This window comes from Jonesia denitrificans DSM 20603, from assembly GCF_000024065.1.
Taxonomy (GTDB): domain Bacteria; phylum Actinomycetota; class Actinomycetes; order Actinomycetales; family Cellulomonadaceae; genus Jonesia; species Jonesia denitrificans.
The window spans coordinates 1,839,316-2,749,646 of record NC_013174.1; the positions used below are offsets into that span (position 1 = coordinate 1,839,316).

The 910,331-nt window shown below is 58.9% G+C and carries 823 protein-coding genes, 13 tRNA genes, 10 rRNA genes, 5 pseudogenes and 5 riboswitches (1 of these 856 running past the window's edge); of the genes and pseudogenes, 399 read left to right on the forward strand and 452 right to left on the reverse strand.

All coding sequences use genetic code 11. From position 1 onward, the window contains the following. On the reverse strand, positions 1-285 hold the 5' portion of the coding sequence (locus tag JDEN_RS08585) for a branched-chain amino acid aminotransferase (RefSeq protein WP_015771977.1). It extends 843 nt beyond the left edge of the window; 285 of the gene's 1,128 nt are visible here — the first part of the coding sequence; the start codon lies at positions 283-285; its stop codon lies beyond the left edge, outside the window. A 135-nt stretch (positions 286-420) separates the two neighbouring features. Beyond that, positions 421-1,467: a 3-isopropylmalate dehydrogenase gene (locus tag JDEN_RS08590; RefSeq protein WP_015771978.1), complete on the reverse strand. Its 1,047-nt coding sequence runs from the start codon at positions 1,465-1,467 to the stop codon at positions 421-423. Between the two features lie 275 nt (positions 1,468-1,742). Here JDEN_RS08590 and JDEN_RS08595 point away from each other — a divergent pair, with 275 nt between their 5' ends. The 3 genes from JDEN_RS08595 to JDEN_RS08605 are packed head-to-tail and all read left to right on the forward strand — an operon-like array spanning position 1,743 to position 4,323. Continuing rightward, positions 1,743-2,453 (forward strand): ATP-binding cassette domain-containing protein, encoded by a 711-nt coding sequence (locus JDEN_RS08595; protein ID WP_015771979.1) that lies wholly within the window; start codon positions 1,743-1,745, stop codon positions 2,451-2,453. Continuing rightward, positions 2,450-3,724: a hypothetical protein gene (locus JDEN_RS08600; protein WP_015771980.1), complete on the forward strand. Its 1,275-nt coding sequence runs from the start codon at positions 2,450-2,452 to the stop codon at positions 3,722-3,724. The genes JDEN_RS08595 and JDEN_RS08600 overlap by 4 nt, the downstream gene beginning before the upstream one ends. Further along, positions 3,721-4,323, forward strand: a complete 603-nt coding sequence (locus JDEN_RS08605; protein ID WP_015771981.1) for a hypothetical protein — start codon at positions 3,721-3,723, stop codon at positions 4,321-4,323. The genes JDEN_RS08600 and JDEN_RS08605 overlap by 4 nt, the downstream gene beginning before the upstream one ends. 59 nt (positions 4,324-4,382) lie before the next feature. Here the strand turns inward: JDEN_RS08605 and ilvC are convergent, their stop codons facing one another. From ilvC to ligA, 12 genes are all read right to left on the reverse strand, one after another. Further along, positions 4,383-5,420 (reverse strand): ketol-acid reductoisomerase, encoded by a 1,038-nt coding sequence (gene ilvC / locus JDEN_RS08610; protein ID WP_015771982.1) that lies wholly within the window; start codon positions 5,418-5,420, stop codon positions 4,383-4,385. Positions 5,421-5,463: 43 nt separating this feature from the next. Beyond that, positions 5,464-5,991, reverse strand: a complete 528-nt coding sequence (gene ilvN / locus JDEN_RS08615; protein WP_015771983.1) for an acetolactate synthase small subunit — start codon at positions 5,989-5,991, stop codon at positions 5,464-5,466. 17 nt (positions 5,992-6,008) lie between these two features. Beyond that, entirely contained in the window at positions 6,009-7,856 is a 1,848-nt protein-coding gene (locus JDEN_RS08620; protein WP_015771984.1) for an acetolactate synthase large subunit, read from the reverse strand. A gap of 343 nt (positions 7,857-8,199) precedes the next feature. Further along, a complete protein-coding gene (ilvD, locus tag JDEN_RS08625) occupies positions 8,200-9,915 on the reverse strand; it encodes a dihydroxy-acid dehydratase (RefSeq protein WP_015771985.1) in 1,716 nt (571 codons plus the stop codon). A 46-nt stretch (positions 9,916-9,961) separates the two neighbouring features. Then, entirely contained in the window at positions 9,962-10,522 is a 561-nt protein-coding gene (locus tag JDEN_RS08630; RefSeq protein ID WP_226926567.1) for a GNAT family N-acetyltransferase, read from the reverse strand. Positions 10,523-10,536: 14 nt separating this feature from the next. Further along, positions 10,537-12,042: an Asp-tRNA(Asn)/Glu-tRNA(Gln) amidotransferase subunit GatB gene (gene gatB, locus JDEN_RS08635; RefSeq protein ID WP_015771987.1), complete on the reverse strand. Its 1,506-nt coding sequence runs from the start codon at positions 12,040-12,042 to the stop codon at positions 10,537-10,539. Then, positions 12,039-13,553, reverse strand: coding sequence for an Asp-tRNA(Asn)/Glu-tRNA(Gln) amidotransferase subunit GatA (gene gatA / locus JDEN_RS08640; protein WP_015771988.1), 1,515 nt, complete (start codon positions 13,551-13,553; stop codon positions 12,039-12,041). Before gatA ends, gatB begins: the two co-directional genes overlap by 4 nt. Before the next feature lies 1 nt (position 13,554). Next, positions 13,555-13,851 carry an Asp-tRNA(Asn)/Glu-tRNA(Gln) amidotransferase subunit GatC gene (gene gatC / locus JDEN_RS08645; RefSeq protein ID WP_015771989.1) on the reverse strand — a complete coding sequence of 99 codons (297 nt, stop codon included), beginning with the start codon at positions 13,849-13,851 and terminating at the stop codon, positions 13,555-13,557. 123 nt (positions 13,852-13,974) lie between these two features. Next, positions 13,975-14,091, reverse strand: a 5S ribosomal RNA gene (gene rrf, locus JDEN_RS08650). Between the two features lie 89 nt (positions 14,092-14,180). Next, positions 14,181-17,286 (reverse strand): 23S ribosomal RNA (locus tag JDEN_RS08655). 353 nt (positions 17,287-17,639) lie between these two features. Further along, positions 17,640-19,183 (reverse strand): 16S ribosomal RNA (locus JDEN_RS08660). Together the 16S, 23S and 5S rRNA genes form the textbook arrangement of a ribosomal RNA operon. Positions 19,184-19,667: 484 nt before the next feature. Then, positions 19,668-22,082 (reverse strand): NAD-dependent DNA ligase LigA, encoded by a 2,415-nt coding sequence (gene ligA / locus JDEN_RS08665; protein ID WP_083775217.1) that lies wholly within the window; start codon positions 22,080-22,082, stop codon positions 19,668-19,670. Between the two features lie 48 nt (positions 22,083-22,130). On the opposite strand from ligA, the gene JDEN_RS08670 reads away from it, so the two are divergent. Together JDEN_RS08670 and JDEN_RS08675 are read left to right on the forward strand one after the other, a co-directional pair. After that, complete coding sequence (locus JDEN_RS08670; protein ID WP_015771991.1) at positions 22,131-24,266, forward strand: prolyl oligopeptidase family serine peptidase; 2,136 nt, start codon at positions 22,131-22,133, stop codon at positions 24,264-24,266. After that, on the forward strand, positions 24,263-24,691 hold the full coding sequence (locus tag JDEN_RS08675; RefSeq protein ID WP_015771992.1) for an NUDIX hydrolase: 429 nt from the start codon (positions 24,263-24,265) through the stop codon (positions 24,689-24,691). The genes JDEN_RS08670 and JDEN_RS08675 overlap by 4 nt, the downstream gene beginning before the upstream one ends. Before the next feature lie 39 nt (positions 24,692-24,730). On the opposite strand, the gene JDEN_RS08680 is transcribed toward JDEN_RS08675, so the two are convergent. The 4 genes from JDEN_RS08680 to JDEN_RS08695 are packed head-to-tail and all read right to left on the reverse strand — an operon-like array spanning position 24,731 to position 29,665. Further along, a complete protein-coding gene (locus JDEN_RS08680; RefSeq protein WP_015771993.1) occupies positions 24,731-26,074 on the reverse strand; it encodes an MFS transporter in 1,344 nt (447 codons plus the stop codon). Positions 26,075-26,077: 3 nt separating this feature from the next. Then, positions 26,078-27,136: a hypothetical protein gene (locus JDEN_RS08685; RefSeq protein WP_015771994.1), complete on the reverse strand. Its 1,059-nt coding sequence runs from the start codon at positions 27,134-27,136 to the stop codon at positions 26,078-26,080. After that, positions 27,133-28,404: a tRNA 2-thiouridine(34) synthase MnmA gene (gene mnmA / locus JDEN_RS08690; RefSeq protein ID WP_015771995.1), complete on the reverse strand. Its 1,272-nt coding sequence runs from the start codon at positions 28,402-28,404 to the stop codon at positions 27,133-27,135. Before mnmA ends, JDEN_RS08685 begins: the two co-directional genes overlap by 4 nt. Positions 28,405-28,456: 52 nt before the next feature. Continuing rightward, positions 28,457-29,665 carry a cysteine desulfurase family protein gene (locus tag JDEN_RS08695; protein WP_041288381.1) on the reverse strand — a complete coding sequence of 403 codons (1,209 nt, stop codon included), beginning with the start codon at positions 29,663-29,665 and terminating at the stop codon, positions 28,457-28,459. A gap of 149 nt (positions 29,666-29,814) precedes the next feature. Between JDEN_RS08695 and JDEN_RS08700 the strand changes: the two genes are divergently transcribed. Then, positions 29,815-30,963, forward strand: coding sequence for an acyl-CoA dehydrogenase family protein (locus JDEN_RS08700; protein WP_015771997.1), 1,149 nt, complete (start codon positions 29,815-29,817; stop codon positions 30,961-30,963). A 141-nt stretch (positions 30,964-31,104) separates the two neighbouring features. Here JDEN_RS08700 and JDEN_RS08705 read toward each other — a convergent pair whose 3' ends face one another. Next, entirely contained in the window at positions 31,105-32,097 is a 993-nt protein-coding gene (locus JDEN_RS08705; protein WP_015771998.1) for an electron transfer flavoprotein subunit alpha/FixB family protein, read from the reverse strand. A gap of 10 nt (positions 32,098-32,107) precedes the next feature. Further along, positions 32,108-32,914 (reverse strand): electron transfer flavoprotein subunit beta/FixA family protein, encoded by an 807-nt coding sequence (locus tag JDEN_RS08710; protein ID WP_015771999.1) that lies wholly within the window; start codon positions 32,912-32,914, stop codon positions 32,108-32,110. Positions 32,915-33,017: 103 nt separating this feature from the next. Between JDEN_RS08710 and glgX the strand changes: the two genes are divergently transcribed. Genes glgX through glgB form a run of 4 tightly spaced genes read left to right on the forward strand, consistent with a single transcriptional unit; the run spans position 33,018 to position 41,430 of the window. After that, positions 33,018-35,264, forward strand: coding sequence for a glycogen debranching protein GlgX (gene glgX, locus JDEN_RS08715; protein ID WP_015772000.1), 2,247 nt, complete (start codon positions 33,018-33,020; stop codon positions 35,262-35,264). Positions 35,265-35,305: 41 nt separating this feature from the next. Then, a complete protein-coding gene (locus tag JDEN_RS08720) occupies positions 35,306-37,423 on the forward strand; it encodes an alpha-1,4-glucan--maltose-1-phosphate maltosyltransferase (protein WP_015772001.1) in 2,118 nt (705 codons plus the stop codon). Continuing rightward, the gene (treS, locus tag JDEN_RS08725; protein ID WP_015772002.1) at positions 37,420-39,177 is read left to right on the forward strand and encodes a maltose alpha-D-glucosyltransferase; all 1,758 of its coding nucleotides are present in this window, start codon (positions 37,420-37,422) and stop codon (positions 39,175-39,177) included. The genes JDEN_RS08720 and treS overlap by 4 nt, the downstream gene beginning before the upstream one ends. A 27-nt stretch (positions 39,178-39,204) precedes the next feature. Further along, complete coding sequence (gene glgB, locus JDEN_RS08730) at positions 39,205-41,430, forward strand: 1,4-alpha-glucan branching protein GlgB (RefSeq protein ID WP_015772003.1); 2,226 nt, start codon at positions 39,205-39,207, stop codon at positions 41,428-41,430. A gap of 83 nt (positions 41,431-41,513) precedes the next feature. Here the strand turns inward: glgB and JDEN_RS08735 are convergent, their stop codons facing one another. The 3 genes from JDEN_RS08735 to JDEN_RS08745 all read right to left on the reverse strand — a co-directional run bounded on the left by JDEN_RS08735 (position 41,514) and on the right by JDEN_RS08745 (position 45,256). Next, on the reverse strand, positions 41,514-42,455 hold the full coding sequence (locus tag JDEN_RS08735) for a tetratricopeptide repeat protein (RefSeq protein ID WP_015772004.1): 942 nt from the start codon (positions 42,453-42,455) through the stop codon (positions 41,514-41,516). Positions 42,456-42,516: 61 nt separating this feature from the next. After that, positions 42,517-43,524: a hypothetical protein gene (locus tag JDEN_RS08740; RefSeq protein WP_041287886.1), complete on the reverse strand. Its 1,008-nt coding sequence runs from the start codon at positions 43,522-43,524 to the stop codon at positions 42,517-42,519. A gap of 13 nt (positions 43,525-43,537) precedes the next feature. Continuing rightward, positions 43,538-45,256, reverse strand: a complete 1,719-nt coding sequence (locus JDEN_RS08745; protein ID WP_015772005.1) for a hypothetical protein — start codon at positions 45,254-45,256, stop codon at positions 43,538-43,540. A gap of 333 nt (positions 45,257-45,589) precedes the next feature. Between JDEN_RS08745 and JDEN_RS08750 the strand changes: the two genes are divergently transcribed. Both JDEN_RS08750 and JDEN_RS08755 read left to right on the forward strand, forming a co-directional pair. Further along, the gene (locus JDEN_RS08750; protein ID WP_143713284.1) at positions 45,590-48,061 is read left to right on the forward strand and encodes a hypothetical protein; all 2,472 of its coding nucleotides are present in this window, start codon (positions 45,590-45,592) and stop codon (positions 48,059-48,061) included. Beyond that, on the forward strand, positions 48,058-48,486 hold the full coding sequence (locus tag JDEN_RS08755; RefSeq protein WP_015772007.1) for a hypothetical protein: 429 nt from the start codon (positions 48,058-48,060) through the stop codon (positions 48,484-48,486). The genes JDEN_RS08750 and JDEN_RS08755 overlap by 4 nt, the downstream gene beginning before the upstream one ends. Here JDEN_RS08755 and JDEN_RS08760 read toward each other — a convergent pair. Together JDEN_RS08760 and JDEN_RS13460 are read right to left on the reverse strand one after the other, a co-directional pair. After that, on the reverse strand, positions 48,483-49,268 hold the full coding sequence (locus JDEN_RS08760) for an alpha/beta fold hydrolase (protein WP_015772008.1): 786 nt from the start codon (positions 49,266-49,268) through the stop codon (positions 48,483-48,485). The genes JDEN_RS08755 and JDEN_RS08760 overlap by 4 nt on opposite strands. Before the next feature lie 27 nt (positions 49,269-49,295). Beyond that, positions 49,296-49,586 (reverse strand): hypothetical protein, encoded by a 291-nt coding sequence (locus tag JDEN_RS13460; RefSeq protein ID WP_015772009.1) that lies wholly within the window; start codon positions 49,584-49,586, stop codon positions 49,296-49,298. 109 nt (positions 49,587-49,695) lie between these two features. Between JDEN_RS13460 and JDEN_RS08765 the strand changes: the two genes are divergently transcribed. The 3 genes from JDEN_RS08765 to map all read left to right on the forward strand — a co-directional run bounded on the left by JDEN_RS08765 (position 49,696) and on the right by map (position 52,090). Beyond that, the gene (locus JDEN_RS08765) at positions 49,696-50,673 is read left to right on the forward strand and encodes an FKBP-type peptidyl-prolyl cis-trans isomerase (protein WP_015772010.1); all 978 of its coding nucleotides are present in this window, start codon (positions 49,696-49,698) and stop codon (positions 50,671-50,673) included. A gap of 84 nt (positions 50,674-50,757) precedes the next feature. Further along, complete coding sequence (locus JDEN_RS08770) at positions 50,758-51,267, forward strand: phosphoribosyltransferase (protein WP_015772011.1); 510 nt, start codon at positions 50,758-50,760, stop codon at positions 51,265-51,267. A 31-nt stretch (positions 51,268-51,298) separates the two neighbouring features. Then, positions 51,299-52,090 carry a type I methionyl aminopeptidase gene (gene map / locus JDEN_RS08775; protein WP_015772012.1) on the forward strand — a complete coding sequence of 264 codons (792 nt, stop codon included), beginning with the start codon at positions 51,299-51,301 and terminating at the stop codon, positions 52,088-52,090. A 432-nt stretch (positions 52,091-52,522) separates the two neighbouring features. Here the strand turns inward: map and JDEN_RS08780 are convergent, their stop codons facing one another. Next, positions 52,523-53,212 (reverse strand): VIT1/CCC1 transporter family protein, encoded by a 690-nt coding sequence (locus JDEN_RS08780; protein ID WP_015772014.1) that lies wholly within the window; start codon positions 53,210-53,212, stop codon positions 52,523-52,525. A 106-nt stretch (positions 53,213-53,318) separates the two neighbouring features. Between JDEN_RS08780 and JDEN_RS08785 the strand changes: the two genes are divergently transcribed. From JDEN_RS08785 to JDEN_RS08800, 4 genes are all read left to right on the forward strand, one after another. Continuing rightward, positions 53,319-53,672 carry a hypothetical protein gene (locus JDEN_RS08785; protein ID WP_015772015.1) on the forward strand — a complete coding sequence of 118 codons (354 nt, stop codon included), beginning with the start codon at positions 53,319-53,321 and terminating at the stop codon, positions 53,670-53,672. A gap of 71 nt (positions 53,673-53,743) precedes the next feature. Then, the gene (locus JDEN_RS08790; protein WP_015772016.1) at positions 53,744-54,319 is read left to right on the forward strand and encodes a TetR/AcrR family transcriptional regulator; all 576 of its coding nucleotides are present in this window, start codon (positions 53,744-53,746) and stop codon (positions 54,317-54,319) included. 113 nt (positions 54,320-54,432) lie between these two features. Then, positions 54,433-55,575, forward strand: a complete 1,143-nt coding sequence (locus JDEN_RS08795; RefSeq protein ID WP_015772017.1) for an ABC transporter permease — start codon at positions 54,433-54,435, stop codon at positions 55,573-55,575. Continuing rightward, positions 55,572-56,261, forward strand: a complete 690-nt coding sequence (locus JDEN_RS08800; protein ID WP_015772018.1) for an ABC transporter ATP-binding protein — start codon at positions 55,572-55,574, stop codon at positions 56,259-56,261. The genes JDEN_RS08795 and JDEN_RS08800 overlap by 4 nt, the downstream gene beginning before the upstream one ends. Before the next feature lie 11 nt (positions 56,262-56,272). Here the strand turns inward: JDEN_RS08800 and JDEN_RS13040 are convergent, their stop codons facing one another. From JDEN_RS13040 to JDEN_RS08865, 13 genes and pseudogenes are all read right to left on the reverse strand, one after another. After that, positions 56,273-56,869 carry a DUF6512 family protein gene (locus JDEN_RS13040; RefSeq protein WP_226926566.1) on the reverse strand — a complete coding sequence of 199 codons (597 nt, stop codon included), beginning with the start codon at positions 56,867-56,869 and terminating at the stop codon, positions 56,273-56,275. A 516-nt stretch (positions 56,870-57,385) separates the two neighbouring features. Continuing rightward, entirely contained in the window at positions 57,386-60,418 is a 3,033-nt protein-coding gene (locus tag JDEN_RS08810; RefSeq protein ID WP_105597334.1) for a TrlF family AAA-like ATPase, read from the reverse strand. A 151-nt stretch (positions 60,419-60,569) separates the two neighbouring features. Further along, a pseudogene (locus tag JDEN_RS13955) lies at positions 60,570-62,893 on the reverse strand (ATP-dependent DNA helicase); the annotation flags it as partial. Positions 62,894-63,051: 158 nt separating this feature from the next. Next, a pseudogene (locus JDEN_RS14135) lies at positions 63,052-63,519 on the reverse strand (DUF1819 family protein); the annotation flags it as partial. A gap of 544 nt (positions 63,520-64,063) precedes the next feature. Next, on the reverse strand, positions 64,064-65,041 hold the full coding sequence (nrdF, locus tag JDEN_RS08825) for a class 1b ribonucleoside-diphosphate reductase subunit beta (RefSeq protein WP_015772022.1): 978 nt from the start codon (positions 65,039-65,041) through the stop codon (positions 64,064-64,066). Between the two features lie 17 nt (positions 65,042-65,058). Then, entirely contained in the window at positions 65,059-67,176 is a 2,118-nt protein-coding gene (gene nrdE / locus JDEN_RS08830; RefSeq protein ID WP_015772023.1) for a class 1b ribonucleoside-diphosphate reductase subunit alpha, read from the reverse strand. A 115-nt stretch (positions 67,177-67,291) separates the two neighbouring features. Further along, positions 67,292-67,534, reverse strand: coding sequence for a glutaredoxin-like protein NrdH (gene nrdH, locus JDEN_RS08835; RefSeq protein WP_015772024.1), 243 nt, complete (start codon positions 67,532-67,534; stop codon positions 67,292-67,294). 530 nt (positions 67,535-68,064) lie between these two features. Beyond that, entirely contained in the window at positions 68,065-69,522 is a 1,458-nt protein-coding gene (locus JDEN_RS08840; protein WP_015772025.1) for a GH1 family beta-glucosidase, read from the reverse strand. A gap of 159 nt (positions 69,523-69,681) precedes the next feature. After that, positions 69,682-70,569, reverse strand: coding sequence for a LacI family DNA-binding transcriptional regulator (locus tag JDEN_RS08845; RefSeq protein ID WP_015772026.1), 888 nt, complete (start codon positions 70,567-70,569; stop codon positions 69,682-69,684). 94 nt (positions 70,570-70,663) lie between these two features. Beyond that, complete coding sequence (locus tag JDEN_RS08850; RefSeq protein WP_015772027.1) at positions 70,664-73,306, reverse strand: beta-mannosidase; 2,643 nt, start codon at positions 73,304-73,306, stop codon at positions 70,664-70,666. Positions 73,307-73,435: 129 nt separating this feature from the next. After that, positions 73,436-74,257, reverse strand: a complete 822-nt coding sequence (locus tag JDEN_RS08855) for a carbohydrate ABC transporter permease (RefSeq protein WP_015772028.1) — start codon at positions 74,255-74,257, stop codon at positions 73,436-73,438. Beyond that, entirely contained in the window at positions 74,254-75,228 is a 975-nt protein-coding gene (locus JDEN_RS08860) for a carbohydrate ABC transporter permease (protein WP_015772029.1), read from the reverse strand. The genes JDEN_RS08855 and JDEN_RS08860 overlap by 4 nt, the downstream gene beginning before the upstream one ends. 141 nt (positions 75,229-75,369) lie before the next feature. Then, complete coding sequence (locus JDEN_RS08865) at positions 75,370-76,680, reverse strand: ABC transporter substrate-binding protein (RefSeq protein ID WP_015772030.1); 1,311 nt, start codon at positions 76,678-76,680, stop codon at positions 75,370-75,372. Positions 76,681-76,912: 232 nt separating this feature from the next. On the opposite strand from JDEN_RS08865, the gene JDEN_RS08870 reads away from it, so the two are divergent. From JDEN_RS08870 to JDEN_RS08880, 3 genes are all read left to right on the forward strand, one after another. Next, positions 76,913-78,190: an ROK family transcriptional regulator gene (locus JDEN_RS08870; protein WP_015772031.1), complete on the forward strand. Its 1,278-nt coding sequence runs from the start codon at positions 76,913-76,915 to the stop codon at positions 78,188-78,190. Positions 78,191-78,268: 78 nt separating this feature from the next. Next, positions 78,269-79,243, forward strand: a complete 975-nt coding sequence (locus tag JDEN_RS08875) for an acetylxylan esterase (protein WP_015772032.1) — start codon at positions 78,269-78,271, stop codon at positions 79,241-79,243. Between the two features lie 9 nt (positions 79,244-79,252). Further along, positions 79,253-80,509: an AGE family epimerase/isomerase gene (locus tag JDEN_RS08880; protein ID WP_015772033.1), complete on the forward strand. Its 1,257-nt coding sequence runs from the start codon at positions 79,253-79,255 to the stop codon at positions 80,507-80,509. Between the two features lie 32 nt (positions 80,510-80,541). Here JDEN_RS08880 and yicI read toward each other — a convergent pair whose 3' ends face one another. Together yicI and JDEN_RS08890 are read right to left on the reverse strand one after the other, a co-directional pair. Continuing rightward, on the reverse strand, positions 80,542-82,824 hold the full coding sequence (yicI, locus tag JDEN_RS08885; RefSeq protein ID WP_015772034.1) for an alpha-xylosidase: 2,283 nt from the start codon (positions 82,822-82,824) through the stop codon (positions 80,542-80,544). A gap of 12 nt (positions 82,825-82,836) precedes the next feature. Further along, positions 82,837-84,900: a beta-galactosidase gene (locus tag JDEN_RS08890; RefSeq protein WP_049754464.1), complete on the reverse strand. Its 2,064-nt coding sequence runs from the start codon at positions 84,898-84,900 to the stop codon at positions 82,837-82,839. 173 nt (positions 84,901-85,073) lie between these two features. Between JDEN_RS08890 and JDEN_RS13060 the strand changes: the two genes are divergently transcribed. Next, positions 85,074-87,533 carry a glycoside hydrolase family 95 protein gene (locus tag JDEN_RS13060; RefSeq protein WP_015772036.1) on the forward strand — a complete coding sequence of 820 codons (2,460 nt, stop codon included), beginning with the start codon at positions 85,074-85,076 and terminating at the stop codon, positions 87,531-87,533. After that, positions 87,520-88,542 carry a LacI family DNA-binding transcriptional regulator gene (locus JDEN_RS08910; protein WP_015772037.1) on the forward strand — a complete coding sequence of 341 codons (1,023 nt, stop codon included), beginning with the start codon at positions 87,520-87,522 and terminating at the stop codon, positions 88,540-88,542. Before JDEN_RS13060 ends, JDEN_RS08910 begins: the two co-directional genes overlap by 14 nt. Positions 88,543-88,642: 100 nt before the next feature. Here JDEN_RS08910 and JDEN_RS08915 read toward each other — a convergent pair whose 3' ends face one another. The 3 genes from JDEN_RS08915 to JDEN_RS08925 all read right to left on the reverse strand — a co-directional run bounded on the left by JDEN_RS08915 (position 88,643) and on the right by JDEN_RS08925 (position 92,386). Next, complete coding sequence (locus tag JDEN_RS08915; RefSeq protein ID WP_015772038.1) at positions 88,643-89,650, reverse strand: carbohydrate ABC transporter permease; 1,008 nt, start codon at positions 89,648-89,650, stop codon at positions 88,643-88,645. Positions 89,651-89,652: 2 nt separating this feature from the next. Then, on the reverse strand, positions 89,653-90,615 hold the full coding sequence (locus tag JDEN_RS08920) for an ABC transporter permease (RefSeq protein WP_015772039.1): 963 nt from the start codon (positions 90,613-90,615) through the stop codon (positions 89,653-89,655). A gap of 88 nt (positions 90,616-90,703) precedes the next feature. Beyond that, positions 90,704-92,386 (reverse strand): type 2 periplasmic-binding domain-containing protein, encoded by a 1,683-nt coding sequence (locus JDEN_RS08925; protein ID WP_015772040.1) that lies wholly within the window; start codon positions 92,384-92,386, stop codon positions 90,704-90,706. Positions 92,387-92,720: 334 nt separating this feature from the next. Here JDEN_RS08925 and JDEN_RS08930 point away from each other — a divergent pair, with 334 nt between their 5' ends. Continuing rightward, complete coding sequence (locus JDEN_RS08930) at positions 92,721-95,570, forward strand: beta-glucosidase family protein (RefSeq protein ID WP_015772041.1); 2,850 nt, start codon at positions 92,721-92,723, stop codon at positions 95,568-95,570. 200 nt (positions 95,571-95,770) lie between these two features. On the opposite strand, the gene nucS is transcribed toward JDEN_RS08930, so the two are convergent. From nucS to JDEN_RS09030, 20 genes are all read right to left on the reverse strand, one after another. Next, positions 95,771-96,466: an endonuclease NucS gene (gene nucS / locus JDEN_RS08935; RefSeq protein ID WP_015772042.1), complete on the reverse strand. Its 696-nt coding sequence runs from the start codon at positions 96,464-96,466 to the stop codon at positions 95,771-95,773. A gap of 20 nt (positions 96,467-96,486) precedes the next feature. Continuing rightward, entirely contained in the window at positions 96,487-96,927 is a 441-nt protein-coding gene (locus tag JDEN_RS08940) for a DUF2550 domain-containing protein (RefSeq protein WP_015772043.1), read from the reverse strand. A gap of 16 nt (positions 96,928-96,943) precedes the next feature. Beyond that, positions 96,944-97,222: a F0F1 ATP synthase subunit epsilon gene (locus JDEN_RS08945; RefSeq protein ID WP_015772044.1), complete on the reverse strand. Its 279-nt coding sequence runs from the start codon at positions 97,220-97,222 to the stop codon at positions 96,944-96,946. 43 nt (positions 97,223-97,265) lie between these two features. Beyond that, complete coding sequence (gene atpD / locus JDEN_RS08950; protein ID WP_015772045.1) at positions 97,266-98,747, reverse strand: F0F1 ATP synthase subunit beta; 1,482 nt, start codon at positions 98,745-98,747, stop codon at positions 97,266-97,268. A gap of 92 nt (positions 98,748-98,839) precedes the next feature. Next, positions 98,840-99,739, reverse strand: coding sequence for a F0F1 ATP synthase subunit gamma (locus JDEN_RS08955; RefSeq protein WP_015772046.1), 900 nt, complete (start codon positions 99,737-99,739; stop codon positions 98,840-98,842). A 3-nt stretch (positions 99,740-99,742) separates the two neighbouring features. Further along, positions 99,743-101,374 carry a F0F1 ATP synthase subunit alpha gene (gene atpA / locus JDEN_RS08960; protein WP_015772047.1) on the reverse strand — a complete coding sequence of 544 codons (1,632 nt, stop codon included), beginning with the start codon at positions 101,372-101,374 and terminating at the stop codon, positions 99,743-99,745. Between the two features lie 86 nt (positions 101,375-101,460). Next, the gene (locus JDEN_RS08965) at positions 101,461-102,276 is read right to left on the reverse strand and encodes a F0F1 ATP synthase subunit delta (protein ID WP_015772048.1); all 816 of its coding nucleotides are present in this window, start codon (positions 102,274-102,276) and stop codon (positions 101,461-101,463) included. Next, the gene (locus tag JDEN_RS08970) at positions 102,276-102,857 is read right to left on the reverse strand and encodes a F0F1 ATP synthase subunit B (protein ID WP_015772049.1); all 582 of its coding nucleotides are present in this window, start codon (positions 102,855-102,857) and stop codon (positions 102,276-102,278) included. Before JDEN_RS08970 ends, JDEN_RS08965 begins: the two co-directional genes overlap by 1 nt. Next, positions 102,854-103,087: an ATP synthase F0 subunit C gene (gene atpE, locus JDEN_RS08975; RefSeq protein ID WP_015772050.1), complete on the reverse strand. Its 234-nt coding sequence runs from the start codon at positions 103,085-103,087 to the stop codon at positions 102,854-102,856. Before atpE ends, JDEN_RS08970 begins: the two co-directional genes overlap by 4 nt. Before the next feature lie 155 nt (positions 103,088-103,242). After that, complete coding sequence (gene atpB / locus JDEN_RS08980) at positions 103,243-104,088, reverse strand: F0F1 ATP synthase subunit A (RefSeq protein ID WP_015772051.1); 846 nt, start codon at positions 104,086-104,088, stop codon at positions 103,243-103,245. 226 nt (positions 104,089-104,314) lie between these two features. Continuing rightward, positions 104,315-104,851 carry a hypothetical protein gene (locus JDEN_RS08985; protein ID WP_015772052.1) on the reverse strand — a complete coding sequence of 179 codons (537 nt, stop codon included), beginning with the start codon at positions 104,849-104,851 and terminating at the stop codon, positions 104,315-104,317. A gap of 4 nt (positions 104,852-104,855) precedes the next feature. Further along, on the reverse strand, positions 104,856-106,004 hold the full coding sequence (locus JDEN_RS08990) for an MraY family glycosyltransferase (RefSeq protein WP_015772053.1): 1,149 nt from the start codon (positions 106,002-106,004) through the stop codon (positions 104,856-104,858). Further along, the gene (locus JDEN_RS08995) at positions 106,001-106,741 is read right to left on the reverse strand and encodes an L-threonylcarbamoyladenylate synthase (protein WP_015772054.1); all 741 of its coding nucleotides are present in this window, start codon (positions 106,739-106,741) and stop codon (positions 106,001-106,003) included. The genes JDEN_RS08990 and JDEN_RS08995 overlap by 4 nt, the downstream gene beginning before the upstream one ends. A 3-nt stretch (positions 106,742-106,744) precedes the next feature. Then, positions 106,745-107,701: a peptide chain release factor N(5)-glutamine methyltransferase gene (gene prmC / locus JDEN_RS09000; protein WP_015772055.1), complete on the reverse strand. Its 957-nt coding sequence runs from the start codon at positions 107,699-107,701 to the stop codon at positions 106,745-106,747. 5 nt (positions 107,702-107,706) lie between these two features. After that, a complete protein-coding gene (prfA, locus tag JDEN_RS09005) occupies positions 107,707-108,792 on the reverse strand; it encodes a peptide chain release factor 1 (RefSeq protein WP_015772056.1) in 1,086 nt (361 codons plus the stop codon). A gap of 167 nt (positions 108,793-108,959) precedes the next feature. After that, entirely contained in the window at positions 108,960-109,169 is a 210-nt protein-coding gene (rpmE, locus tag JDEN_RS09010) for a 50S ribosomal protein L31 (protein WP_015772057.1), read from the reverse strand. 167 nt (positions 109,170-109,336) lie between these two features. Next, a complete protein-coding gene (rho, locus tag JDEN_RS09015; protein WP_015772058.1) occupies positions 109,337-111,379 on the reverse strand; it encodes a transcription termination factor Rho in 2,043 nt (680 codons plus the stop codon). Positions 111,380-111,637: 258 nt separating this feature from the next. Next, positions 111,638-112,591 carry a homoserine kinase gene (gene thrB / locus JDEN_RS09020; protein ID WP_015772059.1) on the reverse strand — a complete coding sequence of 318 codons (954 nt, stop codon included), beginning with the start codon at positions 112,589-112,591 and terminating at the stop codon, positions 111,638-111,640. Between the two features lie 6 nt (positions 112,592-112,597). After that, positions 112,598-113,668: a threonine synthase gene (thrC, locus tag JDEN_RS09025; protein WP_015772060.1), complete on the reverse strand. Its 1,071-nt coding sequence runs from the start codon at positions 113,666-113,668 to the stop codon at positions 112,598-112,600. After that, entirely contained in the window at positions 113,668-114,969 is a 1,302-nt protein-coding gene (locus JDEN_RS09030; protein WP_015772061.1) for a homoserine dehydrogenase, read from the reverse strand. The genes thrC and JDEN_RS09030 overlap by 1 nt, the downstream gene beginning before the upstream one ends. Positions 114,970-115,062: 93 nt before the next feature. Between JDEN_RS09030 and JDEN_RS09035 the strand changes: the two genes are divergently transcribed. Continuing rightward, positions 115,063-115,551: a hypothetical protein gene (locus JDEN_RS09035; protein ID WP_015772062.1), complete on the forward strand. Its 489-nt coding sequence runs from the start codon at positions 115,063-115,065 to the stop codon at positions 115,549-115,551. 86 nt (positions 115,552-115,637) lie between these two features. Here the strand turns inward: JDEN_RS09035 and lysA are convergent, their stop codons facing one another. Both lysA and argS read right to left on the reverse strand, forming a co-directional pair. After that, positions 115,638-117,017 (reverse strand): diaminopimelate decarboxylase, encoded by a 1,380-nt coding sequence (gene lysA / locus JDEN_RS09040; RefSeq protein ID WP_015772063.1) that lies wholly within the window; start codon positions 117,015-117,017, stop codon positions 115,638-115,640. 5 nt (positions 117,018-117,022) lie between these two features. Then, positions 117,023-118,699, reverse strand: coding sequence for an arginine--tRNA ligase (argS, locus tag JDEN_RS09045; protein ID WP_015772064.1), 1,677 nt, complete (start codon positions 118,697-118,699; stop codon positions 117,023-117,025). Positions 118,700-118,858: 159 nt separating this feature from the next. Here argS and JDEN_RS09050 point away from each other — a divergent pair, with 159 nt between their 5' ends. The 4 genes from JDEN_RS09050 (at position 118,859) to JDEN_RS09065 (ending at position 122,094) form a co-directional block, all read left to right on the forward strand. After that, positions 118,859-119,533 (forward strand): FadR/GntR family transcriptional regulator, encoded by a 675-nt coding sequence (locus tag JDEN_RS09050; RefSeq protein ID WP_015772065.1) that lies wholly within the window; start codon positions 118,859-118,861, stop codon positions 119,531-119,533. Between the two features lie 48 nt (positions 119,534-119,581). Next, positions 119,582-119,657 (forward strand) — tRNA-Arg (locus JDEN_RS09055). 158 nt (positions 119,658-119,815) lie between these two features. Beyond that, positions 119,816-120,976 carry a CDP-glycerol--poly(glycerophosphate) glycerophosphotransferase gene (locus JDEN_RS09060; RefSeq protein ID WP_015772066.1) on the forward strand — a complete coding sequence of 387 codons (1,161 nt, stop codon included), beginning with the start codon at positions 119,816-119,818 and terminating at the stop codon, positions 120,974-120,976. After that, positions 120,976-122,094, forward strand: a complete 1,119-nt coding sequence (locus JDEN_RS09065; protein ID WP_015772067.1) for a CDP-glycerol glycerophosphotransferase family protein — start codon at positions 120,976-120,978, stop codon at positions 122,092-122,094. Before JDEN_RS09060 ends, JDEN_RS09065 begins: the two co-directional genes overlap by 1 nt. Here the strand turns inward: JDEN_RS09065 and JDEN_RS13065 are convergent. Beyond that, positions 122,091-122,654: a MarR family winged helix-turn-helix transcriptional regulator gene (locus tag JDEN_RS13065; protein WP_015772068.1), complete on the reverse strand. Its 564-nt coding sequence runs from the start codon at positions 122,652-122,654 to the stop codon at positions 122,091-122,093. The genes JDEN_RS09065 and JDEN_RS13065 overlap by 4 nt on opposite strands. 299 nt (positions 122,655-122,953) lie before the next feature. Here JDEN_RS13065 and adhE point away from each other — a divergent pair, with 299 nt between their 5' ends. Further along, positions 122,954-125,716 carry a bifunctional acetaldehyde-CoA/alcohol dehydrogenase gene (gene adhE / locus JDEN_RS09075; RefSeq protein ID WP_015772069.1) on the forward strand — a complete coding sequence of 921 codons (2,763 nt, stop codon included), beginning with the start codon at positions 122,954-122,956 and terminating at the stop codon, positions 125,714-125,716. Between the two features lie 195 nt (positions 125,717-125,911). On the opposite strand, the gene JDEN_RS13070 is transcribed toward adhE, so the two are convergent. The 3 genes from JDEN_RS13070 to JDEN_RS09090 all read right to left on the reverse strand — a co-directional run bounded on the left by JDEN_RS13070 (position 125,912) and on the right by JDEN_RS09090 (position 129,596). Beyond that, positions 125,912-127,588: a M15 family metallopeptidase gene (locus tag JDEN_RS13070; protein WP_015772070.1), complete on the reverse strand. Its 1,677-nt coding sequence runs from the start codon at positions 127,586-127,588 to the stop codon at positions 125,912-125,914. A 206-nt stretch (positions 127,589-127,794) separates the two neighbouring features. Further along, positions 127,795-128,580 (reverse strand): CBS domain-containing protein, encoded by a 786-nt coding sequence (locus tag JDEN_RS13075; RefSeq protein WP_015772071.1) that lies wholly within the window; start codon positions 128,578-128,580, stop codon positions 127,795-127,797. Continuing rightward, positions 128,577-129,596, reverse strand: a complete 1,020-nt coding sequence (locus JDEN_RS09090; protein WP_015772072.1) for a transporter associated domain-containing protein — start codon at positions 129,594-129,596, stop codon at positions 128,577-128,579. The genes JDEN_RS13075 and JDEN_RS09090 overlap by 4 nt, the downstream gene beginning before the upstream one ends. A 227-nt stretch (positions 129,597-129,823) precedes the next feature. Here JDEN_RS09090 and JDEN_RS09095 point away from each other — a divergent pair, with 227 nt between their 5' ends. The 6 genes from JDEN_RS09095 (at position 129,824) to JDEN_RS09120 (ending at position 138,221) form a co-directional block, all read left to right on the forward strand. Then, positions 129,824-130,522 (forward strand): response regulator transcription factor, encoded by a 699-nt coding sequence (locus JDEN_RS09095; protein ID WP_015772073.1) that lies wholly within the window; start codon positions 129,824-129,826, stop codon positions 130,520-130,522. Between the two features lie 58 nt (positions 130,523-130,580). Beyond that, positions 130,581-131,663, forward strand: coding sequence for a sensor histidine kinase (locus tag JDEN_RS09100; RefSeq protein ID WP_015772074.1), 1,083 nt, complete (start codon positions 130,581-130,583; stop codon positions 131,661-131,663). 9 nt (positions 131,664-131,672) lie between these two features. Further along, positions 131,673-132,590: an ATP-binding cassette domain-containing protein gene (locus tag JDEN_RS09105; protein WP_015772075.1), complete on the forward strand. Its 918-nt coding sequence runs from the start codon at positions 131,673-131,675 to the stop codon at positions 132,588-132,590. Next, positions 132,590-133,399, forward strand: a complete 810-nt coding sequence (locus tag JDEN_RS09110; protein WP_015772076.1) for an ABC transporter permease — start codon at positions 132,590-132,592, stop codon at positions 133,397-133,399. The genes JDEN_RS09105 and JDEN_RS09110 overlap by 1 nt, the downstream gene beginning before the upstream one ends. A gap of 346 nt (positions 133,400-133,745) precedes the next feature. Beyond that, positions 133,746-137,516, forward strand: a complete 3,771-nt coding sequence (locus JDEN_RS09115; RefSeq protein ID WP_226926564.1) for a multifunctional oxoglutarate decarboxylase/oxoglutarate dehydrogenase thiamine pyrophosphate-binding subunit/dihydrolipoyllysine-residue succinyltransferase subunit — start codon at positions 133,746-133,748, stop codon at positions 137,514-137,516. A gap of 102 nt (positions 137,517-137,618) precedes the next feature. Next, entirely contained in the window at positions 137,619-138,221 is a 603-nt protein-coding gene (locus JDEN_RS09120) for a GDSL-type esterase/lipase family protein (RefSeq protein ID WP_015772078.1), read from the forward strand. A gap of 94 nt (positions 138,222-138,315) precedes the next feature. On the opposite strand, the gene JDEN_RS09125 is transcribed toward JDEN_RS09120, so the two are convergent. Beyond that, positions 138,316-139,479 carry a type IV pilus twitching motility protein PilT gene (locus JDEN_RS09125; protein WP_226926563.1) on the reverse strand — a complete coding sequence of 388 codons (1,164 nt, stop codon included), beginning with the start codon at positions 139,477-139,479 and terminating at the stop codon, positions 138,316-138,318. A gap of 81 nt (positions 139,480-139,560) precedes the next feature. On the opposite strand from JDEN_RS09125, the gene JDEN_RS14325 reads away from it, so the two are divergent. Next, complete coding sequence (locus JDEN_RS14325) at positions 139,561-139,635, forward strand: 50S ribosomal protein bL37 (protein WP_404810762.1); 75 nt, start codon at positions 139,561-139,563, stop codon at positions 139,633-139,635. Positions 139,636-139,715: 80 nt separating this feature from the next. Here the strand turns inward: JDEN_RS14325 and rsrA are convergent, their stop codons facing one another. After that, on the reverse strand, positions 139,716-139,991 hold the full coding sequence (gene rsrA / locus JDEN_RS09130) for a mycothiol system anti-sigma-R factor (protein WP_015772080.1): 276 nt from the start codon (positions 139,989-139,991) through the stop codon (positions 139,716-139,718). Then, complete coding sequence (locus JDEN_RS09135) at positions 139,988-140,710, reverse strand: sigma-70 family RNA polymerase sigma factor (RefSeq protein WP_404810761.1); 723 nt, start codon at positions 140,708-140,710, stop codon at positions 139,988-139,990. Before JDEN_RS09135 ends, rsrA begins: the two co-directional genes overlap by 4 nt. Before the next feature lie 153 nt (positions 140,711-140,863). Between JDEN_RS09135 and JDEN_RS09140 the strand changes: the two genes are divergently transcribed. Genes JDEN_RS09140 through hisN form a run of 4 tightly spaced genes read left to right on the forward strand, consistent with a single transcriptional unit; the run spans position 140,864 to position 144,703 of the window. Further along, complete coding sequence (locus JDEN_RS09140; protein WP_015772082.1) at positions 140,864-141,349, forward strand: DoxX family membrane protein; 486 nt, start codon at positions 140,864-140,866, stop codon at positions 141,347-141,349. Between the two features lie 60 nt (positions 141,350-141,409). Next, on the forward strand, positions 141,410-142,750 hold the full coding sequence (gene aroA, locus JDEN_RS09145) for a 3-phosphoshikimate 1-carboxyvinyltransferase (protein ID WP_015772083.1): 1,341 nt from the start codon (positions 141,410-141,412) through the stop codon (positions 142,748-142,750). 28 nt (positions 142,751-142,778) lie between these two features. Further along, positions 142,779-143,879, forward strand: coding sequence for a ribosome small subunit-dependent GTPase A (gene rsgA, locus JDEN_RS09150; protein ID WP_015772084.1), 1,101 nt, complete (start codon positions 142,779-142,781; stop codon positions 143,877-143,879). Between the two features lie 26 nt (positions 143,880-143,905). After that, positions 143,906-144,703, forward strand: a complete 798-nt coding sequence (gene hisN / locus JDEN_RS09155) for a histidinol-phosphatase (RefSeq protein ID WP_015772085.1) — start codon at positions 143,906-143,908, stop codon at positions 144,701-144,703. Between the two features lie 32 nt (positions 144,704-144,735). On the opposite strand, the gene JDEN_RS09160 is transcribed toward hisN, so the two are convergent. From JDEN_RS09160 to JDEN_RS09170, 3 genes are read right to left on the reverse strand one after another with little or no spacing between them, the layout of a single operon-like run. Further along, complete coding sequence (locus JDEN_RS09160) at positions 144,736-145,221, reverse strand: DUF6912 family protein (protein WP_015772086.1); 486 nt, start codon at positions 145,219-145,221, stop codon at positions 144,736-144,738. Positions 145,222-145,239: 18 nt separating this feature from the next. Then, positions 145,240-146,628, reverse strand: a complete 1,389-nt coding sequence (locus JDEN_RS09165; RefSeq protein WP_015772087.1) for an AAA family ATPase — start codon at positions 146,626-146,628, stop codon at positions 145,240-145,242. Then, on the reverse strand, positions 146,625-147,350 hold the full coding sequence (locus tag JDEN_RS09170) for an SAF domain-containing protein (RefSeq protein WP_015772088.1): 726 nt from the start codon (positions 147,348-147,350) through the stop codon (positions 146,625-146,627). Before JDEN_RS09170 ends, JDEN_RS09165 begins: the two co-directional genes overlap by 4 nt. A 136-nt stretch (positions 147,351-147,486) precedes the next feature. Here JDEN_RS09170 and JDEN_RS09175 point away from each other — a divergent pair, with 136 nt between their 5' ends. Then, positions 147,487-147,702: a helix-turn-helix domain-containing protein gene (locus tag JDEN_RS09175; protein WP_015772089.1), complete on the forward strand. Its 216-nt coding sequence runs from the start codon at positions 147,487-147,489 to the stop codon at positions 147,700-147,702. 26 nt (positions 147,703-147,728) lie between these two features. Here the strand turns inward: JDEN_RS09175 and JDEN_RS13080 are convergent, their stop codons facing one another. Next, positions 147,729-148,307, reverse strand: coding sequence for a hypothetical protein (locus JDEN_RS13080; RefSeq protein WP_015772090.1), 579 nt, complete (start codon positions 148,305-148,307; stop codon positions 147,729-147,731). Between the two features lie 154 nt (positions 148,308-148,461). Between JDEN_RS13080 and JDEN_RS09185 the strand changes: the two genes are divergently transcribed. Both JDEN_RS09185 and JDEN_RS09190 read left to right on the forward strand, forming a co-directional pair. Next, positions 148,462-149,349 (forward strand): LysM peptidoglycan-binding domain-containing protein, encoded by an 888-nt coding sequence (locus JDEN_RS09185; RefSeq protein ID WP_015772091.1) that lies wholly within the window; start codon positions 148,462-148,464, stop codon positions 149,347-149,349. Between the two features lie 84 nt (positions 149,350-149,433). Next, positions 149,434-149,886: an Rv3235 family protein gene (locus JDEN_RS09190; RefSeq protein ID WP_015772092.1), complete on the forward strand. Its 453-nt coding sequence runs from the start codon at positions 149,434-149,436 to the stop codon at positions 149,884-149,886. A gap of 81 nt (positions 149,887-149,967) precedes the next feature. Here JDEN_RS09190 and secA read toward each other — a convergent pair whose 3' ends face one another. From secA to mtrA, 6 genes are all read right to left on the reverse strand, one after another. Further along, the gene (gene secA, locus JDEN_RS09195; protein WP_015772093.1) at positions 149,968-152,688 is read right to left on the reverse strand and encodes a preprotein translocase subunit SecA; all 2,721 of its coding nucleotides are present in this window, start codon (positions 152,686-152,688) and stop codon (positions 149,968-149,970) included. 268 nt (positions 152,689-152,956) lie between these two features. Further along, entirely contained in the window at positions 152,957-153,616 is a 660-nt protein-coding gene (hpf, locus tag JDEN_RS09200; RefSeq protein ID WP_015772094.1) for a ribosome hibernation-promoting factor, HPF/YfiA family, read from the reverse strand. Between the two features lie 146 nt (positions 153,617-153,762). Beyond that, complete coding sequence (locus JDEN_RS13085; RefSeq protein ID WP_015772095.1) at positions 153,763-154,530, reverse strand: ComF family protein; 768 nt, start codon at positions 154,528-154,530, stop codon at positions 153,763-153,765. A gap of 138 nt (positions 154,531-154,668) precedes the next feature. Next, complete coding sequence (locus JDEN_RS09210) at positions 154,669-156,420, reverse strand: LpqB family beta-propeller domain-containing protein (protein ID WP_015772096.1); 1,752 nt, start codon at positions 156,418-156,420, stop codon at positions 154,669-154,671. Further along, positions 156,413-158,095, reverse strand: a complete 1,683-nt coding sequence (mtrB, locus tag JDEN_RS09215) for an MtrAB system histidine kinase MtrB (protein ID WP_041287893.1) — start codon at positions 158,093-158,095, stop codon at positions 156,413-156,415. The genes JDEN_RS09210 and mtrB overlap by 8 nt, the downstream gene beginning before the upstream one ends. Continuing rightward, complete coding sequence (gene mtrA / locus JDEN_RS09220) at positions 158,092-158,775, reverse strand: MtrAB system response regulator MtrA (RefSeq protein ID WP_015772098.1); 684 nt, start codon at positions 158,773-158,775, stop codon at positions 158,092-158,094. Before mtrA ends, mtrB begins: the two co-directional genes overlap by 4 nt. 206 nt (positions 158,776-158,981) lie before the next feature. Between mtrA and JDEN_RS09225 the strand changes: the two genes are divergently transcribed. Genes JDEN_RS09225 through JDEN_RS09250 form a run of 6 tightly spaced genes read left to right on the forward strand, consistent with a single transcriptional unit; the run spans position 158,982 to position 164,513 of the window. Further along, positions 158,982-160,226: a glycerophosphoryl diester phosphodiesterase membrane domain-containing protein gene (locus JDEN_RS09225; protein ID WP_015772100.1), complete on the forward strand. Its 1,245-nt coding sequence runs from the start codon at positions 158,982-158,984 to the stop codon at positions 160,224-160,226. Continuing rightward, positions 160,223-160,864, forward strand: coding sequence for a DUF4129 domain-containing protein (locus JDEN_RS09230; RefSeq protein ID WP_015772101.1), 642 nt, complete (start codon positions 160,223-160,225; stop codon positions 160,862-160,864). The genes JDEN_RS09225 and JDEN_RS09230 overlap by 4 nt, the downstream gene beginning before the upstream one ends. Further along, on the forward strand, positions 160,861-162,048 hold the full coding sequence (locus JDEN_RS13090; protein ID WP_015772102.1) for a DUF4350 domain-containing protein: 1,188 nt from the start codon (positions 160,861-160,863) through the stop codon (positions 162,046-162,048). The genes JDEN_RS09230 and JDEN_RS13090 overlap by 4 nt, the downstream gene beginning before the upstream one ends. Continuing rightward, positions 162,038-163,021 (forward strand): AAA family ATPase, encoded by a 984-nt coding sequence (locus tag JDEN_RS09240; RefSeq protein WP_015772103.1) that lies wholly within the window; start codon positions 162,038-162,040, stop codon positions 163,019-163,021. Before JDEN_RS13090 ends, JDEN_RS09240 begins: the two co-directional genes overlap by 11 nt. Positions 163,022-163,035: 14 nt before the next feature. Beyond that, positions 163,036-164,328: a DUF58 domain-containing protein gene (locus JDEN_RS09245; RefSeq protein ID WP_015772104.1), complete on the forward strand. Its 1,293-nt coding sequence runs from the start codon at positions 163,036-163,038 to the stop codon at positions 164,326-164,328. Beyond that, complete coding sequence (locus tag JDEN_RS09250) at positions 164,325-164,513, forward strand: hypothetical protein (protein WP_015772105.1); 189 nt, start codon at positions 164,325-164,327, stop codon at positions 164,511-164,513. The genes JDEN_RS09245 and JDEN_RS09250 overlap by 4 nt, the downstream gene beginning before the upstream one ends. A gap of 16 nt (positions 164,514-164,529) precedes the next feature. Here the strand turns inward: JDEN_RS09250 and JDEN_RS09255 are convergent, their stop codons facing one another. After that, complete coding sequence (locus JDEN_RS09255; protein ID WP_015772106.1) at positions 164,530-165,516, reverse strand: stage II sporulation protein M; 987 nt, start codon at positions 165,514-165,516, stop codon at positions 164,530-164,532. 95 nt (positions 165,517-165,611) lie between these two features. Between JDEN_RS09255 and JDEN_RS09260 the strand changes: the two genes are divergently transcribed. Next, positions 165,612-166,418 (forward strand): RDD family protein, encoded by an 807-nt coding sequence (locus JDEN_RS09260; RefSeq protein WP_015772107.1) that lies wholly within the window; start codon positions 165,612-165,614, stop codon positions 166,416-166,418. 25 nt (positions 166,419-166,443) lie between these two features. Here JDEN_RS09260 and ahcY read toward each other — a convergent pair whose 3' ends face one another. Then, positions 166,444-167,928, reverse strand: coding sequence for an adenosylhomocysteinase (ahcY, locus tag JDEN_RS09265; RefSeq protein ID WP_015772108.1), 1,485 nt, complete (start codon positions 167,926-167,928; stop codon positions 166,444-166,446). 224 nt (positions 167,929-168,152) lie between these two features. On the opposite strand from ahcY, the gene JDEN_RS09270 reads away from it, so the two are divergent. Beyond that, positions 168,153-170,594, forward strand: coding sequence for a SpoIID/LytB domain-containing protein (locus JDEN_RS09270; RefSeq protein ID WP_143713286.1), 2,442 nt, complete (start codon positions 168,153-168,155; stop codon positions 170,592-170,594). 18 nt (positions 170,595-170,612) lie between these two features. Continuing rightward, complete coding sequence (locus tag JDEN_RS09275) at positions 170,613-172,328, forward strand: endonuclease/exonuclease/phosphatase family protein (RefSeq protein ID WP_015772110.1); 1,716 nt, start codon at positions 170,613-170,615, stop codon at positions 172,326-172,328. A 22-nt stretch (positions 172,329-172,350) separates the two neighbouring features. Here JDEN_RS09275 and JDEN_RS09280 read toward each other — a convergent pair whose 3' ends face one another. Further along, entirely contained in the window at positions 172,351-173,652 is a 1,302-nt protein-coding gene (locus JDEN_RS09280; RefSeq protein WP_015772111.1) for a polysaccharide pyruvyl transferase family protein, read from the reverse strand. A gap of 284 nt (positions 173,653-173,936) precedes the next feature. Here JDEN_RS09280 and JDEN_RS09285 point away from each other — a divergent pair, with 284 nt between their 5' ends. Both JDEN_RS09285 and JDEN_RS13095 read left to right on the forward strand, forming a co-directional pair. Then, positions 173,937-175,394, forward strand: coding sequence for a bifunctional cytidylyltransferase/SDR family oxidoreductase (locus JDEN_RS09285; RefSeq protein ID WP_041287897.1), 1,458 nt, complete (start codon positions 173,937-173,939; stop codon positions 175,392-175,394). Between the two features lie 14 nt (positions 175,395-175,408). Next, positions 175,409-177,175 carry a CDP-glycerol--poly(glycerophosphate) glycerophosphotransferase gene (locus JDEN_RS13095; protein WP_015772114.1) on the forward strand — a complete coding sequence of 589 codons (1,767 nt, stop codon included), beginning with the start codon at positions 175,409-175,411 and terminating at the stop codon, positions 177,173-177,175. Positions 177,176-177,196: 21 nt separating this feature from the next. Here JDEN_RS13095 and JDEN_RS09295 read toward each other — a convergent pair whose 3' ends face one another. From JDEN_RS09295 to JDEN_RS09320, 6 genes are all read right to left on the reverse strand, one after another. Then, positions 177,197-178,942 carry a CDP-glycerol glycerophosphotransferase family protein gene (locus JDEN_RS09295; RefSeq protein ID WP_015772115.1) on the reverse strand — a complete coding sequence of 582 codons (1,746 nt, stop codon included), beginning with the start codon at positions 178,940-178,942 and terminating at the stop codon, positions 177,197-177,199. Then, entirely contained in the window at positions 178,939-179,805 is an 867-nt protein-coding gene (locus tag JDEN_RS09300) for an ABC transporter ATP-binding protein (protein ID WP_015772116.1), read from the reverse strand. Before JDEN_RS09300 ends, JDEN_RS09295 begins: the two co-directional genes overlap by 4 nt. Beyond that, positions 179,798-180,622: an ABC transporter permease gene (locus JDEN_RS09305; RefSeq protein WP_015772117.1), complete on the reverse strand. Its 825-nt coding sequence runs from the start codon at positions 180,620-180,622 to the stop codon at positions 179,798-179,800. The genes JDEN_RS09300 and JDEN_RS09305 overlap by 8 nt, the downstream gene beginning before the upstream one ends. 207 nt (positions 180,623-180,829) lie before the next feature. After that, a complete protein-coding gene (locus JDEN_RS09310) occupies positions 180,830-184,180 on the reverse strand; it encodes a bifunctional glycosyltransferase/CDP-glycerol:glycerophosphate glycerophosphotransferase (RefSeq protein ID WP_015772118.1) in 3,351 nt (1,116 codons plus the stop codon). 102 nt (positions 184,181-184,282) lie between these two features. Continuing rightward, positions 184,283-185,569, reverse strand: coding sequence for a CHAP domain-containing protein (locus JDEN_RS09315; protein WP_015772119.1), 1,287 nt, complete (start codon positions 185,567-185,569; stop codon positions 184,283-184,285). 47 nt (positions 185,570-185,616) lie between these two features. Continuing rightward, positions 185,617-186,897: a CHAP domain-containing protein gene (locus JDEN_RS09320; RefSeq protein ID WP_015772120.1), complete on the reverse strand. Its 1,281-nt coding sequence runs from the start codon at positions 186,895-186,897 to the stop codon at positions 185,617-185,619. Positions 186,898-187,022: 125 nt separating this feature from the next. On the opposite strand from JDEN_RS09320, the gene JDEN_RS09325 reads away from it, so the two are divergent. Next, a complete protein-coding gene (locus JDEN_RS09325) occupies positions 187,023-188,138 on the forward strand; it encodes an acyltransferase family protein (RefSeq protein ID WP_015772121.1) in 1,116 nt (371 codons plus the stop codon). A gap of 9 nt (positions 188,139-188,147) precedes the next feature. On the opposite strand, the gene JDEN_RS09330 is transcribed toward JDEN_RS09325, so the two are convergent. The 7 genes and pseudogenes from JDEN_RS09330 to JDEN_RS14255 form a co-directional block, all read right to left on the reverse strand. Continuing rightward, the gene (locus JDEN_RS09330) at positions 188,148-188,807 is read right to left on the reverse strand and encodes a sulfate/molybdate ABC transporter ATP-binding protein (RefSeq protein ID WP_015772122.1); all 660 of its coding nucleotides are present in this window, start codon (positions 188,805-188,807) and stop codon (positions 188,148-188,150) included. Next, positions 188,804-189,622 (reverse strand): ABC transporter permease, encoded by an 819-nt coding sequence (locus tag JDEN_RS09335; RefSeq protein WP_015772123.1) that lies wholly within the window; start codon positions 189,620-189,622, stop codon positions 188,804-188,806. Before JDEN_RS09335 ends, JDEN_RS09330 begins: the two co-directional genes overlap by 4 nt. Further along, on the reverse strand, positions 189,619-190,419 hold the full coding sequence (gene modA / locus JDEN_RS09340; RefSeq protein ID WP_015772124.1) for a molybdate ABC transporter substrate-binding protein: 801 nt from the start codon (positions 190,417-190,419) through the stop codon (positions 189,619-189,621). Before modA ends, JDEN_RS09335 begins: the two co-directional genes overlap by 4 nt. 2 nt (positions 190,420-190,421) lie before the next feature. Then, positions 190,422-190,823 carry a TOBE domain-containing protein gene (locus tag JDEN_RS09345; RefSeq protein ID WP_015772125.1) on the reverse strand — a complete coding sequence of 134 codons (402 nt, stop codon included), beginning with the start codon at positions 190,821-190,823 and terminating at the stop codon, positions 190,422-190,424. Between the two features lie 127 nt (positions 190,824-190,950). After that, entirely contained in the window at positions 190,951-191,187 is a 237-nt protein-coding gene (locus JDEN_RS09350; RefSeq protein WP_049754533.1) for a Trm112 family protein, read from the reverse strand. A gap of 8 nt (positions 191,188-191,195) precedes the next feature. Further along, entirely contained in the window at positions 191,196-192,704 is a 1,509-nt protein-coding gene (locus JDEN_RS09355) for a phosphomannomutase/phosphoglucomutase (RefSeq protein ID WP_015772127.1), read from the reverse strand. Positions 192,705-193,268: 564 nt separating this feature from the next. Continuing rightward, positions 193,269-193,463, reverse strand: a pseudogene (locus JDEN_RS14255) (DUF3499 domain-containing protein); the annotation flags it as partial. Positions 193,464-193,579: 116 nt separating this feature from the next. Here JDEN_RS14255 and JDEN_RS09365 point away from each other — a divergent pair. Then, a complete protein-coding gene (locus tag JDEN_RS09365; protein WP_105597262.1) occupies positions 193,580-194,077 on the forward strand; it encodes a metallopeptidase family protein in 498 nt (165 codons plus the stop codon). Between the two features lie 13 nt (positions 194,078-194,090). Here JDEN_RS09365 and JDEN_RS09370 read toward each other — a convergent pair whose 3' ends face one another. From JDEN_RS09370 to JDEN_RS09380, 3 genes are all read right to left on the reverse strand, one after another. Beyond that, positions 194,091-195,962 carry a DUF5719 family protein gene (locus tag JDEN_RS09370; RefSeq protein WP_015772130.1) on the reverse strand — a complete coding sequence of 624 codons (1,872 nt, stop codon included), beginning with the start codon at positions 195,960-195,962 and terminating at the stop codon, positions 194,091-194,093. After that, positions 195,962-199,540 (reverse strand): glycosyltransferase, encoded by a 3,579-nt coding sequence (locus JDEN_RS09375; protein ID WP_015772131.1) that lies wholly within the window; start codon positions 199,538-199,540, stop codon positions 195,962-195,964. The genes JDEN_RS09370 and JDEN_RS09375 overlap by 1 nt, the downstream gene beginning before the upstream one ends. A gap of 100 nt (positions 199,541-199,640) precedes the next feature. Beyond that, the gene (locus tag JDEN_RS09380; protein WP_015772132.1) at positions 199,641-199,970 is read right to left on the reverse strand and encodes a WhiB family transcriptional regulator; all 330 of its coding nucleotides are present in this window, start codon (positions 199,968-199,970) and stop codon (positions 199,641-199,643) included. A gap of 269 nt (positions 199,971-200,239) precedes the next feature. Between JDEN_RS09380 and JDEN_RS13100 the strand changes: the two genes are divergently transcribed. Next, a complete protein-coding gene (locus tag JDEN_RS13100) occupies positions 200,240-200,998 on the forward strand; it encodes a TIGR03089 family protein (RefSeq protein WP_049754468.1) in 759 nt (252 codons plus the stop codon). Positions 200,999-201,066: 68 nt separating this feature from the next. On the opposite strand, the gene rfbB is transcribed toward JDEN_RS13100, so the two are convergent. Next, complete coding sequence (gene rfbB / locus JDEN_RS09390; protein WP_015772134.1) at positions 201,067-202,092, reverse strand: dTDP-glucose 4,6-dehydratase; 1,026 nt, start codon at positions 202,090-202,092, stop codon at positions 201,067-201,069. A gap of 120 nt (positions 202,093-202,212) precedes the next feature. On the opposite strand from rfbB, the gene JDEN_RS09395 reads away from it, so the two are divergent. Then, positions 202,213-203,388, forward strand: a complete 1,176-nt coding sequence (locus tag JDEN_RS09395) for an LCP family protein (RefSeq protein ID WP_015772135.1) — start codon at positions 202,213-202,215, stop codon at positions 203,386-203,388. A 389-nt stretch (positions 203,389-203,777) separates the two neighbouring features. Continuing rightward, positions 203,778-204,845 carry an LCP family protein gene (locus tag JDEN_RS09400; protein WP_105597331.1) on the forward strand — a complete coding sequence of 356 codons (1,068 nt, stop codon included), beginning with the start codon at positions 203,778-203,780 and terminating at the stop codon, positions 204,843-204,845. Between the two features lie 4 nt (positions 204,846-204,849). On the opposite strand, the gene purE is transcribed toward JDEN_RS09400, so the two are convergent. From purE to JDEN_RS09415, 3 genes are all read right to left on the reverse strand, one after another. Beyond that, positions 204,850-205,368 (reverse strand): 5-(carboxyamino)imidazole ribonucleotide mutase, encoded by a 519-nt coding sequence (gene purE, locus JDEN_RS09405; protein ID WP_015772137.1) that lies wholly within the window; start codon positions 205,366-205,368, stop codon positions 204,850-204,852. Further along, positions 205,365-206,558: a 5-(carboxyamino)imidazole ribonucleotide synthase gene (locus tag JDEN_RS09410; RefSeq protein ID WP_015772138.1), complete on the reverse strand. Its 1,194-nt coding sequence runs from the start codon at positions 206,556-206,558 to the stop codon at positions 205,365-205,367. Before JDEN_RS09410 ends, purE begins: the two co-directional genes overlap by 4 nt. Before the next feature lie 102 nt (positions 206,559-206,660). Then, entirely contained in the window at positions 206,661-207,512 is an 852-nt protein-coding gene (locus JDEN_RS09415; RefSeq protein ID WP_143713288.1) for an alpha/beta hydrolase family protein, read from the reverse strand. Between the two features lie 271 nt (positions 207,513-207,783). On the opposite strand from JDEN_RS09415, the gene JDEN_RS09420 reads away from it, so the two are divergent. Further along, positions 207,784-208,260 carry a GtrA family protein gene (locus tag JDEN_RS09420; protein ID WP_015772140.1) on the forward strand — a complete coding sequence of 159 codons (477 nt, stop codon included), beginning with the start codon at positions 207,784-207,786 and terminating at the stop codon, positions 208,258-208,260. Between the two features lie 73 nt (positions 208,261-208,333). On the opposite strand, the gene JDEN_RS09425 is transcribed toward JDEN_RS09420, so the two are convergent. Together JDEN_RS09425 and JDEN_RS09430 are read right to left on the reverse strand one after the other, a co-directional pair. Further along, on the reverse strand, positions 208,334-209,695 hold the full coding sequence (locus JDEN_RS09425; protein ID WP_015772141.1) for an ATP-binding protein: 1,362 nt from the start codon (positions 209,693-209,695) through the stop codon (positions 208,334-208,336). A 59-nt stretch (positions 209,696-209,754) separates the two neighbouring features. Next, positions 209,755-210,435 (reverse strand): response regulator transcription factor, encoded by a 681-nt coding sequence (locus JDEN_RS09430; RefSeq protein WP_015772142.1) that lies wholly within the window; start codon positions 210,433-210,435, stop codon positions 209,755-209,757. Between the two features lie 154 nt (positions 210,436-210,589). On the opposite strand from JDEN_RS09430, the gene JDEN_RS09435 reads away from it, so the two are divergent. From JDEN_RS09435 to JDEN_RS09450, 4 genes are all read left to right on the forward strand, one after another. Beyond that, positions 210,590-211,819 carry a sensor histidine kinase gene (locus tag JDEN_RS09435; RefSeq protein ID WP_041288418.1) on the forward strand — a complete coding sequence of 410 codons (1,230 nt, stop codon included), beginning with the start codon at positions 210,590-210,592 and terminating at the stop codon, positions 211,817-211,819. A gap of 10 nt (positions 211,820-211,829) precedes the next feature. Next, positions 211,830-212,531, forward strand: coding sequence for a response regulator (locus JDEN_RS09440; protein ID WP_015772144.1), 702 nt, complete (start codon positions 211,830-211,832; stop codon positions 212,529-212,531). Positions 212,532-212,723: 192 nt separating this feature from the next. After that, positions 212,724-213,500, forward strand: coding sequence for an ABC transporter ATP-binding protein (locus JDEN_RS09445; protein WP_015772145.1), 777 nt, complete (start codon positions 212,724-212,726; stop codon positions 213,498-213,500). Positions 213,501-213,537: 37 nt separating this feature from the next. Further along, entirely contained in the window at positions 213,538-216,150 is a 2,613-nt protein-coding gene (locus JDEN_RS09450; protein WP_169304106.1) for an FtsX-like permease family protein, read from the forward strand. 38 nt (positions 216,151-216,188) lie between these two features. On the opposite strand, the gene JDEN_RS09455 is transcribed toward JDEN_RS09450, so the two are convergent. Beyond that, positions 216,189-216,632, reverse strand: a complete 444-nt coding sequence (locus JDEN_RS09455) for a hypothetical protein (protein ID WP_041287900.1) — start codon at positions 216,630-216,632, stop codon at positions 216,189-216,191. 377 nt (positions 216,633-217,009) lie between these two features. Between JDEN_RS09455 and JDEN_RS09460 the strand changes: the two genes are divergently transcribed. Further along, positions 217,010-217,258, forward strand: coding sequence for a WhiB family transcriptional regulator (locus JDEN_RS09460; protein ID WP_015772148.1), 249 nt, complete (start codon positions 217,010-217,012; stop codon positions 217,256-217,258). A 108-nt stretch (positions 217,259-217,366) separates the two neighbouring features. On the opposite strand, the gene JDEN_RS09465 is transcribed toward JDEN_RS09460, so the two are convergent. From JDEN_RS09465 to JDEN_RS09490, 6 genes are all read right to left on the reverse strand, one after another. Then, positions 217,367-218,419, reverse strand: coding sequence for a LacI family DNA-binding transcriptional regulator (locus tag JDEN_RS09465; protein ID WP_041287901.1), 1,053 nt, complete (start codon positions 218,417-218,419; stop codon positions 217,367-217,369). A gap of 59 nt (positions 218,420-218,478) precedes the next feature. After that, the gene (locus JDEN_RS09470; protein WP_015772150.1) at positions 218,479-219,945 is read right to left on the reverse strand and encodes a GH1 family beta-glucosidase; all 1,467 of its coding nucleotides are present in this window, start codon (positions 219,943-219,945) and stop codon (positions 218,479-218,481) included. After that, positions 219,942-220,862, reverse strand: coding sequence for a carbohydrate ABC transporter permease (locus tag JDEN_RS09475; protein ID WP_015772151.1), 921 nt, complete (start codon positions 220,860-220,862; stop codon positions 219,942-219,944). Before JDEN_RS09475 ends, JDEN_RS09470 begins: the two co-directional genes overlap by 4 nt. Then, positions 220,859-221,869 (reverse strand): carbohydrate ABC transporter permease, encoded by a 1,011-nt coding sequence (locus JDEN_RS09480; protein WP_041288419.1) that lies wholly within the window; start codon positions 221,867-221,869, stop codon positions 220,859-220,861. The genes JDEN_RS09475 and JDEN_RS09480 overlap by 4 nt, the downstream gene beginning before the upstream one ends. A gap of 161 nt (positions 221,870-222,030) precedes the next feature. Next, positions 222,031-223,371 (reverse strand): ABC transporter substrate-binding protein, encoded by a 1,341-nt coding sequence (locus JDEN_RS09485; RefSeq protein ID WP_015772153.1) that lies wholly within the window; start codon positions 223,369-223,371, stop codon positions 222,031-222,033. 416 nt (positions 223,372-223,787) lie between these two features. Continuing rightward, positions 223,788-224,279: a DUF2505 domain-containing protein gene (locus tag JDEN_RS09490; RefSeq protein ID WP_015772154.1), complete on the reverse strand. Its 492-nt coding sequence runs from the start codon at positions 224,277-224,279 to the stop codon at positions 223,788-223,790. A gap of 67 nt (positions 224,280-224,346) precedes the next feature. Between JDEN_RS09490 and JDEN_RS09495 the strand changes: the two genes are divergently transcribed. Then, entirely contained in the window at positions 224,347-225,801 is a 1,455-nt protein-coding gene (locus JDEN_RS09495; RefSeq protein ID WP_015772155.1) for a sensor histidine kinase, read from the forward strand. A 79-nt stretch (positions 225,802-225,880) separates the two neighbouring features. On the opposite strand, the gene hemQ is transcribed toward JDEN_RS09495, so the two are convergent. The 3 genes from hemQ to JDEN_RS09510 all read right to left on the reverse strand — a co-directional run bounded on the left by hemQ (position 225,881) and on the right by JDEN_RS09510 (position 228,718). Next, complete coding sequence (gene hemQ, locus JDEN_RS09500) at positions 225,881-226,606, reverse strand: hydrogen peroxide-dependent heme synthase (RefSeq protein ID WP_015772156.1); 726 nt, start codon at positions 226,604-226,606, stop codon at positions 225,881-225,883. A 61-nt stretch (positions 226,607-226,667) separates the two neighbouring features. After that, a complete protein-coding gene (locus JDEN_RS09505; protein ID WP_015772157.1) occupies positions 226,668-227,819 on the reverse strand; it encodes a ferrochelatase in 1,152 nt (383 codons plus the stop codon). 137 nt (positions 227,820-227,956) lie between these two features. After that, on the reverse strand, positions 227,957-228,718 hold the full coding sequence (locus JDEN_RS09510; RefSeq protein WP_041288420.1) for an isoprenyl transferase: 762 nt from the start codon (positions 228,716-228,718) through the stop codon (positions 227,957-227,959). Positions 228,719-228,879: 161 nt separating this feature from the next. On the opposite strand from JDEN_RS09510, the gene trhA reads away from it, so the two are divergent. Beyond that, the gene (gene trhA / locus JDEN_RS09515) at positions 228,880-229,704 is read left to right on the forward strand and encodes a PAQR family membrane homeostasis protein TrhA (protein ID WP_015772159.1); all 825 of its coding nucleotides are present in this window, start codon (positions 228,880-228,882) and stop codon (positions 229,702-229,704) included. Positions 229,705-229,707: 3 nt separating this feature from the next. Here the strand turns inward: trhA and JDEN_RS09520 are convergent, their stop codons facing one another. Genes JDEN_RS09520 through mca form a run of 3 tightly spaced genes read right to left on the reverse strand, consistent with a single transcriptional unit; the run spans position 229,708 to position 231,748 of the window. After that, a complete protein-coding gene (locus tag JDEN_RS09520) occupies positions 229,708-230,490 on the reverse strand; it encodes a carbon-nitrogen hydrolase family protein (RefSeq protein ID WP_015772160.1) in 783 nt (260 codons plus the stop codon). Further along, positions 230,487-230,861: a hypothetical protein gene (locus JDEN_RS09525; protein ID WP_015772161.1), complete on the reverse strand. Its 375-nt coding sequence runs from the start codon at positions 230,859-230,861 to the stop codon at positions 230,487-230,489. Before JDEN_RS09525 ends, JDEN_RS09520 begins: the two co-directional genes overlap by 4 nt. A gap of 11 nt (positions 230,862-230,872) precedes the next feature. Continuing rightward, positions 230,873-231,748: a mycothiol conjugate amidase Mca gene (gene mca / locus JDEN_RS09530; RefSeq protein WP_015772162.1), complete on the reverse strand. Its 876-nt coding sequence runs from the start codon at positions 231,746-231,748 to the stop codon at positions 230,873-230,875. 140 nt (positions 231,749-231,888) lie between these two features. Here mca and JDEN_RS13105 point away from each other — a divergent pair, with 140 nt between their 5' ends. Beyond that, the gene (locus JDEN_RS13105) at positions 231,889-232,356 is read left to right on the forward strand and encodes a DUF4307 domain-containing protein (protein WP_049754469.1); all 468 of its coding nucleotides are present in this window, start codon (positions 231,889-231,891) and stop codon (positions 232,354-232,356) included. 251 nt (positions 232,357-232,607) lie between these two features. Then, positions 232,608-233,090: a transcription elongation factor GreA gene (gene greA, locus JDEN_RS09540; RefSeq protein WP_015772164.1), complete on the forward strand. Its 483-nt coding sequence runs from the start codon at positions 232,608-232,610 to the stop codon at positions 233,088-233,090. An 87-nt stretch (positions 233,091-233,177) separates the two neighbouring features. On the opposite strand, the gene ilvA is transcribed toward greA, so the two are convergent. Next, complete coding sequence (gene ilvA, locus JDEN_RS09545; RefSeq protein WP_015772165.1) at positions 233,178-234,404, reverse strand: threonine ammonia-lyase; 1,227 nt, start codon at positions 234,402-234,404, stop codon at positions 233,178-233,180. A 4-nt stretch (positions 234,405-234,408) separates the two neighbouring features. Further along, positions 234,409-235,860, reverse strand: a complete 1,452-nt coding sequence (locus JDEN_RS09550; RefSeq protein WP_015772166.1) for an AI-2E family transporter — start codon at positions 235,858-235,860, stop codon at positions 234,409-234,411. Positions 235,861-236,047: 187 nt separating this feature from the next. On the opposite strand from JDEN_RS09550, the gene msrA reads away from it, so the two are divergent. Then, on the forward strand, positions 236,048-236,680 hold the full coding sequence (gene msrA / locus JDEN_RS09555) for a peptide-methionine (S)-S-oxide reductase MsrA (protein WP_041288424.1): 633 nt from the start codon (positions 236,048-236,050) through the stop codon (positions 236,678-236,680). A 52-nt stretch (positions 236,681-236,732) separates the two neighbouring features. Here msrA and JDEN_RS09560 read toward each other — a convergent pair whose 3' ends face one another. Then, complete coding sequence (locus JDEN_RS09560; protein ID WP_015772168.1) at positions 236,733-237,542, reverse strand: LysR family substrate-binding domain-containing protein; 810 nt, start codon at positions 237,540-237,542, stop codon at positions 236,733-236,735. Between the two features lie 62 nt (positions 237,543-237,604). On the opposite strand from JDEN_RS09560, the gene JDEN_RS09565 reads away from it, so the two are divergent. Next, entirely contained in the window at positions 237,605-237,994 is a 390-nt protein-coding gene (locus JDEN_RS09565) for a DUF5997 family protein (RefSeq protein ID WP_015772169.1), read from the forward strand. 82 nt (positions 237,995-238,076) lie between these two features. On the opposite strand, the gene JDEN_RS09570 is transcribed toward JDEN_RS09565, so the two are convergent. The 3 genes from JDEN_RS09570 to JDEN_RS09580 all read right to left on the reverse strand — a co-directional run bounded on the left by JDEN_RS09570 (position 238,077) and on the right by JDEN_RS09580 (position 240,141). Further along, positions 238,077-238,481 (reverse strand): FKBP-type peptidyl-prolyl cis-trans isomerase, encoded by a 405-nt coding sequence (locus JDEN_RS09570; protein WP_015772170.1) that lies wholly within the window; start codon positions 238,479-238,481, stop codon positions 238,077-238,079. A 186-nt stretch (positions 238,482-238,667) separates the two neighbouring features. Beyond that, the gene (locus tag JDEN_RS09575; RefSeq protein WP_015772171.1) at positions 238,668-239,498 is read right to left on the reverse strand and encodes a Bax inhibitor-1/YccA family protein; all 831 of its coding nucleotides are present in this window, start codon (positions 239,496-239,498) and stop codon (positions 238,668-238,670) included. A gap of 109 nt (positions 239,499-239,607) precedes the next feature. Next, positions 239,608-240,141: a type 1 glutamine amidotransferase domain-containing protein gene (locus JDEN_RS09580; RefSeq protein ID WP_015772172.1), complete on the reverse strand. Its 534-nt coding sequence runs from the start codon at positions 240,139-240,141 to the stop codon at positions 239,608-239,610. 276 nt (positions 240,142-240,417) lie between these two features. Here JDEN_RS09580 and JDEN_RS09585 point away from each other — a divergent pair, with 276 nt between their 5' ends. Further along, entirely contained in the window at positions 240,418-242,646 is a 2,229-nt protein-coding gene (locus tag JDEN_RS09585; protein WP_015772173.1) for an acyltransferase family protein, read from the forward strand. A gap of 32 nt (positions 242,647-242,678) precedes the next feature. On the opposite strand, the gene JDEN_RS09590 is transcribed toward JDEN_RS09585, so the two are convergent. The 5 genes from JDEN_RS09590 to mgtE form a co-directional block, all read right to left on the reverse strand. After that, the gene (locus tag JDEN_RS09590; protein ID WP_015772174.1) at positions 242,679-244,565 is read right to left on the reverse strand and encodes a carbohydrate-binding domain-containing protein; all 1,887 of its coding nucleotides are present in this window, start codon (positions 244,563-244,565) and stop codon (positions 242,679-242,681) included. Continuing rightward, positions 244,562-245,359: a polyphosphate polymerase domain-containing protein gene (locus tag JDEN_RS09595; RefSeq protein ID WP_015772175.1), complete on the reverse strand. Its 798-nt coding sequence runs from the start codon at positions 245,357-245,359 to the stop codon at positions 244,562-244,564. The genes JDEN_RS09590 and JDEN_RS09595 overlap by 4 nt, the downstream gene beginning before the upstream one ends. Further along, entirely contained in the window at positions 245,356-245,928 is a 573-nt protein-coding gene (locus JDEN_RS09600) for a DUF4956 domain-containing protein (protein WP_015772176.1), read from the reverse strand. The genes JDEN_RS09595 and JDEN_RS09600 overlap by 4 nt, the downstream gene beginning before the upstream one ends. Before the next feature lie 131 nt (positions 245,929-246,059). Continuing rightward, positions 246,060-247,412, reverse strand: coding sequence for a hypothetical protein (locus JDEN_RS09605; protein WP_015772177.1), 1,353 nt, complete (start codon positions 247,410-247,412; stop codon positions 246,060-246,062). Positions 247,413-247,511: 99 nt separating this feature from the next. Then, positions 247,512-248,849 carry a magnesium transporter gene (mgtE, locus tag JDEN_RS09610; RefSeq protein WP_015772178.1) on the reverse strand — a complete coding sequence of 446 codons (1,338 nt, stop codon included), beginning with the start codon at positions 248,847-248,849 and terminating at the stop codon, positions 247,512-247,514. 81 nt (positions 248,850-248,930) lie between these two features. Beyond that, positions 248,931-249,105, reverse strand: a riboswitch (M-box (ykoK) riboswitch). 133 nt (positions 249,106-249,238) lie between these two features. Here mgtE and JDEN_RS09615 point away from each other — a divergent pair. The 10 genes from JDEN_RS09615 to JDEN_RS09660 all read left to right on the forward strand — a co-directional run bounded on the left by JDEN_RS09615 (position 249,239) and on the right by JDEN_RS09660 (position 260,144). After that, on the forward strand, positions 249,239-250,117 hold the full coding sequence (locus JDEN_RS09615; RefSeq protein ID WP_226926562.1) for an ABC transporter ATP-binding protein: 879 nt from the start codon (positions 249,239-249,241) through the stop codon (positions 250,115-250,117). Between the two features lie 40 nt (positions 250,118-250,157). Continuing rightward, a complete protein-coding gene (locus JDEN_RS09620) occupies positions 250,158-251,165 on the forward strand; it encodes an ABC transporter substrate-binding protein (RefSeq protein ID WP_015772180.1) in 1,008 nt (335 codons plus the stop codon). 50 nt (positions 251,166-251,215) lie between these two features. Next, the gene (locus JDEN_RS09625) at positions 251,216-253,330 is read left to right on the forward strand and encodes an iron ABC transporter permease (RefSeq protein WP_015772181.1); all 2,115 of its coding nucleotides are present in this window, start codon (positions 251,216-251,218) and stop codon (positions 253,328-253,330) included. A gap of 29 nt (positions 253,331-253,359) precedes the next feature. After that, positions 253,360-254,184, forward strand: coding sequence for a class I SAM-dependent methyltransferase (locus JDEN_RS13110; RefSeq protein ID WP_015772182.1), 825 nt, complete (start codon positions 253,360-253,362; stop codon positions 254,182-254,184). Positions 254,185-254,479: 295 nt separating this feature from the next. Then, positions 254,480-257,287 carry a DUF4040 family protein gene (locus tag JDEN_RS09635; RefSeq protein WP_015772184.1) on the forward strand — a complete coding sequence of 936 codons (2,808 nt, stop codon included), beginning with the start codon at positions 254,480-254,482 and terminating at the stop codon, positions 257,285-257,287. Next, positions 257,284-257,637 carry a cation:proton antiporter subunit C gene (locus tag JDEN_RS09640; RefSeq protein ID WP_015772185.1) on the forward strand — a complete coding sequence of 118 codons (354 nt, stop codon included), beginning with the start codon at positions 257,284-257,286 and terminating at the stop codon, positions 257,635-257,637. The genes JDEN_RS09635 and JDEN_RS09640 overlap by 4 nt, the downstream gene beginning before the upstream one ends. Further along, on the forward strand, positions 257,634-259,199 hold the full coding sequence (locus JDEN_RS09645; protein ID WP_015772186.1) for a monovalent cation/H+ antiporter subunit D family protein: 1,566 nt from the start codon (positions 257,634-257,636) through the stop codon (positions 259,197-259,199). Before JDEN_RS09640 ends, JDEN_RS09645 begins: the two co-directional genes overlap by 4 nt. Continuing rightward, positions 259,196-259,567 (forward strand): Na+/H+ antiporter subunit E, encoded by a 372-nt coding sequence (locus JDEN_RS09650; RefSeq protein WP_015772187.1) that lies wholly within the window; start codon positions 259,196-259,198, stop codon positions 259,565-259,567. The genes JDEN_RS09645 and JDEN_RS09650 overlap by 4 nt, the downstream gene beginning before the upstream one ends. Beyond that, positions 259,564-259,821: a monovalent cation/H+ antiporter complex subunit F gene (locus JDEN_RS09655; protein ID WP_015772188.1), complete on the forward strand. Its 258-nt coding sequence runs from the start codon at positions 259,564-259,566 to the stop codon at positions 259,819-259,821. Before JDEN_RS09650 ends, JDEN_RS09655 begins: the two co-directional genes overlap by 4 nt. Continuing rightward, positions 259,818-260,144 carry a cation:proton antiporter gene (locus tag JDEN_RS09660; protein ID WP_015772189.1) on the forward strand — a complete coding sequence of 109 codons (327 nt, stop codon included), beginning with the start codon at positions 259,818-259,820 and terminating at the stop codon, positions 260,142-260,144. Before JDEN_RS09655 ends, JDEN_RS09660 begins: the two co-directional genes overlap by 4 nt. A 72-nt stretch (positions 260,145-260,216) precedes the next feature. Here the strand turns inward: JDEN_RS09660 and JDEN_RS09665 are convergent. The 9 genes from JDEN_RS09665 to JDEN_RS13120 form a co-directional block, all read right to left on the reverse strand. Further along, a tRNA-Leu gene (locus JDEN_RS09665) sits at positions 260,217-260,289 on the reverse strand. A 122-nt stretch (positions 260,290-260,411) separates the two neighbouring features. After that, the gene (locus tag JDEN_RS09670; protein ID WP_015772190.1) at positions 260,412-261,851 is read right to left on the reverse strand and encodes an NAD(P)/FAD-dependent oxidoreductase; all 1,440 of its coding nucleotides are present in this window, start codon (positions 261,849-261,851) and stop codon (positions 260,412-260,414) included. Positions 261,852-262,004: 153 nt separating this feature from the next. After that, a complete protein-coding gene (locus JDEN_RS09675; RefSeq protein WP_015772191.1) occupies positions 262,005-262,991 on the reverse strand; it encodes a Ppx/GppA phosphatase family protein in 987 nt (328 codons plus the stop codon). Positions 262,992-263,105: 114 nt separating this feature from the next. Continuing rightward, positions 263,106-263,657 carry a DUF501 domain-containing protein gene (locus tag JDEN_RS09680; protein ID WP_015772192.1) on the reverse strand — a complete coding sequence of 184 codons (552 nt, stop codon included), beginning with the start codon at positions 263,655-263,657 and terminating at the stop codon, positions 263,106-263,108. After that, complete coding sequence (locus tag JDEN_RS13115) at positions 263,644-264,519, reverse strand: FtsB family cell division protein (protein WP_049754470.1); 876 nt, start codon at positions 264,517-264,519, stop codon at positions 263,644-263,646. The genes JDEN_RS09680 and JDEN_RS13115 overlap by 14 nt, the downstream gene beginning before the upstream one ends. A 170-nt stretch (positions 264,520-264,689) precedes the next feature. Beyond that, positions 264,690-265,982 carry a phosphopyruvate hydratase gene (eno, locus tag JDEN_RS09690; RefSeq protein ID WP_015772194.1) on the reverse strand — a complete coding sequence of 431 codons (1,293 nt, stop codon included), beginning with the start codon at positions 265,980-265,982 and terminating at the stop codon, positions 264,690-264,692. 79 nt (positions 265,983-266,061) lie between these two features. Continuing rightward, entirely contained in the window at positions 266,062-266,787 is a 726-nt protein-coding gene (locus tag JDEN_RS09695; protein ID WP_015772195.1) for a nucleoside triphosphate pyrophosphohydrolase, read from the reverse strand. A 76-nt stretch (positions 266,788-266,863) separates the two neighbouring features. Further along, the gene (locus JDEN_RS09700) at positions 266,864-268,930 is read right to left on the reverse strand and encodes a carbohydrate binding domain-containing protein (protein ID WP_015772196.1); all 2,067 of its coding nucleotides are present in this window, start codon (positions 268,928-268,930) and stop codon (positions 266,864-266,866) included. A gap of 339 nt (positions 268,931-269,269) precedes the next feature. Continuing rightward, on the reverse strand, positions 269,270-272,014 hold the full coding sequence (locus JDEN_RS13120; protein ID WP_015772197.1) for a carbohydrate binding domain-containing protein: 2,745 nt from the start codon (positions 272,012-272,014) through the stop codon (positions 269,270-269,272). Between the two features lie 480 nt (positions 272,015-272,494). Here JDEN_RS13120 and JDEN_RS09710 point away from each other — a divergent pair, with 480 nt between their 5' ends. Then, entirely contained in the window at positions 272,495-274,633 is a 2,139-nt protein-coding gene (locus JDEN_RS09710) for a family 43 glycosylhydrolase (protein ID WP_015772198.1), read from the forward strand. An 87-nt stretch (positions 274,634-274,720) separates the two neighbouring features. On the opposite strand, the gene JDEN_RS09715 is transcribed toward JDEN_RS09710, so the two are convergent. From JDEN_RS09715 to mfd, 7 genes are all read right to left on the reverse strand, one after another. Next, a complete protein-coding gene (locus JDEN_RS09715; protein ID WP_015772199.1) occupies positions 274,721-275,536 on the reverse strand; it encodes an ABC transporter ATP-binding protein in 816 nt (271 codons plus the stop codon). Next, the gene (locus JDEN_RS09720) at positions 275,533-276,327 is read right to left on the reverse strand and encodes an ATP-binding cassette domain-containing protein (RefSeq protein WP_015772200.1); all 795 of its coding nucleotides are present in this window, start codon (positions 276,325-276,327) and stop codon (positions 275,533-275,535) included. The genes JDEN_RS09715 and JDEN_RS09720 overlap by 4 nt, the downstream gene beginning before the upstream one ends. After that, entirely contained in the window at positions 276,324-277,214 is an 891-nt protein-coding gene (locus JDEN_RS09725) for an ABC transporter permease (protein ID WP_015772201.1), read from the reverse strand. The genes JDEN_RS09720 and JDEN_RS09725 overlap by 4 nt, the downstream gene beginning before the upstream one ends. Further along, a complete protein-coding gene (locus JDEN_RS09730; protein ID WP_015772202.1) occupies positions 277,211-278,176 on the reverse strand; it encodes an ABC transporter permease in 966 nt (321 codons plus the stop codon). Before JDEN_RS09730 ends, JDEN_RS09725 begins: the two co-directional genes overlap by 4 nt. Positions 278,177-278,257: 81 nt before the next feature. Further along, positions 278,258-279,775, reverse strand: coding sequence for an ABC transporter substrate-binding protein (locus JDEN_RS09735; RefSeq protein ID WP_015772203.1), 1,518 nt, complete (start codon positions 279,773-279,775; stop codon positions 278,258-278,260). 442 nt (positions 279,776-280,217) lie between these two features. Continuing rightward, entirely contained in the window at positions 280,218-281,450 is a 1,233-nt protein-coding gene (locus JDEN_RS09740; RefSeq protein WP_015772204.1) for an RtcB family protein, read from the reverse strand. A gap of 94 nt (positions 281,451-281,544) precedes the next feature. Continuing rightward, positions 281,545-285,195, reverse strand: coding sequence for a transcription-repair coupling factor (gene mfd / locus JDEN_RS09745; protein WP_015772205.1), 3,651 nt, complete (start codon positions 285,193-285,195; stop codon positions 281,545-281,547). 194 nt (positions 285,196-285,389) lie between these two features. On the opposite strand from mfd, the gene ilvD (JDEN_RS09750) reads away from it, so the two are divergent. Beyond that, positions 285,390-287,237 (forward strand): dihydroxy-acid dehydratase, encoded by a 1,848-nt coding sequence (gene ilvD, locus JDEN_RS09750; protein ID WP_041287904.1) that lies wholly within the window; start codon positions 285,390-285,392, stop codon positions 287,235-287,237. Positions 287,238-287,646: 409 nt separating this feature from the next. Here ilvD (JDEN_RS09750) and JDEN_RS13475 read toward each other — a convergent pair whose 3' ends face one another. Next, positions 287,647-287,877, reverse strand: a complete 231-nt coding sequence (locus JDEN_RS13475) for a heavy-metal-associated domain-containing protein (RefSeq protein WP_083775148.1) — start codon at positions 287,875-287,877, stop codon at positions 287,647-287,649. Between the two features lie 131 nt (positions 287,878-288,008). Here JDEN_RS13475 and JDEN_RS09765 point away from each other — a divergent pair, with 131 nt between their 5' ends. Then, positions 288,009-288,716 (forward strand): Crp/Fnr family transcriptional regulator, encoded by a 708-nt coding sequence (locus tag JDEN_RS09765; RefSeq protein WP_015772207.1) that lies wholly within the window; start codon positions 288,009-288,011, stop codon positions 288,714-288,716. 24 nt (positions 288,717-288,740) lie between these two features. Here the strand turns inward: JDEN_RS09765 and pth are convergent, their stop codons facing one another. The 5 genes from pth to JDEN_RS09790 form a co-directional block, all read right to left on the reverse strand. After that, a complete protein-coding gene (gene pth / locus JDEN_RS09770; RefSeq protein WP_015772208.1) occupies positions 288,741-289,358 on the reverse strand; it encodes an aminoacyl-tRNA hydrolase in 618 nt (205 codons plus the stop codon). 126 nt (positions 289,359-289,484) lie between these two features. Continuing rightward, positions 289,485-290,066, reverse strand: a complete 582-nt coding sequence (locus JDEN_RS09775) for a 50S ribosomal protein L25/general stress protein Ctc (protein ID WP_015772209.1) — start codon at positions 290,064-290,066, stop codon at positions 289,485-289,487. Between the two features lie 151 nt (positions 290,067-290,217). Then, positions 290,218-291,201, reverse strand: a complete 984-nt coding sequence (locus JDEN_RS09780) for a ribose-phosphate diphosphokinase (RefSeq protein WP_015772210.1) — start codon at positions 291,199-291,201, stop codon at positions 290,218-290,220. 3 nt (positions 291,202-291,204) lie between these two features. Next, positions 291,205-292,854, reverse strand: a complete 1,650-nt coding sequence (gene glmU, locus JDEN_RS09785; RefSeq protein WP_015772211.1) for a bifunctional UDP-N-acetylglucosamine diphosphorylase/glucosamine-1-phosphate N-acetyltransferase GlmU — start codon at positions 292,852-292,854, stop codon at positions 291,205-291,207. A 79-nt stretch (positions 292,855-292,933) separates the two neighbouring features. Further along, positions 292,934-293,005 (reverse strand) — tRNA-Gln (locus JDEN_RS09790). A gap of 161 nt (positions 293,006-293,166) precedes the next feature. Between JDEN_RS09790 and JDEN_RS09795 the strand changes: the two genes are divergently transcribed. The 6 genes from JDEN_RS09795 to JDEN_RS09820 all read left to right on the forward strand — a co-directional run bounded on the left by JDEN_RS09795 (position 293,167) and on the right by JDEN_RS09820 (position 298,973). Beyond that, the gene (locus JDEN_RS09795) at positions 293,167-293,784 is read left to right on the forward strand and encodes a TetR/AcrR family transcriptional regulator (RefSeq protein WP_015772212.1); all 618 of its coding nucleotides are present in this window, start codon (positions 293,167-293,169) and stop codon (positions 293,782-293,784) included. Positions 293,785-293,916: 132 nt separating this feature from the next. After that, on the forward strand, positions 293,917-294,828 hold the full coding sequence (locus JDEN_RS09800) for an ABC transporter ATP-binding protein (protein WP_015772213.1): 912 nt from the start codon (positions 293,917-293,919) through the stop codon (positions 294,826-294,828). 2 nt (positions 294,829-294,830) lie between these two features. Continuing rightward, positions 294,831-296,033 (forward strand): ABC transporter permease, encoded by a 1,203-nt coding sequence (locus JDEN_RS09805; protein ID WP_015772214.1) that lies wholly within the window; start codon positions 294,831-294,833, stop codon positions 296,031-296,033. Between the two features lie 63 nt (positions 296,034-296,096). After that, positions 296,097-296,807 carry a FadR/GntR family transcriptional regulator gene (locus tag JDEN_RS09810; RefSeq protein WP_015772215.1) on the forward strand — a complete coding sequence of 237 codons (711 nt, stop codon included), beginning with the start codon at positions 296,097-296,099 and terminating at the stop codon, positions 296,805-296,807. Positions 296,808-296,838: 31 nt separating this feature from the next. After that, positions 296,839-298,317, forward strand: a complete 1,479-nt coding sequence (gene gndA, locus JDEN_RS09815; protein WP_049754471.1) for an NADP-dependent phosphogluconate dehydrogenase — start codon at positions 296,839-296,841, stop codon at positions 298,315-298,317. Between the two features lie 155 nt (positions 298,318-298,472). Next, positions 298,473-298,973, forward strand: coding sequence for a MarR family winged helix-turn-helix transcriptional regulator (locus tag JDEN_RS09820; RefSeq protein ID WP_015772217.1), 501 nt, complete (start codon positions 298,473-298,475; stop codon positions 298,971-298,973). Positions 298,974-299,239: 266 nt separating this feature from the next. On the opposite strand, the gene JDEN_RS09825 is transcribed toward JDEN_RS09820, so the two are convergent. Further along, on the reverse strand, positions 299,240-301,081 hold the full coding sequence (locus JDEN_RS09825; protein WP_041287907.1) for an ABC-F family ATP-binding cassette domain-containing protein: 1,842 nt from the start codon (positions 301,079-301,081) through the stop codon (positions 299,240-299,242). A 39-nt stretch (positions 301,082-301,120) separates the two neighbouring features. Between JDEN_RS09825 and JDEN_RS14140 the strand changes: the two genes are divergently transcribed. Beyond that, positions 301,121-301,306 (forward strand): hypothetical protein, encoded by a 186-nt coding sequence (locus tag JDEN_RS14140; RefSeq protein ID WP_088585220.1) that lies wholly within the window; start codon positions 301,121-301,123, stop codon positions 301,304-301,306. A gap of 46 nt (positions 301,307-301,352) precedes the next feature. On the opposite strand, the gene JDEN_RS14260 is transcribed toward JDEN_RS14140, so the two are convergent. The 7 genes from JDEN_RS14260 to JDEN_RS13130 all read right to left on the reverse strand — a co-directional run bounded on the left by JDEN_RS14260 (position 301,353) and on the right by JDEN_RS13130 (position 311,639). Further along, complete coding sequence (locus tag JDEN_RS14260) at positions 301,353-303,155, reverse strand: 4-(cytidine 5'-diphospho)-2-C-methyl-D-erythritol kinase (RefSeq protein ID WP_015772219.1); 1,803 nt, start codon at positions 303,153-303,155, stop codon at positions 301,353-301,355. 109 nt (positions 303,156-303,264) lie between these two features. After that, on the reverse strand, positions 303,265-304,584 hold the full coding sequence (locus JDEN_RS09840) for a resuscitation-promoting factor (RefSeq protein ID WP_015772220.1): 1,320 nt from the start codon (positions 304,582-304,584) through the stop codon (positions 303,265-303,267). Positions 304,585-304,907: 323 nt separating this feature from the next. Beyond that, positions 304,908-306,197, reverse strand: a complete 1,290-nt coding sequence (locus tag JDEN_RS13125) for an aggregation-promoting factor C-terminal-like domain-containing protein (protein ID WP_049754472.1) — start codon at positions 306,195-306,197, stop codon at positions 304,908-304,910. 96 nt (positions 306,198-306,293) lie between these two features. Then, positions 306,294-307,463, reverse strand: a complete 1,170-nt coding sequence (locus tag JDEN_RS09850; RefSeq protein ID WP_015772222.1) for an aggregation-promoting factor C-terminal-like domain-containing protein — start codon at positions 307,461-307,463, stop codon at positions 306,294-306,296. A gap of 96 nt (positions 307,464-307,559) precedes the next feature. Further along, positions 307,560-308,471: a TatD family hydrolase gene (locus JDEN_RS09855; protein WP_015772223.1), complete on the reverse strand. Its 912-nt coding sequence runs from the start codon at positions 308,469-308,471 to the stop codon at positions 307,560-307,562. A 53-nt stretch (positions 308,472-308,524) separates the two neighbouring features. Then, entirely contained in the window at positions 308,525-310,141 is a 1,617-nt protein-coding gene (gene metG / locus JDEN_RS09860) for a methionine--tRNA ligase (RefSeq protein WP_015772224.1), read from the reverse strand. A 4-nt stretch (positions 310,142-310,145) separates the two neighbouring features. Further along, positions 310,146-311,639: a PQQ-dependent sugar dehydrogenase gene (locus JDEN_RS13130; protein WP_015772225.1), complete on the reverse strand. Its 1,494-nt coding sequence runs from the start codon at positions 311,637-311,639 to the stop codon at positions 310,146-310,148. 116 nt (positions 311,640-311,755) lie between these two features. On the opposite strand from JDEN_RS13130, the gene JDEN_RS09870 reads away from it, so the two are divergent. The 3 genes from JDEN_RS09870 (at position 311,756) to JDEN_RS09880 (ending at position 315,149) form a co-directional block, all read left to right on the forward strand. After that, positions 311,756-312,340: an isochorismatase family protein gene (locus JDEN_RS09870; RefSeq protein WP_015772226.1), complete on the forward strand. Its 585-nt coding sequence runs from the start codon at positions 311,756-311,758 to the stop codon at positions 312,338-312,340. A 110-nt stretch (positions 312,341-312,450) separates the two neighbouring features. After that, complete coding sequence (locus tag JDEN_RS09875) at positions 312,451-313,545, forward strand: substrate-binding domain-containing protein (RefSeq protein ID WP_015772227.1); 1,095 nt, start codon at positions 312,451-312,453, stop codon at positions 313,543-313,545. Continuing rightward, positions 313,542-315,149 carry a methyl-accepting chemotaxis protein gene (locus tag JDEN_RS09880; RefSeq protein WP_015772228.1) on the forward strand — a complete coding sequence of 536 codons (1,608 nt, stop codon included), beginning with the start codon at positions 313,542-313,544 and terminating at the stop codon, positions 315,147-315,149. Before JDEN_RS09875 ends, JDEN_RS09880 begins: the two co-directional genes overlap by 4 nt. A 70-nt stretch (positions 315,150-315,219) precedes the next feature. On the opposite strand, the gene JDEN_RS09885 is transcribed toward JDEN_RS09880, so the two are convergent. Both JDEN_RS09885 and rsmI read right to left on the reverse strand, forming a co-directional pair. Further along, entirely contained in the window at positions 315,220-316,989 is a 1,770-nt protein-coding gene (locus JDEN_RS09885; protein WP_015772229.1) for an ABC transporter ATP-binding protein, read from the reverse strand. 45 nt (positions 316,990-317,034) lie between these two features. Next, on the reverse strand, positions 317,035-317,871 hold the full coding sequence (gene rsmI, locus JDEN_RS09890; RefSeq protein ID WP_015772230.1) for a 16S rRNA (cytidine(1402)-2'-O)-methyltransferase: 837 nt from the start codon (positions 317,869-317,871) through the stop codon (positions 317,035-317,037). A gap of 96 nt (positions 317,872-317,967) precedes the next feature. Here rsmI and JDEN_RS09895 point away from each other — a divergent pair, with 96 nt between their 5' ends. Next, positions 317,968-319,833 (forward strand): dolichyl-phosphate-mannose--protein mannosyltransferase, encoded by a 1,866-nt coding sequence (locus tag JDEN_RS09895; protein ID WP_169304107.1) that lies wholly within the window; start codon positions 317,968-317,970, stop codon positions 319,831-319,833. 53 nt (positions 319,834-319,886) lie between these two features. On the opposite strand, the gene JDEN_RS09900 is transcribed toward JDEN_RS09895, so the two are convergent. The 4 genes from JDEN_RS09900 to JDEN_RS09915 form a co-directional block, all read right to left on the reverse strand. Next, positions 319,887-321,293, reverse strand: coding sequence for an aldehyde dehydrogenase family protein (locus JDEN_RS09900; RefSeq protein WP_015772232.1), 1,407 nt, complete (start codon positions 321,291-321,293; stop codon positions 319,887-319,889). A 15-nt stretch (positions 321,294-321,308) separates the two neighbouring features. Further along, positions 321,309-322,475 (reverse strand): hypothetical protein, encoded by a 1,167-nt coding sequence (locus tag JDEN_RS09905; RefSeq protein ID WP_143713289.1) that lies wholly within the window; start codon positions 322,473-322,475, stop codon positions 321,309-321,311. A 102-nt stretch (positions 322,476-322,577) separates the two neighbouring features. Further along, positions 322,578-323,240, reverse strand: coding sequence for a GNAT family N-acetyltransferase (locus tag JDEN_RS09910; protein ID WP_083775149.1), 663 nt, complete (start codon positions 323,238-323,240; stop codon positions 322,578-322,580). Continuing rightward, positions 323,219-324,463 (reverse strand): molybdopterin molybdotransferase MoeA, encoded by a 1,245-nt coding sequence (locus tag JDEN_RS09915; protein WP_015772235.1) that lies wholly within the window; start codon positions 324,461-324,463, stop codon positions 323,219-323,221. The genes JDEN_RS09910 and JDEN_RS09915 overlap by 22 nt, the downstream gene beginning before the upstream one ends. Positions 324,464-324,631: 168 nt before the next feature. Between JDEN_RS09915 and JDEN_RS09920 the strand changes: the two genes are divergently transcribed. The 4 genes from JDEN_RS09920 to mscL all read left to right on the forward strand — a co-directional run bounded on the left by JDEN_RS09920 (position 324,632) and on the right by mscL (position 326,817). Next, entirely contained in the window at positions 324,632-325,276 is a 645-nt protein-coding gene (locus JDEN_RS09920; protein ID WP_015772236.1) for a 5-formyltetrahydrofolate cyclo-ligase, read from the forward strand. Between the two features lie 77 nt (positions 325,277-325,353). Continuing rightward, positions 325,354-325,557, forward strand: coding sequence for an FmdB family zinc ribbon protein (locus tag JDEN_RS13480; RefSeq protein WP_015772237.1), 204 nt, complete (start codon positions 325,354-325,356; stop codon positions 325,555-325,557). A 152-nt stretch (positions 325,558-325,709) separates the two neighbouring features. Then, positions 325,710-326,375 carry an SAF domain-containing protein gene (locus tag JDEN_RS09930; RefSeq protein ID WP_015772238.1) on the forward strand — a complete coding sequence of 222 codons (666 nt, stop codon included), beginning with the start codon at positions 325,710-325,712 and terminating at the stop codon, positions 326,373-326,375. A 43-nt stretch (positions 326,376-326,418) separates the two neighbouring features. Further along, positions 326,419-326,817 (forward strand): large conductance mechanosensitive channel protein MscL, encoded by a 399-nt coding sequence (gene mscL, locus JDEN_RS09935; protein WP_015772239.1) that lies wholly within the window; start codon positions 326,419-326,421, stop codon positions 326,815-326,817. Between the two features lie 36 nt (positions 326,818-326,853). On the opposite strand, the gene JDEN_RS09940 is transcribed toward mscL, so the two are convergent. Together JDEN_RS09940 and JDEN_RS09945 are read right to left on the reverse strand one after the other, a co-directional pair. Further along, a complete protein-coding gene (locus tag JDEN_RS09940) occupies positions 326,854-327,123 on the reverse strand; it encodes a hypothetical protein (RefSeq protein ID WP_015772240.1) in 270 nt (89 codons plus the stop codon). Beyond that, positions 327,116-331,615 carry a hypothetical protein gene (locus JDEN_RS09945; RefSeq protein WP_015772241.1) on the reverse strand — a complete coding sequence of 1,500 codons (4,500 nt, stop codon included), beginning with the start codon at positions 331,613-331,615 and terminating at the stop codon, positions 327,116-327,118. Before JDEN_RS09945 ends, JDEN_RS09940 begins: the two co-directional genes overlap by 8 nt. A 652-nt stretch (positions 331,616-332,267) precedes the next feature. Here JDEN_RS09945 and JDEN_RS09950 point away from each other — a divergent pair. Beyond that, a complete protein-coding gene (locus JDEN_RS09950; RefSeq protein WP_169304108.1) occupies positions 332,268-333,005 on the forward strand; it encodes an HIRAN domain-containing protein in 738 nt (245 codons plus the stop codon). A 251-nt stretch (positions 333,006-333,256) separates the two neighbouring features. On the opposite strand, the gene JDEN_RS09955 is transcribed toward JDEN_RS09950, so the two are convergent. Further along, positions 333,257-333,610, reverse strand: coding sequence for a phage holin family protein (locus JDEN_RS09955; protein ID WP_015772243.1), 354 nt, complete (start codon positions 333,608-333,610; stop codon positions 333,257-333,259). Positions 333,611-333,868: 258 nt separating this feature from the next. Here JDEN_RS09955 and JDEN_RS09960 point away from each other — a divergent pair, with 258 nt between their 5' ends. After that, entirely contained in the window at positions 333,869-334,330 is a 462-nt protein-coding gene (locus JDEN_RS09960) for a hypothetical protein (RefSeq protein ID WP_015772244.1), read from the forward strand. On the opposite strand, the gene JDEN_RS09965 is transcribed toward JDEN_RS09960, so the two are convergent. The 4 genes from JDEN_RS09965 to JDEN_RS09985 form a co-directional block, all read right to left on the reverse strand. Continuing rightward, entirely contained in the window at positions 334,327-334,854 is a 528-nt protein-coding gene (locus tag JDEN_RS09965; protein ID WP_143713291.1) for a hypothetical protein, read from the reverse strand. The genes JDEN_RS09960 and JDEN_RS09965 overlap by 4 nt on opposite strands. A gap of 950 nt (positions 334,855-335,804) precedes the next feature. Further along, positions 335,805-337,328: a DUF2971 domain-containing protein gene (locus tag JDEN_RS09970; RefSeq protein WP_015772247.1), complete on the reverse strand. Its 1,524-nt coding sequence runs from the start codon at positions 337,326-337,328 to the stop codon at positions 335,805-335,807. A gap of 508 nt (positions 337,329-337,836) precedes the next feature. Further along, a tRNA-Arg gene (locus JDEN_RS09980) sits at positions 337,837-337,909 on the reverse strand. 78 nt (positions 337,910-337,987) lie between these two features. Next, entirely contained in the window at positions 337,988-338,548 is a 561-nt protein-coding gene (locus JDEN_RS09985) for a hypothetical protein (RefSeq protein WP_015772248.1), read from the reverse strand. Between the two features lie 289 nt (positions 338,549-338,837). Here JDEN_RS09985 and JDEN_RS09990 point away from each other — a divergent pair, with 289 nt between their 5' ends. Further along, positions 338,838-339,278 carry an OsmC family protein gene (locus JDEN_RS09990; protein ID WP_015772249.1) on the forward strand — a complete coding sequence of 147 codons (441 nt, stop codon included), beginning with the start codon at positions 338,838-338,840 and terminating at the stop codon, positions 339,276-339,278. Positions 339,279-339,350: 72 nt separating this feature from the next. Here the strand turns inward: JDEN_RS09990 and JDEN_RS13850 are convergent, their stop codons facing one another. Further along, positions 339,351-339,524, reverse strand: coding sequence for a hypothetical protein (locus JDEN_RS13850; RefSeq protein WP_015772250.1), 174 nt, complete (start codon positions 339,522-339,524; stop codon positions 339,351-339,353). Positions 339,525-339,990: 466 nt separating this feature from the next. Between JDEN_RS13850 and JDEN_RS09995 the strand changes: the two genes are divergently transcribed. Then, a complete protein-coding gene (locus JDEN_RS09995; RefSeq protein WP_015772251.1) occupies positions 339,991-340,740 on the forward strand; it encodes a hypothetical protein in 750 nt (249 codons plus the stop codon). A gap of 25 nt (positions 340,741-340,765) precedes the next feature. Here JDEN_RS09995 and JDEN_RS10000 read toward each other — a convergent pair whose 3' ends face one another. The 3 genes from JDEN_RS10000 to JDEN_RS10010 form a co-directional block, all read right to left on the reverse strand. Further along, positions 340,766-341,719, reverse strand: a complete 954-nt coding sequence (locus tag JDEN_RS10000; protein ID WP_015772252.1) for a universal stress protein — start codon at positions 341,717-341,719, stop codon at positions 340,766-340,768. 169 nt (positions 341,720-341,888) lie between these two features. Further along, on the reverse strand, positions 341,889-342,704 hold the full coding sequence (locus tag JDEN_RS10005; RefSeq protein WP_015772253.1) for a C40 family peptidase: 816 nt from the start codon (positions 342,702-342,704) through the stop codon (positions 341,889-341,891). Positions 342,705-342,706: 2 nt separating this feature from the next. Continuing rightward, positions 342,707-342,871, reverse strand: a riboswitch (cyclic di-AMP (ydaO/yuaA leader). Between the two features lie 193 nt (positions 342,872-343,064). Beyond that, the gene (locus JDEN_RS10010; protein ID WP_015772255.1) at positions 343,065-343,769 is read right to left on the reverse strand and encodes a metal-dependent transcriptional regulator; all 705 of its coding nucleotides are present in this window, start codon (positions 343,767-343,769) and stop codon (positions 343,065-343,067) included. A gap of 169 nt (positions 343,770-343,938) precedes the next feature. Between JDEN_RS10010 and serC the strand changes: the two genes are divergently transcribed. Then, positions 343,939-345,057, forward strand: a complete 1,119-nt coding sequence (gene serC / locus JDEN_RS10015; RefSeq protein WP_015772256.1) for a phosphoserine transaminase — start codon at positions 343,939-343,941, stop codon at positions 345,055-345,057. Here serC and JDEN_RS10020 read toward each other — a convergent pair. The 3 genes from JDEN_RS10020 to manA all read right to left on the reverse strand — a co-directional run bounded on the left by JDEN_RS10020 (position 345,054) and on the right by manA (position 348,199). Further along, the gene (locus JDEN_RS10020; RefSeq protein ID WP_015772257.1) at positions 345,054-346,406 is read right to left on the reverse strand and encodes an MFS transporter; all 1,353 of its coding nucleotides are present in this window, start codon (positions 346,404-346,406) and stop codon (positions 345,054-345,056) included. The genes serC and JDEN_RS10020 overlap by 4 nt on opposite strands. Next, positions 346,403-346,843: a MarR family winged helix-turn-helix transcriptional regulator gene (locus tag JDEN_RS10025; RefSeq protein ID WP_015772258.1), complete on the reverse strand. Its 441-nt coding sequence runs from the start codon at positions 346,841-346,843 to the stop codon at positions 346,403-346,405. Before JDEN_RS10025 ends, JDEN_RS10020 begins: the two co-directional genes overlap by 4 nt. Before the next feature lie 75 nt (positions 346,844-346,918). Next, a complete protein-coding gene (gene manA, locus JDEN_RS10030; protein ID WP_105597258.1) occupies positions 346,919-348,199 on the reverse strand; it encodes a mannose-6-phosphate isomerase, class I in 1,281 nt (426 codons plus the stop codon). 421 nt (positions 348,200-348,620) lie between these two features. Between manA and JDEN_RS10035 the strand changes: the two genes are divergently transcribed. Further along, complete coding sequence (locus JDEN_RS10035; protein WP_015772261.1) at positions 348,621-349,805, forward strand: methyl-accepting chemotaxis protein; 1,185 nt, start codon at positions 348,621-348,623, stop codon at positions 349,803-349,805. A gap of 118 nt (positions 349,806-349,923) precedes the next feature. On the opposite strand, the gene JDEN_RS10040 is transcribed toward JDEN_RS10035, so the two are convergent. The 43 genes from JDEN_RS10040 to JDEN_RS10250 form a co-directional block, all read right to left on the reverse strand. Next, positions 349,924-351,474 carry an NCS2 family permease gene (locus tag JDEN_RS10040; protein ID WP_041288451.1) on the reverse strand — a complete coding sequence of 517 codons (1,551 nt, stop codon included), beginning with the start codon at positions 351,472-351,474 and terminating at the stop codon, positions 349,924-349,926. Positions 351,475-351,598: 124 nt separating this feature from the next. Next, the gene (locus JDEN_RS10045) at positions 351,599-352,105 is read right to left on the reverse strand and encodes a hypothetical protein (protein WP_015772263.1); all 507 of its coding nucleotides are present in this window, start codon (positions 352,103-352,105) and stop codon (positions 351,599-351,601) included. Next, positions 352,102-352,464 (reverse strand): response regulator, encoded by a 363-nt coding sequence (locus JDEN_RS10050; RefSeq protein ID WP_015772264.1) that lies wholly within the window; start codon positions 352,462-352,464, stop codon positions 352,102-352,104. The genes JDEN_RS10045 and JDEN_RS10050 overlap by 4 nt, the downstream gene beginning before the upstream one ends. A 15-nt stretch (positions 352,465-352,479) precedes the next feature. Beyond that, the gene (locus tag JDEN_RS10055; protein ID WP_015772265.1) at positions 352,480-352,968 is read right to left on the reverse strand and encodes a chemotaxis protein CheX; all 489 of its coding nucleotides are present in this window, start codon (positions 352,966-352,968) and stop codon (positions 352,480-352,482) included. Then, a complete protein-coding gene (locus JDEN_RS10060; protein WP_015772266.1) occupies positions 352,965-353,348 on the reverse strand; it encodes a response regulator in 384 nt (127 codons plus the stop codon). The genes JDEN_RS10055 and JDEN_RS10060 overlap by 4 nt, the downstream gene beginning before the upstream one ends. A 1-nt stretch (position 353,349) precedes the next feature. Next, the gene (locus tag JDEN_RS10065) at positions 353,350-354,180 is read right to left on the reverse strand and encodes a CheR family methyltransferase (RefSeq protein ID WP_015772267.1); all 831 of its coding nucleotides are present in this window, start codon (positions 354,178-354,180) and stop codon (positions 353,350-353,352) included. Continuing rightward, complete coding sequence (locus JDEN_RS10070; RefSeq protein WP_015772268.1) at positions 354,177-355,334, reverse strand: protein-glutamate methylesterase/protein-glutamine glutaminase; 1,158 nt, start codon at positions 355,332-355,334, stop codon at positions 354,177-354,179. The genes JDEN_RS10065 and JDEN_RS10070 overlap by 4 nt, the downstream gene beginning before the upstream one ends. 137 nt (positions 355,335-355,471) lie before the next feature. Then, positions 355,472-355,894 (reverse strand): chemotaxis protein CheW, encoded by a 423-nt coding sequence (locus tag JDEN_RS10075; RefSeq protein WP_015772269.1) that lies wholly within the window; start codon positions 355,892-355,894, stop codon positions 355,472-355,474. Further along, complete coding sequence (locus JDEN_RS10080) at positions 355,894-358,275, reverse strand: chemotaxis protein CheA (protein ID WP_226926560.1); 2,382 nt, start codon at positions 358,273-358,275, stop codon at positions 355,894-355,896. The genes JDEN_RS10075 and JDEN_RS10080 overlap by 1 nt, the downstream gene beginning before the upstream one ends. 99 nt (positions 358,276-358,374) lie before the next feature. Continuing rightward, the gene (gene csrA, locus JDEN_RS10085) at positions 358,375-358,653 is read right to left on the reverse strand and encodes a carbon storage regulator CsrA (protein ID WP_015772271.1); all 279 of its coding nucleotides are present in this window, start codon (positions 358,651-358,653) and stop codon (positions 358,375-358,377) included. A gap of 10 nt (positions 358,654-358,663) precedes the next feature. Next, on the reverse strand, positions 358,664-360,085 hold the full coding sequence (locus JDEN_RS13855) for a hypothetical protein (RefSeq protein ID WP_015772272.1): 1,422 nt from the start codon (positions 360,083-360,085) through the stop codon (positions 358,664-358,666). Then, positions 360,063-362,126, reverse strand: a complete 2,064-nt coding sequence (gene flhA, locus JDEN_RS10095; RefSeq protein WP_015772273.1) for a flagellar biosynthesis protein FlhA — start codon at positions 362,124-362,126, stop codon at positions 360,063-360,065. Before flhA ends, JDEN_RS13855 begins: the two co-directional genes overlap by 23 nt. Continuing rightward, on the reverse strand, positions 362,113-363,255 hold the full coding sequence (locus JDEN_RS10100; protein ID WP_015772274.1) for an EscU/YscU/HrcU family type III secretion system export apparatus switch protein: 1,143 nt from the start codon (positions 363,253-363,255) through the stop codon (positions 362,113-362,115). The genes flhA and JDEN_RS10100 overlap by 14 nt, the downstream gene beginning before the upstream one ends. Beyond that, positions 363,252-364,013, reverse strand: coding sequence for a flagellar biosynthetic protein FliR (gene fliR, locus JDEN_RS10105; protein ID WP_015772275.1), 762 nt, complete (start codon positions 364,011-364,013; stop codon positions 363,252-363,254). The genes JDEN_RS10100 and fliR overlap by 4 nt, the downstream gene beginning before the upstream one ends. A gap of 1 nt (position 364,014) precedes the next feature. Beyond that, positions 364,015-364,287, reverse strand: coding sequence for a flagellar biosynthesis protein FliQ (gene fliQ / locus JDEN_RS10110; RefSeq protein WP_015772276.1), 273 nt, complete (start codon positions 364,285-364,287; stop codon positions 364,015-364,017). A 9-nt stretch (positions 364,288-364,296) separates the two neighbouring features. Beyond that, entirely contained in the window at positions 364,297-365,127 is an 831-nt protein-coding gene (gene fliP / locus JDEN_RS10115) for a flagellar type III secretion system pore protein FliP (protein ID WP_015772277.1), read from the reverse strand. A gap of 5 nt (positions 365,128-365,132) precedes the next feature. Further along, the gene (locus JDEN_RS10120; RefSeq protein WP_015772278.1) at positions 365,133-365,756 is read right to left on the reverse strand and encodes a flagellar biosynthetic protein FliO; all 624 of its coding nucleotides are present in this window, start codon (positions 365,754-365,756) and stop codon (positions 365,133-365,135) included. After that, the gene (gene fliN / locus JDEN_RS10125; protein WP_015772279.1) at positions 365,756-366,535 is read right to left on the reverse strand and encodes a flagellar motor switch protein FliN; all 780 of its coding nucleotides are present in this window, start codon (positions 366,533-366,535) and stop codon (positions 365,756-365,758) included. The genes JDEN_RS10120 and fliN overlap by 1 nt, the downstream gene beginning before the upstream one ends. Continuing rightward, positions 366,535-367,461, reverse strand: coding sequence for a flagellar motor switch protein FliM (locus JDEN_RS10130; RefSeq protein WP_015772280.1), 927 nt, complete (start codon positions 367,459-367,461; stop codon positions 366,535-366,537). Before JDEN_RS10130 ends, fliN begins: the two co-directional genes overlap by 1 nt. 111 nt (positions 367,462-367,572) lie before the next feature. Next, a complete protein-coding gene (locus JDEN_RS10135) occupies positions 367,573-368,088 on the reverse strand; it encodes a flagellar basal body-associated FliL family protein (RefSeq protein ID WP_015772281.1) in 516 nt (171 codons plus the stop codon). Further along, the gene (locus tag JDEN_RS10140; RefSeq protein WP_015772282.1) at positions 368,078-368,995 is read right to left on the reverse strand and encodes a flagellar motor protein MotB; all 918 of its coding nucleotides are present in this window, start codon (positions 368,993-368,995) and stop codon (positions 368,078-368,080) included. The genes JDEN_RS10135 and JDEN_RS10140 overlap by 11 nt, the downstream gene beginning before the upstream one ends. Further along, complete coding sequence (locus tag JDEN_RS10145; RefSeq protein WP_015772283.1) at positions 368,992-369,777, reverse strand: motility protein A; 786 nt, start codon at positions 369,775-369,777, stop codon at positions 368,992-368,994. Before JDEN_RS10145 ends, JDEN_RS10140 begins: the two co-directional genes overlap by 4 nt. Then, the gene (locus JDEN_RS10150) at positions 369,777-370,094 is read right to left on the reverse strand and encodes a flagellar FlbD family protein (RefSeq protein WP_226926559.1); all 318 of its coding nucleotides are present in this window, start codon (positions 370,092-370,094) and stop codon (positions 369,777-369,779) included. Before JDEN_RS10150 ends, JDEN_RS10145 begins: the two co-directional genes overlap by 1 nt. A 47-nt stretch (positions 370,095-370,141) precedes the next feature. After that, positions 370,142-371,335: a flagellar hook protein FlgE gene (locus JDEN_RS10155; protein ID WP_015772285.1), complete on the reverse strand. Its 1,194-nt coding sequence runs from the start codon at positions 371,333-371,335 to the stop codon at positions 370,142-370,144. A gap of 26 nt (positions 371,336-371,361) precedes the next feature. Beyond that, positions 371,362-371,847, reverse strand: coding sequence for a flagellar hook assembly protein FlgD (locus JDEN_RS10160; RefSeq protein WP_015772286.1), 486 nt, complete (start codon positions 371,845-371,847; stop codon positions 371,362-371,364). An 8-nt stretch (positions 371,848-371,855) separates the two neighbouring features. Further along, positions 371,856-373,235 (reverse strand): flagellar hook-length control protein FliK, encoded by a 1,380-nt coding sequence (locus JDEN_RS13860; protein WP_015772287.1) that lies wholly within the window; start codon positions 373,233-373,235, stop codon positions 371,856-371,858. Then, complete coding sequence (locus JDEN_RS13135; protein ID WP_015772288.1) at positions 373,232-373,960, reverse strand: C40 family peptidase; 729 nt, start codon at positions 373,958-373,960, stop codon at positions 373,232-373,234. The genes JDEN_RS13860 and JDEN_RS13135 overlap by 4 nt, the downstream gene beginning before the upstream one ends. Beyond that, positions 373,950-374,405 (reverse strand): flagellar export protein FliJ, encoded by a 456-nt coding sequence (locus JDEN_RS10175; protein WP_015772289.1) that lies wholly within the window; start codon positions 374,403-374,405, stop codon positions 373,950-373,952. Before JDEN_RS10175 ends, JDEN_RS13135 begins: the two co-directional genes overlap by 11 nt. A 24-nt stretch (positions 374,406-374,429) precedes the next feature. Further along, positions 374,430-375,770 carry a FliI/YscN family ATPase gene (locus tag JDEN_RS10180; RefSeq protein WP_015772290.1) on the reverse strand — a complete coding sequence of 447 codons (1,341 nt, stop codon included), beginning with the start codon at positions 375,768-375,770 and terminating at the stop codon, positions 374,430-374,432. Then, entirely contained in the window at positions 375,767-376,468 is a 702-nt protein-coding gene (locus JDEN_RS10185) for a FliH/SctL family protein (RefSeq protein ID WP_015772291.1), read from the reverse strand. The genes JDEN_RS10180 and JDEN_RS10185 overlap by 4 nt, the downstream gene beginning before the upstream one ends. Then, positions 376,452-377,477, reverse strand: coding sequence for a flagellar motor switch protein FliG (gene fliG / locus JDEN_RS10190; protein WP_015772292.1), 1,026 nt, complete (start codon positions 377,475-377,477; stop codon positions 376,452-376,454). Before fliG ends, JDEN_RS10185 begins: the two co-directional genes overlap by 17 nt. Next, positions 377,474-379,078: a flagellar basal-body MS-ring/collar protein FliF gene (gene fliF / locus JDEN_RS10195; protein ID WP_015772293.1), complete on the reverse strand. Its 1,605-nt coding sequence runs from the start codon at positions 379,076-379,078 to the stop codon at positions 377,474-377,476. Before fliF ends, fliG begins: the two co-directional genes overlap by 4 nt. Next, on the reverse strand, positions 379,078-379,410 hold the full coding sequence (gene fliE / locus JDEN_RS10200; protein WP_015772294.1) for a flagellar hook-basal body complex protein FliE: 333 nt from the start codon (positions 379,408-379,410) through the stop codon (positions 379,078-379,080). The genes fliF and fliE overlap by 1 nt, the downstream gene beginning before the upstream one ends. Further along, positions 379,410-379,814, reverse strand: a complete 405-nt coding sequence (locus JDEN_RS10205) for a flagellar basal body rod protein FlgC (protein ID WP_015772295.1) — start codon at positions 379,812-379,814, stop codon at positions 379,410-379,412. Before JDEN_RS10205 ends, fliE begins: the two co-directional genes overlap by 1 nt. Further along, on the reverse strand, positions 379,814-380,155 hold the full coding sequence (locus JDEN_RS10210) for a flagellar basal body rod protein FlgB (protein WP_015772296.1): 342 nt from the start codon (positions 380,153-380,155) through the stop codon (positions 379,814-379,816). The genes JDEN_RS10205 and JDEN_RS10210 overlap by 1 nt, the downstream gene beginning before the upstream one ends. Positions 380,156-380,329: 174 nt before the next feature. Next, positions 380,330-380,692: a hypothetical protein gene (locus tag JDEN_RS10215; protein ID WP_143713292.1), complete on the reverse strand. Its 363-nt coding sequence runs from the start codon at positions 380,690-380,692 to the stop codon at positions 380,330-380,332. Next, entirely contained in the window at positions 380,685-381,146 is a 462-nt protein-coding gene (fliS, locus tag JDEN_RS10220) for a flagellar export chaperone FliS (RefSeq protein WP_015772299.1), read from the reverse strand. Before fliS ends, JDEN_RS10215 begins: the two co-directional genes overlap by 8 nt. Before the next feature lie 12 nt (positions 381,147-381,158). Next, positions 381,159-382,508 (reverse strand): flagellar filament capping protein FliD, encoded by a 1,350-nt coding sequence (gene fliD, locus JDEN_RS10225; protein WP_015772300.1) that lies wholly within the window; start codon positions 382,506-382,508, stop codon positions 381,159-381,161. A gap of 175 nt (positions 382,509-382,683) precedes the next feature. Continuing rightward, positions 382,684-383,571 (reverse strand): flagellin N-terminal helical domain-containing protein, encoded by an 888-nt coding sequence (locus JDEN_RS10230; RefSeq protein ID WP_015772301.1) that lies wholly within the window; start codon positions 383,569-383,571, stop codon positions 382,684-382,686. A 154-nt stretch (positions 383,572-383,725) separates the two neighbouring features. Continuing rightward, complete coding sequence (locus tag JDEN_RS10235) at positions 383,726-384,640, reverse strand: flagellin N-terminal helical domain-containing protein (protein ID WP_015772302.1); 915 nt, start codon at positions 384,638-384,640, stop codon at positions 383,726-383,728. 167 nt (positions 384,641-384,807) lie between these two features. Then, positions 384,808-385,689: a flagellin N-terminal helical domain-containing protein gene (locus JDEN_RS10240; RefSeq protein WP_015772303.1), complete on the reverse strand. Its 882-nt coding sequence runs from the start codon at positions 385,687-385,689 to the stop codon at positions 384,808-384,810. A 154-nt stretch (positions 385,690-385,843) separates the two neighbouring features. After that, positions 385,844-386,731, reverse strand: coding sequence for a flagellin N-terminal helical domain-containing protein (locus JDEN_RS10245; protein WP_015772304.1), 888 nt, complete (start codon positions 386,729-386,731; stop codon positions 385,844-385,846). 107 nt (positions 386,732-386,838) lie between these two features. Further along, on the reverse strand, positions 386,839-387,735 hold the full coding sequence (locus JDEN_RS10250) for a sigma-70 family RNA polymerase sigma factor (protein ID WP_226926558.1): 897 nt from the start codon (positions 387,733-387,735) through the stop codon (positions 386,839-386,841). A 450-nt stretch (positions 387,736-388,185) separates the two neighbouring features. Here JDEN_RS10250 and flgN point away from each other — a divergent pair, with 450 nt between their 5' ends. Genes flgN through JDEN_RS10275 form a run of 5 tightly spaced genes read left to right on the forward strand, consistent with a single transcriptional unit; the run spans position 388,186 to position 392,606 of the window. Beyond that, a complete protein-coding gene (gene flgN / locus JDEN_RS10255; protein ID WP_015772306.1) occupies positions 388,186-388,671 on the forward strand; it encodes a flagellar export chaperone FlgN in 486 nt (161 codons plus the stop codon). A gap of 8 nt (positions 388,672-388,679) precedes the next feature. Further along, positions 388,680-390,071 carry a flagellar hook-associated protein FlgK gene (gene flgK / locus JDEN_RS10260; protein WP_015772307.1) on the forward strand — a complete coding sequence of 464 codons (1,392 nt, stop codon included), beginning with the start codon at positions 388,680-388,682 and terminating at the stop codon, positions 390,069-390,071. After that, positions 390,068-390,985, forward strand: coding sequence for a flagellar hook-associated protein FlgL (gene flgL / locus JDEN_RS10265; RefSeq protein WP_015772308.1), 918 nt, complete (start codon positions 390,068-390,070; stop codon positions 390,983-390,985). The genes flgK and flgL overlap by 4 nt, the downstream gene beginning before the upstream one ends. Further along, entirely contained in the window at positions 390,982-391,353 is a 372-nt protein-coding gene (locus tag JDEN_RS10270; protein ID WP_015772309.1) for a flagellar assembly protein FliW, read from the forward strand. The genes flgL and JDEN_RS10270 overlap by 4 nt, the downstream gene beginning before the upstream one ends. Positions 391,354-391,409: 56 nt before the next feature. Further along, complete coding sequence (locus JDEN_RS10275; protein WP_015772310.1) at positions 391,410-392,606, forward strand: EAL and HDOD domain-containing protein; 1,197 nt, start codon at positions 391,410-391,412, stop codon at positions 392,604-392,606. Here JDEN_RS10275 and JDEN_RS10280 read toward each other — a convergent pair. The 3 genes from JDEN_RS10280 to JDEN_RS10290 all read right to left on the reverse strand — a co-directional run bounded on the left by JDEN_RS10280 (position 392,578) and on the right by JDEN_RS10290 (position 394,913). Next, complete coding sequence (locus JDEN_RS10280; protein WP_015772311.1) at positions 392,578-393,645, reverse strand: hypothetical protein; 1,068 nt, start codon at positions 393,643-393,645, stop codon at positions 392,578-392,580. The two genes, JDEN_RS10275 and JDEN_RS10280, sit on opposite strands and share 29 nt — an antisense overlap. A 98-nt stretch (positions 393,646-393,743) precedes the next feature. Continuing rightward, positions 393,744-394,523 (reverse strand): DUF3027 domain-containing protein, encoded by a 780-nt coding sequence (locus JDEN_RS10285; protein ID WP_015772312.1) that lies wholly within the window; start codon positions 394,521-394,523, stop codon positions 393,744-393,746. A gap of 6 nt (positions 394,524-394,529) precedes the next feature. Beyond that, on the reverse strand, positions 394,530-394,913 hold the full coding sequence (locus JDEN_RS10290; protein WP_015772313.1) for a cold-shock protein: 384 nt from the start codon (positions 394,911-394,913) through the stop codon (positions 394,530-394,532). 159 nt (positions 394,914-395,072) lie between these two features. Between JDEN_RS10290 and JDEN_RS10295 the strand changes: the two genes are divergently transcribed. From JDEN_RS10295 to JDEN_RS10325, 7 genes are all read left to right on the forward strand, one after another. Further along, positions 395,073-397,541: a helicase-associated domain-containing protein gene (locus JDEN_RS10295; protein ID WP_015772314.1), complete on the forward strand. Its 2,469-nt coding sequence runs from the start codon at positions 395,073-395,075 to the stop codon at positions 397,539-397,541. Further along, entirely contained in the window at positions 397,538-399,214 is a 1,677-nt protein-coding gene (locus tag JDEN_RS10300) for a DNA repair helicase XPB (RefSeq protein WP_015772315.1), read from the forward strand. The genes JDEN_RS10295 and JDEN_RS10300 overlap by 4 nt, the downstream gene beginning before the upstream one ends. A gap of 93 nt (positions 399,215-399,307) precedes the next feature. Continuing rightward, complete coding sequence (locus JDEN_RS10305; protein WP_015772316.1) at positions 399,308-399,886, forward strand: NYN domain-containing protein; 579 nt, start codon at positions 399,308-399,310, stop codon at positions 399,884-399,886. A 111-nt stretch (positions 399,887-399,997) separates the two neighbouring features. Further along, positions 399,998-400,708 carry a response regulator transcription factor gene (locus JDEN_RS10310; RefSeq protein ID WP_015772317.1) on the forward strand — a complete coding sequence of 237 codons (711 nt, stop codon included), beginning with the start codon at positions 399,998-400,000 and terminating at the stop codon, positions 400,706-400,708. Positions 400,709-400,722: 14 nt separating this feature from the next. Continuing rightward, positions 400,723-402,285: a sensor histidine kinase gene (locus JDEN_RS10315; protein ID WP_015772318.1), complete on the forward strand. Its 1,563-nt coding sequence runs from the start codon at positions 400,723-400,725 to the stop codon at positions 402,283-402,285. 168 nt (positions 402,286-402,453) lie between these two features. After that, the gene (locus JDEN_RS10320) at positions 402,454-403,182 is read left to right on the forward strand and encodes an HD domain-containing protein (protein ID WP_015772319.1); all 729 of its coding nucleotides are present in this window, start codon (positions 402,454-402,456) and stop codon (positions 403,180-403,182) included. Between the two features lie 84 nt (positions 403,183-403,266). Beyond that, positions 403,267-403,605 carry a WXG100 family type VII secretion target gene (locus JDEN_RS10325; protein WP_049754473.1) on the forward strand — a complete coding sequence of 113 codons (339 nt, stop codon included), beginning with the start codon at positions 403,267-403,269 and terminating at the stop codon, positions 403,603-403,605. 107 nt (positions 403,606-403,712) lie between these two features. Here the strand turns inward: JDEN_RS10325 and groL are convergent, their stop codons facing one another. The 5 genes from groL to JDEN_RS10350 all read right to left on the reverse strand — a co-directional run bounded on the left by groL (position 403,713) and on the right by JDEN_RS10350 (position 408,839). Beyond that, positions 403,713-405,344: a chaperonin GroEL gene (gene groL, locus JDEN_RS10330; protein WP_015772321.1), complete on the reverse strand. Its 1,632-nt coding sequence runs from the start codon at positions 405,342-405,344 to the stop codon at positions 403,713-403,715. A 186-nt stretch (positions 405,345-405,530) separates the two neighbouring features. Next, on the reverse strand, positions 405,531-406,013 hold the full coding sequence (locus JDEN_RS10335) for a GyrI-like domain-containing protein (protein ID WP_015772322.1): 483 nt from the start codon (positions 406,011-406,013) through the stop codon (positions 405,531-405,533). A 214-nt stretch (positions 406,014-406,227) separates the two neighbouring features. Continuing rightward, positions 406,228-407,703, reverse strand: a complete 1,476-nt coding sequence (locus tag JDEN_RS10340; protein ID WP_041287910.1) for a phytoene desaturase family protein — start codon at positions 407,701-407,703, stop codon at positions 406,228-406,230. 12 nt (positions 407,704-407,715) lie between these two features. Then, a complete protein-coding gene (locus JDEN_RS13140) occupies positions 407,716-408,375 on the reverse strand; it encodes a LytR C-terminal domain-containing protein (RefSeq protein ID WP_049754474.1) in 660 nt (219 codons plus the stop codon). Positions 408,376-408,545: 170 nt separating this feature from the next. Continuing rightward, a complete protein-coding gene (locus JDEN_RS10350; RefSeq protein WP_015772325.1) occupies positions 408,546-408,839 on the reverse strand; it encodes a DUF3263 domain-containing protein in 294 nt (97 codons plus the stop codon). Positions 408,840-408,934: 95 nt separating this feature from the next. Here JDEN_RS10350 and JDEN_RS10355 point away from each other — a divergent pair, with 95 nt between their 5' ends. Next, positions 408,935-409,840 (forward strand): SGNH/GDSL hydrolase family protein, encoded by a 906-nt coding sequence (locus JDEN_RS10355; protein WP_226926557.1) that lies wholly within the window; start codon positions 408,935-408,937, stop codon positions 409,838-409,840. Between the two features lie 69 nt (positions 409,841-409,909). Here JDEN_RS10355 and JDEN_RS10360 read toward each other — a convergent pair. The 3 genes from JDEN_RS10360 to JDEN_RS10370 form a co-directional block, all read right to left on the reverse strand. Beyond that, positions 409,910-409,984, reverse strand: a tRNA-Thr gene (locus JDEN_RS10360). Between the two features lie 91 nt (positions 409,985-410,075). Continuing rightward, entirely contained in the window at positions 410,076-410,915 is an 840-nt protein-coding gene (locus tag JDEN_RS10365; RefSeq protein ID WP_015772327.1) for a DsbA family protein, read from the reverse strand. Between the two features lie 125 nt (positions 410,916-411,040). Further along, positions 411,041-412,894, reverse strand: a complete 1,854-nt coding sequence (locus JDEN_RS10370) for a serine/threonine-protein kinase (RefSeq protein ID WP_015772328.1) — start codon at positions 412,892-412,894, stop codon at positions 411,041-411,043. A gap of 99 nt (positions 412,895-412,993) precedes the next feature. On the opposite strand from JDEN_RS10370, the gene JDEN_RS13145 reads away from it, so the two are divergent. The 4 genes from JDEN_RS13145 to JDEN_RS10390 all read left to right on the forward strand — a co-directional run bounded on the left by JDEN_RS13145 (position 412,994) and on the right by JDEN_RS10390 (position 417,957). Further along, positions 412,994-414,493: an alpha,alpha-trehalose-phosphate synthase (UDP-forming) gene (locus JDEN_RS13145; protein ID WP_015772329.1), complete on the forward strand. Its 1,500-nt coding sequence runs from the start codon at positions 412,994-412,996 to the stop codon at positions 414,491-414,493. Then, positions 414,490-415,296, forward strand: coding sequence for a trehalose-phosphatase (otsB, locus tag JDEN_RS13490; protein WP_015772330.1), 807 nt, complete (start codon positions 414,490-414,492; stop codon positions 415,294-415,296). The genes JDEN_RS13145 and otsB overlap by 4 nt, the downstream gene beginning before the upstream one ends. Positions 415,297-415,464: 168 nt before the next feature. Further along, positions 415,465-416,565, forward strand: coding sequence for an ABC transporter ATP-binding protein (locus JDEN_RS10385; protein ID WP_015772331.1), 1,101 nt, complete (start codon positions 415,465-415,467; stop codon positions 416,563-416,565). 150 nt (positions 416,566-416,715) lie between these two features. After that, a complete protein-coding gene (locus JDEN_RS10390) occupies positions 416,716-417,957 on the forward strand; it encodes a DUF4032 domain-containing protein (protein ID WP_015772332.1) in 1,242 nt (413 codons plus the stop codon). Positions 417,958-417,982: 25 nt separating this feature from the next. Here JDEN_RS10390 and rlmB read toward each other — a convergent pair whose 3' ends face one another. The 6 genes from rlmB to JDEN_RS10420 form a co-directional block, all read right to left on the reverse strand. Beyond that, positions 417,983-418,963 (reverse strand): 23S rRNA (guanosine(2251)-2'-O)-methyltransferase RlmB, encoded by a 981-nt coding sequence (gene rlmB, locus JDEN_RS10395; protein ID WP_015772333.1) that lies wholly within the window; start codon positions 418,961-418,963, stop codon positions 417,983-417,985. Positions 418,964-419,002: 39 nt separating this feature from the next. Continuing rightward, the gene (cysS, locus tag JDEN_RS10400; protein ID WP_015772334.1) at positions 419,003-420,412 is read right to left on the reverse strand and encodes a cysteine--tRNA ligase; all 1,410 of its coding nucleotides are present in this window, start codon (positions 420,410-420,412) and stop codon (positions 419,003-419,005) included. Positions 420,413-420,529: 117 nt separating this feature from the next. Then, complete coding sequence (locus JDEN_RS10405; protein ID WP_015772335.1) at positions 420,530-422,812, reverse strand: beta-xylosidase/alpha-l-arabinosidase; 2,283 nt, start codon at positions 422,810-422,812, stop codon at positions 420,530-420,532. Between the two features lie 38 nt (positions 422,813-422,850). After that, positions 422,851-423,744, reverse strand: coding sequence for a carbohydrate ABC transporter permease (locus tag JDEN_RS10410; protein WP_015772336.1), 894 nt, complete (start codon positions 423,742-423,744; stop codon positions 422,851-422,853). Then, positions 423,741-424,778, reverse strand: a complete 1,038-nt coding sequence (locus JDEN_RS10415) for a carbohydrate ABC transporter permease (RefSeq protein ID WP_015772337.1) — start codon at positions 424,776-424,778, stop codon at positions 423,741-423,743. The genes JDEN_RS10410 and JDEN_RS10415 overlap by 4 nt, the downstream gene beginning before the upstream one ends. A gap of 9 nt (positions 424,779-424,787) precedes the next feature. Next, a complete protein-coding gene (locus JDEN_RS10420; protein ID WP_015772338.1) occupies positions 424,788-426,083 on the reverse strand; it encodes an ABC transporter substrate-binding protein in 1,296 nt (431 codons plus the stop codon). A 155-nt stretch (positions 426,084-426,238) separates the two neighbouring features. Here JDEN_RS10420 and JDEN_RS10425 point away from each other — a divergent pair, with 155 nt between their 5' ends. Continuing rightward, a complete protein-coding gene (locus tag JDEN_RS10425) occupies positions 426,239-427,249 on the forward strand; it encodes a LacI family DNA-binding transcriptional regulator (protein WP_015772339.1) in 1,011 nt (336 codons plus the stop codon). Between the two features lie 34 nt (positions 427,250-427,283). Here the strand turns inward: JDEN_RS10425 and ispF are convergent, their stop codons facing one another. The 4 genes from ispF to JDEN_RS10445 form a co-directional block, all read right to left on the reverse strand. Beyond that, positions 427,284-427,805, reverse strand: coding sequence for a 2-C-methyl-D-erythritol 2,4-cyclodiphosphate synthase (gene ispF, locus JDEN_RS10430; RefSeq protein WP_015772340.1), 522 nt, complete (start codon positions 427,803-427,805; stop codon positions 427,284-427,286). Next, on the reverse strand, positions 427,802-428,590 hold the full coding sequence (locus JDEN_RS10435) for an IspD/TarI family cytidylyltransferase (RefSeq protein ID WP_015772341.1): 789 nt from the start codon (positions 428,588-428,590) through the stop codon (positions 427,802-427,804). Before JDEN_RS10435 ends, ispF begins: the two co-directional genes overlap by 4 nt. Beyond that, positions 428,587-429,984 (reverse strand): hypothetical protein, encoded by a 1,398-nt coding sequence (locus JDEN_RS10440; RefSeq protein WP_015772342.1) that lies wholly within the window; start codon positions 429,982-429,984, stop codon positions 428,587-428,589. The genes JDEN_RS10435 and JDEN_RS10440 overlap by 4 nt, the downstream gene beginning before the upstream one ends. A gap of 116 nt (positions 429,985-430,100) precedes the next feature. Continuing rightward, positions 430,101-430,586, reverse strand: coding sequence for a CarD family transcriptional regulator (locus JDEN_RS10445; RefSeq protein WP_015772343.1), 486 nt, complete (start codon positions 430,584-430,586; stop codon positions 430,101-430,103). Between the two features lie 230 nt (positions 430,587-430,816). Here JDEN_RS10445 and JDEN_RS10450 point away from each other — a divergent pair, with 230 nt between their 5' ends. Continuing rightward, the gene (locus JDEN_RS10450; RefSeq protein WP_015772344.1) at positions 430,817-431,302 is read left to right on the forward strand and encodes a hypothetical protein; all 486 of its coding nucleotides are present in this window, start codon (positions 430,817-430,819) and stop codon (positions 431,300-431,302) included. A gap of 89 nt (positions 431,303-431,391) precedes the next feature. Here the strand turns inward: JDEN_RS10450 and pstB are convergent, their stop codons facing one another. From pstB to JDEN_RS10480, 6 genes are all read right to left on the reverse strand, one after another. Further along, entirely contained in the window at positions 431,392-432,171 is a 780-nt protein-coding gene (pstB, locus tag JDEN_RS10455) for a phosphate ABC transporter ATP-binding protein PstB (RefSeq protein ID WP_015772345.1), read from the reverse strand. A gap of 29 nt (positions 432,172-432,200) precedes the next feature. Continuing rightward, positions 432,201-433,274, reverse strand: coding sequence for a phosphate ABC transporter permease PstA (gene pstA / locus JDEN_RS10460; RefSeq protein ID WP_015772346.1), 1,074 nt, complete (start codon positions 433,272-433,274; stop codon positions 432,201-432,203). Beyond that, entirely contained in the window at positions 433,274-434,335 is a 1,062-nt protein-coding gene (gene pstC, locus JDEN_RS10465; RefSeq protein WP_015772347.1) for a phosphate ABC transporter permease subunit PstC, read from the reverse strand. Before pstC ends, pstA begins: the two co-directional genes overlap by 1 nt. Before the next feature lie 106 nt (positions 434,336-434,441). Beyond that, the gene (gene pstS, locus JDEN_RS10470; protein WP_015772348.1) at positions 434,442-435,587 is read right to left on the reverse strand and encodes a phosphate ABC transporter substrate-binding protein PstS; all 1,146 of its coding nucleotides are present in this window, start codon (positions 435,585-435,587) and stop codon (positions 434,442-434,444) included. A 171-nt stretch (positions 435,588-435,758) separates the two neighbouring features. Beyond that, on the reverse strand, positions 435,759-436,472 hold the full coding sequence (locus tag JDEN_RS10475; RefSeq protein ID WP_015772349.1) for a response regulator transcription factor: 714 nt from the start codon (positions 436,470-436,472) through the stop codon (positions 435,759-435,761). Further along, positions 436,469-437,650, reverse strand: a complete 1,182-nt coding sequence (locus JDEN_RS10480) for a sensor histidine kinase (RefSeq protein WP_015772350.1) — start codon at positions 437,648-437,650, stop codon at positions 436,469-436,471. Before JDEN_RS10480 ends, JDEN_RS10475 begins: the two co-directional genes overlap by 4 nt. A gap of 212 nt (positions 437,651-437,862) precedes the next feature. On the opposite strand from JDEN_RS10480, the gene phoU reads away from it, so the two are divergent. Further along, positions 437,863-438,531, forward strand: a complete 669-nt coding sequence (gene phoU, locus JDEN_RS10485; RefSeq protein WP_015772351.1) for a phosphate signaling complex protein PhoU — start codon at positions 437,863-437,865, stop codon at positions 438,529-438,531. A 130-nt stretch (positions 438,532-438,661) separates the two neighbouring features. On the opposite strand, the gene JDEN_RS10490 is transcribed toward phoU, so the two are convergent. Both JDEN_RS10490 and mshA read right to left on the reverse strand, forming a co-directional pair. Next, positions 438,662-439,408 carry a phosphoglyceromutase gene (locus JDEN_RS10490; protein ID WP_015772352.1) on the reverse strand — a complete coding sequence of 249 codons (747 nt, stop codon included), beginning with the start codon at positions 439,406-439,408 and terminating at the stop codon, positions 438,662-438,664. A gap of 64 nt (positions 439,409-439,472) precedes the next feature. Next, the gene (mshA, locus tag JDEN_RS10495; protein WP_015772353.1) at positions 439,473-440,747 is read right to left on the reverse strand and encodes a D-inositol-3-phosphate glycosyltransferase; all 1,275 of its coding nucleotides are present in this window, start codon (positions 440,745-440,747) and stop codon (positions 439,473-439,475) included. A gap of 119 nt (positions 440,748-440,866) precedes the next feature. Between mshA and JDEN_RS10500 the strand changes: the two genes are divergently transcribed. Beyond that, positions 440,867-441,172: a (2Fe-2S)-binding protein gene (locus JDEN_RS10500; protein ID WP_041287911.1), complete on the forward strand. Its 306-nt coding sequence runs from the start codon at positions 440,867-440,869 to the stop codon at positions 441,170-441,172. Positions 441,173-441,239: 67 nt separating this feature from the next. Here the strand turns inward: JDEN_RS10500 and JDEN_RS10505 are convergent, their stop codons facing one another. From JDEN_RS10505 to dacB, 20 genes are all read right to left on the reverse strand, one after another. Beyond that, positions 441,240-442,373 (reverse strand): lactonase family protein, encoded by a 1,134-nt coding sequence (locus JDEN_RS10505; RefSeq protein ID WP_041287912.1) that lies wholly within the window; start codon positions 442,371-442,373, stop codon positions 441,240-441,242. Between the two features lie 179 nt (positions 442,374-442,552). Next, positions 442,553-442,882, reverse strand: coding sequence for a histone-like nucleoid-structuring protein Lsr2 (locus JDEN_RS10510; protein WP_015772355.1), 330 nt, complete (start codon positions 442,880-442,882; stop codon positions 442,553-442,555). Between the two features lie 81 nt (positions 442,883-442,963). Continuing rightward, complete coding sequence (locus JDEN_RS10515; RefSeq protein ID WP_015772356.1) at positions 442,964-443,143, reverse strand: hypothetical protein; 180 nt, start codon at positions 443,141-443,143, stop codon at positions 442,964-442,966. A 43-nt stretch (positions 443,144-443,186) separates the two neighbouring features. Next, complete coding sequence (gene lysS, locus JDEN_RS10520) at positions 443,187-444,734, reverse strand: lysine--tRNA ligase (protein ID WP_015772357.1); 1,548 nt, start codon at positions 444,732-444,734, stop codon at positions 443,187-443,189. Between the two features lie 106 nt (positions 444,735-444,840). Next, the gene (gene nadC, locus JDEN_RS10525; protein WP_015772358.1) at positions 444,841-445,764 is read right to left on the reverse strand and encodes a carboxylating nicotinate-nucleotide diphosphorylase; all 924 of its coding nucleotides are present in this window, start codon (positions 445,762-445,764) and stop codon (positions 444,841-444,843) included. A 2-nt stretch (positions 445,765-445,766) separates the two neighbouring features. Further along, positions 445,767-447,536, reverse strand: a complete 1,770-nt coding sequence (locus JDEN_RS10530; protein WP_015772359.1) for an L-aspartate oxidase — start codon at positions 447,534-447,536, stop codon at positions 445,767-445,769. Continuing rightward, positions 447,533-447,970, reverse strand: coding sequence for an aspartate 1-decarboxylase (gene panD / locus JDEN_RS10535; protein WP_015772360.1), 438 nt, complete (start codon positions 447,968-447,970; stop codon positions 447,533-447,535). The genes JDEN_RS10530 and panD overlap by 4 nt, the downstream gene beginning before the upstream one ends. A 43-nt stretch (positions 447,971-448,013) precedes the next feature. Beyond that, positions 448,014-448,922 carry a pantoate--beta-alanine ligase gene (gene panC / locus JDEN_RS10540; RefSeq protein ID WP_015772361.1) on the reverse strand — a complete coding sequence of 303 codons (909 nt, stop codon included), beginning with the start codon at positions 448,920-448,922 and terminating at the stop codon, positions 448,014-448,016. Beyond that, positions 448,919-449,896, reverse strand: coding sequence for a Rossmann-like and DUF2520 domain-containing protein (locus JDEN_RS10545; RefSeq protein ID WP_041288466.1), 978 nt, complete (start codon positions 449,894-449,896; stop codon positions 448,919-448,921). The genes panC and JDEN_RS10545 overlap by 4 nt, the downstream gene beginning before the upstream one ends. A gap of 19 nt (positions 449,897-449,915) precedes the next feature. Continuing rightward, positions 449,916-451,592, reverse strand: coding sequence for a PH domain-containing protein (locus JDEN_RS10550; protein ID WP_015772363.1), 1,677 nt, complete (start codon positions 451,590-451,592; stop codon positions 449,916-449,918). An 11-nt stretch (positions 451,593-451,603) separates the two neighbouring features. Then, entirely contained in the window at positions 451,604-452,101 is a 498-nt protein-coding gene (locus tag JDEN_RS10555; RefSeq protein WP_015772364.1) for a PH domain-containing protein, read from the reverse strand. Between the two features lie 47 nt (positions 452,102-452,148). Next, entirely contained in the window at positions 452,149-452,634 is a 486-nt protein-coding gene (locus JDEN_RS10560) for a DUF3180 domain-containing protein (RefSeq protein WP_015772365.1), read from the reverse strand. Between the two features lie 4 nt (positions 452,635-452,638). Then, entirely contained in the window at positions 452,639-455,164 is a 2,526-nt protein-coding gene (gene folK, locus JDEN_RS14145) for a 2-amino-4-hydroxy-6-hydroxymethyldihydropteridine diphosphokinase (RefSeq protein ID WP_015772366.1), read from the reverse strand. Between the two features lie 197 nt (positions 455,165-455,361). After that, positions 455,362-456,219, reverse strand: a complete 858-nt coding sequence (folP, locus tag JDEN_RS10570; RefSeq protein WP_015772367.1) for a dihydropteroate synthase — start codon at positions 456,217-456,219, stop codon at positions 455,362-455,364. An 18-nt stretch (positions 456,220-456,237) separates the two neighbouring features. After that, on the reverse strand, positions 456,238-456,852 hold the full coding sequence (gene folE, locus JDEN_RS10575) for a GTP cyclohydrolase I FolE (protein ID WP_049754477.1): 615 nt from the start codon (positions 456,850-456,852) through the stop codon (positions 456,238-456,240). Continuing rightward, a complete protein-coding gene (gene ftsH / locus JDEN_RS10580; RefSeq protein ID WP_015772369.1) occupies positions 456,849-458,882 on the reverse strand; it encodes an ATP-dependent zinc metalloprotease FtsH in 2,034 nt (677 codons plus the stop codon). Before ftsH ends, folE begins: the two co-directional genes overlap by 4 nt. 194 nt (positions 458,883-459,076) lie before the next feature. Continuing rightward, positions 459,077-459,628: a hypoxanthine phosphoribosyltransferase gene (gene hpt, locus JDEN_RS13965; protein ID WP_015772370.1), complete on the reverse strand. Its 552-nt coding sequence runs from the start codon at positions 459,626-459,628 to the stop codon at positions 459,077-459,079. Between the two features lie 42 nt (positions 459,629-459,670). Then, complete coding sequence (gene tilS, locus JDEN_RS13970; protein ID WP_015772371.1) at positions 459,671-460,690, reverse strand: tRNA lysidine(34) synthetase TilS; 1,020 nt, start codon at positions 460,688-460,690, stop codon at positions 459,671-459,673. A gap of 5 nt (positions 460,691-460,695) precedes the next feature. After that, positions 460,696-461,796, reverse strand: coding sequence for a zinc-dependent metalloprotease (locus JDEN_RS10595; protein ID WP_041288470.1), 1,101 nt, complete (start codon positions 461,794-461,796; stop codon positions 460,696-460,698). Next, positions 461,793-463,214, reverse strand: a complete 1,422-nt coding sequence (gene dacB / locus JDEN_RS10600) for a D-alanyl-D-alanine carboxypeptidase/D-alanyl-D-alanine endopeptidase (protein ID WP_041288471.1) — start codon at positions 463,212-463,214, stop codon at positions 461,793-461,795. Before dacB ends, JDEN_RS10595 begins: the two co-directional genes overlap by 4 nt. Positions 463,215-463,461: 247 nt before the next feature. Here dacB and JDEN_RS10605 point away from each other — a divergent pair, with 247 nt between their 5' ends. Next, on the forward strand, positions 463,462-463,974 hold the full coding sequence (locus JDEN_RS10605) for an inorganic diphosphatase (RefSeq protein ID WP_015772374.1): 513 nt from the start codon (positions 463,462-463,464) through the stop codon (positions 463,972-463,974). A 102-nt stretch (positions 463,975-464,076) separates the two neighbouring features. Here the strand turns inward: JDEN_RS10605 and JDEN_RS10610 are convergent, their stop codons facing one another. Next, positions 464,077-465,552: a C40 family peptidase gene (locus tag JDEN_RS10610; protein WP_015772375.1), complete on the reverse strand. Its 1,476-nt coding sequence runs from the start codon at positions 465,550-465,552 to the stop codon at positions 464,077-464,079. 433 nt (positions 465,553-465,985) lie between these two features. On the opposite strand from JDEN_RS10610, the gene JDEN_RS10615 reads away from it, so the two are divergent. The 5 genes from JDEN_RS10615 (at position 465,986) to JDEN_RS10635 (ending at position 471,495) form a co-directional block, all read left to right on the forward strand. Then, a complete protein-coding gene (locus tag JDEN_RS10615) occupies positions 465,986-467,308 on the forward strand; it encodes a bifunctional o-acetylhomoserine/o-acetylserine sulfhydrylase (protein ID WP_015772376.1) in 1,323 nt (440 codons plus the stop codon). An 86-nt stretch (positions 467,309-467,394) separates the two neighbouring features. Further along, positions 467,395-468,702, forward strand: coding sequence for a homoserine O-acetyltransferase MetX (gene metX / locus JDEN_RS10620; RefSeq protein ID WP_083775155.1), 1,308 nt, complete (start codon positions 467,395-467,397; stop codon positions 468,700-468,702). 32 nt (positions 468,703-468,734) lie between these two features. After that, a complete protein-coding gene (locus JDEN_RS10625) occupies positions 468,735-469,466 on the forward strand; it encodes a maleylpyruvate isomerase N-terminal domain-containing protein (RefSeq protein WP_015772378.1) in 732 nt (243 codons plus the stop codon). Positions 469,467-469,553: 87 nt separating this feature from the next. After that, positions 469,554-470,531, forward strand: a complete 978-nt coding sequence (locus JDEN_RS10630) for a zinc-binding dehydrogenase (protein WP_015772379.1) — start codon at positions 469,554-469,556, stop codon at positions 470,529-470,531. Further along, positions 470,473-471,495, forward strand: a complete 1,023-nt coding sequence (locus tag JDEN_RS10635) for an alpha/beta hydrolase (RefSeq protein WP_015772380.1) — start codon at positions 470,473-470,475, stop codon at positions 471,493-471,495. The genes JDEN_RS10630 and JDEN_RS10635 overlap by 59 nt, the downstream gene beginning before the upstream one ends. On the opposite strand, the gene JDEN_RS10640 is transcribed toward JDEN_RS10635, so the two are convergent. After that, positions 471,492-471,791, reverse strand: coding sequence for an MTH1187 family thiamine-binding protein (locus tag JDEN_RS10640; RefSeq protein WP_015772381.1), 300 nt, complete (start codon positions 471,789-471,791; stop codon positions 471,492-471,494). The two genes, JDEN_RS10635 and JDEN_RS10640, sit on opposite strands and share 4 nt — an antisense overlap. 53 nt (positions 471,792-471,844) lie before the next feature. Next, positions 471,845-474,757: an FAD-binding and (Fe-S)-binding domain-containing protein gene (locus JDEN_RS10645; protein WP_226926646.1), complete on the reverse strand. Its 2,913-nt coding sequence runs from the start codon at positions 474,755-474,757 to the stop codon at positions 471,845-471,847. A 216-nt stretch (positions 474,758-474,973) separates the two neighbouring features. On the opposite strand from JDEN_RS10645, the gene JDEN_RS10650 reads away from it, so the two are divergent. The 3 genes from JDEN_RS10650 to JDEN_RS10660 all read left to right on the forward strand — a co-directional run bounded on the left by JDEN_RS10650 (position 474,974) and on the right by JDEN_RS10660 (position 479,655). Continuing rightward, complete coding sequence (locus JDEN_RS10650; protein WP_015772383.1) at positions 474,974-475,753, forward strand: ABC transporter ATP-binding protein; 780 nt, start codon at positions 474,974-474,976, stop codon at positions 475,751-475,753. Further along, complete coding sequence (locus JDEN_RS10655) at positions 475,753-478,374, forward strand: ABC transporter permease (RefSeq protein WP_015772384.1); 2,622 nt, start codon at positions 475,753-475,755, stop codon at positions 478,372-478,374. Before JDEN_RS10650 ends, JDEN_RS10655 begins: the two co-directional genes overlap by 1 nt. A 324-nt stretch (positions 478,375-478,698) precedes the next feature. Further along, on the forward strand, positions 478,699-479,655 hold the full coding sequence (locus JDEN_RS10660; RefSeq protein WP_015772385.1) for a DUF3806 domain-containing protein: 957 nt from the start codon (positions 478,699-478,701) through the stop codon (positions 479,653-479,655). On the opposite strand, the gene JDEN_RS10665 is transcribed toward JDEN_RS10660, so the two are convergent. From JDEN_RS10665 to JDEN_RS13150, 3 genes are all read right to left on the reverse strand, one after another. Continuing rightward, positions 479,612-480,994 carry a hypothetical protein gene (locus JDEN_RS10665; protein WP_015772386.1) on the reverse strand — a complete coding sequence of 461 codons (1,383 nt, stop codon included), beginning with the start codon at positions 480,992-480,994 and terminating at the stop codon, positions 479,612-479,614. The genes JDEN_RS10660 and JDEN_RS10665 overlap by 44 nt on opposite strands. A gap of 69 nt (positions 480,995-481,063) precedes the next feature. After that, positions 481,064-481,606, reverse strand: a complete 543-nt coding sequence (locus JDEN_RS10670; RefSeq protein ID WP_015772387.1) for an RNA polymerase sigma factor — start codon at positions 481,604-481,606, stop codon at positions 481,064-481,066. Between the two features lie 220 nt (positions 481,607-481,826). Beyond that, positions 481,827-482,813, reverse strand: coding sequence for an LPXTG-motif cell wall anchor domain-containing protein (locus JDEN_RS13150; protein WP_015772388.1), 987 nt, complete (start codon positions 482,811-482,813; stop codon positions 481,827-481,829). A 550-nt stretch (positions 482,814-483,363) separates the two neighbouring features. Between JDEN_RS13150 and JDEN_RS10680 the strand changes: the two genes are divergently transcribed. Together JDEN_RS10680 and JDEN_RS10685 are read left to right on the forward strand one after the other, a co-directional pair. After that, positions 483,364-484,104 (forward strand): YceI family protein, encoded by a 741-nt coding sequence (locus tag JDEN_RS10680; protein ID WP_015772389.1) that lies wholly within the window; start codon positions 483,364-483,366, stop codon positions 484,102-484,104. A gap of 164 nt (positions 484,105-484,268) precedes the next feature. Beyond that, a complete protein-coding gene (locus JDEN_RS10685; protein ID WP_015772390.1) occupies positions 484,269-485,363 on the forward strand; it encodes a glycosyl hydrolase 53 family protein in 1,095 nt (364 codons plus the stop codon). A gap of 114 nt (positions 485,364-485,477) precedes the next feature. Here the strand turns inward: JDEN_RS10685 and JDEN_RS10690 are convergent. Beyond that, positions 485,478-485,559 (reverse strand) — tRNA-Thr (locus JDEN_RS10690). An 88-nt stretch (positions 485,560-485,647) separates the two neighbouring features. On the opposite strand from JDEN_RS10690, the gene JDEN_RS10695 reads away from it, so the two are divergent. Beyond that, positions 485,648-486,835 (forward strand): tyrosine-type recombinase/integrase, encoded by a 1,188-nt coding sequence (locus JDEN_RS10695; RefSeq protein ID WP_015772391.1) that lies wholly within the window; start codon positions 485,648-485,650, stop codon positions 486,833-486,835. Positions 486,836-486,881: 46 nt separating this feature from the next. Here the strand turns inward: JDEN_RS10695 and JDEN_RS13155 are convergent, their stop codons facing one another. From JDEN_RS13155 to JDEN_RS10710, 3 genes are read right to left on the reverse strand one after another with little or no spacing between them, the layout of a single operon-like run. Then, the gene (locus tag JDEN_RS13155) at positions 486,882-487,373 is read right to left on the reverse strand and encodes an SHOCT domain-containing protein (protein ID WP_015772392.1); all 492 of its coding nucleotides are present in this window, start codon (positions 487,371-487,373) and stop codon (positions 486,882-486,884) included. Then, a complete protein-coding gene (locus tag JDEN_RS13160; protein WP_015772393.1) occupies positions 487,370-487,750 on the reverse strand; it encodes an ImmA/IrrE family metallo-endopeptidase in 381 nt (126 codons plus the stop codon). Before JDEN_RS13160 ends, JDEN_RS13155 begins: the two co-directional genes overlap by 4 nt. Before the next feature lie 8 nt (positions 487,751-487,758). Then, a complete protein-coding gene (locus tag JDEN_RS10710; protein ID WP_015772394.1) occupies positions 487,759-488,187 on the reverse strand; it encodes a helix-turn-helix domain-containing protein in 429 nt (142 codons plus the stop codon). 133 nt (positions 488,188-488,320) lie between these two features. Here JDEN_RS10710 and JDEN_RS10715 point away from each other — a divergent pair, with 133 nt between their 5' ends. The 43 genes from JDEN_RS10715 to JDEN_RS10905 all read left to right on the forward strand — a co-directional run bounded on the left by JDEN_RS10715 (position 488,321) and on the right by JDEN_RS10905 (position 512,517). Then, positions 488,321-488,551, forward strand: coding sequence for a helix-turn-helix domain-containing protein (locus JDEN_RS10715; RefSeq protein WP_015772395.1), 231 nt, complete (start codon positions 488,321-488,323; stop codon positions 488,549-488,551). A 78-nt stretch (positions 488,552-488,629) separates the two neighbouring features. Then, a complete protein-coding gene (locus tag JDEN_RS10720; protein ID WP_015772396.1) occupies positions 488,630-488,896 on the forward strand; it encodes a hypothetical protein in 267 nt (88 codons plus the stop codon). Then, positions 488,893-489,069, forward strand: a complete 177-nt coding sequence (locus JDEN_RS13880) for a hypothetical protein (RefSeq protein WP_015772397.1) — start codon at positions 488,893-488,895, stop codon at positions 489,067-489,069. The genes JDEN_RS10720 and JDEN_RS13880 overlap by 4 nt, the downstream gene beginning before the upstream one ends. A gap of 106 nt (positions 489,070-489,175) precedes the next feature. Then, positions 489,176-489,910, forward strand: a complete 735-nt coding sequence (locus JDEN_RS10725) for a phage antirepressor Ant (RefSeq protein ID WP_015772398.1) — start codon at positions 489,176-489,178, stop codon at positions 489,908-489,910. Continuing rightward, positions 489,907-490,098, forward strand: coding sequence for a helix-turn-helix domain-containing protein (locus JDEN_RS10730; protein ID WP_015772399.1), 192 nt, complete (start codon positions 489,907-489,909; stop codon positions 490,096-490,098). The genes JDEN_RS10725 and JDEN_RS10730 overlap by 4 nt, the downstream gene beginning before the upstream one ends. A gap of 101 nt (positions 490,099-490,199) precedes the next feature. Next, positions 490,200-491,258, forward strand: coding sequence for a hypothetical protein (locus tag JDEN_RS13705; RefSeq protein WP_015772401.1), 1,059 nt, complete (start codon positions 490,200-490,202; stop codon positions 491,256-491,258). After that, positions 491,255-491,386 carry a hypothetical protein gene (locus tag JDEN_RS14210; RefSeq protein ID WP_015772402.1) on the forward strand — a complete coding sequence of 44 codons (132 nt, stop codon included), beginning with the start codon at positions 491,255-491,257 and terminating at the stop codon, positions 491,384-491,386. The genes JDEN_RS13705 and JDEN_RS14210 overlap by 4 nt, the downstream gene beginning before the upstream one ends. Beyond that, positions 491,383-491,541: a hypothetical protein gene (locus JDEN_RS13885; protein ID WP_015772403.1), complete on the forward strand. Its 159-nt coding sequence runs from the start codon at positions 491,383-491,385 to the stop codon at positions 491,539-491,541. The genes JDEN_RS14210 and JDEN_RS13885 overlap by 4 nt, the downstream gene beginning before the upstream one ends. An 84-nt stretch (positions 491,542-491,625) precedes the next feature. Next, the gene (locus JDEN_RS10740; protein ID WP_015772405.1) at positions 491,626-491,910 is read left to right on the forward strand and encodes a hypothetical protein; all 285 of its coding nucleotides are present in this window, start codon (positions 491,626-491,628) and stop codon (positions 491,908-491,910) included. Next, entirely contained in the window at positions 491,900-492,577 is a 678-nt protein-coding gene (locus tag JDEN_RS10745; RefSeq protein WP_015772406.1) for a lambda exonuclease family protein, read from the forward strand. The genes JDEN_RS10740 and JDEN_RS10745 overlap by 11 nt, the downstream gene beginning before the upstream one ends. Further along, complete coding sequence (locus JDEN_RS10750; protein ID WP_015772407.1) at positions 492,577-493,110, forward strand: hypothetical protein; 534 nt, start codon at positions 492,577-492,579, stop codon at positions 493,108-493,110. The genes JDEN_RS10745 and JDEN_RS10750 overlap by 1 nt, the downstream gene beginning before the upstream one ends. A gap of 314 nt (positions 493,111-493,424) precedes the next feature. Next, complete coding sequence (locus tag JDEN_RS10760; RefSeq protein ID WP_015772410.1) at positions 493,425-493,676, forward strand: glutaredoxin family protein; 252 nt, start codon at positions 493,425-493,427, stop codon at positions 493,674-493,676. Position 493,677: 1 nt separating this feature from the next. Beyond that, positions 493,678-494,091: a single-stranded DNA-binding protein gene (locus JDEN_RS10765; protein ID WP_015772411.1), complete on the forward strand. Its 414-nt coding sequence runs from the start codon at positions 493,678-493,680 to the stop codon at positions 494,089-494,091. Positions 494,092-494,208: 117 nt separating this feature from the next. Further along, positions 494,209-494,562: a DUF7574 domain-containing protein gene (locus tag JDEN_RS10770; protein WP_015772412.1), complete on the forward strand. Its 354-nt coding sequence runs from the start codon at positions 494,209-494,211 to the stop codon at positions 494,560-494,562. Positions 494,563-494,762: 200 nt separating this feature from the next. After that, on the forward strand, positions 494,763-495,023 hold the full coding sequence (locus JDEN_RS13710; RefSeq protein ID WP_041288482.1) for a DUF6378 domain-containing protein: 261 nt from the start codon (positions 494,763-494,765) through the stop codon (positions 495,021-495,023). Beyond that, complete coding sequence (locus JDEN_RS10780) at positions 495,013-495,408, forward strand: RusA family crossover junction endodeoxyribonuclease (RefSeq protein ID WP_015772414.1); 396 nt, start codon at positions 495,013-495,015, stop codon at positions 495,406-495,408. The genes JDEN_RS13710 and JDEN_RS10780 overlap by 11 nt, the downstream gene beginning before the upstream one ends. A gap of 118 nt (positions 495,409-495,526) precedes the next feature. Further along, the gene (locus tag JDEN_RS10785) at positions 495,527-495,712 is read left to right on the forward strand and encodes a hypothetical protein (RefSeq protein WP_015772415.1); all 186 of its coding nucleotides are present in this window, start codon (positions 495,527-495,529) and stop codon (positions 495,710-495,712) included. Continuing rightward, positions 495,709-496,074, forward strand: a complete 366-nt coding sequence (locus JDEN_RS13175; protein WP_015772416.1) for a WhiB family transcriptional regulator — start codon at positions 495,709-495,711, stop codon at positions 496,072-496,074. Before JDEN_RS10785 ends, JDEN_RS13175 begins: the two co-directional genes overlap by 4 nt. Beyond that, positions 496,071-496,322, forward strand: a complete 252-nt coding sequence (locus tag JDEN_RS10795) for a DUF2188 domain-containing protein (protein WP_015772417.1) — start codon at positions 496,071-496,073, stop codon at positions 496,320-496,322. Before JDEN_RS13175 ends, JDEN_RS10795 begins: the two co-directional genes overlap by 4 nt. Further along, on the forward strand, positions 496,312-497,268 hold the full coding sequence (locus JDEN_RS10800; RefSeq protein ID WP_015772418.1) for a hypothetical protein: 957 nt from the start codon (positions 496,312-496,314) through the stop codon (positions 497,266-497,268). Before JDEN_RS10795 ends, JDEN_RS10800 begins: the two co-directional genes overlap by 11 nt. Next, complete coding sequence (locus tag JDEN_RS10805) at positions 497,265-497,624, forward strand: hypothetical protein (RefSeq protein ID WP_015772419.1); 360 nt, start codon at positions 497,265-497,267, stop codon at positions 497,622-497,624. Before JDEN_RS10800 ends, JDEN_RS10805 begins: the two co-directional genes overlap by 4 nt. Next, positions 497,621-498,904 carry a replicative DNA helicase gene (locus tag JDEN_RS10810; protein WP_015772420.1) on the forward strand — a complete coding sequence of 428 codons (1,284 nt, stop codon included), beginning with the start codon at positions 497,621-497,623 and terminating at the stop codon, positions 498,902-498,904. Before JDEN_RS10805 ends, JDEN_RS10810 begins: the two co-directional genes overlap by 4 nt. Then, a complete protein-coding gene (locus tag JDEN_RS13510) occupies positions 498,901-499,104 on the forward strand; it encodes a hypothetical protein (RefSeq protein ID WP_015772421.1) in 204 nt (67 codons plus the stop codon). The genes JDEN_RS10810 and JDEN_RS13510 overlap by 4 nt, the downstream gene beginning before the upstream one ends. A 414-nt stretch (positions 499,105-499,518) precedes the next feature. Beyond that, a complete protein-coding gene (locus JDEN_RS10815) occupies positions 499,519-499,800 on the forward strand; it encodes a hypothetical protein (protein WP_015772423.1) in 282 nt (93 codons plus the stop codon). Further along, a complete protein-coding gene (locus tag JDEN_RS10820) occupies positions 499,797-500,177 on the forward strand; it encodes a DUF4326 domain-containing protein (protein ID WP_015772424.1) in 381 nt (126 codons plus the stop codon). The genes JDEN_RS10815 and JDEN_RS10820 overlap by 4 nt, the downstream gene beginning before the upstream one ends. Further along, positions 500,174-500,314 carry a hypothetical protein gene (locus JDEN_RS13890; RefSeq protein WP_169304109.1) on the forward strand — a complete coding sequence of 47 codons (141 nt, stop codon included), beginning with the start codon at positions 500,174-500,176 and terminating at the stop codon, positions 500,312-500,314. Before JDEN_RS10820 ends, JDEN_RS13890 begins: the two co-directional genes overlap by 4 nt. A gap of 68 nt (positions 500,315-500,382) precedes the next feature. After that, the gene (locus tag JDEN_RS10825) at positions 500,383-500,937 is read left to right on the forward strand and encodes a hypothetical protein (RefSeq protein WP_015772425.1); all 555 of its coding nucleotides are present in this window, start codon (positions 500,383-500,385) and stop codon (positions 500,935-500,937) included. Between the two features lie 312 nt (positions 500,938-501,249). Continuing rightward, a complete protein-coding gene (locus tag JDEN_RS10830) occupies positions 501,250-501,552 on the forward strand; it encodes an HNH endonuclease signature motif containing protein (RefSeq protein ID WP_015772426.1) in 303 nt (100 codons plus the stop codon). A 490-nt stretch (positions 501,553-502,042) separates the two neighbouring features. After that, positions 502,043-502,384: an HNH endonuclease gene (locus JDEN_RS14330; protein WP_226926645.1), complete on the forward strand. Its 342-nt coding sequence runs from the start codon at positions 502,043-502,045 to the stop codon at positions 502,382-502,384. A gap of 243 nt (positions 502,385-502,627) precedes the next feature. Further along, a complete protein-coding gene (locus JDEN_RS10840) occupies positions 502,628-503,197 on the forward strand; it encodes a bifunctional DNA primase/polymerase (protein WP_015772428.1) in 570 nt (189 codons plus the stop codon). Between the two features lie 48 nt (positions 503,198-503,245). Next, positions 503,246-503,614, forward strand: coding sequence for a P27 family phage terminase small subunit (locus JDEN_RS13180; protein WP_015772429.1), 369 nt, complete (start codon positions 503,246-503,248; stop codon positions 503,612-503,614). A 157-nt stretch (positions 503,615-503,771) separates the two neighbouring features. Further along, the gene (locus JDEN_RS10850) at positions 503,772-505,379 is read left to right on the forward strand and encodes a terminase (protein ID WP_231953669.1); all 1,608 of its coding nucleotides are present in this window, start codon (positions 503,772-503,774) and stop codon (positions 505,377-505,379) included. Then, on the forward strand, positions 505,376-506,710 hold the full coding sequence (locus JDEN_RS10855) for a phage portal protein (RefSeq protein WP_015772431.1): 1,335 nt from the start codon (positions 505,376-505,378) through the stop codon (positions 506,708-506,710). The genes JDEN_RS10850 and JDEN_RS10855 overlap by 4 nt, the downstream gene beginning before the upstream one ends. Continuing rightward, the gene (locus JDEN_RS13185) at positions 506,710-507,480 is read left to right on the forward strand and encodes a VG15 protein (protein WP_015772432.1); all 771 of its coding nucleotides are present in this window, start codon (positions 506,710-506,712) and stop codon (positions 507,478-507,480) included. Before JDEN_RS10855 ends, JDEN_RS13185 begins: the two co-directional genes overlap by 1 nt. A 76-nt stretch (positions 507,481-507,556) precedes the next feature. Beyond that, positions 507,557-508,084 carry a hypothetical protein gene (locus JDEN_RS10865; protein ID WP_015772433.1) on the forward strand — a complete coding sequence of 176 codons (528 nt, stop codon included), beginning with the start codon at positions 507,557-507,559 and terminating at the stop codon, positions 508,082-508,084. Between the two features lie 2 nt (positions 508,085-508,086). Next, the gene (locus JDEN_RS10870) at positions 508,087-509,049 is read left to right on the forward strand and encodes a phage major capsid protein (RefSeq protein WP_015772434.1); all 963 of its coding nucleotides are present in this window, start codon (positions 508,087-508,089) and stop codon (positions 509,047-509,049) included. Between the two features lie 22 nt (positions 509,050-509,071). Further along, positions 509,072-509,497: a hypothetical protein gene (locus JDEN_RS10875; RefSeq protein WP_015772435.1), complete on the forward strand. Its 426-nt coding sequence runs from the start codon at positions 509,072-509,074 to the stop codon at positions 509,495-509,497. Beyond that, on the forward strand, positions 509,497-509,946 hold the full coding sequence (locus JDEN_RS10880) for a DUF6093 family protein (RefSeq protein ID WP_015772436.1): 450 nt from the start codon (positions 509,497-509,499) through the stop codon (positions 509,944-509,946). The genes JDEN_RS10875 and JDEN_RS10880 overlap by 1 nt, the downstream gene beginning before the upstream one ends. Continuing rightward, on the forward strand, positions 509,943-510,320 hold the full coding sequence (locus JDEN_RS10885; RefSeq protein ID WP_015772437.1) for a hypothetical protein: 378 nt from the start codon (positions 509,943-509,945) through the stop codon (positions 510,318-510,320). Before JDEN_RS10880 ends, JDEN_RS10885 begins: the two co-directional genes overlap by 4 nt. After that, positions 510,317-510,730, forward strand: a complete 414-nt coding sequence (locus JDEN_RS10890; protein WP_015772438.1) for a hypothetical protein — start codon at positions 510,317-510,319, stop codon at positions 510,728-510,730. Before JDEN_RS10885 ends, JDEN_RS10890 begins: the two co-directional genes overlap by 4 nt. A gap of 84 nt (positions 510,731-510,814) precedes the next feature. Further along, the gene (locus JDEN_RS10895; RefSeq protein ID WP_015772439.1) at positions 510,815-511,342 is read left to right on the forward strand and encodes a phage tail tube protein; all 528 of its coding nucleotides are present in this window, start codon (positions 510,815-510,817) and stop codon (positions 511,340-511,342) included. A gap of 147 nt (positions 511,343-511,489) precedes the next feature. Beyond that, complete coding sequence (locus JDEN_RS10900) at positions 511,490-512,206, forward strand: hypothetical protein (protein WP_015772440.1); 717 nt, start codon at positions 511,490-511,492, stop codon at positions 512,204-512,206. Positions 512,207-512,295: 89 nt separating this feature from the next. Then, positions 512,296-512,517, forward strand: coding sequence for a hypothetical protein (locus JDEN_RS10905; RefSeq protein ID WP_143713293.1), 222 nt, complete (start codon positions 512,296-512,298; stop codon positions 512,515-512,517). Here the strand turns inward: JDEN_RS10905 and JDEN_RS10910 are convergent. Further along, on the reverse strand, positions 512,514-512,804 hold the full coding sequence (locus JDEN_RS10910) for a hypothetical protein (RefSeq protein WP_015772442.1): 291 nt from the start codon (positions 512,802-512,804) through the stop codon (positions 512,514-512,516). The genes JDEN_RS10905 and JDEN_RS10910 overlap by 4 nt on opposite strands. Positions 512,805-512,839: 35 nt before the next feature. Between JDEN_RS10910 and JDEN_RS13190 the strand changes: the two genes are divergently transcribed. The 10 genes from JDEN_RS13190 (at position 512,840) to JDEN_RS10955 (ending at position 524,246) form a co-directional block, all read left to right on the forward strand. Then, positions 512,840-516,868 (forward strand): phage tail tape measure protein, encoded by a 4,029-nt coding sequence (locus JDEN_RS13190; RefSeq protein WP_015772443.1) that lies wholly within the window; start codon positions 512,840-512,842, stop codon positions 516,866-516,868. Continuing rightward, the gene (locus JDEN_RS10920; protein WP_015772444.1) at positions 516,868-518,793 is read left to right on the forward strand and encodes a hypothetical protein; all 1,926 of its coding nucleotides are present in this window, start codon (positions 516,868-516,870) and stop codon (positions 518,791-518,793) included. The genes JDEN_RS13190 and JDEN_RS10920 overlap by 1 nt, the downstream gene beginning before the upstream one ends. After that, positions 518,793-519,965, forward strand: a complete 1,173-nt coding sequence (locus tag JDEN_RS10925; RefSeq protein ID WP_015772445.1) for a DUF5047 domain-containing protein — start codon at positions 518,793-518,795, stop codon at positions 519,963-519,965. Before JDEN_RS10920 ends, JDEN_RS10925 begins: the two co-directional genes overlap by 1 nt. Continuing rightward, positions 519,962-520,750: a hypothetical protein gene (locus JDEN_RS10930; protein WP_015772446.1), complete on the forward strand. Its 789-nt coding sequence runs from the start codon at positions 519,962-519,964 to the stop codon at positions 520,748-520,750. Before JDEN_RS10925 ends, JDEN_RS10930 begins: the two co-directional genes overlap by 4 nt. Next, positions 520,747-520,911: a hypothetical protein gene (locus tag JDEN_RS13900; RefSeq protein ID WP_015772447.1), complete on the forward strand. Its 165-nt coding sequence runs from the start codon at positions 520,747-520,749 to the stop codon at positions 520,909-520,911. Before JDEN_RS10930 ends, JDEN_RS13900 begins: the two co-directional genes overlap by 4 nt. After that, complete coding sequence (locus JDEN_RS10935; protein WP_015772448.1) at positions 520,901-521,455, forward strand: hypothetical protein; 555 nt, start codon at positions 520,901-520,903, stop codon at positions 521,453-521,455. Before JDEN_RS13900 ends, JDEN_RS10935 begins: the two co-directional genes overlap by 11 nt. Positions 521,456-521,460: 5 nt before the next feature. Continuing rightward, positions 521,461-521,757, forward strand: coding sequence for a hypothetical protein (locus JDEN_RS10940; protein WP_143713294.1), 297 nt, complete (start codon positions 521,461-521,463; stop codon positions 521,755-521,757). Positions 521,758-521,818: 61 nt separating this feature from the next. Further along, positions 521,819-522,661, forward strand: coding sequence for a D-alanyl-D-alanine carboxypeptidase family protein (locus JDEN_RS13195; protein WP_083775158.1), 843 nt, complete (start codon positions 521,819-521,821; stop codon positions 522,659-522,661). Positions 522,662-522,672: 11 nt separating this feature from the next. After that, positions 522,673-522,888: a holin gene (locus JDEN_RS10950; RefSeq protein WP_015772451.1), complete on the forward strand. Its 216-nt coding sequence runs from the start codon at positions 522,673-522,675 to the stop codon at positions 522,886-522,888. A gap of 209 nt (positions 522,889-523,097) precedes the next feature. Next, positions 523,098-524,246 (forward strand): hypothetical protein, encoded by a 1,149-nt coding sequence (locus JDEN_RS10955; RefSeq protein WP_015772453.1) that lies wholly within the window; start codon positions 523,098-523,100, stop codon positions 524,244-524,246. A gap of 177 nt (positions 524,247-524,423) precedes the next feature. Here the strand turns inward: JDEN_RS10955 and JDEN_RS10960 are convergent, their stop codons facing one another. From JDEN_RS10960 to tmk, 6 genes are all read right to left on the reverse strand, one after another. After that, the gene (locus JDEN_RS10960) at positions 524,424-525,023 is read right to left on the reverse strand and encodes a hypothetical protein (RefSeq protein ID WP_015772455.1); all 600 of its coding nucleotides are present in this window, start codon (positions 525,021-525,023) and stop codon (positions 524,424-524,426) included. Between the two features lie 36 nt (positions 525,024-525,059). Further along, a complete protein-coding gene (locus JDEN_RS10965) occupies positions 525,060-525,395 on the reverse strand; it encodes a hypothetical protein (RefSeq protein ID WP_015772456.1) in 336 nt (111 codons plus the stop codon). A 321-nt stretch (positions 525,396-525,716) separates the two neighbouring features. After that, a tRNA-Thr gene (locus JDEN_RS10970) sits at positions 525,717-525,792 on the reverse strand. A 98-nt stretch (positions 525,793-525,890) separates the two neighbouring features. Continuing rightward, positions 525,891-527,447, reverse strand: a complete 1,557-nt coding sequence (locus JDEN_RS10975; RefSeq protein WP_015772457.1) for an alpha/beta hydrolase — start codon at positions 527,445-527,447, stop codon at positions 525,891-525,893. After that, entirely contained in the window at positions 527,444-528,601 is a 1,158-nt protein-coding gene (locus JDEN_RS10980) for a DNA polymerase III subunit delta' (protein WP_015772458.1), read from the reverse strand. Before JDEN_RS10980 ends, JDEN_RS10975 begins: the two co-directional genes overlap by 4 nt. Further along, positions 528,598-529,263: a dTMP kinase gene (gene tmk, locus JDEN_RS10985; RefSeq protein ID WP_015772459.1), complete on the reverse strand. Its 666-nt coding sequence runs from the start codon at positions 529,261-529,263 to the stop codon at positions 528,598-528,600. The genes JDEN_RS10980 and tmk overlap by 4 nt, the downstream gene beginning before the upstream one ends. 54 nt (positions 529,264-529,317) lie before the next feature. Here tmk and JDEN_RS10990 point away from each other — a divergent pair, with 54 nt between their 5' ends. Next, positions 529,318-529,992 (forward strand): HAD family hydrolase, encoded by a 675-nt coding sequence (locus JDEN_RS10990; protein WP_015772460.1) that lies wholly within the window; start codon positions 529,318-529,320, stop codon positions 529,990-529,992. An 81-nt stretch (positions 529,993-530,073) separates the two neighbouring features. Here the strand turns inward: JDEN_RS10990 and JDEN_RS10995 are convergent, their stop codons facing one another. From JDEN_RS10995 to nirB, 6 genes are all read right to left on the reverse strand, one after another. Beyond that, complete coding sequence (locus JDEN_RS10995; protein WP_015772461.1) at positions 530,074-531,123, reverse strand: Gfo/Idh/MocA family protein; 1,050 nt, start codon at positions 531,121-531,123, stop codon at positions 530,074-530,076. A 33-nt stretch (positions 531,124-531,156) separates the two neighbouring features. Then, on the reverse strand, positions 531,157-533,928 hold the full coding sequence (gene topA, locus JDEN_RS11000; protein ID WP_015772462.1) for a type I DNA topoisomerase: 2,772 nt from the start codon (positions 533,926-533,928) through the stop codon (positions 531,157-531,159). 109 nt (positions 533,929-534,037) lie between these two features. Then, the gene (locus JDEN_RS11005; protein ID WP_015772463.1) at positions 534,038-534,940 is read right to left on the reverse strand and encodes a phosphatase PAP2 family protein; all 903 of its coding nucleotides are present in this window, start codon (positions 534,938-534,940) and stop codon (positions 534,038-534,040) included. 103 nt (positions 534,941-535,043) lie between these two features. Beyond that, positions 535,044-536,162: a uroporphyrinogen-III synthase gene (locus JDEN_RS11010; protein WP_015772464.1), complete on the reverse strand. Its 1,119-nt coding sequence runs from the start codon at positions 536,160-536,162 to the stop codon at positions 535,044-535,046. Then, positions 536,159-536,944 carry a uroporphyrinogen-III C-methyltransferase gene (gene cobA / locus JDEN_RS14150; RefSeq protein WP_015772465.1) on the reverse strand — a complete coding sequence of 262 codons (786 nt, stop codon included), beginning with the start codon at positions 536,942-536,944 and terminating at the stop codon, positions 536,159-536,161. The genes JDEN_RS11010 and cobA overlap by 4 nt, the downstream gene beginning before the upstream one ends. After that, positions 536,941-539,553, reverse strand: coding sequence for a nitrite reductase large subunit NirB (gene nirB, locus JDEN_RS11020; RefSeq protein WP_015772466.1), 2,613 nt, complete (start codon positions 539,551-539,553; stop codon positions 536,941-536,943). Before nirB ends, cobA begins: the two co-directional genes overlap by 4 nt. Positions 539,554-539,865: 312 nt before the next feature. Here nirB and JDEN_RS11025 point away from each other — a divergent pair, with 312 nt between their 5' ends. Next, positions 539,866-540,240, forward strand: coding sequence for a nitrite reductase (NAD(P)H) small subunit (locus tag JDEN_RS11025; RefSeq protein WP_015772467.1), 375 nt, complete (start codon positions 539,866-539,868; stop codon positions 540,238-540,240). Here the strand turns inward: JDEN_RS11025 and JDEN_RS11030 are convergent. The 10 genes from JDEN_RS11030 to galT all read right to left on the reverse strand — a co-directional run bounded on the left by JDEN_RS11030 (position 540,237) and on the right by galT (position 552,430). Then, a complete protein-coding gene (locus tag JDEN_RS11030; protein ID WP_226926554.1) occupies positions 540,237-541,373 on the reverse strand; it encodes an AI-2E family transporter in 1,137 nt (378 codons plus the stop codon). The two genes, JDEN_RS11025 and JDEN_RS11030, sit on opposite strands and share 4 nt — an antisense overlap. A gap of 97 nt (positions 541,374-541,470) precedes the next feature. Then, on the reverse strand, positions 541,471-543,036 hold the full coding sequence (locus tag JDEN_RS11035) for a DUF7059 domain-containing protein (protein WP_041287920.1): 1,566 nt from the start codon (positions 543,034-543,036) through the stop codon (positions 541,471-541,473). 46 nt (positions 543,037-543,082) lie between these two features. After that, positions 543,083-543,841: an endonuclease/exonuclease/phosphatase family protein gene (locus JDEN_RS11040; RefSeq protein ID WP_143713295.1), complete on the reverse strand. Its 759-nt coding sequence runs from the start codon at positions 543,839-543,841 to the stop codon at positions 543,083-543,085. A 20-nt stretch (positions 543,842-543,861) separates the two neighbouring features. Next, entirely contained in the window at positions 543,862-544,560 is a 699-nt protein-coding gene (locus JDEN_RS11045) for an anaerobic ribonucleoside-triphosphate reductase activating protein (RefSeq protein WP_015772471.1), read from the reverse strand. Then, positions 544,557-546,437 (reverse strand): ribonucleoside triphosphate reductase, encoded by a 1,881-nt coding sequence (locus JDEN_RS11050; protein ID WP_049754540.1) that lies wholly within the window; start codon positions 546,435-546,437, stop codon positions 544,557-544,559. Before JDEN_RS11050 ends, JDEN_RS11045 begins: the two co-directional genes overlap by 4 nt. Before the next feature lie 780 nt (positions 546,438-547,217). Further along, on the reverse strand, positions 547,218-548,318 hold the full coding sequence (locus tag JDEN_RS11055) for a sugar kinase (RefSeq protein ID WP_015772473.1): 1,101 nt from the start codon (positions 548,316-548,318) through the stop codon (positions 547,218-547,220). Further along, positions 548,315-548,962, reverse strand: coding sequence for a bifunctional 4-hydroxy-2-oxoglutarate aldolase/2-dehydro-3-deoxy-phosphogluconate aldolase (locus tag JDEN_RS11060; protein ID WP_015772474.1), 648 nt, complete (start codon positions 548,960-548,962; stop codon positions 548,315-548,317). The genes JDEN_RS11055 and JDEN_RS11060 overlap by 4 nt, the downstream gene beginning before the upstream one ends. A gap of 110 nt (positions 548,963-549,072) precedes the next feature. Further along, positions 549,073-549,894: an IclR family transcriptional regulator gene (locus JDEN_RS11065; RefSeq protein ID WP_015772475.1), complete on the reverse strand. Its 822-nt coding sequence runs from the start codon at positions 549,892-549,894 to the stop codon at positions 549,073-549,075. A 23-nt stretch (positions 549,895-549,917) separates the two neighbouring features. Continuing rightward, the gene (gene galK, locus JDEN_RS11070) at positions 549,918-551,162 is read right to left on the reverse strand and encodes a galactokinase (RefSeq protein ID WP_015772476.1); all 1,245 of its coding nucleotides are present in this window, start codon (positions 551,160-551,162) and stop codon (positions 549,918-549,920) included. Continuing rightward, positions 551,159-552,430 carry a galactose-1-phosphate uridylyltransferase gene (gene galT / locus JDEN_RS11075; protein WP_015772477.1) on the reverse strand — a complete coding sequence of 424 codons (1,272 nt, stop codon included), beginning with the start codon at positions 552,428-552,430 and terminating at the stop codon, positions 551,159-551,161. Before galT ends, galK begins: the two co-directional genes overlap by 4 nt. Positions 552,431-552,621: 191 nt before the next feature. Between galT and JDEN_RS11080 the strand changes: the two genes are divergently transcribed. Together JDEN_RS11080 and JDEN_RS11085 are read left to right on the forward strand one after the other, a co-directional pair. Beyond that, positions 552,622-553,893, forward strand: coding sequence for an ROK family protein (locus JDEN_RS11080; RefSeq protein ID WP_015772478.1), 1,272 nt, complete (start codon positions 552,622-552,624; stop codon positions 553,891-553,893). Positions 553,894-554,040: 147 nt separating this feature from the next. Continuing rightward, positions 554,041-555,333 (forward strand): CAP domain-containing protein, encoded by a 1,293-nt coding sequence (locus tag JDEN_RS11085; RefSeq protein WP_143713296.1) that lies wholly within the window; start codon positions 554,041-554,043, stop codon positions 555,331-555,333. 71 nt (positions 555,334-555,404) lie between these two features. Here the strand turns inward: JDEN_RS11085 and rrf (JDEN_RS11090) are convergent. The 7 genes from rrf (JDEN_RS11090) to JDEN_RS11120 form a co-directional block, all read right to left on the reverse strand. Next, positions 555,405-555,521, reverse strand: a 5S ribosomal RNA gene (gene rrf, locus JDEN_RS11090). Positions 555,522-555,616: 95 nt separating this feature from the next. Further along, entirely contained in the window at positions 555,617-556,150 is a 534-nt protein-coding gene (locus JDEN_RS13200; RefSeq protein ID WP_015772480.1) for a GNAT family N-acetyltransferase, read from the reverse strand. Between the two features lie 298 nt (positions 556,151-556,448). Beyond that, positions 556,449-556,565: ribosomal RNA gene (gene rrf, locus JDEN_RS11100) — 5S ribosomal RNA — on the reverse strand. A 100-nt stretch (positions 556,566-556,665) separates the two neighbouring features. Beyond that, positions 556,666-559,771, reverse strand: a 23S ribosomal RNA gene (locus JDEN_RS11105). Between the two features lie 357 nt (positions 559,772-560,128). Further along, positions 560,129-561,674, reverse strand: a 16S ribosomal RNA gene (locus JDEN_RS11110). Positions 561,675-562,245: 571 nt separating this feature from the next. Continuing rightward, entirely contained in the window at positions 562,246-562,488 is a 243-nt protein-coding gene (locus JDEN_RS11115; RefSeq protein WP_015772481.1) for a hypothetical protein, read from the reverse strand. After that, positions 562,488-563,771 (reverse strand): inorganic phosphate transporter, encoded by a 1,284-nt coding sequence (locus JDEN_RS11120; protein WP_015772482.1) that lies wholly within the window; start codon positions 563,769-563,771, stop codon positions 562,488-562,490. The genes JDEN_RS11115 and JDEN_RS11120 overlap by 1 nt, the downstream gene beginning before the upstream one ends. Positions 563,772-563,972: 201 nt before the next feature. Between JDEN_RS11120 and JDEN_RS11125 the strand changes: the two genes are divergently transcribed. Then, on the forward strand, positions 563,973-566,504 hold the full coding sequence (locus JDEN_RS11125) for a DEAD/DEAH box helicase (RefSeq protein WP_049754479.1): 2,532 nt from the start codon (positions 563,973-563,975) through the stop codon (positions 566,502-566,504). Positions 566,505-566,514: 10 nt separating this feature from the next. Here the strand turns inward: JDEN_RS11125 and JDEN_RS11130 are convergent, their stop codons facing one another. The 7 genes from JDEN_RS11130 to JDEN_RS13210 form a co-directional block, all read right to left on the reverse strand. After that, on the reverse strand, positions 566,515-567,825 hold the full coding sequence (locus JDEN_RS11130) for an aminotransferase class I/II-fold pyridoxal phosphate-dependent enzyme (protein WP_015772484.1): 1,311 nt from the start codon (positions 567,823-567,825) through the stop codon (positions 566,515-566,517). Between the two features lie 160 nt (positions 567,826-567,985). Next, positions 567,986-568,411 carry a pilus assembly protein TadG-related protein gene (locus JDEN_RS11135; RefSeq protein ID WP_015772485.1) on the reverse strand — a complete coding sequence of 142 codons (426 nt, stop codon included), beginning with the start codon at positions 568,409-568,411 and terminating at the stop codon, positions 567,986-567,988. Continuing rightward, the gene (locus JDEN_RS13205; RefSeq protein WP_169304110.1) at positions 568,408-568,761 is read right to left on the reverse strand and encodes a TadE family protein; all 354 of its coding nucleotides are present in this window, start codon (positions 568,759-568,761) and stop codon (positions 568,408-568,410) included. Before JDEN_RS13205 ends, JDEN_RS11135 begins: the two co-directional genes overlap by 4 nt. 125 nt (positions 568,762-568,886) lie before the next feature. After that, positions 568,887-569,105: a DUF4244 domain-containing protein gene (locus JDEN_RS11145; RefSeq protein WP_015772487.1), complete on the reverse strand. Its 219-nt coding sequence runs from the start codon at positions 569,103-569,105 to the stop codon at positions 568,887-568,889. 147 nt (positions 569,106-569,252) lie between these two features. Then, positions 569,253-570,503, reverse strand: coding sequence for a type II secretion system F family protein (locus JDEN_RS11150; RefSeq protein ID WP_015772488.1), 1,251 nt, complete (start codon positions 570,501-570,503; stop codon positions 569,253-569,255). Beyond that, positions 570,494-571,654: a TadA family conjugal transfer-associated ATPase gene (locus JDEN_RS11155; protein ID WP_015772489.1), complete on the reverse strand. Its 1,161-nt coding sequence runs from the start codon at positions 571,652-571,654 to the stop codon at positions 570,494-570,496. Before JDEN_RS11155 ends, JDEN_RS11150 begins: the two co-directional genes overlap by 10 nt. After that, entirely contained in the window at positions 571,651-572,448 is a 798-nt protein-coding gene (locus JDEN_RS13210; protein WP_015772490.1) for a CpaE-like family protein, read from the reverse strand. Before JDEN_RS13210 ends, JDEN_RS11155 begins: the two co-directional genes overlap by 4 nt. 188 nt (positions 572,449-572,636) lie before the next feature. Between JDEN_RS13210 and JDEN_RS11165 the strand changes: the two genes are divergently transcribed. The 6 genes from JDEN_RS11165 (at position 572,637) to JDEN_RS13215 (ending at position 581,137) form a co-directional block, all read left to right on the forward strand. Next, the gene (locus JDEN_RS11165; RefSeq protein ID WP_015772491.1) at positions 572,637-573,485 is read left to right on the forward strand and encodes an HAD family hydrolase; all 849 of its coding nucleotides are present in this window, start codon (positions 572,637-572,639) and stop codon (positions 573,483-573,485) included. Between the two features lie 576 nt (positions 573,486-574,061). Continuing rightward, positions 574,062-574,931, forward strand: a complete 870-nt coding sequence (locus tag JDEN_RS11175) for a formate/nitrite transporter family protein (RefSeq protein WP_015772492.1) — start codon at positions 574,062-574,064, stop codon at positions 574,929-574,931. Positions 574,932-575,189: 258 nt separating this feature from the next. Next, positions 575,190-576,401, forward strand: a complete 1,212-nt coding sequence (locus JDEN_RS11180; RefSeq protein WP_015772493.1) for a cellulase family glycosylhydrolase — start codon at positions 575,190-575,192, stop codon at positions 576,399-576,401. Positions 576,402-576,612: 211 nt separating this feature from the next. Further along, complete coding sequence (locus JDEN_RS11185) at positions 576,613-578,019, forward strand: cellulase family glycosylhydrolase (RefSeq protein ID WP_015772494.1); 1,407 nt, start codon at positions 576,613-576,615, stop codon at positions 578,017-578,019. Between the two features lie 138 nt (positions 578,020-578,157). After that, the gene (gene acs, locus JDEN_RS11190) at positions 578,158-580,200 is read left to right on the forward strand and encodes an acetate--CoA ligase (RefSeq protein ID WP_015772495.1); all 2,043 of its coding nucleotides are present in this window, start codon (positions 578,158-578,160) and stop codon (positions 580,198-580,200) included. Positions 580,201-580,258: 58 nt separating this feature from the next. After that, a complete protein-coding gene (locus tag JDEN_RS13215; RefSeq protein WP_015772496.1) occupies positions 580,259-581,137 on the forward strand; it encodes a hypothetical protein in 879 nt (292 codons plus the stop codon). Positions 581,138-581,140: 3 nt separating this feature from the next. Here JDEN_RS13215 and JDEN_RS13220 read toward each other — a convergent pair whose 3' ends face one another. Beyond that, positions 581,141-582,064, reverse strand: a complete 924-nt coding sequence (locus JDEN_RS13220; protein WP_015772497.1) for a methyl-accepting chemotaxis protein — start codon at positions 582,062-582,064, stop codon at positions 581,141-581,143. Further along, positions 582,061-582,594 (reverse strand): PAS domain-containing protein, encoded by a 534-nt coding sequence (locus tag JDEN_RS11205; protein WP_015772498.1) that lies wholly within the window; start codon positions 582,592-582,594, stop codon positions 582,061-582,063. Before JDEN_RS11205 ends, JDEN_RS13220 begins: the two co-directional genes overlap by 4 nt. A gap of 141 nt (positions 582,595-582,735) precedes the next feature. Here JDEN_RS11205 and mshD point away from each other — a divergent pair, with 141 nt between their 5' ends. Genes mshD through JDEN_RS11220 form a run of 3 tightly spaced genes read left to right on the forward strand, consistent with a single transcriptional unit; the run spans position 582,736 to position 587,070 of the window. Continuing rightward, entirely contained in the window at positions 582,736-583,680 is a 945-nt protein-coding gene (mshD, locus tag JDEN_RS11210; protein ID WP_015772499.1) for a mycothiol synthase, read from the forward strand. A gap of 15 nt (positions 583,681-583,695) precedes the next feature. Then, complete coding sequence (locus tag JDEN_RS11215) at positions 583,696-585,996, forward strand: RNA degradosome polyphosphate kinase (RefSeq protein ID WP_015772500.1); 2,301 nt, start codon at positions 583,696-583,698, stop codon at positions 585,994-585,996. A 3-nt stretch (positions 585,997-585,999) separates the two neighbouring features. Next, on the forward strand, positions 586,000-587,070 hold the full coding sequence (locus tag JDEN_RS11220; RefSeq protein ID WP_015772501.1) for an NUDIX hydrolase: 1,071 nt from the start codon (positions 586,000-586,002) through the stop codon (positions 587,068-587,070). A 12-nt stretch (positions 587,071-587,082) separates the two neighbouring features. Here JDEN_RS11220 and JDEN_RS11225 read toward each other — a convergent pair. From JDEN_RS11225 to msrB, 4 genes and pseudogenes are all read right to left on the reverse strand, one after another. Further along, a pseudogene (locus JDEN_RS11225) lies at positions 587,083-588,088 on the reverse strand (inorganic phosphate transporter). A 5-nt stretch (positions 588,089-588,093) separates the two neighbouring features. Continuing rightward, positions 588,094-588,714 (reverse strand): DUF47 domain-containing protein, encoded by a 621-nt coding sequence (locus JDEN_RS11230; RefSeq protein WP_015772502.1) that lies wholly within the window; start codon positions 588,712-588,714, stop codon positions 588,094-588,096. Positions 588,715-589,234: 520 nt separating this feature from the next. Then, on the reverse strand, positions 589,235-589,894 hold the full coding sequence (locus JDEN_RS11235; protein ID WP_015772503.1) for a hypothetical protein: 660 nt from the start codon (positions 589,892-589,894) through the stop codon (positions 589,235-589,237). Continuing rightward, positions 589,887-590,324 carry a peptide-methionine (R)-S-oxide reductase MsrB gene (gene msrB / locus JDEN_RS11240; RefSeq protein WP_015772504.1) on the reverse strand — a complete coding sequence of 146 codons (438 nt, stop codon included), beginning with the start codon at positions 590,322-590,324 and terminating at the stop codon, positions 589,887-589,889. The genes JDEN_RS11235 and msrB overlap by 8 nt, the downstream gene beginning before the upstream one ends. A 142-nt stretch (positions 590,325-590,466) precedes the next feature. Here msrB and JDEN_RS11245 point away from each other — a divergent pair, with 142 nt between their 5' ends. From JDEN_RS11245 to JDEN_RS11275, 7 genes are all read left to right on the forward strand, one after another. After that, on the forward strand, positions 590,467-591,156 hold the full coding sequence (locus JDEN_RS11245) for a M50 family metallopeptidase (RefSeq protein WP_015772505.1): 690 nt from the start codon (positions 590,467-590,469) through the stop codon (positions 591,154-591,156). Positions 591,157-591,336: 180 nt separating this feature from the next. Continuing rightward, positions 591,337-592,272 carry a carbohydrate ABC transporter permease gene (locus JDEN_RS11250; protein WP_015772506.1) on the forward strand — a complete coding sequence of 312 codons (936 nt, stop codon included), beginning with the start codon at positions 591,337-591,339 and terminating at the stop codon, positions 592,270-592,272. After that, positions 592,272-593,195 carry a carbohydrate ABC transporter permease gene (locus JDEN_RS11255; protein WP_015772507.1) on the forward strand — a complete coding sequence of 308 codons (924 nt, stop codon included), beginning with the start codon at positions 592,272-592,274 and terminating at the stop codon, positions 593,193-593,195. The genes JDEN_RS11250 and JDEN_RS11255 overlap by 1 nt, the downstream gene beginning before the upstream one ends. Positions 593,196-593,304: 109 nt before the next feature. Then, positions 593,305-594,672 carry an ABC transporter substrate-binding protein gene (locus tag JDEN_RS11260; protein ID WP_015772508.1) on the forward strand — a complete coding sequence of 456 codons (1,368 nt, stop codon included), beginning with the start codon at positions 593,305-593,307 and terminating at the stop codon, positions 594,670-594,672. Then, on the forward strand, positions 594,669-595,511 hold the full coding sequence (locus JDEN_RS11265; protein ID WP_015772509.1) for a glycerophosphodiester phosphodiesterase: 843 nt from the start codon (positions 594,669-594,671) through the stop codon (positions 595,509-595,511). Before JDEN_RS11260 ends, JDEN_RS11265 begins: the two co-directional genes overlap by 4 nt. 101 nt (positions 595,512-595,612) lie before the next feature. Beyond that, a tRNA-Lys gene (locus JDEN_RS11270) sits at positions 595,613-595,688 on the forward strand. Between the two features lie 25 nt (positions 595,689-595,713). Then, entirely contained in the window at positions 595,714-595,971 is a 258-nt protein-coding gene (locus tag JDEN_RS11275) for a hypothetical protein (protein ID WP_041287923.1), read from the forward strand. Positions 595,972-596,367: 396 nt separating this feature from the next. Here JDEN_RS11275 and JDEN_RS14335 read toward each other — a convergent pair. Further along, positions 596,368-596,901 (reverse strand): annotated as a pseudogene (locus JDEN_RS14335) (recombinase family protein); the annotation flags it as partial. A gap of 3 nt (positions 596,902-596,904) precedes the next feature. On the opposite strand from JDEN_RS14335, the gene JDEN_RS14160 reads away from it, so the two are divergent. From JDEN_RS14160 to JDEN_RS11315, 8 genes are all read left to right on the forward strand, one after another. Then, the gene (locus JDEN_RS14160; RefSeq protein ID WP_015772510.1) at positions 596,905-597,183 is read left to right on the forward strand and encodes a hypothetical protein; all 279 of its coding nucleotides are present in this window, start codon (positions 596,905-596,907) and stop codon (positions 597,181-597,183) included. Positions 597,184-597,360: 177 nt separating this feature from the next. Beyond that, on the forward strand, positions 597,361-598,926 hold the full coding sequence (locus JDEN_RS11290; protein ID WP_015772511.1) for a class I SAM-dependent DNA methyltransferase: 1,566 nt from the start codon (positions 597,361-597,363) through the stop codon (positions 598,924-598,926). Positions 598,927-599,045: 119 nt separating this feature from the next. Continuing rightward, positions 599,046-600,077 carry a restriction endonuclease subunit S gene (locus JDEN_RS13535; protein WP_143713297.1) on the forward strand — a complete coding sequence of 344 codons (1,032 nt, stop codon included), beginning with the start codon at positions 599,046-599,048 and terminating at the stop codon, positions 600,075-600,077. Further along, positions 600,074-600,814 (forward strand): TIGR02391 family protein, encoded by a 741-nt coding sequence (locus JDEN_RS11300; RefSeq protein ID WP_015772513.1) that lies wholly within the window; start codon positions 600,074-600,076, stop codon positions 600,812-600,814. Before JDEN_RS13535 ends, JDEN_RS11300 begins: the two co-directional genes overlap by 4 nt. Then, positions 600,811-603,945 (forward strand): type I restriction endonuclease subunit R, encoded by a 3,135-nt coding sequence (locus JDEN_RS11305; protein ID WP_015772514.1) that lies wholly within the window; start codon positions 600,811-600,813, stop codon positions 603,943-603,945. Before JDEN_RS11300 ends, JDEN_RS11305 begins: the two co-directional genes overlap by 4 nt. Beyond that, positions 603,945-604,076 (forward strand): hypothetical protein, encoded by a 132-nt coding sequence (locus JDEN_RS14215; protein WP_015772515.1) that lies wholly within the window; start codon positions 603,945-603,947, stop codon positions 604,074-604,076. The genes JDEN_RS11305 and JDEN_RS14215 overlap by 1 nt, the downstream gene beginning before the upstream one ends. Next, positions 604,076-605,320: an ATP-binding protein gene (locus JDEN_RS11310; RefSeq protein ID WP_015772516.1), complete on the forward strand. Its 1,245-nt coding sequence runs from the start codon at positions 604,076-604,078 to the stop codon at positions 605,318-605,320. Before JDEN_RS14215 ends, JDEN_RS11310 begins: the two co-directional genes overlap by 1 nt. 76 nt (positions 605,321-605,396) lie before the next feature. Further along, on the forward strand, positions 605,397-606,704 hold the full coding sequence (locus tag JDEN_RS11315) for a DUF6414 family protein (RefSeq protein ID WP_041287925.1): 1,308 nt from the start codon (positions 605,397-605,399) through the stop codon (positions 606,702-606,704). Positions 606,705-606,740: 36 nt separating this feature from the next. On the opposite strand, the gene JDEN_RS11320 is transcribed toward JDEN_RS11315, so the two are convergent. Genes JDEN_RS11320 through JDEN_RS11330 form a run of 3 tightly spaced genes read right to left on the reverse strand, consistent with a single transcriptional unit; the run spans position 606,741 to position 608,722 of the window. After that, positions 606,741-607,208 carry a helix-turn-helix domain-containing protein gene (locus tag JDEN_RS11320; protein WP_169304111.1) on the reverse strand — a complete coding sequence of 156 codons (468 nt, stop codon included), beginning with the start codon at positions 607,206-607,208 and terminating at the stop codon, positions 606,741-606,743. Positions 607,209-607,221: 13 nt separating this feature from the next. Further along, positions 607,222-607,608, reverse strand: a complete 387-nt coding sequence (locus JDEN_RS11325) for an arsenate-mycothiol transferase ArsC (RefSeq protein ID WP_015772519.1) — start codon at positions 607,606-607,608, stop codon at positions 607,222-607,224. A 25-nt stretch (positions 607,609-607,633) separates the two neighbouring features. After that, on the reverse strand, positions 607,634-608,722 hold the full coding sequence (locus JDEN_RS11330) for an LCP family protein (RefSeq protein WP_015772520.1): 1,089 nt from the start codon (positions 608,720-608,722) through the stop codon (positions 607,634-607,636). 264 nt (positions 608,723-608,986) lie between these two features. Between JDEN_RS11330 and JDEN_RS11335 the strand changes: the two genes are divergently transcribed. From JDEN_RS11335 to JDEN_RS11355, 5 genes are all read left to right on the forward strand, one after another. Beyond that, complete coding sequence (locus JDEN_RS11335; protein WP_015772521.1) at positions 608,987-609,799, forward strand: ABC transporter ATP-binding protein; 813 nt, start codon at positions 608,987-608,989, stop codon at positions 609,797-609,799. Then, positions 609,796-610,458: an ABC transporter permease gene (locus tag JDEN_RS11340; RefSeq protein ID WP_015772522.1), complete on the forward strand. Its 663-nt coding sequence runs from the start codon at positions 609,796-609,798 to the stop codon at positions 610,456-610,458. Before JDEN_RS11335 ends, JDEN_RS11340 begins: the two co-directional genes overlap by 4 nt. Continuing rightward, positions 610,436-611,119 (forward strand): ABC transporter permease, encoded by a 684-nt coding sequence (locus JDEN_RS11345; RefSeq protein WP_015772523.1) that lies wholly within the window; start codon positions 610,436-610,438, stop codon positions 611,117-611,119. Before JDEN_RS11340 ends, JDEN_RS11345 begins: the two co-directional genes overlap by 23 nt. 6 nt (positions 611,120-611,125) lie before the next feature. Continuing rightward, complete coding sequence (locus tag JDEN_RS11350; RefSeq protein ID WP_015772524.1) at positions 611,126-612,046, forward strand: ABC transporter substrate-binding protein; 921 nt, start codon at positions 611,126-611,128, stop codon at positions 612,044-612,046. A gap of 168 nt (positions 612,047-612,214) precedes the next feature. Beyond that, complete coding sequence (locus JDEN_RS11355; RefSeq protein ID WP_015772525.1) at positions 612,215-613,201, forward strand: calcium/sodium antiporter; 987 nt, start codon at positions 612,215-612,217, stop codon at positions 613,199-613,201. Here the strand turns inward: JDEN_RS11355 and JDEN_RS11360 are convergent. Continuing rightward, entirely contained in the window at positions 613,164-613,865 is a 702-nt protein-coding gene (locus tag JDEN_RS11360; RefSeq protein ID WP_015772526.1) for an NAD(P)H-dependent oxidoreductase, read from the reverse strand. The two genes, JDEN_RS11355 and JDEN_RS11360, sit on opposite strands and share 38 nt — an antisense overlap. Then, the gene (locus JDEN_RS11365) at positions 613,862-614,338 is read right to left on the reverse strand and encodes a MarR family winged helix-turn-helix transcriptional regulator (protein WP_015772527.1); all 477 of its coding nucleotides are present in this window, start codon (positions 614,336-614,338) and stop codon (positions 613,862-613,864) included. The genes JDEN_RS11360 and JDEN_RS11365 overlap by 4 nt, the downstream gene beginning before the upstream one ends. Before the next feature lie 210 nt (positions 614,339-614,548). On the opposite strand from JDEN_RS11365, the gene JDEN_RS11370 reads away from it, so the two are divergent. The 3 genes from JDEN_RS11370 to JDEN_RS11380 all read left to right on the forward strand — a co-directional run bounded on the left by JDEN_RS11370 (position 614,549) and on the right by JDEN_RS11380 (position 618,473). Beyond that, entirely contained in the window at positions 614,549-616,102 is a 1,554-nt protein-coding gene (locus tag JDEN_RS11370) for a Re/Si-specific NAD(P)(+) transhydrogenase subunit alpha (protein ID WP_015772528.1), read from the forward strand. Between the two features lie 2 nt (positions 616,103-616,104). Then, on the forward strand, positions 616,105-617,493 hold the full coding sequence (pntB, locus tag JDEN_RS11375; RefSeq protein WP_015772529.1) for a Re/Si-specific NAD(P)(+) transhydrogenase subunit beta: 1,389 nt from the start codon (positions 616,105-616,107) through the stop codon (positions 617,491-617,493). A gap of 197 nt (positions 617,494-617,690) precedes the next feature. Then, the gene (locus JDEN_RS11380) at positions 617,691-618,473 is read left to right on the forward strand and encodes a hypothetical protein (RefSeq protein WP_041287927.1); all 783 of its coding nucleotides are present in this window, start codon (positions 617,691-617,693) and stop codon (positions 618,471-618,473) included. A 205-nt stretch (positions 618,474-618,678) separates the two neighbouring features. On the opposite strand, the gene galE is transcribed toward JDEN_RS11380, so the two are convergent. Then, on the reverse strand, positions 618,679-619,665 hold the full coding sequence (gene galE / locus JDEN_RS11385; RefSeq protein ID WP_015772531.1) for a UDP-glucose 4-epimerase GalE: 987 nt from the start codon (positions 619,663-619,665) through the stop codon (positions 618,679-618,681). 82 nt (positions 619,666-619,747) lie between these two features. Next, the gene (locus JDEN_RS11390; RefSeq protein ID WP_041287928.1) at positions 619,748-620,101 is read right to left on the reverse strand and encodes a metallopeptidase family protein; all 354 of its coding nucleotides are present in this window, start codon (positions 620,099-620,101) and stop codon (positions 619,748-619,750) included. 102 nt (positions 620,102-620,203) lie between these two features. On the opposite strand from JDEN_RS11390, the gene JDEN_RS11395 reads away from it, so the two are divergent. The 4 genes from JDEN_RS11395 (at position 620,204) to JDEN_RS11410 (ending at position 620,606) form a co-directional block, all read left to right on the forward strand. Further along, positions 620,204-620,276 (forward strand) — tRNA-Glu (locus JDEN_RS11395). Positions 620,277-620,317: 41 nt separating this feature from the next. Next, a tRNA-Asp gene (locus tag JDEN_RS11400) sits at positions 620,318-620,391 on the forward strand. Positions 620,392-620,435: 44 nt separating this feature from the next. Next, positions 620,436-620,509, forward strand: a tRNA-Asp gene (locus JDEN_RS11405). A 21-nt stretch (positions 620,510-620,530) separates the two neighbouring features. Further along, positions 620,531-620,606, forward strand: a tRNA-Phe gene (locus tag JDEN_RS11410). 193 nt (positions 620,607-620,799) lie between these two features. On the opposite strand, the gene JDEN_RS13230 is transcribed toward JDEN_RS11410, so the two are convergent. Continuing rightward, positions 620,800-621,165, reverse strand: coding sequence for an ImmA/IrrE family metallo-endopeptidase (locus tag JDEN_RS13230; RefSeq protein ID WP_015772533.1), 366 nt, complete (start codon positions 621,163-621,165; stop codon positions 620,800-620,802). Positions 621,166-621,175: 10 nt separating this feature from the next. Further along, positions 621,176-621,601 (reverse strand): helix-turn-helix domain-containing protein, encoded by a 426-nt coding sequence (locus JDEN_RS11420; protein ID WP_015772534.1) that lies wholly within the window; start codon positions 621,599-621,601, stop codon positions 621,176-621,178. A 131-nt stretch (positions 621,602-621,732) separates the two neighbouring features. Here JDEN_RS11420 and JDEN_RS11425 point away from each other — a divergent pair, with 131 nt between their 5' ends. From JDEN_RS11425 to JDEN_RS11625, 41 genes are all read left to right on the forward strand, one after another. Beyond that, positions 621,733-621,939 carry a helix-turn-helix domain-containing protein gene (locus JDEN_RS11425; protein ID WP_015772535.1) on the forward strand — a complete coding sequence of 69 codons (207 nt, stop codon included), beginning with the start codon at positions 621,733-621,735 and terminating at the stop codon, positions 621,937-621,939. An 84-nt stretch (positions 621,940-622,023) separates the two neighbouring features. Then, entirely contained in the window at positions 622,024-622,290 is a 267-nt protein-coding gene (locus tag JDEN_RS11430) for a hypothetical protein (protein ID WP_015772536.1), read from the forward strand. After that, a complete protein-coding gene (locus tag JDEN_RS13905) occupies positions 622,287-622,463 on the forward strand; it encodes a hypothetical protein (RefSeq protein WP_015772537.1) in 177 nt (58 codons plus the stop codon). Before JDEN_RS11430 ends, JDEN_RS13905 begins: the two co-directional genes overlap by 4 nt. Before the next feature lie 106 nt (positions 622,464-622,569). Beyond that, on the forward strand, positions 622,570-623,340 hold the full coding sequence (locus JDEN_RS13235; protein WP_015772538.1) for a phage antirepressor KilAC domain-containing protein: 771 nt from the start codon (positions 622,570-622,572) through the stop codon (positions 623,338-623,340). Next, on the forward strand, positions 623,337-623,540 hold the full coding sequence (locus JDEN_RS11445) for a hypothetical protein (RefSeq protein WP_015772539.1): 204 nt from the start codon (positions 623,337-623,339) through the stop codon (positions 623,538-623,540). The genes JDEN_RS13235 and JDEN_RS11445 overlap by 4 nt, the downstream gene beginning before the upstream one ends. Positions 623,541-623,641: 101 nt before the next feature. Beyond that, positions 623,642-624,661, forward strand: a complete 1,020-nt coding sequence (locus JDEN_RS11450; RefSeq protein ID WP_015772541.1) for a hypothetical protein — start codon at positions 623,642-623,644, stop codon at positions 624,659-624,661. Positions 624,662-624,886: 225 nt separating this feature from the next. After that, positions 624,887-625,168: a hypothetical protein gene (locus JDEN_RS11455; protein ID WP_015772543.1), complete on the forward strand. Its 282-nt coding sequence runs from the start codon at positions 624,887-624,889 to the stop codon at positions 625,166-625,168. Continuing rightward, on the forward strand, positions 625,161-626,009 hold the full coding sequence (locus JDEN_RS13240; protein WP_015772544.1) for a PD-(D/E)XK nuclease-like domain-containing protein: 849 nt from the start codon (positions 625,161-625,163) through the stop codon (positions 626,007-626,009). The genes JDEN_RS11455 and JDEN_RS13240 overlap by 8 nt, the downstream gene beginning before the upstream one ends. Next, positions 626,002-626,643, forward strand: coding sequence for a hypothetical protein (locus JDEN_RS11465; protein WP_015772545.1), 642 nt, complete (start codon positions 626,002-626,004; stop codon positions 626,641-626,643). Before JDEN_RS13240 ends, JDEN_RS11465 begins: the two co-directional genes overlap by 8 nt. Positions 626,644-626,957: 314 nt before the next feature. Further along, a complete protein-coding gene (locus tag JDEN_RS11475) occupies positions 626,958-627,209 on the forward strand; it encodes a glutaredoxin family protein (RefSeq protein WP_015772410.1) in 252 nt (83 codons plus the stop codon). A 1-nt stretch (position 627,210) separates the two neighbouring features. Further along, positions 627,211-627,624, forward strand: coding sequence for a single-stranded DNA-binding protein (locus JDEN_RS11480; RefSeq protein ID WP_015772411.1), 414 nt, complete (start codon positions 627,211-627,213; stop codon positions 627,622-627,624). Positions 627,625-627,741: 117 nt separating this feature from the next. Beyond that, positions 627,742-628,095: a DUF7574 domain-containing protein gene (locus tag JDEN_RS11485; protein WP_015772412.1), complete on the forward strand. Its 354-nt coding sequence runs from the start codon at positions 627,742-627,744 to the stop codon at positions 628,093-628,095. 200 nt (positions 628,096-628,295) lie between these two features. Continuing rightward, entirely contained in the window at positions 628,296-628,556 is a 261-nt protein-coding gene (locus JDEN_RS13715; protein ID WP_041288482.1) for a DUF6378 domain-containing protein, read from the forward strand. Further along, positions 628,546-628,941 carry a RusA family crossover junction endodeoxyribonuclease gene (locus tag JDEN_RS11495; protein ID WP_015772414.1) on the forward strand — a complete coding sequence of 132 codons (396 nt, stop codon included), beginning with the start codon at positions 628,546-628,548 and terminating at the stop codon, positions 628,939-628,941. Before JDEN_RS13715 ends, JDEN_RS11495 begins: the two co-directional genes overlap by 11 nt. Positions 628,942-629,059: 118 nt before the next feature. After that, the gene (locus JDEN_RS11500; protein ID WP_015772415.1) at positions 629,060-629,245 is read left to right on the forward strand and encodes a hypothetical protein; all 186 of its coding nucleotides are present in this window, start codon (positions 629,060-629,062) and stop codon (positions 629,243-629,245) included. Further along, on the forward strand, positions 629,242-629,607 hold the full coding sequence (locus JDEN_RS13250; RefSeq protein WP_015772416.1) for a WhiB family transcriptional regulator: 366 nt from the start codon (positions 629,242-629,244) through the stop codon (positions 629,605-629,607). Before JDEN_RS11500 ends, JDEN_RS13250 begins: the two co-directional genes overlap by 4 nt. Then, a complete protein-coding gene (locus JDEN_RS11510) occupies positions 629,604-629,855 on the forward strand; it encodes a DUF2188 domain-containing protein (protein ID WP_015772417.1) in 252 nt (83 codons plus the stop codon). Before JDEN_RS13250 ends, JDEN_RS11510 begins: the two co-directional genes overlap by 4 nt. After that, positions 629,845-630,801, forward strand: a complete 957-nt coding sequence (locus tag JDEN_RS11515) for a hypothetical protein (protein ID WP_015772418.1) — start codon at positions 629,845-629,847, stop codon at positions 630,799-630,801. The genes JDEN_RS11510 and JDEN_RS11515 overlap by 11 nt, the downstream gene beginning before the upstream one ends. Beyond that, positions 630,798-631,157, forward strand: coding sequence for a hypothetical protein (locus tag JDEN_RS11520; protein WP_015772419.1), 360 nt, complete (start codon positions 630,798-630,800; stop codon positions 631,155-631,157). Before JDEN_RS11515 ends, JDEN_RS11520 begins: the two co-directional genes overlap by 4 nt. Continuing rightward, a complete protein-coding gene (locus tag JDEN_RS11525; protein WP_015772420.1) occupies positions 631,154-632,437 on the forward strand; it encodes a replicative DNA helicase in 1,284 nt (427 codons plus the stop codon). The genes JDEN_RS11520 and JDEN_RS11525 overlap by 4 nt, the downstream gene beginning before the upstream one ends. After that, positions 632,434-632,637 (forward strand): hypothetical protein, encoded by a 204-nt coding sequence (locus JDEN_RS13545; RefSeq protein WP_015772421.1) that lies wholly within the window; start codon positions 632,434-632,436, stop codon positions 632,635-632,637. Before JDEN_RS11525 ends, JDEN_RS13545 begins: the two co-directional genes overlap by 4 nt. A gap of 414 nt (positions 632,638-633,051) precedes the next feature. Continuing rightward, positions 633,052-633,333: a hypothetical protein gene (locus JDEN_RS11530; RefSeq protein WP_015772423.1), complete on the forward strand. Its 282-nt coding sequence runs from the start codon at positions 633,052-633,054 to the stop codon at positions 633,331-633,333. Further along, positions 633,330-633,710, forward strand: a complete 381-nt coding sequence (locus tag JDEN_RS11535; protein WP_015772424.1) for a DUF4326 domain-containing protein — start codon at positions 633,330-633,332, stop codon at positions 633,708-633,710. Before JDEN_RS11530 ends, JDEN_RS11535 begins: the two co-directional genes overlap by 4 nt. Beyond that, positions 633,707-633,871 (forward strand): hypothetical protein, encoded by a 165-nt coding sequence (locus JDEN_RS13910; RefSeq protein WP_015772547.1) that lies wholly within the window; start codon positions 633,707-633,709, stop codon positions 633,869-633,871. Before JDEN_RS11535 ends, JDEN_RS13910 begins: the two co-directional genes overlap by 4 nt. Then, complete coding sequence (locus JDEN_RS11540) at positions 633,868-634,071, forward strand: hypothetical protein (protein WP_015772548.1); 204 nt, start codon at positions 633,868-633,870, stop codon at positions 634,069-634,071. Before JDEN_RS13910 ends, JDEN_RS11540 begins: the two co-directional genes overlap by 4 nt. A 51-nt stretch (positions 634,072-634,122) precedes the next feature. After that, positions 634,123-634,650 (forward strand): hypothetical protein, encoded by a 528-nt coding sequence (locus JDEN_RS11545; protein ID WP_015772549.1) that lies wholly within the window; start codon positions 634,123-634,125, stop codon positions 634,648-634,650. Then, a complete protein-coding gene (locus JDEN_RS11550; RefSeq protein ID WP_015772550.1) occupies positions 634,647-634,829 on the forward strand; it encodes a hypothetical protein in 183 nt (60 codons plus the stop codon). Before JDEN_RS11545 ends, JDEN_RS11550 begins: the two co-directional genes overlap by 4 nt. Before the next feature lie 285 nt (positions 634,830-635,114). After that, positions 635,115-635,432 (forward strand): HNH endonuclease, encoded by a 318-nt coding sequence (locus tag JDEN_RS13720; protein ID WP_015772551.1) that lies wholly within the window; start codon positions 635,115-635,117, stop codon positions 635,430-635,432. Between the two features lie 157 nt (positions 635,433-635,589). Further along, entirely contained in the window at positions 635,590-635,808 is a 219-nt protein-coding gene (locus JDEN_RS11560; protein WP_015772552.1) for a hypothetical protein, read from the forward strand. Next, entirely contained in the window at positions 635,759-637,234 is a 1,476-nt protein-coding gene (locus JDEN_RS11565) for a hypothetical protein (RefSeq protein WP_143713298.1), read from the forward strand. Before JDEN_RS11560 ends, JDEN_RS11565 begins: the two co-directional genes overlap by 50 nt. Next, a complete protein-coding gene (locus tag JDEN_RS11570) occupies positions 637,231-638,652 on the forward strand; it encodes a phage portal protein (RefSeq protein ID WP_015772554.1) in 1,422 nt (473 codons plus the stop codon). The genes JDEN_RS11565 and JDEN_RS11570 overlap by 4 nt, the downstream gene beginning before the upstream one ends. Continuing rightward, positions 638,636-639,385, forward strand: coding sequence for a VG15 protein (locus tag JDEN_RS11575; RefSeq protein ID WP_015772555.1), 750 nt, complete (start codon positions 638,636-638,638; stop codon positions 639,383-639,385). The genes JDEN_RS11570 and JDEN_RS11575 overlap by 17 nt, the downstream gene beginning before the upstream one ends. Before the next feature lie 95 nt (positions 639,386-639,480). Continuing rightward, positions 639,481-639,915, forward strand: a complete 435-nt coding sequence (locus JDEN_RS11580; protein ID WP_015772556.1) for a hypothetical protein — start codon at positions 639,481-639,483, stop codon at positions 639,913-639,915. An 11-nt stretch (positions 639,916-639,926) separates the two neighbouring features. Further along, positions 639,927-640,826 carry a phage major capsid family protein gene (locus JDEN_RS11585; protein WP_015772557.1) on the forward strand — a complete coding sequence of 300 codons (900 nt, stop codon included), beginning with the start codon at positions 639,927-639,929 and terminating at the stop codon, positions 640,824-640,826. Beyond that, positions 640,826-641,005, forward strand: a complete 180-nt coding sequence (locus JDEN_RS11590; RefSeq protein WP_015772558.1) for a hypothetical protein — start codon at positions 640,826-640,828, stop codon at positions 641,003-641,005. The genes JDEN_RS11585 and JDEN_RS11590 overlap by 1 nt, the downstream gene beginning before the upstream one ends. 13 nt (positions 641,006-641,018) lie before the next feature. Beyond that, entirely contained in the window at positions 641,019-641,426 is a 408-nt protein-coding gene (locus JDEN_RS13260; RefSeq protein ID WP_015772559.1) for a hypothetical protein, read from the forward strand. A 1-nt stretch (position 641,427) separates the two neighbouring features. Beyond that, on the forward strand, positions 641,428-641,763 hold the full coding sequence (locus JDEN_RS11600; RefSeq protein WP_015772560.1) for a hypothetical protein: 336 nt from the start codon (positions 641,428-641,430) through the stop codon (positions 641,761-641,763). After that, positions 641,756-642,031: a hypothetical protein gene (locus JDEN_RS11605; protein WP_015772561.1), complete on the forward strand. Its 276-nt coding sequence runs from the start codon at positions 641,756-641,758 to the stop codon at positions 642,029-642,031. Before JDEN_RS11600 ends, JDEN_RS11605 begins: the two co-directional genes overlap by 8 nt. A gap of 401 nt (positions 642,032-642,432) precedes the next feature. After that, a complete protein-coding gene (locus tag JDEN_RS11615; RefSeq protein WP_015772563.1) occupies positions 642,433-642,990 on the forward strand; it encodes a phage tail tube protein in 558 nt (185 codons plus the stop codon). Between the two features lie 104 nt (positions 642,991-643,094). Beyond that, positions 643,095-643,376, forward strand: a complete 282-nt coding sequence (locus tag JDEN_RS11620) for a hypothetical protein (RefSeq protein ID WP_015772564.1) — start codon at positions 643,095-643,097, stop codon at positions 643,374-643,376. Between the two features lie 38 nt (positions 643,377-643,414). Next, complete coding sequence (locus JDEN_RS11625) at positions 643,415-643,765, forward strand: DUF5361 domain-containing protein (protein WP_197712995.1); 351 nt, start codon at positions 643,415-643,417, stop codon at positions 643,763-643,765. Between the two features lie 53 nt (positions 643,766-643,818). Here the strand turns inward: JDEN_RS11625 and JDEN_RS11630 are convergent, their stop codons facing one another. Then, positions 643,819-644,295, reverse strand: a complete 477-nt coding sequence (locus JDEN_RS11630; protein ID WP_015772566.1) for a hypothetical protein — start codon at positions 644,293-644,295, stop codon at positions 643,819-643,821. A gap of 41 nt (positions 644,296-644,336) precedes the next feature. On the opposite strand from JDEN_RS11630, the gene JDEN_RS11635 reads away from it, so the two are divergent. Genes JDEN_RS11635 through JDEN_RS11690 form a run of 12 tightly spaced genes read left to right on the forward strand, consistent with a single transcriptional unit; the run spans position 644,337 to position 657,137 of the window. Beyond that, positions 644,337-646,715, forward strand: coding sequence for a phage tail protein (locus JDEN_RS11635; protein ID WP_015772567.1), 2,379 nt, complete (start codon positions 644,337-644,339; stop codon positions 646,713-646,715). A gap of 17 nt (positions 646,716-646,732) precedes the next feature. After that, positions 646,733-648,838, forward strand: coding sequence for a fibronectin type III domain-containing protein (locus JDEN_RS11640; protein WP_015772568.1), 2,106 nt, complete (start codon positions 646,733-646,735; stop codon positions 648,836-648,838). A 4-nt stretch (positions 648,839-648,842) separates the two neighbouring features. After that, positions 648,843-651,491 carry a right-handed parallel beta-helix repeat-containing protein gene (locus JDEN_RS11645; RefSeq protein WP_015772569.1) on the forward strand — a complete coding sequence of 883 codons (2,649 nt, stop codon included), beginning with the start codon at positions 648,843-648,845 and terminating at the stop codon, positions 651,489-651,491. Between the two features lie 42 nt (positions 651,492-651,533). After that, entirely contained in the window at positions 651,534-652,337 is an 804-nt protein-coding gene (locus tag JDEN_RS11650) for a hypothetical protein (RefSeq protein ID WP_015772570.1), read from the forward strand. Continuing rightward, entirely contained in the window at positions 652,330-653,370 is a 1,041-nt protein-coding gene (locus tag JDEN_RS11655; RefSeq protein WP_015772571.1) for a hypothetical protein, read from the forward strand. Before JDEN_RS11650 ends, JDEN_RS11655 begins: the two co-directional genes overlap by 8 nt. Continuing rightward, a complete protein-coding gene (locus JDEN_RS11660) occupies positions 653,371-653,979 on the forward strand; it encodes a hypothetical protein (protein WP_015772572.1) in 609 nt (202 codons plus the stop codon). It abuts the gene before it with no gap. Between the two features lie 34 nt (positions 653,980-654,013). Continuing rightward, positions 654,014-654,388 (forward strand): hypothetical protein, encoded by a 375-nt coding sequence (locus tag JDEN_RS11665; RefSeq protein WP_143713300.1) that lies wholly within the window; start codon positions 654,014-654,016, stop codon positions 654,386-654,388. Next, entirely contained in the window at positions 654,385-654,669 is a 285-nt protein-coding gene (locus JDEN_RS11670) for a hypothetical protein (RefSeq protein WP_015772574.1), read from the forward strand. Before JDEN_RS11665 ends, JDEN_RS11670 begins: the two co-directional genes overlap by 4 nt. 49 nt (positions 654,670-654,718) lie before the next feature. After that, positions 654,719-655,552, forward strand: a complete 834-nt coding sequence (locus JDEN_RS13995) for a M15 family metallopeptidase (RefSeq protein ID WP_015772575.1) — start codon at positions 654,719-654,721, stop codon at positions 655,550-655,552. Between the two features lie 11 nt (positions 655,553-655,563). Beyond that, the gene (locus JDEN_RS11680; protein ID WP_015772576.1) at positions 655,564-655,779 is read left to right on the forward strand and encodes a holin; all 216 of its coding nucleotides are present in this window, start codon (positions 655,564-655,566) and stop codon (positions 655,777-655,779) included. Beyond that, a complete protein-coding gene (locus JDEN_RS11685) occupies positions 655,766-656,002 on the forward strand; it encodes a hypothetical protein (protein ID WP_015772577.1) in 237 nt (78 codons plus the stop codon). Before JDEN_RS11680 ends, JDEN_RS11685 begins: the two co-directional genes overlap by 14 nt. Continuing rightward, positions 655,989-657,137, forward strand: a complete 1,149-nt coding sequence (locus JDEN_RS11690) for a hypothetical protein (RefSeq protein WP_015772578.1) — start codon at positions 655,989-655,991, stop codon at positions 657,135-657,137. Before JDEN_RS11685 ends, JDEN_RS11690 begins: the two co-directional genes overlap by 14 nt. Positions 657,138-657,306: 169 nt before the next feature. Here JDEN_RS11690 and JDEN_RS11695 read toward each other — a convergent pair whose 3' ends face one another. From JDEN_RS11695 to JDEN_RS11705, 3 genes are all read right to left on the reverse strand, one after another. Continuing rightward, positions 657,307-657,714, reverse strand: a complete 408-nt coding sequence (locus tag JDEN_RS11695; RefSeq protein WP_015772579.1) for an Aca2/YdiL-like domain-containing protein — start codon at positions 657,712-657,714, stop codon at positions 657,307-657,309. A gap of 55 nt (positions 657,715-657,769) precedes the next feature. After that, a complete protein-coding gene (locus JDEN_RS11700) occupies positions 657,770-658,015 on the reverse strand; it encodes a hypothetical protein (protein WP_015772580.1) in 246 nt (81 codons plus the stop codon). Positions 658,016-658,180: 165 nt separating this feature from the next. After that, the gene (locus tag JDEN_RS11705) at positions 658,181-659,614 is read right to left on the reverse strand and encodes a tyrosine-type recombinase/integrase (protein ID WP_041287934.1); all 1,434 of its coding nucleotides are present in this window, start codon (positions 659,612-659,614) and stop codon (positions 658,181-658,183) included. Between the two features lie 895 nt (positions 659,615-660,509). Between JDEN_RS11705 and JDEN_RS11715 the strand changes: the two genes are divergently transcribed. The 10 genes from JDEN_RS11715 (at position 660,510) to JDEN_RS11760 (ending at position 669,215) form a co-directional block, all read left to right on the forward strand. Further along, positions 660,510-660,842, forward strand: coding sequence for a hypothetical protein (locus tag JDEN_RS11715; protein WP_015772583.1), 333 nt, complete (start codon positions 660,510-660,512; stop codon positions 660,840-660,842). Between the two features lie 88 nt (positions 660,843-660,930). Continuing rightward, complete coding sequence (locus JDEN_RS11720) at positions 660,931-661,170, forward strand: heavy-metal-associated domain-containing protein (protein ID WP_007633811.1); 240 nt, start codon at positions 660,931-660,933, stop codon at positions 661,168-661,170. 206 nt (positions 661,171-661,376) lie between these two features. Beyond that, positions 661,377-663,308, forward strand: a complete 1,932-nt coding sequence (locus tag JDEN_RS11725; protein ID WP_015772584.1) for a heavy metal translocating P-type ATPase — start codon at positions 661,377-661,379, stop codon at positions 663,306-663,308. A gap of 423 nt (positions 663,309-663,731) precedes the next feature. Continuing rightward, on the forward strand, positions 663,732-664,205 hold the full coding sequence (locus JDEN_RS11730; protein ID WP_015772585.1) for a phage holin family protein: 474 nt from the start codon (positions 663,732-663,734) through the stop codon (positions 664,203-664,205). After that, positions 664,202-664,471 carry a DUF3618 domain-containing protein gene (locus JDEN_RS11735; protein ID WP_015772586.1) on the forward strand — a complete coding sequence of 90 codons (270 nt, stop codon included), beginning with the start codon at positions 664,202-664,204 and terminating at the stop codon, positions 664,469-664,471. The genes JDEN_RS11730 and JDEN_RS11735 overlap by 4 nt, the downstream gene beginning before the upstream one ends. A 49-nt stretch (positions 664,472-664,520) precedes the next feature. Continuing rightward, on the forward strand, positions 664,521-664,949 hold the full coding sequence (locus JDEN_RS13270; RefSeq protein WP_015772587.1) for a hypothetical protein: 429 nt from the start codon (positions 664,521-664,523) through the stop codon (positions 664,947-664,949). Further along, a complete protein-coding gene (locus JDEN_RS11745; protein ID WP_169304112.1) occupies positions 664,939-666,393 on the forward strand; it encodes a sensor histidine kinase in 1,455 nt (484 codons plus the stop codon). Before JDEN_RS13270 ends, JDEN_RS11745 begins: the two co-directional genes overlap by 11 nt. Further along, positions 666,390-667,073: a response regulator transcription factor gene (locus JDEN_RS11750; RefSeq protein WP_015772589.1), complete on the forward strand. Its 684-nt coding sequence runs from the start codon at positions 666,390-666,392 to the stop codon at positions 667,071-667,073. The genes JDEN_RS11745 and JDEN_RS11750 overlap by 4 nt, the downstream gene beginning before the upstream one ends. A 110-nt stretch (positions 667,074-667,183) precedes the next feature. Further along, a complete protein-coding gene (locus JDEN_RS11755; RefSeq protein ID WP_015772590.1) occupies positions 667,184-667,663 on the forward strand; it encodes an NfeD family protein in 480 nt (159 codons plus the stop codon). A gap of 103 nt (positions 667,664-667,766) precedes the next feature. Continuing rightward, positions 667,767-669,215, forward strand: a complete 1,449-nt coding sequence (locus JDEN_RS11760) for a flotillin family protein (RefSeq protein ID WP_015772591.1) — start codon at positions 667,767-667,769, stop codon at positions 669,213-669,215. A gap of 170 nt (positions 669,216-669,385) precedes the next feature. Here JDEN_RS11760 and JDEN_RS11765 read toward each other — a convergent pair whose 3' ends face one another. The 3 genes from JDEN_RS11765 to JDEN_RS11775 form a co-directional block, all read right to left on the reverse strand. Then, positions 669,386-669,820, reverse strand: coding sequence for a hypothetical protein (locus JDEN_RS11765; RefSeq protein ID WP_143713301.1), 435 nt, complete (start codon positions 669,818-669,820; stop codon positions 669,386-669,388). A gap of 109 nt (positions 669,821-669,929) precedes the next feature. Next, positions 669,930-671,189: a phosphotransferase gene (locus JDEN_RS11770; protein ID WP_015772593.1), complete on the reverse strand. Its 1,260-nt coding sequence runs from the start codon at positions 671,187-671,189 to the stop codon at positions 669,930-669,932. 187 nt (positions 671,190-671,376) lie between these two features. Continuing rightward, positions 671,377-671,616, reverse strand: coding sequence for a BldC family transcriptional regulator (locus tag JDEN_RS11775; protein WP_015772594.1), 240 nt, complete (start codon positions 671,614-671,616; stop codon positions 671,377-671,379). 318 nt (positions 671,617-671,934) lie between these two features. On the opposite strand from JDEN_RS11775, the gene JDEN_RS11780 reads away from it, so the two are divergent. Further along, positions 671,935-672,129, forward strand: coding sequence for a DUF3073 domain-containing protein (locus JDEN_RS11780; protein WP_015772595.1), 195 nt, complete (start codon positions 671,935-671,937; stop codon positions 672,127-672,129). A 302-nt stretch (positions 672,130-672,431) separates the two neighbouring features. Here the strand turns inward: JDEN_RS11780 and purM are convergent, their stop codons facing one another. Genes purM through JDEN_RS11795 form a run of 3 tightly spaced genes read right to left on the reverse strand, consistent with a single transcriptional unit; the run spans position 672,432 to position 675,487 of the window. Next, positions 672,432-673,541, reverse strand: coding sequence for a phosphoribosylformylglycinamidine cyclo-ligase (purM, locus tag JDEN_RS11785; protein WP_015772596.1), 1,110 nt, complete (start codon positions 673,539-673,541; stop codon positions 672,432-672,434). A 17-nt stretch (positions 673,542-673,558) separates the two neighbouring features. Continuing rightward, positions 673,559-675,100: an amidophosphoribosyltransferase gene (gene purF, locus JDEN_RS11790; protein ID WP_015772597.1), complete on the reverse strand. Its 1,542-nt coding sequence runs from the start codon at positions 675,098-675,100 to the stop codon at positions 673,559-673,561. A 48-nt stretch (positions 675,101-675,148) separates the two neighbouring features. Beyond that, positions 675,149-675,487 (reverse strand): ABC transporter permease family protein, encoded by a 339-nt coding sequence (locus JDEN_RS11795; protein WP_015772598.1) that lies wholly within the window; start codon positions 675,485-675,487, stop codon positions 675,149-675,151. 177 nt (positions 675,488-675,664) lie between these two features. On the opposite strand from JDEN_RS11795, the gene JDEN_RS11800 reads away from it, so the two are divergent. Genes JDEN_RS11800 through JDEN_RS11815 form a run of 4 tightly spaced genes read left to right on the forward strand, consistent with a single transcriptional unit; the run spans position 675,665 to position 679,332 of the window. Beyond that, entirely contained in the window at positions 675,665-676,699 is a 1,035-nt protein-coding gene (locus JDEN_RS11800; protein WP_015772599.1) for an extracellular solute-binding protein, read from the forward strand. Further along, on the forward strand, positions 676,696-677,481 hold the full coding sequence (cysT, locus tag JDEN_RS11805) for a sulfate ABC transporter permease subunit CysT (protein WP_015772600.1): 786 nt from the start codon (positions 676,696-676,698) through the stop codon (positions 677,479-677,481). The genes JDEN_RS11800 and cysT overlap by 4 nt, the downstream gene beginning before the upstream one ends. Next, entirely contained in the window at positions 677,474-678,304 is an 831-nt protein-coding gene (locus JDEN_RS11810) for a sulfate ABC transporter permease subunit (RefSeq protein ID WP_015772601.1), read from the forward strand. Before cysT ends, JDEN_RS11810 begins: the two co-directional genes overlap by 8 nt. After that, positions 678,301-679,332: a sulfate/molybdate ABC transporter ATP-binding protein gene (locus JDEN_RS11815; RefSeq protein ID WP_015772602.1), complete on the forward strand. Its 1,032-nt coding sequence runs from the start codon at positions 678,301-678,303 to the stop codon at positions 679,330-679,332. The genes JDEN_RS11810 and JDEN_RS11815 overlap by 4 nt, the downstream gene beginning before the upstream one ends. An 11-nt stretch (positions 679,333-679,343) precedes the next feature. On the opposite strand, the gene JDEN_RS11820 is transcribed toward JDEN_RS11815, so the two are convergent. From JDEN_RS11820 to purL, 7 genes are all read right to left on the reverse strand, one after another. Further along, on the reverse strand, positions 679,344-679,730 hold the full coding sequence (locus JDEN_RS11820) for a sterol carrier family protein (protein WP_015772603.1): 387 nt from the start codon (positions 679,728-679,730) through the stop codon (positions 679,344-679,346). A gap of 171 nt (positions 679,731-679,901) precedes the next feature. Further along, positions 679,902-681,236 (reverse strand): NADP-specific glutamate dehydrogenase, encoded by a 1,335-nt coding sequence (gene gdhA, locus JDEN_RS11825; protein WP_015772604.1) that lies wholly within the window; start codon positions 681,234-681,236, stop codon positions 679,902-679,904. Between the two features lie 291 nt (positions 681,237-681,527). Further along, a complete protein-coding gene (locus tag JDEN_RS11830; RefSeq protein ID WP_015772605.1) occupies positions 681,528-683,051 on the reverse strand; it encodes an FAD-dependent oxidoreductase in 1,524 nt (507 codons plus the stop codon). After that, positions 683,048-685,246: a molybdopterin oxidoreductase family protein gene (locus JDEN_RS11835; protein WP_015772606.1), complete on the reverse strand. Its 2,199-nt coding sequence runs from the start codon at positions 685,244-685,246 to the stop codon at positions 683,048-683,050. Before JDEN_RS11835 ends, JDEN_RS11830 begins: the two co-directional genes overlap by 4 nt. 9 nt (positions 685,247-685,255) lie before the next feature. Next, positions 685,256-686,632, reverse strand: a complete 1,377-nt coding sequence (locus JDEN_RS11840; protein ID WP_015772607.1) for an MFS transporter — start codon at positions 686,630-686,632, stop codon at positions 685,256-685,258. 151 nt (positions 686,633-686,783) lie between these two features. Continuing rightward, on the reverse strand, positions 686,784-687,962 hold the full coding sequence (locus tag JDEN_RS11845) for an FAD-dependent oxidoreductase (RefSeq protein ID WP_015772608.1): 1,179 nt from the start codon (positions 687,960-687,962) through the stop codon (positions 686,784-686,786). Positions 687,963-687,973: 11 nt separating this feature from the next. Next, positions 687,974-690,298, reverse strand: a complete 2,325-nt coding sequence (gene purL, locus JDEN_RS11850) for a phosphoribosylformylglycinamidine synthase subunit PurL (protein WP_015772609.1) — start codon at positions 690,296-690,298, stop codon at positions 687,974-687,976. 166 nt (positions 690,299-690,464) lie between these two features. Here purL and JDEN_RS13275 point away from each other — a divergent pair, with 166 nt between their 5' ends. From JDEN_RS13275 to JDEN_RS11875, 5 genes are all read left to right on the forward strand, one after another. Next, on the forward strand, positions 690,465-691,280 hold the full coding sequence (locus tag JDEN_RS13275; RefSeq protein WP_015772610.1) for a DUF2599 domain-containing protein: 816 nt from the start codon (positions 690,465-690,467) through the stop codon (positions 691,278-691,280). Between the two features lie 122 nt (positions 691,281-691,402). Continuing rightward, entirely contained in the window at positions 691,403-692,359 is a 957-nt protein-coding gene (locus JDEN_RS11860) for a siderophore ABC transporter substrate-binding protein (RefSeq protein WP_015772611.1), read from the forward strand. A 35-nt stretch (positions 692,360-692,394) separates the two neighbouring features. Then, on the forward strand, positions 692,395-693,435 hold the full coding sequence (locus JDEN_RS11865; RefSeq protein WP_015772612.1) for an ABC transporter permease: 1,041 nt from the start codon (positions 692,395-692,397) through the stop codon (positions 693,433-693,435). A gap of 53 nt (positions 693,436-693,488) precedes the next feature. Next, positions 693,489-694,496, forward strand: a complete 1,008-nt coding sequence (locus tag JDEN_RS11870; protein WP_015772613.1) for an iron chelate uptake ABC transporter family permease subunit — start codon at positions 693,489-693,491, stop codon at positions 694,494-694,496. Then, complete coding sequence (locus tag JDEN_RS11875; protein ID WP_015772614.1) at positions 694,493-695,251, forward strand: iron ABC transporter ATP-binding protein; 759 nt, start codon at positions 694,493-694,495, stop codon at positions 695,249-695,251. The genes JDEN_RS11870 and JDEN_RS11875 overlap by 4 nt, the downstream gene beginning before the upstream one ends. A 27-nt stretch (positions 695,252-695,278) precedes the next feature. On the opposite strand, the gene JDEN_RS11880 is transcribed toward JDEN_RS11875, so the two are convergent. Further along, the gene (locus tag JDEN_RS11880) at positions 695,279-696,346 is read right to left on the reverse strand and encodes a hemolysin family protein (RefSeq protein ID WP_015772615.1); all 1,068 of its coding nucleotides are present in this window, start codon (positions 696,344-696,346) and stop codon (positions 695,279-695,281) included. Then, on the reverse strand, positions 696,343-697,815 hold the full coding sequence (locus JDEN_RS11885; protein WP_015772616.1) for a hemolysin family protein: 1,473 nt from the start codon (positions 697,813-697,815) through the stop codon (positions 696,343-696,345). The genes JDEN_RS11880 and JDEN_RS11885 overlap by 4 nt, the downstream gene beginning before the upstream one ends. 305 nt (positions 697,816-698,120) lie before the next feature. On the opposite strand from JDEN_RS11885, the gene JDEN_RS11890 reads away from it, so the two are divergent. Together JDEN_RS11890 and JDEN_RS11895 are read left to right on the forward strand one after the other, a co-directional pair. Beyond that, positions 698,121-699,005, forward strand: a complete 885-nt coding sequence (locus JDEN_RS11890) for a hypothetical protein (RefSeq protein ID WP_015772618.1) — start codon at positions 698,121-698,123, stop codon at positions 699,003-699,005. Further along, positions 699,002-699,922: a hypothetical protein gene (locus JDEN_RS11895; RefSeq protein WP_015772619.1), complete on the forward strand. Its 921-nt coding sequence runs from the start codon at positions 699,002-699,004 to the stop codon at positions 699,920-699,922. The genes JDEN_RS11890 and JDEN_RS11895 overlap by 4 nt, the downstream gene beginning before the upstream one ends. Before the next feature lie 16 nt (positions 699,923-699,938). Here the strand turns inward: JDEN_RS11895 and JDEN_RS11900 are convergent, their stop codons facing one another. From JDEN_RS11900 to JDEN_RS11910, 3 genes are all read right to left on the reverse strand, one after another. Further along, positions 699,939-700,364, reverse strand: a complete 426-nt coding sequence (locus JDEN_RS11900; protein ID WP_015772620.1) for a DoxX family protein — start codon at positions 700,362-700,364, stop codon at positions 699,939-699,941. 102 nt (positions 700,365-700,466) lie between these two features. Further along, positions 700,467-702,539: an acyl-CoA dehydrogenase family protein gene (locus JDEN_RS11905; RefSeq protein WP_015772621.1), complete on the reverse strand. Its 2,073-nt coding sequence runs from the start codon at positions 702,537-702,539 to the stop codon at positions 700,467-700,469. 65 nt (positions 702,540-702,604) lie between these two features. Further along, entirely contained in the window at positions 702,605-703,240 is a 636-nt protein-coding gene (locus JDEN_RS11910) for a TetR/AcrR family transcriptional regulator (RefSeq protein WP_015772622.1), read from the reverse strand. 68 nt (positions 703,241-703,308) lie between these two features. On the opposite strand from JDEN_RS11910, the gene JDEN_RS11915 reads away from it, so the two are divergent. The 3 genes from JDEN_RS11915 to JDEN_RS11925 are packed head-to-tail and all read left to right on the forward strand — an operon-like array spanning position 703,309 to position 707,051. Further along, a complete protein-coding gene (locus JDEN_RS11915; RefSeq protein WP_015772623.1) occupies positions 703,309-704,625 on the forward strand; it encodes an acetyl-CoA C-acetyltransferase in 1,317 nt (438 codons plus the stop codon). A 57-nt stretch (positions 704,626-704,682) separates the two neighbouring features. Beyond that, positions 704,683-706,101 (forward strand): 3-oxoacyl-ACP reductase, encoded by a 1,419-nt coding sequence (locus JDEN_RS11920; RefSeq protein ID WP_015772624.1) that lies wholly within the window; start codon positions 704,683-704,685, stop codon positions 706,099-706,101. Next, complete coding sequence (locus JDEN_RS11925) at positions 706,098-707,051, forward strand: MaoC/PaaZ C-terminal domain-containing protein (RefSeq protein WP_015772625.1); 954 nt, start codon at positions 706,098-706,100, stop codon at positions 707,049-707,051. The genes JDEN_RS11920 and JDEN_RS11925 overlap by 4 nt, the downstream gene beginning before the upstream one ends. A 308-nt stretch (positions 707,052-707,359) precedes the next feature. On the opposite strand, the gene JDEN_RS13915 is transcribed toward JDEN_RS11925, so the two are convergent. Then, the gene (locus JDEN_RS13915; protein WP_015772626.1) at positions 707,360-707,515 is read right to left on the reverse strand and encodes a hypothetical protein; all 156 of its coding nucleotides are present in this window, start codon (positions 707,513-707,515) and stop codon (positions 707,360-707,362) included. A gap of 426 nt (positions 707,516-707,941) precedes the next feature. On the opposite strand from JDEN_RS13915, the gene JDEN_RS11940 reads away from it, so the two are divergent. After that, positions 707,942-708,379 (forward strand): hypothetical protein, encoded by a 438-nt coding sequence (locus tag JDEN_RS11940; protein ID WP_015772627.1) that lies wholly within the window; start codon positions 707,942-707,944, stop codon positions 708,377-708,379. A 112-nt stretch (positions 708,380-708,491) separates the two neighbouring features. Here JDEN_RS11940 and JDEN_RS14265 read toward each other — a convergent pair whose 3' ends face one another. The 3 genes from JDEN_RS14265 to JDEN_RS11955 form a co-directional block, all read right to left on the reverse strand. After that, positions 708,492-709,712: a glycoside hydrolase family 11 protein gene (locus JDEN_RS14265; protein ID WP_269149079.1), complete on the reverse strand. Its 1,221-nt coding sequence runs from the start codon at positions 709,710-709,712 to the stop codon at positions 708,492-708,494. Positions 709,713-710,130: 418 nt separating this feature from the next. Next, on the reverse strand, positions 710,131-711,267 hold the full coding sequence (locus JDEN_RS11950; protein ID WP_015772629.1) for an NAD(P)-binding domain-containing protein: 1,137 nt from the start codon (positions 711,265-711,267) through the stop codon (positions 710,131-710,133). A 199-nt stretch (positions 711,268-711,466) separates the two neighbouring features. Further along, positions 711,467-712,078: a GNAT family N-acetyltransferase gene (locus JDEN_RS11955; protein ID WP_015772630.1), complete on the reverse strand. Its 612-nt coding sequence runs from the start codon at positions 712,076-712,078 to the stop codon at positions 711,467-711,469. 271 nt (positions 712,079-712,349) lie between these two features. On the opposite strand from JDEN_RS11955, the gene JDEN_RS11960 reads away from it, so the two are divergent. Continuing rightward, positions 712,350-712,949 carry a pentapeptide repeat-containing protein gene (locus JDEN_RS11960; protein ID WP_015772631.1) on the forward strand — a complete coding sequence of 200 codons (600 nt, stop codon included), beginning with the start codon at positions 712,350-712,352 and terminating at the stop codon, positions 712,947-712,949. Positions 712,950-712,969: 20 nt separating this feature from the next. Further along, on the forward strand, positions 712,970-713,788 hold the full coding sequence (locus JDEN_RS11965; protein WP_015772632.1) for a DUF4232 domain-containing protein: 819 nt from the start codon (positions 712,970-712,972) through the stop codon (positions 713,786-713,788). Between the two features lie 255 nt (positions 713,789-714,043). On the opposite strand, the gene JDEN_RS11970 is transcribed toward JDEN_RS11965, so the two are convergent. From JDEN_RS11970 to JDEN_RS11980, 3 genes are all read right to left on the reverse strand, one after another. Further along, on the reverse strand, positions 714,044-714,940 hold the full coding sequence (locus tag JDEN_RS11970; protein WP_015772633.1) for an alpha/beta fold hydrolase: 897 nt from the start codon (positions 714,938-714,940) through the stop codon (positions 714,044-714,046). 188 nt (positions 714,941-715,128) lie between these two features. After that, complete coding sequence (rlmC, locus tag JDEN_RS11975) at positions 715,129-716,277, reverse strand: 23S rRNA (uracil(747)-C(5))-methyltransferase RlmC (RefSeq protein WP_015772634.1); 1,149 nt, start codon at positions 716,275-716,277, stop codon at positions 715,129-715,131. Between the two features lie 144 nt (positions 716,278-716,421). Then, positions 716,422-717,858 carry an aminotransferase class V-fold PLP-dependent enzyme gene (locus tag JDEN_RS11980; RefSeq protein ID WP_015772635.1) on the reverse strand — a complete coding sequence of 479 codons (1,437 nt, stop codon included), beginning with the start codon at positions 717,856-717,858 and terminating at the stop codon, positions 716,422-716,424. Positions 717,859-717,975: 117 nt separating this feature from the next. Beyond that, a riboswitch (SAM riboswitch) is annotated at positions 717,976-718,093 on the reverse strand. Between the two features lie 112 nt (positions 718,094-718,205). Further along, positions 718,206-718,303: riboswitch (SAM riboswitch) on the forward strand. 5 nt (positions 718,304-718,308) lie between these two features. Here JDEN_RS11980 and JDEN_RS11985 point away from each other — a divergent pair. From JDEN_RS11985 to JDEN_RS12000, 4 genes are all read left to right on the forward strand, one after another. Continuing rightward, positions 718,309-718,734 (forward strand): rhodanese-like domain-containing protein, encoded by a 426-nt coding sequence (locus tag JDEN_RS11985; protein ID WP_015772636.1) that lies wholly within the window; start codon positions 718,309-718,311, stop codon positions 718,732-718,734. Between the two features lie 4 nt (positions 718,735-718,738). Continuing rightward, entirely contained in the window at positions 718,739-719,953 is a 1,215-nt protein-coding gene (locus JDEN_RS11990; protein ID WP_015772637.1) for an O-succinylhomoserine sulfhydrylase, read from the forward strand. Between the two features lie 68 nt (positions 719,954-720,021). Further along, positions 720,022-722,073 (forward strand): alpha-glucuronidase, encoded by a 2,052-nt coding sequence (locus JDEN_RS11995; RefSeq protein ID WP_015772638.1) that lies wholly within the window; start codon positions 720,022-720,024, stop codon positions 722,071-722,073. Positions 722,074-722,113: 40 nt separating this feature from the next. Continuing rightward, positions 722,114-722,872, forward strand: coding sequence for an alpha/beta hydrolase (locus JDEN_RS12000; RefSeq protein WP_015772639.1), 759 nt, complete (start codon positions 722,114-722,116; stop codon positions 722,870-722,872). Here the strand turns inward: JDEN_RS12000 and JDEN_RS12005 are convergent. From JDEN_RS12005 to JDEN_RS12030, 6 genes are all read right to left on the reverse strand, one after another. Next, positions 722,862-723,536, reverse strand: coding sequence for a hypothetical protein (locus JDEN_RS12005; protein WP_015772640.1), 675 nt, complete (start codon positions 723,534-723,536; stop codon positions 722,862-722,864). The two genes, JDEN_RS12000 and JDEN_RS12005, sit on opposite strands and share 11 nt — an antisense overlap. Further along, the gene (locus JDEN_RS12010) at positions 723,536-725,608 is read right to left on the reverse strand and encodes a beta-galactosidase (RefSeq protein ID WP_015772641.1); all 2,073 of its coding nucleotides are present in this window, start codon (positions 725,606-725,608) and stop codon (positions 723,536-723,538) included. Before JDEN_RS12010 ends, JDEN_RS12005 begins: the two co-directional genes overlap by 1 nt. A gap of 55 nt (positions 725,609-725,663) precedes the next feature. Then, positions 725,664-727,223, reverse strand: coding sequence for a GH39 family glycosyl hydrolase (locus JDEN_RS12015; RefSeq protein ID WP_015772642.1), 1,560 nt, complete (start codon positions 727,221-727,223; stop codon positions 725,664-725,666). Between the two features lie 79 nt (positions 727,224-727,302). Next, positions 727,303-728,964 carry an ABC transporter substrate-binding protein gene (locus JDEN_RS12020; protein WP_015772643.1) on the reverse strand — a complete coding sequence of 554 codons (1,662 nt, stop codon included), beginning with the start codon at positions 728,962-728,964 and terminating at the stop codon, positions 727,303-727,305. 78 nt (positions 728,965-729,042) lie between these two features. Further along, entirely contained in the window at positions 729,043-729,984 is a 942-nt protein-coding gene (locus tag JDEN_RS12025) for a carbohydrate ABC transporter permease (RefSeq protein ID WP_015772644.1), read from the reverse strand. Further along, the gene (locus JDEN_RS12030) at positions 729,978-731,000 is read right to left on the reverse strand and encodes an ABC transporter permease (RefSeq protein ID WP_015772645.1); all 1,023 of its coding nucleotides are present in this window, start codon (positions 730,998-731,000) and stop codon (positions 729,978-729,980) included. Before JDEN_RS12030 ends, JDEN_RS12025 begins: the two co-directional genes overlap by 7 nt. 309 nt (positions 731,001-731,309) lie before the next feature. On the opposite strand from JDEN_RS12030, the gene JDEN_RS14170 reads away from it, so the two are divergent. The 8 genes from JDEN_RS14170 (at position 731,310) to JDEN_RS12065 (ending at position 739,365) form a co-directional block, all read left to right on the forward strand. Beyond that, positions 731,310-731,711 carry a LacI family DNA-binding transcriptional regulator gene (locus JDEN_RS14170; protein ID WP_226926626.1) on the forward strand — a complete coding sequence of 134 codons (402 nt, stop codon included), beginning with the start codon at positions 731,310-731,312 and terminating at the stop codon, positions 731,709-731,711. Further along, complete coding sequence (locus JDEN_RS14175; protein ID WP_226926625.1) at positions 731,708-732,352, forward strand: substrate-binding domain-containing protein; 645 nt, start codon at positions 731,708-731,710, stop codon at positions 732,350-732,352. The genes JDEN_RS14170 and JDEN_RS14175 overlap by 4 nt, the downstream gene beginning before the upstream one ends. A gap of 65 nt (positions 732,353-732,417) precedes the next feature. Then, the gene (locus JDEN_RS12040) at positions 732,418-733,347 is read left to right on the forward strand and encodes an acetylxylan esterase (protein WP_015772646.1); all 930 of its coding nucleotides are present in this window, start codon (positions 732,418-732,420) and stop codon (positions 733,345-733,347) included. 39 nt (positions 733,348-733,386) lie between these two features. After that, entirely contained in the window at positions 733,387-734,403 is a 1,017-nt protein-coding gene (locus JDEN_RS12045; protein WP_041288549.1) for a LacI family DNA-binding transcriptional regulator, read from the forward strand. A 93-nt stretch (positions 734,404-734,496) separates the two neighbouring features. Beyond that, positions 734,497-735,903: a glucuronate isomerase gene (uxaC, locus tag JDEN_RS12050; protein ID WP_041287939.1), complete on the forward strand. Its 1,407-nt coding sequence runs from the start codon at positions 734,497-734,499 to the stop codon at positions 735,901-735,903. After that, positions 735,900-737,348 carry a mannitol dehydrogenase family protein gene (locus tag JDEN_RS12055; RefSeq protein WP_015772649.1) on the forward strand — a complete coding sequence of 483 codons (1,449 nt, stop codon included), beginning with the start codon at positions 735,900-735,902 and terminating at the stop codon, positions 737,346-737,348. Before uxaC ends, JDEN_RS12055 begins: the two co-directional genes overlap by 4 nt. Positions 737,349-737,475: 127 nt before the next feature. After that, positions 737,476-738,705, forward strand: a complete 1,230-nt coding sequence (gene manD, locus JDEN_RS12060) for a D-mannonate dehydratase ManD (protein WP_015772650.1) — start codon at positions 737,476-737,478, stop codon at positions 738,703-738,705. A gap of 129 nt (positions 738,706-738,834) precedes the next feature. Then, positions 738,835-739,365, forward strand: coding sequence for a gluconokinase (locus JDEN_RS12065; RefSeq protein WP_015772651.1), 531 nt, complete (start codon positions 738,835-738,837; stop codon positions 739,363-739,365). Between the two features lie 87 nt (positions 739,366-739,452). On the opposite strand, the gene rrf (JDEN_RS12070) is transcribed toward JDEN_RS12065, so the two are convergent. The 8 genes from rrf (JDEN_RS12070) to purD form a co-directional block, all read right to left on the reverse strand. Next, positions 739,453-739,569: ribosomal RNA gene (rrf, locus tag JDEN_RS12070) — 5S ribosomal RNA — on the reverse strand. A 96-nt stretch (positions 739,570-739,665) separates the two neighbouring features. Further along, positions 739,666-742,771 (reverse strand): 23S ribosomal RNA (locus JDEN_RS12075). A gap of 342 nt (positions 742,772-743,113) precedes the next feature. Next, positions 743,114-744,657 (reverse strand): 16S ribosomal RNA (locus JDEN_RS12080). Positions 744,658-745,104: 447 nt separating this feature from the next. Next, the gene (locus tag JDEN_RS12090) at positions 745,105-745,587 is read right to left on the reverse strand and encodes a GNAT family N-acetyltransferase (protein WP_015772652.1); all 483 of its coding nucleotides are present in this window, start codon (positions 745,585-745,587) and stop codon (positions 745,105-745,107) included. Between the two features lie 302 nt (positions 745,588-745,889). After that, the gene (purQ, locus tag JDEN_RS12095) at positions 745,890-746,606 is read right to left on the reverse strand and encodes a phosphoribosylformylglycinamidine synthase subunit PurQ (protein WP_015772653.1); all 717 of its coding nucleotides are present in this window, start codon (positions 746,604-746,606) and stop codon (positions 745,890-745,892) included. Continuing rightward, positions 746,606-746,866 (reverse strand): phosphoribosylformylglycinamidine synthase subunit PurS, encoded by a 261-nt coding sequence (gene purS / locus JDEN_RS12100; protein ID WP_015772654.1) that lies wholly within the window; start codon positions 746,864-746,866, stop codon positions 746,606-746,608. The genes purQ and purS overlap by 1 nt, the downstream gene beginning before the upstream one ends. Before the next feature lie 105 nt (positions 746,867-746,971). Further along, a complete protein-coding gene (locus JDEN_RS12105) occupies positions 746,972-747,934 on the reverse strand; it encodes a phosphoribosylaminoimidazolesuccinocarboxamide synthase (protein ID WP_015772655.1) in 963 nt (320 codons plus the stop codon). Continuing rightward, positions 747,931-749,241, reverse strand: coding sequence for a phosphoribosylamine--glycine ligase (gene purD / locus JDEN_RS12110; protein ID WP_015772656.1), 1,311 nt, complete (start codon positions 749,239-749,241; stop codon positions 747,931-747,933). The genes JDEN_RS12105 and purD overlap by 4 nt, the downstream gene beginning before the upstream one ends. Positions 749,242-749,575: 334 nt before the next feature. On the opposite strand from purD, the gene JDEN_RS12115 reads away from it, so the two are divergent. Both JDEN_RS12115 and JDEN_RS12120 read left to right on the forward strand, forming a co-directional pair. Beyond that, entirely contained in the window at positions 749,576-750,541 is a 966-nt protein-coding gene (locus tag JDEN_RS12115) for a fatty acid desaturase family protein (protein WP_015772657.1), read from the forward strand. Between the two features lie 87 nt (positions 750,542-750,628). Then, entirely contained in the window at positions 750,629-751,669 is a 1,041-nt protein-coding gene (locus JDEN_RS12120) for a LacI family DNA-binding transcriptional regulator (protein WP_015772658.1), read from the forward strand. Here JDEN_RS12120 and JDEN_RS12125 read toward each other — a convergent pair. After that, positions 751,644-752,930 carry an adenylosuccinate synthase gene (locus JDEN_RS12125; protein WP_015772659.1) on the reverse strand — a complete coding sequence of 429 codons (1,287 nt, stop codon included), beginning with the start codon at positions 752,928-752,930 and terminating at the stop codon, positions 751,644-751,646. The two genes, JDEN_RS12120 and JDEN_RS12125, sit on opposite strands and share 26 nt — an antisense overlap. Before the next feature lie 242 nt (positions 752,931-753,172). Here JDEN_RS12125 and JDEN_RS12130 point away from each other — a divergent pair, with 242 nt between their 5' ends. After that, entirely contained in the window at positions 753,173-753,508 is a 336-nt protein-coding gene (locus tag JDEN_RS12130) for an STAS domain-containing protein (RefSeq protein ID WP_015772660.1), read from the forward strand. 23 nt (positions 753,509-753,531) lie between these two features. Here the strand turns inward: JDEN_RS12130 and JDEN_RS12135 are convergent, their stop codons facing one another. Further along, positions 753,532-755,745 (reverse strand): ATP-binding SpoIIE family protein phosphatase, encoded by a 2,214-nt coding sequence (locus JDEN_RS12135; protein ID WP_169304113.1) that lies wholly within the window; start codon positions 755,743-755,745, stop codon positions 753,532-753,534. 160 nt (positions 755,746-755,905) lie between these two features. Here JDEN_RS12135 and JDEN_RS12140 point away from each other — a divergent pair, with 160 nt between their 5' ends. Further along, positions 755,906-756,286: an STAS domain-containing protein gene (locus tag JDEN_RS12140; protein ID WP_015772662.1), complete on the forward strand. Its 381-nt coding sequence runs from the start codon at positions 755,906-755,908 to the stop codon at positions 756,284-756,286. 106 nt (positions 756,287-756,392) lie between these two features. Here the strand turns inward: JDEN_RS12140 and fbaA are convergent, their stop codons facing one another. The 4 genes from fbaA to JDEN_RS12155 form a co-directional block, all read right to left on the reverse strand. After that, positions 756,393-757,415, reverse strand: coding sequence for a class II fructose-bisphosphate aldolase (fbaA, locus tag JDEN_RS12145; protein WP_015772663.1), 1,023 nt, complete (start codon positions 757,413-757,415; stop codon positions 756,393-756,395). A 139-nt stretch (positions 757,416-757,554) separates the two neighbouring features. Next, complete coding sequence (locus tag JDEN_RS12150; protein WP_015772664.1) at positions 757,555-758,016, reverse strand: hypothetical protein; 462 nt, start codon at positions 758,014-758,016, stop codon at positions 757,555-757,557. A gap of 44 nt (positions 758,017-758,060) precedes the next feature. Beyond that, positions 758,061-758,186, reverse strand: coding sequence for a hypothetical protein (locus JDEN_RS14220; protein ID WP_015772665.1), 126 nt, complete (start codon positions 758,184-758,186; stop codon positions 758,061-758,063). 103 nt (positions 758,187-758,289) lie between these two features. Continuing rightward, positions 758,290-759,054, reverse strand: coding sequence for a TrmH family RNA methyltransferase (locus JDEN_RS12155; RefSeq protein ID WP_015772666.1), 765 nt, complete (start codon positions 759,052-759,054; stop codon positions 758,290-758,292). Between the two features lie 126 nt (positions 759,055-759,180). Between JDEN_RS12155 and JDEN_RS12160 the strand changes: the two genes are divergently transcribed. Next, positions 759,181-759,954, forward strand: a complete 774-nt coding sequence (locus tag JDEN_RS12160; RefSeq protein WP_015772667.1) for an HAD-IIA family hydrolase — start codon at positions 759,181-759,183, stop codon at positions 759,952-759,954. A gap of 132 nt (positions 759,955-760,086) precedes the next feature. Here the strand turns inward: JDEN_RS12160 and pyrE are convergent, their stop codons facing one another. The 3 genes from pyrE to JDEN_RS12175 are packed head-to-tail and all read right to left on the reverse strand — an operon-like array spanning position 760,087 to position 762,127. Beyond that, positions 760,087-760,662, reverse strand: a complete 576-nt coding sequence (gene pyrE / locus JDEN_RS12165; RefSeq protein WP_015772668.1) for an orotate phosphoribosyltransferase — start codon at positions 760,660-760,662, stop codon at positions 760,087-760,089. A gap of 19 nt (positions 760,663-760,681) precedes the next feature. Beyond that, entirely contained in the window at positions 760,682-761,491 is an 810-nt protein-coding gene (locus JDEN_RS12170) for an SDR family NAD(P)-dependent oxidoreductase (protein ID WP_015772669.1), read from the reverse strand. A gap of 9 nt (positions 761,492-761,500) precedes the next feature. Further along, positions 761,501-762,127: an RBBP9/YdeN family alpha/beta hydrolase gene (locus tag JDEN_RS12175; RefSeq protein WP_015772670.1), complete on the reverse strand. Its 627-nt coding sequence runs from the start codon at positions 762,125-762,127 to the stop codon at positions 761,501-761,503. 48 nt (positions 762,128-762,175) lie between these two features. Here JDEN_RS12175 and JDEN_RS12180 point away from each other — a divergent pair, with 48 nt between their 5' ends. Both JDEN_RS12180 and JDEN_RS13280 read left to right on the forward strand, forming a co-directional pair. Then, positions 762,176-762,970, forward strand: coding sequence for an exodeoxyribonuclease III (locus JDEN_RS12180; protein ID WP_015772671.1), 795 nt, complete (start codon positions 762,176-762,178; stop codon positions 762,968-762,970). Between the two features lie 175 nt (positions 762,971-763,145). After that, a riboswitch (cyclic di-AMP (ydaO/yuaA leader) is annotated at positions 763,146-763,317 on the forward strand. After that, positions 763,317-764,171, forward strand: coding sequence for a C40 family peptidase (locus tag JDEN_RS13280; protein WP_083775232.1), 855 nt, complete (start codon positions 763,317-763,319; stop codon positions 764,169-764,171). (Overlaps the previous riboswitch by 1 nt.) Here the strand turns inward: JDEN_RS13280 and JDEN_RS12190 are convergent. Both JDEN_RS12190 and clpB read right to left on the reverse strand, forming a co-directional pair. Beyond that, the gene (locus JDEN_RS12190) at positions 764,158-764,781 is read right to left on the reverse strand and encodes a TetR/AcrR family transcriptional regulator (protein ID WP_015772673.1); all 624 of its coding nucleotides are present in this window, start codon (positions 764,779-764,781) and stop codon (positions 764,158-764,160) included. The genes JDEN_RS13280 and JDEN_RS12190 overlap by 14 nt on opposite strands. 91 nt (positions 764,782-764,872) lie before the next feature. Continuing rightward, the gene (gene clpB, locus JDEN_RS12195; RefSeq protein WP_015772674.1) at positions 764,873-767,470 is read right to left on the reverse strand and encodes an ATP-dependent chaperone ClpB; all 2,598 of its coding nucleotides are present in this window, start codon (positions 767,468-767,470) and stop codon (positions 764,873-764,875) included. Between the two features lie 240 nt (positions 767,471-767,710). Between clpB and JDEN_RS13920 the strand changes: the two genes are divergently transcribed. Together JDEN_RS13920 and JDEN_RS12205 are read left to right on the forward strand one after the other, a co-directional pair. Further along, positions 767,711-768,652: an LppM family (lipo)protein gene (locus JDEN_RS13920; protein WP_015772675.1), complete on the forward strand. Its 942-nt coding sequence runs from the start codon at positions 767,711-767,713 to the stop codon at positions 768,650-768,652. Continuing rightward, positions 768,649-769,656: an alpha/beta hydrolase gene (locus tag JDEN_RS12205; protein WP_015772676.1), complete on the forward strand. Its 1,008-nt coding sequence runs from the start codon at positions 768,649-768,651 to the stop codon at positions 769,654-769,656. The genes JDEN_RS13920 and JDEN_RS12205 overlap by 4 nt, the downstream gene beginning before the upstream one ends. 15 nt (positions 769,657-769,671) lie before the next feature. On the opposite strand, the gene mnhG is transcribed toward JDEN_RS12205, so the two are convergent. The 8 genes from mnhG to dcd form a co-directional block, all read right to left on the reverse strand. Next, positions 769,672-770,079: a monovalent cation/H(+) antiporter subunit G gene (gene mnhG / locus JDEN_RS12210; RefSeq protein WP_015772677.1), complete on the reverse strand. Its 408-nt coding sequence runs from the start codon at positions 770,077-770,079 to the stop codon at positions 769,672-769,674. Next, positions 770,076-770,432 carry a monovalent cation/H+ antiporter complex subunit F gene (locus JDEN_RS12215; RefSeq protein ID WP_015772678.1) on the reverse strand — a complete coding sequence of 119 codons (357 nt, stop codon included), beginning with the start codon at positions 770,430-770,432 and terminating at the stop codon, positions 770,076-770,078. The genes mnhG and JDEN_RS12215 overlap by 4 nt, the downstream gene beginning before the upstream one ends. Further along, positions 770,429-771,037: a Na+/H+ antiporter subunit E gene (locus JDEN_RS12220; protein ID WP_015772679.1), complete on the reverse strand. Its 609-nt coding sequence runs from the start codon at positions 771,035-771,037 to the stop codon at positions 770,429-770,431. The genes JDEN_RS12215 and JDEN_RS12220 overlap by 4 nt, the downstream gene beginning before the upstream one ends. Beyond that, the gene (locus JDEN_RS12225; protein ID WP_015772680.1) at positions 771,034-772,626 is read right to left on the reverse strand and encodes a Na+/H+ antiporter subunit D; all 1,593 of its coding nucleotides are present in this window, start codon (positions 772,624-772,626) and stop codon (positions 771,034-771,036) included. Before JDEN_RS12225 ends, JDEN_RS12220 begins: the two co-directional genes overlap by 4 nt. Further along, positions 772,623-773,102 carry a Na(+)/H(+) antiporter subunit C gene (locus JDEN_RS12230; RefSeq protein WP_015772681.1) on the reverse strand — a complete coding sequence of 160 codons (480 nt, stop codon included), beginning with the start codon at positions 773,100-773,102 and terminating at the stop codon, positions 772,623-772,625. The genes JDEN_RS12225 and JDEN_RS12230 overlap by 4 nt, the downstream gene beginning before the upstream one ends. Beyond that, positions 773,099-776,110, reverse strand: coding sequence for a Na+/H+ antiporter subunit A (locus tag JDEN_RS12235; RefSeq protein WP_015772682.1), 3,012 nt, complete (start codon positions 776,108-776,110; stop codon positions 773,099-773,101). Before JDEN_RS12235 ends, JDEN_RS12230 begins: the two co-directional genes overlap by 4 nt. 108 nt (positions 776,111-776,218) lie before the next feature. Beyond that, a complete protein-coding gene (locus JDEN_RS12240; protein ID WP_015772683.1) occupies positions 776,219-777,373 on the reverse strand; it encodes a hypothetical protein in 1,155 nt (384 codons plus the stop codon). A gap of 17 nt (positions 777,374-777,390) precedes the next feature. Next, positions 777,391-777,966 carry a dCTP deaminase gene (gene dcd / locus JDEN_RS12245; protein WP_041287942.1) on the reverse strand — a complete coding sequence of 192 codons (576 nt, stop codon included), beginning with the start codon at positions 777,964-777,966 and terminating at the stop codon, positions 777,391-777,393. A 282-nt stretch (positions 777,967-778,248) separates the two neighbouring features. Between dcd and JDEN_RS12250 the strand changes: the two genes are divergently transcribed. Both JDEN_RS12250 and JDEN_RS12255 read left to right on the forward strand, forming a co-directional pair. After that, a tRNA-Gly gene (locus JDEN_RS12250) sits at positions 778,249-778,322 on the forward strand. Positions 778,323-778,417: 95 nt separating this feature from the next. Next, positions 778,418-778,936 (forward strand): DUF4395 domain-containing protein, encoded by a 519-nt coding sequence (locus JDEN_RS12255; protein WP_015772685.1) that lies wholly within the window; start codon positions 778,418-778,420, stop codon positions 778,934-778,936. 329 nt (positions 778,937-779,265) lie between these two features. Here the strand turns inward: JDEN_RS12255 and JDEN_RS12260 are convergent, their stop codons facing one another. Beyond that, the gene (locus JDEN_RS12260) at positions 779,266-780,150 is read right to left on the reverse strand and encodes a hypothetical protein (RefSeq protein ID WP_015772686.1); all 885 of its coding nucleotides are present in this window, start codon (positions 780,148-780,150) and stop codon (positions 779,266-779,268) included. A 160-nt stretch (positions 780,151-780,310) separates the two neighbouring features. On the opposite strand from JDEN_RS12260, the gene JDEN_RS12265 reads away from it, so the two are divergent. Further along, positions 780,311-780,946, forward strand: coding sequence for a TetR/AcrR family transcriptional regulator (locus JDEN_RS12265; protein WP_015772687.1), 636 nt, complete (start codon positions 780,311-780,313; stop codon positions 780,944-780,946). On the opposite strand, the gene JDEN_RS12270 is transcribed toward JDEN_RS12265, so the two are convergent. Both JDEN_RS12270 and JDEN_RS12275 read right to left on the reverse strand, forming a co-directional pair. Next, on the reverse strand, positions 780,947-781,645 hold the full coding sequence (locus tag JDEN_RS12270) for an HAD hydrolase-like protein (RefSeq protein WP_015772688.1): 699 nt from the start codon (positions 781,643-781,645) through the stop codon (positions 780,947-780,949). A gap of 52 nt (positions 781,646-781,697) precedes the next feature. Further along, complete coding sequence (locus tag JDEN_RS12275) at positions 781,698-783,584, reverse strand: NHL domain-containing thioredoxin family protein (RefSeq protein WP_015772689.1); 1,887 nt, start codon at positions 783,582-783,584, stop codon at positions 781,698-781,700. A 199-nt stretch (positions 783,585-783,783) separates the two neighbouring features. On the opposite strand from JDEN_RS12275, the gene JDEN_RS12280 reads away from it, so the two are divergent. Then, entirely contained in the window at positions 783,784-784,953 is a 1,170-nt protein-coding gene (locus JDEN_RS12280) for a lytic polysaccharide monooxygenase (RefSeq protein WP_015772690.1), read from the forward strand. Positions 784,954-785,049: 96 nt separating this feature from the next. Here JDEN_RS12280 and JDEN_RS12285 read toward each other — a convergent pair whose 3' ends face one another. Beyond that, entirely contained in the window at positions 785,050-787,113 is a 2,064-nt protein-coding gene (locus tag JDEN_RS12285; RefSeq protein ID WP_015772691.1) for a cytochrome c oxidase assembly protein, read from the reverse strand. A gap of 78 nt (positions 787,114-787,191) precedes the next feature. Here JDEN_RS12285 and JDEN_RS12290 point away from each other — a divergent pair, with 78 nt between their 5' ends. From JDEN_RS12290 to JDEN_RS12320, 7 genes are all read left to right on the forward strand, one after another. Beyond that, complete coding sequence (locus JDEN_RS12290; protein WP_015772692.1) at positions 787,192-788,241, forward strand: AAA family ATPase; 1,050 nt, start codon at positions 787,192-787,194, stop codon at positions 788,239-788,241. Between the two features lie 18 nt (positions 788,242-788,259). Continuing rightward, complete coding sequence (locus JDEN_RS12295) at positions 788,260-789,156, forward strand: DUF58 domain-containing protein (RefSeq protein ID WP_015772693.1); 897 nt, start codon at positions 788,260-788,262, stop codon at positions 789,154-789,156. Between the two features lie 135 nt (positions 789,157-789,291). Continuing rightward, positions 789,292-790,446 carry a CAP domain-containing protein gene (locus JDEN_RS12300; protein WP_015772694.1) on the forward strand — a complete coding sequence of 385 codons (1,155 nt, stop codon included), beginning with the start codon at positions 789,292-789,294 and terminating at the stop codon, positions 790,444-790,446. 124 nt (positions 790,447-790,570) lie between these two features. Then, a complete protein-coding gene (locus JDEN_RS12305; RefSeq protein ID WP_015772695.1) occupies positions 790,571-791,077 on the forward strand; it encodes a hypothetical protein in 507 nt (168 codons plus the stop codon). After that, positions 791,074-792,123: a vWA domain-containing protein gene (locus tag JDEN_RS12310; RefSeq protein ID WP_015772696.1), complete on the forward strand. Its 1,050-nt coding sequence runs from the start codon at positions 791,074-791,076 to the stop codon at positions 792,121-792,123. The genes JDEN_RS12305 and JDEN_RS12310 overlap by 4 nt, the downstream gene beginning before the upstream one ends. Next, complete coding sequence (locus JDEN_RS12315; RefSeq protein ID WP_015772697.1) at positions 792,120-793,118, forward strand: vWA domain-containing protein; 999 nt, start codon at positions 792,120-792,122, stop codon at positions 793,116-793,118. Before JDEN_RS12310 ends, JDEN_RS12315 begins: the two co-directional genes overlap by 4 nt. A 2-nt stretch (positions 793,119-793,120) precedes the next feature. After that, entirely contained in the window at positions 793,121-794,167 is a 1,047-nt protein-coding gene (locus tag JDEN_RS12320; protein WP_015772698.1) for a hypothetical protein, read from the forward strand. Here JDEN_RS12320 and JDEN_RS12325 read toward each other — a convergent pair. After that, positions 794,140-797,883 carry a TM0106 family RecB-like putative nuclease gene (locus tag JDEN_RS12325; protein WP_015772699.1) on the reverse strand — a complete coding sequence of 1,248 codons (3,744 nt, stop codon included), beginning with the start codon at positions 797,881-797,883 and terminating at the stop codon, positions 794,140-794,142. The genes JDEN_RS12320 and JDEN_RS12325 overlap by 28 nt on opposite strands. Before the next feature lie 240 nt (positions 797,884-798,123). Here JDEN_RS12325 and JDEN_RS13925 point away from each other — a divergent pair, with 240 nt between their 5' ends. The 4 genes from JDEN_RS13925 to JDEN_RS12350 all read left to right on the forward strand — a co-directional run bounded on the left by JDEN_RS13925 (position 798,124) and on the right by JDEN_RS12350 (position 802,216). Then, positions 798,124-798,948 (forward strand): hypothetical protein, encoded by an 825-nt coding sequence (locus tag JDEN_RS13925; RefSeq protein ID WP_015772700.1) that lies wholly within the window; start codon positions 798,124-798,126, stop codon positions 798,946-798,948. Beyond that, entirely contained in the window at positions 798,945-799,757 is an 813-nt protein-coding gene (locus JDEN_RS12335; protein WP_015772701.1) for an ATP-binding cassette domain-containing protein, read from the forward strand. Before JDEN_RS13925 ends, JDEN_RS12335 begins: the two co-directional genes overlap by 4 nt. A 397-nt stretch (positions 799,758-800,154) precedes the next feature. Beyond that, on the forward strand, positions 800,155-800,781 hold the full coding sequence (locus tag JDEN_RS12345) for a hypothetical protein (RefSeq protein ID WP_015772703.1): 627 nt from the start codon (positions 800,155-800,157) through the stop codon (positions 800,779-800,781). Positions 800,782-800,896: 115 nt separating this feature from the next. Beyond that, positions 800,897-802,216 carry a D-arabinono-1,4-lactone oxidase gene (locus JDEN_RS12350; RefSeq protein WP_041288569.1) on the forward strand — a complete coding sequence of 440 codons (1,320 nt, stop codon included), beginning with the start codon at positions 800,897-800,899 and terminating at the stop codon, positions 802,214-802,216. Between the two features lie 48 nt (positions 802,217-802,264). Here the strand turns inward: JDEN_RS12350 and JDEN_RS12355 are convergent, their stop codons facing one another. Both JDEN_RS12355 and JDEN_RS12360 read right to left on the reverse strand, forming a co-directional pair. Then, complete coding sequence (locus JDEN_RS12355; protein ID WP_015772705.1) at positions 802,265-805,093, reverse strand: tetratricopeptide repeat protein; 2,829 nt, start codon at positions 805,091-805,093, stop codon at positions 802,265-802,267. Position 805,094: 1 nt separating this feature from the next. Further along, positions 805,095-806,960 (reverse strand): HSP90 family protein, encoded by a 1,866-nt coding sequence (locus tag JDEN_RS12360; protein WP_015772706.1) that lies wholly within the window; start codon positions 806,958-806,960, stop codon positions 805,095-805,097. A gap of 151 nt (positions 806,961-807,111) precedes the next feature. Here JDEN_RS12360 and JDEN_RS12365 point away from each other — a divergent pair, with 151 nt between their 5' ends. Together JDEN_RS12365 and JDEN_RS12370 are read left to right on the forward strand one after the other, a co-directional pair. After that, a complete protein-coding gene (locus JDEN_RS12365; RefSeq protein WP_015772707.1) occupies positions 807,112-807,501 on the forward strand; it encodes an ArsR/SmtB family transcription factor in 390 nt (129 codons plus the stop codon). Then, complete coding sequence (locus JDEN_RS12370) at positions 807,498-809,138, forward strand: SulP family inorganic anion transporter (protein ID WP_015772708.1); 1,641 nt, start codon at positions 807,498-807,500, stop codon at positions 809,136-809,138. The genes JDEN_RS12365 and JDEN_RS12370 overlap by 4 nt, the downstream gene beginning before the upstream one ends. Before the next feature lie 87 nt (positions 809,139-809,225). On the opposite strand, the gene JDEN_RS12375 is transcribed toward JDEN_RS12370, so the two are convergent. The 4 genes from JDEN_RS12375 to JDEN_RS12390 form a co-directional block, all read right to left on the reverse strand. Next, positions 809,226-810,776, reverse strand: a complete 1,551-nt coding sequence (locus JDEN_RS12375; protein WP_015772709.1) for a dihydrolipoamide acetyltransferase family protein — start codon at positions 810,774-810,776, stop codon at positions 809,226-809,228. A gap of 44 nt (positions 810,777-810,820) precedes the next feature. Next, positions 810,821-811,849 (reverse strand): alpha-ketoacid dehydrogenase subunit beta, encoded by a 1,029-nt coding sequence (locus JDEN_RS12380; protein WP_015772710.1) that lies wholly within the window; start codon positions 811,847-811,849, stop codon positions 810,821-810,823. Continuing rightward, on the reverse strand, positions 811,846-813,027 hold the full coding sequence (gene pdhA, locus JDEN_RS12385; RefSeq protein WP_015772711.1) for a pyruvate dehydrogenase (acetyl-transferring) E1 component subunit alpha: 1,182 nt from the start codon (positions 813,025-813,027) through the stop codon (positions 811,846-811,848). Before pdhA ends, JDEN_RS12380 begins: the two co-directional genes overlap by 4 nt. Before the next feature lie 233 nt (positions 813,028-813,260). Further along, positions 813,261-813,659 carry a phage holin family protein gene (locus JDEN_RS12390; RefSeq protein ID WP_015772712.1) on the reverse strand — a complete coding sequence of 133 codons (399 nt, stop codon included), beginning with the start codon at positions 813,657-813,659 and terminating at the stop codon, positions 813,261-813,263. Positions 813,660-813,727: 68 nt separating this feature from the next. Between JDEN_RS12390 and hisC the strand changes: the two genes are divergently transcribed. Beyond that, the gene (gene hisC, locus JDEN_RS12395) at positions 813,728-814,819 is read left to right on the forward strand and encodes a histidinol-phosphate transaminase (RefSeq protein WP_041287943.1); all 1,092 of its coding nucleotides are present in this window, start codon (positions 813,728-813,730) and stop codon (positions 814,817-814,819) included. 62 nt (positions 814,820-814,881) lie between these two features. Here the strand turns inward: hisC and JDEN_RS12400 are convergent, their stop codons facing one another. Then, positions 814,882-815,862, reverse strand: coding sequence for an LLM class flavin-dependent oxidoreductase (locus JDEN_RS12400; RefSeq protein ID WP_226926624.1), 981 nt, complete (start codon positions 815,860-815,862; stop codon positions 814,882-814,884). 164 nt (positions 815,863-816,026) lie between these two features. Here JDEN_RS12400 and JDEN_RS14225 point away from each other — a divergent pair, with 164 nt between their 5' ends. Then, on the forward strand, positions 816,027-817,586 hold the full coding sequence (locus tag JDEN_RS14225; protein ID WP_015772715.1) for a methyl-accepting chemotaxis protein: 1,560 nt from the start codon (positions 816,027-816,029) through the stop codon (positions 817,584-817,586). Here the strand turns inward: JDEN_RS14225 and JDEN_RS12410 are convergent. Then, complete coding sequence (locus tag JDEN_RS12410) at positions 817,576-818,526, reverse strand: alpha/beta fold hydrolase (protein ID WP_143713303.1); 951 nt, start codon at positions 818,524-818,526, stop codon at positions 817,576-817,578. The genes JDEN_RS14225 and JDEN_RS12410 overlap by 11 nt on opposite strands. A 20-nt stretch (positions 818,527-818,546) precedes the next feature. Further along, complete coding sequence (locus JDEN_RS12415; RefSeq protein ID WP_015772717.1) at positions 818,547-819,821, reverse strand: alpha/beta hydrolase family protein; 1,275 nt, start codon at positions 819,819-819,821, stop codon at positions 818,547-818,549. Between JDEN_RS12415 and JDEN_RS12420 the strand changes: the two genes are divergently transcribed. The 4 genes from JDEN_RS12420 (at position 819,820) to JDEN_RS12435 (ending at position 822,783) form a co-directional block, all read left to right on the forward strand. Continuing rightward, a complete protein-coding gene (locus JDEN_RS12420) occupies positions 819,820-820,095 on the forward strand; it encodes a hypothetical protein (RefSeq protein ID WP_041287944.1) in 276 nt (91 codons plus the stop codon). The two genes, JDEN_RS12415 and JDEN_RS12420, sit on opposite strands and share 2 nt — an antisense overlap. 147 nt (positions 820,096-820,242) lie before the next feature. After that, on the forward strand, positions 820,243-821,697 hold the full coding sequence (purB, locus tag JDEN_RS12425) for an adenylosuccinate lyase (RefSeq protein WP_015772719.1): 1,455 nt from the start codon (positions 820,243-820,245) through the stop codon (positions 821,695-821,697). Continuing rightward, entirely contained in the window at positions 821,687-822,256 is a 570-nt protein-coding gene (locus JDEN_RS12430) for a hypothetical protein (protein ID WP_015772720.1), read from the forward strand. Before purB ends, JDEN_RS12430 begins: the two co-directional genes overlap by 11 nt. Before the next feature lie 32 nt (positions 822,257-822,288). Further along, on the forward strand, positions 822,289-822,783 hold the full coding sequence (locus JDEN_RS12435) for a glutathione peroxidase (protein WP_015772721.1): 495 nt from the start codon (positions 822,289-822,291) through the stop codon (positions 822,781-822,783). Here the strand turns inward: JDEN_RS12435 and JDEN_RS12440 are convergent. The 6 genes from JDEN_RS12440 to JDEN_RS12465 form a co-directional block, all read right to left on the reverse strand. Further along, entirely contained in the window at positions 822,755-824,977 is a 2,223-nt protein-coding gene (locus JDEN_RS12440; protein ID WP_015772722.1) for an alpha-galactosidase, read from the reverse strand. The two genes, JDEN_RS12435 and JDEN_RS12440, sit on opposite strands and share 29 nt — an antisense overlap. A 132-nt stretch (positions 824,978-825,109) precedes the next feature. Further along, on the reverse strand, positions 825,110-826,135 hold the full coding sequence (locus JDEN_RS12445; protein WP_015772723.1) for a LacI family DNA-binding transcriptional regulator: 1,026 nt from the start codon (positions 826,133-826,135) through the stop codon (positions 825,110-825,112). A gap of 68 nt (positions 826,136-826,203) precedes the next feature. Beyond that, a complete protein-coding gene (locus JDEN_RS12450; RefSeq protein WP_015772724.1) occupies positions 826,204-826,449 on the reverse strand; it encodes a helix-turn-helix domain-containing protein in 246 nt (81 codons plus the stop codon). Continuing rightward, positions 826,449-827,090, reverse strand: a complete 642-nt coding sequence (locus JDEN_RS12455; RefSeq protein ID WP_015772725.1) for a hypothetical protein — start codon at positions 827,088-827,090, stop codon at positions 826,449-826,451. Before JDEN_RS12455 ends, JDEN_RS12450 begins: the two co-directional genes overlap by 1 nt. Before the next feature lie 108 nt (positions 827,091-827,198). Beyond that, positions 827,199-828,032 carry a YwiC-like family protein gene (locus tag JDEN_RS12460; RefSeq protein ID WP_143713304.1) on the reverse strand — a complete coding sequence of 278 codons (834 nt, stop codon included), beginning with the start codon at positions 828,030-828,032 and terminating at the stop codon, positions 827,199-827,201. Between the two features lie 35 nt (positions 828,033-828,067). Next, positions 828,068-829,477 carry a glutamyl-tRNA reductase gene (locus JDEN_RS12465; protein ID WP_049754491.1) on the reverse strand — a complete coding sequence of 470 codons (1,410 nt, stop codon included), beginning with the start codon at positions 829,475-829,477 and terminating at the stop codon, positions 828,068-828,070. Positions 829,478-829,540: 63 nt separating this feature from the next. On the opposite strand from JDEN_RS12465, the gene hemE reads away from it, so the two are divergent. Beyond that, positions 829,541-830,602: a uroporphyrinogen decarboxylase gene (gene hemE / locus JDEN_RS12470; protein ID WP_015772728.1), complete on the forward strand. Its 1,062-nt coding sequence runs from the start codon at positions 829,541-829,543 to the stop codon at positions 830,600-830,602. Further along, positions 830,599-831,987 (forward strand): protoporphyrinogen/coproporphyrinogen oxidase, encoded by a 1,389-nt coding sequence (locus tag JDEN_RS12475; RefSeq protein WP_015772729.1) that lies wholly within the window; start codon positions 830,599-830,601, stop codon positions 831,985-831,987. Before hemE ends, JDEN_RS12475 begins: the two co-directional genes overlap by 4 nt. A 196-nt stretch (positions 831,988-832,183) precedes the next feature. On the opposite strand, the gene JDEN_RS12480 is transcribed toward JDEN_RS12475, so the two are convergent. After that, positions 832,184-832,498, reverse strand: coding sequence for a pore-forming ESAT-6 family protein (locus JDEN_RS12480; RefSeq protein ID WP_015772730.1), 315 nt, complete (start codon positions 832,496-832,498; stop codon positions 832,184-832,186). Positions 832,499-832,558: 60 nt separating this feature from the next. Further along, entirely contained in the window at positions 832,559-832,894 is a 336-nt protein-coding gene (locus JDEN_RS12485) for a WXG100 family type VII secretion target (protein ID WP_015772731.1), read from the reverse strand. Between the two features lie 183 nt (positions 832,895-833,077). Between JDEN_RS12485 and JDEN_RS13735 the strand changes: the two genes are divergently transcribed. Genes JDEN_RS13735 through hemL form a run of 7 tightly spaced genes read left to right on the forward strand, consistent with a single transcriptional unit; the run spans position 833,078 to position 842,757 of the window. Beyond that, the gene (locus JDEN_RS13735; RefSeq protein ID WP_015772732.1) at positions 833,078-833,308 is read left to right on the forward strand and encodes a hypothetical protein; all 231 of its coding nucleotides are present in this window, start codon (positions 833,078-833,080) and stop codon (positions 833,306-833,308) included. 1 nt (position 833,309) lies between these two features. Further along, positions 833,310-834,629: a ubiquitin family protein gene (locus tag JDEN_RS12495; protein ID WP_015772733.1), complete on the forward strand. Its 1,320-nt coding sequence runs from the start codon at positions 833,310-833,312 to the stop codon at positions 834,627-834,629. Next, the gene (locus JDEN_RS12500) at positions 834,626-838,567 is read left to right on the forward strand and encodes a type VII secretion protein EccC (protein WP_015772734.1); all 3,942 of its coding nucleotides are present in this window, start codon (positions 834,626-834,628) and stop codon (positions 838,565-838,567) included. Before JDEN_RS12495 ends, JDEN_RS12500 begins: the two co-directional genes overlap by 4 nt. A gap of 12 nt (positions 838,568-838,579) precedes the next feature. After that, the gene (gene hemC, locus JDEN_RS12505; RefSeq protein WP_015772735.1) at positions 838,580-839,614 is read left to right on the forward strand and encodes a hydroxymethylbilane synthase; all 1,035 of its coding nucleotides are present in this window, start codon (positions 838,580-838,582) and stop codon (positions 839,612-839,614) included. Further along, positions 839,607-840,461, forward strand: coding sequence for a uroporphyrinogen-III synthase (locus JDEN_RS12510; RefSeq protein WP_015772736.1), 855 nt, complete (start codon positions 839,607-839,609; stop codon positions 840,459-840,461). The genes hemC and JDEN_RS12510 overlap by 8 nt, the downstream gene beginning before the upstream one ends. Further along, a complete protein-coding gene (gene hemB / locus JDEN_RS12515) occupies positions 840,458-841,432 on the forward strand; it encodes a porphobilinogen synthase (RefSeq protein ID WP_015772737.1) in 975 nt (324 codons plus the stop codon). The genes JDEN_RS12510 and hemB overlap by 4 nt, the downstream gene beginning before the upstream one ends. After that, positions 841,429-842,757: a glutamate-1-semialdehyde 2,1-aminomutase gene (gene hemL / locus JDEN_RS12520; protein ID WP_015772738.1), complete on the forward strand. Its 1,329-nt coding sequence runs from the start codon at positions 841,429-841,431 to the stop codon at positions 842,755-842,757. The genes hemB and hemL overlap by 4 nt, the downstream gene beginning before the upstream one ends. Here the strand turns inward: hemL and JDEN_RS12525 are convergent. The 3 genes from JDEN_RS12525 to JDEN_RS12535 form a co-directional block, all read right to left on the reverse strand. Beyond that, the gene (locus JDEN_RS12525; protein WP_049754492.1) at positions 842,754-843,413 is read right to left on the reverse strand and encodes a TetR/AcrR family transcriptional regulator; all 660 of its coding nucleotides are present in this window, start codon (positions 843,411-843,413) and stop codon (positions 842,754-842,756) included. The genes hemL and JDEN_RS12525 overlap by 4 nt on opposite strands. Before the next feature lie 349 nt (positions 843,414-843,762). Next, the gene (locus tag JDEN_RS12530) at positions 843,763-844,002 is read right to left on the reverse strand and encodes a hypothetical protein (RefSeq protein ID WP_015772740.1); all 240 of its coding nucleotides are present in this window, start codon (positions 844,000-844,002) and stop codon (positions 843,763-843,765) included. A 91-nt stretch (positions 844,003-844,093) separates the two neighbouring features. After that, a complete protein-coding gene (locus JDEN_RS12535) occupies positions 844,094-844,621 on the reverse strand; it encodes a hypothetical protein (protein ID WP_015772741.1) in 528 nt (175 codons plus the stop codon). A gap of 216 nt (positions 844,622-844,837) precedes the next feature. Between JDEN_RS12535 and JDEN_RS12540 the strand changes: the two genes are divergently transcribed. The 5 genes from JDEN_RS12540 to JDEN_RS12560 all read left to right on the forward strand — a co-directional run bounded on the left by JDEN_RS12540 (position 844,838) and on the right by JDEN_RS12560 (position 849,714). After that, the gene (locus JDEN_RS12540; protein WP_049754550.1) at positions 844,838-845,164 is read left to right on the forward strand and encodes a metal-sensitive transcriptional regulator; all 327 of its coding nucleotides are present in this window, start codon (positions 844,838-844,840) and stop codon (positions 845,162-845,164) included. Positions 845,165-845,209: 45 nt separating this feature from the next. Then, positions 845,210-845,563 (forward strand): heavy-metal-associated domain-containing protein, encoded by a 354-nt coding sequence (locus tag JDEN_RS13555; RefSeq protein ID WP_015772743.1) that lies wholly within the window; start codon positions 845,210-845,212, stop codon positions 845,561-845,563. Between the two features lie 210 nt (positions 845,564-845,773). Beyond that, a complete protein-coding gene (locus JDEN_RS12550; RefSeq protein ID WP_015772744.1) occupies positions 845,774-848,206 on the forward strand; it encodes a heavy metal translocating P-type ATPase in 2,433 nt (810 codons plus the stop codon). 72 nt (positions 848,207-848,278) lie between these two features. After that, positions 848,279-848,926, forward strand: a complete 648-nt coding sequence (locus JDEN_RS12555; protein ID WP_041287946.1) for a copper resistance CopC family protein — start codon at positions 848,279-848,281, stop codon at positions 848,924-848,926. Beyond that, positions 848,923-849,714, forward strand: a complete 792-nt coding sequence (locus tag JDEN_RS12560; protein ID WP_015772746.1) for a CPBP family intramembrane glutamic endopeptidase — start codon at positions 848,923-848,925, stop codon at positions 849,712-849,714. The genes JDEN_RS12555 and JDEN_RS12560 overlap by 4 nt, the downstream gene beginning before the upstream one ends. Here JDEN_RS12560 and JDEN_RS12565 read toward each other — a convergent pair. Beyond that, positions 849,701-850,435 (reverse strand): HdeD family acid-resistance protein, encoded by a 735-nt coding sequence (locus JDEN_RS12565; protein WP_015772747.1) that lies wholly within the window; start codon positions 850,433-850,435, stop codon positions 849,701-849,703. The genes JDEN_RS12560 and JDEN_RS12565 overlap by 14 nt on opposite strands. Positions 850,436-850,568: 133 nt before the next feature. Between JDEN_RS12565 and JDEN_RS12570 the strand changes: the two genes are divergently transcribed. Further along, positions 850,569-853,157, forward strand: a complete 2,589-nt coding sequence (locus tag JDEN_RS12570; protein WP_015772748.1) for a flippase-like domain-containing protein — start codon at positions 850,569-850,571, stop codon at positions 853,155-853,157. Here JDEN_RS12570 and JDEN_RS12575 read toward each other — a convergent pair. Both JDEN_RS12575 and JDEN_RS12580 read right to left on the reverse strand, forming a co-directional pair. After that, entirely contained in the window at positions 853,135-854,355 is a 1,221-nt protein-coding gene (locus tag JDEN_RS12575; protein ID WP_015772749.1) for a YibE/F family protein, read from the reverse strand. The two genes, JDEN_RS12570 and JDEN_RS12575, sit on opposite strands and share 23 nt — an antisense overlap. Before the next feature lie 122 nt (positions 854,356-854,477). Further along, positions 854,478-854,759, reverse strand: a complete 282-nt coding sequence (locus tag JDEN_RS12580; RefSeq protein WP_015772750.1) for an HU family DNA-binding protein — start codon at positions 854,757-854,759, stop codon at positions 854,478-854,480. A gap of 223 nt (positions 854,760-854,982) precedes the next feature. Between JDEN_RS12580 and JDEN_RS12585 the strand changes: the two genes are divergently transcribed. Then, positions 854,983-856,167 (forward strand): class I SAM-dependent methyltransferase, encoded by a 1,185-nt coding sequence (locus JDEN_RS12585; RefSeq protein ID WP_015772751.1) that lies wholly within the window; start codon positions 854,983-854,985, stop codon positions 856,165-856,167. Here JDEN_RS12585 and JDEN_RS12590 read toward each other — a convergent pair. Next, entirely contained in the window at positions 856,133-857,353 is a 1,221-nt protein-coding gene (locus tag JDEN_RS12590) for a MalY/PatB family protein (protein ID WP_049754494.1), read from the reverse strand. The two genes, JDEN_RS12585 and JDEN_RS12590, sit on opposite strands and share 35 nt — an antisense overlap. Before the next feature lie 121 nt (positions 857,354-857,474). On the opposite strand from JDEN_RS12590, the gene JDEN_RS12595 reads away from it, so the two are divergent. Next, positions 857,475-858,011, forward strand: coding sequence for a helix-turn-helix domain-containing protein (locus JDEN_RS12595; protein ID WP_015772753.1), 537 nt, complete (start codon positions 857,475-857,477; stop codon positions 858,009-858,011). 4 nt (positions 858,012-858,015) lie between these two features. On the opposite strand, the gene JDEN_RS12600 is transcribed toward JDEN_RS12595, so the two are convergent. Beyond that, on the reverse strand, positions 858,016-858,810 hold the full coding sequence (locus JDEN_RS12600) for an ABC transporter permease (RefSeq protein ID WP_015772754.1): 795 nt from the start codon (positions 858,808-858,810) through the stop codon (positions 858,016-858,018). Further along, positions 858,807-859,718 (reverse strand): ABC transporter ATP-binding protein, encoded by a 912-nt coding sequence (locus JDEN_RS12605; protein ID WP_015772755.1) that lies wholly within the window; start codon positions 859,716-859,718, stop codon positions 858,807-858,809. Before JDEN_RS12605 ends, JDEN_RS12600 begins: the two co-directional genes overlap by 4 nt. Positions 859,719-859,866: 148 nt before the next feature. Between JDEN_RS12605 and JDEN_RS12610 the strand changes: the two genes are divergently transcribed. The 3 genes from JDEN_RS12610 to JDEN_RS12620 are packed head-to-tail and all read left to right on the forward strand — an operon-like array spanning position 859,867 to position 862,393. Continuing rightward, on the forward strand, positions 859,867-861,141 hold the full coding sequence (locus JDEN_RS12610; protein WP_015772756.1) for a sensor histidine kinase: 1,275 nt from the start codon (positions 859,867-859,869) through the stop codon (positions 861,139-861,141). Between the two features lie 6 nt (positions 861,142-861,147). Next, positions 861,148-861,840: a response regulator transcription factor gene (locus JDEN_RS12615; protein ID WP_015772757.1), complete on the forward strand. Its 693-nt coding sequence runs from the start codon at positions 861,148-861,150 to the stop codon at positions 861,838-861,840. Positions 861,841-861,868: 28 nt separating this feature from the next. Beyond that, positions 861,869-862,393, forward strand: a complete 525-nt coding sequence (locus JDEN_RS12620) for a MarR family winged helix-turn-helix transcriptional regulator (RefSeq protein ID WP_015772758.1) — start codon at positions 861,869-861,871, stop codon at positions 862,391-862,393. Here the strand turns inward: JDEN_RS12620 and JDEN_RS12625 are convergent. The 4 genes from JDEN_RS12625 to dnaB all read right to left on the reverse strand — a co-directional run bounded on the left by JDEN_RS12625 (position 862,379) and on the right by dnaB (position 866,507). Next, positions 862,379-863,368: an alpha/beta hydrolase gene (locus JDEN_RS12625; protein WP_015772759.1), complete on the reverse strand. Its 990-nt coding sequence runs from the start codon at positions 863,366-863,368 to the stop codon at positions 862,379-862,381. The genes JDEN_RS12620 and JDEN_RS12625 overlap by 15 nt on opposite strands. A gap of 55 nt (positions 863,369-863,423) precedes the next feature. Further along, positions 863,424-864,029, reverse strand: a complete 606-nt coding sequence (locus tag JDEN_RS12630; RefSeq protein ID WP_015772760.1) for a 1-acyl-sn-glycerol-3-phosphate acyltransferase — start codon at positions 864,027-864,029, stop codon at positions 863,424-863,426. A 165-nt stretch (positions 864,030-864,194) separates the two neighbouring features. Next, positions 864,195-864,950, reverse strand: a complete 756-nt coding sequence (locus JDEN_RS12635; RefSeq protein ID WP_169304114.1) for a tetratricopeptide repeat protein — start codon at positions 864,948-864,950, stop codon at positions 864,195-864,197. A gap of 183 nt (positions 864,951-865,133) precedes the next feature. Then, entirely contained in the window at positions 865,134-866,507 is a 1,374-nt protein-coding gene (dnaB, locus tag JDEN_RS12640) for a replicative DNA helicase (RefSeq protein ID WP_015772762.1), read from the reverse strand. 334 nt (positions 866,508-866,841) lie between these two features. On the opposite strand from dnaB, the gene JDEN_RS12650 reads away from it, so the two are divergent. Further along, positions 866,842-868,209 (forward strand): MATE family efflux transporter, encoded by a 1,368-nt coding sequence (locus JDEN_RS12650; RefSeq protein ID WP_015772764.1) that lies wholly within the window; start codon positions 866,842-866,844, stop codon positions 868,207-868,209. Positions 868,210-868,336: 127 nt separating this feature from the next. Here the strand turns inward: JDEN_RS12650 and rplI are convergent, their stop codons facing one another. The 5 genes from rplI to JDEN_RS12675 form a co-directional block, all read right to left on the reverse strand. After that, positions 868,337-868,789 carry a 50S ribosomal protein L9 gene (rplI, locus tag JDEN_RS12655; RefSeq protein ID WP_015772765.1) on the reverse strand — a complete coding sequence of 151 codons (453 nt, stop codon included), beginning with the start codon at positions 868,787-868,789 and terminating at the stop codon, positions 868,337-868,339. An 18-nt stretch (positions 868,790-868,807) separates the two neighbouring features. Continuing rightward, positions 868,808-869,044, reverse strand: a complete 237-nt coding sequence (gene rpsR / locus JDEN_RS12660; RefSeq protein ID WP_015772766.1) for a 30S ribosomal protein S18 — start codon at positions 869,042-869,044, stop codon at positions 868,808-868,810. Between the two features lie 60 nt (positions 869,045-869,104). Next, positions 869,105-869,671, reverse strand: coding sequence for a single-stranded DNA-binding protein (locus JDEN_RS12665; RefSeq protein WP_015772767.1), 567 nt, complete (start codon positions 869,669-869,671; stop codon positions 869,105-869,107). 51 nt (positions 869,672-869,722) lie between these two features. Beyond that, on the reverse strand, positions 869,723-870,010 hold the full coding sequence (gene rpsF / locus JDEN_RS12670) for a 30S ribosomal protein S6 (protein WP_015772768.1): 288 nt from the start codon (positions 870,008-870,010) through the stop codon (positions 869,723-869,725). 224 nt (positions 870,011-870,234) lie between these two features. Then, positions 870,235-872,490 carry a transglycosylase domain-containing protein gene (locus tag JDEN_RS12675; protein WP_169304115.1) on the reverse strand — a complete coding sequence of 752 codons (2,256 nt, stop codon included), beginning with the start codon at positions 872,488-872,490 and terminating at the stop codon, positions 870,235-870,237. Between the two features lie 343 nt (positions 872,491-872,833). Here JDEN_RS12675 and JDEN_RS12680 point away from each other — a divergent pair, with 343 nt between their 5' ends. The 4 genes from JDEN_RS12680 (at position 872,834) to JDEN_RS12695 (ending at position 877,441) form a co-directional block, all read left to right on the forward strand. Next, positions 872,834-873,442, forward strand: coding sequence for a PadR family transcriptional regulator (locus JDEN_RS12680; protein WP_015772770.1), 609 nt, complete (start codon positions 872,834-872,836; stop codon positions 873,440-873,442). Between the two features lie 46 nt (positions 873,443-873,488). Beyond that, positions 873,489-874,580 carry an inositol-3-phosphate synthase gene (locus tag JDEN_RS12685; protein ID WP_015772771.1) on the forward strand — a complete coding sequence of 364 codons (1,092 nt, stop codon included), beginning with the start codon at positions 873,489-873,491 and terminating at the stop codon, positions 874,578-874,580. Positions 874,581-874,729: 149 nt separating this feature from the next. Further along, entirely contained in the window at positions 874,730-876,016 is a 1,287-nt protein-coding gene (locus JDEN_RS12690; RefSeq protein WP_015772772.1) for an MFS transporter, read from the forward strand. A gap of 504 nt (positions 876,017-876,520) precedes the next feature. Further along, entirely contained in the window at positions 876,521-877,441 is a 921-nt protein-coding gene (locus JDEN_RS12695; RefSeq protein ID WP_015772774.1) for a DUF559 domain-containing protein, read from the forward strand. 238 nt (positions 877,442-877,679) lie between these two features. Here JDEN_RS12695 and JDEN_RS12705 read toward each other — a convergent pair whose 3' ends face one another. Then, positions 877,680-878,069 (reverse strand): immunity 22 family protein, encoded by a 390-nt coding sequence (locus JDEN_RS12705; RefSeq protein WP_015772775.1) that lies wholly within the window; start codon positions 878,067-878,069, stop codon positions 877,680-877,682. Positions 878,070-878,473: 404 nt separating this feature from the next. On the opposite strand from JDEN_RS12705, the gene glf reads away from it, so the two are divergent. The 4 genes from glf to JDEN_RS12725 all read left to right on the forward strand — a co-directional run bounded on the left by glf (position 878,474) and on the right by JDEN_RS12725 (position 884,186). After that, on the forward strand, positions 878,474-879,619 hold the full coding sequence (gene glf, locus JDEN_RS12710; protein ID WP_015772776.1) for a UDP-galactopyranose mutase: 1,146 nt from the start codon (positions 878,474-878,476) through the stop codon (positions 879,617-879,619). A 395-nt stretch (positions 879,620-880,014) separates the two neighbouring features. Further along, on the forward strand, positions 880,015-882,456 hold the full coding sequence (locus tag JDEN_RS12715) for a glycoside hydrolase family 3 C-terminal domain-containing protein (protein ID WP_015772777.1): 2,442 nt from the start codon (positions 880,015-880,017) through the stop codon (positions 882,454-882,456). Positions 882,457-882,518: 62 nt separating this feature from the next. Beyond that, positions 882,519-883,160 carry a hypothetical protein gene (locus JDEN_RS12720; protein ID WP_015772778.1) on the forward strand — a complete coding sequence of 214 codons (642 nt, stop codon included), beginning with the start codon at positions 882,519-882,521 and terminating at the stop codon, positions 883,158-883,160. A gap of 6 nt (positions 883,161-883,166) precedes the next feature. Continuing rightward, complete coding sequence (locus JDEN_RS12725; RefSeq protein ID WP_015772779.1) at positions 883,167-884,186, forward strand: glycosyltransferase family 2 protein; 1,020 nt, start codon at positions 883,167-883,169, stop codon at positions 884,184-884,186. On the opposite strand, the gene JDEN_RS13285 is transcribed toward JDEN_RS12725, so the two are convergent. The 3 genes from JDEN_RS13285 to JDEN_RS12740 all read right to left on the reverse strand — a co-directional run bounded on the left by JDEN_RS13285 (position 884,179) and on the right by JDEN_RS12740 (position 890,201). After that, a complete protein-coding gene (locus tag JDEN_RS13285; protein WP_049754496.1) occupies positions 884,179-887,385 on the reverse strand; it encodes an FAD/NAD(P)-binding protein in 3,207 nt (1,068 codons plus the stop codon). The two genes, JDEN_RS12725 and JDEN_RS13285, sit on opposite strands and share 8 nt — an antisense overlap. 12 nt (positions 887,386-887,397) lie before the next feature. After that, on the reverse strand, positions 887,398-888,456 hold the full coding sequence (locus tag JDEN_RS12735) for a pyridoxal-phosphate dependent enzyme (protein WP_015772781.1): 1,059 nt from the start codon (positions 888,454-888,456) through the stop codon (positions 887,398-887,400). Positions 888,457-888,605: 149 nt separating this feature from the next. Continuing rightward, the gene (locus JDEN_RS12740; protein WP_015772782.1) at positions 888,606-890,201 is read right to left on the reverse strand and encodes an ABC-F family ATP-binding cassette domain-containing protein; all 1,596 of its coding nucleotides are present in this window, start codon (positions 890,199-890,201) and stop codon (positions 888,606-888,608) included. 367 nt (positions 890,202-890,568) lie between these two features. Here JDEN_RS12740 and JDEN_RS12745 point away from each other — a divergent pair, with 367 nt between their 5' ends. Next, positions 890,569-891,231, forward strand: coding sequence for a TetR/AcrR family transcriptional regulator (locus JDEN_RS12745; RefSeq protein ID WP_015772783.1), 663 nt, complete (start codon positions 890,569-890,571; stop codon positions 891,229-891,231). A gap of 90 nt (positions 891,232-891,321) precedes the next feature. Continuing rightward, positions 891,322-892,287, forward strand: coding sequence for a DUF5692 family protein (locus JDEN_RS12750; RefSeq protein ID WP_015772784.1), 966 nt, complete (start codon positions 891,322-891,324; stop codon positions 892,285-892,287). 60 nt (positions 892,288-892,347) lie between these two features. Here JDEN_RS12750 and JDEN_RS12755 read toward each other — a convergent pair whose 3' ends face one another. Next, positions 892,348-893,751, reverse strand: a complete 1,404-nt coding sequence (locus JDEN_RS12755) for a CCA tRNA nucleotidyltransferase (protein WP_083775234.1) — start codon at positions 893,749-893,751, stop codon at positions 892,348-892,350. A 194-nt stretch (positions 893,752-893,945) separates the two neighbouring features. Here JDEN_RS12755 and JDEN_RS12760 point away from each other — a divergent pair, with 194 nt between their 5' ends. The 8 genes from JDEN_RS12760 to JDEN_RS12795 all read left to right on the forward strand — a co-directional run bounded on the left by JDEN_RS12760 (position 893,946) and on the right by JDEN_RS12795 (position 904,292). After that, positions 893,946-894,566: an NUDIX hydrolase gene (locus JDEN_RS12760; protein WP_015772786.1), complete on the forward strand. Its 621-nt coding sequence runs from the start codon at positions 893,946-893,948 to the stop codon at positions 894,564-894,566. A 34-nt stretch (positions 894,567-894,600) separates the two neighbouring features. Next, a complete protein-coding gene (locus tag JDEN_RS12765) occupies positions 894,601-897,063 on the forward strand; it encodes a DUF6049 family protein (protein ID WP_015772787.1) in 2,463 nt (820 codons plus the stop codon). Further along, the gene (murJ, locus tag JDEN_RS12770) at positions 897,060-898,718 is read left to right on the forward strand and encodes a murein biosynthesis integral membrane protein MurJ (protein ID WP_015772788.1); all 1,659 of its coding nucleotides are present in this window, start codon (positions 897,060-897,062) and stop codon (positions 898,716-898,718) included. The genes JDEN_RS12765 and murJ overlap by 4 nt, the downstream gene beginning before the upstream one ends. 66 nt (positions 898,719-898,784) lie before the next feature. Continuing rightward, complete coding sequence (locus JDEN_RS12775; RefSeq protein ID WP_015772789.1) at positions 898,785-900,470, forward strand: protein kinase family protein; 1,686 nt, start codon at positions 898,785-898,787, stop codon at positions 900,468-900,470. 114 nt (positions 900,471-900,584) lie between these two features. Continuing rightward, on the forward strand, positions 900,585-901,526 hold the full coding sequence (trxB, locus tag JDEN_RS12780) for a thioredoxin-disulfide reductase (protein WP_015772790.1): 942 nt from the start codon (positions 900,585-900,587) through the stop codon (positions 901,524-901,526). A gap of 10 nt (positions 901,527-901,536) precedes the next feature. Beyond that, positions 901,537-901,866: a thioredoxin gene (gene trxA / locus JDEN_RS12785; RefSeq protein WP_015772791.1), complete on the forward strand. Its 330-nt coding sequence runs from the start codon at positions 901,537-901,539 to the stop codon at positions 901,864-901,866. 159 nt (positions 901,867-902,025) lie between these two features. Continuing rightward, positions 902,026-903,336, forward strand: coding sequence for an aminotransferase-like domain-containing protein (locus JDEN_RS12790; protein WP_015772792.1), 1,311 nt, complete (start codon positions 902,026-902,028; stop codon positions 903,334-903,336). Continuing rightward, positions 903,333-904,292, forward strand: coding sequence for a D-alanine--D-alanine ligase family protein (locus JDEN_RS12795; RefSeq protein WP_015772793.1), 960 nt, complete (start codon positions 903,333-903,335; stop codon positions 904,290-904,292). Before JDEN_RS12790 ends, JDEN_RS12795 begins: the two co-directional genes overlap by 4 nt. Before the next feature lie 207 nt (positions 904,293-904,499). On the opposite strand, the gene JDEN_RS12800 is transcribed toward JDEN_RS12795, so the two are convergent. The 8 genes from JDEN_RS12800 to rpmH form a co-directional block, all read right to left on the reverse strand. Next, entirely contained in the window at positions 904,500-905,639 is a 1,140-nt protein-coding gene (locus JDEN_RS12800; protein WP_015772794.1) for a ParB/RepB/Spo0J family partition protein, read from the reverse strand. A gap of 33 nt (positions 905,640-905,672) precedes the next feature. Beyond that, positions 905,673-906,581 (reverse strand): ParA family protein, encoded by a 909-nt coding sequence (locus JDEN_RS12805; RefSeq protein ID WP_269149081.1) that lies wholly within the window; start codon positions 906,579-906,581, stop codon positions 905,673-905,675. 370 nt (positions 906,582-906,951) lie between these two features. Next, positions 906,952-907,584: a 16S rRNA (guanine(527)-N(7))-methyltransferase RsmG gene (gene rsmG, locus JDEN_RS12810; protein ID WP_015772796.1), complete on the reverse strand. Its 633-nt coding sequence runs from the start codon at positions 907,582-907,584 to the stop codon at positions 906,952-906,954. A gap of 62 nt (positions 907,585-907,646) precedes the next feature. Continuing rightward, positions 907,647-908,168: a Jag family protein gene (locus JDEN_RS12815; protein ID WP_226926641.1), complete on the reverse strand. Its 522-nt coding sequence runs from the start codon at positions 908,166-908,168 to the stop codon at positions 907,647-907,649. Positions 908,169-908,176: 8 nt separating this feature from the next. After that, positions 908,177-909,124 (reverse strand): membrane protein insertase YidC, encoded by a 948-nt coding sequence (yidC, locus tag JDEN_RS12820; RefSeq protein WP_015772798.1) that lies wholly within the window; start codon positions 909,122-909,124, stop codon positions 908,177-908,179. A gap of 3 nt (positions 909,125-909,127) precedes the next feature. Further along, positions 909,128-909,469 carry a membrane protein insertion efficiency factor YidD gene (gene yidD, locus JDEN_RS13560; RefSeq protein ID WP_015772799.1) on the reverse strand — a complete coding sequence of 114 codons (342 nt, stop codon included), beginning with the start codon at positions 909,467-909,469 and terminating at the stop codon, positions 909,128-909,130. Beyond that, positions 909,466-909,825 carry a ribonuclease P protein component gene (gene rnpA / locus JDEN_RS12825; RefSeq protein ID WP_041287949.1) on the reverse strand — a complete coding sequence of 120 codons (360 nt, stop codon included), beginning with the start codon at positions 909,823-909,825 and terminating at the stop codon, positions 909,466-909,468. The genes yidD and rnpA overlap by 4 nt, the downstream gene beginning before the upstream one ends. Positions 909,826-909,830: 5 nt before the next feature. Further along, positions 909,831-909,968 (reverse strand): 50S ribosomal protein L34, encoded by a 138-nt coding sequence (gene rpmH, locus JDEN_RS13565; RefSeq protein WP_015772801.1) that lies wholly within the window; start codon positions 909,966-909,968, stop codon positions 909,831-909,833. Positions 909,969-910,331: the final 363 nt, after the last annotated feature.

Below are 910,331 nucleotides of genomic sequence, written 5' to 3' on the forward strand. Positions count from 1 at the left end.
CCGGTACGCTTTTAACCCTTCAAAAATTTCCTGCCCGTAGTGCAGTACTGCGGCCGCAGGGTCCATGTGGAGTGGCCCGTAGGGTTCAACCCTCCGGTTGTGCCACCCTTCGTCAACAGTCCAGGTCATTCGGGTCATGTGGTCGGTGAAGACCGTCCCGAACTTCGGCGATGCGGTCAGTGCTACGCGTTCCTCCACCGGCAATGGGCTGGTGGAACGGTGCACGCTGAATTGTGACACGAGTTCATCGAGTGAGCGTGTCTGGGAGGTGAGCGTTGTGCTCATGGAATCGGCCTTTCACCTGATGACCGGTGCACCGCCTCTGAGGAGGCGGTGCACACACATTGGTCTCATTATAGGAGCCGAGCCGTCACGCGGTCATTGCCCCGCCGGGCAGTCCGGTTGATTCCTGGGGCAGGGTTACAGACCACCGATGCGCTCGGTGATTGCCTGACCGACCTCACGTGTGGATCGTGGCGTGGTGCCACGTTCGGCGAGGTCCGCTGCGACTGCAGCTTCAACGCGCGCAGATTCTGTGTGGTAACCCAGGTGATCGAGCATAAGTGCTACCGACAGAATTGTTGCCGTGGGGTCAGCCTTCCCTTGCCCAGCAATGTCCGGTGCTGAACCGTGAACAGGCTCGAACATGGAGGGTGCGGTGCGGTCGGGGTTAATGTTCGCCGACGCCGCAAGGCCAATACCACCGGTGATCGCGGCAGCTTGGTCGGTCAAAATGTCACCAAAGAGGTTGTCAGTCACGATGACATCAAAGCGTGAGGGGTTTGTTGTCAGGAAGATGGTTGCTGCATCAACGTGGAGGTAATCAGTAGTGACCTGGGGGAACTCTTCGTTGACTCGCTCGACTGTGCGGCGCCACAGGTGACCCGCGTGGACGAGAACATTGTGTTTGTGCACCAGTGTGAGGTGTTTGCGTTCGCGTGCAGCGGCTCGTGTGAAGGCGTCTCGCACAACCCGTTCGACACCAAAGGCCGTGTTCACGGACACTTCGTTCGCTACTTCATGGGGTGTTCCCACACGAATGGCGCCACCGTTACCCACGTAGGGGCCTTCTGTTCCTTCGCGGACGACAACGAAATCAATGTCCCCTGGGTTAGCCAAAGGGGAGGAGACGCCCTGGTAGAGCTTTCCGGGGCGCAGGTTAACGTAGTGGTCAAGACTGAAACGGAGCTTCAGGAGTAGTCCACGCTCAAGAACACCGGACGGAACACTCGGATCACCAATCGCACCAAGAAGAATCGCATCATGCTGGCGGATCGCGTCAAGGTCGGAATCAGTCAGCGTTTCCCCGGTGGTGTGCCACCGCTGCGCACCCAGGTTGAACTCGGTGGGTTCCACCGACACCTGCGTACCCGCTAGTGCCGCATCCAGTGCCACAAGGCCCTGTTCGACAACTTCGATACCGATGCCGTCACCAGCGACGACTGCCAGTTTGATGTTCTTGGTCATGCCCCCCACACTACTCCGTCTGTCCACACAGCGGGATGGGGGTTTCACTATTCGGTCACACGTGTGCCCCAGCAAGTCTTCTCAAGAAGCAAGGAACCGTAATAAATCACGGATTTCTCGAACCGGACATACCTCCACGCTAAGAAACTGCGACAATGCTCTTGACCTGCAGAGGTCTTACATCTACTGTCTTCAGGACGTCGAAACGCTCCCATAACACGCATCCCCCATGATGAGATCACGCGAGTTCACGCGTCAGATAACGGAGAATCAGGATGACCCTGCAACTCGCTCAACTTACGGTGTCGCATCGGCGCTCTCACTTCACACTAGGTCCCATAACCGCGGAGTTTTCTCCCGGCATCACCGGGATCGTGGGTGTGAATGGTGCTGGTAAGAGCACCCTCTTCAACACCATCGTCGGAACGTTGCGTCCCTCCTCTGGCCGCGTCATGCACCGTGACACCAACATTGGATATTTACCGCAGAACCCTATCTTTCCCAAGAATGCAACTGTCCGTGACGTGTTGACATTCTCTGCATGGTTACACATGCTCAAGGATCCACAAGAACGGATTACTGACCTCATCACACGGCTTGGTTTGGAAGAACACGCAACTAAGCGCACGTCGCAATTATCAGGAGGCATGCAGCGCCGACTTGGAATAGCACAGGCTCTCGTCCACGACCCGGCGATTCTTCTCCTTGATGAACCCACTGCAGGGCTGGACCCAGTTCAACGCATCGCAGTCAGGACAACTATCGAGGAAGAGTTGGGGAATAAAACAGTTCTCCTGTCCACCCACCTCGTGGAAGATATCCGGCACCTCGCCTCACAACTACTTGTCCTTGATCAAGGGCAGGTCGTTTTCAATGGCAGCGTCGATGAACTTGAATCAACAGCGCGCGACACACATCTTGGAGCTACCCCACTTGAGGTGGCACTCAACCAGCTCTACACGGGAAGCGGGAAAGTAGCACCGTGAAGTCATTGTTTCGCACTTTCCTCAGCCCCTACGTTGGTGTTGCGTATTTGCTCTTTGCTGGCAGTTTTATTGTGGTTTCAGGTCGGTGGGACTTTCTTGGTGATTCCTACCTGACATTGGAAACACTGTCGAACTTCAACATCTACACACTCCCACTCCTGGCAGCATTCGTCAGCTACGACACCGCATCACTTTGCAGGCCCGGCTCACTCCACATGATCGCTGCAACACCACGATGGAAAGCAGCACTCCTATTACCAAGCATCATCGCAACAGCATCCATCACCACAACCCACATCATCATGACACTTACCATGCTGATGTGGGGCCAGGTCACAAACCCCATGGTCGGTTGGGAACGCATCGCACTAACCCTTACACTCCAAATCCTCACGTTCCTCGCGGTCGCACTTATCGGTGCAACCATCGGACGCCACACACCAGCCCACACAGCAGGATTCATCGCATTCGCGGCACTGTTTCTTCTGGCACTCACGTCGGAGTCTTTTCCTGGAGGCACCCCCTGGCTCGTGTTGCAAGGTGCAACAGCCCCACAGGTTGGTTATGTGTGGACCTGGCAAGGACAACTACTCAGGCTTATCCAAGTCTTCCTCATTACGGCTGCGGCTGCTTACACCATCACTGCCCGGAAAACACCTACCTCCGAGCAAGGCCCGTCAAAACTAGCACCCATCGCGATACTCGCCGCCACCACACTCACAGGGTTCGCCCTACCCACCACAACCTACAAAACCCCTTTGACCACAACACTCGAGCGAAGTGCCTGTTCTCATTACATCCTTAGCACCAACGACCCCTTAGAGATATGCCTCACATACGAACATAGGCGGGCGATACACTACGTTGCTGATTCCTATGTTGAAGCGTATGAACGGATGATTTCCGCGGGAGTTGACCCCCTACTTCTTCCTTCACGGCTCGAAGAAGAAACAGCTGTCCCGAGCCCTCATGAAGGAAAAGAAGGTGTTGCTTACCTTGGAATCCCTGCCCTTGGCCCCTTCGTTCCACAAGCTGATCTTAGTCACGACCCAGACTTCCAAATGCTCATTGCGAACACAGTGTCAGTGCCTGCTCAGTGTTACAACGATACTTTTAATACGTTGGTTGGTGGGCAAGACATGTCCTTCCTCAATCACTGGGATATAACCTTCGGATTTGCAACCGCTGCACTTGCACTAACTCCCACACCTTTTACTACCGACGAGTACGCTGATTCGTTACATGCCATGGCAGACGCGTGCAGCCAATGAACGCCACGCGGCTGATTCCTTTATGGTTACGCATCTACGATGTCAGGTCTCTTGTGCCCCTCATCGTCGTGTACGCGCTACTCAGTTGTGCGATAGGGGGCGTCAGCGTCCAACGACTTGGCCCGTTATCCTTCCAGGTCCCCATTCACTTAGGGATGCTACTCCCAGTGATTGCGGGGTTCGTGATCGCGTCATTCACAATGTTGGAAAGCAACTTCGCCTACCCGCAGAACTCACGTTTCCGGGTCGCTCGACTCTGTGGTGTCCTCACAATCACCGTGTTTGTGCTCGCCTGCGGGTTGTCCTACCGATTAATTCCCAATGCACACGGTGGTGAACTCGCACTGATCCGAAACACAGTGTTCTTCGCAGGCTTTTTCATGCTCTCACAACGGGTCATGCCGCGGACCTTCTGGATTCCGACAACCTCGTTCCTCTTCATATCCATGTTCCTGGGATACAACTCACAAGGGTTTTACTGGTGGGCACTCCCCCTGTGGGACGGATCATCCAAAACCCACTTCACCGCCGCACTCATCATCTGGGGTGTCGCGTTAGCCGTTCTTCTCCATTCACCTGCCCGCCGCGGACAAGCATAAACGTATTGATGCCCGCCACTGTGTCACAGTGGCGGGCATCAATATATGGTGATGACAGGTTAGCGGGCTACGCTACCTTCGACGTAGTCGTTGGTGTTGTCGTCGCTGCGCTTGCTCCAGGCAAAGAGCTTGCGCAGTTCGCGGCCTGTTGCTTCAATCGGGTGGGCTTCACCCTTGGCACGCAGCTCTTTGAACTCTGGGCCACCCGCTTCTTGGTCCTTGATGAACCGGTCAGCAAACGCACCGTTTTGGATGTCCGCGAGAACAGCCTTCATGTTTTCCTTCACCTCAGGGGTGATCACACGAGGGCCAGACACGTAGTCACCGTACTCTGCCGTGTCAGAGACTGACCAGCGCTGCTTCGCGATTCCACCTTCCCACATGAGGTCAACAATGAGTTTCAGTTCGTGCAGCACCTCAAAGTAGGCCACTTCCGGCTGGTACCCGGCTTCGGTCAGGACCTCAAACCCGTACTGCACGAGTTGCGATGCGCCACCACACAGCACAGCCTGCTCACCAAACAGGTCAGTTTCTGTTTCTTCAGTGAAGGTGGTCTTAATACCGGCGGCACGCAACCCACCAATGGCTTTTCCGTAAGACAAAGCCAAGTCCCAAGCAGCACCTGACGCGTCCTGTTCCACGGCAACAATCACCGGGACACCACGACCGTCAACGTACTCACGGCGCACCAAGTGCCCTGGGCCCTTCGGGGCAACCATGAGGATGTCGTGCCCAGCTTCTGGCTTAATGTACCCAAAACGGATGTTAAACCCGTGACCGAACACAAGGGCTGCACCCTCATTGAGGTTCGGGGCGATCTCTTGCGCGTACACTGTGCGCTGCACCTGGTCAGGGGTCAAAATAACAACAACGTCAGCTTCCTTGACTGCATCAGCAACCGGAAGAACCTTCAGCCCTTCACCTTCAGCTTTCGCTGCGGATGATGAACCGGGACGCAACCCGACCCGGACATCCACACCGGAATCGCGTAGGTTCAACGCGTGAGCGTGCCCTTGGCTGCCGTAGCCAATGACAGCAACCTTTTTCCCCTGGATGATGGACAGGTCAGCGTCGTCGTCGTAGAAAAGCTCAGCCACCGGAGTCTCCTTTTGATTGTGGTTATGGTCGTAAGTGTATGAGTCAGTGTGTGGGCCGTGAGGAGCGGTCCAAGGCGCGGTCAGTCATCGAACGGGATCCCCGCCCAATAGCAATCGCCCCAGACTTCACAATTTCACGGATCCCATACGGTTCAAGTGCACCTAACAGTGCATCAAGTTTTTCCGAGTTCCCCACCGCTTCAATCACGACGGTGTCAGGAACAACATCGACCACGTGCGCACGGAACAACTGGACGATCTCAAGAACACCCGACCGTGAGGAATGGTCAGCCTTCACCTTGATCAACATCAGTTCGCGTTGCACAGCAGTTGTTGATTCCAGTTCAACAATCTTGATGACATTGACGAGTTTGTTGAGTTGTTTCGTGACCTGCTCCAACGGCAACTCATCCACGTCAACAACAACGGTCACCCGTGACAGTTCCTCATGCTCGGTGGGTCCCACAGCAAGAGAATGAATGTTAAACGCACGGCGGGCAAACAACCCCGCGATACGGGTCAGAACACCTGGCTTGTTCTCAACGAGAACGGACAAGGTATGACGAGACATGATGTGCTTCCTCTCCGTTACTCTTCGCGGTCCCACGCAGGAGAAATACCCCGCGCGTATTGAATGTCGTCGTTGGACACACCGGCTGCAACCATTGGCCACACCATGGCGTTACGAGACACGTTGAAGTCAATGAGAACTGGGCGGTCGTTGATTTCTTCGGCGCGCCGAATCGCGTCATCGACCTCGTCAAGGCGTTCCACTCGGATACCTTCGCACCCATAAGCGTCAGCAAGTTTGACAAAGTCAGGGACGCGACGAGTGCCGTGGCCGGTGTGCAAATCAGTGTTGGAATACCGTTCGTTGTAGAACAGTGTCTGCCACTGACGAACCATGCCCAACGACGAGTTATTGATCAACGCGACCTTGATGGGGATGTCATTAATGGTGCAGGTCGCCAACTCTTGGTTGGTCATTTGGAAGCACCCATCACCGTCGATGGCCCACACTGTGCGGTCCGGTGCTCCTACCTTCGCACCCATTGCTGCGGGGATGGAATACCCCATGGTGCCTAAACCACCGGAGTTAATCCACGAGTTCGGCCGTTCATAACGGATAAACTGTGACGCCCACATCTGGTGTTGCCCAACACCCGCCACATAGATCGACTCGGGTCCTGAGATTTCTGACAGGCGCGACAGGATGTGTTGCGGAGCGAGCAACCCATCGTTGGGTTCAGTGAAACCAAGAGGGTACGTGTCGCGCCACGCATCGATCTGACGCCACCACCCCTCAATGTCCGGGCGACCGTTTTTGTCGTGTTCCCGTTCCAGCTCAGGGATAAGGTCGTCAATGACTTCTTTCAAGTCACCAACGATCGGAACGTCAACATCACGGTTCTTCCCAATTTCTGCGGGGTCAATGTCGGCGTGCACGATCGTTGCCAAAGGAGCGAACGAATCCAAACGGCCTGTCACACGGTCATCAAACCGTGCCCCCAAAGCAACAACCAGGTCAGCCTTCTGCAAGGCTGCCACCGCAGGAACTGTCCCATGCATGCCAGGCATACCCAAGTGCTGCGGGTGCGAGTCAGGCAACGCGCCACGAGCCATCAGCGTTGTCACCACAGCGGCACCAGACAGGTCAACCAGTCGGCGCAACTGGGCTGCAGCACCCGAACGGATAATTCCGCCCCCCACATACAACACGGGTTTGCGTGACGATGCGATCAGCCGTGCCGCTTCACGGATCTGCTTCGAGTGGGGTTTCGTCACCGGGTGGTACCCAGGAAGATTCAGTTCACTTGGCCATTCAAAACGTGTCTGCGCCTGCATCGCCGATTTTGCGATGTCCACCAGAACCGGGCCGGGACGACCTGTTTGCGCGATGTGGAACGCTTCAGCAATCGTGCGAGGAATCTCAGCTGGGTCAGTCACCAGGAAGTTGTGCTTGGTGACGGGCAAAGTAATACCGACAATGTCTGCCTCTTGGAACGCATCAGTCCCAATGAGAGGTGCACCCACCTGACCGGTGATCGCAACCAATGGGATCGAATCCATATGCGCATCGGCAAGGGGCGTGACCAGGTTCGTCGCACCTGGACCAGAGGTCGCCATGGTGACGCCCACTCGACCAGTTGCGTGAGCATAACCAGACGCAGCATGCCCACCCCCCTGCTCATGGCGCACGAGAATGTGGCGTAGCTTCTTCGAATCCATCAACGGGTCATACGTCGGAAGAATCGCGCCTCCCGGGATCCCGAAAACAGTGTCGACCCCGGCTGCCTCCAAAGAACGCACAATGGACTCAGCGCCCGTGCAATCGTGGGGGGCGGGTGAGCCGTGCGCAGGCCGCGCCAGCGCGGCAGGGCTTGGAGCTGGCTTGGAGCCCTGCGGCTTCCCAGCCTGCTTGTTGGCCTGAACCATCAAGTTCTCCTCATCGTTGTTGTCGTGCAATAGCCGGCTGCTGGTCGAGCAAGTCGGGACACCTCTACACGGGGCGCGTACCCCAAAGCATCCTTCAGTGTGTCCAAGACTTTCTGGGTCTAGGACTTATGTCCGCTTTCATGCTGACATGAAAAAACCCCCCGCACCGGGTGAGGTGACTGGGAGGATCCGCGCGTTGACAATCAGCTCAAGTTAGTGGGCTATGCCAACGCGCTTGAGAACTAGGACGACTGTCTTCCGCATATAAGCAGACTACGCTCCCCACGTGGCCATGTCACCCCGCCACACCGAGTTCTCACATCATGAACAGTCCGCCTGTCGGTCACCCAAGGACCGCACCTCGAGACGCACTCCCAACAAGTTGTGCGTACTTCGCCAACACGCCGCGCTTGACCGGCCTCGATGCCGGAACCCAATCAACAGCCCGGGCCGCCATCTCCCCCTCATCAACAAGCACATCGAGAGTGCCCGCGTCCACGTCCAACCGGATCGTGTCCCCATCACGCACCAACGCAATAGGGCCACCATCCACAGCCTCCGGAGCAATATGCCCCACGCACAGTCCCGTTGTCCCACCGGAAAAACGCCCATCAGTCAACAACAGCACATCTCGCCCCAGCCCAGCCCCCTTAATCGCGCCAGTCACCGCAAGCATCTCTCGCATCCCAGGGCCACCCTTCGGCCCCTCATAACGGATCACCACCGCGTCCCCAGCCCGAATAGTCCCATCCTCCAACGCATCCATGGCGGCACGTTCCCCCTCAAACACCCGGGCGGTCCCCGTGAACACCGACCGGTCAAAACCAGCAGACTTCACCACCGCCCCCTCAGGCGCCAACGACCCATGCAAAATCGTGATCCCTCCCGTGGGATGAATCGGCTGATCCATCACCCGAAGAATGACCCCGTCAGGGTCCGGAGGAGCAATATCGGCGAGGTTCTCCGCCACCGTTCGCCCTGTCACTGTCAGACAATCCCCATCAAGCAGCCCCGCATCAGCAAGCGCCTTCATGACAACCGGGATACCACCGATGCGATCCACATCATTCATCACGTAACGACCAAACGGTTTCACATCCGCGAGGTGCGGAACGCGGCGAGCAACCGCCGCAAAATCATCCAACGACAAATCAACCTCAGCTTCGTGAGCAATCGCCAACAAATGCAACACCGCATTCGTTGACCCACCCAGAGCCATCACCACAGCAATAGCATTCTCAAACGCAGGCTTCGTCATAATGTCACGTGCGGTTATCCCCGCATTGAGCAAGTCGACCACCGCCTGACCGCTTCGACGAGCAAACATATCCCGACGGCGATCCGCACTCGGAGGCGCCGCAGAACCCGGGATCGACATTCCCAATGCCTCGGCCACAGCAGCCATCGTATTTGCGGTATACATCCCACCGCATGCACCCTCACCAGGGCAAATAGCACGTTCGATGCGATCCACATCCTCACGTGACATCAGCCCGCGCACACACGCCCCTACTGCCTCAAACGCGTCAATGAGGGTGACGTCTTTTTCCGTTCCATCGCTAAGTTTGACCCACCCCGGCATGATCGATCCGGCATACAAGAACACACTCGAGACATTGAGACGCGCAGCCGCCATCAGCATCCCCGGCAACGACTTATCACAACCGGCTAGAAGTACGGAACCGTCGAGTCGTTCCGCTTCCATGACAACTTCCACAGAATCAGCAATGACATCACGGGAAACCAACGAATAGTGCATCCCCTCATGTCCCATGGAGATACCATCCGACACCGAAATTGTGCCAAACTCCAACGGGAACCCACCTGCGGCGTGCACACCCTCTTTCACCGCCCCCGCAAGACGATCCAACGACAAGTTGCACGGGGTTATTTCGTTCCACGACGATGCCACCCCAATTTGGGGTTTGGCAAAATCATCATCGCCCAACCCGACTGCGCGCAACATCCCCCGTGAAGCCGTCGCTTCAAGCCCATCTGTCACACGCCATGAACGTGGTTTACCGGGCGTCGGTCCTTGTGTGTGTCTGTCATCAACCATGGTGCGATCCTATGACTGGGATCACACAACCGCACGGTGAGGGGAACTACTCGGGCAAGTCGATATCATCCTCGAGTAGCGACATCACCACAACGTCACACCAGTGCTCACCGTCACGACCAGCGTCTCTCAAGACGCCTTCTTGGACAAACCCTAACGACTCATACAACATTCGGGCACGCGGGTTAATCGCCAGCACCTCCAGCGACAACCGATGAAGCCCCAATCCTTGCGGTGGTGTGGCAAACACATACGACACAACCAAAGAGATCGCCTCACGCCCATAGCCGCGGCCACGGAACTCAGGTAACGACTGCAACCGCAGTGACGCGCTGCGGTTCACCTGATCAATATTGTCAATGACAATTTCGCCGATGCATTCGTCGCTCATCGCACCATCACCGTTGGGCATCAAAGACGTCATCGCGTAGTCCACACGCGTGGGAGATTCCGCCCCTTCCTCAATCCACTGCTGCCATTGGGCATCAGTCATATTCTTGACGATGCCCGTCAACCGCTGGGTTTCCGGGTCGCGTGATGCACGGGCGAGCGGCCCTGCGTCCCGTGGTTCCACGGGACGCAGGGCAACAAGCTCACCTGTTAGCACAGGACCAATCATGATCAGCCGATGCGTTCGATGATGAGTTCACGGACACGCCCTGCATCAGCTTGACCGCGAGTTGCCTTCATGACCGCGCCAATGATGGCGCCAACCGGCCCCATATTGCCTGATCGGACTTTCTCAACGATGTCAGGTTGATCTGCGAGGACCTGGTCAATAGCCGCAAGAAGTGGACCATCATCAGAGACGATCTCCAATCCACGGGCGGATACGATCTCTGCGGGGTCACCTTCACCGGCGAGAACCCCCTCGAGTACTTGCCGACCAATTTTGTCGTTGATTTTCTTCTCATCGATCAGGCGCTGTAACTCGGCGATCTGTGCAGGGCTCACGGGAACTGATGCCAACTCACGGTCGTTTTCTTTGGCAAACCGGGCGAGCTCTCCCATCCACCACTTTCGTGCTGCGGCAGGGCTAACACCACCAGCAACGGTGTTCTCGATGAGTTCCAACGCACCGGCGTTGACAACGTCACGCATTTCGATGTCGGAATAGCCCCATTCCTCACGCAACCGACGCCGTTTGACCGCTGGCATCTCTGGAAGAGACGCTCGCAGTTCCTCAACCCACTCACGGCTTGGTTCTACCGGAACCAGGTCGGGCTCGGGGAAGTACCGGTAGTCCTCAGCGTCAGACTTCTCGCGACCAGCTGTGGTGATCCCTGTATCCTCATGCCAGTGACGAGTTTCCTGTGTGACAGTTTTCCCCGCATTAAGGATGGCCGCCTGACGTTCCACCTCGTAACGAACAGCCCGTTCAATAGACCTAAATGAGTTGACGTTCTTGGTTTCTGTGCGGGTACCCAGCGGAGACTCAGGTGTTGGACGCAGTGAGAGGTTCACGTCCGCGCGAACGTTTCCACGTTCCATCCGGGCCTCTGACACATCAAGAGCACGGAAAATATCGCGAAGAGTTTGCACGTAAGCACGCGCTACCTCAGGTGCACGCTCCCCGGCGCCTTCAATGGGTTTCGTCACGATCTCGACGAGGGGAATACCCGCACGGTTGTAGTCGACTAGTGAGTATTCCGCACCATGGATACGCCCTGTTGAACCGCCAACGTGCGTGTTTTTACCTGCGTCTTCTTCCATGTGCGCGCGCTCAATTTCGACACGGAAGATTTCGCCGTCGTCCAACTCAACATCCAAGTACCCGTCATAGGCGATCGGCTCATCGTACTGGGATGTTTGGAAGTTTTTCGGCACGTCAGGATAGAAATAGTTCTTGCGCGCGAACCGGCACGAATCAGCGATAGTGCAGTGCAAAGCTAACCCAATTTTGATCGCTGACTCAACAGCTTTACCGTTCACCACCGGCAAGGCACCTGGCAACCCTAGTGACACGGGTGTCACTTGTGTGTTCGCCTCGCCCCCGAACTCCACCTCAGCTGAACAAAACATCTTGGTTTTTGTGCCCAGTTCGACGTGAACTTCAATCCCAATGACTGGGTCGTACTGGGTGACTGCCTCATCGTAAGCAACAAGGTCAGGTGAGGACACGCTCATGCTTGGGCCTCCAGTTCAGGAACACGGTTGATCAGGGGTTCGCCCCACTGCTTTTCCAATGCGGACTCCAACGCTGCACCAATTCGGTACATGCGTGCGTCTTCACTGATCGGAGCAAGAATTTGGAACCCTACTGGCATTCCATCGTCGCTCACACCGTTGGGCAGCGACATACCGGGGACACCAGCGAGGTTCGCTGGAATGGTGGCAATGTCGTTGAGGTACATAGCCAGTGGGTCATCAAGCTTCTCACCGAACTTAAAGGCGGTGGTTGGTGAGGTTGGTGACACGAGAACGTCTGCCTGCTCGAACGCCGCAGTGAAGTCGCGTTGGATGAGTGTGCGTACTTTCTGGGCAGAGCCGTAGTAAGCGTCGTAGTAGCCGGAGGATAACGCGTAGGTTCCGATGATGATGCGTCGCTTCACTTCATCACCAAAACCTTGCCCGCGGGTGGCAGCCATGACACGTTCTGCAGTCAGCGGTCCATCTGTGGGTTCCACGCGTAAACCGAAACGCATTCCATCGAACTTGGCAAGGTTCGAGGACGCTTCTGCAGGCATAATGAGGTAGTAGGCTGCGAGAGCTGTTGTGAACGATGGGCAGGACACCTCAACGACTGTGGCACCTGCGTCACGCAGGAGCGCTACGGATTCATCAAACCGTGCCTGTACACCTGGCTGATATCCCTCCCCGGTGAGTTCTTTGACGATGCCAACTCTTACTCCGGTCAGGTCGCCGAGCGCGCCTTCTTGTGCCGCTTTGACGTAACCGGTTGCCGGTTGTGGCAGTGACGTGGAGTCTTTGGGGTCATGCCCACCGATCAGTTCGTGTAGCAGTGCTGCATCCAACACAGTCCGGGTGACAGGTCCGGCCTGGTCTAGTGAGGATGCCATAGCGATCAACCCGTATCGGGACACCGAACCATAGGTGGGTTTGACCCCCACGGTTCCGGTAACTGCCCCGGGTTGACGGATGGACCCACCGGTGTCTGTCCCGATCGCGAGGGGGGCTTCAAAAGCTGCGAGAGCTGCGGCGGAGCCTCCTCCTGAGCCTCCTGGGATGCGTTCGATGTCCCACGGGTTGAGGGTGTTTCCGTACGCTGAGTGTTCCGTTGATGACCCCATGGCAAATTCGTCCATGTTGGTTTTGCCGAGAATGGGGAGGCGGGCCTCTTTGATTTTTTCGACGAGCGTTGCGTCGTAGGGTGGGATCCATCCTTCGAGCATTTTTGACCCGGCAGTTGTTTGCACTCCGTCAGTGACGACAACGTCTTTGATTGCGATGGGCACGCCGGCAAGTGGGTGGAGTTGTTCTCCGCGTGCGCGGCGCTCGTCGACGTCTCGTGCGGTCGCGAGTGCGTCCTCGGCGGTGACTGTGACAAAAGCGTTAATGGTCGGGTCGACGGCTGCGATGCGGTCGAGATGCGCTTGGGTCGCTTGTTCTGAGGTGATGTCGCCTGCTTGCAGTTTTTGGGCAAGCTCGGCTGCGGTGAGTCTCGTGATGTCCGACATGTTATTCCTCTCCGAGGATTTGGGGGACGAGGAACTTCCCGTCTTCGCTGGCGGGCGCTGCGTTCAGAACTTTGTCCCGATCAAGTGGCGGGGTTGGTTCGTCGTCGCGGAACACGTTGCTCAGCGGTACTGGGTGGCTTGTTGCGGGGACGTCTGGGGTGGCGAGTTCGCTCACTTGGGCGACTGCGTTCACGATGACGTCAAGTTCCCCGGTGAGCCGGTCGACTTCTTCTGGTCGCAGTTCGATGCGTGCTAGGGCAGCGACGCGTGCGACCTCATCACGAGAGATTGTGGACATGTGTCTAGTCTACGTGGTTTCGTGAGAGCGCTAGTCGCCTGACGATGTGTGTTGTGGTGCTGGTTGTTGTGTGGGGGTATGGGTGAAGCCCTGACCGGGTGGTGGTCAGGGCTTCTAGTGGTGTTGCGGTCGTGTCCTACTCTCCCACACCCTGTCGGGTGCAGTACCATCGGCGCTGGTAGGCTTAGCTTCCGGGTTCGGGATGGGACCGGGCGTTTCCCTGCCGCTATGACGACCGCGAGTTGTGTGGGCCACTGAACCGTGTGTGGTGTGGTGGTTTGTGGGTGGTGAACCGGGTAGTGGACGTGGTGTGCAGGTGTGTTTGTGTGGTGTGTTAGTGGTTGGCGTATTAGTACCGGTCAGCTCCGCGCATTACTGCGTGTCCACGTCCGGCCTATCAACCCACTGGTCTGGTGGGTGCCTTCACAACCAAGTGGTTGTTGGAAACGTTATCTTGAAGCAGGCTTCCCGCTTAGATGCTTTCAGCGGTTATCCCTTCCGAACGTAGCTAACCAGCCGTGCACCTGGCGGTACAACTGGCACACCAGAGGTTCGTCCGTCCCGGTCCTCTCGTACTAGGGACAGGTCTTCTCACGTTTCCTGCGCGCGCAGCGGATAGGGACCGAACTGTCTCACGACGTTCTAAACCCAGCTCGCGTACCGCTTTAATGGGCGAACAGCCCAACCCTTGGGACCTACTCCAGCCCCAGGATGCGACGAGCCGACATCGAGGTGCCAAACCATGCCGTCGATATGGACTCTTGGGCAAGATCAGCCTGTTATCCCCGGGGTACCTTTTATCCGTTGAGCGACCACGCTTCCACAAGCCATGGCCGGATCACTAGTTCCGACTTTCGTCCCTGCTTGACCTGTCAGTCTCGCAGTCAAGCTCCCTTGTGCACTTACACTCGCCACCTGATTGCCAACCAGGTTGAGGGAACCTTTGAGCGCCTCCGTTACTCTTTAGGAGGCAACCGCCCCAGTTAAACTACCCACCAGGCACTGTCCCTGGACCCGATCAGGGTCCGAGGTTAAGGTATCCGATTCAATCAGAGTGGTATTTCAACGTTGACTCCACCCACGCTGGCGCGCGGGTTTCCTAGTCTCCCACCTATCCTACACAAACTGAAGCGAACACCAATACCAAGCTATAGTAAAGGTCCCGGGGTCTTTCCGTCCTGCTGCGCGTAACGAGCATCTTTACTCGTAATGCAATTTCGCCGAGTTCATGGTTGAGACAGCAGAGAAGTCGTTACGCCATTCGTGCAGGTCGGAACTTACCCGACAAGGAATTTCGCTACCTTAGGATGGTTATAGTTACCACCGCCGTTTACTGGGGCTTAAATTCTCAGCGTCACCACCAAAGGTGGTTAACCGATCCTCTTAACCTTCCAGCACCGGGCAGGCGTCAGTCCGTATACATCGACTTACGTCTTCGCACGGACCTGTGTTTTTAGTAAACAGTCGCTTCTCTCTGGTCTCTGCGGCCTACACCCGCTTACACCAACCGCACGGGCTGGCAACGGGGCAGGCCCCCCTTCTCCCGAAGTTACGGGGGCATTTTGCCGAGTTCCTTAACCATGATTCTCTCGTCGCCTTAGTATTCTCTACCTGATCACCTGTGTCGGTTTCGGGTACGGGCGGCTAACACCTCGCGTCGAGGTTTTTCTAGGCAGCAGAGGATCACCAACTTAACCCCATCAACTCTCACACCTTCATGGGTACCGGATTTACCTAATACCCGTGCTACAGTCTTGGCCGTCGTCAACCATCGCGACGGTTTGGCTACCTTCCTGCGTCACCCCTGTTAATACGCTCACGCCACCACACTCACGTCCCAGCACAACACACCAACACCATAGAACCCCCACAAGGGGAATCCCACAGCATCAATGCCCGTGGTGCAACGATCATTATGGTTTTGTGTTGGGCGGTGCTTCGCCGGTACGGGAATATCAACCCGTTATCCATCGACTACGCCTGTCGGCCTCGCCTTAGGTCCCGACTAACCCAGGGCAGATAAGCTTGACCCTGGAACCCTTGATCATTCGGCGGACGGGTTTCTCACCCGCCTTTCGCTACTCATGCCTGCATTCTCACTCGTGTAGTCTCCACCACTCGGTCACCCGGCAGCTTCACCATCTACACGACGCTCCCCTACCCACAACACCCACAAAGGGATGTCATGCCACAGCTTCGGCGGTGTACTTGAGCCCCGCTACATTGTCGGCGCGCGATCACTTGACCAGTGAGCTATTACGCACTCTTTCAAGGGTGGCTGCTTCTAAGCCAACCTCCTGGTTGTCTGGGCAATCACACATCCTTTCCCACTTAGCACACGCTTAGGGGCCTTAGCTGGTGGTCTGGGCTGTTTCCCTCTCGACTACGAAGCTTATCCCCCGCAGTCTCACTCCTACGCTTACACTTACCGGCATTCGGAGTTTGGCTAACGTCAGTAACCCGGTGGGGCCCATCGGCTATCCAGTAGCTCTACCTCCGGCAAGCAACACGTAAGGCTGCACCTAAATGCATTTCGGGGAGAACCAGCTATCACGAAGTTTGATTGGCCTTTCACCCCTACCCACAGGTCATCCCCCCAGTTTTCAACCTAGGTGGGTTCGGTCCTCCACACGGTCTTACCCGCGCTTCAACCTGCCCATGGGTAGATCACTTCGCTTCGGGTCTAGACCCAGCGACTAAAAACGCCCTATTCAGACTCGCTTTCGCTACGGCTACCCTCCAACAGGTTAACCTCGCCACTGAGCACTAACTCGCAGGCTCATTCTTCAAAAGGCACGCCGTCACCCCAACCAAGGAGGCTCCGACGGATTGTAAGCACATGGTTTCAGGTACTATTTCACTGCCCTCCCGGGCTACTTTTCACCATTCCCTCACGGTACTATCCGCTATCGGTCATCAGGGAGTATTTAGGCTTAGCAAGTGGTCTTGCCAGATTCACACGAGATTCCTCGAGCCCCGTGCTACTTGGGAACACTCCACACAAAGGCCACCATGTTTCAGTTACGGGGGTCTCACCCTCTACGCCGCTGTTTCCCACCAGCTTCACCTACACAATGACTTTCTCACTTTGCAACTAGCCGGCAGACTAGAAACGAAAGGTCCCACAACCCCGATACGCGCAACCCCTGCCGGGTATCACACACGCACGGTTTAGCCTCATCCGCTTTCTCTCGCCAATACTCACGGAATATCTCTTCCTGTCGGTACTAAGATGTTTCACTTCCCGACGTTCCCACCCATCGTCCTATACATTCAAACGACGGCACCTGAACATAACTCCAGGTAGGTTTCCCCATTCGGACACCCTCGGATCACAGCTTGTTTGCCAACTCCCCGAGGCTTAACGCAGGCTACCACGTCCTTCATCGGCTCCTGATGCCAAGGCATCCACCATGTGCTCTAAAACACTAACAACAACAAAAAAACATTACAGACACACAAAGATGCATCATCACGTCCACTATCCAGTTCACAACCAACAAACCCACCCCACACAGCCACACCACAAAGCGCAACCACACAAGGCAGACAACCAACCACAAACCAACCCCCACCCACACCCAACCACAATCACATCAAACAACAAGACATGACATGAAGCCAGGCAAAGCAGGGAACAACCAGGTTTGCGACCCGATAACCCAACAGTGTGTCTCATAGCCATCACAAAAATGTTTGCTTTCCACAACCACAAACCCCCGTGCCCAGCCCCCTTCACAACAAAGGGAACCCATCACACAAAAAAAGGGGAACGTGTTACTCCTTAGAAAGGAGGTGATCCAGCCGCACCTTCCGGTACGGCTACCTTGTTACGACTTAGTCCCAATCGCCAGTCCCACCTTCGACAACTCCCTCCCCAAAAGGGGTTAGGCCGCCGGCTTCGGGTGTTACCAACTTTCGTGACTTGACGGGCGGTGTGTACAAGGCCCGGGAACGTATTCACCGCAGCGTTGCTGATCTGCGATTACTAGCGACTCCGACTTCATGGGGTCGAGTTGCAGACCCCAATCCGAACTGAGACCGGCTTTTAGGGATTCGCTCCACCTCACAGTATCGCAACCCATTGTACCGGCCATTGTAGCATGCGTGAAGCCCAAGACATAAGGGGCATGATGATTTGACGTCGTCCCCACCTTCCTCCGAGTTGACCCCGGCAGTCTCCCATGAGTCCCCACCATTACGTGCTGGCAACATAGAACAAGGGTTGCGCTCGTTGCGGGACTTAACCCAACATCTCACGACACGAGCTGACGACAACCATGCACCACCTGTACACCAGTCCAAAGGAAAACCCCATCTCTGGAGCGATCTAGCGTATGTCAAGCCTTGGTAAGGTTCTTCGCGTTGCATCGAATTAATCCGCATGCTCCGCCGCTTGTGCGGGCCCCCGTCAATTCCTTTGAGTTTTAGCCTTGCGGCCGTACTCCCCAGGCGGGGCACTTAATGCGTTAGCTACGGTACAGGAATCGTGGAACAATCCCCACACCTAGTGCCCAACGTTTACGGCATGGACTACCAGGGTATCTAATCCTGTTCGCTCCCCATGCTTTCGCTCCTCAGCGTCAGTAACGGCCCAGTGACCTGCCTTCGCCATCGGTGTTCCTCCTGATATCTGCGCATTCCACCGCTACACCAGGAATTCCAGTCACCCCTACCGCACTCCAGCCTGCCCGTACCCACCGCAAGCCCGACGTTAAGCATCGGGATTTCACGACAGACGCGACAAACCGCCTACGAGCTCTTTACGCCCAATAATTCCGGACAACGCTTGCGCCCTACGTATTACCGCGGCTGCTGGCACGTAGTTAGCCGGCGCTTCTTCTGCAAGTACCCTCAACCACAACAACAATCATGGCCTTGTTCCTTACTGAAAGGGGTTTACAACCCGAAGGCCTTCATCCCCCACGCGGCGTCGCTGCATCAGGGTTTCCCCCATTGTGCAATATTCCCCACTGCTGCCTCCCGTAGGAGTCTGGGCCGTGTCTCAGTCCCAGTGTGGCCGGTCGCCCTCTCAGGCCGGCTACCCGTCAAAGCCTTGGTAGGCCATCACCCCACCAACAAGCTGATAGGCCGCGAGCCCATCCCCCACCAGAAAAAACCTTTCCACACCAAACCATGCGATCTGATGTCATACCCGGTATTAGCCACCGTTTCCAATGGTTATCCCGAAGAAGGGGGCAGGTTACTCACGTGTTACTCACCCGTTCGCCACTAATCCAACCAAAGCAAGCTCCGGTCATCATCGTTCGACTTGCATGTGTTAAGCACGCCGCCAGCGTTCGTCCTGAGCCAGGATCAAACTCTCCATAAAAACCAAACAAAAACCAACCACCAAACAAGGCAGCCAGCCCTCATCCATACAAAGAAAATCCCAACCCCACAACAACCACCCAAACAGGCAGCCATCGCAAAATTGACTAAAAAAATCCAACCACCAAAAAAAGCAGCCAGACAACAAACAAAACAACTACAAAACACACTATTGAGATAACAAACCACAAACCCACAACCAGGAACAACCACCCAGAAAACCAGGCGCCATCCCCTCGGAGGCAACTTCTCAACCTTACCAGACCAACCCCACCCCCGCAACCATCCGCCCCAGGCAACACCCGAAGCACACAACCACGAAGAAAAAGAGGAAAGACCAACCGGTCAAGAACACCCGCTCAGCGGGCCGAGAAACAACACTACAACACCCCAACCCCCCAACGCAACAACCGCATCGAAAGTTCCTGGAAAAATCCTGTTACCGCTGGTCAAAAGCGGTGACAGCACAGAGTGATCGACCCTGACTAGTCCGAAACTTCTGAGACAGACTCACTACTGTGACTCGCATTAACCGCATCAGGACCCCCGGCAAGCAACCGGGTGAACTCTTCTTCATTCAGAATTCGCAAGCCAAGCTCTCGCGCCTTCGTCTCCTTCGACCCCGCATTTGCGCCCACAACCACAAAATCGGTTTTCTTAGACACCGACCCGGACGCTTTGCCGCCCCGTGCCACAATCGCTTCCTTCACCCCATCACGAGTGAAGTTCTCCAACCCACCGGTCACAACAACAGTGATTCCTTCCAACGTGCGTTGCACAGACTCGTCGGGAATATCCTCCATAGACACCCCAGCTTTCGCCCACGCAGCGACAATCGCGGGACGCCACTGATTGCCGTCCACCTCACGGAACCACTCAACGACAGACTCCGCAATGGTGGAGCCCACACCGTCAACTGCGGCGAGTTCCGACACAGAAGCGGCTCGGATGCGATCCATCGAACCAAACTCTGTGGCAAGAGCTCGCGCCGCGGTAGGCCCCACATGGCGAATCGACAATGCCACCAACACCCGCCACAATGGCTGGCTCTTTGCCTTCTGTACCTCCTCAAACAGCTTGACTGTCGTCGCAGTTGGAACCGAAGACTTCGAAGCCGTTGCCCGGGTGTAAAAGTAGGGAACTAGCTCCCAGCGGGTGCCAGACTTCAATTTCCGCTCCCGCCACACCACAACATCCTTGAGGCTGCGCGTCAACGAACTGTTCTCATCTGCAAGGTCAAAAATGTGCGCCTCGCTGGTGAGAACCGGGGTAAGAGGCGGCCCGTCAAGCTGTGGAGCGTCGGGCCCCACTGGGCGAGAGCTCTCCGGATCGCACAACGCCACAGCAGATTCCCATCCGAGCGCTTCTATATCAAACGCACCACGGGACGCTAAGGCAAAGACGCGTTCTCGCAACTGCGACGGACACGACTGCGCGTTCGGACAGCGAAGGTCTTTGTCGCCCTCCTTCGCTTCACGAATCTCGGTGCCACACGACGGACAATGCGTGGGCGGTTCCCACTGAGGTAACCCATCAGGTCGCAGTGACTCCACTGCGCCCAGGATCTCAGGAATCACATCGCCTGCTTTACGCACAATGACGGTATCCCCGGGACGCACATCCTTACGGCGCACCTCATGGAAATTGTGGAGCGTCGCCATGCTCACCGTTGACCCTGCAACTAGCACAGGTTCCATCATCCCAAACGGGGTCACCCTGCCAGTGCGACCCACATTCACCTGGATATCAAGCAACCGTGTCGTGACCTCTTCAGGTGGGTACTTAAATGCAATAGCCCACCGGGGTGCGCGGCTTGTTGAACCCAGCTGTTTTTGAGCAGCGACCTCATCCACTTTGATGACAAACCCATCAAGTTCATGCTCAATGGAGTGCCGGTTCTCCCGGTAGTACTCAATCTTCCTCGTCACTGCATCAAGGTCGTGTTCCACTGAATTGTGGCTCGACACTGGGATCCCCCACTGTTGGTACAGCGCATACACGTCGGATTGGCGAGCCAAGTCCACCGGAGACTGACCGTCCCACTCCAGCGCACCAATACCGTGAGCGTACATAGACAGCCGTCGTTGAGCAGTGACCCGAGGATCTTTTTGCCGCAATGATCCAGCCGCTGCGTTGCGTGGGTTCGCGAAGGTTTTCCCGCCTTGGCGCGCCTGCGAGTCGTTCAAATCAGCAAAATCAGCGACCTTCATGAAGACTTCCCCGCGAATCTCCACAACCTGCGGGTGGAACGCTGGATCTCCGCCCAAACGCTGAGGAATCGAACGGATTGTCTGCACGTTCAGCGTGACGTCTTCACCTGTTTGACCATCACCACGAGTGAGTGCCCGGACGAGTTCACCCCGCTCATAAGTGAGAGACACGGCTAACCCATCTATTTTCACTTCACACAAGTAGGACACTGCCCCACCCGACAGTTCACCATGAACACGATCAGCCCAGGCCTGTAATTCCTCAAGGGAAAACGCGTTGTCCAACGACAGCATGGGCTGACGGTGATCAACTTCTTCGAATTCAGTCGAAAAAGTTCCCCCCACTCGCTGGGTTGGAGAACCCTGAGGCGCGCCCCCTAACTGCTCCTCAACAGCGACCAGTTCCGCAAGCAGCGCATCATAATCTGCATCAGGGACAGATGATTCCCCCTGAATGTAATACTCGAACTGGTAGCGCTGTATCAGACGAGCAAGTCGCTCCCACTGCTCCTGTAGCGACACCTCTGCGGCAGCGTCGACGATGCGAGCAGCGGCAGAACCAGCAGCCACCTCCGGGCCAGTGAACGGACGTGCTAGTGAAGAGTCATGTGCGTTTTGGTCATTCGTGGTCACCTCACTATTGTCCACGGACCACTGACATGCGCGCGCCACAGCCCACACCTCACCCATGTTGTGCACGGCGCGTCTGCCGGTACCGCTGGCGTAAGGTAGATGACCATGAGCACGAGCGAGAACATGCAGACCATAGCCGCCCCCATTGACCAGGACCCTTACCTGTGGCTCGAAGATATCGATGCGCCACGGTCCCTCGATTGGGTCAGTGAACGTAACGCCTCTGCCACCGCAACGCTCGGATCAAGTTACGAGTTCGCGTTACGGAAATCTGTGATCAAAGAAGTTCTTGACTCTGATGACAAGATCCCCCTTGTCAGTAGTGTGGGGGGCTACCTCTACAACTTCTGGCGTGACGCTGACCACCCGCGTGGGGTGTGGCGGCGCACCACAGATGCGGACTATCGCTCCCCTGACCCCACCTGGGAAACACTGCTCGACATTGACGCTCTCGCCACGGAAGAAGACATCCCGTGGGTCTTCCACGGCGCAGAAATCCTGCGCCCCACCTACGACCGCGCCATCATCAGTCTGTCCCGCGGGGGAAGCGACGCAGACGAAGACCGCGAGTTTGACCTCACCACCAAGACCTTCGTCCCCCCGGATCACGGTGGGTTTTTCCGGCCCGAATCCAAAGGCGGGATGAGCTGGATTAACCGTGACACGGTCTACATCTTTACGGACTTCGGAACAGACGAACTGGGCAACGCAACGCTTACCTCCTCGGGTTACCCGCGCATCGTGAAGCAGCTGTCGCGTGGACAGCAACTCAACGACGCCACTGTTGTCTACGCAGGTGGGGACAACGATATGTACATTCGTGCGTTCCATTCCCACACTCCAGGCTGGGAACGCGACTTTGTTGCCCGCTCTCTAGCGTTTTACCGGTCTGAACTGTATCTTCGCACCACAGATGGCCTCACCCTCATCGATGTTCCGCTTTCTGCGGAAGCAGGGGTTCACCGTGAATGGTTGCTCATTGAGACACGCGAGCCCTGGGTTGTGGGGGACACGACATACCCGGCTGGTGCTCTTCTCATCACTCGGTTTGAGGACTACCTGGCCGGAGGCCGAGACCTGACCGTCTTATTTGAACCCACGAGCTCACAGTCACTCGCTGGCGCCTCATTCACCAAAAACCACCTCGTGCTCAACGTCCTCGACCATGTGAAGAACCGGGTGGAGGTTCTCACTCCACCCACAGACCGCGCTGGCTCCTGGGAGCGGCGCCCCGCTGTGGCGCTGCCCGCTATGGGCACGACCAGTGTGAGTGGTGTGGACAGTGATGTCACTGACGATGTGTGGGTGATGACCACTGATTACCTCACCCCGTCCTCACTGTACCGACTAGCTGTTGATGACCTCACCGTGCCGGGCGGGTTGGGTGAACCGCTGAAAACTAGCCCTTCCTTCTTTGACTCCTCAGGCCTGACTATTGACCAGTATTTTGCGACGTCGAAGGACGGGACTCAGATTCCTTACTTCCTTGTTCACGCCACTGATGCGCCACGCGATGGCTCCATCCCTACCCTTTTGTACGGGTATGGCGGGTTCGAGATCTCGTTGACGCCAGGTTACTCTGGCGGGCTCGGACGGGCGTGGTTGGACAAAGGGGGTGCCTACGCAGTCGCGAACATTCGTGGTGGCGGCGAGTATGGGCCACGATGGCATCAAAGTGCGCTGAAAGATCAGCGGCATAAAGCATACGAAGATTTCTCTGCTGTTGCCCGTGACCTTGTCGAACGTGGGGTCACCACACCTGAGCGGCTTGGTGTGCAAGGTGGCTCCAACGGGGGGCTGCTGACCGGCAACATATACACGCAGTACCCTGAACTCTTTGGTGCCGTGGTGATCCAGGTTCCGCTACTGGACATGAAGCGCTACTCGCACCTGCTTGCAGGGGCGTCCTGGATGGCCGAGTACGGTGACCCAGATGATCCAGCCCAGTGGGAGTTCATCCAGCGATTCTCGCCCTATCACCTTGTGGAACCGAACCGCAACTACCCACCGGTCCTCATCACCACCTCCACCCGCGACGACCGGGTACACCCTGGGCACGCCCGAAAATTCGCGGCAAAACTCCTCGACTACGGGTATGACGTGACCTATTACGAGAACATTGAAGGTGGACATGGGGGCGCCGCCGACAATGACCAAGCCGCGTTCATGTCCGCGCTAGCTTATGAGTTTTTATGGCAACGCCTCACCCCAGTCACCACGCCAGATGGCGACAAATCATGAGCGGTCAAGCACGCCACATCACCGTGGTTGCCGCACTCGTGCGAGATCCTGATGGTCGCCTACTCCTGGTGCGCAAGCGTGGAACCCAGCGCTACATTCAGCCCGGTGGAAAACCCGACCTCGGCGAAGAAGTCACCACGACAGCAGCCAGAGAAGTGGCCGAAGAAACTGGTCTCAACCTTGATCCGGACCGGTTCACCACCATGGGCACTATCCACACGAACGCAGCGAACGAACCCGACCACACGCTCACCGCTCATTGTGTGAGCGTGTGTCTCAACTACCTTGAGGCGTCACACGTGAGTGCCGCTGCGGAAATCGAAGAGGCCGTCTGGGTGTCACCCCAACAGGCCATGTCTATGCCCGTTGCTCCTTTGCTCCACGACCACATCCTGCCCGCGATCCTCACCCCCACCACACCGTAAGCTGTAGGAGACCTCACCTAAATAACAGTGAGGGAACGGTTACGTTGCCTGAGTGACAGTGCGCGCATCGTAGGTAAGGAAACGTGGATACCACGCCATCAGAACCCACAGTACGATGATGCAGGCCACGCCCCCGACGACGGCAGCCCACCCTTCCCCAAACCACTGGGCTTGAGTGCCCAGCCACATGTCACCCAGTCGGGGGCCACCGGCCACCACAACGATAAAAACGCCCTGGAGGCGCCCGCGCATGTGGTCGGGTGTTGCGGTTTGCAAAATGGTTTGCCGGAACACCGCAGAAATTGCGTCACTTGCACCTGCCATAAACAAAGCACATGCCCCAGCGAGAAGAAATCCCCACTGGATCGAGTCAGGTGACGTCCGCCCTGCTGCCACCATGAGGGCACCAAAGGCCACAATGGACATCCCCCACGCAGTAATCGCCACCGCGATAATCAGTCCTTGACGGTGCATCACTGTCAGAGCCCCGGACAACAGCCCTGCAGACATCGCACCGACCGCAAACGCTGCCGTCAGCACGCCGACGGTGGTTTCTGCGCCACCGAGCACAATGACACCCAACGCAGGAAACAGTACCCGCGGGGAGGCGAGAATCATGGCAGCCAAGTCTGCCAAGAACGTCATGCGCACATCGGGTTGAGTACGCAAATACACCAACCCGTCAAGGATGGCACGCACCCCCACCACGCGGCGTGCAGGGCCAGTGGACACCTGCGCGCAGGACGCCTGACCGCCAGAATCGGGACCCTCACGTCCAGGAAGGGCCGGAGGAATATCAGGCAGCCGCACCAGTGCCCACAACGCGAACGTGAACAGCACAGCATCCACGGTGTACGCCACACCGTAACCACCCCAGTTCACCAACAACGCGGCGAGCAGGGGACCACCAAACAACGCCGCGTTCCACGTGATTGTCATCAACGAGTTCGCTGCCGGAATTTTCTGAGCTGGAACGATACGCGGCACAATCGCTTGTCGTGCCGGATTGTTGACTGCAAACGCGGCAGACTGCACAGCCACCAACGTGTAGAGCACACCCGTACTCTCCAGCCCCACAAACGCCTGCACGGCAAGTAACGCTGACGTCACCCACAGCACCGACGATGCGATCAGTGCGATCCGCCGCCGGTCATAGGCATCAACCAGCGCACCGCCATACAACCCCAAAACAACCAGCGGGATCAGGGCCGCCAAGCCAATCATCCCCACTGACAGGGTTGACCCCGTGATCGCATACATTTCCAGTCCCACAGCAACAACCGTGATCTGGGCACCAATGTTGGAGACCCCTAATCCCCACCACAGTCGGGCAAATGCAGGAGACGATCGAAGGATTGAGGTATCAACAAAAATCGACGCCATGCGTCACGCTTCTGCTTTCTCAGCCACATATTCGGCTGTGGACATGAGTGTTCGGATACTGCCTCGAGCAGTATCCACAGACCCACCTGCACAGTGTTCCGCTGCAGCGTTGTGGAAACCGATACTGACCTCAGCCAGCTGCGCCGCTGGCAGCCCTACCCGGTGCCACCCGGTTGTGAGCGCATCGCCAAGCCCTGCCACGTCCGTCCCCGCGCACGACGACATCACGGGTGTGGGCAACCCAGCGTGGAAGCCCACACCATGCTCGACCACGGTCGCGATGTGCTCCCACAGTCGCTCATTCCACGGGCCTAACGCCACCCCCAGACGATGCACGGTGTGCGCTGGTGAACCCAGATCCGCGAGCACCCGCGCCGCCGTGGGGATACCCACCCAGGAATCACCTGTGTGCACCGTGACCGGCACAACCTGAGCAATCGGATCAAGTGTCCGATGCAGCACCTCCACCGCGAGCGCAGGGTCCACTGCTCTGATGCGGGAGTGTCCGGAGAATGTGGGGATGAGTCCGGTGAGGGTGGCGGCTAGGTCTGATTCGTCCACTTGCAGGTGGAGGGGGCTTCGCGGAATGAGAGCGCCGATGCGTGTCACGGTGTGGCTAAGTCCCTCACCAAGGGCGGATGCGATGTCGCGGATGGCACCGTGGTCGGCAAGGGCCCGGTCGCCGTGGTGAAGCCACAGGCGGGTTGCCAGGGTGAGGGGGCCAAGCACTGTGAGGGTGAATGGTGTGGTTGCGGTGTGCCCGGCGATGGTGAGCGCGTCGAGTTGGTCGGCTAGTTCGCCGGTGACACGGTGGGCGTCATGTCCCGCGTGCGGGGCAAGTTTCCAGCCGTGGGGTCCGTGTTCGTAGTTGAGTTCTGCCAACGTGGACAGGGTGCGGGGCAGGAGGGACAGGTGCGGGTGGGTTGGGTAGTGCGGCAGGAATGCGTGGGTGGTGATCCCTGTGGGGGTGGCCGATGCGTCGTCGAGGATGTGGAGTTGAGTGGTGAGGTGATCGTGTGCGGCGGTCAGCGGCCAGTGGCCGCTGGGCAAGACAGTGGTCATGCGGTGGCGGCGGCTCGTTGGGGGGTGGGGAGTGTGGCTTTGCGGTCAGAGGCGACCACGGTTGCTTGCCCAATGACTCGGGTCCCGCGGTACAAGACAATGGATTGTCCTGCTGCGACTCCGCGCAACGGGGATTGAAGTTCCACTTCGACCAGGGCAGTGTGGTCGTGGCCAGGGTCTGCGCCCTCAACACGGGTGCACTCGGCTGCGAGTTCTTCGCGGCCCGCTGGCATAAGGTCACGCGCACGGTCAAGGGGAACAATGCGAGCGCGACCGGGCAGCGCCGCGCCATGGGCGCGCACTTGCCCTTCGATTGCAAACCAGTCACTGCCTTCGGTGGTCAGGGACGCATCGGTGAGAATGTCGGTGGCGAACCAGACTGCTTTGTCACCCACAATCCGGTTCACGGACAGCAGTTCGGATGGACCAACGATCACGGTGTTGTCGCGGGTGCTGACTCCAAGGACGTAGCGGGGTTTGCCGTCTTCAGCGGGGCGTCCGAGGGCGAGTCCTTTGCGTTGACCGACCGTGTAGGCGTAGGCGCCGTCGTGAGTTCCGACGACGTTGCCGTCCGTGTCTAGGACCTCACCTGGGCGTGACCCCAATCGGTCGCGCAGGAATCCTTTGGTGTCACCGTCTGCGACGAAGCAGATGTCGTATGAATCTGGTTTGTTTGACACGCTCAGGCCGCGGCGTTCTGCTTCTGCACGGACCTCGTCTTTTGAGGCGTACCCCCCGAGCGGGAAAATCGCGTTCTTCAGCCGGTCTGGCCCCATCACAGCGAGCACATACGACTGGTCTTTGGCGTCGTTGGGGGAACGGTGCAGTTCGCGGATCACCGTGGGTTGTCCGTGCACATCGGTGGTGTCACGGTCAATGATCTGAGCGTAGTGTCCGGTAGCAACCGCATCAAACCCTAGTGCCATCGCTTTATCGAGCAGTGCTTCAAACTTGATGTGCTCATTGCAGCGCACACACGGGTTCGGGGTGCGTCCAGCCTCGTATTCGGAAATGAAGTCGGCAACAACGGTGTCTTCAAACTTTTCCGACAAATCCCACACGTAATAGGGGATGCCTAAAATGTCGGCTGCACGGCGGGCATCAGAGGCGTCCTCAATGGAACAGCAGCCACGCGAGCCTGACCGGAACTGGTTACGGTTACGCGACAACGCCATGTGGACACCGACAACGTCGTGGCCGGCCTCCACTGCCAAGGCCGCTGCAACGGCAGAGTCAACTCCACCTGACATGGCGGCGAGTACCCGCATGATTCTCCTTCACCGTAAAAACGTGTGTTTGTGGTTGTGTTGAGTGTGAGCGCTACCGGCCAGTTGTGGCAAGCCCAGCACGCCGAGCACGCTCAACCACCGTCGGTAACACCTCAATGACATGGTCAATATCTTCTTGAGTACTGGTCGCCCCCAAGGAGAAACGCAACGCCCCGCGGGCAGTGAGTTCGTCAAGACCCATCGCAAGCAACACGTGGGAGGGCTGCGGTATTCCCGCTTGACACGCTGACCCGGTCGAAGCCTGCACCCCATGTGAATCAAGCAAATAGATGAGGGAATCGCCTTCACAGCCGGGAAAGGTCACATGGGCAATGGAACTGAGCCGCATATGCGCGTCCGGCCCCTGCGGGTCAACCCCACGAACCTGCGCATCAGGCACAGCCTCAACGATGCGCGCCAACAGCTGATCGCGCAACTCGCGCTCCCGCTCCACCCGCGCCGGCAGCTCGCTTGCCACCTGCACGGCAGCAACACGCCAGGAATGAATAGCTGCCGCATCGATAGTGCCTGACCGGACCTGTCGTTCCTGACCGCCACCATGAAGAACCGGATACATCTCTAGGTCGCGGCGCGCAATCAACGCCCCCACGCCCACAGGCCCACCAATTTTGTGGGCTGTCACCGTCAGAGCATCCACACCGCTGTCTTGAAAATTCACGGCCAAGTGCCCGGCCGCCTGCACAGCATCGGTGTGCATCGGGATACCGTAACGGTGAGCGATCTGCGCAAGCTCCGCAATCGGCTGGATTGTCCCCACCTCGTTATTTGCCCACATGACCGACACCAACGCCGTGTCACTGGCATGCTCACGCAACTCCGCTTCCAACGCCAACGGGTCCACCAACCCCCGCTCGTCAACCGGAAGCGCAACAACCTGCGCGCCATCATCCTGAGCCAGAGCATGCGCAGGATCAAGAATCGCATGATGCTCCACAGCAGAAATCACGATGCGCGACCTGCGCCCATCCTGAGCTCGACGAGCCCGGAAGATCCCCTTCACCGCTAAGTTGTCTGCCTCAGTACCCCCCGAGGTGACAATGATCTCACTAGGCCGGCACCCGTAGATCGAGGCTAGCTCCTCACGGGCTGCCTCGACCACGCTCCGTGCCCGCCGTCCCGCGGCATGCAACGACGAGGGATTACCCACCACGGCTAACTGCTCCGCATACGCAGCAATAGCTGCCGGAACCATCGGGGTCGTGGCGGCATGATCAAGGTAACTGGTCCGTGCGGGCTTCACAGCGATTAAGTCTAATGGGTTGACCTCCACCCGCCTGGTGAGTGTGACACGTCCAACGGCACAACATCTGATTCAATCCCCTGCACCGGTACGATGCCAACGAGACGACCTGCACAAACCAACGCCATGCCTCACACAAGGAGCACAACGTGGGATTTCTTTGCGAAAACACCCTCGAATCTATCCGCAACCGCGCAGCACACTACGACGCCACCAACACGTTCTTCGACGACGACCTCACCGAACTCCGCGACGCCGGATACCTTGCCGCTTTCGTCCCCACGGTGTTCGGGGGCTCCGGCCTCAGCCTCCAGGACATGACACACGAACAAATGGCGCTTGCCGGGGCCGCCCCCGCCACCGCACTCGCCATCAACATGCACCACGTGTGGGTGGGAGTCGCCCGAGCAGTACACCGCACCGGAGACTCATCCATGGACTTCGTCCTCGAGGAAGCCGCCCACGGCGAACTGTTCGCATTTGGGGTGTCCGAAGCGGGCAACGACCTTGTCCTGTTTGGTTCAAACACCCAAGCGATCCCCCACCAGGACGGTAGTTACACCTTCCATGGAACGAAGATCTTCACCTCCCTGTCCCCCGCCTGGACTCGCCTGGGAACCTTCGGGGTTGACACCACAGACCCCAACAACCCTATGAACGTGTGGGGGTTCGTGGACCGGGACCCGGAAGGGGTGACCGTCGCCAACGATTGGGACACGCTCGGCATGCGCGCCTCCCACTCCTGCACCACCCACCTTCATGGGGCGCTGGCACCCGCCACGCGCATCGTCCGGCGACTCCCACCCGGCCCCAGCACCGACCCCATGATCTTCGCGATTTTCTCCACCTTCGAAATCCTGCTCGCCAGTGTCTACACTGGCGTGGCCACACGCGCCCTTGACCTTGCCATCGCCACCGCGCGCACCCGCACATCAAAAGCCAGTGGAACCACCTACGACCAGGACCCAGCAATCCGATGGCGCATCGCAGATGCTGCGATCGCCTTGGACGCCATCCACCCGCAAATTCGTCAAGCCGCACAGGATCTCGATGCCGGAATTGACCGTGGACCGTTGTGGTACCCGCAACTGTCTGCAATAAAAACGCGCGCCACAGAAACCGCCCTTGACGTTGTCAACAAAGCGATCCGCGTGTCAGGAGGCTCGTCGTACTTCACCCGCAATGAACTCTCACGCCTGTACCGTGACGTCCTTGCTGGACTGTTTCACCCTAGTGACGACGAATCAGTCCACAACGCCTGGGCCACCGCATTACTTGGACCACTCTCGCCTGCCTGATCACGCCCATTCCAGCGAAGGATGGGCATGTGAATGCCCACATGCCCACCCTCACCGGTCGTCCCTGCGCAACGGGTGCGCCCCCAGGCGGCGCTCACCAGCACCACCTTGCGCTCACACACGCACCAGTCGATGTGTCCCCTACTGTGCCGCTTTGTACTCGCGGATCGCGGCGGCAGCCTGCGGGAGCACATCTTGCAACTCACCAACAATGGCGAAGTCGCTAATGTCAAACAACGGGCAATCCGGGTCAGAGTTCACAGCAATAACGACGCCAGACGCTTGCATACCACCCCGGTGGTGTGGGGCACCAGAAATACCCGCCCCGATGTACACGCGTGGCGCCACCGTCACCCCGGTTTGTCCGATCTGAGCATCGTGCTCAATCCAGCCTTCATCCACAGCATCCCGGGTAGCGCCCACTGCCCCACCCAGCGCATCTGCCAGCTCCTCCACGTGTGAGAAGTCACCGTTCGTTCCGCGACCGCCTGCCACCACATAGGCAGCCTCAGCAAGACGTGGACGGTTGACACCACCATGGATCGCAGGGTGCACCGTGCGCGACACAAGCACCGTCGAGGACGCAGTCGCAGAGGGAACAACGGTGAGCCGTTGCACATCCACATGACTCGACGGCACGTCAACCGGTGTCGGGACAACCGCGTTGGCCCGCACAGTCGCTACCGCCACGTCGGTCACCACCGTGCAATTGACGTCCCAGCTCCCGGCGAACACCCGCTTATAACCCACAAACGCGTCCCCCTCAAAACCGACCGTGACCGTGTCAATAACCAACCCAGCCCCAAGCAGATACGCCGCCCGCGCAGCAATCTCTTTGTTTTGGAATGTTGGGGACGCCAGCACCACTCGGCCTTGCACCTCGTTGACAACTGCCTGGACACCCTCGGCAGCAACCGGTGCCACACAGGAACTGGCTTCGGCGGGGAAATCCACCACATACGTGCGAGTCACACCGTACTCGCGTAACTGCGCAAGAGTTGCCTCAGAAGGCTCCGTGAAGGACACCGGAACCGGTTCACCCAACGAGTTCGCCAGGGTCAACAACTCCAACCCCGCCGAAGTGAGTTGAGTGTCCGCTGTGTCAAGCAGAACAACAATGGCGTGATCAGACATCACAGCCCCCTTAGATCAGTTCGTTGTCAATGAGGTACGCGGCCAAAGCCAACCCGCCCTCGCCTTTATCCACAACCGGAGGAATCTGCTCCCGGGGTGGACGTGGCTCACTCTTGGTCACATGTGTGCGCGCTGCACCATCACCAACGCTCTGCGGCGAGACATCAATATCGGTCAGGGACCACGCAGTGATCTCTTTGGTTCGGGCCGCCATAATCAGCGTGAAGTTCGGGTACCGCGGAGTGTTGACATGGTCTGTCACAGACAACACCGCTGGCATGGGGGCAGTCAACACCTCGGTGATGCCGTCGAGGTCACGGGTGATCTCAACCATGCCGTCACTGACCTCAAGGCGGGTGGCGAGGGTGAGCTGAGGCAGGCTCAACTCAGCGGCAAGGAGTGAGGGAATCACAGAACCCAAACCGTCCAACGCCGCCATTCCCGTGATGATGAGATCGACAGGTCCCTCGTGTTCGATGCGACGAATCGCCCCCGCCAGGGCACGTGCGGTGCCAAAGACATCGGAGCCTGCGAGCGCGGGGTCGCTGACGTGAATGCCGGTGTCGGCGCCGAGTTGGAAGGCTTTGCGTAGGGCGCTTTCAGCGTCAGCTGGGCCAACGGTCACGACGATCACTTCGTGGGCGTTGCGTTGGTCGGTGCCGAGTGCTTCGACGATTTGTAGGGCACTTTCGATGGCGTTTTCATCGAGTTCGTTCAGTGTGCCGTGTTCAGCGCCGCGTTGCACTCGCCCCTCCTCGGTGAAGCGGCGTTCAGAGTGGATATCGGGGACGTGCTTGACGGGTACCACGATTCTCATCGCGTGTGACTCTTTCGTTGATCCGACGGGTCCAGGGTCCAGACTACAACGGTTCGGCGGGCGGTTACGTTGAGGTCCGGTTGAGGTTTGCGACAATGGTGTCATGAGCGCTTTGCCCGCTGGTCCGTTACGTGTCCCTCTTCCTCCTCTTGGTGTGCGCCCTCGTGAGGGTGGGATTGATGTTGCTGTGCATGCTGCGTATGCGACCTCTGTTGATGTGTGTCTTCTTTTTCCTGGTGATAAGGCTGAGGAGGGACGGTGGCCTTATGAGGAGGTTCGGCACCCGTTGACGGCCTCGTCGTATGGGGTGTGGTGGGGTTTTATCCCTGATGTGCCGGTGGGTACGCGTTATGGGTTTCGGGTTCACGGTGAGTGGAATCCTCGGTTGGGGTTGCGGCACAACCCGGCGAAGTTGTTGGTGGACCCGTATGCGCGTGGGCTCGTGGGTGAGTTGTCGTATGACGAGTCGACCTATGGGTACATGATGAAGTTTGCTGACGGGCACCGGTTGGATGGCAATATTCATGGTTTAGCGGACCCTCGGGATACGGCGCCGCTTGTTCCGCATGGGGTTGTGGTGGATGTTCCTGATGCGCCTGTTGTGGCGCGGCCGCATGTTCCGTGGGCGCAGACTGTGGTGTATGAGGCGCATGTGCGTGGTGTGACGATGCGCCACCCGGATCTTCCACCGCAGTTGCGTGGGACGTATGCCGGGTTGGGGCATGAGGTGATGGTGTCGTACTTGAAGGACCTGGGGGTGACGACGGTTGAGTTGCTGCCAATTCAGGCTTTTGTGTCGGAGCCGCACCTCATTGAGAAAGGGCTGACGAATTATTGGGGTTATAACACTCTGGGGTTTTTTGCTCCGCACGCGGATTATGCGACGGCAGCTGCAAAGGAGGCTGGGCCGGACGGGGTGATCCGTGAGGTTCAGGAGATGGTGGCGTCGTTGCACCGGGCGGGCCTAGAGGTGATTCTTGACGTGGTGTACAACCACACCTGTGAGGGTGGTACTGGGGGGCAGCACCTGTCCTGGCGCGGGTTGGATGCACCGGGGTATTACTTGCACGATGGGTCCACCCCAGCGCAGTTCGCTGATGTCACTGGGTGTGGGAACACTCTTGATTTCACGCATCCGCGCGTTGTGCAACTTGCGTTGGATTCGATGCGGTATTGGGTGACGACTTTTGGGGTGGATGGGTTCCGGCTTGATTTAGCGGTGACCTTAGGGCGCGATAGCGCCGGTTTTACCCCTGATCACCCTTTCTTGGTTGCGTTGCGTACTGATCCGGTGCTTTCTCAGGTGAAGATTATTGCCGAGCCGTGGGATGTGGGGCCGGGCGGGTGGCAAACCGGGAACTTTGGCGCCCCTTTTGCGGAGTGGAACGACCGCTACCGAAACTGTGTTCGCGGGTTTTGGCTGTCTGACGCCCGGTCACTGTCCCATGGGCATCACGCAGGTGGCGTCCGTGAACTAGCGACCCGGTTGGCGGGGTCAGCCGACCTTTTTGGGCATTCTGACCCTCCGCTCATGCGGGGCGCAGTGGCGTCAGTGAACTTTGTGACTGCGCACGACGGCTTTACTGTCGCGGATTTGGTGGCATACGACCACAAACATAATGAGAAGAACGGTGAGAACAACCGTGATGGCAACAATGACAACCAGTCGTGGAACCACGGTGTGGAGGGGCCTGTTGACCCTGATGATGCCCATGTGATTGCCTCGTTGCGTCGCCGGTCGATGCGCAACTTGTTGGGGACCCTTCTGCTGTCCGCGGGTACCCCTATGCTGACCGCTGGTGACGAGCGTGGCCGCACCCAGCACGGCAACAACAACGCCTACTGCCAAGACAATGAGGTGTCATGGCTTGAGTGGGAGCCCAACCAATGGCGTGATGACCTGCATGCCACTGTCCGTCACTTGCTGTCGATGCGCGCGCAACTACCAGCACTGCGCATCGATGGGTTCTTTTCTGGTGGGCCGCTAGCCCACGATGATGACCACCAACCAGACCTCGGGTGGTATTCCAGCGACGGCACTCCACTACGCCATGAGCAATGGCACGACCCTGGGACACGGGTTGTGCAAATGTTCCGCCGAGGGCGTATCCCAGGATATGGACCAGACACTGATCCCCATGTTCTTGTCATCATTAACGGAACGCTCGATTCAGCAGCTGTCACCCTGCCTGTACACAATACTGAACGGCGATGGAAACTCCAGTGGTCCTCGGAATGGGAATCACCGACTTCCGGTGACGACACGCGCGAAGAAGCGCACGGACCTGGCGACAATGTTGTACTCGAAGCGCTCAGTCTTGCTGTCTACACCGCTGATGCGCTGGGATAAGTTACCAGGCTGCCACACAGCTGGCGACCTTTTGATCACGGATGGGGAACACCTGCCCAACCACTGCGAAAAGTCAGCCTGTTTCGGCTAGCGTTAATCCTGTGACTCCACAACGCCGACGTGCAGCAACAGTGACGAGCTCCCCAACCGCCCAGCCCGCCGCGGGCATCGGCAGGATACCAATCCTCGATGTCTGCCCGACCGTGTCACATGGCCGCTGGGCGGCAAAAGCCGTTGTCGGCGAAATGGTCCCCATCGAGGCAACAGTGTTCCGAGAAGGTCACGACGCAGTGGGGGCAACAGCAGTGTTGTTGTCTCCCCGCGGGAAACGCCACACAGCCCGCATGGTCGATATCGCACCAGGACTTGACCGCTTCCAGGGTTTCCTCGCCCCCACCGAACCCGGACGGTGGAAAATCAAAGTCGAAGCATGGTCAGACCCCTATGGCACCTGGGAACACGACGCCGGCGTCAAAATCGCTGCCGGAATCGACGCGGAACTCATGTGCGCAGAAGGTGTCCTGTTATTCCAACGCGCAGCACGTCAACGCGGCATCACACCCGAAGACAAAGCTGCGTTGCGCTCCATTGTCGCGGCCCTTCGCGACACAACATTGTCACCACAAACCCGCTTTGAGGCAGCAACTGCCCCACAGATCACCGCGATCATGCGGTACCGGTCACCTCTTCGCGACCTTGTCACATCGTCACAGACATACCCGTTGACTGTGCACCGGCCCCAAGCATTGTTTAACTCCTGGTACGAGTTCTTCCCCCGCTCAGAAGGCGCATACCGCACCGACGACGGAACATGGGTTTCTGGCACACTACAGACCGCGAGCGAACGCCTTGGCGCCATCGCCGACATGGGTTTCGACACGATCTACCTCACCCCGATCCACCCGATCGGCACAACAAACCGTAAAGGGCCCAACAACACACTGCACGCAGGCCCGAACGACCCGGGTTCCCCCTACGGAATTGGGTCACCCGAAGGCGGTCACGACGCCATCCACCCTGACTTGGGCACATTCGACGACTTTGACGACTTTGTCGAGCGCGCTCGGTCCCACAACCTCGAGGTCGCCCTCGACATTGCCCTGCAATGCTCCCCGGACCACCCCTGGGTCAAAGAACACCCCAACTGGTTCACCACACGAGCTGACGGAAGCATCGCCTACGCCGAAAACCCGCCAAAAAAATACCAAGATATCTACCCCCTGAACTTTGACAACGACCCAGAGGGGATCTACCAAGAGATCAACCGCATCATCCGGTTGTGGATCTCCCATGGCGTCACCGCATTCCGTGTGGACAACCCTCACACAAAACCGTTGAACTTCTGGGAGCGGCTCCTGGCAGACATTGCCGCAGACCACCCCGATGTGCTCTTCCTGTCTGAAGCATTCACCAAACCCGCGATGATGCGCACCCTCGCGACCATCGGGTTCCACCAGTCGTACACCTACTTCACCTGGCGCAACACCAAACAAGAACTAGAAAGCTACCTCAAAGAAGTGTCCGGCCCAATCGGCTCAACCATGCGCCCCTCCTTCTGGCCCACCACACACGACATCCTGCCGCCCTACCTCCAACACGGCGGAATCCCAGCCTTCGCCATCCGCGCGATCATTGCAGCGACCGCATCACCACTGTGGGGGATCTACTCCGGATACGAACTCGCCGAACGCACACCACGTCCGGGAGCAGAAGAACTCATCGACAACGAAAAATACCAGTACACCCAACGCAACTGGTCACGGACCAGCGAGATCGGTATTGCACCCCTGATCACCACGCTCAACACGATCCGACGCACACACCCAGCACTTCAACAACTCCGTAATCTCACCGTCCACCACACCAGTGATGACAACATTCTTGCCTTTTCTTCTCACCTCCCGGCAGCTTTCGCCGACGGGGAAGATAACACCATCATCACCGTCGTCAACCTTGATCCACACAACACCAGAGAAGGAACCGTGTGGCTCGACCTCGAAGCCTTAGGGCTATCCAACGACATCGCGGACATAGGAACCCCTGTGTTTCGTGCACATGACCTGTTGAGCGGACAACACTTTGACTGGGGGCGTCAAGCGTTTGTCCGACTCAACCCCATTGCCAACTGCGCACACATCATCCACGTGAGGCCACTGTGACCCAATCACATTCTGACTTCCTCAAGCCAGCGACCGTTGGAGGGACCAGCCCCTACCTCCACTCAGCCAGCCAATTTCCCGGCGTTGCCGGAGAAACCTCCGGGCTGTCCAACGACCCGCACTGGTACAAAACAGCTGTCTTCTACGAAGTCATCGTTCGGGCATTTTCCGACACCACCCAATCAGGAGTCGGTGACTTACGCGGACTCATTGCCCGCCTCGACTACCTTCAATGGTTAGGCGTGGACTGTCTATGGCTTCCCCCGTTCTACCCATCCCCCCTCAAAGACGGCGGATACGATGTTGCCGACTACACCTCCATTGCCCCTCAACTGGGAACCATGGAGGACTTTCAAGAACTGATGACCGAGGCACACCGACGCGGTATCCGCATCATCATCGACCTCGTCATGAACCACACCTCAGATCAACACCCCTGGTTCCAGTCCTCCCGAAACGACCCAGAAGGACCCTACGGCGACTTCTACGTCTGGAGTGATGACAACACCCGCTACGCCGACGCCCGCATCATCTTCACAGACACCGAAACGTCCAACTGGACCTTCGACCCCGTACGCCGCCAGTACTACTGGCACCGGTTCTTCCACCACCAACCCGACCTCAACTTTGACAACCCCGACGTGCGTGACGCCATGATCGATGTGGCACGATTCTGGTGCTCCCAAGGAGTCGATGGCTTCCGGCTCGACGCAGTGCCCTACCTCTTCGAAGCAGAAGGAACGAACTGCGAAAACCTTCCCGAAACGCACGCGTTCCTGCGCGACCTGCGCCGAATGCTCGACACCGAGTTCCCCGGTCGGATCATGCTCGCGGAAGCCAACCAATGGCCAGAAGACGTCATCCACTACTACGGCACCGACGAAGAACCCGAATGCCACATGTGCTTCCACTTCCCCGTCATGCCGCGCATCTACTACGCAATCAAAGACGGTCGAGCACAACAAATCATTGACATCCTCAATGACACCCCTGCGCTCAGTGCAGGACAACAATGGGGTACCTTTCTACGAAACCACGACGAACTCACCCTCGAAATGGTCTCCACCGAAGAACGTGCCTCCATGTACCGGTGGTTCGCACCAGATCCACGGATGCGCGCCAACGTCGGAATCAGACGGCGCCTCGCCCCCCTGTTAGATAACAACCGCAAAGAAATCGAACTGGCCAACGCCCTCCTCCTATCCCTGCCAGGAAGCCCCTGCCTGTACTACGGCGACGAAATCGGCATGGGGGACAACATTTGGCTCGACGACCGCGACTCTGTGCGCACACCCATGCAATGGACTCCCGACCGTAACGCTGGATTCTCCTACGCAGACCCCGGCAAACTCTACCTTCCCGTTGTCCAATCACTGGTCTACAACTACCGTTCCGTCAACGTTGAAGCACAAGTAGAACAACCCTCATCTCTGCTCCACTGGACCCGCGGTATGCTCGCCGTGCGTAAACGCCACCCCGCATTTGGAGCCGGCGGATACGCATCCCTGAACTGCGACGACGAATCACTCTTTGCCTACCTCCGATACACCGACGACGAAAGCATTACGTGCATCGTCAACTTCGCTGCCACTGCGCGGTCCGGGAAAGTCCACATCCCCGGCAAAGCGGGTTACACAGCAGTCGATGTGTTTGGCGGGTCACCCATCGGCACCGTCGACGACAACGACAACCTTCCCGTCATGCTCGGCTCGCGCGAGTTCTACTGGCTCGCACTGATCCCGGCAAGCGACTAGGCACACATCGGAGCATAAGGACACAACATGGCGCTAACCCAGAACACCCCACCTGCACCGTTACCCATCAGCAGTGAACTACTCACCGCAATCGCACACGGCACCCACCACGACCCACACACAGTACTTGGCCCCCATGTCCACCCCCCGCTCAAAGCGACTGGACCCCAATGGGCGACCGTTCGTGTCTCCCGCCCCCTGGCAACCAGCGTCAGCCTCATCACCGCGACCGACCGTCACACCATGACCCACGAACACGAAGGGGTGTGGGTCGCCGTCATCCCCGCGCCAGGTGGCAACGCCCCCGAATACCAGGTTGACACCACCTGGGGTGACACCACGCACACCAGCGACGATGGATACCGGTTCCTACCCACCATCAGCGAATTTGACCTCCACCTCATTGGCGAAGGTCGACACGAGCAGTTGTGGACCGCACTCGGCGCGAACCAACGCAACTACCCCACATCGTTTGGCACCACCACCGGAACAGCCATGGCGGTGTGGGCTCCCACCGCCCGCGCCGTGCGTGTTATTGGTGACTTCAACGGGTGGGACGGGCGCGCCCACGCGATGCGCAGCCTCGGCTCCTCCGGAATCTGGGAACTCTACCTCCCCGGTGTCGGCCCCGGTGCGCCCTACAAGTTCGAGATTTACACTGCGGATGGGCAATGGCTCCGCAAAGCTGACCCCCTGGCCCGCGCCACAGAAGTTCCCCCAGCCACAGCAAGTATCGTCGCTGACGACACCTACACCTGGGGTGACAACACCTGGATGACACGCCGCGCCACCCGCGATCCCCACGACCAACCCATGTCGATCTACGAGGTGCACCTGGGTTCATGGCGACAAGGACTCAACTACCGCGACGCCGCACACCAACTCACCGAATACATCAGCGACATGGGGTTCACCCACGTCGAGTTCCTCCCACTAGCCGAACACCCCTTCGGTGGTTCATGGGGCTACCAAGTCACCTCTTACTACGCACCCACCTCCCGGTTTGGGAACCCAGCCGACTTCAAATACCTCGTCGACACCCTTCACCAAGCAGGAATCGGCGTCATCCTTGACTGGGTGCCCGCCCACTTCCCCAAAGACGAATGGGCACTTGGCCGATTCGATGGCACCTGTTTGTACGAACACCCAGACCCCCACCAAGGTGAACACCCTGACTGGGGAACCTACATTTTCAACTACGGTCGCAACGAAGTGCGCAACTTCCTCGTTGCCAACGCAACCTACTGGCTGGAAGAGTTCCACATTGATGCTCTCCGCGTCGACGCGGTCGCCTCCATGCTCTATCTCGACTACTCACGCGTTGACGGCCAATGGACCCCCAACCGTCACGGAGGACGCGAAAACCTCGACGCAATTGCTTTCCTGCAAGAAGCCAACGCCACCGCTTACCGGCGAAACCCTGGCACCATGATGATCGCCGAAGAATCGACGGCATTCCCCCAAGTCACCGCCCCCACCCACGTTGGTGGACTCGGCTTCGGGTTCAAATGGAACATGGGCTGGATGAACGACACCCTGCGCTATCTCCACGAAGAACCCGTGAACCGGCGGTGGCACCATGGAATGCTCACCCACACTATTTCCTACGCGTTCTCCGAACAGTTCCTCCTCCCCTTGTCCCACGACGAAGTCGTCCACGGAAAAGGGTCACTCTTCACAAAAATGCCTGGCGACGACTGGCAACGGTTCGCCAGCGTCCGCTCACTGTTCGCCTGGCAATGGGCGTACCCCGGCAAACAACTCCTCTTCATGGGCAACGAGTTCGCCCAGCGTGGCGAATGGCGTGAAGGCGGGTCCCTGGAATGGGGATCACTCAATGACCCGGCCCACGCACGTGTCCGCGGGCTGGTGCGCGACCTCAATACCCTCTACCAGAGGCACCGCGCACTGTGGGACAACGATCACTCCCCCGAAGGATTCCGGTGGCTCGAATATCGCGACTCCGACCACAACACGGTGAGTTTCACCCGCACCTCCCACAACGGTGACCAGGTCGTCGTCATCGCGAACTTCGCGGGAGTCCCCCATGAAAACTACCGGGTCCCCCTCCCCCACGGCGGCACCTGGCGTGAAGAACTCAACACTGACTCCAGCGTGTACGGCGGGTCCGGGGTGAGTAACACATCGCCTATAGCAGCAGACAACACCCCTTGGGGGGATGGTGCATCCCACTCAGCAGTGATTCGCGTCCCACCATTAGGCGTCCTCTACCTCGTCCCAGAGTCGCACTAACACAGGTGCCACAGCAGTGGGGGGCATCCACGCCACGTGGATGCCCCCCACTGCTGTGTGCCAGTCACACAGCGATGATGAGGTTAGAACAACGCGGAAGCAAGCCGCCGCCTCGCAGGAGCAACACGAAGATCATCTGCTCCCAAAATCTCAAAGTAGTCAACAACCCGGACCCGCACACGCTCGCGGTCCTCAGCAGTTAACGAGGGGATCAACGAGATCAGCCGATCCAACGCGTCCTCAACTTTGCCGCCAATCATGTCAACATCAGCAACAGCTAACTGCGCATCGACATCGTCGGGTGCATTCGCAGCATGAGACCGAACTTCCCCAAGATCAACAGATGCGGTGCGCTGGAGAAGAGAGACTTGCGCCAACCCGGCCGCGGCCATCGTGTCCTTGGGGTCCTGCTTCAACGCCTTCGTGTACGCAGCAATCGCCGTGTCAAAATCGTTGCGCTCAATGGCATCAAACGCCTCTTGATGCAAGGGAGGAAGCGGCTCGGGTTCTGCCTGTGCATCGTGAGCTGGTTCCTGCCCGGTATCCCCCTGAGGTTCAATGACACCGGTGACACCGTTCGCTGCAGCTGCCTGCAAAAACTGGTCCAGAACAGAAGCGATTGTTTGGGCGTCTTGCACACCGGCGAACAACGGAACTGGCTGACCACCAATCAAACCCACAACTGCTGGCACATCCTGCACTTGGAACGCTGCAGCGATCCTCGGCCAAGCCTGAACATCCACACGCCCCAGGAGCAACCTGCCCTGTGCACTCTCAACAACGTTGCCCAGAGTGTCCGCCATGGTGACGCACCCTTGGTCATCGTTGACCCACAAGTAAATGAGAACAGGGACTTCAGTGGACCGTTGGACCACTGCTGAAAATGATTCCTCAGTTAAGTCAACAACATAGCCACCCGCGGCAGGGGCGGGGCGGTCAGCAGGAACTTTCTGATTCGCTGCCTGCAATGCGGAAAGGTCAACCGCACCGCGAACGTGGATATCTGGGTGAGCAGATTCAGTCATTGCGTCTTTCCTTTGTTGTCGCACAGTGTGGCCGTCGTGGGCTTTCACTGACATGGGCCACTTAGTCGGGAATTGATGCGCCTGTGGTCTTCAAGAGCCTGCCAAGCACATACGGTTGCGTTGTTTGTTCTTTGGCAGGAACGTACACACCAATGATCGCAGTTCGTTTCACTGTCAGCGCGTTCTTCACTTTTGCATCCTTTTTCAGGAACGCTTTCTCAATGGCGGACGGGGTGACTAAGGCTCCTGACTCACCTTTGAGAGTTCCAGCCAGTTCAATGGACGTGACAATCACCGCGCCGCCGTCGATTGTGCGCAGTGCATGCCACTCATCGGAGGGTTTGATGCTCTCTTTATACTCACCCTCGACCTGTTTTGCCGCGTCCTTCATATATTTGCGGAGGTCGGAGATTTCCTTCACAAATGTATCGTTCTCAATATTGAACGTGTCTTTTGCGTCTCCCGAGGGTTTTTTGAGCAATGACACGTACTGGTTGATCGCGTCAGTTGGGGCGAGCTGGAGTGTCTCATCAAGCTCGGAAAGTTCTTGTGTCCCCACTCCTGATGCAGGGAACGTCGGCACGGTAATCCCGGGGAACAGGGGGAACCAACCCCACAGTTCATAGTTGTCTTGCGCAGATTCTTGTGTGTACACCACGAACCGTTCTGCTTCAAGGTTTTGCGGGCGTTCTGAAACCGCAAAGATTGTTCGTGGCCACCCTTGGCTGTTTGTCATGAAGACCGACTGCATGGTTGCGGGAAGTTCTGACAGTGAATCGTCACTCTTTTGCGCTGTGGCGATGCGGTACTCGGCTTGCCGGATTTTCAATGCCGGCCCAGTGACCCGTTGCTCCAATGCCTCAGTGTCTTTTTCCGCGTCTGCAGCGCCGAGCGCTTCACCCACGACTTGGGTGACCTCAGCCATCTGGACGTCAGTGAGGGCAGGGGTTTCTGCTTCAACGAGTTCTTGGTCAACATCGAGCGCTGGTACATCCGGGGTGCACCCGGCAATGAGCGTGCCCGCGAGGATGCAGGTGAGGATTGTGGTGAAGCGTTGGGAGTTTCTCAACGTGGCTCACTCCTTAGGACGTGCCAGAGTCGTTGTCACGGGCTTGTTGTGCGGCGGCGTCACGGTATGACTGGTAGAGCGCGCGTCGCGTTCCCGGGCGTGGTGCCGGTTGTGCGGCTTGGTTGTCTGTGGGTGGGGTGGCAGCGGTGTGCTGCTTTGCCGAACCAGCGGAGGTTCCCGTGCGTTGTTCGGGGGCAGAGTTGTGGGGGCGAGGGCCCCCGCTGCGGGGACCGGGGGTGTAGGCAGGCTCACCAGTGCCACGCGAAGGGATGCTCCCTTGTTGGCGTTGGTGCCGGGCGAGGGCTTCGTCGACGACGTGGGCGTCGTCGTCGGTGTGTGAGTATTGGCCGGGACGCATCCGGGTGTCTGGTGTAGGGGTCGCTTCGGAGGAGAGCCCCCAGGCGGCACGCCAGTTCGAGGCGCTGGTTTGGGTTTCTCGTGGCAACCACGGTTCACCTTGGTGGTGGGATGGTTGGCCTGGTGCAGACACGGTTGGGATTCCCGAGGTGTTGGGACGCCGTTGCCGGTCGGTCAGTTCCCGGAGTTCTCTTCGGGTGAAGCCAATGGCTTGCAACGTCCCGGTATCGAGCATGGAGGCAGCCTCGGGGGTGAGCCCGTAGGGCAACCCGGTGCGTGATCCTTCACGGGGGTTCTCACTGGCAGCTGAGTGTGCGGAGCGTGCCGATGCGGGGGTGGCGTGTGGTGGTGCACCGATAGTGGGCATCGACCCGGTGCGTGCGGTGATTCCCGCAGCCGTGCGGGCAGCGGGGGCGCCACCTTCAACTGTGGGGTTGTGATGGGCACCGGAGCCAGCGGGTTGGAAGCCTGTGCTCTTTCCTGTTGGTGCACCGTGGGTGTCGCGTTGTGGTTGATTTCCGGTCGTGGTCGCATCCCATGGCATTGCTGCTTGGGTGGGTGTGGAACTCGATGGAGCAGGTGCACCGGTTGCGGCTGCATCCCATGGTGCAGCAGTCGATGCGCTACTTGGTGCATTGGGGGCGGATTTCTTCGTGCGGCGCGTCGCCTTTTTCTTGCTCAGGCGGGACAGCTTGGATGGGGTTGCACCAGCAGACTGGACTGAGGCTGCCGAGTGTGCTGAGTGTGCACTACGAGAACGTGTGGGAGCAACAGCGGTGGGCGATGCTGGTCGGCGGGCAGTCATCACTAACACAATGACTCCGGCGAGCATAATGATCGCGCCCACAATGATGCCTGGCATCATCAGGGGCGTAGGAACCTCGCGCTCCCAGGTGAGGTTGACCGCTGGCGCCCCGTCTGGGTTGGTGCTTCCAGCAATAATGACGATGGGGTCGGCGACGGAGGTGAGTTCCACCTGGATTGAGCCGGTCCCGGTCACTGCTTCGAACCACATATCGGAAGATTCCAACGCTGGGCCTGCGGGTTGCTCTTCACCGTCAGCGACCTCAGCGTCTTCGTTGTTCGCTGGTTCCTCGGCTTCGGCGTCAGCGTCTGCGTTTTCGCCGTTCTCGGTGTTTGCGGGACTGACAACGCGTGACCCAAGAGATTCCCAGGTGTCCACTCCGGTAATTTCTAGGTAAGGCTCGTTGGCCAGCCATCCTTGTGCGTCGTACACGCGGGCAACCGCGAGGGAGACATCGGTGTCGGCGCTGCTTCGCGCTTCAACGGTGACGGTGTCACTAATTTGCCCGAGCACCCCCGGTGCAGTCATGACATAACGCCCCTCACTCGAGGCGGGCACACCAAGGGTCACGATTGACTCTGGCCTCCAGATGGTGCCTGATGCGACACCAAGTCCGGCGACCACACAACCGAGAACTATGAGCACTACGGGTAACAGCTTCTTGCGCAATTGACCATGCCCCTTCAAGACGACTGACCCAGCCTACCCGGCTCGCTTCAGATATCCTCTACCCAACCACGACCTGCACATCCTTGCCCACACCTCTTCACGAGTATTCGCTTGACGCGGAAATCCGGCCTACAGTTGTGTGTTGGGTCACGTTTCGGTGGGTGTAGCGCGTCACTGAGCAGGATTCCATGCCCCCTCCTTACTAGAATAGGGGAAGCAGTCCCCCTGACACCCATGAGCCTGGAGGCCACAGTGGCTGAAGACATCCCCTCGTTCCCCCTTGCGATGCGCGGATACGACCGCCAAAAAGTTGACGGCCACATCGCATCTTTGGAACGACAACTTGCCCAAGCTCGTGAACACACTGGTCAGGTGGAGTCTCAAACGCAAAGCCTGGCCGCGGAAAACTCCGCCCTCCAGGAACAGTTGAGCCAGTTACGCAAACAGCTCGATGAGATGGAACGCCCGTCATACTCGGGACTCGGTTCGCGCATTGAACAGTTGATGCGCACCGCTGAGGAACAATCCAGTGACATTCTCAGCCAGGCTGAGAAGCACGCCCATGACGTCACCACACAAGCCGAAGCAGCTGCGACCCAAATGCGTAGTCGCGCGGAAACAGAAGCTGTTGAACTCCTCACAGCCGCCCGCCGTGACGCCGAAGAAGCCCGCAGATCCGCCACTCAAGCAGCAGAATCTGCTGTCACATCGGCGCAACGACGCGCCGAGGAACTCGTGGGATCAGCGGAACGCGAAGCGGCACGTATTTCCACTGCTATCGCCACTGAAGAAACTGATCGCCGTACCAGTTTGGAACGTGAACTAGGGGCGTTGCGCGCTACAACGCAACGCGAGATCACCGAGTTCCGAGTGCGAAGCGAGCAAGAAATCGAAGAGATGCGTTCGCGCGCCATTGAAGAAACCACAGCACTGCGCGAAGAAACTGAGATTTACGTCACGAACCTTCGGTCAACCGCTGAGGCAGAAACGACTGAGCTACGACACCGCACCGACGCTGAGACCGCACAACTGCGGTCCAACACTGAGCAATACGTCGCCGAACTACGCTCCACCACAGAACGTGAAACCACCGAGCTACGGCAAAACGCCGAAAACGACGTCGCCCAGATGCGCGCCGCAATGCAACGCGAAGTTGACGAACGCCGCGCCGAACTCGACCGCGAACTTGGGGAACTCAAACAAGCAACCGAAGCTGAGATCGCCCAATTCCGCCAAACCCAAGAACAAGAAATCACCCGCCAACGCGGCATCCTCGAACAAGAACTCAACGAACACCACGTTCGCACGACACGCGAAGCAAACGAAGCCCTCGAACAAGCACATCGAGAAGCAGCTCACCTGCGCGAAACCGCGCAACGCGAAGTGACCGAACTACGAGAAGCCGCCGAACGCGACACCAACGAACTGCGCGACGCAACCCAACGCGAACTCGCGGAACTGCGCGAACACACCCGCCTCACCGTCGAACGTGAACTCGCAGACGCCAGACGCACGGCACAAGACATGCTCAACAACGCACGCACCGAGTCAACTGCCATGCTCGATGACGCCCGCAAACAACTAGCACAAGCCGATCTCGATATTGCGCAACGGCATGAGGAAGCACAATTGGCTGACTCACAACTCCACGCACGCACCAAAGCAGAAACTGACCGGCTCATCGCTGAAGCGGAACAACACGCTGCTGAAGCTGAACGTCGTGCCGCAGAAGCACTTGCCACATTTGAAAGTATTCGCGCGGACTCCGACACCTACGCCAAAGACACCACGGACCAGGCTCGTAGCAGCGCCGAAAACATTGTTGCCGATGCACGCGACCAAGCTGACGACATCATCTTGCAAGCAAAGATGACCGCCGAACGCACCACAGCTGCAGCGCGCCGACAAGTTGAGGACCTCAGCCGGCAAAAAGAATCCATCGCGACCTACCTTGACGAACTACGTTCCATCCTGGCCGCTGAAGCAGTCCCCTCCCAGGCAACGCTCGAAAAAGTTGCTGTCGTGGAAGAAAACTTCCAAGCAGCGGAAGAACAACGCACCGCAGAACTCACCGCTGACCTCAACACCCTGGGCGACCACGAAGACCTCGACAACATTGACGAGGTCGCCGCACTCGACGGTGATGACACTGTTGTCGCCAGTGACGTCACAGCGGACAGTGTGGACGGCACCGAACCGTCCGCACCATCACCCGCGGAACTGGCAGAACCGAGCAACGCCGAGGTGACCAGTTCACCTGCGTCCGTGGACGAATTTGTCCCCGGCCCAGACAACCGTGACGACACCCCCAGCACCACTACTGACGATGCGCCCCCAGCGATCGACAACGAAACCGCTGACGCCCACAGTCAGGAGGACACTGCCGAGGCCGCAGCGCCGGTCGCTGCCACACCCGACGAAGCCACCAGCGCATCGCCAATCGAACCACCACCGACCAACCCTGAACTCGACGCCCAAGAAGAAGCCGAAGACGCTGCCCTCGCCGACGACATCCTCGACGAAGAAGAAGACACCGGCCCCAGCTCACCCGGCTACCAAACCCCCGCACAAGCAGCACGCAAAGCAGCGTCCGGGCGACCCAAACCACTCTCCGCGAACACCGGGCAAATCCCCCTGCCCGGAACCACACCACACCCACCCAAAGCCACCGCACCCCAACCGAAGAAGAACAGGGGCAAAGCATGAATAACGCCAACTGGCGTGACACAAAAACTGCGAACGCCCTTCACCTTGAAGCCGAACTCCAACGACGGCGAGAACGAGAAACTGAGCAAGCACGCACACTCATTGCTGGTTTCCTCACCCAAGTCAAGGAACACGGCCCTGCACCCGTGCCCCTCAAAGCACGGTCCTACAACGGGTCTACCACCTACCGCACGCCACACGTGGGCTGGTACCTGAAAAACAACCACTCAGTTGCCCTCGACACCGACGGACAGTTTTACGTACTCAGCGTGCAAGGATCCCTCCTTGCACGCTTCAGCGGTGTCACAGTCGAACCCAGCGACCCGCCACTGGTGTTGGGGTTAGGCGGCCGCGACGGCGAATCACTTGACCTCAGCGAGGCGCTCGACCGTGTCCTTGCCAACGACGTCACACAACACAACTAAAGGCCCACTAAAAAACGAGTGACCTCACGAGCAACCGCACCAGGCTGCTCCACCGCAGTCATGTGCCCAGCAGCAGGAATCTCCACAAACCGCGCATTGGGCAACGCCTGCGCGAGCGCACGCATCACCTGGTCATCAGACTGCGCATCGTGCTCTCCACGCAGCACCAACGCTGGACGATCCCAACCACGCACCACATCAAACGAATCATCCCGGGACGCCATAGCGCGTTGAGACCACGCCACCCCCGCCGGGTCTTGCTCACTGATCCACTGCGCGAGCAACGCTACCTCCCGGTCCCGGTCAGCACGCAACGGCTGCGCCACCGTGGCAGCTGCCATCCCCAGCACAGCGGACACCGACGCTTCGCGCTCCACCTGGTCAGCAACCTCGAGGCGCTTCGCCGCCGCCGCCGGGGTGTCCGCCTCCGCTTTGGTGTCAAGAAACACCACCCCAGCAAGACGGTCACCAGCACGCCGCAACAACTCCATCGTGACGTAGCCCCCCATCGACAAACCGGCCACAACAACGCGGCCAGGCAGCGCATCGATCAGCGGAACAATCAACTGGGCAGACGACGCCAACGACGGCGGCTGCGGTAACACCCCACGTGAGTGACCCAAACCTGGCAAATCAACAGCCATCACCCCCCACTGCTGAGGCAAGTGCGGAACAACTGCGTCCCACATCCGTGAATCCACCGGAAAACCGTGCAACAACACAAGCGTGCCAGCAGTACCTGACCGGTACGTGTGCGTCACCAACGCCTCGTTCGCCATCATGCTCACAACCTTTCACTCACGGGTTCACTACTCCGCAATGGACCAACAGTGCGTGTGCCAATGTCGGCGAGCATCCAACGCAGCTTGCTCACCAAAAATTGACTCATTCGCCCACGCCACCACATGCGCCGTCCACGGCGCAACCCGATGATGGCACCCCGGGCAGACATACTCCTTCTCGTTGCCCCGCACCGGCTGCACCGTCCACTCCTCACCGTGACGCGTCACCTGACGGCGCCCACCCGTCGCCCGCTGCATCTCAAGAGGACGATGCGCGGCAGAGTACGGGCGTTTCGAGGAACGGCGAGACGAAGGCATACCTCTATTGTGCCGCGCCCAGCCACCCAGAGCGAACGACCCAGCGAACACTCAGAAACCACCGTTACAGTGAAGCAACAGCACAACCCCAACCGTGAAGGACACACACGTGAAGATCCGCCCATTGCGTTCACTGGCGGCTGCCGCGCTAGTCACAACGCTCGCTCTGACCGGCTGCTCCTCGGACGACAGCGCAGACGACGCCCCCAGCGCCACCGAAACCCAAACGGACGGGGCAACTGACACCACCTCCGACGCTGACAAAGCGACACTCGAAAAGGTCAGTGTCACCACATCGGATGACGCCAAACCAGAAGTCACCTTTGACGGCCCCCTGACATTTGAAGGAAACGCCGCCTACACGGCGGAACAGGGTGACGGCGGAGAACTTGCTGAAGGTAACCTCGTTGCGGTGAACATGTCTGTGTACTCCGGTGAGGACGCATCCGCAACAAACTCCACCTACGACAATGACGCCCTCACCCACTTGCTTCTTGACCCCACCCAAATCCCCGCGTCGTTCGTGGCTGCGATGACAGAAGCAGGTGTTGGCGGTACTGTCCTGCTCGGACAGCCGGGAGTCGAAGCCACTGAAGAAGGCGGCACCACACAGCCCGCCTACGTGTACGTCGTCGAAATTGAACAAAGCGTCCCCACCTCAGCACAGGGTGAAGACGTCGCCCAAGACGACGACTCACTACCACAAGTCACCCTTGACGACACCGGAAAGCCTTCCGTAGAAATCCCCGACGGTTACAAGGGCACCGACGAACTCCAGGTCATCACCTTGAAGAAGGGTGACGGACCTGAAGTTGGTGAGATGGACTTCGTATGGTCGCAATATTCCGGGTGGCAGCTTGACGGCACCCAATTCGATTCGTCCTGGGAACGCGGAAAGCCCATGGGCTTCCAACTGATGCAGGTCATCCAAGGGTGGTCTGAAGGATTGGCCGGGGTTCCCATTGGTTCCCAAGTTATGCTCATTGTCCCAGGTGACATGGGTTACGGTGAAGGAGAAGGAACCAGCGACTCTGGTCAACCGTTGGGTGACCTCATCTTTGTTGTCGATGTCCTCGGTGTGAACTAACCCCACCACAATTCAGCAGTGTGATGTGTAGCGGCAGGGCGCAGATTGGCGCCCTGCCGCTTACTCACCCCTTAGGGTAGGAACATGGCAGAGATCGTCACAGAACACGGCATCCGCGAAGTCCTTGATTGGGACGAGTTTGGGATCGCCACGCGGCAACTTGCACAACAGGTTGTGGACTCCGGTTTTACTCCCGATGTGGTGGTTGCGATCGCCCGTGGAGGTCTGGTTCCCGGTGGTGCCATGGCTTACGCGCTGGGCACGAAGGGCGTGGGCACCATGAACGTGGAGTTTTACACCGACATTGGTCAAACGCTCACCGACCCGCGTCTGCTGCCTCCGTTGATGGACACTCAAGAACTCGCGGACCAAAAAGTTCTTGTCGTGGACGATGTCGCCGACTCGGGGCGCACCCTTGCTCTGGTCATGGACATGCTCGCGAAACAAGGGTCCGAAGCCCGGTCAGCGGTGTTGTACACAAAACCACGCTCGCTGATCACCCCGGACTACTCCTGGAAGGTGACCGACGAGTGGATTACCTTTCCGTGGTCGGCGCTGCCTCCCATTGGGCAAGACCACTCAATCGACGCGTAACACCTGGTGTGCTGACAAGGGAAGCGACACGATGATCGAAATTTTGAGTCCAGCGGAAATTGACCGTGCCCGTGTCACCGGTGGGCTTGTCGGCGATATTCTCGCCAGCATCAAAGAGCGCTGCCAGGTGGGCACGAACCTTTTAGAAATTGATCAGTGGGCAAAGGACATGATCCTTGGCGCGGGTGCCACCTCATGCTATGTCGATTACGCGCCGTCCTTTGGCAGTGGCCCTTTTGGTCACTACATTTGCACGGGAGTCAATGACGCTGTCCTCCACGGAATGCCGCGGGACACTGTCCTTGTTGACGGTGACCTGCTCACCCTTGATCTGGCTATTGTCCACAAGGGTGTCGCAGCCGATGCAGCAATCAGTTTCATCGTCGGGCAGCGCCGTAACCCTGAGGATCTGCGCATGATTGAGACCACGGAGCGGGCATTGGCGGCGGCAATTGCGGTTGCCGCACCGGGGGCCCGCATCGGTGATTTGTCTGCCGCGATTGGTGATGTTCTGTCCGAAGCGGGTTACCTGATCAACACCGAATTTGGTGGGCATGGGATTGGTAGCACCATGCACCAGGACCCACACGTGGCTAATGATGGGCAGCGCGGGCGTGGCTACCAGTTGCGTCCAGGGCTCATGCTTGCCATAGAACCCTGGGTGATGGCTGACACCAACGAACTGGTCACTGACCCCGTTGATGGGTGGACACTGCGCAGCGCCACCGGTTGCCGAACCGCCCACACAGAACACACCATCGCTATCACAGAGACCGGCGCTGAGATCCTCACCCTGCCCACCACAACGGTGCAGTCCCTCTAAAAACGGCTTCAGACCAGGACACTGCACGTGGCGGCTCCTGGTCTTGGGTGTCCCCGGCACCATCACACAGCGTGCACGTCACAAGGCCCGCACCCGCAACAACACGCGGGTGCGGGCCTTTTATCAACCGTTTTCAGGGGCGAGCTAGATCAAGGCGATCAGAAGTCCCAGTCCTCGTCGCGGGCCGCGTGATTCTGCGGATCTTCGGGGGTTGCAGGGGTACCGTGCCCTCTGCGTGCCACTTTGAGTTTTCTGAGGTCTTTCCCGCGTGTGGCACGTTTCTAGGGTAGCCATCCACGGCGAGAGCGGCAACGGTGGCGCCCTCACTGCCCATCATCGCCCTCCATTCCCATCGTGAAGGCAACCTCTGCGCTTCCCGGTGCGCCCGCTAGTGGGCCCCGTCGATGCGGAGCACACGGCGTTCGCAACTCGCTACAGGACAGTGGCACCAAAGAGAGAGCCAACCAAGAAGGTCGCGCCGAGCGCCAAAGCGCCACCGATCACCGTGCGAAGTACCGCACGCCACCGTCGTGCGCCGCCGATCCATGCCGCAACATAGCCGGTGATCGCCAACGCGAAAATTGTCGCGGCAAACGTCCAGATGATCCGTTCCGGGTGCGGCAAGAAGAGGATCGTAGCCATTGGCAGTAACGCACCGAGAATGAAGGCGACCGCCGACGCAAGCGCCGCATGCCACGGGCTGACGACGTCGTCCTGATCGATATTCAGCTCGACGGCCAGGTGTGCCGCTGGTGCATCCTTTTCGGTCAGCTCGGATGCCGCGAGCGTCGCCGTCTCCCGACTCAACCCTCGGGCTTCGAACAGACCGACAAGTTCGATGAACTCAGCGTCTGGATCTGTGGCTAACTCTCCGCGTTCCTTCTCGATCAACGCATGCTCAGTATCGCGCTGGCTTGACACAGAGACGTACTCGCCAAGCGCCATCGAGATCGCACCACCCACCAAGGCTGCCGATCCAGCCAGCAGGACCGGGAGTGCTCCCGCCGTCGAAACGATACCGTCGTTTGCCCCAAGGACACCTGCGCGAAGCCAGTTCAGGCGCTGCGCCAGGCCCGCACGGTGCGGCTCATCCAAATGTTGTGACGAATCGTCGACGGTCATACGGCTACGGTATACGGTGCCTTGAGTCACCTACACCGCGCATCGCGTCGCATGGACGGGGTCCGCCAAGGCGCTCTTGCCGACGCGCTGTCGGTAAGATGAGTGCATGGAAATTCTCAAGAATGTTGTCCTTGCAGTGCACATCATCGGTGTCGTCGCACTTCTTGGCGGTGTCGTCTATCAAGTGAAGCCAATGCGGGAGCACACGGCTCGCGTGCTCCCGGCGATGATGCATGGTGCGTGGACGATGCTGGTAACGGGCATCGTGCTTGTCGGATTGCAGTATCCGCTGGGCAACGACGTGAATAACATGAAGATCAGCGCGAAGCTGCTGTTGCTTGTAGCGATCATTGTCATCGCTCTGATGAACAGGAAGAAGGAGTCGGTTGCGGCGTGGGTCTTGCCCACGATCGGCGTGCTCACCGTTGTCAACGTCCTCTTGGCGACGGTTTGGCGGTAGTGAGACCATAGGGCGACTACGCGCCGGATCAGCGTGCAGTCGCGATTCGAACGAAAGAAGATTGGTGACCAATGCCTAAGATCACCGCTCCCACCGTCGCCGAGCACCGCGCCTCGCAACGCGAAGCTCTCATAATTGCCGGCGAAAACATCCTGCGATCCGGTGGCTTGGCGAAGTTCTCGCCGACCAGTGTGAGCGAACGCGCTGGCATCGCACGTTCGAGCTTCTACGACTATTTTCCCTCCAAGGATGACCTCCTGGTCTCGATCGCCATCAGCGCAATGGAGCGCTGGGATGCCGAGATTGAAGAGGAGTTGCATGCCGTTGAGCCCGGGACTGCCGAGCTTCAGGCCTTCGTCGCTGCAACGATGCGCATGACTGCTGACGGCGAGCATGAGATTGCGGCGATCGTGAGAGAGGCCGATCTCACTCCGAGCAAGGTCGACGAGCTCATGGCCCTCCACGACGCGCTATTCAGGCCGGTGATCCGCGTACTCACCGGCCTCGGCATGGACTCCTCGCAAACCTCAATCATCCTCATCCACGGCGTCCTCAACGCTGGGGTCCAACTGGTCGCGCACGGCGTCGACCACGAGCAAGTTGCCGCCGACGTTTTTCGGCTCCTCACACAGGGGCTCATCACCTGAGTTGAGGAACTGCCTGCTGTGTGGTGCCGATTTGGCACAGCGGGATCGAGATGAAATACTTGCGACCGAAAGTTCCGACAGTGTGTCGGTAAAATCCCGATCAAAGGTCTCCCATGTTTCTTGCTCTGCGCGAGCTGCGTTTTGCGCGTGGCCGATTCGCGCTCATGGGTACAGTGATCGCACTGATCTCCGTGCTCGTCGTCCTCCTTTCCGGTCTCTCCTCCGGCCTCGTCAATGACGGTGTTTCCGGCCTCAAGGCCATGCCCGCGACGGCCTTCGCGTTTGACGAAGGCACAATGAAGGACAATGCCTTCAGCCGATCCGTCATCGACGATGAGCAACTCAAAACCTGGCAGAACGCCAATGATGTTGCCGCCGCCGAGCCGATGGGAGTCAACATCGTCAACGGCGTGACTGACGACGGAACCCAGATTGACTTGACGCTGTTCGGTGTCGAACCAGACGGTTTCCTCTCGCCTGCCGTGTCAACCGGTGAGCAACTTGGTGCAGTGGCGGGGATCATCGTCTCGGAGCCGCTGCGCGATGAGGGTGTCGAACTCGGTACGGTGGTGATTCTAGATCGGCTTGATCTTGAATTGACCGTGATCGGATTCACAGAGGGTCAGGCAACCTTCGGGCATGTCGACGTCGCTTACCTCCCGATCGATACCTGGCGCCTCATGGCCGCAGGGCTCGCAGAACCTGGAGCGCCGACTCCGGACCAGATCGACGAGATGGATTTTGGTTACGCGAGTGTCGTCGCGATCCTGACCGAGGAAGGCGCCAACATCGACTTTGCCACCATCGACGTGACAGCCGAGACGACCACGATGACCCTGACGGAGGCGTTCAATGCCTCCCCGGGGTACGAGGCGGAAACGCTGACATTGAGCATGATTCAGTTCTTCCTGTATGCCATCTGCGCGCTGGTGGTCGGAGCGTTCTTCATGGTCTGGACCATTCAGCGCAGCCACGACATTGCTGTCCTTCGCGCCATGGGAGCCTCCAGCCGTTACCTCGTGCGCGACAGCCTCACTCAGGCAGCGATCCTCCTCGTCGGCTTCACCGTGGTCGGCGTTGCGGCCGGGATCGGAATGGGCGCCGCAATGCCGGATGCCATGCCCTTCGATCTCGAGTTCGAGCCCATCGCCATCGCCTCCGGACTGACGATTCTGCTCGGCATGCTCGGCGCCACCATCGCCGTGCTACGCATCACCCGCATCGATCCGCTGCGCGCCCTGGGAGGGCAACGATGAACGACCACACGACTCCGAGCTTAGAAATCACTGACGTCGTCTTGGAACTCGGTGATGGTGAATCTCGGGTCAGGGCACTCGATGAAGTATCCCTCACGGTGATGCCCGGAGAGTTCGCCGCCATCGTCGGGCCCTCCGGGTCGGGCAAGTCCTCGCTGCTGGCGATCGCCGGGGCCATGGCGCGGCCTGACCGCGGCACGGTGCAAGTGCATGGCACCGACATCAGCAAACTCTCCAAGAGCGCAACAACCCGTTTCCGCCTCCGCAATATCGGCTTCGTCTTCCAGTCCGGAAATCTCATCCCGTCCCTGACCGCAGCAGACCAGTTGCGCCTCGCCGGTCGACTCGCCGGTGACCGGCATGTGGATGTCGAAACACTCCTCGGCTCTGTGGGGATGGCCCATCGCGCTAAGCATCGCCCGGGCCAACTGTCCGGCGGTGAGCGTCAGCGGGTCGGCATCGCCCGCGCACTCGTCAACACACCCAGCCTGCTCCTCGTCGACGAGCCCACTGCCGCACTTGACCGCCGACGCGGCCACGAGGTCGTGGCATTACTCGCCGACCGCGCGCACAACGCCAACGTCGCCGTGGTCATGGTCACACACGATCGCGAGGTACTAGAACATTGTGACCGTATCTTCGAGATGGTCGACGGGCGCTTGGGAGCTCACGCTCTCGTGAACTGACGATTTGATTCCTACGATGCGCTGGAGTCTGACCCGATATCCGGGTGTGCGTGCATTCCATACTTCTGGGTAATCGGGTCGATGAAGACGTCAGGCTCCTGTGGCGGCCGCAAAGTGAACCGAAGAAATGCGGCGATCAGCCCTGCGAGAAATAGCGCCGCCAAAACGATGGTGACTGATGTCGCCGCCAACTGCTCCAACACCACGATAAAAAGTGTCTGTGCAAGGGCGATGATTACGAAGAATATGCCGATATCCAACCAAAGAACATTGCGTTTCGTGATCATCTTGTAGAGAAACACCAACCCCACCATGCTGATCGGCAGCGAATAGAGTGCGATAGTCGCTGCCGGGATGAAGGCTGGGTACTGATAACCACCGGCCGCAAACAAAATGACCTGAAGGAGCATCGTCGGCCAGATCGCGATCTTGATGTGCTCCCAATAGCTTTCATTGACTGCGCTGAAAATCGCGGCCCACCGATTGTGCCCCGTCCAATCGAACGCAAAGTGGAGCAGGCTGCCAACAATGCCCAGCGGAAAGATCATCCACCAGCTCAAGACGGTGATGCTCTCCAACGTCATGAACAAGCTGACGGCGATGCACACAAAGGGCCACCTACCCGCCGGTCAGTGTGCTCTGCGAAGGGACGGACTCGTGACGCTTCACCGTCGGCATAGTTGTTTACATGAACTATGAATTGAGCGTTGGTCTCCATGCGAGACCTCCTGTAGGTTGCAGCGGGGTCGAGCCTATTTTTCGGCCAGGGCCCCCAGAGAAAGTTTCCCAGAACTCCCAATACTGGTCGCGGGCCGCGTAGTTACGCGGATTCTCAAGGGTTGCAGTGGTGCCGTGCCCTCTGCGTGCCACTCGTGAAATATGGGCGCTTCGCGTGCTGTTGCGAGACCGTGGCACTTAGCGTAAGGCTAATCGCGATCTGCTCAACCAGCAACAAAAATCCTCGCTCGGCGGCGAACTCTTCTCGACTCCCAGCAACCCGGCAGATTGACGCACATCCGCGAGTCCTCTCCGTTTGGATCCCTATAGGTGATCTCTGGCGCCGCGTGTGCAGCTGCCATTACAAAATGGATGGCGAGGACCTGCGGTGGTCTCGTGGGCGACCATCAGACGAGAGACAGGAATGCCTCATATTTGTGCCGACGATTATCAAAGGCGGGCTTCGCCCCTTCCAGAATATTTAGTGCAAACTTCGCCACGTCTAGTTCGGCGATACTACCGCTGCTCACGGTGAACCGTTGATCCTGCACCTGGCAATGAACGATCTGGTCCGCATCCCCCACAATCGCGAGGTTCGCATTGTGTGTAACGACAATTGTCTGCCGCCTGCCGGCAGCCTCGTGGATCGCGGGAACCAACTTCGACGCGATGGTTTCATTGTCGAGGTTCTCTTCCGGTTGGTCCAAGAGAAGAGGCGTCATTCTACGATCGACGACTAGGTAGAAGAGCGCTAGCACCAAGCCACGCTGCCCTGGCGACAGCTGCGACAACGGTTGTCCGTCGCCAGTCAGGCCAAACCGAACTTCGAGCCAAGACAGATCGAACATGCTCATCAGAAATGCCTCGAGTGTTGTGCTGTTTCGAAGCGCGCTTGACGGGTTCCTCAATTCGCCGTCTTGTTCGCCCCGCTCGCGCTCAAGGCGACTCAACGCCTCTGCTAGTTGTGCTGAGAGTTGCTCCCATGAGGTATCTTCAAGACGTTGTGGAAGGTCCGTGAGCCAATCCGTGAAGTCACCGTTTCGACGACCATCAAGTCCAGATGACACGCTCTTCCACGTAGACAGGAGACGAAGCTCTGCATTGAACTCAAGCCCAGCGTTCTTCACTACCTCCGACTGAGCGATGAAGTGAGACGCCGGTGCATACAGACTCTCAACAGCTCGGAGCTGACTATCCAGTGCCCGGTAGATGTTCTCTGAACGCTCGATGATCTCGGCGCGAAGCGCGTCCACCCTTGCGGGTGTTTCATCAATACGTTTGAGCAAAGCCGCGAGGCCCGCATGCGACTCTTCATCGCTTTCGTCACCAAGCAGAGCAGCAACGCGCTCTTCAGACTGTAGTACGCGTTGGCGTGCCCTCTCACGGGCGCTGTCTGCAGCAGAAAGTGCGTCTGTATTCTCGCGTCGAGCTTGCTCCAGCGCTTGAAGCTCCCGACCAAGCACTTCGGAAGCAGACTTGAGATCCGCGAGCAGCGCTTCGCTGGCCGCTCGCCAGGAGTCGTAGCGTGAACTGTTTACTGTCAAGTGCAGGAAAGGTTCCCCAGTTACAACCCCACGCAGAACCTCTTCCGCCTGGCGATTAAGTTCGGCAACATCAGAACGGATAACTTCTGCCTTGTGCGCGAGGACTTCCATGGCAGCAAGCTGTTGCTTCACCTGTGCTTGCTGATGATCGTTGCTGCTACGTTTGGTGAGCCATCCGGATCGCGTTTCCTCGATTTCCTCCGACTGTTGCCTCAGTGCCGCAAGCTCGCCATCATCCCTGCTCTCCGCGTCAATCTGAGCTAGCAAGGCTTTAGCAGCATCGACATCCGCTTTCGCAGTATTGACTTCCGACTCTTTGAGAGCAAGCCGCCCTTGAACCTCCGTGGACTTGTTGTTCGCTCGGAAGTCTGTCACAGCCACGTATTGACGAACCACTGCTCGAAGCTCGTCTCTGAGCCTCCTGATGTCCGTTTGTGACGACTGCGTCTTTTGAGCGAGAAGCGCATCGAAGGTCTTCTCCCCGGCCCTGTCACTCTCAGGAATGTGGGTGAAGAGCACCGTCCTAAGCTCGCGCTCAAACTCATCGGAGTCATCCGTCTCAGGATCTAGATTACAGACACGCTCTACAAACATCTGGGGCAGATATTCAACCGAAACCGGCACCGCATGGTCGTGAGATTGATCGAGTGGGACCTTGCGTGATGCTCCGGTGGCCCAGACGAGTTCCGTGCTGTACTGCCGTGCGCTCTTCTGGTTTGACGTGCTGAGGAAGCGAGTTGGACTCAAAAACGCGAACTCATTATTCCTCGACGAGTTCCCGCCCAATGCAATGCAATCAAGGAACGCAGACTTCCCCTGCCCCTTGTTGCCAACGACAGCAACAAAGCCGGAGTTGAGCGGAAGGTCATGGTTGAAGAGGTCAAACTCTTGCTTCCCGGAGCTGATTCGAACTCTCTCGATGAACCGCTCTGGATTTCTCCGAATCCGGCTAAGGGCCGGTGGTTCAAGCCCTACGTAAACGCGGCGATCAAACTCTTCAATAGCGTAGGCAAGCCCCGCGAGTGTCGGCGTTGTGTTGATCCAGGTCTGACATTCACCGAGTCGCATGCTCTGGTCCGAATCGGCGAAGTAGTGTGCGTCGCTGCAATCTAGAACTTTGTGGGTGACCTGGCTCTCCCTAAGCATCTGCACATCACTAGCCCACCGGGCGGTGTCTTCGTAGGCGGTGAAGACGAAGTGCGACGAATTGATCACGTTCTTCTTGGCAGCGATCGACTGATCATTCCACTTGATATTCCGCCATTCAGTCTTGCCGATACCGACCAGCGTCCTGCCCTTGAAGTTCGGTCCGTCAAGAATGCCCTGCACGTCTTCGAGCCGAACGTTTATGTTGTTGAATCCCTCAATCAGATCGGACCCGTACCTCGACTTCTCGCTTTCAGGCACAGTCTTTTTGATCTTGGATCCGAGGTCGGCAAGCGAATCCTTGGTGATGACAGCTTGCCACTTTAGCCCTGCGTGAAGTGGTGAGAGGTTAATCTTTGGTTGTAGCGCGCCGATGAACTGAGCTTGGATAAAGTCGGCGTCAAGCTCAGGGTCAAAGACAACATGGAGGTTGACTCTGAACAAGTCCCCGGCCGTGCCTCCGAACTGGTCGAGTCGCATCTCAATCACCGGGAAGATGGCTTCGATATTCTGAAGCCTGCCGCGCCTCTTGGCATCAAGAACACGCTTGTACCCGTCCAGGAACCAGTAGTCGTTAATGCCGATGACGCTGATGTCCGGTGGCAGCGCCTCCAGTTCCCCAATGAAACGATCCCAGATGTGATCCGTGTCTGCACCGTAATGCTGAACAAGCGAGGAAGGCGTATGAATGTGCAAATCCCAGATACGCCACGCCGTTCCACGTGAACGCTCTGCTTCTGTTCCGACCAACACTGTCCTTCCAACCGACTCGGGGCGTCGGCCAACAAGAAAGGACAGACGCTACAAGCTCATACCGCACAGAGTATCGACCACCAACGACCAATGTTCCGGGGCTCGCCGAAAGACCCGGCGACTCGACACCTTGCACGCTCGGTCGCAGTCAGAGTAACCGGCTCGACAAGTTGCGCTCGTTCGACTTGCGGTGAGAACGCCCGCCTTGACCCGCGTTGTTGGTGCGGAGGATCTCACCTAGTGCTGCTTCAGCCCGAGCGCGATCGACCTGCTGCCTGGTGTTCTCTGCCTGGGCGCCAAGGGGAATCGGCGCTTCGATCGCATAGCGATCTCGATACGCGGCTATCGTGAGGGCCGCCCGGCTCCAAAGCTCCGCGTACGAATCTCCCGCACGTAGCGCACGAAGCACCACGATCCAGTCGGCAACGTCGACGATTGCCTTTTCGAGCACAACACCGGCACGCTGTTCGATCAACTCGCGACGTTCGTCGAGAGCGCAGCGCATTTCTTCGCTCATCGCACCAATTGCTTCGGGGATGAGACCGGCGATCAGCCTGGGGATCGATCGCCCGCGACTCGACCCTGCAAACCTAGCTGTAGCCGCAGTAACTCGATGTCGCAGAACCGCCGCCACGTCGTCGGCATCGTCGAATCCGCGTGCGCGCACGAGCCTTGGGAGGAGAGTCTCAACATCGTGATTGTTGGCTTCGGCCCGCCTCAGTTCGGCAGTCAGCGATCCGAATGCATCTGAGTCGATGGCCGCCTCCGCTTGTGCGTCACTCAGCCCGGAGGCACGTATTAGGGATGCCCATCGGTCCCGCTGCGCGGCAGCCGCAATCGTCTCGTACTCCGCGGCAAGCTGGGCGATAGTCCCCCAGGTCTCTTGCTCTGCCGCAAGGGTCTCGTGCGCAGACAGCTCAGCACCCACACGCTGGAGCACACCACTCAGCACGCTCTGCGCGGTGGCTTCATCGTTGTCACCGGGATGCGGCCCGGAATGGGAGTCATCGGGCCTATCAACGGCGACATAGGCGATGTTCGCCTCGCGGCCTCGGGTCATCGCAACGTAGAGGCTCTCGCGCGTCAGCGAGGTATCGACAAGTACGTGCGCGGTGTCGGTGGTGAGGCCCTGTGCTCGGAATGAGGTAACGGCGTATCCGAGATCGACGTGCTCGGAAACATAGCCAGCGGGTAACAGCAGGCTGGCGCCCCGATTGCGACCTTCGCGTCGCACAAGCACAGACCCGTCGATACGGACATCGAGAACCCGCCACCGGTCACCGTTGCGCACCCAGCTCCCACCCGACCGAAGCCGACGATCATTCCTGCGCGTGATGACGATGTCACCGCTCGCCGCTTGTGTGCCGTCATGTAGGTCGGCCTCGCGCGGTCCACACACCACACCATCGAGGATCAAGTCTGTCCGCGCGCGAGTGTTGAGCATGGTGACCGATTCGTTCGAATCCGCTACGAGCTCGGTCGTACGCCCAGCACGTTGGTCGGTCCGCCATGCGGCGTACGCAGCCTCAGTCATCGCTTCGGTGTCACCTCGACGATGCGGTCATGCTCCGCGTAGGTTTCGAGCACTTCAGAGCGACCGTGGCGAAGATCGAGGGAGGCACGCTTCTCCCACTCGTGTATAAAGCGGTGCACGTCGACGAGTTCGGCGACGTCATCACGGTCGTTTGTGAGGAGTCCGAACGCGCCGCCTGCGTCCACCGCTTGGAGCTGGGCGTAGTCGCCGACGAGCAGGACCTTTGCTCCGGCATCCGCGGCGAGCCGCGTAATGCGGTCGAGTGACAGCGTTCCGGCAAGGGATGCCTCGTCAATGATCACGAGTTGCTTCGCACTGAACGTTTCGCCCGTTTGGAGGTGTGTCTGCCACCACTTCGCAGTGTTTTCCGACGCGATCCCGAGGTCCTCGCCGAGCACCTGAGCAGCTCCGGAAGATGGCGCGAGACCCACGACGGAGCCACGCCCGTGTTCGCGCTCCCACGCACGCCGGAGCGCGTACATCGCAGTCGTCTTCCCAGCGCCAGCGGGGCCGACAAGCACATCAACGACGCGCCCTGACACTGCGATCGCTGACAGCGCGGACGCTTGATCGGGTCCGAGCATCCGCCGCTCACTGTCGGACTTCCGCGAAACACGCTCGATTGTCGCCAGCGGGATCGTGGGAGCTGTCGTAGTGCGCGAGAGCTGCAGCAACCGGTCCTCGGCATCAAGTAGCTCTTCGGAGGAGAAGACCGTGGAGTTCTTCGGCCGAAACACCGACGACTCATCGGCTCATCGGAAGACAGCGGGACTGGATGCTAGCTCGGGCGGCGTCAGTCTGAACGATTCGGCCTCAGCCGCATCCACAACCATCCCGATCACTGCCTCACGGTCACGCGTGCTCGCAAAGCGATACCCCATCGTTTGCCGCGCCGCTTCGGCTGTAAGGTTCCACCGCCGCCAGGTGGCGCGCTTCTTGGCCTGCGCGACGTCAAGCGCCCACGACGGGTCATAGTCGTAGATGAAGTGGGCGACCTCATTGCCGAGGCCCTCCATCCTGAGAAACCGTTCGCTGCTAAGGACCTTGAAGAGGTGATCCTCTTGCTGGGCCAGCGTGGGTTTGGTTTGCATTGGCATCAGACCGTCCTCGTCGGGAAGAAGCGGAGGTCGCTTGGCACGCGCTCAGTGAGGCAGTCAGTCACTCGAGCAGAGAGAAGCACCGGCTCGATGGCGCCCTGTTTGGTCACAAGACCTGCCTCGACCATCATCTTGAACAGCACCTGCCGAAGCTTCTTGTAGGACAGGTCTGTGACGTCGTCCAGTTCGTCATGCCACATCGCCTTGGCCCGATAGAAGGTGTCATAGTCCTCGTACGACACGGTGCCTGCCAAGGTGAGAAAACGCTCATGGAGCACCTCCTCAGCAAACTCTCCAATGAGTTCGTACCGGCGACATGCTGCAGCCCACATCAAATGGCCGCGCTCGGTGGCCGTGACATCGGCGAGGATCTCAAGTTCACGGTCGGAGAGCGCCGACAGACGGTTGACGGTCTCACGGACACGCCGGACACCCGTGCTGTAAGTTCTGGCCTGTAGGAGGTTCTCCTCAACTGCGGTGTCTCAGACCTTTGCCCAGTCGCGAAGTTTGCCGTATACGGGCGCCAATATGGCGGCCTCCCGTGCAAGGAGACCACCAGTAGTGAACGACAGCGAGTAACAACCACCTGTGCTGTGTGGCACTGAGCCTCCTTTCGAAAATGTGCAATAGATCAAGGTATGAGTGGCCGCCGACATTGATGTCCGTGGCGGCGTGTTACCCGGGTAGTTTGGACGGCGTGACTTACTCAGGTGCGAGCGCACCGTCTCGGTGGACCCAGTCGTTGACGTCACTCGTTGGGAACTCCCGAAGTCGCCTCAACAATATCGTACGGAACTGGGCAGAGACCCTCATCGCGCCCACACATTTTGACCTCCTCTCTACTCCGGTGGACACAAACAGTCACAGACCAGGACACTGCACGTGGCGGCTCCTGGTCTTGGGTACCCAGGCAGCATCACACAGCCTGCGCATGAAAAGGCCCGTACCCGCAACAACACGCGGGTACGGGCCTTTATCAACCGTTTTCAGGACCGAGCTAGATCAAGGGGATCAGAAGTCCCAGTCCTCGTCTTCGGTGTTGACGGCTTTCCCAATGACGTAGGAGGAGCCAGAACCGGAGAAGAAGTCGTGGTTTTCGTCGGCGTTGGGTGACAGCGCTGACAAGATCGCTGGGTTGACGTCTGTTTCGTCCTTGGGGAACAGTGCTTCGTACCCAAGGTTGAGTAGTGCTTTGTTCGCGTTGTAACGCAGGAACTTCTTCACGTCCTCGGTGAGGCCGACACCGTCATACAGTGACTCGGTGTACGCCACCTCGTTGTCATACAGTTCGTACAGCAGGTCGAACGTGTATGCCTTGAGTTCTTCACGGCGTTCCGGGGTGACCGCTTCCAACCCTTTTTGGTATTTGTAACCAATGTAGTAGCCGTGGACTGCCTCGTCACGGATGATGAGGCGGATCAGGTCAGCTGTGTTTGTCAGCTTCGCCCGTGAGGACCAGTACATGGGCAGGTAGAACCCGGAGTAGAAGAGGAAGGACTCAAGCAGTGTTGAGGCAACCTTCCGTTTCAACGGGTCATCACCACGGTAGTACTCGAGGATGATCTCTGCTTTGCGTTGCAGGTGGGGGTTTTCTTCCGACCACCGGAACGCTTCGTCGATCTCTGGGGTGGAGATCAGGGTGGAGAAGATCGTTGAGTACGACTTGGCGTGCACAGACTCCATGAACGCAATGTTCGTGAGGACCGCTTCCTCGTGTGGGGTCAGTGCGTCAGGGATAAGGGACACCGCGCCCACAGTCCCTTGGATGGTGTCGAGCAGGGTCAACCCGGTGAACACACGGGTGGTGAGTTCTTGTTCTTGTGGGGTCAGGGTCGCCCAGGACTGGATGTCGTTGGATACGGGGACCTTTTCGGGGACCCAGAAGTTCCCGACGAGCCGGTCCCACACCTCAAGGTCTTTGTCATCCTCGATGCGGTTCCAGTTAATGGCCGTGACACGGTCAATCAGCTTGATTTTTCCGGTAGACACTTGTCTCTCCTTGGTGGTTACAGCATGCAGGAGACGCAGCCTTCGACCTCTGTTCCGGTGAGGGCGAGTTGGCGGAGTCGGATGTAGTACAGAGTTTTGATGCCCTTGCGCCACGCGTAAATTTGGGCACGGTTCACGTCACGGGTGGTCGCGGTGTCCTTGAAGAACAACGTCAAAGACAGGCCTTGGTCAACGTGCTCGGTGGCTGCCGCGTACGTGTCGACGATCTTTTCGTAGCCGATTTCGTAGGCGTCTTGGTAGTACTCGAGGTTCTCGTTGGTCATGTACGGCGCTGGGTAGTACACGCGCCCGATTTTGCCTTCCTTGCGGATCTCAATTTTGGAGACAATCGGGTGGATTGAGGACGTCGAGTTGTTGATGTAGGAGATCGACCCGGTGGGGGGAACCGCCTGGAGGTTCTGGTTGTAAATCCCGTGTTCCATGACGGACTTTTTCAGTTCACGCCAGTCGTCTTGGGTGGGGATGGCGATCCCGAACTTCTCGAACAGGTCTTTGACACGTTGGGTTGTTGGTTCCCACACTCGGTTGGTGTACTTGTCAAAGTATTCACCGGACGCGTAGGTGGAGTCTTCGAAGCCACCAAAGGCGCGCCCCCGCTCAATGGCGAGTTGGTTGGAGGCTTTGATGGCGTGGTAGGCCACCGCGTAGAAGTAGATCGAGGTGAAGTCGATTCCTTCTTCTGACCCGTAATGGATGTGTTCGCGGGCAAGGAACCCATGGAGGTTCATTTGCCCTAAACCAATGGCGTGGCCTAGTTCGTTGCCGTGCCGGATGGAGGGCACCGAGTCGATGGAGGTTTGATCCGATACCGCGGTCAGTGCGCGGATTGCGGTGTCAACCGTGGCCCCCAGGTTTCCCCCGTCCATTGCTTTGGCAATGTTCAGTGAGCCGAGGTTGCAGGAAATGTCCCGCCCGATTTCCTTGTACGACAGGTCATCGTTGTAGGTCGAGGGGGTGGAGACCTGAAGGATTTCTGAGCAGAGGTTCGAGTGCGTGATCTTGCCCTTGATGGGGTTGGATTTGTTCACGGTGTCTTCGAACATGACGTACGGGTAACCAGATTCAAACTGCAGTTCCGCGATGGTTTGGAAGAAGTCGCGGGCTTTGATTTTGGTTTTCCGGATGCGACCGTCGTCGACCATCTCGTGGTACAGCTCGGAGACGTTGACATCAGCAAACGGTTTGCCGTAAATGCGTTCCACATCGTAAGGCGAGAACAGGTACATGTCCTCGTTCTTTTTCGCGAGCTCAAAGGTGATGTCGGGGATGACCACACCAATGGACAGGGTTTTGATGCGAACTTTTTCGTCGGCGTTTTCGCGTTTGGTGTCCAGGAACCGCATGATGTCGGGGTGGTGGGCGTGCAGGTACACAGCACCGGCCCCTTGACGTGCACCGAGTTGGTTTGCGTAAGAGAAGGAGTCTTCCAGGAGTTTCATGACCGGGATGACACCGGACGACTGGTTTTCGATCTTCTTAATGGGGGCACCAAATTCGCGGAGGTTGGACAGCAGCAGCGCAACCCCTCCCCCGCGTTTGGACAGTTGAAGCGCGGAGTTGACGCCTCGGGCGATGGACTCCATGTTGTCTTCGATGCGCAGCAGGAAGCAGGACACGGGTTCGCCGCGTTGTTTTTTCCCGGAGTTTAAGAAGGTGGGGGTTGCGGGTTGGAAACGCCCGGAGATGATCTCGTCAACGAGTTGAAGAGCGAGGGTTTCGTCGCCGTCGGCGAGGGTGAGCGCAACCATGCAGACGCGGTCTTCGAAGCGTTCGAGGTAGCGTTTTCCGTCGAATGTTTTCAGGGTGTAGGACGTGTAGTACTTGAACGCGCCCAGGAAGGTTTCAAACCGGAATTTCATTGCGTAGGCTGCGTCGAATAGCCGGGTGATGAACTCACGGCTGTAGGTGTTCAGGACGCTGGCTTCGTAGTAGTCGTTCTCCACGAGGTAGTCGAGTTTTTCCTCGAGGCTGTGGAAGAACACCGTGTTTTGGTTGACGTGTTGGAGGAAGTACTGCCGGGCCGCTTCACGGTCTTTGTCGAACTGGATCTCTCCGTTGGGTCCGTAGAGGTTCAGCATCGCGTTGAGCGCGTGGTAGTCCAGTTGGTCAGTCATGTCAGGGGCGGCGAGTGTCGTTGCCAAGGTGCTCTCGATCCTTCACAGGGGCGGCGTTGGAGGGCGCGGGGTTTCCGTTGCCTGGGGTGGCCATCAGGCCAGTGTGGGGTGCCGCTTAGGCGGTCACGGACACGCGTGCTGCGAGTGCGGCGATGCGGTCGGGGCGGAATCCTGCCCAGTGCTCGTCGCCGGCCATGACGACGGGTGCTTGCATGTAGCCCAGCTGCCGAACCATATCCATGGCTTCGGGGTCTTGGGTGAGGTCAATGACCGTGTACTCAACACCCTTTTTGTCCAGTGCGCGGTAGGTTGCGTCGCACTGCACGCATGAGGGCTTGCTGTAAACGGTAACGCTCATGGGTGTTACTCCTCATCTGTGGGGGTGCTGGGCGGGGCCGGTCTGTGACCGGGTGTCGGCACCATGTCGTGTTCTTTAGGGGTGATGTGGCGCTGTCATTGTGGTTTTTCGTCCACGCGGGGTGGGCGGTGAACCGTGGCGCCGATCATGTTCAACCACTATACCTAGTGTTTGATTCCGCGCCGACCACAATACCTAGCGTTTTGTTGTCGCTCTCCCCACATGCGCTCAGCTTGCTTGTGGATGAGCCTGTGGGCTATATCGAGGTGTCTGTAAAACCGTGGTGTGCCGGTTGTGGGAAACCTCAACTGTGAGTGTGTCACACCCCTCTGACACGACAGGGAAGTCCACGTTTATGGGGGCTTCTCCCCATCGGTGGATGGTGGGGGTGGTGGGTTTCGTCAGTTTGGTGGTTGCCCGCTGCCTGTGGGAAAAGTTATCCACAGGCAGTGGATAACTGCCCCGCACCGTGGGTGCGGGGCAGTCGGGTGAAACTCGACACGCATCACTGTTCGGCGTGTCGCGGCGGGTCATTCCTGCGCTTGGGGTTCCCCTGTGTAGTCCCAGTCGGTCACACCAGGCAGCGTGGTCCCTGTGGCGACAGCCCGGTACCAGAATGCCGAGTCTTTCCAGGTGCGTTCAAGGGTTTCGTAGTCGACGCGGATGATGCCAAAGCGGCGGTCGTACCCCCAGCCCCATTCGAAGTTATCGAGAAGTGACCACGCGAAGTAGCCGCGCACATCAACCCCGGCGTCGCGCGCATCGAGAACCGCAGCAATGTGGTCGTGGAGGTAGGCAACCCGCTCGTTGTCGTGGATGCGGCCATCGGGGGCGACCTCGTCGGGGAAGGCAGCGCCGTTTTCGGTCACCATGAGTGGCTGGTTGGGGTAGCGATCGCGCAAAGACACGAGAAGTTCGGTCATCCCGGCCGGGTCAATGTTCCAGCCCATTGCGGTGTATGGGCCAGGCATCTGGACCCACTCAACGTCGTCGGCGCCAACCCAAGGGGAATGGCTGGAATTCCCGTGACCGTCGTTGTCAGAACCGCCTTGGCCTGAGGTTGCTTCTCGGACCATCCCGGTGGAGTAGTAGTTCACGCCAAGGATGTCCAGAGGAATGCGAATGAGGTCGGTGTCACCCTCGTGGATGAATGACCAGTCGGTGAGGTCCGCAGTATCGGCGAGGACATCGTGGGGGTAGCGACCGTCCAGCAGTGGTTCGAGGAAGACCCGGTTGGCAAGCCCATCGATCCGCCGGTGGGCGTCTTGGTCGCCGGGGTTGTCTGGGTTGTGCATGCGGGTGACGTGCAGGTTGAGGGTGATGGAGACTCGGGTGTTCTCCCCGAGTTCTTCGCGGATTGCCCGGCCTGCCAGTCCGTGGGCGAGGTTCAGGTGGTGGACAGCTTTGAGTGCTGCCACAGGATCGGTACGGCCAGGCGCGTGGACTCCCGATGCGTACCCAAGGTACGCGGAGCACCAGGGTTCGTTGAGAGTGGTCCACACATCGATGTCGGTGCCGAGTTCTTGAGCCATGCGGCGCGCGTAGTCGGCGAACCGGTAGGCGGTGTCACGGTTGGTCCAGCCGCCTTGGTCTTCAAGTTCTTGGGGCAGGTCCCAGTGGTAGAGGGTGACCACCGGTTTGATTCCGGCGGCTTTCAGCCCGGCGACGAGGTTGGTGTAGAACGCGATGCCTTCTGCGTTGAATGGACCGCTTCCTCCGGGTTGGACGCGGGGCCAGGAGATGGAGAAACGGTAGGCGTCGAGTCCGAGGGCTGACATGTGGGTGATGTCTTCGCTCCACCGGTGGTAGTGGTCGTCGGCGATGTCGCCGGTGTCGCCGTTGAGGGTTTTTCCGGGGGTGTGGCTGTAGGTGTCCCAGATGGAGGGGCCGCGCCCGCCTTCGCGGGCGGCCCCTTCGATTTGGTAGGCAGCTGTGGCGGATCCCCAGGTGAAGTCGGCGGGCAGTGGGCGGGGTGCGGCGTGATTCACGATGCGCTCCTTGCGTGGGACGGTGGGGCGGCGTCGCCCCGGGGTGTGTGCGGGTTGCTGTCCGTGCGGTGGGAACGTTCCCACCGTTCCCGCCCAGCATATCGAATCGATTCGATTCATGGAAGGGGACGTCAGGAAACACCGCATTCCCCTCCCCCGTTACTGGGGTACGCGGGTTGACCCCCGAGCGTTCAATGTCGCAGTCATCAACGTCGGCGCGCCCACGTCACCGGTCTTCAAAGAAGTGACCAGTGACCGTGCAGCCTGCTGGCCCATCGCAAAAATGTCCAAGGTCGCCGTGGTCAACGGGGGCTCTGTCAGTCGGCACAAGGGCGAATCATCCCACCCCACAATTGCCACGTCATCAGGTACCTTCTTCCCGGCCGAACGCACCGCATGTAAACCAGCGACCGCCATCACATCGTTGTCAAAAATCAACGCAGTGGGGGGCGGGTCTGACGCTAACGCCTCAGTGGTGAGCAGTTCCCCACTCGTATCCGAATAATCCCCCTCGAAGGTGAGTACACGGATCCCACGCTGGCGGGCTAACACATCCAACACCTCACACCGCTGCTGCGTGTGCGCGTACTGGGCAGGACCAGTGATGTGCGCGATCTTTCGATGCCCACCCTCAGCAAGGTGAGAAAACACCGCCGTCATGGCAGCAGCGTCATTTGCGGTGACTGAGGGAAACTCCGGGGGACCAGACCACTGGCCCACCAACACAGCCGGGATCCCCAACTCATGCAACAGGTGCGGACGCGGATCATTCGCGTGAATGTTGACAACCAGAACAGCATCCACCATGCCCATCGACGCCCACCGCCGGTACGTCTCACATTCGGCGTCGACATCCTCCACCACAGCCAGGAGAACCGACACCCCCAACGGAGTAAGCTCAGACTCCACCCCAGCGATAAACTCCATAAAAAATGGTTCCACCGTGACCATCCGGCGCGGGGCGGTACGGATCAACCCAATTGCCCCCTGAGGAAACAACGCCGCATCTGACGCGCCACTATCGAGGTGCCCTACCGTGTTCACCACTACTGTCCTTTTGTTGCACCGGTGTCGTCATGACCACATTACCTGCGCGTGCGCGAGCTCCCCACCCACTCGTCCCGCGCACACGCAGGTAGCTTTATGAGATACGCATCAGGTCATTCACTGACCGGACAATGAACCGCGCCTGCTCACCATGCGCAAGGCGATCCGCCACCTGGAGTGCCGACAGCCGGGTCCACACTGTGAAGGTGTGGCTCTCCCCCGCTTGGATGGTGACCAACTGGTCATCCACGCTGGCCTGAGGGTCGAGCCGGTCCACGAGGAGCGCCACATCCACAGCAAGACTGTGAGCAGAAAGCGTCACGTGAACCGGGCTCGCCCCGGTATCCGTGGTGCCGCGCGCGACCACGGAGTCTGAACCAGGAGACACCTGCGCCACGGTGACCGCCTGGGAATCAAGGGACAAATTTTTCAACTCAGTGAAGTAGTGGAACGTGCGCACATCCCCCACCGACACCACAACGTAACTGGCCTCAGGTGACGCAGGGTGACGCACATCGTCAGGCAGTGGGAACGACTCCACACTGCGAGCCGCAACCCGAACCGGCTGGCTCACCGAGGCAAGAGCGGTGCCATCGAGAGACCGAAGCTCGCAGGTTGCCTCCCCGTCCCACACGTGCGCGGTGTCATTGACCACATACACCGTGGGAGTACCCAACGCGTCGCGCCCGGCTGGCAGATCCTCACCAAACCCGGCACCCAACGCGGTAGCAACAGCACCTTCACCACCGCCCACCACATCGCTCACAGGTTTGACCGTGATCAAGCGCGGCGCAAACGCATGAGCCAACCCGTAGTACAACGGTTTGTTGCGGCCATGAGAGTCAATAGCCGCCCATGACGTCACCGGCCAGCAGTCATTGAGCTGCCACACGATAGCACCGGCGGTGTAGGGCCACCGGGACCGGAAATGCTCCACGCCAAACGCAACAGAGTGTGCCTGAGACAATTGTGTCGCCCAATTCCAGTCCGCAAAATCCGTGGGGAGCGGCAGGTGGGGGGCAAGCCCACGGTCTAGTTTCGCGTTCCCGTCCTCGGCTTTTTGGTGGAGGAGGAACTCGTCACTGTCCTTATGCAGGTTCTCCGGTGCAACAGCGTGCGTGAGAGTCGTCCACGTGGGTGGCCCTTGGTGCCCAAACTCAGAACAGAACCGGGGAACGTAGTCGAGGTGGGTGAGGTAGTCCTGACGGTTCCACACCTCCCACTCATGCCGGGTCCCGTGACGCTGATCATTAGGGTGAACCGCGGTCACCCCTGATTCCAGTTCGGCAGTGAAACCCGGTGAATACGGGCTTCCGTCACAGTAGACGCGGGTCGGGTCAATGTCCGCGAGCAGTCGAGGGAACAGGTCAGAGTAGTAGCCCAACCCCCATGATTTGCCAGCGAGTTCTTCTTGCCACCCCCAGTCCATGAAGCCCCACAGGTTTTCGTTTCCGCCGTTCCAGACCGCGAGCGCCGGGTAGGGGGTGAGGCGGGCGATGTTGTCGCGGGCTTCGGCTTCGAGTTGTGACCAGAAGGGTTCTTCTTCGGGGTAGGCGGCGCAGGCGAGGAGGAAGTCTTGCCATACGAGGATGCCGTGTTCGGAGCAGAGGTCGTAGAAGTCGTCGGTTTCGTAGATGCCGCCACCCCAGACGCGTAGGAGGTTCATGTTGGCGTCGCGTGCTTGGGTGATGCGGGTGTTGAGTTGGTCGCGGGTGATGCGGGTGAGGAGGTGGTCGTCTGGGATCCAGTTGGCTCCGCGGATGAAGATGGGTTGCCCGTTGATGGTGAGGGTGAAGGGTGTGCCGTGCTCGTCGGGGGTCGTGTGGGCTTCGATGGTGCGAAAGCCGACGCGTTTGGTGGTGGTGAAGCGGGTGTCACCGGCGCTGGTGAGGGTCAGGGTGGTGTCGCACAGGGGTTGGTCCCCGTATCCTGCTGGCCACCACACCGGTGCGTTGGGGATGTCGAGGATGACCGATGCGCGGTCTTGGTTGGGTGTGACGGTGATGGTTGTGGTGTGGGCGGGTTTGTTGGGTTCGGTGGTGAGGGTGAGGGTGAGTTCGGCGGGTTCGGTGGCGTCGGGGGCCCAGTGGAGTTGGACGGTGGCGGTGACGTGTCCGGTGCCGTGGTCGTCGAGGGTGGTGATGATGGTGGGGGTGTGTGCGCGCACGTGACTCCACCGGTGGAGGGTGACGGGTTTCCAGAGTCCGGCGGTTTGGAGGTCTGGCCCCCAGTCCCACCCGAAGGAGCAGGCCATTTTGCGGACCATGTTGAAGGGGTTGTCGTAGGCGCGGGGGCGGTCACCGAGGGTGGTGATGTGCTCGCGGGCGCGGGCGAGCGCTGAGGTGAAGTCGACGGTCAGGGTGGTGGCGGTGGTGATGTGGTCGGTGACGTCGAAGCTGTAGGTGCGGTGTTGGTTTTCGGTGTCAGCGATGTGGGTGTTGTTGACGTAGACGGAGGCGACGGTGTCGATGCCTTCGCAGATCAGTTCGAAGCGTTCCCCTGGTTGGGGTGGGTCAAGGGTGAGGGTGGTGTCGTAGCGCCAGGAGCAGTGTTTCATCCATTCGAGGGATACCTCGTTCATGTGGAGGTAGGGGTCGTCGATGAGGCCTGCGGCGAGGAGGTCGGTGTGGACGGTGCCGGGGACAGTGGCGGGCACGGCGGTGAGGTCGAGGTGGGTAGGTGCGGGTCCGTCGAGGAGGTGAAGGGTCCAGTGGGTGGGTACGGATGAGGTGGTCATCGGGTACTCCTTTCGGCACGTGTGTGGGCAGGGTGTGTGGTGGTCTGCCTGGTGGGGGGGGCGGGGGTGCGTGGTGTGTGGGGTTCTGGTGGTGGGCGTTTGCGGTGAGGTCGCGCCCACCACCAGGGGTTATTTGGTGGCCCCTGAGGTGAGCCCGTTGTAGATGTACCGCTGGAGGAAGAGGAAGAGCAGCAGGGTGGGGATGAGCACGATGATGACGCCGGCTGAGATCACTTCCCATTGCGCTCCAAAGGGGCCTTTGAAGCGGAAGAGTGAGGTGGAGATGACCCCGAGGTCGCGTGAGGGCATGTAGAGGAACGGGATGTAGAACTCGTTGTAGATCGCGATGCCTTTGATGATGACGACGGTGGCGATCGCGGGTTTGAGCAGTGGCAGGATGATGCGCCCGTAGATGGTGAGGTGGTTGGCGCCGTCGAGAACTGCGGCTTCGTCGAGGGATTTGTCGATTGAACGCATGAACTGGACAAAGATGTAGATGGATACGATGTCTGTTCCCATGAAGAGCAGCATGACTGCGGCGCGCGTGTTGTACAGCCCAAGGGAGTTGATGACTTGGAAGGTCGCGACCTGTGTGGTCACAGCGGGGACCAGCGTGGCCAGGAGGAAGCCCCCAAGGACGAGGGTGCGTCCGCGGAACCGGAAGCGGTCAATGGCGTAGGCGGCCATGGTTCCGATGATGATTGTGCCGGTGATCGCAACGGCCAAAATGATGACTGTGTTGACGAATCCTTGAACCATCTGGCCTTTGGTGAACGCGGTGACAAAGTTGTCGAGGTTGAAGGATTGTGGCACGTCAAAGGGGCCGGTGTCGCGGAACTCTTGTTTGGTTTTGAACGCGGCCATGAAGATCACGCCGATCGGTAGGAGCGTGACAAGGCATGCAACGATCAGGGAGAAATACTTCAGGGTTGTTGCGGTGATCTGTTTCATGACTGGTTCACCTTTTCCTCTGGAACAAGCCGTTTTTGGATCCATGTCACCACGAGAACAATGGCGAGGAGGACGACCGCCATAGCGGAGGCTTGACCAACCTTGTTGAACTTAAAGGCCGTGTCTACGGTCTTGATGACGAACGTTTCAGTTCCGTTGGCGCCACCTGTCATGACGAACGGGATTTCGAAGACTGACAGCGACCCGGAGATCGCGAGGATGAAGGACAGACCGATGATGGGGCGAATGGAGGGGGCAATGATGTAGAGGAACTGGTGCCATTTATTGGCGCCATCGATCTCTGCAGCTTCGTAAATTTCCCCGGGAATGGATTGGATGGCGCCGAGGAAGAGGACGAAGTTCAATCCGGTGTAGCGCCACACGGAGGTGGCTGCCAGCGAGTAGTTCGCGATGTCTCTGTTTCCGAGCCAGTGTTGGGTGTGCTCGCCCAGCCCAAGGATGCCCATGAGTGCATCTAGGGTGCCGTCGGGGCGGAAGAAGTACAAGAAGATGAAGCCGATTGCGACACCGTTAATGAGGTAGGGGAAAAACAACACGCCTTTGAAGAAGTTCTTGAACCGGGTGTTGAAGCTCAAGATGGTTGCGAAGTACAGGGCGATCCCCATTTGCACAAAGGATGCAAAGAAGTAGTAGAGCGAGACTTTAAAGACAGCGAAGTACTCCGGTTTGGTGAAGACGGTGATGAAGTTGTCTGCACCCACAAACTCTTTGGTTTTTGCCAGCCCATCCCAGTCGGTGACCGAGTACCAAAACATGTTTATGACGGGGTAGTAGGTCAGTGCGAGCAGGAGTACCACGGGAACCAGGAGGAACAGGTACGGTGTTCCTGACCAGCCCCAGCCGCTTTTCTTCGTGCGACGGGTGTTTGTGGGTTTCCCCGGTGTCGCATCGCTTGTTGATAAGGTCTTCGCCACGCGCGTGGGCGTGCCACCTTCGGTATGTGTTGCCATGATGTCCTCAAAGTGATGCCGTCACGTGCAGGTGCAGGTCACGGTGAAACGACGCACTAGGCGCTTGCGAGGCGTGGGGCGTGGGGGAAGCACCGTTGGCTTCCCCCACGCAACACTCACGTCGTTGAGTGTGAGGGTGGGTTAGCCGCCCATGACCTCTGCTCGTGCTGCTTTCCAGCGGGCGTTGAGATCAGCAAAGATGTCTTCTTTGGTTTCGTCGCCTTGACCGCGGGCCGCATCAACGATGCGCTTACGGTACATGTCTTGCCACAAGCCGATTTCTGCGGTGTTGTCGATCTCGTCGATGAGACCTTCTTTCCCTTCTGGGGCAGGGTACTGTTCGACGTACTGCACTCCAGCAAGAGTGAAGTCTTCCAACACTTTGGGTTCCACGGAGTCTTTCAGTGGGGATAGCCCACCTTGGGTTTCTGCGTAACCGGAGTGGTTGTTGAACCAGTCAATCCACTGGCGTGCTTCTTCTTTGTGCTTGGAGTGTTTGTTGATTGCAAGGTTGTAGTCGCCACCCACGGACGCGTAGAACGTTCCGTCCTTTTGGTGCGGGAACGGCATGTACCCGATGTCTGTCCCTTCACCACCATTGTCGATTGCTGCTTGTTGCATTTGGACGATCGCCCAGGAGCCAAGAACCATGGTGGCCACATCGCCAGTGGCGATGAGGTCTTTGGACAGTTCCCAGTCAGTTGTGGTGGGGTCTTCTTCAACGAGTCCTTCAGCGACCACGTCATAGAGCAGTGAGTCGATCACGTAGTGGTCAGAACCTTCAACCCATGGGTTGTCTGTCTCTAGAAGTGAGTTGACATAGTTGGGGTCAGCGGAAATTTCACCACGGTGCGCTTCCCATTGGGTGAGAGTCCACCCGGCCGCATAGTTGGTGTACATCGGGGTGGTGTCAGTGTTGTCTTTGATGGTTTTGAGCGCCTCAATGAACTCCTCCGGAGTTGTGGGGTAGTCACTCAACCCTGCTTCTTGCCACACGTTGCGGTTGTAGACGATCCCTTGGGTGTTCCCCACCACAGGGATGCCGTACACCGTGCCCTGGTAGGCCTTTTCCCGAACGAACCGGTAGTCCTCTTCGATTTCTTCCACTGTTCCCAGTGGTTCAAAGAAATCCTGCAGTTGGGCAGGTTGCACGGTGCCAACGATGCCCAGCACGTCACCGTAGTTCTCGGTGGACATACGTGTTTTGACTTCACCTTCATAGTCGGTGATGCCTTCAAACTCGACCGTGATGTCCGGGTAGGTTTCGTTGAAACGGTCGGCGTATTCATCAAATGTACCGTCCTCAACGAGGTCGGTGCGCCAGGTGAGCACTTTCAGTGTAACCTCGCCGTCGGCTCCTTCGCCGGACGAGTCAGATGAGCAGGCAGTGAGTGCCAGCAAGGATGCCGCTGCCGTGAGGGCGGCGACCTTTCGCGCTGTGCGAGGGAACATCGTTGATCCTCTCCTTGGTCAACACGGCGGTCGTGTTGATGATCATGGTGTGCGAGTGGGGGTGATTCGCGTCTCCCCTTGCAACATTCTTAAGCAAGTGAATAAAGTAAGTCAACAGCAGATGCCTAACTCACACAGGCGGTTATCAGATCGTTGCAATCGCTCCGATCACCACCACGCCCGTGACACCCGGCATACTGGAAACGACACACCTGCCAACAAAGGAGCGACCGTGGCCGCCACCGCCCGCACCCTCAACACAACCGGAAGCACATCGGTTGTCCTGGACGCCATCCGCGCCGCAGGAACAATCTCGCGGGTCGGAATCGCACAAGTCACCGGACTCACTGGCGCGACCGTATCCACCGTTGTCCGCAAACTCCTCGACGCCCACCTCGTCATCGAAATCGGACGCGCCGAATCCACCGGAGGAAAACCCCGCGTCCTGCTCGAACTCAACCCCACCGCACGATACGCCGTCGGCGTCCACCTCGACCACGGCGCCATCACCTACGCCGTGACCAACCTCGCCGGAGCCCCCGTCGCACGCCTCGCCCGCCCCGGCCCCGGCAACGCCAGCCCTGCCGACGTCGTCATCCGCATGGCCGACGAAATCAACATGCTTGTCGAATCCATCGGAATCGCCCGCGACAAACTCCTCGGGCTCGGCCTCGTCTCCCCCGGTCCCCTCTCCTCACGAGCCGGAATGCACCTGACACCACCCTTCATGCGCTCCTGGGAAGACTTCCCCCTCGACACCCAACTCGCCGACGTCGCCCAACTACCCGTCCTGCTCGAAAACGACGCCACCGCCGCCGCCATCGGCGAATACTGGTCCGGAGGAACCCAACGCGAAGAATCCTTCGCTGCCCTCTACCTCGGAACTGGACTAGGCGCCGGCATCGTCATCAACGGAACCGCCTACCGAGGCACCTCCGGAAACGCCGGAGAAATCGGCCACACCTGCGCCAACATCGACGGGCCCGAATGCTGGTGCGGGGCACGCGGATGCTTTGAAGCACTCGCCGGCCCAGCTGCCGTCGTCAATGAGGCCTACAGCGACCCGCGCATCGTCACAGCCGCCGCCCTCGACACCTTAGGCGACCACACCCCCATCACCCAGCGGTTCGCAGCCATCGCCCGCGCCTCACGAATGGGCGACACCCCATCGCGACAACTCTTGGAACGCTCCGCACGCTACGTGGGAGTCGCCGCCCAATCAGTGGCAAACCTCCTTGATGTTCGTATGCTTGTCCTCACCGGCTCAAGCTTCGCGGCAGCAAGCCACATTTACGTTCCCGCGATCCGTGACACGCTCGCCGCATCCTTCTTTGCCCGTGACAACCACGCCGTGCACGTACAACTGTCACAGTCCGCTGAAACAGCCCCCGCCATTGGTGCTGCGGCACTGGTGTTGCAAGCCCAGTTCGTTCCAGAACGATCCACGTCACTCGCCGCAAAGGTGCGATCATCACCGCATGTCAGCGAGTTGTCGACGCTGTCGCCTTAAGCGCCAGACGTACACTACAAGGACCGGGTGGCACCGCCGCCACCCCCCGTCACAGCCCTTGACCAACGAAGGACAATCATGGCTTTTTTCGACTTGCCACTTGCTGAACTCGACACCTACCGCCCCGAGGTGCGCCGCCCCGACGACTTCACCGAGTTCTGGGACACAACCCTGGCGCAGGCACGAGCATTCGATCTTGATGTCACGCTGACCAAGGTGGACACCGGACTTGACCTTGTCGATGTGTATGACATGGAGTACAGCGGGTTTGGTGGGCACCGAATCAAAGCCTGGCTCACTGCTCCAGCAGGCACCGACGGCCCGTTGCCCGCCGTGGTGGAGTTTGTCGGGTACAACGGAGGGCGCGGCCTCCCCCATGAAAACCTCCTCTGGGCCAACGCTGGGTACATCCACGTGAAAATGGATACCCGGGGGCAAGGCTCCGGGTGGGGAAATGGGGGGCACACTCCCGATCCGGTGGGCTCAACACCATCAGTTGCAGGGTTCATGACCCGGGGTATCACCGACCCCGCCGACTACTACTACCGCCGCGTGTACACGGACGCTGTGCGCGCGTGGGAAGCAACAGTTTCCCTGGACCGTGTCGATCCGCAACGCACCGCGATCGCCGGAATCAGTCAAGGCGGGGGAATCACCCTTGCCGCAGCGGGGCTCTTAGGAGACAAGGTCGCCGCCGTACTGCCGGATGTGCCGTTCTTGTGCAACTTTGAGCGAGCCACCTCCATCACGGATGCTGACCCATTCCACGAGATCACCGCTTACCTTGCCGTGCACCGCGGCGAGGTCGACCAAGTATTTACCACGTTGTCCTACTTCGACGCGGTGAACTTTGCACCTGCTGCGAGCGCACCTGCGTTGTTCTCGGTGGCGCTCATGGACATGATTTGCCCGCCATCTACTGTGTTTAGTGCGTTTAACCACTATGGGCATGATGACAAAGACATTGTTGTTTACCCCTACAACGGTCACGAAGGTGGCCAAATCCATCAAGTAGCGCGTCAGCTTCCGTGGCTACGTTCTCGACTCGCATAAGGATGATTCATGATTGACCACACTGGCCCTGCGTTGACGTCTCCTGATCACCATGCGTGGTTGCGCCTTCAAGCGCGCGGGTTACTTGATTTTGCTCGGAAGACCATGGTTGCTGGTCGGGGTGCTGGGTGGCTGACCGTCGATGGGCAGGTTGATGACACGCAAGCGATTCACACGTGGATCACCGCTCGAATGGTGCACGCGTTTTCGTTAGGGGCCATTCTTGGAGATGCGCATGCCCGGGAAATTGCGCAGGAAGGATTGGACGCGTTGCGGTCCGGTCCGTTGCGTGACAGCGAGCATGATGGGTGGTTCGCATCGATTCCGGTGACTGCTGGGGCTGGTGAGGTTGATTCGACAAAGAGCGCGTACGCTCATGCGTTTGTTGTGTTGGCGGCGTCCTCTGCCCGTGTAGCTGGGTTGTCAGGTGCGCAAGAGTTGTTGACGCAGGGGTTGGCGATTCTTGAGGACCGGTTTTTTGATGCAGGCACGGGTTTACACGTCGATGAATGGGATGCATCGTGGTCGGTTCTTGATGATTACCGTGGTGTCAACGCCAATATGCATGCGGTGGAGGCGCTTCTTGCGGCGGGTGATGTCACGGGTGACCCGGTGTGGCATGAGCGGGCGTTAGGGATCGCGAAGACGGTGGCGTTGCAGTGGGCTGCCCCCAACGGGTGGCGGATTCCTGAGCATTTCTCACCATCGTGGGAGCCGTTGCTCGAGTTCAACGATGACCGTCGTGCTGATCCGTTTAAACCGTATGGGGCAACGGTTGGTCATGGTATTGAGTGGGCGCGGTTGTTGTTGCACCTTGATGCGACGTTCCCGGGGCAGCACCCGTGGTTACAGGAGTCGGCGCGGTCGTTGTATTCGCGGGCGATTGCTGATGGGTGGCGCCGTTCCACTGCAGGTCACATGGGGTTTGTGTACACGACGGGGTGGGGTGGCGAACCTATTGTGGAAACCCGGATGCACTGGGTTCCTGCTGAGGCGTTGGCTGCTGCGTCTGCCTTGTTCACCGCGACGTCCGCGCCGTTTTATGCCAAGGACTACGAGCAGTGGCTTGCCCATGTGGAGCGGTTCTTTGTTGATGAGGCGCATGGATCGTGGCATCACGAGTTAGATACCGCGAATCGACCCAGTGGAACTGTGTGGCCAGGGAAACCCGATATTTACCATGCCATTGGCGCTTTCTTGACCCCAACAGTCCCGCTGAGTCCAACTCTTGCTTCGGCGTTGGCAGCACAAACCAGCGGGCGGTGACGTCTCCGCCCGCTGGTGTGACCGCATCGGTGCTACCCCGCAAGGGTCACCGATGCGGTCTTTTCTGTTGTGTGATGGCGGATCGATGTGCCCCCGATGGCCAGTGACCAGGGGCCGGTTCCTTCGTCGCGGCGGGCGTGAAGTGTGTCGCCGTCACGCCACACGGTAAATCGGGCCGCTTGTGTGGTGGCACTGGATGCGGGGATGGTGACGGTGGTGTTGTGCCCGTCGGGGAACGCGTAGGCGTGCAATGTGACGTCGTGCGCCCACGGGTAGTCTGGGCGCGTGGTGGTGGCGCCTCTCGGGATGACACTTCCTGGACGCGCCAGGATGGGCATGTCGTCAAATCCCATGTCCTTGCGGTACCAGCGTGGACCAGTGTAAGTGTCTCCGGTAAGCAGGGACGTCCAGGTGCCTTCAGGGACGTAGAACTCGGCGGTGTGTTCGTCAAACACGGGGGCAACCAGGAGGGCGTCACCGAGCATGTACTGGGTGCCGATCGTGCGTGCGGTTCGGTCGGCTGGAAATTCGAGGAGCATGGGACGCATGACGGGGATCCCATGTGTTGCAGCTTCCTCACCTAGTCGTCCAAGGTAGGGCATCAGTGACATTTTCAAGGTGGAGAAGAGGCGGGTCACAGCCACGGATTCGTCATCAAAGGCCCACGGGACACGGTAGGAGTCAGAGCCGTGGAACCGTGAGTGGGAGGACATGAACCCAAAGGCCACCCAACGTTTGAACACGGCTGGGTCGGGGGTGCCTTCAAACCCACCGATGTCGTGGCTCCAGTACCCAAACCCGCTCAGTGACAGGGAGAGCCCACCACGCAAGGATTCAGCCATGGCCACAAACGTCGATTCGCAGTCCCCACCCCAGTGGACAGGGTATTGCTGGCCGCCGGCGGTGGCTGAGCGGGCAAAGACAACGGCCTCGCCGGTGCCGCGTTCCCGTTCGAGCAGGTCAAAGACCGCTTTATTGAACAGCAGCGTGTAGTAGTTGTGCATGCGTTGCGGGTCTGAACCATCGTGCCACACCACGTTGGTGGGGATACGTTCGCCAAAGTCAGTTTTGAACGCGTCCACCCCCATATCCAGGAGCTGTTTGAGGTGGGAAACATACCAGGCGGTGGCGTCGGGGTTGGTGAAGTCAACCAGGGCCATCCCTGCCTGCCACATGTCCCATTGCCACACTGATCCGTCAGGTTCGGTGACAAGATATCCCTTGGCCATTCCCTCGTCGAACAAGTGCGACCGTTGCGCAATGTAGGGGTTGATCCACACGCAAATGTGGAGGTCTTTGGCTTTGATCCGGTTGAGCATCCCTTGAGGATCTGGAAACGTGTCTGGGTGCCAAACAAAGTCGGTCCAGTGGAAGCCGCGCATCCAAAAGCAGTCAAAATGGAACACAGAGAGCGGCAGTTCACGGTCGATCATGCCGTCAATGAATGACATCACTGTTGCTTCGTCATAGTTAGTTGTGAATGAGGTGGACAGCCACGTTCCGTAGGACCATGCAGGCACTGCGGCAGGGCGGCCAGTCAGCGCCGTATAGGTGGACAGGATGTCTTTAGGCGTTTCGCCATAGATGACGAAGTAGCGAAGTCTTGATCCGGGCACCGAAATTTGGGTGCGGGACACGACTTCAGACCCAATTTCCAGTGACACATGGTCGGGGGTGTCAATGAACACCCCGTATCCTGCGTCGGACAGGTAGAACGGTACGTTTTTGTAGGCCTGTTCGGAGGCTGTTCCGCCGTCTTCGTTCCACACATCAACGACCTGGCCGTTTTTCACAAACGCCCCGAATCGCTCCCCTAACCCAAAAATGTTTTCGGAGACACCCATCGTGAGCTGCTCATACACGTAGCGGTCCCCACTGGTGTGGGACACAACACCCACGGACCGGTCCATTGATGAGGTGAGGTGGCGCCCTTGCCCGGAAAAATCAACATGCCACGGGCCATCAGTGGACACCGTTGCGGTCAGGCGTCCTGAGGTGATCGTCGCTGGCACACCTGAGTGCGGGTCCGCGACCGTGATGGTCGCGGCCCCTTCCTGCGCAGCAAGAGCAAAATGAGGACCTGGATCGATGCGCCCCTTGTGGTGCACGATCTCAACCCCAATCACATCGGGAATGGGGGCGGTGAACGTGGTTGTGATCAGCGGGCGGTTGAGGGTGTCCCCTCGCGTCTCGATGGGCGCGGTGGGTGCGTACACCACCAACGCTCCGTCCCGTTCTTCCACGGTATCAATGTCCTTAGGGCGGAGGACCGTGTACCCGTCGCGGGTCAGCCAGTAGCCGTGTGAAAATTTCATGAGTTGGTCTCCTTAGATTCTGTCAAGGGCGTTGGCCGCAACGAGAAACACGGCATCGTAGGCGGGCACGTGGACGGTATTGGACCCGTCATAGCTGGTCATCGTCAAGGCGTCGTGCCACTGCCCCACCCAGGGGTGACGTCGGTTGTGCCCGGCCAGACTTGCCAGCGCGACTGTGTGTGCGGTGTCCGTGTGGTTCACGATGAGAGTGTGCAGTGCACCGGATATCACCTCAACGCCGTCTGGCAGGTCACGCCCAGGCATGAGGTCAGGTGGCAGAATCCTGGTGAACAGTGCTTTCAGCGCTGGGCTGTCAAGATCTGCGGCAAGGGTCCACACATCGGTTGCTGGGTTGTGGACCACCGCAGGGGCGTTCGCCAACCCGTGGGGCGCATCGGCAGGAAAGGATGCCACAGCCGTGGCTGTGGCACTGGCCAGGGTGATGTGATCGGCGTACCTGGGCACCGGCAGGCTGTCCACACCGAGGGTGAACTGCGTGGCGTGCCCAAGGGGCACCCATTGTTGTCCGTGAGTTCCGGTGAGGTCCGCCAGCGGTACCGGGAAGTACCCCGCATGGATGTGCCCGTCTCCATGAGCGATGCCCGAAAATGGTCCAAGAATCAAGGTGTGGCCCGCTTCGCTCACAGCACGCAACGCCTCCACATCACTGTCGTTGGCTTGGTAAAGGTTGGGCACTGCAACGACGTCATACTGGGTGAGATGCGGTCCGGGCGGCACAATGTCAACGGTGACCCCCAGGTCGTGCAGTGCGGTAAACCAGCGACGGAGAACCGCATAGGCATCTAACTGGTGCGTGGGGAGCGCCGGTTCACGGGTGGCCCACCAGTTCTCCCAGGTGAAAACGAGAGCTACCCGAACATGCGGTAACAGGTTGTCATCGTGGGGGAGCACCGTGGACAGGTGTTCTAGTTCACGACCCAGTGCGCACACCGACTCAAAGTGAGGGGTGTTGGGCCCTTGATGCGGCAACATCGCAGAGTGGAATCGTTCTGACCCAACCGCCGATGCGCGCCACTGAAAGTAGCAGATCCCACGCGCACCCCGAGCGACCGCTGTGAGCGCCTCGCGGCGGGTTTGGTGGACGGGTTTGGGGACGTTGTGGGGACGCCAGTTCACTGCAGAGACGGCTTGTTCCATGAGCATCCATGGTTTGCCGTTGGCCAGGGATCGCATGAGGGTGTGGGCGAGAGCGGTGTCGTGGTAGGAACGCTCGTTGGTGGGGTCGGGGTAGATGTCATCACTGATGATGTCGAGGTCATTGACCCAGGTGGGGTAATTAACCAGGGGGAAGAAACCCATGAAGTTTGTGGTGATGACGGCGTGTGGGTCAGCGGCTCGAATGATGTCGCGTTGTTCGCGCAGGCAGTCGCGCATGAGGTCGGAACTGAACCGTTGGTAGTCAAGATTGAGTCCGGGGTTGATGAGGTAGGGGGCGCTCCGGGGAGGGATGACTTCGTCGAAGGAACCGTAGCGTTGGGACCAAAAGGAGGTTCCCCACGCGTCGTTGAGCGCGTCGATGCTGTGGTAGCGCTCAAGGAGCCAGTTGCGAAAACGGGTGGCGGCTTCATCGGAGTAGCACAGTTGCCCGTATTCATTCCCGATGTGCCACATCACCACAGCCGGGTGGTGGACGTACCGGGTAACCAGCTGGGTGACGATGCGCGCACAGTAGTCACGGTAGGTGGCTGATGCGGGGGAAAAGTGGTTGCGCGACCCCCAGTGCATGGTGTGGCCGTCACGGTCTCGGGCAAGCGTGTCCGGGTGGAGGTGCCCCATCCATGGGGGCGGGGATGCGGTGGGGGTTGCGAGGTCAACGGCGATCCCCGCGTCGTGGAGGGCGTTGATGACGTCATCGAGCCAGTCAAACGTGTAGGTCCCGGGGTGTGGTTCGAGGTCTGCCCAGCTGAACACACCGAGGGTAATAAGCGTGACGCCAGCGGTGCGCATGAGGGCGATATCGTCACGCCAGGTGTCTGGGTCCCACTGTTCTGGACTGTAGTCTCCGCCGTAGGCGATGCGGTGGCCCAGGGGTGGCCGTCCCGATCGGTGCACCATTGCTCCTTGGGTTGGTCAGGTTGACGAGTGAGGGTAGTAGCCCTCAGGGTGTTCCCCACGATACCATCGAAGCGGTTCAACGATCCATAGTCGAAACGCCACACATCGTCATGACGAACCTTCCCTACTCTCTCCCCCGCTTCTCGTTCCTACCTGCCCACCCGGAGTACCCAATGAACCGCGACGAGACAACGAAGTCCACCACCGCACATCCCACCGACTCCCCGGAGCAACTCTCCCTGAACGCCCCCTGCACAACATGGGTCGAAGCGCTTCCCCTCGGCAATGGAATCCTTGGGGTCATGGACGGCGCCCACGCCGCCCACACCACACTCTGGATCAACCACCACGCCACCTGGTCCGGCCACCCCGCAACCGCCTACCAACTCCCCCCAGCAGCCGACAACCCCACCTGGCTCATCGAAGCACGCCTCGCCCTTGCCCGCCAGGACTACCCCACCATCACCCGCATCCTGAAAAGCACCCAAACTCCACACAGCCAAGCGTTTCTTCCCCTAGCTCACCTCACCCTCACCCCCACTCACTCCGTCACCTTCATCAGCCGCCACCTCGACTTCTCCACCGCGACCAGCCACGCCATCTACGCCACCGCTGACAACAGCACCATCCACCACCGCACCTGGGTACCCCGCGCCGACAACTACTCACCGCCCTTCCACCTCCCCGACACCCCCCACGCTCCCCCAGGCGACGGCAGCGCCATCATCCACACCATCACCAACCACAGCCCCCACACCCTGCACTACACCATCAGCACCGACACCCTCCTGCGCCCCCACACCCAGCACACCACCCACCGCCCGCACCTCACCGTGCGGCTCCCCAGCGACGTTGCCCCCACCCACGAAACAACCGACCACCACATCACCTACGATCACACCAGCGCCAGCCAAACCCTGACCTGGGCAACCACCAGTGCCGCCACCCCCACCACCCTCACCATCGCCCCTCACACCACCGGCATCCTCGTCCTCACCGCCAATACCCCCGCCGACCCCACCGAGCCCACCGCCCCCGTCATCACCCACCTCCACACACACGCCGAACGCATCCGCGACGCCCTCACCAACGCTGGCACCCCACCCACCGCAGAACTCGCCGGACCCTACGCGCGCCACGTTGCCGCGCATCGGCAGATGTACACCCGAACCAGCCTTCATATCGCCGCTGACCCACACGCCACCCGACAATTCCACATGGGCCGCCACCTCCTCATCACCACCCTGCACCCCAATGCCCTGCCCATCACTCTCCAAGGCCTCTGGAACGCCGAACTCCCCCCACCATGGAGCTCCAACTACACCCTGAACATCAACACCCCCATGAACTACTGGGCCGCCGACCAGGTTGGCCTCGGAGAACATCACACCCAACTACGCCACTGGCTGACCCGCGCCGCTGCCGGACCAGGGCGCTACATCGCCAACGCGCTCTACCACGCACCCGGCTTCGTCCTGCACCACAACAGCGACCGGTGGGGTTACGCCACCCCAGCAGGCGCCGGACACGGCGACCCAGCATGGTCGTTTTGGCCCATGGGTGGGCTCTGGCTCACCCTCACCGCATGGGACCACATCACCTACACCGACGACCTCACTGACGCCGCACACCTATGGCCCCTCATTGAAGGAGCCGCACACTTCGCCCTGCACTGGCTCACCCACGACGGCACCACCACTCACAGTGCCCCCTCCACCTCCCCCGAACACACCTTCACCCACGACGGCACCACCACAGCAATCACTGACACCCCCACAATGGACATCGCGCTACTGACCGAACTTCACCAGGTCGCCACCCACGCAGCAGCGATGCTCAACAAAGACGCCCCATGGCTCGCACCACTGGGACGCCTCATCGCGGACCTTCCCACCCCCCGCATCACCACCAGCGGCCACCTCGCCGAATGGACTCATAACCACCCCAGCGCCGAACCCAACCACCGTCACCTCTCCCACCTCATCGGGCTCTACCCGTTCCGCCACCTGACCACACCAGAACTACGCGACGCAGCCATGGCGTCCCTCAACGCCCGCGGACCCGAATCAACCGGGTGGGCACTGGCGTGGCGCATCGCACTGAGCGCCCGCGCCCGCCGCAACGAGGACGCCGCCACCTGGATTGCCCGATCCCTACGGCCCATGACACAGCACACAGGGCCCCACCACGGCGGCCTCTACCCCTCCCTCCTCAGCGCCCACCCACCCTTCCAAATTGACGGAAACCTCGGCTACCTCGCTGGAGTATGCGCGTGTCTCATTGATGCCACTACCGACACCATCACCCTGCTTCCAGCGCTCCCACCCGCGTGGACACAGGGACACATCACCGGGCTACACCTGCCCGGTAGACTCACCTGTGAGATCACATGGCGCAACGCAGCACCCGACCTCGTGACCGTGACGCTGCACGCTCAGGCCCGCCAGCCAGCACGCCGCACCATCTCGTTTGGCACCACCCAACGGTCCATCACCGTGACACCGGGTGAAACACTGCGTTTCACCGGACGTCACCTGCAAGAAAACACCACACAGCCGATTAGTCTGAAAGACAACACCGGGACACACACCGGTGACACACCACCACGAGAAACGAACCATGGCGACGATTGACGATGTAGCAAAAGCAGCCGGAGTGTCCACCTCCACCGTGTCCTACGTGCTGTCAGGGAAACGTCCTATATCCGGCCCCACCCGGGCACGAGTCGAACGCGCCATCCGCGACCTTGGCTACCGCCCTCACGCTGGAGCGCGCGCACTGGCCTCTTCACGCACCAACGTCATCGCACTCGTGGCACCACTACGTGTCGCCGTGAACGTCAACGTCATCATGGAGTTCGTCACCGGGGTCGTCCAAGCAGCACGCACCCACAACTACGACGTGCTCCTCCTCACCCAAGATGACGCCACCGGAATCGACCGCGTCTCCTCTGGTTCGATGGTCGATGCGATCATCGCCATGGACATCGAAGAAGACGACCCTCGTATCCCCTTACTCGCTCAAGCACGACAACCAGCTGTGCTCATCGGCCTGCCGCGCGACAGTTCCGGGCTCTCCTGCGTCGACCTTGATTTCTTTGGGGCGGGCACAGCAACCGTTCGCCACCTCGCTCAATTGGGCCACACCTCTCTCGCGATGCTCGGTGCACCCGAAGCTGTGTGGAAACGACATACCTCGTTTTGGGACCGCACCTTATCTGGGGCCACTTATGAAGCAAACGCCCGGGACATTAGCCTGCACGCAATTGCCTGCGAAGCATCAGAAGTTGGCGCACGCACCGCGGTAGCCACTATCCTGAGCACCCACCCTGACACGACCGGGCTCATTGTCCATAACGAAGCAGCGCTACCACACGTGGTTGCTGCCCTGCGTGACCGGGGGCTTTCCATCCCGGACGACATGTCCATTGTCGCAATCTGCCCCCAACACCTTGCCACTTCCCAGCCTCAACCACTGAGTTCAGTGACCATCCCCGCAACAGCCATTGGGAAAGTCGCCGTTGACATGGCCATTCAACGCCTCAACGACCCCGAACAACCAGCCGAAACGCGACTACTCGCCGCTGAGCTCACTCAACGGGCAACCACTGCAGCGCCTCACAGCGCGCCTGTTGCCCCCTAGCGCATTCACTGCAGGGATCGGTGCGTATTCCCACCCCATCAACACTGTGGGGCCAGGTCATCAGACCTGGCCCCACAGTATGAATAAGTGCATCGAGCGACTACCCCTTGATCGCACCAAAAATGACACCCTTGGTGAAGTGCTTTTGCACGAATGGGTACACGATAAGGATGGGGAGCACCGCCAACACCATGATGGCCATTTTGATCGACACTGAGTTCAGCTGTCCCTGAGCGACCGTGAAGTCAACTCCCGGAATAGACTGCCCTTGAAGCACATACTGGCGGAGCACCATTTGCAATGGCCACTTGGACGAGTCATCAATGTAGAGCACCGCGTTGAAGAACGCGTTCCAGAACCCCACCCCGTAAAAGAGCGCGATCACGGCAGTGACTGCCTTGGACATGGGCATCACAATGGAGAAGAGGATTTTCCATTCTGATGCGCCATCAATACGGGCTGCTTCGATGATGCCGGTGTCAATCCCCATGAAGAAGTTCCGCATAATGAGCAGGTTGAACGCAGAAATACAGGTGGGCAAAATGAGCGCCCACAAACTGTTGCGCAGACCCAACGAGGAAATCCACAAATATGTGGGGATCAGCCCAGCGGAAAAGAACATCGTAATGATGAAGAGGAACAAAATAGGCCGGTGTAATGCGGTGCCAGGTTTAGACAACCCGTAGGCAGCCAACGCTGAAACAACAGTGGCTATCACCGTTCCAGTCACGGTAACAATGACTGAGACCCACGCAGCTTGAGCAACAACCCCACCCGACAGTAATTGCGCGTAGGACGCGAACGTGATGCCCTTGGGGAACAGCACCAAACCACCGGCTTCTTGCACGGTCTTTGCATCAGACAACGAGGTCACCACAATCCCCCACATGGGGATCGCAACAAGCCCGACAACCACGGTGAGGATGAGGAACTTTCCGATCATCCCCCATGTCGATGGGCTTTCCTCCCATACTGGTCTGTTGGCGTTGCGGTGACGGCGCTGGTTGGGGATCCCATCGATGCGGTGGTCGATGGGAAGCGCAGCAATCTCTGCAGGTGTGAAGACTTTCTGCGGACCGCGGGCCGCTTGTGACAGTTCGACAGACACTGTTATCCCGCCTTCTGGTAGACGCCGGCTTCACCCATACGGTGAGCGAGTTTATTGGCCCCAAGAACAAGGAGGAGCGCCACGATACCTTTCATCAGCCCAGCTGCGAGCGCAAATCCCCATTTGGAGTATTGAATACCTTCGAAGTACACGAAGGTGTCAAGGACATCGGATGCTCCAGAGCCGACGGCATCACGTTGCAGATACATTTGCTCGAACCCAACGTTGAGGGCGTCCCCGAGACGCAAAATGAGAAGCAGGACAATGACGGGTCGGAGTGCTGGCAGCGTGATGTGCCATAGGCGGCGCATTTTCCCGGCGCCATCAACAACGGCGGCTTCGTACAGCGACGGGTTCACGGTGGACAGTGCTGCCAGGAAGATGATCATGCCCCACCCTGCGTCTTTCCAGATCGCTTGGGTAGTCACCAGTGCGATGAACGTGTCCGGGTTGGTCATGATCTGCAAGGGGGCGTCCCCGTTGCGGATCATCCATTGGGATAGTGGGCTGGCGCCACCAACGAATTGTTGGAAGATCGTGATGACAAGTACCCAGGAGAAGAAGTGCGGGAGGTAGATGACTGACTGCACCACGGTTCGCACTTTGGTACTCAAAATCGAGTTCATGAGTACCGCGAGGAAGATAGGAACTGGGAAGTAGAACAGCAACGAGAACGTTGTGATAAGCAGGGTGTTTTTCAGCGCGTTGGCGAAGGACGCTGAGGTGAGGACGTCGAGGAAGTTCTCAAGCCCTACCCAAGGGCTTCCAGTGATGCCGCCGTATGGGTTGTAGTCCTGGAAGGCTCCAATGTTCCCGATCATCGGGATGTAGTTGAAGACAATGATGAGGACGACCGCTGGGATCGTCATGATAATGAATGTGCGATCTCGCACGATTTTTTGCCACAGGGTCATCCTACGAACAGGGATGTCTCCCGCGTAGGGTTCGTGGTGGGTGGTGGTCATACCTCGTCCCCCAGTCCCCGCACCGGGGCGCCCATCTGTGTGGGCGCCCCGTGTGTCGAGGACGTTGTGTCGGCCTCGTTGACGGATGTCACGCAGGTAGTTCGTCGAGAATGTTCTTGTAGTAGTCGCGTAGTGCGTCGCCACCGTCTTTGCGCCATTGGTCGACGCGTTCACGCATGACGTCGATGGATGCGCGTCCGCGTTGCACTTCGGTTTCCAGGTCGGAGATTCCGGCTTCGATGTCACGGTATTCGTCTGGTACCACAACGTTGATGCCCAGGAATGGTGAGGACTGAATGTATTGTCCTGCTGCTGCTGAGTAGGCGGAGTAGGACTCCACGTATCCGGGGTATTGGAAGTCGGCGGCAACACCGGGAGGTGAGGCCAGGAACATGTAGGAAGGGACCACTTCGGTGTTGCCGAGTTCGGTTTTGACGGGTTCGCCCGCGTCACCGAGGTTGTAGTGTACGCCTTCGACACCGTTGGCGACCAGGTCGTATTCTGTTGTTCCGTACGGTGCCGCAAGGAAATCTGCCGATGCGAGGATGGCTGCGATCTTCTCCTCGCCGATTCCTTTTTTGATGAAGGACCAGAAGGATGCGGGGGCTGCGCGCCAGTACACCGGGTCGCCGCCTTTGTAGTCGAACGGTACAACTGCGTCCATCTCGAAGGAGTCGTTCACACCGACTTGGCTGGCGACCATTTCACGCCAGCCTCCGAGTCCGTCTCCGTTGAAGTACACGTTTCCGTCAAGGAATGTTTGACGGCCTGCAGCGTCGTCAGGGTGGACGAGGTTTTCTTTGTAGCATTTGGCCACAAATTCCAGGCAGTCGAAGTAGTTGTCAGTTTCCATGCGGTGGACAACCTTGCCGTCGATGACTGTCCACCCGGATTGCACTCCAAACGCAATGTTCGTCAGCGCGGTCCATGGGTTGAGGGTGGCGTAGCGTCCAGCGCCTGGGTCGTTGATTTCTTTGTACAGGGCGAAGAGGTCGTCGATGGTGGTCGGCGCAACCTCGGTGATGCCTTTGTCTGCCAGGAGATCTTTGCGGTAGAAGTAGGTCATGTCGAGCGCACCACCTGGCATGGGGATGGCGTAGATTTTGTTTTCCCAGCTGGAGTTCATCCATGCTTCGGTGGGAATATTCGCCAGGTGGGGGTAGGTCAGGACGTTGTCCCCGGTGAGGTGTGGGGTGAGGTCTTCAAAGACGGCGGGGGCGATCTCGGAACCGAATTTTGCGTTACCGGACACGGTCCAGGTTGGCAGTGCGAACCAGTCGGGAAGGGAGTTTGCGTCAGCAAGCCGTGTTTGCGCAATGTCCCAGATGTCGTTTCCGGACAGGAGGTTCAGATCGATGGTGTTGCCGATAGCGTCGTTGACAGCGGTGAAGTACTGCCCTGTGGTGTCAGGGATGGGCGACCAGGTGGGTGCTGCGGCGGTAATGGTGACACCACTTCCCGGGGGCGCATCGTAAGCCTGCACCAGTTCTGGACGGCTCGTGTACCCCGGCAGGGTTCCGTTCACTGACGGGAAGTCTGGCTCGACGTATTGGATGGGCTGGTAGCTGGGGGCAATGGATCCATCTGAGGTGGCGGTTGGTGTTCCACCTCCGCCAGTTGTGGAGTCACCGGGCAGGGGTTCATTTTGGGCACACGATGCGAGCAGAGACGGCACACCAATGGTGGCTGCCCCCGCCGCCAGTAGGCCAAGGAATGAGCGCCTGTTGATGGGCGCGTTCAGCAATCCTGATCCTTCTCGCTGGGTGTTCATGAGCGTCCTTCACTTCGTTGTGGATACGCAGCACTGATGTGCTTGAGGTGAATCACTTCATCCGTCGAAGCGATTCGATAGTGGGACTCTAGCGCACCTCACACGCGCGCGGCAAGACTGTCAACCAGTTTTCCCTGATCCAGCACCAAACCGTTATGTTTCATAGACTGCCCCTGCACAAGATGCCATCAACGCGCTACGATAGCGGCAACCATAGCGATGTCGAACCGTTTCGAGTAGCATCAGTGCTCGCAGGATGTGCCGCGCCCAACGACGCCCGCGCACACCACATCGTTCATTCACCACCACACAACACCCCAAGCGAGAGCCCATCGTGACCCCTTCACAGTCGCCACAGACCGCTCATGACCGTGCCCACCACGACGCCACCACCATTGTCGACCAACTCACCATCACCGAGAAAATCTCTCTGCTCCACCAAGCACAACCTGCCATCGACCACGCAGGTCTCGCCCCCTTCACCACCGGAACAGAAGCCCTCCACGGTGTGGCGTGGCTCGGTGAAGCAACCACCTTCCCACAACCCATTGGACTCGCCGCCACCTGGGACACCGACCTCATCACTCGCATCGGAACAGCCGTCGCCACTGAAGTACGCGCACACCACGCCATCAACCCAACAGTCTCACTCAACGTCTGGGCGCCAGTCGTGAACCCGCTACGCCACCCCCTATGGGGACGCAACGAAGAAGGATACTCCGAAGACCCCCACCTCACCGCTGACTGCGCCATCGCATACACCCAAGGCCTGCGCGGGCAGCACCCCACCGTGTGGACCACCGTCCCCACCCTGAAACACTTCCTGGCCTACAACAACGAAATTGACCGCGCCGTCACCTCATCCGACATGCGCCCCCGAGTCCTCGAAGAATATGAATACCCCGCCTTCCGACGCCCCCTGGCCGCCGGCACAATCGGCGCAGTCATGCCGTCCTACAACCTTGTCAATGAACGGCCCAACCACCTCGCCAAAGACCTCCTTGACACGCTCCGCACCTGGTCCCCCCACCCCATCGCCGTCGTGTCAGATGCCGCTGCCCCCACCAACGTTGTCGAGGGCGAACGCTACCTCCCCACCCACATCGAGTCCCACGCCGCAATGCTTCACGCCGGAATCGACTCCTTCACTGACAACGACCGCAACAACCAACCCACCATTGACCGTCTCACCGCAGCCCTTGACCAGGGCCTCATCACCGAAGAACACATCACCCAAGCTGCCTACCGCCTCCTCTACCTCCGAGCGCTGACCGGCGAGTTCCGCACCGAGAACCCCTATGGACATATCACCGCCAACGACATCAACACCCCCGAACACCAGGCACTCGCCCGAGAAGCAGCCGCAAAAAACGTCGTGATTCTCAAAAACAACGAGACCCTTCCCCTACGCCCCACCTCGCTTGCCGTGGTTGGTCCCTTTGCCGACCACACCGTCACTGACTGGTACTCCGGCACCCCTCCCTACACGGTGACTCTCGCCCAAGGCCTGCGCGACCGGTTCGGTGACACCACCGTCACCACTCACAGCGGGTGGGACACCATCGCCCTGTGGTCCCCCACCGCACGCGGATACGTGACCACCACGCAGCAAGGAACTGTCGATGCGACCGCACGCACACTGAATGACACCACCAGTTGGGAAATGGGTGAATGGGGCCAGGGAGTAATCACCCTGCGATCACGTGCCACCACACGCTACCTGGGCGGTGCGAACTGGATCCTCGACGCACACGCCACCCGCATCGGAGGTTGGGTCGCCCAAGAAGCCTTCCAACTCCACGAACACGCAGACCACACAATCTCCCTGCTTCACCGAGGCTCCGGCAAATGGGTGCGCGTCCAACACGGCTCCCACCTGCTCGTCGCCGACACCACCGACCCCGCAGCCGCTGAACGCTTCACCCGACACACAGTGGAATCAGGAGCCCTGGCGGTGTCCGCCCTCGTGCACAACGCCAACCACGTCATCGTGGCCGTGGGCAACGACCCCCACCTCCACGGCCGAGAAACCGAAGACCGCCCCACCCTGGAACTCCCGGCATCAGCGCAACAGTTGTGGCGCATCGTCACGCAGGCACACACCCCCACAACCCTTGCGATCATGTCATCCTACCCGTACACGCTCGGGCCAATCGCTGACGAAGCCGACGCGATCATCTGGTCCAGCCATGCAGGTCAAGAACTCGGGCACGGCATCACCGACATCCTCGTTGGAGATCACGAACCCTGGGGCAGGCTGGCCCAAGAATGGGTCACCGATGACACCTGCCCACCCCACATCCTCAACTACGACATCATCGCTTCACAGGGAACTTACTGGTATAATCCCTGCGAACCACTGTTCGACTTTGGTGCCGGTCTGACCTACACCACCATCGCCTACAGTGACCTGACCCTCGTCACCAACACCGATGGCGCAACAACCAGCGCACCCACACACGCCACCGTGACAATCACCAACACCGGTGAGCGCACCGCCCACGAACTCGTCCAGGTGTACACCGGACAGACCTGGGCCCCCCACGTGCGCTCCACCCCACCAGCCCGACGCCTCGCCGGATACACACGAGCAACCCTCACCCCAGGCGACAGCACAACGGTGACCGTGCCTCTCAACCCAGAAGCATTCGCTACCTGGGACACTCGCACACACGCATTCGTCACCGGCGGTGACTACGACGTGTGGGTGGGCACCTCACGGACCCGTCGCATTGTCACCCACCTATCACTTGACTGTGACGATGCGCCTCTCACCTTGGCTGCTACGACGTTACGGGCCATCGACTTTGATGACCCTCACCGAGTGCGGCTGTCAAACACCACCCTCCTGTCTGGTGACTGTGTTGCACCCGCCCACGGGTTCACACAAGGCAGCATCGATTTCCATAACGTCGCGTTCACGAACGTGACCGCGGTGACCGCTCACCTGTCTGGGCTGGGCCCCGGTGAACTGGGAACGGTGAGCCTGCACTGCATTGATAACGACACACCACCACTGCAGTGGACCACCACACATGAGCGCCCCACCTGCACTGACAGGTACACGTGGCACGCAGTGAACCTCCCGCTGCTCGACACCAATCCCCCCACAGCGCATGGCACGCTACGCATCACAGTCACCGGCAACGTACGGGTCAACACGATCACGTTCCACGCCGACTAGCCCTCACCCCCACAGGCCACCGTCTTCCCCTTGACGCCGCACACGACTTCTCACCTTCCTCAGATTCGTGCGCGCGCCCATACCGGGTGGCCTCGACAGGTAACATCACGAAAAGAGAGTGTGTTCTCCCCGTGATTGTGCCTGGTCAACAACCACGGGCGGCCGCACATGTGCGGCCGCCCGTGGTCATGGTTCAAGAATCAGAAAAGCCGAGAATCCACGTCGTCGTAGCCTTTCATTTCCTCATAGTTGAGAGTGAGGCAGGTGAAACCGCGATCAATGGCAAGAACCCTGGCTTGCGGTTTGATTTCCTGGGCCGCAAACACACCGCGGACCGGTGTGAGTAATGGGTCGCGGTTCAACAGTTCCACGTATCTGGTTAACTGTTCGACCCCATCAATGTCACCGCGGCGTTTAATTTCGATGGCGACTGTTGCGCCGTGTGCATCGCGGGCAAGAATATCGACCGGCCCAATGGCCGTGGGGTATTCCCGGCGAATGAGGGTATGTCCTGGACCAACCAGGTCAATTTGCTCAGCAAGCATCCGTTGCAGATGGGCTTCTACGCCGTCCTTCACTAACCCTGGGTCCACACCTAATTCATGTGCAGAATCGTGGTGAACATCAAAAATTTCAATATCGAGACGATCGTCTGCTTTTGAGTGCTGGACTCGCCACACCTCAGTCACTCCACGTTCCTTTTGGAGATCGTCAGGCTCACGAACGGCCATCGAACATGGAGGGCTCATCCAGTTGAGAGGTTTGTACGAGCCCCCATCAGAATGGAGCAACACCGAACCATCGGCCTTCACCACAATGAGACGACGCGCTCGCGGTAAATGTGCGGCCAACCGCCCGCTGTAATGGGCTTGGCACTCTGCGACAACTAAACGCACACACACTCCTGGTTCACGGGTTACACAACAAAGCCACGCGTCATGGGAGGACCTGACTCTGTCCACGACGACAACCCATGATACGCCTCCGCTGACATCATCAGTTCAAAACTATCCGCCCCTTGGCGGCATTGAACAAGATACAAGCCGGGTAAGTCAGCTTGATCAAGTGGCACACGACCTGTGATGTCAAAGCCTTGACGAGACCAGCGTTCCTGGGGGGTTAATGACAGTGAGTATAGTCGCCACCACACCAGTTCCTCTGTTCGGTACTCCGCTAACCCCTGCGCCCAGTGCTCGCCACCCCCAGCTCGGGAAACAGCGGGACCGCTATGTGCCCGCCACGCGCAATCAAAGACTCCGACCTGGCGCGATAAACGACGCAGCCGCAGGTACCCCCAGAGCGCACCACCACACACGCAGACAAGAAGCGTGATGATGATCCACCCGATGGTACCCACGGCTGATCGTGTACTTCTACTTCGCGTCGTGATCCGACACGACTGTTGCCTCATCAACAACAACTGTCACCACGTCTTGGTCAACGGATAAGAACCCGCCGCTGACCGTGAACTTGTGGGTGACACCGTTGTTCGCTGAAACCCGGACCGTCCCTGCTGTGAGCGCCGACAGGATCGGGGAGTGCCCGGCAAGAATACCGATCTCTCCATCCGCTGCCGGTGCGCTTACGAGCGATGCGTCACCTGACCACACTTTGCGGTCAGCTGCGACAACGTCAACTGTCAACACTGCCACTTGAACTCCTCACCTAGGACGGAACGAACACCGCACGTGCAGGTCACAGGCCGTATTCCTTCTGGATACGAGACCAGTTGCGCTCGAGGTCTTCCAGACCACCAATGTTGAAGAACGCCTGCTCAGCGATGTGGTCGTACTTCCCTTCAGCGATGCCTTTGAACGCTTCAATGGTTTCAGACATGGGAACAGTCGAGCCTGGAACACCGGTGAACTGAGTGGCCATGTAGGTGTTCTGTGACAAGAACTGTTGAATACGGCGTGCGCGCGACACGATGGTCTTGTCTTCTTCAGACAACTCATCAACACCAAGGATCGCGATGATGTCCTGGAGTTCTTTGTTGCGCTGAAGGATGGACTTCACTTGCGTTGCTACCTCGTAGTGTTCTTTACCCACGTAACGTGGGTCAAGGATGCGCGAGGTTGAGGCAAGTGGATCGATCGCTGGGTACAACCCACGGGATGCGATTTCACGGGACAGCTCTGTGGTGGCGTCCAAGTGCGCGAAGGTCGTTGCCGGTGCGGGGTCAGTGTAGTCATCAGCTGGAACATAGATGGCCTGCAGTGACGTGATGGAGTGACCACGAGTTGAGGTGATGCGCTCTTGGAGCATACCCATCTCGTCAGCCAAGTTTGGTTGGTACCCCACAGCTGATGGCATACGCCCAAGAAGGGTGGACACCTCAGAACCAGCCTGGGTGAAACGGAAGATGTTGTCAATGAAGAGCAACACATCCTGCTTTTGAACGTCCCGGAAGTATTCCGCCATGGTCAACGCTGACAGCGCGACACGAAGACGCGTGCCTGGTGGTTCATCCATTTGACCAAACACAAGCGCGGTCTGCTTGATCACACCAGATTCTGTCATTTCGTCGATGAGGTCGTTGCCTTCACGGGTACGCTCACCCACCCCAGCAAACACAGACACACCGTTGTGGTTGTTGGCCACACGGTAGATCATTTCCTGGATGAGGACGGTCTTGCCCACACCAGCACCACCAAACAGACCAATCTTTCCACCCTGGACGTAAGGGGTCAAAAGGTCGATTGATTTGATACCGGTTTCGAACATTTGAGTCTTGGACTCAAGTTGATCGAATGCTGGCGGTTTGCGGTGAATTGGCCAACGCTCGGTGATCTCAAGTTTCTCGCCCTCTTTAAGGTTGAGAACTTCACCGGTGACATCGAAGACGTGCCCCTTGGTGACATCACCAACGGGAACAGAAATCGGAGCGCCGGTGTCTGTCACTGCTGCACCACGCACAAGTCCATCAGTGGGCTTCAGTGCAATTGCGCGCACGAGTGAATCACCGAGGTGCTGAGCAACCTCAAGAGTCATTGTGAAGGATTTTTCGCCTTCACCCTGAGCCGACAAATCGATCTCAACAGTCAGTGCGTTGTAGATCTCGGGAATGGCCTCTGCCGGGAACTCAATGTCCACGACAGGACCAATGACGCGGGCGATACGGCCCACGGCTGGGCCCGAGCTGGTGCCGGGCGTTGCTTCGACTGTGGTGGCAGTCATGACTGGCCTCGCTTCACTCTGGTGGACTCGTGTCCAACCAGGTCTGTGGGTTGTCCTTGTCTTAGGGTCCGGGTCATGGTCATACCCGGGCGTTAGGAGCCTGCAAGTGCGTCCGCACCGGACACGATCTCGCTGATTTCCTGGGTGATCTCTGCTTGACGTGCCGAGTTCGCAAGCCTGGTGTAGGTCTTGATCAGTTCCTGGGCGTTGTCAGTTGCCGTGTGCATCGCACTTTGACGTGCCGCGAGTTCGGATGCAGAAGCTTCCAAGATGAAGCTAAAGATCCTGCTTCGCACGTACCGCGGCAAAAGCGCATCCAACACTTCCTCAGCTGATGGCTCAAAGTCATACAGCGGATATGCCTCGACAGGTTCATCCGATTCATCAGGAGCATCAACAACTTCCAACGGGAGTAACCGCACCACACGGGGACGCTGGGTCACCATGTTGACAAACTGCGTGTACACCACGTGGAGCGCTGACACACCACCTTTGTTGGCATCGGCAAGGAAAGCTGACAACAACGTGTCCGCCATGTCCTCGGCGATGTCAACGGTGGGCGAGTCAGAGGCACCGGTCCAGGTCTTGACCATCTCTCGGTCCCGGAACTGGTAGAAGCTCACCCCACGCCGCCCAGCGACGTACAGGTCAACCTCTTTGCCCTCATCGGTCAAACGCTCAATGAGCGTTTCTGCTTCTCGCAGTGCACTGGCCGAGTAGGCCCCTGCCATCCCACGGTCCGCAGTGATGACAAGGACCGCAACCCGGTTCGTGTCATGACGTTCTGAGGTGAGGGGGTGATCGGTCGCTGAGTGTGTCGCCACGGCTCCCACTGCGCGGGTGATCGCGTCAGCGTAGGGAACAGTCGCAGCGACACGCGCACGGGCTTTACCGATACGCGACGCTGCGATCAACTCCATAGCGCGGAAGATCTTCTTCAGCGACTGGGTCGACTTGATGCGCGCTTTATAGACACGCTGGTTGCCTGCCACGGATCACGCCTTCTTCGAACGGACGATCTTTTCCTGCTCTACCTCTGCTGTCGCCTCTTCTTCCGCCTCTGCATCAACGAGTGCTTCACCATCACCCTTGATGAACTGGTTGCGGAATGCATCAATCGCGTCTCCAAGCGCGGACTCTGTGTCCTTGTTGAAGTCGTTTGTCTGCGCGATTGTGGAGAGCACATCAGTGTTGCGACGCAGGTGCTCGAGCAGTTCAGATTCGAAACGGAGGACATCGTCGACGGGGACATCGTCCAACTTGCCGTGGGTTCCCGCCCAGATAGACACAACCTGGTCCTCTGAGGGGTACGGCGTGTACTGCCCTTGCTTGAGAAGCTCCATGAGCCGCGCACCACGTGTCAACTGCGCTTTGGATGCAGCGTCCAGGTCGGATGCAAAGAGCGCAAAAGCTTCCAAAGAACGGTACTGAGCCAACTCAAGTTTGAGTGTTCCCGATACCTTCTTCATGGCCTTCGTCTGTGCTGACCCACCCACACGGGACACGGAAATACCGACGTCCACCGCCGGGCGCTGGTTTGCGTTGAAGAGGTCCGATTGCAGGAAGATCTGACCGTCGGTGATCGAAATGACGTTGGTCGGGATGTATGCCGACACGTCGTTTGCTTTGGTCTCAATGATGGGAAGTCCCGTCATGGACCCGGCACCGAGCTCGTCTGACAGCTTGGCACAACGCTCAAGAAGGCGAGAGTGCAAGTAAAAGACGTCACCGGGGTACGCTTCACGCCCTGGTGGGCGGCGAAGAAGTAGCGACACAGCACGGTAGGCTTCCGCCTGCTTGGACAGGTCATCGAACACGATGAGGACGTGTTTACCCTCATACATCCAGTGCTGACCAATGGCAGATCCGGTGTAGGGTGCCAAGTATTTGAACCCAGCAGGGTCAGATGCTGGAGCTGCAACGATGGTGGTGTATTCGAGTGCGCCGGCGTCTTCGAGTGCGCCTCGAACTGCTGCGATCGTGGAACCCTTTTGACCCACTGCAACGTAGATGCAGCGCACTTGCTTGGTCGGGTCACCGGTTTCCCAGTTCGCTTTCTGGTTGATGATCGTGTCCACCGCGATCGCGGTTTTTCCGGTCTGACGGTCACCAATGATCAACTGGCGTTGTCCTCGACCAATAGGAATCATTGAGTCGATGGCTTTCAGCCCAGTTTGCAGTGGCTCGTGCACGGACTTACGCTGCATAACGCCAGGTGCCTGAAGCTCCAGTGCGCGGCGACCAACGGTGGCAACTTCGCCAAGTCCGTCAATGGGGGTACCTAGTGGGTCCACCACACGTCCCAGGTATCCATCCCCTACTGGGACGGAGAGGACTTCGCCTGTGCGGCGAACTTCTTGACCTTCTTCGATGCCGGTGAACTCACCAAGGATCACCACACCGATTTCACGAACGTCGAGGCTCAGTGCGAGACCTAACGTTCCATCTTCGAACTGCAACAGCTCGTTTGCCATTGCGCCCGGAAGACCTTCAACCTGGGCGATACCGTCACCGGCGAGCGAGACTCGCCCGACCTCTTCGGTAACGACTTGTGCAGGCTCGTAGGACTTCACGAAGCTGTCCAGGGCGGCGCGGATTTCCTCCGGCCGGATCGTCAGCTCAGCCATTAGCTTTACTCCTGTCGTGACCGCAGGGCGGCCAACTGTCTGTCCATGGTTACCGGCGCATGGCCGGCAAAGATTTACGGGGCTTGTTAACCGGCCAGCCTACGCTGTACCTGGGTGAGTCGGGCAAGAACTGTCGAATCGATCACGTCAGCTCCTACCTGAATGCGGATACCACCGACAACATCTGGGTCGACGGTGATGTTCAGGTGCATGGGTTTGCCGTAGGACGTTGTCAGCACACGTTCCAAACGTTCCATGTGTGCTGCGCTCAGGGGAGCGCTGACAGTGACTGTGGCAATTGTGCGCTGGCGACGTTCGGCGGCTCGATCACCGATGCGCGCTAACCGAGTGACAAACACGTCACCTCGCGGCGACACAGCTGCACGTTGTGCGAGCCGTTGTGTCACTGGGTCAACACGGCCTGCCAAGATCGAGTCAAGCAAACCGATACGACGCTGTGTCGACACGGTGACGTCCGACAGGATGCGACGCACTTCGCGCTGCCCACTCATTGAGCGGGTGATTGCGAAGATCTCACCTTCTACTGTTTCTAGTGTTCCCCGCGATTCAGCCGCAGCAAGTATCGCGTCGGTGGCGAGGATATCGATTGCCTCAACAAGGTCTTTCTCTGCCGACCACCGTTGCGAGACGGTGGCCACGAGAATGGCTACGGTCCGCTCGTCTGCTTGGTCCCCGAGGAGGTCACGCACAAGAGTGGCCTTGTCGGCGGGGAGCCGTGACGGATCAGCCAGAGCCCTGCGCAGCGCGCCTGATGCGTCAAGCGCGTCAACGAAGGAGTATAACTGCTCCCCGATGAGCACCGCGTCCGCACCGGCGTCCGCGATATGGCGTTCCACCTGTTCGCGTGTTGCTGTGAGTGACGCCTGGCTGGTCCCTCGCATCACTTCCCCTTTGCTGTGGTGGTGACCGTCGAACTTTCCAAATCGTCAAGGAAACGCTCCACGACACGCGACTGGCGTGCGACGTCGTCGAGGGCCTCTCCGACAATTTTGGATGCAAGGTCGGTGGCCAGCGCACCTACGTCATTTCGCAGGGACACGGCTGCCGCTTGGCGTTCAGCGTCGATCTGGCGTTTGGCGTTCTCGAGGATACGTTCCGCGTCGGCGTTTGCTTGAGCTTGAGCTTCCGCTTTGATCTGGGCTGCCTCTGTCCGAGCTGCTTCTCGAACTGCACCTGCTTCTGCGCGAGCTTCAGTGAGAAGCTGACGGTGCTCAGCAAGGAGCTTGTCTGCTTCTTCTTGTGCCCGTTCGGCTTGGTGGATCCCGCCTTCGATCTTCGCTGTTCGTTCGTCGAGAACGGCGTTGAACTTGGGGAGGATGACCTTGTAGAAGTAAGCGCCGATGATCAGCAAAACAAGTGCAGATCCGACAATGTCGTACAGCGGCGGGATGAAGAGATCAATCCCAGACACCTCGTCACCCCCTGCCGCGAGAACGGCTGTGGTTGTGGTGAGTGTGCTCATTGGAAGAGGAACCCAGCCACGAAGCCAAGGAGAGCGAGGAGCTCAACGAACGCCACACCAATGAACATGGTGGTACGAAGCTGGCCGGCAACTTCAGGCTGGCGAGCCATGCCTTCAACAGTCTTACCGATGAGGATACCCAAACCGATACCTGGGCCAAGAGTACCCAGACCGTAACCGATGACCGAAATGGAACCGTTGATCTCTGCAAGAGTTGTCGTTGTGTCCACGGGGGGATTCCTTCCGTTAGGCACCCGCGAGGTGCGGGTGTCGTGTTTGAACTCGTGGTAATTGTGCTGCGAACTGACAGCCCCAGACTATGAAGAGCAAGGGCAATCACTGAGTCATGTGCTGTAGTAGGCCCAATCCTCAGGTTGGTACGTGGTTAGTGTTCCTCTTCAATCGCCATGCTGATGTACACCGCAGACAGAAGCGTGAAGACATAGGCCTGAAGTGCTGCAACAAGGATTTCAAAAAGTGTGAACGCGAGACCTGCGGTCAAGGACACGACTGCAAGTCCCTTCATGGCACCCGCCGCTTCAAGAAAGAAGAAGTGGGTTGCGCCAAAGCAGAGTACGAGGAGCAGGTGCCCTGCGATCATGTTGGCGGTAAGACGCAAAGCCAAGGTGAGCGGCCGGAACAGGAAAACCTGGAGAATCTCGATAGGCGTGATGAGGATGTAGAGGAAGGGAGGAATACCTGGGGGGAACAAAGAGTTCTTCAGGTAACCACCGATCCCAAATTTCTTCACTCCTGCTCCGAAGTAAACGAAGAACGTCCACAGTGCAAGGACCACGGGCATAGCCACGAGTGAGGTGCTTGCAATGTTGAGCAGTGGGATCACACCAGTGATGTTGAACACAAGAATTGCGAAGAACATCGTGGTGAGCATGGGAACATATTTGCGCGCGTTGTGACCAAGGATTTCTTCGGCGATGTTCACTCGCACGAAGTCCAATGCCATTTCGGCGATGTTCTGAGCGCGTCCTGGAACAAGGGTCGCACGGCGTGCGGCCAGTGTGAACAGGGTGATGAGAACGACGGCTGCAATGATGCGCACCAGGTGGATGCGGTTGAACTCAAAGGAACCGAATTCGACGATGGCGTTCGGAAAGAACTCCCCGATGGTGGGTGGGTGGAACCCGCCTTCGTCACCAGACGCGGCGAGATACTGAGTCGTCGCTTGGATGGACAGTGTAATCTCCCGGTTGTCATGGCACAGGGCAAGCACACGACGGCGACGTCGAATGCGGGGTGTGCCTGTCCGTTATGGATCGCAAGAATCTTATCCCATGACGTGGATGAAAATCACGGCCCGTTCAGGGAGTGGCAGTGCCAGCACCCCTCGCGGTTCGCTCCTTTCGTCATGGAATTCCCCAGTTCATCCCCCACTACATCGCGATTGTGGTGGTGGTGAGGTGGTGAGAACACTGAGGAGATTCGGTAGGTGATTCCTATCACAAATCACGGTTTTGGGGGGTGACATAGGGCGTACGTCCCTTGGAGACTGCCCACATGTCGAGTATTGCACTACCAATGACACCGATCAGAACGACAACAGCGAAAATAGCTCGATGATAAAAGTCCTGTTCACGGAGTACAACAAGAATTATGAGGAAGAGCACCATCTTGGCGAGCCACGCACCAAGGACAACTGCCATGGTCATGTTCGGATCTTTATCTGCGGTGTAGAGCATCGACCAAATAGTCGTTCCTGAGAAAATGAGTGCAACCACCACTCCCAGGACCGCTCCCCACACACCGGGACCGCCAGCAATCACCCAACCCAAGGGGATACCGAGCACAGTGAGCGCGCTAAGAAGCACGATCAGTGCCTTCAACGACATCCGGAACACATCTTTGTTGACGTGGTGCGGAACAACTGGAAGCCCCCGCATCACCTCAGGCACATCACTGCCCGCCTCGTCTCCACCATGCTGTGGCACATCAGCTCGATGAGGGGCCTGGTCATCTCTCGGGGTTTGCTCAGTCATACAGTCATCCTTTCACAGCAGGAATGTGTGGTCGTTGACGCCTCTTCACAATGCGTGGCCACAGTGTCACCACGATCATGGCGGCAATCGCAACAGCACCAATGATGGCCATCACTTGGAAACGAATAAGGAACAACGCAACTCCACCAAATGCGAACACCGCACTCCACATGTACATGACGATGACGGCATGCATGTGACTGTGTCCTAACCCAAGCAGGCGGTGGTGAATGTGCAGTCGATCCGGGGCAAAAGGGGACTTTCCTGCTGCGAGTCGCCGTAATACTGCCATCGACATGTCCGCGAGTGGCAAGATGAGAACAGCCGCAGGCAACAACAACGGTGCGTACGCAGGGATCGCTTCACCGACCGTGACCTGAGAGGGGTCAATCTGCCCCGCAACAAGAATTGAGGCGGACGCCATGAGGAACCCCAAGAGCATAGACCCTGAGTCCCCCATGAAGATCTTTGCGGGATGGAAATTGTGGGGCAAAAATCCTAGACATGCCCCAATGACCGCCGCAAGCACAGTAATAGCGACTGACGCGTACGACCCTGGACTTGTTTGCTGGGTGAGCAAGTAGGTGTAGATAAAGAACCCTGACCCACCAATCGCCACAATCCCCGCAGCCAAGCCATCCAACCCATCGACAAAGTTGACGGCGTTCATCACCAGCACAATCACAAAAACTGTGACCAATAATGACGATCGTGGTGAACCGATTGTCAGCCCAGCAATTGGTAATGACACGAGTTGCACACCCTGCCAGGCAACAAAACCCGCAGCAATGGTTTGCCCAGCAAACTTCACCATCCAGTCCAGGTCCCACACATCATCAGCGACACCCAAGAGCGTCACAAACGCCCCACCAATGAGAATCGCCCACGCTGAGTCACAAAGCCCAGGCGAACACTGCGCCCCATCTTTCGCGAAAATGCCTTGCAAAAAGGGGATTTGAGAGGCAAAAACAAAAGACACCCCCACTCCAACGAGCATTGCCGCCCCACCCAAACGTGGTGTGGGGATGGAATGGACATCACGTGCCCGGACTGCAGTGACGGCCCCAATGCGGAGCGCTAACCAGCGTGCAAACGGAGTAAAAAGGTAGGTCACCATCGCGGAAATAAGGATGACCAGAACGTAGACCTTCACTGGTCGCTAAGCTCCTGGCTGTCACTCGTCGGCGAGCCTGCAGTCATGGCCTGGTCGGTGGCACTGACATCTGGAGAATCGGGCAGCTCCTCACCCACATCAAGCACAAATGTCACGGCTCTCAGCTCTTCCAGAGACACCGCACCAGCACGGATCAACCGAAGATTCTCCGTCGTTGCGTCAACAATTGTTGATGCAACACCACCAGGAACCTCACCGGCATCAAGATAGACCGCAACTGAATCGCCCAGTTGGTCCCGAGCCTGCTGCGCCGTCAACGCTGCTTCACCGCCGGTCCGGTTCGCAGACGACACTGCAAGCGGCCCCGTGCGCTGTAACAGCGCCAACGCTGTCGGATGATCAGGGACGCGCAACGCAACCGTTCCCTGGGTCTCCCCCAGATCCCACGCCAGCGACGGCTGTGCATGACAAATGAGCGTCAACCCACCCGGCCAGAAACGCTCCGCCAACGCTCGGGCACCTTCAGGAACATGCGTAGCCAGCGCATCGATAGTCGCAGGAGAAGCAACCAACACCGGGGGCGGCATGTGCCGCCCGCGTCCCTTGGCCCGCAGCAGGGCGTTCACCGCACTGGGATTAAAAGCATCAGCACCGATGCCGTACACCGTGTCAGTGGGTAACACGACCACTGCGCCACGGTGAAGTTGATTGATCGCTTCGTCAAGTGCGTTGCCCCACTCACCTGAGTGATGGGCAGGCCACAGAGCGCTTGTCACGGGTCATCCTTCCACGTCGGGATGGGGTTGTCGCCTCGCTGACACCATTCGGGGGCGTCCGGTCAAGTCAGCGTGAGTCTTTGCCAAGGTAAAAGCTGCGTCGCCACCAAGCGTGGTGCCATCAACCATGGCTCGGGCAGCGTCTGCCTGAGAATCAGCATGTTCCATAACGTAAAGGCCTTGGGGTCGAAGCAACAACGCAGCATTCATGGTGACACCACGAGGAACCTCTAAACCGTCATCCCCCAACCCGTACAACGCAACTGCGGGGTCGTGGTGGGCAACCTCGTGATCCCGTGGGATCGCATCAGATGGTATGTAGGGCGGGTTAGAAACAACGATATCGACACGGGCAGCCATGTGCGACAAAGCAGTTCGGGCATCACCTTGAGTTAAGTGTACGGGGTCTGCGTAGCGGTGATTGTTCCGGGTTGCCCAGGTGTAAGCGCCCTGATCAAGTTCCACGGCGTACACCTGTGCGCTGGGCACTTCAGTGGCGATCGCTAAAGCGATCGCCCCGGACCCGGTACAAAGATCAACCACCACCGGCTGCGTTCCGTTGGCCGCGATGCGGTGGGCTTCGGTGATGGCATGCTCGGCAAGAAGCTCAGTTTCGGGGCGTGGGATAAACACCCCGGCTCCAACCTCTAGGCTGAGGCGACGAAAGTACGCGATCCCGGTGAGGTGTTGTAGTGGTTCACGGTGTTCCCGCCGTTGCGCGAGCTGCGTCAAAGCCGTCAGAGCTGTGGAACTGTCACGCCCAGTCAGATCACCAACCGGGGTTCGCAGGACACGGTGACGGAGAATGTCACTTCGGTCGTGACCAGTTACATGCTCAACCAGGAGGAGAGCGTCCACCGAGGCTTGTTCAATACCTGCCGCAGTGAAGCGTGCAGTGAGCTGCGTCAGTAGGTCGTCCAGGGTGGTTGCGCTCGTCCAGGGTGCCGAGGTCCCGGACACGATGACTACTCCCCCGCTGCGGCGAGGCGCGCCGCTTCATCGGCGTCAATGGCTGACTGCACGACGGGTTGAACGTCCCCATCAAGTACCTGATCAAGGTTGTAGGACTTGAACCCGGTACGGTGATCCGCGATGCGGTTTTCCGGGAAGTTATAGGTTCTGATTCGTTCGGATCGGTCCACGGTGCGTACTTGGGAACGACGCATATCCTGCGCTGCGGCTGCGGCTTCTTCTTGTCGTGCCGCCAGTAGGCGGGCACGTAACACGCGCATCGCTTGTTCCCGGTTTTGTAGTTGGGATTTTTCGTTTTGCATAGACACAACAATCCCCGTAGGAATGTGGGTGATGCGGACAGCTGAGTCTGTCGTGTTCACCGACTGACCGCCGGGCCCTGAGGACCGGTACACGTCGATACGAAGATCGTTTTGGTCAATCTCCAGTTCGCCTTCGTCTTCCACTTCGGGGAAAACGAGGACACCAACAGCCGACGTGTGGATACGTCCTTGCGATTCAGTAACTGGGACGCGCTGCACCCGGTGGACACCACCTTCATATTTCAGATGCGCCCACACGCCTTCTTCTGGTGTCACTTGGCCTCGCGCCTTCACGGCGACTTGCACGTCTTTGTAGCCACCGAGGTCGGATTCTGTGGCGCCAATGATTTCGGTCCGCCACCCTTGGCGTTCAGCGTAGCGTAAGTACATTCGGAGTAAGTCCGCAGCGAATAGGGCAGATTCCGCGCCGCCCTCCCCTGCTTTGATCTCGAGGATGACGTCACGAGAATCATCGGGGTCGCGGGGGATGAGGACCCGGCGTAGTCGTTCGCTTGCTTCGGCTGCGGCGTGTTCCATGGCGGGGATTTCCTCAGCGAATGAGGGGTCCTCTTCTGCCATGTCGCGTGCGGCGTCAAGGTCATCCGTTGCTGAACGCCATGCCCGGTAGGCGGAAACGACTTGCCCCAGTTCGGCGTAGCGGCGGCCCAGTTGCCGTGCGCGCGCCTGATCAGAGTGCACTGAGGCGTCGGAGAGTTGCGCTTCAATGTCAGCGTATTCGCCCAGGAGGGGTTCAACGGCAGCAAATGTATTCGACATGGGCGTGGGACTTCCTTGAACAGGCACGACACACACCACACATGCCGCGCGCGGGATCACACCAGGGGCAACTGGTTCGAGGATTTAACAACAACGCCGGCCGGTACCTGGCACCGACTGCCCCTGGAGAGGTTGTCGGGCGGGCAACCGGCCGGCGTTGGAGGGTGCTAGTCCTTCTTGCCGTAGCGAGCCTGGAAGCGTGCCACGCGACCACCGGTGTCGAGGATTTTCTGCTTGCCGGTGTAGAACGGGTGGCATGCTGAGCACACGTCAGCGTTGATCACGCCGGAGGTTTGGGTGCTGCGAGTCTGGAACTCATTGCCACAGGTGCATTTGACCGTGGTGTCCACGTACTCGGGGTGAATGTCAGCTTTCACTGTTTTCTCCTTGGGTTTGGCGTGCCTGGGTCAGCATCACTGTCGATGCTGTGAACCAGTCACAGTTCCTCGCCACGTCTGCGTCGAGGCAACACTCTATTGTGCCAGAATTCGCCACACCCCTAAACCCTTGGGCTATGGCGAATTCTGTGAGATCAAAGACAGGCTCAGACTTCGTGGTCGTTTCCGCGGAGGTCGGCAAGCGAATCTGGTGTTGTCTTTTGCACGGACAACAAAAACTCCACATTGCGCGGGTGCTCTTTGAGTTTCTTGATGAGCAGTTCCACCGCTTGGGTTTGATCCAACGCGTGCAGAACCCGGCGAAGCTTGTACATGATTTTCAGTTCGTCGCCGCGCACGAGAAGTTCTTCGCGGCGTGTTCCGGACCCGGAAATATCGATCGCTGGGAAGATCCGCTTGTCGGCCAGCGACCGGGACAAACGCAACTCCATGTTTCCTGTTCCCTTGAACTCTTCGAAGATAACCTCGTCCATTTTGGAGCCGGTTTCGACCAGAGCTGACGCAAGAATCGTCAACGAGCCACCATCTTCGATGTTCCGGGCGGCCCCGAAGAATTTCTTTGGCGGGTACAGTGCCGCAGCATCAACACCCCCGGACAAGATTCGGCCTGAGGCGGGAGCCGCAAGGTTATAGGCACGGCCCAACCGGGTGATGGAATCCAGGAGCACAACGACGTCCTGGCCGAGCTCCACGAGGCGCTTGGCGCGTTCGATCGCAAGTTCCGCAACGATCGTGTGATCGGATGCTGGGCGGTCAAACGTTGACGCAATCACTTCGCCGTTGACGGTGCGTTCCATGTCGGTCACTTCTTCAGGACGCTCATCAACAAGAACAACCATGAGGTGGACTTCAGGGTTGTTGATCGAGATCGCGTTGGCGATCTGCTGCATGATGATCGTTTTGCCGGCTTTCGGTGGCGCAACAATGAGACCGCGTTGCCCCTTACCAATGGGGGCAAGGATGTCAATGATGCGTGGCGCTAAGCGGTTAGAGTCGGCATTTTCCAACTGGAGGCGTTCGCTTGGGTAAAGCGGCGTCAGTTTGTTGAAGTCTGGGCGTTGACGGGCTTCTTCTGGGGGAAGACCGTTAACGGTGTCCAGGCGCACGAGTGCGTTGAACTTTTGGCGGTTATTGCCACCGTGTTGGTCCTGGTCACGGGGTTGGCGGATGGCGCCAGTGATGGCATCGCCGCGGCGCAGTCCCGCCTTTTTGACCTGACCTAGTGACACGTAAACGTCGTTGGTTCCAGGAAGGTACCCAGTGGTGCGCACGAACGCGTAGTTATCAAGAATGTCGAGGATCCCAGCAACTGGAATCAGCGGTTCGTCGGTTGCGACCTCTGAATCATCGTAGGCCAGCTCATTGTTGCGACGCCCGCGCTTACGATCGTTGTTGCGGTCACGATCACGGTGACGGTCGCGGCCACGGCGGCGGCGGTTGGATCGGTCATCGTCACCGTGGAAGTTCTGCTCGTTGGAGTTTTTTTGGTTGTTTTGAGCGTTGTTCGACTGGTTGTTTGACTGGTTGTTCGACGAGCCTTGTTGCGAGTTTTTCCGTTCTTGGCGGTCGTCGCTGTTGTCGCGCTGTCGTTGACGGTTTCGTCCGCGCGACTCGTTGTCTTGGTTGTCTGAACGCTGGTCACGCCCTTGATTGCGGTCGCGTCGACGGTCTGAGTCCCCTGGCTCTGGAAGTTTGATTTCGAAGTCTCCAATAACAGCGGACTGGGATTGCCCGCTTTCTGGTGTGGCGTTTTTTGTGGTGGCCTGTTGTTCGCCATGTGCTTCGGTGGGTGCCTGCGCGGTATCGCGGTGGTCTTGCTGGTTGCGAGGGGCGCGCGTTCGGGAGGCTCGGGCTGGTTTGTCGCTGTCCGTCTTGGTTGGCTTGTCAGCTGGAGCAGATGCGCTAGGTGACTGTGCGGTAGTGGTTTCTGCTGCGCTACGCGAGCGTGGTGTGGACGATGCGGCTGTGCGGCCTGCGCTCCCTTGCGCTTGCTCGATGGCACCGATCAGGTCAGATTTGCGCATCTTAGAGATGCCCCGCACTCCCAGTTGTGACGCAATGGACTGGAGTTCTGGGAGGCGCAGACTGGAGAGCGCGCCTTGGGCGCTGTTCTGCTGTGGGGTGGTTTGTGACACGAAGGACCCTTCCCCCTCGTTATGACTCGTTGCGAGTCGTGGGCGGATGTCCATGGCTGAGTGGCCATGGGCGAACTGTGTGGAAGTTACTTGCCGCAGTGCCCTGCCCATGTACCTCACGAACCACAACAGTGGGAATCACGTGTATGGATGAGTGTGAAGGGAGCTGGGAGAACCCGCTAAGATGAGCGCTCGCCTGAGGGTGAACAACTAGGTGATGAGAAGCATCAGATAGTTGATGTCAACAACCCTGGCTAACATGAGTGCGCCAAGAACTGTTGCCACTATACCACTTGACAATTACTGCGTTCGTCATTTGCTTAGCGATGTGACGCGCTCCACGGTCGCCCCCGTCCGGTTGACCTGGGGACTTTTCACCACCCATTCGCGTTCTTGCAGGTCGTCGGTGTCGTGAATGATGCGCTTGACGGTTGCTTGAACGTGTTCTGTGTCGTCATGGTGGTGCAAGATGAGAACTGTGGGGCCCGCTCCGGAGACAGTTGCTGCTAAACCCTGTTCCCGTAGTTGTGTGATCAGCGCCCAGGATTGGGGCATGACCGAGGACCGGAATTCTTGGTGGAGTCGATCATCGGTTGCGTCAAAGAGGAGTTCAGTATTGTGGGCGAGTGCGTGAACAAGTAGTGCACTGCGGCCCGCGTTGAAGGTCGCACTAGAGTGAGCGACTGCGGGTGGAAGCACACCGCGTGCGCGATGGGTGGATAATCGGGTGGTGGGCACCACAACGGTGGGTTGAACATCTGGGTGCAGGTCTAACTGGGCCGCACATGGGCGGTCATGGTCTGTCATCCAGGCGACGGTTGCACCACCGAGAATTGCGGGGGCAGCGTTATCTGGGTGCCCTTCGATTTGGGTGGCCAAGTTGAGGAGCACAGAGTCGTTCAGTGCGTCAGGTTCCGAAATGAATCCGCGTGCTGCCATGAGACCAGCTACAACTGCTGCTGCAGATGACCCTAATCCCCGTCCGTGCGGGATCGTGTTGCGGGCAACGAGACGGAGCCCTGTGTGTGAGGCTCCCACATGGTCCAGTGCCCGACGGAGTGTGGCTACGACGAGGTGCGAGGCGTCACGAGGAACTTCTCCTTGTCCTTCTCCCTCAACGTCAACACTCACATTGTCAGAGCCCAGTGCATGGATTGTCAGTTCATCCTGCCATTGCAAGGCCAGGCCAAGCGCATCAAAACCTGGCCCGAGGTTCGCGCTTGTCGCAGGCACAGTGACCTGGACAGCATCAGCAACGATTCTCATATCAGGTCAGTTCAGTCCCAGAGCCTGCGCAATGGACACCACATCAGCGGTGACTCGCACGGGAGTGATGTCCTCGCCAGATTCTGTGCGAAGCGCCCACGCCGGATCTTTCAAACCATGGCCGGTGACGGTAATAACAATGGTGGCTCCGTGGGGCACGCGGCCAGCGGCAGCGTGCTTGAGGATCCCCGCAGCTCCAGCGGCCGAGGCTGGCTCAACAAACACGCCAACATCGGCGGACAGCAACCGGTGAGCGGCAAGGATTTCGTGGTCTGTGACGGAGTCAATGAGACCGCCTGAGGTGTCTCGTGCTGCCAGAGCTTTGTCCCAGGACGCGGGGTTCCCAATGCGGATAGCGGTGGCAATAGTTTCTGGTTCGTCAAACGGGTGTCCAGCAACGATCGGGGATGCACCTTCGGCTTGAAAACCCCACATGGCGGGGGTTTTTGTGGCCTGACCAGCGTCGTAGTATTCCTGGTACCCCTTCCAGTACGCAGTGATGTTCCCTGCGTTTCCTACCGGCAGAGCGTGAATATCGGGGGCGTCACCAAGGACGTCAACAACCTCAAATGACCCGGTTTTTTGTCCTTCAATACGGTCAGGGTTGACCGAGTTCACGAGCTCAACCGGGTAGGCTTCAGCAAGTTTCCGGGCCGCGACAAGGCAATCGTCAAAGTTTCCGTCGACTTGGAGGAGTTGTGCACCGTGGGCAATGGCTTGTGAGAGCTTCCCCATGGCAATCTTCCCATCCGGGACCAGGACAGCACAGACCATTCCAGCGTGAGTGGCGTAGGCGGCGGCGGACGCGGAGGTGTTACCGGTCGATGCGCACACTACTGCTTTGGCTCCCCGAGCAGCAGCAGCCGAAATTGCGGTGGTCATGCCCCGGTCTTTGAAGGAACCGGTGGGGTTCATGCCTTCAACTTTGAGGTAGACCGTTGCACCGGTTGCCTGGGACAGTGCTGGGGCCGGAACGAGTGGGGTGCCCCCTTCACCGAGTGTCACAATGTGGGTGGTGAGGTGTTCTGGCAGGTAGTCGGCATATTCTTTGATGATGCCTTGCCACACGTGGGCCATCAGGAACCTTCAATTCGTAGGACGGACATGACTTCATCGACCACGTCGAGTGATGTCAGCGCTGACACGGTGTCAGCCAGGTCAGCTTCTCGAGATGTGTGGGTTGCAATGACGAGGACAGCATATCCATCTTTGTCATGGCGGAGATCTTGGGTGACCGCTTCGATGGACACGTCCCGGGCCGCAAACTCTTTGGCGATGCTGGCAAGGACACCTTGCTGGTCTAGCACGCTCAAACGGATTTGGTACCGGGTGAGGGCGTCACCTGGTGCGGAAATGGGCAAGTCTGCTGCCACAGATTCTCCTGCTCCGCGAGCACCAAGGACCCGGTTGCGGGCAGCTGTGACGACGTCACCCATGACTGCTGATGCGGTGGGAGCCCCACCTGCGCCTTGCCCGTAGAACATGAGTGGGCCGGCGTTCTCTGCTTCGACGAACACAGCGTTAAACGCATCTGACACGGAAGCGAGGGGATGTGTGGTGGGCACGAGCGCGGGGTGGACACGGGCGGAGACTCCGTGGGTGGTGCGTTCGCAGATGGCAAGGAGTTTGATGACATGCCCGCTGCGGGTAGCCCAAGCAACGTCCTCTGCGGTGACTTTGGTGATCCCTTCGCAGGCAACGTCGTCGAGGTGGACGCGGGTGTGGAAGGCCAGTGAGGCGAGGATCGCAGCTTTGGCGGCTGCGTCGTGTCCTTCGACGTCGGCGGTGGGGTCGGCTTCGGCGTATCCCAGGCGTTGTGCATCGGCGACTGCGGTGTCGAGGGTGAGCCCGTGGCGGGTCATTTGGTCAAGGACATAGTTGGTTGTTCCGTTGACGATGCCCAGTACTCGGGTGATGTTGTCCCCTGCTAATGATTCCCGGATGGGGCGGATGATGGGGATGGCTCCGGCGACTGCAGCTTCGTAGGCAAGGTCAACGTTTTCGTGTGAGGCACGCTCGTACAGGGCTGGTCCTTGCTGGGCAAGGAGTGCTTTGTTAGCGGTGACCACGGAGGCACCTGATGCGAGGGCGTGCTCAATGAGCGACTGTGCGGGGTCAATACCGCCCATCACTTCGATGACGATATCTGCGTTTTCCACGAGCTGGGTGGCGTCGGCGGTGAGGAGGTCGGTGGGGATGGCGGGATCGCGCGGGACAGTAGTGTCACGGACCGCGATTCCCACGAGTGTCAGTTCAGCTCCGACCCGGCGCGCAAGAGACCGACGTTCGTGTAACAGGATGCGCGCGACCTGGGTTCCAACCACCCCACACCCGAGGAGGGCAATGCGGATGGGTTGGTGCTCCGTGTGTGCTGGCACTGATGCCGCCTTTCCATGCTGTGATGTCCACAGCCAACAATACCTGCGTCTGTTGTGGGGGCAGCGTCACCGTTCACTGAACGGACGTGTGGGGTGGAGAGTATTCCAGGTGCACGAGTGGGCGCATCGTTTTACCGTGACACCATGACGTTGACGCGCCCGACGCAGGAACAGCGAGTTCTGCTTGATGCCATTGTCGCTGCGAGCGATGATCTTGCGCCTGCTTTAGAGGCGCAGTTCGCTGATGCTTTAGTGACCCACAATCAGTGTCCTATTTGTTTTGATCTTGCGGTGTCCACTGATGCGGCAGTGACCGATATTTCCCGGGCGCGTCTAGCTCGTCTTGAGTCGCCGCTGACGTTTGACGCCGTGGGCGTGGCAGACACCTCAGATGAGGATGAGGTTCCCACGATTTCTTTGTCGCTTGCCGCCGAGCCCGGTGACCCACCCAGTGTGTTGGTGTGGCACACCGGTGGCATTGTGTCGTCCATTGAGATTATGTGGCATGAGGGGGAACACCCAGAACTCAATGATCTTGAACTACCACTCGTGCGGGTGGTGGACGGTTCTGACATTGCGTGACGATGCGCGCCCAGTCAGGTGGGCGCGCATCGGAAGGTGGTTTCCCGGCAAGCGGCCGGGGTGTTGTGGGGCACTTCGTGCCGCGGTTAGCCCAGGTCGGTGGCGAGGAGGTCGTCTTCGGTTTCGCGTCGAACGAGGACGGTTGTGTGCCCTTCGCGGACCGCGATCACCGGCGGCTTGAGGAGGTTGTTGTAGTTCGAAGCCATGGACCTGTTGTAGGCGCCTGTTGCCGCAACGACGAGGAGATCTCCGGGCCCAATGTCGGCGGGAAGGACAACATCAGGGATGATGATGTCCCCGGATTCACAGTGTTTCCCGACCACGCGGGCAAGGGCACCTTGCTCACTTCCGGTGCGGTTCGCGAGACGGGCCGTGTACTGGGCGCCGTAGAGCGCGGGGCGAATGTTGTCAGACATTCCCCCGTCCACTGACACATAGAGCCGGGTGACGCCTTCATCTGTGACCACAGGTTTCACAACGCCCACCCGGTAACAGGTGACCATTGCTGGGCCAATGATGGATCGGCCTGGTTCGATCGAGATCCGGGGGATTGTTGTGCCTAGTTCTGCTGCGACTTCGGACAGTGTGGTGGCGAGCCGCTGAGCGAGGTTGGGCACATCGATTGGTGTTTCCTCTGGTGTGTATGCAATGCCATACCCGCCCCCAAGGTCAAGCTCCGGCATGAGGTAACCCGTTGCATGCTCAAGGTCGGCACGCAATGTCAGCATTTTGCGAGCGTTCACCTCAAAAGCGGTGGGGTCTTGGATTTGCGAACCGATGTGCGCATGTGCCCCCAGGAGGTGCAGTTCTGGGTGGTCAAGGACCGCTGTGAGGGTGGCAAGCGCTTGTCCGCCGGCCAGGGATAACCCAAATTTTTGGTCTTCGCGTGCGGTGGCAATGAAATCGTGCCCGCCAGCGTGAATCCCTGTGGTGACCCGGACCATAACAGGCACTGGGTCCGCCGCAGTGCGTCCGAGGGCACGGGCGACCCGAACGATGTCATCAATTTCACCAGGTGAGTCAATGACGATGCGCCCCACCCGGTGTGTGATGGCCCGGCGGCGTTCCTCATCGGACTTGTTATTCCCATGCAACCCCATGTGGTCGCCGGGGATACCTGCCCGCAAGGCAACAGCCATTTCACCCATCGATGCGGTGTCAATCCGCAGGCCTTCCTCATGGGCCCAGCGCGCCACCGCGATGGACAGGAATGCCTTTCCCGCGTAGTACACGTCAACGTCGACCCCCAGCGGGGAAAACGCTGCCCGAAACGCATCGCGGAAAAGTTGGGCACGTTCCCGGAAGTCGGACTCATCAAGGAAAAAAGCGGGGGTGCCGTGCTCATCAGCTAACTGGGTGGCGCTCACACCAGCCAGCACGAATTCACCGTCGTGAAGGCGGGCGTTGCGAGGCCACACATGTTCAGTGAGAGCGTGTTGCTCGGATACAGCGTCAACCGACGTCATCACAGTCACATCCGTTCGGGCGCGGACACACCAAGAAGCGACAGCGCGTTGCGTAGAACCTGGCCAGTTGCGTCATTGAGCCACAACCGGGTGCGGTGAGTGTCCGTGACCTCGGCCCCACTGAGTGGGGTGACACGGCATTCGCTGTACCACTTGTGGTAGGCGCCAGCGAGCGCCTCAGCGTACCGTGCCACCCGGTGTTGCTCACGTAGTTGCGCTGCTTGCTCAACGATGCGCGGATATTCGGTAAGGCGACCAATGAGTTCCGTTTCGGTCGGGTGTGACAGGGTCGCAGGGTCAAACGCATCATCACGGTGCACCCCCGCTGCGGCAGCGTTCCGAGCGACATTAGCGGTCCGTGCATGGGCGTACTGCACGTAGAACACCGGGTTGTCGTTGCTGGCCTTGGCAAGAACATCAAGGTCGATGTCGATGCTTTGGTCCACTGAGGATCGAGCGAGTGCATACCGGGCTGCGTCCACCCCGACGATATCCACCAGGTCTTCTAAGGTGACGACTGTGCCGGCACGTTTCGACATGCGCAATGGTTCACCATCTTTGACGAGGTTCACCATTTGGCCAATGAGAACTTCAAGGTTTGTGTGTGGGGTGTCCCCAAATGCTGCACAGACAGCCATGAGACGCCCAATATACCCGTGGTGGTCTGCTCCGAGCATTATGACAACTTCATCGCTGCCGCGTTCTCGTTTATTCAAGTAGTAGGCAATGTCACCGGCAATATAGGCGGCGTCACCATCGGACTTGATGACAACACGGTCTTTGTCGTCACCAAAGGTCGTGGTTCGAAGCCAGGTGGCACCATCCTGTTCAAAAATATGCCCATTGTCCCGCAGCTTGGCAATCGCTTTGTCCACTTCCCCTGACTCATACAAATGGTTCTCGTGGAAATACACGTCAAAGTCGACACCAAAATCATGCAGTGACTGTTTGATCTGACCAAACATCAACTCCACACCGCGGGCACGGAAAAACTCTTGAGTATCTGCAGGATCTAAACCAAGAACATCAATGCCCTCCGCTGCCGCAAGAGCAAGTACCTGCTGGGCAATGTCATGAATGTACTGCCCACCGTACCCGTCCTCAGGAACCGGTAGCCCCTGCGCCGACGCCACCAACGACCGGGCAAACCGGTCGATCTGGGCACCATGATCGTTGAAGTAATACTCCTTCACCACATGAGCACCCGTTGCCTGCAAAATACGCGCCAACGAGTCCCCTACTGCCGCCCACCGGGTCCCACCAATGTGAATCGGACCAGTCGGGTTCGCCGACACAAACTCCAAGTTAATCGTGCGCCCCGCGCGAACCGCAGAACGCCCATACTCGCCGCCCGCCTCAACAATCGTGCGCGCCAACTCACCGGCAGCCGCCGTGTCCAACGTGATGTTCAAAAAACCGGGCCCCGCAACATCAACCCGAGCGATACCCGCTTGCTCCTGCAACCGCGCAGCAAGCGCATCGGCAAGCACACGAGGAGGCTGCCCCGCCTTCTTTGCCAACTGCAACGCCACATTTGTTGCCCAATCACCATGATCACGTTGACGCGGACGCTCCACATGAATCATGTCAGGAACATCCGAAGACGCTAACGTAATCGCTCCCGCCGAAACAGCGTCAGACAGAGCAGTGTGCAAAGCAGTGGAAAGTTCATCAGGGGTCACCCGACGATTCTAACGCGACCACACCCCCCGCCACGCAGCCCACCACAGACCAAGATCAACGACACACTTACCCATCAGTAAGATCACACGCTACGCTGAGACGCAGATCAATTCATGGGCTCATTGGCGCGCCCCACCCTTCACACGAACAAGGCAACCATGTCACAACGTTCTAACCTCATCGATCAAGCAGTCGCCGCACTGCGCGCCCGGATCCGCTCCGGAGAATGGGCCGTCGGAGAACGCATCCCCACCGAACCCGACCTCACCCAACTACTCGGGGTAGGACGCAATACCGTCCGCGAAGCCGTCCAAGCACTTGTCCACGCGGGACTACTTGTGCGTCGGCAAGGATCCGGCACCTACGTTCGCTCCACCTCTGAAATGTCCCAAGCCATGGGCCGACACCTCGAAGACGCCAACTACCAACACATTCTCGAAGTACGCCGCTCCCTGGAAGTCGAAGCTGCACGACTGGCCGCCACCCGCCGCACCGACACAGACATCGACAACTTGCGCGCCTCGAACGCAGCCCGCCAAGACGCCTTCGCTTCTGGTGACGTGGACTCCATGGTTCGCGCAGACGTCACCTTACACTTTGCTGTCGCCCAGGCCGCCCACAACCCAGTCCTCGCGTCGCTCTACGAAGGGCTACTCGAAGCCGTCAGCCAAAACATCCGCCGCAACGTCGAACACATAGTGTCCGCCCACACCGAAGACGACCACGACGGACTCGTCGAAGCCATCATCCTCGGAGACCAGTACCTGGCAATGACCGAAATGGCCAGCTACATCGACCACTACATTGAGAGACGCGACACATCCGCCACCTGAGATGCACCACCTGCCCGTTGAGGCTGGTATTCTGATACGCGGCAACACGCCCTCGTAGCTCAGTGGATAGAGCGTCTGCCTCCGGAGCAGAAGGTCGTAGGTTCGAATCCTGTCGAGGGCACCACAACACAGCAAGGCCCGGCACCCACCACGGTGTCGGGCCTTGCGTCATTGATGGACACAGTTCACAGCGCGGACGCATCAAGTTCCTTCTCAACGAGGTATGCGAAGGGCGCACACAACACGACGCAACCCTCCACATCGAGGGGATAAAATGGCCTGATGCCACAGTCCGTCTCCGTGAAGTCACTTCTGCAAATAGTCCGCCAAACCCCGTACATTGTGGGGTACCTCTTCTTCACGGTTGTGACCCGACGCCAGCCCATCGTGCTTTTTTTGTCTGTGTCCTCTGACCGCCTTGTAGGGAACATGGCAGCAGTTCACGATGAACTCACAGAACGTGGCATTCCTATTGAGGCGGTGCTTCGCAAGAGTTTGCGTCACCGACTCCCGTTTCGTGAGCGGGTGAGACTCTGCGCCGTGATGGCACGCGCCTCAGTCATCATCGTTGACGACTTCTACCCCATGATCTACCAAATACCATTGCGGCGCGGGACCCAACTCATCCAACTATGGCATGCATCCGGGGCGTTCAAAACAATGGGATTTTCCCGCGCCGGTAAACCAGGAGGCCCCATTAAGGGGTCACGCACCCACAAGAACTATTCGGCGGCGATCACCTCCTCCGAACAGGTGCGAAAAAACTACGCGGAAGCGTTTGGGATCAGCATCGACAAAGTACACGCCACCGGCATTCCCCGAACTGACCCATTTTTTGATGACACCATCATTGAACGTTCCACAATGCGTGTCCGTGACGAGTTGAGTATCCCTGATGGCCACCGGCTGCTGTTGTTCGCTCCAACATTTCGAGGAAATGGGCAACTGAGCGCCTACTACAACGACGAATGGATTGATTGGACAGACCTTGCTGACCGCCTGGGGCCAGGGTGGGTGATCGGATACCGGCCACACCCGTTTGTCACCTCACGCCCTCAGGCACTATCAGATCCACGGTTCCGTGATCTGTCTGGATGGTCAGACACCACCTCGTTACTCATGGCAACCGATGTCTTAGTGACCGACTATTCTTCCATCATTTTTGATTTCGCTCTCCTCGGGCGCCCCACCGTGTTTTTCTGCCCTGACCTCGAGGAATATATCGCTGCCCGTGATTTTTACTACCCGTACGACTGGTACACCTACGGTCCTGTGGCACGCACTCATGAGGACCTAGTTGCCCATGTCACCCATGGCACCTGGGATACTGCAGCTCACGACGACTTCCTCACCTTCTTTTGCGGGGCTTGTGACGGTCAGGCAACTGCTCGAGTTGTTGACACATTGATCGCCCCCCACCTGCAGGTAGGTGGCCGGTCGTGATGATTGTCGCCGCATGGGCGGTGCGCGCTGTGTTGTCTGTTGTGTATGCACCGATGCGCATGCTGCACCGTCGACACAAAGTGACATTTATTTCTCGGCAAGGAAACTCCCCCTCCACCGATTTCACAGCATTGGTCAATCAGCTCTCGCACGACGATCCTTCCGTGGAGATCACCGTGTTGACTTATGAATTTCACACGTCGATGCGCCGCAAGGTTGGTTATCTCGCCCACGTGTTTGTGCAGATGTACCACATTGCCACGTCACGGGTTGTTGTGTTGGACACGTACTGCATTCCGGTCTCGGTGCTCCGCCACAGTCCTGGTCTTCATGTCATACAAATGTGGCACGCGTTGGGATCAATCAAGAAGTTTGGGTATTCCATTGTGGACAGCGGTGAGGGGTCAGATTCACGGGTTGCATCAGTGATGCGCATGCATGCACGGTACGACGTGGTTGCCTGCAGTTCACCCGCGTGCGTGCCTGCATTTGCTGAGGCATTTGACACGCCTTCTGAACGAGTTGTTGTGGCTCCTCTCCCCCGTGTTGATGTGCTCACTAATCGCGCTCACATGGCACAGCAGCGCGAGCGTCTCTACCGCGTTTTTCCAGAACTACGGGAGAAGCCAACTGTGCTGTTTGCACCGACCTTCCAAAAGGGCCAGCACTTCGCTGCTGACGAACTACACCGGTATTTTGCCAAGCACGGGTACACCCTCATTGCGAAACCTCATCCCGTTGCGTTGTCCGGGGCACGGGATACTACCTCGGTGCGCTACGCACAGTACAGTGCATTCGAATTGCTTGCGGTCGCTGATTTCCTTGTGACTGACTACTCGTCCATCATGCTTGAGGCTGCTGTTGCAGATGTTCCTGTGATGATTTTGGCGCCAGATGTTGAGGAGTATTCAGCGAAACGAAGTTTTTATCTGGATTTCGCTGCCGAGGTTCCCAGTCCAATTACTCGCAGCTTTGACGAACTACTCGAGCACATGAAGACATGGGATGGTGACCGGACAGCGTTGCGTGCCTTCGCGGATCGGTGGGTGTCATACCCAGAGGTCGGTACCTGCACTGAGCACCTGGCTAGGATGATCCAGTCACACCTCGTGGACTAAGAGCGTTCCTCGTCGTTGTCAGGCATCCGCGCACCTCGTGAGTATTCTTCCCATCTCCGAGAGATCCTGCAGGTCAGTGCGGCAAATGTGGTGAGTTCCTCGTCTGTCCACCCATCAACAACCTGGTCCATGAGCTCTTCAGAATGGGCAAGGAATCGCTGCGCCGCAGCCTGCCCATCATCTGTCAGGACGATGTAGGTCGCTCTACGGTCCGCCGGGTCTGGTTCACGGCGCACGTAACCGACCTCGGTCAAACGGCCAATGAGTTTCGACACGGCTGAGGCCCCAATGCCGCGGCGTGCAGCAAGTTCACTGGGGTGCATCCGACCGTACTGTGCCAACAAATAGAAGTGGGAAATGTCAGCAGGGTCAAGAGGCACGTCCGCTTCCTGTGCGAACCTCTGAAACATTGCAGGCGTCGTCCATTCAAGGACAAGGCGAACAAGTTCGGTGAGAACGTGGTCCCTGGTGTCTTTGAGTTGGTTCGTTGGGCCATCGCTGGTGAGGTGGGGGTGGTGATGGTCGTTCTGTCCACCGTCAGCTGTCGTTTTGGGGTGCATCGTCGCCTCCACACCGGGCGCTGATCGGACGTGCATTGTGTGTTATCTTGTACCATTAATCTACGGCTGAGCTCACCTAAGCATGCGCAACATCAGCCACCTTTCTTGGGTTAGCCAGGAAATTCACCCGCCCTCGTTTCACCGCTCTCCTTCACTCACAGCGCCGTGTTCAGGCAACGTGGCATTTGTTCACGAAAAATTCTTAATCATGGGACCTTTTGACCTATGTGGTCAGGCCACAGGACGGTAGTCTGAAGACGTAACGAACACGGTACGAACCGCCCCGAAAGAGGGACACCATGACTGCCACAGAAAATGCCGTCGCCACTCCTGCACAACAGGAAGTCGATGCGCTCGTCACCAAAGCTCAGGGTGCACTCAAGGAATTCCTTGCACTCGACCAAGAAGCCGTTGACTACATTGTCAAGAAAGCATCCGTTGCCGCGTTGAGCGTCCACGGTGAACTCGCCGTCTCCGCTGTGAAAGAAACCGGCCGCGGCGTCTTCGAAGACAAAGCAGTGAAGAACATCTTCGCCTGCGAACACGTCACCAACTCCATGCTGTCCCTACGCACAGCAGGTGTAATCAGCCACGACGAACTGACCGGAATCACCGAGATCGCTGAACCAGTTGGCGTGATCTGTGGCGTGACTCCCGTCACGAACCCCACCTCCACGGCCATCTTCAAAGCTCTTATCTCACTGAAGACCCGTAACCCCATCGTTTTCGGGTTCCACCCCTCCGCACAAAACTGCTCCGTTGAAGCCGCTAAGGTTGTCCGCGACGCAGCTGTCGCCGCGGGGGCACCTGAAGACTGCATCCAATGGGTTGAACACCCATCACTGGAAGCAACCAGTGCCCTCATGAACCACCCAGGTGTGGCACTCATCCTCGCCACCGGTGGAAACGCCATGGTACGCGCAGCGTACTCCTGCGGAAAACCAGCCCTCGGTGTTGGCGCCGGAAACGTCCCCGCCTTCATCGAACGCACCGCACGCCTCAAGCGCGCTGTCAACGACGTTGTCTTGTCTAAGGCATTCGACAACGGGATGATCTGCGCATCAGAACAGGCCGTCATCCTTGACGAACCCATCTATGACGAAGCAATGGCTGAGTTCCGTAAGCTCCACGCTCACGTAGCCACACCAGCAGAAAAGAAGATGCTTGAAGAGTTCATCTTCGGTGTCAACGCGAACAGCGAGAACTGCGGAGAAGCCAAGCTCAACGCAACAGTCGTGGGTAAGTCTCCCGTATGGATCGCAGAGCAGGCTGGCTTCGAAGTTCCTGAAGACACCTCAATCATCCTTGCTGAAATCTCCGAAGTTGGCCCCTCAGAGCCACTGTCCCGCGAAAAGCTCAGCCCCGTGCTTGCCGTTCTTCGTGCCAAGGACGCTGAAGAGGGTATTCGCCTCTCTGAGCAAATGGTGGAATTTGACGGTCTGGGCCACTCCGGTGCAATCCACTCCGATGACCAAGACATCATCCGGGAGTTCGGCAAGCGGGTTAAAGCTGTTCGTATCATCACCAACGCCCCCTCCGCACTGGGTGGTATCGGTGACATCTACAACGCTTTCATCCCCTCCCTCACCCTGGGCTGTGGCTCCTACGGACACAACTCAGTTTCCAACAACGTGTCGGCGGTAAACCTCGTGAACGTCAAGCGCATCGGACGCAGGAACAACAACCTCCAGTGGTTCAAGGTTCCAGCAAAAACCTACTTCGAGCCCAACGCGATCCGCTACCTCGCTGACATGCGTGGCATCAACCGCGTCACCATCGTCACCGACCCCACCATGACCAAGCTCGGCTTTGTGGACCGCATCCTCGATGTTCTTCACCGCCGCCCCGGTAACCGGATTGCGTTGCAAATCATTGACAACGTCATGCCAGAGCCAACAGTGAAGTTCGTTCAGGAAGGTGCCGCGCAAATGCGTCACTTCCAGCCTGACACGATCATCGCACTTGGTGGTGGCTCCCCGATGGACGCTGCCAAGGTGATGTGGCTGCTCTACGAACACCCAGACATCGAGTTCTCCGACATGAAGGAGAAGTTCTTCGACGTCCGTAAGCGTGCCTTCAAGTTCCCTGACCTTGGCGCTTTGGCCAAGTTGGTCTGCATCCCCACCACGTCAGGAACTGGTTCGGAAATGACACCGTTCGCGGTGATCTCTGATCCAGAGAAGAACAAGAAGTACCCACTTGCTGACTACGCGCTGACACCCACCGTGGCGATTGTGGACCCCGTACTCACCGAAATGATGCCGGACTTCCTCGCCGCAGACACCGGTTTCGACGCTCTGACCCACGCAACCGAGGCGTATGTGTCGGTGTACGCCAATGACTACACCGATGGTCTTGCACTCCACGCGATCAAGTTGATCTTCGACAACATCGTGTTGTCGGTCAAGGGTGGCCCAGGGTCAAAGGACGAGAAGGTCGTCAAGGCTCGGGAGAAGATGCACAACGCCGGTGCGATCGCCGGTATGGCGTTCGGTAACGCGTTCCTTGGCATAGTCCACGCCATGTCCCACGTGACCGGTTCGACCTTCAAACTAGTTCACGGTCGGACAAACGCCACCTACCTGCCGCACGTGATCCGCTACAACGGAACTGTTCCCACCAAGCTCAACGCCTGGCCAAAGTACGAGCACTACGTTGCTCCAGAACGGTTCCAGCAGATCGCTGCTCACCTCGGACTTCCTGCGTCAACGCCGGAGGAGGGTGTGGAATCCTACGCACGCGCCATCGAAGAACTGCGTGAAGCTGTCGGAATTCCTGCATCATTCCAACTGCAAGGCGTGAACGAGGAAGCCTTCATCGGTCGCCTCGACGAGGTTGCAATGGGCGCATACGAAGACCAGTGCGCACCAGCAAACCCACGCATGCCGATGATCGAGGACATGAAGACCATCATGGAAGCTGCGTACTACGGCACCAGCTTCGATGAGGTGCGGGCGCGCCGGAAGGCTGCACGTGCAGCTGAGGTGGCCGTAGCCAAGGAGGAAACCGGGGACGTGGCAGCTCCGGTCGACGAACCAAAGGCTCGCGGTAAGCGCAAGTAAGCGTCAGCCTGGCGCAGACACTGCGGGTGGGGAAAGCACACGCTTTCCCCACCCGCTTTGTTTCGTGGAGGAGGCGGGTCAATGTGATCGTTGCGTACAACGAACTCACATTGGCTACCAGAACAGCAGTGAGCCCCGGCACCTGAAGTGCCGGGGCTCACTGCTGTTGTTCACTGGGATTGTGGACAGCCTGCTTTACCGTGAGGCCATTTCTTCGACACCCGCTGTGTATTCCCAGTGCCATGGTTCATAGGACCGTGACGCCCAGCCAGGTTGCGCCCAGCCGTATGTGGGGGCGTTCTCTTTCAGCCAGTTCCATTTATCCCAGGCTTGGTAGGTGTCAGGGCATATGTCGATCGCGAGGCCCCACCCGTGGTTAGACGTACCTGGGGTCGCAGCCAGTGACCCTTTTGTTGCTTTCAGGGTGTATTGGGTGCTGAGGGTGCGGTATCCGTCGGTGACACACATGGCGTGGCCAAACCGCGCTTGGTATTGCTCATTCAGCGCGGCCAAAGCGATAGCGGCATCCGCGCGGAGGTACTGGTTGTTCATCACGCGGCAAAGGTCTGATGTGGCGAGCTGACCGTTGGTACCAGCGGGCCGCACACCGGACTCGCATCCTTCAAGGACTTCACGTTGTTCAGAGCGTGAGGCAACAAGGTATGCGCGTTGATCTTCAGAGACAGATTGTGCAATGCCTGCGGGCACGTCGGTGGTTGTCGCCCCTGCTGCCACGACGTCGACCGTGTTAGGGCCGTCGTATTCGACTGGTTGTGCATCCGCGAAAATGGGGGCGTCTGTCTGCGTCCCGCCCATGAGAATAGGAGCAGCGATAGTCGCCGCAGCGATCGATCCGAGGACTGCGAACCGTGACATCCACCGTTGTGAACCAGACGCAGTTCGTTCGGACCGTTCCCGACTGATTTGGCGTTTCTCAGCCCCCACTGAACTACTGGGGGCGAGGAGGTCATCCAGTGGGAGGTGTCCGTGGGGTTGCGCAATTGCGGGAGACACCGCCGAGCGTACTGGTTGGTGGCATTGCGCATCAGAAGTCAACGCACCGTGGGGGCTTGTTGCTGAACGCGCTGTCTGTGGAGTGACAACAGATAAGAACGAGGGAGCGGGAGCGGAAAGCGGTGAGGAAGCACTGGGGGCTGAGGTTGGGGTTGCCGCGGAACGCCCAGATCCAAGGATCAACACCGATTGTGTGGGGTGAGGGTTGGGTGCAACGAGTGCTGCTTCCACTCGCGCGACAACTGCGTTGACTTCAGCAAGAATGTTGGCGACGGATGGGTCCACCGCGGGTGCAGGAGTCGCTGCTGACGGGTGGGCGGGGAGTTCTTTGTCCCGCACAAGTGTCGTGCTTGGTGCTGGGGTGATGCTGCTGGCTGGGCTCGCAGCTGTCGCTTGCACTGCACGTGCGCGCCGTGTGCGCGCAGTAGCGCGTGGTTGGTGTGGGGTGGGCACGCTGGGGGCGCTGGCTTTGGGGGCGTTGAGCGGTGCGGACGCAGTTTGTGCCGCAAGTGCCTGAAGTTCAGCGAGCGCTGGACTTGAGTGGGAATCCGCTGGCGGCTGTGGGGCGGGGGGTGTGGTGCTCTCGTTGCTCCGTTGCGCGTTCTCGAGTGCACGCAGTTGGGCACGTGTGAGCGGTTGACGTGATGTTGGCACCTCGGACACCCGTGGCCGCGGTGCAGGGCTTGTTGGACTTGCTGCTGATGCCCGCCGAGAGCTACGGGTTGCGGCTGGTGTTGTGCTCCCATTAGTTGGCGTTGGCAACGATGCCTGAGCGCGCTGTTCTTGTTCCGCGAGTTCCCGTAGTTGGCGTCGGGTGAGAGGCTGCTGTGCGGTGGTTCCCGCGTGGCGCTCTTCCACATCGACTCCTGTCCGTGTCCTTCTTGGGCACACCCCTGGAAGGCAGGCAGAGATCATGCGTGCACGTGGCGGTGGTGCATGTGTTTCTGCGGCGGTCACGCTCTGTCCAGGGAAGCGTTGCATTTGATCATAGTCACTTCACCCGCTGTTTCCAACCCCCCTGTTCAGTACAGTTCTCCCCACCGCATGTGTCGCATGGTGCAGTGTCAGGTGGATGTGGGGTCAGCTGGGTGGTCATCGCGCCATGTGGGGCGTTGCATGGAGTCCCGTATTTCTCCGACTAGCTTCTCGATGACGTCTTCGAGGAACACCACTCCGATTGTTGTGGTGCCGTCGAGGACTCTGGCGAGGTGTGCGCCGGAGTGTTGCATGGCGAGGAGCGCGTCACTGACCGAGTCATTGCTACGGGCGACGGCGAGTGCTCGGTGTGTGGCGGGGTCGAATGGGTGGTCTCGGCGGTGGTCGTCGATGTGCAGTGTGTCTTTGATGTGGATGTACCCGGTCATAGTGGTTGCGTCGGTGTCCATGATCGGGAAACGCGAGTAGCCGGTGCGGGTGACGAGGTCGTCAAGTTCGTTGGGTGTTGTTCGGGGGGTGATGGTGACGAGACGGGAGGTGGGGATCATCACGTCGGCGACGGTGTGGGCGGCGAACGCACGAGCTTCGGCGAGGAGGTCGTTGTGGGTGGGGTGCGCAGTGGTGACTGGTGGTGGCTGGTGCGGTGCGGTGAGGTTCGTGACGTAGCGGGTGGGGGCGATCACTCCGAGGGCGAGGGTAAGCCAGAGGACGACGCAGAAAAGGATGATGCTCAGCGCAGTGGTCTGCATTGTGGTCATGGTGGCAGCAAGAAGTATTGCCACGAGTGCGGGCGGAAGCGTGGCGGCGAGCACCCGGATGGAGGTGGCGCGAGTGCGGGCGGAGTGGAGGGTGGTCAGGGAGGCGAGGAACGCAATAAGTAATGTGATGAGGATGGCGGTGGCGATGGGGTTCATGTCGTCGTGCGTTTCACTCGCAGTTTGTCGATGCGCCTGCCGTCTGTCGTGTCCACGGTGATGGTGACGTTGCCGGGCAGGTTTGTGGTGGCTTCTTGGGCGATTGTGATGCTGGCTCCTGGTTGTGGGATGTCAGCGAGGGTTTTCATGACTAGTCCGGCGAGGGTTTCGTAGTCGGGGTCTGTGGGCAGGCGAAGTCCGGTGCGTTCGGCGAGTTCGTCTGGGCGCAGGTGTCCAGGGACGGACCACGTTCCGTCCGAGGCGTAGAGGACACCTGCGCGGCGTGGGTCGTGTTCGTCGGCAACGTCTCCGACGATTTCTTCGACGACGTCTTCGAGGGTGACGATCCCTGCGGTTCCTCCGTATTCGTCTTCGACGATGGCCATTTGGCGTCCTTGTTCACGCAGGAAGTTCATGAGTGGGCGCAGCGTCATGGTTTCGGGGACGCGGGGGGCGTCGTCCATGATCGCGGCGGCGGGGACGTCGGGTCTGCGATCTGGGGGGACGGAGATGGCACGGCGTAGGTGGACGAGGCCGAGGATATCGTCGCGTGATTCGCCGGTGATGGGGAATCGGGAGTGTCCGGTGTGGTGGGCGCGGGTGATGACGTCGGTTGCTGTTGCGTCAGGGGGCAGAGTGATGAGTCGGGTTCGGTCGGTCATGACGTCGCCGGCGCGGAGTTCGTCGAGGTCGGCGGCACCGGCGATGAGGTCGGTAATGAGGTCGTCAGCCAGGTCGTTGGCAGGTGGTGAGGACTTCACCTGTGGGGTGCCGCGCAGGACGATGGCAGCGGTGAGCGCACTGATGAGGAGCACGGCGCAGGCAATGAGTACAGCCGCGACGAGGTGAGCGGACGCAGCGCTGAGGGTGGAGTCGGTGAGAGTAGTGCTCAGTGGGGTGTGGAGGAAAGCGTAGGCAAGGTACCCCACGATGAAGGTTCCTGCGGTCATGACGAGGTCTCGTCGCACTGTGGGTGGTGTGGAGGGGCGTGGCGTGGTGGCCGGTTGCCGTGTCATAGTGGCTCGATTCTATGGCATTGGCGTGGTCTTCTTGTGGCGATTGCCACTCATTCGTGCACGGAGGCTTCACAGTTTTTACTCAGGTAAACCGAAGTAAAGGCCCATAGTTGTGTGCGACAGTATGGAGAGAACATTTCTTTACTGGCGCTCATGATGTGATCATTGTGGGTTTTCGGCAGGCATCCTGCTTGCCGTCGGATCGATTACCTGGCACGGGAGGCGCGATGTCGACCATTCTCATCGTTGAAGACGAACCAGCAATTGCCACCGCAATTGCGCAACGCCTCACTGCTGAGGGGTGGAGAACTGAGGTTGCCCGCGATGGGTTGGCGGCCGTTGACGCTGCTGCTCGCTTACAGCCAGACGCTGTGGTGTTGGATGTCATGCTTCCAGGAATTGATGGGCTTGAGGTGTGTCGTCGGATTCAGGCTGACCGCCCGGTACCGGTGTTGATGCTCACTGCGCGCGATGATGAGACTGACATGTTGGTTGGCCTTGGTGTGGGTGCAGATGACTACATGACAAAACCGTTTTCGATGCGTGAGTTGGTGGCACGGTTGAAGGCACTGTTACGGCGGGTGGATCGCGCTGCACAGGCGTCGGTGTCTCCTGCTGAGGAGTCGAAGATCACGGTGGGTGATGTTGTGGTGGACCGCCAACAGCGTCGTGTGTACCGGGGGGTTGAGGAGATTCATCTGACGCCAACTGAGTTCGATTTGTTGGTGATGTTGGCGTCTGCCCCGAAGACTGTGCTCACTCGTGAGCGTCTGCTTGCTGAGGTGTGGGACTGGGTCGATGCGAGCGGGACTCGCACTGTCGATTCGCATATTAAGGCGTTGCGGCGAAAGCTTGGGGCTGACCTTATTCGTACTGTGCACGGTGTTGGGTATGCGTTTGAGCCTCCTGAGGAGGACGCCCCGTAGCGTGCGCCTGTTGTTGCCCATTCCACGTGTGGTGCGTTGTGTTCCGTGAGGTGTTGGTGTGGATTCTCGTCAGCCGCCGCGTTTAAAGGCGTCGCTTCCCGATGTGCGCCCTTTGGATCGTGCCCGGTCCCTGAAGGTGAAACTGTCGGTGGTTGTGGTGGTTTCGGTGCTCATTGCCGCGTCGATTACATGGTTGGGGTTGCGTAACGGGTTGGGACCGACCAAAACCTTTCCGTTGGCGATTATTTTTTCGCTGTCGTTTACGTTGTTGATTGCACGCGGAATGACTTCTCCGTTACGGGAGATGACAGCAGCGGTGAGCGCCATGGCGGAGGGTGATTATTCGCAGCGTGTCCGGGCCACCAGTCATGACGAGGTAGGGCAATTGGCGTTGGCGTTTAATGCCATGGTTGAGGAGATCGCGTCTTCTGACCAGATTCGGCGCGACGTCATTGCCAACGTGTCGCATGAATTGCGCACCCCTGTTGCGGCATTGCACGCTCAGTTGGAGAACTTGGTTGATGGGGTTGTTGAGCCGACCCCGGCAACGTTGCATACGGCGCTCACGCAAACGGAGCGCCTTTCGCGGCTGATTTCTTATCTTCTTGATTTGTCTCGTATTGAGGCCGGGGCCGCGGAACTTCGGGTCAAGGAGTTCGCTGTTGGGGATTTCCTGGAAGACGCTGTCGGCGCGTTGACCATGCTTGAGGCGGGCAAGCAACTGGATTTTGTGGTTGATGTTGATCCCGGTGATTTAACAATCACCTCTGACCCTGAACGTCTGCGACAGATTGTCACGAACCTGGTGCAAAATGCGATTCGGCATTCGCCTTATGGGGGCACTGTCACTGTTGTTGCACGGGAGGAGGGGGACGAGGTGTTGCTGGACTTCCTCGACGAGGGACCAGGGATCGCCGTCGAGGACCGGGAACGTATTTTCCAGCGCTTTGCTCGTGGTGGCCCAAACTCTCGGTCGGTGAATCACCCGACCTCTGGTGGGACTGGAATTGGGTTGGCAATTGTTCGGTGGGCAGTGGACCTGCATGGCGGTTCGGTTCGGGCACTGGAGGCACCAAAGGGCGCGAGAATACACGTCCGGCTACCCAAGAACCATACTTTGGTTGGACATCAGCCCTCGTAGGATGAAGGCATGGCCTCATCTTCTGACATTATCGTCTCGCACGTTACGAAGGAGTTCGGTCCGGTTCGCGCTGTTGACGATTTGTCGTTTACGGTGCGTTCGGGGCGCGTCACTGGTTTCTTGGGTCCTAATGGGTCTGGGAAAACGACGACGCTGCGAATTCTGCTGGGTTTGGTCCGCGCATCGTCAGGCGAAGCAACGTTCGCCGGTACTCGGTACGCGGATCTGACTCACCCCCTCACCCACGTGGGAGCGTCGCTCGAGGCGACGAGTTTCCACCCAGGGCGTTCCGCGCTGAACCATTTGCGCTCGTATGCGCCTCTTGCCCAGGCTGACGATGCGCGTTGCCGTGACTTGTTAGCACTGGTGGGGTTGGCACAGGTTGCCGATCAGCGCATCGGCGGTTTTTCTTTGGGGATGCGCCAGCGTCTTGCTTTGGCTGCGTCCCTGCTGGGCGACCCCGATTATTTACTTCTCGATGAGCCCGCGAACGGGTTGGATCCCGCTGGTATTCGGTGGTTGCGTGGGTTCTTGCGGTCACTTGCTCAGCAAGGCAAGACCGTGTTGGTGTCGTCGCACATGCTGTCGGAGGTGCAGCACTCAGTCGATGATGTGGTCATCATCTCGCGCGGGCAACTGCGCCACCAGTCGTCCATGGAGGGACTTGCCGCCCTGTCTGTCCCGCGTGTCCGGGTTGCCAGCCCTGATGTGGACAAACTAGCGGGGATCGCCCAATCACAGGGGTGGACTATTGTGCAGTCGCACCCGGCCTCCTCGGAGCGTCCAGGCGTGTTGGACCTCGAAGGTGTTGGGCTTGCTGCTGTGGGTGAAGCTGCTTTTGTCGCGGGTGTCATGGTGCAGGAACTCACTGACCTGACGGAATCACTAGAAGATGTCTTTTTGCGTTTAACTGAGGGGATGAACTGATGCGTCAGGTCATTGTGAGTGAGTACCGCAAACTGGTCACCACTCGGATGTGGTGGGTGTTGCTCATCATCATGACGGCTTACATGGCCTTGACTGCGGGCATGCTTGCAGCGTTGTTTGGTATGGGCGAGTCGGGGTCGTTGGGCGCCGAGGGCGCTCCGGTGTCGATGATGTCTGATGAGCAGATCACTGCCGCGGTGTACACAACAGCTGTGTCCTTTGGGTACGTGTTCCCTGCGGTTATTGGGGTGATGTCCTTTGGTGGCGAGTTCCGCCACAAAACAATCACCGACACGTTGTTGGCGGTTCCGCATCGCACCCGCCTGTTGGGCGCAAAGCTCATTTCGGCTCTTCCGATGGGGCTCATGTATGGGGTGGCAGGCACCGCCGGTTGCGTTGCTGTCGGAGCTGGTATTTTTGCTGCTTTTGACATTGATCCCATGCTGTCGTCTGGGGAGACCTGGGAAATCATTGGTCGTTCCGTGTTGGCGTTGACCATGTGGCTCATCACAGGGGTGGCGTTGGGGGCATGGCTCACTAATCAGGTTGCCGCCATTGTTGTCCTGCTTGTGTTCACGCAGTTCGTGGAACCCATTGTGCGCATGTTCTTACCGCAGTTGTCCTGGGGCGAGGGTGTGGCCAAGTATCTGCCTGGCGCGGCAGGGGACGCGATTGCTGGGGGAAGTTTCTTCTCCACGGTCGGCACTGAACTGTTGCCGATGTGGCAAGGGGTCCTTGTGTTGGCCGCGTACACAGTGGTGTTCGCGCTTGTTGGTCGGTTGACGTCACTGGCACGAGACATCTCGTAATGGTGTGTCGACCCATGGTGCACTGACCGCGCCGCGAGTCCATAATATGGACGCTTTGGAATCCGGCCCTCTTGTTCGCTTCAAGCGAACAAGAGGGCCGGTTCGTCATTTCTTCACCTCCCACCAACCAAAACCCACTGCCCCCACCGGAAAACTGGCAGTATTTTGACGACACCAAAGCACCCCATGGAAGGCCCTTTACCCACAGATAACAGCGTTCCTCCGATCCTCCACTTCCGCACCACATCTACACCCGCCCACCGGGCCAACCTCACAGAACTTCTAGGCCCAAGGCCCTACCCTAGTGAGAGGAAGCCACCACACCCGGTGGAAACAATGCGTGAAAGTGGGCGAACCCAACGTGTCCTCCAATGCTGAGTCAACGTCGATCGGCACCTCAAACACCGACTTCGGAGCCAACGAATGGCTTGTCGACGAAATCCGCGAGCAATACCTCGCGAACCCCGACTCCGTCGCACCAGAATGGCGTGAATACTTCGCCTCCGCGACCCCCGCACCAGCAACAACCCCCACCACCCCAGCCCCCGCCCCACGCGAGTCGCAAGCAGAACGCGAAACCCGCAAACAACACCAGGCAGCCACCGTGAGCACACCAGAACCCACAAGTGCCCCCAGCCCAGAACGGCCCGTCGCGACCGCGCAGCCTGCCACCGCACCCTACGCAGCCCAAGCAAAACGCGCATCGAAAGTCGTTAACGACGACACACCCGACAACATCGAACGCCTCAAAGGCCCAGCCGCGCGACTCATCAAAAACATGGAGACCAGCCTCGAGGTCCCCACCGCCACATCCGTGCGCGCCATCCCCGCCAAGCTCATGGTGGACAACCGCATCGTCATCAACAACCACCTCGTACGCACCCGCGGTGGCAAAGTATCCTTCACCCACCTCATCGGATTCGCGCTCGTTGAAGCCCTCGCTGACATGCCAGCCATGAACGCCGGGTACCTCGAGCAGGACGGAAAACCCGCTGCGGTTTATCCCGCGCACGTCAACATCGGTCTTGCCATTGACATCCAAAAGCCTGACGGCACCCGCCAACTCCTGGTCCCGGCCATCAAAAAGGCCGACACCATGGACTTTGCTCAGTTTGTCAGCGCCTATGAAGACGTTGTCCGCCGCGCTCGCCAGGGCAAACTCGACATTACTGACTTCCAAGGTGTCACCGTCTCCCTGACGAACCCCGGCACCATCGGAACCGTCCACTCCGTCCCGCGCCTCATGAAAGGCCAAGGAGCCATCATCGGGGTCGGGGCCATGGACTACCCGGCAGAATTTGCTGGTGCCTCCACAGAACAACTCTCCCGCATGGGTGTCTCCAAAGTCCTCACCCTCACCTCCACCTACGACCACCGCATCATCCAAGGTGCACAGTCCGGTGACTTCCTGCGCATCATCGCAACCAAACTTCTGGGTGAAGACGGCTTCTACGACCGCGTGTTCCAGGCGCTACGCATCCCCTACGAACCCGTTCGTTGGGTACGCGACAACACCATCAACGCAGACGCCGAAGCGGAAAAACCAGCGCGTATTGCCGAACTCATCCACTCCTACCGGTCCCGCGGCCACCTCATGGCTGACACAGACCCCCTCGCCTACCGACAACGGCGCCACACTGACCTCGACATTCAAACCCACGGGTTGACCCTGTGGGACCTCGACCGAGTCTTCCCCGTCCACGGGTTCTCCGGCCGGTCCAAAATGTCATTGCGCGACATCCTCGGGATCCTCCGGGACTCTTACTGCCGGACCGTCGGCATCGAGTACATGCACATCGCTGACCGCGACCAACGCGCATGGTTCCAAGAACGCCTCGAAAACCCCTACGAGCGGACTCCCCGCGAGGAACAACTGCGGATTCTGCGCCGCCTCAACGCTGCAGAAGCCTTTGAAACGTTCCTGCAAACCAAGTTCGTGGGGCAAAAACGGTTCTCACTCGAAGGAGGCGAATCGATCATCCCGATGCTGGACGCCATTTTGTCCAGCGCCGCTGAAGGTGGCCTCGATGAGGTGTCCATCGGGATGGCACACCGCGGACGCCTCAACGTGCTCGCGAACATTGCCGGAAAGAGCTACGGACAGATCTTCGCTGAATTTGAAGGCAACCTCGACCAGCGTACCTACCAGGGATCTGGCGATGTGAAGTACCACCTCGGCACGGAAGGGACCTTCACCGCAGAATCTGGGGCAACCACAAAGGTATCCCTGGCAGCAAACCCCTCCCACCTCGAAGCGGTCAACCCCGTCCTGGAGGGGATCGTCCGGGCAAAACAAGACCGTATCGATCTAGGCGGCGACGGGTTCTCCGTCCTACCAATCCTCGTTCACGGTGACGCCGCGTTCGCAGGACAAGGCGTGGTCATGGAGGTTTTGAACCTCTCCCAGCTACGGGGATACCGCACCGGTGGCACCATCCACCTCATCATCAACAACCAAGTAGGATTCACCACCGGACCATCAAACTCACGGTCCACCCACTACGCCACCGACGTTGCCAAGGGCTACCAAGTACCCGTCTTCCACGTCAACGGTGACGACCCTGAAGCTGTTGTACGCATCGCACGGCTTGCTTTCGACTACCGGGAACGGTTCAACCAAGACGTCATCATCGACATGGTGTGCTACCGCCGCCGTGGACACAACGAAGGTGATGACCCGTCAATGACCCAACCGCTGATGTACAACCTCATTGAAGCGAAGAACTCGGTGCGTAAGCTCTACACCGAAACTCTCGCATCCCGTGGCGACATCAGCGACGAGGAAGCTGCCGAAGCTCTCCAGGACTACCAAAACCAACTCGAACGTGTCTTCACCGAAACACGAGAAGGCGGTTTCGTCCCACCCGCCGACACCGAACCTGTCGCAGGTTTGGAGCGCCCTGAGTCCCAGCGTGAAGACGCCGGCACCATGGTCGGATGGCAAACAGCTGTCCCACAGTCAGTCCTTGACCGCATTGGTGATGCCCACATCAACCCACCTGCCGGATTCACCGTGCACACAAAGCTGCGGCAACTGCTTGATAAGCGCCACAAAATGGTGAGTGAAGGTGGCATTGACTGGGGTTACGCCGAGATTTTGGCGTTTGGTTCCCTCCTCATGGAAGGAACTCCTGTTCGACTCGCTGGGCAAGACTCTCGACGCGGCACCTTCGTGCAACGGCACGCGGTTCTCCACGACCGCAACACCGGGGCAGAATGGACTCCCCTGCTGTACTTGTCCGCCGACCAAGCAAAGTTCTGGGTCTATGACTCATCACTGTCCGAATATGCGTGCCTCGGATTTGAGTACGGGTACTCCGTGGAGCGCCCCGACGCACTCGTGCTGTGGGAAGCCCAATTTGGCGACTTCGTCAACGGGGCTCAAACAGTGATCGACGAGTTCATTTCCTCCGCAGAGCAAAAGTGGTCACAGAACTCCTCAGTGGTTCTCCTCCTCCCACACGGGTATGAAGGACAAGGACCCGACCACTCCTCGGCACGCATCGAGAGGTTCTTGCAACTGTGCGCTGAGAACAACATGACGATCGCCTATCCCTCAACTCCAGCCCAGTACTTCCACCTTCTGCGGCACCAAGCGTACGCACGCCCTCGCCGCCCGCTGGTCGTCATGACACCAAAGTCCATGCTTCGACTCAAAGCAGCCGCATCAACACCCGCAGATTTCACCTCAGGCACATTCCGACATGTCATTGGTGACGACGCTGCCGCTGCACGCGCCGCCCAGGGGGGAACAATTGACCGCGTCGTCGTGTCCACCGGGAAAATCTCCTGGGAGCTCCTCGCCCACGCGAAGAAGACCCACGACACCTCCACTGCTTTTGTTCGCCTAGAACAGCTTTATCCGCTCGATGGTGACCAACTCCGTGAGGCGTTGGCACCCTTTGGGGATGCTGAAGTGGTGTGGGTCCAAGAAGAACCCGAAAACCAGGGTGCCTGGCCATTCCTTGCCCTGAACCTTCCCCAACTGATAGAAGGACGCTCCCTGCGTGTTATCGCCCGCCCTGCATCCGCATCGCCAGCAGTCGGTATCGCCAAGGTGCACAAAGCGGAACAAGATAGCCTGATTCAACGAGCTTTTGACCGCGACAACACGTAGTGCGCAGCAAACTTTGAGCGACACCATACCCAACCCTGAGCGCACAACACCCTTCTCGCGCTTAGGGTTGGGGGAGGAACTCAATGAAGGCAAGGAGTGCGCGTGACAGAAACACAGCTGCGGATCGCGGTCATCGGTGACGAACTCGTCGCTGGGGTGGGCGACCCCAAAGGGCTGGGCTGGTTAGGTCGTGTCATCGCACGCACGCACACAGGGGTCACGACGATGGCGTTCCCCCTGGCAGTCCCAGGCGAAACAACGACAGAAATGTCAGCACGATGGGAAGACGAAGTTATTCGCCGTTCCAGCAACGACCCTGATGTCGACCATCGGCTAGTCATCGGGTTAGGTATCGCTGATATCACGGCTGGGCTGTCTGTGGCACGCTCACGTCTCAACCTCGCCAACATTCTTGACCTTGCTGAACAACGAAAGATGAAAACTTTCGTGGTGGGCCCCCCTCCATGTGTCCCCGATTTATCGGCACACATTGAAGAGTTGTCCCATGCCTACGCGGACGTTGCTGATCGGCGGCGAGTCCCCTACGTCGATACATTCCACCCACTGGTCAACCACGATCAGTGGTATTCAGACCTTGCCGTCAACGCGGGCCCTTATCCTGCCCAAGCCGGGTACGGGCTGATTGCATGGCTTGTTCTGCATTCAGGGTGGTATTCCTGGTTGGGATTACCTGAAGATCAGTAACAACGACCACCACCAGCACTGTGGCCGCTCATCAACGTCGCACCGTTGATGAGCGGCCACACTGTATTGACCTGGGGTGAACACCCGTGGACACCTACATGATGAGTCCGGCTCCACGCAGTTCAATGGTGAGATCCTGTGGGTTGCTTGCCACAGTGCACGCGTCTTCGTAACGCACCACACCATCGCGCACGAGACCAAAAAGATGCTGGTCAAAGGTTTGCATGTTGTAGTACTCACCATCAGCGATGAGGTCAGTCAACGAAGCTGTCGTTGACGGCGCAATGATTGCCTCAGCGGTGCGGCCTGTGTTGATCATGACCTCTGCAACAACGTGCCGGCCTTCGTTATCAGCTCGGCGGACCAACCGCTGGGACACGATCCCCCGCAACGACTGAGCAAGCGCCATCCGCACCTGCATTTGTTCGTGTGAGGGGAAGAAATCGACGATGCGGTTGACCGTTTCCTCTGCATCGATTGTGTGGAGGGTGGACAGCACGAGGTGCCCAGTTTCACCGGCTTGAAGGGCAGCACGCACTGTCTCGGCGTCACGCATCTCCCCCACCAAAATAACATCTGGGTCTTGCCGCATCGCAGCGCGTAATGCGCTGTTGAAGTCTGCAGTGTCAAACCGCACTTCTCGTTGTGAGACGATCGCCTTTTTGTCACTGTGCAGCACCTCAATTGGGTCTTCAATAGTGACAATATTGACTTCACGGAGCGTGTTGATCAGGTCCACCATCGATGCGAGCGTCGTTGATTTCCCTGACCCAGTGGGCCCTGTCACCAGGACAAGTCCGCGTGGTTCCAACGCAAGTTCCCCAACAACTTCAGGCAACCCCAGCTCATGTAACGACATGGCATGTTCTGCGACCCGCCGAAACACAATACCCACCATGCCGCGGGCCCGGTAGGCGTTCACACGGAAACGTCCCACCCCCTGGAGGTAGTAGGCGAAGTCTGTTTCGTGGTTGGTGAGGAACTCTTGGTGCAGTTGTTCGGGTAACACTTCTTCGAGCATGCGTGCGGTGTCACCGTCAGTGAGATCGGGAACCTGCAGTCGCCTTAACCGCCCGTCCACTCGGACACGTGGCACTGAACCAGCTTTAATGTGCAGGTCAGAACCACCCGTGGACACCAGGGCATGTAACAACGGAATCACAGATTGTTCGAGGCTCACGACACACACATCGGCGTTCTGGTCAGCGAACTTAACTGTTTTCCACCCGGCACCCGCACGGAGGGTGTCTCGCGTCACTTGTGACGTCTGACCCTGCGTTTCGCAGACTGGCGCAGGTATGGAAAAATAGGTGGGTATTGCTGACATAAGGAGATCACCATGAGCAAGCGTGGACGTAAGCGTCGCAGCCGTGCAGGGAAAGCAGCCAACCACGGCAAGCGCCCTAACGCATGACATCACAAGAGGGACCCCGCGGGGTCCCTCTTGTCATATGCCTCGTTCGCCTCGCAGTGCGTGAGGGCTTCACTGCCCCGCTACTCCTCGACAATGCGCATTGTGGTGAATTGAGCGTGAATTCGTACCCGTAAATGGTCTGGTGCCTTTTGGGAACAGGACCGTTTCAACACTTTTTTGATCATGTCATCAATGGATAGCTCCGCCAAACACGGCGAGCACTGCGCGACATGATGACGCATTTTCTCTGCGTCTTCGCTCGTCATTTCTGAGTCAAGGTACTCAAAAATATGCGTGACCACGGACTGGCACTCTTCGGTGTCCAAGTTGATGTCATCACTGTATTTCTCACTCATGGGGCTGTCTCCTCAACACCAGTATCTGCGGTGTGTGACGTTGCCGGAATGATGCCCTGGGAACGTGCATAGTCGCCCAACAAATCACGCAACTGGGCGCGCCCACGGTGAAGCCGAGACATGACCGTGCCAATCGGGGTGCCCATAATCTCAGCGATTTCCTTGTACGGAAACCCCTCCACATCAGCAAGATACACAGCGATGCGGCGGTCCTCAGGAAGCTCTTGAAGTGCCCGGGTGATGTCCGAGTCAGGAAGACGCTCCAATGCTTCTGCCTCCGCTGACTTCAGTCCTGTCGACGTGTGCTGAGCGGCACGAGCAATCTGCCAATCCTCGATGTCTTCCGACTGGGATTGTTGCGGCTCACGTTGCTTCTTCCGGTACGAATTGATGTACGTGTTTGTCAAAATTCGGTAGAGCCACGCCTTAAGATTTGTTTCCGGGCGGTACTGATGAAACGCCGCAAAAGCTTTTGTAAATGTCTCTTGAACAAGATCCTCAGCATCCTGCGGATTACGTGTCATCCGCAACGCTGCAGCGTACAACTGGTCAAGGTGGACCAGCGCGTCCTGCTCAAAACGCAGCGCGCGAGCGTGCGCGTCCTCATGACCAGGAGCACGGGTCGTAGAATCGTCGGCTGTCATCACATCAGAGCCTAAGCCCGAAGACGCAATCACGCGCGTTTGACGCGCAGAACGTGCCACCGTGTCTGTGTCGATCGCTGTACAAGTCACAGCCAGCACAACCACACACGTCCCTCACCTATTCCCGCCACCCCAACACGCGCATCGACACTTGCCGTAGCAGGACCACGCGTGCACCGTTACGCTGGGGACACAGATAACCAACCGCCGTGACCTTGGGGAGTACCTATGTTGATCCGCCGCCTAGCTCAACCCATGATTGCATCAACGTTCATCGCACAAGGCCTCGACGCTGTCCGCCACCCCGACAAACACGTTGACCTCGCCAAAGACAAAGTCGACCGGGTCACCACAGCCGCAGGACTCGGTGCGATCTCCCCCACCCAACTCGGGCTGGTTGTCCGCGCACACGGCGCACTGACTGTTCTCCTCGGCCTGAAAGTCGCCCTCGGGAAAAAACCGCGCGGCGCAGCCACCCTCCTCGCACTCACCAACGCGCCCGTCGTCAGCCTCTACCTGCCCGAATCCTCCACCGAAGCCAAAGACCCAGAGGTTTCTGGACCCTTCATCGCCCGTCTCACCGCACTAGGCGCGATCCTCATGCTCGCCACCGACCGAGGCGGTAAACCGTCGGTCGGATGGCGCATCAACAAAGCCGCACACGACGCCAAAGGGTCACTCGCAGACCGGAAAGACGCCATTTTGGCGAACTAACCCGCGACCGCCCAGTAAGACCACTGTTCGCCACACCCACCCACCCACTAGGCTGTGGTCATGACGAACAATGGCGTCCCTTCTGCTGCCCACTGGCCCGCCCCGCACTCCGCTGACTACCCCGGTCCCCTCACCGCTACCGTCACCGTCCCTGGGTCAAAATCTCTGACCAACCGGCATCTGCTCCTGGCCGCACTAGCCGCCGAACCCACAACCATCCACGGCGCGCTTCGCTCCCGAGACTCACAGCTTATGATCACAGCCCTGCGGGCACTGGGCGCGGACATCACCGAATCAGCAGACGGCACCACCATCACTGTCACCCCCTTAACCCAAGGCGCCAATGTCGGCGACATCACCATCGACTGCGGGCTTGCAGGAACAGTGATGCGTTTCCTGCCCATCGCCGCCACCCTCGTTAAGGGCACCATCCTCATTGACGGTGATGAGGGCGCAAAGGTGCGGCCCATGAGCCCAATCCTTGAGGCCCTAGAAGACCTCGGTGTGGAGATCACCCGCCACAACGGCGATTTCCTTCCCTTCACCATGCACCCCACCGGTGGGGTCACCGGCGGACACCTCGATGTGGACGCGTCCGGGTCAAGCCAGTTTGTGTCCGGGCTCCTACTCACCGCGGCACGGTTCACCAATGGGCTCACCCTCCACCACGTCGGAGACCGCCTACCCAGCATCCCTCACATCGCCATGACCTGTGACGTCCTCAACGACCTCGGCGTGACCGCACACACCAGTGCGCCCGGCACCTGGACGGTGGCTGCTGGCCCCATCCGTGGGGGCACCATCACAATCGAACCTGACCTCTCCAATGCCACGCCTTTCATGGCTGCGGCCCTCATTCATGGTGGTTCCGTCACAATCCCCGCGTGGCCAAGCACAACAACCCAACCCGGTGGGCTTGCCCCCTCGTTCTTCGAACGGATGGGAGCCCGCTGCACAATTGATGATGCTGGCCTCACCATTACCGGTGACGGCACAGTCCACGGTCTCGCCCACCTTGACCTGTCTGCTGCAGGTGAACTCGCACCAACCTTTGCGGCGCTCGCTGCGCTTGCTGACTCACCCACCGAGATCCACGGCATCGCTCACCTGCGGGGGCACGAAACCGACCGGCTTGCGGCACTGTCCGCAGAAATCAACCGCCTGGGTGGCTCTTGCCAGCAAACAGACGATGGTCTCATCATCACCCCAGCGCCCCTGCATGAGGGTATCTTTCACACGTATCATGATCACCGGATGGCTACAGCAGGCGCGATCCTTGGGCTTCGTGTGGCAGGTGTTGAAGTAGAAAATATCGACACCACAGCAAAAACGTTGCCTGATTTTGCTGGCATGTGGACGTCCATGCTCACAACCTCTTCTGTGGCTGCGCCAGCCCACTAGCACCCGTCACCCTCGCCGATCGGACACCATGCCCACACACCCCATTGATGAGTCCTCGTTTCGTTCCCGTCCCTCTCGGCGCGGGTCACGGCCTCGTACCAAAATCAGGCCAGCTCACGAGGACGCCATTGCGGGGATGGTCATCGGTGTTGACCGGGGTCGTTACACAGTCCTCACGGGCACGACCATTGGTGTGGGGCTCCTTGGCATGGATGTCGGTGACGAACGAACGATCACAGCGATGCGTGCACGAGAGCTTGGCCGTGAGCGCATTGTGTGCGGTGATGTTGTGGACATGGTGGGTGACACGAGTGGGGCTCCAGGGAGCTTAGCGCGGATTGTGCGAATCCAGGAGCGGCGGTCTGTTCTTCGCCGAACTGCAGATGACACAGACCCGTATGAGCGGATTGTGGTGGCGAACGCTGATCAGATGGTGATTGTGACTGCGTTGGCTGACCCGGAACCGCGCACGCGGATGATTGACCGGTGTGTCGTTGCGGCGACTGCTGCGGGGATGGACACGGTGTTGTGTTTAACCAAAGCTGATTTGGCTGATCCAGAACCGTTGCGCGCATTGTATGAGCCTGTTGGTGTACGTGTTGTGGTGACCCAACGTGACGATGCAGGGAATGTCACTCCCCTTGATGCAGTGCGGGATGCGTTGCAGGGTCGGTTGTCGGTTTTTGTCGGGCATTCCGGTGTGGGGAAGTCCACGTTGGTTAATGCGCTGGTCCCTGCCGCTGAACGGGCCACGGGGCATGTGAATGCGGTGACGGGTCGAGGGCGACACACCTCGACGTCTGCTGTGGCGTTTCGGCTTCCTACTGACGATGGTGGGGAGTTGGGGTGGGTTATTGATACTCCTGGTGTGCGGTCATTTGGGTTGGCGCACATTGATACGCAGGACATTCTTCAAGGTTTTGAGGATTTGACTGACATTCTCGATGCGTGTCCGCGTGGGTGTACACACCGTGCTTCGGCCCCTGACTGTGCGTTGGATGAGTGGTTGACGCTGGCTGCCAACCCGGAGCACACCGCCACTGGTGTGTATGCGTCGCGCGCCGCCCGAATTATCTCGTTGCGCCGGTTGTTGGATGCCCGCGCTGATTCCTCCCCACAGTACGACTAACACCAGGAACACGGTAGATTAAACGCATGAACGCCTCACGTTACGAAGATGACCTGCGTCTTGCTCTTGTTTTGGCGGACCAGGTCGACAACATTACGATGTCCCGTTTCAAAGCGTTGGACCTCCATGTTGAGGCGAAGCCGGACACCACACCAGTGTCAGATGCTGACCGCACGGCTGAAGAGGTGATTCGCGCTCAGCTTGCCCGCAGCCGGTCTCGTGACGCGATTGTGGGTGAGGAGTTCGGCACAACTGGTCATTCGTCGCGCCGGTGGATTATTGACCCGATTGACGGGACAAAGAACTTTGTGCGTGGCGTCCCTGTGTGGGCAACTCTCATCGCGCTCGCTGAGGGTGATGACGTGGTGGTTGGTGTGGTGAGTGCACCGGCGTTGGGGCGCCGTTGGTGGGCTGCGCAGGGTTCTGGTGCATGGAGTGGCCGATCGTTGTCGAGCGCAACACGGTTGCACGTGTCGGGTGTGACCTCGCTTGCCGATGCGTCACTGTCGTATTCCTCGTTAACCGGTTGGTCCCAGTTGGGGTTGCAACGAAGGTTCCTTGACCTGTCGGACAGCGTGTGGCGCACCCGAGCGTATGGTGATTTTTGGTCATACATGCTCGTCGCCGAGGGAGCTGTTGATGCAGCGATGGAACCAGAGCTGGAACTGTATGACATGGCCGCTCTTGTTCCGATCGTGACCGAGGCCGGCGGTACATTCACCAGTGTTGATGGGACGGCCACGGGACCGTGGGGGCCAAACGCTGTGGCGTCAAATGGTCACCTTCACGGTGATATCCTCGCTGCATTACGTGCCGAAGAATAAGTGTGGTGCTGTGTTACAACGACTGTGACTAGTTAGTCCAGATCAGCGGTGATCTCAGGGATTTCGCTGACGTCGTACCACAACAGTTCCCGGTCCACGAGATCGTCAATGGCTGCGTGGTCCCCGCCAAATACCTTTTCAATCTCTGCTGCAGCATCGATTTCGTCAACGTGCACACACACGATCGGTACTGCGAGTGCCTCACCGATGAGTTCCCGCGCTGAGGCTGGAGTGTCATCATCTGAGGCGCTCACGGGGCCTACGAGATGATCTGGCACGTCGACGGAAATGACCAGTCGCCGCCACGGCACATCGGGGTTCTCAATGATTGCCATGAGCGAATCGTGAGCTGCCGCAAGGTGTGCCACATACTCGATTTCTTCGATGTCCGTGACACCTTCAGTGGCTAACTCGTTGGTGAGTTCGTCGGTCGCGGCGTGCACTCGTCGTGGGCCTAAGGTGATGGTGTCAGTGACGCCCCGCAAGTCGGTGAGTGTCGCTGGAACATACATTCGCATGTCTTAAGTGTGCCACCTTCACACCCCGCTTGCCGCCATCTGCTGGTCAGCGGTTGACTCACTGCGTTCGTTCCCGCTGTTTCCGGTGTCAAAGCCGGAGGCAATCACATCAATGAGTTGGGTCAGTTCCTTACCGATCGCGCTTACTGGCGCCTCCTCCAGGACAGCACGGCCGTTCATGAGTGATCGGTCAACCGTGGTCGGCGCATCGGGAAGAAGCACAGGGGGAAGCTCACGGGTGAAGCGTGACAATGCTAACCGAATTGCCCTGGGGGTTGATGACCCCGCTGTTGTGTCACGGACTTTGTTGACCACAACCAGACGTGGAACGTGCGCCAGATCAGGATGGTTTGTGATCGTTTCAAGAGCACGAACCATCCGTGTTGTTCCGACCGGGTCTCCTGTTCCTACCACAACAATGAGATCTGATTGGGCAAGGGTTGTTGTGGTTGCTGCGTTGCGTCGAGGACCGCGAGGATCGAACGCGGCGAAATCGTCCTCGTCAATGTCTGGGGCCACATCAACCACGGTCCATTGGGCGCAGTGACGGGCAGTGGTAAGAACAGTTTCCAGGTTGCTTGCTGACAGTTCAGGCCACCGCGAAGCGCGAGCCAGCCCTGTCAGGACCCCTAACTGCGGGGTAATACCAGCAAGGTAGCGAGTCAGAGCAGATGCGGTGAGGAGCCCTTGTCCAGCTGCTCGACACGCTTGGGCAAGACCGGAGGCTTCGTCCAACAACCCCAATGTTTGTGTGATCGATGGGGCTTGTGTGTCTGCATCAACGATGATGGCGGAGGCGCTTGACTCAGTTGGGAGCTGCTTTTTCTTGGAGCGCCGGCGACCTAGCTGGTCGCGGTGAGCAAGCCCATAGGCAATGTTTGTCGTCAGTGTGGAACGCCCTGGGGCCCCGTGGGTTCCCCACACCGTGATGAGTCGGCCCTGCGTGGCGGGTGGAGCAAGGGAAAGGTCGTGGTTTTCGCGCGAGCTGGTCCACTCAATGGGGAGGTTGTCCGCCTCTCCAGCAGGAGCGTTGTGCGCTTCGGTCATCAACGGAATGAGCCCATCACTCACCTGTGAGTATGCGAGAAAGTGGCGTACTCCCAGCGCAGTAAGACGCTGACTCGAATACTGGTCGAGAGGGTCGTTGAGCACCACTAGCGCCACACCGTGAGTGGTGAACGCTTCGACGGCATGTCGATCAAACCCAGGAAAATCCGAACTCATGACGATGACGTGGGCGATCCCCGCCCCCGCATATCCACGTGCTTCTGCCATGTCCGCGCATCGTCGCACCACATCGACTTGCCCACGGTGTCGAGCCAGGTGTTCAATCACAGCTGGTTCCTGACCGGATGTTATTGCGGTCAGGACCCGAAGTGGTCCTGGTGAGGCTGGGTTGTGGTTCATGCGTCGCCCTCTTCTGCTGTGTTGTTGCTGGGGGAACCGTCCGATGCAGGGGCTGGTGATCCATCACCGTGGGGCACCGGGAGCGCTGTGAGCGCACCTTTCGCTTGAGTTGCTGCCAAGACAGCTGGGATATCTGACTGAGGGACCACAACGTGCAGATAGGAGGTCCCGGACACCCCAAAGACAGAATCAGTGTCTGGGATTTGGCTGACCGTGAGCCCGGATGCGACTTGGTCGGGGTCGCCCACCTCACCTGTTGGGGTAGCTTCTGGGGCGTACCACAAATCGATTGTCGACCCCGGGACTACCTGTGCGGGTAACTGCCCTGTGATGGGAACAGCCATGATCCGTGAATCAACGTCTGCGGCGCTGCCGGTGGAGGTCACGGCAACAAGTTGACCTTGATGGACGGGGACAACCGCCACGAGCCCTTCACCCATCGTTTCCGGCGTGAGGTAGTTGTTGAGATGTTGCCCTAGCTCAACATCAACAGCCTGAAGGTCCGCTTCCGTGATTGCATCACCGGGTTGCAAGGTTCGCGCAGCAACAAAAGCCGTGTCGAGTGTACGCCCGGAGTCCAGTGCCCACGCACCAATCCACACGGACAGAGCAACGAGCACGATCCCGATCGGCAGCCGTGGGTCACGCAGGCTTGGTTGCCGCATCCGTGGTGCGTTAAAGGCCGCTTGTGGCGTGGTCCCTGGGGTGGACGTTGAGGGCATGGGCGTTCCTTCGGGGAGGGTCGTGGGTGTCGTTGTGGCGTCCTCACCGTAGCGGGAATCGATCGCCGACATCCCATGTAACCCCGAATCTGTGGATAAACAACATGGGCAACCCTTCCCATGCCACACTTGTGCTATGACATCGCGCTTTCTCACCCTCGCTGACGTCACCGAGGTCCTTAACATTTCCTCAACGCAGGCGTACTCGCTCGTTCGATCCGGAGAGCTTCCCGCTATTCAAGTAGGTGGGCGCGGTCAGTGGCGCGTCGAAGCAGCCGAGCTAGAGAACTACATCCAACGGAAATACGAGGAAACCCGCGCGAAGGTCGCTGCTGGAGAGTTCGAAGAATAAGCCCAGCACCGACCACTCGCGCACGGTTACACACCGTCAACAACGATCGCTTCTACAGGCGCGAGTGGGATTGTCACTGTGGAGAACTGTCTGCGCTCTACGGACCAGGTGTCTGAGGGTGTTGACCTCACGGCAAGGTCAAGTGAGTCAGCGAGGACGTCAACAAGATACCCCTGTTCTGTTGCCTGCCCCGCCGTGACGGTCACATAGGCCCGCCGCTCCCCTAGCCCCCGGAGCATCCGCACCAGGCTCACCTCACGCGCTTTTCGTTGTGCCGGTGATGTGCCGTAGACGCTTTCTTCGGGGACGGCTCCACCTAACCCGGTCACTGCCGTGATCGCCGTCATGGGGTGGATAGTGTCCCGCCCGGAGGCGGTGAGAAGTACCCACTGCGGATGGGCTTCACGAACCATACCGGAGAAGCGCACCCCTCCTTTTGTCACGAGCGTCACCTCACTTCCCTTGACTCCTAAGAATCGTTGCCACAGGGCAATCCGTGCTATTTCTGCACGTCGGAGTTCATCTGCAGCACTGTGGACGTCAATTTCCGACTCCGCGTCAAGGTGAGCTTCTAGGTCTGCGAAGAGCGCAGTCCACCGATCCATTGTGTCCTCCCAAGGGCATGTTCTTCGCTGGGAATTGTTCCACATCGTCGATACCCACTGGACAAACTCAGCGCAATCTAGTTTCATCAAACTACATCAAACAACATCAACAGCGTTCGATACCGTCAACCACAACCATCGAAGAGGCGGAACTATGACTCCCCGGCACATCACACTGCGAGCGGTCTTTCACTCGTTTGCTGCGTCAGTAGCTTCCGTGCTCTTCGGGTGGAGGTTGGCAGTCCTTGCCCCAGCAATGACCGATGCGCTGACAACTCCAACCCCCGTGGACTCACTACTTCGGCTGACAGTGGAAACCGTCATGATGGCCGCTGGGCTGGGTGCTGGTATGTGGTGGGCAGCGTCCTACCTCCTCGTGGCCGTGGCATTAGCAGCTCAGGCACGGAGTAGTGTCGGGCGCGCAGCCCGCAACGCAGTGACCCGTTTTGGCCCACGATCCGCACGTGCGCTGCTTGCGACAGCAGCAGGCGTGACCCTCACATTCGGAGCTCTCCCCGCGGGCGCAAGCGAACTGCCAGCTGATCAAACGGCTACGCAGACCACACAATCAGTGTCAGTACAACCCATCCTTGCGACACCGTTGACGATGCTCGACAGACAGCAGTCCGTTACTGATCCCACTGAAGCAGCTCACAGCAACGATGCTGAGATCACCGATGTGAACCTTCTTTTCCTGACCCCACCGCAGGACAATGTACCGTCCAAGGACACAGCGAGCGTGCTCGCCACTACTCCCGTCATCGCTGCATCGTCAGGCAGCACCACAGACCCTATGACGCAAGTCGAGGCAACCGTGGCAACCATGACTGAAGGCGGACACGACACCACAACAGTCACGATCGCCCAAGGCGACACTTTGTGGTCACTGACACGAGACGCTTTACCCGAGGGCGCAACCACAACGCAGATCGCCGAGGCGTGGCCGCGCCTCTATGACGCAAACAAAGACGTTCTTGGGGACAACCCCGACCTCATTCCGGTGGGGGTGACCATCACTATCCCCCAGTCCCTCCTTGACTGACACCACACCACACAAAGAACACCCCTCACCTGCAGACCCTTCTCGATCTTCTTCCGGACGCCCAGCGCCAGACAAGGATTCATCATGACCTCGACACTCGACTCAGTTCTCCTTCCCGCTTCTCCCCCCGTGCGTGATGCGCTTCCTGCGCATCTGATCACTGAGGACACCCCACATGAGGATCGGTTGGCGCGAGGCCGTGAACTGGGGGACCCGACCGCGATCTGTTGTGCAGTTGCTCGAAGCGCTGTTGAAGCGTTTCACGGGATCCGCCCCATCCACCAACTCGTCTCGCGTTTGGCACCACATGTTCTGGAATCGTTGACAGCTCGTGCGCAGGTCCGCGCCTCACTGAACACGGGGACCGCAACGAGACACCAGCCAGTCAGGATTGTGCGGGCACGCGTCGTGCGTGTCTCTCCTATCGCGGCCGAGGCCACGGTGATTATTGCGGATGGTTCGCGGGTGCGTGCAGCAGCGATCCGAGTGGAGGAACACCGTGGCCGATGGCGCGCGGTCGACCTTCAAATCGGATAGCAGCCCCTCTGGGCGAAAGCATCGGGGGTGGAACAATCACATGATTGTTCCACCCCCGATGCGTGTATTACCTGCGTGAGGTCACCGTTTCCGCGAACGCTTTTGCGCTGCTCGGCGCTCTGCGCGGTTCGAACCAGCGTTCGCTGCTCCGCCTGAGGTTCCCGAACCCGACTCGGAGGTTGACCCTTCCGACGACGTGTACTGAAGCTGGGTGGGCCGCTTGGGCTGATCAAGCCCTTTCGCCACCATCACGTCTTCTTCGATGTCGGGAGTGCCGTCACCGTCGAGGTCAACTTCCTTCTTTTCCACAGTGACCTGGAGGTTGTACAAGAAGCCAACGGCCTCTTCTTTCACGCCTTCCAGCATTGCGGTGAACATGTCATAACCTTCACGCTGGTACTCCACAAGGGGGTCACGTTGCGCCATAGCACGCAACCCGATGCCTTCCTTGAGGTAGTCCATCTCGTAGAGATGTTCGCGCCACTTACGGTCTACAACGGACAACACGATTCGGCGTTCCAAGTCTCGGAGATTCTCCGAGCCGAGTTCGGCTTCGCGTTGCTCATATGCCAAGCGGGCGTCAGAGAGGATTTCTTCCAGCAGTTCATCGCGTTTCAGGTGGGTGCGGCCACCTGCTTGCTCTTCCACTTCCTCCACGGTGATCGAGATTGGGTAGATCCCTTTCAGGGTTGCCCACAGCGCTTCCAAGTCCCATTCGTTTTGGTCATTGGACGTGGTTGTCATCTCAACATGCCCAGTGATGACATCGGTGAGGAAGTGCTGGATTTGTTCCTGCATGTCCTCGCCCTCAAGGACACGGCGACGTTCGTCATAAATGACTGTGCGCTGGCGGGAGAGCACGTCATCGTACTTGAGGACGTTCTTGCGGATCTCCAGGTTCCTTGACTCCACTTGCCCCTGAGCTGAGGCGATACCACGCGACACCATCTTCGATTCCAGTGGCACGTCTTCTGGGAACCCGGCACGGTTCATCATGGATTCAGCAAGACCTGAACCGAACAACCGCATCAGTTCGTCTTCCATGGACAAGTAGAACCGTGACTCACCGGGGTCACCTTGGCGCCCGGAACGTCCACGCAACTGGTTGTCAATACGCCGTGATTCGTGGCGTTCGGTGCCCAGAACGTACAAGCCCCCGAGTTCCACGACTTCGTCGTGTTCGTCTTTGACAGCTTGTTGAGCAGCAGCAAGTGCTTCATCCCACGCTGCTTCGTATTCGTCTGGGTGTTCTACTGCGTCAAGCCCGCGTTGTTCTAGTTCGGCATGGGCCATGAATTCGGCGTTTCCACCGAGCATGATGTCAGTTCCACGACCAGCCATATTGGTGGCTACCGTGACCGCACCTTTGCGCCCAGCCATCGCAACAATGGCCGCTTCTCGGGCGTGCTGCTTCGCGTTGAGCACCTCGTGAGGGACACCTTGTTTTTTCAACAGAGAGGAGAGCAGCTCTGATTTCTCCACAGACGTCGTTCCCACCAAAATGGGTTGCCCGTGAGCGTGCCGCTCAACAATGTCTTGAACAACCGCCTGGAACTTGCCAGTTTCTGTCTTGTAAATGAGGTCCGACTGGTCAACACGTTGCACCGGACGGTGCGTCGGAATCGGTACAACACCTAGTGAGTAGGTGGAGTGGAACTCGGCTGCTTCCGTTTCCGCGGTACCGGTCATCCCTGACAGCGTGGAATAGAGGCGGAAGTAGTTCTGCAACGTGATTGTTGCCAGGGTCTGGTTCTCGGCTTTGATCGTGACGCCCTCTTTGGCTTCGATCGCCTGGTGCATGCCTTCGTTGTAACGGCGACCGGCCAGAATACGGCCCGTGTGTTCGTCAACGATCATGACTTCACCGTTCATGACCACGTAGTCTTTGTCACGTTTGAAGAGCTCTTTAGCTTTGATCGAGTTGTTCAGGAACCCGATCAGTGGCGTGTTCAGGGACTCATACAAGTTGTCGATCCCCAGGTAGTCTTCGACCTTTTCAATACCGGGTTCCAGGATCCCGATGGTGCGTTTCTTTTCGTCGACTTCGTAATCTTCCCCCGCGATCAGGCGGCGTGAGACTTTTGCGAACTCCGTGTACCACTTGTTGACATCACCATCGGCGGGACCGGAGATGATCAGCGGGGTTCGGGCTTCGTCGATCAAAATGGAGTCAACCTCGTCAACGATGGCGAAGTTATGGCCACGTTGCACAAGATCTTTCATGGACCACGCCATGTTGTCACGCAGGTAGTCAAACCCGAACTCGTTGTTTGTCCCGTAGGTGATGTCAGCTTCGTACTGGGCACGCCGCTCAGTGGGGTTTTGGCCAGAAACGATGCAGCCAGTTTTCAGCCCAAGGAACCGGAACACACGACCCATGATGTCGGACTGGTATTTCGCAAGGTAGTCGTTCACGGTCACAATGTGAACGCCTTGTCCTGACAGGGCGTTGAGGTAGGCAGGGAGGGTGGCGACCAGGGTCTTTCCTTCACCGGTCTTCATTTCGGCGATGTTCCCCATGTGGAGGGCTGCACCACCCATGATTTGCACATCGTAGTGACGCTGGCCCAATGTTCGCACAGATGCTTCACGCACGACCGCGAATGCCTGCGGGAGCAATGCGTCCAGTGAACTACCTTCAGCGATGTCTTCTTTGAATCGCGCGGTCTCCTCGCGGAGTTCTTCGTCGGTGAACGCCTGGTAGTGCTCTTCGAGGGCGTTGACCTGCTGAACGATGACGTTCAGTTTCTTGAGGATTTTCCCTTCGCCGAAGCGAAGGATTTTCTCCAGGATGGTGACCACGCGGAACTCCCGTTTTCAGCTGTGCGGTGACCTGTGTGAGCACACAGGAGCAATCAACTGTCCATCGTATTAGGTTTTGCTGGCATTCGGGACCACTGCGACCCATGCGCGTGGCGAATACGCCCTCGGCGTACTTTGTGTTCCGCGTCATACTGCGACTGCCAGCATTGTTTGTTTGTTAACACAACCGTGGTGGGGCAGTTGTCACCACCCCACCACGGTCGCCGTTACAGATGCACTGTGACCTCTACCAGGTCACGTGGTGCTGTCATTCTTCTTCGCAGTCGCATTCGGTGTTCAGTGCGATCACCCCATAGGTCCATCCGCGGCGCCGGTAGGCGACAGATGGGCGTTTGGAGTCTTTATCGACGAACAAGAAGAAGTCGTGACCAACAAGTTCCATCTCGTCAATGGCGTCATCCACTGTCATGGGGGATGCATTGTGGAGTTTTTGCCGGATGATCACTGGGGAATCACCCAACTGCACTTCCACTGTTTCCCCTGGTTGGGTGGGATGTGGAACTGACGGTGTGGCCTCTTCTTGTGTGGGCGGTTCGGGGTCAGGGATCATCTCGATCGCGTCGAGGTCTTTGGGGACCTCAAGTTTGCGAGGGATCCGGCGTTTGGATGTGTACTTGCGTTCGTGCGCTCGCCGTAGGCGTTCTTGGAGTTTGTCGAGGGCGAGATCAAGCGCCCCGAAACGGTCGTCGGATGCAGCTTCCGCTCGGATAACTGGCCCTTTGTCGCGGACAGTCAGTTCTACCCGTTCGGATCGTGCTGATTGGCGGGGGTTGTATTCGTGGGTGACTTCGACGTCGACGCGCCGTGCCGTGGGCGCGTATTGCGCGATTTTGCTGAGTTTTTCCTCTGCGTGTTCGCGGAATCGGTCTGCTACTTCAGTGTGGCGACCCACTACTACGATCTCCATGAAGGCCTCCTATGACGTGAGGGGCGCGGTGTCCGCGCCGGGGCGATGTGTGTGAGCGTTCGGTCTGGGAACGCCGGTGTGATCACCTCCCTTGGTGGCTGGGATGTGCCTCTACATTACCCTGCAATGTGGTCGTGGTCACTTTGTCACCGGGTGTTTCCGTGAAGTTTGTTCACCGGTTTCGCTGTCAGCGTGACAGCAAGCGCAAAGCCAGCGACGAAGGTCCCCGGGGTGGTCGGCAGACTGGTGAGAGCGTGGCGCATGCTCGCCCCGGTGGTGATGACGTCGTCAACGAGGATGACTGTGGTGGCATTGCTGACCTGCGCGTGCGTACGACTTCTCAGAGTGACACCCCCACTGCCCGTATCCCAACGGTCGCGTGCGGTGAGGGTTTTTTGGGTGCTGATGCGGCGCGTTGTCAGTGCGTTGATGACGGTCGCGGGATGGTGGTGGGCAATGAGTGCGGTTGCGAGTGCATCGGCGATGACGGTGGCTGGGGTGAATCCTCGGGTGCGGGTTGCTGCTCGGCGTGAGGGGAGGGGAATGAGGAGTGTGGGTCTGGCGTGGTGGGGTGTGGTAGGCCAGGGCAGGTGTGGTGCCGCAGCCGCAGTGGCGTGGGTTAGTGCTTGGGTGAGGTCGCCGCGTCCGTGGTCTTTCCAGGCGGTGAAGATGTGCCTAACAGGTCCGTCGTAGGGGCTGAGCGCCCAGACCGGGAGGATGGGTGGGTGATTGTCGATGCGGGCCAGGCGCGGGATATGGTGCTCGACGCGGGTTGGTGGTTGGTGAAGTGTACGGGTACAGATCGGGCAGAGTGAGGTGTCGAGGGCTCCGCATCCTGGGCAGTATTGGGGAATGAGGAGGCGACCTAATTCAGCACCGATCCGGTGGGTGAGACGGCTGGTTTCTGTGGGCACATGGTGAGTGTGCCAGGGGGGATTGGTGATGTGTGGGCGTGCACCGGAGAATGTGACAGCCTGGTGTCCACCCGGTCAGATACTGCCGTGTGGACAACTGATGCGCGCGCTGGCACGCAGATGCGCGGCGACGGCTCGCTACCCTGGGAATGACGGGAGGTAAGCGTTGTCCACTACTGTTACCCACGATGTTCCTGTGGCGGCACGAGAGAGAACCACTCCGTCTTGTGTCCCAACGTAGATGGACCGTAGACCGCGCCCAGCCCCCAGTGACTGCGCGTCATCGACACTGGCAATGGATTCTGAGCCACCTCCTACTTGAACACTGACGACATTTTGATTGGTCGACTCTGTGGAGTCTGTCAGGACTGCCAGGGTTGACTCGTCAACCCATTCCATGAGTTCTGGTGACATGGTGGCGCCACCAACAGAAATGGGCTCAGCCACAGCTTGGGGCACGTTGTTTCCATCACGTGTGATGGCAGCCACCTCGATCACACGTCTGCCAGGAACAGCTGAAATCACAGCAAGGCGTGCACCATCATGGGAGATCCTCACCTCGGAGACGGTACGGCCGGAGAGCCATGGAACTGGCACGCGCACCGTGGTTCCATCAGTTCCTACAGCAAGGAGCTCACCGTCGTCTGGTTGGTTTTTCTCTCCACTCCACACCCAAGAAAATCGATCGATGCTGGGGGCGATGAGGTCATCACCTTGGGCGATGACCTGACCACGCCGCCCTTCGGGACGCAGCACTCGTAAGGCTTGTTGACCGTCACGAATGACAATGGAGGTGGCATCTTCGTCGAGCGCGATCGCGGTCACGTTGAGCCCAGATACCTCAACTGCTGGGTCAAGTGGTTCAACTTCTCCCGAGGTGACCCGTGCCAGTTGAGAGCCAACGCGCACGATGGGTGATGTCGCCAAGGTTGGGTCACGCTGGAGTTCTGGGAGCTCCCCTACCTGTAGTTCAATCCCATTAGCTTGGATAAGGACGTTACGCACGCCGGGAAGTCGCGTCAGTGCGGCTCGCAGTTGCGTGGCTAGTAGTGCTCGTTCATCTGGCGATGCGTCCATGACGTGGGTGGACAGGTTAACCGTTGCGGTGCCGTTTTCCACGTTCACCGCGTCATAGACCAGACGGGTACCTTCCGGGACAGTCTGAGCGACCGCATCGGCGAGCCACGGAGACGGACCGGTCAACACTGCATTCACAACGTAAGTTTCGGTGCGTTGACGTGGGAACCACCGCACATCAGGGATCAAGTACTGCTCATCAGGCGACACAAAATACACGCTCGTCGCCCGGTAAAACGAGCGGAAGTTGGGGGTTGAAATGTACAGATCATTGGGCAACGAGGAGATTCGCCACTGCCCATCAGAACGTCGAACAAGCTCAAACGTCATCTGCGAGCGCGCCCCATTCAGCGACTCGGTGTATGCCCCCGCTGGGGTGAGTGACCCCTGTAACGCAACCGATGCATCGACAGTCACTGCTGTCACACCATCGAGCTCACTCGCGCTCAATGTGGCACCTTCGACCTCATCGCCTGCGTTTTCGCTGACGACTGCGTCGAGTTCCCCGTCAAACACGTTGACGGTGCCGCCTGGTTCCCACTGACCGGAGGCTGCTGCGGTCAAAAATGACTCAGCTGCTGACCAGTCTCCGGCCAGCCCTGCTGCTTGCGCCGTGAGGAAACCGTCAACAATGTCACGAGGGGACGCGTCAACGCTGGGGCCTGCCGCAGCGAAAAATACTGGCCCGGGGTCCTGCAAAGAAATATCCGCCGAGTAGACAGGTGACGTGGTGGGAATGTTCGTGCACCCCGACATGACCGCCGCGCCGCACAGCGCAAGAACAAGCCCGACGTGACGTCTTGAATCACTCATCATCGCTGTCCTCTTTCGTGTCAAACCGGGGAACCGACGCCGGCCCGTGCTCATCGACAACAAGGACAGGAGACGGTTCATGGGTACTGGACAAGTCTGGCTCCAACGGTAACGGGGAACTTGTCAACATAATGCCCGCGCGACGAGGGAGCGTTAGTCGGAACGAGGAACCAAACCCGTGCCTGCCCCACGCCTCGAGCCACCCGCCATGTAAACGAGCGTCTTCTTTGGCAATAGACAACCCCAGCCCCGTGCCACCTGTGGTGCGAGCGCGAGCTGGGTCGGCACGCCAGAACCGGTCAAACACACGCGACACTTCGGTGCGGTCCATGCCAATCCCTCGGTCAGCCACAACAACAGCGACCGCCTGACTATTACCTCGGGTCGTGATCGTCACTGGTCGACCCTCGGAGTGCTCAATGGCGTTCACGACTAAATTCCTGACAATTCGTTCGACCCGCCTCGAATCACAGTCCACACGCAGCGATTGCTCGCCCAGGTCTGCAGAAATCCATACGCCTTTCTTCTCCGCCAACGTCATCTCGTAGTCAACAACTTGAAGCACAATGTCCCTGATATCGCGTGCTTCTGCTTCTAACAGGGCAGCACCAGCATCAAATCGTGAGATCTCCAACAAGTCCGCCAAAAGATCTTCAAACCGATCCAGTTGTGTGTGCAGAAGCTCTGTTGAACGCTTCGACACCGGATCAAACTCGTCACGTGACTGATACAGCATCTCCGCTGCCATGCGAACGGTCGTTAACGGGGTGCGCAATTCGTGGGACACATCGGACACAAACTGACGTTGCACCGCAGACAATTGTGCTAGCTGGTCAATTTGGTGTTGCAAAGACCCCGTCATTGCGTTGAACGACCGCGCCAAGGTGGCGACCTCGTCCTCCCCATGCACCATGAGACGCTCATTTAAGTTGCCATCTGCAATGCGTTCCGCAACCACAGACGCTTGCTTCACCGGGCGCACAATCTGACGCACCACTACAAACGTCAACGTACCCAGCACACCAATAAGAACAACACCGGCAAGAGCGATGATGTTTTGCAAAAACGTCAGTGTTTCTTGTTCCGAGGCAAGGGAATACAAAAAATAGACATCAAACGCTCCAGCCAGTGGCACCTCAACAACTGAGCCCACCACAACACCCGGCTCCCCCGATTCCAGGCGCACAGACTGCCAATGCTGCTGTTGCGGTTCTTGGGCAACTGCTTGGCGCAGCGCATCAGAAATGATCCCCTCTGCGTCCGGGGCAGTCGACAAATCCAACACCCGCACAGAAGAGGTATTGGTCGCCGAACGCAAAAGAAACACTTCACGACCAGACGTTCCCCCGGACTGGAGAGCAGGCAACAGATCATTGAGTGTTTGCTGCACCCCAGAACTGGACGACGCGGTTGACGAGTTCACAGTGGTTTGCGTTTGCGACAACGACCGCGCCGACTCCGACAAGATCTCCTCAACCCGGCGGTCCACCAAACCATCACGCATCGCCACGGACAAGTACACCGTGAGCAACGCCAGCGAAATCACTGAAATACTAATCGCTGTCGCAAGAAGTCGTAACTGGACAGACCTGCGAAAAGGCCGCCCAATGAGACGCACCACACGACGCACCTGGCGGCGACCACGCGTCCACCACCTGCGGAGCAACACCGTCATCCTTGACGGACGCCTGCCTTGTACCCCACACCACGCACCGTGAGAACAATTTCCGGGCTCTCCGGGTCATGCTCAATCTTTGACCGCAACCGCTGCACATGCACATTGACAAGCCGGGTATCTGCAGCGTGACGGTACCCCCACACCTTCTCGAGCAACACCTCACGCGACAACACCTGCCACGGTTTACGCGCCAAAGCGACCAGCAAGTCAAACTCCAGCGGTGTCAACGAAATAACCTGACCGTCACGCGTCACCTTGTGCCCTGTCACATCAATATCGAGATCACCGATGCGCAAAATTTCTGGCTCCGGCTCCTCCACCCTGCGCAGACGGGTGCGGATACGCGCCACAAGCTCTTTGGGTTTAAACGGCTTGGACACGTAGTCGTCTGCACCTGCTTCAAGCCCAGCCACCACATCGACTGTGTCAGATTTTGCCGTCAACATGATGATGGGAACCCCAGACTCACGGCGAATTTCCCGGCACACGACAGTGCCATCCTTGCCCGGCAGCATGAGATCAAGTAGAACAAGATCAGGTTGGGTGTCATGGAACGTTTGCAACGCAGAGTCACCGTCGGCGCAAAACTCCGCATCAAACCCCTCAGCTTTGAGGACGATTCCGATCATCTCGGACAAAGCAGTGTCGTCGTCTACCACAAGCACGCGATGTGTCATGCCGCTATCTTGCCACCTTTTCCCCATCCACATCGAGACCGCCACCACAATTGCCCCACAGCGTCAGGTCATCCACAAGACTGATGAAGCCCACCGAGCCCGACACGTAAGATGTGCCAGTACCACTGTGGACCACCGGTCCCTCCAGCACGTGCGTTCAGTACAGTGGGACAAGACGCTCACGCACAACACCAGCAGGAGTCACCATGACGGAACCCCAGGACACCACCCCAACACCACCATCCCCGGGGGAACCGCCACACAATCAATTTGCGCCCCCCGCACCATCGCAGGGGACTCCACCCCCGCCCAACGGGACAACACCGCCACCAGCACAACCTGCTGCACCACAGCCCCAGTACGGGCAATATGCGCCCCCCGGTGGCACCCAACCCCAATACGGGCAACCAGACAACAACCCCCAGCAGCCTCCGCTCCCTCAGTACGGACAAGCCGCCTACGGGCAGCAACCCATGCCGTACAACCAACTTCCCAGTGCACCCAGCTATGCACCCCGGCAAGGAATCATCCCACTGCGCCCTCTTGGCCTCGGCGGTATCTTCGACGGCGCGTTCCAAGCCGTCCGTCGTGCTCCTGGTGCGCTCCTGGGGCTCACACTCGTCATCGTCGCGGTGTTCTCCATTATCGGCGCTGCCATTGGTTACATCCTGACACCGTGGGTCAACCGCACGTTCTTCGGCGGTATTTCCACTTTCGACGCCGGCACTGATCCCACCTTCGAAATGTTCAGCATGGGGCCAGGAAGCTTCTCCATCACCTACCTTGTTGCTATGGCAGCTGGCGTCTCTACCTACATTGCCTCAGCCGCAATTATTGCTGCCATCGGACAACTCATCATCAACAAGCCTGCCCCCATCGGAGCGACCTGGGATCGAGTACGCGGCCGGTTCTGGGCCATCCTTGGAGTTGCTTTCGCGGTCGGTCTCATCATCATCCTGCCGTGGGTGCTCCTTGTCCTGGCAATCATCGCAGCCGAAAACACTGGCGTAGGATCCAACGCCTTTGGCGGCTTCCTGCTTGCAGCCAGCATCATTGGGCTACTCATCTGGACCATGTACGCCTCCATCCGCTGGCTGTATGCCCCCATGGCTCTCCTGCTTGAAGAACAATCCGTGACAGGCGCTATGCGCCGCTCGTGGGACCTGGTCAAAGGGTCGTGGTGGCGTACCTTCGGGATCTACCTTTTGGCGTCAGTAGTCGTCCAGTTCATCATCTCCACAGTCGGTGGGTTTGTGGAGCTCATTCGTGGGTTCACGCTCGGGTACGACTTTGACACTGACTTCCTCGCGCTCGGTTCCTATCTGGTCATTCAAATTGTTGTGAACACACTTGCTATTGCCTTCCTCTCCTCGGTCATGGCCATGATGTACATTGACACCCGGATTCGTAAGGAAGCCCTCGACGTTCAATTAGCACAGGCAATGCAGTGACTCCACTTGTCTATGAACCACCCCTGACCCCCGGCAGGGAGGACGCTCAACGCCTACTCGACGCTGAGCTTCGCAACCCCGAATACCAGCAAAGCGAAGGACTCATTGAGCGGATCATGCGGTGGATCACCGAATGGTTCGAATCCTTTTCTGCCAGTGACGGGCAAACACGATGGTTCTTGATCATCATCGTTGCGCTGCTTGCCCTACTCATCGGTTACGCGATTTTCCGGATCACCCAACGTCGGCGCATCAGCCACACCCACAGTTCCCAACTCGTCGGCCTTCTTGTTGACACGTCAGCCGAAGAATACGCACGTCTCGCCCAAGAAGCAGCGGCACACGGGCGCTGGCACGACGCTGTACTCGCACGCTTTAGACAACTAGTGAAAACTGCTGAAGACAACGTCATCATCCACCCAGACACTTCTCGGACCGCCCACGAAGCAGCACAGGCAATCGCCGCGCAACTGCCCAGCATCACAGACGCGCTCACGCACGCGGCAGACACCTTCGACACGATCGCTTACGGCGATATCACCCCTCACCGCAGCCACTACGACGACGTCACACAGTCGCTCAATGCCTACACACAGGCCGCAGAAGAACGCCGTAAAGCACGGGTGAACGCATCATGAGCAGCACATCGGTCATCACCGCTCGCGAAACATCCAATACCGCACTGAAACGACGTCTCAAATCCACGTTCCTCCCGCTTGGTGCCATCACTGTCCTCCTCGCCGCAATCTGGGCGATTATGGCGTTGGTGCCTAACTTTTCTGGCGTGCCACTGGGCTACGACAACCCCTACCCGAAAGGAGCTCGAGCCCTCGCGCAAGTCCTCGGTGATGAAGGGGTGAACGTCACCGCAACAGACAACCTCACCGACACGCTCACCGCTACCAACAACAACACGGACACTACGATTTGGGTGACATCGTCAGAGTTCCTCACCTCCGAAGACGCCCGTGAACTGACCGAGACCGGGGCCCATCTGCTGTGGACCAACCCCACCCCAGACGTCCTCGACGCCCTGCCGATCAGCGTGTCGCACGCTGGGGGTTGGGCTACAGACGACTCCACTCCCCCTGACTGTGACCTGCCTGCCGCGACGTCCGCGGGATCGATCACCTCCGGGGGAACTTCCTTCAGTTTCCCGGGAACCGACGTCCCCCGCGGAACGAACGCCTGCTACGACTCCGGATTTGGTTACCACCTGATTGACGTCCTGGTCGACAATGGACCACGCATCACACTCCTTGACGACGGCTACCTGTGGTCCAATGAACGCATCACCGCCGACGGGCACGCCGCACTGGGCTTAACGCTCCTTGGCAGTAACCCGTCACTGGTGTGGTTCACCCCTGCAAGCCCGGAACCTCCCACATTGCTCGAAGACGGTGAACTCGCCACACCAATCCAGTTCACATTGGTCGCCACACTGCTCGCAATCGCAGCTGTCTTCGTGATTCTCGCTGCAATGCGACGGTTAGGGCCAGTTGTTTCTGAGCAGCTTCCTGTTGTTGTTCGCGCATCAGAAACCGTTCGAGGACGCGCCCGGCTTTACCGCCAAGCTCGAGCCTATGATCGGGCAAGTGAGCTTCTGTGCTCTGCAACCGCGCTTGCCTGCGCTCAGCGACTTGGCGTCTCCCCGCACGCGGAACGTGAAGCGCTGATCTCAGCGATCGTGCGGGTCACACACTACTCAGACACCGACATTTCCGCTCTCTTGTTTGGACCTGCACCACGCAGCGAACAAGAGCTTCTCCACCTTGCTGACCGCTTGGCAACCCTAGAAAGTGAGATCTCAGATGTCCGATAACGTGCAGACCGTTCCGGCTCCTGCTGACAGTGCGCGTGCCGCACTTGATCGGGTACGACAGGAGGTTGCGAAAGCTGTCGTTGGTCAAGACTCAGCCGTGTCCACCCTCATTATCGGGTTACTCTGTGACGGGCATGTCCTGCTCGAGGGTGTCCCCGGGGTTGCAAAGACGCTGCTTGTACGGTCCCTCTCTCACGCACTCGATGTGGATACCAAGCGAGTCCAGTTCACCCCTGACCTCATGCCGTCTGACATCACAGGCTCGCTCGTCTATTCAGCAAAGACAGAAGAGTTCACTTTCAAACATGGCCCAGTGTTTACGAACCTTCTTCTCGCTGACGAAATCAACAGGACTCCACCAAAGACCCAGTCCTCGTTGCTGGAAGCCATGGAAGAACGGCAGGTATCTGTTGACGGCACTCCGCAAATGCTCCCGTCACCGTTTATGGTCATTGCCACCCAAAACCCGATCGAGCACGCCGGAACTTACACACTGCCTGAAGCGCAACTGGACCGGTTCCTCCTCAAAGCGGTCCTTCCGCTTCCAGAACGCGACAACGAAATTGACGTCGTGTCACGTCACGCTGCCGGATTCCGCCCCCGTGACTTAACCGCAGCGGGCTTGCGCAAAGTGGCCAGCGCCGACGACCTCATCACAGCACGAGCGGCTGTTGCACAGGTGACAGTTGCACCAGAGATCGTGGGGTACATTGTCGATATTTGCCGTGCCACCCGCATGTCTCCCTCGATATCTGTGGGAGTGTCCCCTCGTGGTGCCACCGCTTTGCTCGCCACCTCACGTGCGTGGGCGTGGTTATCTGGACGTGACTTTGTCACACCAGACGACGTCAAAGCGCTGGCGCCATCCACCCTGTCGCACCGGTTGTCATTGCGACCAGAAGCAGAAATTGAAGGGGTGAGTGTTGACTCGGTCATGCACACCATTTTGAGTTCTGTTCCCGTCCCCCGGTGAGGTGAGGTCGACTCGTGGCTCTTAGTTGGCGGCCAGCAGCGCTGATAGCGCTGGGAATCATTCCTGCCCTCATCTTCGCGCAGTGGCACGTTGTTGTGGTGTGGGTTGCTGCGGTTGTTGTCCTGACGATTGTTGATGCGATCCTTGCCGCATCACCGCGTGCTCTTGAGGTGACGCGGACACTGCCCACACAGGTGAAACTGGGCGAGGTTGCTCAGGGCGAGTTTGTGGTATCAAACCGTGGCCGTCGGACCGCTCGAGGGTTGCTCCATGACGCCTGGGGCCCCTCAGCAGGCGTTGTTACGCCCGTTCAACGACTTGTTGTGCGGGCAGGCGATGCCACCCGTGTTCCGTGCGTGTTACAACCAACCCGCCGCGGGGACCGTGTTGCTGCCCACGTGACGGTGCGGTTGTTTGGACCGATGCGTCTTGGGGCCAGGCAATTGTCATTGCTCGCTCCGTCAACGGTGAAGGTGTTGCCAGAGTTTCGTTCGTCAAAACACTTGCCCTCGCGTCTTGCCCTATTGCGCGAAATTGATGGGGGTTCTGCGGTCCAGATCCGCGGGCAAGGCACAGAGTTCGATTCGTTGCGCCCTTACGTTGAGGGGGACGATGTTCGGTCCATTGATTGGCGTGCCACTGCCAGGTCCCGTGAAGTCACGGTCCGCACCTGGCGTCCCGAACGTGACCGCCGGGTCATTATCGTGGTGGATACCTCGCGAACTTCTGCACCACAGGTTGCTGGGGAAACCCGCCTGGACGCGTACATTGAGGCGGCACTGCTGTTGGGGGCCCTTGCGTCTCATGCAGGTGACCGGGTGGAGGTCCTCGCGCACGACCGCTCCTCTCGTGCACACGTGTCAGCTCATGCTGGCTCCAAAGTGCTCCATGAATTGGCTGTCGCATTGTCTGGGGTACAGCCTGTTTTGGTGGAGAGCGACTGGGATGTTGTCGCGGCGAAGGTTCGTGAACGGGTGTGGCAGCGTTCACTTGTAGTGGTGTTGTCGAATGCCGACATCACTACCCCGGAGAATGGTTTTGTGACCGCGATTTCCACGTTGGCTGCCCAACACACTGTTGTGGTTGCGTCGGTGAGTGATCCGGAAACCACAGCGATGAGTACAGATGTGTCGGATTCTGCTGCAGTGTTTGGTGCGGCAGCAGCACAGGCGACGTTACTTGCTCGACGGGCTGCACTGGGTGTCCTCGAGCGTTCTCAGGCGATCACGGTAGACTCGCTACCCAACGATCTCGCACCTCGTGTTGCGGACACGTACCTCATGCTTAAAGCGACAGGACGGTTATGACTTCCCGAACTCCCGCCCCCAAGAAACGATCTTCCTCCCCTGCCCCAAGTGACCGGGTGTCTGGCCCCGACTGGGAGCCAGTGGGAATCAGACGGCAACGGTTCGCGCGTCGGGTGGCGTTGCTTGTCGCTTTCGTCATGATCGCTGGGGCGGTCATCCCGGCGCTGTCAGGAGTGTTGACGTAACGAGGTGAACGGCTTCTCAGGCGTATTGTTGCCGGAAACCTGCTTCTTGTTCGTCTAGGTCACCTGTTTTACCCGCACGTACTGCACGCCCCCCAAGGACGTACACGTACGCCCAGAACAATGCCAGTGCGATGGCCCCAATGACGATTTTCAGCCACCACACCATGGTGGATCCGGTCACGAACCCTTCGATCACACCAGAAAGCGCTAACGCGCCGACGAGCCCCAAGGCGACAAGCATCAGCGATCGTCCTTCTTCAGCGACAGCCACGGTCCGTGGGCGTCGACCGGGCGCCACGAGGGACCAAAACAGTTTGAGCCCCGCGCCACCAGCAACGAAAATTGCAGTCAATTCCAATAAGCCGTGCGGTGCGATGAGTTGGAGAAACAACCCTAGCTCCCCATAAGACGCCATGAGACCGCCGACCATGCCCACATTGACGGCATTGATCACCAACACAATCGCCGGCCAAGCACCGGTAATACCAAAAGCAACACACTGCGCAGCGATCCACGCGTTGTTCGCCCACACCATCGTGGCAAACCCAGCACTGGGGTCATAGTATGACTCGAATGCTTCATTAACGTACTGGTCGCGCTCTGCCTCGGACCCTAACGCGGCAAGCCCTTCAGGAGTTGTCGCCACCCACACACCGATGATGACAGCAACCGCGACACACGCAAAAGTCACGGCGTGTGACCACCACCGCGCCCGGTACAACGCCGCTGGCACAGACTCACCCAGGAGGGTGGCAATCCCCCGCCAACTGTTGTCTTGTGCACCAGCTATTTTGGCGCGAGCATCGGACAGCAACAACGACAGGTCTTGCACCAAGACGGGGTCAGGTGCGGTTGATCGCAGCACCGACAAATGTGTGGACACTACTTGGTACAGCAGCACCAACCGGTCAGATTGTTCGCTCGTGAGCCGACGGGTGCGGGTGAGGGCGCGCAGTTCGCGCCATTCATCATCGTGTGCAGTGGTAAAGGCCTGGAGATCCACCCTCCTACTCTCCCACAACACGGTAGGCTTTGAAGGCAGAAGCCCACGCTGTGGGCGGTACGTGTCAGTAAATGTCGAGCAGAACAGGGCGGGACGTGGACGATCCAATCATCATCGGGGAAGGTGTCATTCTCGATGTGCGCCCCACATCGTTCTTCTCCCGCGCGATCGCAATCGCCATTGATTACCTGGTGTACATCATTGGTGCGGGGCTCCTCACCTGGGGGATGGGGTCACTTGGGCTCAGCGCAGAGTTTGAGCGCGCTGAAGTTGTCATCCCTATCTTCCTCATCGTTACTGTTTTTGTGCTGATCCCCGCGACTGTGGAAACCTTCACCCGTGGCCGCTCACTAGGCAAACTTGTCATGGGCATCCGGGTTGTCCGTGATGATGGTGGCCCCATAGTTCTGCGGCATGCGCTCATTCGGGCGCTTGTTGGTGTTTTTGAGATCCTCATGACCAGTGGTGCAGTGGCTGCCGTGGTGTCCTTCATGAACAAACGCGGCAAACGCATCGGCGACTACCTCGCTGGGACGTATGCGATCCGCATCCGTGGGGGCGCATCGAAACTCCAGGAAGTCGTGATGCCGGAGCACCTTGCCCCGTGGGCAAGCAGCGCCGACATCACCCCCCTGCCAGACGGGCTGGCGTTGAGCGTGCGACAGTACCTCTCACGGGTCCACGACCTTCACCCCGCGACCCGCGACACGTTGGGCAAGCAACTCGCTGACCTTGTGGCCACCCATGTCGCTCCCGCACCCCCCTATGAGGTAACCCGCGAAGAGTTCCTCGCTGCAGTCATCATGGAGCGGGCGCGTCGGGACATCGGCCATGAGGAACGCCGCCGTGAGTACGCTGCGAAAGTCCGCACCGAGATTGACGCGCTTCCATTCCGCCCCTAAGTTGTGCGGGTGACAGCGCTCCCCGCTAGTAGCGGTAGTGTTCCGGTTTGTACGGCCCACTGACTGGCACACCAATGTACTCGGCTTGCTCTGGTGAGAGTTGAGTCAGTTTCGCACCCAACGCATCCAGGTGAAGGCGAGCAACCTTTTCGTCGAGGATTTTGGGGAGCCGGTACACACCTGTGGGGTATTCACCGTGTGGCGCTTTAGTGAACAACTCAATTTGCGCAATGACTTGGTTTGCGAACGAATTCGACATCACAAAGCTGGGGTGACCTGTGGCATTTCCGAGGTTCAGCAGACGACCTTCTGACAGCACGATCACGGAGCGGCCACTAGGGAGAGTCCATTCGTGCACTTGAGGTTTGATCTCAACCTGAGTGACGCCTTCGATTGCGGCAAGACCAGCAATATCGATCTCATTGTCAAAGTGACCAATATTTCCAATGACGGCTTTGTCTTTCATGGCCAGCACGTGCTCTGGGCGAATCACGTTGAAGTTTCCGGTCGTGGTGATAAAGAAGTCAGCTTGGTCAACAACGTCTTCAAGCTGGGCGACCTGGAACCCGTCCATGGCTGCCTGGAGGGCACAGATCGGATCCACCTCTGACACGATCACGCGCGCACCTTGTCCACGAAACGCTTCAGCAGCTCCCTTCCCCACGTCACCATATCCGGCAACAAACGCCACCTTTCCCCCAATGAGGATGTCTGTGGCACGGTTAATCCCATCAGGTAGTGAGTGGCGGATACCGTACTTGTTGTCAAACTTTGACTTTGTCACTGAGTCATTGACGTTAATCGCGGGAAAGAGGAGTTCCTCTTTTTCTGCGAGCGCGTAGAGCCGGTGTACACCCGTGGTGGTTTCTTCGGTGACGCCAAGGATATTGTTGGCTAGCTCAGTCCAGTGGTTGCCAGATTTGTCAACCGATGCGCGAAGCACCCGGTGGATTTCTTCTTTCTCTGCGTTGTAGCCGGCATCACCCGGGAACAGGGGTTCGGGTACTGAGCCATCTTTTTCGTACTGGACGCCGAGGTGGACAAGCAGGGTTGCGTCACCACCGTCGTCGAGGATCATGTTGGGACCGGTGAGGTGTCCGTGGTCGTCACGCCAGGTCATGATCTGTTCAGTGCAGTCCCAATATTCGCTGAGGGTTTCACCCTTCCAAGCAAACACGGGGACCCCGCTTGGGTTGTCCGGGGTTCCGGTTGGGCCGACCGCGATGGCTGCGGCAGCTTCGTCCTGAGTGGAGAAAATGTTGCAGGACGCCCAGCGCACCTGCGCCCCGAGTGTGGTGAGCGTTTCGATGAGGACAGCTGTTTGCACGGTCATGTGCAAAGAACCTGCGATACGCGCACCGGCGAGAGGTTTACTGTCACCGTACTCCTCACGCAGTGCCATAAGGCCTGGCATTTCGTGCTCGGCAAGACGGATTTGGTGACGGCCCGCTTCAGCGAGGTTGAGGTCACGGACTTTGTAACGGCCTGGTGCTTCGTCAAAGTTCTTCATGGTTGTTCCGTTCACGACACGACAGCGTTGGGGTCGGGTTCAGTGTAGCGGTGTGGGTGTTGGTGAAGGACGGGAATCTCAGTGGAAGAAACTTGGTAAAAACCCTGCAGGTCACCACCCTTCACGCCGATGAGTACTCATACAGACATGATGCGTACACCCGCCCACCTGAGGGTTCCGTTTTTCACCCAGCGAACCCCGATGAGTACCTGCAGACTGGACTTATGCGTTTTCTGACATTTCTGAAGATCCTTCTCGTGGCCGCACTTGCAGCGTCGGGGGCGTCCCTCACCGCTGCTCCAGCGTTGAGTTCTCCGGGAGGAGGGACCGCATCAGGATTGTCGATGTCCAATAGTGTGCGTTTTGCAGCCGCTACGTCGGCGAGCACGGTGAGTCCGAATACGCGGACCGTGTTTGCGACTGCTTACCACCGCAATGGGCAAGCGATGACGGGCAATGTCCAGTTGCAGTACCGCAAAACCGCAGGATGGAAGACGCTGAAAACTCTTCCGTTGGATAATGGTCGGGCTCGTTTGGTGCGCGTGCCCAAGTCAACCTCTGATTACCGATGGCGTTATGTACCAACTGGCGCGACCACACGGACGTTCTCTGTTGCGGTGAGGCCAGCAACCTCGCAGTCTCCTTCCACACGGTTTGCTGCAGCGGTCTCCTCGTCTTCAGTGTTCCCTGGCACAAAAACCACCTTCGCGACCGCGTATCACCGTAGCGGAAAAGCAATGACCGGTAACGTACAGCTCCAGTACAAATCTGGTTCAACGTGGAAGACGCTGAAAACACTTCCCTTAGTTGATGGACGAGCGAAGTTTGTGCGTGTCCCAAAGACAACATCAACCTATCGGTGGCGTTCCACGTCGACCGGTGCAACGACTAAGTCTTTCCAGGTGACAGTGAAACCGCATATTACCCTGTCAACGACGGCGTCGTCTGTGACAAAGGGTGGGAGCGTGACCTTAAAGGGCAAGTACACGCGTGGCGGCAAAGTCGTGACGTCAGGAACCGTCACCCTTCAGTATTTGTCGGGATCGACCTGGAAGAACATTCGCACTGTTTCGGTGTCCCAAGGAACGGCGTCAACTTCGGTGAAACCGTCAAGCACCACAACGTACCGGATGGTTGCTTCAGATGCGAACAGCAGTTCGGTGAAAGTGTCAGTCACCGGTGCGTCAGTTACATACTGGGTGGACTCAAGCGTTGGCCTCAACGCACGTTCCGGTCCTGGAACCAGCTATAGCAGCCTTGGCATGTTCGCCAACGGAACCCAGTTGACCCACGATCCAGCCAAGGTCCAAACAGGCGGTGGGTACACGTGGCGTCAGGTCACGGGAAAGATCGGCGGCAAAACTGTGACCGCCTGGGTTGCAGACTCCTACCTGACAACCGTAAAACCCACACCACCTCCACCTGCAACGGTTCCAGCATCCTTCACCCTGACCGGGTCAGGGTTTGGCCACGGGGTAGGAATGTCGCAATTCGGGGCGTACCAGATGGCTCGCGAAGGAAAGAACGCCACCCAAATCCTGCAGCACTACTACACCGGTAACACGGTGAAAAACTTCGTCTCGTCCAAGCAGTACATCAACGTTCAGCTCATTGGGCCTGGCTTCAATAACCAAACTGCGACCACGCGTACAGTCAGTTTCAAGAATGGGGCCGCTGGGACATGGCGCCTTGTTGACAAGTCAGGAAATATTCTCACTGGCTTTTCCAAGCGACCCACATCGCAATCGGTCCGCCTTGAGGTGTCCGGAACCAATGTGAAAGCCACGCTGCTTGACTCCTCCGGCAAAGCGACAACCACCACAGCCACTGCCTCTCACATTTACGTGCGCTGGTCTGGGACTAGCCGGTTCTTGTCCACGGGGCCAGCAAGCGTCGCAACCGTCCAAGGGTCAATTTCGTCCAGCCGAAGCGGCAACTACCGGCACGGACAACTCATCGTGACAACGTCGTCAAAGACGCTCAACATTGTCAACAACCTCAAGTTCCAAACCGAATACCTGTACGGGATCGCGGAAATGCCGTCCGGGTGGGGATATAACGGTGGTCAAGCTGCGCTCCAAGCACAAGCAATCACCGCGCGCACCTATGCACAAAACCGCCTCAACAGTGCACTCAACGGAACCTGTAACTGTCACATCGTTGACACCACTCAACACCAATTCTTCACGGGGTGGGACAAAGAGAACGAAGGCACCGCAGCCTACTACGGGAAGAAATGGAAGGCTGCAGTCGACGCTACCCGATCATCTGCAACGACAGGTCTCGCCTTGTTCAACGGCAGCACGCTATCTGGGTCTTACTATTACTCAGCTTCCGGTGGGCGCACCGCTAACTCAGAAGATGTCTGGGAATCGCAAGTGAGCTACCTCCGCTCCGTCAATGACCCCTACAGTCTGAAAGCACCAGGGAACTCCAACGCCAGTTGGACTGACACAGTCACGCAGAAAACGTTGAAGAACATCTTCACATCACTCGACGACGTGAAGACCGTGACAGTATCCGCAACCTACAGTTCAGGGCAAGTGAAGTCACTGACCGCCATCTCAAGCACCGGGCAAAAACAAACACTGACCGCAAAAGCAGACACCTGGCGTTCCCGTCTCGGTACGAAAGCCGCGTGGATCACCAAAATCACGGCAAACTAGCACAACCTGGAGTCCACAATGCGCGCAGTTGCTTCTGACCGGGCTTCCCGGTCAGTACCCATCATCATCACCACAGTTTTGGTCATGGTTGGGCTCACCGCTCCCGCTGCGCACGCCTCAACCACCGCCAGTGGGCAAGCATTCGCAACCAGCGCATCAACAATCAGCGGCGTGTCACCCACGGTGCTCCCGCAGGCCGGAGTTCTTGCCACCGCAAAGAAACCAGCACGCCCACAAGCGACCGTTATCCCAGGAGTGAAACGCCTCACCGTGTCATGGCCCAGAGTGTCAGGTGCCACGAAATACCAAATACGGTACGCCACTCGCAAGGATTTCCGTGGCGCACGAACCATCAACACAGTAAAAACAGCAAAGACTCTGACAAAGCTCAAAACAGGCAAAGTCTATTACGTCAAAGTCCGGGCGTTGCGCGGGAAGATGTCCTCGGGGTACAGCGCAGCACAAAAAATCAAGACCACGTCGAGCACACCCGCAAGTGTCACCGTCACAGCGGTACCCGCTGGAGTGAACTCCATCAAGGTCGCCTGGAGTCAGCCCAAACGCGCTGAATCGATCCAGATCCTCGTGTCCCACCACAACAAAGCACTCGACTCAGCAAAAACACGCTTTGTCGTGAAAGTCCCTGTTCACGCCCGGTCCACAACAATCACAATTCCATCATCCTGGCGCGCCAAAATCGGTGACGGATCAGGGAACCCAGTATTTGTCCGGGTGCTGTTAAAGAACGCGGGGAAGAGCAAAAAAACGAAGATCGCATGGAGCTACACGCAAGCACGAACACCATCTGGAACCTCCGCCCAAAAATTGCGTTTCGCCACCTATAACGCCGGATCCGTCAACGCCACAAAAAACCTCGCAGGACGCGCCTGGACACACCGTCAACCGGCCGTCGTCAACGCAGTCCACCGCTCCCAAGCAGATGTCATCGCATTCCAGGAAGTCACCACTGCACGGGTTAACGGGGATAGCGGCGACCGCCAATACCAAGCACTTGCGAAAGCCCTTGCCCCCACGTATTCGTCCGTTCTTACTGACAAACAAATAGGCACGGCTCCCGGCGCCACGTCGAAAGGCGCGCACATCTTCTACCGTTCCGACAAAGTCCGGCTCATCACAAGTGGACTCGTCGCCAATGACACTGTCACATCAATTGCCCACCTCAAGTCCGCAACCGAACAAGAAACCGTGAAGCACTTCGTGTGGGCACTGCTCGAGAACACAGCCACAAAAGAACGGTTCTATGTGGTGTCAGCCCACCTCCCCAACTCCAGCGCCCCCGAATCCCAACGCCTCCGCCTCGGCATCACGCAGGGCATCCACGGCTATATGTCCGGGAAACCAGGCGCCTCGACACTTCCCATCGTGCTCATGGGAGACCTCAACACCGACGTGGGTCGCTACCCCACCGGTCCAACCACCTGGCTCCGTCAGCAGGGGTACTACTCAGCAGCACACGCCGTCCAGCAACGAAACATCCGCCTCGGTACAACGAATAACCAGTACCACACTGTCGACGGCGGATACCCTGCTCGCCCCTTTACGTATGCCTACGTGGGTACCCGCATCGACCATATCTTCATCAAGAACTCACCAGGCGCAGCAAGCTACGACAACCAAGTTGTGCTCAGATCAAACGGAACCTTTGACGAACGGTTCCGCGGATCTGACCACAACCTTCAGGTCGCAGTCCTCTCCGTGAAAAACCGATCCTAACGAAGCCGCTACGTCACGTAACTCAGCGCTTCAATAGGGCGCGCGCCTTGCGCTTGACCTTTGCCAACGTGATGAGGGCAGGGTTTGTTTGCGGTGGACGCACTGCCCCGATCTTCTTCCCTGCCTCGATTTTTTGGTCGAAGCGGTCAGCAGTTCCGTCCTCGTCCCAGATCGTGTGCAAGTTATTATCACGCAAGAACTGCAAATAGGTGGCAAAACGCTCAGGCATCAGTTCGTTGAACCGGCTGTAATCGGTGTCCCGATAAAGGTCCTCAGCAAGCGGGACAGCGCCGTCCTTGTCGTACCGGGTGTACGGCATCGCATGGTAGTCAGCCAGCTCAAGAGTCCGTGAATCATGCGCAAGAATGTGCGCTGGTGTCCCCGCAAGAATTGCGGCAATGTTTCCGTGTAACCGTGTCCCAAATGCGAAGTCTTCGCTCTTGAAGGACTCGATCCACCCCCAGGGGTTGGGGTAGTAGATCACGTTGCGGCGGGCGAACAGAGGGTGTCCGGTGTGGACCGGTGTTCCGAGGTTTACCGTGGACAGGTCGTACTGGTCCTCCCCGGTGATAATCATCCGGGCAGACTTGGCATCCTGCGAGGGACTTGTCAGGTTCCGGTATTGCGCCATGTTCGCGTCGATGACGCGCTCGATACCAGGAACCCGGTAATCAATGTTCATCGAGATGGACGACTTTGGCCCAAGGGCTGCTACCTTCTTTTCTACCCGGTGTTCTGGCCCCCAGGTGAAGATCGACGGGCACCCAATGACGCGGATGCGCTCTTCAGGTAACCCAAGCGACACCAGGTACTTCTGCGTGAACTCACCGCGAACTCCCATCGAGTGCGACTTTTCAAGGATCGCTTCACAAAACATACGCACGACATCGTTGTGGCGTTTTGCAGCATCCTCAGCCTGTGTTTTCGTCCTCCCGGTGCGTGCCATCCGAAACTCGTCGTTCTCTGCGGCGTCTGCAGTGGTTTGCGCCCCCGCACCAACGATAGTCACCGGCATGTCGAGGTCTCGGACAATCCGAGTCATCGCTTTGAGATTCGCGGTGAACGACGCCCGGAACATGTTCGACATCGGCATGACATAGTGGTCATATTTATCATTTGTTTCGCGAATAAACTCAGCAGGATCATCCAGCCTGTGGGTGGTAAACCCTCCATATCGGACGGTATTGGCCCGTGCAGATAACGCGCGTGCCACACCATTTGCGTACAGGAGGTTTCCGGAGTTCCCGCCCATCAGCCGTGTTGATTCCATCGTGCCGTAGGTCTTCAGAGGGTTTTGTGCTGCTCGAATGAGGATCTTAGACATTGGTGTGTGGTGACGTTTCTGTTGTGGGCGGGCACACGAAGCCGGCGTCGTTGTTGGCTTCAGGACACGAAACGACGGCTGTTGTGCACAATTCACGGACCGTCTCGACTAGCCTACGATATTTGCCCCTCCTTGACGAAGTTGGTGGTCGTTTTGCTTTGCTGTGGAGATCTCGTGCGCACCCGACCCCTTTCCCTCTACCTCGTGCGGTGCCATGCCAACTGGCCGGGTAGAGTTTATGTCGGCGCGGTACATGCGCCACCTTCTTGTCATCAACGAAAGGTATGACCGTGCGGACTGTAGGTGTTGTTCTTGCCGGTGGTGTCGGTGCCCGGTTGGGCTTAAACGTGCCCAAACAGATGGTGAAGATCGCTGGCAAAACGATCCTGGAACACACGGTCACAGCGTTTAACGAGTCACCGGAAATCGATGAGGTCATCGTCATGATCACGCCGGGCTGGTCCGAGCATGTCGCAACGCTCTTGGGTAACCGGTTCGACAAGCTCACGAAGATCCTCGAGGGCGGCTCGACCCGAAACGAGACCACACGCAAGGTGTTGGACTCCATCACTGATGACGAGTGCAAGGTTGTCCTGCATGACGCAGTGCGTCCACTTCTTGATGAACGCATCATCCGAGAGTGCGTGGAGACCCTTGATGCCTTTGGTGCCGTGGACGTCGTCATCCCTTCTGCGGACACCATTGTCGAGGTCGATGGCAATGATGTCATCACCTCCATCCCCAACCGTGCGCTTCTTCGTCGTGGGCAAACCCCACAAGCATTTAAGCTGTCAATCCTCAAAGAGGCCTACGCCAAAGCGATGGATGACCCATATTTTGCTGCAACGGACGACTGTGGTGTTGTGCTGAAGTATCTCCCAGAGGTCCCGATCAAAACGGTGCTGGGAGCTGAACACAACCTCAAGGTCACCCACCCCGTTGACCTGTTCATTGCTGACAAATTATTCCAGTTAGCATCACGGACAGCACCCAAGCACACAACTGAGGAAGAGCGCGCGGCACTGTTGGCCGGGAAGACAATTGTTGTTCTCGGAGGTTCCTACGGTATTGGTGCCGAGATTTGCCGTATTGCAGCTGCGAGCGGCGCAAATGTCGTGTCACATGGGCGCTCAACGACTGGACTTCACGTGGAGGACCCTGACGCGATTGCTGCGGCCTTTGAGGAGGTCTACAAGGAACACGGCGCTATTGACGCGGTGATTTTGACAGCGGGCGTGCTCCGGATTGGTCGTCTTTCTGACACCTCTGAAGAGGAAATCGCAGAGACCATTGGCGTGAACTATCTTGCCCCGGTCCATGTTGCCAAAGCAGCCTACCGTTATTTGTCCGAGTCACGTGGACACCTGTTGTTCTTCACCTCGTCGTCATACACACGTGGCCGAGAAAACTACTCACTGTATTCCTCCACAAAGGCTGCGATTGTCAACTTGACCCAAGCTCTGTCTGAAGAATGGACGGGTCAAGGGATCAAGGTCAACGTCGTCAACCCGGAACGTACTGCCACCCCTATGCGCTCCAAAGCGTTTGGTGAGGAATCTCCCGGTTCGCTGTTGTCTGCGGTGTCTGTTGCGGAAACTTCTCTGGACGTCATCACCTCCGACATGACGGGGCTCGTTGTCGATGTCCGCAAGGAGCAAGCTGGTGCGCGTTCGGCTGGTGACGCGATCAATGAGGCGCTGTCCGAAGCAGAACGCGAGTTGTCCACCCCTGATATCCCGTAGTCGCGAGGGCTGTCGTGTCACTTGCAGATGATGAGCCGCTCACCTGGCCGCCTTCTCATCGCCGTGTTGTCAGATTCGCTTTGCGTGCCGGGGTGCGCCCGCATCTGTTGAGCCTGGGTGGTGTCATCACCATTGGTCTTGTTGCATGGACCCCGTGGTGGTGTGCGCTCGTTGCGAGTATTGCGGTGGGTGGTGCGCACATCGCTTGCTGGAAACCGATGCTCTCCCGAGTCTCGTTAGCGCGACAACAGCAGTTCCCGGCCGTCTGGGGCACTGTTCTTGGCACGTTTGTCGTTCCTCGAATCGTCCTCCTCGGCGTCGGCATCACGGCTTTTGTCGCGGCTGGGCGATGGGAACTCGCCGCAGTGGTTGGTCTTGCATTCACACTGCTGCTCGGGTTGGAACTCTCTGCGCGCGCGTTGATTGACCGGGCGCTTCCCGTTGCAGCGCATCTACCTGGATTCCCCTCCCCCAAGCCGCTCCCGTACGCGCCTTCCTTGGCGGCAGTCGGCTGGGTGGGTGCTGTCACAGGTTCTGTCATCTCTGCGCTATCTTCGGCGCCATGGTGGGTCCCGGTAGTCCTTTTCGGGTGTGTGGCAGGTGTGCTGATCGGCATCACTGCGGTTGTTGGACGGCTGGTTTATGAGCGTGGTCGCCGCATTGGACTTCTTCGCGATGCGCTGGTTGCCTACTCGCCTGTGTTTCTCTTTCATTGGCAGGCCCCGGAGAACACGACGTACCAGGTGGAAATGTGGCTCCCGTATCTTGAGGCACTTGAGTTGCCCTACGCCCTTGTCGCTCGGACTCCATCAAACTTTGCAGAGTTGTCTCGGATAACTACGCGACCGGTGATCTTGCGGGAGAGAATTTCTGAGTTGGACGTGGTTGTGACCCCCTCTGTGCGTGCGGTGCTGTACAGCAACACCGCGACAGTGAACAACCATATGGTCCGCTACACGGATTTGACTCATATTCAACTCAATCATGGGGATTCAGACAAAGCGCCGAGTTATAACCCTGCTTTTAAGATGTTCACTCGGAATTTTGTGGCCGGGCCTGCCGCTATTGAACGGTTCTCTGCGCACGGAATTTCCACTCCTGCGGACTTTTTTGCTGTTGTGGGCCGCCCTCAGGTCACTCCTTTGACCGTTGGCCCACTCCCCAGCGACCTTCCGTTCCGTACGGTCGTGTACGCACCAACGTGGCATGGGTTCTACGCAGACACGAATTATTCTTCGTTGCCTGTTGGTCTTGCACTGGTTCGTGAGTTGGTGGCAGCAAAGTATTGTGTTGTGTTTCGGTCTCACCCATATTCTCGGCGTGATGCTGCATACGCGCGGATGCGTTCTGAGATTTGTTCTTTCCTTGAAGCAGAGCGGGAGCGTTCGGGCTTGCCCCACGTGTTTGGGGTAGATGCGGAAAGTCCTGAGCTCTACACGGTGTTGAATGTGGCCGATGCGCTTGTGACTGATGTGTCATCTGTTGCAGCGGATTTCCTGTATACGGAGCGCCCGTTCGCAGTTGTCCACATGGCTTCACCTCACGTTGAGGATGAGCGTGCTCAGGGCCACGTTTACTCTATTGATGGGCACGCCTTGATGGACGGGCATCTAACAGCAGAGTCTGCTTTGGCTGAGTTTCTTGGTGCTGTCGCTGGTGAGGACCCACGTGCGTCTCAGCGACGTGACGCAAAGCGTTTCTACTTGGGTGATATTCCTGATGATAAGCGGGTCTCACATTTTGTCGAGACGTTGCGCGCTGAGGTGCAAGGTGCCCAGTAAACCACACACGTAAACCGCAGGTCACTCCCCGCGAACGTACCGGGCTGCCGTGGTGAGGAACGCTTCTTCGTAGGTTTCGGCTGGGAAGTCACCGAGGTAGTGGCTTCGCAGTGCGAGCCTTGTTGCTTTGAGTGGGTCTGTGGTTGTGGATTCGGTGACAACTTTGTCGAGGTTGCTGAGGTCTTCACGGAGGATGTAGCAACCCACCCCAATGGGGTTGTCAGTGAGGAACTCCTCGCGATCAGTGACCCCAATTTCTGTGAGGACGATGGGTTTGGCTGAGTACAGGTAGTCCGGCACAACGGAGGACACATCCGACACGAGGATGTCTGACTGGTTGAAGCAGTCGATGATGCTCCATTCGCGTTCGGCTTGTTCCCCGATGACGTGCCCTGTTCCCGTGGTGTCGTTGAGTGCAGTCAACCGTTCAGTAATGGCGTCACAGGCAGTACGTAGCCGAGGAGTGTTCCGGGCGTGGGGGTGCGGACGGAAGATGATGCGTGCACCGGCGTCAACGTAGGCGTTGATGATGTCGAGACCAATGGGCAAAGAGGAGCATTGACTGTCCGCCATAAACCCTGCCCAGGTTGGTGCATAGAGGACAGTGGGAGACGCGGGAACGGTCTCTGCTTCAGTCAGTTGGATACCGGTGATTTGTGGGCGTCCGACGATCTCGAAGTAATGTGGGTGCGTCTCCACTCCTCGTGCCGCGTAGCGTTCGACGGCGGCTTGCCCAGCAACGAAGTTGCGGTCGTACATGCGCATCGCTGGGTTGTAGCTTGGCGGTTTGTCGGAGTCCCCGTGATTGAGTTGGATATGCGTGTACTGGTGAAACCGAACGAAGTGGGCGTTCTTAATGGCGTTGTTGACGTAGAACACAGCTTTGACTGAGTCAACGATGACGGAGTCGAGTGACGCCATGTCTTTGCGCACGATGATGGGGGCTTGTGTCAGTGGTGCAACTTCATCGAGGGTGGCTTGGTTACGCAGGATCACAGCGTACCGTTCACCAAGTTGGTCAAGGTAGGGCAACCACATGGCGAGTTGATAGGCGGTTCCCACGGGGGCGTCATAGTACACGTAGAACTGCGGTGAGTACTTGGCCAGTTCTCGAGTGAGGGTTGCGTCAACGTGTTTTTTGATGTTTGTGCGACGTGATGCCACCAGCCAGGTCGCAACCTGCGCCACAACGGATACGGCAGTGCACAGCAGGGTGATCACAACAGCAAGGTCTGAGGGAAAAAAGCACACCACAAGAAGCGCGATGTTGTTGGCGACGTATGCCGGGTATTGGGGCGGTAAAGATGGTGGGTTCTCGGCCGCCCAGGGCAGATGTGCACCTTGCGGCGCTCCGCGACGCCCCATCCGTACGGTGAGCGGTTCCACCAGGAGAAGTCCAGCAACAAAAAGAACAATGATGATGTGTTGAGTGCGTATACCACCGTTGGCGGTGAGCGCGCTGGCGATGGCTGTGATGAAGAGAAGCACACGGAGTGCATGGCCACTACCGAGGTAGGCACGCCCGTCGTGTGGTGCGGTGAGCCGTTCTGGGGTCGGCAACGAGTTGCGGGTTGTCATTTCCGCGATGAGGAGAACAACGATGACAGCGGCGACAATCCACGTGCTTGGCGCGGCAACGAGAACTGTGGTGAGGAGCGCGACAGTTATTCCGGCGAAGAGAAACGGGTATCCCGCTAGTTCAAGAAGGTTGGCGTGAACTTTTTGGAGAACCGTGAGGATGCGGGGCTGTTTCTCTGTCACTGTCATTTACGAGCGTTTTCCTTCGTGTAGCGGCGGTAGGCTGCGGTGACTTCGTCGGGGTCGCCATCCATTCGGATGATTCCTTGGTCCATCCAGATCACGCGGGTGCACATCGCTTTGATGGTGGCGAGGGAGTGGGCAACGATAAATACGGTACCAGCGTGCTCCCGGATTTCGTCGATGCGCTGCCTGCTTCGTTCTCGGAAACCTGCGTCTCCGGTGGCGAGTGCTTCGTCGATCATGAGGACGTCTGGTGTCGCGGCTGTGGATATGGCAAAACGGAGCCGTGCCCCCATCCCAGCGGAGTAGGTTTTCATGGGGAGATAGATTGCGTCTCCGAGCCCGGAGAAGTCCACGATTTCATCGAAGCGTTCTTCCACTTCTTTTCTGGTGAGGCCTAGTGCCAGCCCACCGATCATGATGTTTCGCTCCCCGGTGAGGTCTTTCATGAGTACTGCGCTCACACCGAGTAGTGAGGGGATACCGGACACGTAGATTTCCCCTTGGCTGGGGGCAAGGAGACCAGCGATTGCTTTGAGGAGTGTGGATTTTCCAGAACCGTTGGTTCCGATGACTCCGATGGACTCTCCGTGGTGGGCGGTGAAGCTGACGCCTTTCACTGCTTTGACTTCGGTGTAGCCTCCGGTGAGTGCTCCTCCTTTTCGGAGGAACTTGCGCAGTATCGAGTCTTTGTGTGGGGTCACAGCTCCACGTTTTTTTGACCCGACAACACGGTAGGTCACGTGGAGTCCGTCGACGATGACGGATGGGTCACCGAGTTCGCCTTTTTCTGGTGTGCCTTGTGGGAGGTCTTCTGGGTCGATTTCGTAGTCGAATTCGTCGTCGAGGACTGTTGCGTTACTAGTCACGTCCGTACCTCGCTTCGTCTTTCCAGAAGACTAGGAAACCGATGATGAACAGTGCCACAGCCCACCCTGCACCCATTGCCCACATAGACCAGTTGATGGGGATGTTGGTCTCTGCGAGGACTGCTTGTCGGGCGAGGTTAAGGTACACCGCAACAGGTTGGTAGGTCATGATCACTTGGAGCGTGGGGTGATCAACCCAGCGGTCAATGGAGAAGATGACCCCTGACGCGTACATGCCGATGCGTAGCACGAACGGCAACGTGTTGGTGATGTCGGGGATGTGAGAGGCGTAGCGTGCCAAGATCATTCCTACACCGGAACTGAAGAGGAACAGAAACGCCACCATAGGGATCAGGAGTGGCCACCGTTCGGGGTGAATCAGTTCAGAGCCTTGAACAACTCCAATGGCCACTTGCGAGATCACCATCATGACGAGGAGGCCGGGGATGAGAACAACGAGTTCTTTGACGGCGACTGAAATGGGCAGGATCGCTCGTGGAAATTGGAGTGACTGCACGAGCTTGAGGTTGCTGGTGATTGATTTGGCGCTGGCTGTCACGGTGGAGGAGAAGAACCCGTACATGAACGTTCCCACCACGATGAAACCGATGACGTTGTCCATCCCTGCACGTGTGCGGAGCATAACCCCGAAGATGAGAACGTACACGATGGAGTTCAGCAGCGGCGTGAGGATCGCCCATACCTGCCCTAGGTAGGTGTTTTGATTCTGCGCTTGTGCTTTGGAGGTGGCGAGTACGCTGATGAACTCGCGTCGGCGGACGATGGAGCGAATGTAGTCACCGAGGCGGGGCCTCACACCTACTGGGTGGAGGCCGTAGCGTGCAGCTATCTGAGATAGTTGTTGCCCTTGGGGTCCCGTACTGATGGTCGTGCCTCACTTCTGGCTGTGCCCTTGCTGGCCTTGAAATTATAGCCGCTGCGAACGAACACTCTGTGACGTGGGCAGACGCGATCACACACTCTCCACGAGATACCCCCAGTTCAGGTGAAGCGTAGTGCGCAACTATGCGTCGCCGTTGAGAGCTCGGTAGAGGTAAGCAGCCACCCTATCTCCCGCGAATCCATCATCATTTGGCGCGAAGGTGGCCTTTAGCTCACTGTAGCGCTCAGTAACCTTAAGATGTACAGAATTCTCAATAAATTCGAACAAATCGTCTTCATCTGCGGACCAATCCGATGGCAGATAATCAAAATAGTCGAACAGACCCGGAGTCACATCAAAGTACTGACGCCAATCTGGCACATAGTGAAATATGGGTTTATCGAGAATTAAATAATCGAATCGAGCGCTACTGTAGTCCAAAACTGCCGAATCAGAGGCAGCCATAAGCGCATTCACTGAAGGATAATCAGTAACATTTAGAATCCCGTCCGGCCACTGAAACTCACGGGCAGAGGCAGCCTGGGAAGGATGTCCTCTAAAAAGGAAAACCGCATTAGCAGGCAGTTTCCGTGAAAGCGCGAACCAGTCAAAAAAACTCGGCACGTTCGAACGCCAAGGGGATATAGCATCATAGTCACGCCATGTTGGCATATAAAGAATCACATGACTTGACTCCGAAATTCCCAACTCCTTCCGCGTGACAGATCTCATCGACTCAGCATTGACAATTAAGTCGTCATTCCGAGGATAACCTGTTTCGATAACTTCGTATTCGAGGGGAAACTGTTTTTTGTATAAATCTGTGGCAAAAGGACTCGGAGAAACCAAATGTGTCCAGTTTCTTCGTAAGTTGAGGTTCCTTTGTTTTTCCACATCACAGACGCCTTGGGCAGACCATCGAGCAAGCCCCATCGTCTTGAACGGGTGACCATGATAGGTCTGAACAACCAACTGACCTACCTTGCGAATAAACCACTGTGGGAGTTCATGGTTAACACACACCATTTTAGATGTTGTCAACGTCTCAGCCCATGCCTCCGTGCCCACGATCACGATCGAGTCACCTTGAGGAACAAACCGCTGATCGGAGTCTACGCCCCATATGAAACGAAGAGTAGGGTCAATGTTCAGGAGAGAATTACGAATTGACAGTTGTGAGTCCGAAGCATCAGAGCCTTTTAAGCATTGGAAATAAATAGCCGACTCATCTAACTGACGGTCTCTAGCGCCGTCTATTGCTTGCCGCAAAGCAAAGGGCGATTGTAAAGAGGAGAAAGACGACGCCCTTATTTCGAATTGAATACCCTGCGAGGAATAACCGACAGAAACAACCCTGTCAGCAAGTAAAAATTCTTCGGGGAGTTGCAGATCATTAGCAATTCTAACAGTCACAAACTGGGAATCCTGATCATACCGCGATGCCACAATGTAGCGCCCCAACGGAAGATCGCGCAAGAGTGCCATAGGAACAGATAGGCAATTAACGTTGATTGAATCTAGCGCAGCAACTTTCTCTCCCGAGCTCCTGTCAAAAACGAAGAAATCCGCGTTTTTATTTTGCAAATAGACGTTTATAGCGTCAGTTGTTTTTTTAAAAGTTGTTACATGGTGGAAAAGAAATTGATCTGGAAAAGTGATCCCGCCACGCCCCGCATAAGATAAAATAGAACCATCTTCCCGATTTGCAATATCCGAAGAAACGAAAGGATCATACCTCCTTCCTTTTTCACTTTCCAAGTATATTTTGCTCGAGCTAGTGTGAGGAATCTTGACACGTACCTCAGTAAATCCATCAGCCGGTGTCGCCTGAAAGTTCAGGTCCAGTTCCCTTTCTCGATCCTTAAGGACAAGCCTCTGCGGAACAATGGAGTTCTTTAGCGCGAGTACGACTGAAGTCTCATTGCGGTCCTGAACAGCGTCAACAACAACCAAGGCGCGTTTGACAACCTCTATTCCAGTAAACCAGTCAGATTTCACAGCAAGCGCGAGCGCCGTAAAACGATTTATCGGAACATAACGATCTTTCGGCGGCACCCCGCGAAGAGCCGGGCGGACATCAAATGTGGCATATGTGCGCCCTCTGACCATAAGGTTGACACCCAACTGCCACATTCCAACTCGATGTACTAGCTGAGCACCAAAAATGTCAAGGCTAAGCTCGACAGTCCAACCAGTATTTATGCGGTTACAATAAGGGCTCTTTATAATGGAGTTTATTTTTTCGTTAGGCTTCCAATGAACTGGAACGGTTATGGATTCGCCATCACTAGCGTGCCGGAAGACTAAAAAAATCTCCGAATCTTCAGTGTTCAGTTCGATTTCATTAAGGAAGGCCCACCCTGAGATCTTCAGTTTCTCCCTGGATCTGTGGTATTCGTATATGCCTGCGTTGACCTCAGCCCGTTCTTCTGTGAAGACAACATCTCGCACAACCTCCCCAGAGTCAAGACGGGCACTTGGTTTGTAAACCGTTTCTTCGGCGTGAAAGACCATCGGAACCTGTGACGGCTTGTCCAATCCGTCCAGTAGCAACTGTTGGATCGCAGAGAGCTCGTTCGACGCTGCAAGTTCAGCAAACAGCTGCAGTTGCGCCGGCACACTAGCCAAGGAACCAACATCTCTTCCAGCAAGCACAACGCGAATCAACTCCATAATGTATTCTGCAGTTCTACGATCTTGCCGAAGAGTTGCTTTTAAGTAATTCATCATGTGCCATTTTAGAAAAACTGTTTGCCAGGCTTCTAAATTTGATGGAGTTGATTCTTGAATCAAGTACTGGACTGTAAGCTTTGATGCCTCAATACGCGCCTTCAGCATTTTTTCGGTAAAAAGGTTGCTGCTCAAAGAAGTTCCATCTTCTCTGATTTTCCAACAGTATGTGGGTGTGGTTATTACGTCAAAGCTTTTTGCCTTTGTAAAGATCTGGGTGATGAGCGGCTGGTCTTCGAATATGACACCTTCACGGAATTTGAAGTTATTTTGATCCCAGAATGATTTTTTATATAGTTTATTCGGGGAGTAGAAGTCGCGTAGGATCTCCGGAAAATCGTCAATGCCAATTTTCAAACGTTCAGTGTCGTGAAGATTTCGCGACCACTTCGGCCAGATTTCCTGTTCTCCTTTGGTTCGATAGATCTGCCCGATGACAAAATCTGACCCTGTCTTTTCGAGTGTTTTTGCCATTATTGAGTAGGCATTATGAGGAATTGTGTCATCAGAGTCGACAAAAGTAATGAATCTCCCTCTCGCTAAGGAGAGGCCCCGGTTCCTCGTAGCTCCCAGCCCAGAGTTTTCTTGCGTGAAGATGCGCAGGCGAGGCTCTTTTTCAGCATACTGTTTGAGTAAATCAAATGATGTGTCGGTTGAACCATCGTCAATTGCAATGATTTCTATATCTTTGAGACTTTGAGTAGCAATGCTGTCAAGACACTCATCAAGGTAATCCTGCACATTGAAGACCGGGATAATCACGCTAACAAGTGGATCGCTCTTCCTCGTTGATCCGAAACTCGCAAACTTCTTTAGGATCGACTTCACTGATTTCAACGAGGTTCATACCTTCCGGGCCGTCAACTAGTAGTTCGGATACACATAATAGAGGATGCTGCTGGGTGTTCTGTTCCGCTTGAGCACTCCGCGGGTGTTTTTGGGCAGGTTTCCTACAGTATTACCTTCGATAACGGTCACTTTGCCGCCACCCACTGCTGTGACGATCCCCATGTGTGTGGCCCGTCCTGCCCCCATTGTGTCAATGAATGCGAGCGCTCCGACTTTGGGGGTCCGCTTCTTCGCGTACTTGTTGAGGAGATGTTGGTGAAGTGTATTGAAGTTTTTACGAACGGGTGTTACATGTGGATTGCCTGAGGCTGCTGCGCTCCATGACACGAAGTGTCCACACCAGTGGGTCGTGTACCCAGCCCAGTTGTTGAACTTGGTGTGTTGAACTGAGGCGCTGCCGGACCATTTCTTGGTGTAGCCCACCTGGGAGGTGGCTGCTGCTGCGACTTCCCCTGGTTTCCCTGTGGCGGTGACACCGGTCGCGTTCTTGGAGGTGCTTGATGAGTAGATTGTTCCTCGGCTGAACTGTTGAACACATCCGTTGTCGAGGAGACCACATTGCGCGTCCATGAGGGGCACCCCGTAGCGGCCTTTGGGTCCTCCTGCGTTGAGGTAGGCGCTGAGGATTTTACCGCGGATAACGTATGCGCTGCTTGCGCCTCCGACCGTGTTCCGCACGATCATCGCTTTGCTGTATCGCTGGTAGGCCACAGATTTGAGGTTTTTCACGTTCGCGGCGCGCCGCTGGCTTGCCGATAACCTTCCGAGGCTGCCTTTTTTCGTTCCAATATTGTGCTTGAGGATATTTTGTCGTTGAGTGAGGTTACGGTTCGCGGTGCTCACGGACACTGTGATAGCCGGCGAGATGATGTAGTTTCCCCCGCTTGCGGGGCGTACAGCGACGCGCACATGTCCGGAGCGGTCGGGGCGCCAGTCAACAGCATATTTGCCGGCTGTGTTGGTGCGTGACACGATCACTGATTTCCATGATCCGCCGGTTGGTTTGAACTGGACTCGCAGAAGTCCTTTGGGTACGACGCTTCCCCCTTGGGCGCGGGCTTGGGCGACGAGCCGGATTGATTCTCCGGTGCGTACGGCTCCTGTGGTGTGTTTGACGGTGACTGCTGCTTTTGCTGCTGTTGCCAGTGTGGATTGCACGCTGGTGGAGTGTGTGTGCGTTGCGGTCACTGCGGGCAGGCTGACTGTGCCGGCGTTGGCGTAGCTGGGCGCGGCCGCTCCTGCACTGGTGAGGGCGAGCGCGAAAGTCATGGTGAGTGATGTCCACCATCGAGTGTGTGTCATGGTGTTCTCCTCGTGCTGGGGTGGCGTATGGGGATGACGAGTAGTGGTTAGCTCAGGTAGATGTAGTAGCCAAGTGATGAGCGGGAGACCCAGCGTTGATTCACGCCGCGGTATCCGGCGGGGGACCCATACCCGGTGTTTCCGTCGAGGATGCGGACCCTGCTGCCTTTGACACCGGTCACTATGGCTGCGTGTGTGCGGTAACCGGACCCATTGAGGATGACGACAGCGCCCACTTTTGGGGTGCTCCCTGTTCGGTATGTCGATCCCATGGTCCTTTTGAACGTGGTGAAGTTACCAATGGTGGGGATGACGTTCCCGTGTCCGGCTGCGTTGGCTGCCCAGGATAGGTAGAGCGCACACCATGGTCTGGTGTCCCCTGCCCAGTTGTTGTATTTCGTTGTTTGAACAACTGGGTTGCTGAATCGTTTGCGGTAGCCAATTTGCGATGCGGCGGCGGCGATGATTTCGCCGTTGCGTCCCTTCGCGGTGACTGCAGTCGCTGATGTGGTGTTGTTGGCGTAGACGGTACGGCGGGAGAATCGTTGGACGCAGCCATCTTCGATGAGGGAGCATTGCGCGTCGAGAAGTGGGACGCCCCAGCTTCCTGCTGGTCCTCCTGCTTTGCGATACGCGGCGGCGATCTTTCCGTGCACAAACCATGATGTTTTTGCGCCGTTTCGAGTGGTTTCGACGATCATTCCTTTGCGGAAATCTCGATAACGAACTGAGGTCACCCCAGAGAGTCCAACCTTTTTCCGTGCTTTTGTGGAGAGCTTCTTTGTCCCTGTTGTCGCGGAACCCAGTGCACTGCTTCCTAGGGATGCGGTTCGTGACGGTAATGAGCGGGTTCCAGATTTCCGTCGAACAATGATCCCTTTGGAGACCACGCCCTTGCCCCCTGATACGGCGATTCGCCATTCGCCTGATTTGCTGGGGCGGAAGTATTGGGCAAAGGTGCCCTTGGAATTGGTGCGGACTGTTCGTTGCGTGACGAAGTTTCGTGTTCCTGCGGCGCGGTATTGGATCCGCACTGTCGCGACGACAGCTCGCCCATTAGATGCTTTGACTTTCCCAGAGATGCGCACGCTTTCGTTCTTTTTGAGGTGCTGCGAGTTCACCGCAATCCCCGCTTTTGCTGGTGTGAGCGCGGTGGAAAGTGCGTGCCCCTGCGTTGGCGGTGTGGAATGGGTGGTGGCTGCTGTGCGTGGTGCTGGGGCGAGGGTCGCTTGGGCCGCAACAGGGATGAGTGTGAAGGCAAGCACTGCTGAAAGGAGTGCGCTGATGAGTGCGCGCCGTTGTCGTTGTGTGATGATGTGACGCGACAACTGTGCCCTCCTCGTAAAGTAATGTACTAGTGCCGCACTCTATCGGCTCAGATGTTGCTCTGGGCCTGGCGCAAATGTTTTCACCCGCACAGCACGTGGTGGTCACGTGGATTTGGAAGGCTTGAATGAGTAACGCACACACCTCAACGTTGAGCGTGAACAGCACAAAGATCCGGGACCCGTATTTTGACAATGCCCGCGGGCTTCTCATCACTCTTGTCGTGGCGGGACACGCCCTACTTGAGATTGGTGGCGTGTATTCACGCTATCTCGCCGACTTTTTCTACACCTTTCATATGCCCGCTTTCATCCTTATCGCTGGCTATTTTTCTCGATCCTATGCAGCGACTCCTGCACAAAATCGTCGGCTCATCAGTGGAATCGCTGCCCCCTATCTCATCTTTTTTGTTCTCCACGAGGTGTTCTCGACCTTCAAGCGTGGTTCGTTTGTTTTTCCTGATTTTTTCTCACCGCGGTGGACGTTGTGGTTCCTCATGGCGCTTTTTGTATGGCGACTACTCGTTCCCGTGTTCCGGCAATTGCGGTTCCCTTTGGCTTTCGCTATCGCCGTTGGGCTTTTCTCCCCCATCTCTGACGCTTTGAGCGGGGAGTTTTCCACAGGGCGGATCCTGCAGTACCTTCCCTTTTTCATTGCTGGCACGTTGATCACCCCTGAGATGGTCTCCCGGTGGAAAACTCTGCTCTCACCTTTCACTCGGTCGCTCGGGGTCTTTGTGTTGCTTGGCCTTGCCATCATCAATACCTGGTTACTTCGGTCAGATGTTCTCACTCACTCGATGCTCCTCAGTCGCTCCTCTTATGAAGCATTGGAGCAGAGCGTGCCGGAAGGAGTGTTCTGGCGCGCCGTGATCTTACTCATGGGTGTTGTCGGGACACTCGCGGGCCTTCTCATTACACCGCAGTCCCGGTCGTACTTATCAACCATGGGTGAGAAGTCGCTGTACATCTATCTTCTTCATGGCCTCGTCTTGTGGCCGCTGCGCTACACGGACATTGCGCCCGAGTGGCTGTCGACAGCCCCGGGAACCGTGGTGACCGCACTGGCCTGCGTGATCCTTGCCATGGCACTGGCCTCTCCACCGGTCACGTCTCTGGTTCGACCGCTTGTTGAGCCGCGCATCGGCTGGCTCCTCACCCGCCCACACCCCACAGAACCACCTGCTCATCCTGCACCGGGCTCCCCCACTGCTGGCAGCACCGCCGCTGGGCATCGCCCCTGACGCTGACAGCTAGTTCATGTGATGAAGTGTGAGTACCCGGTCTGCGAGCGCGTCGATGTCGGCGGTGTTGTGGCTGACGAGGATGGTGGTTCGGTTGGTGAGGATCTCGGTGAGGAGTTCGCGGATGTCTGGGGCTGCGTGGGCGTCGAGGGATGCGGTGGGTTCATCGAGAAGGATGATGTGTGGGTCCGCGGCCAGTGTTCGGGCAATGTTGACTCGTTGAGCTTCGCCGCCTGAGAGTTGGTGGGCTCGCCGGTGGGCGAGGTGGGCTGCGTTGACTTCTGTGAGCCAGTGTCGTGCTGTGTCGTGGGCGGAGTGTCGGGGGTGCCCGTGGGCTCGTGGTCCGAAGGCGACGTTGTCGAGGACGGTGAGGTGGGGGAAGAGGTGGGTGTGTTGGGTGGCCAGGACGATTCCTCGTTGGTGTGCGGGGGTCCAGGTGGTGTTGTCAACGAGGGTGCGTCCGTTGAGGGTGATGTGTCCGGTGTCGGGGGCGAGTAGTCCGGCAATGACCTCGAGGGTGGTTGTTTTCCCTGATCCGTTAGGTCCAACAAGTGCGAGGGTTTCGCCCTGGTGGACGTGAAGGTTGATGCTGACGGCTCGGGTGTTCACCGTTGCGGTGACGGTGAGGTGCGGTTGTTGGTGTTCCGTGGGGTGGGGGCTGGAAGTCACTGTGGTCGGCGTCCTTTGTAGGTGAGGACGACTCCTGCGAGAGCGAACGCGATGAGAAGGAGGGAGAGGGCGACTGCTGATGCGGCGTCGGTTTCGCGGACTAGGTAGATGTGGAGAGGCAGGGTTCGAGTGACTCCTTCGAGGCTTCCAGCGAAGGCGAGGGTGGCGCCGAACTCCCCCAGTGCGCGCGCAAAAACCAGGAGCGCCCCTGAGGCGATGGCGGGTGCGATCAGTGGCAGGGTGATTCGTGTGAGGACTGTGGTGGGTGGTGCTCCGAGTGTCGCGGCGACTCGGGTGTAGTGGGAGTGGTTGCTGCGCAGAGCCCCCTCGACGGTGATGACGAGGAATGGGAGGGCGACAAACGTTTGAGCCATGATGACGGCCACTTCGGTGAAGGGGATGTGGATTCCGACAACGGCGAGGTGTTGGCCAACGAGTCCGCGTCTCCCAAAGGCGTAGAGGAGTCCGATTCCACCGACGACGGGTGGCAGGACGAGGGGTACAAGCACGAGGGCACGCATGATACGGACGGTGTATGTGGTGAGTCGTGCGAAGAGGACTGCGAGGGGCAGGCCAATAATGATGCTGAGCATGGTGGTGATACTTGCGGTTCGTAGGCTGAGGCCTAGGGCTGCGCGAGAGCTGTCAGAGGTGATGAGGGCCCAGTAGTTCGCCCACTGTGCGCGGACAGCGAGCGCTACCAGGGGGGCGATGATGAGGGCGAGCGCTACGGTGGCGGGTATCCACAGCCACTGGGGCGCATCGGTTGTGACGGGACCGGCTGTGGGGTGTCGGCGGTGGGTGAGGCGGGTCATGGGGCGGGGGTGAATCCGGCGTCGTTGAGGACGTGTTGGGCGGTGTCGTCGAGGATGTACTCCACGAATTCGTTGGCGAGTTCTGGTTGCTGCCCGCCGGTGAGTGCCGCGATCGGGTAGTTGCTGCTCACGTTGGCTGAGTCGGGGATGGGGTAGGCGGTGACGTCGCCTGCTGCGCGCTGGATGTCTGTGGTGTAGACGATCCCTGCGTCGGCTTCACCGGTGGTGATTTTTCCAAGGACGTCAGTGACGGATTGTTCTTCGCTGGCGGGATGCAGGGCGATGTTGGCGCTTGTGGTGAGGTGTTGGGTTGCTGCCCCACAGGGTACTTGTGGGGCGCACACAACGAGTGTGATGTCTGTGCGGGTGATGTCATGCCAGGTGGTGATGTGTGCTGGGTTGTCTGTGGGGACCGCCACGGTGAGGCTGTTACTGGTGAAGATGGTGGGTGGGTGTTGGGTGAAGCCGGCGTCGGTGACGGTGCGCATGGTGGTGGTGTCTGCGGCGGCGAATACGTCGGCCGGGCTGCCCTCAATGATGTGGGTGGCGAGCCCGGATGAGCCGTCAAAGGTGAGTGTGACGTTCACGCCGGGGTGGGTGGCTTCGAACTGGTTGGCGAGGGTTGTGAAGGTGTCGGTGAGGGACGCGGCCGCGAACACGCGGAGCTCACGTTGGCTGGCGGTGTCGTTGCCGGTTGCGGTGGCGCACGCGCTCAGGGCGCCCACAAGTGCGATCACGGTGAAGGTGAGGGCTGTACGCGTGCGCCCATGGATGACCGATGCGCTGGAGGCACCCATGGTCAGTCCAGTCCTGAGGTGGTCACGATGACGTTGGTCGCTTTGATGACTGCTGTGGCAATGTCACCGGGGTTGAGCCCCAGGTCAGTGACAGCTTCGGTGCTCATGAGGGATACGACACGAAATGGTCCGCATTGGAGTTCGACCTGGCTCATGACCTGGTCACTAACGATGCGTGTAATCAGCCCGGGAAAGTGGTTTCGTGCTGAGCTGGCTGCAGTACTGGTGGGGTCGGCCAGGTGAGACTGGCTACGGGCGAGGGTGGCGAGTTCTAGTCCGTCGACCACGCGCCGCCCGGCGTCATCTTTGAGGTCGGTGAGTGTGCCATTGTCGATCCACCGCCGGACTGTATCATCCGAGACCCCCAAGAAGCGTGCCGCATCACGGACACGTATGTGCGCCATGTTGTCCCCATTCTTTGCCGCAGGTGAGGCTCATAGTGAATAGTAACAACGTTTCTGAGGAAAATGAAGGAGGAGGGGGCCGCATGCGCAGCCCCCTCCTCAGCTCACCGCCAACGCCAGCGGCGCCCTAGGACGTCCGCAACGAACGCGCCTCCGACTCCAACAACACCGGAATACCATCACGGACCGGATACGCCAGCGGATTCAACGAATCCGTGGAATGCAACTCAGGTTCACCATCACTGTTGACCCCACCCACCAACGGCGCGTGCGTCACCGGGCACCGCACAATCTCCATCACCCACGGCTCAACCGCCACAACACGATCCACCGCAGGGGCATCCTCATTCACATCATCAGACATGTTCGCCATTATTCCTGCTCTCCCTCAGTTCCGCGGATCAGCCCAAGAACATCATCTCGAACCTTCACCATCATGTCCTCATCCGCTGCTTCCACATTGAGCCGCAACAACGGTTCCGTGTTCGACGCCCGCACGTTAAACCACCACTGCGGGTGGCCCTCCCAATGCGACACCGTCAACCCATCCAACTCATCAACAACGACCTCACCGCCGCCCTGATTCGTCACATACGCATCGACAATACGAGCACGAGCCGCAGGAACATCACGAACAGTAGAGTTAATCTCCCCTGAGGCGACATACGGTTCATACATGTCTGCGATCGCTGACAGCGGGTGCGGTTGAGACCCAAGAGCCGCCAACACATGCAACGCAGCAAGCATCCCGGTGTCTGCAAAGAAGAAATCACGGAAGTAGTAGTGAGCAGAATGCTCACCCCCAAAAATCGCCTCATGCGAGGCCATCTCCGCCTTAATAAACGAATGCCCCACCCGAGTGCGCACAACCCGCGCCCCCGCAGCTTCCAAAAAGTCAGGCACAGCACGCGAGGTAATCAGGTTGTGAATCACCACAGGATCACGGCCAGCTTCGCGTTCCTTAGCGACCTCACGCAGCCCCACCAACGACGTAATCGCCGATGGACTCACCGCCCGCCCCTGCTCATCAACAACAAAACACCGGTCAGCGTCCCCATCAAACGCCAACCCAATATCCGCACCATGCTCAACAACAGCACGCTGCAAGTCAACTAAGTTCTTCGGATCAAGCGGGTTCGCCTCATGGTTCGGGAACGACCCATCCAACTCAAAATACAAAGGAACAATATCCAGCGGCAACGCCGGCAACCCTGCCGCATCACCAAACACCGCAGGAACCGTCAACCCGCCCATGCCGTTCCCGGCATCAACCACAACCTTCAACGGGCGGATCCCTGAAATATCAACCAAAGACCGCAAAAATGAGGCGTACTCGCCGAGCATCTCACGACGCGACACCTGACCCAACTGTGTTGCTTCCCCAGGCAACCCATAAGCCACATACTGCTGAGCCAACTCACGAATCCGACCCAACCCCGAATCCTGACCCACCGGACGCGCCCCCGCACGACACAACTTCATCCCGTTGTACTGCGCAGGATTATGCGACGCCGTAAACATCGCCCCCGGAATACCCCACACACCCGACGCGTGATACAAACCATCAGTCGAACACAAACCAATATCAAGAACATCCACACCAGCAGCAGTCAACCCACGCGCAAACGCCGCCACCAACTCCGGCCCCGACTCGCGCATATCCCGCCCCACAACAACCTGAGGACGCCGCCCACCAGCCGCCACAATATCCGCCGGAGTCTGATCGGCACGATCACCAGCATCAGGAATCACCACCACAGTGGCAAACGCCGCACCAATCGCCTGCGCCACCTCAGCATTCAACTGCTGGGGAACAACCCCACGAACGTCATACGACTTAATGATCTCGGCTAAATCAACGCCAGGCTTATGTGCACTCATACTCCAAGCCTAAACGGTTCACGTCACAGACCGAACCCACACCCATCACACAGGCGGAGTTGGCGCCCCCGCATCACCACGCAACACCCGCAAATGCCCACGTCGGCGAATCTCCCCCTCCTGCACCGGCTCTGGATCAGCCGCATGCCGAGGCGGCGCAGGAACCGGTTCCGACGCCCCCACCGGAAGCCGAGGCGACACTGAAGGCTCCCCAGCCCACGCTGGCCGACGCCCACCCGGATACGGAACAGGAGCAACACCACGGCCAGGCGCATCAACAGAACCCGAACCAGCAGGCACCCCCCGCGCCCGCAACGAAGCAGACGTCTGCGGCGAGGCAGGAGTCGCAGCAGACACACCACCCTCCGACGCGGAACTCACCACATCCGCTAGCACAGCCCAATCATCACGAGGCGCATGCAACGGCCGAGAAATCTCCCGCCGACGCTCCTCCACCGCATCCACCGCAACCGCCCGCGCACCATCACGCGACCGAGAACCACCAGCAGGGTGGGCCTGCCGCGACTGCACAGCACCCTTATCCACCTCGCGCCCCGACGGCGCCACCACACGCACAACCTCCCACCCACGCGGAGCGGTCAACCGAGAGGCATGCTCCTCACACAAGTCATAACTGTGCGGCTCCGCAGCAACAGCAAGCGGGCCCACAACAACAGTCGAATCGGAGTACACGTACGTGAGCGTGGCCACGGCATCCCGTGAGCACGCTGTTCGAGAGCATTGGCGAGAGACAGGCACACCTGAAATGTACCCCTGTTTCACCCACACACGAACCACTACACGCCGCACAGGTTATTCCCAGCCGCAGTTCGTCCACTAATGTGGGGAACAACGCAGAACGGAAGAGCACAACCATGGAACCCCGCCACCAAGACACCCCCACCCCACGCGCTACAACCCCGCCACCCATTCCCAGCCTCGCCCACCCGGCACCCCACCCCAAAGGACGACGCAGAGACAGACACGGGCGCGGACTACGTGGACTCATGTACCCACCCGTTCACCCCGCCTACCGCACCCGACGAGAACGCTTCGATGAATGCGTTGTCCACTACGTTGACGTCCTTCGTACACACTGGGAACGGCACCTGCAAGGAATGGAATTCGCCGTCGAAGACGTCCCACCATCAGACCCGTCACCGTGGGAAGCCCACGGTGTCCCCATGGGCAGATTCTTCACCGGCGGCCGCGGACAAGCCACCCGAATCGTCGTCTACCGCCGCCCCATCGAAGCACGCGCCCAAGACGCCGACGACGTCGAACAACTCATCCGTGACGTCATCGTCGAACAAGTCGCCTACGTCCTTGGACGCAACCCCTGCGACATCGACCCCAACTACGAAGGCCAATAAACTGACACTGCCGTTACTCGGTCGGTAGCCCCGCCCGCACCGAACGCTCCACCGTCACAAACGGCGCGTCCGCCGCACTCACATGCGGCGCAAACACACTCAACGACCCAGGAATCTCAGGATCCGCAGTCACCACCGACCACGACACCACACCATCGTGGCCATCACGAGGCACAACCACCACCGCGCTCGCACCAGAAAACTCACCCATATTAAGAGAATTCGTTTGCCCAACAGACAACGTCAACGTCCGCTGCGTCAACTGCCCGCCCTGCTCATCAAACACAAGCACATCAGCGACCGCCTCAGAAGCAACCACCCACGCCTCACGCGCAGTCTGTTCCTCCTCAGTCCACGAATCCCCCTGCTTGTCACCCTCACCCGACTCGTCACTCGCATACACATTCGGAACCGCATCAAGCTCTGACACCACCTCCGCCTGCGTACTCCCCCCTGGAAGACGAGTAGCCACCAACGTCGCATCCACCCCCAGAGGAAGAACAACCGCTGACGTCGCCGACACAAACGGAACACCCACCGAACTCTCCGCCGACACTGTACCCACCGCAGCAGGAACCCACGCAAAATCAGACGGCGTGCCGAAACGACTACCGACATCATCAGGAGCTTGATCATTAACCCGTGCCCCCGCAAGGACAGGCACATCCGCATCCACAACAACCGAATACTCCCCAGCAGGGACACCCGTCAACGGCACATCAATCACCTGACCAGCAACAAGATCATGGGCAGTCGCACCCAACAACACCACATGCCCATCAGGACCAAGAAGAGTCACCCGCACCTGCCCCACAACGTCACCAGCCACCTGAGCCGCATCTTCTTCAGAAGCCTGCGCAAGAGAAGCCACCGGCGAAAAATCGGGAGCAACAACACGCACCACCGATGCACGTTCCGCATCGTCAACACGATCACGAACCACCACCCCAGGGACCACCTGGACCTGCTGCGGCGACGCACCCGGAACAACAAGATCACCACCAAGCGATGTGATCCCATCCAACTCTGAATGCTCAATCACCGCAGTCACCAACGCGCCCGCAGCCGCCACATGAACCGCCACACGACGCTGCTGCGCAGCAACACCCTCAAGCAACACCTCAACCTGCTCCCCAGGCGGCACCAACAACGACTCCGCCCCCGGCAACCCCACCCGGCCAGAAGGCCCCCACATGGTGACAGTAACCGTCGCAGCAGTCACCGACGGATTCATCACCCGCAACGCAGAACTCGCACCCAACTGAGTTGAGCCACCCACAAGCCACTGCTCACTCGACGCCACCTGACACGGCGCCCCCACTGTCCCACGTCGATCCCCACCATCGACCGAGGTCAACACCGACGCAGCAGTCCACTGCCCCTCAGCACTCTGCGCAACCCCCCGGCCCGACGTCACAGCCACCAGCGCATCAGCAATCCCAGGGAAATCACGCACAGCCGGAGCGTCAACGTCGTGCGCAGTCAACGACGGCGCACCCGCGACTTGCGCCGAACCTGAATCATCGTCCACCCCACCACGAGGGACCAAACCACTCACAGCCACCCCACCCCCACGACCCAAAACACCCAACCGAACCTGCCGCGAGGAGGACACTTGCTGCTCCGCCAACGTGTCATCAACCATCACCGACTGCTGCTGAGTCAACCGCACCGGCTCAGGACACACCACCATCGACGACGGCGAACCAATATCCACCTGAGTCAACCCTCGGGCAACATCAGGACGCCGTGCCGACACCCCATCCAACGGCGCCACCACCAACGCCGCACTCGCACCCACCACAACAAGCGCAGCAAGCACACTCGACACCGTTCCCCGGCGCGCCCGGCGGCGATCAATATCGTCCTGACTACGCACACCCACTACGCACCCCCTCCTTTACGCCGCACAGGAATAGCCAAGAACGTAAACACCACAAGAACAGCACACTGAAGGATGAGCCACGGCAACTGCGACGAACGCTCATACGACACCGCCAAACTCTGCCCCTCATACGCTGACGCAGGAATTTCAAACGCCTGCATTCCCTGCACCTCAGTAGGAACCAACGAACGCCCCTGCACACTCGCATGCCACCCCGGCGCGGCATTCTCCGCGAGCACCAACAACCGCTCCCCCTGACCAGACGGAAGCGTGGACGATACCGTCAACGGACCAGCAGACACAGCCTGAGGCCGGCCCAACACCGCATCGCCAGACCGATCAGAACCCACCTCATACACCACCGCCCATGCAGGCTCCCCCGCAATGACCGTCACCCGCTCCGGCTCCTGATCACCAGCAGTCATCCCGCCAGCCAACGACGGGACCCCCACCGGTGCAGCAGTCGCCTGCGCCGGATCTACCGCCAACGGGTTCACCCGCCACAACGTTCCCAACTCCTGCGAACTCACCCGCTCAATACCTGCCACCCGATCAATACGTGACGTCAGCTGAGCAGCCAACACCGGGTCATCACCTGGCACAAAAACAGACCCAATCCCCTGCTGTGCCAGCAAAAACACCAACGACGGACCATCCTCCGCCTCAAGACCACGCGCCACATGCGCGACAATCTCGGCAATATCATCAGGGCGACCACCCAACTGGGCGACATTCACAACCGTCGATGTCTCAAAAAGATGCGGACCATCATGATGCACCAACTGATACCGCACCCGATCATCATCCACAGAATCCAACAGCAGCACCCGCGCTGCACGCCCCGAACTTTGCATCTGCTGCGCCACCGCAGGAATCACAGCACCCTCGTGACGCTGCAACGGAGAATCCTCACCCGCAAACACCCGATCATCAGACCACAACGCCAACGAGCCAACCGGCACCACAAGCACCAACAAACCAGCAACGCCCAACGCCACCTGACGCCACCCAAACGAATAATCATGAGTGCGTGCCACCAAACCATCAGCCGCACTCACACACGCACCCAGCAAACCAAGCCAGACAACAGACACCCCAGCGCCAGCCCACCCAGTCACAAACTGGCCACCCGACGCCGAAACCACCACACTCGACGAAGCCACAGCGGTCGCGAGCCCAAGAACAACAACCCACCACGAAAAACGCACGGCCCGCACCGCCGTCCCTCGACGCATCAATGCCAACAACGCAGCAGTAAGGACAAGGGCACCCGCCACAAACGGCAACGCACCCACCACAGCACTGCTCCACCCATCAGACAGCATCGGCACGTCCACAGCGACCGGCAACCCCAACAACAACTGCCATCGGTCCGGCACATCGTAAGGAAAAGGAGCCCCCGGGTCAGCAAACATAATCCGCCACCCACCAACGTCCCAATTCACCACTGCCCGCAACAACAACGGCCCCAACACCGCCAATGCCGGCAACGGCACACACCACAACGCACGCGTGCGCGTGAACACAGCCGCGGTCCCCACAAGCACCACACCCGGCAACAACAACACCGGCGCAGCCGCAGTCAACACAGCAAACACCAACGCCGCACCACCCAGCGCAGCCAACGACTGACGAGGCGAAGACACACTCTGCTCCGCCACCGGTCGAGCCGCAACCGTGTCTCGCTCCGCCAACTGGGCACGCAACTGCTCATCCTGGCGTCGCTCATACCGAAGCACCGGCCCCTGCAACACATCACGAGCCTGAACACCACACGCACGAACCAGGGCAACAACAAGCCACGGAAGCGCCGAATGCGCAATCAATGCACCCAACCTGCCCTGCCCCACCGCAACCAACAACGCCGGAGAAGCCACCCAGAACAACGACGCCCACAACCGGATCACTACCGAGCGCGACACCGCACCAGCAGCAAACCACGCCCCCACACCACTAGCCAACAACACAGCAACAACAGTGATGTTAACCGCCCACTGCATGTTCCCCGCCGTCAACGCAACAACTGGAGCCAGAGTTTGCACAAGCGGGTCAGCAGGAGCTGACGCCCCCAGCCCATCCCGCACCCAACCGCTGGACCACACACGCCACAAGTCACTCCAACCGCCGTCAGCGCTCACTAACGCCCCGCCCATCAGACGGCCACGATCCACCACTGCTGGCAACAAGTCGCGCATCGCTACCGCAGTCACGACAGCAAGCATGCTCAGCAACACCACAAACACCGAACGCCGTTTCGCAGCCAACGCACGCACTTCACGGCGGTCCAACTCGCTCAGCCCAAATAACTGTCGCCGTAGCGCCGAACGAGCAAGCCGCCGATCGCGGTAAAACTGAACCAGATCAGCCAAGGACACTTGCATCGGCGCTAACACCGACAACGGAACCCGGCGGGCCTTCACAATACGGCGGCGCGACGCAAAGACCTGCCCCACACGAGCCGCAAGCCCCAACGGAGACAACAACTCCGTCCACGCACGACGTGGCTGCTTGCGAGCGATACGGGCCAATGCCCGAAATGGAGCCAAAATTAGAAGAAACAGGACGACAAAAGGAAACGCAATAAAAGGCCGGTTCGATGCGGCAAAAAGTCGTTGCCCACTCAACCGGGCCGCAAAAGACGGCTCATCCACATCATCATCAAGGACAGTGGGACGCGGGGTGGGAAGCAGTTGAGAAGAACCACGCAACCCCAACAACGACGCCTGCGCATGCTCCACAACCGCTTGAGGAGCCACCACAACACGCGCACCATGCAACCGGGCACGGCGACAAAACTCCAACGAATCACCATACCGCCCAAACCCCGGGTCAGTACCGCCCAATTCAGCCCACAAGTCCCGGTACACCAGCGCACCAGTTAGCCCCACCGCATAGACATCGTCGCGGCCATCATGCTGGCCCTGGTCATACTCCCCCGGCTCAACCCCGGTGAACCGACGTCCACCAGGCGCAACCGAATAACCCACATCGAGTAGATCACTTGGCGCACCATACCGAACATGCTTCGCCCCAATGACCTGCACACTCGCGGAATACTCCACAACCCGCAACAACGCAGACAACGCACCCGAATGAACAACACAATCGTCATGGAACAACCACAACCACTGCTCGCGGACAGGCGGATCAACCTGCGCCAGCGCACGAGAAACCGCGGAACCAAAATTTTTCGCCCCCGGAACCCGGACAATCTCCGGTCGAACCGGCCAGCTCAGCCCGGACGGCAACTGTGCGGTGCCCTCCACAGACACATCAGCAAGAACAATTCGCCCTGGCAACAGATCATGCCCCACCAACGACACCAACAAAGGACGCAGATATGGGGTGTGACCATTGGTCACAATGACAGCAGTGACCTGTGACGCGACCGGTTGCGGCAGCGGAACTGGCCCATCACCGGGAGCAGGAGACGCCTCATCGCGTCCATCTACCTCGCCTTGCGAGGCACCCGACGAGGAACTGTCAGCACGGTCAGGAAAAGTCGGGATGCCGCGAGGTGGGGTCGCGTCATCAACCAGATGCGTATCGCCGGGATCGGCTGGGCTCACGGTATTCATACGGTGACAATCTTGCCCCACAAAACTGTGAACTCCACGACTCCAGATGGGCGTGGCGGGCAATCATGCCGCGTCAGTCAACGCACGCGTCAACGCATGCTTAACTGGCGCGCCGCTTCAACTTGCGCCGTTCACGTTCGGAAAGACCACCCCAAATACCGAAACGTTCATCATGGGCCAACGCATATTCCAAGCACTCAGCGCGGACGTCACACGAGGTGCATACTCGTTTTGCCTCACGAGTCGATCCTCCCTTTTCAGGAAAAAACGCCTCTGGGTCTGTTTGCGCGCACAATGCGCGTTCCTGCCAACCAAGAGCGCCTTCATCATCACCCTCAGCAAACAGAACACTCAGTCCACCTGATGTCTGATCTACTGGACGACTCGCATCACTTGGAAACTGTCCCCCGTGGTCAAGCAAGTTCCACATACCACTGCCCTCCGTGTTTCTCGCCGATGCGCCGTGCACAACAACCTTACGCAGAATTACACGCATGTAATCCACCCCAGTCAAACCGAAACTAGGGAAAACCGGACTAACCATGCGGGTGAAATCACAAACATGTAACGATGCCTGCACATCGCGGCCCCATGTTCCCGTTTCTTTCACACTTTCTTTCTAAAACTGCAGGCCGGTGACCTGTGTCATCGACACCATCGGCAGGCGGGTGAAGATTGTTAACAGATAAAATGAACTTCATGAATTCGATACCCGTCGTCAACGCCCTGCTCACCGCCAATCAGCGCACAGGACGCCACCCTCAACTCACCTGGTATGGCCACGACGGGAGGATCGAATTATCTGGTGATGTCTTGACCAATTGGATCAATAAAACAACAAATCTCCTTGTTGAGGAGATCGCTATTGATCCCGGCGAGACAGTCAGGATTGATCTTCCTCCTCACTGGCGCACCCTGGTGTGGCAATGCGCCACTCTTCTTGCAGGTGGCGCCCTCGACTTCACACCCCCGGCACACCAACCCCCTCACCTTGCCCGTGTCATCGCGACCAACCGTCCTGATGAGATCTCCGCAGTATCACCCCAGTCAGAGATCTATGCTGTGTCCTTGGCGCCACTTGCCCGCACCTTTGGCGCACCGCTGCCACCCCATGTCATCGACGCCGGACCTGCCGTGATGGGAAACTCTGACGCTCTTGGATACGTTCCTCCGATCACGCCCAACTCACCCGCCCTGTACACGTCATCGACCACTATTACTCACGAGGGCCTGCATGACTGGGTGAACGGCACACTCAGCGCACCGCACACCCCGCCTGCACGCCGTTACCTTGCTGTGTCTCCAGACACCACAACCCTCGATGTTCTACGGTCCGCGCTTCACACGTGGCTCAACGGCGGGTCAATCGTTCTCACAGACCCGGTGACCACCGCAGAACTCCACACTGACCCAGAACGCAAAGAACGTATCCTGGCCAGTGAAAACGTGACCGCTTAAGCGGTCATGACACAGACTGCACTCCCGATGCGTCACGATCGCGGGTGAGCGGGCGAGCGAGGTTCAGATCATTGGCCACGAGCACGATAGCGCTGTTCTGTGGCCGCTTTAGCCTCCTGCCACCAGGCACGGTTATTGGTGTACCAGGTAATTGTGTCCCGTATTCCCTGAGCAAGAGGAATATTCGGGGCCCATCCTAATTCCGCGGTTGTCTCCCGCGAATCCAGTGCGTACCGTACATCGTGCCCGGGGCGATCCGCCACATGCACGACCGCTTCGGACGCCGGGAGACTCCAGGTTCCCTGGTCCAGCACAAGCGCCGCAATATCGCTATTCGACACCTCACAAGCACCGCCAATGAGATAAGTTTTCCCCAGCTCCCCACCCGTCACAATGGCCCATAACGCACGGCAATGATCACTGACATGGATCCAATCACGAACATGGACACCAGACCCATAGAGGCGCATGGGGCGACCCTCAAGCAGTTCTGTCACCTGGCGAGGTATGAACTTTTCGATGTGTTGGTAGGGGCCATAGTTGTTGGAGGCGATGGAGAGCGTCACCGGGAGGTCAAAGGAGCGAGTCCAGGCCCGCACCAAATGGTCAGCCCCGGCCTTCGAGGCAGAATAGGGGCTCGACGGCCGGTATGGGCTTGTCGCAGTAAACACGCCAGAATCAAGTGGTAAATCCCCAAAGACTTCATCTGTTGACACGTGATGGAGACGCACACCGTAGTGCCGAACGGCTTCCAACACAGCCAATGTTCCCATCACATTTGTGTCAACAAACAGGTCAGGATTCTCGAGCGACCAGTCATTATGGGATTCTGCCGCTAAATGCACAACGACGTCACTATCTTTGACCAGGGGAAAGAGAACATCTCGATCTCGCACGTCACCACGAACAAACTCAAAATGGTCCCACACTGAATCTTCACGAGATCCGCGCCGCGCATAGATGAAATTATTCGTCATAACTGCCGAAGTCATAGCGTCAAGCACCGTTACCCGGACGTCCGGTACGGTATGAAGAAGCCAGAGCACAAAATTTGTTCCAATGAAACCAGCACCACCGGTGACCAGTACACGCATGTCACTCCTTGACGTCAACGTATTGTAGCCGGGCAAAAAACTACCCCTTTACAACTCCTCCACCGCATAATTCCCGGACATGCGGGCATTGTCCTGCCGTTCATTCTAGGATTGACTACCGTGACGACGTCGAAACCACCCGCACGACCCCCACTCGCGCATGCCCCCCAACGGCACCCGCGAGTCGTCCTGCGCACACTCAGCCTCCTCCTTGTCGGGGCTGTGGCCTTTGGCGCCTCTGCAACATACGCAGGGATGCAACGTGTCAAAGGGCTCGTGAAAACCGAAAGCGTCGAAGAACTTGTCGCACCACCAGCAACTCCCCCGGAAGATTCAGAAGCGGGGAACTCCCTCAACATTCTGGTCATGGGGTCTGACAAACGTGTCGATGGCTCTGTTGCAGGCATGCGTTCAGACACGACAATGGTTGTGCACATCTCGGAGAACCGAGACCGGATTGAAGTCATTTCCATCCCCCGCGATTCGATGGTCTACATTCCCGAGTGCAAAACAAGTAATGGCACCGTACTTCCGGCGATCAACCGAGCAATATTCAACTCTGCTTTCGCCCGGGGGTGGGACAACGGGCTTGACATTGCATCCGCTGCTGCGTGTTCGATTAACACTGTTCAACAAAACACTGGTTTGCGGATTGATCACTACGTTGTTGTCGATTTTGAGGGGTACACCGGTATGGTGGACGCCCTTGGTGGTATCGAGATTGACATCCCTGAAGCAGTGGACGCCCCGAAAGCAGACAACCTGGTGTTGGAAGCTGGACCCCAAACCCTCACAGGACACCAAGCATTATCACTTGTTCGGGCACGAAAAGGGACAGGTTGGGGCCTTGAAATGGGTTCTGACCTCAAACGTATTGAACGACAACAAGCAGTCCTTGACGCGACTGCTGAGACAGTTTTCAAACAAAATATCCTCACCGACCTGAACAAACTCACCCAGTTCGCTACGGCAGGCATGTCCTCCTTGACGATGAACCCACAGTTGTCAGACAACATGATTGGTCTCGCCACGTCCATGTCGTCTCTCAAGACCGAGAACATTCACTTTATTGCTGTTCCTGTTGCAGACGATCCAGCTGACCGCAACCGTGTGGTGTGGACAACGGAAGCAACCCCTATGTGGGAAAAACTTGCCCGAGATGAGCCTCTTGTTGAACCGGTAGAGTGTGACCCTGCCCAAGCGGACACCGCCGAAGGTGATGCCGCCACAGATGACAGTTCCGACTGTGTCCCCGCAGGTTCGGATACTGACTCCACAGGAACCACAGAGAACTGATCGGTGATCATGTGAACTCAGACAACCCCCACCGTCGCCGCAATCAAGAGTCGTCGCTGCCCCCGAGTTTCACACCTTCTGGTTCGCGCCCTGACCGACCGCGGCGCACAACCGCAATCGAAGTGGGTAGTCAAGACAACCCTGTCACGCCCATGCCGGCAGGCTCAGAACATGACGTTGCACCACCACCATCGCGCCGCCCCGTGCAACGGATTTCGGGACCCAACCGCACAACACCTCCCGATGCACGCGCTGTTCCTGTCGTCCCACGCGAGCATCATGCACCAATAGATGACCACCTGGGCGCGTCAACACCTGCAGCTGCTAGCGCTGTTCCACGTACGTATGCTCCACAGTCACACTCATCACGTCCCCATGCGGGCAGTTCGATGCCGCGCACAACCCCTGCGCCGCCAACTGGACCACGCGTCAGCCAACGCCCCACATCACCGCACTCAAGGCCGTCTAACCCTTCATCGCTGAGTGAACGTCAAGGACACTCCGCTGGTTCTGCGCGAACAACTCGGCGCCGTCCTGTCGCACGCATCATTGCGGTCCTGGTTCTTGTTGCCCTTGTTGCCTGGCCTGTTGGTTTGGTCATGTGGGCAAATGGGAAGCTTAACCGGGTCGAGGCCCTGTCTGGTGCACCCAACACTCCTGGGGATACCTACCTGATTGCCGGCTCAGACTCCCGTGAGGGGACCGACATAGGGGGTGACGCCCCCGGTGCCCGCACGGACACTATTATGCTGCTCCACGCCCCTGAGGACGGTCCAACGGCGCTCATTTCATTGCCGCGTGACATCTATGTGGCAATCCCTGGGCATGATTCCTCAAAAATCAATGCTGCGTACTCATGGGGCGGGGCACCTCTCCTTGTCGACACAGTGGAGGAGCTCACCGGACTCACTGTGGACCATTACGTTGAGGTGGGTTTTAGCGGTGTACAGGGCATTGTTGACGCCGTGGGCGGTGTTGAGTTGTGTTATGACCGGGACGTGCAGGACAAAGAGTCCCGTCTCGATTGGACCGCGGGTTGCCACATGGCTGACGGGGACCAAGCCCTGGCGTTTGCACGGATGCGTAAAGCCGACCCCCTCGGAGATATTGGGCGTGCTGAGCGCCAACGCCAAGTGGTGTCTGCTGTTGCCACCTCACTCCAAGACCCAGCCAAGCTCATCAACCCGGCAACTCAAACGAAGCTCATTAATGCCGGAACCGGGGCGGTGGTGGTTGACGAGCAGTCAGGGGTCACAGACCTTGGGAAACTCGCCTTAGCTTTCCGGAACGCCAACTCCGATTCAGGGATCACCGGTACGCCACCCATTGAGTCCCTGGATTACCGTCCAGGCGGCGTAGGGTCAGCGGTCAAGCTCGACGACGAAGGCACTGTCCGGTTCTTCGCTGACATTGCCACCGGTTCACTTGCACCTGGCGAATACAACGGCTTAGATTAGCGCACTACGCTTGCGCGCGGCGTTCGCGCAGTGCAGCACCTTTGGCGTAAGCCTGATCGCGCAAACTTTGTTGGAACTTGAGCATTGCCTCGCGAACACGGCCAGCTTCTGGACCATGACCGCTGCCGACAATGCGCGCAGCCAACAATCCTGCGTTACGTGCCCCGGCGATGGATACTGTGGCAACGGGAACTCCCGCTGGCATTTGCACGATCGAAAGCAGCGAGTCCATCCCGTCCAGGTACTTCAAAGGTACGGGAACCCCAATAACCGGCACAGGCGTGACTGAGGCTAACATTCCTGGCAGGTGGGCTGCCCCGCCAGCCCCGGCGATGATGACCTGAAGTCCACGCTCATGTGCGGTGGTCCCATAATCAACCATTTCGGTGGGCATCCGGTGAGCCGAGACGACGTCCACTTCGTAAGGGATCTCAAACTCGTCGAGAGCGGAAGCTGCTGCCTCCATTGTGGGCCAGTCCGAATCTGACCCCATGACGATCCCAACAACAGGAGTGACGTTCATGAGTTGTCCTTTGTGTGTGGTGGGCTTATGTCCTCGCCGCGAAGGAGTGCGGCGGCTTCACGGGCATGGGCAAGAACATCGTCGAGGTCGTGTCCACTCATTGTGACATGACCGAGTTTGCGCCCCGGACGAACTTCTTTTCCGTAGATATTGACCTTCGCCTGAGGAAAGGCACGGAGCACTTCTGGAAGCGCATCAGTGAGTGTGGGTAGCTGGGACCCCAAGACGTTAGCCATGACAGTCCACGGAGCTATTGGCGATGTGTCGCCCAGCGGGAGATCCGCCACAGCACGCAGGTGCTGTTCAAACTGGCTTGTCACAGCCCCTGTGATCGTCCAATGTCCGGAGTTGTGCGGGCGCATCGCCAGTTCATTGATGACGATACGGGGTTGGCCAGTGGACGGGTCAACGACGTCAAACAGTTCCACGGCGAGCACACCGGTGACATCAAGTTCTTCTGCCACACGGATTGCGAGTTGTTGAATCTCAGCATGTTGCGTGTCGGTGAGCCCTGGTGCCGGCGCGATGACCTCGGAGCACACCCCGTCGCGTTGAATGGACTCCACGATGGGCCAGGCAGCGACCTGTCCAGACGGGTTGCGGGCCACAAGCGCCGATAATTCACGGGTGAAGAGAACCTTCTCTTCGAGAAGGAGTTCAGGACCTCCTTCCTGAGCTGCTACGAGCCAGTCATCGAGGTCGGTTGAGGTATCAATGACGCGGACGCCTTTACCGTCATACCCACCACGTGCGGTCTTGGCGATCACCTCGGGGCCATGAGCGGCCAGGAAGGAAGAAATCACCGAGTGTGCGGAATCATCACAAGGGATACGAACCCACGCTGGGCAGGGAAACCCGGAACTCGAGAGCCGGTCACGCATGAGGATTTTGTCCTGTGCAAAAGCAAGAGCATGAGGCCCTGGGTGGACGGACACGCCGCTATCGATCAGTTCACGCAACAGATCGTGCGGGACGTGTTCATGTTCAAACGTCAACACATCAGCCCCAGCGACTAGGGTACGGACTGCGTCGCGATCAGTGGCTGCCCCCACTGGGGCATCCACAACAACCTGTGCCGCGCTCGATTGCGCTGATTCAACAAGAACCTTGAGGCTGACCCCCAATTCCGATGCAGGAGGAACCATCATCCGGGCGAGTTGTCCGCCACCAATCACAGAAATTATTGCCACGTCTCACCAGCCTAGCCGAACGGTTCGCCAGGTTTCGCATCGTGGGATTCTGACCCTGACGCGGTGCGGTCACCACAGGTGTGGCAACCGCACCATCAGGTGCTATTGCAGCCGGTAGTCGGACACGCCTGAGGCGTATCCCACCGCGGGCCCAGGGTTGAGGAACTGGTCATAGCGATCATCGTTGTCCAGGTATCGCTTCATCCAGGCGATACTGTACTTCGCAATTGTGGTGTTGCTGACGTTCGGAGCAAAGTGGCTTGCGCCACGGAGTTCAAGGTAGCCACGTTGTTCCGCCTGAGTGAGGGACTCATAGAACGGGATGGAATGGGTGCGGACTGACGCGACGGTATCGCGTTCAGCACCGATGATGAGCGTCGCAGCATCGACGCCATCCCAATTCTTCTTCAGGTTCCATGGCGTCAAGGCAACAACAGCATCGATCTCTGGGCGGCTTTCAGCGGCCTGGAGTGCGCCGCCCCCACCCATGGAGTGACCCATCACGGCTTGTCGTTCTGGGTCAATCAGTGGCCCTACAACTGAGTCGTTCATGGCGTGATCGAGGGCCGCAAGCAGTTGGGTAGAGCGTTGGCGCGGCTGGTCATAGCGGGTGGTGGTGTTGATGGTGACCACAACAAATCCGAACGAGGCGATGCGTGAACCGAGCCAGGCGATGCTCGATTCCCCAGCGGTGTATCCCGGGGAGATAGCGATCACGCCGAATTTTCCGTCCGATGTGTCTGTCGGGTAATAGATCGTTCCGTTGCGGAATCCATCTGAACTGAAGCGGCTGATTGACCGTTGTGCGATGTCGTAATTTCCACGTCGTTGTTCGATCAAGGATTCGCTTGGGTTAGGGCCACGTTCGTAGGGGGTGTCCGCCGCATGAGCGACGCTGCCAGTAGGAATGACCAGGAGCGCCAGAGTGACACAAAGAGCCAGGATTCGTCTCACGTGAGTGTCCTTTCGGATCGGTGTGGGGAGCACACGGAGGCGCACTATGACGCCTGATTTGTGTGTTCTCACATAGTGGAGAAAGAAACGGTGCCTCACGATGGGCACGTCTCACCTCACCACGTGATTCCGACGCTTGGCGCGAGCACAACGGGTGGCAAAACGTTTCATCGCAGCAGCAGCCCGGGTGAAACCCCAGTTCACCGCGGCGTCCACGGGGAGGAGAGCTTTCACCTCCCGCGGACACACAAGAATGGCATAGGCTGTGGAGGTGTTGTTACAGACGTCACAGACCCAGCGAACAATTGCATCGCGGTGTGCAGAGCTTGTCCGATTCGGGAGCGTTGGTGCTCTCGGATTCGTCGTTGACATTGGTCTCTTCAATGTCCTTCAGTACGGACCTTTATCCCTACTTGACGGAAAACCTGTCACGGCAAAAATCATTTCGGTATCGATCGCCATGGTGGTGACGTGGCTGGGAAACCGACTATGGACCTTTTCTGCGCAACGCACACACACCCGAGTACGAGAATTTACCGGCTTCGTTGTTGTCAACATTGGTGGAATGGCCATCGCTGTGCTGTGCCTGTGGGTTTCACGCTACATTTTGGGGTTTGAGTCCGCGTGGGCGGACAACGTGGCAGCAAACGGTGTAGGGCTCGTGCTGGGCACTGCGTTTCGCTACGTTGCGTATAAATACCTAGTCTTTACCGGCCAGCAACCCACACTTGGGTTGGCACAACGCTAGTGTCCAGCACAGTCCGCACCACTCGGACGTCAACCAGGTCCAACCAGATCACCTAGCAGGTGATGGTTACTCTCTAGTTCGGGGAAGACTGCGGTGCGGAACGGCGACGGAACAATCCCCGCCGACGCTGCGTCGAGACATACACACCTTTAGGTAGCACTGTTGACGGGTCGATAGTTTGCACCAGCCCAGTCAAATACAACGTAAAGAGCGCTGGTCGTCGTCGTGATAACTCCAAGCGTGCACCATCAGCAGCAGCCAAATCCCGGGCCAACGGTAATCCGAGCCCGGTACCATTTCCTGATGTCACCCCACGTTCAAAAATCTCTGATGCCAACTCGTCTGGCACCCCGTCACCTTCATCCTCAACGGTGATAACAACAGCGCCTCGTGGGCCTTGTTGGCGGGCATGCACTGTTGTCTTCCCACCACCATGCTTCAAGGAGTTTTCAATGAGAGTCGCAAGCACCTGAGCCAAAGCACCAGGGGTTGCAAACACAGTGAGTTCACCATCTTGGATCACCGCAAGGTCTCGATGAGCTTTTCCAAAAACTGGCTCCCACTCTTCCTCTTGTTGTTGCATCACTTCGCGGAGAGAAATCGCTTCCGCAGTTCCCCCAGAGGAGCGTCGTGACCGGGCCAACAAGTCATCCACAGTTCCCACGAGGCGTTCCACCTGTTCCAGTGAGATCCGTGCTTCCTCTTGAACGTCAGGGTTGTCATCGGACAGCATCTGAATCTCTTCAAGGCGCATCATGAGCGCCGTTAACGGTGTTCGCAGTTGATGCGAAGCATCGGAGGCGAACTGCCGTTCGGCAGCAATACGCCCGGCTAGTCGATCCGCTGATCGGGCAAGTTCAGCAGCGACAAGATCAATTTCTTCAACACCAGACTCTTCCAGTTGAGGACGCACCTGCCCCGACCCCAGCTGTTCCGCAGACGCCGCTAAATAGACAAGCGGTGCCGACAAACGGTTCGCTTGCCACACCGCCATGATGATGCCACCGCCGAAGGCCACCAGAGCAGCAGCGATCACAAGAACCACCACTTGCGCAGAGCGACCCACGACATCCCAGTACGACACTTCGAGAGTGACCAGTGCATTCGATCCAGTCAATTCGGAGGCCCGCAAGACACGCCCCTCAATGGGATCCCCCGCCACACCATTCTCACCGGTGGGCATAATGACACGCACGTGTGCCTGCATGGCGCTGCCCTCACCGCCGACATACCGGTCAAGGAAATCCTGGTCTAACTCCTCACCACGTTGCACCCGGTTTTCGACTTGCCGTGCTAACCCACCAAGCCGCAGGTTCACTTCCCGTAGTTCAGTTTCAAACACGTAGTAGCCGCCGAAAAACGCGAGCGGGAATCCCAACAGGATGACTGCCATGACGACGGCTGACACCGTTGCCATAATGAGTCGTCTACGCACGCGCTGTCACCCCTCGTTCCCTGTGTGTTCGACTTGCGAGCACACACTCATGCAACAGCTCAGTGGCTGGCCTCGAACCGAAAACCTAGCCCACGCACGGTGGTGATGTAACGCGGGTTGTTCGCGTCATCATTGAGTTTGCGGCGCAACCACGACACATGCATGTCGAGCGTTTTGGTGGAACCAATTGGTTCTGATCCCCATACCTCACGCATAAGAATGTCTCGTCCAACGACAGAACCAGCTTGCGACACCAAAACGCGCAGAAGTTCAAATTCTTTGGTGGTCAAATGGAGTTCCCGCCCGTCTTGGAATGCGCGGTGGGCGGCGACATCGACTTTGACGTCCTGTGCTGTGATTTCTTCAGATTCGGTGGGGTCGCCATGGGTGCGGCGCAGTAGTGCCCGCACTCGGGCAAGGAGCTCAGCAAGGCGGAAAGGCTTGGTGACGTAGTCGTCTGCTCCGGCATCGAGACCGACAACAAGATCAACTTCGTCTGCTCGGGCTGTCAGGACAAGAACAGGTGTGGTGAGTCCCTTCTGTCGGATTGCGCGGGCAACCTCCAAACCGTCCATGTCAGGTAACCCCAAGTCAAGAACGACAAGATCAGCGGCACCCGCGTGATCGATTGCTCCTTGACCGGTCCCCTGCACGACGACGTTGTACCCCTCGCGCCCCAATGCGCGGGCGAGCGGCTCAGAGATCGCTGGGTCGTCTTCTGCCAACAAAACGTGGGTCATGTGCCTATGTTAGGTCATGAATTGGCATGTTGGCTGTTATTGAAGTCCCAAGAAGATGTCGCGCTCTGTGTGCGTACCGTCTTTGTGCGGCGCGTTGTCAGGGGAATACCGCAGGATGATCCGTCGTGGAGGTGACCAACCGTACAGTGGTCACATGGATTGGTACACGCGCTATGGTGAGTGGAGTGATGAGAATCGTGACCGGCTCGATATTGCAATCACCGGTGTTGTCCTCCTCATTGGGGTTCCCCTTGCTGTAGCCACAGGGCGCGGCAGTGAATGGTTTTTTGGGTTCGACACTATTGGGGCGTGGTCGGGTGTTTTTGCGTTTCTCATGCTCGCCCCTTTTGCGCTCCGGCATCGATACCCGGTCCCGGTAGTCGCTTTAGTCTTTACCGTCGCGTTTTTGCACATGCTTCTGGGGCCGCCTCTCCCCCCAGCGGCAGTTGTCGCCGTGCCGATAGCGCTGTACAACACTGCAGCTCATGGCCCCGTATGGGGGCATCGCGTGGCACTTGTCGCGTCATTTTTGGGGGCTAGCTTTTTTGCGTTTCTCATGGCTGACGGACGCGATCGGTTTGCCACCATCGTCTTCCTGTTCTTTACATTGAGTTTACTGTTTTTCGCTGTGTGGTCATTAGGACTCATGCGCCGAGCGCGCATCGCACACATCCGTGCGCTTTCTGACCGCAACAGAGCCCTAGAATCCGAACAAGACCGCCAAAAAGAACTCGGAGCAGTCGCTGAGCGCACCCGCATCGCCCGCGAGATGCATGACATTGTTGCCCACTCCCTCTCTGTCATGATCGCCCAAGCCGACGGCGGTCGGTATGCTGCCGCCACGAATCCCGACCTCGCGGCAACTGCACTGACCACCATCGCCGAAACAGGCAGAGCAGCCCTTGCCGATATGCGCCGTCTCTTGGGTGTACTACGCGAAGGCGATAGCCCACCAGGCGCCGGCACATCCCTGGGGGAACTCACCCCACAACCAGCCGAAGAATCACTGGAATCCCTGGTCAACCAGATCCGCGCATCGGGAGTCAGGGTATCCCTCATCCGGATGGGCCAACCGCGCACCCTGCCCCCAGGAGCGGGTCTTACTGTGTATCGGGTGTGCCAAGAAGCACTGACAAACATTCTCAAACATGCTGGCCCCGACCCCACAGTCACCGTCCACATCACCTGGGCAGCCACCTCCCTGACCCTGACCATCGAAGACGACGGTCGCGGTGTTGCGGCAGCCAACGACGGGCAAGGTATGGGCCTGCTTGGTATGCGCGAACGCGCCGCCCTCTTTGGAGGCGATGTGACTACCGGCCCACGCCCCGGAGGTGGGTTCCGAGTGTCGCTGACGCTCCCCCTGCCCGACAACGCCCAGTAACATCAAACCCATGATCACCCAACCCGACATCAAAGTCGCGATCGTCGACGACCAACAACTCCTGCGCGCAGGATTCTCCATGGTCATCGGATCACAACCCGACCTGACCGTTGTCGCTGAAGCAGGCGACGGGCGCAGCGCACTCGACACCCTGCGCAACCTCGACGTGGACGTCGTCCTGATGGATATCCGCATGCCAGAACTAGACGGCCTCGCCGCCACCGCCCAACTCGTTGAGCATTGGACACGAACCCGCCCAGACACCGCACCACGGATCATCATCCTCACCACATTCGACCTTGATGAGTACGCGCTCGAAGCCATCCGCGCTGGCGCTTCCGGTTTCCTCCTCAAAGATGCTCCACCAGAAGAAATGCTCAACGCCATCCGCACCGTGTACTCGGGGGACGCCGTCATCGCACCATCCACCACCAAGCGGCTCCTCGGTCGCATGATCACCCCACTTCCTACCGAAACACTGGAATCCTCGCCGCAAGCAAGCACCATCGCTAGTCTCACCGACCGTGAACGCGACGTCATGCTGCTCATCGCCAAAGGGAAAAGCAACACTGAGATCGCCAGGGAACTTTTTGTCGCAGAAGCCACCGTGAAAACCCATGTTGGTCGCATCCTGCAAAAGTTCGGCGCCCGAGACCGGGTGCAAATTGTGGTCGCAGCCTACGAGAACGGTCTGGTCCGCCCAGGCGAGTAACCACAGGGCTGATCAGGGTAACGTCCCCCCAGGGGCGCATCGGGAAGTGGAGTCAGGTGCGACCGTAGTGGGAGAACCCGGCGGCGAGAAAGCGCCCTAGGCGCGACGCGCAACAAAGGGTGCGGTTCCTAGTGTGGAAGGTAGTCGGGCATGGTGCCTCGACAGTCACAGTCCTACGCGCAAGGAGCACGAATGTCTGCGTCACATACGCACAGTTCACAGATCGCGGTGTCGGCCCGCGGGTTAACAAAGCACTACGGGCACGGCGGTTCTGTCGTCAAGGCTCTTGACGGTGTGGATATCGATTTTTCTGCTGGCCAGTTCACAGCCATTATGGGTCCGTCTGGTTCGGGAAAGTCCACCCTCATGCACTTGCTCGCCGGGTTGGACTCCGCCTCATCAGGGCACGCCTACTTGGGTGACACTGAGGTGACAGCCCTCAACGACGACCAACTCACCATGCTGCGGCGTGACCGGGTGGGGTTCGTGTTTCAGTCATTTAACTTGCTGCCCATGTTCACCGCTGAAGCGAACATTTTCTTGCCCTTGACGTTGGCAAACAAAAAAATCACCGCTGACGACCGAGCATGGTTGCACCAACTCGCTGAAACTCTGGGACTGTCTGACCGCCTGGACCACCGCCCCTCCGAACTCTCCGGTGGTCAGCAGCAGCGTGTCGCAATCGCGCGGGCACTCATCACGAAACCTGACGTGATTTTCGCTGACGAACCGACCGGGAACTTGGATTCTCGTTCCGGTGCTGAAGTGCTGTCATTCCTGCGAACCTCAGTGCGCGAACTTGGGCGCACGATCATTATGGTGACGCACGACCCAGGTGCAGCCGCCTACGCTGATCGCGTTGTTCTTCTTGCTGATGGGCAAATCGCCGGCGACATCCACGAACCGACACCTGAGTCAGTTCTTGCAGGTCTTGACGCGTTGCGCACCTATTCCGCAACGGCAGTGTGAGGGCAGATCACTCATGTTACAAGTCACGCTTTATCAAATGCGCAAGAACGTGGGCCGTTTAACGGCTGCAGGGATTGCAATTCTCATTGGAACCGCGTTTGTTGCGGCGACCTTTGTTGCCGGCCAGTTGCTGGTGGCAACGTCCACCAACGCCATGACCACGGAGTTTGGCGACTCTGACATGGTGGTCCTGGGCGACTACCAGAAGGACTCTGGGGAATGGGTCAATGAACCGCTCACCCAAGATGACCTCTACACGGTTGCTAGCACGCAGGGGGTGGCCACTGTGTCGGCCACGTCCGCGTACTGGTTCCAGGTGACTGCTGGGCAAAAGTCCGACTATGTGAAACCCACCTTTACCTCTGAAGATGACCGACTTGTGGTTCCTCATCTGGACACAGGGGCTGTCCCAACCCAGGATGGCCAGGTGGCGTTGGACGCCAACATTGCGGAACGGTTGGAGGTCTCTGACGGAGACACCATCACCATGCTTGGTGGTGATGACACCTCATCAGGTGTGTCGTTGACGGTCACCGGAACAACGAGCGACCCGTCGGGGGCGTTTGTCGCCACAGGTGGGGGCGCTTTGATGACCCCAGGAACCCTCCAGCTGATTCTAAATGCTGCCGGTGACGACAGTGATGCACCGTTCTCGACATTGATGTTCACAGTGGACGACGATGCTGTTCCTGCCACTATTGCCGATGCGCTGGCTGGGTCGGTCGATGGACGTCCAGTATTGACGATCGACCAGTATGCGGAACAGCAACTGAGTTCGTTGACCGGTCAAGCCAACATCATGACGATGATCGTGTTGATGTTCGCCGCGATCGCTCTGTTTGTTGCTGGGCTGGTGATCTCTAATACGTTCCAGGTGTTGGTGGCACAACGCGCACACACTTTGGCGTTGCTGCGGTGTGTGGGAGCGAACCGGAAGCAGATCCGAAATTCTGTCCTTGTCGAAGCAACACTTTTGGGCGTGGCCTCGTCCCTGGCTGGGATCCTCGCAGGCATTGGCCTGGTCCAGGGTGTCTTGCTGGTGTTGACTCAGCTTGAGGTGTCCACGTCAATCCCGGACACGGTCACGATCCCGCTGACAGCCGTGTGGGTTCCTCTTGTTGTGGGTACCCTGGTCACGGTTCTTGCCGCTCTGGTTCCCGCACGCATCGCCACAAAAGTTTCTCCGCTCGCGGCACTTCGCCCACAAGAAGGAGCGGGCGAAGGTGGTCGCCGCGTGGGGATTCTGCGACTCATCACCTCTGGGCTGTTGACTGTTGGTGGGGGCGCTTTGCTTGCTGGTTCTCTCGTGATGGCAAAGGATTCCACCGAACTTGGTCCTCTTGTCGCTGTGGGGATCCTTGGCGGGGCACTCACCTTCATTGGACTCATCACCTCCTCGATGCTGTGGATGCCCAAGGTTGTGTCCACAGTGGGCAACCTGTTCAACAAGCTGGGGGCGCCAGCGAAACTTGCCAGTGCGAACACGATGCGCAACCCACGGCGCACAGCAGCAACATCGACGGCTTTGTTCATTGGAGTCACCCTGGTTGCCATGCTGTCAGTAGGGGCCGCAACAACCCGCGCCACGATGAATACAGAACTGGACAACCAGTTCCCTGTGGATGCGATCGCGGAAACGTGGGGCAGTGACAACACCATCGCCTCAGACGCGGATGTGGAACGCACTGTGCGCGACCTACAAGCAATTGATGGGATTAACACGGTTGCGTATGGACGCAACGTGGCACTCGCATCAGAGTTCCCCGGCGAGAACAGCGACGGATACCCCAACCGTCAAGTGACCGCGGTGAACCCTGACGAGTTCAGGGCAGCGCTTCGTGACCCCTCTCTGGCTGCGATGGTCACAGAAGGTACGTATCTGCTTGGGGCATGGGATGACGCCACACACGTCAAGGACACCGCATCGTTCTGGGTTGCTCCCACGTCGAATGACGCCGGAGACCTCCCTCCCGCTGCGGAACAGCCTGGCTACAGCAACGCGCACAGTCTGACTATCGCCAAAGGGTTTGGGCATAGCTACGGGATCATCACTGACACTGACCTTGATGCGATCCTCGCGTCAGATCCCACCGGGGACACCCACCCCACGGCAACCTTCTTCATCAAGGTTGACGACGTGAACAATGCTGGCGACGCCATGAACGCCGTCCGTGACTACTTCGGCGAAGACAACGTCAGCGTGACCGGGCTCGTCCTTGAACGCGAGTTCTATCAAAAGGCCATTGACGTGATGCTTCTTGTCCTGGTGGGCCTGCTTGGTGTCGCCGTCCTCATTGCACTCATCGGTGTTGCCAACACACTGTCTCTCTCTGTCATTGAACGGCGACGCGAATCAGCCACCTTGAGGGCTGTGGGAATGTCCAAACGACAACTTCGACATTCGCTGGGGATCGAGGGAATGCTCATCGCAGGAATTGGGGCGTTCGTCGGAGTGCTTGTCGGCGCGCTGTACGCATGGTTAGGGGCGCAACTCCTCTTCGGTGGATTCGCAACCCCCATCTTTACGGTGCGAATCTGGGACATCGTCCTCATTATGGCTGTGTCGATCGGAGCTGGACTGCTCGCCTCAGTTGTCCCTGCACGCGGTGCAGCACGCACCTCCCCCGTTGCAGCGCTTGCAGTGGAATGATGCGCTGAATTGTCCACAGCGCACGGAGGGGCCTCACATCAACCAGGTGTGGGGCCCTGACGCGATTCTGGTCCGCGCATCCCTGTGAACCGTGTGACCTCAGAGGAAAACAACAGCACTAAGACCAGCACACACCACACAATGACCGTGACCCCAGTGGCTGTCACTCCAGCTTGGAGAAGAGAAACCCCGACAAGAATCGCAAGAAGCTGGATGGTGATAAGTGGACCTCGAGACCACGCCTGGGCATAGCCAAGCGCTTTGACGCTCGCCGTCATCAAGGCTGCGCCGCCTGCGGAGCACACGAGCAATGCCACAGCGATTCCCACATGTTCAGCGCCGCCTGTCATGAGGGAGACCGCGCCGATCGCTGTGTACCCCCACAAAGCCAGCGCTTCGAGCCCTGTAGCGATGAGAAGAGCAACGACAAGACCAGGACGCGGGGTGCGCCACCATGACGGCGCAGACGTGGCAGGGGGCATGCGCACTAGCCTACCGGGCACCCTGCACGTCAAGCACATAACACCGCCCGAAAGCAAAAACAATGCAGACTATTCACCCTGCCGCATTGATTGACCATATGCCGAGATCGAAACAATTTGTTTACACACAAAACAGCATTCCGTCAAGCACCTAATGGATACGTTATTACTGATCAGGACAAATGCACGGGGACTCTATACCATTGATCACCGCTGTGACCAAAACCTCACGGAGCGTTCACATAATTCCTCCCACGAACCCTTGTGCCCCCACCAAAGAAAGTGTGAACCTAGTGAGGACGTGTTTCCCGTTTTCTTTCCGGACCACTCCACTTCCATCAGGTGTTGAGTGGTCTTTACCTGCCCAAGGAGTTGCAATGGATTGGCGCCACCGTGCCGCGTGTCTGGACGAAGACCCAGAACTGTTCTTCCCCATCGGGAACACAGGTCCGGCTCTACTCCAGATCGAAGAGGCAAAGGCCGTCTGCCGTCGGTGCGACGTCGTTGACACCTGCCTCAAGTGGGCTATTGAGTCCGGTCAAGACGCCGGAGTGTGGGGCGGGCTTTCCGAAGACGAACGCCGCGCCCTGAAACGACGCACAGCACGCGCCCGTCGCGCGAGCTAACACGCAGAGCAACGACGTGCGGCCTCCCCGGTCATCGGGGAGGCCGCACGTCGTTGCTCTATCAGACAGCGTCACACAACAGCGAGCCACCTTCAGGCCCACACCGCATTAACTTGAAGCGCGTTCCACAAGAACAGTGGGTAACACAATCATGTTGCCTTCACGCACGACACCAGCCGTATCCAAACCAGCATGCCGCTCATCAGCAGTAATGTAACCAAGAATGAACAACAGCTCAGAAGTCGCCCACTTCGCCATCTCCGACACGGGGTTGACCACCGTCGTCAAAGGTGGCATCGCTGTCGCCGCTACCCCCAAATCGTCATACCCCACCACGGCAACATCCTCAGGGACGCGCCTGCCATGCTTTTCAAGGACCCGTAACGCCCCCACAGCCATCAAGTCCGACCCAGCAAACACCGCGTCAATACTGGGATCCTCCGCAAGGATGTCTTCCATCGCAGCCACCCCCATCACCGAGGTGAACTCACCCCCACGCACAGGACCTGGCGCAACACCCGCGGCAGCCAAAGCCTGACGCCACCCACTCGCCCGGTCTTCCCCCGCAGTCATGTCAGAAGGACCAGAAATATGAGCAATACGACGACACCCCCGCGACAACAAATGTTCAGTCGCAACACGCCCACCGGCCACATTGTCCACGTCGACAGTAGTTAATTCAGAGGCACGCGAAAAAGGGCGACCCACAAAAACAGACGGCAACCGCGATTTCAACACCAACTCTTCCAGCTGATCTTCGCGGTGGTGAGACACAACAATCGCCCCATCCACGTGACCATTCATGAGATAACGTGAAATCCGGGCAGACGAATCACCCGGCTGAGATATCAGCAACACAAGCTGAATATCAGACTCTTTCAACGCCGAGTTGATACCCCGTATCGTCGCGGCGAAAAACGGGTCAGACAACACCCGAACATCGGGTTCAGGAACCACCAACGCGATCGACTCAGTCCGACGCGTCACCAACGAGCGTGCCGCCCGGTTGGGGATATACCCCAACCGGGCGATCGCAGCATCAACTGCCGCTTGAGCCTCAGGAGAGACCTTCGAACCGCCATTAATAGCGCGTGACGCAGTCGAGCGGGACACACCCGCAGCGAGTGCCACCTCTTCCAGCGTGGGAATACGGTTACTCATCACTTTTTGTGCCCTCTTCTCGACTACCTCTCCCCGAGGCAGTATATGCGGGACAACCCCTACCGTGCTGGGACCGTATTCGTTGTGGCAACAGTGCGGTACCACTCACCAGAGGCCTTCACCGTACGCTCCAGGGTTTCGTAGTTCACTCGCACGATCCCAAAACGCTTGTGGTAACCCCACGCCCACTCATAGTTGTCCAGCAACGACCAGGCGAAATACCCGTGAACCGGGACACCACTCTCAATCGCTTCATGGACAGCACGTAGGTGCAGATCGTAGAAGTTCAACCGGTTCTGGTCATCCACAAAGTCATTGTCATCTGCCACATCATCAAACGCGCAACCGTTCTCCGTTATGTACAGTTTGACACCTGCTGGCCCGGTGTATTCCGCGTGCAAACGTCGCAACAAACGAGTTAACCCTTCAGGTTGGATCTCCCAATCCTGGTCCGTCACCGGCAACCCACGAGGGTGCACGTACACACCATCCGCCGCAGGGTACGGAGAACGAGTCTCCCGTTCCACTGGCGCATCGCCAACCAGCGAATCAGGTGGCGGAGTCTTCGAGTTCGCTTCGCCATGGTAGTAATTCACACCCAACGCATCGATCGGAGTGGAAATAATCTCCAAGTCACCATCGTGAACGACCTTGTCAAAGCCCTCACGCAAACCCACTGCGGCTAGGTCCTCCAACAGATCAGCAGGATACTCGCCACGGAAAATCGGATCAGCAAACACGCGGTTAAACTGAGCGTCAATTCGGCGAGCCGCATCAACATCATCAGGGTTTGACGGGTCAACCGGGTCTGGAACCGTGAAGTTCAGTGTGATACCCAGCTCAGCGTCAGGGGCTGCTGACCGCAACTCTTGGATGGTCTTACCATGTGCAAGAAGAAGGTGGTGCGCTGCAGCCAACCCATCAGCTGGCGAGGTACGCCCAGGGGCATGAACTCCCGCCGTGTAGGACAAGAACGATGAGCACCATGGCTCATTCAACGTTGTCCACACCCGGACCCGGTCACCCAACGCGTCATGAACCGTCATCGCATACTCGACAAACAAGTCCACGACGTCGCGGTTTGCCCAGCCGCCTTGATCTTCTAACGCCTGAGGAAGATCCCAGTGGTACAGCGTCAGCCACGGCAAAATGTTGTTGTCCAACAAGGAATCAACAAGTCGCGAATAGTAATCCAGCCCCTGCGCATTCACGCCTTCCGGACCGCTGACCCCATCAGGTCGTACCCGAGCCCACGACGTGGAAAACCGATAGGTTTGGATACCAAGGTCAGCCATTAACTTCGCGTCATCGGCATATCGGTGGTATTGATCGCAAGCGACATCACCGTTGTGCGCATCGAGGACCGCACCAGGAACTCGGGAGAAAGTGTCCCAAATGGAATCGCGGCGCCCATCTTCATGAGCTGCGCCCTCCACCTGGTAGGCGGCCGTTGCTGCTCCCCACAAAAAACCATCGGGGAAGGTGACGGAACGGTCAGTGGGCGGGGTGTAAGAAAAGGATGTCATCCCTTCACAGCTCCTTGCATAATACCGGCAACGAGTTGACGTCCGGCGAGGAAGAACAAAACGAGTAGTGGTGCAGTCGAAATTGCCACACCAGCCATAATGAGCGAGTAATCAGTGTGGTACCCAGACTGCAACAGCTTCGTCACCATAGGCAATGTGGGGTTCTGCTGGTTCAAAATAATGAACGGCCAGAAATAGTTGACCCACGACCCAATAAATGTGAACAACGCAAGCATGGCCGCTGCTGGGCGGGCTGCCGGTACCGCGACATGCCAGAATGTGCGGATCATGGAAGCACCATCCACGCGGGCGGCTTCCACCAACTCATAGGGCAACGCATTCTCGAGGTATTGCGTCATCCAGAACACACCAAAGGCAGTGACAAGACCCGGCACAATCACCGCAATGATCTTTCCTGACCAGCCAAGTTGGGACATCACGATGAAGAGCGGAACCACACCCAACTGCACAGGGACGGCCATTGTTGCGATCACAAAGACGAGCAGTGGCCCACGACCACGGAAGCTGAGCTTCGCAAAGGAGTACCCAGCAAGAGTGGAAAAAATCACCACAGAAACAGACTGAATCACCGCGATGATCAGCGAGTTCGTGAAACCTTTAAGAACAGGGATCGCGCCATTAAAGACTTTGTCGATGTTCTCAAAGAAGTTTCCTTGCGGAATCCATGACGGGATGATTGATCGAGAAATCGTGACCTGGTCCGAGGAAGCCAACAGCACCACGTAGTACAGCGGGAAAATCGAGATGAGGATCACCAGGCTCAACAGGAGGTAAGTCACCCATCCAGGTCGGCGCTGGGTACCGCCCACGGAGACACGCCGACGTTTGCGTTGCCACTCAGCAGCTGCCTTCCCTGACGTTTGAGCAATAACAGGAAGTGATGTCGGAGAAGTCATCGCTTGACTCCCTTCTTGACCTTTTTAGGTGTTCGGCTGCCGGAGGTCGAAATTTTTGAGGTGATGAAGAAGTTGATGATCCCGATCACGACAATGATGAGGAAGAGCAACCACGCCACAGCCGCAGCTCGCCCAAAGTTGAGTTGGTTACCCCAACCGAGCTCGTGAATGTACATGGTCAAGGTGAGCCACTGCTTATCGGCACCACCAGTACCTTGCGTGTCGAACGCCCGTGCCTCATCGAAGATTTGCAATCCACCGATCGTGGAGGTGATCACGACGAAAATGATGGTCGCGCGAAGCTGCGGGATCGTAATGGAGAAGAACTGACGCAAACGGCCAGCACCATCAATGATCGCGGCCTCATACAAGTCAGAGGGGATCGCCTGCATAGCCGCGAGGAAGATGAGCGTGTTGTAACCGGTCCACCGGAAGTTCACCATGGTAGCGATGGCAAAGTGCGACGGGATGACATCAGAGTGCCAGCGGATGGGCCCCATCCCCAACAGATCAAGCAGCCCGTTCGCAAGACCGTACTGGTCAGCAAAAATTCGACCGAAGATCAGACCAACCGCAATGGGCGCCACGATGTAGGGCAAGAGCACACCCATGCGCCAGAAAGTTTTTGCGCGAAGGTTCGCGTTGAGGATCGCGGCGATAATAATGGCAGCGATTACCTGCGGCACGGAGGACAGCAGGAAGATGGAGAACGTGTTGCGAAGCGCTTTCCAGAAGGACGTTTGATCCAACACGGCCGCGAAGTTCTCAAGGCCGACAAAGTCGCCTTGCCCGCCCAAGGTGTGCCACTGGTGAACGGAAATGTACCCCGTATACAGCAGGGGGAACAGTCCTGTGATCGCAAACAGGATGAAGAACGGGGAAATGTAAAGGTAGGGTGACACCTTCACGTCCCAGCGTCCAAGCCGTTGGCTGAACGCGATGCGAGTGGGTCGCCGATCCGGGCTCGACTTTGCCCGTGGCGCTTGTGGTGGTGACTGCACAGCCATGATGTCCTTCGAGATGCGTTGCGTCATACGACGGCGGATGTGTCGTTCTGGTGGTCTCACAGTGAGCGCCGGGAATCGCGTCGCCGCGACTCCCGGCGCTATCACCGATGAGGCTTTGATTCACACTCAAGGAGGTGAATCGTGTGAACCCGGTATCGGGATCACATCACCCCGAGTTCGTTGAACGCTGAGACTGCCTTGTCCCATGACGCTGCTGCATCGTCTGACTGCTCAACATCAACACGCTTGAGAGCGTCTGAGATTGTCGAGTTGATCTTGAAGTAGTTGGGGCCTTTGTATGGCAGGGTCGATGCGTCAATGTTCTGAGCACGGTTGGAGAAGATCTGACCGACAGGGGCGCCACTCATAAAGTCGTTTGTGGCTTCCAGAAGGTCAGGGGCCGACAGTGCTTCGCCCTGGCTTGGGAAGGTTCCTGCGTTGTTGAAGGCTTTGATTTGCTGTTCTGGTGCCGTCAACCATGCAGCCAGTTTCTTTGCTTCTTCGACGTGTTCACCAGCTGCAGGAACGGTGAGGAACGAGCCACCCCAGTTCGCACCGCCACCAGGGAAGACGTCAGCAACGTCCCATCCTTCAACACCACCGGAGTTCGATTCGATGGGGCCGGTCATCCAAGCTGGGCACAGCATGGTAGCAAAACCGTTGTTTTGGAATGCAGCATTCCAGTCTTCGCTCCACTGCTCGTAGCCTGCTGAAAGCTTCTCTGATGCAGCAGTGACCTGGTCGTAGGCCGCCTTGATCTCGGTGTTTTGTGCGAGATCTTTGGCAGTTCCGTCTGCCTTGTTTTCGTAAGGTTCTGGAATCTGTGCGACAATGCCTTGCCAGATCGCGCCTGCGGAGTCAAACCATGGGACGTCTGACTTCGCGGCAAATTCTTCACCGGCTTTGAAGTAGGAGTCCCAGGTTGCGCCATCTCCACCGATCATGTCGGCGACAGCTTCACGGGATCCGTCGAAGCCAGCTTCTTCGAAGAGGTCGGAGCGGTAGCAGATAGCCTGTGGGCCAATGTCAGTACCGTAACCAATGAGCTTGCCGTCGGTGGTGCGCCCTTGTGCTTCTTTCCAGTCGAGCCAACGACCGTCAATGCCTTCGACTCCTTCGAGGTCAGCGAAGCTGTCCTTGACGATCTCGAGTTCTGGCATCCAGTCGATCTCGATTGCTTCAATGTCAGCAAGACCGGTGCCGCCTGCTGCCATTTTTGTGGTCAGGTTGAGGCGGGCGTCGTCTGACTTGGCTGCAACGTTTTGCTCAACCTTCACGTTGGGGTTGAGGTCTGTGTACTCCTGGAGGAGTTCGTCGGTGTAGCCGAAGTTGTTGAAGGTAGCGATGGTCAGTGTGATTTGCTCACCCGATGCGTCGCCGCCCCCTGTTGTTTCGTTGTCGTTTGGTTCGGTGTCTCCAGAGCACGCAGCGAGGCCGAGTGCGAGGACGGAGACACCTGCGACAGCTGCCGTGAACCGGCGCGTGCGGGTAGTGCGGATCATTCGAGGACTCCTTTGTCAACGAACACGGCGGGGCCGTGCCTGTGCTGGTTGTCTGCAACCAGACGGTGTCCGTGACTGGTCGCAGGGCGGGTGCTTCCAGATCGTTCTGGTAGCGCTCCCACCGTTCCCCTGAATCATGCGTGGGAGCGTTTCCACCTGTCAAGCACGCATTTCCCTACCGATCGGTTGAATCACGGTCAGATGCGGCATCACTACAGGTCAAACACCTATGCGAGCCACGAAGGTTACACAACCGTAATCATTTTGTAACCTCATGAAAAGCGACTGGCGCGGCGTCAACGCCCCGTCACACAACAACCCGGTGGGAACGTTCCCACCGGGTTGACTACATCATGACATGAGGTCAGTCTGCCTCGCACATCGCCCAGAACCACAGACCACGCTTCTCCGACTGACTACACCATGTCTGCAAAAGCCGCTGCCTCATCATGAATTGTTGCCACCACAACGTCACGAACCGCCCGTTCCACCATGTCAGCGAACAACGGAACCGAGGCTGTCACATCACCCATCCACACAATTTCACAAGTCTCACCCCGTGGTTGAAGCGTAACTTTCCCGTTCATCACCACCGGAACACCGCCAGCCCGAATCGCAAATGTCCCAATCCGAGTGTCATCATCGGGGTACTTTTCCGCCCACGCTTCCACGACAACAATGTCAACCTGAGCAGGAACAAAACCGCGCATCGCTCCAGGCAACAACTCACTGGACACCCGGCGTACTTGTTCAATAGTGAATGCCCCACCCTCAACAGGGACGACTGAAATGCTGATGAGATCCGCATTCACACGCTCTGCCGCTTTGCGTAACAGTGATTCATCCGTGCGCAATTCCATGGCACGGTCCACGCTGACAGGCAAGGCCACTTGTGTGGTGAATTCCATGATCTCCTCGATTCATTCATCGTCATGTCACCCGCACAGTGACAACAACTCAGTCTAGGCTTATTCTGTGTCAACTCTCAGCGACCTCGTCGAACGCTACGGCTACCTTGAACCTCACCAAGTGGAGTGGCTCCACCTCCTTGTGGGCGATTGGCAACTCATTTCCGACTTGGCGTTCGCTGACCTGGTCCTGTGGCTTCCTACAGACGACGGCAATTTTGTTGCCCTCGCCCAGTGCCGCCCATCAACAGGGGCTACAGTCCATTATGACGATATTGTGGGCACAATGGCGCCCGACACGGTGCGTTCCCAATTAGAGAAAGCACTCGTCGAGGAGTCCATCCAACGCTCCCGCGAACCGCGCTGGTTTGGTACCTACGCAGTGCGCGAAGAAGCGGTGCCAGTGAACTGCCACGGCCACACCATTGCGGTTGTTGCCCGCCAAACAAACTTAGGTGCAGGTCGTACACCTTCACGCATGGAAATGAACTATGTGGAAGCCGCCGACGACCTCATGACGATGATTGCGGCATCCGAATTCCCTCACCCCGATGCGGCAACTGGGTCACGGCGTGGAGCTCCGCGGGTGGGTGACGGGTTGTTGCGGCTCAATGCTGAGGGGGATGTTCTCTACGCAAGCCCTAACGCGTTATCGTGCTTTCACCGGCTCGGCGTGCTGGGGCCCCTGGTGGGGCAATCGTTGGTTGAGGTCACCGCTGACCTCATTGAACACAAAGTCCCTGTTGATGAGTCCATGCCATTGGTCATGATGGGACGCGCCCCGTGGCGAACTGACATCGAGTCTAAAGGTGTGTGTTTGTCGGTCCGCGCAGTGCCGTTGATGGAAAACCATGAGCGAATCGGTGCAGTCCTGATGTGTCGTGATGTGTCTGAGCTGCGCCGCAGAGAGCGTGAGTTAATTACCAAGGACGCCACGATTCGCGAAATTCACCACCGTGTGAAGAACAACTTGCAAACCGTGGCTGCCCTGTTGCGTCTGCAAGCTCGACGGATGACAGTTCCGGAGGCCCGTGAGGCGCTCGAGGAAGCGATGCGCCGGGTGTCGACGATCGCGCTGGTGCATGATTCGTTGTCACAGACCCTTGATGAAGAAGTTGAGTTTGATGTCATGGTGGGGCGTGCTTTACGGCTCGCAGCCGATGTTGCTTCTGCTGGTGTGTCCGTCCGCACGATTCAGCGTGGTGAGTTCGGGCTGATTCCGGCGCAAACAGCGACCCCACTTGCGTTGGTGCTCACTGAGTTGGTGACCAACGCGGTGGAGCATGGTTTGTCTGGGCAAACTGGTGGCACAGTAGAGATCCGGGCGGAACGCACAGGGCAGCATTTGCGTGTGGACGTCCTCGACGACGGTATGGGATTAGGTGACTCAGGCTCGCCTTCGTCCGGTCTCGGTACCACCATTGTGCGAACCTTGGTCAGTAATGAGTTGCAGGGCGACATCGAGTGGGCGCCTCGTGACCTGGGTGGAACCAGAGTGACGATCACGTGCGACTTACTGTGATAGTGCCCCAGGTCCTTTGACCAATTCACACCTCGACAGTGGGCACGAGTTGATCGTGCTCACTGTCGAGGTGAGCAGTTTATTCTCCGTAGGCGGATGTGGGCTGACTGTCAGCCCAATCGTGCAGGTCGATGCGCGGCCCGGTGAAGAAGGGGACTTCTTCGCGGACGTGCATCCGTGCGTCCACTGCCCGGAGGTCGCGCATGAGGTCAACGATGCGGTCGAGTTGGGGAGCTTCAAACGCGAGGAGCCATTCGTAGTCGCCGAGCGCGAACGCGGAGACTGTGTTTGCCCGAACATCAGCGTAGTCTGCTGCGGCTTCCCCGTGTTCGCGGAGCATCCTGCTGCGCTCCGCAGGGTCGAGAATGTACCACTCGTAGGATCGCACGAATGGGTAGACACAAATGTATTGTCCTGGGGTTTCATCAGCCATGAAGGCGGGGACGTGGCCCCGGTTGAATTCTGCGGCTCGGTGGAGTCCCACATTGGACCAGACTGGTTCGAGGCAGCGACCAAATTCGCTTGCTCGTAGTCGTTGGTAGGCGCCTTGGACGTCTTCGATGCTCGCCCCGTGCCACCACACCATGAGGTCAGCGTCGGCGCGCATACCTGAAATGTTGTACCACCCACGGACGGTGAGGTCTGTCTCGATTCCTACTGATGCGCCTCCGACGGCAGTGAGCGCGTCATCGATGAGTGCGCGACGTTCGGTGGCATTGTCGGGCAGGGTTGTGGCGAGTTGAAAGACCGACCACATGGTGTAGCGGACAGTGGAATTGATGGCATCGTGATCAACTGCAGACATCGTGCTCTCTTCTTGGTGGTTGTTGGCTCCATATGGAACTGGCAGGCGGTACTACTAGGTGCTAGCGGCAGCGTGGTGCGTCTTCTCCGGCGACTGCTGGGGTCCCGCTGGGGTTGTCGTGAACCTGCAGGCAGCCAGCTGCGGGGCACGGGGAGGGGAAAGCAGGTACGTCGGTTGTGGTGACTTCGGTGATGTGTTCCCCGCGCGCGAGGGCTGCGCGTTCTTCGATGAGGTCAACCAGACCGGAAACGAAGGCAGGGTGGGTACCTGCGGTTGCGGCGCGGGTCGCAGCGATTCCGAGGCGTTCGCAGGTGGCGAGCGCTTCAGTGTCGAGATCGTAGATGACTTCCATGTGGTCGGAGATGAATCCGATGGGCGCGATAACAACGGATGTGACACCTTGGTCGGCGAGCGTTTCGAGGTGGTCGTTGATATCAGGTTCGAGCCAGGGTTGATGCGGTGGGCCAGAACGAGAGCAGTAGGCGAGGCTCCAGGGAGCGTCGGGCGTTCGTGCTGCTGTCATCCCGTGGTGCGCCTCGGCGGTGAGGCGTGAGTTGATTTCGCGGGCGACGGCGAGGTGTTGCGCGCTGTAGCTGGCGCTGTGGTGGGCTCCTGAAGCACGTTCCATCGCGTCAGGAATGGAGTGGGTGACATAGACGATGTGCGTGTTGGGATCGTGGTTCGCCAATGCGTGGGCAACCGCGTCGGTGTTGGCTGTGATAAACCCTGGGTGGTTGAAGTACACCCGAACTTTGTCAAAGACGGTGGCGTCCTCGGTGAGGTTCCCGTTGTCGTCGATGTCGCCGCGGCGTTGTTGAACAACGGCCATGTCTTCGCGGTATTGGCGGCAGCCGGAGTAAGACGCGTAAGCGGAAGTGATGAGCATGGCTGCTCGGCGGGCTCCGTGTTCCGCAAGCTCTGTCAGTGCGTCGTTGGTGTAGGGCTCCCAGTTGCGGTTACCCCAGACGATGGGGATGGTATGGCCGCGTGCTGCGAGTTCTTTCTCGAGCGCGGTTTTCAGGGCGATGTTTTGCTCATTGATGGGGCTTTTGCCACCAAAACCGTAATAGTGTTGTCCCACTTCCGCGAGACGCTCGTCGGGGATTCCTTTGCCTTGTGTGACATTGCGCAGGAAAGGAACGACGTCTTCAGGGTGGTTGGGGCCACCAAAGGAGTACAACAGGACGGCATCATATGGGGAGAGGCTTCGCACTCTCCTATGGTGTCACTCTTATCGCGATCACGGCGGCGATAATTGGGACTTCTCACCCAAAGGTTGTGTGATTTTGTTACGGCAGACCGTCAGAATGTCAGTATGCGTCGACCGATGCCCCTGCTAGAGCATCGCCATTATCGTCCGAGTCGGCGTTCCCGGGTGGAGAAGGCGCGCAGCGCTCGCAGGTAGTCAACGCGCCGGAAATCGGGCCAGAAGGCTTCACAGAAGTAGAATTCTGAGTGCGCGGATTGCCACAGGAGGAATCCGCCGAGGCGTTGTTCACCGGAGGTACGAATGACAAGTTCAGGGTCAGGCTGCCCTTTGGTGTAGAGGTGGTTGGCGATGTCGTCAACGCACATCCGGCTCATCGCATCTGCCAGACTGAGGCCTTGTTCGTCGTAGGTGTGCAGAAGTGATTTCACGGCGTCAGCTATTTCGTGGCGACCACCGTATCCAATGGCCACATTGACGTGAAGTCCGTCGATGTGTCGAGTGGATTCTTCATAACGACGCAGGTCGCGCGCAAGATCGTCGGGCAGAAGGTCAAGCTTCCCAACGACCCGCAGGCGCCATCGGCCTTCGTTGGCTAGCTCACGTACCGCATCGGAAATGATAGAAAGCAGTGCGTGCAGTTCCTCGGCTGGGCGGTGCAGGTTATCGGTGGATAGCATCCACAGGGTCACCACCTCGACGCCAAGCTCTTCGCTCCAGGTGAGAAAATCGGCGATTTTGTCTGCGCCGCGCCGGTGCCCGGTGGCGGCGGGTTCACCAAAGGACTTTGCCCAGCGGCGGTTACCATCGAGAATGACACCGACATGGCGAGGAATGGTCTGCGGGGGCAGCCGTCTGGCTATACGCTCTTCGTACAGCGAGTAGAGGAATTGCTCGAGCTTCACGTCGACGGTGCCTTTCATCGGACTTGGGGCGAGCGCCCTTACCAGAGTAAAGGAGTGTGTCCACTTACTGTGACGTTCGCGGGAATACCCCGGAAATTGTTATCGGAATCTTCACACGATGACAACCTACGCCGGCGTAGGTTACGCTACCGTAGGTAAGGATGAGTGACACCAACATGACGAATAACAACACCAACCACGACGACCCGCCCCACGGAGACCCCATGGCTGACACCCCACCTCCCGCCCGGCGGCAACCCTTTGACGCCAGCCACCACGCACAAGAAGCAGCCCGCCAAGCGAGTCTCGCCGCCGAAAAAGCCGCCGACCAGGTCAGTCACGCACTCAACGCCATGAAGCCCAAGCTTCGTGGCTGGATCCACGCAGGAACTTTTCCCCTCGCACTTGCTGCAGGGATCCTCCTCATCGTCTTGGCCCCCGCTACTGCCCCCAAAGTTGCCGCAACAGTCTTCGCAGTCTCATCCTGGCTCCTGTTTGGCACATCAGCCGTCTACCACCGCGGTAACTGGAGCCCAGCTGTCCTTGCTGCACTAAGGCGGTGGGACCACTCCAACATCTTCCTCATCATCGCGGGAACCTACACCCCACTAGCAGTCATCCTCCTCCCCCAAAGCACCGCCACAATCCTCCTCATTGTCGTCTGGAGTGGGGCACTGCTTGGACTGGCTGCACGGATCATCTGGTTAGGCGCGCCCCGTTGGGTGTACGTTCCCATCTACATTGCCCTGGGGTGGGTCGCCCTGTGGTTCCTCCCCAACTTCTGGACCAGTGGTGGCCCCGCTGTTGTCTGGCTCGTCGCAGGCGGCGGACTCGCCTACACCCTCGGGGCCTTGGTTTACGGCCTCAAACGCCCCAACCCCAGCCCACTCTGGTTTGGGTTCCACGAAATATTCCACGTCTTCACCGTGATCGGGTTCTTCTGCCACTACGTGGCTGTCCTCATCGCAGTCCTCGCGCTGCGCTAAGGCTCAATACACCCGGTTACTTAACGACGGGTTCCGTTCCCGCGCATCGGCAATCAGTGTGCGTGTCACTTCCACTGACACCACATGACGTCCATGCGCGGCACCAACAGCAGTGGTGCCATCAGGAAAAACAATGCGCGTATCCCCACACACGCCACGACCATCCAGTGCCGCACCGACCATCACTACCGTGTTCTCGATCGCACGAGCAGCCAGCAGCGTCCGCCAATGATGCAGTTTGTTTGGCCCAGCAACCCACGCAGCCGGGTTCACGACAATGTCAGCGCCCGCATCGATACGCCGCCGGGTCAGCTCAGGAAAGCGCAGGTCATAACACGTTTGCAACCCCACGGAGAACTCCCCCACCGAAAAAACGCCCTCTTGCGCTACATCCCCCTGCTCCAGGTGGTCCGACTCTCGATACCCAAACGCATCGTACAGGTGCACTTTGTCGTAGGTGGCCTGTACCGCACCCTCAGCAACCACCACCAGCGTGTTCACCGGATGCCGATGCGCCGGCCGAGTGAGCCCTGCCACCACAGTCACGGACGCATCAGCAGTCCACCGCGCTAGCAACTGCACAAACGGGCCATCAAGTGGTTCCGCCGCGTGAGCAGGCACCCCGCGCGGGTCGTAATAGTGGGAGTACTCCGGCAACACCAGCAGGTCAACCCCTTGGTCGCGTGCATCATCAAGACACTCCCGCACTTGAGCACGCATCACCTCGTGGTCCGCAGCAGCCATAAGCTGCCCCGCGCCAACCCTGAGCCCCACAGTCGACGTCACGGCGTCGCAGACGTGTCATCACCTGACTGAGAAGGCGGTGAGGTTCGCTTCCCTCGCGTCGGCGCTGGACCATCAAACACCGCAGTCACCTTTGTCTCATGACCAGAAGAGTGAGTTACCCGGCGGATCTGACGGGACAACAACAGAAACAACCCAGTCACCGCCACAGCCACCGCAAAAATCGCAAGGAACCCCACCAACCCAGGTGACACATCGGTTTCCTTCAGTCCAGGACGCAGCACCTCCGGTCCTGTGGACGCACCAGGTACCGGTTCCACCGTCTCAGCAGTGGACTCCGGCGCGCTAGCCTGCCCCTCCGAAACGATCACAGCACTAGGAACATCGCCCTGCCACGAAAGCACAATCGCCATGACAAGTCCTCTCAGTCGTTGCGGATACCTGCGAAGAGATCATCTTCGGGCACGGACGTTGGTACATGGGACACAGCCAGCTCATACTCCTCCACCGGCCACACCTGACGTTCCACCTCACGTGGAACCGCAAAGAAAAAGCCCTGCGGGTCAATCTGGGTAGCATGCGCACGTAACGCCGCGTCACGGTGGTCAAAAAAATCAGCGCACTCCACCCGGGTTGTGGCCTGACGCTCGGGAATCTCACGCGCTTCACGCGACTCTACCCAGCCACCATACGGCGACTCAAGCCCTGCATCGATCATCGCCCGGTGCAAAGTGGACACCCTATTCATCGAAAAATCGTGGTTGTAATACAACTTCAACGGCTGCCACGGCTCACCAGTTCCCACAAATGCGTCTGCATCTCCGGCCGCGTGAAATGCCGCCCATGACACCTCATGGCAGCGGATGTGGTCTGGGTGCGGATACCCACCTGACGGGTCATACGTAGTCACCACATGCGGACGAAACTCCCGCATCACCTCGACTAGCGCCCGCGTTGGCACATCCAACGGTTCCAAGGCAAAACAGCCCGGTGGCAACGGCGGCAACGGGTCCCCCTCAGGCAACCCTGAGTCGATAAACCCCAACCACCGGTGCGACACACCTAACGCCTGAGCAGCGTGACGCATCTCTACCTGACGAATCGCGTTCATCTGTTCAGGTTCCGCCACGACTTCGCCATAATGGGGGTTGAGGATACTACCCCGTTCACCACCCGTACACGTCACGACAAGAACCTCAACACCCTGTGCAGCATAACGGGCCGTTGTTGCGGCGCCTTTACTCGATTCATCATCGGGATGAGCGTGGACAGCCATCAGACGCAGTGGCGACGTGGACACAGTTTTCCTCCTATCGTGGATGGCAACACATACCGCCACCCATGATCGACAATAATAGATAGAACACTGGGATGCGGTGAGCGGATTCCACGATGCCGGCCCGCACGGCGTCATCTGCGTCACGTAAAGTGAGGGGAACAGTGAGTACTGAGGACTTCGAGGTCTACGAACTCGATGAGGAAGACCCTGTTCTTGCTCCCACGTCCCCTGCAGGACCATCTGGCTCACTCACCCCACGCGGCCGGGCGTTCGCTATCGCACTAGGCGTGGCCGCGCTTCTCGTTGCTATTGGTGTGGCAGCCTGGTATGCCTGGGGTGCCCCCACCATTCGTGGGAAAGAAGTGGGCTTCTCCGTCACCAGTTCTGAGTCCATCACCATCACCTTCGATGTGGCGAAACCTCAAGACGTCACCGTCTTGTGTGTCCTGGACGCACTCAACGAGTCCTACGCACAAGTAGGGACAAAGAATGTGCTCATCGGTCCAGCTGAGGTGTTTGAGCAACGATTCAGCACCGACATCCGCACCACCGAAACAGCTGTGACAGCAGTGGTCACATCCTGCAGCGCCGTCGACCCGAACTCAACCGACCTGCCCGCGTCAGACTGATACCCCCCACTTCTCCCGCACATCGCGAGTCTTGCTATAATGGGTTATTCAGTACACGCATCTCTGCGTGGACATGACCTTGAGATGCCCACGAGCGCAGCCTCGCGATGTGTATCCGTCCGATTTTGTCGGCACGCGACCACTCGGCAGCGCACGGGGGCACATTCTTTTTGTGTCAATTACTGAAAGCCGTACCACTGACCAGTATTTTCATGGGCGCGTGTGCGCCCCCATGACGGAAGGAGCGACCTGTGACTGAGGCCAACGTCACCTGGCTCACCCAGGAGGCTTATGACCGCCTTCGCGCTGAGCTCGACCACCTGAGCGGGCCCGCTCGCCAGGAGATCACCAACCGCATTGCCCAAGCCCGCGATGAAGGTGATCTGAAGGAAAATGGTGGCTACCACGCCGCCCGCGAAGAGCAGGGCAAAAACGAAGCCCGAATCCACGAACTTGAGGAAAAACTCCGCAACATCCGGATCGGCACGCCACCCGATGACGGTGTGGTTGAACCTGGAATGATCGTTGTTGCTGACGTTGCTGGCGACGAAATGACCTTCTTGCTAGGGTCGCGCGAAATTGCCGACACCACTGACCTTGACGTCTACTCAGAGCAGTCTCCGCTCGGGAGCGCAATCAATGGGCGCAAAGTCGGCGAATCGACCGCCTACACTGCCCCCAACGGTCGTGACATTGAGGTTGTCATTAAAAGCGCAAAGCCCTACCAGGGGTAAGCACCCCGCACACAGTGAAGGCCGTGACACCCCACCGGGTGCCACGGCCTTTGTCGTATTCACAACCAACGCCTACCCTGACCCATGTCAGGTTGAGGACAAGCGGTACCCACGTGAGCGCATGAACTCCAAGAGCTCCGCGCAGTGTTCCGGCCCTTTGGTTTCCACTTGCATCGTCACCTCCACCTCATCGATGGCAAGGTCCACTCCTGTTCGAACGTGGTCGACGTGCATGATGTTCGCTTTTTGTGACGCCAAGTCAAACAGCATGGTGGCCAGTGCCCCTGGACGATCAATGAGGTTCACTTTCATGACCAGGAACCTCCCTGCAGCAACAAGACCATGGCGCACCACTCGAAGCATCACATTGGGGTCGATGTTGCCACCCGACAGAACTGCCACAACAGGTCCCTCAAACTGTCCAGGGTAAGCCATCAGCGCAGCGACACCGGCAACCCCAGCTGGTTCAACAACAAGTTTCGCGCGTTCCGTGGTGTACAGCAGCGCCCGCGAAATGTCCTCCTCAGATACTGTGACGACCCGGGTTTTCGCCCGTTGCGCGATCTCGAACGGGTGCACCCCTGGCGTGGACACCGCAATTCCGTCTGCCATGGTGGAGGCGACATCGGTTGTCGTGGGTTCCCCGTGCACCAGCGAATGGGTCCACGCCGATGCGCGTGCCGCTTGGACCCCAACGACAGTGACATGGGGCGCGCGTTGAGCACAGTAAGCGGCGACTCCGGCAAGAAGCCCGCCACCCCCCACGGGGACAAGGATCGTGGCAACATCGGGGACCTGGTCAAGGATCTCTCGCGCCACCGTCCCTTGACCAGCAATAATATCGTTGTGGTCAAAGGGGTGGATGAAAGTCGCACCAGTGGCCTGTGCTTCCTGCTTCGCTGCCGTGAGCGCATCGTCAACGCTTGTCCCCACCAGCCTCACCTCAGCACCGTATTCACGGGTCGCGGCGACTTTGGGTAGCGCCGCATCCGATGGCATATACACCACTGCGTTAATTCCTAGCGATGCGGCGGCAACTGCCACCCCCTGTGCGTGGTTCCCGGCGGAAGCAGCCACCACACCCGCGGCCTTTTCTTCTGCGCTCAGGCGAGACATGCGCACGTAGGCGCCACGAACTTTAAACGACCCTGACCGTTGGAGATTCTCACACTTTAGCCAGGTGGGTTGCCCACTGTAGGTGGATAAAGCACGCGAGGACTCAACGGGAGTCACTCTGGCGACTGATTCAAGAAGGGATGCGGCCTCGTCAATGGCACGGGCTGTGACTGGCCACGGTTTGGGTGGAAAGCTCATAGAGCTATTGTCCACCCCGAGGCTCGTTCGCTGGTGGCTCTGGCGCCTGTGTGGTGAGTTCTTCGGCAGGTGGCTCTGTGCTCTGTGTCGCGGTGGGGCCTTCTGTTTGCCTGGCGTTGAAGCGACCAAAGAGTTTTTCAAACGTTTCGCCTACTCGAGCTGAGTAGTCAATGAGCGTCGCTTGTTGGCCACTACCTGGTGTGTCTTGCGGGCTCACCACATACCGTGTCGCTGAGGTCACCATGATTGCTTTACGGCCCGTGGGTTTCATGGGAAGTCGGTCATCAAACCCGAGTTCTGGGAATTTGTCGTGGCCGTTGAGGTACAAAATGATGGTGTTGGCTACTGCAACAATCGGGACGGCGAAGATCGCGCCGACGATCCCGGCAAGGACTGTTCCTGCACTCACGGTGAGGAGCACAGCAACGGGGTGGATGGCCACGGCGCGACCCATGAGGAACGGTTGAAGAACGTTTCCTTCGATTTGTTGGACCAGGAGCACAATCCCCAGCATGACAAGTGCCCACACCCATCCTTTGACGACTAGAGCGACCAACACAGCAACCGCGCCAGTAATGATTGCGCCGACAAAAGGAATGAACGCACCGACAAACACGAGGGCAGCTAAAGGCACGACAAGTGGCAACCCTATAAGGGCTGCGCCAACACCAATACCAATAGAGTCGATAAAGGCGACCAGGATTTGTGTTCGCACGTAGGCGGAAAGAGTGACAATCCCCCGACGGCCGGCTTGATGTGTTCGCTCTCGCACGTGGCGGGGAAGTAAGCCAACGATCCAGGTCCAGATTTTGCGTCCGTCAATGAGGAAGAAAATGGTGCAAAAAATCGCGATGAGTGCCCCGGCAATGACGTGTCCAATTGTTGAGGTAACCGATAGCGCACCGGATACCAGTGCACCGGATTGGTTCTGAGCCGCGTCAAGGAGGTCATTCCAGTAGGCATCGATTTGTGAAAGGTCAAGGTTCAACGGGTCGCGTTGTGCCCAGGAGATCAGTTCGTTGACGCCTTGTACTGCGCGGTCAGACAGTTCTGTGATACCGCTGGCGATTTGCTGGCCGGCCACGGTGATGAGGGTCGCCAGTGCGGCGATGAGCGCAAGTACTGACGTGACGGCGGACAGTGATCGCGGAAACCTCAAGGTGGTGTGCAAGAACCTGTCCATGGGCTGGAGCAGGACGGTGAAAAGAAGCGCGAGTGCAACTGGGACGACCACAACTTTGAGGTAGGTGACGACCTGAAAAAGGAGAAAGGCCACCACAGCGAGCAGGATGATCCGCCACGCCCATGCCGCACCTGCGACGAGAGCGGGTGAAACATAGGGCTGGTCACCACGGGTGCGCGAGGAAAATGCGCTATTGAGCGAGGAGCTGGTGACACGAACCGTGGACGATGTGGGTTCATCGTGGGGTGTGTTCGCGTCGTGCTCGTGCGTCATGGTGTCCTTTCGGCTCGCCTCACAGGCTGGGTCGGTGGTGTCGGCGCGAGGATGGGATGCGGGAACATCGAGGGGTGCGCCTTAGTTGGAACTGTAGGCAATACTTGCATGAACGGCATGTTGAGCGCGTCATTCTTGAGGAGGATTCATGTTTCAGGGTTTATTCGGGGCTTCACTGAGGTCACACATGGTATCTCCGGAAAGGGCGTTAGCTGGTCGCCCGGAACGTCCATTTTCTCTTCCTGCTCGTCACCGAGTTTTTGACACACCTCTTGAGGGCCCTTTCCCCGATTCGAGTCATGTGGTCTACCTGGGTTTGGGGTGTTTTTGGGGTGCGGAGAAGGAGTTATGGCAGTTGCCGGGGGTGATCTCGACGGCTGTGGGGTATATGGGCGGGTACACACCCCACCCGTTGTATGAGGAAGTGTGTAGTGGGATGACGGGTCATACTGAAGTTGTGCGGGTTGTTTACGATCCGACGGTGATCAGTGACCGCGATATTCTTGTTCATTTTTGGGAGTCACACGACCCAACACAGGGTTTTCGACAGGGCAATGATGTGGGAACTCAGTACCGGTCAGCGGTGTATGTGACAACAACTGACCAAGAGCGACTTGCCCGTGAGACGCTTATGGCATTTCAGCGCGCCCTTGAGGAACGCGGCTTTGGTCGCATCACAACGCAGGTAGCGTGGGCTGGCAGTGACCACGAGGATGGTGTGGGCGACTTCTATTTCGCTGAGGACTATCACCAACAGTATTTGGTGAAGAACCCCCAAGGGTATTGCCCGGTACATTCCACCGGGGTGGCCTGCAGTTAGTCGCCGACACTGCCAGTATTCGCGCCGGGTAGTTCGTGCTTCTTCTTCGCCGTTAGCGCTTCTTCTTTCCTGACGCTTTGCCTTTGCTTGTGATTCCTTGAGGTTTTGAGGTGGCGCCTCGTTGGCGTTGAGGGGTGGTCTTCTTTCCTGCCGATGCGCGAGGGCGGGTCCGTCCAGCTCGCGATGGTTGTTCAGTGCGGGTGGGGGAACCTGCTTCGGTCGTGGCGCGCACACCCCGTGAGGACTGAGGCGTGCGGCCGCGGACGACTCCAACAAATTCTTGGGTGAGGTCGTCGTCGCGCTCTACGCGCCACACGAGCGCGACGGTACTTCGAGGGGCGTCATCAATGGGGCAGTAGTCAAGGTCTTTGCGCGCGTACAGGCGTGCAAGGGACTGCGGAACCACAATGATGCCGACACCTGCAGCCACGAGGGGGATCGCGTCTTCAGTGGTGGGTGGTTCTTCGGCTGCGGGGTGCCCGGGGGCAGTTGCGGGCCAGGGGATCATGTCGTCAGCGGCTTGAAGGAGGGTTTCGTCGCTCAGGTCGCTGAGGAGTAGTTGGTCAGCGGCTGCTAGGTGGTGGTCTTTGGGGAAGATCGCAACGGTGGTTTCTTCATAGAGGGCAACCGTGTGGAAGATCCCTTCGGGCACGGGTAAGCGCACCACGGCCATATCGACCTCTCCGTGGGCCGCGGCGCGTCCTTTGTCGTGTGGTTCTAGGCGCACCAACGTGAGAGACGTGCTGTCAGGCCGCTGCTCCCACCGGTTGACCCATTTCGCTGGGGTCACCCCGGGCACATAGCCGATGCGAAGTTGTGAGGTGTCAGAGGGCGAATGTGATGAAGCCTGAACAGAATCCACGTATCCAGCCTACCGGCATTCGTTACCCTTGGAGTATGACCACTCGTTCGAACTCCCAGTTGATGAAACCTGCGACCGTCGCGAAGAAACTTGAGATTTACCTCCCGGCAGCTCCGCAAGAGTTTCAGGACTCCATGATCTCACGTGAGGAGTTCGCCGAACTTCAAGCCAATCCGCCTCAGTGGCTTCAGGATTTGCGGCGAAACGGTCCTCACCCACGGTCCATTGTGGCTAAACGCCTGGGCGTGTCCATTTCTGGTTTGACACGCAACGGCCTGACCGACCCGCTCACTACTGATGAGATTAACGATATCCGCCGTGACGAACCAAAGTGGTTAGTCATTGAGCAGCAGGTGGCGCGGGAAGTGAAAGCTGAAGAGGAACGCATTGCCGCTGAGGCTGCCAAGAAGCGGGCTCGGGAGGCTCGCCGTCGCCCAAGCAAGGACCGCTAATGTGCGCCGTTGTGCTGGCGCATGACAAGGGGTGACACGCACTGTGCGTGTCACCCCTTGTCATGTCATGCAGGTGTTGTGGTCACTTGATGTCGACGAGGTCCACAACAAACACGAGGGTCGCGCCACCGGCAATGCCTGCCTGGGGGACGCCACGCTGACCGTAGCCGAGCTCTGGTGGGATGGACAACAGCACGCGCGAGCCTAGGCGTTGACCAACAAGCCCCTGGTCCCAACCACCAATGACGGCGCCGACACCAATGGGAAAGTCAATGGTTGCCCCACGATCGTAGGAGTTGTCGAACACCGAGCCGCCCCAGGATTGGCCGAGATAGTGGACAACAATGTTGTCGCCTGCGGAAATGACGCGGCCTTCACCCTCGGTGAGGACTTCTACCTGGAGTCCTTCTGGGGCGTCAGGGCCAGGGAACGTGATCGTTGGCTTCTCGCCAAATCCGCCAGTTGCTGTGGGCATTGTGGTCGACATGCGTCGTAACCTCCATAAGCGTTGATGAACTCCTCCACGCTAGCACTGACAGCACGCGTGGTGCCGGAAATGTCTGACTATATCCATCATCGTGGACACGCTTTCGCTGTCAGCACGAACAATGGCTCCCAGCATTGCTGGGAGCCATTGTTCGTGATAAAGACCCGTACCCTGACGAGAGATGAGTCAGTCGCCTCGCAGGATCGCCAAAAGACGAAGCAGTTCGAGGTACAGCCACACCAAGGTCACCATGATTCCGAAAGCGGCAGCCCACGCGTACTTGGCAGGGACACCGTTGCGGACACCGACTGCGACAGAATCAAAGTCCACAATGAGGGACATTGCGGCCAGGCCAACAGCGAACAGGCCAATGATGAGGCCGAGGCCGCCTCCGCGCATCCCCCATCCGTCAAGGACACCGGTCCACACGAGGATGAGGTTGAGGATCGAGAAGAGCAGGTATCCGACCATCCCGATGAGCAGGAATCGAGTGAACTTTGGTGTCACCCGCACTTTGCCGGACCGGTACAAGAACAACGTGACCACAAAGACGGAGACCGTTCCAAGGACTGCTTGGAAGACAATACCGTTGTAGGCGGCTTCGTAGAACTTGGAGATCCCGCCCAGGAAAACCCCCTGAGCAATGGAGTACAACGTGATCAGAACCGGGCTGGGCTCTTTCTTGAAGGCGTTGACCAGACCGAGAACGAGCCCGACAATAGCGCCAACGAAGAACAACTGGGGTGCCACGATCCAGGTGGCTGCACCAGACAGCACGAGAACCGCGAGCATGCCCCCGGTTTTCATGATGACGTCGTCATACGTCATGCGGCCAGTGTCTGCGGTGGTCGCAGCGGGCGAGTTGTACATGGAGTCCAGGCTTGCGGCGTCGGTTGCGCCGTATTGGGCGGACGTTGTCGCCGCGAAGCGTGGATCCATCTGCGCGTTGGTGCGCTGGACGTCTTTGTCGGCCTTTCCGCCAAAGACGGCTGAATTACTGAAGTACGGGTTGGACACGTTTCCTCCTTGTGGCGGCGGTGTGGTCAGCTCTGCAGGCGGGCACCGCCGTGTCTACTGTCCTTAACGCCATTGTCCACGAAGAAGTTCCCGGTGTCATGGCCGAATCTCAGTGGGCACCCTCTGCGATCTCTTCGATGACCTTGTCGTTGAACGCAGGAAGGTCATCAGGGGTGCGCGATGACACCAATCCGTTGTCCGTGACAACCTCGTCGTCAACCCAGGTTGCCCCTGCATTCCTCAGGTCGGTTTTCAGGGTGGGGAAAGACGTGATCGTCCGCCCTCTTAGGACATCGGCGTCGGCAAGAATCCACGCTCCGTGGCAGATGACACCAACAGGGGTCCCTGCCTCAACGATCTGCTTCACGAAGGACACCGCGTTGTCATCAAGGCGAATACTGTCAGAATTGACCACTCCACCGGGCAGCACAAGGCCGTCGTAGCGGCTGGGGACTGCCTGGTCCGTGGTGACATCTACGTGCACCTCGTGACCGTTCTTCCCTGTGATGCTGCCCGCTTTCGTGGAGATCAACTCCACGGTTGCACCATGGCTGGCGATTTCTTCCCATGGGCTTGTCAGTTCGGAGTCTTCAAAACCGTTGGTGGCGAGAAACGCGACGGTTTTCCCGGTCAGATGTGACATGTCATGCTCCTTCTTGTGTGTGGGTGCATGGATTCACGGCGTTGTGCGCCATCGTAGGACACGAGGCCCAGTTCGACGATAAACATGTCTTTCACGATGGTGCATCTTGAACAAGTAGGGTTCACCTCCCCATCATCACGACGTGTGGAACCCCGGGTTTGTTGAGACAATGAATGAGAAACAATCTCATTTGTCACTTTTTCGCAACCTAAACGTGTCTCATTTTTTACTACTATGTCTTATTTTTTGCCGAACGTCGTCTCGGATGGAGGGCCTGTGACCACCGGTTCACCCACACCGACCACCTCGCGCGCCTCGCGCGGACACCGCCTCGCGCCCTTGCAACCAGCAGTTCCAGCTTCCTCACCGCCCACTGCAGGTGCCAGTGCCCCGCGCACCCTCCGGCTCGACATCCAAGCATTACGCGCTTTTGCCGTCATCGCCGTGGTGATCTACCACGTGTGGCCTACCGCCCTACCCGGCGGATTCATCGGTGTTGATGTCTTTTTTGTCATCTCCGGCTTCCTCATCACCGGGCACATCTACCACGAGATCACCCGTACCGGTCGGCTCGCTTTGCCTCGTTTCTACGCGAAACGCGCCCGACGCATCTTGCCACCGGCCTTCCTGATCCTCATCGCATCCACGGTCGCCGCATTGATATTCCTTCCCTCAAACCGGTGGTCAACCACCTCAACAGAAGGAATCGCGTCGATCATTTACGTGCAGAACATGCAGCTCGCGAACTCCTCGGTCGATTACCTCGCCCAGGACACCGCGAACACCATGTTCATGCACTTTTGGTCGCTCTCGGTCGAGGAACAGTTCTACCTCGTGGTTCCCCTGCTCATGATCGTTGCAGCGGCCCTGGCCGCACGCGTTGGAGGCAGGCACAAAACTGTCACTCTCAGCGCGCTCGGCGGTCTTGTCATCCTCTCTTTCGCAGCCTCATACATTCGCGTCCTCGACGCGGATCCCACTGCCTACTTTGTGCTCCTCACCCGCCTATGGGAACTTGGAGCTGGATCGCTCCTTGCCGTCGCGATCTTCCCGTCCCCCAGTGCACGCACTACTCGCTCACCGCACACGATCTTTCGCCACATCGCGACTATCTGGGACCGCTACCGCACCCCGGCGCGCATCATCGCCTGGTATGGCGGGTGGGCGACTCTGGTCCTTAGCCTTCTCCTCATTGACGAATCCACCCCCTTCCCAGGACCCGGGGCTCTCGCCCCGGTCCTCGCCACAACCGCGCTCATCTGGGCCCACAGCCCCCGAACCCACGGTCCGCTGTGGGCCGCTGTTGCGCACCCGGTGACGCAGCGCATCGGCACCTTGTCCTACTCGATGTACCTCATCCACTGGCCCCTGGTCATTGTTGCCCCGTTTGTCACCTCGGCACCCCCATGGATCACCGGACTCGGCATCGTGTTCCTCACGCTCACCGGGGCGGAGCTCATGTACCGCACAGTGGAACGCCCCCTGGGGCGGTTGCCCCTCACGGACAACCATGCGCCGCGAGTGCTCGCGATCGCCGCTGCTGCCAGCCTCATGACTGCAGTTGTTGTGGTGGCCCCTGGTTTCCTGGCCACCCAGGCACAACACGAAGCTGAACAACTGGAACAGCACATCGCTCAGCGGACAGTCGACGGAGTCGGCGGATCTGCAATTTCCCGGTCCTCACACCGAGCTTTTGCACTCGACACTGAGGTGATCGTCCCCGCAGTGGATGCAGCCCGCCAATCGCTGCCATCAGGTGCACACAACGGGGAATGCAAATCAGAGATGGGAGACCCGTTCACCCCCGAATGCGTGTACGGGACCACGAACCCCGCGAGAGCAGACGCTGTGATCGCCCTCGTCGGAGATTCCCACGCTGAGCATTGGCTCCCCGCGTTTGAAGAACTCGCGCAAGACAACAACTGGCAGGTGCGCACCTACTTCCACTCCTCATGCCCGATGAGTTTTGGTCAACGCCAATCCGATGCGGACCGTGGCGGGCCGTGCCTGACCGCTAACAAACAGACGATATCCACTCTGCAGGAGGCGGGTGATATTGACCTGATCGTGACCTCGGCTCGCACTGATGTCCCCTGGGTCACTGACGGTGCCCCCGACCCTGCCACCGGGTTTACCCACGCCTGGCAACAACTCGACGATGTCGCCCCCATTGTTGCGCTGACGGACAACCCTGTGATGCTGCCCGCAGATGGCACCACCGACTGTGTTGCACTCAACGAGCGCAACCCGGATGCTTGCGCCCGCGATGTGGCAGAAGCGATGCCCGTAGACTACCTGCGCGACGCCTACCCGATCGCCCAAGAACTCAGCATCGATGTCACGTTGGTCGACACGGAACCCTGGTTCTGCACTACCACAACATGCCCTGCCGTCATTGGTAACGTCCTGGTGTATCGCGACGAAAACCACCTCACGGCAACATACGCGGCGACCCTCACAGACCAGATCGAACAGGAGTTGGTTCCTGTCCTTGACCGGTCGTGAGGGCCGCCCACTGTGACATCTGGCTCTCGCTGTTACCCGTCAGCGGCTCCTGTACCCGCTGTACTCACCGTTGCTGTGCCCACGACTTCGCCATTGACGGACACTGTCACCTCCGAGTGGTCGGCAAGGAGTGGGCTAGACCAGAACAGTGCCGCACTGGTGTCCCGCACGCTGGTAGTGAGCAGTTCATCACCCTGTGCCGATGTGACCGTCACGGTGTCACCCTCGCTCGCACCCAGGGTGTCCACACGGATCCATGCTTGCTCTGCATTGTTGGGATTGACCGGCATGTCCGCCGTGCCTAACGCAAGGAGTGTCCCTCCTGTGAGCGTAAATTCCCCAGCCACGTCAAGTGAACCGTTACCCCCACGTGTTGGCCCATCAACCCGGACCTCACCGCCTGTCATGGTGAATGATCCGTTGGAGTCGATGCCATCGCCCCCGGCTGTGATGGTGATACGGCCAGCGCTGATGGCCAGGGAGGCGTCCGTTGCTGCTTCCATACCCATTCCACCTCCTTGTGGGCGGACACCTTGCGGGCGCTGCTGGGCATTGTCCGCATCGGGGGTGTTATTCGCATCAGGGGCGTTGTCCGTGTTCGGCGGCTGGGGCATGTCACGACCGTCAGGTGGTGTTCCGTCGTTCGGGCGCTCACGGGGCACCCCCTCAGTGTCGTCCGACTGTGGTGGGGCTTGACCGTCAGTGGTCATGTCATTCCCACCAGTGGCATTCAACCCGTCATCGCTGGCCACCAGGTCAATGGTCGTTCCTTCCAAGGCAATGTGGTAGCCCTCAATCCCCTCCACACTGGATGTGATGGTGAGGGTACCTTCTGATGCGCGAAGATGCCCATCCGCGTGTACGGCGTCATCTCCGCTCGCTAGGAGGATCTCACCTCCAGTCAGCACGATGGCTCCGTTGCTGTGAAGTGCATCATCTTGCGCGTCGACTGTCAGTTCCCCTGCAGCAATGATGGTCATCACACCAGATTTAAGACCTTTGGTTGAGATGTCGTCTGTTGGCGCGGTCGCTGATCCCGTTCCACTTTCCACCGTGAGTTGTCCCCCCGTGACAAGGAGGTCCGTCTCCGCCGAAATCCCATCCCCGCGGGCGGCAACAGTGATCGTTCCACCGTTCACAACAACAAACCCTCGGGTGTCATCTGTATCGTTATTCGCAGTCAGCCCATCTCCACCAGCAGTCACTGACACCTCCCCGCTGGTCACGACGACATAATCCTTCCCACGAATCCCGTCATCAGCAGCGGTCACAGAGATGGTGCCAGAATCAATAATTAGTCCATCTTTGGACGCAATAGCGTCCTCGTAGGCCCCTTGGACGTTGAGCGTCCCCACACCAGTAATGGACAGGTCTCCAGCACTAAACAGCGCAGCATTCGCCTCGATGTCCTGCGGATACTCCGCAGCATCGCTCACAGTGTTCACACTCCCCTCAGCAAGAAACACTGTCAGTTCATCCACATCCGTGGCAGCAATCCCTGGCCCGCTCGTCGACGTGATCGTCACCCCATCAAGGATCAGCGTGACGTGAGCGTCAGGGGCAGCAATCTGAAGCGACCCCGACAACGTTCCAGAAAGGCGGTAGGTCCCTGCAGCAGTGATGGTCACAGTAGAACCATCAACGCTCACCCCATCAGTTTTCCCCGGCGAGGAAAGGTCGACGTCAACACCTGCTGACACGTCGACGTCATCGACTAAGTGAACGGTGTCATTCGCCGCAAGAACCTCATCAACTGTTTGGGTCACATCAACCGACGCTGCATCAATGGTGGTTGTTGAACTCTGCTGCGTTTGGTCCGGTGAATCACCTGATTCAGGTGATTCACCGGAACAACCAACCAGGATTGCGCTCAACACACCAGCAAAAATAATGGCGCGTGTGAAGGGTGTAGGGCTCATGCTGATCTCCCCAAGGCGGTGGCGCTAGAAAACCGTGGCGCATCGGCAAAAGTACGGGTCAGAGCACGATTCCAGCGGTGTGCTGGAAGCGTTGGGTCAAGCGCAGCTCGCCCAGTAGCAAATTTCGAGATCGTGGTAGGGCGCACTCCGTGCTGCCACAACCAACGGTCAGTCGCACTGGGGTGACCAGGCGTTTTCGTTTCAAGAATGACAATGTCCCCAGCGTCGTAGCGACATCCATTGGGGTGATGCCAGGTGAGTTCGGTGTCCAGCGTCACGCGCATCGTCAAATCAGTTACTGTGGTGCGTTGGTAAGTCGAGAACACCACGGGGGCTAGCTGACGCGGCGGTCGAGTCACCCCACGAGCTGCCAGAACAGAACGGATGAACGCACACGAATCAGGGTCGAGGTGTGTGCGGGAAGCATGAGGGATCCGGTCTTTGACGGTGGCGCCACGGCCATCGCGCGTCTTGACTTCCAGGAACGTGTCACCGCTGTCAGCGTAGGTTCGCGTCCGTACCTTGTAGCGGTGACGACGCCTGGTCAGAGTGCGTTCATAGGAGTCATTCGTGGGCGTGTCAAAGTACACCGACTCGTAGGAAACGCAACGATTGTTGTTGACATCAACAACCCGCATCCCCTGACGGTCCCAGAGTTGAGTCAGCGGCGGGACAAGAGCATGCGGAACAATGTACTTGCGATCAGTGCGAGTCAGCAGCGCAGCACGTTCAATGACCTCTGCAAGAGAAATAGGAACCAAAGAATCGGCAAGCTGGTTCACAACTCGAGTCATGACTCACCCCCAATGGTGACAGGTGACGTGACTTGAGGCCGGTAGCGGGCAACCACATGGGCAGTGTCATTGACTGTGTCAATGTCAAGAATCGTCACATGCTCGGGCGCTATACCAAGGATTCGCTCGCAGGCGATTGTGGCCTCGCTGTCGGTTCCCACTGCATGGTCGAGGCGCACGGTGACGCGCCTGCTTCGGGCACAGATCTTCGGGTGGTCGCACACTGCGAGCGCTATGACGATAAGGGTGGTCATGATCAGCATTGTTGCGGTGATGGTGGTGGATAACCCGGCGATGAGCCCGATGGCGAGTGAGGCGAAGTAGTAGGCGATTTCGCTGTGGCTGATTTCTTCGGAGCGGAGTCGGATGATGGACAGGACACCGAAGAGTCCAAGCCCTAGTCCTGCTCCGACGGTTGATTGGGCTAGGACTGTGGAGACCCCGAGGACGCCAACGTTGACAACGAGGAACGCGACGACGAGGTCTTTTCGTCGGTGGCGCGGGTAGTACAGTGCGTAGGCAATGATGAGCATGGCGACGAGGTCGACAGCAATGACGGGTAGGTCCATGGGTTTCCTCCACGGTGGGTGACGGGGACTTGTCTATTAACACACCGTGACCTGCAGGTATACTGCGGGTGAAATTGGAGGTGGGTGGGAAACCTTGTCAGTTGCTGAGAGTAGGTGGTGCGAAGCGGACATTACATCCACGGTGCCTGAGAGAGCGCTGGACCTGCTTCCCCTCTCGAGACCCAGCTCACACTGTCGTCGTGATGCGTGAGGAACTCGGTGGTGCCAGCCACGTTAGCCCATGCCACGCGTTGGGTATCCACATCAAAGAATGCCACCACACTATGGGCGTCGTCCCCGTGGCCCCGTAAAGACCAGGCGACGCGGGTGCCCACCACGTCAACGTTTGTGACGTCCACCTGGGCATCATGAAGCATGGGCGGAAACACCGCCGATGGCACTTTCCATGCCTGATTCGTTGCCGAGTCGCGCACATAGAGGTCCCCGCCTACACCTGCAGCTACTACGTCTCCTGCCCCGGCAACCTGCGTGAACACATCCCGGACGGTCAAGTATCCTGCCCTATCATGGCCAACCTCAAGAACGGGTCGGTCACCGGTTGGCGCTTCCACGACAACAGCAACTGCTGCGGGGAGGCGACCCGAGCGCTGGTCACCATCAGTAGGTACAACCTCAACAATGTCACTCGATACTGTGGCAAGGCCCTCAGAGAGATGCACAACACCAGCCACATCGTGCCGATCTATGCTGACCTCTGCCCCTCGCACATCGATTGACACCAACGCATGGACGGCGTGCGCGTCCCCTTGCACATGAACAGCATGTTCCGCCCCCAGATCCCCGTCGGCAGGAATCGAGAGGGAAAAGGACACCTGCCCCGCAGTGACCACAGGCCGGAACGGCGGCGAAGGAATCGGCGGCAGTTCCCCCCACACATCGCGTGAGGTCAAGAGCAGCCATGTATCTCCGGTGAGCACGTCGGCCGCAAACACGAACCAATCTCCATCGTCGGCGTGCCCGACTGGGTGCTCCTGCCACACCGCCACGCCTTCACCCACTGTCATCCCAGTCACCCGACGTGGCGCGCCGTCCACAAGGAACACTGACGGAGAAAATGCTCGGAAGATTCCTTCCTCCACGACCCCTGGGAGGTCTCCAGCCGGGACCTGGGCGGGGTCTTCACCGCACCGATCCCCAGGTAACGCCACGGCGAGGCGCAGCCCAGCCCCCGCATCGCCACGGTCCACAATGAACCGGTCACACCCCCACACGGGGACGACATGACCATCGGATACCACCATGTCTCGCGGGATTTCACTGACCGCGTCCCGGTGGACAACACTCCACTCCACGACGGCACCATCGGTGCCGTAGGCAGTGACACCACGAGTGTTCTCGTGTGTGGGTTGAGGCGGCGGGGTCGATGACTGTGACGCCGGAGCAGAACACGCAGCCACGGTGAATGCCAAGAACATCACAACCGCAGACAGCACAACATTTCGGACAGATGACAACGATGGCACAGCAACGTCCTGACGTGGGGGTGGAAGAACACAGGTGCTTTGTACTTAAGGTTATGTTCCAGCGAGCCATTTCTTACGCTTTGTTGAGAGAAATGTGATCTACAGACCGAACACTGCGCGCGCAATGACAAAATACAGCAGGAGCCCGGTGGCATCACAGAATGTTGTAATAAACGGCGTAGAAAAGACAGCAGGATCCACTCGAAGGGTGCGAGCAATCATTGGCATCGCAGACCCAACTGTCGCCGCCAACATACAAATTGCCATCAACGTCGAACCGATAACTACGCCTGTTGAAACGTCATACGCCAAGGTGGCCAGAAGTAAAGCCGCTGCCCCAAGAATCGCTCCGAGAAGAAACCCGACCCGCACTTCCCGGAACATCACTGTCAGCACATCTGTTGGTCTCACCTCACCAAGAGCTAGCGCACGTGTCACCGTTGTTGCCGCTTGAGTTCCTGTGTTACCTCCAGTACCGATAATGAGCGGAATGAATGCTGCCAACACGACTTTTTGCTCGAGTGTTGTTTCAAACATTTCCAGGACGTGCACGGTAAACAACGCTGACGCAGCGAGCACCATGAGCCACACAACCCGAGAACGAACGATGTTGACAACCGATGTGGCGAGATAGGGGCGTGGAAGCGGCTCCGATGCGCCGGCACGGGCAGAATCTTCATCCTCCTCCTCTGTGAGTACCTGACCTGCATCATCGACAGTAAAGATCCCGACGAGCCTTTCTTCGCGGTCGACGACAGGTAACGCAAGCCAGTCCTGAGCCACCACTCTGCGGGCAACGTCCTCGGCACGCTCTGTGACGTGAGCAAATTGCGCAGGAGACATGACGTCTTCCACTAATCGACTATCCTGCGCGCACAGTAAATCACGTAGGCCCACCACACCAACAAGTTGGCGGCTATCAGACACCACCGCGATTGTATAGATAGTTTCCGCCCAACTAGCCTGCTGTCGAACTAGCTGAAGAGCTTCGTCTACAGGAAGATGCGGTCGAAGGGCAACAACTCGCGGATTAGCCCATCTCCCCACTGAACGCGTGGGATACCCAAGAATGACATTAGTTACTCGTTGGTCAGAAAAAGGTAGCGATTCTAAAAGTCGCTTCGCCACCGCAGCAGGCAGCTCATCAAGAAGTGCAGCTTTATCATCTGGTGCCAGTTGTGCAAACAACATCACCACGTCCTCGCCCCCAAGAGTGCGAACGATATCTCCTTGAATTCCTGGTTCGAGGAGTTCAAAAACTTCAGCTGCTCGATCTTTCGCCAGTAGGCGAAAAATCACTGCCGCGTGATGCGCACCTACTCGCCCCATGATGGATACAACATCCAACGGCGAACTTTGTGTGAGTTGGTGGGCTGCATTGGGGAGATCTTCCGCCAGAACCGCATCAATGATGGAATTTTCTAGTGATTTGCGCATGAATGTTCCTTGTATTTGTCACCTGCACGCGACAATTGAACAGACCCCAAACTCTTGCCATTATTCTTGTGCACGGCATGTGTGGCGCGTCCACGTAAGAGCTTTGACACACCGCGACGTGTCCTACGCCAAACGTAGGAAGCCACTTGGAATCAACCCTTAAGCCGGGAGGATTTGTCCTCATCTTGGGCATCTCTCGATGTCGTCAGATGAGTGGCCTATGTTCGCGATGGAGCCTCACCTAACGAGACACCTAGCGCCTGTCACTGTATCGAACTTCGCCATGAGAGTCACTCCACCAGACACGATCACGCACACGAGGGGATGCCTACCGTCAATACGCAAGACGCTAGTTGCGTATTTAGGTAAGGCTCACTTAATGTGTGGGGGTGTCTTCCGTGCATTCGCCTGAACAGCAACCATCCCCAGAGATCACCGGTCTCCTGCAGGGAACCAATCTCACCATTGCATACGGCACCCACACGGTTATTCATGACGCGTCCCTTCACCTACAACCAGGGACAGTCACCGCTCTCGTTGGACCCAACGGCTCCGGAAAATCCACACTGCTTCGCAGCCTCTCCCGCCTCCACAGCCCCAATCACGGCACTATCACCCTGAACAAGACCACCCCCATTAACTCGCTCAGCGCAAAAGAATTTGCTCGTCAGATCACGCTCCTGTCACAAGCGCGCCCCACCCCTGCGGGCCTGACCGTTCACGACGTTGTGGAATTTGGGCGCCACCCACACCGCCACGGCTGGCGCGGAACAGACCCACACGGACCCGATGCAGTGAAACGCGCACTTGCCCTCACCGGGATCGCACCACTAGCTCACCACTACGTGGACACCCTCTCTGGCGGTCAACTCCAACGTGTCTGGTTCGCCAGTGCCCTCGCCCAAAACACCTCAATCCTCCTTCTCGACGAGCCCACCAACCACCTCGACCTGCGCTACCAGGTCGAGATACTCCAATTAATGCGCCAACTCGCGGACACCCACAGCATCACCGTTGGGGTCGTGCTCCACGACCTCAACCACGCCGCAGCGGTCGCTGACACCGTCCTGGTCTTGGACCAAGGCCAGGTCGTCGCCGAAGGCCCCCCACACCTTGCCTTCACCTCGGACCTACTCACCACCGTGTACGACATTGACGTTGTTGTCACCCACACCACCCCGACAACGGTCACGGTGAGCACCCCAACAACGTTGACACTGCGAGCGCAACCACGCGCTCACACCAACCAGCCAGCACCCGTGTGCTGACGTCACCCCGTACTGTGCGGGACACCATCGAAAGGACATCATGATCCACACCCGCGCCCGTGGCCTTGCGGCCGGAGCACTCCTCGCAGCGGTCACACTGCTCGCTGCTTGTGGCACCACAGAACCAGCAGCCTCACAAACAACAGTCAGTGAGGCACCAGAGTCCTCCAGCGGCCCTCTCACTTTCACCGATGGGCGTGGAGAAGAGGTGACTCTTCCCGACGGTCCTGCTACCCGCGTGGTTGTTTTGGAATGGTCACAAGCAGAAGCTGTCGTGTCCTTGGGAGTTGAGCCTGTTGGGCTTGCAGATGTTGCTGGTTACACCAGTTGGGTTGGCACTGCAGCGCCGCTCACCAATGAACCCACCGATGTGGGTGTACGCCGGGAACCGAGCATTGAAACAATCGCAACCCTCGAACCTGATCTCATCCTGGGATCGGTCGGTTCAATTCCTGACTCAGCCATGGAACAAATGGAGCGCATCGCCCCGATTGCTTTGATGACTGGGGCCAATGGGGATGACCCACTTGGCTTAATGCGCAGCGAGTTCACGACGATCGCCACCGCGCTCGGTCAAGAAGACAACGCCGAGAAAATCCTCGCCACCTACGACGACACGATCGCAGCGAACGCACAAAAATTAGCTGATGCTGGTCTCGAGGGGACCCCCATCGTCTTGTCATCACCCTACGCAGATGGCGCAAACGTCACCATCCGCATGCATGGGCCGCGCACCACAGTTCAAGCTGTCGCCAACGACATGGGCCTCACCCCAGCGTGGGAAGACCCAGGTGACGAACAGTGGGGCCTGTCCAACATTGACTTGGAAGGTTTAACCAACCTCCCTGATAACACCCGATTCTTTTACTGGGGCAACGACACATCTGAGTCCATTGACGCCCTAGAAAGCGCCGCCCTGTGGCAAGACCTCCCCTTCGTCAAGGAGGACCACGTCTACCGAGGTGCTGTCGGCATCTGGGCATATGGCGGGCCAGTGTCGATGACTGCGTGGAGCAACGACATCACCAACCAGCTCACCGCACCATAACCTCTCCACCCACCACCGCCACTGACGGCGCTGACCTGTAAAGGGCTTCCGTGTCCGCCCACACCACCCAGACCGCACCCATCCCTGCGCACACAGACTCCCCACCGGTGGCGCGCATCGGTGATCATTCCGCATTTGGCACCACCGTTGCGGGGCTGTTGCTCGCTACCTGGCTGGTTGGCGCGAGCGTTGTGCACCTTACTCAGGGCACAGCGGCGGTGGGGATCGCAGACTTGTGGGGCCTGTTGACCGGCGGCGATGTTCCTCAGTCGGCTCTTGTTATCACCCAGTCCCGCCTCCCGCGGCTTGGCGCGGCCCTCCTTGTGGGGGTCGCGTTGGGGGTGGCGGGCGCTGCCATGCAGTCGGTGACCCGTAACCCTCTTGCCTCCCCGGACACGACAGCGGTGAACGCGGGGGCCTACCTTGCGTTGACGCTTGTCTCGGCTTTTGGGTTCCAGACCGGGGTGTTATCTGGCACCGGAGTCGCGTTTGTGGGTGGGCTTGCCGCGGCATCCCTTGTCCTTGGTATTTCTGCTGGGGGAACCACGTCCGCGATTCGGTTGGTGTTGGCCGGTTCGGTCATTGCTTTGGGGCTGTCGGCGATGACGTCGGTGGTGCTGCTCCTGTTTCCGTGGGAAACCCAAGGGTTGTTCGCGTGGGGCGCGGGGTCGTTATCTCAGCGTGGAACAGAAGCGGTGATTACTGCGGCACCTATTGTGGTGGTGACAGTCGTGGTGTTGCTGACCCAAACACGTCATCTTGCGATCATGCACATGGGTGATGACGCAGCCCGCTCGTTGGGGGTCCCTCTTGTTCGTACCCGTCTTATCACCGTGGTTGGTTCGGTGCTGCTTGCTGCCAGTGCGGTGACTGTAGCTGGGCCAATCGGTTTTGTGGGGCTGTGCGCCCCGTTGGTGGTGCGTTTACTTGCTGCGTGGGTGCGCCCGTTACGGAAGCAGGCCCCGTTTTTTGTGGCGTCAGCGGTCGCGGGGGTGGCGTTGGTGTTGTCTGCCGATGTGGCGGTGCGTGCCGTGTTTGGTGCGGTCAAAGGGGTGACTGTTCCCACGGGTGTGGTGACTAGTGTGTTGGGGGCTGTGGCGCTGGTGGTGTTGGCACGGAAGCTGCCTCCTGCTGGTGACCATCATGCGTTGGCCTCAATGCGTGCGGGTGGGGCTTTTGCACGCCGGTTTCCGTGGCTGATCGTTGGCGGTGGTGTGGTCGGTCTTGGTGTGGTGATGGCTGTGTCGGTGATGGTTGGTGACCAGCTGGTGTTGTTGGGCGATGTGGCGAACTGGGTGCGCGGGGACGCGTCGGTGCGATTGGACATTATTTTGGATACGCGTGTTCCGCGGATTGTCGCGGCCGCGTTATCGGGGATGGCGTTGGCGTTGTCGGGTGGGTTGTTGCAAACCTTTACCCGTAATCCACTTGCTGATCCTGGGGTTCTTGGGGTGTCGTCTGCGGCGGGTTTGGGTGCTGTGGTGACGTTGATTTCGGTTCCTCAGCCGTCGTTTGTGGTGTTGTTTGCTGGGGCGTTGGGTGCTGCGTCGATTGCTGCCGTGGTGATTTTTGGGTTGTCGTCTCGTGGCGGAGTTTCGACGATGCGGTTGGTGTTGGTGGGTGTGGGGATGTCAGCGGGGACGAGTGCGATGACAACGTTGTTGCTGGTGCAAACGGACCCGTGGAACCAGAACAAGGCGATTACTTGGTTGGGTGGGTCCACTTTTGGTGCGACATTCCCTCAGTTGGTGTGGCTTGGTATAGCGCTTGTGGTGGCGGGCGTGGTGGTGTCACGGACGGCCCGTGATTTGGATGTGGTTCAGCTTGACGATGTCACTGCCCAGTTAGCGGGGGTGGCGGTGGACCGTTCCAAGGTGGTTCATCTTGGGGTTGCGGTGGTGTTGGCGGCGTGTGCCACGGCAACGGTGGGGGTGATTTCTTTTGTGGGGTTGGTTGCTCCGCATGCGGCTCGGTTGGTGGTGGGTAAACGGCATCGGTGGTTCCTTCCTTTGACTGCGATCATGGGCGCTTTCCTGGTTGTTCTTGCCGATGCGCTGGGGAGGTCGGTGCTTGCTCCGGCGCAGTTACCAGCGGGGATGGTGACCTCGTTGTTGGGAACTCCGTATTTTGTGTGGCTGTTGTGGCGGCTTCGGGAAAACCGGTGAATGGCAGGGGCGGGGCGTAGGCTAGCTTTATGACCAGTGCACACACCGCTGACCCGTATCACCTTGTTGTGGGTGAGCGCATCGGCCTTGAGGTTTATCACCGTTTGGTGACTGAGGTTGTCCGTTCTTTACCGTCCTCGCCACAGGCGATTCTTGATGTTGGGGCGGGAACAGGTCGGGCAACGTTTGAGTTGGCGGGCGTGTGCCCGCATGCTCGTGTGGTTGCGCTTGATTCGCACCGGCAGGCGTTAGCGCGGGTAGAGGCGCGGGCGCTTGAGTTGGGTTTGACGCGGGTGGTGCCTGTTGAGGGCGACATGGATGTGGCATTGCCGGACATCCAGGGTGTGGATGTGGTGTGGGCGTCGGCGTCTTTGCACCACAGTGAAGACCCCGTTGGGGTTCTTCGGCGGGTGTGGGATGTTCTTGCGCCGGGGGGTCACGTGGTCATTGTGGAGCATGATGGGTTCCCGGCTGTGGTGCCGCAGAAGGTGGCGTTCCTTGCCCCAGGGTTGAGTGAACGGGTGCAAGAATTGATGTCGACTCGGGGGTGGAATGATTGGCCGCAATGGTCGCCTTTGCTTGAAGACGCCGGGTTTGATGTCGTGAGTCGGAGGGAGTTTGTGGGGGTCAGCGCCGCTGGAGTGCATGACGATACCGCGTTTGCACGCCACGCTTTGGAGTCGGTCCTGCGGCACGCGGATGGTCAGTTGACGGCCAGCCAGGAACACGTAGTGTCGGCGCTCACCAATGAGCAGCATCCGCTGTACTTAGACGAGGGGGACGTGGATCCTCTTCATGTGGGGTTTGTTGTGTGGGTGGCCCGGCGTCCTTCATGCGTTCATCGGTGCGCCTGACGATGCGGTTGCTCACATCCTGGCCCGACAGCCAGCCACGCTGGAAATCGGTACGGTAGGATTTCGGTGATGTACACGCTCACTGACGCTCCCGCAACGGCCTTTCGGCCGCGGCTTTGGCTGCTTCCACACAATGGAACAAACGGTCAAGTGTCTCAGTGGGGCGCCCTGCTCGCAGGGAGCGCGCCGCCTGCTGTTCGTGCTGTGAAAGCCGACCTGTCGCTGTAGGCATACCGCGCATCAGCGTCAGGTTGGTTCCCCTCCCCCTGTCCCGTGAGATGACCGAGGAACCCCGTTGCTGCTTGCCTGCCTCCTTACCCTCCTGTTGACCTCTGTTGCTGCCGCGCCGCTCGGGCGTTGGCTGGGCAGGTCCGCGGGTTATGTCCTTGCTGTGCCGCTTCTAGGTGTGGCGGTCCTTCTCACCGCAGCGGTAGTAGACGCTGGTGTGGTCACCCAGTCTGTTGCGTGGATGCCCACTCTTGATGTGCACCTCGCGATGCGCGCCGACGGGTTGTCGTTACTGTTTGCGTTGCTTGTCACTGTGGTGGGTGCTGCCGTCCTGGTGTACTCCGCACGCTATTTAGGGGCGGGAAAACAGTCATCGTTTTATGTGTTGATGACAGCGTTCGCTGCTGCGATGCTCGCCCTTGTGCTCGCCGACGACGTCGTCGTGTTGTTTGTGGCATGGGAGGCAACAACGTTTTGTTCGTTCTTCCTCATTGCCCGTTCGGGCACTCACGCACAAGAACCCGCGTTACGAACCCTGTTGGTGACAGTGTTTGGGGGGCTGTTACTCCTCGCCGGGGTCATCACGATGGCAGTTGCCACCGGGACCACACAACTGAGCGCAATAATCACAGCAACAGTGTGGGCGGATAACCCAACGCTCACAACAGTGGTAGCGGTCCTCATTGCGGTTGCAGCATTCACAAAATCGGCGCAATTCCCGTTCCAGGCGTGGTTACCTGACTCGATGGTCGCCATCACCCCAGTGAGCACCTACCTCCACGCCGCCGCCATGGTGAAAGCAGGAATCTACCTACTGTTACGGTTCTCCCCACTCTTCCACGGGGTGACCATCTGGCATATTCTGCTCATCACCTGCGGGGTCATCACCGCAGTCATTGGCGCCACCGCCGCACTACGCCGCTTTGACCTGAAAGAACTCCTGGCCTACTCAACCATTTCACAGCTGGGGTTCCTCGTTGCCGTGATTGGAGTAGGAACCACATACGCACTCACCGCTGCGGTCATCCACACCCTCGCTCACGCACTATTCAAAGCCGCACTCTTTATGTTTGTTGGCGTCCTCGACCATGAAGCGGGCACCCGCGATATCCGGGAACTCTCCCGCCTTCGCTTAACCATGCCAGTCACCAAGGCGGCCATCACCCTTGCCGCACTGTCGATGGCTGGAGTCCCCCCACTGCTTGGGTTCGTCTCCAAAGAAACACTCTTCACCGCTTTCCCAGAAACACCCGGCCCCGCATGGACTGGAGTGCTGGTCACCGCCGTGATGGCGCTCGCAGCAATCTTCACGTTTGTGTACTGCGGGCGCATCGTGTTCGGGACCTTCACCGGAGACGGATCGCGAGGAACAATCCGCGAAGCATCACCACTTCTGTGGGGTGCACCAACTCTCCTGGCTGCCGCGGGCCTTGCATTGGGTGTGGCACCGTTTGTTCTTGACCCGCTCGCGTCAAGCGCAGTCACTGCCGCATCTCGAAGCGATGTCCACACCCACCTCGCGCTGTGGCACGGTGTGAACACCGCGCTTGTGATCTCCCTGGTCATTATTGGGGTGGGAACCGCCCTGGTAGTGAACCGGGTACGGCTGGAACCGGTTGTGGCTCGCCTCCGGTTCCCTTTTTCTGCCCTCGATATTATCGATGCGACCCGCGCCGGGATCATCACGGCTGGGACGCGCATCGGGAAATTCTCGGGCACCACCTCACCACGCCTCCACTTGGGGATCCCCGCCGTGGTCATCACAGGGATGGCCGCCTATGGCCTCACCGAGGTGGGGTCGCTCCCCCCTGTTATTGGCAGTACCAGCCGCCCCTTCGACTGGGTGCTCGTTGTCCTGATCCTCGCTGGGACTATCGCCACTGTTCGGTCTCGCACCCGGATCGCAGCGATCGTTGTGACCGGTGTTGTCGGCTTCTCCATGACGTTGTGGTTCTTCACTCTGGGTGCTGCCGACGTCGCTTTAACCCAACTGCTCGTGGAAATCCTCACCCTGTGCGTCATGGTGCTGTTGCTGCGACGCTTGCCTCGACGGTTCTCCACAGATGCGCCACGCCGCCGCATTCCCGCCATCATCATTGCCGTCGGTGCAGGTCTCGCCACTGTTGTGGCAGTCTGGGCACTCACTGGCCGCCGGGAGTTATCTGCCGCTGCCGAGTATTACCTCACGCAAGGCGAAGAAACCACCGGTGGGGCGAACATCGTCAATACCATCTTGGTGGACTTCCGAGCACTGGACACCCTCGGGGAACTCAGTGTTCTCGGTGTCGCCGGGGTTGCCATCGCGACACTGCTGTACTCACGCAAACCCATCCCTATTCACTCCGCCGACCTCGACGAACACTCGCCGCTGGCAGACTCCCGCCGCAACACCGTGTTCGTGCGCAGCCTCAGCCGCGTCCTGGGTCCACTGGTTGTTCTCATGTCGTTGCTCCTGCTGTTGCGCGGCCACCAAGAACCAGGCGGCGGGTTTATTGCCGCACTCATTGGTGGAGCAGGTTTCACGCTGCTGTACCTTGCCGCCCCCTCTGACACTGCGGCACGTGTTCGACTACCGTTCTTAAAGCTCATCGGGGCAGGAATCGTCACTGGTGTGGGAACCGGACTCATTGGATACGCCAAAGGGTCATTCCTCACCCCCATCCACATGGAGATTTTTGGCTGGCACACCACCACTGCACTCGTCTTTGACCTTGGCGTTTACCTCTCCGTCATCGGAGTGATCCTCGCCGCCCTGAACCTCCTTGGTCGCCAACACCGGGTCAGTCAACAACTGGCCTGGCATGACCCCGACGACCCCGGATTTGTCCACGACGACACCAGCACACACGACACCGAGGAGGTCACCACACGATGACGCTCGCCATCACCGCCGGGATCCTCGTTGCTGGGGCCGTGTACCTCATGATGCAACGCGAGATGCTCCGCATCATATTAGGGTTCATCCTCATCTCCCACGCCGCAAACCTCATCATCATGGCGTCCGGGAACTCCTCACGCAGAGGCGAACCGTTTGGCACTTTCCGTGACCTCACCACGGTTGCTGACCCTCTGCCCCAAGCGTTTGTTCTCACCGCCATCGTCATCGCGTTCTCCATCACCGTGTTCATGCTTGTCTTGGCCGTCACTGGACGCGAGGACGACGACACCTCACAGTCGCCACCACCTGACGACCTCGTTGACGACCCCAAGGAGAGCACCCGATGATCGCCTCTGCCCTCCCCCTTCTTGTTGCGGTGCCCCTGCTGTCCGCAGGACTTCTTGTTATTGCAGGTCAACAACCTCGACTCCACAAAATCTTGCTCTTTACTGTGCTCACCGGGGCGCTAGCAGCTGCAGTGACCATGGTCGTGACCTTCACCGACGGTTCAGCACTGGCCCACGGCGTTGGTTTGTGGCCAAGCGGGATCGCGATCCCCTTTGCGGCTGACATGTTCACCGCCCTCATGCTCACCGTCACAACCCTCCTCACGATCGTGTGTGCCGCGTTCGCTTACGCAGCACACCACGGTGACAACAGGTTCTTTGCCCCCATGACGTTGGCCCTCACCGCCGGTGTCAACGGGGCTCTCCTCACTGCAGACCTCTTCAACCTTTTTGTCTTCATTGAAGTGATGCTGCTCCCCTCCTACGCGCTCTACATCCTGTCAGCACCAGCTAAAGCGTCACTCCTGCGTATTTCTGGGGCGCGACTTTACGTCACCCTCAACCTCTTGACCTCAACGATCTTCCTCATTGGGGTGGGATTTGTGTACGGGACCGCAGGAACCGTGAACATGGGTGAACTTGCCGGCCTCGCCCGTGACGACGGAGCCGTTGCCATGGCCGTTGCGCTCTGCCTGTTTGCGCTCAGCATTAAAGCAGCCGTTGTCCCCGTTCACGGGTGGCTCGCCCGCGCATACCCTGCAACATCCCCCGCAATCACCGCCATGTTTTCCGGGCTACACACCAAAGTCGCGATCTACGGGATCTACCGCATCTACGCGGTCGTCTTCGACGGGAAAACCGACTACCTGTGGATCGGCATCCTGCTGTTCTCGCTGACCATGATCCTTGGCGTCATGGGGGCGGTCGGAGAAAACACCACCCGCGAGATCCTTGCTTTCCACATGGTCTCCCAGATCGGATACATCCTCCTTGGTGTTGCCTTGTTCACCGAATTAGGTCTCACAGCGGGGATCTTCTACCTCCTACACCACATGATCGTCAAAGCGTCCCTCTTCCTATCCACGGGAGCCATCGAGGTGACCTACGGGTCAGGACGCCTCAACACTGTCACTGGGATGCTCAAAAAAGAACCATGGGTCGCGGTTGCGTTCTTCATCGCCGCTCTCTCCCTCGCCGGGATCCCTCCGTTCTCTGGGTTTGTAGCAAAATTCAGTCTGATCATGGCATCAATCGACGCAGGACAGGTCGCAGCGACCGTCGTCATGGTCGCCGTGTCCCTGGTGACGTTGCTGTCCATGCTCAAGATCTGGTCTGGGGTGTTTTGGACCAAACACACCCCCAGCGAAGAAACGACGGACGCCGACCCCACCACCTTCGCGGTCATCCCAGCTGGAGACAGCACCGCATCGGCAACCACCACTGCCCCAGCCGTCACCACAACCCACAAAATCGGTGCTGCCCTTGCCGCACCCGCTCTTGTGCTGGCACTGATCACCGTCAGTTTGGGGCTCGGAGCCGAACTACTCCTTTCCCTCTCCCAGACGGCAGCCCACGGTCTGCTCGACCCCACCACATATGTTGAGGCGGTGCTTGGCTCATGATCCAATGGCTCACCTGGCCACTACGCATGGTGCAGTTTGCCGGCTGGTTCGCGTGGCAGCTTGTGCTGTCCAACGTGGCAGTCATTAAAGACAACATCACCCCCGGTCAAGACTCCACCCCTGGGATCGTTGAACTACGCACCCAGTGTCGCACTGACGCCGAAATCACCGCACTTGGTGCGCTCATCACCCTCACCCCGGGGACACTCACCCTTGGCACCGACATCATCCACACCGACGACGGACCCACACGCCTGCTGTTCGTCCACGGCATGTATGCCCAAACAGCGAAGGACCTACGCGCCTCACTGCACGACATGGAACATCGCATGCTTCACTCCATGCGGAGAAAGGGGTTCCGGCCATGATCGGTGTCGATATCGCCATCATCATTATTGGGGTTGCGTGCCTTGTCAGCACGTACCGTATCCTCCAGGGCCCCACCGAAGCTGACCGGGCTAACGCCGGTGATCTCCTTTTCTTCGGAATCATCGGGCTCATTGCACTCTACGGGGTACGCACCCACAGCCCATTCACGTATGACATTTTGATCATTGCAACACTTGTTGGATTCCTAGGGACAGTGTCGCTGGCACGCGCGTTGACAAGGGGAAAACGATGACCATCGCAGACATCATAGGCAACGTCCTCCTCATCCTTGGTGCACTACTGTTCGCCTCAGGAGCCTTGGGAATCATCAAGTTCCCTGACCCCTACACACGTATCTCGGCAGTGGGAACCGCCGGGGGTATTGGGATCATTCTCGTGATCGCGGGAACAGTCTTTCTCGCCCCAGGGCTGTCCAACGCAGTCAAAGCCATCATTATTGTCGCCCTGCAGTTGGGGACCTCCGCGATCGGGTCCATTGCGATCGCCCGCTCCGCCTACCTCACCGGTGTACCCCTGTACGAACAACACTTCAACGATCTCGACGAACGCGAGTGACTAGGTGCCCACCACCTCGGGCAGTGGAGTGCACCCAAGAGGTTATAGGCACACGATCGTTACAGGCATGGGTGCCCCCAGTCGGACTCGAACCGACACTGGACCGATTTTAAGTCGGCTGCCTCTGCCATTGGGCTATGGGGGCTGACACAAACAGCGAAGCTGCTGTGACGTGCACGGACAGGCACGTGCGGGCCTTGTTTAGGATACATGACGATGCCCGATGAATCGAAAGCGGGCACCGTCATGTTCCCGCAATGATTGGTGCTAGTGGGCTTTCGCCTCGTCAGGAAGGGATGAGGCCTGCTCTTGCTTGGGCTTGGGTGGGATCGCCGCAGCACGGAACTCTGCACGCGGGTCGTGGAGCGGCCCAAGTGGCACAAGTTCGCGGCGCATCAGGTACACCGACACCCAACCAGTGGTAATCCGCAAGCGGCGGGAAATTGTGGGCATCGCGTACAAGTGATAGCCACGGTGTGCACACCAGGCAAAAAACCCGCGCAGTTTGATAGAGCCAAACAAAATGGCCACACCCTTGTGCAAACCAAGGGAAGCGACAGTCCCCAAGTTCTTGTGCGAGTACTCCTTCAACTCCCCGGAACGAAGCACTGACGCAAGGTTGTCACCAAGAAGTTTGGCCTGACGGACCGCGTGCTGTGCGTTAGGGACACAGAACCCGTTGATACCGCCATGCACATCAGGTACCGCGGCACAGTCACCAGCAGCATAAGCATCAGGAATCACGGTGCCCTCAGCATCAATCACCTGAAGTTTCGTGTTTGTGGTGACGCGCCCCATTTTGTCGGTCGGGAGGTCTGACTCACCAATGACTGGGTGAGCTTTTACACCTGCGGTCCACACAATGGTGTCCGTGTCGAACTCAACACCGGTTGAGGTCACCACGTGACCGTCCTCGCATGATGACAAGAACGTTGACAAGTGGAACTCAATACCCCGCTTTTGCATCTCTTCGAGCGCGTACTGAGCCATTTCCTCAGTAAGTTCAGGCAGAATCCGGTTTGACCCTTCAATCATGACAAAACGCAAATCCCCAGGTTCGATCGTGGGGTATTGTTTGATCGCCGATTTTGCCATGTCCTCGATCTCAGCGATCGCTTCACAACCAGCGAACCCACCACCAACAAAGGTGAACGTGAGCAACCGCTGACGCAAGTCCTTATCCCACGTCGACGCGGCCACAATGATGCGGTCTAGCACGTGGTTGCGCACAGCAACCGCTTCTTCAACGTTCTTGAACCCAATGGCATTTTCAGCAAGACCAGGAATGGGAAGGACACGAGACACCGACCCCAAGCCCACAATGAGGTGGTCATAGGTGATCTCGTATGGCTCACCGATCTCAGGAGTCACCTCAACAGTGCGGTCATTGTGACGGATCTGAGTGACCCGCCCCATGAGAGTGTCAATCCCCTTCAACGCACGGTTGTGCGGGGCAACAACGTCGCGGTCAGAAATCGACCCGGCAGCGACCTCGGGTAAGAACGGTGCATACGTCATGTACGGGCGGGGGTCGATCACAACGATCGCCGCTTCCCGCTTACCCAGTCGTTGACGCAGGCGACGGGCTGAATACAAGCCGACGGACCCTCCGCCAAGGACCACGATGCGCGGAACTTTGCGGGGACGAGGCGTCGTGGTGGCCTTCGTCTCAGCGGCGTTGTCGGTGAGTTCGGTTGTCTGAGCCATAGTTCAATCGTATGTCTGGGACGAAAGTCCAGCACTATTCCAAGGGCGTGATAACCAGCACATCCCATGAATTCCCCATGGGATACGGGCGCACTCCCCTTTACTTCAACCTGACCTTTGTCCTATGACCACGCCCGCCATCCCGAACTGCTCTCAGTAACTATCCCCCACTGAACCAAGGGATAAAGCGATCCCATCCAAAATGTCATGTTCACTGGTCACCGTGGTGGTCAGGCGCCCTCCAGCCTGCGCCACAGCCGCCTGCACCCGTGCCATGACCGTGGACCACACCAACGCTCCAGCGCCAATCACATCCACCCGACCAGGGTGCATAAACCCGAGCGCAGCGCGTTCCAAACGGTTACGGCGTAACAAGTTGTCGCACGCTGCCTGCGCATCGGCAAGAGACATCACAGCACCGTTGATCGCGTCGCGATCATACTCACGCAACGCCAACACGTGCGCGGTCACTGTGGTGATCGACCCAGCCAACCCCACCAACGTCGCTGTCCGCTCCAACGGAACAACCTTGGCTGCCTCATCAATGGCACGGTTAATGTCCGCGGCAGCAGCAGCGATCTCTGCATCAGTGGGAGGGTCAGACTGCAGGTGCCGTTCAGACATGCGCACACAGCCCACATCCATTGAATAAGCACCCACCGGTGAGGTTGTCCCCAACACCAACTCCGTAGAGCCCCCACCCAAATCAACAACCAAGAACGGGCCCCGGTGGCGTTCATCCAACACCGAAATGGCGCCGCGGAAACTTAAGGTAGCTTCTTCCTGACCCGAAACAACCTCAGGATCAACACCTAACGCCTCACGCACACCCTCAACAAACACGTGCCGGTTCGATGCGTCACGAGTGGCTGACGTCGCCACAAAACGAATGCGCTGCACACCATAGTGCTGACACAACTGCGCATACCGGCGGGTTGCATCCAACGTGCGCTCCAGCGCCTGAGGAGCCAACTCTCCAGTTTTGTCGACGCCCTGCCCTAACCGAACCACTTCCATAAGCCGCACATGATCACGCAACTGGTTGCGCTCGGCGTCAACATCAGCGATCAACAAGCGGATGGAATTCGTCCCACAGTCAATAGCCGCGACCCGCACAAACCCAGGGTCAACTGCCGGCACGTCACCAGGAGAATCCACCGTCAACGGTGCGTCAGGAAGATCAGCAGGGACAGGAGGAAGAGAGCTCACGAGAGGTCCTTAACGTCGTTCAACAGTTGAGATTCACCAACGGTACTACTCACAAGCGCAACGATCCGGGGACCACTGGTCACGGATCAAGTCCAACGCCTCATCACCCAACGGTTGAACGCCGGGACCAGCTGCGAGAGCGTGCCCAACCAGAACATGGAGGCATTTCACACGAGTGGGCATCCCTCCTGCACTGATACCAGAAATTTCTTCTACGTGGCCAAGTGCGTCACGCTCAGCCAAGTAGTGATCGTGGGCGCGACGGTAGGCGGCTGCTAGTTCTTCATCGGCGAGGAGGCGTTCGCTCATCTCTTTCATGACCCCAGCGGCTTCAAGGCGGCTGACTGCGGCGGTTGCGCTGGGGTGAGTGAGATAAAACGTGGTGGGGAATGGGGTGCCGTCTTCAAGGCGTGGGGCGGTCCGAACAACAGTGGGGCGCCCGCAGATGCACCGGGCTGCGATGGCGACCACGCCACGAGGGGGCCTGCCTAGTTGTTCTTCAAGCGCAGTGAGGTCGCCGGGGGTCACGTCAGGGTGTTCTGTGGGCACGCGTCGTCCTTGGAAGTGTGAGTGGTGTTCTTTGCTATTGTCCACCATCAGTTGGGTTCTCGGCACCGTCGGTGGGTTTCGTCTCACCATTGTCAGTGACATCGTTGTCAGGGGCGACGCTGTCATCACGAGGTGCTTGGTCCTCGGTGGCGTCCCCAGGGGTGCCGTTCCCTGCATCTTCGATGGATTCCCACAGTGTCCCGTACCAGGGTTTCTTCATGGCCGGTTTGATCGTGGGTTGTCGTTCGCGTTCGCGTTCGATGGCGGCGCGTTCAGAGTCCATGACTCGGTAGGGTGTTTCCCCGGGGAAAACAAAGGTGAGCCGTTCCCGGGCTTGTGCGATCACGAAGTTGTCGTCCTCCCACCGTCGCAGTTCATTGGTGAGTTCGGCGTTGGTGGTTTGCTGCGCTGTGATTTGCTCGTCAAGTTCGGCGAGTTGGTTGTATTGCTTCATATAGTTGCGCACAACGGGCACGAGGAGACTGACACATACGAGAATAACGAGACTGAGCACAACGAGGCGAGAGGTACCGGTGTGCAGAAGACCAGAGGCGCGTCCAGTGGTGCGATAACTTGATGACTGTCCGCGGGTTTGTTGGGAGCGCGGTGCCATTTGCTTGCCGGGGGACGTGGCGCGTTTTTGTGGGCTGCGGCTTGCGGCGGGGGGTGTTTGTGACCGTTGCCCGGACGTGGGTGCACCCTTTTTTTGGGGGCGGGCCGTTGTCGTGCGGGGTTGCCCGTGTGCTGTGGACGCACGAGAAGTTCGCGATGCGCTCGCGCGTGGCACTTGACCCGACGATGGGCGGGTCGCCCTGGTCGATCCTCCTTGGGAGGTTCCTTTTTTGCTGCTGCCTGGGCGCGCCCCAGAGCCGCCACGGGGGCGGGGTGCGGGTGGGCGCGATGCTGGCATACCCACCATTGTGCCGTGGGTGTGGCGAAAAAAGCGGAGGCACCACCGCGTGGATGCGCCATCTTCACGAGACTTTCTCGTCACAGAGGTCGACCCGCTAGCTGGTGAGGTGTCGTCCAGCTAGCGGGTCGTGTGTCATCAGGGCGCGTGTGGGCCCTTCAGATGAGGTCTCAGCCCTGGTAACGAGGGAAAGCGGACTTTCCGGCGTAGCGGGCTGCGTCACCAAGCTGCGCTTCAATGCGAAGGAGCTGGTTGTACTTGTTGATGCGCTCACCACGTGCAGGGGCACCGGTCTTGATTTGGCCGGCGTTGGTTGCCACAGACAGGTCAGCGATTGTGGTGTCTTCGGTTTCACCGGAACGGTGAGAGGTCATTGCGAAGAAGCCTGCGCGCTGTGCCATTTGCACGGCGTCAAGGGTTTCGGTCAGTGACCCAATTTGGTTGAGCTTCACGAGAAGGGCGTTTGCTGACTTTTCTTCGATGCCGCGTGCAAGACGCTCAGGGTTGGTCACGAACAGGTCGTCACCCACGATTTGCGTCTTGTTACCGACTGCAGCAACAAGCTTGGCCCACGAGGCCCACTCGTCTTCGGACAGTGGGTCTTCGATGGAGACCAGTGGGTAGTCTTCGACGAGCTGAGCGTAGAACTCGATCATTTCGTCGCCGGACTTTTCGCCACCTTCCCAGTTGTACACGCCCTTCTTCTCATCGAAGAATTCGGTTGCTGCAACGTCAAGTGCCAGTGCGATCTGCTCGCCGGGGGTGTACCCAGCTTTTTCAATGGCCTCGATGATGAGGTCAAGTGCGGCACGGTTGGATTCAAGGTTGGGGGCAAACCCACCCTCGTCACCAAGACCAGTGGCCAGACCCTTGGTCTTGAGCACGGACTTCAGGGAGTGGTACACCTCAGCGCCCCAACGGAGTGCTTCTTTGAAGGTGGGGGCACCGATAGGCGCAATCATGAACTCTTGGATGTCCACGTTGGAGTCTGCGTGTGACCCACCGTTGAGGATGTTCATCATCGGGACGGGCAGGGTGTGTGCGTTGGGGCCACCAACGTACTTGTACAGGGGGAGCCCAGCGGACTCTGCGGCTGCGTGGGCCACGGCGAGTGAGACACCGAGAACAGCGTTGGCACCGTATTTGCCTTTGTTTGCGGTTCCGTCGAGTTCAAGGAGCTTCGCGTCGATGCCGCGCTGGTCGTCAGCGTCAAAGCCTTCTTCGACGAGAGCTGGGCCGAACACCTCGTTAACGGCGTCCACAGCCTTGGACACGCCTTTGCCCAGGTAACGGGACTTGTCCCCGTCACGGAGTTCAACGGCTTCAAACGCACCGGTCGACGCACCGGAGGGAACGCCTGCCCGACCAATTGCACCGTCTTCGAGGATGACCTCAACCTCAAGTGTGGGGTTACCGCGGGAATCGAGGATCTCAAGTGCGCGTACTGATTCGATGAATGCCACTATGGGGCTCCTTCAAGAGACATGGATGTACAAAACTCAGGGTACGTGAACGCTGTCTCACACCGTCGGGCTATTCGTCCTATGGATGGTCAACGCCAGCAACCTGCGACTCGACCGCAGCAAGCGCGGCCCGCAACGCGGACTCAGCGTCAACACCCTTTGTGTGTGCTTGTCGCACGACAGCGAGGAGTTCCTGGCCGATCCGCTCAGCGTCTGTTTCATTGTCTCTCGTTTGTGGTGTGTAATCCAGCGCTGACACCAATTGTTCATCGCGACTCACCCTGGACACGATTTTTTGGGCACGCGCCAATGCCCCTTGTGCTCGGGAGATTCCGTCCAGGACGGAGGTGCGTTTCTTTTCTTGTTGTTTCAGTTCCTCCCACGCAACACGAACTTGTTCGGGCGTGTCGGCGTGGGTATCGCCGAAGACGTGCGGGTGACGGTGGCGAAGTTTCGCTGCCAGGTCGTGGGCCACATCGTCAATGGTGAATGGGGTGTCGGGGTGTTCTTCAGCAATGCGTGCGTGGAAGAGGACTTGCAACAAAACGTCCCCGAGTTCTTCGCGCATGTGGGTGTGGTCCCCGGATTCGATGGCGTCTACCAGTTCATAGGTTTCTTCCAGGAGGTAGCGCACAAGCGATGTGTGGGTTTGTTCCCGGTCCCACGGGCACCCTCCCTCCGAGCGAAGTTGATTCATCACCGCGATGACATCATCCAGGTTCGGGTGCAGTGCGCGTGCCGATGCGTTTGCTGGGCGGTCGGGTGCAGTGGAGTGGGGTTCGGTAGGAGCTGGCGTGGCGTTCATGGTGTCATTGCATCATGCCAAGGGCGCACTGGTCAGTGTGACTGCCCAGTGCGCCCCAAGCGTGTGGTGTGGCGTGTTACACGCAGGGATTACCTGCAGTGACTGCGCCATTCGCGATTTGGATCACATCACCGCTGAATGTGTAGTCTTTGCCCGAGTTGTTATCCCAGGTGCCTGAGCCGTTATTGAACGCGGCAGTGACGTTTTTCCCCGCGCTTGCGATTGTGCGGGTCACCCACCCGTTGCATGCTGCGGTCATGCTGTCCCCAGGCACTGAGGTCCACGAACCGCCGTCGACCTTGTAGTGGATGTTGTAGGTGCTCCAGTTCGCTGTGGTTGAGTAGAACACTTGTGTTGCTGAGCCGCCGCCACCAGAGCATGGGTTGTGCGTTGTGACAGCCCCACCTTTCACTGCAGCAACGGAGCCGGTCAAGGTGTAGTCCTTCCCGGAGTTGTTGTCCCAGGTTCCTGACCCGTTATTGAACGCGGCGGTGACCGCGCTTCCGTTACTGGGAACTGTTGCACTGACCCAGCCCGTGCATGCTGGAGCCATGGCAGCACCCGGCGCAGTAGTCCACGAATCTGTGCCGACACGGTAGTGAATCCGGTAGTTGCTCCAGTTCTTGTCCGTGGAGTAGTACACGGTAAGGGCCTCACCTGGGGTGGGGTCCGGCGTGGGGTCGGGGTCTGGGTCGGGTGTCACACCGTCCAGCGCTCCAGTGTGGAGTGCCACTGCCCCATATGCTGGCAGCGTCACCGACACTTTCCCTCCAGAGACAGTGAACGTTTGGGTGCAGGTATTGGACGCGACAACGTTGCAGTAGCGCCCGTTGGGCAAGGTCGTTATGAACTCACGGGTTGTCGCCGAATTGGTGTTGTTCAACGCTACAAACCCTTTGTTGCCTCGGTTGTAGGCGATCACGTTCCGTGTTGGGGACTGCCAGTTACTGAGGTTTGTGCCGTTGACTGTGTTGTGGAAGCCCACCATGTTGGCAATTTCGGGCCACCGGTGTGCACAGGTCCACGCACCGGAGGTGCATTCAGCGTCGTTGACCTTTCCCTGACCGTTCTGGGGAGCGCCTGCGTCCTTATTACTGAACGTGTACCCGCTGTAAGTGGAGGGGCTCCCATAGGGGTAAGACAACATAAAAATATTGCCCAGTTTGTATTTTGCACCCCATTGATAAGTCATTGTTTCGTTGTTGCGTTCAGTGTCATGGTTATCAACAAAAACACCTGCGCGATTCGATGGGAGGAAACCACGGTTGTTGATGTTCTGCAAGGAAGCAATGTCACCATCAAATGCATCTTTGAGGGCTCGCCCATATCCAAATTCGTGAGAATCTCCTGAGCCGAGGTATTCACTCGGTTGGACAGGTTCACCGGGGGCACCGATCACCTCATGAATCCAATAGAGGTTTTTGGCTTGGGTGGTTGCTGCTTTGATTGCTTCCAAGTCTGTTGCTGGAATGTGTTTGGCCGCGTCAATACGGAATCCTGCGACTCCCAAGGATGCGAGGTCGTCAAGGTATCGTGCAATTTCTTGACGCACGTAGGTGTTTCCAGTGGCTAAATCTTGCAATGCAACAAGGCGGCAGTTTTGCACCTCGTACCGGTCGCCGTAGTTTGCGATGTTGCGCTTGCACGAGTTGAAGTCTTGAGGGCTGTATCCACCGTCAGGGCCAGGGTAGTTCTCGAGGGAGAAGGTAGTGCCAGCCCACCCGGTTCCACCAGTTTGCCCGGTCATGTGGTTGATGACAGCGTCTGCTATGACTCCGACACCTGCGTTATTGCAGGCTGTGATCATAGCTTTGAATTCTGCCCGAGTTCCGAGTTTCGATTCGATGCGGTAGCTTACGGGCTGGTAGGAAGTCCACCATTGGCTTCCTTGGATGTGCTCTTGGGGTGGCGACACTTGTACATATCCGTAGCCTTGAGGGCCAAGAACTTGGGTGCATTCTCTGGCAACAGAGTTCCACGTCCATTGGAACATGTTGGAAATGACATCGGAATTGTTGCGTTGCGGTGGGCCTGCTTGTGCTGCTGTTGTCGGCACAAGTGCCACAGTGAGCGCCATGAGCGCACTGGCACACAAACCAATAATTGCGCTTGCTCCTTTTTTCATGCGATGACCACGAATCATTTCTCTCCTTTGAGTGTTGGGTCACCACCTACCTTAGAAATATGTTGTTCATGATTCAACAGTCCACTGTACACAACAAATGTAGAAACATGGGATGTTGTAAATTGCGTCGTTCAACTGTTGCAGACTTTCATTCCGTTGCGTTGACGCAGCATGGTGAACAGCACGTTTATTATTGGCGGCAACGCGAACGGATCAATCTGACTCATTCCATGTAATAAATCACGATAATGTTCACCCACATGAATCGTTTAAGCCCGTCGGGAATTCACGACAATAATGCGCCCTCCCATGATGGGAGGGCGCATTATTGTGTGTACTGAAGGACAGATACTCTACTCAGCGAATGCTTTGTCGCCCCAGACGACCCTTGCGTACCATGAAGCCCATGCCTGCAAGAAGGATCGAGAGGGCAGACAACGCCAGGACCGCCATGAGGTCGGCTCCCGTGTCAGCCAGTTCGTCCCCGGCACCGCCGCTGCCAGCGCCAGCGCCAGCTTGCAGATCATCGCCCTCAACACCACTGTCAGTTCCCGGGTTATCCCCACTGCCCTGCCCTGAGTCTGTGTCATCTGCGTTGTCTGGATTATCGGTGTCCGGCTCGGTGACTGTTGGGCAGGGATCCCCCTCAGCAAGAACACCGTCCTCAATAGTGACTGATTCACTAGTGACCTGGTAGTTCGCACCGTTGTTGGAGTCCCAGTTCTCGCCTCCATCATTGAATGCCACCTGGACTCGACGTCCTTCTGAATCAATGTCATGGCGCAGCCAACCGTCACACACCTGGGCCATTTCAATACCCGGCACCTCAGTCCATGCTCCACCAGCCACACCAAAGTGGATGTACGTGGTTGCCCACTGATCAGCAGAACGGTAGTAGACGCGGGTCGTTGTGTAGTCAGGGTTCGCCGGTTCCTCTGGTTCAGGTTCCGGGGTCGTCGGCTCGTCCAGTTCGTCTTGCCCGTCACACGGGTTCCCTGAAGTCACAGTTCCCTCATTGACGTGAACGTAACGTCCGGACAGATGATAATTCTGTTCCTGGTTGTTGTCCCATTCCATCCCTTCGGAATTGAACACTCCTTCAATGTCCTCACCCCCTGTGTCGATGGTCTTTTTCACCCATCCTTCGCAGGCAGGGTACATGAGGTCACCGGGAACTTGCGTCCAGCCACGGAGTCCGACACTGTAGTGGAACCGATGCTCAACCCAGTTCGGGTTCACGGCATAGTAGACCGTTGTTTGCCCAGCTCGATCAAAGGAGCAGGGGTCCATCTCGTGTGTGACACCGTTGCGGATGAGTGTGTGTTCACGGGTCACTGTGTAGTTTGCCCCGTTGTTGGAGTCCCACGTTCCTGATCCGTCGTTGAATGTCACCACAGGTGGGGTGCCGTTCGTTGTGATCTGTGCGGCGACAAAGCCGTCACACGCTGGTTGCATCTGTTCGCCAGGAACTGTAGTCCAGCTGTCCCCGACTCCGTAGTGAAGGTAATAGTCGTCCCACCCCGCAGCAGTGGAGTAGTACACCGTGACGGTGTCAGGGACAACGACGTCTCGTGGTTGCAAGTTGCTGGCATTGTCCGTGGACAACGCCACTGCAGACATCGGCGCGACAGTGATGTCGACTGTTCCTTGCGCATCGACAGTCAGCTCCGTGCAATCAGAAGCCAACACGTCACAATACGTCCCGGCAGGCAGGGATGTGGTGAAGGTGTGGGTCACGCTATCTGCTGAGTTGTTGATGACCACAAATCCCTTGTCATCGCGCCCATAACCAATAACGTTCTCGCTGACGGTTGCCCAGTCGGTGACAGGTTCACCAGCCACATGGTGGGCGAATCCCACCATTGATGTGATGACAGGGTTTCGGTGCATACACGTCCACGCGCCGTCTGCACAGGTCACATCGTCGATGAGTCCAGTGCTGTCTTGTGGCGCACCGGCGTCACGCTCAGAGAACTCATATCCGCTGTACACGGTGGGCAGCCCATAGGGGTAAGACAACATGAACACGTTGGCTAACACGTAGCGGTCGCCATCTTTGTAGCTGAGAGTTTCACCGTTGCGCTCAGTGTCGTGATTGTCCACGAAAACACCGGCGTCATCTGAGGGCAGGAGTGTGAGGTGGGTGCCGAGAAGTTGCAGGTCGGCGATATCGCCACCGAAGCGGGAGCGCAACGTGCGTGCATAGTTGAACTCATGGGAATCCCCAGAACCTAAGTATTCACTGGGTTGGATCGGTTCCCCTCCAGACCCAATCACTTCATGCACCCAGTAGAGGTTTTTTGCTGTGGTTGTTGCTGCCTTGATCGCTTCGAGGTCAGCTGCGGGCATGTGTTTGGCAGCGTCAATACGGTAGCCAGCCACCCCTAAGTCAGCGAGGTCATCGAGGTACGCGGCGATTTCTTGACGAACATAGTCAGTTCCCGTAGCGAGATCTTGCAGACCTACGAGACGGCAGTTTTGTACCTGTTCGCGGTTGTTGTAGTCAGCAATGTCGGTTTTACAGTCATTGAAGTTCGCCGGAGTGTATTGCCCTTCCGGGCCTGGGTAGTTCTCTTCGGAGTATGGCGTGCCCGCCCAGCCTTCTCCTTCAGGCGAGCCGCTCATGTGGTTGATCACCGCATCGGCAATGATGCCGACGCCTGCGTCACGGCAGGTGTCCACCATGGCCTCAAATTCTGCCCTGGTTCCCAGTTTCGACTCAATGCGGTAGCTCACAGGCTGGTAGGAGGTCCACCAGGCGTCGCCCAGGACATGCTCTTGGGGTGGGGATACTTGCACGTAGTCGTACCCGGCTGGGCCGATAGAGGTTGTACATTCCTGGGCTACGGACGTCCAGTTCCATTGAAATAGGTTGGCAATGACGTGTGTGCCGCTCGGTTCGCCGTCAACGCTGCGCACAAGTCCTGTGTCCACGTCCGTTGAGGCCACACGGGGCAGGTCGAGTTGAGGGGCGCTCGAGGCAGGCACTGCCCCGGCCACGATGAGCAGGAAAGCGGTTGATAGCGTTGCAATCATTGGGTAGCCGATGCGCCACACCCGGCGGGTACGTGGCGTGCGTTCGGTGGGGGTATGCATGCGCATGAAACTCCTCATTGAGTGTTTGTGCATCTCGCAGCGTCAGGGTGGAGTGGCGGCGAGGTCTGTGGCCACTGTAGGCGAGGCTGAAAACTCCATGCAAGACCTGAAAATTCTTGCAATGGTGGAATTCATCGGATGATGTGGGCTTTTCTTGCCCGATCTTTCAGGGGCACCCACTGTTGGCCGCTGGACAACTGAACGTAGGTGAACGACCAGCGGAATTACACGTCCGCCACGATGGCAACCACGTGCACCGTTTCATTTCTCGACACAGCATGCAAGAAAAAGATCTCACCATAGGAGACGACTCCCCATGTGGCCGGGAAGGAGCTTCGACGCAGGTCAGGCGAAAAATCGAAGTGAACGTTCACATGAATAGTGTGAACTCCCCGGCACCACCCGTAGGAATCTCCAGACAACTGACATATAACAAGAACACCCGCCGAGGGTGCCCACCCCCATCAACGAAGAGGGAGGAACACCATGCGACGCTGGCAGAGGACAACTGCCTTCGGTGCGTTCATGGCGCTCATGGTCGGCAGTCTTGCCGCCATACCAGCCACATCGGCCACAGCAGCAGGCGAAGAAATCATCGTCAACGGAGGATTCGAAAACAACACCAACGGGTGGGAGATCCGCAACGGGGGGAATCTCTGGCTCGACCCAGACAAGACCAGTGGAAACTCCTCCGGTTTCATCACCCACCGGGAATCCACCCAATCAGGGCCCTGGCAAAATATCACCGGGAAAGTCCAAGCAGGCAAGACCTACACGGTCAGCGCCCGAGTGAAGTACAAGTCAGGGCCAGCCACCAAACAGTTCTTCATCACGAACTTCTACGGTGGTGGCAGCTACACAAACCTCGCCGGGGCAACAATCCCCAAAGACACCTGGGGCACCATCTCAGGGACCTTCACCATCCCCAGCACGCAAAGCGTCGCAGAAGCGCGGCTCTTCATTGAAACACCATGGGTGGCCAACCCTGCCGACGACCGCGATAACAATCTCATGAACTTCCGAGTCGATGACGTCTCGTTGAAGGAAGTCACCGGTGGGACACCAACAAACCCCACCGACCCAGGCAACCCAGCCAACCCCATCATGACCACAAACCACACGGTTCACACTGGGGTGCAGGCCAAAAAGATCGGGGATGGCAACCCACTAGTGAGCCACAAGTTCGGTGCAGACCCCTACCACCTTGTGTACAACGGCCGTGTCTACATGTACATGACCAATGACACCCAAGAATGGGCAGCACGCAACAACGGGGGCAGCAAGAACACTTACGCCGCGATCAACACCCTGTCCGTCATCTCGTCGTCAGACCTGGTGAACTGGACAGACCACGGGAACATCGCCGTGGCGGGTCCCAACGGTGCGGCGAAGTGGGCGAACAACTCATGGGCACCGGCTGTGGCAGTGAAGAAAATCAACGGAAAAGACAAGTTCTTCCTCTACTTTGCCAACAACGGTTCCAGCGTAGGAGTACTCACAGCAGACTCCCCCACCGGTCCGTGGGTTGATCCCATTGGAAAACCCATCGTCAACGCCCAAACACCGGGTGCATCAAATGGCAAAAACTGGCTGTTCGACCCAGCCGTTCTCGTTGACGATGATGGGCAAGGCTACCTCTACTTCGGTGGTGGCGGCGAAGATGGCTCAGGGTCCTCCCAAAACGAGAACAACCCCAAGTCATCCCGAGTCATCAAACTCGGTGCCAACATGATCAGCACGTCAGGGTCGGCGGCAGTGATCGACGCCCCCGCCATCTTTGAGTCGTCTGGCATCCACAAACGCAACGGCAAGTACTACTACTCCTACTCGTCGAACTTCGGCAACGGAGGCCCAGGACGTCTTCCCGGATACCCGGCACACGGGGTCATTGCGTACATGATGGCTGACAACCCCATGGGGCCATGGACTCCAGCACAGTACAAGGGAACCGTGCTGCCGAACATGTACCAATTCTTCCAAGTAGGGGGAAACAACCACCAATCATTCTTTGAATTCAATGGCAAGTGGTACATCTCCTATCACGCAGGAACGTTGGACAAGGCCCTGAACAACAATGTTGGGGGAAACACCAAGGGTTACCGCAGCACCCACCTGAATGAAGTCACGTACAACGCTGACGGCACCATGCGTGTTGTCAACGCTGACTACAAAGGTGTGGCACAAGTGGGACGCCTACGTCCCTACTCCGTCAATGAAGCCGAAACCATCGGTTGGCAAAACGGGGTGACCACCACCAACATCACTGAAGGATCACGCCAGTTCCCTGGGTCCTCGGTCAACCTGGCAGTCAACAACATTCACAACAACGATTGGATCGGTGTCGGCGGAGTTGACTTCGGTTCCAGCGGTGCAGCAAGCATCACCGCGAAGGTCAAACCACTGACCAACAACGGAACCATTGAGGTACGCCTAGGATCCCCGGACCGCAATTCCTCATCATCCCGGCTCGTCGCCACGCTCAACGCCAACACCCCGGCGAACCAGTGGCGCGACATCACCGCTCAAGTGTCAGGGGCAACAGGAGTACAGAACGTCTACTTCGTCTTTAGAGGCGGATCGGGTGCGCTGATGGAATTTGACTCCTGGTCATTCACCCAACGCTAACCACACTGCACAACCACCAGAGGGCGACCCATCCGGGTCGCCCTCTGGGCACATGTCACTCGCCCCTGACGGAAAACAATTCACAGCTCAGTCGAGGGCACCCGGCATCTGAGGCACCGCATCGAGAAGTGTGCGCGTGTACTGTGCTTGCGGCTTCGTGAGCACCCGCGCCGTCTCCCCTTCCTCCTCAATTCGACCATGCCGAAGAACCACCGTCCGGTCACACAACTGCCCCACTATCGCAATGTCGTGAGACACCATCACAAGCGTCACCCCCAACCGGTCAGTGAGATCAGCAAGGACATCAACAATGTGTGAACGCACCGACACATCCAATGCGCTCACCGGTTCATCGGCCACAAGAACAGACGGTGACGGCGCAAGTGCACGCGCAATCGCAATACGCTGGCGCTGCCCCCCAGAAAACTGAGCTGGATACTTGTTCTCAACTGACTCATCAAGCCCAACCAGGGCGAGAACCTCGCGGACACGATCACGGTGGTTTCCCGGAATTCCCAGCGACCTCAAAGGTTCCGCAATGATGCGTGCCACCGTCATGCGCGGGTCAAGTGAGGAGCGCGGGTCCTGAAACACAATCTGCACAGCACGACGGAACTCTGTCATCTGAGCGCGGTCGCGCCGATTCACCACCTGTCCCCGAAAGCGAACCTCACCCGATGTCGGGGTATCTAACCCCATGAGCAACTTGAGGATTGTGGATTTCCCCGCCCCTGATTCCCCCACAATGCCCACCGAGGAACCGGAATACACAGCAAGGTTCACCTGATCAAGCGCCACTGTTGTTCGCGTACGGCTCGAGAAAGAACGAGTAACCCCGCGCAGTTCAAGAACCGGAACATCATGACCAAGACCAGCCACAATCGGGACAGAATCACTGGTCATGGTTGTGCCTTCCTCGGGAGTGCGGTCATCCGAGAGGCCGCGTCAACAAGTTGTTGCGTGTAGGGTTCCCGCGGTCCACTCACCAAACGCTGCGTGGTTGTCCGCTCTGTCACCCGCCCATTGCGCATCACCACGATGTCGTTGGCCACCTGGGTAATCACTGGCAAATCGTGGGACACAAAAATCAGAGTTGTCGTGGTGCCCGAGATGAGCTCATCCACCAGAGCGAGGATCTCAGCTTGCACAGTCACGTCAAGCGCAGTGGTGGGCTCATCAGCAATCAGGACATCGGGTTCGCAAGCCAACGCCATCGCTAACGCAACCCGTTGGCGTTGTCCACCCGAGAGTTGCCACGGGTAGGATGCGGCAATTCGTTCACTGTCAGCCAGTGACACCCGTTCCAAAAGTTCCTTCACCCGCGAGCGCGCAGCGTGCCCCGTCAGATTGCGGTGCAACGCGAGTGGACCAGCGATCTGCTTCCCCACTGTCATCAGCGGGTCAAGTGCGGTCAAGGGTTCTTGAAACACCATGGCGATGCGGGCCCCACGGATGCGGCGCATCTGCCGTTCTGAGGATGTGAGCAGGTTACGTCCCTCCCACATGATCGATCCTGTCGCCAGCATACCGGAGGGCAGGAGCCCCATCACCGCTGCGGCGGTGAGGGACTTGCCTGACCCGGACTCGCCAATAATGCCTACCCGGCCACCGCGAGGGACAGACCATGTGACACGGTCAAGGAGGGGCACACCGGTTGATGTTGTGACGGTGAGGTCCTGTATGTCGAGGGTCATCGGTCACCCCTGAGTGTGGGATCAAGTCGCTCTCTGATGCCGTCTCCTAACAAGTTGAGCCCCAATACGGTCCAGGCAATCGCAATTCCGGGGATGACTCCGGCAAGCGGCTGAACGAGAACCGTAGACTGTGCTTCTTTCAGCATGCGCCCCCACGAAGGGGCGGGTGGCGGCGACCCCAACCCGAGATAGGACAAGGACGCTTCTGCCAAGATCGCCGCACCAGCGAGAATCATGAGCTGAACCAGAAGCATGGGAAAAACATTCGGTAGTACATGGCGTGTGATGATCCCCCACCACCGTGTGCCGGACGCGATCGCAGCAGTGACATAATCTTCCCGGAGGACTCGGGACACATTCACCCGGGTCACCCGGGCAATCACTGCGGACCCAGAAATCGCAATCGCTGCCACTGCTGAGGACAATGACGCCCCCCGCACAGTGACAATCAGCATGGCTAACAACAAGGTGGGGAACGCAATGAGTAGATCAATAACATTGAGGACAAGAACATCTGCCCACCGGGTTGTCGCCGCTGCAAGAACTCCAAGGGTGACCCCTAACAGCGCTGCCACCACGAGAGTGGCACTAGCCACAATCAACGCGGATTGTGCCCCACCCATGAGTTGGGAGAACAAGTCACGTCCCAGCCGGTCGGTTCCAATCCAAAACTGCGCTGATGGTCCTTCAAGGCGTTGCCCATCGCCGGTGGACGCCAGGTCATAGGGGGTCCACACAAACGCAACGGCTCCCATAATGGCCACAACTGCCACCATGACTGCTCCGATGACAAGTGAGGGCGGCCATCTGCGCACGCTGCGGGCAATCGCAACCGGCGCATCGTCAGGTTCAGAGGCCACGGCAGTGGTGTTCGCTAACTCACTCATGCTGGCACCCCCGTTGCCGATGCTCCATCAAGACGTGGGTCAAGCAGACGTTGGATAACCTCTACCGCGAAGTTCATGATGAGGACAACCGCGGTGAGCAGGAGAATGAGGTTTTGCACCACTGGGAAATCTCTGCCAGTCACCGAGGTCAAGAGTAAGGTTCCAAGCCCAGGAAGCGCGAAGACGTTTTCTACGACAACTGCCCCCAGTAATGATGTGGCTAGTTCGATCCCGAGAATCGCGACGACTGGGACGGCCATGTGCCGTAACCCGTGACGGGCGAGCGCACCCCACAGTGAATATCCCAAAGAGCGGGCCGTGCGAATGTAATCGGATTGGACAACGTCGATCGTGGCTGAGCGAATATAGCGGACCATCACGGATGACATGGCCAGCGCGATGGTCACAACTGGGAGAATGAGTGATTGGACGGCGGCACCTGGGTCCGCCCACCCTGCGCGCGGGAACCCTCCTGATGGCAGCCACTGTTCCCGTAACGCGAACCACCACACAAGGAGCACACCAACCCAAAAAATCGGGATCGCTAATCCTAGTTGGCTGACCCCTGACACGATCACGCCGAGAGGAGAATCACGGTAGATGCCAGCAAGAACACCCAAGGGAATGGACACGAGCACTGCAACAACAAATGCTGCAAGGGACAACGGCACAGTGATCGGGAGTTTTGACGCAATAAGGTCGCTGACCGGCTCCCGGGAAATAAACGATGTGGTGGACCCATCGAACAGGCTGGCTATCCAGGTAGTGTACTGCTGCCACACGGGCAGATCCGTGCCTAAGTCAGCACGCAACTGAGCGAGCTGGTCGGCTGTCGTGCCCACGCCAAGCGTGGCACCACCAGCGTCGCCGGGGAGTTGCCGTAAGACCACGAAAATCACAGCAGATGCCAACACCAGTGACGCAATCAGTGCCAGGAAACGATACGCAAGAAATCGACCCATTTTTGATCCTCAACCACACACGGGTGGGGACACGTCCTGTGCCCCCACCCTGTTCACACTACTTGTCGATGCGCGTGTTCGTCAGTTTGTCCGAGTGATCTGACCAACATAGAACGGTTCAGCGTTCTTGTCGGCGGGGAACCCGGTGATGTCAGTCGTGGCGATGCGGATCTGTGGTGCCATAAACAACCATGCTGAGGGTGCTTCCTCAGCGATAATGGCGGACAACGAGTGGATCGCCTCTACTTGTTCTTCTTCTGAGGTTGCTTCATCAGCGGCGACCTTCAGCGCTTGAACGTCCTTGTTGTCGTACTGCCAGTAGAACTCAGGGTTGGCGTACCACAGCACGTCACGCGGGTTGTTGTGGTCCATCAGTGTGGACTGGTAGTCCTTGTTGGTGTAGACCGACTCGTACCATTGGGCATCGTCAATGGGCTTGAGGTTGAGGGTCACACCGATCGCAGCAAGGTCAGATTTGATTTGCTGAACAATGATCTCGTTGGTGTCCCGTGCCACGTAGGAGATGTCAAAGCTGAGGTCCGTGACGCCTGCGTCAGTCAACAGAGCGGTCGCTGCGTCAGGGTCGTAGGCGTGGATATCTGCGAACGATTCGTCATACCAGGGTTCTGATACGGGAGGCATAGAACCGATGACCTGACCATAGTCGCCCCAGACTGCCGACAGAATCGCTTCACGGTCAATGGCTTTGTACAGTGCCTGACGAACCCGCACATCAGTGAAAGGCTCTTCCTTATTGTTAAAGGTCCAGACAAACTTCTTGATGGAGTTTCCTTCGGTGATGACGAAGTTGTCGTTGCCGTCAAACTGGGCAAGCTGGTCTGGGTTGGACTGTTGGATGACCAGGTCAAGTTGGCCGGTGAGGAGCGCATTGTTCATTGCGGTTTCATCCTCGTAGAACTGGAATGTCACCTCATCGGCTTGTGCTGGTTCACCCCAGTATGAGTCATTGCGGACCAGTGTCATGTGGGACCCTTGCACCCATTCCTCAAGTTGGTAAGGGCCGGTTCCGTTGTCGGAGGTGTTTTCGGTGTCTCCGTCCTTGACGATCGTGACGGACGCGAGGAAGAACAACAACGATTGGGTGGGTCGATCCAAGGTCAGGACGAGGGTCGCATCGTCCGGGGTGGCGATATCTGTGATGACACGAAGATCGTTGGCCCGCGCTGCTTGGGAGGTCTCGGAGATGATCTCTGACACTGACCATGCAGCGTCTTTCGACGTCAAAGGTGTTCCATCGTGGAAGGTGACACCGTCCTGCAAGGTGAAGGTGTAGGTCAGCCCATCGTCGGAGACCTCAACGTCGCGTGCCAGGGTGTTGATCACTTCGCCGCTGTCGTCTATGGAGGTGAGCCCTTCATACACGTTGCGGGTAGTGGTTTCGGAGATCCCGGAGGACCCACCGACGTTGCGTTGCAGGGAGGTGGGTTCGTTGGTGGACCCGATCACGATGGGCCCTGTGGTTTCTGCACCAGTTTGGCTGGTGGGGGTGGCGGTGTCGGAGTCACCGGACGAACCGCATGCAGCCAGCACGAGTGTTGTCGCGATGGCGGCTGCTGCAAGCCTGAGCTTGGCTTTCATGGGGGTTGTTCCGTTCTGCAGGTGCGCGGGGGTGCGGGTGACGCACGACCTGCACCTGCAGTGGGGTGGATGCGTCACTTGTGGGGTGCCCTTCACAATGCGCCGCAGTAGCTGGAGGGCTAGGTGCGCTGGGCGGGAGGTTGGGCCATATGCCGATAGTGTGCGCCCACGGGGCGGGGCGGGTCAGGTGGGAACGCGGGAGGCGTTCTGACGAGACCTATCTGGCAGTGGTTACCAACAACAGCAACAACACGTGGTGGCAGTGACGCGGACCACGGTGTGTGTCTGGGGTGCTGTGTTGACATACATGATGCTTCAAGTATGCCAGGGAGATGGGTGACGAGACAGGTGTTCCCCTATCGATCACGTCACATTCTTTCCACATGGAAAGGAGGTGTCGTGATCGATAGGAGGCAGGAACGCTCGCGTGTCCAGCGGTCAGTTACCCCTTGACGCACAGGAGGGTTTCCAACCGTGCGACCACCTCAACAAGGTCCGATTGCGCCGCAATCACTGAGTCCAAGTCCTTGTAGGCTCCGGGAATCTCGTCCAGAACTCCGGCGTCTTTTCGGCATTCCACACCAGCGGTTTGGGTGGCAAGGTCGTCAAGGGTGAAGGTTTTCTTTGCCTGGTTCCGAGACATCTTGCGTCCTGCACCGTGCGACGCGGAGAAGTAGGAGGCTTCATTCCCCAAACCACGCACAATGTAGGAACCGGTTGCCATCGACCCCGGGATTAACCCGAGTTCTGAGCGCCCAGCCCGAATCGCCCCTTTACGGGTGACGATCAACCGTTGCCCATCAATGACTTCTTCGGCCACATAGTTGTGGTGAACATTGACTGCCGGCTCAAAAGTCACGTTCTTGGTAGGGAACGCGCGCCGCACCTGGTCCACGATCAGGCGCATCATCACTTCCCGCGACCGCGATGCGTATTCTTGCGCCCACCTCAGGTCATGCAGGTAGGCGTCCATTTCGGTGGTTCCCGCCAAGAACACGGACAGGTCGCGGTCTGGTAAACCCAGGTTGTGGTCCAGCCCTTTGGCAATCGTCACGTGTCGTTCGGCAATTTCTTTACCAATGTTGCGCGAACCAGAATGTAACTGCAGCCAAATGTTCCCCTCCTGATCGCGGCACAGTTCGATAAAGTGGTTGCCGCCACCCAGCGTTCCCAGTTGTTTGCGGGCTCGTGTTTCTAACCGGTCCACACCGTGGTGCAACGCTCCAACTCGCGACCACAACGCGTCGGTTCGTGCGGCAAACGCATGGGACAGAGTGCGGGCTGTGATCTCTGGGATTTTCGCAATGTTGACGGGGTTCTTGTGGGAGTGGAACCCCACTGGTACCGCCCGTTCAAAGTTGGATCGCAACGCCCCTAAATCGTCGGGGAGGTCGTCGACGGTCAGGGATGTTTTCACCCCAATCATCCCGCATCCAATGTCCACCCCCACTGCGTTCGGTGACACCGCATCGCGCATCGCAATAACGGAACCGACTGTCGCCCCCTTACCCAGGTGCACGTCAGGCATCACTCGAACACCTTCAACCCACGGAAGAGCAGCAATGTTGCGCAGTTGGGTAAGCGCTTGCGCTTCAACGTCGTGCTCGTGCGCCCACATGAGGGTGGGGGTGGCCGCGCCGGACAGTGAAACAGGGAAAGGTGAGGTGCGTGTCATGGTGACTCCTTGGTCGTTGTGCGTCACCTATGCAACATGTCCGGCCCCAGGAGGTGCAACCTTTTTTCGTCCTTATCGTGGTCGTCGCGTGCGCTCAGTCTGCTTTCGACACCACAGGCGGCGCAATGATTGTCGAGATAAAACGGCGCGCCCAGTCCAGGAGTTCCTCACCACGCAAAGGCTGCCCACCGATGCGCGCCTGGGTGGGGTATGGCACCAGCACCGTGCGCACCACCGGTTTGATCATCGAGCCCGGGTACAACCGTTTCAGTTTCAACGTCGCTGATTCTGGCAGCTCCACCGGGGCAAACCGGACGAACTTTCCTTGCACAGTCACATCACGCAACCCTACGTCACGCACCTCATTGCGGAACGTCGCCACCGCGAAGAGGTTAGCCACCTCCGCAGGTGGTTGCCCGTACCGGTCCACCAACTCCTCGTGCACATCGGCAAGCTGTTGGGCACTCGTGGCCGCAGCGATCTTGCGGTACGCCTCAAGACGCAACCGTTCATGCCCCACATAGTCGTGGGGCAGGTGCGCATCGATAGGAAGTTCGATTTGCACCTCAGGGGTTTCTTCTGGTTTCTCCCCCCGGAAGTCAGCAACCGCTTCACCCACCATGCGCATGTACAGGTCAAACCCAACCCCGGCAATGTGACCTGATTGTTCCCCGCCAAGGAGGTTACCTGCCCCACGAATTTCCAGGTCCTTCATGGCCACCTGCATGCCTGAACCCAGCTCCGTGTTCGCAGCGATCGTTTGGAGGCGTTCGTGAGCAGTTTCTGTCAGAGGTTTCTCTGGAGGGAAGAAGAAGTATGCGTAAGCACGTTCCCGCCCGCGCCCCACCCGCCCTCGCAGCTGGTGCAGCTGTGACAGACCCATCACATCGGAGCGTTCAACAATGAGTGTGTTCGCATTCGACACATCCAGGCCGGTTTCAATGATGGTCGTGGAGATGAGGACATCAAACCGTTTCTCCCAAAAATCAAGGATGACTTGTTCCAGCTCGTGCTCATTCATCCGTCCGTGAGCCACCCGAACACGCGCTTCTGGCACCAGATCCATAATCCGAGCAGCCGTTGATTCGATGGTTTCCACTTTGTTGTGGACGTAAAACACTTGCCCTTCACGCAACAATTCGCGTCGCACCGCAGCAATGACTTGCTTATCGTCATAACCACCCACGTAAGTGAGGACCGGGTGGCGCTCCTCTGGTGGTGTGGCCAACGTCGACATTTCCCGGATCCCGGTCACCGCCATTTCCAAGGTGCGCGGGATCGGGGTCGCGGACATAGCCAACACATCCACGTTTGTGCGCAGTTGCTTCAACGTTTCCTTGTGTTCCACCCCAAAACGTTGTTCCTCGTCAATGACCACAAGCCCAAGGTCCTTGAAGTGGATCGACCCTGAAAGCAGCCGGTGGGTCCCGATCACCACATCGACAGTGCCCTCTGAGATCCCTGAGATGACCTCTTGTGATTCCTTGTCACTTTGGAAACGCGACAACGCTTTCACTGTCACAGGGAACCCTGCATACCGTTCAGAGAACGTGTCATAGTGCTGCTGAACAAGCAGGGTTGTTGGCACGAGGATCGCCACCTGTTTACCGTCTTGCACCGCCTTAAACGCAGCACGTACCGCGATTTCCGTTTTTCCATAACCCACATCACCGCAGATCAGACGGTCCATAGGGATCATCTTTTCCATGTCAGCTTTGACCTCGTCAATGGTGGCGAGTTGGTCCGGGGTTTCAATATAGGCGAACGCGTCTTCCAACTCTCGCTGCCAAGGGGTGTCCGGTGAATAAGCAAACCCTTGGGTGGCCATCCGCGCTGAGTACAGGCGGATCAATTCTCCAGCGATCTGCTTGATCGCTTTGCGTGCTTTCGCTTTAGTTTTTTGCCAGTCAGCGCCACCCATTTTGTTGACGCTTGGTTGCTCACCACCGGTGTACTTGGTCACCTGGTCCAGTTGATCCATTGGCACAAACAACCGGTCACCGGGTTGCCCGCGCCGCGATGCCGCATACTCAATGACAAGGTATTCGCGGGTAGCCTGGTTTCCAGGAGCCCCTAAGGTGCGTTGCACAAGTTCAACGAACTTGCCCACACCGTGCTGCTCATGGACAACAAAATCCCCCGCTTTGAGCTGGAGCGGATCCACCACGTTTCGCCGCCGTGACGGCATCTTCCGCATGTCTTTTGTTGTGGTGCCCGCCCGGCCAGCAAGGTCATGGTCAGAGAACACCGCAAGCTGGAGGTCTGTGGCCACAAACCCAGGCCCTGCTGCTGCCGGAACAACATGGACAATCCCTGGTTCTGGTTCCTCCGTGAGGGTTTCGGTGTACCGCGCTGGCACATCAAGTCCGGCAAGTTGCTCCACCATGCGTTGCGCTGGCCCATGCCCCTCTGAAGTCATCACCAACCGCCAGCCAGCCACCTGCAAGCCACGCACATCGTCAAGGGCTTTACTGAAGTCACCACGGTAGGAATGAACATCGCGGGTGGGGATCCGCACAATGGTCGATGCGTCATCATCAAAGTCCGCAAGGCCACCGGCACCTGCGAGAGTGTTCTGCCCGCCAGGCTCAGGGGAACCTGCGTTGTTAGCAGTGTCGCCTAACCCGAAAGACGCCATGTTCCACCAGGTCAAACCGCGCGCTGCGGCGCGGTCGCGAACGTCCTCCAACGTGAGGAACGATGCGGGTGACAGATCTAGTGGAATCGAACCACCAGCGGCAGCACCCGTCCATGCTGCAGCAAGGAACTCGTCTGTTGTTGCCACTAAATCGTGGGCCCGACGACGCACCCGTTCCGGTTCGTGAACCACCACGGTCACATCATCAGGAAGCATGTCTAACACCGGCACCATGGTGTCCACAAGGACCGGAGTCAGTGACTCCATTCCTTCCACGGCAATGCCCTGGGACATCTTTTCCAACATTTCTGCCGCCCCGGGAAGTTGGGGGACAAGGTCGTGGGCACGCTGACGAATCTGCGCGGTGAGCAGAAGTTCACGGCACGGTGGTGCCCACACACCGTTGGGGGCAGGATCAAGAGATCGTTGGTCTGCCACCGCAAAATAGGTGATGTCGTCGACCTCGTCACCAAAGAAATCGACGCGCAGTGGGTGAGCTTCGTGAGGAGGGAACACATCAAGGATCCCCCCGCGGACGGCGAACTCCCCACGGCGCTCCACCATGTCCACACGAGCGTAAGCCGCGTCAGCAAGCTGGTGGGCCACATCAGTCAGGTCAACGCTGTCGCCCACTTGAAGGCGAACCGGGGTCAAATCCCCGAGCCCCTGGACTACGGGTTGCAACAGTGCACGCACCGGCACTGTTAACACATCGATGTCCCCTGTCACGCCCTCGGCGCTGGGGTGTGCGAGCCTGCGGAACACAGCAAGACGGCGAGCCACCGTATCTGAGCGAGGAGAAAGCCGCTCGTGTGGCAACGTCTCCCACGCTGGCAACGTGGCCACCGCATCGGTGGGCACATAGCACCGAAGCGCCTGCGCCAACTCATCAGCCTCACGCCCTGTCGCGGTCACCACGACAATTGGTCCACGACGCTGTGGCCCGTTGTCCCGCGAGCGCGTTGCCGTGACCATCGCTGCGAGTAGGGCGGGGCGCACCCCCATACTTGCCACGATATTTGCTGGTGCGCCGTGGCGGGCGAGTTCCACGGCGTGGGTGAAGTCGGTGTCCGCTTGCAAGCTGGGGAGCAGTCCCGAGAGATTCATGAGGTCCTTCACACGGTTTGACGGCACGGCGGTTACCCGCCCAAAGAATCATGCCATGGTCGGCTGACACGGGCATCGATTGGTTTCTCACACCCACAATCCGTCCACGAAACGGACATACCTTTGCTCAACTGATGGACAGGACTAGGATGAACTCACTCGAAATACCGCCCCTGCCGAGAGTTGGACCAACCATGCCACAACTGCGTTCACGCACAGTCACCCACGGACGAAACATGGCCGGCGCCCGCGCGCTCCTGCGCGCAGCAGGCGTCGACGGAAACGACTTCGGCAAACCTATTATTGCCGTCGCGAACTCCTTCACCGAGTTCGTCCCCGGTCACACGCACTTGCAACCCGTGGGTCGGATTGTCTCAGAAGCCATTAAAGAGGCCGGAGGTATCCCCCGTGAGTTCAACACGATCGCCGTTGATGACGGGATCGCGATGGGACACAGCGGTATGTTGTACTCCCTCCCTTCACGTGATCTCATTGCTGACTCTGTGGAATACATGGTGGAGGCGCACTGCGCTGACGCTCTCATTTGTATTTCCAACTGTGACAAGATCACCCCAGGTATGCTCAACGCCGCTCTCCGCTTGAACATCCCCACGGTGTTTGTCTCCGGTGGGCCCATGGAAGGCGGCACAGCGACCCTTGTTGATGGGAAAGTCACCAAGCGCCTGCACCTGGTGCACGCCATGTCGGGTGCTGTTGATGACTCCATCTCTGATGCGGATCTGCAACAAATCGAAGAGAACGCGTGCCCCACGTGTGGGTCGTGTTCTGGGATGTTCACGGCCAACTCGATGAACTGCCTCACCGAAGCACTCGGGTTGTCTCTTCCTGGTAACGGCTCCACCCTGGCCACGCACACTGCACGCCGGGCGTTGTACGAGGACGCGGGCCGTGCCATTGTGGACATCACCAAGCGTTACTACCACGACGATGATCACTCAGTGTTACCGCGCGCCATTGCCTCCTTTGACGCGTTCCAAAACGCCATGTCACTGGACATCGCGATGGGTGGGTCCACCAACACGATCCTGCACCTTCTTGCCGCTGCACAAGAGGGAGATGTTCCGTTCACAATGAGCGACATCGACGAGCTGTCCCGGAAAGTTCCGTGCCTGTGTAAGGTCGCCCCCAACGGCACCTACCTGATGGAAGACGTTCACCGCGCGGGCGGTGTCCCAGCGATTTTGGGAGAACTCAACCGGGCCGGGCTCCTCAACACTGAGGTGTCCACCGTGCACACCCCCACCCTGAAGCAGTGGCTCGCCGACTGGGACATCCGTTCCGGTGCCGCGACAGACACCGCACTTGAGCTCTTCCATGCCGCCCCTGGGTGCCAACGCTCAGCGTTGGCGTTCTCGCAGTCAGAGCGGTGGGAGTCATTAGACACCGACGCTGCCGGTGGGTGCATCCGCGATGTTGAGCACGCTTACTCCCAAGATGGTGGGCTGGCGGTGCTTCGCGGCAACATCGCTATTGACGGGTGCGTAGTGAAAACAGCCGGTGTTGATGAATCCATTTGGACCTTCACTGGACCGGCTGTTGTTGTGGAATCTCAAGAAGACGCCGTCGATGCGATCCTCACCAAGCGAGTTACTGAGGGTGACGTTGTTGTGGTGCGGTACGAAGGCCCCAAAGGGGGCCCAGGGATGCAGGAGATGCTCTACCCCACTGCTTTCCTCAAGGGACGCGGCCTGGGCGCGAAGTGCGCACTGATCACTGATGGTCGGTTCTCTGGTGGCACCTCGGGGCTTTCTATTGGTCACGTGTCTCCTGAAGCTGCAGCCGGTGGCACGATCGCCCTGGTTGAAGATGGTGACATCATCACGATCAACATCCCGGACCGTTCCATCACCCTTGACGTCGACGAGGCGACCCTGGCACAACGCCGGGCCGCACTCGAAGAAGCTGGCGGGTACAAGCCACGCAACCGTGACCGCACAGTGTCTGCCGCGTTGAAGGCCTACGCCGCGATGGCGTTGTCCGCCGACAAGGGTGCAGTGCGGGACGTGTCGTTGCTTGACTGACCAGTGGGTGGTGCCGCCCCTTGGGGGGCGGCACCCCGTGGTCGGTTGCTGTTGGTGTGACGCGGGCTCATGCGGACAAGTCTGAGGGCGTTGAGAACCACCGCAAGAACTGACGCTTCGTGAATGAGCATCCCCCACCATGGCAACCCCGCCAGGCGTGTGAGCAAGTTCTTCCACCACGACGGCTTTATCCTGGGGCATCAGGGACCCACGGTAACTGTCGATGCCCGCATCACGTGCCACCCCAGCGTCGCGAACAATGAGGACACCGCCCGCAATCGCGGCAGCAACGAGGAACCCGTCACTCCATGTGCTGGCCCCACCCAGGTGCGTGGCCCCTGCAGCAGCGAGTAAACCCGCTGCCACCCACACACTGATACGCCGATACGCATTCATGATTCCCCTCCTGTTACTTCGTGATCTGTACTGAGGTGACCGGGTACCCTAATGTGGAGATGCGTGCTGTGATCGCGTCTGGTGCAACGGCGGCGTCATCAAAGGTGACGGTCACTTTTGAGGTGGCGAAGCCCACGTGCACCTTGCTGACCCCAGGGATCCGTTGTACTGCCCCTTCGATCTTCTTCACGCAGCTTGGGCAGGTGAATGGTTCGGTGCGGAAAGTTCCTGTTGCCTTGTCGATACTCCTTTGTCAGGTGACCGTGTCTGCTGTGAACAACACGGTGTTCGTGGTTCCTCTAGTGTGGTGTGGGAGTACTGACAAATCCTTGCCCCTGGTCAGTTTTGCGGGTGGGGTCTGATGAAAGAGGTCATATGGGTCCCCATGATGTGGATCATTCCGTGGCGGCACGTGCAGCGTTGGTTGGGCAGGTGCCCTTGTTTGCCCATTTACCTGCCGATGCGCTGCGTGCGATTGCCCAGCAGGTGACGCCACGGTTCTTCCCGGCTCGGCACATCCTGTATTCCCATGGCAGTGCTGTGCAGCAGTTGTTCGTTGTCCACACTGGGTCAGTGAAGACTTTCCATGTCACTGCTGAGGGTCGGGAACAGGTTCTGGATGTCCTGACTGAGGGGCAGTTCCTTGGGGAGCACAGTGTGCTCACTCCATACACTGCCGACCACTATGCACAGGTTGTCGACGCAGCGGAGATTTGTGTTCTTCGTGCTTCTGATTTGAAGGATTTGCTCTCGGTTTACCCTGGTATCGCCTGGGCTATGCTGGGGCATCTGTCCACACGGGTTCGGCACTTGGACCGCACCGTGACAGCGTTGGCGGGTGACACCGCATCGGTGCGGGTTGCCCGGTACCTTCTTGATGCCGTGCGGCATGCTGGGAGCGAGTCGTTTCGGTTGTCTGCCGCGAAAAAAGACGTGGCGTCGTTGTTGGGGCTGACAGCGGAAACGTTCAGTAGGCGGCTGACAGAACTAGAAGTTGATGGTGTCATCACGTTGTCTGGGCAGCGCCATGTCACGGTTGCGGACCGTGACCGGTTGGAGGGGATTGCCCTGGGTCGTTCTTGACGTATCGCGGTGGTGTCCGCTGCGTCAGGGGGCAATGGTTTTCGTGTGGTATTTGCTTTGCGCAGCGTGCACACCGTCGGTAGCGATGAGTTCCACACAGTCAGCGAGGTCGTTGAGGAACAACGGGAGTTCTTTGATCTCGGATGAGGAGAAGTTTTTCAGCACATAGTCGGCGACATCCATCCGTCCTGGTGGTCGACCAATTCCGCCGCGAACACGGATGTAGTTCTTAGTGCCTAGCGCCTTGGTGATGTCTTTGAGACCATTATGTCCGCCTTCTCCACCACCGATTTTGCATTTGATGTCGCCGGCGGGGATGTCAAGTTCGTCGTGAACAACGATGATCGATTCTGGGTCCACCCCATAGTAGGCGGCCAGTGCTGCCACCGGGCCACCGGACACATTCATGTAGGTTCGTGGTTTGGCAAGGATCACTGAGGGGCCAGGACGCCCCCCGGGCAGAATACCCAGCCGGATGCGGGCAACATCTGCGTTGCTGCGGTGTGATGTGAATGTCGCGTTGGCGCGACCGGCCAGCACATCAAGGACCATGTGACCAAGGTTGTGACGGTTCGCAGCATACTTGGGGCCAGGATTCCCTAATCCAACAATCAACAGTGTTGAGCTGGGGTCAGGTGTCATGATCACAATCCTTCATGGTGTCACTCAGGTGGTGAGACGTCAGTGCCTGCCACCGAAGTGGCAGGCACTGGAAACGTTTGCTGTCACACAGGAACTCCTGGGAGTGTCCTGATGCGTGACGTGGAATTACTCGGAGTCAGTTGCCTCGTCGTCTGAGGACTCGTCCGCGGTGCGGATTTCGTTGACAACGGCAACGACCTGGTCGTCTTCGTTGATGAAGACTTGACCGTCAGGAAGGGTGACGTCCTTGACGTAAAGAACGGTACCCGCTTCGAGACCGTCTACGGAAACCTCCACGTTCTCGGGAAGAACTGACACGTCGGCTTCTACGGTGGCCTTCATGAGCTCAAGGGTTGCCTGGGCGCCAGCAGCAGCTTCGCCCACGAGAACAACAGGAACCTCAACGGTGGACTTCTCACCCTTTTTCACAGCAAGGAAGTCGATGTGCTCAACAACTCGACCAATAGGGTCGCGCTGAACATCCTTGATGATGACGGTCTTCACCTCACCATCGAGGTCAATGTTGAGGAGTGACGAGCGGTGGTTTTTCACGGTGAGGAACACTTCGTGACCGTCAAGGTAGATGTGCTCTGCGGCGGAACCGTGCGAGTAGATGACTGCGGGCACGTGGCCATCGCGGCGAAGTTGGCGAGCTGCACCTTTACCAAATGAAGTGCGAGCAGAAGCGACGAGTTTCACGTCAGACATGATGATCCTTAGGGTTGGACGCGGTTGCGTGGTGTGTATCTACCTCGAGAGCACGGGCGCGCAAGCGCGGTCCGCCCAGTCGATTACGGAGTGCGCTGACTGGAGGTCAGCCTCTCCCTCGCCGAGGCACGCTTTTCAGTATATCGGGTTGTTAGGCGTTACCGTCAAAGAGTGAGGTCACAGAACCGTCTGCGAAGACTTCTTCAATAGCGCGCGCAATAAGCGGTGCAATGGACAGCACCGTCAACTGGTCAAAACGTTTGTCAGCGGTAATGGGGAGAGTGTCGGTCACAATGACTTCACGCGCCCCGCATTCGGACAAGCGGCGGGCAGCGGGGTCTGACAACACACCGTGCGTTGCCGCGACAATGACGTCTTTTGCACCAGACTCCAAGCACACCCGCACAGCCTCAGCGATCGTGCCACCAGTGTCAATGAGGTCGTCAACAAGCACACAAGTGCGACCAGCAACATCACCCACGACTCGGTTCGCCACTGACTGGTTCGGTCGTGTAATGTCACGGGTTTTGTGAACGAATGCCAGAGGGTTTCCGCCCAGCTTTGCCGCCCACTTCTCTGCTACCTTAATACGACCCGCATCAGGGGACACGACCGTCACGTTCGGCAGGTCAACTCGTGAACGAACATAGTCGGTCAGGAGAGGCATCGCCCACAGGTGGTCCACGGGGCCATTAAAGAATCCTTGCAACTGAGCGGTGTGGAGATCCACGCTCATCATGCGGTCAGCGCCTGCGGTAGCAAACATGTCAGCGATCAAGCGCGCAGAAATCGGTTCGCGACCTTTGTGCTTCTTGTCCTGACGGGCATACCCATAAAACGGGAGGACAGCGGTGATGGTTTTCGCGGAGGCGCGGCGCAGCGCATCGACCATAATGAGCTGCTCCATAATCCACTGGTTAATAGGAGCAGTATGTGACTGAAGGACGTACACGTCAGCCCCACGGACACTTTCACCGAACCGGACGTAAATCTCACCATTCGCGAAATCATACGCAGAAGTCGGGAGAAGGTCGGTGCCCAATTCCTGAGCAACAGATGCCGCCAGTTCTGGGTGCGCTCGTCCAGAAACTAACACGAGACGCTTGGTGCCATCGGGAGACATGATTCCGGTCATGGACTATTTGCTTCCTTCGTCTGGGACGCTGGCGTCCGAGGGTGTGCTTCCGGATCGCGCATCGTCTGCAGAGGACGGCATCGGATGTGCGGGCAATGATCCGGCTTGAGCCAACTCTGCGAGCGCTTGCGCACCCAGAGCCGGGTTTGCTGGGGTGGAGTTATCGCTGTGCGCCGCAGCTGCTTCCGCAGCTTTGGTTCCAGGGCGGCGGCGTTCCACCCACCGGTCAATGTTACGTTGCGCCGAGGCGGACACGGCAAGGCTTCCCGACGGTACGGAGCGACGGACCACGGTTCCGGCTGCGGTGTATACCCCATCGCCGAGGTGAACTGGGGCAACAAACAGGGTGTTCGCACCGGTGCGGGCGTGCGAGCCGACTGTGGAGTGGTGTTTGTTGACGCCGTCATAGTTGACGAAGATTGAGCCAGCTCCGATGTTGGTTTCTTCACCGATGGTGACGTCTCCTGCGTAGGACAGGTGAGGGACTTTGGAGCCGCGACCAATGGTGGCGTTTTTCGTTTCGACGAAGGTGCCGATCTTGCCGGCGTCACCGAGGTTGGTTCCGGGTCGCAGGTAGGCGAAGGGCCCGACCGTTGCGCCAGCACCGATTGTTGCGTCTGATCCGTGGGTGCGGATGATGGTGGCTCCCTGCCCAACGTCGACACTGTCGAGTGTGGTGTCTGGACCGATGGTGGCGTCAGACGCCACCGTGGTGGTGCCGTGGAGTTGGGTGTTGGGGAGAATGGTGACGTCGGGGGCAAGTTCAACCTGAACGTCGATCCAGGTGGTTGCTGGGTCCACAATGGTCACGCCGTCGCGCATCCATTGCTCAACGATGCGCCGGTTAAACTCGGCGCGCAGAACAGCGAACTGGGCGCGGTCATTGGCTCCTTCAACAAGCCAGGGGTCATCGGTGCGCACGGCACGGACGGAGCCACCTTCGTTGCGGGCGAGGGCGAGGACGTCGGTGAGGTACACCTCGCCTTGAGCGTTGTCTGTGGTCACCTCTCCTAGGGCACGGCGGAGGACAACTGCGTCAAAGACGTAAATGGAGGAGTTAATTTCGGTGATGGCGCGTTGTTCGTCGGTGGCGTCTTTGTGTTCAACGATGCCAGCCACGTTGCCGTGTTCGTCACGCAGGATGCGGCCGTAGCCACTAGCGTCGTCAAGCTCAGTGGTGAGGACGGTGACTGCGTTGTTGTCTGCAGTGTGGGCGGCAAGAAGTTCAGCGAGGGTTTCACTGTCGAGCATGGGCACATCTCCAGCGATGACCACGACTGGCCCTGACAACCCCTCTGACAACGTGCCCTCTTCATGTCCGTTGTCCACTGCCTGTGCTGCTTCAGCAGCGTGCACGGTTGCATCAAGGACGGACACAGCGCATTGGACGGCGCGCCCTGTTCCAGGGATGTCGTCTTGGTCAACGATGAGGGCTGCTGGGTTGAGTTCCAGTGCGTGCGCCGCCACGAGATCACGCCGGTGGCGGACCACAACAGCGATGCGCTGGGGACGAAGCCCCTGCGCTGCGGCCATGGCGTGGCCGAGCATGGAACGTCCTGCCAATGTATGCAGAACTTTGGGAGTGGCGGATCGCATCCGCGTCCCTTCACCTGCTGCAAGAATAATGACGGCTGCGGGCTGAGCGGTTGTCACGCGGACTCCCCCATGCTCTGTAGAGACGTGATGCGAGGAAAATAAAAAGACCTGGGCCCATTGTGGGCTCCTCAGGTTGCTCCGCCCCCAGGACTCGAACCTGAACTAAGGGCACCAAAAACCCCTGTGCTGCCAATTACACCAAGGCGGATCGACCACGTCGCGTCACCATCGTACCCGTTTCCGAGTGGTTGTGGTGACTCTTTCGTGCTCGGTCGGTCACTATCTTGCCAGGAAAATCTCCAAAGCCAAATTCGGGTGGGGCATGATGGAGGGGTGGCAGCAGACTCCAAACGTCCTGGACGTTCCCGAATGACAGCTCATGAACGACGTGAACAGCTCGTCGCTGTGTCCCGAACACTCTTTGCAGAAAAAGGGTTTGAAGGCGCCAGCATTGAAGAGATCGCAGCACGCGCTTCAGTCTCAAAACCCGTGGTCTACGAGCACTTTGGCGGCAAAGAAGGAGTCTACGCGGTTGTTGTGGACCGAGAAATTCAAGCCCTCACAGGAGCACTCACGAGTGCGCTTGATCTGGGTGGCCACCCAAAAATCATCGTGGAACGCATGACATTTGCTCTGCTTGACTATATTGAGACGAATGAAGCCGGTTTTCGGGTTCTTGTCCGCGATTCACCTGTGGCACAGGCCACGGGGTCGTTCTCGTCACTCATTGGGGATGTCGCCAGTGAAGTCGAACACCTCCTCGCTGAACAGTTCCGGCGCCGAGGGCTTGACCCGCGCACGGCACCGATTTACGCACAAATGCTCGTGGGCATGGTCGCACTCACCGGGCAACACTGGCTCGATTCTCGCCAACTCAAAAAAGAGGAAGTTGCCGCACACCTGGTCAACCTTGCCTGGAATGGGCTCGCTGGTCTGGAACGAAAACCACGCCTCGTCGGTGATCACGGTCCGATACACTCCGCCTAAGCTCTTTTGCCCACCATGTGACCGCACCGGGTCCACCAGGAGAACACCCAAACTCCACCCAAAGTATGAAGCTTGAGATCAGCGTCACCCGGTAGGGTCAATTCGAGTCCCTACACAACCCAAGGAAGACGAATGCGTCTCGAATTTGCTTCACTCACGAAGGACTACAGTGACCTTCGCGCCCTCAACGACTTGAGTTTCCACGTCGACTCCGGAGAGATCTTCGGGTTCGTCGGATCAAACGGTGCCGGAAAATCCACCACCATGCGCATCGCACTCGGAGTTCTGGATGCCACCTCCGGGTCGGTTACCTGGGACGGAAAACCCGTCGATTTCGCCTCGCGCCAACGCATCGGTTACATGCCCGAAGAACGTGGCCTGTACCCAAAAATGAAAGTCGGTGAACAACTCACCTACCTTGCCCGTCTTCACGGACTAAGCCCGCGCGAAGCACAATCAGCCACTGAAGAATGGACCGACCGCCTCGGCATCGGCGAACGCCGAGGCGACCTGGTTCAATCGTTGTCACTGGGAAACCAACAACGCGTCCAACTCGCCGCCGCACTCGTCCACAACCCGGACATCCTCATCCTGGACGAACCCTTCTCCGGGCTCGACCCCGTGGCCGTTGACGTCATGAGCGGTGTTCTCACCGACCGCGCCAAAGCTGGCGCCCCCGTCATTTTCTCCTCCCACCAACTTGACCTGGTCGAACGATTGTGTACCCGCATCGGGATCATCTCCGCCGGGTCCATGGTGGCAGTCGGAACAGCAGACGAACTGCGGGCACGCGGCGGAGACCGCTGGCGGCTTGCCCTAGCTTCCCCCACACCTGACGCGCCGTGGCTCACCCCGACACCAGGCATCGACATCCTCGACTCCACCCCACAGGACGTCACTTTCCTCGTGACCCAGCCCGGCGCCCATCAACAATTGCTTGCCGCAGCAAGCAGTGTCGGCGATGTGGAATTCTTTGGCCGCGCCCGAGTCCCCCTGGCTGACCTCTTCCGCGATGTCGTCACCGCTACCCCAAAGGAGGCCTGACCATGGCTACCACTCAGCTCTCCCCCATGACAGCGATCCGCCTGGTCGCCGGACGTGAACTCAGCGTCCACCTCCGCAACAAAGCCACCATCATCTCCACACTCGTTTTTGTTGCCCTCATCATCGGTGGACTTATTGTTGCCAATATTTTCTCCGCACAAGAAAAAGCCGTGGCGCTTGGTGTTGTCCCCGACACTGAAGACGTTGGCCAAGCCACCGTCTCAATCCTCGAGGCACAAGATATTTCCACCAGCATCACGACATTTGACAACGATGCTGACGCGCGCACCGCCGTGAGCGACGGCAACGTTGACGCCTTCCTCACGGGCACTGGCACCGATATCACCGCAGTCGTCAAAGAATCACTCGACTCAGATATTTCCACTGCGGTTGCCTCCATCCTCCAGCAAACCCGGATCGCCAACCTTGCCCAAGAAGCAGGGGTCTCCCCCGAAGCGATCACAGACGCGTACGCCATCACTGATGTCCCCACCGAATCGCTTGACCCACCCGCGGAAGTTGAAGGCTCCCAATACCTTGTTGGATCCATCGTTGGGTTTTTGCTCTACCTGGGGATTTTTGGCGGCGGCATGTCTGTCGCCCAAGGTGTGGTGGAAGAAAAATCGTCACGAGTTGTCGAAGTTCTCCTCGCCTCAGTGCGCCCCTCCCAACTCCTCACTGGAAAGGTCATTGGCATTGGCCTGGTGTCCCTGATCCAAGTTGGGCTTTATGTTTTGTCCGGAGTCATCACGGCAAACGCCCTGGGCATGACTGACGGATTCGACATCGACATCACGGCGGTCGGTGGTTGGGTACTCCTGTGGTTCCTCCTCGGATTCGCTGTCTACGCGCTCGTCTTTGCCGCGCTTGGGGCGTTGGTCTCCCGGCAAGAGGACCTCGGATCAGTCATCACGGTGCCCATGCTCCTCATCGTGGGCGCGTACATGATTGGTGTGGCTATCGCTCCCAATGACCCCGAATCCTCACTGGTGACCATCGCCTCCTACATCCCCCTTACTTCCCCCATCGTCATGCCGATCCGCTCCGCATTCGGAGTCGCATCCACAACCGAGGTGTACCTCGCCCTGGCACTGGCGGTCATCACGATCCCGCTGCTCCTGACACTCACCTCCAAAATTTATTCCAACGCCATCCGCCGATCTGGTGCGCGGATCAAGCTCAAGGACGCACTTAAAGCGTCCTAAGAGCCCTCTGTCTTACCGCCCCGGTGCGCATGTCCAGGTGCCCCGGGGCGGTAATCTTTTCCCATGTCCAGCCTCCATGACCGCGTCGTCGATTCCCTCGGACGCACCATCACCCACGGCGCAATGCCTCCCGGCACGATCATGGTCGCCGAGCAACTCGAACAGGACTTTGGGGTCTCCCGATCTGTCATCCGCGAAGCACTGCGCGTCCTGGAATCTCTTGGGCTGACTGAATCAGTCAAACGTCTCGGCATCAGAGTGCGCAGCATCGACCACTGGAATGTCCTGAACCCACACATCGTGCGGTGGCGCATGGATGGCCCTGACCAAGGTGCCCAACTGCGGTCGCTCACTGAACTGCGCGCCGCCGTCGAACCAGCCGCCGCGGTCCTCGCAGCGCAGCACGCGCATCGACAGGCAAAAGACACACTCCTGGCGTTAGCCGCTGCCATGCGCAAAGCCGGTGACGCCGGCGACGTCGATGCCTTCGCCACCCTCGACACCGACTTCCACCGGGCCCTTCTTCGCGCCTCGGGTAATGAAATGTTCGCTGCGCTTGACCGCGCAATTGGTGAGGTCATCCGCGGGCGAAGCACCCACGGAATGATGCCCACCCACCCGGCTACCATCACCCTGGACCGACATGAAGAAGTTGCGCACGCCATCGCAACCGGAGACGCTGAAAGAGCGCACGCGGCGCTCACCCACATCATGCACCGCACCTGCCGGGAGTTGAGTCCCGTATGGGAAGACGCACCCCGCCCAGAGCTATAAATCAGACTTATAATGGGCGGGTAGAAAAACGATGCCAACCCACTGCACACCACAAGGAGCATTCGTGTCACAACCACAGGCAAACATCGGCGTAGTCGGTATGGCGGTCATGGGGTCAAACCTCGCCCGTAACCTCGCCTCGCGTGAGGGCAACACCGTCGCCATTTACAACCGATCCGTCGACAAAGCCCGCGCCGTGGCCGACGCCCACCCTGAAGCAGGGTTCCTCGTCGCCGAATCCGTCCAAGAATTTGCTGATTCCCTCGCCCGCCCACGCACCGCCATCATCATGGTGAAAGCCGGTGGACCAACCGACGCTGTCATCAACCAGCTCGTTGAGGTGTTCGAACCAGGCGACATCATCGTCGACGGTGGAAACGCCCTGTTCACAGACACGATCCGCCGGGAACAAGCAGTCCGCGACACCGGCATCCACTTTGTGGGGGCAGGAATCTCTGGTGGTGAAGAAGGCGCCCTCAACGGCCCCTCCATTATGCCTGGTGGGACCGCCGAATCCTATGCAACGCTCGGCCCTATCCTCGCTACCATCGCCGCTGTCGCCGAAGGTGAACCCTGCGTGACACACGTAGGCACCGACGGTGCGGGCCACTTCGTGAAAATGATCCACAACGGCATCGAGTACGCGGACATGCAACTCATCGCTGAGGCCTACGACCTGCTCCGAAACGTCGCTGGTTTGTCCGCACCCGAGATCGCTGACGTCTTCGACGAGTGGAACCGCGGCGAACTGGAGTCCTACCTCATCGAGATCACCGCTGAAGTCCTGCGGCAGGTCGACGCAGCCACCGGGCAACCACTTGTCGATGTGATCCTTGACCAAGCGGGTTCCAAGGGAACCGGCGTGTGGACCGTGCAAACCGCGCTTGGCTTGGGTGTGCCCGTCTCGGGGATCGCTGAGGCAGTCTTTGCCCGTGCCTTGTCATCCAAACCAGCGCAGCGTGCTGCTTCCCGCAACCTCCCCGGTGGCGGTACCGTCACGGTGGACAACCGCGACGCCTTCATCGAGGATGTCCGTCAAGCCTTGTACGCGTCGAAGATCGTTGCATACTCCCAAGGTTTTGACGCCATTATCGAAGGCGCCAAAGAATACGGGTGGGACATTAAGAAGGGCGACATCGCGAAGATCTGGCGTGGTGGCTGCATCATTCGAGCACAGTTCCTCAACCGCATCACTGAGGCGTACGCGCAGGACCCCAACCTTGTCGTTCTCCTTGCAGCGCCGTACTTCCGTGACGCAGTGACCCAAGCCCAAGACGCATGGCGTCGCACCATCATCACCGCGGTCCAAGCAGGACTTCCCACCCCAGCGTTCTCCTCCTCACTGGCGTACTACGACGGTTTGCGCGCCGAGCGCCTGCCAGCATCCTTGGTGCAGGGGCAGCGTGACTTCTTTGGTGCACACACCTACAAGCGCACCGACCGGGACGGCACATTCCACACCTTGTGGTCCGGGGATCGCAGCGAAATCAGCGCTGAAGACACCCACTAGACCGCACCGTTCATCCAGTAGTTCCTCGCGGCGGGCACCCACACAGTGTGGGTGCCCGCCGCTGTGGTTATCCACTGCCCCCTTGTCCAGCACGGCGTACACGACGCCCACCTCGCCGTCGCATCAAGATTCTCGACATCAAGTAATATCGGGTTATGACCGAACGCGACGATGTGGACCGGATCATTGCGGCCTGGGAACGTGAACGCCCTGACCTCGATGTGTCCCCGTTCGCGTTGCTTTCCCGCATTAGCCGGCTTGACCGTTACCTGGATCGAGTACGACGGTCTGTGTTTGTTGCCAACGGCGTGGAAACCTGGGAGTTCGACGTGCTGGTGGCGTTGCGCCGATCAGGCGCACCCTACACGCTGTCACCAGGCGCACTGGTCACCCACACCATGGTGACGTCAGGGACCATGACGAACCGCATCGACAGGTTAGAGGCACGCGGGCTAGTCCGGCGCAAGCCCTCCCCTGATGACCGCCGTGGCGTCTTAGTGGAGCTGACCGACGCCGGACGCGAACTCGTTGATCAGGCGCTCACCCAACTGCTCGACATTGAACACCAGGTCGTGGCAGCCCTCACCCCCGAACAACGCGCCGCTGGTGCAGACATCCTGCGCACCCTCACCCACCAATTCGACAACCTTGCCTAAGACACAGAGCAGCGCCGCACGCAACAATAAAGACAACTACACCAATAGTCATCAGTATTGTGTCGCGTGGTAGCGCGGGGCAGCCCATCGCTGAGTCGTCTTCCATACATACACGCCACGGTTGCAGTGCGAAGACAATGCTCCACAGCGCGCTCACGACGATCATGAAATATGCGGCTGATTGCGCTACGGTCCGTGCCCGCTTGCTAAGCATGAAAAAACATTCGATTGCTCCGATGAGACAAAGAGTTACTGGCAAACGTGTGTCAGCCCGTAATCTCTGAGGCTTCTAACCACTGCATTTCTAAGTCGTCACGCTCGACCGCCAGATCCCGAAGTTGCGCGTCCAATGCCGCCGTTTTCTCGTAATCCGTGGCGTGAGCGGCCATGTCGGCATGAATTTTCGCCTCAGCTTCCTCAATCTTCGCTAACCGGCGTTCAATACGGGCAAGATCCTTTTTCGCAGCCCGAATATCCGCGCTACTGACACCCGATGAGCTACCCCCTGCGTTATCGGAGACGCCATGAGCCCGGGAAGAACCAGAATCGTGGGGAGCCACAGACGATGCGCCACCAGAACGTCCACGACCAACACGTTGAGCAGACACCTGCGCGGACAGCGCCAAATACTCATCAACCCCACCAGGAAGATGCCGCATCTGCCCATTCAACACTGCATACTGCTGGTCGGTCACCCGTTCCAAGAAATACCGGTCGTGCGAAATCACCAACAACGTTCCTGGCCAGGTGTCCAACAGATCTTCCATGGCAGCCAGCATGTCCGTGTCCAGGTCGTTCGTTGGCTCATCCAGGATCAGAACGTTCGGTTCATCAAGGAGCAGCAACAAAAACTGCAGCCTCCGTTGCTGCCCACCCGACAAATCCTTGACTGGAGTAGCAAGCTGCGTATTCGTGAAACCAAGACGTTCGAGCATCTGCCCTGGCGTCATTTCCTTCCCGCCAGTGACATAGGTTGTGCGCTTGCGGGCAATCACATCCGACACCCGGTCCTGCGCAACTTCCCGCAGCCCTTCCAGTTCTTGATTCAAAGTGGCTACTTGCACAGTTTTCCCGTGCTTTACCCGCCCCGACGTCGGAGACAGTTCACCAGTGACAAGCTTCAGTAACGTCGATTTCCCGGCACCGTTGACACCAAGGATGCCGGTCCGCTCCCCCGGGGCGATCCGCCAGGTCACATCACGAAGAACCTCGTTGTCACCATAGGCAAACCCCGCATCGATCAGATCAACCACGTCCTTACCCAAACGCGCTGTCGCCATTTGCGACAACTCCACTGGGTTCCGTGGTGGCGGTTCATTGGCAATCAACTGGTTGGCCGCATCAATACGGAACTTCGGTTTTGACGTCCGTGCAGGAGCACCCCGCCGCAACCAGGCGAGTTCCTTACGCATCAGGTTCTGGCGTTTCGCCTCCACAACCGACGCCTGCCGGTCACGTTCCACCCGCTGCAAAATGTAGGCAGCATACCCGCCTTCAAAGGGTTCAATAATACGGTCGTGAACCTCCCACGTGAGGTTACACACCTCATCAAGGAACCACCGGTCGTGGGTAACCACAAACAGCCCACCCTGATTCGCCGACCATCGGCGCTTCAGGTGCTGCGCCAACCAGGTGATCCCCTCCACGTCGAGGTGGTTCGTTGGCTCATCGAGCGCCAGCACGTCCCAATCACCCGCCAGCAGTTTCGCTAACGCCACCCGGCGACGCTGCCCACCAGACAGGTCCCCAACTCGTGCATCCCAGTCAAGATCCGGGACCAACCCGGCTAGTACATCGCGAATTTTTGGGTCAGACGCCCACTCGTGGTCAGCCGCGTCACCCACAATGGCGTGCCCCACAGTGTCGTCCTGATCCAAGGTGTCCGTCTGATCGAGGACACCCACATGCACACCATTGCGCCACGTGACACGCCCAGAATCCGGTTCAAGACGTTGCGCGAGAACCTTCAGCAACGAGGACTTTCCATCCCCATTGCGCCCCACGATACCGATCCGGTCCCCCTCATTGATCCCGATCGTCACCGAATCAAAAACAACCTTGGTGGGGAACTCTAAGTGAACTGCTTCTGCGCCAAGTAAGTGTGCCATCGTCACCCATTTTCTCACGCATCACCCACCCACATCACCATGCCGCAAAATCGTTCGAGGAGACCTACCGCGCGGTACAGTAGTGCGCGCCGAAATCCTCGAAAGCGAATACGGGGTGTCCCGTGGCGGCTCGCAGAAAACGACCTCGGCGCCCAACTACGGGCCCTCACAGAACTACGGTCAGCGGTGGAACCTGTTGCCGCCATGCTCGCCGCCAACCAATGATGTCTCACCCGATGCCAGCCTCACCCAGGCGAGCATCGCCTTGCCGTTACACCGTGTGCGCACCTCGCACCGGCCCTACGGTGGTAAACGCGTTGGCACACACACCTTCAGCGATCAGTTCCTCAGCGATACTTGTCGCATGCTGCGCATCACGCGCCAAGGCTGCAACAGTGGGTCCGGATCCGGACACCAGCACCCCCAAGGCGCCACACTCGCGCACGAGATCTATGGTGAGTTGCAGATCGGGAGCCATATCAAGGGCAGCCACCTGCAGGTCATTGTGCAAGGCCTTTCCCACGCCCACCGAATCACCGGCCCGGATCGCCTCATACAGGTCCTTGTTATGCGCATCGTCGAGTTCGCTCGGGCTGGGGGCTAAGGTATCAAACCGTTGGAACACCGCTGGAGTGGAAAGCCCGGCAGAGCGCAACGCGAACACCCAATGACACTCCCCCGCTCCCGGCAAGGGGGTAAGGTCAGTGCCTGTCCCTGTTCCCACAGCGGTCCCACCCAGCAGGGCAAACGGAACATCCGCACCCAGCTTGGCCCCAAGAACGCTCAGTTCTTCACTCGACAGGGACAGGTTCCACAGTTCGTTGAGAGCAACAAGGGTGGCGGCTGCGTCAGCGGAGCCACCCGCCATTCCACCGGCCACAGGCACTGCTTTGGTGATGGTGATGTGGGCGCCACCGGCATACCCCGTGTGCTGTTGGAGCAGGCGCGCCGCGCGTGTGACCAGGTTTGTTTCCCCCAGGGGTACATATTTGGCTCCCGGTCCGTGCACGGTGAGGTGGATGGTGTCCTCTGGTGCTGTCGTCGCGGTGACTTCTTCGTAGAGGTTCACGGCCTGGAAGACGTTAATGAGGGGGTGGTATCCGTCGTCTCGGACCGCCCCCACCCGGAGAGACAAGTTGACTTTCCCTGGCGCTCGGGCTGTTACCTGGGTTGTGTGGGGACCAAAAAGTTCGCGCGGTGAGGGACACACGGGTTCCTTGGGTGTCATCGCCTCGGCGATGCGGGCGAAGTCGTGGATGGTGAGTTGTTCTCCTCGTGCTGTTGGGGGGACACCCGCTGCCTCAAGGATGGTCGATGCGCGTTGTGAGTTCCCGGCGATTCCTGCGAGTGCTTGGCGGAGGGTTTTGCGGCGTTGTGCGAAGGCGGCGTCGATGACAGCGAAGACGTCGCGTTGGGAGGCCGAAGTGGTGACGGGCATGGTGCGGTCGAGGTAGACAAGTGCGGAGTCGACGTTGGGTGCTGGCCAGAAAACGTTGCGCCCAACTTTCATGGCACGGTTCGCGGTTCCATACCAGGCGAGTTTCGCGGAGGGGGTTCCGTAGGTGCGTGACCCTGGGGGCGCAACGAGGCGGTCTGCGACTTCGCGTTGGACCATGACCATGACACGGGTAATGGTGGGGAATCGTTCGAGGATGGTGAGCAAGATGGGCACGGACACGTTGTAGGGCAGGTTCGCGACGAGTGCGGTGGGTTGGGGGTCGGGTAGTTCGGTGACCTCGAGTGCGTTGCCGTGGACGACGGTGAGGCGTTGCGATGCGCCGGGTTGGAATCGTTCGACGGTTCCGGCCAGGTGGGGGGCGAGGACGTCGTCGAGTTCGATGGCGGTGACGTGACATCCGGCGTCCAGCAGGCCAAGGGTCAGGGATCCGAGTCCGGGTCCCACTTCGAGGACTTGGTCAGTGGGGGCCACTCCGGACAGGCGCACGATTTTGCGGACGGTGCCGGCGTCGTGCAGGAAGTTTTGTCCTTTGGTTTTTGTGGGGGTCACTCCGCACTCCTGTGCGAGTTCCCGAATGTGGGCGGGACCAAGGAGCGTGTTGGGTGAAGTGTCCATGGCAAAAGCCTAAACGGTTTCGGCGTGGTGGGATGCGAACACCCCGCGTAATGACTGGTGTCACACGCGGGGTGTTGTGTGTTGTGCTCTGGTCAGGTGGCTGTGGTAGTTAGCGCAACCCGAGTTTTGAGGAGCATGCGGGCCATTGTCCCCAGCCTGAGCGGGCTTGGAGGATTTTGGCGCGTTTGGTTTGTTCTGCTGCCGATGCGTCGCTGGGAAGTCCGGTTCCGCCTACTGCTTTCCAGGTGGGAAGCGAGAATTGGTACATCCCGTAGTAGCCGTTGCCAGTGTTGGTGGCTGGGTTACCTCCAGATTCGCATTGGGCGAGTTTCGCCCAGACGTCACCGGATGCGGCGCTGGTGGACCCTGATGAGCTTGAGGACCCTGACGAGTTCGAGGATGAGCTTGAGGACCCTGACGAGTTCGAGGATGAGCTTGACGATGTGCGGGCCGGTGCCGGCACGGGCGCTGGACGTTCCTTGGTTCCGACCACGATGACCCGGTCAACGGGTTTCCTGTCCACCTCGTCGTAGATTTTTTCTTGTGATTCTACGACACCATCAACTGTGGTCACCTCGTATTTGCGCACGCGTAGGCCCTTCTTCCCTTCAGTTTTCACCACTTGGGGAAGGTCTTTGTAGCGTGAGGAGTCTTTTTTGGTGACTGTGTCGAAGTCGATGTGGTTCTTTTTGACTTTGGTGTCAGTCTCTACGCGTTGCACGACGATGGAGACAACACCGTCAGGGGTTGCGCCTTCGCGGGCGACGTCTATTGCTGTGTCGGTTGCGTCGTCGTTGGTGGTGTCGTCGGTGACTGAGGTGGTTCCGGCCGGTAGTTGGCGGATGGAGACTCGGTCATCCTCGTCAACCTCGATGTCGTGTTCGGCGAGGAATTCGGACACAAGGGCGTGGCCACCGTTGTCGGTGGTGATGTTTTCTCCGTCGACGATGATGGCTACGGGGCCGTCGTGGTCGAGGCGCAGGCCCACATCGAGGCGTTCGTCCGAACGGGATGCGACAAGTGACACGTCGTCGCCACGCAGCGCGTAGGCGGTGAGGAGTTCGTTGGCGTCAAGCGCCGTGGTGGTGATGGTGATTTCTTCACCGTTGTTGTCGAGGGTCACTTCGCGTTCGTAGCGCACGGTGACGGTGTCACCTTCTGACAGTGACTGGGTGGTTGCTGGTGCGACTACGTCACCCTCGTCGAGGGTGATTCCTTCGTTGTTGAGGAGGCTGTCCACGGATCCAGCGAACGTGGTGATGGTTTCGACGTTGCCGTCGACATCCAGTGTGATCGTTTTGTGAGCTGATGCGTACACGGCGCCACCGGCGACAAGTGCAGCGGTGAGGGCACCTGTTGAGGCGAGGGCTACTGTTTTCTTCACTGGGTTCCAGACGTGGTCGTGTCCGGGCACGTCCGTAGAACGCACGGGTTCTCACCGTTCCCACGATGGGCTCGAAACTGTCCAGGTGTCGCGAGCGCATCAGCCGTGCATGGCCGGTGTGGGTGTTCTAGGGCCGATCCGGCGGTCCGATTCACGACCGTAACCTATTCGTGATCCCGCGCGCTAGATTTTGATTGCGCAAAGACGGTCAAAGAAGTGCAAAGTTTTCCTGCTGGTCAGCGTGTTTCCGCGGATTGTCTGATGGGTCACGGCACCCATTTTTCAGCCACAAGCGCACAGCTCACCACGGGATGAACGCACCATAAGCCGTTTCCCTCCCCTGCACGTTCGATCAGCAGAACCGGTGGTTAATACCAATTATTCTTTTGGAAAAACGCCCACGCGTCACACGGGGTGTCGTACCTCCACTCGATGTAATTCAGTCCCCAGGTGATTTGGGTGCGCGCGTTCCACCGCCAGTCTGCCCCTGCTTCCGCGAGCCGCTCTGCAGGGTATGCCTGAGGGAGGCCGTACGCACCAGACGACGGGTTTTCTGCTGTCACCCGCCAGGAAGACTCTTTCATCCAATGCTTGTTCAGACACTGGTACTCAGCTTCGCTCCACCCTCGGGCAAGAACCATCTGTCGGGCAATGGCTCGCGCCTCGTTCGGAGTCGCCACAACCGGTGTGGGCGTGGGGTCTGGGCTTGGCTGAGGAGTAGGCGTTGGCTGAGAGGTCGTGGGCGATGGCGCAGGTGTCGGAGTAGGTGTGGCAGTCGGCGTTGGTGTCGGTGCCTGCGTCGCTTCACCACCAATCACCTCCTCATTCGCTCCCACCCCGCCCGACGGTGCCCCGCCACCGGCGGATACACCGCGGTCCACCTGGCTCCCACCGCCGTTACTGACCTCACCACTGAGCGTGTCCGTCGGCGGTGTGGAGGTACCGGTCGCACTATCCGCGGGTGGCGCATCGACAGTGAGCCGGTCAAGAGGTTCAGACACGGTCACGTACGTACGCGGGTCGTGTCGGGTCACCACAACGGTCAACACGTGCCGGGCAACCATGTCCCCCGCACTGGTGCCATCGGTCAAGGGCAACCAGTGCACACTCACCGAATCAGACGGGTTCAGGTCGACTCCCAGATTGTCAAGAAGCTCCTGAAGGGTGGGGGCAGGATCACGAACCACGCTTTCAACACCGTCAGCAAGAACTTTCACCGTGTCACCGTCCGTCAGGCGCAACGTCAACGATGTGGCAGCTTGCCCCAACGGGAGGCGGGCAATAATTCCCGCAGACGCGGAACTGTCCGGAAACGACTGAAGAAGTTCACTCGCGGTCGTCGCGTGGGTCGTATACGCGTAAGGGGTGTGGTTGACCATGAGGGTGACCGTGGTGGCATGTCGCACCGTCACATACTGACCGGAACCCAACGGTGTCGTGGGCTCGGGGACCACAACGTCGGCGAGGCCCACCTCGATGTGTTCCTGAGCTAACAAGTCAGCGACCGTCGACGCGCGCGTACTGATCTGGGTCGCCACCCCCTGCACATCAAGGGTCACTTGGCGTTCTTCGGGCAGGGTTACAAAGAGCGCCCCGGCAACAAGCGCACCGGTAAGGAGGAAACTGAGGACAAGGAGGGCGGTTTTCGCGGCTGTCATCGTACCTTGGGGGGTGGGGGGTGATACTGCGACTTTACGATGCGCCACCCCGTTCACCTGGGCACCCACCTGCGCGTGTTGCAGATGCGGCAGCGATTAATACCAGCCGCGCGCTTGCGAGTGCGACCACGCACCGCACGGGGTGCCATAACGACCCTGAATGTACCCTAAGCCCCAGGTTATTTGGGTACGTGCGTTGGTGCGCCAGTCCGCTCCCGCAGATGCCATTTTAGAGCCGGGCAATGCCTGCGGGATACCGTAGGCACTCGATGACGGGTTTGCCGCAGTGACGCGCCAGTTACTTTCCTTGTGCCACAGGCTTTCCAAGCAGGTCCACTGGCTGGAGTCCCACCCTTTGTCGGCGACCATCGCTTTCGCAATCGCTTTTGCTTCGCTTGGGCTGACCACTGAGGTTGCCGGGTTGGACACATCCATTGTGCCAATAGCAATGATTTCGTCGCGCGGTTCCACAAGAACAGAGCGGGTAATGACTCGGCGCTCTGCCTCTTCACCATTCAGCAGAGACACCGAATACGTGGTGACAGCTTCCCCAACTCGACCTTTTTGCACGACGACTTTCTCACCTTTGGGGATTGAAGAATCTTCCCGCTCCACGGTGTCGTACTTGAGGGTCTCTTTGATGGTGTCAGCGCCGGTGGAGGCCCGCGCAATCGTGATCGTCATGTCGTCACCCAGGTGCTCGTCAAGCCCGGGGTCAACCGAGTCACCTTCTTGGAGGACAACACCCATGTCCAAGAGCAGGTCACGCACAGTCCCCAGTGACGTGACATGGTCAATTTCTTGCCCATCAATGAGGACACTCACGTCTTTGACAGTGGAAATACGCAAAATGTCGCGCCCCACTGAATCCCCACGAGACGCCGACACTTCAGCGCCACTCGCACGTGCACCTAGTTCTTCAAGTACCTCACCCACAGTCAACGCCGTGGACGTCAGCACCTGCTGTTCGCCATCAATTTCTAGGTGGATCTGTTTTGCGGTGCGGACCACCACCCGGTCACCGCGCCCGACCGGCGCCCCCAGGGCCGGATACACGTGATCCTGATCGGTGACAGTCAGATCCTGCGCAGCGAGCGCATCGGCAACAGTACGGCCAAAAAATGCAGCCTCATACACCATTCCGTTGTAATCCAAGACAAACGGGCGCTGGTAGTAGGTGTACGCGGTGGCTGTCACCGCAACCATCACCATGATGAGAGCACGCGCAACGAACCGCACAACACGGTTGTCAGGTAAGACACGCATGCTTCTCCCACAGTGATTGGCGGACACTCACGTCTAAAGATACTGGGAGAACGCCGCCAGGTCACGACCATGTTCGCGATCACAGGGGTGGTGAAGTCACCACCGCCCATACACCTCAACCGTGGTGCGTTCGATACGTGCACACGCCTGCTCAAGGGTGAGCCCACATTCGGCGGCAATCGTGGCCATCGTGTGCGGGATGAGGTAGGGGGCGTTAGGTCGCCCCCGGTATGGGTGTGGGGTGAGGTAGGGGGCGTCAGTTTCCACCATGATGTGATCGGTGGGAATGACACGTAACGCCTCACGCAACCCCGTGTTGGCGGTGAAGGTTACTGGTCCTGCGAACGACAAATACCAGCCTTGCTCTGCCGCAACCTGCGCCATGGCAGCGTCCCCCGAGTAGCAGTGGAACACAGTCCGCTGTGGTGCGCCGTCGGCGAGGAGGATCTCGATGACGTCCTCGTGGGCGTCCCGGTCATGGATTTGTAAGGCAAGGTTGAGTTCTTTCGCGATCGCAATGTGGTCGCGAAATGCTTGACGTTGGGTGGCAATCCCATGGGGGCCAGACCGAAAGTAGTCCAACCCTGTTTCCCCAATGGCACGGATCTGGTCGTGCGCGGCTGCAAGGTCCGCTACGGTAGCGATCGCGTCGGCCAGGCTTGTGGAGTGCCGGTCGCTGTAGTGCGGGTCCAGACCGTCCGGGCCTGGGTCGGCGGTGTGCGCGTGGAGGGGGGTTTCGTTGGGGTGAATAGCCAGCGCCCCAAGAAGCTCTGGATGGGCGGCAGTCAACGCAACCGTGGGGGCTAGTGCGTCAAGGTCACACCCCACCTCAATCATGCGCGTCACGCCTACAGAAACCGCAGCGTCAATGTACCCACGAATCCCGTGATCTGGTGCTTCACTGGTGGTGATGTGGGAAATTGATTGCAGATGCGTGTGATTGTCAATAACGGGATGTGGCAGCGGTGTGGGTGGTGGCGGCCAGGAACGGTCACGTGTTTTCGCCACGGGAACTCTTTTCGTGGGTGTGGTGGGAGACGCACAGGCGCCTCCCACCGCGGTTACTTCGAGGTGGTATCAGGGTCTTCAAGACGGGGGAACAGTACCGTCCCTTTGGTGATGGTTGTCCCCACGGGTAGTTGCCCGAAGCGGGCTGCATCCGAGGTGGGTTGCGCATCGAGGGCACCAAGGTGTTCTTCTGCTCCGAGTGATTCCCACAGCTTGCTGGCAGCTTGTGGCATCACTGGGTTGAGGAGGACCGCGAGCGCGCGGAGCCCTTCGGCTGCTGTCACAAGGATCGTAGCGAGTCGTCCGCCGGGTCTGGTCTGCTCCGGGTCTTTGGCGACTTTCCAGGGTTCTTGTTCGGTGATGTACATGTTGAGTGCATCAACGAGGGTCCACACTGCTTCGATGGCACGGGTGGGTGAGATGGCGTCGATTGCTGCTTCTGCGTTCGTGACGGCTGTTGCCGCGACCTGGTGGACGTGATGTTCGGCGTCGGTGAGGTCACCTACTTGAGGCAGTGTGCCGTCGAAGTATTTGTTGACCATGGCTGCGAGCCGGGAGGCGAGGTTTCCCCACCCGTTGGCGAGAGCGGCGTTGTATTGGGCGGACATGTCTTCCCAGGAGAAGGATCCGTCTTGCCCAAAGGAGATGGCGCGCATGAAGTAGTAGCGGAAAGCGTCTGACCCGAAGTGGTCGATGATGTCGGAGGGGGCGATTCCGGTGAGTTTGGATTTACTCATTTTTTCGCCGCCGACAAGAAGCCACCCATGGGCAAAGACCGTTGTGGGCAGGGGAAGCCCTGCTGCCATGAGCATGGCTGGCCAAATCACGGCGTGGAACCGCAAAATGTCTTTGCCAACGAGGTGGACTGAGGCTGGCCAGAACTTGTCGAAGCGTTCTTGAGCTGTGGGGTCATCGGATCCCCAGCCAAGGGCCGTGATGTAGTTGAGGAGCGCGTCGAACCACACGTACATGACGTGGGTGGGGTCCCAGGGTACGGGGACTCCCCAGTCGAAGGTGGACCGTGAGATGGAGAGGTCCTGGAGTCCTTGTTTGACGAATCCGATGACTTCGTTGCGCGCGGACGCGGGTTGGACAAATTCGGGGTGTTCTTCGTAGAGGGCGAGGAGTTTCTCACCGTACTGTGACAGGTTGAAGAACCAGTTTTGTTCCGCGAGCATTTCCACGGGTCGCCCGTGCAGTGGGCACAGTTTTTGTCCGTCAAATTCCCCGGTTCCGTCGAGCAGTTCGCTGGGGAGTTTGTATTCTTCGCAGCCGACACAGTAGGGGCCTTCATAGGACCCTTGGTAGATGTCCCCTTGGTCGTGGAGTTGGCTGATGAATTTTTGTACAGCCCGCTCGTGGCGTTGTTCAGTTGTGCGAATGAAGTCGTCATTGCGAGCATCAATGGTGTCGAGTACGGGAAGCCAGGACTCTTTGACAAGTTTGTCTGCCCACTGTTGGGGGGTGACACCGTTGGCGTGCGCGGTGCGCATGACCTTTTCCCCGTGTTCATCAGTTCCGGTGAGGAACCATACGTCATGTTGCCGTTGCCGGTGCCACCGGGTGAGGACGTCTGCAGCAACAGTGGTGTAGGCGTGCCCGATATGGGGGGCGTCGTTGACGTAGTAGATCGGGGTGGTGAGGTAGAACGGTGTCAGTTCAGTGGCCATGGGCTTATTCTATGGGTTCTGTTGTTGTGGTGGTGTCGGTGTCCGGGGTCAGCGTCATCGTGATGACCTGGGGTGTGGTGCTGTCCGGGGGGATGCCTGCAAGGTCATGGGGGGCGGTGGCTCCGCCAGGTGGGGGTGATGCTGTGGAACTGACAACAGTGAGTGTGGAGTTGGTTGCGTCGAGGTGCGCATCGATGAGCGGGCCGTATTGTCCGGTGAGTAATGGTTGCGCAGTCAGTTGCGTGGCCGCAACATCGTCAGGGAGGGGAATCCACCAGGCACGTTCACTCACCGACCCGCACACGACAACGGCCCGGTCACCCGCGCTGAGACACTGGGGATCACCCACTGTTTGCTTGGTGGCGGACCACGGCCATTGCACTAGTGGTGGGGAAAATGTTGCTCCCTGGGGTAACGTCAGGCCGCCGTCTGTGGTAGCCAGGTCAAGGTCGTTCACATCAATGGGAGTGTCTCCCTCTTCCCAGGGCCACCCATAGTTGGCACCAGCGTTAATGAGGTTGAGTTCATCAGCGTGGTGACCACCTTGTTCCACCGCGTACATGCGCCCGTTGCTGGCCCAGTCGATAGCGGTGACGTTGTGATGCCCCGCAGACCACAGGGGTGAATCTGGTAGTGGGTTAGTGGCTGGGATCTGCCCATCGCGGCGGTAGCGCAGGATTTTCCCTTCGAGTGCGGTGAGTTCTTGAGCACGGGCTGGTGCGCCAGCATCGCCTACTGAGACGTAGAGGAACCCATCGGGGCCAACCCCCAGGGCCCCACCGTTGATGCCTTGCCCGGCAGGGAGCGCGGCAATCAGCGGGATCGCGTCAGTGACCACAGGTGGTGTGGATCTCAGGTCCAGGGTGAACCTGGTGACAGTGGTTGTGGCACCGGTCGTCCATGACACGTAGGCGACGACAGGTTGCTCACTGTCGCCGTCCGCACCTGGCTCACCGGCCGCAACAATGAGGTCAAGCACCTGCGCGACGTCGCCTGCTGACAGGGCAGGTTCACCCTCGGAGGGGTCGTCTCCTTGCTCGTTGGTGTCACCGTCAGTTGAGGTGTCTGTGTTGGCTTCATCGTCGGCGTCGGCAGCGCGCTGCGCCTGCGCGATTGCAGCACGCGCATCGGCAAGTGCCTGCGGGATGGGGCTGGTATTGGCGCCAGGCAGGGCACGGGTTTGTCCGTTACCCAGGTGCCACAATCGCCCATCCTCATCAATCATCAGGAGGGTTCCATCAGGCAGCACATCAGTCGCGACGACCGCTTCTGACAGCGGGGTTGCGGCAACGTCACTCGCAGTCACGGTCACTGGCACTGGCGGGAGTTGTGCGGCGGTGTCGGTTGGGTCGGGTGTGCTCACAGTCGCACTTGTTGACGCCGGTGCGCGGGTTGGTTGCGGTGACGGCGCCACCTGGTCACCAGAACACCCAGCAAGCATCGTCGCCACAACAATGACCCCTGCGATCGTGGACCTCCACCTCACCTGTTGAACCATGACTTAACCCTACAAGCGCGCGGGGTGCACTGTCCGGATGGACACAACACCCACCCCCAGCTGTCATCACCGATACGCGCTAGCGGTAACGACAGCGTGTTCGGTAGGTTGGGGGTATGGCTGATGAACTGCGTCGCGCTTTGCTTGTTGTTGATGTGCAACCCACTTTTTGTGAAGGTGGGGCGCTGGGTGTTGTTGGGGGCAACGCGGTTGCCCACCGCATCGCTGATTTTGTTACCCAACACCGCGATGAGTACGCCCTGGTGGCAACCACCCAAGATTGGCACATTGACCCAGGTGAACACTTCTCTGACACCCCAGATTTTGTTGACTCCTGGCCACCGCACGGGGTCGCCGGGACCGCTGAAGCCGAGTTACACCCAGCATTGGCGTCCCTGGCACCCACGGTCAGTGTGAAGAAGGGACAGTATGCGGCCGCCTACTCGGGATTTGAGGGCACCACACCAGACGGTGTCTCCCTTCGCGACGCCCTGACAGAACATGGCATCACACACGTTGATGTTGTCGGAATCGCCGAATCACACTGTGTGAAAGCAACCGCCATTGACGCACATGACGCAGGATTCACTACCCGCGTTTTTACTGACCTGACAGTTCCGGTCACCGAAGATCAAGGCGTCGCGGCGCGCGTAACCATGTCAGAACACGGTGTGGAACTTGTTCAGGCCACGCCAGTGTGACGTGTTCACCACCCCACCTGCCGTCAATCCGCGGTGACAAACCCTCAATGACCACCCACCTGAGCCGATGAGGACGGGGAAAGCCCCACCCCACCAGCTCAGGAGAGACCATGTTCAAACGGCTCCTCGCGGCACTGACCAGTGTCGCGTTGCTTGCCGTGGTCGCAGCGTGCAGCACAGCTGACGGCGCGGCCACCACTGCCCGACAAAAAGCCGGCGTTGCGATGCCCACGCAGTTACTCGAGCGGTGGATCCGCGATAGCCAAGAAGTTGAGGCACAGCTCGAAGCGCTAGGTTACGACGTCACGCTGCTCTACGCCGACGATGATGTTCCACTTCAGGTGCAGCAGGTGGGTCAACTCATTGACGAGGGGGTTGAACTCCTCATTATTGGGGCAGTGGATGGCACCGCCCTCAAAGACGAACTCGCACGTGCGAAGGCCGCAGGGATTCCTGTCATTGCCTATGACCGCCTCATCCGCGACTCAGACGCAGTCGACTACTACGCAACGTTCGACAACTACCAAGTTGGGGTGTTGCAGGGCACTCACCTCCTTCAAGAGCTTGGTGTCCTTGACTCCAATGGGACTCCCACAAACACCGCAGACACGTTCGCAATTGAGATTTTTGCTGGCTCCCCTGACGACAACAACGCCACTGTGTTCTACACCGCAGCAATGAGTGTTCTGCAGCCCTACATTGATGCTGGAACTCTCGTTGTCCCATCGGGCGAAACTGCCTTCGAAGCAGTTGCTACAGCCGCCTGGGACAACAACACCGCTGGCGAACGCATGGCGTCCTTGTTGTCATCCAACGACACACCATTAGATGCAGTTCTCTCACCGAACGATGGGATCGCTCGCGCTGTCCTCGAACAGTCAAAGAGCGCCGGGTATGGAACATCCTCACAACCCCTTCCTGTGGTCACTGGTCAAGACGCTGAAGTTGACTCAGTGAAATCATTGGTCGCAGGCGAGCAAGCATCCACAATCTACAAGGACACCCGCCAACTTGCTGAGGTTGCCGTTCTGATGGGTCACTACCTCCTCCAAGGGAAACAACCTGAGGTCAACGACACGACCTCCTACGACAACGGAACAAAGGTTGTCCCCTCGTATCTTCTGCCACCTCGACTTGTCACTGTCGATAACTACCGTGAGTCGCTCATTGAAACCGGCTACCTTTCCGAGGACGAACTGTCATGACACAACAATCCACACTGAAACGCTCGTGGTTCTGGGACCGTTCGGTTCGCTTCAAAATCCTGTCCACTGTGGTAGTCATGTCGGTGCTGTTCGCTGGTGTGGGTGGCGCTGGTGGTGTCGTCTTGTGGCGTGCCGGAAACAACCTCACCGAGGTAAACAAGCTCACCGGCGAGTTGCAGTCCAACCTCAACGAGTTGCGCACTTTGCAAACCAAATCGCACCTCCTTATTCGTCGTGCTGCAGTGGAAAACAACCCTCAGGTTCGCCAGCAGTTACTCACCTCGCTGACGTGGACTGACACCTCAGTGGCTGAGCTCATTGCTGACGTCAACACCTTCCCCCAATCGGACACCCCACAGTGGGATGACTTCATCTCCCGGTGGGAGTCATGGGTAACCTACCGTGACGCAACCCTCGTCCCGTTGGCGGAAGCCGGTGACCAACCTGGTTTCACTGCTGCAGTCAACGACCACACCGCTGGCGACCCGGAACAGGCCGGCCGTGTCTTGGAAATCGCCAAGGGACAAATTGACCGGCAAGTCCAAGAGATCATGGACAAAGCCCGCACCGAAATTTCCATCACGATCATCGCGCTTCTTGTCGCATTCATCGTGGCTGTGGGTCTTGGTGGGTTCATCGCCCTTGCTGTGACCCGACGCATCTCCCGTGACCTGTCCGCTGTGGTGACATCAGCAGAAGCACTGGCCCAAGGTGACCTGACCCACACTGTGCAGCAGACGTCCAAGGACGAGATTGGACAAATGGTTGCTGCGTTCAGTACAGCGCAAACCCAATTGCGCTCTGTGATTGGGTCGGTCGTGGACACCGCAGGAACAGTGACGAACGCCTCCGAACACATCTCTGCCTCCAACAGCCAAGTGGCGTCCAGTGCGGAAGAAACCTCCACCCAAGCAACAGTTGTGGCTGCTGCCGCCGAAGAAGTGAACCGCAATGTGCAAACTGTAGCTGCAGGCGCCGAGGAGATGGAAGCATCAATCCGGGAAATCTCCGCCAACGCCGCTGAAGCTGCTCGTGTGGCAGGGAACGCGGTGAAAGTATCCCAAACGACAGCAGACACCATCGAAGCGCTCGGTGCATCCAGCCAAGAAATTTCCGTGGTAGTCAAAACGATCACATCCATCGCCGAGCAAACAAACCTGCTTGCACTGAACGCAACTATTGAAGCGGCCCGTGCCGGTGATGCGGGTAAGGGCTTCGCTGTGGTCGCCTCCGAGGTCAAAGACCTCGCCGGTGAATCTGCCCGGGCAGCAGAAGACGTTGCCCGTCGAATCGAACAAGTTCAACAGCAAACCGGGCATGCAGTTGCCGCGATCTCAGAAATTTCCGAGATCATTGCCTCCATCAACGACTACCAGATGACGATTGCATCGGCTGTTGAGGAGCAAACCGCCACGACCAACGAGATGTCCCGCTCGGTGGGTGAGGCCGCACAAGGGTCGCACGAAATCGCAGCGAACATTGATGGGGTCGCGCAAGCTGCGGACCAGTCCGCAGCAACTGTTGTGGAACTATCGAACACGGTGCAGGAACTCTCTATCGCAGCAACACGCCTGCGTAAAGAAATGGAACAGTTCACCGTCTAGCACAGCCGATGGGTGGGGCGGGGAAGCACTCGGTGCTTCCCCGCCCCACCCGTATGTTCTGGACAACTGATCAGCGTTGCATCGCCGCGTACTCTCCGTGCGCATCGAGAAGCTCACGGTGCGACCCGGTTTCCACGATCTGGCCGTCACGCATGACAACAATCCGATCCGCCCCGCGAATAGTGGACAGTCGATGCGCCACAACGAAGGTGGTTCGGCCCGCCATGAGACGTTCCAGGGCCTGCTGGACGAGTCGTTCGGATTCGTTATCCAGCGCGGAGGTTGCTTCATCAAGGATGAGGATACGCGGGTTACGGATGAGGGCTCGGGCAATAGCGAGGCGCTGGCGTTGACCACCCGAGAGGCGAGCACCACGTTCCCCAATGACGGCGTGGAGGCCCCCCATCTCAGTCACGAACCCCGCAGCATTCGCGGATCGTAAAGCGTCCCACACCTGCTCATCACTGAGGTCGTGCGATCCGTAGGTGACGTTGTCGCGGACACTTCCCTCAAACAACAAAGATTCTTGAGGCACAACAGCCATGAAGCGACGGTAACTGCGCAAATCAATGTCGCTGACACTGTTCCCATCAATGCGAATGGTGCCAGACGTCGGGGCAAGGAACCCAATCACCATGTTCAAGATGGTTGACTTCCCAGACCCTGACGGCCCCACAAATGCCACTGTTTCACCGGAGCGAACGTCCAGGGTCACGTCCTGGAGTGCGGGGGCGTCAGCGTCGTCGTACTGGAAAGTCACGTTCTCAAAGGACACTGCCCCGGCCACACTGTCCACGGTGCGTTTACCTTCGTTGCGTTCCAGTTCGTCAGCCACAAGGACTTCCCCCATGGAACGCACCGACTCCAGCCCTTTCGCGATCATCGGGGTCAACGTGAGCAACACTGTGACTGACCCAGTCAGTTGCATGAAGTAGGTGGACAACATGACGACGTCCCCAGCACTGACACCAAATAAGCCCGTGTATGCCGCATAGGCGGCACCCACCAGGCAGGCAACAGACAACAACTGGAACGTGATCCATGCCAGTGCTCCGAACCGGCCATTAAACACATCGAGTCGGATACCTGCTTCTCGCACAGAGACCAACGTCGAGTCGAGGCGGTCCAGTTCACGGCGTTCCAACGCATGCGCACGAGTGATGGGGATGAGGTGGGTCATCTCAGACACACGGGCAGACATAGATTCAATGTGGTGACGAAAAGCCCGGTTACGGGCAGACATGCGTTTGCGCATCGCCACAATAAGGACAGCCGATGCGGGCACCGCCAACAAGAAAATAGGCAGGAATTCTGGGGTTCGGATCCCGGTGATGATGAGCGCTCCCAGCATCGTGGTGACCGCACCCATTGCAGAATCAAAGGTTTGGCGCGTGGACTCCACCACGTTCTCCACGTCACGCACAATCTTGGCTTGCAACACGCCAGCACTCATCCGCCGGTGGTAGCCAATGGACAACTCCTGCAACCGGCGTGCCAATGCCATCCGCAACCCCGACTCAACGTTGCGCACAGACAGCGACAAAGCCTTGATATACAGGATCGACACGGGAAGGTTTTGCGCGATAATCACGACCAGCACAGCAGTGGCGACCCACAGTTCACGCAATGGACGTTGCTCCACCACAATGTCAATGATCATGGCGGTGAGCAGCGGCATCACCCACACCGGTGAGTGTTTGAACGCGTACGCAACAGCAGCGCCAGTCAGTTTGGCCCGTTCAGGGCGAAACAATCGCACCAGGGTGCGCATTGGCCGGTTTGGGTCGTACCACTCATCAAGGGGTGGCATAGGGCGTGGGGGGCGTGGAGCACGAGGCATGACCCCCATTATCCCGCCCATCAAATCGATTCGACAACGGGTTTATCAGGATTTTTCTGCGATCAATCCCTCATACAATTCCCGCCGCGACACCCCCGTCTCCTTCGCCACTGCACTTGCCGCGTCCTTGGTGCGTTCACCAGCAGCCACCCGCTCCCGGGCGACAGCCAACGCATCGTCAAATGACACCTGCCCACCCTTCTCCGCCCCGGCCACCACAAGGACAATCTCACCTTTGAACCGATCCTGCGCTGCCCGACTTGCCAACTCACCCAACGGGGCCCGCACCACTTCTTCGTACGTTTTGGTCAACTCCCGGCACAACGCCGCCCGCCTCGTGGGGCCAAATGCGGCAGCCGCATCGTCAAGCGAGGCAGCAACCCGGTGAGTCGCTTCAAAAAACACCATGGTTCGCTGCTCAGCGGCAAGCGCCGCGAACGTTTTCCGGCGCTCCGCAGGTTTTCGCGGCACAAACCCCTCAAAGGTGAACCGGTCTGTGGGTAGCCCCGCCACCGCGAGCGCGGTCACCACTGCTGAGGGTCCAGGTACCGCGGTCACCACGATGCCGCGTTCCAGGGCCCGCTCGACAATGCGATAACCGGGGTCTGACACAACAGGCATTCCGGCGTCGGTGACAACAACAACGTCCAGGCCGCTGTCCACATGGTCAAGGAGTTGGTCGGCGGTGTGGGTTTCGTTGTGTTCGTGGTGGGCTACCACTGTCCCGGTGACGGTCAGACCAAGACGAGTGGTGAGGTCACGGAGTTTTCGGGTGTCTTCGGCGGCGATCACGGGTGCGGTGGCAAGGAGTTCACGCAGGCGCGGTGAGGCGTCGTCGGTGTTGCCGATAGGTGTGGCTGCGAGAATGAGGCGTGCGGTCATGGCTCTACTGTGCCACGGTGTGGATCGATGTCGGGTACTGGACTCCCCGTCGTGGTTGGGGTGTCTTCCCCCTCACTTTCCCATACCATGGCACTCGTGGACGATTCACGCATTGCTTCCTCGACACCGCAGTCGCGAGGCCCGTACCCTGCCGGCTCCCCCTCCGGTGGGTTCGATGATGGTGGGTATCCGCCACCGCGCCCACGCTCAACTCAGGATGCACCCTCAGCGCGGACCCCGGTGATGCCTGATGATGACGTGAATCAGTCGGCTTTGTCCCCGGATGTGGCACCCGCTTCTGTGCCGGCTTCTTCTGAGAAGTCCCCGAGTGTGGAGCCTGCTTCTGAGGCGAGCATTTCGGTTGTGGATACCGTGGGTGAGGAATGGCGGCAGGCTCGTTTGTCACTGTTTTCTCCGCGGGAGTTATCGCTGTCGTCGTTGTCTCCTGGTGCACGCCTGTGGGGGTGGTTGGGTCCACTCCTCGTCGCGATTGTTGCCGGGGTGGCACGGTTTGTTCGGCTTGGCACTCCCCCGTCCTTGGTTTTTGACGAAACGTATTACGTCAAGGGCGCATTCACCCTGCGGATGTTCGGGGTGGAGCGAGACTGGCCCAAAGAGATTGATGAGTCGTGGAACGCGGGCATGCGGGACATGTTCTTACCGGACGCGGATTATGTGGTGCACCCACCGTTAGGTAAGTGGATGATCGCAGCTGGGATGTTTGATTCCTCGAACGCGTTCTTTTGGCGGTTGTCCGCTGCTGTGGTGGGAACGATCGCGGTGTTTGTCGTGGCACGCATTGTGCGGCGGATGGTGGGGTCGACGGGGTGGGGGATGGTCGCTGGCGGTTTGTTCGCCATTGATGGGGTTGCCATTGTGCATGCCCGCACCGGACTGTTGGACTCGTTTCTCATGTTTTTTGTGGTCGTGGCGTTGGCGTTCCTTGTCCATGACCGGTGGTTACGGCGGGAACGGTTGGCACGCATGGTTGCTGGTACCGATGACCGCGCTCTTGCCGCCTGGGGTGGTGCTGGTCCGTGGTTGGGGTGGTCACGGTGGCGCTGGGCTGCGGCTCTTACGTTGGGGTTGGCGTGCGGTGTGAAGTGGTCAGGCCTATATTTTGTGGCCGTGTTCTGCGTGATGATTGTGTTGTGGGACGCGGGTGCCCGCCGTTCGGTGGGGATCACACGGTGGTGGTGGGGAGCCATCGTTCGAGATGGTATTCCTGCCGCCTTGGTCATGTTACCGACCGTTGTTGTGGGTTACCTGCTGTCGTGGTCAGCGTGGTTTGCCAACACATCTTCGTATAACCGGTTGTGGCATGAGGCGAACCCTTCCTCATTGCCGGATTGGGTGCCGGGCCCGGTGGCGGCGGTGTGGGATGTGGGGCGTTCGTTCGTGCATTACCACCAGTCCATGCTCACGTTCCACACAGGGTTGTCGTCAGAGCACCGGTATGAGGCGCCTGCGTGGGGGTGGCTTCTCCAGTTACGTCCCACCTCGTTTTTTTGGGAACGTTTTGATGAGTCAGTCTCGTGCGGCGGAGATGAGTGTGTTGCTGCGGTGACGTCGGTGGGGAACCCGCTGATCTGGTGGCTTGGTGCGGCCTCTTTTGTGGTGTGTTTGTGGTGGCTGGTGCGCCGAGGTGATTGGCGCGCTGGTGTGGTTGTTGCTGGGTTTCTTGCCGGGTGGGTTCCGTGGTTGTTTTTCCCTGAGCGCACCATATTCACGTTCTATGTCATTGCGTTTGCGCCGTTTGTATACATTGGGGTGGCCTATGTGGCGTTCCGGTGGTGGACGTGGTCCACCACGGAGCGTGCGCACGCCTGGGTGCGACCGGTTATCGTGTTCATCGGGGTTCTTGTGGTCGCATTGTCCGTGTTCTTCTACCCGGTGTGGACAGCAATTCCGGTGCCGTATGACTTCTGGCGGCTCCACATGTGGTTCCCCACCTGGATTTGAGTCACACCATCACAGTCACCCGGTAGGGAGCGCGCTGTTACCGGGTGATGTGTTCAGCGAAGAATCCTCCTCAGCCAAGACAGCTTCTCACCACTGACCGGCGGGTACACCATCCGCATGGTGTCCGGTTGCAGCGGTTTGGACACAACGGGTTTGAGGTGAGAGAACGTCTCAAAAGAGTACCGGCCATGGTACGCGCCCATTCCTGACTCTCCTACCCCACCAAAGGGCAACTGATTGGCGGCTAGGTGGCCCACCGGCAACCCAAACGTCAGTGCCCCCGAACTGGTGTCGCGAACAAACGCACGGCGCACATCGGTACGCTCAGAGAACACATACAAGGCCAACGGTTTTTCTCGCTCATTAATGGCACTCATGGCGTGAGAGGGTGAATCCACGATCACAATAGGCAGGATCGGACCAAAAATCTCCTCCCCCATGACACTGGCGTCCCAGGGGACATCCACAGCGATGACAGGGTCCATATGCCGGGTCTCGCGGTCAATGTGTTCCCCACCCAGCACGGTCACACCCCGGTCACGCAGGTCAGCCAGGTGCGCTGTCAACCGGTCGTGATGCTTGGTGTTGATGATGCGCCCATACCGACCCCCGTGGGCTGGAGACGGACCAAACATGCGGTCAATGGACGCTCGCAAGTGAACAGCGAGTTCATCCGCCACCAACCGCGGCGCCAGAATGTAATCGGGGGCAACACAGGTTTGCCCAGCATTGGTGAACTTTCCCCACACGATACGATCGGCTGCAACAGACAGATCCACTGAATCATCAATGTACAGTGGTGATTTCCCGCCAAGTTCCAGGGTCACTGGTGTGAGGTGTTCGGCTGCCGCCTTCATGACAATGCGCCCCACCGTGGAGTTCCCGGTGTAAAAGATGTGGTCAAAACGTTGCGCAAGAAGCTCAGTTTTCGTGTCCACACCACCTTCCACAACACTAACGGCCACCGGATCCAGATAGCGTGGGATCAACCGGGCCATGAGGTGAGAGGACGCAGGTGCGACCTCACTGGGAGACAACACCACACAGTTGCCTGCAGCGAGCGCACCAACAGCTGGTGCCAGCAATAACTGGATGGGGTAATTCCACGGGGCCATGACAAGAACCACACCCAGCGGTTCGGCAATAACTGATGTTGTTGCAGGCAAGAGCGCTGCAGGTGGGGCCACGTGCCGCGCTTTTGCCCACCGGCGCAGGTGCCGGCGCGTGTGGCGAATTTCTGTGAGCAGGAACGATGTTTCTGTCAGGTACGCTTCCGCTTCGGGTTTCCCTAAGTCAGATGCGAGCGCCTCGGCGATCTCCTTCTCGTGCGAACTCACCAATTGTTCCAACGCATCAAGTTGGCGTAACCGCCACGCTAGTGGCTTGGTTGTTCCCGCACGAAACGTGTCGCGCAGACCGTGGACGGTGCCAGCAATGTCAGAAGTGTGGGTGCTCGTCATGCACCCTACGCTACGTTACACAGCGCGTCGGCGCGCGAGGATCGAATTGAGATCCACTCCCAGTGAATCTGGGCGTTCATCGTCGTGAACAGCGACCACGTGTGCTTCACGCACGGCAGCTTCGTCTGGGTCGATCTCGTTGGCGGAGTCCGCAGCGATCGCGGCGAGACGAGCTGCTGTGAGTGCTTGGAGTTCCTGGGTGATGGAGGGGGGCTCCCAGGTGGGGGCTGCCGCCTTCATGGTGTAGACAGGTGGTGGTACGGGGACAGCCTGCCATGGTGTTCCCTGCTGCGCATTATCGCGTTTGGGACCATCACTGTCGGCGGGCTGGTCCGTGGCGTTTGTCGCGTGGTGTTGGTGCTGAGATAGTTGCTCGGATGACCGATGCGCCACGGCTGCACCCTGGTCCTCGTGCATTGGTGCTGAGCCTGCGTGGGCAGGTGAGGTAGCGGACCTGCTGGGGCGCACATCGGCAGACACGGGAGTGCCGGTGCGGTGAGTGGAGGCAACATACGCCACTTCAGTTGGGGACAACACTGACGTGGACACATCCTCGTGGCTGTGGCGTCGTGCAGAGTTGTGCTGGGCAGAACGGGCCGCCAGTTTCGCTTCTGTGGGGGTTTGCTCTCGCCGTCGCGTCTGTCCGGTGGGGCGGGAACGTTCCCGGTTCCGGCGTTCCCAAGCACGGTCGGCGCGTTGTTGCGCGACAACTGCCCGGCGACCTAACACCATGACGGTCACGCACAACGAGGCCGGGATCAACGCAACCCACCACGGAACCGGGCTCACGGAACCAAGCACAGCGGTGAACACCGTTACGCTCAGAAGAACGGCAACCAGTACGCCTCGTCGGCGGGCGGCAGCGGCACGCCGCGCCAGCATCGCCGTGCGAGCAGGGTCAACGGGTGTGGGGGATCCCATGCCTGCTCCTTCCAGTTCCAAAGCGGACCGTGCGTGAATGGCACGGGACATGCTATGACTCGGTACGTCACCCGAGGGTGATCCACCGGTTGTGTGTCGAGCTGTATCGTTCACTACGGCAAGAATCCGCAGGTCTTGAGAATATCGGTCCTCAATGCGTGTGTCGCGGGCAGCGAGCCGACGCCGCATGGCGTGCGGCGCAAGATAGGCAGCCCACAGTCCGACCATAAGGACGATCACAATGACTGAGGCTGACTCCACAAGGCTCACGCTATGTCAATGGACACTCCGGCAAAGGTATCTGCTGCGGTGTGTCGCCGACGATTCAGAGCCCTCACCTACTATGATCCCTATTTTCGCTGGTCACAACGGCGTGGCTCGTGTGCGTAGTTGGTGAAGGAGTCCTAACGGAATGTCCTCACGGGTGAGCGCGAAGGTTCGGTGGTCTGCCCAGCGCCCATTGATGTGGAGATACCGTTCCCGGATCCCTTCGTCGCGGAATCCAAGTTTTTCCACAACACGCAGTGAGGCGTGGTTTTCGGGACGCACGTTAATTTCGATGCGGTGCAGGTGGCGCTCAAACAAGCAGTAGTCCACTGCCATGGCCACAGCGAGCGGCGCAATTCCGCGCCCAGCCACCTCTTGGGACACCCAGTAGCCGATACTCGCCCCCCGCAACGACCCCAGGGTGATGTTCATGACGGATAGTTGCCCACTGATTCGTCCTTCATACTCAATGACCCACGGGAGTGACTCACCGTTCAGGGCAGCACGGTCCAGGGAACGCACATACTGGCGAAACGTCAACCGTGCCTGGTCTTCTCCAGGGATCACTGGCGAACTCGCCTCCCACGGGCCTAACCAGGCGAAGTTCGCGTTGCGAACGCGCCGCCATTCCCGTTCATCCCTGGGGCGTACGGGACGCAGGAGTACAGAGCCGTGGGGAGGACCATCCCAGAAGTCTTCCGCCAGTTCCACTGGCCATCGTGAGCTGCGCACGGTCGTTAGTCTTCGAGGATGAGGCATGGCAGTGACGCCCCGGTCGCAACGTCTGTCATGTCTTCGGGGACAACAGCGAGCGCATTGGCGCTGGCGACAAGGGACAAGGTGAGGTTGTCGAGGTGTTCCGGGTCGCCCACAGGGGTAACTTCATACCCGCCGTCGGGGGTTCCGGTCACATGAGCGGGGAGGAATTGGCGGATTCCGTGGGGCGAACGCCACGATGTGGTGGTTGTCGCGGTGAGCGCTGGCCGGTAGAGCTCAGAGTACCCAGCCATGGCTCGAAGCGCGGGGCGGACGAACACTTCAAACGCGACGTGCGCTGCGGCAGGCGCACCGGGGAGCGCGTACACCGGAACGTGGTCTGCTTCGTCACCGGTGAACCCTTGGACTTTGAGCATTCCGAACCCTTGGTTGCGTCCTGGTTGCATGGCGATGTGGTCGAAGCGGACGTCCCCCAGGTGGAGGAGGACATCTTTCAGGGTGTCGTTTTCGCCTTCGGACAGCCCGCCGGTGGTCACGATCAGGTCGGCGCGGACCATTTGGTCTTCAATGGCTTCGGTGAGCGCGGAGGGGGTGTCTGGTAGCGGGGCGACTTGGATGGCCACGGCACCGACGTCTTGGATGGCGGTGCGTAGTGCTGGGCCGTTGGCGTCGTAGATGCCGTGGTGGGGTGATCCGGGTGGGACAAGTTCGTCACCAACGGGGACAACCACAACCCGGGGGCGGGGGTGCACGGTGATGCGTGGGTAGCCGAGACCGGCGGCGAGCGCGAGTTGCCGTGCACCGAGACGGGTTCCAGCGCGCAGCGCGATGTCCCCTTCGTGCATGTCTGCACCGGCGGGCAGGATGTGTTGGCCGCGGCGTCTGCTGTCGGTGATCGCGACTCGTACTGTGCCTCGGTCGGTGTCTGCGAGGGGGATGATGGTGTCCGCTCCGATGGGGAGCGCGGCCCCGGAAGACACTTTGATGGCTTGGAAGTCGACGAGTCGGATTGGGTCGGCAAGAGCGTTGGTGATGACGTGGGCGACGGGCAGGACTGCAGGGGCGGTGGGCCTGGCCCCTTCGACGTCTTTCGCGCGGACAGCGTACCCGTCGCAGGCGGCCAGTGCGGTGGGTGGGACGGCACTGCGGGCGATGACGTCAGCGGCCAATATGCACCCGGAGGCGTCTGCGAGCGCAACATCGAGGGGTGGTACCTGGGTGATGTGCGCGAGGAACTGGGTGAGTTGCTGTTGAACTGTTTTCATGTGCTCACTGTTCGTTGGTGCGTTCCTGCTCACTGCAGCACTCTCAGGCTAGTGCACAGATGGTGGGGTGTGGGAGTTCCTTGGCGGTTGTGTGGGCGTGTCGTGTGGTGAACCACCCATCACCCGGTGATGAAGACATCATGGTGATTTCTTTGAGATAATTTCACCATGAGCGGGATGAAGCAGCCCTACCCTATTGACACACGGTTTGAGATTGAGGACGCTAAAGCAGCGTTGCGGTCGGCGATCCGGTCGAACCGAGAGGCTCGTAGCGAGCGATTACGTCAGGAGGCTGGGGCTGATTTCGCGAAGACGTTGTTGACGGTCCCGCAGATCCGCGCGGCAAAGACGTTGGCGTTGTATGCGTCGCGGCCTGGTGAGCCTGATACTGGTCCAGCGTTGGATGCGTTAACGCATGTGGGTAAACGCATTATTTTGCCGGTCCTGGGTGCGGGCCTGACCCGAGATTGGGCGGTGTATCGCGGAGCGGAGGATTTGCAGCAGCGCGCCCCGGGCCGTCCTCCTGAACCGTCAGGTGACCCGTTGGGGCCAGAAGCGTTAGCGCAGGCTGATGTGATTATTGCTCCGGCATTGGCGGTGGATTCTGCCGGGTTACGATTGGGGCAGGGCGGTGGTTGGTATGACCGGGCTTTAGTGCATGCCCGCGCAGATGCGCGCACGATTGCGTTGGTGTATCCCGAGGAGTTGTATGACGCGCAGGAGCGTCCGTTGCCGCGTGAGGATCATGACCAGTTGGTTGATGGTGTTGCAACGACCACATCCTGGCAGTGGTTGGCACATAGCGGACTATAATTAGCACTCAGAAGATGAGAGTGCTGGTGACATGTGCCGCGCTCTTGGCCCGTTCTGTGTTGTGAGGGGATCATCCCATGCCGTCGTATGCCTACCGTTGTAAGGGCTGTGACCACAGCTTCGAGATCTATCAGTCGTTCTCCGAGGACGCATTGACGACCTGCCCGCAGTGTGAAGGTCCGTTGCGCAAGGTGTTTTCCACTCCTGGTGTGACGTTTAAAGGGTCGGGTTTTTACCGCACTGATTCTGCGAAGAAAGCGTCATCGTCGTCATCGTCGTGATGTTATCCGGCCGCCCTTCAGCGGGGCTGCCGTCGTGTGTGGCCTGCGCCGTGGAGTTGTCCACAGGGCGCAGGCCACACGTGTTTCGTGATGTGCACCGTCCGATGCGCCACGCTTCTTCCCCGGTATTCTCCTGCTGGCAAGGTGGGGGTATGTCTGTTTCAGCTCTTCCATTTCATCGGCGGTGTGCACTGTTGGTGTGGCGGTTTCGGTTCGTGGGTGTTGTGGGTGTGGGGTGTGTGGTGCTCCTTGTGGTGTCCCAAACGTTATCTCCGGCGACAACAGTGGTGGAGGTACCGGTTGCTACTCGGCCACTGGCCGCTGGTGAGGTGGTCATGGCGCAGGATGTGTCGTTCGTGTCGGTGGAGGTGTTGGGTTCGCCTGCTGTCAGTTTTGCAGGTGACGAGGTCGTGGGTGCGCATGTGCGGGTGGGCGTTGGTTTAGGTGAGGTGCTCAGTGGCGCTGTGTTGACCCAGTCTCCTGCACCGCCTGATGGGTTTGCCACTGTGTCGGTGAGCGTGGCAAACCCGTCTGTGTTGTCTGTTGTGGCGGTGGGTGACCATGTGGCAGTGGTTCCCCGTGATTCCGATGCAGCGCAGGCGTTAACCTCACATGCTGTGCTGCTCAGTGTGTCAGCACCCGGGGAGGGTTCTGGTGGCGCGTTGAGCGGTGTGGTGGGTTCGGCAGACACCTCAGCCCCTGTCACAGTACTTCTCGCTGTCCCTCACGAACAGGCCACTGAGGTTGCTCTTGCGGCACAATGGGCAGAGATGGCCATTGTCGTTCTGCCCGCACAAGGGAACCAGCCGATAATGTAAAGGCTGTTCGAGGCGCGCTCGAACCTACTCGAAAGGAACCACCGTGAAGGAAGCCCTATCCGGATTCAAAGAGTTTGTTGTTCGCGGGAACGCCATTGATTTGGCTGTTGGAGTTGTCATTGGTGGCGCATTCGGTGCCGTGGTCAATTCACTGGTCGACAACTTCATTAGCCCATTGATTGCCATGTTCTTTGGGAAACCCAACTTTGACAATGCGTTGATCCTGGTGATCAACAATGCAGAGTTCAAGTTTGGTGCTATTGTCACCACGATCATTACGCTGCTGTTAACGGCTGCCGCCCTCTACTTCTTCATTGTTCTACCGCTCAACAAGCTCCACGAACGTCGCAAGGAAGGCGTCGAACCGGAGCCGGAAGCACCTGCTGAAGATGTTCTCCTCCTCCAAGAAATTCGTGACCTGTTGAAAACCCGCAACGTCTAATACCACCACGAGGAACCCGCCACACGAGGGTTCGCGTTAGATCGTGCCAAAGTGGGGCGGAACATCAGCCAATATCTCCGCATCACGCCCTTGACGCTGCTGGTGTTCCCCCCAGCCATCGGCCCGTTCATCACGGGACACCCCACTGATCACCTCACGTTCGGTGCCTTGCCTGACCACACGACGATGACGGCGCTTCGGCGCCCCCTCGTCTTTTCTGTGGGCAGGCGGGGCACCATTGAGTTGTTCGTGGGCATCAGTGTGACCTGTGTGTGACGCCTGCTCGTGGTTGCGGGGATCACTCACGCGCGTAAGCCCGTCGAATCGCGTTCGCCACCACCGTGTCCACACGGTGTGAACGCCTGGTCACACCCAGCTCGCTACGCACCGCTGCCGCGAGTTCATCGTCAGACCGTGGCACACCATCAGAGCCGATCCACCGGACCAGATCCTCCAGTTGGTTGTCCCCATAAGCCGTGATCGGCAAACCGAAGGGAACATCTGGGCGAGGAAGCGTGGGCTCAGCCGGTTCCGGTGGGGAGAAACCTGACACTACCGGGCGGGCAGGCTCCGGGCTAGGCACGTGTGGCACGTCCGCATTGTCGTCAACAACAAGGTGATCGCCCGTCGCTGCAGAGACCGCTGACCCAGCAGACTGCGACGACACACCAGAACGCGCAGACACACCAGAACCGGCCTTCGGCTGCACCGCAGCAACCGCACCCGTACGAACATCAACAACATCAGAGTCGTCCATGTCCGCGAACTCAGCTGTCACATCAACAGTCACAGGCAGAGCCCCCGTCACCGGGGTCGTGTGCGAACGACGCTCCGCCTCCAGGCGGAACACCGCCTCACGGATACGGTGAGCTTGCGCCTCCGGGTTGAGGAACAACGCCACCGACCACACCTGGATGACATGCCACCCCAAACGCTGCAACCGGGCCAACCGCAACCGGTCACGAACCCGAATCGACTGCGTCGCAGCATACCGGCGGTCATCAATGACCACCGCAACAAAAAACTCCTCCGGGAAGTCCGGGTGACCCACCGCGAGCGGTACGTAATCGGAGCCTTCGAGCCCATAATTCGTTTCCACTGTGAGACCGGTCTTCCACAACCGTTCAGCCAAATCCACCAACAGTCGGTCCGGTTCATCACCAGGAACATCCAGCTGAGCGGAATCTGACGCGTCGTGTCCCGCCTCGGCTTCCTCACCGTGTTCACTGGCCTCTGCCTGACCTGCCGATGCGCCCCCATCAGCACCTGATCGCGCTGTCGTGTCGTCAGTGATCGGGTCACCAGGACCACCCGTCATCACATCAAGCAACGCCCCCAACAACCGGGCGCCACCCGTACGAAGACGAGTAACATCCAAATCCTTGGCAGTAAACGACGCAGTCATCGTCAAGCGGCGACGCGAGACACCCAACGCATTCAACAGCAACGCCCGACCACGAGGCTCCGAGATCACACCAAACCGGTGCAAGGTGCGCCCATGCGGGGTCCGCCCAAATCCCAGGGAGAAGATCACCGCGTCACGGGTTAACCCGGCAACACCCTCAAGATCAGAAATGACCACCGGCTCCAACCGGCGTGGATCAAAGAACCCACCCAACGCAGGGTTTGCCCGTACCTGCGCAACAATCGCATCGCGAATCCGATCCGCATGCACAGAAGAACCAGCAATAATGGCCAACGACTCCGACGGGTGATCCAATGCGTGCGCGATAGCAAGGTCGACGACCTTGTCGACCTCCTCCGAAGTCGACAACACCGCGCCACTAGCCGGGTCAGGCATCCCCGTGCCATAAACCTCCTCAAACCGCAGCGCCGAAGCAGGCGACGGCAACGGGGTCGGCACCAGTGCATCCTCATACCCGTGACGCTGCAAGAACCGGGTCAACACCGGGTCACGACGGCCAGCATCACCAGACAACGAGACATGCGGCAACACACGGGAAAGCTGGTCCACACCATCACCCGACGCGCACCGCGGATCACCAATAACCACAACCTGACGGCCACGCCCAATCGCCGACAACAACGCCGGCAACGACACGTGCTGCACCGAATCCAACACCACCAAATCCACCGTGCGGTGGGCAGGCAACAAATGCGGAATCATCGTTGGGGTGGCAATCACACACGGACGCAGCTTCCGCATAATGTCGCCATACTCTTCAAACGCGGCACGAACCGAGGTCAACCGTTCCTCAATGAGCTGACCAAACAACTCCTCACTTTGAGTACGGTACGACGACAACGCCCGCCGCAACTGACCAATCGCCGCCACCCGAACCGGGTACGACAACGAATCCACATGCGACACATCCACGTCACGGAACCGGCGCGCAAACGTCTCAAACGAATTCTCATCGATCCCCGCCAAATGCGGGTCACTCGCAATGATGTGCTCAAACACCGACGCCCACCACGCCAAATCAAGTTCCGCATCCATCAACGACGCATCAACCCGGCGGTCAGCAAAATCAAGAAGCAGGTCACCCAACCCAATGTTCTGCAACCGGCGCATCAACGCGCCACGCTCCGGCAACCCCACCAGCGACGCCGAATCATCACGCAACCGGCGCAACCGATCAACCACATCGACAAGCGGGGTTGACCGCAACCCACCACCCAACGGGGTCGACACCAACACAGGCTCCAACAAATCCACCAACTGCAACGCGTCATCACACGTGCGCTCAATGTCAGTAAGCCCCTGCGGCAACCGAGGCCAACCGCCCCCCGGGCAATGCTGCGCCCACACCTGGCGTTGCGCCTGAATCCGCACCAACGAACCATGCAGATCAGTGACCCGAACCCCCGGGCGCACCATGTCCTTCGCGCGGCGCACCAACCGGCGCCGAGCAATCCGCTTCATCTCCACACCATGCTCAGCACGCCACTGCTTCGTGGCCGTGGCCGCCACCAAATCATCCGCCGTGCGCTCAAAGACCATGGGCTGGAACACATCCAAGGTTTGGCGCATCCCATCCAGCATGTCGAGCTGTTCCACCCACTGCGTCAACGTGGTGGGCGCAGACAAACCTGTCTCCTCCGAGACCCGCTCAATATGCGCCATGACCTGCGGTAACACGGTGTCCAGCAACTCGTTGATGCGGTGCAACGTGAGGTGCGCTTCGTCATCTGTGGCCAACGTTGCGTTAAACCACGGAGTCGAGGCTGGGCGCACCGTGAAACCACCCAGTTCCGCGATGCGCTGCAGATCATCCGAGATCGACTCACGCAAACCGGACGCCACCCGCACCAACGTATCGCCATCAAACCGCACCATCGTGCTCGGGGCAGGACGCTCGGACGTCAACCGTGCCAACGCCTGCAACGCGTCATACGCAGAAATCCCCCACGGTTGGCGCGGAGAATGCATCCCCTCAACCATGCGGGTGAGATGGTCGCGGGTGTCAATGAGTTGAGTCCGCAAATCCGCGATTGCCTGCACATCCAACGCAGGCGCTTCCAACGTCATCGCAGACAACAACCGGCGTGACACCAAGGACCGCCAGTTCGGGCTCGGCACCACATCAAGAACAATGTCATCCAAACCCAGCTGCCGAAGCCGCGATGTCAACTCCTCAGCCGAACGCCGATGACCAGGTACATACAACACGTTGCGTCCAATAGCAGCAGCCTCAGCCACAATTGCCGCCGCGACCCCTGCAGTATCCGCCCCAATGGGAGCATCAATAAACATGTGCGCACCGGTCGCTAAGGCGTCCAACGCGCCACGCGCCTGCGGGTCTAAATCACCAACCCCACGCTCTAAATTCGGGTCAATATCACCGTGGCGAGGAGCCGGAACATGCACCTGCAACGCCTCACGGGTTTTCTCATCCCCGGCGAGAGCCGCCACCACCTCGTGGCGTTCCAACCCCACAGCCAAATCATCCAAATCATCGACCAGAACCTGGCCAGGGTGTACAAACGTGCCCACCAGTAGTTTGTCCGTCATGGTGAAATCAGGCAGAACAGCCTCACCCAACGAATTAATCCGATCCAACGCCGTAGACGGATCAAACCCGGCAGGAGTAAACGCGCCACGCGCAAGCGCCACCGGATCCAACAGCGCCCCGCGCGACCGCAACGCCCGCGCCAACACAGGGTTTACCTCAGCGGACGGCTCCAACGACAACTCAAAATCATCTTGCTGCCGAGTCGTGATCGTAATAGGCCGCAGCAACACGGGAGCGAAAATCCGTGTCGGACCCGACGGCTTCGGTGGGGACGCACCGTGATGAGTCACCACGCGGGCCAACGCCGCCACATCGTTGTCGCCCTCACCATCTGACACTTCCGTCCACGTGGCCACACCAATAGCCAAATACGTCGGCGAAATACCAAAACGTTCCGACTGTTCCTGCGCCCGTTGCGCAACAGCCCGAGTACGTTTGCGCGCAACCGGTAGCGAATCGCGGTCCCGGAAAATATTGGTCAGTCGGGTTGGCCGACCCGCGAAAAGTTGGGCAATACCTGAGGGATGCGCGGACGTTAACTCAACAAGCGCGTCGCCAAGCAACGAAATGTCCGCTAGCGAGGAACCGCCAGCCAACTCCACGAGGGTGTGCCGCCACCCAATCAGTGCGTCCTGAACAAGCTCGTCAGCTGACGGTGGTTTCACCAACCGCGGACGACCTGAATCCGGTGCAGACCCGGCACCAGCACTCGACGGGGTTTCCTCCACCGGGGCATGCTCGTGCGTGTCTAGTGCGTTCCCACCATCAGTGTGGGGTGCAGGTGACGACGATGACTGAGCATCACGGTGTTCGCTAGGCATGTGGACAAGCCCTCCGGCAACTGCGCAACTCAGGAGGTGGACCTCTCCCCCTTGTCACGCTGTTCTTCTGGCGATGTAGTTGGATGAGCGCTACTTCATCAGCTGCGCTCTTCGTACGCGACGCCGCGTAACCGCACCGCTCGCTCACAGACAGTGGGCGCGGGCACGTTCACACGACACAAAATCACGGTATCGCTTCAGCCCACGACTGGCGTGTTGGCGCGCCGATGCGCCGATTAATCGGTGAGGGTGGGCATAAAAAGATCAGTGCGAGCCACGCAGGGGGCAGGCGGCTCGCACTGACAAGTCAATTGTTGCCCACCGATGGGGGCACGTCAACGCAAAACTATCCACGTGGAAACTATTCGTTATCGAAGTGCAACGTAAAGCGCATAATTCCGCGACATTCTGCGGGTTGATGTAGTGAAGATCACATGTCCATGGGGAGTTCTCCCCATGGACATGTGGCGCAGTCGTTTCAGCGTGAAAAAAATAGGGCCACCTGGGGTAAAGCGCCACCGCCCACCACTATGGCTGCCAGTGCGCCCATTTTCCGCCACGGCACAACTACAGTGACCGGACGGCGGCCGTAGCGGTAACCCCTCACTGACAAAGCCTCTACACCACCGAATTCATGTGCTATCAAGAGGCCATGGAACCACTTGTGCTCATTGGAATGCTCGGAGTCATCATCGTGTGGCGTCTCAGGGGACGACACAAGAATTTCAATAAAAAAGTGGAGAATGTGGGGGTTCCGGCAGACAACTTTCCGAAGTTGAGCACTAAACAACATCACTTCCAAGACAACAAGCTCCACCCGGAAAATACTCTGGACACTCCAGATCTTGCACCAACGATTCCAGTGAAGATCTCTTTGAAAACTGGCTTCAGGACAGTGGATGGATACGCGCGTTCGATGGAACCTTCGACCGCGAAGTGTAGCGTCACAGAAGTTTCGCCTGGAATTCCCAACCTTGAAATTATTGAACATTCAGGGAACCACTATCCATCACTAACGATAAATGGTTTCGACGAAGTACTACCAAGCTCCTCTTCTACACTAGCAAAATTTGGAGTGTGGATTATTCCAATTCGAGGTCAGGCATTTTATGATCAGCCAAAGCTCGTGGTAGGACAGAGACTAATACCAGTGCCTGAACCAGAGAACATTCATGATTCTCATGCTACTTACCTCACAACCGAACACGGTCAGAAGATTGGCTATGTCAATCGCGGTACTGCCAAGAAAATCAAAAAATTGGTCGATGCTAGAGTGCGCCTTTCTGCCGTCGTTGTTTCTGAGCAGCAGGGCGGAGATGATTTTGGATGCTCAGTACTCTTGGGGAAAGAAAATGTTGTGAAAGCCATACTCACCCGCCATAATGTCTAAAAACTCAGCTTTCCTCACGCCGTCACTGAAAATACAGTAGGGGAAATACCGGGTTACAATATGCGGCCGCTAGCGTTCATTCGTTCAGTCCCTCAACAGGCTGGTTGGCACTGATCTAGATATGCATGAACGCTTCGTTGCTCATGTTTCCATCAGAAGATATGTCACCGACGCTTGTCGTCCATAGTTTTGAGATCGAGACAATCGCTGAAGGTTTGATGAATCTGTGCCTCCTGCGGTGTTGTGAATGATCAAGCGGGTACAGGCAACCCAAGACGGGTGGCATTCTCGATCAACGAGATACCCTCGTTGGAGATATAGAAGAAGATCGTTGCTGTGCGCAGCACCCCAGAACCACCCAGAGCATAGGCATCCAGCACGTGCGCGAAACACACAAACGTGAAGATAAGTATTTTGCGTGAGATACCACGAAACCCTGCAGAAGAACTGAGCCTGCGCTCACTAACCGCTGCAAGAACACCAGAAACATAGTCCGCGACAACAAAGGCGACGAGGGCATGAAACAACCCATCGAACCCGCCAAACCACCCTCCCACCCCGCTCATCACAAGGTCGGTGCTACCCAGTATCGTGTCGGTGCCCATGAATTTTCCTTACTGCTGTAGCTCCCAGCCATGTCAATCAGCGTGTAGTTGCGTGAAAAGAAGTAGTGGTTGTCCAGGTCACCACCAGACCCAAGCTCAGGAAACCCGCTGATGCCTCCTGGTAGTCACGAAAAACCGACAACAAGGACAAAGCCTTGTGCTCAGGTGTTCACGTGATGCGCCCATAAACCCCACATAAGACGCAGTCATGACGAAGGCGGTTTCTGTACCATGAAACCCTGAGGACAAGGACAACGAATGAACACCCCGGAACCACAAACACCCACACCCGTGTGGAAAACCATCATGTGGCCAGCAGCAGCCTTAGCGATCTCTCAATCGGCGTATTTCCTGATAGTGAACTCAGAATTGGTGTGGTACGTTCTACCGATCGTATTTATCGGACCGATCCTTATCCCACTAGGCGCATTCATACTGATGATCTGGAAATCGAAACCAGCACCACCGCTATACGCGTTGTTGGTTCTCCCCGTGGCGCTATATGCCGCAGGCATCGCGTCATGCATATTTGTGTGGCTGGCTGAGGGTGCGCCAGTTGGTGGGTTTCCCCTAGATTCTGGCATATGGACTTCGGTCAACCCGTACAGAACATATGGTGTGCAAGGCGTTACTGCTGGGATCGTGTGGGTGGGCTGCTTGCTTCGTACTTTGAAGTACACACTCACAGCCCACCACGCAAAAACCCGCACTGAGGGTTAGAACACGAATTTCGCCAGCGCCTTACAAGCAGCGTCAACGACTTCTTCTGTTGCGCCGCCGTCCAACATCTTACGGAATCCGTCATTCTTCAAACCCGTCACCTGGGAGAAAAATATGTCAGCCGCATCGCTTTCGTTCGTCGCTCCGACGCTCCACCCGATCTGCTTGAAGCGATCCGCCAGAGCAGCCGTGTCGTTGTAGTAGTTACGCAACGTTGACGACAGAAGGTGGCTATTAGTTCCATCGCCGTCTTCAAGCCGTTTCGCAAGGACAATGGCGTCACCATCACAGCACAGATCATCCCTGTTACAGGTGTTGCCAATGGTTTGCCACCGGCCATCGACTTCCTTGTCCAAGATAAGCCCGGAAATACCAGGGTGGGACCGGAAATTGTCATCTTGTCCAACCAGCGCTTCCGCAACATCCTCAAGATTCCCGCGCGTATTCCATTCCATCACCTTCTTGATGTTGGCCATCGCCGAGGCCAAATCTCCAGCCCAACCAGTCCACTTATCAGGAATCACGTTCCAGTCTGAGAAGAAACATCATCTTCTTCGAAAGCCTCAGTGTCCAGTGCATGAAAAACCTCCAGCTAACAATGCCCACACAGTAGTTTTTTGCTACCACCAACGCGGTGACAGTCTCTTGGAAAGCCAGTTCAAGATGCAGCGCCAGGTGGGCGCATCGATCCAACTACGAGGACCTCCGGACATATCTGGGATAAACTCTTGCCCAACTTTCCCATCAGCACGAAGCTCGTCAAATCGATTCTTAAGATCCCATCAGGCTTCTTACAGACGAGGATGTTCCGCAGATTTATACCCTCGGAATTTGAGTAGAGTCCATGCAATGTTGTAGACACGCTTTCGCCAGCTGCGCGCGAAGCCATGCGGGTGCACGAGCTAATCAAGGCGGCAGAACGTGCTCAAATATGGGCTAGTCAATGTAGAGCGCTACACGTGGAGGCAATTAGGGATAGCAAGCGTAAAGAAGTTCCATCACATGGGCTTCCTTGCTCGCCACCCAGACCTCTACGAACTCAGCCGACAACACCTCACGTATGGCGAATCTATAGCCGATCAGCTCACTGTTCAAAGCTGCATCATCTAACACACACAATAATAAACGACATACGCGTTTGCCTCCTCAGACCGATCCCACACGTAACGCAAAGGGAACATTGTTGATCGGGAGTATTGCTTCGACGCTATGACACCACCGAGCGCGACACTCTACTAGTGATTGAGACCGCTTCATTAAGCACAACTGCACTCAGGATCACCGTCCCGAATGCTGTTGTTGTGGTGGTGTACTCAGGCAAATTCGAACGGCCAGCAACCGCTTTAAGAGGTCAAATTGAGACCGGAGAAGAAGCTGACCTGAGGAACATAAGCCATGTTCGGAGCACATAATCCCCAGCTGGATCTAACGTGAGACCAAGCCTTCTGACGACAATTTGCGCTCTATCTGCGGACTAAAGGCCGTAGCGTTTCTTTAGCTCTCTCTTCCGCTGCTTAAGGATTTTCGTATAGTTCTTTGCCCACTCGTTCAAACCATCAAGATCATCTTGCGTAACCCATGTCGTAACGAACGGTCGTCTCCTGAGGGACCCCACAAAGGTGTTGGCGATCTTTGGAGCAGCACGCTCGAAGAACTCCATTAACTCGAGTTCTCCTCGTTCTTGAGTCAGTTCAATTGCGTCACGTGCAGACGCAGCCATTTCGAAAATCGGTAGTTCACCATCATTATTATCCTGCATTAGATTCATTGGAGTGCTCGTTATCGTCGGAATTTCAAACGCTGCTTGCTTCCGATCCTTGCTATCTTCTTCAAAGATTTGAACGTTGAGATCCCACAACAGTTCAGCAACACCAGCCTCCTTGTGTTCTTGAAAGAAGAATCTTAGCTCCATGCACCCTGTGGGAGCCGCTAATCTAGCCTTGAAAATCCGCCGGTTCCGATCCAATTCCGCAAGAACTCGTTCCTGGCTGCTTGAATAGTCGAACCGTTCATTACTTGCCCACTCTGATAGTTCTGTAAACAATGCGGCGACCTGTTCTGTAACCAAGTCTAGAAAACCGCATTCCCAGTAGAGAGGTTTGCTGCTGTAAGGGGATATAGGCTCCCTTATCGCACACTTCTCGCGCTGATGAGCGTCCAACAGAGCGGCGAGTTCATGAGGGAACATTATTTCCTCGCCACCCTCCGAACTATTGTTATTGACCATTGCTGCAACTGCCACTCCCTTGGGCAGCTCTTTCTTAAGCTTCACTAACTGACGAACATCTCTAGTTGATAGAACCTCCGACCCAAGGACGATGTTTGTCAAAGCCTTCCTAATGTCCACCTCAATACCATCTAAGAACGGCCCTGCGTCGTGCGTTTGGCAGTCGTCAATAATCGCAATCCTAAACTCGTCTTCGTAGGACCACGAATCGTGCTTCGTAAACAACGTTCTCACAGCGTGCCGCACATGAAACTCCCTTAGCACTCTCTCTGTAAGGTGAGCGTCATTTTCCATCCAGGGTATTTGCGGGTCTGTCGATCGATTCCATTCACGCTTCGTGTAGCGAACTCGACAAGATAGAACCTGTTGCACATCTGAAGCTTTTTCGAACGCATTGATCAGCTTCTCTTCATCAAAAACAAGTGCTACACCGTCACCTTGATTACCATAGTGAGACCAAAGAGTCGAAGAGTGAATCTTGCTCGCTTGCGAATCCCAAGACACGCTCGGTGATTCTCTTGAGAAGCACTTCATGTAGATGTGTTCAGTTCGAAAGTGGAGAAACGCTTCGCGAAGCCTTTCGTTATCATCAGAAAGTTCGTGAACATAGTTCGTGCCATCAAAGCCGATAGAGGGAATCGCTGGTTTGAACTCGCGTAAGTCGTTTGACGCTTTCCCAAGAGGACGAACCAATAGCTTTCCCGAAGTGATAACCAACTTTGCAGTCTCGAACCCTGTGAAGTGTAAGAGCGCTCTTCGTTGTTTTCCCATAAATCGCTGTCACCTTAGCTCGATGCGATGGGTTGGCACGCCCAGCCGCTGTTAGTTCTCCGCACTACGTCATAGCTGCTAGATGGTTACCACGTTCGCGGGATATTTCCTATGTCCATCAGGAACTATGTACCCTGTGAAGAGCCGAGGGCTCCTTCCACAGGCAAGCAGCAATGGCGCCCGCAAGGGTATCCTCATATGAGAAATACACTAAACATCGGAGATCAGGGCTCCGAAAGAATAATACTCCACTCTCTAAGCCACACGGCAGTGTCTATTGCCGTTACCTCTGGGGCTACGGTCAAGGCTATTCAGACATTTCTGGGACATGAGTCTGCAGCGATGACTTTGGACACGTATGCAGGGCTCTTTGATAAAGACTTGGACATCGTTTCTGATGCTATGTCTGAGAGAACTGCAAAATGCTTGCTCCTTAAACGGGAATCAGCCCACCAGCTTGGCACTGGCAGGCTGACTCTTTTTACCGTCTGATCTGCGGTTATGTACGTGCGCTCGGGCAGATTCGAACTGCCGACACCCGCTTTAGGAGAGCGGTGCTCTATCCCCTGAGCTACGAGCGCTTGGCTGTGAGGCCACACCAAGACTAGCCTGGGCGGGTTGCTGGCGCAAAAACCTGATGTCTGGTGGGGTTGTTTGCGTTAGTACCGGTTGCGCACGTCGACGATGGCGCCGTCAGCTTTGGTGTAGATGAAGGACCAATGGCGGGACACGGAGTAGGAGTCAAGGTAGTCACCGACCCGGCGGTCACACCCCATCATGACGTTGAATGACACGGACTCGGAGTCGATCGCGGTGACGCCTTGGTCTGACCAGGTGCTGCACTCCACTGTGTATTCAGGGTTTTCTAACTGTTCTGCGGTGAGGATCTCTGATTCCTTGAAGTAGGTATCTGTTTCGGAGATGAGGTCTTTCTCAAATGTGTCAATGAGTTCATCGAGTTTGTTGACCGCGGTGGGGGTGAGGGAGATTTTCCCGATCTGGGTGATGTCGTCATCCTCGACTTTCACGCCTTCGGCCATGGAGCTTTGCACGTAGCTGGGCAGTTTCCAGCTCAGTTCGTTTGCGGCTTGTTCAAGCACTGGGACGGGTGCGACTCGATCCAACGCCCGGTAGGGGGTGTTCGTGGAAATGAGGATATACCCGCCAACGGTCACGCCAATGTACACGATCGCGCCGATGATCAACTGGGTGCGCTTCATATCACTCCTCAAAGTCGCTGCCTGCTCGTCTGCAGGGAGCACATCATGATTGCCCCCTACTTTGCCAGTAGTAGGCAGGATGGCGCGTCCACCTAGAGGCGGATCTTGCGGGGCCGTCCATCAGCCGATGCGCCCACCCACCACGCCAGCCCGTCACGTCACGTCACGTCACGTCATGTCACGTCACGTCACGTCACGCCAGCCCGTCACGTCACGGTGCATGCTGTGCGCTGTGCGCTGTGCGCGGACAAGCGCTTGGTGTTGGGGGTGTGGGTGGGAGACTAGGGGCATGACTGATGAACTATTAACCCCTGGACAGGCTCCGGCTGATTCTGTGTGGGTCGAGCGTGTGGGTCCACGTGAGTATGTTGGCCATAATGACCGTGGCGCGACCGTGCGGTTCGCGGGCGCTGGCGTCGAGGGAGCTTTTACTCCTGGTGAGGTGCTGAAGCTTGCTGCCGCGGCGTGTACCGGTTTGGTGACGGATAAGGCGTTGGCTCGCCGTGTGGGTGATGATTACACCGCACAGGTGCAGGTGTCGACTGTCAAGGATGAGGAGAACAACAGGTACACCTCGGTGGATGAGCGGCTTGTGGTGGACTTGTCTGGGTTGGACCCAGAGGCGCGTGAGCGGCTTGTTGCGCTCCTTCACCGCACGATTGAGTCTCAATGCACGGTGGGGCGGACCATTGTTGCTGGCGCGGAGGTTCACGCCACGATCACTGAGTGATTGGTGGGGAAAGCAAAGACCGTGAATGCCTGCTGGCATTCACGGTCTGGTTTTCCGTCCCGGCTGTGGCCGTTACGCGGCTTGTTGCTCGTTGATGATGCGCATGGCGCCGCAGTCGTTGCAGCGTGCGATCACGAAGCCTTCGCTACGTCCACGCTCTAGGGTGTATCCCGGCATGGAGCAGCTGAAGCGATGTTCAACTCCGTTGATATCAAGCGTCACAGGGCGCTGGAGTAAAACTGTCATTGGCTTCTCCTTTCTTTACTGTGTACCACCACGTGGGTTGGTACGGGGGTGCAGGTACTGTGGGACAGCACCTGGAGTTCTGGTGTGGGCGGGTGCCCGTTTCGTTGCGGGGAGTGCCAGTCAGCTTCTCTGCCATCTCATGACATACCCACGCTAGGCGGTTGATGTTAGGTCTACGTGAACTCGCCGTTACCACCGGGCAATTTTCTGGGGTTGGCCTCGGTTCACGTTGTCTTCTCCAACATCGTAGTTCTTCAGCCTATTCCATCATTATGCGTTTGACTAGTTGATTTTCTGGACGTCACATTTTTGTCGTCTCGGGGTTGTCGCCCTGGACTTTGAGTTCCACGGCGACAAGCCCCCTGCCTGTCACACATTATCGGGGTGCTCATGTCAGGCGTGGCGGCTACGATGGTTCCCCACCGTGCCTTGTTGTGGGTGGTTGTTTTGGTGAATAGGAGTTGTGATGCCATATCCTCCGACCGCTGGTGGTCCACAGTCCCTTGTTGATTCTGCTGTTGCCCATGCCACGAAGATCCCTGCTCCGCGTATTGCCGCGCATGTGCGGTCGTTGCGGCGCCGGAATCCGAACGCTTCCCCGGAACGGATTATTGAGATTTTGGGCAGTGAACTCCACACCATCCTTGCGTCCACGGGTGGTGCGGTAGGGGCTACTGCTGCGGTTCCGGGTGTGGGTTCTGGGACAGCGTTGGCGTTGACGGCAGCGGATTTGGCGGCGTTTTTTGGTGCCGCTGGTTTTTATAGTCTTGCTGTTGCTGAGGTCCACGGGATCCACATTCACGATGCGCACCGCAGGAAGACTCTTGTTCTTGCGTCGGTCCTTGGTGAGGCTGGTGCGAAGACGGTGGTGGGGATGTCTGGTGGGTCGATGACTCACTGGGCGAAGGCGTTGTCCACAGCTGTTCCGTCGTCCAGTATTAAGCAGGTGAACCGGGTGTTGTCTTCCCGGTTTGTGAAGCGCTATTTCTTCCGCCAGGGGGGCGTTGTTGTTGGGCGTCTCATCCCGTTTGGGGTTGGTGCTGTGGTGGGCATTGTGGGGGGCCGTGCGCTTGCGCACACGGTGATTCATCAGAGCGCGAAGGCGTTTGGTCCGCCTCCTGCGAAGTTCACGAGCCCGTTGATTGAGGAAATTGAGGGGCAGTCGTCTTCTGCTCCTGCTGATGTTCCTTTGTTGGGGGTAGCATCACCGATGTGAGCCGGCTGTTGCCGCGTAGTCCTGGTTATTCGGGTTGTTGGTTCTGTGCTGGTGATACGTCCAGTGGTTCTGCCTGGTCGGCTTTTTTGTTGATGATCAGGACGGGGCATTGCGAGTGGTGAAGGACTGCTTGGCTGGTTGATCCCAGGAGGAGGCCGGCGAATCCGCCGCGTCCGCGCGAACCGACAACCAGGAGGTCGGCTGCCTGGGAGAACTCGGTGAGGAGTTCTGCGCCTGTTCCGTCGAGCACGATTCGGCGGATGGTCATGCCAGGGTTTTCGTCTTCAACCGCGTCAATGATGGTGTTGAGTCCACCTTCAATGTCTTTGAGGACTTGTTCGTGGTCCACGGCTGCAGGCAGCCATGCGAGGATCCCTGATCCGGAGGTCACGGGGACTCCAGTGACTGCAACGAGTTCTGCGTCAAAGAGTTGAGCAAAGTGGACTGCTTTGTGGAGTGCTCCGTGTGCTGAGTCTGACCCGTCCACTCCGACAATGATGCGGTTGACCGGTGTGATCGCTGGGAGGGGTTCGTCTTCTTTGAGGTCGCGTCCTGGGACGACGACCACTGGGCAGGCTGAGTGGGCGGGGAGGGCAGAGGACACGGTGCCAAGGATGCGTTCAGCGAACCCGGATCGTCCACGGGTGCCCACGACCACAAGGTTGTGTCCTTGGGAGAGTTCAACCAGGGCTCCTGCTGGGTCCCCTGAGGCGATCTGTGCGGAGACGGGGACACCGTGCGCGGTGACCCGTTCGGCGGCGCTGGAGAGCACCATACGCGCGCCTTCTTGGATGGTGCTGTCATCAAGAGCCGCATACCCGCCATCAAGGGAGGCTGCCGCGAATGTCGGAAGAGAATAGGAACACGCAATGGTGAGACTAGCCCCGCACTTTTTCGCGAGGGCGGTTGCCCAGTCAAGTGCGTGCAAACTAGCAAGTGAGCCATCAACTCCCACGAGGATGCTGGGGGTAGTGGTCATAGCGGCCTCCTTGAGCGTGGTGCGGTGAACGTGGCCCGTGTCACCACACGGTTCCTTTGCCTAAACCTTACCCCCCAATGGCCTGGTTATGCACGGTGTCCAGGCATAAGAAACGGGGGGTGCTGACCTTTCAGGTCAGCACCCCCCGTTTCTGTGAACGAGTGATCAATCAGGAAACGCGAATGAACACAGGGTTTGACTGCCAGATTTGGCGGAACTGGATTGTCTTGCCTGGTTGTGGTGCGTCGATTTGCATGTTGCCACCGGCGTAAATGGAGATGTGTCCCGGGCTCCACAGGAGGTCGCCTGGTTTTGCTTCTGCGCGGGACACCACGGTGCCGGCGTAGCGTTGCTGGGATGAGGTGCGTGGCAGGGAGATCCCGAGCTGTGCGTAGACGTAGGAGGTGAACCCCGAGCAGTCAAAACCAGCAGGCGTTGAGCCACCGGAGACGTAGGGAACTCCGACGTAGCGGGACGCAATCTCAAGGACTGCGTTCCCGTTCACTGACTGAGGGACAGCTGCCTTGGTGGTGGTCTGCTGTGTGGTGGAAGCAGTTGACGTCGATGCAGTGCTGCTGGTGAGTTCAGCGCGCTCGTTGGTGCGTGATGCGGCCTGAGTGACCTCACGGACTGGCTCTGGCTCTGGCTCTGGCGCCGGGGTGACCTTGATCTTGGATTTTTCCACAGACCATTTCGCGTCAACGTCAACGGTAACGGTTGGGGCAGCCCCCACAGCGGCTTGGGCCTGAGAGGTCAACGAGGAGATGTCAATGGTGCCCGCAATGTTCTGCGCCTCAAGAGGTGCAGCAGTTGCCGGGGTGGCCACTGTTCCCAGACCTACAACAAGACCTGAAGAAATCGCCACAATGGCTGAGCGTCGCCCGTAGTTGGCAACGTTCTGGCCTGCACTTGTGGCAAGTGCAGCAAGTGGCGCGAGAGCATTGCGCTCGTGGCGGTGTCGCGCCCGGTAAACAGCGTTAGTCACAGTCGTCTCTCCAGTTATGCCAGCGAGGTAAGCTGTCGGGTTCGAGTTGGAGTCACTCGGCGCTCCAGCTGTTGTGTACAGCTTTCACACTTCACCCCAAGGCTGTGCTTCCAGCCAATGTGTGGTTCCCCCGCCCCTGTCTCGGGTTGTCCAGGCTCCACGCGGTGACAGGGCTAGGCGGTCCGCATGAACACTTCATCAAAGGCAAGTTTGGTGAAGCAATCGCTACTCTACCCAACCATCCCCACGATTGTCACGCTTTGGTCACGCACAATTTTTCGCCCACAAATGGGGAGAGCTCCCCATGGCGGGGAGCTCTCTGTCAAATCCTTGGCATACCAGGTGCAACGCACTATCACCTCACGCGACAGCCACAAAAATGTGACGTGCGACATCCTGAGGAATATCTAGCAGGATCGGCGCACCAATCCCCTGCACCGCCACCACCCCATAATCTGAAGCAGTGAGCGTGACCTGCGCACCAGGGGTGACCCCCGCATCGTGAAGCCGCCCCAATAAATCACTATCGGTCTGAACAGGCTCACCCAACCGCACAATGGTCACCACCTGACCGGCCGCTGGTTCCCGCATGACCCGATCCGTCAGCGACACCACGCCATCAAGGAACGCTTCCGGCTCATCACCCACACCAATCTCAGCCAGACCAGGAATGGGGTTGCCGTATGGGGAATACCGTGGTGAGTTCAACAACTGCACCAGCCGCTCTTCAACGCGTTCTGACATGACATGCTCCCACCGGCACGCCTCGTCGTGAACGAACTCCCACTCCAGCCCAATAACATCGGTGAGTAGACGCTCCGCAAGCCGGTGCTTACGCATCACACGAGTTGCTTTGGCCTGCCCTAAGTCGGTGAGTTCTAGATGGCGGTCACCAGAGACATACAACAACCCATCACGTTCCATCCGAGCAACCGTTTGGGACACGGTTGGACCTGAGTGGCCTAAGCGCTCAGCAATCCGCGCCCGCAAGGGGACAATCCCCTCCTCCGCCAACTCATAAATCGTCCGCAGGTACATTTCCGTGGTGTCAATGAGATCGCTCACAACACTGTCCCTTCATCTGTCCGCTTATGCTCCTAAGCATGCCATGAAACCGTTTCACTTCCGCGAAAGACTGCCCGCATCCACCTCGACCAGTCCCCACCCCGCTGAATCCTGCATCACCATCCGAACAACAGTCCTTCCCCCACCTGACGCGCGATACAGTAGCCCTGTGACGCACACCATCAGCATCCCAGCGGCCCTTCTTCCCAGCGACGGCCGGTTTGGCTCTGGCCCATCGAAGGTTCGCAGTGAACAACTGGACGCCCTCAACACCACAGGGCGGCACATTCTAGGCACCTCACACAGGCAGTCTCCGGTAAAGAACCTCGTGGGACACATCCAGTCCGGTTTGCTGGAAATGTTCGATGCGCCGGAGGGGTACGAAGTTCTGCTCGGCAACGGCGGGTCCACTGCCCTCTGGGATGCGCTCACCTTCTCGTTCGTGCAAGACCGCGCTGCACACGCAGTGTTTGGAGAGTTTGGATCCAAGTTCGCCAACTCGACGAACAAAGCTCCCTTTCTCCAACCCTCAGCGATCACCACATATTCCCCAGGCGCGGCCGGGCTTCCAGAGGCCACACCGGATGCTGACGTGTACGCGTGGCCACACAACGAAACATCAACCGGTGCGATGGCCCCCATCCACCGGGTGAGTGACAACGGCCTCATGGTCGTTGACGCAACCTCCGCGGCTGGCGGACTCCCCGTCGACCTCACTGCGACCGACATGTACTACTTTGCGCCGCAGAAATCCTTCGCCGCAGATGGCGGTTTGTGGTTGTCCTTTGCGTCGCCTGCCGCTATTGAACGCATCGAGCGTGTTGCCGCCACCGAACGGTGGATTCCCGACTTCCTCTCCCTGAGCATCGCAGTCACCAACTCGCGCGCCCAGCAAACCCTCAACACTCCCGCACTGGCGACCCTTGTTCTCCTCGCAGAGCAAATCGACTGGTTTAACCGCAACGGGGGTCTTGCCTGGGCCACTGATCGGACAGCAACATCGGCGCGCATCATTGACCAATGGGTTGAATCACGCTCTTATACAACCCCTTTTGTCGCCGACCTCGCTCACCGGTCACGGGTCGTAGCAACCATCGACTTCTCGCAGGAGGTTGATGCCGCACGCGTCGCTCGAGTGCTCCGCGAACATGGGATCGTCGACATTGAGCCCTACCGCAAACTGGGCCGCAACCAGTTACGTGTTGCGTTGTTCCCCGCAATCGAACCCGCTGACGTTGAAGCACTCACCCAGTGCATCGACTACGTCGTCGAGGCCCTTGCCGACTAAGACACCTGCTTGTGTTGCAGCTGCTGCACACGCATCGCGTCTGCAGTCTGTTCACGCTGTTCACGGTCGCGTTCTAAGGTTCCGTCACGGTCCGCATCGTAGATCACTTCCAAATGCGGACGGCGATCCCAGGTGTATTCCACCCGGTAATTCCAATGACGTTTGGTCCACAGTGCTGCTGACAGTGACACGGCAATTGCCGTGATCGCCCCAACGCCCACACCCCAGCGGGCACCAAACACTTCGGCAATCCACCCCACAATGGGGGAGCCTACCGGAGTAGCCCCGACAAACACGACGAGGTACAAGGCCATGACTCGGCCACGCATCTCAGGTTCCACGGACATCTGGATCGTCGAGTTCGCGGCCGTCATCATGGTCAAGGAGAAGAACCCCACCGGGATCGACATGAGGGCATACAGTTCGTAGGTGGGCATCAGCGCCATCACCCCAGCGAACACACCAAACATGAAGGCTGCCCCGATCACAAGACGCACCCGCGGCCGGGTACGACGAGCGGCAACCAGAGCGCCGGACAGGGATCCGATCGCGAGGATGGACCCTAAAATCCCGTACCCGGCAGCGTCTTTCCCGAATACTTCCGTTGCCATCAGTGCTGACGTCAGTTGGAAATTCAGCCCAAAGGTCGACACCACACACGCAATCACCATAATGACAAGAATGTCTGAGCGGTGGCGCACGTAGCGGATTCCTTCCCGGATTTGCCCACGCGAGCGGGCTGCACGGGGTGTGCGTTGCAGTTCGCGTTGACGCATCCGAGACATCGCCCAAATAGTTGCAGCGAAGGACACCCCGTTGATAATGAACGCCCACCCGCTTCCCACAGCAGCAATAAGAAGACCAGCTACGCCTGGGCCAATGAGGCGGGCAGCGTTAAACGATGCGGAGTTCAAACCGACAGCATTGGCGAGTCGCTCCGCTGGCACCATTTCTGACACAAACACCTGGCGGGCAGGATTATCAAAGGCCGCCACACAACCCAGGAGGAACGCAAACACGTAGACGTGCCAGAGTTCGACAATCCCAGTGAGGGTGAAAACTCCCAGCAAGGTAGCCAACAACCCCATGAGCCCTTGGGTTGTCATCAGCAGCTTCCGGCGGTCGACTCGGTCGGCGAGGAGCCCTGCGTAGGGCGATAGAAAGAGAACGGGAAGGAACTGGAGTCCGGTGACAAAGCCGACCGCTGTTCCTGAGTTGTTGGTCAGTTCTGTCAGGACTAGCCAATCCTGAGCGATGCGCTGCATCCACGTTCCCACGTTGGCAACAAGGGCGGCAGCAAACCATATTCGATAGTTGTAGTACTTCAGTGACGCAAAAGTGGGGCTCATGTATGTCCAGATATTCGTGACAGCAGTTCGCTGGCTTGTGCGAGGATCTGCCGCTCATTGGGGGTGAGGGTGGCTAACTGTTGTGTGAGCCAGGCGTCCCGGCGTCTGCGGGTCACCGCAATTTCGTTGGCGCCTTGGTCCGTCAGTGCAACCACAACTTGCCGCCGGTCAATCTCGCTGCCGAGTTTCTCCGCAAAGCCCAGTTCACACAATGCGTTGACTGTGCGGGTCATTGATGGTGGTTTTACACCCTCAAGTTCCGCGAGCGCGCCTGGTGTCATGGGCCCAAATTTGTTGAGCGCGGTGAGGACAATGAACTGGTGTTCAGGTAGTTCGGCTTCTCCTCGTTCGCGGCGCAGGCGTCGGACGATGCGGCTGGCTGCGACGCGGATATCCCCAGCGAGGGTTGCGGGGCGGTGGTTTTTGGTTGGGCTCACAGATCTTTACTTTAACTCATTACCTTAAGTAAAGATACCGATTCATGGGATGACCCGTGTCACGCTCGGTTGCGGTTATGGAACGTAACTGACAGCCACCGACCCACCACCGCTCAACGCCACACTCCCCACCCCGTGTGGTACAAACGCTGATTGGCCAGCCGTCAATGTTCCCAACTCGCCCAGTGCGTGAGAGATCGTTACGCTCCCGTTCAAACACACAACGATGCGCGGCCCCGTATGGGTGATCAGAGCACCATGCGCAGCATCCCCATACACCAACCCGAACTCTGGGGTCCCCACCCGGTAGTCCGTGAGCCCACCGGGCACCGGCCGTAGCGAAGGGCGTACCGGAGGCTCGGCAGTGAAATCCGTGCACGCCATCAACTCGGGAACATCCACGTGTTTTGTTGTCAGCCCTGCACGCAACACATTGTCGGAGTTCGCCATGATCTCCACCCCCAACCCATGGAGGTAGGCGTGAATTTGACCAGCACGCAGGAACACTGCCTCACCTGGTTGCAGCGAAAACCGGTTGAGCAACAACGACATCAACATGCCCGGATCACCCGGATATGCTTTCGCCAATTCCAACGCCGTGACATGGCCACGCGACACGCGGCGCCCAGCGCCACGTTCCGCATCGACAAACCGTTGCAGCGACTCCGTGGCAACGGTCAATTCCTCCAACGCATCCGTGTCACGCAGTCCAGCTGCCAGCTCAAACGCCGCGCGCAGCCGGTCATCAGACAGACCAGGCCCCGCCAACACCTCACGCATCGCTTGAACAGTAGGGCCCTGGACTGGCTCCAACAGTTCTCCCGCACGCTGTGGCCGACGAAACCCGCTGAGCCCCTCAAATGGCGTCAACGCAACAATCAACTCCGGTTTATGCTGGTCATCCTTATACAGGCGCTCCGGCGCCAACCGATCCACCCCAGCACGATTCTCCCGAGCAAACCCCGCACGCGCCTGGTGCGGTTTCGGGTGAACCTGAAGCGACAACGGCCCCGCAGCAGCTAACACCTTCAACAAATACGGCAGCCGCGGACCAAAAACATCCGCAACATTCTCACCCACCATAAAATGCGGATCAGACGCGATGAGATCACCCAGTGCCACACCACTCGCGTCCGGCCCCACCCGCACAGACGCCGGAACCGCATCACGCCACGTCGGGGGAACCTGAGCAATACAACGCGCCACACTCGGAGCTGACTCGTGAGCCCCCAACCACAACTCAGCGGCCGGTCGCCCTGACGGCTGCCAACCAAAAGCATCAAAAATAGCGCGCTGCGACCCCCACGCATATTCCTGAAGCGTGTTCGTCAGCCGGTACACCGTATGTCTTGCCACGGTTCGATCTTAGGCGACTCCCCGTGAACACGAAGGGAATCTACGTAACGCCAATGTGTCGGCTAGCCAAACATTACCCTCCACTTTGCCGCCCGAACACTATCCACGTGGAAACCTTTCACCCCAACTCGCCGCCACATTTTGCTCACACTTTTTCCCAAAACGCCGATCAACAGGGCAGTGGACAGTGACGTATCACCGCCCGCCAACAACTGCATCGCCGCACACGTTCCTCGTGGGCACACTGCGGCACCAAGACCGGGTACCACCACCGCGATCACGCTACGCGTGTCCCCCTTCGACGGCGGTGATACCCAGCATGTGCGACGGTCACCCCCCTGCAGACCGTCGCACATGCACCCTGTCCTGGCCCAAGCAACAACCGTTGCCCCGCCACCCCCTCGACCCAATCGGAGTACCGATGAGCCAGACCTCAACCGTTGAGGACGCCCCACGCCAAGCGTGGACCGACCGCCCCATCTTCGTGAAGATCCTCACGGTCGTCTTCATCATGTTCCTCACCACCGTCGCCGTGACCATCATGGCTGTCTCTGTGATCACCAATCACGGCGGTTCCGCCAGCGAAACGATGAGCATCGTCCTGACAGCGCTCATCGGTGTTGTGATTGCCAGTATCTTCGCCCTCAAGATCGCCAAGAAAATTGAACAGCGACTCGCCAACGTCGGTGCCGCACTCGCTGCCGCAGGGGATGGCGACTTCACCGCCGCAACAAGCACCACTGGCCGCGATGAAATCGGACAGCTTGCAGCTGACCTTCGCCGCACCCAAGCAAACCTGCGCGACCTTGTCGCCGGCATCGCACACTCCGCGGAAACCATCGCCCAATCCACCCAAGGGCTCTCCGCCGGGTCCGACCAGGTGCGCTCCACATCACAAGACACCTCATCCCAAGCCGAGGTTGCCGCCTCCGCAGCAGAACAAGTGTCCCGCAACATCCAAACCGTGGCTGCAGGCGCAGAACAAATGGGGGCCAGTATCCGCGAAATCGCTCAAAGCTCCAGCGAAGCAGCCAACGTCGCCGCCAACGCACAAGGAGTTGCAGCATCCACCAATGAACGTGTCGCCCGCCTCGGACAATCGTCCGCAGAAATCGGCAACGTCATCAAACTCATCACCTCCATCGCCGAACAAACCAACCTTCTTGCCCTCAACGCCACCATCGAAGCGGCACGCGCAGGAGAAGCAGGAAAAGGGTTTGCAGTTGTGGCATCAGAGGTCAAAGACCTCGCTGGTGAATCAGCACGCGCCGCCGAAGACATCGCCCGCCGTATCGAAGCGATCCAAGCCGACACTCAAGACACCGTCGCAGCGATCAGCGAAATCTCGGGAATTGTCAATACCATCAACGACTACCAGCTGACCATCGCCTCCGCCGTGGAAGAGCAAACCTCCACCACAACGGAAATGTCACGCTCTGTCACCGACGCAGCAACTGGATCCACGGACATCGCAACCAACATTGCTCAAGTCGCCAGCGCATCGGCAAGCAACGCCGACACCGTCACTGACATGACCCAATCCGTCAGCGACCTCGTCCACCTGGCATCCGACCTACGAAACCAGGTTGCCCGCTTCACCGTCTAACGCCCACCGGTGTGCCGCACACGTCGGCCAGCGGCACACCAGGAAACAACCGCCAAGCACAAGCGGGCGGCAGGAGACACACAGTCCCTGCCGCCCGCTTGATGTCTGTGCAGATGCGCTAGCCCACCAGCAGATCCTGAATTGGTCCAAGCACGAAGTAAATGATGAACATCGCGGTGGTCACCCACATGAGTGGGTGGATCTCTCGACCCTTGCCCTTCACAATCTTGATGATGACCCACACCAGGAAGCCCATCCCAATGCCGTCGGTGATCGAGTAGGTGAACGGCATCACAATCATCGTGAGGAACGCTGGGACGGCGATCTCATAGTCACTCCACTTGATGCCTGTCACCTGGGTCATCATGAGGAACCCAACAAACACGAGCGCCGGTGTTGCCGCCTCATAGGGCACCAACTGAACCACCGGGGCAAACAGCGTCGACAGCAAGAACGCTAACCCGGTCACAATGGGGGCAAGCCCTGTTCGGGCACCCTCCCCCACGCCAGATGCTGACTCAATAAATGCCGTGTTCGACGACACCGACCCGGCACCACCAGCAATTGCGCCCAGAGAGTCGACAACCAGAATACGTTGAATGTTTGGCGGGTTGCCTTCCTTATCGAGCAACCCGGCTTCACCACCCACCGCGACCATCGTGCCCATGGTGTCAAAGAAGTCCGCAAGCAACAGAGAAAACACCAACAGAACGACCGCAACGATCCCGATCTTGCCGAACGACCCAAACAACGAGAACTGACCAAGTAATGAGAAGTCTGGAATCTGCACCCAGGAATCAGGAAGGGCAGGAGCATTGAGGTTCCAGCCTGCCGGGTTATCCCCAGCGCCAGTCCCTTGGTTCTTCGCACCAATCTCTAAGGTCTGCTCTAGCACGACAGCAAGAACCGTGGCCCCAAGGATCGACCACAGCATCGCCCCGCGAACCTTCCGCGCCGTCAAGATGATGATGGCCAAAAGCCCCAAGAAGAAGACCAGCATGGGCAATGAATCAATGGACTTGGATGTCCCCAACTGAACCGGGGTTCCCGGTTGGTTGCCCGGTACGTAGTCAAACATTGCCGGAGTAGTCACGACGCCCGCATTGACCAACCCGATGAACGCAATGAACAAACCAATGCCCACCGAGATAGCGGTCTTCAGCCCTGCTGGCACCGCGCGAAACACTGCCGTCCGGAACCCGGTCAAGACCAGGACAAGAATGACGATCCCCTCAAGGACCACCAAACCCATCCCGTCCACCCAGGTCATCCCCGGCATCTTCACGATCGTGTACGCAACCAAAGCGTTCAAACCAAGGCCAGCCGCCAAGGCGATGGGGAAGTTAGCAACCGCTCCCATGGTGATCGACAACACCCCCGCTATGAGCGCTGTGGCAGCTGCAATTAAGGGAATACCAGCGCCAGCAGCTGTTGGGTCACCGGTGGCCAGTTCAGCCCCCAAAAAAGCACCCGTTGAGTCAGGGGTAAGCCCCAGAATCAACGGGTTCAAAATAATGATGTAACTCATTGCGAAGAAGGTGACGAGCCCACCGCGGATTTCGCGGCCGAGCGTCGAGCCTCGCTCTGAGATGTGATAGGTGCGGTCAAGGAAGCCAGAGAAACCGGACGCAGGAGGTTTCTGCGTGGTCTGGGAGGAGGTGTTCGCCATGAGCATATATTCTGCCCGAAATTTCCACGACCTCTTAACAACGTCTCACCATGAGGGCAGGAAAAAGCCCCGTAACCCACTGGGTCACAGGGCTCTGACCTGCACACAAACGCAAAAATAACAGTTACAGCACAAGCACCGAAAGCGTCCCGCGACCATACCCGGACACATCAATATGCAAGTCCAAGCGAGGCACGTACGCCTTCACCCACGGCGCGAGGTCTCCTGGCAACGGAGTCTGCGCAGGGTGGATAGTCCCCAACCTCAAATGCGGGTATCCCTCACGGTTAAACAACGCAGCAGTGACATTGAGGACCTCACCCACGGTTTCAAAGATCATGTCGTTGAGTTCGCCCTCCTGCATGACCTCTTTCGAGACTGCAGCAGGCATCAACGCAAGAGCCGCACCCAAATTGGCGGCCGCACCAAGATCAAGCACCACCAGTGCGTTGAGCTGTAAGTTATCCGTCAAATACTCTGCAACGACCGCACCACCTGGACCTTCAGGGTCAACCATGGGGGCGCCCGTGCGTACGTCCACGGTCCGCCCCAGCAGGCCCTCAAAGAGTTCCCGCGTCTGCTGGGCAGACGGCAAGGGGGACTTCAGCTGCTGTGCGAACGGGTTTGTCATACGAGCACCGGACCTATCGCTTCCTGGAATGTTTCTGCGGTAAACGGCTTAGCAATGAGAAAAAGCGCACCAGCCTGATCAGCTTGTGCCCGCATCTCCGGGGACCCCTCAGAGGTGACAAAACCAAATGGCACCTGGTTTCCCGCCTGACGCAACGCAATGAGCGCTTCAAGGCCTGTTGCGTTGGGCATGTTCCAATCCGACAGTACCAAATCTGGGTTGTTGTCGAGGGTCATGTCATACAGTTCCTGACCATCGGTCGCCTCGAGAATGTCCCAGTCCTCATAGCCCGCTTGGCGCAGGGTGCGGATGACGATCTGACGCATGACGCGGCTGTCATCAGCAACAATAACACGCATAAGTCAACTCCACCTTCACTTATCGGTTGTGGGTAGTAGCCACAGAGTGACGACGAGGACGTGCTCCCGCCAATCAATAGCTAAGTCTTGAAGAAACTGGGCGTCAGCAAGCTCAGGAGCGTTATCTGCCACCTGAGGCAACGACAGTTTCGCCGTGGCGTCCAGGAGCGACTTCACGTTGCCCCCTACCACGTTCGCAATTTCGCCAAACGCATCAACCAGATCCTCGCGAGTAACTTCCTCACCCGCAGGGAGCATGAGCAGACCCGTGGTGATGTCGCGACCAGCGGCCATCGATGTGTTCACCACCGCACGCACGCTAATCTCACCAAAGTCAGTCACCGCGTGCATATCAACCCATGCGGCAAGGGGTTCCTCAAACGCAGGAACGGGTTCGAACCGCTCGAAAGCGAGTTCCTCACCCGCGTCAAGCATTGCTGCAAAGACGTCCTGGGTGATGGACAGAATCTGAACTCTGTCCACGGAGGTGGCTGTGCTGGTCATGCTGGCTCCTTTGCGGGCAGGACACCAAGGAAATCGAGCTTCTGCACGATCGCCTCAGGGGTAAAGGGTTTGATGAGGTATTCGTGAGCGCCGGCAGCAAGTGCCCGAACAATTTGTCCGTGTTCAGACTCCGTGGTGATCATCATGAGGGTGACGTCACGCCACTCGGCGCGGGCTCGCACTTCCTTCACGTAGGTCAGACCATCCATGACCGGCATGTTCCAGTCGATGCAGCACAGGGTAATGTCAGATTCGGACTCCATCACCTCAAGCGCTTCCTGCCCGTCACCGGCCTCCAGGGTTTCGAACCCGAGGTTCTTCAGGACCCCAGACACAATGCGCCGCATCGTACGGGAGTCGTCGATCACAAGTGCTTTCATGTCACTTCCCTACTGTGTTCTGGTAGATCGAGCTGCGCCCTACTTGGACTCGGGTCCACGAGTCATCGACGCCGACGGTCGTTTCTGCGGCCCCCAAAATGAGGTAGCCACCAGGCTTCAAGACTTTGCGCACCTTGGCGAGCACGTCGCGTTTCACCTGGACATCAAAGTAGATGAGCACATTGCGAAGGAACACCACATCAAACGGTCCACCCATGGGTGGGTGGTCCAACAGGTTGTGGCGGGTAAAGCGCACCATCGACCGGATGTCCTTGCTCAGCGCCCATTCCGCCCCGTCCCGTTCAAAGTGGCGTACCAGGTGTGTTGCTGGTAGACCGCGGTTCACTTCCAATTGGGAGTATCGGCCGCGTTGGGCTTTTCCTAGAACTTCCTGGTTGAGATCGGTGGCGATAATCTCCGTGATGGGTTTGGGCCCAGACTGAGCAGTGAACCAGTCAGTGAGAACCATGGCAATGGAATAAGGTTCCTGCCCCGTTGAACAGGCTGCGCTCCATACTTTGAGTGTGCCAAGCATCCCTCGTTGAGCTTTAAGGTCGGGAAGGATGTGGTCGGTCAGCGCAGTGAACGGTTGATTGTCACGGAACCACGACGTTTCATTGGTGGTCAACGCTTCGACAATGCGTTCGGCTTCAGAGTGTGACAGCCGTGAGCGTTGCTCGGCAAGGTACTGTTCCACGGTTTTGCCGTGGGAGCGAGCAATGGGTGTCAGTCGCGATTCGACGAGGTATTCCTTGCCTGGGGCAAGGTTGATGGCGCTTTTTGTGCGCACGAGCGTCGCGACGAAGGAGAAGCTCTCCTGGGTCAGCGTCATAGTGCTCCCCCTTTGTGTGGTGTGCTGGGCGCCTTTGTCCGGGCGAGGATCGCCTGGATCGCGGGCCCAATCTCAGCGATCGGGAGAATGCGGTGTGCATATCCGGCGGTCGCGGTTGCGCCGGGCATCCCCCAGACCACTGATGTCTGTTGATCCTGAACGATGACGGTTCCGCCTGCTTGGGCGATGTCACCAGCCCCATTTTTTCCGTCTGAGCCCATTCCGGTGAGGATGACAGAGAGGAGCTCGGGTCCATACACGGTGTGAGCGGAGCGGAACATCACGTCCACAGAGGGGCGGCAGAAGTTCACCGGAGGGCCTTGGGTGAGCCGGGTGTACACCCCGTTGTCGTGGTAGGACAGTTCAAGGTGGTAGTCACCCGGAGCGATGTAAATGTGCCCCGGGGCAAGTCGGGCACGGTCGGATGCTTCACTGACCGTGTTCGGGGTGAGGCGATCTAGTCGTGCGGCAAGCTGCCGCGTGAACACAGGCGGCATGTGTTGGGTGATGATCATTGGCACTGGCAGTGGCTGGCTCAGTGATTTGATCATGGTAGATAGCGCTTCTGGGCCACCGGTGGAGGACCCCACAACCACAGCCCGGATAGGGTGAGAGTGTTCGTCGGTGCGAGTGGTCACCGAGGATTGGCGGAAGCTCGCGTGAGCGGTTGCTTGCGCCAGTTGCCCCGGCGCAACTGGTGAACCAGGGCGTTTCGTGACGCCACCACGGCTCGTGCGGGTGGTGGCTTTGTGAGGGACGAGCGCCTTGATTTTGGGGATGAGCTGGTCGGCGACAACCTTGAGTGATTCATGGAGCGAGCCAACGTTGGAAGGCTTTGTCACATAGTCAGAGGCACCAGCGGTTAACGCATCAAGGGTGGCCGTGGCACCACGTTCCGTCAGCGTAGAGAACATGATGATGGGGGTACGGCTCCCCTTCTTGCGCAACTCACGCACCGCATCGACACCATTCATTTCGGGCATCTCAATGTCCATGGTGATGGCGTCGGGCTGGTGTTGTTCCACGCGGGCGATCCCCAGTTTTCCGTTCGCGCCGGTGGCAACGACTTCAATGTCTGGGTCGGTTTCGAGGGCTTGGACAACCAGCCGTCGGATCACGACGGAGTCGTCAATAACAACAACTCTGATGCTCAACGGAGTGTCCTTTTCCAGTCGTGGGCGGGGGTGGGGCGGGGGTGGGGCATAAGGGGATAGACGATGCGCTCAATGCGATTCGTCTGGTGGGGTGGTGGCCCAGCCGTGGTCGGCTGGGCCACCGGGTGGTTCGGTGGTTACGCGGCTGCTAAAGCGCGATCCACGTCCAGGGTGAGCAGGAGCCCAGTGTCAAGCTTGAACGCCCCGGTGATGAGTTCACGGATGTGCGGGTCTAGGGTGTCAGGGGGTGTTTCGAAGTCTTCTTGTTCAAGGGTGAGGACTTCACCGACTTCGTCGACCAGCAGGGACACTGATTCTCCGTGAGTGTCCACAACGATCATCATGGACTCAGTGTCTTGAGACAGGGGCTCCAACCCAAGTTTGGGGCGCAGGTCCACGGTCATGACAACTTGTCCACGCAGGTTGACGAGCCCGGCGATCCCTTGTGGTGCTAGAGGAACAGGAGTGCGTGCATGGTGACCGAGGGTTTCTTCGATGCGGAGTACTTCAAGTCCGTAGAGCGCATCGGCAATGCGGAATGTGACGTATTGGGTGGACATCAGACACCTGCCAACTGGTGCTCGTGGGTGGATGGGGCATCGTAGAACTGTGGGTCCGCTGCGGTGAGCGCTGAGGGCAGATCAAGGAGTTCAGTGACTCGTCCTGACAGGACGAGGGACCCCAGGAGTCCTGCGTCAGCCACTTCAGAGCGGACGGCACCAGTGTCGTTGAGAATTTCGAGGATCTCTTCGACGTGGATGGCAACGGTGCGGTTGTCGTGAGTGAAGATAACCAGTTGGATTTCTTCAGCAGCACCGTCGGAGTACACCCCCAGGTACCGGCCGAGCCGTAGGACTGGAACAATGGAGTCACGGTATTGCATGACTTCGCGTCCAGCCACAGATTCGATACGGTCGGGGCTGATCTGTTCGAGTCGGGTGACCGCGTCGAGCGGGATGGCGACCCGTCTTGCTTCACCGATTGACACAACAAGGTACTCGGTGGTGTCGCTTGAGGTGGTGGTTGCTTCCTCAATGATGCGTGCACCAAGGACGTCTGCGCCTTCTGCGTTCAAAGAACGTCGAGTAATCGCCTGGATGTCGAGGATGAGCGCCACTGCTCCGTCACCCATGAGGGTTGCACCAGCATAGATTCCAATGTTCTTCAGCGCCGTGGCCAGTGGTTTTACAACGATTTCTTCGTTGTTCATGACCTTGTCTACGACGAGACCAAAACGTTGGTTGTCGGCTTGGAGCACAGCGATGACGGCGGTTCCTTCGTTGTCGTCCGTTTTCCCAAGGACGCGTGAGAGGCGAACCAGTGGAAGTAGTGCCCCACGAAGTCGGTACACCTCAGCGGACCCGATGTGCTCGATCGCGGATTTCGTTTTTTCCGTGTCGAGCGCAACGAGTTCTTGGAGGTTCACTTGAGGGATCGCATAGATTTCGTTGCCTGATTGCACGGTGAGCGCCGGCATAATGGCCAGTGTCAGAGGGATGCGAAGACGCCAGGTGGTGCCGCGTCCTACTTCTGACTCAACTTCAACTGCTCCGCCGATTGCTTCAATATTGGAGCGAACAACGTCCATACCGACACCACGCCCGGAGACGTTGGTGACGTGTGCGGCGGTGGAGAACCCGGCGAGGAACACGAGGTTCTGGATTTCGCTGGGTGTCATTTGGTCGAGTTGTTCGGCGGTTTTCAGTCCCCGTTCGACTGCTTTGGCCGCAACTTTTTCCGGATCGATTCCGGCACCGTCATCGATGACTTCGACCATGACCTGACCAGATGCGTGGTAGGCGCGCAAGGTGAGGGCACCGGTGCGTGGTTTTCCTACCTCAACACGTCGTTCTGGTGCTTCGATTCCGTGGTCGATAGCGTTACGCACGAGGTGGGTGAGCGGATCTTTGACTGATTCGAGTAGAGACCGGTCAAGTTCGGTATCTCCACCGACCATGTCGAGTCGGACGTCTCGTTTGCAGGCGGCTGCGAGGTCGCGGACAACGCGAGGCATCTTGGACCAGATGTGCTCAATGGGCTGCATCCGGGTTTTCATAACCCCTTCTTGCAGTTCCGAAGCGATAAGTGACAACCGTTGAGAGGAGCGCAGGAGGTCACCGGAGTCGAATCCGGCGAGCTGAGAAATTTGGTTGCGGACCAGGACGAGCTCTCCCACTTGCCGCATGAGTTCATCGAGGAGATCAACGTCCACGCGGATGGAGGAGTCTGAGGTGACTCGCCGTTCGGTGAGGGTGGGGGTGGCCGGTGCCGTTTCTGGGCTGGCTGCTGTTTGTCGTGTCACGATGCCCGTCGCCTGGGGTGTGGGGTCGGTGAGAGTAACCGGTCCATCCTGCGCGTGTGCGACAACCGATGCGGGAGCTGGTTCCGGGGTGGGTGCAGCGGGCGGTTCGGTGGCGATCACGGGGGTGGGGTCCGGGGTGGGGGAAGCACTGTCCGTTGCCGGGATGGTGTCCGCACTGAGATCGACTGCGTCCGTGGGGGTGGGGCTGTCGGCGTCAGTGTTGTCTGCTTCTGGGGTCGCGGGGGCGGCTCCTGGCAGTGGCTTGTTGTCGAGGGTTGCTTGGATGGCGGCAACCGTGTCGGTCGTGTCGAGGCCGGCTTCGGTGCCTGTCTCTTCAAGTTGAGTGAGCAGTGCCCGAATGGTGTCGACCATCATGAGGAGGACGTCAGCGGTTTGCTTGTCCATGTCTCGTTTGCCGTCACGTAGTTCGACGAGGAGGTTCTCGCCAACGTGTGCGACTGCTTCGAGGTTTGACAGGGCGAGGAAGCCACTTGTCCCTTTGATGGTGTGAATGGTCCGGAACACGGAGCTCAGCAGCTCACGTGATCCTGGTTCACTTTCGAGTGCTACGAGATCTTGATCCAGTTGATCGAGGTTTTCGTTGCTCTCGATCAGGAATTCCCGGACAATCTCATCCATGCCGTCCAATGGCAACCTCCTCAATCGGGTCGGGCATTCATTGCCCGACACCAAAGGAGATCGGCTAGATTGACAACATCATGAGTGAAAGATCAACGATCAGTTGTGGCCTTCACCCGCCTGGGGGCGCGGCGTGGGCGGTGGGGTTCCTAGGGCCTGGAGAAGTTTGTCGCGTGCGTCATCTGCTTGCGCTGCGCTGACGGCTGCGGACTCGTTGGATGCGGTGACCGCTTCGACGACTTCTGCCCGGTGGATGCTGGTGGAACGGGGGGCTTCGATCCCTAACCGGACGCCGTCGCCACGTGTGTCAATGACGGTGATGACAATGTCATCACCGATGAGGAGTTTCTCTCCGACGCGTCGACTCAAAACCAGCATGCTTCTGAGGTTACCCTGAAACTGCCCGTTCATCCCACAGCACTGGTGGGAGCGCTTGGCTCAACGCCGCACCCCAGACCACCGAATCTGCTGGATATCCGTCAATTCGGGCGACGGGGATTCTGAGGTGGAGAATCGCTCCTGGCGTGGCTGCTTGCCGCATGTGCCAGACGTGCAGCGCATCGATACTCACTTCTTGTGTGATCTCTTCCACCCACCGGCGTGTTCCCGCGATGTCTTGATCTGCGAGCGCGACAGCACACGTGTAGTCAGGATCGAAGGCTTCGAGGATTTTTTTGGCTCGGTACCAGTCGGTGGCGTCGTTGCCGATTCCTACTGCGACAACGACGGGGGTTTCGTCGACGCGTGCGTGGGCACGCAGGTCACGGGCTGATTTTGCGGTGAGTACGAGGGGGCCGAAGCGGACAACGGATTCGTGGCGTCCTGCCGTTGCGATGTCTTTGTCGTCGAGGCCGAGGTCACGCGCAAGTTCTTGGGCGACGCGAATGCACTGGTGTGATGGGCCGACCACGGCGATGATGGCGTCGTTGTCGTATGGGGGTGGTGGCGCGGTGGGCACTGTTTCCAACAGGGTGGACATGGTGAGAGTGGGGACGTTGATGGTTCCGTCGCGCTGGCGGGTGACCCCAGTGTGTCCGGCAAGGGTGAGGGCTGCTGACACGTGGGTGTCGGGAATACCGATGCGCAGGAATTCGTCGGCGGGCAGTGCTTGGGCGCGGGCGGTGACTGCGGGGCGCCCGTTGAGTGTGGTGGGTGCGGGCGGTGTCGTGGGCGATGCGGCGGGTGTGGGTGCACTGGTGGGCGGGGCGTAAGCGGCAGCCCATGCGCCGCGTTGAGCGGCGTGGTGATCGTGTGCCGATGCGGGTGGGATGATTGTGCCCTGGTCGGTGAGCCGTGGTGGTGCTGGTGCCGCGGAGGACACGGTGGGGGCGGAGTTGGCGGTCCCGGGTTGTGCTGGTGGTGTGCCGGGGTGGAATGGTGTGAATCGGGAGTCGTCGTCAAGGACGCGTCCGGCAGGTTCGGTGAGTCCCACTGCGTGGTGGAGTGATTCCATGACAGCCGAGAAGTGCGGGGATTCCACGCCACGTGTGGGGGGCTGGTTGGTTGACCCCGGCTGGTGGTTCACTGCCTGGGCGGGGCTGCCACTGGCGGGAGCGTTGCGGGTGAGGATGGGCGGGAGAATGGGGTCGTCATCTGAGGCTTGCGCAAGCCGTTGGGCTAGGGTGTTTCCCGCATCGTACGTTGTTCCTGGGGTGAAGGTCACCCGGAACACTTCGCGGGCGAAAAACCCGCCCACTCCTCCGGTTCGCACCCGTTCCACGTTATTGACGTGCACATCTCCATATTCTGCGTATATCTCACGCATGAGGTCATCAAGTTGAGTGCCTTCACGCTGCAATGGCGTCGACATCTCTGACCACCCCTACTGTTTCGATGCGGATTCCCGATCCTGTGACCTCAGGGTAGGACATCACGGCCGCTTCAGCATGCTGCAACGTCACCAGGTGGTACAACGCGGGACGGATGGAGGGCGCGCAGACGAGGACCACTTGTGCGCCAGATGCTTCACCTTGGGTGCGTGCGGTGGTGTAGGACCGCAGAAATGCGTCAAGGCGGCGCTGTTCAAGGAGGATTTGTGATCCTTCATCTGAGGTGCGTAGTCCTTCAAGGAGTGCTTGTTCAAAGACCGGGTCGATGGTGATGACCCGCAAAATCCCATCACGCACGTAGCGTGCTGTGATGGACGGCGAAATTGCGAGGCGTGCAGTTTCGATGAGCACTTCAGGGTTTGTGGTGGCTTTTGCTTTGAGAGAGAGCGCCTCGTAAATGCGACCCAGGTCGCGGATGGGGACTTGCTCGGTCAGGAGTCCTTGCAGGACTCGTTGTATTTCACCCAGAGACATGGACCCGGGGGTGAGTTCTTCAACAACTGATGGGTTAATCGCTTTGACGCCTTCAGTAAGGAGGCGCACGTCTTCACGGGAAAGCAACCGCGATGCGTTTTGTGAAATCAGGGCTGACATGTGCGTGATCAAGACAGACACCCGGTCGATCACGGTTGCGCCAGCCATTTCGGCAGCGAAGCGCATTTGTTCTGGCACCCATTTCCCGGTCAGACCAAAGACGGGTTCGACCACGGTGTCACCGGGAAGCGAGTCAAGTTCGTCACCTAACGCAAGGACTCTCCCCTGGGGAAGCTCACCGCGGGCAACTTCCACCCCGGACACTTTCAACACATAGTGCGAGGGCGGTAGTTCGACGGAGTCACGGGTACGTACCGGGGGCACAACGATCCCCAGGTCGAATGCGATTTTACGCCGCAGCCCGCGGATTCGGGCCAGGAGGTCGTCGTCACGTGAGGAGTTCACGAGGTCCACAAGGTCAGTTGCCAGCTGGATCTCTAAGGTAGGCACCCGCATGTCTTCAATGAGTTTTTCCGGGGTGTCTTGAGCTGGTCCGCCTTGCGACTGCGCCTGAATTTCTTCCAACAGTGCGGCTTCTTTGTCTTTGCGTTCTTTATTTTTCACTTGCTGTGCCGCGATAAGCAGGAGTGCCCCAATGACGAAGAAAGGGAGCTTAGGCATGCCCGGTAGAATACCCAACGCAATGGCAGCGATCCCGGTAATCATCAAAGCAGGACGGGATTGTGATAACTGCCCTGATGTTGCTGAGGACAAGTCACCTTCTGCCGTGGAGCGGGTGACGATAATACCGGTGGATACCGACATCAGTAGCGCAGGAATTTGGGTGACAAGACCATCACCAATGGTCAGTAGTGAGTAGGTCTCGACTGCTTCTCCGGCAGACAAGCCACGTTGAGCTATTCCGATGATGATCCCACCGATGAGGTTGATCAGCGTGATCACAATCCCGGCGATCGCGTCACCTTTCACAAACTTTGAAGCACCATCCATTGCCCCGTAAAAATCAGCTTCAGCAGCGATTTCTTTCCGTCGGACCCGGGCTTGTTCGTCAGTAATGAGCCCCGCGTTCAAGTCCGCGTCAATGGCCATCTGCTTACCGGGCATTGCGTCCAAGGTGAAGCGGGCAGCAACCTCCGAGACACGCCCTGACCCGTTGGTAATCACCACAAACTGGATGACGACAAGGATTAAGAAAATCACTAACCCGATGACCAGTGAGGACCCCACGACAAAGTGCCCAAAAGCATCGATGACTTCCCCGGCATACCCATCACGCAGCACCAGTCGAGTGGACGCAACATTGAGCCCCAACCGGAACAGGGTTGCGATGAGCAGCAGCGACGGAAACACCGAAAAATCGAGGGGTTTCTTCACGTACATGGCGGTCAGCAAAATGACCAACCCCACCGTAATGTTCGTGACAATGAGGAAGTCAAGCAGTGGTGCCGGAATGGGCACAACCAACAACATGATGATGCCCACCACCCCGAGGGGAACTGCGAACTTCGCGAAATCACGGCTCTTCATCGGTGTCACTCCTAGGGTCATACATGTCGAGGGGGACGTCTGTGGGGGCGGGCATCGTTTTCACCGTGGCCATGGCCGCACCCCGCTGGCGCAGCAACATGACGAACGCGAGGACTTGAGCGACCGCAGTAAAAAGTGCAGGGGGGATCGGGTGGCCAATCTCGCAGTGTGCGTTCAGCGCACGCGCGAGGGGGATGTCACGCACTAGAGGAACGTCGTGGGCTTCTGCTTCCTCACGGATCCGTTGAGCAACCAGGTTCTTACCCTTCGCGACCAGTTTGGGTGCGCCCTCCCCCGCCACGTAGGTTAACGCCACTGCCACGTGCGTCGGGTTGACCACCACCACATCGGCGTCCGCAACTGAAGCGATCATGCGGTTGCGGGACATCGCTAGCTGGCGTGACCGGATCGCACCTTTCAACAGGGGGTCGCCTTCAGTGTTTTTGTTCTCGTCTTTGATTTCTTTTTTTGTCATTTTGGTTTTCTTGCGGTTACGTTTCATGACCACAACAACGTCGAGAATCGCTAACGCAATACCAGCAGCAACTGCTGTCCACATCAGTTGCATAAACTTCTCCGACGCATACCCCAAAACGGCACGCATCGTCAGAGCACCAGATTGTTGAATGACCGGGATCATCCCCTGGATGAGCAGGTACAACACCGCACCGATCACCACTGTTTTCAGGAGAGCTTTCACACCTTGCCACAGTGCCTGCATCCCAAACTTTTGCTTCATCCCCTTGATAAGGTTGAACTGTTTGAACGTTGGTTTCAGTTTTTTCGTCGCAATGTAATAGCCACCGACACCGTTTGCCAAAATTGCCGCAATAAACACCACGGCAAGCAGTGGCGCTAACGCCGGAAGAATACCAGCAAGCGCATCGCCTAACATGGGAACGACCAGCAACGGGTCCGGTGTTGACGCAATCGTAGAAATATTCATCAGCACGTCTTCGATGTGCTTTTCCACATTGCCAAAAACAAATGGCAACACTGCGGTTCCTGCCCCGATACCCGCCCAGGCAGACAAGTCTTGGGACTTTTGCAAACTGCCATCCTTGCGGACGTCCTTCATCCGCTTCGGGGTGGCTTCCTCAGTCCGTTCCTGGGACTGGTCATCGCTCACCGGATCACCTCCCATAAGCGTTCAATGGACGTGTTCGTTAACGCCTCAATGATGCGTGGGAAGGTCAAATACACCACCGACACAAGCGTAATCGTGAGGAATATTTTCAGTGGGAACGACAACACAAACACGTTCAATGCTGGCGCAACCCGGGAGAGCAACCCCATCCCCACATCAGCAAGTACCAACACGACAATGAGCGGACCCGCAATCTGGATGGCCGCCAAAAACAGATCCGTCAACCCGGTGGCAACGCTTTGGCCCATTCGGTCCATGTTGATTCCCCCAGCTAAGGGAGCAAACTCAAAGGACCGGATAAACCCACCCACAATGAGGTGATGCCCGTTGGAGGCAAAGAGCAACGCAAGAGCCGTCATTTGGAAAAGCCGGTACATTTGTGCGCCGTTGACCTGGTTCAACGGGTCAAACCCCTGAGCCATGGCAAACCCACCGGTCATGTCAATCATTCCACCAGCCGATTCCACAGCAGCAAACACCAGGTACACAATGAAGCCCAAACTTGCACCAATAACCACTTGTAGCCCCAGCGCAAGCATGTAAGTGCCAAAATTCTGCGCCGGAACCGCAGGGGTGATCGTGGGCGCAACAGCAAGGGCCATACCCAACGCGAGCATCATTTTCACGGTTGCCGGAAAAGACCGTGCAGAAAAAGGTGGGGCAATGACAAAAAACGCGATGAACCGAACCGACACGAGCATGACGGTTTCGATCGTGGCAGCTGACAAAGTAAGTGTCATATCAGCCTGCCAGCAGAGTCGGTATCCGGTTGAACATTTCGTTGGTAAAGGCGACGGTTTCCTCGATCATCCAGTGCCCAGAAATGTAAATCACAATGGCCACACCCAACGCCTTGGGTACAAAGGACAAGGTCACTTCTTGAACTTGTGTGATCGATTGCAAGAGAGAGATCGCAAATCCTACTGCCAGCGCAGTAATCAAAATAGGGGCGCACAGCTTCGCAGTGAGCCACAACGCTTGAAGCCCAATGTCTAAGACTGCGGTGGTATCCATCGTGCCCCCTTACCGGTAACTGCCTATGAGCGCGGTCACGATCAGCGACCAGCCATCGACAAGGACAAACAGTAGGAGCTTGAACGGCAACGAAATGATGATCGGTGGGAGCATCATCATTCCCAGAGACATCAGTGATGCGGAGATCACCAGGTCAATCACAAGAAAGGGCAGGAAGATGACAAACCCAATGATGAATGCGGCACGCAACTCAGACAGAAGGAACGCGGGAATGAGCGTCATCAGCGGAACAGACTGGGGGTCGGCGGGGTTTTCCGCCTCGGCAGCCCTCGTGATTAACGCAATATCAGATTCTCGCGTGTGCGCGAGCATGAAATCTCGCAGTGGTCCTGACCCTTGGTCCAGTGCACCAGCAAAGTCAAGGTCACCGGCGAGGAATGGTTGCACCGCAATGTCATTGATCGAGGTCAGGACCGGCCCCATGATGAAAATCGAGAGGAACAACGCGATTCCGGCGAGTACTTGGTTGGGCGGTACGGACTGGAGGCCCAGCGCGTTGCGGGTAATGGACAGCACAACAAGGATCTTCGTGAAACTTGTCATGAGCAGCAGCAGCGAAGGCGCCACTGACAGCAACGTGATACCCAGGAGCACAACAATAGAGGAGGTAGGACCATCGCCGCCTCCACCAATGTCAATGGAAATACCGTCATCAACTGGCGCAGCTGGGTCAGCCGGATCGACAAGGTCCGCGTGCGCGCCGGTGGCAGTCAAGACAAGGTGTGTGAGGGCGAGCGCAAGAACAACTGCGGTGAGCAGAAGCGCGCGGCCGATCCACCGACGTGCGGGGGAAACCGCAGTGTCGTGTGTGTGCTGCATGGATGTTACCGCCGAGGTGGTGTGAGCTGTGTGTGGGTTGCGGGACGACCAACACGAGCTGCCTTCATGGCGGCTTTGGCTTGACGCCAAGTATTGGGAGACAGGATAGATCCATCTATCCGTGATCGGGTGGGGTTGGTGTTCTTCACGAGTTGGTCGTGAAGTTCACGGTCAAAGTCGTCAGTCATGGTGACGTCTGGTGCAGCCTGCTCTGGTTGAGGCGTGACAGCAGAGTCTGTGGCGACTTCTTCAGAGGCTGTTGGGGCAGTGTCGTCTGCAGGGTGCGCACTGGTATGAAGGACTGTGGCGCCGCTGTCCGCAACGGACAGCACCAGGCGTTGCCCGTCGATGTCAACCACGACGAGTTGGACCTTGTTGGACAGCATGTGGCGTCCTGCAACCTGGATGGGTGACGGGCTGGCGGGCTTCCCTGGGGTGAACAATGTCCGTGCCCAACGGCGTGGAGACAGTAAGGAAGCACCTGCCGATGCGGCGCCTGGTGCGGGGGTGCCGCGCCGTATTCCTGGGTTGCGTTCGGCGTCTGCGAAGCGGCGGGACAACCACATAATGAGTCCCACAACGACAACGAGTGATGCGATGGCGCGAAGCACAACCTGGAGGGTGTCCATCAGGAGAAGACCTCTGTGGTGTCGATGATTTCTGTAACGCGTAGGCCGTAGTCTTCGTCGACGACAACAACTTCACCACGGGCAACGAGGTGACCATTGACGAGGAGGTCTGCGGGTGCACCCGCGACTCGGTCAAGTTCAACAATGGAACCGGGGGTCAGGTCAAGCACTTGCCGTACGGGGAGTTTTGCTCGCCCAATTTCAACGGTCAGAGTCATTTCGACGTCGTACAGGAGCCGAAGTTTGTCATCCCCTGTCCCACTTCCCATCATGGGTGGGGTGAAGGGGCGGATCTCAGGTTCGGTGGGGCTGGGTGCGCTTGGCTCTGCTTGTGCTGTGCGGGCGGAGGCTGCCGGAGATGGTTTCTCCACGGGTACATCCTCACGGTTATGGAAGGTGATCCACCCAACTGTGCTGTCCCCTGACTTGAGGGTGAAAGACACCGGGGCAATACCTTCAGTCAATGATGGCGCCTCGTCAAGGTCATTGATGATTCCTTGACCAAAATGCTGGGCGGCTGCCTCAAGAGCGGGACGCACAGCGGCACGAGTATTGATCTGTTCAGAGCTGTCACTCAACGCGTCGATGATGCCTTGGCCGAGGTAGAGGCCAAATGCGTAGTGTGTTGACCCGACTAGCTGGTAACCGTAAGTCACCATGCCTTCGGTCGCATCGGCAGCCGGTGGGACCGGGCTGAGAGCTGCGTGAAGTGGGGTTGCGTGTGGGATCAGTTCAACGAGGGCGTTGGCGCTGTCTTGGAATGTTTGCAGGGTGACCATCAGGACTCTCGGTGGGTGTCGGTGACCTTCACGGCCAGTTGTTTACCGTTATTACCAGGGACGCCGTGACCGATCGTGCGGCCTTCGACGACAATTCGGAGGGGCTTTGACGCGGCATGCCGCAGTTCGATGACGTCGCCCACAGCCATGTCGATAATGTCGCGCGGGCGCACGGTGATGGAGTTGAACCGCACCCCCACATCGACGGGGACATCGTTCATGGACAGTCGTAACCGTTCGAAGGACACACGCTGCTCTTCGCGTTGCGCGGCACTGGGGTCAGCTTCACCTTCGCCAACTTTCAGCGGGTTGAGCAGGGCATCGGCTGCGAACATCATGGTTGCAGCGCTCACTCGGTCACCGACGGTCAGGGAGTAGTTCGCCACAAGGACCGCTTCGGAAGCCGGGACCGCCTGAACAAATTGCGGGTTGTACTGCAGACCGCGGATTTTCGGGTTCATCGGGGTGATCGAGGAGAACGCATACCTCATGTCCGCAAGAGATGAATCAAGCAGCGACCGGAACAGCGCAGTCTCAATCTCAGTGAGTTCGCGAGGGTTTTCTTGCCGTTCGAGCCCCGGCCCACCAAGGAGATAGTCGAGCCACAGCATGGTGGTGTTACTAGGAATCTGTAACAGCGCTGTGGAGCGAGTTTCGTCTGCGGTAAACAGCACGAGTGTCGTGTGTGGATCGAGGGTCGCGATGTACTCGTCATAGGTGACCATTTCGAGTTTGTCTAACTCAATGGACGCCATGACCCGCAACCGTGACGTCAATTGGGTTGCCCATTGCCGGGCAAATGTTTCGCACGCCATCTCAACGATCCTCGCGTGTTCACGCGCGATCGTCATGGGCCGCCGGAAGTCATACCGTTCCGGGGGCCCTTTTCGGTGGCGTCGTGCCGTCGAGGTGTCAGATGCTGTCACGACTTGCCTGATCGGCCGCTACGGTGCGGCGTTTAGCATTTGGGTAGCACTGATTTCCGCGCTACCTGCGTTCAGCAGTCAGCGTGCCTGAGTTGACCAGCAATTCTTCACTTATTGAGCGACATAGTCAGTGAGATAGACATCCATAACTTCACCCTCATACAGTTCATCAAGATGGCCGGCGTATTGCACGCGCAGTGCTTCACGGGTGACTGGGTCCATGATGTCTGAGAACGACTGACCGGAGTACACCTCGATCGCTGCGTTGCGTGCTTTCGCTGGGTCGAAGTGGTCCACATCAGCGCCTTCAATGAATTGCAGCCCAAACCCCACCCGCAGGTAGCGTCCTTCGGCAAGGTTGATGTTCATCGATTCGATGGTGTAGACCTCCCCCGCGATCGGCCCTTCTGGTTCTGCGTCGTCCTCACCGCTTGGGGCCAGAACAAAAAACCATGCGGCTGCCCCGACGGCCCCGGCAACAACCAGGGCGATGAGGGTGATCATCAGGCCCTTTTTTGGGCTTGGTGAATCCGCGGGAGCCGCCTCAGTTTTTTTCGCGGCAGCTGTAGGACGTGGGGCGCTTACTTGGGGGCGCCCACCAGCAACAACGCGTTGTTCAATCGGCATTGCGGTCTCCGTTGGTGTCGTTCTTGGCGATCATAGGGATAAGGTCTCTGACCCGTTCGGGTTGTGAGGACAAAATGACGATGTCAACTCGACGGTTGATTTTGAGTCCACGTTTTGTGTCGTTGTCTGCCAGTGGCCGGGTATCTCCAAAACCCACGGCGGCGATCCGCGTGCCGGAGATTTTGCCTTTTTCCACGTATCGGCGCAGCACTTGGGTCGCGCGGTCGGAGGACAGTTCCCAGTTGGATTTGTAGTTCACTGACTGTAGTGAGTTCGCGTGCCCTTCGATGGAGAGCTCGTTGTCAAGTTCTCGCAGGATCCGCGCAGTGGTGTCCACGACTCGTTCAGTGGTTTTGGTGAGACGTGCGGTGTCGGCTTGGAAGAACAGTTCATCGGAAACGAGGCCCACAATGAGACCGCGTTCGTTGATGCGGTACTCCACCGATCCCTCTAACCCACGCTTCCTCAGGGCAGCGTCGATCCGGTCAGCCAGTGATTGCAGGTTCTCGTACTCAGCTTGAGCTGCTGCCATGTCCTTGGGGTCGATGGCTTCTTCTTCTGCGTCTCCTGCTTGTCCTGAGTCCTCGTCAGACCCGGAGTTGTCGTTGCGCAGGGCTGCGGCGAGGAATTCATCTGGTGGTTCCACGCTGGTGGGGGTGATCGCTGTGTTGGCGTCGATGATGGAGGACCCGTCAGAGAGAATGGAGCTTCCTGAACCGCCAAAGGACACTGACAATGATGCTGCGAGTTGCTCAAATTTCGCTTGGTCCACCTGTGACATTGCGTAGAGCACAATAAAGAGACCCACGAGCACTGTGAGCATGTCAGCGTAGGACACAAGCCACCGTTCGTGATTGGCGTGTTCTTCTTCGTGGCCCTTTTTCCGGGCTGAGCGTGGCTTACTCATGCCGCTTCCTTCGCCACTTTGGGTGCTGGTGGTGCGCTCGTTGAGGGAATCAGTGAGCGCAGGCGTTCACCCACAAGACGCGGGTTGGACCCTGCTTGAACGGCGAGAAGACCTTCGAGGATGATTTCCATTTCGTCACACTCAAGGTTAGAGATCCGCTTCAGGCGGCTCCCGATCGGCAACCACATGACGTTCGCGGTGAAGATTCCCCAGAATGTTGCCAGGAACGCTGCGGCGATCATGTGCCCCAGTTCGGAGGGGTCCGCGAGGTTTTCTAGCACGTGGACCAGGGAGACAACCGTTCCGACGATACCGATAGTTGGCGCGTAACCGCCCATGTCGTCGTAGAACTTGTATCCCACTTTGTCTTCGGCGCGTTTTGCGGCGATTTTGTCTTCGAGGATGTCTCGCAAGTCTTCTGGGTCTGTTCCGTCAATAGCGGATCTCAGACCATCACGCAGGAAGTCGTTCTCAATGTCTTTTGCCGCGTCTTCGAGCGCCAGGAGACCTTCACGCCTGGCTTGTTCTGCCAGTGACACGATGGTGTCCACTGAGGCGGCGGCGTTCGAGGGTTTGCGAGTGAAGGCCGCGGGAAGCTGTTTTAGTGCGTAGATCGTGTCACGCAAGGTCCCCCCTGCCATGGCCACACCAAAGGTTGCGAGGAACACAAGAACCATCGGTGCGGGGAGGAACACAGACATCGGGGAGGCGCCCTCAAGGAGGATCGCCATGATGATGGCACCAAAACCAATGGCAAGTCCGATGAGTGATGCGGGGTCCATTATTTCTCCTCCTCGGCGATGGGAGTGACGAGGGTGAGGTCAGGAAGGCTGCTGGTGCCGTCGTTCGCCATTTGTTGGGCGCGGGCAATGACGGTGGCGCGCTGTGCGTTAATCAGGTCGATCACCTCAGTCATGCTTTCTTTGACGAGGTATTTTGTTCCGTCGACCAGTGTCAGGATCGTGTCAGGTACGGAGTCAATCCGTTGCACGAGGTCGGGGTTGAGCGCAAAACGCTCCCCGTTCAGTCTGGTTACGATGACCACAGTGTGTCCGTCCTTGGTGAAAAAGAGTCCGTCCGTGTCCTCCGCCGAACTCATCGGCGGGGCACGGACGGACTTGAGGGTTTCGGCGGCGTGGAGTGGTGTTAGCGCTTGAGGTTGACGAGCTCTTGGAGGACCTCGTCGGAGGTTGTGATGACACGGGAGTTCGCTTGGAATCCGCGCTGCGCAATGATGAGGTTGGTGAACTCTTGGGAGAGGTCCACGTTGGACATTTCCAGTGCTCCGCCGACGAGGCCACCACGGCCACCCATGCCGGGTTCGCCGACTTGTGCGTCTCCTGAGTTCACGGAGGTTCCGTAGAGGTTTCCGCCTTGTTTTTCCAACCCAGCAGGGTTAGCAAAGGTGGCGAGAGAAATCTTGCCCACTGCTTGTTTGAGCCCGTTAGAGAAGGCGCCAAGTACGGTACCGTCCGCGGTGATTTGGAAGGATTGAAGGCTTCCCGCTTGTTGCCCGTCGCGGCTTGAGGCTTGAACGGTGGTGAGGTTGGCGTACCCGGTGATGGTGGCAAGGTCTACGGTGATCCCGCCCACGGTCACCGCGGTCCCTGCGGTGGTTTGCCCATTGGCGTCAAACTCGAGAGTGGAGGTGCCGGTTGAACCGTTTTCGTCCGTAGCGGTTACTGTCCATTGCATGGCTCCTGGGCCAGGTGCGGTCACTTTGGCGAAGCTGAGAGTGACAGTTCGCGCATTGCCCAGGGAGTCGTAGACAACGACATCCCTGTCAAGGTTCGTTCCGGTGGCCGCATCGGAGGGGAGGTTCCCGTCAAAGGAAATCGCCGTGGTTTCCTCTGACCCCAGCAAGGCAGTCATGGGCAAGCGCAGTGGGCCAATTTGCCCATTGACGTCGATGGCGCCGTTCGTAGCTGGCCACCCCATGACGTAGGCGCCTTCAGGGGTGACAAAGTTTCCGTTGGAGTCGAAATCGAATGCACCTGCACGGGTGTAGAACTGTTGACCGTCTTTTTGAACAACGAAGAAGCCATCACCGGAGATCATCATGTCGGTGGAGCGACCTGTTGTTTGTGCAGCACCCTGGGTGAAGTTCGTGGTGATGCCAGAGACTTGGACACCCAACCCGACCTGGGCGGGGTTGGTCCCACCGACGCCACCTTGAGCGGCCCCTGCGTTTTGCACCATCTGGGAGAGCGTGTCTTTGAACTGGGTTTGTGATGCTTTGTAACCGGTGGTGTTCACGTTCGCGATGTTGTTACCGGTGACATCGAGCATGGTTTGGTGGGATCGCATACCTGAGATCCCGGAGAAGAGTGAACGGAGCATGAGATGTCCTTTCTTGCGGGTCCTGGTCAGGCCTGCGTGGTCTGGTTGGGGGTGGATGGGTCTGGGGTGGTACCTGGGGTGACCGCTGTGATGCCGGCAATAGAGTTGAGCGGCACGTGTTCGTCACCGATGATGACGGTGGGCACTTCACCGTCGTAGCGGATGGAATCGACCCGCCCCGTGGTGGTGTCTCCGTGGGAGTTGGTGAAGGTGACGTCCTGCCCGATTAACGCTGCCGATGCGACGCGCATCTGCAAAGCGAAGCTTTCTTGGTTGACCTTAGTCAGCGCGGTGAGCTGTTCCATGGAGGCGAGTTGCGTGGTTTGCGCCATCATCTCGGTGGTGTCCATGGGGCTGGACGGGTCTTGGTATTTCAGTTGCGTGACCAGCAGGTTGAGGAACATTTCCCCATCCATTTCCTGTTTGGGGGTGCGGGTCACTGCCGGGGTTGTGTGCACTCCGGCTTGCGGAGTGGTGGGCATGATCGGGACTTGTGAGGTGTCGATCGTCATGGGTGTCCTTACGCGATGACGTCCACGCCGGTTGTGGCAGTGGTGTCAGGTGTGGGGGCGGGCAGGGGGTCGGGTGTGGCCACGCCAGGTCCGCGTGGTGTGGTGGTGCCACGCCAGGGTCCTGTGGGTGTGTGGCCGGTGTCGCTGTGACCGCTCTGACGTCCATGTCCGAGGTTGAGGTCGGTGCTGAGACCAGCGCCTTGAAGGTCCCTCTTCAAGTCGTTCATCAGTGGCCGGATCGCATCTCGCGCTGTGTCGTTGACGCAGGTGATTTCAATCCGGACGGTGTCCCCGCTGACAATGGCCCGGATGGAGACTGGGCCAAGGTTCTCGGGGGTGACGCGCACAGAGAAGCTGTGTTCTCCTGGTGCGGCTTGTTTCAGGTGGATCAGTGGGCCGCGGAGCTGGTCCACAAGTTGTTGGCCAACGTCACTGGTGGGTGCTGCGGCGGGTAGTGATGGAGCGGGAGCTGTGGGGGTGGTGACCTGGGGTGTTGCGGGAAGCGCGGTGGGTGTGGCGTCGTTCCGGGGGGTTGTTGTGGTCACTGCGTCAGTTCCGGGTATCCCAACTGTGTTCGCACCAGCTGTTTGTCCGTCTCGAACGATGCGCAAGGATTGTGGTGGTGATGCGAGCGCTTCTGCCGGGTTGGGGGCTTGTGTCCCGTGGCCGCTTTGTGGCGCGCCGGCTTTTGTGGTGGTGACCTCGGGGCGGCCCTCACCAGTTGGGGTGCCCGCTGGGGCATTGGGTGTCGCGGGAGCCGCGGTGACCGCAGTCGCTGTGATGGCCTGTGCAGTCTGGTCAGGGTTGGCCGATGCGCTAGGGGCAGCCGTGGGCGAGGCCGCTGTGGTGACTGCTTGCGCTGTGAGGGTGGTGACAGGCTGTGTTTCTTTGCCGCCCACACCTGGTGCGTGTGCATTCTCGTTTGGGGCGCCGGACGTCCCTGGCATGGGAGCATGTTCGGCGGTGTCGATTGTGCCGGGGACCATGCTGCTCTCTGCCCACTGGTCACCAGGAGCACCAGTGGGTTTCTCACCCTCAATGGTGTCAGAGGCCTCCGGGGTAGGGTCCACTGGTATCGGAGGGGTCACATCGGCAGGTCGTTGCATCCCGTCAACTTCTTGGGGGATGTCAGTTGCGTCTCCTGGGACCTGGTCGACTGGTTGCCCGTGGTCACGGGCTGGTGTGGTGGTGCTTGTGTCGCCTGCCTGCTCAGCGCGATTGGTCCCACTGGGACGCGCCTCGTCAGATGGACGAGCGGGACGGTTTGCCTCGGTTGCAGCAGACAACGCTTCATCAAATCCACCCGTTGAACCACTTGCCTGGCCGCCTCCCGACCCGGGGGCACGCTGTGGTGCAGGTGGCGCTGACGCCAGCACAGTCACACTCATCGAGTTACTCCCAGTCGGTCAAGGGCAGCGCGCTGCACTGCCTGTGTGGCTCTCTCATCGGCAGTCACAGGTGACTGTTGAGTATTCATGGGGGTCGCATCAGGAATCACCCGGCGAATCGCGGTCGGAGTCTCATAGATCGCCCGTTCCGTGACGGCTCGCCCACGGTATGGGGCGTCAATCATGCGACCCTCACTGACGTAAATCCCGATGTGTGTGCCGCCATCAAAAACGAGAAGGTCGCCAGGTTGCGCGTCCGCCAGCGAACTCACCGCACGTCCTTGACCCATTTGCTGTCGGGCAACACGAGGCATATCAATTCCATACTCAGACAACACGTTCTTGACCAAGCCAGAACAATCCACACCGGCTTTCGTGTTGCCGCCCCATTGGTAGGGGGTCCCAATCCAGGTTCGTGCCTCATTAACGATGCGCTGCCCCAGATCCCGGTCCGTGTGCGTTCCAGCCGGCGTCAAAGACTGTGCTGCCGCCGTCGACGCGGCAGGGGCGATGGATGAGGTAGCCACGGCTGCGGAGAGAAGCGATCCAAAGTCTTGGGTCGGGTTCGTCACCGTGGTGCGCGTGGTGTCCGCCGACACCATCGCTGTTGCCATGGTGTTGCCACCCATGACCCCGCCCACAGCACCCGGTGCCACCGACGCAGCGGTTGCCCCCATCGCGGAGCGGATCTCTGTGATCCGTGACATGACCGCATCAATCGCCATCAGGCACCTCCGGTGACCGGGTTAAGTTCCGCCGCATGTGTGCTTGTGCACCCAACTCGTCAAGAACGTTCTGCTCTGCTTTCGCTTCCTCGACCGCTTCCCGTTCTTCATGCCGGTCCCGCAGCTTCTCCACCCCCGCGACCTGCTGTTTTGCAACAGCCCAGTGCGCGTGGGTGACATCTGCTTCGTGCTCAGCAAGCTCACGGGCCGCCTTCGACTCGGCGAGCAGCCCCTGCAGTGAGGCACGCGAGGCCAACGCCGAACGCCATTGTGTTTCCGTCAATAACTGATCAAATTCATGGTCACCGAGGCTCTGCGTGGCCCGCACTTCGCGCGCACGCTCCCGCGCAGCACGCTCCCGCGCCCGCGCTAACTCCTGAGCCGCTTTCTGCTCAGCTGTCTCCCGCATCCGCAAGAGAGGCATAAGAGGAAAACGTTTGGCCATGTCACACCTCCGATCTGGCATGCGTCACGCCGACGAAGAACCCACGTGCGCTTCCAACGCACTGGCCAAGTCAGCTAACCGATTCCACGATTCGGCAAGGGGGGCTGGTTCCCCCATGCGTTGACACAGGAACGAGGTGATGTCCTGTGCTTGTGCGAGCGCCGCATCAACAGTCGGATTCGACCCTGCCGCGTACGCCCCAATATCAATCAAGTCCTGCACGCCGGCCTTCGCCGCCATAAACCGACGCAACGTGTCGGCATGCGCCTGGTTGGCCGGGTCATTCACTTTCGATGCGACACGGGAAATTGACGCCAACGCATCAATAGCCGGGTAGTGGCCCCGCACCGCAAGCTTGCGATCCAACACAACGTGCCCGTCAAGGATCGACCGAGCCGCATCAGCAATCGGCTCATTGTGGTCATCACCATCAACAAGAACGGTATACAGTCCCGTGACTGTGCCCTGCTCAGCAGAACCAGCACGCTCCAACAGGTTCGCGAGCACCGAAAACGTTGACGGCGGATACCCTCGAGTCGCTGGTGGCTCCCCCACCGACAACCCAATCTCACGCTGCGCCATCGCCACCCGCGTCAACGAATCCATCATGAGGACAACATCGTTGCCCATCTGCGCCAACCACTGCGCAATACGGGTCGCAGTAAACGCTGCACGCTGCCGCATCAACGCCGGTTGATCCGACGTCGCAATCACGACAATCGACCGGGCAAGACCCTCCGGGCCCAGATCATCTTCCAAAAATTCACGGACTTCACGACCACGCTCACCAATGAGAGCGATCACCGACACTTGGGCGTCTGTCCCGCGAGCAATCATCGACAACAGCGTCGACTTTCCCACCCCGGACCCCGCAAACAATCCCATCCGTTGCCCGCGCCCCACCGACGTGAGAGTATCCATGACTCGCACACCCAACGCCAACGGCTCACTGACCCGCTGCCGGGCGAGCGGGTGCGGGGCAGCGGCATCCACATCAACAAAATCCACGTGGGTCAACGGACCAAGACCGTCAATAGGCTCACCCAGCGGGTCAATCACCCTGCCCAACAAGCCACTCCCCACTGGCACACGGATACCACCCCCCGTGTGTCGCACCTGCGCACCTGCACGCAATGCCGGGATCGCGGTCAACGGCATACAGGTGGCAAACCCATCATGAACAGCAACAACTTCAGCGCGAGCAGGCGTCCCCGACTCACCCACCGCAACAACGTCACCGACAGCGCAATCAAGCCCACGCACATCGAGAGACAAACCCACCGCACGACTCACCACACCCACCCGCTCCGGACGAGCAGCCAAGCGTGCCTTGTCCCACACTGGGGCAAACGCCAACGACGTCATCGTGCCCCCTCCCCCAGATGTGCATCCCCCACGGGGACGCCCGCATGAGCCAACTCGTCCCGAGCACGTTGCGCGGCAGCAGCCAGACGCGCATCAAGGAAACCATGCGGCAACACCGCGACCGCGTCACCGGACGCCAACCCATGATCAGCTTCCAAATGAAGACGTGACGCATCACGGCCAAGAACAGAGACCACCCGGTCCCAATGCGCCTGCAACGCAGCCACATCAACCGGGTGCATCCGCACCGTTAACTCCGGTGCCTCAATAGGCTCAGCAAGAACTCGCTCCAACGCCCACAAAGCTCCCTGGCGCACCGGAACATCCGCAGACGGGGAAGCAATTTCCGTACCCACAATCGCACTGGCTAAATCAAACGCCAACGCATACAACGTTGTTTGAGCGTCCGCGATCACCGGAACTACCCGGTCATCAGCCGCCCGCATTGCTGCGTGCAGCGCAGAAATCACACCCTCAAGGCGCGCGTCACGCTGAGCACGGTCCGCATCAGCTTGAGCGAGCAACGTCTCGCGCAACTGCTTGCCTTCACCAGCAGCCACTCGTGCACCCGCCGCATACCCAGCCGCGTACCCACGAGCCTCCGCATCCTGGCGTGCCTGACGGACTGACTCGTCGTTGATCGCAACAAGTCGTGTCTGCGTAAACGTCGCAGGACGGATCTCAGGAGACGTACTCATCTTCACCCTCACGGCGAATGGTGATCTGGCCAGAATCCTCCAGGCGACGAATAACCTGAACAATGCTCGACCGGGCTTCCTCAACCTGCGACATGCGCACGGCACCAAGCAGATCGATTTCTTCGGTGAGGTTCTCGCGGGCACGCTCGGACAGGTTCCGCATGACAGCGTCCTTCTCGGGAACCCCAGCACCCTTGAGCGCCAGTGCAAGAGAAACAGTTTCCACGCCACGGAGTACAAGCTGCAACGCTTTGTCTTCCAGCAACGTGATGTCGGAGAAGACAAACATTTGCGACCGCACTTCCTCAGCCAACTCTGCGTCGCGCGCTTCCAGGCCTTCGAGGATCAACTTTTCGGTTCCTGGGTCTGCGCGGTTGATGATTTCCACCAGCGGAGCCACACCACCAATAGCAGCAGTCTCACGCGGAGTGAGGACTGTGGTCGCTTTCCGGTTCAGTGCTTCAGCAACAATTTGCACCACGTCAGGGGCGGCACGTTCCATCATGGCGATGCGGTGGGCAACCTCAGCCTGCAGCTCAGGGCGCAAACCAGCCATGATCGCTGACGCGTGCTCTGGGCGCAGGTGCGCCATCACAAGCGCCATGGTTTGAGGGTGTTCACCGTGAAGCAACGCCAACACTTGGCGCGCATCCGCCTGCTGCAAAAACTCAAAGGTTTGTCCCGCCATGGATGCGGTGAGACGGTCAATGAGTTCCTCAGCCTTTTCCGCTCCAAACGATGCTTCCAACAGTTGCTGAGCAACAGTCATCCCACCGTTAGACACAAGGGAGACACCACCTAATGTCACCTGGTGAAACTGTTCAATCACCTGGTCTGCGAGGTCACGGTCAACCCGCTCCATGCGCACAATCTCAGCGGTCAGTGCTTCAATGACTGGTTCATCAAGGTTCGCCATGACGCGGGCTGCCCGGTCACGACCAATCTGCATGAGAACAAGGGCAGCTTTTTGCGTCCCTGTCAGTTGATCTGCACTAAAGGACGTGATCATGACCGACCTCCCGTGCTAATCCACTCGTTGAGGATTTCCGCCATTTGCTTGGGGTCTTCATCCGCGAGGGTCACCACGTCTTGGCGCTTCTTTTCGGCGCGCAACGCTTTGTCATCGGGGGCGGCAGGAAGTTCCGGCATTTCTGGGAACTCTAGTTGTTCCAGTTCCGCAGCTGCGTTGTACGCTGGGACCGGAGCTAGCTCCACTTCACCAAGGTCTAGTGCCTCTTGTTCCACCTGTTGCGGCATCCGGTTGCGGCGACGACGGGCAGCAGCAACAATACTCAACGCGATGATGGAAACCAGAGCGATCGCAGCGATTCCCAGGTTGCGGTACATCTCCATCTGGGCAGCTTCAGCGGCTTCTGCTTCTGCTGCGGTCAGTGCTTCGGCAGCAGCTTGCGCTGTGGTGTCATCAAAGGCCATCCGGGTCACCGTGACGGTGTCCCCTCGTTCCTCATCGATCCCGGCAGCTGCAGTCACCATGGCTTGCAGGTCATTGATGTTGATCGTGGCTGCAGCTTGCTGGTCAACTGCTACTGACACCGACTGGCGGCGCACTGTTCCTGGAGCTGTGACAATACGTTCGGTGGTTTTGTCCACGGCATTGTTGCGCTCGCTGGACGTGTTCGTGTAGTTACCGTCGGTTTGTCCTTCGGGAACTGCAATGTTGTCTGGGCCGAGAACACCAGCGGCGTTTCCTGTCCCGGTGTATTCCTCAGTGGTTTCTCGTTCAGTGAGGGGCAGGGCGTCCTCGTTAGAATCATAGGACTCACTCACACGCTCAGTCGCGTCGAAGTCAAGTTCGGCGGTCACTGAGACCACTGCCATCCCGTTACCCAAGATTCGGTCGAGCATCCCTTGCAGGGAGGCGGCAATACGCTGTTCGTACTGTTGGGTTTCTTTGAGGTTCGTTCCGTGAGTTCCTGATCCGCCCATTGCGGAGAGCACTTGCCCGTCGGAGTCGATCACCGCGACATTCTCCACTTTCATGCCCTCTACTGCGGCGGAGACAAACTGGGTGATGGCAGCGACTTGGTCATCTGCAAGGGTGACCCCTGCTTTGGGTTTCACAAAGACTGATGCTGTGGGGTCTGCGCTTTGGGAGACAAACACAGTGTCTTCGGGCATGGCTAGTTGCACAGATGCGACCTCAATGCCGTTCATCGCGGTAATGGTCTTCGCGATTTCACCCTCAAGTGCACGCTTATAGGTGACGTTTTGTTGGAAGTCCGAGGAGGTCATTCCCATGTTGTCCAACAGCGAGTAGCCTCCTTCCGCTGAGGGACTGATCCCTGAGGACGCAACCTTGAGGCGCTGGTCATACACCTGTCCAGAAGGAACAAGAATGGTGGACCCACCGTTGGTGAGCTGGTATTGCACCCCATTCGCGGCGAGTTGGTCAACGATCGCAGCTGCATCGGCTGGGGCGAGGTCGGTGTACAGCGGTTGCATTTGTGGCCGCGTGGCCCACATGGCAAGCGCCACTAACGCGACGATGACACCGGCAAGTCCAATGAGTGCCAGGGTGCGCTGAGCGACCGTAAACTCTCGGATCGCGGAGAACAGTCGCGTAAAAACGTTGGTGATCTGCTGCGGCATTACGCTTGCATCCTCATGATCTCGTTGAATGCGTCAACGGCTTTGTTCCGGATTGCGGCGGTCAGTTCGAGTGTCACTTTCGCTTCTGTCGAGGCGATGGTGTAGTCGTGAATGTCATCCAAATCTCCGGTGACCGCTTGGACGGCGAGTCCTTGAGATTTTTCTTGCAACCCTTGGAGGTTGTCGATCGAGTTGGTCAACATCTGCCCGAACGTAGAGTCAGATACAGTTCCCCCACCGGCGGGCGGGGTGATAAGGCCGGTCGATGTGACCGCCATGAGTGCGTTGGGGTCGGTTGCGCTTGTCAGTGCGCCGATCGCTGGGATGCTCATCAGTTTCGTCCAATCGACAGTGCTTGTTCATAGGTGGCGCGTGCGCGTTCCACAACAGCGGTGCTTGCTTGGTAGCCGCGTTGCGCCATGATGAGCTGGCTCATTTGGGAGGACAGGTCAATGTCGGGGTAGCGCACATACCCGCCTTCGTCCGCGAGGGGGTGGTCGGGTTCGTAGACGAGTCGTCCTTCAGCGCTTCCGAGTTCGATGCCTGCGACTTGGGTTCCTGCGGTGTCTCGTGGTCCGCCTGCTGCTTGCGCGATGACGTAGCGTGCTTGGAATGCTTCTTCGTCTGTGGGGCGCACCGTGTTGACGTTGGCCAGGTTGTCCGAGACGGCGTCAAGCCATTTCCGGTTGACGGTGAGGCCTGTGCTGGCAATGCCAATGGCTCCGAAGGTGGTCATCAGTTTGTCCTCATAGCGGCGCGAAGGGATGAGTAGGTTCCGTCGATGGCTTGGGTGGCCAACTGGTATCGCAGCACCGTGTCGATGTTGAGCAACGTTTCGGTGTCGAGGTTGACGTTATTCCCGTCAAGACGTGTGGGTTCGAGTGACCGTTGCACGGTGGGCGTGACGGCGCCGTTGCCGCGTTGCACCTGCCGTGACAGTTCGTCTTCAAATTGCACGCGTTGCGCGTGGAAATTGGGTGTGTTGATGTTCGCGACGTTGTTCGCGATGACACGTTGCCGTTGCGCAAGCCCGTCGAGGGCACTGTTGAGTGCCACATAGGTCACTGAGTCAAACACGGGTTACCTCGTGGTTGGCGGTGGTGGCCTGTCCGTGGCCGGTGGTGGCATTCCTTTGCTCCATCTGACCTATCGGTCGATCGGAGAAAAGGTAAAGAAAAAAGTGGGGACCAGTCCCCACTTTTTTTTCATCGTCGGATTTATGTTGCAGCGGCTGCTCCCGCCCCACTCCTGTTATCCCTGCGTATCAAGGTAGACCGGCCCACTCGAGGGCGTCGCCTGACGCCGTGACATTGTGTCCAGTTCACCGGCAATCTTGTGTTGCTGCTCAGACAGTGTGCGTGCAGCACGCTGTTGGCGCTGCGCAATATCACGGGCGTAGTCGACCAGGGCGTCCGGAATTGCCTCACCCGCTGGGGGACGCGGCGATGTGGGGCGCGTGTGAGCTCCTGAGACAATACTTTCCGATGCGCGACCTGCTTGTGCGTAGTCACCAGACGCAGCGGCATCCTGAACGTGCGCGGCAAGTTCCTCTGCCTGCGCCAACGCAATATCAAGGTCCACAAGATAGCGTTGCCACGCGTCGTGGTCAGCCAACGCCCAGTTCTCCAAACGAGCCGGCTCCTGTGCTGACCGGCTGCCGCACTGGAGCAGCCGAACGCGCGGGGGCATTGTGCGTTGCCACCGCGTTCGCAGCTTCATGCCAGGTCTGGCGTAGTGGTTCCACAATGTCACGGCAATCACGAATCTCATCCACGGATTTGTTCATGTTCGCAGCGACAAGCGCAGAGTACAGGTGAAGGTAAAGCGCCTGAAGTTGCTTGCCCCCTTCCCACACCTCCACGTTGAGGGTGTTCGTCAACTCGGTGACAATGTCTTGAGCATGAAGCAAATGCGGGGTCGCCTCCAGTGGCACACCACCGGTGATTGCTTTCTCTGCACGCTCCAGGTCAAGGACCAACCGGTCAAAAAGCATGGTGAGGAGCCTCGCTGGACTTGCAGAAAAGACCGCATCCTGGAGGTAGGCGTCACGGGTGTTCGTGTAGTTCATGACCAAAAGTCCTTACGAGCTTGTGGAGGGCAATGACGACAGCTGACTGGAGAGCCATGTTCCTTGGCTCTGCAAGTTCGACAGTGCCGATTCGAGAGCCGTATAGATTTGGACGTAGTTCGCTCGACGCTGTTCCAGACGGCGATCCCACGACTCGATTTGGGTCCCATAGTCCCGCACCAATGACTGTTGGGATTGCACTCGAAGCGTTAACGACCCGTCATACTTATCGGAGGTTGCTTTTCCGACGTTCTCGACCCGAGTGGCCACCGCTGTGAGGAACGCTTGAGTTCCGGCAGGGTCGGCAGCGAACGCTTCTTGGAACTTCTCCTCGTTAAAGGTGAACGTTCCATCACGCGTAATCTCGATCCCAATTTCACTGGGGGAACGACCATCCACAGCGTAGGAACCTGCTTCGGTCAACCGAGACACCAGTTGCCGTGTCGCAGAGTCTCCGGTGAAGAGACCACCGGTGGTCGTTTGTTGTCCTGACGATCCAGTTGAGGTCGTGACCTTGGACCGTGAAGCCACCTCATTAATCACTTGGTTGAGCTGGGCCACCAGATTGTTGGCAAGTTTTGACACGGCCTCCGTGTCTTTGGCAACGTCCACGGTGATGGGGTCATCGGTGGGGGCGCTGACCTTCGTCACAGTGACGTTCACGCCCGCCATCACGTCGGAAAACGTGTTGGACGCGCTGGTGACGGTGCTGCCAGGTAACCCCAACGAGGGCCACAGGGTGATTTGCGCATCTTGCGCACCACGGATGCTACTGAATCCGGCCTCTGCCGTTCCTGACGTGATCGTGAAAGCACCGTCAGTTGCACCCGTTTTTGTGGCGGTCAGTTGCAGGCGTGAACCATCAGTCGTGTTGACAATAGTTGCTTTCACACCGGACTCGGCGTCACTGTTGATCGCAGAAGCAAGGTCAGCGAGCGAACTGGAAACGGGGGTGATCGTATGAGTTGATCCGTCCCCCTTGGTGATCGTGAAATCGCCACCCGTCAACAGTGACGATGCGTCAGCCAGAACACCAGACAACGTGGACTTGCCTTGGGCGAGAGCATCAACCCGGAACTCTAAGGTACCGGCTGCAGCCCCTGTCCCTGTAGACACAGTGACACTGTCCGAACTTGCCGTCCCCTTCCACACATCGAAACTCGCCGACTTCATCGCTTTGGCAGCATTTTCCGTCAGTGACGACACTTTGGTGTTGAGCGCTTGCAGCGCGGCAACGAACGTTTCCGTGGTCTTCTGCTTGGTCTGGAGCTGTGTGCGTGGGATCGCTTCGACCTGCATAAACTGATCGATGATCGATGCCGTGTCAAGACCGGACGCAATGCCGCCAATGGACATGCTCATGGACGTTCATCCTCATCTGTGTGGGGCTGGTACTGCTGTACTCATCGGCACAGTCCCCAGACTTTTTAGTGTTCAGGTGCACTTGCTGTGCAAAGCAGTGATGGCGTGACCCGGGTGTGGGTCACGCCATCACTGTCGATGCGCTGAATGGTGGGAGGGGTGGCCCCACCTGGTATTAGCGCAGGAGGGAGAGAACGCCCTGAGGGATCTGGTTTGCTTGAGCAAGCATCGCAGTACCCGCCTGAGACAGGATCTGGGCACGAGTGAACTGCACCATCTCCTGAGCCATGTCCGTGTCACGAATACGGCTCTCAGAAGCAGACAGGTTCTCCACAGCCACGTTAATGTTCTTAATCGTGTGCTCAAACCGGTTCTGGTACGCACCAAGCTCCGCACGAGCAGTCGACACAGACTCAATCTGGGCGTTGACTGCGGTGATGGTGGCCTGTGAGGAGGCGTGGTCGGTGACATCAAATGCGGTGGCGTTGACGTTACCGGTTGCGGTGTCGTATCCCAGTGCGGTCGCCACACCAACGACGTTGGCATTGGCGAGGTTCACAGTGATGCGTGAGTTCGCGTCACCGTCTGCACCCACCTGGAAGTTCAGTGTTGTTTGTGCGCCAGTGGTGCCTGAGTCGACGTCGCCTGAGAGAAGTTTGGTGCCGTTGAAGTTGGTGGATTCACCAATTCGGCCCAGTTCCTTGATGAGTGAATCGGCTTCAGTTTTGATGTTGTCGCGTGCTTCGGTGTTGTTGGAGTCGTTCGCACCCTGTACGGCAAGGTCACGAAGACGCTGCAAGATCGCGTGGGTTTCGGTCAGCGCACCTTCAGCAGTCTGCACAACCGAAATACCATCTTGCGCGTTACGGGCAGCAACCTTCAGGCCACCAACCTGTGAACGAAGACCTTCAGAGATCGCCAACCCAGCAGCGTCATCAGCTGCACGGTTGATCCGGAACCCAGAGGACAACTTCTCCAGTGATTTGGAGAGGTCATTCTGAGTGTTCGCAAGGTTGCGGTAGGAGTTTACTGCCGCAATGTTCTGGTTAATAGAAAGACCCATGATGTCATCCTCCGTGATTCGAGCGGGCCAACAAGACAACGCCATCCATGGCGCTTACCTACGTTATCGGCAGTGTTCGTGGCGGGATAAGAAAAAAGTGCGGCCCTTCTTCAATGTGAGAAGGGCCGCACAGTGATCGTGCTGGTAAATCAGATTAGCGCAGGAGGGAGAGAACACCCTGAGGGATCTGGTTTGCTTGAGCAAGCATCGCAGTACCAGCCTGAGACAGGATCTGCGCACGAGTGAACTGCACCATCTCCTGAGCCATGTCCGTGTCACGAATACGGCTCTCAGAAGCAGACAGGTTCTCCACAGCCACGTTAATGTTCTTAATCGTGTGCTCAAACCGGTTCTGGTACGCCCCAAGCTCCGCACGAGCAGTCGACACAGACTCAATCTGGGCGTTGATCGCAGTGATCGATGCCTGCGCTGCGGTGTGGGTGGAGAAGTCCAGTTCAGCGCCGGCAGCAGCTGCCCAGTCATCAGCACCGCCATCCCATTGACGGACAGTCAGAGCCTCTGCCACACCAATGACGTGAGCGTTCTTCAAGTCCACAGTGATGGCAGAGTTGGTGTTACCGTCTGCGCCAACCTGGAAGTTCAGCTCGTAGGCGTCGGTTCCTGGAGTCGCCACGCCGGCTGCTGCACCACCGTCAAGAAGTTTGGTGCCGTTGAAGTTGGTGGATTCACCAATACGGGTGAGCTCGGAAACAAGCTGGGTCGCTTCGGTGACAATGTTCTTGCGGGCTTCGGTGTTGTTGGAGTCGTTCGCACCCTGCACGGCAAGGTCACGAAGACGCTGCAAGATCGCGTGGGTTTCCGTCAGCGCACCTTCAGCAGTCTGCACAACCGAAATACCATCTTGCGCGTTACGGGCAGCAACCTTCAGGCCACCAACCTGCGAACGAAGACCTTCAGAGATCGCCAACCCAGCAGCATCGTCAGCTGCACGGTTGATCCGGAACCCAGAGGACAACTTCTCCAGTGATTTGGAGAGGTCATTCTGAGTGTTCGCAAGGTTGCGGTAGGAGTTTACTGCCGCAATGTTCTGGTTAATAGAAAGACCCATGATGTCATCCTCCGTGATTCGAAAGGGCCGAGATGACGCCGTCCGTGGCGTTCTCCTTAGTTATCGGCACCACTGGCGGGGGCATAAGAAAAATGTGTGGCTCTCCTTTCGGGTGAAAGGAGAGCCACACCACTGATCACAAGAATCAGAAAAGTACCCGCTGGCGATTAGCGCAGGAGGGAGAGAACACCCTGAGGGATCTGGTTTGCTTGAGCAAGCATCGCAGTACCCGCCTGAGACAGGATCTGCGCGCGAGTGAACTGCACCATCTCCTGAGCCATGTCCGTGTCACGAATACGGCTCTCAGAAGCAGACAGGTTCTCCACAGCCACGTTAATGTTCTTAATCGTGTGCTCAAACCGGTTCTGGTACGCACCAAGCTCCGCACGAGCAGTCGACACAGACTCAATCTGGGCGTTGATACGCTCGATGGATGACTGTGCTGCGGTGTGGGTGTCAAACCCGATACCAGCAACAGTGCCGTCGTTGACGGTGGTGTCGCCCATGCCGGCCTCGTTGGACACAGCCAGGTTGGTTGCCACTGTCGCGACGTTTGCGCTAGCCAGGCTCACGGTGATACGTGAGTTCGCGTCACCATCAGCGCCAACCTGGAAGTTCAGGTCAGCAGCACCGTTGAGGAGCGTGGTGCCGTTGAAGTTGGTGGACTGGGCGATGCGACCAAGTTCAGACACGAGGCTTTTTGCTTCGGTCGTGATGTTGGCGCGTGCTTCGGTGTTGTTGGAGTCGTTCGCACCCTGCACGGCAAGGTCACGAAGACGCTGCAAGATCGCGTGGGTTTCGGTCAGCGCACCTTCAGCAGTCTGCACAACCGAAATACCATCTTGCGCGTTACGGGCAGCAACCTTCAGGCCACCAACCTGTGAACGAAGACCTTCAGAGATCGCCAACCCAGCAGCGTCATCAGCTGCACGGTTGATCCGGAACCCAGAGGACAACTTCTCCAGTGATTTGGAGAGGTCATTCTGAGTGTTCGCAAGGTTGCGGTAGGAGTTTACTGCCGCAATGTTCTGGTTAATAGAAAGACCCATGATGTCATCCTCCGTGATTCGAGCGGGCCAACAAGACAACGCCATCCATGGCGCTTACCTACGTTATCGGCAGTGTTCGTGGCGGGATAAGAAAAAAGTGCGGCCCTTCTTCAATGTGAGAAGGGCCGCACAGTGATCGTGCTGGTAAATCAGATTAGCGCAGGAGGGAGAGAACACCCTGAGGGATCTGGTTTGCTTGAGCAAGCATCGCAGTACCAGCCTGAGACAGGATCTGCGCACGAGTGAACTGCACCATCTCCTGAGCCATGTCGGTGTCACGAATACGGCTCTCAGAAGCAGACAGGTTCTCCACAGCCACGTTAATGTTCTTAATCGTGTGCTCAAACCGGTTCTGGTACGCCCCAAGCTCCGCACGAGCAGTCGACACGTTTCCGATTTGCACATCAATACGCTCAATCGATGCCTGCGCAACGGTGTGGTTGTCGAAGCTGATGCCAGCAAGAGTTCCGTCGTTTACACCTGTTACCGTGCCAGCAGCACCAACGGCGAGTTTGGCTGCCACTGTCGCGACGTCTGCGCGGGCGAGGTCAACGGTGATGGCGGAGTTGGTGTTACCGTCTGCACCAACCTGGAAGTTCAGCGCGGTAGCCCCAGTCTTTGTTCCATCAAGCAGTGTGGTGCCGTTGAAGTTGGTGGACTGGGCGATGCGACCAAGTTCAGACACGAGGCTTTTTGCTTCGGTCGTGATGTTGGCGCGTGCTTCGGTGTTGTTGGAGTCGTTCGCACCCTGCACGGCAAGGTCACGAAGACGCTGCAAGATCGCGTGGGTTTCCGTGAGCGCACCTTCAGCGGTTTGCACCATGGAGATACCGTCTTGCGCGTTACGGGCAGCGACCTTCAGGCCACCAACCTGTGAACGAAGACCTTCAGAGATCGCCAACCCAGCAGCATCATCTGCTGCACGGTTGATCCGGAACCCAGAGGACAACTTCTCCAACGACTTGGAAAGGTCGTTCTGAGTGTTCGCAAGGTTGCGGTAGGAGTTTACTGCCGCAATGTTCTGGTTAATAGAAAGACCCATGATGTCATCCTCCGTGATTCGTTCGGGTCGGGCTGGCGCCATCCGTGGCGCTTACCTACAGTGATCGGCGGGTGCCGACTAGACATGAATGTTTATGGTGAAAGTTTTTACGCTGTGGTGGCGAACGTTGGCTCTGCGTGTGGAGTGCCGCCGTTGAGCGCGTCCACGACAGCTGCCTCGGCGGCGCGCACAGACTGTGCCACCTTTGATGCGGTAATTGTTGCTTGGACTCGTTCACCGATCTCAGCGAAGTACTTTTCGCGGCGGCGGTGGACAACACCACCTTCACGTTCTGGGGTTGGCACACGGTCGGGGTTCAGGTGTGCGTTCATCCCGTCGCGCAGAAGCACCATGGCTTCAGCACGCAGCTGTGAGACACGTGACTGCGTGACACCCAAGGATTCGGCGATCTCTGTGACAGACTTTTCCTCGAAGAAAATTTGCTCCACAATGGCGCGGAGGCGTTCGGGGAGAGCAGAGACAGCTGACTTGAGGTAGACGATTTGTTCGGAAGCGATGAGCGCCGCTTCTGGACCAACCTCACGGGTGGGGAGAACCTCGGCGAGCGCACCGTCGTACCCTTCGAAGCTGAGCACCTTCGTGGCTGCCTGGTCGCGAGCATCGTCAATGTCGCTGAGGGGGACACCGAGTGCGGTAGCAAGCTCTTGGCGGGTGGGGGTTCGGCCAAGGGTTGCGGTCAGTGTGTCAGACACCTGGTTGAGGTCGCGGATTTTTTTGCGAACTCCGCGTGATACCCAATCCATGGATCGCAGTTCATCGACGAGGGCGCCCTTGATTCGGATCGCTGCGAACCGCGCGAACGGGACCCCGCTTGAGGGGTCGAAGTTGCGGGCTGCTTGCACGAGAGCGAATTGTCCGGCTGAGGACAGTTCGTCACGTGTGACGTGGCTGGGCAGGCGCACGAGCATATCGTTGACGTGGTAGCCAACAAGATGCAAGTTCTCGGTCACGAGGCGCTCTTGGGTGTCTGTCATGGTGCTCATGCGTTTCAGTCTGGAGGCTTGAGGACACATTTCCAAGACCTTCACACCAACTCGGGGTGCACAGGTGATTCGAATAAGCGATGGGGAGAGGTCCCCATCCCCGGAATCTCGCGGTTTCTTGACCAAAGCAATTATTACTGTGATTTGCATCACACTAACCGCGTGGAAAGTATTTCTTCACCCGTGAAACAAAGTATTTGTGATCGATCACATCCAAAACGGACACGCATTCGCGCTGGTGAGGTTAGCCTTCACAAAAACTCCCTAACCAGGGCCGTGGAAGCGCTCCCGTTAAGAAAATGTGATGAAACAGTGGATCATTTCACCCGCCCAGTCCCTTCCCAAAGCCGTCTCCACTGTTTTTCCTAAAGATTTCCCCATCCCTCCGATGAGCACAGTGGGACACTACAAACAGAAGATGTTCCACCACCACGGAGAGAAGCGAGAACCATGGACCTGTCCACACTCAACAGCTTGCTGTGGAACGAACGGCAGTTGCTTGAGCTGTTGCTCTTCAAGCTCGAAGAGGAACAACTCCTCCTTGCAGCTGGAAAGTCCCGTTGGTTGTCCCACGCAACACGTGAAGTGGAAAATGTCCTCGAACAAATTCGTGGGGCAGAACTCGCACGTGAAGTCGAAACCACCCACGTCGCTGCGCAACTCGGTCTCCCCACACACGCCACGCTCCTGGACATCTGCGAACGCGCAGAAGACCCATGGGGGGAACTCCTCACCTCCCACCGGCAGGCACTGCTCACTCTCGTGTCCGAGATTGATGCGCTATCCACAGGCAACAAAGAACTTCTCACCACCGCACAGCGTGCGATCTCCGAAACGATCGCCCACTACCAGCGCGACGAAAAAACCTACGACCACACCGGTGCGACACGGTCGACCACCGACTCCCCAGCACAGATCTTTGATCAGAGCCTCTAAAGGAAATCATGAGCACCTTCTCGGGACTGTCTACTGCCCTCTCCTCCCTCAACGCACAACGCGCTGCAATGGAGATCACTGGGCAGAACATCGCGAATGTCAACACGCCCGGTTACACTCGGCAACGTGCTGACATGACCCCTGTGTCTGCAGGTCAAACGGCTTCCCTCTTTTCACAGGGCGCAAAGATCGGGAACGGTGTGCGGATCACAGACATTTCACGGCTAGGCGACATCTTCCTCGACGCCCGCGTACGCACCACCACCTCATCGGCGAGTTACCTCACTGCACGAGCGGAGGTGTATGAACGTCTCGAATCCACCATCAACGAACCTTCGGACGACGGAATCTCAGCGCAACTCAACAAGTTGTGGACATCGTTTCAAGACTTATCGAACAACCCTCAAACTCTGGCAACCAAACAAGTCGTGTTGGAAAACGCCAAGCAAGTTCAACAAGGCATTGCCTCCGGTTACTCGGCGGTGTCAACCCAATGGAACCAAGTGCGCGCTGAAGTGGAAGCACACGTCACCGAGGTCAACACCACTGCAACCGCCGTCGCGGAACTCAACGGACAAATCCGCCAGACGCTCGTCTCCGGCGGCAACCCCAACGAACTCATTGACCAACGAGGCCAGTTACTGAACTCCTTGAGCGCGTTGACCGGCTCAACAGTTCGCTTTCAAGACGACGGCACCGCCGACGTCTACGTCGGTGGGAACCCCCTGGTCCAAGCCAACGCCTCTCGCACACTGACCGTTGCTGGTGCTACCGCCATCACCGGCGCCACGGACGCCGCATCAGCAGTCAAGGTTGTGTGGGATCGCCCCGGTAACCCTGCCGTCAGCTTCGACGGCGGGCAAATTGCCGGGAAACTCAGCGCCCTCGCACCCGCCACTGACGGCGGTATCCTCACAACCGCAGCGAACCACTACAACACCATTGCCGAATCCCTGGCAGACAAAGTCAACGCACTACACAACGCCCCTCCCCTGTTTGACCTGGGGGCTGGGCCATACGCGGCAACGTTGAGCGTTGCCATCACCAACCCTGCTGACATCCAAGCTGGTGCAGTGGGCGCCGGTGACTTTGATGGCTCTGTTGCCGATGCGCTGTCCCAGTTGGGGATCGCCACCGACGGACCAGATGCGTTGTGGCAAACCGCGGCGATCGCAACAGGTGTGGCAGCAAAAGCCACCGCAGACTCAGCAACAGTGGCCTACGCAGCACAATCCACCGCTGAGGGTCTGCACATCGCAGCGACATCGGTGGACACGGACGAGGAAACCGTCAACCTCCTCAGCTACCAGCGCGCCTATCAAGCAGCGGCACGTGTCATGACGACCGTGGACGAAATGCTTGACCAGCTCATCAACCGGACAGGAGTGGTGGGACGATGATCTCTCGCGTCACCCAGCAGTCAGCGCAACGCAGTGTGCTGGCCAACATGCAGAAGAACCTTTCCGCGATGGCCAAACTCCAAGAGCAAGCCTCCTCAGGGAAGAAAATCGCGAAGGTCTCCGATGACCCAGCACGCGCATCGGACTCGATGTCGTTACGTGCGGAACGTGCCGCCACTCAGCAGTACACTCGTAACGCTCAGGATGGGTTGTCGTGGTTGAACGTCATTGACTCCTCGCTCACGTCCACTGCGTCCATGTTGCGTCGTGCCCGTGACCTCACCGTCCAAGGGTCAAACTTGGGAACAATGTCAGCACAAGCCCGCGAGGCAGTTGCCGCAGAAATTGACGGCATCAAAGCCGGCATCATGGAGCAGGCGAACACCCAGTATTTGGGCCGTTCCGTGTTTGCTGGTACCTCAAGTGCTGGTCACGCGTTCGAAGACACGGGGACCGGGTACGCATTCACAGGTGCTGCCGGCACCAGTGTGGAGCGTCGGATCGCCGCTGACGTCACTGTCCGGGTCGACGCTGATGGCGCAAGCGTTTTTGGTGACCCCACCGAAACTGACCCAGCCTCCCCCAACTACAACGTCTTTGTGCTCCTTGACGACATTGCGAACACGCTACGCACCGGTGGTGACCCGCAATCAGCGCTCAACCAACTGGATACACGCATCGACGCTGTTCTCAACACGGCCACGACAGTTGGTGCCCGCACCAACCAGGTGGAGTCAGCAATTTCGCTGACCAGCTACAAATCCGAAACGTTGCGCACAGACATTTCCTCAGTTGAGGACATTGACCTGGCACAAACAATCATGGACCTCAAACTCCAAGAAGTTGCCTACCAAAGCTCCCTCAACGCCTCAGCACGCGTGCTGCAGCCGACCCTTTTGGACTTCCTGCGATGACCATTCCTCACACGCTGACGTTCCTTGCGCCCCTGCCCGGCATTGGGGTCATGAACGAGGTCACTGTTGAACCTCTTGACGATGCGGGGCTGCTTTTCGCGGCCCGTGACCAGTCGGATCGCCGGTTGTTCCTCTTGGATCCGGCGCCCTATTTTCAGGATTACACCCCCACTCTCACCGGTGAAACTCTCAGCGAATTGGGAACCGACACCCCAGATATTTATGTCATTGTCACTCCTGGTGGGGAGCATTCTGGTCCATCTGCGAATTTGCTTGCCCCGATCGCGGTGAACCCGGTCAGTCACGCCGCGCTGCAAGTCATTCTTGCTGACGAATGGCCAGTACGTGCTCCGCTGACAGCGGCATAACCACACCCCCACTCCACCTTGCCCGTTGGCCGCGGGTGTATCTTTTGAGGACATTCATGGATGAGACTCTGACTGCCCCGGCGCACCGTGCTTCGCTCAACCGGTTGGGCATTTTTTCACAGGATGGGGCCGTGTTAGGTTACGTGCTTCTTCCTGTTCCGGGAGACCCGGCACGGATGATTGGCACCCCTGAGGCAAACACACGACTTGAGCGAGCCTACGAGGCACTGGCGTTGACGGACATTCTTGGTCCGCGTGCCCGAGCGTTTGTGTGGGCCACGGAAAAGATGTTCACAGACCCGGCGGAGTTCACTGAGGTTCCCAACCTTGCCGGGCTCATTATTAGCCCGTGGCATGCTGGTCGCCCTGATGCATCCGACCGGGCCATGCTCATGCGGGAACTCCACCTGGGGTGTCTCCTGGCGGACTTCACCGGCACACCAGGACAACTCGCTCTGCTCCCCTTCGCGCACTACGTCATTATCGATTTTTCCCGCGACGACGCTGAAGAACTCACCGAACGAGCTCGCAACGCGAACGTCTCTGTCATCGCCTCATACGCGTATGACCGCACACGCCTGAAGTCGGCGTGGAAATCGGGAGCCCAGTTCGCTATTGGGACGGTGTACCGGGCGAAGGGCCCAGACTCCACAAAACCCATGACTCCCGGCGAGCTGCAGTGCCTCTCGGCGATCCGTATCCTCGGTGAAGACGACCCAGACCTCAACCAAGTTGCCGATATTTTGTCGACTGACCCCGAAATTATGCTCCGCATTTTGCACATGGTGAACTCCGCAAGCACCGGGATCACCCAGCGCGTTGATTCCATACACCGGGCTGCTGTCCTGCTTGGACCAACCCGCATTATGCCGCTGGTGATGGCATCCCTCATCTCAGCGCGTGTCCACGACATGGATGGCCTGTGGTTCCTGCTCACACGGGCCGCCGCAGTGCGCGAACTCTCCGGGGCGGAAGCCGGCTACACAACCGGTCTTATCTCTGCGCTCGCCTACGAGTCTGGGGTTGATGCCGAAACATTGGTGTCCACCACACGGGTGTCACCTGATGTCACAGCTGCCGTGCTCCATGGGGAAGGCCCCTTAGGTCAGGCCCTGCGGGCAATTGTTGCCCACGAAATCGGGAATTACGACGCAGTGCGTGCAACCGGTTACGACATCGCGAGCGTTGCTGACGCTTACCTCACTGCACTGCCCTGGGCGTTGGCTACCCTGCGCGCTCTGTACTCTCAGTAGCAGGACTCTCGCGCGCAGCACCCACCCCCATCGGGTCCTCATCCATGGACTGATAACGTGACACTGCCTGAACCATGTGTGCGTCAGCCAACGACGCCGTCGCGGTGGTCGTCGTGAACGCAGGGGCAGTCACTCGGGGGACATCGTCATCGTCGTCAGACAACAACGGGTTCTGTGGTAGCGCAGGCAACTCCTCATCAAGGATGTCCTCACCACGCTCACGTGCTTCGTGGGCTGACTGGCGCAGTTCCACCCGCAACCCGTCCAAACCCATCTTCAGCGCATCGTCAATTTCATGCACCAACTGTGCCAACGATTCCCGCTCAATGGTCAAGTGCCGTTTCCGGGGATTAATCATGGACAGCAATGCCTTATGAGCATTGCGGACAAGCTCATGAAGTGCCGTCAATTTGCGCTGCACCACGTGAACCTCGTAAGGGTCAGCTCCCTGTGCGTTCAGTTCCTTGAGATCGTCGCTGATGCGCTGGTAGAACGCTGCGAGTTCATAAGCCCGCCACATGGCCTGGTGGGCTTCTGCCCCACGCCGCTCATCACGTTCCGCAACCCGGTTGATCTGCGCATACTCAAGCGCTGTGATCCGGTGAAACATCCGCTCCGAGGACTCTTCCTCGATCGCTGCCACATCGAACGGTTCACGAAGGTCCTGGGCACAATCGTTGTAAAGAAACTGGTGCCCCACAAATAACATGGCAGGAACTAACAGCAACCACAGCGGAAACTGCTGAACCACAATAATGATGAGCAACGCCGCAGTCACAATGGTGACCGGTGTTTGCGCCGCATCAAGTGACCGGTACGTCTTTTCAAGCCGGTCACGCTGAAGCCAAGACTGCGCAAGACGCTGCGCGTCGTACGTCGACAGATGCGGTGACACAACATAATGCCGAGTACGCGACGGGTCGACGGTTTCAGCCCCGACCCGTTGATCTTTCACCTCGATCCATCGAGGAACAGAAACAACGACGCGACCGGCTCCGCCAATCGACGCCGTAGATTGTGGAGATGACGCGGATTCCATTCCAGCCTCACATACTCGCTCACGGCACAAGCTCTTCATCCCTATATCGGCAGGGCCGCACAAAATATGAGGAACCCACGTGACGAGGGGGGAGACGGTTAGGAGGTTGTCACCTGTTCGATGGACTCCTCATCGATGAGGGGCGCGTTCGCCGGCCATTCAGAGACCCGGTGCGGCACATCGGTTTCAGAATGGGCGCCACAGCCATGACCTAACGCAACAACACGACCGTCATCAGGTGACCATTCGTTCGCGCACACCCCAAATACCTGCCCCAGGGTCCCTTGCAATGGGATGAGGAAACCACACGAGCCGCATCCTGCCGCAGACTGAAGCGAACCAGCCGACCGTGGCCCCTGTTCCCCGCGATACCACCGCTCAGCAGCTTGTGCGCGCCCGTCTTCAGACAGCACACGAGCCCGGGCAAGAGCAAGTTCCTCAATCGCAACCCGGTCTTCGTCCTCGTTCCCGGTAGGTGTGTACCCCGGCGTTAGCCGAGGGTCACCCTCAACGAAGGGAAGGACATCTCCTGGTCCGATGTCACCAGGTTGCAACCGATCAGCCCACGGCAACCACGCTGGAGGTAGCAGTGCTCCCTCTCCAGGAAGAAGGGTCACCTCGCACACTGTCGCGGTCCTCGCTCGCGGTGCGCGCGCGAGGACCACTGTCCAGTTCCAGCCCACATATCCGCGCATTGTCGCCGCGAACTGTAACGCGGCGAGTCGTTCGCCTTCCATAACAAGTCCTGCAAAGTCACCCACATCATCAGGGTGATCTGCCGCGTGAACAGCGGCGTCGCGGGCGAGCTCAACGGATTGGGCAAGGATTGCGTCCTGGCGCGGAGCCCGCGGTTTACGGGGAGCAGGAGGAGGTGTCATGTGGTATTAAGCCTCAAGAGAGTCAGCGATGGCACGGAGCACGTTCGCGGTTTTCGTGGCAGATGCTTTGTCGGGGTACCGTCCACGACGGAGTTGGTTTCCCACCGCATCAAGAAGTTTGATGACGTCTTCAACAACGACAGCCATTTCGTCGGCTGGTTTCCGTGTTGCACGAACCACAGAGGGCGGTGGATCCAGGTAACGCACGGACAAGGCCTGGGGGCCTTTACGACCGTCGGCAACACCGTACTCGACTCGCGCACCTGGTTTCGGAGCGGGCGCGTCAGTGGGCAGTGCTGTGGTGTGGAGGAACACCTGGTGACCATCGTCGCCTGTGATGAATCCAAACCCACGCTCTGCGTCGAAGAACTTGACCTTACCGGTTGGCACGTCTACCTCTGTGTGGTGATTGGCGGAGGGTGTCTCCGCACTGGTCTGTCAAAACTACAGGATACCCCGTCCCTTGGATCACGTCGCTTGAGTTGTGCGTGGTTCGCTCACGGCGTGGACAAGTGGGAGAGTGTTTACCACATCTGTACAGTAGATGCGATGGTGAGTTTTATCGATGTGGTGCGCGGGATGGATCATGACGCCCTGGCCCGGCTATTCCATGCCCGCCCGGATGTCGCCTCTCCCTCCCCCGGAACCCTCACCTCGCTTGCCGCACGTGTCACCAGCCCAGGCAGCATTCGTCTGTGTTTATCCACGCTCTCACGCCCCTACCTTGACGTGCTCGAAGCAGTCGCAATTCTCCAATCCCTGCACGTGTCGACCGACGACGACACCATCGCCCACGCCCTCGACTCCCATGACGTCATCGGACCACGTGGACCGCTCACCCTTCGCACACTTCTTGACACTCTTGATGCACTCGCCCTCACCTACCCACACAATGCCCGTGGTGAGCGCCGCCTCGCACCAGGAGTTGCGGACGCACTAGGCCCCTTCCCCGCCGGATTCGGCCCTGCCGCCCCTGAAGGCTACAGCGGCCCCACCACCAAGAACGATCTCATCAGCGCGCTCAGTCCCGCTGTCCAGGATGATGCACTCACCGTGATTACCACGTTGACGTGGGGGCCGCCTATTGCCCGAGTCCCCCGGGATCTGATGACACGCACCACCCTGACCCCCACCCATGCGGCGTTACGTGAACTTGTCGCCTGTGGGGCGCTCCTCACCCCCGAACCAGGAACTGTTGTCCTCGTCCGCGACCTCGCATTTGCTCTTCGTGATCACCGCACCCACCGTGGTTTGACGCCCTGGCCGGCCCACGCATCGTCAAGCCTGACACCCCACCCCCACACTCCTGCCGTCACGGCACCCCACACCGCGCTCACCTGTGCCACCCACGCACTTGACACCATCCGCCATCTCGAACATCTCCTCACTGAGCTGGCGCACCGCCCTGCCGCAACGGTTCGCTCAGGCGCGCTGGCAGCGCGCGAGCTGAAACGGCTGAGTGAAGCCCTCGCCCAGCCCCCTGTCACCATTGCGCGGCTCCTTGAGGTGGGCTACGCGGCCCGGCTCCTTCGCCGCGATGACAATGAACCCCACGACATTCGCCCGACCCTTGCCGCCAAATCCTGGCTTGGACATGACACCCCCACCCGGTTCGCTGAGCTTGTGACCTGGTGGTTGGCCAGTTCGCGCACCACGTGGACAATGATCGACGATGACGGGAAAGTCACCAGCGTCGTGGATCCTACCCGGCACGACCCGTGGGTGAGCACCACCAAGCAGCATCTTCTGACTGTCATGGACGCGGCAGGCAATGGCGCCACCCGTGGCCTCGTGGACGCCTGTTTGACGTGGTGCACACCGCGCCACACTGCACCGAGTGACATCATCACAGGGATCCTCGATGAAGCCCGTTTCCTCGGTGTGGTCACAGACCACGTTCTTCTCCCGGGTCTTGCTGAACACGGGCCTGCGCAAGCCCTGACGGACGCGTTACCCCAGCCCGTCACCCAGTGCATTATTCAAGGTGACCTCACTGTTCTTGTTCCCGGGTTACCGGACCCAAGTTTGGACGATCTGCTCACTGCCTGCGCCGACATTGACTCACGTGCCAACGCAACCACTGGGCGATTCACCTCCGAGTCCATTGCCCGTGCGTTTGATCGCGGCTGGTCAAGCGAGTCACTACTCGCCCAGTTGACTCAGGTGTCCGTCACCGGGATTCCCCAACCGTTGGATTACCTGGTGCGGGATGTGGCGCGCCGCCATGGCAGTATCCGGGTGGGAGGGTTGGCCAGTTACGTGCGTTTAGCTGACGATGCGCTTGTTGCTGCAGTGCGTGCGTCACCGGCGTTACGCACAGCAGGGTTGTTCGAGTTGGCGCCCCGAGTTCTTGGCAGCGCGTTGCCGGTTGCTCACTTGGTGGGTTCGTTGCGTGATGCCGGGTTTTCCGTGGTGGTCGAGGACCATGCTGGCGCGATTGTGGTGGCGGACGATGTGCCTGTTCGCGGGTTCATTCCGGTGCGTGCTGTTGCTCGCCGTGGAGAGGCTCCCGAGGGGTTGCACGGGGTGGGGTCCGAACCGGTTGCTGCGGTGGCGTGGGCACCAGTTACGGAGATCACCGACGGCCAAGTGGAGCAGCATACTCAGCTTGCGCGTGCTGTTCGGGCGGCGGAAGACGCGTCACTATCTCACGGGTACGGGGATTCGCCTCGCCCAGAGGACCAGGAAGGCCCTGGGGTGAGTTCAGAGTCCTCATCGGACCCGGTCGATGGGAACACCGGGGGAGGCCGGTCGCCTCACGCGCACGGTCGCGACGGCACCAAGCACCTACATGAGGGTGCTGCGGTCGTGGGCGACCACGTGTTGCGGTTACGGGACGCGATCGACTCCGGAATGAATGTGGACATTGATCTTGTTGATTCACACGGGCAGATCACAACCCGCACTGTTCGCCCGTTGACCCTCGATTCTGGTCGGCTTCGTGTTCTTGACCCTGCCCGCGATGTGGAACTGATCATCGCGGTTCACCGAATCGTTCATGTTCAGGAGACCTCATGACTGATGGCCCCCTCATTGTCCAAAGTGATAAGTCACTCTTGTTGGATGTGGCGCATCCGCTGGCTGATGACGCTCGCCGCGCGATCGCCCCGTTCGCAGAGTTGGAGCGGGCGCCTGAGCATATCCACACGTATCGGCTGACACCATTGGGGTTGTGGAACGCGCGGGCTGCTGGCATGGACGCGGAGTCGGCTGTCAATGTCCTCATCACCTACTCGCGTTTTCCAGTCCCTCACAGCGTGTTGGTGGACATCGCGGAAACGATGGCCAGGTACGGTCGCCTTACCTTGATGCACCATCCCACCCATGGGTTAGTTCTTCGGTCCACTGATCCTGCAGTGTTGGCAGAAATTACTGCTGCGGCTCGGACAAAAAAGTACTTGGGTCAGCGTGTGGATGACGACACGGTGGTTGTGCACCCTTCAGACCGGGGAAATGTGAAGCAGGCACTGATCAAACTGGGATGGCCTGCTGATGATCAGGCCGGCTACGTGAACGGTGAAGCACACCCCATCACGTTGACCCGTGATGATCCGCGTACCCACACGTCATGGGATTTACGCCCGTACCAGCAGCATGCGACTGATGCGTTTACCTCTGGTGGTTCGGGGGTTGTGGTGTTGCCGTGCGGGGCGGGGAAAACCCTCGTGGGTGCCGCAGCGATGGCGAACATTTCCACAACAACACTCATTTTGGTGACCAATACTGTCTCAGCCCGGCAGTGGCGGACTGAACTCCTTGCCCGTACGAGCCTCACTGAGGACGAAATTGGGGAGTATTCGGGAACAACAAAAGAGATTCGCCCAGTCACGATTGCGACTTATCAAGTCCTGACTTCGCGACGCAAGGGTGCTTACACTCACCTGGATCTGTTTGGGGCTCGCGACTGGGGTCTGATCATTTACGACGAGGTCCACCTATTGCCGGCACCTGTGTTCCGGATGACTGCGGACCTCCAAGCGCGTAGGCGCCTTGGTCTGACCGCTACCCTGGTGCGCGAGGACGGTCGGGAAGACGAAGTGTTCTCCCTCATTGGCCCCAAACGGTATGACGCACCGTGGAAAGACATTGAAGCGCAAGGGTATATCGCCCCGGCTGATTGCACAGAGATCAGATTCACGTTGTCCAACGCGGAACGGCTGACGTACGCCACTGCTGAACCGGATGACAAGTATCGGTTTGCTGCGAGCGCCCCGGCAAAAACACACATTGTGGAGCACATTGTGGCTCAGCATGCGGGGGAACCCACTCTTGTCATCGGGCAATATTTGGACCAGTTAGAGGATATTGCTCAGCGGCTTGACGCACCGCTCATCACAGGGAAAACACCGGTCAAGGAACGACAGCGGCTTTTCGATGCGTTTCGTGCTGGGGAGTTGACCACTCTTGTCGTGTCGAAGGTGGCGAACTTTTCCTTGGATCTGCCTGAGGCGACGATTGCCGTACAGGTGTCGGGGTCGTTTGGTTCCCGGCAGGAAGAAGCTCAGCGGTTGGGGCGCATTATGCGCCCGAAAGCTGATGGACGACGCGCCCATTTCTACACGATTGTGGCCCGGGACACGGTGGACCAAGATTTTGCAGCGCATCGGCAGCGGTTCTTGGCGGAACAGGGGTATGCGTACACGATTGTTGATGCGGACATTGACTCGCAGGAGTCCGCGTCGGACACGTAACGTCCCTTGTCAGGTGCCGCAGGTTGCGAAGCTTCTGGTGTGGTTCAGGCGAGGCACCCCCACAAGTGGGGGTGTTCGCCGTAGACTCGCAGTATGTCAAGTACATATATTCACGGTGAGCGGCCAACCTACCTCCTTGTTGATGGGGAGAATATTGACGCGACTCTCGGCATGAACGTGCTGGGGCACCGCCCAAATCCTGATGAACGTCCCCGGTGGGACCGTATCTCTGAATTTGCCCGCGAATTGTGGGGGCAATCTGTCACAAAACTATTTTTCCTGAACGCCTCTTCTGGGCAAATGCCGATGCCTTTTGTTCAGGCACTGCTTGCCATGGATTACCGGCCGATCCCGTTGTCTGGTGAGAACCACGAAAAAGTTGTGGACATGGGTATTCAGCGGACTCTCGATGCGATTCGTGACCGTGACGCTGATGTTCTTCTGGCCAGTCATGACGGTGATTTCATCCCCCAAATTGAGGCCCTACTTGACGGCACCCGCAAGGTGGGTTTGCTGTGCTTCCGCGAGTTTGTCAATGCGCAGATGGCGCAACTTGAGGACAAAGGGTTGACGTTCTACGACCTGGAAGACGCAGTGGGTGCGTTCAACACCCCGCTTCCACGAGTTCGGATCATCCCAATCAGCGAGTTCAACCCAGAACGTTTCATCTAACACCACCGTATTGCCTTCACTGGGCGGGATGCTTGACAGAGCAACCCGCCCATCGGTGTCTTATCAGAACCCTCCCAGGCGATCCACAGCCACAGGGTGCATGCTAGAGACATGAGTGAAGCGCGCCTGGTCGTTGTTGATGACGAACCGAACATCCGAGAGCTACTCGCAACCTCTTTGCGGTTCGCGGGGTTTGAAGTGTTCGCCGCAGCCGACGGATTATCAGCCATCCAACTCATCACCGACACAACCCCTGACCTCGTCGTCCTTGACGTGATGCTGCCCGACCTCGATGGTTTCGAAGTCACTCGGCGCCTTCGGAGCAAAGACATACACAGTCCCGTGCTCTTCCTCACCGCCAAAGATGACACCCAAGACAAAGTGATGGGCTTAACCGTCGGCGGCGACGACTACGTGACAAAACCCTTCAGCCTCGAAGAAGTTGTTGCCCGCATCCGTGCGATCCTTCGACGCACCAACCACCAAATCGACGACAACGACGCTGTCTTGTCCTACGCAGACCTTGACATGGACGAAGACTCACATGAAGTCCGCAGGGCGGGGGTTGTGGTTGACCTCTCTCCTACCGAATTTAAGCTCCTGCGCTACCTGATGTTGAACTCAGGGCGCGTTCTGTCAAAACAGCAAATCCTCGACCACGTGTGGGACTACGACTGGGGTGGCGACGCGAACATCGTCGAGTCCTACATTTCTTACCTGCGCCGCAAAATTGATGCCGTCACCCAACCAGACGGCTCCCCCGTCCAGCCTCTCATCCACACCAAACGTGGAGTTGGCTACATGCTGCGCAAACCCCGGTAACTGGGCGGCACACAATGACCACCCCCACCCCACCACCTCCGCCCCCAACCCCTGAAGACAACGCACCCACCGGTGCGAGACGTCTCCACCCAGTGCGTGCCTGGTTTGAACGACGATCCCTCAATGCACGGCTCACCGCACTTGTCATGCTCATCCTCACCGCAGGCCTGATGTCAGCGACCTTGCTCACCACCACCATCGTGCGCAACTACCTCATCCAGTCCATCGACGACGACCTCACCACGACCTACTCCAACATCGCCAGTCAGATCATCACCGATCAATCAGGAACCTCCATCCTTCCCTCGGACTACTATCTCGCCGTCGGTAACAGCAACGGGCTCCTGAACTACTGGGTCCAACCCGAAACTGCCAATAGCCTCGGCGTCCCCGACCTCAACACCTACCTACGACGCGACTTCCCCCACACGCAAATCCCTTACGACGAGCCCTTCACCACCGACGCTGTCATGACCTCCGCCCAGTGGCGGGTCCTCATCCAACGATTTCACTCCAACGTCGGACCCATCGACATTTACGTAGCACTCCCTCTCACAGAAACTGAACAACTCGTTGACCATGTGCAACGCATCCTCATGCTCACCGGTCTGTCAATCATCGCAATCGGCGGGGCCATCGGATCGCTCGCCGTGTCCCGCTCCCTGAAACCACTGGCTGGAATCGAACGAACCGCCGCAGCCATCGCCCAAGGTGACCTCTCCCGGCGTATCCCGCAGTCTCCCGCAAGCACTGAAGTTGGTTCCCTCGCCCGCTCCCTCAACACCATGCTCGCCACCATCGAACGAGCCTTCGCCGCCCAAGAAGCGTCGGAAGCGAAAATGCGGCGCTTCGTGTCAGATGCATCCCACGAACTGCGCACCCCACTAGCCACAATCCGCGGCTACGGTGAGCTCTACCGCATGGGCGCACTCACCGACACCGACGCCCTCAACGACACCATGCGTCGCATCGAAGACTCCGCAACCCGCATGGGATCCCTCGTCGACGATCTCCTTGCCCTCGCCCGCCTCGACGAAGGACGCCCACTCCACCACGACGACGTTGACGTGACCGTTCTTAGTCTTGACGCGCTCGCAGACTTACGGGCACTAGACCCCAGCCGCACAGTCACCCTCACGCGACTTGACGGGCGAGCAGGGAGCCCGCCACCACTACACGTCATTGGTGACGACGCCAAACTCCGCCAAGTGTTCGCGAACCTTGTGGGCAACGCCATTCGTTACACCCCCGCAGGAAGCCCCGTAGAAATCGCGTTAGGCCCCCACCCCACCCAACCCGACCACGTCCGCATCGAGTTCCGAGACCACGGCCCAGGAGTAGCAGACGAGCACCGGGAAAAGATCTTTGAACGCTTCTACCGTATTGATACCTCCCGCACCCGCGACCTGGGCGGATCTGGACTTGGCCTGGCTATTGTCAGTGCCATCGTCCATGCCCACAACGGGCGCACCCACGTGAGCGACCCCCCCGGCGGGGGCCTGACCATCACCCTGGACCTCAAGGCCGCGCCAACCAGCAACACCAGCAACACCGGAACAACTGACACAGAACTGTGATCCACGAGCGCAGAAACTCACTGCCGTTCGGCACCTAAGAGGGCTACTATGGGCGATGAGGTGGCACCGGACGCCGCGCCCCAGCGCACGCCCCACCGGTTCTACCTTCTGGAGTGACACCCCCGTCACTGCCAGAACCAGTGTGTCTCACCAGAGCAGAGGGTCCACATGTTCACCGAGACTACTGAGATACCTCAGTGGCTCCTTTCCTCGTGGTTGCGCAGCTGTCAAGCTGCCGGCGCGACCGCCAATGACGCAGAACTGATCGCGGTGTGTCGTGATCTGATCGACCGATGGAACGGCGAGGATCGCTGCTACCACGGTGTCAAACACCTCGTCGACGTCCTCACACACGTTGACGAACTCGCTGCAGAAGCTCAAGACCCCGATCTTGTTCGACTTGCCGCCTGGTACCACGGTGCAGTGTTTTCTGCAGAAGCGCACAGGGCTTACGCGAACGAAGCTGGCGAAGACGAAGTCGCCTCCGGTGTACTCGCACGCACACAACTCGCGTCTTTAGGAGTACCAGAGGACAACGCCGAAAAAGTGTCGCGTCTCGTCACGAACCTCGTGCGACACAAAGGAAGCGGTTCAAGCACTGACGGGGCTGTGTTGTGCGACGCCGACCTCGCAGTCCTTAAGTCAGACCCGCAACACTACAAGCACTACCTTGCAGCGATCCGTGAGGAATACTCCCACATCCCTGTTATCGATTTCGTGCGGGCCCGACTACGTATTGTCACCCGGCTGTTGGAGCGGGAAAACCTTTTCTCCACAGCTGGGGCGCAAGGATGGGAAGAAGCTGCCCGCCAAAACCTCATCGCAGAACAAGCTCGCCTGACCAAAGAACTCAAGAAACTCTCTCAGGCAGACGAACCAGTCGCCCACAGCGCCTGACACCACTGATCTCCACAACATGACCGGTGGTGGATCGTGCACTCGCTTCACTGGCGTCCACTGTGTTCTACCCTTCCAGGTGTCATGACACGCAGCCAAAACTGCGTGTCGAATCCCACCTTGGAGGTTGCCATGTCATCTTTTGCGGTCGATACCGCCGCTGTCACCCACGCGGCATCAAATGTGTCCCGATCCATTTCCTCAATCCGCGCCGACGTCCACACACTGATGCGTCACCTCCAAGAGCTGCAAAACTCCTGGCGTGGTGAAGCGTCCGCCGAGTTTCAAGCAGCATCAGCACAATGGCACAGCACCCAAGCACAAGTTGAGGTGTCGCTCGAGTCGTTGGGGCATGCACTAGGACGCACTGCGGATGTCTACCTCGAAGCAGAACACAACATTCGCAGCGCCTTTCGGCGCTAGTGTCACGTGCATGTGTCCTTCACATACAAAGGGTGGCCCCCACACGTGTGGGAGCCACCCTTTGTGACGCTTCGTGGCGCTACCAGTGAGCGCTACGCATCATGGGATTAGAAGCCCATGTCGCCCATGCCAGCACCTTCTGGCATTGCAGGAGCCTTCTCAGGCTTGTCTGCAACGACTGCCTCAGTGGTGAGGAACAGTGCAGCGATCGATGCAGCGTTCTGCAGCGCGGACCGGGTGACCTTCACTGGGTCGTTGACACCAGCAGCGAGCAGGTCCTCGTATACGCCAGTTGCGGCGTTAAGTCCCTGGCCGGCAGGAAGGTTGCGGACCTTCTCAGCAACAACTCCACCCTCAAGACCAGCGTTGATCGCGATCTGCTTCAGTGGGGCGTCGATTGCGGAGCGCACAATTGCTGCACCGGTTGCTTCGTCCCCTTCGAGCGAGGACAGTGCGTCCTTGTCGAATGCGGCTTTACCAGCCTGGATCAGTGCAACACCACCACCGGCAACAATGCCTTCTTCGACAGCGGCCTTTGCGTTACGCACAGCATCTTCGATGCGGTGCTTACGTTCCTTCAACTCAACCTCAGTTGCGGCGCCAGCCTTGATGACAGCGACACCACCGGCGAGCTTCGCGAGACGCTCCTGAAGCTTTTCACGGTCGTAGTCGGAGTCAGACTTGTCGATTTCCGCGCGGATCTGCTTGACGCGACCAGCGATCTGGTCTTGGTCGCCTGAACCTTCAACGATGGTGGTCTCGTCCTTGGTGACAACAACCTTGCGTGCCTGACCAAGAAGGTCCAAGGTCGCAGTTTCGAGCTTGAGGCCCACAGTTTCGGAGATGACCTGTCCACCGGTAAGAATCGCGATGTCCTGCAAGATCGCCTTGCGGCGGTCACCGAAGCCAGGTGCCTTGACAGCAACGGACTTGAAGGTGCCACGGATCTTGTTCAACACGAGGGTGGCAAGTGCTTCACCTTCGACGTCTTCAGCGATGATGAGCAAGGAACGGCCTTGCTTCATGATCTGGTCAAGAAGTGGCAGCAGGTCCTTAACGTTGGAGATCTTGGATTCAACGAGAAGGATGTATGGGTCTTCGAGGACTGCTTCCTGACGCTCTGGGTCTGTCTCGAAGTAGCGGGCAAGGAATCCCTTGTCAAACCGCATACCTTCGGTCAGTTCCAGTTCGAGACCAAAAGTGTTGGACTCTTCAACGGTGATGACGCCTTCTTTACCAACCTTGTCGAGGGCTTCAGCGATCAGTTCACCAATTGCTGGGTCACCAGCAGAGATAGCAGCTGTTGCAGCGATCTCTTCTTTGGTTTCGATGTCTTTCGCGGCAGTGAGGAGTTCCTCAGTGACTGCGTTAACAGCCTTTTCGATTCCACGCTTCAAAGCAATGGGGTTCGAACCGGCAGCGACGTTGCGCAGCCCTTCACGCACAAGCGCCTGAGCGAGGACAGTCGCGGTGGTTGTTCCGTCACCGGCGACGTCATCAGTCTTCTTGGCGACCTCTTTGACGAGTTCTGCACCAATTTTCTCGTAAGGCTCTTCGAGTTCGATCTCCTTAGCGATGGACACACCATCGTTAGTGATCGTTGGGGCGCCCCACTTCTTGTCGAGCACAACGTTACGGCCCTTGGGACCGAGGGTGACCTTGACGGTGTCGGCGAGGATGTTGAGCCCGCGCTCCATACCGCGCCGGGCTTCCTCATTGAATGCAATGAGCTTTGCCATGGTGGATTATTCCTCCGCTGGTGGCTGTGTGGATGGCTGGCGATGCCCGCGACGGACGATTCACAACCTCACAGTTCACGTCACTGAGTCAGTGCGAATCTCATCGGTCAGCCGACGTTTTATCACTCTCCATGCGAGAGTGCCAATTCCATCTTGGCACTCTCGCATGGAGAGTGCAAGATCGGGTTAGGCGATCGGCCAGGAGAGTTCTGTGACACACGCACGCTGATCGCCGTGTTCATCTGGCAGCCGAATGTAACTGGCCCAGGACACAGGACCCGGACCATAGCCGTTTTCACCTAACCACGCACGCAAATGGTCATAGCCATCAGCTAAGTATTCGTGGCTCCCCTGCACAATGAGTGAGGCAACTGGCCCACCGGGCAGCGTCCCCATGGTGATGCGTTGTGTTGTGGGAACCTTCACCGTGACCGGGTAAGCCGCAGCAACCTCCATCATGGTGGACGATGCGATGTGGGACAACGTCACTGGAGGGCCACTAACCGGGATCCTATTGAGATTCAACCACGACGCTAGCTCCGGAAAAGCCGTGGCATAAAACGCTGACACATGGGCTGGATTCAACGTGCCACGGATGAGAACAACCGGTTGCGGTTGGCGCATCGTCACACGCGGGTCCGAGAACGCGTTGCCCACTCGAAAACTCATGCCGACCACGCCTCCTCACCCGATGTCCTGTGGCGACGGCCTTTCTTAGTGGTGGCCGCACCGCCGCTATTTCTGCTAGGAGTCTGCCATGCATCGGACGAACGCGACACTCAGGCGATTCCTGCTCTCGATGGTGTATCGACGCGGGCAGGCAGAAAGATAATGGTCATCACACAAACAAGGGGCGTAACTGACATCACAGTGTGTCAGATCATCAGCGTGACGGGGCCAGCGAAGGAGGCGTCATCACCCCGAAATCCTGGGCAAGAACCCGCTGCGCCGCAAACCATCCGCCCAGCCCGTGCACGCCTGGGCCCGGCGGGGTCGAGGACGAACATAACCACATTCTTGCCACCCCCAACGAATACGGATCCCGCGACAAGGAAGGGCGAGCAATAATCTGCCACATCGTGGCAGCCCCCGCTGCAATATCTCCACCCACATAGTTGGCATTATGGGCCGACATCTGTGATGCAGGGATCGCCTGCGATGCAACAATCGTGTCCCGGAACCCCGGCGCAAAACGTTCGATCTGCGCGATCACCAGGTCCGTCGGATCAACCTCACTATCACGCGGCACATGCGCATACGACCATACTGGTCGGTGGCCCGCCACCGCACGGGACGGATCAGCAACCGCAGGGTCAGAAACTAACACCATCGGCGAAGCTGGAACCACACCCCGATCCACGGCAGCCTCAGCGGCAACCATCTCACCACGGGTACCCCCCACATGCACAGTCCCTGCCCCCCGCATCCGCGAGTCCCCCCAAGGGATTGGCTCACTCACCACAAAATCAACCTTCGCTGCAGCATTTCCATACCGAAACCGTTCCAATGCGCGCCGCAACCGAGCAGGGACAGCATCCCCCACAATCGACAACGCCGCATGCGGGGTCGTATCAAACACCACAGACCGCGCCCTCGGTAGATCGCCACGCTCCACCACCCGGCACCCAGTGACCACCCTGCCACCGTGCGCCACAAGATCAGCAACAAGCGCATCGACAATCACCTGGGACCCACCCTGAGGGATCACCCACCCATGACTGTGTGCCAACGCCCCCAACATCAGAGCAGTACCAGCACCTGCAAACGACGGCAGCGGAGAAATCGCGTGCGACGCCACCCCGGTCAATAACGCAGGAGCAGCATCACCGTGAAACCGCGCATTCCACAGTGGACTTCCCTGTTCCACGACAGCAGCCCCAAACGAGGCCATCCCCCACGCACGGGACAACAGGTGTGCGGGAAGAGACCGTTTATCACTGAGCGCAGCAGCAATCACCGCATCTGGGCGGGAGGCAAGAGGCTCCATCAACGCCCGCCACGCGCCGTCATCACCGCCCAACTCGCGAGCAGTACGATCAAGGCTGCGATAGGCAACGGCAGCGCGACGTGCATCAAGTGGTTGGGCGTACTGAACCTCTGGTTCATGCAGGACCACACCGCGAGCTGCTAAATCAAACTCGACAAAAAACGGGGACGCAACAGCCATTGGGTGCACGGCGGAACACAGGTCATGTCGCATCCCCGACATCAGTCCAAGATCGACGGTGCGGGCCCCGCCACCAACTGTGTCGTTGGCTTCCAGCACCACAACGGACAACCCCGCCCGTGCGCAGGTCACTGCGGCAGCGAGCCCGTTGGGGCCGCTGCCCACAACAACCACGTCCACTGCGTCACTCATGGGCGACGCCCGTTACCTAATGACAACCGAGATATTCGCCCGGAGGGACTCTACTTCAACAAGTTGCGTGATCCCGAGGACCTCTCCCACCCGTTCAGCCGTTCCGCGGTTGTCAGCACCAAGGTAGTAAATCAGCGACGAAGTGGGGGGTTCACCCTCAAAGTTGGCAGCTTCAACGGCGGTAAAACCGTCTGCCGTGAGTTTGTCGGCGAACTGCCCTGCTTGCCCAGCAACCGACCCGGCGTTAAGAACTCGAACCGACGCTGTCCGATCTACTGTCGCTGCTGGTGTTTCTTCCGGCTCTTCTGAGTCCGTTCCTTCACCAGTGTCGCCCCCGTCATCGGTGGTGTTGTCGGCCGGTTCTTCGTTGTCTTCCGTCTGCCCGTCGCCTTCTGCACCGTCCCCCTCACCGTCAGTAGCGGTGTCCTGTGTGTCTGCTGGAGTCTGTTCCCCAGCGACGTCGGTGATGGCTTCAGAGACTTTAGAATCAGGGTTTTGTGTCAGGAACCAGATGGCACCCGCACCCAACATGGCACACAAAACGGCGGTCATGACATAGGGCCATAACCGTTGCCACGCAGTACGTGGAGTGCGGTGGACTCCGGGGTGAGGGATGTCGCCTGGGGCGAGATCGAACTCATCCCGCGGGTAGTTCGGTGCTCTCTTGCTCACGGCCCAAGACTACCGGCTCCATCTGAGATGACAAGGTCCTCCTCTCCCCTTCTCGGACCACCTCCCCGGGAGATCCGCGTCATTGTGCGGTTTCTTCGGTGCTTGACGATGCGCGTCACGTGCGGCGTGTTTCGATGAGCGCAGCGCTGTGGACTAGGCGGTGCGGCGGGTTAGGACGGCAGGAACCGTGCTGCGGTACGGCCGTTTTTCTCGGTCATTGTTCGGATTCGTCGAACGACTGCTGGCGCGTGGTGTGCGGCGCAGGGCTTAGTGACCACATAGGCAAGGAGTTGGTAGTAGCTGGTCACAGACAGGCCCAGCTCTTCGGCGATAGCGCGTTCTTTCGATGCGGTCCGGGTCCACGTGCGCGATTCGAGGTCGAGGACCGCTCGTTCCTGCTCAGTGAGGTAATCCGCAGGGCGGCGAGTAGCGGGGACTGGTTCGGGGGCATCGTGATTCGTCACCCCTTAACGATAAGGTGAGAGTCTGACATGAATCTCGGGCGGCCACGCGTTGACCCCAGGTGGAAAAACGCCTGACAACGGAGAAGAATACACACGTGAACCACGCATCGACACCACAATCCTCCGCTGACCACTCCTCTGCTCCTCATGACCACATGAACTCATCAGGCCAGTTCGAGGCCCGCTCAACGCCGACTGTTGAACTATCCTCTGAGCCTCCCCAGTGGCGTTCGTATGTGGCTATTGGCGACTCCTTCAGCGAAGGACTGTGGGATGTGGCCCCAGAAAACCCGGACGTGTGTCGAGGGTGGGCAGACATGCTGGCGCTTACACTGTCGAGTCGGCGTCAAGCGGCTGGGCTTTCGCCGTTGTCATACGCGAACCTTGCCATTCGTGGACGACTTCTTCGGCCGATCATTTCTGAGCAGTTGCCTCGCGCATTGGATATGTCACCTGATCTTATTTCCATCATTGGTGGCGGTAATGACATTTTGCGGCCCGCTGTCGACGTTGACCTGATTGCCGCTCACTTGGATCATGCTGTGGCGCAAGCACGCGCAACGGGCGCTGATGTGCTCCTCGCCACAGGAACAGACTTTTCTGGACGGGGTTCGTTAGCTTTTACGCGGTCTCGCACAGCAATCTTTAACTCCCACATTTGGTCAATTGCTCAGCGTCATGGCGCCTATGTGGCAAACATGTGGGGGCACCGCACAATCAGCGACCCGCGGATGTGGGCAGAAGACCGCATCCATCTCACCACACAGGGGCATCGCCGCGTTGCGGATATGGCGTTGGTGGGGTTGGGGCTCCAGCCTGAAGATCCTGGGTTTGATGCTCCTCTTGATGACCCACAACCGAAAAACCCTCGCGTGCGTGCACGCGAGAACATTGTGTGGGCTCGGGAACATGTTGGTCCTTGGATCAAGCGTCGCTTAACTGGGACGTCAACAGGGGATACCCGGGTGGCGAAGTACCCGACGTTAGAGCCCATCGATTAATGATCAGCATCAGGTGCCTCGCACACGAAGTAAGCCCCACCACATGGTCATGTGGTGGGGCTTACTTCGTGGAGCCGCTTGTCGGATTTGAACCGACGACCGCTCGCTTACAAGGCGAGTGCTCTACCACTGAGCTAAAGCGGCTTTCGCACGCAGGCGTGCTGTGTGCGAGTAATAGACTACAACAGAGGTGTCACGGACGCGAAATCGTGTCTGTCACTCATGGTGTGGACTGTCATTCCTCACTGGTGTCTTCACCGGTGGTGTTCGATGTTCCAGCGTTGAGGACTGCGTCTTTGAGTAGTTGCGGGTCGGTCCAGTTGACGTTTGACCGTTCACCGTTGATGTAGAGCGCTGGGGTTCCGAATCGTCCTTCTTCGTCACGCAGGGATTCATCGTTGAGGGTGATGGCCGATGCGGATTGGATGTACCGGACGTAGTCACCTTCCAGCATGCCATCGATGTGTTCGCTGGGAACACCGGCTGCTTGTGCGTAGGAACGCAGTTCTTCCTCGCTTTGTCCGGTGTTCTTGAAGTTTGCGAACGTCATCTTGGCGAACTCCAGGGCGTGTTCTGGGGAGTTTTCTACCAGGTAGGCGAATGCTGACCCCATGGTGTCGGAGTATTGGGATTGCAAGACACCTACGGGGTGCAAGCGCCATACCAGTTCCCCGTTGTCTGCTGATTCCTTGAGCCAGTCACCGTTGGTCATTTCGAAGTCAGCGCAGTGGGTGCACATGAAGTCGAGGTAGACATCAAGAACTGGTACGTCAGTGGGTGCCTCAGCTTGGAAGTTCCCGTTGTAGTAGGTGATGCCGCCATCTTCAGGGCTTGCGGCGGTGGGGATAGTGACATCCTCGGGGAATTCGGTCATGTCGGAGCTGAGTTGGCTGGGTTGTTGCTGCAAGATGAACCATCCCACACCAACAACTGCAAGAACTCCGATGAGGAGTGAGGCGAACAGCACGATTCGGGATCGGCGTTCCCGGCGCGCCTGTTCCTGCTGGAGAGCTTGTGCTTTCAGTCGTGCTTCTTCACGGCGGCTGAGGCCGTGTGAGGTGGGTGACGATGCCATAGTGTCGTGCTTTCCGTGTGGACGGCGTGTGGATACCGTCGTGGTTATGTGCGCTTGGTCGCATGCTAACGACCCTATCTGGAGGTTGCCTGAACGCAGCGCCTCGCGAACTCACATGTGACTATTTAGCGGAAGGATGGCGGGGTGGGAAGTGGCGCCCAATGAGGGTCGGCGCCTTGCGCCAGTAACGCCAGTGCATACCCGGCAATCACAATGACGATCAGCACAAAGACGGTGGTACCAAAAAGCTGTGGAATGAGACCACGGAATATTTCCCGCTGACCAGCCCGAGTCAACCTCGATACTGGCCCCCACCAGGTCAGCGCCAAAATCAGCGCCCCAGCCCCGACAAGGATCACCGAGTACACCCACGCTGGTGGAACATCCCAGTCACCAAACTGGACTGTTTGAGAATCCACCGCCCACCACACTCCCCCAGCGATAACCAGAGCGCAACTGACTGCGACCGCAACATTAGGGATGAGGCCCAATGCTGCCCGAACAACCAGGAGCGGAGATTTCGCGACAAGGACGGCCCGCTCACGCCGTGTCACCCCTTTCACTTCACGCCGGAACTGGAAGGAATCCCACATGACCCCAACCGTGCGGGCCACAAGAAGCGCGAGAATCAACACCACGAGCGTCCACCCGGGACGTACGCTCCCCCACGCAATGAACGCGAGGCTCACCGCTATTGTCACGAAGGGGCGCGGTGCTGGGCTCGGGCGGGTGTACAGGTCCGGGGGTTGCGGCGGCGCAACAGGCGCATCGTTTGTTCCATAGACCTGCGGGTATCCACCCAAGGGTGGACCCGGAGGTTCCGGGCTCATTGGGGTGGCGGGGGTTGACCCAGGAGCAAATGACGGCGGTGCCTGCTGGTATGCGGGCTCCGTTGCGATGACTTGCGTGGGTTCCTCAAGGGGTTCTGGAGCAGGTGACGGGACGGTGAATGCGCGAGTATGACCGTCGTTGCTTGTCGATGTGTCGATCACCTCCGTGCGGGTACCGCCGCTGCCTGCTGTCCGCGGATCCCACGTGTCCGGTCCGTGACCTACCCCGATTTTGTCGGTATATCCGGTCGGTCCTGCGGCAAAGGCTGCAAGTTGGTCAGAGTCGAGAACCTCGGTCGCTTCCACATCAGGGTGTGAGTCGTGGAAGATTTCTTCGGTGGGGCTGAGTGCCGCGTTGTGCAGTTCGTCGAGTACTTCTTGGGGTGTCCACCGGTGGTGTGGATCGACGGCGAGCGCCCCTCGCAGCGCCCAGGCAACGCGTTGGTCGAGCCCGTTGACGTCTGCTTTCCCTGCCATGGCTCGGGCGATCACTGATTGGAAGCTTCCTTCACCAAAGGGAAGTCTGCCGGTGGCAGCGAAGGCGAGGACGGCACCCCACCCCCACAAGTCTGAGCTTTGGGAGGGGGCTTGCCCGTTAACCAGTTCTGGGGCGAGGTAGCCGGGGGTTCCCATGACTAACCCGGTGCGGGTGAGGCGGTGGTCTTCGAGCCCGTGGGCCAGGCCAAAGTCGATGAGGACGGGGCCGTGATCAGACATGATGATGTTGTTGGGTTTCATGTCTCGGTGGATGACGCCTGCCTCATGGACAGCCGCGAGAGCGTCATAGAGGTCCGTGGCGGTGTCGGCGAGTTGTTGGGAGGACAACGGCCCGTTGTCAGCGACCCAGGTGTCGAGGGTGGGGCCCTCGATGAGTTCATAGACGATGAACATTTCGTCGTCGTCAATCTCGAGGTCGAGCATGGCAGCGACGCTGGGGTGGTTGATTTTGCGTAGTGACGCGGCTTCTCGTTCGACTCGGGCTCGAAGTTCATCTTTTGGTAAAGAGTCAGTGCGCAGGAGTTTGAACGCGACGGGGTGCCCACCATCGTCGATGGCGCGGTACACCACACCCATTGCGCCCGCTCCCAGCGGATGCACGATGGTATATCCGCCTATTTGTGTGCCTGGTTCCAAGCCGATTCGTTCCATGCCTCAACGTTATGCGTTCGAATGTGAAATTTCCCTGCTCGACAAGCAAAAGAGCTGCGTTCTCGGTACAGTACAGGTGGATTGAGGAGTTGGTAAAACATGAGTACAACTGGATTTGACCTTGTTGTGGTGTCTAACCGCCTACCTGTGGACATGCAGCAAGATGCCTCTGGTGCTATCTCGTGGACCCGGTCCCCTGGGGGGCTTGTGACCGCGCTGGATCCCATTATGAAGGGTGCGGAGGGCGCGTGGGTGGGGTGGAGTGGTGCACCAGATTTTGCGCCTGAACCTTTCGATGCGGACGGAACTTTTTTGGTTCCTGTTCCGCTCAGCGAGGGCGAGATTCAGCGGTATTACGAGGGTTTCTCTAACGACACATTATGGCCTCTTTACCACGATGTGATTACGCCTCCGGCCTATCACCGAACGTGGTGGGACTCATATCGGGCTGTTAATGAACGATTCGCGGAAGCTGCGGTTGCGCAGGCTGCCGAGGGTGCAACGATTTGGGTTCATGACTATCAGTTGCAACTTGTTCCAGCACTGATCCGTCAGCTCCGACCCGATGTGCGTATTGGTTATTTCCATCACATTCCGTTCCCTCCGTTTGAACTGTTCCAGCAACTTCCGTGGCGGCGCCAGGTCATCGATGGTTTGTTGGGTGCTGATGTTGTTGGTTTCCAACGCCGCTCTGACGCCACGAACTTCATGAACTGCGTCCGCCGCCTCACCGCTGTCAAACCACGCACTAACATTTTCTCTGTCCATTCCGACAACGGGGCGCGCCGCCTTGTCAAAGCCGCCGCGTTCCCCATCTCCATCGATTCCCACTCTTTTGACCGTCTCGCACACACTGATGCGGTGAAGAAACGCGCGGAGGAAATCCGCAGCGACCTAGGGGACCCCGACGTCATCATGCTTGGGGTAGACCGTCTGGACTACACCAAGGGCATTCGTCACCGCATCAAGGCGTATGGGGAAATCCTTGAAGACGGACGCATCGATGCGGCAAGCACCACCCTTATCCAGGTAGCAAGCCCGTCCAGAGAGAACGTCAAAGCGTACCGCGACCTGCGCCAACAGGTAGAGATTCTGGTGGGCAGGATTAACGGTGAGTACGGTGAAATAGGTCATTCCACTATTCATTACCTTCACCATTCCTACCCCCAAGACGAAATGGCGGCCCTTTACTTGGCCGCTGACGTCATGCTTGTCACCTCACTACGAGACGGCATGAACCTCGTCGCGAAGGAATATGTGGCAGCTCGTCACGACCTCGGTGGTGCGCTGGTCCTGTCAGAATTCACGGGCGCAGCAGACGAACTCGGCGGCGCAATCCTTGTCAACCCACATGACATTGACGGAATGAAGGACGCGATCGTCCACGCAGCGAACATGCCATCCGCCGAAGCACGGCGCCGTATGCGCCGCTTGCGCAGAAAAGTCATGCACGACGACGTCAACAAGTGGGCACATAACTTCCTTGCGTCCCTCGAGGACATCGGGCAACGCAACGAGCACAACGGAGCGTACGCACCCACTGTCACCTCCGCCGCTGAACCTGTTCCCGCTGGCAGCACCGCAGGAGGCGCATCGTGAGTCACACTGACCACTTTGTCACCCTCAACCCAACCCTCACCGCCGCTCTTGACAGCTTCAGCAGCACGCGTCCGCTTCTACTCGCGTCAGACTTCGACGGCGTCCTCGCCCCACTGGTGGACAACCCCAAAGACTCGCGCATGCAAGAAGAGTCAGCGGCAGCACTCGCCCGGATCACCGGGCAGGACGGCATCACCGTTGCCCTTGTCTCTGGACGAGCAATTGCTGACCTCCATGCACTCGCCCACCCGCAGCCCGGTACCATCCTCATCGGGTCACACGGGGCAGAACGCGGTCACGTCAACGCTGATGGCAGTCTCCACCATGACGAAACACCGTTGCCTGACAGTGCCCAAGAACGTCTGGAAGCGCTCGAAGACTACGCGGAGGCCCTCGCCGCAACAACACGCGGAGCATGGATCGAACACAAACCCACCGCAGTGGTCCTCCATACCCGCCTCGCCGACCCTGACGAAGCACAACGAGTGAACCAAGCCCTCCACAGTTGGGCACACGACTCTCGCTTGCACGTCATGACCGGTCACAATGTCGTCGAAGTCTCCGTTCTCAAAGCAACAAAAGGTGATGCAGTGACCGCGCTTCGCCACGAGCTTCAGGCGCGCAGTGTCCTCTACCTTGGTGATGACGTCACCGATGAAACAGTGTTTGCCACCCTTGGTTCCTCAGACGTCTCCATTAAAGTCGGATCCGGGGACACACGCGCTGTCCATCGGGTGAACTCCCCACAGGAAGTCTCATTCACACTCACCCACATTGCTGATAGAGTGAACGCGGATCACTAACTGTGGGACATTACACAGCATCACGCTGATGTGAATCACAGTGTGGCCACACAACTCAAGAAGAGTGTCAACGCGGACACGTCCTCACACAGTGTGCGGACAACGCGTGCGCACCCATCACAACGGATCGTCCGGCACGTACCTGCCGGTGAAGGGATGTAGCACATCATGGCTACCGTTACATACGACCACGCCAGCCGGATCTACCCCGGGACCGAACGTCCCGCAGTAGACCAACTCAACCTCCACATCGAAGACGGCGAGTTTCTTGTTCTCGTGGGTCCTTCCGGGTGTGGTAAGTCCACCTCGCTGCGTATGCTCGCAGGTCTCGAAGACGTCAACCAAGGTCGCATCCTCATTGGTGACCGCGACGTCACCGACGTTCAGCCCAAAGACCGTGACATCGCCATGGTGTTCCAGAACTACGCGCTGTACCCACACATGACCGTGGCTGACAACATGGGCTTCGCTCTCAAAATCGCTGGCACCCCCAAAGACGAAATCCGCAAGCGCGTTGAGGAAGCAGCAAAGATCCTCGACCTCACTGAGTACCTTGACCGCAAGCCCAAGGCACTCTCAGGTGGTCAGCGTCAGCGTGTCGCTATGGGCCGCGCCATCGTGCGTCAGCCTCAGGTGTTCCTCATGGACGAGCCGCTGTCCAACCTGGACGCCAAGCTGCGTGTTCAAACCCGTACGCAGATCGCATCGCTGCAGCGTCGTCTGGGTGTCACCACCGTGTACGTGACCCACGACCAGACTGAAGCTCTCACCATGGGTGACCGCATCGCAGTGCTCAAAGACGGTGTGCTCCAGCAAGTTGGTACCCCCCGAGAAATGTACGACACTCCTAACAACGTGTTCGTTGCTGGCTTCATCGGCTCCCCAGCCATGAACCTGGGCACCTACCGCGTCGACAACGGTGTTGCACAAATCGGTGACGCACGCCTGCCCATCACCCGTGATGCTGTTGCTGGTCTCACCGACGCTGACAAGGGCGAAGTCACGATCGGGTTCCGTCCCGAATCACTTGAGCTCGTGTCACCATCGGACCCATCCGCTCTTGCCATCCAGGTGAACATCGTCGAAGAACTCGGTTCCGACGCGTACGTCTACGGCACACTGAAGACCGGCAACGGCGACCAAGACGTCATCATCCGTGTCAACCCACGCACCGCACCTGACAAGGGCGAATTCATCCACGCTGCGATCAAGCCTGGAAACGAACACGTCTTCTCACCAAGCTCCGGTGCACGCCTCGCAACCATCTGATCGACTGCACACCACGCACCACTAACTGTGGGCAGGCTCCTCATGTGAGGGCCTGCCCACAGTCGCATTCCACACAGTCACTGTGCCGCCAGCCGTGTCCTCGATGAGCAGCCGTAGAATGACAGTGGACACCAACCCCAGGAGACACCCGTGCCACAATCCCTCCAAATCACTGCAGCCAAACCAGACCCGGCGTTGCTCTCGCTGCCGTGGGACATCCCCCTCGAAGACTGGCCCACTGATGTCCTTGCTGCACTCCCCCGAGGGATTTCCCGACACGTCGTCCGATTCGTGCGCCTTCGAGACCAGGTCATCGCCATCAAAGAGATCGGTGAGACAGTCGCCTTCAATGAATACGAACTCTTACGTCAGTTGTCCCGTACCGACGTGCCCTCCGTTGAGCCCGTCGGTGTCATCACTGGGCGCACCGACAAAAACGGAGAACGGCTTGAAGCGTGCCTCATCACCAAACACCTCGCGTTTTCCCTGCCCTACCGGTCCCTGTTCAGCCAGAACCTTCAACCCGACACGGCGACGCGACTCATCGACGCACTGACTGTCCTCATGGTGCGCCTCCACCTCATCGGCTTCTACTGGGGCGACGTCTCCCTGTCGAACACGCTGTTCCGGCGGGACGCGGAGACATTCGCCGCATGGCTAGTCGACGCCGAAACCGGGCAGTTGCACCCCAAACTCTCTGACGGTCAACGCAACTACGACATCGACCTGGCACGCACCAACATCATTGGTGAACTCATGGACCTTCAAGCCGGTGAGTTCCTCGACGAAGACGAAGACGTCATCGAAATCGGTAACCAACTGCACCGCAGGTACCACGAACTATGGGCAGCATTGCACGACGTCGAAACATTTGATGCGGACGAAACCTGGCGCGTTGAAGCACACATCGAATACTTGAACTCCCTTGGGTTTGACGTTGATGAGCTAGAGATGACCACTGATATTGACGGGACCACTGTCATGATCCAACCCAAAGTCGTTGACGCAGGTCACCATTCGCGCCGCCTCATGCACCTCACTGGGCTTGACGTACAAGAAAACCAGGCGCGACGGCTCCTCAACGATCTTGAGTCATTCCGAGCAGCAACAGAACGCCAAAATGACGACATTGAATTCGTCGCACACGACTGGCTGGCCACCGTCTTCGAGCCCACCATTCAAGCTGTTCCTAAAGATCTCCGCAAAAAACTTGAGCCCGCGCAGCTTTTCCACGAAATTCTCGACCACCGGTGGTTCATCTCCGAGCAACAACACCGTGATGTCCCCATGCCCGAAGTTGTGGACTCCTACGTCACGAACGTCCTGCACAATCGGCCTGATGAACTCGCGGTCCTTGGACTCGACCCTCAAGACGCCGACCTCCAAGACTAAGTCGAGGTGTCCACAACTTCACCAATTATGCTGACGCGTCTTCGCTCCGCGCAGCTGCAACCTCATATAACGTGATGCCTGCCGCCACAGCAGCGTTCAAGGACTCAACGGTTGTTGAGATAGGGATCGCAGCAATAGCATCACAGGTTTCGCGTACCAAACGCGATAGCCCTTTGCCTTCTGAACCCACAACAAGAACCAGCGGGTCAGCAGCGAAGGGAAGGTCACGAACCGAGGAATCAGCATCCCCATCCAACCCGACCACAAAACACCCTGACTTCTTCAAAGCTTCCAACGACCGCACCAGGTTCGTCACCCGAGCAACCGGGACACGGGCGGCAGCGCCCGCGGATACTTTCCACGCAGACGCGGTCATCCCAGCGGCTCGGCGCTCAGGAACAATCACACCGTGCGCGCCAAAAGCACCTCCCGCTCGCAGGATCGCACCAAGGTTTCGTGGGTCGGTCACTGAATCAAGAGCGATCAACAACGGCGCCTGCCCCTTTGAAGCCGCAGCATCAAGAAGGTCATCAACCTCGAGATACTCATAGGCAGGCACACCCATCGCAACGCCTTGGTGAACGGACCCATCCGTGAGTTCATCAAGTTCCGGACGGGTCGCCTCGACCACAGCAATACCGCGCTCTGTAGCGATCTCAAGGATCTCTTTCGTGCGGTCATCATGGTCAAGCCGCGAAGCCACATACAAACGGTCTGCTGGCATATCTGAACGCAACGCCTCAACGATAGCGTTACGTCCCGCAATCACCTCAACCGCGCGAGACCCTGACCTGTTCGTCCGGCGTTGCGCATGCTTTTCTTGCGCAGCCTCAAGCTTCTCACGGGCCTCTTTACGTTTCCCTGCGGGGTGCCAGGACCTATCCTCCGCACGCGGGGTTGCACCACGACCTGCTAACCCACGCCGACGATTTCCTCCACTTCCTTTAACCTGTGCTTTTTTGTTGTCTTTACGCACCGCACCGCGGCGCTGTGAGTTTCCAGCCATATCAGGCACTCTTCTTTCGTGACGTTCATGGATAAAGGGTTACGCAAGTGACCAGCGCGCGCCATGTGGTGAATCCTCAACCACGATCCCCGCCGCTGCTAAGGCATCGCGAATCGCGTCGGAAGTGGCCCAATCTTTGTCGGCTCGAGCCTGAGCACGACGGTCAAGTTGTCCTTGGACGAGTGAAGCCAGTGCAGAATCTGCCCGGCTGTCAGTATCTGGTGCAGCCCATTGCGCAGGGTCGAGACCCAACACGTCAAGCATTGCACGCACCTGTAAGACCGCATGGGTTGCTTCAGGAAGGTTGTTGTTCGCCAATGCGGTATTCGCGGTTTTCACACTGTCATACAAGACCGCCAGCCCTTGTGCGACATTGAGGTCATCATTGAGTGCGTCTGTGAATGCTTGCGGAAGTTCCACAGTGGTCACGGGGACAGTGACCTTGTCCCCCACGGTTTCCACTGCACGCCTATACACACCGGTGAAGCGGTCCCACGCCACTCCCGCATCGATCAGTGACTGTTGAGTCCATTCAACCATGGACCGGTAGTGTACGGACGCTAATGCGAACCGAAGCACAGGCGCTGGGGCCTGCTTAAGGACCTCCGTCACCAGCAAGCCGTTGCCCAGCGACTTGGACATTTTCGCGCCACCTTGGGTCACCCACGCGGAGTGCATCCACACTCGTGCGAACCCATCACCAGCGGCATGCGATTGTGCTTGCTCGTTTTCGTGGTGCGGGAACCGTAAGTCGAGTCCACCACCATGGATATCAAATTCGCTTCCCAAGTATCGTCGTGCCATCGCTGAGCACTCAAGATGCCACCCGGGACGACCAGTCCCATAGGGGGTTGGCCACGATGCTGTTGACGGTTCGCCCTCTTTGGGGGCTTTCCACAACGCAAAATCCCGTGGGTCACGTTTGTTGGGGTCGCTCACATCCGCGGTTGATAAGACTCGTTCGTCGATGTGTTGATTCGTTAAGGCCCCGTATTGAGGCCACGATTGGGTGTCGAAGTACACGTTCCCCGGGGAACTTACATACGCGTGTCCGCGCTCGATGAGGGTTCCCATGAGGTCGATCATGTCGAGCATGTGCCCCGTGGCGCGCGGTTCGTAGGTGGGGCGCAGATTCCCCAACGCATCATAAGCTTCGGTAAATGCCTGTTCGTTGAGCGACGCCCACGCCCACCATGCCATCTTCGCGTCTGCAGATTTCGCCAAGATTTTGTCGTCGATGTCGGTGACGTTGCGGATGTAGGTGACATCAAGTCCGGCACGCTGCAACCATCTGACCAGCACATCGAAAGCGACAGCTGAACGCATGTGACCGATGTGAGGTGCTGCTTGCACAGTGGCACCACACACGTACACACCCACCTTCCCCGCCTCGCGAGGCTCGAAAGGGTCAACGGTCCGGGTAGCGGTGTTAAAAAGCCGAAGAGTCACACAGGCAAGTTTACCGGTTGATTGGCGTCAATTCGTATGAGACAAAGATCAAGCCCGGATGCGTGTGCGGCGCATCCGGGCTTGAGCGGTGGTGCTATCCAGTGACCCAACTGGATATCAGCGGTACTCCACAGACACCGAGGTGGTGAGCGTTGCATTCGGTGCTACTTCGTAGACATCACCCGTCACAGTAACGGTTGCGCTGATGTCACCGCTGCCTGCACTGTGTCCAGTCCAGAACACAAACTGCCCTGGCTCGACAACGCGCGTGTACTGCGCGTTCGTGAACGACAGGCGATGCGGCGGTACGGTGAACGTGACCGTTGCGCTCTGTCCCGGTGCGAGGGACACTCGTTGGAAACCCATGAGTTGAGCAACAGGTCGAGTAATCGACCCGAACACGTCCTGAACGTACAACTGCACGACCTCGTCGCCGTCACGGTCCCCAGTGTTGGTGACTACAACACTGACGCCAACAGGCGCATCGGTTGACGTTGCCGACACGGTGAGATCACTGTAGGTGAACGTCGTGTACGACAACCCGAAACCGAACGGACGAACGGGCTGTGAGGACAGGTTGGTGACGTCAGAGTCGCCACCGAGGCGGGGGTGCAGGTATGTGTAAGGTTGCGCACCGGTCGACCGTGGTAGTGAAACCGGGAGCTTCCCTGATGGGTTGACGCGCCCCGAAAGCACGCCCGCGACAGCTTGTGCTCCTTCTTCCCCGGGGAAGAAAGCTTGCACAACTGCCGACGCTTGATCCAGCGCCCACCCCAGAACGTAGGGACGTCCCGTGAGGAGCACAATAACAACCGGTCGTCCGGTCGCAAGAACACGTTCAGCAAGTTGACGTTGCACACCGGGCAACTCGAGATCGTCACGGTCACAACCTTCTCCGACCGTGCCTCGGCCAAACAATCCAGCCTGGTCACCCAGGACGAGGATCGTCAGGTCGCTGTCGCTAGCGATCTCTGCGGCGTGGTCAAAACGGGAGGTGTCATCACTTTCGATGTCACACCCTTCGGCATAGTTCACAATCGCGTCCGTGAACTCTTCCGAAATCGCCTCACGCATTGTCGGAACGTCGATACCAGTGTCGTATCCCTCTTGCACCGCAAGAACGTGGTTGACGAACGAGTAGCACCCGAACATCGCAGAAATTCGGTCGGCATTTGGTCCGATAACCGCGATCTTCGATGGTGACGCAGCAACAGGTAGTGTGCCGTCATTGGACAGCAGAACAACTGCTTCTTCAGCGAGCTGTCGGGCAACCGCCCGGTGCTCTGGTGAATCCAAGTCGATCTGGCTCGGGGGTTCGTCCTCGAAAGTGTTGTCCAACAATCCAAGCTCAGCTTTTTGCGTTAACGCGCGAAGCACTGCTCGATCCACCAAGGATTCGTCGATGCGTCCAGCTTCCACCCCTTGGCGCAGCGGGGTCAGGTACGCGTCACCCGTGGGCAACTCGATGTCGACACCAGCTTCCAGAGCCTGACCTGCAGCATCTTCGAGGTTCTCTGCGACCTGGTGAAGTTTCTCAAGGAACGCCACACCAAAGTAGTCAGCTACCACAACCCCGTCGAATTCCCACTGGTTTCGCAAAAGGTCAGTGAGGTATTCGGCGCTGGCTGCGACAGGCACACCATCAATTTCGGAGTAGGCGTGCATCACTGACCGCACGCCACCGTCACGGATAGCCATTTCAAACGGCGGAAGGAGCACATCGGCTATTTCCCGTTTGCCTGCGTGAACTGGACCGAAGTTCCGCCCAGACTGCGATGCAGAGTACCCAACAAAGTGCTTCAGTGTCGCATGGACACCTTGGGACTGTACGCCCTTGACGTAGGAGGTCCCGATCACACTGACTGCGTAAGGGTCCTCAGAAATGCACTCTTCGACCCGACCCCAGCGTGGGTCCCGGATGACATCGAGCACAGGTGCGAGGCCTTGGTGAATGCCCAGTGTGCGCATTGACTCGCCAATGAGGGAGCCCATTTTTTCGACGAGTTCTGGGTTAAACGACGCACCCCAGGACAACGGGGTGGGGAATGTTGCGGCCTTCCATGCTGAAAGACCCGTCAGGCATTCCTCGTGGACGAGCATCGGAATTCCCAGGCGGGTTTCCTTGATGATGCGGCGCTGTTCGTTCCACAACCAGGCGGCCCGTTCAATGGGGTCCACGGGGCGTGTTCCATACGCACGGGTAATGTGCCCAAGTCCATGGCGTGTAGCACCGGTAAACGTGGTGGCTTCCTGGAACTCCCCCTGGAGAGGAGCAACAGCTTCACCATCACCTTTATCCCAGAATCCAACGATTTGAGCGAGTTTCTCGTCCAGGGTCATCTGGTCAAGAATTGCCTGCGCACGTGCTTGGTGCTGCGCGGCAAGGGTGTTGTCATTCATGTTTTTTCCTTCATCATGTGCGTTGGGGGCCGCACTGATTAACCCTTCACTGCGCCCTGGAGACCGTTGACGATCTTGTTTTGCATAGCAAGGAAGAAGATCAACGCGGGGATCATGGACAACGTCGTGAACGCGAAGACACCGGCTTGGTCTGAGGAGTATTGCGACGAGAAGTCAGCGACACCCAACGGCAGCGTTTTCATGTCGCCCTGGAGCAGCAGGAGCGGGAGAAGGTATGCGTTCCACGAACCAACAAACGCCAGCACACCTGTCGTCACCATGCCTGGGCCCGACAGAGGAAGAACAATGCGCCAGAAGAACCCGATGCGTCCAGTGCCGTCGAGGTTTGCCGCTTCTTCAAGCTCGTTCGGGATCGCTTGGAGGAATGGCCGCAAAATCACGATCGTCATGGGAAGCGCGAACGCTGCTTGTGGAAGCGCAAGGCCCATCCATGAGTTCCCAAGACCCAAGTCTTTGGTGATCAAAATGAAGAGCGGAATCACAGCAACTGTTGCGGGGAACAACAGGCCAGCCACAAAGATCATGAAGATCTGTTCCCGGTACTTGAACTTGAAGCGCGCGAGGGGGTAGGCGGCCATCATCCCGAAGATGACAACCATTGCCGTGGTCAAGACTGCAACGATGGTGGAGTTCATCGTGTAGATCCAGAAGTTCTCTGAGGTGATCACACGAATGTAGTTGTCCAGCACCCACGGATCAGGCAAGCCTGCAGGGGATTCAGCGAGCTGCGCGTTCGTCCGGAACCCGCCGAGCACTGCGAACATCACTGGTCCAAGCGTCACGCAGACCAGCAGGATTGCCATGAAGTAAACGAAAGGACCTGCCGCGTGCCCGTCACGTTTTCCGCGACGCCGCTTGGGTGTCACTGCTTTGTCGGGATTGGGGCGCGGGGTCGTGGTGACGGCGCTCATCGGGTCACCTTCTTTCGCTGAGGTTCGATGTCAGGGTTGTCTCGCCGCAAGACGAAGCGCTGGTAGACGAGCGCGAAGACCAGGGCAATGATGAAGAGGACAACGGAGGCGGCAGAAGCGATCCCGTAGTTTGACCGCTTCGTTCCTTCATTGATGAGGAACGTGACCATCGTTGTTGTTGCGTTCGCTGGTCCACCCTTGGTGAGGATCCACACCATGTCAAAGAGCTGGAGTGATCCGACCATGGAAAGGAACGCCCAGGTGCGAAGGGTAGGGCCAATCAAAGGAATGGTGATTTTCACCTGAGTCTGCCACCATGAAGCACCATCGATCTGTGCTGCTTCATGCAGTTCTTCAGGGACTCCTTGCAGCCCGGCAAGGAACAAGATGATAGCGAACCCAAGAAACTTCCAGGTCAACACAACCATCAAGGTGGGAAGTGCAAGCTCAACGGTGCCAAGGAACCCTTGAGGTGGACCTTGGATACCTACTGCATCGAGAACCACCGCGATCGCGCCGTAGTTCGGTTGGAGCATCTGGAACCAGATGACACCAACGATCACTTCAGCAAGAACATAGGGGACGAACACAATGGTTCGCAGTGCTGCGCGGCCCCACATCTTCCGGTTGAGAAGAAGGGCAATCAGCAACCCGAGAGGAAGCTGGATGGCGATCGACGCAACAATGATGATGAGGTTGTGAGTGAGCGATCCAATGAAGACATCATTTTGGAGAACGCGAATGTAGTTGTCGAGCCCCACAAAGTCGACGAGCGGGCCAAACCCTTTCCATCTGTAGAGGGAGAACTGTACAGCCTTAATCATGGGCCATACGACGAAGAACGCGAAGAGCGCCAGCGCTGGTGCGATGAAGATCCCGGCTTCGATTGCCTGACGGTAGTTTGGCTTTGCCTTGCGACGTGCGGGTTCAGACCCGGCTGCTGAAGGTGTGCGACCTCCAGCAGCCGGAGTCTGTGATCCGTGAGTCGCAGACAGGCCTGCATCGACGGCCGATGCTTGAGTCTTGTCTGCCACGGTGTTATCTCACTTTTCCAGGTCAGCAGCTGCCTGCGTTGCGTCGACAATGCCCTGTGCAGAGGATTGGCCGGCGAACACAAGTGCGATTTCGTCGTTCATAGCGCCACCAACGGAGGTGCCGAACGAGGTGTCGAAGTACAACTGGATGAATGGTGATGCGTCACGAACTGCGAGGAGGTCAGCAAGTGCTGGGTCAGCAACGTACTGGGAAGCAGTGGGGTTGGTGGGCAGACCCATGTCGAGTTCTGCGAAGCCCTTTTGCACCTCATCGGAGAGGAGATATTCCACGAAGTCCACGGCAACATCTGGTGCGTCCTGAGCAACGGCCCATGCGTCACCACCACCGAGCTGCGCGGCTGGGTCACCAGCTCCGCCTTCAACAGCGGGGAATGGGAACCATCCGGTGTCTTCACCAAGACCTTGCTCGTCCTCGGTGAGTCCCTGCATCACGCCTGGTTCCCAGTGCCCTGCAAGTTCCATGGCGACCTTGTCGGTAGCGAGGAGACCAGATGCGGAGGTGGGACCGGACTGTGCAGGAGTCTGGAGGAACCCAGCGTTGAAGGGCTCAGTTGCCACCAAGTCTTCGAGCGACTCTCCAGCCTTAACGAAGCATTCGTCTTGGAAGTCAAGAGAGACAACAGCGGACTGAAGAACGTCCTGCGAGCACTGACGCAGTGCGAAGTAGTACCAGTAGTGAGCTGCTGGCCACTTGTCACCGGCACCAACAGAGATGGGCTCGATGCCTGCGTCCTTGAGCTTCTGAACAGCGTCATTCAGCTCGGCCATGGTGGTCGGCGCTGACTCAATGCCTGCTTGCTCAAAGAGAGCTTTGTTGTACCAGAAACCAACAACACCAATGGAGAAAGGCAAACTGTAGACGCGGTCATCCACGGTCCAACCACCGACGTTACCGCCGAGCTTGGCGATTGTTCCGGCAGCATCTTCGGTGAGGTCGCGGGTCAGGCCTGCTTCCACGTGGTCCGCGAGTTCACCACCACCACGTTCCATGTAGATGTCGGGCATTTCACCGGACTGGAAGGCTGCTTCCAGCTTGGTGGTCATGTCTTCGTGTTGAAGTGCTTCAACCTTGACCTCGACGCCTTCGTTGGCTGCTTCGAAGTCTGCCGCGATCTGGTCGTAGTAGTCCTTACCACTACCGGTGTTGGAGTTGTGCCACCAGGTGATGACGGTGTCACCATCGGCGTTTGTGTTCTCCTCGTCGCTGCCACCTGAACAGGCGGTTGCGAGCATGGAGATCGCTGCTGCGGCCGCAAGGAACCGCATGGTTTTCGTGTTTCTCATTAGAGAGTCTCCTCGTCATTGAGTGATGTGCATAACCATGGTGACCGGTCGCACAGTCTCGTGTCAATCGTTAACGACATCGTTTTCGATAACGGTATCGTAACGCATGATGAACGCCTATACTGAATAGTGTGAATACTGCCCCCCGCGTCACTATGGCCGATGTCGCCCGTCAAGCAGGCGTTTCTGTTGCCACCGTGTCCAAGGTCGTCAATAACAAAGACGGGATTTCTCCCTCGCGCGTCGCCCACGTACGCCAGGTCATCGCCGACCTCGGATATGAGGCGAGTTTAGGCGCCCAATCGTTGCGAAGCGGTCGTAGTGGGGTGGTGGGCATGCTTGTCGCGGAGTTCGAACCGTTTTCCACGGAACTCCTTAAAGGTGCAGCTCTTGCTATCCGCGCCCACGAGTACGAACTTCTTGCCTACTCCGGCAAAGGGATGTCTGGGGATCGGCTTGGGTGGGAACGCAGACACATTTCGCGGCTTTCGGGAACCCTCATTGATGGTGCGATCATTGTGACCCCCTCAGGCGTGGACGATCGATTCCCCACTCCCGTTGTCGCAATCGACCCTCACCTGGGCACATCCACGTTGCCCACGGTGAAATGTGACAGTTACGGGGGCGCGCTGGAGGCCACCGCGTACCTCTTGTCGCTTGGTCACCGACGTATTGGCTTCCTTGGCGGGCGCGCAGACCTTCAGTCCTCAAAAGATCGGGAAGCAGGCTTCCGGGCTGCTATGGCTGATGCGGGCATCTCTGTGGACGCTGACCTCATTGATGAAGGCGGTTATCAACCTGACCTATCAATTAGTCCAACACGGAAAATCCTGACGCTCCCGGCAGACAAGCGGCCCACGGCAATCTTTGCCGCAAACGACCTGTCGGCGATCAAAGTGATCGAGGTCGCCGAATCCCTCGGGTTACGTGTTCCTGACGACATCTCTGTCATTGGGTTCGACAACGTCCCGGAGGCCGCCCTGTTCCGTATCCCACTCACAACAATGGCGCAGCCTTTGCAGGAAATGGGCGCCCGCGCCATGGACATGTTGTGTGACCTGCTCGCTGGGAACGATGTGGTCAAGAACGTGACAATGCCAACGACCTTGGTGGAACGCGCCTCGTGCGCGCCCCCGGCTGGTCACATCCCTGAGGATGACTCGTAAGACCTCACCCGCATGTTGTCCGCTCACCCAGTACTTATCGTCTGGGCGAGTCCGTAAGCAGCTCGTCGTCGCGGTACACAAGTGCCGTTGCCAGTGCTGCCAGGCCTTCGTTTCGGCCAGTGAATCCCAGACCGTCAGTAGTTGTCGCCGACACACGAACTGGCGCTCCTGCTGCCTGGGACATGGCCTGTTCCATGGCGGAACGGTACGGTCCTACTTTCGGCCTCGTCCCAATGAGTTGGACGGCAACATTCCCGATGCGGTAGCCAGCCTCGTTGACTCGGCGCGCTGCTTCAGCAAGGAGTCGCGCACCCGACGCTCCTGCCCACTGCGGTTCCGAAGTGCCAAAGTTGGTGCCAAGATCGCCCATGCCAGCAGCTGAAAAGAGCGCATCTGCCGCAGCGTGTGCAATAACGTCGGCATCGGAATGCCCATCTAATCCAGGTTCGCCAGGGAAGAGGATACCGCCAAGCCATAGTTCACGACTCGTTGGCTGAGGCGCCCAGGCGTGTACATCTGTTCCAATGCCCACGCTGGGGATCACAGGGGACGTCATCGGGAATTCTCCACGGTGTGTAAGTGGCGGGCATAACTCAGGTCGTGAGGTGTCGTGATCTTGACGGCGTACTCAGACCCGTCAATGGCAGCAATAGCGTGTCCTGCAGCGGCAACCACACTGGAGTCGTCAGTGTACGAATGCAACTCATCGTGGGCACATGTTGATGCACGCTCATGGGCATCCACAAGGACGTTCCAAAGAAAAGCTTGCGGGGTTTGAACCCGGCGCATCGACGAACGAGGTACTACACCCGTCACCTGAGCGAACTCATGTGTCGCATCCGTAGTCACTGACACCAGCGAATCTGTCACTGGCAACACGGGAATCACCCCGACGTGCCCGGTAAGGACTGTGGTCACAAGCTCATCCATCACACGAGTCGGCGTCAATGGCCGGGCCGCATCATGAACGAGCACAACACGCTCAGTGCCCGCATCACCAGGTGGGTGATGTGCGGCTAACGCCGCCAAACCAGCCGCCACGGACGCTTGCCGAGTTGTGCTCCCTGACACCACATCGACAGTCACATGGTGTGGACCATGCTGACACAGCAGTTGCTTCACCTGCCTGACGTGAGTATCGGGCGCTGTCACCACAACACGCTGCATTCCTGTTACCTGCGCGATCCGGTTCACTGCCATAACAACTAACGCCGTGTCCGCCTGCCCTGGCACCAACTCAACCAGTGCTTTAGGGATGTCGTAACCCAGGCGCTGACCAGACCCGGCTGCAGTCACCACACCAACCACGTGGCGGCGTGACCCTACGTCCAGCTTACTCACGCGATCTCAACCGCTGACGTGGAGATGATTGTGGCACGGTACCCGCGTTTCTTGACGATGATCCGCGCCCACAACCACTGCCCTTGATCCTGCGGCGTGACCGTGTAATCCCACCCATGTGCCTTGGGAATGATCCGTTGCCCGCGCATCCACTGAATCTCGATGTCGCTAGGGCGTCGATCCAGGAATCCTGGGTCAAACCCGCTCACCGACAACGTGTGCCCCACCACGGGTTCACCGTCGATATCAAGGTCAGGGCCGTGGTACTCCATGGCGTCCCCGGGCAACGCGACACCCAGGTTCACTTCGACAAGGGTGTGAAGGTAACCTTCGCGCTGTGCAAGCACCGCCACGCTGATGACCCGCCCGCGGTCCTTAGGGCGCACCTTGTATCGTGACGTGGTTGCCCCCTTGACGGGCCGTGAATCAACCAGCCACTGCCACGACAACTCTTCTGCCTGCGGAGTGAAATCGTCAAGACGGACCTTCACAGACGACTTGCGCCCAACCCGGGGCTCCTTGAATGTCACCCCACGTTCTGTGTGCAGCGCCAACGTCCGGCCAGCACCAATGACACCCACAGTGATGCGAGCTGACCCTTCCTCACTGCCAGCAGAGCTTCCTCGCACATCAATGGCCGCAACGGAACCTTCAGAGCCTGCCGGCGGAGTCAGTTCCGCGCGGTACACATCAATATCCGTGCCGTCCTCAGCGAGGAGATACACGCCGTCTTTTCCCGAGCCAAGCCGCTCAGGGGCGATGTTCTCCACGCGTTGCATGATCACGCCGTTAATCACAAGCGCGATATCGACACGGTCCACTGGCTGTGAGAAAGCGTCCGCATCCACGGCAACAAGTAAGGGAACGAGTTCTTGTGCCGCAAAAGTCTGTGGGCTGAGCGCGTGGACCGCAGGATGATCCCCGAGGGCTTCTTTCAATGCCTCCTCGATGACGCTGGAGGCATCACTGGAGTCCGGGTCTGCCTCAGTGAGGCTCGGAGCAACAGAAATCAAAGACCGATCAATGCTGGGAGCAGGCGCCGGGATCACACTGGCTCTTTCCACCTCAACGTGGAGCGGCTCCACATCATGGGATGCAAAGATCGCTACTGCGCGCAACGTAGTCCCTACGTCCTCAGGTTGCACCCGGTAGGTGGGGCCGACGTGTCCATTCTCCCACCGCACCTGAATGTCATCGGCAGCTGGTGTCACATCCAGTGCGCTCACATCAATGCGGAGTTCTTCTCCCACCGACACGACACGTTCGCGGGGAGCGAATGGTGGCGTGCCTTCGACCGTGAACTGAATCGCCGATGGTGTGTTGGAAACGGTCTCTTGTGCCGGGTGCGCCTCGAAGAGGGGCTCAGATTCATAACCGTCATGGCGGGTGGTCATGTCACTCACTCCTCATGTCAGATCTCTCTTGGTTGCACAACAACAGCCGCCCTGCCAACATTCCCATCAAGGAACGTGAGGCGGCTGTTGGTCATGTAGGAATGGGGATGGTCGCATCAGGAGGACGCAAGAACCTCATCCAAAATAGCTTCAGCTTTGTCCTCTTCAGTGCGCTCTGCGAGCGCCAGTTCAGACACGAGGATTTGGCGAGCACGGGAAAGCATGCGCTTCTCTCCTGCTGACAGTCCGCGGTCTGTGTCGCGCCGGGAAAGGTCACGAACAACCTCAGCGACTTTAATGACGTCACCGGAGGCGATCTTTTCGACGTTCGCTTTGTAACGGCGTGACCAGTTCGTTGGCTCTTCGGTGTAGGGTGCTCGAAGAACCTCGAACACTTCGTCGAGCCCTTCTTTGCCAACAACATCGCGAACCCCGACGAGGTCGATGTTTTCCGCTGGCACCTCGATCACGAGGTCACCCTGGGCAACTCTTAGTTTTAAGTAGGTTTTGTCCTCGCCTCGAATGGTGCGAGTTTTGATCTCCTCGATCAGTGCAGCTCCGTGGTGCGGGTAGACAACTGTCTCCCCTACTGTGAACGACATCAGCGGTAGTCCCCTTTCGCGGATGTCCATCTTATCACGGGCACTTGAACCCGAGTAGGCGAATCTTGCACTGTGTTTTGACCCACGTCAAGTGACCAGGCGGTTTCGGGTGTGACAAGTGGTTGAGGTCATAGACGCTTTCCGACCTGCGAGCGGTGAGAATCGGTAGACTATGGCGTGATCTGCCCGCGATCACCGTGTGATCCTCATGCCATTTTCTGGAGCTCCCCATGGTCAGAACGTCCTCCCCCATCCGCGTCGGTGTCACAGGTGCCCTGGCTGCTGCCCTTGTGTTCGGGGCGTCCGCGTGCGCGTCCACCCAAACCCAGCACTACTACGGGGCGTCAGATGGCACCCGTATCACCTTGGATTCAGGAACCATCGAGGTGGTCAACCTGATGGTTGTCGTCGACGACGACAACACAGGCTACCTTCTTGGCGCTGTGCACAATGACTCGCGGGGTGCAGAAACCGCGACTCTCACCGCTGCTGACAGTGGTTTATCGCTCCAAGTTGACCTCGGGCCTGGGGCAACCACCAACTTCACCACAGATACCGAGCCCCCCACATTACCCACTGTCGCGGTCCCAGCGGGCGGCAACCTCATCGTCACGGTGAGCGATGCGCAAGGCGTATCTGCCGATGTTGCAGTACCTGTCGTTGATGGGTCTCTGCCCGAATATGCCGACTTCCTCGCAACCGTCAGCGACGCCTAGTCACCGCCGGCGCAGAGGCACGGAACAAACGATGCGGGCTGCATCTGGGAGATCCAGGTGCAGCCCGCATCGGCTATTGGCACACGAGGTTACCCGAACCGGCCTGAGATGTAGTCCTCAGTTGCTTGTTCCTTGGGGGAAGAGAACATGACAGCCGTGTCGTCCATTTCAATGAGTTTGCCGGGTTTCCCGGTTCCCGCGATGTTGAAGAACGCGGTGCGGTCAGACACACGCGCAGCCTGCTGCATGTTGTGGGTCACGATGACAATGGTGTAGTCCGACTTGAGCTCGTGCATGAGGTCTTCGATCGCGAGGGTCGAGATCGGGTCCAGTGCAGAGCATGGCTCATCCATCAGGAGCACATCAGGCTTCACCGCAATCGCACGGGCGATGCACAAGCGTTGCTGCTGTCCACCAGACAGCGACGATCCTGGCCGGTCGAGTCGATCCTTGACTTCGTTCCACAGGTTCGCGCCTCGAAGTGAGGATTCCACGATTTCTTCAGCCGCTGATTTTGACAACCGTTTGGAGTTAAGTTTCACTCCCGCAAGAACGTTGTCAGCAATGGACATTGTGGGAAACGGGTTGGGGCGTTGAAACACCATCCCAATGTGACGGCGAACCGCGACTGGGTCCACTTGTGCCCCGTAGAGGTCTTCACCGTCAAGCAGTGCTCGCCCTTCGACGCGTGCACCAGGGATTACCTCGTGCATGCGGTTCAAGGTGCGCAGGAAGGTTGACTTCCCACAGCCGGACGGTCCGATCAGCGCCGTAATGGACTTCGGTTCGATGTTCATGGTGACGCCTTCAACGGCGAGGAAATCCCCGTAATAGACGTTGAGGTCTTCAACATCGATTCGTTTAGACATAGTGTGTGGCAACCTTTCCACGCCGGCGGTCAGCGTGCAGTTTTCGGGGCGTAGTACTTCGCGATGAGTCGGGCAATAATGTTGAGCAGCATCACGATGACGATGAGTGTGAGCGCGGCCCCCCACGCACGGTCCACACCGATACCACCTTGCTGATACTGACGGTAAGCAAAGACTGGGAGGGTCGCTATTCGGCCGTCAAATAAGTCCCAGTTGACGTCTGCTGCCAGCCCGATGGTCAGGAGCAGAGGTGCGGTTTCCCCGATCACGCGCGCGATTGCCAACATGACACCGGTGACGATTCCACCGATTGCGGTCCGGAGAACCACTTTGAAGATGGTGCGCGCTTTGGACACACCGAGCGCATATGAGGCTTCACGCAGTTCGTTAGGCACCAAGCGGAGCATCTCTTCAACGGATCGAATCACCACGGGGGTCATGAGGACTGCGAGTGCGGTTGCCCCCATGATGCCTGCACGGTAGGCGGGCCCAAACAGGAGTGTGAACAGCGAGAACGCGAAAAGACCTGCGACGATCGACGGGATTCCGGTCATGACATCCACGAAAAACGTGACGCCTCGGGCAAGCGCCCCACGCCCGTACTCGACCAGATAAATGGCAGTGAGAATTCCGATGGGGACGGAGATGACGGTGGCGGCGAGGGTGACCAAAATGGTGCCCCAGATTGCGTGGAAGATACCGCCTGCTGTCATCTCTCCGTACACACCGACCATGTTGGTGTTGAGAAACGTGAAGGTAACAACGCGTGCACCATTGTCGATGACGGTCCACAGCAGAGACACCAAGGGGATGAGCGCTAGCCCAAAAGCAACGGTGACCACTGTGGTCGCTGTACGGTCAGCAGCGTATCGCGATCCTTCCACACGCAGTGACCACACGGTGATCGCGACCGCGTAGATGACCACGCTGAGCGCGACCAATGCCGTGGCGGACAGCGCTCCAGAAAGGGCAAGGATAGCGCCGGAAAGGATCGCAGCGAATCCGAGGGTGGCGTAGGGCGCCCACCGCGGGAGCCGGGGTCGTGAGGTGAGAACACCAGGTTGGGTGGCCAGGGTGGGTTCAAGGGGTGTTGAGGTAGCCATCAGTTAGCTCCTGAGAAGTCTTTGCGGCGGGAGACAATCCAGCGGGCAAACATGTTGACCACCAGGGTGATGACGAAGAGCGCAAGTCCGGTTGCAATGAGAACTGACACGGACAGGCCGGAGGCTTCGGGGAACTTCGACGCAATGTTCGCGGCGATTGTTTGGTGCTGTCCTGGTTGCAGCAAGAAGAAGGAGTAGAGGAACCCAGGAGACAGGATCATGAGCACCGCCATGGTTTCACCCAGTGCGCGTCCGAGCCCGAGCATCGCTGCGGAGATCACCCCGGAGCGGCCAAAGGGGAACACGGCCATCTGGACGACTTCCCACCGTGTTGCACCAAGCGCAAGGGCTGCTTCTTCATGAAGGCGGGGGGTTTGGAGGAACACTTCGCGTGCTACTGCAGTGATGATGGGCAGGATCATCACGGCGAGGACAATCGATGCGGTCAGAATGTTCTTCGCGGGGGGCTGATAATCAGCGAACAGGGGGATAAATCCGAGCGCTGACGTGAACCAGCGGAAGGCCGGGTCGACAATTGGCGCGAGCCATAGCGCCCCCCATAATCCGTAGACAACGGAGGGGATGGCGGCAAGCAGGTCAATGACGTACCCGAGGGGCCCGGATAGCTTACGTGGAGCATAATGCGAGATGAAGAGTGCGATTCCCACGGCGAGCGGGACAGCAAGAAGAAGCGCGATGAGTGAGGCTAGGAGGGTCCCAAAAATCAGTGGCCCGACGTACCCGATGACAGAGTCCGCGTAGAACCAGGAGATCTTCTGGAGCTCTTCAGTGTCTGCGGTCAGAGCTGGCATCGCTTCGCTCACGAGGAATGCTGCAACCGCCGCGAGGATGATGAGGATAAACAGGCCCATCCCGGTGGACAGGAACTCAAACCAGCGTGCACTCAGTGCCGATGCGACAGCGCCGCGCCGCTTCACGGTGAGTTGCCCGGTCCCGCGTGAGGATGGGGTCTGTGGTGGTGAGCCGTGGGTGGCTGTGCTGTTGTGATCGTTCGTCACGGTAGATGTGGCCTCACGCGTGGTTCGGTTTGGTGTGGGCATCGTGCGGTTTTCTCACTCACTGGTTGGGTGAATCAGGTCAGTGGTGAACACTGGTGCGGGCCGGTGTGTTGAGACACCGGCCCGCTGTCAGTGCGCACGTGTCGTCTTATTTGACAACGCTAATGGAGTCGATCGCGGACTGCACTTCTGAACGCAGGTTTGCGGAGATTGGTGCGGATCCTGCGACGTCTGGTTGCGCAGCAACGGCTTGTCCTTCTTCTGACGCCACGTAGGTGAGGAACGCCTTGACGTTGGTGGCGTCTGCTTCGGTTTCGTAGACCGAGCACGCCACAGAGTAGGAGATGAGGACGAGCGGGTAGGCTCCAGCTGCCGTGGTGTTGCGGTCGAGTTCGACAACAATGTTGCTGGCTGTTGCATCCTCGGCACGTGGTGAGGCATCTACAACGGCGGCTGCTGCTTCCGCGGAGAAAGGAACGTATTCTTCGCCGACCTTGAGGGCTACTGTTCCCAGCCCTTCGGCGCGTGAGGCGTCAGCGTAAGTGATGGCACCTTCAGTTTGGTTCACGGTGTCGATGACACCTGAGGTTCCGTTTCCGGACTGGGTTCCAGAGCGTGGCCAGTCACCGGAGGGGTCGTGCGGCCAGGCATCGCCTGCGGCAGCGTGCAGGTATTCGGTGAAGTTTTCTGTGGTTCCCGACTCATCGGACCGGTTCACGGGAATGATGTCAAGGTCAGGAAGGTCGATACCGTCGTTTTCGGCGGCGATCGCGTCATCGTTCCACTTGGTGATGTCACCGTTGAAGATCTTCGCGATTGTTTCAGCAGACATGTTGAGGTGGTCTGCGTCCACGGAGGGAAGGTTGTAGGCCACCGCGATGGGGCTGATGTAGAGGGGAAGCTGGATAGCTTCTCCGCCGTAGCAGCGCTCGACTGCGGCTTCTTTTTCTTCGGGCTTGAGTGCTGCGTCAGTACCTGCGAACTGGACACCGCCGCCAAGGAACTGTTCCCGGCCTCCGCCGGAGCCGACTGCCTCGTATGTCACGGTGAGGTCGGGAAGTGTGCTGGTTGCTGTCGCAATCCAGCCGTTCATGGCCTTCTCCTGGGAGGAGGCACCTGCGCCGGCGAGGGTTCCCGATGCGCTTGCTGGGGCCTCGCTGGCGCCGTCACCTGATGCGGGGGTTTCCTCGGACTGTACTGCGTCAGCACCGCAGGCACTGAGGGCGAGTGCGAGGACACCGGCGAATGCGCCGGCAGCCAGGTGGCGGGAGTTGAGGTTCTTCACTGTTGTCACCAATCTGGGAAGTGTTGGTCTCAGTTATCGGAAGCGGCAGGCTTCTGCCACCACTGATGACGGTAAGAGTCTCAAGTGACGTCAACCTAGTGCGTTCATGAACCGAAAGTGAACTCTCGCCCTTGGATGACTTGGTCAGGTGTCTTCCAAGTGAACGACATAACGGCCATTTCAGCTCACATCGGCAAATTTATAGCCAAGTCCCCGGACGGTAAGGATGAGTTGCGGGCTACCCGGGTCTTCTTCGATCTTGGCTCTGATCCGTTTAATGTGCACGTCGAGGGTTTTGGTGTCACCCACGTAGTCGCTCCCCCAGACGCGGTCAATGAGTTGCCCTCGAGTGAGGACGCGACCAGCGTTACGGAGCAGGTATTCCAGGAGATCAAACTCCTTCAATGGAAACGCCACGCTGTCCCCCCGAACAGTGACAACGTGCCGTTCGACATCCATCGCTACAGGGCCAGCGTGAAGAACTTGATCGTCGTCGTCATCACGGAAGTCAGTGGATTCGGATGCGCTTGCACTGGTGTGGCGTCGAAGCACCGCTCGCATCCGTGCCAGTAATTCACGGAACGAGTAGGGCTTTGTCACGTAGTCGTCTGCACCAAGTTCCAACCCCACAACCTTGTCAATCTCGCCGTCCTTTGCCGTCAACATAATGACAGGGACATCACCGCGTGACCGTAGCTCCCGGCACACCTCCGTTCCGGACAAACCCGGCAACATCAGGTCAAGAAGGACAAGGTCAGGTTGTTCATCGTCGTAGGCACTCAGGGCTTCAGTTCCTGTTGCTACCGCCACAACGTCGTACCCTTCCCGGGTCAGTTGGTAAGTCAACGGCTCACGGTATGACTCTTCATCTTCGACAACAAGGATGCGGGTCACTGTGGAGTCTCCTTCAGGTCAATGGTCGGCGGGTCTGCTGGCTTGACTGGGATTGTCCCTTCAGCCACGGCAGGGATACGGAGAGTAAAAGTTGAGCCTTGTCCGGGTCGTGACCACAAGGACACGTCGCCACCATGATCTGCGGCAACATGCTTGACGATCGACAACCCCAGTCCGGTCCCGCCAGTGGCTCGTGAACGGGCGGGGTCCACTCGATAAAAACGTTCAAAAATGCGCTGCTGGTGATCCGGAGAAATCCCGATGCCTTGATCCACAACGGATATTTCCACCAAGTCTTCCCGGCGCTTCACCCCCACACCCACAGTGGTGTGCTCAGGCGAGTAAGCGACCGCGTTATCCACCAAGTTACGGACCGCGGTGACAAGAAGGTTGTGATCCCCATACACGTACACACCGGTGTTCGTGGCAACATTGATCTCAATGTGTCGCCCTGAGGCAACAACCTTCGCCCGGTCTGTGGCTTCTGTCAGCACCGCATCGATAGGAATAACCCGAAGCGGTTGCGCAGAGGACTGCAACTGCAAACGGGACAGTTCAATAATTTCTTGGACGAGCGCCCCCAGGCGCTCAGACTCTTGCTGCATACGCCCCGCAAAATGGCGCACGGCGTCCGGGTCATCAGCAGCATCTTGAAGGGTTTCCGCTAACAGACCAATGGCCCCCACCGGAGTTTTTAGTTCATGAGAGACGTTGACGGTGAAGTCGCGGCGAATCATTTCCACTCGACGAGCTTCTGTGCGGTCTTCAGCAAGGATGACAATATGTTCGCCGTCAAGATGAGCCACCCGCACTTGAAGCATCACACGTCCGCGCCCAACCGGGCCGCGCGGCAGTTCCAATTCCTCATCCAAAATGAGGCCAGTTTTCCGAGCCTCATCGATCATGTCCTGAATTGCAGCATGAGCGATCCGCTCACCCCGGACGATCCCCAACGCATAGGCAGGCGCCGATGCACGCACCACTGCGTCATCATGGCGCACCACAATGGCGGCTGACCGTAAAATCGCTAACACCCGAATCACGCCGTCATCAAGATCCCGATGACGGCGCTGGGGTAAACGCCGTTGTTGGCGTTCACTGTATTGAAATGCGAGTGTTGCAAAGACCCCGGTCATCAAACCGACCGCACCGGCGACTATCAACGCGAAACCTTCCACGCCCCAAGCCTACGATGGGATACGCAACAACGAGACCTCACACCCCCAATGCGTCACAATGAAATGGCGTGTTCTCAAGAAACATGCGACTGAGCGTGCCCAAGAGTTCATGGACATGACACCAGGCGTTCACGTGAAGGCCGCGCCCCCCACACCCGGTGTTGGCAGTCTATGACACAGTCAGGTGACTATTGTCAGGATCAAGGAGAGATATGCGCAAGATTTTCAAGGCCGAGCTTCAAGCGCTTGGTGACGACCTCACGCAGATGGCTGAACTCGTCAACAAAGCGATCACTGGGGCAAGCCACGCTTTGCTCAATGGAGACCTCGACACAGCACAGCAAGTAATCGTTGATGACCAACAGATCGATGATCTGGAACGCTCGTTGGATGAGCGGTGCGTGCTTCTCCTCGCTCAGCAGCAACCTGTTGCCACTGACCTTCGGTTAGTTGTCACTGCACTGCGAATGAGCGCCACACTGGAGCGGATGGGTGATCTGGCTCGGCACATCGCTCAAGTCGCTCGACGCGCCTACCCGACAACTGCTGTCCCTGCCCAGTGCACCCCCATTTTTGAGGGGATGGCCGGTGCCGCTCAGCGTGTCGCCACCCGGATCCACGGACTCCTCGACTCCCACGATTTGGACATGGCGCAAACCATCGAGGAAGACGACGAGATCCTCGACAACTTCCACACCGATGTGTTCTCCACTCTTCTGGGGGGCGAGTGGGAAGGCACACCGCAGCAAACTATCGATGTGACCCTTCTTTCCCGCTACTTCGAACGGTTTGGTGACCATGGAGTGTCCGTCGCACGACGCATGACGTTTGTTGTCACTGGTGACTTCCACCGTGCTGCCACAAACGACGCTGTGTCGTAACCCAGAAGCCTCACCGCTGAGGAGGCAAGGCACCACATCAAGCGCCAACGAAGTGGGGGCCAGTCACACCATGTGTGACTGGCCCCGACTACTTATCCTGCGGTGTGTCAGGTACTGCTGACTCGCGAGGTTACTTCTTGCCCTGAGCAGCAACTGCCGCTGCAGCTTCTGCTGCAGCTTCTGGGTCGAGGTAACGGCCGCCCTTGGTCACGGGAACAAAGTTCTCGTCCAGTTCGTATACCAACGGCATGCCCGTAGGAATGTTGAGCCCAGCAATGTCTTCATCAGAGATGCCATCAAGCAGTTTGACAAGCGCACGCAGAGAGTTTCCGTGTGCTGCCACAAGAACAGTCTTGCCGTCCTTGAGGTCCGCTTTGATGTCGTTTTCCCAGTAAGGGATTTCGCGTTCCAGAACGTCTTTGAGGCACTCGGTGCGCACGTCGCTTGCACCGTCAGTTGCGTACCGTGGGTCCGCATCTTGCGAGAACTCTGAGCCAGCGTCGATGGCAGGTGGCGGCGTGTCGTAGGAACGACGCCACAACATGAACTGCTCTTCACCGTACTCGGCAAGAGTTTGTGCCTTGTCCTTTCCTTGCAACGCACCGTAGTGGCGTTCATTGAGGCGCCAGTTCCGTTTCACTGGGATCCAGTGGCGGCCTGCAGCCTCCAAGGCAAGGTTCGCGGTGGTGATCGCGCGAAGCAACAATGAGGTGTGCACAACGTCGGGGAGGAGATCTGCTTCTTTCAGCATCTCGCCGCCGCGACGCGCTTCCTCGCGGCCCTTGTCGGAAAGCTGGACATCAACCCAGCCAGTGAAGAGGTTCTTCGCGTTCCATTCGCTCTCGCCGTGACGGAGTAGTACGAGGGTGTATGTCATATAACCTATCCTGCCGTATCTCGTTGATGGTCGTGGGGGCCTTTCGTCCGCTGGACACAGAATGTCATCCAGTGTTCACCGAGGCAGCGACCCGCGTTCGTTCGTACACTGCGAGCATATCGGTTGCCGTATGATCCCAGGTGAACTGTTGTGCATGCCGACGCGCACCAGCGCGAAGCGACTCACGTAATTGCGTGTCGCCCAATGCCACCTGGAGCACCCCTGCCCACGTTTGCGGGCGATGATCGGGCACGAGGAGGCCTGACTTTTTGTGGGCAACCGCGGTGGTGAGCCCGCCCACATCGGCGGCAATCACCGGAGTCCCACACGCCTGTGCCTCAATGGCGACAAGCCCAAAACTTTCATTGCGAGACGGCATCGCCACATAGTCAGCCACCCGCATCCACTGCGCCAACGTCGGGCGGTCGGCAGGAGGAACAAAACGCACGTGTTGCGCAACCCCCCGCTGAAAGACTCGAGCCCGCAGTTCTCCTAGCGCAGCAGGACGACCTGAGGGGCCCCCAATGATGACGAGGGTCGGCATGGGGCGGTCAGGCTGTTGAGAACGAAGAAGCGCCAACGCGTCGACCAACACATCAGGACCCTTGAGCGGCTGGATACGTCCCGCGAACACGATGACATCGCCCTCGGGGGCAAGCCCCAACGCGACTCTCTCCGCCTGCCGCTGGTGGTCATCGATAGGCGGAGTGAACGCAGCAAGGTCCACTCCGGGCGCGACCACGTGAACTTTTTCAGGATCAGCTGCATACAACGTGTGTAACTCGTGTGCCTCTTTGTCCGTATTAGCGACAAGCGCCGCTGACTGCTCCACCACCTGTTCCTCACCGATGATGCGTGCACGAGGTTCGGGGGCGTCCCCCGGGGCGAGTTGCGCGTTCTTGACCCGCGCCATCGTGTGCATTGTGTGCACAAGTGGAACGTTCCACCTGTCTGCAGCCAACCATCCTGCCTGCCCCGACAACCAATAGTGGGAATGAACGATGTCATACCACCCAGGTTGTCGGGCAGCTTCTGTGCGAAGCACCCCTTGCGTGAAATAGCATAACTGACCCGGTAAGTCGTTCTTATCAAGCCCTTCATACGGTCCGGCAGTCACATGACGAACCAGAACACCGTCATCCACTTCCACAACGTCAGGCTGATTCGCTGTAGTCCGACGGGTGAAAATCTCCACCTCTGTGCCCTGAGCCGCCATAGCACGTGCAAGCTCAACAACATACACATTCATGCCACCAGCATCGCCGGTCCCTGGCTGGGCCAGCGGCGACGTGTGCACACAGAGCATCGCGACGCGGTGCGCCGGGTGAGAGACAGTCATGAGCCACCTTTATCTTGTGCCGCCCCTATTTTCCCACGGCAACGTAGCGTAACAAATTGCGGACAAATCGGGGCCGTAGGTCCCATAGTCCTGCGCACAGAACACGACATGATGAGGTCATGGAGAATACTGCCGACCCATTTGCAGCAATCCGCGATCTCATCGGTGGGGACAACGACACCCCAGCGGAGATCATTCCCGCGAGCCCGGAAGACTGCGCCACTTTCACCGATGACGCCATGGTCTGCACCTGTAACAACGTCAACGCAGGCGAGATCCGTTCCCTCATTCGGTCCGGCGAGTGCAACTCCTTCGACGACATCCAAGTCCGAACCCGCGCTGGCGGTGGTTGTGGTGCGTGCATCCCATTCGTAGCTGGCATTGTTCAAGTCGAACTCACCGCAAAGCCTCACAGCATTAGTTAACAACCGAACCTCTCAACAACATGGGAGGGGCCATCACTGATGGCCCCTCCCATGTTCATGCCGTGCGTCAGTCCACCACGACAACACACGCAGGGGCAGGAATCGGTGCGCTCTGCCGTTGCGTCACTACCCCGTCGGTGGCCACATGAAGGACTTCAATCTCGTGGGATCCCTGCTGAGCAATCAGAAGGAAATCGCCACCGTCGTCCGCCGCGACCACAGCAAAATGGCGAGGCCAATGACCTGCCAGCCGGTACGTCCCTCGCAGACACGGAATGACGTCTGCATTCTCACCATCCGCCTCGTCCATGGCTTCACCGAGCTCAGGCAGATCCCAGAACAACAGCATGTCTCGACCGCGCACAGTCGTGTAAATTCTGCGTCCTGATGTGCTCATCGCAATATGTGAGGGAAGAGACTCGCTCTCCTCTTCGCGCCCTGTGTCCCAATCACCGCATGGGAAGCGGCCAAGAATTGTCCCTGACCCGTCACTCAAATGTGGGCGAACCACAGTGATATGGCGGTCAAGTTCACCGACAATATACGCCAATCCACGGTCGTCCCACGCCACATGGCGTGGCCCAGTACCCGCTGGCAAGTCCACCGCAATTCCCCGAGCTGCAAACCCGCGGGTTCCATCCGGTTTGACGATTCCCTCATACAAGAACACTGCGTCGCTCCCGAGATCAACCGCCCACATGTATTGGGTAGCAGGAACAGAAGTCACGTAGTGTGCATGGGGGCCTTCCTGACGATCAGGACGGGGGCCACTACCCGAATGCTGAAAAAGAGCAACCGGCGTCTCCTTCGTCAGGTGCTCACCAACCGGGAACGTTGCCACCGATCCGGTTCCATAGTTCGCCACCAACACCCCGTCACCGTCAACAACAACGTGACACGGTTGTGACCCCATTGTGTCGACAACACCCCGCTGCTCGACGCCGCCCTCACGCAGAGCAAAACCGTGCACCTGCCCAGTGGGAACCTCAGACACCGCGTACACCATGCGTGTATTAGACACCACAGTCGTGGCCAAGAACGACGGCGCAGCAACCTGAGCGACCTGGCGGAGATCGCTGATAGTACCTGTCACTCGATCAAACCGAGCAGACCACATCCCCTCGCCTGATCCTGGTTCTGCATCCTTCGGATAGGTTCCCAGAACAACATCGACACTGCGCGCCGCTGTGGCTTGTTCCATCACATCCCCATTTCCTTACGCTTCGAGGCCCCACCACACGCTCTATCGGCACAACACTCTATGGGTTCACCCGTGTGCAACCTATAGTTCCGAAGAAACATCACATCAAAGAACGCTTCCTGCATAGCAAAAGTGGAGTGCAGTCCCCATGAGGACCGCACTCCACTGTGCACTGCACCTTACTTGTTCGCGGCGTCGTAAGCCTCGCGGATTTCAGAGGAAATACGACCACGCATGTTGACGTCGAACCCATTGGCACGCGCCCACTCACGAATAACATTTGCTGACGGGCCCGACTGCGAGCGGGCAGCGGAGCGGCGACCACGAGAAACACGCTGAGCTTTGCGTGCAACCTGGAGGTAACGATCAAAAGCACCACGCAACTCTTGTGCGTGCTCGTTACTCAAGTCAATCTCGTAATCCGTACCATCGAGCGAAAAAGCGACAGTCTCGTCTGCCTGACCGCCATCGAGGTCATCAACAAGAATGACCTGAACCTTCTGAGCCATGTGCGCTCCCAATTATCTCGGCGTGAAATACCTTCAGTTCGATATTACCCGAGACAACTCATGCGTCAAATGAATCCGCTATCAATCAGAATTTTTTGATGGGGAATTCTCCTCATGATGCTCAGCAGCACGATCTAATTCTGCTAACTGGGCACGCTCATTTCGGTCAGCACGAACAACAGCACGCATCGCAAAGAAAAAGAGGATTCCCACACCAATTGAGGGAATGAGAGCTCCCACCCCAACAAGAAAACCGTTCATGACTTGACCCTTCGTCGAACCTCGAACGTGCCCCTAACTGACCTTACTGTGCCGGTTTGACCAGTGGGAACAAAATAGTCTCTCGAATACCCAACCCGGTCAAAGCCATGAGCAGTCGGTCGAGCCCCATTCCCATACCCCCGCTCGGCGGCATGGCATATTCCATTGCCGTGAGGAAATCCTCATCAAGGACCATTGCCTCATCGTCGCCTGCGGCAGCAAGGACTGCTTGTGCCTCAAAGCGTTGGCGCTGAATCACAGGATCAACAAGTTCCGAGTATGCGGTTGCGAGCTCAAAGCCACGCACATACAAGTCCCACTTCTCCACAACACCGGGAATTGACCGGTGATCCCTGGTCAATGGTGACGTCTCCACGGGGAAATCACGCACAAACGTGGGCGCCCATAAGTCATGACCCACAAAGTGTTCCCACAGCTCTTCCACAAGCTTTCCGTGGCTCACCTTCTTCGGATCCAATGAAATCTCTACAGATTGTGCCAGGGTCATTAATTCAGCAACCGAAGTTTGTGGAGTGATCTCCACCCCGGCGGCTTCCGAAAGAGAGTGGTACATGGATAGTTGAGCCCATTCACCACCCAATTCATATTCAGAACCATCAGCAAGAGTGACTAGCGTTTCCCCATCAAATGCATCACGGGCAGCGGTTTGCACGAGATCCTGAGTTAACACCGCCATTGTGTTGTAATCGCCATAGGCTTCATACGCCTCAAGCATCGCAAATTCTGGTGAGTGTGACGAGTCTACGCCTTCATTGCGGAAGTTTCGGTTGATCTCAAAGACACGTTCCAACCCACCAACAACAGCACGCTTCAGGAATAGTTCGGGCGCAATACGCAGATACAAGTCCATATCAAACGCATTCATATGCGTCACAAACGGGCGAGCCGCAGCGCCACCATGAATTGTTTGCAGCATGGGGGTTTCAATTTCCATAAAGTCACGCGCATGGAAGTTATCTCGCAATGACCGTACAACTTGTGACCGCAACCGTGCCGCGTCCCGGGCCGCGGGCCGAGCAATCAAATCAACGTAGCGCTGACGGACACGCGCCTCTTCCGACAACTCCGCGGTCGTCCCATCTTCGCGGGCATACAAGTTTGGCAATGGACGCAACGACTTCGCCGCCAGCGACCACTGTGAAGCAAACACGGACAGTTCGCCGCGACGCGAAGAAATGACACGCCCCTTGGCGAACAAGTGATCACCCAGATCAACAGTTGCCTTGAAGTCTGCAAGTGACTGCGCACCCACTTCACCTTGAGACAACATCACCTGAAGTCGCTGCCCGTCACCATCCTGGATCGCCACAAAGCACAGCTTGCCGGTGTTACGCAAAAAGACAACTCGCCCAGCGACACCAACGACGTCCTCAGTTTCCTCACCAAGTTCCAGGTGAGCGTACCCAGCACGAATCTGCCCAATTGTGTGAGTGCGGTCCACAGTAACTGGGTAAGCTTCCTTCCCCTGGTCAAGGAGACGGGCACGTTTCTCCCGGCGAACCTTTAGCTGTTCAGGGAGGTCGTTCCCCGTGTCGGATGAGAGGGCTTGGGTGTTTTCCTGTGACGTCACACCGTTTATTCTAACCGTCTAGCACCACTCACAGAGGTGGTCCCGCTCACGTCCATAGACACCTATGGTCTGTACTAAGCACACACCCACGCACGGCTCCACGCCTTCATTCCACAAGATCGAGGGCAAGGTCAAGAATCGCTGCCGAGTGCGTGAGCGCACCTACCGACATGTAATCAACCCCAGTAGCAGCGACACTCGCTGCCCGGTCCACCGTCAAATTACCCGTCGCCTCGAGTTCAATACGCCCAGTGCTGTCTTCCCCAGCGCGCACCGCCGCGACCACTTCAGTCATGAGCTCATTTGACATGTTGTCGAGCAACAAAAACTTTGCCCCTGCTGCCACAGCTTCCACCGCTTGCTCACGAGTGTCCGCCTCCACCTGAATATCAACATCAGGAAAAGCGCGGCGGATGGCTGACACAGCAGCCGTGATTGACCCTGCAGCCACCACATGATTGTCCTTGACCATCGCAACGTCATAGAGGCCCATACGTTTATTGGTCCCACCCCCGCAACGAACCGCATACTTATCAAGTTCACGGAGGCCAGGAGTCGTTTTTCGGGTGTCCAACACGGTTGTTCCCGTTCCAGTTAGCACCCGCGACCACGCAGCAGTAGCGGTCGCCACCCCCGATGCACGGGACGCAAGATTCAACAAGGTACGTTCTGCGATGAGGAGCACCCGGGTAGGACCCTGCAACGTTGCAAGCACAGTTCCTGGTGTGACCGTTGTGCCATCACTGACCGCAAACTCCACCGACACCCCGGAAGTCTCTAATCGTCGCGCCACCTGATCGACAACCACAGGAACAAGAGGAAGCCCGGCAACAACCCCGTCTTCCCTGGCTACCAAGTGAGCTGTTGCCTGCGCTTGCGACGACACAGTGGCCAGCGTGGTGACATCACGACCAGGCCGCGGCCCAAGATCCTCATCAAGAGCAACTTCCACAATCCGCCGCATCCACGACGAGCGCAAACCAGCATCTCCCTCGCGCGTGGGCGACACACCATACACCGTGACAGACATACCTAACTCTCCTCATGAGGTGGGGACGGGATGGGGGGCTCATTGCGTGACAACGGCGCAACATCAGCCTGAAGACAGCCACGCGCATCAAGGCGGATCACCACCCGACGCAGCCACGCATCGTCAGTCTCGGGGAAATCACTACGCACATGACCGCCACGAGTTTCCGTGCGAGTGCGGGCAGCAAGGGCAAGAGCACTCGCCATCGAATGAATATTCGTCGTTTCCCACTCCGCAGCTTGCGGCAACACTGACTGATCCCCAGGCACTGGTTCCGGGACGTCAGCGTCAGTGCGGATCTTCCGCAACACATCAAGGGTTGTCGTCAACGACTCATGCGTCCGCACCACGCCCGCACCTTTTGTCATCGCCCGCTGAATACGGGTCCTCGTTGCCGCCATCACCAGACCACTATGCCCACCACGCACCTCAGGGGTACGCTGCGGGAGTTCTCCTGCGCTCATCCGGGCAGCGATATCCGCTGCAGCCCGATGCGCAAAAACGATCCCTTCGAGTAAGGAATTAGACGCCAACCGGTTCGCTCCATGCACTCCAGTGCACGCCGCCTCACCAATGGCGTACAACCCCCGCAACGTTGTCCGGCCCTCAGCATTTGTTCGAATACCACCGGAATGATAGTGCTGAGCTGGGGCAACAGGTACAGGTTCTTGCGTCATATCAAACCCATGCTCCAACAAGCGCGCATGAATGGTGGGAAACCGCGACATGAGGAACTCTTTTCCAAGATGGCGCGCGTCAAGAAGAACATGATCCTCGCCCGTCGCCTCCATTTGCCGAACAATTGCCCGAGCCACCACATCACGTGGCGCCAACTCAGCCATCTCATGGACCGAGGGCATAAACCGGTTACCCTCCACATCAATGAGATACGCACCCTCACCACGGACCGCCTCAGAAATAAGCGTAAGCTGCCCGCGAGCGCCAGAACCCAACCACAACACAGTGGGATGGAACTGAACAAACTCCACATCAGCGAGGTCGGCGCCAGCGCGCAACGCGGCTGCGGCACCATCGCCGGTGGTTTGAGATGGGTTCGTTGACGACACAAACAGTTGCCCAATACCCCCGGTGGCCAAGACAACGGCGCGGGCAAGCGCCGCACCGATACCGTCACGGCTCCCTTCACCCCGCACATGAAGGGTCACACCGCACGCGACACGACGTTCATCGTCATGTTTCTGAGGTGGGACGTCACCGGAGGACGTGAGAATATCAATCACCTGGGCGTGTTCGATCACCTCAATGCCAGGGTCGTCGCGCACCTGCTCAAGTTGGGCAACTAACGCCCGAGAAATTTCAGCCCCGGTCGCGTCTCCACCTGCATGTGCAATACGGTCAGCATGGTGGCCGCCTTCTCTTGTCAACGAGACAGACCCGTCGGTTGAGCGGTCAAACTGAGCACCACGCTTCATGAGGTCACGTACTCGCCGTGGTCCTTCAGTAACAAGGACCTCTACTGCGGCCGGGTCGCACAGCCCTACGCCAGCAGTGAGGGTGTCGGCAAGGTGCGCTGCGGGAGTGTCAGCTGGGTCAAGAGCTGCGGCAATTCCGCCCTGTGCCCACACTGTTGAACCAGATGACAGTGAATCCTTCGTCACAAGGAGAACCCGCCCCACCCGCGAACGCATGTCCAATGCGGCGGTGAGGCCAGCAATCCCTGAGCCAACAACGATGACATCTGCCTCCACAGTCCACCCAGGTTCGGGGGCAGCGAGCTGGGTGGGCAGGGTGGATACCTGCTCGTGGTTCACAGTTGGAATTGAGAGATGGGTAACCCGGACGGCTCAAGACCGTACCCGTCAGGGACCTGACCAGGTTCGTGAGAGTGGTCAACAATCCGGTTGTGATCATCAACGAACACGACGTTGGGGAGGTAATGCCGGGCTTCAGTGTCCGCCATCATGCCATAAGCAATGATGATGACCACATCGTCTGGGTGAACGAGGTGTGCGGCAGCTCCGTTGATACAGATCTGCCCAGACCCGCGTTCACCGGGGATGACGTAGGTCGTGAGTCGAGCACCATTGGTCACATCCACAACATCAACCTGCTGACCAGGGTAAAGATCCGCGGCTTCCAGCAGATCAAGATCAACCGTGATGGACCCCACATAGTGGAGGTCCGCTTGAGTCACAGTTGCGCGGTGAATCTTTCCGATCATCATCGGACGAAGCAGGGAGGTCACAAGTTTTCCTTTGTGGGACAACAGGTCTTCCCATGTGTTCGTGTCACTGTTTCTGGGTGATCACGAAGGACATGTTATCTATCAGTCTAGTGCGCCCAACGCGGGCGGCAACGAGCGCGAGAGCCACGCCACAGTAGTCATCAGCAAGAGGCGCCATGGTGTCTGGATCCACCAGGGCGAAATAGTCCACGTCAACACGCGAATAGTTGGCGAACACGGCACGCCCGGCGGCAAGGATTTCCGGTGCGCGACCACCAGCTGCAGCAACCTGAGATGCGGCGAGCAACGCGCGGGATAGGGCAAGCGCCTCGGAACGCTCCGTTGGACTGAGATAGGCGTTGCGTGAGGACAACGCAAGCCCGCTGTCTTCCCGTACCAGCGGAACAGGTGCTATCTCCACATCGAGTGAGAGGTCCTTCACCATCCGCTTGATAAGAAGCAACTGCTGGGCATCCTTTTCCCCAAAAAAAGCAACATCAGGTGCAGTCAACACAAGAAGTTTCGCAACAACGGTGAGCATCCCATCAAAGTGACCTGGGCGCGCAGCACCCTCATAGATGCGCCCCAGTTCTCCCGCTGTGACCCGAACAAGAGGGTCTCCACCGGGATACATGTCAGCCACAGATGGCACAAACACTGCGTCCACCTGTTCTCGCGCCAGTAACGCCACATCTGCGTCTTCCGTCCGAGGGTAGGCATCAAAATCCTCACCCGGACCAAACTGCAGCGGGTTCACAAAAATCGTCACAATGACTTCATCAGCGCGTTGACGGGCAGCCCGGACGAGAGCCATATGCCCCTCATGCAACGCGCCCATTGTCATGACAACTGCGCGCGACACGCGCCCCGAGGGTACATCGGTGACCGATACGTCTGCCACAAAGGGTCGCTGTCTCCTCGCCCACTGCCTCACCTCTGCAACAGTGCGAATAATCTGCGGACCTGACATCATTCACCATCTCCTTGCGGGGTTCCAGCGACACCGTCACCACAAGGGGCCGACCGGTGAAGAACATCGAGCAGGCGTTGTGCATCGGACTGAGATAAACGCCCTGCCATCAGAGCACGCGACGTGGCAGCGCGCGCCAACACCCGGTAGCTCTCCACAGAATCTTGAGCATGAGACACCACAGCTGCCTGCACCAACTCCCCTAAGTGCCGGGCCACAGTACCGGAATCACCACGCACCACAGGTCCAGTCAAGGCCGTCAACGGGTCGCTCCCCGGCTCTGCCCCCCGTAACGCTCCCTCAACGGCAGCGTGCATCAACGGTCCTAACACCGATCCCGGCTGCTCAACCCCTGCCTGAGCAAGCAACTGGGCTGCCTGCGCAATCAACACGACAACATGGTTAGCACCATGAGCAAGCGCGGCGTGATAAAGCCCCCGATGCTCCTCAGCAACCACCACAGGTTCAGCCCCAAGTTCTACTGCAAGAGCCAACCCAATCGGTTCACACGCAGGAGGGGCAGTCACCGCGCACGCCATCGTTGACAACCGTTGCAGATCAAGCGACGTTCCCGTGAACGTCATTGCTGGGTGTAACGCCACGGGTAGCGCCCCCGCACGGACCGCCGGTTCCAACACTGCCACCCCATGAGCCCCCGAAGTATGCACCACAATATGCCGCGGCTGCCATAAACCTAACGCCGCGACACCTGAGACAACCCCGGACAGCGCATCGTCAGGAACAGCAACGATGACCACGTCAGCAAGATTGACCACATCGTGGGGGTCCCGGATGGGAACTCCAGGTAACAGGGCACGAACCCGCTCCTGTGTTTCCTGGCTTGCCCCACTCACCGCAACAATGGTGTGCCCAACAGCACGTAAGGCTGCACCGAGCACCGCACCAACCCGACCAGCACCAATGATCCCAATGTGCAACCGGCCTGGACGTTGCGGCTGAGTCCCTGGATCGTTCACCGTCACAGTGCGCCCCCGGTCACCGGTCCACCTGAGCGTCAGCCGCAGCACGCGCCTGCCGCGCCCGAACACTTTGCGTCTCAATCAACACGCGGGCATCTTCTTCTGCAAGGTGTGGAACATTGGGGGCAATGTCACCGGGCGTTGAGTGCAACTGCACCGACGCAATCGCTGCGCGCCGCTGCAATGGCCCCTGCTTCAACGCCATCGACTGGATGCGTTCATGGGGAACAACCACCACTCTCCGGATAAAGAATCCGGAGCGGATGAGCACTGCACGGTCTGTCACAACATAACCATTACGCCGCCACGACCACGGATCCAACCACCGGGCAGAACGTGGTGAGGTCACAAAACCACGCTCACTACCGCGACCAGTCAACGCTGTATCAATCAACGCGATCGGATCTGACGTGCCAAGGTCAGGTAACACCAACCACAACGCGTCCATGGCCTCAACCCGCGTCCCCACCGGGAGAATAGTTGATGTATCTTTGGTCATCGTGTCAAACGTCATTTGACCAGCGACGTTAAGGCTGGCACGCCACCAACCAAACTTGCGCCACAACAACGGTTGGGTGAACTGCACCGCCTGAACGCGCCCTGTCGGGATCGTTTGAGCGTTCGTTTCAAGCAGCCCTTTACGAACCCGAACCCCATCATGTGCCACAGCTGCGGTGAACCCATACTCCCCCACAAGCCGCTGCCACACAAAAGGACCAAAACCCAAGAGAAGAGGCAAAAACGAAAAAGCGAGGCCTGCGTTGCCCACTGCGAAAGCCACAACCATCACCACAACAATGATCACGGTAATAAAGGCAGCAAACGACAATAACGCGGCAGCAATAATTCGCTGTGCGGGAACCTCATACACAACCTTCTCAGGCATCCGATGCGCCGCCAACGGCACCCCCTGCCCCTCAGGAAGCGCCACATCACTCTGAACAGCGGGAGGCACCACCGCACCACCAGCAGGCACCGGGTTATCAACACCCGACATATCAGAGCTCTGACCAGCAGGTACTCCCCCCGCAAGTTCACCGCCCGCACCCGGAAAGTCCACCTGCCCACCAGGACCCGGCTCAACTATCTGTTCTGGCGCATCGGCAGGCGAACCCACATAACGACCCGTCGCTGCCGCTACCTCATCAAGTAACTCATCGCGCAGCCGACCAGCCGCATCTTCGGACAGGAACCCCAACTTCACATTCGAATCCCCACCAGCAGCCGAGGTGATATCCAACTCAGACAGCCCCACAAACCGGGCAAGCAACGGCCTCGTAATGTGAATCGTTTGGATCCGATCCAACCGCACTTTCCGTTCCTGACGGAACAGCACACCAGAATTCATGAACACAGCTTCACGGTTCCACGCATAACGCATCCGACGCCACGCCAACCAGCCATACCCCATCCACACCAACGCTGCACCACCAGCAATCGCCAGCGGAATGAGGAACTCACTGATCTCGAACCCATCCGTGAGCACTTCTTCAGGGGCGCTCTGGATCACCGAATAAAGGACCGCCACAATCACAATCCACCCGCGGATGAACGGGGTCGCACGGTGCACGCGGTACCACGTCAACTCATCAGGAGAACCAGAATGTGCCTGCGGGTCCACCACAGATGGTGGTTGCACTACCTGATGAGTATCAACCTGAAAGTCGCCGTCGCTCGGGTCTTGAGGAGTCATATCGCCCATACTCACAGCCCAGCCAACCGTGACTCACCTCGTGACGCCAGCCGGTCACGAAGCCGCGCAGCTTCCTCAGGGACCAAGCCAGGAACCTCCGCATCAGTCCCCATCGACGCGGTATGGAGCGTCACCTTCGCAATACCAAACTTTCGATCCAGCGGGCCAGCCTCAACGTCAACCAACTGCATCCGCCCATAAGGCACAACCGTTAAGGATCGGAACATGATTCCTGAACGAATGAGCAGGTCATCATCTCGTTCCGCGTACCCCATCGCCGGGACTTGACGTCGGATCACCCACGCCACCCACACATACACTCCAACAAGCACAGCAAGAATGGCAAACAACCACCACTGCGGCCAGATCACGCTCACAACGGCACCACCCACCACCGGGACCACCATAGTGAATGTCCAGGTCAACAACCGCACCTTCACTAATTGCGGCGACACCCGAGTCCACTCAACGTCATCAGGGTCAAACAGGTGGGACATGCTGTCAGGCATTGCGTCTCCTCAGATCACTCGGGCGACACACTCTCAGGCAAGCCGCCTCACACCTCGGGAACTGAACCACGAGGCAGTCGTTGTTCCTTCTCGCCATCATCCGGGGGAAGCTGGCAGTGTCCTTCAGCAATATAGCCACAGATCGTCAAAACAATCGACGCAATAACTGCGCCACCAGCCCACCAGGCACGATCAGCCTGAGACTCAATAGCCACATTCTCTAGTGCAAGGACAACCTGTGCACCATACCACCCAGTAAACAGGGCGCCACCTAAACAACTCGCCTTCGCAAACACTGCGATCCGGGCTGCCGCAGTCCCAGACAGTGTGGGACGCCGACCACGCAAGTAAGCGCGAACCGTCAGCCCAGCCCACGTGACTCCCACGGCCAGCGCAGCAATCACGAGGATTTGCGCCACGTGCACAGGGGGAAGGTGCACCCCCTGGCGGCGCAGCAGCAACAGCATCCCCCAACTGCCGCCAAGGCTGAACACAGCAACAGCGAGGATCTGAGAGAGGCGAGTTCGGGTCATCAGGTCAGTTCTCGCCGGTGACCCAATCAAGCGCCAACCAGCGCACACCTGCACGGTCCGGGGCAGTGTCAGCAAGGTCGGCCACAGGCCCTCCCCCGAGCCCAGGTAACACCGCATCTGGGTCAATTTGTGCCCACGGCACGAGAACAAAAGCACGTTCGTGCGCTCGAGGGTGTGGAATTTCCAGTTCCGCACTCGCCACATTGACTCCCTCATAGGTGATGATGTCAATGTCAAGAGTGCGCGGACCCCACCGTTCCTCTCGGGTGCGTCCATGAGCGTTCTCGATCGCCTGGGTAGCACGCAATAGTTCTCGCGGTGACAGCTCCGTTTCCCCAACGATCACCGTGTTGAGGTAGTCCGGTTGGTCTGGCCCACCGACAGCACCTGTGCGGGCGAGGGGGCCAATATCGAGGACTGTGAACCCGAATGTGTCTTTCAAAGCATGCACTGCGCCGGACAACGCCCGTTGGGCATCCCCAAGGTTAGCTCCCAACGCAAGGACGACACGAGCCGGTTGCCCCGGGGCTCGATCCATGATTTCGTCAGCGTCGCTGTCCCCACTCGCAACTTCAGCTTCTTTGAGGATGGAGTCACGCAGCGCCTTGAGGTGTTCCTGCGACGAGGCACGGGGGGTCTCGTCCGGGCGCACTTCACTGGTCCCAGCAGGGGCGTTGACGGCTGTCTGTTGAGGTTCAGACGCACCGTGATCACCTGTGTGTGCGGGTGAAGCAGAGTTGTTCTGCGCTGGCGCACTGTATTCGTCCGGGCGAGCCGGTGCGAACCGTGACACGGGAGGAACTGCACGTTGCACAACATCGTCCGGTGTTAATCCGGTGGGTGTCACTGGGTCGGTCACCGGCGGTGTCACTGCGACATTCTGCTGTGGTTCGCTGGACACGCTGATGGGTGCTGGGCTCTGCGGTGATGGTTGTGACCGTTGCCGGTCAAATCCCGGTAACGGTTGGTAGGCGAACACCGGTTGATACGGGGCGTCGTCTTCCTCGGTGAGGGCTGGTGAGTGTGTGAGCGACTGGAGGCGCTCCTGGGCAACGTTGTGTTGTTCCTCAACAGCTAGTGGCGGCTGGGCGGTGGTGTCTGCTTGTCGATGCGAGTCCTGCGGTTGTTCTGATAGTTGCGGAGTTGCCGTGGGTTCAGCTAGGGGGGCGCTGCTGGCACCTGCAGGGCTGTCAGCTGGTACGGGTTGTTCGTCTGTTGCGGTGGTTGTTTCAGTGAGCGCTGTCAGCTGCGGCTCACTGTCGTCATGGTTGAGTGGTTCCTCTGGTTGCGGTGTTGACTGTGCTGCACCTGAGGCTGCCGGTGTTGGTGTTTGTTCTGGTGCCGGTGTTGGTGCGGACTCGAAGAACGGCTTGGGCAACGGTGGCAAGTCGGATTCTGGCAGTTGCGTCATGGCGAACAGTGGCTTGGACATGTCCAGTGGCGTGTCAGCATCACCGCCAAGGAGTTCTGACAGGGTCGGAGTACGACGAGGTTCAGCTGGTGTAGCAGCAACCACGGGGATTGTTCCCGTCATGGCAACACCGGAGAAGAAGTCAGAGGACACCCGTGCAGCTGTGGGGTTCGGTGACTCTTGTGATGGCGGGTGCGAACCGTTGATGTCTTGTTCGTCGGGTTCCAGAACCGGGATGATGACGTCGCGATCCTGTGGCAAGTCAACGTGTGGGAACTGGGGGGTTTGCTCATCTGCGACCGTAGGGACCACGGTGTGCAATGCGGCAGAGTCAGTTGGTTCGTGCTCGTCTTGTGCGTCCAAGGACTCTGCCATCGCTGACACAATCGGAGTCATTGTTGTAGCTGTGCTCGGTTCCGCGGCCGACACAACCGGGACGAAACCCGTATGTCCTGGTGTGGGCAGGAACGGTTCGTCAGCCTCATTGTGCGAGTCAGGGGAACTGGTGTCCTGCGCCGAGTCGGATGTTGAGGGGATGCCACCGGCAGGGGTCTCCACCCCAAGAACGAACTCGTCAAAGCTAGGGAGGTTCCCCTGGGCGGACACTGCCGACGGAGCGAGCGTGTCCACGACTGGTTCCTCCCCTGCAACGGGGGCACCAGGTGAAGCCGGTTCCTCATGCACCGGCGCGGAGGCGTAGACGCCACCAGCGACAAGATCATCTTGGGTGCGTGAGATCGTCACAGCAACATCACCAAAGGCCACACTGATAGGTGCCTGTGGTTTATGGACAGTCACGGTGCACGCACTGACCTGAGCGTAGGACAGGACGGTCTCTGCAATCTTTTGCGCCAGGGTCTCAATGAGGTTGACCGGTTCACCCGTGATCACACCATGGATGTCCTCCGCGAGCAGTGCATAGTTCACAGTTTCAGTCAGGTCATCTGTGCGTGCAGCTACCTGAGTGTCGAGGGCAAGGGTGACATCCACAATGAACGTTTGGCCATTGTCCCGTTCACTGGACAACACGCCGTGGTACCCGGTCGCTTGAAGACCGGTCAGTGTGATCGTGTCGTTGTCATCCAGTGCGGCTCGGCTCCGAGTCTCACCAGCGTTCATTACGTACCCTTCGTCGTGGCGGATGCACCTGTTGTGGTGAACACCCCTGCGCCCGCAATCTTAGTGGTTGTTCAGTAGGTCGAACCAGCCGGTAGCGTAAGAAGACCGGTTGGGCGACTCTTCTCACTCATCGGCACTGGCCCTGAGATCCATGACACTTTCACGATGGGCACTGCTCCCCACTGGTCGTGGTGTTGTTACGATGCCGCCCACGCGTCCCCCACCCGTGCCGCTGCCACCGACTTTGCCACATCGTGGACTCGCACGCACCAAGCGCCGTGCGCCGCGACGAGTGCCGTCACCGCTGCGGTCGCATCGTCACGCGCCGACGGCGGCACTGGTTGACCGTCGGGACCAGCAAGAAGACGCCCCAAAAAGCGCTTCCGGGACGCCCCAATGAGGAGGGGATACCCCAGTTCGTTGAGTTGAGCGACATGCCGCAGCAACGGCCAATTGTTCGCACCAGTTTTCGAAAATCCCAATCCTGGATCTACCACAATATTGTCTGGACTCACACCCGCATCACGCAGGTTCTCTACCCGGGTAAGGAGTTCCATAGACACGTCTGATACAACATCGACATAGCGGTCGTGATCGTCCATCACCTGCGCGTGGCCACGCCAATGCATGGCCACATAGACTGCGCCGGTTTCGGCAGCGACACCGGCCATGTCAGAGTCAGCAAGCCCACCTGACACATCATTGATCATGACCGCACCCGCCTGAACTGCTGCCTGCGCCACTGAGGCGCGGGTTGTGTCCACTGACACAACCACTCCTTGCTGTGCCAGCTCTTCCACGACGGGAAGAACACGGCGCAGTTCCTCATCCTGTGCAACTCGGGGAGCCCCTGGTCGAGTCGATTCTCCCCCCACGTCAACGATGTCTGCCCCCTGGGCCACCAGGGCGAGGCCATGGGCCACTCCCGCATGCGCATCAAAGTGGCGCCCACCATCAGAGAAGGAATCAGGAGTGACATTCACCACACCCATAATGAGCGTTCGATCAAGTGCCCGCAGGTGCGGGGGAAGTGCGAGAGGGTGCCGGCGATTCACAATGATTCGGTCCTTGCGTTACTTTCCAACGATCAAACTCATAGCTTCCGCGCGGGTCGCCGGATCGCGCAACTGCCCACGGACCGCGGACGTGATCGTGCGAGCACCTGGTTTGCGCACACCACGCATGGTCATGCAGAGGTGCTCACACTCCACCACAACAATGACACCGCGTGGGTGGAGCACGTCCACCAGTGAATCGGCGATTTGGGTCGTCAGGCGCTCTTGAACTTGGGGGCGTTTAGCGTAGACGTCAACAAGACGTGCAAGCTTTGACAGACCGGTAACCCGACCATCTTCACCGGGGATGTACCCCACGTGGGCAACCCCATGAAAGGGAACAAGGTGATGCTCGCACGTCGAATACACGTCGATGTCTCGAACGAGAATCATCTCGTCGTGCCCGATGTCGAACACTGTGTTGAGAACATCTGTGGGGTTTTGACGCAATCCTGCAAACACTTCAGCGTACGCTTTCGCGACCCGACGAGGCGTGTCGCGAAGTCCTTCACGGTCAGGGTCCTCCCCCACCGCTGTCAGTAGTTCACGGACAGCGGCTGCAGCCCGATCTAGGTCAACCTCCCCTGGTACGCCTGCCAGGGGATCACGTGGTGATGTCACAGTGGGCCTCATGGAGTGTCGCGGGGGTTTGATGTGTCCCCCGGTTGTGGATCGGTGGGTGGTTCGTCATCTGTGTGTGGGCCAACAACGATGCCCTCACCGCTCACATCCGGTTGTGCTGAAGCTTGTGCAGGTGTGTCAACAGGCCCGGGTGCGTCATGGAGAGGACGATCAGGTGACGAATGCCAGACTGGTCGTTCTGGTCGTTTTTGCACTGGTGCGAAGATGTCAGCGAGTTCTGCTTCGTTGAGGGTTTCCTTCTCAAGCAGTTCTACGACAAGGTGGTCCAGTACGTCACGGTATTGTGTGAGCACTTCCCACGCTTCTTTGTTCGCGGCGTCAAGAAGTTCACGTACTTCAGCGTCAATGGTGTTAGCAACCTGTGGTGATGGTGTGCGCCCACCCTGGCCCTGTTGGTACCCATATAGTGGTTCACCGCCGCCTTGTCCCAGGTCTATGGTGCCCACTCGTGAGCTCATCCCGTACTTCGTCACCATCTTGTAGGCGGTCTGAGTCGCTTTCTCAATGTCGTTGGACGCGCCTGTTGTGGGGTCCTTAAACACGAGCTCTTCCGCCACTCGTCCACCCATGGCGTAGGCCATGTCGTCAAGAAGCTCGTTGCGTGTCTTGGAGTATCGGTCCTCTGATGGCATGACCATGGTGTAACCAAGAGCACGACCACGGGGCAGGATTGTCACTTTCGTGACAGGGTCGGTGTGACGCATCGCAGCAGCCACCAGCGCGTGTCCACCTTCGTGGTAGGCGGTGTTCTTGAGTTCGTGGGCGTTCATCACCCGGGTGCGTTTTTGCGGTCCGGCGATCACGCGGTCAATTGCTTCGTCAAGCGCACGATCATCGATCAGTTGAGCTCCTGAACGTGCCGTAAGCAGGGCCGCTTCATTCAGAACGTTAGCGAGGTCAGCACCGGAGAATCCAGGGGTCCGCTTCGCTACCGAGTGGAGGTCAACGGAATCCACCACAGGTTTTCCTTGCGCGTGGACTTTGAGGATTGCCTCGCGGCCTTTGAGGTCTGGGGGGTCGACCGAAATTTGGCGGTCAAAACGTCCTGGACGCAGTAAGGCCGGATCCAAAATGTCTGGACGGTTGGTGGCCGCAATGAGAATCACGTTGGTTTTGACGTCGAACCCGTCCATCTCAACGAGCAGTTGGTTCAGTGTTTGTTCACGTTCATCGTGTCCGCCACCCATACCGGCGCCACGGTGGCGTCCCACTGCATCAATTTCATCAACGAAGATAATGGCGGGAGAGTTCTCTTTAGCTTGTTGGAAGAGGTCGCGCACACGGGACGCACCCACACCAACAAACATTTCGACAAAGTCCGACCCTGAGATCGAGAAGAAGGGAACGCCCGCCTCACCGGCTACTGCTCGCGCAAGGAGGGTTTTCCCGGTTCCCGGAGGGCCGTAGAGTAAAACACCTTTGGGGATTTTTGCGCCCACTGCTTGGAATTTCGCAGGTTCGGAGAGGAACTCTTTGATTTCGCGCAGTTCTTCCACAGCTTCATCGGCACCTGCTACATCCGAGAAGGTGACCTGTGGCATGTCTTTGTTGGCCAGTTTCGCTTTGGATCGGCCAAACCCCATGGCCCCACGCCCACCCTGCATCCGCGAAATGAGGAAGAAGAACAAAATCCCAATGATGAGGAAGGGAATAATGATGGAGAGCATGGACACCAGGAAGTTCGCACGTGCAATCTCCGAGTTGTAACCATCCTTGAGGTCTGCATTTTCTACGGCCTCAACGACACCTGGTCCTTGGGGGGCAACGTAGTAGAACTCAACGAGTTTTCCGTAGTCGTCTTCCCCTTCTGTGAAGGGTTCACTGAGGGTCAGGCGGACACGCTGGTCACCGTCCACAATGAGCGCTTGCGTGACGGTATCACCCTTGAGCAGTTCCATCCCTTGGGAGGTGTCAATGCGACCGACACGCTCCCCAAAGAACATGGTGCCCGCAATGGCGAGCAGCACAACGGCAAGCACGATCCAGATGATCGGCCCACTAAGGATTCGCTTCTTATTCATCGGCGGCCGGGGTACCCCGATTCCTTCCACTCAGTTGACGCACGTGCGGATATGAGAAAACTACACGCTGTGGTCGAGTTTTCGCGCCTGTTTGCACGCTTGTTCGCCACGGGCGCGAAGATCTGGTGTGTGATCTTGCACCGCGAGGTGTTTTTGAGGTTATCGGGTGTCACTGACAGTTGTCTGGGTGCGACCTAGGAGTACAGATGTGGTGCGAGCGTGGCAACATACGGCAGTGTGCGGTACTTTTCCGCCCAGTCGAGGCCATACCCCACAAGAAACTCGTTAGGCAGGTCAAAACCTACATACCGCACATCGACATCAGCTTGGGCGGCCTCTGGTTTGCGGAACATCGTGGCGACTTCCAGGGACGCAGGCCCACGGGACTTGAGGTTGGAGATCAACCAGGACAAGGTCAGTCCAGAGTCAATAATGTCCTCCACGATAAGCACGTGGCGGCCTTCGAGGTCGGTGTCTAGGTCTTTGAGGATACGCACCACACCGGAGGAACGAGTGCCAGAACCGTAGGAGGACACCGCCATCCAGTCCATGGCGACAGTCTCGTGCTGTAACGCACGTGACAGGTCAGCCATCACCATGACCGCGCCTTTGAGGACACCGACAAGGAGGAGGTCGCGTCCCTGATAGTCTCGATCGACGTCTGCTGCCATCTCGCCGAGTCGGGTGGCGATTTGCTCCTCGGTGAGGAGGACCTTGGCGATATCTGAGGGTTGTGCTGAACCCACGGGGCATTCTCCTTGCAAGTCAGGGTGAGGGGTCGTGCTTCTTCATACAGTAGGCGGTTCAAAGACGAGGGTGCCACTTTGCCGTCTCACTGAGATGGCCCCAGGCAAGTACGTTGGCCCTTGCCCGTGCCACTGGGTGATGAGGTGATCTAGTGCGTGGATGTGCCGTAATGACACTGCCGATGCGGGGGCGCCCACTGCCAGGGCGGTAGCACGCAGTACCCGGTGCCGAATGGCGGTTGGGAGGGCAGCGAGCGCGGTGAGGTCAAGGTGCACCTGCCCCTCAGCCGTGTTGGTGGTGGTGATTGTCACATCGGCTTGTGCGGTACGGGCCCATTGCTCAAGCGCTTCAGCGTCAGCATGGAGGAGGTCCGCAGTGCGTGCGAGAGCATCAGCGACACCTGGCCCCAACACGTTCTCCATGAGGGGGATCACAACTCCGCGCACCTGGGAGCGCAGCGGTCCTTGAGGGGTGATATCGGTGTTTGTGGGGTCATGCCAGACGTTGACCTCATGCAGAGAACAGATCTCTTCTGTGGCGGCGCGAGTCAGGGAGAGAAAGGGACGTACATAGTGGCCGGTGCGAGGTCTGATCCCGGATAAGGAGCGTGCCCCGGAACCGCGGGCCAAACCAAGCAGGACGGACTCTGCTTGGTCATCGCGGGTGTGGCCGAGAAGGATGACGTCCACGCCGTGTTGGGTGCGAAGTCGATCCAGTGCGGCGTAGCGCGCTGTGCGGGCAGCCGCTTCTGGGCCGCCATGGCCAGGTCCGTGCGCAACCGTGACCCGGGTGATGGTCACGTGGGGAAACCCCAGGTCAATCAGTTGCCGTGCGGCCACCACGCTCACCTGAGCAGAATCTGGATGCAGGTCGTGGTCCACAATGAAGGCGCTGATCTGCCATCCGCGGCGTGGTCCAACATGCGCAAGGGTCGCAGCAACGGCCAGGGAGTCAGCGCCACCGGAGCAGGCCACTGCAACGCGGGTACCGGGAGGCGCATCGGCCATCATGGAGGTGAGCGCGGTCCGCGCCTGCGCGAGCGCGGGAGGGAGGTATGCCATGGTGACTAGTGTGCGATCCGGGCGATCCAGGTATCGGGTTCGTCGAGTTCCGTGGTGGTGGGCATGTGGTCGGGTGAGCGCCAAATCTGGTGGAAGGTGTCAGGTCCAGCGGTGGACATGACATGGCGGACGAACCGGGCACCAACCCGGTACTGGTCCGATTTGAGGTGCGCCCCCAGGAGCCGACCAATGATTTCTTGACGTCTGGTCAGAGCATTGCGGCGGGCGTCGAAGCGGCGGCGAAGGGCTCGCGCGCTGGGAATATCACGGTGGGACACATTGTCCATGACAGTGTCGGCGTGACCTTCCAAGACCGACATGACAGCAAGTACTGAGCTCAGTGTGTTGCGTTGCGCCGTGTCGAGGACGTGGTCAAAGACTGATGGGCCACCACGAAGCACTGAGGCGACTGCCCGCACCCAGTCGAAAAGGGACGACTCGGTGGGGAACCCGTTAATGAGTTCACCGGCTTTGTCTTTCATGTAGGTGGCAAGCCACGGTGCGTGGTGGAACTGAAGTGCGTGGGTTTGTTCGTGGAGGGCGATCCACAGTGCGAAGTCGTCAAAGTCGACGACCATGGCCCGTTGAGTGGCAAGAACATTGGGGGCAACAAGGACAAGATTTCCTGGTGGCGTACTCGATGTGGCCTGTGCCGAAGCGTTGGCGGGCTGAGGGTCAGCAACTGACGTATCAGCGGGGGGCGGCGAAGTGGCCAGTGAGGGCCCGAACGGGTCAAATTGTCCAAGGATGCGTTGGGAGAGAAACGTTAAGGTCGCCATGACTTCGACACCTGAGGTGACGTCAGTAGGGTCCGGTTTACCCTCAACCGCGTGGGCAGTGGACAAACCTAATAGGTGATCCATGGACCGGGCAGCTGTGATCGTCCACCCCCGCCGGTCAACAACGCTGACATGTGAGAGAAGCCCGGTGGGGGCTGGGAGTCCAGCAAGTTCTGGAACAAGTTCAGCGGCACGGTGGCCTGCTGCTCTCAACCCTTCAACAACGTCGTACGCTTTCGCGGGTGAGACCTGTGGTCCAGGTCGTACGATCCGTGCGGCGAGCCGTGCGGATCTCATCCATTCTTGGGAGGGGGTTCGTTGTGTCATGAGCACCCGCATTCAGAAAGTTGCTCAACGAAGGCGTCCATTGCCTGACGGGCTGCCCACGGCCCCCCATCGGGGAGGTCGTCAGCGATGATCGTGAAGGTGAGGGTGCGGTCATCAAGGGTGAGAAGAGTTCCTGCGAGTGCGGTCACTCCGGGTAAGGAACCAGTTTTGGCGCGGACAAGTCCTCTGCCGTTGCGGTTGGTGTACCGGTCGTTGAGGGTTCCGTCGTAGGCAGCGACTGCCATGCCGCGCACGGCTTGGCGGTAGGCGGGGGCTTGGGCCATGGTGTTGATGGCCTCGTTGATGAGGCTTGCGGTGACTGTGGAGGTGTCGCCGAGTCCGGAGCAGTCAACGAGGTCGACTCCGGTCGTGTCGAGTCCCATGGTTGTTAGGGCTTGGATCACGGCGGTGGTGGCACCGTCGAAGGTACCTGGTAGTCCGCGTTCGACAGCGACGAGTCGGCCCATGACTTCAGTGATGGTGTTGTCAGAGGTTTTCAGGAAGTAGTCGACGATTTCCCCGACGGTCGCTGATTGCACACTGGCAATGACACGTTCGTCGTCGATTGTGGCGGCATACCCATCGCGGTCTAAGACACGGCGACTGGGGGTGTTGGTGACGGTGATGCCCAGTTCAGTGAGGTGGTCAGCAAATGTGGTGAGCGCGTGGGTTGCAGGGTCTGCGTACCTCGGCGCGTAGGTCCCTTCGCGTTGACGACCTACATCGACACCGATGGCGTGGACGGCTGCAGCGTAACCCAATGGGGGGATGTCGTCTGCCCAGGGGCCGGTGGGTGATCCGGTGAATAGCGAGTCGTCAAGGTAGAGGTTGATGGTGGTGCGGCCGGTGAGTTTCAGCGACGCTGCGGTGTCTTCGGCGAGGTTGCGCATCCCGGCATGACCATTGACCGCGTCAGGGTCACCAGTGTTGGCGGCGAGCATCATGTCTCCACCGCCTACTAAGTACAAGGTGTTGTTCCCTGCTTGGACGACGGTGGTGGAGATGCGGGAGTTCGGGTCGAGGACGTCCATGGCAGCAAGGCCGGTGAGGATTTTTTGGACGCTGGCAGCAACAATGGGGGTGTCTGCGTTGACAGCGGTGATGGGGTCACCAGTGAACGTGTCGGAGACAACAACGGCAACTGAGGGACCCAACGTGTCTTTATTCTTAGCGAGCTTCGCAGCAAGAGTTGCGATGGTATCCCCGGTGATGGGGGCGCCTTTCCCGTCAAGAATGGGCAGGGGATCTGCTGGGCTGGTGGCGGGGTCTGGTCCCGTCACGGTGGGGAAGGGGAGTGCTGGTGGGATGGGTTCTGCGTTGGTGAGGAAACCGGGTACCAGATCGTTGATATCGGCCCACACGTAACCGCCCGTCACGAGGAGCGCAGCAGTGAGCGTCCCTGCGACGATTTTTGACATTAACCCCACGTCATCCTGCTTCCACACTGCGTTCAGCACCGAGCCCGCACGCCTGATGCTCAGACCCCAAGCGTACCGTGCGTCACATAGGACCGTTGACCCTCGACACGGATCACAGTTCTCTGGTGAGCCGCGGAGGGTCAACGTCGTTTACTCTTGAAAGTGGTCAAACCGACCAGATACCAGTCTAGGGAAATCACCTCCTGGGCGCGTAACCCGCCAAGGCAAAGGTGCGATGGAGGAACCAGTGGAGTTCGACGTCACTATCGAGATTCCAAAAGGTCAACGAAACAAGTACGAAGTTGACCATGGAAGCGGACGGATCCGACTTGACCGTATGCTCTTTACCTCGACCCGGTATCCGGACGACTATGGCTTCATTGAGGGAACTCTTGGTGAAGACGGAGACCCGTTAGATGCACTGGTGTTGCTCGAGGAACCTACGTTCCCTGGCTGCTTGATCCGGTGCCGTGCTCTGGGGATGTTCCGCATGGCTGATGAGGCTGGCGGCGATGACAAGGTGTTGTGTGTGCCGTTGGGTGACCAACGTGCTGCATGGCGTCAAGACATTGATGATGTGTCTGACTTCCACCGGCTTGAAGTTCAACACTTCTTTGAGGTGTATAAGGACTTGGAACCTGGGAAGTCAGTTGAGGGAGCACACTGGGTTGGTCGGAAGGAAGCCGAAGAGGAGATTATGCGGTCGTTCCAGCGGGCAAAAGACGCTGGGTATGACTATGAACTTCCTGAGGCACACTGAAGTTTGTTGTGCAGGAATGGGGCCACGCAATGTCGCGTGGCCCCATCTTTTGTGTCACGAAGTTCCCACTGCGAGCGTCCAGTGCGCATACTGTTGCTGCGATCAGGGGCGTCCAGCGTAGGGGAATAGTTGGGTGTCGTAGCGCACGGACGTGATTTTGACCGGGATACCAGGGCGGGCCGCTTCAATCATTTGTCCCCCTCCGACATACATGGCAACGTGGTAGATCGTTGAGGGGTTAGAGGTATTGGACCCCCAGAACAGCAGGTCACCGGGACGCATGTTGGACATGGAGATTTTTTTGACGCGTTGGTATTGCGACCGTGATGTGCGGGTGATGCTCACTCCAGCTTCGGCCCAGGCGGTTGAGGTGAGTCCGGAGCAGTCAAAGTAGGTGGGGCCGGATCCGCCGAGTTTGTAGGGCTTCCCGATGCGCTTTTTTGCTGCCGCAACGGCAGCACGCCCCTGTGCCGCGCTTCCCACTGAGGTGCCTTTGCCCAGGTCTGAGCTGGGTGGTGCAGGTTCTGGGGCTTTGGTGGGTTCAGGATCTGGGTTGCGCGTGGGGGTGGGGTCCGGTGTGGGCGTCCGGGTTGGGGTGGGGTCAGGTGTAGGCGTACGGGTGGGCTGAGGGTCTGGGTCCTGCGTCCGGGTGGGGGCCGGGTCAGGTGTGGGTGTCCGAGTGGGTTGAGGGTCTGGGTCCTGCGTCCGTGTTGGGGTCGGATCTGGGGTGTTGGGGGCATCGTTGTCCCCTGGGCGCGGCACTTCACCCACGGTGACACCGTCACGGTCTTGTTCTTCGCGTTCGATGCGATCTCGGGCTTCTTGCGCTTCGCGTTCCGCTCGTTCTTGTGCGAGTCGTTCTTGGCGTGCCTGCTCTTGTGCGATGGAGGTTTGGCGTGCTTCTGCGAGTTGGGCAAGAAGGTCTTCGCGCTGGGTTTGAGCTTGCGCGGCTTGGGCTTCTGCCTGGGTTTGCAGGACCTGTGAGTGTTGGAGCGCTTCGGATGCTGCATCCCGTTTGGCTCGTGCTTCTTGCGTTGCGTCATTGGCTGCGCGTTCCAGGACATCGGCGACGACTTGGTCGGCTTGGAACTGTTGAATGCGCTGGTCTGCTTTGTCAGTGACGGCCTCAAGCGCGTTGGCTTCGGTGATGGCTTGGTCAAGTCCGTTGGAGGTGAGGAGTGCGCTGAGGGTATCAAGTACGTAACTGGATCGTGATGATTCACGGGCCATGCGGGCGACAAAGATCCGTGATGCGTCGGCGCGTTCGCGCGCTTCGAGGGCCCGTTGGCGAGCACTGTCAGCGAACTGTTCTTGTTCGTGAAATTCTTGTTCCGCTACCAGGTAGTCTTCGCCTGCGGAGATGACGGCCGTGTACGCGTCGTCGACTTGTTGTTCGAGTTGTGCGATTTCTACGTCAAGTGCTGCAACGTCGTGTGCTCGCGTTGTGATCGATTCTGACGGTGACGGGTCGTCAGTGGGGTCGGCGCCGGCTGGTGTGGCAACAGTGGCTGTCAGCGCGCACACGAGGGCTGCGGTGATGGCTCTACGCCGACGGTGTGGGGTGCCTGGTGACGTCATGGTCTGCTTCCTGCGGGCTGATGCGGTAGGTCCAGACTACCTGCGAGATGGGGAGTTCTCACGGACCTTGCACTCCCCATGGTGAGGCGTTGTCTTCAGCGGATCGACACGATCGCCCACGGAACAAAGAAAAACCACGGAAATACCGCATCGTGAAACAAGATGTTTCACATGGTGTCCGCGGAGTGAGAAAACCACCCGCCTGATCTTCTCAGCACGCACAACCCATGCCATCGTTAAACCATGATCAGGCGAATGTGTTGTCCCACCGACCACTGCTGAGCACCCACGTGCCCACGTTCGCCTCGTAGTCCCCGCCGCCGCACACCCGCGTACCGGCGCAGCGGTCCTTACCGCCCGGGGCGAGCACGCACCGACGCACAGCACCCCACACTCGCTGCCCGTACCCGCCCGCACTCCCCCGGAGAACCCCATGTCATCAGCACAATGGTCTTTTGAAACCCGCCAAATCCACGTCGGCCAAACCCCCGATGAGCAAACCGGTGCCCGCGCCCTGCCCATCTACCAAACCACATCATTCGTGTTCCCCACCGCAGAGGTCGCCGCCGACCGATTCGCCCTCAAAGACCTTGGACCGATCTACACTCGGATCGGTAACCCCACCCAAAGCGCCGTCGAAGACCGCATCGCCTCACTTGAAGGAGGTGTCGGTGCCCTCCTCCTTTCCTCAGGGCAAGCAGCAACCACCTTCGCAATCCTCAACATCGCAGAAGCCGGCGACCACATTGTCGCCTCCCCCTCCCTTTACGGTGGCACCTACAACCTCCTCGCCCACACCCTGCGCAAACTCGGCGTCGAGGTGACTTTCGTGTCCGACCCCCATGACACCAACCAGTGGCAGGCTGCGGTCAAGGACAACACGAAACTCTTCTTCGCCGAAACAATCCCCAACCCTCAAGCTGACATCCTCGACATTGAAGCCGTGGCCACTGCTGCCCATGACAGCGGGCTTCCCCTCATCGTGGATAACACGGTCGCCACCCCCTACCTCATCCGTCCTATCGAATGGGGCGCCGACATTGTTATCCACTCAGCCACCAAATACCTCGGTGGGCACGGTGCAGCAATCGGCGGGGTCATCGTCGACTCCGGGAACTTCGACTTCGCCCAACACCCCGAACGTTTCCCCAACTACAACCAACCCGACCCCAGCTACAACGGCTTGGTCTATGCACGCGATCTCGGCGTGGGCGGAATTCTTGGGGCTAACCTCGCATTCATCCTCAAAGCCCGCGTCCAACTCCTGCGCGACCTCGGCGCAGCAATCTCGCCCTTCAACGCGTTCCTCATCGCACAAGGTCTAGAAACCCTGTCCCTGCGCGTGGAACGCCACGTCGACAACGCCACCAAAGTCGCCCAATGGCTGGAACAGCGACACGACGTGGGCGCCATCCACTACGCAGGCCTGGAATCCTCCCCATGGCATGCCCGCGCACAAAAGTACGCTCCCCGAGGTGCCGGCGCTATCATCGCGTTCGACCTCACTGGTGGAACCGAAGCAGGACAAGCCTTCGTGTCAGCACTTGAACTGCACTCCAACGTGGCCAACATTGGCGATGTGCGGTCATTGGTCATCCACCCTGCGTCGACCACCCACTCCCAACTCACCACAGACGAACTCGCCAAGTCAGGAATCACACCAGGCATGGTCCGGCTGTCCGTGGGTATCGAACACATTGATGACATTCTCGCCGACCTCGAACGAGGCTTCGAGGCAGTGAAAAACCTGAGCTAAGCCCCCACTGCCACAGGTGCGCGCTGTGTCTCACATGCAAGGCACAGCGCGCACACCCCACCAACATCAGGCAAGATCAAAACACCATGACGCACACGCCCCACTCCCCGACCTCGTCGTGGACGCGACTGGACACCCCAGTGCGCCCACCGTCGCGGCGCGCCAAAGACGTTGTGGCATCAGCTGCATGGCGCAGCGACGACGACCCCGGTCAACGCACTCTCGTGGAGATCGGCGACCTCACCCTCGAAACCGGGCACGTCCTTCCCACTGTCACCATGGCCTACCAAACCTGGGGCACCCTCAACGAACGTGGCGACAACGCGATCCTTGTCCTGCACGCCCTCACCGGCGACACCCACGTCACCCGGAACCTTTCCCCTCGTGACCCTGCATCTACCCGTGCCACCCCCACCAGAGGGACAACGCGCACCGCAGCACCCTCTGCGACCCCGCTCGACCCGGCAGCACCAGGCTGGTGGGAAGCAATGGTCGGCCCAGGCGCCCCCATCGACACCACAAAGTACTTTGTTGTTGCCCCCAACGTGCTTGGCGGCTGCCAAGGAACCACCGGCCCTTCCTCACCTGCACCAGATGGCCGCCCCTACGGGTCCCAATTCCCTGTCATTACCATCCGTGACCAAGTCGCCGCCGAGATAGCCCTCACCCACCACCTAGGGATCACCCAATGGCGGTTCGTCGTTGGTGGATCCATGGGTGGACTACGCGCCTTGGAATGGGCCATCATGGGCCCCGAATCGAACATCACGGTCCACTCCACCGGTATTGTCGCCGCATCGGCACAAACCACAGGAGACCAAATCGCCTGGGCACACCCACAAATCGCAGCCATTGAAGCCGACCCCAACTTCCATGATGGTGACTACTACGACCAACCCGATGGGCACGGCCCCCACCGTGGGCTTGGCATAGCCCGGCAGATCGCCCACACCACGTATCGCAGCGCCAAAGAACTCGACAAACGCTTTGGCCGTATCCCCCAACACGCCGAAGACCCCATGTTCGGTGGCCGATTCGCCATTCAGTCCTACCTTGACCACCACGCTGACAAACTCGCGCGACGGTTCGACGCAAACTCCTACATTGTGCTCACCCAAGCAATGCTCACCCATGACCTGGGTCGCGACCGCGGTGGAGTGGCCACCGCACTGCGGTCCATCACCAGCCCCATGCTCGTTGTCGCAGTCGACTCCGACCGGCTATTCCTTCCCCGGGAATCCCAACGAATCTGCGCGCACGTCCCCGGTGCTGAACCGCTAGAAACCGTGTACTCCGACTACGGACACGACGGGTTCCTCATCGAATTTGACCAGCTCGCCCCCATGATCACCCGCTTTTTGCGCACCAGACCCACCCCACGTCCAACCCCATAACCGCCCCTTTCATGTTCGCCGTGGAGGACACCATGACACACGACATAGCCGCGCTCACCGCACACCTGACCACCGCAACCAGTCGTGTCCTGACGTGGCTCACCCCATTAGGTGACTCCCTCCTCCACCACGCACACAAACCCTCCTCACTGCCCACGTGGACCAACCGGGAACTCGTCACGCACATCGGCAAATCCATGGACGCTGTTATTCTCGCCGAGGTTGCCCCACCCGGAATCGCACCCCTGACTCTCGCCGAATATTTGGGGACCTACCCAGAACGCGCGCAACAGATCGCACAGTCGGCGCGACTGCAAGCCCACGAACTCGACGGTTCTCTCCTGGCCTACCTTCGTACTCAGTTCACCTCTGCGCTGGCAGCTCTTGAGGCGTTTCCGCAGGACAGTCACACCGTTGTCGCGGCCCGACGTGGCCCAATCACCCTGCGTGACCTCATCGTTTCCCGGCTCATTGAAGTCGTCGTGCACGCACGTGACCTGGAAAAGTCCTTCCACGGCATTGTTGACATGACCGCAGGGAACACTCCCGTTGACCCAGCGGCACAACGGCTTGTCGCGGTAGAGCTCCTCGCCATCATTGTGACCCGTGGAGGCTTCTCCCTGGAGGTCACGGATCCTGGACTGTGGATCGACCTTGCCACGGGTCGGCGAGACTACAACACTGCGGACCTCGCAGCGGCGTTACGTCCCGCGCACACAGCTGGCGGGATCCCTGACCTTGGTCGCATGTTGCCCGTGTTGTAACTGGTTCATGCGCTTTCCCACCTCGTTGCCGGCGCTGAACCGGCGATGCAGGTGACGAAGTGGCCCCAGTACGCATAGATTGGACCCATGCGTGCAGCCCAGGTCACATCGTTTCACCCATCTGACCCCGTTCGCGGTCTTGAAGTCCGTGACGTCGAGCCTCCCACCGCGCCCAAGCACTGGAGCGTTGTCAACATCCACGCGGCATCTCTCAACCACCATGATGTGTGGTCGCTGAAAGGGGTGGGGCTTGGTGACGAGCAACTTCCCATGACGTTGGGAACTGACGCAGCTGGCGTTGATGATCAAGGTCGTCGAGTCCTCGTCCATGCGGTCATTGGCGCTGACGGACATGGGGTTGGGCCAACTGAGCGCCGGTCCATTTTATCGGAACGTTACCCAGGAACCCTCGCTGAGCAGGTTGCAGTCCCCACCGCGAACCTTGTTCCGATCCCTGACGGCATGCCGATGGATGTGGCTGCCTGTTTACCCACGGCGTGGCTCACCGCGTACGCACTGTTGTTCCGGGGCGCGGTTTTAGTTCCTGGACAGAGTGTTCTGATCCAAGGTGCTGGCGGTGGCGTGTCTTCTGCGGCTATCGCACTGGCAGTCGCGTGTGGACTTGATGTCCATGTGACCTCTCGTGATGCGAGGAAGCGTGCCCGCGCTCAGGCGATGGGGGCGAGCGTCTGGGAGCCGGGTGCTCGGCTCCCCTACCGTGTTGATGCGGTCATTGAAACGGTGGGTAAGGCCACCTGGGCGCATTCGGTGCGGTCAGTGAAACCCGGTGGGGTGATTGCGATTGCGGGGGCGACCACCGGTGACCCTGATGTTGCGGAATTGACTCGCGTGTTTTTCCAGGAGATCCGTATTCAGGGGGTCACCATGGGATCCCGGCAGGACTTGGCTGCACTCGTCGATGTGGTGCACCGATCCCAGATCCCGGTTCCGATTGATTCGCACTTCTCGCTTGCTCATACTGCCGATGCGGTGAGCAGGTTTGTGCGTGGGGAGCACTTTGGCAAGATTGTTCTCGATGTGGCGGGTTCGAGTGGGACCCACTGACGGGTGGGCTCCGGACGTTCTTGGTCAGGGGTTTTCTCAGCTCACGATGACTCTGCCCTCAGATGATGAGGGTGATGTTGTTGCGACCTTGGTGGCCTACCGGCCTGATGGCTGGGAACGACGGGCCCGTGCTGTGGTCTACCTACACGGGTGGAGCGACTATTTTTTCCACACGGAGACCGCACAGTTTTGGCACGATCAGGGTGCCGCATTTTATGCTGTTGATCTGCGCAAATATGGGCGGAGTTTACGGGAGTGGCAAACCCCGGGCTATACAGATTCGTTGGCTGCGTATGCGGCTGATATTCAAGCGGCTCTCGATGTGGTTCATGCTGAACATGGTGCGCACACCTCGGTCATGATCATGGCTCATTCCACGGGCGGGTTAGTGGCGAGTTTGTGGGCCCACTACAATCCGGGAAAGATCAGCGGGTTGATTCTCAATTCGCCATGGTTGGAACTTCAGGGGTCTTCGGTGGTGCGCACGCTGTCCACTCCGGCCCTTCAGCAGTTGGCACGATTCCAGCCCAAAGCACCGTTGCCGAACCTTGATCCAGGGTTTTACGCCCGTGTGATCAACAAAGAGCTTGGTGGGGAGTGGGAACCAGACGCATCGTGGCGCCCGGTCCCTTCATTCCCGGTGCGAGCAGGATGGCTCAGTGCAGTGATTGCCGGTCATGCCCGTGTTGCCCGCAGACTTGATGTCACGGTTCCTGTCCTCATGCTCATTTCCACCAGGTCCACGATCCTGCCACGGTGGAGTGAAGAGATGCGCTCCAGCGACAGTGTTCTGGACGTGGATGTTCTCGCTCGCCGCGCCCCCTACTTGGGTAACAATGTCACTATTAACCGCATTGAGGGCGGCATTCATGACCTAGCCCTGTCCCGCCGCGATGTGCGCACCCACTACTACGACTGTATCCGGCAGTGGACCATCGGGTATGGCTGGTTCGGGGCTCTTTAAGACGCATCCAGTGCGCGGTGCACCCGCTCCACTTTGCCTTCCAATTCACCGCTGTGACCGGGGCGAATGTCCGCTTTGATGACAAGTGAGACGCGACCGTGGTCGACACCGATGGCGTCCGTGGCTCGCTTGATGACGTCCATGCATTCGTCCCACTCGCCCTCGATGGTCGTGAACATGGCGTCTGTGCGGTGGGGTAGCCCAGAGTCACGCACGACTTTAATGGCTCGTGCCACTGGTTCAGTCACGGATTCTCCAGCTCCCAGTGGCGCAACGGAGAAAGCAAACAGTGCCATGGTGTTCCCTTTTCTGTGGTGTAACGATGTGATGCTGTCCTGCCGGTGACCATTTACAGATGGTCGGCGATCACCTCAGACAGTGACCGGCCGCGAATATCCATAAGGTCGTTGACTTGGGTGCGGCAGGAGAAACCGTCCGTCATGAAAATATCGTCTTCTCCTGCTTCCCGCAGTGCAGGCAAAAGCATATTCTCTGCCACAGCAACGGACACCTCGTAGTGGCCTTTTTCCATGCCGAAGTTCCCGGCGAGTCCGCAACACCCGGACATGGTACGGATGGTTGCGCCTGCCTTGGTGAGGAGGTCTTTGTCTGCGGTGAATCCCATGACGGAGTGTTGGTGACAGTGTGGTTGCACGACAGCTGTCACATCGGAGAGGTCAGGGATGTGCCAGTCCTGCGGTTTGGTGTCCTCGTTGGTGAGGAGTTCCGCCATGGTGTTGGTTGCGGCGGCAACTGCGTGGGCGCGGGGGTCGTTGGGGAAGAGGTCGACCAGGTCGGAGCGCAGCACGGCGGTGCAGCTGGGTTCTAGTCCCACAATGGGGATCCCGTTGACAGCGAATGGACCGAGCACATCAAGGAGGTTGGACAGTTGTTTTTTGGCCCCATCAAGTTGACCTGTGGTGATCCACGTCAACCCGCAGCATGCTTCGTCTTCGGGGATGACCACATTGTACCCGGCGGTTGTGAGCACCTTGAGTGCAGCTTTGGGGACGGCGGGGGCAAGCGCATCGGAAAATGAATCCGTCCACAACACAACGGTAGGGCCGCCGCGTTCCTTGAGGGTCTGAGGGCCTTTCGCTTGGGTGACAGCGTCAGCGAGTTGTTCCCGGCCTTCTTTGCGCCACCAGGCGGTGAAGGGTTGATCCGCGAAGCTCGGGAACGACCGGCGGGCGTCCATCCCCCCAGTGAACGCGGCTAAGCGTGCAAACAGCGGCACCTTCAGAACGGCGTTAGCCAGACGCGGCATTCGTTTGATGAGGCGCAGCCACCTGGGTAGCCACCCCAGAATGTAGTGACTGCGGGGGCGAACCCGCCCCTTGTAGGACCGGTAGAGGACCTCAGATTTAAACTGAGCCATGTCCACCCCAGCAGGGCAGTCACTGGAGCACGCTTTGCACGACAAACACAGGTCGAGTGCTTCATGGACTTCTGGTGACCGCCAGCCGCCTGTCACTAACGTGCCATTCGCCATCTCCTGCAGAACTCGGGCGCGCCCACGTGTGGAGTCTTTTTCGTCCTTGGTGGCCTGGTAGGACGGGCACATGAACCCAGCTCCGGTCGACATATTGTCCGCGCGGCATTTGCCCACCCCGACACACCGGTGAACCGCGGTGGACATGTCACCGTCATCGTGAAGGAACGAGAACCCATTCGCCGCCGGCAACGGCTTCGCTGCCGGGCGCCGCAGGTTCGCGTCCAGTGGGTCAGGGTCCACCAGCACACCCGGGTTGAGCAACCCCTTCGGGTCAAACAGGTCTTTCACGCCCCGGAACAACGCAATCGTGTCGGCCGAATACATGACATCGAGTAGCTGCGAGCGAGCGCGCCCATCTCCGTGCTCTCCAGATAGGGAGCCGCCGTATTGGGCGACCAGCTGTGCTGCGTCGGTCATGAAGTGGGTAAGTACTGATCCGTCACGTTCGAGTGGGATGTTGATGCGCAGGTGGACGCATCCGTCCCCGAAGTGGCCGTAGGGCATGCCGTCGACGTTGTGGCTTTTCATGAGTTCGTCGAGGTCACGGAGATAGGCGCCGAGTTTCTCGGGGGGCACTGCGGAGTCTTCCCAGCCGGGCCATGCTTGGTCCCCCGATGCGGTGCGCCCCGCTAGCCCGGCACCGTCAGCACGGATTTGCCACATTTTGGTTGCTTCTGGGCCTGCCGGGTACACCTTGTAGTGAGTTGTTCCGGAGTCTTTCGCTAGCGTATGGGCGCGCTCCATCGCTTCGGCGGCGTTGTCGCCCCCAACTTCGACCATCATCCAACCGCCGCCTGGGGGTAGATCGGGGACGTTCTGCGCTCCTTTTGCGCGCCGGACAACCTCAACAAGGCGAGCGTCAAGCCCTTCAACTGCCAACGGCCGATGCGCGAGCAACCCAGGGACCGCATCGGCAGCTGAGGCCATATCGGGGTAACCCAGCACGACGAGGGTGGGGGCGTCTGCGATGGGGACAAGGGAGACAGTGGCCTCAAGAATGGACACCAGTGTGCCTTCTGTGCCGGTGAGCATCCGGGCGAGGTTGCGGCCATTTTCGGGCAGAAGGTGCTCGAGGGAGTAGCCGGATACCTGCCGGGAGAACCGGCCAAATTCGGTACGGATCTGGGCAAGGTTCGCGGTCACAAGCTGGTCAAGACCGGGGACCCGCTCGATTCCCTGACCGTCAGCCCCTGCGGTGAAACGTTCGCCGCGACCGTCAATGACATCCAAACTGACGACGTTATCGGCCGTGCGCCCGTAGGCGACTGCGTGCGGGCCGCACGCATTGTTACCGATCATTCCGCCCAAGGTCGCCCGGTTTTGGGTGGAGGGGTCTGGTCCGAACCGTAACCCGTAGGGGCGCGCTGCGGCTTGAAGTGATCCCATGATCACGCCTGGTTCTACTCGCGCGATCCGTTCGGTGGGGTCGATGTCAAGGACGCGGTTGACGTGGCGGGAGAAGTCGATGACAACACCGGGACCAATGGAGTTCCCGGCGCAGGAGGTTCCGGCGCCGCGTGTTGTTAAGGGAACACCGAACTGGTGGGTTACCTCGATCGCTGCACGGGCGTCATCAATAGTCTTCGGTATGACGACAACTTGTGGAACAACACGATAGTTTGAAGCGTCGGTGGAATACTCAGCACGACGCAACGAGGAATCTGACACCTCGCCGTCGACTGCACGCCGGAGTTGGTCAACCAACTCTGCGCGCGCCTCGACGCTGGGATGAGACGAAGACGAACCTGACTGTTGGGAATCCACCACGTTTGTCACCCTTGCATTGTCCCACTGGTTTCCTAGGACTTTGGGACGTCTTCCACGCACCGGAACGCTGCCAGCACTGACCAGCCCCGATGGTGACACCACGCAGTTCAGGGTCCACTCAGGGTCCAATCAGGGTTCAGCCCTCACGACGTGCAGGAACACGTTGTGAGATCGTAAACCTGTTACCCACGAACTTCATCATGAAAGAGCGACACCATGGCGACAGCAACACTTGACCACACCCCTGTGGACGCGGACGTGATCGCCCGCGCCAGGAACCTGACCAAGGTCTATGGGCGCGGTAGCACAACCGTGCGCGCCCTTGATGACGTGTCCGTTGATTTCGCGCGCGGGAAATTCACCGCCATCATGGGCCCTTCCGGCTCAGGGAAGTCCACATTGATGCACTGCATGGCAGGGCTAGACACAGTGACCTCAGGGGAGGTCATTGTGGATGGAGATCCCGTGTCTTCCATGAATCAACGCCAACTCACAAAACTTCGCCGCACCCGATTGGGCTTTATTTTCCAGTCATTTAACCTTGTCCCCACGTTAACCGCGCGGGAGAACATTACTCTGCCGCTCGACATTGCCCGCCAGCCCGTCGATGAGGAGTTCTTCGAGCAGGTTGTGTCCACTGTGGGGTTGGGAAACCGGTTGAAGCACCGCCCCGCCGAGCTATCTGGTGGCCAACAACAACGTGTTGCGTGCGCCCGTGCGTTAGTGTCCAAACCGTCGGTAGTTTTCGCTGACGAACCGACAGGGAACCTCGATTCTACGTCGTCGCGGGAAGTTCTCACCTTCCTGCGTGAGTCAGTAGACACCCTGGGGCAGTCCGTTGTCATGGTGACGCACGACCCGGTCGCTGCGTCCTACGCCCACCGGGTGTTGTTCCTCGCTGACGGGAAAATTGTCACCGAAATCACCGACCCCACCCCGGACTCAATCCTCACCGTGCTGTCCGAGCTCACTCAAGCGGTAGGAGAGTCCAACTGATGCTTCGCGTCGCTTTGCGCAATGCGCGCGCTGGCTTATTGAAGTTGGCGATGTCCATCATCGCCGTGGCTCTGGGCACCTCATTTATCGTGGGCACGTTCGCTCTGCGTGACATGCTGTCCTCCACGTTCAACGACATTGTCGATACCGGCCTCAACGGGGCTGCCTACGTGCGCCCCACCGGTGATCAAGGTGACATGGTCACCGGAAGCAGTGGGGAAAGAATCATCCCCGACGACCTCGCCGAGGATATTTCCGTGGTTGAGGGCGTCGCCGCAGCAATCCCGGACCACTCCGGAACCTTGGTTCTTGTAGGCAGTGACGGAACAGCGGTGGGCGGCTCTGGTGGGGCACCCACGTTAGGTTTCGGTTATCACACTGACGACCCTGCGTTACGTATCTCCCAAGGCAGCGGCCCCCGCAACGACACCGAGATCGCCCTTGACCAAGAAACAGCAGAACGTGCGGGACTCGACGTGGGGGACACCACCACGGTCATCCTCGCGGGCAACATCCACGAAGTCACTGTGTCCGGGGTTGTGACTTTCGATGCGTCCCTTGCAGGCGCATCGCTGGTCCTCCTTGACCTGGACACTGCCAAGCAAGCGTTCGCCCCAGATGGTTTGGTGTCCTCTATCGCTGTGTATGCCGAAGGCGCCGGTGGCGCTCCAGCCACCTACCCAGACGTGACCGCCGACGCTGAAGAAGACCTCGTTGCTGCCATCAAGTCTGCGCTTCCTGATTCCGCTGAGTGGGACGTGGTCACCGGAACGCAGATGCGCGACGACTCCCAAGCTCAAATCGACTCTATGCTGGGATTTTTGTCGACATTCCTGCTGATCTTCGCGCTCATTGCTTTGTTTGTTGGCGGGTTTGTGATCGCCAACACGTTCACCATGACCGTGCGGCAAAAACAACGCGAGTTCGCGATGCTCCGTGCCGTGGGCGCATCGCCAGGTCAGGTGTTTATGTCTGTCACCATTCAAGCGATCCTTGTGGGCCTCATTGGTGGGGTGCTGGGTGTCTTTGGTGGGTGGGGCTTGGTTGCCGCGCTTCAGGTGGTTTTTGAAGCCATGGGAATGGACTTCGCGTCAACAATCCCGCTGACCCCGTTCATCATCACCTTAGGCATCGCCACCGGTGTTCTCGTGTCAGCGGTGTCCGCAGCACTCCCGGCCCGCAAAGCGGCCCTCACTGCACCTGTCGAAGCGATGCGCGATGACGCGGCCCCGGTGATTCGGCCTTCCTGGTGGCGGATCGCCATTGGCGCGCTCCTCACCCTGGGGGGTGCCGCGATGGTCACCGCAGCGGTGCTTGTTGCACGCGCAGACGAAGACGCTTCCATGGGAGCGCTCCTCGGCTATGGTGCCGCCCTCCTTATCCTTGGGTTGCTCATCATTTCCCCAATCATTGCCAAACCCATCGTGTACCTGGCAGGGGCACCTTTCGCCGCGTTCATCAAACCACTGGGTGGTATGGCCCGGGGCAACGTCATCCGAAACCCGCGCCGAACCGCGAACACAGCCAGTGCTCTCATGATTGGGATGGCGCTGGTGTCTGCAGCGTCAGTTCTTGCGTCCTCGGTCACCGTGGCGATGAAAGCTGTCGTTGCTGAGGAGATGGTGTCCGATTTCATTGTGCAATCACAAAGCTTTGAGATCTCACCGCAGGCCGCCACTGACATCGAAGCTCTCCCGGAAGTTGGGGAGGTGTCACACTTTGTTGTCGCTCCCGCGTCGTTGACATGGGATGAGGCAGCGGACACTGACGAGGATGTGACTGGCCCACCAGCAGACATTCAACTCGCCGCCGCCTCGCCTGGAACGTTCCCCGACCTGTGGTTCACTGAGCCCGTCTCTGGTTCCATGGATGTCCTTGATGACGGCGAACTGGTCATCCAGGAAGCCACCGCGGAGATGTACGGATGGACCATTGGTGACATCATCACCATCACTGGAACCCAGGGCACAGTGGATGCGCCCATCGGCGCGATCATGAACTCACAAGCGTTAGGAGTGTCAGTCCTCGCGTCGACGGATGTTCTGGAAAACATCGCATCCGACACGGAGAGTGTCATCGTGAACATGCTGGTCAATGCAGCTGACGGGGTAAGTAGTGACCAACTTCGTGATGCACTTGCGGATGCAGCAGCCCCGTACTACGTGTTGAGCATCTACGACCAGGAAGACTTCACCTCGATGCTTGCCTCGCAGGTGAACCAGGTCCTCACGATCTTGTACGCGCTTCTCGGATTGTCTATTGTGATTGCGGTCCTTGGGATCGTGAACACGTTGGCGTTGTCCGTCATTGAGCGGACCCGCGAAATCGGTCTCATGCGTGCGGTGGGTCTGGGTAAGGGACAACTGTCAGCAACGATCATCATTGAATCGATCTTGACAGCCTTGTTTGGAACTCTCCTCGGTTTAGGAGCTGGGGTCGCGGTCGCTGCTGCGATGCCGTCAGTGTTCGCGAATCAGGGATTCACTGAACTGTCGATCCCCTGGAGCGCACTGGGCGCCATGGTAGGGCTAGCGATCATTGTGGGTGTGTTGGCTGCTGTGTGGCCAGCGTGGCGGGCCACCCGTATGCCAGTTCTCGATGCGATCGCTGCAGTTGAGTAATCATCGCACCCGGGTGTGACAGGACGAATGTGGGGGTGGGTGTCAGCGCGCGCTGACACCCACCCCCACATCGTTATGGTCTCGTGACCTCGCGCGATGCGCGATTTTCCGCGCATTTGAGCCAGGGCAGTTGTCCACGGGCAGAACTAGCCACTGCCGGTGGGCGTGGCGACCTTGAACCACGTCACAATCACCTCAAGAATGGAAGACATGACGTGACCAGCGACGATCACCGTTCATGCACTACACACCACACCCCCACCAAACGTCAACCGTGTGGTAGGGAAACTCACATTGACGACCTGACAGGCCGATAAACGAACCATGTATGAACTGCAGTACCCAGCCGAACAGGAGGCCGCTCCCGACCGGCCCCTGACCCGGCGAGCACTGCACCGTCACCACCGCGAATCCGCAGCGTCCGCAACCACCGGAGTTAGTGCATCGTCTGCCCCGTCCGTCAGCACTCCCACCAGCATTGACGCACATCGGCCAACGACAACCCCAACCCTGCCTGCTGGCGCCCGACCAGCCCAGGTCCCTCTCACGCGAGCACAGTTACGTGCCCAACGGATGTCCGATGCGCGCACCGCGGCGTCGAGTCTGTCTGCCCCCTCTGCCGCGAGCGCTCTCAGCGCCACCGGCACAGCGGCAACCGCCGCCACAGCGCACTCTGCGCCGTCTGTCTCGTCGACACACAGTTCAGCAAGCGCATTCACGGCAGGCACTGCCCCCTCAGTTTCTTCTGCACTGACTGGCACCTTCCCGATGCTCTTCAACATTGAAGAGCACGGGCCGCTGTCCCCTGAATCTGGCGATATCACCGCGCTCGACGCGGTCACCCCGCTCAAGCTCCGGGAACTCGACATTCACGAACGCATGTGGCTTCAAGAAATGCGCCACCACTTACGCAACCCCACCGACCCGCAAGTGGACACCGACACGTTGTCCGCACTCTACGACAAATATTGCACGGCCTGGCATACTCACTCCCGGCGAAACAAGTGGAGCCACACCTATGTGACCAATGCACTGGGGGTGGCTCTTGGGGACCTGCTGATCACCTATGGTGATGACTCAGCGTGGATGATCTCAGAGGACTCAGAAGTCCCGACGTTTGCTGTGCGTGACAATGGGCGTAGCGCCACGTTTTTCCCCATCGATGCGGTGACCAGACGGTGGCTCAAAGGGTATCTTGGGTGGGTTCCCGCGTTTTTGGAGAATGTGTCGGAGAACTTCAGCGGTCCTCAAGATCAAGGTGCCGCTCAGCCACAGCGATAACGGAGTATTCGCGTCCAGATTCTGCGGTGAGTGTCCACACGGGCGCAATCACATAGCTTCCATCGTCAAGGGTGAGTGGTGCGGAGGTCAGTTCTGCTGCCACAATCGTTTGCACGGTCACTGGCCAAGGCAGCACAGCCCCTGGTGCTAGTGCCCCGACGCCTTCAGGCGGGGTATCCCTGTCCAACGGTGTTGATTGCGCCGACGTTCCTACGGGCGCATCGGGAGACGATGCGTCTCCGGTGCTCTCCGCGTGAGATTGGTTGTCGCGTGAGTTCAGTTGCCCTGATTCGGTCTGCGGACCACTGAGGTGTCGTTCGATCATGGGCATGATTCCCGTTGCTGTCACGGAGAATCGAGAATCACCGAGGCGGGAAACTGCGTCACGTGCGCTCACCAGGTCATAGTCCCCGAGCGCCACGATGTCCCCGAGTGTGCCGGACGCGGAATACACCTGATCGCCGTTGACGACAAAGCTCCACGACAACGCGTCTTGGGTGGCGTTGTCTGAGAGCGTTGCTTCCACAACGACCACGTCCCGTTCGTTGTTCTCAGAGAAATAGGTGCTGGTTGACGTCGTCATAGACAGCGTGGCGGGGTCAATGTTGAGGTCGTTGAGGATACCAGTTGCGACATTGATGGCTGTATCTGTGTCTGGGGTGCCGTCAGCATCCAGGACAGCTGTGTCCTGGAAGTAGAAGAAGGCTGGTGCGCCACCACTGAGTGAGAGGGTGAGGTCTGCACCATCCCCGGTGACGTAAGAACCCCATTCAGTGCGTGTGTCCCCTTGAACCTGGAACACCTGTTTCAGGGTGTCAAACATGGCAGGGGTCACGACATCTGTGGTGTCCACTGACGACACGACACCTGTGGATGTCGTGGTGGACAGTCCGTCGCCAGCCCGATATACCTCACGTGCGGAGGGTACCGGCCACATCTCCGGGGTCAGCTGTTCGGTTCCACTGTGGGGAGGGGCTGGTTGGATATCTGGTGTGCCCGAGGCTGTCGGGTCTCCCACCGTTGAGTAGTGGTTGTCGGTGAAGGGTTTTTGGGCTCCAATGACATACCCTCCCCCACCCATGATGAGGCCGAAGGCGGCGGCACCGGCGAGAAACGGGAGGACCCGTGTGACGCGGCGACGTGACGACAACGGGATGACATTGGAAACTCCTGGAGCTTCGCCATGAGCCGCATCCGGAGTGTTGTCGTTGTAGTTGGCGCTGTCATCGCGAGCGATTTTCTCTCGGGTCAGCGCAAGAAGAGCCTCAAGGTCAGGTGGTGAGCTATGGCGTGCGGGATCGGCAGCGCGAAACTGCTCCCACCGTGTGTTGTCGTCCATTTCTCCTCCAATGACCCGCAGTGCGCCCTCTACCCCCTGTATGTCGGCTAATCTCTTATTCTTACAGTCTTACCTGGGTGACGATGTGTCACTCACGTCACCGTCGAGCGCGTGAAGCAGGCGGCTTCGTGCCCGAGATAACGCCACTGAGGCGGCATTTGATGAAATGTTGAGCACCCCAGCATTGTCACTTGCCCCTAAACCTTCCCACGCTGAGAGCAGAAGGACTTCTCTGTCCCGGTCACTGAGCTGACGAAACGCCTGCTTGAGTCCTTCATCGTCGATGACATCGTGCATCGGGTCAATGGTTGTGTCCCGTTCCGGAAGTTCTTCCACGGGAGTGGCACGTTTTTTCCGGTGGTGGTTTGAGACAAGGAACCCTGCGGTACGAAACAGCCACTGCAATTCAAACCCGTGAGGAATGTCATCTCTACGCCGCCAGGCCACCGCGAATGTTTCGGCGGTGAGATCCTCAACGTCATCAGTATGTGCTCGCCGGAGCAGGTAGCGGTGAACAGATGTGGCGTGCTCATGGAAGAGAGCCGTGAACCACGCATCGTCCCGTGGGGCGTCGGGGTCGGCTGTGACCGGCTCCGCTGGCGATGACGACATGATGATCCTTTGGCTGGACAACTCTCCACGCCCATTATGCGTCGAGGTGGTGACATTTCCCCACACCACTCAGCGTACTTCTACGATTCCTTCGCTCTTCTTTGAGAAAACAGGTATGGGCCTGGTGTTTTCACACCAAGCCCACACATTGTTCTGACAGGTGGTTGTCACATCGTTGCGGCGCTGATCGTCTGGTTGTCAGCGAAGTCCTTGAGGCCTCTTACGCTCGACGGGCAATCCGGAAGATCGCGAACCCTGCACCCAGGAGGGACAGCGACAACACAATGACAGCGATGAGGGTTGCTGACGCTCCGGTCTCCGCGAGCGTCGGGTCTTGCGGCCCGGCGACCGCTCCGGCCACTGATTCATCGTCTGCGTCATCTGTGGCGGCCACGGTCACCCCGTCTCCATCGGTGACAACACTTGCGGGGTTGTCTTGCACTGTCCCTGCAACACCTTCATCGGGGGTCAGCCCGGGTTCGGAACTGTCTGGTGATGCGCCGGTTGGGTCTGCAGGTGTGCCTGGATCATTGCTGGGGTCAGTTGTTTCCCCTGGCGCAGGGTCGGTGGGGTCTGTTGACGGTTCCGACACTGGGGTGTCGTCAGGGTCGGTGGGGTCTGCGGTGGGATCAGTGGGGTCCGGGGTGGGGTCCTCGTCAGAGGCCACCGGAGGTGCAGTTGGAGTCGTCAGTTGAGGGGTGTCTGTGGTGGTGAAAGGTCCGCAGACTTTCTTCCCAGCCGTTTTTCCTTCACCAAAGTGGTCGTTGTAGGAGTTCACTTGCACCCAGGACACACAGGTACGACCATCAAGGTCGAGCCCTAGATCCTCCCATGACACAAATTTCTCCCCGATGAGGTCTGCTGCTTGCGCCCTGGTCATGGGTGATCCGTCTGAGCATTCGGGGTGGCGATCAGGGTTGCTGCATTTTCCTTCGATGTGGAACCCCGTGGACGAAGGGGTTGCTGTCCGCTGGGTCGATGAGGTGTAGCGAACATTGACGTGCCAGTGATCACCGAAGGTTTGGCCGTCAGTGAGGTGGATACCCGTGGTGGTCACGGTGTATCCGTCAAGCGTGTAGAGCACAGAACCAGTGTCAGGCGTGTCGCCGGAGGATGCGAAGACGGGAAGCGCTGTTGCCCCCATGAGAGCGGCGGCGAGCGCGCCGACGCCTACCATTCGTTGTACCCGTGACATTGTGATCGCCATTGTTGACACCAATCCGCACTGGCGGCCGTTGCGGTCCGCCTTGACTCATCCGACTGCACATTTATGCAGTCGCGATCTCCCCCGAGATCGCTCCATACATACGGCGCTTTGGCGCAGTCAACAATGGTGACTACAGCACATCCTTGCTGATGGGGAGAGGTACACACCTATGCGTTACTGTGAGCTACAAAGAAAGCAGGTGAAATTGGCGGGTGAAATCATGAATGATCCGAGAATGCTCGCACTGCGAGATACTTAGCGCCCCATAACGGGCATAGTGAACTTCCCCAAGATGCTTGTTCGCAATTTTGGCAAGGTGTTTCACATGGTGAGTTCTGCATCGACATCGGCATGGACAACATGGGCGGTGTCTTATCAGCCGAGACGACCGTCACTGACGCTCGTCACAATAATGCGCATATTATGCATGGCACTGCATAGATTTTGTGGTGCGCCCAGTGGTTCCTCAGGAAAGCGCTTTAGCGTACAAAACGTGCGTGCAACTGCACGTTGACGTGTGCACTGATTCCACACCCGCGAAAGGATCACCATGAGCACCACGCCATCCAACCCCCAACAGTCGTCACGACGCCGGGGCATCATCATCACCATCGCCGTCCTTGTTGTCCTTGGCCTGCTCCTGGCCTTTGTCGGCCCCATCATTTACCGCGACTACATTGTTGGTGAAGCCCCAGCCGCGCCCACGGTCACAGCAAGGACTACCGAGCCAGGCAATGGCACGGGCAGTGGCACCAAACAAGCCCAACTCACTGACGCATCGGGAAGCTGGACAGTAGGAACAGGCTCCTACGCAGGGTACCGAGTTGACGAAGTCCTCAACGGCACCGACGTCACAGTTGTAGGCCGCACCAACAACGTGACCGGAACATTAACAGTCACTGACCACACCCTCGACTCAGGCAGCATCACCGTCGATACCGCATCCATCGCCACGGACGAGGAACGTCGTGATGACTACTTCCGGGAAAACACTCTCAAGACAGCCGATTTTCCCACGGCCGTGTTTACCCTCACTGAACCCGTTGACGTCACCGAACTCCTCACCAACGGCGAGATATCCGCCATGCCTGTCGCTGGCGAACTCACCATCGCGGGAGAAACACAACCAGTCACAGCCGAACTTCAAGCAGCCGTCGACGGGAACAGCATACAAGTTGCCGGGAACATCCCCATCACCTTTGCCGACTTCGGGGTCCAGGCACCAAACCTAGGGTTTGTCAGCGTCGAGCCAAGCGGGTCAGTGGAGTTCCTCCTTCAACTCACCCAATAGGTCAATCCACGACACGCGTACACATGCACACTGGGAGCGGGCACAGTTGCGTGCACGGTAGGCCCCCGCTGATAACAGCGTGCCCATGACAGAGAGCACAGAGAAGGCTAGATTAGTCTGTGACCGGTCACAGACGATCGGCGTTCTCAACGGAGAGGAACACCATGCACGCAACGACGCGAGCAGTCACCACCACACGCCAACCGCGACAACGCGCCACACTGGCAGTCATACTCACAGTGCTCATTGCCCTGACCTTCGCGGTCACCAGTCCACACGCCACACCCCCAGCCCACGCCGCCCCACCATTCGCCAAAGGCGCTGACATATCCTGGATCCCCGGGATGGAAGCCCAGGGACACACCTGGAAAGACAAGTGGGGAACCACCCGCGACGTCCTTGACATTCTGCGCACGGATTACGGAATCGAGTCCGCCCGCATCCGCGTGTGGGTCAACCCATCCACGGATTACGCAAACGGCTACCTCAACACCGAACAAGCGGCGCGGCTCGCCCAACGAGCAAAAAACAAAGGCATGCGCGTCATGCTCACCCTCCACTACTCCGACTCCTGGGCTGACCCCGGCCAACAAACCAAACCAGCGGCATGGGCCCGACTCACAGATCAACAACTCATGGACACCATCTGGACCTACACGCGGTCAGTGCTCACAACAATGCGCAGCTACGGTGTCACACCTACGTGGGTACAAATCGGAAACGAAACAAACGACGGCATGCTGTGGCCCAACGGCCGCGCATCCGCATCCACCACAGCGATGCGGAACTATGCCTACTTCGTCACCACCGGTCACAACGCCGTGAAATCCATTGACCCCTCGATCACAACTATCGTGCACCTCGCCAACGGGGACAACGCCTCCCTCTACACCTGGAACATTGGTGGCATCATCGCCCACGGCGCCCAGTTCGACGCGATCGGCATGTCGCTCTACCCCACAGCGTCAACCTGGTCCGGTGCAGTCGACAGCGCAACAGCGAACATGCGCAACCTGAAGTCACAGTACGGAAAAGATGTGATCGTGTCAGAAATTGGCCTACCATACAACCAGCCTGCGGCCACACGAAGCTTCATCACGAAGATCATTCAATCCACAAGTAGCGCGGGTGGACTTGGGGTTTTCTATTGGGAACCAGCGGCCACGCCCGGTTACAACGGCGGGTACGACAAAGGCGCCTGGGGGACCAACGGTCGCCCCACATCGGCTCTTGAAGGTTTTTGGGCCACAGTGTCCTGACCACGCTTGACGATGCGCCGCCACTCGGCCACAGTGACGTGAAAAGCCCCGAAACCAGACAAGGTTTCGGGGCTTTTCAGACGTTACTGATTCTTGGTAAACCACTGGTGCTGCTGGAGCCGCCTACGAGAATCGAACTCGTGACCTTTTCATTACGAGTGAAAAGGTTATACCCTGGAAGTGGCCCAAGAACCGCAGAAACACGCCACTCCGCTACGCTGACGATCGCTAGATACCGTAGGCTATGGCTACCGACATGGCTACCACGAAAAGGAGGCCCCACGATGGCGACCAGACCAAAGGGCGCAGGCTCCCTCTACTACTCCGCCGACGGCAGATGGCGCGGCACCATCGAAGCCGGATGGACCGCAACCGGCACCCGGCGAAGAATCACAGTCTCCGCAAAAACCAAAGCCGAAGCCCAACGCAAGATGCGCGACCGCGAAAGAGAAATCGCCCGCAACGGCATCCCCACCGAAGGATCACGACGAGCCACCACAGTCAAAGCATGGGCAGAAGAATGGCTACCCCTACAAGAACGCACACTACGCCCACAGTCATACGCCTCCACCCGATCAGCCGTCACCAAGTGGATAATCCCCACCATCGGCCACGTCAAACTCGCCACCCTCAACCCCGGGCACATCAGGTCCGTACACAACGCCGTGCGGGACGCGGGACTCAAACCATCATCCGCTGTCCGCACACACGCAGTCCTCATGGCCCTACTCAACGACGCCCTCACCGAAGGAGGCCACACAGTCCCCGACGCACCCCTGAAGGTCTCCGGCCCAAAGGCAGGGAAATCCACACGCGACGCTATCCCACTAGAACACGCACTCATCGTCCTACAAGCCGCACTAGCCCGCCCGGACGCCTCCAGGTGGGTCGCAGCCCTCCTGCAAGCCCTGCGCCCTGCCGAAGCGCGCGGCCTCACATGGGCGCACATCGACTTCGACGCTGACACCATTGACATCTCCTGGCAGCTCAAACCCGTCCCCTACAAGACACCGCGTGATCGCACGTCAGGCTTCCGCGTCCCAGACGACTACGAAGCCACGCACTTGGTGGACTCTTACCACCTCGTGCGACCTAAAACCGATTCAGGGCAGCGCATCATACCAATGGTGCCATGGATGAAAGCAGCCCTGCTCGCCTGGCGGGAGGCCCAAGGGGGTTCACCCTACGACCTTGTATGGTGCCGCGCGGACGGTAGACCTCTCACGGATAAGCAGGACGTGGCAGCATGGCGCACCCTCTGCGAAACGGCGGGCGTACCAGCCTACGACCTCTACGAAGCCCGCCACACGGCAGCGACCCTACTACGCAAAGCAGGCGTGGACGACGAAACGATTATCGCGATCATGGGACACGCCACCATCCTCTCCACAAAGGCTTATCTCCACTCTGATACTGAGCGGGCACGTGAAGCCCTCCAAAAAGTCGCCCAAGCCCTACAACTCGAAGCATAAACAAAGCCCCCACCCATCATCGGGTGGGGGCCTTTTTGTGTTCTCATCACTCCTGCACGCTCACCCTTCCTCTGAATGTGTCACCGTCAAGATAGATTGAGCACGTCCACTCGTTGCGGATCATGGCACCAAAAGAATTTTCAGAGTCGACTGCTCCAGTAACTTCCCACTTGAGCACTCCAGTGCTCTTCACAACTTGATCAGAGTATTTCGCAGTTGACGGGGCTTTCAGTTGTTTGTCGACCCATTGCTCACACATGCTTGTGACTTCCCAGTCTCTGACCTCGTCATCTTTCGCGTCATCGTCTCCGAGTGACCCAAAGAAGGCAAGGGCAGCAACGATGCCTATTGGCCACACAATCCATTTCCAAGTGCTGTTTGGTTTTTCATCGCCTGGCAGCGTAGTGGCGACTATCTCCGGGGTTGCCGCTTCCAACTTTTCCTTCTCACGCTTAAATTCTTCCAGCGTGATTGCCCCAGACTGGTAGAGAGCAATGAGGGCCGACAGCTTGTCAGGCGGTTCCTTCTGGTCACTCATGCCGCTTTGCCTTTCATCCACTGAAGCCAGATTTTTAGCATCTTCCTTGATACTCGCAGTTCACCCGCTATCGATGGGTGGCACCCATCGTGTAGGGATTCTGCTATTGCATACTCTATCGGCTCGATAAGTAGGCGCGCGGCGTACATGTCGGCCCGTGTTTCGTCGCGTGGACTGTCGTGCCGTGTGCGCAGGTCGTGGCCGTAGTGGACGTGGCCTAGCTCGTGGGCTAAGACTTCCCGCTGGAAGCCTTCCGGTAGCCGGGAGTTGATTACCACGTCCTGCCCGGTGGCGAGATACCCGTACATGCCCTCATGTAAGGGGAGGAAGTACACGCGGCACCCCAAGAGTGCCGCGTGCTCCATGAGTTTCTGCATTGTCCTCCTTAGTCATCCCACTGGGACTCGTCAAACTCCCGGTGCGTCCCGTCATTCTTATAGGCCGCGACATTATCCGGGACCACTGACAAGTGCGGTGGCAAGTCTGAGTCGATAGGGCCAGTGATCGCTTCACCCGCTTGCCCTCCCACAAGACGCCGCCAAACCTCCTCCGCGATCTCCTCATCCGAAGCCTCCGTGAGCGACTTTGATTGCGCACTAGATGCAATATCGTCCGCAGTGACAAGCCCTGAGATCACTAGCGCTTCAAGCACGTCTCGCTTGTAAGCGCGCGCTATCTTCACCATTTCTGGGGGGCTTAGGTATCCGCGCTCGATCTGCCGGTTGAGAGTCGAGGGGGTGACCCCGGCGCGTGTGCAGAGGGCGTTGTATGTGGCTTCCCCACGCACTTCTTCAAGCCAAGTGATTGTGTCCATGCCTCTACTGTACACAAGATTTGCGCTCCGCAAAAGAAGTTTTGCGATAACGCTTGACAAGGGTTGCGGAGTGCGGATAGTGTCTTGCATATCGCAAAGAAAGCATTGCGAACCGCAACGATTGGAGAATCCAGTGGGCCAGCCCCAAGCGCAACTCACCAAAGAGTTTCTAGACAGAGTCGCAAGCACAGGACTCACAGACTCAGCAATTGCAGCAGCAATCGGAGTCACCCGCCAGTACTACAGCCAAGTAAAACTCGGCAAAACTTCCCCGTCAGTCGCCTTCATTGTTGGCGCAATCCGAGCGGGCCTCGCTAAGAACTTCAGCGAAGTAGCTGAACCAGCGCAAAGCATCGCCGCCTAACCCCCCTCCCCCTGTTTCACCAAGACCGTCGTACGGCGGCACCCACACTGTGTGGGCCTTGAACTGAAAGGCACTTCCATGTCTGAAACGAGTTTCGTCAAGCTTCGTCGCATCATCCGTGCTGAGTCCCTGCAAATGGGCATCAAAATGTCCAGCCGGGCAGCTGACCGTATCGCAGGGCAGCTTCTCGAGGCGGAAGCTTTCAAAGCCTGGTGCGCGGACATTGACGCACGCGACGTAGAACTTTTCGGGTCGATCAGTGAACCGCACTCGGACCCCACGGCACGCACAGCAATCCAGCGCATCCTCCGCAAGCAATTCCAATTAGAAAGGCAAGCAGCATGAACACCGACAAGTACACTCCGCGTCACGCGAAGCCCGGCTGGAATGTGGAGCACACGATCTACCAGCGGGCATTCCATGAAGGGATCGCAGCACGACGCCTAAAACAAGGCATCACACCACGACACGCAAGGGACGAAGGCCCCGTGAATCCTGATGTGGTTACTGCGGCTTGAGCGGAGATGATTTTTTTCGCTGTATCCCGCTAGAGATAGCACCCCGATAAACCAAAGCCCACCAGTGGTCGCTGGTGGGCTTCGACATTCCCAAAAGGAAACAGTAATGACCAGTTTACAGCCGTTCGTGTACGGCACTCAAGAAATACGAACCATCATGGTCAACGATGAGCCAGCCTTCATCACCCGGGACTTACTAGAGGCGCTAGATCTCAACCGCTCATCCATCGCCCTACTCGATGATGACGAAAAGGGAGTACACACTGTGTACACCCCCGGAGGCATGCAAGAAATGGGGTACGTGACCGAGGCAGGCATGTACTCACTAGTGCTTAAGTCCCGCAAACCCGAAGCCAAAGCCTTCAAGCGGTGGATCACTCACGAAGTCCTCCCCCAAATCCGGCGCACTGGCGGCTACACAATGGCACCACGGTCATACGCCGAGGCTCTACGCGCACTTGCTGACGTCGAAGAACGGAAAGAGCTTCTAGAGAGCGAGGCGAAAGCAAACGCCCCGAAGGTCCTTTTCGCTGATTCGGTGGCTGCATCACAGTCCACGATCTTGATTGGCGAGCTGGCGAAGATTCTCCGCGGTAATGGGGTGGATATCGGCCAGAACCGCTTGTATGAGCAGCTTCGTGAGGATGGTTTCCTAATCAATCGACGTGGCAGTGATTGGAACATGCCCACACAGAAAGCGATGGACTTAGAACTTTTCCGCATCAAAGAAACCGCCATCAGCCACTCTGACGGTCATATCTCAATCAACAAAACAACAAAAGTTACCGGCAAAGGACAAGAGTACTTCATCAACCGGTACCTGAAGGAGGCCACGGCGTGAGTAAGCAAGTTTACAGCGTGAAGGAAGCCGCTGAGGCCTTTGGTGTGTCGCGGGATGTCATCACGCGGGCCATTAACGCCGGTGACCTCGAAACTTTGGATCCGCGTGTGCATGGGAAGCCTGTGAGTGTGCGTCTTGTCGCAGCTGACGAGCTTTGGCGGTGGATGCGCAATGAACCGCGATCTTAAGGGGGCCTGATGGGTAACCCGTATGAGTCTTGGTTGGCGAACGAGGTGGACCGCCGCTGGGAGAGAACACAATCTGAAAACGAAATCGAATCTGAGGAATCATGAGAACCCAAATTGTTGGGGCCGCAACAGCGGCCCTTTTTCTTTGCCCAATTCCTGCGCTCGCGGGCGGCAGCGATAGCCCTACCCCGTACACGGTTGGTGTGGAGGGGATCACCTTCCCTGCACCGTTGGAAGCGCACGGGCACGTGAACATCCGCACCGAGCAGGGCAACTTTGGTGTGCATTTTGACCCGAATAACGGTCACCCGGGCGGGCAATGGATCGGCGAGAGCTTTATGCCGTGGAGTGCTTTCAGTGACCAGCCTTTGTGCGTCGAGTGGGTGCAGGTGGCGGAGTTCAATGAGCACTTCGGTGAGGGCGGACAGTCACCCGTTGGGCCTGGGTGCGTGCCTTCCGTCGAGGAGCCGCTGCCAGAACCAACACCTGAACCAGAGCCAGAACCAACAGAGGAACCGACTGAGGAACCCACACAAGAACCGACACCTGAGCCGGAACCTACTCCCGAACCAACCCCGGAGCCGGAACCCACACCGGAGCCCACCCCAGAGCCTGAGCCGGAAGAACCCACTGAGGACCCCGCCCATGAACCAGAACCAGACCCCCAACCAGACCCCGAACCCGAGCCCGAACCCGAGCCCGAACCCGAGCCTACGCGTCCGGAGAAACCAGCCCCGCAATGGTACGGCGACAAGTCATACGACTGTGAATCCGGGTTGGTCACGGTCCACGATTACAAGGCTGACTGGGTGTGGGACGACGGTGAATGGGTCCTCGGTGAGTTTGAGTATGTCTCCGAGACAACCGGGCCAATCGACCAACCCGTCTGCGACGACAGCAGCGAGGACCCGGTTGATGAAGGGGTGGGAGAGGCCATCGTGGTCGACCGCCCACACCCCGTGGACCCTGACCCATCACCTGCACCAAGCGCGCCTGCATCAGACCAGCAGGGTGATGACCATAAGCCTGCACCTGCACCATCAGCTGAGACTGGCCGGACTGTCCTAGCCGAAACCGGCGTAGAGGACAAGCTAGTCGCCGCCGCCGCACTGCTCTTCCTCGGTGGTCTCGCGCTCCTCACATTCCGGGGACGCAAATGAAACGCCACCTCCCAGCGATCTTCACCATCCTACTCATCGTCGCGACCCTACTCATCTGGGCAGGACTCGCACACGTCCTACAAATCCCCCTCTGCGACCCCGCACTCACCCTGGAGGAATGCACATGACTAGGCCATTCGGACACGCATTCCTGACCGAACTAGCGCACCTCCTCGACGTCCACATCGACGGTACCCAAGACGCCGACGACGTAGAACGCCACATCGCTCAAGCCCTTTACCTACACATCCAGAACGGACCCAACCATCATGACCGACTTTGACCAGAACCTACGCGACAAAGGCCTCACAGACGCCGAAATCTGGGCAGGCTACACACGACTAATCGACGCACTCAAGGAGATGGCATGAGCATCAAGAGAATCGCCGCGCACCTGGCCCCAATCGGGGAGGCGTACGACACCACGATCACAGGGCAAACTTTTCGCGTAACTGACATCGCGTACGAAGCCATGGCTCACTACGACGGTGTGCAAACAGCGTGCTTCGCCATTGGCATCACCCACGCCGGTGAGTACAAAACCACCGAGATCGACCTGACAGAACCACCCGCATGGTGTCCACCAACGCCGGTGTGGTTCGCAGAAATCGCCTCCGACATGGAAAACCAGGTGAAACACAATGCCGCTTAAAACCTACACCGACCTCGTGCAAGGCACACAAGAATGGCTGGACGCAAGGTGCGGCATCATCACCGCGTCCGTCGTGGGCAAGCTCATCACCCCGTCCACCCTGAAACCGGCGTCAAATGACACGGCGCGCGGGGTGATGAAAACCCTCATCGCCGAGCGCCTCACCGACTATGTGGAGCCAATCCGCCCGACCGCTGACATGGAGCGAGGCACTTTTGACGAGCCAATCGCACGCAGCATTTACGCCGAGCATCACGCACCAGTGCAGGAGGTCGGCTTCATGGTCCGCGACGAATGGGGAACAAAAATCGGGTACTCACCTGATGGCCTCGTGGGTGATGACGGGCTGATCGAGGTGAAGTCCCGGAAGCAGCGCTACCAGCTCGACACGATCCTCACGGGTGAAGTGCCGAGCGTGCACATGGCTCAAATTCAGTGCGGGTTACTCGTGTCTGGGCGGGATTGGCTGGACTACATCTCCTACCGCGATGGCATGCCGCTGTGGACTAAGAGAGTCCATCCTGACCCGCGCTGGCACGAAGCGATTATCACCGCCGCGCAGGCTTTCGAGTCCCTGGCGACAAGCATCACTGACCAATACCTACGCGCCATCGAGGGCCTACCGCCGACGGAGCGCATCGACTACGACATGATGGAGATTTTCTGATGGACCTGACAGAGACCATTACACCGAAGTCCGACCAGCTGGATGCGGTGGACCTGCAAGTGTCCGGGCCTCGTACTTTCACGATCGAGAGCGTGAGCAAGGGGAACCGTGAGCAGCCCGTGAACATCCGCCTTGTGGGTCTTGACCGGGTGTGGCGACCGTCTAAGTCTATGCGCCGCGTCCTGGTGTCCGGGTGGGGGCCAGACGGGTCAAAATACGCCGGCAAGCGGCTGACTCTTTTCTGCGACGAGAAAGTGAAGTACGCGGGTGAAGAAGTCGGCGGTATCCGCATCTCGCACATGTCTGACCTCGCTAAAGCGCCTTTGACGACAGTGCTGATCGTGTCCCGCGGGAAATCTACGGTGTACACGGTGCAGCGGCTTACGGAAGCCCCACAGGTCACGGCGGACATGATCGCCGCGTGCACAGACGAGGCGACCTTAAAGCAGTGGTGGGGGTCAGCTTCACCAGACCTGCAACCCGCCATTGTCGCCCGCGTCGAAGCCCTACGTGCTGGAGGTGAAGCGGGGTGAGGCTGATTTATACGTGGCCGATCATCGATGATTCGCTGTCTCGGCGGGATCTTCGACGTGAAGGCCTTGATGAGTATAAGCACTTCGCGCATGCGGCTGGTTTCCGGGTCATCGGGAGGCCAGCCGTTCTTTTTTCCCAGACAGCCGATGGCCCAAGGCTGCGGATCAGTGCGGAGGTGGCGCGTGGACGCGACAGAAAAGTGGCTTGAACGAAACCAGGACCGCGTATGGCTCCTCACCGTACTCGCAAGAGGCATCGAGAAGCGATTCGGTGACACACCCGCACTACAAGCAAAAAGAAGGGCAGAAATCGCATGACCGTCATCCTCTACACCCAACCGGGGTGTGGGCCTTGTGTCGCCCAAGCACGGGCACTGACTAAGCACGGCATCACTTTTGAGACCGTGAATATCCGCGAAACCCCTGAAGCAGCCGAGCGTATCGCTGCCCTGGGCGCGACCTCCACACCCGTCATCGAAGTCACCACACCCCTCGGCTCCTGGTACTGGGCTGGCTTCAGCCTTGACAAGACCAAACACCTACAACAACTACAGAACGGACAATGAAATGGCACAGATCAGCTTTCAAGGCCGCATCATCGGGCAACCCGAACTCAAATTTTCGCAGGCAGGCAAACCCCTACTGCGCTTCCGCACGGTGGAAAACTCACACCGCCAAATCGACGGCGAATGGAAAGACGTAGGTGCCGCGTGGCGTGACGTAACCGTCTTCGGGAAGCAGGCTGAGCACCTTGCCGAGCACCTCGCAGATAAGCAAATCGTCGCTATCTCAGGCCGCTTGGATGCCCGTGAGTGGGAGAAGCAGGACGGGACGAAGCAAACCTCTTTCGAGGTCCTAGCCGACGTCGTGGGCATCGTCCCCGCCCGACAACAAGCCCCAACCCAGCCGCCCACTCCCTCCCCCGCACCTGACCCGTGGGGCGCACAAAACGGCGGCTTCCCAGAGAAAGCACCCTTCTGATGAAAGCCATACCTCTCACCTGCGGGGTGTGCGGCCTCGATATCCAATACTCACCCATGCCACGCACACAGCAAAAGCTGGTGTACCGGCACCAACAAAAGTGCAAAGGACGGAAAAATGCCTGACCTCGAAAGCCCACTAAGCGGCCACTTCTACTGCTCACCAGAAGTAAAGGAAGGTACGCGAGGATGGCGAGAAGTCGTCGCACTCGGGGACGCGATCTACGAATGGGGTCTTATCAGCGTCTACTGGAGTCCCCAAAACCGCCGCTATTTCTGGCACGCAGACACCGGGTGCTCTTGCAACGGGTGGGGTGAGAACCTCACGAGCATGGCGGACTTCAACGACGGAGACAGAAACGCTGTCAGGTCCGCCCTTCGCGGCTTCGCGCAAGAGCACCCATACTACGCATCCGAAAGCCAACTGGCCGAAGCACTCAACACACTCGCCAACTTCAAGGAGGACCAGTGAGCGACTTCAAACCAGGCGACCGAGTGCGGGTGAAGGCAAACCACACCGTACATGGAGGCAGAGAGGCATGGATCAGAGAGAGCTCAGATAGCTGCTGTGGCTATGAGGTCCTTTTGGAAGGCGCGAAGGAAACCGTTTGGATTCCTCCTTCATATCTCATATCGCTAGCTACAACCACACCCCCTGTCCGTGAGGTCACTTTGACGACAGCGGCTTCCCTGATTTCTGGGGACCGCGCCAAAGACTACGGTGATGCGGCTGAGTCTTTCACGAGACTAGCCGCACTCTGGACCCCCATCCTCGGCGTGGATGTGACCCCGGAGCAGGTTGCCCTGTGCCTTACCCAGCTGAAAATCTCCCGCCTTGTCGGCACCCCCGGTCACACAGACTCGTGGGTGGACGCGGCCGGATACATCGCACTCGGCAGCGAAATCGCAGCACGGGGGCGTGATGAAGGTTGATTTCCTGATCCCACAAGCGATGATCCTCACATCGAATCAAAGACTGAATCCGCATGTGAAGGCAAAGAAAACGAAGGCCCTGAGACAACTCGCTGAGAGTGAATCTCGGGGCCTTCGTGGTCCCACCCCATGCCGCGTCATCGCCTGGCTTGGGTTCCAGGACAGACGCCGACGGGACGCCCCAAATTGGTGGCCAACGATCAAAGCGCTCATTGACGGGATGGTCGACGCCGGGGTGTGGGAAGACGACAACTCAACGATCATTCAAGGCCCTGACCACAGAATCCTTGACTACCGGTGCCAGAAAGGACACGTCTACGTGTCCATTGAAATAGGGCCACCTGAACCTGCGCGTTCAAGTTTTCTTGAACACGCAAAAAGTTGAACACCCCTTTTCTGGGTTGATCTTGCACCCCCACTTTTTGGGGGTGCTTGGCGTATCCAGAAAACCCGATCCCCGGAGCGCATCCGGAAAAACCGATACCAGATAAGGAGAACCCCCAATGACCCGCAACCGTGAATCCTGGGCACACCACGCAACGCAACCCGCAGCAGTAGACACGATGCTCACCGACATCCCCCGCACCCGAAACACGCCCGAAGAACTACGCCTCGCCGCAGCGTGCGTGCACCGGCACGCACCCGCCACCGCCCGCCTACAAATCCTCAAAACCCTAGGACTCTCATGACCGCCTACGACTGGCAGACAGACGCGATCTGCGCACAAACAGACCCCGAACTCTTCTTCTCACCAGACCCGAAAGAACTCCAGGCGGCAATGAATCTCTGCGGCACATGCCCCGTCATCAAACAATGCGCCGACCTCCGCAAACAAGAAAACCACCGCTACGGCATATGGGCCGGCCAATACTACTCAGACTCCAGCACACCACGGACACCCAAAAAACGGGGTCTAACACCATCCTTCGACCACGAATACGCCCGCGACCTCGCAGCACAAGGCATCCCCCGTAAGCAAATCGCCCAGCAACTCGGCTGCACAAAAGCGGCCCTCGACTACGCCCTGAACCCAAAAAGGAAAACGAAATGACCACCTTCCAACAAAAACACGGACGACCAAAACCACCCAAAATCTGGGGCGGCTTGGGACGCCTTCAGTACGAGATCGCCCGCCCCCACGTCCTCACGATATTCAAAGCCCGCAAATCTTCACTGTGGGCGGTCAGCTCCAAAGGCTACGAAATCCACGCCTTCGACACGCGCGCTGAAGCAATCACCTGGGCACAAAAACACGCCCACAACCGCAATGAATCAGGAGGTGAGGTAAGTGGCGCGTGAATACGCGAAAGTGAAAGCCGGGATCTGGCAAGACGACGACTTCCGGGCACTGCCACCCCACGCACAACACCTGTACTTCGTGATCCTCACAGACCCGAAACTCTCCTACTGCGGCGTCACCGACTGGCGACCCAAAAGATTGCTCCCCCGGTCTGCCGGGTGGGAAATGCAAGCCTTAGAAGAAGCCGCTGCAATCCTCATGGATCGACGGTTGCTAATCATTGACGAGGACACTGAAGAAGTACTTGTGAAATCGTTTCTCCGCCACGACGGGGTAATGGCCCACAATAAACTGTGCGTGTCCGCGATGCTGGCTTATGGAGAAGTCGCTTCAAATACTATTCGGGGCATTATTGTCCACGAATTAAATCGCCTTGCAGAAGAGTTTCCAGCGTGGCCGACGTGGGAGCGAGAGCAGGTGAAGGAGGTGCTGAAGCGGCAACCTTTGGACCCGTGGAGCGAACAGTTAGGGAACCCATTTGGGTGTGCGTTAGACCCTAACTTAGCCACCCCATTAGCCCCTAGGTTAGCCCCTAACGCCTCGAGCGGTTTGGGAGTGCCCTACAACAACAACAGCAACAGCAACATAACAACAACAACATATGGGCACGACACAGCCGCACCCAAGCGCGCACGGAAGGCACCGGCTACGCCCATCCCTGCCGGGTGGGCACCCACCGAAGCCCACGGCGTCAAGGCTCAAGAGCTAGGGGTGGATCTTCATACAGAGAAAGAGAAATTCATTGCACACGCACAAGCGAACGACAGGAGGCAAGTGAAATGGGATGCCGCTTTTAATCAATGGCTTATTAAGTCGGCTGAATACAAACAGACCCGCACGCCAAACGGTGGCGGGTTTTCTTATGCCCGGAATCCTTCACAAGACGCGATTGATCTTGCGAGGGAACTTTACGAGCGCGAAACAAGATTGGAGATTGAATCATGAGTGGGAAATTACCTGAGAGTGTCGTGGCAATGCTTTTCGCACGGATCGCGGCTTTGGATTCCAGGAAGACGACGATTGAGGCGGTGCAGGCGTTTGCGGCTGCACTGGTGCCGATGACGGCGGAGGACGCGGTGAAAGCGATTGACTTTCATCGGGAGACTTCCAGCGAGTGGCTGATGCCCGTGCACATCAATCGCATCGTGAAGGCGTGGCGTGAGGAGCGTGTACGGCAGGCAGGGCAACTGATCCCACCGCCAGAGCTTGCGGACGACCCGGTCGCTGAAATCAAGTGGCGGCGTCAGATGGTGGAGGCCATCGCGGACGGGACACGCACACTGAGGGAGGTGACGGCATGACCCTGGCAAACCCCGAAGCAGAAGCAGGCATCATCTGCGGTGTGCTGCACGGGCGGCCAGAAGAGCAAGACCGCATCCTGAAAGCCCTTACCCCCCGTGACTTTCACACCCCAGCACACGAAGACATCTGGGCAACCCTCAAAGCCATGCAGGCTGAGGGGCGTGTCATCGACGGAATCACTGTCATGTCCGGGCTGGCAAAACACGGCCACCAAAACCACCAGGCTTTGATCCCGGACATTATGACGATGGGCACCCCAGCAGTGAGCGCTTTGGCGTATGCGAAGGACGTGAAAGACCTCGCAGTGCGCCGGAACCTGCAAGCCATGGGCACTAGGGTGCAGCAACTCGCGGAAGCACCCGACGCGACCCCCGCCGAGCTCGCCGCAATCGCACAGCAAGAACTCGACGCCGCTTACACAGCGGAGGAGGAAACCAAAACACACGCACAGGATCACGTAACAGCGGTTCTCAGCGACTTAGAGGACCCAACCCCACCCCAGGGCATCCAATGGCCATATCGTGACGCACAACGGATTCTCGCGCCGATGCAAGGCGGGCAGTACATCGTGATCGGTGCTAGACCAGCCGTCGGTAAATCCGTCGCTTTGGCGGACATCGCACGGGACGCCGCAATCCGACAAAGGAAAACCGTCGTCATCTTCTCCCTAGAAATGTCCTCACAGGAATACACCCGACGCATGATCGCAGCCGAAGCCGGTGTGCGCTTCAAAAACATGCAATCCAAAACCCTCACCCCAGCGGACTGGGACAAAATCACCCCAGCCGCAGAAAGGATCGCCCAAGCGCCACTCCACATTATCGATGACGTGTCCTGCACAACCGCCGACATACGCTCCCGTGTCCGCGAGCTGAAAGCTGACCTGATCGTGCTCGATTACATCCAAATCGGGACTATGGACCCCGCTGACAAAGACCGCAGACAAGCCCTCGAAAAGTATTCGCGGTCCCTGAAAATCATCGCCAAATCATTCAACATCCCACTGTGTACGGCTGCGCAACTCAACCGAAACGCCGCCAGTCCTGACACGCCCCCGCGCATGTCAGACCTCCGCGAAACAGGGGCCCTAGAGCAAGACGCCGATGTGATCATCCTCCTCCACCGCCCAGACCAAGAACAACCAGAATCACCCCGCGCAGGCGAAGTCGACTACATCGTCGCGAAACACAGAAACGGACCCACCGGCACCATCACCCTCGCCGCCCAGCTCCACTACACACGATTCACCAACCTCGCACACCAAGGAGAACCGAAATGACCCGCGCTCACGTTAAGCGCCCTGTGTGGGCGTGGCACTGCGACAGATGCGGCGTAGCAAGCGGCGACTTCGCCTACAACCAGCAGTACCTTCCAACCCCCGACGAGATGCGGGCACGCGGTTGGTACATCGCAGAAAAATGGGGCGACCTATGCGCCCACTGCTCACAAACCCCACCCATCGAAGAGCCCCCATCATGAACAGCTTCGTCCGCATGTGTGGTATCTGCACATGGGAAACCCCACCCCAACACGCATACGACACAGCCCACTCAGCCCTCTGGGGCCACTACCACACGGCACACCCCTACACACGCACTCACGCAGGAAAACTGAGGAGAAAACCATGACCGACCACGCACAAGAAGCCCTCCAGAGGGTACTCAACCTGCACAGGCGTTCTAGTGCAGTATTTTCGTGGCGAGACGGACCCCGCTACGAGGACCCTTGCCCTGAATGTGACGGGAGGCCAGGTGTTCATGAGTGCGGATGTTGGGCACCCCGACAAATTGAGTACGTGTGTGCCGAATGTCACCGACTAGGCAGTGGGTCGCGGGGAATCTATGACTACACATGGCCCTGCCCAACCATCCAAGCCCTCGAAGGAGAACCCACATGACCGACTACACGCCAACCACCGAGGAAGTACGCCAAGACTTCGCTTACCCATGGGAAGGCTTCAAGCAGGACAAGCAAGGACGACTCGAAGCCTTCGACCGGTGGATCAACCGGCGCGACCGGAAAGTCAAAGCGAAAGCGCTACGTGACGCCGCCGACGCCATTGAAAGATTGGCACGGGAAACAACCCACGTCCGCGTGACCGAGCACGTACTAGTAGACGTCGGCGCACCTGGTGTGCTCCGGGAATATGCCCGACTTTTCACGGAGGAATCATGACCATCCCACAACGCGTCCAGCGCCGCCGCACAAAGGGGTGGCGTATGCCAGACAACACCATCTACGTGGGACGCGGCTCAAAGTGGGGAAACCCATACACCCTCGAAATCATGCAGAAAAAGATAGATGAATTGGCCGGATTATTTGAAACGGAGTCATCTATCAGCGCCCGAGAAATGGCTGTTGAAGCGTTCCGATGCGACATGAAGTACGGGCCAGAGTCGGCTTGGTGGTGGTACGGCCCACACATGAAAATCTTGACTGCGCTCAAGCACTTGCACGATCTACGCGGCAAGAACCTCGCTTGCTGGTGTCCACTCGACCAGCCCTGCCATGCAGACGTTTTACTCGAACTCGCCAACACGGAGGGATCATGACTTCGACGCCAACCGGTGTGCCCATCATCCAATGCGGCACCTGCAACCGCACTCACCCCCAAGGCCGGGCACACTGCACCCAATGCGGCAGGGCATCACTATTCCTCGCCCACGGAAAATGCCGCAACTGCCAATAACCACCACACCGCAAACCCAACCCGCCCCACACGGCGGGTTTTTTCACACCCAAAACCAAGGAGACACCATGACCGCACAACTCCAAGCCATGTGGGCCACCATCACCGAAGCCCACCCATACGCCCAACTCATCATCCACACCAAAAAATCCATGTCCTACGTAACCATGGGCGGCCCACCCCGCGACAACCACAAACCCCCATGCAACCTCATCGCACTCTCATGGACAGAAACCGTCGAACGCACCTGCAAACAATGGGACCAAACAATCCACACCATGCCCACCAACATCACCAACATCTACGCGAACCTCGGACCAGCCGACCAACTCGACCTACAAACCACCACCCACACACTCCACAACACCAGCCTCCAATACCTACCCGGACACGTCCGCACCAAACGACTCACCAACACCCAACGCGACCACCTCGCACAGGACTACCACTGCGACACACTCGACGACGTACGCCTAGCCCTCGCAGCACTAGGCCACCAAGTCCCACTCGACACAATCAAAACCTGGTCTAAACGCGGACACCTCACCAAAACCCCCGACGGCTGGCCACTCGCCCAAGCCCTAGAAAGAACACGCTCACGCACACCCTTGACAACCCAATGAACCCTGATATAGTTCATAGTGGCACTACTACACGCAACTGCCACACAGACTAAAGGTCACCCACACGGTGGCCTTATTTTTATGCCCACACACAGGGCAAGCCCAGACCCCAGAAGGCACCCGGGAGCAAGACCCGGCTGGGCACCACACACACGCAGCCCGCCACGCGGGCACGCACACTTCCCTCACCCGCCACAAACAATCGCGCGGAAACGCACGGCGCAGAGTGAGGGAACACAACCACAAGGAGGACGGCATGGCAGGACGACGCTGCACCACATGCCCAACCATCCTCACCCACAGGCAAGCGTCATGAGCTGGACAACCAGCGACCGACGCAAACGCCTACCCAACAACTGGCCGCACCTCATAACCCAAACCCGCAACCGCGCAAAAGGCCAATGCCAAGCAACACGGCACCACCCCAAATGCGACGGCCAAGGCTCAGAATGCGACCACATCACCCCCGGCGACAACCACACACTGAGCAACCTCCAATGGCTCAACCACCACTGCCACAAGATGAAAACGCAAGCCGAAGTAGCCGCCAACAACACGCGACGTGCCACGATGCGCAAACGGCCTGAAGAAAAACATCCCGGCCAAACCAAATAGAACACCGGCCTAATTAACCGGTACAGAAACCCCTGACGCACTCCAGAGCGTCGGGGGTTTCGCTATGTCTGGAGACACAATGAAGACCTGCACCATCCAAGGATGCGAACGCAAACACCAAGCCAAAGGCTACTGCGGCTCCCACTACAACCAAATCCTCAAACCAAACCGCCACCGCAAAGAAGCAGTGGCATGCGACTGGTGCGGGACAACCTGCTACAAAGAACCAAGCAGACACAACAAATACCAACACGTCTACTGCACACTCCAATGCCGCGACACGCACCGCACAGCATTATCGAGGCTGCAAGCAGGACCACCACTAAACTTCCTCGGATACTGGTTCAACTGTGAACACTGCGGGTCCGAGTTCCATACCAAGGCAATCAACGGCAAGTACTGCAGCACCCCTTGCTCATCCCGCGCCCACGCCAGAGCACGAGTGAAGACCCAAACCGAGGACGAATGGTTGGCCTTCAACAGGAAATGCATGGAGTGCGGGCAAGCATACAGGCACAAGAGGCAAAACCGGCTGCACTGTAGCGACAGATGCAGGGACATTGCGGCTGATAAGCGCGGCGCAGTTCTACATCGCGGATGGATTCGAGATGGAATACGCAAGGCTATCTACGAGCGAGATGGTTATGTATGCTGGATCTGCAACAAACTATGCGACACCAGCGTGGACCCGCAAACTCACAACGATGCACCGACTCTTGATCACATAATTCCACGATCTAAAGGCGGAACCCACGAGGAAAGCAACCTAAAGACAGCACACCGCATCTGCAATTCTTTGCGCGGCGACGGAGGGGTTGAAGTTCTCTTCTAAGGGTGGGGCTCCCCTCCGATTACCAGGACCGCTTCACCGACGGTTAGCAACTCCGATTGAGCGAGCGGCTTGTGTCTCGTTTTTTACCTGTTTATAAGGCTCTCAGGTTTGCTCCTGGGGGGTTTTTTTGGTGTGGGGTGGGGTGTTTTGGCGTCTGTGGTGATAATGGTGTCTTAGATTCGCCCGGTTTTTAGTTTCGTGACAAACCGCTGGTCAAGGCGTGTTTTGTGGTAGACTTGGGGTATGAGTAAAGCGTGTGAGTCGTGCGGGAAGCGCATTGAGCTGGCTGGGACTGGACGCCCGAAGCGGTTCTGTGGTCAAACGTGCCGTAAGCGTGCTTCTCGTGCCCCTAAGACTGGCCTGCCGGTGGAGCTTACGTCTCGTGCCCGGTGGGTGCGTCGGCAGGGTAAGCGTCCTTTGACGGCGAAGGGTTGGTTTGCTTCTGTGACTGACCCTAGGACGTGGGCTACTCACGATGAAGTGAAGGCTTCCACGAAGGGCGATGGTATTGGTTTCGTGCTTGGTGATGGGGTTGGGTGTATCGACCTTGACCACTGCATCGTGAATGGTGAACTACAGGGTTGGGCGCGTGACATTTTGGATCGCTGCCCCCCAACGTTCGTGGAAGTGTCTCAGTCGGGTACTGGGTTACACATTTTCGGTCTACTCCGTGAGGGGAAGGGCCGTGGTCAGCGTGGCGGTGATGGTGTCGAGTTTTACTCCACTGGCCGTTATATCGCGGTGACTGGTGATGCTTTTGAGAAGTCAGTTCTTCGTCTTGGTGATCTGACTGAGGTCGTTTCCACGCTGTAAGCGGCTCCCAGGTGGGGCGCTGCGGTGTCCTACCCCAGGAGGGTGATTATGGTGAAGAAGAAGCCTGCCGTCCCTGTGGGGATGGATGATGCCGGGACTGCCCTGTGGGAGCAGATGTGCGGTAAGTATGAGTTTCGTTTTGATGAGCTGGTGTGGTTGGAGTCGGCTTGCCGGTCTGCTGATCGTCTAGTGATTATGCGCGATGAGCTGAAAGCTCTTGGGTACATGCTCACTGGGTCAACTGGTCAGGATGTTGTGAATCCGCTTGTGGCGGAGATTCGTTCTACTGAAGCGCACATGAATAACGCCCTCGCTAAACTGAAGGTTCCTGATGAGGGTGGTGGCGCGGTTGAGGTGAACCAGAACCGCGCGGCTGGTCAATCGCGTTGGGCGAAGTCTTATGGCAAGGGTGCGTGACGCAAGCGGGCCTGCTCTTATAACTTCCCATGAGGCTGAGAAACGCGAGATTATCGCGTGGTATAGGGGTTTCCTTGAGGACGCTCTGCCGCCTATTGGTCTTGAGTGGGAACCAGTCAAGATTGGTCCTACTTGGCAATGGGACGATGGATGGTCTTTGCCTGATCGGACACTTGGGTGGGAAGTTCTTGCCTGGTGTGGGTTATGGCTGAAGGGGAAGCGCGATAAGCCGTGGCAGTACACGGCGGAGCAGGCCCGGTTTATTCTGTGGTTTTATGCGCTTGACGAGGCTGGGCAGTTTGCTTACCACTCGGCGGTTTTGCAACGCCTGAAAGGGTGGGGCAAGGACCCGCTTGCTGCCACTTTGGCTTTGGCGTCGATGCTCGCGCCTATCGACTTTGATCACTGGGACGAGGACGGCGAACCGGTTGGGCGTGATTCTGAGAATGCTTGGGTGCAGCTTGTGGCTGTTTCGCAGGAGCAGACGAAGAACACGATGAAGTTGATGCCGGGGTTGATTACGGCTGAGGCTCGTGAGTTTTACGGTATTCAGCCGTCGCGGTTGAATGTGTGGGCTTTGGGGGATACCCGCCAGATCGAGGCCGTGACCAATAGTGTCATGGCGATTGAGGGTGGGCGTCCGACTCTGGTTGTGCGGAACGAAACGCAAAACTGGAACTCAAGTAATGGTGGCCATGATATGGCTGGGGCGCTTGAGGGGAACGCGGCTAAGCGGGATATTGATTCACCGGCGCGGATGCTTGATATTTGTAACGCGTACCGGCCTGGTGAGGATTCAGTGGGTCAGCGGATGCGTGAAGCGTATGAATCCACGTTGGGTGATGTGGATGACCCTGATTCTGCGCCTAAAGCAATGGATTTCGGGGTCCTCTACGATTCCTTGGAAGCTCCACCTGAAGCGCCGCTGACTGCTGAGGCCGCACCGAGTGTGGTTGAGGCTATCCGTGGTGACGCGGTTTGGCTTGATGCTAAGGGTCGAATCTTGAAGTCGATTCTGAACCCCGCGAACCCGCCAAGCGAATCACGGCGTAAGTGGTACAACCAAATCACAGCCCGTGAAGACGCCTATTTGTCGCCGCAGGAGATTGATCCTTTGAAGGATGAATCAAAGGTCGTCAGACAGGGCGAAGAAATCGTAATGTTCTTCGACGGCGCTAAAACCGACGACGCCACAGGGCTTGTCGGGTGTCGTGTCTCTGACGGTCATGTTTTCGTGATCGGGATGTGGCAGAGACCGCCCGGTGAGCGCGGCAAAGACTGGGTTGTCCCCAGGAACAAAGTTGATTACGCGGTAGACCGAGCTTTTTCGGACTATCGCGTTTCTGCTTTCTGGGGTGACCCGTCGCACGTCCTTGATGACGAATCGAAAGACCGCTTCTGGGATGGCCTGTTTGACCAGTGGCACCGCAAGTACGGGCGACGGCTCAAACTCTGGGCGGACGGGAAGAAACACTCCGTCATGTTCGACATGGCCGACTTCCCCAAGCAAAAGGATTTCGTGGGCGCGGTCGAGGCTTTCCTCGCTGATGTGGAGGATGAAAACTTCACATGGGACGGGGATATCCGGCTGCGTCAGCACTTCCTGAATGCCGTGCGGATGCCAACCCGTGCAGGCCTGTCTATTGGGAAAGAGCACCGCGAAAGCAAACGCAAAATCGACCTCGCCGTGTGCGCCATCGGTGCGCGAATGGTCCGGCGAGCATACCTAAACAATGCGAAAAAGAGAGGGGGCAAGGCCTGGTGAAGAAAAATGACGTACTAGAGCTTGTCTCACAAGAATTGCTTCCCGCTCTTGATAAGGAGATTCAACGGACCCGCGAGCTGGAAAAGTGGTCTCAGCATGGCGGTAGGAAACCTGTTTTGCCGAGCAATGCGGAGCGTGAACATAAGGCCCTTGCTGATCTGGCGATGACCCCGTGGTTGGGTTTGATTCCGAGGGTTTCGGCTCAGCAGTTGAAGGTTGATGGCGTGTATTCGCCTGACCGTTCTGATGAATCGCTTGCCCTGTTTTGGGGTCCGTGGCAGACGAACAACATGGGGACTTTGCAGCACACGGTTCACCGTTCTGCTTTGAGTTTCGGGATGGGGTTTGTGTCTGCGGTGCCTGGTGACCGTGGGGCGGTTTTCCGTGCGTATTCAACCGCTCAGATGCTCCCGGTTTATCAAGACCCGGTGCATGACGAGTTCCCAATGTTTGCTTTGCGCATGGAAACCTTGCCTAACGGTGACCGGATGCTTTTTCTTTTGGATGAGACCACGGAGCACATTTTGTCGGTGGAGAAACGCACTGACAAGTGGGCTTACATCACTTTGAGTGATCACAACGTGGGCGTGTGTCCGGTGGTGCGGTATGCGGAGGAGATTGACACTGAGGGGCGGTCACCTGGGGAGATTGAACGCCTGGTGACTGTCGGATCACGTATCAACAAAACGGTGTATGACCGTCTTTTGACTCAGCACTACAACTCATGGAAGGTCCGCACGGCCACGGGCTTGGACGACACCATGAGTGATTCTGAGGCTGAGCAGCTGAAGATGAAGCTTCGGCAGAATGACATTCTCACTGGTGGTGAAGGTGTCAGTTTTGGGACTCTTGCCGAGACGGCTCTTGATCCTTTTGTGAAAGCGAAAGAGTCAGACCTTGAGGACATTTCGGCGGTGTCTCAAACCCCGATGAGCGCTTTGGGGAAGATGGTCAACGTCGGGAACGACGGGGTCGCTGAAACGAAGTCTGGGCTGCGCGCTAAGACTCGGTTGCGGCAAGATTCCTTCGGCGCATCCCATGTCCAACTGCTGCGGCTCGCTTCTCACATTGAGGGGCGTAAAGCAGATTCAGAGGACTTCACTATTGAAGCTCACTGGAAAACCTTGGACATTGACCTGCTCGCTCAGGAAGCGGACGCTTACGGGAAGATGGCGGGGATGCTGGGCGTCCCGGTTGAGAAGCTGTGGGAGAAGTTCTCTACGATCTCGAAACCCGAAGCCCAATCGTGGGCAAGGTACCGGGAAGACCACCCCACGGCGGACGAGATTACGGCGCGGTCAATTGCTGGTCAGCTTGAAAGTGCTTTGTGATGAATTGGCGTGAGCGACAAACCCTGGATCGGTTTCGGCGGCGTCAAATCTTGCGGGCCTCTCAGGTGGATTCTTTGATCCGCCGCGAATGGGCGACCCTGGATATTAGCGACATCGACCGGGGTCGTGAGCGCGTCCTTGATGGTATCGAAGCCCGGGTGATCGGGCTGAGGACTCTTGAAGCGCGTGAGGCGGATGTTTTCGTGTCAAAGATGCGGGAACTACAGCGGGTGGGGTCAGGCAGTATTGTCCTGGCCCCAGCGAACCCCGGCACTGGTTTGCGTGAATCACTTGAGATCAGCGGACCGGTCAGCTTTAAGCAGCGTGTCGGTGCCGGTGCTCTTGATGAGGTCGCTTTCTTGGCGGCGCGTGATCAGATGATGGCCGAAGCCCGGAAACTGATCATGGATGCGGGGCGGGAGACTGTGCGCCTGTCTGCTGAGGCTAACCGCCGCTCTATCGGTTGGCGGCGAGTGTCTGACGGTAATCCGTGTGCTTTTTGCGCGATGCTCGTCGGTCGCGGACCCGCTTACAAATCTGAGGGCACCGCTCTAGGGGTGATGAAGTCATATCACAAGCATTGCGGCTGCACAGCAGTGGAAGTCTTCACCGACTGGGAACCCACTGAGCGGGAGCAAAAGTACGTGGACGCTTACCAAGCCGCTGCGGAATACGCAGACGCACAAGGTGTGCGCCGTGGGTGGGAAACGGTTCTCCCCCACATGCGCGCCAACGGGGACTTCAAAGACTCCCCCAAACGCAAGAAATAACTAATCAACTTCAGGTCCACCCGCACTTAGCTGGTGGCCCTTTCGCATACCCGGAATGCCACAGGAGGGCACCCACATGTCAGACGAAGCAGCAGTAGCACAGCCCACGGCGCAGGACGCCCCGGCTCAGGACGCACCAACACCCACTGAACCCGCACCCACCCCGCCTTGGGGTAGCGATGAGGATTTCAACCCTGAAAAGGCGTGGAAACTCATTGAGAATCTGCGGGCCGAGAGCAAAGACGCGAAATCGAAGGTGAAGGCTTTCGAGGATGCGCAGCTCACGGCGGCGGAGAAAGCGGAGCGTGACCTCCAAGAACTGCGGTCAAACTACGAGACCGCGCAACTCACAAACGCCCGCCTTCAAGCGCTGGTGGATAACCCCAGTTTGAAGGCGGAAGACCTGGAACTTATTGCGGGAAGTACCGCTGAGGAGATCCAGGCGAACGCCGCGAAACTCGCGGAAAGGTTGGGGTCAGGTATCCCAGCCGCTCCCCCCACCAACAAGCCGCAACCAGTTTTGCGGGGTGGGGCTGACCCCGTCACAAACACCGCTGAGCCTGTCGACTGGCTCCGCGCTGCACTGTCTAAATCTAAGGAGTAAACATGGCTGGATACGCAAACGTTGTTGGTCGCGCCGATGTCGGGGATGCGCTCATCCCAGATCAGGTGATCAACGAGATTATTCAAGAGGCACCAAAGTCATCTGTGGTGCTTGACCGTGCTAAGCAGGTGCGGCTTTCTGCGAAGAAAGCGAAGCAACCGGTGCTGGCGACCTTGCCCGAGGCTTACTGGGTGGATGGTGATACTGGGCTGAAGCAGACCTCGAAGAGCCAGTGGGAATCGCTCACTATTACTGCTGAAGAGCTCGCGGTGATTGTGCCTATCCCGGACGCTCTCGTGGATGACGCGAACATCCCACTGTGGGATGAGATCAAGCCTTTGCTTGCTGAAGCCATTGGTAAGAAGGTGGACCAGGCTGCGCTTTTCGGTGTGGACTCCCCCGCTTCTTGGCCAACCGGCATCGTCCCTGGTGCTGTGGCTGCTGGGAACTTTGTGGAAGAGGGCACCGGCGCTGACCTTGGTGTGGACGTGGCGCTTCTTGGTGAGCAAATCGCCAAGCAAGGTTACGGCATCAATGGTTTCGCTTCCCGCCCCGGCTTGCAATGGCAGCTGATTGGTCTGCGTTCAACGCAGGGAACCCCGATCTACACGCCTTCATTGTCCGCTGGCACCCCCGCTGGTCTTTACGGGTACCCGTTGAATGAGGTCATGAACGGGTCATGGGATGCAGACGAAGCGACCTTGCTCGCTGCTGACTGGACGAAGTTTGTTGTGGGTGTCCGTCAGGACATCACCTATGACCTTTTCTCTGAGGGTGTCATTTCTGACGCTGATGGCAAGGTCATCCTGAACCTCATGCAGCAGGACTCAAAGGCACTGCGTGTGGTTTTCCGTGTCGGTTTCCAGGTCGCTAAGCCAATCACCCGTGTGGCTGGTGCTACTGGCTACCCTGCCGGTGTCATCGTGCCTGCCGAGGTCGAGCCTGAAGAGCCTGAAACCCCTTGATCCGGGAAGGAGGTGAGTAGTCATGGCTTATGCCACGACGGATGATTTGCAAGATTTCCTAGGCAATGAATGGGAAGTCGCGTCTGATTCGACTAGGGCTACTCGCCTCCTGCGGATGGCGTCCGGTCTCGTAGATGCTGAGGCCGGACGCTCGTGGGTGCCGGGTGAGGTACCTGATCAGATTGTGGATGTGGTTTGTGCGGTTGCGGGCCGGGGTTTCACGAATCCGGGGGCGCAGAAGTCCGAGCAGTTGGATGATTATTCTTCGTCCTCTGTGGTGTCTGAGGCGGGACTGTATCTCACGGATTCTGAGCTGCGGATCGTCGCTCGTCTCGCGAAACCACGTTTTGGCGGTTTGGGGACTGTGGCTACGGAGCGTGGGGATATTCGCACGAAGTCTGATGATCAGGCTTGGTGGGTCAATGGGCCGAATGGGTGGGTTGACTGATGGGTGTTTCTCAGGCTGTGCGTAGGTCGCGTGCGTCTTTTAAGCGGAAGCGGTTGCGGGCGCGGTGTGTGATTGAGGTGGTGGATGCGTCTGTGGAGGTGACTGACCCTGACACTGGGGAGGTCACCCCTGGGCGTGTCCTGCTTTATGAGGATGTGCCGTGCTATGCCCGGTATCCGGGTTTGGCTTTTGAGACCGACCGGCAAGTCGGCGGGGTGCAGATCGTGGATTCGCGGATCGTGGTGCGTATCCCGCATGAGTATAAGGACGAAGCTGGGGTGTGGCACCCATTTGTGGTGCCGGTGAATGCGCTGATTACTTTCACGTCTGATCCTGATAATCCGAAGATGCCGGGAACAACGTTTTTGGTGAAGTCTTTGGATGACCAGTCACAGGCCACCGCGCAGAGAATTCTTTGTGAGGATCAGCAGAGGGGGCCGAGCGTATGAGCGAGCTTCGTGCTTTCGCCGCTGAGCTTCGTGCAGCGGGTGATGTGCGCCCCGAAGTGGAGAAGGTCCTTTTCAAGGGTGCCATGAATATCAAGAAAGACATGCAAGCCAAGATGCGCGGTTCGGGGTCTTTCGGGGCGCTGGCTAACTCGATCACCTTCGACATTGAGGGCCTTGCTGCTGAGATCGGACCTGTGAAGGGGAGTGGTGGTGGCGGTCTTGATTTCGGTGCGAATATCGCGTATTTCGGTGGTACCGGGTGGGGTGGAAAACATTCCGGTGGGACCGTGGAGGACCCCGAAGAAGCGTTGCTGCGTGAGGTGCCTGCTTTTGAGAAGTACCTGACGGAGATCGCGGTGAGGAGCCTCGAATGATCCCTGTGCTGGAAGCTTTGAAGGCCGCTCTTGCTGGTGTGGCGGTGGGTGGTGTGCATCTTTTGCAGAATAATGATGCGGCCCCGAAACTGCCGTATCTGCTGGTGGAGCCGGTGAATATGGACCCGTTTTTTGAGGCTTCACTACATGCTGATGATGGGGCCGAGGTGCTGCGGGTGCGGTTGAAGGGTGTGGGTGCTAATCCTACGTCTGCGCTGATTGCCCTGCGGAATGCTCGTACAGCCCTGGTGGGTGGGAAGAAGTACGGGACGCTCACGATGGATGGTAGGTCTGCGGCTGTGCAGTATGTGCGGCACGAGGCCGACTTCGGGGACCCGCAAACCTTGATCCCCGGCACGACGAAGCCTATGTGCTTGTCTGTGGATTCATACACGGTTTTCGACCAGTAACCATTTCCTACTCGAACCCCCGGCCAAAAGGCAAGGGGGTGTTTTGGTGTGCCCTGATGGGGCCGAAAAAATTGGAGGGCGATTATGCCTAGAAGTCTTGCTGATGGGAAGAAGAAGTTCACGATTCTGCCGGATGCTCCGGCAGACATTAACGCGATAACAGTTACGGAGGCGAACGCGGGTAAGGATTACTCGTGTGCAGTCCTGTCCTCGGATTTTGATCTTGGGTTCGCTGCCTCGGACATGATCGATGAAAAGGCGTTGTGCGTGGAGGGGAACGCACAGGCGCTCGGTAACTCAAACTTCCAGGGCGGTTTCACTGCTTTTCGTGAGTTCCTTGCCGATACTGGTTTGCCTGACCCTGCCGCTCTCGCTGAAGAGTTGTGGGATCTGGTCAAGGAGAAGGGCAACACTCTTCACATCATGATTCGGCATTCGGCTAAGAAGTCGGGTGACGTTTGGGTTGTCGGCGATGAGTACGTGTATGTGGAGTGGGTGAATGACCTGCCGCAAGGCACGACTCTTGAAGGCTACATTAAGCACCGTGTTGAGGGTGCTCCGCAGAACTTCAGTTCTGGTTACCAGACCGTGGTGGCGGACCCTAGTCCGTGACCTTAGTTTTGGTGTGAAGCGTGGCGCCTTAAGGGGCGCTTTTTTCATGCCTAAATCGGGGTGGCCTGCGCGTGTTAAGGGTCCGCGCAGGCCGCCCGTCCCATAGACCCTTTGACCCTTGGACCCTTTACTTTTGGAGTTTTTCTGATGTCTGACATGGATTTTGATGCTTGGCTTGAGGGTGCTTCCCCACTGGAATCATCGGTGGATGTGTACCCTGACGGCAAGGTTTTTGGGGAGTTTCAGGCGTGGGAGCGCGAGTATGAGCGGCTGACGGCACACGCTGAGCGCACTAGTGGTGAACGGTCTGCGGGTGAAGTTGACCCTGTGGCTGAGTGTGAGGCTCGTGGCGAGGCTTTACTTGAGCGGATGAAAGCGTCGCGTACAACGGTGTTCTTGCGGGGTATTTCGATGGCTGATGAGGAAGCCGTCAATGCACAGTACCCGCTTCCTGACCCGGTTCCTGGTCGCCCGAAGCTGGAGACACCGAGCTTGCCTGATCGTCCGTCGAGTGTGCAGGCTGATGCTTTCCTGGCGCGTGTGCAGCAGCAGCAGGCGCTTATTTCTGGGTGGGAGCAGGAGCACGCAAAAGAGTTGGAAGAGTACGCGATAGCGGTGTCGAAGGTGCTGCTTGCCCGGGGTGTGGAGAAGCTGCAGCGTGCGTTTGTGCGTATGGAGCAGGGCGGGCGGGTTTTAACTGAGTCCATGAGCGTGGAGCAGCTAAAGAAGTTTGCTGCCCGCATTGGTGAGGTGCAGTTGGGTGAGTTGATTTCGGCGGTTGATTTCGCGTCGAAGGCTCGCGCTGAGGTGCCTGGTGATTCGGATTTTTTATCTCGTCGCTTCGGGAGCGGCCAAGACTCGTAAGGGCTTTGAGGGCGGCGAGGGCGTGGGGTGCTAAGCCGACCGAGTTTTTGGAGGATTGGTCGGAGCGTGACCGTGCCCTCGCTGTCGGCTTGACCGCTTTGGAGGAGGCCACCACGCAGCATGGCAACCCCGTCGATTTGGCGATGGATTCTGATTCTGAGGGCTGGTGGGCGGTGAAGCAGGTCATGGATCAGGAAGCTGCAGCGGAGGAAAGGTACCGTGAGCGGCACCCTGACTTGCCACCGGGGACACGCCTGATTGTGAAATATGCGAAGGGTGACCCGGAGCTAGAAGAGCTCCTGGACGACTAGGACGTGAGGCCGACCAGGATACCAGTGGCTAAGCCCAGTAGGCGTGCCTCAGTTTTATACCAGGTTAATTCTTTATCGCTGGTTGTGCGCTGAATCGCGCCGATTATTAGCGGCAGAATCACCACGAGTGAACCAAGTTTCGGGCCGCCACCATAGGTCGGCTCCACGAAAAAACTCTTAACCGCTACTGCCGCGAATATGCCTATAACCGCGAATCCGGCGAACGAAAACATTGTCGCCCCTGCGGGTTTCTTTTCTTTTTCAACATTTTTTTCGGTGTCAGTCATGACGCCTATTTTCGCATGCCCTTTGGGAGGTAGCAATGGCTGATCGGTCTATCAAAGTAAGGCTCGAAGCCGAGGTGGGTGGATACAAGCGGGGCATGTCTGATGCTGCTCGTGCCACTGACAACCTAGCTAAATCTCAGAAGGGTGCCTTGGAGCGGACCAGTGCGTTTTGGCAGGCCAACCGTGCGGACATTGACCAGGTTGGGTCTTCTTTGGCTGTGATGGGGGCTGCTGGGACTGCTGCGCTGGCCGGGGTGACGAAGCTGGCGATGGATTGGGAATCTGCGTGGGCCGGGGTCACGAAGACCGTTGATGGGACAGCTGAAGAAATGGCTTCCCTGGAAAAAGGTTTGCGTGGTTTAGCGAAGGTCCTGCCTGCTTCTCACACTGAGATCGCGGCGGTGGCGGAGGCTGCTGGGCAGCTTGGTGTGGAGACGAAGAATGTGCAGGGATTTACCCGCACAATGATTGATCTCGGGGAGACCACAAACCTCTCTGCGAATGATGCCGCCACACAGCTTTCCCGGTTTATGAATATCATGGGGTCCTCGCAAAGTGACGTGGACCGCCTGGGGTCATCCGTGGTCGGCTTGGGTAATAACTTTGCGACTACTGAGGCTGAAATTGTTGAGCTTGGTATGCGTCTTGCCGGTGCAGGGAAGCAGGCTGGCCTGTCTGAGTCCGATGTGCTGGGTTTTGCTACCGCGATGTCGTCGGTGGGTATCGAGGCTGAGGCTGGTGGTACGGCACTGTCGATGACGATGAAGCGGATTGGGTCTGAGGTTGAGACTAATGGTGCGCTTTTGGGGACGTTCGCGCAGGTAGCGGGCATGTCGGCGGAGCAATTTAAGACTGCTTGGGGCCAGGATGCTGCCGGGGCTTTGTCTGCTTTCATCGCTGGGCTTGGGCAGACGGAATCTTTGGGTATGTCAGCGAACGCTGTTTTGTCTGAGCTTGGCATCACCGGTATTCGTGAGTCTGACTCCCTGCTGCGTTTGTCGAGTGCGCAGGGTCTTGTGAATGAGGCTTTGGCTACTGGTGCGACCGCTTATGCGGAGAATACTGCTTTGTCTGATGAGGCTGCGAAGCGTTATGAGACGACTGCGGCTAAGGCTGAGATGGCTTGGAACGCCATGAAGGACGCGGGGATCGAGTTTGGGTCTTACGTCCTGCCGGTTTTGGCTCAAGCGGCGGAGGGCGTCGCTGATTTGGCTGGCTGGTTTGCTCAGTTGCCGGAGCCGGTGAAGCAGGTAGTCACTGGGCTGGGTGGGTTGGCTTCGGTGGCGGCTTTGGCTGCTGGTGGTGCGTTACGCCTGGCCGGGTCCGTCTCTGACTCTTACCTTGCAATGAAGCGGCTATCAGCGGAAGCGCCGCGTCTTGCGTCTGGGTTGAAGCGTGTGGGTATCGCTGCTGGTGTGGCTGGTGCCGCTTTGACTGCGTTTGCTATTGGTCAAGCGTATGACGGTGGTGAGGCTACCCAGGGGTTGCAGGAGATTGAGGACGGTCTTAAGCGTGTCGCTAAAGGTGCGTCCGCTGCGGACACGGTTTTCAAGAATTTTGATGAGCGGAAGATCTGGGAATCTGATGTTCAGGGGCTGCGTGATGCGGAGGAGATTCTTGATCGTATAAGCCAGAACACTCTTTTTGGTGACGCTCAGCGCGGCCTTCTAAGTGGGATTAATGGGCTGACTGATCTGTTCGGGTATGACTCGCGTACGGATTTGCAGAAGCAAGAGCAGGATTTGCGTGCGTATTTGGACACGCTCGCCACGCAGGTGCCGTCTGCGACGGCTGATGCTATTGCTGCTTTCCAGGGCTTGAACGAGCAGGTGGGCGGCACGGATGACTCTGCCCAGAAGCTGATTAATGCGTCACCAGCTTTAAAGGACGCTCTTATCGGCGTGGCGTCTGAGGCCGGGTACACGACTGATGATGCTTCACTTTTGGCGATTGCTTTGGGTGAGGTCGAGATCGCGGCTGATGAGGTTGATTCGTCTACTCGTGGGGCTGCGTCTGCTGCTGTGGCTGCTGCTGAGGCGATGCAGGCTGAGGCTGATGCGGCTAATGCTGCTGCTGAGGCGGTTTTGGCGAAGGCTCGGGCTAATGCTGATGGGATTTCCGCGGAGATTCGTTTTGAGGAGGCTACTGATCGGGCGCGGGCGACGATTGAGGAGAATGGTAAAGCGACTGATTTGAGTACTGAGAAGGGCCGCCAGAATATGGAGGCTTTGCTTGGTATGGCTGATGCGACTTTGGGTGCTGCTGAGCAGATGAGTGCTTTGGGTGCGTCGCAGGAGGCTGTGGACGGGAAGATCGAGGCTGGCCGTAAGCGTTTTGAGTCTTTGGCTCGTGCGGCTGGTTTTTCTAGGGAGCAGGTTGCTTCTATGTCTCGGGAGCTTGGGTTGGTGCCTGGGACGGTGACGACTCAGGTTCAGGTTTTGAATGTTGGTGGCGCGATTTCGCAGGTCCAGGCGCTGAATTCCACTCTTAATTCGATTAATGGGAAGACGGTTACTGCTGCTGTTGCTATTAAGCAGTATGGGCAGGCGGCGATGGCGGATGGTGGTGTGCGTGAGCGTGCTGCTGGTGCTTTGGATGAGCCGCAGATCCGTCCGGGTTCTGGTGCAGGTGTCACGCAGGTTTCACGTTTTGGTCCGGTGACTTGGGCTGAGGGTGAGACTGAGTGGGAGGCTTTTATTCCTGGTGCGCGGTCGAAGCGTGGTCGGGCGTTGGCGATTTGGCGTGAGGCCGGTCAGCGTTTGGGGGCGTTTGAGGCGCTTGGTGCTGAGTCTTTCGCGGCTGGTGGTTTACGGTCGTCTGCGTCTTTGCGTACTGCGGAGCGCAGGGTGAAGCGTCTGGTGTCTCAGGTGCGGTCTTCTCGCCGGTCTGGGAATGACAAGCGGACCAGGAAACTGGAGGATCAGCTGCGGGACGCACGGTCGGCTTTGGCTGATTTGCGTGACGCACGGGTCGATTTGGCTTTGGATGCGCGGCGTGGGCGTTTGTCTGAGCAGGCGTCGGGCGGTTTGTCGTCGGCTTATTCGCTGGTGGATCAGGTGCGTGACGCTGCCGGGGATTCCGCTCTCACGAAGGGCACACGTAAGAGCCTGTCGTCGGCTGCTAAGTCATCTGAGGTGGCTTTCCGGAAGCTGTATGCGACTGCTGAGCGGGTCGAGGTCGCGCTTGAGAAGGCGCGGGATCACTTGCAGGAGATGCAGCAGATTTCGGATGGTCTGAAATCGTCGCTGTCGGGCGGTTTCCAGCTGACGGACGCTTACACGCAGTGGTCGGACGGTCTCGGGAATGTGGCGGGAAAGAGTATTACCGCTGCTGGGATGGTTGCGGGCGGTAAATCGTATGCGGACAAGCTGAAGAAGTTTGGGGCGTCGATTAAGAAGCTCGCGGACTTTGGGCTGTCATCCGTGGTGCTCCAGGAGATCGCGGCTTTGGGTCCTGATGAGGGGCTTGAGGTCGCTAATCAGCTGTTGGCCGGGGGTAAGAAATCGGTCCAAGAACTCAACGGGGTTTACACCTCGATTGCGTCTGCGTCCGGTTTCATCGGCGACCAGGCCACCCGGAATTACCGTACAGCCGATGGCACTTTCTACGCGGGCGGCGTCGGGCAGGCTCAAGGCCGTGTGGATTCCCTGGAGAAGTCGATGAGCAAGATTGAGGCTTCTATCGGGAAGTGGGGTGACAAGATTGCCCGGATTTTGGGTAAGGCGTATGGGGTGAAGATGGCGTCTGGCGGCTGGGTGACTGGCGGCATTAAGGGCGTCGATTCGGTGCCTATCACTGCGATGCCAGATGAGTATGTGGTCAACGCCAAGGCCGCTTCACAGTATGGGCCTTTGCTTGAGTCGATTAACTCTGGACGCGGGTTGCCTGTCCTGTCTGCTGCTTACCCTGCACAAACCAACGTCAACGTCGCCCTTGATAAAGGGTCTTTGGCGGGTGCTTTGGATGGCGTCGGCGTGACGATGCTGGTTGATGGGAAGCCTATGAAAGCGACGATCCGCACGGAAATGAACGCCGCTTTTAGTGCGGCTGGGAGGGGTTACTGATGCAGATTGATTTTGATGAGCGGCTTGCGGCGTCCACGGTGATCGTGGATGGCCGTGAGTGGTGTCAGGGCACCCTCACGAACCTTGCCTTGAACCCCTCGTTTGAGGCGGCGGGGTCCACGGTCGAGGTGGCGCGAAACCGTATCCCGAACCCACGCGCAGTGAGCGCAGGTAGCGCTATCCCGTGGACGACGGTCAATGGCACTGCGACGTGGGAAACCGGGTCCGGTCTAACGGGCGGTTTGCCGGACACTTTCCGTCGCCTCGTCGCTACAGCGTCCATGGCTGGATGGTATGGAGTAGTCACAGGACTGGTTTCATCAGGGGAAACGCTGACGCTTCGGCGGTTAGTGCGGACCTCGCGCGCATGCACTGTGCGGCTAGGTCTTGAAGGCGCGGGCATGCCAACGCCAATGTATTCGCCATATATTCCCGTTCCTGCCGGTGAGTGGACTTGGGTGACATTTACGCTGACTTTGCCGACGCTTGTCAGTGGGTCGCCAGTCGTCCTTATGTGCTATGCCTACGGTCTGGAGGGCGGGGATGTGCTTGACCAGACTGCCGCGAGCATCGACCAGCACACAACCTACCTCGACTTCTCCTATTCCCCCGATCCTGACCTAACGCCGTCATCGGTAGGGGCCGCAAATAATAGCGCGTCGATTCTTTCAGCGCCTGCACCTGCCGGTATCGGCCAGCAGCCGGGAAGGTACTGTATCCAATCCGGTGCGTGGGCGAACAGCGGGGGGAAGAGTCTACGAATCACCCGCACGGGGTTCGCAGAGCAGGCGGCGGCTGGTGCTATCATCTGGACCCCTGCGGGTGGTGACGTGGGTAAAACCTTCACAGCCGCCGTGTGGTGCAGGCCGCAAGACGGGTATGACAGCTCTCAGGATATAGTCCTGGGCGACCGGGTAAGTCGTGGGCTGTACGTCCTCCTTAACGCGGGGACATACCGGACGCAGGCTGAGCCAGTGGGGGAGGCGCAACTTCTACGGCTGACCTTCACCGTGGAGGACGTAAGCCACACGCTGCGCGTCGGGGGCGGCGGCACGGTGGGGCAAACGATCAGGTACGACGACTTCACCATCGTCCAGGGTGAGCACCCCGATTTGATGCCTTTCCACGGGTCTACCGTGAACCCGGAGTGGCCGGGAGTCGCCTACGCATGGACAGGGACACCCGACGCTTCCACCAGCACCCGCACAACCCCCACCATCGACCGCATCGAGGTTGATCGTGACCCCGGCACCGGGTGGGTACCCGTACGCGGCGGCAGGCGTGAAGTCATCAACGGTTTCGTCGCGCTCACGGACCATGAAATGCCGCTTCACCAGGACGTCCGCTACCGTGTCGCCGGATACTCAGGGGACATGTACGTGGGAGCTTTCACCGGGACCGTGAACACGTCGATCCCAGGGTGGTGTGGGGTTTTCGTGAAGATCCCGGCGAACCCCAACGCAACCGTGATGGTCGACCCCACAAACAGCGTCGACATTGATTCCAGTACACAAGGCGGTTCATACGACATCGCAGCAGGGTCAAGCATCGCCGTCGCAGCATGGTCCGGGGTAAACGCATCACGCTTCACCCTCAACGCTTTGACCAAGACCGATGGGGACTCTGCGCAAATGCGGGCGCTCCTGCAAAAAAACCGGGTCGTCCTGCTACAAGGACCAGACTGGGCACCATTCCCACCCGGCTGGTACTACGTCGAATCGGTAAGCGAAGGGCTTCGCGGTGACGGGGCGATCAAGCAGGGCAGGAAATGGTCACTCAGCCTCGTGTCCACAGGTGTCCCGTCAGGGGATACGGCAGGGGTGGCTGGGGCTTCATGGAATCAAATCCGTGCGAAATACGCCACCTGGGACGAACTCAAGACGGCGAATGCCACGTGGTTTGACGTGCTACAAGGAGGGAACTAATGGTGTACCCAGTCAGTGAGGGTTTCCTCCATGCAATCACGACCCCGCACCGGGTCAGGGTGCAAGCGTCCCTGATCCGTGCGGGGGCCACGGTGATTAATGAGCTGCCGATTATTGACGGCAATATCACCGTGGACTCCAACGCTTTCGTACGCCGGTCCCTATCGCTCACTCTGCCGCCCGAGATCCCCACCAGCACCTACACCAGTGGGCGCACCGACCAGGTCATTTTGACGACCGGGGATGAGATCAGGGTGAAATGGGGACTAGTCTTCTACGACGAAACCACCGAATGGGTGCCAGTCGGGACCTTCCGCGTCGACACCGTACCCTACTCAGCCACCCTAGACAGCGCGGTGACAATCCGCGGCGTCGACCGATGCGCAGACATTGTGGACGATGATTTCCCTCAGCCTCGCACTTTTGAGGCCGGGTCCACGACCGCGCTTATCGCACAGCTCATCCAGGAGACCCTGCCGACCGCGAGCGTGTACAACCGGACCACGGTCAGGGATGAGCGTGTGCCCACGCTGCAGTATGACGGGTCAAGGGCAGACCTTATCCAAAACCTTGCCACATCAATCGGCGCGGTCGTCCACTGTGACGGGTTCGGCGATTTCATTATCCGCGATGCACCGACTTTGGATGATGAAGCGGCCATGATTCTACGCACTGGCGACGGCGGTGTCATCGTCAGTGCGGACACCGATTACACGCGCGATGGGGTTTTCAACCGCGTCGTCGTGCGCGGTGAATCACCAGCCGGGGACTTCTCCCCCGTGCAGGGCACAATCACTGATGATGACGAAAACTCACCCACACAATTCGGAGACAGGTTGGACGGTTATTACGGGAAGATAACCAAGTTTTTCACCTTCCCCAATATAACCTCCATTCTGCAGGCGCAGACTGTGGGGAAAGCGTTGCTGGCGAAATATGTGGGCCTATCAGCGGCGATGCGAGTGTCATCAATCCCTCTCCCTCACCTGGAGGCAGGAGATTCAATCATTGTGGTCCCGGATGACGCGCCGGCTGGTGTGTCCGCACGGAAGCACATTGTGGACTCATACACGCTTCCGCTATTGGCTGGCGGGGATTTCACTATGGCGACCCGTGACGTGCGAGAAACCTTTAAAGAAGCCGAATGGGAAGACCTAGGAGAATGGGCATGAGCACCAAAAACAGTTTAGGGATGACGCTCCAGGATTCAATTACCACGATTTTCGGGAGGCAAAGCCAAACCCTTTCACGCCTGGGCACAATCACCGATATTGATTATGACGCGGCGAATCTGCATGTTGATATTGGTGGTGACAATGGACCCTTAACCGGTGTAAGATGGATTAACACTTATACGCCCATAATCAATGATTATGTTGTGTTGTTGCAGGTGGGGAATGGTTGGTGGGTCCTCGGCGGGAACTCGAAGGACCAGCGGTCGTACACGAAACGGTATGAAACAGCGCGGTTACTCCCCACCCGGTACTGGCAAGGCGTTTATCACCCGGGCACGGAGACGTGGGACTGGTACAGCGAGCCGAATCAGCGTGTAGGTATAGAAGACCTCGGCGGCGGAAACGCATCCATCTACCAGTACAACGCTTTGTGGCGATTCGATTTCAGTGAGATCCCGTCAGGCGCTGAGATTCTATCATCGACCTTTGACGTGTCCGTGGGGATCGGCCCGGACGCGATGCAAACCGACGCTGTCCTGCACATGCACGCGAATGAGACTCTGCCGTCTGGTGTGCCCGCGTCGTGGATACCAGGGGAAATCGACGTGTCCCTCAACGGCAACGTCACCCAACGCTTCGCCCTGCCCGAAATGTGGTTGAACTCGCTCATCACCGGGTCCGCGAAAGGCGTCGGCCTATCCCCACCACCATCAGCCTACGGGACCGTATACGTCTCCCCCGTGATCACCGTAGGCTACGCCATTCAGGAGGCCGCAGGATGACAAACGAGCAGGTCAAACCCTCAAAAGTGTTACTTGACCTTATCTGTGAAGAGTACGGGTGGGAACGTGAAAAAACGTCCACGATCCTCCTCACGGATGAGAAGGCAATCGCAATATCAAAAACATACCCCGACGTGAAGGTGGTTAATGATGGCAGCTGAACCTATCCAAGGACTGAGGTATCCGGCTGGTGGTGACGAACCGGACGGGCCGGCAGGGGTAAAGAATTTAGCGGATGACGTGGTAAAACTCACCAACATGCGTTTCGCGTCCGTCGCGGCCAGGGACGCCACCCTAGTCGGAGGGTCCGCGCCCGTTGATGGCATGGAGTGCTTCACCGGGTCTGGGACAACTGAAGTCAAGTGGCTGCGACACAACGGCCAATGGGTGCGATTGTACGAATCTAGCGCCTGGGTAGACATCTCAATCACAGGATTCACCGGGTCATTAGGATACCGGAAATACGGGAATCTCGTGCAGGTGCAGGGCGAAATTACTGGCACTTTCTCCACGGGAAGCACCAACCTTGGGCAAATGCCCAGCGAACTTATCCCATCTCGTGGGAACGCCCGTGGTGCGGCCATCTTCGGGGGAGGCTACCCTGGGGCGTCTTTCGTCACCACAAGCGGCGCGATCGGCGTCACCCACCAAACTGGGGCCTCGCGAAATAATCCTTCCTTCACGATTATCTACATGGTCGGGTGATGGCCATGCCTGAGACTGAAGCGACTTTAGCGGTGGTGGTGGCGCGATTGGATGATTTAAGAGCTGATATGCAATCTCTACGTGAGGAAGTCCGTAAATCCTCGGAGAATTCCGTGACCCGTGGCGAGTGGGGGCAGCGGAACCAGCACGTCGACACACGCATCAACACCCTCGGCCGCGAAATCGGTGACCTGCGCACAGACGTGAACTCCCGCCGCGCACCCTGGTGGAGCGTGTGGGCCGTCGCCCTAGCAGCAGGAGGATTCGCCTGGTCAATCATCGGACCAGTAATCACCCGCTAACCACCGGAAAACCCAAGCACCCCACAGTGGGTGCTTTTTTCATACCAAAAAACAGGAGTACATGATGGGAATTGTGAATGGTCGCATAGCTGCGGCGTCACTGAAGTCAGCGGTAATCGGGGTGCGGCTGCAGGCCGGGGCCGCGAACTCCGCAAACCGGCTTGCCAAAGCTTTTGAAGCGCATTTCGGTAAACCGCTGCGGGCAACGGATGGGTATAGGACGTACGCGCTGCAGAAGAAAATCTTCCAGGAGCGGTATGACCGCATGAGCATTGGGCGTGGACCGTACGGCGATGTCCGCTGGTGGAATGGTGGCCGGTGGGTGCGGATGCGTGGTGCTGCAGCAGCGGTTCCCGGCACATCAAATCACGGGCTGGGTTTGGCGGTTGATTTCGCGTCCGGGATCAACACCTCTTTCACGTCCCGTGAGTACAAATGGATGTCCGCGAACGCACCCGCGTACGGGTGGACCAACAGCGAGGGTGCGTCGGTGAATGAGCCGTGGCATTGGGTTTATGACTCTCACAAGGACACCCGCAAACCTAAACGCGCCGTGAAGCTGGTGGTGGATGGGCGGGTTGGGCCACGCACCTATAAGGAATGGCAAACCCAACTGGGTGGCCTGGTCACGGATGGGATTTTCGGTGCACGGTCGATCCGTCGCCTGCAAACCCGCATCAACGGGAAAGACGGTAAGGGCGGTTTCAAATTGTCGTCCGGGCCGCTGAAAGTTGACGGGGTAATGGGCGCGCGAACGGTGAAGGCCGTGCAGAAGCTCATCAACGTTTGGGCTGCACGGAAAGCCGTACGCCTCACCGCTGGGCCGCTGAAAGTCGACGGCATCCTTGGCCCACGCACCGTGAAAGCCCTGCAAAAGACCTTGAACGAAAACCTTTGGAACTAGGAGAAGCCATCATGGAGAAGATTGAGAACCTGCTGCGGCCTGCGGCTGTGCGGGCTGTGCGCACTTTCCTGCAAGTACTGATCCCAGCTTTGGGTGCGGGTGCGATCACCGAACTCGACTACCTCGGCGCGGTCAGCATCGCAGCCGGTGCCACCCTAATCGCCTTCCTCCAAGGCATCCTAGGTGGACTCCCCGAAGCGGAAGGCCAGGGTGATGGGACTCTCTGACGCGCTCAAAGCGCAAAAAGCGCCCGTGGGTGGCCCACGCTGCCAGGTCGGGCGACTGCTGCACACCTTGCCCGCCGATGACGTCGACGCTTTGGCGGAGGCTTTGGACTCGGACATGACGCACGCGTCAATTAGTCGTGCGCTCATCGAAGAAGGTCATCGGGTAACCGCTATCACGGTCGGGCGGCACCGTAGAGAGGAATGCTCTTGTGGCACTTTCTGACCGGCTAGCGGAGAAAACAGCGAAGTCACGGGCGCACATTGAGGTGGATTCCACGGGTGCGGATGTCACTGACGTGCCCGTGGAGGGCGCCCTTGATGGGGATTGGGGTGCGCTAATCCGCCATTTTGGCCTTGATCCTGATGCTTTTGAGGTCGTGGATGACACGGTGCGAATGTCGATGCGGGAGCACCCAACAGGCGACAAGGGGTGGCTTTCGTCATACTCGGCGCGCTTCCGGAAGATTCGCCACGAGATGATCCGCCCCGAAGTCCTACAAAGGTGGCGTGACGACCTGACGGACTGGGAGCCGGACCCGGTGAGTCATGTGGAGCAGGACCACACGTATTTGGTGCTGGTCGCTGATCCGCAGCTCGGGAAAAAGGGCACGCAGGAGGCTGTGGAAAACTGGCGGCGCGGCATATCGTCGCACGTCAGGCAGATACGTGCTTTGAAGCCTGCGCGGGTGCATGTCGCTTTCATGGGCGATGAGACGGAAGGGGCCTGCAACAACTACACGAATCAGCCCCACACGATCGAGCTGAATCAGTCCCAGCAGCTGGAATTGGACTTCGATATGCGCGTGTGGACGATCAAGCAACTTCTCGCGACTGGTCTGCCTGTATCCGCATCGTCTGTGATATCCAACCACGGCGAATGGACCAGGAACGGCTCGAAAGACCCCGTGACCAGCAGCAACGACAACGCTAGTACCCACATCGCCCGCATGACGCAACGGCTTTTCCATGAGCTAGGCCACGAAATTGAGTGGACTATCGGGGAAACGCACCCCGGCATCACCCTCACTTTGGGTGGTGTGGAGTGCTATTTCTCCCACGGATACAAGGAAAAGGGCAGGGGTGCGACCGTGGAAGCGCGCATGAGGGCGGCGATTGAGCGGCAAATCCTTGGCCGCACAGAAGAACTCGGCACCACGAAACTGTGGTTCATGGCGCACTACCACCACTTCTACACCCAAGAATTCGAGGGCAGGACACTCTTTGGGTGCCCTGCTCTTGAGGCGGAAAGGTCAAGCGAGTACATGCTCGACCAGTACGGTGTGTGGTCACCGCCCGGGATGCTCGGGATGCTAGTTGGTGGCAGTGGGAGGGGGTGGCAAAATGCCAACGTCTTTTGAGTGCCCAGAGTGCCTGACGCCTTTCCCGTCTCAGGCGGCTGCTGACCGGTGTGCCATGTGGTGCGGGGGAAGCGAACCCGACCACGAGAAGTATCGTCCACGCCGCTGGGATGATTACGACGAATAAACAAGCGCCCCCACCATAACCGGTGGGGGCGCTATTCGCGTTTACGGGGCCTATTCGCTGGCCTTGCCCTTGCGGACGATCTGCTGAATCGCTTGCTGGCTCATGCCCTTGTCCCCAAAGACCCCGGTGAGGTCTTTACTGATCGAGTACATTGACTGCCCTGACGCTTCCAGTGCGCAGATCAGTTTGTCACGTGCGACCCGCGCCTTGGTGAGGGCTTCCTCGGCTTGGAGGACTTGTGCGTGCGCGGCTGTGAGGTTGTTCGCGGGGATGAAGCGTTCGTAGACTGCCGCGCCGTCGTCGGTGCTGATTTCTTCGACGCGCGCCCCGACTTGTTCCAGGTAGTCTTCACCGGTCCCGGTGTTGAAGGCTTCCACGTAGGCTTTGGCTTCTGGGTGGTCCGAAGAAGTGGACGCTTGTCCTGCGGTGTAGGTGATGATTTCGTAGGCGTGGGCCATGACGATTTCCCAGAAGCGGTCGGTGTCAACCGATGCGCGGAAAAGGTATTCGCCGTTGTCAGTGGTGAAACCCTCGATGGTTTGGTCGGCGATTGCATCGCCGTCGAAGAACGCCGTGTCCTCACCGGAGTCCTCAAGTGGGGTGACGATTAGGGCTTCGATTGCTTCGGTGATGGTGGTGTAGGTGTCCATGGTCTTTGCCTTTCAAGTGCGGGGTGGTGGTGTGGGTCAGGCTGCGTCGAAGATGCTGAGGTCCACTCCGAGGAAAGCTGCTGCTTCTTCTTCGTCCATGGTCTCGCCGCCCATCGCTTCGGCGAATGCGAGGCCGTCTTCGGTGCATCCCCATGCTGGTACGTGGTAGATGGTGTGGGTGGCGGTGGCTGCTTCGTAGAGTGCGCGTGCGTGGCCTTCGCCTTGACGGTCTTCGTTGACTGAGATGTTCATGATGAGGCCGTTTGCTGCTGCGACGTAAAGTTCTGCGATGACCTGGCCGTCTTCGATGACTTCCCAGATGAGGTTTTGTGTGCCGTCTCCGTAGTAGTCGCCGGTGCGGTGCTGGATCATCGTCTTGCCTTTCGCTTGTGGTGTCCCTTGCTGATACCTCTACTATACGCAAGCTGAGTTGGGTACGCAACCCCGCTTGTGTAGGATGGGCGGGTGAAAACAAAGTCAACCCAAAAACCCTGACACCACACAATCAACCCACACACCTTGACACCCGAGTTCAGGGCAAGTTTTTCCGAGTCAACTCTCGAAATGGCCTGTACCAGCAGTAACGCTAAAAATGAGAATGGCTACAATGATGGCTACCAACGGCCAGGAAATCGGGCGATGCGAGGATAAGCAAAAACCCCCGGAATCGGCGAGATTCCAGGGGCTTTGCGGTGGAGCCGCCTACGAGAATCGAACTCGTGACCTTTTCATTACGAGTGAAACGCTCTACCGACTGAGCTAAGGCGGCCGGCTTCTCTCACACCCGGAGCGAATCACTGATGCGAGCGAAGAACCTCCCTCACTTTACCGACGCATACCGGTTCAGCGCAAAACTCGTGTCAGTGATCACGAACACATTGGGTCAGTGTCAGGCACTGTTCCGTCAACGAAGTAGTCATCCACCGTATTGAGGATGCAGCTGTTGGATTGCCCGTAGGCCCCGTGACCGTCGCCTTCGTTGGTGATGAGCACACCAGACTCCAGTGTGTCAGCAAGACCCTCAGACCACTTGTATGGGGTAGCCGGGTCATGCGTAGTTCCGATGACGAGAATGGGGGCCGCCCCGGGGGCGCTGGTGTCATAGTCAGGTGTGACCGCATCGTAAGGCCAGTTCGCGCACCCGATCCCACCGTAGGTGAAGGACTCTCCCATCACAGGTGCTGCTGCGATGATCTGTTGCGCTTCTTTCTCCATGGTGGCAAGGTCTGAGGCGCTTCGTGAGTCAAGGCAGTTAATGGCGGTGAACGCTTCCGTTTGGTTGTCAGTGTATTGCCCGCCTTCACGCCCGAAGTAGGCGTCTGACAGGTCAAGTAGTTCAGAGCCATCACGGGAATGGAGCGCCAAGTTCAGGGCACTGGAGAGATCTGGCCAAATAATGGGCGCGTACATGGGGTAGGCGAGACCGTAGAACGCCAGTGACCGGGTGAGGACGCGCCCTTCTGGGTCGTCGGTTTGCATGGGGTTCGCTGTCAGGGATTCAAGAAGGTCAGCGATCTCGCCCATCGCATCATCCACGTCACCGCTCAGAGGGCAGGAGTCCGGGGTGGACAGGCAGTCTTCCACGTACCGGCGCATGACATGTTCAAACCCTTGGGCTTGTTCCAAACTTTGCTCAAACGGAGTCAACCGCGGGTCAATGGCCCCGTCGAGCGCCATACGTCCCACGTTCTCGGGGAACAATCCAGCATAGGTCGCCCCCAGTTGGGTGCCGTAGGAGTACCCAAAATAATGGAGTTTCTCGTCTCCCATCAGCGCCCGCAGCAGGTCCATGTCGCGTGCAGAGTTGATGGTGTCCACATGACCAAGAAGATCACCAGTGTTGTCTTTGCACGCTTCAGCGAACCGGTCTGCTTCTTCCTGGTACACGGGCAACGTTTTGTCAGTCACGTTCGTGATCGTCAACGCAAGGTAACGGTCCATCTCGGTGGTGTCATAGCACGCCACCGCACTGGACTGACCGACACCACGAGGGTCAAACCCCAACAGGTTGTAATTATCGAGAAGTTTGCTGCCAAAAATCATGGGGGCGTACCCGACAAGCTCAATACCCGACCCACCGGGACCTCCCGGGTTAAGGATCACGGTTCCTTGCGCATCGCCACGCGCCCTATACAACTGAAGCGCGAGAGAGATGGACTCCGAATCAGGGTCGTCCCAATCCATGGGGGCACTCACCTCCGCGCACTCATAGGTTCCCCCTCCACACGACTCCCAGCTGACGTCCTGCGTGTAATAGGTGTCAAACCCCTCAGGGATAGGGCCAGCAACGTCAGAAGACGTCGTCGTCCCAGTCGGCGTTTTGTCCGGTTCCTCTTGAGCACACCCTGCGAGCGCAATGGTCACAGCAAGGGCGGTGGCGGCAAAGGCGGTGAAGGGGGTGGGCCGTCGTCGGGGGGCGGTCATGCGGTTCTCCTGGCGTGCGTGGTGGGTGTGCGGATGTCAAGAAACATGGCTTCAAGGACAAGGAGGGGGGCGACGTTCGCGGCGAGGCGGCGGCGAGCGCGTTGAATGGCGTCGATTGCAGTGAGGGTGTGTTCGGGGGTGGTGCGGTGAGCGATGTCGTCGATGGTGGTGGTGAGGTCTGTATTGATGGGGGTGGCGGTAGCCCCGGTTTGGGTGAGGAGGATATCGCGGTACAGGGAAATGATGTCAGTCATGCACCGGTCGAGGACGTCGCGTTGGTGGCGGGTTGCGCGGCGTTTTTGGTCGTCTTCGAGGGTTTTGATGTGACTGCGTAGTGCCGGTGGCAGGGTTCTGGCTTCGCTTGCGCCCAGGGTGCGCAGGAGTTCTTCTTTTTCTTGGGCGTCGCGTTCTGCGGTGGCTTGTTGGGCGTCGTGTTGGGCGGTGTCGAGGAGTTCAGCGGCAGCGTAGATGGCATCGGCGACAGTGCTGATACGAGCGGTCAGAGCAAGGACGTGGGTGCGGCGTTGCCGAGTCTCAGGGTGGGTTGCGTAGCGTCGTGCCATGCCGATGTGTGATTGGGCGGCGGCCGCGCTCGCGTGGGCGGTGGCTGGGTCAATTCCGTCACGTGTGATGAGGAGTTGGGCCACATCGTCGATGGGTGGGATGCGCAGCGCAAGGTTTCGGCACCGTGAGCGGATGGTCACCATGACGTCCTGGGGGCTGGGTGCGCACAACAACCAGATGGTCCGTGGTGGGGGTTCTTCAATGGCTTTGAGCAGGACATTTGTGGTGCGTTCCATCATGCGATCAGCGTCTTCGATAATGATGATGCGCCAGCGTCCTTGAGAAGGGCTGCGAGTTGCTTCGCTGATGAGACCGCGCACGTCATCGATGGCGATGGTGACTTTGTCGGTCGCGACAACAGTGACATCAGGATGTTGTCCCTTGAGGACCGTCGTGCACGATGCGCAGTGCCCGCACCCACCGTTGAGGCATTGAAGGGCAGCCGCGAAAGCGCGGGCCGCAACGGAACGGCCCGATCCGGGTGGCCCAGTGATCAACCATGCGTGTGTCATGGACTCAGGGTGAGTGATCGCCTGAGTGAGAGTATTGACCGCATAGGGTTGCCCAACAAGTTCTTCCCACACACTCATGAGCGCCCCTGTGCACGGGTGGTCACACGCGCCCCAAGCCGGTCAACTAAAGCGGCACGAACACGGCCTGCCACCTCATCGATGGTCCCGATCCCGTCAACAATGACCCACCGCTCGGGTTCTTGCTCCGCCAAATGGCGATACGTCGCGTGCGTCGTGTCATGAAAATCGTCACCCGCCCGCTCCAACCGGTCAGGTTCCCCTTCACGCCGAGCAGCCCCTACCCGCGCGGGAACATCAATCAACACAGTCAGATCAGGGATCAGCCCATCAACCGCCCACAACGACAAATCACGAATGGTCTTCGGGGTCAGTGTCCTGCCCCCACCCTGGTACGCGATCGACGAATCAAAGTACCGGTCACACACCACAGTACGACCCAGTGACAACGCAGGACGGATCACCGTATGCACATGGTGAGACCGATCAGCGGCGTACAACAACGCCTCCGCACGCGGACCCATGTCATCACCATGAAGCAACAACTGGCGAATATGCTGACCCAACTCAGTCCCCCCAGGCTCCCTGGTCAACAGGGCATCATGAGCGTAGGTATCAGAAAGCCATTGCGCGGCCAAACGCGCCTGCGTCGTCTTCCCACTGCCATCTCCCCCCTCAAAGGTGAGAAAGAGACCAGCGTGGGGTTGAGGGTTCTCGTGCACACCCCAACCCTATCGGTTGGGCCAGGGGTGGCGCCGCATCGTAAGGTCATACTCGTGGATACTTCTTCTGCTTCTTCACTCACCCCCCTCCTCAACCGCCACTTTGACGCCGTCCTTTGGGACATGGACGGAACGCTCATCTCTTCTATTCACGTCACCGAACGCTGCTGGGGACAATGGATGGAACACTACGGATACCCCGCCGAGCACTACCACCAATTCCACGGCACACCCGCACGAACAATCGTCGAAACCCTCCTCCCCGCGCACCTACACGACGAGGGATTTCACCGCATCGTCGACCTCGAAATGAACGACACCACCGGCATCACACTGCTCCCAGGAGCACACCAGGCGCTAGCAGCGCTCCCCACACAACGCCGGGCGATCGTTACCTCGTCCACTCGAGACCTTGCCCTGCGACGTCTTGAAGTCACCGGAATCGCCATGGACACCCTCGTCACTGCGGATGATGTCACCCACGGGAAACCCCATCCCGACCCCTACCTGCGCGCCGCCCACCTCCTTGGGGTGGACCCAACCCGGTGTGTTGTGTTTGAAGATGCGCCCTCCGGTCTGGCTGCAGGCCGCGCTGCAGGGTGTGTCACAGTGGGACTCCCCGGCACTCACGCGCTCGCTGACCTCACCGCGGACGTCCTGTTGCCGTCCCTTGAGGCCATCCAGGTGGTGAGTACCGAGGAGGGGGTTGTGTTTAGCGCTGCCTTGTAGGGCGCACAGGGCCAAGCTCACACGCGACAAAGCCTCCGGTGCGCGCTGTCTCGCATACCGGAGGCTTTGTCATGTCAAGAGTTACTCGTTGGGGTAACGCACACCAATCTGTGCCCGCACCTCATCCATAATCTCCATCACCTCAATGGAGGACTGCCACGGCATCCGGTCGCTCGCGGTACGCCCTTCGCTGACGCATCGCGCGACCTCAGCAGCCTCAAATTCCAGCCCGAGCACATCGTCTTGTTCGTAGGTGGCAGTTGACACCCCATAGGTGGTGTGAACAAACGAGGTCGGGCGGTAAAACGCCTCAGCAATATCGATGCGCCCCTTAGTTCCCACAATGGACGCCACTGTGGGCGTCTGCCCCCACTGTGTTGTGTGCAGGAGTGCCTGCGTGCGCCCAGGGTAATCAAAGATCATGGACACTTGCCCATCAACGCCCGTGTCCGTAAGAACACCGCGAGCCGTTATTGCCTCTGGGTGACCTAAGAGGTCGTGCGCAAACGCAATCGGGTATACACCCAGGTCAAGCAGCGCCCCTCCAGCAAGGTCAGGGTTAAGGAGACGGTGTTCCGGCCCAACGGTGAATGCTTGTCCGTGATCAGCAGACACCACAATGATGTCCCCGAGCACTCGGGATTCAAGAATGTGACGGACCTGAGCGATGTGGGGCAAGAACCGTGTCCACATGGCCTCAAGAACAAACACTCCCGCTTCTTTCGCAGCATCAAACACCTCACGTGCCTCTGCTGCGTTACGGGTAAAGGCTTTTTCCACTAGGACGTGTTTTCCAGCGCGAATCGCAAGCAACGCATGGTCACGGTGGTGGGAGTGGGGGGTACCAATGTAGATCGCATCTAACGACTCGTCGCCCACCAACTCCTCGTAACTCCCATACGCGGTGGCTGGGGAATCCTTGGGAAGGTGGGAGTCAATAAATGTCTGAGCTTTTGCACTGTCGCGTGACGCAACGGCAGCGATCGTTGATGCTGTCCGTTCGGTGACTGCTTGCGCGAACGACTCAGAAATCCAACCTGCACCCAGGATGCCCCATCGAATGGCGGGGGCGTCTTGGGGGCGGGGTGCAACGCCGGTGGTCAGAGCAGAGGGGATCGTGATGTGTCTCATGTTCCGACTCTACCGGTGTCACTTCCCTGTGTCTCAGGATTGAGTCTTCTTTGTCGCTGTCGTTTTCTTGGCTGGCGTCTTTTTTGCGGCAGTTGTTGTGGTTTTCTTGGTCGCGGTGCTTTTCTTCGCGGTCGTGCGGGTCGCCCGCTTGACTGGCGCTTTCGCGCGCTTTTCCGCGAGAAGTTCGACGGCTTGCTCAAAGGTCACGGACTCAACGGTGGCATCTTTGGGCAGAGTACGGTTTGTTTTTCCGTCGGTGACGTAAGGACCAAACCGGCCATCTTTAATGACAATGGGCTTCTCACTGGTCGGGTCCACGCCCAACTCGCGCAACGGCGCGGACGCTGTTGCCCCACGTCCTCGCTTGGGTTGCTTGTAGATCTCTAGTGCTTCATCAAGCGTGATCGTGAGCAGTTGCTCCTCGGACGTGATCGTCCGTGAGTCTGTTCCCTTCTTGAGATAGGGGCCGTAGCGACCATTGTTCGCCGTGATCTCTGTTCCGGTGTCCGGGTCCACACCAACCACACGCGGCAACGACAACAGTTGGAGCGCCTCATCCAGTGTGATCGTTGTCAGCGAATGAGATTTGAACAGTGATGCCGTGCGCGGCTTGGGTAGCGCGGCCTTCGCTTTTTTCTTTGCCGCAGCGGACATCGACTCATCGAGTTCCGGTTCTGGGATGATCTCGGTGACGTAGGGGCCAAACCGTCCAGACTTCGCGACAATCATGTGCCCACTAACTGGGTCTGACCCAAGTTCAATGTCGCCGTCTTTCTGGTTTTCCAACAAGTCGCGAGCAACGTCAAGTGTCAGTTCATCTGGTGCAATGTCGTCTGGGACGGACGCACGCGGCGGGTTCTCACCTTCCGCGGTGTCTGCCGTCAAGTGCTCGATATACGGCCCATAACGCCCCACCCGAAGAACAATGCCCTCACCCAGTGACACGGTGTTGATCTCTCGGGCATCAATGTCCCCGAGCCCTTCCACCAGTTCCTTCAAGCCAGCCTTGTCGCCTCCGGCTCCCCCAAAATAGAACTGCGTAAGCCAATTGACCCGGTCTCCCTGACCAGCAGCGATCTCATCGAGGTCCGATTCCATTTGGGCCGTAAAGTCATAGTCAATGAGTTGACTGAAGTGCTCTTCCAGTAGTCGGATCACAGAGAATGCCAACCACGAGGGGACAAGCGCCTGCCCTCGATTGTTCACATAGCCACGGTCCTGGATGGTGGAAATAGTCGATGCGTAGGTCGAGGGGCGTCCAATACCCCGTTCTTCCAGTGCTTTCACCAAGGACGCTTCGGTAAACCGCGGTGGTGGGGTTGTCGTGTGACCGTCAGCAGAAACGTCACGTGACGCCAACGGGTCACCTTCCACCATGTGAGGAAGACGCCCATCAGATTGCGACCCGTCATCATAACGGTCAACATCGCGACCTTCCTCGTAGGCTGCAAGGAACCCACGGAAGGTGATGACCGTACCCGATGCGGAAAATGTGGCGGTGGTTGTTTGTCCATCAACCTGCCCCGGCACATCAATACGCACAGACGCAGTCGAACCACGCGCATCAGCCATCTGGGAGGCCACCGTGCGCTTCCAAATGAGTTCATAGAGCCGGAACTGGTCTCCACTCAACACATTGGCCACCTGGGCTGGCGTGCGGAACGTGTCCCCCGCAGGGCGGATCGCTTCGTGCGCTTCCTGAGCACCTTTAGACTTTGACGCATAGTGGCGTGGTTTTTCGGGCACAAACTCAGTACCGTACAAGTCTGCTGCTTGGCTTCGCGCAGCACTGATCGCTTGAGCTGATAACGCCGGCGAGTCGGTACGCATGTAGGTGATATACCCGTTTTCGTACAGCGTTTGTGCCACCCGCATCGCTGTTTTTGAGGACATTCGCAGTTTTCGCGACGCTTCCTGCTGCAACGTTGACGTGGTGAAGGGAGCCGCTGGGCGGCGGGTATAGGGTTTCGTGTCCAGTGACGCAACGGTCGCTGGAGCGTCAGTCAGCGACTGAGCCAACGTCGTGGCAGCATCTTCCGTCAGGTGCACCACGTCACGCGCCTTGAGTTCACCGCGGTCAGTGAAGTCACGGCCGGTGGCGACCCGTGTCCCATCCACATGGGTCAGCCGAGCCTGGAAGGTACCTCCTGCGTCTTGCCCTTGGGTCGCTTCGAACTGCGCAGTCACATCCCAATAGCTCGCAGGTACAAACGCCATCCGCTCGCGTTCCCGCTCCACGACCAGGCGAGTAGCCACCGACTGTACGCGCCCGGCGGACAACCCTTGCCGAACTTTACGCCACAACACCGGAGATACTTCATACCCGTACAACCGGTCCAAAATACGGCGTGTTTCTTGCGCATCGACAAGCCGCTCATCAAGGTCACGGGTCGTTGTCAACGCACGCTGGATTGCCTCCCGGGTGATTTCGTGAAACACCATACGTTTGACCGGCACCTTCGGTTTCAACGCCTCAAGAAGGTGCCACGCAATCGCTTCACCTTCCCGGTCCTCATCGGTAGCAAGATACAGTTCATCCGCATCTTTGAGCAGCCGGCGCAGTTCCGTGACTTTCTTCTTTTTATCCGGATACACCTCGTAATAAGGGGCGAACCCATTGTCCACATCAACAGCGAACTTGCCATACCCCGACTTCTTCATCTCAGCAGGAAGTTCACTAGGCTGTGGCAGGTCGCGAATATGCCCCACACTCGCTTCAACATCAAAATCAGCACCCAGATAGGCGGAAATAGTGCGCGCCTTCGCTGGTGACTCCACGATGACGAGTTTTCGTCCTTGGGACATGTACGATCCTGCTTCCACTCGCGTGCTCCGCCCGTAGGCGTGGGACATCTCTTTGCCAAATATATAGTGCCTTCACGGCTGCGCATGGCGAGGCAACCGTCACTCCATGTCAGCGAACTGGCGCAGTCACGGGTTTCAGAGCGCGCATCGTTGTTTGGCGTAATACCAGAAGTAAAGCGAAAACAAGAGAACTGACCGTGACAACGCCTGCCACACTACCAACATACGCTCGACGTTCAAGTTGGTCTGTGGCGGTGTCCCCCGCCCAAATCGCGGCGGCAGCATCCCCATACAACCACACTGTCACCGCCCCGAACGCCACGGCAGCAACCGCGAGCATGGCCACTGCGGCTATCGTCCATGGGGCAGAGTGCACCTCGTGTTGGTCACGAGCTGTGCGACCAGGAAAGGCAGATACCAACGCACACCATGCACCAGCGACGAGCACACCAGCAACAACGTCACTTGCCCGATGCCAGTTCCCTACGAGCGTGGAGACCCCCATCGTTGCGGTGTACACCGCACCAAGAAGCGCAACAATAGGGCGGAATCGGCGCGGCACCGCAATGAGGAGAGCCATCGACGCTGACGCAGCCACCGTTGTATGCCCAGATGGAAGTGAATTGCCGTAGTTCCAAGGAATCCCAAAATCTGGTCGATCTAAGAGAAGGTGCTTGATGACCTGTGTCGACACATTTGCGCCACCAATGAGCACAATGACTTGCACCGCCAAACTCCACCGGCGCCGAAACAAAGTAATGATGACGGTGACAGCGAGCGCCACCACGACGTACACGGCGGACACAGCTTCGAGAAGGGGTTGCCCAAAAACCCACAGGTGTGTGCGCCCGTAGTCGGCCCCGTCAAAGGCGACTTGTTCTAGTTGTTGCCCTGGGGCTGTGGCGACGAAGATTCGCCACAGGAACCACACTCCTGCCATGAGGAGTGCGGCGATGATGACGGCTGCGGTATGAAACCACCGGCTTGTTCGCAACGCTTGCACATCCCCCACCGTAGAACATGACCTTGGGCGTCTTTGACAAGGTCAACGAGATTCCCGTGGTGTCTTCACGAAGGGAACACATCACGGCCCGGACAGTATACGTGTGGGGTCGCTAGTGGGACACGTTGAGTCGGTAGCCGCGTTTGATGACGGTGGAGATGAGCCGTGAGTCCGGGAGGGCGGTGCGCAGGCGTGAGATCGCAACGTCGAGGGCGTGGTCGGTGTGCCCAACGCCGAGGAGAGTGCCGAGGTGTGCTCGGGTGACCACGTTCCCTGGGGTGTGGGTGAGGGCACGCATGACCACGCGTTGGGAGTCAGTGAGGGTCACACATGTGGTGTTGTCTGTGGTGGTCAGTGTGAGGCGGTTGCCTTGGAGGGTGAGGTGCCCGTGGGGTGTGGGGATGGTGGTGCGGGCGTCGGTGGTCATGTGGTCGACGATGAGTTTGATCATGGCGCCCATGCGGAATCGGTCGGGGATGAGGGGGGTGATGCCGTGGGCGATCAGTGGGGCTGCGGTCACGGGGCCGACGGTGGCCACTGTGGTGACGGTGCGTAGTTGGTGGAGGATGTGGGAGGTGCAGGATTGTTCGGCGACGTAGGAGAAGAATGCGTCGACGACGGGGGCCGCGGTGAAGGTGAGGACGTCAATGGAACCGTTGAGGAGCGCGGTGAGGAGTTGTTCGCGTTTGTCGCCGGTGTCGGTGGCTGGTGTCCACCGGTAGGGGGTGACTGTGGTGACGTCAGCTCCGGCGAGGGTGAGTCGGGCGAGGGCTGTGAGGTCGTCGTGTCCGTGGAGTTGGACGGCGATGCGGGTGCCGGTGAGGGGGTGTTCGGCCAGTTGGGTGGCGAGAGTGATGAGGCGTTCATCGGGTGAGACGCCGCAGTCGTCGAATCCGAGGGCGCGCACGGCTCCGCGCGCTTTGGGGCCGCGCACGTAGATGCGGGTGGCGTTGAGGACGCGTTCGAGCTCGTCACCGAGTCCGGCGGCGTCGGCGGTTTCGATCCATCGGCGAAATCCGTAGGCGGTGGTGACGATGAGGATGTCTGGTGCCTGATTGATGATGCGGCGGGTTTCGTTGATGAGTTCTTCGTCGTGTTCTTTGGGTGCGATTTTCAGCAGTGGTGCGTGGATGACGTGGGCGCCGCGCCGTTCGAAGGCGTCGATGAGGTCTGCTGAGCGCCGGTCGGAGGTGACGGCGATGCGGTATCCGGCCAGTGGTGTGCTGGTCACGCGACTCCTCGTGCGGGTGTTGGTGGTGTCAGTGGGGCGAGCAGTGGCGGGTCGATGGTGGTGACCCAGTCGGTGAGTGCGGTGACGACGTCTCCGATGACGATGGTGGCGGGTGAGGTGCATCGTCTGAGGTGGGCTTGTTCTATGAGTGTATCGAGTGGGGCGCGGGTGGTGCGTTGGGAGGTGTGGAATCCGCGTTCGATGATCGCGGTAGGGGTGGTGGGGGCCATGCCGTGAGCGAGGAGCCCGGTGACTGTGGTGGCGAGGGTGGACATGCCCATGAGGATGATGAGGGTGGTGTTGAGGTGGGCGAGGTGGTGGAGTTGGTCGTTGTCGGGTGGGTTGTGTCCGGAGAGTACGGTGAAGGCGTGACTGATTCCTCGGTGGGTGACGGGGATTCCTACGGATTGTGGGACAGCTATTGCTGATGTGATACCTGGGATGATGCTGACGGGTATTCCGGCGTGGGTGAGGGCGTTGATTTCTTCGCCGCCACGTCCGAAGACGAAGGGGTCTCCGCCTTTGAGTCGGGCGACATGGAGTCCGGTGCGTGCTTTGGTGATGAGGAGGTTGTTGATGGCGTCTTGGGGGACGCGGTGGTGACCGGGGAGTTTCCCGACGTCGATGAGCTCTGCCTGGGGGGCAAGGTCGGGGAGGTCGTTGGTTGGTCCGAGTCGGTCGTAGCAGACGACGTCTGCGGTGTTCAGTGCGCGTGCTGCACGCAGGGTGATGAGATCGCTGGGGCCTGGTCCTCCGCCGATGAGGGTGACGTGTCCGGTCATGGGGTGGTCTCCTCTGGTTGGGTGGTGGGTGCACCGGTGGGGATGGTGGCACCGAGTGGGATGGGCGATGCGGGTCTGCGTTGGCCTCGTTCGGTGTCGTAGGTCAGTGTTGGGTCGGGGGTGGTGGTGTTGACGAAGGAGGTGAAGCGGCGGAGCCGGTCGGGGTCGTTGAGGACTGCGGCCCATTCGTCTTCGTAGGCGGCGACGTGGTCGTTCATTGCTGTTTCGAGTTCTTCGCCGAGTTCGAGGCAGTCGTTGACGACGACGTCTTTGACTCGGTCGATCCCACCGTCGAGGTCTTCGAGCCATCGGGCGGTGCGCTGGAGTCGGTCGGCGGTGCGAATGTAGTACATGAGGAAGCGGTCGATGTAGCGGATGAGGGTGGTGTCGTCGATTTCTTTGGCGAGGAGTTGGGCGTGGGCTGGGGTGGCTCCACCGTTACCGCCGACGTAGAGGTTCCATCCGTTGGCTGTGGCGATGACTCCGACATCTTTTCCTCGGGCTTCTGCGCATTCGCGTGCGCATCCGGAGACACCCATTTTGAGTTTGTGGGGGGCGCGTAGCCCTCGGTAGCGTAGTTCGAGGGAGATCCCCATGGCCACTGAGTCGAGCATTCCGTAGCGGCACCAGGTGGATCCGACACAGGTTTTGACGTTGCGCAGGGATTTTCCGTAGGCGTGCCCTGATTCGAATCCTGCGTTGACGAGTTCGCGCCAAATGTCGGGGAGTTGGTCGAGGCGGGCTCCGAACATGTCGATGCGCAGCCCTCCGGTGAGTTTGGTGTAGAGGTTGTATTTGCGGGCGACGGCGGCGATGACGGCGAGTTTCTCAGGGGTGATTTCTCCGCCGGGGACACGCGGGACAACGGAGTAGGTGCCGTCTTTTTGCATGTTTGCTAGGGCCCGGTCGTTGGTGTCTTGGAATCCGCCGAGTCCGCCGTCGAGTGGGTGAGTGTGGGTGATGGTGGCGAGGATGGACGCGATCGCTGGTTTGCAGATGTCGCATCCGGTGCCGGTGCCGAAGCGGTCCATGACGTCGTTCCAGGTGCGGGTGTCGCTGAGGCGGACGGCTTCGAAGAGTTGGGCGCGGGACATGGCAATGTGTTCACACATGGCGGTGGACACGTCGATGCCTGCTTTAGTGAGTTCTTTTTCAAGCAGTTTTTTCAGCATGGGGACGCAGGAACCGCATTGGGTTCCTGCTTTGGTGCAGGCTTTGAGGGGGGTGAGTTCGCGGACGGGGTCCTGTCCGGCGCAGGTTCCGCATCCGCCGATGGCATCTCGGATTGTGCCTGCGGTGACGTTGTTGCAGGAGCAGAGGATGGCATCGTCTGGTAGTTCGGTGTCGGGGAGGTCTGCGCTGCTGGCTGCGGTGAGGTAGGCGCCTGGTTCGGCGGGCAGTTCACGGCCGAGGAGTGGGCGCAGGACGGTGTAGGGTTCTGCGTCACCGACGAAGACTCCCCCGAGGAGGGTGGTGGCGTCCCCGGAGACAACAATTTTTTGGTAAACACCGCGGGCTGGGTCAGCGTAGACGACTTCGAGCGCACCGGGGGTGGTGGCGAAAGCGTCTCCGAAGCTTGCCACGTCGACGCCGGAGAGTTTGAGTTTGGTGGCGGTGTCGAATCCGTCGAAGGTGGCGGTGCCGCCTGCGAGTTGGTCGGCGACGATTTCTGCCATGGCGTTGGCGGGGGCAACAAGTCCGACACAGCGCCCGTCGACGCAGGCGACTTCACCGATGGCCCACACGTGGGGGGCGGTGGTGTGGCAGGTGGCGTCAACGACGATACCGCCGCGTTCACCTAATGCGAACACCTCGTGTGCTGTGGTGTGGTTCGTGTGGCGGGCGAGTTCGTCGCGGGGGCGAATCCCGATCGCGGTGATGACGATGTCGGCGGGGATGTGTGATCCGTCTGCCATGTCGATGCCGGTGACGTGGTGTGTACCAGTGGCGTGTGTTGTGGTGGTCACCGCTTGGGGGTAGACCCCTGAGTGCACGGTGATGTCATTTTCTGCGATAAGGCGCCCTAAGGCTTGGCCAGCCCCTTCATCGAGTTGGTTGGACATGAGCCAGCGACCACCATCAATCACGTGTGCTTGTGCTCCCAGTGTCCGGGCCCCGGCGGCGGCTTCCAACCCGAGGAGCCCACCACCGATTGTCACGACTCGTGGGGTGATGCCCTCATCTCGGAATCGAGTGATGTCACGGTGGATCGTCCACACGTCGTCAAGGGTGCGGTACACCAATGAATGCTCAGCTCCGGGGATGGGGAGGGTTGCCGCGTTGGATCCGGTGGCGAGCACCAGTTCGTCATACTGACAGACGGAACCATCGGAGAGGACCACCTGGCGGTGGTTCACATCGATTGATTCTGCCCGCACCCCGGTCCGTAACGTGACGGTGGGGTGGTCCCACACGTGGTCAGCGAGTGTGAGGTCGGCGTCGGGGGCCAGGAGCGCTTTGGTCAGGGCAACCCGGTCATAGGGGTGATGCGGTTCTTCGGTCACCACCGTGAGCGTCACGCCGTGCGGTGCGCGCTGTGTCATTGCTTCGGTGAACCGGTGGGCTGCTGGTCCACCTCCAAGAACAACGATGTGTGTCGTGCTGGCCATAGGTCACTCCCCCGTCGCGCCGGCGGGGCTCACCGGCTGATTCGGTTGCTGTTATCGCCAGCGTAGGGGTGCGGATTTGCTTGGTCGTTGCGTCATCGTTTCGCTGAGGCAACGTCTAACCTAGGGGCGTGCGTGCGTGGATGTGAGACCCCCGAAACACCTGGTTTACATCTCACGGATGTCACGTTGTCATGTGAGCGACCTGTGACACAACGTTCACTGTGCTGACCGTTCACTGGAAACACCGCACCGATAGCGTGGGGTCATCAAAGAGCACCGGCCGACTCGGCCACCTCGTGAAAGGACCCAACCATGTCACTCGTTCTGGATACCCCGTTGTTGTCAGAGACCGCCACCGTGTGCCGGGTGAGCGATCTTGAACCTGGGTGGGGGGTTGCTGCGCTTCTTGACTGGGGTTCCGTGGCGTTGTTCCGCACCGTCACAGGGGAGGTGTTTGCTGTGGATCACCGATGCGCCTGTTGTGGGGCGTCGGTGGTCGCACGTGGGATCGTGGGGGATCGGCTCGTCGCGGGTGTGCGTGTCCCTACTGTTGCGTGCCCGTTGCACAAGCATGTGTTTCGCCTTGACACAGGCGAATGCCTGACCGGTGCACCTGCCGCACTACCCACGGTCACAGTGTCAGTGGACGGCGACGACATCACCATCCACCGCCCATCATCGGTTTAGTGGGACACCTCTAACTCGTTGTCGAGCCGTTCCTCGCGGGGTTTCTTTGCGATGAACGCGGCAGGCTGGTCGGGGCCGTCCCACACTTGCAGGATCCCCCATGCCACAGCGGCGATCGGGACGGACAGCACAGCCCCGACGATCCCGCCAATAATCGTTCCTGCTGTCAACCCAATCAAGATCACGAGCGGGTGCAAGCTCAGTGTTTTGCCCATGATCTTGGGTTGGAGGAAGTTTCCTTCCAGCTGGTTCACAACAATGACAATGCCCACCACGGCGAGCGCAGGCCAGATTCCGCCATCCACTAAGGCAACAAGCGCCGCGAGGAACCCAGCTAATGTTGCTCCTACCAAGGGGATGAACGCGGTGAGGAACACGATGACTGCGAGCGGCAACGCCAACGGAACTTGAAGGAAAGCCAACCCAAGGCCGATACCCAACGCGTCGACGGCCGCTACTGTTGCGGTTCCGCGAATGTAGTCGCCCATGGTTCGCACGGAGCGGTCACCAATGCGGCGTGCGCGATCGTAGTACTGCCCGTCTAGTGGGCGCAGCAGGAACTCCCAGATTGCGGGACCGTCCTTCATGAAGAAGAACGTGATGATGAGCGTGAGGAAAAACCCGGTGAAGAATGTGCCGGTGGCAGAGAGCCCGGCTACTGCACCTGAACCGAATTGGCTTGAGGTGACAAAATCAATGGCTGATTGTTTCGCATCGTCTAGCTGGGCAGGGTCCACCTCGAATGGCAGGTCTTCCAGGAGCACTAACAGTTCGTCAAAGCCATCTTGGGCGGAGGAGACCAGGTCGCTCCATTGGCTTCGAACTGCCTGCACAATAGCTGTGAGGAGTCCTCCCACCACAGCGAACGCACTGAACAGCACCAGCCAGGTGGCAAGTAGGGAGGACATTCCGCGGGCGCGTAGCCACCGCATCAGTGGGAACACTGCTGAGGAAATGATGAGGGCCAACACCACGGGAATAAACACCACCCCGAGGTATGCCATCGCCCACAGCGTCAACCCCACCACGAGCAGCACAGCGATTGTTTGCACTGCGCGCGTCGCAAGACGCCCAAACGCATCCGACCACTGGCGGACGACCGCGGACTGCTCCGGATGAGGGTGGTCTGTCACCTGGGGCACGGTGGCCTTTTCGCCCGTGCGCTGACCACATAACCACGACCACATCATGGTGAATCCTCTCCGTTGTCGGCTGTCCGCCTCGCAGACATTATGCCGTAAAAGTGAGGATCCCATCGGTGATGAGTCCCCGAATCGTTGGGAGTGTCGCAGCGAGAGTGTCGTCCACAGGCAAATCCATCAGCGCACAAATCGCTGACATGATCTGCCCAGCGGTCAGTTCGCCGTCGCACGCACTGACAAACCCCGCAAGGACGGTGTCTGCCTGGACTGCTCGCCGTAGGCCGCCGCCTTGCCTGATGATGATGACACTGGGCTCCCCCACCCCTGGGGTGATGTACCGTTCCTCTGTGACATCCGCTGCTGTGCGGAGCCGTTGCTCAAGTAACTCGTGATCGGTCATCTCCTTAAGCACATCAACACCCGCTAATGTCGCCGCTATGGTGGGTCCAAGGGGTTGAGACACGTCGCCGGTGATCTCTTCACAACGTGTCCACGCCGCCCGTGCCTGCACGGGTCGACGGATCACGATGATGCCGAACCCCACACCTTCCACCGTGCGAGACGCAAAATCATCAAGCCATGCACGATAGGCCGACTCCCACAACTCACGGTCGCGGTCCTGCGTCATCCCGCCATCACGGAGCCAAGTCTCTGCGTAATGTGCTGGGTCGAGAAACTCTCGCTGAATAACCCACGCATCAAGGTCCCCGTGAAGTGCTCGAGCCTGTTCAATCCACGCACGTGGCCCTTCATCCCACCGCGAACCGGCAGTGACTTCCCAGTTCCCCAACATGACTGCACACCCTCCAGCAGCTAGGTATTGAGGAACGTCAGTCACCATCTGCGCGACCACCCGATCGCCGGCAGCGCCACCATCCCGGTACTCATATAGTGCCAGGTCAGTACCGGTGCGGGGTGTAATCACAAACGGCGGGTTCGACACGACAAGGTCAAAAGTCTCGCCGTGAACCGGCTCAAAGAATGACCCCTCTCGAATCTCCACATCACTGTCATTGAGGGCCGCATTAAACCGAGCAAAAGCTACCGCGCGGGGAGAAATATCGGTAGCCATCACCTGCCTCGCATGACGGGTGGCCGCCAACGCTTGGACCCCACACCCCGTGCCAATATCCAGGACACGCCCCACATTCGTGCGCGGGGTGACCTGGGCCAAGGTGAATGACGCACCTCCAGCACCCAACACGTGATCGGGGTGAAGAGCCCTACCGGTCGCGGTTTCTCCGAGGTCGGAGGCCAACCACCAGGTCACCTCGCCGCCAGTGTCGGTCAGGACAACAGGTCGCACATTCACCAACGCACGATAGGTGACCGCCCCTTCTTCGCTTTCCTGGGCCGCGACCCCCATCTCGATCAGCGCCTGCGCACTGGTTCGAGGAAACGCCAGGTCACGCTCATCAGCGCTGATAGGCAAACCCACTACAAAGAACCGCACCAACACGGCCAGCGGCGACATGACAGATTCCACGGCTCGCAGGGCAGGCAACCGCTGCTCTCGGTGGAGTGCATCGTTTGCCACCTCACCCACAAGCTCCCGGATACGATCCACGGTGTATTCAGCGGACTCAAGGTCAGCACGCAAGGTCGTCACAGTGTCAGTGACAGTAGGTGCGGGGGTCGACGGCAACGCATTCATCCCTCTATTGTCACTGATCCCGCCAATGCTCGCGCTCAGCGGCACCTCACTCCACCGGCACGTCCACCTCAATAACGACCGGCCTGTGGTCAGAAGCAGCAGACACCGCCGCCCCCGCCCTCACCTCAAAGGACCACACCACGGCACGCGACGGAACGAAAATACTGTCGATGCGCCGCCTAGCCCGGTGCGACGGAAACGTGACCGCCACATCAGGTGAGGCGGACAAGGCGCGAGGTCGCGCATCGGGAAGCAACGAATCACACAGCTCCCACACCGGCCCACCAGGTTCCTCATTGAGGTCCCCTGCCACAATTGTGCGTTCGCTCCCCCACTCATTGACCGCGTCCATGATGATACGACCATGTCGCACACGTTCTGCTGGGTTCAATCCCAGGTGCGCACTGACGACCACAACATTGCCCACATCAACCCAGGAGAACCCGCGTCGAGACGGCCACGACGGCCGGTCGACCAGTTGCGGCCACCACTGAGGCAACCCCCAGGGCAGGACGCGGGCACCGGCCGCAACCACGCTACTACTGATCCGGTCTGCAACAAGTAGTGCGGTGGTCACTCCGCCGAAAGGGTACCCACCTGGCACCACACACTCCATGTGGAGGCTATGCGCCAACGCCCTCAATCGGGCTGGTCCTTGGAACGACCGAGGTGGCTCCTGTAGGGCAAGCACGTCAGCATCTAGGTTCTTCAGTACCTGCCACAACGCCCGACGGTCGGCAGCGAACCCCTTCACGTTGTAGCTCGCTACCCGGAGTCGCTGGCTGGTGTCGTGTTCTTGCCCCATGGACAGAGCGTACCGGGCTGTCACCCAAACGGCACGATGGTTTCCACCCCGTTTGCTGTGTGTCGACGGTACTGCGTCAGTGCTTGTGCATACTCTGGGTTTGTACCGTCTGGACGCACCCGTTGCACCACATAGTCAGTGACCCCAAGTGCGGTGACCTCGTCACGGATAGTGACAATGTCGTCCTCCGTTAAGGTCAGCGGGTCAAGTGTGGTGCGTACCTGGACATCCACCCCCGCGTCAAGCAGCATGCGTAACGTGCGCATCGGGTTGTCGTGGTTTTTGGCACGCCCGGTCACTGCCTCATATTTCTCGCTCGGCGCTTTGATGTCGAGTCCCACCCAATCTAGCAGTGGCAGCAGCGATTCGATCCGTTTCGGGTATTGGCCGCCGGTGTGAAAACCGACCGCAAAACCCATCTCTTTCACACGGCGGGCAGCGTCAACAACGGCAATTTGCCGGGTAGGTTCACCGCCAGAGAAAACCACCCCATCGAGCAGCCCCTGACGTTGCGTCAACGTGTGCACCACCTGCTCCCAGGGGATGACCCCCGGTTTTTTTGCGTCAATGATGGAGTAATTGTGGCAGTACGTGCACCGCCACGGGCACCCTTGGAGAAAGAGGACCGCAGCAAATTTCCCTGGCCAGTCACACGCCGAGAACGGCTCGAAACCTGCGATTTCGAGCCGTTCAGCGGGCATCGTGATGTCGGTTGTCATACCAACGCCGGGACGACTGTTGATGCGCGGGCAGCGCCTTCTTCGAACATCTTGCGTTCTTGGTGTTCACCCTTTTTCCCAATGTTGAACGAGGACACAGGGCGGTGGTATCCCATGACTCGGGTCCACACTTCACACTCAACGGCAGGGGCATCTGGGTTTTCCAGTTGGCACTTCCAGCACGTGTGGTGTTCGCCTTGTAAGTACCCGTGGCTTGGGCAAATGGAGAACGTCGGGGTGATCGTGATGTATGGCAACCGGAAGTTGAACAGCGCCCGTTTCACGATCTCTTTGCAGGATTGTGCAGAAGAGATCTGTTCCTGCATGTACAGGTGGAGGACAGTGCCGCCGGTGTACTTCATTTGGAGTTCTTCTTGACGCATGAGCGCTTCAAACGGGTCTGCGGTGAAACCTACAGGTAATTGAGAGGAGTTCGTGTAGTACGGGTTGTCATCTGTCCCAGCATGGAGGATATCGGGGTAGCGGGCGATATCTTCTTTGGCGAACCGGTAGGTGGTGCCCTCTGCTGGCGTTGCCTCGAGGTTGTACAAGTGCCCGGTTTCTTCCTGGAACTGGACCATGGTGGCGCGCACATAGTCAAGAACCCGGAGAGCCATCTCGTGGCCACGTGGGTCAGTGATGTCGTACTCATCACCGCTAAAGTTCCGGATCATCTCGTTGAGACCATTGACCCCGAGCGTGGAGAAATGGTTGTCAAGGTTCCCCAGGTACCGCTTGGTGTAGGGGAACAGACCGTTGTCAATGTAGTGCTGGACGGTGGTGCGCTTGACCTCAAGTGAGTCTTTCCCCAGGGCGAGAAGCCGGCCAAGTTCGCTGATGAGACCGTCTTCGTTGCCGGCGAACTGGTAACCCAGGCGGGCACAGTTCACAGTGACCACACCAATGGAGCCAGTTTGTTCTGCTGACCCGAACAACCCGTTCCCGCGTTTCAGTAGTTCACGGAGATCGAGTTGTAGGCGGCAGCACATGGACCGAATTTGGCCCGGTTCCAGTTCTGAGTTGATGAAGTTTTGGAAGTAAGGGAGTCCGTACTTCGCGGTCATTTCAAACAAGAGGTCAGCGTTAGCTGATTCCCACGGGAAGTCCTCTGTGATGTTGTATGTGGGAATGGGGAAGGTGAACACACGACCCGATGCGTCTCCTTCGGTCATGATCTCCATGTAGGCGCGGTTGATGATGTCCATTTCTTCTTGGAGATCACCGTAGGTGTAATCCATGACCTGTTCGCCCACAATAGGGTGCTCATCCTTGAGGTCTTCTGGACAGGTCCAGTCGAACGTCAAGTTAGTGAATGGCGTTTGGGTACCCCACCGTGAGGGAACATTGAGGTTGTACACGAGTTCTTGGATGCACTGTTTGACTTGCCGGTAGGTCATGTCGTCGTTGCGCACGAATGGGGCCATGTATGTATCGAAGCTGGAGAATGCTTGCGCACCAGCCCATTCGTTTTGCATGGTGCCGAGGAAGTTGACAACCTGGCTGACTGCTGAAGACAGGTGACGTGGCGGGTTGGACTCCACTTTCCCGGGAACACCATTGAACCCTTGTTGGAGCAGCATTTTCAGCGACCAGCCTGCGCAGTAGCCACCGAACACGTCGAGATCGTGGATGTGGAGGGCACCTTCACGGTGCGCGAGACCGATCTCGGGTGAGTAGACATGTGAGAGCCAGTAGTTGGCCGTGATTTTTCCTGCAGTGTTGAGGATGAGACCGCCAAGGGAGTAACCCTGGTTTGCGTTGGCGTTGACCCGCCAGTCGCTACGGTCCAGATATTCTTCCATCGACTGGACAACGTCGACGGTGACCGCGTCGCGCTGGGGGGCGTCACGGGTCGGGCGCTTGGTGTCTGCCACTATTTGTCCAGCGTCCGTTGAGCTGTGTGACACGTCGTTCTCCTTCTACGTGGGGTGGGTGTGCGGGCTTCCCCCGTCATCCTCGGGCTACTACATCTTGTGGTTGATGCATTATTCATCCACTAGATAGTCCATTCTTGCCCTGTCGAGCCCATACCCCCGGGGGACCTTGGTCCCAGGCGAATGTGACCCAAGGCACAGCAGTTTCTGACGGGATCTTCCCCTTCTGAAACGCTCCCGATACCCACCCGCACAATCGCCACGTACCCCCCACTTTTTCGGCTACAGGTTTCTGACACTGCACCAGTCACTAGCGTCGCAACACGCTGCGAAACGACACCAGGTGAAATCCCACACCCGGCGAGTCGCACCCCCTCACCACCCCAGGCATCCCGTTGTCGCAACGATTCGACAACGGTCGTGAATTTCCCGCTTGACGCCCCCACAACGGCACAAACACCGGGTACGATAGAAGTGGGAAAACCATGGAACGACCCATGGGTTAATTTCCCCCGAGAAGTTGCCAAGAAACTCCCAGATTCGTACCGTCAAAGTATCGAAGGGGGATCAGGAAGCTTCGCACAACTCAATCTTTCGTTCTGCGGCGCAGGGGTCCGACCTTGGCGGGGGTGCGGGCACCACGATGTATTAGTCGCAGAACACGCGGGGCAGGAACCAACGTGACTCCCTGGTTCCACTCCCTAATCCCCGCGTCCTTCTGAGGGCCCGTGCTTCGCGCAGCACGGGCCCTCCACTATGTCTTCCCCCCTCCGGGCATAACTGTCAGCGCACGACCCGCGCACTGCCACCACGAGCAAGCACTTCAACTTCAGCGGCACTCACCATAGACGTATCTCCTGGAGTCGTCATCGCCAACGCACCATGCGCCGCACCGAACTCCACCGCCTCCGACAATTGCCGCCCCTGCAACAAACCATGGATCAGCCCCGAAGCAAACGAGTCACCCCCGCCAACCCGGTCAAAAATTTCCATCCGAGGACGCAATGCCGCCATCTCCACGCCCGTCTCACGAGACCACGCCAAGGCGCCCCAATCATTGCTTGATGCTGAATGCACTGTACGGAGCGTTGTCGCAATCACCTGGAAATTATCAAACTCCCTCGACACCTCACGCATCATGGCAGCGTAGGCGTTCGGATCCAACTCAGACAGCGCATCGTCAACCCCGTCCACCGCGCACCCCAAACTCGCAATAAAATCCTCTTCATTGCCAATCATCACATCAACATGCCGCGCAATATCACGGTTCACCTCTTGCGCACGCGCCTGCCCACCAATGGACTGCCACAACGAAGGGCGGTAGTTCAAGTCATACGACACAACCGTGCCATGGCGCCGAGCCGCCTTGACTGCCGCCAGTACAGTGTCTGCGCTGCGCTCCGACAGCGCAGCGCAAATCCCACCCGTGTGGAACCAGCGCACCCCACGCTCACCAAAAAGCTCGTCCCAGTCCACATCATGGGGTGCCATCTGAGACATCGCAGTGATGCCCCGGTCAGAGACCCCTACTGCCCCGCGCACACCAAACCCACGCTCCGTGAAGTTCAAACCGTTACGCACCGTGCGGCCGATGCCGTCACTGGCCACCCACTGCACGAACCGAGTATCCACACCGCCTTGCAGCATGAGATCCTCCACCAAACGCCCCACCTCGTTATCCACTAACGCGGTGACAATCGCGGTGCGATACCCAAACACGCGCCGCAATCCACGTGCCACGTTGTATTCGCCGCCCCCTTCCCACACGGAAAAGCTTCGCGCCGTCCGGATGCGGCCTGCCCCAGGGTCAAACCGCAGCATGACCTCCCCTAAGGACACCGCGTCATACTCGCATTGTGATGCTGGGCGTAGGGTCACACTCATGCTGCGTTCTCCTTCTCATAGGCACGAACGATGCGTAACGCATCAGTTGTTCGTTGAGTCATGGCGTTGACGTTGCGGGTCGCAATGAGCGAGCGCTCCACCATCCACGACCCTCCAACAGCGACAACACTGGGCAGCGCAAGATAGTCAGCAAGGTTCATCGCAGTGACGCCACCGGTGGGAATGAACGACACTGCCGGGAAAGGTGCACTTAACGCCCGGATCGCGGCGATGCCCCCTGATGTCTCGGCGGGAAAGAACTTGATCGTTCTCACCCCCCACTCCACAGCACGCTGCACTTCAGTGGCGGTGACCGCCCCTGGAATGAGGAGGATGTTGTGTTCTGCGGCTCGTTCCACCACCGCTTGACTCAACCCCGGTGACACCAGAAACGATGCGCCTGCTTGGACGGCAGCATCAACATCGGACACGGACGTAATCGTGCCCGCCCCCACAATGAGATCCCCCCGATCAGCCAGGGTTGAGATGGTGTCAGGTGCTGCGGAGGTTCGGAAGGTGATCTCCGCCAAGGGAAGACCGCCGTCAACAAGAGCGTCACCGAGCGTTGCTGCGGTGGCAGCGTCGTCAATGACGACGACAGGGATGATGCGGTGGTCGGTGATGTGGTCGAGTGGACTCGTCATTGCGCCCAATTCCTCCATAAGTTTCGCTGTGCGAAACGTAGTGTTCGCTACGCGAAACTATCATGGCACAGTTCTCTGCCCCACAAAAGAGACACACAACAAACCAGCAGTCACAACCCCACAGACAGCGGGGCGCTCACACCATCACCCACCACGGAACGCAACAACACCCCCACCTCAGCCCGACGCACATCATCAAACCGAACTGACGGAGCCGTCACACTCACCGCAGCCACAGGAACACCACCACGCATCACAGGGACCGCAACACACGAAATCCCCGCCTCATTCTCCTCAACCTCAGAAGCAAAGCCACACGCCCGAGCCGCCCGGACCGCCTCCCACGCCACCTGTACCCCGTCGTACCCCGCAGCCTGCGCATACACCCCAACATGACGTTCTTCCACCGGCAACGCCGCAATCATCGCCCGCCCCATCGCCGTCCGCGCCGCAGGAACCCGCGCACCCACAGCAGAAAACACCCGCACCGCCCGCTCGGGCTCAACCTTGTCCACATACACCACCGACGTCCCCTCAACAACGCCCACATGGACAAGCTCACCGACCTCACGGCACACCGCAGTCAATACCGGCCGCAACACAGACACAAGTCGGTCAGCACTCAACAACGCGGCCCCCACCTGAGCCGCAGCCGCCCCCAACACATAACGCCCCGACACCACATCCTGGGACGCGAAACCACGAAACCGAAGCGCAGACAACACCCGATGCACCGACCCCTTCGTCAACTGCATCTGGGCCGCAAGGTCAGTCAACGACAACCCTTGCGGCCCAGCATCCGCGAGCAACAACACCATCACCAAAGCGCGGTCCACGCTCTCCACCGGCGGCTTCATACCATCCTTGCCAGACACACGAGGCAACGATCCGCCACCAACACCACGAGCACCACGAGAAAAATCACCAGGCATACCCTGACTTTACCCGCGGCACCTCACCACGCCGGCGCGCCAGCCTGCGCCACCATAAAACCAGGTGCAGCGAAACCACGCGCCCCAAAAGCAGTCGCCACCGCATCGGCAATCTCCTGCACGTGCGCATGGGGAACCAACGCAATAGCAGAACCACCAAAACCGCCACCCACCATGCGAGCACCCAACGCACCCGCATCACAGGCAGCATCCACGGCCACATCAAGCTCAGGGCACGACACCTCATAGTCATCACGAAGTGACACATGCGCAGACGTCAACAGTGGACCCACCTCAGCAGTGCGCCCCTCCTCAAGTAGTGACGCCACCCGACGCACCCGCTCAATATCGCCCAACACATGCCGCACCCGACGCACCGCAACCTGCGGTTCCACCCCTGGCACTAACGCACCAGGAACCGACAGCGCTTGCGCTATCACCTCCATCGTGTCCCCACGGTCGGCAATCACACGTAACGAAGGCACACCCAGTGCAACCGCAGCCGCCTCACACGTCGCACGACGCTGCGCATACTGGCCATCCACCAACTGATGCGGGGCACGCGTATCGATAACAAGAAGCTCAAGCCCAGCCGCAGACAGCGCAAACGGAACATGTGTCACATCGTTTGTCACGCAATCCAACAGCAACAAGTGACCCTCACGCGCCCGCAACGCCGCAGCCTGATCCATGCCCCCAGTATTCGCGCCAGCAATCTCATTCTCCGCACGAATACACGCGTCAACCAACACGCGCCGCCCCTCATCATTGGGGGCATCCACACCACCAGCTAGCCCAAGACCAGACACAGCATCCACCGCAACTGCAGTGGCAGCTTCCAACGCCGCTGAGGACGACAACCCGGCACCATAAGGAACACACGACGCCACCGCCGCATCAAAGCCGTGCACCGTATACCCTGCCTCACGAAGCGCCCAGGCAACCCCCACAACATATGTCCCCCACCCCGACAGGGAACCAGGGGCGACATCAGCGAGGTCAACTTCCCACGCCGTATCCTCCTGCGCCGACACCACCCGAACAAGAGAGTCCTCACGCGGCGTCAACGCCACAAACGTCCGGTGTAACAACGCAAAGGGAAACACCAAACCACCGTTGTAGTCTGTGTGTTCACCAATCAAATTGGCGCGCCCAGGTGCAGACCACACACCCGCTGGAGCGTGCCCAAATCGGTCCTGGAACAGGCGTGACACACGGTCGCGCCCCTCGTCAATGCTCCAGGCATCGATCCACTGTGTGTCGCTCATGCGCCAGCCTCTTCCTGGGTTCCCGCACCACCGGCAACACCATTCGTGTGCGCGACAGATTCGCCGCCCACCTGTGCAGCCACCTCACGCAAACGGTCCGCGATCCGTTCCGGGGTCGTGTCAGAAATCCACGCCCCCATCCCAGATTCTGACCCCGCCAAATACTTCAGCTTGCCCGGCGCCCGCAAAATCGAGAACAACTGCAGGTGCAACCGTCCATCCTCACGCCCTTGCCCCACAGGAGCCTGGTGCCAGGCTGCAATATACGGGGTTTTCGTCAGTGACCCGTCCTCTTGAGTTGGGAAAAACCGATCCACAATCTCCAGCATCCGCAAGTAGGCCAATGCCAGGTCATCACGTTCATCCGCAGTCAACGCCGGCAAATCCGGCACATCACGGCGCGGTGCCAGGTGGATTTCCATCGGCCAGCGTGCCGCAAACGGCACGTACGCCACCCAATGCTCCGTCTCAAAAACGATCCGGCGACCCGACCGCAGTTCCGCGGCCAGCACATCGGCAAGCAAGTTCCGTCCTGTTTCCTGCCGATGCGCCCCCGCCTGACGCAGCATCTGCGCCGTTCGGGGGGTGACATAGGGGTAGGCATAAATCTGACCATGCGGGTGGTGCAGAGTCACCCCAATTTCTTCGCCGCGGTTCTCAAAGCAGAACACTTGCTCGATACCTGGTAGCGCACTGAGTTCTTCAGTGCGGTTCGCCCATGCTTCCACAATGGTGCGCATACGCGTGACGCTGACTTCGCGCAACGACTTCGTGGCGTCCGGGGAGAAACAAATGACTTCACAACGGCCTGCAGCGGGACGCTGGTGCCACAAGTCTTCACCATCGATGGTGGTGTCAACGTCCTCAACACCAGGCACTCGCATCAGCGAAGGGAACCGGTTCTCAAACACCACGACGTCATAGTCTGTGTCCGGGATTTCCCCATCAGAGTATGCAGCGCCGGGCTTCGCAGGAGCGAGCGGGTTCGCATCCGCGGGAGGAAGGAAAGTGCGGTTCATCCGGTGTGCGGCATGAGGGATCCACTCGCCTGTGAGCACATCCATGCGCATAGTTGGGCCAGTCATCTCGTGGAGATTGCCCTGCCCGTCAGGCACAGGTGCGTACCGATCAGCTAACGGGCGCGGGTCATCCGAACGCCGACTTTTCTGGCCTGACACATACTCGGGGGTGTCATCAAAGTAGAACAGGTCGCGGCCGTCGGCAAGAGTGATACGGGTGCGGCGAACTTGAGGCGTGAGCTGTGACATGGCGTCCTCACTGACGTGTCGGGTGCGATGGGGGGTTCCCGGAGGAACGACTGGGAAGGTTGAGGTCTCCCCAAGGAACTTCTCCTATTATTTTTACGCTGAAAATTATTATGTTGTCAAGGGTTTCCGTAGAAAAACCAACACCCTTCCCATCCCCTTTTGCTCACAATCGGCTCTACACTGAGAACATCATGAACCCGCCACGCACAACCTCACACGGCAACGACGCCAACGAGCCACTCCTCCCACTGTCCGGGCACCAGCGCGCCATCGTCGCTACCTTGCTGCTGAACGGTCCCTCCAGTCGCACCGACCTCGTTCACAACCTCAACCTCTCTGCCGGGTCACTGACGCGCCTCACTCGCCCCCTCATCGACGCAGGCATTCTTCAGGAACAATCCACGAACCCCACCCAGGCAAGTATCGGCCGCCCCTCTGTCCCGCTCACCCTCAACGCTGACCGCCACCGATTTATCGGAATCAAGTTGACCGCCACCGATTCACATGCGGCACTCACAACAACCCACGCCGAGATCGAACACACAATCAACACCCCACTGTCGGTCACCGATGCAACCACTGTGCTCGACCTCATGGCCGACCAAATCCTCACCCTCGCAGCACACACACCACACCCCATTTTGGGAGTCGGTGTCACCCTCGGTGGGCACGTCGCCCACTACAGTGTGGTCACACGAGCGGACTACCACGGGTGGGAAAACCTCGACGTCGCACACGAGCTTCAGGCGCGCACTGGCTTCACTATCGTCGTGGACAATGACATCGTCGCGCACACCGAATACTCCAGCTGGTTTGGTCAAGGTCGCGGAGCTGAACGGTTCGCACTGTTCACCCTGGGCGCGGGGATTGGGTTCGGTGTTGTCGTTCACGGACATGCGGTCTCCACCCCGGAAGCAGGATTCTCACTCCTGTCCCATCATCGACTCCTCACCGAAGAGCTCCTCACCCGCGTTCCCGACCCGGAATACGTGCGCGGGAGTTGCGGTCACCTCGCTTGTGCTCGTACATTATTCACCAGCGGCGAGATCTCACGTCGCGCCTCCCTCCTGTTGGGTCGGGACGTCTCCGCCCCCGAGGTGCTCACTCTCGCCAAAGCAGGCGCGCCGCTCGCACGGCAGCTGATCAATGTTTCCGGGTACGCCCTTGGACAATTCCTTGCCGACGTCGCCAATATGGTCCTGCCCGAGCGCATCATCCTGGGCGGCGAAATGTGCGAAATCGCGGACGTGGCACGCGATGCCCTTAACGATGGACTCCGTCACTTCCGCGACTCGCGCACCACACCGCCCGCACTGTTCCTCGACAACCCCGACATTTCCTCATGGGCGCGTAGTGCTGCCACCCTCGCTATTCATAACCTCTTTATCGGGCGCGGCGCACTGCCCGTAGGTGGTGACAACTCCCGATGCGCGACACCAGACAACCCCACAAATCCACGGTAGAGTTCCCTACTGTTACCATTCCGTAATCTTCGGAGTGGTTGTAGGCACGTCACCCCCACCTCGTCTGGCACCTGCCGCCCCGAGAGCTCTTTGCACCACAGTGTGTGAGCTGCAGATCCCGGAGAAAGACGAGGTCACTTCATGCACATGAGGCACGCACGCCCCACAGGTCCATCGTGGATCGCAGTTGCACTTCCCCTCGCACTGAGCACCCTGCTCATCAGTGGCGCTGCAGTTGTCGCCACCGGGGTCCTTGACGCCCCTTCAGGGCAGGCACAAGCACCAGACCTTATCGTGCCACCAGGTCGCATCCCCCAGCACTACACAGACCCGGAACTCATCAGCGCCGGTGAAGACCTCGCCGCGGCAGAACGTGATGCTCGCGAAGATGCTGCACAACGCCTAGCGGAAGAAAAGGCTAAGGAAAAGAAAGCAGCGAAACAGACTGAGGCAAAGAAGAAGGCAGCTGCCGAAAAGAAACGTGCCGCCGAAGAACAACATGCCGCAAACAACAGTGCAGAGACCCCAACAACAGGCAGTGTCGCAGCGGGGACACGTGACGCCCGCGCGACAATTCTTCCCGAAACTGGGGTCCTTGACACCGCAAGCCGCTCCGCTGTTCGTGACGCTTTCCGTACCCGCGTGGCTCAACACCTTGTCGACGAACCCCAACCGCAGGTTAGTGGTTGCACTGTCGCCCCCACCAGTAACGCCACCCGTGAACGCGCGTTGTCTGCCGTCAACTTTTCCCGCGCTCTCGTTGGGTTGTCGCCAGTGACGTTTAGCGCTGACTACAACGAGCGTTCCGAACAGGCTGCTCTCGTGCAACACATTCAAGGTTTCCTCAGCCACAGCCCCACTGACGGTGACTGTGATTTGCCCGTGGGAGTGCGCACCTCTGGTGAAGCGAACCTGTCCATGGGGACACATGGCGCTCGAAACATCCTTGCCTATCTAGAGGACTCCGGCGATAACAACGCCCCCGTTGGCCACCGAAAACACATTCTCAACCCTGGCCAACAAGAAATGGGGATTGGCTTCGCGGGGCAATATGGCGCCCTGTACGTGTTCGGGGAGACCTCCTCAAACAATCCCACACCAGAGTGGATTCCCTGGCCTTCCGCAGGCTATTTCCCCACCGATATGGAGCCTCAGGGACGATGGTCCATCACAACAACTCAACGGGATGTCGACTTCTCCGCAGCAACTGTTACTGTCACGCAGGGTTCCACATCACGCACCGCTGACATCATCTACCGAGACGCTGGAAATGCGCGCTATGGCGACCAAGCGGGAGTCACATTCACTGTTCCCGAGTCGATGCGAACTGTGACGGCTGACGGGGAAGCGCGTATCACTGTCACGCTCAGCGGCGTGAGATCCCAAAGCGGGACATTACCCGAGGAGACCTACACGGTGGTGTTGTTCAACGCTCACTAGCGATGACCATGTGCGGAGACTATCCAACAACGCAAAAAGCCCTCCGTGAGGAGGGCCTTGCAAAGTTTGTGGTGCGGCTGTGTCCTACTCTCCCACACCCTTCCGAGTGCAGTACCATCGGCGCTGGCAGGCTTAGCTTCCGGGTTCGGGATGGGACCGGGCGTTTCCCCGCCGCTGTGACAGCCGCAAGTACTATTATGCCGAGTTCGACAGTGCGTTGCAACCAGCTAGACAATGGTCTACGCCACACTTTGTAAGCGTGGCGAGCCGATTGGCAGTGTGGCTAGGTCAGCGGCACCTCGAAGAACACTGACTGGTCACTGCGCTCTCCGTACCCGGACATACGTTCGTAGCCCAACTTTTCATAGAGAGCGATCGCTTCAGGTTGTTCTGTTCCTGTTTCCAAGACAAGACGCAATCCTCGTTTGTCTGGGCGTTGCGCGTACGCACGGGCTTGCCGTTCAATCTCTTCAAGGAGCATTTTCGAATAACCGTTTCCGCGGAATGATTCACGGACGAATACTCGCTTCACTTCGACGACTGGGCCTTCGAACTGTGCGTACTTTCCTGTCACGTCGATAATGGAGGCAGCGCCAACGTCGACGCGCTGCCCTTCAACGAGCGCTGATAACACGATCATAGCGACGGCAACATCGGGTTCCGGGTCTGGGTCGACTGCGGGAACGTTATATCGTCGGCACAGTTCGTCCGCGGCTTCTTGGCGCAATGCTACTGCGGCTGGCGCCATCCACTGGGTGAGGCGCATAGTCGCGGCGGAGGCGTGCGGTCGGACGGTGTCCTGGAGGAGTTCTGTCACGCTGAATCAGTGTTTCTGTGAGTACGGAATCTTCCGGATACCCATAAACTAACGCAGTTTCGCGCGGCGTGACGTTGTAAGTGACCCACAGAACATGTGACGCGATACGTCACGTTTTCGCTAGTAGCGGCATCCCTGGTCAGCGTGCCGCGGGGTTGTCATGGTGTTTATTGTATGAGGGGTGTTGGGGTGGTGTTCTTGTTACACGCTGGGTGGTGTGGTGTTGTTGTGGGTATGGGAAAAGGGTGGGGTACTGGCAAGGTTTCCTTGCGAGTACCCCACCCTTTTTGTGGTGGTGTTGCGGTCGTGTCCTACTCTCCCACACCCTGTCGGGTGCAGTACCATCGGCGCTGGTAGGCTTAGCTTCCGGGTTCGGGATGGGACCGGGCGTTTCCCTGCCGCTATGACGACCGCGAGTTGTGTGGGCCACTGAACCATGTGGTTGTGGTGTGGTGGTTGGTGGTTTGTGGGTGGTGAACCGGGTAGTGGACGTGGTGTGCAGGTGTGTTTGTGTGGTGTGTTAGTGGTTGGCGTATTAGTACCGGTCAGCTCCGCGCATTACTGCGTGTCCACGTCCGGCCTATCAACCCACTGGTCTGGTGGGTGCCTTCACAACCAAGTGGTTGTTGGAAACGTTATCTTGAAGCAGGCTTCCCGCTTAGATGCTTTCAGCGGTTATCCCTTCCGAACGTAGCTAACCAGCCGTGCACCTGGCGGTACAACTGGCACACCAGAGGTTCGTCCGTCCCGGTCCTCTCGTACTAGGGACAGGTCTTCTCACGTTTCCTGCGCGCGCAGCGGATAGGGACCGAACTGTCTCACGACGTTCTAAACCCAGCTCGCGTACCGCTTTAATGGGCGAACAGCCCAACCCTTGGGACCTACTCCAGCCCCAGGATGCGACGAGCCGACATCGAGGTGCCAAACCATGCCGTCGATATGGACTCTTGGGCAAGATCAGCCTGTTATCCCCGGGGTACCTTTTATCCGTTGAGCGACCACGCTTCCACAAGCCATGGCCGGATCACTAGTTCCGACTTTCGTCCCTGCTTGACCTGTCAGTCTCGCAGTCAAGCTCCCTTGTGCACTTACACTCGCCACCTGATTGCCAACCAGGTTGAGGGAACCTTTGAGCGCCTCCGTTACTCTTTAGGAGGCAACCGCCCCAGTTAAACTACCCACCAGGCACTGTCCCTGGACCCGATCAGGGTCCGAGGTTAAGGTATCCGATTCAATCAGAGTGGTATTTCAACGTTGACTCCACCCACGCTGGCGCGCGGGTTTCCTAGTCTCCCACCTATCCTACACAAACTGAAGCGAACACCAATACCAAGCTATAGTAAAGGTCCCGGGGTCTTTCCGTCCTGCTGCGCGTAACGAGCATCTTTACTCGTAATGCAATTTCGCCGAGTTCATGGTTGAGACAGCAGAGAAGTCGTTACGCCATTCGTGCAGGTCGGAACTTACCCGACAAGGAATTTCGCTACCTTAGGATGGTTATAGTTACCACCGCCGTTTACTGGGGCTTAAATTCTCAGCGTCACCACCAAAGGTGGTTAACCGATCCTCTTAACCTTCCAGCACCGGGCAGGCGTCAGTCCGTATACATCGACTTACGTCTTCGCACGGACCTGTGTTTTTAGTAAACAGTCGCTTCTCTCTGGTCTCTGCGGCCTACACCCGCTTACACCAACCGCACGGGCTGGCAACGGGGCAGGCCCCCCTTCTCCCGAAGTTACGGGGGCATTTTGCCGAGTTCCTTAACCATGATTCTCTCGTCGCCTTAGTATTCTCTACCTGATCACCTGTGTCGGTTTCGGGTACGGGCGGCTAACACCTCGCGTCGAGGTTTTTCTAGGCAGCAGAGGATCACCAACTTAACCCCATCAACTCTCACACCTTCATGGGTACCGGATTTACCTAATACCCGTGCTACAGTCTTGGCCGTCGTCAACCATCGCGACGGTTTGGCTACCTTCCTGCGTCACCCCTGTTAATACGCTCACGCCACCACACTCACGTCCCAGCACAACACACCAACACCATAGAACCCCCACAAGGGGAATCCCACAGCATCAATGCCCGTGGTGCAACGATCATTATGGTTTTGTGTTGGGCGGTGCTTCGCCGGTACGGGAATATCAACCCGTTATCCATCGACTACGCCTGTCGGCCTCGCCTTAGGTCCCGACTAACCCAGGGCAGATAAGCTTGACCCTGGAACCCTTGATCATTCGGCGGACGGGTTTCTCACCCGCCTTTCGCTACTCATGCCTGCATTCTCACTCGTGTAGTCTCCACCACTCGGTCACCCGGCAGCTTCACCATCTACACGACGCTCCCCTACCCACAACACCCACAAAGGGATGTCATGCCACAGCTTCGGCGGTGTACTTGAGCCCCGCTACATTGTCGGCGCGCGATCACTTGACCAGTGAGCTATTACGCACTCTTTCAAGGGTGGCTGCTTCTAAGCCAACCTCCTGGTTGTCTGGGCAATCACACATCCTTTCCCACTTAGCACACGCTTAGGGGCCTTAGCTGGTGGTCTGGGCTGTTTCCCTCTCGACTACGAAGCTTATCCCCCGCAGTCTCACTCCTACGCTTACACTTACCGGCATTCGGAGTTTGGCTAACGTCAGTAACCCGGTGGGGCCCATCGGCTATCCAGTAGCTCTACCTCCGGCAAGCAACACGTAAGGCTGCACCTAAATGCATTTCGGGGAGAACCAGCTATCACGAAGTTTGATTGGCCTTTCACCCCTACCCACAGGTCATCCCCCCAGTTTTCAACCTAGGTGGGTTCGGTCCTCCACACGGTCTTACCCGCGCTTCAACCTGCCCATGGGTAGATCACTTCGCTTCGGGTCTAGACCCAGCGACTAAAAACGCCCTATTCAGACTCGCTTTCGCTACGGCTACCCTCCAACAGGTTAACCTCGCCACTGAGCACTAACTCGCAGGCTCATTCTTCAAAAGGCACGCCGTCACCCCAACCAAGGAGGCTCCGACGGATTGTAAGCACATGGTTTCAGGTACTATTTCACTGCCCTCCCGGGCTACTTTTCACCATTCCCTCACGGTACTATCCGCTATCGGTCATCAGGGAGTATTTAGGCTTAGCAAGTGGTCTTGCCAGATTCACACGAGATTCCTCGAGCCCCGTGCTACTTGGGAACACTTCACACAAAGGCCACCATGTTTCAGTTACGGGGGTCTCACCCTCTACGCCGCTGTTTCCCACCAGCTTCACCTACACAATGACTTTCTCACTTTGCAACTAGCCGGCAGACTAGAAACGAAAGGTCCCACAACCCCGATACGCGCAACCCCTGCCGGGTATCACACACGCACGGTTTAGCCTCATCCGCTTTCTCTCGCCAATACTCACGGAATATCTCTTCCTGTCGGTACTAAGATGTTTCACTTCCCGACGTTCCCACCCATCGTCCTATACATTCAAACGACGGCACCTGAACATAACTCCAGGTAGGTTTCCCCATTCGGACACCCTCGGATCACAGCTTGTTTGCCAACTCCCCGAGGCTTAACGCAGGCTACCACGTCCTTCATCGGCTCCTGATGCCAAGGCATCCACCATGTGCTCTAAAACACTAACAACAACAAAAAAACATTACAGACACACAAAGATGCATCATCACGTCCACTATCCAGTTCACAACCAACAAACCCACCCCACACAGCCACACCACAAAGCGCAACCACACAAGGCAGACAACCAACCACAAACCAACCCCCACCCACACCCAACCACAATCACATCAAACAACAAGACATGACATGACATGAAGCCAGGCAAAGCAGGGAACAACCAGGTTTGCGACCCGATAACCCAACAGTGTGTCTCATAGCCATCACAAAAATGTTTGCTTTCCACAACCACAAACCCCCGTGCCCAGCCCCCTTCACAACAAAGGGAACCCATCACACAAAAAAGGGGAACGTGTTACTCCTTAGAAAGGAGGTGATCCAGCCGCACCTTCCGGTACGGCTACCTTGTTACGACTTAGTCCCAATCGCCAGTCCCACCTTCGACAACTCCCTCCCCAAAAAAGGGGTTAGGCCGCCGGCTTCGGGTGTTACCAACTTTCGTGACTTGACGGGCGGTGTGTACAAGGCCCGGGAACGTATTCACCGCAGCGTTGCTGATCTGCGATTACTAGCGACTCCGACTTCATGGGGTCGAGTTGCAGACCCCAATCCGAACTGAGACCGGCTTTTAGGGATTCGCTCCACCTCACAGTATCGCAACCCATTGTACCGGCCATTGTAGCATGCGTGAAGCCCAAGACATAAGGGGCATGATGATTTGACGTCGTCCCCACCTTCCTCCGAGTTGACCCCGGCAGTCTCCCATGAGTCCCCACCATTACGTGCTGGCAACATAGAACAAGGGTTGCGCTCGTTGCGGGACTTAACCCAACATCTCACGACACGAGCTGACGACAACCATGCACCACCTGTACACCAGTCCAAAGGAAAACCCCATCTCTGGAGCGATCTAGCGTATGTCAAGCCTTGGTAAGGTTCTTCGCGTTGCATCGAATTAATCCGCATGCTCCGCCGCTTGTGCGGGCCCCCGTCAATTCCTTTGAGTTTTAGCCTTGCGGCCGTACTCCCCAGGCGGGGCACTTAATGCGTTAGCTACGGTACAGGAATCGTGGAACAATCCCCACACCTAGTGCCCAACGTTTACGGCATGGACTACCAGGGTATCTAATCCTGTTCGCTCCCCATGCTTTCGCTCCTCAGCGTCAGTAACGGCCCAGTGACCTGCCTTCGCCATCGGTGTTCCTCCTGATATCTGCGCATTCCACCGCTACACCAGGAATTCCAGTCACCCCTACCGCACTCCAGCCTGCCCGTACCCACCGCAAGCCCGACGTTAAGCATCGGGATTTCACGACAGACGCGACAAACCGCCTACGAGCTCTTTACGCCCAATAATTCCGGACAACGCTTGCGCCCTACGTATTACCGCGGCTGCTGGCACGTAGTTAGCCGGCGCTTCTTCTGCAAGTACCCTCAACCACAACAACAATCATGGCCTTGTTCCTTACTGAAAGGGGTTTACAACCCGAAGGCCTTCATCCCCCACGCGGCGTCGCTGCATCAGGGTTTCCCCCATTGTGCAATATTCCCCACTGCTGCCTCCCGTAGGAGTCTGGGCCGTGTCTCAGTCCCAGTGTGGCCGGTCGCCCTCTCAGGCCGGCTACCCGTCAAAGCCTTGGTAGGCCATCACCCCACCAACAAGCTGATAGGCCGCGAGCCCATCCCCCACCAGAAAAAACCTTTCCACACCAAACCATGCGATCTGATGTCATACCCGGTATTAGCCACCGTTTCCAATGGTTATCCCGAAGAAGGGGGCAGGTTACTCACGTGTTACTCACCCGTTCGCCACTAATCCAACCAAAGCAAGCTCCGGTCATCATCGTTCGACTTGCATGTGTTAAGCACGCCGCCAGCGTTCGTCCTGAGCCAGGATCAAACTCTCCATAAAAACCAAACAAAAACCAACCACCAAACAAGGCAGCCAGCCCTCATCCATACAAAGAAAATCCCAACCCCACAACAACCACCCAAACAGGCAGCCATCGCAAAATTGACTAAAAAAATCCAACCACCAAACAAGGCAGCCAGACAACAAACAAAACAACTACAAAACACACTATTGAGATAACAAACCACAAACCCACAACCAGGAACAACCACCCAGAAAACCAGGCGCCATCCCCTCGGAGGCAACTTCTCAACCTTACCAGACCAACCCCACCCCCGCAACCATCCGCCCCAGGCAACACCCGAAGCACACAACCACGAAGAAAAAGAGGAAAGACCAACCGGTCAAGAACACCCGCTCAGCGGGCCGAGAAACAACACTACAACACCCCAACCCCCCAACGCAACAACCGCATCATTAAGCGGAAAAACTGCCCGTTGACGGCACGAAGTTCTCGAGCCGGAAAGTCGTAACCACCAGATTAAGCCAACAACAAAGCGGGCCATCGTCCGTCCGAGGACAATGACCCGCAATGCTGGAACGTGACGGAGGTCACGGTAACGTGGGGGGCTTATGCATGCCCTCCGCTTGCGAGGAAGATAACTCCCGCAGCAATCGCAACAATGCACACAGCAAAACATAAGAAGCCAGCAGCCTTACGCATCGGCGTGACCGCAACATGATCCCCAGAAGGAGTTGTCTGCGGCGTCAACGCCCGCACACCCAGTGCGAACAAAGCAGGCAACCCAGCACCCACAACTAAACCAGCCAGGACAACAGCAAATAATGCGTCCCATTCAATGAAACTACTCATCACTGACCGTCCTTAACAGTCGAACTCTCGTCATCACCTGACGCGAAATCACCAGCAGTACCAACCGCCACAAGAACCTCGGCCTCAGCCGGATCCTGAGAGGTCGTCACCGCTTGCGCATCAACATCCGACGCCACAGCGTCAGCGGTACGACGTGACCGGATGTCGATCGGCTCGTTGTTGTCGTCCCATTCCTCGTTCACATTGTCCGGGTTCACTGGTTTGCGGCGCGACTCAAGGAACAGCCACGTTGACACTGCAATGAGGAGAGCAAAAACAGTGATCGAACCAGCAGCTCCGCCAATCAGGTGCTGCAGGCCAAAGCACAGCCCACCCACAAGACCTGCCGCAGGCAGCGTGATCATCCACGCCAGGAACATGCGCTTGGCAACACCCCAGCGCACCTTCGCCCCAGGCATACCCACACCCGACCCCATGACGGAACCAGTGGCCACGTGCGTCGTGGACAGTGAATACCCAAAGTGGGAAGACATGAGAATGACCGCCGCAGACGAGGTCTCCGCAGCCATTCCCTGACGGGAGTCAATCTCCACCAAGCCCTTACCCAAAGTGCGAATGACCCGCCATCCACCGGTGTAGGTGCCAAGCGCCATGAACGAGGCACACGCAATGATGACCCACAGCGGGACAGAGGAATCTGCAGGCACAGCCCCCGCTGCGATCAGGGCGAGCAAGATGATACCCATACTCTTTTGCGCATCGTTTGTTCCATGCGCCAAAGAAACAAGCGATGCGGACCCAATTTGGCCCCAACGGAACGTTTTATCTTGGGTTTCTTTCGGGACACTCGCGGTCACGCGAGCAACGGTCCAGGTTCCTACTGCTGCAACAAAGATGGCGAGGACCGGAGCGATCAACGCAGGCAAGAGAACCTTGGCGATCACCCCTTCCCACAACACGCCAGAGGTGCCTGCTGCCGCAAGAACAGCCCCCACCATTCCTCCAACAAGCGCATGGGAGGACGACGACGGGATGCCGTACAGCCAGGTAATGAGGTTCCACACGATCCCGCCGACAAGCCCGGCAAGAACAACTTCGAGGGTAATGACGTTGGCGTCAACAATTCCCTTCGCGATCGTTGCAGCCACTGCGAGGGAGAGGAACGCTCCCACGAAGTTCAACACTGCAGACAGTGCGACCGCAATTTTGGGGCGCAAGGCCCGGGTGGCAATGGATGTGGCCATGGCGTTGCCCGTGTCGTGGAAGCCGTTCGTGAAATCGAAGGCGAGCGCTGTTGCTACGACAAGGACGAGGAGTGTCATCTCGTTCACGGGTTCTATGGTGCCCGAGGGTGTCCGGTTGGCAAACGGTCTTTAGTCACCCTTCCCCGTCTGTTCATTTTGTGTTCACTTTGACACGGCGTGTCGGCACATTTTTTCGTGTGGCGTGTCGCATCAGGTGAACACTATGTGACCTCTGGCACGGCTTGTGCGTGTACGGAGCGCACAACAGACAATGGTGAGATGCCTCGACTTGATGAACTAGTGGATGCGCTCACCGCTGGTGGGCGTCGAACAGACCGCATGTGTCATGTGGAGCATCGTGCTGCCCGTCCGGCGCAGCACTCAGCGTGGCCCCAGTGGGTTCATCCTGCGGTTCGTCAGGCGCTCACTGTGCGCGGAGCATCTTCCGCATGGACGCATCAGGCAACAGCTGCCCAAGCAATTCACGACGGGCATCACGTTGCGCTTGCCACCTCCACTGGGTCCGGGAAGTCGCTGGCTTTTTGGGTTCCTGCCCTCACATCGATTATGTCGACCAGGAGCGGCGGGTCGATTTCCCGGCACCGGGATAGGGCTACCGCCTTGTACCTCGCTCCAACGAAGGCGCTGGCTCACGACCAGCTCGCTGCGTTGCAGAAGCTTCTGTCAGCGGGGGGTCTTGATTCGGTGCGGGTCGATGCGGTAGATGGTGATACGTCCTTTGATGAGCGACGTTGGGTTCAAGCGCACGGGGACATTATCCTGACGAATCCCGATTTCCTTCATTACGCACTACTGCCAGGGCATGAGCGATGGTCGCGTTTTTTGCGTGGGTTGGAGTTCCTCATTATTGATGAGGGCCACACTTATCGCGGGGTGTTTGGCGCGCATGTGTCGTTGATTGTGCGGCGGTTGCAACGACTCGTTGCGCACTATCGCGGCGGTCGCATGCCTGTTGTGGTGGTGGCATCAGCGACGTCTGCCCACCCGCAGCAGTCGGCAGCACGGCTCATTGGGGTCAGTGAGGATGAGGTTGTTGCGGTCACCGAGGATGGGTCACCTTCGGGGCGTCAAACGATTGTGTTGTGGCAACCACCGCAGCGAGAATCTGGGTTCACCCAGGCACCCTCGGATGTGGTTCCCGGCGTGGTTGACGAGTTAACGGGTGGGTGGGATCACAGCGTCGATGATGACCTTACTGGCGGGGCTGATGACCTGTCGGGGGTGATTACCGATGCGCCTGTCCCGTCCCAGCCTCGGCGTCCGGCCACTGCGGAGGCCGTTGACCTGTTGGCGGATCTCACCGCGCATGGCGCTCGGACGTTGGCGTTCACCCGGTCGCGCCGGGCGGCGGAGTATCTCGCTGTTCATACTCGGGATGAGTTGTTGATGTCGGTCCCTCAGCTGGCGGACAGTGTTGCTGCGTATCGGGGTGGGTTTCTTCCTGAGGAACGTCGTGCGCTTGAGGCGGGGGTGCGTTCGGGGTCGATTCGGGCGTTAGCTTCCACGAATGCGCTGGAGATGGGGATTGATATCTCTGGGCTTGATGTGGTGCTCATTGTGGGATGGCCGGGGACTCGGATGTCGTTGTGGCAGCAGGCTGGGCGGGCAGGGCGTGCTGGTAGTGATGGTTTGGTTGTGTTCATTGCACGTGAGGATCCGTTGGATACGTATGTGGTGTCACATCCGGAGGCAATTTTTGGCGCACCGTTAGAGGCGACGGTTTTTGACCCCACAAACCCGTATGTGTTGGGAGGGCATCTATGTGCTGCGGCAGCTGAGTTGCCGGTGACGGAGGCGGATCTGACGCTGTTTGGTGGATGTCGAGCCCGGGAGGTTCTTGATCAGTTGGTGGATCGGGGTACGCTTCGACGCCGCCCGCGAGGTTGGTACTGGGTTCATGATGAGCCTGCGGCGCAGTTCACGTCGATTCGTGGGGATGGTCAGCATGTGGTGCAGGTGGTGGAACGTTCCACCGGGCGATTGTTGGGCACTGTTGATGCGGGGGCTGCTGATGGGCAGGTGCATGACGGCGCCGTGTATACGCATGGTGGGAGCACTTTTGTGGTGGCGCACTACGACGTGGACAACCATGTGGCGTTGGTGGATCAGGAGGTTGTGGCTTATTCGACGTGGTCGCGTGATGTCACCTCGATTGAGATTGTGAGCACGGCCAGTGAACGTGTGGTTCCAGCCGAGGTGGCGGGTGACCCGGCGCTCGTTGAGTGGGGTTTTGGTCAGGTGAATGTGCATGGGCAGGTGACTGGGTTCACTCGCAGACGTGTTCCCAGCGGTGAGGTGTTGGGGCATGAGTCGTTGGATTTGCCGGTGCGAACATTGCCGACTGCGGCCGTGTGGTGGTCAGTGAGCACGGCTGTGTTGGAGCGGGCAGGGCTTGCTGTTGAGGAGGTCCCTGGTGCGTTGCATGCTGCTGAGCATGCGGCGATTGGGTTGTTGCCGTTGTTGGTGACGTGTGACCGGTGGGATTTGGGTGGGGTTTCCACTGCGATTCACCCTGATACGGAGCGGGCAACCGTGTTTGTGTATGACGCGCTTCCTGGTGGGGCGGGTTTTGCTGAGCAGGGGTTCGCGCGGGGGCGTGAGTGGTTGTTGGCGACGCGTGATGCGGTGGCGCGTTGTCAGTGTGTGGATGGGTGCCCAAGTTGTGTGCAGTCACCGAAGTGTGGGAATGGGAATAGCCCCCTCAGTAAGGAGGGGGCTATTCGGTTGCTGACTGTGTTACTTGAGGTTGACGTCGGTGAGTTGTCGCCTGCCGATGCGCCATTTGCGTGACGGCGCCGGGTTACTCGGGGATGTCGGTCGCGGTGTGTGTGGCGAGGGCATGTTCCGCTGCAGCGAGTAGTACACAGGTTGCAACACCATCCATGGCTTCACGGACGGCGTCCAGGGTTGGGTAGGACGGTGCGAGCCGGATGTTGGTGTCTTGTGGGTCGTTGCCACCGGGGAAGGCTGATCCTGCTGCGGTCAGGGCGATCCCGGCCTGTGCGGCGAGTTGGATGACGCGACGTGCGGTGCCGGGGACAACGTCGAGGGAGATGAAGTATCCGCCTTCAGGTTGGCTCCAGGTGGCGACGTTCAGTGTGCCAAGGCGTTCGTTGAGGATGGATAAGACAGCGTCGAACTTGGGGGCGAGGATGTCGCGGTGTTTGGCCATGAGGTCGCGTACGCCCTGGGCGTCTTTGAGGAACAGTAGGTGGCGTAGCTGGTTGACTTTGTCTGGGCCGATGCTGCGCTTCCCTGTGTGCCCGAGATACCAGGTGAGGTTCGCTTGGGAGGTTCCGAGGAATGCAACGCCAGCTCCAGCGAACGTAATTTTTGAGGTGGAGGCGATGACGTAGGGCCGGTTGGGGTGGCCTGCGTCGGCGGCGAGGGTGAGGATGTCGATGGCTTTGGGCGCTTCGTCGACCAGGGTGTGAACAGCGTAGGCGTTGTCCCACCAGATCCGAAAGTCGGGCGCAGCTGTCGGCATGCTCACCAGCGCGTTGACGACGTCTTCGGAGTAGGTGACCCCGGTGGGGTTGGAGTAGGTGGGGACGCACCAGATCCCTTTAATGGATGGGTCTTGGGCAACGAGTGATCGGATGGTGTCTACGTCAGGGCCGTCTTCACCCAGCGGGACGGGGATGAGGTCGATTCCAAGGTGTGCGCACACCGCGAAGTGGCGGTCGTACCCGGGTACTGGTGCAAGGAAACGAATACGTTCCTCACGGACCCACGGTGTCGCGGAGTCGTTGTTTCCATGGAGCATGGAGAACAAGACGAGGTCGTGCATGACTTCCAGGGAAGAGTTCCCTTGTGCGATGAGGGTGTCCACATGGGTGTTGAGCAGGTCCGCAAAGATTGCACGGAGGGCGGGGAGCCCTTTATTTCCACCATAGTTTCGGGTGTCTGTTCCGTCGGGTGAGGTGTAGGTGTCCCCGGGCAGGCTGAGCAGTTCGTTGGAGAGGTCGAGTTGTTCGGGGGCAGGTTTACCACGGGTCAGGTCGAGCGACAGTCCACGAGCGACAAGTGTTTCGTATTGAGTGGTGTATTCAGCGTGCCGGTCGCGTAGGTCGGCGATGGGCAGGGCTGCAAGACCTGACTGTGTGGGCATGACGCACCTCTTCACCATGGGTGGCGCGCACGGCTGCTCCAGGCGCGCCTTGTTGGATGTGTCACCCGCTTACCTGTCGTGGTGCGGGTCACGTCCTATCCTACGGTGATGCGTCATCACGTGCGCGGCTGCGTCACCGCTCGGACATGGCTGTTTTCTGTCACCCAGCCGTTGCTCGTTGGGTGAGAGTGACCCCAAGAACTGTTGTCTGCACAGTGACGGTCACACTGGCACGACCTCTGTGTTCCCCTGCCTTGCACTCCACACTGTGGGGCGTTTCGCTCATGTTCTGGGCGGCAACATCAGCTGCGAGCGCGCAGGGGTTACTGATGGGCGTGGTCGTGGTGAGCCCGGTTGTGAGGTAGGTGCTGTTGGTGTGGGCGTTTGCTCCGGCGAGTGCGGCGAGGTCGGCGGCGGTGCGCAATTGGGTGTGGGTGACGGTGATGGTGTGGGCGCCCAGGAGGGCGGTAAGGCTGAGCCCCCAGATGGCGACGATGCCGATCATGAGTGGGGTGATTGATCCTGTTTCTTTGTGGTGGTGCTGTGGTGTGGACGGCGCAGTGAGCGGGTGTTGAGGTGTGGTCATTGGGGTGCTCCCAGGGCGACTTCGTCGAGGGTGGTTGCGGTCGCATCGACGCTCAGTGCGGGAAGCGGGATGCCAGCGAAGGTGATGTGGCGTTGTGCGTGGACGGTGACCCACCCGCCGTGGCGGGTGATGTGGGTGGTGGTGTGGGGGGTGGCTGGTGGGTCGAGGCCCACGGATACTGCTCGGGCTGTGGTTCGGGCTGCGGTGTGGACGGAGATGTCTGCGCGGCTGATGAGGGCAGCGGCGAGCACGATAAGGATGAGGAGGACAACGGCTGGGAGGAGGACCGCGAATTCGGCGGTCACTGATCCTGTTTCTCGATGTGCATTGTGCGGTGGTTGGTGGGGCATGTGGGTCACGGTTTCGTTGTTGCGGGTTACGGTGGCTGAGATGGGGGCGCGGGGTAAAGTGCGCGGGTGGAGGCTTGTCCTGAGGAACACCCCCACCCGCATGTCTGGGTCAGCGGGCATGTGGGTCAGCCGCCAGTAGCAAGTGCCCCTTCAACGATTCCGGTGAGCAGGGCCCGCACAGAGTCGGACCGCAATATGAGGACGAGGACGCCAGCGAATGCTGCAGCCGCGACCATGACGATGGCGTATTCGGTGGTGGCCATCCCTTGTTCTTTGGTGGTAGCAAGGCGGGTGCGGGCGCGAGTGATGAGGGTCGCGGGCAGGTGGATGAGACGGTGGGACATGGTGTCACCTTTCTGTTGGCCCCTACGGGGGCGGTCATCAAGACACCGTCACTGTGCCTGGTTTCGCTGGTGCCGTGCACAGGTCGTTATCCGCAGGAGGCCCGTTTCGGGGATGGCGGGATGTGGGCGCGGTGTGGACAACACCCCTTACCCACCAAAGAAGGTGGCGACACCCAACGACACTGCTGTGGGAACCACACCCACCAGAACAAACGCAGGCAGGTAACACACCCCCACCGGGACCACGATCATGCTGGATAATCGCTGAGCACGCTGGTGTGCATCGGCTTGCTCCTGTGCAATCCACGCATCACGGGTCGCAATGAGCGTGGGAATCACCGAACTCCCCCGCTGCCACCCGTCAGCGAGCGCCTCACCAAGAAACGCATACCGTGCAGGAGCGTTCGCCCAGGCACGCTGCCAGCTTGCGCCAAGGAGCAGGAGGCGCGCCACGACACCAAGCTGAGCCACCTCGAGATCAGGCACGTGGGTTGCCACGGTATCCAGTGCCGAGTCAATGGAATGACCTGCGCTCATCACAGTGGTGAGCAGGTCTAGTGTGATGGTGACATCGATGGGTGGGGGTGATGGTGGCGGGTTGGCCACGGCGCGTGCTCGGGTCCGGCTCCCCCGGGACGTGGGTCCTCGGGACGTGGGTGCCCGCTCCGTGGTGGTCGCGCTCGCAAGGAGCCGGGCCACCCATGCTCGCCCGGCCAGGAGGAACACGATCGCTGCGATCAGGCTGCCCCAGCCAAGCGGTGTGCGGGTGAGCCAGGTCAGGGGTTGTGCACCCAGCGCATACCCCATGAGAAGACCAAACAGGGGCAGAAACAGTAAGAGGCGGGCAGTCGCTTCAGCGCCTGCTGTGGCAGTGGTCCGGGCGCTGCGGGCGTCTGTGGCGCGACGGAGCGCTGCAGCGGTTGTGTCAAGAACGGTGGCGAGCGACAGTCCTGTGACAGAACTCAGGCGGCAGGCAGCGACAACCGCGCGGGCTGCCTGCTCGGCTGACGCATCTGCAGGCTGGAAACTGTGGCAGCGGTCACGGGGCGGGACGCGAACGGTTCGCTGGGCAGTGTCGTCCTCTGCAAGCCGATGTGCCAGAGCCTGGACCACCGGGATTCCTGCCACGGTGAGCACCCCATGAGAGTCCCACACAGTTCTAGGCAGTTGGCCGCTGCGCAAATGCGACACAACACGCGGCAGTAGCGGCACCCGCGGGGCGTTCCCCCGTGGCCCCAACCAGGTGGGAAATACCCGCACCAACAGAGGGTGGGGGCGAGAAGTACCGGCGTGCACAGCCCCCACAGCGACCACCCGTACCCGGCGGTGCACACCATGCCGGTTCCCCCACCACGCCGCGACACCAATGACCCCACCAAGAAGGAGTATCACCACCACGCGGGTCGCTCCACGCCCGCTGGTAGCGGCACGTCTTTAGGGGTGGTGTCACCATCCCACCGGGCAAACGGGGCGACGGTGAGCAGTGAATCATGCCCCACCCTTAACACACCCCACTCCTTGATGTACCGGTGCCCGGCCGGTGTACGGGCTACGTGAACAATGGCGTTCACAGCAGACACTGCCTGTAAAGACGTGGTGACTGGGTCCATGCCGGCGAGCGCACCTAGTGCTATGAGGCGGGCAGGGACATCGGTGACACTATTCGCGTGGATGGTTGCGGCACCTCCACTGTGCCCGGTGTTAAAGGCCATGAGCAGATCGCGCACTTCTGGTCCGCGGCATTCTCCGAGCATGAGCCGATCGGGGCGCATCCGCAGGGAAGCGTGCACGAGGTTGGACAGGGTGACAGCTCCGGCACCTTCCACGTTGGCGGGTTTGGCTTGCAGGGCCACTACGTGGGGATGGTTGGTGGCGATCTCACGGGAGTCTTCCAGGGTGATGATGCGTTCTGTGTGGGGCACGTGGGACAGCAGCGCGGAGAGAAGGGTCGTTTTCCCCGCCCCTGTGCCACCAGAAATGAGAAGCGATGCGCGGTGGGTGACGGCCTGAGCACACGCCCTGGCCCACTGGCGGGGAATCATCCCGGTGCGGGTGAGGTCATGGAGTGTTGCGTGGCGGGTGCGGAACACTCTGATCGACATGGTGGCATCAGCGTCGCTGACCGGGCTAAGGACAGCGTGGAACCGGGACCCATCTGGTAGTTGAGCGTCGGTGATGGGGTGAGCGTCGTCAAGACGGGTCCCGGCGCGGGCAGCCAGACGTACCGCCCATTCACGCGATTGCCCCTGGCCCAGTGGAGACTGCGCGATTTCCTGCGGGCCATGTCCTTGGTCAACCCACAGCCGGTCACCATGGACAAGAACATCTGTCACGGTGGGGTCATCAAGGAATTGTTGGAGCGGGCCGGCACCATACAAGTCATTGCGCAGGTGGGTGGCAGTCTCGTGTTGGGTTTGGTCACCAAAGACCTGTCCTGAGGTTCGCACCCAGGTGGGGATATCCCACGCGGGTGTAGCACTGTCGACTGGATGGCGGGTTGCGTACTCGCGGGCGTCATCCCACAACGCCTTGTGGGCAGCAGGTGTCACTGGTCACCACCTGGTCGGGTGGTGTTTAACCGGTGAAGTGCCTCATCAAGTCCACCGACCACACTAATGCGTGCACCTGCCTTCACCAGGCGTGAGGGCAACCCCGATGCTAGTGCCCCGTGTTCCACGGCGTGCCCAATCTGGCTGACCCACGGCCACTCTCCTGCCAGTGACACCCCGACATGGGAAGCTACCTGCCCTGGAGTCAGTGACTGCCCGGAGGCTGTCACCGCCACCAACGACACAACCGGACTGGGGCCCGGCCCGCCCCACTGCCACCCGCGGCCAGAGTGGCGGGTCCACCCCATGGCAGCCAGCACACTTACCGCCCCTGCCACACCCCGAACTGTGCGTGGCACCACCACCACATGGTGGGTCACGACCTCACCAAGGTGGCGGACAATTGCGGGTGGCGCATCGACAATGAGCACATGACCACTGCGGGCTGCGCCAGCAGCGATACCAGCAAACGCTGCGCTCGGGACCTCCACAGGGTTCGTGCGGTCAACCGACACCAAAGGAACCCCCAGCCATGCAGGGAGCACCGTGACCAGGTGCGACCAATCCACCTCACCGTGAGCGTTAGCCAACTGCGGCCACCGCACACCTGGGGCTTCTTCCATTCCGAGCAGCACGTCCAACCCGGCTCCCCAGATGTTGGCATCAACCAACCCCACCTGCGCACGACCCAACCCGCGCAGTACATGAGCTGCATGAACAGCGAGAGAAGCAGCAAGCAACGATGCCCCGCAGCCGCCCACAGCGCCTGTCACTGCAAGGACAATCCCTGCCATGTCACCCCACCTCGTTTGACTGTTACGTTGCACCCAACGTTGTTGATGCCGACACCGTAGCAACGTCCCATAGATGCCTTGTCAGGTGCCCCCCTGGGGGACCTGGTTTCTGGGGAGCGCCCTGGATTGCGGCATTGTGGACAACCCATGGCCCACCACCAGCACGCAAACTCCGATAGGCTCATCACGTGGCCGAGACAACACCGACCCCGCACCCAGCAACAACCCCGCCGCATGCCCGTGGCCGAGCACGCACCGCCGCGTTCTTCGACCTAGACAAAACGATCATTGCAACCAGTTCCGCTGCCGCCTTTTCTGCCCCCTTTTACCGGGGCGGGCTTATCTCTCGCACTGCAGCCCTGCGCAGCGCCTACGCCCACTTCCTCTTCATGATGGGTGGTGCCAGCGAAAGCCAAACTGAGCGGCTGCGCGCAAACCTGTCCACCCTGGTCACCGGATGGCCAGTTGAACAGGTCACTGCGATAGTCGCCGACACACTCCACCAGTACATTGACCCCGTTGTCTACGCGGAAGCGCTCGACCTCATTGACGCCCACCGGTCCGCTGGGCGCGACGTCATCATTGTGTCCGCCTCGGGAAGCGAACTTGTGGCCCCCATCGCTTCGCTTCTTGGCGCGGACGATTACATCGCCACCCACATGCAGATCGTTGACGGCCACTACACCGGCCTCATCGACTTTTACGCATATGGACCACACAAAGCCACAGCAATCGAGGAACTCGCCCAGGTGTGCGGCTATGACCTGACCGCAAGCTACGCGTACTCAGACTCCATCACCGACGCCCCCATGCTCACCACCGTGGGCCACGCCTACACCGTCAACCCTGACCGCGCCCTGCGGAAACTCGCGCAAGAGAACCATTGGGGGATCCTCACGTTCCGCCGCCCAGTGGCGTTACGGCGGCGCGGGCGCCGTTCGGCGCTGCTCGGCGGCATGCTGTTGGCGGCAGGTATCACTGCGTTATTCCTTGCGATGCGCGCACGGAGACGGGCACGACAATCACGTTCTGCATGACAGGAGTTTCACCCTCGCCAAATAATGTGATCTAGGGCATACTGAAGTCATAACAGAACAGCGTCCGGAACCCACGCGCGATCGGTCCACGCATAGGACCTCTCGGTCGGACCACGAGCCGATACGATGACACTTGTGCACGCCTGATACCCGGACGCATTCGACCTGATGGCATCCACTGCGTGGGTGCCATCAGTGTGTGTAAACCCTCCATTAAACACCACGATGAGATGCGAAAACACCACATCACATGGTGAGAAGTCACGATTGCGCATCTCACGGAAATAAGGAAGTCTTAAGACATCGGGCAACCATGTTGTCCGCCAGCTGTCGGGAACGCCGTGGGGGTGGGGCTCGACAGCCCGGAACGTGAGTTCCAGATACCGCGTCAACGGTCCGCCGTTGACGCGGTTTTCGTTTCCCCAGACACACCCCGCAACACTCCTGCAGCCCGGTGCTTCACACCACCGACCACACTCACACTGAGTTCCGCAGAGAGCTCCCTCGAATTGTTGCAAAAGAAAGCTCGGTCGAAAGTCCCCCATAAATCGTGGGATGACCTGAGACAGTAGAACCATGCTCAGCTACCCCGACGCCCTCGCATACCAGGTTGTTGCCGCACAAAAGAAAACCACAGCGGCCACGCGCATCGGCAGTTACACCATTGCCAGCATGCTAGGAGGCGCCTACATCGGGGTCGCCGTGGTCCTCATGCTCACCGCAGCTGGACCTTTTTTTGACAACAATTCACCAGCAACCAAACTTGTTAGCGGCCTCGTCTTTGGGGTCGCACTCTCCCTGGTCACAGTAGCTGGCGGCGAACTGGTCACATCAAACATGATGACCCTCACCCAAGGACTCAGCCAAAAAGCCATCACCATCAACGTGTGGGGGCGAACCCTCACCGTCAACTTCCTGGGCAACCTCCTCGGCGGCATCGCCTTCGGAACCCTTGTCTGGCTCTCCGGAGTCACCCACAAAGGCACACCTGCCTACGCCTACATGGAATCTATCCTCACCGCCAAAGCCACAGAATCCATCGCTGAACTCTTCTTCCGGGCGGTGTTGTGTAACATCCTGGTGTGCCTGGCCATCTGGAGCGGCATCCGCCTCAAAAGCGAAGTTGCCCGCCTCGTCATGATCTTCTGGTGCCTCCTCGCCTTCATCACCTCCGGGTTCGAACACGTCGTCGCGAACATGACCACATTCACCGTTGGTCTCCTATCCGGAGTCACCAGCGTGACCATCGCTGACTTCGCCACCAACATGGTCGTTGTCGGGGCCGGGAACCTCGTGGGTGGTGGAGCTATCCTGGGCATGGCCTACGTCGTCCTCGCCCGGGCCGAAGGTCGTGCTGCGAACGAGGGCACCCACACCTCGCACCCATCAGTACTCTCACCAAACGAAGCGGCCGCACACAGCCAGGCAGCAGCGAAGCAGAACTAACACCACCTTGTGGGATCGCCTCCCCAGGTAGCCCGCACCATCCACTGCCCCACACGCACACGTGCGCACATCGTTGCTGGTCAACGCCAAAAGCAGCAACACCGGCCGCCCGCGCCAACAAGTGACCTCACTCACACAATTTCCCACCACTTATTTCAACCCAAAACCTAAACGTTTCACCAGGTTCGAAGTGCACCGTTAACCTTGCTACTCCTTGATCGCCGCGCTACACATCCCGTGCACCGACAAGGAGACACCATGAGATCTGCACGAGCAATCGCCGCCGCACTCGCACTCGCGAGCACGGCAGCATTCACCGCCCCCGTCAGTGCCGCATCGGCAGCCACACCCGACGGAATCCACGTCAAAGACGGGCGCATCTACGAAGCTGACGGCACCGAACTCATCCTGCGTGGCGTCAACCACGCCCACGCCTGGTACAACAACGAAACAGGTGCCTACGCCGACATTGCCCACGCCGGTGCCAACTCCGTGCGAACCGTCCTCTCCAACGGAGTGACCTGGTCACGCACCAGCAGCGCAGACGTCGCCCAACTCATCAGCTTGTCCGAAGACGCCCAACTCATCAACATGCTCGAAGTCCACGACACCACCGGCTACGGCGACTCATCCCTGGACTCCCCCCGATCCACCCTCGCCCAAGCAGCGGACTACTGGATCAGCCTCAAAGATGTCCTGGTCGGTACCGAAGACCACGTCATCATTAACCTGGGCAACGAACCATTCGGGAACAACGACACCACCAATGCACGATACGTCAACGACACCACCACCGCGATCACACGACTACGCAACGCCGGTCTCACCCACACCATCGTGGTGGACGCCCCCGGCTGGGGCCAAGACTGGCAACACATCATGCGCGACAACGCCGCCACCATCCTCAACGCTGACCCACTGAAGAACGTGGTGTTCTCCGTCCACATGTACGAGGTCTACTCCTCCCCGCAAACCGTCAAGGACTACATCAACTCCTACCGGTCCCGCGAGCTCCCCCTCATCATTGGAGAGTTCGCCTCCACCCACTTTGGTAAACCCGTCGCCTGGGAAACCATCCTGAACGAATCAACAAACAAAGGAATCGGATACTACGGGTGGTCCTGGTCAGGCAACGGCCCCGGTCTTGAAGCACTCGACATCGTCAACAACTTCAACGGATCCTCACTAACCACCTGGGGCAAACAACTGTTCACCTCGCCCCACGGCATCGCAAAAACAGCCACAACTGCGTCCTACTTCACCGGCTCAACCGGTGGAAACAACGGCGAGTACCCCACCTGCGCCAGCGCGTCATCAGACCCCGACGGGGACGGCTGGGGCTGGGAAAACAACCAGTCCTGCATTGTGCCCACCCCAACGACCTACCCCACCTGCGCCAGCGCATCATCAGACCCCGACGGGGACGGCTGGGGCTGGGAAAACAACCAGTCCTGCATCGTGAAACCGTAGGACTGATGCCGCGGACGGCCCAGTCCTCAGTGTGAGGGCTGGGCCGTCCGCACGCCCGGCGTCGGGCGGACGCGCAGACACTGCACAGCGAGAAACTTTCTCAAGTGAACGAACTAATCGTTTCAGGTGCTGTGCCCACCACCACACACCCTGATACCTCTTAATTGCCGCGCAGAATCATCACCCACCAGCAACAAGCAAGGAGTGATCAATGAAGATACGACACGCAGTTGCTGCTGCCACCGCGCTCGCCGCAACCGCAGCACTCACCCTCCCCGTCACCGTCGCACACGCCGACCCTGAACCTGTCGGAATCCACGTGAAAGACGGGCGCATCTACGAAGCTGACGGCACCGAACTCATCATGCGAGGAGTCAACCACGCTCACACCTGGTACACGGGTCAAACCCAATCGTTCGCCGACATCGGATCACTCGGTGCGAACACCGTGCGAACTGTCCTCTCCAACGGTGTGAAATGGCAACGCAACGACGCCGCTGACGTCGCCAACGTCATCGACCTCGCCAAAGACGCCAAACTCATCAGCATGCTCGAGGTCCACGACACAACCGGATACGGCGACCAGTACGCCGACCCACCACGCTCAACACTCAGCGAAGCAGCCGACTACTGGGTTGACCTCAAAGATGTCCTCATCGGACAAGAAGACTATGTCATGATCAATATCGGCAACGAACCCTACGGGAACGACGCTGCCACCAACGCCAGCTACGTAGCTGAAACCAAAGCTGCCATCGCCACGATGCGTGACGCCGGACTTGAGCACACCATCGTCGTTGATGCCCCCAGCTGGGGACAAGACTGGCAATACCTCATGCGTGACAACGCACAAGAAATCTATGATGCAGACCCCACCGGAAACACCGTGTTTTCCGTCCACATGTATCAAGTATTTGGTACACCTGCGTCAGTGACGAACTACCTCGAATACTTCCTCGACCGCGATTTGCCGATCATCGTTGGTGAATTCGGGTGGGAACACCAAAACGAGGTAGTCGCATGGGAGGCGATCCTGTCCGAGTCAGAACGTCTTCGTACCGGATACCTGGGGTGGTCCTGGTCAGGAAACACCGAACCCTACCTTGACTTGGCGCTGAACTTTGACAAGAACAACCTCAGCCAATGGGGTGAGGACCTGTTCTTTGGCCCCAATGGGATTCAAGAAACCGCCACCGTAGCAAGCATCTTTGGTGGCGACCCAGGCGAAGATCCAACCGACCCAGGCGAGGAACCAACCGACCCAGGCGAAGAGCCAACCGACCCAGGCGAGGAACCAACCGACCCAGGCGAGGAACCAACCGACCCAAGTACGGGGGTCTGCACGGCTGAGTACCGCACTGTTGGTCAGTGGCAGGGCGGCTTCCAGGGAGAACTCACCGTGACTGCCGCATCGGCACTGTCTTCCTGGACGCTCACGTGGGACGCGCCGGGTGTGACAGTGACGAACAGTTGGGGTGGACAAACAACGGCATCTGGTTCCACGTTGACCACGGTCAATGAAGCGTGGAATGGGACGTTGAGCGCCGGTGCAACCGCAACTGTGGGGTTCATCGGGCAAGGGACGCCACCAGCGGCCCTTGAGGTGGCCTGCCACTAAGCCCCACCGGCCTGCCAGTGTCACCTCTGGCGGCCTTGTGATGCCCGTTGTGCCATTCCCCCGGCGCAACGGGCATCATTTGCACATTGTGGCACGCACCACACTACAATCGTCGGTGGGACTAAGGTCCTTGCGCCAATGATGATGCAACCGGAGGTTCTCGTGCCCGAACATACCCAGCCCGCGACGCTGGACAACCTGCTCCAAGAAACCCGAACGTTTCCCCCGCCGGCCCAGTTTGCTGCTCAAGCGAATGCCACCGCTGTCCTCTACGATCAAGCCGCCAGCGACCGGGAGGGGTTTTGGGCGGACCAAGCCCGCACACACGTGACCTGGAAAACTCCGTTTTCCACAACGTTGGATTGGTCGGATGCACCGGTTGCCAAGTGGTTTGCTGACGGCACCCTCAACGCCGCATATAACGCAGTGGATCGGCATGTTCTTGCCGGCAACGGGGACCGGGTGGCGTTCTTCTTCGAAGGGGAGCCCGGCGACACCCGCACCATCACTTACAACGACCTGCAGCGCGAAACATCTCGGGCGGCAAATGCGCTGGCTGCGTTAGGTGTCACACGTGGGGACCGGGTGGTGATCTACCTCCCTTTGATCCCGGAGGCTGTCATTGCCATGCTCGCCTGCGCGCGGGTGGGCGCAATCCATTCGGTGGTGTTCGGCGGCTTTTCCGCAGAAGCACTTCGTTCTCGTATTGCCGATGCGCAAGCCACCGTGGTCATTACTGCTGACGGTGGGTTCCGGCGGGGTTCCGCCTCCGCGTTAAAGCCTGCCGTTGATGAAGCGTTGAGTGGGCATGGGTCAAGCGTTGAGCATGTTCTTGTGGTGCGCCGCACTGGGCAGGACACAACCATGGTTGAGCACCGTGACCTGTGGTGGCACGATGCGTTGGCGGATGCTAACACGGCGCATGAGCCGGCATGGGTTGACGCGGAGCACCCGTTGTTCATTTTGTATACCTCGGGGACAACGGGCGCACCCAAGGGTATTGTCCACACCACGGGTGGTTATCTCACCCAAACCGCGTTTACTCACCACCATGTGTTTGATCTCAAACCAGAGCAGGACGTGTACTGGTGTACCGCTGATATTGGGTGGGTTACAGGTCATTCTTATGTTGTGTATGGTCCGCTGGTCAACGGGGCCACCCAGGTGCTGTATGAAGGGACACCTGACACTCCTCACCAAGGTCGTTGGTGGGAGATCGTGGAAAAGTATGGGGTGTCAATCCTGTACACCGCCCCGACAGCGATTCGAACATTCATGAAGTGGGGCGAAGACATTCCTTCGTCGTACAACCTGAGTTCCTTACGGGTGCTGGGATCTGTGGGGGAGTCGATTAACCCTGAAGCGTGGATGTGGTACCGGCGGGTCATCGGCGGGGATCAGGCACCCATTGTGGACACGTGGTGGCAAACAGAAACCGGTGCCATCATGATTTCCCCGTTGCCGGGGGTTACTGCCGCAAAGCCCGGTTCGGCACAAATCCCGTTGCCTGGGATCCGAGCTGATGTGGTCAACGACTTTGGGGAACCCGTGGGTCCTGGCGCCGGAGGTTATTTGGTGCTGTCTGAACCGTGGCCTGCGATGTTGCGTGGCATTTGGGGTGACCGGCAACGTTTTGTTGACACGTACTGGTCCCGCTTTTCAGGCATCTATTTCGCCGGTGATGGTGCAAAACGCGACGACGATGGTGACATCTGGTTGTTGGGTCGGGTCGATGACGTGATGAATATTTCTGGGCACCGGCTGTCCACAATGGAAATTGAGTCAGCGCTAGTGTCGCACCCCGACGTCGCGGAAGCGGCGGTTGTTGGCGCATCGGACGATACAACAGGGCAAGCTGTTGTTGCGTTCGTGATTTTGCGCGGGCACGCAACAGAACGCATTGGTGAACAAGGACATGAGGAGGTGGTGGCAGCGCTCCGGGCTCATGTGGCCAAGGAAATTGGACCGATCGCAAAACCTCGGGACATTCTTGTGGTTCCGGAACTTCCCAAGACTCGCTCTGGGAAAATTATGCGTCGCCTACTGCGGGATGTGGCCGAGCACCGGGTGGTGGGAGACGCCACAACGCTGGCTGATTCCAGTGTGATGGACCTGATTTCAGCCAAACTCGCCATGCCGGGGTCACGTGCCCCCTCAACAACCAAGGAACGGTCACGTTAGAGTAAGGGGAAGGCCACAAGGCCTTCCCCTTACTTGTGACTCTCACCAGGAGACCTGCATGTCAGACCACGAAAACACCACGTTCGCTCAACGCATCGACACCCTTTCTCACACGGCAAAGGAGTCAGAGGGGGACATCAAAGTCACTGCGTGGCGAGAACTGTGGCGGATCGTGCTGCCCTTAGAACGCTGGTTCTTCATTAAAGATGAGTCGGAGACGTTGTCCCCCATCTTCTTGAAAGACGGGGACAACGTCATTTTGCCGATCTTCACGGATGCGGCCCGTGCCACCCAGTTCGCTGACGACTTTGGTGGGCCTGACCGGGTCTATGCGTCGGCTCCAGGATCCATGCTGACCGCTGCTCGACAACTGACAAAGAACGGCGTAACTCTGTGCGTGTTTAACCCACAAAATGAACCGTTTGCGGTGAGCCCGGCAACGTTGGAGCAGCTCGCTGAAGGGTACATTTCTTCTGGTGAGGGTCAGATTGTTGGGGTTCAGGGCAACACACCGGAAAGCCAAATCGATGTGCTCGCTGATTTTGCGCGCAAGAACCCCGATGACATTAAAGCCCGGGGGGCGTTGTGGATCCACGCGCTTCTTTTGGACTCGTGGTACCTCGTGCCACGTGGTGAAGGCGAAGCCATGCAACCGTTTGCTGTCACTGGGCCAGACGGGCCCATCCTCATGGCGTTTACGGAGGCGAAGCGGGCCGCGGAGTATGCAACACTGCGCGGGCTCGGAGACCTTGATGCGGTCATCGCGATGACTCCCACAGAGATTGTTGAGGTGTTCACCCGGGACAGTTCAGTGGTCACTGCCGTCCATATTGACCCGCAACATGGTTCGTTCTTCACCCAGGTTGATCAGCTTCCGCAGATGCTCAAGATCGCCAATGATGTGGCTGCGAATCAACCTGACGCTGAGGGCGTGTAGTGCCTATTCGAGTTCGGTGAGGAATCGGCGCACTTCAGCGTTGAGGGTGTGGGTGGAGGACATCAGTGATGTGTCCGCACCAGCGACTTTGTGTTCGAGTTGACGCGCGTCGGTGTCGATGCGGTCAATGGTTGCGTCAAGGTCGGTCAGTGCCCCGGCAACGGATGTGATTTGTTCGCGTGATTCAGTGAGGCGTTCCTCGATACCGTGGGACGCCTTACTTGTTTGGTCCGCGAGTTTACGGATTTCGTCAGCCACAACAGCGAACCCTGCGCCTTGTTCTCCCACACGTTTGGATTCAATGGTGGCGTTGAGGGCGAGTAGTCGTGTTTGTTTTGCGATTTGTTGGATGAGGGAGTTGATGTCACGCATGGCCTCGGAGTGTTGTGTGAGGTTGTCTGCTTGCGCTGCGGTGGCGCCAATGCGTTCGGCAACGTCACGGGTGTCTTGTGAGAGGTGGGAAGACACGGTTTGAAGTTCATTGGCCACGGTGGACAGGTTCTCCGCGTGGGTGAGGACTTCTTGTTCAAAGTGGGCTGCGAGCGCGGTGCGTGCGTGGGTTGATGCGGTGAGTTGGGTGTGAGCGTCGGCCAGTTCACGGGTGGTGGTGTCGACTCGGGTGGCTTGTCGGGCGAATGCTCCGCGCATTCCGGTGTGGAGGAAGCGGCGTTCGAAGCGGTTGCTCATGGCTGCTGCGAGTGCGCCGTCTGATTCGCGAAGGTAGACATCGACCATGTCGAGGAAGTGGTTGAACTGGGCGCGGAGGGTGTCTGCGTTGGGTAGGGTGGCGGCGTTGGGGGTGGTGTTCCAGCGTTGTTCGAGGTCGCCGTCGTTGAGGTGGTGGGTGACTCGGTTGATTTCGGCGAAGAGTTCTCGGTAGGCGGCGAGTTCGACGCGTTCGCTTGTGGTGAGTTGGTTGCGTGTCATGGGGTGTCTCCGTGCGTGAGGGACCAGACCCATTGGCTGTAGGTGTGGCCGGTGCGCTCGAGGGTGGTGGTGAGGACGTCGAGTGATGCGTGGGCGCGGGCTCGACCGGTGAGTCCGTGTTCGGCGTTTTTCATGGCGTTGTAGACCTGTTCGACGCGTGTGATGGCGTCGCGGGTGACGGCCCGGCGGGAGGAGTGGTAGCCGATATGGGTGCCGCGGGTGTCGTAGCTGGGGGTGACGTAGGCATACACCCAGTAGTAGTCACCGGTGGTTGCTCGGTTTTTCACGTATGCGAAGATTTCTTGGCCGGCTTGGATGGTGTCCCACATGTATTGGTAGACCCCGGCGGGCATGTCGGGGTGGCGGATGATGTTGTGGGGTTGTCCGAGTGCGGTGTCTTCGGTGAGGTCGGAGATGGTGAGAAAGACGTCGTTGGCGTAGGTGATGCGTCCTTGGAGGTCTGTTTTGGACACGATGATGTCGTTGGGTGCGAGGACACGTTCGGCGCTTTGGCCTCGGGTGTCGGTCATGGTGGGGCTCCTTCGTGGTACTGCCCCTTCTATTCGGCAATGTGTCAGAAAGGTTGATTGTTTCGGGGAAGTTCACTCGTTCGCAGGGTGAACCGTGGTGTCTGTACTGCTGGTGATGGCAGTGTGTGATGGGATAGGACTATGACCACGGTGCTCCTTACTTCCACGTCAGGTCCGCTCAGTGACGATGCGGCGCGGAGCGTGCGCGAGTTGGTTGCTCTGGAAACTGAACGGTTGGGTGTGCCACCGTTGTCAGAGCAACCGCTATTGAATTTACGGGATCCTCGGGCTCGGGTTGTGCACATTATGGACACCCAGGGGGGCGATGTGACGGGGTACGCGCAGCTTGATGTGTCGCGTGAGGGTGGGTCGTTGGAGTTGACCGCTCGATGCGCGGACCGCACCCAGTGTGTGGGCGCGTTACTCAATGAGGCGGAGTTGATTGCCCAGGATCATGATGTGGTAGTCAGGCCGTGGGTTCATGGTGATGATCCTGATGTGACCCGGGTGCTGGCTCAGCGTGGTTATGTTCCAGCGCGCACGTTGTTGGTGCTGTCTCGTGACTTGTCGTTGGCGGACACCCAAGCCCTGGCCACACCGGTTGTTCCGGAGGGGTTTGTTTGTCGGAGGTTTGATCCTATCTCGGATGCAGACTCGCTTCTGGCAGCGAACTCCGATGCATTTTCGTGGCACCCTGAGCAGGGGCGCCTCACCCACCATGACTTGTCGATGCGCATGAAGGAACCGTGGTTCACTCCTGACCACCTTCATGTGGTGACCCCGGTTTCCGAGAGTGCTCGGATCGTTGGTTTTGTGTGGTTGAAAGCAGAACCTCACTCACGCAGCATCGAACTGTATGTGTTGGGGGTTACTGAGGCTGCCCAGGGTCAGGGGGTGGGGCGTTTCCTCACGGAGTTAGCAACGGTGACTGCCCTCAATCAGGGTTACCCACGTCTTCACCTTTATGTGGAAGCGGACAACACCCGTGCCTTAGCGCTGTACACCCAGCACGGGTTCGCTCCGATGGAACGGCACGTGAACTTTACGCAACCCACCGGTGAACTTGGGCACGAACCACCTAGTTAATGGCACCATGGTGTCATGACTGAACGCGATGACCGTGGGCCACAACTCGACACCGAACTGCCTGGCATTGAGGATCTCGAAACCGATCTTGACGCGGCCATTGCAGAGCACATCGCTGAGGAGCCTGAGGCGAACCTCCCACCAGCCGAACCTGCACCGTTGCCTGAGGGCCGGTTTGTCGACCGTGAGTTGTCGTGGCTTGCCTTTAACCAACGTGTTCTCGAACTCGCAGAAGATCCGGGGGTCCCACTCTTGGAGCGGGTGCGATTCGCCGCGATTTTCGCGTCAAACCTTGACGAATATTTCATGGTGCGGGTTGCTGGGTTAAAACGACGCATCGCCACGGGTCTTGCCGTCACCTCTGCTTCTGGCCTCACCCCCAGGCAAACCCTTGATGCGATTTCTACTCGCGCCACTAAACTGATGCAACGACACGCCAACGTGTTCCACAATGATTTACAACCGGCGCTGGCGGATGAAGGGATCACTCTGGTCACGTGGGATGACCTGTCCTCGCAGGAACAAGATCGGTTGCATAAGTTCTTCCGGAAACAGATCTTCCCGGTCCTTACTCCCCTTGCCGTGGACCCGGCCCACCCGTTCCCCTACATTTCTGGGTTGTCGCTCAACCTGGCGGTGTTGCTGCGAAACCCCACCACCGATAAGGAACACTTCGCGCGGGTGAAAGTTCCGCCGCTGTTGCCACGCTTCATTGCTGTGGATGCCAAGGGGCGTCCGTCCGCACCGGACACTCACACGGTGGATCCCACCTCGTTTGTTCCGCTTGAGGACATCATTGCCCACCACCTGCATTACTTGTTCCCTGGCATGGAGGTGGTGGAGTATCACACGTTCCGCGTGACCCGTAACGAGGACGTTGAAGTCGAAGAAGACGACGCCGAAAACCTGTTGAAGGCCATGGAGAAGGAACTCCTGCGCCGCAGGTTTGGTCCTCCAGTGCGCCTTGAGGTTGCGAAGGGAATCACCGGCCGTATCCGTGATCTTTTGGTACGTGAGCTACGCATCACCCACGACGAGGTGTACACGTTGCAGGCGCCACTTGATCTGACTGGGTTGAATCTCATTGCTGACCTCGACCGGGCTGACCTTCATTACCCCGCGTTTGTGCCTACAACCTCCCGGCAACTCGCAGACGTGGAGTCTGCGACACCCTCCGATATTTTTGGGGCAATCCGCCGCAGTGACGTGCTCTTGCACCACCCGTACGACTCGTTTTCCACGTCAGTGCAAACCTTCCTGGAACAAGCAGCTGCGGACCCTCATGTTCTTGCGATCAAGCAAACCCTGTACCGCACCTCTGGGGACTCCCCTATTGTTGATGCGCTCATTGACGCCGCAGAAGCGGGAAAACAAGTGTTGGCGCTCGTGGAAATTAAGGCGCGCTTTGATGAACAAAACAATATTTCCTGGGCCCGCAAACTTGAGCGTGCTGGGGTCCATGTGGTCTACGGGATTGTCGGCCTCAAAACACACTGCAAACTCTCTCTTGTGGTTCGCCAAGAAGCAGATGGGCTTCGCCGTTACTGCCATGTCGGCACAGGGAACTACAACCCCAAGACTGCCCGCCTGTACACCGACCTGGGGCTCCTCACCTGTGACCCTGACGTGGGTCAGGACTTGACCCGGTTGTTTAACCAACTGTCTGGCTACGCCCCACAGTCCAAGTTCCACCGCCTCCTGGTAGCCCCCCGTACGGTGCGCACTGGGCTGATTGCGCGCATCGACCGGGAAACACAGGCAGCACAGCAGGGTTTGCCAGCCTGGATCAAAATCAAGGTCAACTCCATTGTTGATGAACAGACCATTGACGCGTTGTACCGTGCCTCCCAGGCAGGGGTGAGCGTGGACTTGGTGGTGCGCGGTATTTGCGCATTGCGGCCGGGAGTACCTGGACTCTCAGAGAATATTCGGGTTCGCTCTATTTTGGGACGCTTCCTCGAGCATGCCCGCATCTATGCGTTTGCGAATTCCCTTGGCGCGGACCCAAACACCCCTGTCCTCCCTGGATCAGCGGGAATCCCCGGGCTACCTGACGTATTCATTGGGTCTGCTGACCTCATGCACCGCAATCTGATCCGCCGGGTTGAGGCATTGGTCTCCATCACACACGAACGGCACGTCAACGGACTGATCACCCTCATTGACCGATCCATGTCCGATGAGGTTTCCACGTGGCATCTGGAACCCGACGACACATGGACTCGACGCCACCGCGGCAACAACGACATCCCACTGTCTGATATCCAACAAGAACTGATCACCCGGCAACGGCAACGACTCACCCTCGGACATTAACTCGTGGCATCACATCATTCACCCGCAGCACCTGCCGGGAAAGTCAGCGGTGGGCGCATCCATGGCGCTCTTGGCGTGGCTGCTGAACCGAAAACGACCGCACCAGTCATTGAGTGTGCTGGAGCCTTGGTGTGGCGCATCAAAGACGAAGATCTTCAGGTTCTACTGATTCACCGTCCCCGATACAACGACTGGTCATGGCCCAAAGGCAAACGCGACCCCGGCGAAGCTCTACCGTGCACCGCGGTACGGGAGGTAAAAGAAGAAACCGGAAAAGACATCATCTTGGGGATTCCGCTGCCTGGTTTGCAGTACATCACCCCTGAAGGTGACCTCAAACGGGTCCATTACTGGGCGGCCCACACCACAAAAAAATCACACGGTGCGCTGGCTGCCCGTGCCCCCATCGGCGAGGTCAACCCTGATGAAGTGGATGACACGCAGTGGATGTCAGTCAAGGACGCCGCGAAAGCATTGACCCGCGCCGCGGACCGGGCCCCCTTAGACGCCCTGATTCATGCCCACACCGAAGGGCGCCTCGATTCTCACGTGGTCGCCATTGCACGGCACGGCAAAGCCGTGTCCCGCGCATCGTGGGGTGGGAAAGAAGGAGACCGACCGTTAACACCACTGGGGCAAGGACAGTCATGGGCTCTTGTTCCCGTGTTGTCGGCTTTTGGTGTGATCAGTGTGGTGACCAGCAGGTGGGCTCGATGCGCCCAAACAATGCGCCCCTACGAGCAGGCAGCCCGCGTGCACGCGAAGGAGCTTGACACTCTCACTGAAGCGAGCCACGAGCGTGACCCTGACCTGGTGGTGCGGGCCATGACGGAAATCATCACGGACAACCGGCCCACGGTGCTGTGCTCTCACCGACCGGTGCTCCCCACGGTGTTTGCTGCCATGAAGAAAGCTTCTGCCACAAAGGGCATTGGCAACGCATTCCCGGAGTCTGACCCCTACCTCACCACTGGTGAGGTCCTCATCGCCCATGTGGTCCCCCGTGTGGATGGGAAAGGAAAAATGGGGGGCACCATCGTGGGAGTGGAGCGGGTAAGACCAGAGGTGATGTAGTACGTCCGCGAATCAGCCGAAGACCGCGTGGAATATCAGGTAGAACACCGAGGCGACCGCGGCAGCTGCTGGCAGGGTGAGCACCCAGGCCACCGCGATGGACTTGGCAACGCCCCACCGCACTGCTGACAGGCGTCGGGTTGCCCCAACCCCCATGATGGCGGTGGTGATGGTGTGGGTGGTGGACACTGGTGCGTGCAGAACAAACGCGTTGAAGTACAGCACCACAGCAGACACTGATTCGGCCACGAACCCGCGGGCGGGGTCAAGTTCGATGATGCGACGGCCTAGGGTTCGCATAATGCGCCACCCACCTGAGTAGGTGCCCAACGAGATTGCGGTTGCTGCGGCGAGCTTCACCCACAGAGGGATACCTTCGTCTGCGCTGGCCCACCCCACAGTTAACAGCGCCATGTAGATCACACCCATTGTTTTTTGGGCGTCTTGGAGTCCGTGGCCCAGCGCCATAGCCGCTGCCGAGGCGGTTTGCGCAAGCCGGAACCGGCGTGTTGTTTTTGATGGGGCGGCACGCCGGAAAATCCACATGACCCCCACCATGACGAAGAACGCGAGGGTGAACCCGATCAGGGGGGACAAGAACATCGGCAACACAACTTTGTCGATGACAGCGTCCCAGTGCACACCGGCGGATGCGGCGACACCTGCACCCACGAGCCCACCGATGAGTGCGTGTGTTGATGAGGATGGGAGCCCAAACCACCAGGTGATGAGGTTCCAGGTGATCGCCCCGATCAGCCCAGCCATGATGACCAAAAGTGCCAGGTGGTTGTCGGATCCTTGGAGGTCAACGATTTCGTTGGCGATTGTTTCAGCAACTTCAGTTCCGAGCAGCGCCCCCACAAAGTTCATGACTGCTGCCATGATGAGTGCTGCCCGGGGGGGTGAGTGCCCGGGTGGACACGGACGTCGCAATGGCGTTCGCGGCGTCATGGAAACCATTGGTGTAGTCGAAACTCAACGCGAGCACGACTACGAGGACGACAAGAGCGAACTCCACGTGACTCAGGACTCCTTGAGCGCGATGGTCTCCACCATGTTCGCGACTTTTTCAAACGCGTCTGCGGCGGTTTCGAGTGTTTCGACGACCTCTTTGATTTTCATCAGTTGGATGGGGTCTTGGACTTCGTCGAACATTTGCGCCAGGAGTTTGCGGTGGGCTTTGTCTGCCTGGTTTTCGAGGCGGTTAATCTCCACCCAGTACTCTGACAGGTCGTTCATTTGCCGCAAATGTGGCATCGCTTCGGCGGTGAGTTCAGAACAACGTTGCAACACCGAAACCTGGTCAGAAACTTTACGCGGGATCTCTTCGAGTTTGTACAACACGATGAGGTCAGCCGCTTCTTCCATGTGGTCCATGCAGTCATCAAGCGCTGAAGCCAGACCAGCAATGTCATCACGGTCAAGGGGGGTAACGAACGTGGAGTTCAGTTGCCGCATGATGGTGTGCGTGACGTCATCGGCGGCGTTTTCAGCTTCGCTGATTTTTTTGCCGATCGCTTTGCGGTCGGCCTTGGATGCTCCGAGGATTTCGCCGAGGAGTTGAGAACCGACCACAAGGTGGCTGGCGAGCTCGGCAAGAAGATCGAAGAAGGATGTATCGCGCGGTGTGATGCGCAGGCGCACGGCTGACTCCGTTTACATGGGACTGTGTGTGAAGGGCGGTGTGCGTGTCCACTGCGGTGGGCATTGACCGTCCTTGATCAAGATTAGGGCAGGAAACTCGATCCGTCACAGACTGAAGTCATGGATTGTTTACCGTGTGTCTGTTTGTTGAGTAACTGGCGGTGAGGTGGTGTCTGTCAGGTGACGTGCCAGAACCCCGCGTTTAACCAGGTCAGATGACCGATGCGACCCGCGCGTGTCGTGTTTGTGTCCCGTGGAGCAGGTCACCGGCTGGGGAGAAGTGTGATGTTGTGGACTCTCGCCTTTGGCCTTGGAAATGAAGAACGCCGGACTGGGAGCGCCTCTCGGCGCGTGGCCGCTCGTAGCGGCTAAAGTTGGAGCCCGGGGCTACCGCAGCCCGGCGTTCGACCCCCTACTGTACTCGGGTGAGGTGACGGACGCTAGCCGGGTGGGGGCACATCGGCCATGGGATACATCACGTGCCCACGGTGTCCCCGCGAGACGGCTCGCAACCAGACTGTCAATCTAGCAAACCAGCCCTGGCCAGTGACGATGCTTCCTGGAAATCGGTGAACAACTCATGGAAACGTCGCGCAATGTGGGTGAGTTGCCTGCTCGTTGCCCCTGTGTCCAACCGCCCACTGGAATCAGAGCTGTCTGCGCCAAGGCTGGCCCCCACACTAACCACCTGACAAAACGCCGACGCACGAGCTAACGCCACATCAAGCGCCCCGGTAAACGCCCCCGACAAAACAGTGTCCGCGAGCGCAGCAATGTCCGTTGGGGTGGGCGGGTCGATGGGTCCAGCAATGGCATGGGACACGTGCGCGGTGTCGCGGCCAAGCCGGTAATGGGTGGTGGTGAGGTCTGGGCTGTCGCGCACCCACTCGCGCAACAGGTACAGACGCCACAAAGCACCAGGCAGGGTGTTGGGTGGGGAGGTGGACCACAAGGCAGCGACCGTGTCGATCCCTTCCCGTTCCACCAGGCGCACCAACCGGTCAATAATGTCCGGGGTGGCGTCCGCGTGCGCTTGGGTAACAATGACGTTCGCGGTCATGTGCGCAACCTCACCGTAGTTCCCGGGGTCTTCACCGCCTGGAATGGACGCAGTGTGGGTGTGGTCAAACAGGACGGGGCGGCGTGGTTGCCCACCGCGAGGCTGCCAACTGTCACTCATGCGCATCGGCTCCCACGTGACCAGTAGCGCCACTGTCAGGACGGAACGTGAGACTGACTGAGTTCATGCAGTACCGCTGACCGGTCGGAGTCCACGGCGCATCATCAAAAACATGCCCCAGGTGGGACCCGCACGCTGCACACACCACCTCAGTGCGGGTCATCCCCAAGGTGAGGTCGTCTTTGAGCACCACCGCGCTGTTGTTGGCCGGATCAAAGAAACTTGGCCACCCGCAGTGCGCATCAAACTTCGTGGCCGCATCAAATAAGACACTGTCACACCCTTTACAGTGATACGTGCCCGTGCGTGTTTCACCCAGCAGGTCACCGGTGAACGGACGCTCTGTGGCCGCATGCCGCAGCACAGCATATTCCAGGTCGTTCAACTCATCTCGCCATTGCTGATCGCTTTTTGTGACAGGGTAAGTCATCGTTCCTCCGTAGATGCGGGCCGGTGGTGATGTGCGTTCTTCATGCAACACTCATGGCACGATGGTTATGCCCGGTGTGCGCCGGGGTGTTCGGTGCACTGACAAATGACGCGCGGATAGCGCGGATTGGACGACCCATCTTATGTCGTTTCTCAACGATGTGCTGAGCCCTGTCGAGTCACTGTCCTCACGGGACGTCACGATCCTTGTTGTCGGTATCGTCGTCGTGCTGTCCCTTCCTGGGGTGTGGCGCACCCTGCGACACGTGGTCACCATCGTCCACGAAGGCGGGCACGCGTTCATCGCGCTCGCTGCCGGCCGCCAACTCTCCGGAATCCGCCTTCACTCTGACACCTCCGGGCTCACTGTTTCTCGCGGGAGACCGCGTGGATTTGGCATGATCATGACCGCTGCAGCGGGGTACACCGCTCCCGCTCTTGTTGGTCTCCTTGGTGCTTGGCTTGTTTCTTTGGGATACACACTCGCTTGGGTGTGGGGTTTTGTTGCTGTCCTTGTGGTCATGCTCATGAAGATCCGCAACTGGTTCGGCGCGTGGGTCCTGCTTGCTACTGGCGGCATCATTGGTGTCATTATGTGGTTTGGCCCCACAACTATTCATGTGTGGGCTGGTACTGCTCTGGCAATCCTTCTCCTTGTCGGGTCGATGCGCGCTGTTGTTGAGTTGGGGCGTTCCCGGTCGCGCGGTGCCCGCACAACAGACGCGGACATGTTGGCACGTATCACCGTGTTGCCAGCCGTGGTGTGGGTGGCAGGTTTCTTCCTTGTCACCGGGGCGTGCACGGCGGGTGGTGTGTGGCTTCTGCTTGGTTGACCTGTGCGTGTCGGCCAGGTGACGGCGTGAATTTTCGCCACTGACTGCCCAGCCTGTTGTTGAACACTTGACTAACGTTCCCCGAAATCGGTCTCGACCTCTGTTTTCACCCTCTGTGACGCCCCTAGTCTGTGGACGTCATCGCTTTTACGCGCACCCTTGTGGGAAGAGAACTTCACGATGTCGACGCACGATTTGGCGCAGACCACCCCCGCGACACGGTCTCGCGCTTCGCTTCACCGGTGGCGGTTGTGGCGTCAGTACGCAGCGTTTGTTGCGTTAGCTGGTCCGAACGTTGCCCTGCTGGTGGTGTTTACGTACAAACCGTTAGTGGAGAGTTTCCGGTACTCCACATTGCAGTGGAACATTGGGTCCCCAACCGCACGTTTTGTGGGCTTGGACAACTATGTTCAGTTCTTTTCAAGCCCCACCACTGCACAGGTACTGACGACCACTGCTGTGTTCACGGTGACCACTGTCGGTGGCGCATTGGTTGCTGGTTTGGGATTGGCGCTACTCCTCAACCAGCGGCTCCTCGGCCGGGGCATCGCCCGCACTTTGTCGTTTGCGCCGTACGTGTTGTCCGGGATCGCTGTCGGCATTTTGTGGTTGTACATTTTTGATCCCCGCTACGGACTGTTGGGCACCGTCCTTGGGTGGGTTGGCGTGAGTTCCCCCGACTGGTACAACACCTCCCCGTGGGCGCTGATCATGATCATCATCGTGTACCTGTGGAAACACATAGGGTATGTCGCTCTCATCTATTTGGCTGGGTTGCAGGCAATCCCCCAGGAAGTGCGGGACGCCGCCGCACTTGATGGTGCGGGCCGGTGGCGCACTCTGCGCTCCATTGTGTTGCCATTACTTGGCCCCACCACATTCTTCTTACTGGTCACCACGCTTCTTGCCTCGTTGCAGTCCTTTGACCTCATTCACGCGATGACCCAAGGTGGCCCGCTTGGGTCCACGACGACGCTCATGTATCAGATCTACCAAGAGTCCTTTGTCAACGGCCGGGCTGGGTACGCGTCCGCTGTTGCGACCGTGTTGTTCGTCTTGCTGCTCGTGGTCACCCTCATCCAACTGAAGTTTGTCGAAAAGAAGGTGCACTACTGATGGCCATCCTCACCCCACCTCAGCAATCAGCAGCACCGACCACCCCACCGGCCGCTCCTTCGAACCACACACCGATGCGCGCCAGCTCCCGCCCCCATAAGCGCCTGTCTGGTCTGGACATTGCCGGGTGGATCACCCTGATCATTGTCACCGTCATCATGGCAGTACCACTGGTGTGGATGGCCGCAGCAAGCCTGAAATCACCGTCCGAGCTGTACTCGGTTCCGTTGCAGTGGCTGCCGGAAACCCTCAACGCCGACAACTACGCGACCGTGGGTGACCGACTCCCCCTGGGGCGACTGTTCCTCAACTCGCTCCTCATTACCGCGCTCGGTGCAGGACTCAAACTTCTCCTCGGTTTGACGTGCGCTTACGCACTGGTGTTCCTGCCCTTCCCCTTCAAAAAAGCCATGTTCGCGCTCGTGCTGTTCACACTGCTCGTCCCCCAACAAATCACGATCATCCCCAACTACACACTCGTAGCGTCCCTGGGGTGGCTCAACACCTACCAAGGGATCCTCGTCCCCGGGCTGGCCAGCGCATTTGGGACCTTCCTGTTCCGCCAACACTTCCTCACCGTCCCCATATCAATCCTTGAGGCCGCCCAACTTGACGGGGCCGGGCACTGGCGGCGCCTATGGCAATTCGTCATCCCCATGTCCTGGCCCACCATCTCAGCGGTCGCACTCGTGTCCATCGTCGCCGAATGGAACGACTACCTGTGGCCGTTCCTCGTCATCGACGACGCCGACATGATGACCCTTCCCCTTGGACTCACCCTCCTCCAAGACATTGACGGCATGACGAACTGGGGCGTGCTCATGGCCGCCACTGTCCTCGTCACCGTCCCTGTCCTCCTCATGTTCCTCGTCCTGCAACGCCGACTCGTTGCAGGCCTCACCGCCGGTGCCGTCACCGGTTAACCCCCGTACCGATGCACACCGCACCACACGCTGGTTCGGTCACGCGCATCGGTCATCCACACCGTCGGTGGGCGACAACGCCCACCGGACACCCCACTAAGGAGAAACTGTGTCTCGTTCTGCGTTCGGAAAGGTTGTGGACACCCAAGTGTCACGCCGCACCATCCTCCAAGCATCAGGTCTTGGCGCACTCGGTTTCGCGTTAGCAGCCTGCTCAGGGCCCGCAACCGGTGAAGAATTAACGAACACCCAAACAGACGACGTGGACTGGTCCACAATTACCCCCGCCACAGAAATCACCTGGTGGTCCAACCACCCAGGATCCTCCAAAGACGCCGAAGACGAACTGATCCGCCAGTTCACGGAGAAGACCGGGATCGCCGTCAAACTCGTCACCGCCGGCGCATCCTACGACGAGGTCGCCCAACGGTTCCAAGCCGCATCAGGCACAGACTCCCTACCAGACCTCGTGATCGCCTCCGACGTGTGGTGGTTCCGTTACTTCCTCAACGGCCAAATCATGCCACTCGACGGGGTGTTCACACACCTCAAGGTCGACACCAGCGACTACAACCCCACCCTGTACGGTGACTACGAATTCGACGGCGCCCACTACGCAGCCCCCTACGCGCGCTCCACACCGCTGTTCTACTACAACAAGGACGTCTTCAAGAAAGCGGGGCTGCCCGACCGTGGCCCCCGCACCTGGGACGAATTTGAGCAGTGGGCCCCCAAACTCCAAGAAGTCCTCCCCGCTGACGGGGCACCCCTGGGACTAGGCGTTGGCACCTCCTGGTCCGCATGGTGGATGCTCAACGTCCTGTGGGGACGCGGAGCCACCTACTCCAACGAATGGGACATCACCCTCAACACCCCCGAAGCAATCGCCGCTGGGGAATGGGTACGCGAGCTCTACCACGACAAAAAGTTCGCCTCCATCGGCAACGACACCAACGCCGACTTCGCCGCCGGATACTTCGGCTGCCTCATTGGCTCCACCGGGTCACTCACCGGACTCCTCGACGCCGCCACCTTCAACCTCGGTGCCTCCTTCCTCCCCGAAGGACCCGAAGGACCAGGAGTACCTACCGGCGGCACCGGCCTTGCCATCCCCTCATCACGCTCCCCCGAACAACAACTCGCCGCCGCCATGTTCCTCGACTTCCTCACCAACGCAGAAAGCACCGCGTTCTTCTCCAAATCCACCGGGTACATGCCCGTGCGCACCTCAGCAACAACTGGCCCCACCATGACCGCCCTCTACGACGAGATCCCCCTCTACCGGGTCGCAATCGACCAACTCGCCATCACCCGGTCACAAGACTGGGTCCGCGTATTCGTCCCCTCCGGCGACCAAATCCTCTCCGAAGGCATCGAACAGATAGTGTTAAAGAACACCCCAGCACAGCAAGCATGGGAATCAATCACCCCACGCCTTGACCGCGCCTTCACCGAGAACGTGGAACCCTACCTGTGACAACACCACAACCCCGTGACAGTGCCCCCACCCACCCGGTGGGGGCCACCACCGCCCCGCAGATCATCGCGCACCGGGGCAACAAATCCGTTGCCCCCGAAAACACACTCGCCGCGTTCGTGTCCGCAATCAAAGCAGGCGCACACAGCATCGAAATGGACATCGTTCCCTCCAAAGACGGTGTCCCCATGGTCATCCACGACACAACTCTCGATGCGACCACCACCGGCACCGGCCACGTCACCGACTACACCGCCACCGACATCGCCCAACTCGATGCAGGCAGCTGGTTTGACCCCGCCTACACCGGGCAACGCGTTCCCACCTTCGACCAATTCGCAGCACTCATTGCCCGCCACCCAGGGGTCGAAGTTCTCCTCGAATTCAAAGGAGATTGGGACACCACCGCCTGCGCGCCAGTCCTCGAAACCATCGACACACACGGGATCAGCGACCGCACCATCGTGCAGTCCTTCAACCGCACCACCATCGAATCGCTGCATACCCTCGCCCCCACCAGGCGGCGCGGAGTCCTCACCGTCACCGACATCGACGGACTCATCGCCCAATGCCAAGCCGCCAACATCTGGACCATCAACCCACACGTTGACCACGTCCTTGCCAACCCCAGCCTCATCGAACGCATCCACAACGCAGGAATGCGCACAATGATCTGGACTGCAAACACCCCCAACCAGTGGGCCACACTCGTGGAACTCGGCGTCGACGCGATCATCACCGACCGCCCCGACGCACTCGCCGGATGGTACGAAGCCCACGGGCTCACCCACCAGACCAGCACCAACACCACACCCGATGCGGAACAACACACAACATAGTCAAGATCACGTCACCCGGATTACACGTTTTGCGATTCGTTGCGTATCCTAGATAACTGGTGACGGTCACCGTCACTCAGTGCTGACGCGTGCGTCAGCGTGGGCCTGTAGCTCAGTTGGCAGAGCATCGGACTTTTAATCCGCGGGTCGAGGGTTCGAGCCCCTCCGGGCCCACCATTGATCCCGGAGTAAAACCGCTGGCGTGAAAAATGCCGGTGAGGGTTTGCTCCTGGTTCTCAGGTTCGTGAGCGAGAGGCTCGCCCTTCGGGGTGAGCCTCTTCGCGTCGGTGGGGATGGTGCGCTGGCTGGCGGCGTGGAGGCGCAGTGCAGGGTTGAGGATCTGGTTGAACGGTTCTGCCAGTTCGCCCTGGGCGTGGAGCTGACCGTGCACGTCGGGGTTGATGCGCACGACATCGTAGAAGACCTGGTTGAGTTGTCGCTTGATGTGCTCTGGGGCTGACTTGTAGAGCTGGTCGCAGTCCTCCGCCAGGGTGAGTGCGTCGGAGAGGTTGGTCAGGACGCTGTCGTGGTTGGCGGTAGCACGCTCGAGCTCTCGCTTGATCCGTGCCAGTTCCGCGCCGAGGCGGTCTTGCTCTTCCTTGAGCAGATCGGCGGGGATGGCGTCCTGGTAGTGGAGCTGGAGGAGTTTGCGCTGCTGGTTCTTCAGGTCGTCAGCGGTTGCCTTGAGCTGCGTGACGCGCTGCCGCTGCTCGGTGGACGCGAGGGCGATTTCCTCGCGCAGGTACTGCTCGAGCTGGACACGCTCGTCGTGGCTGAGCCGGATGTTCTGGTAGAGGTGTTCGACTTGCTTCTCGACTTCGTGGATGAGGACGGCTTTGAGGTCGCAGTCGGTGCGCTTGGAGCGTCTGCCGACGCAGACGAAGTACGGGTAGAGGTCGCCGGAGCGGGAGGTGGTCATCTGCACGATGAGGCGGGAGCCGCAGCGGCCGCAGACGACGGTGGACTTGAGGAAGTGCTTGTGGACGCGGTTGTACTCGCCGTGGCGGCGTGAGGCCATGACGGATTGCACCTTGAACCAGGTGCCGTCGTCGACGAGGGGCTCGTGGTTGCCGGGGTGCTCTGCTCCCTTCCAGGTGACGATGCCGCGGTAGTACGGGTTGGTGAGTGTCGCGCCGATGATCTTCGCGGTGACGGGCTTGGCGGGGCGCTTCGGCGTGGGCCGGGTCGTCAGTCCGCGTGCGGCGAGGTGTTCGGCGAGGGAGTCGGTTGTCCATTCTCCGGTGGCGTACAGGTCGAATGCTTTGCGGATGAGGTCGGCGCGGTCGGGTGATGCATCTGCGTTCATCGGCCGTGTGACGGATGCCGAGGTGATCCGTATGTCGTCATCGCCCAGCTCGAGGACGACTCCACGGCGCATCGGTGGCCACATTGGATGCAGCACACCCTCCGGGAGCACCTGATCGACGTGCGCGGCGAGCTGTCCGAAGCGCTCGCTCTCCGTCCCTACGACGGAGCGACGGTCGCCGCGTTCCTCGACGGCACCGGGCTCCGACCACGTCATACGTGGGATCAGACGACGCGACAGGCTGTGCAGATCGTGACTGACCAAGCGGTGCTCGTCGACCTGTGGCTGCGCTACCGGATGGCGACGCTGGCGCCGTGGCCGAAGCAGGTATGGCGGGCAGCTCTTCACGAAAAGCGCCGGTCATGAGATAATTGGCGTAGATCGTGACGCTCGGTTGAGCCCGTCCGGCTCCCCGTCGCGAGACTCCTCTCGGCACCGCATCCGGCGCGGCACCTTAGCAGTGTCAGTGGCCGTCGGTAGCGTAGGACACGCCCCGAGAGCACAACTTAAGACGCGCCCTGCGGCGCAGAGGAGACCCACAGCATGGCACGCGCCGCGAAGCCGAAACCGACGAAGACACTCGAGCAGACCCTCTGGGAAGCTGCAGACAAGCTGCGCGGCAACCAGGAGCCGAGCGAGTACAAGCATGTCGTGCTCGGCCTGGTGTTCCTCAAGTACATCTCCGATCGCTTCGAGGAGCGACGTGCGACGCTCGAGGCAGAGCTTGCTGCGGAGGGCATCAAGCCGGAGCGACTGCCGGACTTCCTCGAAGACCGCGACGAATACACCAGTCACAACGTGTTCTGGGTGCCGGAGCTGGCGCGCTGGGGCTACATCCAGTCGGTCGCGAAGCAGCCCGAGATCGGGCAACAGATCGACCAGGCGATGGATCTCATCGAGAAGGAGAACCCAACGCTAAGGGGTGTGCTGCCACGCAACTATGGACGCGATGGCCTCGACAAGCGCCGTCTGGGCGAGCTGGTAGACCTGATCGGCTCCATCGGGTTCACCGAGACCGACGACCACGGTGCCGACGACGTGCTGGGCCGGGTGTACGAGTACTTCCTCGGTCAGTTCGCCGGCAAGGAGACCGGCAAAGACGCCGGAGCGTTCTACACGCCGCGTTCGGTAGTCAAGACGCTGGTCGAGATGCTGGAGCCCTACCAGGGGCGCGTCTATGACCCTGCGGCGGGTTCCGGCGGCATGTTTGTGCAGTCGGCTGAGTTCGTGAAAGCTCACGGCGGCAAGCGCACCGACATCTCCGTCTACGGGCAGGAGTTCACGGACACGACCTGGAAGCTCTCCAAGATGAACCTCGCACTGCGAGGTATCGAAGCCGACATGGGGCCGCGTTCGGCTGACTCATTCACCGATGACCTGCACCCGGATCTGCGGGCCGACTTCGTGATTGCCAACCCTCCGTTCAACGTCTCTGACTGGTGGGATGCGAAGCTCGAGGGCGACCCGCGCTGGCAGTACGGCACCCCGCCGCAGGGCAACGCGAACTTTGCGTGGGTGCAGCACTTCATCTACCACTTGAGCCCGAAGGGCACGGCGGGGTTCGTGCTTGCGAACGGATCCCTGTCGTCGAAGAGCGGTGGTGAGGGCGAGATGCGTCGCAAGCTTGTCGAGGCCGACCTGGTCGACTGCATCGTGGCGATGCCCGACAAGCTGTTCTTCAACACCGGCATCCCCGTCGCGCTCTGGTTCGTCTCCAAGGCCCGGCACGGCAACGGGCACCGCGAACGCCGCAGCGAGGTGCTCTTCATCGACGCCCGAAAGCTCGGCACGATGGAGTCACGCCGTCTGCGCGTGCTGACGGACGACGACATCGCGAAGATTGCCGATACCTACCACGCCTGGCGCAACCACGACGGAGGCTACGAGGACGTGCCGGGCTTCGCGAAGGCCGCCTCACTAGAAGAGATTGCCAAGCACGACTACGTGCTCACCCCAGGCCGCTACGTCGGCGCTGCCGAGGCTGAGGTTGACGACGAGCCGATCGACGAGAAGATCGAGCGATTGACGAAGGAGCTGTTCGCCGAGTTCGAGCGCGGGCGCGAGCTGGAGGATGAAGTGCGACAGCGTTTGAGTGGGGTGCAGCCGTGAACGCTGTGCCCCTCAAATGTATTGCGGTGGAGAAAGGTCTCATCGGAGGCCCATTCGGCTCCTCGCTGGTAAGTCGGGACTATGCGCGTTCGGGGGTGCCCGTGATCCGGGGTGCCAACATGAGTCATGGGCGCTTCGTATCCGGAGATTTTGTCTACGTCAGCCAGGAAAAGTTCGAGGCCGACCTTTCCCGAAATTCTGCGCAGGGCGGCGATCTGATCTACACGCAGCGCGGCACATTAGGGCAAGTTGCACTTCTTCCACCCGGGAAGGAGCTTCACGTTATTTCGCAGAGTCAGATGCGGCTTCGTATCGACGAAGCGAAGGCAGATCCGCTTTACGTCTACTACGCATCGACATCCCCGCACTTTCTATGGCAGATCGATAATCGCGCCATTTCGACAGGCGTTCCGCATATCAATCTCGGTATCTTAGGCGACCTAGAAATTCCCCTGCCGTCTATCGCCGAGCAGCGTGCCATCGCCGCGACGCTCGGCGCGCTGGACGACAAGATCGAGTCGAACCGGCGAGCAGTAACGATTGCTGAGCAGCTAGGAGATGCGCTGTTCGCAGCTGCCGCGAGCGAGTCACGGCTGCTCTCGGACGTCGCGGACATCACGATGGGAAGCTCGCCGAAGGGGGCAGATCTCAACGAGGACGGCGATGGCTTGCCCTTTTACCAGGGCACGCGCGACTTCGGCGTCCGATTCCCGTCGCTGCGTGTCTGGACAACCGCCCCCGTCCGCACAGCTGCAAAGAGCGACACGCTCATGTCGGTGCGCGCCCCGGTCGGGGAGCTGAACCGAGCGAGCGCCGACTGCTGCATCGGGCGTGGTGTGGCGGCTATCCATAGTGATACTCACCCCAGCACGCTCTATTACGCCATGCGGAGCTCGTCGAGCGCCTGGGAAAAGTTCCAAGGCGAGGGGACCGTGTTCGCCTCGGTGAATAAGACCGATGTGCACGGTGCCGAGATCCGTTGGGTCGGCGATGGCGCGCTTCTCGAGCTCGAGGACAAGCTCCGTGCGATCGATGCTCGTATCGAGTCGCTCGAGAGCGAAACCCAGCGTCTGACCGCCCTCCGCGACGCCCTCCTCCCCGAACTCCTCTCCGGTCGCATGCGCGTCCCCGCTGAAGGAGTCGCAGCATGACAGGGATCAATGTCGAGTGGGCTCTTGGTGAGCTGGACAAGTTCATCCAGCAGACGGTGATGACCAACGATAGCTTCGCCGGTAATGGTGTTGCATACTTCTCCAACAAGTCCAGCACTGCGGCCGCGGATGCTGAGGTGGCGCAGCAGGCACAGGTCGTGGAGAAGATCTTTGACCGGGTCGTGCCGAGCTGGCGTACTGACATCGAGCTACGTAAGAGCAACCGTTGGACGCGGCATCGTGAGGCGGCTATTCGCGCGAAGGCAGAGCTGGAGCGTCAGGAGGAGATCCGCAAGAACCTCGGTGACGATGCTCCCGAGCTGTCGGCTGCGAAGCTGCATCCGTGGGTCTGGGACGGCGCGTCGTCGCTGTGGCAGTCAGGACACTTCCGTGAGGCTGTCGAGGGAGCGATCCGCAAGCTGAATGCCGAGACGCAGAACAAGCTCGGTCGTCGCAACGTCAGCGAGACGGATCTCTTCAACCAGGCATTCAGCGAGCAGGCACCTGCGGCGGGTAAGCCCCGTCTCTACCGGATGAAGAACGATGGCAGCAGCACGTTCAAGTCAGTGCAGCGCGGCGCTCGGACGTTTGCCGAGGGTGTGTTTGCTGGTATCCGTAACCCGCTTGCTCATGAGGTCGTCCAGGAGATGCCGGAGCAGCAAGCTCTGGAGTACTTGGCTGCACTGAGTGTGCTGGCGCGCTGGGTGGATGAATCGACGTTAGAGGTTGCATCGTGAGCGTGTTCAACGAGAACACTGTCGAGCTGGCGGCGTTGGAGTACTTCGCGGAGCTGGGCTACCGCACGCTGCATGGGCCGGATATCGCTCCTGGTGAGCCGGGAGCGGAGCGCGACTCCTATGAGGAGGTGTTCTTGTGGGGGCGTCTGCGTGATGCGATCAGGCGGATCAATCCGGGGACTTCTCCTGCCCTTGTCGATGAGGCGATCAAGCGGGTGCGTCGGGCGGAATCGCAAAGCCCGATCGACGAGAACTACCGGCTGCACCAGCTCATCACGGAGGGTGTGCCTGTCGAGCATCGGGATGCAGACGGTGCGCTGCGGACGACGCGGTTGTGGCTGGTCGACTTCGAGCGCCCCGAGAACAACGACTGGGTGGCGATTAATCAGTTCACGATCGTCGAGAACGGCAAGAACCGTCGGCCGGACGTGCTGGTGCTGGTCAACGGTCTCCCACTGGCCCTGCTGGAGTTGAAGAACCCGACGGCGGAGCACGCGACGCTGAAGTCGGCGTGGAACCAGGTGCAGACGTACCGGCAGGACATCCCGTCGGTGTTCGTGCCGAATGCCGTGACGGTGATCACGGACGGCACCTCGGCGGCGATGAGCAGCTACGCAGGCGCGTTCGAGCACTACGCCCCGTGGAAGACCATCGAGGGCCGCGAGGTGGTCAGCGACGGCCCGGCGCTTGAGGTGCTTATCAAGGGGGTGTTCGAGCCGAAGCGGTTCCTCGATCTGTTGCAGAACTTCATCGTCTTCAGCGACGAGACCGCGACCGACAAGGCCACCGGGCAGCCGACGCGGTTGCTCGTGAAGCGTGTGGCGAAGTACCACCAGTACTGGGCGGTGAACGCGGCGGTCGAGTCGACCGTGCAGGCGTCCCGTCCGGACGGCGATCGTCGTGGTGGTGTGGTCTGGCATACCCAAGGTTCGGGCAAGAGCTTCGAGATGGTCTTCTATGCCGCGAAGATCATGCGCGATTCCCGGATGGCGAATCCGACGCTGGTGTTCATCACTGACCGCAACGACCTGGACGACCAGCTCTTCGGGGAGACGTTCGCCCCGGCACGCATCCTGCCGGAGACCCCGGTGCAGGCCACAACGCGTACTGACCTGCGCTCGAAGTTGAAGCGTGCATCGGGTGGCATCGTCTTCACGACGCTGCAGAAGTTCGCTCCCGGTGAGGACGGCGATGCCAACCCGGTGCTGACGGATCGTTGCAACGTCGTCGTCGTGGCCGATGAGGCGCATCGCAGCCAGTACGGCTTCGGCGAGACGCTGGACCGTCATGGCCGCTTGCGCGCAGGTCTGGCGAAGCACATGCGAGATGCTTTGCCTGGTGCTACCTACCTCGGCTTCACCGGTACACCGATCGAGTCAGGTGACAAGTCCACCCGCTCGGTGTTCGGTGACTACGTCGACGTCTATGACCTCACGCGTGCGGTCGAGGACGGAGCGACGGTGAAGATATTCTATGAGTCACGTCTCGCCAAGATCGACCTGTCTGACGATGACCTTGCCGCGCTCGACGAACTGGCGGACGAGATCACCGAGACCGTCGAGGAGGACGCAGCGACGGCGGCGAAGTCCCGTTGGTCGCGTCTGGAAGCCATCGTCGGCGCCGACTCACGCCTCGACCTCATCGCCCGGGACATCGTCGAGCACTGGGAGAAGCGGCGCGAGGCGCTGTTCGGCAAGGGCATGATCGTCACGATGAGCCGCCGGATCGCGGTGCGGCTCTACGAGAAGATCGTCGCGCTTCGCCCTGACTGGCATTCGGACGATCCCGCCAAGGGCAAGATAAAAGTCGTCATGACCGGCTCGGCAGCGGACCCCGCCGAGTTCCAGCCACACATCTATCCCAAGGACGTCCGCAAGGATCTCAAGCTCCGGGCGAAGAACCCCGATGACGAGCTCGAACTCGTCATCGTCCGCGACATGTGGCTGACCGGCTTCGACGCGCCGTCCATGCACACGATGTACGTCGACAAGACCATGCAGGGTGCCGGGCTCATGCAGGCCATCGCCCGCGTCAATCGCACCTTCCGGGACAAGCCCGGCGGGCTCATCGTCGACTACATCGGCGTGTTCGCGAACCTCCAGGCGGCGCTCCAGGAGTACTCGCCCTCCGACCGTGACCAGGCCGGCGTACCGATCGACGAGATGGTCGCCGTCATGCTGGAGAAGCACGACATCATCCGGGGACTGCTGCACGGCGTCGACTACGACTCCTCGCCGACACTCACTGCTTCCCAGCGCCTGGCGGAGTACGCCAAGGTGCTCGACTTCGTCATGGCCGACCCCGACCGCACGAAGCGCTTCAACGACCAGGTGCTGGCGCTAGCCAAGGCGTTCGCGCTGGCTGGAGCGCGCGACGAGGCCGCGGCTATCCGCGACGATGTGCGGCTATTCACCGACGTGCGTGCAGCCATCTTGAAGATCCAGAACCCCGACTCCGGTCGTGGCGGCTCCGGCGCTGTCGAGATCGACACCGCGCTGGGGCAGCTGCTCAACGAGGCGGTAGCCGCCAACCAGGTCGTCGACATCTACAAGCTCGCCGGTGTTGAGACACCAGAGCTGTCGATCCTGAGCGACGAGTTCCTCGACTCGCTCGCGGACAAGGACAAGCCCAACCTGCAGATGGGGTTGCTGCGTCGGCTCCTCAACGACCAGATCCGTACTGTACAGCGCACCAACCTTGTGCAGGCACGGAAGTTCTCCGAACTGCTCGACGAGGCGATCAATCGGTATACGAACCGGTCGCTGACGACTGCGGAGATCATCGCTGAACTGGTGAAGCTTGCCAAGCAGATGCGCGACGACCAGAAGCGTAACGAGGAGCTGGGGCTTTCTGCCGCGGAGGTCGCGCTGTACGACGCGATCGCCCAGAACGACGCCGCGGTCATGCACATGGGCGATGAGACATTGAAGAAGATCGCTGTCGACCTCGTCTGGGCTGTCCGTACCAGCGTTGTCATCGACTGGGATCAGAAGGAGAGCGTCCGCGCCGCGATGCGCTCGAAGGTGCGACGCCTGCTTGCCAAGTACGACTACCCACCTGATGCCGAGAAGAAGGCCATCGAGTTGGTGCTCGAACAAGCCGAACTGTTCGCGCGTGGAGGAGCAGAGTAATGCCTGTGCGGTTATTGGAAATCGAAAACCGCAAGCCGGTGATCGACAAGATCAAGTCCGCCATGGGTCACCTCGAAGCCATCGGTATCGATGACTACGCGCGTGCCGCACCGGGAGTGTGGAGGATCTAATGGCTGGCGAGGAAAACGGCGGAGAGTTCGAGTCCAGGATGGATGGAATCTTCATCAAGGTGATCGACGTCGTCGAGGACGGCCACGTCTTCTTTTGTCGCCTTCCCAATGGCGGCAGCAGTCGGTTTTCTTTCCCGCAGCCGGTCGATCTGAACCGTGGGGACGTCATTTTTGTGAATGAAGATCAGCAATGGTTTCCGGCCCCAAACACGGCGTGGCCCGACGACAGCAGTGTCGGTGTAGTTAGGAAGATTCTCTACGACAGGAATAAGATCGTTGTCGAAACGAGTGGTGGTGGCATGCGCATCCTGAGCGGGCCGCAGGCCATCGAGGTCGAACCTGGCAATACGATTCAATATACGGAAATTGACGGGGTCGTGGATGTCGTCTCAAAAACTCCCATCCGCTACCGAGAAACAGGAGTGGATGAGGATCTCGCAGCGTACATCGTCAAGCCCGGAGAGCCGCCCCTTACCTTCGACGCCCTCGGCGGATACGACGAAGTTAAGGCGCGGGCGAAGGAACTGATCGAGACACAGCTTGGTCGAGCTGGCGAGTTGAAGGCAATCGGCGCAAAGCCCGTGAAAGGAGTTCTGTTCACAGGTGCACCCGGCACGGGGAAGACACACCTTGCGCGAATCATCGCGGATGTATCAGGGGCAGTGTTCTACCAAGTGAGTGGTCCGTCTATCGTGAGCAAGTGGGTCGGCGACAGCGAGGAGACGCTCCGGCGGCTCTTTGAGGACGCTGCTAAACGAGAGTGCGCCATCATCTTCTTTGACGAGATCGACAGTATCGCCGCGCGTCGGAGCTCGGATTCCAATGGTGAGTCGAAACGAGTGGTTGCCCAGCTCCTGACGCTGCTTGACGGATTCAAGCCTGACAGCAACGTGATCGTTATCGCCGCGACGAACCGAGTAGAGGATATTGACGAGGCACTCCTACGCCCTGGCCGTTTTGACTGGGAGATTGCGTTCGACCTCCCCACAGAGCGCGACCGCCTTGAGATCCTCAAGATGAAGGCCGGTGAGCTTCAGGTGGGAGATGAGCTTCCGATCGACGACCTCGCTCGCGCGACTGACGGTTGGTCGGGTGCGATGTTGACCGCGATCTGGACTGAGGCGGCACTCCTTGCGGCTGGCGATCAGCGTTCAAAGATCGCGGACGAGGATCTCGCGATCGCCTTCGAGCGCGTGCGCTCTCGTCCTATGCACGCCAGAACGGATGGTACGAATGGCTCTTAACAACTGGCTGCGGCATCCAGTGAAGTCCTTCCGAGGCTGGCGATCACATCGTAGGCGGAAGAATGATGCCGAGCAGATGAAGAAGAAGCTTCCGCTTCGGGAGTTCGTGTACCTGGATGCAGTGAGTCTTCATAGTCTACTTGTGTCTCAAGCAGAAACGATCCCAGAAGCAATCACTCAGACAATATCTCGAGCAGACGAAGCGGAACTGATCGGCAGCGCAAGCACCTCGGTAGGAAGCGACCTTATCGGCAAAGCGGAGGCCCAAACGAGCGCACGTTACAAGACTGGTAACAGTGACAGCACACAAAGCTCCCGCAAGGCCGTAATCCAGACCCTGTTCAAGCAGCTGAGAGAGCAACCGCTTGAATTCAAACTGTCAGCACCGGAGCAGGTCGATGCACTCAAGGACGCGATCGACATTAAGGGCGTCTCGGAGAATGTGGCCTCAGCTGCGTCGTCTTTCGTGCGTGGAGACCTGATAGAGGTTGAGGTGGTACTCGCGGTCGATCCTGTGTTCAAGCTCAAGGCGATGATGAACGAGTGGTCTGTGATGGCGAGTGACTATCCAGAAATGTTCTCATCTAGCGGCGCACTGGGATTCTTGCGTGATTCGGAGCCGATCATGAAAGTTCTTGATCAGTTCCTCGCGGGCCTCATTCCTGTCAGGGCTAAGGCTGTAAACTATGTCGTGGTAATCCTAGACGGTGTTGATTATATTGTGCATAAGAACGCAGTGGATGACCTTGATCTAGAGGTTCAGCCCCTATTCGTGACAGGAGTCACAGAGCACCTAGGCTTCTGGAAGGATATTCGGCGAGTGCTGTTTTCCGACGCGCGCTTCACGATGCTGTGCCGTGTCGCTCGGGACGGCCTACATGATACGTGGACGCCTGTGAAGCTTGCTGACCTGTTTAGTGAGGTTGCCCCGGACTTTGTCGACCACATCAATGCGATACGCATCCCAACTGCCGAGGACGGCTTCGCAGCAACAGCGAGCAGTCACAATGTTGCGCTTGAAAGAGCCTTGACGCAGTACAGGTCAACAATCGCACCAGTGGGTACGTCGTGGAGCAGTGAACAGCAACGGGAGTTTGTCGCGCTCGTCGAACGCGTATCAGCTGGGGCAACGGACGCGGTTGCTCAGCGGGAGGCGTTTGACCTTGTGAGAGAGCAGGTTGTCGCTCAATTGGGTATGGAGGAACCCCCGCCTGACGACGACCTCAAGGCTCGCCAAGAGGCTCGATCGGCGAAAGGGCTCGGGCTTCTGCCAAGCAGCGAGGAGCTCCTAGTGCCTACAAGTGCCGTGTCACCCGTTGTCGCAGATGACATGGAGACCTCTGGGCGAATACTCGACACAGAGGTGATTGCAATCTACTGGTGACGTAGTGGTGTCCTGCACTGAGTGCTCTTTGAGACCTCAGCCACCGCTCGCTTGCTTCCCCTTCCCGCCGCGCGCTGGACGCATTTCGATGCCGACTGCCATCAGCGCCGTGCGGATGGTTGTTGGAGTCGAGCCGAACTCCTTCGCGACTGTCGCGAGCGACGCACCCTGGACATACCGGAGCGCGGCGCCCTGTACCTGCTCCCGTGTCAGTCCTCGGCTCTCGTTGCGGGGCGGAACGCACCTGCGCTTGCAGATCTCGCTGACCGTGGCGCGGTGGATGTGGAAGCGCTCAGCGATCTCCTTGACCGAGACGCCAGCCTTGTACAGCTCAACAACTTCGAGCTGCTGCTCGATCGGCAGGTGCAGCTGGGGCGGGCAGCCCGCTCTGTAGGCCAACAGAGGCCGCCATTCTTTGTAATGGTCGCTGCCGAGGCCCACCACACATAAAGCGGGGCTGACATGGGAACATGTCAGCCCCGCTTCGTGTTTCCACGCATTCACAAGTAGACGGAGATCACAGGCGGGTGAGCGCATCGGTCAGCGCTTGCACCCGGGTGGCAATGTCGTCACGCACCAGGTCCATTCGTTCACGCCCGTCAATGCCACGTTCTGAGGGTTCGTCGGTGATCCACCGTTCCACCGTGACACCATCCACTTGGGGAAGCTGCGCTTCCTCGCCAAGGACAATCATCCGGTCAGCCGCTTGCATCATGCCCTCTGTCAAGAGCTTCGGGCGCTCCCCCTCAACTGAAGCTCCCACGGCCTCCAATGACTCCACGGCCAACCCGTTGAGCGTGTCACCAGGCTTAGTGCCCGCAGAGGCCACTGACACCGAATCACCGGCAACCTGACGCATGAGCGCAGCCGCCATAGGGTTCGAGCCCTCAATGAGGGAATACACTAACTTCCTACCGCCGCAGAGAACCTTACTCAGCGTATTCGTCGAGCGTGTCCGTGCGGAAGTGTTCGGCAACGATCGCAAGTTCGTCCCAGTCGGGGCGCACCACAGACTGGGCGCCTTCGCGGCCCGTACCCAACGTTGGGGACGTGAAGAACGAAATGTTGTCGCCGCGGACGTCGCGCATCGACAATCCCAGCTTCGCGATATACCCAGTATCCATACCTGCATCAATAGTGAGGTACGGTGCGATCTCATCAACAACGTCAGCGATCTTGCCTGGGCTGGTCAACGTATCCCTGGACATCAACTTCGACACCACACCCTTGATGTACAACTGTTGGTTCGCCACACGCGTGTAATCCCCGTCCGCAAACGAATACCGGTCGCGCACAAATTTCAACGCATCATCACCGTTGAGGGTGATCTCCCCCTCCGGGAACGTGGCACCACGGCTGGAAAAGGCGCGCGGATTATTGATCGTGACGCCCCCCAACGCGTCCGTCATCCCCTTGAACCCTTCAAAGTCAACGATCGCCACGTGGTCAATACGCACATCGATGATTCCCTCCACGGTTTGCACAAGGAGCGGAACCCCACCCAAGGACATCGCCGCATTGATTTTATTCATGCCATGCCCTGGGATCTCCACCCAGTTGTCACGCATAATCGACATGACCTGCACGTTGTCCCGGTCAGCAGGGATGTGGACCACCATGATGGTGTCTGAACGTTGGCCGCGAATGTCTTCCAGGTCATCACCGACCTCGCCTCGCGTGTCAGACCCAAGAAGCAGAATATTTTGTGCGTCATCACTCGCACCCTCAGGGCGTTCCACCTCAGCAGGACGGTCTGTTTCTTCAGGGAAGATCTCCTCCGGGGCGATCTTTTCCGCCTTATTGAAGGAGTTGTTCAGTGTGAACCCATACCAGGCTGCCGCTCCCCCACCAATAAGGATCACCGCAACAACCGTCCACAGCAGCACCAGCGGCCACCGGCGGCGGTTGTTCGTTGGAGCGTGTGCAAATCGCCGCCCGCCCCCACGAGACGAGTCGCCCGAGGTAGCGGAACCCTCGGAATTGGCATTGGACTGGGGGAAGGGGAAGTTCTCACTCACGGCGTTATTGTTCCACAGCAGTTCCCCAGTTTTTGTGTCTTGTCACACGATCCACACACGCGTCGCCTGCACGAACACCCCACACTCAAGCATCCTCGCCGCCTGACAATCATTGTTTGTGCAGGTGATCGCACCACAAACCCTCACCACCGTTGGCTCCACCCCCGTGAAGACCCCCCAATTTCACCCGATGCTGTTCCTGTTGCAGGCCAGTGCAAGTTCGTGAACGCTGGTATCACACCATCTTGCGAGGTAACCGACCTGATGATCACTTTCACTGATGTGACAAAACGCTACCCGGGCGGTACCTTCGCCGCGCACAACGTCACCTTCACTGTCCCCGCTGGCAGCACCACAGCGCTTGTTGGGCCCTCTGGTGCCGGAAAAACAACTCTGCTCCGCATGGTCAACCGTATGGTGGACCCTGACTCCGGCACCATCACCGTCAACGGACGGAACATTCACGACTCGGACCCAGTCCGATTGCGGCGGTCCATCGGGTACGTGTTGCAAGAAGGGGGCCTACTGCCGCACCGTAACGTCCTGGACAACGTGGCGCTTGTGGCGAAGTTGGGTGGCGCATCGACAAAAGAATCCAAGGAACGGGCGCTGCACCACCTGGGATTAGTGGGAATTGAAGGTGCGATGGTTCGCCGGTACCCCCACCAGCTCTCGGGTGGTCAGCAGCAGCGTGTGGGGGTGGCCCGGGCGCTGGTCGGAGGCGCTGATGTGTTGTTGATGGATGAACCATTTGGTGCGGTTGACCCCATGATTCGCCGTGATTTGCAATCCGAAACCCGCCGCTTACAGCGGGATTTGGGGAAAACTGTTTTGCTGGTCACGCACGACATTGACGAGGCATTTGTGCTCGCTGACCAGATCATTGTGTTGCGGCAAGGTGGGGTGGTCGCACAGCAGGGCTCGCCAGCTGAGTTGCTGGGGCAACCAGCTGACGATTTTGTTGCGGACCTTGTTGGTCTGACCTCAGGCCAGCGGGACCTTCACGTGGTGGAGGAACACGGGGTGCGGCTTGTGCGGGATTCGCATGGCCGGTTCTTGGGTCGGGTTCACGCGTGACGTGGCTGTCCCAGTCGTGGGGCCTCATTGGTGACCTCACGCTCGCGCACGTGTGGATGACTGTGCAGGTCACCGTGTTCACTGTGGTCATTGCGGTGCCTCTTGCTCGGTTGAGCATTATGAACCGGTGGGCTCGTGGTGGTGGGGTTGCTGCGGCGAGTGCGTTGTATGCGGTGCCATCGTTGGCGTTGTTCATGATTATTCCGGTGGTTGTGGGTATTCCGTTGCGGTCACCGGCCAATGTGGTCATTGTGCTCACATTGTATGGGGTCGCGGTGATGTGGCGTTCGTGTGTGGATGCGTTGACCACGTTGCCTGGGCATATTGTCGATGCGTCGCGTGCGGTGGGTTTCACCGGGTGGCAGATTTTTTGGCGGGTGGAGTTGCCGTTGGCGGCGCCGGTGTTGCTTGCCGCGTTGCGTGTTGTGTTGGCGTCGACGATGTCGCTGATCACGGTGGGTGCAGTGTTGGGTGTGCCGTCGTTGGGGTTGTTGTTTACGGATGGTTTTCAGCGGGGCATTGTTGCTGAGGTCCTCACGGGCATTGTGGTGGTTCTTGGTGTCGCGTGGGTGTTAGATCGTGCGGTGGTGGCGTTGGGTGGCTGGTTGATGCCGTGGCATGCAGCGGAGAGGGGGCATGCTGGTGGACATTCTCGGTGATGCGTGGGGGTGGTTGTCGACTGCGGACCATTGGGTGGGGCCGTCGGGTATTGGTGCCCGGTTGGGTGAGCATCTTGTGGTGACGTGTGTTGTTGTGGTGTTGGCTGCGGTGGTGTCTGTTCCGTTGGGGTTGTGGGCGGGGCATTCGGGGCGTGGTGGCGATGTGATTGTGGGGTTGGCGGGGTCTGCTCGGGCGTTGCCGACGTTGGGTTTGTTGACGTTGGCGGCGTTGTTGTTGGGGATTGGGTTGGTGGCTCCGGTTATTGCGTTGACGGTGTTGGCGATTCCGCCGTTGTTGAACGCCACGTATGCGGGTGTGGTGTCGATTCGTCCGTCTGTGACGGGGGCTGCGCGTGCGGTGGGGATGAGCGGGCGCCAGTTGTTGGCTTTTGTCGAGATCCCGTTGGCGGCCCCGCATATTGTGGGGGGTTTTCGTTCGGCGACATTGCAGGTGATTGCGACGGCGACGCTTGCCGCGTACACGTCGAACACGGGTCTTGGTCGGTACATTTTTTCGGGTTTGAAAACGCAGGATTATGGGCTGCTTGTGGCTGGTTCTGTGTTGGTGATTGCGTTGGCGTTGCTTGTCGATGCGGTGTTTGTGTGGGTCCACCGGTTGTCGGCCCGTCATATGGCGGGGTCCGTTGAGAGAAGGAGTTGAGGGGTTATGAAGCGGTCGTTGTTGTCTGTGGTGGCTCTTGTTGGTGTGGGTGTGTTGGGGGCGTGTGGCAGTAGTGACACGTTCGATGTTGACCCGACGCAGGCGTCAGGGTCGGGGTCTTCTGAGGCGATTGTCATTGGGTCTCAGGATTACTATTCGTCGGAGATCATTGCGGAGACGTATGCTCAGGCGTTGGAGTCTCACGGGTATGAGGTTCAGCGTGATTTCCGTATTGGTCAGCGTGAGATTTATATGAGTGATGTGGAAAGCGGGAAGCTAGATTTGTTCCCTGAGTACACGGGGCCGTTGTTGCAGTATTGGCAGCCTGATACTGAGGCGCGGTTAAGTGAGGATGTGTATGAGGCGTTGGTTGCTGCGGCTCCTGAGAGTATTTCGGTGTTGGACCAGTCCCCAGCCACAGATCAGGATTCGTATGTGGTGACGCAGGAGTTTGCGCAAGAGTATGGCTTGACGACAATCGCTGATTTGGCGAAGGTTGACGAACCGTTGGTGCTGGGGGGAAACAGTGAGTTGGAGACGCGCCCTAATGGTCCTTCTGGGTTGAAGGAGTTTTATGGCGTGGAGGTGTCGTTCACGCCTATTGAAGATGGTGGTGGCCCGTTAACGGTCAAGGCGTTGCAGGATGGCGACGTGCAGTTGGCTGTGATTTACACTGCTGATCCATCCATTGATCGCAACAATTTGGTGACGTTGGAGGACCCGGAGGGGTTGTTCCTTGCTTCGCATGTGGTGCCGTTGGCGTCGGACAACGTGGATGCGGATGCGCGGGCGGTGATTAACGAGATTTCTGCGGCGATGTCTCCGGAGATTCTGCGGGAACTCAATGACCGGTCCATTACGGATCAGGCTCCGGCGGAGACGATTGCCCGTGATTGGTTGACACAGACAGGTTTGCTCGCGGAATAACCGTCAGCCTTGTTGCGTGATGTGCTGTGTCACATCACGTGGGTACCTTCCCAGCAGATGAACACATCGTGTACTGTTGATGAATCTGGGAAGTGCGGTTTTGACTGCACACAGGAAGGCCCGTCTGGTTGAGCAGACGGGCCTTCTTGTTTCTTGAGGGGATCTCACATGCTTCTTCCCACTGTTGCTGTTGTTGCCGGTTTGGCCGCTCTGGTGTGGAGCGCCGACCGTTTTGTTGATGGCGCATCGACCACTGCCCGCCACTTGGGGATGCCAGCCCTGCTTATTGGGATGGTCATTGTTGGTTTTGGGACGTCAGCCCCTGAGGTTGTGGTCTCTGTGTTTGCTGCTCTTGATGGCAGTTCAGGCATTGCGTTAGGTAATGCGTATGGCTCAAACATTACGAACATCGCGTTGATCCTTGGGGTCACGGCGATCATCAGTCCCATTGCCGTGAAGTCACAGATTTTGCGTCGTGAGTTGCCGCTGCTTGTTGTGGTGACCGCGCTTACTGCATGGCAGTTGTCTGACGGGTCGTTGTCTCGGATTGATGCGGTTGTTCTTCTTGTGGTGTTCGCGGCGTTCATGGTGTGGAGTGTGGTGAGCGCGCTGCGGGGCACTGATGACGCGTTGACTGGTGATTTCACGCAGGAGCTTGCTTCTCACCGGATGCCGTTGCGGACTGCAGTGTTGTGGTTGGTGGTGGGTTTTGTCGTTCTTGTTGTGTCGTCGCGGACGCTGGTGTGGGGTGCGGTCAATATTGCGCAGAGCTTTGGGGTCAGTGACCTCTTCATTGGTTTGACCATTGTGGCTGTTGGGACCTCTCTTCCCGAGTTGGCGTCGTCCATTGTTGCGGCCCGTCGCGGTGAGCATGACATTGCGATTGGCAATGTGATCGGGTCCAACCTGTTCAATACTTTGCTTGTTGTGGGGGTGGCTGGGGTCATTGAACCGCTGAAGGTGGAGAGTACGGTCATGACCCGTGACATGACGACCATGGGCGCGTTGACGGTGTCGTTGTTTCTGCTGGGGTATGGCTTCCAGCGCAACCGCCCGCGCGGCGGGCGCATCAATAGGATTGAAGGAACTGTCCTGGTCGTGGTGTATGTGGCGTATCTCAGCTACTTGGTGGCGACGGCACGTTCTGGCGTGTAGTTTCCTGGGTTTCTCGCGCTGGGATTGCGCCGATGCGCCTGCGCTTTCCAGCGTCTCGAACCGCTGCTTGCGCCATTTTTTTGAGCCAGCTGGCGCGCACATCGTCAGGTGAATGCCGGACTGGGGTCAGCCGGGTCACTGCGGCAACAGAGATCCCCACGAACCACAGGACGGCGTTTTTGAGGGATGTTTCTGCCGCGTTGCGGTACCACAACCGGTTCCACCAGCGTGGGGAGTCCATGGTCATGACGAGGCGTGCTGTGCGCCCTTTCCACAGTTTGATGGGGACTTTGTTGCCATAGAGGTATGCGCGCCCGGAGAGGAAGGTGACGTCGAGGAACGCTTTGAGAACTCCCGGGTAGGTGCCCCACCATTGGGGGAAGAAGATGACGATGTGGTGGGCACGTTCGAGCGTTTCAATCCATTCTTGCTGTTCTAACGGTAAATGGTCGATGTGTCCGTTGGGGGCACGCAGATGGGTGACGTCCGGGTGCAGCGCGGGGCGGGCAACAGCAAGGTCGATGATGTCAATGGCGTCCCGATCAATGCCGTGAGCTACGAGCGCGTCACTGTAGGCGTGAGCGAGCGCATGGTTGAGTGACCCTGGGCGTGGGTGTCCGATGATGATGGCGAACTGGGTGGGTGTGGTCAGTTGTTGCGTCATGAGTGTTCCCCCTGAGGTGTCATGGTGCGTTCCAAGATGGCAATGAGCCGGGTGAGGTCAGTGTTGAGATGCGTGAGGTCAACGCCGCTGTCTGCGAGCGTGTTGTGGAACTCAGCTTCGAGTTGCGGGGCGGCTTGAGCCACGATGGCTCTGGCTTGGTCGGTGAGGGTGATGAGGATGCGTCGCCCATGGTCGGGGTCCGGGTTCGTGGTGACAAGACCTGATCGCACCAGTGATGGGAGGCGCTTGGACACGGCCGCCTTGGAGATCCCAAGGCAGGAGGCGAGGCCGGTGACGTCGGTGGGTTCTTCGTCGAAGAGGACTGCGATGACGTGGTACTCGCTGAAGCTGACACCAAAATCGGCGGTCAGTCGCGCATCGGCGTAGGCATCGATGAGCGCGACAATGTGGTGAAGCGACACGGTGACATGTGCGTGTTGGGTGGTTGACTGGGGGCGGGCTCGCTCATTCACACAATGATGTTAACCAGTTAACATGAGGGGTTGTCAACCTGTTAACACTTCTCATCATTGATGACGCCCTCTTCAGATCTCACGATCTGGTATTTCCCAGGACGAGTTTTTCCGCAAGAACCAGCAGCGGGGACTGTAGTCCCCTGTAGACCTGCGACATTCACGATACAAAGAGAACGAAGAAATCCGCCACACACAGGGAGCAAGCCCGTGCGTATAGGTGTACCCCGCGAGGTGTCGCCCGACCAGAGACTCGTCGCCGCGACCCCACTCACCGTCCAACAACTCATCAAACTCGGCTACGACGTCGCCATCGAAACCGGTGCCGGCCTCGGAGCAAATATCCCCGACACCGCCTACAGCGACGTCGGAGCAGCCATCACCGGAAAAGACGAAGCCTGGGCGTCAGACATCGTCATCACCGTGGACCAACCCGACGCCACCCACCGCGCCCTCCTCGCAGACGGCGCAACCCTCATCACCCGCATGCAACCCGATGACGAACCCGACGTCGTCACCGAACTGCAAGCACGCGGCGTGACCGCACTGAACCTTCTCTCGGTCCCACGCATCTCCCGCGCCCAAGCACTCGACGTACTTTCCACCATGTCGAACGTGTCCGGATACCGCGGAATCATTGAGGCCGCCGAAGAATACCCCGGGATGTTCGCCGGACAAGTCACCGCAGCCGGGTCCACCAAACCCGCCCGCGTCTTTGTCATCGGCGCCGGCGTTGCCGGACTCGCCGCACTCGGCGCAGCCGGAAGCCTCGGAGCTGACGTCCACGCCTACGACGTCCGCGCTGACGCAGCCGAACAAATCGAATCCATGGGCGCAACCTTCGTGCGCATCGACACCGAAGCACAAGAATCAGCCGACGGTTACGCCAAAGAACTCACCGACGACCAAGCCGCCGCCACCGCACGCGTCTACGCCGAGCAAAGCGCACTCGCTGACATCGTCGTCACCACCGCACTCATCCGCGGCAAAGCCCCCATCACCATCACCAAAGAGATGGTCGAAGCGATGCGCCCCGGATCTGTGATCGTCGACCTCGCAGCCCAAGGCGGCGGGAACTGCGAACTGACTGTCCCCGGTGAAAAAATCGTCACAGCCAACGGGGTGACAATCCTTGGGTACACCGACCTTCCCGGTCGCATGCCCAAGCACACCTCACAGCTGTACGGGACGAACATCGTCAACCTCATGAAGCTCCTCACCCCAGGGAAAGACGGAGCACTCGTCCTCGACCTTGACGACGTCATCCTGCGGGGCATCACCGTCACCCATGACGGTGAGATTTACTGGCCACCCCCACCCATCCAGGTCTCAGCGGCGCCAGCACCTGCACCTGCATCGGTTGACGCCACACCTGACACTGCCGTCACCGAGCAGCCAGCGGCACCAGGTCTATCCAAGAAAACAAAGAACCTCTTGGGTGCACTTGCTGGAGCGCTCATCCTCATCGGGATCATCACCGTGTCACCGGCCGCATTCACCGGGCACATGACGGTGTTTGTCCTCGCCGTGGTTGTCGGGTTCTATGTGATCCTTGGGGTCACCCACTCACTCCACACCCCACTGATGGCGCAAACCAACGCGATCTCCGGGATCATCCTCGTGGGATCCCTGCTGCAAATTGGCAGTGACAACATTGTCATCACGATCATCGCGATGATCGCTGCGGCCGTGGCCTCCATCAACATCTTTGGTGGATTCCACGTAGCGTCCCGCATGCTCGCCATGTTCCAAAAGGAGTCCTGACCGTGGACACACTGACACAATTTGTTGCCGGGGCCTACGTTGTCGCCGGAGTATGCTTCATCGGGTCACTGGCAGGGCTAGCCCGCCAAGACACCGCACGGGCGGGAAACCTGGCCGGGAAAGTCGGGATGACACTCGCCCTTGTCGCAACCGTTGTCCTCGCGCTGATCGAATCGGAACGACCAGCGGTCGTCACTGCGCTCCTCATTGCGCTTGCCTTGGGAACAGGGGCTGTCATTGGTCTCACCCGGGCACGTAAAGTTGAGATGACGCAGATGCCAGAAATGATTGCGATCCTGCACTCCTTTGTGGGTCTCGCAGCCGTTCTCGTCGGGTTCAACTCCTACCTCGCTGACACGACACATGACGCCGTCCACATGGTCGAAGTGTTCCTCGGTGTCTTCATCGGTGCCATCACCTTCACCGGATCAGTTGTCGCCTACCTCAAACTGTCCGCCAAAGTGAAGTCCGCACCCGTCATGCTGCCCGGACGCCACTTCATCAACCTCGCAGCCGTCCTTTCCTCACTGGGACTCATGGTGTGGTTCATGGTTGCCCCCAGCATCTGGCCGCTGCTCATCATGACCGCAATCGCCCTGTTCGTTGGGTGGCACATGGTCGTCGCAATCGGCGGCGGAGACATGCCTGTTGTTGTGTCCATGCTCAACTCCTACTCAGGGTGGGCTGCAGCAGCCGCCGGGTTCATGCTCTCCAACGACCTGCTCATCATCACCGGTGCGCTCGTTGGGTCCTCCGGTGCGATCCTGTCCTACATCATGTGCAAAGCGATGAACCGGAAGTTCCTGTCCGTCATTGCCGGGGGATTTGGTGACACCGGTTCCGGTGCAAGTGCGGCAGTGGTGGAAGGAGAACACCAAGAAATCCTCGCTGCTGATGCCGCGCAACTCCTCAAGGAAGCCAAAAGCGTCATCATCACCCCCGGTTACGGAATGGCGGTGGCACGCGCCCAGTACCCAGTCGCTGAACTGACCGCGAAACTGCGTGCACAAGGCATTGACGTCCGCTTCGGGGTCCACCCCGTAGCAGGACGCCTGCCCGGACACATGAACGTCCTGCTCGCAGAAGCGAAAGTACCCTACGACATCGTTGAAGAGCTCGAAGAAGTGAATGAACGGCTCGACACCACTGACGTTGTCCTTGTCATTGGAGCAAATGACACAGTCAACCCTGCCGCTCAAGATGACCCAGGCTCACCCATCGCAGGAATGCCCGTCATTGAGGTGTGGAACGCACAACACGTCATCGTGTTCAAACGGTCCATGGCAGTTGGGTACGCCGGGGTACAAAACCCGCTGTTCTTCAAGGAGAACACCTCCATGCTCTTTGGTGATGCCAAAGAACGCGTGGATGACATTGTCAAAGCACTGTAACAACCTCTGAGTGAGCGTGTGGGTCCCCCCGTGACGGGCAGGGACCCACACGCTTTTTCACACCCTGAAACGGCTAATCACAGATCAACCCACCTGACAATGTGCAGGTCAGTACGGATACTTCACCCCGTCCACCCGGTGAGACCTTAAACGTTTCAGATCTTCTGGTTACACGCCCAGAGGCATAGCCTAACTCCATGCGAACTTCACGACACACGACAGTCACCCGCACAATGACCGCCATCGTTGCGGTGACGCTGATTGCCGCAACCGCTGCCTGTTCCTCCGACTCCGCCCCCTCAGAAAACACACAAGGAGGGGACTCCGCCCAGTCAGACACAACTGGAACCGAGGACGCAGTCAAAGGCGCCCAAGCCGACGCCGAAGCAACAGCCACAGACATCGCCGGCAGTGAACAAAAGCTCGCCATCAGTGGGTCCGCCGCGCACATCACTATCTCCCCGCTTGAAGACGCTGGCGACACCGCCCTCAAAGTCACCTCCGACAACGACAAAGCCGCCGTACCCGCCGTCGAGGAGACAGACAGCGGCTACTCTGTGAGCTTCGACCTCCTTGAACAGGCCGCCACCTCAGCTGTCACCGTGTACATCCACCCAGACGCACAATGGACCATCACCGTCGATGCCCCCGGCGACTCCCTCACCGCAGACTTCTCCGCCCTCCAGGTCAACGAACTCACCCTCAACGAGGGGTACGCTACCGCCGCAGTGACCACCCCCACCGACTCAGACATCACCATCAACCAAGACGGATCAGTCGGCGACTTCACCGTCACCACCCCGGCAAACGCATTCGTTGACCTCAGCATCAGCGCCGGATTCGGTGCCGCCGACATCAACGGTGAAACCATCGAAGGATCCGACACCTACAGCACCACAACAGGTGAAAAAGACGGTACCCCGAAAGTCATCGTGACCAACACTGCAGGCCTTGGGGAGTTCACGCTCGCATCCAACTAACACCTCACGATGCGCGACCCGGCCACACAACCTGGGTCGCGCATCGGCAAGCCCACAAACCACCTTGCCACAGGCAGGTGCGAGGGGACGTCGAGCCAGAGCAGGGGGCTGGCTCGGCACACGCATGCGCGCCAGGTTTGCGCATGCGAAAGGCCCGGTGCCACCTACCAGGAGGTGGCACCGGGCCTTCACAGTACGTGTGTGGTTACGGCACGTCGATGCGGCGCGGACCAGCCTGCCACGCCGACCACGCGGACGCGAGAATGTCGTCGAGGTTATGGCTAGCCGTCCACTTCAGCGCCGAATTGATGCGCTCAGGGGACCCAACAAGGTGTGGTGGGTCACCGGCGCGACGCTCAAAGATCTCCGGAGTGATGTTCAGGCCAGACACTCGCGCGAGCCCGTCAATGACCTCACGCACTGATGAGCCGGTTCCGGTACCCACGTTGAACACGTCAAAATCGCGTTGGTCCTTGGTGAGGTAAGCCAGCGTGTCGATGTGCGCCTGAGCCAGGTCAAGAACGTGAATGTAATCACGGACACAGGTGCCATCTGGGGTGTCGTAGTCATCACCGAAAATCAGCGGGTTTTGCCCCTTCGCGATCCGGTCCAACACCATGGGGACCAGGTTCAACACAGCCGGGTCACCGAGGTCATCCCACCCCGCACCCGCCACATTGAAGTAGCGCAACGCAGCGAACCGCATCCCCCACGCGGTTGACGCCGCACGCCCTAACCACTCACCCACCAGTTTAGTTTCACCATAGGGGTTGATTGGTCGAGGGTCGACTGTCTCAGAGACCACGGGGACATCAGGCATACCGTATGTTGCCGCTGATGAGGAGAACACGAGGTCACGCACCTGCGCACGTTCCATCGCAGCAATCACATTCGACATACCACCCACATTCTGGTGGTAGTAAAACGCGGGACGAGCAACCGACTCCCCCACCTGCTTCTGCGCCGCGAAATGGATGACAGCAGTCACAGCGTGCTCACGCATGGCGTCAGCCATGAGGTCCACGGCAGCATCGGTGGCAATGTCCACCTCAATGATGGGGGCATCCCCCACCCGGTCGCGGCGTCCCGTGCTCAGGTTGTCCACAACAACAACCTGGTCACCCTGCTGCTGCAGCAGCCGGACAACGTGCGCGCCAATGTACCCTGCTCCACCTGTCACAAGAATCGTCATGCTCCCAGCCTACCCGCGCCGCCTGACAACTGATGCGGCCCAGAGTCCCGGAAGGCGTGTACTGAGGCAGATGGCAGGTGTTTTATCCCCACCCCAGTTCGTGCAGACGCGCATCATCAATACCGAAGAAATGCCCCACCTCATGAAGCACTGTGATGCGCACCTCAGATATGACCTGCGCCTCATCCTCACACATCGCTAATAGGGGATTTCGGAAAATTGTGATCGCATCCGGAAGGGTCCCCATCCCCCAATCTGCACCACGCTCCGTGAGCGGAATCCCCTCATACACACCCAACAAATCCGGTGTTTGCGCAGGTGGATCAGCCTCGACAAGGACAACAACATTGTCCATCAGCACCTGAATCTCCGCCGGAATCAGATCAAGCGCACGCGAGACCGCATCGTCAAACTCCTCCACGCTCATCTCCACCATGCCCCCATCGTGGCACATTCTGTTTTGCCAAAACCCCACCCGACACCATATGCTTTTTCAGCAACGTTCGTTCGCCCCACACAGGGCAAACAAACAGCGCAGGCCCCCATCGTCTAGTGGCCTAGGACGCCGCCCTTTCACGGCGGTAGCACGGGTTCGAATCCCGTTGGGGGTACGGTTTGCGAAGAGGCAACTCTTCACCACGCACCACAGAATGGCCCTGTAGCGCAGTTGGTTAGCGCGCCGCCCTGTCACGGCGGAGGTCGCGGGTTCAAGTCCCGTCAGGGTCGCACTCGGAAGGTCACACCAACCGGGACACATAATTTCACAGCAAGGCCCTGTAGCGCAGTTGGTTAGCGCGCCGCCCTGTCACGGCGGAGGTCGCGGGTTCAAGTCCCGTCAGGGTCGCAGTTGCCTCGGCAACGCGATGGCTCTGTAGCTCAGTTGGTAGAGCGTTCGACTGAAAATCGAAAGGTCACCGGATCGATGCCGGTCGGAGCCACCACCCCGGGAGCCGCTAGAAATAGCGGCTCCCATTCTTTTTGCCCTGAGGTCGTCACGACCCAAAAGAAGGCCATTACCTCCATTACTACCCACATTCAAAGTCAATTGCGCACCCACGCTACATAGGCGTAATCCCCGCGATAGATTTCACAAATCAGGCCCCACCTCGGTTGAGGTGGGGCCTTTTTCCGTTTTCAGGCTTTCGCAGACGCTCGCCATATGTCAAGAATCGACTCGGGCAAGCTAAGCGCCGCAGCGACCGCCCCAGGACTCTCATAAAGCATCTCTGCCTCCATGAGCTCTACAGGGTCCACAAGTAACTCCGCCGCAAACCTGTTCGCCTGCCGCTCGTCCCGCTCCCGGCTGTGAGGATTAACCCGCCAGTCATGCCCATGATGGATATGTCCAAGCTCATGCGCCAACGCCACCCGTTGCGTCATGATCGAGCGATGCTGATTGATCAGGATCCTGTCGTCCAGCAGTAGGCCGGTGTAGCGGGACATTGACACCCACTCCACCTTGTAGCCCGCAGCTTGGGCCATCTCGATCAGGGCATCCATGCATCCTCCATCAGGGTTGGGTTTCTTGAGCTTCGGACTCTTTATCATGGTCAGCCTCGCTTGCTGCCAGGACGAAGTCTTTTATATCCGCTCCCACTGACAGCGCCAGGTAGTGCATCGTAGAGTCCATGGCTTTCTGCCGTCGTTGCGCGGGGATTCGTTCCACGAGAGTGCCGACCATGACAAGCCACTTTTCAGTTGCCGCGTCAAACTCTGGGGCGTCTGAGACGCCTAGAGCCTCGAAAATCTTCTCAAGAGACTTGCTGTTCGGCCTTGTTGCGCCACGCTCGATGTTTGAGATGGTTTGCCGACTGATCCCGGTCGCATCTGACAGTTCTTGCTGGCTGATTCCTAGGCGCTCACGAATGTCCGCGATGGTCGCAGCCGCCTCGACACGCTCCGCCTGAGTCATGTCGGCGATCTTTTTTCTTGACATTGTGAACCCCTGGTTACTAGTAGTGAATACGCCAAAATAGTACCTCACAATTTGACATTCCGTCAATTGTAGCGGGTGAAAGATGACATTAATGCTTGCGTCCATGTCAAAAGTTAGGCAGGATATTTGACATGGCACAGCAAACAAACAACACCGGCACATCACTGAGGAGCCTACGTCGCCTCGCCGGACTCACACTCGAAGACGTAGCCGCCCAAGCAGACACATCAGTCTCCTACCTTTCCAAAGTAGAAACCGGCAGGTACGAACCCACAAGGGTTTACGTCGCCAAAGTCACCGCGATCATCGCAGACGCCCTCGCCAAGACTGCCGCCTAACACACTCCCCCTCCCCCTTGTTTCACCAAGACCGTCGTACGGCGGCACCCACACCAAGTGGGCCTAGAACAGAAGGACACTTCCATGTCTGAAACGAGTTTTGTCATGCTTCGTCGCATCATCCGTGCTGAGTCCCTGCAAATGGGCATCAAAATGTCCAGCCGGGCAGCTGACCGTATCGCAGGGCAGCTTCTCGAGGCGGAAGCTTTCAAAGCCTGGTGCGCGGACATCGACGCACAGGACGTAGAGCTATTCGGGTCGATCAGTGAACCGCACTCGGACCCCACCGCACGCACAGCAATCCAGCGCATCCTCCGCAAGCAATTCCAATTAGAAAGGCAAGCAGCATGAACACCGACAAGTACACTCCGCGTCACGCGAAACCCGGCTGGAATGTGGAGCACACCATCTACCAACGCGCATTCCACGAAGGAATCGCCGCCCGACGCAAAAAACTTGGTATCACACCACGACACGCAAGGGACGAAGGCCCCGTGAATCCTGATGTAGTTACTGCCGCTTGAGCGGAGATGATTTTTTTCGCTGTATCCCGCTAGAGATAGCACCCCGATAAACCAAAGCCCACCAGCGACCACTGGTGGGCTTCGACATTCCCGAAAGGAAACCGTAATGAATCTGTCCATTGTACCAACGATTGAGCGCTCAGACGATGGTGCTCTTGTCGTTTCATCCGAGCAAATCGCCGAGGGGTCAGGCGTCCAACACAAGAACGTGCTGGAGCTCGCAGCGACCCACATGGCGAGTCTTCAACGATTTGGGACGGTCGCGTTTGAAACGCGACCGTTGCCAGGCGGCGGAAACCCAGTCCGAATCGCTCTGCTGAATGAGCAGCAAGCAACCCTACTCATGACCTTTATGCGGAACACCGAGCAAGTCGTCGCTTTCAAAGTCGCTTTGGTGGATGCCTTCTACCAGATGGCTAAAACCCTGAGGCCGACTGTCCCGCAAACCTACGCCGAAGCCCTACGCGCCGCAGCCGACGCAGCCGACGCAGCCGACGCACTATCCCAGAAAGAGCAAGTCATCGCACTACTGGAGCCGAAAGCAGCGTCGTGGGATTCGGTCGTGTCATCTGCCGGGTCGTGGTCCTTCAATGATGCCGCGAAAGTGCTGCATGAGTCGGGGCAGATCGACATTGGCGAGAAGCGCCTAGTCCGCGCACTCGTGGACTGGGGGTACCTGTACCGAGACCACAAAAAGCGCCCTCACGTGTACCAGCGCTTTGTAGAGCAGGGACTTTTCGTCGCTAAAGCCCGCACCTACAAAGATCTAAAAACCGGCATCGAAATGGCGTCATCAGCCCCACAAGTACGCATCACCGGTAAAGGCCTAGACATGATCCGCACCCGCATCACCGCAAACAAGGAGGTCACAGCATGAGTACGCCTCTGATGATGAGCGTCGCTGAATTCGCTCAGCTGCACCGGATCAGTGAAACGACGGTGCGGGATTGTATCCGTGGCGAGTCGGCGACGTATCCGCCTTTGCAGTGTAAGCGGGTGGGGTCGTCGCGGAAGTCACGGATTTATATCACTGCTGAGCAGGCTGCTGAGTGGCGTGCAGCTTTGCCGGATGCGTGAGGGGGCCTGATGGTTGACCGTTATGAGTCCTGGTTGGCGAACGAGGTTGATCGCCGCTGGGAGAGAACACAATCCGAAAACGAAATCGAGAACGAGGAATCATGAGAACCCAAATCGTTGGGGCCGCTACGGTGGCCCTTTTTCTTTGCCCAATTCCTGCGCTCGCGGGCGGCAGCGACAGTCCTACCCCGTACACGGTGGGGGTGGAGGGGATTAGCTTCCCGAAGCCGTTGGAAGCGCACGGGCACGTGAACATTCGCACCGAGCAGGGACCCTTTGGTATCCACTTTGACCCGAATAACAACCACCCTGGCGGCGCGTGGATTGGCGAGACCTTTATGCCCTGGTCGGCCTTTAGTGATGCTCCCCTGTGCGTCGAGTGGGTGCAGGTCCACGGGTACAACGCTCACTTCGGTGAAGCAGGTCAGGCTCCTGTGGGTCCTGGTTGCGGGCCTTCCGTCGAGGATGCGCAGCCAGAACCCACCGAGGAACCTACGCCGGACCCAACAGAGGAACCGTCTGAGGAACCCACTCCCGAACCAACCCCAGAGCCGGAACCCACTCCCGAACCAACCCCGGACCCGGAGCTGGAAGAACCGACTGAGGACCCGACCCCTGACCCGGAGCCAACCGATGAACCAGAACCCCAACCAGACCCCGAACCCGAACCTACGCGCCCGGAGAAGCCAGCCCCGCAGTGGTATGGGGACAAGTCATACGACTGTGAATCCGGGCTGGTCACGGTCCACGACTACCGCGCTGACTGGGTGTGGGACGACGGCGAATGGGTCCTCGGCGATTTCGAGTACGCCTCTGAATCGTTCGGTCCCATCGACCAACCCGTCTGCGACGACGACAGCGAGGACCCGGTTGATGAAGGGGTGGGAGAGGCCATCGTGGTCGACCGCCCTGACCCCGTGGACACTGACCCATCACCTGCACCAAGCGCGCCTGCACCAGACCAGCCAGAGGGTGATGACCCTCAGCCTGCATCTACACCATCGGCTGAGACTGGCCGGGCTGTCCTAGCCGAAACCGGCATCGAAGACAAGCTAGTCGCCGCCGCGGCTTTGCTGTTCCTCGGGGGTCTCGCACTCCTCACATTCAGGGGACGCAAATGAAACGCCACCTACCAGCCCTACTAACCATCCTGCTCATCATCGCGACCCTACTCATCTGGGCAGGCCTCGCACACGTCCTACAAATCCCCCTCTGCGACCCCGCCTTACCACTGGAGGAATGCACACCATGACCGACTTTGACCAAAACCTACGCGACAAGGGCCTGACAGATGCCGAAATCTGGGCAGGCTACACACGCCTAATCGACGCACTCAAGGAGATGGCATGAGCATCAAGAGAATCGCCGCGCACCTGGCCCCAATCGGCGAGGCGCACGACACCACGATCACAGGGCAAACCTTCCGCGTCACCGACATCGCATACGAAGCCCGCACCTACCACGACGGTGTACAAACCGCGTGCTTCGCCATCGGCATCACCAACGCCGGTGAGTACAAAACAACCGAGATCGACCTCACGGACCCACCAAAATGGTGCCCACCAACCCCGGTGTGGTTCGCGGAAATCGCCTCCGACATGGAAAACCAGGTGAAACACAATGCCTAGAAAACCGGGCGTCTACTACGACGTGCCTAACGGTGAGTATCACCGGGGCTTGATCGAGGTCGCTGATAAGAATGGCGTCAAGGTCAAGCCTTTGTCGTCTACCGGTGCGAAAGTGCTGGTGAAGGAATCCCCAGCCGATTACCTGTGGTCTTTGCAGAATCGGGTGGAGAAGAAAGCCTTCGACCTGGGATCAGCTGCGCATGAGCTGATCCTTGAGGGTGGCCTCATGACGGTCGAGGTTTACCAATTCGACTCGTGGCGCACGAAGGAGGCCCGCGCTGCCCGTGACGAGTGCTACGCCGCTGGCGGTGTCCCGATGCTTAAGCATGAGCTTGACGTGGCGTACAAGATGGCGGACGCGGTCAAAGCACACAAGCTGGCGTCAGCGCTGCTCACTGAGGGTCGCCCCGAGGTGTCGGCGCTGGTATGGGACGAGGAATACCAAGTGTACTTCCAAGTCCGTTTCGACTGGCTACGCAGTGACGGTTTGATCGTGGACTTGAAAACCGCGAGGGACGCCAACCCCCGCGAATTCAACCGCAGCATCGCCGCACTCTCCTACCACCTGCAAGCATCCCTGTACCTAAGAGCCGCTGACCTGCTCGGCCTACAGCCGCCCGGGTATGGGTGGATCGTCGTCCAAAACGAAGCCCCTTACCACGTCGCGGTCATCGAATACTCCGAGATCGACCGCACCTACGGTGACCTACTCATGCACACCGCCCTACGCAAATACGCAGACGGCATCCATCAGGGGCACTGGCCAGCCTACGACGGCATCTACACGTCAGAGCTACCCAAATACGCAGAACACGAAGCAGAAGGACTTTCCAATGAATGAAATCACCGTGCGTCATGACCCTGGCGCTGAGATCGCCGCAAGCAAAGAATGGGCCACAACAATGGCCACCTCATCTTTGCTCCCAGCGGCTTTCAAGGGCAACCCCGCGAACCTTTTCTACGCGGTGGAACTCGCAGACGCCCTCACGATCCCCCGGATCAACGCGGTCACCAACATCCACGTCATCTCAGGGAAACCAACCATGTCAGCTGACCTCATGGTCGCCCTGGCACGCAACGCCGGACACAAGGTACGTTTCCACACCGCACCGGACGGCAAAGCCGTGAAAGCAGAACTCATCCGCGCCGACGACCCCGACTTCGTTTTCGAGTCCGTATGGACGTGGGACCGCGCAGTCGCAGCGAAACTCACCGCCAAAGACACGTGGAAGAACTTCCCACAAGCGATGCTCCGGGCGCGCGCAGCATCCGAGGTCATCCGGCAAGGCGCATCCGAAGTCCTCGTCGGCGTGATCTACACACCAGACGAACTCGGCGCGGAGGTCGACAAAACCGGCGCACCAGTGCAGGACCGCACACGCTCCGCTTTCGCGATGGCGGCAGAACCCGCACCCGAACCCGCCGAGGAGCCTTTCGAACTCGGCGAGATCGAATACACCGAGGAGGTGTCGTGAGGCTCATTTACACGTGGCCGATCATCGATGATTCGCTGTCTCGGCGGGATCTTCGACGTGAAGGCCTTGATGAGTATAAGCACTTCGCGCATGCGGCTGGTTTCCGGGTCATCGGGAGGCCAGCCGTTCTTTTTTCCCAGACAGCTGAGGGTCCAAGGCTGCGAATATCGGCGGAGGTGGCGCGTGGACGCGACAGAAAAGTGGCTTGAACGAAACCAGGACCGCGTATGGCTCCTCACCGTACTCGCAAGAGGCATCGAGAAGCGATTCGGTGACACACCCGCACTACAAGCAAAAAGAAGGGCAGAAATCGCATGACCGTCATCCTCTACACCCAACCGGGGTGTGGGCCTTGTGTCGCCCAAGCACGGGCACTGACTAAGCACGGCATCACTTTTGAGACCGTGAATATCCGCGAAACCCCTGAAGCAGCCGAGCGTATCGCTGCCCTGGGCGCGACCTCCACACCCGTCATCGAAGTCACCACACCCCTCGGCTCCTGGTACTGGGCTGGCTTCAGCCTTGACAAGACCAAACACCTACAACAACTACAGAACGGACAATGAAATGGCACAGATCAGCTTTCAAGGCCGCATCATCGGGCAACCCGAACTCAAATTTTCGCAGGCAGGCAAACCCCTACTGCGCTTCCGCACGGTGGAAAACTCACACCGCCAAATCGACGGCGAATGGAAAGACGTAGGTGCCGCGTGGCGTGACGTAACCGTCTTCGGGAAGCAGGCTGAGCACCTTGCCGAGCACCTCGCAGATAAGCAAATCGTCGCTATCTCAGGCCGCTTGGATGCCCGTGAGTGGGAGAAGCAGGACGGGACGAAGCAAACCTCTTTCGAGGTCCTAGCCGACGTCGTGGGCATCGTCCCCGCCCGACAACAAGCCCCAACCCAGCCGCCCACTCCCTCCCCCGCACCTGACCCGTGGGGCGCACAAAACGGCGGCTTCCCAGAGAAAGCACCCTTCTGATGAAAGCCATACCTCTCACCTGCGGGGTGTGCGGCCTCGATATCCAATACTCACCCATGCCACGCACACAGCAAAAGCTGGTGTACCGGCACCAACAAAAGTGCAAAGGACGGAAAAATGCCTGACCTCGAAAGCCCACTAAGCGGCCACTTCTACTGCTCACCAGAAGTAAAGGAAGGTACGCGAGGATGGCGAGAAGTCGTCGCACTCGGGGACGCGATCTACGAATGGGGTCTTATCAGCGTCTACTGGAGTCCCCAAAACCGCCGCTATTTCTGGCACGCAGACACCGGGTGCTCTTGCAACGGGTGGGGTGAGAACCTCACGAGCATGGCGGACTTCAACGACGGAGACAGAAACGCTGTCAGGTCCGCCCTTCGCGGCTTCGCGCAAGAGCACCCATACTACGCATCCGAAAGCCAACTGGCCGAAGCACTCAACACACTCGCCAACTTCAAGGAGGACCAGTGAGCGACTTCAAACCAGGCGACCGAGTGCGGGTGAAGGCAAACCACACCGTACATGGAGGCAGAGAGGCATGGATCAGAGAGAGCTCAGATAGCTGCTGTGGCTATGAGGTCCTTTTGGAAGGCGCGAAGGAAACCGTTTGGATTCCTCCTTCATATCTCATATCGCTAGCTACAACCACACCCCCTGTCCGTGAGGTCACTTTGACGACAGCGGCTTCCCTGATTTCTGGGGACCGCGCCAAAGACTACGGTGATGCGGCTGAGTCTTTCACGAGACTAGCCGCACTCTGGACCCCCATCCTCGGCGTGGATGTGACCCCGGAGCAGGTTGCCCTGTGCCTTACCCAGCTGAAAATCTCCCGCCTTGTCGGCACCCCCGGTCACACAGACTCGTGGGTGGACGCGGCCGGATACATCGCACTCGGCAGCGAAATCGCAGCACGGGGGCGTGATGAAGGTTGATTTCCTGATCCCACAAGCGATGATCCTCACATCGAATCAAAGACTGAATCCGCATGTGAAGGCAAAGAAAACGAAGGCCCTGAGACAACTCGCTGAGAGTGAATCTCGGGGCCTTCGTGGTCCCACCCCATGCCGCGTCATCGCCTGGCTTGGGTTCCAGGACAGACGCCGACGGGACGCCCCAAATTGGTGGCCAACGATCAAAGCGCTCATTGACGGGATGGTCGACGCCGGGGTGTGGGAAGACGACAACTCAACGATCATTCAAGGCCCTGACCACAGAATCCTTGACTACCGGTGCCAGAAAGGACACGTCTACGTGTCCATTGAAATAGGGCCACCTGAACCTGCGCGTTCAAGTTTTCTTGAACACGCAAAAAGTTGAACACCCCTTTTCTGGGTTGATCTTGCACCCCCACTTTTTGGGGGTGCTTGGCGTATCCAGAAAACCCGATCCCCGGAGCGCATCCGGAAAAACCGATACCAGATAAGGAGAACCCCCAATGACCCGCAACCGTGAATCCTGGGCACACCACGCAACGCAACCCGCAGCAGTAGACACGATGCTCACCGACATCCCCCGCACCCGAAACACGCCCGAAGAACTACGCCTCGCCGCAGCGTGCGTGCACCGGCACGCACCCGCCACCGCCCGCCTACAAATCCTCAAAACCCTAGGACTCTCATGACCGCCTACGACTGGCAGACAGACGCGATCTGCGCACAAACAGACCCCGAACTCTTCTTCTCACCAGACCCGAAAGAACTCCAGGCGGCAATGAATCTCTGCGGCACATGCCCCGTCATCAAACAATGCGCCGACCTCCGCAAACAAGAAAACCACCGCTACGGCATATGGGCCGGCCAATACTACTCAGACTCCAGCACACCACGGACACCCAAAAAACGGGGTCTAACACCATCCTTCGACCACGAATACGCCCGCGACCTCGCAGCACAAGGCATCCCCCGTAAGCAAATCGCCCAGCAACTCGGCTGCACAAAAGCGGCCCTCGACTACGCCCTGAACCCAAAAAGGAAAACGAAATGACCACCTTCCAACAAAAACACGGACGACCAAAACCACCCAAAATCTGGGGCGGCTTGGGACGCCTTCAGTACGAGATCGCCCGCCCCCACGTCCTCACGATATTCAAAGCCCGCAAATCTTCACTGTGGGCGGTCAGCTCCAAAGGCTACGAAATCCACGCCTTCGACACGCGCGCTGAAGCAATCACCTGGGCACAAAAACACGCCCACAACCGCAATGAATCAGGAGGTGAGGTAAGTGGCGCGTGAATACGCGAAAGTGAAAGCCGGGATCTGGCAAGACGACGACTTCCGGGCACTGCCACCCCACGCACAACACCTGTACTTCGTGATCCTCACAGACCCGAAACTCTCCTACTGCGGCGTCACCGACTGGCGACCCAAAAGATTGCTCCCCCGGTCTGCCGGGTGGGAAATGCAAGCCTTAGAAGAAGCCGCTGCAATCCTCATGGATCGACGGTTGCTAATCATTGACGAGGACACTGAAGAAGTACTTGTGAAATCGTTTCTCCGCCACGACGGGGTAATGGCCCACAATAAACTGTGCGTGTCCGCGATGCTGGCTTATGGAGAAGTCGCTTCAAATACTATTCGGGGCATTATTGTCCACGAATTAAATCGCCTTGCAGAAGAGTTTCCAGCGTGGCCGACGTGGGAGCGAGAGCAGGTGAAGGAGGTGCTGAAGCGGCAACCTTTGGACCCGTGGAGCGAACAGTTAGGGAACCCATTTGGGTGTGCGTTAGACCCTAACTTAGCCACCCCATTAGCCCCTAGGTTAGCCCCTAACGCCTCGAGCGGTTTGGGAGTGCCCTACAACAACAACAGCAACAGCAACATAACAACAACAACATATGGGCACGACACAGCCGCACCCAAGCGCGCACGGAAGGCACCGGCTACGCCCATCCCTGCCGGGTGGGCACCCACCGAAGCCCACGGCGTCAAGGCTCAAGAGCTAGGGGTGGATCTTCATACAGAGAAAGAGAAATTCATTGCACACGCACAAGCGAACGACAGGAGGCAAGTGAAATGGGATGCCGCTTTTAATCAATGGCTTATTAAGTCGGCTGAATACAAACAGACCCGCACGCCAAACGGTGGCGGGTTTTCTTATGCCCGGAATCCTTCACAAGACGCGATTGATCTTGCGAGGGAACTTTACGAGCGCGAAACAAGATTGGAGATTGAATCATGAGTGGGAAATTACCTGAGAGTGTCGTGGCAATGCTTTTCGCACGGATCGCGGCTTTGGATTCCAGGAAGACGACGATTGAGGCGGTGCAGGCGTTTGCGGCTGCACTGGTGCCGATGACGGCGGAGGACGCGGTGAAAGCGATTGACTTTCATCGGGAGACTTCCAGCGAGTGGCTGATGCCCGTGCACATCAATCGCATCGTGAAGGCGTGGCGTGAGGAGCGTGTACGGCAGGCAGGGCAACTGATCCCACCGCCAGAGCTTGCGGACGACCCGGTCGCTGAAATCAAGTGGCGGCGTCAGATGGTGGAGGCCATCGCGGACGGGACACGCACACTGAGGGAGGTGACGGCATGACCCTGGCAAACCCCGAAGCAGAAGCAGGCATCATCTGCGGTGTGCTGCACGGGCGGCCAGAAGAGCAAGACCGCATCCTGAAAGCCCTTACCCCCCGTGACTTTCACACCCCAGCACACGAAGACATCTGGGCAACCCTCAAAGCCATGCAGGCTGAGGGGCGTGTCATCGACGGAATCACTGTCATGTCCGGGCTGGCAAAACACGGCCACCAAAACCACCAGGCTTTGATCCCGGACATTATGACGATGGGCACCCCAGCAGTGAGCGCTTTGGCGTATGCGAAGGACGTGAAAGACCTCGCAGTGCGCCGGAACCTGCAAGCCATGGGCACTAGGGTGCAGCAACTCGCGGAAGCACCCGACGCGACCCCCGCCGAGCTCGCCGCAATCGCACAGCAAGAACTCGACGCCGCTTACACAGCGGAGGAGGAAACCAAAACACACGCACAGGATCACGTAACAGCGGTTCTCAGCGACTTAGAGGACCCAACCCCACCCCAGGGCATCCAATGGCCATATCGTGACGCACAACGGATTCTCGCGCCGATGCAAGGCGGGCAGTACATCGTGATCGGTGCTAGACCAGCCGTCGGTAAATCCGTCGCTTTGGCGGACATCGCACGGGACGCCGCAATCCGACAAAGGAAAACCGTCGTCATCTTCTCCCTAGAAATGTCCTCACAGGAATACACCCGACGCATGATCGCAGCCGAAGCCGGTGTGCGCTTCAAAAACATGCAATCCAAAACCCTCACCCCAGCGGACTGGGACAAAATCACCCCAGCCGCAGAAAGGATCGCCCAAGCGCCACTCCACATTATCGATGACGTGTCCTGCACAACCGCCGACATACGCTCCCGTGTCCGCGAGCTGAAAGCTGACCTGATCGTGCTCGATTACATCCAAATCGGGACTATGGACCCCGCTGACAAAGACCGCAGACAAGCCCTCGAAAAGTATTCGCGGTCCCTGAAAATCATCGCCAAATCATTCAACATCCCACTGTGTACGGCTGCGCAACTCAACCGAAACGCCGCCAGTCCTGACACGCCCCCGCGCATGTCAGACCTCCGCGAAACAGGGGCCCTAGAGCAAGACGCCGATGTGATCATCCTCCTCCACCGCCCAGACCAAGAACAACCAGAATCACCCCGCGCAGGCGAAGTCGACTACATCGTCGCGAAACACAGAAACGGACCCACCGGCACCATCACCCTCGCCGCCCAGCTCCACTACACACGATTCACCAACCTCGCACACCAAGGAGAACCGAAATGACCCGCGCTCACGTTAAGCGCCCTGTGTGGGCGTGGCACTGCGACAGATGCGGCGTAGCAAGCGGCGACTTCGCCTACAACCAGCAGTACCTTCCAACCCCCGACGAGATGCGGGCACGCGGTTGGTACATCGCAGAAAAATGGGGCGACCTATGCGCCCACTGCTCACAAACCCCACCCATCGAAGAGCCCCCATCATGAACAGCTTCGTCCGCATGTGTGGTATCTGCACATGGGAAACCCCACCCCAACACGCATACGACACAGCCCACTCAGCCCTCTGGGGCCACTACCACACGGCACACCCCTACACACGCACTCACGCAGGAAAACTGAGGAGAAAACCATGACCGACCACGCACAAGAAGCCCTCCAGAGGGTACTCAACCTGCACAGGCGTTCTAGTGCAGTATTTTCGTGGCGAGACGGACCCCGCTACGAGGACCCTTGCCCTGAATGTGACGGGAGGCCAGGTGTTCATGAGTGCGGATGTTGGGCACCCCGACAAATTGAGTACGTGTGTGCCGAATGTCACCGACTAGGCAGTGGGTCGCGGGGAATCTATGACTACACATGGCCCTGCCCAACCATCCAAGCCCTCGAAGGAGAACCCACATGACCGACTACACGCCAACCACCGAGGAAGTACGCCAAGACTTCGCTTACCCATGGGAAGGCTTCAAGCAGGACAAGCAAGGACGACTCGAAGCCTTCGACCGGTGGATCAACCGGCGCGACCGGAAAGTCAAAGCGAAAGCGCTACGTGACGCCGCCGACGCCATTGAAAGATTGGCACGGGAAACAACCCACGTCCGCGTGACCGAGCACGTACTAGTAGACGTCGGCGCACCTGGTGTGCTCCGGGAATATGCCCGACTTTTCACGGAGGAATCATGACCATCCCACAACGCGTCCAGCGCCGCCGCACAAAGGGGTGGCGTATGCCAGACAACACCATCTACGTGGGACGCGGCTCAAAGTGGGGAAACCCATACACCCTCGAAATCATGCAGAAAAAGATAGATGAATTGGCCGGATTATTTGAAACGGAGTCATCTATCAGCGCCCGAGAAATGGCTGTTGAAGCGTTCCGATGCGACATGAAGTACGGGCCAGAGTCGGCTTGGTGGTGGTACGGCCCACACATGAAAATCTTGACTGCGCTCAAGCACTTGCACGATCTACGCGGCAAGAACCTCGCTTGCTGGTGTCCACTCGACCAGCCCTGCCATGCAGACGTTTTACTCGAACTCGCCAACACGGAGGGATCATGACTTCGACGCCAACCGGTGTGCCCATCATCCAATGCGGCACCTGCAACCGCACTCACCCCCAAGGCCGGGCACACTGCACCCAATGCGGGCAGGCAAGCCTTTTCCTCGCCCACGGGAAATGCCGCAACTGCCAACGCCACAACAACCAGGAGGACCAATGACCACACCACGCGAACAACTCGCCAAACTGATCTTCTTTCACGACAACTGCGACACCCCGAGGGAAAACCTTGAAACAGACTGGAGAAACAACCCGCCAGTCACCGACTACACATGGCCCATCGCCGACGCAATCATCGCCGCCGGCTGGCAACCACCACCCACTAGACCCAGCCAAACAATCCCATACCTCGACAACTAAACCCGCCCCACACGGCGGGTTTTTCACACCCAAAACCAGAAAGGCAAAGCCATGACCGCTGAACTTCAAGCCATGTGGCAAACCATCTCAGACGCTTACCCCTACGTGCGCGCCACCCTAGAAAAAGGCACCCGACCATCCGACGGAATGCCCGGCGCGAAACCAGACCCCCGCAAAACACCCTGCAACCTCGCCGCCCTCTCATGGCTCGAACAATGTGACAGGCTCGCAATCGCATGGGCAGAAGACAGGGAATCACCAGCAGCAGCCCGCAAATGGCTCAGCACCCACACACCCGACCTCGACCCAGACGCCCTCCTCGACTACCAAACCGAAACACACACCATCCACAACGGCGCACTCCAACACCTACCAGCACACGAAAAAACCCGCGCACTCACCCAAGAACAAATAGCCGGAGTGTATTGCGCCACCATCCAAGAAACCCGTCTCGCCCTCGCAGCGCTCGGCCACCAAGTGCCACTGGACACAATCAAAACCTGGTCCAAGCGCGGACACCTCACCAAAACCCAAGCAGGATACCCACTCGCCCAAGCCCTAGAAAGGATCACCAAATGACGCTCGCGCTCGCACTAACCGGAGTAGTGTTTCTCGCCCTCGCAATCATCATGAGTATTCTCGCGGAAGAATCAAGCCGCTGGAATACCACCAAGATCTACGCGCGAATCGGATACATCGCCCTCGCACTATCCACAACAGCCTTCCTCACATCCATCTGGACACACGCCCTCACATAGTTTGCGTTGCACTAGACAAACACCGCATGAACCCTTACCTTTGTCATAGTGGCAGTTTCATACACTGAAGCCACCACACGCCAGCCGCCACTGAGCGGCATTTTTTATGCCCAAACACAGGGCAAGCCCAGACCATCAGACGGCACCCGGGAGCAAGACCCGGCTGGGCACCACACACACGCAGCCCACCACACGGGCACACACACTTCCCTCACCCGCCACAAACAATCGCGCGGAAACGCACGGCGCAGAGTGAGGGAGCACAACACACCGGAGGGGGGAACAATGACCACCTCCCGCACAGGCACCACCCGATGGAAAAAACTCCGCCAACAAGCCATCCACCAAGCAAAACAAAACAACCAGACCCGGTGCCCAATCTGCAACACCCCCCTCAACTACAACACCCCCCTCCACCCAAAATCACCGGAGGCCGACCACATCACCCCCCACACCCACGGCGGACAAGACACACTCGAAAACATCCGCATCATCTGCAGACAATGCAACCAAAAACTCGGCGGGAAACTCGCCACCAAAACAAAAAACAAACACCAACACACCGCCAAACCCAAAACACCACACACAAAAATCAACTGGTAACACCACCAACCAGCACAAACAAACCACAAACAAAACCAGGCAGGGGCCACCCCCTCCCCCCACCCACACTTCGCACCCCGGAGGCTTAGCGAGATACCCCCCCGCGCTGGTTTTTGTTGCGCCGGGGTGGGGTGGGCTTGTGATTATGGAGGGTTTTATGGGGCGAATTGATGAATTAAGGGAAGCGAAAGCGCTGGCTTGGGAGTCGATTCTTGCGGTCGACGAGGACAAGCGCGCACCGCTTTTCAATCAATGGCGTGCACTGTCGGCGGAGATCGCCGCTTTAGAAGCTGAGGAAGAACCTACAGGGAAGGGATCGGTGCTCGATGAGCTCAAAAAGCGCCGTGAACTTAGGGGTGCAAGAACCGCGAATTAGTTTGCATCCTAGGGCGGTTGATTTTGAGGACGCGGATGAGGCTGTTGCTCTTGCTGGTGGGTATGGTTTGACGCCTGACCCTTGGCAGGAGCATGTTGTGCGCGGTTGGATGGGGCGGCGTCGTGATGGCCGTCTGGCTGCTGGTCGTTGCGGTGTTGCTGTGCCTCGCCAAAATGGTAAGAACGGCACTGTCGAGATCACGCAGTTGCACAAGATGGTTATGCAGGGTCGAAAGATCCTTCACACTGCTCATGAGGTTAAGACAGCGCGTAAAGCGTTTTTGCGGTTGGCCTCGTTTTTTGAGAATGAGCGTAAGTACCCCGAACTTTACGAGCTTGCCAAGGGTGGTATTCGGAAGACGAACGGCCAGGAAGCGATTCTGCTGACCAATGGCGGGTCTTGTGAGTTCGTTGCTCGTTCTCGTGGTTCTGGTCGTGGGTACACGGTTGATGATTTGTTTTGTGATGAGGCGCAGGAACTCACGGATGAACAGCTTGAGGCGTTGCTTCCAACTATTGCTGCTGCCCCGTCTGGTGATCCTCAACAGTTTTATTTGGGGACTCCGCCTGGCCCTAATAGCGTGGGTGACGTTTTTGTTCGCGTGCGCCGTGAAGGTGTCGCAGGGAAGGACAAGCGTCTTTGCTGGGATGAATGGTCCATTCCTGATGAAACTCACGCGGATGAGGCTTTAAAGCATTGGCGTGAATACGCGGCGGCGACTAACCCTGCTTTGGGTTTGCGTTTGAATATTACGACGGTTGAGGACGAGAAAAACGCGATGAGCCCTGATGGGTTTTGTCGTGAGCGTCTAGGACGTTGGGATTCAGCTGATGTGGGTTCTGCTGCTGTTGACTTTACGCAGTGGGGGCGCTTGAAGGTTTTAGCTCCTCCGTCAAGTGGCAAGAAAGTTTTCGCAGTTCGTTTCCCTGTTGATGGTTCTGGGGTTGGGTTATCTGCGGCTTTGAAACCTTCTCGTGGGTGCCCGCATGTGGAGGGTATCCGTTTTTCTACACCCTCTGAGGGGACGCAATGGCTGATTGACTGGCTTGTGGAGCGTTGGCGTTCCGCGTCGCAGATCATTGTGGACGGCAAGGGCGGTGCAGGGTATTTGGTTTCCGCGTTGCGTGATGCCGGTGTTCCTTCTCGTGTGATTTGGACCCCGAATGTTGGGCAAGTTATTGCCGCGCATTCTTTGATGGCTGAGTCGATTAGCTCTGGTTTGGTTTCGCATTCTGGGCAGCCCGAATTGGATGAGCAGGTTAGGGACGCGGGTAAGCGGAAGATCGGTAATGACGGCGGTTTTGGTTGGATGGCGCGCACGGATTCGGGTGTGGCGTTGTTTGAGGCTGCGACTTTGGCGTTGTGGGGTGTCCACGAGACTAAGCGTCGCCCATCAGGTGAGGGAAGCGGGGTGACTATTCTATGAGCCTTGAATTGACGCATGTTCGTGCGATTGGGCTGTCTGATGATGAGGTGTTGACGCTTCGTCGGTTGTTGACTTTGTGGTCTCGGAAGCGGTTTAAGAACGCTTTGCTTGGTGTTTATTACGATGGGCATCGGGTGTTGCGGGATTTGGGTATTTCTTTGCCGCCTGAGACTAGGAACATTCAGGCTGCTTTGGGGTGGCCTGCTAAGGCTGTGCAGTATTTGACTCGGAAGCATAAGTTTGAGGGCTTTTCTTTGAACGGTGAGGTTGACCCGTTTGATATGGGGGAAGTTTTTGAGCGTAATAATTTCGGTTTAGAGCTTCCGCAGGCGTTGAATTCGACGTATAAGCAGGCTGTGTCGTTTATTTCTTCGACGCGGGGTGTTGATGGTGAGCCTGACGTGGTTTTGCAGGCTCGTGATGCCGAGTGGACTACGGCGTTGTGGGATAAACGCAGGCGTGAGATTAGTGCGGCATTGGCTATTGTTGATACTGACGAGAATGACCAGCCGTGTGAGGCGGTTTTTTACACCCGTGATGCGGTGTTGAATATCCGGCGTGAGTGGGGTGTGTGGAAGGTTGACCGTCAGCCTAATCGCACTGGGCGTGTTTTGGTTGAGCCTTTCATTAATGACCCGCAGATTTCGCGTCCGTTTGGTTATTCGCGTATTACTCGCGAGGTTCGCTATTTGACTGATGCGGCGTTGCGTACGTTGGTTCGTACTGAGGTGTCGGCAGAGTTTTTCGCGTCCCCGCAAAGGTATGTTTTGGGTGCGAAAGAGGGCGCGTTTTCCGGCGATAATCGTTGGTCTGCCGTCATGTCTAGGTTGTTGGCTTTGGACGTGAACGAGGAAGGTGAGAAACCCTCTGTTGGCCAGTTCCAGCAGATGACGATGTCACCTCACCTCGAGCATTACAGGCAGCTTGCGCAGAATTTCTGCGCGGCGACGGATTTGCCACAGTCGTCGGTTGGCTTGTTCTCGGAAACTCCAGCTTCGGCTGAGGCTATGGAGGCTTCGGAGGCGCGCTTGTCTGAGACCGCCGAGTACCAGTGGCGCGTTTTCCGGCACCCGCTGAAACGCCTCGCACAGAATGTCGTGATGCTCCGGGACAACCTTTCTTCTCCACCTCCTGAGATGTGGAAGCTGGATGTGAAGTGGACGCCATGCCGGTATGTCTCTCCGCAGGCTGCGGCTGATTTCACGGTGAAAGCCGTGGCTGCAGTGCCGAAGATCGGTGAGACGACGGAGGCCCTGCGTGGCCTTGGGTTCACGACGACGCAGATTGAGGGCATGCAAGCTGAGTGGCGGCGATCTTCTGGCGCGTCGGTACTTGAGCGTGTTCTGGCTGCTCGCGGTGATTCCCCTGCCGCGTTGGTTGGGTCTGGTCAGGTGAGCAGCGATGACGACGAGGGCTGATGTCGTCAGGCTGTCGTCGGCGTCTAGGGCGATTGTGGACATGGCGAAGGAAGACCTAGCCGGACTCATAGCTGGCCTAGATTTCACTAGGCCGGAGGTCGTGCGAGACGCACTGCTAGAGGTTGTCCCCGTGCTGGTACGCGAGTACGGGGACGTCGCGGCTGTTGCCGCTGCCGAATGGTATGAGGAGACGCGCGCCGCCCAGGTGCCCGGTAGGTTCGTTGCGGTTCCTGCTGCTGCGGTTGATCCTGCCCAGGTTGAGGCTACTGTGCGGTGGGCTGCTGGAGGGCTGTTCACGGAGGACGCTGCCGGGGTCCTTGCCCGTCTTGAGGGGGCTATGCAGAGGTATATCACCTACTCCGCGCGGGAAACTGTGCGGGGAAGCGTCGCCGCCGATCCTGCCCGCCCGCGGTTCGCGCGGGTGCCTTCCGGCCCGAAAACCTGCGCATGGTGCACGATGCTCGCGTCTCGGGGTTTCGTGTACAGGTCGGAAGAATCCGCTGGTGATTTAGGGCGGGGTTTTGGTGAGGACTTTCATGACGATTGCGACTGCCAGGTGGTCCCTGAATGGGACGCCGCCGCCCACCACATCGACGGGTATGACCCAGACCAGCTATACGACCTTTACCAGAAAGCTAGGAAAGAAGCAGGTTCCGGCGATCTGACCGAGATAACTGCTGCTGCCCGCCGCCTGGAGCCTGACCGGTTCACGGACGGTGTACACACAGACTAGCCCTTCACCGACTGGTGGAGGGTTTTCTTATACCCATTTCCCCTTTCACAGCCGCACGGCGTTTTTGAGGGGTGTCCCGCACGGGAGGAAAACATATGAGCGATCAAACCGGTGACCAGGAAACGCCTGCACAGGCGAAGGAAATCGATTGGAAAGCGGAAGCCCGTAAATGGGAGACGCGCGCTAAGGAGAACTTTGACGCGCTGGCTTCTAAGGAATCCGCTATTCAAGAATTGACCGCGAAAAACGAGGCCCTGACCGGCAAGGTGAAGGACCTCGAAACGGTTATTTCTGAGGGTGAGAAAGAGAAAGCTTTCGCTCAAACCCTCGCAGAAGTAGCCGAGGCTACCGGTGTCCCTGCTGCTGCTCTGCGCGGTTCCACGCGTGAAGAGCTCGAAGCGCACGCAGAGACACTTAAGCCTTTTGTTACCCCTTCTGGGCCGGTCGCGCCCAAAGCGGGAGACGCCCCGGAAAAAACTTCTGGTGGCGAAGAAATTGAGTTCGTTCGCGGGCTCTTTGGGCGTGAATAGGAGATTCACTCATGGCTGTTTTTACTACCTCTGGGATTACTATCCCCACTCAGTTCATTGATCCTTGGCTTGGGAAGGTCGCGAACGGTTCTACTGTTTCTGCGCTTTCTGGTGCTATCCCGATGCAGTTTGGGCCTGGGGAGTCGATGACTTTTGACATTGGTGAAGCGGAATATGTTGGGGAGGGCGCGAATAAGTCTGGTTCGACGGTTACCCCGACTGTGAAAACCGTGAAGCCATTTAAATTCCAAAAGACTGTTCGCTGGACTAATGAGGTCATGTGGGCGGACGAGGATCACCAGCTGGGTGTGGTGCGGCAGGTGTTGGACGCGATCCAGCCTGCTCTTTCCCGTGCTCTGGATTTCGGTGTTTTCCACGGGATTAACCCGATGGATGGTACTGCGGTGGCGGCGATGGCTGAGAAGCTGTCGGACACTACTAACTCGGTTGAAGTTGCTACCGGGGACAAGCCTTACGCGAACTTGGACGCGGCTGATGCTCTTGTGCTTGCGGACGGTTATGTGCCCCGTGATGTGGCTTTGGACCCGACTATGGCCGCGAAGTTCACGACTTTGCGTGGCACTAACTCGGAGCAGAAGCTTTACCCGAATTTCACTTTGGGTACTGCTGTTTCTGAGCTGGATGGGCACCGTGCGTCCGTGTCAAACACCGTCGGTGCGGTAGGCGTGGCTAGCACAGCGACAGACGTGCTTGGGTTCGTCGGTGACTTCTCCGGTATTCGGTGGGGTATTCAACGCAACATCGGCCTCAAGGTCATTGAATATGGTGACCCTGATGGTGCTGGTGACCTGCAGCGAAACAACCAGGTCGCGTTCCGTGCAGAGGTTGTTTACGGGTGGGGCATCGCTGATCTTAACGCGTTCGCGAAGATTGTTGACGAGGTGGAGTGATGGGGTTTGTCCGGGTGAAGAACCGGGCCAGTGGTGTTGTGGTGGCCGTCGCGTCTACTAAGGCGCGGCGGCTTCCCTCCACTGACTGGGTGCCGGTCGATGATGAGAAGCCTGAGCCAGTGCAGGTGAAGGATTCTGAGCCTGTGAAGCGGCGTGGGCGTCCACCGAAGGGCAAGTGAATAGGAGGAAGTCATGGCTGACGTTTTACCCTTCCCGTTTGCCACCGTGGATGATTTGAAGTTGCGTTGGCCTGACTTCCCTGTTGGTGGGGACTCGCATGCTGGCGTTCTGCTTGAGGACGCTTCGCAGTACATCTTGGATGTGTGTCCTACTGCTGGTGAGGTGTCTGAGTCTACTAGGCGGCGTGTCGTCTGCAGTGTGGTTCGTCGGGCGATGGAGGTCGAGTCTGAGCTGGTTGGCGTGGAGTCGATGCAGATGGGGGCTGGGCCTTACCAGGAGACTAGGAAGGCGTTGAATCCTCACGGCGATTTTTACCTCACTAAGCAGGAGAAGCTTTCTCTAGGGTGTGGCGGTCAGAAGGCGTTCACGGTGGACATGATGCCTGTCCGGCCTACGCCTGTTTACCCGTGGGAGGTGTGACATGCGCGGGGAAACGGTGGTGGTTCGCCGCCCAACAGCGGGCGGGGTTGACCCGTTTGGGTCACCGTCCGTGGTGTGGGTAGAAGAGGTTGTAGAGGATGTTCTGGTTGCGCCTGGGCCTAGGAATGATGCTGATGGGGCCATCCGCCCTGACGGGAAAATCATTGCTTGGACTCTGCATTTCCCGAAGACGTTTGACCAGTCTTTGAAGGGGTGCGAGGTACGGGTGCGTGGAGAGGTTCCGCGCCCTGTCGTGGGAGACCCGAAACCGTACACGCTGGAGAACACGCCGACTCGTTGGTGGATGCCGGTGGAATTGGAGGGCGTCGATGGGTAGTCGCGTGAAGGTGAAGATGAATTCCGCTGGTGCTGCAAGGGTGATGAATTCGGCTGGTGTGCAGGCGAGGCTTTTAGCCCATGCGGAGAGTATGGCCGCTGCAGCTAATTCGATGCTGGATCCTGCCTCGGCTGGCGCGGGTCGTTTTGAGGCTGATGTGAAGCCCGGGAAGGTGCGTGCACACGCCCGCGTTACCGCTGCTGGGGTTTACCCTATTCGCCATAATTTGAAGCACAACACTTTATTGAAGGTTTTGGGAAATGGTTAACATCGAGAGTTTAGTGATTTCCCATTTGAACACGGTGTTTGGTGCGGGTTTCGCTTTTGGTGACGTCCCGGCTGATAGGCCAACACGGTTTGCCACGGTTGAGCGCACGGGTGGCCCGTATTCAGAGCATCGTGATTTGCCTTTGCTCGTTGTGCAATGTTGGGAGTCGACAAGGCATGCTGCAAGCGAATTAGCGCTGACGGTTCGCGACGCTGTTAACGGCCTTTCTGCGCATCCGAATGTGGGGCGTGTGAGGGTCACGGCGTTGTATAACTTCCCGGATGGTCAGTCTGGTCATCCTCGGTATCAAATGACCGTGGAAATGGTCACCAAGGGGTGAATAGCCTCAACCTGTTTTGGTTTAAGTGGCGCGGCGCTGCTTTCCTGGAAGGGATTTTGACATGACTGATGCGACTAATGTTTCTGTGGGTAAGCCTAGTGCGGCTGGTGGTATTTTCGCTGGGGATACTTCGGTTGCGGCTCCGACTGACGCGACGACTGCTTTGCCTTCGGGTTTGTCGGGGTTGGGGTATGTGTCGGATGAGGGTTTGACGAACACAATTGAAATTGACACGACAGACATTATTGCGTGGGGTGGGGACAAAGTTCTCACTGTGCGCACGTCTCGCAGTGAATCGTTTACGTGGACGTTTATTGAAACTAACGCCGCGGTGTTGGGTGAGGTTTACGGGCCTGATAACGTCACGGAATCTTCGGGTGATTTGACTGTTGTTCACAACAACAAGGATTTGCCTGCACGGTTGTACGTCTTTGAGATTTTGCTGACTGGGAACAAAGTCAAAAGGATTGTTGTTCCTAACGGGCAAATCGTTGAGGTCGGGGACATTGTCTATGTGGACGGGGAACCCATCGGTTACCCTGTGACGCTTTCCTGCTACCCCGACTCTAGCGGGAACACCGTTTACGAGTACATTGCGAAAATCGTTTCCACGCCATAAACGGTTCTTTAGTTTGGGTGGTGTGGCTTTGGTGCCGCGCCCGCCACACCACCCATTAACCATTTTTTGCGCGGCAGTTCATTGATTTGTGGAAGGGGCGCGGCATGCCTGCGAAGAAAAAGGAAACACCCGAAGAAGGCGCAAAGGTTATGGGCATTGAGGTTTCAGTGGATTCCGATGTGTTCGATGACCTTGATGTCCTTGACGCCTTAGACGAATTGTCGTCAGGTAATGGTCTGGCTATCGGGCGGCTTTTCCGTAAGGTTTTGGGCGATCAGGCGGAGCGGGTTAGCCACGAGCTGCGGGACGCGAAAACTGGTCGTTTGCGGGTCACTAAGGTCGCGGAGTTCATGAAGGAGCTCATGGAGACTCTAGCCCCAAACTAACGCTGCTCGCAGTTCTACTACGTGATTACCGTGGGGAATTGCGGGCAGATTTTCAAGCCTATTACGGGCTTGATTTGGATGATCTGGGTGAAGGTTTGCGGGTTATGCGGGCGGCTGATCTTGCCGCGCATTTACCTCGCGATTCGGTGACCTGGATGGCTGTGCATCCTGAAAATGCTTGGGGTGTGCAGGAGCATTTACTCGCGACCATTGCTGATACTTTGCGGTGGCTTGCGTGGGCGAAAAGCGAGGATGGGAAGCGGAACCGCAAGCGCCCGAAACCTATTCCTCGCCCTGGGGACTCTCAGGATGATAGAGGGCGTTTCTCTGGTGTGGAAAAAGCCGATTTGGATGAGGTTAAGCGTCTGTTGGCGTTGCCTCGACGGTGAGGCAGGAAAGGGGGTGGAAGCGGCCGGTGCGGTTTGCTTTCACCCCCTTGTTTTTATTTGCACGCTGGGAGCGTTGCGAGTTTGTTTTTGTAGTGGTTTGAGTCCACACCGGAAGCGTCACGGATAACGACTACGGATAGGGCGTCAACTGTTGTGCAGGCGTGGTTGATAACCCAAGTTGCGGTTTGAGTGCGATCCTCGTCGGTCAGGGTTTCTTGCACATTAACCCTGATCGTTGTCGTGTTAAGTGCGTCAATCCCTGTTATTGGGTAGCCGGGGCTGGTTGGCCCCAATTCATCAAATGAGTTTACGACGTTGCTTTCAAGGACCGCGTTTGTTGTGTCCTGGGCGAGCGTATTTTCTTCCTGAATGGTTTCCGCCGGTTCAGGCTCCTTTGTTTCTTCGACCGGTTCGACCGGTGTTTCTGTTGCAGTTTGAGCTTCAGCGTTTATCGGCATGTCCGGGATGGCACACCCCGTGAGGGTGAGCGCGGAGACAACGAAACCGGTAAGCAAAAGTCTTTTAGTCATGAGGCCATTCTACAGGCCAAGTTAACCCCTGGGGAGGGCCTATGAGCACCGAATTGGCTACAGCGTACCTGACTCTAATCCCGTCTTTGAAGGGCGCGTCTAAGCAAATTTCATCTGAGCTTGCGGGCGTGAATGTTTCCGGGGCCGGGGCGAAGATGGGGAAGAACCTGTCTGGTGGCATTAGCAAGGGCATGAACCTGCAGATTATTGGTGCCCGGCTGCAGGACCTGGGGGCGAACATTTCTCGCGTGGGGGATTCGCTTACCAATTCTATTACGAAGCCCGCTGTGGGGGCTGCAGCTGCGGTCGGTGGCATCGCGATTGCTTTGGGGTTTAAGCGCCTTGTAGGGATTGACACCGCGCGCGCGAAGCTGATGGCGCTGGGGCACGACGGGGAATCTATTACCGACATTATGAACTCTGCCCTGGAATCGGTGAAGGGCACGTCTTACGGCTTGGGGGATGCTGCGACTATCGCCGCGTCCGCTGTCGCTGCCGGTGTTACCGCCGGTGAGGACCTGACGAAATACCTGTCTAGCACTGCTGACGCTGCTGCGGTCGCAGGCACGAGCCTGTCGGAGATGGGTTACATATTCAACCAAGTTCAGACTGGGACGGTCGCGTACACGGACTCCCTTAACCAACTCGCTGACCGTGGTATCCCGATTTATCAGTGGCTAGCGGACGAATTGAATGTCACTGCGGGTGAGGTGAAGAAACTCGCTTCTGAGGGAAAGATTTCCAGCGAAGAGTTCTTTAAGGCGATTGATAAGAATATCGCTGGCGCTGCCCGCACTATAGGTCAAAACAGCGTTATGGGGGCATGGGAAAACACCAAAGCTGCTCTTGGACGTTTAGGTGCCGCTTTCCTTGGTGCAGGTGAAGATGGCGGCGGTTTCTTCGGCCAGATTCAACCTTTACTGGTCGAACTGATGGGGAAGATGGATGAGCTCGCACCGAAAGCAGAAGAGCTAGGCCGGAAGTTCGGGGAGTTTTTCGAAACTCTAGTTGGGCATATTCGGTCAGCTGTTTCTTGGTGGGAATCTTTGGACCAGAAAACCCAATCCACGATTTTGAAGATGGTGGGTATTGCGGTTGTTTTGGGTCCTGTCCTGAAAATCGTCGGCAGTTTGACGTCTGGGGTTGGGCTTCTACTGACCTCGTTTGGCCGTTTGGGCGGGTCTATGGGATCGGCGTCTGCTGGGGCTACTGGTCTTGGCAGCGCGGTTTCTAGGCTCGCTGGCCCAATCGCTCTCGTTGTTGCTGCGATTGCTGGGATGTGGACTAATTCTGAGAAGTTCCGTACTTCGGTTGAGGCTTTGGGTGCTTCGGCGGCGACGGCTTTTGAGGAAGTGTATGCGGCTTTGCAGCCTACTCTCGCTTTGATTGGTGAGCAGTGGGGGCCGCTCATGAAGTCTTTGGGCGATTCAATGGCGGACGTTTTTGAGTCATTGTTGCCAACGATTGAATCAGTGGTTTCCGCGTTGGGCACTGTTATTGAAGCGTTGACACCGGTTATTAACTTCCTTCTGTTGACGTTTATTGGTGCCCTTGGTTCGGCAGCTCAAACAGTTTCACAGGTCATCACCTACATTTCTGGGACTGTGCAGTGGTTGGCCGGTAACCTGCAGGATTATGTAAACATGATTTCCGCGCTGTTCCGTGGGGACTGGTCTGCCGCTTGGGGTTACGCGAAAAGTATCGCGTCGCGTAATTTGCAGCAGCTAAAGGACACGGTCAAGGTAGTTTGGGATATCATTGTTGGTTATTTCCGTACTGCTGGTGCCCAGGTTGAGGCGATCACCGGTGTTTCGATTTCCGATGTGAAGGCGGCGTTTTCTCGTGGTTTGACGAACATGAAGAAGGCCGCTCTTGATCGTCTTAACGCTATTGTCAATGATTTCCGTAACTTCAAATCGCGTGTGAAGGCTGCGTTTGGCAACCCTAGCGGTTTGCTGCGCGGGGTTGGTCGAGCGATCATTGACGGCCTGTGGGCGGGTATTAAGTCTGGGATCGGCAAGATTGAGGCTGGTCTTAGGGACCTCACATCGAAGATCCCTGATTGGAAGGGGCCTAAAGAAAAAGACCGGAAACTTCTGACTGAGGCAGGCCGCCTAATCATTGGTGGTTTCCGTGAGGGCTTGGAGTCCCAGTATTCGGGGGTTCGTGATTCTCTATTTGGTTTCACGGACTCATTAGTCGGCGGGGTTTCTGGGGTTTCTGGCCCTCGAATGGTTGTTTCTGGTATGCCTGCGTCAGGGCCTGTTATCGCCGGTCCTAGCGGTTCTCGTGGTTCGCGGTCTGATTTAGATTATTTAGCTGATCGGATTGTGGATGGTTTATCGGGGATCGCTGCGGCTTCTGGGATGTCAGCCGATTTGCTCGGTGGGTCGCGCCGTAGGGTCCGGGCCGGTTTCTGATTTTGGAGGTTTTTTGAATGGCCGTTGAGTGGGGTTCTTGGTCCGGTCCTTCGGGGACGCGTTTTCGTGTAGGTATTGATTTGTCGGTGTCGGGTACGACAATTACCGCGCGGTATTACTTGGGGTCTGAGGGTGGGGTTTCTGACAATCAGAAATTGGTGATGGGTTATTCTATTACTGGTTCTGTGAATTACACTGCTTCTCAGCCGTATAATGGCGGCACACAGCTGATCGCTACGCGGTCTGTGACGTCGTCGCGTGGGGTGCAGCGTCGTTTTTCTGCGCGTATTGAGGGCATTTACAATGGTGCTTCTCCGCGTGTGGATGCTTATGCGATGGTCCCTGCCGCACCGCCGTCGTCGCCGGGGACGCCGTCTGTGGTTAGTGTGTCTTCTACCTCCATGAGGATAAGCTGGTCTGCTCCGTCGTCTACTAATGGTGCGTCGATTACGCGCTATCAGGTGCAGCGGGCGGATAACAGCAGCTTCACGTCTGGTACCGCCGCAGCAACAACCACTAGCCGGTCGTACACGAACAGTAGTCTTTCACCTAATCGGACGTATTACTGGCGTGTGCGGGCGGAAAACTCCGCTGGCTGGTCTGGCTGGTCTGGTGGGCGTGCTGCGACGACTTCCCCTGCTCTACCGACCGCCCCGACTTCTGTGGCTGTGACACGGAATAGTGACACGTCGCAGGCGTTGTCGTGGACTCGGCAGGCGACTTCGCAGGCACCTTATGACTCGATTCAGGTTGAGCGGAAAGACACCGTCAACAGCTCGTGGACTCGTGTTGCGACGGTTGGTGGCACTGCAACGTCGTACACGGATACATCCACTGTTGCTTCGCGTCGGTATGACTACCGGGTGCGGGCGGTGAACGGCGGTGGCGCTGGCGGGTACTCGGCTACGGTGAGTGTGTCTACGTCGCCGAGTGCACCATCTGGTGTGGTAGCGAAGAAATCGGGCACGCAGATCAGTGTGTCTTGGTCTAAGTCAACGAACCAGTGGGGGATTTACCAGCACGTCATCCAGGATAATCCCGGTGGGACTGGCTGGGTGGATGTTGCAACCGTGGGGGATGTCACCTCATGGGCTGACACGGCCCCGGACACGAATGTCACTCACCAGTATCGTGTGGCTACGCGGGTGTACACGTATGGTGTGGGGTCTGCTGGGTTGACTGGCGGATGGTCCACCCCATCGGCTGTGGTGCAGCTGATCGCGCCACCGTTGGCACCCTCGCGTCGCCTACCAGTCGGGACGATCGACCGCGCCGCGATCCTGACCTTTGCATGGACCCACAACCCAGTGGACACCACTGATCAGACCGCTTACGAACTGCAATACCGGGTCAATGGTGGGGCGTGGGTGCTGCTTACTGGCACGACGGCTGATGTGCGGATGGTGTCCGCCCTTGGGGTGTCCGGCACTCTTGAGTGGCAGGTCCGCACAAAGGGTGAGCACCCCGACTTTGGGCCATGGTCACCGGTCTGGTCAGCGTCTTTGGCGTCTTTACCTGCCGTGGTTTTGCTTGCACCGGTCGGGACTCTACCGTCGTCTAGGTTGACGGCGGAATGGTCTTACGCGAACGCTGACAGTACTGGGCAGGCGGTGTGGGAAGCGCAGTTGCTGGATTCTGAGGGTGCTCTTTTGGAGACTCGTACGGGGTCTGGTGGGGCGGTTTCAGCTGTTTTTGAGACAGCCCTTGTGGATGGTGCAGATTATGTGGCTCGTGTGCGTGCTCGGTCTGGTGCGGGCATGTGGTCGAACTGGGAGTCGCAGCAATTCACGACTGATTTCCCGCTACCGGTCACGGTTGAGGCTATCCCTGTTTTCGATAGGGAAACAGGGGTCACCACACTGACTTTCACTGACCCGCCAACGCCCTCAACTTACGAGTGGACTGGCCAGCCTAATGCGTCTCCCAGTACAAGTAACACGGCTGATGGCACTATCACTAACCTCGAGATAAACCCTCGGTTCGTAACGGACGCAGACACCCCTCCTGATTCCACACGCGAGCCACACGCGCTGTTACCAGCTGGTAGTTATGCCCTCGTTATCCCTGCCGCGCCGACCGGTTTTGGTTACGGCAGTTTCGCTTACGACCCTTTTGGAGAATGATTTCATGTCTATTACACCTTTCCCGACACAGGGCCAATACCCTTGGTACGACCAACTTGAACAGTGGGGCGCGGACACACAAGCCGCCGCCGAATCCGCTGAACTAAACGCGGATGCTTTACGAGCAGACGTAGCAACCGCACTCAGCGACTCAACCGCCGCGAGTGCCGCCGCCATTGCTGCTGCAGGTCTCGTGGGTGCGCCTGCTGGGGAGGCTGTGCTCGCGGCCGTCTCAGAAGGAGGGGCCGCCTATGGTGAGTTGACCCGCTCGTTTACGCAAATCCGGCAAACGGACTTAGCTTCATTCCTTGAGCCCGGCGAAGTGCTACCTAACGATGGTGTAATGGATGCGTATCCGCTGTTTCAGCGCGCGGTTGACGCAGTCACCGCGCAAGGGGTTCCTAAGACGATCGCTATCCCCAGCGGGAAATACCGCATACAGTCCTCGGTGCGGTGGCGCACCGGGTCTCATGTCGGATTTGTGGGGGCGGGTCGGGAAAATACGCGAATCCTTCCAGAAGGATCAGCCGTATTTGGGATCATGGACCCGAGCTTCGATGACACTACAACGCTCAATGGCCTCCATTTCGCGGATTTCACCATCGATTGCAGTGGCCAGACCGGCCCTATGGATCAGGTGGGCATTAAGGGGATCGCCCTGCGTTGGCTTGTCGATTCCCGTTTTGACCGGGTGCGAATCTTAAACTCATGGGCGACCTCATTCGGGTGCGACTTCCTCCGCAACGTCACCTTCGCGGACTGCACGGCGATCGGCTCTGGTCGCGGCGCGATCAGCAGGCATTCGTTCGGTGCCGGATTCGGGATCGGAACCGGCGCGTTCGAGAATGAGACTGTCCGTTTCGAGTCCTGCTATGCGGAGGGCGCGCGTTCGTCCGGGTTCTTCGTCGAAAACCTCATCAGCACCCCTAACGGTGTGCGCGGCGAGGGGGCTGGGTTCATCATGACCGGCTGTGTTGCTGTCGGCAACTGGAACGGGCTGCGCGATTTCGGCGCAGAGTCGTCCGTGATTACCGGGTGCCAGTTCATTGATAACGAGAACGCTGGAATCAGCATCGACGGTGGCTCCCAGGCTGGCAGGCACGGAGGTCGCAACAACCTCGCGACGGGCAACATTATCCGTGGCAACAGCGTCGGTGTGCTTGTCGGTGACGCCGCAGTGGGTTCTTACACGTTTGCGGATAACGAAATTGTGGGAAACACTCTCGCAGGATGTCGAGTTACCGGTCGGATCGGTGAAGGGTGGATCTGGCAGGGCAACCGTATCAGCCAGAACGGCGCGGGAGGGATCGAGATCCTTTCTCCCCTAATTTCCCTCCCACAGATCACAAACAACGTGATCCGAGAGAACGGGACCGGAGACGGCATATCAATGGTTGGTGACACTGTGGAACCGGTTATCAACGGGAACACGATCTCAGGCCATCGCGGCGCTGGTATACGCCTTCCTGGTGAGTCATCGTTCATGACCACGCCAACGATACGCAACAACAACACCTCGGAGAACTCGCTGGGCAGCCTGGTGAACGAGAAGGTCACGGATGATACTGCGCATATCGCAGGGAACCGGGCAGGAGCATCCTTCTCGACGCTCACCAACCTCAATCCGCGTCCGTCGTTCCAGGACGGCTCGATTGGGCCGGTAACCGTGATCACGCGTTTCGAGGCTCCCGTGCCGCTGTTGGACGAGGAACGCGGATACGTTCGTCTCATCGCAATGGGGAACTCTCCGACTGCTCGTGTGATGCGCGTGAACGCTGCACTGTCCGGGCCGCTGACCGTCTCCGCATGGGTTCGCGCCACCAGAGATACCCGCATCCGTGCGGCCGTCTCTGGGAGGTGGGCAGCGGGCACGCAAAGCCGCAACTGGCAGCAGGGCGGCGTGGAGGCCACGGGGGATTGGCAGCGCGTCCATGTGACGTTCGTGCTTCCAGCCAACGGGTCTGGGGCTGACTTGACTCTTTCCATCGACAACACCGAAGCGGGAGGCGTGCTCGATGTGCGTGACATCCTGCTGACCCCCGGCGTGACCCTCTGGGGCTACTTCGACGGAGACTCAGTCGGTGCCGAATGGACCGGCGCAGCATACGAATCTACGTCGGTGCTCACTCTTTCGGAAGTGCCAATCAGTCTTGAAGATCGGCTCTTTTCGCTTACTGGGCAAGTGCCGCTAGTAGAAAAAGTAGGGTCTGGCACCACGGGAGGTCTGACTGAAACAGCTGCTCAGCCACTAACGATGTACGCGGTCTTTGCGTCTGCCCCGTCAGGGGTCCGTGCCCGCTTGCGTAGTGCAGTAAACCCCGCTACTGACCGGTTCGCCATAGGTAGGAATGGCGCTGGCAACGCGTGGGTGGCCGTCGCGACAGACACCACCGAGGCCACAAAATTTGCGGCAGTAAACATGGTGGCAGGCCCCGCAGTTATTGCAGGGGTCCGCGAGGAAACCATTATCACCGTTGACGTTCACGGGGAGTCATCTAACTCGATTGAGGTCGATGGATTCAATGCAGTTCCTTTGGCGAACATAAATAATGACGCCTCGGTAGTGCACTCGCTCGTTTACTTGGGGGCGCATGAAGCGGGGGTCCGGTCCGCTGTGATGGACGCCCTGGCCGCTGAGTATGGCATCGCTTAATGTCGGGAAGCGCCCTAAACCGAATCCATGATTGGAGGGGAAATGCGTTACGAAACCATTGCCACATTGGCAAACGAAACCTACGTGATAACCCCGCTTGAGGAAGGGCAAGCACTCCACTTCAACGGAAACCGGTACACCGGCCCTGTAGGTGAACCGATCCGCGTGTACGGCACCGGCCCCGTGGAAATCTCCCAAGGGAAATGGGGTAACCGCCTACGTGCAACCGGCAAATACGACGGCCCCTACTTCGACGGTTACACCCCCAGCACCGTTCCTGCCGAGTTCCTCACGCTACAACGCAGCATTGACGGCAGCCCTTGGGTAACCCTCGCGGAAGACATACAACTCGACGGAGCCGTAACCGACCCCATCCCCGCGCTCGCAGGCACAAACACCTACCGGGCAGTCAGCAAAACCGTGTTGCCCACCAGCGCAAACGGGCCAAACGTTGACTACCAAATCAACGAACCGAAATGGCACTACATCAACACTGGCCCGCACATGAGCGAAGTCTACAGAGTGTACGGAAACCCCAACCTCTCACGACAACACAGCCGCAACCGCGCCACCATCCACATGGCCGGACGCGCAAACCCCATCACAATCACCGGGGAGAACCGCTCATCAACCTACACGCTGACAGCCCAACTCACCCCCGACGCGACACCACCCAACCAATGGGAAAACCTCGAATGGACACCCGACCCAATCTGCTACCGAGACCCATCAGGACAACGCATCCTAGGGACAGTCAACGGCACAGAACTGACCGGGTCGAAATGGCCGGAGGTGAGCGTCGCATTCACAAAAACCGACTACCAAGAGGAAGAAATCTATGAGTAAAGCGCATAGGGTTCAAACCCTCAAGGTGAACCTGCTCGACACCGGGGAGAACCTTCTAGGGGAACTCCCCGGCGTCGAGGGGGGCGGATTCGAGTACAACACCAACGCCATCGTAAAAACGTCGGGTTCCCTTGACGTTGTCGGGGTGACGTCGAGGGACTGGACTAATCTTCGTGTCCAACCGGTCATCAGCGTAGACGGGGAGGATCACCCTTTGGGGGTGTTTCTTCCCACCTCCCCCGAAACCGCGTGGGATGACCACTTCACAACCCAAACTGTGGACCTGCTCGACAAGCTTGCGATCCTTGACCAGGCAGTAACCCCCACGATGCTGTCAATCCCTGCAGGGACAAACCTGACCGACGCGGTCACCGCCGTCATTGAAATGTCCGGGGAACCAGCCGGGGCAGTGAACCCATCCGACCAGACAACGCGGACAGACACCACCTGGGAGCCAGGGACAACACTCCTGCGGGTGGTGAACGATCTGCTGGAATCCGCGAACTACTTTTCACTGTGGTGTGACGGCTGGGGGCGCTACCAAATCACACCATACGTGGACACGAAATCGCGTCCAATCGTCGCCGAATGGGAAGAAGGGGAAAACGCGACTTTCACACCTGACTTCGACCACCTCGAGGATATTTATACAGTCCCTAACCGTGTGATCTGCGTCTCCCAGGCGACAGGAGACGAGGAAGCCCTAGTGTCTGTCGCGGAGAACACAAACCCGCAAAGTCCGTACAGTTTCCAGGCGCGCGGACGGTGGATCGACCACGTCGAAGAAAACGTGGAAACCACCGGGCAAACCGCCCTCAACGACTACGCGGCAAGGCGACTACAAGAACTATCCTCCGCAATGTCGACCGTCACAATCACCCACCTTTACCGCCCGTTCAACCTGAACGACGCAGCAACATTCGCCTCACACCGGGCAGGGATCACCGGCAGGCATGTCATCACAAAATACTCGATCCCCTGGTCTGAAACAGGGTTAACCACAACAACTTTGCGGAAGGTGGTGGAAGTGTAGATGCGCGGTGCAACAGATTTCATGGCAGACATCGCGGTGATGATCCGGAAGCAAGTTGTGGACGCCGTCCCGACTTTCCGGTGGGCGACCGTGACCGGTGCGAACCCTCTGCGGATCAGGTTTGACGGGGAAACAGACCCTTTGCCGATCACCCCGGATGCCCTGGTCAACCCGCCTGTGGGGGCCAGGGTTTTCGTCCTCCACTGGATGCGCCGCGTAACCGTTTTGGGGCGCGCGGGGGGCATACCAGACACCGGATGGGTGCCTTTCGACCCGTCGCCTGCTTGCCAGGTGCACGCAGGACAGCAGCCGATGTATCGGGTGCGCGATGGTGTCCTTTACATGCGTGGTGCGGTGTCGCTGAAAAGCGGTGAGTTCGGCACCGGGTATATCGCAGTCAGCGAACCGTTGAGCGTTCTTGCTGGTGTAAGCAATCTGGATTGGAAAACCAGTGTGAATCTCGCTGGTGCTGGTGCGCGTTTACCGTTGCGCGGGTATGTGCATGCGTCGACGCAGGAAATTATGGTCGCAGCCGTGAGCGATGCCGTTCTGACGCCGTCGACTTACGCCACGCTCAATGGTTTTTCGGGCATGGACTTAACGGACTAATTCAACTTTTTTGGGGGCAAGGATGGGGAGCATTGTGAGTGTATCAAGCTTAAGTGCAGCGGATTTAGCCGCTTTACAGTTGGAGATTGAAGCGGAAACAGCCAGGCGGGAGAGGTTGGCCGGGTTCGTGGGCGCGTGGCTGCGGTGTTTGGGGCAGGTGCGCGAGTTCGCGCAAGCATGCCCACCAGTTCCTTTTGAGTCACCACCTACGTGGGAGAACGCTTTGACGGGTTTTGTTCCTGGTCAGAGGGTTGCGCATGAGGGGCGTGTGTGGCGCAACGACTCGCAGGGGCTACTTATGACGGTGCCTGGCGTGGATGGGTGGTGGACCGATGTAACCCCCGAACCCGACCCCGAGCCAGAGCCGGACCCCGAGCCTGGGACGGAAGAGGAAGGAGGCGGCGCATGACAGCCATGGTCCTCACACTCATCGGATCAGCCGGAGTCGGAGCAATCGTCACCGCCGTGCTACTGCACCTGCGAGAATCACCAAAAGCAAAAGCAGACACCGCGGCGACACTCGCGTCTACCGCGCTCGCGATCGTGGAAAAACTCGAGGACAGAGTCACAGTCCTCGAATCACGAGACCTCGCGGCGACCGCTTACATCGCGGTGCTACGTCAGCATATCGAGGCGGGCAATCCACCTCCCCCACCGGACTGGCCGGAAATCCTCAAATCAATCGCCTAGCACCCCACAGTGGGTGCTTTTTTCATACCAAAAACAGGAGAAAAACATCATGGTTGTTTCACAAAATGGCTGGTCCGGCGTGTGGACGGGTTTGTCCCCGACGCTCACAAGCCTGCGGTGGATCACGGGCCGTGTGCGTCGCGGGAACGTCCACACGATCTTTGATTACCTCGGTGAGCGCTTCCACAAGGAAGTCGAACCGATCACGAAATCGCATTCGTGGGGGTGGGCTAACCGGGCGATCCGGGGTGCGTCCACTCTCTCAAACCACGCCAGTGGTACTGCGGTGGACTTCAACGCGCCAAGGCACCCCCTCGGCGCGTGGGGCACTTTCAAGCCCGTACAGGTCACCGCGATCCGCCGAATCTTGAAAGACCTCGATGGGGTCGTCCGGTGGGGTGGGGACTACACCGGACGCAAGGATGAGATGCATTTTGAGATCGTCGGGTCCGCGTCAAAGGTCGCTGCGGTGGCCCGGAAAATCAAGACCGCGAAAGCCCCGAAGCCGTCCACACCGTCTGTGGTGAAAGGGCTTGTGGAGGACTCTAAGTGGGGTTCTGCGACGACTCGCCGCGCCCAGCAGGTCGCAGGGACACCGGATGACGGGAAGGTGTCCGGGCAGGAGCGGCAGCACCGAAACCAGCATCTCACGACCGGGTGGGAGTGGGGGGCACCTGGTGCGGGTAAAGGGTCCCAGCTGATTGCCCGCCTGCAGCAGGACCTGAAAAAGAAGGGCCTCTACAAGGGGAAGATCGACGGCATCGCCGGCCCCGGGTTCTGGTCTGGGTTCAAGAAAGCGCAGAAGGAAAAGACCATCAAGGCTGCGATCAGGCGGTTCCAAATGTGCCTGAATGAAGGCCGTTTTTGGACTATCAGGAAATAAGGAGAAACATCATGGAACACGTTGAGAATCTTGTGCGGCCTGCTGCGATCCGTGCGGTCCGCACTTTCTTGCAGGTGCTGATCCCTGCGCTTGGTGCGGGTGCTATCACTGAGCTCGACTACCTGGGCGCGGTCAGTATCGCTGCCGGTGCCACCCTAATCGCTTTCCTTCAAGGCGTACTCGGTGGCCTACCCGAAGCGGAAGGCCAGGGTGATGGGACTCTCTGACGCGCTCAAAGCGCAAAAAGTACCCGTGGGTGGCCCACGCTGCCAGGTCGGGCGACTGCTGCACACCTTGCCCGCCGATGACGTCGACGCTTTGGCGGAGGCTTTGGACTCGGACATGACGCACGCGTCAATTAGTCGTGCGCTCATCGAAGAAGGTCATCGGGTCACCGCGATCACGGTCGGGCGGCACCGTAGAGAGGAATGCTCTTGTGGCACTTTCTGACCGGCTAGCGGAGAAAACAGCGAAGTCTCGGGCGCACATTGAGGTGGATTCTACGGGCGCGGATGTCACTGACGTGCCCGTGGAGGGCACCCTTGATGGGGATTGGGGTGCGCTAATCCGCCATTTTGGCCTTGATCCTGATGCTTTTGAGGTTGTGGATGACACGGTGCGAATGTCGATGCGGGAGCACCCAACAGGCGACAAGGGGTGGCTTTCGTCATACTCGGCGCGCTTCCGTAAGATTCGCCACGAGATGATCCGCCCGGAAGTCCTACAAAGGTGGCGTGACGACCTCACGGACTGGGAGCCGGACCCTATCTCCCATGTGGAGCAGGACCACACTTACCTGGTGCTGGTCGCTGATCCGCAGCTTGGGAAAAAGGGCACTCAGGAGGCTGTGGAAAACTGGCGGCGCGGGGTGTCTGCGCATGTCAGGCAGATACGGGCTTTGAAGCCTGCGCGGGTGCATGTCGCTTTCATGGGCGATGAGACGGAAGGTGCCTGCAACAATTACGCCAACCAACCACACACGATAGAACTGAATCAGTCCCAGCAGCTGGAATTGGACTTCGATATGCGCGTGTGGACGATCAAGCAACTTCTCGCGACTGGTCTGCCTGTATCCGCATCGTCTGTGATATCCAACCACGGCGAATGGACACGTAACGGCAGCAAAGACCCCGTGACCAGCAGCAACGACAACGCGAGCACCCACATCGCCCGTATGACGCAACGGCTTTTCCATGAGCTAGGTCACGACATTGAGTGGACCATCGGGGAAACCCACCCCGGCATCACCCTCACCTTGGGTGGTGTGGAGTGCTATTTCTCCCACGGATACAAGGAAAAGGGCCGGGGAACGTCCACGGAGACGCGCACCAGGGCGGCGATTGAACGGCAAATCCTAGGCCGCACAGAAGAACTCGGCACAACGAAACTGTGGTTCATGGCGCACTACCACCACTTCTACACCCAAGAATTCGAGGGCCGCACACTCTTTGGGTGCCCTGCTCTTGAGGCGGAAAGGTCGAGCGAGTACATGCTCGACCAGTACGGTGTGTGGTCACCGCCGGGGATGCTCGGGATGCTTGTGGGTGGCAGTGGGAGGGGGTGGCAAAATGCCAACGTCTTTTGAGTGCCCCGAGTGCCTGACGCCTTTCCCGTCTCAGGCGGCTGCTGACCGGTGTGCCATGTGGTGCGGGGGAAGCGAACCCAACCACGAGAAGTATCGTCCGCGCCGCTGGGATGATTACGACGAATAACACAAGCGCCCCCACCCTAACCGGTGGGGGCGCTATTCGTGTTTACGGGGCCTTCGCTTCTATGTGCACATACTCCACAGCGAACTCCACCCCTGACATATGCGCGTACAATGCAGCCTGCTGTATGGCCGAAGAGTACATGCTCCAGGGGAGACCAGATTTACCGTCTGTCGCCGTGAGAAATGACGCCTCATTCTTGAAAACGATGAGATCGATTGCCCTGCCGGTGTCAGCTGCGAGGTCGATCTGCTCCATTTCCCCTTCAAGGAATTTGTCGTAACGGTCCACCATTTCCAGCAGGTAGGTCACTGCGTGGGCGGGTGGGGTTATTGTTGCGCACCATCTTTCTACAGAGCGTTTGCCGTGCGCGCCTAGCCCAAGCGCAGAGGCAATGGTTTGCTGCTCTAACCCAATAGCCGAGCGAAGCGCATTGAAAGTAGCCGGATTCATAGTTCTCTCCTAAGAAAGATGGCCCCCACCCGGAGGTGAGGGCCATAGGTGATGGTTAGTTTCGGGTGATTTCCTTGACGAAGTTCTTCACGTCTTGGGTATTCATCGGACGTTCGGTTTTCCCTGTCCAGATGGTTTCGTTGCTCTCGAGGTCTTTGATGGTCAGGCCTTGCGCCCCGCCGTTGACGACGATGATTTTGAATGCTGCGATGGTTTTTTGTGGGAAGCCTTCAACGATGGTGACCTGCGCGGTGTAGTTGGTGGTGTTGCCGGTTTTGTTGAAGATGATTGCTTGTGCCATGGTTCCGGTCCTTCCGGGTTGTGCGGCCTGTGGACTGTTGTCCTGCCGTCTTGATGTTTCTATTCTATGACGGTTGAACCGACATGCGCAAGTGGTGAGCGGGTGAAAACAAGTCAACCCAAAAACCCTGACACCACAAAATCAACCCCCACAACTTGACACCTGTCACCCAGCAAGTAAAACCGCAGCCCTCGCCAAGAAAATCGACTTATCAGCAGGCTCCAAAGCCGCAAAGGCGCCCAGCAGATCATCCACACTTACACCTGGCATCGGAGCTGGAGCGACCTCCACACCCGGAGCTGCCCCCATCAGCTGAAGCCTTTGCCCCACGGCCTCCATCGCCTCACGGGCAAGCTCCATACTCACATGCTGATACTGCTGGGTCGTGACAATCTCGGAGTGCCCCATAATCTCCTTGATTGTCTTGGGGTCAATCCGCATATGAAGCAGGAGACTCGCGGTGGTGTGGCGTATCTCGTGGATGACATACCTTTGCCCACCGACTTCTTTGCCGTCCACAATCGTGGGTGGGGTCTTCCAGATACCAAGCTCTTCTTGGATCGCGGCCCACTCCGCCCGGTCGGCGGCCATGTTTTGCGGCTCGCCTGTCGCTCTAGGCCACACTAGATTACCTTCACTGCGCGGGCAGTGCTCTTTCCATACCTCGAGCATCTTCGCGAGCACGGGGATCATGGGCGCGAGTCGGTAGCCTGAGTCGGATTTGAGCTCTACGAGGTGGAAGGAGCCCCATAGCTGCTGGGACTTGTGGCCGTGGGGGACGCGGAAGCCGCTGGTCTGGTCGTAGGCCACATTGTAGGGGAGGTTTTGGAGCTGCCAGGAGATCGTGAAGTAGGATTCTTCGAGGTGTACGCGGTCCCATGTCATGCCGAGCGCTTCGCCTTGACGCATGCCCTCAAGAAAAGCGGCGAGCCACCTGGAAGCGAATCCTGCTTTCTGGGGGTCGGCGTCGACTAGCCTGCCGAGGTGTCGCACGACTTTGAGTGCGTCTTCTAGTGGGAGGTCGCGCCGGTCGTGCGCTGATTTCGCGGGCTTCTTGACAAGGAGCACTGAGTCTGGGACACGGTAGCCTTCTGCGATTGCTGCCCTGAGCGCGCTTTGAAATTGCCCAAGCACAGTCCCCGCGTAGGTCGTGCTCTTCCCACCATCCAGCATCGCTTTCACTATTGCTTTGGCGTGACTCGCCTCGAGGTCTTGAAGCTGCACCCTCCCGACGATGGGGATCATCCACCGCGTGACGTAGGTGCGGGTCCCGTTGAAGGTCTTAGGGCGCACGCGGGTCTGCTCTGCCTCGAGCCATTCCTTCAACCACGCCCCGACTGTCTTCGAGCGGGATTTCGCAGCGGCGCGACCTTCCAACATCAGCCGCTTGCGTCGCACCTGGAATTTGTCCCACGCTATGTCTTCGTCTTTGTGTGAGACGTAGATGCGCTTTCGGGTGCCTAGTGCGCTGTCTCCTATTTCGATGCTTCCACGCCACATGCCGCTTGGCTCGTGCCACCGGAAGGAGCCTTCCCCGTGCTTGGGGATGTGACTTTTTTTGGGTGTCTTGCCGGTGTCCTGAGTCGATTTTCTGGCCATGATTTACTACCTCCATTACTACCCACATTGCGACGGTATTCTGACGATACCGTGAGGGCGTGTAATCCGCATAATCTCGCGGTTTCTTACGTCTCAGTCTACCTTATGCTTACGACTGAAAATCGAAAGGTCACCGGATCGATGCCGGTCGGAGCCACCATAAGAAAAACCCCTGCTGCGGCAGGGGTTTTTCGTTTCTAGAAGTCGAGCACCCCGCGGTTACCCCGCGTTTTCAGATCAGTCTGCTCAGGCGCCTGGCCATCACTTCTGCCGCGACAGTCGCACCCTTAATCGTGTTCATGTACACATCCTGCATCAAGCTTAGGTTCTCGTGTCCTAGCTAGTCCGCGATGTCGGTGGCCGACAACCCCTCCAAGTCAAGAATTGTGCCGACCGTCCTCCCAAAGGAGTGCGTCGAGAGCCGGGGGTAACCGAACGTCTCCCTGCAATCGCGGATCTCACGCTGAGTATTGGATGGGTCGCGCAGCCGCATCAGCGGCATCGGGAACAGCAACGAGATGTGCACCACCAACCGATCGTGGCGGCGGCGCAGCAGATCCGGACTTCAATGTCTCCGATCTTCTGCTCCCGCAGTAGCCTTTCTTCCGTGCACGAACTGCCGGCGCCTGTTGAGCCTGCGCACACCAGCACCCCAAAGTCGCCTTGCTGGACTCGCAGCTCACGCACCCCACCGTCCGCGTACACGCACCTCAAGGTGGTGAGGTAGGGGGCGCCGTGGCTGGCAGCATCGCGTTGGGGGCGTCTTCGACCACGATGCCAAAGACCCCGCAGAGCTCCGATCGCATAACTGCGCCAACCGAGGCGTCGTCGGGCCGCAGGTGGCCTTGTTAAAACTCCTGGACGAATACAAGCCTCCCTATACGATCTTTACGCTATGAAGCATCTAAAGCCCAGCTACTTCGATTCCTGGGGCGAAGCAGATGCTGCCTTTGCTTCGTTCATCGCGGAACTCCCCAAACGGCGCGGACAATTGAGAGGTCGGCTCGCCCAAACCGACGGTTCAGGCCTGGACGGATCGGTTGAGAGTCAGGACGCTCTCAACGAGTGGTACATCCGCATTGCTTTCGCTGATGAGGATGACGGCATGGATTGGCGGCCTGGGTGGCGCTCTACGTGGGAGACGTGGCTCTTTCTACGACTGACGATGCGCACTGGGTCTGCTGGCGCGGCCAAAGCCGCCGCAACGGAGATTCTCCGTGGTTCTTGATCCACGTCAAGGGAAGTTCGCTCGGTTCTGCGTAACTTAAGAGATGTCCAAGGAACCAGAACCGAGACGAAAGGAGACGAGCAGCCCAATGACTGCCTCGGCCCCCACCCTGAAGACCACCACCCTCCGCTCGGACGAGTTCTCCTGCCCGTCGTGCATCCAGAAGATCGAGACCAAGCTGACCGGGCTCGACGGCGTCGAGTCGGCCGAGGTGAAATTCTCCTCCGGCCGGATCATCGCGCAGCACGACCCGCAGAAGGTCTCGGTGCGTGACCTAGTGGAGGCTGTTGCGGAAGTCGGCTACACCGCCAAACCATCCGCCATCTGACATACATCATCTGACCGGCCTACTGCTTCAGAGCCAGTGACCCGCTGACGCTTCCGGTGTCGGCGGGTCGCGCTCTGTATCCGCAGTTGTCTGGAGCTGAGTCGGATAAAGCCATGAAGACTTGATCCGTGTCAAGGTACGAGGAGTCGCCCGACCGTAGCTTGGAAGTGATCCCGAAAGGACCGCTTTCAACGGAAAGAAGAACCATGAAGACCTGGAAGACCTGGAAGACCTGGGGTGTGGTCGCCGCCTCGGGCGTGCTGATCGTCCTCGCCCTCGTCACCGGTTGGGACATCCTCATGATCGCGGCAGCCGTCGTCGCCGGCTGGCCGATCGCCGTCTCCGCGTGGCAGGCACTGCGCATCAAGATGATCTCCATCGACCTGCTGGTCGTGGTGGCAGCCGTCGGCGCCCTGTTCATCCAGAACTACTGGGAGTCGGCCGCCGTCACGTTCCTCTTCGCCCTCGGCAAGGCGCTGGAGAAGGCCACCCTCAACCGGACCCGCAAGGCACTGTCCGACCTGGTCGAGGCCGCTCCGGACACCGCCACCGTGCTGCGCGACGGCGAGCCGGAGACCGTCGAGATCTGGGAACTCGTCCCCGGCGACGTCGTGCTGGTGAAGAACGGTGAGCAGGTGCCCGTCGACGGTCGGGTCATCACCGGCAACGGGGGAGTCGACGAGGCCACCATCACCGGCGAATCCGTGCCTGCTGAGAAGTCCGAGGGCTCCGAGGTCTACGCCGGCACCTGGCTGCGTTCCGGCGTGCTGCGTGTCGAAGCCGTGGGGATCGGCTCCGACTCGACGCTGGCGAAGATCATCCACCGGGTGGAGGACGCCCAGGACGACAAGGCCAAGACCCAGACCTTCATGGAGAAGTTCTCCAAGTACTACACCCCCGGTGTCATGCTCGCCGCGCTCGCTGTCGGCCTGCTGACCTGGAACGTCGAACTCGCCCTGACCCTGCTGGTCATCGGCTGCCCCGGCGCGCTGGTCATCTCCATCCCAGTGTCGATCGTGGCCGGCATCGGCCGCTCGGCCAAGGACGGCGTCCTCATCAAGGGCGGCGAATACCTGGAGACCTCCGCCAAGGTCGACGCGATCGTCGTCGACAAGACCGGAACGCTGACCAACGGGCGCCCCGAGCTGACCGACGTCGACGTCCTCGACGACTCCTACACGGCCGAGGAGGTCCTCATCTTGGCGGCCCGCGCGGAGACCGCCTCGGAGCACCCGCTCGCCGAGGCGATCATCCAGGGAGCCGAGGGGCGGGGCCTGCGAGTCGACCATGTTGAGCACGCCGAGCCGGTCGCCGGCAAGGGCATCCGCGCTCAGGTGGACGGCCGCACGGTAGCCGTCGGCTCTGCGGACCTGCTCGACACCGCTGGAGACGCAGCCTCTGATACCGCCCAGGACTTCGCGCCCGAGCTTGGCGCCGGCCTCAACCGGATCCTGGAGCTCAACGAACAGGGCAAGACCGCGATGTTCGTGGGAGTCGACGGCAGAGCGATCGGAATCGTGGCCGTGGCCGACACCATCCGCGCCGATGCACCCGAGGCCATCAAGGCCCTCCACGACCGAGGCATCAAGGTCATCATGGCGACCGGCGATGCCGAACGCGTTGCCCGCAACGTCGCAGCCGAACTCGGCGTCGACGAGGTCCGCGCCGAGCTCATGCCCGAGGACAAGCTCATCATCGTCAAGGAGCTGCAGGCACAGGGTCACACCGTGGCGATGGTCGGCGACGGGGTCAACGACACCCCCGCCCTGGCGCAGGCCGACATCGGCGTGGCGATGGGAGCCGCCGGCTCACCGGCCGCGATCGAGACCGCTGACATCGCGCTCATGGCCGACCGGCTGCCGCGCCTGGCCCACGCGCTCGGCCTGGCACGGCGGACGGTGCGCACCATGCGGGTCAACATCGCCATCGCCCTGCTCACGGTCGCGCTCCTGCTGGCCGGCGTCCTCTTCGGCGGCGTGACGATGTCGCTGGGCATGCTGGTCCACGAGGCGTCGGTGCTGCTGGTCATCGGCATCGCGATGCTCCTGCTGCGCCCGACCCTCAAGGAGGAGAAGGACCGGGACGCCAAGCGCACCGAGATCATTGAACGGGCGAAGAAGCAGAAGGCCGACGCCTGAGCCAGCCGCCTCGGCTGCTCGGGCTACCCAGAGCACGGCCGAGGCGGCAGCCGGTGACCACCCTCTGAACATGCCCCGCCGGAGCTCATCGAACGCATCGTATCCACCTACGGCGACCGCTTCCCGCTACTCACATTGCGCGACGACCAAGCACTATGGGTCACATCTGACGCATCAGAAGTCATCACATCGGTATAGGCAAGACGCCCTAGCGTCACCGCCGATCAAACAGTCGTTCTGTCGATGAGTGTGCGCAAAGTTCGCGTTCAACCACGAACTTGCGACGTTGACTACGAACACTCTGTGAAACCACGAAGTCACAGCAAAAATGGGTTTGTCTGCGCAACATGGCGCTGACCAGTTGCGCCACGGGCGCGTTAACGGTTGAGTTAGACCAGTACCCTCAGACCCCCAGGAGTGAACATGACGGACTGGACACCAGACCCTAGCGATAAGGCAAGCGCCGGTAACACCGGTCACGACGCAAGCACCCCCGGGACAGGTCGCGCTAGTTCACGCAAACCATCTATTGGTGCGCTCCTCAACCAAATCACAGAACAGTTCTCGCGCCTCGTCAGGGCTGAACTGGAGTCCTTCAAAAAGGAACTCACCACCAAACTGACGCGCTCAGGAATCGGCATTGGGATGTTCGCCGCAGCCGGAGTGCTCGCACTCTACGGGCTTGGTTTCTTGCTCTACTCGATCACAGCCGCCTTGAGCCTTGCCCTTCCTCTGTGGGCCTCGGCGCTGATCGTTGCTGGGAGTTTGTTCCTGATCTGTGGCATTCTGGCATTCGTTGGAAAGAAACAGCTTGACCAGGGCACCCCACCTGCACCAACCGAAACCATCGCCAGCGTCAAGCAAGACATCAACGCCGTGAAAGAAGGACTCTCATGAGCCGCAACCCCTCAGACGACGCAGCCGAAGCACGCGAAGAACTCGCCTCCCTGGTTGACGAACTCATGACCCGCCTCTCCCCCAGTTCCCTGGCCGCACAAGCGGGCGACACGGCGCGGCAAACCGGTGAAGACATCAAAGAGTTCGTCACCACACGTGACATCTCAGGTGACACCGACGGCTCACGAGCACGCAACGTCAAGATCGCGCTGGGTGCAGGGGCCGCAGTCGTTGGTTTGATCGCGCTGAAAATCATTCGGAAGTAGTTTCCCGGCGTCTCATCGTGCTCTCATCTTTGTTCGGCACACTCATTCCATGAATCGCCCAACACGACGGTCAGCTCTTGAAGTTGGCATTGTCGTGCTCATTATTGTTGCCGTTTGTATAGGCGGAGCCTATACAATCACCGCACTTACACGCGGCCCACAGACCATAACTGTGGGCACAGGGATTGTGGTGACGCCAGGTACGGCACCAACTCCAACCGCTGAATCCCCATCCGCGAACCCAGGCAACTCGGGAGACTCGGATGGTTCTGGTGAACCAGATAGCTCTGGCACCCCTGGGGCGAACGGTGACAAGGCGCCCTCCCCAGCCCCCGCGCCCAATGATTCCCAGTCGCCGGACGGCACAACCGTCGCACCTGCTCCACCAGAGCCACCGGACGACGACGACGACGATGATGACGACGACGACGACGACGACGATGACAGCGACGACAATGACGATGACGATGACGACTAAAAGTCACCGTCGCGCTTGGTCGGTTCGAGCCCGGATGCTCGCCGGTTTCCTTGCCCTCCTCACATTTTCCTTGGGCACTGCCGGAATCTCCATCTACCTGCTGCAACTCACAGACCTGCAACAACGCATCGATGAGTCGCTTACTCGGGCAACTGGGCAACTGTCCACAAGCCTCGAATCAGGTATCGATCCGGGCTCAGGTCAGCCTTTCACGAGCATCGACGATGTGTTGTACCGGGCTATGCAAACCGTGATGCCAGCCCCCAACGAAGGGCTTCTCGCCACCACCAACGGCCAACTTCGGTGGACTGCCCCGTCCACTGTGCCGCTACGTATTGAGGAAGACCCTGACCTAGTCGCATATGTCACCAGTGCAAAAACTGACGGTAATGCCACGATCACCACGTTAACCACCGCACAACGCACCTACCGCATTGTTGTCATACCCATGTCGCTGACCAGCGATCCAACCCCTGGGCTTATCGCCGTGGCATACGACTACACAAAGGAAGTTGCTGACCTCAACCAGTCATTTATACCCGCACTGTGGGTCGGTTTGGCCACCCTTGTCACCAGTATCGCGTTGGGGTGGGTTGTCGTGGGGCGGCTCCTCCAGCCGCTCCGACAATTGCGGCACACCGCCGCGCAAATCACCGAGGATGATCTCAGCACACGCATTCCCGTCACAGGCAACGATGACCTCGCTGAACTCACCCGAACAGTGAACTCCATGCTGGACCGAGTAGAAACCGCGATCAGCTCGCAACGGCAACTACTAGACGATGTTGGGCACGAGTTACGCACCCCCGTCACCATCGTGCAAGGGCACCTTGAACTTCTTGAAACGACTGACCCGCAAGAGGTTCACACAACCCGAGAACTTGTCCTCGACGAACTTGACCGCATGACGGGCCTCATCAACGACATCGTGCTGCTCGCCAAAGCCCAACGCACAGATTTTCTGACCCCCAGCGAAGTTGACATTGACGACCTCATGCATGAGGTCACTCACAAAGCCCAACCACTAGGCGCACGAGAATGGGTTACCAGCGCCACCACGGGCGTCGTGCAAAGTGTGGACCGGCAAAAAATTACTCAAGCACTACTACAACTCGCAGACAACGCTGTGAAGTACTCGCCAGATAACACACGCATCATTCTCGGAGCGAGCGCCACAAGTACTCACATTTCGTTGTGGGTACAAGATGAGGGATTTGGCATCGCACCAGAAGACCACAAGGCAGTTTTCGACAGGTTCCACCGTGGAGACAACGCAAGCAGAGCCGACGGGTCTGGGCTTGGATTGAGCATCGTACAAGCCATTGCAACCGCTCACGGCGGCACCGTGAACCTTTCCTCACAGCCTGGTAAAGGAACAACCGTCACGATCACACTGCCACTCACCCATATAGCGATGACCAGCACTGAAAGCGAGACACCGTGAGTTCCATTCTGATAATTGAAGATGAAGAACGCATCAGTTCATTCATTGCTAAAGGCTTGAAAAATGCTGGTTATGACACGGTAATTGCCCCAACAGCAGCTGACGCACAGTGGGAACTCAACGAGCGCGCTTTCGACCTGGCGATCCTCGACATTGGACTGCCCGACCAAGACGGTTTTTCCCTCCTCAAAACAGTGAGAAATGACGGCCATGCCCTACCAGTCATTATTTTGACAGCTCGGACCTCCGTCGACGATACGGTCGCAGGGCTGGAAGGCGGCGCCGACGACTACATGCCAAAACCCTTCCGGTTTGAAGAACTCCTTGCACGTGTACGTTTGCGCTTACGCCTCCGTGACAATGAGGGAACAGGGGACAACCCGAGCAGCTCACAAGTTCTTATCAACGGCGACCTGCGCCTTGAACTACTCACCCGACGCTGTTTCATTGGCGATCAAGAGGTTGATCTGTCAGCGCGAGAGTTTGCCCTAGCAGAAACATTCCTACGAAACATTGACATCGTCCTTACCCGAGAAACACTGCTCTCCCGTGTGTGGGGGTATGACTTTGACCCAACATCAAACGTGGTCGATGTGTATGTCAGGTACCTGCGCAACAAACTTGGCGCACACCGCTTCGACACAGTTCGAGGTGCGGGGTACCGCATGTCCACCGCATAGTCTGGGGACTTGAACACCGAGGTTTCAACCTTTTCTTGTGGAAAAGACCTACGGCTTTTCAGCTTGCGTGAGCTAGATTGTTAGCGTCACGCTTGTTGAAAGGCTTTACAGTGCTCACGTTCGTTATTGTCGGGACCATCGGCCTCGCGCTTCTTCTTTTGTCGATGCTCCTCGGAGAGATCATCGACTTCGCCGATGGTCTCCTGTCTGGGACCACCCTCGGCGCTGGTTTCACTGTCTTTGGCGCTGTTGGTGTTATCTCCAGCTCCATGGGTCATGGCTTAGGCACTACGCTCGTTTTTTCCAGTATCGCTGGCATCGCTTTCCTGTTCATCGTTAACCTCTTTGTGAAGCGCCTCCGCGACACAGAAGATGGTGTGCGCTCCACAGTGGTGGGCATGCAAGGGCTCAGCACCACAGAAATCACCACCGCCCGTGGTGAAGTTGCACTTGATGACCCCTTGGAACTTGAACGCCGCCTCGCATGGTCGCTGGAACCCATTCCCGCTGATACACGCATCGTTGTGGTGGAACAAAGCGGCTCACGCGTTCGCGTGGAACCCGCCGTATACCCCCAGCCCGACGCGTAAAGCCCCCAGCCTGCACATAGGTTTCCCCACCCCCACATCTAACGTTCATCACTGAACATCACCGCCACCCATCAGAAAGGGCTGCCCCTCACGGGGCTATCTCATGGAAGAATCGTCGTCCATGCCGGTCATTATCGCGATCCTCGCGCTAGTAATCGTCTTGTTCTCCCTCGTTGGTTTTATCGCGAAGCGTCTACGTCGCGTCCCACCAAACGAAGCACTGATCATCGTGGGGCGTGGCGCTGGCCGCACCGCCTCCGCTGACTCCACCCAGCGCGTCGTGATCGGTGGACGCGTATTCGTGTGGCCGATTCTGCAACAGGGCTTCGCTATGTCCCTCGAGCAACGCCAAATCGGTATCACCGTTGAAGGCGTGGACAAAAACCGCATCAAGATCGCCATCAAAGCATCCATTAACTTCAAAGTCCGTGGTGATGAAGAAGGCGTGCGCCGCGCTGCACAGCGCTTCTTGTCCCAACAAGAACTTCTTACCGAGATCATCAAAGAGTCACTCGAAGGGTCACTGCGTTCCATCGTTGGTGACATGAACATCGAGCAGATCATCTCAGACCGCAAGGGCCTGTCTGATCGCGTGGTGGATTCCACCAAACTCGACCTCGCTGAGCAGGGTTTGCAGGTTGACCTGCTCAACATCTCAGATATTTCCACCCCAGGTTCGGACTACTTGGCCAACCTTGGGCGTGCAGAATCAGCGCGTGCCCGCCAAGTAGCTGAGGTTTCAGAAGCGGAAGCCAAGCGTGCATCCGAGTTCGCTGTCATCGAGGCCGCGGAACAGATCGCTGAACGCCAAAAGGCACTTGACCTGCGTAAAGCCTCCATCAAGGCTGAAACCGACCGTGCAAACGCCCAGGCTGAAGCATCCGGTCAACTTGCTCGCGCCGAGCAAGATCGCCTCGTGGCAACACAGCAGCGCGAAGCCCTCGCCGAGCAAGCGAAGGTCACCGAAGAAGAGCTCGACATTTCGGTGCGTAAACCAGCCGAAGCTGAAGCTTACGCCAAGGTGCAAGAGGCAAATGCTAGCCGTGACGCCGCAAACGCCAACACGGAAGCTGAAGCGTTCAAGCGCACCACCATCGCTGAAGCTAACAAAACCGCTGCGATCCAAGACGCCGAAGCTGCCGCTGAATCACTGCGCCGCCAAGGTGAAGCAGAACGTGACCGTCAGGTTGCTCTCGCTGCTGGTATCAAAGCTGAAGGTGAAGCACGGGCGTTCGCCATCGAAGCTGAAGGTCGCGCTGAGGCTATCGCCACTGACGCAAAGGCTGAGGCACTGCAAAAGTACGGCGAAGCTGCACTTGTTCAGGAACTCATCGAACGCTTGCCAGAGATCGTCCGCGCCGCTGCCGAACCAGTGGGCAACATTCAGGGCATGACAGTTATCTCCACCGACGGTGCAACTGCGGTGACCAAGAACGTCACCAGCGTGCTGGCCGAAGGTCAGCAAGTCATCAAGCAACTGACCGGTGTTGACATCGCTGATCTGTTGTCAAAGGCCGCACACCGCACTGAAGAGGTCACTCCTGGGAAGTAAAACCCCCTGGGTGCCTTAGGAGCTTCATTGCTCTCAGCGCTTTCAAAGGGTGTGGGCTCCACTGTTTTTCATCAGTGGAGCCCACACCCTTTTGTGCGTTGTGAACACCGAAAAACCGCCCGATGCCCCGCTCAGCTACGCATCGGTGTCACGTTGCGCAGTGAGGCTATTTAGGCTGCGCTGGAGGCTGACGGAGCGCTTTGTGGTGACACTGGGGAAACTGCGGTCACCGCGGACACCGGAGACTTAGGTGATTGCGCGGATACAGGTGATGCTGGGGTGACAGGGCTCTGCGCGGAGACTGGGGTGAGCGCCGATGCCGCGCTCGTTGTTGACGCAGCAGTAGTTGCGGTCGCGGTTGAGGTAGCAGTTTGCGCTGTCACCGTTGTGGTGGTCGAAGAATTTGCTGTCGCAGCAGGTGAGACGCTGCCGTTAGCAGTTGTGGCTATATCACTCACCGGGGAGGTGCCCTGCAATTCAGTGGCCTCTAGAACACTGGAGTCTGCAGGTTGTGGGGCTCCTTGACCGCTTGCCATTGCCACCCCACCGGTAACTGCAACTGCTCCGACTGCGCCTGCCATTGCTAACAAAGTGCGTGCCTTCATGGTGTTCACCTTTCCTGTCATGAACTCATGTCGTTGTGCTGACAACGTCATCGTGGCAGTGGTTCATGAGATGAAGAGGAGAGGACCATGAGAATGTTCTCATGAAGATTTATTGGGCTGACAGCGACCTTTTGATGGGTTGGGTTCCGCCGATGAGGCCTTCAGCGACTGCAAGCCGTTGGCGGGCAGCGAACTTCCAGTGTGGGTCTTCTTCGTCGCGCGCCCCCGCGATGAGCGACAACACCACCGATGCGGACCGCGCGTACAGCCCTTGCGGGTCAATGCCTCGCTGTGCGAGTTCGTTGCTGAACTCGGTGAGGTAGTACCGCACGAAGTCGGGCACGTGGCTATACCGCTGGTCGAGCGTGGGAAGAACCGCAAGGTGTCCGATGAAACAGGCGAGGTCGTCAATGAGGTAGCCAGGACCCGCTGAATCAATATCGATGATTCCCGTGATCTGTCCATCCTGGACAAAGATGTTTGCCTCGTAGAAGTCACCGTGGTTGGCGACGAGCGGGCCACGGTAGGCAGTGTCGAGCACGCGGTTAATGCGGTGCATGAGCGCGTGAATGCGTGTCGATTCTTCCGGTAGAGCGGTGTCAGCGGCGTGCGCGTACCATTCCAGCCGGTCCGTCCATGCGGGCCGTGCTGGCGCGTTCATGAGGTCAGCCGGGAACGCCGACAGCACTGACACGATATTCGCTCCGGTGACCGGCGGTGTGCGCCCATCCATGATGGCTTGGGCCATAGGCATCCCGGTCACCCTCCGGATGGCAAGAACGTCACTGACGGGGTCGCCTAAAAGGTGTGGGACGGGGATTCCGGCGTCGGCGAGCACACGGTGTTTTGTGGCGAGTAGGTCCGCGTCTTTGCGGAGCACTTTGAGGAATACTTCTCCCAGCGGTTCGGCGAAGGTTGCCTTTAACACGGCGCGACGCAGCGGCCGGTAGGCAAGGGTTTCGAGGTTGAGGAGGTCCAATTGGCCACCCCAGGTCGCTTGGACTGATTCGGGGACCGATGCGAGGGGAAGGCCTGGTAGGCCAGGGTCGTGGGGGTGCTCCCACAGGTGGAGAACTCCGATGGGGCTTTCGGTTCGCCATACCCGTGGGGTTCCTGGTTCGACAACTTCGGTGGTGCAGATCAGGTAGGCGGGTTTTGCGTCGGTGATGATTTCGAAGAGGCCAGATACTCCGGCCCCGGGACGGTGGTGGAGCTCGATGAGGGTGGCTTGCCCGATGTATCCCACTTCACTGGCTACTGCGGCCACGAGTTCGGCAATTCCAAGCGATGAGAAGTATGCGACCTGGTCGCGTTCGCTTGCCTGGGCTGTTGTCGGCTCCATGGTGTCCTTTTCTGTGCGGGCTTCCATTTCAGCGAAGTTCCCGTTGTGTTGCAACGCGAATCACCGTTCGTGACCGGATGGTGATGTGGTTGCTCTCCCGCTTAACGATGCGCGTTGTTTGGGCCGTCGGCAAGTGATGAGGGGTGGTGGTGACACACAACAGTGGGGCTGCCGTTGTTCGGCAGCCCCACTGTCAGTGTTGTTCTGCGGGGGATCAGTCTTCTGATTCGCCCTTGTAGAACGGAAGCTGGTCTTCGGGGATCATCATGCCCGAGTTTTCCAGAAGCTTTTCTACTTCGGATTGCTTGTAACGTCGGTGTCCGCCGAGTGTGCGGATGGACGAGAGTTTGCCGCCCTTTGCCCAGCGGGTCACGGTCTTTGGGTCGACGCGGAACATGCTTGCGACCTCAGCTGGTGTGAGGAGCGCTTCTTGTTCACCTCTGTTCGCTGCCATTGTTGTCCCTTTCTATGCATTGATCCGGCTCCGTCGGATAGGAGCTGCGCGATCGAACCAGTGCGATTTCTCCATTATTCCAGCGGTTCGACCACACGGTTCGCCGCCGTAGGGTGAAATATCTCACACACCCGCTTCATCGTACCAAATGTGGACAGTTACTCCCGGGTCGACGCTTCTGCCCGCAGAGGAACGCAAGAATCGAACTGGTCAGGTGGAGGCGTTTCCATGTACCGTTGTTCCACGAACAGATTTATTTGACACACGGGGCCGCGCATTAGGCTGCCGCCCCGAATCTACGTTGAGGGGGTCGGAGCCATGGGCCGCGGCCGTCAGAAGGCAAAGCAGACGAAGGTTGCCCGCCAGCTGAAGTACTTCAGCCCTGAGACCAATTACAAGGCCTTAGAGCAGGAGCTTCGTGGCGAGGTCACCACTGAGTCGCGAGTCGGGGACAGTTACTCAGATGAGTACGAGGACCACGACCCGTACATGACGTGGCGCGACGAGCGTTGACGCGCTCATCGTCGGGTCGAGCATTGCGGAGCTGACACACCCGCCACTTCCGCGTCTCTTGCCCTAGGCAGAGACTCGACTGTCTCACAATGTAATACATCTGAACGAAATCTCGGCATGAGGCCATGCCGAGATTTCGTGCTGTCTGCAGCCTGCCACTTGGTGATGATTCGTGACGAAAACACTTCTCAATACGTGGTGAGAGGGTCCCATCCTTGAATGGGACCCTCTCACCATATTTCCGATATCAGGAGTCAGGCCACATCATCAGCTGCCACCTAGCCCAACACTGTGAGGCGTCGTTACACGCGGTAGTCTCCGATCAGAGCCACCTGGCCGCCGTGGACACCTTTCGCACCGGTAATGAGCGTCGATCCATCCGGAGCAGGCTTCTCTACGCTCGACACGCGCCCTAGCTCCCACGCAGGCAAACCGGACGCAGCAAGATTCGCAACCGCCGCATCGACAGATTCCGGTGCCACAATGGCAACCATCCCCACCCCCAGGTTCAAGGTGTTTTCCAAGTCAGTCCACGGCACATCACCCAACGCCTGCATGACCGCGAACACCGGCGGAATATCCCACGAAGAGCGATCCACTGTGGCACTCAACCCAACGGGGATCACACGAGCCAAGTTTTGCCCTAACCCGCCCCCCGTGACATGGGAGAACGCGCGCATGTCAGTACCGAGCGCATCAGCAAGCGACAAGCATGGGGTGGTATACAACCGGGTCGGCTCAAGAAGCTCCTCGCCTAGCGTCCGCCCGAAGTCGGCGACCTCACGGTCCAACGTCCACCCCGCATGCGCAATGATGGCACGAACCAGCGAATACCCATTGGAGTGCAAACCCGAGGATGGCAAGGCAAGGACAACGTCACCATCCTGCACCCGGTCTGGGCCAAGAAGCGCATCAGCCTCGACCACACCCACAGCCGCACCAGCGACGTCGTATTCGTTCTCAGCCAGCAAACCTGGGTGCTCCGCGGTTTCCCCACCCACAAGAGCGGTACCGGTTTCTTCACACGCTGCCGCAATACCGCGAACAATGTCCGCAATACGCTCCGGAACCACTTTGCCGGTTGCAATGTAGTCTGTCATGACCAGTGGGCGGGCCCCGCACACAACGATGTCATCAACAACCATCCCCACGAGGTCAGCCCCAATGGTGTGGTGAATATCGAGTTGTTGAGCAATGGCCACCTTCGTGCCAACACCGTCAGTCGAGGACGCCAAGAGCGGACGCGTGTAATCCTTGAGCATGGACGCATCAAAAAGTCCGGCAAAACCACCCACACCGCCCAGCACGTGTGGGCCGTGGGTACGCGCAACAGCGCTCTTCATCAGTTCAACGGCACGGTCCCCGGCTGCTGTATCAACACCAGCTCCAGCGTAAGTGATGCGTGTGGCCACGAGTGTTGCCTCCTGTGTCAGGGGTGGTTAAGTGCGGACTGTCCACCGTGGGAAACGCTCACCGAGCGTAGCCCGTCTTCTGGTGCGCCAAGGGTTTGTGCTTCCAACAAGTGCTTACCCAATGCTGACTCCTCAGGCAGCTCAATGGGGTATGTCCCGTCAAAACATGCGGTACAGAGCGCTGAGCGTGGCTGGTTGGTTGCCTGAATCATGCCGTCTTCGGAAATGTACCCTAGCGAGTCTGCACCCAAGGACTGGGCGATCTCATCAGGTGCTAACCCGTTGGCAATGAGTTCTGCACGGGACGCAAAGTCGATTCCGTAGTAGCACGGCCACTTCACTGGTGGCGAGGAAATCCGGACGTGCACCTGCGCGGCACCTGCTTCTCGAAGCATACGAATCAGGGCACGTTGTGTGTTGCCACGCACGATGGAGTCGTCGACAACGACAAGGCGTTTTCCGCGAATGACATCCCGCAGGGGGTTGAGCTTGAGGCGGATACCTAATTGCCGCAGGGTATCTGAGGGCTGGATGAAGGTGCGGCCCACGTAAGCGTTTTTGGTGAGACCTTGCCCGAAGGGGATCCCTGATTCTTGGGCATACCCCACCGCTGCGGGTGTACCTGATTCGGGAACCGGGATGACCAGGTCAGCCTCCACGGGGTGTTCTTTGGCGAGCTGGCGTCCCATGTCCACCCGTGCTGCATGCACGGAACGTCCTGAAATGGTGGTGTCAGGGCGGGCGAGGTAGACGTATTCGAAGACACACCCGGCACGTTTTTCTTCGGCGAACCGCACCGAACGCAATCCAGATTCGTTGATGATGATCAGTTCGCCGGGTTCCACCTCACGCACATAGGACGCACCGACAATGTCCAACGCCGGGTTTTCGGAGGCGACAACCCACCCGCGGTCCAGGCGCCCAAGAACAAGAGGGCGTACGCCTTGCGGGTCACGCGCTGCGTACAGGGTGGTTTCGTCCATGAAGACGAGAGAGAACGCACCGCGCAGACGCGGGAGTACCTCAAGGGCGGTGTCTTCGAGGCTGTGGTCGGTGTCGCCGTGAAGGAGCGCGGTGACTAAGGCGGTGTCGGTGGTGTTTCCGCGGGCAAGTTCACCGCGACGTTGTGCACCGTACCGGTCCTCAACAAGTTCCACGAGTTCCGCGGAGTTCACAAGGTTCCCGTTGTGCCCCAAGGCCACGGTACCGGTTGCTGTTGCCCCCAGTGTTGGTTGGGCGTTCTCCCAGGTCACTCCCCCTGTTGTGGAGTAACGGCAGTGCCCGACAGCCAGGTGACCGGTCAGTGCGTTGAGGTTGGTTTCGTCGAACACCTGGGACACGAGCCCCATGTCTTTGTACACCAGGATTTGTTGGCCATTACTGGCGGCTATCCCTGCGGACTCTTGTCCACGGTGTTGTAGTGCGTACAAACCAAAGTACGCCAGTTTCGCGACCTCTTCGCCGGGAGCCCACACACCAAAGACACCGCAGGCATCTTGGGGTCCTTTTTCTCCGGGCATCAGGTCATGGTTGAGAAGTCCATCTCCGCGTCTCGCCACGCCCTCATTGTTTCATACCGGTCACCGGCCCGGGGAGGCGTCCCACGGTTAGACCCGTGCGGGTCCGTCGGGAGCGGGGTCGTTTTGTGCACGTTTAACGCTTCGTGCATCGAGATAGGTTGCGATCCACGCCGCAATAAGCGTGGTGACTGTGGTCATTGCCACGATCGCAACGATGATGGCAACGCCGCGTTTGTCGCTGCCCTCGGGGGTAAGGATAAAGCCAAGAATTGTTCCGAGCACCAGGCCCACCACCACACCGATGGTGATGAACATGCTGATCTTGGGGGCGCGACGGTACCGACCGTCCACACTGTGAGCCTGGATGTGCTCTTCGCTGAACGGCAGTTCGTCGGGTTGCGGGGAGGTGGGCTGTGGGCTGTCCATGGGGCCAGTCTATCCAGGGTTGCGTGACGCAGTGTTACGTCATGTGTTTTACCTTGTCTCGGTCATTAGGTGCCTGTTGGGGTGTGTCTTTGTTCGCCCTACTCTGTCAAGACAGGGGGCGCAGTACGCCCTGTCTTGTTGTGCTGTGCGCTTGACCGGGAAGGGATGTGATGACCGATGCGCTCACGACGTTCTGCCTGCGTGGTCGCTGTTATTGCATGCCTGGTGTTGTCTGGGTGTGGTCCGGCTCCTGTTGTGGCGGCGGCGGATGGTTCGGTGATGACGTCTCAGGTGACACTGGCGGGTTTTGCTGTGTCAAAGTCGGCACACGAGTCGGCTCGGGTGGCGTTTGCTGACACGGAGCAGGGCTCGGGGGTGGCGTGGGCGTCATCGTATGGGCCGTCCGGTGATCAGTCTCGCGCGGTGGCGTCTGGGTTGCCTGCAGATGTGGTGCATGTGTCGATCCCGGATGACATCGAGCGGTTGGTGGCGGCCGGCCGGGTCTCTCCTCAGTGGTCTGACGGTGAGGACGCTGGGGTGTTGGCGTCCTCTGTTGTGGTGTTTGTGGTGCGTCGGGGGAACCCGAAGAACATCACTGATTGGGAGGACCTGACCCGTGCGGACGTATCCGTGGTGACGCCTAACCCGGGTGCGTCGGGGGCTGCACGCTGGAATATTGTCGCTGCGTGGGCATCCCAGATTGCGGCTGGCGGGTCGCCTGAGGAAGCGGACGCGTTTGTGGGCGAGGTCATGTCCCGGGTTGCCACCCTGCCCAGTTCCAGCCGTGATGCCACGACAGCATTTTCGGCAGGGACAGGTGACGTGTTGTTGTCCTATGAGAATGAGGCGATCGCGGCCCGCCAGCATGGGGTGGACGTGGACTATGTAATCCCTCCTTCCACGGTCCGCATTGATACCCCGGGGGCGGTGACGATCGGTGCACCTCAAGCGGCGTCAGATTATCTTGCGTTTGCGCGTTCTGATGCTGGTCAGCGCGCTTTTGCGGTGGAGGGGTTTCGTCCGTTCGGTGACGCGGATTGGGTGTCGTCGTTGGTGGTTCCCGGGGCCATGGACCCGCACGACCCGTTTCCTACCCCTGCCACGCTCCTGACTGTGGATGACGTGGGCGGCTGGGACGTGGTGACGCAGCGTTTGTTCGCTGCTGACGGGGTTGTTGCCCGGTTGCAACGCGAGGCGGGTGGCGCATCGTGAGGTTGACACGGCCAGCGGGGGTTGGGTTGGGACTGGCCATGATCTGGTTTTCGATGCTTGCTTTATTGCCGTTGATCGCGGTGGTGGTGGAAACAGCTGATGCCGGGTGGACACACTTTGTCACCACAGTGACGGAGCCGCAAACCTACGCGGCCCTCACGTTGACCGTGGTGACGGCGCTGATCATTACGATCATCAACACTGTCATGGGGACCATGATTGCGTGGGTGTTGGTGCGTGACCGGTTCCCTGGGCGGCGCGTCCTTGAAGTTGTTATTGATATTCCCTTTGCGTTACCCACTATTGTGGCGGGGCTGGTGTTGTTGTCTCTTTATGGGCCGCAGTCCCCACTGGGTATCAACATTGCGAACACGCGTATCGCGGTGGGGTTGGCGTTCCTGTTTGTGACGTTGCCGTTTGTTGTGCGCACGGTTCAGCCTGTTCTTGCGGATATGGACCGTGATGTGGAGCAGGCTGCGGCGTCGTTGGGGGCCACCCCCGCGGTCACCTGGCGGCGTATCGTCTTGCCGACGTTGTTTCCGGCGATGGCGGCTGGGGCCGCCATGTCTTTTGCCCGTGCGCTCAGCGAGTATGGCGCGTTGGTGCTTTTATCAGGGAATTTACCGATGCGCACTGAGGCGGGTTCTGTGCGCATCCTCAGTTACCTGGAAAACGGGGATCAGGCATCTGCTGCCGCAATTGCCACCATGCTTCTTGCTGTGTCGTTCACCGTCATTGTGTTTCTTGATGTTGTGCAACGAAAGGCGGCCAGACGTGGGTAACTCTCGGCGAACCGTTGTGGCCCTTCGGGTTGTGGTCATTGTGTACCTGGTGTTGCTTGTGGGGTGGCCGGTTGCCCTCGTGGTGCGTAACACGTTCGCCAGCGGGTTTGACGCGCTCGGTGGGGCGCTGGGCGACCCAATGGTCATGTTTTCCCTGAAGCTCACTCTTGCTGTGGCGCTTCAAGCCGTCGTACTGAACACCGTTTTTGGGGTGGGCATGTCGCTGCTGCTGGTGCGGTATTCGTTTCCGGGGCGCAGGGTGCTTTCTGCGTTGGTGGATGTTCCGTTGTCGGTGTCGCCAGTTGTTGTGGGGTTAGCGCTCATTCTTGTGTATGGGCCAACAGATTCGTGGTTTGGGCAGTGGCTTGGCGACCGGGGCATCGACATTATTTTCTCTACCCCGGGCATGGTGATGGCAACAGCGTTTATTTCGTTACCGCTGGTTATCCGTGAAGTGGTGCCGGTACTCACAGAACGCGGAACAGATGAGGAACTTGCTGCCGCATCGCTTGGTGCCGGCCCAGTTCAGACCTTTACCCGCATCACGTTGCCTGCCATCAAGTGGGCTGTGGTGTACGGGGTGGTTCTTACTCTTGCTCGGTCCTTAGGTGAGTTTGGGGCTGTGAAAATTGTGTCGGGCAATATCGAAGGTGCCACCCAAACAGCAACGTTGTTGGTGGAGGACCGCTACCAGGATTTTGATCAACCAACCGCCTATGCCACCGCGTTCTTGTTGGCTGCTGTGTCGGTTTCGTGCATTGTTGTGGTGACGTTTTTGCGCCGTGATCATGCGACCTCCCTCCAGAAAGGCCCTCGCCGGTGAGCATTGAAGCGCGTGCTATCACGAAGAAGTTCGGGGATTTTGTTGCCCTCGATGATGTGTCGGTGTCGATCCCCACTGGCCGGTTGACTGCGCTGTTAGGCCCCTCTGGTGGTGGAAAGTCCACGCTGTTGCGCATTATTGCGGGACTGGAGCACGCAGATTCTGGAACGGTCCATATTGCCGGGAATGACGCGACCCAGCTGCCCCCACAACGCAGGAACGTGGGGTTTGTGTTTCAGCACTATGCTGCGTTTAAGCACCTGACGGTGGCGCGTAACGTGGCGTTTGGGTTAGAGATCCGCAAAACCCCCAAAGAAGAGACCGAGAGGCGTGTCAACGAACTCCTAGACCTGGTGCATTTACGGCAGTTCGCTCACCGGTTGCCATCCCAGTTATCCGGTGGGCAGCGTCAACGTATGGCGTTGGCCCGTGCGTTAGCGGTACAGCCTCGGGTTCTTCTCCTTGATGAACCGTTTGGTGCGTTGGATGCGAAGGTGCGTAAAGAACTGCGGGATTGGCTTCGCCGGTTGCACGATGAAATCCCGGTGACCACAGTGTTCGTGACCCACGACCAGGAAGAAGCCCTGGAAGTCGCTGACGACATTGTGGTGATTAATCACGGGCGTGTGGAGCAGATGGGCTCCCCCACGGCCCTGTATGACGAGCCTGCGAACGAGTTCGTCATGGGGTTTTTGGGGCCTGCCACCCAGTTGGGTCAGGAACTAGTTCGACCACATGACATTCATATCGTGTCGGAGCTTCCACCTGAGGAGGGGTTTCTTCCAGGGGTAGTGGCACGGTTCGCTCGAGTGGGGTATGAGGTGCGCGTTGACGTCGTTCTTGACGATGCGCCCCACACCTCCCCTGTGCACGTCACGATGTCTCGGGCGGAGGCCCACCCGTTGAAGTTGGATGCCGGGTCACGGGTGTGGTTGCGCAAACCACCGGGGGCTACTGCACTGCCGGTATCTGGGGGGAAACAGGTGTCTGCGCAGCCGGGTGGGCCACTTGCCCACTACACGATTTAGTCGCCTTCACGTCACTCCGATAGGGGTGTGCGGCTGCGGGCGGCGTGCAGGGGCAAAAACGGGCTGAGGTCGGCGCGCACCCCGGATGCTCGCACGCGGCCGTCGTGACGCGCTTTCTCCCAGGTCACTGTTCCAGTGGCAAGTTCTAACCAGGTGTGGGGGTTCATTTCGACCGTGTTGGGTGGGGTCCCTCGCGTGTGCCGTGGACCGTCCACGCATTGCACGGCCCCAGCGGGAGGTACCCGCACTTCCACAGCGTTTCCGGGGGCAACCTGAGCAAGTTCTTCGAGGAGGAACCGAACAGCCATGGTCAAGGTGGGTCGGGATTCGTCTCCGTTGCGCCACGCATCGAGCGCGGTGCGGCCGGCGATGGGGTCGATTTTCCGCCGTGGGGGCATGGTCCTCTCCTTCATGGTGATGGTTGTTCCGGACCACACGACACCGTGCGATCGCGTGTGTTCCCGCCTGGATATTGGGTTCAGAGTACGCCACAGGCCGCCCCCGTGCGGGGGGGCGGCCTGTGGCGGTGTCACTGATGAGTGATATCACTCATGGGGCCATACGGTGGATCAGATCACGCCTAGGGCGAGAATCGCATCGGCGACTTTGGTGAATCCGGCGATGTTGGCACCTGCAACGTAGTTGGATGGCTGACCATATTCATCTGCGGTGGTTGCGCAGTTCTTGTGGATGTTCGCCATGATGGTGTGCAACCGGGCTTCGGTGTGTTCGAAGGACCACGAGTCACGGGACGCGTTTTGTTGCATTTCCAACGCGGACGTGGCCACACCACCGGCGTTTGCCGCCTTACCTGGGCCAAAGAGCACTCCGGCGTCTTGGAAGAGGGAAACCGCATCGGGGGTGCAGGGCATGTTTGCGCCTTCTGCGACGGCTTTCACACCGGACTCGATGAGTTTTTGCGCTGAGGCGGCATCGAGTTCGTTTTGTGTCGCACAGGGCAAGGCAATGTCAGCGGAGACATCCCAGATGTTGCCCTTCGCAACGAAGGTAGCACCGCGGCGGTCAGCGTAGTCAGACACGCGTCCACGTTCGACTTCTTTGACCTGTTTGATGAGGTCAACGTCAATACCTTGCTCATCGAGAATGTAGCCGGACGAGTCGGACAGTGCGACAACGGTGGCACCCAACTGCTGGGCTTTTTGTGCTGCGTAGATCGCCACGTTCCCGGACCCTGAGACGACAACGCGTTTACCGTCGAAGGAATCATTGCGGGTTTTCAGCATTTCGTTCGCGAAGATGACCGTTCCGTACCCGGTCGCTTCTGTGCGCACAAGCGAACCACCCCAGGAGAGACCTTTTCCGGTGAGGACACCGGATTCGTAACGGTTGGTGATGCGCTTGTACTGGCCGAACAGGTAACCGATTTCGCGCCCACCAACACCGATGTCTCCGGCTGGAACGTCGGTGTGTTCGCCGATGTGCCGGTACAACTCGGTCATGAATGATTGGCAGAACCGCATGACTTCAGCGTCGGATTTTCCCCGGGGGTCAAAGTCGGACCCACCTTTTCCACCACCGATAGGCATACCGGTGAGGGAGTTTTTGAAGATTTGTTCAAACCCGAGGAATTTGATGATCCCCAAGTACACCGATGGGTGAAACCGTAGCCCACCTTTGTAGGGGCCCAGTGCGGAGTTGAACTCGACGCGGAAACCCCGGTTGATTTGGACTTGTCCCTTGTCATCCACCCAGGGCACCCGGAAAATGATTTGGCGTTCTGGTTCACAAATTCGCTGGAGAACCGCAGCGTCCGTGTACTCGGGACGTTTCACAAGCACTGGTGCGAGCGAATCGAACACTTCGCGCACGGCCTGGTGGAACTCAGCCTCACCAGGGTTACGACGTAGAACTTGCTCAAAAATTGGAGCGAGCTGTCCTTCCATCAGGGACTCTCCTTCACGATTGTGGCGCCGTGGTGTGATCACCGCCATAGCGCGTAGGCGTCCATTTTTGCTGTGCGTCTCGAAACGGACGATCCTGTTGTCTCAACTTCCAGAGCGAGCCTACATCTAGAACAGGCGTCCAAGATAGGGACATTGGCCCGCAACACGCGAGAATCGTTGATATTTTGCCCCTGGCGGCCACTTCCTTGAGCTGTGCATTTTACAGGGACGTAACACAGCGGTAACACGCCGTCTTGAAGAGTGGCACGCTCGCACCACCCAGGCTGTTTTCTACGCCAAAACCGGGCTTTGCTCGTGCTCCGATGTCGTTGACACGGACGCCCGTAACCACTCGGCGATTCCACACACCGCATCGGTACACCCCCCGCACCCGGTGGTCGCCCGTGTGCTGTGCGCAAGGTCCTCGGTGCTACGAGCGCCATTGGTCCACGCGGTGACGAGGTCGCCTTTGGTCACGCCGTTGCAGCGGCAGATGGTGGCTGTGTCGGGGATACGGACGGGGGTGTTGGTGGCGGTTGGGCTGGGTTGTGGGCTGGCAAGCAGGAGGTGTGCTGGGTCGTGGGGTAGGGGCGTTTGGTGGGTGTAGGTGCTGATGAGGGTGTGGGCGACGGGACCAGCCCCAATGCAGGTGGCGGCGGTGATGTGTCCGTTGGTGATGGTGAGGCTGATGTGACGGTTGGTGTGGGGGTCGGTGAGTTGGAGGGTGCGTGGTGGGGTGGTGCTGGGTTGGGTGTGGGTGGTGCCCATGGTGATGATGTCGATGCCGGTTCCTTTGACGGTGATGATGTCGGTGGGGTTGTGCGTGGTGGTGGCGGGTGGGGTGGGTGTGTGGTTGTGGAGGGCGGCTGCGAGGGTGCGTGCTTGGTCCCACCCGGGGGCGATGAGTCCTTGGTATCCGTGTGGGGGTTGCGCGCAGTCGCCAATGGCGTAGATGTGAGGGTCGGTGATGGTGGAGTGGGTGGGGGTGACGAGGACACCGTGGTCGGTAGCGATCCCGGCAGTGTGGGCCAGCGTTGTGGTAGGGGTCGTTCCGGTAGTGAGGACGAGAAGGCCAGTGGGGATGGTGGTGCCGTCAGCGAGGGTAAGCCCGGTGACTGTGTTGTGGTAGGTGGTGACACCAGTTGCTGGGGTACCCGTGTGAACGGTGATCCCCCGTTCGGTGAGCATGGTCGCTGCGATTGCGCTGGCGGTGGAGTCGAGTTGGGTGTTCATGAGGGTTCGCGGGTGGACGAGGGTGACGTCTAGTCCACGGTTGGTGAGTGCTGCTGCGGCTTCGATTCCCAGGACACCGCCGCCAAGAACAACTGCGTTGGTGGTGTTGAATGTCGCGGCAATGATGTCGCGGGCATCGTCGATGGTACGCAGGACATGAACACCGGGGATGAGCGATGCGCTGGCCGGGTGTCGTTCGGCCGATGCGGGCGGGTGGGGTGCCCGGAGGATCCCGGTGAGGTTGGGGATGCGTGCATTCGCTCCGGTGGCAAGGACAAGGACGTCATAGGGGTGGGTGGTTCCAGTGGAGTCAACGACGGTACGCAGGGCGCGGTTGATGGAGGTGGCGCTGGTTCCGGTGTGGATAGTGACGCGGGGGTCGGTGATGGTGGGGAGCCCCACCGCGGTCACATCGTATTGTCCGGCAACGACCTCAGACAAGAGAACCCGGTTGTAGGGGTCAGTGTCTTCGGCTCCTAGAACAGTGATCGTGAGGGTAGGGGCGGTGGGCGAGTTGATGGCGCAGAGTTCGTCAACGAACCGCGACCCCACCATCCCGTACCCGATGACGACAACATTCATGCGATGTCCTCCGTGACTCGTGCAAGCTGGACGGCGGCAACTTTAAACTCAGGCATCCCCGAAATGGGGTCAGTGCTGGGGTTAGTGAGTCTGTTCACGCTGCCCACTCCAGGCCAGTGGAAAGGCATAAACACCGTGTCTCTGCGGATAGTTGATGTGAAACGCACGGCAGCCCGGGCGCGACCACGGGCGGTGGTGAGGAGCACATCGTCACCTTCAGTGATGCTGTACACCTCGGCGAGGTGGGGGTGGATTTCCACGTAAGGACCAGGGACCGCTTGCGTTAACGCAGCGACTCGGCGGGTTTGTGCACCAGATTGATAATGCTGAAGCAGACGCCCAGTGACCAGGAAAACAGGGAACTGGGCCGACACAGTGTCACCGGGGCCATCGTGCTGCACCGGCACCAACGCAGCGCGCCCACTCACGGTGGGGAACACATCGGTAAACAGTCGGGGCGTACCAGGGTGGTTCGGCCCAAGAACAGGCCAATACAGTCCTGACCCATCAACACCACCAGTGACCCGTTCGTGCTCATCGAGGCGGGCATAACTGAGACCAGAGTAGTCAGCCCGCCCACCCGCGCTCGCTGCGGCGAGTTCATCAAACACCTCTGACGGGCACGTAGACCACACCCCTGGAGCGTGCAGCCTGCGCGCAAGTTCCTGCCACACCCACAGTTCCGAACGTACCTGCCCCGGCGGGGACACTGCCGCCCGGCGACGCACCACCCGCCCTTCCAGATTAGTCATTGTGCCGTCTTCCTCCGCCCATTGCGCAACGGGAAGGACCACATCAGCGAGTAGCGCCGTTTCCGAGGGCACCACATCACACACCACCAACAGATCCAACGCCGCCAACCGGTCCTGAACCCGCCTCACATGCGGCGCAGAAACCACCACATTCGACCCATGAACAAGGAGCGCTCGCGGGCCGCCTGGTTGCCCGAGGCTGTTCAGGAGCTCAACTGCTGGTTGCCCGGCGCCGGGGAGGTCATCTGGGTGAACACCCCACACGGAAGCGACATGTTCGCGGGCTTGTGGGTCGGTGATGGACCGGTATCCCGGGAGCTGGTCGGCTTTTTGGCCGTGTTCTCGGCCTCCTTGCCCGTTTCCTTGACCGGTGAGGGTGCCAAATCCTGACCCTACGTTGCCCACTAACCCCAGGAGTAAAGCGAGGTTGATGGCAGCGGTCACCCCGTTTGTGCCTTGTCGCGACTGTTCAATTCCACGTCCGGTGATGATGTAGGCACCGCGACCACCGTGGTGGGGGCTGGCAGCTGCGAGGGTGCGGGCAACCCACCGAAGCTGTTCCGCTGCTACCCCGGTCAACTGTGCGACTCGTTCTGGCCACCAGGGGGAAAGCGACGCCGCGAGCGCGTCATACCCTTCGGTGCGGTTGGTGATGTAGGTGTGGTCGGCAAGTTTTTCCATGACGACAACGTGTGCGATCCCAAGGAGGACGGCGAGGTCTGTGCCTGGTATTGGTTGGAGATGCGCCCCGTGGGTTGAGTGGATTCCTTCTGGTGGGATGGGTCCGGTGAGTTCTGCGGTGGCGGTTCGTCGCGGGTCAAGGACGATCAATCCGCCGCGGTTGCGTGCCCCCTGGAGGTGGGTGACGCAGGGGGGCATGGTGTCGGCTGGGTTGGAACCGACAAGGAGGATGGCGTCTGCCCCGGTCAGGTCGGTGAGGGGGAAGGGCAGCCCTCGGTCGATCCCTAGTGACCGGTTCGCGGCTGCGGCTGCACTCGACATGCAGAACCGTCCGTTGTAGTCGACGTTTTTTGTGCGTAACGCGACACGGGCAAATTTCCCCAGTTGGTAGGCCTTTTCGTTGGTGAGGCCACCGCCACCAAACACCGCGATAGCGTCCCGGCCATGTTCCGCTTGGATTGTGGTGATTGTGCTGGCGATCAGGTCAAGGGCGTCATCCCATGACGCTGGCGTCAGGTGTCCTGCTGTGTTGCGGATGAGTGGGGTGGTGAGCCGGTCGGGGGTGGTGAGGACCTGCGGTGAGGTCCACCCTTTTTGGCACATCCCCCCTTGGTTGGTGGGGAACTGGCGTGGTTCCGCACCAACCGATGCGTCCCGTTCGCTAGTGGGGGCAGGTGCACCACTGGAGGGTGGTGTACCGGGTGCGGAGGTTAACCGCATCGCGCATTGCAGTGCACAGTACGGGCAGTGTGTGTCCGTCATGCGTGCCCCTTACACACCTTCCTGGGCGAACACGGAGGACCGGCGCACATACAACACCCAGGTGAGGGCGCCCATGAGGAGGTACACCCCAATGAACACGATCAGCGCGGGAATAAGAGAGCCTGCCAGCGATGTGGACATGGCAAATCCCCGTGGGATAAGAAACCCGCCGACCGCCCCGATCGCCCCAGCAATACCAATGCATCCGGCAGCTGCCTGGCGGGCTGAAGCCAGCTTGTGTGGGGCCACCCCGGTGCGGAAGACGGCCGGGATCATCCGGTACGTTGACCCGTTCCCCACTCCCGATGCAGCAAACAGCAGGAGGAAAGAAAAGAAGAAGACAGTGAATGACCCTGTGTGAAGGCCAAGGATCGCCCCTGCCGCCCCCACTGCCAGTCCCCCAAAACACACCACGGTCAGGCGCGCCCCACCCACACGGTCAGCGAGCATCCCACCCAGCGGTCTAGTTAGCGCACCCACCAGAGCACCAAGGAACGCAATCGACAGCGTCACCTGCGGGAACTCGTTCTTCAACAGGGTGGGAAACGCCCCAGAATACCCAATGAACGAACCAAACGTACCAATGTAGAGGAACGAAATGAGCCACGTATGCGGGTGGCGTCCCGCGCGAGCAAACGTGCGCGGGTCCGAGGCCACATCATGGAGGTTATCCATCCACCGCCACGCCACAAACGCGGCAATGACAATGAGCGGAATGAACATGAGCCCAGCACGGTTCAACGCCACCCCAGCACCAGCAGTGACCACCAACGGCACAACCATTTGCACCAGCCCGGTACCCAAATTCCCGCCGGCAGCGTTCAACCCTAACGCTTTACCTTTGTCACGTTCTGGGTAGAAGAACGAAATGTTGGTCATTGAGGACGCAAAGTTCCCTCCCCCAAACCCTGCCAGACTTGCCACCACAAGAAGGGTCGTGAAACTGATCTGCGGGTTCGACACCGCCCACGCCAACCCCACCACGGGGATAAGAAGCAGAAGCGCAGAAATGATCGTCCAATTACGTCCCCCAAAAATCGGGACAGTGAAGGTGTACGGGATGCGCATGGCAGCACCGACGAGACTTGGTACTGCGATGAGCCAGAATTGTTGATCCACACTCAACACAAAACCAGCCTGAGGGAGCATCGGGACGGTCACCGACCACAACGCCCACACACAAAAACCGAGGAACTCGGCGTAAATTGACCCGTACAGGTTACGCCGTGCCACCCGGTGACCGCCCTGCTCCCACTGCACCGGATCATCCGGGTTCCAGCCACGAAGCCACCGGCCCCGCTCTCGCACAAAGCCACCCCTATCACCGGTTTCGACAACCGGTGACGGTTCAGTGTGTGTTGTTGGTGGTGTGATCGACGTCGTCATGAGTCATCCCCCAGCTCGCCTGGTAGCCACAAATACGGACACCAGCGAACCTATCCACCCGATGTTTCCACCAGACGCCGCGACCAGTGACACCGCGGTAACAATGACCGCACACACCACCCACACCGTTGTGAGATGACGACAGCGTGCTCTACCTCAGGTGATGGGCCAACCGAAACAGTTCAGGGACCGACGACGTTGGCGCATCGTCTGGTTCCGTGGCCAGATCAGCGATCAACCCACCCAAGGTGGGCGTGAACTTGAAACCATGCCCAGAACACGGTGACGCCACCACGACCCGCCCACACCGGTCAAGAACAAAATCGTTGCTCGGTGTTTTGGTGTAGGTGCAGGACAAAAACTCGCTGGCATCCGGGTTCAACCCCGGCAACCATTGCCGCACATAATCGCGGTGCAACGCGTCATCACCAGCGGCGTAAGTGAAAGTACGCGTGTCAGCGGTGACGGTGCGACCATAGGCGTTGAACCCCACTTTGATGCCCTCACCAGGGGTCGCCAACCCGTACACAATGCCAGGCCACCTAGTCGGTTCACCTGTGACCGGGTGCGTTGGGGCATGATCGTGTGTGAACGACGGCCACGTATCCTCAGCCATGGGGTTTGGGTCCCCCGACGGCAAAGACTCCGCGAGCGCAAAGTGCGCTGGGGCGACCTCAATAACATCCAACGGCAACGCCTGATCCACACCAGTGGCCCTTGGCGCGAGAGCATTCATCCACCCGCCCGTGGCTAACACCACCCGTGACGCTGTGAGTGTCTCCCCCTCAGTGACAACCTCAACGAACCCTGGGTGCTGACGCACATCAATCACCCGGGTATTGTGACGCACCTGCGCGCCGTGCCGGACAGCTTCCTGCTGCAGCACCGCCACCGCCAAGTCCGCATTCACACGCCCCGCCGTACTGTGCTCAAACAACACCTTGCCCTCACAGCGCATCCCGGGCCAGCGTTCCCGCGCCTCAACAGCGGACAGCACCTCAACGGGGATACCCGCATCGCGCATCGGCTGTTCGAAATCCACGGGCGGAAAACCGTGGGACACCAACCCCACCCTGCTGAGCAGGTTCACACCCGACTCCGCCTCAAGGAGGTCCCACTCCCCTAGCGCCTGCCGCATCAACCCCACATACTCGGGTTGCGCATACGTGGTCCGGTAAATACGGGACCCCCCATGTGAGGACCCGCGCGTGTGCCCCACAGAAAACTGTTCACACACCACCACTGAACGCCCACGCCGGGCCAACTGCCATGCGGCGGCGGAACCCATTGCCCCGCCGCCCACAATGACCACGTCCCATTGGGCAGACACCAGAAAGCACCTTACCCGAACAGTGTCGGCAACGTCGCGGTGTGGATGTCGCGTGCTTCACTGAGCGCGATGCTGAACAGGCCATCCACAGCGAGCGCCGCTTCTCCGTTGTCGTCGTGCCCCACTTCACCGATGCGTGCGTGTGGCACGGATCGACCCACCAGGGAGTCCACAAAGCGAACTTCGTCTTCTCGTGGCACAGCCACCAGGACCCGGGCGGTGGACTCGGAGAACAGGGCCGCGAACTGGCTGATGGAGTCACGCTCAACGATCGGGGTGATGTCCACGCGGGCACCCACACCGTAACGCAAGCATGATTCCAGGAGCCCCTGGATGAGGCCTCCTTCGGAGAGGTCATGGGCTGCTGAGACCAGTGAATCACGGGCTGCGGTGACTAAAACAGCTCCCAGGGCACGTTCGGCGGGGAGGTTCACCAATGGTGGTACCCCGCCAAGGTGGCCATGGATAACGTCAGCCCACGCGGACCCGTCGAGTTCGTCGCGGGTGGTGCCAAGCAGGTAGATGGCGTCGCCTTCGTTGCGCCACCCTGAGGTGACGGAGTGGCGGACGTCGTCAATGACTCCAAGGACACCGACCACGGGTGTGGGGTGGATGGAGGAGTCAATGTTTCCTGGTTCTCCGGTTCCGTTGTAAAGGGAGACGTTTCCACCGGTCACGGGAACAGTCAACTCCATGCAGGCATCCGCGAGACCTTCAATGGCTTCCACCAGTTGCCACATGGAATCGGGGTCTTCTGGGGACCCGAAGTTCAAGCAGTCGGTGATGGCCATGGGGCGGGCCCCAGCAGCGGCCACGTTGCGGTACGCCTCAGCGAGGGCGAGTTGCGCACCAGTGCGGGGGTCAAGTTTGCCGTACCGCCCGTTGGCGTCAGTGGCAATCGCGACCCCGAGGTTGGTGGATTCATCGACGCGGATCACACCGGCGTCATCGGGTTGTGACAGCGCAGTGTTGCCTTGAACGTAGCGGTCGTACTGGTTGGTGACCCACTCCTTGGAGCACAGGTTCGGTGAGCCCAGGAGTTGCAGCGCGGTGGCGCGCAACTCGTCTGCTGTGCTGGGGCGAGCTAGCCCGGCTGCGACTGTTGTGTTGCGGTTGAGGGCATCTTGCCAGGCGGGGCGGGCGTAGGGGCGGTGGTAGACCGGCCCTTCGTGGGCCACTGTGCGGGGGTCCACATCGACGATGCGGTGCCCGTGGTGGTCGATGGTCAGGCGACCCGAATCGTTCACTTCCCCAACCACGGAGGATTCCACATCCCATTTGGTCGTGATGGCGAGGAACTCGTCGAGTTTGTCAGGGCGGACGACAGCCATCATGCGCTCTTGCGATTCTGACATGAGGATCTCACCTGCGGTGAGGGTGGGGTCACGCAGGAGAACGTCATCGAGCCATACGTGCATGCCGCCGTCACCGTTGGAGGCGAGTTCGGAGGTGGCGCAAGAAATACCGGCAGCACCGAGGTCTTGGATTCCCTCAACAACACCTGCATGGAAAAGTTCCAGGCAGCATTCGATGAGGACTTTTTCCATGAAGGGGTCTCCCACTTGCACGGATGGGCGTTTGGTGGGGACGCCATCTTCGAAGGTTTCGGAGGCGAGGATCGATGCGCCACCGATCCCGTCACCACCGGTGCGGGCCCCGAACAGGACCACTTTATTGCCGACACCTGATGCGTTGGCCAAGTGGATGTCTTCGTGGCGAAGAACACCCACGGCGAGCGCGTTGACCAGGGGGTTGCCTTGGTAGCAGGAGTCGAAGACGAGTTCTCCGCCGATGTTGGGAAGGCCGAGTGAGTTTCCGTATCCGCCGACTCCTGCGACGACACCGTGGACGACGCGTGCGGTGTCTGGGTGGTTGACGTCTCCGAAGCGGAGTTGGTCCATGACGGCGACGGGCCGTGCACCCATGGAGATGATGTCGCGGACGATCCCGCCGACTCCTGTTGCTGCGCCTTGGTAGGGCTCAACGTAGGAGGGGTGGTTGTGGGATTCGACTTTGAAGGTCACTGCCCAGCCGTCGCCGATGTCGACGACGCCTGCGTTTTCGCCGATTCCGACGAGGAGGTTTTTCGTCATCTCGGGGGTGGTTTTGTCACCGAAGGTGCGCAGGTGGACTTTGGAGGATTTGTAGGAGCAGTGCTCGGACCACATGACGGAGTACATGGCGAGTTCGGCTGCTGTGGGGCGGCGGCCGAGGATGTCGCGGATGCGTTGGTATTCGTCGTCTTTGAGTCCGAGGGATGCGTAAGGCTGTTCCTCGTCCGGGGTGTTCGCTGCGTGGTCGACGGTGTCCGGGGTGGGCGTGCTGGAGGCAGTCATTCGTTCCCTCATGAGTGGTGTGCGCGGCGCGTGGGCGCATCGGCAAGACGCTTTGATTCTAGCCGGTGTGGGGTGGTGGAGGGTGGGGGTGTCTCAACACCTTGTCGGCAACCGTTTAACGTGGTGAGCGGCACATGAGGGTGGGGGTGCGTGATAGGAACGGGGTATGAGACGTGTGATGTGGGTAGCAGCGTGTGTGATGGTGGCGGCGGTGGTTGCTGGGTGCGGTGGTTCTGCGCCGGGCGGGGAGGCGAACCGCCCGGCACCGTCGGCGTCTGAACCATTATCCTCACGCGCACCTGGGGACGCCACGACACGTGATGACGACGTGGCGTTGTCACCCTCGGCAACGGTCACGGTAGATGGTCAGGGGTGGTCCGTGACTGGTGGGCGCGTCGTCTCTGGTGATCCTCACTCCGGCGCCGTGGTGCGGGTACCTCTGAGCAAGAACGGTACGGTCGCTGTGGCCCTGGAGGGGCCAGATGGGTTGGCTGCGCAGGTTGAGGTTGATGGCACCGTTGCAGTGACGGTCGAGGGTGAGTTTGTTGTGGGGTTGTCCGCTGCGCGTGAGGTCGCAAGTGGTGATGGGGCTGGGGATGTGGTGGGCAGGTGGGCGGTGCGAGAGGGCGGCGCGCTGGTGGTGGAGCTTGCCGATGCGCCGGTGACGCACGACGGGTCGGTTGCGGTCACAGTGGGCATAGATTCTGTGGGGTCTGTCACATGGGGGGTGGCGGAGGGAGGGTCGTCGTTGGCGGTGACTCCGAGCACGTGGGGTCGCGCTGGCGGCGTCACGGTGGCCCGCTTCGGGTGGGCTGACGTTGTGGAGCGTGACGCTGATGCTGATATTCCGGGGATGGAGGAACAGTTTGCTTGTCACGCGTTGGGCGCCTCGGCGAAGGACACGTGGAATCTGGAACCGTGGCGTCCTGCGGTGCCGCTGCCGCAGATGATGGCGGCGCTATGTAACCCAGAGTCACAATAACCCGAGACGAGGGTTGCGCTGAGGTAAGCCTAACCTTTACTGTTGCTGTCAGTCAGGAATTACGCAACGCTACCGTTCCGTAATTAATGCGAAAATATCCGACCCGGCAGGAAGACACGACCGTGAAGACAACCACGAGGTCCACCCTCGGAATCAGCGCAGCCCTCGCCACCCTCCTGGCACTTGGAGCATGCAGCTCTGAAGCCCAAGGCGACAACGCCGCCGACACCACCGCAGATTCCGGTGACACCATCAGCGTGACTCACGCACAAGGCACCACTGATGTGCCCGTCAACCCCGACACGGTCTACACCTTCGACCTAGGTGTCCTTGACTCCCTCACCTCACTGGGTGTTGACGTTGCCGGTGTCCCCGACGCCGTCTACCCTGCCTCACTGTCGCAATACGCCTCCGACGACTACGCCAAAGTCGGTTCCATGAAAGAACCCGACCTTGAAGCAATCGCCAACGGCGACCCCGACCTCATCATCATCTCCGCGCGACTATCAGAGTCCTACGAAGAACTCTCCAAAATCGCCCCCACCATTGACCTCACCGTCGACGCCACCGACCCACTGCCCTCCTTCACCGAACACACCGAAACACTGGGCAAAATCTTCGACAAGGAAGACGAAGTGGCCGGGAAACTCACCGGCATCACCGAACAAATTGACTCCATCAAAGCCGAGGCAGCCAACGCTGGTAACGCTCTGATCCTCATGACCTCCGCCACTGAAGTCACCGCATACGGCGCCGGGTCCCGCTTTGGTCTCATCCACGACGTCCTCGGTTTCCCCACCGCCGCCGACATCGCTTCCGAAGGCCCACACGGTGAAGCCGTATCCTTCGAGTTCGTCAAAGAAACAAACCCTGACATCCTCTACGCGATCGACCGTGACGCTGCCTTCGGTGAATCCACCGACGCCTCCGAGGCTGTCCTCGACAATGAACTCGTCAACTCCACCAACGCCGCCAAAAACAACAAGATCATCAACCTTGACGGTGGCTCCTGGTACCTCGTGGGATACGGGCTCAACAACCTTCCCGCCATGATCGGCGAAGTCGCACAAGCCCTGTAAACCCCACCACACCCTCGCATCGACAAGGTCACGTCATGGCACTGACAGCAGTCGAACCAGCCCAGGCCGTGTCCATCACACCCGTGACGGACACGGCCACCGGCCGTTCACGCCCCTACCTGCTCCTGAGTGGCGCACTCGCCACCGTCCTCCTGCTCGCCGTTGTCTCCATGTTCGTCGGAGTCTCCGACGTGAGCCTCCCCCGCCTGGCTGCAGGCGACCAAGGCGCGTGGGAAATCCTGTGGATCTCCCGCATACCACGCACCCTGTCCGTCATCCTCGCGGGCGCCGCTCTCGCAATCGCAGGGCTCATCATGCAACAGATGGCCCGCAACCGGTTTGTGGAACCCTCCATGGTCGGGACCGTCGAATCCGCCACACTCGGCATTTTGATCGTGACAGTTGCCCTGCCCGCTGCACCCATCATCGCGAAAATGGGCGTCGCTGCTGTCTTCGCGCTGATCGGCACGTGGATCTTCCTCAGCATCATCAACCGTCTGCCCACCCGCAACACCCTGCTCGTGCCACTGGTCGGGATCATGCTGGGCGGCGTCATCGCCGCCGTCACCACGTTCTTCGCCTACCGGCATGACCTCCTCCAAACCCTCAACACCTGGATGATCGGCGATTTCTCCGGGGTCCTTCGCGGCCGATACGAACTATTATGGCTGGTCGCAGCAATGACACTCGCGGGTTACCTCGCCGCTGACCGGTTCACCGTCGCTGGGATGGGCGCCGACTTCACCACCAACCTTGGCCTGAACTACCGGGCCATCATGCGCCTGGGAATGACTATCGTTGCGCTCATCACCGCCGTTGTTGTCGTCACCGTGGGCGCGATCCCGTTCCTTGGGTTGGTTGTCCCCAACCTGGTTTCCATGATTTTTGGGGATAACCTGCGCCGAGCCGTACCCTGGACTGCACTGTTTGGAGCCGGAATTGTGCTGCTGTGTGACATCGTTGGACGCACCATCCGCTACCCCTACGAAGTTCCCGTATCCATGGTCATGGGCGTGGTGGGGGCAACCTTTTTCCTTGGGATGCTCCTGCACCGGCGCCGCACCGGCGCCTTGTAACACCGGCCCCCTGTTTTCGCTGACCTGCCCGCCACCACATCAGGATATTGTCGATGCCCCACCCAGCTCGCGTGCTCGCCTCACCCTCTGCACGCCGACCCCACCTTGCGCTTGCCTCACCAGCCGGTGTGACCGCACTGCTGACCATCCTCGCCGTGCTGTCAGTGGCTGTGTTTCTCACGCTGGGGCTTGAGGGAAACATCGCCTACATCCTGCCGCGCCGCATCACCCGAGTCAGCGCCATGGTCCTCGTCGGTGTGGCCGTTGCTTTATCCACCGTCATGTTCCAAACAGTGACTGCGAACCGCATCCTCACCCCATCCATCATGGGGTTTGATGCCCTGTACCTGCTGCTGCAAACCGTGGTGGTGTTCGTTTTTGGGGCCAGTGCCTGGCTCACCACCGACCAATCCGTGCGCTTCCTCATTGAAGTGGCACTCATGGTGACGTTCTCGTTCCTGCTCTACCGGTGGCTGTTCACCGGGGCAGTCACCTCACTTCACCTCATGCTGCTCGTCGGGATTGTTCTCGGAACCCTGTTCCGTGGGCTCGCATCACTCCTGCAACGCCTCATTGACCCCAGCGAGTACATTATTTTGCAAGACCTGTTCTTCGCTTCGTTTAACCTGGTCGATCCCGTTCTCGTGTGGATTTCAGCAGCACTTGTTGCCGCGTGTGCAGCTCTCGCATGGCGGATGCGCCACATCCTCGACGTCATGGCACTCGGCCGCTCCCACGCGATCAACCTGGGGGTCAACCATCACCGCACCGTCATGACAGTGCTGGTCATGTCGTCGCTGCTGGTTTCTGTGTCAACCGCGCTCGTTGGGCCAGTCACATTCTTTGGTTTGCTCATCGCCTCCTTGGCCTACCAGATGTGCCGCAGCTTCAGCCACGGCTGGATCCTTGCCATCACCTCCCTGCTGGGCATCATCACTCTTGTTGGGGGTCAACTCGTCCTGGAGCACGTCTTCGGGTTCGCGACCGCCCTATCGATCGTCATCGAATTCACCGGTGGCATTGTGTTCCTATTCCTGCTGTTGAGAGGCTCGTTGAAGTGATCCGCATTGACAACGCACGCAAACAATTCGGTGACCTCGTTGCCGTCAATGACGTGACCACCACAATCCCAGCCCACGGAGTCACCTCCATCATCGGTCCCAACGGCGGCGGTAAATCCACGCTGCTGTCCCTCATCTCACGGCTCGCCCCCATGGATGGGGGCCGCATTGAGGTGGGTGGCCTCGACGTCACCACCACCCCCAGTCGCCAACTCGCCACAACCATGGCGATCCTGCGGCAAGAAAACCACCTGACGATGCGCCTTTCCGTACGCGACCTCGTTGCGTTTGGGCGCTTCCCCCACTCCCAAGGCCGCCTGACCAGCATCGATCGGGAACACATCGACAAGGCGATGGCCCAACTTGACCTCACCAGCATGGCCAACAAATTCGTGGACGAACTCTCCGGCGGTCAACGGCAACGCGCGTTCATTGCCATGGTGCTCGCCCAAGACACCACCTACCTGCTTTTGGACGAACCTCTGAACAACCTCGACATGAAACACTCGGTCGAAACCATGAAACTCATCCGCCGCTTGGCAGACGAGTTCGGGAAAACAGTGGTGGTTGTGGTCCACGACATTAACTTCGCGTCCTGCTACTCCGACCGCATCCTTGCACTGCGCGACGGGAACCTCATCTGCGAAGGCACCCCCGACGACATTATGTCCACCGATGTTCTGCGCACCATTTACGACATTGACATCCGCATCGAAAAGATCGACGGGAAACGGATCGGCGTGTACTTCACCTAACCGATCTGGCCGTGCCCCCGCACCGCCCTACCGGGCGGCGCGGGCACCACGGGAGTCATCACGGATCTGCCCTACCAGTTCCTCCAACACATCCTCCAACGTGACCACACCCAACAACTGGGCGTGCGCATCGTCAACCACGGCAAGGTGAGCACCAGCCCGTTGCATCGTGGACAGCACTTTTTGCAACGAATCCTCACTGGACACGGTGGGCATGGCGCGGATGAGTTCAGAAGACACCGGTACGTCACGCTGATCGTCGGGGACCACCAGGAAATCCTTGATGTGAACGTACCCGACCGGGCGGTGGTGACCGCCCTCTTCCGCGTGAGGACCCAACACTGGGAACCGGGAAAACCCTGCTAATGCCACGTGTTCTGCCTGCTCCGGGGTGAACCCGTGGGGTAGACAACGCAATGAAGGCATCGGCAAGACAATGTTCTCCACTGAGCGGGACTGGAAGGTCAACGCGTTGAGCAGTAGTTGCTCATCTTCCGCCGTGATCAACCCACCATCACGGGATTCCTCCACCAACCCGGACACTTCGTCTCGGGTAAACACTGAGGTCACTTCGTCTTTGGGTTGCACTTTCATGAGGCGCAACACACCGTTACCGATGCCGTTGAACATGGTGAGGATCGGCGCAAAGATCTTGTACAACACCACAAGAACTGGGCCTAACACCACAGCCATCCGTTCCGGTCCGGCAAGCGCGATGTTCTTCGGCACCATTTCCCCAAACACCACATGCAGGTAGGTGACAAGAGACAACGCGATCGCGAACGCGATGGGGTGCACAAAGGTGTCTGGGACACCGGCGGCGTGAAACGGTGGTTCAAGGAGGTGGGCGATCGCCGGTTCGGCCACATACCCTAACGCCAGGGAGCACACAGTGATCCCCAGTTGGGCGGTTGCCATCATGAGGGACACGTGTTCAATTCCCCACAGTGTCATGCGTGCGGCCCGGCCCCCTTGTTGGGCGCGGGGTTCAATGATGCTGCGGCGCGCAGAAATGAGCGCAAACTCTGCACCAACAAAAAACGCGTTAGCGAGAAGAAGCCCGATCGTCAGGGCGATCCCTGTGGCGGCGTTCATGATGGTGCTCCGTGATTGTCGATGCGCTGCTGGCTTCCGGTGCGGGGGCTCGGTGCGCTTGTGTGCCGGGAGGCGTGGGGGCGCACTGCGTCGGTGCGGTGGCCTTTGTGTGCGTGGCCGTGCACGGTGATGAGGATCCGCTCAATTCGGTGACCGTCCACTTCGGTCACCATGAGGCGGGCCCGGTAGCCGGTGCGGATCGCGTCAGCTTCCTCGGAGTGGTCATCTTCAATGACCTCACCCACCTCTGAGATGAGGAGGGCGTCGCCCACTGATGCAAGGCGTCCCAGGTGGAGGTTCATGAGACCGGCAAGTGTTTCGTAGTCTTCGTGCTCAGGGATGGGGAATTCCATGACGTCGTTGACTTCGTCGGGGCGCATGGAAGCGTCGAAGGTCCAGGAATGGTCGGAGATCACTTCGATGGATCCGTCATCTGGGTCGTGTTCGTCGCGTACTTCACCGACGAGTTCTTCAACGAGGTCTTCAAGGGTGATCAGCCCTGCGATGTCGCCTGTTTCGGAGATGAGAACAGCCATTTGGAGGTTGCCGGACCGCAGTGTGTCCATGAGGTCATCAAGTTCTAAGGTGTCTGGAACGTAGGTGGCGTCACCCATCACTGTTCCTACCGCCGTGGTGGCACGGTCGTGGTGGGGTACTGCGAGCGCGGAGCGGACGTGTACGATCCCGTCTACGTGGTCGCTTCCTGGTGTCATGACAGGGAAGCGGGAGTAGCCAGTGTCTTTGGCGGTGATCAGGACGTCCTGCGCTGTGGCGGTGGGGTCGATGGTGACCATGCGTGAGCGTGGTGTCATGGCGTCGTGGGCGCGGCGTTCCCCGAAGGCGAAGGATTTTTCGACAAGTTGGGCTGTTTCGACGGGTAGTGCGCCTTGGTCAGCGGAGTGGCGCACAAGGTAGGCGAGTTCTTCAGCGGATCGGGCTGAGGCGAGTTCTTCTTGTGGTTCGATGCCTAGTGTTCCAATGACTTTGTTGGCGGTGCCGTTGAAGAACTTGATGAGTGGTGCGGTTGCGCGGACGAAGCCGCGTTGGAATCCGGCGACGGTGCGTACTGTTTCCCAGGGTTTGGCGATGGCAAGGTTTTTGGGGACGAGTTCACCGAAGATCATGGTGGCGCCGGTTGCGAGGATCAGTGCGATGGCGATGGACACGGATCGTGCTTGTCCACTGCTCAAACCCCAGGTTACGAGGGTGGGGTAGGTGAGTTGGGCGATGGCTGGTTCGGCGAGGAACCCGATGCCGAGGTTTGTCACGGTGATGCCTAGTTGGGCTCCGGACAGTTGGGTGGACAGGGTTTTCACTGACGTGAGGACGCCTTGGGCACGCCGATCACCGGCGTCTGCATGGGCTTTCACCGTGTTTTTGTTGACGGTGATCAAAGAAAACTCGGCTGCGACAAACATGCCGCAACCAATGATGAGAACGATCGCTGCAAGGATCGAGATCACTTCCACGTGTCCACCTCCCCTGTGTTCATGCGGGTGGGGAGGTGGCTGGGACTATGACCAGGGTTGTCCACGATGGCCTTTCTCTTGTGGCAATTCTTGGGGGTGCGTGTGCACCGGTAGTTCTCACTGTAAACGGCAAGTGGGTGTTCTTGGTAGATGTTCAATCATTTTCACACCTGTGCGGCAACGTGCGGGCAGTTGCACCCATGTGACCCTTCGCCCTGTGGATAACTCACTATTTTCGCTGTTCTGCGGCTGAGGTGTTGGTAGCGTCTGGTGGGCATTGAGCCGCAGCCCTGTAAGGACCAACTATGACATTACGAACCGCATGGAGTGTTGCCCTCGTGGCAGCTTTCTTGACCGGGTGCAGTCACCAAACACCTGCCCCTGACCCTGCCGCGACCACAACCGCCACCCCTGATGTGGAGGAACCTGGGCCCAACAATCCAGCACTTGATGATGCTGTTGCCCAATGGACCCCCATCAACGAGTTCTTCATTGAGCGGTACACCGAACCCGTTGGTGACTTCACCCGCGACGATCTCGCCCTCATGAGCGACGAAATCATCAACTATGCACGCATGTCGACAATCGATGAGTCCGTCATCTTGGCAGACAGCATCAAAGACACCCGCGACCTCATCACCCCGTGGCTGCCCGAAGGAACTGGGAAGCTGACAGAGTTCTCCACGCTCGAGGACGGATCACGAGACTCGGCGTGGCTCTACCGTGCGTCCCGACTCCCCAAAGGCTCAACCCTCCTCGACACCTCCGTGTACACCTCGTCGTGGCACGCCGACACCTTCACCTACACTGACGGCACCCCCGGAGTGCAACTCACCCTCATGTGGCGTGTCCTTTACCGATTCACTGACCCAGATGGGGTCATCCGGGCGGTCCCCCTCCTGAGGTGGCACAGCGTTCACACCGACGACCCCCACTGGGCCAGCCAATCAGGATATTGGGGCCACGGATTCAGCGCCTACGCGACCGACAACGACCCCTGCGCAGCCCTGTTCGACGGCGCACTCACCAGCGACCAACACCCCAGCAACATCGACCCCACAGCCTGGGTCTTCTTCACACTGCCACCAGACGACTTCATGTCCCTTGAGGACTACAGCAAAGACCACCCCGCCGCAACAGACACCGAAAAAACCGCCACAAAAAACACCTGCAAGGGGGAGTCCGCATGAACCTCATCCGCACAACACTGACCGCCCTCCTCGCCGGAACACTCATCACAGGGTGCACAACCCAACCCGCTGACACCGCGCCAGAGGACCCAGCCCCACGGAGCACATCGGCAAGTGAACCCACTGAACAAGTGACGAACACACCACCAGACCCCACCGCACTCCCCCAACCGATCATCGACGCCACCAGCGATTGGACCCCACTCACCACCCTGCACATCACCCCGTACGCAACCCAACAAGGGCAACTCGATGCCCGCCACATGCGTCTGGTCAGCACCTGGATGATCAACTACGCCAACCACATGTACCTCGATGAACGAACCATCCTGGCACCAGACGTCGCCACGGTGAAAAAGCGGTACAAAAAATGGGGATCACGGGTCATGAATGACATGGGTGACCACTTCACCCCCGGTGAAGACGGCATGTACTACGGCTACCTTGCCAACAGCATGACCCGCCTCCCCAAAGGCTCAACCCTCCTCGACACCTCGGTTGCCACCTACTCGTGGAACGCCATCACCGCTGACTATGACGGATTAGCCAAACCCGGCGCCAAACTCACCCTCATGCTACGCATCCTCTACCACTACAAAGACCCCGACGGGCAGGTGCGGGCACTACCCACCACACGGTGGCTGTCTGTGGCCACCACGCCAACAAACACATTCACCACCTACTCCGAACATGGACTGTGGAACATCAACATCACCGCAACAGAAGACTACGAGGTGTGTACCCTCCTCACTGACGGATACCTCACCACCACCAGCACACCCGATGAACTTGCACCGGACGCCCACCCGTTCTTCACCACGCCCGCCACGACGTATCTTTCACCTGACGATTTCGGGGACCAACACCCCTTCATGACAACAAAACAGTGGAAAAAGACTCGCGCTTCCTGCTCCTAACGAGTAACTACGCGGGCTAGTCGCGGGAACGCGGACCAGTTGACCACCACGCCCACACCACAAGGAGAGGTTGGAAAAACAACCGGCCAAACCGTTTCTCCTCGGTATCTAAACCGAACGCATCGCGTTGCTCTAACCATTGCGACACGTTCCCGGGGAAGATCGCAACAAAAAATAGTGCGGTGATCACCCCGACAAGCCCCCGTTTCTTTCGGGCAGCCAGAAGAAGCGCACCCAAAGTGATTTCCACACCACCGGACAACAACACCACAGTGTCACGGTCCATGGGCACCCAGTTGGGGACCTGTGCATCAAACTCGTTACGGGCAAAAGTCAGGTGACTGGTTCCCGCAAAAATGAGGGCTACGCCCAGGGCGATGCGGGCAATAGTGCGGGCCGGGTGGCGGCGCGGATGCCGGGCAGGGGTAGACGCTGAGCTCATACGCTCACGCTACCTGCTGCCCGGCCCACCCGCCTGATCTGAGTGGTGTTCGCTGTGCGCCCCAGGGCCCAGTGAACCCAGGTGTGGGACATCGTTACCGGGTCAGCGAGCCGATTTTTTCATGGCTTTTTCGGCAATGGGTGCGTCACCTGAGGCACGCTGTTTGCGGTAGTAAGCGCGTGCTTCGTCCTGGCGTTGCTGCTCAACACCGGTGGCGATCGTAGCGCGAACCAGCCCATCATCTAACCCGAAAGAGTCAATGAGGTCTTGGGCGTGCGGGCGCAGGCGCAGCAACAATCGGTCAATGTACGAGGTCACTGTTTCCGCACGTTGCGCGGACATGCGCCCGTGAATGAGATACCAGGCGAGGTTCTTTTCAATGGTGTGCAACCCGAACAGGTCACGCACCCAGGTGAGAACTGTGCGTGTGTCTTCGTCGTCGATGTCGAGTAGCGCTTTGGTGAATGCTTCCCATTGGAGGAGGTCAGCATGGGCTTTTGCTGCGTCAATGAGTTCTGCTTGGTGGGAGTTAAACAGTGCAGCCGCTTGATCTTGCGGCATTTTTGACGCAGGTCGTAGCGCTTGGGCTAGCCGTTCCACCATGGTGTTGACCCGGTCTGTGAGGAGCTCACGTTGGGTTTCTTCTTCACGAAGCTCTGAGGCTGAACGGCGGCGCAACCCGCTGTCCCGGATGGATTGCACTGTGCGGTTCAGGGGGGTTTTGTAGAGCACGGTGTCGGCGGCGCGTTCCACGACGAACCGGGCCATCCCAATTCCGTCAATGTCACGAAATTGTTTGGCGTAGTCCGTGAGGAGCCGTTTACCCACCAGTTGCAACAAAACGGTGTTGTCCCCTTCGAAGGTGACATAAATGTCGAGGTCCTGGCGTAACCCTACGAGGCGGTTTTCCGCCATGAAACCTGCACCGCCACATGCTTCACGTGCGGTTTGCAGTGTGTGTAGCGCCCGCCAGGTGGAGGTGGGTTTGAGGGCCGCGGCCATGGTTTCGAGGTCTTCGCGGGTTTCGGGGGTGTCCATTCCCTCTTCGGAGAACACTGCGTGGAACAGGTCAAGGAGGCGGTCGTGTGCGAAGTGCCCGGCATACACCTCCGCGAGCAGGGGAAGGAGCCTGCGTTGGTGGGTTTGGTAGTCCATGAGGACTGTTTCATCGTGTTCCGATGCACCGGTGAATTGGCGTCGCTGGTTGCCGTAGGTGATTGCTGTGGTGAGCGCAATTTTTGATGCGACTCCCGCAGCACCATCGAGGGAGACACGCCCTTGAACGAGGGAGCCGAGCATGGTGAAGAAGCGGCGTCCGGGGCTGTCAATGGGCGAGGTGTAGTCGCCGTTGTCGTCGACGCTGCCGTAGCGGGCGAGGAGGTTGTCGCGTGGGACTCGCACGTTGGTGAAGGCGAGGCGGCCGTTGTCGATTCCGTTAAGCCCACCTTTGAGGCCGTCATCTTCTGATTGGATGCCGGGGAGGCATGGTCCTGCGGTGCCGTCGTCGTTGACTTCACGGATGGGGACGTAGAACGCGTGGACGCCGTGGTTGACGCCGCGAGTGATGAGTTGAGCGAACACAACAGCGGCTGTTCCGTGGAGTGCTGCGTTTCCTAGGTAGTCTTTCCACGCTGCCCTAAAGGGTGTGTTGAGGATGAAGTCTCCGTGTTCAGGGTCGAACGTTGCAGTGGTGGCGATGGAGGCGACATCTGATCCGTGCCCAATTTCTGTCATGGCGAACGCGCCAGGAACGGTGAGTTCCATGGCGTCTTGGAGGAGCCGGTCTTGTTGTTCTTCGGTTCCCAAGTGGTGGATGGCCGCGCAGAACAGCCCCCATTGCACCCCTGATTTGATTTGAAGGGAGGGGTCCGCGGCGACGAGTTCTTCAAACCCGGCGATCCCGCCGCCGGCGTCGTCTTTGCCGCCGAGTCGGGTGGGGAATGCGCGCAACACTTGCGCTTCGGTGACCAGGATTTTCAGTTGGGCTAACACGCGTTCGCGGTGTTCGTCCATGGCGAGGTGGGGGTCACGGATGAGCCGTTCGTCTTGGGCAAGTGTCCGTGCGATTTTTCTCAGGTCAGCCCACCGTCCGAGGAGGTGTTCGCTGAGGTAGGTGGTGTTGATGGTGGGGTTGTCGGGGGTGACCCGGGTTGGACGGTCCGAGACGGCAGTCATGTCGCTCACTCCTTTGTGTCGATGTGCCTGGATGCGCTGTTGGGGCGCGTCGCTGCGCCGTGATGTCAGGGGGGTGGTTCGTGGGTTCGGTGTCGGACGAGAGTGGCTATGGGGCCGTTCCACAGCCATGCGGTGATGCGGTCTGTGAGTTCTGTGCGGGTGGGGATGCCGGGGTTTCCGAGGTGGTGAAGCCACCATTCTCCGGTGCCACGAACAAACCCGACGGCGCCAGCGCCCCAGGCGCGCGCATCGGTGTCGGGGGCGTTCATTTCTTGCGCGAACGGGGTGGCAAGGAGATCGATCATGAGGTCGAGGAAGGGAAGTCCGGGTGCATCACGGGTGACGAAGTAGTAAACGTTGGGTGAGTGTTCGATCATTTCGAGGTACGCGGACACCATGTTGCGCAGCGCATCACGGGGGCTTGTTGCCGTGTGGGCGGCGGTTTCAAGGGCTTCACGGATTTGTTGCATGACTTCTTCGCTGACGGCTTGTTGGAGCCCAGTTTTGTCGGTGAAGTAGCGGTACATGATGGATTTGGAGGTGCCTGCGTGGGTGGCGATGTCGTCCATGGAGATGTCTGTTCCGTGGATGTGGACGGCTTTGCGGGCAGCACGCGCCAGGTCGCGGCGCCGGGTTGCTCGATGCTCGTCCCAGCGTGTTGACCGTCCATCATCTGCCGTTTTCTCTGTGATTGACCTCACGATACTCAGAGTATCAGGTACTCTGAGTTCTATAAAAGTCTCATTCAGCAATGACGCGAGGAGAAACCATGCCCAACCCCGCCCACCGTCCCCTGACTGACGCCGTCATCATTGGCGGTAACCGCATCCCCTTCGCCCGGGCCGGTTCACGTTACCTGGGCGCATCCAACCAAGACATGTTCACCGCAGCGCTCGATGGCCTTGTGGCACGGTATGGCCTCCAAGGTGAGGAACTTGGTGAAGTTGTCGCCGGGGCTGTCCTCAAACACTCCCGCGACTTCAACCTTGTGCGCGAAAGCGTGCTCGGATCGGCCCTGTCCCCCACAACACCGGCCTTTGACCTGCAACAAGCGTGCGCAACTGGCATTGAAGCGTTCATCACTGTGGCCAACAAAATCCAGCTTGGCCAAATTGATTCTGCGATCGCTGGCGGTGTGGACACCGTGTCCGATGCGCCCATTGCCGTGTCCGACACCTTACGCTCTGCGCTCCTGGCAGCATCGTACGCGAAAACCCTTGGTCAGCGCGCCAAAGCATTAACCCGTATCCGGCCAAAAGATCTGGCACCAGCCAACCCGCGCACCGACGAACCACGCACCGGACTGTCCATGGGAGAACACCAAGCCATCACCACCGCGAAGTGGGCTATCAGCCGTGAAGACCAAGACCTCATTGCGTACAACTCGCACCACAACTTAGCGAACGCCTACAACACCGGGTTCTTCGATGACCTCATCACCCCGTTCAAAGGGCTGCACCGTGACCAGAACCTCCGCGAGGACACGTCACTGGAAAAGCTCGCCACGTTGAAACCGGTGTTTGGGAAAACATTGTCAACACCTGCCACGATGACGGCGGGGAACTCCACGGCCCTCACCGATGGCGCCTCCACTGTGCTTGTTGCCAACAACGAGTGGGCCCGTGAGCGCAACTTCACCCCACTCGCCCGGTTTGTGGACGCGCAGACCGCTGCGGTCGATTATGTTCATGGGCGTGAAGGGCTGTTGATGGCCCCGGTCCATGCGGTGCCTCGGCTTCTTGAACGCAACGGTTTGTCGTTGCAGGACTTTGACTTCTACGAAATTCATGAGGCGTTTGCTGCCACTGTGTTGACCACTCTTGCGGCGTGGGAAGACGAGAATTACTGCCGCAACGAGCTTGGTTTACCTCATGCGTTGGGGGCCATTGACCGGAGCGCATTGAACGTGAATGGTTCGTCACTTGCGGCAGGTCACCCGTTTGCTGCAACCGGTGGGCGCATCCTTGCGAGCACCGCAAAACTCCTCCACGCCCGGGCCCAAGAAACGGGGCGCCCAGCCCGTGCGCTGATTTCGGTGTGTGCGGCAGGTGGGGTTGGTGCTGTCGCCATCCTGGAGTCTGCATGACCTTTTCTGCCCAACAACCTCGCCCGTGCACGCCCCCTGTGATCCGAAAGGACCATCATGACTGATCGCTACACCTCCTTCGTCCACCATGGGTTTGGGAAGACTCTTGCACAGAAACTCGGGCTTCCTCAACCTGTTCCATTGCGCCGACACACCCCCAGCGCCCCTGTGGTAACAGGGCCTGTCCTCGTGTTGTCCACTGCACCCGCTGCCGCTTCGGGCGATTCCACAACCGGCGCATCGGCAGGTGAACACCCCCCATCCGACGCGGATGCTGTTGCCACTCTCCTCCTGAACGGGTTGGGCAGCGATGAACTGATCGATGTGCGTCGTTCGCCCCACACTGCTGAGGGCACCCGGTGGGGCACGGTCATTGTTGTGGCGACCGAGGTCACCCACCCGAACGACCTTGCCGCCGCGATGTTGCCTCTTGGTCAGGTACTGCGCGGGCTGGGGCAGTGTGGTCGGGTCTTATTCATCACCCGTGACCCCGAGGAGGCGGACCGTCCTGCTGTTGCTGCTGCCCGGCAAGCGGTGATATCCACGATGAGGTCGGTCGCGAAGGAATTGCGGCGCGGCGCCACCGCAAACGCCCTGGTGTTGGGGGCGGACGCAACTGTGACCGGCACCCCGGTGCTGTCGGCGTTGCGGTTTTTCCTGTCGCCAAAGTCGGCGTTTGTGAGCGGGCAACCCGTCACTATCTCCTCCGATGCCGGACATGTTCCAGAGAACTGGGATCGGCCACTTGATGGGCAGGTGGCTGTGGTGACTGGTGCAGCCCAGGGCATTGGTGCCGAGATCGCAGCGACCCTTGCCCGGGATGGGGCGCGTGTTGTTGCCGTGGACATCCCCGCAGCGGGGGAATCGTTAGCCCGCGTCGCGAACCGTATCAAAGGCACCGCTCTCCAACTTGATATCACAAGTCCTGATGCCGCCGAGGTCATCCTCACTCACGCGGTGGACCGGTATGGGCGTCTTGACATTGTCATCCACAACGCCGGGATCACTCGCGACAAGCTCCTAGCCAACATGGACGATGACCGGTGGAACTCGGTGATGACCGTGAACATTGCCTCCCAACTGGCCATGAACGACCACTTTCTTGCGTCCGAACATTTCCACCGCAACCCCCGCATCGTGTCGCTGGCATCAACCTCAGGGATTGCCGGGAACCGGGGCCAAACCAACTATGGCGCATCCAAAGGTGGTGTCATCGGGATGGTGACCGCGAGTGCGCCGCTTCTTGCCGAGCATGGTGGCACGATGAATGCGGTTGCTCCGGGGTTCATTGAGACGACGATGACCTCAAAGATCCCGTTTGCGACCCGTGAGGTGGCGCGTCGGTTGAATTCGTTGCAGCAAGGTGGGCACCCTGTCGATGTGGCGGAGACGATTGCGTTCCTTGTGTCCCCGGCGTCGGTGGGGATTAATGGGGTTGTGGTGCGGGTGTGTGGGCAGAATCTGGTGGGTGCATGATGCAGCCTCCTTTGTCCCCTGCGCAGCGTCCAGCGGTGTCCCGTTCCTTGGCGCGGGTTCCCTCGTTGACGTCCTTGTATGTTCAGGCGTTGACGCCACGAGTGGACACGGTGACCCGGTTGGCATCTCGTCTGCGACGTGATGCGCCTCATGCCACGGTTGAGCACCGTTCTCTTCCGGAGGTCACGTACGTGGTTGATGGTGTGCGTGGCGACCCGGTGGAGGTGGCCCGCTATTGCACGGTGGTGGGTGCTGCACGGTCTGAGGTGATGCCTGCCGGGTACGTTCATGTTCTTGCGTTCCCTGTGGCGATGGCGTTGATGGTGTCTGCGCAGTTCCCGCTTCCAGTGGCGGGGATGGTGCATGTGGCGAACTCGGTGGAGGTGGCTCGCCCTGTTCTTGTGGGTGAGACACTGACTGTTGCTGCCTGGGCACGCAACCTTGCTGAGCACGCGAAAGGAACCCAGGTTGACCTTGTCACTGAGGTCAGCGTGCAGGGGGAGGTGGTGTGGCGGGGTGTGTCCACCTACCTGGCTAAGGGCACGTTTTTGCGCGGCCGGGGTGAAGTTCGCACACCAGATCCGTTTGTCCCGCCTTTCCCTACTGGGTCATGGTCGCTTCCGGCGTCCCTTGGCCGGGACTACGCCGCCGTGTCTGGGGATCGTAACCCTATTCACTTGTCCGCGTTGACGGCGAAACCTTTTGGGTTCCCGTCTGCGATCGCTCACGGCATGTATACGTCGGCGCGGGCGTTAGCGGAGGCTGACCCGCTCGTGGGTGACCGTTTCCGGTGGACGGTGACGTTCGCGAAACCGGTGCTGCTGCCTGGCCGAGTGTCGGTGGCGATCACTCCTCACGGCGAGGGGAGGCAGGGGGCTGAGTATGTGGGCTGGAATCCGAAGAACGGCACGCTGCATTTCCGTGGGGATATCACCGCGCTTGACGAGTAGCGCACGAAGGCCCGCCCCCTGCAGTGGGGCGGGCCTTCGTCGCCGTTGGGCGAACGCGTCTGGAGTTGGTTCAGGTGGTCACCCCGTCGGGTGGCGCTTGCTCTGAACGCTCACGTGGCAGCGTTGCATGGGTTCCGATTATGCGAAACGCACCTCGGAGACGCGCTGCGGTTCATTGATGTGAACCAATTGGGCACCTCCTTTCGTTGTGTACGCGGTGGCCACTTTTCATGGTGGTCACCCTGACATTGTTGAGCGTACGGACCGCGTGTGGGTGCCGTCCATTCTTTTTTCGATGCGGTGCGGGACTACACCCGACCGGCACCTCCCATGGTGACGGCAACCCACCGGTCGGCGTGGTTGTCACGATCACGGGCGATGGTGTCAGCTGGGGATTGGTCGATGGGGCGCGGGAACACACGTTTTTCTTCTTCGGGCACGGTCGCGCCTCGACGGTGAAACATGAGGGTCCTTTCGTGGCTGGGACGTTCGGGTGTGGTCCGCTGGTGCCACGTGCAGGCGAGTGGTGCTACCGGTTTCCCCGGGTTTTGATTCGCTTGCGCTGTGGCACTGCGGTGTGGGCGAGGAGCCCTGGGCGGTTCGATCGGTTCTTGGCCATCAGTTCGCCTTTCTGTCGCAGGGTCTGGGTCAGTTGCGCGCACTGTCACTGTAGGCATGGGCGGGTGGACGATGCCACGGATTTTCTGGTGCCGACCGGTTCTTCACCCTCGCGTGTCGGGAGCAGGTGGGGGGTGGGTGTTTGGTTGGGTGTGATGGTGGTGGAAGAATCGAGGGGATTACTGCCTCGCTGGGGGTGCGGGCGCCCACCGCCATGTGGTGCCGTGTGCTGGTAGCGGGGGTCGCGCATCGTGAGATTAAGGGATGTCCTCATGAACACTGGTTTGTTATTTGTCACCCTGGTTATGGGGTTTGGTCTCATGATCATGGGGCTATTTTCTGGTGACCGGTCGGACCGTACCCGCCTGATTTTGGTGGTTGCCGGGGTGTTGTCGCTGTTGGCAACGTTGGTTATCGGGTTGTTAGGGGTTCTTGGTCCGGGTCGAGCGAACATTGTTGAATGGCAGCCGGCGGGGGCGTCGCAGGGGTTTGAGGCACGGGTGCCGCACGCTGTCATTGAGGATTCTGATGAGTCGTACGTTTTTGAGGTGGACGTCAATCAGGACGGGTTGTACCGGGCGTTGACGGCCCATTATGAGGATGGGGTTGAGCGCGGTGATTCGTGGAGTGTCACCTTAGAGCAGGTCACGTACTTGGTGTCTCCTGTTCCTGGTGAGGATGGCCGGTACGTGCTTGAACTCGCTGATTAGCTCACATCTTTACGTTGGTGTCCTTGCTTGTGTGCGGGGGCGCGTGGGTATGGCAGTGGGGCCACCAGAATTGGTTTCTGGTAGCCCCACTGGTGTGATCAACGATGCGCGACTAGCTGGTCGAGCAGGTTGCTGACGGGACGGTGTGGTTTCCGTTGGAGTAGAACGTCACCCCGAAACTGTTGCCGTTGCCGTTGGGTCTTGCCGTGACCGCTCCTCCGCTGGTACTCACCGACGCGTTCCAGGAGTTTTGGACACTTTGGCCGGAGCCAGGGTTGATGCGCACAACCCAGTTGCTGGCACCGGAGACGGTGTAGGTCACGTTGAAACGGTCGGTCCATGAGTCACCGCGTGTTGCTGTGACCGTGCAGGCGGGGGTTCCCCCACCGTCACCGCTACCGCTGGCAACACAGTCCACTGTGGGTAGTGAGGTGTTCCCGTTGGAGTACAGGGTGACACCGAAGTTGTTGCCGTTCCCGTTCGGGGTGGCAGTCAGTGTGGAGCCGGTACCGGTTACCCGTGCGTTCCAGGAGCTTTGCAGGCTTTGTCCTGACCCGAGACGCAACGTTGCTGTCCACGCGTCGGAGCCGGTCACGGCAACATCGACGTTGAAGCGGTCACCCCATGAGTCACCGCGTGTCACGGTTGCGGTGCATCCTTGGGATGTTCCGCCGCCGGTGTCGCCACCACCTGGGTTGCCGCCACCAGCGCCTTCGCTAATGGTGACGTTGGAGGAGCCACTGGATTGGTAACCTTCAGTTGCCATGACTTGGTAGTCGTGGGTGCCGAGGTTCATGCCGTGGCGGGCCCACGCGTCGAAGTGGTTGGCCACGGTGATGCTTCCACTGGTGCGCTTTTGTTGGCGGACGCTCCAGTATTGGTCAAATGTGCTGTAATCGCTCTCAATTGATGGCTTGTTGACGCGCGTGGTTTTGTAGATGTCGTAGGTTCCGCCATCGGTGGTGACGGTTCCTTTGAATTCGCCGGTGGGACGGTAGGTACCCCAGCTTTCGATGATGTAGTACTCGACGAGTGGGCCTCGGGTCCACCCGTAGAGGGTGAGGTAGCCGTTTCCGGAGGGGTTGAATTGGGCTGAGTAGTTCACCGTGCGGCGGCTACCGGTTGCCCATCCTTTTCCGGAGACGAAGTTCCCTGTGTTGGACCAGCGGGTGGAGTAGTTTCCACCTGACCCTAGGGTGATAGATGCTGTCCCTGGTGCGTCCGTCCAGTGCGTGTAGAAGTACCCGTCGTGGGTTCCTTGCGTGTTGTCGTTAATGGTTTGGGCCTGAGCAGGGGTGGCCATGGCCAGGGTTCCTGCGACAAGAGCGACCACAGATGCCAGTGTGGCAAATGGTTTGAAACCTCGCGCTCTTTGAGTTCGATCACGGTGTCGCGTCATGCGATGGATCACGTGAACACTCCCTAGTGTTGTTTTCCGAAAGTTTCGCAGGATTAACGTCGTTGGCGGTCGGTTAATTCTGCGATTGCGAGCCGTGCATTCCCCCTTACTCACCGGAGGAAAACATCCACCCGCGCCAAGCGGTTGCTTGGTGTGGTCGATGCTAGCACCGGATTTCCGTGTTGTCTGCACTGTTGTTCCATATTTCAGGACCACAATTCCGAGGGGAGTTCTCACCAATTTTTTGACAACTGTTCCTGAAACCTTTAAGCAAGTTTCGCAATCGTCAAAGTAAATTTCGTTAAGAAACTAATAAACTCGGCTGGGGAGAAAGACATTCACACGAGTGGAATCACTCAACCAGTGTTTCCACCCCACTGCCATCGGCAACAAAACGCCACGCCGCGACCGCAGCCTGGCGGCCGGTTCGCGTAGCCCCAATTGTCGATGCGCCAGCCCCATACCCAGCAACAAAGATCCGCGGGTCATTCACCAGCTGCGTGCGGTGAACCTTCAACCCACCCTCAGGGGTACGCAACCGTAATGGCGCCAAGTGCCGAATCGCAGGACGAAATCCGGTCGCCCACACAATGACATCCACATCGACAGGCCCTCCACTCCACGCAGGCATCAGGTCCCCTGCCTGGTCAGAAGCCACGCCAGCAAATACCACGCCCCGCTCAGTGAGGCGCTTCAGCGGACCACGAGACACCAGAATCCCGGCATCAATGCCCCGCTGATACTCCGGGGTCAGGGGCAACCCTGTGGTCGCAACAACCGGTAACGTCGGCAGCCCTTGCTCCGTGCGCGCCTCCACCGCCCGCTCCACATCACGCCCCCACTCCCGGTCAAACACCCGCCGCCCAAACACCGGGGCACGGCGCGTTGACCAGATTGTCGTCGCACCCGCGTCAGCTAACGGAAGGAGGAACTGCACGGCGCTCGCACCGCCACCCACCACAAGGACACGCTGCCCCACAAAATCTGCCGCATCAGTGAAGTCCCGAGTATGCAACTGCCGATTGTGAAACGATTCACTTCCTGGATAGTACGGCCAATACGGTTGGTCCCAAGTCCCCGTCGCATTAATCACCGCACGCGCATCGTCAACCCGCTTTTCACCCGTCACCGCATGGGCAGAAGTCACCCGCACACGCACACCATCGGGCGCCTCAGCAACCGACTCCACCCGCCACGGGCGAAGCACCGGCAACCCAAACTCCGCCTCATACGCCCCGTAATAGCGAGCCACCACTGACGACGCCGGCTCAGAAGGGTCAGCTGGCGATTGCGGAAAACCCGGCAAGTCATGAATCCCATGTGCCACACCCAACGTGAGCGAAGGCCACCGGTGACGCCAGGCACCACCAGGACCCTCATTCGCATCAAGAATGACAAAATCCTCACCCGGTGCCGCACCCTTACGAAGAAGATTCCACCCGGCAGACAAACCAGCCTGGCCCGCACCAATCACGACAACTTCAACCATGGGTTACATCATCCTCTTCTGCACGCTTCCCAACGACGGCAATCACGCCGCCACCAGTTGCGGCACCTCACCCACCACAGCGCCCGCAGGCTCCACACTATTCCCTGCACACACCACCACATGCACAACAAAGCACAGACACACAAGGAGGGGTGGTGCGGATCACCGCACCACCCCTCATGGACACAAGAACCATCAATCAGTAACCGTGAGCACGATCTCGCACGGTCGCACGCCGCAACGGATCAATGCGGTGCAACAAACCATCCTTCACACCAGCCCACTCCGGTTCCAGAATAGAAAAACTCAAAGAATCACACCGTGACCCATCGGGGGCAAGCCGAAAACCTCGAAGCGTCCCCTCAAAACGAGCGCCCAACCGGGTAATTGCAGAAATAGAACGCGCATTACGAGAATCAGCACGCATTGACACGCGATAAAGACCCCACGTCTCAAACGCAAATCGCATCAACAAAAACTTGCATGCCGGATTGACCACACGCCCCCACAAGGAACGTGCGTAAAACGTTCGCCCAATTTCTGCCCGCCCTTGATCCAACGCGACCCCCGTGAAAGCAGTGGACCCCACCACCTCACCGTTGACCGTATCAATGACAGCAAAAGGCACCACATCGATGGCACTGAGCGCATCTTCGATGTAGTTGGCCATCCCCACTTCGCCAACCGGCGTGGGAGTGCTCATCCCGGCCCACATGTGTGGGTCCACGATGGCCGCAAGCGCACCAACGTGCGCTTGGGATAGGGGTTCCAAACGGAAGCCGTATCCCTCAAGGACAATGTCATGTTGCACAGCGCAATTGGATCATGCCACAGCCCCCGTGGGAAGTCCCATATTCATACGATGACCTGCGGTCTTTCGGCATCAAGACAACACCGGTGTGACAGCGGGGAAACGTTGTGCGACGTCGGTGTGTCATGGGGGTTTCGTGGCAAATTTTTACGCCCGTTTTCTCACTTTTATCCTCCTGTTCGATCGGCTGAGTGAACCCGGGGTGAATTCATGTGCGGCGTGTCTTTCCACCCGCACGTCACGTGTCTCACAGCCACGCTAGGATCAACACATGACACACGGTGGCGCATACATTGACGACGGCGGGTACATCGAAGGCCACACCATCACCAACACTGACTTCAGCAACACCAGCAACGACGCCCTCCGCGTCCTAGACACCACCTTCACCGGTTGCACATTCACCGAGACCACGTGGGCTCGGGCGCACATCTCCGACGCCACATTCACCCGCTGCACCATGCTCGGCTGGACAATCCCCCACTCAGGACTCCATGACGTCACCATCACCGACTGCCGCATCGGCGGGCTCAACGCGGCAGCATCCGCGCTGCGCCGCGTCACCATCCACGGCGGAAAAATCGACTACCTCAACCTCCGTGATGCCACCCTGACCGACATGACACTCCGCGACGTCACAATCGGCGAGCTCGACGTGATGGGTGCAACCCTCACCAACGTCACCGTCACCGGCACACGAATCACCACCCTCATGATGAAAGATGCGCGCTGCACCAACGTGGACCTCCGCGGCGCCGACCTCACCACAGTCACCAACCACGAAGGACTCAGAGGCACAACCATGCGCATCGACCAGTTCATCGACATCGCACCCCAACTGGCCCACATCATGGGCATTACACTGGACTAACAGGAAGCAGGGTATCTGGGATGTCGCATCGGACAATTGCCGCCATCTTGATCGGTGTGACCGCACTCGCAGGGTGCGCTTCTCCCACGCCTGACGGTCCAGCACCACCCGGACAGGACACCACCAACACATCACCGCGTCCAATTCCACCACCTTCTGCACCAAGTAGCGTTCCGGAACCCCACGAAACCGACTACCCCGAGCACTGGGACACGCCGCCGGACTACCCCATCACAGCGGACAAAGACCTCACCGAAGAGGATCTCCTCGCAGCACTGCGAATCTCAGCCACCGCGCAACCACACCCAGATCACTGCACCGCCAATGACGTTCGCGTCACCATACAAGCGCTCGATGCCGCCCTCGGATACCGGCTTGGCTCCATCACCGTCACCAACACCTCAACGACACCCTGCACAGTTCAGGGATATCCAGGGTTTGGTGCACGAGGAGAATGGGGCAACACGTTCCTCCTCGTCGCAGAACAAGACGACCCGCTACACAACCCAGACCCTTCATCAAAACAATCTGACACAACTCAACAACCAGTGATCATTGTGGATCCAGGTGGCTCCGCAAAAGCAAACATGGGGTGGTATGGAGAACTCGCAGGCGCCTACAGCGAACCAATCTCGTTGTTCATCGTCCAATTAGTCGAGGGTGACACCCCCGTCACCCAACCAGTGACATCTCCGTATTCGGACAAGGAACAAGACGCCACCTCCGCGAACGGGCTACCAGCCCCCAACAGCTCGCTAGACATCGGGCTCACAACAAGCGTCGAGGTTGGACCTTTCGCCGTCATCCCGCCACCCAAAGAAGGGAACATCTCAGAGTAACGGCGTGCTCTGCTTGGGACCGTTAGTGCACAGGTTGTTGAGTTGAACATAGGTACGCGCGGAATCACGCCGCGAATATGCGAAGAGCGCTAGATCTTTTTGCAATTACATTAACATAAACTCCAATTGTGTCTTTGGGAAGGAGTAGACCAATAAAAGATCTTGATTGCTATTCCAAATAAATTCGATGACTCATATCCGAATTTGAACGCAACTGTTTTTGTCAACTTTAAATGTACAAAGATACAAATTTTTTTATTTGTACTTACTAATAAAATTATTTACTGTAGCCTTGATTTCCTCTCCATTTCCCTGCATCATGTGCCCACCAGTTTCGAAAATCTTCAAGGTTAGATTTGGAAATCTTTTAGATACTTCCATGGTTTTATTTATATCTATCAGCTTGTCATCCTTTGATTGCAGGATTAATGTGGGCACTTTTAGTGACTCAATTTTATAATCTTCAAAATTGACTGCCATGTCAGGATTTGTAACTTCACTATCTAGTTTAATTCCTAATTTCTTGGCATTGATAGGCAGCATGCTATTAATTATTGATGGATCCATTCCAATAGTTGTCTTGAAAAATGGACTTAAAATAAACATTGCATAATCACCCACCATAAAATCAGGAGGCCCTTGCTTTAAATTTATATTTGAAGGTTTTTCTATTTCTGGAATGGCCGAACAATATAAAATTAGCCCTTTACATCTTTCAGGATAGTCAAGCGCAAATCTGATTGCTACAGTACCTCCCGCAGATGCCCCCATAACAAATACTTTATTTATTTTTAGTTTGTCCAAAAGTTCAATATAAGCTTTTGCTTGCTCTTTTGGCGTGCCATTTCCTAAAACATCACTTTTTAAGTATCCAAACCTTGATGGAGCAATTATACGATTTTTCTTAGAAAAATCGATGACATTTTCAAAAGCTTGGTCAAAACCTCCAAATAGCCCGTGATTTGAAAGTATTATTTCTCCTTGGCCCCTATCTAAATATTCCATTTTTCCATATGATAAATCCACAATCATAGCATTATATTCTTTAAAACGTTTCTTAGATTCCTCTAGAGCTTTCCTTAATCTTATCGCTTGCACAAAACAATACAGCAAAATTAGTATAATTAAAATTGTTAAGATTATTTTTTTCATTTTACACCTCACATCTGTCGCAGAAATCATTCATTATCTGAATCAATTTTTGTAAACTTTGAAATTTACAAAGGGGGAAAATTATGTTAGCACTAATATTTTCTCTCAAATAATAAGGCTTACTCCAAACTACCGATACCTTTTATCGACAGCCTTAGATTCAGCCTAATTTTACAATATTTTATTTATTAGTCTGTCGCAACCTTTGACATCAATACTACCGTCTCAACGTGGTTGGTGTGGGGAAACATGTCGAATAGCCTGGCGCGGGTGGGCTGAAACTGCGGCATGGCGGTGAGGTCTTTCGCGAGTGACCGGGCGTTGCAGCTTGAGTACACAACGGTGTGCGCGTCACTTGCGTTCAACCACTCGGCAAGGTCCACGCCGATCCCTCGCCGTGGCGGGTTAACCACGACAAGATCAGGTCCGCCATCAGCTAGCCGTGCACTATGTCCGGTACTGAACGTCGTGGCATCGAGGGCATCAAATGTCACGTTTGTGAGTGCCCGTTCGGCCGCGCTGGTGCGCGCAGATTCGATCGCTTCTGCACTAATTTCCACCCCGGTAACCCGGTTAGCATGCGGCGCAGCATGCAAAGCGAACCCACCCACCCCGCAGAACAGGTCCCACACGTGCTGTGGGCGCGCATCGGCAATCCACTGCTCCGCTTGACGGTACAAGTGCGCCGCAACGGGGGTGTTGGTTTGGAAAAAACTCTGCGGACGCAGGTAGAGAGGAATGTCGCCCACCCGCATCGTCAAGGAGTTGTCTTTGGTGAGGACAATTTCTCGATCCCCTTCGAGGATCGCTTTGTGTTCAGGTTGCAGGTTGACAGTGACCACCCGCACCTGCGGATTCTCGGCGAGCCAACCGGGAAGGTGCTTGCTGATGCGCGTAACCGGTTCCTGCGAGCGGGCCACGAATCGCACCATGTACTCACTGTCCGGGGATTCGGTGACGAGGACATATTTGAGTTCACCACGCCGGTCAGCAACTCGATACGGTTCTATGCGGGCGGCCATGATGAAGGCCCTCACCGCGTCAAGCACTTCCTGCATGCCCTGCGTGTACAAAGGGCAATCACGCAGGTCAACGCCACCAAAGGACGCATCAAGGATCCCAAGGATCGGGTTGTCTGCTGTGCCAGATACCGCCATTTTCGCTTTGTTGCGAAACCCTGCTTGGGCACTGGCAACGGGAGGGAGCCAGTCAAGATCGGGGTATTCCCCAAGGAGTGCGTGCACGTCAGCGGCTTTTGTGGCGAGTTGACGCTCGTAGGGGATGTCAAGGAGGGCGCACGAACGGCACCTGTGTGCGTCAAAGTGGTGGCACTGCATCTCACTATTGTTCCTCATGAGTTGACGGGTGCCTTGCCGGGCCTTGGCGCATCGGGGTGGTTGGAACCGGTCAGGCTGGTGGCGAGACTGGTAGCGAAGTGGCTGGCGGCTGGTGGGTGAGGGTTCCTCACACTGAACCGGCAGTTATGCCACAGGGACCGGTGAGTTCTCCTTGGGGTGCGTATCGGTTTGTGTGGGGCGGGTGCGCGGGGTCGGGCCGCACCCGGCTGCTACGTCGGCAACAGCTGCAGCAGCGGTTGCAATGAGACCGTCTAACCCGGATCCGGCTGGTGTGGGCCGTGGGTCGTTGTGCACAGCCCAGCAGCCGTTGATGATGTCGTAGGTGGCGTCACTTCCCTGCTCAACCCACTGGGTGACCGCAGCAATAAGGCGTTCCACCTCGTCTACTGTGGTTCCTACCCCAACTGATGCGCGAATCGCCCCGTTCTCAACCCCTAACCGGGTGAGCAGTGGGTGGGCGCAAAAACGCCCGTCTCGCACCCCAATACCGTGTTCTGCTGACAGGTATGCGGCGACAAGCCCTGGGTCGCACTGAGCAACCGTGAAGGAAACCACCCCTACCGGGTCGCAGGAGTCTTCCCACAGCCGCAAGATCCGTACTCCCTCAATGGCCGACAAACCCTCGACAAGCCGCGTGCGCAACACGTTTTCGTGGCGTTCCAGTTCGCCGGCAGGGAGGTTTCCTAACGCCTCGCACGCTGCTGCGAGCGCAACAGCACCGATCACGTTGGGTGATCCTGCTTCGTGTCGGGCGGGGGCTGGCGCCCAGGTGATGGTGGTGAGTGTGACGTTGTGAACCGCGCCTCCCCCTGCGAGGTACGGGTGTCCAGCGTCGAGCCAATCACGTCGACCAACGAGTGCACCTGCGCCAAAGGGCGCGTAGGTTTTGTGGCCGGAGAACACAACGTAGTCTGCGCCGCTGGTGGTGAGGGAGAATCCGCGGTGTGGGACGAGTTGGGCGGCGTCAATGACGATGCGTGCACCTGCTGCGTGGGCGATGTCAACGAGCTCGGTGATGGGTAGTGCTTCACCGGTGACGTTGGAGGCGCCTGTTGCTGCCACGAGTGTGTAGTTGTCGCGGGCTAGTTCGGCGCGTAGTTGGGTGAGGGTTTCACGGATGGTTGTGGCAGCGGTGATGACTGTTGCCCCACCGGATGCGGCTTGCCAGGGCAGGAGGTTCGCGTGGTGTTCGATGTCGAGGACGAGGACTTTCCCGGGGGTCCCGTCAGGGTTGGTGGGGATGCACCCGGCGAGGAGGTTGAGGGAATCGGTGGTGTGCCGGGTGATGATGGTGACGTCGTCTGCGCGGGCGCCCACATGCTGACCGATGCTTGTGCGCGCTGCTTCGTACAGTGCGGTGGATACTTGGGAGAGGTATCCGGCGCCTCGGTGCACGGAGGCGTACAGCGGGAGGACTTGGTTGACCCGTTCTTGGACGGCGACTAGTGCCGGGGCGCTGGCGGCGCAGTCAAGGTTGGCGTATGTGGTTGACCCACCGTTGATGAGGGGAACCCGGGTGTGGGCGCCAACTACGGGAAGGCATGGTGTGTGGTGGTTCATGTGTGTCTCCATGGTGATGGGGACCTCCCTGCCTGCCTGTTCACCCAGCCGCGCCACGGGTGTGGCGTGATGTGCGTGGCGCTTGTGGCGCTCATGGGTGGGATTGTCAGGTGACAGGTCCCGCGCTTGCCCCCGGAGCTGGTTGGCTCGGGGCCTGGTCTTCACCCGGGGCACCCCACCGCAGGTGGAGGGTTGCCGGCCAGCAAACCGGGGTTTTACGCTGGCACTCGTGACCTGACACCAGAGTGTGGGATGTTGGTCTGTGGTGTCAACGCCACACCACACACGTCTCACATTTTGAAAAGGGTGTCTCATTTTTTGCGGTCATCGGTCATGATCGTTGAGTACAACCATCCAGAGCGGTCGAGTGACTTGGCACCGTGACACCGCAGCAACCCCCCGACACGTCATCCGGGTGAGGGTGCTAACGCCAGAACGATGGAGGACAGCATGACATATGCAGGCGACCTAACCCCGCAAGAAGCGTTTGACCTTGCCGCACAGAACCCCGACGCCGTGTTCGTGGACGTCCGCACGGTAGGGGAATGGCAAACCATTGGGGTCCCCGACCTCACCAGCATCAACCACGACGTTCACTACATCGAATGGGTCACCGCGTTCGGACCCAACAACCAGTTCCTCACCCAACTCGCCAACACCGGGGTCACCCCGGGCGATGGCCGACCCATCATCTTCCTGTGCCGCTCTGGGAACCGCTCCATTGGCGCAGCTACGGCCGCCACCGTTGCCGGGTACGGCCCCGCCTACAATGTCCTTGAAGGATTCGAAGGCGACACCGACGACTACGGCAACCGCACCGTCAACGGGTGGAAACTGCGCGGCCTGCCCACCACCACCTTCACCGAAGGCGAGTAACCCCGTGTCCCGCACCCTACGCCCCGCTACCCTTGCCGTGCGGGGCGGGCAAACCCGTACCGCCTTCGACGAAACCTCTGAACCTCTCTTCCTCACCCAGGGATACGTGTACTCCACTGCTCAGGAAGCAGAAGCTGCCTTTAACGGCGACATCGATCGGTTCATCTACTCACGGTACGGAAACCCCACCGTCCACACCTTCGAAGAGCGCCTGCGCCTCATGGAAGGCGCTGACGCCTGCTACGCCACCGCCACCGGCATGTCCGCCGTGTTCACAGCACTCGCCGCCGTGGTGAAATCCGGGTCGCGCATCGTTGCCGCGCGCGCCTTGTTCGGCTCATCCCTGGTGATCTTTGACGACATCTTCGCCAAGTGGGGCATCCGCACCGACTATGTTGACGGCCACGTTCTATCCCAATGGGAAGAAGCCCTCGCCACCCCAGCTGACGTGGTGTTTTTTGAAACACCATCCAACCCCATGCAAGACATCATCGACGTCGCAGCCGTGGCACGTCTTGCCCACGATGCGGGCGCCCTCGTCATTGTCGACAACGTCTTTGCCACCCCTGTCATGCAACGCCCCCTTGAACTCGGGGCTGACGTGGTCGTGTACTCCGCGACCAAGCACATTGACGGGCAAGGCCGTGTCCTCGGCGGCGCAATCCTTGGCTCTACCGACTACATTTCTGGGCCAGTACAAACAATGATCCGCAACACCGGCCCCTCCCTCTCCCCCTTTAACGCTTGGGTGCTCCTCAAAGGACTCGAAACCCTCCCTGTGCGGGTCGCCGCCCAAAACGCCGGCGCCCTCACGATCGCACAAACACTAGAGACCACCCCCGGAATCATCAACGTGCGCTACCCCTACCTGCCCAGCCACCCCCAGCACGAGTTAGCGCGCACGCAACAAACCGGCGGTGGAACTGTCGTCACATTCGACCTAGACATCCCGCAAGGAACAACACCTGAGCAGCAAAAACACCATGCTTTTGCGTTCTTGAACGCGTTAACCATTGTGGACATTTCCAACAACCTTGGTGACGCGAAAACTCTTGCCACCCACCCTGCCACAACAACCCACCGCAAACTCGGGGTCGAAGGGCGAGCCAAAGTGGGCATGTCGGAAACAACGATCCGCCTGTCCGTCGGCCTCGAAGACGTCCGCGACATCCTCGACGACATCACCCAAGCCCTCGTCACCGCGCAACGCACCGAGTAAGACCAGCACATTCTATTTGTCCAACTGCTAAACTATTGCGGGTAAGCAACGACGCTTAAGGACCCACAATGTCTCTGGACACCACCGCCCACACTGCCACCTCTCCCCACCCCGCATGGCTCCCGCCAACAACCCTGGCACGCCTCGGCGACCTCACCACCACCCTCGACATCCCGCCACACCTTGCCGACCACCCCGTGATCACCACCCTGCGCAGCGAAATCACCCACGCAGCACACAACGCAACCACCACGGAGCACCCGGGGCGCGCATCGGCAACCACCACCACATCACGCACCCTCACCCTGCGGCTCACACCCCCCACAGGCGCCACCAACCAACCCGCATCAACACAGTTCCTCGGTGACCCCCACGATGACGCCTACACACTCACCACCACACCCGACACCATCACCGTCACCGGACGCACCCCCAACGCACTGCTCTACGGTTACTTCGCCCTCCTCCGCCACGACCTCACCACACTGCCCCCCACCAGTAAGCACACCCCCGCCACCGCGATCCGCATGCTCGACCACTGGGACAACCTCAGTGTTCACCCCGTGATGGGACAGATCGAACGCGGATACGCTGGCGACTCCATCTTCTACACCAACGGCGCGGTCCGCGAGAACCTCACCCGCGTCGCCGACTACGCGCGCCTCCTGGCGTCACTGGGCATCAACCACGTCGCCATCAACAACGTCAACGTGGAACGTGACGCAGCCCGCCTCCTCACCGACAACATCAACGACGTGGCCCGCATCGCCGCGATCTTCCGGAACTGGGGCATCCGCACCCACCTGTCCGTGAGTTTCGGTTCTCCCATGTCCCTGGGCGGCCTGACCAGCAACGACCCACTAGACCCACAAGTGCGCCAATGGTGGGCCGACACTTTCACCGCCGTCTACTCTGTCATCCCCGACTTCGGTGGCATCGTCATCAAAGCAGACTCCGAAGGACAACCCGGCCCCTTCGCCTACGGTCGCACCCACGCTGACGGCGCCAACATGCTCGCCGAGGCGCTCGCGCCACACCACGGAATCGTCCACTGGCGGGCCTTCGTCTACAACCACACCCAGGACTGGCGCGACCGCACCACTGACCGTGCCCGCGCAGCCTACGAACACTTCGCCCCACACGACGGCACCTTCGCCGACAACGCCATCGTCCAAATCAAGTTTGGCCCCATGGACTTCCAAGCCCGCGAACCCATCTCCCCCACATTCGCGGCCATGCCCCACACCAACTTGTCCCTCGAATTCCAAGTCACCCAGGAATACACCGGGCAACAACGGCACATCTGCTACCTCGGAACCCAGTGGTCGGAGATCATGCGGTTCACCTTCTGGCCAACCAGCAACCCCCACACCACCCTCGCTGACATTCCTGTGTCCTTCACCGCCGTCTCCAACGTGGGAATGAGCGCCTACTGGACTGGTCACCCCCTCGCCCAAGCGAACCTGTACGCCTACGGGCGGCTCACCTGGGATCCCACAGCAGACCCCGGTGACATTCTCACCGAATGGCTCACCCTCACCTTCCCCCACACCCCAGCAGCCACGCGCACAACACTGCACCACATCATGGCGTCGTCTTGGGACACCTACGAAAAATACACCGCCCCCCTGGGGGTCGGTTTTATGGTCTCCCCCGGTGCAGCACACTACGGCCCCCACATCGACGGGTACGAATATTCCCCCTGGGGCACCTACCACTTCGCGGACCGTGACGGTGTGGGTGTGGACCGCACCCGAACCGGCACCCGCTTTGTGGACCAGTACCCGCCCGAACTCGCTGACCAGTACAACAACCTCGACACCTGCCCGGACGAACTGGTGTTGTTCTTCCACCATGTTCCTTACACCCACGTTCTCCACTCCGGGAAAACGGTGATCCAACACATCTACGACACCCACTTTGAGGGAGTCGACAAGGTTCTTGACTACCAACGCACCTGGGACAACCTCCGTGACACGATCCCCACCGCGGTGTTCGAGGAAGTAAGCACCCGCCTGACCGAGCAAGTCCGCTGCGCACACGAATGGCGCGACCAGATGTGCACCTACTTCTTCCGAAAGTCAGGGATCCCCGACACCCACGGACGCACCATTTACTAACCATTCCTCACCACCGCCCCTCACCGCGTAGGATCACGGTATGCCACGATCACGGGTGCGCCGGTACGCGCTGCGCACACTAGCTGTCCTTGGTGTTCTTGTTCTCCTCGCAGTGGGCGGCATGGTGGCGTGGAGCCAGATCGGAGTCATGCCCGCAGAACCTGACCCACTCGCCTCTGTCACCAATGACCCACGCATCACCGTCACCGATGCAGGGCTCGCACTTGTTCTGACCCCCACCGACCCCACCACATCCGATGCACCCCTAACCAGCACCGGTCTTGTCATGATTCCGGGGGCAAAGGTTGAGGCAGCCGCCTACGTGGCAACATTCGCGGACGTTGTCACCACCACCGGGGTGACAGTGGTGATCACCAAACCGTGGCTCAACCTCGCGTTCTTCGATGTTCGCCCGCTGTCTACCTTCACCGACCTCGCCCCGAATGTGGACACGTGGATGGTGGCCGGTCACTCCCTGGGCGGTGTGAGAGCCTGCCAGCTCGCCTCCGACACCAGCGGTGTGATCCTGCTCGCGTCGTACTGCGCAACCGACATCTCCACCTCTACCCTGCCCGTCCTCAGCATTTCCGGCAGCGAAGACGGGTTATCCACCCCAGAAAAAATTGCCGATGCGCGGCCCCTCCTGCCCGAAACTGCAACGATAAGAGAAATCGAGGGTGCAAACCATGCGGGGTTTGGTGCTTACGGTGAGCAATCAGGCGATGGGGTTGCCACCCTTGACCCGGCGACAACCCGCGCCCTCATCAGTGAGGACATCATCACGTTCCTCATGCGATGAACCGGGCTCGCACATCAGCAAGCAGTGGAAGGGCGTTACGCCACAACAAAAACGACACCACCCCACCAAGGAGTAACAGCACCCCATCTGAGGTGAGGTACACAATCCCCAAGCTGAACACCCACAACGACAACGCACCCAGAGACACCCGTGGTGTCGCTGTCACGTAGTACAACCCCAGCCGGGCAACATCACGCCACCGAAACGCGAACTGTGAATGAATGTGCAGGGCGTGACTGAGCCACACGAGCGACACAATGGTGATGCCCACACCCGCCCACACGAACCCGGTGGGGATCCCCGCGGTAGCCCCAAACGCTGCGTTGAACGCAGTCAACCCGCCCAACCCCACAACAGGTGCGGACAACACTAACGCCCCTACCGTGTTGCGTCGCAGTCCATAAAAGAACGCGGCGAACGGACTGTCGTCCAGGTCACGGGTGCGCTGCTGGCAGGTGAAAAAGGCAGCTGACACCCCCGGCGCACACGCCCACACCATCACCGCAAACAATGGGATGTTTGACGCATCACGATCCAGGAAGATCGACACCCCACAAGGCACCGCTACCGCGAGCGCGAGGCATGCGGTGAGGGCCAGCATCCAGTACGTCTGTTTGGTGACGCGCGCAAGGATTCCGGTGCCGAACTCTTGGGGGGCTGCCATCAGTTGGTGTCCTCGGGTGTGTGGTCGCGGTGTCGGGCAATGACGGCGACGTCGGTGGGGTTCAGGGTGATGGTATCGCCTTCGGTGAGGGTGTGGCCGGTGAGGAGGTTCGTTCCGTTAAAGGGCAGTGTGAGGGTGTGGGGGGTGTGGTGGTGGTTGAGGAGGAAGTCGATGTGTCCGCGGCGGGTGTGTTCGAGGCCAGGGGTTGCTGCGAAGGGTGAGGTGATGTGGTGGCGGGCAATGGCGTTGTGCATGATGGTGGTCATGGTTGTGTCGTCGAGGATGGTGCCGATGTACCAGGCGTCACCTGCGCCGACGCTGCGCCGGGTTGCTGCGGGGGTTCCGGTGAACCAGTCGCCGGTGTAGGTAGCGACTGGTTCCGCGCCGTCGAGTTGGATGATGTCGTACACCAGGTGCCCTGTCCCGTGTGTGGGCGTGTTGGTGCGGTGTGGGGTGAGTGGGTTGGTGAGGTCGGTGGTGAGGGTGACGGGGTCGTTGGGGTGGTGGGCGTCGGTTTCGTCGATGCGGATCCCGAACAGTGGGGCAAGCGGGCCTGGGGTGATGTCAAGGAAGGCGTGGTCGTTGGTGTCGACTCGCCCTGACATGACGGTCGTGATGACGGTACCGCCACGGTGGGCGACGTCAGTGAGGCGTTGGGTGATGTCGGTGGTAAGCATGTGCAGGGCGGGGGCGACGACGACGTCGTAAGTGTCCAGCGGCGCGGTGATGGGGATGACGTCGAGGGGGACTCCGGCTTCCCACAGGGGTGTGTACAGGCGCAGCACGGTGTCGATGTAGGACAGGTGTCGGTTGGGGCCGTCGGACATTTCTAACGCCCACCAGGAGTCCCAGTCGAGGATGACGGCGGCTCGGGCGGGGGTGCGTAACCCCTGCGTGTGCTCACCCAGGGTGTCAAAGTCGTGACCGAGGGTTGCGGCTTCGGTGAAGACGCGGGTGTCGAGCCGCCCGGAGTGGTTGAGGACAGCGCCGTGGTATTTTTCGCAGGCTCCCCGGTTTTGGCGCATCTGGAAGTAGAGGACTGCGTCAGCGCCGTGGGCAACGGATTGCCAGGACCACAGGCCCAGGATCCCAGGTTTTTTCACCGGGTTGACGTCGCGGCTGGCCGTGGTGGAGGGGGTTTGCTCCATGACCCAGAAGGGTTGCCCGTTTTTGAGGCCACGCATGGTGTCGTGGGCAAGGGCCATCCGGTTGGCGCTGTGTTCGTCGGGCGGGTAGTTATCCCAGGACGCGAAGTCAAGGTGGGGTGCCCACCGGTGGTAGTCCAGGGGTTTGTACAGGCCCATGAAGTTGGTGGTGACGGGCAGGTCGGAGTGGGCGCGGATGGCGTCTTTTTCTTCGGTGAAGGTGCGGATCATGGTGTCGGTGGTGAACCGGTAGTAGTCGAGTGTGATCCCTTGGAAGGCGGTGTGGTTGGGGGATTTCCAGTGTTCACTGAGGATCGTGGGGGGCACGATCTGGTCCCAGTTCGTGTACCGGTGGGACCAAAACGTCGTGTACCAGGCATCGTTGAGGGCGTCGAGTGTGCCGTATCGGCGGGTGAGCCAGGTGCGGAACTCTTGGGCGCAGTTGTCGCAGTAGCAGGCTCCCCCGTATCCGCCGTATTCGTTGTTGATATGCCAGGCGATCACCGCAGGGTGGTGGGCGTAACGCTGGGCGATGCGTCCCGCAAGTTCGGTGGCGAGGCGCCGGTAGTTGGGTGAGGAGTGGCAGGCGTTGTGGCGTTGCCCGTAGTTGTGGTGGCGTCCTTCAAAGTCGACCCGGTTGACGTCAGGGTAGGTGGTGGCCAGCCATGGGGGGACGGCTGCGGTGGCGGTGGCCAGGACAACCTGGCGGTCTTCGGCGTGTGCCCGGTCGATGATGGCGTCGAGCACGTCGAAGTCGTAGGTGGTTTCGTCTGGTTGGATGAGTGACCACATGAACACCCCAACGGTGAGGGTGTTCATGTGGGCTGCGTTGAACGCGGCGTAGTCGTCGTCCCAGGTTTCGGTGGGCCATTGTTCGGGGTTGTAGTCGCCGCCGTAGCGGATTGACGATGCGGGTGGGAGTGTCATGGTCGCATCCGTTCGTTGGTGGGTAGGCAGGAGCAGGTGGTGTGGGTGGTGTTGGTTAGGCGGTGGCGTGACCGGGGATTCGGGTGTCGTCGATCCATGGTTCGGTGGCGTTGGTGGTGGCGGTGAGTTCCACGAGGGTGATTTCGTGGCGGTCCAGGGTGAGGGTCAGGTCGACGCGGCCGTCAGTGATGGTGTGGGTGGTCACGGTGTGGTGTGGGGTGGCGGCGAGGTGGAGGTGGCGCATCTGCTGGCGGGTGGGTGCTGGCGGGCGGCCCATCGTTTGCCAGGCGGTGAACGCATTTCCGAGGGTGTCGTTGACGCGTTGGCGGCTGGCGTAGGCTGCCGATGCGGGGGCGGGTTTCCCGGGTGTGTGCGCCCCGGCTGTGGGTGCGCTGGTGGGGTCTAGGGGAATGGACAAGCTCACGGTGTGTCCAGCGGTGGGGGTAGCGGGTTCTCCGGTAACCGGGTGCCAGGCAAGGACAGCGATGTGACCGTCTGGGTGTCGGGTGACCAGGTGGTCATCCCCGGTCGAGAGAATGTCGGTGCCCATCGCTGCCATGAATGCGAACAGGTGGTAGGTGGGTTTGGGAATGTTGCCGTGGGTGAGGAGCCCGAACCCACCGTGGAACAACGCACGCGGGACACCTTCTTCTTCAAAGACGTCGCTGATGGTCCAGTAGGAGAATGACGCGACGCCCGTTGAACCGCCGCGGGCAAGCACAGGGGCAAGGTAGGCGGCGTTGTACGCGGTGTCGTGAACGGGGTTGTCGGGCCGGTAGGACGTGTTGTACTCGGAAATGTGGACGGGCAGCCCTTGTAGGGTGGTGCCTTTCAGTTCCTCGCTGGGGATCGCAAACTGGTCAATGAGGTGCTGTGGTTCCATGAGGGTTTGGTACACCCCGAACGGAACATGCTCAGCGGGGCCGGAGGTGTAGGCGTGGCGGGACACAAAATCAATGGGCGCGCCGGTGCGTTCAATGAACGCGATAAACGGCGCCCACCAGTGGTCAGACCCTGGGGATAGGACGGGCCCACCCACCTGGAATCGCGCATCGACTGTTTTAATGGCTCGGGCTGTGCGCTCGTACAAACGGAAGTATTCGTCCTGGTCGGCGTCCTTCCAAAACACGGTGAGGTTTGGTTCGTTCCACACTTCAATGGGCCAGCTCACCGCAGCTTCTGCACCGTACCGGTCAATAAGGTGCCGCAAAGTCACCTGAACAAGCTCGCACCAGGCGTCATAGTCAGCAGGTGGGGTGACCTTCCCTTTCCACCAGAACACCGTTTGGTCCCCTGACGCCAACACCTCCGGCATGAACCCCAACTCCAGCAGTGGGGTCACCCCAGCCTCAAGGTAGGAGTCAATAACCTGGTCAAGGTAGAGAAACGAGTAGCGAACAACCCGTTCGCCACCCACCTCGCTGACCTTGATGATTCCCATATCGTCGTGGAACATGCCGTGCCCGCGGATCGACTGGAACCCAATGTCCGCAACCGCTTTCTTCACCGCGTCACTGTGGCCCTGGCGCAGGGACAACCCCATCCGGCCAGTTCCCACACAGGCGCGCCACGCATCGGTGAGCTGGGCAACAGGGGTTGATGGAACGACATGCATGGCAAGAACTCCTTGGAAAGATGGGTGTGGGAGCGGCCCGGCCACCGGGCAGGTGACCGGGCCGCCAACAGCTCACGTATTAGCCGTTGTTTTCCTGGTAACGCTTGTGCGCACCATTAATGATGTCCATGTAGGCGGACAGGTTTTGACCTTCCAGTTCTGAGACGTACGCATCCCATTCGGAGAGGTCACGTTGACCAAGGATGAACGCGAGCGTGTTTTGCTTGACGTAGTCAGTCAGGGCAGTCTGGTACAAACCAACCTGCTCTTGTTCGCCTTCATCGAGTGGGTAGGGCGGGTTGGCGGGCAGGAGGGTTTTGTCAGCCATGCCTTCAGCCCATGCTTTTTCTTCATCGGAGATGTGTGTGAGCACCAGTTCTTCGGTGGACCCGTGGGCAAGTGAGAACGCACCGTTGAAGAAACCGTAGTCAGCCTGGAAGTGCTTGTCGGCCCCCACGTTGGTGTCCAAGAACTCAATGCCGTCTGCGAGGACCCGGTTACCGTCAGCGTCTTTCGTGAAGGTTTCCCCTTCGACCCCCCAGCGCACGAACTCAAGTCCTTCATCGGAGTAGTACAACCAGTCAAGGAACTGGAGCATTGCCACGAAGTCGTCGTTGTCTTTGGCGTCGCTGGAAATCATGAAGCCATTTTCGATGCGCGCCCCACGCATGTTGTCACCGGCTGGGCCAGAGGGGACACGGATTTTGTCGAGTTGGAAGTCGTCGCCCTTGGTGGCTTCCAGCACGGTGCGTTCCCGAAGGAGTTCTTGACCGTTCGTGGTGATCGCGAAGGACTGTTCGTTGGCGAGTTTCTGGTCAGCTTGGTCGTCTTCTTGGGTGAAGGACTCGGGGTCCATCAGCCCATCTTGGACAAGACCTGCGAAGTATTCGACCATGGTTTTGTAGTCATCTGAGGACCCGGCGAAGTAGAACTCGTCTTTCGCTTCGTCATACAGGGTTCCGCCACCAAAACCCCACCCGGCGACGGTGTTGAAGGATGCTGCTGCCACGTTGAGCAGGGCTTCACCTTTCCACCGGTCGGAGAAAACATACTTCGTGTTCTTCTCTTTTTTGATGGCTTCCAGCACGGTGCGGAACTCATCCCAGGTGGCGGGTTCTTCCAGGCCAAGGTCCTCAAGAATGTCTGTGCGCAACCCAATGGAGTAGTCGTAGCGCATCTTCTCGTAAATACCTGGCAGCATGTAGTACTTGCCGTCAGCTTGGCGGATGGTGTCGAGGTCACCTTCCAGGTCCCAGTCTTGCAGCTTTTGTTGGAAGTTCGGCATGAGGTGGACGTAGTCCGAGATCGGCAGGATCGCGCCTGAAGCCACGAACGGCGCTTCTTGACCGGGGTAGGTGACGGTGATGACGTCGGGTGCGTCTCCGGCACCAATGAGGAGGGATCGGCGCTGCTCGTAGTCACTGAGCGGTGCAGAGGTGATGTCAAAGCTGACTTTGTTCTGGTCTTCAATGTGGGTGAAGAGCAACCAGTCGTCTTTGATGGGGTAGTTCGGGTGGTCGCGGTACAACATGGAAAACTCGACGGGTTCGGTGGCAACAAATGTTTGCCCAGCCGCATAGTTCTCCATGGCTCCGACCATGTTGTCCTCAAGTTCTGCTTCGAGGGCGTCGGTGTCCACGGGTTCTGGTTCACTGTTGCCGCTGTCGGAGCAGGCAACAAGGGAGAGAGCGAAGAGGGAGACGGCGGCGGTGCCAACTACCCGAGTCAGTGATCTCCTCATGGTCATACCTTTCTGAGTGGTGATGAATGATGCGCTGTCGGCTGTGACAGGGCACCTGCGGGTGGTGCGCCCGATGCGTCAGCCTTTGACGGCGCCGAGCATGACTCCGGAAACGAAGTATTTTTGGATGAAGGGGTAGAGCATGATGATGGGAAGTACGGTGAGCACCATCGTCACGGATTGGATGTTCGCGGCGACGGCGGACACTTCTGCACCTGCACCACCAACCGATGTGGCAGTTTCAGCGCCCTTGATGAGGTTGCGCAGGTACACCGTGACGGGGTAAAGCTCGCGTTTGTCCATGTAGAGGAACGCGGCGAACCACGAGTTCCAGAACGACACAGCGTAGAACAGTGTCATGGTGGCGATCACCGCTTTGGAGAGCGGCAGCACGATGCGGAACAGTGTTCCGTAGGTACTGAGCCCGTCGATGGCGGCTGCTTCTTCGAGTTCTTCTGGCATGTTTTCGAAGAATGCTTTCATGACGAGCAGGTTGAAAATACTGATTGCGTTGGGGATGACGATCGCCCACAGCGTGTTTTTGAATCCGAGGGCGTTGATGAGGACGTAGTTCGGGATCAGCCCACCGTTGAAGAACATCGTGAACACGGCAATGAGGATGAACCCGTTTCGCCCTTTGAGGTGTTTCTTGGACAGTGCGTAGGCAAACATTGTGGTCATCACCAGCGCAATGACGGTCCCCACGACGGTGTAGACCACGGTGTTGCGGTAGTTCGTCCAAAACATGGAGTCCGCCATCACCGTTTTGTAGGTCTCTACGTTGAACCCACGCGGGTACAAGTTGACCTGCCCGGAGTTGATGAACCCTTCGGAGGAAAACGACTGCGCCACAATGTTGATGAAGGGGTACAGCGTCACAAACATGATGAGGAACAGCACAATAATGTTCACAACACGGAACGTGGTGTACCCGCGGGAGTCTTTGAGCAGTGTGGCGTTGCGGATCGGATATGGTTCGGTGATCTTGTCGGCTAGTTCGCTGGCTTGTGTCGTTACCACAGGCTTGTCCCTACGAGTCGTCGCGAAAGTGCGTTGGCGGACAGAATGAGTGTGAGACCGATGATCGATTCAAAAAGCCCGATCGCGGTGGCGTAGCTGAAGTTCGACGACACAATACCGATGCGGTACAGGTAGGTGGAGATCACATCGGCGGTCGGGTAGGTCAGCGGGTTGTACAGCAACAGGACTTTTTCAAATCCCACCGCCATGAACGACCCAATGTTCAGGATGAGCAGGGTAATCATGGTGGGTCGGATGCCCGGTAGCGTGACGTGCCAGGTTTGTTTCCACCGGTTAGCCCCATCAATGCGGGCCGCCTCATACAGGGTGTGGTCGATTTGGGTGAGCGCAGCCAAGTAGAGGATGGTGCCCCACCCAACGGTTTGCCAGGCTTCTGAGGAAATGTAGATGGTGCGGAACCAGTCGGGGCGTTGCATAAAGGAGATCGGGTCACCGCCGATGGCCTCCACGATCTGGTTGACTGTCCCTTGCATGGAGAACAGTTGAAACACGATCCCCGCAACGATGACGATCGACATGAAGTGCGGCAGGTAGGAGATCGTTTGAACAACGCGTTTAAATTTCGCTGACCGGAGCTCGTTAAGGAGCAGCGCAAGGATGATCGGGAGCGGAAAAATAATGAGAAGAGATAACCCGCCAAGGATCACGGTGTTCTGAAAGACCTGCCAGAACTTTGCGTCGTTGATGAACATCTCAAAGTAGCGAAGCCCTACCCACTCTTCCCCGAAGATTGAGCCACCGGGGCGGAACCGGCGAAACGCAATGACGTTGCCGGCCATGGGCAGGTACCGGAAAATCGCGAGGAACACCAGGGGGAGGACCAGCAGGGAGTACAACTGCCAGTCGCGCCGCAGCGCTGTGCGCCAGCTGATCTGGGCGTGCGGGTTGGTGGCACGCTTTCGTCGTCGCCGGGGGCGGGTTGCGGGTGGTTCGTCCCCCGGGGTCACCTCGGTGATCGGCGGCTCAAGGGCCGCTACGCCTGGGTGCGCACTCATGCGTCACTCGCTTTCGCTCAGGTCCGGCCACTCCTGTGTAGCCGGGACGCGTCACTTGGTCACTCACTATCAGCATCGAAAGTTTCGTGAACATTACCGTAACTCGTTGTGCGTTACACTTTAAGAGTTCGCAGCCAAATAAGTCAACGGCTCGACTAAACTGTAATAATCGCTGATGCGCCCGCAACGTTGCGGGCTAACCCGCACCGAAACATCCTCAACTTCCGAGACAACCTGTCGAAACTTACGTAAGAGCGGTTACGATGATCAGAGCTCTTGCACCCTGGAGATTGGCTGGACTTCATGTCAATGGACACGACCACCACGAGCCCCACCGCGGGCCCGCCGGACAAAGCTGTCACAATCGCGTCAATAGCGCGCGAAGCAGGAGTGTCAGTAGCAACAGTTTCCAAGGTCCTCAACGGTAAAGCTGACGTCTCCCCTGCCACAAAAGCACACGTCGAGTCCATCATCACCGCCCGCAACTACCGCAGGCGCGCCCCCAAAACCAACAGGTCCTCACTCATCGAACTGGTCTTCCACGAGTTCGACACCGCCTGGTCCATGGAACTCGTCGCCGCCGTAGAACGACGCGCCGCCGAAGACAACATCAACGTTGTCATCTCCAGACTCGACACTGACAGCCGTCCACCCAGCCAACTCATCGACGCGATCTGGAACGCAACCCCCTGGGAGTTCTGCTCGTCATGACGTCAGTAGATGACGCCCAAATCGCCCAGTTCGACTCTCGTTCCATTCCCGTCGTCGCCATCGACGCGTTCGGTGACCAACCCGACCGGATCCCCACCGTCGGATCCAACAACTGGAGCGGCGCATTCTCAGCAACAAAACACCTCATCGACCTCGGCCACACCCGCATCGGCATGATCTCCGGGCCCATCCGTTACCTCAACTCACGGGCCCGAGTCGACGGGTACCGATCAGCCCTAGAATCCTGCGGCCTCGACATTGACCGCAGTCTCATCCGCTACGGTGACTTCTTCTTCACCGGAGGCGCCCTGCACGCCCGAGACCTCCTCACCCGCGACAACCGCCCCACCGCGATCTTCGCCGGCTCCGACCTCCAAGCAATCGGAGTGTACCGAACCGCCCAAGAACTCGGCATCCGCATCCCCGACGACCTGTCCGTCGTCGGCTACGACGGTGTCCAACTCACCGAATGGTTATCACCACCACTGACCACCATTGACCAATCCCTCAACCTCATGGGCGAGACAGCCACAGACATGCTCCTCACCCTCGCCGAAGGCGGCACCGTGCGGGTGCCCCACCTCGACCTCTCCACCGAACTCATCGTGCGCGGCTCCACCGCACCACCACCCGCACCATAACCACACCACCCCCAGCCAACCCGCCCCGCGCATCGACCATCAATCCGCCCCGCTGAGGACTGAACATGCCCACCACCGCCACGATCCGCACCTTCTGGGATGACCAACTCGCCCACCTGCCCACACCCACCGTGTCCGCCACCCCCGTACACGGACTCACCGACACCGTCAGTATTGACGACGTCACCTTCACCGGCGCCCACGGCGACCCCATCCGCGGGTGGTTCACCCACCCCACCAACTCCCCCACCAGAGGTGTAGTCGTCGAATACCTCGGGTACGGGCGCGGACGCGGCAAACCCTTTGAACGGTTGTGGTGGGCCGCAGCCGGGTTCGCCCACCTCCTCATGGACACCCGCGGCCAAGGCAGCCAATACGGAACCGGCGGCGACACACCTGACCCACACGGCTCCAGTCCACACGTCCCCGGGTTCCTCACCCAAGGAGCCGACGCACCCAAAAACCTGTACTACGTGCGCCTCATCCTCGACGCAGTCGCCGCCGTCAGCGCAGCCGAAAAACTCTCCGGACACAACCGTCACCACGTGTTTTTGTCTGGGAACTCCCAAGGAGCCGGGATCGCATTGGCGGTGTCTGGTCTCCTGCCCGGACTCGGTGGCGTCATGGCCAACGTCCCGCTGCTATGCGACATTGAACAATCAGTTGAATCCGCAAGCGACGGCCCCTACCTCGAAGCCCGCACCTACGCCGCCACCCACCGCGAGCGCGTGGATGCGTTGTTTGACACTCTCGCACATATTGATGTGGTCAACCTCGTGCCCCGGTCGACCACACCAGCGCTTGTGTCCTACGGGTTGGCGGACACGTTATGCCCGGTTGCTGGAGTGCGCGCCATGGTCGATGCGTATGGTTCTGACACGGGGCATGACGTCCCCGTTGAGGTGGTGGAGTACCGGTTTAACGGTCATGACGGTGGGGACGCCACCCAGTTAGAGAAGCAATTGCGCTGGTTACGGGAGCGGACACGTGCGTAGCCGTTGATGGGTGGTGACGAAACCGGGGATAATCACAGGGTGTCACAGCCGCCATCCCCCTCACGCCGGGCCACCATTTACGATGTGGCACGTGCCGCTGGGGTGTCAGCTGCCACCGTGTCTCGGGCATTTTCCCGCCCCGGGAAGGTGTCCGCGGCGACGGCGGAACAGATTCGCCTAGCGGCAGAGTCGGTGGGGTATCAGGCAGCACCGTCACGCACGGTGTTACCTGGTCGCACGCACCGGCGCGGGATGATCTCTCTTGTGGTGTCCGATATTACCAACCCGGTGTTTTTTGAGTTGATTCGCGGTGCTGAAGAGGAAGCCGCACTCAACGGGTACACACTCCTGCTGGCACATTCACGCGAATCCGGCGACATTGAACGCGAAGCAGTGGAACGTTCCCTCGATATTGTTGATGGTGTCATCCTCACATCCACAAGAATGCCGGGGACAGCAATTCGCGCCATGGCACGACAAACCCCCACCCTCGTGATCAACCGAATCATCAGTGGCGTCCCTAACCTTTTTGTTGACCACGTCAGTGGGACCCGCCACGTTGTCGACCACCTTGCCGCCCTTGGTCACACAGACATCCTCTACTTAGCAGGGCCAGACGCGTCCTGGGCAAGCGGTGTGCGGTGGCAAACCATCAAAGAACACGGCGCCACCCGTGGCATGCGTGCCACCGCCCTCGCGTCGGTTGCCCCCACGATGGATGGTGGAGCGGCCCTCACCGACGCGATCCTCAGCACACGTGCCACCGCCATCATCGGGTTCAACGACATGCTCGCGCTCGGTGCCATGAAAGCGATGCGCCACCACGGGGTGCGCATCCCCAAGGACCGTTCCTTTGTGGGGTTTGACAACTCCACCGGCTCTGACCTTGTCGAACCAGGGCTCACCTCCGTAGCCGCCCCACAACACACGTTAGGTGCAACTGCTGTGCGCACTCTCCTCGCGATGCTCCGTGACCACGGCCCCACCCCACACCATTCCGTACGCCTCCCCACCCGCCTCGTGATCCGCGGATCCACAGGACCGGCCGCACAGTAACCACGTCACCCCACCGCGCATCGGCAAGTTTCGGTGCATGCAACTTTGTGCAACAAATTGCCCCTGCAAGGTGACCTGCCTCACGATCATGGCATGTCACCGTCGATGCAGCTCCACCCAGACCGGCTCTTCCCCGCAGACACCGCAGTCCGCGACATTGCCCGTCACCTCCACGCCAGCATCGAACACCTCCCCATCATCTCCCCCCACGGGCACGTCGACGCCACCCTGCTCGCCAACAACACCCCCTTCCCCGACCCCACCGCACTCCTCATCAGCCCCGACCACTACGTCACCCGGCTCCTCCACGCCAACCGCATCCCCCTCGACCACCTCAGAGTCGGCGGCACCACAACCGTCACCCCAGAAGAAACCTGGCGCACCTTGTGCGCCAACTGGCACCTCTTCGACGGCACCGCATCCGGATACTGGCTCACCCACGAACTCATCACCGTCTTCGGTATCACCGACACCCCCAACGCCGCCAACGCCGACGACATCTACACCACCATCACCACCGTCATCAACACCCCCCAATTCCGGCCCCGAGCCCTCATGGACACCTTCACCATTGAAGTACTCGCCACCACCGACGACCCCCTCGACACCCTCGAAGCCCACGACACCCTCGCCAACGACCCAACCTTCACCCCCCGCGTCATCCCCACCTTCCGCCCCGACGCATACACCAAATTCTGGCACCCCACCTTCCCCGAACTCGCCACCCGACTCATCGACGAAGCCGGCGACGGACACACCGGATACGACGGATACCTCAACGCCATCGCCGCACGCCGCCACTACTTCCGCGAACACGGTGCCGTCTCCTCCGACCACGGCACCCACACCCCCGCAACCCTGCGACTCGACCGCGACGAAGCAGCCCGACTCTTCACCAAAGGCATCAACCGCACCGCCACCCGCGACGAAGCCTACGCATTCGAAGCACACATGCTCTACCAACAAGCACTCATGTCCCTCGACGACCAACTCGTCATGACCCTGCACCCCGGCGTCCACCGCAACACCCACCGCACCACCCTCAACACCTACGGCCCCGACACCGGACACGACATCCCCTTCGCCGTCGACTACGCCACCAACCTCGCCCCACTCCTCAACGCAGTCGGCACCCACCCCGACTTCCAACTCATCTTGTTCACCATCGACGAAACCACCTACTCCCGTGAAATCGCCCCGCTCGCCGGGTTCTACCCCAGCATCTACATTGGCGCCCCCTGGTGGTTCCTCGACGCCCCTGACGCCATGGCCCGCTTCCGCGCCGCCACCACCGAAACAGCAGGATTCTCTCGCTCCGCCGGGTTCATCGACGACACCCGCGCCTTCTGCTCCATCCCCGCACGGCACGACGCCGCACGCCGAACCGACGCAGCCTACCTAGCACGGCTCGTCGCAGAACACCGCATCACCGAAACCCGCGCCCACGAGATCATCGTTGACCTCGTCGACGCCGCACCACGACGGGCCTTCACACTATGATCGACACACTGCCACGCACCCCACTACGCCGCGACACCACCGGCCTCACCGCCCAACGCGACCCGCGCATCGTCCATATCGGACTCGGTGCATTCCACCGCGCCCACCAAGCCTGGTACACCCAACACGCCAACGACAACTGGGGCATCATCGCCTTCACCGGGCGCAGCCCCCACGCCGCAACCCAACTCACCCAACAAGACGGCATCTACACGCTCGTCACCCGCTCCGCCCAAGGCGACACCCACGAAATCATCGACACCATCACCGCCGCCCACGACGGCAACGACCTCACCACCCTCACCGCCCACATCGCAGCCGCCACCACCGCCATCATCACCCTGACCATCACCGAAGCCGGCTACCACTGCATCATGGGCACCACCCCACCCACACTCAACCTCAACGACCCCCACATCGACACCGACATCACCACCCTGCGCACCCTCATCGGCGACGGGCACACCGCCCTCACTACCCACGAACGACGCACCCTCACCCTCACCACCGTCCCCGCACGCATCGTCCTCGGTCTCGCCGCACGAAGAGACGCCGACGCATGGCCGCTGGCCATCATGTCCTGCGACAACCTCCCTCACAACGGCGCAGTCACCCGCGCCGCAATCACCACCATCGCCCACCACGTCGACCCCACGCTGGCACAATGGATCACCGACCACGTGTCCTTTGTCGACTCCTCCATTGACCGCATCACCCCCCGCACCACCGACACCGACAAACGCACCGTCGCCCACGACACTGGCTACCTCGATCACACGCCCGTCATCACCGAACCGTTCTCCTCCTGGGTCATCTCCGGCGACTTCCCCGCCGGCCGTCCCGCCTGGGAAAACGCAGGCGCCCAATTCGTCACCGACATCAACCCCTACGAACGCCGCAAACTATGGCTCCTCAACGGAGCACACTCCCTGATGGCCTACGCCGGTCAACTGCGCGGCCACACCACCGTCTCCGACGCCATGCTCGACCCCGAAGTCACCACGTGGATCAACGAATTTTGGGACGAAGCCGCCCGCCACCTCACCGAACCCGACCTGGACATCCCCGCCTACCGGGTTGCCCTCACCCAACGATTCACCAACCCCCGCATCGCCCACCCACTCGCCCACATCGCCCATGACGGTTCACTGAAACTCGCCGCCCGAGCGGTCCCCGTCTACCAGGCAGAACACGCCGCGGGACGCTCCGGGACCGCTTCTCTGCGGCTCCTCGCCGCGTGGTGTGACCACCTCGTCATCCAACACCGCAACGTCATCCCCATCCACGACCCCAACGCTGACGCCCTCACCCACATCATCACCGCACACGCCAACACGCCACGCGAGCTGGCCACCACCCAAGCGCTCATCACCGTCCTCGACCCCGACCTTGCCGCCAACACCACCGCACTCACCGCCATCCACACAATGCGCGGCTCCTTCTAATCACCCGCATCTTCCATGCTCCGTGGCCCCACCGGTCGCGGCGCACGCTTCAACCACACACCGCACCCACACCACGCGGTAGCGCCGCTACCGCTATCTCCGCACGCCCTTGATGAAAGGACTGACGATGCGCATCGTTCAGGCAGAAGTACTTGTCACCAGCCCCTCCCGCAACTTTGTCACCCTGCGTCTCACCACCGACGATGGGGTCACCGGGCTGGGAGACGCCACCCTCAACGGACGTGAACTGGCCGTCGCCTCCTATCTCAGCGACCACGTCGCCCCGCTCCTCATCGACCGCGACCCCCACCGCATCGAAGACACCTGGCAGTTCCTGTACCGCTCCGCCTACTGGCGCCGCGGCCCCGTCACCATGGCCGCCATCGCGGCAGTCGACATGGCACTGTGGGACATCAAAGGGAAAATCGCTGGTCTTCCCATCTACCAACTCCTCGGTGGCGCCTCCCGTACTGGGTTACGCGCCTACGGGCACGCGTCCGGCACAGACATCCCCTCACTTTTTGACTCCATCCGTCACCACCTGGACCTCGGATACCAGTCGATCCGTGTGCAAACATCAATCCCCGGTATTAAAGCCGTTTACGGGGTGGCCTCCCAAAAACAATCCTCAGGACAACGCTACGACTACGAACCAGCTGGTCGTGGAGCTTACCCGCAGGAGGAGGACTGGGACACTCGCGCCTACCTGCGCCACCTACCCACCGTGTTTGAAGCAGTGCGCAACGAGTTCGGTCCGGAACTCCCACTCCTGCACGACGGTCACCACCGGATGACCCCGATTCAAGCCGCGAAACTCGGCCAGGCTCTCGAACCCTACGACTTGTACTGGTTGGAGGACTGCACACCGGCCGAAAACCAAGAGGCTCTCCGTCTCGTTCGCCAACACACCACGACCCCGTTGGCTATCGGTGAGGTGTTCAATACGGTGTACGACTTCCAGACGCTGATCAAGGAACAACTCATTGATTATGTGCGTGCAGCCTCCACCCATTTCGGGGGGATCTCCCCCTTAAAAAAAGTCATGGATTACGCCGCCCAATACCAGATCAAGTCAGGGTTTCATGGCCCTACCGATATCTCACCGGTCGGGTTCGCCGCGCAACTTCATGTGGGACTTGCCATCCACAACTACGGGATCCAGGAGTTCATGGGCCAATCTGACGCCACCAACACTGTGTTCGAACAACATATGACGTTCACCGATGGATACCTTCACCCCGGTGACGCACCTGGGCTCGGCGTGCACTACAACGACGATGCCGCACAGCATTACCCTTACCAACAGGCGTATCTTCCCTTTAACCGGCTCGCCGACGGGACCGTCCACGACTGGTAAACGTGGGGAGTGCGTGACCGACAGTGACACGGTTCGATCAGTGGCTCAGTAACGTGTTCGTGTCCACAATCGTTCGTGCAAAGACGATACCGTTGACATCAGCAGTGTCTGACAATGACGAGGAGAAATATGTCGTCTTCATGGATCCCAGCATCACCACAACACATTGTTGTGATGGGGGTTTCTGGGTGCGGCAAGACGTCCGTGGGAAGTGCCCTTGCGCAGCGCCTTGGGTGTGAGTTCCTTGATGGGGATACACTGCACTCTGCGGAGAATATTGCGAAGATGACGGCAGGGACTCCCCTCACCGATGAGGACCGTTTCCCCTGGTTGCGTGCTGTGGGACGTGAACTCGGTGACTGTCACGCGTCAGGGCACTCCCTTGTTGTGGGGTGCAGTGCGTTACGACGCTCCTACCGTGATCTTGTCCGTGAGCAGGCGCCTGGCACCGTGTTTTTCCACCTGCATGGTGATATCGAGGTGCTCACTGAACGGCTACGACTCCGTTCCGGGCATTTCATGCCCGCAACGCTCCTTGCTTCACAACTCGACGTACTGGAGCCGTTGGAGGGTGACGAGCAAGGAACCGTGCTGGATGTGGGTTTGAGTATTACTGAGATTGTTGATGCGGCTGTGGAATGGTTGAGCCACACTCGGTGACTAGTGTTTGGGGTGTTGTGGGTATGGGAAAAGGGTGGGGTACTGGCAAGGTTTCCTTGCGAGTACCCCACCCTTTTTGTGGTGGTGTTGCGGTCGTGTCCTACTCTCCCACACCCTGTCGGGTGCAGTACCATCGGCGCTGGTAGGCTTAGCTTCCGGGTTCGGGATGGGACCGGGCGTTTCCCTGCCGCTATGACGACCGCGAGTTGTGTGGGCCACTGAACCGTGTGTGGTGTGGTGGTTTGTGGTTTGTGGGTGGTGAACCGGGTAGTGGACGTGGTGTGCAGGTGTGTTTGTGTGGTGTGTTAGTGGTTGGCGTATTAGTACCGGTCAGCTCCGCGCATTACTGCGTGTCCACGTCCGGCCTATCAACCCACTGGTCTGGTGGGTGCCTTCACAACCAAGTGGTTGTTGGAAACGTTATCTTGAAGCAGGCTTCCCGCTTAGATGCTTTCAGCGGTTATCCCTTCCGAACGTAGCTAACCAGCCGTGCACCTGGCGGTACAACTGGCACACCAGAGGTTCGTCCGTCCCGGTCCTCTCGTACTAGGGACAGGTCTTCTCACGTTTCCTGCGCGCGCAGCGGATAGGGACCGAACTGTCTCACGACGTTCTAAACCCAGCTCGCGTACCGCTTTAATGGGCGAACAGCCCAACCCTTGGGACCTACTCCAGCCCCAGGATGCGACGAGCCGACATCGAGGTGCCAAACCATGCCGTCGATATGGACTCTTGGGCAAGATCAGCCTGTTATCCCCGGGGTACCTTTTATCCGTTGAGCGACCACGCTTCCACAAGCCATGGCCGGATCACTAGTTCCGACTTTCGTCCCTGCTTGACCTGTCAGTCTCGCAGTCAAGCTCCCTTGTGCACTTACACTCGCCACCTGATTGCCAACCAGGTTGAGGGAACCTTTGAGCGCCTCCGTTACTCTTTAGGAGGCAACCGCCCCAGTTAAACTACCCACCAGGCACTGTCCCTGGACCCGATCAGGGTCCGAGGTTAAGGTATCCGATTCAATCAGAGTGGTATTTCAACGTTGACTCCACCCACGCTGGCGCGCGGGTTTCCTAGTCTCCCACCTATCCTACACAAACTGAAGCGAACACCAATACCAAGCTATAGTAAAGGTCCCGGGGTCTTTCCGTCCTGCTGCGCGTAACGAGCATCTTTACTCGTAATGCAATTTCGCCGAGTTCATGGTTGAGACAGCAGAGAAGTCGTTACGCCATTCGTGCAGGTCGGAACTTACCCGACAAGGAATTTCGCTACCTTAGGATGGTTATAGTTACCACCGCCGTTTACTGGGGCTTAAATTCTCAGCGTCACCACCAAAGGTGGTTAACCGATCCTCTTAACCTTCCAGCACCGGGCAGGCGTCAGTCCGTATACATCGACTTACGTCTTCGCACGGACCTGTGTTTTTAGTAAACAGTCGCTTCTCTCTGGTCTCTGCGGCCTACACCCGCTTACACCAACCGCACGGGCTGGCAACGGGGCAGGCCCCCCTTCTCCCGAAGTTACGGGGGCATTTTGCCGAGTTCCTTAACCATGATTCTCTCGTCGCCTTAGTATTCTCTACCTGATCACCTGTGTCGGTTTCGGGTACGGGCGGCTAACACCTCGCGTCGAGGTTTTTCTAGGCAGCAGAGGATCACCAACTTAACCCCATCAACTCTCACACCTTCATGGGTACCGGATTTACCTAATACCCGTGCTACAGTCTTGGCCGTCGTCAACCATCGCGACGGTTTGGCTACCTTCCTGCGTCACCCCTGTTAATACGCTCACGCCACCACACTCACGTCCCAGCACAACGCACCAACACCATAGAACCCCCACAAGGGGAATCCCACAGCATCAATGCCCGTGGTGCAACGATCATTATGGTTTTGTGTTGGGCGGTGCTTCGCCGGTACGGGAATATCAACCCGTTATCCATCGACTACGCCTGTCGGCCTCGCCTTAGGTCCCGACTAACCCAGGGCAGATAAGCTTGACCCTGGAACCCTTGATCATTCGGCGGACGGGTTTCTCACCCGCCTTTCGCTACTCATGCCTGCATTCTCACTCGTGTAGTCTCCACCACTCGGTCACCCGGCAGCTTCACCATCTACACGACGCTCCCCTACCCACAACACCCACAAAGGGATGTCATGCCACAGCTTCGGCGGTGTACTTGAGCCCCGCTACATTGTCGGCGCGCGATCACTTGACCAGTGAGCTATTACGCACTCTTTCAAGGGTGGCTGCTTCTAAGCCAACCTCCTGGTTGTCTGGGCAATCACACATCCTTTCCCACTTAGCACACGCTTAGGGGCCTTAGCTGGTGGTCTGGGCTGTTTCCCTCTCGACTACGAAGCTTATCCCCCGCAGTCTCACTCCTACGCTTACACTTACCGGCATTCGGAGTTTGGCTAACGTCAGTAACCCGGTGGGGCCCATCGGCTATCCAGTAGCTCTACCTCCGGCAAGCAACACGTAAGGCTGCACCTAAATGCATTTCGGGGAGAACCAGCTATCACGAAGTTTGATTGGCCTTTCACCCCTACCCACAGGTCATCCCCCCAGTTTTCAACCTAGGTGGGTTCGGTCCTCCACACGGTCTTACCCGCGCTTCAACCTGCCCATGGGTAGATCACTTCGCTTCGGGTCTAGACCCAGCGACTAAAAACGCCCTATTCAGACTCGCTTTCGCTACGGCTACCCTCCAACAGGTTAACCTCGCCACTGAGCACTAACTCGCAGGCTCATTCTTCAAAAGGCACGCCGTCACCCCAACCAAGGAGGCTCCGACGGATTGTAAGCACATGGTTTCAGGTACTATTTCACTGCCCTCCCGGGCTACTTTTCACCATTCCCTCACGGTACTATCCGCTATCGGTCATCAGGGAGTATTTAGGCTTAGCAAGTGGTCTTGCCAGATTCACACGAGATTCCTCGAGCCCCGTGCTACTTGGGAACACTTCACACAAAGGCCACCATGTTTCAGTTACGGGGGTCTCACCCTCTACGCCGCTGTTTCCCACCAGCTTCACCTACACAATGACTTTCTCACTTTGCAACTAGCCGGCAGACTAGAAACGAAAGGTCCCACAACCCCGATACGCGCAACCCCTGCCGGGTATCACACACGCACGGTTTAGCCTCATCCGCTTTCTCTCGCCAATACTCACGGAATATCTCTTCCTGTCGGTACTAAGATGTTTCACTTCCCGACGTTCCCACCCATCGTCCTATACATTCAAACGACGGCACCTGAACATAACTCCAGGTAGGTTTCCCCATTCGGACACCCTCGGATCACAGCTTGTTTGCCAACTCCCCGAGGCTTAACGCAGGCTACCACGTCCTTCATCGGCTCCTGATGCCAAGGCATCCACCATGTGCTCTAAAACACTAACAACAACAAAAAAACATTACAGACACACAAAGATGCATCATCACGTCCACTATCCAGTTCACAACCAACAAACCCACCCCACACAGCCACACCACAAAGCGCAACCACACAAGGCAGACAACCAACCACAAACCAACCCCCACCTCACCACAATCACATCAAACAACATGACATGAAGCCAGGCAAAGCAGGGAACAACCAGGTTTGCGACCCGATAACCCAACAGTGTGTCTCATAGCCATCACAAAAATGTTTGCTTTCCACAACCACAAACCCCCGTGCCCAGCCCCCTTCACAACAAAGGGAACCCATCACACAAAAAAAGGGGAACGTGTTACTCCTTAGAAAGGAGGTGATCCAGCCGCACCTTCCGGTACGGCTACCTTGTTACGACTTAGTCCCAATCGCCAGTCCCACCTTCGACAACTCCCTCCCCAAAAGGGGTTAGGCCGCCGGCTTCGGGTGTTACCAACTTTCGTGACTTGACGGGCGGTGTGTACAAGGCCCGGGAACGTATTCACCGCAGCGTTGCTGATCTGCGATTACTAGCGACTCCGACTTCATGGGGTCGAGTTGCAGACCCCAATCCGAACTGAGACCGGCTTTTAGGGATTCGCTCCACCTCACAGTATCGCAACCCATTGTACCGGCCATTGTAGCATGCGTGAAGCCCAAGACATAAGGGGCATGATGATTTGACGTCGTCCCCACCTTCCTCCGAGTTGACCCCGGCAGTCTCCCATGAGTCCCCACCATTACGTGCTGGCAACATAGAACAAGGGTTGCGCTCGTTGCGGGACTTAACCCAACATCTCACGACACGAGCTGACGACAACCATGCACCACCTGTACACCAGTCCAAAGGAAAACCCCATCTCTGGAGCGATCTAGCGTATGTCAAGCCTTGGTAAGGTTCTTCGCGTTGCATCGAATTAATCCGCATGCTCCGCCGCTTGTGCGGGCCCCCGTCAATTCCTTTGAGTTTTAGCCTTGCGGCCGTACTCCCCAGGCGGGGCACTTAATGCGTTAGCTACGGTACAGGAATCGTGGAACAATCCCCACACCTAGTGCCCAACGTTTACGGCATGGACTACCAGGGTATCTAATCCTGTTCGCTCCCCATGCTTTCGCTCCTCAGCGTCAGTAACGGCCCAGTGACCTGCCTTCGCCATCGGTGTTCCTCCTGATATCTGCGCATTCCACCGCTACACCAGGAATTCCAGTCACCCCTACCGCACTCCAGCCTGCCCGTACCCACCGCAAGCCCGACGTTAAGCATCGGGATTTCACGACAGACGCGACAAACCGCCTACGAGCTCTTTACGCCCAATAATTCCGGACAACGCTTGCGCCCTACGTATTACCGCGGCTGCTGGCACGTAGTTAGCCGGCGCTTCTTCTGCAAGTACCCTCAACCACAACAACAATCATGGCCTTGTTCCTTACTGAAAGGGGTTTACAACCCGAAGGCCTTCATCCCCCACGCGGCGTCGCTGCATCAGGGTTTCCCCCATTGTGCAATATTCCCCACTGCTGCCTCCCGTAGGAGTCTGGGCCGTGTCTCAGTCCCAGTGTGGCCGGTCGCCCTCTCAGGCCGGCTACCCGTCAAAGCCTTGGTAGGCCATCACCCCACCAACAAGCTGATAGGCCGCGAGCCCATCCCCCACCAGAAAAAACCTTTCCACACCAAACCATGCGATCTGATGTCATACCCGGTATTAGCCACCGTTTCCAATGGTTATCCCGAAGAAGGGGGCAGGTTACTCACGTGTTACTCACCCGTTCGCCACTAATCCAACCAAAGCAAGCTCCGGTCATCATCGTTCGACTTGCATGTGTTAAGCACGCCGCCAGCGTTCGTCCTGAGCCAGGATCAAACTCTCCATAAAAACCAAACAAAAACCAACCACCAAACAAGGCAGCCAGCCCTCATCCATACAAAGAAAATCCCAACCCCACAACAACCACCCAAACAGGCAGCCATCGCAAAATTGACTAAAAAAATCCAACCACCAAAAAAAGCAGCCAGACAACAAACAAAACAACTACAAAACACACTATTGAGATAACAAACCACAAACCCACAACAACCACCCCACCACAACAGCAGGACAATCATCAGGGAAACCAGCACCGGCCACCCACCAGAAGAACAAACCCTCCGGCAGCGACCCCGTCGCGCTGACAAAAGAAAACATTACCCACCCCCCACCACCAAAATCAAACCCACACCACGTGACGCCAGACACAGAGTCGCAGGTCACGGGCCTGACTCACAACGCCGGGCGTGTCTCAAGGGAGAAAGCCACCCGGCCTAGTGAAAAGGGGGCAGAACGCTAAGCAGACAACGCAGCTCCATTGAGCGCACGCCAAAAGAACAACGACGTGGGGTACTGCTTGTTCACGCCATAGGGAGACATCGGCTCAAACCCCTCCGACACATACAACGCCACAGACTCCGGCTGCGCCGTCCCACTTGCCAGCACCAACTGGGCAACACCAGCCTGCTGTGCTTGCGCATCGAGAGTCTGCATGACCTGACGCGCCAGCCCCTGCCCCCGGAACTGCGGATCAACATACACACGCCGCACCTCAGCAGTACGGGCCACACCAAACTCAGGTTCCTGCCCCGTCACATCCACCAACGCACCACAGGCAGCTGGTACCCCGTCAACATACGCAACCACCATGGCAACAAGGCCGTGAGGTTCTGGGTCCGTCGCTGGCATTGGCGCTTGATAGCGAGCGGTCACATCGCGAAGTTGCGCCCAACGCAACGCAGTCGCATCCGCATTGTCCCAAGGAACACAGACAATCATGGGGCACCAATCTGTCGGTCAACTGTGCGTGAGGATCACCCACGGCGGTGGTCAAAGACGTGTGTCACCACCGTACGAAACCAATCGGCCACTGCGGGAGAGTTTCAAGCTGTGACGTTAGGCGGTTGACCTGTGATTGCGCCAACACACGGGCACGAAACCCACGGGGCGCACTGCCCCAGCAAACCTCGTCACACCACAACACCCGCAGAACGATCAGGGAAAACACGTCGGGCGCGCATCTGTTATCAGATGCGCGCCCGACAAGCGCTCCTGGCACACCCCTCAGCGTGCCGACAATGCTATGCGTGAACGAGTGCCGTTAACACGGACGTGAAGAAACCCAGCCCGTCTGTCCCACCACGGTGGTTCATTCCATTGTCTGGGCCGAAACCCTTCTCCACAGCGTGCTCGGGGTGAGGCATCAACCCCACCACGTTGCCGCGTTCGTTACTGATTCCGGCAATGTTGCGACGCGAACCGTTCGGGTTCCACCCGTCGTAGCGGAACACCACGCGGTTTTCCGCTTCGAGCATGTCAAGGGTGTGGTCGTCAGCAACGTACTGGCCATCCTGGTTTTTCAGTGGAATGACAATGCGCTGCCCGTGGCTGTAGGAGTTCGTCCACGCGGTCTCAGCGTTCTCGACCGCGAGAGTTTGTTCGCGGCAAATGAAGTGAAGGTGATCGTTTTTGATCATCGATCCGGGCAGGAGGTGTGATTCGGTGAGAACCTGGAATCCATTGCAGATCCCCAAGACCGGCATACCGCCGTGAGCGGCGTCAATCACTTTCTCCATCACAGGGGCGAAACGGCTAATAGCACCTGCGCGCAAATAGTCACCGTAGGAGAACCCACCGGGCAACACCACGGCATCCACATCGTTCAACGAACCATCCGCGTGCCATAGCGACACCGGCTGACCGCCAGCAAGGCGGATAGCACGTGCCGCATCACGGTCATCGAGAGTTCCGGGGAAGGTGATAACACCGATCCTCGCGTTGCTCATTGTCTCAGTCATCACTGTCCCTCACCGGATGCGTCAGTCACAGCGACGACGTCTTCGATGACGGGGTTAGACAGAAGTGTGACAGCAGCCTCGCGGGCTTGAGCGAGGATCTCCGGAGTGACGTCACCGTCGACCTCCAGTTCAAAACGTTTTCCTTGACGGACGGAGACAAAGCCATCAAAACCCAACCGGGGCAAGGCGCCAGCAACTGCTTTTCCTTGCGGGTCGAGGATTTCGGGCTTGGGCATAACGTCGACGACTACGCGTCCCACGGGCACTCCTGGTGTTGGATGAATCGCACGGATTTCGGCTCTAGTCTACTGGGGTTTTCGTCCACCTGACGATGCGCCCGCTATGTGGCGGGCGCATCGACCGGGTTACTGCGCGTCAGTGGGTAGGGTGAGGCTTTTTCCGGTGATGCGGGTGTACGCCTCAAGGTAGCGTTCCTGGGTTGCTGCCACGACGTGCTGCGGCAAGGCCGGTGGTGGGGTGTCACTGCTGCGGTCCCACCCGGATTCTGATGAGGTCAACCAGTCACGGATGAACTGTTTGTCAAAGCTTGGTTGCGCTCCGCCGGGTGCCCACATGAGTGCATCCCAAAATCGTGAGGAGTCGGGGGTGAGGACTTCGTCGCCAAGGAGGATTTCTCCGGTGACCGGGTCGGTTCCGAACTCTAGTTTGGTGTCAGCAAGAATGACACCGTGCTCGCGCGCAATGCCTTCCGCGTGGGTGTACACGGCAAGGGTGTGGTCACGAAGGATTTCGGCTGCCGCCCATCCAATGCGTTGAGCGGTGTCCTCAAAGGTGATGTTTTCGTCGTGCTCGCCAACCTCAGCTTTGGCTGCGGGCGTGAAAATGGGGACCTCAAGTCGGGAGCCGTCAGTGAGCCCTGCAGGCAGTGGCACCCCGCACACGGTGGAGTTGTCGCGATATTCCACGAGTCCAGAGCCGGTGAGGTATCCGCGGACGACACATTCAATGGGGAACATGGTCAAGCGACGACAGATCATAGCCCGGCCATCTACGGCAGCGGGGATGAGGCCATCGGTTGGTGTCACCGAAACCTCAAGGCTGACCAGGTGGTTGCCGACGATCTCCGCGAGTTGCTCAAACCACCACACGCTGAGTTGTGTCAGGACGATGCCCTTCCCAGGGATCCCTGGGGACAGGACATGATCGTAAGCGCTGACTCGGTCGGAGGCGACGACAAGGACAACGTCGCCGAGCGGGTGTGGCCCACCGAGCGCATCGGTATCAGGTTCATACAGGTCACGCACCTTCCCCGAGTACACGTGGCGCCAGCCCGGGAGGTGTTGTGCTGTTGTATCAAGCCCACTCATGGTGCCACCGTGATCTCTCCGCGTTCTGCTTGCGCGGCAATGTCGCGCCGGTAGTGGGACCCGTTCAGGTTGATGTGCGCGATCGCCTCGTAGGCACGTTCCCGTGCCTGGGTGAGGGTTGTTCCACGTGAAACCACGGACAGCACGCGCCCTCCCTGGGACACAAGAGTCCCGGCTTGGTTGATCGTTGTCCCGGCGTGGAGCACATGAACACCAGGAACGTGTTCTGCCTTGTCAATCCCAGTGATCGCATCCCCCGTGGTGGGGGTGTCTGGGTAGTTGTGGGCCGCAAGAACAACCGTGACAGACACGTCGTCGTGCCACGCTAGCTCAGGAAGATTTGCCAGGGTGCCTGTGGCGCCCGCGAGGAGCACCTCGGATAAGGGCGTTGCAAGTCGCGCAAGAACCGACTGTGTCTCAGGGTCACCGAACCGGACATTGAATTCAACAACGCGCGTCCCTGTGCTGGTCAACGCCAAGCCCACATACAGAATCCCCACGAATGGGGTGCCCCGACGAGCCATCTCGTTGACGGTGGGTTGGGCAATGCTGGTGATGACCTCATCGACTAGGCCCGCAGGCGCCCAGTCCAGCGGCGTGTACGCACCCATCCCACCAGTGTTGGGTCCGGTGTCTCCCTCGCCCACCCGCTTAAAGTCCTGCGCGGGGCTCAGCGCACGCACTGTTGTTCCGTCACTCACGACAAACACCGACACCTCGGGGCCGTCAAGGTACTCCTCGATGACGACCTTCGCGTGGGCGGCGTCCCGCCCTTCCAAACACGCCTGAGCGTGTGCGAGTGCGGCATCCCGGTCGGTGGTGACAACAACACCTTTGCCGGCTGCTAACCCGTCGTCCTTGACGACATAAGGGTGGTCTGAACCGACCGCTGCGAGCGCATCGGTAACGTCGTTCATGGTTGTGCACACGTAAGGACGGGCCGTGGGTACACCTGCGGCGGCCATGACTTCTTTGGCGAACGCTTTTGAGCCTTCGAGTTGTGCCGCCTTGGCTGATGGTCCGAACACGGGGATCGATGCGGCGCGAATCGCGTCAGCCACACCAGCGACCAGCGGCGCTTCAGGACCCACCATGACCAGGTCTACCCCGAGTTGGCGGGCCAACGCTGTCACCGCATCGGGGTCATTTGCGTCCACATCGTGGCGGGTTGCCAGTTGCCCGATGCCCGGGTTTCCGGGGGCGGCGTGGAGGTCATGTGGGTTGCGCCCCGTACGGGTGTGCTCGTGAGCGAGGCTGTGGACAATGGCGTGTTCGCGGGCTCCGGAGCCAAGGACGAGGATCTTCACACCGTGATTCTAGTCTCCGTGGCATCGTCCTGGGCGGCTGTCCACGGATCGTCGTGACGATTCGCCCAGTGAGACGGAATGTGAATGTGCGGTGTCCCCCCTACCCCGATAACCTACGGTACCGTAGGGTTGGACAGGACACCGTGTCACCGCCTGACCTTTCAGGTGCAACTCCCCTGACTTTGGAGTCCTCATTACACTCACACCAACAGCACCTGCGCGCCCCACATCTGCCCGTCGCCGCGGAACTGCTGGCTCCGCCCACTTTTCCCAAGTCCTGAAGACCGTCAAAGACGCTGGTCTTCTCACCCGCCAACGCGGTTTTTACCTAACGATGCTCTCCATCCTTGGGTTGAGTATCGTCGGCCTGGCTGTTGGTTCCTTTTTCCTCGGTGACAGCTGGTTCCAGCTCCTTATCGCCGCCGCTCTCGGTATCGTCCTCACCCAGGTGTCGTTCATTACCCATGAAGCTGCGCATCGGCAGGTTTTTACCTCTGGCCCCGCGAACGACACCATGGGACGTATCCTCGCCAACGCCGTGGTGGGTATCAGCTACCAGTGGTGGATGAACAAGCACACCCGCCACCACGCCAACCCCAACACGGTAGGCAAAGACCCCGACATTGAGCGGGACACCATTTCCTTCACACCTGACGATGCATCCGCCCAACGTGGTTTCAGTGGCTGGTTGACCCGGCGTCAAGGTTACTTGTTCTTCCCTCTCCTGACGCTGGAGGGCCTTAACCTCCACTGGCATTCGCTGCGCTACCTGGTCACCGCCCCGTCAGTGAAGAACCGGACAACAGAACTTGTGACTGTCCTTGCTCGACTCAGCATCTACGTGGCCCTGGTCTTCCTCCACCTGCCGGTTGGTATGGGGTGTGCGTTCCTTGGCGTGCAACTTGCGGTCTTTGGTGTGTACATGGGCGGGTCCTTTGCCCCCAACCACAAAGGCATGCCCCTCATCGACCGGGTGACCACAGTGGACTTCTTCTCCCGCCAGGTCCTCACTTCACGCAACATCCTGGGCCGTACCCCACTGGCAAACCTGTGGCTCACCATGGCCTACGGTGGCCTTAACTACCAGGTGGAACACCATCTGTTCCCGAACATGCCCCGCATGCACCTGCCTGCGGCAGCAAAAATTGTGCAACAGTACTGTGCTGACCTCAACGTCCCCTACACGGTGGCAAGTGTCCGCCAGTCCTACAGTCAAGTCATCAGCTACCTGAACCGGGTAGGTCTGTCAGGGCGTGATCCTTTTGACTGCCCGATGGTCACCCAGTTCCGTCCAAGCTGAGAACTTCAGCCTATAGACAAAAGCACGCCGCCGATTACGATGATGGGAGCGTGACTCCAGGTCACGCCCTGCCATAGGAGGGCAAGCGTGAACACACAGAGACGTGTCACCGCAAAGGACGTTGCACGACGCGCCGGGGTGTCCCAAAGTACTGTCAGTTATGTTCTTAACGACACTCCCAACCAAACGATCTCTGACGACACAAAAAAACGTGTTCGGTTGGCCGCAGAAGAACTGAACTACATGCCCTCTGCGGCTGCCCGCACGCTGCGCCGCGGCACAAGCGACACTGTTCTCGTGATCATCCGGGACGCACAGATCGGGGAGATCCTTGCGCAAATCCTCGAAGGTGTTGTCCATACGCTTGACCCACATGGTCTCAATGTCATTTACCGCCGTCAACGCCCGGGCAAAAGCGCTCTTGACCTGTGCCACGAGCTGATGCCAGCTGCAGTTGCGAACTTCGCGGCACTCACAAAAGACGAAATCGGTCGGATCCAGGAGTGGAACATTCCCGTTCTTTCCATCTCTTTTGACGACACCGCCCCCACGGATGCCGGGGACACCGTCATATTGGCGCAGACCGCGATAGGACGAACTCACGTGGCTCACCTTCACGAGCAGGGGCACACAAGGATCGCCTACGCCGCCCCAGACATTCGTGACGTGGAAGACTACGACACGTGGCGACTCACCGGAGTCCGGGACGAATGCGTAACCCGGGGACTACCCCGCCCACCTGTGATCCACACACCGTACAACCTCGACGGGGGGATGGAAGCTGCCCGCGAAATTCTTGCCCTGGACCCACCAGTCACAGCGATCTCAGCGTTCAACGACGAAGTCGCGACCATTTTGTTGGCCGCTTTTCACCGTTTGAATGTGCCCATCCCGGAGCGTCTGTCCATCATCGGAGTCGACGATCTCCCCCTGTCACCCTTCACTTACCCGTCACTGACCACGATCAACATCCACGCCTATGACATCGGCACACACGTGGCTCAGCTGGTGTTGCGCACTGTGCGCCCCGACCTGAACCTGCCAGCTCCCCCACCGGTGGGGGAGCTGACGTTGATCACACGTGACTCAGTCAGCGCCCCGGTTAGTCCACCAGGGCATGCCGAATAATGGTGTGCTCACGCCCTGGACCGGTACCAATCGACGAGATTCGGCACCCCGACATGCTTTCCAACGCAAGCACATACTGTTGCGCATTGACGGGCAAGTCATCAAACGACTGCACACCGTAGATGTCTTCAGTCCACCCGTCAAAGTACTCCAGGATGGGGGTTGCGTGGTGGAACGCTGACTGGTCTGTGGGCATCTCGTCGTAGCGGACACCGTCCACGTCATACGCCACACACACCGGGATTTTCTCGATACCGGTCAGGACATCCAGTTTGGTCAACACCAGGTCAGTCAACCCATTCACACGTGACGCGTAGCGTGCAATGACCGCGTCATACCAGCCACACCGGCGGGCACGGCCAGTGGTGACACCAAACTCGCCACCTTTCTTTTGCAGGTACTCACCCATGTCGTCAAACAGTTCCGTAGGGAATGGTCCCTCACCAACACGAGTGGTGTACGCCTTAATAACACCGATCACTCGGTCAATACGGGTGGGGCCAACGCCTGACCCGGTGCACACACCACCAGCTGTTGCGTTTGATGACGTCACAAACGGGTAAGTGCCGTGATCAATGTCCAGCATGGTGGCCTGACCACCCTCAAACAGGACAGTTTTCCCCTCATCAAGGGCGTTGTTCAGCTCCAAACTCGTGTCACACACCATGGGGCGTAAGCGTTCTGCGAGCGCAAGCAACTCCTCAACGATCTCATCGATGAGGACCTCACGGCGGTTGTACACCTTGACCAAGAGTTGGTTTTTTTGCTGCAGGGCACCTTCAACTTTGGCGCGCAGGATTTTTTCGTCAAACAGGTCCCACACGCGGATACCGACACGGTTGATTTTGTCGGAGTAGCTGGGTCCAATTCCGCGCCCGGTCGTGCCGATGCGCCGCTTACCAAGGAACCGTTCGGTGACCTTGTCCATGGTGCGGTTGTAGGACGGGATGACGTGTGCGGACCCGGAGATCAGGAGTGTGGAGGTGTCCACACCGCGTGCTTCTAATGCGTCCAGTTCTTGGTAGAGAACTTCAATGTCAATGACGACACCGTTCCCAATGACGGGTGTGACTCCTGGTGACAAGATCCCGGAGGGCAGGAGGTGAAGTGCGTACTTGTCACCGTTGATCACGACAGTGTGACCGGCGTTGTTCCCTCCGTTGAACTTCACCACATAGTCGACCTGTGCACCGAGTTGGTCGGTGGCCTTGCCTTTGCCTTCGTCTCCCCATTGGGCTCCGACGACTACTACGGCTGGCATGGAATCCCCACTTTCAACTGCCGGGTGTCTGGGTGTGCCGCGTGCAAGCGGTGTCGGGGGAGGCGAGCGGCAGTGTCCCGGTCTCCCAGAGAAGTTTACCGATCTTTTGCCTTGTTTCCACTGTCACATGGCCCATATGGACATGTGGAGGGACAACTCATGGTGACCGGGGCCCATGACGTTGGTTACCACGTGGATAATTTCCGGATGCGCACCTCTTCACCCGGGCCTATGATCTAGCCATGTTCGAGATCGCCACAACCCCCATGGCCACGACCGTCGTCATCTCTGGCGATCTCGATTTGGCGTCCCGGGATCAGTTCCTCGAAGTCGCTGCGCGCCTCACGTCGTTGCGACGGTCCTTGCTCACCATTGATATGTGTGATGTGCGTTTCATGGACTCCACGGGTGCGGCTTTCCTCATTTCGTTAGCGGAAACTGGGCAACGTCGCGGGTGGTTGACTGTTCTTCGTGGAAGTTCCGATGCGCACCGGTTCGTTCTTGATATTTGCGGGGCGACGCATCTTTTTCGGTTCGACACCGAACACTACTGCCACCACACGGCGTCGCCGGCTTAACCGTTACGGTGGGCTGCCGGGACTCATCGAACTTCTGGGGCGCCACGCTCCTGCGTCACCGGAACGTGAGCCCACACAACCTTTCCGGCTCCTTTAGGGCTCCACCCCCAGTTCGCCAGCCGGTCCACAATCTTTACTCCATACCCGCCGTAGCGGTCACCGTGACCATCCATCCGGATCGGACCAATCGGGTTTTGGTCCTCTACCTCGATGCGCAGGTCTTCACCGAGGTCATACACTCGTAACGCAAACTGACCATACCCGTGCAACACCGCGTTGGCGGCGAGTTCAGACATGACCAACTCCGCAAACGTTGTGTGTGGTTTATCCCACTCGTCACATAATCGCATAATCACATGTCGGGCTCGGGCCACTGAACTGGGATCCCCAGGAAACGTCGCCCGATAGGACCGCGCCAAATCCATTCCCTGAACCGACAACTCATCACGTACCGGTATGCGCACCACCACAAGAGCCACATCATCTTCAGGAGCGTCCGCAAGCGCACGCAACAACAACTCACCCCACTGATCCGCAGCACACTGCGGAACGGTTTGCGCGAACTCCTGCAGTTCCTTAACCCCCGCCTGCATGGACCGGTCTCGACGCTCAATAAGCCCATCGGTGTAAAACAACACCACATCACCTGGACGCAACCGGATCGTCGCCGAGGAACGCGGACGCGGCAGAAAACCGATCAACCCGCCGCCCGCATCGTCTAACAAAATCGCTTCCCCATCCCGCACCAAAATGGGAGGAAGGTGACCAGCGCGTGCATACTCCAACTGCCAGGTTCCTCGTGACTTACTCTCACGCAACCGGCCATACACCATGGACGCCTGGCGAGGAATGTCCAGCCCATCCACCAACCGGTCCACGCGTTCAATCACCTTCGACGCGCTCACCCGGTCAAAGGCGTACGACCGTGTGATCGAGCGAAGCTGACCCATCGCGGCGGCAGCCTCCAGGTCATGGCCGACAACATCGCCAACCACAACACCCACCGTCTGCTCGTCAACATACAAAATGTCGTACCAGTCACCACCCACCCGGGCGTGCTCATTCGACGGTGCGTAATAGGTCCATACATCTAACCCGGCCACATCCACTTGGGTCGGCAACATGGACTGTTGCAACGCCTCAGCGAGCTCATGCTCGTGTTTGTACAACCGTGCATTGTCCAACGTAGTCCCAATGCGTCGTGACACGGCGGACAACACTTTGAGGCTTTCCGTACCCAAATCAGGGACCTCAAAGGGTTCCCCCAGTTCATTGGTTTCTGGGCACGCCATCACAATCGCCCCAAGGACCCCTGACCGTCCCAGGATCGCCTGTATGATGAGTGGTCCACGTGGGGTGAACCCGTGGACGTCCCACACATCATCTAAATGGTCCATGAACGCCCGGGTTCGCGTCGATTCCTCAGCGTCAAACCCGCACGGCAACAACACTGGGTCAATCCGTTTTCCAACAAGCACCTGGAGAACGGGGTCTACCGCCCCGCTCCCATCCACGTCTCGACTGCGGTAGTCACCTCGGTGGCGTGGGCGCGCAGGTGGACGGATCGTCTCGGAATACTCCAGCCCCTTGCCCTCGAGGAAAAACCCCACCCAATCAACTGGGAACGTTGCTTCAAGAATGCGAGAGATCTCCGCGAGCGGAGAAGTTTGGCTTTCTGCGGAGAGCAATTCCGAAATCTGGGATAACGCGTCCAGTGCTCGTTCTGCGGCGGGAGCCGCGTACCCGAATGCTTCATCAAACCCCGTCAGCGGGAGAAACTGGACAACCCAGCGCTGCGAGGCACCTGGCGAAGTGGCCAACGGGGCGATAACTGCTTGAACGATGCCCCAGGACCCCTCCGAGTGGACCAGGTCCGCGGTCCACACCTCACCTCGCAACACTTGGTGAGAGCGCACCTCTTCACCGTGCCGCCAGAGTGCCTCTGCGGGTGACGGGATGTGACGTGTACTCACAGCGCTGCCCCCACCCGATCCACGACGTGACGCTTGTGGGCCCCAAGTTTCAATGTTCCCCGTGCGTTTGTCTTGCCGACGGAGGGTGATTTTCAGGTCGTTGAACGTTTGACCAGATGGGGTGGAGTCCACCCCTAACAACTCACGAAAGGCGCGGTTTGATGCCTCCACAACAGGAGGTGAAAACTCGCCCTTGAGCAGGACATACGGGACCGGGGAGTCCTCAATTTCAGGCGCCAACTCGCCAGAAATGTGAACGTTCATTGTTCGATCTTGTGGCGGCACACCCATGGAACCATTTTGCCTGATCTGCAAGGATGCGGCATTCGGTAGAGACAAACCCTCCCGTTGGACGGGGAACAGCACGTAGGATAACTGACACCGGCACCTGGCCGGACCGCTCACGGTGACGTAGGGGGATGACGTGACACAGACACACAAGCTCAACTCGCTCAGCTCATGCGACGAGGTGTCTTACCACATGCACGGCCGTCAGGCCGTCATCGTGCTACGCGGCGAAATCGATATTGACATCCAGTCATGTTTTGCACGTGTCGCCGAAATGCTCCACCCCCACACTGACGACATTGTCGTTGACGCAGAAGGTGTGGAGTTCATTGACTCATCAGGGATCGCGGTACTCGGTCAAATTGCACACAACCACCCCGGACGAGTGACACTCCTCAATGCACCACCCACCATGCTTTTTATCCTTGAGGTCACCCAGCTCATCGATGTGATCCGGTTGGAATCAGGTCACCTCACCAAGTACCTTGACTCTGCTGTCCCAACACACGCCGAGTAGTAATCCTCTCCTGCGATCGCGCCACTGCGGCACGATCGCGCACAACACCACAATGGCCGGCCACCCCGAAGGGTGACCGGCCATTGTGGTGGTCAGTGACTGATGGTCACTTCATTTTGTTCCCAGCGGAACGCAGTTGCTGTGCTGCCTCGATGATACGAGCAGCCATGCCGCCTTCGGCGAGCTTGTACCATGCGCGCGGGTCGTAGGCCTTCTTGTTACCGACCTCACCGTCAACCTTGAGCACACCATCGTAGTTCTTGAAGAAGTGGTCTGCCACGGGACGTGAGTACGCGTACTGGGTGTCAGTGTCGATGTTCATCTTGATGACACCGTTGTCGACTGCTTCTGCAATTTCTGCAGCAGTCGAACCAGAACCACCGTGGAACACGAGGTCGAAGGGGTTTTCCTTGCCAATCTTGGCACCCACTTCACGCTGAATGTCAGCAAGGAGTGAGGGGCGCAGCTTGACGGCACCTGGCTTGTACACACCGTGCACGTTACCGAAGGTGAGAGCTGTCAGGTAGCGACCCTTTTCGCCTGCACCCAGTGCATCGATGGTCTTGAGACCGTCTTCAGCAGTGGTGTAGAGCTTGTCGTTGATTTCTGCTTCGTGGCCGTCTTCTTCACCACCGACCACACCGACCTCAATTTCGAGGATCGTGCGTGCCGCTTGGGAGAGCTCCAGGAGCTCTGCAGCGATGATGAGGTTCTCCTCCAGGGGGATGTCCGAGCCATCGAACATGTGGGACTGGAAGGTGGGGTTCTTGCCCGCCTTGACCTGCTCCGCTTCCAACGCGAGGAGGGGGCGTACCCATGAGTCCAGGTTCTTCTTTGTGCAGTGGTCCGTGTGGATCGCAATGTTCACGGGGTAGTTCTTGGCGACCTCGGCAGCGTATGCGGCCAGGGACAGTGAACCAGCAATGCGGTCCTTAATGGTTGACCCGGATGCGAATTCGGCACCACCGACGGAGACCTGGATGATGCCGTCAGACTCAGCTTCAGCGAAACCCTGAAGTGCAGCGGTGATGGTTGAGGAAGACGTGATGTTGACCGCTGGGTAGGCGAACTTGCCTGCCTTGGCGCGGTCGATCATCTCTGCGTAGACCTCGGGGGTTGCGATTGGCATCAAAGACTCCAAAAAGAGAGGGGAATGAAACGATGTTCGCGACCATTCTGTCACGAACAGCCACTTCCAAGCGTAGGACGTTCGGACTGCGGGCACCACCCCGCGTGGGGGTGGTGCCCGCAGTCCGGTTTAGCTGGTGCTATTTGGTGAGTTCACCGAGGAGCTCGGTGACATCACTTTGCCCGGACAACCCGAGTTCTTCAGGGGTGTAGCGGTCAGAGGACACGGTTCCGATGATGTATCCCTTGCCGCGCGGGGCAATGTTGAAGGTGAGAACATCAATGGCGTTGTTACCGAGGTACATGTAAGCGCAGGCGGCCTTCTTTGAGGTGAGTGGTTCGCAGACCGTGGCACGCTGACCGCTGCGGTCAGCGTTCTTGTTGAACGTGCGGATGCGCTTCTCGTTGGCTGCACTCACGGTGACCGATGTGAAGGGCGCGTTGGTGCGGATTTGCTTGGACAGCGTGTGGACGGGCTTCACATACCCGGGTACTGCGCTTGCGGTGACGGTGAAGGTTTTCTTCTTGGTGTTCCACTTCGCGGTGTAGGACCGGTCGTACACCGTTGTGTTTTTGTACACTTTGGTGGAGAACAAGGTCACGCCAGATTTTTTGCTGGCTTTGACGATGTCGCTTTGGAAGGTCGTTAATCATCAATGCAGACCTTGGGGAGGGCGAGTTTTGAGGGCGCGGCGGTCGCCGGCGCGCTCACCCCACCGACTGTGATGAGGACTGCGGTCGCAAGGGCGATGATCACCCGACGTGCTTTCATGGACTCTCCTTGAGCCGTAGCAGACAACAGGCCCCGTGGCCTGCACACTTATTGTGTGGCACACCCCCGGTTTTCCACGCTGCGCATGGTCACGATTAGGTAACTATTGGCCCGGGGTGGGGATGTGCTGCACAACCCACGCGTGCATCGCGATCGCTGCCGCCGCCCCCGCATTCATGGACCGCGTCGACCCGTACTGCGTGATGTGCACAACCGACTGCGACACCTCTTGCATGGGCTGAGTCAACCCAGTGCTTTCCTGCCCAAACACCAACACACTCGCGCGGGGAAATGCGAACCCTTCAATGGGCACAGAACCATCAATATTGTCGATGCCAATGACTGTCAGTCCGTTGTCTTGAGCCCACTGTGCAAACGCCTGCGCATCCTCATGGTGCCGAATGTGTTGATAACGGTCAGTGACCATGGCACCGCGCCGATTCCACCGACGTTTCCCCACAATGTGAACCTCAGCGACCGCAAACGCATTTGCCGTGCGCACAACAGACCCAATATTGAAGTCGTGGTGCCAGTTCTCAATGGCAATATGCAACGGATGCCGGTGCTCATCAAGGTCCGCAACGATGGCGTCCATCGTCCAATACCGGTACCGGTCAATGACGTTGCGCTGATCGCCGTGCGTTAATAACTCCACGTCAAACCTGGGGTCCACGTCCCCGTTGTCATCACGCGGCCACTGCTGTGGTCCGCCCGGCCACGGACCCACCCCTTGGGCCACCGCATCGGCAGGTGAGGGAACAACACCGCCACCGGCAACCTGATCGTGGGGCTGGGACTGGGGGCGCGCATCGGCAGGTGAGGGAACAACACCGCCACCGGCTAAACCAACAGAAGTCATGGGAACCATTGTTTCATTCCTCGCAGACTTGCCCGGCTCGCGCGGACGTAGGGTGATGTTGCGTCAATTACCTGTGATGATGGTGACAGAGACACATCCACGATTGGGCACCCGCCCTCACTCAAGGAGAACGTTATGACGCGCACCATCGAATCCTGGCTCACTGACATGGACGGGGTCCTCGTCCACGAAGGGCATGCCATCCCCGGCGCCCCTGAATTCATTGCCCGACTGCGGGAAAAGGAACGGCCCTTCCTCATCCTCACGAACAACTCGATCTTCACCCCGCGTGACTTACGCGCACGGTTGTCTGCGTCAGGCATTGAGGTGGACGAATCAAATATTTGGACGTCAGCGTTGGCGACAGCAAAGTTTTGCGCCGATCAGATGCCTGGCGGGTCTGCCTACGCCATCGGGGAGGCAGGACTGACCACCGCACTGTATGAGGCTGGGTACACGCTCACCGATTCGAGCCCTGATTATGTGGTGCTCGGGGAAACGCGCACCTATTCGTTTGAGGCGATCACCAAGGCGGTGCGGCTCATTCTTGATGGTGCCCGGTTCATTTGCACGAACCCGGACCCAACAGGTCCATCCCAAGAAGGGCCGATGCCTGCAACTGGTGCAGCCGCCGCGATGATCACCAAAGCCACCAAACGTGAACCGTACTTTGTCGGCAAACCCAACCCGATGATGTTCCGTTCTGCGCTCAACCGTATCGATGCGCATTCAGAAACCACGGCCATGATTGGTGACCGGATGGACACTGACGTGGTCGCTGGTATTGAAGCAGGGTTGCAAACCTACCTGGTTCTCACCGGGTCAACGGCCCCGCACGAGGTTGACGGTTACCCGTTCCGCCCGTCCGAGGTGCGCGATTCGATCGCGGACCTGATCGACCTTATTTAGTGCCTGCAGCGCCCCAGTGACCGCCACGGTGGGGCGGGAATCCGAAGCGAGTCCCGCCCACCGTGGTGCTGAATCGTCTGTGTGTGCTGGCGCGTGTGCCTGTCGATGCGCGGCACAGCTGGTTGCGAGTGGTTACGCAAGTCCGAGGTCAGTGAGACCAAACAGCGAGAGGTATGGCACACCGAGCGCCTCAATTTTCTCCTTGGCACCCGTTGCGCGGTCCACAATGGTTGCGACAGCAACAACGTCTGCCCCAGCGGCCCGGCACGCCTCAATGGCAGCGATGGGTGACCCACCGGTCGTTGTGGTGTCTTCCACAACAACAACTCGGCGACCTGAAATATCTGGGCCTTCAATCTGACGCTGCATCCCGTGGGCTTTCGCAGCCTTGCGGACAACAAACGCGTCCAAATCCAATCCGCGTGACGCAGCAGCGTGAAGCAACGCGGTGGCAATGGGGTCAGCGCCTAATGTCAGCCCACCCGCAGCGTCGACGTCTGCCGGACCAAAGCCAGCTTCTTCAAGGGTGTCCAACAGGACGTGGCCAATGAGGGGGGCGGCGCGGTGGTGCAACGTCACCCGACGCAAATCCACGTAATAGTCAGCTGTCGCACCAGAGGACAACGTGACCGTTCCATGGACGACGGCCAGTTCACGAATCAGGGCAGCAAGCTGTTCACGAGGTGTTGGGGAAAGTGTCTCAGTCACACCACCAGGGTACGCGACGTTAGGTCTGGCTTGGCGTGGTGATCGGATTGCGGCGTCCAGCTGCCGTGCTGGCCACTGCGCCACGCACTTGCAATGCCCGCACAACAAACCGCGGCAAAATACGCAACAAGCCAGATGCTCCCTTGTACCGCAGTGACGGGGTTGAAAGGACCGCACCACGGCGCGCATCGGCCAGAGCTTCACGGACAAGTTCCTCCGCTGACAGCCACGCAACCTCGGGGAACCCCGAATAGTCAATGCCTGCACGTTCGTGGAACTCAGTGTGCACAAACCCAGGGCACAACGCCATCGCGGATGCCCCCGTTCCTGACAATTCCACAGCAAGTCCTTCGGTGAAGGACCGCACCCACGCTTTATGCGCCGAGTAGGTGCCTGATGCGGTGAGCGCGGCGACCGAGGACACATTGATAATGAGCCCTCGTCCCCGTTGGCGCATGACCTTGGCTGCGGCATGCGATAACCGCATGACCGCCTCCACCATGACCGTCAACGCCTCGGCTTGGTCGTCAATCTCAGAATCCAGGAACCGAGTGTTGATGGCATACCCAGCGTTGTTGACCAGAAGGTTAATGGGGCGGTCCCGGTCACTGAGCCGCTGCACAACCGAGTCGATCCCCTCGCGTGTCCCCAAGTCAGCGGGGAGCACGTCAACATGAACACCCGCAACCGAGTTCAGTTGCTGGGCGACCGCATCAAGCCGGTGGGCATCGCGTGCCACCAGGACAAGGTTGTGGCGACTCGCAGCCAGTTGCCACGCAAATTCCAACCCAATGCCTGCTGTTGCTCCAGTGATCAGTGCTGTTGCCATGACTTCAGCCTAGTCGGTGTGCTCGGGCTCGGGGAGTCGGCGGGCCGCACAGCCGCGAAGAAACCGGAGAATCATGTGCCCATGGAGGACTAGTCCCCATGCAATCCCAGGAATATGCCCCACCACGCGCATCCGCACGTTGTGCGCCCCTGGAATCATCGTGTCTGACGGGAACACCACCCCATCAACCGCAGCGCGCAACGACATCACCCGGTCCCGTTCCTGCGGGTCAAGCTCCGCCACAAACTCGGCAATGTCGTCGAGGGCATCTTCAAATACGTCATTGACGTCAAAAATAGGTTCCGGGATGATGTGGGGTCGGTGAATTTTCCCGCAAATGAGCACTGCCCCCGCGACCACGTCACTGCGAGCCGAAAAAGCACCCAGCACGGCGCTTGCACCGGCACTTGCCCCCACCAACGCGACCGTCTCTCCGCGCTCGTGGCGCGCATCGATCATCGCGATCAGGGCAGCTAACCGCTCCTCCCAGGCGATCTCGCCCGCCCACCCCACCGTGAACATGCGGACCCGCGCTCCCAGCGGACGCCACAGGCGAAGCGCCGCCCATTGGGCGGACAGCAGGAACCGGGTACGGTCAAATAACCCGGGCACGTAAATGATGGTGAGCGCAGACATGATGGAGTGATCCTACCGCCTGGCCCGCAACACGATAGGCTTGCTGCCATGCGACTGGCCTCATGGAATATCAATTCAATCCGTGCCCGTACTGACCGCGCATTGGCGGTTCTTGAACGTCATGACATCGACGTCTTGGCGTTGCAGGAAACAAAATGCAAGGACGAGCAGTTCCCCGTGGCGGCGTTTGAGGAAGCTGGGTATGAGGTCGCCCACGTTGGGGTGAACCAGTGGAACGGGGTCGCGTTGATTTCGCGGGTCGGGCTTGACGATGTGCACCGCGCGTTCCCAGGCCAACCCGGGTTTGGTGAGGACCCGGTTGTTGAAGCACGTGCGGTGGGCGCAATCTGTGGCGGGGTGCGCGTGTGGTCGTTGTACGTGCCCAATGGGCGCGAGATTGACCACCCTCACTACCACTACAAGTTGCAGTGGCTTCACCAGTTGAAAAACTCTGCACAGCAGTGGACCGCCGATGACCCGGCAGCACAGGTCGCGCTTGTGGGTGACTGGAATGTGGCGCCACGTGACACCGACGTGTGGGACCGGGAGTTCTTTGAGGGGAAAACCCACGTGACTGACCCTGAGCGTGCCGCTTTTGCCGCCTTTGGCGACATTGGCTATACGGAGGTTTCTCGAGTCCATGTACCCGAGGATGTTTACACATACTGGGACTACCAGCAGCTTCGGTTTCCTAAGAACCAAGGGATGCGTATTGATTTTGCCTGGTGCTCCCCCGCCTTGACCAAGCGGGTGACTGGAGTAGAGATCGACCGCAATGAGCGCAAAGGTAAAGGCGCATCTGATCATGTTCCAGTTATTCTCGACATTTCGGAGTCACTGTGATCTTGGCCCGCGGGTGAAAACCTTCCACGTGGAAACCTCTCATACAGGTTGTGAACAGCGCAGACAACGCCAACAACAAACAGGTGGCCCCAGTGTGTCGTGACCTACTCGTGACATTCACGCAAACACTGTTTAATCTTTAATCGTCTCGACAACCGTCAGATGACGTCGAGATACCAGATGAACGCCGAGTGCTGCCGGCATCTGGTTTCCTGGACTTACGGCAGCAGTGGGGGACCCACTCTTTCCGGTTGCTTGTCAACCTTGGGGTGAAGCCGCATCCGCGGCCGGGACATACCTCGTTCCGAACCCGACAGCTCACCTCACAGGCGTCCGAGGTATCACCATGACACGTACACAACGCGTGGCGCCTGAGCACGCCCTAAAACCGGGCACAACACGCAAGCGCCGCCCCACCCTGACCATCGCTGCACTCACTGGTTCGCTGATCCTCGCCGGGATCGTCGCACCAGCAACAGCGCAAGCCACCCCGACAAGCACCGCAGCCACCACAGTAGCCACCGCGCCAGTGGCAGCAGCAACACCCCTGAACACTGCGGTCAAGAAGGCACCCAGCATCAAGGTGTCGACGTCCAAGAAAAAATGGGCTAAAGGCTCCACCCCCGCCAAAGTTGGCACCAAAGTTGTTGTGGCAGGCAAAGCAGCAACCGGAAAAGCACAGTTCTACGTGGGCAAGAAACGCGTTGCCACAAAAACCCTGAAAAACGGGAAGGCAACCTACCGGCTCTCAAAGAAGCTCTCCGCCAAGAAGCACACCGTGACCGTGCGCTACCTGCCAACAGGCTCCGCAAAGAACATCAGCACCACCGGGTCAAAGGCCACCCGCGTGCAGGTCAAAGCATCAAAGACTGACAAGGTCCTTGCCATTGCGAAAGCTCAAGTCGGCGTGAAATACCGCAGTGGCGGCACCAGCCCTAGTCGTGGCTTCGATTGCTCAGGGTTCACCCAGTACGTGTACAAGAAAGCTGGCGTGAAAAAACTTCCCCGCACCTCAAGCGCCCAAAAGCGCGCGGGCAAGCGAGTATCGCGCAGCGCCGCACGACCAGGCGACCTCGTCTGGAGCCCAGGCCACGTCGCGATCTACGCAGGCAACGGCAAAATTATCGATGCGCCACGCCCAGGCAAGAAAATCGCCGTCCGAAAAATGTGGCAGTCCAACCCCGTTTTCATCCGGTTGTAACTGTCTCCGGGGTGTTCCCACGCCCAGTGAAGGAGAGAAACTCGCGCACGATGCGTGGCATATCGACGTGGCGGTCAGGGAGACCTGACCGCCACCCGTATAACCACACCACTTGCAGCCCATCCATTAACGCCACCAGCGCTTTGGCCACTTCCGCTGGATCAAGCGTGGGTGACAACTTCTCTTGGCGGCGTAACTCCTCAAAATAGAGGGTGTATCCCTCAAGGGTGCGCCGGTAGCGCTCCGAAAAATATTCATGGGCAGGGTGCGCCGGGTCCGTTGCTTCCGCACTCAACTTCGCAAACAACGACACCATCCCCGGGCGCTCCATGTTGCGCTCCGCCAACTCCACGATCGCGTCGACCAAGTCATAGCCCTGCTCCAGCAACGGCAACGTGATGCGCACATCCTCGGCGTCACGCGCATCCAACACGGCCAACAACAGGTCGCTCTTGGATGGGAAGTGGTGGAGCAACCCGGGGTGGGAGATGCCAACACGGGCGGAAATATCACGTAGTGACGCTTCGTAATACCCGTTCTTGGCAAACACGATCATCGCTTCTTTGATGATCTCCTCACGGGTTGATTTCCCGCGCGCGTATCTGGCCATGACGATGTCCGCCTTTCAACCCCGTTGTTGCGGTAGGTATTCACATTCAACCACACAATGTGACCTAGGACACTTGTGCGTCCATCACCGCCTACACGGGCCGCACATCAACAATCAACCCGTCGGGGCCAGCAGACACAGCAATGACGCTGCCCTCCACCGCCTCCCCCGCCAAAATCAGACGAGCAAGACGGTCGCCTATCTCCCGTTGCACCAACCGGCGCAACGGACGCGCCCCATACACTGGATCAAAACCGGTTTCCGCCAACCAACGGCGCGCATCATCTGACACCGTCACACTCATCCGCCGATCCGCCACACGCCGCTCAATCTCAGCGACCTGCATATCGACAATCTTCGTCAGCTGAGGCAACGTCAACGCATCAAACATGACCACATCATCAAGCCGGTTCAAAAATTCCGGCTTAAAGTGAGCGCGCACCGCCGCCATCACCGACTCCCGCTTCGCCTGTGCATCAGTGATCGGATCAATGAGGAACTGTGACCCGATGTTGGAGGTCAACACGAGAATTGTGGAGCGGAAATCCACGGTTCGTCCCTGACCATCGGTGAGTCGGCCGTCATCAAGGACCTGCAAGAGGATGTCAAAAACCTCGGGGTGAGCTTTCTCGACCTCATCAAGCAGAACCACCGAATACGGACGACGGCGGATCGCCTCAGTGAGCTGTCCACCCTCGTCGTAACCCACATACCCAGGAGGAGCCCCCACCAACCGAGCCACCGAATGCTTCTCACCGTATTCCGACATGTCAATGCGGACCATGGCACGCTCATCGTCGAAGAGGAACTCCGCGAGCGCCTTAGCAAGTTCGGTTTTCCCGACCCCGGTGGGGCCAAGGAACAGGAAGGACCCGGTGGGTCGGTTCGGGTCAGAAACCCCTGCCCGGGAGCGACGCACCGCATCGGATACCGACGCGACTGCTTCTTCCTGACCAATCAGACGCCCACCGATACGTTCTTCCATGTGGAGGAGTTTGTCGGATTCCTCTTGGAGGAGACGCCCGACCGGGATACCGGTCCACGCTTCGACAACTTCAGCGATTTCGTGGGCGTCAACGCGTTCACCGACAAGGCGTTCTCGCGTGTCTGTCTCGGCGGTGATGTTCTCAGCGGTCACGGCGTCGTCCAGTGCTCGTTGAACGGCAGGGATCTCGCCGTAAAGGATCCTTGACGCTGTTTCTAGGTCACCGTCCAGTTGAGCGCGTTCGGCTTGGGCGTGGAGGTCATCGAGTTGTTTGCGTAGTTCTCCCGCTTTGTTGAGACCACCGCGTTCGCGTTCCCATCGGGCGTTCAGTACCAGGAGTTGTTCTTGGGCGTCAGCGAGTTGGGCGCGCACCTCGTCAAGCCGGGTCGGGGCTGAGGCGGCGTCGGAGTCGCGCAGCGCGATCTCTTCCATGGTGAGGCGTTCAATAGATCGTTCCAGGGTGTCAATTTCGACTGGGGAGGAGTCCATTTCCATGCGCAGGCGGGAGGCCGCCTCGTCAATGAGGTCGATCGCTTTGTCGGGCATGCGTCGACCGGTGATGTACCGGTGGGACAGTGTTGCTGCCGCAATAACTGCGCCATCTGAGATTTCGACACCATGGTGCGCTTCGTAGCGGGGTTTGAGACCGCGCAGAATTGCGATGGTGTCTTCCACGGATGGTTCATCAACGTACACCTGCTGGAATCGGCGTTCGAGCGCTGGGTCTTTTTCAATGTTTTCGCGGTACTCGTCGAGGGTTGTTGCCCCGATGAGGCGCAGCTCTCCTCGTGCAAGCATGGGTTTGAGCATGTTACCGGCGTCCATTGCTCCTTCTGACCCGCCGCCTGCTCCCACGACTGTGTGCAGTTCGTCGATGAACGTAACGATCTCTCCGTCTGAGGATTTGATTTCGTCGAGGACGGATTTGAGGCGTTCTTCGAAGTCACCCCGGTATTTTGCGCCGGCAACCATGGCTGTGAGGTCAAGGGAGATGAGTCGTTTGTTGCGCAGTGATTCGGGGACGTCGTTTTTGACGATGCGCTGGGCTAGCCCTTCAACGACTGCCGTTTTCCCGACGCCAGGTTCTCCGATAAGGACTGGGTTGTTTTTGGTGCGCCGGGACAGCACTTGGATGACGCGGCGGATTTCGGTGTCTCGGCCGATCACCGGGTCCAAGGAGGACTCTCGTGCTGCTGCGGTGAGATCGATTCCGTATTTTTCTAACGCTTTGTAGGTTCCTTCTGGGTTCGCTGAGTTGCGATCTTTGCCCTGTTGGAGTGAGGGGAGTTGTTGGGTCAGCGCCTCGTAGGTGGCTCCAGCTTTGGTGAGGAGGTCGCCGGCTGTGCACTGTGTGTGGGCAATTCCGAGGAGGAGGTGCTCAGTGGAGACATAGGTATCTCCTGCTTTATCTGCTTCTGCGCGGGCACGTTGAAGAGCGAGCCCGAGGTCGTGGGACGCAGTAGGTTGGGTGACCGAGGTGCCACTGACAGTGGGGAGTGCGACCAGTGCGCGCCGGACATCTGCCCCCAGCGTCTGGGTGTTCACTCCGGTGAGTCGGAGTAGTTCGCTGGCGAATCCATCTGTTTGGTCAAGCAGTGCTGACAGCAGGTGGAGGGCGTCGACTTGGGGGTGGGAGGCGGCTGTGGCGGACTGAATGGCGTCACTGAGCGCCTGTTGGGTCATTGAGGTGTTCTTTGGTTCCATGTTCGTGCCTTCTGTACTCGTGTATGAGGTGTCTATGAAGAAGAACCCGCTCAAAGTTGAGTCTATTCCACTCAACTTTGATTTGCATCTCTCAGTCGTGTATTCCACCCCGCGTGAACCCCATGAACCGGTTAGTCTGTAAGAACACTGACCGCGGACCACACGGCAACCACCCCAAAACCCACGGGCACGGCAGAAGCCACCACCTCGTCAATGACGACCCTCAGAAAAAAGGCCACCATGCGAACCTCACCCCACACAACAGCGATCGCACGCATTGTCGTTGCCGCAGTGACGTTGGTCGCTCTTACTGGTTGCGTCCGAGTCCACACCGACCTCACGCTCAATAACGACAACACCGCGTCTGGAGAAATCATCTTCGCGGTCTCGGACGAGTTTGCAGAAAGCCTGGGCATGACGCCCGAGGAAGTCGCAGACGCCCTCCTCACTACCGGTGACGGCGCAGCAGACCAAGGCATTGGCGCCGGTGCCACGTCCGAGGAGCCCTACCAAGAAGACTCCTACACCGGGACGCGCTACGTGTTCGAAGCGACCCCCATCAACGACACCGCCAACGATGAGGCACTCTCCATCATCCGAGAAGACGATGTTTTTGTGGTGAGCGGAGTCTTCGAAGACCAGCTCTCTGACCCAGAACTTGCCGGACTGGAAGATCCCATGTTGAGTTCCATGGATGTTCGGTTCTCCATCACCTTCCCTGGTGATGTCATTGAAACCAACGGTGACATCGACGGGAAGACTGTCACCTGGACCTACACCCCGGGTGAAGACCTCGTCATGGAAGCACGCGGGGAAGCCACCGGATCTGGACTAGACATCCTCAGCACACCAGAAGGCGGTCTGCCAGGCTGGCTTATTGGACTGCTCATCGCACTGTCCCTCGTCCTCGTTGCCATTGTCGTGGTCATCATCGTCGTGATCAGCCGTTCTCGGCGCAACCAGGCCCACAATGATGGCCAAGTTCCCCCGCCTGGCGCGAGCCCCCTGCCACAAGAGGCAGGGACTATCTACCCTCAGGAACCACCAGCACCACCCACCAGCGGGTCCGAACCACCAGCACCACCGGCACCAACCCCGCCTGCAGCCACGGTTGACCCAGCGCACAACCCCACCCCCACACCACGCCCTGACGCCTCACCAACGGATCACGACAAACCATGAGTACCACGCCCTCCGCCTCACCCCGCGCCCCTGAATTTCACGATGACAACAGCGGCGTATGGCGCCGTGACGTCTTAGGTGATTCCTGGGTAGCCAGGACACTACACGTGGGTTGCGACGAGGAAGGCGCAGTCAATGCAACGCTCGTGCGGCGCACGGCTGGCCCACGCCACCGACGCGCTGTCCTGGCAATTCATGGCTTTGTGGACTACTTCTTTCAGGAGCACCAGGCCGAGTTCTTTGAGTCCCTAGGATTCGATTTTTACGCTATCGATCTGCGTAAATATGGTCGTTCCCTACGGCCTGAACAAACACCAAATTATGTGACAGAGCTCGCCGACTACCGTCGAGAGCTTGAGGCAGCTCAACACATCATCCGCGAGGAAGAAGGACATGACCTGTTTGTTGTCCTTGGCCACTCAACGGGTGGGCTGATCGCCTCGCTGTGGGCAAACGTGAACGACTCCATTGACGGTGTCATCCTCAACTCCCCGTGGTTTGACCTCAATAAACCTCAAATCGTCACATGGTTTGTTGACCTTGTCATGCCACTGGTTGCCCGCTGTCACCCGCGCCGCCCCGTGGGGGCGTTGGCCCCTCACTACGGCCGGGCACTTCACCGCGATTCTGGTGGACAGTGGGATTATGACTTGACGTGGAAACCTCATGACGGCTTTCCTGTTCGAGCAGCGTGGCTCATGGCGATCCGGCGTGGGCACCATGCCATTCGCCGAGGGTTGCACCTGCCTATGCCAGTGTTGGTGTTGTCCTCAACCCGGTCTGGTTCTGCCACTCGCTTTCACGAGGAACTCCTCACGACAGATTCCGTCCTGCGGGTTGAGCACATCCTTGACGGCGCTGAACGGCTAGGACGCGACGTCACCGTTGCCCAAGTTGACGAAGGCGCCCACGACCTGTCCTTGTCGCAGTCAGAGAAAGCCCGGCAGGCGTATTATGACCACATCGCGGCGTGGCTCACGGACCGCGGGTTCCTCGCTGACTAAACCCAAGCCCAGCAACTAGCTGGCAGAATCCTCTTCTGCGGCGTCTTGTCGTGTGGTGGTGTTGTGCACAACTGCCGATGCGCGCTGCGCATCTTCTGCTAGTTCGTCGCGTTCTAACTCGTCTTTGTTGAGCTGCCCAAGCCGGTAACCAGTTCGCCCCACCATGTGCGCAGACACCGGGGCGGTCAGTAGTTGGAAAATCACGATCAGGATAAGGAGCCCCACCACGCCCCAGTTGCGCACCCGCAGTGCTTCCGCAGTGAGCATAAGAATAAGCCCAAGCACCTGGGGTTTAGTGGCCGCGTGCATCCGGGCGAGAAGGTCAGGGAAACGCAGCACACCGACTCCTGCGGCCAACGTGAGAAAAGCACCAGCGAGCAAACACAGTGCTGCAACCGTGTCAGCGATTATCCCCCAGTTCATTGCTCACTCTCCATTTCTTCGCGACGGCGCCGAAGCTCCTCTTCACGAGCAATCTCCTGGGTGGTGAGAACACGACGTTCTTCAACTGGTTCCCGTGCTGCGAACCGTGAGATCGTCACCGACCCCACAAAACCCACAAGTGAGAGCGCCACAAGAATCGGCAGGGTGTCAGTCCGGCGGCTAAAAGCCGCCTCCAACGCGATTCCCCCGATCAGGACAGTGGCGAACACATCGAGAGCCAACGTTCGGTTGAGCATAGTTGGTCCGCGTTCCGCCCGAATAAGAGCCATGATGCCCGCTACCCCAAGCATCAGAGCACAGACCGCGAAAACAACGTTGAGTACCACAGTCATGCGTCGTCCTTCCCCCGTTGTGTCACGACACGCCCTTCGCGTGCAGTTGGAGCAACGACCGGCCCTTTCCGCCCCAGCGCAACACCCGCATCAGCAAGCTCCTCATCTGAACCAAGCGCACGTAACACCCGGGACTCAAGTTCCCACACCGTCTCACGGACCTTGTCGACCCCCCCTGAATGATCAATATCAAGCACATGCAAATACAACGTTGACGTCAACCGGTGCGCTTCAATCACCAACGAACCAGGGACAAGTGTGCTCATCTCAGCGGTCATTGACAGATACAGATCTGACCGAGACCGCAACTGAACGCGCACCACCGCACTTCGCGGACGATGCCACCACCGCAGCGCCAGGAAAGCCACCTGAAAAGATGCCCTAAAAACATCCCTGAGGAAGAGCGCCACCATAAGGAAGAAATACCAGGAACGCACCCGACCATGAAACTCTAGCGGCGGTAAGGGGAAGACCCTCATGATGAATGCGCCGAGAAGAGCGCCGCCTGCAACGTTCGCGAACGACAGGTCACCCCACAACAACACCCACACCACGGCCAACCACGCGACGCCACCCCACTGGATACGGCGGACAAGGGCTCTCATGACACGACCCCTTCCTCAGCATCCGCGTCCCGCAAGTTGGACTCGTCAACTCGCCCTGGACCATCTTTGTCAGTCGAGTGGCCATCTCCACGCCCTTCCGGAGACAACACCGCATCGACATAGTTCCGCGAATCCATCATTGTTGTTGCAGCCCGGTTCGCGTAATCGTAGAGAGGCCCAGCGAACACTGTGATCGCGAGCGTCACCAGCAGCAATGCTGCTGCTGGCCCCACCATGATGCGGGGAAGTTTCACATCAGGGACATCGTCTGTCCCTGGCTGCCAAAACGCCTTGTTCCAGGCTTTTACGATCGCGTACAACGTCAAGAGCGAGGCAACAACCGACCCGATCACCAGAACCCAAGCAAGCGGACGATCCTGAGCGGCGCCTGCCTCCAACAACCCCACTTTGCCTAAAAACCCGGAGAACGGCGGGATTCCTGCCAAATTCATTGCTGGGATGAAGAACAACACAGCAAGCCCAGGGGCAACCTTGGCAAGCCCTCCCAAGCGTGTCAGCGATGTCGTTCCGCCACGGCGCTCAATGAGGCCGACAATGAGGAACAGCGTGGTTTGCACGGTGATGTGGTGGGCCACATAGAAGATTGCCGCTCCAAGACCAATTTTTGACCCCAGCGCGATTCCAAAGACCATATACCCGATGTGGCTCACCAACGTGAAGGACAACAAACGTTTAATGTCGTTTTGTGTGACAGCACCGAGGATTCCAATGATCATGGTAGCCAAGGCTAACCACATCAGCGCATCATCAAGCCGCCCCGAGGGGAAGAGTAACGTTTGAGTCCTCATGATTGCATACACACCCACCTTGGTGAGTAACCCAGCAAACACAGCAGTCACGGGGGCCGGAGCCGTGGGATAGGAGTCAGGCAGCCACGAAGACAACGGGAAGATCGCAGCCTTGATACCAAACCCCAGGAGAAGGAGGATCTGCAAGACCAACGCAACGTCAGGATCAATCTCAGCTAACCGGACACTTAACTGCGCGAGATTCATCGTTCCCGTTGCTGCATGAATCATGGCCAGCGCCGTCAAGAAGATCATCGAGGACAGCAAACCCACCACAACATAGATCGCGCCAGCTCTGATCCGTTCAAAGGTGCCACCCAGTGTCAGTAAGACGTATGACGCCACGAGGAGCATTTCGAATCCCACATAAATGCTAAACAAGTCACCGGCGAGGAAGGCGTTGGAGACTCCAGCCGCCAACGCCAAATAGGTGGGGTGGTAGATCGAGACAGGTGCTTTGTGGTTCCCGTCGCTAATTCCCTGACCAATCGAGTACACCATCACGCTTAACAGAACAGTGGATGACACCGTCAGCATCAGAGCCGACAACCGGTCTCCCACCAGCGCAACTCCAACAGGTGCCGCCCACCCACCCGAATTCACAACGATCGGTCCTGCATCAACCACAGCCATCAACCAGGCGGAAAACACCACCATGAGCATCAGCGCAACCACAGAAATGACTTGTTGGAGGCGAGGACGACGGTACAGCGCAAGCGCAAGCCCAGCCGCGAACAGCGGAATCATCACCGGGAGCGGTACCAGCCAGGTGTAGCTCATGATGGCTCCTCCCCTCGTGCTGTTTCGTCCCGAGCTTCAGATGCTTCGTCATCGACACTCAGATCTGAGGTATCTGCGGTGTCGCTGCCTGCCACTGTTGGTGCGTTGCGGGCGGCCAACCGAGCAATTCTTCGGTCTTCAAGGTCGTCTTGAACCTCATCGTGACCGTGCATTTGCCAGGAACGGTACGCCATAGCCAAAATGAACGCTGTTAACCCAAAGGTGATCACAATGGCGGTGAGAATCATGAACTGGGCAAGCGGGTCAGCCATGTCTTCCTCCGCGGTGACCCCTACAATCGGGGCTCCCCCAGCCTTTCCTCCAGACAGCAGGAGCAAAATGTTCACTCCATTGGAGATGAGGATGAAACCTACGAGCACTCGCGTCAGTGACCGTTCCAGGAGGAGGTAGACACCCGCCGTGACAAACGCCCCCACAGCGAGAACCAACATGAGTGAAGGAACCATATCGGTCATGTTGAGGCCCCCTCTGTTTCAGGGGTGTCTATGTGTGTGTCGATTTCGGCCCCTAATGACCTGAGTACGTCGAGCACCAAACCAACAACCAGCAAGAACACTCCAATATCAAAAATAAGCGTCGAAATGAACTTCACAGTTCCCAGCAAGGGCACCGTGAACTCAACGATGACCGACTGCAGTACTTCACCACCCGCGATGAGGCTTACGAGCCCCACCCCAGCGGAAAGAAACAGCCCGATCCCAAGGAGCACACCCGGATTCACTGGGGCGGCTTCGCCGAGTTCGTACCGGCCGCCCGCGAGGTAGCGAATCACGAGTGCGATTCCCACAACGAGCCCACCAGCGAAACCACCACCTGGTGCGTTGTGCCCCGAGAACAACAGGAACATGCCAAAGAGCACCATCGAGTGGAACATGAGCCGAGTGACCACTTCGAAAATAATGGATCGCCGCTGCGGGGCTAAGGTGGGACCTGCCCGCAACCATTTACGGAACCGATTCGGGGCCGCGAGTTGAGATGCGCCTGTTGTGGTGACCATCTCGACGAACGTTAGGCGGTCCGTGTCCTTGTTGGGCATCGGAGCCATCCCGGCGCTCCACACTCGAGACTCCTCAATGACATCGTCAACGTGCCGTAGCCGGAACACCTCACCGGTGCGTCGCGACAAAAAGATCAGCGATGCAACGCCGGTTGCAGCCACCAGAAGAACGGTGATTTCACCAACAGTGTCCCAGGCGCGCATGTCCACGAGCGCCACGTTGACGACGTTCTTGCCCCCACCAAACTCGTAAGCCTCCGCTGGGTAGTCCACGGTCACCGACTCGTGGATTCGGGCGTTAGGAATGATCACAGCAAGGGCCATAGCAAAAACCCCCACGACTATAGCGAGTGCGAGCCGACCGAACCGCGATGCACGCAAAGGACGGTCCGAGAAATACGGCGGGAGTCGCCGCAACACCAACACCATGACCACGATCGTGACGGTTTCCACCAAGACTTGGGTGAGCGCTAAGTCAGGGGCACCGTGGAGCAGGAAAATTGCAGCGATGGAGTACCCACCAAAGCCCATCAAAACGATAGCTTTCACCCGGCGCCGAGCACGTGCCACAAGGATCACGGCGGGGACAATAACCCCGAGCGCGAGAGCTTGGGCTGGGGTGTCCCAGAGTTTGACCTGGAAGAGCTCAGGTCGGGTGCGCAGGAGTGCGTACCCTGCGACAGAGACAGTGAAAATGAGAATGATGGAAAGGTAGTAGGGCAGTGAACCGCGTTGGGTAATCGCGGTGACATCGGCTGCGGCGTCATCGAGGAGGCGCATGAAGCGCCGGTAGGCGCGTTCTGAGTCTTGTACATTGGGGACGGCGGCTTGGAAGGATTCCACGGTGCGTCGGGCCGCGAACAGCATGGCACCAACGCTGAGGATGGTGATGGTGATCCAGAAGGGCGCCCCGAATCCTGCCCATAGGGTGAGGTAGCCAGGGTCACCCGACGGGAGGGTGTGTGCGTACCCTGACAGTGTGTTGCCAAGCGGCGTGGGGAGTAGCCCGAGGATCAGCCCGGCCAGGGCGAGCACTGCTCCTGGCGTTTGGATGGTCCAGGAGGGGCGTGACATGGTGGTGGCGGTCACCAGTGACGAGTCGACGACGTCGCCTTCCGCGTTGTGCGTGGGCAGTGGAATGACTGGGCGTGTGGTTTTCGTTGCGAACGCACCCCACACAAATCGTGCCCCGTAGGCGACGGTTAATGCGGAACCCACAGCGATGAGCACCACAACGAGTGCGCCAACCCATTCGGCTTGCCCGGGGACCCCGTCGTGGATGATGCCTTCGAGGGCGGCTTCTTTGGCGACGTACCCGAGGAAGGGAGGCAGGCCCATCATGGAGGCGGCGGCGAGTATTCCTGTTCCAGCGACAACGGGCATTGCTTTACCGACCCCGGACAGACGCCGGATATCACGGGTTCCTGCTGATGCGTCAATCACTCCGGTGGTGAGGAACAGTGCCGCTTTGAACAGGGCATGCGCGAGGATCATGGTGACGCCGGCAAGCGCCGCAGATTGTGTTCCTAGCCCGACAATGAGGATGATGAGCCCCAGTTGGGACACAGTGCCGTAAGCAAGGAGGAGTTTGAGATCGTGCTGCCGTAATGCTCGGTACCCGCCAACAAGGAGTGTGCCACCACCCAGGATGATGACGAGCCACGTCCATACACTGATGGTGGAGAACATGGGTGTCATCCGTGCGATGAGGTAGACCCCTGCTTTGACCATGGCCGCAGCGTGCAAGTACGCCGACACTGGGGTGGGTGCTGCCATGGCGGAAGGAAGCCAGAAGTGGGTGGGGATGAGCGCGGATTTACTGGCTGCTCCAGCGAATATGCACACTGCTGCGGCCGTGATGAGTGGGCCGGTTGGCGGGTTGTTCAGAAGCGCGGAGATACGGAATCCGCCTTCTGATGCGACCCCAAGGATGACCACACCAACCAGCATGGCAAGACCCCCGGCCGTGGTGATCATGATGGCTTGCATGGCGGCACGTCGTGCAGTTTTGCGCTCAAAGTAATGCCCGATGAGCAGGTAGGAAAACACTGTGGTGAGTTCCCAAAATATGAACATCAGCAGGAGGTCGTCGGCGACGACGAGTCCTACCATGGAACCGGCAAACGCTGTGAGCACCCCGGCGAATCGGCTCAAGCCACTAGCTTCTTTGGCGAAATACGCACTGCAGTAGATGAATACTGCCACCCCAACACCGGACACAATCAGCAACATCAACCACGACAGTGTGTCGAGTCGCACTGCGATGTCCAGTCCAAGAGCAGGGATCCACGACACGACTGTTTCGGGGGTTTTCCCCGAGAGTACGGCGGGCGCGGACCATAGTGCATAGACAAAAGCACTCGCTGGAGCGAGTGCCATGACCACAAAAGCCTGACGTCCAAGACGATGCACAACCAGAGGTGCGCAGACAGCCATCACCGCATGAATAATGATGATTCCGAGCATGCGTTCTCCGTCCTTGCGGTGGGCGGATGGTTATCAACCTCGGGTCAAGAATATCAGGACGACAGTAGTTGACGCTTCATCTGTTTGTGTGACATTTCTTGGGTGACCTTACCCCCGTGATGACCGTAGCTGGCTGGGGTCCTTGAGGAACCCGTCTTGGTCGACGACTTCACCACCTGTTGCGGCATAAAAATCGTGTGCTAACCCGAGGATCACACCGGCCATACGGGTACGGTGTTTTCGCAGGTCAAAGGATGGTGTTTCGCGTTGCCAGTCAACAAGGTCGTCGGGTGTCCAGGCGAACCGGTATTCGATCACCCCATTGGCGACCCAGTCGAGGCCGTCAAGGACCGGGGGAACAACGTCCACACCGTTGATGTCGATGGTGACAAGGTTTCCTCCAGGGCCCTCATACACCAGACCGTAGGCGGAACGTTCTGCCGGGACAGCGAGTACCTCCCGGTCGGTGTCATCCGCGTTTTTGTGGATCAGAGAAATCAGGTCATCACTCAGTGGGGTGTCTTGACGCAAAAAGTCAGGCACAGGGGCAGGCCCATCCCAATCTGCTTCCGTGGGCATGTACCCCATAGCGGGGACGGTGATGTGTGCCAGACGAAGAGCCGCAGCGGGATCCAACCACACATCGGAGTAGACGGTGAGGTTCACGTTCGCTTTCGCGTCAGGGGTGACGCTGCGGTAACGCTGCGGGTCATCGTCGCGGGATGGCACCCGGCGTGGTGGCGGGGTCACCGCCTCACAGTGAACAGTCCCTTCCAATAGCCGAGCTAACGCCACCAGCAGGAGAACCTGACGCCCTTCCTCCCGGATAGGAAGGGCCTCCGCGAACATTCTGGCGATCCCATCGCGGTCCCCCACTCCCTCAAGTGGCGGCTCACCGCGTTCACGCCGCGTCGTTAAGGCGTACACCACCTGGGTTGTCGATGCGAACCCTGCCGGGTGCGGGTACGCTCGACCATCTTCGGCGGCAGCAAGAGGTGCGTACGGTCCGTGCACCACCGTACGCGGGGACATCCGTAAGCGGCCCGGCAACAGCCGAACCGCATCGGCTGTCCCGGCTTCCGCTGGAAGCGTCTCCCAGGCTGCACGCGGCACCCGGGACTGAATAAGGAACTCCAAGTCACCAGGGTCAACAAAGTCTGGCAGGGCAAGCAGGTGAGTGACGTCCCGCTGCCGCTCTCCGCCCCCCGCAAGAGCCGGTAGTGGGGTGGTATCCAAAGCAATGTGAACGGGTGAGTTGACCATTATTCCTGACGGGTGAATTAGACGTCTGACTTGTAAAAGTTCATGAAGGAACGTGAGGCTGTTGGCCCGCGTTGTCCGTGGTACCGCGACCCGTATTCATCCGACCCATACGGGTACTCCGCTGGGGAACTCAACTGGAAGAAACACAACTGACCAATTTTCATGCCTGGCCACAACAAAATAGGAAGTGTGGCCACGTTGGATAATTCCAAGGTCACGTGCCCAGAGAAACCGGGGTCGATAAACCCTGCTGTGGAGTGAGTGAGCAACCCTAACCGCCCCAGTGACGATTTCCCTTCGAGCCGGGCAGCTACGTCATCAGCGAGTGAGACCACCTCATATGTTGAGGCGAGAACAAACTCACCGGGATGCAAGATGAATGGTTGACCTTTGGTGACCTCAATAAGGTGGGTCAGTTCTGACTGCTCCGCAGCAGGGTCAATGTAGGGGTACTTGTGGTTATCAAAGAGTCGAAAATACCGATCTAGTCGGACATCGACACTGGAGGGTTGGACCATCTCTGGGCTGAAGGGGTCAAGGTCAACTCGCCCCTCGTGAATATAGGTTCGGATATCCCGATCGGACAACAACACGCCGCTCACCGTTTCGTCTCGTCATTGAAGGCTGAAATTGGGAGAAAATCGGGCCGCCGCCCCCTTTTCCCGTGCACCCCCTAGAAGTAGGGTAGCGCACAATAGCAACCCCCTTGGAGGGGGTGAAATCCCCGGTCTCACCTGTAAGATTTCCAGCCCTGTGCACACCCCTTGGAAGACCTGCGATGCGGGGTGACGTGACGTGGCGCGGTTAGATTTCTGACGCAATCAGTGGTAGAAATGGATGTGCATGAACCACTGGTTCGCTGGTGGCGTGCGTGCGCGGATGTAGTTCAATGGTAGAACTTCAGCTTCCCAAGCTGACAGCGCGGGTTCGATTCCCGTCATCCGCTCCACTTCATCAGGGTACGTGCCCCCGAAGCGTTGTCATCTGTTGGGATCACACTCGGTTTCTCTTGTCACTGGCCGCAGTGACGTTCACACTTTTTCCATGCGTTCCTTCTTTTCTTTCCCCAATCCCGTCAATGAGCGGGCTGCCCGCACTGTGGCTGCAGGTGTTGTTGCGCTCACCTGTGTCGCGTTGTTGTTTCGCGTCGAGGCGCTTGTGTGGGTCATCGCTGCGGGGTTTGTGGGACGCGTGTTGGCTGGCCCACGCTTGTCTGTGTTGGGCTTCGTGGCTCAGCGGGTGATTGCGCCACGGTTGGGTGAGCCCATTGCCGTTCCTGGCCCCCCGAAACGGTTTGCGCAAGGTATTGGTGCCACGGTGAGCGTGGGTGCGGTGGTGCTGCTTGCTGTGGGGTGGGACACGGCAGCGTGGGTGCTCCTCACCGTTCTTGTTGTCGCGGCGAGCTTGGAAGCGTTTGCGGGGCTGTGTATTGGATGCTGGCTGTTTGCGCACCTGCAACGGTTAGGAATGATCCCTGACGATGTGTGTGAGGCGTGCTCAGATATTCACAGTCCGCAGGCGCGGGCGGCGGCGCGCGAGTATGCGCAACGCCAGCAGTCATAGCGGCTCGCTTGTCCACACATTTCACCCGTGAAGGTTCTTGCGGCTTTCCGGACAGCCGCTCAACCACTACATCTTGTGGATAGAGATCCACAACCCACAAGATAAGGTGTGGACACCTGTGGATTAGCCTGTGGATAACTTCCCGACCACTCTCCCCAACCCTGTGGATACCACCAATTCTGTGGACAACCCTGTGGATAACTCATGGGTTGTTTTCCGCGAGAACTCAAGCTTTCCACCGATCACCTCGCATTACCCACAGAGTGGCACCCCGTTATCCACAGATGCGTAACCACAATCCACAGCTCACTCGGTAGCCTGTGGATAACTCACTGCAGTGCACCCTGCCCACGAACCACAAACCCGTCCGCCGTCAGGACCGTTCCAGAAAACTCAGCCTGCAACCGCCCCGCCAACCGGGCAATCAACGGCGCAATCCGGGACCGGGCCAACGCCAGCAGCGCATCGTCAGACGCACCCTCGTCCGCAGCATCAACACCAACCACCAATGACGCATCCGGACGCCACGACACCGTATACGCAAACGGGCCAAACTCACGCCACGGAACAGAAGCTAACGCAACAGGTTCAGTGGTAATGCGCCGCATCACCACACTGACCGACCCGTCATACTGCGTCTCCCCCACCACCTCCAACGACACCCCATCATGGCCACGCTGAGCCGACCGCACCCGAACACCCACCCCATGAAGGTGCGGGATAATCTGCTCCGGCTCCGCAAACGTCGGCGAGTACACCGTGAACTCCGTTGCCGGCGGCGCAACCGGACGAAAGTAGTCGTCATCCGAGAGCGTAGGCGCGAGTCGTTCAACCCATTGCGCCACGGCCCCGGCCGCATCGACACCCGGCCCATCCACCCGAACACAACCGCCACCCCCATGCCGGGCAACTGCGACCATCCACTCCTCATCGACCGGGCGATCAACCCACGCATCAGGAGGGGAAGGAACAACCCCGTACACAGCCAAGGTCTGCTCCCCCACCCGCACAGGACCAACGATGCGCGCCCCCGGCACTGTCCACACCGTCACCTGAGGCGCCGGGCCCGGAGAACGAGCCCCCCGGAACCGTGCCCCTACCGGAGTCACGTGGTGCGCATCGGCAGGCCGGTCCACGGTGAGGTCACGAAACCGAGCCCGCAAACTATCAGTCATATCAGCACGATGCGGTAGCTGGAGGAGATAAGCGGTCATAGCAGCTCCCTGGGTGAGGCGTGTGGGCGAGACACTAGCAACCGAGTGCTTCCACCGTGTTACCGTGGCAAGTCCATCGTGTTCTCACAGCGCTGACATCGCCCATCTCATAGGACATTAGGCCCACGCTTAACTGACGAAAGCGTGACAACATGTCAGAATGCCGAAGATCATTGGGGGCTCACTCCACGAACACCGCGAGCAAACACGCCAACGACTGTTCACCGCACTCGCGACCCTCATGGAGGAACGCGGCTTCGACGCCATCTCATTCGCCGAAATCGCCAACGCAGCTGGAGTTGGCCGAACAGCGGTCTACAACCACTTCGCCGACAAAGAAGCGCTCCTTCTCGGCTACATTCAGCACGAAACCACCAGTTACGTCGACAACTTACAACGTTCTATCCGCGACATCCGCAACCCAGTCGACCGGCTCCGCGCCTACATCCAAGCCCAAGCCCGCCTCAACCGCGTCTTCCACGTGACCCCCGGAGTTGAACTCCGATCCGTGCTCTCCCGAGGTGCAGCTCAACGGCTTCGCGAACACGTCATCATCATCGAAAACACACTGCGCGACATCATCAACTCAGGCATCGAGCTCGGTGAATTCCCTGAGCAAGACGTCGACACGACCGTGACCCTCGTCAACTCATGCCTCTCGGGGCGTCTCTTCCCCGAAGAACAACCCGCCCGCGACAAAGTCATCGCCGCCACCGAACTGTTCGTGCTGCGCGCAGTAGGTGCACGCGTACCCGCCCCCAGCGGATTCCCCAAACGCCCACCAAACTGGGGGTAATCAGCACAAAGCAGGCTCCGGAAGCGGGGAAAGGGCCGACCGAATAAGCTCAGGAAGATCCGCGGGACGCTGCGCGATCGCTGCCGCACCCGCATCTTCTAGCTCACCTGGAACCGCATACCCCCACCGCACTCCCACCGTGGCGATCCCGTGAACACGGGCACCCTCCACATCATGAAGCCGGTCCCCCACCATGACAATCGGGGTTCCCACAACAAGCCCATCAGGGCTGGAACGCACCGTGTCCAACGCATGAGCGATCACATCGGCTTTTGTCGAACGAGAGGCATCCAACGTCGCCCCGCACACCGCCACCACATACTGATCCAAACCAAAATGGCGCATAATCTGGCGCGCAAAAATCTCTGGCTTCGAGGTCGCCACCACAACACGGGCATGACGGTGCACCCGATCGAGCACCTCTACAATCCCGTCATACACCCGGTTATTGAGCATGCCACCATCAACAAACGCCACCCGGTACGCGGACAAAAACTCCGGCATCAGCTCCTCGCTGACACCATGCCGGGCCGCCGACACATGTAACGGTGGGCCCACAAAAGACCGCAGCGCCTCCTCACCAGGAACCGGCAGACCCAAGGTGCGGTAGGCATAGGTGATGGACTCGATGATGCCAGGGGCAGAATCGGTCAGGGTACCGTCAAGGTCGACGAGCACCACGTCATGCAGTTCACTCATACAGGGAAATCTATGTCAGAAAACGGCGCGCTTCGGTCCAATGCGATGAACGTCACCCGCGGAGTGACAGGTCCAAGGAGTCGGCACCGTCGTGAGACACCGTCACCGGCACACCCCAATCCTGCTGCGCCAAATGGCAGGCAGGAAACTCAATGGCAGGGTCATCGTCACAGCTCGCTGCTTGCGCAGTGACATGAAGAACCCCTTGCTCCACATCCGGGTTGATCCGCACCGTTCGAGTCAGCTCAACCGTGTCACCTGCCCCATCCAGGAGAAGGTTCTCCGGGGTCGCTGACACAGACAACCGCGTCGATGGTCCAAACCTGTCGTCATACTTTTGCCCCGGCGCAGGAGTGAACACAACCCGCAGATCCACCTGTCCGCCCCGAACAGCTGTGGTTGGGCGTTGGGTACGGTGAGCACCAGTATCCAAGACTTCCCCTACAAGCGACGCGGGAAGCGCCACACCTGTCAGTTGGTGCGCCGCCGACTCAACCACAACAACAGAAAGCTCACCCCCCTCATGGTGAACAACCATCCCCGATGGTTCCGCCAACCCAGAGGCCAAAGTGGACACCGTGCGTGTGGCAGGGTCATAGCGCCGCAAGGCCCCGTTATATGTGTCCGCCACGACAAGAGAGTTGTCAGGCAGGGCCGCTACCGCAAGCGGGTGCTGGAATAGTGCCTGGTCAGCGTCACCGTCACGGTGGCCGAAGTCAAACAGCCCCGCACCGACCGCTGTGTGGACTGTGTCCGAAGTGTCAATCCATCGCAGCGCAGACGTTTCCGAATCAGCGACCCACACCCGTTCATCAGCGTCAACACCAGTCACGGCAAGCCCTGAGGGTTGTGCAAACCATGACTGCGCCACCGGCCCGTCAACAAGCCCTTCATTCATGGTGCCGGCAAACCACTGGCACTGACCAGTGCGCGGGTCAAGCGTCCAGAGCGTATGGTTTCCGGCCATTGCGATGATGACCTGTTTCCGGTGCGCGGACCACACCACATCCCACGGTGAGGTCAGTCGACCCTCATTGTCGGGGCCTCCCACCATGTACTGGCGGCCATTTCCGGCAAGCGTCCCCACCGCACCCGTGGACAGCGACAGCGAGCGCACACAGTGATTCACCGTGTCAGCAACGACAACGTCGTACCCCACCTCAGCGGCCACATCGGGGGGCAGCACAAGAAGCCCGTTGGGTTCATTGAACTGTGCGGTGTGTGCTGGTCCGTCCACCAACCCCCGTTCCCCGGCCCCGTAACGGGCTTGTTCTGTCACCCCGTCAGCAGCAACGTGCACGATCTGGTGGTGGCCCGCATCGGCAACCAGGTACCCGCCGGCAGGTAGGGGCACTGCTTTTGCGGGGAACGACAACATGCCCGCCGTCGTGGGTGGTGGTACGTAGGGGCCGCTCCCGCGGTGCAGTGTTCCGCGTGCGTCGTGGTCCTCAATGAGTTGAGTGACAATCCGCGCTAACGCGGGTGCATGACCTTCACCGGCCATGTGGGCAACGATGTACCCTTCCGGGTCGATGACAACGAGGGTTGGCCAAGCACGGGCGGTGTAGGCCTGCCAGGTGGACAAAGTGGGGTCATCAAGAACGGGGTGAGCCACCCCGTAGCGTTCGACCGCAGCAGCAAGCGCGTCTGGGTCGGCTTCGTGCACGAATTTTGGTGAGTGCACCCCAATGATGACAAGTTCATCGCGGTGTTGTTCCTCAAGTTCGCGCAGTTCATCAAGAACGTGCAGACAGTTAATGCAGCAAAACGTCCAAAAATCGAGGATGACGATTTTTCCGCGAAGCTCATCAAGGGTGAGGGTGCGCCCGCCGGTGTTCAGCCAGTTCCGCCCGGTCAGGGCACTAGCACGGACGCGGGGAAGTGATGTGTGTGGTGTGCTCACCCCACCAGTGAACACTGCTGGGGGCCGCTGACGCATCCTGGCGATGTGATTGTTACGTCACATTGCCCGGTAGCGTCAGGTCGTTGCCTGTTTTTCTCACTGACCGATGCGCTGAAACGTTTCATTGGGTTCCCGGACCGTTGGCGGGCAGGCAGGCTAGCACTGCCCGCCCCACCCAATGGCGTGTGGGATCCGGGACAGTCCGCATTAGTTATCCACGACAGGGGGACGCTCAATGTCAATTTGGTCTGCTTTTCGAAATCGATGGGCGAAATTCGCCGCTGGAGGGGCCATTGGGTCCCTCCTTGTGTTGGGGTCCGTTGTCACCACGTCAGCTCCCGCAAGCTCACACGGTGGCATGGTGTACCCGGCAACACGTACCTACAACTGTTACCTTGACGGCCTCGCGGGTGGTGATGCCGCTGGTCAGGGCGGTAACATGCTGCCAACGAACCCGATCTGCAAGGAAGCGTTGGATTATTCAAGCTACCCGTTCTATACCTGGTACGGGAACTTGCTGCCGTTAGTTGATGGCCGCCACCAGGAAACCATCCCAGACGGGAAATTGTGTGGTCCTGGCGCCCAGTTTGACGCATTCAACACCCCGTCAGAGCATTGGCCTACCACTGCGCTTGAGTCTGGTGACGACATCACTTTCCGGTACGCAGCAACGGTGCCTCACCCTGGATGGTGGTACCAGTACATCACCAAAGAAGGGTGGGACCCTTCACAGCCGTTGAGTTGGGATGACCTGGAACTGTTTGACGAAGTCCTTGACCCACCGATTGTGCAGGGGTCGACTGGGCCGGAGTACCAGTGGGATGCGCAACTGCCTGAGCGCAGCGGCCAGCACATCATCTTCTCAATTTGGGAGCGGACGGACTCTCCTGAGTCGTTCTACAACTGCTCCGATGTGGTGTTTGGTGGCGGCGACCCCACCGACCCAGGTGAAGAACCCACCGACCCAGGTGAAGAACCCACCGACCCAGGTGAAGAACCCACCGACCCAGGTGAAGAACCCACCGACCCAGGTGAAGAACCCACCGACCCAGGTGAAGAACCCACCGACCCTGGTACTGGTCCTGATGACCCCCGTGAATGTGCTGTGGCGTTTGAGGTGAACTCGTGGAACTCGGGGTACACCGCTGAGGTGACCGTGGCCAACAACACGATGGACCAGGTTGATGGTTGGGACCTGGCAGTGACGTTTGCAGGTGATGATTCGGTTCAGCAGTCGTGGAGTTCGACGGTGAGCCAGTCAGGGAAAACTGCGACCTTCACAAATGCTGCGTGGAACTCAACGATTGCCCACCATGGTGCGGTGTCGTTCGGGTTCTTGGCGAACGGTGCTCCCTCTGATCCCACTGAGGTCACGTTGAATGGTGAACCGTGTGATCTGTACTAACCACTGACCCCGTGCGGGGTGGTGACTCCAGCTCCCACCCCGCACGTGACTCACGGTGAGGGCCTGCCTTTGGGTGGGCCCTCAGCGGTGTGTCCGCTATGTGCGGGGGTCCTGCCGTGTGGTGGTGTCGTGTTGTGCGTCGCGATGGGCGATGCGCTGCAGCATGGCGTTATATTCGTCGAGTTCGCTGTCGCCATATTCGTCGACGTGGCGGTCACGGCGGCGGGCGGCGCGGTCGTCTGTCAGTCCCCACATGATCGCGACGGTCATGGCGAGTGCGACGGTGGGGATTTCTCCGATTCCCCAGGCGATACCCGCCCCGGCTTGTTGGTCGATGATGGCGGGGTCCCCCCAGGCGCGTCCCATGTTGCCGAACCAGTCTGGGACCAGGAGACGGTCGGATGCCATGAGGCTGACTCCAAAGAATGCGTGGAACGCCATGGTGGCGAGCAGGAGGAGGAACCGTTGGGGGTAGCCGGGGCGGTTCGGTCCGGGGTCGATTCCCACTAGGGCGTTAACGAAGAAGTACCCCACGAGCGTGAAGTGGACGACCATGAGGATGTGGCCGAGGTGGGTAGTGATGGCTAGTTCGAACAGGGGCGTGTAGTAGAAGAGGATCATCGATCCGGCGAAGTTCACGGCGGCGACCAGGGGGTGGGAGAAGAACCGTCCGTAGCGGGAGTGGACAATCCCAGACACCCATTCGCGTGGTCCTCGTGAGTGGTCTGTTCGGGCGGGCACCGCTCGCATGAGGAGAGTGATGGGAGCTGCGAGCGCAAGGAAGATGGGGACGACCATGGCCATGAGCATGTGCATGAGCATGTGTGCAGAGAAGAGGATTTTTCCGTACACAGCTGGCCCGCCGGAGGTGATCCAGAACATGAGGAACATGCCCAGGGTCCAGGACACGGTGCGCAACCAGGGCCAGGTGTCACCGCGTTTGTGGAGGCGGATGACCCAGCTGAGGTAGACCCACAAACCTGCGGCGCAGGCGACAGCGAAGAGAACGTCAGGGCGCCACTGGGTGAGGTAGCGCAGGGTGGTGGGTTCGGGGGGCAGCTCAGCACCGGTGAGAAGGTAGGCGGGGCTGGGGTTGGTGGGGGGCGCATCGCCAACTGGTGGTTCTGAGGCGCCGAGGGCTACGGAGATACCGGAGACGGCACCCATGACAACAAGTTCGGCGGCGGCGAGCCGCCAGAAGAGGACGGGGATGTGGGCGCGGGCGGCGGTCATGCGGGAAACTATGCGGGTGCGGTGCACGGCACCGAATCCACCCAGGATGAGGAAGAGAGTCACTTTCACAACGATGAGCACCCCGTAGGTGCTGGTCAGGGCGGTGAATCCGCCGAGTCTGACAATGGAGTTCACCAGCCCGGACACGGCGACCAGCGCAAAGCACCATCCGGCGATCGTGGAGTAGCGGCGGACTGTTGTGGCGATCCACTGTTCGCGTTCTGGTCGGCTCAGGTACAGCAGAGCGATCACGGCGAGCGCACCCACCCAGATGGCCACGGCGATGAGGTGGAGGAACATCGCGGAGACGGCAAGTTCGTGGTTGTCGGTTCCGGCGGCGTGGCCCATGAGGGAAAGCAGGGTGAGGGGAACGAGCCCAACACCGAGGAGAGCCAGTGCGACGCGGGGGCCTGGACGCATGAGGAGGGCGGTGGCCATGGTCGCCGCGATGAGGGTGATGGCAAAGTGAGATTGGCCCGAGGGGATTTGGGTGAGGTAGACCACCCATTGTTCGCCGAAGGCGGGGTCTGTGAGGGGGGTTCCCACGGTGTTGGCGCCTTGGAAGAGGAGTCGGGCGGTGGCGCTGAGTGTCCACACGACTGCGCCCCACCCGGCGATGGTGATGGTGGTGGTGTACAGGTCGGGGGTGGGCGCGCCGGGTCGGGTGCGTCCGGTGTGTCCTGCTCCGGGGATGACGAATACGGCCAGGGTCAGTGCCCCCAGGACCACGGCCATACTGAGTTCCGATGCGAGGGTTGCTCCGCCCACTGACCAGCGCACCAGCGGGCCTGGGTCCAGTAGGGCGCGCGGCGCGTAGGCGGCGGTGTAGGCGCCAGCGGCAACGAACGCGGTGAGGGCTGCGAGGATCGTGGCGGTGAACCCGGCGAGCAGGAGCGGGGTTGTGCGGGTGGGAGTTGGTGTAACCACCCCTTCACTTTAGGCTGTTGGCGGCTCGGTGTCTGGTGTGGTGTCACCATGGGGTGAGGTCTCGCCCCCGGATGGTGCATGCGGCTGGCATACTTGGGGGCGGTAGTTATCGGGAAGGGACTGGTTGTGTCACGAGGGCAGGGAAACATTAACCCGGACGAGCTTGCGTATGCGGGCTCGCTCGTCCAACGCATCAACACGGTGTTTGATTCGAAGGTTGTGGGGCAGGAGGAACTGCGGGTTTCTCTTGTGTCTGCGTTGCTTGCTGGGGGGCACATTCTTCTTGAGTCGGTTCCTGGGTTGGCGAAAACCACGGCGGCGGAAACGTTGGCGGCGTCTGTGGGTGGAACGTTCCACCGGATCCAGTGCACACCGGATTTGATGCCGAACGACATTGTGGGCACCCAGATTTATAACTATGGCACTGGGTCGTTTACGACTCAGCTTGGGCCAGTGCACGCCAACGTGGTGTTGCTTGATGAGATTAACCGGTCCTCGGCGAAGACTCAGTCGGCGATGTTGGAGGCGATGCAGGAGCGTCAGACCACGATTGGTGGGCAGGAGTACCGTCTGCCGGACCCGTTCATGGTGTTAGCTACGCAGAACCCCATTGAGGAAGAAGGCACGTATGTTCTTCCTGAGGCGCAGATGGACCGCTTCTTAATGAAGCAGATTTTGACGTACCCGCAGGCTCCCGATGAGGTGGAGATTTTGTCGCGGGTGGCAACTGGTGCGCAGGATGCCCCGGTGACGACTCCGCCGATCGGGTTGGATGAGGTTGTGGTGTTGCAGCGGCTCGTGGACCGCGTGTATGTGGATGATTCCATTAAGCGGTACATTGTGGCGCTCATTAACACCACCCGTGGTGGTGGCCCCAACCCGATTCAGGGGTTGACGGGCCAGGTGCGGGTGGGGGCGTCGCCGCGTGGGTCGATTGCGTTGATGCGGGTCGCTCAAGCGTTGGCGATCATGTATGGCCGCGACTATGTCATTCCTGATGACATTCATGCGATTCGCCACCGGGTGCTGCGTCACCGTATTGTGCGCACGTTTGATGCGATTGCCAACAATGTGCGGGTGGAAGAGCTCATTGACGCCGTGTTCCACGCTGTTCCTGTCCCAGGGTAGTTGGGCTGTGGTGCGCTGATGACCGATATTTCCCGGCTTGCTCAGGTGCGAGCCCACGTGGATCTTCCGATTTTGAAGCGGGCGGCTGGCCTGCTTGAGGGGTATCACCGGTCCATTTTTAAAGGACACGGCCAGGATTTTGACGACTTGTCGTTGTATTCGCCTGGTGACGATGTCTCGGACATTGACTGGAAGTCATCGGCGCGTGCCGGGATCCCTATTATTCGCCGGTTTCAGCAGCAGTCGAATCTCTCGGTGATTCTTGTTGCGGACACCGGGCGCAACATGGCGGCGATGTCGTCTGGGGGTACCCCCAAAAGTGATGCTGCGGTGTTCCTGGCCACGTTGATTGCGTATGTGGCCCGGGATCGCGGCGATCGGGTGGCTCTTGTTGCCGGCGATCATGACCGGTTAATCCACCGCCCACCGCGTGCCTCAACTCAGGACCTTGAGGTGATGCTCACCCAATTGGATGCCACGTTCTCACCAACTGCTCCTGCCAGTGACCTTGCCGCCATTTTGCGGCGTACTCTCACGTTGTTTCACCGGCGGGCCCTGGTTGTCATTGTCACTGATGAGGTGCGCCCTGCACCGGAGCACGAAGAGATTTTGCGGCAATTGCGGGTGCGGCACGAAGTGCTTGTTCTGCAAATTTCTGATGCGTCCCCGTTTGTCGGTGCGCGCCTGAATAATGGGCAGCAGGTCGCCGATGTGGACCGGCCTCTTCACCTGCCCAGGTTCCTTGCCCGCCGTTCATCCATTCATGCCGAGGCCGCCCAGTTGGTGCGCCAACGGCGTGCGGACTCGCAACGCATGTTGCAGCGAAACGGCATCGTGTCTGTGGTCATTGACACCCCCGAAGATGCGATCACTCGCTTCACCCATGCGGTACGCAAACAGCGCCATCTGACCTAGTTCGACTGACTTCACCCCACCCCACCAGCAAATTCACCCCCAGTGAACGGGAAGTTCTCCCCAACAAATACTTATGGTGGCTCTACTTCCCACCGATAGGGACTGTGACGGACACGACCTTCACAGGGGGGCACAATGGTCAAGCACTCCATCCGCCGCACACTCATCGCACTCGCATGTGCACTGGCAACAACCGCAACCACCCTCGCAGCCGCACCGGCTGCGACCAGCACAACCGCATCGACAGGTGTGACACCCGCCGTCACCACAGCGGTTCAACTCGACGCGCTCTCCCAAGCAATCGTCAACGAAACCAACAAAATTCGCGCAGCACACGGACTGAAAAAAGTCACTGTCAACACCAAAGCCACCCAAGGCAGCGCACAATGGGCCGGGTTCCTCGCCTCAAAAAACCTGCGCGCGGACATGTACCACGACCCTCAACTCTTCACCACCACCGCAACCTCAGCAGCCACCCGCGCCGGGGAAAACATTCTCTACACCTCCGGAAGCGCGGACGCCGCCCGTTTCCTTTCCCTGTGGATGAACTCTCCCGGGCACCGGGCCAACATTTTGCGCCCCGAATGGACCCACATTGGGGTTGCCTGGGACCGCAACTCTGACGGCACCTACCTGTACGCCGTCCAACGGTTTGTCGCCTACCCAAGCTCGGCCACCACCCGAACAGCCACCCCACAAAAAACGCGCATCGCCGGGTACAACACGTCAAAGAAAACCATCACCGTGGGGCAAGCCGCACCCAAAGACGTCGTCGCAGTGTCAGCCCGCAACGGAAAAATCTCGTTGCAACGCAAAACCAACGGGACGTGGAAAACCGTGCGCACCGTAGCCGTGAAAACCTCCAATGGGAAAGCGGCGATTCTCTACCCCACCCACAAAACCGCAGGAACCTACACCTACCGCATCCGGTATGGCGGGTCCTCCACCCACAAAGCAGCAGTCTCAGCGACAAAGAAAGTCGTGGTCCGCAAGAAAACCCAAAAAATCACGGGATACAACGCCTCCACTCGGTCCACCGTGAAAGGGCGAGTCGCCGCACCACGTGACGTGGTTACGATCTCCACGAAACGAACTGTTGCTCTCCAACTGAAAAAAGGGGGCACCTGGAAGACCGTGAAGAGATTCACACCGAACTCTCGCACCGGCAAGGTGGGGGTCACCTACCCCAAAGTCACCCGCACAGGGACCTACACGTACCGGCTCAAGGTCGGGTCAACCAAGACCTACAACGCTGTCACCACCCGAGCAAAAACGGTCCGGGTGCGCTAACGACCACCTGTTCCAGGTCCACCCGGTAGGACAACCCATACCGCATCACCCAGTGCCGCAAAGTAGCATGGACCAGTGCCCCCTGGGGCACCACGCCCATGCCCGCTAAGCGACGAGGACCCACGTGACGCCGCAGGACATCTCTTCCCCGGTCGGTTACCCCGCCCTTTGGACTCTCGTCCCCGTGCTCCTCACCGTTGCCACAATCGTGTGGCTCGCGCTCATTCCCGCCCTCACCCGGCGTCGGGTCATGGCGCGTCACGCATCACTTGTCGATGCGCACTCTACTGCCATTGCCGACCGCAGCCCCAGCACCCGGGAACTCTACCGCTCCCAGATCATGACTCTTGCGCAACAGCACGACAACGGGCAGCTCACCGACCGTGACCTGCATCAGCAACTCTCGCTGCTCCTGCGCGACTACACCTCACTGCGGCTCGCTCTCCCCGCTGAGTCCATGACGTTAACTGACCTGCGCAACCACCCGGCAACCGGACCGGTCGCGCACGTCATTGAACGCTGCTACGCCCCCGCCTTCTCCCGGGAAGGGACCGCCCACGCACCCGACCCGCACGTCAACGCAACCCACCTCACGGTCAATGAAGCACTCCAGGTGGTGGACCACCTATGATCTCCACCCACACAACGACTCTGACCTGGCCCTGGGTTATCCCCCTAGCCCTCGGCCTGGCACTACTCACCATCATCGTCACCGCTGTGGTCACCCGGAAACGGCCACCAGCACGCCCCACCACTGAATCACCCATCTGGATAGCCAACAGCGACTACCTGGAACAGCTACCATCATTCGCCAAAGAACGCCGCCGGTACCGACTCCTCCAAGCATCAGGGATCGCGGTCACCGTTGCGGCGCTCGCCGCCGTCAGCGTGGTCACAGCACAACCGTTTCGCACCACCACAGTGGATCCGCGCCTGGCCAACCGTGACATTGTGCTGTGCCTGGACGTGTCCGGGTCAATGATTGCCTACGACCAAGAAATTGTGGATTTGTTCTCCACCCTCACCGACAACTTCCAGGGCGAACGCATCGCACTGTCCGTGTTCAACTCCACTTCTCGGCTCGTGTTCCCCCTCACTGACGATTACGCACTCGTCAAAGAACAACTCACCCAAGCCAAAGAAGCACTCGACCCACGGGTGCTCACCACCACCCGGCAAGACGTCATTGACAACTACCTGTACTTCACCGCAGGTGCCAACGGGTCTCTGAACGGGTGGTCCTCCCTGATTGGTGACGGGCTCGCGAACTGTGCCCTCCTCTTTGACGAAGACCCCTACCAGGACGAAGACCGGTCCCGGTCCATTATTTTTGCCACCGACAACGACCTCCAAGGCGAACCCATATACACCCTGCAAGACGCCACCAACCTGGCGTTATCCCGCAACATTTCCCTGATCGGGCTGTACGGTGCCGGTGGTGGGGACGCGCAAAGCGAACAAGAGTTCCGAGACATCTTCCTTGACGCAGACGGCTTGTACTTCTTCTCCGACGACCCTGACACCATCCCCGAGATCGTCGCCGACATCCAAGCACAACAAGCCGTCGCCATTGACGCCGCACCCATCATCACCACCACGAACCTGCCCGGCCCCTACCTGTGGTTCCTGGTAGCACTCATTGCCGCATTCATCGTGCAACGGAGGATCACCGAATGACCTTCCAACCTTTTGCACCCCTTCCTGCCCTCGCCATCACTGCAGTCCTTGTGCTGGCACTGTTTGGGTGGGCGGCGTTTCGTGACCTGAAAAGCCCTGCCACCAGCCGTGGCGAGAAAATCACCTGGGGGCGCCGCGCAGCGATTCTGGTGCTCACCCTATTCGTGGCCACCGGCCCCTCCGTCCTCGAAGAACGCTCCGAGGTGGCCTACATCAACCTTGACGTGTACTTCGTTGTGGACCGCACCGGGTCCATGGCCGCTGAAGACTACGACGGAAACAAGCCACGCCTCACCGGTGTCCGCAACGACATGACCACCCTCATGGCTGACTTTTCAGGTGCCCGTTTCTCCATCATCAGCTTCGACTCCACCGCATCCCGCCAAATGCCACTGACCACCGACACCCGAGCGCTCAGCGGGTGGATCACCAACCTCAACCAAGAAATCACCTACTACTCTGCTGGCTCCTCACTTGACCGCGTCCGCGAGGAACTATCCATGGCATTACGCCAAGGCGCAACCCGCAACCCAGACAACCAGCGCATCGTCTACCTGTTCACCGACGGGGAAAACACCACCGACACCGAACGACTCTCGTTCGCGCCACTCGCCCAATACGTCGACGGCGGAGCAGTCCTGGGGTACGGCACCAGCGACGGTGGGCGCATGAAAACCTACGACCCCTCCGGGTACGGCAACAGCAAGGAATACATCACCGATTGGAACTCCGGTGACCCCGCCATCTCCGTTGCTGACGCCAACGAGATCACAGCCCTAGGTAACGAACTCGGTGTTCCCTCCACCCTCATGGATGCCCCCACCGACCTCTCCGCCTACAGCGATGGGTTCAACCCCGAACTCATTACCTCCGAAGGCCGACGCCTCGTCACGGTTCCACAACTCATCCTGTGGCCGTTCACCGCAGTCATCATGGGGCTGCTGCTATGGGAACTAACCTGGCAAACACGGCGAGCCGCCCGGAAGGTAGGATAACGATGACATCTCCGTTCCTTCCCCCACCACCCCCCAACCCCCGCAACCACCCCGCGGTGGTCACTGACCTGACCACGATGCGCAAAAAATGGTACCTGTGGTCCGTCCCTGGCGTCATCGCCGTGCTTGTCCTCGTCATCTACACGGTGTCCGTCCTGGTCCCCACCGCCATCGGGCGATCCGCCTACGGAAACGGACAATACAACGCAGCAGAAGAAGCCTTCCCCGCCCCTGACGGGTGGCGGCCCACAGACGAATGGATCGACTGGTACAACCACGGCACCGCAACCCTCGCAGCCGGCGGACACTCACGCGCCCTTGAGATGTTCACCCAAGCGCGCACCCACGCCCCCGCCCTCCCCGATGACGACACCCTCAGCGCGGTGACCACCAACGATGACCTCCCACCAATCTGCCGGATCGACCACAACACAGCGCTCGCCCACGAAGCGCTCGCAGAGGCATCCAGCGCGCAAGGGATGCCCCTGTATGAAGAGTTCATGACCACACTTGACCGGCTTGCTGATGCGAACCGTAGTGAGTGGATGGACTGGGCTCCCGTACTGGAGGATCTACGGACCGCGGCAACACCCTTATTTGAGGAAGCGTTGTCCCAGTTCAACCAGGCGAAAGAGGTCCGTGCCGCGACTGCTTGCCCAGACCTCAGCGGCGCTGGTGAACGCCTTGATGAACGCATCACGGCAACTGAAGAAATCCTGGAGTACTTGCAGTCAGACCCGCCACCGCCGCCACCCGAAGAACCACCCAGCGAGGAAGAACCATCATCATCAGACTCTGATGAGGGGTCCGGTGGAGATGAGCCGCCCAGCGACGAAAGCCCTAACTCCGGTGAAGGCAACAATGAGGACGGTGACGGCGACGGAGAAGGCGACGGCGAGGATGGTGGCGGAGACGTCCCAGCCCCACCGCAGGGTGAAGATGACCGCCAGCAGCAACTCCAAGAACGCAACGACGCCGGCCAACTCGAACGCGAAGAAACCGAAGGCTACCTAGGCGGCGGTTACGGCGGGTCCGGGAAACCGTGGTAAGGGATCGCTGAGTCCACTAACCGCAAGAACGCCCCGTGCTCCTCTAATGCGGTGATACTTCCTGGTAACGCATCGAGGAGAGCCGGGCTGTGAACAAGAAACGCGGAGTGTTGCCCCCGAGAAATGGACACGTTGATGCGGTTGCGGTTGCGCACAAAATCGATTCCCCGTGGTGCGTCATCAGCTGAAGACGCGGTCAAAGTCACAATGGCCACAGGCGCTTCTTGGCCCTGGAACTTGTCTACGGTCCCCACCCGGGTGTCTGTGTACCCGGCACGGTCCAGCGCAGCCCGTACCGTGTGAACTTGGGCGTTGTAGGGCGCGACCACAATGATGTCTTGCGCGGTCAGCGCCCTGGCAGGCACCCCATCATGCTCGCGCCACAACCTACCGCACAGGGATGCAACCAGTTGCGTGATGGCGTGAGCTTCTTCATCACTGGCAACAACATTCCCGGTGTGCGGCACGGGCACCGAATACACACCCGGCGCCACCCCGGCAAGCGCACGTTGAGAGGTCAACGGCACAGACTGCAGTTGACCGTCGTACGACAACACCGACACCGGGTAGGTCAGATCAGGGTGCATCCGCCAGGTGTGATCAAGAAAGAACCCCCGATGCTCGGGCACAATAGGGTGCCCCTCGACCAGCCATGACAGCGCCGACTCATTGATCGGTTCCGGGTGGGTGCCCTGGCTCACCTGCGGGAGTTGCTGGGGGTCCCCAAGCAACAACACCCGGTCCGCTGCGTGCGTGACCGCCAACGAGTTCGCCAGTGAGTATTGACCTGCTTCATCAATAACCACCACATCCCAGCCGTGTGGCGGCGCAAAATCAGGGTTCGCTAACTGCCATGCTGTTGCTCCCACCACCACCCCCTGTGTGGTGTTGTCCGCAAAGAACTGCCCAATTGTGGCTGGTGTCACCGGGACCATCCCAGCCGGAGGGTCCGTTTTCTTTGGGGTGTTCTTCGCGATGCGCCCCGCCAGTTCTGGAAACCGGCCCAGCACCGAGGTCAGCACATTATTGATGACCGCGTGAGACTGAGCCACCACCGCAATATTCCACCCCTGGTGAGCGAGGGAAGCGATCACATGGGAAGCCACAAACGTTTTCCCCGCCCCAGGCGGGCCTTGCACAGCCACCACCGCCGGACATTCACTGCGCAACGACTCAACGATCATGCGAGCCCGGTTGTGATCATCCGCGGCATCCACCCGGGACCCCAACCGCCGCAGCAACCGGACCGCCACCGAATCCGGAAGAATCGACGCATCCTCCACGTTGTCCCCTGCCGCATCCAACGCACCACACACCGACCGGGCAAAATCCAGGAGCCGTTCATCAATAGCCGTCGTCGAAATAGGTGCCCCGGGACCAAACCCCACGGGAACATCGTCAAACCGGTCCACCCCAGCCGACACCTTCTCCGTCACCGTGACAACCACCCGCCGACGATCCCCAGGATCCGGCGTCACCTCTGTGACCAGGCACTGTGCACCATTCCACGCCCGTGACGCAGAGTCCGCTGTTTTCAACCCCACCGGGGCGGGCGCATCGTAAATCAACACCACCTGCGCACCCACCGTCACCGGGCTCGCCGGATCATGATCACCCCACAACGCCAAGGTCCGCGTCAACGCAGACCGCGGCGTCGGGCGCGCCCAATCCTCAACAACATCAACCCGTGACGCAACAAACGTGTCTTTGCCCGACCACTCATCAACAGGGGCAGACAGCCTCGCGAAGTGAGCCCACCAATACTGCTTCTTCTCCCGGGCGTTATAGTCGATCCCCGCCCACGCCATCCGGGCAACCGTCAACACATCGGGTTCCGGTGCCTGCGGGTTCGTCACCCGCGCAGCCAACCACCGGTGACGCAACACCTCCACATGGTCAGCCAACCGTTGCGCCACACCCACCGGACTGTCAGCGCTGTCATCGGGGGCATCATCAGGTGAGGTGGTCTGCGCGAGCGCGTCATCAAGCGGTTGCGCCGGACCGGCTGCCGGGTCGCTGCGCCACGCGATGCCGTGGTCATCTGCCAACTCGATAAGCCACTGGACAAGATGGTAGGTGGAGGCACAGTCATACCGGTTATACGCCTCCAACCGGGCGAGGCGCTGCTGTGCCCCCTGGTGATCACCGGCCTGAAGGGCGGCGCGCGCTTCAGCGTATTCGACAATGGAGTCACCGGCTGTGGTGACCCCGGCCCGTAACGCGCCTAACCGGTCTGCGTAAAAAGGTTCCAGTTTTTTGATGGATAGTGACGGTTGTGAGGTGCGGATACCGCCGCGGACCACGGCGTACACATCCACGAACACCCCGGCACGCAGGAGGTTATCAAGTTCTGCCTCGCGGGTTCCGTGCCGGGCGGCAAGTTTCGTCAAAGCGGTCGTTTCATAGGGCGCGTAGTGATACACGTGCATGCCAGGATACTGTTCCCGTCGTTGCGTCACCCAGTCAATGAACGTGATAAACGCTGTTTTTTCTTCATCACGGGTGTGCGCCCACAGCGCATGGAATACGGGTTGACCATCGGCGTCGAGTTGGCGGGTCACCCACCCAAAAAGGTACTCCAACCCCCAGTCGCGTGACCCCGGTTCTGCGTAGAGCGGGTCGCCCTCAAAGTCGAAGAAAATGTCACCCTCATCAGGTTCACGCAGCAACCCGAACGGGCGTGTATCAACAATCCTCAGCACTCCTGGCTCTGGTGCCCCCTCCCCCTCGATAACCAGCGCGGCTTGAGCCGCGATCTTAGTCAGCGCCCGTACAGACATCCCCACCCGTGCAGCGTCCTGTGCGCTCACCTGCGCCCGGGGATCCGTTGGGTCAGGGTGTAACGCAGCGAGCGCATCGACAGTGGTGATCCCAGCAGACAGCAACCGTGCCCGATGCGAGGTGGTCACACCCATCGTGACCAGCACGTCACGGTTTACTGTCACCAGCGGTTCGCACTCTGTACACCGCCCGCACGTGGACACCGTCGCCGGGGGGACACCACCCTCCCACAACACCAACTCGCCTGGGGTGCGGCCCGCAAGAAGGCGTTCATACCGGGTGTGCAGCCGCCGCCACACTGGGGCGATATCGGCGACCCGGTACTGTTGCTGCACCCCAGAGCCCAGGAACAACACCCCCACGGGGGCGATCGGGAACCCCGCTGTTGTGAGCATGTCCGCGTACGCGGTGATCTGGAGAACCGCATCAGCGGATGCGGTTCGTGCAAGCTTCGCGTCACACACTGCATACAACCCATCAGGTTGTCGCACCAAAAAGTCAACACGCCCGCGAACCGACCCAACCTGCACAGGGAACTGTTCCACCACAGCGACCCCCTGGTCCATGGCGTCGCGCACAATGCCTGTCACCGCGGTGAGGTCGTCACGTTCAGGCAACTCCCCCACCCGCAAGACCCCACCGGGGAGCCCTGGCTGCCATAAGCCGTGCTCCGCGATCAACGCAGCAATAACTTCTGCTTCGAACGCATCACCTAACGCCGACAACCGCTGCGACATCGCATCATGGTGGGTGTCACACCCATCATCAGTGCAGTGCGCCACCGACTGCGCCCCACACGGCGGCACCCGCCACCCCAACGCCACCTCACGGCGGCGTACGGCCCCAAACTCACACCGCGCCGCAGCAACCACCTCCGTCACTGACAACACCTGTTGAGGCAGACGACAATCCTGCGGGGCCACCGGGTCAGTCATTGCGTGCACTCCTTGTCACCAATGCGCACCTGACAACCGTGCGCCACCACGATTCTTACCGCACACATCCGACATCGCGCATGTCCCACACCGATCACCGATGCGACTACCACGCCACCTCACCAGCTTGCGGTTATCCCCATGGGCACCTGAACCGCTGCCGCTGCCCGGTGCGGTCATGGAATAATCGGCGCGGCAGGCAGCACACAGCCCCACCAATGAAATGAACGGAAAACCTTTGTGACTGCGTTTCGCGTTGAGATGTCCAACCGGCGCCTTTACCTGTGGGCGGTCATCACCACCGCCCTATGGGTGGGGACAGCTTACGCCCTCCACGCCTCAATGCCCCAAGTGCCAGACGGATTCTTCGCTGACCTGGCCGGTGCAGCGCCAGCAAGCCTCGCGGTGGCATGGTTCACCGGGTCCAACCGTGCCATCAAAGGAACGCAAGCCACCGGGTTCGCCACCGCGTTAGGTGTGCGCTCCACTGGGGCACGATTCGCGCCCATGCTGTGGGCCCACTTCCTCACCCTTGTCCTCATCCCTTCTGTCGTGTCTTTAGGGCTTCTCGCCGCCATTGCACCGGGACCACCAGCGTCCCTCACCGTGCCCGGCATGTGGGTGTACTCCCTCACCGGTTTCGCCCTCCTCGCTGTCGTGTGGGCACTCGCGCTCCTTGGTGGTTCCATCCCCGGAGCACCCCCTTTCGCAGGGATGCTAGGCCTGTGGGCGGCGCTCCTCCTCGTCCTTGAAACTGACATTCTCGTCCTGCGCGCCCACCCAACATTGAGCCTGAACCCACTGCTCTACGGCTCATGCACGGTCATTGCGCTTGCAGCGCTCTGGTGCGCCTACTACGGCACCCGGTTCATGCAGCAACGCACCCTGCCCGCCCCCAACGGCGCCGCCACCGGGCGCATCATCCTCATCGCCGCTTACGTCATCACCATCATCGCGGTCATCACCATCGCATCGATCTACCAGATCCCCCGCTCGGCGTACACCTCAGCGAACACCACTGCCCTTCCCACGATCGAACACAGTGCACAGGAACCCACACAATGAGCACGTACCTACCCACCACACCGGCAGCACCCCGCACCGCGGACATCCACCTCACCGACATCACCTACACCGCGGACAAAACCCCCACACTCACCATCCCCCAACTCACCCTCACCCCAGGGATCACCGCAATCATCGGCCCCAAAGGAGCAGGGAAAACAGCGTTCCTCCACCTCCTCACCACCCTCACCCCCGCGGCGAGCGGCACCCTAACCATGGGCGGAACAACAGTACCCACCACGCACAGCCCAGGAGGCGCATCGGCACACGACCTCGCCACACTGCGCGCCCACATTGGGTACGTGCCCACCTACTTTGATGTTGACCCAAACACCCCCATCCACGCACTGGCCACCTACGCCGCCTGGCTTCGCGGCTACGACGGCGACCACGCCCACACAGCAGCACGCACCGCAATCGACAACATCAACCTCACAAGCAACGCCCACAAACGGCTACCTGCCCGGCACGTACGCAAACGCAACAACGGCCACCGCGTCACCGACCACCACCCCGTCCTGCGCGCACACGTCGCCTTAGCTTTAGCCACCGCCGGGGCCCCCACCTTCCTGCTCCTGGACGACCCGGCAAGCGGCCTCACAAGCGAACCCCACCGCTCGGACTATTACGCGCTCCTGCGCCGCACCGACAGCAGAACCATCCTGTTCACCAGCACAGAACTCAACGACGCCACCCACGCCGACCGGGTCCTCATCCTCAACGACGGACACATTGTGGACGACCAATCCGCCCACCTCATCACCGGGACGTCTGAGGTCGCACAAACCACGACCCCACCCCAACGGTAAGCAACACCATGGTGAGGGTTGTTGTCGCAAGGGTTGGGGGCTGAGCTGGAATGTTCCACCACGTTGGAGTCGTCGGCTCACTGTACGAACCATTCGTGTAACCCGCCATCATCACGAGGGTTACAACGAACGGAAGAACCCAGGTGAGTGTTCCGGTCAGCCATGTACGACTGACCAACGCGGCCGCAGCGCCAACAAGCACGGTGTCTTTCCCCTCTGCTGGTACGTCGACGTCCCTGTTCCAGCACAACCGCCCTAGGCGCCCCACCCCCTCATCTCACGTTCCCCACAAACGCACAGAGTGAAGCGCGTAACGTCTTGAAAACAGTAAGTTTCCCCCTCTCCCCTTCAGGGTTTTTTCGTCGTACAGTTAAGGGCACGCGCTCAAGGAGGAACGATGAACTGGTTAGAAGTGCTCGGGTGGGTTGGCTCGGGAATTGTTGTGGTCTCACTGCTGCAGACACGTATTTTGCGGCTGCGGGTATTAAACCTGACAGGATGCACAATTTCTGTGGTCTACGCACTGCTTGGTGCCGTGTGGCCCATCCTCGGGTTGAACGCTGTCCTTGCGATCATTAACATCTACCACCTGCGTAAACTCCTTGCAGCAAAAGAGAACGAACGCGCCTACACGGTAGTGAGCGTAGACCCATCAGACGCCTACCTGTCGTTCCTGTTGTCCAAACACGCTCACGACATCGCAGCCACTCACCCCGACTTTGGGACCACCAGCACACAACCCACTGAAGCTCACCTTGTCCTGCACGACGACGAAACCGTGGGTGTGGTCCTCCTCCACGCCGAAGGTGACGGCACTGCCCGCATCATCCTTGACTACGTGACCCCTCGTTTCCGGGACTTCTCCCCGGGCCGCTACCTCTTCCAAGACTCAGGGTTACTCGCATCACGCGGATACACGCGCGTGATTGCACCTGCCACAGTCGATGCCCCCACCCGCAAGTACTACGAAGCTGTGGGATTCACATCAGCTGACAATGAACTCGCACTCGCCGTAACCGCCTAACAAGGCTCACGCAACCTCCACCAGCGCATCTGCTATTGCGGTCAGCGGGTCAGACAGGCACGATGGGAGTACCTCTGACCCTGTGGAGACCCCTGTGACACCCATGATCCCCGGCATGCCTGACCCAACCACGCGCACCAACAACCGGGTGCGCCGGAACTGGGCAGGGAACCTCACCTACACGGCCCGGGACGTGATCGCACCGCGTTCGGTGGAAGAAGTACAGCGGGCCTTCACCACAACAACCGGACCAGTCACTATTGTGGGGTCCACGCACTGTTTCAACGACATCGCGAACACAACCGGCACCCACATCCTCACCAACCGGCTGGAGCCCCTCCCCGACGGGCCTCTTGATGTGCGCAGCGAACCGGACGGGACCGGTGTGGTTCGGGTCCCTGCAGGCGCCACGTATGGCGCTGTTGCTGCGACACTTCACACACAGGGGTGGTCGTTGAGTAACTTCGCGTCCCTCCCCCACATCACTGTGGGGGGAGCGATCGCAACCGGGACACACGGTTCGGGTGACACCAACCCCGGACTTGTGAGCGCCGTGGAAGGGTTCACACTGGTCACACCCACGGGCGACATTGTGCAGATGCGCCGTGACGGGTCCGGAGATGTGCCGGCCGAGGCGGGCGTCCACCTGGGGGCGCTGGGGGCCGTGGTGTTTGTGGATCTGCGGGTGCGCCCTGCGTTTGAGGTGCGCCAAGACCTCCTTGTTGGCCTTCCGTGGGAGGCGGTGACCAGCCACTATGATGAAGTGACCTCAGCTGCCTACTCAGTGTCCATGTTTACCCGCTGGGATGAGCACACTGTCGATCAGGTGTGGCTGAAATCTGTGGTCACCGATTCTGCCACCCCGCCGGGGGTGGCCACCGTGCGCGAGTTAGGCGCAACACTCGCGACCGTTCCGTTGCACCCGCTCCCTGGTGTGGACCCGGTTCACTGCACCGTCCAATTAGGGCGCCCTGGCCCACCTTTGGACCGACTCCCTCACTTTAAAATGGGGTTCACCCCCTCGCACGGTGAGGAACTGCAATCGGAATACCTCGTCCCGCGCCGACACGTTCGTGCCGCTATCACGGCTCTTCGACAGTTGCGTGACCTGATTCAACCGTTGTTGTTTGTCTCCGAGATTCGCACGATGGCACCGGACCACACCTGGTTGAGCCCATCAGCGAGCGAGCCCACCGTTGGTTTCCACTTCACGTGGCGTCCGGTGGAACGCGATGTGCTGCGTGTCCTGCCGGTCCTGGAAGCGGCCCTGGCGCCTTACGATGCGCGCCCCCACTGGGGCAAGCTTCACCGGGTCAGCGGTGAGCGGATCAGTGAACTGTACCCGCGCATCGGTGAGTTTCGTGATGTGGCGCGTTCCCTTGACCCCAACCGTCGCCTTGTGAATCGTTACCTCGCTGACGTTGTTGGTTTGTGAGGCTGCGCCGCTGACCACAGGAGTTCAGGGAACCTACCGCGGTGACCGCTATGACTGGGCTGTGTCATTAAGGGCCTCAATCTGCGCAGTGAGGAATGTGATCTGTTCGCTGTGTGCGTGCGCGTCTTCTGCGGTGTGCCCATCCTTGGTGGAGTCTGCGGTGATCAGGTCGCGGGCTTCACTAAGGCGGGCACGCGCGTCGTGTGGTTCGCCTGCGTCTCGGTGCGCGAGGCCCATGATGGTCAGCGCATCAACAACGGCTGGGGTGACGTTAGCGGACCGGGCAAGGTCGGCGACGAGGTGGGCGGCTGCGATTGCGTCAGCGTTGTGGTCCATGCGCCACAACAGTTGAGCCCGGTGCATACCTAGTTCGATGCGGGCCATCATTTGGTCGGCTTCACTGACAGTGGCGGCGTCGAGGGCTTGTTCTGCATGGTCTAGTGCGCTCAGGTCCGCGGATCTGGTGATTGCAACGTTCGCGGTGGCGACCCGTTTCGCGGCTTGCACCACGGCGAGTGGTTCTCCGTGTTCGGTGGCCAGTGCCATGGCTTGGGCGGCGTAGGTGGGGGCGTCTTCGTGTTCGACTTCCGTGAGGAAGTCGGCGAGCCGGATAGCGGTGGTGTACTGGATGGTGGGTTGGTTGTGTTCTTCAGCGTAGTTGAGGGCGTACATCCAGGCGGAGAATGCCTGCTGGGCGTGACCGCTGGCATACCCTGCTTCCCCGAGGGTGTGGAGGAGTTCAAGAACAACGTCGGGGGCACTGTCGTTGGTGATGTGCCAGTCGAGAGCTTCGCTGAGGTGCCCGATTGCGTCGTGTGGGTGCCCTGCCGCCAGGAGTGCTCGACCTAGGTCACCGGTCAGTGAGATGCGGGTGGGCTGGTCGACCTGTGCGGTGTCGGCGTGACGCAGTGCTTGCCGTAGGGTGCGGGCAGCGTCTGTGGGCTGATTGATGGTCGTGTGGATTGTGGCTTTGCGGGCAAGGAGTTGCCAGGCCGCGGTCACGTTGTTGTGGCTCAGTGCAGTGGTAGCGGCTTGGTCGAAGCAGCTGAGTGCGGTGGCCCAGTCGTTGTGGTGGATCGCGAGCGTGGCGCGCAGGAAGGTCGCGTGTGTGTCGAGCCGGTGGTTTCCGTACGCGAGGGGTTCGGCTTGTGCCAGGAGTGTCGATGCGGTGTCTGCGTCACCGTTGTTCAGTGCGGTTCCGGCAGCCATGAGCGCAGTTTTGTAGCGTCCTGCTTGCCCGGTCATGAGGGTGTGGGCGTCAGTTGCGAGGCTGTGGGCACGCGCAGGGTCGGTTGCGGTGAGGATGTCGGCTGCGTCGAGGAGGAGGTATGCGGCGTCACCTGGGTGGGTGGTGCGCAGTGCGTCTGCGGTGGTGAGCAGCACATCAATGTCGGTGGTGGTGAGGTCGGTCAAGTAGCGGGGACCGACGGCGTGCATGGTTGCGGCCAGTTCTGGGCGACCTGCGGTGGCGAGGTCATCGAGGAGGTCGTTGTAGGCCGGTGCGTTGTCAGGCAGTGCGCCGGCTGGGGCACTGAACAGGGCCAGTGTGAGTTCTGGGCTGTCGTCTGTGGTGGGCAAGTCCCGGCTTGCCTGGTAGTGGGTGAGGGCTTGGTCAGGCTGGGTGGTGATGGTGTTGTAGATCGCTGCAACGTGGTCCAGCACGCTGACCGGGGTGGGGGCAACGGGTGTGGACACTGGCGTGTGGTACTCGTCGATGCCTAGGGGCAGGTCCCAGCGTTCTTCGCGGCGGGCGCGCGCGTTGGCGTACAGGGTGTCGTAGTGGGATGTGTTGTTCCGCGCGTTGAAGGCGTCGGCGTGGGTCCGGGCTTGTTGCCACGTTGGCGCACTGATGTCGTGTGGGGTGAGATCACGGGTAGGCGTACCGTCGTGGTGAGCCAGGCCAAGGAGCCGCGCGAAGTGGGGTGCACTGGTCCCTCGGATGGGCAAGTCACCGTGGCCATCGGCGATCATCGCGTCGGCAAGGACAGCTAGGGTCGTGAGGCAGTGGAACTGGCGGGCGACGTTGAGTGGTGAGGTGTCAAAGACTCGGGGGAACTGTTCAACCAGTGCGACTGCGCGGGGGGTGTTTCCAGTAAGGACACAAAAGTCGACGTGGGCGAGGAGCATGGAGCCGGGTTCTTCTTTGGCTCGGATCGCGGTGAGGCTTTTGTGGTGCAAAAAGCGGGCTGACTCTAGGTCGTTGTCCCGCAGGGCAAGGAACATGGCTTGAGTTTCGGAGTATTCGGGTTCATCTCCGCACATGAAGTTGCCGTCAAAGATTTCTTGAAGGAGTTCTCGTGCCCGTTGAGTGTCACCTTTGTCGCGGTAGTAGAGCGCTGCGGTGGAGCGGGAGCACGCGTCACAGTGTGACAGGTCATCGCGTGGCGTTGCCTGGAGTTGTGCGAAGTAGTGTTCCGCGTCGTCCCATTCACCTCGGTCGCAGGCTCCACCGAACCTGGTTTGCAGGTAGCCCGACGGTGACACCCCAGCCTGTTGGTAGCGGCGTTCCATGTCGTTGTAGATCTGGGTGATCTGGGTGAGGGAGTAGGCGGGTGAGTCGTTGAGGAGGTCAGCGACCCATTTGTATTGGAACAGCAGGTGGGTGTCTTCGTCCACGGACAGGGGGAACCGTTCGGGGTTGGAGTCGTGGATCGCGAGTGACCTGGTAAAGCTGGTCAGGAGCGCATCAGTATCCCCCACCATGAAGCAGGACCGGTTGAACCACAGGCGCAGCAGGTAGGCCCACCCGTCAAGGTGGAGTTCTTCTGCCATGGTGAGTGCTTGCCGGACAACGTCACGCTCTTCGCGGCCAAGTGGCATCGCCCGCGCCTGGTCAATGAGGTCTTGGAGTGCTGGTGGTGGTGTCTCGAGGCGCATGTCAGATCTCCGGGAAGTCAGTGTCGGGCACCCCAAGGGACAGGGTGATGAGGTCGTCGAGGGATTGGGTGAGCATCGTGCGGTCAGCGGTGGTGAGGGGGTGGTGACCGGAGAGTTTGGCTTGGGCGTACATGAGCCGGATGCTGCGCGTCATGATGATGGGGTCGGTTACTGAAGCCAACGAACGCACGGCCCTGTTGTTCCAGTTGAGGCATAGGTGTGCGGTGGCTTTAGCGCCGAGGCCTTCGTAGATGCTGTCGGTTTGGGCGAGGATGTCAGCCCAGGGGCCTTGGGCAACGTCTTTGCTGGCGTCTCGTTCCATCCATTGCAGAACACTGGGGTCAGCCACGTACAGTGCGGGCAGGTTGTCGGGCGTGTAGGAGCGGGCAGTCACGGTGACGTGGGTCAGGTCGAGTGCTTGGGTGGCTCGTTCTTCAAAACTGCGGGCTTTAGGGGCATCGTCGTAGGGGACAGGTGAGAGGTTGTGGAGTTCCTCAGTGATGGCGACTTTGTGGACGGTGACGTCTGGGTTGAGGGTAGGTAGGCGCATCAGGAGGTCTTCAATGAAGGTGTATCCGGCGTTGATGACGGGCCGGTCTGGTGCCACGATCGTTGAGACTTGGCGGTATTCGTCGACGGTCGCGGCGTAGCGCACAGTGTGGGTGGTCTCGAGGTACTCGGCGATGCTCATGGTTCCAGCACTGGTTTCCACTGGGAGTAGCGGGATGATGGCCCTACCTAGGTCGTCGTAGTGGGTGGCCATGTGTCGCAGAGCCACGTGATGAACGGCGACGAGGTCGGCGAGGGTGTCGCGGTGGTGGGTGGCTTGTTCTTGGACCCATGCGGTGATGGCTGCGCCGATGGCGTCGCGGGTGTCGTTGAGGGCGTCGTTGGCGATGAGTTGTTCGCGGGACGCGGTGGGGGTGAGGTAATCGGTGGTGATAACGGCGTGGACGAATGATGCCCACGGTGGCAGGACATCTGGCATGCGTTCGGCGAGGAGCATGTGGGAGAGGTAGACGCGGGTGGAGGCGGCGGCTCCTGGCGGTGGCGCGTAGGGCAGAACGTAGGCGACGCCGCGTGTGGCGGTGGTGGGGATGTCTAGTGGGATGACAGCGAGTGGTTCGTTGCCGATGAGTTCGCGACCATAGTGGATGACGTAGGGGTCGTGAGGGTCGCTGGTGATGAACGGCGCTGAGCGGGCAATGGAGAGGTCGCGTTGGGTGCCGTGGATGGTGACGTCAATGGGCAGGAATTCGGCGAAGGTTGTTGCGAGTTCTTTGACGACGTGTTCGCTGAGGAGGTCCTCGTCGTGGTGTCGTGGGTGGAGGGTGACAGTGGTGCCGTAGGGGGTGGCTTGCGTGGTGGCGTCATCAAGTTCGGTGATGGTAAAGGTGCCGTCGAGACGGCCCACCCATTCGATGGCTGGTGGGGTGGGCGCTTGTTCACCTGCGGTGACGTCGGCGCCTCCTGCGGTTGCGTCACGCCGCGAGCGCGAGATGATGCGGATGTTGTCCGTGACCATGAAGCAGGACAGCAGGCCGATTCCAAATTGTCCGAGGTAGTTGTCGCGCCGGAACCCGAGTTCGGGGTCACGTTTGGAGGAGCGTCCAACGGTGGCGAGAAGTTCTGCGGCTTCGGTGGCGGTCAGGCCGATTCCGTTGTCGTGGAAGAGGAAGGGTTCACCGTGGCGGGCAGGGGTGATGGTGATCTGCGGGTTGGTGATGGGGGTGGTGTCGTGGGCGGCGCTGATGGCGTCGATTCCGTTTTGGATGAGTTCGCGGAGGTAGACGCGTGGGCTTGAGTAGATGTGCCGCGAGAGCAGGTCGATGACGCCGGATAGGTCAACCTGGAAGGGGCGGGACATGCTTCTCCTTGGGTGGTGCGGGCGGTGGGGACGGGTGGGTGTGGTGTCCTGGTGTGCCGATGCGCGGTGCGGGTGCGCGTGTGGGTCACTCACCGATGGTAATGGGTGTGCCTGACAGGACGCGAGAACACCCTGGTATGATGATTTCATCATGTCACTAGATGAGCAGCAGCGTCCGCTGTACGAAGTCAAAGCTGGCCTCTTCAAAGGCCTCTCCCACCCCTTCCGGATCCGCATCCTCGAACTGCTCGCAGACGGACACGAGCACACCGTCACCGCACTGCAAGAAGCAACCGGCTTAGAAGCCTCCCACCTCTCCCAACACCTTTCTGTGCTGCGCAAACACCAACTCGTTGTCTCCACCAGGCGCGCTAGCCACGTGTACTACCTCATTGCCTTCCCCGAAGTCGCCGACCTCCTGACCGTTGCCCGCACGCTCCTTGGGTGCATCGTTAATACCACCCACATCCACTACGACCACCTCACCGACCTGCCCACCCTGCCCCCCACCACCACGCAGACAGACAGACCCACACCATGACCACCCCCCTCCGCCGCACACTCACCCACCTCACTAAACTCCTGCCCACACCCCGCGACTACTCAGCTCTACGCACCTCATGGCGCAGCGACCTCATCGCCGGGCTCACCGTCGGAATCGTCGCGCTCCCCCTCGCCCTCGGATTCGGAGTGTCCTCCGGCGCCGGAGCTGAAGCAGGCATCATCACCGCGATCATCGCCGGGATCATCGCCGCCGTCTTCGGCGGATCCCACATCCAAGTATCCGGACCCACCGGAGCAATGGTTGTGGTCATCGCCCCCATCATCGCCACCTACGGGACCCGCGCACTCCCCCTGGTCACGCTTCTCGCCGGGATCATCGTCCTAGTCGCCGGGGCACTGCGGCTAGGGCGACTCGTGTCATTCATCCCCTGGCCAGTGATCGAAGGATTCACCGCAGGGATCGGAATCACGATCTTCCTGCAACAAATCCCCGCCATCACCGGAGCCACCCCAACCAGCAACCACACCATTATCGCCGCAGGTCAAGCGCTCTTATCAGCCACACCCCTCTACCTGGCATGGGCTCTTGTCATGGTCGCGATCGTGTGGGCGTGCATGACCTATTTGCCCGCCCTGCACCCCGCGATCCCCGGCTCTCTGGTGGCCATCATCCTCGCCACCGGCCTCACCGTGGCCCTCACCACCCCACTCACCACAATTGGGACACTCCCCCACTCACTTCCCGCCCCCAGCATGCCGGACCTCACCCCCGCCCTTGTTGCGAACCTTGCCCCCGCTGCGGCGACCATCGCCGCGCTCGCCGCGATCGAGTCGCTCCTGTCCGCGCGGGTCGCTGCGTCCATGTCCCCCACCGGCGCCTACGACCCCGACCGGGAACTGGTGGGGCAAGGCCTCGCCTCAGTCGGGGCAGCATTCTTTGGGGGAATGCCCGCCACCGGGGCAATCGCCCGCACCGCAGTGAACGTGAAAGCCGGGGCACGCACCCGAGTCGCAGCGATCACCCACTCCCTGGTGCTGGTCCTGGTCATCGCGGTCGCAGCAGGACCGGTTGAACACATCCCGTTAGCCGCGCTCGCCGGGGTCCTCATGATGACAGCAATCCGCATGATTGACGTCGCCACCACCCGTGCGATCCTTGGGTCCACCCGGTCCGATGCAGTGGCCTACATCATCACCGCGATTATTACGGTGTCTGTTGACCTCATCGTCGCTGTAGGGATCGGGATCGCGGTCGCCGCTTTCCTCCTCCTGCGCACGCTGTCGCGCACCACGACAGTCACGTTCGAGGACCTTCCCGGCAACCCCACGCACGGCGATCAGCACATCGCGACCGTGCGCATCGATGGGCCACTCTTCTTCGCCGCAGCAGACCGCGTCCTGGACGCGGTCACCCAGATCGACGATGTGTCTGTTGTTATTGTGCGGGTCTCCCACCTGGGCATTGTTGATGCCACAGGCGCTCACGTTCTCGCGCAAATTGTGCAACAACTTGAACAACGTGGGATGACCGTGCTCATGAAAGGTATTCAATCCAGTCACCTGGAACTGTTCCGCCGGGTTGGGGTGCTGGACGCCCTAGCGGACAAAGGCCACCTGTTCCAGGACCTTGATTTGGCGGTCAGCTACGCCAGACGGCACGTGAACGCCTCCTAAGACGACACGGCACAGCCAGAAAACGTTCCCCACACACCGATGCGCGGCCACACCCACAGTGTGCCGCGCATCAGTCAGTAAGGAAAACTAGGCCCACACCAACCCGTGGGAGGGGTCTTCCAGGACTTTCGCGATGTCCGCAAGGACCCGGGCACCCAGTTCACCGTCCACAAGACGGTGGTCAAAACTTAACGCCAGTTGCGTCACCCACCGTTTCTTGATTTTGCCCTTGTGGACCCATGGTTGTTGCCGAATCGCACCAAACGCAAGGATCGCAGATTCTCCCGGGTTCAGGATGGGGGTGCCGGTATCAATACCAAACACGCCCACATTGGTGATGGTGATCGTCCCATCTGACATGTCCGTCGGGGATGTTTTCCCAGCCCGTGCTGTGGCCGTGAGATCAGCGATCCCTTGCGCAAGGCCCTTGAGGGACAACCGGTGGGCGTTCTTGACATTCGGGACCACTAACCCGCGCGGGGTTGCGGCCGCGATCCCCAAATTCACGTAATGCTTGTAGACAATCGTTTCATCCTCATCAAGCCACGACGCATTAATTTCCGGGTGTCGGGCCACGGCAAGAAGCAACGCTTTCGCCGTGATAAGCAGTGGGGTAACACGCACATCCGCGAACTCACGGTCAGCGCGCAACCGCTCCACGAGTTTCATGGTTTTGGTGACATCCACGGTGTGGAACACTGTGACGTGAGGTGCCGTAAACGCACTGGTTACCATCACCTCAGCGGTGCGGCGGCGCACCGAACGCACCGGAACCGCTGTTTGGCGCCCATCCGGGCTGACCACACCAGAAGCAAGCCATGGCGCATCTGCGACTGTTTCCTCAGTGACCGGTTCATGGCCGGGTGCATCTGCGGTCGCTACCGATCGGGCCGGTGTCACCGGAGCCGACTGCCCGCGACAAGCACGCTGACCTGACGATGCGGACTGCGCCGAATACGCCGTCAACCGTGACGTGTTGGTTCGCTCATGCGCGGCCATGACGTCTTCCCGCGTGATAATTCCGCCCGGCCCGGTCGGAGCCACAGCGGACAGGTCCAACCCCAGTTCCTTGGCCAACTTCCGCACCGGAGGTTTCGCACGAACGGCTTCCGCACCAGCAGGCCGGTTCACCGTCAACGTGTCACGACTTGGGGCAACCGCCTGAGTGTGCGATGCCTGCGCAGCAGGGGCACGGCGGGCACGACGGGTTGTCGCCCCGTGCACAGTGCCATAGCCCACCAGCACCGAGCCGCTGTCACTGTCAGCTTCACCTGCAGTTTCTGGCGCATCAGCACCGGCACCCGCCACATCGGCACGTTCGGGTGAAGCAGTTGCCGGCACCGGGGCACCAACAGACTCAGGGGACGAGTCAGACGCTGCTGGTTGCCCATCAGGGTCAGTGTCCACCACCATAATGACAGTGCCCACCTCCACCACATCACCCTGATCACCATGAATTTCGGTGACCACACCAGTGAACGGGGACGGCAAATCAACCAACGACTTCGCGGTTTCCACCTCAAGGATCACCTGATTCACGGTGACCGTGTCGCCCACGGCAACATGCCACTGGACAACCTCCGCCTCAGTGAGCCCTTCACCAGCATCAGGCATACGAAACTGTTCAAACGTGGGCATGACACCTGTCCTTGGAACGTTGGGGATTCACACTACGGGGATGCTCAGTGAGCAAGAACTCGATCAACCGCATCCAGCACGCGGTCCAAAGAAGGCAGGTACTCGTGTTCAAGTTTCGCCACCGGGTAAGGATGATGGAACCCACCCACACGGAGCACCGGCGCTTCCAACTCATAAAAGCACTGTTCAGTGACTCGGGCTGCGATCTCAGCACCTAACCCTAAGTAGGTCACCGCTTCATGAACAACAACACAACGCCCGGTGCGCTTCACCGACTGCACAATGGTCGCAGTGTCCAGGGGGGACACAGCCCGCACGTCAATGACCTCCAGGCTCACCCCCTCCTGGGCGGCAGCTTCCGCAGACCGTAACGCCGTCGCTACGGTCGGCCCGTACGCCACCACAGTGACATCAGTTCCAGGGCGGGCAACCACAGCACGATTCAACGTGTCCGCACTGCCTGCCGGCTCCACACCAAGATCAACAGGGCCCTTCTCCCAATACCGGCCCTTCGGCTCAAAAAACAGCACCGGGTCCGGGCTGGCAATCGCCTCCTGAATCATGACAAAAGCATCCTGAGGCGACCCAGGTGACACCACCCGCAACCCCGGGGTGTGCGCAAACAACGCCTCCGGGCTTTCCGAGTGGTGCTCCACCGCACCAATCCCCCCACCAAACGGCACCCGAATCACCACAGGAACAGACAACCGTCCCTGCGACCGGTAATGCATTTTGGCTAACTGCGTGGTGATCTGGTCATACGCAGGAAAAATAAACCCATCAAACTGGATCTCCACCACCGGACGGTACCCGCGCATCGATAAACCCAACGCGGTCCCCACAATGCCAGATTCAGCCAGCGGAGTATCCACCACCCGGTGTGCACCAAACTCAGCCTGGAGTCCCTCAGTGACACGGAAGACCCCACCTAAGGCGCCAATATCCTCGCCCATGAGCATGACTTTCTCGTCACGCCGCATCGCCGCGCGTAACCCCTCCGTGATCGCTTTCGCGAACGGAAGCCGCTGCGTCGATGTCTGAGCTGACGGCACCTGCGAGGCAACAGCGGTCACTGGGCGTCTCCTTCACCATCAACAAATGACTCCTGGTAACGGGTAAACCAGGCACGATCTTCCTCAACCAACGCATTGGGTGACCCATAGACGTGGTCAAACATGCTGGTCACCGGCGGGGCTTCTAAGCTGCGCACATACCCGCGCACATACTCGCCGAACCCTTCCAACTCAGCGGTCAGAGCCGCATCGTCAGCCTCAGACCACACACCCTCGTCCTCCAACGCACGGCGAATCCGGTCAATGGGGTCCTTCGCCCGCCACTGTGCCTCTTCCTCACGAGTGCGATACTTCGTAGGGTCATCCGATGTCGTGTGCGCACCCATCCGGTAGGTCACCGCTTCAATAAACACCGGACCGTGCCCGTGACGGGCGTAATCAAGCGCCCACCGGGTTGCCGCGTGGACAGCAAGCACATCGTTACCGTCCACCCGCACCCCAGGAACACCAAAACCGGTGCCGCGCAGATACAGTGGCGACTTGAACTGCAAGTGGTTGGGGACCGAAATCGCCCACTGGTTGTTCTGGCAGAAAAACACCACCGGGGCGTTGTTTACTGCGGCGAACCCCAGTGCCTCTGACACATCCCCTTGAGAGGTGGCACCATCACCGAAATACACCATGACAGCTTCCGGGGCCGCTTGTGCGGCAGCCTCCTGGCCACCACGGGCCTGGGCCAGCTTTGCGTCCTGCTGAATCCCCATGGCATAGCCCACCGCATGTAGCGCATGTGAACCAATGACCAGGGTATACATGTGGAAATTGCGCTCAAACGAATCCCACCCGCCGTGGTTGACACCACGGAACAGTTGGAGAATTTTGGTCATGTCCAAGCCGCGAGTGTGCGCCACACCGTGCTCACGGTACGACGGAAACACCATGTCTGTGGTGGCCAACGCACGTCCTGACCCCACCTGTGCGGCCTCTTGCCCCAACAAGGGGGCATACAACGCGAGCTCACCTTGACGTTGCAGTGCGGTCGCTTCCACATCGAAACGCCGCACAACCATCATGTCGCGGTAAAAGGACTTCAGGTCCTCCACTGACAGGTGCGCCAAGTATTGGTCAAACTCAGCGTTGTGTTGATTCTCCACTCGCTGGCCATGTTCATTAATGAACTGCAGCGGCGCGTGCTCTGTAGTGAATTCCACCAGTGGGTGGTGCAACAGGTCAGTCACGCGACCTCCTCAAGCGTTGCCGGGTATCTGCGTGGTCAGCTGGTCGCATCGACGCACATCGGTCACCCTACGAAACCGTAGGCTACGCCAGCGTAACTTACGGCACCGTAACCCTGCCAGATCTCCGCACCGAAAAGGATGACGTGCCTTTTTGTACGAACCACACAACAATACGGTGACAGATCGTCAGCACAGTGTGCACCCCATCTGGTCAATGAGGGGAAAGACGGTGACTAGTCGTCGCCACGCACCAGGGCAGTTCCCACGGATGTGATGACCGCGATAATGACCGCTGCGAGCATCGCCCACCAGAACCCGTTGACCTCAATCCCCCACGATGAAGAATCCGTAATCCACGCGGTGATCAGGATCATCGCTGCGTTGATAACAAGGGAGAAGAGCCCAAGCGTCAGAATAATGAGCGGGAACGACAAAAACTGCACAATTGGCTTAATGATCGCGTTAATGAGCGCGAAGATCAGAGCAACAACAAGGAACACCGCACCACGGTTGACGAACTCGTTGCCGTCCACAATGGCGAACTGTCCAACCACCTCAAAGTTGCTGCCCAGCAGCAGTGTGGTCAACCAAAATGCGAGCGCCGTAACAAGGACACGCTTCAAGAAACCCATACCCTCATCTTGCCAGTTCTTGACTAAAAAGCGAATGGTCCCAGACCTATCTTCACCATGGTGAGAGAATGGTGCGCGTGACTACACCAAAAATCCGTTCCGCTGTTGCGTCGTTGCCCGCTTATGTCCCTGGTGCGCGCATCCCGGATGGGGTGCAGGCGTTCAAGGTTTCCTCTAATGAGAACCCCTACCCGCCGTTGCCGTCTGTTGTGGACGCCATCACTGAAGCTGCGCTCACCGTCAACCGTTACCCTGACATGGGAAATACGGAAATGACCGATGCGCTTGCTGCGTTTTTGTCCACCCCCGAGCGGGAAGTGTCTGCGGAACGCCTAGCGTTTGGTACCGGCTCTGTTGCCGCGTTGGGCCACATTTTGAGCACGTTTGTGGATGAGGGTGACGAGGTTGTTTTCCCGTGGCGATCCTTTGAGGCTTACCCCATTGTCACCTCTGTTGCGGGTGGGAAGTCAGTGCGCGTTCGACTGACCCCAGATCACCGTCTTGATTTGGACGCGATGGTGGAGGCAGTGACCGACCGCACCCGCGTGGTGTTGGTGTGCACCCCGAACAACCCCACTGGCACAGCGGTGTCGCATTCACAGGTGTTGCGGTTCCTCCATCGGATCCCCGACGACGTCATTGTGGTGCTCGATGAAGCGTACGTGGAGTTTGTCCGTAAAGACGATGCGCTCGATGCGTTGGCGTTGGCAGACCAGTTCCCGAACGTTGTTGTGCTCCGCACATTCTCTAAGGCGTACGGTTTGGCCGGTTTGCGGGTGGGGTATGTGATTGCTCATCCTGATATTGCTGCGGGTATTCGCGCGGCGAGCACCCCGTTTGGGGTCAACCTGGTGGCCCAAGTTGCGGTTGTTGCTTCCTTGCGGGCTGCTGATGAGCTCAATGCCCGGGTGGATGCGCTCATTGATGAGCGCACCCGAGTGTGGACGGCGCTACGGGAGTTGGGGTGGGATGTTCCCCCGTCTCAGGCGAACTTTGTCTGGTTCCCTACCGGGACCCGCACCGAAGAGTTGGCAGCGCATGCCCGCACCCGCGGGTTGCTGGTGCGCCCGTTCGCGGGTGAGGGCATTCGCGTGACCATTGGTGAGCCGGAAGCAAACGATGTGCTACTGGAGTTGGCCGCCGAGTGGCTCACCCAGTAAGTGGACCTCTCAGCGGGTAGATGACCGAGTCAATCGCATCGGCGAGCATCTGATTTGTCGGGTTAGTTGGTGAGCGCTTCGGCGAGGATGTCAATGCTGCGCAGGCGCGCATCAAGGTCGGATACTGCGTGGGCGACGATGATTTCATCTGCACCGGTGTCGTCGAGGAAGGTGCGGACATAGTCGCGCACTTGGCCCACTGTTCCTTGCGCCGTGTATCGCATCATGTCGCGGATAGCGTCTCCGTGGGGTGAGTCAAGGATGGAGTCAAGGTCCGCTTCGCTGAGGTCGGCGGCACGGTTTTTCAGGAATCCGCGCAGGCGTTGGCGTTGAGTTCGGCGCATCTCGTTCGCTGCCCACGCGGGGTCATCCCCGGCAATGACGTTGAGCGCAGCGATCGTGTAGGGGGCGTCAAGAACTGTGGAGGGTTGGAAGGTGTCGCGGTACACGGTGAGCGCTTGTTTCAGAGCTGCTGGGGCAAAGTGTGAGGCGAACGCGTAGGGTAGTCCGAGCCGTGCGGCAAGTTGTGCGCCAAACAGTGAGGACCCCAGGATGTACAGGGGAACCTTGGTTCCCCGACCTGGGTAGGCGTTGACTGCGTCGGTGGGCAACCGGTCACCAAGGTAGGACTGTAGTTCGATAATGTCGGTGGGGAAGTTTTCCGCGTCGCCAGGGGTGCGGCGTAGCGCTGCGAGCATGGCCAGGTCACCGCCAGGTGCACGCCCTAGTCCTAAATCAATGCGCCCGGGGTGAAGTTCAGCCAGTGTGCCGTATTGTTCGGCGATCGTCAGTGGTGAATGGTTGGGGAGCATCACTCCTCCGGCACCCAGCCGAATGGTGGTGGTGTGCGCGGCAACGTGGGCGATGAGGACGCTCGTTGCTGAGGACGCAATGCTTGGCATGTTGTGGTGTTCGGCATACCAGACGCGCTGGTACCCGGATTTTTCGGCTGCTTGGGCGGCGGGGACGGTCGCGGCAAGCGCATCGGCAATGGTGTCGTTCGGGCTGGTGATGGCAAGGTCGAGCATTGAGTAAACAGTCACGCTGGGTGTAACAGGGTCGGGTTCGCCATTATTTCCCACCGCCTGCCAAGTGGTTTGCTGGGCCTGTCCCACTCATTGGACGGCTTGCTGTGCCGATACAACAGACAAATGTGTGTGCAGCAGCATCGATGCTGCCTGTGTCCCGATGACCAAGGATGGCCGTAATGTTCCGACGTAAGACTGCTGATGGTTCTGTTTCTGCCCTAGCCACTCCTGGGGAAACCACTCGTTGTGACGCTGATTTGGGTGCGGTCACTGAGGTGGTGTCAGTGCTTGATGATGCGCGCACGTTGACGGGCGGGGCCTCTGATGCGATGTCAGTGTTGTGCGCTCGGTTTGATTGGTCGTGTGGCTTTTATTGGGCAGCTGATTATGAGGGATCAGCGATGCGTGTGGTGGCGCAAGCCGGATCGGTTCCTGGTGATTTTCGGGCCGCTTCGGAGGGTGCCGTGTTGCTTCCTGGTGAGGGTGTGGCGGGGCGCGCGTGGAAGTCGGGGGACGTGGTTGTTGCCGCGTTGGCTGCTGGTCACACCAGTGAGCGTGATGCAGCGGCGGAGCGGGTCGGTTTTGTCTCTGTCGTGGCGGTCCCGGTGGTTGATGAGGGCACGGTTGCTGGGGTGGTGGAGTTTCTTGTGCGGGACACGGTGGAATTGACGGCGAACCGCCGGGAAGCGGTTCGAGCGGTCGCGTTGTTGTTGTCGCATGCGGTGGCGAGGTTCCGGGTTGACGATGTGCAACGTGAAACGTTGCAGAACACTGAGGCGACATCTGCGGTGATGCGTGCGATTACGACGGCAACGAGTGCGCATGACGCGATTTCGGTGGCGTTGCATGAAGTGCGGCAAGGTTTTGGGTGGGCATACGGCTCGTTTTGGGAGTTGGACAAGGACAATCAGGTCCTCACGTTTGATATTGAGTCCGGGGATGCAGGTCCTGAGTTCCGTCAAGTGACCCGTGAGGCAACGTTTGCGCGTGGTGTGGGTCTCTCGGGACGTACCTGGGAGTCGATGCAGTTAGTGTTTGTTCCTGATTTGGCGGAGGTGCACGATTGCGTGCGTGCCCCGGCGGCGCGGCGTGCCGGGGTGAAATCGGGGGTGTGTCTTCCTATCAAGGTGGCTGGCCAGTTTGTGGGAACCATGGACTTTTTCGTCAATGAGTTCATTGACCTGTCGGACAACCGGCGGGCTGCGTTGCAAAACACGGCGTACCTCATTGGGCAGGCGTTAGAGCGGTTTACCGCCTCGGAGAAGTTGGAAACTGCGGGTAGGGAACTGTTGACGTCCATTGAGGAAGTGGAACGTAACGTCATCTCTGCAACTGATGTGGCCTCGCAAGGTCAAGAGTTGGTGGTGCACGCGGATCAGGATGTGGCCGGGTTGGGTGAGTCGTCCCGTGAGATTGGGCAGGTCGTGAAAACGATCCAGTCTATTGCCGGGCAAACAAACCTGTTGGCCCTGAACGCCACTATCGAGGCGGCACGCGCAGGGCAGGCAGGTCGCGGCTTCGCGGTTGTTGCCAGTGAGGTCAAGGAGCTCGCGAACGAAACCGAGCGCGCAACTGCGGAGGTGGAGCAGAAAATCTCCGCGATTCAACGCCAGATCGAGGCGACTGTGAAGTCTCTTGCCGGGATTCGTGAGGTTGTTGAGCAGATCAACGAAACCCAAAACGTTATTGGGTCTGTCTTGACTGAACAGGTGGCGGTGACAAAGGCGATTATTGAGTAGTTGCGAGGTCTGGTGTGCGCTCCTGCGCGGTGGACAGGGTGGTGGTGATGATCGTGGCCACGGACACGGACTGGTCATCGACAACGTAGTGTGACGCATCGGGAACCACTTTGACGCTCACATTGGGGTCGCGGCCTTCGGTGTACCCGTGGCGCACCATGGCACCAACCAGCGGGTCGAGTTCACCGACAAGAAGTGTGGTGGGGACGCTCACGCGTTGGTCGGTGCGGGCGTTGCGCATCCGCCTGCGGGTTTCGGGGTGGATGAGGTGCCGGTGTACCTTGCTCATGGCCCGTGCGTTCGCGGCGCGTTTCAACGGAGTGAGGAACATGGCGCGGTCTGTGGCAGACCACACTTCGGGGTAGGCGCTGTAGGCCTCAAGGAGGTGGGTGGCGAACCGTTGTTTGCCACCGGACAGCAGTGCTGGCCCTAGCCCGGGTAGCCACATGATGATTTGGTACCACGACCGCCACGTTTCACCGAGCCACCGCGAGTGGGTGGTCAGTGCCGGTGGTGGTGCAGACATCGCAATGTGGTGGGTGAAGCGGGGTGCTCGGGTGTCAGTGAGGTGGTATCCGATCAACGCACCGTAGTCGTGGGTTACCAATGCGGCGCGTTTGATAGACATAACATCCATGAGGGCGATGATGTCACGGGCATGGTGTTCGGCGCTGTAGCCCTGACGGGGCGCATCGCTCCACCCGGCTCCACGAAGGTCAGGAACAATCACCCAGTAGTGTTGCGCCAAGGGGGCGATGACTTCACGCCATTCCCACCAGTTTTGTGGGAACCCATGCAGCAAGATGAGCGGCTGTGCGTGCGGGTCACCTGCAAATGCCACATGTAACCGTGTGGTGGGCAGGTCGAGCATCCAGTGCTCAACCCCGGTCATGTCGGGGAACATACCGCGCGGAACCTCATGCTGTGTGATCTGCACCATAGGCACATGGTACGTGCGTTTCACTTCGATCGCACCTGTGTCCCAGGACTTTTGTCCTCATTGCTCTTCCAGGTCACAGCAGTTGACCGCAGCAACGTCGCCCCCGCCAACGGGGCAAAAATCGCCCCATGAACACCAGCGTGGGACGGATCACCCGAGGTCAACGCCGCATCAGCAATCTGGGCGTACCCAGGCATCGAATGCGCGGACCCATCCAATTCCGGCGTGTGCCCTCGCACTGTCACCCGGTTCACCCCATCGGGTGGCAGTGACGCATCAAGGAGAGGGACCACGTCATCCACGTTCTCGTAGTGGATTGTGGGCACATCATCATCCCCACGAAACCCTCCGACCGGGGCACCATAAGTCACCACGCCACGCACCTCAATCCGCGAACGCAACGCCTCATCGTGGAGAGCCTGATGAGCGAGAATGCCGCCTTGGGAGTGCCCTGCAAGGATCACCCGATCACCTGGCTCAGTCACAGAAGCAAGCGCTTCAGTGAACAAGACACGGGCCGGTGCGTGGGGGTTCGTGCCCATGAGCATGACATTGGAGGCATGATTGCGCGGCTCAGTGGGGTCGTAAAACTGGTCCATACCCGCCTGAGTACCGGGAATGAACACCACTGTGACAGTGTCACCGTTGGCCGTGAGGTACTCCTGTGTCACCAGAACTGTGCTGGCTGCGTCAATATCCGAAGCGAGGCGAGCGACATCTCCTGCATGAGTGACCACAGGGGCGTCGAGCAAAGGCGTGGTGTTGAGCCTGCTACGCAAGGTCACGGCTTGATCAGCACGATGAGGCACACCGAAAGCAAGAGAAGTGGCAGCCCCAGCGGGGATCGCCGCCAATGAGTACCAGTGTGCTTCTGGTGGTTCAACAAGAATGTGCACGGTGGTGGATTGGGTGAAACCCAGCGACAGACGATGCGCTCGCGTGTACTCAAGCGAGGCCACAAACACGGCGTGGGCAAGCCCATCAGTGTCATGAGCGCACTCGGTCAGGTGGTGGCGCTGCGTGGTGACGTCTTCAAGAATGCTCGGGTAGGTGGCCATCACTTGATCGGTCAGGAGCGACCGTGTGGTGGGGTCTTCAGGGAACGTCATCCGGTGATACTGCGCTGCATAATAGAGGCCATCAACACTGGTCAACACGTTGTTGAGCAGCGTGATAGCACGGTCAAGGTGCGCCCTCACGGTGGTCATGACGGTGTGAGCCATTGCCAAATCCTGCTCGTTGGCAGCCACACCAGCAGGACCACCATAGATGGCAATAGGTGGAGGAGCAGTCATGACATCACCTCACAGCCGAGGCAAGGTCGCAACGTGTGGGGCGATCCTCGTGTCACAGATCTTTGTCACCTCACTGATCCTCCCCCGCAACTCGCTCACCCGTTCCCGGAACAGTTCCGCATTCGTGGACACCCAGTGCGCATGGTCCGCGGCATCCAAGGCCGCAACGGCGGCCCCCAACTCTGCCACCACCTCGCGAAAAGTGCCCTGCACCCACGCGTTCTCGTCACCCACCACACTCCCCTTCCCCACCACCAACATCAGCGCCACCTAGTGGATCACGCCTCACGCGCATCGTCAGGCATGGCACCCACCCGCCACCAGCCACCGGTGGACTCGCCTCACCCTGCGTGCTGGTGACAACTCACCAGCACACGGACCAGCCACCACACCCGCGCCAACCCGTGAAACAATAGGAGCCATGGTCAACGCTTCTCGGGTTTCTTTTGCTGACATCTCCCCTGCCATCGCGCTCGGCGCACTTGACGGTCGCTACCGGGGTGCAATTGCCCCTCTGGTTGACCACCTCTCCGAAGCCGCACTCAACCGCGAGCGCCTCCACGTTGAAGTTGAGTGGCTCATCACCCTGACCAACGGCACCCCCACTGGTCCCATCGTGCCCGGAGCTCCCACCCTCACCGATGCTGAGAAAGACTATCTACGCGCCATCGTCACCAGTTTTGACGCCGACGGCATCACCGAGCTTGCCAGCATCGAACGTGAAACAGTCCACGACGTCAAAGCTGTGGAGTATTACATCAAACGGCGTATCGCAGACGCCCCTACTCACCTCGGGGCTAACACCTCTCTGCCAGCCGTCAGTGAACTGGTCCACTTCGCGTGCACCTCAGAGGACATCAACAACCTTTCCTATGCCCTCATGGTCAAAGGTGCTGTCACTCAGGTGTGGCTCCCAGCAGCACGCGCACTTGCTGACCAAGTTGCCGCGATGGCCCACGAACACAAAAGTGTGCCCATGCTGTCACGCACCCACGGGCAACCAGCCACCCCTACCACGCTCGGCAAAGAACTTGCCGTGCTTGCCCACCGGTTGCGCCGCCAAATTACCCGCATTGAACACGACGAATACCTGGGCAAACTGAACGGAGCGACCGGCACATTCGGGGCGCACAGTGTGGCCCTGCCTGACGTGGAATGGCCGCAGGTGTCCCGCCAGTTTGTGGAACACCTCGGATTGACCTGGAACCCGCTCACCACCCAAATTGAGTCGCACGATTGGCAAGCCGAGTTGTACTCCGATGTGGCACGCTACAACCGCATCCTGCACAACTTGGCCACCGATGTGTGGACCTATATTTCGTTGGGGTTCTTCACACAGATTCCCGTTCCTGGTGCGACTGGGTCCTCCACCATGCCGCACAAAGTCAATCCGATCAGGTTCGAAAACGCTGAAGCGAACCTGGAAATCTCCTGCGCCCTCCTCGATGTGTTGGCCTCCACGCTGGTTACTTCTCGTATGCAACGCGACCTTACGGATTCCTCCTCCCAACGCAACATTGGGAGCGCCTTCGGCCACTCCTTGCTGGCCATTGACAACGTCGCTCGTGGCTTGGATCGGCTTGCTGTGGCTGAGTCAGTCCTGCGCGGTGACCTTGACGCGAACTGGGAGGTGCTCGGCGAACCCATCCAGTCAGTGATGCGTGCGGCTGCTGTGGCTGGAGTTGACGGCATGGATAACCCCTATGAACGCCTCAAAGAACTCACCCGCGGGCAGCGCATCGGCTCAGCTGACCTCATTGCGTTTGTGCGCGGGCTTGGCCTGCCCCCACAAGACACTGAACGGCTCGCGGCTCTCACCCCCGCCACTTACGTCGGGTTGGCGCAGGAACTCGTGGAGACCTACCTTGAGCCGTAACATCCGCCGGACCCTGGTCAGTGTTGTTGCGGCGGTGCTCCTCGTGACGGGTTGCGCCCAATCTGATGTGGGTTTCCCTCACATGGAGGGGACCAGCTCCTTACCGACGGACAGCCCCGTTGTTGCCACCTACCGTCAGGCGTTAGGGCCGACCTTGGAAGAAGCGTACCGCTCTGCGGTGTTGGGCAACCTTGATGTGGCACAACAGGTTGTGGACAATTCAGCGGCACCCTTGAGTGCTGACGCCAAAGACCATGTGACAACGGCGCTTGCGGCGGAAGTGTTCGCAGCATCCCGCCGGGATGCTGAAGACGAGTCCGCGGTCCCCGATACGGTCAATACACGTTTCTCGCTTGTCGATGCGGCAGCCCGTTCCAGCGACGACACCACGTTGGTGTCCGCGCACCTGTCTGTGACCACGACTTGGCTTGCCAACAACATTGTCACGGAAGAGCAACTTCCGGTCTACGCGGTGCTTAACTCGACAACGGGTGAGATTATTGAGTTAGAGATTTTGCGCACGAAAGAAGATGTCAACAACTCAACAATCGGCGAATAATTCTCCGCCCCCCTACGCATTGAACGGCTCCCATGGATCTCACCGCACTGAATAACACGGCTATTACCATGATTGATGGCACCGCCACGACCCTGGGACAGTGGGGCGGTCAGGTTCGGCTCATCGTCAATGTCGCCTCGCGTTGTGGCCTTTCCCCACAGTATGCGCAGCTTGAAGAGCTCCAGGAATACTACGGCCCCAAAGGGTTCACTGTTCTTGGGTGTCCCTCAAACCAGTTCCTCCAAGAGTTGTCCTCGGAGGAAAAGATCGTTGACTACTGCGCCGAGAATTGGGGTGTGACTTTCCCCATGACTGCACGATTGCGGGTTAATGGGCGCAGCCAACACCCTCTCTACGAACTGCTCACAACCATCAAAGACGACAATGGGAAGGCTGGGCGCGTGAAGTGGAACTTTGAGAAGTTCCTCATCGCACCCACCGGTGAGAGTTACCGGTTCCGCCCCACTGTGCAACCCACAGACCGTGTCATCACATCAGTCATTGAGCGTCACCTTCCACAGCAGTGACCCGCACCAACATCAGGGTGTCTGGGTTCAGGTCTGGCAGCGCCAACCCGACCCGAGACAACACTGCCCCCTGCACGGTCAGACGCTGCCCCCACCAGCCAGGTTGCCGGTGTGATTGTTCGTTGATTTCCGTCGGGGCGAACAGGACGTCGAGAGTGTAGGTGCGTTGCTGATCAAGCCCAGGCAGCACCACCCGCCGCACCGGCCACGATGAGGGGCGGTCTGTCGATACCAACGCGAATACCGCATCAGTACCGTCTGTGGCGACCACCCCGTGAACGTGACACGCACTGGTGCCGTGAGCGGCACCGTCCATGTCTGACCGCACGGTCACACCTGAATGCAACAAACCGCGAAGTTCCTTGTACCGTGCAATCCAGGCACGAAGCGAGTCGAGGTCACGGTCCGTGGCACGAGCCAAGTCCCATTCAATCCCAAAATGTCCAAACAGTGCTGTGCCCGCACGGTAGTCAATGTCGTGCATCCGCCCGGTGGTGTGTGCCCGCCCATCTCCCACATGGGAGCCCATCATCTCTGGGGGGACGACCACGGACGTCCACCGTTGGATCATCTGACGTTCGTGCGCATCAATACAGTCCGACGCCCATACTCGGTCGGTGCGTTGCAAAATCTCCCAGTCGATGCGCGCCCCACCGCCAGAACAGGATTCGATTTCCAGGTGGGGGAACTGTGTGCGCAACTCATCCAAGAGCCGGTAGGCCGCCAAGGTTTGCTCATGAACAGCAGCCCGACCAGTCAGTTGTGACCCTGATTCCAGCAGGTCACGGTTGTGATCCCACTTCACATAATCGGCGTTGCACCGACGGATCACCTCGACCATGGCGTCGCGCACGTAGGCGAACGCTTCGGGGTTAGTTAAGTCCATGACTTGCTGGTGGCGGGCTTCACGCGGAAGACGACCAGTTGGCGCGAGAACCCACTCGGGGTGGCGGCGGGCCACCTCCGAATCGGGGTTGATCATTTCCGGTTCGAACCAAATCCCGAACTGCATCCCCAGATCGTGGACGTACTGCGCTAGTTGCGGCAAGGTGTCACCGGGCCACACCTCGTGGGAAATCTGCCAGTCACCCAACCCTGAGGTGTCATCTCGGCGTGACCCAAACCAGCCGTCATCAAGGACGTACCGTTCCACCCCCAGTGCGGCAGCGCGCTCCGCAAGGTCGCGCAACCGTGCCGCATCATGGTCAAAGTACACTGCTTCCCACACATTGATGGTCACGGGTCGGGGGGAGGCAGGGTACCGGCTGCGGGCGCGCATCTGCTGGTGGAAGCGTTGGGTCACTCCGTCCAACCCGGTCCCGGACCACACAGCCATCACCGCAGGGCCTGTGTAGGTGTCGCCTGGTGCTAATTGAATTTCTCCGGGGTGCAAGTATTCACCGGCGCGAACAACCTGCTCACCAGAAAATGTTGTGTCGATCGCGATGCGTTGGTTCCCGCTCCAGGCAAGGTGGAACGCGCGCACCTCACCGTGCCGGAACCCAAAGTGGGGTTCCCCAACGACGGTGAGGTAGGGGGCATCGTGGCCGGGTTTGCCGCGCACGGCTTCCCGCAGGTGTGTTCCCACGGTGAGGGGGCGGCGTTGTGGGGCGCGTTCCCTCGCCCACCGTCCAGTAAAGTCGAGCGCCTCTGTCGCCTCGGCTGGGAACGGGAAGGCTACACCCAGGTGATCAACTTGGTAGGGGGTGTCGCCGGCGTTGGTGACTGCTGCGTGCGCCCGGACAATACCCGTGACCAGCAGCGTGATGGTGAGTGTGATGGTGAGGGCGGCATCGGTGTCGGTTGCGTACCAGCGGGTAGTGAGATCACCGGCGTCTGTGGTGGCAAGGTCATACCCGGTGACTCGAAATGCGGTTGTCCAGGCTTGCCCGTTGCGTGATCCGGTCAGGCCCGGGGTGCCCGGCCATCCGGAAGAGGGTTCGGTGATGATCGATGTGATCGCTGGGGTGTCAATGGTGCCTCCGGTGGCGGAGGGGGTTGTCATGGTGGCGAGGGCAGCGAGCGACGTGTCGGTGATTCCGGTGAGTTCTTCACCCCAGTACAGGATGCGGGGAAGGTGCGCGTTGGGTGAGTCAAGGACAAGTGACACACCGCCTGCTCGCAGGTGGACGGGTTGTGTTGGTGCGTGGTCGCACGTCATGGCGTGGCAGTTGGGTTGTGAGGTCTCGGGCATGACGCGCTCCCATAGTTGTCGTGGTGAAGGGCTGATCTCTCCCTCTATGAAAGCGCATATCAAAAGTTCTGACAAGCGCTTTCAGGGATGTCATTCCCCTCATGCTCAGCTGCGCCCTACACCTCCGGCTGCCTACACCACCCGGTGTGACCCGCGCTGCACAAGCACAGCATCGCAGAACTCCACATCAGCGACACGTGCACCCGTGCCGCCCACTGAGGGCAGCACATCGGTCAGCAACTCCACCGCCCGGGCGCCCATCGCCCGGAAATCTTGGCGGACAGTAGTCAACGACGGACGAAGCATCACAGCAAACTGCTCATCATCACACCCCACCACACTGACATCCTCAGGGATACGCACCCCCTCATCAGCAAACCGTGCATACACCCCCAACGCCAGCACATCATTGCCACACAACACCGCAGTCACCTCACCACTGCGCACACCCGACACCAACCCACCTGCCGCCTCATACGCGGACTGCGGATCATACGTACAGGTCACCAGCGGTGGCACCGACACCTCTGCCCGTTCCAGTGCTGCCCTCCACCCTGCGTGACGCCCACCAGAGGCCGGATCGTGGGGCATCGCCAGGTGGTAGACAGTTTCGTGGCCTGCGTCAAGGAGGAACTGGGTGGCCAACGCACCCACTGCATCGTCATCGAACAGCACTGACGCCACACCGTCGACTGCCCCACCAGCAGCAACCCTGAGCACATGGTGCGGTAGCCGCTCCACAGCACGGCGGCTCATCGAATCAAAAACGATCGCCACCACACCAAGGACAGGCTGCGCCAAGAGCACATCCACCGCCCGGTCAATATCCGCATCCGAGTCAGACTCCACCACAGCAATCGCTACTGACAACCCCCGCTCAGCGGCGGCGCGCTGGATCCCCTCCAGCGTGGCTGCGTATCCAAACCGGGTGGTGTTGTGGGCAATCACCCCTACCATGGTCCGCTGACCGCGCGCCAAGGCTCGCGCCGCCGGGTCCGGTCGGTATCCCAACTCCGCGATCGCCGCGTTCACCGCGTCCCGTTTCGCCGCACTCACCGGAACCTTCCCACCAAGAACACGAGACACTGTTGGGGTTGATACTCCCGCCCGCCGAGCGACGTCCGCAAGAGTGGGACCTGATTGTCGATGCGTTCGCACAGTGACCTTTCGGGGGACCGGCCGCACCTGGTTGAGTGCCGGGCGAGGTGCGGCGCGTGGTGGTGGTGTTATTGCTCGTGCGTAGCACTACGTACTGTGAGAATATCGCCGACATCACAGTGAAGGGCGGCGCAAATCGCGGTGAGAGTGGAGAAGCGGATTGCTTTCGCACGGTTGTTTTTCAGCACAGAAAGGTTGACAACGGACACTCCAACGAGTTCTGCCAGGTGAGTGAGTGTCATGTTCCGTGCTGCAAGGAGATCATCAAGGTGGCAGTCAATGAGATGAGGCTCTTCTGGATGGGCCTGCCCCATTACACAAGCCCGTCGACGTCTTTTTCGATCCGACGCCCGTAGCTCATGGCTGCTGCAACAAACGAGATAATGATTGCTGCAAGGAGGGGGACGAATTGGAAGGTCACGGTGATGCTGGCGGGGTCACTGATTCCCAGAGCTTCTAAGACAGATGCTGCCACCCAGTTGTCTGTCACGAGTCCGACAACCCAGCCGGCAATCAATGTTGATGCTGCACTCCACATGATGGCAACGTTTCCCTTCGCAAATGCGTGTCCTCGAATAATAGTGATTGTGAACAGTCCCATGCATCCCAGCAAGATGATATTGACTGCGGTGAGCAGCGCTGTTTGAGTGGTCAGCGCCGCTTGAGCACTGCTGGTGAGTTCAGGGACGGTGACTTCGACGCTGTGGACGTCGGCTGGGATTGTTGTTCCGTCACCTGCGATCGGAACGTCAGCGCTGATGGGAGCGATATCCAGGGTGACAGGCACATCGACACCCTGGGCAATCGTGACAATGCGCGTGACCGCAAAAACTGCCGAGCCAACGATTGCGGCAGCTAAGAGCGCAACGATGAGCCATGCGGCTGCTCGATCGCCGCGGTCAAGGCCAAGTGCGTGGCGGACAGAGCCCTTGGAGGTGCGAGGAGTGTCAGACATGAGTGGTCCTTTGGGAACATGGTGACGCGATCAAACACATCGACCAACGTTATTATCGTTATTCGATAATAACGTTATTCGTTATGCCACGCAAGGTTGCCCCCAGCCTCACCACGCACCAAGCAAAAGAACAACCAACACCAACGACGCACCGATCTCCCCCATCCCCACCTGCCGCGGAGTGCCCCCCACCTGCGGCATGATGACCGCCCGGGCAGCAAGTAACGTGAAAAACGCAGCAAAAATCGCAGCTCCACCCTCATGCACTAACCCCCGCTCAGACTGCGCCCACACAAAAGGCACCACAACGAGCATCAGGTGATACACAACAGACGCCACGTAGTACATACGCGACCCTCGCTCACGGATCATCGTTTTCACATACAGCACAGTGCCCACAAAATAAGCCCCCACCATCGCCGTGGACTGCCACATCGCCACCTCATGACCAGGAGTACTCCCCAACGACCACGCCACCGGCAACATCAACGTCGCCGCCACAACCGTCAGCACATCATTGAGCAACGAACGATCCGCGCGGTAATGCGAACACACAGCACTACCCACAACAAGCGGGCCAAACACCAGCGCCCACCACAACACCTCCGGACGCACCACACACACCACCAGTCCAGGAACAACCGCCACCAGCGCATAAACACGAACCGGAGGAAAATACCGGGCTTTCCGTCCAGACCGCAACCACAAACCCGCAGCAAAAAAAGCAAAGTACGCAACATACCAGGCAACCGCTAACGGGACATGAACCCACGCAGGACCCCCAACCACCACACCAACCAGCAGCGGAACCGTCAACATCGCCCACGCACCATGCTGATCAGGGACCCAACCGCGAGCGCGGCGGCGACGGCTCCCTGGGTGACGCTGCCGCAAGGACGGGGACCGGGAACCGCTCACTGGTGCGGCTGAGTTGTGGGACACACCTCTATTCTGACACGAGTGCCATCAGAGTCACTTCAGGAGTTGGGGTGGTCCACTGGAACACCCAACACCTCAGTAATATCTCGGCTCACCGCTGCATCATCAAGCAAATCCGGTAACGCAACACCAGCATTCAACCGGGCACGCACATCGGAAATAAGCCGATGCAACAACTCGCCCGCCCGGGCATGCACCTTGCGCACAACCCAGTCGTGAGTACGCTCATCACCGTGCCCACCGGCCCCGTCAGCCGCCTGAGCCAACTCCCAAGAAATACGGGCAGCACGAGCAGCCTCAACCCTGTTCACCACATCAACAATGACCGAATCAGCTCGGCGCACCCGCTCCGCCTGCACAAACTCATCCGTTGCCATACCAATCAGTGACCGAGCAGCACGAACCGACGTGTCCGCCACCTCAGGCGCGTTCGCGCGAATCGTCCCCAAATCCATGAGGACCACCGCATCTAAATCCGCCACCTGCGGGTCCACATCCCGGTGTAACGCCAAATCCACAATCACCAGCGGGAACTCATCACCCTCAGCGTCGCCCGCCAAACCCGCAACATCTTCACGCGCTGCTGCCACAGCTGCCTGCTCCAACACATACTCCACAGCTGGAGTGGGCTGACCCTCACCACGTACGTCAACCACCGCGGCACGACGCGGCCCAATCCCCGAACAACACAACACAATGTCACTGTTACTGACTGCATCCAGCAGATCATGGACCGGCGTCACAGGATGAGACTGCGCAAACACCTCCGCACGCCCCGAGGGCGAAAACACACTAATGTCAGTGACCCCCCGTGACCGCAACGCTGCGACTGTAGCCCCCGCATACGCCCCAGTGCCCACAACAAGAGCCGCAGTCTGCGGCCAGTGCGGCACCGATGGTTCCGCCAAATCCAGCGCAACCGACACAATCGAACGGCCCTGCGCAGACAACTGTGTCTGGTTCGCCACCGCTTTCGAGGTGTGTAACGCACGCTGAAACAACCGCTCCAACCGTGGGCTTGTTGTCCGCTCACTATGGGCAGTGTCTAACGCTCGCCGGACCTGACCCGCAATTTCACGTTCCCCAACAACCATGGAATCAAGCCCAGCAGCCACATCAAACAAATGGGACACAACCTCAGCACCCGACCGTACTGTAAACGCCTGCTGGGCACGCTCCGGAGCCACTCCCGACTCCCGAGCAATCAACCTGATCGTTTCAGTCACGGCATGACTCAACCCACCATCGACCCGAATGTCCTCACGTGACGTGGACGCAAGCACTTGGTCGTTGGTGTCCAGGTACACCTCGAACCGGTTGCACGTTGCAACAACAACGGAACCGGTCACTCCGGGGCAGGCCGCCATGATGTTCCTCGACGCAGAACGTGCCCCCTGCGAGAGTTGTTCGAGGGCTTCGAGGTCCAGCTCATGGTGGCTCGCAGTCATAGATACGAAAACCACAGCGATTCGATTTAACCATTTATTGTGCGAGGGGGCAGAATCGGTAGTGTGACTCTGCCTAAAACCCATCCTCTCATTTCTGCTGGTACCGATTCGAGTTCTCTCGTACGCGCATTTCGTGGTTTACCTCACGACCACATTCCGGTGTGGTTCATGCGACAAGCCGGACGGTCATTACCGGAATATATTGCGGCCCGACGGGGAATTGGCATGCTCGAGTCATGCCTTCGCCCCGATCTCGCCGCAGAGATCACCATGCAACCCGTTCGCCGCCACAACGTAGACGCAGCGATCTTCTTCTCTGACATTGTCATTCCGTTGCGTCTTGCCGGGGTTGATGTCGACATTGTTTCCGGGGTTGGGCCAGTCCTGGGAAGCCCCATCCGCACACAAGCAGACCTGGACGCGCTCGAGTCACTCACCCTCACCGAGGACGCCCTCGCCCCCATCCGTGAAGCCATCACCCTCATCACCGCTGAACTCGGTTCACGCCCCCTGATCGGTTTTGCTGGTGCACCGTTCACCTTGGCTGCCTACATGGTGGAAGGACGCCCGTCACGTGATCACCTCGCCGCCCGGCACATGATGGTGGGGCAACCCGATCTGTGGGCCAGGCTCATGACCTGGTGTGCCCGCGTGACCGGTCAGTTCCTGCGCACCCAAATACTGTCGGGGGCAAGCGCCGCACAGCTCTTTGACTCGTGGGCTGGTTCGCTGAGCCGTGACTTGTACGTGGCACACGTGGCACCCGCATCGGCACGCGTGTTCGCCCACATCAGCGACCTGGACGTTCCTCGGATCCACTTTGGCACCCACACCGGGCACCTGCTGACCGACATGCGGGAGGTCGGGGCAACAGTCATTGGGGTGGATTACCGCACGCCACTCAGTGAAGCCAACGCGATCCTCGGTGGCACCACTCCCCTACAAGGAAACATCGACCCGGCCTACCTTGGTGCACCATGGCCGGTGCTCGAAGACCACGTGCGCGCCGTGGTGGAATCAGGGCGGGCCGCACCTGGCCACGTGGTGAACCTTGGTCACGGGGTTCCACCAACAACCGACCCCACCGTCCTGACCCGCATCGTGGAACTGGTGCATTCACTGTGACCTCCGTAACGATCATTGGCGCTGGAATTGCTGGTCTCACCGCTGCACATCACCTTGCGGTTCGCGGCAACAAGGTCACACTTGTCGATGCGTCATCCCAGGTGGGTGGATTTCTTGCGCCGTTGCAGATGAGCGGACCTCATGGTGACCTTCTTCTCGATGCGGGGGCTGAATCTTTTGCTACCCGAGCTCCTGCGGTCTCTGCTCTGGTGACGTCTCTCGGTTTGCAGGTGACAAGCCCTGAGGATCGGGCTGGGTGGTGTGTTCCGGATCGTTCGTCAGCGTTTCCGCTGCCCTCAGCTGGGGTGTTGGGTATCCCCGTCGACCCGTTTGCCGCCGATGCCCGCGCGGCCCTGGGGTGGGTTGGATCGGTTCGCGCCTGGGTGGACCGGATCCTTCCGCCGCGGGTGGGTGACACCTCGAACCTGGATGCTTTTGTTCGTTCTCGGATGGGCAACAAGGTTGCTGACCGGCTTGTGTCTGCAATTGTGGGAGGTGTGCATTCCACGTCACCGACCCTGTTGGATGTCTCCGCGATTCACCCAAAATTTCGGGAGTACTTTGCCGATGAGGGCACCCTGACTGGGGTGGTGAAACGCATTCGTGCGGCGGCTCCTGCTGGGCGCGCTGTCAGTGGGATCGTCGGTGGGTTGCACACTCTGCCCTCCACTCTTTATCAGAGTATTTCTGCTGCTGGTGGAACTGTTCTCCTCGATGAAGCGGTGACCGCGTTGACACAGCGCGATGGGCGCTGGGTGGTGCAGGGGACGTCAGGCCAGGACGTGAGCGTCAGCGACCACATCATCATTGCGTTGCCTGCTCGACCGGCACTGGCGTTGCTCGCTGACACGGGAATCTATGACGCTGGTGATCAGCTAAACCAGGTGGCCCGTGGCACCGACATTGCGCTGGCCACTGTGGTTGTGCACTCCAAGCAGCTGGGTTCCTACCCTCGTGGAACTGGTGTGCTTGTGTCACCGGACGCTGGGTTCCAAGCGAAAGCTTCCACGCATGCTAATGCAAAGTGGGGGTGGGTTGATGAGGCTGTCATCAGCGCTTTTGGTCCCGATCATCATGTCATTCGGTTGAGTTTTGGGCGGCATGGCGATCACCTACCCACCGATGACGCCGCCATTGTGGCACACGCTGCCACTGAAGTTCCTGCACTGTATGGGGTCAGTGACTGCGCCGTTGCGGCCAGCGCCGTGGTGCGGTGGCCGGACGCCTTGGCCCCGGTGACTCCCACGATGCGTGCGGTGGCCTCCGCTGCGGTGGCAGCAACCACAGATTCGGGTCTTCACATTGCCGGCTCGTGGGTGGCTGGCACTGGGCTAGCAGCGACGATTCCTCATGCCCAGGGGGTTGCTGAGCGTATTGTGAACTGAGATATCACCTCACTAACGGGAATGGGCGCATTTTTCTGTGTTTTGTCACCTGGATGTGACGCCCTTTTTCTTGGTGACTATGTGTAGCGCTTTTCCGCCGATTATTGTCCGGTATTCTGGCCAGCATTTCCACATTTTCTGACTAGGCGTCAGGTCAATATCACAATAAATATTGTGTCGATTCCCCCTCACCGCCTCAACCCATTGCTGACACTGCCGCCCGCGCCCGGGTCAACGTTGCCTGCGCTGTTTCATCATTGGCCGCCATCGCCGTGCGCAACGTCGAAATAATCTCCTTCACACCGGTGGCCGCAGCCGACCAACGCTGCTCTTTCACCGCATAATCCTCAGACACCCCATCAGCCTGATAATCAGCCATCGCGGCACGAACATCAGCTGTGCGCTGGTCAATGAGCGTGTCAAGACGCGCAGCGACCGCATGGAAGTTGTCTTGCGCGTTCGTTGATGCGGCAATGTCGTAATCGCGGCGATCAATGGTGTTTCCTGACATGTTGTCTCCTTCATGTGGGTGGGTATCAGTAGATGTCGTGGCGCCCGACGGGGCCCTCAGCTAGCGGGTCGAACGAAACCGGGCAGCATCAAAAGACACGGACGATTGCGTCGCGCGGGTACTGTCCGCCATGGTTTGCTCCCCCTCGAGGAACGAACGGTCCATGCCTTGAATACCCGCGAGCACATCATTGAGCGCTGCATTCAGTTCAGCCGAAATCGCATCAACGTTGTGGGCAAACTCATCAAATGCCACACGTGCAGCACCATTGAACCGGCCTTCTAACGGTGCAGCCGCCGCAGCAAGCTGACGAACCAACGCACCCAGTTCGTCACTGGAGTGACTGGTTTTTTGGGTGAGTTGAGTGAGAACGTGAGTGCCCATAGCGAACTTCATGGCGGCTCCTTCAAGGGATGAGCAGGTTAACGAACGTGTGTGGTTGACCTTACGAACCGTCCACAACACGTTTCGATGGGGACTTACCCCCTGTGCATAGCGCACCTCACCCCTGTGGAAAACCCATTCCGTGTGACATCACCCCCCTACAGTGAGGACGTTTCCCCACCTCAAGGAGTTGTCATGTCACGCCACACAGACCAGGCATTACTCGATGCCGTCCGGTTACATCGGCAGCGCCTACGGTCCGCCTTCCTCCATGGTGCGCTCGGGGCTCGACGCCAGGTCGTGCCGGTTGTCCACCGTGTGCTGGTCTCCCTTGTGGTCGGTGCGGTGGCGTTGGCGATCACAATTGGGGTGTCCTACGCTCGCAACCTCACGGCGGGTGGCGCATCGCTGTTCGGGGGGGCCTAAAGTGACATCTTCCCTGCGCATCACCGTCATTGGCTCCACCCGTCGTGCCACGGTGGTTGTGCCCGCAAGTGAACCGTTCGCTGTGCTCTTGCCAGATATTGTCGACTGTCTGAGTGAACACATTCCACCAGGTCAAGGTTGCGTGTTGGCAACTCAACTAGGTGAATTGGTTCCACTTGGTGTGCCCTGCGGGCAATCAGGTGTCCCTGATGGTGCAACGGTACGACTCGTGTCGCCCACCCAAGCTCCGGTTCCTCCCGTTGTCGTGGACGTCACTGATGTTGTCGCGGAGGCAGCTGATGAGTCAGAACACCTGTGGCGAGCCGAGCACACCAGCGTCGCAGCATCGCTTGCATGCGCGGCCATCATCGTTGCGGTGGGGTGGCCACTGATGAGCGCGGGGACCGTGTGGCCTGCGGTGATGATTACGGCAGGTGCGCTCGCAGCAGCTGTTGGTGCGTCTGTGTTGGCCGATGCGCTTCCCTCGGCGGCACGGTTACGTCCGTTGCTGGGCGTGGTGGGTGCAGGGTGGGCTGGTGTCGTGGGTGCTTGTGGTGCGGTGGCCGCAGGGTGGGGTGTTGCTGCGGGTGTGGGGTTGGGGCTAGCGGTTGCTGTTGTGGCGCATGGCGGGTTGGTGTCGTTGCGTTCTCAGTCCACCGCACCTTTGTCTGGCATGGGCGTTGGGGGGTTGTGGGCGGTGCTGGTTGGTGCGTTGAGTGTGGCGGGGCTGCCAGTAGTGGGGGTGGCAGCCGCCTGCGCGGTGGCATGTGTGGTGGCGTTGGGGGTCGCCCCGACGGTGGCTCTGGCTGCTGGCGGTGTGACCGCACTGGATGATGCGGTGATGGGTGGTGATCACCCTGATCGTGGTGAGGTTCTTGCTGCCCTTGACGATGCCTGGTGGCATATGGCGTGGATGGTCGCGCCGGTGGGCGCCGCTGTGGCGTGGTCGGTGTGGGTGATGAGTGCGTCTGATAACACGTGGGCGTGGGCGTTAGCTGGGGTCACAGTGGTGGCGGTGGCGTTGCGGGCACGGCATGTGGGGTCGGTTGTGTGTGTGACGGCGTTGTGGGTTGCGTTGGTTGTCGCGGGGGTTGGTGCTGTGGTGGCCGCACCGTGGTCTTTGGGAGTCGTGGTAGGTGTCGCTGTGGTGGCGTTGGCGGCGGTGATAGCGGTGGCAGTGGCCAATCCGGCACCCCATGCGCGCGTGGTGGCACGGCGGGTGGGAGATGCAGTGGAGTCGGTGGCGTTGGTGGCGTTGTTTCCTCTTGCTCTTGGTGTGTGGGGGTTGTATCTCGTGGTGATGGGAGTGTTTGCAGCATGAGTGTGTCGTCTCGTCCTGCCCGTGTTGTTCCACCGTTGGTGCGCCCTGAACCGCTGGTGATGGCTGCTCCACCTGCGTTGGGGGACGCGCCTGCCGGGGGAATTCCGCTGCAGACGCTTCTTCCTGTGGTGGGGTCGTTGTCGTCGATCACGATGATTGTTGTGTTGCGTGCTAACCCGCTCATGGTGTTGTTGGGGGCCGTCATTTTGATGGTGGCGTTGGTGTCTGCGGTGGGAATGGCGTTGACTCAGCGGGCGGGTGCGCGGCGGGCTCGGCACCGGGAGCGTGAGCGCTTTGCGGAGTATTTGGAGGAGTTGCGGCAGCAGTGTCGTGCCGGGCATGACAAGGCTCGTGCTGCGGCAGTGGCGGTGCACCCTGGCCCGGAGCAGTTGGGGGTGATGGTTCGCCATGTGGAGCGGGTGTGGGAGCGGCGTCCTGGTGACGCAGATTTTTTGGATGCCCGGGTCGGGGCGGGTGTGGTGCGGTGGCAGGAAGTGGTCGTTCCTGCCGTGTCGGATCCTTTGGTGCAACGTGACCCCATGATGGACAACGCCGCCCGGGTGGTCTCCGACGCGTATTCGGTGGTTGCAGGTATGCCAGTGTGGGTCCCGTTGGCTTCTGCGATGTCGGTATCTGTTGTGGGTGCGCCGGGGGTGGCGCATGGGGTGGTTCGCGCACTGCTTGCGCAGGTGGTGACGTGGCATTCTCCTGCCGATGTGCGGGTCGCGGCGGTGATTCCCCCTGCCCGGTATGCCGAGTGGGAGGGCATACAAGTGTTGCCGCATTGCACCGGTCCGGGGTGGGATGGCCCGCTGCGGGAACGATGGATCGCTCACGATATGGCGGGGTTGGCTGCGCTGTTGGAGTCTGAGTTTGCCGCTCGGGCGACGTCGGTGTTGTCGGGTGGGCGCACAGGGGGTATTCGTGGCGCCCATGAGGTTCCGTTGATTGTGTGTGTTGATGCGAGCGCGGGTGAGGTGGGTGAGTGTCCCCTTCCGGCGGGTGTGGGGTCGTTGGCGCAGTTGGGTGTGCGGGTGGTGACGGTGGTGTCGGATCGGGTTGCGGAGCGTTCGGACACGTCGGTGCGTGTGGTGGTGGATGAGTCGTTGTCGGCGTCGTTGGTGTCCGGCGCACAGGGTGTGGAGGCGGTGTTGAGCCCTGACCTGATGAGTGTGGAGGTGTTTGCTGCGGTTGCTGGGGGTGTTGCTGCGCATGGTGGTGCAGTGGATGATGGGGCACCTACCTCTGGTGGTCGTGATGGTGTCCACACGGCGTTGTCGACCTTGGGGGTGACACGTGTGGGGGATGTGAGTCCTGCGTTGTGGGGCCGTCGTCGCGCTGAGGATTTTTTGTGCGCTCCGATGGGGTGGACGCCGCAGGGGGCTGTGCTCTCAGTGAACCTCCGTGAGTCAGCCCAGGGTGGGATGGGACCGCATGGGTTGTGTGTTGGGGCGACCGGGTCGGGGAAATCGGAGTTGTTGCGAACGTTAGTGCTCAATCTTGCGGCCACCCACGACCCCTCTGAGTTGTCGATGATTTTGGTGGACTACAAGGGTGGGGCGGCGTTCACGCCGTTGAGTTCGTTGCCTCATGTGGCTGGGGTGATCGACAATCTCGCCGATGACCCGTTCCTCATTGAGCGGGCACAGGCGTCTCTTGAAGGAGAGATTGTGCGCCGCCAGCAGTTACTCAAACAGCATGGCCCGTTCTCTGATATCACCGCGTACCGGGCGGCCCGTGTGGCGGCGGGTGAAAGCAGTGGGATCCCGCAGATGCCGCACGTGTTTGTCGTCATTGACGAGTTTTCAGAGTTGTTGACGGCTGAACCAGAGTTTATGACCACGCTCATGAAAATTGGACGTATTGGTCGGGCGTTGGGGATTCATTTGTTGTTGGCCTCGCAGCGGGTGGATACCGGTCGGTTGCGGGGGTTAGACACATACCTGTCGTATCGCATTGGGTTGCGGACGTTCTCAGAGCAGGAGTCTGTGATGATTGTGGACTCCCCTGACGCCTACCATTTGCCTCAACAGCCCGGGCACGGGTATCTCAAAGTAGACACCACCATGTACGCCCGGTTCACTGCCGCATACGTGTCAGGTCCCGTTCCTGATGAGGTGGAATCTGACAGTGATGACATCGCCCAGGACGTGCTGCCGTGGCCGGTGATGGCACTCCCTTTCACCAATACGTTGTCACACCACGGTGCGTCACGTGACCTTAGTGGGCTAATCCCCTCCCTGGTCGCCCCGTCACCGCAGTCACAACCCCGGCTGATTGACGCGATGGTGGCGTCCTTGTCGGTTGTGCCCGCCACACCACCGGTGTGGTTGCCACCGTTAACAGCACGTGTTTTACTCACTCCTACCCAGACCCCAGTACGCTCTGATTCTCGATGCGTTGCCATTGGCGTGGAGGATCGGCCCGCAACCCAAGAACAAGGTCCATGGGTGTTAAATCTCGCTCAGGCGGGCGGACATGTCGCAATCATTGGTTCACCCCAATCAGGACGCACCACAACGCTACGCACCATTGTTGCGGCAATCGCAACAACATATGCGCCCACAGACATTGCTGTGTATGGGCTGGACCTCACCGGCTCGGGTCTCGCGTGCTTAGCAGGGTTCCCGCATGTGGGGGCGATCGCCACCCGAACAATGCGTGAATTACAGCACCGCACGGTTCAGGAACTTGCTCGGCTCATCACCCGGCGCGAACAACTCATGGCCCAGCAGCATATCGACTCGCTCACGGATTTCCGGGCCCGCCACACCCGCGGCGAACTGCCCGGAGAAAAATCAGCAGACATTGTTGTGGTGGTCGACGGGTACGGTGCGGTGCGCTCAGACTATGAGGATCTTGCCGCACCACTGACTGACCTACTGACGCGGGGAAGTTCTGTGGGAGTCCACGTCATCATGACAGTGACTCGGTGGAATGAGATCCCCATGAGTGTGCAACCACTGATCGGAACGCGAGTTGAGTTACGCCTCAACGACCCAGCTGAGTCCAGCATCGCTCGCAAACGCGCTGAAACGATGCGGTCCGCCCCTCCAGGGCGCGCCCTCACCGACGCGGCAACGTTCGCGCAGGTGGCACTCCCCATTCCCACCGACCCCGGTGACACTCCCCTAGGCGATGCGGTTGCCGCTTACGCGCGGCAGGTGACGTCGATGTGGGGTGAGGAACAAGCCGACCCCATCCGGGTCCTTCCCTCACTCATCACCGCCGACCAACTCCCACCCATCACGCCAAGCCCTACCCGTGTCGCGTTGGGGCTGCACCAAGACACCATGACCACTCATGTGCTTGACCTGGCCACCACTGACCCACACCTCATCGTTGTGGGCGACGCTGGCTGCGGGAAAACAACACTCTTACGCCACGTCATCACACACCTCGTCGCACACAACACCCCAGAATCCGTTGTATTTGCGCTCATTGACCCACGATCCACCCTGGCAGGGGTGTGCTCGAACGACTTCATCGGCGCCCACGCCACCTCAACGGCCGCTGCCCAGCAACTCGTCGCATCGTTGACAGACGAACTCCAGGGACGAATCAACGGCGAACGATCCCGAGACTTAGCGATCATGGTCGTTGTTGACGACCTCGACATTGTCACCGCCACAGGCCACAACCCCCTCACCCCCCTCGTCCCATTCCTGCCTGCCGCACGCGACATTAACCTCCACATCCTGGTAGCACGACCCGTCGCTGGTGCCGCCCGCGCCCTCTACGACCCTGTCCTCCACACACTGAAAGACAACGGAGCAAGCGGAATCATCATGTCCGGTGACCGCAGCGAAGGCCCCCTGTGGCCCGGCGTGTACGCCAGCGCACAACCCCCTGGACGAGCCACCATCATCCGGCGCGGAGACAGTGCACATGTTGTGCACATCGCGACACCAACCCACCACAGCCCACGCGAACAATGACACAATGGCCAGGTGACTTCCCTACGTCTTGGCACCCGTGCCTCAGCCTTAGCGACAGCCCAATCCCGTGCCACCGCCGCGCTCATCGCCCAGGCCACTGGCGTCACCGTTGACCTCACCCACATCCGCACCGACGGTGACGTACTCACCGGATCATTAGCAACCATGGGTGGGGCAGGAGTGTTCGTCACCGCGATCCGCCAAGCACTGCTCGCCGGTGACATCGACATCGCCGTGCACTCACTCAAAGACCTCCCCACCACGCCACACGAGGGGACCACCATCATCGTCCCCGAACGCGAAAACCCCCAAGATGCCCTGTGCTCACGACACGGCGAAAGCCTTGCCCATCTCCCCCACGGCGCACTCGTGGGCACCGGTTCCCCCCGCCGGGCCGCGCAACTCCTTGTCGCCCGACCTGACCTGCGCATCGTCGATATCCGCGGGAACGTGGACACCCGACTCGCCCGCGTCGGACTATCCACCGCAGACAAACCACACATCCGCAACGACCTCGACGCCGTTGTCCTCGCCGCCGCCGGACTCCGCCGACTAGGGCGCGCCCACGTCATCTCTGAACTCTTGCCCCCTACAAGCATGTTGCCCGCCCCCGGCCAAGGAGCACTAGCCATCGAAGTACGCCACGACATGGCTGACCACCACCCCAGCATCCTCGCCGGGATACGCACCCTCCACCACCAGCCCACCGCCTACGCCGTCGCCGCCGAACGTGCCGTCCTGCGCCACCTCGAAGCTGGCTGCGCCGCACCCGTTGGTGCCCTCGCCACCATGCACAACACCACCCTCACCCTCACAGCCACTGCCCTCGACCCCCGCCTCACCCCCACGGCACACACCCCAACCCCCTCAACCACCACAGACATCAACGCGGCCCCCACCCCCATGACCGCACCTGCCGACGCCCGACCCCCCATCCGCCTGACCCACACCCACACCGTCACCAGCGAAAACGACGCAACCGAAGCAGGCATCACACTCGCCACCACCCTCCTCACCCACGGCGCCGCGGAGTTCCTCCGTGACTGACCCACACCACCCACTAACCGGATGCACCACACTCATCCTGCGCCCCGAAGGACGAGCAACCCCCCTCATCACCCGCATCACTCACGCCGGCGGACACACAGTCACCGCCCCCCTCATCACCCGTGAACCCATCACCACCGATCAACGCGCCACCCTTGACACCCACACCGCAGCCCTCCACACCTACGCCTGGGTTGCCGTCACCTCCGTCAACGCCGTCGACGAACTCATCGCCTCCATCCAGCGCACCCACCCCACCACCCCCCTCACCACCGTGTGCACCACCACCCAATGGGCCAGCGTCGGCCCCGCAACAACCCGTGCACTGCGCGCCCACGGAATCACCGTGGCCTGGGAAGCAACCGAAAACTCCGCCTCAGGAATGCTCGCCCAATGGCCAGCCGCCAACACCCACACCGACCCACGCACCGCAGTTCTCCTCCCCTTGGGAAACCTCGCCACCACCCAACTCGAAACCGGACTCACCAGCGCCGGATACACCCCCACCCGCGTCACCACCTACCTCACCGTCGCCCACCCCGCCCCACCAAGCGCGCTCGCAGCGTGGCGAGCTGGACGCATTGACGCGGTGATACTCACCTCAGGCAGTATTGTGGAACAGTTTGTCGCGCAATTCGGGCACCCTTCACCAGGCCCCGGGCCCGCCCAGGGGAATGAGGATCGCCCCGTTTTTGTTGCCATCGGAGAGCCCACCCGTCGTGCAGCGCAGCGTCATTCGCTGCCCATTGATGCGGTTGCCCGCCAGGCAAGCACTGCAGGTCTTGTTGACGCGCTCGTTGATGCGTGGACTGCCCGCACACTCGCACAACCGGAAGGAACACTGTGAAGGACCGACCACGCCGCTTACGGACCAACGCCGCCATGCGCGCCTTGACCCGGGAAACTCACCTTCACCCTCGTGACCTGGTGTTACCGGTGTTTGTGCGAGAAGGGGCAGGAGGGGCCCTACCCATCCGATCGATGCCTGGGGTCGTGCAACACACCCTGGACACCCTGCCTGATGTTGTTGCAACAGTGGAGGCAGCTGGGCTTGGCGGAATCATGCTGTTTGGTGTTCCCGAACACCGCGACGCCACGGGAAGCGGCGCAACTGATCCAGACGGCATCCTCAATCGGGCCATTGCCGTGGCTGTCACAGCGAGCACAGGAAATACCGTTGTTATGGCTGATTTGTGCCTGGATGAGTTCACCGATCACGGCCATTGCGGGGTCTTGACCAGTGACGGTGGTGTGGATAATGATTCCACTCTTGTCCGCTACGAGGAGATGGCGATCGCTCAGGCTCGGGCTGGGGCTGCCGTTGTTGGCTTATCAGGCATGATGGATGGACAAGTACGCGCGGTTCGTGCCGCTCTTGACGATGCTGGTTTCACTGACACTGCGATTCTTGCCTATTCAGCGAAGTATGCGTCAGCGTTTTATGGACCGTTCCGTGACGCGGTCGAGTCCACTCTGGACGGTGACCGGCGCACCTACCAGATGGACTACGCAAACCGTGTGGAAGGGTCACGTGAGGCGGATTTGGATGTGCTGGAGGGCGCAGACATTGTCATGGTGAAACCTGCCATGTCCTATCTTGATGTTCTGGCTGATGTGGCTGACCGGGTGGATGTGCCGGTTGCCGCTTATCAGGTTTCTGGTGAGTACGCGATGATTGAAGCCGCGGCAGCTCATGGATGGATCAACCGAAATGCAGCGATCATGGAGTCTGTTCACTCCATCCGCCGTGCCGGCGCCACCATCATTTTCACGTACTGGGCCCTTGAGGTCGCCACTTGGTTAAAGGACAACGGATGACAACAAACGACACGGCTTTCCTTCACGCTCAAACGGTTCTCCCTGGTGGGGTGAACTCGCCTGTACGCGCTTACCGCAGTGTGGGCGGCAGCCCACGGTTCATCACCTCTGCTCAGGGTGCCACGATTACTGACGTTGCCGGGCGCACGTATGTGGATCTCGTCAGTTCGTGGGGTCCTGCACTGCTTGGGCACGCCCACCCGGCGGTGGTGGACGCTGTGCAGCAGGCAGCCGCACGGGGTTTGTCTTTCGGTGCGCCCACTGTGGGTGAGGTGGAGTTGGCGCAGGCGATCCGCGCTAGGGTGCCGTTCGCGGAGCGGGTGCGGCTTGTGTCCACAGGGACGGAGGCGACGATGACGGCTGTGCGTCTCGCCCGTGGGGTCACCGAACGACCGTTGATCATCAAGTTTGCGGGCTGCTACCACGGGCATGTTGATGCACTTCTTGCAGAGGCGGGATCCGGGGTCGCCACCCAAGCGTTACCCGGGTCTGCTGGGGTGACTGACGCATCGGCAGCGGAGACTCTTGTTCTCCCTTACAACGATCTGGATGCAGTGGCGCACGCATTTGAGGCCCACCCGGGGCGAATAGCTGCTGTCATCACGGAAGCGGCACCAGCGAACATGGGTGTGGTGCCCCCTGCTGCTGGTTTCAATGAGGGCTTGCGTGACCTCACCACCCGGCATGGGGCGTTGTTCATTCTCGATGAGGTACTCACCGGTTTCCGCACCTCCGCGTCAGGTTGGTGGGGCTATGAGACGGCCACGGGGGGCGCGACGTACACCCCTGATCTGGTGACGTTTGGGAAGGTGATTGGTGGTGGAATGCCGGTTGCTGCCTTGGGTGGCCCGGCGGCCATCATGGATTATTTGGCCCCGTTGGGGCCGGTTTATCAGGCGGGAACACTGTCGGGGAACCCGGTTGCGGTTGCTGCAGGGTTGGCGACGTTGGCTCACGCTACGCAAGAGGTGTATGACCATGTGTCACGCACAGCGACTGTGCTCAGTGGTGCAGTGAGCGAGGCGCTCACACATGAGGGTGTGGCGCACCGCGTGCAGCACGCGTCATCGTTGTTTTCCATCATGTTTGGTGAGACTGCTTGTGATCATGGTTCACAGAATTACGCTGATGTCCAAGCTAACGAAACATTTCGGTATGCCCCGTTTTTCCATGCAATGTTGGACGCTGGGGTGAATTTGCCGCCGTCGGTATTTGAGGCATGGTTTGTCTCGGCGGCTCATGATGATGCGGCGATCAACCAGATCATTGATGCACTTCCTGCTGCTGCTCGTGCTGCGGCTGCCGCGCCGCGGACTCAGAGTTAGGCTGCGAAGAAGTCGTCGATCTGGTCGAGGTGTTCGTCAGCAACGAGTGCTCGCATGAAACGGCGTGACACCTCCATGTAGTCCACGCCTTTCTTTTCCAGGAGCCATTGGATTTGCAGTCCGTCGAGGAACCCGATGAGTGCGGTCGCGGCGAATTCGGGTTCGACTCCTGGTTTGAGGAGTCCGGCTGCTTTGATCGCGGAGAGCCCTTGGGTGTATTCGGCGCGCATGGTGCGGTAGCGGCGTTGGAAGAATTCGTGGGCGGGGTGGTCTTCGTGGGCAGCGAACACGGCTTGGGTGATGAAGAGTTCGATGAACCCTGGTTGAGAGAAGCTCATTTTCATGAGGTCAACAAATCGTTCGACGAGCAACCAGGCTTGTTCGGTGGTGGGTTCTTCTGGGAGTTCGTCGAGTGCGACAAGTTCGCTTCCGAATCGTTCGCGTCGGGCGAGGACTTCCATCAGGAGTTCTTCTTTGGTGCTGAAGTGGTAGCGAAGCCCGGCGTGGGAGACTCCAGTTCGCGATGCGATTTCTCTCAGGGAGGCACCATGATAGCCGTAGCGTGCAAAGTGTTTGGACGCTTGGTCGATGATGTCGGCTCGGCGGCGTAGGCCTGTCCCGTACGGTGTGACCCGTGATGAATCTCCCCTGCTCATAGAGAGCAGTATGGCAGGCACAGTGCCAGCCTGCCAGTCACAGCCTTGGCGTTCTATGACGTTTGACCTGCTTAAACGATGGTGTATGTCGGATGGATCTCACCCATTGGTGGATGGTTTTTTCTCGGTGAGTGACACAATGCGACACGGGGGGTGGACGTAAAAAGAGGTCAATCATCTGCACATATAGTGTCTCGAGGACACTTTTAACGGCGATTGCGCCCGGTACTGTCACCCGCCCGATGACCCTTCTGTGACGGGGGTCACGGCAACTGGAAAAATTTGTGGAGTGATAGCCCCACTTTCTCACGATGCGACACGCTCGGCCACGCCCCACGGACGACATCGATCACTGCGGAGGTCGTCGTTCCCCCCGTGATGCACTCCGATTCCGGTCAATCCACCGGAAAACCAGGTACGCGATGGCAAAGAACACCACGATCCGTAACACGGGCCCCGCCCCGGGAAACAGTGCACGCACAATGGTGCTGACCACAAGCGACAACACCAGCGACCACAGCAGTGAGGTGCCTAGGCTCACGCCACGCCCGTCTGGGTCATACCCCAAGAATCTTTTCAACGAGTCCACGGCACTATCCTTCCGTATCTCACCACTCACAGCGAGAAGGACCACCAACAAATTCCCCGTGACTTCCGGGGCGTAGCCCAGCGATGCGCTGCTATGGAGTGCGGGTCGTAGCCAGAGGGACTTGGGCGCCTGGCACGGTGTCGGTGGTGCCAAGTTCGTCATAGAACCCGTCAAACGGGCGCCCCCACGATGATCCATACACCTCGCCATTGGGCCAGAAAACCACAACGTTCTGTTCACCAAGGAACACTTGAGTGACCTCAACGTACTGGCCACCGGCCACATGGAAGCGGTACGCGGTTGCCGGTTTCCCAGCAAGTTCCCGTTCTTCACCATCGAACGGTGTCGCGGGCATCTGATCAAAGGCTCGGGTAAGCTCTGGGATCACCTCAGCCGAGGTGATCACCGTCCGGCTTGCCCCTTGAGGGTTCGCTGAGTACGTGTACTCAAACAATTCCACACTCTCCACCGTCTGCGTGGTGACTTCCTCAAGGGTGAGAGTTGAGGGGAAGAAATGACGGATCAGAAACACTCCCACGGCCGCGAGCGCAATCACTGCAGCCACGCCTAGTGCGATAAGAAAGCCGCGTCGGTCAAGGATGAGTGTGTTGTCGCGCATGATGAAATAACCCTGCCATCTCAGACATCTGTTGCGAATGGGACGAGTAGTGCTCTTGCGCGATTGGCTCAGGATATCGGAGGAGTGACGTTATGGGAATAGTTCGCAGGCGGTGGTGTGGGTGTATTTTTTCTTCTTGTTCTCCTTGACTTAATACCCCCTGGGGGTATGCTAGGGGTGTTGGTCAACTGGCCGCCGCACGAGGAAGGCAACGCAATGACAACGGAACACATCGACGATTCCACGGTGACTGTCCCCCCGTCACGCGGGTATTCCGGAACAAAAGAGGACTACCACAAACGGTTGCGGCGCATCGAAGGTCAGGTGCGAGGAATCGCACGTATGGTGGAAGAAGACACCTACTGTATTGACGTCCTCACTCAGGTCTCAGCGGTGACCAAAGCGCTCCATGCAGTCAGTCTCGGACTCTTGGAAGACCACATCGGGCATTGTGTGGTCAACGCTGCACAAAGTTCACCAACCGAAGGGCAAGAAAAAGTTGCTGAAGCAGCCGCTGCTATTGCCCGCCTTGTGCGGAGTTAATCCAACACCGCCACGCTCACTTCCCTTCCACAGCAAGGAAAACACATGTCAACTGTGACAACTTTGATGGTCCCTGGCATGACCTGCGCCCACTGCGTGTCGTCGGTCACCCGCGAACTCGATGCCGTCTCCGGAGTCGAGAACGTCTCTATTGAACTGCGCAAAGACGCAGAGTCCGAAGTCACCGTCTTTTCAGACAACCCACTGGACGAGGCAGCACTTCGCGAAGCAGTCGACGAAGCCGGGTACGAGGTCGCATCCATCGCCGTGGACACCCAAGCTCTCGCCACCGAATCAGGTGAACAAGGCGACAAAGCAAACGCCAATGAAGACCTTGGCTTAACCGCCAAGGGTGCCTCCGGTGGCGGTTGTGGCTGCGGCAACTGCAACTGCCAGTAACAACTGTGGGTGGCGCATCGGCTAACCCACTCACCGATGCGCCACCCCAAAAATCTCCACCACGCACCTGTTGGTGCACCCGCCTTCGGACTGACGGGCCGCTCCCTGAAACCAGCGGCCCCGCATCCCACCAGGCGCCGCCCGCTGCCGGGCCCCTATGAATGGTCGCCGATCTGCGTCATTCCCCCTCAGATCCTGAGGAGCACTCCCATGGCACACCCCCAACAATTGCCCACCGACACCCCGACCGACCGTCCTGTTCTTGCCGAAGTGGACCTCTCGGTGTCCGGGATGACCTGCGCGTCATGTGTGGCGCGTGTTGAACGGAGAATCAACAAGATACCCGGGGCTACCGCCACCGTGAACCTCCCCCTGGAGAGCGCCCATGTGGTCCTTACCGAACCTGTCAGCAACGAAGACCTGATCGCGGCTATTGAACGCGCCGGATATACCGGAGCAGTCACCTCGCGCGCACAAACGCAGGGCATTCCCGCGTCAGAGTCCACCGTAACTCAGCCACCAGATGCGGGTGACGAGCACACCAGCCACGGTGCTGCCCTTGACGGCGGTCACGCAGGCCACGATGGGGACGCGGACACCTCCGCACCAGTTCCTGACCGGGGCGCTGACTTGGCGCACCGGCTTCGGTGGTCTGCGGTTCTCACGGTCCCTGTCCTGCTGTTGTCGATGATCCCTGCCACCCAGTTCACCGGGTGGCAGTGGGTTGTTGCCGCGTTATCTCTCCCTGTTGTCACGTGGGGTGCGTGGCCATTTCACCGGGCGGCGTTCCGGGCAGCTCGGCACGGGTCTTCCACCATGGACACACTGGTGTCCACTGGTGTTCTTGCCGCCACCGCCTGGTCGTTGTGGGCGCTGTTCTTTGGTGGCGCAGGCGAGTTGGGGATGCGCATGACCATGTCGTTGATCCCGGCAAGGTCCCACGGCAGTATGGCGGAGATCTATTTTGAGGTCGCTGCTGTGGTCACCACTTTCTTGTTAGCAGGCCGGTTCGCGGAACACCGGTCACGGCGTCAAGCCGGCGACGCGTTGCGGTCGCTGCTTGAACTGGGTGCGAAGGATGCCCACCTGGTGCGTCGCGCGAACGGCGAGACAGTTGACCTCAAGGTCGCTGTTGATGACCTCATCGTGGGTGACGTGTTTGCGGTTCGCCCTGGTGAGAAGATCGCGACTGATGGGGTGGTTGTCCGCGGCCAATCCGCTGTGGACACGTCACTGCTCACTGGAGAACCACTGCCTGTCGATGTGCGCGAAGGCGACCACGTGACCGGCGCCACGATCAACACGTCCGGGTACCTGGATGTGGAAGCAACACGGGTAGGTAAAGACACCACGCTGGCGGCGATGGGTCGTTTGGTCAGCCAAGCACAAACGGGTAAGGCCCCCATTCAACGATTGGCCGACCGAATCTCGGCAGTTTTTGTGCCGATTGTTATGGTCATAGCTGTCCTGGTGTTTGCGGGATGGCTGGTGTGGGGGCCGTCACTGTCGGCTGCCTTCACGGCAGCTGTTGCGGTCCTCATCATTGCGTGCCCATGCGCTCTGGGGTTAGCAACTCCGACGGCGTTGCTCGTCGGTACGGGGCGAGGGGCGAGTCTAGGGATCCTCATTAAGGGACCAGAAATCCTGGAATCAACCCGACGCATCGACACGGTCGTCCTCGACAAAACTGGGACACTGACCGCTGGTCGAATGACCGTGGACACAGTGTTTGGCCCCGATGAAGTCCTTATCTACGCGGGGGCTGTGGAACAGGGGTCAGAGCACCCCATTGCTCAGGCCATTGTTGACTCAGCCCGAACCGTGCACCCCACCGCACCTGACCCTGACGGGGTTGACCGGAACTGGGAAGTCACCGATTTCCAGGCCGCTGCTGGTGGTGGAGTCAGTGGTGTTGTACGTCTTCCCCACTCAGGGGTGGACATGGGGGCACGAGTGCTTGTCGGGCGTCCTGCATGGCTTGCGGAGCAAGGAGTGTCCACCGACCGGGTCGACCTCAGGCAGATCGTGGCCGACGCTGAGGCGGATGGCGCGACCGCAATCGCGGTCGCGTGGGCGGGCCAATGGCAGGGTGTCATTACTCTCCGTGACCAGTTGAAAGACACCTCAGCAACAGCTGTGCGTGAGTTCCGTGACTTGGGGTTGAGTCCGGTTCTTCTCACTGGTGATAACCGGGGTGCAGCATTAGCGGCCGCCCAAGAAGCAGGAATCACCGAGGACAACGTGTACGCTCAGGTTCTGCCCGCTGACAAAGTCTCTGTTGTGCGTGACTTACAAGCACAGGGGCGGACCGTGGCCATGGTTGGTGATGGGGTCAACGATGCGGCAGCCCTGGCTGTCGCCGACCTCGGTCTTGCTATGGGCACCGGCACGGATGTAGCCATGCAAGCGTCCGACATCACACTGGTCCGAGGTGACCTGCGCGCTGCAGCGACCGCAATCCGGTTATCCCGCGACACGTTGCGCATTATCAAACAAAACCTGTTCTGGGCATTTGCCTACAACGTTGCCGCGATCCCACTGGCAGCAGCAGGATTACTCAACCCCATGATCGCCGGTGCAGCGATGGCTGCCAGTTCCGTCATTGTCGTGTCAAACTCCTTGCGGTTACGTCGCGCCGGGTAACGACCACCACGCTGGGTTCCCTGGAGGGCCCGTTGTCACGTGATCTCCAGGGAACCGGTTTATGGTGGTGCTATGCGTGATTTTTCCTTCCCTCGTATGCGATCCGTTCAACGTATGTGGCTGGCTCTTGTGGCCGCTGTGTTCCTTGTTCTTGGTATCCCTGCTGCAGGCCACGCCCACGACGTGCTTCTTGAGTCGACTCCCGCTGACGGTGAGACTGTGACCGAACCCTTGGACGCCGTCACGTTGACGTTCAACAACAGCATTCAGGAGGTAGGAAGTCAGCTGATTGTCACCAATGAGGCGGGTAACGTCGTCGCTGAAGTCAGTGGGCAACCGCAAGGCACCCTGGTAGGTTTTGAGTTTGATGCTCCGCTCCCCAACGGGCAGTACACCGTTGCATGGCGGGTCGTGTCCTCGGATGCGCACCCCATTGAAGGTGATTTTGTGTTCACCATGGCGGACCCACAAGCTGCGGACGCCACGGACCCTGAACCAGCTGAGGAACCAGCAACCTCTGAAGAAACCCCGGCAACGGAAGACCCCGAAGCTGGCGACCCCACCGAACAGCCCTCATCCGTCGAGGCCCCCGACGACACCGCATCATCTGACACCTCCGACGAGGGGTGGCCCATCACTGGAATCATTGTGGGCGCTGCCTTAGGAGGGCTGGTGGGCGTGGGTATTGTTGTGCTCATTCGGCGCCGCAACCAGAGATGACTGGCACAGTGACGCGCCGCGGGCGGGTGATGATCGGTGCGGAAATCTGGATTGTCCTTGGTTTGTCCTTAGGGAAATCTGGTGTGTACGCACTGGTGAACATCATTTCTCGCCTCACTGACTCCACACCCCTGGCTGAACAAACCACCGTCATTAACGGGTCAATGTCCACCCGCCCGTACCTGGACCTCACCTACCAGGTTCTCTCCCTGGTCTTTGCGCTCGTCCCCGTGGCACTTGCGTTGTATCTGTTGTCGATGCGCGGTCGCTCCGTTGTCCGCGCGCTTGGTCTTGATGGTCGTTCACCGGTGCGTGATACCGGGTTTGGTGTCCTGCTCGCCGCGATCATTGGAATCCCTGGGTTGGCGTTCTACGCGGCTGGGCGAGCGGCGGGAATTACTGTGGGCGTCGTCGCGGCAGGGGTGGACACGTACTGGTGGGCTGTCCCGATCCTCGTGCTGGCGGCCTTAAAAAATGGGCTCCTTGAGGAGATCATTGTGGTCGGTTACCTGTGGGAGCGGCTCCGTGATCTCGGTTGGGGGCGCTGGAACATTATTGTGACCAGCTCACTTATGCGCGGAAGTTATCACCTGTACCAAGGGATCGGCCCGTTCATTGGCAACGTCATCATGGGTGTTATTTTCGCGTGGTTCTACCAGTCCCGGTGGGGACGCAACCGCATCTGGCCGCTTGTGATTGCCCACACCCTCATCGACATTGTTGCGTTTGTTGGGTATTTGCTGCTTCCCGATGCGTGGCTGACCACTCTTGGCGTCACCGTGTCATAGGTGGAGAGCCTGCCGAGGGTTCACCGCTACCAGCCTCGTCAGTGACCTCACGTTCGGGGGTGCGTTCTCTGATCGCGTCAAGGATCGCAGACCTGCCCTGTAACGCCTCATCAATGTCGCGTGCTACGGCGCGAACAGAGAACGCCGCAACGATCTGCAACGCACCGGTAATAAACGCGTACACCCCGAACACAATGGCGATCACCGCGAGTGTCGCGACATCACCAAACCCGCGAATGAGCAAAGTCGCGCCAAACAGGGTTGTGACCAAGCCAAAAACCAAAACCCACGGCCAACTGAGGTCCTTATTGCGGGCCAACGCAGTTGCCGCGATGATCGTGGTTACCCCCAGCGCGATCGTCCACACCAGCAACAGGTACAACAACACCAAGGTAGTTGCCCCAGGCCACAGCAGGATGAACCCAGCGAACACAAGGTCCACCGCTCCTTGGATTAGCCACCACCGCCAGCCCTCTTGGTGCCGGTTCGCAAGCCCTTGAGCAGCTGCAAGGACCGCATCGACAAGCAGGAACACTCCAAACACCCACACCAGGGTTTCCACCACGGCAAGCGGTTCCATCATGAGCATGACCCCAAGCACCAGGAGCACGATTCCGCGGGCAAGCGGAATCCACCACACCGCACGCAACGCGTCAGACACTGACGTCACCACAGCGGTATCACCGTGGTCTGCGCTCGAATCATGCCGGTGTGAATCCATCGTCTTACCCCTTTCGTGTGGATCCTGCTTCACTTGCCATCACAGCACACAATGGTGTGTTGCGCGCGCCATCACCCCACGTCGATCACGATAAATCCGGGCTGAAACCACTGTCCTCACCTAGACTCAAATCATGCCCAACCCCACACCCGACCCGCTCACAGCCGCAGCATCACGCGGCCCTGGGTCGATTTCGCGGCGCCCTTCATCAGCGAAACCACGCCCCACCGGCACAAACATTCTTGTTGTCGATGATGAGGAACCCCGGGTTCGCCAACCCCGTGACGCTATTGCGATCGCGTTATCGTTGCTCGGTGTTGTGGCGGTGGTCGCCTTGTCCACGTACGCGCATGGCACCACTGAGGGGGTTCAAAATGATGTACAAAACATTACGATCGCCCTGACTCGCGCATGGTTGTTGCCCGTTGTGTTGCTCGAAACGCTCGTCACGTTGGTGATCCCAGGGGCTGTCATCATTGAGCTTGCTGCACGCCGGTTACCACGCCAAATCCTCGAATCAGCGGCCGCGTTGGCGTTGGGTCTGATTTTGGCGACTGCCTTTGTGTACGCGGTCAACGCTATTGGGGCAAGTGACCTGGTGCGCGGGCTGTCCATTCCGACTCGCGCCGGGTTAGTCATTACCGTCCCTGGGTATATTGCGGGGGTGGCTGGGCTCCTCACAGCGTCAGGACCACGACAACGACGCCGTACGGTTGCTTTTTCCTGGAACCTGTTGTGGTTTTCGCTTGCGGTGACTCTCATTTCTGGGCAAGTGTCGCTCCCAGGAGTTGCCGTGTCGTTACTGCTGGGACGGGTTGCTGGGTTGTCGGTACGGTATGTGTCCGGGGTGTCCAGTGAGCGTGCCCGGGGCCCGGCGCTGATCGATGCGCTCAAACGCGCTGGGTTCGCCCCGATTTCGTTGGTGCGAGTCAAGGACGTGGCCGATGATTCTCCACGGCATGTTGTCAGTTCTCACCAACCGTATTCACCGGAGGACCCCTCCGTGTTGGCGTTGTCCCGCACGTCCGACACACGCGTGTATGCGTTGACTCAACTTGATGGGCCGCGACTTGATGTGGTTGTCCTTGACGGTGACCGGCAAGTCATCGGGTTCATGCAACGGTTGTGGCACTCTGTGCGGGTGCGTGGAATTGAAGGGCGCACCGCAATGTCGTTACGCGCGGTTGCGGAGCGGGCTGCGTTGTTGACCTATGCGGCGTCAGCGGCGGGGGTACGCACACCGCGACTGTTGGGGATCGCTCATGCTGACGATTCGATGCTGTTGGTGTTGGAACACCCTGAGGGCACAATCCCTTTGTCGGACGCGGAGCCGGAACTGGTCAGTGACCGTGTGCAGCAAGCAGTGTGGCGGCAACTTGACCGCGCACATAGTGCCGGGCTGTCCCATCGCGGGATCACCGGTGACGTGGTGTTAGTGGGTCGCGCCGCCCCAGGTATTTCTGGTGGCACCCCGTTGCAGTATGAGGATTCCCCGAACGTCTGGCTCACTGGGTGGCAGTCCGGTGACATTGCTTCCCCGGGGTTCTCCCAACTCATGGACGTGGCCCAGTTATTGACCTCGTTATCTCTGGTTGTTGGCGCTAAGGACGCTGTCCGCAATGCGATGGCGGTGTTGGGCGAGGAACAGCTCGGTGCTGTTGGCCCGTTGCTTCAGGGAGTTGTGCTGCCCTCAGCTACTCGCGCGCGGATGCGGGCACACAAAGACCTCCTGCCCCAATTACGGTCCGCGTTGGTGCGCGAACTCCCCGAAGCGAACGTGGAACCACAACAGATCAACCGGTTCTCAGTCAAAACAGTGGTCACGTGGATTGTCACGTTCGTAGCGATTGTTGTGGTGTTCACAACCATCAACTTTGAGCAAGTGACCACAGCGGTCGCCCAGTCCAACCCGTGGTGGCTTGTGGCCACCTTTGTGCTGGGGTTGGCAACCTGGTTGGGTGCTGCGATGACTTTCATCGGGTTCGCCTCGGTGCGGCTCCCCGTGTTCCGGGCCACCCTGGTGCAAGCCGCAGCGTCCTTTGTGGCCCTTGCCGCCCCGGCAGGGATTGGGCCGGCAGCATTGAACTTACGGATGCTCACCAGGCGCGGGGTGTCCACCTCCCTGGCTGTGGCCACAGTCGCGCTCGTCCAAGTGTCCGGTTTTGTTGTCACCGTGCTGCTACTTGTCCTGCTGTCGGTGGTGTCAGGTGAAGGCGGGGCGCTGCGAGCGCTGCCGTCCACATCGGTTGTCTTTGCGATCATCACCGTTGTCATTGCCGCAGGGATCGTGTTTTCCGTACCGGTCTTACGCCGATGGGTGGTCGCGAAGGTGTCCCCCACATTGCGGCAAGTGTGGCCACGGTTATCCGAACTACTGTCCACCCCGTGGCGTCTCGGGCTTGGTGTGGCTGGGAACGTCGTCATCACCTTGGGTTACGTCTTCGCGTTCCACACCGCTCTCTTAGCGTTCAATGTGGAAGTTTCGCTCATTGACCTCGCCGTGGTGTACCTGGTGGGTAACACTGTCGGGTCGTTGGCGCCGACACCAGGCGGTTTAGGTGCCATCGAGTTTGCGCTCATTACCGGTCTCACAACCACTGCCTCTGTTCCGGCTGCGGTCGCAACATCTGCGGTGGTTCTCTTCCGGTTCGCTACCTACTGGGCTCGCATACCCTTGGGGTGGTTTGCGATGCGCTATCTCAACCGAACTGGGGATTTGTAGCATCATCATTGGCTGTTAACGGTTGTTCAGCGTGGTGCCCGATGGTCAACGACAGGGCGCCCAGCAGTGTGGTGATGGGAATGGCAAGAACCAACCCGATCGAGCCGATGAGAGTACGCACCACTTCCACAGCGATCTCCCCTGAGGTGAGGGTAATCCACACTGATTGATCCACCAGCGACACGATGAGCAGCAGCGGGAGGGCCGCCCCAAGGTAGGCAAATGTGATGGTGTAGACGGTTGAGGCAATGTGGTCGCGCCCAATGCGCATGCCTCGAGTAAATAATTCCCAGGTACCCAACTTTGGGTTCACTGTTTTCAGTTCCCACACCGCGGACGCTTGCGTGATGGTCACGTCGTTGAGTACCCCCAGACCAGCAAGAACCACCCCACACAGGATGACTGAACGCATCGAAATGCGTGGTTCCATCATGCCCAACTGCACAAGGTATTCATCCAGCATGACAATGTTGGTGCTGCTGACCGCCCAACTGGACAAGAACGTGGTGAGAACAAGTCCAATGATGGTTCCCAGGAGCGCAGTTGAGGTTCGAGCAGTGAAACCATGGGCAATGTACAACGTAAAGAACATGACAATCACCGCCGTGACAAGCGCAGTCGCAATAGGGTTTGACCCCACAAGCAACGCCGGCAACGTGAAACCAACCACCACGCCAAAGGAAATAAGGAGCCCAAGGATGGAGGCAAACCCACGCCACCGGGCGACAAGGATCACCAAAATACAGTAAAAAATCGTCAATGCGGCGATGGGGGTGCCGCGTTCGAAGTCTTGAAACACGTACGCGGATCCTGAAGCTTCCGCTTCTGGAATGTATTGGACGCGCATTCGGTCACCAGCATCAATACCGGTGTTCGCATACTCCGAACCGATCATGACCCACACGTTCTCGCCACCGTACTCGTCATCGAGCTTCATGGGGATGAGATAGTCGTCGGTCATTGGACCTGTGACAGTGCCCGTACGCGCGGCGTCCGGGGTTGCCATCGTGACCACAGTTCCACGTTCGGGTGCATCATGCGGCCACAGGATCACCAACCCGACCACTGAGGCAAGCAACATGGGAATGAGGAGAACAGCTAAGGTGATCCGCACCCGCCGCGAAGCGCGAGGGGCAGGGCCATGACTGTGGGTATGACCGTGGGTGTGAACCGTTGCTGGGCGTGCGCGGCGGGGCATGCCTGTGTCCTTTTGTGTGTGGCTGACCAAGTGCCTACGTGCAGATATGAGTCGGGCCGCCCTGGTGGGGGCGGCCCGACGTCACCGTGTCATCAAGGTGACCTACTCCCTCAGGAGTGGGGTCACTGAGTGACGGCCTTCTTCAAAATGGAGCCCGCTGAAATCTTGACACCGTAACCGGCTGGGATTTCGATCTCTTCACCGGTGCGGGGGTTACGGCCGGTGCGAGCTTTGCGCTCGACACGCTCGACGGACAACAAACCGGTGATCTTGACGGCTTCGCCAGCGCTGAGCTGCTCGACGAGGACGTCCTGGAGAGCAGACAGTGCAGCGTCTGCGTCGGTCTTGGTGAGGCCGGACTTTGCTGCGATAGCCGACACGAGTTCGGAACGGTTGAGTGCCATGGAGTTCCCTTCTGATGCCCGGGGACGTGGCATGGTGTCCCGGGATGTGTGTCCCCGCGTTCCCGCGGGTCTTCCAGTCACACATTAGGGCACGCAGCCCTCATTTGCCTGCACTCATCCGCTGTTTTCCGTGATTTTTCGGTGTTTCTTTGCTCTCAGCGGATCATCACCCCCCTGACGCGCCCGTTTTGGGTGATTTGCAGTGGTGGGGGACACTGGTGGTATGGCATTACGTTCTCGGGTTCAGCACTCCCCAACCCACCCCACCAACACACCCCCTGACGGCGTGGACCGGCTCCTCCTCGCTGAGCTCACCGACCTCATCGCCCAACACAACGACTGGGCAGCCACACTCCGCCACATCACCGTCGTCAATGCCATCCACCCCGCCACAGTTCGAGACATCGCCCAACTCCTGCCCCACGCAACACTCACCCTGTGGAACGATTCCTGCCACGACGCAGTTACCCTCGACACAGCTCTCGCTGCCACACAGTCGGCACCGCCCGACTCCTCCCAGAGCAACCGCATCGTCCGGTCCACCTCCCCCACACTGGACGCTGCGCTCACCCCCGACACCACCAGTGTCCTGATGCGCCTGCCCAAAACCGTGGACACCCTCGACGACTTTGCCCACACCATCGCCGCCCATGCCTCACCACGGATGCGGTTCCTCGCCGCCGGCCGCGTCAAGTACATGACCACCCGGATGAACGATGCGCTTGCTGCGTCCTTTGCCGCCGTCACCGCGTCCCTGGGCCGGTACAAGTCGCGTGCACTACACGCGAGCATGCCGCACACTCCCCTGCCCCCAGCCCGTTTCCCACAACAGGCCACCCTCGCAACGATCCCTATAGCCGCCTATGGCGGGGTGTTCTCAGGGACCAGCCTCGACGTAGGTACCCGCTTCCTGCTCTCCACCCTGCCAACCGCGCTCACTGACCTTCAGTCGGCGCGCATCGTCGATGTGGGCTGCGGTAACGGGCTGCTCGGGGTGTGGATTGCACGCCATCACCCCCACGTGTCAGTCACCATGACCGATGTCTCCGCCCAAGCGGTCCGATCCGCACGCGCCACCGTCGACCTCAACAACGTGGGTGACCGGGTCAGCGTGCGGTGGATGGATGCGCTCAGTCAGCTACCCGACCACAGCGCAGACCTTGTGGTCTGCAACCCACCATTTCACGACGGCACAGCCGTCACTACCACACCAGCGCACCGTATTTTTGCTGATGTTGGCCGCGTTCTCACCCCTGGGGGGCGGATGCTCACCGTGTTCAATACCCCGCTTGCCTACGCGCCCACACTGCGCCGCCTCGTCGGGCCCACCCGGGTGCTCGCAACACACGCAAAATTCACCATCACCGAATCGGTTACCCCCGGGCGAGGGCCTCACTCATCTGCGTGACCGCAGCAACAAGAATGTCTTTCCTCGTGGCCAGGTTCACCCGAGCAAAACCAGCGCCTCCTGGACCAAAACTTGGCCCCGGGTTCATGGCAACACGTGCGTGCTTGAGGAAAAACTCACTGGGATCCTGCCCCAAGGTTGCCCCCGAGGCGGTGCGGACATCACGAAAATCTACCCACGCCAGGTAGGTGGCATCCGCAGGAGCAAGATGCGCATCGGGAATCAGGTCACCCAACGCCTCACCGAAAACGTCACGTGCCTCATCAATGTGCCGCTGCACGGCGCTCAACCAGTCACGCCCCTCACGGAACGCAGCCGCATGCGCGACCATCGACACAAACCCCACCCCATCAGCCACATGGGACGCCAGGTTCGCCATCAACGGTGCAGCCGCATCATTGTGCACCGCCACACCCGCTTTAAACCCCGCCAAATGCCACCCTTTGGCCGCAGACGTCACCGTCACCACGGCCGCCTCAGTGGGAACAGTCAACACAGGAGTGAAAACCGACCCGCCAGCAGCGGTATCTGCCCGCACAGACGTCAAGGGACCGTGGATCTCATCTGCAATGATCAGCACACCATGAGCGTGTGCCGCGTCGAGAAGTGCCGTCAACTCCTCCACGGTGTGCGCCACACCTGACGGATTATGCGGGTTGCACAATAACATCACATCCACATGCTCAAACGCGGCAGCGAGCGCCGGGATATCAAGCCGCCCCGCGTCAGTCAGCGGAACATCAACAACGTCCATGCCCTCCTGCTCAGGGTAGGCACGAAACGGCGGATACACAGGTGACGTGATCGCCACTCGCTGCGCCTTCGACGCGCGCAGCACCTCAACGATCCCATGCATCACATCCGGAACCACCGACACCGACGAGAACGGAACCTGCCACCCCCACCGGTCCCACGCAAACCCCACAAACGCGTCCTGCAACAATCGATCCCGACCCGGATACCCGGTGTCACCTGTCGTGAGAACCGTCATCACAGCGTCAATCACCGGTTGCGCAACGACCGCATCCATTTCTGCCACCCACAACGGCAACACATCCGCCGGGTAGCGCGTCCACTTCATAGAGTGACGTTCCCGCAACTCATCAAGTGTGAGCAGTTCCATGGGATCAGCGGTCGCGGGTGTCAGAGCGGAACCGTAATCTGAGGTGTCGTAATGGGTAGCCATAGAAGAAAACCTATCCCACACCACAGCCACCACCTACGAAGGCCACACGGGAACACAGTCGGTTCCCCACACGTTCACACCATAGCCCCACCTGTGGGGACCCCACCGAGGAAGAGACACCATGACTGCCACCAACGACGCGCGACCAGTCACACCGACCATGGAACTCGAACTCGCGGCACGCCACGAACTTATCTCCACACCCGTCTCCGACACAGCCACCACAGCCGCGATCATGGATCGCATTGAACGCTTACGCCAACTTTCTGATGGCCTGATGAAAGGGGTGGAACAGTTCACCTCTCTCAAACTCAGCGACGTCCTCATTTTGCGGGCAATGCTGGCAGGAGTGTCCCACCCGCGGCACATTGGCCGACGCGTTGGACTCGACACAGACGCTGTCTGCGTCATCATTGACACCCTCATTGACCGAGGGTTTGTGTACGTTGAGGAACGCGTCGGTGAGCGCATCATTGACGTGCAACTCACCGACGCAGGTCATGCAGCCCTGAATCAGGCTGAAGCCGTTCAGTTTCGGGCCGTTGACGCCCTCCTCCAACAGGCTTCTCCCCGGGAAGTAACCGAGCTTTTTGAGCTTCTGGACGCAGCCGCTAATCGTGCCACCACGCTCGTCGCATCACTGGCCCGCAACGGGTAGCCCGCTACTTCACTTCCCGGCGAATAGTGCGCCACACACCCAAGACACCTGGAACAACCACCCAGATCGTCACGGCAACAGCAGCACGTTGCATCGTGTCTCCGGTGAAATCACCCGCCAAAATAGGCGAGGTGGCAATGTTGAAGTCCACCCAATCCGCCACCTCACGCAACGGAGCAATAAACGCTGTGAGCAGCGTAAAGACCATCGGAGCCATGAAATAGGCGACGAGCGCCGCAGCCGTGTTGTGAAGCAGTGCCCCATATGCCAACCCTTGAGCGACCAAGAGCACAAGCATCACCACGTATCCAAGCACAACGGACCCGGACAGGCCCCACTCAACCCCAGGGCGCATCGCCCCGCCCATCACGGCTGTTCCAACCGCGGTGACAAGGACAACCACAGCACTCACCACCGACACTGCGAGCGCTGCAATACCTTTTGCTGTGAGCACACGACTGCGGCGTGGTTCCCACATGAAGGTCGTCATCGCGGTGCGTTGGGACCATTCTGCAGTGGTTGCCAGGATCACGATGACAGGGACGAGCATGAGGACAACGGTCATCCCCAGTTCGAGGTAGCTGGTGAATTGGGCGGGAACGTCTTTGTCGCCGAGGAAGATCTCCAAGGTCTGGAGTGCGATGGCACCGGCCACCATGATGATGAGGATGATTCGTGCGGCACGCGTGTCAAAGAGTTTGCGCATCTCGACGGTGAGAAGCCGGGCGAAAGGGATGCCTGGTTGGGTGGTGGCTGTGGGTGCCGTGGGGAGTTGGGTGGGTGTGGACGTGGAGGTCATGAGGGCGCCCCTTGTGGTGTGACGGTGCGGTCGTGGTTGGAGGTCAGGGAGAAGAACAGGTCTTCGAGGGTGCCTGAGGACTGTTGGTGCAGCCCGGTGAGGACAATCTGGTGGTCAAGTGCGAGCCGTCCCACGGTTTCGGGGTCAGCCGAGGTGGTCACACTGTGGGGGCCGACGGTGTCGGCGGTGTGTCCTGCGGTGAGGAGCGCGGAGCGCAGCGGGTCGATACTCAGTGCGCTCACGGATGTGGAGGAACCGCGCAGGAGGTCTTCTTTTGCGCCTTGCGCAACGATCTGCCCGTTCCCGATCACAATGATGTCGTCTGCGACTGCCTCAATTTCCATGAGGAGGTGGGAGGACAGCAGGACGGTGCCTCCGTCGTCGGCGAAGTGGCGTAGCAGGTCACGCATCCACCGGATTCCGGAGGGGTCCAGGCCGTTGACGGGTTCGTCGAGGATGAGAATGCGCGGGTCGGGTAGGAGCGCGGTGGCGATGCCGAGGCGTTGACGCATACCCAGGGAGTAGGTTCCGACGCGGCGGCGCGCTTCTTTGGGGGTGAGCCCGACAAGCGCGATCACCTCTGTGACGCGGGTGCGGGGGATCCCGAGGGCGATTGCGGCCAGGGTGAGGGTTTCCAGACCGGTGCGCCCGTCGTGGTGGGCGGAAGCGTCCAGGAGCGCCCCGACCCGTCGTGCCGGGTTGGGCAGGTGGGCGTAGGGGACGCCTTCAACGAGTGCTGTGCCGCTGTCTGGGCGTGCGAGTCCGCAGATGATGCGCATTGCGGTGGATTTTCCGGCCCCGTTGGGGCCGAGGAACCCGGTGATGCGGCCGGGTTTCGCGGTCAGCGACACGTTGGTCAGTGCGCGAGTCCCGCCAAAGGTTTTGGTGACGTTCTCAACGGTGATCATGCTCTCTATTGTTGTGGGCAGGTCTGGTGGTGGACATCAGCCTGGACGATCGTGGTGGGTCATACTTTCGCTTGCTTTTGTGCGCCCACAGGTTGAGTGTGTGGGCGCATGGGCGAGGTGTGCGGCAACGCTGGGTAGGCTGGCAGGCATGAGTAGCGATGCGACCCGTGATCGGGAGGTCAGCCGGTGGCGCACTTTGTGGGCGTTGCCGATTTTCCCGCCCCCACCGTTGTCCCGGTGGGCGCGGGTGTGGCGGTGGTTGTTAGCCATTTTTGGCGGGGTCCTCATGTTCCTCATGGTGTATGGGACTTTGCTCAGTGCCGCTGAGTCTGATGTGTTTCCTGAGCTTGAGAATCGCGCTATTGCGTTGCTGATGGTTGCTGATCTTCTGGTGACCCCGTTGGCTTTTCTGGCGATGGCGCTGCGGCGCAGGTTCCCGTTCTTGGCGATTGCTTTAGCTGGGGTTGGGGCGTCGTTGTCGACGTTGGGGTCGATCGCGATCGTCATGACAACAATTTCGGTGGCGACTCGACGCCAGTGGAAAGAGATTTTGTGTGGTGCGGCAGCGTGGACGGTGTCAGCGGCGGTTGCGTACGCGTTATGGCCTACGGGGTTGATGGGTGGGTTACCGTCAACAACGTTTTCGGTGGCAACGATGTTTGCGATCTGTGTGGCGGTCGGTTTTTATGTGGGCGGTCGTCGTGAAAGTCTCGCAACGTTAACTGCACGGGTGGAGGCTGCGGAGCAAACTCGCGATGCGCGTGCTGCGGAAACTCGGGCGAACGAGCGTTCGTTGATTGCCCGGGAGATGCATGACGTGTTAGCTCACCGGATTTCGTTGGTGGCGTTGCATTCGGGGGCGTTGGCGTACCGCACTGATTTGAACCCGGATCAGGTGAGGGAAACTGCTGAGATTATTCGGGAGAACTCTCACCGGGCGTTGACTGAGTTGCGGCAGGTGTTGGGGGTGTTGCGGGACCCGACTGTCCCCCTTGATGACGCACCGGATGCCCCGCAACCCCGGTTGACGGATATTGATACGGTGATTCGCGATGCGCGGCTTGCGGGCACCCGGGTGGATCTCGCGTTGGATGGTGATACCCGTGATGCGCTGCCTACGTTGAGTGAGGCGGTGTCACGAAATGCGTATCGTGTGTTGCAGGAGTCGTTGACGAACGTGCGTAAGCACGCTCCCCATGCGTTAGCTCATGTCACCGTGAAACGGACAAGTACTGGTGATCTCCTTATTGATGTGTGGAATTCGATGCGGGCCGTGTCGGACACCGAGATGCCGTCGTCTGGGTTCGGGTTGGTGGGAATGAGTGAACGCGTCGAATCTTTTGGGGGAAGCATCACTTACGGTCCTACCGCAGACCACCGCTTTATTGTCACCGTGACCTTCCCATGGGTGGAACAGGAGTAACAACACATGAACACAGCAGCACCCACGCAACGGCGAATCATTATCGTGGATGACGACGCTCTTGTGCGTGCAGGTTTGCGGATGATCCTTGGCGGTGACCCTGGTATCACTGTGGTTGCCGAAGGAACACATGGGGAAGAAGCAGTGAGCTTGTATGCCGCTCACCAACCTGATGTGGTTCTCATGGACATTCGCATGCCGGTGCGTGACGGGTTGAGCGCAACGAAGGACATTGTGACGAGGTGGCCGCACGCCAACGTTTTGGTGCTGACCACGTTTGACACTGATGAGTTCATTGTGAAGGCGTTGCGGGCTGGAGCTCGCGGCTTCCTCCTGAAAGACACCTCACCGCCTGACCTTGTGCGTGCCGTCAACCTTGCTGGTGACGGGCACCCCACCCTGTCGCCGTCGGTGACTGCACAACTCATCGCGAAGGTATCTGAAGAACCGGACACCGGGCGTCAACGTCAGGCTCGGCGCATGGTGGAGCAACTCACCGAACGGGAACTCGATGTGGCCCAACAAATCGCGCAAGGCAAGTCCAACCAGGAGATCAGCCAAACGTTGTACATGTCGATTCCTACTGTGAAAACCCACATTTCGCGGATTTTCACAAAATTCGATGTGGACAACCGCGTCCAAATCGCAATCCGCATGCATGACGCTCACCTAGGGCACCCCACCACACCCGATGCTTGACGCATCAACAAATAGGTATCCTGGGACTATGGCAGACCCCAACACCCCCGATGTGGACTGGCTCACCGCCGACGAAAACGCGGCCTGGGTGGCGTTCACAGACCTTCTGTTCCGCCTCCCAGGAACCCTTGACTCCCACTTGCAACGTACCTGCGAACTCACGTTCTACGAGTACATGGTCCTTGCCATGCTGTCCGAGCAACCGGACCGCACTTTGGGTATGGGCACGTTGGCCGGACTGACCTCAGGTTCGCTCTCTCGCTTATCGCACGTGGTCAAACGTCTCGAACACGCTGGTTATGTCACCCGGCAACGCGATACCGCTGACAAACGCCACATGAACGCCACCCTCACTGACGCCGGTTACGACAAAATTGTTGCCTCAGCACCGGCACACGTCACCCACGTTCGAGAACTCATTTTTGATCACCTGAACGCCGATCAGGTCACGCAGTTGCAGACCATCTCCGACACCCTCCGAGATGGCCTCGCCACCCCATCTCCTGGGGCTGCTGCAACCTGCGACGCCCTCCACAAGTCACAAGGAACCTAACTCTGCTGCCACCGCCGTGACTGCAGCCTGATCCACCAGCCCAGGGCGCGCATCAACAAGTTGACGCAGTGACAACGCGGCGACCAGTACATCCTGCTCCGCGGCCACCACCACCTGGGGAACAACCCGGTCCAACACCGGGCGCACCCGCGGATCGGTCACCGCCGACCGCAACGGCATGTCCGGACCGGCAGTCCGGCGAGCCTGCACCCCAGCAAACCCATCAGGAGCGCCCACAACCGGGAAATCCCCGAGGATACTCGTGATAAACCGCACCGAATCCTCAAACCACCGAGCCACCGCGGGCTGCACAGACGAACCCACCCCATCCGCCGTGGCAGGAACCGCCAAACTCAACCCGTGCGGCCCTTCCATATAGATGTGCGTCTCAAAGGGGACACCCGCAGCCTCCAACGCCGCCACCAATGCCACGGTGTGATGCACCGGCACTAACGTGTCATCGCGGGTGGAAAAGACAAACGTCGGCGGCATCTGGGCGTCCACATGATCGGGAACGTTGAGGATGTCTTTACCCAGATGGCGGCCAAACTCGGCTAACACAATGGGATAGCCCACCACGAGCGCCTGAGGTCGGCGGGGGCCTGTGGCAACCAGTGACGAAGCCAAATGGCCACCAGCCGAAAAACCCACCACAACAACCCGGTCCGCGTCCGTGTGTAAGGACGGTGCCTCATCAACAACCCAGGCCAACGCGGCACGCGCGTCGTCCAACGCCATCTGCGCTGACGCCTGTGGGCCCACAGAATACCGCAGCACAAATGCCTGGAACCCCTTGGCGGCATACGCCAACGCGATGGGTTCTGCTTCCCGATCAGAGGTCAGCACATAGCCGCCACCAGGGAAAATCAACACAGCAGGACGCGTCGTTGCATTCCGCAGCTCAGAACTCGGTTCCTGCACATAACACTCAAGGACCGCGCCGTGAACACCAATGTCCGTTGTGAACGTTCTCATGACACCATCATGACCCCGACAACACCACGACGATCCAGCAACGCGCCGCGACACACTAATTCGCGGTGGACGTCCCCTTGTCTTCCTCCCGCAAACGCGGCTCCGTGCGGTTCTGCGGGTGATAACCCGCTTTATCCTCGTAAAAAGCGCGGATCGTGTCCATGTCCGCACGCACATCACCTGTTGGGGTAAACGTCATCCCCAACCCAAACGTACGGGTCGTCCGATCCACATAACCCAAGGTCACAGGGATTCCCGTAGCCATGGCAATCCGGTAGAACCCAGACTTCCAATATTTCCCAGCACCACGCGTCCCCTCAGGGGTCACCACCAGCGTGAACCCATCCCCCGTCACCTTCGCTTGCTCGACTAAATCCTCAACCAACCCAAAAGGGCGCCGACGATCCACCGGGATCCCGCCTATTGCACGCATCACCGGCCCCATCACCCCACGAAACAACGAGTCCTTCCCCAGCCACCGCACCGGGAAATCAAGATCCCACGCAATCCCCAACATCATGATGAAATCCCAGTTCGAGGTGTGCGGAGCCCCAATCAAGATCCGCGACTCACCCGGAGCGACCCGCTCCGTCGATACATGATCCCACCGACTGACACGAATCAAGACACGGGCACATGACCGGCGTATTTTTCTCCACATGTTCACTATTGTCCCCCAGGATCATAGGTCTCTGCGCCCACTCATCACCGACGGCTATCCATCACCAGACAAGACAAGACCAACCCACACACGACAGCGCGGGGCGGTGGATAACCCACCGCCCCGCGCTCACACCGGTCCCCGCACAGGCAGGATTCCGGGACGTTATTTGATTGCGAACACTCGGCGTGCCTCTTCAAAGGTGCGGCGCGCATCGTCATTACGCCCCTGAGCGTGGTAGATGTCCGCCAGCGCAACAAGGCAGTCACCGTACTGTTTGGTTTCTTCACGGTCTTTGAAACCAGTCGATGCGGCGGTGAAGTAAGGTTCTGCGTCGTCGAACTTGTCGTCGTACAGCAGCACCCGACCAATACCGGCACGGCACTGGTCGACACGCTTCGCATTATCGTGCTTCTCGTAGTAAGCAAGCGCGTCACGGTAAGCGGCAAGAGCGAGGTCGTGTTCGCCAGCTGACTCGTGCACCCCACCCAGCGACACCTTCACGGAGGCCATGTCGTGGTCAAGGGATTGGGATGTGAAGAAGTTCAGGGCTTCGAGGTAGAGGGTGCGGGCTCGGCCGAGGTCGCCTTCCTTCCACAGCACCATGGCGAGGTTCATGGTGGCGTCCGCGGTTTGCCGGTCGAGATCAGCAAGAGCGAACTCGTTGCGAGCTGCCTCGTAGTAGTCATTTGCTCGGGTGATGTCTTCTTTCTTCCAGAAGTGGTCACCGAGGTTCATGGCGCAGGTGGCTGCCTGTGCGTAGAGGTTTTGGGAGTTGAAGAAGGCGCGCGCTTGCTTCATTGCCTCAACTGCGCTGCCGTCATACTGTCCTGCACCCTGCTGGAGGGCATCCACTGCGCGACGCACGGATGCTTCCGCGAGCTGCGCAGGGTTTTCTGGTGAAACGTCAGATTGACTCATGGCTGCAACTTTTGTCTTCCCCACCTGCTTGTGCAGGCGCGTCGGCATGATAATGGTCGGGTGGCGTCAAGACGGTCTGTCCATTGAACAGATCGACCAAGATGCCTGTCATCTTAAGGAAAATGGCGGGTTAGCCGGGAACATGAGCGCTCCGGTGTGGCCCGTTCATACTGTACCAACTGGTCACTGCTGCATATCAACAAATCGGGAGTAGTGCCCTTGGAACGCCACAGTGATGTCCGCTGTGGGACCATTACGGTGTTTAGCCACGATCAGATCAGCCTCCCCAGCCCGCGGATGCTCCTTTTCGTATGCGTCGGGACGGTGCACCAGCACAACGAGGTCAGCGTCCTGCTCAATTGACCCCGATTCACGAAGATCTGAGATCGCCGGGCGTTTGTCTTGTCGCTGTTCAGGACCACGGTTCAACTGCGAAATCGCAATCACGGGCACCTCAAGCTCCTTGGCCAACAGCTTCAGTGCACGGGAAAACTCCGAGACCTCCTGCTGACGCGACTCCACCCGTTTCCCTGAGGACATGAGCTGAAGGTAGTCGATGAGGACGAGTTTTAAGTCGTGGCGTTGCTTGAGGCGGCGGCATTTGGCCCGGATCTCCATGAGTGACATGTTCGGTGAATCGTCAATGAACAACGGGGCGTCCTGCATCCGTGTTTGCGCTTGGGCGAGGCGCTGCCAGTCCGCCTCATCCATGTCCCCATTGCGGAGTTTTTGCAGGTGAATGCGCGCTTCTGCGGCGATGATACGTTGTGCAATTTCGTTGCGCCCCATTTCCAGGGAGAACACAACTGAGGTTTGTTTGTGCTTAATGGACGCCGAACGCACAAGGTCGATGCCCAGGGTAGATTTCCCCATCGCAGGGCGGGCGGCGATGACAATCATCTGACCTGCGTGTAACCCGTTGGTGAGGCGGTCAAAGTCTGCGAGCCCAGTAGGTACCCCGGTGAGTCCGCCAGGGTTTGTTTGTGCCGCTTCGATCTCGTCGATCGCGGCACCGAGAAAGTCACCGAGTGGTACGTAATCTTCTGACAGCCGGTTTTCGGTGATGTTGTAGATCTCGGCCTGGGCGTTGTTGACAACGTCATCCACCTCATCGCCATCAGTGGCGTACCCCAGTTGGACGATGCGCGTGCCCGCTTCCACCAGACGCCGCATGATCGCCCGCTCTCGGACAATCTTCGCATAGTATCCAGCATTTGCCGCGGTGGGAACAGAAGCAATGAGGTCGTGAATATAGGGGGCACCCCCAATACGATCCAGCGAACCGCGTTTGTTCAGTTCAGCGACCACAGTGATCGCATCAGCAGGCTCACCGTGCCCATACAAGTCAATGACTGCATCGAAAATTGCTTCATGGGCGGGCCGATAGAAATCGACACCCTTGATGTGTGCAATCACGTCCGCGATAGCGTCTTTGGAAATGAGCATCCCACCGAGCACACTTTGCTCGGCAGCAATGTCCTGAGGAGGTGTGCGATCTCGCGCCCGAGTTGGTCCTTCTGAGGGTGGATACGTCGCTTCGGCGGCTTCGACTGCCACTGTGTCCTCCCTGTGTGGTGAGTGCGGACGGCTGAGATGGGGGCCGACGCGCATGGAATGCCCGTGTGACCCTACCGCGAATGGGCGGGTGTTCCAAGTGTTGTGTCCTCCACTGACACAAAGTTATCCACAGGGTTTCCCACAGGGGTGTGGACAGTCGTGGAAAACCGCAGAACCACGTCGACCCCACCTGTGGACAAAACTGGGGACAACTGCGCACACCTGTGGAAGCCAACCGATGCGCACCCCACAATCCCTGGAATCATGCGGATTTACCTGTGGATGACACAATTGAATCCAACGAATCCTCCAGTGACAGGAAAATGACCACGACGTGGACACCACACCAACCACTCCGCAGGATGGCAGCCCGCAATCCACAGGACTTACCCACAAGTCGCTGACCGCCACAATCCTCGCCATCGCAATCCCCTCACTGGCCGCACTGGTCGCCGAACCCCTCTTCATCCTCGTCGACACCGCCATCGTAGGACGGCTCGGAACCAGCGAACTCGCCGGACTCGCACTCGCATCCACGGTCCTCACCACCACCGTGGGGCTGTGCATTTTCCTCGCCTACGCCACCACAGCAACCGTCGCCCGCCACCTTGGAGCCGGACGCCGCACCACAGCCCTCAGCGCTGGCATCGACGGCCTCTGGCTCGCCGCCACACTCGGCGCGCTTCTCACCCTCACCCTGATCCTCACCGCCCCCCAACTCCTCACCATCCTCGGTGCCCACGGTGACGTCCTCACCCACGCCACCACCTACCTACGATGGTCCGCACCCGGCCTCCCAGGAATGCTCATTGTTATGGCAGCCACCGGAGTGCTCCGAGGATTCCAAAACGCCACCACACCCATGTGGGTTGCCGGCGCCGGTGCCGCACTCAACGCCGCACTGTCCTTCACGCTCGTCTGGATCCTCGGCATGGGAATAGCCGGATCAGGATTGGGCACAGCCATCACACAAATCCTCATGGCCATTGCCCTCACCATCCCTGTCGCCACCCTCGCCCGACGACACAACGCCGCCCTACGCCCCGGAACAACCGGGATCCTCCACTCACTCGCCTCCGGTGCCCCCCTCTTCTTGCGCACCCTTTCCCTGCGTGCAGCGATCATCCTCACCATCATCACCGCCACCTCGCTAGGAACTGTTCCCCTCGCCGGACACCAAGTGATCAACAGCCTGTGGGGATTCGCAGCCTTCGCCCTCGACGCTCTCGCCATCGCCGCGCAAACCCTCATCGGGCACCACCTCGGCGCCGCGGACCGCACCGGTACGCGCCACATTCTCCGCGTCACCCTCTGGTGGGGAACACTATCCGGCGCCGTCATTGGTGCCCTCATCATCCTCATCGCGTACACCGCCGCACCACTGTTCACCCCCGACCCAACAGTCCAACACGCCATCCAACTCGCCGCCATCGTCGCCGGGATCACCATGCCCATCACCGGGTGGGTGTGCGTCCTCGACGGAGTGCTCATCGGAGCCGGAGACGGCCGCTACCTCGCAGGTGTTGGCCTCATCAACCTCGCCATGTACACGCCAGCCGTCCTCACCGTCTACCACCTCGCACCCCACGGGCCCACCGGCCTGCTGTGGTTGTGGGTCGCCTTCGCCGGTGTCTTCATGGGAGTACGCGCCCTCACCACCGGGTGGCGTATTCGCACCCAAGCATGGATGCGCATCGGCTAGCAGACACAGCAAAAGCCCCACGTGCACACAGCACGTGGGGCTTTCACACCGCCATGAAGACGGTACAACCAGCACAGTCGTCGTGCAGCTAACTCCGCCGCACAGACATCCTTACGCTGATGTCACATCACTCAGCGACAACCTTGACCTTGATCTTGGCTGACACTTCAGGGTGGATCCGCACAGTCACGGTGTAGTCACCGGTTGACTTAATGGCGTCCGTGACCTGGATTTTACGGCGGTCAATACGGTGTCCCTTCGCAGCAACCGCATCAGCGATTGTCTTAGTGGACACGGCACCGAACAGGCGACCTTCCTTGGATGCTGCAGCAGTCACAGTGACTCCTTCAGCTTCAACGGCGTCGCGCAGTGCACGAGCGTCATCGAGGTTCGCCACTTCGCGCGCCTTACGGGCGCGACGGATCGCCTCAACCTGGGCTTCACCACCCTTGGTCCACGGGGTCGCGAGGCGGCGTGGGATGAGGTAGTTGCGGGCGTACCCGGCTTTCACCTCAACAACGTCACCAGCAACACCGAGCTTGTCCACTTCGTGGGTGAGAATGAGCTTATTTGTAGCCATGATCTGTTCCCTCCCTGATCAGCGTGCGGACGACGAGTAAGGAAGAAGAGCCATTTCGCGTGCGTTTTTCACGGCACGAGCGATCTGACGCTGCTCCTGAACGGATACACCAGTGACACGGCGTGCGCGGATCTTCCCCCGGTCGGAGATGAACTTACGCAGCAGTGCGGTGTCTTTGTAGTCCACTGCGTCGATTTTGGCCGACTTCAGTGGGTTGGACTTCTTCTTTGGCTTACGCACAACGGTTTTCGCCATTGCGGGATACTCCTTCACAAGGTGCCTGAAAAATCAGGCGGAAATGTCTGATGGTGAGGGTTAGAACGGTGGCTCGTCGGCGAACCCGCCGCCTGCCGGACCCGCGGATGCCCACGGGTCATCGTTCCGACCTCCAGAGCTGGCGCCGAACCCGTTACCAGCGGACTGGGTGAATCCCCCGCCCTGCTGGTTGCCTGCGAACCCGCCTTGGTTACCTTGGTTACCGCCACCGCCTTGAGAGAATCCGCCGGACCCTCCAGAGCGTTGGTTGCGGCTCACCTTTGCGGATGCGTAGCGCAGCGATGGACCAATTTCGTCCACCTGGAGTTCAACGACGGTGCGCTTCTCCCCTTCTCGAGTCTCAAATGAGCGTTGCACCAAACGGCCCTGCGCGATCACGCGCATGCCCTTGGTGAGTGACTCGGCCACGTTCTCAGCAGCTTCACGCCACAGCGAACAACGCATGAAAAGGGCTTCGCCGTCTTTCCATTCGTTGGCCTGCCGGTCGAAGCTCCGTGGGGTAGACGCAATGGTGAAGCTAGCAACAGCGACACCAGAGGCAGTGAATCGAAGTTCCGGGTCCCCGGTGAGGTTCCCGACCACCGTGATGATGGTGTCTCCTGCCATGTTCAGTCTCCTTGTTGACCGTGGTTGAGATTGTCAGGGATCAGCGGTGACTCACGCGTCGACGCGGAGAACCTTGATACGCAGAATGGACTCGTTGAGTCCGAGCTGACGCTCAAGTTCTTTCGTCGTTGCTGGAGTAGCGGTGAAGTTGATGACCGCGTAGATGCCTTCGGCTTTCTTAGCGATCTCGTAAGCCATACGACGACGGCCCCAGATGTCGATGTTCTCGACGGAGCCGCCCTCTGCGGGGACAACGGCGAGGAGCTTCTCAATGGTGGCGTTGAGGTTACGTTCTTCAACGTCCGGGGAGAGAATCATCATCAGTTCGTACTGACGCATGCGATACCCACCTCCTATGGTCTGAGCGGTCACGGTCGTTCCGTGACAGAAGGGTGTCATGCAGTGTGTGCAATGTCAGCGAACCAGGTGGTTCTGACATTCCAGGAACGTGGGTTCCTGGGTGGCACAGCAATCAGTCAGTCTACCGGTGTTTCTGGTGTATTGACTATGCCTGTTCCCGGGTTTTTCTGGATGTCACATTCCTGCCCCGATCACCGATGCGCTCACCCAGTATTGCCCGTGTTGGTGCCGGTCCCACCACCCGTATTGCCGCCGCCGGTGTTTCCCCCACCTGAGCCACCACCAGTATTGCCGCCGGTGTTTCCACCACCGGTGTCTCCCCCACCTGGATCAGGCGTGGGCTGGGTTGGTTCCTGAGTCGGTTCCTGGGTTGGTTCCTGAGTCGGCTCTTGGGTCGGCTCTTGTGTGGGTTCCTGAGTCGGTTCCTGGGTCGGTTCCTGAGTCGGCTCAACCGGTTCCTCTGTAGGTTCCTCAGTTTCTTCAGTCTCTTCCGGTTCAGGTTCTTCGGTGTATGTCGGCGTTGGCGCAGGCTGAACAATCGTGCGGTCCGGGAACTGCTCTACCGGTTGGTCCTTGAGGACCCGGCCCATGTAGTCAGTCCAAATATCCACCGGAACTGACCCACCCGTGATCTCGCTGTACCCGCCAAACGGGGTGATCTCGTCTTGTCCACCATCTTCGGTTTGCTGGTAGAGCGCGATAGCCGTGGCATAGCTGGGGGTGTACCCCACAAACCACGCGGATCGGTTCTTATTCGATGTTCCGGTCTTCCCGGCAATGGGGTGCCCGATAGCGCGCGCCTTCTGCCCTGAACCTTCCTCAACAACCCGAGTCAGCGCATAGGTCGCCTCAGCGCCCACATCGGCACGCCACGCTTGCTTGGCAATCGCAGAGTGCTCATAGACGAGCGATCCGCGCCGCTCCACACTCTCCACAAAATACGTGTCATTATGCTGCCCGGAGGCCGCAAACGTTGCATACGCACTTGCCATATCAATGGGTTTCACGGTTGCCGTGCCCAGCACGTTCGACAACACCGGATCCAAGTCCACCGTGTCTGAGGGGATACCAGCGCGGATCGCAACATCCACGGTCTTTTCTGGCCCAATCTGCTGGTTCACGTCTACATACACGGTGTTCACCGAGTTCGCAGTCGCCTTAGCCAAATTGATTTGACCATAGGAGTACAGCCCGAAGTTGTTGACTGGATATGGCTTCCCATTGTCATCAAAAGTGCGCGGTGAGTTTCCATCAAAGTACTGGTTATCGACCGGGATGCCCTCTTCAATAGCGCCCACCAAGGTAAACGGTTTAAAGGTTGAACCAGCCTGCGCCTGCCCCTGAGTCGCAGCGTTGTACTGGTTCGTCAAATAGTCAGCGCCTCCGTACAGCGAGCGCACGGCACCAGTTTTGGGGTCCACCGTCACGCCGGCAACCATGAGACGTTCGCTGCCGCCCTCCGGCATATCAGAGATCGCTTTTTCCAGTTTGCGCTGTAAGTTACGGTCAAAGGTCGTGACGATGCGGACACCTTGAGAGTTGAGGTCGTCTTCCGTCATCCCTGTTTTGTCAAGCACCTCAGCCTTCGCCAAAGCGAGTAGGTAACCCTTGGGTCCACCAAACCGGTTCTCTGGGTTGTACTCCACCCACTCAGGAAATTCTTGCTCAGCACGCTCGGCCTGCGTGATGAAACCAAGGTCAGCCATACCGTCCAAGACGTAGTTCCATCGCTCCAACGATTTTTCTGGAGATTTTGCCGGATCCCAGTTACTCGGTGATGGGATCACCCCAGCGATCATGGCCGCCTCGGACAAAGTCAACTCCGCTGCTGGTTTGTCAAAGTACTTCTCAGCAGCAACCTCAATGCCGTACGCCCCACGACCAAAATAGATCGTGTTCATGTAACCGTCGAGGATGTCTTCTTTGTCCTGGTTCTGGCTCAGTTTGAGGGCGAGGATTGCTTCTTCGAGCTTGGCCGCATAGTCCTTAAACCTGTTTCCCGAACGGCCAATCGTGTCCTCATGGAAATATCGCTCCGCATACTGCTGGGTAATCGTGGACGCACCCATATTGGTGTCATAGCGCACGTTCAAATAGAACGCACGAGCAATACCCTTAAAGTCCACCCCGTTGTTCTGATAGAACGTGCGGTCCTCCGCGGCAACAACGGCGTACTTCACATGGTCAGGGAGCTCCCGGGTGTTAATGATCTTGCGGTCCACCTCAGCGAACTCACCAAGAACCGTCTCACCATCGGAGTAATACACCGTTGACGTTTGCGATTGGGCAAAGTCAGTCGGTTCAGGGATTTCCACACTCGCATAAGCTGCGATCAACAAACCGGCAACAAGAGCCGCCCCAGTGAGAAAGGTACCAAGAAAGAAGCGCCACGAAGGTATCCACCTCCTAATGCCGCTCTTCCCGTACCGGGGATAGTCAATGATGCGTTTCCTCTTCACCTTTCCAGATGCCGAAACGCGGGTTCTTGATCCAGCCACAAGGGACCTTCCGTACGTGCCATGGGGAGTACTCCATAGTGAACTCTAATGTCTAGCCCCAGTCTCGGCGACGGGTCACAAGACAAATAACGGTGTTCTCTATCAAGTTGGTGCACCACTTCCGTGGGTTCTTCACAATTCGCGTGCCAGAGCGGTTTGCACAAAGGGCACCGGGCACCATACTCTGTCGATGTATCGGCTCGATACATCGGTCCGCTACAGTGAGTACACGAGGGCCCACCCGGGACCACACGACAGCCCACACACAGACAAACCCAGCACCGCCGTGCAGGAAGGAGACACCATGCGCAGTCGCTCCACAGTGCTCGACATCGCCATCCTCGGTCTCCTCAAAGAATCACCACTCCACGGCTACGAACTGCGCAAACAACTCAACCTCCTGCTGGGAATGTTCCGGGCCTTCTCCTACGGCTCCCTCTACCCTGCGCTGAAATCGCTAGAAAAACGCGGCCTCATCAGCTCACAAGGCTCGCAACAAACCCCACCGCACGCCCTCGCAGGAAAACGGGCGCGCATCGTCTATCACATCACCAATGATGGAACAGACCACCTCACCCAGTCCCTCGCAACCGCAGGACCCTCCGCCTGGGACGACGACAACTTCGACGTTCGCTTCGCCTTCTTCGGGCAAACCGACGCCGACACGCGCCTCCGAATCCTCGAAGGACGCAAAAGCAGACTCACCGAACGACTCGAAACAGTCCGCGAAAGCAACACACGCACCCGCGGACGCCTCGATGAATACACCCTCGAACTCCAGCGCTACGGCCTCGAACAAGTCGAACGCGAAGTGCGCTGGCTCGAAGGACTCATCACCCATGAACGCAACCGACCCCGGCACCAGGCAGACAGCTCCCCCAAGGACAGCCCTGCAACCGGCTCGGACGTGTAACAAATCCAGTACAACGCCCCACGGGGCCTGAGAACAAGGAGCGAGGATGTCTTCCATCCGCGTCGCTATCGTGGGAGTCGGCAACTGCGCGACCTCCCTCATCCAAGGTGTCGAGTTCTACCGGAACGCAGACGTCAACGACACAGTCCCCGGCCTGATGCACGTCCAGTTCGGTGACTACCACATCCGCGACCTCGAATTCGTTGCAGCCTTTGACGTCGACGCGAAAAAGGTAGGGTTCGACCTCGCAGACGCCACCCAGGCGTCCGAAAACAACACCATCAAAATCACCGATGTGCCACCCACCGGCATCACCGTGCTCCGTGGTCCCACACTCGACGGACTGGGCAAGTACTACCAGGAAACCATCGAAGAGTCCGCAGCTGACCCTGTTGACGTTGTGCAAACACTGAAAGACGTCAAAGCAGACGTCCTCGTCTGCTACCTGCCCGTCGGATCCGAAGACGCCGCAAAGTTCTACGCACAATGCGCCATCGACGCCGGCGTTGCCTTCGTCAACGCACTTCCCGTATTCATCGCATCCGACCCTGAATGGGCCGAAAAGTTTGAACAAGCCGGGGTGCCCATCGTCGGTGACGACATCAAATCACAGGTCGGTGCCACCATCACCCACCGTGTTTTAGCACGCCTCTTCGAAGACCGTGGCGTCATCCTCGACCGCACCTACCAACTCAACGTTGGTGGAAACATGGACTTCAAAAACATGCTCGAACGCGAACGCCTCGAGTCCAAGAAAATCTCCAAAACCCAAGCCGTCACCTCCAACCTCTCCGGACCATTGGGCGGGAAAAAGGAAGACCGCAACGTTCACATCGGCCCCTCCGACTACGTCGCCTGGCTCGATGACCGCAAGTGGGCTTACGTCCGCCTCGAAGGACGCGCATTCGGTGAAGTTCCCCTCAACCTCGAATACAAACTCGAAGTCTGGGACTCCCCCAACTCCGCAGGAATCATCATTGACGCCGTCCGCGCAGCGAAGATCGCCAAAGACCGCGGTATTGGTGGCCCAATCCTGTCCGCATCCACCTACTTCATGAAGTCCCCACCCGTCCAGATGGAGGACCAAGCAGGCCGCGAACGCCTCGAAGCGTTCATCCGCGGAGAAGTAGAACGCTAACCCGCGCACCACACAGTGAGGGCGTCCCGCATCGTGCAGGGCGCCCTCACCGTTCACCCGCGTTTCCGCCCGTGCGCTCCCCCTCGCCCGCGTCTTCATCCACACCCCGTCTCCTTACCCGTTTCCCCACCCCCAACTGACAGGCCACCATGTCTTTACGCCACGACCTTGGCACCCTGTTGAGGCTGCCCGACTTTCGCCGATTCTTCGCGATCCGGTTACTGTGCCAGTCAGGCGATGGTATGTTTCAGGCCGCACTTGCCACCTTGTTCTTTTTCTCCCCACAATCCCAAGGAACACCAGAATCGATTGCACTAGCGCTTGTGGTGTTGTTATCACCGTTTACGGTGATTGGGCCGTTTGTGGGCGGTTTTCTTGACCGGTGGCCACGCCGCACCACGATGGTGGTGTCTGATGCGATTCGTGTCACCCTGACGCTGGCGATCATCACCATCATTCTCACCATCGGGATGAACCCAGCAGTGTATGCTCTCGCCCTCGCGGCCCTGTCCTTGAACAGGTTCCTCCTGGCCGCACTTGGGGCGTCCTTGCCACGAGTTGTGGAACGAGACGAACTCCTCCTTGCGAACGCGATCCTCCCCACAATCGGTGCCGCCGCCACAGGGTTGGGGGCGGTCACAGGCCTCGGCGTGGGGTTACTGTTTCCTGAAGGTCAACTACGTGACGCGGCGATGCTTGGCCTCGCAATCCTCCTGTTTACCGGGTCCATCATTGTCACCCTAGGTTTCCCACGCACTCGCCTTGGCCCAGAACCTCACGACATCACCACAATCACCGTGTGGACAACGCTGCGCGAACTGGGCGCAGCACTACGGACAGTCCGCCACCTGCGAACCCCCGCTCTTGCGTTGGGTGTCATGGCAGCGATGCGTCTGGCCTACGGCAGCATCTTTGTCGCCTCAATCCTCATGTCACGAAACCTATTCGGCCGCGGGCTCGAGTTGTTTGGCCAGATCATCGCGATCACCGCTGTGGGGTTCGCCATCGCCATTGTGCTCACCCCCATTATTGTCCGGCGTATTGGCGAGGGCCGCTGGGTGATGATCACCATGCTGACCTGCGCTGCCGCACACATTCTTGTGGTGGTGCACCTGTCCGTACTGACGATGCTGATCGCTTCGTTTTTCCTGGGCCTTGGAACACAGGGCGCAAAAATCGCGATCGACACCATCATTCAACGGGAAACCCCAGACGAATACTTGGGGCGCACCTTCACCGTGTATGACATGGCTTTCAACCTGGCGTTCATGGGTGCTGGTGGGCTTGGCGCTCTCTTCCTCCCATTGACCGGCGTCAACACTGTGTTCTTTACGATGCTCGGGCTGGTGTACCTGGCCCTCGCCCTGACAGGCCGGTATGGTTTCGTCAGTCGCGTAGTTGATGTTTCTCCGCCTGCCCGGGTCACAGCGACCTAACCTCCTGCTTTCCCTTCGCTCAGCACCACCCCACACGCCACTGCCACCTATTTCCCTGTGTGGACCATTCTGGACGCGAGAGTGCGCAAATTTGTGGGCCTCACACAAACAAAGTGGTCCCCACAGATCGGGTCACATGGTTCCCCACCCAAGCAACATCAACACACAACCCAACCGTGACCCCCAAAGCAAGGCAGCGCATCGGCAAACAAGGCCTGCGAGTTGTCCACAGCGCGCCAGCAAAAGACAATCCACCGCTCTTCATTACGCACGTGTTCGGCGTAAGGGCTTCACCACCGGCCACGCTACTGTCAGCGGGTGCCTCGACCCATCACACACGCGCAACCGCCCCAGGAAGCACCCCCCACCTCAGACGTTCACCCCACTCCGCCGCGACCACGCACACAGAAGGTCACGCCAGCATCCCGAGTCAGGTCGCCGCGCTCCGCGTTGCACGTCGAGTCCACGGTGCACAGTCAAGCGTCCCAACCAGAATTGCCCCTCGTGATCAGTCGCGCTGACCTCGCACCACATGAACTCAAACGATTGACCACCCAAGGAATACTGGTTCGAGTTTTGCCAGGGCGCTACGTTTTTGCTGACAGTTACCCCGTTGGGAACTCTTTCGACGCTCTACGTCACCGACAACTGACCCACATCAGTGCGACCCGTCTCACCATGTCACACCGATCTGTGATGAGTCATGCAAGCGCTGCCGCCCTCCATGATCTTGTTGTTCCAGGATCTGACGTTCGAGTTCACATCACAGAGGCGCACGGCAATTCCCGCGGCAAAGTTGGGGTAGTTAGGCACCGAAACGCACTTCCACCAGAGCACGTTACTACCCGCAACGGCGTTCACGTGACAACCCTCGAACGGACGGTGGTGGATTGCGCTCGAACACTCAACCCGGTCGACGCCCTCATCATTGCGGACTCCGCATCAGCGAACGGGATGGATCGGGCAAAAGCGTTGGGCATCATGAACTCACTGGCTGATCGCCGAGGGACACGAAAAGCACAGTGGGTTCTCCAACACGCCAGCAACGGCAGTGAATCACCTGGCGAAACACGCACGCGGGCGTTGGCTATTGCGGCGGGTTTGCCGTCGCTTCGCACACAACAGAAGATCCGTACTGACCGTGGAACGTTCTACGCTGACCTTGCCTGCGAGGAACACCGCTTCATTCTTGAATACGACGGTCGCGACAAGTACACGTCCCCGGAGGACCTTTTCGCTGAGAAACTCCGCGAAGACGCGATCCGCTCCACCGGGTGGGCCGTGATGCGCGTCACAGCCCGTGATTTTCGCGACGCGCCAGCATTTGTTGGAAAGATCCGTGAGTTCGCGCGCAATTGTGGCGCCCGGACTTTAGGAAAGATCACTCCCGATGTGATTGCTGCCTTTACCCACCGGGCGCGGTAGCGAGGAACTGAGGAAAAGGTAATTCTGACATGGCACCCGCATGACACCCGCCCGCTCGACACTCACACAACGACAAGCGTGCGGCGTGCGGCGTGCGGCGTGCGGCGTGCGGCGTGCGGCGTGCGGCGTGCGGCGTGCGGACCATTATGGTCACGCGTGGACCAAAATTCACCACATTCGCACAATCAAAGTGGTCCACACAAAACGAAAGGCGGATCGGTGAGCCGCCGCTGCATGATTAGCCGACTTCGTAGTCGAAGACACCCAGCAACTGCATCCGGCTTTGTTCAACCACGCGCACGTCTGAGGCATCCAGGTCGTAGATCGCGTAGAGCGCGTTAATTTTTCCGTTTTCTGGAAGTTGAGCACGCACAGCATTCGCGAATGAGCGCGCATGGGATAAACGAATCAGTCCCGCGTTGATGTCCCCGTGCACGGCTTCAGCAGCATCGAGGTTGTAGTCACCCAGCCGAACATCTGTGAGGAAATCGCTGCTCATGGGCTTGCCTTCACGACTTGTGATGTCCAGGTAGGTCATGAATGCGTCTGCGTCGCGGAAGCGCCCTCCCCACACGCTCACTTTCCGTGGAGCGTGGTGGCGGGTGTGTGTCATACGTGTTGAGGCCATAGGAAAACTCTAGCTGGGCTAAGCAGTTGTCTAGGTGTGAGGTTCGGCGTTCACAGTAGGTTGTTGACCACTTTTCGATGCGCCACCTCAGTTCCCATGAGCGACCACCGTTGCTGTGCGCACCTCGCGACACACCCGCATCACGCGCGCCACCCCACGCCACCCCACGACCGAGCGCGTGAGGACCACTTTGGGTGTGTGAGGACCAGAAGAACTGGTGTCCACACGCTCAAAGTGGTCCACACAGCGGGGTGGGGTGAGTCCAGCGGGGTGGGGTGAGCACAGCAGGACGTGTCCGGTGTGCCCGCGTCAAACGGGGCGGGCTAGACTCGTGGCGAGAACGAGACGCTCGGTGACGCGGGAGCCTGAGCTGACCGGTACCGCGGAGCATGTGAGGTGGCGAAATGACTGACCTTGTGGTGGTTGGGGCAGGGTTGTATGGGCTGACCGTCGCGGAGCGGTGCGCCTCGCAGCATGGGATGAACGTGCTGGTCGTTGATAGGCGGCCCCACATTGGGGGGAACGCGTACTCGAGTGTTGACCCTGACACTGGTATCGAAGTTCATGAGTACGGTGCGCACTTGTTCCATACTTCCCACGAGGGTGTCTGGGAGTACGTGAATAGATTCACGAGCTTCACGGACTACGTGCATCGCGTCTACACCACGCATCGGGGCGAGGTATTTCCCATGCCTATTAATTTGGGGACGATTAACCAGTTTTTTCGCTCGGCTTTGAGTCCTGATGCTGCGCGGGCGTTAGTTGCTGAGCAGGCTAGTGAGTTGGGCGGGCGGGCACCGCAGAACCTTGATGAGCAAGGGGTGTCATTGGTGGGCCGCCCGTTGTATGACGCTTTTATTCGGGGGTATACGGCCAAGCAGTGGCAGACGGATCCACGTGACCTGCCCGCATCGATTATTTCTCGGCTACCGGTTCGCTATAACTACGACAACCGATACTTCAATGACACTTATGAGGGTCTTCCAACTCAGGGGTATACGGCATGGTTTGAACGGATGGTTGATCATCCGCGTATTGAGGTGCGCTTGGGCGAAGATTTCCTCACCCCACCAGGGCAGGTGACGAAATCCACCACGGTGGGACAGGTTCCTGTTGTGTTCACTGGTGCTGTGGATCGATATTTTGACGATGCGGTGGGTGCGTTGTCGTGGCGAACCCTCGATTTTGAGCGTGACGTGGTGAGCACCGGTGATTTTCAGGGCACGGCGGTTATGAACTATGCGGATACTGATGTTCCGTTCACGCGCATCCTTGAGTTTCGGCATTTTCACCCGGAACGCGATTATCCTACGGATCGTAGTGTGATCGTGCGTGAGTTCTCCCGTTTTGCTGGGCGCGATGATGAACCGTATTACCCAGTCAATGCGACTACTGACCGTGAACGGTTGAGCGCGTACCGTGAGTTGGCGCGAGCTGAGCGGGGCGTCCACTTTGGTGGACGTTTAGGGACTTACCAGTACCTGGACATGCATATGGCGATTGCGTCGGCACTGACCAATGTGGATCAGGTAGCAGCGCTGCGGGTTTAGTCCCGCCACACGGTGCCTCAACTCCAGCGTCTGGCAAGCCAGTCGCTGCGAACCGTCCCAGATCTGAGCGGGGCGTTGATGTACCGATCAGGGGCGTTGATGTACCGGTCATAGGCGTTGGCGCATCGACCGTGGGCTTTATTGACCTCCGGGTGGACGGTCCTAGTGAACAGGTTGTGCAGGAAAACTGACAGGACGTGCCGCGAACGGTTATGGGGTCGTGTGGTCTCCCTAGACTCGTGCTGAGTCCACAGCGCATGTGCGGTGGCACCCGCTAGTTGGGTGTCGGGGCGCCCTTCGGTTGGGTGCTTGGTGACGGTGGTGTCACTGCCGTGGGTGTGCGGTCGCGTTGTGTGTCAGCGGGACCCTCAAGTCTGTTGCAAAGGAGCCTCGTGATGAGCCGGTCTGTCCTCGATGTTGATTCTGTGGTGTCGTCGTTGACGCTGCTCGAGAAGGCCGCGCTGCTGAGTGGCGAGAATGTGTGGGAGTCGCGGTCGGTGCGCCGGTTGGGTGTTCCGTCGATGTTTTTTGCTGATGGTCCGCACGGGTTGCGACGTCAGTCGGGGCCTTCTGATCACTTGGGTTTGCATGAGTCGGAGAAGTCGACGTGTTTCCCTACTGCAGCAACGTTGGCGAACAGTTGGGACCCGCAGTTGACGCAGCGTGTGGGGGCGGCGATTGGTGCTGAGGCTGCTCAGCAGGGTGTTCAGGTGCTTCTTGGTCCTGGGTTGAACATTAAGCGTAGCCCGGTGGGTGGCCGCAACTTTGAGTATTACTCGGAGGATCCGCTGCTCAGTGGTGTGTTGGCTGCTGGTTTTGTGCGTGGTGTGCAGTCGCAGGGTGTTGCCGCGACTCCGAAGCATTTTGCTGCGAACTCTCAGGAGTTGTTGCGGATGGCGAATGATTCGGTGGTTGATGAGCGCACGTTGCGGGAAATGTATTTGACGGGTTTTGAGATTGTTGTGCGGCAGGCGGCGCCGTGGGCGTTGATGTCGAGTTACAACAAGGTCAATGGAGTGTATGCGAATGAGAATTCGGCATTGTTGTCGGATATTTTGCGTGGCGAGTGGGGCTTTGATGGTGCGGTGATCACGGACTGGGGTGGCGGTAATGATGCTGTTGCTGCGGTTGAGGCGGGGAGCGCGTTGGAGATGCCGTCGCCTGGTTTGGATTCGGCACGTCAGATTGTGTCGGCGGTGGATCGTGGCGTGTTGGCTATGGCAGACGTTGACGCGCGGGTTCGTGAGTTGTTGACGTTGGCAGCTCGCACATCGACGCCGACTCGTGGGCGGGTGGATGTTGACGCGCATCATCAGTTGGCACGTGAGGCTGCGGCTTCCTCAATGGTGTTGCTGCGCAATGAGGGTGGTGTCTTGCCGTTGGCTGGGCAGGCTCGTGTTGCTGTTGTTGGTGATTTTGCGCGTGCTCCTCGTTATCAGGGTGCTGGTTCGTCTCAGGTGAATCCTTATCGGGTGGTTGATGCCGCGCATGCGGTGGAGAAGACCCCTGTTCAGTGCGTGTCGATGACGCAGGGTTTCCGTCGCGATGGGGTGGCGGATGCGGCGTTGTTGCGTGAGTCGGTTGAGGCGGCGTCGCGTGCTGATGTGGTGGTGATGTTTGTTGGTTTGCCAGAGCTGTATGAGTCTGAGGGTATTGATCGTGCTGATTTGTCGTTGCCGGCAAATCAGGTGGAGGCCATTGAGGCTGTTGCTGGCGTGAATGACAACGTTGTGGTTGTTCTTGCTGCTGGTGGTGTGGTGGAGATGCCGTGGCGTGATCGTGTGAAGGCGATTGTGCATGGGTATTTGAATGGTCAGGCTGGTGGCCAGGCTGTGTGGGATGTGTTGACTGGGGTTGTGAACCCTGGTGGCCGGTTGGCTGAGACGTTTGTGGAGTCGTTGTCGGATCACCCGACGGCCGATATTTTCCCGGCTGATGGTCCGACTGCACAGTACCGTGAGGGCCTGTTTGTGGGGTACCGGTATTTTTCGACTGTTGATGCGCCGGTGGCGTTTCCCTTCGGGTTTGGGTTGAGTTATACGTCGTTTGCGTATGAGGACTTCTCTGTTGAGGGTGACAGCGTGGCGGTAACGGTCCGGAATACGGGTGTTGTTGCTGGTCATGAGGTTGTTCAGGTGTATGTGTCGGGTCCTCAGGTGAGTGCGTTTGTTCGCCCTGCGCGGGTGCTTGCTGGGTTTTCTCGGGTGTTTGTTGAGCCTGGTGAGTCGGTGCGGGTGCGGGTTGTTCTGGCTGGTGAGGCGCTTCGTTCCTTTGATGTTGGTCGGGGTTCGTGGGTTCGTGAAAACGGCGTGTACCGGGTTCAGGTGGGGTCGCATGTCAATGATGTGCGTGCTGAGGGTTCCTTTGAGGTCAGGGATGGGGTTGCGGTGGAGCGCCCTGTGAATGCTGATGCGTTGGGCGTGTATTGGACTGGTGAGGTGCGTTCGGTGCCTGATGCAGCTTTTGCCGCCTTGCTGGGTCGCGATGTGCCCTCGTCGCAGTGGCAGCCTGGTCCGCTTGATGTGAATGATCCGATTTCGCGGTGGAGTCAGGCGCGCAGCCCGTTGGCACGGTGTGCCGCGTGGGTGTTGCGGTCGTTGATTCGCCGGTCGGAGAAAAAAGGGAAACCGGATTTGAATTTGTTGTTCTTGTCGAATATGCCGGTGCGGGCTATTGGCAAAATGACTAATGGCGCAATGAGCATGGAGATGGTTCATGCATTGTTGCTTGTGGTGAATGGGCATCACATTCGTGGAATTGGGCGTTTGGTTTCTGCGTGGTGGCGCAACATGTCGCTCAACCGGGCGACTCGCCGTGAGTTGGCGGGCGGTTCCTGAGTTTTTGTGCCCCAGGTTGGGGTGTCTTGTCATTCGTTGTGTAAGTCACTGAGGAGTTGCTGATGTCTGCTATCCGCTCATGGTGGGAGTCATACCGGGAGAAACATCCCGAACTGTCCACCTTCTTGATGTTCTTTTTGGTGAGTAACGGGGTGACGGTTCTTCAGCTTGCTCTGATGCCGCTCTTTCGTGCTTTGTTTGCTGGCACCGCATTAATTGATACCGATTTTCAGGTGTTGGCCGTGGGGTCAAACATTGACGGGTCGCAGTATTACATGTTTGATTATGCGGCTGGTGCTTTGCCTGAGGGTGGGGGTGGACTCGCCTACTTCTTGGCTGTTCAGATCACGATTCTCATTGCTCAGGTCATCAATTTCTTCCTGCAGCGTAGCGTGGCGTTCCGGTCGAAAACGTCGATCGCGAAAGCGGCGATGTGGTATTTCATCGCGTACATTGCCATCACTTTCCTTGCCGCCGCCGCCCAAGGGTTCTACAAGGCGCCAATCTATGACTTCTTCATTGACTTGTGGGGTCGCACTGGTGAAACCACGGCTGATGTCATCACAATGATCATCAACAGTGCCATCTCATTCTGGGTGTTTTACCCCATTTTGAAGATCATCTTTAAAGACCGGACAACTGTGGCTGATACACTCCCAGCGGCATCAGATGATGCACCCGCCACCTCGTCGAATGGGCAGTGATACACCATGTCCGCCACGTTGTTAACCCTGGTTGTTCCCGCCTATAACTCGGCACCCTACCTGCACCGGTGCATTGATTCACTCCTTGGTGAAGACCGTGTTGAGGTCGTGATTGTCAACGATGGATCCACCGATGACACTGCTGCAATCGCTGACGCCTACGCATTCGCACACCCCCAGGTCGTGCGGGTCATCCACCAGGTCAACGCCGGCCACGGTGGTGCAGTGAACGCAGGAATCGCCGCCGCACGCGGCGAGTATGTCAAGGTTGTTGACTCCGATGACTGGCTCAACCGTGATGCTCTACGCGCCTTACTATCAACGATCGTGGAGCAAGAGTCGCGTGGGGTGCGCATCGACGCGTTTATCACGAACTTCGTCAAGGAACGCGAGGGAGCACGTCACTGTCCGGCCACGCGGTACACCAATGTGATGCCGCAGGGCCGTCCATTTGGGTGGTCAGAAGTGGGCGCTTTCCGTACCCGACAACACCTCATGATGCATGCCGTGTGTTTCCGCACTGAGGTGATTCGCGCATCCGGATTGCAACTCCCTGAGCACACGTTCTATGTGGATAATCTGTTTGTTTTTGTGCCGCTGATCCACACCCGCACGGTGTACTACCTCAATGTTGATCTGTACCGGTACTTTATTGGCCGCGACGACCAATCAGTAGCTCACGACGTGATGATTCGCCGCTCCGATCAGCACGTGAAAGTCACTCGCCTCCTTCTTGATGCCATGCCGGCACGTGGAAGCGTGGATACTCAACTGTTCTCCTACCTCATCCACCACCTGGAAGTGGTCTGTGCCATCACGTCGATCGTGCTTCTGCACGCCGGTGGGCGAGAGAATCTCGCCACGCGCACAGCGTTGTGGAATGACATTCGCGCCAAAGACGCCTGGCTGCATGCCCGGTTGCGCCGGTCCCTGGTGGGGACCACAAGTAACCTACCCGGGTCCGCAGGCCGGAAAATTTCGGTGGCCGCGTATCACATCGCCCGGCGGGTAGTCGGGTTCAGTTAGTCGATCCTGCTCTTGCGTCACTGGTGTCTCCTGGGTCGAGCTCCCACCGGTCACCGGTGGCGACAATGTTCGCGGCCAACGGGATTTGGTGTGACGCAGACTCGACAATGTGCATGAGGTAGCCGCCCGTATTAGGGAACGCCACAATATCCCCCACGGCCACACCCTGCGGAAACACAAATCGCCGGCGTGCTAGCAGTTCCTCTTCAATGCAGTACGCCCCCACGAAGAACCCTGACCCAGGCTCGTTGGGTTCCCCCGCATCTGTGGGGCGTACGAGGACTGGATCCACCAAAAAATCTACCGACGTGGACCGCACCTGAGTGCGGTTCATCGCTAACCCCACCAGCGGCACCCCATCGCTTGTGTGTTTCCGGAACATCACCCGCGCCAACGTCATCCCGCACCCGTCAAGCATGGACCGGCCCGGTTCGCACCGTAACTCGATGTCACGGCTGGCCAGCGCATCGGCAATGGTGGTGTCCGGTGTGGGACGATCAGAGCCATGCCCGTCGTGCACGGTGGGGGCCGCAACCGGGCTGGTCACAATGTTCTCCAGCCACTCCCCACGCACCACATCCTGGTAATAGGGGTACACGGACGGCGACGGGCGATCAGCGCCCGCATCAACCAAACCCAAACGGTCCCCACGCCACGTCACCTCGCACGAACTCGCAGGTTGACGGTCAACAGCAGCCCAGAACTGGTGCCACTGCTCACCATTGTCAAGGTACGACATGGGGACACCACCACCCATGTCAATGAATGATGCCGGGCACCCGCGAGCGCGGAGGTCATCGATGGTGGTGATGGCGTGGCGGAGTGCGGTGGCGCGTTCGGTGGCGGAGTACCCGTTGAGGTGGAAGTGGAGTCCGTCGACGCTGATGTGGGTGTGGTTGGTGGTGGTGAGCCAGGTGAGCCAGTCGGTTGCAGGGAGGCCGAAGCGGGTGGGAGCAATGTGGGGGTCGGTGATGGCGAGGCGGAAGGCGATGTGGGCGGTTAGCCCGAGTGTGTGGGCGGTGGTGGTGACGAGGTGGGCTTCGTCGAGGTTGTCGAGGCTGATGGTGACGTTGTTGCGGAGGGCGTCGGTGATGGCGTCGCGGGTTTTGATGGCGGCGGAGAAGACGATGCGTGGGCCGGGAACCCCAGCGGCGAGGGTTTGGCGTAGTTCGCGGGTGCTGGCCACGTCGATTCCGGCGCCTTGGGTGTGGGCGGCGGTGACGAGGTTGAGGGTTTTATTGGCTTTCCGGGCGACGTAAACGGCGAACCGGATGCCGTGGTGGCTGGCGGTGTTGGTGAGTTCGGTGATGTTGCGGGTCAGGGGGTCAAAGTTGTGGATGTTGAGTGGTGACCCGTAGGTGTCGAGGAGGGTGGCGCACTGGTTGGGGTCGGTGAGGAGTGCGGTCATCCAGGGTTCGGTGCGGGCGGTGAGGGGGGTGACTCCTTGACACAGGAGTGGGGTGGACACTGGTGTTCCTTTCATCGTGTGTGGGTAGCGGGCTGGTGTGGTTGCGGCCGTGTGGAGGCGGGTGTGGATGGTCGCCGCCCAGGCGGCACAGTCGCCGTGGAGGGTGTGGTTGAGGGTGTCGTGTCCGATGATGGGGTCTTCGGTGGGTCGTCCTAGTGCGTGCAACCCGTGGGTGGGGGTTCCGTTGGCGTTGATGCAGGTGGTGGTGTGGTCGGTGAGGATCCCGCGTTCTCCAGGTCGGACGGTGACATCACCGTTGGTGAGCAGGGAGCGCCACAGGGGGTCGGGCGCATCGGTTGGCGTGGGTGTGTCCCCTTCCCACGGGCGCGGGTGTGTGAGCACTCCTGCTGGTTGTGTCACTGCTGGAACGATGTGTTCCTCCCCCACCGCCACCGGTGGTGTCACGGCCCATCGCAGGAGCCCGCGTTGGGTGAGCGCAATCAGTTTGCGCACTGTTTTTTCTGGTGGACCATACGCCCACCGTTCCGCGTTGACCGCTACGTGACGGAACAATTCCCACCCTGCGCGGGGACGTGGCCCGCGATTCAGCGACCCGATGATGTCGCGGTACCCCAGGTTCCACACCCGCCCCCACACCCACTGGGCGTCTGGTGGTTGGTCACCATGGTTCATGCGCAGGTGGGTGGTCATGCGCGCCAGCGCATCCGCAGACACTGGGTCGAAGGCAGGCACGGCACCGCTGGGGGTGATGTGATCTGGTTGGGTGAGCACGTCCCACAAATGCTGTCGAGACAGCACATCGGGCGCAACGTGGTGCGCCAAGCTGTGTGCAGCATCAAGGAGAATGTCCCACCAGCGCTGTGTGAGCACCTCGGTGGGAGGCACATCTACCAATTGGCATGTCACAGACCGCACTACCTCACCCCAGTGGCCTGGGGTGTGCTGCGGTTTCGGGGACAGCGGGATCCCGGACCGGGACAGCAATGTCACAACCCTCGGTTCTCTGCCTGAGGACACGTACTCCCACTCACTGGAACCTTCGTGACCGCGTGTGACCCACTGTCCCCCGCGCCCCTCGGTCACCAGCAACACCATGTCAATGCCGGTCAACGCGGCACCACGAATGACGACCTCACCACAATCGTCCTCACCCCAGTCACCCTCACCGGGTGCACCGCTCATCCCCACCGTGTCCCGAACCTGCTCATACACACCACACCCCACCGGGGTCCGGTGACCTGTTGCCAAGAGCACCGACCCCCACCCGCCAGACCGGGCACCGGACTCATCAACAACCGTCCAGGTCCCCTGCGCATCCGGCTCAACAGAAACCACACGCTGCGCAATATGGTGCACACTCAACCACGGCGATGCACTCAACGCACCCCACACCGCACGCAAATACTCACCCATCCGGGCGCGAGGGGGAAACTGCTCCCGCGCATCGGCACACTCATGCGACTGTGCCCACTGCACATACGACAACGGAAACGACGGACACGACAAGTCAACAATGCTCGCTGACACGTTCATAATCAGCGGAACCGGTGTCGCCGGATCCCACACAGCGCCTGGGCCAGCCTCCGCCGGATCCCACACGGACACCGGCACCTGGTTGTCGTGCCCGAGCACAGGCCCCCGATCACCACCAGTGGACCACGATTCACCGGCAAGCAGCCGCTCCAACTCCACCAACGCAGCCAACGCCTTCGGCCCTGCCCCCACCACAGCAACCCGACGGCACGAATCAGGCCGCGCATCTGTCCTCATACTCACCACCATTTACGCGGCATCCACCAACGTGACAAACGGGTTCGCTGCACTGAGCGACTCATCACGACTCACATCAAGACCATACGAGTCATGCACCCACTTGTCGTCATACACAGTGGGCAGATAAGGGACACCCCCATCATGCACAAGGAACACCCACCGCTCCGAACCAGACTGCGGATGCGCCACCAACGCGCGGCCCACCGCTGCAACCAGCGCACCCGTGGAGGCACCCGCCAAAATCCCCTCACGGCGAGCCAACACCCGACACCCGCGCACCATGTCCCGCTCCGCGATGCGCACCACCTCATGCGGGTGTGCCTGGCGCGACAATTCCGTCACAAACCCGGCCCCCAAGCCGGGTAACAACCGTTCCCCGGGGATACCGCCAAACAGTGCTGACCCCTCCGCATCCACCGCGACCACCTGGGTTGACACGCCCATGCCCTGCGCTGCTTCCACACACCCACGGACCGTACCTGTGGTACTCGTCGCCACAAACAACCGATCCGGAGCACCACCAAGTTCCGCACAGATCTCCGGGAAGGTACTGGCAGCATGCGCGTGCGGGTTTGTCTCGTTACCGTACTGGTTTGTTGTCAACGCACCAGGGATCTTGGCAATAAGTTCCTGGACCCGCTCAACCCTGGCCCACAACCGGTTCCCGTCACCGGGGGTCGGCACCAACTCCACATGGGCACCATAAGCTCGCATCACTGTGCAGGCCGCCACGTTCGCTCGCTCATCAACAACCGCAATGAATTGCACGTCACGCAACGCACACTGGCGGGCCAACGCCATCCCCAGATTCCCGGATGTTGACTCCACAACTGTGCCGCCCACCCGCAACCGCCCACTGGCAAATGCCGCATCGAGCAAGGACTGAGCAGTCCGTTCCTTCGTGCTTCCTGACACTTGCAGATTGTCGAGTTTTGCGAACACCTGGGGGCCCGCCGCACCAGCAAACAAGCGGTCGAGGCGCACTGTCGGGGTGGGCACAAAACCGGTATGCCCCTGGAGTTCGTGGTCAGCTCGATCGCTCACCTGCACAAGCTTGTTCACAGTCATTGTGTCTCCTCACTCCCTGACCCCGGTGGCGCCGGAATAGCACCTAGCAAGAGTGGCACCAAAGCAGAAGATCCGCTCGCTGAAGCGTGTGCACCCCCGATGGCCAGCGCAACGGCGCTGCGCCGGCTAGAATTCGCGCTTTTGGCCCATCACTGCATCACCCGAAGCCCGCCGCCAGAGGTCATTTCCACCGTCATGGTGATGCCAAGACGGTCAAGCACCCCGTCATCATGGCTCACCACAAGGAGTGCACCACGATACTCGGATAGCGCATCAACGAGCTGCGTGACTGTGTCCATGTCCAGGTTGTTTGTCGGCTCATCAAGGATGAGTAACTGGGCTGGTGGTTGGGCAAAAAGCAGCCGTGCAAGGTGGACTCGAAAGCGCTCACCACCAGACAGCGAACCCACGGGACGCAGCACCGTGTCACCACGCAACAGCAGCCGTGCACACTGGTTGCGTAACTCCCCCACGGTCATGTGGGGTGCGTAGGGGGCAATGTTGTCCAGAGCGCTGAGGTTGTCCTCCAATGCCATCAAGCGTTGCGGTAAATACCCCACCCGGTCGATCAATAACTCCCCGGTGGCTCCGCCTGGCATCGGCTCGGTGCGGTGGACAAGGTGCTGGAGAAACCTCGTTTTTCCGACCCCATTGGGTCCTACTAACGCCACCCGTTCCGGCCCTTGCACATGGATGGTTTGGTGCGCATCGTGTAACTGTGCGATCCGTCGGCTCCGTGGCACGTCAGGGTCGGGCAACGTGAGATGGATGGCTTCGTCGTCCCTCAGTAAGGACTGAGCGGCTTCCACCGCCATTTTCGCGGAGGCGATGCGTGAATCCATGAGTTGCCGGGTGGCGCCAGCTGTCGCTTCTGCTTTGCGCTTGAATCCCCCGGCAATGATCGGGGGCATGGAGGTGGATGCTTTACGGCCCTGTGCGGCACGGCGGGCCAGTTGTGTTTCTGCCTCTATTCGTTGTTTCTTTTCCACCTTCAACGCGTTTTTCGCGGTGCGGGCAGCTTGCTCCGCGGCTGCTTGCTGCGCAGCAAGGTCATCACTCCACGCACTGTAGGGTCCACCAAACGTGGTGAGGGTGCCTGCTCTGAGTTCTGTCGTGGTACCCATGATCTCAAGGAGAGCTGGATCGTGACTCACAACTACCAGCGTTCCCGGCCAATTTTCTATGTACCGATACAGGTGACGGCGGGTGGAACGGTCCAGGTTGTTGGTGGGTTCGTCAAGTAGTGTGATGGGTGCTGTGCGCAGGCGCAATCCGGTGAGGGCTGCGATCATCACCTGGCCACCAGAGAGAGTGTTCGTGCTTCGGTGAAGGGCGATGTTGGATAGTCCGACACTGTGGAGTTGTTCCATGGCGCGCGTTTCGATGTCCCAGTCATCACCGATGGTGTCGAAGTGGTGTTCTGCCACGTCGCCTTGCTCTATGGCCTGGAGCGCGGCGATTGTGTTGGTGATGCCAAGGAGGTCAGCCACGGTTGTGGCGGTGTTGAGGGTGAGCGTTTGGGGCAAGTAAGCCACATCGCCGATGCGGGTGATCGTTCCATCTGTGGGACTGAGTTCACCTGCGATGAGCCTCAGCAGCGTGGACTTTCCACTGCCGTTACGACCGATAAGACCCGTGCGCCCAGGCAAAAAAGTTCCTGACACCGAATCGAGAGCAACGCTCCCGTCGGGCCATTCGTAGGTGACATTGTGAAGAGTTACTGCTGGAGAAAGTTGTGATGACATAAGAACTCCTGGCACGCACTGCGGTGGTCAGCGTGCGGGTGTGTTGATGACGGATGCAAACAAGGACCGTGCTCAGTGCATGAGCAGGGCGCGTGGCGGGTCAATCAACGGAACATCACATGCGGCCACAGTAACCAGGTGTCGGTCAACGTGTCAGGTTTTTTATCGCCCTATGCCATGCACAAGGTTGTGCGAGATGCGGCGATCGGTTGGTGGACATCTTTCGCAAGGATGACGTGATGCCCACACTAGCCGGGACTTTTGACTCATCTTCAGCCCTACTTATTGACGGTCTGTCAATAGTGGACATACTGTGAAGGCATGAGGTCAATGGAGACCATTTCCAAGCCCGAACCAAGGACAGGTCATGGCTGACAACACACCACGCTCCACATCGAGAGCCCCACGAACCGCACCAGACGAACGGATGCGCGACATCACAAACGCCGCACGCCGCCTCTTTGCCACCCGTGGGATCGCACGCACCTCCTTCACCGACCTCGCCCGTGAAGTCAAAGTCGCCCGTGGCCTCATCTACCACTATTTCCCCGACAAAGACGCCATTGTCGATGCGGTCCTCGCCGACTACATCTCCGAGTTCGTGCGCGCCGTCGAAGAATGGGACGCCGCCCGAGAGCCCGGCAACATCGACAAAGCACTGAAAGACTGCATCACGGTTTTTCGCACCCACATGAGGTCCATGGACCCCATGCACACCGAACTCCAGCGAGTAGAAAATACAGGTCTCTACAACCGCTTCCTCCACCGCGCTGTCACCGCCATCGTTGACTGCCTCGAACTCACCACCATCGAGGCGTACGCCGCACGACACAAAATCGAAATCTCTCACGTCCGCGAAACGTTCTATGTTCTCATTTACGGGCTTGTTGGACTTTCCCGGAATAACCCTGCGGTCGGCGACGACGTCCTCATCGACATCACCCGCCAAATTCTGCGGCTGCCACCCGCACGTCTGACAACACTTGAGCCTCGGCACACACCTCACGGGGAGCCGCCTATGCCGGGCTAATCCTTCTTCCTACCGCGCGGGAACAGCTCAGAGGGGTCTGACATTATTCCCACTCGCCACCTCGATGTGGCATGTCATAAGGAGCACATCGTGTTTCTCTTTGAATCTCTCACCTGGTATCAGGTGCTCATGTGGTTTGTTGTCCTGGGGGCGCTCATAGGCCTCAACGAACTCGTCCGGTGGTCCAAAAAAGCCGCCATTGGTTTGTTTATTGTGCTGCCGATCCTGCTCACCATCTTCGTGTGGCCACAGACAGCAGGGGCCGGATCTTCCACCGGAACATGGTTCCACTGGGTGAAGGTGTACTCCGCTCTCGCCGGGTGTATCGGGTTCATGCTCATCCGATACAACGAACGGCTCGCCGCCAACAAATACATGTTGTGGTTTCCACCAGCCATCCTTGGCTTGAACATTCTCGAAGCGGTCATCCGCGACTTCCAGGTTGCCGGATTCGCTGAAGGCATGGTCGACGGCGTGTACATGATCGGTGGCCCCTGGAACATCATGAACGGTGTTGCCGGGATCTTGAACCTTGTCACCATCTGCGGGTGGGTCGGTATCTTCGTCACCCGAGACCGGTTCAAAGACATGCTGTGGCCAGACATGCTGTGGTTCTGGATCATCGCCTACGACCTGTGGAACTTCGCTTACGTGTACAACTGCGTTGGAGACCACTCCTTCTACGCAGGGGCGGCCCTCCTCATTTCCTGCACTATCCCAGCGTTCTTTATTCGCCGTGGAGCCTGGTTGCAGCACCGCGCCCACACGTTGGCATTCTGGATGATGTTCACCATGGCCGTTCCCACATTCGTGTCTGACTCAGCATTCGCGGTGGAGTCATCACACGACCCGACAGCACTGTTTGTGGTCAGCTTCATCTCGCTCATCGCCAACATTGCCGTGGTGATCTACCAGGTGCGCACGATCATCGTCAAGCGTCGTCACCCACTGCACGACGAACTGTACCCAGAACTTGCAGCGTTCCAAGCGATCGCGGCAGAGCGCACAGACGATGCGCACCCCACAGGCGGTGTGAAAGAACCAGTCACCGTTTAAGCACCAGTTTCTGTGCCGCTGTGACCAGTCGGGTGGTCACAGCGGCACAGTCGCTCCGTCTTAGTTGTGTTGTGCCCACCACTGAAGGAGACGCTCCTTGGCAGTGTCCTCATCCAGTGGGCCTTCATCCATCCGAAGTTCAAGTAAGTATTTGTACGCGAGTCCCACCTCACGCCCTGGAGCAATCCCAAGGATGTCCATGATCTGTTCGCCATTCAGGTCAGGGCGGATCGCATCAATTTCCTCTTGTTCCCGCAACGCAACAATGCGTTGTTCAAGATCATCGTAGGCACGCGACAAACGGCGGGCCTTGTTCTTGTTGCGGGTCGTACAGTCAGCGCGGGTCAACCGGTGCAGCCGCTCCAGGTGAGGCCCCGCATCGGTGACATAACGGCGAACCGCCGAATCCGTCCACGCACCTTCACCGTACCCATGGAACCGAAGGTGAAGTTCCACAAGCCGAGACACCGACTTGATCGTGTCTTTGTCAAACCGCAGGGCACGCAACCTTTTTGCGGTCATTTTCGCGCCAACAAGTTCATGGTGGTGGAAAGACACTGTGCCATTGGGTTCAAATTTTCGGGTCGCAGGCTTCCCAACGTCATGCATCAACGCCGCGAACCGTAACACAAGGTCAGGGGCTGGAACGGGTCCGTCAGGACCAGTCTCAAGGTCGATGGCCTGTTGGATCACCGTCATCGTGTGGGCATACACATCTTTGTGCCGGTTGTGTTCATCGCTTGCTTCTTTCATCCCGGGAACCTCAGGGATGACATGATGTGCAAGCCCAGTGTTCACCAGGACCTCAAGGCCAGTCACTGGGTGGGCACTGAGCATCAGTTTGGTTAATTCGTCCCGAACACGTTCTGCCGACACAATACTGATCCGCCCTGCCATGGCAGCAATAGCAGCGAACGCGTCCGGTTCTACGGTGAAGCCCAACTGCGCAGCAAAACGTGCAGCACGCATCATCCGCAGTGGGTCGTCATCAAAGGACTGCTCAGGGCGAATGGGGGTGCGAAGTAGCCCATGAGATAGGTCATTGAGTCCATCAAATGGGTCAGCGAAGGTGAGCTCAGGAAGGCGAATAGCCATCGCATTCACGGTGAAGTCACGTCGAGACAGGTCACCGTCGAGGGTGTCCCCGAACGCGACCAACGGTTTTCGTGAGGTGGGATCATACTTGTCAGTACGGTATGTGGTGATTTCTACGACAATGTCGTCACTGCCGTTGACGCCGTGACGCATCGCCCCGATGGTGCCGAACTCTTTTCCGATATCCCAGTGACTGTCACCCCACGTCCGTAGCAGCGCTTCGGTCTCATCCGGGCTAGCACTCGTCGCAAAATCGAGATCATGGGAAGTCCGCCCCAGCAACGCGTCACGCACCGGTCCGCCCACAATGGCAAGTTCGTGTCCCGCAGCGTGAAAGAGCTCGCCGAGTTCTATCACGGTGGGGTTCATGTGCTCCAGGACGGCGGTGACTCGGCGAAGGAGGAGGTCTCGATCAAGTCGTGGTGCTGGGTTGTGCGACGTCACGCGTGGTGCTCCTGGATGGTTGTTGGGTGTCAGTTCTCAGACCAGAATCATGTGGTGATTCTGGGTGGCTGTCGGTCAGCCGAGTCCCAAAGTCTCAGTGATGACGATAAGGTAACGGTATGTCCACCAACGAGCGCCCAGATGACCGATTAACGGTCCCTGCGCCGCCTGGTGGCCACCCCTTGAGGATAGACCCCAACGCCCGGCGCCACTTCCCGGTGTATCACAGCCCACACCACGCGCAGTCCTCGGATCTGCCCGTTGTGGAGGAAACCTCCGCTGGTGGATTAGTTGTCGCAATCATGGGAACCTCGTTCCATGCTGCGGTCATCGCACGCAGGAACCGTGCGGGACGCTTGGAATGGTGCCTCCCCAAAGGGCATTTAGAGGGTGTGGAGACCGCAGAGGAAGCTGCGGTGCGTGAAATCCATGAAGAAACAGGGATCATGGGTGTGGTGCGTCGCGCATTGGGGTCGATTGATTATTGGTTTACCGGTGATGATCGTCGGGTCCACAAGGTTGTTCATCATTACTTGTTGGATGCTGTGGGGGGGTTCCTTACAGTGGAGGGTGACCCGGATTCTGAGGCGGAAGATGTGGAGTGGGTCTCGTTTGCTGACCTGCAAACACGTCTCAGTTACCCTAATGAGCGGCGTCTTGCCGCGATGGCGCATGAGATTCTTCTTAAGCGTCGCCTAAATGATTCGCGGCCGCTGCCCCGGTTCCGTCCCCACCGGTGACCTTGGCGTGGCCTGTCTGGGACTGTGAGGACTAATGCGTCAGGGATTTTCTCTCGCGCTGTTCCGCCTGCGTGTGGTGTGGGTGGTGGGTGTTGTGTTGGCGATGCTGACTGCGAGCGTGTGGTGGGGTGCAACTCCTGCGGGGAGTTCTCCCCTCCTGAGTCGTTCGGTGGTTGCTGCTCCCCTAGCAACAGATGGTGGCGCTGACGCTGCTGCCGGTGATTCCATCAATGGGATGATGCGAGTTGCCCGGTTGTCTCCGATGCTGGTGAAACCGTCATCAACGGTGACCATTGAAGTGGTGGTCACGAACACGGGCGAGTCTACGATCAGTGACGCAACAGTGTCATTTAATCTCATGCGGTATCGCATGTCGACACGGTCAGTTCTCGATGCGTGGGAATCACAGGGTATTGATGCGATTGTGGGCAGCCACATGGGGGCTGATGAGTTACCAAACCTGAAGCCTGGTCAATCACGTCGTGCCTCGATTTCCGTCGATGCATCATCTTTTGGCCTACTTGGTGGGGAAACCGGGTGGGGACCGCGCGGGGTGTCCCTTGTGTTGGGCGGCACCCAGGACGGTGAGTACTCTGCCCGGCTAGACATGGTGCATACCTACCTTGTGTGGGATTCGCGTGACGAGAACGCGGAACCGCTGCTCGATGTGGCCACTACCGTCCCGATTGTGGGTCCAGCCGTGGCGACAGCAGACAGCACCCAGTCCGCTGTTCAGCGCGTGGAGGCCGCTATGGAAGGGTCGCGCCTCGCCCGGGTTCTCGACGTGGTCGACAACCACAGTGATGTCACATTGCTCGTTGACCCGGAATATGTGGAAGGGCTTGCCGATGCGGTCCTCACTCCCATGACCAGTCCAGTTGGCACCGAGGCCGGTGGTGAAAACAGCGACGACACCAGCACCGACAGCAATGACAGTTCCAGTGGAGATGGAGACACAGCCAATGATGACAATGCGGGCACTGACCAAAACCCTGACTCCCCACTGAACAATGACAGTGAGGGTGACGACCCAGACCAAGGTGATGGTGACGGTGACACCTACGAACCGACCATCGAACAACAATCAGCGGCCACCTGGTTAGACACGTTCACCACGTTGGACAACCACGAGATTTTCTCGTTGTTTCCCTTTGATGGAGACCTCGCCGCCTACGCGGCAGCAGGCGGGACACCAGCACCTATCAGCCTGGACAACTACAGCACCCCCGCCATTGAACGCTGGAAAACAGGGGTTGCATCGTTCGTTGGGGTCGCCCCCACCCTGGCCGACGTTGCCTCCTCGGTGCGAGCCGGACAACCGTGGGTCCTCGCAGACCCGGGCACGATCGAGGAAAGCGCCACCCGCACGTTCACAGACTCAGCCGCCATTGATGTCACCACACCCGCAGGTGACGCAACAGTTCTGCTACCCGACGAAGAACTCAGCCAGCAACTAGCCTCCCCAGGAACCACAAACCCCGTGCTCGCACGGCAACGGTTTGCCGCTGAATTTGCGGTCCTTGGTAAGGAACGCCCCAGCGAACGTCGCTCTGTCGTGCTCAGCACACCGCGCACCTGGGATCCCAACACCGATGTTGCCCAAGCCCAACTCGAAGCAATCGGCTCACTACCTTGGGTGACGGAAGTGTCCCTCGAAGAACTCGCCACAAACGCTGCGCGAGCAACAGACACCTCCGTGGCCATCCAATCACCAGAATCAACCGCCGACCCTAGAGCCGGACTACCTGACACCACGCTCACCGAAGAACTCCTCGACGCCCGTGCACACATCGATGATCTTGCAACCCTCACAGACGACCCAGCAGCAGTCCTTCCCGAGACACGTGCCACTCTGAGCGCACTCCTCTCCGTTGCCTGGCGCGACCACCCCATGGAACGTTCCACGCTCCTCACCGAACTACGCGAACCCCTCCTCGCAGGAGCAGAAGCAGTCGACGTCTCCACGAACCCCGACATCAACCTCATCTCCACTGGATCAGAGATCCCATTGACGGTTCGCAATCGCTTCGACCAGGATGTGTCAGTGACAGTTCGCCTCATGCCCAGTGAATCAACACTGCAGGTCACCGACACCGTCAGCGTGATCGTCCCCGCCTACTCCTCAACAGGCATTCGGGTGCCCGTCGAAGCAGCAGGCTCAGGAGACGTCACCGTCGCCATCGACATCCTCAACGACAACGGCGACGTTGCGCGCAGCGCGCAACCCTTTACCGTGCGGGTGAGAGCCGACTGGGAAAACACCGGAACCCTCGTTCTTGGGGCTCTCCTTGTCCTCCTCCTAGGTGGCGGCATCATCCGAACCTTGCGCCGAGGACGCTCCCAAAAACGCACTGACGCCCAAGCTGTCCACGAAACCATTGAACGCGTGAAAGCGGAAACTGAAGGCGGACCAGCCGCCGACACCGACGGCGGCCACCACCAACCCGACGAAACCGCGCCACACGCCACACCCACAGACACCAAGGAGACCCCATGAGTTCGGGGACACCCACAACCGACAACTCGCAATCGTTAGGGAAAAGCTCCCTCCTCATGGCCTCAGGCACGGCCGTGTCACGTGGGTTAGGACTCATCCGTAACATCTTGCTGGTCGCGGTTCTCGGCGCTACCGGACTCACCGCAGACGCCTTCGACGTCGCAAACAAAATCCCCAACATTTTGTACGCAATGATCGCCGGTGGGGTACTCAACGCCGTCATCGTCCCGCAAGTCACCCGCGCCTACCGGGCAAAAAACGGTGACGAACAAGTGGACAAACTCCTCACCTTCTCCGCAACCATCCTGCTGGCACTCACCCTGATCTGCACAGCCGGAGCAACCATCATTGTCGCCCTCTACACCTCCAATGACTGGACCACCGAACAAACCAGCCTCGCCGTTGCCTTTGGGTACTGGTGCATTCCCCAACTGTTCTTCTACGGCCTCTACACAATCCTTGGTCAAGTCCTCAACGCCAGGAAACAATTCGGGCCCTACATGTGGGCCCCGGCACTCAACAACGTCATCTCTATCATCGGATTTGCGCTGTTCCTCTGGATCTTTGGCCCCCATGCCATCACCGAGGTGGACGCACTATCCGAATGGACCGGCCCTAAAGTCGCCGTCATCGGGGTGTCCGCAACCGCAGGTGTCATGGCACAGGCGCTCATCCTCCTGGTCCCGCTCTACCGGTCCGGATTCCGTTGGACCCTCCGCTTTGGGTTGCGCGGATTCGGGTTACGCACCGTAGGCAAAGTGGGGTTGTGGACCACCCTCGCTATCCTGCTCGACCAACTCGCAGTCTGGATCACCACAAAGATCGCCACCGCAGCACCCGACGCATCAACCGCCGGTGTCGACGTCGTCGCAGGGAACGCCGCCTACACCCAGGCGCTCATGATCTACCTGCTGCCCCACTCGCTGGTCACTGTCTCCGTTGCCACCGCACTGTTCACCGGGATGAGCGCTGCAGTCAACGCAGGTGACATCAGTAAAGTCCGCGAACTCGTCTCCCAAGGACTGCGAGTCATCGCCGTCTTCACTGTTTTCGCCACCGCACTCTTCCTCGTTCTCTCCGTCCCCGTCACCAAAGTCATCATCCCCACACTGAGCCCAGCAGAAGTCGGCCCGGTGTCCCGGGTGTTGTTTGCCATGGCACTGGGACTCGTCCCCCTCGGTGCAATGGTCATGATGAAATGGGTGTACTTTGCCTTCGAAGACGGCCGGTCCGTTTTCCTCTTCCAAATCCCCGTCGTCATTGTTCTCATCGGTGGAGCAGTCGTCACCATGCTCACCACCCCCGGGGAATGGTGGGTATTCGGCATTGGGCTGTCCATGGCCGCCTCCAACCTTGTTGCCGTTGTCCTGCGCGTACGAGGAATTACCGAACGACTCAACGGACTCGATGTCGCACGTATTGTCAGGCTCCACGTCCAACTGGTTGTCGCTGCTGCCGTCGCCTCGGCTGGTGGTTACCTCGTCCTGCGAGTATGGGGCTTTACCGCCGACAACACATGGTGGTGGGCAGTGTTCATCTGCATTCTTGTCACCACCGTCATGGTTGCTCTCTACGTTCTCACCCTCCAAGTGATGCGCGTCCAAGAGCTCACCGCACTTCTTACCCCCATTCGCCGCAAAATTTCACGACGCTGAGACGAAAAACCCCCAGCCACCCCGTACGATAAACACAACGACCAGCCACAAGACAAGGAGGACACTGTGGCACACCTGCAGCCAGGTACCGTCATCGTCGCCCGGTACGACGTGTCCTTCCCCGTCCAACTACCCTGGGGGCACGGACAAGCCTGGCAAGCCACAGACCGCATCTTCTCCCGCGACGTGTTGCTCTACGACATCCCCCACTCACGGAGCGCCCACAGCCTCGCCACCGCCCGAGACATCGCGCAACTCACCACTGACGGTCTCATCAGGATCGTTGACATCCTCAGCAAAGGCGACGACCACTACGTCATCACCGAAAAACCCCAAGGCACCACACTCCTCGACCTCCTGGCCTCTGGGCCACTTCCCGTCGCCCAGGCTCGTGCAATCATCGGGACCATCGCGACGACACTCGACCACACCCACGAACACAAATACCCGCACGGGCACCTCACCCCCGCTCACATTTGGCTCTCCGGGTCACGCATCGCCGTCCACGGAATTGCCGCCCGCAACATTCTTGGCGACAACGACAACCTCGGAACCACCGAAGCCATCGAACGAGACATTCGCGGACTAGCCGCCCTCTACTACTTCATGCTGACCGGGATCATGCCGGACTACACATCCCGAGAACCCCGCATCATTCCGCTGACCGATGCGCTCCCCACCCGAGACACCGACGTCACCACACTCACCGTCGGTATCCTCATGTCCAACACCGCCTCCGTGCGCAGCGCTGAATCCTTCCTCGCCCACCTCGCCGAGTGGGACCCCGAGGATGTGCCGTACCTCGACGACGACACAGCCACACCCGCCACCCCCACATCCCCAGACGATGCAGCCCCCACCCAGGTCACACGCACAAGCACCCGCGTCGCACTCAACCCTGGCCGCATCTCCCGGGTCCCCGGCACACCACCAGTCGCTACGATGAAAAAACCACCAGAATCAATCCCGCCCGCAACCACCACAGCGAAGACAGCCACCGTGACACAACACACCCAGCCACCTGTCCCCCAACGCACCTCCGTCCTCGCCCACTCCCCCAACACCGCACGAACCGGCACACCATTACCTCAACCCGACACCGAACCACCCTCCCGGTACCGCGCATCGTCAATCATCACCCTTGTGTTCTTCGGAGTGCTGCTCCTGGGCGGACTGATCTGGGCAGTCACCACCTTCAATGCCCCCTACGAGCCTGCCATTGTCGCCCCATCGGGACGCCCCACACCTCCCGCCGACGGCGACGCAGCCCCAGGTGACGACGACGGAAACGGTGCTGCCGAACCCACCCAAACACCCGAAGAAATCATCGTCCCCGTCATCGCATCCGCCACAGCTCTGGACCCCCAAGGCGACGAGAACGAACACCCCGAACTCGAAGACCGCCTGGTTGACGGCGACCCCACACAAGTGTGGTACTCCCGCACCTACAGCACCCCGGCGTTCGGCAACCTCAAAAAAGGCATCGGAATCGCCATCACCCTCGAGAAGGAAGCACCCGTTTCCTCCCTGCTCATCTCCTCCGACAACACCGGAGGGAACGTCCAAATTCGTGCCACCTCAGCGGACAAACCCACTGATGGGAAAGTCCTCGCCGAAGGCCCACTCGACGGCGACACACAACTGAAATTCGACTCCCCTGTCACCACGGACACCCTCGTGTTGTGGTTCACCGAACTCCCCCAACAAGGCACCGACAACCGGGCCTACATCTACGAAATCTCTGTCGCCTAACCCCCTCACCGCGCCCCGAGAATAAACAAACACATCAGTTTGTTACCCTAAGCGCAACCACCGCACCGCGCGGGTACCGCGCCACAGTCTCCTGCGCCAACAGAAGGAAACCACGTGTCTGACACAGCAACCCACGACGTCATCATTATCGGTTCCGGACCAGCCGGATACACGGCGGCAATCTACGCCGCCCGCGCCGGACTTTCCCCACTCGTCCTCGCAGGCTCCATCACCGCAGGTGGTGCTCTAATGAACACCACAGAAGTAGAGAACTTCCCCGGTTTCCCCGATGCCATCATGGGTCCAGCACTCATGGAAAACATGCAAAAACAAGCCGAAACATTCGGCGCCACCATCGAATGGGATGACGCCGAAACCCTCGAACTCACCTCAGACATCAAAACCATCACCACCGCAAACGGTGACACCTACCGTGCAAAAGCAATCATCCTCGCGACCGGTTCCGCCTACCGGGAACTCGGTCTCGACGACGAAAAGCGACTGTCCGGTAAAGGCGTCTCCTGGTGCGCCACCTGCGATGGGTTCTTCTTCCGTGACCAAGACATCATCGTTGTCGGTGGGGGTGACTCCGCCATGGAAGAAGCCACTTTCCTTACCCGCTTCGCCCGCTCCGTCACCATCGTGCACCGCCGTGACGAACTACGCGCATCGAAAATCATGGAAGAACGGGCCCGGAACAATGAAAAGATTCGGTTCATCTTCAACAGTGAAGTTGTCGCCATTCACGGTGACGACAAAGTGAGCGGTGTCCGCCTCCGTGACACTGTCACCCAAGAAGAAACCGAACACGACGCCACCGGTGTCTTTATTGCCATCGGTCACGACCCACGCAGCGAACTCATCAACACCCAAGTCGACACCGATGCCAACGGGTACGTTCTCGTCAAAGGACGCTCCACCCTCACCAACCTGCCCGGTGTCTTCGCCTGTGGTGACCTCGTAGACCACACCTACCGTCAAGCCATCACTGCCGCCGGCTCAGGATGCTCCGCCGCACTTGACGCCCAGCACTACCTTGAATCCCTCAACGACTAAGGAACACACCATGTCACACACTGTTGCCGTCACCGACGCAACCTTCGACACCGCAGTTCTCCAGTCCGACATTCCAGTGCTCGTCGACTTTTGGGCGGAATGGTGCGGGCCATGCCGCCAAGTGGCACCCATCCTTGAAGAGCTGGCTGAAGAATACGCGGGTCGCATCACCATCGCGAAACTCGACACTGATGCCAACCCAGCCACCACGATGAAATACGGCATCGTGTCCATCCCTACCTTGAACATCTACAAGGGCGGAGAAGTCGTCGCGACCATTGTGGGTGGACGGCCACGTCGTCAACTCGCCCAAGAGATCGACGCTGTCCTCGCCCAGTAGAGTCCACATCAACCCACTCACAGCGCGCATGGTGGAGGTGTTACCCCATCGTGCGCGCTCTGTGTATGTGGTGTGAAAGAATCCCACAATGATTCCACCATGTGACGCAACGCGGGGCTGCTGTAGGACATTACCCGCCGTGCATGCGAAACTGGCTAGGTGACCGCTCAAACACCACCAAGTAAGGGAACACGGCTTGACCCGTGGTTCGGCTCCTACGCCCAACGCGCTCACAACATGCGCGCCTCCGAGGTGCGAGCGTTATTCGCGGTCGCTAACCGCCCCGAAGTGGTCTCCCTGGCTGGTGGGATGCCCAACCTCAACGACCTTCCCATGGACATCATCTCGAAGACGGTGTCTGACGTTGTCCTCCACGAAGGGCTTGTCGCACTCCAATACGGGTCTGGGCAAGGCCACGAACGCCTCCGTGAACACATCCTTGACGTCATGCGACTCGAAGGAATCAGCGCACACCCTGACGATGTTGTGGTCACAACCGGTTCCCAGCAAGCGCTAGACCTTGTCACCAGGATTTTTATTGATCCCGGTGACGTCATCGTGGCCGAAGCACCCTCCTACGTTGGGGCCCTCTCCGTGTTCCGGTCCTACGAGGCGGACGTTGCTCACGTTCCACTGGACGCACACGGCCTCATTCCTGCCGCTCTCGAAGAAACTCTGACCCGCCTGGAACGCGAGGGGCGGCGCGCCAAGTTTCTCTACACCATCCCGAATTTCCACAACCCTGCCGGCGTCACCATTTCTCTGGAACGGCGCCACGAAATCATTGAGATCTGCCAACGACACGGCCTGCTCATTGTGGAAGATAACCCCTACGGCCTCCTGGGGTTCGACGGTACCACCCACCCCGCGATGCGTTCCTTCGACGAAGACGGCATTATCTACCTGGGATCATTCTCAAAAACTTTCGCCCCCGGTTTCCGTATCGGGTGGGCGGTCGCACCGCACGCTGTCCGGGAGAAACTGGTGTTAGCCGCTGAGTCGGCCATCCTGTGTCCCTCTCACGCATCGCAACTCGCAATCTCTGCCTACCTGGAACAGTGTGACTGGCAGGGGCAGATCGCTGAGTTTCGAACGATGTACAAGGGTCGGCGCGACGCGATGATCTCGGCGTTGAGCGAACACCTGCCTGATGCATCGTGGAACGTTCCTGATGGTGGTTTCTACACGTGGGTGAAACTTCCCCCTGGATTGGATGCCAAGTCGATGCTCCCGCGCGCGGTCACCGGTCGTGTGGCCTACGTTCCTGGTACTGCTTTTTACTACGACGGAACCGGAGCCGATCACATGCGGCTGAGTTTCTGTTATCCCACTGAAGACAACATCCGTGAGGGTGTTCGCCGTCTCGCCCATGTTGTTAGTCAAGAACGCGACGCCGTGGAGTTGTTTGGGACGAGCCCACAACTTGATGACGTCACCGATGTCGATGCACCAGGACCGGATATCGCATGAGCTCTCACCCTTTTGTTGTCATTCTTGCTGGCGGGCTTTCCCATGAACGTGACGTGTCTCTACGCTCGGGACGCCGGGTTGCTGAGGCGTTACGCAGCACCGGTATGACTGTTTCTGTTGTTGATGTGGACGCCCAGTTGCTTCCTCGTCTTCAGTCTCATCGTCCCGATTTGGTGTGGCCGTTGCTCCATGGGGCTAGTGGTGAGGACGGGTCAATCCGTGACGTTCTTGAGCTTCTCGATTTGCCGTATTTGGGCACTCGCCCACGGGAGTCACGTGTTGCCTGGAATAAACCAGTGGCAAAGGCCGTCTTGGCTGCTGCTGGTGTCCTCACGCCCTCGTACGTGACTTTGCCTCAGAGTTTGTTTCGTGAACTTGGTGCACGCTCTGTCATGGAGCCGGTCACTGCCAAGCTTGGACTACCGTTGGTGGTGAAGCCTGCTCAAGGTGGCTCCGCGTTGGGTGTCACCTTGGTGACGTCTGCGGAGCAGCTTCCGCAAGCACTGGTTGATTGTTTTGCGTACGGCGATCTTGCTCTCATTGAAGAGGCAATTACAGGTACTGAGGTGTCGGTGTCGGTCGTCGAGTCGCCGGATGTGACGGCGCTCCCCGCCGTGGAAATCATCACTGACGGTCCTTATGATTACGATGCTCGGTATAACCCAGGTCGCACCCAGTATTTTACGCCTGCTCGTTTGGACCCAGAAATTGCCGATGCGGCCGCCCGTGTTGCGTTGACCGCACACACGACGTTGGGGTTACGGCATGTGTCACGCTCGGACCTCATTATTGATGGTAAGGGTCAGGTCTGGTTCCTTGAGGTGAATGTGGCGCCGGGGATGACGGAGACGTCGCTTCTTCCTCAAGCTGTTGTTGCTTCTGGACAGTCTCTTCCTGACGCTTACTCGTCGTGGGTTCGTGCTGCGTTGGTTGTTGCTGATTCGGCGGCGCAGTAGCGTTTTTTGCTTCGTGCGGGGACGAATATTCACAAAAACAGGGCGTAGAGCCCTGTTTTTGTTTGTCAGTGCGCCATCACCCTACCCCCTACGCAAAAGTGACTCACAGAGCCATTTCTGTGAGTCACTTTTGGGCGTTTAGTGAGTTATTTGCGCTCTCTTCGCTGAGCCTCGCTGATGACACAGTTGACTAACAGCTGAACCCCATTATTGTGCTGATTGCGTTGCGGAACCTGCCGGTGACACGCCACCAACTTCTGGAGCCATCATCTCCAAAATTCGATCGAGGTCTTCCAATGTCGCAAACTCCACTGTGAGGCGTCCCTTCGTCTTTCCTAGGTTCACTTTCACCCGGGTATCAAAACGGTCGGACAACCGTGACGAGAGTGACTCCGCAACTTCGTTGGGGACAGAAGCCCGGCGTACTGGCTTTTTCGTGTCCCCACCTGCAGACATCGTGACAGCTTCTTCTGTCGCACGGACGGACAAACCCTCCGACACAATACGTTGTGCCAGTTTCTCCATGTCTGCTGTTTGAGAAAGGCCAAGAAGGGCACGTGCATGCCCTGCACTCAACACTCCCGCAGCGACACGACGCTGGACAAGAGGCGGCAGGTTCAAGAGCCGCAACGTGTTGGAGATCTGGGGACGCGACCGGGAAATCCTGGTGGCCAATTCTTCGTGTGTGCATTCGAAATCGTCCAGTAATTGGCGGTAAGCAGCTGCCTCTTCTAAGGGATTGAGCGCACTCCGATGGAGGTTTTCGAGGAGTGCGTCACGCAACATCGCAGAATCATCTGTGTCCCGGATAATCGCCGGGATTGTGTCTAATCCTGCTTCACGTGTGGCACGCCAGCGACGTTCCCCCATGATGAGCTCGTAGTCGCCCTCAGACTTTTGCCGAACGACAACCGGCTGCAGCACACCAATTTCCCGGATGGATCCGACAAGCTCGTCGAGTTCACCTTCATCAAAGTTCACACGAGGTTGGCGGGGGTTCGGTGTGATGGCGTCAGTGGGGATCTCAGCGAACCGTGCACCGGGCACGGGAACAAGTTCAGATTCCGGCGCTGTGTGACGTCTCGTTCCCCCCTGCCGTGCACGTGGTTGATCTCCCACGGGAGGAACCGCGCTGGCATTGTCCGGCGTGTCAGTGGAGGTTCTGCGACGTGGCGGAGCTTGCAGCACTTCGCGAGCGCCGTGCGACAACAAGCTTGGCTTCGTTGCCGCCGCTTCTTGTGGTGACCGGTTATCGGGGAAGAATACGTCAACTGGTCTATCGTTGTCCCCGCTGGTGGGAATGAGAGCCCCTAGCCCGCGCCCCAAACCACGCTTCTTCTCACTCATCGTGTCCTTCTTCCTTCGTAACTCACCGATTTGTTAGTGATCGTGTTGGAGCTTGCAGGCCATTTCATATGCAGCCTGACGGTATGCCAGGGCCCCCGTGGATGTCGGTTCATACGACACAACAGTTTGTCCATAGGACGGGGCTTCTGACACTCGAACTGATCGCGGGATTGTGGTGTCGAGCGTTTGGGCAGAGAAGTGTTCACGCACTTCTCCAACTACCTGTTGGGCAAGGTTGGTACGTCCGTCATACATGGTGAGCAAAATCGTGGAGACATGAAGTTCACGGTTGAGGTGAGCTTGGATCATCTCAATGGTTTTCAGAAGTTGGCTGAGACCTTCAAGTGCGTAGTACTCACATTGGATGGGGATGAGCACTTCGCGCCCCGTCACAAAGGCGTTCACTGTCAGAAGGCCAAGGCTAGGTGGGCAATCAACGAAAACATAGTCGATGCGCGGCAGCCCTTGCTCGTCTCGTTGCGTCAAGTAGTCATCGAGTGCCCGTCGAAGTCGTGTTTCACGTGAAACAAGCGACACCAATTCGATCTCAGCTCCCGATAGATCAATCGTTGCTGGAACAACCAAGAGGTTGGGAAACTCAGGGCACGGAACGACTGTCTCAGCCATAGACATCCCGTCAACCAGCACATCATAAATCGAGGGCACACCTGAATGATGATCGACCCCCAAAGCAGTGGAGGCGTTACCTTGCGGATCAGAGTCGATGACCAGAACGTTGAGACCTCCTTGCGCCATCGATGCTGCCAGGTTCACTGTTGAGGTTGTCTTCCCCACCCCACCCTTTTGGTTCGCCACGGTGATGATGCGCGTGCGATCTGGTTTCGGGTACTGCAAACCTTGCAACGTCATTCGCCGTCGCGTGTCTTCAGCCAGTTGCGCGGCCAGTGGCGTGGAGTCGTCGATGTCCGGAATGCTGCTCACTACGTTCTCGATTCGTGTGTCTCGGGTCATCACCGTATCTACAGTGAGACGTGGTCACTCTCACCGCACGCCCATCCATGGTGACCGGCCATGCTCTCCCGACGTTGCCAGGGGGCGATGAACCGAAGAAGGCGGTAACTCAACGATACTGTGCGGACGCGCGACACGCAGTAACGACTCTCCCTCAGTCGCGAATGAACATTTCCCACCCCTGGGCGACCTGCACGGTCAAGGAGGAATCACAAAGATCACAGTGCCGCCTACTCCCCTCATGATCTTCGCCAAACTTTGTGACACAAGAAAGCGGTCAATGTTTCACGTGAAACATTGACCGCTTTTTGCGATGATGAAGGGACCCCAAAATAGTCGGCTACACCCCTTGGCGCGCAACGGTGACAACCGTTGTTGGCTCCACTTGTTCGAGTGTGGGTGCAGAACTAATCACAGGTTCACCCATCGAGTACTTCCTGAACACCTTACGGGCGGGATCAACTTCAGCAGCAACGTTTCGCCCCTTCAAAAGAACGAGCATCCCCTGTGGCTCAAGAAGCGGCAATGCCCAACGGGACAATTTATCCAACGCAGCAACTGCCCGTGCGGTCACAACATCAACGGTGAATGCACCATGAAACTCTTCAGCTCGCCCCCGAAGGACCTCGACATTGTCAAGGTCTAAAGTTTCCACCATCTCTTCGAGCCACACACAACGTCGTTCCATTGGTTCAACGAGGCGAACGTGTGCTTCCGGTCGCATACAAGCAATCACAAGGCCAGGGAGCCCCGCACCGCTCCCAAGGTCAGCAACGGATGACCCTTCGGGAATGAACGGAACAACAGCAGCAGAATTGAGGATATGGCGATCCCATAGTCGATCAAGTTCCCGTGGGCCAATCAGCCCTCTCTTCTCTCCCTCGTGAGCGAGATTGGTCGCAAACTTTTCGATTCGTTCGAAGGAAGCACCAAAGTATCGTTCTACATCGTCGCGTTGAAGATGGGTGTCCATACATGTTCTCCTTGTGACAGGAAGGGCCCGCACGGTTCCGTGCGGGCCCTTCCTCCCAGACGTTACTGTGCTGGTGAAATTTCGATGTAGCGGTCGGGGTCCACTCCGTGTGACTCGCTGGTTAGACCAGCTTCTGTGACAACGTCGTGCACGACTTTCCGTTCAAATGCGTTGAGTGGCTCAAGCGCTACAGCTCGGCCCGTTGACCTCACTTTCGCAATGGCGTCTTGAGCAAGTTTTGTGAGTTCAGTACGACGCGATGCTCGGTATCCGGCAATGTCGAGCATTAACCGACTACGCTCCCCTGTTTTCGTTTGTACAGCGAGACGTGTGAGCTCTTGCAAAGCCTCAAGCACTTCACCGTCACGACCAACAAGCGGTCGGATCGACGAGTCGTCCTCTGCAATGATCGCGACAGATGCCCGATCGTGTTCCACATCGATTTCGATATCCCCGTCAAGGTCGGCGATGTCAAGAATCTCTTCGAGATAGTCGGCCGCGACGTCTCCCTCTTCCTCGAGTTGAGTAATGCGCTTGCGATCAAGTTGGGTTCCTGATCCCATGTCTGCTCCTTGAGTATTCATCTCGGACATCACTTCTTCCGCTTGCGTCGGTTTTTCCGCTGCGGCTGTTCGCGTTGTCCGCGGGGCTGTTCGATGACGGTGGGTTTTTCTGGTTCTTCAATGATGATGCCCTTCTTCGCAGCTTTCCGAGCCTTGCGCTCATTCATGCGTTTTTCTGCTTCGGAACCTGGAGTGGGCATACGGTTGATGGTGTAGAACTGCTGGCCAGTTGACCAGAGGTTAGAAACGACCCAGTAGATCAGCACACCGATGGGGAAGTTCACACCGGACACGGCCATCATCCCGGGGATGAGGTAAAGCATGATCTTTTGGGTTTGCGCCATGGGGCCCTGCATCGCAGATGCAGGCATATTCTTCATAGTGAGTTGGCGTTGTGTGATATAAAGCGTGGCACACATGAGCACGATAAGAACAGCAGACACGATCTTTGTGTTCGGGTCTGTTGGCTCGTGAAGGAAAGTTGACGACAAACTCGCCCCAAAAAGCTGCGAGTTCTCAATCTGAGTGGCAACCTCGGTATTAATTGGGCCAATTGCACTACCGCCAGCGGCGATTTCGTCGAGACCGTTGAGCACACGGAAAAGACCAAAGAAGATGGGCGTCTGCAACAGAATAGGCATGCATGACGCCAGCGGGTTTGTGCCGTGTTTTGAGTACAGTGCCATGGTTTCCCGTCCCATGGCTTCACGGGATGCGGGATCAGTCTTATTCTTGTACTTCTTTTGAATTGCCTGCAGTTCGGGTTGGATCATCTGCATGGCCCGGGATGCTTTGATCTGTTTGAAGAACAGCGGGATGATCAACACCCGGATCACAATGGTGAGACCAACGACTGCAAGGATCCATGCAACACCGGACCCATCAGGCAGTCCAAGGAAGACAAAGAACGTGTGGCATAGATACATAATCCATGCCACAGCCCATTCGATGGGCGCGAGGAACGCGAAGAAATCCACTAGCTACTCCTGTGCTTGGCACGTGCTGTGCGGGGAAGTTCTCACTGAAGGTGACGTGGTTGGACAAAGTTCACCATCGTGGAGGGCTGGGGGTTCGGGATGACGCGTGACTGTTGGGGGAACATCATCGATCCCGCCGGGTGTCCAGGGAACACACCGGAGTAGGCGCCACGCAGCAAGGCGAGTACCGCGGAAAAAACCGTGACGTTGAATCGCGGTTGTTGCGTAGTGCGAACAAGTAGGGTGATAGCGGCATGTTGGCCCGGTAAGCACAGAGATATACCGCTGATAGAACAAGATGATCTGAAGAGCGCCTCTTCCGGCAGCGGACGTTCCCTGCGTCATGCGCGTGCTCCTCGTTTGTGTCGACACATCGACACCAGGCGGACATAGTCACGTTCTAAAAGCTCGTAACGTGCTGTTGCAGCTGTGGGGAGTGCTCGGACCACGAGCACCTCTCCTGGGTGAAGAAGATTGAGGTGTTCGCGAGTAATCGCTCTGAGTCGGCGCTTCACTTTGTTTCGGGTCACTGCATTTCCCACGGCCTTAGATACAACAAAACCGACCAGTGCTGGCCCATCTGGGATGTCGTGATGAGTTCCCAGATGGACCACCATGGTCGATTTTCCTGCGCGCACACCCCGTCGAACTGTGTGACCGAAATGGTCACTTTCTCGAAGACGGTGTGCGGAAGGTAGCACCGCTATCAGACGGTGAGTTCAGCGCGGCCCTTACGGCGGCGTGCTGCGAGGATTGCGCGCCCGGCGCGGGTACGCATACGCAGACGGAAGCCGTGGGTCTTTGCGCGACGCCGGTTGTTCGGCTGGTAAGTCCGCTTGCTCACGAGGTTCTCCAAAATGCTCAGTGCGCACTGCAGTGTCGCACGGGTGGTCTCAGTGTTTTCCCTGTGCTCGGTGAGCAATCTTCGCGGAGTGGCCCCTTTTCAGGGCATGCAAAGACAGTAGGGAATCAACCATAAAACGGTACGCCAGAATGACTCGCGGGGTCAATCTGCACGGGCAACCTAGCGTTGTGTTACTCATCACCGTACCAGTCCTTGTGCCTGTGTGTGGCGTGAAGTTGTCCACAGGTATCCACAAACATCCCATCACCCTGTGGATACGCCTGTGGATAACTTATTCACCCGTCACCCCGGGGGAGAAAAACTACACTTGTGGGATTCTCAAAGGCGCTTGAACACTGGTAT

Coding starts and splice junctions, on each gene's coding strand:
- JDEN_RS10385 (WP_015772331.1), top strand. CDS start 415,465: ATGGCTACCGTTACATACGACCACGCCAGCCGGATCTACCCCGGGACC.
- JDEN_RS12410 (WP_143713303.1), bottom strand. CDS start 818,526: ATGGTGCAGATCACACAGCATGAGGTTCCGCGCGGTATGTTCCCCGAC.
- JDEN_RS10665 (WP_015772386.1), bottom strand. CDS start 480,994: ATGGACGACAACACACGGTGGGAGCAGTTTCGCGCTGCCGATCCCGCA.
- JDEN_RS09380 (WP_015772132.1), bottom strand. CDS start 199,970: ATGTGGAACTTGCTTGACCACGGGGGACAGTTTCCAAGTGATGCGAGT.
- JDEN_RS12615 (WP_015772757.1), top strand. CDS start 861,148: ATGAACACAGCAGCACCCACGCAACGGCGAATCATTATCGTGGATGAC.
- JDEN_RS10300 (WP_015772315.1), top strand. CDS start 397,538: ATGACTGATGGCCCCCTCATTGTCCAAAGTGATAAGTCACTCTTGTTG.
- JDEN_RS11335 (WP_015772521.1), top strand. CDS start 608,987: ATGATCACTTTCACTGATGTGACAAAACGCTACCCGGGCGGTACCTTC.
- JDEN_RS12540 (WP_049754550.1), top strand. CDS start 844,838: ATGACAACGGAACACATCGACGATTCCACGGTGACTGTCCCCCCGTCA.
- JDEN_RS13125 (WP_049754472.1), bottom strand. CDS start 306,197: ATGACAGCCGCGAAAACCGCCCTCCTTGTCCTCAGTTTCCTCCTTACC.
- JDEN_RS13160 (WP_015772393.1), bottom strand. CDS start 487,750: ATGCAGAAACTCATGGAGCACGCGGCACTCTTGGGGTGCCGCGTGTAC.
- JDEN_RS12020 (WP_015772643.1), bottom strand. CDS start 728,964: ATGAGGAGATCACTGACTCGGGTAGTTGGCACCGCCGCCGTCTCCCTC.
- JDEN_RS09780 (WP_015772210.1), bottom strand. CDS start 291,201: ATGACCGGAATCATGTCTCCCGATGGCACCAAGCGTCTCGTGTTAGTT.
- JDEN_RS09660 (WP_015772189.1), top strand. CDS start 259,818: ATGACCATCGCAGACATCATAGGCAACGTCCTCCTCATCCTTGGTGCA.
- JDEN_RS09435 (WP_041288418.1), top strand. CDS start 210,590: ATGGATTGGTACACGCGCTATGGTGAGTGGAGTGATGAGAATCGTGAC.
- JDEN_RS11705 (WP_041287934.1), bottom strand. CDS start 659,614: ATGGCCAGAAAATCGACTCAGGACACCGGCAAGACACCCAAAAAAAGT.
- JDEN_RS12570 (WP_015772748.1), top strand. CDS start 850,569: ATGCCCAACCCCACACCCGACCCGCTCACAGCCGCAGCATCACGCGGC.
- JDEN_RS08720 (WP_015772001.1), top strand. CDS start 35,306: ATGGGGAACACCTGCCCAACCACTGCGAAAAGTCAGCCTGTTTCGGCT.
- JDEN_RS10500 (WP_041287911.1), top strand. CDS start 440,867: ATGGAGAATACTGCCGACCCATTTGCAGCAATCCGCGATCTCATCGGT.
- JDEN_RS12705 (WP_015772775.1), bottom strand. CDS start 878,069: ATGGCCTCAACACGTATGACACACACCCGCCACCACGCTCCACGGAAA.
- JDEN_RS10050 (WP_015772264.1), bottom strand. CDS start 352,464: ATGCGTGTTATTGTTGCTGATGACAGCCGCGTCATGCGTCAGATCGTC.
- JDEN_RS11310 (WP_015772516.1), top strand. CDS start 604,076: ATGGCTGGCGAGGAAAACGGCGGAGAGTTCGAGTCCAGGATGGATGGA.
- JDEN_RS11640 (WP_015772568.1), top strand. CDS start 646,733: ATGGCCGTTGAGTGGGGTTCTTGGTCCGGTCCTTCGGGGACGCGTTTT.
- galE (WP_015772531.1), bottom strand. CDS start 619,665: ATGACGATTCTTGTGACAGGTGGAGCAGGGTACATTGGCGCGCACGTT.
- JDEN_RS08780 (WP_015772014.1), bottom strand. CDS start 53,212: ATGACCGTCGACGATTCGTCACAACATTTGGATGAGCCGCACCGTGCG.
- JDEN_RS09285 (WP_041287897.1), top strand. CDS start 173,937: ATGACCGTGCGGACTGTAGGTGTTGTTCTTGCCGGTGGTGTCGGTGCC.
- JDEN_RS09640 (WP_015772185.1), top strand. CDS start 257,284: ATGACGCTCGCCATCACCGCCGGGATCCTCGTTGCTGGGGCCGTGTAC.
- JDEN_RS09810 (WP_015772215.1), top strand. CDS start 296,097: ATGTCCAGCCTCCATGACCGCGTCGTCGATTCCCTCGGACGCACCATC.
- JDEN_RS11055 (WP_015772473.1), bottom strand. CDS start 548,318: ATGAGTGTGACCCTACGCCCAGCATCACAATGCGAGTATGACGCGGTG.
- JDEN_RS11680 (WP_015772576.1), top strand. CDS start 655,564: ATGGAACACGTTGAGAATCTTGTGCGGCCTGCTGCGATCCGTGCGGTC.
- JDEN_RS11775 (WP_015772594.1), bottom strand. CDS start 671,616: ATGGCAGCGAACAGAGGTGAACAAGAAGCGCTCCTCACACCAGCTGAG.
- JDEN_RS12155 (WP_015772666.1), bottom strand. CDS start 759,054: ATGGTTCCCATGACTTCTGTTGGTTTAGCCGGTGGCGGTGTTGTTCCC.
- JDEN_RS09720 (WP_015772200.1), bottom strand. CDS start 276,327: ATGACCCTCGACATACAGGACCTCACCGTCACAACATCAACCGGTGTG.
- glgX (WP_015772000.1), top strand. CDS start 33,018: ATGAGCGCTTTGCCCGCTGGTCCGTTACGTGTCCCTCTTCCTCCTCTT.
- JDEN_RS13920 (WP_015772675.1), top strand. CDS start 767,711: ATGCGAACCTCACCCCACACAACAGCGATCGCACGCATTGTCGTTGCC.
- JDEN_RS12115 (WP_015772657.1), top strand. CDS start 749,576: ATGCTCTCCATCCTTGGGTTGAGTATCGTCGGCCTGGCTGTTGGTTCC.
- JDEN_RS11995 (WP_015772638.1), top strand. CDS start 720,022: ATGTCTCTGGACACCACCGCCCACACTGCCACCTCTCCCCACCCCGCA.
- JDEN_RS12685 (WP_015772771.1), top strand. CDS start 873,489: ATGTCTTCCATCCGCGTCGCTATCGTGGGAGTCGGCAACTGCGCGACC.
- JDEN_RS10920 (WP_015772444.1), top strand. CDS start 516,868: ATGCAGATTGATTTTGATGAGCGGCTTGCGGCGTCCACGGTGATCGTG.
- JDEN_RS09460 (WP_015772148.1), top strand. CDS start 217,010: ATGGATTGGCGCCACCGTGCCGCGTGTCTGGACGAAGACCCAGAACTG.
- JDEN_RS09825 (WP_041287907.1), bottom strand. CDS start 301,081: ATGGCACACTTACTTGGCGCAGAAGCAGTTCACTTAGAGTTCCCCACC.
- JDEN_RS09765 (WP_015772207.1), top strand. CDS start 288,009: ATGGGTCCCCATGATGTGGATCATTCCGTGGCGGCACGTGCAGCGTTG.
- JDEN_RS14210 (WP_015772402.1), top strand. CDS start 491,255: ATGAAACGCCACCTCCCAGCGATCTTCACCATCCTACTCATCGTCGCG.
- groL (WP_015772321.1), bottom strand. CDS start 405,344: ATGGCAAAGCTCATTGCATTCAATGAGGAAGCCCGGCGCGGTATGGAG.
- JDEN_RS10160 (WP_015772286.1), bottom strand. CDS start 371,847: ATGACGATCGACACCTCACAAGTCCCGATCATGCCCACCACTCCGCAA.
- JDEN_RS11350 (WP_015772524.1), top strand. CDS start 611,126: ATGAAGCGGTCGTTGTTGTCTGTGGTGGCTCTTGTTGGTGTGGGTGTG.
- JDEN_RS10120 (WP_015772278.1), bottom strand. CDS start 365,756: ATGGACACCCTCCAGGTTGTGCTTCGCGCCATCGCATCACTCGTTGTC.
- JDEN_RS10780 (WP_015772414.1), top strand. CDS start 495,013: ATGAAGGTTGATTTCCTGATCCCACAAGCGATGATCCTCACATCGAAT.
- JDEN_RS13460 (WP_015772009.1), bottom strand. CDS start 49,586: ATGCCTTCGTCTCGCCGTTCCTCGAAACGCCCGTACTCTGCCGCGCAT.
- JDEN_RS10175 (WP_015772289.1), bottom strand. CDS start 374,405: ATGGCCAAACGTTTTCCTCTTATGCCTCTCTTGCGGATGCGGGAGACA.
- ilvA (WP_015772165.1), bottom strand. CDS start 234,404: ATGAGCTTTCCACCCAAACCGTGGCCAGTCACAGCCCGTGCCATTGAC.
- JDEN_RS12605 (WP_015772755.1), bottom strand. CDS start 859,718: ATGATCACCGTTGAGAACGTCACCAAAACCTTTGGCGGGACTCGCGCA.
- JDEN_RS09590 (WP_015772174.1), bottom strand. CDS start 244,565: ATGAGCCCTACACCCTTCACACGCGCCATTATTTTTGCTGGTGTGTTG.
- JDEN_RS10320 (WP_015772319.1), top strand. CDS start 402,454: ATGTTCACCGAGACTACTGAGATACCTCAGTGGCTCCTTTCCTCGTGG.
- JDEN_RS11745 (WP_169304112.1), top strand. CDS start 664,939: ATGACGACTAAAAGTCACCGTCGCGCTTGGTCGGTTCGAGCCCGGATG.
- JDEN_RS11965 (WP_015772632.1), top strand. CDS start 712,970: ATGTCGCATCGGACAATTGCCGCCATCTTGATCGGTGTGACCGCACTC.
- JDEN_RS08790 (WP_015772016.1), top strand. CDS start 53,744: ATGCCTAAGATCACCGCTCCCACCGTCGCCGAGCACCGCGCCTCGCAA.
- JDEN_RS10685 (WP_015772390.1), top strand. CDS start 484,269: ATGCACGCAACGACGCGAGCAGTCACCACCACACGCCAACCGCGACAA.
- JDEN_RS10060 (WP_015772266.1), bottom strand. CDS start 353,348: ATGAAAGCACTTGTGATCGACGACTCCCGTACGATGCGGCGCATTGTG.
- JDEN_RS08770 (WP_015772011.1), top strand. CDS start 50,758: ATGGCAGAGATCGTCACAGAACACGGCATCCGCGAAGTCCTTGATTGG.
- JDEN_RS12590 (WP_049754494.1), bottom strand. CDS start 857,353: ATGGCTACCCATTACGACACCTCAGATTACGGTTCCGCTCTGACACCC.
- atpD (WP_015772045.1), bottom strand. CDS start 98,747: ATGACTGCCACCACAGTCGAAGCAACGCCCGGCACCAGCTCGGGCCCA.
- JDEN_RS11420 (WP_015772534.1), bottom strand. CDS start 621,601: ATGTCAAGAAAAAAGATCGCCGACATGACTCAGGCGGAGCGTGTCGAG.
- JDEN_RS08760 (WP_015772008.1), bottom strand. CDS start 49,268: ATGATGGCGAACGAGGCGTTGGTGACGCACACGTACCGGTCAGGTACT.
- hisN (WP_015772085.1), top strand. CDS start 143,906: ATGAACGCCTCACGTTACGAAGATGACCTGCGTCTTGCTCTTGTTTTG.
- JDEN_RS11560 (WP_015772552.1), top strand. CDS start 635,590: ATGGGGCGAATTGATGAATTAAGGGAAGCGAAAGCGCTGGCTTGGGAG.
- JDEN_RS12485 (WP_015772731.1), bottom strand. CDS start 832,894: ATGAAGTTCGCTATGGGCACTCACGTTCTCACTCAACTCACCCAAAAA.
- mgtE (WP_015772178.1), bottom strand. CDS start 248,849: ATGCGCAAATCACTAGAAAATTCCATCATTGATGCGGTTCTGGCGGAA.
- JDEN_RS11960 (WP_015772631.1), top strand. CDS start 712,350: ATGACACACGGTGGCGCATACATTGACGACGGCGGGTACATCGAAGGC.
- ilvD (WP_041287904.1), top strand. CDS start 285,390: ATGCCACAACTGCGTTCACGCACAGTCACCCACGGACGAAACATGGCC.
- JDEN_RS10595 (WP_041288470.1), bottom strand. CDS start 461,796: ATGACACAACGAACCCCCTCCCAAGAATGGATGAGATCCGCACGGCTC.
- JDEN_RS11550 (WP_015772550.1), top strand. CDS start 634,647: ATGACGCTCGCGCTCGCACTAACCGGAGTAGTGTTTCTCGCCCTCGCA.
- JDEN_RS11500 (WP_015772415.1), top strand. CDS start 629,060: ATGACCCGCAACCGTGAATCCTGGGCACACCACGCAACGCAACCCGCA.
- JDEN_RS09450 (WP_169304106.1), top strand. CDS start 213,538: ATGCGCAAGAACGTGGGCCGTTTAACGGCTGCAGGGATTGCAATTCTC.
- JDEN_RS10630 (WP_015772379.1), top strand. CDS start 469,554: ATGCGTGCAGCCCAGGTCACATCGTTTCACCCATCTGACCCCGTTCGC.
- JDEN_RS09470 (WP_015772150.1), bottom strand. CDS start 219,945: ATGACATCCTTTTCTTACACCCCGCCCACTGACCGTTCCGTCACCTTC.
- JDEN_RS11760 (WP_015772591.1), top strand. CDS start 667,767: ATGGAAGAATCGTCGTCCATGCCGGTCATTATCGCGATCCTCGCGCTA.
- JDEN_RS10965 (WP_015772456.1), bottom strand. CDS start 525,395: ATGATCCAGCACCGCACCGGCGACTACTACGGAGACGGCACACAAAAC.
- JDEN_RS09795 (WP_015772212.1), top strand. CDS start 293,167: ATGACAGCTCATGAACGACGTGAACAGCTCGTCGCTGTGTCCCGAACA.
- JDEN_RS12420 (WP_041287944.1), top strand. CDS start 819,820: ATGACATCACCTCACAGCCGAGGCAAGGTCGCAACGTGTGGGGCGATC.
- JDEN_RS11425 (WP_015772535.1), top strand. CDS start 621,733: ATGGCACAGCAAACAAACAACACCGGCACATCACTGAGGAGCCTACGT.
- JDEN_RS13175 (WP_015772416.1), top strand. CDS start 495,709: ATGACCGCCTACGACTGGCAGACAGACGCGATCTGCGCACAAACAGAC.
- JDEN_RS11570 (WP_015772554.1), top strand. CDS start 637,231: ATGAGCCTTGAATTGACGCATGTTCGTGCGATTGGGCTGTCTGATGAT.
- JDEN_RS12535 (WP_015772741.1), bottom strand. CDS start 844,621: ATGCGCGACAACACACTCATCCTTGACCGACGCGGCTTTCTTATCGCA.
- JDEN_RS09725 (WP_015772201.1), bottom strand. CDS start 277,214: ATGAGTGAGTTAGCGAACACCACTGCCGTGGCCTCTGAACCTGACGAT.
- JDEN_RS09465 (WP_041287901.1), bottom strand. CDS start 218,419: ATGAGTAACCGTATTCCCACGCTGGAAGAGGTGGCACTCGCTGCGGGT.
- msrB (WP_015772504.1), bottom strand. CDS start 590,324: ATGACTTACCCTGTCACAAAAAGCGATCAGCAATGGCGAGATGAGTTG.
- JDEN_RS12125 (WP_015772659.1), bottom strand. CDS start 752,930: ATGCCAGCCGTAGTAGTCGTCGGAGCCCAATGGGGAGACGAAGGCAAA.
- folK (WP_015772366.1), bottom strand. CDS start 455,164: ATGAACGCTGGTGAGACTCGGAGCCGAGCCGCACTGGATGACAACGAC.
- JDEN_RS12500 (WP_015772734.1), top strand. CDS start 834,626: ATGAGTGTGTCGTCTCGTCCTGCCCGTGTTGTTCCACCGTTGGTGCGC.
- purQ (WP_015772653.1), bottom strand. CDS start 746,606: ATGACTGAGACAATGAGCAACGCGAGGATCGGTGTTATCACCTTCCCC.
- JDEN_RS11915 (WP_015772623.1), top strand. CDS start 703,309: ATGCCCAACCCCGCCCACCGTCCCCTGACTGACGCCGTCATCATTGGC.
- JDEN_RS12635 (WP_169304114.1), bottom strand. CDS start 864,950: ATGAGTCAATCTGACGTTTCACCAGAAAACCCTGCGCAGCTCGCGGAA.
- JDEN_RS13110 (WP_015772182.1), top strand. CDS start 253,360: ATGACCAGTGCACACACCGCTGACCCGTATCACCTTGTTGTGGGTGAG.
- JDEN_RS10275 (WP_015772310.1), top strand. CDS start 391,410: ATGGATGAGACTCTGACTGCCCCGGCGCACCGTGCTTCGCTCAACCGG.
- JDEN_RS10925 (WP_015772445.1), top strand. CDS start 518,793: ATGGTGTACCCAGTCAGTGAGGGTTTCCTCCATGCAATCACGACCCCG.
- JDEN_RS11455 (WP_015772543.1), top strand. CDS start 624,887: ATGAGCATCAAGAGAATCGCCGCGCACCTGGCCCCAATCGGCGAGGCG.
- JDEN_RS10270 (WP_015772309.1), top strand. CDS start 390,982: ATGACCATTCCTCACACGCTGACGTTCCTTGCGCCCCTGCCCGGCATT.
- JDEN_RS10815 (WP_015772423.1), top strand. CDS start 499,519: ATGACCGACTACACGCCAACCACCGAGGAAGTACGCCAAGACTTCGCT.
- JDEN_RS12240 (WP_015772683.1), bottom strand. CDS start 777,373: ATGGTCAACTCACCCGTTCACATTGCTTTGGATACCACCCCACTACCG.
- JDEN_RS09275 (WP_015772110.1), top strand. CDS start 170,613: ATGCGCGCAGTTGCTTCTGACCGGGCTTCCCGGTCAGTACCCATCATC.
- JDEN_RS09885 (WP_015772229.1), bottom strand. CDS start 316,989: ATGCCTCGTGCTCCACGCCCCCCACGCCCTATGCCACCCCTTGATGAG.
- galK (WP_015772476.1), bottom strand. CDS start 551,162: ATGAGCGACACACAGTGGATCGATGCCTGGAGCATTGACGAGGGGCGC.
- JDEN_RS14170 (WP_226926626.1), top strand. CDS start 731,310: ATGGACACGACCACCACGAGCCCCACCGCGGGCCCGCCGGACAAAGCT.
- JDEN_RS11175 (WP_015772492.1), top strand. CDS start 574,062: ATGCTCAGCTACCCCGACGCCCTCGCATACCAGGTTGTTGCCGCACAA.
- JDEN_RS09970 (WP_015772247.1), bottom strand. CDS start 337,328: ATGGGAAAACAACGAAGAGCGCTCTTACACTTCACAGGGTTCGAGACT.
- JDEN_RS11725 (WP_015772584.1), top strand. CDS start 661,377: ATGAAGACCTGGAAGACCTGGAAGACCTGGGGTGTGGTCGCCGCCTCG.
- JDEN_RS11540 (WP_015772548.1), top strand. CDS start 633,868: ATGACCACACCACGCGAACAACTCGCCAAACTGATCTTCTTTCACGAC.
- JDEN_RS10045 (WP_015772263.1), bottom strand. CDS start 352,105: ATGACAAACCCGTTCGCACAGCAGCTGAAGTCCCCCTTGCCGTCTGCC.
- JDEN_RS08910 (WP_015772037.1), top strand. CDS start 87,520: ATGGCGACGATTGACGATGTAGCAAAAGCAGCCGGAGTGTCCACCTCC.
- JDEN_RS09160 (WP_015772086.1), bottom strand. CDS start 145,221: ATGCGAATGTATGTTCCAGCGACACTCACCGACTTGCGGGGCGTCACT.
- JDEN_RS13850 (WP_015772250.1), bottom strand. CDS start 339,524: ATGACAGTTTTACTCCAGCGCCCTGTGACGCTTGATATCAACGGAGTT.
- JDEN_RS09870 (WP_015772226.1), top strand. CDS start 311,756: ATGGCTGATGAACTGCGTCGCGCTTTGCTTGTTGTTGATGTGCAACCC.
- JDEN_RS11390 (WP_041287928.1), bottom strand. CDS start 620,101: ATGGTGGAGATGAGCGTGGAGGAGTTTGACGATGCGGTCTCGCGTGCG.
- atpA (WP_015772047.1), bottom strand. CDS start 101,374: ATGGCTGAGCTGACGATCCGGCCGGAGGAAATCCGCGCCGCCCTGGAC.
- JDEN_RS11135 (WP_015772485.1), bottom strand. CDS start 568,411: ATGACCACACCTCAACACCCGCTCACTGCGCCGTCCACACCACAGCAC.
- JDEN_RS13275 (WP_015772610.1), top strand. CDS start 690,465: ATGAGACGTGTGATGTGGGTAGCAGCGTGTGTGATGGTGGCGGCGGTG.
- JDEN_RS13900 (WP_015772447.1), top strand. CDS start 520,747: ATGACAAACGAGCAGGTCAAACCCTCAAAAGTGTTACTTGACCTTATC.
- JDEN_RS11355 (WP_015772525.1), top strand. CDS start 612,215: ATGCTTCTTCCCACTGTTGCTGTTGTTGCCGGTTTGGCCGCTCTGGTG.
- JDEN_RS13190 (WP_015772443.1), top strand. CDS start 512,840: ATGGCTGATCGGTCTATCAAAGTAAGGCTCGAAGCCGAGGTGGGTGGA.
- JDEN_RS11085 (WP_143713296.1), top strand. CDS start 554,041: ATGAGGCACGCACGCCCCACAGGTCCATCGTGGATCGCAGTTGCACTT.
- JDEN_RS09800 (WP_015772213.1), top strand. CDS start 293,917: ATGCGTCTCGAATTTGCTTCACTCACGAAGGACTACAGTGACCTTCGC.
- JDEN_RS09950 (WP_169304108.1), top strand. CDS start 332,268: ATGGAACCACTTGTGCTCATTGGAATGCTCGGAGTCATCATCGTGTGG.
- hisC (WP_041287943.1), top strand. CDS start 813,728: ATGGTGCGCGTGACTACACCAAAAATCCGTTCCGCTGTTGCGTCGTTG.
- JDEN_RS08595 (WP_015771979.1), top strand. CDS start 1,743: ATGACCCTGCAACTCGCTCAACTTACGGTGTCGCATCGGCGCTCTCAC.
- JDEN_RS13910 (WP_015772547.1), top strand. CDS start 633,707: ATGACTTCGACGCCAACCGGTGTGCCCATCATCCAATGCGGCACCTGC.
- JDEN_RS13120 (WP_015772197.1), bottom strand. CDS start 272,014: ATGCGCATGCATACCCCCACCGAACGCACGCCACGTACCCGCCGGGTG.
- JDEN_RS12565 (WP_015772747.1), bottom strand. CDS start 850,435: ATGGATTCACACCGGCATGATTCGAGCGCAGACCACGGTGATACCGCT.
- JDEN_RS11025 (WP_015772467.1), top strand. CDS start 539,866: ATGTCACTCGTTCTGGATACCCCGTTGTTGTCAGAGACCGCCACCGTG.
- JDEN_RS11820 (WP_015772603.1), bottom strand. CDS start 679,730: ATGCCCCCACGGCGGAAAATCGACCCCATCGCCGGCCGCACCGCGCTC.
- JDEN_RS11080 (WP_015772478.1), top strand. CDS start 552,622: ATGAACCCGCCACGCACAACCTCACACGGCAACGACGCCAACGAGCCA.
- JDEN_RS09565 (WP_015772169.1), top strand. CDS start 237,605: ATGAAACCTGCGACCGTCGCGAAGAAACTTGAGATTTACCTCCCGGCA.
- JDEN_RS10935 (WP_015772448.1), top strand. CDS start 520,901: ATGGCAGCTGAACCTATCCAAGGACTGAGGTATCCGGCTGGTGGTGAC.
- JDEN_RS10080 (WP_226926560.1), bottom strand. CDS start 358,275: ATGGATGAGATTGTCCGGGAATTCCTGATCGAGAGCAACGAAAACCTC.
- phoU (WP_015772351.1), top strand. CDS start 437,863: ATGCGCAAGATTTTCAAGGCCGAGCTTCAAGCGCTTGGTGACGACCTC.
- ligA (WP_083775217.1), bottom strand. CDS start 22,082: ATGGGTGAGGTGTGGGCTGTGGCGCGCGCATGTCAGTGGTCCGTGGAC.
- JDEN_RS10615 (WP_015772376.1), top strand. CDS start 465,986: ATGTCATCAGCACAATGGTCTTTTGAAACCCGCCAAATCCACGTCGGC.
- JDEN_RS13075 (WP_015772071.1), bottom strand. CDS start 128,580: ATGAACCCCATCGCCACCGCCATCCTCATCACATTACTTATTGCGTTC.
- JDEN_RS12580 (WP_015772750.1), bottom strand. CDS start 854,759: ATGGCACTCAACCGTTCCGAACTCGTGTCGGCTATCGCAGCAAAGTCC.
- JDEN_RS10895 (WP_015772439.1), top strand. CDS start 510,815: ATGCCTAGAAGTCTTGCTGATGGGAAGAAGAAGTTCACGATTCTGCCG.
- JDEN_RS12550 (WP_015772744.1), top strand. CDS start 845,774: ATGGCACACCCCCAACAATTGCCCACCGACACCCCGACCGACCGTCCT.
- JDEN_RS09095 (WP_015772073.1), top strand. CDS start 129,824: ATGTCGACCATTCTCATCGTTGAAGACGAACCAGCAATTGCCACCGCA.
- JDEN_RS10695 (WP_015772391.1), top strand. CDS start 485,648: ATGGCGACCAGACCAAAGGGCGCAGGCTCCCTCTACTACTCCGCCGAC.
- JDEN_RS08750 (WP_143713284.1), top strand. CDS start 45,590: ATGAGCCTGGAGGCCACAGTGGCTGAAGACATCCCCTCGTTCCCCCTT.
- clpB (WP_015772674.1), bottom strand. CDS start 767,470: ATGGAACCAAAGAACACCTCAATGACCCAACAGGCGCTCAGTGACGCC.
- JDEN_RS11895 (WP_015772619.1), top strand. CDS start 699,002: ATGAACCTCATCCGCACAACACTGACCGCCCTCCTCGCCGGAACACTC.
- JDEN_RS12455 (WP_015772725.1), bottom strand. CDS start 827,090: ATGTCTGACACTCCTCGCACCTCCAAGGGCTCTGTCCGCCACGCACTT.
- topA (WP_015772462.1), bottom strand. CDS start 533,928: ATGTCCCAAGGACGAAAACTCGTCATCGTGGAGTCACCAGCGAAGGCG.
- JDEN_RS09400 (WP_105597331.1), top strand. CDS start 203,778: ATGCCGCGCACAACCCCTGCGCCGCCAACTGGACCACGCGTCAGCCAA.
- JDEN_RS12450 (WP_015772724.1), bottom strand. CDS start 826,449: ATGGGGCAGGCCCATCCAGAAGAGCCTCATCTCATTGACTGCCACCTT.
- JDEN_RS13720 (WP_015772551.1), top strand. CDS start 635,115: ATGACCACCTCCCGCACAGGCACCACCCGATGGAAAAAACTCCGCCAA.
- JDEN_RS09140 (WP_015772082.1), top strand. CDS start 140,864: ATGTTGATCCGCCGCCTAGCTCAACCCATGATTGCATCAACGTTCATC.
- JDEN_RS09990 (WP_015772249.1), top strand. CDS start 338,838: ATGACTGATGAACTATTAACCCCTGGACAGGCTCCGGCTGATTCTGTG.
- JDEN_RS12665 (WP_015772767.1), bottom strand. CDS start 869,671: ATGGCAGGAGACACCATCATCACGGTGGTCGGGAACCTCACCGGGGAC.
- JDEN_RS09805 (WP_015772214.1), top strand. CDS start 294,831: ATGGCTACCACTCAGCTCTCCCCCATGACAGCGATCCGCCTGGTCGCC.
- JDEN_RS11840 (WP_015772607.1), bottom strand. CDS start 686,632: ATGACGACGTCGATCACACCACCAACAACACACACTGAACCGTCACCG.
- JDEN_RS13215 (WP_015772496.1), top strand. CDS start 580,259: ATGTCAGACCACGAAAACACCACGTTCGCTCAACGCATCGACACCCTT.
- JDEN_RS10310 (WP_015772317.1), top strand. CDS start 399,998: ATGAGTGAAGCGCGCCTGGTCGTTGTTGATGACGAACCGAACATCCGA.
- JDEN_RS10230 (WP_015772301.1), bottom strand. CDS start 383,571: ATGGGTCTTTCTATTAACCAGAACATTGCGGCAGTAAACTCCTACCGC.
- JDEN_RS10065 (WP_015772267.1), bottom strand. CDS start 354,180: ATGACGCTGACCCAGGAGAGCTTCTCCTTCGTCGCGACGCTCGTGCGC.
- JDEN_RS12625 (WP_015772759.1), bottom strand. CDS start 863,368: ATGAGAACGTTCACAACGGACATTGGTGTTCACGGCGCGGTCCTTGAG.
- JDEN_RS13535 (WP_143713297.1), top strand. CDS start 599,046: ATGAGTCATGGGCGCTTCGTATCCGGAGATTTTGTCTACGTCAGCCAG.
- JDEN_RS10655 (WP_015772384.1), top strand. CDS start 475,753: ATGCTTCGCGTCGCTTTGCGCAATGCGCGCGCTGGCTTATTGAAGTTG.
- JDEN_RS09740 (WP_015772204.1), bottom strand. CDS start 281,450: ATGACACGCACCTCACCTTTCCCTGTTTCACTGTCCGGCGCGGCCACC.
- JDEN_RS12055 (WP_015772649.1), top strand. CDS start 735,900: ATGATCGACACACTGCCACGCACCCCACTACGCCGCGACACCACCGGC.
- JDEN_RS13205 (WP_169304110.1), bottom strand. CDS start 568,761: ATGCCCCACCAACCACCGCACAATGCACATCGAGAAACAGGATCAGTG.
- manD (WP_015772650.1), top strand. CDS start 737,476: ATGCGCATCGTTCAGGCAGAAGTACTTGTCACCAGCCCCTCCCGCAAC.
- JDEN_RS10980 (WP_015772458.1), bottom strand. CDS start 528,601: ATGAGTGTGTGGGAAGAACTTGTTGGGCAACCCTATGCGGTCAATACT.
- JDEN_RS12310 (WP_015772696.1), top strand. CDS start 791,074: ATGATCTCCACCCACACAACGACTCTGACCTGGCCCTGGGTTATCCCC.
- JDEN_RS08855 (WP_015772028.1), bottom strand. CDS start 74,257: ATGAAACAGATCACCGCAACAACCCTGAAGTATTTCTCCCTGATCGTT.
- JDEN_RS12815 (WP_226926641.1), bottom strand. CDS start 908,168: ATGAATACTCAAGGAGCAGACATGGGATCAGGAACCCAACTTGATCGC.
- JDEN_RS12040 (WP_015772646.1), top strand. CDS start 732,418: ATGCCCACCACCGCCACGATCCGCACCTTCTGGGATGACCAACTCGCC.
- adhE (WP_015772069.1), top strand. CDS start 122,954: ATGACTGCCACAGAAAATGCCGTCGCCACTCCTGCACAACAGGAAGTC.
- fliF (WP_015772293.1), bottom strand. CDS start 379,078: ATGCCGCAGCAGATCACCAACGTTTTTACGCGACTGTTCTCCGCGATC.
- ispF (WP_015772340.1), bottom strand. CDS start 427,805: ATGACGTCCCCTGTGATCCCCAGCGTGGGCATTGGAACAGATGTACAC.
- JDEN_RS09910 (WP_083775149.1), bottom strand. CDS start 323,240: ATGCCTCATCCTCGAAGACTAACGACCGTGCGCAGCTCACGATGGCCA.
- rsgA (WP_015772084.1), top strand. CDS start 142,779: ATGCCCACACACCCCATTGATGAGTCCTCGTTTCGTTCCCGTCCCTCT.
- thrC (WP_015772060.1), bottom strand. CDS start 113,668: ATGGCCCACGTGTGGCAAGGCATCATCAAAGAATATGCCGACTACCTG.
- JDEN_RS09225 (WP_015772100.1), top strand. CDS start 158,982: ATGACGGAACCCCAGGACACCACCCCAACACCACCATCCCCGGGGGAA.
- JDEN_RS11655 (WP_015772571.1), top strand. CDS start 652,330: ATGAGTAAAGCGCATAGGGTTCAAACCCTCAAGGTGAACCTGCTCGAC.
- JDEN_RS10315 (WP_015772318.1), top strand. CDS start 400,723: ATGACCACCCCCACCCCACCACCTCCGCCCCCAACCCCTGAAGACAAC.
- JDEN_RS12800 (WP_015772794.1), bottom strand. CDS start 905,639: ATGAGTGAGAAGAAGCGTGGTTTGGGGCGCGGGCTAGGGGCTCTCATT.
- JDEN_RS12130 (WP_015772660.1), top strand. CDS start 753,173: ATGTTCGAGATCGCCACAACCCCCATGGCCACGACCGTCGTCATCTCT.
- JDEN_RS08970 (WP_015772049.1), bottom strand. CDS start 102,857: ATGAGCACACTCACCACAACCACAGCCGTTCTCGCGGCAGGGGGTGAC.
- JDEN_RS09485 (WP_015772153.1), bottom strand. CDS start 223,371: ATGATCCGCACTACCCGCACGCGCCGGTTCACGGCAGCTGTCGCAGGT.
- JDEN_RS11145 (WP_015772487.1), bottom strand. CDS start 569,105: ATGTCCCACCGTCTCATCCACCTGCCCGCGACCCTCATCACTCGCGCC.
- flgN (WP_015772306.1), top strand. CDS start 388,186: ATGGACCTGTCCACACTCAACAGCTTGCTGTGGAACGAACGGCAGTTG.
- JDEN_RS12300 (WP_015772694.1), top strand. CDS start 789,292: ATGGTCAAGCACTCCATCCGCCGCACACTCATCGCACTCGCATGTGCA.
- JDEN_RS09445 (WP_015772145.1), top strand. CDS start 212,724: ATGTCTGCGTCACATACGCACAGTTCACAGATCGCGGTGTCGGCCCGC.
- JDEN_RS09475 (WP_015772151.1), bottom strand. CDS start 220,862: ATGACTTCTCCGACATCACTTCCTGTTATTGCTCAAACGTCAGGGAAG.
- JDEN_RS14225 (WP_015772715.1), top strand. CDS start 816,027: ATGTTCCGACGTAAGACTGCTGATGGTTCTGTTTCTGCCCTAGCCACT.
- JDEN_RS08875 (WP_015772032.1), top strand. CDS start 78,269: ATGGCTTTTTTCGACTTGCCACTTGCTGAACTCGACACCTACCGCCCC.
- JDEN_RS10365 (WP_015772327.1), bottom strand. CDS start 410,915: ATGGCATCGTCACCCACCTCACACGGCCTCAGCCGCCGTGAAGAAGCA.
- ahcY (WP_015772108.1), bottom strand. CDS start 167,928: ATGAAGAACTTTGACGAAGCACCAGGCCGTTACAAAGTCCGTGACCTC.
- JDEN_RS12680 (WP_015772770.1), top strand. CDS start 872,834: ATGCGCAGTCGCTCCACAGTGCTCGACATCGCCATCCTCGGTCTCCTC.
- JDEN_RS12735 (WP_015772781.1), bottom strand. CDS start 888,456: ATGACTGTGAACAAGCTTGTGCAGGTGAGCGATCGAGCTGACCACGAA.
- JDEN_RS12170 (WP_015772669.1), bottom strand. CDS start 761,491: ATGGCAACAGCACTGATCACTGGAGCAACAGCAGGCATTGGGTTGGAA.
- JDEN_RS09850 (WP_015772222.1), bottom strand. CDS start 307,463: ATGCGTGTCTTACCTGACAACCGTGTTGTGCGGTTCGTTGCGCGTGCT.
- purE (WP_015772137.1), bottom strand. CDS start 205,368: ATGAACGTCACTCCTGTTGTTGGGATCGTCATGGGGTCAGATTCGGAC.
- JDEN_RS10820 (WP_015772424.1), top strand. CDS start 499,797: ATGACCATCCCACAACGCGTCCAGCGCCGCCGCACAAAGGGGTGGCGT.
- JDEN_RS10930 (WP_015772446.1), top strand. CDS start 519,962: ATGAGCACCAAAAACAGTTTAGGGATGACGCTCCAGGATTCAATTACC.
- JDEN_RS12090 (WP_015772652.1), bottom strand. CDS start 745,587: ATGATTGTCTGTGTTCCTTGGGACAATGCGGATGCGACTGCGTTGCGT.
- trhA (WP_015772159.1), top strand. CDS start 228,880: ATGAGTGACACCAACATGACGAATAACAACACCAACCACGACGACCCG.
- JDEN_RS10305 (WP_015772316.1), top strand. CDS start 399,308: ATGTCAAGTACATATATTCACGGTGAGCGGCCAACCTACCTCCTTGTT.
- JDEN_RS08850 (WP_015772027.1), bottom strand. CDS start 73,306: ATGACCACCTCATCCGTACCCACCCACTGGACCCTTCACCTCCTCGAC.
- JDEN_RS11940 (WP_015772627.1), top strand. CDS start 707,942: ATGAACACTGGTTTGTTATTTGTCACCCTGGTTATGGGGTTTGGTCTC.
- JDEN_RS10785 (WP_015772415.1), top strand. CDS start 495,527: ATGACCCGCAACCGTGAATCCTGGGCACACCACGCAACGCAACCCGCA.
- JDEN_RS12175 (WP_015772670.1), bottom strand. CDS start 762,127: ATGTCTGCGCTCACCATCATTTACGTGCCCGGGTTATTTGACCGTACC.
- JDEN_RS12795 (WP_015772793.1), top strand. CDS start 903,333: ATGAGCTCTCACCCTTTTGTTGTCATTCTTGCTGGCGGGCTTTCCCAT.
- JDEN_RS10145 (WP_015772283.1), bottom strand. CDS start 369,777: ATGGACCCCGCATCACTCATCGGACTTGCCATTGGTTTTGGTGCCATC.
- JDEN_RS10155 (WP_015772285.1), bottom strand. CDS start 371,335: ATGCTCCGTTCACTCTTCTCCGGGATCTCAGGTATGCGATCCCACCAA.
- JDEN_RS11445 (WP_015772539.1), top strand. CDS start 623,337: ATGAGTACGCCTCTGATGATGAGCGTCGCTGAATTCGCTCAGCTGCAC.
- JDEN_RS12360 (WP_015772706.1), bottom strand. CDS start 806,960: ATGTCCCGCCCCTTCCAGGTTGACCTATCCGGCGTCATCGACCTGCTC.
- JDEN_RS10885 (WP_015772437.1), top strand. CDS start 509,943: ATGAGCGAGCTTCGTGCTTTCGCCGCTGAGCTTCGTGCAGCGGGTGAT.
- JDEN_RS10440 (WP_015772342.1), bottom strand. CDS start 429,984: ATGACCACCCGCCATGACGGTTATGAATCTGAGCCCCTCTTCGAGGCG.
- JDEN_RS12315 (WP_015772697.1), top strand. CDS start 792,120: ATGACCTTCCAACCTTTTGCACCCCTTCCTGCCCTCGCCATCACTGCA.
- fliP (WP_015772277.1), bottom strand. CDS start 365,127: ATGCAGCACACACACGACACTGCGGTTTCCCCCGCACGTCGGTGGATC.
- JDEN_RS10740 (WP_015772405.1), top strand. CDS start 491,626: ATGAGCATCAAGAGAATCGCCGCGCACCTGGCCCCAATCGGGGAGGCG.
- JDEN_RS09620 (WP_015772180.1), top strand. CDS start 250,158: ATGATCCACACCCGCGCCCGTGGCCTTGCGGCCGGAGCACTCCTCGCA.
- JDEN_RS10720 (WP_015772396.1), top strand. CDS start 488,630: ATGTCTGAAACGAGTTTCGTCAAGCTTCGTCGCATCATCCGTGCTGAG.
- JDEN_RS11510 (WP_015772417.1), top strand. CDS start 629,604: ATGACCACCTTCCAACAAAAACACGGACGACCAAAACCACCCAAAATC.
- fliQ (WP_015772276.1), bottom strand. CDS start 364,287: ATGGATACCACCGCAGTCTTAGACATTGGGCTTCAAGCGTTGTGGCTC.
- JDEN_RS13080 (WP_015772090.1), bottom strand. CDS start 148,307: ATGGATCGGTGGACTGCGCTCTTCGCAGACCTAGAAGCTCACCTTGAC.
- JDEN_RS10325 (WP_049754473.1), top strand. CDS start 403,267: ATGACACGCAGCCAAAACTGCGTGTCGAATCCCACCTTGGAGGTTGCC.
- JDEN_RS09480 (WP_041288419.1), bottom strand. CDS start 221,869: ATGGCTGTGCAGTCACCACCACAAGCGCCACGGGCAAAGTCGAGCCCG.
- JDEN_RS10560 (WP_015772365.1), bottom strand. CDS start 452,634: ATGACCCGAACTCGCCTCTCTCAGATCCTCGCTGTTGCTGTGTTCAGC.
- JDEN_RS09670 (WP_015772190.1), bottom strand. CDS start 261,851: ATGGCTCAGACAACCGAACTCACCGACAACGCCGCTGAGACGAAGGCC.
- mnhG (WP_015772677.1), bottom strand. CDS start 770,079: ATGAACTGGGGGATAATCGCTGACACGGTTGCAGCACTGTGTTTGCTC.
- rsrA (WP_015772080.1), bottom strand. CDS start 139,991: ATGAGTGAGAAATACAGTGATGACATCAACTTGGACACCGAAGAGTGC.
- JDEN_RS08920 (WP_015772039.1), bottom strand. CDS start 90,615: ATGACCACCACCCACCACGAACCCTACGCGGGAGACATCCCTGTTCGT.
- JDEN_RS09065 (WP_015772067.1), top strand. CDS start 120,976: ATGATTGTCGCCGCATGGGCGGTGCGCGCTGTGTTGTCTGTTGTGTAT.
- JDEN_RS11130 (WP_015772484.1), bottom strand. CDS start 567,825: ATGCCCACACAGTCAGGTCTTGCAGCCCTGCCCATCGCCGACCTACGC.
- thrB (WP_015772059.1), bottom strand. CDS start 112,591: ATGAGAATCGTTGCTGATGCTGTCCAGGTCACTGTGCCTGCGACAAGC.
- JDEN_RS12160 (WP_015772667.1), top strand. CDS start 759,181: ATGACGCGCACCATCGAATCCTGGCTCACTGACATGGACGGGGTCCTC.
- JDEN_RS10960 (WP_015772455.1), bottom strand. CDS start 525,023: ATGGACACCTACACCACCATCACCGAAGCAATCGAAGCCCTAATCGTC.
- JDEN_RS09210 (WP_015772096.1), bottom strand. CDS start 156,420: ATGAGTGATTCAAGACGTCACGTCGGGCTTGTTCTTGCGCTGTGCGGC.
- JDEN_RS08680 (WP_015771993.1), bottom strand. CDS start 26,074: ATGGCGTCGATTTTTGTTGATACCTCAATCCTTCGATCGTCTCCTGCA.
- JDEN_RS14160 (WP_015772510.1), top strand. CDS start 596,905: ATGCAGCACACCCTCCGGGAGCACCTGATCGACGTGCGCGGCGAGCTG.
- JDEN_RS12620 (WP_015772758.1), top strand. CDS start 861,869: ATGGCAGACCCCAACACCCCCGATGTGGACTGGCTCACCGCCGACGAA.
- JDEN_RS09190 (WP_015772092.1), top strand. CDS start 149,434: ATGACCTCGACACTCGACTCAGTTCTCCTTCCCGCTTCTCCCCCCGTG.
- JDEN_RS09655 (WP_015772188.1), top strand. CDS start 259,564: ATGATCGGTGTCGATATCGCCATCATCATTATTGGGGTTGCGTGCCTT.
- JDEN_RS10840 (WP_015772428.1), top strand. CDS start 502,628: ATGAGTAAAGCGTGTGAGTCGTGCGGGAAGCGCATTGAGCTGGCTGGG.
- fliD (WP_015772300.1), bottom strand. CDS start 382,508: ATGAGCATGTCCATTGGCGGCATTGCGTCCGGTCTTGACACGGCATCG.
- JDEN_RS10140 (WP_015772282.1), bottom strand. CDS start 368,995: ATGAGTAAGCCACGCTCAGCCCGGAAAAAGGGCCACGAAGAAGAACAC.
- JDEN_RS13285 (WP_049754496.1), bottom strand. CDS start 887,385: ATGAGGACAGATGCGCGGCCTGATTCGTGCCGTCGGGTTGCTGTGGTG.
- JDEN_RS08705 (WP_015771998.1), bottom strand. CDS start 32,097: ATGTCTGATCACGCCATTGTTGTTCTGCTTGACACAGCGGACACTCAA.
- JDEN_RS13220 (WP_015772497.1), bottom strand. CDS start 582,064: ATGACACGCAACCAACTCACCACAAGCGAACGCGTCGAACTCGCCGCC.
- JDEN_RS13180 (WP_015772429.1), top strand. CDS start 503,246: ATGGTGAAGAAGAAGCCTGCCGTCCCTGTGGGGATGGATGATGCCGGG.
- JDEN_RS12030 (WP_015772645.1), bottom strand. CDS start 731,000: ATGAGTGCGCACCCAGGCGTAGCGGCCCTTGAGCCGCCGATCACCGAG.
- JDEN_RS09715 (WP_015772199.1), bottom strand. CDS start 275,536: ATGACCAGTGATTCTGTCCCGATTGTGGCTGGTCTTGGTCATGATGTT.
- JDEN_RS10000 (WP_015772252.1), bottom strand. CDS start 341,719: ATGACCACTACCCCCAGCATCCTCGTGGGAGTTGATGGCTCACTTGCT.
- JDEN_RS12350 (WP_041288569.1), top strand. CDS start 800,897: ATGCCTGACCCAACCACGCGCACCAACAACCGGGTGCGCCGGAACTGG.
- JDEN_RS12355 (WP_015772705.1), bottom strand. CDS start 805,093: ATGCGCCTCGAGACACCACCACCAGCACTCCAAGACCTCATTGACCAG.
- JDEN_RS08685 (WP_015771994.1), bottom strand. CDS start 27,136: ATGACCACTGTCTTGCCCAGCGGCCACTGGCCGCTGACCGCCGCACAC.
- JDEN_RS12290 (WP_015772692.1), top strand. CDS start 787,192: ATGCGGCTGGCATACTTGGGGGCGGTAGTTATCGGGAAGGGACTGGTT.
- JDEN_RS12220 (WP_015772679.1), bottom strand. CDS start 771,037: ATGAGAGCCCTTGTCCGCCGTATCCAGTGGGGTGGCGTCGCGTGGTTG.
- hemQ (WP_015772156.1), bottom strand. CDS start 226,606: ATGTCTGCAGTTGATCACGATGCCATCAATTCCACTGTCCGCTACACC.
- JDEN_RS11835 (WP_015772606.1), bottom strand. CDS start 685,246: ATGACGGACACACACTGCCCGTACTGTGCACTGCAATGCGCGATGCGG.
- JDEN_RS09345 (WP_015772125.1), bottom strand. CDS start 190,823: ATGGCGCACATACGTGTCCGTGATGCGGCACGCTTCTTGGGGGTCTCG.
- JDEN_RS12370 (WP_015772708.1), top strand. CDS start 807,498: ATGACCACCCCCCTCCGCCGCACACTCACCCACCTCACTAAACTCCTG.
- JDEN_RS11475 (WP_015772410.1), top strand. CDS start 626,958: ATGACCGTCATCCTCTACACCCAACCGGGGTGTGGGCCTTGTGTCGCC.
- JDEN_RS12190 (WP_015772673.1), bottom strand. CDS start 764,781: ATGGCCAGATACGCGCGCGGGAAATCAACCCGTGAGGAGATCATCAAA.
- JDEN_RS08710 (WP_015771999.1), bottom strand. CDS start 32,914: ATGAGAATCGTGGTACCCGTCAAGCACGTCCCCGATATCCACTCTGAA.
- purB (WP_015772719.1), top strand. CDS start 820,243: ATGGTCAACGCTTCTCGGGTTTCTTTTGCTGACATCTCCCCTGCCATC.
- JDEN_RS13235 (WP_015772538.1), top strand. CDS start 622,570: ATGAATCTGTCCATTGTACCAACGATTGAGCGCTCAGACGATGGTGCT.
- JDEN_RS12375 (WP_015772709.1), bottom strand. CDS start 810,776: ATGCCCACGTTTGAACAGTTTCGTATGCCTGATGCTGGTGAAGGGCTC.
- hemL (WP_015772738.1), top strand. CDS start 841,429: ATGACAACAAACGACACGGCTTTCCTTCACGCTCAAACGGTTCTCCCT.
- fliR (WP_015772275.1), bottom strand. CDS start 364,013: ATGACACTTACTTTGTCAGCTGCCACGATCGAAACCGTCATGCTCGTG.
- JDEN_RS13280 (WP_083775232.1), top strand. CDS start 763,317: ATGACACGTACACAACGCGTGGCGCCTGAGCACGCCCTAAAACCGGGC.
- gndA (WP_049754471.1), top strand. CDS start 296,839: ATGCCAACCCACTGCACACCACAAGGAGCATTCGTGTCACAACCACAG.
- JDEN_RS11780 (WP_015772595.1), top strand. CDS start 671,935: ATGGGCCGCGGCCGTCAGAAGGCAAAGCAGACGAAGGTTGCCCGCCAG.
- JDEN_RS12630 (WP_015772760.1), bottom strand. CDS start 864,029: ATGTGGAGAAAAATACGCCGGTCATGTGCCCGTGTCTTGATTCGTGTC.
- JDEN_RS13890 (WP_169304109.1), top strand. CDS start 500,174: ATGACTTCGACGCCAACCGGTGTGCCCATCATCCAATGCGGCACCTGC.
- JDEN_RS11125 (WP_049754479.1), top strand. CDS start 563,973: ATGCCTCGACTTGATGAACTAGTGGATGCGCTCACCGCTGGTGGGCGT.
- purL (WP_015772609.1), bottom strand. CDS start 690,298: ATGACTGCCTCCAGCACGCCCACCCCGGACACCGTCGACCACGCAGCG.
- JDEN_RS10285 (WP_015772312.1), bottom strand. CDS start 394,523: ATGACACCTCCTCCTGCTCCCCGTAAACCGCGGGCTCCGCGCCAGGAC.
- JDEN_RS12005 (WP_015772640.1), bottom strand. CDS start 723,536: ATGGCAGCCCCCCAAGAGTTCGGCACCGGAATCCTTGCGCGCGTCACC.
- JDEN_RS12575 (WP_015772749.1), bottom strand. CDS start 854,355: ATGCCCCGCCGCGCACGCCCAGCAACGGTTCACACCCACGGTCATACC.
- JDEN_RS11575 (WP_015772555.1), top strand. CDS start 638,636: ATGACGACGAGGGCTGATGTCGTCAGGCTGTCGTCGGCGTCTAGGGCG.
- JDEN_RS12135 (WP_169304113.1), bottom strand. CDS start 755,745: ATGAACGTTCACATTTCTGGCGAGTTGGCGCCTGAAATTGAGGACTCC.
- modA (WP_015772124.1), bottom strand. CDS start 190,419: ATGGGTGCCTCCAGCGCATCGGTCATCCATGGGCGCACGCGTACAGCC.
- JDEN_RS08620 (WP_015771984.1), bottom strand. CDS start 7,856: ATGGTTCAGGCCAACAAGCAGGCTGGGAAGCCGCAGGGCTCCAAGCCA.
- JDEN_RS10795 (WP_015772417.1), top strand. CDS start 496,071: ATGACCACCTTCCAACAAAAACACGGACGACCAAAACCACCCAAAATC.
- JDEN_RS11620 (WP_015772564.1), top strand. CDS start 643,095: ATGCCTGCGAAGAAAAAGGAAACACCCGAAGAAGGCGCAAAGGTTATG.
- JDEN_RS10135 (WP_015772281.1), bottom strand. CDS start 368,088: ATGCCGATTGAACAACGCGTTGTTGCTGGTGGGCGCCCCCAAGTAAGC.
- JDEN_RS11870 (WP_015772613.1), top strand. CDS start 693,489: ATGCCCCACCCAGCTCGCGTGCTCGCCTCACCCTCTGCACGCCGACCC.
- JDEN_RS09730 (WP_015772202.1), bottom strand. CDS start 278,176: ATGGGTCGATTTCTTGCGTATCGTTTCCTGGCACTGATTGCGTCACTG.
- JDEN_RS09710 (WP_015772198.1), top strand. CDS start 272,495: ATGCGACGCTGGCAGAGGACAACTGCCTTCGGTGCGTTCATGGCGCTC.
- JDEN_RS12275 (WP_015772689.1), bottom strand. CDS start 783,584: ATGCGTCAGCGGCCCCCAGCAGTGTTCACTGGTGGGGTGAGCACACCA.
- pth (WP_015772208.1), bottom strand. CDS start 289,358: ATGACACCTGACCCCAGCTCAACACTGTTGATTGTTGGATTAGGGAAT.
- JDEN_RS12600 (WP_015772754.1), bottom strand. CDS start 858,810: ATGACCTCCACGTCCACACCCACCCAACTCCCCACGGCACCCACAGCC.
- JDEN_RS09700 (WP_015772196.1), bottom strand. CDS start 268,930: ATGATTCGTGGTCATCGCATGAAAAAAGGAGCAAGCGCAATTATTGGT.
- prfA (WP_015772056.1), bottom strand. CDS start 108,792: ATGTCGAATACATTTGCTGCCGTTGAACCCCTCCTGGGCGAATACGCT.
- tilS (WP_015772371.1), bottom strand. CDS start 460,690: ATGGCATACCTCCCTCCCGCGCTCGCGCAGGCGCGGACCGCGCTCACC.
- JDEN_RS10150 (WP_226926559.1), bottom strand. CDS start 370,094: ATGAGTTCGGCGGAGGACACGGACGGACTCTTTTTCACCAAGGACGGA.
- JDEN_RS13060 (WP_015772036.1), top strand. CDS start 85,074: ATGAACCGCGACGAGACAACGAAGTCCACCACCGCACATCCCACCGAC.
- JDEN_RS12280 (WP_015772690.1), top strand. CDS start 783,784: ATGTCAATTTGGTCTGCTTTTCGAAATCGATGGGCGAAATTCGCCGCT.
- rpsR (WP_015772766.1), bottom strand. CDS start 869,044: ATGGCGAAAACCGTTGTGCGTAAGCCAAAGAAGAAGTCCAACCCACTG.
- JDEN_RS13270 (WP_015772587.1), top strand. CDS start 664,521: ATGAATCGCCCAACACGACGGTCAGCTCTTGAAGTTGGCATTGTCGTG.
- JDEN_RS13880 (WP_015772397.1), top strand. CDS start 488,893: ATGAACACCGACAAGTACACTCCGCGTCACGCGAAGCCCGGCTGGAAT.
- JDEN_RS09960 (WP_015772244.1), top strand. CDS start 333,869: ATGAACACCCCGGAACCACAAACACCCACACCCGTGTGGAAAACCATC.
- JDEN_RS14175 (WP_226926625.1), top strand. CDS start 731,708: ATGACGTCAGTAGATGACGCCCAAATCGCCCAGTTCGACTCTCGTTCC.
- gatA (WP_015771988.1), bottom strand. CDS start 13,553: ATGTCGGACATCACGAGACTCACCGCAGCCGAGCTTGCCCAAAAACTG.
- JDEN_RS13735 (WP_015772732.1), top strand. CDS start 833,078: ATGTCACGCCACACAGACCAGGCATTACTCGATGCCGTCCGGTTACAT.
- JDEN_RS09930 (WP_015772238.1), top strand. CDS start 325,710: ATGTCTGTTTCAGCTCTTCCATTTCATCGGCGGTGTGCACTGTTGGTG.
- JDEN_RS13555 (WP_015772743.1), top strand. CDS start 845,210: ATGTCAACTGTGACAACTTTGATGGTCCCTGGCATGACCTGCGCCCAC.
- JDEN_RS09355 (WP_015772127.1), bottom strand. CDS start 192,704: ATGAGTGCACATAAGCCTGGCGTTGATTTAGCCGAGATCATTAAGTCG.
- JDEN_RS13145 (WP_015772329.1), top strand. CDS start 412,994: ATGAGTACAACTGGATTTGACCTTGTTGTGGTGTCTAACCGCCTACCT.
- JDEN_RS11950 (WP_015772629.1), bottom strand. CDS start 711,267: ATGGTTGAAGTTGTCGTGATTGGTGCGGGCCAGGCTGGTTTGTCTGCC.
- JDEN_RS10490 (WP_015772352.1), bottom strand. CDS start 439,408: ATGACATACACCCTCGTACTACTCCGTCACGGCGAGAGCGAATGGAAC.
- JDEN_RS09650 (WP_015772187.1), top strand. CDS start 259,196: ATGATCCAATGGCTCACCTGGCCACTACGCATGGTGCAGTTTGCCGGC.
- JDEN_RS10640 (WP_015772381.1), bottom strand. CDS start 471,791: ATGGCACTGTTTGCTTTCTCCGTTGCGCCACTGGGAGCTGGAGAATCC.
- rplI (WP_015772765.1), bottom strand. CDS start 868,789: ATGGCTACAAATAAGCTCATTCTCACCCACGAAGTGGACAAGCTCGGT.
- JDEN_RS09270 (WP_143713286.1), top strand. CDS start 168,153: ATGCGTTTTCTGACATTTCTGAAGATCCTTCTCGTGGCCGCACTTGCA.
- JDEN_RS13885 (WP_015772403.1), top strand. CDS start 491,383: ATGACTAGGCCATTCGGACACGCATTCCTGACCGAACTAGCGCACCTC.
- JDEN_RS11865 (WP_015772612.1), top strand. CDS start 692,395: ATGGCACTGACAGCAGTCGAACCAGCCCAGGCCGTGTCCATCACACCC.
- fbaA (WP_015772663.1), bottom strand. CDS start 757,415: ATGCCAATCGCAACCCCCGAGGTCTACGCAGAGATGATCGACCGCGCC.
- mnmA (WP_015771995.1), bottom strand. CDS start 28,404: ATGCGGGTACTCGCCGCCATGTCAGGTGGAGTTGACTCTGCCGTTGCA.
- JDEN_RS11630 (WP_015772566.1), bottom strand. CDS start 644,295: ATGACTAAAAGACTTTTGCTTACCGGTTTCGTTGTCTCCGCGCTCACC.
- JDEN_RS12015 (WP_015772642.1), bottom strand. CDS start 727,223: ATGCATGTCGTTCCATCAACCCCTGTTGCCCAGCTCACCGATGCGTGG.
- JDEN_RS09295 (WP_015772115.1), bottom strand. CDS start 178,942: ATGACAGTGACAGAGAAACAGCCCCGCATCCTCACGGTTCTCCAAAAA.
- rsmI (WP_015772230.1), bottom strand. CDS start 317,871: ATGACCGCACGCCTCATTCTCGCAGCCACACCTATCGGCAACACCGAC.
- JDEN_RS12390 (WP_015772712.1), bottom strand. CDS start 813,659: ATGGGTTTCTTGAAGCGTGTCCTTGTTACGGCGCTCGCATTTTGGTTG.
- JDEN_RS11650 (WP_015772570.1), top strand. CDS start 651,534: ATGCGTTACGAAACCATTGCCACATTGGCAAACGAAACCTACGTGATA.
- JDEN_RS09165 (WP_015772087.1), bottom strand. CDS start 146,628: ATGAACCACAACCCAGCCTCACCAGGACCACTTCGGGTCCTGACCGCA.
- rlmC (WP_015772634.1), bottom strand. CDS start 716,277: ATGCAGTGCCACCACTTTGACGCACACAGGTGCCGTTCGTGCGCCCTC.
- JDEN_RS11450 (WP_015772541.1), top strand. CDS start 623,642: ATGAGAACCCAAATCGTTGGGGCCGCTACGGTGGCCCTTTTTCTTTGC.
- JDEN_RS11380 (WP_041287927.1), top strand. CDS start 617,691: ATGCGAACTTCACGACACACGACAGTCACCCGCACAATGACCGCCATC.
- JDEN_RS11925 (WP_015772625.1), top strand. CDS start 706,098: ATGATGCAGCCTCCTTTGTCCCCTGCGCAGCGTCCAGCGGTGTCCCGT.
- JDEN_RS09440 (WP_015772144.1), top strand. CDS start 211,830: ATGATCACCCAACCCGACATCAAAGTCGCGATCGTCGACGACCAACAA.
- JDEN_RS10055 (WP_015772265.1), bottom strand. CDS start 352,968: ATGACCAGCACAGCCACCTCCGTGGACAGAGTTCAGATTCTGTCCATC.
- rho (WP_015772058.1), bottom strand. CDS start 111,379: ATGGACATCCGCCCACGACTCGCAACGAGTCATAACGAGGGGGAAGGG.
- JDEN_RS12065 (WP_015772651.1), top strand. CDS start 738,835: ATGTCGTCTTCATGGATCCCAGCATCACCACAACACATTGTTGTGATG.
- JDEN_RS08860 (WP_015772029.1), bottom strand. CDS start 75,228: ATGGCAACACATACCGAAGGTGGCACGCCCACGCGCGTGGCGAAGACC.
- JDEN_RS09240 (WP_015772103.1), top strand. CDS start 162,038: ATGTCCGATAACGTGCAGACCGTTCCGGCTCCTGCTGACAGTGCGCGT.
- flgK (WP_015772307.1), top strand. CDS start 388,680: ATGAGCACCTTCTCGGGACTGTCTACTGCCCTCTCCTCCCTCAACGCA.
- JDEN_RS09105 (WP_015772075.1), top strand. CDS start 131,673: ATGGCCTCATCTTCTGACATTATCGTCTCGCACGTTACGAAGGAGTTC.
- JDEN_RS10510 (WP_015772355.1), bottom strand. CDS start 442,882: ATGGCTCAGAAGGTTCAGGTCATTCTTGTTGATGACCTCGATGGCGGT.
- panC (WP_015772361.1), bottom strand. CDS start 448,922: ATGATGTCAGGTCCGCAGATTATTCGCACTGTTGCAGAGGTGAGGCAG.
- msrA (WP_041288424.1), top strand. CDS start 236,048: ATGGTATCTCCGGAAAGGGCGTTAGCTGGTCGCCCGGAACGTCCATTT.
- JDEN_RS12690 (WP_015772772.1), top strand. CDS start 874,730: ATGTCTTTACGCCACGACCTTGGCACCCTGTTGAGGCTGCCCGACTTT.
- JDEN_RS09645 (WP_015772186.1), top strand. CDS start 257,634: ATGATCGCCTCTGCCCTCCCCCTTCTTGTTGCGGTGCCCCTGCTGTCC.
- JDEN_RS11045 (WP_015772471.1), bottom strand. CDS start 544,560: ATGACAACCGACATCACGATGCCCGCTGAACGGCTCGAAATCGCAGGT.
- JDEN_RS10075 (WP_015772269.1), bottom strand. CDS start 355,894: ATGTCCACCCAATACGTCACATTCCGCATTGCCGATGCGCTCTACGGA.
- JDEN_RS11480 (WP_015772411.1), top strand. CDS start 627,211: ATGGCACAGATCAGCTTTCAAGGCCGCATCATCGGGCAACCCGAACTC.
- JDEN_RS08670 (WP_015771991.1), top strand. CDS start 22,131: ATGAGCACGAGCGAGAACATGCAGACCATAGCCGCCCCCATTGACCAG.
- JDEN_RS09280 (WP_015772111.1), bottom strand. CDS start 173,652: ATGTCTAAGATCCTCATTCGAGCAGCACAAAACCCTCTGAAGACCTAC.
- JDEN_RS09915 (WP_015772235.1), bottom strand. CDS start 324,463: ATGAAAACAGTTCAACAGCAACTCACCCAGTTCCTCGCGCACATCACC.
- JDEN_RS12000 (WP_015772639.1), top strand. CDS start 722,114: ATGCCACGATCACGGGTGCGCCGGTACGCGCTGCGCACACTAGCTGTC.
- JDEN_RS12585 (WP_015772751.1), top strand. CDS start 854,983: ATGGCATTACGTTCTCGGGTTCAGCACTCCCCAACCCACCCCACCAAC.
- JDEN_RS11545 (WP_015772549.1), top strand. CDS start 634,123: ATGACCGCTGAACTTCAAGCCATGTGGCAAACCATCTCAGACGCTTAC.
- JDEN_RS14140 (WP_088585220.1), top strand. CDS start 301,121: ATGCCGCAAAATCGTTCGAGGAGACCTACCGCGCGGTACAGTAGTGCG.
- JDEN_RS10280 (WP_015772311.1), bottom strand. CDS start 393,645: ATGGAATCCGCGTCATCTCCACAATCTACGGCGTCGATTGGCGGAGCC.
- JDEN_RS11530 (WP_015772423.1), top strand. CDS start 633,052: ATGACCGACTACACGCCAACCACCGAGGAAGTACGCCAAGACTTCGCT.
- JDEN_RS11315 (WP_041287925.1), top strand. CDS start 605,397: ATGAAGAAGAAGCTTCCGCTTCGGGAGTTCGTGTACCTGGATGCAGTG.
- JDEN_RS14260 (WP_015772219.1), bottom strand. CDS start 303,155: ATGGACACTTCACCCAACACGCTCCTTGGTCCCGCCCACATTCGGGAA.
- JDEN_RS10420 (WP_015772338.1), bottom strand. CDS start 426,083: ATGAGAAACACGAAAACCATGCGGTTCCTTGCGGCCGCAGCAGCGATC.
- JDEN_RS08985 (WP_015772052.1), bottom strand. CDS start 104,851: ATGACTGAGCAAACCCCGAGAGATGACCAGGCCCCTCATCGAGCTGAT.
- JDEN_RS11590 (WP_015772558.1), top strand. CDS start 640,826: ATGGGGTTTGTCCGGGTGAAGAACCGGGCCAGTGGTGTTGTGGTGGCC.
- JDEN_RS13195 (WP_083775158.1), top strand. CDS start 521,819: ATGATGGGAATTGTGAATGGTCGCATAGCTGCGGCGTCACTGAAGTCA.
- JDEN_RS13260 (WP_015772559.1), top strand. CDS start 641,019: ATGGCTGACGTTTTACCCTTCCCGTTTGCCACCGTGGATGATTTGAAG.
- JDEN_RS11900 (WP_015772620.1), bottom strand. CDS start 700,364: ATGAGCTCAGCGTCTACCCCTGCCCGGCATCCGCGCCGCCACCCGGCC.
- lysA (WP_015772063.1), bottom strand. CDS start 117,017: ATGACGTCGGTTGACGCTGTATCCGAGCAACACGCTCTCACTGAACAT.
- JDEN_RS09110 (WP_015772076.1), top strand. CDS start 132,590: ATGCGTCAGGTCATTGTGAGTGAGTACCGCAAACTGGTCACCACTCGG.
- JDEN_RS11600 (WP_015772560.1), top strand. CDS start 641,428: ATGCGCGGGGAAACGGTGGTGGTTCGCCGCCCAACAGCGGGCGGGGTT.
- JDEN_RS10555 (WP_015772364.1), bottom strand. CDS start 452,101: ATGCCTGACAGCATGTCCCACCTGTTTGACCCTGATGACGTTGAGTGG.
- JDEN_RS13705 (WP_015772401.1), top strand. CDS start 490,200: ATGAGAACCCAAATTGTTGGGGCCGCAACAGCGGCCCTTTTTCTTTGC.
- JDEN_RS08865 (WP_015772030.1), bottom strand. CDS start 76,680: ATGTTCCCTCGCACAGCGCGAAAGGTCGCCGCCCTCACGGCAGCGGCA.
- JDEN_RS13480 (WP_015772237.1), top strand. CDS start 325,354: ATGCCGTCGTATGCCTACCGTTGTAAGGGCTGTGACCACAGCTTCGAG.
- JDEN_RS13240 (WP_015772544.1), top strand. CDS start 625,161: ATGCCTAGAAAACCGGGCGTCTACTACGACGTGCCTAACGGTGAGTAT.
- folE (WP_049754477.1), bottom strand. CDS start 456,852: ATGAGGCCCACTGTGACATCACCACGTGATCCCCTGGCAGGCGTACCA.
- csrA (WP_015772271.1), bottom strand. CDS start 358,653: ATGCTGGTTTTGAGTCGACGCGTCGGAGAGAAACTCCTCATCGGTGAT.
- murJ (WP_015772788.1), top strand. CDS start 897,060: ATGAGTTCGGGGACACCCACAACCGACAACTCGCAATCGTTAGGGAAA.
- JDEN_RS14330 (WP_226926645.1), top strand. CDS start 502,043: ATGGAGTGCGGGCAAGCATACAGGCACAAGAGGCAAAACCGGCTGCAC.
- JDEN_RS12365 (WP_015772707.1), top strand. CDS start 807,112: ATGTCACTAGATGAGCAGCAGCGTCCGCTGTACGAAGTCAAAGCTGGC.
- JDEN_RS12760 (WP_015772786.1), top strand. CDS start 893,946: ATGTCCACCAACGAGCGCCCAGATGACCGATTAACGGTCCCTGCGCCG.
- JDEN_RS11185 (WP_015772494.1), top strand. CDS start 576,613: ATGAAGATACGACACGCAGTTGCTGCTGCCACCGCGCTCGCCGCAACC.
- gatC (WP_015771989.1), bottom strand. CDS start 13,851: ATGTCCACAATCTCTCGTGATGAGGTCGCACGCGTCGCTGCCCTAGCA.
- JDEN_RS13510 (WP_015772421.1), top strand. CDS start 498,901: ATGACCCGCGCTCACGTTAAGCGCCCTGTGTGGGCGTGGCACTGCGAC.
- JDEN_RS10865 (WP_015772433.1), top strand. CDS start 507,557: ATGTCAGACGAAGCAGCAGTAGCACAGCCCACGGCGCAGGACGCCCCG.
- JDEN_RS11830 (WP_015772605.1), bottom strand. CDS start 683,051: ATGAATGTTGTCGTCATCGGGTACGGGATGGTGGGGTCGCGGTTCGTT.
- JDEN_RS13130 (WP_015772225.1), bottom strand. CDS start 311,639: ATGGTTCAACAGGTGAGGTGGAGGTCCACGATCGCAGGGGTCATTGTT.
- JDEN_RS12720 (WP_015772778.1), top strand. CDS start 882,519: ATGTCTGCTATCCGCTCATGGTGGGAGTCATACCGGGAGAAACATCCC.
- JDEN_RS12440 (WP_015772722.1), bottom strand. CDS start 824,977: ATGCCCGAGACCTCACAACCCAACTGCCACGCCATGACGTGCGACCAC.
- JDEN_RS11715 (WP_015772583.1), top strand. CDS start 660,510: ATGAAGCATCTAAAGCCCAGCTACTTCGATTCCTGGGGCGAAGCAGAT.
- rfbB (WP_015772134.1), bottom strand. CDS start 202,092: ATGCGTGTACTGGTCACCGGTGGTGCTGGTTTCATTGGAACAAATTTT.
- nadC (WP_015772358.1), bottom strand. CDS start 445,764: ATGTCTGTCACGGTGTATGGTGTGTCGCCCACGCGCGAGGGAGATGCT.
- JDEN_RS11525 (WP_015772420.1), top strand. CDS start 631,154: ATGACCCTGGCAAACCCCGAAGCAGAAGCAGGCATCATCTGCGGTGTG.
- JDEN_RS12745 (WP_015772783.1), top strand. CDS start 890,569: ATGGCTGACAACACACCACGCTCCACATCGAGAGCCCCACGAACCGCA.
- JDEN_RS10900 (WP_015772440.1), top strand. CDS start 511,490: ATGTCTGACATGGATTTTGATGCTTGGCTTGAGGGTGCTTCCCCACTG.
- JDEN_RS13155 (WP_015772392.1), bottom strand. CDS start 487,373: ATGAGTGACCAGAAGGAACCGCCTGACAAGCTGTCGGCCCTCATTGCT.
- JDEN_RS09335 (WP_015772123.1), bottom strand. CDS start 189,622: ATGACCCGCCTCACCCACCGCCGACACCCCACAGCCGGTCCCGTCACA.
- JDEN_RS08925 (WP_015772040.1), bottom strand. CDS start 92,386: ATGAACACCCAGCGAGAAGGATCAGGATTGCTGAACGCGCCCATCAAC.
- JDEN_RS12255 (WP_015772685.1), top strand. CDS start 778,418: ATGCGTTCCTTCTTTTCTTTCCCCAATCCCGTCAATGAGCGGGCTGCC.
- JDEN_RS11250 (WP_015772506.1), top strand. CDS start 591,337: ATGTCGACGCACGATTTGGCGCAGACCACCCCCGCGACACGGTCTCGC.
- ftsH (WP_015772369.1), bottom strand. CDS start 458,882: ATGAATAAGAAGCGAATCCTTAGTGGGCCGATCATCTGGATCGTGCTT.
- JDEN_RS12230 (WP_015772681.1), bottom strand. CDS start 773,102: ATGACCGATATGGTTCCTTCACTCATGTTGGTTCTCGCTGTGGGGGCG.
- JDEN_RS12205 (WP_015772676.1), top strand. CDS start 768,649: ATGAGTACCACGCCCTCCGCCTCACCCCGCGCCCCTGAATTTCACGAT.
- fliN (WP_015772279.1), bottom strand. CDS start 366,535: ATGGTCACCCTGCAAACATTCCAAGACAGCGCCAACGCCCTCGTTGAA.
- JDEN_RS09820 (WP_015772217.1), top strand. CDS start 298,473: ATGACCGAACGCGACGATGTGGACCGGATCATTGCGGCCTGGGAACGT.
- JDEN_RS11035 (WP_041287920.1), bottom strand. CDS start 543,036: ATGAATGCGTTGCCGTCGACCCCCGCACCTACTGTCACTGACACTGTG.
- JDEN_RS12345 (WP_015772703.1), top strand. CDS start 800,155: ATGAACTGGTTAGAAGTGCTCGGGTGGGTTGGCTCGGGAATTGTTGTG.
- JDEN_RS09985 (WP_015772248.1), bottom strand. CDS start 338,548: ATGAAGCGCACCCAGTTGATCATCGGCGCGATCGTGTACATTGGCGTG.
- JDEN_RS08755 (WP_015772007.1), top strand. CDS start 48,058: ATGAATAACGCCAACTGGCGTGACACAAAAACTGCGAACGCCCTTCAC.
- mfd (WP_015772205.1), bottom strand. CDS start 285,195: ATGAATCTCTCGGGACTGCTCCCCAGCTTGCAAGCGGACACCGACTTC.
- fliE (WP_015772294.1), bottom strand. CDS start 379,410: ATGAGCATCCCAGCGATCGGCGCACTGACAAGCGCAACCGACCCCAAC.
- nrdE (WP_015772023.1), bottom strand. CDS start 67,176: ATGACTGACCAACTGGACTACCACGCGCTCAACGCGATGCTGAACCTC.
- pstA (WP_015772346.1), bottom strand. CDS start 433,274: ATGGCTACCTCAACACCCCTTGAACCCACCCTGGCCACCCAACCTGGT.
- JDEN_RS12270 (WP_015772688.1), bottom strand. CDS start 781,645: ATGAGTGAACTGCATGACGTGGTGCTCGTCGACCTTGACGGTACCCTG.
- JDEN_RS09060 (WP_015772066.1), top strand. CDS start 119,816: ATGCCACAGTCCGTCTCCGTGAAGTCACTTCTGCAAATAGTCCGCCAA.
- JDEN_RS10680 (WP_015772389.1), top strand. CDS start 483,364: ATGAGCACCACGCCATCCAACCCCCAACAGTCGTCACGACGCCGGGGC.
- JDEN_RS09880 (WP_015772228.1), top strand. CDS start 313,542: ATGACACAACAATCCACACTGAAACGCTCGTGGTTCTGGGACCGTTCG.
- JDEN_RS13185 (WP_015772432.1), top strand. CDS start 506,710: ATGAATTGGCGTGAGCGACAAACCCTGGATCGGTTTCGGCGGCGTCAA.
- JDEN_RS11040 (WP_143713295.1), bottom strand. CDS start 543,841: ATGGGGCAAGAACACGACACCAGCCAGCGACTCCGGGTAGCGAGCTAC.
- JDEN_RS13250 (WP_015772416.1), top strand. CDS start 629,242: ATGACCGCCTACGACTGGCAGACAGACGCGATCTGCGCACAAACAGAC.
- JDEN_RS11060 (WP_015772474.1), bottom strand. CDS start 548,962: ATGACGAGTCCACTCGACCACATCACCGACCACCGCATCATCCCTGTC.
- JDEN_RS10975 (WP_015772457.1), bottom strand. CDS start 527,447: ATGACCGCCCCCCGACGACGGCCCACCCCCTTCACCGCCTTTGCCGCC.
- JDEN_RS10185 (WP_015772291.1), bottom strand. CDS start 376,468: ATGAGTACGTCTCCTGAGATCCGTCCTGCGACGTTTACGCAGACACGA.
- JDEN_RS11245 (WP_015772505.1), top strand. CDS start 590,467: ATGTCGTTTCTCAACGATGTGCTGAGCCCTGTCGAGTCACTGTCCTCA.
- JDEN_RS11645 (WP_015772569.1), top strand. CDS start 648,843: ATGTCTATTACACCTTTCCCGACACAGGGCCAATACCCTTGGTACGAC.
- JDEN_RS11685 (WP_015772577.1), top strand. CDS start 655,766: ATGGGACTCTCTGACGCGCTCAAAGCGCAAAAAGTACCCGTGGGTGGC.
- JDEN_RS09570 (WP_015772170.1), bottom strand. CDS start 238,481: ATGTCGACCACAATGCCCACAGCAACTGGCGGATTTGGCGAGAAGCCA.
- JDEN_RS09600 (WP_015772176.1), bottom strand. CDS start 245,928: ATGGACCTACCCGTCATTGCTGTCGACCTCGTCGCCATGCTCATCATT.
- JDEN_RS08605 (WP_015771981.1), top strand. CDS start 3,721: ATGAACGCCACGCGGCTGATTCCTTTATGGTTACGCATCTACGATGTC.
- JDEN_RS13905 (WP_015772537.1), top strand. CDS start 622,287: ATGAACACCGACAAGTACACTCCGCGTCACGCGAAACCCGGCTGGAAT.
- JDEN_RS09455 (WP_041287900.1), bottom strand. CDS start 216,632: ATGCCCCCTGCCACGTCTGCGCCGTCATGGTGGCGCACCCCGCGTCCT.
- JDEN_RS08880 (WP_015772033.1), top strand. CDS start 79,253: ATGATTGACCACACTGGCCCTGCGTTGACGTCTCCTGATCACCATGCG.
- JDEN_RS08800 (WP_015772018.1), top strand. CDS start 55,572: ATGAACGACCACACGACTCCGAGCTTAGAAATCACTGACGTCGTCTTG.
- JDEN_RS10020 (WP_015772257.1), bottom strand. CDS start 346,406: ATGAGCCCCACTTTTGCGTCACTGAAGTACTACAACTATCGAATATGG.
- nirB (WP_015772466.1), bottom strand. CDS start 539,553: ATGGCCAGCACGACACACATCGTTGTTCTTGGAGGTGGACCAGCAGCC.
- pstB (WP_015772345.1), bottom strand. CDS start 432,171: ATGTCTAAACGAATCGATGTTGAAGACCTCAACGTCTATTACGGGGAT.
- JDEN_RS13995 (WP_015772575.1), top strand. CDS start 654,719: ATGGTTGTTTCACAAAATGGCTGGTCCGGCGTGTGGACGGGTTTGTCC.
- JDEN_RS08965 (WP_015772048.1), bottom strand. CDS start 102,276: ATGCGAGGGACCAGCCAGGCGTCACTCACAGCAACACGCGAACAGGTG.
- JDEN_RS08795 (WP_015772017.1), top strand. CDS start 54,433: ATGTTTCTTGCTCTGCGCGAGCTGCGTTTTGCGCGTGGCCGATTCGCG.
- JDEN_RS10950 (WP_015772451.1), top strand. CDS start 522,673: ATGGAGAAGATTGAGAACCTGCTGCGGCCTGCGGCTGTGCGGGCTGTG.
- rsmG (WP_015772796.1), bottom strand. CDS start 907,584: ATGGACACCCATCTTCAACGCGACGATGTAGAACGATACTTTGGTGCT.
- JDEN_RS10875 (WP_015772435.1), top strand. CDS start 509,072: ATGGCTTATGCCACGACGGATGATTTGCAAGATTTCCTAGGCAATGAA.
- JDEN_RS11970 (WP_015772633.1), bottom strand. CDS start 714,940: ATGAAAAAAATAATCTTAACAATTTTAATTATACTAATTTTGCTGTAT.
- fliS (WP_015772299.1), bottom strand. CDS start 381,146: ATGAACTACACGAACACCCGTGACGCCTACCTCCAGGATGCGGTCTTT.
- JDEN_RS10650 (WP_015772383.1), top strand. CDS start 474,974: ATGGCGACAGCAACACTTGACCACACCCCTGTGGACGCGGACGTGATC.
- JDEN_RS11485 (WP_015772412.1), top strand. CDS start 627,742: ATGCCTGACCTCGAAAGCCCACTAAGCGGCCACTTCTACTGCTCACCA.
- JDEN_RS13135 (WP_015772288.1), bottom strand. CDS start 373,960: ATGGCGATTGATGCGGTCATGTCACGGATCACAGAGATCCGCTCCGCG.
- JDEN_RS10340 (WP_041287910.1), bottom strand. CDS start 407,703: ATGAGTGACGCAGTGGACGTGGTTGTTGTGGGCAGCGGCCCCAACGGG.
- JDEN_RS12480 (WP_015772730.1), bottom strand. CDS start 832,498: ATGTCAGGAAACACCATTGATCGCCGCGATTACGACATTGCCGCATCA.
- JDEN_RS12325 (WP_015772699.1), bottom strand. CDS start 797,883: ATGACTGACCCGGTGGCCCCGCAGGATTGTCGTCTGCCTCAACAGGTG.
- JDEN_RS10245 (WP_015772304.1), bottom strand. CDS start 386,731: ATGGGTCTTTCTATTAACCAGAACATTGCGGCAGTAAACTCCTACCGC.
- JDEN_RS13855 (WP_015772272.1), bottom strand. CDS start 360,085: ATGTCGACGCCATTGCAGCGTGAAGGCACTCAACTTGATGACCTCATG.
- JDEN_RS10505 (WP_041287912.1), bottom strand. CDS start 442,373: ATGGAACAAGCCACAGCGGCGCGCAGTGTCGATGTTGTTCTGGGAACC.
- JDEN_RS12295 (WP_015772693.1), top strand. CDS start 788,260: ATGACCGATATTTCCCGGCTTGCTCAGGTGCGAGCCCACGTGGATCTT.
- JDEN_RS09900 (WP_015772232.1), bottom strand. CDS start 321,293: ATGACGAGCACCCACACTTCTGACATTGCTGGCACCGTCCACGGTCTG.
- JDEN_RS11905 (WP_015772621.1), bottom strand. CDS start 702,539: ATGACTGCCGTCTCGGACCGTCCAACCCGGGTCACCCCCGACAACCCC.
- JDEN_RS09525 (WP_015772161.1), bottom strand. CDS start 230,861: ATGGCGATTGTGCTTTCGTGGCAGGGCGATGTTCCTAGTGCTGTGATC.
- yidD (WP_015772799.1), bottom strand. CDS start 909,469: ATGACGCAGGGAACGTCCGCTGCCGGAAGAGGCGCTCTTCAGATCATC.
- JDEN_RS11115 (WP_015772481.1), bottom strand. CDS start 562,488: ATGAGTAGTTTCATTGAATGGGACGCATTATTTGCTGTTGTCCTGGCT.
- JDEN_RS10890 (WP_015772438.1), top strand. CDS start 510,317: ATGATCCCTGTGCTGGAAGCTTTGAAGGCCGCTCTTGCTGGTGTGGCG.
- JDEN_RS11695 (WP_015772579.1), bottom strand. CDS start 657,714: ATGAATCCGGCTACTTTCAATGCGCTTCGCTCGGCTATTGGGTTAGAG.
- JDEN_RS10880 (WP_015772436.1), top strand. CDS start 509,497: ATGGGTGTTTCTCAGGCTGTGCGTAGGTCGCGTGCGTCTTTTAAGCGG.
- JDEN_RS12225 (WP_015772680.1), bottom strand. CDS start 772,626: ATGAGCTACACCTGGCTGGTACCGCTCCCGGTGATGATTCCGCTGTTC.
- JDEN_RS11565 (WP_143713298.1), top strand. CDS start 635,759: ATGAGCTCAAAAAGCGCCGTGAACTTAGGGGTGCAAGAACCGCGAATT.
- JDEN_RS12260 (WP_015772686.1), bottom strand. CDS start 780,150: ATGACCGCTTATCTCCTCCAGCTACCGCATCGTGCTGATATGACTGAT.
- JDEN_RS11585 (WP_015772557.1), top strand. CDS start 639,927: ATGGCTGTTTTTACTACCTCTGGGATTACTATCCCCACTCAGTTCATT.
- JDEN_RS10750 (WP_015772407.1), top strand. CDS start 492,577: ATGGACCTGACAGAGACCATTACACCGAAGTCCGACCAGCTGGATGCG.
- JDEN_RS14220 (WP_015772665.1), bottom strand. CDS start 758,186: ATGAAAGCACGTCGGGTGATCATCGCCCTTGCGACCGCAGTCCTCATC.
- JDEN_RS13115 (WP_049754470.1), bottom strand. CDS start 264,519: ATGCCAGCATCGCGCCCACCCGCACCCCGCCCCCGTGGCGGCTCTGGG.
- JDEN_RS11235 (WP_015772503.1), bottom strand. CDS start 589,894: ATGAGTGACAGTTGGCAGCCTCGCGGTGGGCAACCACGCCGCCCCGTC.
- JDEN_RS10625 (WP_015772378.1), top strand. CDS start 468,735: ATGACACACGACATAGCCGCGCTCACCGCACACCTGACCACCGCAACC.
- JDEN_RS08785 (WP_015772015.1), top strand. CDS start 53,319: ATGGAAATTCTCAAGAATGTTGTCCTTGCAGTGCACATCATCGGTGTC.
- JDEN_RS13210 (WP_015772490.1), bottom strand. CDS start 572,448: ATGGCAGGGATTGTCCTTGCAGTGACAGGCGCTGTGGGCGGCTGCGGG.
- JDEN_RS10235 (WP_015772302.1), bottom strand. CDS start 384,640: ATGGGTCTTTCTATTAACCAGAACATTGCGGCAGTAAACTCCTACCGC.
- JDEN_RS12610 (WP_015772756.1), top strand. CDS start 859,867: ATGAGTAGCGATGCGACCCGTGATCGGGAGGTCAGCCGGTGGCGCACT.
- cobA (WP_015772465.1), bottom strand. CDS start 536,944: ATGACCGGACACGTCACCCTCATCGGCGGAGGACCAGGCCCCAGCGAT.
- JDEN_RS10745 (WP_015772406.1), top strand. CDS start 491,900: ATGCCGCTTAAAACCTACACCGACCTCGTGCAAGGCACACAAGAATGG.
- JDEN_RS11615 (WP_015772563.1), top strand. CDS start 642,433: ATGACTGATGCGACTAATGTTTCTGTGGGTAAGCCTAGTGCGGCTGGT.
- JDEN_RS10035 (WP_015772261.1), top strand. CDS start 348,621: ATGAGCCAGACCTCAACCGTTGAGGACGCCCCACGCCAAGCGTGGACC.
- JDEN_RS11205 (WP_015772498.1), bottom strand. CDS start 582,594: ATGACCGACACCCGAGGCCAAAGCGCCGAACGTGTCCTCGCACCCAAC.
- rpsF (WP_015772768.1), bottom strand. CDS start 870,010: ATGCGTCAGTACGAACTGATGATGATTCTCTCCCCGGACGTTGAAGAA.
- JDEN_RS09550 (WP_015772166.1), bottom strand. CDS start 235,860: ATGACGCACGAGCACGACGCGAACACACCCCACGATGAACCCACATCG.
- JDEN_RS09775 (WP_015772209.1), bottom strand. CDS start 290,066: ATGTCTGACGTGAAACTCGTCGCTTCTGCTCGCACTTCATTTGGTAAA.
- JDEN_RS10825 (WP_015772425.1), top strand. CDS start 500,383: ATGACCGCACAACTCCAAGCCATGTGGGCCACCATCACCGAAGCCCAC.
- JDEN_RS12435 (WP_015772721.1), top strand. CDS start 822,289: ATGGATCTCACCGCACTGAATAACACGGCTATTACCATGATTGATGGC.
- JDEN_RS11660 (WP_015772572.1), top strand. CDS start 653,371: ATGCGCGGTGCAACAGATTTCATGGCAGACATCGCGGTGATGATCCGG.
- JDEN_RS09945 (WP_015772241.1), bottom strand. CDS start 331,615: ATGCCTAGCGAACACCGTGATGCTCAGTCATCGTCGTCACCTGCACCC.
- JDEN_RS12525 (WP_049754492.1), bottom strand. CDS start 843,413: ATGAGCAGGGGAGATTCATCACGGGTCACACCGTACGGGACAGGCCTA.
- JDEN_RS10205 (WP_015772295.1), bottom strand. CDS start 379,814: ATGACCACCTTCGGAGCCATTGGCATTGCCAGCACAGGCCTCACCGTC.
- JDEN_RS11215 (WP_015772500.1), top strand. CDS start 583,696: ATGACTGAACGCGATGACCGTGGGCCACAACTCGACACCGAACTGCCT.
- JDEN_RS13065 (WP_015772068.1), bottom strand. CDS start 122,654: ATGCACCCCAAAACGACAGCTGACGGTGGACAGAACGACCATCACCAC.
- JDEN_RS12715 (WP_015772777.1), top strand. CDS start 880,015: ATGAGCCGGTCTGTCCTCGATGTTGATTCTGTGGTGTCGTCGTTGACG.
- mshA (WP_015772353.1), bottom strand. CDS start 440,747: ATGACTGTCTCTCACCCGGCGCACCGCGTCGCGATGCTCTGTGTGCAC.
- JDEN_RS13100 (WP_049754468.1), top strand. CDS start 200,240: ATGAATTCGATACCCGTCGTCAACGCCCTGCTCACCGCCAATCAGCGC.
- JDEN_RS12335 (WP_015772701.1), top strand. CDS start 798,945: ATGAGCACGTACCTACCCACCACACCGGCAGCACCCCGCACCGCGGAC.
- uxaC (WP_041287939.1), top strand. CDS start 734,497: ATGTCACCGTCGATGCAGCTCCACCCAGACCGGCTCTTCCCCGCAGAC.
- JDEN_RS09250 (WP_015772105.1), top strand. CDS start 164,325: ATGACTTCCCGAACTCCCGCCCCCAAGAAACGATCTTCCTCCCCTGCC.
- JDEN_RS09090 (WP_015772072.1), bottom strand. CDS start 129,596: ATGACACGGCAACCGGCCACCACGCCACGCCCCTCCACACCACCCACA.
- JDEN_RS10295 (WP_015772314.1), top strand. CDS start 395,073: ATGGTGAGTTTTATCGATGTGGTGCGCGGGATGGATCATGACGCCCTG.
- JDEN_RS09365 (WP_105597262.1), top strand. CDS start 193,580: ATGGAACCCCGCCACCAAGACACCCCCACCCCACGCGCTACAACCCCG.
- galT (WP_015772477.1), bottom strand. CDS start 552,430: ATGTCACAGCTCACGCCTCAAGTTCGCCGCACCCGTATCACTCTTGCC.
- JDEN_RS09695 (WP_015772195.1), bottom strand. CDS start 266,787: ATGAACGCCACGCCAGCTCCTACCGAACCCCACTCCACTGCACCCGAC.
- JDEN_RS12755 (WP_083775234.1), bottom strand. CDS start 893,751: ATGAACCCCACCGTGATAGAACTCGGCGAGCTCTTTCACGCTGCGGGA.
- JDEN_RS10910 (WP_015772442.1), bottom strand. CDS start 512,804: ATGACTGACACCGAAAAAAATGTTGAAAAAGAAAAGAAACCCGCAGGG.
- JDEN_RS12180 (WP_015772671.1), top strand. CDS start 762,176: ATGCGACTGGCCTCATGGAATATCAATTCAATCCGTGCCCGTACTGAC.
- JDEN_RS12105 (WP_015772655.1), bottom strand. CDS start 747,934: ATGAGTGGGCTTGATACAACAGCACAACACCTCCCGGGCTGGCGCCAC.
- JDEN_RS10995 (WP_015772461.1), bottom strand. CDS start 531,123: ATGAGACACATCACGATCCCCTCTGCTCTGACCACCGGCGTTGCACCC.
- JDEN_RS10610 (WP_015772375.1), bottom strand. CDS start 465,552: ATGACGTCACCAGGCACCCCACACCGTCGGCGTAGAGCCATCACCGCA.
- hpf (WP_015772094.1), bottom strand. CDS start 153,616: ATGGAGATCGTAGTAGTGGGTCGCCACACTGAAGTAGCAGACCGATTC.
- dacB (WP_041288471.1), bottom strand. CDS start 463,214: ATGTCAAAAATCGTCGCAGGGACGCTCACTGCTGCGCTCCTCGTGACG.
- JDEN_RS09375 (WP_015772131.1), bottom strand. CDS start 199,540: ATGAATACCGTGAGCCCAGCCGATCCCGGCGATACGCATCTGGTTGAT.
- JDEN_RS10240 (WP_015772303.1), bottom strand. CDS start 385,689: ATGGGTCTTTCTATTAACCAGAACATTGCGGCAGTAAACTCCTACCGC.
- JDEN_RS12725 (WP_015772779.1), top strand. CDS start 883,167: ATGTCCGCCACGTTGTTAACCCTGGTTGTTCCCGCCTATAACTCGGCA.
- JDEN_RS11765 (WP_143713301.1), bottom strand. CDS start 669,820: ATGAAGGCACGCACTTTGTTAGCAATGGCAGGCGCAGTCGGAGCAGTT.
- JDEN_RS11290 (WP_015772511.1), top strand. CDS start 597,361: ATGGCACGCGCCGCGAAGCCGAAACCGACGAAGACACTCGAGCAGACC.
- JDEN_RS08890 (WP_049754464.1), bottom strand. CDS start 84,900: ATGGTGCACCGATCGGGACGGCCACCCCTGGGCCACCGCATCGCCTAC.
- JDEN_RS11985 (WP_015772636.1), top strand. CDS start 718,309: ATGACATATGCAGGCGACCTAACCCCGCAAGAAGCGTTTGACCTTGCC.
- JDEN_RS12465 (WP_049754491.1), bottom strand. CDS start 829,477: ATGACTGCGAGCCACCATGAGCTGGACCTCGAAGCCCTCGAACAACTC.
- JDEN_RS12740 (WP_015772782.1), bottom strand. CDS start 890,201: ATGTCATCACAACTTTCTCCAGCAGTAACTCTTCACAATGTCACCTAC.
- ilvD (WP_015771985.1), bottom strand. CDS start 9,915: ATGGTTGATGACAGACACACACAAGGACCGACGCCCGGTAAACCACGT.
- JDEN_RS10515 (WP_015772356.1), bottom strand. CDS start 443,143: ATGAACGGTTTTCTTGTTGGGGTGGGAGCTCTCATTCCCTCAATTGGT.
- JDEN_RS14215 (WP_015772515.1), top strand. CDS start 603,945: ATGCCTGTGCGGTTATTGGAAATCGAAAACCGCAAGCCGGTGATCGAC.
- metG (WP_015772224.1), bottom strand. CDS start 310,141: ATGGCCACTGAACTGACACCGTTCTACCTCACCACCCCGATCTACTAC.
- JDEN_RS11770 (WP_015772593.1), bottom strand. CDS start 671,189: ATGGAAGCCCGCACAGAAAAGGACACCATGGAGCCGACAACAGCCCAG.
- JDEN_RS09430 (WP_015772142.1), bottom strand. CDS start 210,435: ATGACCCACGTTTTGTTGGCAGAAGACGACCCAGCGATCTCTGAGCCG.
- nrdH (WP_015772024.1), bottom strand. CDS start 67,534: ATGAGCGTTACCGTTTACAGCAAGCCCTCATGCGTGCAGTGCGACGCA.
- JDEN_RS10670 (WP_015772387.1), bottom strand. CDS start 481,606: ATGTCGTCATCGCCAGCGGAGCCGGTCACAGCCGACCCCGACGCCCCA.
- JDEN_RS10550 (WP_015772363.1), bottom strand. CDS start 451,592: ATGACTCCTCAAGACCCGAGCGACGGCGACTTTCAGGTTGATACTCAT.
- JDEN_RS11580 (WP_015772556.1), top strand. CDS start 639,481: ATGAGCGATCAAACCGGTGACCAGGAAACGCCTGCACAGGCGAAGGAA.
- JDEN_RS13230 (WP_015772533.1), bottom strand. CDS start 621,165: ATGGATGCCCTGATCGAGATGGCCCAAGCTGCGGGCTACAAGGTGGAG.
- JDEN_RS10770 (WP_015772412.1), top strand. CDS start 494,209: ATGCCTGACCTCGAAAGCCCACTAAGCGGCCACTTCTACTGCTCACCA.
- JDEN_RS10710 (WP_015772394.1), bottom strand. CDS start 488,187: ATGGACACAATCACTTGGCTTGAAGAAGTGCGTGGGGAAGCCACATAC.
- JDEN_RS11670 (WP_015772574.1), top strand. CDS start 654,385: ATGACAGCCATGGTCCTCACACTCATCGGATCAGCCGGAGTCGGAGCA.
- JDEN_RS09680 (WP_015772192.1), bottom strand. CDS start 263,657: ATGGTGGACAATAGCAAAGAACACCACTCACACTTCCAAGGACGACGC.
- JDEN_RS11795 (WP_015772598.1), bottom strand. CDS start 675,487: ATGGACAGCCCACAGCCCACCTCCCCGCAACCCGACGAACTGCCGTTC.
- JDEN_RS11890 (WP_015772618.1), top strand. CDS start 698,121: ATGACATTACGAACCGCATGGAGTGTTGCCCTCGTGGCAGCTTTCTTG.
- JDEN_RS13860 (WP_015772287.1), bottom strand. CDS start 373,235: ATGAGTGTGACTGTGCTGGCGTCAGCGCCACCTGCACCACAGCGTGCC.
- ilvN (WP_015771983.1), bottom strand. CDS start 5,991: ATGTCTCGTCATACCTTGTCCGTTCTCGTTGAGAACAAGCCAGGTGTT.
- JDEN_RS11735 (WP_015772586.1), top strand. CDS start 664,202: ATGAGCCGCAACCCCTCAGACGACGCAGCCGAAGCACGCGAAGAACTC.
- JDEN_RS10870 (WP_015772434.1), top strand. CDS start 508,087: ATGGCTGGATACGCAAACGTTGTTGGTCGCGCCGATGTCGGGGATGCG.
- JDEN_RS13545 (WP_015772421.1), top strand. CDS start 632,434: ATGACCCGCGCTCACGTTAAGCGCCCTGTGTGGGCGTGGCACTGCGAC.
- JDEN_RS09170 (WP_015772088.1), bottom strand. CDS start 147,350: ATGCCCTCAACGTCCACCCCAGGGACCACGCCACAAGCGGCCTTTAAC.
- JDEN_RS10830 (WP_015772426.1), top strand. CDS start 501,250: ATGAGCTGGACAACCAGCGACCGACGCAAACGCCTACCCAACAACTGG.
- aroA (WP_015772083.1), top strand. CDS start 141,410: ATGACGAACAATGGCGTCCCTTCTGCTGCCCACTGGCCCGCCCCGCAC.
- JDEN_RS08735 (WP_015772004.1), bottom strand. CDS start 42,455: ATGACTGAATCTGCTCACCCAGATATCCACGTTCGCGGTGCGGTTGAC.
- JDEN_RS11180 (WP_015772493.1), top strand. CDS start 575,190: ATGAGATCTGCACGAGCAATCGCCGCCGCACTCGCACTCGCGAGCACG.
- JDEN_RS12415 (WP_015772717.1), bottom strand. CDS start 819,821: ATGACTGCTCCTCCACCTATTGCCATCTATGGTGGTCCTGCTGGTGTG.
- yicI (WP_015772034.1), bottom strand. CDS start 82,824: ATGAAATTTTCACACGGCTACTGGCTGACCCGCGACGGGTACACGGTC.
- mtrA (WP_015772098.1), bottom strand. CDS start 158,775: ATGACACATCGCGTGCTTGTGGTAGACGACGACACTGCTTTGTCCGAG.
- JDEN_RS09580 (WP_015772172.1), bottom strand. CDS start 240,141: ATGTCACATCTGACCGGGAAAACCGTCGCGTTTCTCGCCACCAACGGT.
- JDEN_RS11730 (WP_015772585.1), top strand. CDS start 663,732: ATGACGGACTGGACACCAGACCCTAGCGATAAGGCAAGCGCCGGTAAC.
- JDEN_RS10660 (WP_015772385.1), top strand. CDS start 478,699: ATGTATGAACTGCAGTACCCAGCCGAACAGGAGGCCGCTCCCGACCGG.
- JDEN_RS12265 (WP_015772687.1), top strand. CDS start 780,311: ATGCCGAAGATCATTGGGGGCTCACTCCACGAACACCGCGAGCAAACA.
- JDEN_RS11535 (WP_015772424.1), top strand. CDS start 633,330: ATGACCATCCCACAACGCGTCCAGCGCCGCCGCACAAAGGGGTGGCGT.
- metX (WP_083775155.1), top strand. CDS start 467,395: ATGACGCACACGCCCCACTCCCCGACCTCGTCGTGGACGCGACTGGAC.
- JDEN_RS09185 (WP_015772091.1), top strand. CDS start 148,462: ATGACTCCCCGGCACATCACACTGCGAGCGGTCTTTCACTCGTTTGCT.
- JDEN_RS09995 (WP_015772251.1), top strand. CDS start 339,991: ATGCCATATCCTCCGACCGCTGGTGGTCCACAGTCCCTTGTTGATTCT.
- JDEN_RS10335 (WP_015772322.1), bottom strand. CDS start 406,013: ATGAGTTTTCGAGTGGGCAACGCGTTCTCGGACCCGCGTGTGACGATG.
- JDEN_RS11700 (WP_015772580.1), bottom strand. CDS start 658,015: ATGGCACAAGCAATCATCTTCAACAAAACCGGCAACACCACCAACTAC.
- JDEN_RS10250 (WP_226926558.1), bottom strand. CDS start 387,735: ATGAGCACCATGACAGACACCCAAGAGCGCCTCGTGACCGAGAACTTG.
- glf (WP_015772776.1), top strand. CDS start 878,474: ATGACTGACCTTGTGGTGGTTGGGGCAGGGTTGTATGGGCTGACCGTC.
- JDEN_RS09050 (WP_015772065.1), top strand. CDS start 118,859: ATGTCACAACGTTCTAACCTCATCGATCAAGCAGTCGCCGCACTGCGC.
- JDEN_RS08675 (WP_015771992.1), top strand. CDS start 24,263: ATGAGCGGTCAAGCACGCCACATCACCGTGGTTGCCGCACTCGTGCGA.
- JDEN_RS11360 (WP_015772526.1), bottom strand. CDS start 613,865: ATGACGCAACAACTGACCACACCCACCCAGTTCGCCATCATCATCGGA.
- map (WP_015772012.1), top strand. CDS start 51,299: ATGATCGAAATTTTGAGTCCAGCGGAAATTGACCGTGCCCGTGTCACC.
- JDEN_RS09875 (WP_015772227.1), top strand. CDS start 312,451: ATGTTCAAACGGCTCCTCGCGGCACTGACCAGTGTCGCGTTGCTTGCC.
- JDEN_RS13090 (WP_015772102.1), top strand. CDS start 160,861: ATGAGCAGCACATCGGTCATCACCGCTCGCGAAACATCCAATACCGCA.
- JDEN_RS12765 (WP_015772787.1), top strand. CDS start 894,601: ATGCGTCAGGGATTTTCTCTCGCGCTGTTCCGCCTGCGTGTGGTGTGG.
- JDEN_RS09920 (WP_015772236.1), top strand. CDS start 324,632: ATGAGCGGGATGAAGCAGCCCTACCCTATTGACACACGGTTTGAGATT.
- JDEN_RS11430 (WP_015772536.1), top strand. CDS start 622,024: ATGTCTGAAACGAGTTTTGTCATGCTTCGTCGCATCATCCGTGCTGAG.
- JDEN_RS10425 (WP_015772339.1), top strand. CDS start 426,239: ATGGCCGATGTCGCCCGTCAAGCAGGCGTTTCTGTTGCCACCGTGTCC.
- JDEN_RS11300 (WP_015772513.1), top strand. CDS start 600,074: ATGACAGGGATCAATGTCGAGTGGGCTCTTGGTGAGCTGGACAAGTTC.
- JDEN_RS11720 (WP_007633811.1), top strand. CDS start 660,931: ATGACTGCCTCGGCCCCCACCCTGAAGACCACCACCCTCCGCTCGGAC.
- JDEN_RS11980 (WP_015772635.1), bottom strand. CDS start 717,858: ATGAACCACCACACACCATGCCTTCCCGTAGTTGGCGCCCACACCCGG.
- JDEN_RS10940 (WP_143713294.1), top strand. CDS start 521,461: ATGCCTGAGACTGAAGCGACTTTAGCGGTGGTGGTGGCGCGATTGGAT.
- mtrB (WP_041287893.1), bottom strand. CDS start 158,095: ATGACGGTGTTGCTCCGCAGGTGGTGGACGCGTGGTCGCCGCCAGGTG.
- JDEN_RS11465 (WP_015772545.1), top strand. CDS start 626,002: ATGAATGAAATCACCGTGCGTCATGACCCTGGCGCTGAGATCGCCGCA.
- JDEN_RS10805 (WP_015772419.1), top strand. CDS start 497,265: ATGAGTGGGAAATTACCTGAGAGTGTCGTGGCAATGCTTTTCGCACGG.
- JDEN_RS10410 (WP_015772336.1), bottom strand. CDS start 423,744: ATGAGCGCCGTCACCACGACCCCGCGCCCCAATCCCGACAAAGCAGTG.
- rlmB (WP_015772333.1), bottom strand. CDS start 418,963: ATGGCTGGAAACTCACAGCGCCGCGGTGCGGTGCGTAAAGACAACAAA.
- JDEN_RS11800 (WP_015772599.1), top strand. CDS start 675,665: ATGCGCTCACGACGTTCTGCCTGCGTGGTCGCTGTTATTGCATGCCTG.
- JDEN_RS11635 (WP_015772567.1), top strand. CDS start 644,337: ATGAGCACCGAATTGGCTACAGCGTACCTGACTCTAATCCCGTCTTTG.
- JDEN_RS11065 (WP_015772475.1), bottom strand. CDS start 549,894: ATGCCTGGTGATTTTTCTCGTGGTGCTCGTGGTGTTGGTGGCGGATCG.
- JDEN_RS10760 (WP_015772410.1), top strand. CDS start 493,425: ATGACCGTCATCCTCTACACCCAACCGGGGTGTGGGCCTTGTGTCGCC.
- acs (WP_015772495.1), top strand. CDS start 578,158: ATGATGATGCAACCGGAGGTTCTCGTGCCCGAACATACCCAGCCCGCG.
- JDEN_RS11345 (WP_015772523.1), top strand. CDS start 610,436: ATGCTGGTGGACATTCTCGGTGATGCGTGGGGGTGGTTGTCGACTGCG.
- JDEN_RS09735 (WP_015772203.1), bottom strand. CDS start 279,775: ATGAAAGCCAAGCTCAGGCTTGCAGCAGCCGCCATCGCGACAACACTC.
- gatB (WP_015771987.1), bottom strand. CDS start 12,042: ATGAGCGTGTCCTCACCTGACCTTGTTGCTTACGATGAGGCAGTCACC.
- fliG (WP_015772292.1), bottom strand. CDS start 377,477: ATGATCACGTCCTTTAGTGCAGATCAACTGACAGGGACGCAAAAAGCT.
- JDEN_RS11255 (WP_015772507.1), top strand. CDS start 592,272: ATGGCCATCCTCACCCCACCTCAGCAATCAGCAGCACCGACCACCCCA.
- JDEN_RS10810 (WP_015772420.1), top strand. CDS start 497,621: ATGACCCTGGCAAACCCCGAAGCAGAAGCAGGCATCATCTGCGGTGTG.
- JDEN_RS13915 (WP_015772626.1), bottom strand. CDS start 707,515: ATGTTTCACCGTCGAGGCGCGACCGTGCCCGAAGAAGAAAAACGTGTG.
- flhA (WP_015772273.1), bottom strand. CDS start 362,126: ATGAAGAGCCGTGATTTCGCGAAGTTCGCAGTTCCCCTCGGGGTGGTG.
- JDEN_RS12215 (WP_015772678.1), bottom strand. CDS start 770,432: ATGACTGTGGTACTCAACGTTGTTTTCGCGGTCTGTGCTCTGATGCTT.
- JDEN_RS10405 (WP_015772335.1), bottom strand. CDS start 422,812: ATGAATGACAACACCCTTGCCGCGCAGCACCAAGCACGTGCGCAGGCA.
- JDEN_RS10180 (WP_015772290.1), bottom strand. CDS start 375,770: ATGACGTCGTTGGCGTTTGCCCCAGTGTGGGACAAGGCACGCTTGGCT.
- JDEN_RS12320 (WP_015772698.1), top strand. CDS start 793,121: ATGACATCTCCGTTCCTTCCCCCACCACCCCCCAACCCCCGCAACCAC.
- flgL (WP_015772308.1), top strand. CDS start 390,068: ATGATCTCTCGCGTCACCCAGCAGTCAGCGCAACGCAGTGTGCTGGCC.
- JDEN_RS11880 (WP_015772615.1), bottom strand. CDS start 696,346: ATGAACGCCGCCACAGGGATCGCCCTGACGATCGGGCTTCTTCTCGCT.
- JDEN_RS12010 (WP_015772641.1), bottom strand. CDS start 725,608: ATGACACTCCCACCCGCATCGTCAATCCGCTACGGCGGCGACTACAAC.
- JDEN_RS12555 (WP_041287946.1), top strand. CDS start 848,279: ATGCGTGATTTTTCCTTCCCTCGTATGCGATCCGTTCAACGTATGTGG.
- JDEN_RS10450 (WP_015772344.1), top strand. CDS start 430,817: ATGGTCAGAACGTCCTCCCCCATCCGCGTCGGTGTCACAGGTGCCCTG.
- mshD (WP_015772499.1), top strand. CDS start 582,736: ATGACCACGGTGCTCCTTACTTCCACGTCAGGTCCGCTCAGTGACGAT.
- JDEN_RS09350 (WP_049754533.1), bottom strand. CDS start 191,187: ATGTCTGATGATGTGAATGAGGATGCCCCTGCGGTGGATCGTGTTGTG.
- JDEN_RS09175 (WP_015772089.1), top strand. CDS start 147,487: ATGACATCGCGCTTTCTCACCCTCGCTGACGTCACCGAGGTCCTTAAC.
- JDEN_RS08590 (WP_015771978.1), bottom strand. CDS start 1,467: ATGACCAAGAACATCAAACTGGCAGTCGTCGCTGGTGACGGCATCGGT.
- JDEN_RS09315 (WP_015772119.1), bottom strand. CDS start 185,569: ATGACACACACTCGATGGTGGACATCACTCACCATGACTTTCGCGCTC.
- JDEN_RS09490 (WP_015772154.1), bottom strand. CDS start 224,279: ATGGAATTCACCACACAAGTGGCCTTGCCTGTCAGCGTGGACCGTGCC.
- JDEN_RS11520 (WP_015772419.1), top strand. CDS start 630,798: ATGAGTGGGAAATTACCTGAGAGTGTCGTGGCAATGCTTTTCGCACGG.
- JDEN_RS11920 (WP_015772624.1), top strand. CDS start 704,683: ATGACTGATCGCTACACCTCCTTCGTCCACCATGGGTTTGGGAAGACT.
- glgB (WP_015772003.1), top strand. CDS start 39,205: ATGGCGCTAACCCAGAACACCCCACCTGCACCGTTACCCATCAGCAGT.
- JDEN_RS11120 (WP_015772482.1), bottom strand. CDS start 563,771: ATGACACTCCTCGTCCTTGTCGTAGCAACAGCGCTCGCCTTCGATTTC.
- JDEN_RS12235 (WP_015772682.1), bottom strand. CDS start 776,110: ATGCTCGGAATCATCATTATTCATGCGGTGATGGCTGTCTGCGCACCT.
- JDEN_RS09955 (WP_015772243.1), bottom strand. CDS start 333,610: ATGGGCACCGACACGATACTGGGTAGCACCGACCTTGTGATGAGCGGG.
- JDEN_RS10370 (WP_015772328.1), bottom strand. CDS start 412,894: ATGGAACGAATCGGCTTGGAACCAGGCACACAAATAGGCGGATATACC.
- JDEN_RS11495 (WP_015772414.1), top strand. CDS start 628,546: ATGAAGGTTGATTTCCTGATCCCACAAGCGATGATCCTCACATCGAAT.
- JDEN_RS10445 (WP_015772343.1), bottom strand. CDS start 430,586: ATGTCGTTCACAGTAGGGGAGACAGTTGTCTACCCGCACCACGGAGCT.
- JDEN_RS13150 (WP_015772388.1), bottom strand. CDS start 482,813: ATGGCGATCACAATGTCACGGGTACAACGAATGGTAGGCGTCGGCGCG.
- JDEN_RS12595 (WP_015772753.1), top strand. CDS start 857,475: ATGACTGCCACCAACGACGCGCGACCAGTCACACCGACCATGGAACTC.
- gdhA (WP_015772604.1), bottom strand. CDS start 681,236: ATGGAAGGACAGCTCGCTCCAATTTTTGAGCAAGTTCTACGTCGTAAC.
- JDEN_RS09595 (WP_015772175.1), bottom strand. CDS start 245,359: ATGACTCGAGTTGTGAACCAGCTTGCCGATTCTTTGGTTCCTATTTCT.
- JDEN_RS10765 (WP_015772411.1), top strand. CDS start 493,678: ATGGCACAGATCAGCTTTCAAGGCCGCATCATCGGGCAACCCGAACTC.
- JDEN_RS10040 (WP_041288451.1), bottom strand. CDS start 351,474: ATGGCGAACACCTCCTCCCAGACCACGCAGAAACCTCCTGCGTCCGGT.
- JDEN_RS09325 (WP_015772121.1), top strand. CDS start 187,023: ATGAGTAACGCACACACCTCAACGTTGAGCGTGAACAGCACAAAGATC.
- JDEN_RS10725 (WP_015772398.1), top strand. CDS start 489,176: ATGACCAGTTTACAGCCGTTCGTGTACGGCACTCAAGAAATACGAACC.
- JDEN_RS12560 (WP_015772746.1), top strand. CDS start 848,923: ATGACTGGCACAGTGACGCGCCGCGGGCGGGTGATGATCGGTGCGGAA.
- JDEN_RS11605 (WP_015772561.1), top strand. CDS start 641,756: ATGGGTAGTCGCGTGAAGGTGAAGATGAATTCCGCTGGTGCTGCAAGG.
- trxA (WP_015772791.1), top strand. CDS start 901,537: ATGTCACACACTGTTGCCGTCACCGACGCAACCTTCGACACCGCAGTT.
- pstC (WP_015772347.1), bottom strand. CDS start 434,335: ATGCCCACACCAAACCGAACCACGCGTGAGGCCACATCTACCGTGACG.